Below are 922,746 nucleotides of genomic sequence, written 5' to 3'. Positions count from 1 at the left end.
GTATGAATACATCGTCAACAACCGCCAGTCTTCGGGACGGCACGCCTTTTATTAGTGAGTATCAAGCCAGTGAACGCGCTCGGGTGATCAGCAATGTTGACTATCAGCTGACCTTTTTCCTAAGTGAACAAAGTCAATTTCGCGCCATATCCACTGTTAATTTCGAATTAAATGGCACAGCAAAAAACCTGACCTTAGATTTAAACCAAGCGAATATCATCTCTATGATAGTTAATGGTTCAAAAATCTACCCTAAATACAATGGCAGCTATATCACTTTAAGCCCGTCGCTGCTGCAATCAGGACAAAATACTATTGCCATTGAGTTTACTCGCGAACACAGCACTAATGGTGAGGGGTTACATCGCTTTGTTGACCCGGTAGATGGCAAAGTCTATTTGTACTCGCATTTTGAACCGGCTGCAGCCCAGCAGATGTTCGCCGTATTTGACCAACCCGATTTAAAAGCCAGTTTCCAGCTTAACGTTCATGCCCCTAAAGATTGGCAAGTGATAAGTGCAATGCGCGAAAGCAGCATTAGCGCACAAGGTAATGATAATGTATGGGTATTTCCCGCATCACCTAAGTTAAGCCCATATAACTTTTCACTACATGCTGGCCCATATCATGTATGGCAAGATGATACAGGCCCATACCCGATGCGATTATTCTCTCGTCAGTCGGTCACTGAGCAAGTCACTCCACAAGACTGGTTTACCTATACCAAACAAGGGTTATACTTTTTTGATCGTTATTTCGGCATCCCTTACCCGTTCAAAAAGTACGACCAAGTCCTAGTGCCTGACTTTTTATATGGCGCCATGGAAAATGCCGCTGCGATAACCTTTTCAGAAGATAGATTCTTATTTAACGCTAAAATGACCGCCTCGCAAAAAGAGCGCCTCGCAGGCGTTATCATGCATGAAATGGCACACCAATGGTTTGGTGATTTAGTCACCATGAAATGGTGGAATGGATTATGGTTAAATGAAAGTTTTGCGGCCTTTATGGGCACACTTGCCACAGCTGAAGCGACTGAATTTACCCACGCTTGGCGCACCTTTTATGCATCAGGCAAGCAACGTGCTTATGAGTTAGATTCACTGGTTACCACCCACCCGATTGAAGTGCCTGTTGCCACAACTCAAAATGCCTTTGATAATATCGATGCGATTACCTACCAAAAAGGCGCATCAACGTTAAATCAATTAAGTCATTTACTCGGTAAAGAAACCTTCCGCCAAGGGGTTAAGCAGTACCTTACCGAATTCAGTTATCAAAATGCCCAACTAGATGACTTTATCGGTAGCTTAGCTAAAGCCAGTAACCGTGATCTAAGTCAGTGGACTCAAGAATGGTTATACAAAGCAGGCGTTAACAGTATTAAAGCTGAATACACCTGTGCCAACGGCATGATTAGCGACTTCCAACTGGTTCAGCGCGCCGTAAGCGATGAGTTTCCAACATTACGCGAACAAAAAGTTAAAATTGGCTTATTTTATCAACGCCAACATGGCGTTGAAGAACATCAAACCGCTGTAGTCACCTACAAAGGTGCACGCACTGACGTCAGCGAATTAGTAGGCGCATATTGTCCTGATTTAGTCTATCCAAACCTAGATGACTGGGGCTTTGTAAAAGTTGATTTAGACCAACGCTCGATGAATACTGCCAAACAAGCACTCAATAAAGTGCACGATCCTCTATTGCGTTCAATGTTATGGCAAAGCATGTGGGACAGTGTTTTAGATGGTCAGGCCCCGTTAAATGATTTCATTAATGTAGCATTAATTAATGCGCCACTTGAGCAAGATTATACCATTTTAGGTCAAGTGATCAGTAACTTACTGCGCGCCAAAGAAATGCTCGATTTAATGGCTCCCGCCAATAAACAGTATGCGGATAAAGTCAGCCGAGCACTCAGTCAGATGAGCTTACGCATGACAATGGAGCATCATAAAAATAGTGACTTCCAACGTCGTTGGTTCTCCGCATACGTTAGCTTATCAACCCAGTCAGATCCGTTAAAGCACTTACAGCAACTGTTAACCGGTACCACTAAAGTAAAAGGATTGGTGTTAGATCAAGATTTACGTTGGGATATCATTAGACAACTTAATCGCTTTGATTACGGTAACGCCTATGCATTACTCCAACGTGAAAAAATGACCGACACATCTGATTCAGGTGAAAAGGCCGCCCTTGCTGCTGAGGTTATTCGCCCTCAAGCACACCTTAAGCGCCAATGGTTAAATACCATTGAACATAGCCAAGCCATGCCGTTTTCTAAACTGCGGGTAGCCATGTTTAACTTGTATCCTGCCGAGCAAAACCTACTCAGTGCCGCCACAGCAGAGCAGCGATTAGCCAACTTAATTGAGTTAGATAAAAAAGGCCCGGTATTTATGCGCAGTTATACTCAGGCGTTAATTCCACGTGCCTGCTCAATTGATAACATTACTATGATAGATCAAGTGCTTAATACTGAAACAGGCTTATCAAAACTGACCCGCCGCGCCTTATTAGAGACCCGTCAAAATGAGTATCGTTGCATCAATATTAAGCAATTAGTCAAACCTCAGTAACCCAAGTTTGATAATAACAAAGCTTATCAATGAAAATGGCCAGCAATTTTGCTGGCCATTTTCATATTGTACTAAGCCACTAACGTAAGCTAAAGGTCATCATTACTGGCGCATGATCTGTACTGTCGCTGTCGCGTTCATAATCCGGTCGCACTAAATGACGATCAAATGTTTGGTATTGCTCAATGTGGGCTAAATTTTTCAATTGTTTAGGATCAAACTCACTCGACACCAAAATATAATCTAAAACTGAGCCTTCACTGCCGTAATAGTGAGTTGCTGGGCGTGATATCGGCAGCTGAATATCAGTATCTTTTACTGATTCAAATTCATCTAACGCTAAGCTAGTATTTGATTTAGTCGTCGCTTTAAATAATTCATAACTGTCGTAAATTCGAAATTGATTCAGCTCAGCAAGTAATTGTTGCTCGCTCAAACCGGCAAGTTTTTTATCGTCAATATCATTACGATACACGCGTAAATTTTGATGAAATGCGGCAAGTAAATCACTGTGTAATTTATCGTTAAAATCCCCCATCAACACAAAAGGAGTGTGTTTTTGATGTTTGCGGATCAACATCTGATGGCACAGAAATGTCGCTTCATTACCACGCTGAATACTTGACGCCCAACGCCCTAACACTTGTCTTGATATAAAATCGGCGGCGCCCGAAGCACCGCTATCAGCTAGGTCATCCTTATCAAAGCCACTTCGCTTAGATTTTAAATGGATCACATAACAATCACAGGGGCCAAACTGCGGCAACTCTACCGTGGCACGCAATGGCAAGCGGCTAAAATTAAATTGTGACAGGCCTAATGCCTGACAAGCTGCCTGATCAGCCTCAACATTGGCCATCTCAGTAATTGGATAACGTGATGCTAATGCCACTACCGGATGACGATAAACATAGTCACTTTGCACTTCTGGCTCATCTAATACTGCAAAGTAGTCATAGCCTAATTGCTGGCATAAAGCTTTTAAAGCATCGGGGCTAAAAACCTCTTGAAAACCAATAATGTCTGGTTGGTTTTGTTGAATAAAATCACTGATCCAGGCGCATTTTTTACGCCATTGCTCAGTGGAGTAAATATTTTCAAAATCATAGTAGGCATTAGGTGGCGCAATAAAGTTAAATAGATTTATCGATGCGACACTATATTGAATTAAGGCAGCAGGGGAAGATAACAAATTAGTTGAGTTCTTTAGTTCCATAATGACAAACATCATAGGCGTAAACCCTGAATGTCTCAATAACTTAAAAAAACATATATAATATTAAATTAAAAATCATACACTTAAATAAATAAAGCAAATTAAATCGCCTTAATTGTTATTTTTTTGTGAACCAATAAAAAAATCACCCCGTATAGAAAATTCGTCATCTAACCCTATGAGGAATTACAAAATGAAACGGATTTATCCCTTTGCGTTGTGCGTGTCACTTGTTGGACTAACAGCTTGTTCTGATGATGATAACGACGTCGTCGAAGTCACACCACCAGAGCCAGTTGCCACATCACATGTGCGTGTAATCCATGCCGGTAGCGACGCACCTAAGGTTAATGTCACTGCAAATGGTGCTGAGTTACTTGCAGGTGTCGACTACGCTATGTCCAGTGGTTTACTTGAAGTGACCTCTGCTACCTATAACATTGATGTTGACGCAATTCTTGCTGACGGCACGACAACAACAGTATTAGAAGCAGAATTAGTTGCAGCAGATATGATCGAATACACAGCAGTTGCATTAGGCAAAGTTGCTGATGGCAGCCTCGCAGTAAAACTTATTCAAAACCCAATGGCCGATATTGCCACTGGTTATGCTCGGGTGCAGGTGCTTCATGCTACACCTTCTGTAGGTTTAGTTGATGTTTATATAACAGCTCCTGATGCAGATATTAGCAATGTATCGCCAACGCTATCAGCTAATTACATGGACGCCAGCCCACAGCTTGAAGTAGCAGCAGGTGACTATCAAATTAGAATCACAGCGGCTGGCATGAAAGATGTCGCATATGACTCAGGCACAGTTGCCTTAGGCGATATGCAAGATTACTTTATCAGCGCGATCCCAAATACCTGGTCAGGTTCATCTCCTGTTGCATTGCATGTTGCGTTAACTGAAGGCCAAGCAATACTTAATGATGTTAACAGTGGTGCAGATCTGCGTGTCGTACATGCTGTAGCGGATGCACCTGCCGTTGATGTATTTTTAGATGGCACAACAACACCCGCTGTTGATATGTTAGCGTTTGGTGAGATAGCGGGTTACTTGAATGTACCCGAAGGCGCGCATACAGTAACAGTTGCCGCTGATGCTGATAACGCTGTAGTGGTAATAGATAATGCAGCTGTAGATTTAGCCTTAGGCATGAGCTATAGCACTTTAGCGATTGGCTCGTTAACCAACAACGCTATTGAACCATTGGTATTAATGGACTCAACACGTCGAGTGGCAACTGAAGCTAAACTCACAGTAACCCACGCAGCCTATTCTGCACCTGAGGTCGATATTTACCTGACCGCATCGGCAGACATTAGTGAAGCGACTCCAGCCCTAGAAGATGTTCCATTTAAAGCATCATCAGGCAGCATCAGTGTTGTTCCAGGTACTTACACTATTAGTGTCACTGTAGCTAATACTAAAGATGTTGCTATTGGTCCATTAGAAGTAACATTAGATGCCTCTGGTGTTTATGGCGTTGCCGCAGTTGATAATATTGGTGGCGGTGCACCATTTGGAGTGATCCTTTTAGATGACTTCACCGTAATGTAATTTGTTATACCCATTTAATCTCCGTAAACCCTTTACGGCTTATCTTTAACCCGGATAAGCCGTTTTTTTTATAATGGGGCATATTCAATGTTCAAGTTATTAACTATATTGATATTCGTACTAGGATGTTTTGCAAGTCAATTAGCCATAGGGAAAACTAAGGTGGAATTACAATTTGCCGATAGCCATCATATTAAGTCTATTAACATTAACAATGACACTGTAATGGGTGGGTTATCATCTAGCCATGTGAGTAAGTCGAAACAGTCCGTTGATTTTTCCGGCTTAGTCTCATTAGACAATAACGGCGGATTTGCTTCAGTTGAGTTCGTCTTATTAACGGAACTTGAACAGGCAAGCGTGTGTAAGTTAATTGTTAAAGGTGATGGTAAGCGTTATCAAGTGCGCTTTAAAACGGCTGACTTACAATATGGTGAAGCGTATATTGCCGAATTTACTACCCAGAAAGATCAAATAAGTGAGCATGTTTTTAAGGTCGATGACTTTAGAATTGGCTTTAGAGGACGAACAGTTCACAATGGTTCCGCATTAAACTTGGCAAAGGTTGAAAAAGTCGGCATTTTAATTGCGGACAAACAGCAAGGCCAATTTGATATCTCTTTACACTCAATTTCATTTCAGTAAATTAGGAGCATGCAGCAAATGATCCAAGGCATTATCTTTGATCTCGACGGTACCCTTGTAGAATCTAGCTTAGATTTCAGCCTTATTCGACAACAAATCGGCTGCCCTGATGATATCGATGTATTAAAACATGTGGAGTCACTGGGCTGTAAAGATCTGCAAGACAAGGCTAACCAGATCATTATTGAACATGAAAACCAGGATGCCCAGAGCGCTAAAGCTTTGGCTGGCATGGCTGTACTGCTTAGTTTTATCGAACGGCAACAGATCCCCTGTGCCATTGTCACCCGCAATAGCAAGGCGGCGAGTGAACTAAAGCTCACCCAAAACAAGATTAATATTGGAACAGTACTGACTCGCGAATGCTATCCCGCCAAACCCGCACCTGATGCACTTATCGCTATTGCGACACAATGGCAAATCGAGCCCAAACATATTATGTATGTCGGTGATTATTTGTATGATATCCAGGCCGCCAATAATGCCGGTATGATTGCCTGCTTTATTAATCACGGTATTGAGACACATTATCAACATTTATCCGATATTATCGTTCAAAGTCTCGATGAGCTATTAACCATCATCAAACAATATAGCTTAAAGAAAGCGCCTTAACAGGCGCGCAATCTATCCATAATTAATTAGATAAAATCACATATTTCAGCTAACGATTTTTTATCTAAAGCATGGGTCGGCACTGTCGCATCTTCCGCAGGATAACCAGCAACAATTAACATGTAAGGTCGTTCATTATCATTATCGCGACCGCATATTTTAGAGAGAAAACTCATCGGCTTAGGCGTGTGGGTTAATGTACCAAGCCCTGCATGATGTAACGCTTGAATTAAAAAACCTGTCGCAATACCTACAGATTCATGCACATAGTAATTACTCTTTTGCTCATTTTCTTCTTGCTTACGTTTTTGGCTAAAAATAGCAATTAACCAAGGCGCATGCTCTAAGTAAGGCTTGTTGGCATTGGTCCCCAAAGGCTTTAATGCATCTAACCATTCCTCACCTGCGCGACCAGCATAAAAGGCTTGCTCTAGTGCTTCTGCCTGCTGGCGAATTTGCGCTTTTATATCGGGGCTTTGAATTGCTACAAAATGCCAAGGCTGATGATTAGCGCCGTTAGGCGCTGTGCCTGCGGCTAAAATACATTGTTCAATGATTGCTTGGGGCACCGCACGGTTTGAAAACTTTCGAATAGAATGTCTACGCTTAACCTCACCATAATTTGCTTGAGCCCGATGAAGCATCTCATCCTGCGGATATTCTATAAAGTCGCTCAGTGGCAAATGCTCGTCTGACATTGTCGTTCCTTGAGTAATGATAAAAATCGCGTTATTAAAAAATACTATGCCACATCAATACTCACCTAAAAAGAAAATTGTTATTGTCACAGCAATCCATGTATTGCAACTCATCCATTAGCTGGATACAGTGCTGTAATGATTTTTATAAGGATGTAACATAATGATAGCAGCCATCATAGGTGCAACCGGACTGGTCGGAAAGTCTTTACTAGAGTTGTTATTAGATAGCGATAAATATCAAAAAGTATATGTTTTAGGGCGTTCACAACCGCACATAACCGCGCACCATTTTGGTGAAGAAAAGCTACACTATATCGCCTGCGAATTAGATGAGTTGCATGAACTGAGTTTACCTGAACCTATCGATCATGGTTTTTGCTGTTTAGGCACCACGATTAAACAGGCGGGAAGCCAACAGGCGTTTATTGAAGTGGATAAATTAGGTGTATTGGCTTTTGCTAAACTACTTAAGCGCCAATCACACTCAAGGTTAGTACTTCAGGTCATCAGCGCCTTAGGGGCAAATCTTCACTCTAGTGTGTTCTATAATCGTGTCAAAGGTGAAATGGAACAGGAGTTATGTCAATTACAGTTGCCACATGTACAAATTTTTCAACCTAGTTTACTCATTGGCGAACGAGCAGACAGTCGTACATTAGAACAACTTGGTCAGTGGTTTTTCAGATTAACCGGTTTTCTGTTTATCGGATCACTTAAAAAGTACAAACCTATCGATGGACTACAGGTTGCACAGGCCATGTTCGATTCAGCACAACAGGCCTCTAAATCGGTTAGCATTATTGATAACTATGCTATGCATAATCACCATTAAGGCTGGCTATGATGAATATTGAAGCTATCTATAATAAATTGAAGCTGTACATAATAAACAGTGAAAACGAATAATTTACTCAAGATTGTCTATACTGTTACGAAAGCAAAAAATATAAAGTAAAACATGAACACTCAATAACTTTGGAGATAGCAATGAGCGATAAATTACTCACCCTTGAAGAAGTCTGTAAAATTTTAGATAAAAGCCCAGCCACGATTAAGCGCTATGCCAGAGAGAATTTGTTATCGAGTCATCAAGATGGTGATGAACTGACGTTTCCAGAGGGAGAAGTGATGCGTTATTTAGACTTCTCAAAACGCCTAGGCTAGTTTTTACCCTAACGGTTAGACTCACTATCACGCTAAATATCAGGCAAAGAGATAACCAATCACTAAAAAAGGGAAAGCAATGCTTTCCCTTTTTGTTATCTAAACTGAGTTAACTTAATCACCAAAGTCATCCAGTAAAATATTTTCAGCTTCAACCCCTAAACTTTCAAGCATACCAATGACAGAAGAGTTCATAATTGGCGGGCCGCACATATAGAACTCACAATCTTCCGGTGCTTTGTGATTTTTAAGATAATTTTCAAATAACACATTATGAATAAAGCCAGTGTAACCGGTCCAATTATCCGCAGGTAGTGGATCAGATAACGCCACATGCCATTCAAAATTATCATTTTCAGCCGCTAGCATATCAAAATCTTCCTGGTAGAAAATTTCACGTTTAGAGCGAGCGCCGTACCAAAAAGTCATTTTACGATCGGTTTTAACCCGTTTTAATTGATTAAAAATATGCGATCGCATTGGCGCCATACCCGCACCGCCACCGACAAATACCATTTCAGCATCGGTTTCTTTAACGAAGAACTCACCAAATGGGCCAGAAATAATCACCTTGTCACCGGCTTTTAAATTAAAAATATACGATGACATTTTACCCGGTGGTAAACCTTCCGGCGGTGGCGTAGCAATACGCACATTGAGCATTATACGACCTTTCTCATCGGGGTAATTCGCCATTGAATAAGCGCGTAATACCTCTTCATCAACCTTTGACACTAGCTTAAATAATTCGTATTTTTCCCAGTCATCACGGTATTCGGCAGGAATATCAAAATCGGCATAGCGAACTTCATGCGCTGGCGCTTCAATTTGAATATAACCGCCCGCTTTAAATAGGACTTCCTCGCCGTCAGGTATTTTAAGTAATAGCTCTTTAATAAAGGTCGCTTGGTTATTGTTAGAGATAACCTCACATTGCCATTTTTTAACACCAAAGATTTCTTCATCGACCTCAAGTTCCATATCACTGCGCACAGCAACTTGGCAGGCTAAACGACAGCCTTCTTTGGCTTCTTTTTTAGTAATATGGTCAAGTTCAGTGGCCAGAATATCACCGCCACCCGACTTCACTTTTACCCGACATTGGCCACATGTTCCACCACCGCCACATGCTGATGGAATAAAAATCTGATTACCTGCTAATGCGGCAAGTAATTTATCACCCGCAGGCGTGCGCACGGTTTTAGACGCATCATCATTAATACTAATGGTTACTGCGCCTGTGTTCACTAACTTACTTTTGGCGACTAAAATCACCATGACTAACAGGCTTACTACTATGGTAAACATGCCAATACCAATTGCCATTTCCATTAAATGCACCTTCTTATTAATCTGTCATTCTGCTGTGAGGAATTCATACTCTGCTTCCCAATGCCTTACAGCGTAATGCCAGCGAAAGACATAAAACCTAATGCCATCAAACCTGTGGTAATAAAGGTAATCCCAATACCTTGCAAACCTTCAGGAATAGCGTTGAACTTCATCCGCTCACGCAGCCCAGCTAATAGCACAATTGCCACCGCCCAACCCACCGAGCTGCCCGCGGCAAACACGATTGATTCAGTTAAGTTGTAATCACGGTTAGCCATAAAGATAACCCCGGCAAAAATGGCACAGTTGACCGTTAGCAAAGGCAAGAAAATCCCTAGGCTTTGATACAGGGTGGGAATGTATCTTTCTAAGAACATTTCTAAAATTTGCACTAATGCGGCTATCACACCAATAAAGGTAATGAGCTGTAAATAGCTGATATCTAAGTCAGCTATTCCCGCCCAGGCTAACGCGCCAGGGGCCAGTACATTGACATAAATCAGTTGATTAATCGGCACTGCTAGCATCATTACCACAATGACTGCGATACCTAGGCCGAATGATGTGGACACCTTCTTCGATACCGCTAAAAACGTACACATACCCAAGAAGAATGACAGCGCCATATTGTCGATAAAGGCTGCTTGGATAAATAAATTAATATAATGTTCCATGATTATCCTCGCTTACTTTGAACAACATTAATCGCCCAAATCATCACGCCAATTAAGAAAAATGCACTGGGCGGTAAAGTGAACATTTCGTTAGGTAAATACCAACCACCGTTCGCTACTGTGGTCAATATTTCATGACCAAACAATGAACCACGCCCTAACAATTCACGCACAAAGGCAACACCAAGCAGAATAACGCCGTAGCCAATGGCATTGCCTACCGCATCGACAAACGCAAGATGCGGTGGGTACTTCATCGCAAATGCTTCAGCACGGCCCATAATGATACAGTTGGTAATGATTAAGCTGACAAATACCGATAACTGTTTCGACAGCTCATAAGCGACATCTTGCAGCACCATATCAACGATGATCACTAATGACGCGATAACGGTCATTTGAGCGATAATTCGCACACTGTTGGGAATAAAGTTGCGAATGGTTGAAATAATCACATTGGAAAAAACCAACACAAACGTTACCGCTAAAGTCATCACCAATGCAGTTTGCATTGAGTTACTGACCGCCAACGCTGAACATACCCCTAACACCTGCATGGCTACTGGGTTATTGGCAAAAATCGGCGAAGTTAATATGTCTTTTGTTGAAGTTGACCGACTCATTTACTTCTCCTCCGCTTTAGCAAAACGGTGAAGAAATGTTTGGTATCCTTCAACGCCAAACCAAAACTCAACCGCTTTTTGTATGCCAACACCAGTACGTGTTGCACCAGAAACACCATCAACACCATGTACATCACCGGCTTTGGCGCCGCCTTTGACAACCTTAATCGCTATCTTACCTTTGGCGTCAAACAGCTGCTTACCTTGCCATAGCGATGTCCAATCTGGATCAGTCACAAAATCGGCAATACCGGGTGTTTCACCGTGTTCATAAAACACAATATTCTTAATGGTATTAAGATCAGGTTCGACCGCCAAATAGCCATACATCATCGACCACAAACCTTTACCGTAAATAGGCATCACAATGCTGGTTAACTCGCCTTGGGCATCGAACACCTCAAAAATACGTATTTGATCGGCACGGCTTTTAATTTTGGCGGTATCTTTTTTCGGCTTACTGGAGGTTTCTGGATTAATCGCCGCCATACGGCTATCAAAATCTAACAGATTCTCCTGTTCGATATACTCACCGCTTTCTAAGTCGACCAATTTAGGCTGTACACGCGTTGTAAACAACTCTCTAAAGTCGGCAGAACTATTGGCAATACCAGCCGCGTTTAATACAAACTGCTTCACTTCATCACGTTTTTTAACTAACTTTCTTTCTTTTAAAATTTCGGCAGTGCCGGTGATCATAAAAGAACACACTAAGCTCAAGCTGATGATGAAAACCATGGTTCCCAGCACCGAATCTTTTTTAAAGGCCATGGCGTTTTAGTCTCCGTTTGATGTTGGCTCTCGCCACCAGATAATCGAATAACGGTGCCCATAAGTTGGCAAATAAAATGGCTAACATAATGCCCTCTGGTAACTTGACGTTGAGCACTCGGATCAATACCGTCATAAAGCCAATCAGAGCGCCATAAGCATATTTGGCATTGCGGGTATAAGAGGCAGTTACTGGGTCGGTAGCCATAAACATCATCCCCATAGCAAAACCGCCAGTGACCAGATGCCATGTCCACGGCATAGTAGCCATGGCATTTTTAGCCGGACCAAAGAGGTTAAATATAATTGCGGTGGCAATCATACCCAACATCACCCCAGCAACCACTCGCCAGTCAGCCACTCGGGTCATCAGCAAAATGCCGCCACCCAGTAATATCGCTAAGGCACTGGTTTCACCAATCGATCCCACAGTGAAGCCAAAGAAAGCATCCCACCATAGCGGATCACTTAATGCCCCAATCCAACTTACATCAGCAAAGCTGAGTTTATTGGCCGCTGCAAGCCCTAAGGTTGTCGCCCCTGAATAGCCATCTACCGCAACAAACTGGCTTATTGCAGCCACTTCTGTTGGATAGGCGAAATAAATAAACGCATAACCTGCTAAGGCAGGGTTTAAGAAGTTATATCCCATGCCGCCAAACATCTCTTTGGCAACAATAACCCCAAAACTGATGCCTATCGCCATAATCCACAGCGGGGTAGAAACAGGCAGGATAAGTGAAAATAGTAACGCGGTAATAAAGAAGCCTTCATGCAGCTCTTGACCACGCATTCTGGAGAATATGACTTCCCAGAACAGGTTAACGGTCAATGCAGTAAGATAAAAAGGCACGTAAAAACTCGCGCCATAGGCAAATAAACTTAATATGCCAGACTCAGCGGTTAAGCCTGAAAATAGCATATTGAAAATGGCTAAATGCCAAGTATCAGGTGCACTAGCGCCTTCAATAATAGCCAGTTGGGCTTGTAGGCCAATGTTGTACATACCAAAAAACAATGCTGGCAATAAACACATGCCAACAATATGCATGGTACGTTTTACATCAATGGCGTCACGTACATGAACCTGCCCCTTGGTGCTACGGCCGTGGGCAATCCATAAAGACCGTAAGTATTTACGCATCGAATCGCCGTGCTCATAATACTTGTCTTGGGTCGACGGTTTCTTAATAGGCTTACTCATTAACCTTCCCTCTCGATAATATCTAGGCAAGCACGTAATTCTTTACCAAAGTCATACTTTCCAGGACAAACAAAGGTACATAACGCGAGATCTTCTTCATCTAATTCCAACGCACCTAAAAGCTGTGCTTCATCGGTATCACGTACCACTAAATCACGAATAAGTAAGGTGGGGAGAATATCTAAAGGCATCACACGGGCAAGCTGGCCAAACGCCATCATCGCGCGGGCTGAACCACCAGCATGGGTGGTAAAATCGAATAATTTTTTGGTACGGCTAAAGCCAGACATCATGATGCCAGTGAGACTAAATTTGTCTTGATCGTTTCGCACCCAAGGCAGTAATTCATGTTTGTCATCTTCAGACAGCACACAAATCTGGTTATGAAAACGACCTAGGTAATCGTAGCTACCCTCAGCAGTGTGGCCATTTAGCACGCTGCCAGACACTATGCGTGAACGAACATCCTTAATTTTACCCGCCACAATCGGACTTAATTGAGCACCTAATTGGGTGCGAACCAAACGCGGTTCAAGCACATTAGGGCCCGAAAAAGCCACCACTCGGTCGGTATACAGTTCACCATTTAAAAATAACTTACCGAAGGCAATAACGTCTTGATAGCCCAAATGCCACACAGGGCGCTCTATGCTTGCTGGCAGAATAAAATGAATGTGAGTACCCACTAACCCAGTAGGGTGAACACCATTAAATTGATGAATAGACACCTTAGACAATTTAGTGGTGATATCGTGCTTCAATAAGGGCGCGTTATCATCCTGGCACAGGTACACTTTGCCTTCGGTTAAATAGGTAAGCACTTGCAAACCTGCAACAAAAGCCTCTGTTTGCTCAGCAATAATAATGCGAGGGTCAGCGGCAAGCGGATTACTGTCTATTGCCGTAACAAAAATACCCGCTGGTTGGCTGTCCAATTGCGGTACCCGCGAAAATGGCCGGGTACGTAATGCGGTCCACAGGCCACTATCGACAAGGTTATCAACCACAAGTTGGCGATTTAGCTGATTAAAGTCATCATAACGCGCAAAGCTTTTAGCTTGTTGCTGATCATCACACTCAATCACAACCGCCTGTAAAACACGCTTTTCGCCACGATGAATTGCGCTAACCTTGCCGCTAGCAGGTGCTGTAAATTTTAGCCCAGGGGTTTTCTTGTCTTCAAACAGCGCTTGCCCTTTAATAACACTGTCACCCACCTCAACTAACATGGTCGGTTTTAAGCCGACATATTCTTCACCTAATAAAGCCACTGTTGTGACTTTTTCACCGTCAAACACTTGTTGAATAGGCAGACCCATAATAGGTACATCCAAGCCGCGTTTAATGGTTATTATCTGGTTTGAAACCCCTGCCATTATCATCACCATCAATAAAAATTCGATGAGCAATTTTAAATCTTTGTAAACGCTAATGTATGAAGCAAGATCACACTAATGAGGTATTCGGTAATTTTAAAACATGATATCCGGCAGCTATTGTGAAGCAGATCACTACAAGGACGGCTAAGCACAAACAAATGTTATTTTTACTACAAAAATAATATTTGATGTTAGCGCTTAAGTAAGAGCTTAAGTAAGCGCTTGCAACTAGACATGACTAAAATTGCATAAAAAGTCGACATATAAGTTAGCTAGCATGCTTAAAAAATACTAAACACACATACTCCAATAAAACATATATAAATTTATATATATCAAATTCTGTATATAAGATAATATTCCATAAGACACTTTAGAGCCAAATCAGATATTCAATGACTTACCAATACTTGAGTCGAGCAACTGAAAATATCAATCTCTTTATATGAATAAAACCTAAGGCTAACAATGATTAACCCAACTCAATTTTTTAAATGTTTAGCCGACGAGACGCGACTGCGTTGCCTAATGCTTATTCAACATGAAGGAGAATTATGTGTTTGCGAGTTGACCGAAGCATTACAAGAAATTCAACCCAAAATTTCACGAAATCTAGCTCAACTACGTAAATGTGGTCTCCTAATCGATCGCCGTCAAGGTCAATGGGTGTTCTACCGTATTAATGCTGATTTACCCAAATGGAGCCAGTTAGTATTAAGCGAAACAACTCACCACAATGCACTGTTTCTAGAAGAAAACCTCAGTAATCTATGCCGAATGGGCGGACGCCCTGAACGCCTAAAAGCTTGCTGTTAATCGCTCAATAAAATGAATTGACCCAAACAAACGTTCACCATACAAAGATCAACTAACCCTAATACAAACCGCCAATACCTCATTAAAATAGTAAGTTTAAAGGATACTCACATGACAATTAAAATCGGAATTAATGGCTTTGGCCGCATGGGACGTTTAGCGCTTAGAGCAGCTTGGAACTGGGATGATGTTGAATTTGTCCAAATCAATGATCCCGCCGGAGACACTGCCACCTTAGCCCATTTACTCACATTTGACTCAGTTCACGGTCGTTGGCAACACGAGGCCAATGCCGAAGCAGATGATATGGTGATAAACGGTAAACGCATTGCCTGTACCCGCAACAAAACCATCAGCGAAACCGATTGGTCAAAATGTGATGTCGTTATTGAAGCCTCAGGAAAAATGAAAACCAAAGAAGTACTGCAAGCTTATTTAGATCAAGGTGTAAAGCGCGTTGTAGTCACCGCCCCAGTGAAAGAAGACGGTGTATTAAACATCGTAATGGGCGTAAATCATCAGCTTTATGACAAGGCAATTCATTCAATTGTCACTGCCGCTTCTTGCACCACTAACTGCTTAGCGCCCATTGTCAAAGTCATTCACGAGAACATAGGTATAGTGCACGGGTCTATGACCACGATTCACGACATTACCAACACCCAAACCATTCTCGATGCACCACATAAAGATCTTCGCCGTGCACGAGCCTGTGGCTTAAGTCTTATTCCTACTACTACAGGTTCAGCAACTGCGATTACCCATATTTTCCCTGAACTAAAGGGCAAGCTTAACGGTCATGCTGTGCGTATTCCGCTGGCCAATGCCTCATTAACCGATTGTGTGTTTGAGGTCAGTCGCCCAACCACAGAAGCAGAAGTGAATAGCTTATTTAAAGCCGCAGCCGAAGGGCCTTTAAAAGATATTCTAGGCTATGAAGAACGCCCTTTAGTGTCGGTCGATTATAAAACCGATCCACGTTCGAGCATCATTGACGCGCTATCAACCATGATCATTAATGGCACTCAGGTTAAACTTTATGCCTGGTATGATAACGAATGGGGTTATGCAAATCGCGCCGCTGAACTCGCTCGTATGGTCGGCCAAATGGATAAAGCATCAGCTTAAATAGAGAGAACTCAATGGGACTTTTGACTGAATCGTGCCGCTGAACTCGCCCGTATGGTTGACCAAATGGATAAAGCTTAAGCTTATATAAAGAGAACATAATGGGACTTTTGACTGAATCGTGCCGCTGAAATCGCCCGTATGGTTGACCAAATGGATAAAGCTTAAGCTTATATAAAGAGAACATAATGGGACTTTTGACTGAATCGTGCCGCTGAAATCGCCCGTATGGTTGGCCAAATGGATAAAACTTAAGCTTATATAAAGAGAACATAATGGGACTTTTGACAGGACTGTCGCCAGAAATTCGCCAATACTTGGTCGTTACTGGCAACTATTGGGCATTCACGTTGACCGATGGCGCCCTTCGTATGTTAGTGGTGCTGTATTTTCATGGTTTGGGTTATAGCCCGCTAAATATTGCGATGCTGTTCCTTTTTTATGAATTTTTTGGGGTAGTCACTAACTTAATTGGCGGCTGGTTAGGTGCACGCTTAGGCCTTAATAAAACCATGAATATTGGTCTTTTTATGCAAATAGTTGCCCTTGGCATGCTATTAGTTCCCGCTGCAGCGCTAACCATCCCCTGGGTCATGGCGGCACAAGCTTTGTCTGGTATAGCCAAAGATCTCAATAAAATGAGCGCGAAAAGTAGCATCAAATTATTGGTACCTGCCGATGCGCAAGGCCAACTGTATAAATGGGTTGCCATATTGACCGGGTCGAAAAATACCTTAAAGGGAGCGGGCTTCTTTTTAGGCGGCGCCTTACTGACATTATTGGGTTTTCAGTATGCGATTCTTTGCATGGCTGTTGGGTTATTGCTGGTGTGGATTTTCAGTCTATTTAACTTGAAGCGTGACTTAGGTAAAGCCAAAAACAAGCCTAAGTTCACTGAAATATTCTCAAAAAGTCAGGCGGTAAATACCCTTTCAGCGGCGCGACTGTTTTTATTTGGTGCTCGCGATGTGTGGTTTGTGGTCGCCTTACCCGTTTACCTAGCGTCAACCTTCGGCTGGGATCACTGGTATGTCGGCGGCTTTCTCGCTCTTTGGGTCATCGCTTATGGTGTAGTACAAGCTTTTGCACCCCGATTAACCGGTAAAAACCAAGGCAAAGTCCCCGATGGACGCAGCGCCTTAGGTTGGGCGGTTTCGCTCAGTGTGGTGCCAGCCGGTATTGCACTGGCTATAAGTTATGACTTTCATGCTGCCAATATACTTGTGGGCGGATTAATGCTTTTTGGCGCATTATTTGCCATCAACTCCTCGCTACACAGTTATTTGATTGTCAGCTATGCCAGCGAAGATGGCGTGTCTTTAGATGTCGGCTTTTATTATATGGCCAATGCGATGGGACGTTTAATCGGCACAGTGCTGTCTGGTTGGGTTTATCAATTATATGGTATGGCCGCTTGTCTGTGGATATCAGCTGTTTTTATTGCACTAGCCGCGCTTATTTCAGTCAAACTGCCAAGGCATCAGCAAGCGTAAATCATTTGCGGAGTAAGGTTAGATGAGATAATGCGTTATTTCATCTAACCTTAATAAACGTCTAATGCAGCTATTGCCATCCTGACGCATAGAGTTCAAAACACAACAATATCGACAACAATATCGATTAGCCCACACGGATAGGTTCAGTAATACCGTTTCAGCTCGTATCTTTAAATGAATTTATTTGATATATATTGGTGTAAGCTAAGTGACACCATGATTTATTTCAGGAGGGAGTGTGGGGAGATCATTTGTATTATTTGTTGCCTTTAGTCTAATACCCATATTTTCTGTCTATGGAAAAGAATTGAAACTTGCCGTGGTGCCTAAATTTCATAGTGTTTTTTTTGATCAAAGCAAAGCTGGCTGTATGGATGCTGCGGCTCAAATAAAAGGCGTGGAATGCATATATCGGGGACCAGATATAAGTAATGTTAGGATGCAAGATCAGGTAATAAATCAACTGATTGATGAAGGTATTGACGGTATTGCTGTTGCCGTTACACAATCTAAATATCTCGTTAAAAATAGCCTTAAGAGAGCTAAAGAAGCAGGTATTCCGGTTATTACCTATGACTCTGATATTGATGTTTCAGTCAACGAGGACACTAATAGTTTACGCCTAGCGTATATAGGCACTGACAATTTTGAATTGGGTAAGTCATTAGGTGAAGAGTTAAAAAAACTTCGCCCCAATGGGGGAACGCTAATAATGCAATCTGGGCGACCCGATTCTCCCAATCTGAATTTAAGACTGATGGGTGTCCGTTCCGCATTATCGGGAAAAAAATACGACGCACCTCCTGGAGAATTGCTTAATAACGATTCGGGATGGACAGAAGTTAGAGAGCCTTTCTTTAATTTTGATCAATTGGATCAATCTGTTAATCAAATGGAGTCTGTAATGAAAGGTAAGCCTGTAAAAGCAGACTCTTTTATTGCTGTTGGTGGTTGGCCGCAAAATGACCAAGCACTTTATCGTAAAATGATTGCCCCGTACCAGGAAAAAATTAATAACAACAAGGTCATCATTGTTATTACGGATACATCCTCTGAACAATTAACTATGTTGGAAGATTATCTTGTTCATATCAATATTGGTCAAAAACCCTATGAAATGGGAAGACAAGCCATTTTGACACTTTATAAGATTGTAACAGAACAAAAATATCAGAAAACCATTTACACACCTATCACTGTTTGCACACCAGAGAACGCTGATACCTGTACCAAGATTACTGGATTGTAGCCATTGCAGATAATATAGCCCCGCTAAATTTCTAAGCTGCAATCACTCTGGTTAGAGTAACTAGTCCAATACTTCATGGGTACTTATTGCCTGCCGCAGGAATGTTCAGGATGAAAGGAATGTCCTGATCACATGGATGTGAAAGAACGACTTTATGTGCAGATAATCCAGCGAGACGCCAGCTCTTGATTTTAAAATCAGCATCCATGTGGGCTTAACCAAAACATCCATGTTTTGGATACTCGCTGGCTCATCTGCACCTGAATTATTGTCTCTTCGATTTAGCTTCATTTATGACTGTGGCAAAGCTAAATCAGAACAAAAGTTAACTCATTTTCAGGACAGAAGTGGGTTAGGGTTTAGCTTTTTATAAAAGTTTATCCTGACCCGACTAAATTTTAAAACTCAGTTAAATTTTCCTTGGCGTCAAAGATTACCTACAAGTGCAGATGATCCAGCGAGACGCCGCAAGCACATCCATGTGGGCTTAACCAAAACATCCTTGTTTTGGATACTCGCTGGCTCATCTGCACCCGAATTATTATCTCTTCGATTTAGCTTCATGGATGGCTTTGGGAAAAGCTAAATCAGGACAAGAGTTAACTCGTTTCCGAACTGAAGCGAGTTAGAGCTTATTTTTACAAAATTTAACTCTGACCCGACTAAATTTAAAGAAAGAGAAAATACTCCAAAGAATAAATTCTGATTATTGCCGATATAATAATACTGACTGATGCTCATAAAACCTAACGCCAATATAATGGGCGCGCGGCTTTTTGCGCGTCCAGCCAGCTTTGCTGGCGATCATTGATATTCTTGTTATATTTCATTTCAACAGAACCTTAATTTCACGCTCGGGTTCGGCTGCTGCTTCAGTGAGTATTTCTAAGACTCTCACTTGAAACTCTTTAAGGCCACCAAGGTTTGAATCTGTATTTATACTTAATATTGTATAAGGAGGTTCAATACCATTAATAGAGCCAGTAATTAGACTATCCGCTAAAGCATCAAGGTTTCGCCCGTGCCATTTAGGAGCATCTAGTTTAGGCAAGAAATCAGAATAGAATTCTTCTTCCGTTTTGATTCCATCCCAATTAATCGAAATTTCCATACGAGCCTTAAGAGATATAACGCCTCACTAAAGTGCGCGTATTTTTGCGTCACTTTTCAGTGACTTGTTATGTTTACTCCAGATCATTCCAATAAATGGACTGAAGACCAGCAAGGCACTTAGCAAGTAAGCACTGTAAATGTATGTGGTGCCAGCTTCATTTAGAATTGCAGGGCCAACATAAGGGTCATTAATTTCTAAAATTAACCCGTAAAAATACAGAGCCGGAAACGGGAGTGCTAATAATAAAAACCAAGGTTTAAACCTAACGCTAAAAATTGCCACCAAAGATCCTACAACCCCCCATAAAATCATAGACCCCAGAGTTGGTTCTTTATCCATTACCTCTGCATATACCGAAGACGAAGATACTAAGAGTAATGAAAAAGTAGCTAACAAATTAATTTTCAAACTACACCTCAGAAACATAACGCCGCAATAAGCGGAAAATTACTGTTGCTATAATGTTTGAGGCACGAAAAACAGCCAACTGTAAATTTTCCGTTTAATTGCCTTGTTAGCAGTACTTACTTGATACTAGTAGTTACTTTACTAATTTCAGCGGACATCTCTTGCTGTATTAGCGGTCTTAACCTTAAGAACTTTGCATAAGCTGGATTGTCCAATATCTCTGAAATTTGCACCAGCTCATCTGCGGTAAAATGTTTAATGTAAATGCCTTGAATTTTATTGATAAATTCGTCGGAATTAACAAGTTTCAACAATTTGATAGCATATTTACTAGATTCTTCCTCTGTGTAACCACCAGAAGTAAAAACCTTCGTTAAAGACTCTTCATTATAAGCGGAAGATGATTTTTCAAATATACTCTTTGCAGCTTGTTTAGCGTCCACAGAATCGGCAGCATAAATGCTTTGAGAAATGATTAATAAAATGAATATGAGCTTACGCATGTGATTGACCTCCTTGTACCGCTAACAGCGTATTAGCGAGAATTCCGATAAACATCCTGAGAAGCTCACCAAAACACAACATCCAAATCGCTTTAATTATTAATAATTTTAGTAACTTATCAGCTTAAATAACCCAAATCAATCACCTTTTAGTCTAGGCAAAAGCGAGAATTTAGATAATCGAGAATAATACAAACTCGTTATGCAGAGCAGATATGTTAACAAAAATCAGCTAAATCAATTAGATAGAATTATCCTTTAGGTAAAACCGAGAATTTTCGCAATTACATAACGAGAAACAACACTGTTGTTTTAACACAAAGGAATTATAACTGTATGAAAACACAGTATACTGTCGCAAAGATTTTATGATGTTAATCGTAGATAAATTTATATCAAAATGGTGCTTTCATAAACTAGCGATAACTATGTTCGAGCAAAGTTTAAATTGGATGTTCTCTAACAAGCTTTGGGGCAAAAGTGAGTTAGTGTTTTGAAATAATCTTATGCCACTCACTCTTTAAAACTTGCCGATTAAGTCAATACTCGAAAGGTTCATCATGGTGGTTTGCGAGCCGACCATCCGACCCAGGGATGGGTCGGTTGAGCTACAAGGAAGTACTTGCGCGTGTCGGTGAGTTAATATCATGCTGAACCTACATAGATAAACTTCACGATACATTCTTTACTATGAGCGAAGCTTCATGTTCATAGTGGCCGTAGGCCATATTCCAAAAAAACCTTGGGGCAAAACCAAGTCAGTATTTTGAAATAATCTTATGTCACTAACTCTTTAAAACTTGCCGATTAAGTAAATGCTCGAAAGGTTCATCATGGTGGTTTGCAAGCCGACCATCCGACCCAGGGATGGGTCGGTTGAGCTACAAGGACTTTTTTATTTCGAAAGAATGCTGCGTGTCGGTGAGTGAATATCATGCTGAACCTACATAGATAAACTTCACGATACATGCTTTGCTATAACCAAAGCGCCATGTTCATAGTGGCTGCTGGCCATACACATAAGCTGACATGGGGGGGGTAAATCAAGTCATTGTTTTTAAATAACTTTATGTCACTCACTCTTTAAAACTTGTTAATTAGGTAAATGCTTGAAAGGTTCATTATGGTAGTTTGCGAGCCGACCATTCGACCCAGGGATGGGTCGGTTGAGCTACAGAACTTTTTATTTCAAAAGAATGCTGCGTGTCGCTGAGTGAATGCCATGCTGAACCTACATAGATAAACTTCACGATGCATTCTTTACTATGGTATAGCTCCATGATCATAGAGACCATATGCATAATCTCACTTTAACTCACTAAGCTGTTAAGGCTTCAGCCCTCTTTACCAATGTTCAGCCGTTAACATCAACACCCGTCAGGCTCGACAATTGTCCATCTATAAGCTGATAACAAGCATCCATTTGACTTAACGCCGTGGTTCTGTGGCTTATCATCAACACGGTTTTATGCTCAGCAAAGGCAAATAAGGTTGCGAGTATTTCCCGCTCGGTGCGCTTATCTAATCCTTCTGTGGGCTCATCTAACAGCAATAGTGGTGCATCACGCAGTAACGCGCGGGCGACACCGATTCGGCGTTGCTCGCCGCCAGATAATTGCCTGCCGCCTTCGCCCATCCAAATGTCTAGAGGTTTATCACCCTGTAATAAATGACTTAAGCCCACTTGTGACAACACATGGGTTAACTTGTCATCGTGGGCTTTACGTTTTTCACCAGCGACATAAGGTAATGCCAACACTAAGTTGTCACGCAATGTACCGCTAAACAAATGCACCCGCTGGCTGACTACCGACATTGATGCGCGTAAATTAGATTCGCTGTAATCTTCAAGCGGCAGACCATCTAAAGTAATACTGCCCGAGTCTGCTTGCCATTCGCGGGTGATCATATGCAATAAACTGGATTTACCGCAGCCGGTTTTACCGATAATAGCCACTTTGTGTCCAGCTGGAATATGTATATTCAGCCCTTTTAAAACCGCTTGATTAGCGTGATAAGCAAAATGTAAGTTGCTGATAACCAATGCGCCTGTTTTAGCCTTAATTGCTTCATTAATAGCATCATTGCTGCCAAATTGAATGGCTGGAACTTGCTCGGTTATTGCCGTGACCCGCGTGGCCGCTAACACTGTGCTAGATAAATGCTGAAACGCGCCTGCTATTGGCATCATCATTTCTAAACAGGCCATAGTGGCAAATATGATCAAGGCAAATAATGGCCCTGGTGGCACGGCATCGCCCACGCCATTCGCGGCTAAATACAGCATCAACAATACCGCGAAACCGTTGGTTAAAATTAATATCGCCTGACTTAACCCAGTGATTTTTGCCATCGCAATTTGGCTGTTAAAAAAGATCTGTTGCTGTTGATACACTTTGGTTAAATAACGTGAATTAGCAGCAAATAAGCTTAATTCAGCCTGACCTTGAATCACATCCAGTAACTGTACTCTAAAACTTTGTTTAGTTTCGATTAACTGCTGGCCTGGCACTTTGCCTAATTGATAAAAAATACTCGGCAATATCAATAATACTAAAAGCAAAAAGCCGCACAGCGCTAACGCTAAACTAGCATCAAACCAGGCGATAAATGCATACAGGGCAGCTATCATCAATAATGATGCGCTAATCGGTGTAATAAGGCGCAAATAAAGGTGATCTAAGGTATCGATATCAGCCACTAGTCGATTTAATAAATCGCCTCGGCGTAGGCCTGTTAAATTAGCGGCGCTAAGAGGTAAAAGCTTTTGCCACGCCCACACTCTCAGTTCAGTTAATAACTTAAAGGTGGCTTCATGGGTGGCTAAGCGCTCACCATATCGGCTTGCGGTGCGGGCGATAGAAAAAAATCGCACGCCGCCTGCTGGGGTGAAAAAGTTAAAAACCTGCGCTGTGGCAACGGTGAGTCCTGCGACTGCGGTGGCGGATAAAAACCACCCCGACAATGACAATAAACCCACACCCGCTAACAAGGTAATAAAACTGAGTAATAAGCCCACTAGCATCATTAACCATTGGCGCTTAAATAAGTGTACAAAAGGCAGTAGCACTTTCATTAACTGACCTCCTGTTGCAGTAATTGATAAAAGCTACCTTGGGCTGCCATTAATGTTTGATAGTCCCCCTGTTCCACCAGCTGGCCTTTATCGATGACGATAATGTTATCGACTTGAGTTAAGTCATTTAACTTATGCGTCACCATTAAGGTGGTTTTTGCCTTTGTCGCTTGAGATAAAGCGGCCATTACCGCTTCAGCACTTTGTTCATCTAAGCTGGCTGTCGGCTCATCAAGTATAAACACACTGGCTTGTTGGCTGAGCGCTCTGGCCAAGGCGATTCGCTGGGCTTGCCCTACTGATACGCCAGATGATTGATCGCTTATTACCGTATGCAGACCTTGGGGATGCTGAGTGACAAAATCAGCAATTTGAGCTTGTTCAAGTAATAGCATAATGTCTTGGTCACTTAGATCGGGACTGCCTAATGCGACGTTTTCAGCAATTGTGCCGTGAAATAACAGCGGGTCTTGCCCTAACCAGGCAAGGTGTTTTCGCCAATGGGCAAGGCTGATTGAGTCAAAGGCTTGGTCATTAATCAGTAACTCGCCTTCATAGGGTAGAAAGCCTAACAAGGCTTGCAGCAAACTGGTTTTACCCGCGCCACTAGCACCCACAATAGCCACGTGTTGCCCTGCGATAATATTGAATGAAACAGGCCCAAGTAAACATTGACCATCCATGCTCATCACTCTTAGATCTGTCGCCCTGATGCTAACCTGATTAAGATCAGGCGTTTGATTGCCATCAGTGTGAACATGAGAAAGGGGATAATCTAATAACTCAACTAAGGATTCTGCTGCGCCAATAGCTTGCGCTTTAGCGTGATAATGGGTACCTAAGTCGCGCAGTGGTTGAAAAAATTCAGGTGCTAACATAAGCACAAACATGCCGGTGAATAAGCTGATCCCTAAGCCATAATGACCAAAATTTAAATGGCCTAAATAACTAAAACCAAAATACACCGCCAATACTGCGATAGATAATGCTGCAAAAAACTCTAACACCGCCGAGCTTAAAAATGCCAGTCGCAACACCGACATGGTACGACTTCTAAAGTCTTCCGATGCTTGATGGATTTGCTTAATTTCGGCTTCACCGCGGTGAAACAATTTCAAGGTACTCAAACCTTGTAAGCGATCCATAAAATGACCACTTAATCGACTTAAGGCGCTGAAGTTTTTGCGATTGGCATCCGCAGCCCCCATGCCCACTAAAATCATAAACATTGGAATAAGTGGCGCTGTGGTCAAAAGCACCACACCTGCGGCCCAGTTTAAGGGAAATACCAGCACTAAAATAAACACAGGAATAAACCCTGCCAACAGCATTTGTGGCACATATTTACTATAAAAATCATGTAAATCTTCCACTTGCTCAAGCACAATACTTGCCCATGCACCGGCTGGCTTACCTTTAATAAATGCCGGCCCTAGGGCAACCAGTTTGTTCAATACTGCTTGCCTGATATCTTGGCGGAGTAATCTTCCTGCCTCAAAGCTGAATCGTTCGCGCCAGTAAACTAAAGCGGCGCGGGTGAGTAATAATATGGCTAAACCGATAAAAAATGGCCGTAATTGACTGACAGTTAACTCAGTCATAATCACCCCATGTAAAATTTTAGCAATACAATAAGCTTGGCCTATGATGGCTACGCCATTTAACAGTCCGAGTAAGGTCGCTAACTTAAGGTAAATACCGCAGGCAGATTGCTGACTTTTAAGCCATTTGGCCAATGACTTTTCTAACGACTTATCCATGACACTCCAACAACAATTCTTGATGCCCTATAAGCAAGATAAAAGGCACAACATTAAGAACATAGAATAATAAAAATAGAGAATGGTTTTAAAGTGCAGTATCGCAGCTGTCACCTACCTAATACAATGAGTCGGTTGATAATGTTAACTGCTGCACAGTTTAGTGATTGATGAGCGGGATCAGGCTAGGTAAATGGCTTCACTATTGAGGATCAATGGCGCCATACCTGACCAACACATGCCAAAGCAGTTTCAATTCTTGCACTTTTTTTGCGTGGCTTGAACGCTCACTCCAGCTTGTAGGTTGCTTACATAATGTATAGGCGGCTTGTCCCAAAATGGCGGCATTTATCATATTATTCTGAGCAATGCTTTGCGCTAACATAGGCATATTCGCGCCGCGAAAATCACTGGGTACCTCTTCTACCGATAACTGATATCCGCCATGCCATAACAGTTGAATATCATGCCCATCACATAAGGTTTGTAACAAATCACCGACGTGAGAGCCTTTAAAGCTAGGGTCGGCGACTAAAATCTCGATATCATTATCTAGAGATACATCACCGTGGATTTGTGCCTCAATGTAATGATCAAGATTACAACTTGGCGTGCGTGTAAATCGCCCTTGGATGGCATGAGCTAAATCAGTGGTTAAATAGTCAATCAATTTAGCGGGCTTAAGCCCTTGAATACCTAACGCGTAATGGCGCTCAAAACTTTCACTTAATAATGCCGCTAACACGCCATCGAAACAATTTATGGTGCCCTTCTCTTTTGGTAATCGATAAGAGTCCATATAGCTAAATGTACTGCGTGTTAACACTTGTGGGGTGGTCAGAAAGTAGCAACTACCAAAGCGTGGTGCAGGCCCCAATGAGCACAAGCCCAAGTCTAGTGCGCCATACTTAGGCCGATGTTTGATGCCTGAATAACATTGACCAAATAACTGGTTTTCCCAATAATCACGTGGCCCACCTAACTCTGGCGATAATTGACCATTAGAGATATGAGTTTCAAACTGGCTTTTATAAACACCGTCTTTTATCAGGCCTTCAACCACTCTTAAGCCACGGCTATCGACTCTATCAGGGTGAAAATGCAACGCAACTCGGCCATGCTGATTTAGTTTTCGCATTGCAAGTTGCAGTGAAACCATAGAGATATTTGACATCAACAGTACATTTTTGATCAACGCATGGGCGGGATCGCGTAACACTAAGGCAATCTTTTCAATGTGTGATAATGCGGCCTGTTTTGGGGTCATGAACTGCCTTATAAGACAAAAATGAAGACGAAAAGTAGGTAGTAAACTAACGACAGATTAGCATAAAAGCTAAATCAAGGGTGATAGTGATATAGCTAATAACCGTTATACAATGCACCAAGCAATTCATTGTATGCAATATTTCTTTGTTTGGCACTGAAGATTAAGACTTTTTCACGATTCCGCTAGACGTGTTTAGATAGCACTCATATTGCTTTTCAGGTAAGATGCACGCCCGCCGATATTGGCTACCTTAATATATTTAACCGCCTCGGCTGTTAACTGAGATGTAATCTATGAGTTTTGAAAACCTAGGACTAAGTGCTGCTATTTTAAAAGCGGTTGCCAAACAAGGTTATGACACCCCATCCCCTATTCAAGCCCAAGCCATTCCTGCAGTATTAAACGGTCTAGATGTTATGGCTGCAGCGCAAACAGGTACAGGTAAAACAGCGGGATTTACTCTTCCTATTCTAGAATTATTATCCCAAGGCACGCCAGTTAAACGCGGTCATGTGCGTACTTTAATATTAACGCCTACCCGTGAACTTGCTGCGCAGGTTCAAGACAGTGTCGCGACCTATGGTAAACATTTACCACTTAAATCGGCTGTAGTGTTTGGTGGCGTGTCTATTCAGCCACAACTGGCATCACTTAAAAATGGTGTTGATATTCTAGTAGCAACACCTGGGCGTTTATTAGACTTATATCAGCAACGCGCGATCAACTTTGATCACCTTGAGATTTTAGTCCTTGATGAAGCCGATCGCATGTTAGACATGGGCTTTATTCGTGACATTCGTAAAATTTTGTCATTCTTGCCAGCTAAAAGACAAAACTTAATGTTTTCAGCGACATTCTCTGTCGAGATCCGCGAGCTAGCAAAAGGCTTAGTAAACAACCCTGTTGAAATTTCTGTTACCCCACGTAACAGTACTGCAAATAGCGTTGAGCAAAGCATTTACACTGTCGATAAAACGCGTAAGTCAGCAGCGTTAATCGAACTGATCAAAATCAATAACTGGAATCAGGTATTGGTATTTTCTCGCACTAAGCACGGCGCGAACCGTTTAGCGAAAAGCTTAGAGTCAGCGAATATTTCAGCTGTGGCGATTCACGGTAATAAAAGCCAAACCGCACGTACTAAAGCCTTAGCGGACTTTAAGCGTGGTGCTGCCCAAGTTATGGTTGCAACTGACATTGCTGCCCGTGGTATTGATATCGACCAACTGCCTTTTGTAGTGAATTTTGACTTACCGCAAGTGCCTGAAGACTATGTTCACCGTATTGGTCGTACCGGCCGTGCTGGTGCATCAGGTGAAGCTGTGTCTTTGGTCAGTGATGAAGAAGGTAAATTATTACGTGATATCGAAAAACTGATTCAACGCCAACTTCCACGTAAGGTGTTAATCGGCTTTGAGGCGAATTTTACCTTACCTGAAACCCAATTAACGGGTTCTTCAACAGGGCAAAAATCTAGCGCGAGTCGCACTAAAACCTCGAGTTCAGGACAGGATAAAAAAATCCACCAAAGACGTCAGGGTAATAATGAGCAGAAGAAAAGTACTGATGGTACTTCTGCAAACGGCGCAGCTGCAAAGAATCGTCCGCCTAGACGCCAAAAACCATTAGTTGATTTAGGGGCTAAATTTGCTAACCGAGCACAAACACCTAAACCAAGTGACAATGACTCAGGCGAGCGCAAAGCGCCAGCTAAAGCAAGTCAACCTAAGCCGCAATCGCAGCCTAGACAAACTAAGCCTAGCGAACCTAAATCTAGCCCTACATCAACCAGTAAAGTTGATCCTTATGCTAATGCTAAGATTAAGTTCCAAACAAAAGATTGATACTGAGTTAACGCACTTGATGAGCAGTTAAAGAGCCATTGATTAGCTATCAGTAAAGAATCGATATGAAAATGGAGGCTTATTGGCCTCTATTTTTATATCTGCCGTTTAGCCACAACTCATTATTTATCTGTAGATTTAGATGTTGATGTTGATGTTGATGTTGAAATCGTAACTCTTTCTTGATTAGACAACCGTACCTCTATCCCTTCTATCGTGGTAATTTTACGGGCATGAATGTCTTTTTTGCGCACTTGGTACTGGGTGGACATTGCCTCAATAGGTGAAGATATTTGTACCGTTACAATTTGATTATCGTCATACCAACCCCAGCCCCAGAATGCCGCAGTCGACAACATACAAACCGTGATCAAACCGTACATAACCATTTTATTAAATATAGGGTGCGGTGAATGCTCCGTTACTGCCTGGGTGGTTTTACTGATAGATGATTTCCCGCGGCGCAGATAAAAAGACGCTCCTATAATAATCAGTAACGTAATAATGATTTTGATGAACACACACATCTCCAACAACAAATAGAGTGCTATTGTACGTCAATTTAATTAAGAAACTGTTACTCGCCTCGTTAAATGCAATCAATCATCTGCTATTTGTCGTGCTTAACGAGAAACTGGTCAATTGCGATAAAATAAAGTCTATAGTAGTACATCGAGTAATGTGGAGATTCATATGTTAGAGATTGCCTTAATTTATTTAGCTGCAGCTTTGTTTTCAGTCACCATAGCGAAACGAGTCGGGTTAGGTTCTGTGCTGGGTTACCTTATTGCTGGAATGCTTATCGGACCTTATTTACTCGGCTTAGTCGGTGACCAAACAGACGTTATGCACTTTGCTGAGTTTGGTGTAGTGATGATGCTATTTTTAGTCGGCTTAGAGTTACAGCCATCAAGGCTTTGGAAATTAAGACACTCAATATTGGGTCTAGGGGGCTTACAGGTCAGCATCACCACTGTGATTATTTTTAGCGGCTGCTTGTTTGTCTTTGAATTACCCTGGCAAAGCGCATTGGCAATCGGCTTAATGCTAGCGCTATCTTCTACCGCAATTGTATTGCAAACCTTATATGAAAAAGGCTGGATACAGCAGGAAGCAGGCCAAAATAGTTTCTCTGTATTACTGTTTCAAGATATCGCGGTTATCCCTATTCTTGCGCTATTACCCTTACTGGCATTTACCGACTTTCCCACCACAACAGCACATAATAATATCACTGCCAGCCTGCCTGCTTACATGCAAGTGGCGGTCTCAATTACGGTGATTATCGGCATTATTTTGGCGGGTAAGTACATATCTGCGCCATTGTTTAGATACATTGCAGACACCCGATTGCGGGAGTTATTCACAGTATTTGCACTATTTTTGGTTATCTCAATTGCCTTTATTATGCAAAGTATTGGTCTGTCACCTGCGCTTGGTACATTTTTGGCGGGAGTGGTATTAGCGGAAAGCGAATTTAGACATGAATTAGAAGCGGATATAGAACCCTTTAAAGGCTTATTACTGGGGTTATTTTTTATTACGGTGGGCGCATCAATAAACTTCCCATTGTTGTTTGAACAGTTGGCTTTGGTATTGATGTTAGTGATAGGTTTGATAACCATTAAAGCCAGTGTGCTATTTATGTTAGCAAAACTGTTTAAGATGCAAACCAAGCAAAAGTGGTTATTTGCCTTAGCCTTAGCTCAAGGTGGCGAGTTTGCCTTTGTATTGTTATCACTGACAAACTCACTACAAATACTGACGCCTGAGCAAAGTGAAATGACCACCTTAGTCGTTGCTATCTCTATGCTGATGGCCCCTTTATTATTGATTTTTTATGACAAAGTCATCAACAAGCACACCACTACAACTCAAGCTGATTTTGATAAACCAGCCGATATAGAAGCGACCCAACAGGTGATCATCGCAGGCTATGGTCGTTTTGGTCAAATTGTCGGACGTTTACTGTCAGCACAGGGTTATCATATTTCCGTACTAGACCACAGCCCAAGTCAAATAGAAGTGTTAAGACGCTTTGGCAACAAGGTATTTTATGGTGATGCCGCAAGACAAGACTTACTTGAAGCCTCTGGGGCCAAAAATGCCAAAATGCTCGTTATCGCAGTCGATAATGCCGATAAAATTATTGAAATAGCCACATTAGCCCGTAAACATTATCCCCATTTAAAAATTGTCGCCCGCGCAGTTGATAGGCGCCACGCCTATGAGCTCATTCGTATCGGTGTTAGTCACTTTAAACGGGAAACCTTTGATTCGGCACTCAATCTAGGTGTCGATGCGTTAACACTGCTAGGTCACAGCCAGGCTGATTCAGAACGCGCTGGGCAGTTATTTTCTAAACACGATAATGAATCATTAACCCTACTCGCTGACTTATGGGGTGATGACCACAGCTATGGCGTGGCGGTGAAACAACGCAGCGAAGATTTACGTCAAGTGCTGGCAAAAGATAAACAGCAGCAGGACAAATTGAACACCTGCCATGGTGAGGATTGTTAAACGCCTTAAATCAACCTATTACAGACACTAAATGAGTGATAATTTGAACAGAGTTTAGTTAATCGAACAAAATAATGACGCTCAACTGCTCACAATTAAACCACTGTCTTTATTGATAATTCAATGGTCATAAATAGCTATAGACGTCTTTATGACACTTCAACTGCAACAAATGATAATAATTTGTTAAAAAATTTGAATTAATGAGCCTAGTTAGGTTATCTTGTGCGCTGCGAAAGAAGTGTGCATGCGCTCATTTTGCCTCAAGCATTTGGAAAAAGTGTCTACATAAAAATGTCACGGAAGATATTAATACAGTAATTCATTGTAATTAAATAATTTATACTTATTTTTCTTTTTCCTTATGTGCAAAATACACTTCTAAAAACACTATTGCTGGCATCTTTGTTACCGACAAATAAAATAGCAATATATGTTAACGAATATAACGATAAATAGAATAACAATAAAAAAACTATCATTATCGATTGAAGATTTGCAAGGATGAAGACCCATGAACGAAGCTAGTCAACCTAGCCAACAGAACCCCCTAATCGAAGAAATTAAAAATCGCGTTCTAGAAGTAGACGCACTTCGTCATGGGACACAACACCCTGATAATATCGAATTACCACTCGATTATATTGAAGCCTTGGATGAGGTGACGTCAATCGATCGTGAGGAAATTGAAGATATCGCTCGTGATGTCATCGCCAAGCATAAAAATATCACCCGTGTACAGCCTCAAAAAAGACAGAAAAATAAACAGCGTGATCTTAATCAATGGTTAATTAATATTTCGCTATTACTCATCATCAGTGTCACAGTGAAAGTGGTGTTTTTAAATGATGGCAGCCCAAAAGATCCTAGTGAAAAAACCTTTGCCACCACAATAGCTTCTACTGATTTTACTGCCTTACAACAAGATGCGACAAACACCTTTAGTAGCATGATTGATTCAGCGCAAGCACTACTCCCTAGTGCAGAAGACTTACCTGATCTCCCTTTCAGTATTGAAGATATCGACTTGGCTGCAATTGAAGAGTCAGCATCACAAACATTTTCTTCTATTTTACAATCAGCGAAGGATTTATTACCCCAAGAAGATATTCAAACAGCAAATAACGATAAAGTCGTACAAGCTGATGAAATAATTATTGCAGAGCAAAACCTTACTGAAGCGGCCCCTGTTTCAGAAACAGGAGTCACAGAAACAAGAGCTTCAGAAACAAAAGAATCAGAAATACCAGAAAACCTTGTCGCTAACAATAGTATTGATGCGACATCTGATACAAAATCAGACTCAGATTCAACATCTATAACGTCAAGTAAAGCCACTCTTGCGATAGCACAAGCCGCTATAGCTGAAGCAGCTATAAAAAAGGAACAGGCCGAAGCGCTAGCAGCGTTAAAAGTGACTAATAAAGTCATTGAAAATGCTATGACCAAGGGAACAACTGTTGAAGAAGAGCTAGAAAAAGCGGCTTTATCGAATATCGACAGCATCAATGCTAGTACTAATACTGGCGCTGTTACACAAATAACAACAGCCATAGAAGACGTTACTAATGCGCCGTTCACTGCGGAAATAACCAGTGTAATAGCAACCGAAAAACCAGTGATACAACAGCCTATTATAGAACAATCTATTGAAGAAAAGCCTCCTGTAGATAATTCTGTAGCCAAAAGCAGTACCGCTAACGGCAATAACACTGAAGTTGAGGTTATTGCTAATATTACAGACACATCAGACAAAGCAGATGAAGCACTCGCTTTAGCCTCAAAAGTTGAAAGTGGTGATAAAGTAGAAACTATAAACACAGAGCAGAAAGTAGCTGCTAAGACTATAGAATCGACTGCTAAAACCACAGTTACCGATACAACTGAAATAGCACAGAATGACAGCAGTATTGATGCAACAAATGTCGAAGCTGAAGATATAGAGACATTAGCAACAGAAACCATGGCAACTATGCCGATGGTAATGGCTGACACAAGGCTAATGAAAGCATTAGATCAGGCGTTTAATCAACTTAGCAACATTAAGGCGCCACCTCGGCCTGAACTCGCCATCAAAGCAACAAACATTGAAGCGCCTACTGATCCTACAACTGTTGATGCTGAAAGTCTTGATATCGCCGATACAAATAGTGTCGCCACTGACAAAGTTAATATTGCAGCAGCTAACATCTCTACCATAGACGAGCAGACAACTGTTGCTGACGAGCAGGTAGCTACAGAATCAGAAAAAGCAGCCACACAGTCACAAGTAGCTAATCGTATATTACCGAGTGAGACCCAATTAATCCCCCAAGAGACAGCTGCGCTTATTGAGCAACCTAAAAACACAAAAGCTATAGATACTAAGGCGATAGATACCAAGGCTTTAGATTCTAAGGCTTTAGATTCGAAGGAAAGAGATACTCAAGCAATGAATGACTCACAAGTGACCTCAGCGGTGCCAGTTGAGCTTGTCGTAGAAGCAAAAAAACCAGTGCCAACCAAGGTTGCTTCCGACAAAAAACAGCTCGTTGAAGAATCTCACACAGACCTAGCCCTAACATCAGTTAATCCAAGCCCTGCGGTATCAACTTTGAACGAAAAACCTATATCAACAGAGCCAGAGGTTACTCAACTAGCCCTAGCAGACGCAGATATAGAATCAGTCGATGACAATACTGCAACTGAAATAGCCCAAAACACGCCATCAAATAAGGCATCACAGGTGTTGCGGGTAACATTAGGTGCCGATGATGCAATAGATGAAGTGACACAAAAATTAATTGCAGCTCAACAAGCGCCTTCAAATATAAATGCGATAGCCAAGCAAGCGGTTACACAGATATCTCAACCTAAGGCAAATGACGCCGAGATAGCGGCCATAACGGCACAATCTAAATCAGTGGTATCTGAGCAAGCCGCATCAAAACCTGATGAAATAGTGGTACAGACGGTATCAACTGCTACTAAAGCACCTATAACTAAAGCTCCTATAACTAAAGCACCTATAGCAGCACCTGCGATAAATACAGATGCTAGGTTTGTGGCAACTAAGCAGGACGCACAAAGTAACTATAATGGCCTTAACCTTAAGCTACAGCTAAACTCTATTGTTGATTTAAGCCAGCTGGCTAAAATGTCGGTATCACAGTTTTATAGCGACAAATCAAGACTACCAAAACCATCAGATAAGATTGATTTACCTATTAATGACCTTAAAGCACATCCGTTAATAAGTGATATTTTTCTATCAGAGCAAAGCGATGTTGTTGTAAAACTGGCGAAATATTATGGCGAAGACTCACAACTGACTTTTACTCCTAGCATTGGCAATAATGATGGTGGATTGATTAACTGGAAGTGTAATGCCAATATCGATCCATCATTGTTGGTCGGCCCTGGTGAATCACCTTGTAGCTTAACCAAAAGCGCCGCTGCACCCGCGTCTAATACCAAGCTTTAAACGACAAGTAAGTTTACACATAAAAAGCATAAGCTCGCGCTTATGCTTTTTAGTTTATGCGCTAAAGTTAGGCTACATTATTGGTATTTTAAAAGACCAAAACATACTCGCTTCTCGGTACATTGCGGCTCACTAAGGCAAATAATCTGCTAATGATTCTCCATACTGTCACATTGATATCCTTGACGCATAGAGTCAAAACGGCAACGAAGTCCACACTGCCAAGGTGCATTATCAAACTTTTCAGATTGCTGTACAGCATAGTCTTTACACATTTGATAATCATCAAAGCCATCCTCCATTTGATATTTAGCCGATTGGTATCCATTTTTATAGATAAAAGCGGTCCAAGTTTCAGGGCTTGTTTGCTGATGGCTTTGGTTAATACTCACCACAGCCACTGAAGCTGCAATAAATAATATAACAACCACAATAATAGCAGGCCAATGACTGTCAGACTTTACCTTGCTAGATCCCGCGCTTTTCACATCAATATCCTTAACGCCGCCAATACAGCGCTCAGCCGTGTAATACTGGCCTGTGTATGTGTGGCGATAGGTTCGGCAATATTAGGTTTTATACTCATGCAACCTATTATGCTTTCGTTTGGTAATGCTTACCGTTAAGTCGCTCAATAATTTGGGTTGCCGTTAAATCATGTACCACATTAATCACCGTCGACGCGGCATCGGTAATCGCCCCAAGCACCACTAAAATAGGGATAACTTCAAGTGGTAGGCCTAAAGTGGTCACAATAAAAATTTCACCTAAAAATGCTCCACCAGGTACGCCACCAATAATAAATGCCGACAAAACAGCAATCAAAACGGTAATCATAAAGACATCGGCACTGAAATCTAAGCCCAACAATGAATAAATAAACACTATCTTTAATGCGGTGATCATAGCTGCACCGCCTTTATTTAAATTAACTAATAAAGGCAAACTAATTTCAGCTATCTGCTCATTCAAACCCATCTTATTTGCACTGCGAATCGTCACAGGCAAGGTCGCTAACGATGAACTGGTACCTAACGCAGTGACTGCGGGTTCTAACATGTTCTGCCAAAAGCGCCTTATGCCTTCAACACCGCCACCCAGCCATGCATAAAATGTCGAGCCCACGGTTAAATAGAAAGCTGTCGCAATAAAAAACAGCCCAACAGCACGTGCAAATGTGCCCATTAATGCTGCATCTTGGCTTGCCATCGTTGCCGCAAAGTACGCCCCTAACCCTATCGGGGCGGCGTACATAATGATCGCAATAATCTTCATGATAACGGTATTAAGGCTATCTAATAAATCTGCCACTTTACGGCCATCCTCGCCTGACTGCCCTATGGCAATACCACTGATAACCGACATAATGATGAGCGCCAATATATTGGATTTAGACAACAAGCCAACAAAGTCATTGGTTGTTAATAGGCTGACAAAGTCCATACTGCCGCCAGTATTATCTACTGTTTCAGCTAATGCTAATGTCACCCCTTGTGCGGGATCAAATGCAGAGGCAAGTAGAATGATACCGATTGCGGGGATCATCGCCATCACAATGGAAACAGCCATAATAGAAATCAGAATTGCGCCTAACTTTTTTAAATCAGTCATGCGCGCAATAGAAGACATCACACTTACCGCCACCAGCGGCACTATGATCATAAAGAGTAAATTAAGAAAAATTTGCCCTATAGGTTTTAACTTTATGGCAAAGTCAGGCAGCCATAACCCTAGTGCGCCACCCATCATCAAAGCGGTTAATAATATTATTGAAGATTGATAAGCACGAAGCGTGTTCCACATATTGTTTCCAAGTGAGTGATTATAATCGACTCAAGTTAAGTAAAATTTAACCCATGCACAATGCTAAATGCCCTATGCAAAATACACACTAACACCCTGATTTTATCAATTGCCTTTATACATTTTCTGATAATTAGGCATGTATTCGAGCCAAAATGGCGGCGTACCTATATGCTCTTGTACGGCCTTAATAAACTCACTAATTAGCATAGTCGGTTTACGATGTGGATATATAGCATAAATGCCAGTATCTACTGTTGATAAGCCATATTCTGTCAGAAGTGGCACCAATTTAGATTCAATTATTGGTTTATCTAAATTAAATAAATCAATCATCGCATACCCTAATCCATCAGTGACGGCATTAATTAATGTGCGTACATCGCTGACATGGTAATTACCTTGCATCGTATACACCTTATAGCTATCGCTATCTGGCGGTGTGCTAAGTAACATTTGATCCAAGCACACATTACCATTGTTATAAATAACCGCAGGCAAGCGAATTAAAGCCTCTGGTGTTGCAGGTTGTCCGTGCTCTGCAATAAAAGCTTCTGAGGCTACAATGGCAAAGTGCGTTTTAGCGATTTTTTTAGCAACCAGATTAGAATCGGTTAATTTGCCTAACCGAAATGCCACATCGAAGTGTTCAGAAATAATATCGGCCCGTTTGTCATCTAACGACAAAGTCACTTTTACGTTTGGATATTGCTTCATAAATTGACTGATAACAGGTTGCAGATATTGCTGGCCAAAGTTAATCGACGAGGTAATACGAATATTGCCCCTAGGTTCAGATTGATAGGAGTCGGCAATATTTTGAATTTGAGTTAAAGTCTCCATGAGTACCTGAGCTTGTTCAAGTATATCTTCCCCTGCCGATGTTAATGAAAATGACCGAGTTGAGCGATTAAGTAACTGTACCCCTAAGTCCGCTTCCAGCTTTTTGATTTGCTTAGACAGTAACGAATTGTCCATATCATGGAGAGATGCGGCCTTACTAAACGAGCCTTGCTGCACTACATCTAAAAATAACCCAAGCCTTTTAGTTAATGAAGCCATTTAACCGCCTGCAATAATAAGTGGGTGAGATTAAGGGATAAATAAATCTACTATCACGCAAATAAAAACATAAAAAAACCAGTTGTTATTCAACTGGTTTTTAACACGCTAATCAAGTCACTATTGTGATAATTATCGTTAATTGATTATTCTAGCTAAGCTATCGCTAAATTCACCTACTTAGTTTCCGCTAGCTTAGCGGCAATATAAGTGTCAATCACTCGCTCAAGTAAATCCAGTGGCATAGCGCCATTCTTTAACACTGCATCATGAAACTCACGTAGGTCAAATTTATCCCCTAAGCTGTCTTTCGACTTTTGACGCAGCTCGAGAATTTTCATCATACCCACTTTGTAAGACGTCGCCTGCCCCGGCATGACAATATAGCGCTCAATTTCAGACACCACATCGCGTTCGGCGCGGCCGGTATTATTAGCCATATATTCAATAGCCTGCTCACGGGTCCACTTTTTAGCGTGTAATCCGGTATCGACAACTAACCTTACCGCTCGCAGTAACTCATCGGTTAAACGGCCAATATTATCCGCCGGTGTTTTTTGAAAACCTTGCTCATAGGCTAAACGTTCAGCATACAGTGCCCAACCTTCAATATAGGCGGTAAAAGGAGCAAAGCGGCGAATAAGCGGCATACCTTCCAGTTCCATCGCTATCGCTACTTGAAAATGATGCCCCGGGATACCTTCATGGTAAGCCAAAGTTCTCATCCCGTATTTAGGCGTGGTTTTGACATCATACAAGTTAGCGAAGAAGCGTCCTGGGCGAGATCCATCTAAAGATGGACCTTGATAATACGCACCTGGTGCTGTTTTCTCTTTAAATTCAGGAATACGCACTACTTCCATACCCGCTTTAGGACGAATGTTAAATGTATCGCCTAGCCCCTGGTCAATTTCATCTAAAATGGTTTGATAGTCTTTTAGAATTTGCGCACGGCCTTCATCTGAGTCTTCATAATAAAACTCAGGTCGGGCAGAAAACTCATTCATTGCGGCCAAATAGCCATTGGAAACATCAACGCCTTCGCCTTCAAAAATAGTCATCATTTCGAGATGAATGCGCGCCACTTCAGACAAACCTAAGTCATGGATATAGTCAGCGCTGTAGTCTGTTGTGGTAAAAAATCGCAATGCCAAATTATAGGCTTTATCTCCATCCGGTAAGCGCCAGTAACCATCATCAGTGCCCGCTTTAGTTTTTAAGTCATCAAAGTAATCAATAAACAAGCCATAGGCTGGGTAAACTGAATCACGAATAGCAACATCAGTTTGCGTTAGAATAGTTTGTTTATCTTGTTCGCTAAACGCCTCAGCTTTATCCATTTTAGTTTGTAATGAGGTATACAAAATATTCTCTGTCGCAGGCGTTGCAACAAAACCACGCATCTCATCTAACACGCGGTCAATCACAAATCTGGGTGGAATAATCCCCATTTGTTCACGCTTTTTCAGGCCAATTAAATACTGGCCAAATTTACGATTAACTTCGCCTAATCGCGATAAGTAATTTTGCGCATCTTCTAGGGTATTGACTTGATGAGTCGACTCCATAAAACTGGGGAAACCACTTTGAATACCAAACATCTGGTTAGCTGGGTAATTATGATATTGGTACTGTTCAAACTCATCCAACATATCCAGTAAATATAAAGCCACTTGTTTAGATATCTGTTGATTTTCATCTAAATCAGCATCTTGGTATTGCATCAATCCTTTACGAAATTCGGCTAGCTCATCAAACATGGCTTGATCTTTAGCAGGGTCGACATTATCTAGATGAGCGTTATGGCCTGTTATACCAACGGATTCGAGAAAGCCTAAGGAGGTTAATGTTTCAGGGTTTTCAAAGGCCATTTTAACCATTGCACGGTCTAAATAAACTCTAAACAAAAACGGTTTTTCTGCATACCATTCATGTGCAGCAAACCCGCCACCCAATGTCACCAGACCTAAGGTCCCTACACCAATCCATTTTAATGACTTTTTAATCATATCCCTGCCTTTTGAAATATCACATACCAAATTTATTATGGTTATCATTACACTTATAATGACAGCCAAAATGTTAACGATAAGTTAACACGCAATAAGTTAGCTTGCTGGATTTTATGCAATTTATGTCATTTAAAAAGTAACAGAGTGTTATATCGCTATAATTGACTTAACCGACTATCAATAACAAACCAACAAGACTCAAAACAATCTAAAACCAACTCGATAACAAAAATAGCAAAAATAACGTAACTGAATATTCAAAATTGAAAAACATAAACTATTATCGATTTTATATTTCCACAACAAGGGACTTCACGTAGTATTTGCCTAATAGCCAAAGTTACTTGATTGCATACTGAATAGCATTAGCAACAAACAAAGCAAATACCCAAACTGAGTAACCAAAAGTAGCGACTAAAGATGAAGAAACAAAATGAATATCAACATTCACAAGCTGATGCAGAAGCTGAAACGCTTTCACTCGAGAGCTTGCTTGCATCTGTAGAACAAACTGAAAACCTTGCCAACGACGCATTAAATCCAACCCATGAAGAAATTGAAAAAGCCAATGATCGCCGCGACTATATTGTTTATCTCACTATTAAAGGAGTCAATGTTACTTCTATGGAGATAATCGCAAATATTGCGAGGAAGTTTGATTGTGATCCCAACCAAATTATTGAAGATATACATTCTTTAACTGACAAAGACACCTGGAAACAACATAAAAAACGTTTGAAAGACAGAGTTAACGGTCAAATTAATCGCAGATCAGCGCTCACCGTTGCTAGAAAAAACGATATTTCAAATAAAATGCTACAGTCATTCTCTTTTAATGCTGAAACATTACTTCACTTATCAAGTCAGTTTGAATGCCGTCCGGTACATATTGTCGATGATATTCGCCACTTCAAAAAGTTTTCTACTCAAAAACAGTTTTTTATTGACCAGCGAAGTAAAGCACCGATGATCCGTGCCCTGACACGTTTTGCGCGTTTTAATATTCAATATTAGTTTATCAATGGTAAGTTAATAATATATTGCCAACCTTATGCCCCCTCATTTTCCCTCTTGCAGTATTCTTAAGCTCAAATTAATAGACAAGGTCTACATTATAAACTTTGCTAACAATTGATAAGTTGACATTTTGGGTCAGTCTTAGAAAATCAAGCAGACTTTATAACGACAATTCTATAATAAAAAGCCCAGAAAGGAAGACGATAACAATGAGAAAATCCTTAATTGCCATCGCATTAGCAGGTACATTTTTAACTGCATGTGGCACATCAGACCCTAAGCAAACTAACAGCGCTATTGTAAAAGCCACACCTGCAGCAAAGGCTGAGTTAGGTGAATTTGGCATTGATTTAACCGCCCGTAACGAAGCGATTAAGCCTGGCGATGACTTTTTTATGTATGCCAGTGGCACTTGGTATGACAACTTCGAAATGCCAGCAGATAAAACCCGCTATGGCGCATTCAGCCTATTGGCAGAACGCAGTGAAGATCAGGTTAAAGCGATTATCGATGATATTACCAGTCGACAAAATTTAACCCCTGAAGAGCAATTAATTGCCAATTTTTACCATGCTTACATGGATACAGACACCATCAATAAACTTGGCGTATCACCTATCCAGGCAACGCTTGATCAAATTAATGCCATTAAAAACACTGATGATTTAACAAAAGTGTTTGGTAATGCTTGGCTTAGCGATGCTGACTCACCTATATCTGGCGGCATGTGGTTTAACAGACTTGACCCTGATCAATATGAATTCACTATTGGCGCAAGCGGTTTAGGACTTCCCGACCGCTCATATTATTTAGAAGACACTGAGCGCTTTAGTCACATTCGCAGTGCTTATGTGAGTCATATTGCTGAAATGCTTGCATTTGCAGGTATCAAAGATGGCCAGGCCCGTGCTGAAGCTATCTTGGCGCTTGAAATCCAAATTGCACAAGGTCAGTGGCCACGTGAAAAACGTCGCGATCGTGACCTGACACTTAATCAAATCAAACGTGCTGATTTAGCAAAAGAGTATCCAGACTTTAATTGGGATCTTTTCTTTGAACAAACGGGTTACAGTATTCCACAACTAAATGTGGCTCAGCCAGAGCCCATTAAGGCTATGATTGTATTAATTAATCAGCAGCCAATTAATGTGTGGCAGGATTATTTAACCTACCATACCCTAAGCAATAACGCCGGTTTGCTCGCAGAAGAGCTGTTTAACGCTAACTTTGCTTTTTATGGCAAAGAGCTAGATGGACAAGAAGAGCCTCGTCCACGCTGGAAACGTGCCGTTGATGAAATGTCAGCCACTGAATCACTGGGGTTCGCTATTGGTAAAGTGTATGTTGAACGGTATTTCCCTGAATCATCAAAAGCAAAGATGGCCGATTTAGTTGAAAACCTTCGTACAGCGCTAGGGCAACGTATTGATGGTTTAGATTGGATGAGTGGCGACACAAAAGTCAATGCCCACGCTAAACTGGCGGCATTTAAGCCTAAAATTGGCTATCCGGATGTATGGCAAACATTTGATGGTTTAACCCTTTCAAACCAAGATTTAGTAGGCAATATCCATAAACTACGTCAATATTTTCATGCTGACAGCGTAGCGACCGAACTTGAAAAAACAGACCGCAATCGTTGGGGTATGACACCGCAATATGTTAATGCTTACTACAACAGTTCATTTAATGAAATTGTGTTCCCTGCCGCTATTTTACAACCGCCATTTTTTGACCCTAATGCAGACCCAGCAGTTAACTATGGCAGTATTGGTGCGGTGATAGGTCATGAGATGGGCCACGGGTTTGATGACCAAGGCTCTAAATCAGATGCCAATGGTATTCAACGTAACTGGTGGACAGATTCTGATCGCGCTGCATTTGAAGCAAAAGCTGATCAACTCGCCGCACAATACAGTCTATACGAGCCAATTACGGGTCATTTTGTCAATGGTCGCAATAGCCTAGGTGAAAATATTGGCGATGTAGGTGGCTTATCTATGGCTTACCACGCTTACCAGATAAGCTTAAATGGTAAAGAAGCTCCGGTTATTAATGGCGTCACGGGCGATCAACGTTTCTTCCTTGCATGGGCACAAGTGTGGAAAGAAAAGCGTACCGAACAAAGTATGTTAAGCCAACTGAAAGCTGGCACCCATGCACCGGGTCATTACCGTGCATTAGCGCCTCGTAACCACGACGCTTGGTACAAAGCGTTTGATGTTAAACCTGGCGACAAGCTATATTTACCTGAAGATCAACGCGTACGTATTTGGTAGTAGATATGGGTATAGGTTGGCATAGTTTCGTGCCCGCTTGTTAAAGTATTCAACTAATCAGTAGCAACATAATTAAAATGCCAGTCAGCGAGTTGACTGGCATTTTTTTATTTAACCTCAGCTCGGGGTAAGAGATGAATAAACGGTATTGAAATAGCCAAAATTCAACTGTTTATCCTCAAACTTGAGCTTTGCGCTGTTAACAAGGCGAATTTATGCGTCAATAGCGAGCTATTGCAAATGAATTCAACGCAGTTAGCGGGGCAAAGATCTGTTTGATATGCATTTATTATCCCGAGCTGAGGTTATTTAGTCCATCACAGCTTCTAAGGTAGAAATTAAACTTTAGATGTTATCCATTGACGTCAACCACAATTCGACCTCTGATTTTACCCGCCATTAATTCTTCGGCTGCTTGTATTACTCCGTTCAGATTGATCTCTGTGGAAATATTATCAAACATAGCCTGTTCACTCGGATTAGCGAAAATCTCGCCTAAACGCTGCCAGGCTTCTTCTCTATCACTAATAGGGCGCATAACACTGTCAATACCAGCCAATGTCACCCCTCGTAGAATAAATGGCATAACGGTTGCGGGCAGATCCATACCTTGAGCTAAACCACAGGCAGCAACAGTGCCACCGTATTTTATACTCGCGCAAATATTGGCCAGAGTGTGACTACCAACAGAATCAACCGCTCCCGCCCAACGCTCTTTGGCTAAGGGACGCCCTGGTTCAGAGAGTAATTGACGATCAATAACCTCTTTGGCCCCTAAGCCTTTTAGATAATCAACTTGATCAGCACGCCCTGTGGACGCAACGACCTGGTAACCTAGCTTAGCTAAAATGGCGATAGCAAAACTGCCGACGCCGCCATTAGCGCCGGTAACTAATATTTCACCTTTATCAGGAGTCACACCATTTTTTTCTAATGCTATGACACATAGCATGGCGGTATATCCCGCTGTGCCAATGGCCATTGTTTGGCGAGCAGAAAACGCTTTAGGCAGCTTAATAAGCCAGTCACTTTTTAATCGCGCTTTTTGGGCAAGTCCACCACAATGTACTTCACCCACACCAAAACCATTTAATAAAACGGTATCGCCGACGACAAACTTATTACTATCAGATTGTGCCACTACGCCGACTAAATCAATCCCTGGCACCATAGGAAACTGTCTTACAACTGGGCCTTTACCCGTAATCGCTAAGCCATCTTTGTAGTTCAATGTGCTGTATTGGACGTTAACCGTAACATCACCTTCTGGTAAAGCTGACTCATCAATATCTTTTACTGCTGCGCGATAACCTTGCTCGTCTTTCTCAATTAACATGCCACGAAACATAAAACCTCCAATTAGACCGATCGTCTATTTAAATGTAAAAAATTTTATAAAACCAATTCATGTTTCTATTAATACTACCTATTCACGGCTCATGACAAGCAAGTCTAGATAAGTGTATTTAATGGAAACTTTTCATAAAAAAATCATAATAATCTTGTAAAGGTTGTGTATTTTGGACTAGCTTTGCTCGGCTGACAGCCCCTTCCCAACCGACCCAAAAAATTTCAGCTAACTTATCGCAATTAATAGACTGACTAATCTCATTATTAACTTGTGCGAGGGTAAAACACAGGGACAATCGCTGCTGCCAACTCGCAAAAACAGTAATCAATTGCTGACGATAGCTCTCTGGCAGTAAATCGACTTCTTGACCTAAATTGCCAATCAAACACCCACGCTTAAAATGGTACTTTTCCATGCCAAGCTTAGCTTTATCAACAAATAAACTGAGCCGGTGGAGTGCGGGTAAAGACTCATCGGACAAACACTTATCTAATTGATACATAAAATAGCCAGCGTAGTTTTCAATCACAATTTGGCCGAAAACTTCTTTGCTGGAAAAATAGTGATAGAACGACCCCTTAGGCACGCCCACTCTTTTTAAAATAAGATCAATACCCGAGCCAGCAAAACCGGTTTCAGTCAATTGCTCTAGGCCGCTGCGGATTAATGCCGCTTTAGTATCTTGATTGTCACGGTTGGCTTTTGGAGGGCGACCACGACGAGGCTTTACTGTTTCTATGTTCATCACCAATAATAGACCGATCGTCTCATTAAATACCAGTCATAAATATTCTGAATGTGGTTAGCAATACAATTCCTCGCTTAAGGTCAACAATTTGATAGCAGATTTAATGACTCAACACCACTCACCAACTTAGCGCATCTGACCCACCACAATAAAACACGGACTAAATAAGCTTTTTTAGTCCGTGTCAGGTTATGCTAATTACAATACGGTAAAGATATCTTTTATCGGTAAACGTGATTTAGGCAGACCATGATTATAATCCTCGCCCTCTTTGTGATATCCAATGGCTAATGCCACCTCAACCACATAACCGTTTAATTCTTGCTTAAACTCTTCACCAATAAGCTCAGAGTCAACACCCTCCATAGGAGTTGAATCTATCCCTAAACGCCCTAATACATGCAGAGTATTGCCTAAGGCAATATAGGTTTGAGCCTTAGTCCATTCGCCATTAAAGCCAGCGTCATTAGTATTAGCTTCAGCAAAGGCAAAGGCACCATTAAGCATATTGTCATACATGTCTGCCGGCAAATGACCTGAGGACACTTCAACATCAACAACCTTGCGGTAATCATCTTTGGTATAAGCAGGATTATGTGCAAATAGAATAATATGTGAAGCTTCAGTTGCATGCGGCTGATTGAATTGATACTTGTTTGCAAAAGTATTATGCAAACGCTGCTTTGCCGCATCACTTTCAATAATAATGAACTTCCAAGGCTGCGAGTTAATTGAAGACGCGGATAAACGCATAGCTTGTTGTAGCACTGCAATATTTTCAGAAGAGATACGTTTATTTGAATCGTATTTTTTTACGGTATAACGACGTTCTAAATCTTGAATAATTGGGTGAGACATGGATGATTTCCTCATAGTGCTAGGTCAATGAGGAGAATAATAAAGGATTTAACACTGGTTTATTAGTACCGTTAAATCCAATATTAATGGACAATTTATACCTTAATAAAATGTCCATATCACTTGAAAACTAGTACGAAATCGCATCTGAAATTGGAATGTAGTGCCTTATTTGTCACCTAAAGTATTTACAGCAAAGCGCCTGATAATTGAACGAACTGCTGTAACGGAATCATGTAAATCATGACTCATTTGTAAAGATGTTTCCGATGACTCGTTGGTCGCTTCTGAAGCATCAGCTATTTCAATAATTTGCTGATTAATATGCTCCGCTACCGCACTTTGCTCCTCAACTGCTGCAGACATATCCATTGATAATTGAGTAATTAGCTCAACAGAATCACTGGTAGAAATCAGCTTCAACCTTGTTTTTTCAACAATTTCAACGCCTTGGGCAGCGGCTTGTTCACCTTTACCTGAAACTTCAAGTGCATTTTCAGCTCGTTGAGAAAGTATTTTTACAATATCGTGAATTTTATCTGTAGATTCACGGGTTTTTGAAGCTAATGCGCGTACTTCATCAGCTACTACACTGAACCCTCGGCCTTGTTCTCCAGCTCTAGCCGCTTCAATCGCTGCGTTTAAGGCAAGTAAATTAGTTTGATCAGCAATATTAGAAATTAAGCTCGCGGCTTGGCTAATTTCATTAGTTGAATCAACAAGCTCTTTAACCGTTTTAGCAATGTCTGTAACGGATATATTTAAATTATCTATCGATGCTTTGGCGGAATTGGCTAACTCAGCACCTTCTTGAACCGTGACCTGAGCTTGTTTTGCACTTGATGCATTGCGCTCGACATTCCCCGCAACCTCTTGAATTGCGGTAGACATTTGAGTAATTGCCGAAGCAATTTGTTGAGTTGAATGACTTTGTAGCGCCACGGCTTTTGCGGTGGTTTTAGCCTGCGCTTGTGTTTTATCTGCAATAACATCTAAAGAACGAGCCGAATCTTCAATTCGAGTGAGTGCGGTTCTACAACGGGCGATTTCAGAACCTAACGCAAGCTTTGCTCTTGCCTTTCCCCCTAGGTCATCAAAAAAAGTCATCGCGACAAGTAAGTCGTTAAATGAATCAGGACTTAAGGTATACAGTTCACGCCAATCGGACTCATTACGATAATAAGTCCAAATACACGATATCAGCATAGTCACTAGAATTAAAATACATTCAATTCCACCTCCCATGACAGCCGCTACAACACTCAATAGCATTAATGGTAACCAAACAGGTGTTAAAGACTTAATCAGTTGAAACGCATTGGCAATTATCTTTCTAGGAGGTAAATTATTTCTTAATCTGGCATACATGGTCTCTGCGCGTGCAATTTCAGATGGAAGAGCACTCACTCTGACTGATTCATACCCAACGACTTTATTGTTCTCGAACACTGGGGTTACAAACGCACTGACCCAATAATGATCACCATTCTTACGTCTATTTTTTACCAGTCCCATCCACACTTTTCCACTAGAAATGCAGGACCACATTTCTTTAAACACTGCGCTAGGCATATCGGGGTGTCGAATAAGATTATGCGGTTTTCCAATCAACTCTTCACGTGTAAAACCGCTTACTTCAACAAATTCATCATTACAATAGGTAATATGGCCGCGGGCATCTGTACCAGAAATCAATCTAAAATGAGGCTTAAAAACGTGCAGCTTTTGTGTTACGGGTTGATTGTCACGCATATTACATCCTTGATATTTAGTCTAAAATACACTCTATGTCAGTAAAATATAGTCTAAATGGCAAATATTGAGATCTTCAGACCAACTTAGTGACTGTTAATTAAAAATCTTATTACCTGTATTTATAGCAATCGTCGGCAAAAGTGACTTTATGCATTATAGGCTTGAAACCATACTGAAAAATATTTAGTCGCTTCGTGGTCAACTCTCTGATCTAAAGCTCAATCATAATATCGATTAATTGTGCATTATCTTCATCCGAGTCAAAGGTCGCAAATAGCAATTTTGTGCCTTTAGTTACCATCACACTGTCAAAATTATCTTCTGCATTTGGATACAGCTTTAACAAATCAGACTTCAAAACTGGAATGTTATAACGTGCAAGCACAAGGTTAAAATCCTGTTTACTTTGCTCTTTAATAATAGATTCCGTTACTCTGATTCTGTTAACAATCCCCTTATCATTGACACCAAAAAGTAGATTTTCATTAGCAATAACCCAAACACCGTCAGCATTTAAGTTAACTTGGTTACTCCGCTGTTGATCGTCTAGCTGGTACATATCTTCGGTATTCATAGTAAAAAAATGGCTAACTTCAATAGAGTCTGTCGCGGTAAAATTAATATTTGCAGACTTTTTTTTATCACCTGATGGCAATATTGTAAAACCATTCAATAGAAGCTCAGCGTCCTTATAGAGATCGACTTTAAAACTTTCAAAGTTTAAAAATAGTTGGGATGTGTCGCTATACACAATGGTCTCATCACCGTGCTGAACCAAATCGAGATTTTGGTTAACACTTTGATATGTGTCTCTATAATTGACATCGTTAATAAACCAATTATCAATATCATAGTTTTCACTAAACGCGATGAGATTTGTGCCATGGCTATTTAGAATAGCCTCATTTTTAGCAATACCTATCACTTTATTACTCTTTACATAAAACCATAGACTTCTGCCATAACCCAATATTTGGGTACCATCATGGTCTAATAATCTAATACTTTCAGGCCCCATTTGGGCTTTTAATATTGATAGCGGATCACCTAACATAACGCCATAAGCACCATTGACAGACACGCTTGCGCTAGGCGGCTTATGTTTATCGGCACTGATCATTAAAGATTGACTATTTGGTACAGCCAACACTACTGACGTATCGGATAATAGAACTCTCATACCATTACTACCAAAGGGAGTCCGCTTAGTCGTAAGCTCCTTGTTATCACAAAGTGTAATGTTTTTTGCTTCTATATTGACGTTGATTTTATAATTGTCGTATTTATCTTCATCACTATTACCGGCCACTTTTTTAACAAAATCTAAGGTGAATAGTTGCTCAATAATAATGGCTTCAGCACCTGATTTTTTGCCATTTTGCTGAGCCACTAACAATGCATTTTTTATTGATTGCTCTCTAAAATCATCAGCATTTAGCTTAGTAGTTACATCATCATTTTCATCATTTATAAAAGTTAACTGCTGATGATATTCACTTAAAATGATCGGTTCACACTTGGGTAAATAATCAAGAATAGCTGGTAGCTCGCTTGCGAACGCGATATTAGACAGGCATGTGGACAAAATTGCATAGCGTAGTGGTTTAAACATAAATCATCCTTGAGAGTGTTTTTAGATCAACTATTCCATTTTAAAGTATGACCTTTTACTAACATTAGACCTAATATGTAGTACGTTTAAATATCGATAACGATTAAACATCTGAAATATTTGTAAAAATTTTTATTAATGTTGAAGAACAAATTTATAGATAATCACATAAAATATCAATGTTAAAAAAACATAACATAATATGAAAATCCATTGAAATATGGCGTGGGTTAATCCTGTTATAAAGGACCTAATGCGTGAACATTAAATTTGTTATTTATGGATTAGTGACACTTACGGTCATTACTGATGTTTTTGCCGATGAAGCAGCAGCCGTTTTTAAATGGCCGAAACCATATAAGGCTGCCGTGAGCCTTTCATATGATGATGCGTTGAATAGCCAGTTAATAAATGCAGTTCCTGCGCTAGATAAATATGGCTTTAAAGCGTCATTCTACCTTACGCTTTCAAACCCAAGCTTGACCACCAACATCGAACAATGGCGTCAAGTCGATACCAATGGTCATGAACTGGGCAATCACACCCTGTACCATCCTTGTCGTAAATCCATATCTGGGCGAGATTGGGTGATGCCATATCATGATTTAGATACCAAGGTAATCCGTCACATACGTCAAGAAGTGTTGTTAGCCAATACGCTGCTTCACGCTATCGATAATAAAAACAGTCGCACTTTCACTCCACCATGTGGTGATTTTAATGTATCTGATGGTAATTATATTAACACTATTAGAGACTTTTTTATCGCGATTAAAGGATATAACCCTCAATACGACCCCAAGTTTGTACTTCACTAAATTCAATCATTCAGGGTTATATCAATTAGATTTACACACAGGTAGTGAAACACTATTAATTAATGACTTTCCGATTGCAGGGTGGAGACATTGGCAATTACGTGATAGTAAAATTTAATATTTGCTAGGTAAAAAGTATAAGGAATTAAATCTAAAAAATTCAGAGACACAAATACTTTTTGAATTTACAGGACGCATGCCTAATAACTGCAATATGGCTTATAAGCACAATTTTTTCGCATGTGACCAAATAGAGTTAAGTCAAAGTAACGTTTGGCAACTTCAGCTGTCGAAGTAATTTAACGGACCGCTTTAAAAAACTGGTAAAATGAGCTTGTCTGCAAGTAGTAACCAGTTACTGCTAACTTGTGCTTTCACTCTAGTGCAACTATATATAAAATAGCTTTATTGGATTATTTAGTGTGGGAAGCATATGAAAACGACTGTAGTTTTTGCCTTTTTTTTGCTTATTGCCTCAACATCCCTTAGTGCTAAAATACCGTCAGAAATCACTTTAGCGACAACAAATTGGCCCCCATATACTTCCGGAAGCTCGCCTGATAAGCCAGGTATTGTGTATGAATATATAACCGAGATCCTAGCCAAGAATGGTATCACCTTACGCATTGAACGCTATCCTTGGTCGCGGGCAATCAAAATGGCAAATGATGATAATGATATTCACGGTTTACTAACAGCAGTATATGAAGAAGCCCCCAAGTTACTGTTTACCCGAACTCCAGTTATGAACTACAAAGTAAACTTCTATACGGCTATAGATAATCACTGGCTGTATCAAGATCAACGATCACTCAATTCAATGCCTTCTCCCTTGTGCATTATTTTAGGTTATGGCTACGGATCGCCAATAGATGAGTTTATTCACGATGAAGCAAATAAAACCAGACTCCATATTTTAACGGGTGGCAATGCACAGCAAAGACTGGTCAAAATGCTTGAATACAAGCGTGTGGCCGTGATTATTGAAGATGAGTTAGTAATTGAAAGCTATACAAAAAAATCTACTAATATTCGCTTTGCTGGCACCTTAAGTGATTCTCCGTTTTACCTTGCGTTTAATCCTAATTTGAATTGGAGTAGAGATATCGTCGAATTACTTAATCAAGAATTGGCCGAACCTGAAAATTTACAACGACTACAGCAGTTAGTTAGCGACTACACCAGCAAGCAACAATAACACTACTACCAAAAACATTAATAATCTGCTTTGTATAATCCAATAAAAGCCTTCATTGCGGCGCTGTTAGCTAATACTCTTTGATCAAAATTTTGCTGACCTGGTGTTTCAGTACATGCACCAAATTTAGCCCCAAGCTTGACTAAAAAAGACTCAAATGATGAGTCAAAATGATTAAATATCACCCCATTTCTTACGGGACAATCATCAATATCACCATCTTGCGCTAGCGCAAAATATTGTGCTAGCGCATCTCGTAAACTAAAACTGAAAGTTCCAGGCGAGCAATTTGATTCAAATGAATATAAATAAGTAGCACTAAGCAACACATCTTCGTGACATGTCAGCACACCGTCTCGACTTAACTTTGCTAATAAATCAGCATGCTGAAGTAATAATTTACCTTCTACAGAGGTATATTGATTCGATTTGGGTTGCTGCTGTTCAAGCAAAAATCCCCTATTGGGATTTTCACCAAATAAATTGAACCTTTGCCCGTGACTAAATCCGCTTGGGTTAACTAAGGGTAACAAACTCAAGTTAAGATATTCTAAGATGTCATCAGGAAGTTGTTGTAAAAAGTGGAGCATTCCCCATGGACCAGCTGCCTCTTCGCCATGAAAGCCTGCGCAAATTAACACTGAAGGTAAATCATTCTTTGGCGTACTTGATTGATACAGACAAATAGGCAAATCATCTACCGATCCTAAAGTCATTTGATTAAAGCGTAAACGCGCTATTTCAGTGGCGAGTTTAGCGCTAAATAGATCAACATCATTACTCTGACAATTGTATATGTCGCAAGCCCAGAAATAGGCTTGATTCATAGTATTAGTCATACAAAACCCCTGAAAAAACACTTAAAATATAATAGCAATGACGTATTCTATCGTAGCGGTTAATAATAGAATAGTCATAGGTCATACTTTCAGCTAACACATCAATTTGCATATCACTTCAGTGTTTTCAGATAAACACTTTGGTTAACATCATTTTTATTATTTGAGTCATGTCTATGTCGTCAACAGGTACATCATTACAGCCAGCTCAACAAGATTTAAGCTTGTTAGAGCAGCCTGTTGCAAAACTTTTTTGGCGCTATTCAATACCGACTATAGCGTCAATGTTAATTACCGGTATTTATGTTGCCATCGATGGTATGTTTGTTGGCCACTATTTGGGTGAGACAGGATTAGCAGGGATGATGTTAGCTTACCCTGTCGGTGCCATTTTATATGCTGTAGGGGCCTTAATAGGAATGGGCAGCGCAGCCCTTGTATCAATGAACCTTGGTAAGGGTAATATTATCAAGGCTCGGCATATTTTGGGTAATGCATTCAGTTTATGTTTACTGGCTGGATTATTTTTTGCCGTTTGTGGGAGCCTGTTTGCCAAAGACATCTTGATTGCACTAGGAGCCGAGGGGGAGGTATTACACAGTGCCCATGACTATTTATTCTGGTACTTTGCCCTGAGCCATTTTCCTATTATGTCTTTAGCTTTTACAGCACTATTACGTAACGATGGTAGGCCGCATTTTGTCACCTGTGTACTTATTACTGGTGGCATATTAAATACCTTTTTAGATTGGTTATTTATAGTGGTATATCCCTTTGGCCTAGCAGGTGCGGCGATAGCCACCATGTTAAGTCAAGCCGTAACTGGCTTATTGTGCTTACAGCATTTTTTTGGCACTAAAACGCAATTAAAAATCAATTGGTCGCAAATGCGGCTTCGAGCAGAGCATTGCATCGATATTACTAAGACGGGTTTTCCGAGCTTTTTAATGAATTTGTACTTATCGATAGTCCTTACTCTTCACAATACCGCCTTACTCTGGGTAGGCGCCCCTTTACATGTTGCGGTTTATGGCGTCATTAGTTATACCGAGGCAATCTTCTATTTGGTTTTTGAAGGGATTGCTTTTGGCACCCAGCCTATCTTTAGCTTTAATGCTGGCGCAGGTCGCTACGACAGGGTCAAAGAGGCTCGCCACATTGCATTTAGTATGACTTTACTGGTCGCCGTTATTGGGCTTATTTTAATTTACACTCGCCCACAGTGGATGGTGTATCTTTTTGCCGGGAATAACCCTGAATTAACCCCTGTGGCGATTGAAGGGTTACGATGGTATTTTTGGGGACTGCCTATGGAAGGGTTATTACTTGTTGGAGCGAGTTTTTTCCAAGCTATTGGTGCTACCAAAGAGTCTGCTATTTTAACGGGGTTAAAATTAATATTAATTGCCGCGGTAATTTACCTTTTTGCATGGGCATTCGGTGTTTTCGGTGTATGGATTTCACTCGCGAGTTGCAGCGTGGTACTGACGATATGGATGTTGTTTGCCATTAAACGAGTCGACAAATATAGAATGGGAGCTTAGAGAAATATATTTCAGCATCCTTAACAATATCTAAGTAATGCTTATTAAAAACAGTGCTTACAAGCAAAAAAAAGCTTTAGACCTTAACACATTAAATAAGTTGCAGAAAAGTTAAACTAAAGTTGCACTAATAAAAAACTGTCCTAACCTTAATAGTGAATATAACCTCACTGTTAAGGTTTTTCTATGAAAAAGAAGATAGCAATTGTCATCAGTTCACTATTTCTGGCATCGCCAGCTGTAGCTGAAGTGAATATTTCAGGCTTTGCTTCGGTCGTCGGTGGTCAAGTGCTCGAAGGCTCCGGCGTTGAAGAGTTTGATTTAGGCCCCTCATTTCTAGCAGATTACCCTTTAGTGGGCGTCTATGAAGAAGAAATCAGTTTTAACCCAGATACATTAATTGGTATTCAATTCAGTGCCGATTTGATGGAAGGCTTATCAGCAACAGCTCAAGTAGTATCAAGAGGCGCTAATGATTTTTCTGCCGATTTTGAATGGGCTTATGTATCGTATGATGTAAACGATAACTGGACATTACAAGGGGGTAAAAAGCGTCTTCCCCTCTATTATTACAGTGATTTTTTTGATGTCGGTTATGCGTATACTTGGATTAGACCGCCTGCAGACAACTATACTTGGCAAATATTTAACTACAATGGGGTTAGTGCACTTTACAACTATTTAGTTGGTGATTGGACCGTGTCTGGTCAAGTTTATTACGGTAAAGAGGAAAGTGACCCAAATAAACTGTTATCTGAGTTTTTCTTTTTAGAAAGTACCCGTGAAATTTGGAAAGATATTGGCGGTATCGTTGTTCAATTTAATCGCGATTGGTTAGATATTCGCTTAACCCATATGCAATACACTAATGAACGCTATATTGATGATGTGCAACAAGAGTGGGATGGCAGCACAGAGCGAAAAGGTAAGTTTTATGGGTTATCGGTCAATATCGATTATGAAAACTTTATCTTATTAACTGAATTAAATCGTCTGTCTTTACAGGGTGACGATCTAGATACTTACTTAATCACCCTTGGTTACAGAATTAGCGATTTTACCCCTTACGTTTCTTATTCTGACTTTAATGACGGTGTTGGTGGCGAAGTTCATAATACGACATCATTTGGCGTACGTTGGGATTTTCATCCTTCTGCTGCCCTTAAAGTGCAATATGATGACGTAGAAGATAATGGCGGGCCGGGCTTAAAAGTTGCCGGTGATGCTAAAGCGGTTTCTGTTGGTATTGACTTAGTATTCTAGGAGAGAGATATGAATAAATTACTATGCTCAATCCTGTTGAGCTTAATATCACTGCAAGCATCCGCGGCAATTGCGGTTATTGTTCACCCGAGTAACGCTGACAGTATCGATCAAAAATATATCGAAAACATCTATCTTGGTAAAGTAAAGTCGTTCCCCAGTGGAGAGCAAGTTGTCCCAATTAATATGGATGCGTCACAGGCGGCTAAAGAGACATTTGACTCTGCTGTATTAAGTAAGTCAGCAAGTCAGCTAAAAGCTTATTGGTCGAAGAAAATGTTTACTGGTAAAGGGACACCACCCAAAGAAGTATCCAGTACCGAGGACATGATCAAATTGATCTCTTCAAACCCAAGTATGATTGGTTATATAGACAGCGGCTCAGTGAATGACACAGTAAAAGTGGTTGCCGAGTTTTAGGCCTATCAATATTTTAGAGTCAGGCGGCGATATTTACACGGTTAAGATAAGCTAAAAAAATGCCAGCGGTAACTTAAACGTTATCGCTGGCATTTTTTATTATGTTTAATTATTTTTTCATGCTTATAACTTTTGCTGACGCGCTTGATGCAGCTTCTTGTAGCTTTCAATCAGCCTTAAATGCGGCTCGATCCCTTCTAAATTGATACTGGTTTTAGTTAAACCGTAAAAACGTACCTTGCCCGAGACAGACCCAACCACATTCTCCATTACCTCAGCACCAAACATTCTATTAAAGTTACCGATAAAGTGTTCTAGCGCTAAGTCTTCATCTAAGGTCACTTCAAGCACGGCATTGACCGCTTGATAGAATAAGCGGCGTTGTACAGTATTGTCATTAAACTGCAAAAACTCCTCGACTAATTCCAGGGCATCTTCATGCTGTCCTAGTGCCAAGTAAATCATTATTTTGAGTTCAATAATGGTTAGCTGCCCCCAAACCGTATTCTCATCAAAAACGATACCAATTAAGGTACCAATATCTGTCTGGTTATCAAGCTGGCTTTCTTCTAAACGATTAACTAACTTGCCTAGGGCTTTAGTGCTTAACGAGTGCAGGTTTAAAATATCCTCACGATAAGCAAGCGACTTATTGGTGTTGTCCCATATTAAGTCATCCACTGGATACACTTCGGAATATTCCGGCACTAATATACGGCAAGCTGAAGCGCCTAATTCTGTAAATTCAGCGATATACACTTCTTTACCCATAGCTTCTAAAATACCGAACAGTCCACTCGCTTCTTCTTCACTGGTGCCGGAGAAATCCCATTCACAGAACTCATAGTCATACTTGCTGCTAAAGAAGCGCCAAGATATTACCCCTGTTGAATCAATAAAGTGCTCAACAAAGTTTTCAGGTTCAGTCACTGCCATACTATTAAATGTTGGTTTTGGCACATCGTTTAAGCCTTCAAAACTGCGCCCTTGTAACAGCTCAGTTAAGCTACGTTCTAGCGCAACTTCAAAACTTGGGTGTGCTCCAAACGAGGCGAATACACCACCGGTTCTTGGGTTCATTAAGGTCACACACATCACCGGGAATTGGCCTCCTAATGACGCATCTTTCACCACAATAGGGAAGCCTTGTTCTTCCAAGCCTTTAATGCCCGCTAGAATGCTAGGGTACTTTTCAAGTACCGACATTGGCACATCTGGTAGCACTATTTCTTGTTCAATGATTTGACGCTTTACTGCGCGTTCAAAAATTTCAGATAAACACTGCACATGAGCTTCTTCTAGGTTATTACCCGCGCTCATGCCATTACTTAAAAACAAATTTTCGATTAGATTAGACGGGAAATATACCGTTTCACCATCAGACTGACGCGTGTAGGGAATAGCACAAATACCGCGATCTTTATTACCTGAATTGGTATCAATCAGGTGCGAGCCACATAGCTCTTCATCTGGATTATAAATATCTAAACAATACTCATCTAATAGGCCTGTTGGTAGTGAGTCATCCTCTTCTAAAGCAAACCATTTCTCATTCGGATAATGGACAAATTCGCTATTGGCGATCTCAACACCATAGAATTGATCATTGTAGAAAAAGTTATTGTTTAAACGCTCAATAAACTCGCCCAAGGCTGAACACAGTGCGCTTTCTTTGGTGGCGCCTTTACCATTGGTAAAACACATAGGTGATGCTGCATCACGAATATGCAAAGACCACACATTTGGCACTATGTTACGCCACGATGAAATTTCAATTTTCATCCCAAGGTCAGCTAACATGGTGGTCATGTTTTGAATAGTTTGTTCAAGGGGTAAGTCTTTACCTAAAATAAAGGTACTGGAATCGCCTTCAACTTGCCCCATCAACATTGCGTTGGCATCGGCATCGAGATTTTCAACGGTTTCAATTTTAAATTCTGGACCTGTTTGCACCACTTTCTTCACGGTACAGCGATCGATTGAACGCAAGATCCCTTCGCGATCTTTATCAGAAATATCAGCAGGTAGCTCTACTTGAATTTGGAAAATTTGGTTATAGCGATCTTCAGGATCAACAATATTGTTTTGCGACAATCTGATATTTTCAGTCGATATATCACGCGCTTTACAGTACACCTTAATAAAATAGGCGGCACATAATGCTGACGAAGCTAGGAAGTAATCAAAGGGACTCGGCGCAGAACCATCACCCTTATAGCGAATAGGTTGATCAGCCGTGACGGTAAAGTCATCGAACTTGGCTTCTAGTCTTAAATTGTCGAGAAAATTTACTTTGATTTCCATTGAATACGCCTACAGTCATTCACGGCCAAACGGCCAAATTATCTAATTAAGATGAATTATCGGTGTTTTTGGCCCAATAGTCTTGGGTTTATTCAACAAAAAGTCTGAATTAAGCTGATAACAGCAAAGCATAATGGGAAAGATCAAAATAGAGCTGCAACATACTATGGGACGTTAATACTTTTATTTTTGCTTTTCTGACTCTCTCATCACCAAAAGAAACGTAAGGTACATTTTAGTGGGCAATGACAGCACCATGCCAAAGGCAACGCACATGGCGCTGATAATAATGCCTTTTACGCCCATGGCTTCAACGGTTTCACTGAAGTTGTGTAGATAAATACCCGTCAGAATTAAGCTAATTCCTATCGTTATACTGGTTTTTAGTAACAAGATAAGCCTAGCATCAGTCACTTTTAACTCTTAATTTCGAGGATTACGTATAACTAATATAGTGCCCTTAAATGACCAATGCCACCGTGATTCAGATCATACCAGTAACTTTCTAACCTAACTTAATAACTTGACTTAAACTCTGTATTTGATGGATGGTTAATCACCATCAACGGATAACTGGGATAAATCTTGATCGGGTTTAGCATAACTTAAACGGCTTAATTGCTTGGTAGTGTGATAGCCATCAAGCCCTGATACAGCAACGGTTTCCAGTGACTCTATATCAAGATAGCCATCGGCTTTTAACGCTTGTTCAACAAATAAAACGTGGCTGATTTCACCAATCACTAAAATGGTGTTATTAATGGCGAGCGGGATAATCTCACGCACTTGCAAAGAAAACTTCAGCCGACTTTGTGCCACAAATGGCGCAGCAACATCGTTAATGTATTCAGCGGTTAAGCCCACTTGTTCAAATTCAGACACACCAACATCATAACGGGCGGAAGTTTGATGAGCCTGCTTATAAATCTGTGCCGAAACCTGATTAATAGTATAAACCCCAGTTTGTTTAATGTTGTCTAAGGTATCTCTGGGCACACCATCGGGGCGGATAATCATTCCCATTAATGCGGGATCTGCACCAATATGAAATGCTGAGCTAATCATAGATAAATTAGTTATGCCCTTTGCGTCTTGAGTGCCTACTAAATTGGCACTCTTAAAGCCCGATAAGCTGTTAATAAAACGTGCTCTAAAACGTGGTTCTAGCGCGGTTATATCTTCAGAAGTTAAGTGTTTCATTAATGGTTTATCCTAAATTAACAGGCAGATAGTATCTATTATGTCTTATAGCGCTGATAAATTAGCCAATAAGTGTTCCGCATGGTCTAAAATAATCTGGCGATCTTCCGCTGGTTTTTTTAACCAATTGCCGTAGACCATTTTAGTGCGTGGATTTGCGCTAAAGTCATTTTGATGCCGGCTCATAAAGTGCCAATACAATGAGTTCAGCGGACAAGCATTGGCGCCGTGCGCCTTAGCGACTTGATAGACACAGTCACCGCAGTAATCACTCATTTTATTAATGTAGTTACCACTGGCCGCATAGGCTTTTGAGCCTACAATACCGCCATCAGCAAATTGACTCATGCCTCTAGTATTGGGCATTTCAACCCACTCAATAGCATCGATATAAATGCCTAAATACCAAGCATCGACCTCATCGGGTTGAATGCCGGCGATTAAACAAAAGTTGCCTGTGACCATCAGCCGTTGAATATGATGTGCATGGGCATATTCAAGCGATTGCTTGATTGCATGGTGCTGGCAATTCATTTTAGTATTGCCGGTCCAAAACCAATCGGGTAGCGACCTTGATGCGCCAAGTGCATTTAACGTTGAATAGTCCGGCATATTGGCCCAGTAAATCCCCCTCACAAACTCGCGCCAACCGATTATTTGCCTCACAAAGCCTTCTATTTGCGCTAGGGTTATTTCGCCATTAGACGACTCAAAATGTGCAATAGCGGTATTAACAACGCATTGGGGACTGATCATTTTAGTATTAAGGGCGAAGGACAACCGTGAATGATAAAGGGTCCACTGCTTAGATTCGCCCAAAGTATCTAATTTAGCCGTCATTGCATCTTGAAACTGTCCGAATCTGACTAAACAAAAACGGCAAAAATGCTCTAAAAGAGATAATGCTTGTTGCCGGTTGACTGGCCACAACAAGGTGGTATTCACTTCACCTAGGGTATGGATGTTATGCCGTTGAATTCGTTCCCATATTGATGTGACATCATTACTAAATAACAAGGGTTCAGGTACAGAAACAAAGTCTTTGGGTTTTAATTTTTGACGATTTTGCTGATCGAAATTCCATTGGCCTCCAGTAGGTTCAGTCCCTTGCATCATCACATTAAATCGTAGTCGCATTTTACGGTAAAAGTGTTCTAGCCGATGTTTTTTATCCTGCTGAAAATAGTCAGACAACTCAGCATCCGTTAAATAAAAATGCTCGGTCTCATAAGAGGTTGCTGTGATAGTTAACCCTTGAGTAAAAGTATCAAGTTGCTTTCGTAAGCGGTATTCATCAGCAAGTTGATATTCAAATTCTGTAACACTGTAACGCTGAAATAAGGCCGTCAGTAATGCTGTTAAGTCTTGATATTGCGCAGTGTCATCTAAGGTTAGGTGCAATACACGATGGCCCACCTGTTCAAGTGCGCTGGCAAATTGTGACATAGCAGCAAAAAAGGCTGATATTTTTTGGGCATGATGCTGGGTATAACTGGCTTCTTGGTGCAGCTCGGCAATAACATATAAGGTATGTTGATCTTTTTCACGAAACCAAGAATGCGAGGCATTAAGTTGGTCGCCTAAAATTAACCGCAACCTTGTTGCTGACTTCATCTCTTACTCCGGTTCACTGTCTGAATGGGCATTATTTGATCTATTCTGGTATTAATACTACTGGGCTTATCGGGGCGCAAATTAGCATGTTCAACATCGCTACCCTCAGTTAGGTTTGGAAGTATAGCTTTACGTTCACCAGCGCAGCGTTTAGAACAATATTTAACGTTTTGCCAATCCTTTTGCCATTTTTTACGCCAGTTAAATGGACGTAAGCACACCAAACATATCTTAGACGGAAGCTGGGATTTTTTCATCTAATCTGGCCTCACATGACGTTGCAAAAGTCGATAAGCTTCCCGCTTAACCTCAGGCTTAGTGCGCCACTGCCAAAGTAAACTTTGGGCCGCTTTATAGGTTTCACCTAAGTCGACTATCGGTGCAGGATAATCTGTACCTATGTTAACTTGATACATCATTTGCTCCATGGCAGATAACTGCCAAGGTGAATGAATTAAAGGTGCAGGTATTTCGGCAAGTTCTGGCACCCAACGTTTAACAAATTCACCTTGAGGATCTTTTTCCAGCCCTTGCTTAACAGGACTATAAATCCGAATAGTATTAATACCGGTCACCCCAGCTTGCATCTGAAATTGGCTGTAATGTATACCTGGCTCGAAATCTAAGAATAACCGCGCTAAATGTTTAACCCCTAAACGCCAATCTATTTGCAGGTGATGAGTTAAAAAACTGACTAACATGGCGCGCATTCTAAAATTAATATAACCGGTATGATGCAAGCAGCGCATACAAGCATCAACCATAGGCACGCCAGTTTGACCTTGCTCCCATGCAAGCAGTTTATTATCAGCATCATCACCGTGAGCACGTGGTAGGTTGGTATAACCTCGATTTACTGGACGAAATTCCATCTCAGATTCACTTTCAAACTTCTGAATAAAATGACAATGCCAATGTAATCTCGAACTCAGTGCCACTAAGCTTCGCCGCCAGCCTTTGGTATGCCAATGACTAAGCAGATGCTGATAAACTTGACGCAGACTGATATTACCCCAGGCAAGATAACTGGATAAACGTGAGCAATGCTGCTGGCTCAGTTCCGGGCTAGACAAACTATAGGCATAAGACTGACCACGACCTTGAAAAAATGATTCAAGCGTTTGCCATGCCATGCTTTCGCCCCCAAGTTGAAAGTCACCTTTGTCCTGGTTAAAGTATTGCGCAACATCAGCCAGCGAATGGCAAGCAAGCGGCTCTATTAGCCAGTTTACTGTGGCTAAGTTTATCGACTCAAATTGATAACGCATCACCTGTTGCCAGTACTTATCCCAATGTTGACGATTAGGTAAACCGCGAATAACCGCCGCATAGGGCGTTTCATACCACGCAATATCTTCTATATCGCACCAATGTTTAATATCAATATCACGATCAAAGGTCACCTTTAGACCCACTTCTTGATGGGAAAATAACTGCGTAATACCATACTTATGGTGCAAATCAGACAAAGTTTGTATGGCTGGATCTGCACTGCACAGTAAACTGCCTTGGGGCAACTTAGTTTGCATATCAGTCATAGATTCAATAATAAATTGCCAGTGCCTTGTCGAATAATGTGGGTCATTAACTAAAATTGGCTCAAAGCAATAAACCAGCAGCACCGGTAAGCCGCTATTAATTGCATTAACTAAAGGCTGATGATCAGATAGTCTTAAATCTCGTTTTAACCATACAACGGCTATAGACATTAACTTTCCTCTGAAGACATTTCAGCAGACATTGGCCAATCTGCAGCATCAACTGAATCTAAATGACACACTCCCTGCTCGCCCTGCCATTTTTGAATAAATACATTGTCCGGATCATATGTTTTACTTTGTTTGGCGATATTAAAATGACGACCACCTCTTGGGTCTGCGCCCACGCCGGCAATGTATTGCCAATTACCCCAGTTTGAAGCGACATCATAATCGATAAGTTGTTTTTCAAAATATGCCGCGCCATAGCGCCAATCAACGCCTAACTCGTTGACCAGACAACTGGCGACAATTTGCCTTCCCCGGTTGGACATATATCCAGTGGCATTGAGTTGCTTCATACAGGCATTCACCAACGGATACGGTGTTGTGCCATGGCACCACTTTTGAAAACGTTCAGGAAAGTAACTGGTTAATGGCGCGGTTTGCTTGCCTCCTTTGAAGTTAAATAATTGCGTTGCTAGCCTCAAGGCTAACCAATGGAAATATTCTCGCCAAAGTAATTCAAAGCCTATCCAATAGGTAGAATCATTAGCACCATGTTGAGCTTCATATTGCCGCACAGCAGTCCAAATTTGGCGAGCAGAAAGATTACCATGGGCTAAAAAAGGGCTAAATTTAGTCGAGTTATCAAAACCATCCAGCTCATTACGAGTCACTTTATATGTGCTGGGTAAATCGCTACTGAAGTAGTGATGCAAATGCTTGAGCGCACTTAGCTCGCCACCTAACATCAATGACTTTTGTTGATGCTGACCTGCCAAAAATAAAGGCAATCCTACTTGGTGTTGATCAAACAAAGCGGTGTCAATAACGAATGGATTGGGCAGTGTATCTAACCAGGTTTGGCAACATTGAGACACTTCAAGACGGTATTTTTCCACCTTGCGCCTGAACTGCGAGAAACTCGAAAACTCAGTATCGAATTCATTCATTTGCTCATAACTGAATAAGCTATCACTCCACTCTGACACAAACTTCACTTGTGTTAGCTTTTGCTTTAGTCGCTGCCAAAGTTTGATTTCATTCCAACCGACATTATCTGAATAACCGACTAAGTTAATTTTGTTTGATTGCACAATATGAGAAATCACCACATCAGGTTTGCCATAACAAACATGCAGTTGGTGACCCAAAAAGCTAAGTTGACTGCGGAGATCGTCAAGCGACTGCAGTATAAAATCAAGTCGATGCTGGCCGATAGAAGTTTGCTGGTAGTTATTCGCTTTCAATAACATAGGGTCAAACACATACACAAAAGCGATTTCAGTGCTTTGACGGATCAAGGCACTCAAAGCGAGGTTATCTTTTAATCTTAAGTCGTTGGTAAAACAAAACAAGCCGCGATATGAAGACAAGTCATACTCACAATGTCAGTGAAACATGATTGTTGTACGAGCTAAATTAAAAAAAAGTTTAGTCTTGTGACTCTATATGGTGTCAGTTTCTAATGATTAATGTGCTGAAAATTATTATCTATTCAAGACAGCATTAATCAGTCATTAAAAAAGGCCATCAATATTAGTTGATGGCCTTTAAAGTATTCAATTTGAGCGATTAACGCTTAGGTTTTCTAGATGGGCTAGGTTTACCTTTACCGTTTTGTGCCTGGCCTTTAGTTTGCCCCCTTGGCGCTCCTTTTGCCTGACCTTTATGTTTTGTGCTGCGATTATGCTGCATGAAGTGTTCTGGCCCTTCAATTTTATCGCGCAATGATTCGGTTTTAGGCTTAGGTTTTGGCTTTTTCTTGGCCACAGACTTTTTATCTTCTGATGATGAGTCTTTTATCATCTCAAACAACACATCAAGCTCTTGCTTATCTAAATCGCGCCATTCACCAATGGGTAACCCTTTAAGGCTAACGTTCATAATTTGTTGGCGTTCAAGCTTAGTGACTTCAAAACCAAAATGTTCACACATACGTCGAATTTGGCGGTTTAATCCCTGTACAAGTACAATTTTAAAAGCATAAGGTGCAACTTGTTCAACTTTACACTTTTTCGTTACTACACCTAGAATAGGTACACCTGCAGCCATACCTTTAATAAAGCTATCGGTAATCGGTTTATTAACCGTAACCACATACTCTTTGTCGTGATTATTACCTGCCCGAAGGATTTTATTAACCAAGTCACCGTTATTCGTCAAAAAGATTAACCCTTGCGAGTCTTTATCTAACCGACCAATAGGAAAAATACGTGTTGAATGATTAACAAAATCAACAATATTGTCGCGTTCAGTTCCTTCTGAAGTACTAACAATGCCCACTGGTTTATTCAGCGCAATAAATACCAGGTCTTCAGCATCCTTAGGTTCGATTTCGTGACCATTAACCTTAACTTTATCGCCAGCGTTAACATGATCGCCTACCTGGGCACGCTTACCGTTAATAAATACATTACCTTGCTCAATATAACGGTCGGCATCACGTCTTGAGCAAATGCCACTTTCGCTGATGTATTTATTTAGGCGGATAGCTGAATCTGTCACTTTAGAATTCCTATGGGTAAAATTTGTCAATCAATGCCGTTATATGCTCATGATGTCAACACAGTAAAAATCAACATTACAGAGGTATCAATATAAGGATCAATACAAGGCTTAACGTCGATGCTGAGTTTATCAATTTTTAGATGCCTTGCATAAGCCTGAATACACAATAATGAGGAAATTGAAGTTGCAACAAATACCTGAGGCTATTCGCCCTAAAAGTAACCGGTATATGTGAGCTACATAGGGGCATCAAATGATTTATGCCATCACAACAAGCGATAACTTAAGGAAACGCCGTAATTAAACAGTGGTAATAATGTGGGGGGAGTATTAATAGGTTTAAAATAGACTTGCTGAAATAGAACAGTTAACAATAAATGGGCTTAAAATAGGATGTACTGGCAGTAGATTTGCCGGAGAAAGTCTTACTTAATGTCAAATTTTAGGCAAAAAAAAAGCGCAAACAGTCGCTAGACTATTTGCGCTATCTTACTAAAGTAAGAACTTACTCAGCAGTAACGTTAGCTGCTTGAGGACCTTTTTGGCCTTGTTCTACTTCGAAAGATACTTTTTGGCCTTCAGCTAAAGTTTTGAAACCATCTGAAGTGATTGAACGGAAATGAACGAAAACGTCCGCGCCGCCGTTATCAGGAGTAATAAAGCCAAAACCTTTATCTTCGTTAAACCATTTTACTAAACCAGTTGTTTTAGACATTTTGTGTCCCTTATATAATAATTAATAAATCTATCGCGAAAATGCGATGCACTGAAGCTTGAATTATTGAATGTGACTATAAAGCTAAGGGAAACACTGTGGATAACAACGATAAAACGAAGAGATCTAAAGCTTTTCTTTTACTTAATATTCATTAATAACTCTGTTTGCCAGAGCAGGCTACATAATACCTCAGTTTTGATTATTGTAAAGACTTAATTAGTGCAAATTTATAAATACACCGTCTTTATTTTAAGCCAATACAATCAAACTGCTGCAATACAGTGATAACCAACTCTCTCGCCTAAACATTCTAGTACAGAGAATTCGGTCTTTCCATTTCTTTGTTGCACTATTTTTAAGGGAACAACCCTTGTTTTAACAATGTGCCTCAAACTGAAAAACTGAAGAAGCTCTGATTGGCCATATAATTCATGGAATTGGTGAAATTTGTCTTACTAGAGTGCAGATATAGCTATCCATTACGGATACTTATTATAGGAATAAAAAAATAGCGGATAAAAAAGTAGGTCATAGAAAAGTAGCGAATAAAAAAGTAGCGAATAAAAAAGCGCTACTTTTTGTTTATATTAATTAACTAAGTTGATTAAACCTGCGCAAGTTTAACAACCAACTAGATCAATCAGTTGCTAAGTTAAAAGGCCTTTTAGCTAAAAACTAGTTACCCCAAGGATTTTTAGGGTCTTGCGATGGCGCTGGTCGATTGCTACTAGAACGTTTGTTCTGTGCATAAGCGTCTTGGGTTCTTGGCTTATCTTTACCATATTTAGGGCGACTATTATTTCGCTTCATCTCTTGATAATCCGATGTCGCTTTGTCACGCATCTCAGCAACTAATTCCACGGTTAGCTCTTGAGGTTTACGCGGCATAATGCCATCAAAAAATCCGCGTTCTCGAGGTTTTAACTCAAACTGCGCCGCACTGCCTTTAGGCATACGTTTAAAACGATAAAGGTAAAAGTTTTCTACGCGTTCCCTAGCCCATTCAGTCTTTTTTAAAAACTTCACAGCGGCTTCCATACTTGGGTTAGTGTGAAAACACTCTAAACGCAGTGCTGCGTAAAGGATTTTCCAATCGTAAAAGTCAATTAGCTCTGTCACCATGGTTTCTAATTTTAAACCATGTAGTGGGTTATTCTGTTGTAATTCAATCATAAAGAGTTCCAATAACCGAATTTTCGGTTTTTTTGTAGCAAAAACGACAACGGTATCAATATCAATCTATTCAATATGAGCCGCCGAATACACCTATGATAGCAAATAATCATATCACTCAGCCATCATCCTTATCTCAGCGAACCGCTAATATAAAAATAGCTTAGATATAAAATCTAAGCTATTGCAATCATATGAGTAAAACCCTTATCCGAGTAACCCCCATATTAAGCGGCCCAAAAGAGGCCTATGCTGTGTGGTAATGCTCTAAAATTTTACCTAAACTTTCTGATGCTTTAGATAAATCTTTAACACTATTTGACGACTGCTTTGCCAGGTCTTTAATTGTATTGGCTTTTTGACGGATATCGCTTAGCTCCGATGCAATATCATTTGCGACTGCACTTTGCTGCTGCGATGATGCTGCAATCTGGAAGCTCATATCGATGACGACTTGAGAAGACTCGTTAATTGAACTGACATCTGTACCAATAAGACTCACAAGCTCGCTACTGGTCTGTGCTTGCTTAACAGTATTCTGAGTAATACGGTCCATATTGTTGGTTTCTGATTGTAAGTTTTCAATCATAGTATGAATTTCTACCGTTGCAGCCTGAGTTCTACTGGCTAGGGTACGGACTTCATCGGCCACTACCGCAAAACCACGCCCCATTTCGCCTGCGCGCGCAGCTTCAATAGCAGCATTTAACGCCAATAAATTAGTTTGCTGGGAAATAGCATTAATAGTAGTGATGACATCATTAATATTAACCGCGTTTGTTTTTAGCGTATTAACTGACTCAGAGGTTTGCTCAATAAGCACTGATAATTGCTCAATCTCACTAATCGCTTTTTGGACTCGCTCAAAGCTTTGACTAATAGATTTTGAGTTTTGCTCAACTTGACTGACTGATTTCTGCGAGATGCTAGACACCTCGGCAGCAGAAGCGGTCATTTCCTCCATTGCCGTAGCAACCGAATCAAGAGATGAATACTGGTGATCAATTTGCAATTCGCTTTCATGGTTTACATTGGCAAATGAATTTGACGTACTGTTTAATGTTTTAGCATTCGCTTTAACTGTAGTGACCAGCTCACTTAATGTATCCATGGCTTTATCAAGTGCACAACCAATGGTACCAAACTCATCCCGGCCGGGATGGAAACCTAATCGAGAGGTAAGATTACCCTTGCCAATGTTTTCGGTCGTATTCCAAAGCACCCACAGCGCCCCGCCAATAAAGGTAGCATTCCAGTAAGTAATTAACCCGAAAGGCAATAGCCATAACAGGGTTAAAAACGCACTCGTTAACGCATCACTTTTAGCTGCGGCTTCTTGATTGGCAACAGCTTCAGTCAAAGCGTAATTCTCACCAGATGTTGCACGCATAACAGCAGTGATAGAGTCTCGGTTACGGCTTGACTGAGATAAGCCTGTAGTTTGAATATTTAATTTATCTAACTTATCTGTTTGTTCAGCACCATCAGTCGCTTGCAAAATACCTTTTAATTGGCTTTCAAGCATAAATTGTGACTGCTGCTCTATTAGGTTGATATTGTCTTGATAACGAAAAGTCGCTAGGCTGATTATTGCAAGTGCAAAGACACCAAATATGACCCAAAATTTGTCATTAATAGACATTTTAATAAATATTTTATCAATACTACGAAAATCAACTTCTTTCATACTTCAGTCCAACTCTTTAGTGATGACGGCATTTATGCAATCTTAGATTAAAAATGTACAAATGACAGCAAGGATAAATATAATATCTACATAGGACAAAAAACATGGCATTTGAGGTACATCATAAACATATCTTTTAGTATAAATAAACGTCACATTTACTTTGATGTAGAAAAACCCTCGTTTGGGCATTCCATCCTACGCATAATTACGGTATAAGGACGCAATGAAAATCCCAAAAAGAATCCAACCTCTGGTTGAAGAAGGCTTGGTGGACGAAGTCCTCAGTCAATTAATGAGTGGCAAAGAAGCTACTGTTTATGTCGTGCGTTGCGGCGAGGATATTCGCTGCGCCAAAGTTTATAAAGATGTAGACAAGCGAAGCTTTAAACAAGCGGTGCAATATCAAGAAGGCCGTAAAGTTCGTAATAGTCGCCGCGCTAGAGCAATGGAAAAGGGATCTAAATTTGGCCGCGATCAACAAGAAGAAGCTTGGCAGAATGCCGAGGTCGATGCACTGTATAAGCTAGCGGATGCAGGCGTACGTGTGCCTAAACCTTATGGCTGCTATTCAGGCGTATTGTTGATGGAATTGGTCACAGATGATGACGGTATGGTAGCACCGCGCCTAAACGACGTTGAAATGACGACCGAAGATGCCATTCGCGATCATGCCAGCATGATTGAATATACCAAACTGATGTTATGCGCTGGTTTAGTTCATGGCGATTTATCTGAGTTTAATGTTCTGGTTGACAGTAACGGGCCAGTCATTATCGACTTACCCCAAGCGGTTGATGCCGCCGCCAATAATAATGCAGAATGGATGTTTGCGCGTGATGTGAACAACATGACCAATTATTATAGTCAGTTCGCTCCAGAGCTTGCTGTGACTAAGTATGCTAAAGAAATGTGGGCATTATTTGAAGCTGGTGAGTTAACGCCACAGTCAAAACTGACTGGCGAATTCCAGGAAAGTGAACATATTGCCGATGTAGGTGCTATTCTTGAAGAAATTAATGCTGCTAGGGAAGAAGAGCAAGAACGCTTACAGCGTATTGTTGATGCAAACTCAGACCAAGACTAGCTAATACGTAACAAGCAAAAGGGGAAATATTCATTTCCCCCTTCATTCCCCCTTCAATTAATTTTTTACACTGCATTACTCATATATACGTTAGAAATATGTATGACTTATGCTGTTGTGCAAATTATCTAACTCGATCTGCATTTGATCAATAAACTCGTGCAGCTTGTCTTGCTTAAGTTTTTCGGGCTGAGCTGACATCAATTGCTGATTAGCTCCTTGCAATGCCTTAGTAATCTCTTGATTACGAGGTAAGCGCTCTAGTCTGCGTGCAATTTGACGCAAAGCATGACTTAGTGAACGAGGAAAATGCTCTTCTTGCAGCAAAAATCGCAACACATCAGCACGGTTAATGCGTAAACGCATTTCACGGCGATACATTTGATAGGCCGTCAGTGATTTTAATACACTCATCCACTGAATATTATCAAAAGCCGACAACTCATGCTCGAGATCAGGCAACAAAGAAGCGGAACGCACATCAATAATACGGGTAGTCATGTCTGCACGCTCAATATTACTGCCGATACAAATAAACTCATAACAATCATCATGGGTCATTGTGCCGGCCAGCATACCGATAATTGTTTGGTTGGCTAGAATGATTCTATTCAAATATTCATAGCGTAGACGTCTGGAAAATACATTCTGCTGATTTTCTGTGGCATATAAATATAGTGCATTAATTTGCTCCCAGGCTTCACGCGGAATAATCTCCCTAATGGTTCGAGCATTTTCACGAGCAGCGCTAAGCGAACTAATGATCGAGCTGGGATTGGTTTTATCGGTAACCATAAAACTGATAACCGCGTGCTCAGTGGCGTCATCGTGTAAGGAATAAAATAACTCGCGATTAGACAAAATATCAACAATCGGCTCCCAACCTAACACTACACTTTTAGGTAAATCCAATAACAGGTGAGAGTTAACATTGATGATGCGAGCGGTATTTTCAGCTCGCTCTAAATAACGTGCCTGCCAGTATAGAGTGCTGGCGACCCTTGAAAGCATGCTCATATTGACTCCATATCTACAATCCAAGTATCTTTACTGCCACCACCTTGTGACGAGTTCACCACGGTGGACCCCTTGCGCATTGCGACTCGGGTTAAACCACCAGCAGTCACCGTGACATTTTTGCCACTTAATACAAAAGGACGTAAATCAAGGTGACGGGGCTCTACTTTGGTATCAAACAACGTAGGTGCAGTAGATAGAATCAACATAGGTTGAGCGACGTAATTTCTTGGGTCTTCAGCGATTAACTTTCTGAACTCTTCATGTTCTTCAGCTGAGGCATGAGGCCCAATTAACATGCCATAACCACCGGATTCATTGGCAGGTTTAACGACCATTTTTTCAATATTATTAAGAACGTATTCGCGCTCTTCATCAATGAAACACTTGTAGGTAGGCACGTTCGCAATAAGCGCTTCTTCGTCTAAGTAGTACTTAATAATATCAGGCACATAGGCATACACCACTTTATCATCTGCCACACCAGAACCAGGGGCGTTAGCTAAAGCAACATTACCGGCTTTCCAAGCACGCATAATGCCGGGAACACCTAACGTAGACTCAGGATTAAACACTTCTGGGTCAAGGTATTCATCGTCAATACGGCGATATACTACATCCACCCGTGACAAACCTTCAATGGTACGCATATAGAGAATATCGTTGTCATCGACGACTAAATCACTACCTTCGACTAACTCTGCACCCATTTGCTGGGCAAGATAAGCATGTTCAAAGTAGGCAGAGTTATAAATACCGGGAGTCAACACCACTATTTCAGGCTCTTCAATGTCTCTTGGGGACATATCTGCAAGCATGTCATATAACTGTGAGGGATAATCGTCTATCGGTAAAATATTATATTTTTCAAACATCTCAGGAAACACTCGCTTCATTACTAAGCGATTTTCCATCATGTAAGACACCCCTGAAGGGACTCTTAAGTTATCTTCTAATACGTAAACAACACCTTGATTATCCCTGACCAAATCAGAGCCACAAATATGTGCCCACACGCCAAGAGGCGGGGTAAATCCTTCACATTGTGGTAAGAAGTTTTTTGATTTGTGCAGAAGATCGGCGGGGAATACACCATCTTTAATGATGTTTTGGTCGTTATATAAATCGTTAATAAACATATTAAGCGCTTTAACGCGCTGCTTCAAACCTATCTCTATTTGTTGCCACTCTCTTTTATCGATGAGTCTTGGAACAATATCAAACGGCCATGCGCGATCGATTGAGCCTTCTTCATCATTGTATACTCTAAAAGTAATACCCATGACGTGAATAGCGGAATCTGCAGCGGCTTTGTATTCAATTATTTCTGTGTCAGAAAGAGAAGTTAAATAGTTACACAGATCAATAGCGTAGGGTCTTGGTGCCCCTGAAGTTTGAACAAGTTCATCGTGAAAGTTTGCGACATTATAATCATTCCATTTAATAGCCATACATACCTTTTCGATTGCTTTTCAAAGGTTCACTATACGCAAAAATGATTACTTTTATTGAATTAATTCATTTTAATTAACATTTAATCCATTATATTTTACAATTTATCGGAGAAAAAAACACCCATTTCTCCGATAAACAAGCAACTTTTAAGCCCCTATTTCACTGTTATCATCGGTAATAATTTCATGAATAAAACGCAGTTTATCCAATGCTGTAATCGAAATAACAAAGGGATAAGCATCGTCCATTCCCATGCTACGATTCAAGGCATTTAGCACTGCAGTTAATCGACACCAATCATTAAATAAATGAGTAAAACTAGACGCTGTATAGGTTTGGCTATAATCATCAGTGTTGACTAACGGGTTAGCAACCATGTTGCCAGACACGCTAAATTGGAAGTCATTAGCAGTTTCAAGTGTATCAACCATATGTAAATAATGGGCCCATGTTTCAGCCCAGTCTTCCCATGGATGCATACTGGCATAAGCACTAATCCAAACGTTCTGCCAATTGTTAGCGGGGCCATCTTGATAATATTGGCTCATAGCATTGGCATAATCTAAGCGTTCATCACCAAATAATGCTCTAAAACCGTCTTGGTGAGGCGAATTTTTAATTAAACGATCCCAAAAATAGTGACCTGATTCATGCCTAAAATGCCCAACTAAAGTACGGTAACGTTCTTCCATCATTTCGCGCATTTGAATACGAGATGCAGAATCTGCTTCATCTAAATTAATGGTAATCAACCCTGCACTATGGCCAGTAGAAACATAATTTTTAACCGTTAATTCGTTACCGTATTCGTCTTCAACTTGATTTTGTAAAAATGCGAATCCTAAACCCGATATCGGATCAGTCGTTCGATTAATAATAGGCAAATTTAGCTTAAGCAAAGTATAAAGCAGACGCCTTTTCCCCTGCTCCATACGAAACCAAAGCTTAATATTATTTGGGTCAGAAAGATTAGGGATCACTTCTGTCAGGCGACAAGACACACATAACTCATGGCTATCTTGAATAGGTACCATCCAGTTACAAACATCATACTGAGAATAATTTTTACACTGACGGTATAACAAACCATTACTAGATGACTGCAGCTGCCCATTACGATTTTTGGTGAATGCACTGAGTTGTTGGTCATCTGGGATAAAACCCAATAACAAACTACATGAAACACACTTGCTATTAGCAAAGTGTAACGTGCTTCCACATTGACAAGAAAACGTCTTCAAGCGTGAATTCCTTAGTGTGCATACTAAAACAGGTATAGCTGAGCATGATGAGCTAATTTACCTAAAGTCGCAATGCAAGAAAAAATTAGCAACAGGGTAAAGTTAATTATGTAATCTAATTACGTATATTCAATAGTACGAAAAACAGATATAGTCAAAAATCGCGTCTTAACTTGAATAACCCGTACCTAAAAAATCGTTCTGGTAAATTATGTGAGTCTAGCCTTTATTTATATAAAACAAGGTACCATTACAAACAGTCTATAGCGTACATACTGCTGTCTATTTAATCACCTTTAATAACTAGCGATATACCAGATAGAAAGCTAGGATTAAGCAGGTCTAATGAAATATTAATCTCTGCGCATGGGAATTCATTTTTCACTCAATACCAAAGCAAAATTAGTGGTCAATATGATATTGAAAAATACATTGTTATTTACTCTGCTATTCTGTTGCCAGTCGTATATCGTTTGGGGGCAAAATGCACAATCTATTTGTCCTGAACCGATAAAGGTCGGCTTTAATGATTGGGCACCTTACTCTTGGGTTGACGACTCAGGTAAAGCTGTTGGACTGGATATCGACATGCTTACCCTTGTTGCTAATAATCTTGGCTGCCAAGTAAAATTTATCCACATGCCGATTAAGCGTGCTCACCAAATGTTAAAATCTGGCACTTTAGACATGATGATGGGGGCAAGCTACACAAAAGAACGAGAGAAGTATGCCTTTTTTACTCAATCATACCGAGATGAAGAAATAAGATTGTTTACCAAGGCCGATACCTTGCCTCAAATAAGCATAGATAAATGGCAGGATATTTTTAGTCTAAAATTGAAACTACTAGTGCCGACATATGGCTGGTATGGGAAAGACTATTTACAGTCAAAAGCAGAATTACACAATCAGGGCTTATTAGTTATTAGCCAAGATGCGGCACAATCTGTGCGGATGCTCGCCTATAAAAGAGGTGATATTCTGATTGGCGACTCCATTTCTTTACCTTACATAGCCAATCAATCAGAGGGGCTTGCGCTAGAACCATTGCCTCTTCTTGTTGACAGCAATAAAATTCATTTCATGTTGAGCAAACAAACAAAAAGCTCTGGCTTATTACAGGAAATAAACAATGCCATCTTAACCCTATCAAACCGCGGGGCATTAGCAAAGATGGTTAACAAATGGCAGAATATCTCTGTCGCACAAACCCCAAAAACATCTACTGAAGAACCAATCCAAGCACCTGCTGTTATAGACAATCATGGTGCTTTCAATTATACGGGCCAAGGGCAGCTAAGCCGTTAGTGATTCATGACTAACACTGCAGCTTTAGGCTAGCGTTTTCCCCTTAATCGCGCTGAAGTTATTACTTTAGAATAACAAAGTTAGCGTTAGATTATGTGTTTCCAGAGAAAACTTAATATAAATCAGCATTAAAACGGGCAACTCTTGCTTCAGCTACAGTGCAATCGGTGATCTGCATTAATTCACTTAAGGTAATATTGGGGCTTTGGATGATTAAACGTTTAAGCTTGTTTTCTAACGATTCTAACTTGTCAGCATGACCTAGTAAGCCTGTATCAATTTTTTGGATTAAATAACCAAACGCCTCAGTCTGCTCTGTTTTTAATCGCATTGAAAATGATTGCACCTGAATCGCCGAACCTATTATCAGCCAGTTCCTCGAACGACGCACACGTTTAAGCTCACAACCAGATTGCAAGGCTATAGCTTTAGCATGCTTAACATTGTTTCCCTCTATTCGATGAATAAGTGAAGGCAGTGAAATAGTGATCGGTTCATCCATTGATATTTTTACCAAGATAATGTTTATCGTTAACTGAATACAGAGGAACACCGTAACAAGTCGCCGTGTCTAAAAATATAAATCAATATTTTCAAAAGCTTATATTAAAAACCACACTCTGAATTTTACATGAAAAAGATCACGCTTTTTGTTAGAAATATATTTTCAATTTGCTCTGCCAAACTGATTACTTTTTTTTGCCTTCTGATAGAATGCGCCGCGTCACATAAGTGTCATTTTGGAGTTGTTGCATGAGCGTTTCTCCCTTACCAATTGGCAATACATTGCGTTGGTTCAGTTTAATAGCATCACTGTATTTACTATTGCTTGCTGTCGCAATGATAAGTACAGGTTTTAAATTAGCAAGCGGTGAACAAGCAATGGCATTGTTTGAGTTTGCTTCACACCCTGTAACCGGATTAATGGTCGGTTTAATTGCCACCGCGTTAATCCAATCATCAAGTACTACTACCAGTATTATTGTCGGCTTAGTCGCTGGCGGTTTACCTCTACAAATCGCTATTCCCATGATCATGGGAGCAAATATAGGCACCACCTTAACCAATACCTTAGTTAGCTTAGGACACTTACGTTGTCAGCATGAATTTCGTCGTGCCTTTGCAGGCGCAACCGTGCATGACTTTTTCAATTTACTCGCGGTGTGTATCTTCTTACCATTAGAAATTATGTTTGGCTTACTGGAAAAGTTAAGCGGCTGGATAGTCGCCCCCTTTGCCGCAATGGGCAGTTCTGGCAGCATTGGTTTCGATTTTATCAAACCGATGACAAAGCCTGTAACCGAATTTATTTCCAGCCAACTACAGTTTGAAAACCCAATCATTAATGGCACGATTGTCATTGGATTGGGTATATTCATTTTGTTTTTTGCGGTGTTATTTATGGGGCAGCAACTGAAAACCTTAATGGTTGGACGCGCAGAAACAATCTTAAAAACGGCATTGGGTCGCGGACCTAGTCATGGCATTGCAGCAGGTACAGCTGTGACAGTGCTAGTGCAATCTTCATCCACCACGACAAGTTTGATAGTGCCGCTTATAGGCAACAATATTATTACCCTAAAAGAAGCTTATCCCTTCACCTTAGGCGCTAATATTGGCACCTGTATTACCGCATTACTGGCGGCAATGGCTGTTTCTGGCGATCACGCAATATTGGGATTACAAATCGCACTTGTGCATTTGTGTTTTAACGTATTAGGCGTATTAGTGCTTTACGGTATCCCTTTATTCCGCAACTGGCCGATATATTGTGCCGAATGGTTAGCTGAAAAAGCCCAACAGAATAAGTTAACGGTAGTGGCTTATATTGCTACCGTCTTCTTTATTATTCCTGCGGCCTTGATTACGATAACCAACTGATCGCCGTTTAGATAAAATAAGCAGATTATATTGATGGGGTTGAGACAAAATCTGAACCCCATTTTTTATTTAACCCGATCAGAGATTATTTAGTCTGGCACTCAAGTAGAAGTTGCTGAAAATGGCCACCTAAATCTTGGGTAGCAAATTGCTCACTAGCCATTGCCATTTGCTGCATACTGGCTATCGCGCCCGTTACCCCTTGCTGCTCAATTAATGCCTTAGCGTAAGACGCGGCATCAGCCCCCTTTTGAAGCAAACTAGCCACTTGTTCAAAGCTGACATCTTGCTCCAGTAACTTTTGTACTGAACCTATTAATTCAGCAACCTGAGCAGACTCAGCCAAAGCACCTTCCACACTGACTAACTCACCAAGCGGATCTTGACTTAATTTGGCAGCAACACATGCTGACACGCTACCCGTTTCAGCGCTCTTAATCACCGCATCAATGCCTTCGCTTCGAACAGCCTCTATGGCGGATTTTAGCTGTTCATCTTTCGCTAACCAAAGCGCCTCTGCTTGTTGTTTTTCATCCGCACCGAAAAAGCCACAACCAGACAATACAACTCCCGTAGCCAAACAACTGCCTATGACTAAAACACGTGTTTTCGATAAAAAAGCCTGCGACATTCTCACTCCTGCAATCAAGTATGATTTATTAAGGTTAATGCCATGACTGTATAGGTCAGACGTTAAACCAGCATGAATAATCACAAGATATCCATTAGTCTTATCAACAGAGTTTATCATTGGACAATAAACACTGATTCAATGATTGAATAATGCCAACAAACTATTTAGGATCAACTTATCAACCGCCAACAAGAATGACCTTAATGACCACCGAGCTTTATTTTATCTACGACTCGCACTGCCCTTGGAGCTATGCCGCCACACCTTTGGTCAATGCATTGCAAGCAGCCTACCCTGAAATGATTGTTCACTTATTACACAGTGCACATTACATAGGCCAAGACAGTGCTGGCGAAGAACAAATGGAAGCTGCTGCACGGATTAGTGGACTTAAGTTTGGTAGAGATCATATTCGCTATGTAAATAGCCCTAAGAACTCAGTGAAAACCGCAAACCTAATGGGATGGGTACAAAGCAAACAAGCTAGCAAACAATTAGATGTGTTAAATGCTATACAAAGGGCACACTTCATTGAAGGCAACCCGTTAGATAACAAACACGATTTCAATGCCATTGTCGAAAAATTTAAACTATCGCCATCAAATAAAGTGTTTAAAGATGAGCTGAGTATAGAGGCAGAACACGTGCTAGAAGGTATTGAAGAAATTCAACAAGTCATCGGTACTGCAGGCTTCCCTGTTATGGTCATGACCGTCAATGACAACGCTATTTTTATCGACCACTCACAATATCTAAGCAGTCCTCACGCTGTGGTTGCTGCGGTTGAAAAAGAAATCGCTGCAATTAAATAGTGAGCAATTAACTAGCCTAAAGTGAATCCAATTCGGCAATAGATTAATATCTGTAGCGTAAATAGATAATAAAAAGCCACGGTTTATAACCGTGGCTTTTTATTGTTTACTTTCTAATAACACATTTATTCAATGCGTTAACTAACATTCTATATTTGAGAAGACAGTAACCAAATCGCCAAAGCAAAAAATATCACGCCCATAAACTTGTTCTGATATGTACGAAATTTTTCATTATTCAGCAAGGGTTTACCTAAACTCCCCACTAAAGCCACCAGCAACAAATTAAACAACAATCCCATCACATTAAGCAATAGCCCTAATACTAGCATTTGCTCGCCCGAACTGGCACTAAGCTGAGTAGAGACAAACTGCGGTAAAAACAAAACAAAAAACAGCAGTGCCTTAGGATTAAGTAGATTACTGGTAACTGCGCGGCGATAAAGCAATTTAGCTAAGTTATTTTGCTGCTCTATTTCAGGGGCCTCTGTTGCGAGACTGCGCATACAATCCCAGCCCATTTTAAGCAAATAAGCACCACCCAGTAAACGCAATAACTCTAATGCCATTGGATTCATGGCAACCAATGCAGACACCCCCATGGCCGCAAGCAAGGTTAAAATAAGCCCAGAAGTTGCATTGCCTAAGCTGGCATATACACCCACTTTGCGGCCATAGCTGAGGCTAGAGCTGGCGATTAATAGCATGTCAGGACCCGGTATTAATAGAAGAGCGATAACAGTGGTTAAATAAACAGGCAGTAAAGCTAGGTCAATCATCATAACGGCACAAATATTAGGTCAGCAGCAAAAGAAGGGGCGGATTCTACAGCTAACCAACATGAATTAAAATCATCTTGGGCTAAAAGTAAAAGTTACCCTGGCAGAGTTACATTACAAGTAACGGTATAGCTGACGATATAAACAACCGAATGAAAAGATAGTGACTATAATATTACTAGCGTTAATTCGTGATGCTAAAGCGAAAGTAACATCCGGTTCAGTGAGCTCGTAAAGGGTATTCCTAATGGAAAAGCAAACGTTATTAATTTCACAAAAAGCGACCTACCTTAGTGTGGGTTTATTAGTCACAGCAATTGTACTTATTTATGTGGTAATGCAAACATTAGCATTACCGGTTATTCAAAAAGAGGTTGAGAAGAAAGAGCTATTACGTATTTCGGCCAGTGTTAATGAAGTAAGAATTGAACTCAGTAAAGGCGCTGTGTTGACCCAAAGTTTAGCCTCGTTAGCAGCAACGTTACCCTTAGATGAACAACAATTTTCGCTGCTATTCCCCCAAATAATTGACCAGTTTGGCAATACCAATGTCGCTGGCGGGGGCATTTGGCCAGAACCTAACGCTTTTAGCTCAGGTGTGGCATTAAAATCTTTTTTTTGGGCACGAAATGCTTCAGGGCAATTAGACAAAATTGATGATTACAATAAACCCAGTGGTCCTGGCTATCATAATGAAGCCTGGTATATTGCGGGGCGTTCACTTAATACTGGACAATGCGGTTGGTCTGAAGCTTATGAAGATCCGGTCAGTGGCACCGCCATGGTCACCTGCACTGTCGCAATTAATCGAGCAGGTCAGTTTTGGGGAGTGGCAACCGTTGATTTAATGCTAGCGGGTTTAGATAAGCTGTTTAAGCGCCAAAACCAAGAGTCGGGCGGGTTCAACTTTGTACTTGGTCAAGACAATCAAATTATTAGCTTTCCAAGTATTCGCTCAACATCCCTTGATATGAAAAAACTCAATGATGTTGTCGCCCAAGATAGCAGCTTACAACCGCTATTAAGCGCAATCAACAGCGGCCAGACCATCATTCAACTGCCAGAGGGCGTTGTTGAAGGCAGTGGCTCTATGTTGGCGATAATGGATATGCCAGAAGAAGGCATGAAGATTGGCATAGTGCTACCTGACCCTATCATCCAAAAACCTATCAGTGATTTAAGCTTAAGCTTATACGCTACGCTTATTCCAATGCTGCTTTTTTTTGTTGGTATTCTGATTTTGAATGCCAACAAAGTGATGCAATGGGTGAATGAGACCACGGCGCAAATTCGCATGTTAATCAGTGGTGGTTCTGCTGCAACACTCAAGATTGACAGGCATGATGAAATAGGTAATTTAAAACAAGCCGTTAACCAATACAGCGAACATCTTAAGGGCTTACTTGGACAGATAGCAAACGAAGCAGTGGAGGCCAAAGCCCGAGCCAAACAGCTAAATGATATGTCCTCTATGCTAAAGCAGCGCGCTGAGTCACAACTAACAGAAAACCACATGCTTGCCGCTGCCATCACAGAAATGTCAGCCAGCGCAGCCGAGGTTGCACGAAACACCAAATCAACCTCAGAAACCGTCGACGAATCCCAAGGTCTGGTTCAACGACGTATGGATGATGTTAAAGAAAATAGTAAAGCCAACCAGGCATTGTCAGAAGTACTTCAACAAACTGCCAATATTATTAATCGTCTTGCGTCCGGACTCTCAACAAATGGGTACTATGTTAGATGTGATTAAAAGTATTTCAGAGCAAACGAATTTGCTGGCATTAAATGCCGCCATTGAAGCCGCTAGAGCGGGCGAACAGGGGCGCGGGTTTGCGGTGGTTGCAGATGAAGTAAGAACCCTAGCAGGCCGCTCTCAAGAATCCGCCAGCAAGATAGAAGCTATGATAGCTCAGTTACAAACATCGGCTAGCCAGGGCGTGAATATTATTGTCAGTTCACAATCTTTATCGAGTGAGTCTTTGACTCGATCAGAGAAAGTTATTGCAGGATTTAATGAAATTATCGAAGTGTTTAGCGGCATAAGTCGCAGCACTTCGCAAATAGCAGTAGCAGCCAGTGAGCAGTCAAACGTGTCGGGTGAAATTAACCAGCTTGCCGAAAACATTAGAGTCAGTAATGACTTAAATGCCAAGGATGCGCTTGAATTAGCCAATGTCAGTAGCTCGTCATCAGAGTTGTCAAATCGTCTGTATGATTTGAGTAAAGGCTATGCTTAGTGATCAGGCTGTAAGCTACAGGACTATTTGGCATATATAGCGTTGTCACCATAAGATGAGTGACATAGCCGAAAATAGCCCAACAAAAAAGCGAACTCTTTAATGTTCGCTTTTTTTCTAACATTTAACAATCTCTAAAATGTAACCATTGCTGAAAAGTAACCATTACTGAAAAGTAACAGACGCTGGAATGTAATAATCGCTTGAATGAAGCAATGCCAAGGCCATTAATACCGTTAACGGTATCATTAAGAGTAAAGATCAGTTGAGTAATTCATGCTCTTTAGGCAGTTGCTTACTGATCCATAATATCAATTTATGCTTGCGATTCGGACCATCATCTTTATCTTCGGCCAAGGCTTGAATCAGGTTGTCTTCAACCAATAATCGATAAATACATTCCACTTTATCTTTGGGTGAAATACCTTTACCAAAATCAGCAAAACCCCGTTTTTGCGCGTAGCCCATGCCTATTTCCATTGCAAGTTTTAGCAGTTTTGTATCGTGTTTACCCGCTTTCATCTATCGCCCTTATCGTGCGTATTTATCATTATTAAGCTACGCGAATATCCATAAAATACCACTAAAATTTATGACTTAGATGCCTAAATATCTCGCAAATATCACTATTGATGGCATAGATTTTAAAAATTAATCTTAGTTAATATCATAACCCTATGCGGCAAGGCGAAGGCTTGGTATTGTATTGAGGTTATTATTTTATGTTTTTACGGCCACTATTCAACGCTACGATCATATTTTGAATAGGCGTAAAACACCTCAATCGGGCAAAGACCCAAGGATATTTCAATGCGTAAAACCCTTATAACAACAGCAGTCAGTGCTGCACTGATGCTTAGCGCCTGTTCAGAGCAATCAGCAGACACTTCAATGACCAGCAAAACGACCGCAGAGGCATCAACAATGACAAAAACGCCTGCCGCTGCCGACAACGTGCTATTAACGCCAAGCCCTTTACAATATATGGCGCCGCAATTTGATAAACTAAAAGCGAGTGATTACTTACCTGCATTTGAACAGGGCATGTTAGAGCACAAAGCAGAAATTGCCGCGATTACTAATAACACTGAAGCCGCCACGTTTGACAACACCATTGTCGCGCTAGAAAAAACCGGTGCTATTTTAGACCGTACTCAACGCGCCTTTTTCAATCTTACTGGGTTAATTTCTGACGACAATTTCATCAGCGTTGAGGAACAAATTGTTCCTAAGCTAACGGCACACCAGGACAATATTTATCTTGATGAAAAGCTTTTTGCTCGCATTCAAGCTATTTACAAAAACAAAGCAACATTAACCGGTGAAGACTTGCGCCTAGTAGAAGTTTACTACGACCGTTTTGTGCGCTCAGGCGCTAAATTGTCTGATGCAGACAAAACCACAATGCGTCAGTTAAACGGTGAGTTAGCTAAGTATGAAACCAGCTTTTCACAAAACGTATTGAAATCTTTCACTGATGACGTGATTGTGGTTGAAGATAAAGCGCAGCTTGACGGGTTATCCGATGGCGACATTGCATCATTAGCCTCTGCGGCAAAAGATGCCGGTAAAACGGGTTACATGATCACCTTAGTGAACACCACCACTCAGCCACTTTTATCTAGCCTTAAAAACCGCGATTTACGTAAAAAACTGTGGCAAACCTCTGCTTATCGCGCCATGGAAACTAACGCGCCGTTAAACATTAAAATAGCTCAACTACGTGCACAAAAAGCGCAACTATTAGGTTACCCAACATGGGCGGCTTACTCACTAGGCGATCAAATGGCCAAAAACCCAGAAGCGGTTTACGGCATACTTGACGACCTAGCACCAAAAGCACTGGTTAAAGCAAAAATTGAAGCTGCTGATATTCAAGCTGAAATTGTTAAAGATGGTGAAGACTTTACCCTTGAGCCATGGGACTGGGCTTACTATGCAGAGAAAGTACGTACCGCTAAATATGACCTAGACGACGGCCAGGTTAAGCCTTATTTTGAAATGAACACTGTACTAAATGACGGCTTGTTCTTTGCGATGAATAAGCTTTATGGCATCACAGTTAAACCGCGCGCTGATTTACCTGTGTGGCATAAAGATGTGACCGCATATGAAATATTTAACCAAGACGGTAGCTCAATTGGCCTGTTCTATTTAGACCCATATGCACGCCAAGGTAAGCGTGGTGGAGCCTGGATGGATGAATTGGTTAGCCAATCATTCTTAAAAAATACTAAGCCAGTGGTCTATAACGTGCTGAATATTCCTAAGCCTGCCGAAGGTCAGCCTACACTGATGACATTTGACGAAGTGAGCACCATGTTCCATGAATTTGGACATGCTATTCACGGCTTATACTCACAGGTTAAATATCCAAGTTTAGCGGGCACTTTAACCGCACGTGACTTTGTTGAGTTTCCATCACAAGCCAACGAAGACTGGAGCATAGAGCCACAAGTGCTAGCAAACTATGCCAAGCACTATCAAACCGGCGAGCCTATCCCGGCTGAACTTCTTGCTAAAGTATTAAAGTCACATACCTTTAACCAAGGTTTTGGTACGGTTGAGTACTTAGCTGCAGCGCTGCTTGATATGGAATGGCACTCAATTGCTGCAGGTACTGAAATTAGTGATGTTGCCGCTTTTGAAAAACAAGCACTAGCAAAACACGGTTTAGATTACACGCCTGTAGCACCACGCTATAAAACCACCTACTTTAGCCACAGTTTCGGCGGCGGTTATTCAGCGGGTTACTACGCTTACTTATGGACTGAAGTGTTTGCCGCAGACGCGTTCTCGCACATGATGTCACAAGGTGGTTTAACCCTAGAAAATGGCCAGAAATATCGTGATGCTGTGTTGTCAAAAGGTAATAGCCAGGATCTAATGCAAAGCTATATCGACTTTGCCGGTAAAAAACCTTCAACTGACGCGCTATTAAAGCGTCGTGGTTTAGTTAACTAACCTCTGGGTTAAACAACTAACGTATACAATCAGTCACCTTAATAATCGACCTCAGAATGATATCTGGGGTCGATTTTTTACATCTGAATGCCCGACAACTTAAGGTTGGCATGCACTCGCTTTAGCTTTAGATTTAGCTTTAGCTTTAGCGCTTCGGCCAATAAAAAGCCGCTCGCGATTAAGCGAACGGCTTGTCTATTTTCAAGCACTTGCTACAAATTACTTAGCGGCTTTAGTATTCACTTTCGAGCCAATCTCAATGCCTTTAGCATTGATATCAATCGTCATTTGCATACTCATATTGTAATCTTTCATCATAGACAACTCTTCCGGCACTTCTTCGCCGCTTTGCTCTATCATGGTCATCATTGGCGATAACATTTTCTCGTAATCAACCGCCAAGTTAAGCAAGCCATTTGAAGTTAATGCTTGTTTACCTAAGGTATCCGCTAACTTTTGCGCTTCATCACCGGCAAACAAAACTAAATGCTGACCTTTAACAGCCATTTTTGCTTGTACGCCAAACTCAGGTGGCAACATTAATAATGAAGTCACATCAACCGCTTCACCGTCAGCCTTTAAATCAACCTGAGCTAAAGGTGGATACATAGGTTTAACCATATCAAGCAACAGGGTTGGGTTTTCAGCAGACATAGTCACTAACGCGTCTAACTTGTCAAAAGCTGGTGAACCATCAGTATCTTTTAACTGATAATCTATTACCGTTAGGCTTAACCCTTTAACGCCATTAGCCATGCCGGTCATCATACCAATCATGGCTGGGTTGAACTCTTCTAATGCATATTGGCTTTCAGCTAAAGGCTGACATTGATAGCTTGGTGTTTTTAAATCTTTCCAAACCGCGTTTAAAGATGGTGCTAACTGAGCCACATCAATCCCTAAACCAAATGACATAATATGGTCGGCAGCATCAGCACCAAAATCAGGAATAAAACCACGCATTTTAGATAATGCATCCAGTATCACTGCATTTTTGCTTTCTATCACAAAACGCGCATCAAATGTACTTTGTTCACGCGATACAGAATAAGACTTAAATCCCATTACCGAACGTGGCCAGTTATTAGCAATGCCCATTAGCTCAGTTTGACACTGTTCGCTGTGAAGTTCGGCAAATGGATCTTCATCCTGCAGCGCTGCCAATTTAGTAATTTGCTTAGCCAACATGTTGCCATCGGTAGAGGTGATACCTTTTACTAACTCAACATGGTTGATAAAACTAATACTGTCTTGCATAAAGCCGTGTTGCTTGGCGATATCTTGTATCATAGTGGTGGCAGAAATTGGGTTATCAACTTTTTTGGCACCTAACGCGGTTTGTAACAATTCAACTTGGTTAAATGAGGTGTTTAACGTAACAGTTAACCAGCCTTTATCTTCAGCAAAGATAATATCTACTGTTTCATCAGAATCTTCACCGGTTAATCGATAAGCACGGTATTCAAGCTCTGCGGTGGTGCCGACTGTGTGCGTTAAGCCACTTTCTTGCTCTGCGCGATCTAATTCAGCCCAGAACGCTTTCGCATCAGCCAATTGAAGCTTCATCACTGGCAAAGCACCTAGAGTATAAAAATAACTTTGCATCTCATCAGGTAAACCATAATGTGCTATCAGCTTGTCAGGCTCGGTCATCAATGTCAGATATTGCTTATAAAGACTTAAGAAAAACTTCTCGTGCGGCTCAGAAAAATCGCTCAACTCACCAAGCTGCTCAACTGAATAACCTTGAGCGCTTCCCGCAGAGCTATACAGATAATCTTTAAAGGGAAAAGGGCTTAACTGCCCTGAAAACGCTAGCGTATCTGCTGGAATATAATCCAGCATAGGATTTGCCACTACTGAGTTAGATTGTTGGCTAAAATAATATCCACCCGCACCAACCGCTAATACAGCAACTGCAACAGCCATTTTATTCATTTATAAACTCCAATTTATTCACTATTTAACTCTTCCATGAGAGTCACGAGGATTATCTGTTGGTCAAAAGTACCTATTTCCAACTTTCAAAGACATAGGTAAACGATTCAATAATTTAACATTAATTCGACCTTAACGCATTAGCTTAGGCCTGTATTTAATTATGATTATCATTTTAAATAGAGGCCTCAACTCGAGTTGAAAGGTGAAATCAATAAGCTAAATTTGACACCTTTAGCTTAACCTGCAGGATTTAAATATTGAGTGGAATAAGATGATTTCAAAAACGCTAACTTGGTTTTGCCCCAAAACTTGTTAACCTTCGAATGAAGGTGGATTACATTTTTTGATGGTTCATTTGAGTGTGCTGGTATTGTGTTTGATGTCTGAAGACCGCACCTTCAATTCAATCTATCGCCTGTCCGGCGCGGAATGCGCAGACACTTCAGCTATACGCTGCAAGTCCGTCCTTGGAAGCTCTGCCAAAACATCCCTATTTTGGAAGCTCGCAGCTGTATCTACACTGTCAATTTACAAGAAGAATGTCACTTCGATTTTAATTTGTCTGTTTATGCAGCAACACAAAGGTGTCTTTTTCTACTTGCTCGTTTTTCCAACTGAATTTTGCTAGAGTACTTACCAATCAATCGCTTCTATCTCCCTCTGTCAGGATAGTTTTAATCAGTGTTATCTACTAAAGTAAATTAAGGGTATATATGAGCTGTACGACTAAACAATACGAAACAAACTCCTCACTAGAGGAGGTAGAGCTTGAGTCAACAGAACTACTGTTTAATCATATCGGTGATCACTTATTAAATATCAATGACAATCTGGGTTTTAGAGGGCATGGAGATTCTAATTGGTCATTGCAATCAACTTTTGTTCGTTTTTGCATTAGTATTGGGATTGAAGATGAGACAATAAGGCAAGTGACTCTTAATAAGTTAAAAAAAGCGTTTACGGAAAACTTAGTCGTAAATGGTGACTTGCCAGAAGAAGTAATTGAGAAAACAGATATTTTTCAATTTGGTCAGCACTATGGTTTACCTACGCCATTGCTTGATTGGACACATTCACCTTATGTAGCTGCATTTTTTGCATTGTCAGAGCAGTACCCAGGCGGAAAGCCAAAAAATCCAGTTGAAGGCCTAGGGATATCTAGAAGTTTGTGGGTATTAGATCGGGGAGCTGTTAAGCATTTTAATGACAATATAATGACTCATATTCGGCCAAAGAAAAGTCAAATTATACTTCAAGAAGAAATGTTAAATGAGCAGTACCCACTTTTAGATGTGATTCACAGTGTTAACCAATATAATAAAAGACAGCCTTTTCAACAGGGGTTTTTTACCCAGCATGCTTTTTACAACTCTTTAGATGCCTGGAGAAAAAGAATTGATAGAGAAATTTCTCATGCATACCCATCACCCCTTTTAAAAAAGCTAACCTTTAAGTGCACAGAATCGGAGCGTACTAAATATTTAAATGTTTTAGACAAAATGAATATAAATAATAGAACGTTGTTTCCTGATATAACAGGATCAGTTTTAGGCGCTATTGAGACTGTTCGGCAAGATAGTAAAAAGCAAAACCACAAAGCGATAACAACCCGATTAAAGGATACTGACTAACACGTCCTCCCGAAGAGAAATGGGCTATAGAGAATTAGGGGCTTTCGAATAATTCCAGTTACTTTTTCTAATCAATGTCAGGTTGTCTAGATCTAATGCTCTAAGACGTTTTTGTCCAGTTCCGAGTTAGCTCTTGAGTTACCACAGCCATCAATAAAGCTAAATCGAAGAGATAATAATGCGGGTGCAGATGAGCCAGCGAGTATCCAAAACAAGGATGTTTTGGTTAAGCCCACATGGATGCTGATTTTAAAATCAAGAATCGGCGTCTCGCTGGATCATCTGCACTTGTAGTCAACTTTTGACGCCAATGAAAATTTAACTGAGTTTTAAAATTTAGTTTGGTTAGGGCAAACTTTTATAAAAACAAATCTTCCAACCTGCCTTTGTCCAAATATAAGGTTGGTGATCTCAATTAAGTCTCGGATGCAAAATATGGGGTTGTTTTTTTAAAGCTCAAAGGTTACGCAAAGACTAGAAAGGTGAACCATGAGTGTTTGCGAGACGACCGTCCGCCCCATGGACGGGGCGGAAGATCTATAGGGAGCGCTCTTGTTTAAATCAAAAGCTGCGCGTGTCGGTAAGTAAATGCCATGGTAAGTCTATAAAAATAATTTAAGCTAAGCGCACTTTTCGCCCAGAATTGAAGTAACTCTTGTGTGATATAGGAACAAAAAAACAGCTAGGGTTAATAATATAAAGCCCCAACAAGCAATGCTTGTTGGGGCTTAAATTTGATTGCTTATTACGCTAACAAGTCAATCAATGTGCTCGAGGATGCGAGCGAAGCTTTTGGAGGTACTTGGACTGCAAAAACAATCCTAAAAAGTGTCAACAAAAAACTATCTACGGGAATGAGTAAATGTAGACGAGTATTGCGTACTCTGCCTAACTTTTTAAACAAAATTTAACTCTTTTTAGGGAGTATTTTAAAATTCAAATACTTACTCAATTTACTCAAGACAACTTACTCAACCTAAAAACGGTCACAGTAACACTATCGAAAAGCTATATCTCGTAATGCAATCCACATTCACGCTTCATACCATTAAAACGGGTTTCTTCTTCAGTCATCCCAAGCTCTAATGGCTTACTTGAATGGGTATCACCAACCGACACATACCCTTGTTCCCATAATGGGTGATACGGTAAAGCGTGGGCAGTTAAATACTCATGCACATCTTTGTTAGTCCATTCAATAATCGGTAGTAATTTATAACGATTACCGTGAATCGCTAAAATAGGCAATGCTTCACGCGTACCTGCTTGTGTGCGGCGTAAACCCGCAAACCAAGTACCTACGTTAAGTTCAGCTAGAGCACGTTGCATAGGCTCAACTTTATTGATGCGATTATATTGCTCAAGTCCGGCTAAATCTTGCTCCCACAACTTACCAAAACGCGCCTCTTGCCATGCAGCGGTTTGATCAGCGCGATATACTTGCAAATTTAAGTCTAAACGCTCGGTTAACTGATCAATAAACTGATAAGTCTCAGGAAACAAGTAACCGGTATCAGTCAAAATGACCGGAATATCGGCTTGAACCTGACTGACTAGATGCAACATCACAGCAGCCTGAATACCAAAACTAGAGGATAAAGCATGCTCGCCTGGCAAAAATGCCAGACCCCATGCCACACGCTCAGCTGCGGTTAAAGCAGATAAAAACTGATTTATCTTTGCCAGTTCAGCTTGCTGAACCTCTTTAGGCTGGCTGAGCAATTCAACTAATTGCTCAGGTCCTATAGAGAAATTACCCATGAAAATCCTTAGCGGCGTCTAAAACCGCCTTTACGACACCAATACGTACCGTAAAGTTACCAAAGGTCTCGCCCGCATCACGCTCAGTAGCGTAACGGCCAAACAAACCATCCAACTCAGCTAAAATTTCAGCTTCTTGAATGTTTTCTTTGTGCATTTTATTTAAACGAGTCCCTTCAAAACTGGCGCCTAAATACAAGTTATAACGCCCAGGCGCTTTACCCACTAAGCCAATTTCAGCCGCAAAAGGACGCGCACAGCCGTTTGGACAGCCTGTCATACGCACCACAATAGCTTGTTCGCCAATGCCATGTTTTTGCTGTAATGCATCGATGTGATCGATAAATTCAGGGAAATAGCGCTCAGCCTCAGCCATCGCCAATGCACACGTAGGTAATGCCACACAGGCAATAGAGTGACCACGGGTTGCCGATAACACTTCACCCAATAGACCATGCTTACGCGCTAAGCCTTCAATTTCGGCCTTATCTTCAGCTGCAACACTGGCAATAATCATATTTTGATTAGAAGTCATACGGAAGTCGCCTTTATGGATCTTAGCGATTTCACGTAAACCGGTTTGCAGTGTTTTACCCGGTACATCTTTAATGCGGCCACTTTCGATAAACAAGGTTAAGTGCCACTTGTTATCAATGCCTTCAACCCAGCCGTAACGATCGCCACGATCACCGATAACGACATCACGTTTAGGTTCGAATTTAATGCCTGTACGCTTTTCAACTTCGGCTTTAAATGCATCGTAGCCATGATCAACTATGGTGTATTTAAGGCGTGAACGTTTGCGGTTAACTCGGTTGCCCCAGTCACGTTGCACTGTCATCACGGCTTCAGCAAATTTAATCACGTCAGCGGTTTTAATGTAGCCAAAGTCATCGGCTAAACGCGGGAAGGTTTCAACTTCTCCATGGGTTGAACCCATACCGCCACCAGCGACTAAGTTAAAGCCAATTAGCTGACCATTTTCTTCAATGGCAATAAAGCCTAGGTCATTGGTGTAAACATCAACATCGTTATCTGGCGGCACAGACACAGCCATTTTAAACTTACGCGGTAAGTAGGTTTGGCCATAAACCGGTTCATGGGTTTCAGTGTCTAATAGCTTTTCTTCATCTAACCAGATCTCGGCATAGGCACGAGTGTGTGGTAGTAAATGATCAGATAGCTCTTTAGCCACGGCATAAGCTTGCTGATGCAGCTTAGACTGAACCGGGTTTGGGTTACACATTACGTTACGGTTTACGTCACCACATGCCGCAATAGAGTCAAGTGCAGCTCTGTCTAAGCCTTGGATCAAGGTTTTTAGATTACGCTTTGGAATGCCGTGATACTGAAACGTTTGACGCGTAGTTAAACGAATACTGTTTGAAGTGGTTAGCGTTGATGAGATTTTATCCACATCTAACCATTGTGCTGGCGAACAAATACCGCCTGGCACGCGAGCTCGTAGCATGAAGCTATATAAAGGTTCTAGCTTTTGCTCTTTACGTTCGTTACGTAAATCACGGTCGTCTTGCTGGTAAAAACCGTGGAATTTAATTAACTGCTGATCGCCATCACTAAACGATCCGGTCACTTGGGTGTCTAAACCCTCTTGAATAGTACCGCGTAAATAATCACTGTCGATTTTTAGGTATTCGTTTACTGCTAATTTTTGCTCATCACTCATGGAGACAGCCTCTTAATTCTATATTCGCTAAGGCGTTGATCGTTTAATCTTAATGACTTAACGATTAATAACCTGGTACGACAACAATCTTGCTTAATCGCTTAGCTGCGGCGTTGCTATTGACTCATCGGATCGCAATACCTCTTTGCAGCTAAGCCTAATTCTGGTGCTTATACTGATGCTATAAGGTTAGTACACATCTTTTTGATAACGCTTATTACTGCGTAAATCTTCTAAGTAAGCTTCTGCTGCATCAGCAGTTAGCCCGCCTTGCGATACTACAACGCCAACTAATGCTTGATGTACATCTTTAGCCATACGCTCTGCATCACCACAGATGTAAACATGGGCACCATTTTGTAACCATTGCCATACATGCTCAGCTTGCTGGGTAATACGATGCTGCACATAAACTTTATCAGCTTGATCACGTGAAAACGCTACATCTAAACGGCTTAAATCGCCACTTTTTAAATACTGCTGCCACTCAACTTGATATAAGAAATCTTGTTCAAAGTGTGGGTTACCGAAGAATAACCAGCTGTCACCCGTTACGCCGTCTGCGGCACGTTGCTGCATAAAGGCACGGAATGGTGCTACACCGGTTCCAGGGCCTACCATGATCACTGGGGTTTCTGGGGTTTCAGGTAAACGGAAATGCTTATTCGGTTCAACATAAACCTTAACCGCTTGACCTTCTTCTGCTGATGCTAAGAAATGAGAAGCACCACCAAATCGGGCTTGACCCTGACGCTCATCCTCAACCAATGCAACCGTTAAGTGAACTTCAGTTTCTACTTCAGCCTGGCTAGAAGCAATTGAATATAAGCGCGGTGTTAATGGGCGTAATACTTCAACTAATTGGCTTGCGGTAACGTTAGCTGGGTATGCGACCACTAAATCAGCCAGCTGGTTGGCGAGTACAAACTGACGTGTTTGCTCTTTATCTTCGCTTAATGCCAATAGCTCTGCACTGCCGCTAAATTCAGCCCATGCTTTTACTAAACCAGGGTATAACTGGGTTAGCTCTTTTTTATCTGTTAAGGCGTCAACAAGGCTTAAGGTTTCTTTACCTACGATGACTTGATCATCTGCAGATAAACCTAAACCTGAAATAATTTCATGCACAAGTAAAGTGTTATTGCTAAACCAAATGCCTAATGCATCACCGACTTGATACGAAATACCTGATTCACCAAGGTCAATTTCTACATGGCGTACATCACGGTCTGAATCGCGTCCGGTTAACTTTTGACTGACTAATACTTCAGCGGTATACGGTTGTTGCTTAGTAAACGCACTGCTGCCAGCTTGTGTTTGTGGTACAGAAACTATGCCTGCACCCACGCTTTGAATATGAGGTTTAACGGCTTCTAATACACTGTCTTGCCAATCTGACGCAGCCTGCTCGTAATCAACATCACATTCAGCCAATGGCAGTAATTGTTTTGCACCTAATGCAGCAAAACGAGCATCGAAATCTTTACCTGTTTGGCAGTATAATTCATAGCTTGAATCACCTAGCGCGAGCACTGAGTAATGAAGATTATCCAGCTTAGGGGCACGCTTTGAAGCTAAAAACTTATGCAATTCCATCGCGTCATCTGGCGCTTCGCCTTCACCATGGGTACTCACTACTGCTAGCAATAGGGTTTCTTGTTTTAATTGGCGCACATTATATTCGCCCATTGAGGCTAAATTAACTGCATAACCTTGTGCCTGTGCTTTAGCCGCTAATTCTGTTGCTACGCCTCGACCATTGCCGGTTTGACTACCATAAAGAATAGTCACTGTTTGGCTAGCACTTGCTTGTGTAGCTCCAGCCAGTAGGCTTTGGCTGTCATTAGCGTTAGCACTGGCAGCTAAGTAGCCACTTACCCAAGCTAATTGCACAGCAGATAACTCAGAGGTGAGTTGTTTTAGCTTATCGACTTGCCCTGGTGACAAAGGTGAAGCTAATGAAGATAGTTCGTTTAACGACATAAGACGGCCTTATAACAGTGTAATGTTTGTAAGCTTACTCCTGTCCGCTAAAAGCAAAAAAGAATAAAAGATAATTTTTTATTCCATTTAGGAATATGCAAAGTCGTTTTTTTAGGCTACAAAAGTGTGGGTTAGTTAAAAGTTTTTAATTTCCCTTAATTAAAACAGCATTAATTAACCCTGCAGCACTTGTTTGATTGCAGTGTCTACAGCAAGCTAAGAAGCTGGATTAACAATTGGTTATCTATCAAGTTAATTGTTCTCTGAATAAAACAACAAAACGATGCCCAAAAGGTACCGTCAACAGAGACCTATTGATGTTCATCAACTGATATCAATGCCAGCCAAATACGATCGATTTGTTGATCACGACCGTCAACGAATGATCATGTGAAAATATTATGCTATTTGGCGGGGGAGCCTTATCGCATTTTACTCATTAACCATCAGGGAACAGTCATGCAGATTGGAATACCGAGAGAAAGTATTGCAGGTGAAACGCGCGCTGCTGCGACGCCAGCCACAGTGGTACAACTTAAAAAGCTCGGCTTTAGTGTGGCCATAGAGGCGGATGTAGGTAAATTATCAAGTTTTGATGATGCCGCATTTGAACACGCAGGGGCTGAAATTGTCGCAGATGCATACCAAGCTGACTTTGTTTTTAAAGTTAATGCACCTACAGACGATGAAATTAACAAAATGAAACCTGGCACTACCCTTGTTAGTTTTATTTGGCCAGCTCAAAATCCTGACTTAGTTGACAAATTAGCTCAGAAAAAAATTACCGTGATGGCGATGGACATGGTGCCACGTATTTCACGCGCTCAGTCACTAGATGCCCTATCATCTATGGCTAACATTGGTGGTTATCGTGCAGTTATTGAAGCCGCCCATGAATTTGGCCGTTTCTTTACCGGTCAAATCACTGCTGCAGGTAAAGTGCCACCGGCTAAAGTACTGGTTATTGGTGCAGGCGTTGCTGGCCTTGCCGCTATTGGTGCTGCGGGATCACTGGGCGCAATCGTCCGTGCCTTCGATACTCGCTTAGAAGTAGCCGAGCAAATTGAATCTATGGGGGGCACATTCTTAAAGCTTGAATTTGAGAACACCGAAGGCGGTTCATCTGACGGTTACGCTAAGGTGATGTCAGAAGAGTTTATTGCTGCTGAAATGGCGTTATTTGCCGAGCAGGCAAAAGATGTTGATATTATCATTACCACCGCACTGATTCCTGGCCGCCCTGCGCCTAAGCTGATCACCAAAGACATGGTTGATAGCATGAAGTCAGGTTCTGTGATTGTCGATTTAGCGGCGGCCACTGGCGGTAACTGTGAATATACCGTGACAGGCGAAAAGTTTGTCACCGACAACGGTGTAAAAGTTCTTGGTTACACTGACCTGCCTGGTCGACTACCGGCGCAATCATCGCAACTTTATGGCACTAACCTTGTTAACTTGATGAAGTTAATGTGCAAGGATAAAGACGGTAACGCGCTGCTTAACTTTGACGATGTTGTTATGCGTAATATGACGGTAACGCGTGACGGTGAAATTACCTTCCCGCCTCCGGCCATTTCAGTGTCTGCAGCACCAGCCAAACCAGCCGCTGCGCCTGCGGCCAAAAATGCTCAGCCCAAAGCCCCTTCTAAGCTTAAGTATGTTTTAGGCCTTGCTGGCATTGTGGCATTTGGCGCAATAGCCACAGTTGCACCATCGGAGTTTTTGTCACACTTTACGGTATTTATATTGTCATGTGTGGTCGGTTACTACGTGGTATGGAACGTGTCTCACTCATTGCATACACCGCTTATGTCAGTCACCAATGCCATTTCAGGCATCATTGTTGTCGGGGCTTTGCTGCAAATAGGACAGGGTTCAACACTGGTCACAGTGCTGTCATTTATCGCAGTGTTAATTGCAAGTATTAACATTTTTGGTGGTTTTACCGTCACTCAGCGCATGCTGAAAATGTTCCGTAAAGATTAAGGGGAATTATCGTGTCAGAAGGACTGGTAACAGCATCGTATATTGTCGCGGCGGTATTGTTTATTTTAAGCCTTGCGGGGCTTTCAAAACAAGAAACGGCTAAAAACGGCAATTTATTTGGCATCATAGGGATGGTTATTGCCCTTGGTGCAACTATTTTAAATCCAAGTACCACAGGCGTTGTATGGATTATTTTAGCTATGGTGATTGGCGGCGCAATTGGCGTTCGCTTAGCACTGAAAGTTGAAATGACCGAAATGCCTGAGTTAGTTGCTATTCTTCACAGTTTTGTGGGCATGGCTGCGGTATTAGTGGGTTACAACAGCTTTATCGATTTACACCCACAGGCAATTAACGAAATTGTAGTAGCAATCGGTAATGACTTAGACACGACGCTTGCAACGGCTGAAGCGGCATTTGCTGAGGCAAGCCAAGTACAGCAGCAAAGTAAACATTTAACTGGGGCAATGCTTAATATTCACCTTGTAGAAGTCTTCTTAGGGGTATTTATTGGTGCAGTAACCTTTACCGGCTCTGTAGTGGCATTTGCCAAACTGCGCGGATTACTGCCATCAAAAGCACTGACCTTGCCACATCGTCATAAGATGAACTTGGCCGCAGTGATTGTATCGTTAGTGTTAATGGTGCAATTTGTGCAAACAGGCGGTGCGGTTACCCCAATCTTGATTATGACGCTAATCGCCTTTGCGTTTGGTTGGCATTTAGTGGCCTCGATTGGCGGCGCGGATATGCCAGTTGTGGTTTCAATGCTTAACTCATACTCAGGTTGGGCTGCAGCCGCTGCAGGTTTTATGCTATCAAACGACTTACTGATCATTGTCGGTGCATTGGTTGGTTCATCGGGCGCAATTCTGTCTTACATCATGTGTAAAGCGATGAATCGCTCGTTTATCTCGGTCATTGCTGGCGGATTTGGTAACGATGCTGTCGCCACAAGTGGCGATGAAGACGTGGGCGAGTACCGCGAAACCAATGCCGAAGATGTTGCTGATATGCTGAGAAACTCTCAATCAGTCATCATCACCCCAGGTTATGGTATGGCGGTTGCGCAAGCACAATACCCGGTTGCAGAAATTACCCGTAAATTACGTGATTTAGGCATCAAGGTGCGCTTTGGTATTCACCCCGTTGCAGGGCGTTTACCTGGTCACATGAACGTATTGTTAGCCGAAGCAAAAGTGCCGTACGATATTGTATTAGAAATGGATGAAATCAATGAAGATTTCAGCAGTACTGATACCGTCTTAGTGATCGGTGCCAATGACACGGTTAATCCTGCTGCGATGGAAGATCCAAACAGTCCAATTGCTGGCATGCCAGTACTGGAAGTGTGGAAAGCGCAAAACGTGATTGGCTTTAAGCGTTCAATGAACACAGGTTATGCGGGAGTGCAAAATCCGCTGTTCTTTAAAGACAATACTCAAATGCTATTTGGTGATGCTAAAGACAGCGTAGAAGCGATTCTAAAAGCACTTTAATTACTGACCTTTGCAACATAAAAATACCAGCCAACAGGCTGGTATTTTTTTATGTTTATAACCAGCAACAATACTGTTTTATATAGACTAGCCTTAATCAAGGTTCAGCTATTTATCGCCCATATACAATAATCAAGAGTAATAATTTAATCGTTTGACCATTTAATCTGGAATTCAATTTCTTGTTCTGAATCAATTCTTTCATGCTCTATATTGTAAGTGGCACGCACTGGCACATAAATTCTTTCACCGGCTATCTGGATCTCAAATTTAGTTCCACTTTCAAGTGAGTCAGCTAATCGCCTTAGTTTTGCAACAAATTCAGCCGTTGTGTATGTTTTTTCGATATCTCTGTCTGCTTTTAAACTCATTTTATTTACTCCGCAAATAACTGTTATCCATAACAAAATGAATCAACTTACCTAATCTTAATGATTCATTGACTCAATATAGCTAAGTTAGGTACCAAAAAATATTATAAAAAAAGGAGGGCTAACATGGTTAGCCCTCCTGATTTTACTCGTTCACTATTACGCCAAGCTTAAAACTTATAGCTATAACCTAATGTTGCAGATTGTGGCTTACCAGAGAAAACTGAGCCATGAACACGCGTGGTCATGTAGGTTTCGTCAAATAAATTATCTACATTTAAGTATACTTCTGACGCGTCGTTAATAAAGTAACGCGCTGATAAATCAAATACTGTTTTAGAAGCAATTAACTGATCAGCAGGAATATCACCCTGACCCGCTTTAGTGCGCATATCGTCGGTATAACGACCCGCCAATGTCACTTGCCAGCTTTCTGCTGCAACACCTGCTGATAGATATAACTGATTTTCTGGCAGATAAGTTAGCGAGTCACCTTTACTTACGCTATCCCAGCTTTCAAAGTCAGAGGTAAAATCAGAGCCAAACTCTGCACTGGTGTAGGTGTAGGCCATCTTAACTGGGAAGCTTAATTCACCTTTTTGGTTAAACTCATATCCTAAGCTCAACTCTAAACCCGTTACATCAACTTCACCGGCGTTGTACTGGTTATCAATGTTGTTATCATCACAACCTTGAGCCGCTGTACAGTTACCATGCATATTGCTGTAGTCACCATAGAATACGATAGCTTCTGATGTTAACGCATCTTGGTTATAACGAAGTCCTGCTTCATAGTTCCAGCTTTCTTCTTCTTGACCGTCAGCGTTACCAGGTGCAGCAGGAGAGAAACCTTTTTGTACGCCTGCTAATACGATAAGCGCGTCATTCACTTGATAAGTCGCTGATAAAGAAGGCATGATAGCGCTGAAACTGTTATCAACATCTTTACTCGCTTCACCATCACGGCCTGGGTTTGCTTTACCCCAATCTACGCGATTAGTGGTAACGTCTTCGTAGCGAACACCCGCGGTAATAGCAAAATCACCAATGGTCATACGATCTTGAACAAACAATGACCAGGCTTCTGCACTATCGATACGATTAGAATCTGTGCCCGGAATACCGCTTTTAGTGCGGTTCATTACTTGAGAGGTGTCTAATTGATAGGTATCAGCCCACTGATAACGGTCCATTTCATCTTCATGGTAACGCGCACCAAATGCAAGCTCATGGTTACCGACAAAGTAATTTAATTCAGTTTGTAAACCCTGAGATAAATAACTACGATTGTTCGCTTTAACACTCACGTCAATAGGTGCAGTAACTAAGCCCTTGTCAAAATCAGCTGCATTTTGTACACCGCCACTGCTTAAACTTGAACCACCCACTTTATCCGCTTTATACCAGTTACGGTGAAAGTCGTTATAGTAAGCCGTAGTATTAAGTGAAAGTGCATCATTAAGTTCAATCACATGATTTAACTGTATTTGCTTGTGTTCAGTGATCATTTGATCTTTTTGTGACGCAGAATAACGCGTAAATGGCGTTGCAGCATAATCAGCATCAGTTAACCCCATATAAGTTTCGTTAGAAACCTCATCGGCGTACTTCAGTTTTAACTCAACAATTTGTTGATACTTAGCGGTTTCATCCGTTTTAATGCTGACTTTAGCAAGCGCATCATTTTTAACAAAACCAGTGTCACCGCCAACACCATTGATGTCACGGAAACCGTCAGCTTGGTAGCGATAGATTTCAGCGACCGTACCGACGCGATCACCTTGACCACCGGCATAAGCATGTACTTTGCCAAAGCCATCTTGACCAGCGGCAACATCCACTTTACCCGCTAAATCTGCATCTGGAATTTGACGCGATAGCATGTTAATTACGCCACCTGTGGTACGTGGACCATATTTAACCGTAGAGCTACCTTTTAAAATCTCTACACTTTGCATACGACCAGAAGTAGGGAAATAATAAGCTGCTGGTGAAGAATAAGGCGCTGGAGCGGCTAATACGCCATCTTCCATAATAGTAATTTTTTCAGTACGGTTTTGACCTGTACCGCGCATCCCGATATTTGGGCGTAAGCCATAGCCGTCTTCTTCTTGAATATACACACCTGGAATGGAAGCCAATGTACGCATAATATCGGTATACTTAAACTGCTCAATATCAGCTGCAGAGATAACATGCGCACTGCCCGGTACAGTGTTAATAGGATTGCGACTACCGAATATGGTTATTTGTTCAATGTTGGCTTGTTTAGTTACTTGCTTTGTGCCAGCAGCTTTATCTGCGGCTGTTGCACCCATGCTCATCAATAATGCACTTGCTAAAACACTCAAACGTAAGGTGTTTGACTGGCTCATGTTAACTCTCCCAAATACTACTAACTACTAAAATACAAATAAAAACAATTCTTATTAACATTGTTGATTGTGCGTAATTTTACTTAAGCGAGCCTTAAAATCAACAAATAGGTACGCTTTATTTACAAATAAGGTAGTCTTGTGGCGACCAATTTCACATATGTGAATTAGATCACCGCCAGTCAGTACAAAAAACATTCAGATTTGACTTTGTATCAAAAGATAACGAGTCATCGGGTGAGTATATTGCTAAATGTGCAGTAAACTACGGTGAAAAAATTAACCATTAATTATAAGACTCATTCCATCATGTTTTTATCACCTTATTATTCTAAGCAAGATCAAAGTGTTTTTATCGCGGCACAACAAGCCAGTGATTTTGCTAAACGGGTTGCTGGAGATTTCAACCCTATCCATGATGTCGGCGCAAAACGTTTTTGTGTGCCGGGTGACTTATTATTTGCACTGGTCTTAACCGAATATGGCTTAAGCCAAAACATGACATTCCAGTTTGCTGGTATGGTCGGTGATGGTGTTGAATTGTGCTTACCCAATGCTGGCGAAGATAAGTTCACTATCATTGATGCGAAAAATAAAGAGTACATGCACGTCACTCGCCAGGGGCAAGTATGTCAATGTGATATACAAACAGCCGCATTCATCAAAAGTTATGTCGCGTTTTCTGGATTAAACTTTATCCACGTATTGGTTCCTATGATGAAGCAACACCAGGTAATGATTAACCCTGATCGTCCTTTGGTGATTTACGAAAGTATGTCATTTCATCTTGACCACTTTGACTTTGATGACATTAGCCTACATTTAATTGATCAACAGTTATTAATTAATGGCAAACGTGGTGATGTCACCTTGACCTTTGAATTGCGTCATGAAGAACGTGTTATTGGTACAGGGAAAAAAACCTTAGTGTTAAGTGGACTGCGTGAATACGACGAAGAAAAAGCACAACAAATGTGTCAAAATTACCAATCCCGTAAAGACACTTTATAATCCTCCCGCTTGGCTTAAAAACGCGCTTACTTGATGATGAATAAGCGCGATTACCCTTCAATTTCACTACCAATAAAAATACGCTAAACGATTGTTATTTAACTAACACCCAATGATTTCCTTACTGCTTTATCAAGCCAGCATTTCCTATCAAAAACTGCCAATAAAACACTGTCGATAAACCATGAGATAAGTGCCGGCAACACTAACAGCCTTGCCATCACTAAAATATTGCTCCCCTAAAATAACACCTAGTTATATAGATTATGTCGTCAATATCAGGATCAATAGATGTGACTGCAGCAGACTAAATAAGCAATAGATGTTGCTAGCGTTTTTGGGGGCATAGTGGGGATACACAATCATGCTCGCTGTAAAGCAAACATAACTTGTAGAACATAACGGTAGGTAGATTTAGCACACTATTTGAATTGGTCGCAGCGATTTTGTATAAGCATTCAAATGGTCTTAGTGGACGTAAGGGAAGCCCACTAAGACAATTTATCAATTAAGCCGCTTTTTGTTGAGGCGTACTTTCTAGCAATAAAATAGCACTGTAACCTATCAAATGATTTACGCATTTTACGCCATCCTCACCTAACTCAGTTGACGCTATTTCTTGTGCAATATTGACTGCTTTAAAATATGTCACGTTATCATCGCTGGTACCACAAAGGCTAAAAAACAGTTTCAGTACTGCCTTATGCTCTTCACCCTGCACTGCTTTCTTCCATGATAACTCTAACGATGCAATAGAACTAAAATCGAGTGTATCAACAAATAGCTGCCCGATCCTATGATCTAAACGCACTAAAAACTCGGTCTTTTTTGGAAAGTGATGACTAATACCAGTTCGACTAATGCCAGTTGCATTTGACAAGGTTGTATATGACATAGCCTGAAAACCTATGGTAAGGATTTGTTTAAGGGCTTCATCTAAAATTTGATTTACGGTTTGTTCGGTTTCAACTCTTGAACGCTTGGCCATGCAACTGTGTCTCGCTAATAATTTGGGAGAAAATCTTACCAGACAGCATTAGAAAGTACCGCTAAAAATAACCCCAGAAACAACAGACTTGCCAACATTTACACGACAAAATGTATCAAAACTCAGCCATTTTGATACACCTGTTAATAATTTACCTTTAAAATTCAAAGAGTATTAATCTAATTCTCTACTAAGCAGCCCCTAACCAATTAGCAAAAATACAACAAAAAATTTCACTTTAAATAAATCATATAAATCAGTAGATAGCGCTTACAAATTTTGCGATGACTCTAAATATTGACTGCGCCATTTTTGTGCGGCTGGCTTTCCCATCAAAAAATCTAATGTCGGTTGAAGAATTTTGGCTAAATCGGGTTGGCGCCAAAACATATAGTTGGGTAATGGTTGCACCACACCGGCACCAAATGTACGTTGGATTAAACTTGAAAATTCGCTAATGTCTCTGGTGGAATAATTGGGTAGCTGGGGATAAATTTGCGCTATAAATTCACGATAAGGAATATCTTTTACGTATGGTTTCTGTGCATTCATTTGTAACAAATACTGCAATTGAGGGGCACTCCAGTGAGATAAGTTATCACTATCATGAATAATAGCTAAGTTACGACGATGCAGTTGTTGCAAGGCAAAATGTAGCTGTTGTGTTTGCGCTAAATGCCAAAATAAATAAACATCAGCTAACCACTCATGCTGGTAATCAGTTAAGTTTGACGGTAATTCCAGGCCCTGCAATGCAATATTATGCAAGTGTCCTATCTCATGCCATAAGCTTAATTGAGCTTGGTTAATAAGCTCAATACTAAAGGTTTCAAGCCCTAATGAGCCGGTCTGTTGCTTGGGCTCTCGGTCAGCTTGTATTACTATAACTCCCGCAATAGTTGGATGGTTAACAGCTAACACCATCGCACTTTTATAGCCCATAGATTGGCGAACATTCAGTGCTGATAATCCTATTTGTTTCTGTAGAGAGTGTGGTAATTCTTTGAGGCAGAAGTCAATATTGGCCAGCGGGCAAATTAATGCCTGCTTGTTGAAAATATTAACCCATTCTGACGGGGTATCTACTGAAGATATTTGTTGCTGGTTAGTAATATGATCTAACTGCTCGGCATGCAGATTAACTGACTGAACAATACAAAACAGCAGGCCAACTAATTTGATTAATTGACCTGACTTGCCCTTCACATCGACACAAGAGTAAATGCATCGATAGCATTTAACCATATGAATAAAAAAGATATCAGTGAAGGGCAATTTCAGCCTTGAAAAAAGCGTCACACTATTTATTAGCCATAATGTTTTGAATAATTGCTGTCGTTGACACCCCTTCCTCAAAACCAAGTACTTCTACTTTACCACCATTAGCGATGACTTCTGCTCCGCCAGCAATATCTTCAATTTTATAATCCCCACCTTTTACTAACGAGTCAGGCAGTAAACGCGCAATAACTCGCTGTGGTGTGTCTTCAGCAAAAGCGACAACCCAATCAACTGACGCTAAACCAGCTAAAACCGCCATACGGCGATCAACCGGGTTAACTGGACGGCCATTTCCTTTTAAACGTTTAACCGATGCATCATCATTCACGGCAATAATTAATCGGTCACCAAGGGCACGAGCCTGTTGTAAATAGCTGACATGTCCCGCATGTAAAATATCAAAACAGCCATTGGTCATGACAATTTTTTCGCCACGTAAACGCGCTTGATCCATAGCATAGGCTAACTGGTCTTCACTCATGACACCAAAGCCCGACTCACCTTGATTAATTTTGAGGGCGCTAATCAGTTCAATACGACTTACTGTAGAGGTACCTAATTTACCGACAACAATACCCGCTGCGGTATTGGCAATGGCACAGGCTTGTGCAAGCGTCGCACCTGCGGCAATAGAAGTAGCCAAGGCAGAAATAACCGTATCACCGGCTCCAGTAACATCGTGTACTTCGCGCGCAACGGTAGGAATATGTAATTCAGGTTCATCCAGGGTAATTAACGTCATGCCTTTTTCAGAGCGAGTCACTAAAATGGCTTTAAAATCATGTTGAGTTAATAAGTTTTTTGCTTTTGCAATAAGATCATCTTCACAGGTAACAGTACCTACAACAGCTTCAAATTCACTCATGTTAGGGGTAATTAATGAAGCACCATGGTAGCGACCAAAATCACTTCCCTTTGGATCAACTAATACACTCACCCCTTTAGCGCGGGCTTTGGCAATAAACGCCTTAGGTTCGATAATGGCGCCTTTAGCATAGTCAGATAACACTAATACATCGATATCATCTAACAAGGCTTCAGCTTGCTGAAATAGCTGTTCACTGTGGCTAAGTTCAAAGGGCTCTTCAAAATCAAGACGAATTAACTGCTGGCTACGCGATAATACGCGTAACTTAGTAATAGTCGGTTTGCCTTCAACTGCCAGCCATTGTGGTTCAACCCCAAGGGTTCTTACCCCTAAAGTCAGCGCTTCAGCAGTTTCATCTTTACCAACTAATCCGGCTAGTTGCACTTTGCCACCTAAAGCAGCAACGTTTAACGCCACGTTAGCCGCTCCGCCCGGACGATCTTCAATTTGATTTATTTTCACAACAGGAACAGGGGCTTCTGGCGAAATACGTGCCGTTGGGCCAACCCAATAACGGTCAAGCATCACATCGCCAATCACTAAAACACGGGCATTTTCAAAAGCAGGAAGAGAAACCTTCATAGTGTAATCACTGTTTGTTGTAAAAAATTCCCTTGATTGTACCTAATTTTCACAGAGAAATGAGTTAGAATATTAAAAAAATTCATCGATAAACGAGTCATTTGTGATCGAAAAAGCCCAATTCACCTCAAAACTCTATCACCCTAAGTATTGGTTACTCTGGTTAGGCGTAGCAATCATGCGCATAACCCAACTTATACCGATTTCAATGCAAATGAAAATAGGCGCCGGATTAGGCCGTTTAGTAATGATTGTGGCGGGAAGTAGAACTCACACCGCTAAACGTAATATTAAGCTGTGTTTCCCCGATATGCCTGAAAATGAGCAACAGGCATTGCTAAAAAGTAACTTTGAAGAAACGGGTAAAGCACTATTTGATACCATTAATGCTTGGTGGTGGTCGGATGAAAAAGTACAAGCTCACATGACTATGACAGGCCAGGAGCATGTTGAAAACAGTTTGCAAAATGGTAAAGGCGTTATTTTATTTGCGGTTCATTGCTTACCGTTAGAAATGGGCGCTCGTGTTTTTGGTCAATTCCAACCTGGTATTGGAGTATATCGCCCGCATAACAATCCAGTGATGGAATATTTACAGGTAAAAGGCCGACTACGCTCTAACAAAGGACTAGTGCCTAAACGTGATGTACGTCAGATGATCCGCAGCTTACGCGCACCGGATGTTATTTGGTACACGGCGGATCAAGATTTTGGCCGTTCAAGTGCGGTGTTTATTCCATTTTTTGCAGTACCTGATGCAGCTACAATAACTGGGGCAACCTCGTTGGCTAAATTAGGTAAGGCAAACGTATTACCTTTTGTTGTTGAACGCACAAGTGACGATAAAGGCTATAAAATTGAGATATTGCCACCTCTAGATAACTTTCCTGGCGACAATGAACTTGATGATGCGATACGCGGTAATAAAATGATTGAACAAATAATTAATAGAAGACGTGTCCAGTATATGTGGCTTCATCGGCGCTTTAAAACACGCCCTGATGAAAATAGTCCATCGCTTTACGACTAATAAAGATCCACTAAGTCGTCTGCTAGCTAATCCAGTATATTTAGAAATCAGATTTCTATCGGTTAAATATAATATATGAACCTAAAAATGGGTTGATATTTTAACCTGAATAAGTGACGATGCGCCCTGTTACAGCGTATCAGCTGCCACATAAAATAACCCTATTAAATAGGAATACCACAGCATTATGTTAAACCTTGTAAAATATGCCGTTTTTACTGCAACTATGGCAATAGTTAGCTTCAATAGTATTGCATTAGAATATCGCTTACCTGCCAAAGGCAGTTTATTAGTAGGTGAAAACCAACATTATGTGGTGCCCGAAGGTAAACTGACACTGGAAGATATTGCATCACAATTTCAATTAGGGTTAACCAATGTGTTAGAAGCAAACCCTGGTGTTGACCCATTTCTTCCAACTCCAGGTAGCACTTTGGTGATCCCACATCAATTGATTTTACCTAATACCAAGCAGGAAGGCATAGTCATCAACGTGGCTGAAATGCGTTTGTATTACTATCCTAAAGGGACTAATACCGTTGAAGTATTACCTATTGGTATTGGCCAAATTGGTAGAGACACGCCAGAAAGCTGGGTAACAACGGTACAACGTAAGCGCGCAAATCCAACCTGGACGCCTACCGCTACAACCCGTAAAATCTATGAAGCCAAAGGTATAACCTTACCGGCTGTATGGCCAGCAGGCCCTGATAATCCTATGGGTTTATACGCCCTTTATATCGGTAACCTTTTCGCTATTCATGGCACCAATGCTACTTTTGGTATCGGCTTACGGATAAGCCAAGGCTGTATCCGCTTACGTCATGATGATATAGAGCATTTATTTAACACAGTTCCTGTGGGCACCCGAGTCGAGTTTGTTAATCAACCGGTTAAATACACCGCTGAACCTGATGGCAATCGTTATTTAGAAGTACATCAACCACTGTCTAAAACACAAAATGAATTTGAATCTAACGAGCCTGTAGCATTAACTTTCAATAAAGAAACGACTCGCTTTATTGCACACGCTGAAACAGATTCTTTTGTACTAAAACGCTTATTAGAGCAACGTACTGGTATTCCAACACGTATCAATCCTTAAATATCTGTGCGACTAAACTGCGTTATATAGCAAAGCTTGTGCTTAATCATAGAAAGTTTGTATAAAAAAGACCCATATTATATGGGTCTTTTTTACTTTAATGAGATTTTCGCTACCGTATAATTGCACTTAGCCACTTTGCTGCAAGTCAATTAGTCATCTGCTTGTGTCTTATTCACCGCATCAGTAATCGCGCTAACCTTAGCGGCTATCTTGTCTTCTTTGTCTTCAGTGCTTTTTGAATCTGCAACGGCTTTCACTACATCTGAGCTTTTTATGTTATCGGCTACTTGCTCGCTTGCCGCCATTGACTCTTTAGATAATGTATCTATATTGCCTGACATTAGTGCATTGGATGTTTCCATTGCCTGTAAATCCTCCATTGCCACATTAGGATCCGCTAACCCAGCATTGATAAGTTCTTCCTTCTGTTCAACAAAAAATTGTTCAGTTTGAACATCATTCAATAACTTAACGGCATTACGCTCGGTTATTGATTGTGCCGATTCAGATGATGGGGTGAAAAGTGCAGGTTCAGAACTTACCTTTGGCGTTTGTGCAAACTGAGTTAATGCGCCAGATTGCCAGCCTAACAAAGCTGCGACAGCAACAGCACCAAAACCGAGTAAGACTTTATTGGAAGATGCCTTGGTTTTTTGATCTTTATTTAAGGACGCGCTAGTTGTTGTTTTGAGTGAATTGGGGGCCACTATTTCAGTTTGAAAATTATCGCTAGAGTTTGCTGGCTGAGAAATCTGACTAGCGTCACTATCACTTGATACAGGTAACACACCGGCATCAGGACCTTTTGTCCGCATACCAATAAATTGGCCACCATCATATATTTCCATATCGTGACTCGACACATCGGCCTCAACAACACCTGTGCTAATAATCACCAGTTTATTACAAAACAATTTGCCTTTTAGCGTGCCGCTTACACGTAACTCTTGGCAATATACCTCGCCATCTATTACCCCACCGGGCTCTATTTTAACTTCATCACTAGAACGAACTACGCCGGTAATTTTGCCCGCTATCAATGCAGGACCTTGAATGTCGATCTCACCCTTGAGCGACATATCCGCCCCAATGTAAGTTACACCCTTGCTTTTATTGTTCATTATTTTATCCTTTACAGATTAGGGGTGTTGCAAATTTACATCAAACTGAGCATAAACGCGACCCATGATAAAATTGAACTGAGTTATACTAATGCCGTTTATTCCTTTGAATCCCATTATGACATTATCGCCCCTTTCACAGTACCAGGCCCTAAGCCAAATAAGCTTACAGCCTGATGCCGCGCAATCTGTGGCCTTGCAAGCATTAGACTCGCTCTACTACCAATTGCGCTCTTCAGGTAATGACCATGATATAAAAGGGATTTATTTGTGGGGGGATGTCGGCCGCGGAAAAACCTTTTTGATGGATTTGTTTTATCAAAGCATCACTAATACACCCAAGTTACGTCTGCATTTTCATCGATTTATGGCCATGCTGCACCAGCGTCTAAATCAAACTACTGGCATTAGAGATCCGCTCACCCACATCGCCAAAGATATTGCACAACAATATCGTTTGATTTGCTTCGATGAGTTTTTTGTTGCCGATATTGGCGATGCGATTTTACTAGCACGCCTATTTGAGACATTATTTGCCGAGGGGGTAATATTAGTCGCTACCTCTAACATTACCATTAGTGAGTTGTATAAAGGTGGCTTACAACGGGATCGCTTTTTACCCACTATTGAGTTACTGAAACACCATACCGAAGAGATCCACCTTAACGGTAGCGTCGATCATCGTTTGAGTGGCTATTCAGCTTGCGACCAGCAACATCATCTACAGTCAGGTACTGCATTACATAATCCTTTATTTACTTTGCCGTCCAAGCTCGATGCGCCGAGCGTTTATAAGCTGTTACAGCAAAATACCGCTTTAGCGATTGATAAAAAAAGCCATTTACGGCAAACATTATCTCTATATGTCAGCGACCTATTCCGATCGAAAATGCCATAGACACTCTTGCTTGGTTTGAGTTTGACGCATTATGCAGTGGTCCCAGAAGTGCGCTGGACTATATTGAGTTAGCAGGACAATTTAAGGCAATTTTACTCAGTAATGTGCCAGCATTAGGCGGTGAAATTCGAAGCTGGATTAAAGCACGAGGCACTGAAGATGGTGTTATCGCCACCAGCACCGGAGAAAGACAACTCGCCTATTCAATACAAGATGATCCTACTCGCCGCTTTATCAGCCTGGTGGATGAACTATATGATCAAAAAGTCTGCCTTATAATACATTCACATATCCCGCTTGAAAATCTATACCAAGGCGGTGCATTATCATTTGAGTTTAAACGTACCTATAGCAGATTAATTGAAATGCGCCGCTGGTTATAACCTAATCGCGGGTAAATTTTTCTACATCACTAAAGCGCTTTAAAAAATTATCTAACGCTTCGTTATTAGGGTAATCAAACTGGTATTTGTTATGAAAGAAAATATCTAACTTTACCTGCACATCGCTTAAGGTAATGGTGTAACCATCAAAACCTGTTAGTGCGTTAATGCCGCATAAGTGATAGACCGATTCTGCGGTATCTGATGTTTTCTCACCATATTGGGTCACTTTATTAAAGACCCGTAAAGCCCTATGGATATCAATTTCGTTTTTCATAGCACTCTCTTCACGTTATCTAAGTCAGTTTAGCCATTGAATATAGCACTTCATTCATCGTAAACACCATATCGCAATTTCATTGAGAAAACATTGCTATCAAATACGAATACAAGGCACAATCAGCCCATAAAATTATCGAATGAAATTTCATCCATAACGAGAACATAAGTTACTATGCCTGATATTGTCATTGCTTTTTTTGCCTTAGGTCTGCTTGCAGGATTAATTAAATCCGATCTTAAAGTCCCTAAAGCCACCTACGAAACCCTGACCATTTTACTGATGTTAACCCTTGGCTTAAAAGGCGGCATGGCATTACATGGTGAGACGCATAACCTACAAATAAGTGAACTGGTTGCCATTATTGCGCTGGGTTTTATTATCCCTCTCACTCTATACCCCATTTTACGTAAAGCGATACAACTCGAACAAAAAGAAGCCATCAGTATTGCTGCTCACTACGGCTCGGTTAGCGCTGGTACATTTGCGGTGGTATTAGCTATGGTCGATTATTCTGATTTACCTTTACGCCCTGAAACCACACTTTACTTAGTGCTATTAGAATTACCCGCTATTATTATTATGTTATGGCTGCACCGTCATTTAGAAGCTAAAAATAACCCTCAAATAACAACCGCTTCCCATGGCAGTGTTCTGCATGAAGCGCTGACCAGTCGCGGAGTGGTGTTACTGTGTGGTGGTGTGGTTATCGGCTGGCTTTATGGCACTGAAGGTATGGCGCCATTAACCCCCATTTTAATGGGTGGTTTTAAAACACTTTTAGCATTGTTCTTATTAGAAATGGGGATTAGCACAGCAAAAGTGTGCTTTCCACTGCCGTACAAGCAATGGCGTTTGTTAGCGTTTGCCGCAATCGCCCCCTTTGTTTTAGCCTGGGTGGGCATTGGCTTAGGCTTGATGCTAGATTTACCTTCAGGCAGTATTCTTGTATTGGCAGGGTTAAGCGCCAGTGCTTCATATATAGCCGCACCCGCTGCAATTAAAGCGGCAATACCCGATGCCAATATTGGTTTAGCTATGCTGGCATCATTGGGGATAACCTTCCCTATTAACGTACTTATCGGCTTACCTTTGTATCAAATTTGGATTGAGACATTAGTCGTGAGCTAATCACTGTCAGCATCAGTTCAAAGCCATATAACAAAACAGGTTAACTTTATCTAAAGTTAACCTGTTTCAGTTTTAGCTATACCAGTTATGATATTAATACTTCATTTCAAGAATATGGCGATAAATTTCAATCACGGTATCGGTTTTATTCTTAACCAAGTCTTGATTAATTTGACTGCCCATTTGTTGTAACGTGAGCTCATGATTGTGATCTCTTAGCCAACAATAGGTTTGAGTTAAGTGCTGCGCTTGCATCACCGGCATCAGTTCTAAATCAGCCAACACTTCAAAGATACGCACATTGTCTGACCATATGGTTAGCTCTTGGTATTGATGTGCATAAGCCAACACCATAAACTGGGCGATAAATTCGATATCCGCAATTCCCCCCTCACTTTGTTTTAAGTTAAACATGCCAGCGGTTGCCTGCAACAAGTGATCTCGCATTTTGATACGCATATCCCTTACTGCGGTGGCCAGTTCATTTTTATCGCGCTGAATTTGTAATACTTGCGCCCTTAGTAAGCTAAAACGATGGGCTAACTCATGGTCGCCAAATACAAATCTCGAACGCACTAAGGCTTGATGCTCCCAAGTCCATGCATCTTGCATTTGATACTCACCAAAGCGTTCAATTTCACTCACTAACAATCCTGAGGATCCCGATGGACGTAGGCGCATGTCAACTTCATACAATTCACCGGAGGTGGTACGAGTCGCAAATAAATGTACTATGCGTTGAGCTAATTTTAAATAAAAATGACTGTTGTCTATTGGCCGTTTGCCATCAGTCGTCCCCGCAATGTTATTACCGTGTAAGAAGACTAAATCTAAATCTGAACCATAGCCCAGCTCAATGCCGCCTAATTTACCGTATCCAATAACCGCAAAACCCATCTCATTTGGAGAGGTTCCTTGAGGCACACCGTGGCGTGCAGCAATTTGATGCCAAGCATGTAATACAACTTGCTCAATGATAGCTTCAGCCAAATAAGTGAGGTGGTCGCTCACTTGCATAACAGGTAATACTCCGGTGACATCTGCCGCCGCAATCTTTAGCTGTTGCGATAACTTAAACTGGCGCAAAGCTTCCATTTGCTGCTCCATATCATCTTCTGGCACACGCAGCAGATATTGTCGCAGCTCGCTTGGATAGTCATCAATCGAGGTGATATCATATAGTTGAGCGGGATCGATTAGCTCATCTAACAGCATTGGAAAGTTGGCTAACTCTTTAGCAATCCACGGACTGGCACAACATAAACTGACCAATTGTTGACGGGCGCCTGGATTTTCACATAACAATTCAAGATAAGTGGTGCGGGTTAATATTTTATCCAACACCTTAGATACCGGCTTAAATGCCAAACTGGGTTTAGTTTGAACCGTTAACTCTTCTAGCAATTTTGGCATTAACCGGTCTAGGGTTTCTCGACCTCGGGGGCCAATTGATCGCTTAGAAACGGTATTACGCCAGTCACTGAGAAGTGGCCATAATTCAGGGTCTTCAATTTGTTGTTCTTGCAATAAATTGTCAGCATGATCATCTTGCTGAATATTCCAAAACAAACTTGTCCAATGATCGCTATGTTCATGTGAATCACTGCCACCTACTGTGGCATTAAAATGACCATGAATTTTTGCCATAGCCGCTTCAATATGAGTGCGTAAATCCGTTTCGTTGGTTAACCCCATGCTGTAACATAAACGTTCCCAGTCCAATGAATTATTCGGTAATGTCTGGGTTTGTTTGTCATCAATGGCTTGCAGCAAGTTTTCAACTCTGCGCAATAAAATATAAGCATGTTTTAACTCATCAACAGCTAAGTATTCAAGTTGCCCTAAACTGTATAAAATATCAATCGCGCCAAATAAGCTTTGCTGACGCAGTGCAGGTTCACGGCCACCCCGAATTAACTGAAAACTTTGCACCACGAACTCCACTTCACGAATGCCACCAGCACCCAGCTTAATGTTGTCGGTTAATTGGCGGCGGCGCACTTCCTGGGCAATCATTTGCTTCATTTTTCGCAATGACTCAATCGCAGAAAAATCAATATAACGGCGATATACAAACGGACGTAATAAGCCATGTAACTCGTCACAGTAAGCGGTCCAGGGGCCAAGTACTCTGGCTTTTACCATGGCGTAACGTTCCCAGTCGCGTCCTTGTTCCTGGTAATAATCTTCAAGGCCGGCAAAGCTGACCACTAAAGGCCCGCTTTCGCCATAGGGACGCAGACGCATATCAACCCGGAACACAAAACCATCGGCGGTGACTTGGTCAAGCAGGTTAACTAGCTTCTGTCCCATACGAATAAAAAACTGCTGATTAGCTATCGCACGGCGGCCGCCCACTGTTTCGCCATGTTCAGGAAAGGTGAATATTAAATCGATATCAGAAGAGAAATTAAGCTCTCGGCCACCTAATTTACCCATACCGAGAATCAATAAAGGCTGCGGTTTACCCTCAGAATCGGTAGGTGTGCCCAGTTGTTGGCAAGTATCTCTATAAAGCCAGTCTCTTGCCGCAATCACTAATGCTTCGGCTAACGCAGACAAATCAACTAAAGAGTCTTCTAGTTTTGCGTAATTAGCAAAATCTCGCCATGCCAGTCGTACCATTTGCTTATTACGAAATAGACGCAACGCCGACTTAACTTGCTCTTCAGTAGTGAGCGCTGTCAGGATTTGATCTAGTTCTTTACCAAAGTCAGCCCGCACCACTTCATCGAGCAAACCGTTAAAAAGCTGAGGTATCCATTGAGGATTACGGCATAACTGATCAGCAATATAATCACTTAGTCCTAATACAGTGCGCAGCTCGGTTTGCTGAACATTAGTCAGCGTCGTAGCCTCAGGCCAGAGGTCGACTAATCTTAACCAGTAACTTTCTGCTACTTGCTGTATTTGTGCAGATAATACCTTGTTACTTTGAGATGGCATGGCGATAATTATCCTTTGTTCAAATTCTCTGTTAGACATAATATGTCAAGAATGTTATATCTTGAACCTGAAGTTTTTTTATTTTTAACTCAAAAACAAGAGATGAGTGACCGAGTTAATATGACTTAGAATATAAACTGTCATCTTAAGCATTTACGTAATTTTGTTTTCAAAGGTAATTTGGCCACCAACAACGAGCCAATTACGACTGAATTCTGTACTGTGAGCAGAACAAATAACGCTTTAAGTGCTTTTACTATTTGGAGTTAAGGTTAATATACTCAAGATACTATACCCTGTACTATACGCACATTAAAAATTGTGCCCTATGCACATGAATTTTATAACACTTGGAGAAAACATGGCTGGCAAGTTTCCCCGTGTATTCACGTTTTTTATCATGCTTTTTATCGGCCTAAATCTTACGGGCTGCGGTGATGATCGACCTGAGCAAATCGCAAAATATCAACAATTAACCACACAGCGTTTAGCGCAACTAAAAAGCGGTCTTGAAAGTGGTCAATTACGCAATGCAACCTTGTTAAAGCAATACAGTGAATTGCTCACTAGGCAAAGTCCTGATCTTGCGCCATTAATCAGTGAGCTGGCATTAGATGCCACCACCCTTGGGCCTATGTACCAATCTTTGCTGCGTCGCAATGCTGACTTGGCGAATGCAGCTAATTTTATCGATTTAGATCAGCAGCTTGCTGAAGCAGAAAATGTCTATCAAGCGACAGACACCAGTTTGTATAACGATATGTTGTCAGATCCGGTTAACGTGGTTGCCGACTTATCTAAAGGTAAATTGGCGCGGGTAAATTCAATTAGCCGTGAAGCCGCAGCATTAGCTAATGGCAGTGAAGATTTTGGCCCAGGCAGCCAATTGGTAGGTAATCCTTCATATGGCAGCTGGCAGTCGAACTCAAGCGGTACATCGTTTTGGGCTTGGTATGGCATGTATGCGATGTTCTCAAATGTCTTCCAACGCCCAATTCGTTATGACAATTGGTCAAGCCGCCGTGGTTACAGCTACTACAATGATGTCGGCCGCTATCGCTACACCTCACCTCAGCAAGCAACCTCGCAGGCTAAAACCTATGAGCAAACCAAAAAAAGCTTTGCCAGCCAAGGTAAAAAGTTTGATAGCCCATACGCTAAACCTCGTACAGGCTCGACTAGCTTGTCTCGTCAAAGTGCTAGCGCGCCTAAAGCCAGTAGTACAACGCGTACAGCAAGCAGTAAGTTTCGTTCAAACTATTCAAAAACGAGTAGTTTCCGTAATTCAAGTAGCCGCACCACTCGCGGCATTAGCCGTGGTAAATAGGTAGGACTGACAATGACATTTCTTCAACAATATGGCATCACAGAGCCACTACTGATTATTCTTGCGATTGACTTAACTATCGCAGTGATCTTACTCGCCTTAATGCGCTATTTGCAGGGCTGGTCAATTAAGGTTAATAGCACTCAAGAACTGGCTGTACGCGATAATTTTGCCTTCGGTATTAGTACTGCTGGCGCAGTTGCAGCATTAGGCATTGTGCTAACAGGCGCAATCACCGGTGAAGCGGCAATATCATATACTACCGAAGCTATCGGCATGTCCGCATACGGGTTTTTCGGGCTAGTCTTAATTAAGCTAGGCCGTTATCTACATGACAAAATTGCCTTAAATGAATTTAATAAAAGTGATGAAATACTTAAGGGTAATGTATCAGTTGCTATAGTAGATGCTGCGGCAGCTATTGCAACGGCCATTATTATCCGTGCGGTATTAATGTGGGTAGAAGACATCACTATCGACACATTCATTGCCATTTTTAGCGCGTTTTTAGTGTCACAATTAATCTTAGTTATTTTAACTCGCTTGCGTGAAAGCCGTTATGCCAAACGCAATCAAGACGCGTCAATGCAACAAGCGCTTAAACAAGGGCAAACTGCTTTGGCAATACGTCATAGCGGTTATATGATTGCGATGGCACTGAGCTTTAATGCCGCCAGCCACTTTATTTTATATATCCCAACCGCTTACGTGAGTAATCTTATCGGCTGGTTAATTTTCTCTTTTGTGATGCTAGTGCTGATGAGTTTGGTTATCGCATTGGTTAAAAAGTTAGTCCTTGCTGGTATTAACTTAGCCGAAGAAGTCGAAAAACAACACAACATCGGTATTGCCGCGGTTGAAATGGCAATCAGCATTGCTGTTGCCCTAATCTTAACGGCATTAATGGCTTAACAACTATGTCTAACACTTTGCTTGAAACACAAACACCTCAATCAACAGCGGAGGATTTCAAGCAAAGTGATGCTGCCTCTCCAGCTTTACCTATAAATAAACGTATAACCTGGTTTGATGATGCCTTACTGCTGGGCATTATGGCACTGCTTGCCGGTTGTGGTTTAATCTATGAGTACCTACTTTCACATTATGCTGGAAGAATATTAGGCGCGTTAGAAGCCGCTATCTACACCATGATCGGCTTAATGATTGTCTCTATGGGAGTTGGCGCATTTGCAGCACGTAAAATCAAATGTGCTTTCACCGGTTTTGCCATCTTAGAATTAAGTGTCGCCTTGTGTGGCTCGTTCGCCATCATCATTACCGCGGCAGTTATTGGCTTTGGGCAACAACTGCCATTGGCTATTGCCAATAACTTAGGTTTGCCACCAGATCAACTGCCTAACGGTGGCTTTATTGCCACATTACAGTCGCTAAGTGAATACCTTCCCTATGTTTGGGGAGTAATATTAGGCCTGATGATTGGTATGGAAATTCCGCTGATCGCCAGAGTCAGGCAGTCGCTTTCGGAAGCGCATTTACTCCATAACGCGGGGACGATTTACGGTGCGGATTACGTAGGTGCAGGGATTGGTGCTGCCATTTGGGTATTCTTTATGTTATCGATAGATATCCAACTTGCTGCCGCACTCACCGCCAGTGTAAACCTGATTGCTGGCGCTATTTTCATTTGGCGCTTTTGGCATAATATCAACCATGCAAAATGGCTACTTGTCGGGCATATCATTGCTAGCGTCTGCATTGGACTATTGGCAACCAAAGGGCCACAGTGGGAACAACACTTCAATAATTTGTTATACAAAGATAAAGTTGTATATGCAAAATCAACCCGTTTTCAACAGCTCACTTTTACCGAGCGGTTACGAGGTAATGGATTAGCCCCAGTTTATAATTTGTATATCAACGGCCGACTACAGTTCTCCAGTAGTGATGAGCACATTTACCATAACTTCTTGGTTCACCCGACCTTGGCAGCCAGTGCACGACATGACAATGTGTTAATTATTGGTGGCGGCGATGGTCTAGGTCTAAAACAAGTACTTGCTTGGGAACCTAAAACAGTCACCCTAATAGATTTAGATAAAGACTTAGTCAGCTTATTTAAGTCACCTCCCGATGACATGCCTGCTTTTTTAAGCAAAGCAATGCTGGAATTGAACGGCAATAGTTTAAATGACCCCAGATTAACACTTATCAATGATGATGCCTTTAATGGGGTAGATAGCTTAATTGCGCAAGGTCAACACTTTGATGCCATCATTGTTGACTTACCAGACCCTAGTCACCCTGATTTAAATAAACTTTATTCCGATTTATTCTATCGTAAGCTAAATGAGCTACTCAGTGCCGATGGTATTATCACCGTACAATCAACCTCACCTTATCATGCCCCTAAAGCCTTTATCTCTATTGGCAAAACCCTAGCGTCCGCTGGCTTTAAGGTCGACCAGTTCCACCATAATGTCCCCAGCTTTGGCGAATGGGGCTGGAGCATTGGGAGTAAACAAGGTTTATCACCTAAGCATAGGTTGGAGGCACTTCCTCAACTGCCTATTCAAAGCGACTGGCTCACCTTAGGCTTAGTCAACGGAGCATTCGAATTTCCTGGCAATTACTATGCTGAACAACAAGATGTCAAAATCAACCACATTGGCTCATTACAGCTTTACCATTATCATTTAGCTGCATGGTCTGAAAATGAAGTGATGAATCTTTTTTAATGGACACGATAGCACTTGACATATTATGTCTTGATGCTATCTTTAACACAGACATAATATGTCATATAAGGACAACTATGAACATCCACACTATTGCTAACCACTTAAATGGTCTTTGTGACAAAAGCCGTACCGGTTTTCAATTTGATTGTTACCCAATTGACGGGGAAGTAGAAGTACTTCAAGTCAACGTTGTTGGCCGAGAAGAAATTCCGGTTTTTGTCTCAGTGACTGACAACCAAATATTGTGCATCAGTTACTTATGGGGCGAAGATGAAGTCAATCAATCACGCCGCGCAGAAATGTTTGAGACCATGTTAGAGCTCAACATTCCAATGCCACTATCTTCATTCGCAAAAATCGATGATAAATATGTGGTTTACGGTGCATTATCAGTCGAGTCCAGTATGGAAGAGATTGAGCAAGAATTAGCAGTACTTTCAGACAACTGTTTGGAAGTGATCGATGAACTCTCAGAGTTTTTGAATTAAGGAGTCAATTATGGGCATTTTAAATAAAATCCTAACCGCATTTCGTGGCGGCGCGACAGAAGTTGGTCAAAGCATTGTTGACGCTAACTCAACACGTATTTTTGAACAAGAAATTCGTGATGCAGAAAAACATTTAACTAACGCCAAGCGTGAATTAACTGACGTGATGGCGAAAGAAATGCAAGCCAATCGTGAGGTTGATCGTTTGAAGCGCAGTGTTGCTGAGCATGAAGGTTATGTGACTCAAGCGCTTGAGAAAGGTAATGAAGCTTTAGCAATTGAAATTGCAGAAAAAATTGCTCAACTTGACCAAGAGTTATCTGAGCAACAGACTGCCAATGATAGCTTTAGCTCGCATGCTGTTCGCCTTAAAGATTTGGTTAAGAAAACTGAACGCCAGTTATCTGATTACCAACGTCAATTAAGCATGGTAAAGACCACTGAAAGCGTGCAAAAAGCCACTGCGACCATTACTGACTCATTCGCCTCAAGCAATTCAAAACTGCTTAACGCTAAAGATTCTTTAGAGCGCATCAAAGCTCGTCAACAACAGTTTGATGATCGCCTAAAAGCATCTGAAACATTAGCGGAAGAAAACAGCGACAAGTCATTACACGCCAAACTAGCAGAAGCTGGCATTGGTGAGCAAAAGTCGAGTGCTAATGCAGTACTTGATCGTATTAAAGCACGTAAAGGCTAATTGATTATGGGATTTTTAAGCGGCCTATTCGGCAAAAAAGAAGCCCCTAAGCGCCAGCTTGACCATCCCAATAAGCTGCTCAAGGGTGATATGTTAACTCTTGATGACAGCTTTGCGTTGCCCGCGCAATTGCGCGGACAGCAGCTAAAGGTTGAAGCTATCCACACTTACGAATATGAACGATCGCAGCAATGTGAATACTTATTACGTGGTCACAGTGGCAGCCCAATTTTTATGTCATACGTGGTGGAAGACGAAGCCTATTTAAGTTTTTCTATTAAAGTGAATCGCGACACAGTTGATAAGCTTTTTGACTTAGATGCTTTTGCTGAAATTTTTGAAGAACCAGGCAAAGCGACTCTAACCTTACAAACGCTATCAGCTGACACAGCTGAAGAGTTTGGTCAGTGGCTGTCCGGCGATTATCATCAAGTGGAATTTGCCGGTTTTGGTTATTTTCACCGTGAAGATTACCGTGGTCAAAAGCCTCCACAGGATGAAAATGGTGCCCGCGGCGAAGCATTTGAAAGTTACTCACTCATTAATAACCAAGACACTCACGCGCTTGATATTGAAGTTTATGAAGGTGGCGACACTGAGGTCATGTTGACCTTATATCGCCCGTTAACGGATATCCGCGAATACTGGCCTGCAAGCTAATCTAGGAGAGTCGACGCTATGAGCAAAGGTAAACCATTACCAGAGAAATGGTTAAATAATCAAAAAGCAGCCAAAGCCACTCAAGTGGCTTTTGATATTGATGAGCAATTTCAATATTCTATCCGTAAGGCCGCGCTAGATCGCGGTGTTAGTCCTTCTGATCAAATTCGCACCATTCTGGGTTTGTCGGTATCTAAACGCCCTAAGCGACCTAGACTGACGGTATCGCTAAGCGCTGATGATTATGTATTGTTAGCAGAAAAATATGCCTTACCATCAGATGCTCAGCTTGAAATCAAAAAGCGAGTCTTGGATGATCTGGTTCATTTTATCGATAAGAAATAATGACTCATTGTTTTACCGATAATGAATAAATACTTAAAACGCGTTAGACTTTTGCCTAGCGCGTTTTTTTATGTCAAAAATGCCACTTAACGAATCCAAGATCTACTTTTACTAAACGGACTTTTTTTGATGATCAAATCTAAGCGATGGGCTACTAAAAATATTAACTCGCTCAATCCTTTTGATTTTGCGATGATGATTTTATCATTTTTCTCGGTGATCATTGTTTTAGCATTGACCTTTGGCAAGCTCGAACCTGAGACCTATCGTATTTTATTGTATATCGACGGCGGTATTTGTTTTGTTTTTATGAGTCGCTTTTTTTGGGGCTTGTTTAAAGCACGCAATAAAGCTTACTACTGGCGCCATCATTGGATAGATTTTGTTGCCAGCATTCCCGCTATAGAAGCATTAAGAATTGCTCGCGTATTTCAAATACTGCGCGTTATTCGACTGATCCGCACCAGCCGCTCGATTTTTTTACCTTTGTTGAAGCAAAAAAAGCAAGCCACATTGGCAAGTTTGCTGCTAGCGATGGTTCTGATTTTAGCCAACGCTTCAGTACTGATACTTATCGTTGAGTCGGGTGTTGATGGCGCAAACATTCATACCGCAGAACAAGCTATTTGGTGGGCATTAGTCACCATTTCAACCGTAGGCTATGGTGATTTTTATCCAGTGAGTACTTTAGGGCACGTCATTGGCGGTATTGTAATTATCAGTGGCGTAAGCTTTTTTGGGGTAATTTCAGGTTATATGGCTTCAGTTTTTGTCTCCCCCGATGAATCGTCTGAGCGCAATGAAGCACATCAAGAAGCGATTAAAAATGAGTTAGAAAATGCATTATTACGTATGGAAGCAAATCAAGCTAAGATGGAACAAAACCAAATAGCCATGCTAAATGAAATCGCTAAGTTGAAAACCGACTTAAGTAATAAGTAATCACTAAACGACAGGTAATAATCACTGGGTAGATCAGTATTAAATAAATTAACTCGAGTTTCAAAAATCGACTTACTTCATACTATTAATCCATATAAGTCAGCTTATAAACGAATCAAGCCTGCAGGATCAAAATAGTAACTGAGCTAACCCCTTGGGTAAAATGACTATTATGAAGGTTAATAAATATCTTCATGACCCCATGCTTAAATAGGAAATCTCTCGCTGAATATGCTAAATTGATTAACAATGTTAATCAAATGTTGTCTTGACTCTACTCGTTTTCAGTCCCCTTTTTTGGAGTAATATGTGCATGAACGATTCTGTTGGATCAAAAAATGTCATTAAAATCCCAATTGATAAGCTTGTACTAGGGATGTTCATTGTGGCAATTGATCGCCAACAAGACAAAGTAGACGTGCTTAATCCAGGCCAAATAAAACACATTGATGCCATCAATAAACTGATAAAAAATAATATCACCACAGTATGGGTCGATATAGAACGCTCATCGGATACTTGTGGGCTAAAAACAACAAAATCAACTGGCCTAAATCCTCTAGTACGAAAAGCCATTTCCTCCCGAGAAGATAAGCGAATCTATGCAAAAAAACTCCTCACTGAAGCAAAAAGCTTAATTCAAAAGGTGCTATCTGAAACCTATGAAGGCAAAGCGATTGAAGTCGGTCCATTCGAGGCTGTTGCCGACCAGATGATTGAGTTGATATTAGATGATGCCGACGCCTTTAAATGTATCTCAGCACTGCGCACTAAAGATGCTTATTTGATGGAACATTCTATTAATGTTGCGTTTTTACTGGTGACTTTTGGCCATCATTTAAACCTTGATACCGACTTACTTAGGCAAATGGCTGTCGGAGGTATTGTCCACGACGTAGGCAAAATTCAACTCGATAATAACATTTTACACAAACCCGGCAAACTTACTCCGGATGAATTTGAGCATATGAAGTTGCATCAAGTCTATGCGATGGCCATCATGGATGATACCCAAGGCTTGTCACAAATAAGTAAAGATGTTTGCCTCATGCACCATGAGAAAATTGATGGTCGTGGTTATCCTAAGGGTTTAGAGGGAGATGATATTCCTCTGCATGGGCGCATGAGTTGCATTGTTGACATTTTTGATGCCCTTACTGCGACGCGTTGCTATAAAGAAGCCATGAGCCCGGCTGCAGCATTCAAAATTTTGATCAGTTTAACCCCATTTCATTTAGACCAAAAATTAGTTTATGAGTTTATCCGCTGCATTGGAATATACCCGGTAGGCTCACTAGTACTGCTGTCTAATGAGCAAGTCGGGATAGTTTGGCAAGCTAAAGGGCGCGATGCATTACACCCAATAGTGAAATGTTTTTATTCGCAAAAAAATAAACGCTACAGCGAAGTCACTATGATTGATTTATTAAAATCTGAGGTTTATATAGAGCGAGGAGTCTCTCCGAGTAGTTTAGATATTGACCCGTCTTCATTTTATTAAGCATATTATTGATTGTTTTATACCAGCGTCACGAAACGATGAGCATACAAGCAAGCAGCTAAAATAAGCCATACGTTAATGCCGTGATGTTTATGCTTCACTCATGTTGCACTCACGCTGCAAATTGCAGCATGAATGCCTTAACAAAAGTAGTCGTTACTCGCCAAGCAACTTTTGCCACCAAGATAATGATTCACCACAATTTGCTGCGGGTTTGTAACTGACCTGATGGGCGGGTAAGTTAACCACGTTATGACACTTAGGTTGCATAGCTGCACCATTAGTCTGGTCAAAATAACCATTCACAATGCCGTTCACCGGTGGCATACGTAAACTTAACGGCGGACGTTCATTTAAAAATGCCTGGTAAACCGCCATAGCACCACTGCTGCCATATAAACCCGTTTTACTGTTATCGTCCTGTCCTACCCAAATAGCGGCGACATTTCGCTCGTCAAAACCCGCAAACCATGAGTCTCGGCTGTCGTTACTGGTGCCCGTTTTTCCGGCCAATCTAACACCTGGAAATGCTGCACCTAAGCGTTTAGCTGTGCCCTTTTGTACAACATTATGCATCGCATACTGCACTAAATAGTCAGTTGCGGGATCGATGGCTATTTCATTTGCTAAACGGTTGACCTCAAGCGGCGCATTTTGACTGTCTAACACCGCACTGATCGAAGTCAGTTTGCGATAGCGCCCTTCATCAGCAATGGTTTGATAAACCTGTGCGACCATTAACGGCGAACCGTTCACCGCGCCCAACAACATAGAAGGATAATGCGGTATAGCCTCATTCCAACCAGCTTTTTGAATGGTGGTTGCGACGTTATCAACCCCAACCGCTAAACCCGCGTTAACTGTTGGTACGTTCATTGAGTGGGTGAATGCCTCTAATAAAGACACTTCACCACTGAATTTTTTATCCACATTATTGGGTGACCAGGTTTTACCTTGTTCATTTTTCAAGGTGAGTGGTTTGTCAGCTAATGGGCTGGCTAAAGTAAACTTATCCGCTTGAGCTAACGCTGCAGCATATACGAACGGCTTAATGAGCGAGCCAATAGGTCGGCGAATTTCAACCGCACGGTTAAAACCGTCATAGCTAGGCTGTTTGTCCCCAACCATTGCAGCAATACCACCGGTATATTTGTCTGTCACTACCATGCCAACTTGGACGTTTTTAGCTCGCTTATCTAATGACTTTAACGTCGACACAACAGCTTTTTCAGCCGCATCTTGAGCCATAGGATCAAGTGTAGTGTAGACCTTTATGCCTGACTGGCTTAATAAGCTATCGCCATAGCGCTGACTTAATTCATTTTTTACCACAGCAAAGAATGCGGGCAGTTTTTGGTGGACAGATTTTTTCCCATCCCTTAAGCCTAAAGGAGATTCTGCCGCGGCTTTGTACTGCGCGACGGTTAGCTTGTCATGCTCCATTAAAATACGTAACACTAAATCACGTCTTTCTTGTGCACGTGCTGGATATCGCCACGGGTTGTAATAAGATGGCCCTTTAATCACCGCCACTAAAAATGCTTGCTGCGCTACGGTCAGTTCAGCCACTGGGCGACCAAAATAGAACTGTGATGCCAAACCTATTCCATGTACACCACGGGCTTTATCTTGCCCCATGTAGACTTCATTTAAATAGGCTTCAAGGATTTCCTCTTTGCTGTAACGAAAATCAATAATAATCGCCATTAATGCTTCACGAGCTTTACGAATAAGTGAACGTTCACTGCTTAAAAAGAAGTTTTTAGCCAATTGCTGAGTTAACGTTGAGCCACCTTGTACAGTGCGGCCTGCGGTAATGTTAACCACCACAGCACGGGCAATGGCCAATGGGTTAACACCATGGTGCTCATAAAAACTGCGGTCTTCCACCAGCAATAATGAATCTACCACTAATTTAGGCATTTCTGGTGTTGGCACAAATAAGCGGTCTTCGCCATCGCTGGCAATAATACGGTCTAATAAAACAGGTTCTAAGTGGAATACTGCTAATTCACGTTTATCACTCATTCGCTCAACAGAATTAACTCCTAAGCTATCAAAACTTATCATCACGCGTTGTTCAGCTTGATTTCCCTCTGGGTGTAAAAATGGCCTACGCCACAACTCTATACGCGTGCTCGATGCAGAAAATTCACCCACTTGGCGCGGATTGGCCACTTTGCGATAACCCAGTAATTTAAGCTCAGCCATAAGTTGTGGATGATTAATAGCAGCCCCAGGATAAAGTGCCATAGAACGACTGAAGACTTGTGCAGGTAAATGCCATTTTTGACCTTCAAATTTTTGGCCAATTATTTGATCAAGATAAATAGCGTAAAAGGTCACAAATGCAAGACCGACGAGTGACAGTTTCCACGCCAATGAAAGTAGACTTAGCAACCAGCCTTTTTTGTGCTTTGAGGATTTTGTTGTTGATGTCTTTGTTGCTTTATTTTTTGCCATGTTGCTCTACAAGGTTATTAATAAGATAAAAATTGCTTCAATGGCTTATAAGCCTGGAGTTTTCTTTTTGGTAAATTTGGTTGCCTTTGTATTGGCAGGGTCATCTGGCCACAAATGCTTAGGGTATCTGCCGCGCATTTCTTTTTTCACTTCGACATAAGGCCCTTGCCAAAAGCTGGCTAAATCGGCCGTTGTCGCAAGCGGTCGCCGCGCGGGTGACAATAATTCCATGGTTACGGCAAGTTTACCATTAAATAATACCGGGCTTTGACCCATGCCGAACACTTCTTGTAGCCTAACACTCAGTAAAGCCCTTAATTGTTCATGCTCAAAATACGCCTGGCCATATTCATCCACAGGCAGCAGATATCGAATAGGCGCATGCGTTCCCGTAGACATCAGCCAGCTCGTAGGAGCTAAACTGTTTAAAGTTTGCTGTTGCTCCCAGGTAAGGTGATTAATTAACAGTTTGCCGCAATCTAGCTTAGTCAGTTGCGCTAAGCTGCGTACATCGGTTAAGTAAGGCATCAACCACTGAGTTGTACTAGCCATTAAACCGGCATCGGTATAATCAGGCCAAGGGTGTTTGGCTGACAAATCTGGCAATAAATGCGCGGCCATTATCACCCTTAATTGCAACTGCTTAACACTTTCATCCATATTTAAAATGGCTAGGCCTTTTTGTTGCACCAATGCCATTAATGCCGCTCGAATATCGGTTGAACTGATACTGGTGTCAGCCACAGATTTAAGCACAATACAGCCCAACTGTGTTTGGGTTTGCGCAAAGAAACGTCCTTTAGCTTCATCCCAGCCGCTCACCCTTTGCTGGGTCACTAAATGCGCAAGTTCATCATTTAATAAACGCTCATCTAACGCACAAGCTAGATACACTCTGCCAGCATTTCTACCTTGGGTTTCTTGAAAATCAGCCACCACTAACCATTGTGCATGAACGAGTGGATCTTGAGGGTCAAGGGTAACGCCGGTACCATTACTTAACACAAAACCTAACTGGCCTCGTGCTTTGGCGATGCGGTCTGGATACGCTAACCCCAAAAGATGGGCAATATCATAATCACTCGCTAGGTGAACAGACTGCTTAATATCTCCCTGTAGTGACAATTTCTTTTGCCACTGCTTGGCTTGTTGGCCTATTTGCCCCTGACAAGCCATCGACAAATAGCCACTAATATCAGCACCTCTTGCGGGTAAACCTCTGGCTTCTATTATGCCTGCAATTAAGCAGGCTAATAATGCAAGCTCAGGTGTACCATTAAGTTGCGCTAATGCTTTGGCGCTAAGTAACATATGCGCCAGACGTGGATGACACCCTAATTGGTGCGCCTCTCGGCCTAATGCGGTAATTTTATGCTCGCTATCAACCAGCTCAAGCTGGTGTAATAATTGCCAAGCTAATTGCTCGTTCACTTTAGGGGCTGGAGTTAATAGCGCTAAATCGCTAAATTGCTTTGCGCCCCAACAGGCGCAATCTAATGCTACGCTGGTCAGCTCAGACAACACGATTTCAGGGGATGTTGCCTTTAATAAACGCCCTTGTTCTTCCTGGCTCCACAGTCTAACCGCTGTTCCGGCTGATAAGCGCCCTGCTCGGCCACTGCGCTGCACAGCAGACGCCTGACTAATGCGAGTTAAACTCAGGCGTGAGACTCCGGTTTTAGGGTTAAAGTTAGCACTGCGCTGATAGCCACTGTCAACCACCATAGTAATACCTTCAATCGTTAAACTGGACTCGGCAACGTTAGTGGCAAGCACTATTTTACGAAAACCTTTAGGGGCTATTTGAATCGCTTTATCTTGCTCAGCTGCGGTTAAGTCACCGTATAAAGGACACAATAAAATATCTTGGCTTAACCTTGGCTGTAATAAACTCGCTAAGCGATTTATTTCGCTTCTGCCGGGAAGAAAAGCCAATAAAGAACCATTTTGCTGTGCACTATCACTTTTTGACTCAAGCATTAACTCGGCAATAATTTTAGCCATATGGCTAAGCCAATCTGGTGAAGACCCTATAGGGGAGTATTTCACATCAACAGGAAAGCTTTTTCCTTCGCTGTATATAACCTGCGCTTCTGGCATTAATATCTGTAGTGGAAGCGCTTCTAGGGTTGCTGACATTGCCAAAATAATCAGATCTTCACGCAATGATGATTGCACTTCTAACGCTAACGCTAAACCAATATCAGTGGGTAAATGGCGCTCATGAATCTCATCGAAAATAATCATCTCAATGCCGTTTAACTCAGGATCATCTTGGATCATCCGCGTTAAAATACCTTCGGTGACCACCTCAAGTTGAGTCTTAGCAGTAACCTGGCTATCACCCCGCACTCGATAACCCACTTGCTGACCAAGGGGTTGATTGAGTTGCTGTGCAATAAAGCGCGCCACATTACGCGTTGCTACTCGACGAGGTTCCAGCATTAATATTTTGCCCTTAATTTTACCCGATTGAAGTAAAGCTAAAGGCAGTGCAGTTGATTTACCTGCACCTGTGGGAGCTTGTAAAATAATTTGATTATGAGATGAAACCGCATGCAAAATATCAGGCAATACAGCGGTAATAGGCACATTTAAAACAGCAGGAGTCATGTTGGTTACATCAGCCATAGGGCTAGTTGAAGTCAAATTATTTAACAAAGTGTAAATGATTTAAGGGGGCCTAAGGAGCTACAGTTAATGTTTTAATGCGTGCTTTTATTTATGCTTACATCGAACATATATGTTCACAATAATGGGGTACGGTCAAATCCATTAGTCAATTTAAAGCCATGATTAATATTGCCATCAATATTTTATATTGCGTCATTTTACTGTCCCTGTGCACTATTGCAAACTCGCAAAGGATTAAATATCGTAAATCATATTATCAAGTCCACGAACCGCCAGCCAAGGTGAACGAATACCGGACTTAAGGGTGGATAATGGGCAAGGTTTATTAATTGCATATCCCTGGGCATAATCAACACCCAATGTTTTTAGTTTTACGCCGATTTCAGCGGTTTCGACAAACTCACCAATCACTTCGAAATCCATATCTTTACCGAGTTGGCAAATCGCTGAAACAATGGCTTTATCTCTGCGATCGGTACACACGTTTACCACAAACTGTCCATCAATTTTAACAAAGTCTACATCCAAAGTTTTTAAGTAAGCAAAACTTGAAAAACCTGATCCAAAATCATCTAATGCCAATTTACAGCCTAACGGACGCAACAAATCAATTAATGCAGTTGCTTGTTCTAACTGACTGACCGCTGCGGTTTCTGTAATTTCGAAACACAGTTTATCAACCAACTCAGGCTCAACCATTAAACGCATTTCAAGCCAGCTCATAAACTTTTGGTCCGCCAGCGACATGGCTGACAAGTTAACTGAGACCATGGATAATTCTCGCCAAATATTGAGGTTTTCGCTACCCCATTTAAGTAAATTATCAATTACCCAACGATCGACTCTTGATGCTAAGTTATATCGTTCTGCCGCAGGTAAGAAAATCGCTGGAGAAACAAAGCTGCCATCCTCTAGCACCATGCGCAGCAAAATTTCCATATGCAAACCCACTTCATTATGATTAAGGGGCTCGATTAACTGGTAAAACAACTCAAACTGGTTAAGTGCTAGAGCACCGGTAATGTCGACAGAAGCAACCATTTGAGTATAAAGAATATGGACTTGCGGATCGTCTGAACTAAAATAATGCCAACGATTCCGACCTTCTTGTTTAGCAAGCCGACATGCTGCGTCGGCCTGACTCATGACTTCATAAATATCTTTAGCTTTAGGATCAAATGTCGCAATTCCAATGCTCATGCTGACATTATGTTTCACCTTTTTCCATTTAAACTCATGTTCACAAAGCTGTTGGCATATTCGCTTAGCAACTTGTTGAGAAGACACTTCATCTGAGTGATACATTAAAATACCGAACTCATCACCACCTAATCTAGCAACCACATCGCCTTTGCGCACTAACTGCTTAAGGCGTTTAGAGACTTGCTGCAATAATTCATCGCCAGCCTGGTGACCACTTAAATCATTAACAACTTGAAACTGGTCTAAATCAAGAAAGGCTACGCAAGCAGGAATAGCTTCATCGCTGGCAAGTAACTCATCTAACATACCTTCAAATTGCACCCGATTAGGTAACCCGGTTAACGCATCATGATTTGAGTGAAATGTCAGTTCGTCAGCTAAACGATAACGTTCAGTGACATCTTCAACCATTAATAATAGTTGCTGCTGTGAATTTAATGCGTGGCAAAAACTCATTTTATACCAATGGGTTGATATACCTAATTTTAGCGGCACCTCACACCAAGCTTGTCGAAGCACACCTTGCCTAACAATATGTAATGTATCTTGTAATAGCGCGTGATCATCATGTCGAAGACAATCAAACAAACTCTGGCCAACTTCAAACTTCAGCATGTTTTGCGACACTTGGTTTTGTAGTACTACTAAATTTTTAACATCAATTAATGCACACGCCATCGGCAAATGGCTGAATAGCTCTTGGTATTGTTTTTCTTTATTAACCAATAAAACGGATAATCGTTTTAGCTCAAAAGCGGCGGCTAAATGAAAGCAGTGTTCATCTAACACAGATTGCCAAAAACTTTCACAGCTTTGCGGTTTAGAATCAATTGTTACCGTGGTTTGTTGTAATGACATTGCAATAAGCACCACACCGACATTACCCACATTGGCCGCTGGAGTTATTTCTAAATGTGATATTGCTAAATTTTTATCAATTGACTGTGCAAAAAATTGACAAATGAATTGTTCTTGTTCTGTTGTAGCTGAAGAATGTTGCTGATCAATATGTAATGGCTTTGATAAATTGAGTACCAGATCAATCAAGTCTTTGTTTTGTTCAATCGCTTGAGTTAATAAGTTTTGCTGTGGGAAGTGTTTGGTAGAATGACTAGCAACCTTATATGTTGAAGTATCGACGATATCAAGACTGGGTGAAAATGTGTTATTGCTATGACTACTTTTAATCGCGAACACGATATCGCAACTAAGTTGTTTGCATATTAGCGCTAGCACACTATCAATCATTAACATTGACATCGGGCTATCCATTTCTAAAGACTCATAGGTCAAAGCCTGTTTCAATAAATTCTGGGTGCTTTCAGCCATTAATCAACTCAATAATAAAGTTCGCGAGATATATTCTTTACAGCCATTGGTCAGAGGGTATAGCCGATATATTGTTCATATAGACATAATGCCATCTTCCTTGACTGCCCAAAGTATTTTGTTCTATTTACACATGTTACATACTTTCCGTATAGCTTCACCATGATTAACACGGTCAAGATTAACAATAGTCGAAAACCTTGTTTTCGTCAGTACCACGTTATGCTAATTAATCTATTTCTAAAGATAGTGGGATAAATAATGAAATCAAGTCACCCAATAGCTGCACAAAGATTATTTATTGGATTTAGCGTCAACAAAACAGATAAGTGTCAATTTTTTGATATACAGCAAAAGCTTACAACATGTATTAATACAGAAGCTTTACCCGTAACACAATCAAATATGCATATTACTTTAGCTTTTCTTGGCCAAGTGAGTCATTCATCCACACCAAGACTATTGGATGCTTTAGATAAGCTAATAAAACCTGTATTTCATTTAACGTTAGACACACTTTGCCTATTGATTCAGCCAGGCATAATATGTGCCCAGGGCATTGCCGACGACATACTGCTTAACATGGCTGATGCCGCTCAACAAGTTTGCTTGCACTTAGATCTTCACCAAAGCCAATGGCACTATCGACCACATATCACCTTGTTTAAAAAAGCTGACAGACTAGATTATGCGCAACAAAGATTAATTAATCTGGATCATAAGTTACCCATCACAGTCTCTCCAACACATTTACACTTGTATCGTTCAGTTAGAACCAAACAAGGCGAGCAATATAACATATTGCACAGTTGGCCATTACAAAACGATTGATTGTCAGCGATAAAAAAGCCATCTTTCGATGGCTTGAGTTCAAACATTTATCTGATACCTTAAATACCGTTTAGCTTAAGGTATTAAGGTCAGCTGTTATCGCTTCAGAATTTCAGCCACTGTCAGTACACCATGGGTTGTTGCGCCTGCGCTAAATAACCCTGTAGCAGAGGACTCAAATGCCGCCGCCAAATCAATATGCAGCCAGTTTGCCTCAGGTGTTACAAAGCGCCATAGGAAACCTGCTGCATTTGATGCTCCGCCTGCGCCGCCACCTTTAACTGGACGACTATTGGCCGTATCAGCGTAAGCAGATGGGCAAGTGTCGCGGTGCCAAGGATCTAACGGTAATGGCCACACATTTTCACCCACTGCGGCTGCACATTGTTGCGCCATTTTTATCGTTTCTGTTTGTGGTGAAAATATTGCGTTATATTCGTTACTGACCGCCATAACTGCAGCGCCGGTTAAGGTCGCTGCATCGATAATTAATTTAGCGCCTGACTCTGAAGCAGCCTGTAAACCATCAGCTAATACCAAACGGCCTTCTGCATCGGTATTAACAATTTCTACTGTGGTGCCATTTTTATAGGTTAAAATATCGCCTAATTTAAATGCACGACCACTGACTAGGTTTTCCGCGCAACACAAATACAGTTTGACTCGTTTGTTCAAACCAGACTTGATGGCTAAACCTAAAGCAGCAGTCACAGTTGCAGCGCCGCCCATATCGCACTTCATAGCTAACATACCTACCGACGACTTTAAGCTATAACCGCCAGAGTCAAATGTGATGCCTTTACCCACAAGCGCAACATCAACGGGAGCATCAGCCGCAAGCGGATTAAAATCTAATTCTAATAATGCCGGTGGACGCTCACTGCCACGGCCAACCGCATGAATACCAACCCATTTTTTAGCTAACAAGTCTTGACCTTCAACGATATTAAAGGTCACTTTATCGCCACCAATATCTTTTAGCCAATTTGCCGCTTGGGTAGCCAGTGACACAGGGGAAAGATCTTCAGGGGTATCGTTAATTAACTTACGGGCAAACGCAGCGGACTGCGCACGATCTGTTAGTATTTGCTGTTGTTGGTCATCACCACACCAAACCACTTCATAGCCAGGTTTGGCGGTGGCAAAGCCTTGGGCGAATACCCACTGTAAATCAACAGTCCATAGTTCACCTTGAAGCTGAACTTGGTTAATGCCTTGATTGCGAATTTTACGGGCAGCCATTTGCACTTGGCGAAGCGGTGCATTCCCACTTAAATGAATGAAGCTATTTTGGCCTTCAAAAGTGACATCGGACTTGCCCCAATGAGTTGCGGGAGCTTCTTGAGTTAAAATGACAGTCATAAATTGCATGATAAATTCCTTGTTTGCAGCATTTTCGCGGTACGTCACCATAGAATAATAATGTATTCAGCCGAATAACGAAATTGACAATAGTATATCAGCTGTCACATTCTTTTATCTAATGATGTATGGTTACTATTATTTGCCACGAAATCAATTTATATGGACTTCACTCCCCCGCTACAACATGGCCGACTCATTAAACGTTATAAGCGTTTTCTGACCGATATCATTTTAGATGATGGCAGCGAAATGACCATTCATTGCCCTAATACCGGTTCAATGAAAAACTGCTTATATCCTGGTCAAAGTGTGTGGTTCTCTGAATCAGATAACCCGAAACGAAAATATCGCCACACATTTGAAATAATGCAATCGGATCAAGATCATTTAATCGGCGTAAACAGTGCTAGAGCCAATGCGCTTGCCGAGGAAGCTATCAATAGTGGCGTTATTACCGAGCTAACTGGTTACTCCACTTTACAGCGTGAAGTGAAATACGGTGAAGAAAATAGCCGCATCGACATTCTTTTAACGCGCAAAGACCGGCCTAAGTGCTATATTGAAATCAAGAGTTGTACCTTGTTAGAGCAAGGTGAAGGTTATTTTCCTGATGCCGTTACTACGCGGGGACAAAAGCATCTAAGAGAATTAATCGAAATGGTACAACAGGGTCATCGTGCCGTAATATTGTTTGTGGTGCAGCACAGTGGAATATCAACAGTGAAACCCGCCGCACATATCGATCCTCAGTACGCAGACTTACTCAACAAAGCGATTAACCAAGGCGTTGAAGTACTGGCATATCAAACCCTATTGTCACCCCAAGCCAGTAGAATTATCGGTCCATGCAAAGTGATGGTATGAATTAAATAAAAAAGATTTATACCGTAAAAAATTTGCCACGCTATACAGATTCTGGTATAGATAGCGCCGTAAAAAATAAGCCGCAATTAAACGCAAACGATTACAGGAGATGCGTTATGCCTGAAGGCACTAAGAAACTTGGCGTACTCGCTATCGCAGGTGTAGATCCTTACCAGGAAAAAGCTGGTGAAGAATATATGAATCCCACGCAACGCCGTCACTTTAAAGTGATACTCGAAGCATGGCGTAACCAATTGCGTGAAGAAGTTGACCGTACACTGACTCATATGCAAGATGAAGCTGCAAATTTTCCAGATCCTGTTGACCGCGCAGCTCAAGAAGAAGAGTTCAGTTTAGAGCTTCGTGCTCGTGATAGAGAACGTAAGTTGATCAAGAAAATTGAGAAAACACTACAATTAATCGAAGAAGACGATTTTGGTTATTGTTTCTCATGTGGTATCGAAATTGGTATCCGCAGACTTGAAGCAAGACCTACCGCTGATCAATGTATTGACTGCAAAACGTTAGCAGAAATCAAAGAAAAGCAAATGGCTGGTTAAATACGTTTAGGGCGAGATTATTCTCGCCCTTTCTATTTAATTTGTCCTCACTTCAAAACGGCTTAAGATATGTCATATATCGGACGCTTTGCGCCATCACCATCCGGCTCACTTCATTTCGGATCATTAATTGCCGCACTCGGTAGTTATTTACGTGCCCACAGTTTGCATGGCCAATGGTTAGTCAGAATGGAAGATATCGACCCTCCGCGAGAAGTTAGCGGTGCCAGCGATGACATACTGCGAACGCTTGATGCCTATGGCCTACATTGGCATGGCACTGTGTTATATCAAAGTCAGCGAACTCAAGTCTATCAAAACACCATAGAGAAACTTGTTGCTCAAAACCAAGCATATTATTGCCAATGCTCCCGTAAAATGATTCAAACTATGGGAGGCGTTTACGATAGCCGCTGTGGTTTAGTCAATATCGTCAATGCACACACTACTGGTGCTATCCGTATTCGTAATAGCGCTAAAGTCAGTTTTTTTGATGATATCAATCGCGGCCACATTAATGTTGAAAGTGGTTTTGCGGGTGAAGACTTCATTATCAAACGCAGTGATGGCCTTTTTGCATATCAACTTGCCGTCGTCATTGATGATGCTTTTCAGGGAATAACTGAAGTCGTCAGAGGCAGCGATTTATTAGAAGCCAGTTGTCGACAAATCAGCTTATTTCACCTATTAGATTTACCAACACCTAATTGGTTGCACCTACCACTCGCTTGTGCAAAACCAGGATTTAAACTATCCAAGCAAAACCATGCTCCAGCAATCAATATACAAGCTCCACAACAAAGCCTGAATGCCGCCCTAGACTTTTTAGGTCAACCTAAAGTTGATATCGACCATGTAGATAAAATGCTCGCTCAAGCAGTAGCGCAGTTTTCCTTAGCCAATGTGCCAAAACACAGTGAAATTATCTTAGCAAAACCAGCTGGCGCGGTAGATTAGCACCAAACAACTGTTGGAAATTTGTCAACATCAGTTATCACACAGTTATCTACTCATTCGCGCACAATTGGTATATCATACCCGCCAGATTTTTAATCAATTAATTTAGTGTCAACGAGGTGTATTATTTTTCGCCGTATTAGTCAGTTCTGCAAGAATTTATTTGATAATAAAGCAGCGCCCGAGCTCGACCAGCCGTTAGAAGAACAAAACGGCCTACGTTTGGATATCATTTCACGTGATAGCCACGATATTTCGCGCCGCCAGATCAGCGAAAATGCATTAAAAGTGCTTTATCGACTGCACAAATCAGGTTTTAAAGCCTATTTAGTCGGTGGCGGAGTGCGCGATATTCTATTAGGGCTTGAGCCTAAAGACTTTGACGTTGTGACTAATGCCACTCCAGATGAAATCAAAAAATTATTCCGTAATTGCCGCTTAGTCGGACGCCGTTTTCGCTTAGCACATATTGTTTTTGGACGTGATGTCATTGAAGTAGCAACATTTCGTGGACATCATGGCGAAAACAGCGACACCATTTCAAAATCAAATGCCGAAGGTCGTCTATTACGTGACAACGTATACGGTGAAATTGATGAAGATGCTGAACGTCGCGACTTTACGGTTAACGCCTTATATTATGATATTAGTGACTTTTCTATCCGCAGTTATGGCGGTGGCATTGAAGACTTACACGCCCGTAAAATCAAGCTAATAGGTGATCCTGAAACCCGTTATCGTGAAGACCCTGTTCGGATGTTACGCGCGGTAAGATTTGCCACAAAATTATCGATGGAAATCGATCCTATTTCTGCCGCCCCGATTAAATTATTAGCGCCACTATTAGCCGATATTCCAGCTGCCCGTATGTACGAAGAAGTGTTAAAGCTTTTCTTTGCAGGTAAAGCTCAAGCTAATTATCAAATGATGCAAGATTTCGATTTATTTGGCCCGCTATTTCCACAAATACAAGGCATTATCACTGATGACCCTAAGGGCTATGCGGCTAAAATGCTCAATACTGTTATGCGCAGCACTGACGATCGAGTTAACCAAGATAAACCGGTTACGCCAGCATTCTTTTATGCGGCAATTCTCTGGTATCCGCTAAAGCAACGAGCTGATGATATCGCCCTTGAAAGTGGTTTGACATTGTATGATGCGCAAGTGGCAGCTATGGGTGATGTGATGGAAGAACAATGCCGCACGATTAGCATTCCACGCCGTTTCAGTACGCCTGCAAAAGATATTTGGCAACTACAACTTAGATTTGAGCGTAGCCAAGGTTCACGGGCATTTAAATTATTAGAGCACCCTAAATTCCGTGCAGCATATGATTTATTATTACTTCGCGGTGAAGCTGAAGGTGGCAGTGTGGCCAAGCAAGCTACCTGGTGGAAATCATTTGTTGAAGCTGATGAAACACAACGTAGTGATATTGCTAAAGGCTCAGGCAAAACAAGCTCAAACCGTAATCGCAATACAGCACAGCGTAAAAGAAAGCGCAAACCTGCTGTTAAATCGGACTCAGCTGCAGAATAATGACTTTAGTTTATGTCGCATTAGGAGCTAATCTTGCAGAGCCAGAGCAACAGCTAAACCAAGCTGTTGCCGCGTTAAAAAAGATTGCTGTCAATGGTGATGTTACAGTGTCGAGTTATTATCGCTCAACGCCCATGGGTGATGTTGTTCAGCCTGATTATGTTAATGCGGTAGCCTGCTTTAATACTCACCTTGAACCGATTGAATTACTCAATAGCCTGCAAGATATTGAACAACAACAAGGCCGGGTGCGTAATGAACGTTGGGGCCCAAGAACCTTAGATCTTGACCTATTATTATATGGATTACACATCATTGATATACCAAGATTACAGGTCCCGCATTACGGTATGAAAGAGCGCAGCTTTGTGTTAATCCCGCTGGCTGAAATTGCTGAAGACTTAATCTTGCCGTGTCATCAGGCACTTAAATCGCTACTGACACCAGAAATGCAGCAGTCTTTGCACAAAATACCGAATAAAAGTTGATTTCACCACTTTAGAGTATATGCTCCACAGCGTATAAATTTGAATTGTATTAAGAGTCCACTATGTCAAAAGTCACTAGTTCTACCCTATTGAAGTTCAAAAAAGAAGGTAAAAAATTCACTGCACTAACCGCATATGATGCCAGTTTTGCAGGTGCCTTTGACAGCGAAGGGATTGATGTTTTATTAGTGGGTGACTCTATGGGAATGGTGTTACAGGGTCATGATGACACCTTACCTGTTACCGTTGCTGATATTGCCTATCACACAGCCTGCGTACGTCGCGGCATAAACCGTGCTTTACTGATCGCTGACATGCCTTTTATGAGCTATTCAACCGCAGAACAAACCATGCAAAATGCTGCCATCTTAATGCAGGCCGGCGCTAACATGGTCAAAGTTGAAGGCGGTCACTGGTTACTTGAAAGTGTTAAAATGCTCACTGAACGCGGCATTCCTGTTTGTGCTCATTTAGGATTAACACCTCAATCGGTTCATGTATTTGGTGGTTTCAAAGTCCAAGGACGCGATGCAGATAATGCCCAACGTATTTTAGATGAAGCCAAAGCTTTACAGGGAGCTGGTGCTCAATTATTAGTCCTTGAATGTATTCCGGCAACTTTAGCTAAAACAATCACTGAGGCACTTTCAATTCCGGTTATTGGTATTGGCGCTGGAGCAGATACTGACGGTCAAATCTTAGTAATGCATGATGTTTTAGGCATATCGAGTGGTTACATTCCTCGCTTTTCCAAAAACTATCTTAAACAAACGGGTGAAATCCGCAGCGCTATTCGCGCTTATATTGACGAAGTGGCTGACGGTTCATTCCCAGCTGAAGAACACATCTTTAACTAATTATTTCGCAGGTTTAATTCATCATGATCACCACTGCCGCCATCTCTGACATTCGCGCTCAAGTTAACGCTTGGCGCATTAAAGGCGAAACAGTTGCATTTGTCCCAACCATGGGTAATTTACACCAGGGTCATATTACCCTTGTTAATCGAGCACTGAAACAAGCTGACCATGTTGTTGTGTCTATTTTTGTTAATCCACTTCAATTTGGTAAAAATGAAGACTTAGGCGCTTATCCACGTACCTTAGCGGCGGATAAACAAGCCTTAGTTGACGCTGGTGCTGCATTATTATTTACTCCAACACCAGAGACTATTTATCCTAAAGGCTTAGATAAACAAACTTTTATAGAAGTACCAGAAATCGGTGATGAGCTTTGCGGCGCAAGTCGTCCAGGCCATTTCCGTGGCGTTGCCACTGTCGTAAATAAGTTATTTAACATAGTTCAGCCAGACATGGCATTTTTTGGTAATAAAGACTTTCAACAATTGTTAGTCATTAAAACCATGGTCGCTGACCTGTCACTCCCCATTAATATTATTGGTGTGGAAACGATTCGTGAGCCATCAGGTTTAGCGATGAGCTCACGTAATGGTTATTTAACCCCTGAAGAAAAAATTAATGCTGCTGCACTTAAACAAGCATTAGATCAAATGGCACTAAGTATTCAACAAGGTAAAAGTATTATCGAGGCCAGCCAACACGCCACTGCATCACTTATTGAAGCGGGCTTTACGCCAGATTATCTTGAAGTCCGCAACAGCAACAATTTGCAACCCGTTACCGCTGAAGATAACAGTTTAGTCATTGTCGCGGCAGCATATTTAGGCAAAGCGCGTCTTATCGATAATTTAACATTTAATCGATAACGACGATTACTCGTATTCTTGATACTAAATAAAAATTAGTACTTCTGACTCAGACCGAACACCCGCTAGCAAGCTCATATTAAGCCCTAGAAACACACTATCACACCTTTCTTGGCCATTTTTCGCTAAGAAAGGAGTGATTTTGAGCGGCATAAATAGTAAAAAACACTTCTGTAGTAGATATTACATGCGTCAAAAAAAAATCAATTGTCAATAAACTGGTTTTGTCGTTACACTTGCGATGTTTATTTAACATAAATTTATCTAACATATTTATGTGATAAAGCTGCGATGGTTCTATACTCACTAACGGTATATGATGGATTTACAGAAGGATATGTGGCCGCATGGCAAGAATTATATATTTATTGGTGCTTTTACTCAGTCCTTTTATGGTGCAGGGGAACACTAATGCCATCTATAAATGTATGAAAGATGACAAAGTCGTATTCAGCCATAGCGTTTGTCCGGAAGCATTCCGCCAACATAAAATTGAATACGAAAACGGTATCACTACTGAAATCGACTCAGATAAACGTGAAATCAAAATTGATCCCCTCAAAGCACTACTGAACAAGCAAACCATTTCAAAAGAAAAATTACTCCAATTACTTGAGGGAGAGATCTATCGTCTTAAGCAGGAAAATAGCTACTTTGAAATTCTGCGAGCAAGTGAAGTGCAAAAATTAGATCGTAAACGTTTTTGGCAAACTAAAGCCAAAGATGACCCTAGCTATGGGGTAGAATTACAAGAGATTAACCAACGCTTCGACGAACTCATACTCAGTAATAACAATGTGATTAAAGTATTAAATCAGCATAAATCAAAAATTGAAGCTGAAGCGTCACCAGATGAGTTAATGAGTCAGTAAGATCTGTATTGTCATCTGCCTGTTAAACATAAATCAAATCTATGGATTTTCGTTCCATCCGTTAGTTCATTAATAATGACCTTGCGGTATTCAGGCAAAACTCTTTATGTTTGTCGCAAGGCGTTTATTGCTAATAAGCCTAACATAAACTATGCGTTTACCTCCCCTAATGTATGACTGGCATTAGGGGGCAAAAACGTATTAGCCCCATCCTCACAACATAATAAAACACTCTTTATCCTTACTCAGGCTTAAATACTCCTATCATATTACCGGTTGATTTTTTAGGCACTTCGATATCAGTTTGCTGCTCACGATAGTCACAATCGGTGCACTCAATCGTTTCAATGTTATTTTCTTTAAATAATAAAATACTGTCTTTCGCGCCACATTTAGGGCATTTAGCCCCCGCTACAAAACGTTTTTTTATTTTTGTCATTAGACACTCTCAATTCGGGTTAATTAGATCACAGTGGCTATTTTGCCATGGAAGCGTCGTATACGTCCTGTCATTGTGGGAAATAAATCGCGAATACGGTATTATCCACCCACTTTATTTTACAGCTTCAAGTTGCGTTCATGATCAGTATTAGCCAAGCACAATTAATTCGAGGCAGTAAAACCTTACTCGACGAAACCTCTGTGACGATTTACCCTGGTCACAAAGTGGGTTTAGTCGGCGCAAATGGTACCGGAAAAACGTCATTATTGGCATTGATTTTAGGTCATTTACACCTAGATAAAGGCGAGTTCTCACTACCCGCAAATTGGCAAATATCCTCTGTAGCCCAAGAAACCCCGGCGCTTGATGTATCTGCATTAGAATATGTTTTAGATGGCGATACTGAGTTCCGCCAGCTTGAAGCTCAACTCATCACCGCGCAAGATGAAAATGATGGCAATGCCATCGCCCTTATTCATGGTAAAATTGATGCAATTGGAGGCTACGCTATCCGCGCCCGAGCGGGTGCACTATTAGCCGGTTTAGGTTTTGGCGATGCTGAGCAAACCAACCCAGTTAAAAGCTTCTCAGGTGGCTGGCGGATGCGTTTAAACCTTGCGCAAGCGCTATTATGCCGCTCAGACTTATTATTACTCGATGAACCTACCAACCACTTAGATTTAGATACCATGTATTGGTTAGAAGGTTGGATTAAGTCTTATCAAGGCACCTTGATTTTGATTTCCCATGACCGCGACTTTATTGATGCCATCGTGGATGAAATTATTCATGTTGAACATCACAAACTCAACTTCTATAAAGGCGGCTACAGCGCATTTGAGCATGTACGAGCTGAACGTTTATCACAGCAGCAAGTAGCCTTTGAACGTCAGCAAAAAGAACGTGCACATATGCAGTCTTTTGTTGACCGTTTTCGCTATAAAGCCAGTAAAGCCAAGCAAGCTCAAAGCCGCCTCAAAGCGTTAGAGCGCATGGCTGAGCTTCTGCCATCCCAAGCTGACAATCCATTTCAAATGGCGTTCCGTGAACCAGAAGCCCTGCCGAACCCATTGATAAAAATGGAACAGGTTGCTGTGGGTTATGGTGATAAAACGATTTTAAGTAAGGTACAACTCAACTTGGTGCCAGGTGCTCGAATTGGTTTGTTGGGCCGTAATGGTGCCGGTAAATCAACCCTAATTAAGTTACTTTCTGGTCAGCTTCAAGCGTTATCAGGCAAGTATGAACCCAATCCAGGCCTTAACATTGGCTACTTTGCTCAACACCAAATTGAATTTTTACAATTAGATGATACACCGCTGCAACATCTTTCTCGCTTAGCTGCGCCCAGTGTTCGCGAACAAGAATTACGTAACTTTTTAGGTGGATTTGGGTTTAATGGTGATATGGCTTTATCACCTGTAAGACCTTTTTCCGGTGGTGAAAAGGCCCGCTTAGTACTGGCATTACTAGTATGGCAGCGTCCTAACCTGCTGCTATTAGATGAACCCACTAACCACCTTGATTTAGAAATGCGCCATGCCTTAACCATGGCACTGCAAACCTTTGAAGGGGCAATGGTTATCGTGTCGCACGACCGTCACTTATTACGCCTCAGCTGCAGTGATTACTACCTTGTTGACCAGGGTGTGGTAAAGCCTTTCGATGGTGATCTAGATGATTATCACCAATGGTTATTAGATGCAGCAAAAGCAGCCCAAGCAAATCAAAAGTCAGAAAACACCAATACTGATACACCACAGATTGACAAAAAACAGCTAAAAAGAATTGAAGCAGAATTACGTCAAAAGGTATCACCGTTAAGAAAACAGCAAACAAAACTAGAAACTGAACAGCAAAAATTCACTGACCGTTTAGCAGAACTTGAAGTCGCATTAGCCGATGGAAGCCTGTATGAAGCTGAAAACAAAGCCAAAATGACGCAGGTGCTCAATGAGCGCACTAAATTGACTCAGGCGATGGATGAAAGTGAAATGGCTTGGTTAGAAATACAAGAGCAAATTGAAGCAATAGAGCTGTCATTCAAAGCTGATTAATGGGTTAAAGAATCTCAACAGCTTATGCGCATTGTGTACCATTTCACAGTATTCAATGCGCGATGCTAATTGTTAACAGAATATTCAGAGATTGATATATGGCTGACGGGCAACCTTCAATGACAACATTTTCTAATGACATCTGGCAACAATGCGAGCAAAAGTACCTGTGTGACCCACAGGCTTATATTGCGCTACAAGACAATTACCAGGTGAATGTCAATCTGCTACTACTAGCACAGCAGCTAGATCAGCAATCTTATCCGCTTGGTATTAATGATTGGCAACAATTATCCCGTTTAATAGAGCCGTGGGAAGCTGGCGTATTAAAACCTTACCGCCAGTTGCGGCGGTTGGCTAAAGCGCATTTGACCACAGATGAATATCAAAAAATGTTACAGGTTGAATTGATGTTAGAGCGCAAATCACAAAAAATGTTGCTACAACGTATCAATCTCATTCATGCTGATTCAATAGCATCTAACAAAACGGGTAAAGATGCTCCGATCAATTCCACTATCAATGGCGCACTTAATACAGCTAGCCAAAACAGCTATCACTATTTAAGCCTATTTGGTCTAACACTGTCACATCTTCCGAGTTAGCAGTAAAACATTATCAACAAAATTTTAGCAACAAAACTACTAACTTATGTTGGTTTATATACTAGCCATAACCGTTAACTGGCTTTCAACTTTTCAGCCAACATAGTGGCATTTCTGGCCACCATGCCATAAATAGATAACTGCGGATTGGCCCCTAAACTGGTTTGGAACATTGAGCCATCAAACACAGACAAATTAGTAAAATAATGCGATTGCCCAAAACTATCCACCATCGCTTTTGTGGTGTCCTCTCCCATTGGGCAGCCGCCCATCACGTGCGCAGAGGCAACAATAGTTTTGAGCAAACGTAAGTCCATTGAACCAATCACTTCCTGCGCTTGCTTCCAGGAGGTTAAGAAGTCTAATCCATCATTCATAGGCAATACTTTTTTTGCCCCTGCGGCAAATTGGAGCTCCGCCATGGATAAAAAAGCCTTTCTAGCAGCAGCCCAAAAATCATTTGATAACGGGTAATCTAATGCAAAACCATTATCGGTCAAACGCACCTGCCCTCCCATACACTGCTCATTGAATCCATCGCGAATCAAAGCAATCATCACCTGCATTTTGTTGAAGTTAGCCATCAATTGCGCATGACTTTGGCCAAAACCAATGGTTTTAGAGGCGATCAACACAGGGTGAATAGGCGCAACTTCTAGCTTATAACCTAAGTCTCCCGCAGCACCATCTCGCCAAACAAACTGATCTGAATAGATAGACTGGGGTGCACCGCTATGGCCATTAATTTGCTCATCAAACAATCCGCCAGAAAGTAATGAAGGGTGAAGGAAGGTTTTGCCCAATAACTTATGTGGGTCAGGCACATTAGAGCGCATTAAAATGGTCGGGGTATGAATAGCGCCAGCACTTAAAATATAGTGCTTAGCACTGAATGTTAACTCAACACCGCTGGGCTTTAAGCCTTCGTTTAATGCCGTTGCCGTTAACCCATTAACTTTATCGCCACTGTGCTCAAGTTTAGTCACTTTAGCGCGTGAAATTAAGGTCGCACCTTTATTTAATGCCGCAGGAATGGTTGTCACTAGCATAGATTGCTTGGCGTTAACCGGACAGCCCATGCCGCAATACCCCGTATTCCAACACCCGGTTACATTTCGTTTAATAACCGTATGTTCCCAGCCAAGTTTCTCGCAGCCTTCGCGCAGCACCCCATTATTACGATTAGGTTCATGCTGCCACTCGGTAATATTCAGCCGTTGTTCCATTTTCTCAAACCACGGTAGCATCTCTTCTGCTGACGTGTTGATAACTGAACGCTCCGATGCCCAAAAATCGAGTGTTTGTTTCGGTGTACGAATTGAAGTTGTCCAGTTAATAGTTGTTGAGCCACCGACTGCTCGGCCTTGAAATATGCCGATGCCTTTATCCGCTGTTTTCATCGCAGCGGCTTGTTGATATAAGTTAGGATATGCGTGGCGCTCTTCCATATCAAAGTCTTTAGAAGATTTAAGCGGACCACCTTCAATCATTATAACCGTTAAGCCTGCCTCAGTGAGTACTTCAGCGGCAGTTCCACCACCAGCGCCGGTTCCGACAATAATAACATCGGCTTCAAAATGACGATTTTGCTGCAAGGTGCTGGCATCAATGTGCTGCCAACCTGAATCTAAACCTGTGGTAATAGGATCAATAATAGCCAACTCAAGTATCTCCTTTGGAAAAAAGCTAGGTTAATTAGGCATTAAGCAAAAAAGTGGGCTTTGCATAACCTAGTTTTCCCCAATGAGCTGGGGTAGCATAGTAACTGGCTAAAATTAATTCGCGTAATCCAAGATAGGCTGTCTGTACCATGTCTAAGTAATGGAAGCGCCATGCTTCAAGCATATTGGTTAAGTCGACTGGCGAACGCATCATTAATGGCGTCATGCTGCCAGTCAATATTAACAGGCCTAAACGGCTTTCAAGCAACGCTAACAGCTCTCTTAACTCAGCTTGCTGCTCTGTCGGCAGCACCTCAATAGAGGCCTGAATAGCATCAATAGTCGTATCAATAGCCAATTTTCTTTGGCTGGCGACTTCCGGTAAAGCACCATCTAACAACACAGGAATAAGCACACTGAATAACACCCGATACTGAGTATCACCACTAATAGCAATAGGGTCTGATGGGTATAAATTAATGCCTAAAGCGAGTACAGCAGTACCAGCAAAAGCACCGGTAAGAAAGGTACGACGTTTCATTTTCTTCCCCCTATTATTTTTGTTGTGATAATTTTATCTGTGTTACAGTGACACTAATCATATTTAAACACACGTTTAAACTTTCACAAACACTCGTTGAATGACTCATGTCGATAAAAAACCCTTTTACTCCACCCTGGTGGGCCGCTAACCCACATATACAGACTATTTTGCCCTTCATGTTCAAAGTGGCCAAACCAGACACCTTTCGCCAAAGACAAGAGCTTCCTGATGGCGATTTTATTGATTTAGACTGGTTAGGTCAGCCACAAAATGGCGACCCTATTCTCGTGATTGCCCATGGGTTAGAAGGTAGCACAGAGTCACACTATGTTCGTAGAATACTAGTAGAAGCAAATAAAGCTAAATTATGCTCAGTAGTCCACCATCATCGCGGCTGTTCTGGCGAACCGAATCGCTTGGCAAGAAGTTATCACAGTGGTGACTTTGATGACCTAGCTTTCACTCTGAAACAACTTAAAACCTATTATCCTGATTCGGCTTTATATGCCGTAGGTTATAGCTTGGGCGGCAATGTGTTAGCCAAATACCAAGGCAGTAAGCGAAATCAAAGTTTACTCGATCGGGCGGTTATCGTTTCAGCACCGCTAACCCTCAGTGCTTGCGCTAAAAAATTAGAGAGTGGCTTTTCAAAAGTTTATCAATCACATTTGATTAAGCGTTTACAGAAAAAAATGCTCGAGAAACTCGATAATCATAACTTAGTCGCACAAATGCCTTTGAATAAGGCTGAACTACAGCAGCTGAGTACATTTTATCAATTTGATGACAAAGTTACCGCACCTTTGCATGGTTTTGCCGGTGTTGATGATTATTATTCCCGTTCAAGTGCGCTGAACTTACTAAAACACATTAGTAACCCCACACTTATCATTCACGCTAAAGATGATCCCTTTATGACTGAAGCGGTTATTCCCACACAAGATGAGCTGTCAGCAGCGATACACTACGAGCTGCATTTATCCGGTGGTCATGTCGGCTTTATCGATGGCGGTTGGCCTTGGAAGCCTAAGTTTTATCTTGAAAAACGCATCATTGATTTTTTGCTTGCAGATCCACAAGTATCCAGTAGCAAAGGTAATACTGCATGATTATTCCCTACAGTGCATTACACGGTTTAGAAGGTGATACTCTAAACAATTTAATCAAAGAGTACTTGTTCACTCAGGTAGAAGATGGCAGTTTTAGTGAACTCGATAGCCAACAACTTTTAAATATGATTAAGCAATGTAAGCAGGCTTTAAAGCAAGGTGAGTTGGTGGTTGAATACAGTGAAGAGGATGAGTCAGTAGCCATTCGTCATATCAAAAATATTATTCTCTCAAAATAATAAAGCCTGTGAGCATTGACCAGAAGGTCTTAACTACCGTATAAATGTTATTCCAACGATTACAAAGCCTAAGCATTTCGCTTTGTTACCCCATGTTCAACGTGATAATTTCTAGGCAGGAACAATGTCAGCTAAACATCCTATTATTGCTGTGACGGGCTCATCTGGTGCCGGAACAACAACGACTACAACGGCTTTTACCCATATTTTTCGTCAATTGGGAATTAATGCCGCCTTTGTAGAGGGTGACAGCTTTCATAATTTTACCCGTGCTGAGATGGAAGTGTTAATCCGTAAATCTCAAGCTGAAAATCGTAACATCAGTTATTTTGGCCCAGAAGCCAATAACTTCATCAAACTCGAAGAATGCTTCGAAAGTTATGGCACTAAAGGTATGGGTAAAACCCGCAGCTATTTGCATACATTTGATGAGGCAGTGCCCTTTAACCAAATGCCCGGTACGTTTACTCAGTGGCGAGACTTACCCCCTAAAACTGATATGTTGTATTACGAAGGTTTACATGGCGGAGTGGTCACTGATGATGCCGATGTGGCTAAACATGTCGACTTACTGATCGGCATGGTACCTATTGTTAACCTAGAGTGGATTCAAAAAATTATTCGCGATACCAATGACCGTGGCCATAGTCGTGAAAAAGTCATGGGGTCAATCGTGCGCAGTATGGATGATTACATCAACCACATGACGCCACAGTTTTCTCGTACTCATATTAACTTTCAACGTGTACCTACGGTTGATACCTCTAATCCATTCAGCGCAAAAGATATTCCAAGTTTAGATGAAAGCTTTGTGGTTATTCGCTTTCGCGGTATGAATAATGTCGACTTCCCCTATTTCTTGAACATGATACAGGGCGCATTTATGTCTAGGGTCAACACTTTAGTGGTACCTGGTGGCAAAATGTCTCTAGCGATGGAGCTAATTTTAACACCGTTAATTCGTGATTTGATGGATAAACGCTCAGAGTTACAAAAGTTAGATTAATTTAACATCTCATTCCTGCAAATAATTCAAAACATACTGAATTAATAGACACTTAAGTTTGCATTAAGCTAGATAGATTAGGCTACAACTATCGGGACTTCAGGCGAAAGAACGATAGTTGATATGCTCAGATGTTAATTCCCCCCATCTCGATCTGTTAGCATCTTGAGTATGTCAGCGCTCAAAGCCTGTTTATGATTCAAAATTTTATAATGTGACACTCAACTTAATTATATCCCCTCTTATTCATATCTTTTCCAGCATTAGCATCTACAAACTTATGGATATACATTAATCCATAAGTGGGATAATTTCTCTGTAGGCTTGATTATTTTGATAGCTTTTTAAACGCTGTAAAAACTCATCACTTTTAGCTATTTCAGGGTACAACTTTAATGCATCAATGGCTTTTTTCTGCACACTAATGGCCTGAGTAAAATCACCTAATTCAGCATAACCTGCCGCTAAGTTATCCAAAATAGTCGGGTCGCCTTGATTAGTTTCAAGCAGCTTAAGTGACAAACTCACCGCTTTTGAGCCATCACGATATTCAGGCTCAGGACATGTTGCCAAAATCCAGGCGATATTGCCTAAAGAGACATCATCACCGGCGGCACCAAACTGAGTTAGCGCTTTACCACAATTGCGCTCTACGCCATCACCACCAGCAGAATAAATAAAACCTAACCGAAAATGCGCCCACTTATCACCTTGCAGGCTCATGTCTAAGTACCATTTTTCAGCTTTAAGTAAATTACGGGGAATTAATTTACCTTCAAACGCTAAATCAGCAATAGTCTGTTGCGCCTTAATATGCTGTTGATTTGCCGCTAGCTCAACCCACATAAAACCTTCTGTAATATTTCTATCAACAAATCGTCCAGATAAATACATCAGTCCTAGTAAAAATTGGGCATCTGCATCACCTTGAGCGGCTTTTAATTGAATATGCACCACTCTTGATTGCTCGTTCGACTGCATCGTTTGCGGCTGTGAAAATGCCTGTACCTTAGACAATAATAAACAGCAAAAAATAATACAGCCCACACTAATCTGGAATAACTTCTTCACATCCACCTCATAAGCCACAGTAATAACATCATAAACATAAACCAACTTAAGTTGGCATTACAATAAACCATAATAGAATATTCACCACAACTAACGATACTCCAACTCATGAATAAACGTTAATCATACTAAATAGTTTAGCGGCGCTAAAAAACAATTGTGACTTAGGTTAGAATCTGGCAGTTTTATTGACTTAACTCCCAAATTTGATCAAATAAACCTACATTGTAAAAAGTTAATATAAAATGCCGAGTCGTTAAACTAGATCTCCATCAAAGTTTTATCTATTTAAATAGCGTAAAGTACTTAATTAGAGATTACTTATTTTTCAATCAATCGAGGAACATCAATATGGCTCTGATTGGTAAGCCAAAACCGGATCCAACTTTGGAATGGTTTCTGTCACATTGTCACATTCATAAATATCCAGCTAAAAGCACGCTAATTCATGCTGGCGAAGATTCTGATACTTTATACTATATCGTTAAAGGTGCGGTTGCCGTATTGATTAAAGATGAAGAAGGCAAAGAAATGATCCTTTCTTATCTTAACCAAGGTGACTTTATCGGCGAGCTAGGTCTGTTTGAAGAACAAGCCGAACGTACCGCATGGGTCCGTGCTAAACAAGCATGTGAAATTGCCGAAATCTCTTACAAGAAATTCAAGCAATTGATTCAAGTAAACCCTGAAATTCTGATGAAACTATCAGCACAAATGGCGTTGCGCTTACAAAGTACTAGCCAAAAAGTAGGTGATCTAGCCTTCTTGGATGTGGCTGGTCGTATTGCGCAAACATTATTACATCTTGCCAAACTGCCAGATGCAATGACTCACCCTGATGGCATGCAAATTAAGATTACTCGTCAAGAGATTGGTCAAATTGTAGGTTGTTCACGTGAAACCGTTGGGCGTATTTTGAAAATGCTTGAAGAGCAAAATCTAATTCAAGCACACGGTAAAACGATAGTGGTTTACGGTACGCGTTAAGATAAGCTTCAGCTTGATTTAAGCCAAGATTATTAAAGTGGTGTCAGTTTATCTGCACACCACTTTTTTTATGCCTTGGAGAGAGTATGTCCATGTTTATCACTATTGGCTTATTCAGCCTTAGCACATTAAACGCTAACTTCAATAATACTCAAACCTTGTATGAGGCAGACCATAATCATGTTCAAAAACTGGTGAGTGCAGGCCATATACGTTCTTTAGATGAATGCCTTAACTGGCTAGCTCAATATTGTGATGTTCAGCTAGTAGATGCACAATTATTTCAAGAAAAAGATAAGTGGCGGTATAATTTACAGCTAAAATTAAAACAAGGCCACACTGTAAATCTGCAATTTGATGCACAAAGTGGTACTCTAAATTCGTTAACTCAATTACCTAGTGAATGCACGCAACATGAAACTGCTACTCGTTGAAGATAATCCACTTTTAGTGGCTGAATTAGAAAAGCAACTTAAACAAGCCGGCTATGTTACCGATGTAACAGATAAAGCGGTTGAAGCTGACTATCTTATCAAAGAAACTCAATATGATTGTGTGATACTCGATATTGGTTTACCCGATGGAAATGGGTTAAATCTTATCACTAGTTGGCGTGAAAAAGGCATAGTCACACCAGTAATAATGCTCACAGCACGCTCGCAGTGGCACGAGAAAGTAGAAGGATTTAATGCTGGTGCGGACGATTACCTTGGCAAGCCATTCCATACTCAAGAATTACTTGCTCGCATACAAGCACTGATAAACCGTGCCCATGGCCGAGCAAATACTGCCTCAAAACAGCTTTGCTACGCAGGTATTACATTAGATGAAAACGAGCAAAAAGTGATTGTGGCGGATCAAGAGTTTGAACTAACAGCAATGGAATTCAGGCTGCTTAAAATATTTCTGATGTCACCCAAAAAATTACTATCAAAAACACAGCTAACCGATAAGTTGTATCAATTTGACGATGAAAAAGAAAGTAATGTGGTAGAAGTCTATGTGACTCACTTGCGCAAAAAACTGGGTAAAACAGCGATTGAAACACGCCGAGGACAGGGATATATCTTCCATGGCATAATCGAACAATGATCTCGATTCGCTCTAAGCTCAGCCTATGGTTAACCGGGTTAATCATATTAAGCACGATTATTGGATTAATATTGTTTGAATCTATGCTTAGAGAAGCATTTCACGATTCTATTATTAACCGCTTAGAAGAAGATCTTGAACATGTCATTCTGGCCACTCGATTACAGGATGGTCAAATAGAGATCGATCATCAGCAGCTGTCTAGTTTTTACAAACCAGCCTATTCAGGCCGTTATTTCCAACTTAATTTACCAAACCAGGTGATTAGGTCTCGCTCACTGTGGGACGTTGAGTTAGAAATAGAACCATTAGCCGATTCACAAAAACGTGTCTGGCAGGCAAAAGGCCCGAAAAATAACGATATGCAGTTGCTATCTATTGGCATTGGATCTGATGACACGCCTAATACGGCCACATTAACCGTGGCACAGGATTTAAGCATAGGTAGGCGGGTATTTAGTGAGGTTTTTGGCACTAAACTGGCAATTAATATTGGTATGCTATTGGCAATGATAGCGGGTATTTTTATTATTCTACGTCAGTCTTTTAAACCGGTAAAAAAGATACAGCAGTCGTTAGCCAAATTACGCCAAGGGGAAATCAGCGCCCTAGAGACTCAACATATACCTTCAGAAATAAAACCCTTAGCAGAAACCTATAACCAGCTACTCGACTATACCGCCAAACAGATTGAACGTAGCCGTAACAATCTAGGCAACTTAAGCCACGGGTTAAAGACCCCCTTAGCTATTATGCAGCAGCAAGTAGAAGCCTTAGGATTAACCGATCCAGATGCGGCAATAGCAATGCAACAGCAGCTAGATCAAATCAGAAAAATGATTGAAAGAAAGCTCGCTGCTGCTAGAGTAACCGGTGATATGCTTCCTGCCGCTCAAATGACTGTCGATAAAGATTTTATCAGTTTACTGAATACCCTCAAAAAAGTGTATCGACATAAAGCTGTGACCGAGCATATCCACAACCCACAACAGTTATCACGTATTCCTATTCACCGCGAAGATGGGATGGAGCTGTTTGGTAATTTACTTGATAATGCGTTTAAATGGACAGATTCCTGTGTGCGATTATCATTAAAAAAACAGCACAATCATTCAATTACTATCACAGTAGAAGACGACGGTTCAGGCGTACAACAAGATCAATTAGCTTTGTTAACCGCCAGAGGAAAACGCTTAGACGAGGATGTTATGGGCCATGGCTTAGGTTTATCTATAGTGAAGGAAATTTGCGAGCAGTATGGCTTTCAGCTGCAATTTAACGCCAGTGAACATTTAAGCGGCTTGGCGGTATCCATTGTTATTCCACTCAATAAGCCTGCAATCTAAAACCCAATAAGCGCACAAACGCTGGACATAAAAAAGCCTCACAAAGTGAGGCTTTTAGTAAACCGAATATCGATTACATCATCGCATTAGTACTTTCAAAAATCTTATCAGCAGACGCCGCAACAAATCCAGTATATAGCTTACCATTGTCCATTGGATAACGGCGGGCAAATTCATAAAAACAACTTGGAATTTCTGCATCACCATCGGTAAAGCTAACAACCACTTTATCTGCCATGGTAGAAGATTGCTCTAATAACACTTCAGGTGTGCCTTTGATTTCACCACCAGAAGCATTAAGTAAAAAGCCTGCGTCTTTCAAAGCTTGGTTCACATCTTCGATGCGCTCAAACTCTGGTAAATCATTTATTGATACTGTGAAATGGTTTGCTCTATAACCAATAGCAGCAACCCAGGCAGCATATTCACTTTCAGCCAGTAATGCTTGATAAGTGGCTTTATCAAGCTGCCAGTGACGGCCTGAATAGATGAAGTTATCTGCAACGGTTGCAGCAACATCAATCTGCTCAATAAAGCCTTTAATGGTTTGTTGCAGCGCAGGGCTAAACTCTTCCACTAACAATTCAGAAATAAACACTTTAGGTTGGCTTGGATCTGGATGTTCAAAATGCTTCGCTATCAGCTTTTTCTGCTCAAACTTGTAGTCACCGCAATCAACATAACCAATAGAGGTAAAATGCTTGGCCAGCACACTAAGATTCACTTTATCAATGTTAAACGTACGCAGAGCGATATGATCATTAATGATCGGCGCACCTTTACTCAGCAATTGGTGAATTTTGGCTGCTGATGGGGTCATTTTTATATAGTCTTGCCAGATAGCCGCAAATAACGAATTGACGTCAGTATGCATGGTAAAATCCTTCTAAAAAGCAGATCTTAATTGAGGTCGGGCAATAAGAATCTGTTAAATCACGCTAATTGCGCTTCAAGTATTTGCTTAAAGCGCGCTGGAACTTTGTCTAAAAATCTGACTAAAGTTAAATCGATAAACCAGGGCTTAAACTCGCTGGAAAACTGACACTATCAGCTTCCATCGAAGCCACAGGGTAAGCACAGTAATCAGCAGCATAGAATGCGCTAGCTCGGTGATTACCTGAAGCACCTACGCCACCAAACGGTGCAGCACCAGAAGCACCAGTAATTTGTTTGTTCCAGTTAACAATGCCTGCACGAATACGCGCTAAGAAGTAATCGTAATCTTCTCTGCTGTCAGCTAATAAGCCCGCTGACAAACCATAACGAGTATCATTTGCAAGACGAATTGCTTCATCAAAATCACTGTAGCGAACTAACTGCAGTAAAGGTCCAAAATACTCATCATCTGGCAGTTTGGCTATCGCCGATACGTCAATCAAACCAGGAGAGACAATGCCTGTACCTGCTTCAACTTGTTTCAGTTCAATCAAGGACACGCCACCTAAAGATTGCAATGTCGCTTGCGCAGCAACCATGCCACGCGCTGCCGTTTCAGAGATCATTGATCCCATAAATGGCTGTGGCTGAGCATTCCAGGCACCGACTTTAATTTGTTTCACAGCAACGATAAGTGCAGCAATTAACGCATCGCCTTGAGCACCTGTTTCAACATATAAACGACGAGCACAAGTACAACGCTGGCCTGATGAAATATAGGCTGACTGAATAATATCGTGAACTGCCGCTTTAGTATCGCTAACGCCTTTAATGATTAACGGATTATTACCGCCCATTTCTAAGGCTAATATTTTACCTGGATGACCGGCATATTGTTGATGCAATATATGACCAGTTCGTGAACTACCTGTAAAGAATAAACCATCAATTTGAGGGTGAGAAGCAAGTGCTTTACCGGTATCAACTTCACCTTGAACCAGGTTAATAATCCCTTTTGGTAAGCCTGCTTTTTCCCAGCACTTTAGCATTAACTCAGCGACTTTAGGCGTTAATTCAGATGGCTTGAATACAACAGTATTACCCGCTAATAAGGCCGGTACGATATGACCATTAGGTAAGTGCCCAGGAAAATTATACGGGCCAAACACAGCAACAACACCGTGAGGCTTATGACGTAATACTGCACGACCTGCGGGTAAATCATTGGTCTCAGTGCCTGTGCGCTTGTCATGGGCTTTAGCTGACAAACCAATTTTGCCAATCATAGCGGCTGCTTCTGTCGCGGTTTCCCACTGTGGTTTACCCGTTTCTTGGGCAATAGTTTCAGCCATTTCAGCTTTATGGGCTTCTAACTGATCACGGTAAGCTTCAACAATCGCTAAACGGCCTTGATAGCCTAGCATAAACCAATCAAACTGTGCAGCACGTGCGGCGTCAACCGCGCTGTCTACTTGAGCTGCAGTGGCTGTTTTACCGTGCCAAATAACTTCGCCGTTGGCTGGGTTAATTGATTGCACATCATGGCCTTCGCCAGCTAACCATTTACCTTGAATAAATTGAGTCATCGTATATTCCTATAATGAAAGCACGCGAATTTGTTGACCGTCTTCCACCATTAGCCCTTGGGCAAGTTCTGGTGATAGAACAACATTATCGTGCTCATCAGATACTTTTAGCTTTGCCGCGGTTGCGCGATAATCTGCTAGTTTAGTATTTGAAATTATGAATTGGGTGTCGGTATGATGCGCTTTGCCAATTTCAACAGTTAATAAACGACTGCGTTTAACCGACTTAATATCGTTTAATCCACATTCAACCGTTGGGCCACCATCAAAAATATCGACATAGTTTCTAAACTTAAAGCCTTCAGCTTGCAGTAAACGCAAAGCTGGCTTGGTGTTGTGATGTACTTCACCAATCACTTTCTGGGCTTTTTTAGGCAGTAAGCACACATAAACTGGGTTGCGCGGCATCATTTCGGCCATAAAGGCTTTTTTACCTAAACCTGATAAGTAATCAGCTTCAACAAAATCAATGCCAAGAAAATGCTTCTGTAGCCACTGATAAAAAGGCGAGTCACCTTTGTCATCGCTGACCCCACGCATTTCAGCAATCACAGTCTCACCGAAGCGGTGTTTATGCTGCGCCAACAGTAAAAATCGTGAACGCGATAGCATGCGACCATTATTGCCTTTGCGGTATGCATCCTTTAAAAACAAAGTACATAATTCTGCTGCACCAGTGTAATCGTGGCATAACGTCAGGGTTTCAACTTCGTTACGCACAGCAATTTGTTGTGAATGATAGACCTCTGTACCTAATCGGTAATGATAGAATGCATCTTCCATACCCACTGCGGCTTCAATACCGCAAGTACCTACAACTTGTTGTGTGCTTGTGTCCTCAAGAACCATTAAATAGCTTTCATCAAAAGGCTTATTAACGTCTTTGGAAAAAGATGATTCAGCCCTTGCAATCTTCGAACGCAGTAATTCTTCATTTACTGGTAAAGAAGTAAATCCGTGTCCAGACTCTACAGCAATATCGTAGAGCGCTTGATAATCGTTGGCACGGATCGGACGTATGATTAACATCTAAATCTCCTCATGGTGCAAGATGGATAAGGCGTTAACAACTAAAGTAAACGCCTCTATCTAACACTTACCCAAACAAAAGGAGCGCAGCAAGCTGCACTCCTTTTGTATTAACCTGCAACCACTTTGGCTACAGCACGTTCAAAACGCGCTAAACCTTCAGCGATATCAGCTTCTGGGATAACCAGTGATGGAGCAAAACGAACCACATTGGCACCAGCCATAAGGGTCATAACCCCCTCTGCAACTGACGCGACTAAGAAATCACGGCTACGACCTTCATATTTTTCGTTTAGCACAGCACCTAACAACATACCTTTACCACGGACTTCACTAAATACGTGATACTTTTCATTAATTACCGCTAAACCATCACGGAATAACTGTTCACGATGTTTTACACCGTCTAAGACTTCTTTGGTATTAACGACATCCATTACCGCATTACCTATAGCACAAGCCAATGGATTACCACCGTATGTTGAACCGTGGGTACCTATTTTAAGGTGTGCGGCAATTTTAGCTGTTGTTAGCATAGCTGCGATTGGGAACCCGCCACCTAATGCTTTAGCACTGGTTAAAATATCAGGCACTATATCAGTACCCATATAAGCAAATAATTCACCAGTACGACCTACACCTGTTTGCACTTCATCAAAAATGACCAATGCATCGTGCTTGTCAGCTAATGCGCGAACCGCTTTTAAGAATTCAGGATCGCCATTGATAATACCGCCCTCGCCTTGTAAAGGTTCAAGCATGATGGCGCAGGTATTGTCAGAAACAACGGCTTCTAATGCTGCGATATCATTGAATGGTACATGAGTGATACTTTGTGGCTTAGGACCGAAACCATCTGAATAAGCCGCTTGACCACCGACAGTGACGGTGAAAAAAGTACGACCATGGAAAGCTTTATCAAAGGCAATAATTTGATCTTTTTGTGGCCCGTGGTTATCTAAAGCATAACGACGTGCTAATTTTAAAGCCGCTTCGTTTGCTTCTGCACCAGAGTTTGCAAAATAAACACGTTCAGCAAACGTAGCGTTAACTAATTTTGTAGCTAATGCTAAAGCTGGTTCGTTCGTCATCACGTTCGATAAATGCCACAGTTTCTCGCCCTGCTCTTTTAACGCTGACACTAATGCAGGATGACAATGTCCTAAACAGTTAACGGCTATACCACCAGCAAAATCGATAAATTCATTACCGTTTTGATCCCAAACACGGCTACCTTCGCCTTTAACGGGAATTACCGCTGCAGGCGCATAATTAGGCACCATGACTTCATCAAATTGGGCGCGGTTAAGATTCATTTCAACAGTCATTCCATTTCATCCTTCATTTTGTGTAAACGGCCGCAAAGCCGCTATATATCGCCGTTTTCTTTGTTATATAGTCTTGAAACGACGACTGCTTGTATACAGTATTAGTTATTATTAACGAAAATGTGATCAAAATACCAGTTATCAACAATTAACTTCTGTTAAGACGCGTCTAAAACTGAATAAAGATTGATAAAAATGACTAAACGAAGCGCTTTAATAGGGGCTTTACAGCATAAGTAGTCATAAAAAAAGTTATTTGACTGTTTTTAACGGCACAATTGGTCAATTGTGCATAATTACACACTATTAACATTGTTATATGCATTGCGCTTGGGTAGACGAAGCGAATTAAGTTAGATCTAACTTACGGTAGTTTTGCGCTTTTAGACGGATCACTTCTTGTTGACTAAATTCATAATAATCAAGCATCACTTTTCGCTCTTGTGGTGCGAGTAATTGATGTTCTTCTAATAATATTATTTTAGCAAAGCAACTTGCTTTGGCTACGATAGATGCATCAATCGATAACTCATTAAAATGATAATCTTGATCTAATTCTTTTAAGACTTTGGTAATCGAGCTTTGTTCAAAATCTAGCTGTTCAAGTAATTGCCAGTTTAAGTGATGTCCATGATCAATAACTTGGTTAAATACTTGTTGCGCAGGAAACTCTGTCGCCATCACAGCATCATAAACTTCTTTATCGCGACTACCACTAGCCTCTCTCAGCCAGGTACCCCAATACTTTTCAAATAAACGCGCGCTATTAGATAAAATAACTGAGGTGCCTAATTGATACAAAAGTGCACAGGTGTAGCTGATATGTGTTGGACGGTTATGCAATATCGCTAACGCTTGCGCAGCAATAGCGGTAATCATGCTGTATCGCCATAACTTTCGGGTTGTCCAAAGTAGATTGGCATGGCCACTTGGTAGCCAATTTCTGATACAAAAATAGGGGATCAATAAACGTAAGTTTTCTAAACCGATATAATTCAATATCAATTTAATATCCGTGACCTGTACATCTGAGTTTTTAGGACGTCTATGTGTGGATGCAGGACTATTTATTAAGGTAACAAGATCCCTCGTTAACCAAGGAAGGCTAGCTATAATAGGCCGGATACGATTAATATTAGGATCTTTTTCTAGCAGTAAATCGAGCAATAAAATTTGACTATCTTGTATACCTGAGCTGGCTAACAAGCTGTCAAGGTTGGTTAGCTTATGTTCGACGGCATTATTCACTGTATCGACAAGTTGAGCAGAAATAGCCTTATAAATAGCTTTAGCTTCTGCCTGCTTATCTAACCTAAGCTGAATAGCTTTACGCTCGATTTCCAATTTATTGGCATCTTGTTCCAGTTTTTCATTAGCATCATCCTCCATGGCGGCCGCTGTATGCTTGCCAACAATAAGGTGTTGATATAGACGCCGTTCAATTTCAATCAATTTACCAGGACGAACGCCACCTGCTGTCGATACTGTCACTCAAATAAATCCTGTAATTAATCATAGGTAACATAATAAAAATTAAGGCTTCCTAAAGGAAGCCTTAATTTGATTAACCAAGGTTATTTCTTTAACTCTTGTTCAAATAGTTTATAAATTCGACGATATTCATCTAACCAGCTTGATGGCTGTTTAAAACCATGGGGTTCGACAGGATAAATTGCCGTTTCAAACATCGGTTTTTCAAGTTCAATTAAACGTTGCACCAAGCGCACGCTATCTTGGAAGAAAACGTTATCATCCAATACACCTGTCATAATCAATAACGGTTTTTGCAATCCATCAGCATGTTCTATTGGCGAACTACGCTCATAGGCAATAGGGTCGATATCCGGTGTATTGAGGATATTAGAGGTATACGGCGCATTATAATGTGCCCAATCGGTTACAGGACGTAATGCAGCCCCTGCCTGAAATAACTCTGGTTCATTAAATAGTGCCATAAAGGTTAAGAAGCCACCGTATGAACCGCCATAAGTACCGACTTTAGCCGCATTAACATTGGCGTTATTTGTCATCCAAGATACACCATCTTTTAAGTCTTCAACTTCAGGGGTACCCATATTACGGTAAACAGCTGTGCGCCAGTCGCGGCCATAACCTTTCGAACCACGAAAATCCATGTCCATCACAACATAGCCCTGTTGCGCTAACATATTGTGGAACATAAATTCACGGAAGTATCCTGAAAAGCCATAATGGGCATTTTGCAGGTAACCCGCACCATGATTAAAAATTACGGCTGGGTATTTGTCTGCGCCCTGAGCCTCGAACCCTTGAGGCAAATACACTCTGGCATAAACTTCACCCGCACCATGATTAGAAGGCACAGCGACCACTTTAGGGGCTTGCCAAGCATATGCTTTGAACGCATCACTTGTGTAATCGGTTAATTGAGAAAGTTTTCCACCAATAGGCTGAAGGTACAACTCGTTAGGTTTAATGAGTGACGAAGCATCAAGTAATAACGATTGTCCATCCGGACTTAATACATACGATAAAGTACCAAACCAGTTAGTCAGCTGTTCAATTTTTCCCGATTCAATTTCTACACGGTAAACGTTATAACTACCAGGATGATCGGCATTAGCCCGATACACAATATGCTTAGCGTCTGGCGATAATGTCACATCATCAACCACAAACTTACCTTGAGTCAGTGCTCGTGCTTTTTGGCCCACTGTTTTTACATATAAATGTGAATAACCCGTTTCTTCTGATAAAAAGTAAAAGCTATCAGAGTTAGGCAACCAACCATATTGATTAAAATTATAGTTAACCCATGCATCGTCATGTAAACGATGCTCAGTTGTTAAGGATCCTTTATCTAAATCAACTGAAGCTATCCAGCGATCTTTATTGTCTACGGCTTCAATCATAACAAGCAGTTTATTTTTTGTTGGGTGCCATTGGATCGCGCTTTGGCTCCACTCCCAATCTTGCATTAATTGAATTAAACGTGGTGACTTTTTGCTTTCATATTTCTCACCCTTAGCCACTGCATTTTCTTGTTTAACGTCAGCAAGCACATCTTCATCAAAACCCGTTAGCCCTTCGATGGTAATATCTTTTTTAACATGCTCATTTAAATCTAATAATACTAAACGTTGACCAGGGAATTTATCTTCGGCAACCCTAGACCTCGCTGGCACAGGATCAACATAGCCATCTTGCCCAAGATAATTGGGCATAATGTCGTGCTCGGCTCGCCAGGAATAATTTTTGTCAGTTAAGGCCAAAATGGCATAGCGTCCATCAGCCGACAAACTGATATCAGAAACCACTTCAGAATCACCTAAATACCAGGTCTTGGCAGCAAAGCTAGGATCGGCATCCGCTAACTGTTGTTGGTATTGTTGTTGTGCTTTGGCGTTATCATGCTGCAGTGCAACGTATTCGATTAAACGATGTTGCTGCTTAGCAATATAAGAGCTTGGATCCTGGATTAGTTTAGGCTCATTTGCCATTTGGATATTAGCAATCTGTTCAATCAATCCTGATGACTGATGTAAACGAAAAATATTATTTCCCTGCCAGTAAGCTAAATCATCATTAGAAAGAAAACGCACACCGCTGATGGCAGCATTTTGTTTAGTCACTTGCTTAATTTCACCATCAGTTAAATCTTTAACAAAAAGGTTGCCCTGGTAAAGGTAGGCTTTTTTAGTGCCAGCTAAATTAAGTACCGCGTTTTTTTGATCGGCTAAATGCAGTTGATCTAAATTTAGTTTACTAGCCGTTTTTTGAGCTACACCTTGTAGGTAATAATCCGCTACAGGAGCTTGGTGGGCTTGGCGTTTATAATAAACGGACTGGCTATCGTCTGACCAATAAGCATCTTGGGCAAAAATGCCCATCCAATCTGGGTTAGCCATGATTTGGTTTAACGTTAATGGCTGTTCGGCTTTTGGAGGCTGCTCTAAGGCTACTTGAACAGATACGTTATTGTTCAGGGTATTAATTTGAGCAGGAGCTTGTGCTGTAGCACTGCATCCACTCACAAGTGCCAGTGTTAACGCACTAAAAGCAAAACGACGAATGAAAGGCGAAGTGATCGCAAAACCAGACATAATTATCCCTATAATGATGATGTTATTATTTTAGGGATACTTTATAGCACAAGTGTATACGATATTTCGCGCAGATTTATGGGGAAAGTTGTAACAGAATGACTTTATAAATCACATTATAAAGCTACTTTTACATCATTGGCGCAGAAAATTAGCCAACAATTCATGACCCTGTTCGGTCAATATTGCCTCAGGATGAAATTGAACACTGTAAAGCGGCATATTAAGATGACTCATGCCCATTATTTCACAGCCATGAATGGGGTCATCAAACCAAGCATCAAGGACAAAACCTTCAGGCAATGCATCAACAAGTAATGAATGATAACGAGCAACGGTTAACGGCTGATTTAACCCTTGAAATAAACCTTTTCCCGTATGCTTTATTGCACTAGTTTTTCCATGCATAACCCGTTTTGCGCGTACCACATTAGCACCGAAAACCTGCGCAATAACTTGATGGCCTAAACATACACCAAGAATAGGTAACTTGCCGGCAAAATGGCGAACAACATCGAGTGAAACTCCAGCCTCATTAGGGGAACAGGGGCCGGGTGATATCACAATGTGCGTCGGTGATATACTCTCTATATCAGCAAGTGTAATTTCGTCATTTCGCTTAACCACAATATCTTCACCTAGTGCTTGAAAGTATTGCACTAAATTAAAGGTAAAAGAATCGTAATTATCTATCATTAGCAACATGTAACTGTCCAACTGAGTGGATATAACACCATTAAAAAAACCAGCCAAAGGGCTGGTTTTTAGTAGACCTTATGTTGTTATTTTACAACAGTGAGGTGGCTTTTACGCTTAGGTTTTTCATCAGTTTTTTCTGGTACTGATTTATCTATCGTAGTATCAACAGAAGTTAAACCTGGTGATGTCACTTTGGTTTCATCATCAGTAACATAAGCATCTTCTATATCAAATACGGTACCAGAACCATTTTCACGCGCGTAGATAGCAATAATAGATGCCATAGGCAAGTAAACTTGCTGAGGTACGCCGCCAAAACGGGCACTGAATTCAACTGCGTCATTATTCATTTGTAAATTAACTACAGCACCTGTGGCTATATTTAATACAATCTGTCCATCTTTAACAAATTGCTGAGGTACTTGAGTATCTTTTACAAATGCATCAACCACAACATGCGGCGTAAAGTGGTTATCCATCAACCACTCATAATAAGCCCGCAACAGGTAAGGACGGTTTGGAGTAATGCTTTTCATTACATACCCATGCGCATTTCGCGCTCAGCCTCTGTTAATGATGCTTTAAATGATTCACGCTCAAAAATACGTGTCATATAAGCATTAATCTCTTTAGCTGTACGAGGATCTAAATTGATACCTAATACTGGTAAACGCCACAATAGTGGGCCTAAATAACAGTCAGCTAAACCAAAGTCTTCATTCATGAAGTAAGGCATTTCAGCAAATACTGGTGCCAAAGCAACTAAACTTTCAGTTAACTCTTTACGAGCAGCATCAGCTTTATCACCATTGCGAATACGATCAACAAGTACATACCAATCGGTATCGATGCGATGCATCATCAAGCGGCTTTGACCACGTGATACAGGGTAAACAGGCATAAGTGGTGGATGCGGGAAACGCTCGTCCAAATATTCCATGATGATACGAGATTCATATAACACTAATTCGCGGTCAACTAACGTTGGCACAGAGTTATATGGATTTACTTCAAGTAAATCTTCTGGCATTTCACTTGGGTCTACCTGTAAAACATCAACGGTAACCCCTTTCTCAGCCAATACGATACGCACTTGATGGCTATATAAATCATCGGCACCTGAAAACAGTGTCATGATAGAGCGTTTGTTGGCAGCTACAGCCATTTATACTCTCCAGAAATCTAAAAAAACAAAACAAACGAGGGGCTAAGCCCCTCGTTTACATTACGCGGATAATACATTTTACCCGTTATTTGATGCTAGTGCACATCTTTCCAGTATTCTTTCTTCAACAAGTAAGCAATGATGAAGAAAATAAACAGGAATCCGAGTACCCACCAACCTAATGCTTCACGCTCTAACTTAACAGGGTCGCCCGAATAAACTAGGAAACCGGTTAAGTCACGTACAGCTTGGTCGTACTCTTCAGCAGACATTGAACCACCTGTAGTCACTAGATTACCATGTTCATCTTTTACACTAAGACCTTGAAGTTCTTGTAAAACATGCGGCATACCGACTAGTGGAAATACTGTGTTATTAACACCAAATGGACGGCTTTCATCAGCGTAGAAACCTTTTAGGTAAGTATAAACCCAATCGGCACCACGTACGCGAGCAACTAAGGTCAAGTCTGGTGGCGCTGCACCAAACCATTTAGCCGCATCAACCGTAGGAATGGCGTTTTCCATTAATTCACCCGTTTTAGCATCGGTGAACATGTACTTGTTACGCATATCGTCTGTTGAAATACCTAAATCGGTAGCAACACGGTCATAACGTTGGTACTGAGTACTGTGACAACCAGAGCAATAATGTTGGAATAAATCCAAACCACGCTCTAATGATGCTTTGTCATGCAGGTCAACGTTAGCACTTTCTAAATCAACTTCATGTCCACCTGCTGCCATTGCGAGCGATGGCAACAATGTAACTAATGCTATTAATAACTTTTTCATTAGTGAGTCACCCTCGTAGGTACTGGCTTTGTTTTCTCATTCTTACTATAGACCCACAGGGCTACGAAGAAACCAAAGTAAGTGAAAGTGAATATACGTGCCGCAATAGTTAACTCAGGAGTTGCAGGAACCACACCTAAATAACCTAAGATAATGAACGACACAGTAAATTGTGCAATGTTGATCTTGTGAATCAAGCTACGGTAGCGAATAGACTTAACTCTACAACGGTCAATCCAAGGCAGAATAAATAATACTGCAATAGACAGTCCCATAGCGACAACACCCAATAACTTATCAGGAACTGCACGTAAAATGGCATAGAATGGTGTGAAGTACCAAACAGGTGCTATATGAGCAGGAGTTTTCATTGGATTAGCCGCTTCAAAGTTTGGCTTTTCAAGGAAGTATCCGCCACCTTCAGGCATGAAGAACAACACATAACAGAACACGATTAAGAAACCAGCTACACCCATAATATCTTTTACAGTGTAGTAAGGGTGGAATGGAATACCATCAATAGGCCATCCGTTCTCATCTTTGTTCTTTTTAATTTCAACGCCATCAGGGTTATTTGAGCCGACCTCATGCAAGGCTATTAAGTGTAAGAACACTAATACAACTAATACAAGTGGAAGCGCAATAACGTGTAACGCGAAGAAACGGTTTAGTGTTGCACCCGAAATAACATAATCGCCACGGATCCAAAGTGTTAGGTCATCACCAATAAAGGGAATAGCACCAAACAATGAAATAATTACCTGCGCACCCCAGTAAGACATTTGTCCCCAAGGTAATAAGTAACCCATGAATGCTTCAGCCATCAGCACAAGGAAAATCAACATACCAAACAGCCACAATAGCTCTCTTGGCTTTTGATAAGAACCGTAGATTAATCCGCGGAACATGTGCATATAGATAACAAAGAAGAACGCCGATGCACCCGTAGAGTGCATATAACGTAACAACCAACCGTACTCAACATCACGCATGATGTATTCAACTGAAGCAAAAGCACCTTCAGCTGTTGGTACGTAATTCATCGTTAACCAAATACCCGTCAGCAGCTGGTTAACTAGAACTAATAATGCTAATGAACCAAAAAAGTACCAAAAGTTAAAGTTCTTTGGTGTCGCATACTGCCCTATATGACGGTTATAGGTAGCCGTCATTGGAATGCGCGCATCGATCCAATCAATAATGTTCTTAACCATTACGCAGCTCCCGTATCTTCACCGATAATTACGTTGGCATCATCGATATATTTATGCGGCGGGACTACGAGGTTCAATGGAGCAGGAACACCCGAAAACACGCGACCAGCCATGTCAAATTTAGAACCATGACACGGACAAAAGAAACCAGATGTGACACCCTCAACCTGCTCACCAAATGAATCAGGCAAATAAGTTGGAGAACATCCTAAATGGGTACAAATACCAACGGCAATAAAGAATTCAGGCTTGATAGAACGTGCAGGGTTAGTTGCATATTCTGGCTGCTGCATTTCTTCAGATGCTGGGTCACGTAGTTGGCTGTCTAATGTTTGAAGAGTATTTAGTACAGCTTCTGTACGACGAACTACCCAAACCGGTTTTCCGCGCCATTCGACACGAATTAACTGACCTGGCTCTACTTTACTAATATTTACTTCGACCGGCGCACCTGCAGCTTTCGCTTTGGCACTCGGATTCCATGACTTGATGAAAGGAACCGCTACAGCAACGGCTCCTGCACCACCAACTACGGCGGTTGCGGCTGTCAGGAATCTGCGACGTCCGGTATCGACTGGCGCATTGCTCATCCACTTATCTCCCAGAGGGTGTTGGAATTTTTATATTTCAATAGTTTAACCTCTAAAAAAGGTAGTGTTAAACTATCATAGTTTGAGGCAGGGCTCATTATAGCGAAAAATTAGAAGCAGATCATAGAGAAAACACACAACTAAATTGCGGATTAAGCCACTTTGGCTTAAAAATATTATTTTTTCTGCTTTGAAGATGTTGTTTTCGTATTAATAAAGTAACATAAAAACAAGCTAACACACTGGTTTAAATAACTAAATAATCAACAAAGATTAACTAATTTAGACAAAGGTAGCGAGATGAAAAAAATAATTATTTTTATATGAAACGATCAATAACTCTACCGAACTTCAGACACAAAAAAGCCCGATATTCATCGGGCTTTTACTCGCAAACTAACAAGTTAGCTTTATTTTCCGTCCATCGACTTCATGTACTTGAAAAAATCACTTTCAGGTTCTAACACCATAATATCTGAATTACCGGAAAAACTTTCTTTGTAAGCTTCTAAGCTACGTAAAAAGCCGTAAAACTCAGCATCTTTGTTATAAGCATCAGCGTAAATCTTAGCCGCTAGCGCATCACCTTCACCACGAATGGTTAATGCATTACGTTCAGCGCCTGCGACCTTAACTGTCACACCGGCATCGGTCGTTGCACGGATGATTTCAGCTTGCTCTTTACCTTGAGCACGATGCTCTTTTGCCACAGCTTGACGCTCAGCACGCATACGTTGGTAAATACTATTACTCACATTTGCAGGTAAGTTGATTTGCTTAACACGTACATCAACCACTTCAATACCCAAATTTGCAGCACTTTCAGAAGCATTAGTTAACGCATCAATTTGCAGTTCATCGCGCTTTCCAGAGACAATTTCTTTAATTGTACGGCGACCAAACTCAGTACGTAAGTCGTTACTGATTTTTGCTTGTAATAGCTTTTCCGCGTTGGCTTTAATACCTGCGTTTGTTGAAAGATAATACTTTTCAAAATCACTAATACGCCATTTAACGTATGAATCAACCATTAGATCTTTCTTTTCAGAAGTCACAAAACGATCTGCAGCGCCATCTAGAGTTTGAATGCGGGCATCCATGTATCTAGGTTTATCAATAACAGGCCACTTAAAGTGTAATCCTGGAATGAAGACACGCGTAACGTCCTCGCCATCGATATTGTCTTTAACAACTTTACCAAAACGAGAAACTATCGCACGCTCGCCTTCATTGACAACCATGACAGATGAAAAACCAAGACCTAAGATAACAACAAGAAGAATTAAACCTAATCTACCCATGAGTTATCCCCTCCCTTGACGAGTGCGTTCTTCACGAGATAAGCGTCCATCCGTAGGAACACTTGTCATCGGGATATTGGCACTACCTGATACTGAATTAATATGACGCTCAACTTCTGGCTCAGCGGCTTTACCGTCAGCTTTATTGTTGTTCATCAGCTTATCTAATGGTAAATACATTAGATTACCGTTGTTTTTAGCATCAATTAATACTTTGTTGGTACCAGACATCACTTCTTGCATTGCGTCTAAATACAAACGCGTACGAGTTACACTTGGTGCAGCTTTATATTCAGGTAATAACTTCTCAAATCGAGCGACTTTACCTTCAGCTTCAAGTACAACACGTTGTTTGTAAGCATTGGCTTGCTGTGACATACGTTCAACTTGGCCACGAGCTTTTGGCTCAATCTCACGAGAATAAGCTTCTGCTTCACGAATAAAGCGTTGCTCATCTTCCTGCGCAGAAATGGCATCATCAAATGCATCTTTCACTTCTTCAGGAGGACGTGCTGGTAAAAAGTTAACGTCACGAATTTGTAAGCCTATTTTATAAGGTTCAATAATGCGCTCTAACTCTTTCCAGGTATCACGTCGAATTGCGTCACGCCCAGTGGTTAAAATGTCATCCATTCGGTTGTGACCAATGACATAACGCAGCGCGCTGTCGGTTGCTTCACGCAAACTGGCGTTGGCATCAACAGCACTGAACAAATATTCATATGCATCTGACACGCTATATTGAACCACAAGCTCAACTTTCACGGCGTTTTCATCGGATGTCAGCATACTGCCCGATGCAGGAACCGAACGGAACGTTTCCACATCAACGGTTGTCACTTCATCAATAAAGGTTGCCTTCCAGTGTAAACCTGAGCTCACTTCACCAATGTGTTGACCAAAACGGAGTAATACACCACGCTCAGCTTCTTTAACTGTGTATAGACCAGACAATGCCCAAATAATCAGGGCAATCAAGGCAAACACAATCAATATAGATGAGTTAAATGGCTGACCTGGAGCGCTATTACCGCCCTTGCCACCAAAACGTTTTGATAAGTTACGAAATACTTCGTCTAGATCTGGTGGTCCTTTATCGTTACCACCCTTATTTCCCCAAGGGTCTTTACTTCCCTTGTTACCGGGCTCATTCCAAGCCATTTAGCACTCCATAATTGGATGAAATAAATGAGATTAACAAGAAACGTCTACTTCTGAAGCTTCAAAAATAAATGTCTCTAATTCCCCCTGACTCTGTTTAAGTAATCGGCGCCAATCGGCTTCCGACACGCGAACAGATAAAATACAGTTCCCCAGATCGTCATACTCTTTCTGCTGTATTGCATCCAGTCGATAAAACTGGCCAAGATAATGTCCAGCAGAAGCTGGTATTTTCAAAGTCTGCTCATAAATCACTGTCCCGATCAACTCGGTAATAGCCTGTAAAAGCAGATCAAATCCAATCTGTTTTTGTGCAGATACCCAAACGCGCTCAGGCTTGCCTTCATCGTCATAATCTATACGAGGAGCAAAGTCTTCAAGTAAATCGATCTTATTGCATACGACTAATTGTGTGATTTCATCAGCTTCAATTTCCTCAAGTACGCTTTGTACCTGATCGAAATTTTCAGTCATATTTTCATCAGCACAATCCACTATATGTAATAGTAAATCTGCCTGGCGTGTTTCCTGTAGCGTGGCTTTAAAAGCCGCCACTAGGTCATGGGGTAAATGACGAATAAATCCAACGGTATCAGCTAATATCACTGAACCATCTGGTAAATCTAATTTACGTAGTGTTGGATCAAGTGTCGCAAACAATTGATCTGCTGCATAAACATCAGATAATGTTAACGAATTAAACAATGTCGACTTACCGGCATTGGTATAACCTACTAATGCAACGGTAGCCATATCACTACGTTTGCGAGCTCGGCGACTTTGCTCACGTTGTTTATCTACTTTATCTAGGCGTTTATTAATATTCTTAATGCGGCCTCGCAGTAAACGTCTATCGGTTTCAAGCTGAGTTTCCCCAGGCCCGCGCATACCAATACCGCCTTTTTGTCGCTCAAGGTGAGTCCAACCTCGGATCAGGCGCGTTGACATGTGGCGCAGTTGCGCTAGCTCCACCTGCATCTTACCTTCGTGAGTTCGGGCACGTTGAGCAAAAATATCTAATATTAATGTAGTGCGATCTAACACTCGACATTGGCAAACCACTTCGAGGTTACGCTCTTGAGCTGGGCTCAATGCATGATTGAAAATCACTACATTAGCTTCTGTTGCAGCTACCATGGCTGCTAACTCTTCTGCCTTACCTGAACCGATGAAAAACTTTCGGTCTGGCGAACGACGATTGCCTGTTATTACTCCTACCGAGCGTGCACCTGCAGACTCAACTAATAGTTGTAACTCCAATAAATCTTCGCGACGTTCTTCGTCAGAAAATTCGATATGAACAAGTACAGCTGTTTCTCCAGCTTCATAACGATCAAACAAGAAGCAGTATCCTTTTTAAGTTATTTATTCCGTATCATCCTCATCAGAAGCATTTGTGCCTTGATGACTTGTCACATTAAATGGACGGGCTGGAACGACTGTCGAAATGGCATGTTTGTACACCATTTGACTCACTGTGTTTTTCAACAAGATCACGAATTGGTCGAAAGACTCAACCTGTCCCTGAAGCTTAATACCGTTTACTAAGTAGATCGAAACGGGTACACGCTCACGACGCAGAGCGTTTAAAAATGGGTCTTGTAAAGATTGCCCCTTAGCCATTTTGTAATTTCCTTTTTCTTTTTAAAATATGTAATTCAAGTTTTATTCTTTAGTTTGAGTATTATACAGTAACAGCTAATTAGCTAGCAGCATTGTCGCATAAGTGTAACTAAATTCATTTCATCGCCACTTTCTAGCCATTGCAAATCAGGCCAACTTCTCAACCATGTTAATTGACGTTTGGCTAATTGCCTAGTGGCAGCGGTAGCTTTTTCGACCATAGTCGCATGATCAACCTCATTATCAAGGTACTCCCAACACTGCCTATAACCGACACAGCGCATAGATGGCATATCTAAATGCAAGTCGCCACGGGCCTTTAATTGAGCCACTTCATTGATAAAACCTTGGTCTAACATAAGCAGAAAGCGTTTTGCAATCAACCCATGTAATACCTTTCTATCGCTAGGCGCTATCGCAAATTGTATTACATCATACGGTAGTTCGGCAGACTTAATCTGAGTTAACTCTGTTATCGTCTTACCTGTGATACGAAAAACTTCTAATGCACGCGACAATCTTTGTGGATCATTAGGATGAATTCGCTCACCCGCAACTGGGTCAATTTCACACAGTTGTCGATGTAATGTCTCCCAACCTAGGCTTTCTGCCTCAGTTAAAATTTGTGCTCGTATCGTCTCATCTGCTGCGGGCAAAGGCGATAAACCTTCTAACAATGCTTTGAAATACATCATAGTACCGCCAACTAACAAAGGCGTTTTACCACGGGCAACAATTTGCTCAATCTGTTCTAGTGCATCACGACGAAAGTCAGCCGCGGAATAACTCTCACTAGGGTCTAAAATATCAATCAAACGATGTGGTGCCTGCGCCAACTCTTCAGCTGTTGGCTTTGCGGTACCAATATCCATTTGACGGTAAATCAACGCAGAATCGACTGAAATTAACTCACAGTTATGCTGCTGAGCCATTTGTATGGCCAATGCAGTCTTTCCTGAAGCTGTGGGCCCCATCAAAAAGATGATTTTTGGCCGTTCGACTTTATTCACGCGTTTTCTTTAATCCATGCTTGCCAAGGTAATGCTTTGGCATTGGCTAATATTGTTTGCTGAGTTGCCTCTGTAAGTAGACAAAACTTTTGCCAAATCGTTTGCGGGGCAACAAACTTATCGTTTGATTGCTGTGCAATCCAAAGCGCTAATGCTTCATTATTTGGCTTTACTGCTGCCATCCATTGTAATAGCTCTGGTATCACAGTAGCTAACTGGCTATCTCTCAAATATGGGGGCACTTTTTTGATAATCAACTGCCCGTAGCGAATTGTTAACTCAATACCGAGTTGACGCAAAAAAGGTTCACCCTGTTCAAGTATTAATTGCCAGTCAGGATCGGCTTTTATCGATACAGGCATTAATAGAGGCTGGCCGATTAACCCTGTCGCTAATTTTTGCAAAATTTCTTGTTGAACAACTGTTTTTTGCACTTCAATAATTGGCATTAATTTTAATTCACTTTCAGACACTATGACCCAAAATTGGTTATTTAACACATTCGGCATAGGTTTTACTATTGAAGTATTTGGCAGCATACCGGCAGAATAGTGACTAGTATCTGTATTTTGGCTAACGTCATCGGATACTTGTAGAAGTTGTCCATAACTCTCAATCGTTGTTTGACTGATATGTTTATTAGGGACTTGTGTATAGGGCTTAGATGCTGGAGCTTTCTCGTTAGAATTCACATCATAACGAGGTTTAAGGTCAGATGAATATCCGCCAAATGAGCGACTTGCTTGCCCCGGAATATGCATACTACCGAATTGACTAATGCTATTAGGACGGCCTGCGACATCACTTGAAGCATGATTATGAGATAATTCAGATTCTACCGACTCTGAAAGTGAAAAGTGACCAGCAGTAGACTGCGTTTGCGGATAAGTATTTGCCGTAACAGTCTCATCACTATTAATCTGGGTTGCCGAGTTTACTGAGTCAGATACAGAAATAAAATCGAGCGCTTGCACTAAAGCAGACTGCAAAGCTTGTAATATAAAATCATGTACGTAACGTGATTGATGAAACCGTACTTCATGTTTTGCAGGATGCACATTGACATCTACTTGATGTGGGTCTAAATCTAACATCAACACATAACCAGGTTGATGCTCAACTCCTTGCTCTGCAAATGCTTGTTTTACTGCATGATTCACTAGGCGATCGCGCACTAAACGGCCATTAACATAAAAATAGCTACTATCACTGATGACATTATCAAACGGCGACTGTAAATAACCTTGTAATGATAGGCCTGCATGCTCACATGACACAGTTAGCGCGTTTTCAGCAAATTGACGGCCACATATCTGACCCAAGCGTTGTTGGTGCTGAATTTCAGTGTTAGCAGGACGATATTGACGGACTAATTTGCCATTATGGGTCAAGGTGAAATGAATATCACATCTCGCGATAGCAATACGTTTTAACCATTCATCAATATGGGTAAACTCTGTTTTATCACTTTTTAAAAAACGTCTTCTTGCTGGAGTGTTAAAAAACAAGTCGACAACATCAATCGTCGAACCTTGAGGGTGCGCCGCCGGCGTCACTTTAACATCCATTTGTGAGCCTTCAGCAAAGGCCTGCCAAGCTTCAGTTTGTTCTGCGGTTTTTGAGGTTAACGTCAAGCGTGCAACTGAGCTAATACTCGCCAGTGCTTCACCGCGAAAACCAAAACTCATGATGGCTTCTAAATCATCTAATGTGTGCACTTTAGAAGTGGCATGACGCGACAAGGCTAATGCAAGTTCAGCCTGGGGAATACCGCACCCATTATCACGGATGCGAATCAGCTTACTGCCGCCTTTATCGATTTCGATATCAACCCTTGTCGCCCCTGCATCTAGACTATTCTCGACCAGTTCTTTTACTACCGAAGCTGGGCGCTCAACCACTTCGCCAGCGGCGATTTGGTTTGCAAGTTGAGGGGGAAGGAGTTGGATAGCCATCATTATGCCCTTGGGATCACCAAGTGTTGGCCGATACGCACAACATCTGACCTTAAATTATTTGCCTTTTTAAGATTATTAACACTCACACCATAGCGTTTCGCGATAACCGATAAAGACTCACCGGATTGAACTTTATGCTTAGTATTGGCACTCTGAGACAGTAATGTGCCTGAAGGTGGATTGGTTTCAAAATATCGCACGACACCTTTATGAATCGCATTAGCCAGCTTTTGTTGGTGATTATAATTAACGAGTAGTTTCTCTTCACCTGGGTTGGAGATAAACCCAGTCTCAATCAAAATAGACGGAATATCCGCCGCTTTTAATACCGCCAAACTCGCCGCTTCTGGCTCTTTTTTATGAAGGTGAGTAACGCTACCAAGATCACGCAAAATATCTTTGGCAATATCATTACCCATTACCATCGAATTATTTTTCTGCATGTCGATAAGCGTTTGCACTAAATATTTTTCAACATCAGAATTTTGAATAATATCACCCACACCACCTAGCAACTCTGAATGCTTTTCTGTTTGCTCAAGTAATCGACCTAATTCACTGTCAGCTCGGCGCATTGATAACACCCACGCCGATGCTCCTCTAGGCTGAGGCGATGTAAATGCGTCAGCATGAATAGATAATAATAAATCCGCTTTACTGCGGCGGGCTAACTCTGAGCGACGGTTTAAGTCAACGAAGTAATCTCCGGTACGCGTCATCACAGCTTGCATACCAGGAGTCGCATTAATTTTATCCGCAAGGCGTTTTGAAATATCGAGTACAACGCGCTTTTCATAAATACCTGTAGGACCAATAGAACCTGGATCTTCGCCACCGTGCCCAGCATCAATGGCAATAACGATATTACGGTTCGTACCCGAAGAGTGGGTAGTGACTTTAGCTTTTGTTTCTGCGCTAAAGGAATCATCTAAATCCACCACCAAACGATTACCGTATGGAGCTGTTGGAGATAGCGTAAACAAGTTAGATTTTATTGGTTTATTGAGGTCCAAAACTAGCCGTAAAATACCTTTCCCAGGCGATTGACTCACCCTAATACGTTTAATTAATTTACTATTATTGCTTAATCTGTCTAATTGGACTTTATTGCTGGCATTTTTAATATCCACAACGAGTCGTTCAGGATTGGTTAGCGTAAACGATTCATACTGAGGCGCTTGCGATAAGTCAAATACCACACGAGTTGATTCTGGTGCAGCCCAAATGCGCACACTATCGAGCTCGTTAGCACTGTGTGCTGTAAACGAGGTACTTATTATTACCCAGCAGGTAAGATGAAGAATGGCTTTATGTAGAGTCATTATTATTTTAATTTTTTCAAAATTGTTTGCCCAGAAGCAGACAAAGCGTTAATTTCAATTTCTCGTTGATTATTTTTATAGCGTAAATGCAAATGAAGATCGGCATCAGGCAACATACCCTGCCCATGCTCAGGCCACTCAACCAAACAAATACTGGTTTTATTAAAATAATCACGAATTCCCATAAATTCGAGCTCTTCAGGGTCAGCGACACGATATAAGTCAAAATGAAATACATCAAAGCCATCAAACTCATAGGGCTCAACTAAGGTATACGTTGGACTTTTAACCGCACCTTTATGACCTAAAGATTGAATAATTCCGCGGCTCAAGGTAGTTTTACCTGCGCCTAAGTCTCCAGTTAAAAAAATCGTTAATGGCGGCATTAGTCCTTGAGCAATAAATTGTCCAATTGCCACTGTAGCTTGTTCATTTTCAAGATTTTTAACAATAGAAGTCATATCAAACAGCCAAAAGCATTATAAAAGAGGTTCAAAGCCACAATATACCAGAGTTCTATATTTATCTCCTACAGCTGCATGTGGCTTTTTTCAACAAATAAAAATGCCAGCAATATCATTGCTGGCATTTTTGAGTCAATCAAAAGTTAAATGCTGGCTAAAGCCTAAATATCATCCATACGAAGTACACTGTGTACTAAACGCTTCTGTTGTGTTTTCGCAACATGGATCACATCAAGCAGTGCACTTTTCGCATCATTACAAGAGGTTAATTCTGCAGTTTTTTCGAGAAACTCAATTAAACGATTTTCAAGATCAAGATGTAACTCTAACACTTGCTCTTCATCCATATTAGCTGGTAAAACAGCTTCATCACAACGCTTAATAAAATCCTCAAAAACAACATCTTGATACCAGGTATCAAGAATTTTAGCTGGCGCATCTTCAATATAGCTTTCTAGCGTATCGTGGATATGCTTCTCATGCTGCTGAAAGTATTCCAACATTAACTTCACGCGAGAAGAGTCTGCGTTACGGTGTAATCGTTTGTACAACTTGCCCATGTTTAATCGACATTTGGCAACATACTCAAGTAATTCACTTAATTGTTGAATACGCATATATCACTACCTCACTTTACAGCCTGAGATTATCAGGGATAACTTAATTAACTTCATTATTAGAAATTTCACTTAACAAGTATTTGAGCAAAGTCATATTTTTGATTGTTTGATGTTTTTATATTAGGGATTAATGAAGAAATGCGTGCTGGATCACTTAACGGAATTGAGGAAGATTTTAGGAGTATTGATGTCTTACTCAACATGGAGTGATTGGGATATCTATGGGCCCCATCGATCGTGGATACTGTTTTTGGCGATATCAAAATTTAGCGATATCAAAAATAAGGCATAATTTATAATAGGGATAAGTATATTTGGAACTCAGCGCTGTAAAAAAAGCGCTTATATTAACCGTTGAAAATGTCTATATTCAACCTTCAAAGCATGTCGAAGTTCACTTCAGGTAAACACTTGAATCCAGGTTGCGCAAACAGGTAGCCTTGCATTAGTTTAACACCCGCCTCTTTAAGAAACAGATATTCTTCCTTCGTTTCAATACCTTCAGCTAAAGGCGTAATGTTTAGTTCAGTAAGTAAATTTAAAGTATTTGTCACAATTGACTGACGCACTTTATCTTTATCTATATTTCGAATTAATGCCATATCTAGTTTTACAATATCAGTCTGAAAATCTGCCAATAAATTAAGACCTGAGTAGCCAGAGCCAAAATCGTCTGTGGCGGTTTTAAAACCAAGCTTTTGGTAGTATTCAACAATTTCCTTTAAATGTTTGCTATCTTCAACTTTTTCAACTTCTGTGAATTCAAACATAATGTTTTCTGTTGGAAAATTATACTTTTTAGCGGCGTCTAAGGTCGTTCGAATGCAGCGCTCTGGGTTATAAATCGCATTAGGTAAAAAATTGATGCTTAGCATCGAGCTTATGTTTAACTCCGGCGCTAAAGCGATCGCTTTAATACGACAAAGCTGATCGAAAACATACCGGTTGTCAGCAGTAACCTGAGACAAAATGGCATATGCTGACTCATTATTAATCCCTCTAACTAATGCTTCATAGCCATAAATGCTTTGCGTGCTACAGTCAATAATTGGTTGAAAGGCCATAGTAAAATCAAAGTCTAAATTATTTTCCTTCGCACAATTAGTACATAGCGATCGCTCAGTGTTGATCGACTCTATATTCATTAGACAACCTTTTTATTTTTTTAATTAGTTTAAGATTAGTATGCCATGAAAACATACGCAATATTTGCATAAATAGAATACACACATTCAATCGAACAACACCTATACCTCTATGAGTAGCATTATTATATTTATTTGACTAGGCCTTTTAACAGGAGTTGGACAGAAGAGTTGGCTCCTTCTTGTATTTATTGGAAGTTATTTGTATAAACGACTACTTTTTTTAGCCCGAGTGATGTGAAAAGATACTTGCCCTTTCACTCGGTCAACTGAGCTAATATCGCATTTCAAATTAGATATTCAAACTGAGAAAGTGATTTTGCAGCGACCCTGTCTTCATAAGGAATAGTTCGAACTGATGACCTATACCTTGGCAAGGTATCGCAATTTTTAAAATCGCAACTGAGCTAATTTTTATTAGCTATTTTGATGATGTAAAGTGGGAAAGTTTTTAAGGGGGTAAGTGATTTTGGAGCGACTCTCTCTTCATAAGGAATGGTTCGAACTGATGACCTATACCTTGGCAAACAAAAAGGTATCGCAATTTTACAAATCGCAACTGAGCTAATTTTTATTAGCTATTTTGATGATGTAAAGTGGGAAAGTTTTTAAGGGGGTAAGTGATTTTGCAGCGACCCTCTCTTCATAAGGAGTAGTTCGAACTGATGACCTATACCTTGGCAAACAAAAAGGTATCGCAATTTTTAAAATCGCAACTGAGCTAATTTTTATTGCTATTTTGATGATGTAAAAGGGGAAGGTTTATAAGGAGGTAAGTGATTTTGGAGCGACCCTCTCTTCATAAGGAGTGGTTCGAACTGATGACCTATACCTGGGCAAACAAAAAGGTATCGCAGTTTTTAAAATCGTAACTGAGATAATTTTTATTGCTATTTTGATGATATAAAGTGGGAAAGTTTTTAAGGAGGTATGTGATTTTGGAGCGACCCTCTCTTCATAAGGAGTGGTTCGAACTGATGAGCTATACCTTGGCAAACAAAAAGGTATCGCAATTTTTAAAATCGCAACTGAGCTAATTTTTATTGCTATTTTGATGATGTAAAAGGGGAAGGTTTATAAGGAGGTAGGTGATTTTGGAGCGACATATCAGGTTCGAACTGATGACCTATACCTTGGCAAGGTATCGCTCTACCAACTGAGCTAATGTCGCATATCAAAAATCATTTTGTAAATTTAGATTTTGGAGCGACATATCAGGTTCGAACTGATGACCTATACCTTGGCAAGGTATCGCTCTACCAACTGAGCTAATGTCGCATATCAAAAATCATTTTGTAAATTCAGATTTTGGAGCGACATATCAGGTTCGAACTGATGACCTATACCTTGGCAAGGTATCGCTCTACCAACTGAGCTAATGTCGCTTACTATTTGCTTCATTTGTAACAATCAGCAAGGTATCGTCTTTCTACCTGAACCAACTGAGCTAATGTCGCTTAATTTCAAATTCCTACTTTCAATAATTCAGAGTATGTAACTCCGTAGAAAGTTGAGGCCGCATTATAGGTAATATTTAATATGCTGCAACCCCTTTTTGCACTCTTTTTGCAAAAACTGAATCGTTTGGTTAAATTTTAAATACCTGACCACGATAATACTGCAATTCAGCAATAGATTCTTTGATGTCTTCTAGTGCTTGATGGGTATTCTTTTTTGTAAAGCCATTCATAGTTTCAGGGCTCCAACGACGGACTAATTCTTTAATGGTGCTGACATCGACATTGCGGTAATGGAAATAGTCTTCAAGCTCTAACATATACTTGTTCAAAAAACGGCGATCTTGGCCAATACTATTACCGCACATAGGCGATGCGCCCTTAGGTACATAGTGAGATAAAAACTCAATCGTTTGATCAATAGCATCTTGCTCACTGTGTTTACTGGCTTTAACCCGATCAATTAGACCTGACTCACCATGATGTTTTTGATTCCAATCATCCATTCCCGCTAGCACTTCATCGGTTTGATATATGGCTAAAACAGGTCCTTGGGCAATGATATTTAAATCTTGATCCGTCACTAACGTAGCAATTTCAATAATTCTATCGACTTCAGGCTCAAGCCCTGTCATTTCAAGATCAACCCAAATCAAATTTTTCGCATCTGCAGCCATATCGTTCGCCTTATTCTATCTATTGCCCTAATTTCAGGCATTTTTATTTCATTGCGTGTATCATAATCCTTTTAAGACACAAAAAAATACCTTTAATTGATGAAGATCTCTCTGTGAGTAAAAAGAAACCCCTAAGCCAAGGCCAATTAAGGCGCATGCGTGCAAATCAATCAAAACGATTAAATCGCACCGATTCAGCCAGCGACAGTGCTGATATTCAAGATCATTTATTAACACCAGAACAAGCTGGTGTGGTGATATCTCGTTTTGGTCAACATGCTGATATTGAAACCCAAGACGGCATTATCACCCGCTGCAATATTCGCCGCGCGGTCACCAGTTTAGTTACAGGTGACAAGGTTATTGTACGTTTAGCCACTGAAGTGCAATCAAACGCCAACATTGGCGGTATTGTTGAGGCTGTTCATCCGCGAAAATCATCTCTTACACGCCCTGATTTATATGATGGCGTGAAAATTATTGCGGCCAATATTGATCAAATTCTTATTGTGTCATCGGTATTACCTAGTTTCACCACCCAAATTATTGATCGCTATCTGGTGGCCTGTGAAGACACTGACATTGCACCGGTTATTGTGTTAAACAAAATCGATTTATTGAACGATGAAAACCGCCCTGAAATTGAACAAGCCTTAGCCAGCTATCGCGACATTGGTTATCAAGTTTACCAACTGAGTAGCCATACCGGTGAGGGTATTGCTGATCTTAAAGACTTACTTAAAGATAAAGTCAGTGTGTTTGCAGGACAATCTGGCGTCGGTAAATCATCGGTCATTAATGCATTAATGCCTGAAGCTGACTTACTTATCGGCGATGTGTCGGGTAATTCTGGTTTAGGTCAACACACTACTACAACCGCAAAACTATTACACTTTGCCAGTGGCGGCGATTTAATCGACTCTCCAGGTGTGCGTGAGTTTGCTCTGTGGCATTTAGATGCTCAACGAGTGGGATGGTGTTTTATTGAATTTAGAGAGTTTTTAGGCACTTGTAAGTTTAGAGACTGCAAACATGGGGATGACCCGGGATGTGCACTACAAACGGCTTTAAAAGAAGGCAAAATTACCCAAGACAGGTTTTATAACTATAACCGTATTATTGCTAGCCTTGATGAACAGCGACATGCACGACACTTTCGTGCCATTGATGATATTTCGAAATAATGAATGTCGACGTTAATTTAGCGAAACATGTTTAAGTCACTTAATTTACTAACACATATTCATCGTACAAAACTAATAAAAAAGTAAGGAAATAAAATTGGACTCATTAAAAATTGCTTTGCAATACATCATGCCAAAACATTTTTTATCACGCTTAGTCGGTAAGTTTGCAGCAGCAGAAGCTGGGGTACTGACTACCGTATTTATTAAGTGGTTCATTAATCAATACAAAATTGACATGTCAGAAGCAGCTAAAAGTGAGCCTGAAGCTTACAACACCTTTAATGCCTTTTTTACCCGTGAATTAAAACAAGGTTTACGCCCAATAAACCAAGACGCAACCATCATGGCGCACCCAGTTGATGGTGCTGTTAGCCAATGTGGCCCAATTGAATCTGGCAACATATTCCAGGCCAAGGGGCATAGTTACACTTCGCAAGCTTTACTCGGTGGTGATAAAGCCGATGCCGACCGTTTTGACGGCGGTGATTTTGCCACTATTTACCTTGCACCAAAAGACTATCACCGTATTCATATGCCGATTACCGGCACCTTGTCTAAAATGACTTATGTACCAGGCGACTTGTTTTCAGTTAACCCACTTACCGCGCAAAATGTGCCAGGGCTTTTTGCCCGCAATGAACGTGTGGTCGCTATTTTTGAAACTGAAATAGGCCCATTAGCCATGGTATTGGTTGGCGCAACGATTGTAGCTAGCATTGAAACCATTTGGGCTGGCACAGTTACACCGCCCGGTGGCAAGCAGGTCTTTAGTTGGGATTATCCAACCACAGGCCCTAAAGCGTTAACGTTAGAGAAAGGCGCTGAAATGGGCCGTTTTAAGTTAGGCAGTACTGTGGTGATGTTATTTGCTCAAGATGCCATTGATACCTTCGCTGATGGCGTAGAACCTGGCGAAGTGACTCGTTTAGGTCAAGCGTTTGCAAACATTAACCTTAAATAGCGCTCAAAAGTGACTACCGCTCAACCTCGATCTGGGTTAGTTGAAGTACATCTAGCCGTATTACTGTTTGGTGGTACGGCGCTTTTTTTCTAAGCTTATTCCGCTAAGTGCGCTTAACATTACCTTTTTACGCTGTATCGTCGCAGCCTTTGTTCTAGCTTTACTGGTAAAGGCCAGCAAGCAAACCCTCAAATTACGTCATAGCAAAGATTACCTTATTGCCATTTTACTCGGTGTTCTCGTGAGTTGTCATTGGGTAACGTATTTTGCCGCAATGCAATTATCATCTGTTGCCATTGGTATGATTGCCTTCTTCACTTATCCAGTGATGACAGTGTTAGTCGAACCTTTAATCAACCGTACCCAACTTAAATGGGTCGATGTAGTTTCCGGCCTAGCCGTATTGATTGGGGTCATTTTATTAATCCCCGAACCTAATCTTGACAATGACATTACCTTAGGCATTTTAGTCGGCGTGTTGTCTGCGGCGTTATTCACCGCCCGTAACCTGCTACATAAACGTTACTTCACAGGCTACAGTGGCCCGCATGCGATGTTTTATCAAACTTTAGTTGCAGTGATGTTTTTAAGCCCATGGCAAGATGTCAGTATGGCAGATCTTAATCAGCACACTGTAGGATTGGTTATTCTGTTAGGAGTGGTATTTACCGCTGCACCGCATGCTTTATTCACTACTGCGCTGCGGTATTTAAGTGCTAAAACGGTCGGATTAGTATCCTGTTTACAACCATTTTATGGCGCGATATTGGCATTAATCGTTTTGGGTGAACAGTTAAGCACTCAAACCTTAATCGGCGGGGCTATTATTGTGGCAACGGCATTATTTGAAACTCAACAAAGCCATAAGAAAAACAAACTTTAACCTTTCAATACTAGCCATATCTTTGTAATTGGGGCAAATTAACACCATTGTATTGTGCTTACCACCAACCAGAGAACGTACCATGCTTATATTTGCCCACCGTGGGGCCAGTGGTTATCATCCCGAAAACACTTTGATTGCAATGCAAGCAGCATTGGATTTAGGTGTAGAAGCGATAGAACTCGATGTCCATAATGTTGAAGGGCAATTGGTGGTGTTTCATGATCGTCGCTTAGAAGGTAAGTCTAACGGTCACGGTCTTATCCGCCAATCTACATTAAATCAATTAGCTAAGCTTAATGTTAAACACCAACCTATACCCACTTTATGGCAGGTGCTTGAACTGATTCAAGGCCGCTGCATCGTCAATATTGAGCTAAAAGGCGATAATACTGTACCGCCACTGCTGGCTTTATACCCTCAGGCTATTTCACTATTAGGCTTCAAACCCGAACAGCTATTAATGAGCTCATTCAATCATCCCTACCTTGCCCAAATCAAACAAGCATTACCCACGGCTTACGTGGCACCGCTATTGGGTGGGATCCCGCTCGATTTAGCCAAAATCGTCACAGATTTACAAGCATACTCTGCGCATATAGATTTGAGTTTTATCAGCCAAGCATTAATCGATGACGCCCACCAGCGTGGCGCTAAAGTGTATGTTTATACGGTGGATAACCCTGATGACATTCGTGCCTTAAAAACGATTGGCGTTGACGGAGTATTCAGTAATTACCCAGACAAGGCCAAAGCCGCACTGGCTGAACCCAATGGCAATTATGCAGGTTGGTTTGAATAGTGATCCTTATAAAATAACAACTGCTAATGAGAAAGGCCATCAAGACTAAATTGATACGCTGATCGTCAGCACCAAAAAGGACGTATTGCTTTAGACTGATATCGCACCTAAAGCGCTACAGCACAGGGATAAAAATGAGCATTATTGTTGCACTTAAAAATATCAACAAAGGTTTTAAAGACGGCGGCACATTTCATCAAGTACTTGATGACGTTAGCCTGACGTTAAGCCAAGGGCAAACAGTGGCATTAACTGGCCCTAGTGGCAGTGGTAAAAGCACCCTGCTAAACATTATTGCCGGTTTTGAAACCCTAGACTCAGGTCATTTATCATTAGCATCATCATCGGATATCCTTAGCGCACAAAATCTTAATAACACGACAGACTGGCAAGATGCACACTGGAGCCTATACCGTAGACAATGTTTAGGTGTGGTATTTCAGCAATTTAATTTACTCACCCCCTTAATGTCAAAGACAATATCAGTTTTGCATTAGCGTTAAATAACCAATCTTGGAATGTTTGGTGTGATGAATTATGCCAGCAACTTGGGCTCACTGAATTACTCTCCAGACCGGTTGAAACCTTATCTGGCGGTCAACAACAACGTGTCGCTATAGCTAGGGCATTGGCACATAAACCACAACTTTTGCTCGCTGACGAGCCCACCGGAAACCTTGATGAACAAGCTGGCATGCAGGTCATGTCATTATTAACTGAACTGGCAAAGCAAGCTAATACTTGTATATTAATGGTGACCCACAGCGAACAATGCGCTCAATTTATGCAAACCCGTTGGCATTTACAGCAAGGCAATATTGTTGAAACCCATGCAACTCAAAGCCTCACGGTATAATTGCTTATGACACTTTCATTGTCCCTTATTAAGCGCTGCCTAGTGGTTTTCAGCCGCCATTATCGCCAGGCCCCTATTCAAGCCAGCGCTATTTTACTCGGTATTATGCTGGCGGTAACCTTACTGATAGGCGTTAAAGCCACTAATGAGAATGCTAAACAAAGCTATGGTGAAACAACCGAATTATTGAGCCAACGCGCCAGTTTTTACCTTACCGATAAAGATCAAACTGGGATCGATGAAGCCGCTTACTTTGCCTTACGCCAAGCTAGCATTCCGGCACTAGCGGTCATTGAAGGCATAGCAAGTGATCCACAAGGGCGATCATGGAAGGTCAATGGCAGTGACATTATGGCGGCTGTGTCAATGCAACCTCACCAAGATGACCAGTCATCAAAGGCCAAGCAAACAACACCCGCAATTCCATTACAGCGCTTATTAGCCGGTAATCCTAGCGTAGTAATATCTGACAATCTTATCGAAAGAATAAATGCACTGACCCAAGGGCAGCTCATTTTAAATGATATTCCAGTAGAGATTATTCCAATAGAAGCCAGTCTCGGTTTGGGTAATAGCATGTTGGCGGATATTTCTTTTGCGCAACAATTATTAGATATGCCCGGTAAGTTAAGTTATATCGCCATCTTTTTTCCGCTTGATAAATCACCATCGGTTATCGACTCGCAGCGAACTCAAATCATTGCCGCTTTAGAACAGGCTGGATTTGATAGTCGCCAGGTACTCATAGACAATCAAGATGATGGAGAGTCTCTTAGTGCACTCACAGCAAGCTTTCATTTAAATTTAGACGCTATGAGTATGCTGGCATTTGTTGTCGGGTTATTCATTGCTTACAACGGCGTGCGCTACAGCCTAATGAAACGGCAAAGGCTGTTTATTCAGTTACTGCAAATGGGTGTAGGTCGTCATAACTTACTCATCGCGCTGATTATTGAAATTATCTGTTTGGTGATTGTCGGCAGTATTATCGGTTTTATCATTGGACTGCAATTATCCCAGTGGTTACAACCTATGGTCGCGATGACATTAGAACAAATATATGGCGCAAAATTACTGCCCGGTTTATGGCAATGGCAATGGTTTGCACAAGGATTAGGGTTAACTTTAGTTGCCTCGCTTGGAGCATGTTGGCCATTGTTATTACAATTGTCACGTATGTCCTTAGCGCAGGGTGCACAACGCCAAGCACAGTTAATACCTTATGAAAAACTGTTTAAACAACAGGCGTTAACCGCCTGTATATTATTAGCAAGTAGCGCGATACTGTTTAATTTTACCTCTCAATATAAGCACAGTTTGATATTGCTCGGTATTGTTACCATTGCCATTCCGTTATTGTTACCCATGACAATCAGCATTGGCGTGAGATTACTATTACCTTTAATGCCAAAAGGTCTATGGCAATATGTGGTAGCAGAAACAAAAGAGATTATCGCACCATTATCATTGGCGATGATGGCTATATTGCTGGCCCTTTGCGCCAATATTTCAATGAACACCTTAGTCGGCAGTTTTGAAGTCACCTTAAAACAATGGCTAGATGCCCGACTTCATGCCGATTTATATATCCGGCCTAATCCGAATGCGCTAATGGATGTTAATGCTTTTCTGGATGCCGAGCCCAAGGTGACTGCTGTTTATAAACAATGGATGACCGAAGCTAAACTGCATCGCGGACAATCTAACCCTGATAGCTCAATCCCTATAAACCTAGTCAGTCGTGATTTTTACTCGATTAAAAACACCACTGTATTTAAATCGCCAGACAATTTAGATGAGTCATTTTGGAGCGAATTTGAGCAGGGTAAAAACGTCTTCATCAGCGAGCCATTATCGATAAAATATCAACTTAATATCGGTGATAAAATCAATATTGATAAACTGAGCAAGACTACTAATACCTTATTATCAACACCCGTTGCACAGGCTAATAGCGAGATGTTCACTATTGGCGGCATTTATTTTGATTATGGCAACCCCATGGGCGAGCTAATCATTTCACCCGATTTATGGCAACACTATCATTTACCGCCCAACCCCATAAGTTTGGCTGTGGATTACCAAGGCGATAATGAGCTACTTCAGCAAGCATTGATCAGTCAACAAGGACTTTCATCGGCCAGTATGTATAGTCAACAACGCATCAAAGATGAAGCGATTAAAATGTTCACCAAAACCTTCTCAATCACAGTAGTGCTTAATAGTCTAACATTGCTGGTCGCAGCCATTGGATTGTTCAGTGCTTGCATGATGCTAACTCAGGCAAGGCTAGCGCCATTAGCGCGTTTGTATGCTTTGGGGGTGAGTCGCAAACAGCTCAGAATCATGGTGACATCACAAATGATGTTAATTGTATTACTAACCTGCTTACTCGCCCTGCCAATGGGGGCAATATTAGGCTACTTATTGATTAATAAAGTCACCTTGCAAGCTTTTGGTTGGACGATTGCCATGATATGGGATTGGCAAGCTTACGGCAGAGTGGTGATGATTGCGATGCTAAGCTGCTTAGTTTCAGTAGCATTGCCGCTATATTGGCAAACCCGTAAACCGCTGATCAGCAGCTTGCAGCAGGAGACATTATAATGCGTTGCTCAAATAGCAAGTTAACAAAAATGCTGCTAACCACTTTTACGCTTATGTTACTGGGATGTCAGCCTAGTACTGAATCATCAGAAGGTACCAGTAAACCCGCTATGGGGATATCGATGGGTAAGCTTTTGGCCGCCGATGAAACCTTACTGCAATACAGCCAGGTGAGTCCCGCCAATACACTTGAATTTCCACAGGATCATCAACCCCATGAAGGTTACAGGATTGAGTGGTGGTATATTACGGCCAACTTAACCACTCAAAATGGCGAAGCCATTGGTATTCAATGGACTCAATTTCGCAGCGCATTAAGCCCACCGACTCCACCTAAGGCTCAATCTACTGATCTACATAACAATATATCACCTAAACAGTCTCCTTGGGCGACCAATCAAATGTTTATGGCCCATGCTGCGCTAACCAGTAAAAGTGAGCATTACAGCGCAGAGAAATTCTCCCGCAGTCATCCACAATTTGCACAGGTATCCGCCAATCCGTTTGCAATTTACTTAGATAATTGGCGTTGGCAAAGTCATAACAACAGCCCATTTCCCGCCAGCTTAAATGTTGAAAGTGAGCAGTTTAGTTACCAATTGAGTTTAGACAGCCAAAGCCCATGGCAATTACAGGGTGAACAAGGGTTGAGCATTAAAAGTGCTGACGGTAAAATCGCCTCCCACTATTACAGCCAACCTTATATAAACGTATCAGGCACAATTAACCGTAACGGTAAAACTGACATAGTTAGCGGCCAAGCCTGGTTAGACAGAGAGTGGAGCTCACAGCTGTTAACCGATAGTCAGCAAGGTTGGGACTGGTTTTCTATTCGACTTGATGAAAAACAGACTTTAATGATGTTTAGATTAAGAGGTGAACAACCACAGGATAGTTTTTACAGCGCTAGACTTATGCTGGCTGATGGCAGTGGCCGTAACATTACCAGTGCAAGTCATCCCAATGACATCAGTATGCAACCTATCACCTGGCATACCAGCAAAAATACGCGCTACCCCACGGGCTGGAAAATTGATATTAACAGCGAAAACATTCATATCACCACCCAAGCACTTAATCCCAATAGTGAAATGTTGTTGTCGACAAATTACTGGGAAGGCCCTATACAAATCGAAGGCACACATTCAGGCATGGGTTACATGGAATTAACCGGGTATTAATACCGAAACTCATATTGTTAGACCAACAGCACAAACACTCCTTAATGAGTACGTTGATTTAATTAAGCCTAACCAAATGCGACAACATCTGGGTTAAATCTTGGTGATGAAGTCATAGAGGCTAATCTTCAGGGTGAAATCAAAACACGCAAGCAATGTAGTTTTGACTGCCCCGTAGAATGGGTAACACTCGCGGACTATCTACCTAATACATCTTTCTTTGATTTCTTCGCAGCCTTCTTTTCCTTTGCGGTTAGCAGTGGTTGCTTTTTTACATCTTTTTTACTGTCTTGTCCTTTGCTCATAATATTTTTCCTTTAATAACAAATGCATTACCTAAAGTCAGCTTGAGTCAACTTGAGGACAGTTCCTAGCTTTTGGCATCAATGTAAGTTTGTGATGTCAATCAGTAGAGCAAACAGTATGAACCTAATAAAGCCCAACTGAAAGAGGTTATTGAGATTAGCTTGTCAATGGCTTGCTATGTAAGCTCGCATAAGTCTTTAACTTAAGTGCCAAGAAAATATTAATAATAATATTCTTCTGATGCACTTTTATCTTATTTTCATCATACCAAGCCAAATTTAAAGCATAAAAAAACCGCTGCCTAGGCAACGGTTTTTTCAGCGATAAGTTAAGAATTACTTCTTAGCTTCTGCTGCTTTACGCTCTTTAACTTGAGCAACAACTTTCTCAGAAACGCTGTTAGGACATTGTGAGTAGTGAGCGAATTCCATAGAGAATTGGCCACGACCTGAAGTCATAGTACGTAAAGAACCGATATAACCGAACATTTCTGATAACGGTACTTCAGCTTTAATACGAACACCAGTCATACCAGCGTTTTGATCTTTGATCATACCGCGACGACGGTTAAGGTCACCAATTACGTCACCCACGTTGTCATCTGGGCTGAACACGTCAACGTTCATGATAGGCTCAAGAAGTTGTGGCTTAGCTTTAGCGATAGACTGACGGAACGCGCCTTTAGCAGCGATTTCGAACGCGATAGCTGAAGAGTCAACTGCGTGGAATGCACCATCAGTTAATTCAAATTCAACGTCTAACACTGGGAAGCCAGCGATAGTACCTGTGTTCATCATGCTACCAAAACCTTTCTGAACCGCAGGCCAGAATTCTTTTGGAACGTTACCACCAACAACAGAAGACTTAAACACAAAACCTGTGTTTGCAGCACCTGGACGGATTTTATAGTCAATTTTACCAAACTGACCAGAACCACCAGACTGTTTCTTGTGCGTGTAGCTATCTTCAACTTCTGCTGTAATAGTTTCACGGTAAGCAACCTGTGGCTCACCAACAATTAGTTCAACACCGTAAGTACGCTTAAGGATGTCTACTTTAATGTCTAAGTGAAGCTCGCCCATACCTTTAAGGATGGTTTCACCAGAATCTATGTCAGTTTCAACACGGAAAGATGGATCTTCTGCAATCATTTTACCGATAGCGATACCCATTTTCTCACTGCCGCCTTTATCTTTTGGCGTTACAGAGATAGAGATAACTGGCTCTGGGAATACCATAGCTTCTAGTGTACAAGGGTGCTTAGGATCACATAGAGTGTGACCAGTTTGCACGTTCTTCATACCAACGATCGCAATAATGTCACCAGCTTGCGCTGAATCAATTTCTATACGTTCGTTAGCATACATTTCAACCATACGGCCAACACGCTCAGATTTGCCAGTGAATGAGTTAAGGATGGTGTCACCCTTCTTCAAACGACCAGAATAAACACGTACGAATGTTAATGCACCAAAACGGTCATCCATAATCTTGAATGCTAATGCTTTAAACGGAGCATCAACGTCAACGATTGCGAATTCGCCATTTTCGTTACCTTCTTCGTCAGTTAGCGGTTGTGGATCAACTTCTACTGGATCTGGTAAGAAATCAACAACGGCATCTAGTAATAACTGCATACCTTTGTTTTTGAATGCTGAACCACAGTATGTTGGGAACACAGCCATTGTACGAGTACCCGCACGGATACAACGCTTAACGTCTTCTATAGATGGCTGAACACCTTCCATATAAGCTTCTAATAAATCATCGTCTTGCTCAAGAGCAGTTTCGATTAGCATTTCACGGTATTCTTCAACTAAGTCAACCATGTCAGCTGGCACATCAGTAATTTCGAAGTTTTCTGGTAAACCAGAATCATCCCAAATGTGCGCTTTACGAGTTAGTAGGTCAACAACACCAGTGAATTGGTCTTCGATACCGATTGGTAAAACCATTACTAATGGATTAGCCGCTAAAACGTCTTTAGTTTGCTTAACAACATTCAAGAAGTCAGCACCCATACGGTCTAACTTGTTTACGAAGATGATACGCGCAACTTCTGAATCGTTAGCATAACGCCAGTTGGTTTCTGATTGAGGCTCAACACCGCCTGAACCACAGAATACGCCGATACCGCCGTCAAGTACTTTAAGCGAACGATATACTTCAACAGTGAAGTCAACGTGGCCTGGAGTATCAATAACGTTGAAACGGTGATCATTCCAGAAACAGCTTACTGCTGCTGACTGAATGGTAATACCGCGCTCAGCTTCCTGTTCCATGAAGTCAGTTGTAGATTCGCCGTCATGTACTTCGCCGATTTTGTGGATCTTACCGGTTAGCTTAAGGATACGCTCGGTGGTCGTGGTTTTACCCGCGTCAACGTGAGCGAAGATACCAATGTTTCTGTATTTGGATAATTCGGTCATGATTCAACTTTAATGATTAGTTTAAGAAGTAGACGGAGCATGCGAAAAGTACCGACACACCGCACATCAGGTTATTTTAGGCGCATATTGTAAATTGGAACCATGCTGGGCGCAAATAGGAGTTGCAATATTTATGACTTTTCATCAAAAAAAAATGCCAAAAAAGGCAATTAATCTATACAAAACAGCAAAATAAAAATAATTGAATATTTTTTAACCAAACAAGAAAAAAACTACCATTTGGTCAAAATATTGCAATTCACCTACCTTAAAGCCAATTAAGATATTTTTTATTGAAAAATAGAGTTGATTTAAACAAAAAAATACCCGCACTTGGCGGGTATTTTTATCTGGCTTACAAGATTAACTTATATCAGTTAGCTAAGCCGTTATGCGTCAACCGGTGAGATAACAAACAATAGGTCATTTTGTGAAACTTGTTGACCGTTACTGTTTAAAATACGCTCTATACGGTATGTCTGATCTTCAGGATACAAAACTGCATCTTGACGGTTAAAGCCTGCTAATGTCACTTGCGAGAACATCTTCATAGCTTCTGTTAATGCTAATGTTTGATCCACAGTCACTATGTCGCCTTCTTTAACAAAATCAGCTTCACCCGGTGCTGGTGAAGTGTAGAAAATACCTGCGCCCTGTGCCAATACTTTCAGCTCATTACTTTCACCAACACGTAACGACTCAGTATCTACTTTAACGTTTTCTGCCGCAGCTTCCATTTCCGCAATAAGCTCTGGAATATCTAGCTCAGCCATTAAGCGTGGTAAGTAGTTAGTGTCGTATACGCCTTCATTGAAAGTGCGATCTTTAAGAATACGCTTCAACAACGGAATGTTGGTCGCAATACCTTTAATCACTACTGTATCTAAATATTCATACATTTTCTTGATAACATCTTCACGATCGATACCACGAATAATGATCTGCGCGATTAAACTGTCATAGTATGGTGATATTTCTTTACCGGCTTCAGCAATCGAAATCAGCTCCACATCATCACGCTTTGGCATCATACATTCAGTGATCATACCTGGGTTAGGTAATAGCTGCAGAATACCATGACTGTCTAAGGCGGCTTTCTCGGCCGTCACACGTACTTCCATCGCATAGCCTTGATCAACAGGCTGAAGGTTTTCAATTGAACGACCTGCGGCGATATCAAACTGTGCACTAACGATATCAATACCTGAAGTGGCTTCAGTAACAGGATGTTCAACTTGCAGACGTGTATTCATTTCCATGAAGTACACTTCATTGGCATCTAAGTTATAAATAAACTCAACAGTACCGGCGCCCATATAATCAGTTGCGACACCCAATGCACGAGTATATTCCATCACGCGTTGCTTAAGCTCTTCTGGCAACATAGTTGAACCAGACTCTTCAATCACTTTCTGGTTATTACGTTGCACAGAACAATCGCGAATACCTAATACCTTGGTATTACCGAATTTATCACGTAGCAATTGGACTTCGATATGACGTAACGAGGTGACATACTTCTCTAAATACAAGTCGCCATTACCAAATGCAGCTGCGGCTTCTGTAGCCGTTTTTTGGAATAAACCAATCATATCCTCGGCGCGTTTAACCACCTGAATACCTTTACCACCACCACCTTGTACTGCTTTAAGTAGTACAGGATAACCAATTTCAATTGCCACATTTACGGCTTGCTCAGCATTAGTCAAAATACCGTGGCTACCAGGAACAACTGGGACATTTTGTGCTTGAGAGGTATGAATCGCGTTAGACTTATTACCCATAGTGGTCATGGAATGCACACTTGGGCCAACAAAGTTGACACCATTATTCACACACAATGCAGCAAATTGTGGGCTTTCTGATAAGAAACCAATACCTGGGTGAAGCGCATCAACATCTTCGTAGTCAGCCACTCTTAACACTGAATAAGCGTTTAAGTAACTTTCATCAGAGGTATTACCACCAATACAAACCAGTTTATCGGTCTCTTTTAGCATATCCGCTGGTACAGAAGTCATATCTGGATCGGATGCAACTAATACCACGTTGATATTATTATCATGGGCTTTGCGAATTAACTTAACCGCTGTACAACCACGGGCATGAATAAGCACTGTGTTGATAGGCTTCATTAATGCACGGGGATCATTTTGAAGAATAACTTCTTCAACCTCAACCACCTCAGGCACCAATGTTGATAAGGCTTGACCAATAACGTCTTCAATACGTGCTGTTGGCAGTGGCATTAATGGATCAATACCCGTCAACAAACCGTCTAACGTGTCGCTAAATGGGTTGTACACTAAGCCCGTCATTGCACCTGGCACTTTCGACAAGTAATTCGACAGTGTCGCGGTAGACGGCAAATATGCTGGTACCACCATTTGGCCTGCAAATGGCATATTTGTGCCAGACAAATAGTAAGTTTGTACTAAAGGATGCGTTACAAAACTCGCTTGTGCGCCACCGGTACAGTCACCAAAACCAAACATCAATACCGGTAATTCGTTATCACGAATAAAACGAGTGATACGATCGTTTACTACAGCCATTGAGAATAGCGCCGCTGCGCCTTCTTTGGTTTGCATACCACCAGAGCTAATAAAACAGATAACCGGAAGTTTACGCTTGGCACATTCAATTAATAGCGCACTAAACTTCTCAGCGCTGGCCATATCAAATGCACCCGCTTGGAAGGCGATATTTGATACTGCCACACCCACGCGTAGTTTTTTACCTTCGTGCTTAAAATCAGCAAGACCTGTTATCAAACCACATGGGCGAATTTTCTTATCAATGGCATCTTCAATCGATAAACGGAACCCAGGGAAGTTAAGCAAGTTAGCCGACATTTTGTCTGCATTAATTTCGTCAAACTGAGTAAAGAATTTGGCAACCACATTCTCCCAACCCATTTTGCCTTTTTGCTTCTCTTCACGAAGGACCTTCTGGATTAATAAATCTTGATAACCCATGGTCAAACGGTTCCAGAAATCTTTACGACGACCAATACGTACAGGGTTGATTGTCCCTGTGTATTTATCGTGCTCATCTTCACTGTCAAAGTATTCTGGTAATAAACGCTCAAAGAAATAAGTCAAGATAACGAATAATGAATCGTTAAGTTGTGGGAAACCAACACTTTTCCATTGTTCTACACGGGTTAACAATTCAGCACGGTTCGATTGTGCCATAAAGTATTTAAGCCATTTGTAGAACTTGGCTTTGTCATTGGCTTCATCATTAGTTGAAAGTGCATTATCAATTGATTTATGCAGTAATTTATCAACTGATGCACGCGCCAAGCTTTTCGACATCATCGCTTCTTTCGAAATAGACGCTAAGCTGCCTACAACATTGTCATACAAGGCGTTAAAGATCAGAATATTGTGACAGTGCCAAATAAAATCTTCACGAAGTTCATCATTAACCACGACATCTAATACGGTCAGTTGATTTAGCTCAGGCCATGCGGCTTGCGTTGCTGATTTTGGTAATGACTCTAAATGCTGAATTAAGCCTTTAAAGTTGTTAGCTGCGTTACCTTTCCAACGGTGGAATAAAGACCAGGCGAGGTTAAAAATTAATGCCTTACGTGCTTTTTTATAGTTCTCTTTCGGCTCTCCCAAAATAAAGCGAGTAATGACGTTACGCTCAGTAGACACCTCACTGCGTTTAGTCGAGAAATTGCCCCATAACTTATTAAGGTCTTCATCGTAAACCAGCTTATCAGGGTTTGTTAACCAAGCTTGGAACACACGCTCTTGCTCTTGCTTGATACGTTCAAGCAAATCACCTTCTGGTACGCTCACTTTTGATAAACGACCATACTGCTCAAGCGAGATAGAATGGATACGGCTGCGCAAGGTCAGGTAACGTAAATATCGGTATGCACTACCAAAAATATTGTGGTGCATGGTCGGGTTGCTTGCCACAGCCAAACCGGTATTATTTTCGAGGGTAACGAGATTCTTAGACGGTGCTAAGAAACGCTGTAAACTGCGATCATAATGTTCTTTTAAATCGTCAGACTCACGCACAAAGTTCACTGCCGCACGCTCAACCGCTTCAATTGAACTAATAATGGCACGACGTAAGTTATGTTGGCGCTCATCTTTATCGCTTGGGGTGAAATCGATAATACCGTCGATACAACCTGCGGTATAAAGCTCTTCAGGCGATACCCCCACAGACTTAGCACATTCCTGCCAAGACAAGTTGTACTTACGTGCAATGCTTTGTAAACCTTGCGGTTGGATAGTATTAAAAATACCATCACGGATAGACAACAAAATGTTAGCTGCAGCCAGTGGAATAGCACCACCAGAGTAACCTGCACCAATCACAATACCCACTGTAGGCACGTCAACGTTGGCGCTTTCTGCAATGGCTTTAGAAATAGTATGTGCCTGGTTTTGACTATTGGCGATTTCACCCGCATCGGCACCTGGTGTGTCGATAAGGTAAATAATAGGCATTGATAATTCAGCAAAGTGACGGATCGCTTTGCAGGCCGCTAAATGGTGCTCAGGCATCCAAGCACCGTTAGCAGTGCTGCGCTCTTGGGCAACAAAACCAATTCGGCGAGTTCGAGTGCCGAAGTTTAACTCAACTTCAGCACGGTAAAATGATCCTAGATGGCTTTCTGCTATGATTTTACCTTTTAAATCGGCAATCATTCGTTTCGCGCCAGGGCGATTTTTGTCTTGCGGCGGTAAAATAACTTTATTGACGTAGCCGTCAACATCCAAAGACGCCAAACCTTTTAAGTTTGCTTGAATCGCATCTTCAGTTAATAACCCTTTAACTTCTTCCGATAAACTCTGCTTACTATGGGCAGGAAATAACGAAAAATCTTTAGCCAGGTGTTCAGCTTGTAAAAATAATGGATCCGCTGATAGTACTTTAGTCTTGTTAGCGGGCTGCTTTTTGCTGGTCATCCTTAGATCCTCTGCGTCGTTAGCCTCTGAAATTTTTAGCCCGTAAATATAACTTTGTTAATAGGCTAATTACCATATAAACTACCTTGGACGCTTTGTTCCATAAATGAGACAGTGAGGGTGATATGCCGGATTTGAACGGTATGATGCTGTTTGCAGCGGTAGTAAGGGCTAACGGATTCTCTCAAGCTGCACGAGACATCGGACAAGCTAAATCAACAATTAGCCGTAAAGTTGCTCAACTTGAGGAAGAATTAGGGGTGCGTTTACTGCAACGTAACACCCGAAATATCAGCTTAACCCAAGTTGGCGCGCTATATTTTCAGCATTGTGAAACCATTAGCCAAGAAATTGAAGCCGCCAATGCCATCATAGAAAACACCCATAATGACATTTCTGGTTCATTAAGAATTGCCATTCCAGTGTCTTTCTCACAAGAAGTAATTGGTCACTTATGCTCAAGTTTTATGCGACTTTACCCCAATATAGAGTTAGATATTCAGTTTACCGACAGCGACATTGGCCTAGTGGGTGAAGGTTATGATATTGCCATTAAGTACGGTCCTTTACAGTCTTCTGATTTAGTTGCCAGATTATTATTTGAAAGACAACCGATTTTAGTCGCCAGCCCAAATTATATTAAAAAACATGGCGTCCCCGCTTCACCGCAAGAACTCAATCAGCACCAGGGCATATTATTAGGCACGAGTTTATCAGCGCCGATTTGGTCGGTAGGCAAAGGCAACCGTAAGTTTATGGCCACCTTTCAACGTAAAGTACGGGTTAACAGTGCAAAAATGGTTAAACGCTTTGCCTTAGATGATTTTGGCATTGCCTTATTATCCAATACCAGTTGCAAGCAAGAAATCGCCTCGGGCAATTTAGTGCCTATATTGCAAGAATGGCCAATGGATTCTATTAAAGTGTATGGCGTATATTCAAGCAGGCGACAATTAGCCTCAAATATCAGTGCCTTTTTGGACTTTATTGCTAAGCGTTACAGCAATCAAGAATCATTAAGCGCAATAATGAAATAAAGCATAAGTTATATAAGCTGGAGTTAATCCATAAACCCCTTTGCCAATAAGGGCAGTTTTTATGGTATAACCAAGTCATTAATGACGAGATTATCAATAATATTCGTCGCTATCAGCTTCTCGAGGACTGCCAAGATGCTATCAACACGCCTACTTATGCTTTCTAGTTTGGCTTTAATGGCCACTGCTACTATGACTCAAGCAAACACGTTAACTAAAGATGTAGAAGAGCTGCGCTTACCTTTGGCCAGTAAAACTATGCCACGTATTGTCGACCGCTATCAGGACGTCACCGAAGGCGCTAACAATAAACTGTCCAGTGCAACCGATGAACTCGCTATTACTCAAATGGTCGCTAACGAAGGGCATCTTTTATGGCTGCAGGCTGTAAAAGACGTACAATCAGGCCATACGGATGATCGCGCTTTATATTGGAGCCGACTGATGATGCGTGAAAGCCTTAAAACACAAAGAGTCGGTTATAACATTGCGCCTTGGCAGCGTGAAATTTTGGTCAGCGCGATTGAAAAAACGTCACGTGGTTTTAGTGATATTCATTTTAAAACTGATACACGTATTAAAATTTTACTGACAGGCTTCGACCCTTTCTTCCTCGATAAAGATATTGGTCAAAGTAATCCTTCAGGAGTCACCGCGTTAGCCTTAGATGGTTATCAATTCAATATCGGCGGTAAAATAGCTCAAATAGAAACAGTCATGATCCCGGTACGTTTTGCTGATTTTGACAAGGGGATAATTGAATCTTTACTCACACCTATTTACCGCGATAACAGCGTTGATATGATTTTCACTGTTAGCATGGGCCGTGAACAATTTGATATCGAACGTTTTCCGGCTCGAAATCGCAGCGCTGACGCACCTGATAACCTTAATGTCTTAACTGGCGCCTCTAAAACTAACCCATTGCCACCAATGCTAAATAACCAACCTTTAACTGGCCCTGAGTTTGTCGAGTTTTCACTGCCGATAGCGGCGATGCAAAAAGAAAAAGGTCATTGGCAAGTGAATGACAATCACCAGGTTAGCACCATTGACCGTGGCCAGTTTGAAGCAAAGTCGCTTAATGAACTACAAAATGAAACGTCTGTAGAAGGATCTGGTGGTGGCTACCTTTCTAATGAAATCTCTTATCGTAGCATCTTATTGATGCAACAATTTGGTCGTAACATTCCTGTTGGTCATATACACACACCTAAGGTAAAGGGTTATGATTCACAGGCTGAGCATGACATTGTCGAGCAAATTAAAGTGATGATTACAGCCGCGGCGGCAAGCCTATAACTTTTCTAGTTAACGTTATTTAACGGTTTATCGTTTAAACGAGTACAATTTAACTCAGCTTTTTCAGCCCACTTATTTAAAGGTATTACCTTGTCACAACGTTTGTACCAGCATTTACACACTATGGCTCAAAAACTGGGCCTTAGCGTTAATTCGCTTACTGCAAAACCCAAAGTGAGCTTAGCTTATTCAAACCAGCAAGCTTTCACTCACACACACATTGTTCATCCTAAGAATATTAGCCAGATTCAGCAAAGTGTTATCGATAAAATTGAAATTGATTATCAATTGGCTGAGCACTATTTTAAGCAAACGTTTCCGCGTCCATTGGTTCAATTTACCTTAAGGGGTAAAAGTGCTGGTACAGCTCACTTGCAACTCAATAAACTGCGCTTTAATCCGATATTACTTGATGAAAATACCGCAGTATTTATCGATGATGTAGTGCCGCATGAAATCAGCCACTTACTCAGTTTTCAACTATTTGGCCGAGTTAAACCCCACGGGGCTGAATGGCAAACTATTATGCGAAAGGTTTTTAACCGCGTCCCAAAAACCACTCACCAGCTTGATACACAGTCGGTACGAGGCAAGCAATTCGAGTATTTTTGCGGTTGTGGCAGCGTGCAACTTAGCGTGCGACGCCATAACAATGTGCTAAAGGGTAAAACCCAGTATCGCTGTAAGTCCTGCCAGCATACCTTGCAAAATACACCGCTCTCACAATCGTAATGCAAACTTACTGCTTACCTCATCTATAACTAATAAGCGTCAAGGTAGTAAACAAGAACCACAGCATCAAACAGATTTCATCCCCCTATCATTGCATCAGTCGAAAGTATCCCTTACCATTTCGCCAAAATGACAGGCAAGGCCAGTTTTCATAACAGCTTTAGTCTGCAATATTGACATATTAAGGTCCGCGCTATCATGTTTTATCCCCCCATCAAAATGCGATTATTCGCACTTTGCACATTGTTGTGTGCATCTTTACTGCCTTTAACTACTGCAGCGGCGGAGCACCCGACTAACTTCAGTCAAGCTAAACGTATTATTCGCACTATTTATCAGGACAACTTGCCGCTTAAGAGCTTTTATTGTGGTTGTGACATCGCCATCGCCGGTAAAGTTTGGCAGCCTGAACATCAAAGTTGTGGTTATCAAGTCCGTAAACAGCAAATTCGCGCCAACCGGATTGAGTGGGAGCATGTCGTTCCGGCTTGGGAGTTTGGTCACCAGCTACAATGTTGGCAGCAAGGTGGCCGTAAAAACTGCGGTAAAACTAGCCCACAGTTTAAAAAAATGGAATCTGACTTACATAACCTCACCCCAGCAATTGGCGAGGTGAATGGCGATCGCAGTAACTTCCGTTTTAGCCAGTGGAATGGTAAAGCGGGTCAATACGGTCAATGTGAAATGATTATAGATTTTAAAGGCCGTAAGGCTCAACCGCCTGCTCGCAGCCGTGGCGCGATAGCCAGAACCTATTTTTATATGCAGCAAACCTATGCATTACAGATTTCATCTAGCCAGCGCCAATTATTTCAAGCCTGGGATAAAAGTTATCCGGTAGATAAAACAGAATGTAAACGTGATAAGTTAATTGCCAAATCCCAAGGTAATCATAATGATTTTGTGCAAAAACAATGTCAGAATCTAGGGTTAAGCCAATAACACAAGATCGGATACCACTACCCATGAGAATCCCAAGGATTTACCAAGCGATTGATTCACTTAATGTCGATCAAATCGTTGCTTTAGATGAAGATGGTGCAGCCCACATTGGCAAAGTATTGCGCATGGGTGAAGGCGATCAAATCAGTCTTTTTTGTGGTGATGGCAATGACTATTTAGCCGAAATAACTCAATCGAGTAAGAAAAACGTCTCTGTTAAGGTCTTATCTGCTACAGAGAATCAATCTGAATCACCTTTGGATTTGCATTTAGGCCAGGTGATCTCGCGCGGCGATCGCATGGAGTTTACCATTCAGAAATCAGTAGAACTGGGTGTCACTTCCATTACACCGCTATTTTCTGAGCGTTGTGGTGTTAAGCTTAATGGCGAAAGATTAGATAAAAAAATTCAACAATGGCAAAAAATTGTCATCAGTGCGTGTGAGCAATCTGGCCGCAGTGTGGTGCCTAAAATTAGGCCCGCAATGGAATTAATGGATTGGTGCCAGGAGCAAACCCAAGCATTAAAGCTGAATTTACATCCGCGTGCGGCTCACGGCATTAATGGCTTAACTCAATTAGGCCAAAAGAATAAAGTACGCTTGCTAATTGGCCCTGAAGGCGGCTTGTCAGATCAAGAAATCACCATGACTGAACAATTTACTTTTACCGACGTATTGCTAGGCCCACGCGTGCTACGTACTGAAACGGCTGCACTGACCGCGATAACAGCATTACAACTCAAATTTGGTGATATCGGTTAATGCAATATACTGCAAACGGCTATCACATATTGACACTTTAAGGATATCAACATGATTAAACTCGGCATCGTGATGGACCCCATTAGCGACATTAATATCAAAAAAGACTCAAGCTTTGCTATGCTACTTGCGGCGCAATCCCGTGGCTATCAGCTGTTTTATTTAGAAATGAAAGATCTCGCTATGGTAAATGGTCGAGCTATGGGCAATATGCGATCACTAACCGTGATCAATGATGCCGCTAAATGGTTTGAGCTAGGTGAGGCGATTGATACACCGTTAGCTGATTTAGACGTCATTTTAATGCGTAAGGACCCGCCATTTGATACCGAGTTTATTTACGCCACTTATATGCTTGAACGTGCTGAAGAAGAAGGCACATTAATCGTCAATAAGCCGCAAAGTTTACGTGATGCTAATGAAAAGCTATTTACCGCCTGGTTTTCTGAATTTACCCCTGAAACGGTAGTTACCCGTGACGCTCAACGTATTCGTGCGTTCCACCAGCAAAAGTCAGATATCATTATCAAGCCGTTAGACGGTATGGGTGGCAGCTCTATTTTTAGGATCAAAAAAGATGACCCTAACGTAGGCGTAATTATTGAAACCTTAACCAACTACGGTCAGCAATATGCGATGGCACAGGCGTTTATTCCAGAGATCACCTTAGGCGACAAACGTATTTTAGTTGTCGATGGCGAGCCAGTACCCTATTCATTAGCCCGCATTCCGATGAAAGGCGAAACCCGTGGCAATTTAGCGGCAGGTGGACGCGGTGTGGCTCAACCTTTATCTGAAAGTGATTGGAAAATTGCCCGAGCTATCGGCCCTGAGTTAAAAAAACGTGGCTTAATTTTTGTCGGTTTAGATGTAATTGGTGATAAACTCACCGAAATTAATGTCACTAGCCCAACGTGTATCCGTGAAATTGAAGCGGCATTTGACGTTGATATTACAGGTATGTTGATGGATGCCATCGAGGCACGTGTTAACCCAGCTCAATAATCAGGAAATTTCATGCTGTTTTTAAACACTTATCGTGGATTTGCTAGCGTATTTTTGTTTGCTTTGACTAACCTTGTCGCCACAAGCGCATTAGCCAATGAAGCCAATATCGTTAGCGATCCCCAAGCTCAAGTGAGCACGCCAGCAGCGATAGCGATGGCAAATAGCAGCCAAAACATTTCACAATCACGTCCTAAAAATATTATTGTGATGATTGGTGATGGCATGGGACCTGCTTACACATCAGCCTACCGCTATTATAAAGATAACCCTGAAACAGAAGAAGTTGAGCAAACGGTATTCGATAGACTATTAGTGGGTATGGCAAGTACTTACCCCGCTACCGTAAGTGGTTATGTCACAGACTCTGCCGCGTCAGCAACAGCCTTATCAACCGGCATAAAAAGCTATAACGGTGCTATTAGTGTTGATGTCGAGAAAAGCCCCTTAACCACCTTGCTTGAGAAAGCTAAAACACTGGGCTTATCTACTGGTATAGCCGTTAGCTCACAAGTTAACCACGCGACTCCCGCGGCGTTTTTAACCCATAATGAAAGCCGTAAAAACTATATTGAAATAGCACAAAGCTACCTTGATACTGACGCGGATGTCATTTTGGGTGGCGGACAACGCTACTTTTCAGCCGAGCTACTTAGCCAGTTTACGGCCAAAGGTTATCAGCATATTACTGAGTTTAGTCAGTTAGATACACTCAGCTCACCTAAAGTATTAGGCTTATTTGCAGATGTTCAATTACCTTGGGTTATTGATACTAAGCAAGCACACCATTTAGGCGCGCTGACCCAAAAGTCACTTGAATTACTGTCGCAAAACCCAAATGGTTTTGTGCTGTTAATCGAAGGCAGTTTGATTGATTGGGCAGGACACAGCAACGATATCGCAACCGCGATGGCCGAAATGGATGGTTTTGCCCACAGCATTGAAATTGTTGAACAGTTTGTTCGTCAGCAAAAAGATACCTTAATGATAATCACCGCCGATCATAATACCGGCGGACTGTCAGTTGGTGCTAATGATGAATATGTTTGGAAACCGGCGGTGCTACATAAAGTAAAAGCCAGCCCTGATGTAATTGCTGCAAAGGCTATTGCAGCACAAGCATGGCAAGCGATTGTCACTAAGCAATTAGGTTTTGAGCCAAATAGTCAAGAATTTACATTACTCAACAACGCACGCATGCAAGGCAATGAAGCCATGGCAATATCACTGCGTAAGTTAATTGATGTTTATTCAAATACCGGTTGGACCACTCTGGGCCACACTGGTGATGACGTGCAAGTTTTTGCTTCAGGCCCTGGTGCTAAGCTATTTTCAGGCCATCAGGACAATACTGATATAGCCAATAAAATATTCAGCTTATTACCAAGCTCAGCTCAGTGAAAGCACTATTAACGATTAGCTAAGCCGATATTTCAACCTTGGCTAGCTCAATATATTAAAGCGACATTAGTCGCTTTAATTTTTTAATTATACAAATGATAGTAGGTCAATGTGTTAACTAATCCATCTCAATTATTATTAAGAAACCATCACGAATTTGCAGGCCTTAATATTCTTATCCTCAATTATGAGTCCGATACCTTAGCGCATCAATGTATTGAGAACGCCAAAAACGTGACTGCATTGGCGTTGGATTATAATCACCACTTAACCCTATCACCTTATGAAAATGACCGTTTACGCTGTTACTTTGCCCCTAAGTTGCCAGACGCGCAGCAGTTGGAAAAGTTTGATTGTGTGATTGTCTATTTCCCTAAAGCTAAGCCATTAGCGGAATACTTATTTGCCTTGGCAGCCAGCCATCTTGTCGAAGAAGGATTACTGCTGGTTGTGGGTGAAAACAAGGGCGGCATAAAATCGGTAGATAAACTATTACCTGACGCTTTTAGTTCAGCAGTTAAGATAGACAATGCCCGTCACAGCTTGCTATACCGTGCATATCTCACACAAGACGTAGCACCGTTAAAATTAACTGACTGGATGACACAATACACAGTCGACACCCCCCAGGGTGACATTACCATTTGTAATTTAGTCGGTGTTTTTAGCGAGAAAAAACTGGACCTAGGTACTGAATTATTACTGTCTAACTTACCTAAACTGAGTGGTCGAGTATTAGATTTTGGTTGTGGTGCAGGGGTAATATCGGTCGGGCTACTCAAGCAATATCCTGAACTTAATATTGAATGTATCGATATCAATGCAATGGCTTTAGCATCATGTGAGCTCACCTTAGCGGCAAACCACATGCAAGCTAAGGTTTACCCTTCCGATGGTTTTAACCAAATTGAAGGTAAGTTCGACGGGATTATTTCTAACCCCCGTTCCACGATGGCTTAGATAGAACATTTGCCATAGCACATGCTTTTGTCACCCAAAGTGCCACACGATTGAGTGCTAAAGGAGTGTGGCAAATTGTGGCTAATCGACATTTACCCTATGCCGACAACATAGCCAACACATTTGGCTCAGTTAACGTCCCAGCCGAAAACAATAAGTACAAACTGTACTGTAATAAAAGTAAATAGCCTCAACTCGGATTAAAATATTCGCTCAATAGTCGGTCTATTGCACGTTAATGTAACCCAGTTGACAAAGTAAGCATCTGCTCGGTAAACGATAATCTACCGAACAGATGTTTAATAACATGTCATTAAATCAACATTAGCAAGTCAATGACTATTAAGCTGTGACTTTGATGCTGGATAATTTAGCTAAATTCCGCTAAATTCGAGGTATAGTGATTTTTATATAAACTCGTTTTAACACTCCAATAAAAATAATAAATAAAGGACATTATGTTAGAGCCTTCTGTTGCAGCATTTAATGCTGAAAAATCTAAAGTAGAATTACGGCTTATCCCCAATACTCACGGCCCTATTTCTACCGATGATGTTAATCAGCTTCTTAAACAGCCTGATTTTGCCATGCTGTTTCCTGTCACGCCTGCGATAGACAAAGCGGTTAAAGAAGTGAATGCTCTGTGTGGCCAAAAACCGGGAAATCATGAGCTATTTTTCACTATTGCTGAGCGTAAAGATGGCAGTATTAGCATCAGCATTAGTGACGATAAAATGCAGGCAACAATGAAAATTACTTCCGCATGGGGTGGTAAAGATATTGTATTAGCCGATGTACTCAATAATCTTAAAAACCATAAAATAAAGATGGGCTTAAGTAAGCCTAAAATTATGGCATTACTACAAAGATTAGATATTTTACCACCGGGTGAATTTTGCGAAGGCGAAATTGCCATCGGTAAAGCCCCCATAAACGGCGATCATGCCATTTTAACCCGTAAAGTACCGCTCGCTAGGGAACGCTTATTACAGCCGCAAGAACGCGAAGATGGGACCGTAGACATGCGCAACTTAGGTGCATTAGTTACTGTAAAACCCAATGACGTATTGATGGTAAAACAACCGGCAACCTCTGGTACGGCTGGCTATAATGTGCATGGTGATACATTAAACCAAACACCGGGTAAAGATAAGTTAATGATGCCTGGTAATGGTACGGCCCTACATCCTAGTGACTCCAATAAACTAATAGCAACGGTATCTGGTCAACCGGTCGAAAATAAAAAAGGCATGCAGGTTGATGACGTATTACAGATCACAAATGTCGATGTAAAATACGGCCATGTAAACTTTAAAGGCAGCATATTAATTACCGGTGATGTACATGAAGGTATGCAGGTTAAATCCAGTGGCGACATTACTGTAATGGGTTTTGTTGACTCCGCCAGCCTTGAGGCTGAGGGTGATGTTATCGTCAGCAAAGGGGTTATTGGTCGCTTAATTAAAGAGCACGAGTTCAGTACTAAAATTCATGCCCAAGGGCAAATTTGTGCCCAATTCGTTCAATATTCAAATCTCATCGCCGAAGGTGAAATCCTGGTGACCAAGCAGCTTTTACATAGTCATTCTCACTCAGGTAGTACTATTACAGTAAGTGATGCCCAAGGTCGACGAGGAGATCTTGTTGGTGGTAAAGCCACAGCAGCGAAAGGGATACGTGCGGTGGCTTTTGGGGCTACCGCCGGGACGAAAACTGAACTATTCTGCGCCATGCAGCAACAAGAGTTGAAGCAAGAGTTAAAAGTATTTGATGAAAGTGTCAAGCAGCTTGTGGTAGCAGGTCTTGATATTGAAGCAAGACTACGCAAGCTTCCGCCAAAGAAAGACTGGCAAAACGATGCAGGCATGATTGAACAAGTCAAAATGATGCTAGATCAAAAAAATCTTATTGCTGCAGAACGTTTGAAAGAAGAAATTGAATTTGAACAAGTTAAGAATGAAGTAGATGGTTATTACGACAGATATTTTATTCGCGCCGAGAAACACATATTTGCCAATGTTGAATTGCATATTGGTAATGCTCAAAACCGCACCCAGCGTGAACATGGACCGAGCACGGTCAAAAATATTAATGCAGAAATCAGCTTTGATTACAGTCGCTAATGCAACCAACTGATAAGCCTATCAGCACCATTATAAATTGGCCTGCCATCGTGTTGCTGCATCAACACGATGACCTCGCCTATATTGCCGATCAATCTGCCTGGCAAGAATATCTTGATCATGAGGCAGCTAATCTAGTTGCTGAAGATAAACTCATTGATATCACAGGACAATGCTGGCTAATGACTGAATCTATTAAGCAGCACACATTAACATCCAGCACGCCAATCAGCCTTGAGCAATTTATTACCATAGTGCAGCGATTCGCACAATTACAAGGACAGTGTTGCAGCAGTAAATTAATCTTCTCAAACTTTCAACAGGGCTTTGCAATCATTGAGCGATTAGATTGATTAAGCTAGATTGATTGAGCAATTGATTGAGCTATTGTCAGGCCTCTGGCAAAATAGTGACAATTTTACTGAGTAAGTTTGAGAGTGTGCATGGAGTTATTAAATATTGAGTGTCTTGGTAAACGGCTACGTTTAGAAGGCTCAATGGCCGGTTGGCAACAGCTATATTGGGACAACCAGTTGGTGTCACAAAAATCAGCTTCCCCCAATAACCAAGCGTTTCACATTCATCAGTTTGAATTGACCTCACAATCAACCCGCCCACTCTCAACTCCATCGGCTAAGCAAAACACCGACAGTTTAGAAAATAGTGCGCTAGATGATGTTATAATTGATAACATTCAGACCAATGCGATTCCAGTAAGGCTTGAAGTCGATGTTAAATGGCAGCCTTTTTATCTTGAATACTGCGTGTTAGTTGACGAAGAGCAAATCAGCCAAGGCCAACGAACAACTAAAGACATTGAACAACAAGTCCCCGAAATAGCCGTACCTAAAGCTAATAAAATCAGTATGGTCGGTTTAGCGTCACTAGGGTTTAAGCTTTTAAAAAGCGCTAAAGCGGTCAAAGCCTTGTTAGCAGGAGCCAGTGTCGCAGCCTATTCTTGGTTATTCTCTATTGAATTCGCCCTCGCCTTAATTGCCTGTCTAGTATTCCATGAATATGGCCACATTAGAGCTATGAAGCACTTTGGCATGAAAACCAAGGGCATCTATTTAATCCCCTTTATGGGCGGTCTAGCCTTAAGCGATGAGCGCATTAACACTCGCTGGCAAGATGTGGTCATCTCCATCATGGGTCCCACATTTGGCTTGTTTTTGTCTATCGCTTGCTTGGTAGCTTACTGGGTCACGGGCAATGTTTTTTTTGCCGGCTTAGCCGCCTTTAACGCGTTACTCAACCTGTTTAATCTATTGCCTATTCTGCCATTAGATGGTGGCCATATTTTAAAAAGTATCAGCTTTTCGATGAATAGCGTCACAGGGTTAATCGCCTGTGTTGCCGGAGCCGCTATTGGGGTCTTTATCAGTTACAGCTTAGGCTTAGCCTTGTTAGGTTTTTTATTATTAATTGGTAGTTTAGAGATTGTTTTTGAATGGCGCGGTCGTCATCAAAGCCATTTGTTACCGCTAGACCGTTATGGACAGATCTTTTCAGCTATTTGGTATTTGCTAACCGTTAGCGCGCTAATCGGCATTATTTGGGTTATTGCGGCTACAGGTGATGATATGTTGCGGATGCCACTAGAGATACTTAAGAGTTAATTGGGGTATTACTTAGTCGGTTAATTCAGACTAATGTCTCATGTTTACTCATTGCCTGCCGCAGGCCTTAGTGCAGATAATCCAGCGAGACGCCAGTTCTTGATTTTAAAATCAGCGTCCCTGTGGGCTTAACCAAAACATCCCTGTTTTGGATACTCGCTGGCTCATCTGCACCTGAAATTTCATCTCTTCGATTTAGCTTCACTCACAACGACTACCAAAAGCAAAATATGAAGATAAATTTAGTGAATCTTTGAATGATTCATTTGAATTGAGGACATCGAGACTCTTTACTCCGAGAACCCGTGAGCTTGGCATTGATGCCACGCTAGCTTTCGTTTGGCCAAGGACGGCCCACCGGAAGCGATAGGGATTTTTGATAATGGCAGAAGCAGACTAAAAACGCGGTTCAAAGCTGGATCGGTCCCCATTGAGAATATGCGCTTTTCAGCATTTTTCGTTTGGGGCGCTGGGTGATCCAAGAGGGGATTGCTGTTGCTCCCCTTTTGGCCGGTGCAGGATCGAATCCTGCGATGTTGCTTCTCTCTTTTTATAGAATCAAGTCAAATACCACGACTTACCTCAGCCGTTTAGGCCTCAAAACAAAACCAAATTTAAAGCTCGAATACATTAGTCATCACTTTATACAACTCTGTCCCTTGATGAACAGACGCCGAGGCGAAGTGCAAAATAGGCACGCAGTCTTTATCTAAACTCAGCGGTGTAAAAGCCTTGTCTGAACCATATAAATCTAAACGTAAAATATTCACCAACGCATCGCCAGCCAATAATGGCTCACCGACTGCGGCGCAATACTCAACCATGCCAGATTGCGGAGCATGAAACTTTTTATAATCTTTTAGATAACAGCCATAACGCGACAGTTTTGCAGGTTCAATAGCTTGTTTAATCACCTCACGATGGCTTAAATAAGCCAAAATACCATTGGCATCGACTAAAGCATCTGCCATATCAATCCGCTCTTGGCTAGCCAGCTCAAGGGTAAACGCTGCCACTGGCACATCAAAATGACGGCCTTTACTCGCGGCATAATCGGTTAGTTGCCACCAGGGACAAAATGCAGCCTCATCCATGGCGCCGCCAAAACTATTCGGAATGATCAAACTGTAGGGAATAGAGAAAAACTTAGCTGAGTCGAGATCATACTCAGGACAATACAGATGCTTACAAGATTTTGGCCCTGTATGTAAATCAAGCACGATATCGGCTTGATGAGCCAATGACTGCAAACTCACCGCTAATCTATGACCTGTAGTGATGCCCCAAGGCTGTTGTAGCTTGGTGTGACAAGCCTCTATTAGTGTTGCCTTAAACGATTTAATCAGCTCATCATTAGGTAAATCTTGATACTGTTCATACCAGGCAGCTATGTCGATTTTATGATCTAAGTACTCACGGTTCCAATTAACACCGGTTATTGGGTCAAATCGGCCTAGGGTAAACTCACCACTTTTTTGATTAATACCCAGCGGGTTGGCTAAAGGGGCAAGCACAATATCCCCTAAAACCTCAAGCTCTTCTAGCAAGGTCATTAGTTGATAAATTACCGCATTACCTATAATTTAATATGAAAAATAAAAATCAGATACTAATAAATATTAGATAGAATGCTACTTATAAGAATTAAATGTATCCTGTGTAAAAATCACCTTTTTTATAGAAGGATACTCTACTTTCTAAATAGTGAGGACGATTTTGGATAATAATAAACGTTGCTAGGATACTTTTCTAAGTAACTGTACATTCCACGGCACTCAATCACTATATTCGGATAATCCGATCATTTTGAGAAAATTTATACAAGCGATGCTAAACCTCATAATCGCTTTGTTTTTTTGAAGATAAATAAGTTTCTTACGCAAAGTTGTTGATATATTGAAAAAAAACCCATGAAATGGACTATCAAGTTGAATGGTCTACCATAGCTGCAGCTAACTTTGGTTATAACCACTATCGTCATCGCACGTTTGTAATGGCCTATAAGAAAAACACTAAGCTTGCAGAAACGGGCGTATCTTTATTTAAGATTGTTTCAAAGTATGCGAACAGCTCACCTGGATCAAGATACCCAAAACCAATCGACATGAGTGAAGCCCAAGCGGATTATACAAGAGTGGAAGATACTCGCGCTATCAAGCTAAGAACAAAGCGCCTTAATGCCTTGGGTAACAGTGTTGTTAATGATATAGTTTTTGCCATATTAGACAGCTTGGCAAAGATTGAGCTTGGCGAACATAAAGCAAAGCTCTCAAGCATAAATCAGATAGATTTTTAGGCCGCATGTGCAGTCAAGGTATAGTGACTGATTTGAATCTTTCATTGTTTGATGAATCAAATGAGAATGAGCCAGTTAAGATAATGCCATGAAGTGAAGTAAATGCGCTTGCCACTTTAACCATAAGCGACTTAAAGGTAAGAAACTTATTGGAAGCCATTGATTATTCATTGGGTTCAGCCCTCCCTCTCCTAATAAGATATGAAGATTGGGGTTATAGGTCCCATTCCGTCCATGAGTATGGATAAACACAATACTAGCGATTTTAAGCGTATTACAGTGGAGTAAATCCTGAATTAGAGCCTCTAAACACGCATGATCCACACTCATTAACTCTGAATATAATGCCCCTTGCTGTGGATGATTATAGAAAATATTCCTGAATTCACTGGGTAACGTTAACACTACTTGTCTGTAGCTCAATCCAGGTAACAGTCGGTTAGCTATTTTTTCCATACTTTCACGTGAATAGCGCTTACCGCACTACGGGCAGGCTTTGCCTTTGCAGCTAAAGTTCACTGTATGCTCACCTTTACCACATGACAAACACTGAAACGTAGCAAAACCTGACGCCTAACTACCACAATCCATCATCTTTTAATTTCTGAATGATAATACGGTTTATTGTATCTGGGGTGTTTAATGGTAAAGCTTATCCAATGGTTAACGAAAATAGATTTAAAGCGCAATAATTTCTTTTTAATCCCTTTAAAATTCATACCGCTACACTGAATAAGCTAATGACTTGGGCATGACATTAATATCTCTGGCTTCAAAAGCCAACAATACATGACGAAAAAAGCCGGAACCTTTCTATACCAAGGCTTCCAAGAGAAAATTCCTAGGGAGAATAAAAGATCACGAATGTGATACTAGAATTTTTTAGGTTAATCTAAATTGATTTTGTACTTTGTTCTTGGTGGCATTATCTCTTCAAACTCGCAATTTAATGCATTGGCTAATTTGTATAATGTTGCTAATTTTATATTAACTAAGCCTCGTTCCATCTTGCCGTAATTGCCTCTTTCGATACCGACATACGCAGCAAATGCTTCTTGAGAGTAGCCCGCCTCCTTACGTTTTTCGCGCAACATGCCACCAAACTGCTTAATTAAATCATTCACCCTACGTTTCCCTTAGGTAAATGATTAGATTTTCATGTTGAGCGCTGAAGCACCACGCCCTATAATACCCATTATTGATTTTTAATTGATTAGGATTTACTTTGAAATTGGACCCTTTTGTTGCTCAAATCATCCTGAAAAATAATTTTGACAACTTCAGTACGAATGATGTCCGTTCAGGCTATTTAGCATTAAAAAGTGATGATGCTTTAGATCCTTCCATTATTCGAAAAAAAATATATGCCGAACTTTTAAAGCTGGTTAGGAGAGGTTGGTTAACAAAAGTGATATCAAAACCCAAAGGGCTAACCCGCTTTAAAAAAACAGTGGATTTTGACATTGAAACGATAGCACTAAAGAGCAAACCTGAGCCGACAGCCTTAATTAATAAGCTGAATAACAAGCAAGAGCAACTGCTTGGGAAGTTGAATCACTATAAAGCTGAATTGTTATTGAATATTGGCGAGTCAGAGGCATACAAAGAACTTTATTCAGAGTTCCCTGAATTAGTTGACACGATACAGCCTCAATACAATCTAGCCAGAGACAATAACACTAAGATACTAGGGAAGATTAGAGCCATTGAAGGTTTACTTAAGCAAGAAAAACCATTTGAGAAAATATGAAACTGAGACAATGGCAAAAAAGCTGTATCAATAAAGCATCAAAGCAGTACTTAAGCGGCAATAATCACTTTTTAACCTTAGCAACACCTGGAGCAGGTAAAACCTTGATGGCTTCAGAATTAGCCAATCACTTATTAAATAGTAATCTGATTGATTTAGTTATTTGTTTTTCACCTTCTTCGATAGTGTCCCAAGATTTTTGTTATAGCTTGCAATCAATAATTAATCACAGATTTGATGGTTTGCTCGGTGCTAAAGGGCACTCTATGACTTATCAAAGCTTACAGCATCTTGATGTAAGCTTTTGGGAGCTATTCACTAGATATCGAGTGTTTGTCATATTTGATGAAATCCACCACTGTGCGGGCTCTAATATTGAAAATGCAAATGCGTGGGGAGAACAAATAATATTAAACATTCAAGGTAAAGCGAAGTATACATTGGCATTAACGGGAACTCCTTGGCGCTCAGATGCTGCTCCTATCGTTCTTTCAAAATATATAAACCCTAACAACAAAATATCATGCGATTACGTTTATGGCCTTTTTGAGGCCATTACAGACGATGTTTGCCGCATCCCACAGATCATTGCCGTTGATAATAATAATATTTCAGTGATTGATCACGATGATACTAAAACGTATACCAGCTTTGGTGCTTTGCTATCTCAGTCGATTGTTTCTTACCAAGAGGTTATTGAAAACGAAAAGGTCATTAACTACATCATTTCTTCTGCCCAAAAAAAACTAGCAGCAATAAGGACAAAGAACTCTGACGCGGCAGGATTAATCGTTGCCTCGTCCATTGAGCATGCACAACAGATATCAAGGTTAATGAAAGCTAACTTTAATGAAGAAGCCGTTGTAGTTACTTACCGAGAAAATGAATCAAGTTCTATCATTCAACAATTTAGACAAGCAAGTACTAAGTGGATTATTTCAGTTGGAATGATTAGTGAAGGAACGAATATCCCTCGATTACAAGTTTGTTGTCATCTAACCAATATTAAAACAGAAATGCATTTTAGGCAGATTTTGGGCCGAATACTGAGAATGACAACCTCCAAAAATCAAGAAGCCATTTTGTACATGCCAGCAGAACCAAAGCTTTTAGAATTTGCATATCGTGTTAAGCAAGATGTGCCTTTTGAGGCTGATGTGGTTCAGTTTGAAGATATGAAAGAAAGTGATAAAAGTCATTCTAATGATGTAACTGCAGCAGAGGTTTCATTTGGTAGAGAAGGGAAAACTAGGCCTAGAATAGAACTGAAACTCCCCGAGAATGATAGCTTTACTGATCATCCAACCTTTAACGGAAAGAGTGAAACCATTGAGGAACACTTTTTAGCAACTTCATATGACAAAGTCGTTAATGTTTTCGGACGATTTAGACAAGAATCAATTGCATTGGGATTAAGTGAATTACGTTGATTTTAGCCGTCATTGTTTATTTAGATTTGTGACTAGATAGAGCAAGTCGACAGTAATACACCTGAGTTAATCAGATGATTAATGGCTTGAACAGCTAGGTCAAATGAACCCATAATTTTTGAAATTTTTAGGTGGCTTTACAGAAAAGGAAGTATCTACTTTCAACTTACCTTTTGATAAGGAAACCTAATTAATGGTGTCACCTTTTTAATAGCAGAGTGTGTCAATTTACAATTTTTGACAGAATTTATCTTTTGCCTCCTTAAAAAACTAGGCTACTAACGTACAAACCACGAAACACTAACATCATGGTGAGTAATATTGAGTTTTGATATAGGCTAGACTAACAATAAAAGTTCTCCCATCTTGATTTTGTAACTTTATCAAGCAAAGTAAACTTACACTTAAACCTATGAGGTGATAAACATGCTAGAAGTAAAAAAACACGGTGGATATCGTCAAGGGGCGGGTAGAAAAACTAAATATGAAAAAACAACGGTAATGCGAGTACCTGACAAGTATAAAGAGGTCATTAAACAGCTGATAATACACTTGGACAATACCGCTGGACTAAATCACCATTTTAATGAATCCGAATCGGAACCTGTATTTTTGCGTTCTTTACAGGATAAAAAGCAGCATATAACTTACGTTACCAAACCCTTTAAATGAGCTTTTATGCTTATGTATAGTAATCCTCTACAATACTTCTTGATAAAGTTACAAAATCAAGATGAATGGTTTTCAGTATGGCTACAATTTCTATTTTTTATATCCAATCATGTCGCCATACAATAAAGTTCGAAACTTTACCTAGCTGAAACCTTGCTGTTTACGTTACAACAGATTCATCAAGTAACATTAAAGCTTGAAACTTTCTTAGGCTTAAGCACACAGTTTAATATGAAATACAATAAAGATTGAAACTCACTTCGGGACAGAAGCGACTTAGTCACCTAACCATTTTCTGGACAGAAGTTTGTTAGATTTTTAGCTCTATTTTGTGAGTTTCGGATTAAAATTTCTATGGATTAACGCCGCGTTAAGTTGTGAGTAACGCATCACCGAACCTAAACTATTGTGTACTTAATTTAATAAAACAGCCAAGCGTTGCTAATCTGCCTTAAACGCTATGTTATGGTACATTTCAACGCACATCTAGACCAAGAGCTTTTCTCCCTGCCTCCAAAATATCTAATAGGTGCTCGGCCTTATAATTGTCATCTAGGTTTCTAGGAAAAAACTCATGGCTACGGTTTATTTTGTCGATTGAGATCATGTTAAACACCTGTTCTAAACCATCAATGATTAGTTCAATTTCTTTTATTGGTATGTTGGGCAAATCGAAGTTTAACTTGTTTATCAGATCGTTGTGCGAAATGCGTTTATTGCGGTGGGTTTTTATTTTCATAAAATTAGTAGAGATCTCTGATTGGGTTCTATCAATGATTTCTGATGCCTCCAATGAAAAAGGCTTATAGGTTGAGATAAGTGTTTTCAAGCTTAAATTGTGTTTACCACATGTTTTCTCAGGGTCTAGTAACCGAGAGATAATCAATAGCACGTGGTCATGCAACCTTAACTTAACGATATCAAATAATAAAGGATGTGAAGGAAAAAGAACTTCACGTCGACGCACTTTATGTTCATGTCCATATAGATCTAAAAACAAATACCAATGATTCTCTAGATCCCATAACTCTTTTTTAAACGCTTCAAGAATATCAAATTGACTCATAATTTCCCTATGTACCATAACATTTTATTTAGTGCGTATGTGCGTATTCCAAACTTTCCAACCAATCATGAGTAGCGTAAGTGATTAATTTTAAATGTTTTTATTTGTTATTGGTTGGATTTTGGTTCTGTGGCGGAGTAAGATTTATTCCTGCTTTAGCTTAACTATCAACAGTTCTTATTTTAGATAACTGCATTTAAAGGAATGTCATCAATAAATTTGGGGAGTGACTTGCTAAATCCGGTTTTGTGGATTCCAAAGAGGTGTAGATAAAAAATAGCTCTTAGCAGAGTTTCAGCGCAAAATTGTACCGGACAAAAGCTTAACTTCTCATTAATCGAATTACCATGCACTATTCTTGAACGAGCATTGTATAGTTCAGCAGCCATTGCAGCTTTATCCTTACAAATACCGTTGTGAGTGATATTCAAATTTCTAACTCTAATTTTGAATGTCTCAGTTGTAGTAGTTTCTCTAAAATTTACTATTGCTTCTAATGAACTCACCATTTTTTGTATCTTTAAATATGAATTTGAATCGGTAGAGGCATCACCATACCATAGCAATGAACGCTCTAAGCGATCTACAACTCTCTGTTGCTTCATGTATGGGACTAACAGCAATTCAGGTATGTTGAACGCAATCTTTATTAGGCTATTGGGTAAGTCCTTTTCGTCATTGAAGTGCTGCCAGAACTCCTCAGAATCCCCATGAAAGACAGGGAAATGATGGCTCGTATCGGTGTGTAGTGCTTCAACGCTAATACCTGACCTATGGAAATAAAAGTGATGAAAGGTTTTGTCATTAGCTGACAGTAGTGGTACAGCATTTGTGGAATATCTAGTCGCCAATAACTTTAGGATATTATAGGCCGAATCACGCGCTCTCTCTGCCAATTCTATAGAAAGGCTTCTACTGCAAGGCGTATCAACACTGACCTCAAGATAATAATTTGGTGCGAATGACCTAGAATATTTAAATTCAGACAAGACATTTTCTTTTAATTGTTCTGGTATTAGCGGTATGAGACGAATGTTCTGACTCAAGTTAAGTGTATTCTGCAAACTGAAAACAATTACTGGAAATTGATATACAAGTCTTGAAAATGTTGCTTTAAATTGCTGGATTCTGCGGTTGAAAATTTTATCAAACATCTCGTAATTGGGGTTATAAAACACACCGTCATTATCAAAGCTGTCGGCAAAGCTATTGAGGTCAGCATTAACATATTCGTAGATAATCCCCTCTAAAACACTTTTTAACTCGTAAGAGTGACAATTTAGATTATTCGGCTTTCTAACTTCTTCTGATAACGCCCTAATTTGAAGTAATGATTGGTTGGAGTGATGTAGTTGAAATACACAATGCTCATCTGTATCAAACCTATCGTTCATTTCTTTAGCAAGGTCGGCGGGAGCGTTTATGCTTAAACATAAACGGTCTATTCCAGTAAATTCTTGGTAATAGGCTTTATGATCTGTGTGCCAGAGCTTGTAACTTTTTACCAGTTCCATAAGCAAGGAGTTCAGAGTTTTCTTACCACTATTAGATAGATTCATCAGCTTGCCCCATAATAAAATACCCCTTGATAGTTGAGAGCACATACTCTTACTATCTCAAACAATGAATCAATAGGGTCGATAACGAAAGAATATTCGGTTGCGAATTGTAGTTCTGCGGGTAGTACGAGAGGCATCTTCATCTTATTTTTATGTGTAAGTTATTTATGGGGCGAAGATTATCACCGATTGTCTCTATGGAAAAACTTTGGTCGATAACAGTGCTGTTAGTATTCACTGCATTTCGGATAAGCTTTGGTAAGGCAAACACGTCTTCACAAGATGTGTGCGAGCTTTTGCACTAACACGAAAAGGGGCAAAAACAAGTTTGAGTTACAAACGTAATTTAACCTCTACAGTAGTCATATAAAGTAGCAGCCGATATTTCTTAGCCACTACTGCTAGTGATGTAAAAAAGTTATAAAATATCCGTCGGTTTGTGATTAAATTTACTTAGTTCTAAAATACACTTTATTGGAGATTGTTTGTAAAAGTGGATATTGAGACAATTATCAAATGACAAGTTTTTGATCAACTTTAATCATCTAGAGGTATTTTATCATGTTAAATTATATACCCAAGCAGTTTAAGACGGCCTGAATTTACAATTAAAATAACATTGATAGGGAATTAACTGACCTGGTCAACTGAATTCGGTCACCCTAGTTAAGTTCGTTAAGCTACTTCTTTTAACGGCTTACCCATACGTTCAAATTCATTAGGACTTTGATAATTGAGGTATGAATGCATCCGTTGGCTGTTGTACCACATCGTGATGTAATTCAAGACATCTTGTTGAGCTGCAAAGCGCGTTCGATAATTACGCCAATGAACTCGTTCCTGCTTCAAGCTACCGAAAAAGCTTTCTACTACTGCATTATCCCAGCAACAGCTTTTTTACTCATACTGCCTACAAACCTATGTAACTGCAATATCCGTCTGTATTGATGGCTGGCATATTGAACGCCTTGATCTGAGTGTATTATCAAACCCGTTTTAGGTTTACGTTGCCATATAGCCATTGTTAGCGCATCACAAACGAGCTGTGCTTTCATTCTGCTGCCCATACTCCAACCAACAACTTTACGGGAATAGAGGTCGATTACGATGGCTAAATACAGCCATCCTTCAGCAGTCCATATGTAGGTAATATCTTGAACCCACGCTTGATTGGCGCATTGAACATCGAAATTCTGTTCAAGCTCATTTTCATATATAGGCTTCTTGTGGTCGCTGTTGGTTGTTGCTTTGTACTTCTTTTTATAGCGCACCCAAACGTTTGCTTCTTTCATCAGTTGCGCTGTTTTCCTACGCCCAACAGGGTAATCAAGTGAATTCAATGCCTTTTGAACGCGCCTTTGTCCATAGGTGTTATCGCTAAACTCGGCAATACTCTTCACCCACTGCAACATCTCTTGATGCTCTGTATCAACAGGTCCCAGAGACTTTCGCTTTTGATAGCTGTAGTAATTATTGTTTTTCACACCCAACACGCGACACATTAATATCACAGGCCAGATCTTCTTATTTTGGGCAATAAACGCGTATTTTACTTCGTTTCTTTGGCAAAGAAGACCGCCGCTTTTTTTAATATTTCACGCTCCATTTCTAAGCGCTTTACTTGTGCCTTTAGCTTGCGGATCTCCTCCTGCTCAGGTGTCAGCTTGCCATTGCCTCTAAATGCATGACCATCATCATTTTCAGCTTCTTTTATCCAGCGGCCGAGTAGTTGAGGAGTCACCTCTAAACTTCTAGCGGCTTCAGCAATACTGTAATTTTGCTCTCTTACCAGTGTAATGGCATCAAGCTTGAATTCTTTTGAATAGGATTTACGTGTTTTCATTTGAATCTCCAGTTAAATCAATTATGTCTTAACTGGGTTAGTCGTATCAATTAAACCACGTCACCCTTATCTGGTTGATGCTATGTGTATTAGTTACGACCAGTGCACATGAGTTATTTTCCAACGACCATCCGTTTGTTTAATTAACACAAGCGTTTCCATGGTAATTGAGTCAATACTTTTACCTTTATATTCACCTTGGGCGTGACTTATTGACGTTGAAATAGCTATGTCACCTGTAATCGTTATTTGGTGTTCTTTTGGCGTTATGGTTAACCCTTTTAAGTAGGCCATATCCGCAAGCATGTGATGATTGGCATACTCCGTAAGTGAACGTTCTACTTTTCCACCTTCATAAATTTGCACATTGGCTGCTAATGACTGCCTAACAATAGCCTCATTGCCCGTTTGTAATGCAGCATGAAATTGTTTGACAACATTACCCGCGGCGGAATCAACACCGATAAACGCTTTTTGTTCTATGGGGTGAGTTTCATCACCATGGGCAAAGCTCAATGAGCTTTGTCCTGCGGACATCAGTAATATCCCGGTGGTTATGAGTATTGCTAAAGGGCTATTTTTCATTTTTATCTCTCTGTTAATTTATAGTGATTATCCAAGGCTCATAGGACCTAGCACGCTCGAAAGTACCGCTGTTGTCGCTAATATCAGTACTGCTATTAATGCTTCTAATCCAATCGATTTTTGTAGTTTTTGTTTTGCGAGTGATGGGTTTTCAATCGTTAATTTAGGCACTAAAACAAATTTATGCCATGCTGCTATAAGCAAAATGATGGCCACTAAACTCAACTTGATAGTGACTGCAATACCATAATTGGTACTGATTAATTCAGTGGGACTATCAAACAACATCCATATCATTCCCATGCCTGAAAGCAACACTAGAATGACAATCACTATGCCTAAACGACCAAATGTATCCATGACATTTTTTATGACGTGGTTATCATAGACCTTGTCATCACTGTGGTCATCGTTGCTACATAATTTCCATAATGGATAAAAAGCGCCTATCCAACTGCCAATGATTAACACATGTATCAATATTAAGCCCTGAGCAAGTAATCCCAGTTCAGTGCTATGACCAATAAAAGTAAACGTGACAGCAATTAACAGACTGCTGATAATGGCTAATACCGCGGACAACTTTTTGATATAGCGGTTCTTATGTAACAGTAAACCACTAGCCACTAGCATTAACCCAAAACCGATTAAGCGCCAAAGCACCGTTTGCCCTACCTGGGTTGGCCAAAGAAAAGCATGCATCTGCGCATCGAATATTCCCATCAAGCCACTTTCAGCAAAAGCCCCTACTTGAGCAAAATAATTGATACTAACGGCAATCAACCCCAACACGGCACCTAGGCCGGTATATTTTGCAACGCTAATGCTCAGATTAAGTTGACCCTTAATGAGGTATTGCATCAATGTGCCGCCAATAACGGCGGCAACACTCAGATAGATAACCCATTTAGATATCAACACCGATATTTCAAATACGGTTAATATCATGTTTACTCATCCACTTATTGATGTGCAGTGTGCTCGCTAGTCTCATGTTCCATTGTCATAGGCGGTGCACTGCGAGTGTTCATGCCAGAGTCGTGAAGCATAAAGCTCATGTTGCCTTTCATCTTATGACCGTCGTCACCCATGATCATCCAGTTAACTGTGTAATTAGCTGCGCTTAATGCTGGTAGAGCGAATGAAAATGCTGCTTGGCTGGTCGCACTTGAAGGTAATGTTAGCGGTACGCTTTGCTGCTTCTCATCTTGCATTGTTAATTTGACCAAACGTACCGGAGCCGTAAAGGTCAGTTCAAGCGTTGTTGGGGCTTGACTTAGCATGGCACCGTTAGCGGGCATAGAACTGCCCAATCCGACATGAGCAAATGCTGAAGCACTCAGGAATAGACTTGTTACGACTAAAACGTTGTTAAATAATTTCATGATATTTCCTTTTATATTGTTTTTAACGATCGAAAAACGGTTTACATAAATGATTAAATATTGGCTTAGCTAACATCTTGGCGCCAAGCTTATAACTCAGTGTACGAACGAGGACTTAGAACCACGCTCTAAAACCAATAACAAACTGGGTTTCTTGTGTATCTTCCCCTTCACTTCGAGCGTAATCGGCAGTATTACCGAGCTTCTGACGCCAATCCACACCGATATAGGGTGCGAACTCTCGAACAATCTCATATCTCAATCGCAGCCCTGCACTGACGTCAGATAAGCCTGAGCCTATTCCAAGTTCAGCATCGTCCTTACCAAATAAATTAACTTCTACTTCGGGTGTTAATATCAATTTTTGAGTGATTAACAGTTCATATTCCGCACTCAAACGCATAGCCGTACGGCCTTGTTCACCTATGAATAAAGCCGCGTCAATATCAAAAAAATATGGCGCTAACCCTTGAACCCCAATCACAGCCCAATTACGCTTCGGCGTCGGTTTGATATCGGTTTTAATACCGAATTGTACATCCCAGTATGGTGCGATGGGCTTACTGTAAAGAGCCTGAATTTCAAGATCTTGCTTATCACTATTTGAATATTCACCTTCGGTTTTAAGCCACAACTTATTCAAATCGTAACCTAACCAGGCTTGTGCACTAAACTGGGTAGGATCTTGCGGATCCACGCCTTTTTCAAATTGATCCAGCATGACTTTTGTTAATAGAGGGTCATCATTACCGCCGGCAAACACAGCTGAGCTAGTCAATGTGGCGCTCAGACTCAACAGTCCCAAGGCCATTAAATTCGTTTTATTCATCTGTATTCCCCTTATTTCACCACGACTTTTCTGAACATGCCTGGCATGTGGAATAACAAGTGGCAATGATATGCCCATTGCCCTTTGGCATCGGCGGTGACTAAGTAACTGATCTTAGAGCCCGGCTGAACTAATACCGTGTGCTTACGGGGAATAAAATCAGCATCGCCTGTCTCTAACTCACTCCACATACCATGCAAATGCATAGGGTGAGTCATCATAGTGTCGTTCACTAAGGTGATCCGCAGTCTTTCTCCGTATTCAAACTCTAATGGCGCGGCGTCCATAAATTTCACCCCATTCACAGACCACATATATCGGTTCATATTGCCGGTTAAATGCAGTTGAATTTCGCGGCTAGGTTGGCGTGTGTCATAGGTAGGATGTAAGCCTTTAATATCGCCATAGGTTAATACTTTGCGATTGAATTGTTGTTGATGGTCACGCAATCCAATCCCAGGATCGTGTAAGCCACTTTTTGGGGCATCTGCACGCATATCCACTTGTGGGCCGAACTCGGTGTCAATGTGTTTAATTTCATTGTTACTGCCAAAGCCTGCAAGCCCTAGTCCTGAGACTGTCGCTTTCGTAGCGTCCATGGCCATTTTGCTGTGATCCATGCCTGACATATCACCGCCACTCATAGCCATCTTGCTGTGATCCATGCCAGGCATATCACCGCCGCCCATAGTCATTTTGCTATGATCCATGCCAGGCATATCACCGCCGCCCATAGCCATCTTGCTGTGGTCCATGCTTGGCATATCGCCAGCGCCCATAGCCATCTTGCTATGATCCATGCCTGACATATCACCGCCACCCATGTCCATTTTGCTATGATCCATACCACTCATATCCATGCCCATATCACTGTGGCCAAGGACAGGCCTTGGATCCATTGGAGGAATAGGAGCATGTAAACTGGCATCTGAGGTAAGATTACCTACCGTAAAGCCGGTGCGGTCGATACTCTGAGCAAAAATACAATAGGCATTATCAACCTCTGGCTCAATAATCACATCGTAGGTTTCGGCGACGCCTATTCGAAATTCATCCACAGATACAGGTTGAATGTTCTGACCATCACTGGCGACAACACTCATCTTAAGGCCCGGTATACGCACATCAAATATGGTCATAGCAGAACTATTAATGAAGCGTAAGCGCACCTTCTCATCTTGTTTAAACAACCCTTGCCAGCCCTGTTGCGGAGGATTGCCATTCATTAAATAGGTGTAAGTTGAACCCGTAACATCAGATATGTCTCTGTCACTCATGCGCGCGTTATTCCACATCGAACGAGCGTTCCACGTATTGGCTAAGCCATTTTTATTCACGTCAGAGAAAAAATCCATTACCGTACGCTCACGGTAATTATAGTAGTCGGCTTGCTTCTTTAATTTGGCATAAATGTTTTCAGGGGCTTCGTCAGACCAATCAGACAGCATGATCACATAGTCACGGTCATATATAACCGGATCGGGGGTCGCTGGATCAATCACAATAGCGCCGAATAAACCGGTTTGTTCTTGATAGCCTGAATGACTGTGATACCAATATGTGCCACTTTGCTGGACGGTAAATTGATACTCAAATGTTTCACCGGGTTTAATGCCATCAAAGCTAAAGCCAGGCACACCGTCCATTTCGGTGGGTAAAATAATACCGTGCCAGTGAATAGAACTATCATGGTCGAGATTGTTTTTCACTCTTAAGGTGACTGTTTCACCTTCTTTCCAACGTAATAACGGCGCGGGCAGTAATTGGTTGACCACAGTGGCCCGAGCAGATTTTCCGGTAAAATTAACCATTTTATAGTCAATTGATAAGTCGAACACTTTGCCAGAAAGCTGGCTCAATGATTGGCTTAACGCATTGGCAAATGCATTTTTAGGGAAAGGGATCGACATCAATGCCAACATGGCAGATGCACCAAACACAAACCGGCGTCGGCTGTTGTTGGGTTCACTGTGGGTCGTTTGAATCATGGTTTTTGTCATATATTGAGATTTCATTGTACAGACTCCTCAAGAGAATTTACTTGGGCGTAAACCTGGCTACTGCCATCTTTTTTCAACAGTAATACTTGGTATGGCATAAATTTATCTTGGTACTCCATACCAGGGCTACCCACAGGCATAGCAGGTACAGTTAGACCGATAGCATCTTTAGGCGGTGTTGCTAAAAAACGACTAATGAATTTTGCAGGGATATGCCCTTCAAACACATAACCTTGAGATGACACTGCGGTATGACAAGATTGCATTGAAGCAGGAATACCCTTTGACTGTTTAAACTCATAAAGGTTGTTAATATTGTGGGCATCAACATTAAATCCACGCTCACTAATATGAGTAAGCCATTTCTCACAACAGCCACAATTGGCATCTTTATAAACAGTGAGTAATGGCGCAGTAGTGCCGGGCTGTACAGCATGGGCAGGAAACATCACCCCCATAATTTGTAGAATAAAAACACTACCTATGACACGAAAAAAACGAATAGAATTGCGATATAAAGCAGACATAACATGCCTCCAAATCAAATTTCGTCACATTAAACAACGCGGTTTAATGTCAGTTTATTAACCGAAAAAGTTAAAAAATTGAAACTACATGATTGGCTAGGACAGTTAGCAAAAAACGGGCATAACTGTGCCTATGTTAGGCGAATATGGGAGGACGGTATAAAGAAGAACGATACTGAGGCATAAGTGCTGAGGTAAACATTGTTGCAGCATTAAATAGACTGACTTCTGATTTAAGCGTTGGCATTGCCATCGTTAAACCTACAGATAAACATGAACCGACAGGACAATGGCACGCTTGGGCACAGCAACTATCATCCGCACCATCGTTCATATCTATGTTCATATTCATTTGCATACTAGCGTCATGACATGCTTTGCCATTTTCAGCAGGCATATTTGAAGTCGTCATTGAACTCATTGGCATAGTACCAGGCATAATCACAGACGCAAAAGTTTGACCGACAAACGTCAGTAAAACAAACATCATGATTAAATGGACTCTACGCAAAATATATCTCCAATGATTACAAATTAATGATAATAAGAAAAGCTTAGTTTAGCAATGAATTTTTTATTAAAAATATATTAGATAGTTATTAGAACATCATTCTAATAACTATAATTAAAATTAATTAAATATAAAAATATAACGATGCAGATAGTTTTATCTGCATCGTTTTTTTAATCAACTCAACACTATCGTTCCTCATGTCTCAATTGAGTACGACGCCATAAAAAGAACACTACAGGAACAATTAATAGTGTCAGTATTATTGCACTGACCATTCCGCCTACCATTGGCGCAGCAATTCGACTCATCACCTCGGAACCTGTTCCAGTACCATAAAGGATAGGTAATAATCCAGCTATGATTGCTGCTGCGGTCATCATTACAGGACGTACGCGCATACCTGCACCTTGAATAACAGATTGAGTCAACTTTAGTTCATCAAATTTTTCTAGCTGCTGTGAACTATGATCAATCGCTTCTCTATAGGCTTGGTTTAAATAGACAAGCATAATGACGCCAATTTCGACAGCAACACCCGCCAATGCTATAAAACCTACCCCTACAGCAACTGAAAAATTGAAACCTTGTATATACATTAACCAGATACTACCCACCATGGCAAAAGGCAATGTACCCACAATAATTCCTACTTCAACAACATTGCGGAAATTCATGAACAATAAAATAATGATAATAAATAAAGTAAATGGTACTACGTAAGTAAGCTTCGCTTTAGCTCTTTCCATATACTCATATTGACCAGCCCAGGTAATAGAGTAACCGGCAGGTAATACCAATTTATCATTCACAACTTTTTGGGCTATTTCAACATAACTACCGATATCGACATCTTCAATATCGATATAAGCCCAACCATTAAGGCGAGCATTTTCACTTTTAATGCCTGGTGGTCCATTTTCGATAACGATATCCGCTACATCCCCTAAAGAAATCCTCAAACCTTGCGGAGTGACGATAGGCAATAAAGCTAATGCTTCAGGAGAATTTCGATAATCCTGAGGATAGCGTAAATTAATTGGATATCGTTCTAAGCCTTCAACGGTTTGTGAAATATTCATACCACCGATCGCTGTAGCCACAACTTGTTGAACATCCGCTATATTTAAACCATACCGGGCTGCATTTTCCCTTTGGATATCAACTTTGATATATCGACCACCTGCAACCCTCTCAGCATAAACTGACGCAGTCCCTTCAACATTTTTTAGGATTTCCTCTAATTGTTTACCTATTTGCTCAATTTCATTGAGACTAGGGCCAGCAATTTTAATGCCTACAGGCGTTTTGATCCCTGTCGCTAACATGTCAATTCGGGTTTTAATTGGCATTACCCATGCGTTCGTCACACCGGGTAACTTTACTAATGAGTCTAATTCTTGTTTTAAACTCTCAGTCGTCAGGCCTTCTCTCCACTCACTTTTGGGCTTAAGCTGAATAAACGTTTCCACCATTGTTAGAGGTGCAGGATCCGTTGCAGAGTCAGCTCGGCCAACCTTGCCAAATACGGTTTTAACCTCGGGTACTGTGTAAATTAACTTATCCATTTGTTGCACTAATTGGCGAGCTTTACCAATAGAAATACCAGGGTAAGTGGTCGGCATATACATTAGATCGCCTTCATCTAATGGAGGCATAAACTCACTACCAATTTTATTTAGCGGCCACACACCAATTGCCAACACAAATAACGCAAATAGGAGGGTTATCTTCGGGAAAGCCAGTACTTTTTTCAACACTGGCATATATACAGCAGTTAACAATCGATTAACGGGGTTTTTGTGTTCAGGAAGTACTTTTCCCCGAATAAAGTATCCCATTAGCACTGGTACTAAGGTAATAGCTAACGCTGCCGATGCAGCCATTGCGTAAGTTTTAGTAAATGCAAGTGGTGAAAACATCCTTCCCTCCTGTGCTTCGAGGGTAAATACCGGTAAAAAACTAACAGTAATAATCAGTAGACTAAAAAATAATGCAGGGCCAACTTCGCTGGCAGATCGCGCAACGATCTGCCAACGGTTTTCAGGCGTCAATGGCGTTCGTTCCATATGTTTATGCATATTTTCAATCATGACGATGGCACCATCGACCATGGCACCAATTGCAATAGCAATACCACCTAAAGACATGATATTGGCATTTAAACCCTGCAAGTGCATGATAGTAAAAGCGCTTAGAATCCCTACAGGCAAACTAACGATCGCCACAAGCGAAGATCTTACATGCGCCAAAAAGACCATACAGACTAAAGCAACGACTAAAAATTCCTCTAACAGTTTAAACCCTAAGTTTGATACGGCTCTCTCAATCAAACCACTGCGATCGTAAACGGTCACCACTTCCACGCCCTCAGGAAGGCCTTTCTTCAATGTCTCTAATTTAGCTTTAACGCCATCAATAGTCTTTTGTGCATTTTCACCAAATCGCATCACAATAATGCCGCCAACCGTCTCACCTTCACCATTGAGATCGACTACACCTCGGCGCATTTGCGGTCCAGTCCCTATATCCGCAACATCTTTTAACAGTAATGGGGTGCCATTATTGTTAACGCCTAAAGGGATATTGCCTATATCTTCCTTATTCTCAAGATACCCTGTTGTGCGAACCATATATTCTGCTTCAGCGATTTCGACAACTGAGGCACCAATCTCTTGATTACCGCGGTTAATCGCCATTTGAATAGCCGTTAAAGGTATTCCAAAGGCACGCAATTTATCAGGGTCTACCTTAATCTGATACTGTTTGACCATCCCACCTAGAGCACTCACTTCAGACACGCCTGGGACAGTTTGTAATTCATACTTTAAAAACCAGTCCTGTAGACTGCGTAACTCACTAATATCGTGCTTACCTGTTCTATCGACGAGTGCATATAAATATACCCAGCCCACTCCTGTTGCATCAGGGCCTAATTGAGGTTTTGCATTATCCGGTAACGTTGAAACGACTTGACTGAGGTACTCCAACACACGACTACGAGCCCAATATAAATCGGTTTCTTCATCGAAGATGACATAGACATATGAATCACCAAAAAATGAGAAGCCCCTGACCGTTACTGCTCCTGGCACAGACAGCATAGCTGTCGTCAATGGATAAGTGACTTGATCTTCAACCACTTGAGGGGCTTGACCTGGATAACTTGTTTTAATGATTACCTGAACGTCAGATAAATCAGGCAAAGCATCAATAGGGGTATTTTTAAGAGAAAATAAACCCGCGCCGACGAGAATGGCACTGGCAAGCAAGACAAAAAATCTGTTCGCAACAGACCAACGTATAATTGATTCAATCATGACTATTCTCCCAACTCCATTCCTGAATGATCAGCTTGATGTGTTGTGTTAGAAACATCATCCGTGGTTTTGGGATTATGTATATTTACCACTTTGACCGCGCCATCTGATGTTTTTTCTAATTCAATATGAAGCACAGCACCAACGGTAAATACAGAGAAATCCACACTGTCATCAACAGTAAAGTCCATAGTCATTTGTGGCCATTCCCATTCACTGACAGCTTGATGGTCCACATTAATCATTCGATGTGCAGCCATTAAACTATTTACTTTTGCTTCTACCCAAGCGGTTTCTGATGTGATCGCTTGAATATTTTCTTGCTCATCTTCTGGTGCTGTCATACGTTTAAGATCAGAGGTTTTATTTGATTCAGAATCCAATAAAAATTGTGCAGACGAGACTACAATATCTCCCTCGTACAGCCCTGATTCTATTTGAATGCTGTCATCATCTAATCGCCCTAACGTTACCGCTACAGATTTATATTTACCTTCACCGAGGGCAAGTACAACTCGGTCAGAGTTTCCTGTTCTAATCACAGCCTCTCTTGGTAGCTTCAATACCTCTTCATCACTCCGGGTTTTTATTGACACTTGAGCAAACATATTTGGCTTTAATTCAGTATTGGTATTCTCAAAACGCAATCTCACTTTTAACGTTCTGGTTTTACTATCTAATGTTGGATAGACGTAATCGACTTTGCCCTTCCACAACTTACCAGGCAAGTAATCTAACTTCATTTCAACAGCCTGCCCGACTTTTACCATATCAGCTTGCCGTTCAAAAACTTCAGCTTCGACCCAAACTTGAGATAATGAACCAATAGAAAGCATTGTCATTCCGGGTTTAACGAAAAACCCTTGGCGTATATTTAAATTATCAATCACACCACTTTGAGGAGCATAAAATGTAATATTTTGTTTGACCGTTCTATTTTTACGTAGCGCTACAATAGCCGAGTTTGGTATTTGTAGCGCTTTCAATCGTTCTTCAGATGCGGTAATCAAGCGCTGATCTTTTCGATTTAATGCTAATAACATTTCTTCTTGCGCGTTAACTAAAGCTGGAGAGTAAATAGCATATAAAGGTTGTCCTTTAATGACAGGATCACCAGAAGCTTTGACATAAAGTTCTTCAACCCATCCTTCTACCCTTGGATGAATATGGACCATTTGGTCTTGATCATATTGAACATAGCCGACTGTTCTAATATTATTTTGAAGTGTTCCCAATGTGACTTCAGTTGTGCGAACACCCAGTTTATTAATCACAGCGGGTGAAATTGTAATTGCACCCGGCCCAAAATCTGTCGAGCCCGCTGCATCTTCGTAAACTGGTATCAAATCCATGCCCATGGGTGATTTCCCAGGTTTATCGCTACGAAAATTAGGGTTCATAGGTGCGACCCAATATGATGGTTTAGCTTTTTCACTGCCCTCTGAAACTTGTTGACTCTGTTGTGAGTATAGAATTGTCGCACTGATACCAGTCAGTATTCCGGCGACTAATATACTGATCATTTTCAAATTATTGTTCATTTTGCTTCTCCATCAACATACGATTCATGCGAGATACTAATTGGACCCACTTTAGGGGTAAAAAAATAGTTCAGTTGAACTTTAACTTTCTGCAAATCAACGTTAATAGCCAATGCATCTAATTGAGTATTTAGTTGAGCAATGAGTGAACGAACGACTTCAGCGAAATCCCCCTTATCATTGGTGTAGGCAGTTAAGGATGCATCGGCTTGATCTTGCATTTGAGGTAATAAAAAATCGTTATAGAGTGTCTGACGTTGTTCCAATTTAAGAAGTTGCGCTTTCGCAGTACCGTATGACGCCATCATGTTTCGAAGCAGTAACCACTTTTCCGTTTTAATTGATTCCGACTGATAAATAGCAGCTTGAACTTGCTTGTCTTGTTTTGACGAAGTAAATATTGGTAAATCAAAACTCACACCAATTGATAGCAAATCATCGCGAGAATTACCCATAGGATCATTGCCTCGATAACTGTATCCAGCATTTACACCCCATTCTGGCTTATACAATTGCTTTTTTAACTCGACACCTTTTCGGCTTGATTCAATTCTTTGCTCCAATGCTGAAATGAGTGGATGAACAGAGAATGCTTCATACAGGGCCTGTTGGTCATGTTGGCTTTTTTCCTCATCAAAATAGAGATTAGGATTCGTTAGTTTAATTTGAGGGAGTATATTAGGGACAGTAAACGTCGAAAATAACAGCTCATAATCTTGTTCATGACCTGTTCGATATTCATCAATAAATGCCTTACCAACCCATTCAGATAATTTCTGTTTAAACATATCTTCTTGTTGCGCCAGAACGGTCAGCTTATCTTCAAGACGGGTCACCTCTAACTGAGCACGAATAATATCCTGCTGATTCGATTTAACTAAAGCAGATGAATACCCTGCTTTAACAACATCTGATAGTTGTTCAAATAAATTCCGATTGCGCTCAATCAGTGCAATGCTCTCTTGCGCTTTATATATATCAAACCAAATTTGAGCAGTGGTGACACTTAACTTTGCTCGTCTATCTTGTCTTAAGAAAGGATATTGCTCAGCCGTTAGCTCAAGTTGTTGTTGGCGCAAACTTAAGCTATCCCCACGAGGAAACATTTGAGTAACACCAATCTTCATTTGAGTCATTGCTTCTTGTCCAAAATCAAAAGTATTCATGGACAAATTAGCTAAACCAATACTTATTTTTGGATCGGGTAAGGTTCCGGCAGCGATACTTTCAGATTTAATAGCATCTTGTTGGAATTGATTACTGACTAACCAGGGATCGTTTGACTGAGAGAAATAAACGGCTTCTTTCAGTGTTAATGCCTGTACTGGTTCTGCCGCATACACCGCAGCGCTAAGCCCCATAAAAGACATCACTACTATGAAAATATATTGAGTGTAAGTTTCACCCAAGCTTTTGTAAATTAAAGACATAAAGCCTCCAAATTAGTTACCTATTCTCGAGTTGAATTCGAATAAAGGTAATATCTTGTTAATTTATTTTAAAAAAGATAAATGAATAGAAAGACGATCAAAAATTGATCAAGCCTTTCCTATCTAACAAGAAAATATTGGAGGACGATATAAAGAAGCGTTATATTGCGGAGTCGTATCTTGAGTCAAACCAGATATAAAACTACTCAAACTTGAGATAGTTACTGATTGGACAATTTTCATTTCAAGGGCAATTGAAAAACAAGTACCTATCGGACAATCACATTGATTATCACAACAATCAGCAGTGTCAGCGGTAGATGTTTTAACGGCATCAGCATCTGATGTTAATTGGTGATGGCAAGCGTTAGTCGCAGCGGTATTCACTGGATTTGATTTACTTAACATTGAATTCATATCAGAGGGGCATGGCAAAATCACAGACGCAAAAGCTTGACTGACAAATGTCATCAAGATAAGCATCACTGTGATAATTCGCATACGATTCAAGATAGACTCCAACGTTATTAATAGTTTTAATTTTAACTCGACTTGTCTAAATATTCCTAGTTAAGCATAGTGACTTTTTACTATTAACGACTAATACTTGACATAGATCACACTTCGAAAATGCTAACTAAAAGTTACTCAGTATCAATAAAAATTAACATCAATATTATTTACAGGATTCATGCTTATTATTATTTATCTTTAAAAAAACGCAGTGAGTCATTAAGCATCGAATCAGCTTAATTTTTTTTGGAGCCTGGTGGTGGCTTATGACAACTCTGTGGTTGATGTTCTGCATTATCTTTGATGTTTTGATCCACAAATTGGTAATAACTTTCTTTTGTGTGAGTCCACCAATCGTCATGAATATTAGCACCATGCTTTCTGATAACCTCTTCAATACCTTCTAAATTGATATGACTGGCATCATAGGCTAGATAAATAGTTCCCGTTGTTTCATTATAAATTACGCCGTCTATACCAAAAAGTTTGTCTATCTCAGCCATTAATGCTTCTGAGTTTTTGTTATCAACTCCCGTTAACCTTAGGTTTCTAACCACTAAAGTCGCTTCTTTAACGCCTGGTCTATGTTCAAAATCACTCATAACGCCTCTCTTAATCATTAACTCATCATTATTCTGATTATTTAGGTAAAGGTAATTAACAAAAAAACGGCCAATTTTCTAACCTAGACAGTAACTGCATAGGTTAGAATCAAGATATTGATTTCAAGGTTCAAAAATGCACATTCTAGTACTGCTATTACCTTCATCATTGAGACCAACATATTGAAAAATATGCATGGATATCTAGTGTTTACTCAACAATCAATACACCTTTATACATTTGCATCTGACAATGAAATGGATACTCTCCTTTTTCCAGTGCCGGTAAGGCTATCATCGTCGGTTTATCCAGCGCTAAATCTTGGCTAATCTCCAAGTCGGGTAGCAAGACAGTGGCTGAACATCCGGATTTATCTTGGCGTAAAAAGGTTATCTCTGTTGGGGTGTTAGCCGCTATCTTAATTCGTGCTGGCGTATACACACCGTCTTTAACCAGTATCGATGTGCTGGCATCAACACTAGAATCGTTTGCCGGTTTGTATAGCCAAAACCACCAAATGATAAAACCGATTAATGCGATACACAGTAAATTAATTAACATATTGAGCCTCCTAGTGTTCTTTAGCTTTAAACAAACGTAAACGGTTAGCGTTACTCACTACGGTAAGTGATGAAAAGGCCATAGCAGCACCGGCTATCACTGGGTTTAGCAAAATACCAAACACCGGAAAAAGCACACCAGCAGCTAAGGGAATACCCGCGACGTTGTAAATAAACGCGCCAAACAAGTTTTGTTTAATGTTGCGCAGGGTTGCTTTACTAATGGCTATCGCATCGGCTAAACCATGAAGTGAACCGCGCATTAAGGTAATATCAGCGCTTTCTATCGCCACATCGGTGCCTGTTCCAATAGCAAAGCCAACATCGGCTAACGCTAATGCGGGGGCATCATTAATGCCATCGCCGGTCATACCAACCACTTCATTTTGTTGCTGAAGTTCAGCCACTTTATTGGCTTTATCTTCTGGCATGACGTCTGCGAAAAAATCATCAATACCGACTTTTTTAGCCACTGCTGCGGCGGTCGCTTTATTGTCCCCGGTTAACATAATCACTTTGATGCCACTGCGTTTCAGTCTGGCAATCGCTTCGATTGAATCAGGCTTTATCGGATCTGATACCGCTATAATGGCAAGCAACTGCCCTGCAAGTGCCAAATACATTGGTGTTTTAGCCTCTTCTGCTAATATTTGAGCTTTAGCTTCGTGGAGACCAATATTAATGTGTTTGTCTTGCATCAGTTTTAGATTACCAAACAATAATGTTTTTCCATCAATCTCAGCTTCAACACCTTTGCCTGCTATGGAATTGAAGTGCTCGGTGTTAATCGCATCAATGCCCCTAGCATGTGCGCTTTCAACAATAGCTTGCGCGAGTGGGTGTTCGGAGTGACTTTCAATTCCAGCAGACAAGGCAAGTACCTGCTCTTCACTGTCAGCATTAACCAGAATAATATCGGTAACTTGCGGTTTACCTTCAGTAATGGTGCCGGTTTTATCTAATATCATGGAGGTGATTTTTGACGCGGTTTGCAATGCTTCACCGTTACGAATAAGCACACCCGATTCAGCCGCCTTACCCACGCCGACCATCACTGACATTGGCGTTGCCAGTCCTAGCGCACAAGGACAAGCAATAATTAATACTGTTGTAGCAGACACGATGGCAAATACACTCGATGGCTCAGGGCCAAAGTTAAACCACACCATGGCACTGACAATAGCGATAATCATAATCGCTGGCACAAAATAAGCGGCTATAACATCAGCTAAACGTCCAATCGGCGGCTTAGAATTTTGCGCCCGTTTAACCATACTAATTATGCGCGCCAGTGCGGTATCTTTACCTACACGAGTGGCTTTAAATATGATTGAGCCTGATTTATTCAAGGTGCCAGTGACCACATCATCACCGAGTACTTTTTCAACTGGCATAGGCTCACCGGTCAACATTGATTCATCAATGGTGCTGTTACCTTCAATAACCACCCCATCAACTGGGATTTTTTCGCCTGGGCGAACTCTAACGTGATCGTTAAGTAATACATGAGCAATATCAATGTCGAGGTCTTTTCCATCACGGATAACCCGAGCCGTTTTTGCTTGCAAACCAATGAGACGCTTAATGGCTTCAGAGGTTTTACCGCGCGCTTTAACTTCTAGTGCTAAACCAAGATTAATTAACCCAATAATCATTGCGGTCGCTTCAAAGTAAACATGCCTTGCCATCTCGGGAAATAATTGTGGAAATGCAACAATCAACATTGAGTAAACCCAAGCTGTACCGGTTCCTAAGGCAATGAGGGTATCCATATTAGCGTTATGGTTTAAAAATGATTTCCATGCGCCAATGTAAAAATGCCTACCTGATATCAGCATAATGGCCAGAGTCACTACACCAACCAGTCCCCACACCACTTGTTCTGATAGGGTTGATACCGTCATTTCGCCAATAAACAGTCCATAAATCATTAACGGAATACCGACGGACAAAGCAATAAAGGTATGGCGCAATAAACTTTTATAATGTTGTAAATCAGCCTGTTCTTTCTCGTTCATGGCATCTTCTGCCGACTCTGCCTGTATTTGAGTGGCGTTATAACCGGCACTTTCTACCGCTTTTATAATCAACTCGGCAGACGCTTTACCCGTAACCAGTACCGTTCTGTCGGCAAAGTTCATTTCGGCTGAATCAACGCCTTGCACGCTGTTAATCGCTCTTTCAATTTTGCCAACACAACTCGCGCAGCCTGCGCCGAGGATATTGAGTTGCATAGGTAATTGTGTTGTGTGATCCATTACTTAACCTCCATTGACGTTAATTTAATCTTGTCATGCTGATTAACACTTGCTGTAGGAAGGTTCGCTTGATGGGTACCTTCAATCAAATGACACACCATGTTTCCTGTCGGCAAGTTATCTGGCATGGTTGACCATTGGTCTACGGCTTGTGAAAGTCGTGATCTTAGTTTGACCATTTCATTAAATTGTTGCTCTGTTTCATCCAGTTTTTGTTTTACTAATGCCCGCACAAGGTGACATGCACTTTCACCGTGGTCGGTCTTAGAAAAAATCACTTTAATTTCATCAACTGAAAAATCAAGTTTACGAGCGCTTAAAATAAATTGCATACGCGACTTATCTTTATCGTTATAGATTTTATAACCGTTAACGGGCGATTTATTGGGATTCAATAACCCAATACGGGTATAAAAGCGCACTGTATCAGCGGTAATAGCTAACTCATTAGCAAGTTGATTCACTCTCATATTGCCTCCCAAAGCTAACATTAGTCGTTACGGTAACTTGACTATAAACCTATGTGTTACACACAGGTCAAGCAGGGTTTGAATATTAAAATAATAGGGCGCATTTGAGCACCCTATTATCAAATGGTTAGTGTTTCATCATTTTGCTGTGTTGTTTCATGATGATAGCCATTAACTCTTCGTGATTAACCAATTTAACAGTTTCATCTTTCAAGCTAGCACTGTTCAATGTGATCATGGGGGATTTAATAAAGTTTTTTGCATTTTTCAAAGATAAAATATCTGTGGTACTGACTTTAATGTCTTCATCGTTGGTCAGGTTAATACTCCAATATAGTGCATCTGACTTAATAAAATTCGTATCATCTGCTCCAGATGAGAACAACTCATAAAGCTGTAATTCTATTAAGTGCTGACCAGGTACAATTTCAATTTCACTGCTTTTTGACACAGTTTTTCCATCAATGGCAGTAAAAACCAAGTAATCAGGTAGTGTAATAGTCGCAGCCATTGACGCTGTGCTAACTAACAATAGAAGGGTAATCGCGATAAATTTTTTCATAATAAACTCCGTTAGCTTTTTGATGCTCATCATTAAATGAACAACAAAAATCTTTATAAATTAATGTTGGTTGTTAATTAAAATAAAAGATCAAACTATAGGAGGGGGATTTTGACTGACAATCAAAGCAGGAGTAGATACCCATAAAGACGAGCCAACTTTAGAACTACTCAATAAAGTGCTGATTAAATTTAAATCTGGTAGTAAAACAAACGCATTGGCAACTGCATGGCAATGACTAATACAGTTGCTTGAATCTTCCGGGCAACAATTATCGGTACCGTCACAATCATTGTCCATCATAAGGGACTGTGTCATTGAGTTAGATTGCATAACTGATTCGGACATTTCATTAGACATAACAGTATTTGGCATTAATAGCTGTACTATTATTGCCAAGATAATTGCTAAATTTAACAAAATTTTAATCATTCAGTTGTATCCACTCATATTAATGTAATTAACATTAGCAATTTTTTTACTTGAATTCTATCACATTAGTCACATTCTTAGGATTATTCAAACTTTTCACTTGTTATCAATTGTGATTAACCAACCTTCGATTAAGCCATGCTTGACGTAACATATTCCTATGGCTAGTTAAATCGAAAAATTCCAAGTTAGGCACTATAAATTGATATTGTATTTCCATTGAAAATTAAGCACTGTCTGAATGATTCCATTACATAAACTGTTCTAGTCAAATTTCATCGGACACTTAATTTTGAGACAGTATTGTTCATAAATTAAGAGGTCTACTATGAGTCTGAAAAAAGCACACAAAAGTGAGTTAGATTTTATACTCTAAAATATATGGTTTGCATTATAATAAGTATAGCAAAGCTCGATATACAGGTGTTTTTAGTGATTAGTTTCAATCAATAAACTCTTTAAATATATATGGCCCAAGGACATGGTAAATCATTGATTAATAGTCGGAATGCCACAAAAAAAGCCTTAAGCTCTGGGGTGTGCCGTATTAACAATCAGTAGATTCTGAAAGTGTAAGAGCATCCTCCAATTCAGCACCAAGATAACGAATTGTGTTGTCTACTCTAGTATGTCCGAGTAAAAGTTGGACGGCTCGAATATCCTTAGTCTTTGCATAGACTAATGTTGCTTTGGTTCGTCTCATTGAGTGAGTCCCATACAAGTTAGGGTCTAGACCAATATTTGATGCCCACGACCTGACAAGATAACGATAATACGAATAGCTAATCGATTGCTCATTTCGTCTTAAGCTTGGAAATAAATAATCACTTGTCTTTAGATCTGCGACAAAAATCCATTTCATCAGACTTTGTTGAGTTCTAGCAGTGACTTCAAACTGGACTTCAACATCCGTTTTCTGCTGAATAAGCTTAACTCTTGCAAACATTCGTTCTTGTGAAGATATATCGCAAACCCTTAGAGGAAGTAGGTCACTTGCTCTGAGTTTACTATCGATTGCCAAATTGAGTAACGCTAGTTGCATAAGGCTATTTTCTATTTCTAGCCTAGTTCGAATACGCCAAATCTCTTCGAGCCGAAAAGGCTTTTTGACTCCGCTACAATTTTTTTTGTTTGATGAGACCATGGTGACCTCCTACTTCATTGATTGGTCATCATAAGTATAGCTGGTAGTACATTCGCTAATGAGGATGTATTGCAAGTCAGAATCATCGCGTTTGAGTTTTAGCTATGCGCAGATTTTTTACACTCAACGAATGAACAATTGGACACCATTACCTAAGCGATTCACATGATTATGCGACCATTTCAAATTAACTAACTCGGACTCTCGTAATGTGTAATAGTAAACAATTATGATGATGGTGCTATCAATTGCCATGATGACCAACAGGCTTCTAAGTTGGTAGTGCTGCCTTTTGACGCCTTGTTCTTATCCTGATTTAGTAAGAACAAGGGCTGCTACCACTTCAATTAGAAGTAGTAGCTTGGCAATCACTGTTTCATTACTTATCGCTTATTAAAATCCCTTATTCTCAGATACTGCAACGACATCACCATCGTCATCAATTCTAAAATATAATGTCTGTTTAACTTGTGAGTTCGTAGCACTCACGACATAACTTCCTTCATGAACATTAACAATATTGACATCTGAATTGTTAATGTTCTCCCATGAAGATGGCAGCTTACCAGGCTCATACCCTAAATCTTTGAAAGTCATTTTTTTTATTGTTTTAACGGTAATGCTAATTACCTTCTCCTCATTCATATGACTATGTCTTGAGTGATCCATGCTTTTCATTTTATCTGCATGTGCAAGTGAATAACTACTGATAAAAGCACTACCAATAACTAAAAATATAAATAAATTTCTCATATATGTTTCCTTATTATTTTAAACCAATAACTTTGTATTGCCCTTTAACCAATAATTTTACCGTTACTGAGTTGTTAGACTTATTTTTCCAATACCAACCATGAGAGCCTGTAAAGGGAGCTGTAAAACTTCCTTTCATGTCATCTGATGTCGCAATAACATAACTCTCATAGTATCCAGTGGTATCCCCTTCTGGTTCGCCATGGAGGTCGAAGAACAATGCATCGCCATCAGTGAGCCATTCATAAGTCATTTTCTCGAATTGCTGCATCTCGAACTTGTATTCGACACCTCTTCCAGCAGGTATAATGACTTCGATAATTTGGAACTCTGTTGTACCTTCTACTTTTGAGTTTTTTTGTGTTTGAGTTTCAGGCATTGGAGCTAATATGGTGACACCTATTTTTTGACCAATGCCTGTGGGATCAATGTTGTATTCAGCCGGCAAAATAAAGGTGACTAACACAACAGCCGCTAAAACCGTTGCTGCTAAAGAAGCTTTAATTAGCGTGTTACTACTTACTGTATGTTGCATATATTTCTCTTTGTTATTAATTAATAAAGTAACCAGTCAATTGATAACCCATCAACATGACACCAGCACTCATTAGTAGGGTATTTGTTAGTGTAGAAAATTGCTGAAATGAAGGCAATTTACGCCAGATATTGATAACAATTAATATCACCACTAATGCTGCGAGCTGACCGAGTTCTACACCAATGTTAAATGCGACTAAATTGGTAAAAAGGCCTTCACTGGGTAAATTAAATTCTTGTAATTTTGTCGCTAAGCCTAAGCCATGAAATAGCCCAAAAATGAGAACAGCCCATTGCGTATTGGGTTGCCAATTGAAGCAACGTTTAAAACCTCCTAAATTATCAAACCCCTTATACACCACAGATAAACCAATAATTGCATCAATAAGGTAGGCATTTACTTGGATATCGCTTAATACACCTAACAGCAACGTAGTGCTATGACCGATGGTGAACATCGTGACATATATGAAAACATCACGGCTTCTATATAAAAAGAAAATAACGCCAACCAAAAATAGTAAATGGTCGTATCCGGTAATCATGTGTTTTGCGCCAATGTAAAGAAATGGCACAAACTGTACGCCGCTATTTTGCTCTAAAAAAGCTCTAGTATTGTCATCAACACCATGAGCAAGTACCTCAATGCTAATAAAGGAGCAACATATAAGGAGTGCGAATAAGCAATAGCTTAATAATTTACTTAGCATTAAATGACTCCAAAGTTTCTGTTTTAATCAAAATCGTATCCTTATCTTTATGTAAAATTCGGTAAAGTGCTGGAATAACAAATAAAGTTAGTAGCGTTGAGGAAATAATCCCACCGATAACTACCATAGCTAAAGGCCGCTGTACTTCAGAACCCATACCACTATTAAACGCCATAGGAAGAAAGCCCAACGATGCCACAAACGCGGTTGTCATAACCGGACGAAGCCGAGTTAACGCACCGTCAAAAATGGCCTGATGTAAATCCATGCCCTCTTTTCGTAAATCTCGAATAAACGAGACCATGACTAATCCATTCAAAATGGCGATACCTGACAACGCAATAAAACCAACCGCTGCTGATATTGAGAATGGAATACCACTTAACATTAATGCAGCAATACCCCCCGTCAATGCTAAAGGCACGCCTGTAAAAATGATTAATGCATCTTTGAGTGAATTTAGCGCTAACACTAATAAACCAATAATCATGAGCAACGTGACTGGTACTACAATACTTAAACGCTGTGAAGCGGACTGGAGCTTCTGATAAGTGCCGCCGTATTCAATCCAGTAACCAGCAGGAATATCAACATTGGCAGCAACGGCTTGTTGAATATCACTCACAAAACCACCTAAATCACGGCCTCTCACATTTGTTGTCACAACGACTCTACGCTTGCCATTTTCTCGATTAATTTGGTTTGCACCATTAATCAACTCCAATGAAGCAAGTTCTTGTAATGGCACAGAACGACCATTGCCCAGATGAATTGGCAAATATGACAGTGCGTCGACATCATTACGCAGTACTTCATCTAATCGAACGACAATATCCGAACGCCTATCACCTTGATAAAACTTGCCCGCAACGGTTCCACCTAACGCAGTCGCTAATTGGGATTGCAATTGCGCTTTACTGATCCCGTATTGCATAATTTTGTCATCATTAGGGACAATGGATAAAAGCGGTAACCCAGTGGTTTGCTCAACCTGCACATCGGCAATGCCTTCAACCTGGCTAATGGCTGACTCAATTTCATTACCTAATGCGGTAAGGGTTTCAAAATCATCGCCGAACACTTTAATCGCTAATTCGGCTCTCACACCCGCCAGTAATTCATTAAAGCGCATTTGTATAGGCTGTAAAAACTCATAACGATTACCAGGAATGGGTTCTACCAATGCAGCTAAATCCTCGACAATCTGCTCTTTTGATTTATTAGGATTAGGCCATTGATCACGCGGTTTAAGAATAATAAAGTTGTCTGCAACACTTGGCGGTACAGCGTCAGTCGCTACATCCGCGGTGCCTATTTTTGCGAATACTCTTTCAACCTCCGGCATTTGCTGAATTTTTTCTTCTAACACTTCTTGCAATGCAATAGCCTGACTTAATGATGTTCCAGGAATGCGTAGCGCATGCATGGCAATATCACCTTCATCAAGGTTTGGTACAAACTCACTGCCTAAGCGAGTTGCTTGGTGGCCAAAAACGACCACTAATAACACCGCCATACACACCACAACCCAACGACCTTTAAGTACCATACTTAACGCTGGACGATACAAATAAGCCGCACCACGAATAATTGGACTGTGCTTTTCTTTGATTGGTTTTTTAAATAACAATGCAATCATTGCAGGCACAAAGGTTACCGACAGTAACATGGCACTTAATAGGGCGATAACAACGGTAATGGCCATCGGGTGGAACATTTTCCCCTCTACACCTTCAAGGGCGAAAATGGGTAAATACACGGCAGTAATAATGAACACACCGAATAACGCTGGGCGGATCACTTCACGGGTTGCATCAAACACTAGTTCTAAGCGTGCTTTCAAAGGTAAAGAATGTTGCCCAGCTTGACTCAGACGGCGCAGGCAGTTTTCAACAATGATAATTGCACCGTCCACTAACAAGCCAAAATCAAGCGCACCTAAACTCATTAAATTGGCACTAACACCAACTTGAACCATGCCTGTCACAGTCATTAACATCGCAAACGGGATCACCAATGCGGTTAAAAATGCGGCCCTGAAATTACCAAGTAAAATAAACAACACAACTACAACTAAAATAGCCCCTTCGGTCAGGTTTGTTTGTACTGTACTAAGTGTTTGATCAACTAACTTAGTACGATCGTATACCGCGGTAGCCACAATCCCTTGAGGTAAGCTTGCGTTAATTTGTTTTAGCTTCTCACCTACTGCGTGAGCCACTGTGCGACTATTCTCGCCGATAAGCATAAATACAGTGCTCATCACCACTTCACGGCCATTTTGGGTGGCAGCACCATTGCGCAGCCCTTTTCCATCACCAATATCTGCCACATCTTTTATGCGAACAGGTGAACCATCAATACTTTTTAGCGGAATGTTACCAATGGCTTGTAAGTCTTCGGCTTGCCCAGGAATACGCATAAGCCATTGCGCGCCATTTTGCTCAATAAATCCTGCGCCTTGGTTTTGATTATTTTGTGCAATTGCGTCAACCACATCAGCTTGAGTAACACCAAACGCGAGCAGTTTTTGGGGTTTGAATGCAACCAAAATTTCACGTTCAAACCCACCAATAGGATTCACCTCAACAACACCTGGCACACGCATTAGTTGCGGACGAATAGTCCAATCGTGCACAGTACGTAGGTCGGTGGGTGTAATCTCGGAGCCATCGGCATGTGTTGCATTGGGTAACGCATCCACTGTGAACATGAAAATTTCACCCAGCCCAGTGGCAATCGGTCCGAGTTCAGGCTCAAGTCCTGACGGTAATTCTGAACGCGCGGCAGATAAGCGTTCACTCACCAATTGCCGAGCAAAATATACATCGGTATTGTCATCAAAAATGGCAACAACTTGCGATAAACCATAACGTGACACAGAACGGGTATATGTAAGCCCAGGCAATCCCGCAAGCGCATTTTCTAATGGAAAGGTGACCCGTTGTTCAATTTCTAATGGTGTATACCCTAGTGCCTTGGTGTTAATCATGACTTGTACATTGGTGATATCAGGGACAGCATCAATAGGCAGCTTGGTAAAATTCCAGGCGCCCACAAAAGCCGTAATCATCACTAGTACTAAAACGAGTACATTGCGCTTTATGGAAAAGCGTAAAATAGATTCCAACATTTACTACTCCTAGTGATCGTGCGAAGCGCCAGACTTTTCAATGTCAGCTTTAATGATGTAACTGTTTTCAGTCACATAGGTTGCCCCTAATGCAATTCCACCAAGAACTTCGACCCACTCACCATCATCTTGACCAAGCTCAAGCATTCTCACCTCGTATTGTTCACCTACTTTTGCATAAACTACGGTAAAGTCCCTGAACCCTTGCAAACCGACTTTTTTTACTGCGACAGGCACATCAATCGTCGCCACCTCAATATCAGCGTTAACAAACCCACCGTCGGCCAGAGCATTATTCACATTAGGCACCTTCACCCATATTAATTTAGCCTGGTCATCACGGACTTTTTGCTCAATAAACTCAACCTTCCCTGTAAGCGGAGTGTCATAACCTTCAATCTTTACGGTTACCGGAGTGCCAACAACGACATTTTTATAATCGGCGGGATATACTGCTAGCTTGGCCACATATTGCGGCGTATTGGTTAGGGTCAATAAGGTTTTTGACGCTGTTTGTTCACCACTATTGGCATACTGTTCAGTCACAATGCCGTCGGCAGGAGATGTGATTTGATAAGGCTTAAGGCTTTCGTTACTTTCAACTGTCATCAGTGTCTGCCCTTGCTTTACAAGGTCGCCTTGTTTAACAAACAACTTGGTGATTACCCCGTCAAATCTGGCTGATATATTATGTGTCGCACTCGCTGGAAGCGATAAACGCCCATAAGCAGGAATGGTTTGATGAAGTGTTCTAGCCGCGACAACATCGGTACTAATTCCCATAGCTTCAGCCACTGCTGGCTCAATACGAGTTCGGCCTTCAAGGTTATCGTATTGCCAGCGATAATTTTTGCCCTGATATTTAGCGCTAATGGTGACCACAAATGAATGAGGTTCGTAAATTTCTAAATCTCCACGTAAAAAGTCACCTTCGACACGAAAGTTAATATCGTCTACAACATCACCAAGACGGGTAAGTTGAACATTCAAAGCCACTTTATCCGGTGAAACAGGCTTACCTGCATCGGTTACCCACACCCTAAACTCCGGCGGTACACCCGTTTCAAAAATAGCGAGCTCCAAAGCCATATTGTCGTCTCGCAACATGCGGCCTCTGTGGGGGCCTTTTTCTGGCTCAGCTTCTTCCGCTTCAGGGGCAGATGATGCCGTCACTGAAAATGAAGGGCTCACACTTAAGCAAAGAAATATTGCAAAAGTCAGTGATGTAAAAGTATTATTATTTTTCATAAACGTCTCACAATGATATAGATGCGCCCGTTAGGCGTTGAATTTCAATATGTTGTAAATGCAAACTCTCGTATGTATTTAACAACTCCGATTGGGCATTAAGTAAATCACGGCGTATATCACTCCATTGACTGTAGCTGAGTTGTCCAAGTTCAAAGGCTCGAACAGCCTCTTTTAATGTCACTTCTAATGTTGGGATTATCGTTTTTTCAAAAGCATCGATAACATGCCGTGCATGGGCTATTTCTTGTAGTTGTACATATAACTGTGAGTCGAGCTTTTGCATTAACGCTACTTGTTCGACTGCAAGCACATCTTGCTTGGCTTGTAAGGTCGAAATAGTCCCTGCATTACGGTCGCTTGCGCCAAAAGGAACCGATACACCAGCAACAAGGCCAAAGTCATCTGTTGCTTCATAACGGCGTAAACCAGCAGAAAATTGCCATTGAGATTTAGCCTCTATCCGCGCCAGCTCCAATTGTGATTGTGCTATGCGGGTAGCGGTTGCAAATTGAGTGATATACGGGCTTTTTTTCAGTTTATCGAGTTCCTTATCTAAACTTGATAACACAGGCAGAGCGAATAAATTACCATTGACTCTAAATTGGGTGCCTGGCTTTCCCCACAACGACGACAATTGATACTGGCTAGCTTTTAAATCGTGCTCTGTATCTTCAACAGCTAGCTGCATCCGCACAATTTCAACTTCTGCCATACGCATTTCAATCGTTGAGCTTCTGCCGGCACTGACCCGTTCAGATATTGCTTTAAGCACTTCGTTCGCTTGAAGCGTTGCCATTTGATTCAACTTCAAACGCTCTTGCTTTACTAAGATTTGAGTAAATTGTTTTGCTGTACTCGCCGCTAAATCCATGGTGACAATGTGCTTATCAATATCTACCTGCTCCATCTCTGTTTGTGCATTGCCAACACGGCTATTAATTTGCTCTTGTTGCAACAACCAGGAATACGTCAGTGTGGTTTGCATGTTACTCAGCCCACTATGTTCACCGACGCCTAAACCATCTTCAAAAGTAAGCCCAATTTGTGCTGGCTCACCAATACCTGCTTGTTGTATTGCTCCTTTTTGCATATTTGTCTTATGCAAAAATACCGCTAACTCAGGGTGGTGACTTAACGTCATGCGAATAGCGTCTTCTAAATAAAGTGGCACTTTTATTTCTGTGTTGTCATTTGCTGTCACAGAAAATGCTAAGGCCGAGATAAAAAAACCACACAAAAACCGATTGGCAATCGGTTTTTTATCTATGGTTGTTTCAACAATATTATTCATTCATAACCCTTATTTAATGGTTGAAATAGGTTTCGATTAGATGGTGGAGGCTATCAACAGTTGATAATGTGAATAATGTAGTAACGAGGAAGCATAACCCTGTAAATGCCAGTTTAGCTCCAGATACTTGTTCTCTTGGAGAGAGAAGGTTTTCTACCCGTAGGGTAATTTGATCTTTACTAAAATGACTGACTTGAACTCCTTCACAACTAAAAGGTAACAGACGTTGTTTCTTGGCGACTGTCACTAAAGTTTGTGCCACATCAAGGTTATCGTGGTAGAGCGTGACAGCATAGTCTGCTTGTTGTTCTGTTAATAAAGTAAAATCTTGTTGTAAAGATCGGCGGATAGACTTCGGGTAAAGTAGGCAGAAAAAAGCGTAAATACTTTTGAATAAGGGATCTCTTGCCCTAACATGTGCTAACTCATGTTGGATAATAATATCAACAGCTGATTGTTCAAGTTGTTGAAGTAATCCTGATGTAAGGTAAACCTTCGGCTTGAATAAACCGATGGTAAAAGCCGCAGGTATGCTTAATGAGATTGAAAAAACAGTATCTTCATTTTGACCCGCGATAGGCTGAACATCTGAAAGTTTAAAAAGATTGTGTATTGCGATGGAATGACGGCGAACTTGAATAAGGGAAATGTTAATCAACACAGCCAATACGACTGCAGCAATGACCAAAGTTAATCCATGCCAGCTTGTTACTATAAATAGATCGATATGATGCCAATGTGCAACCTTTTCCATCCAAAGAATTAAGTATCCATTCCCTTGACGAGGGAACAATATTCCTACGCAGAATAGCGCAATCCACCAAGGAGACGTAACTATCAACCACAAAATTCGTTTTCGGGCAATAAAGTCAAATGCATCTAAGCTGCTTCTAATCAACGGGACAATAGCAGATATTAATATTGTAACGATAACAAATGCCGTTATTGCAACACTAATCAAATTTAATAAAATCGCCACGTTACCTTCGAGCATCTTATGCTTGCCTACTACGTAATTTTCGTTGTTCTTCTATAAGCTTTTCCAATTCATCAAATTGAGCGTCGTCAAGATTAGCTGAAGATGAAGCAAATGCAGCAATCAGGCTATGTTCACCATCTTCAATAAAGTCGGCTGTAACATCTGTTATTAATGTTGCGATAAGTGATTCTCTATCAACTTTTGCGGTATAAAAATGTGCATGCCCTTGCTTAGTTCTACTTAACAAATCCTTTTTGAACAGTCGATCTAACGTAGTTTGGATCGTATTTAATGAATTTCCACGAGTAATCCCAACTACTGCATGTACACGCTTTGCATCTGCTTCTTTCTCAGACCATAGGAATTGAAGCACTAACTTTTCTAAGTCACCTAATTGCATCAAATTATTCTCTTAACTATTTATCAATAGTATGACAAACTAAAAACCTATCAGCAATCGGTTTTTTGATTTTTATGAAAACAGAGAGATTATGACCTGGATAATTACAAAATATCTCATTACAGCTGCAATCATTGTTGCTGCTTCAGAAATAGCAAAACGCAGCGATAAATTTGGCGCACTAGTAGTGGCTCTCCCGATTGTAACTATCATGGCAATGATTTGGATGTATGTCGAAAATGAATCAAATGAAAAAATAGCTAATCATGCTTGGTATACATTTTGGTACGTCATTCCTACGTTACCGATGTTTCTATTGTTTCCAATGCTTTTAAACAAGTATAGTTTCTGGACTTCTTTGTTAATCGGCGTAATGATATCTATCATTTTTTTTGTTGGGTTGACGTGGTTTTTAAAAAACTTTGATATCGATCTAATCCCATAAAAATTAATAGTTACATGATTAAGTCATTAACTCATAGGCTCGTAAACTATAATCTAATGCTTAGTATTAGCTCAATTTATGAACTTACGGGTGGATCTTAACTCACAATTGGGCATAAATAGTTCACGCCTCTAGACATATTTCTGGAAAAAAGTACGTTAAAACTAAAGTTCTAAATTCATTGATCACATTACAATTAGTATCGGAAATTTCGCTATGCCATTGAAAGTTAACTAAAAAACTCTAACTAAGTGACTAAATCCTGTATTCAACTTCTTTAAAATATAGAATAGCCACAGCCATTTACTTTGACTGCCAAATAGTATACTTTTAGTTTTATTTGATAATCAAACAATGCTAATATGAAAACTATTGCTGAAAAATATACCCACCAACACAATTTTACTTCTGTTAATGAGCAAAATGTAAAACGAACATGGTATGTACTTGTCATCACAGTCATCACCATGATCATCGAAGTTATAGCCGGTACTGTTTATGGTTCTATGGCCTTACTCGCTGACGGTTGGCACATGGGAACTCATGCCGCGGCCTTTTGCATCACACTATTCACCTATAGTTATGCAAGAAAGCATGCAAGTAGTAATAAGTTCTCTTTTGGTGTTGGTAAAGTGGGAGTTCTCGGCGGATATACCAGTGCAATAGCACTAGGTATTGTCGCAATTGTAATGCTAGCAGAATCTATACATCGTCTGTTATCACCTATTGAGATCCAATTTAATCAATCCATTCTTGTTGCTATCATCGGACTTATCGTAAACATCGCCAGTATGTTTATACTTGGTCATGAACATCACGGTCATGACCACAGTGACCACCATAGTCATGAGCATGATCACCATGAAGAACACCATGATCATCATAGTGATCACGATCATAATCTCAAGGCAGCTTACTTCCATGTGCTCGCTGACGCATTAACCTCTGTGTTAGCAATTTGTGCACTTTTGGTAGGAAAACTCCTTGGATGGTATTGGTTAGATCCAATAATGGGAGTTGTTGGTGCTGTGATTATTACCAAATGGGCCTTGGGTCTCATGAAACAGACAAGCCCAATTCTGTTAGATGAAAACATCGACAAAGAATACCAATTAGAAATAATTAACACGATTGATGATGAGCACACTAAAGTTACTGATATCCATATCTGGAAAATTAGCGCAGATCATTATTCAGCTTCAATAGCATTGTGTACAACAACAGGTGCCAATGTAGAAACATTTAAACACTCTTTGAGTAAGTTTGATAAGCTAAGTCACTTAACTATCGAAGTAAATTACTGCTAGGGCCATTTATGCATTCTTTGAATAACTTAATCATCGAGTTTTACGACAAACTGTCTTCTTGGGAGCAATCCGTCGTTAAAGATACTGGGTATTCACTAGCACAAGTGCATACTATAGAGGTGTTAGGTTCTCATGGGCCGATGAGAATGAAGGAGTTAGCAGATAGGCTTGGAATTACTACAGGCACGTTAACTGTTCAGGTAGAGAAACTGGTTAAATTTGGATTAATTACCCGTTCTCCACACGAAGACGATAGGCGTTCAATACTTGTTGGATTAACAACTGAAGGGATTGAGCTTCATACGCACCATAATCGTATGCATATACAACTGACAGAAGACATTACTCGTAACTTAGATGAAAGCTCAATTGATGTGCTAACGAAGTGCTTTGAAAAAATGAACCAGGAATTCTAATTTAACAACCCCTTATTTTGTGATTAAATCATTTGAGTGTTGGAATATTATCAAAATTGCTGAAATTTGTTCCACTGAAGGCAATGCCAGGTTTGGCGAGGGAAGTGACGATAGGGAACTCAGAGCATTCCTTGATATATAGTTAGGAGTCTGGCGAGTATCCGCATCGTCGTAGACTCCTCACTACAAGCGGCATTTGAGCTTGACTAATCAATCGAATATAAGGGGGGGGAATTAGGTTTAAGCCGTGTTGTAATCAAGCTGCTTATCAGCTCCTTCTATAGCTTTCTCTAGCATCTTCACTCCTTTAGCAAGAATCGGATTATCATCAAGCATTTTCTGATGTTTGCGAGATGTCGATAGCGCCGTATTTAGTAACATATCTAATTGCGACTCTTGTATGATGCGTTCTATCGTTCTGATGTATCTTTTGGTAGTAGCAACACGTACATGCCCAAGATGCTGCTTCAAGATGGTATGAGCGTCATTCACAATAAGTTGATTCATATAGCTCAAACTCGCTAGTAACCCGTTATTTTTGAGATATCGGTAAAGCATCTGAGTAACACCTGTGTGCCTAAGTATATGCGAATGAGCCTCGATATTAATACGTTTTGCGCATTCTTGTATCTTGTTCTGGTAATCTCTTACTGATACTGGGGTGCCGTTTCTTTTCAACCATGTAGGAGACTCCTTCGCCGTGCGCCTAGTATTTAGGGCATACTTGGTTTTGCAATATCTGTCACGATATTTTTTTAATCGCTGATTATATGTTAACCCACTCTCTGGTTTCTCATATACATGGTGAAAAACCTCCATCATATTGACTGGAGCTAACAAACTTTTGGTCTTGCCGCCCTTGGCTATATACCTAAGTCTTTGACTGGTGAGGTTGTCGCGTTTCATCTCTAGATAGCTAGACCACTTAGGATTCAATTTATTGCTGCCCAGCGGGAAGCAATTGATCAAAGCCGATATTCTTAAGCATGTCACTAATTCGGTATACGCCATTACCGCATATACTGAATCGACTTTATGTAGCTCTGCATAGAGTAACCAGAATTGCTCCATACTCAGTATGGAGTCCTTATAATCATCGTGGCGTTCCTTCCAGTTTTGATCAATGGCGGTTTCCGTTTCTCCAACTTGTTCATTTCTGTGATCGGTATGCGATAGAATGTTATCATCCTGGCTTTGATCAATAACCACCTCGTTCGTTTGGGGCATCATCATTTCGTGTTCAACACCTTGCAAGGTAAGGAATCGATAGAACTGACGCCACGCTTTCACGTACTGTTCGATACTATCTCCAAGCCACCCCCCTTCGTAGTACATACTGTTAATAAGGGGCTCCATATTGCCAACGTATGTCGCTGTCAAATAATGCACACCAATACTGCCATCAGTCTGAACTTGTTTTGCCAATTGATTAATCAAGTAAGCCACGCGCTGAACAGCATCAATTACGCTCTTCATCCCACATTTTTTTCTAAGCTTTGTGTCTACTTGCTGCGGATACCTGTGCTTACAGATTGCATAACGTAGTATCAACCTATCGGGTGTGTGAGTACATTCATCAAATGCAATTGGGTAATCAATGCCATCCTCATATCTCAGGTATACACTCATACATCCAACCCCACACTGATATTGTCTGCTTTAAAACCTGCATTGATGGCTGCTTGCAGCCCATCCTCCTCTACCAACAAAACAACCTTGTATTTAGCTCGTGTTAGCGCTGTATACAACCAACTTCGCACAACCATAATGCACTTTTCTACAACTACTATGACAGCACCAAACTCAGAGCCTTGAGCAGCATGACAGGTAATCCCATAAGCATGTTGTAAATGGTAAGTACCGCTCTCATCGTCCAGAATATCGCGTCTTGTCAACATAACCTGCTCACCATTGAACGATGCAACCAGCACTGGAACCTCAACACCTTCTATTTCAGTCATTGATTCTGCTTCAACAATCCCCGTTGAGCCATTTACCAGCCCAAGTTCAGCATCATTCACCTTATATATCACAGAATCACCAATGCTGAATTGTGGGGCGACAGGGATAGCATCCCGATTTCTTGTGAGTAGAGTGTGTAGCTGGCTGTTAATGAGACTTACTGTTAATTTTCTTGCGGCGACAACATGAATATCGTTTTTGTCTTTATGAGTTAAGTAGTGATGGTTAACGCGATCCAATAACTCATCTTTACCTCTGTAATACTCTATATCGAGGTTTGCTGATACCTTTGGGATAATGCCATTACGAATGTCATTTGCGGCTGCACCAATATCTTGAACGCACCTGAAATTCTTGGTTAGCTCGGTCTTTGGGACTGATTTGGATTGAATGATTCGGTGGAATACTAACCCTATTCCAATAGGTGGTAATTGTGCTGGGTCACCAATGAATACAAAACGGGCACTACGTCCTTCAAATGCTTTAAGAACCTGAAACATCGTTTGAAGATCAACCATACTTGCTTCATCAATGTGTAATACTGGCATTTGGTAAGAGTCCAGAAAGTGAGTACCATCTTGTTGCTTCTGGTATTTGATTTTGGAAAGTAGCGACTTAATGGTATATGCATTTTCATCTGTTTGCTGAATCAGTCGCTGAGCAGCCTTGCCTGCTAGAGCTACTTGCAACACTCCATTACCGTTATTTTTAATGATGTCATTAATACAATAAAGTATACTGGTTTTTCCAGTTCCTGCTGGGCCAACCACGACACTGACAGCGTTGCTAAGTACCATCTTAACAGCGTTCTTTTGCTCTGTAGTTAAAAAGTGCTTCTCCTTGCCTTGATGCATCGAAAATGCATCAAGGTCATCATCGCTGACATTGATGGCTAGCAAGTTGTTTGATAAGCGTTCTTTTAATTGCTGCTCTACATAACGCTCCATCAAAGTTACCCCTGCGAGGCTGAACATACGGTGATATAATTTTTTGTTTTCCGAGGTAGTTTGCAGTGTCTCAGAAAAATTACTTTCTGCCCTTTTCTTCTTTGTCACGTTACGAACAATTATGCGTGGCGGGACTTGTGTTGAAGCATTATTAGCGGCAACTATCGCAGGCACAATCAACTCTTCGCCAACTAGTCGGATAAGCTCTTCTCTAAAGTCATTCGGATGGACTACTGTGTGACCATCCTTTAATTTTCGATGGAGGGATTCTTCAACGGCGCAAATCAATCGCCTTTCATCATTAGCAGCAACCCTCATAACCTTGCCGAACAGTTCGGTTTGTTTCCAAGTGGCAAATGACCATAGTCGACAAGGGTCTTCCTCTAGTTTGTAGGCTGTTAGTTCGCCATAAATACGGTAGGCTCTCATTGCAGAGTTAATGATAGAAACGCGAGTTTTTTTTGACTCATTAGTTAATTTATTTTCAAGCATTTTAATGAGTTCTATCTTCCCCTTAGCTGCGTGCCAAGTTTTGCATAGCTGAATAGCGACTGCTTCAGATATTCGTTCAACACTTTTGATCGCTGCTATATTCTTATTTTCAAGTAAGTCAATTAGAGCAAAACCGTAAGCAGACAATAATCTATCTACGATAGCATCACCAATGCCCGTCCCAGTTTTAAGGAAGTGCCTTAACAGAGGTGTTGTTATCGGAACGTAAGAAATATGGTTGGCTTGGAATTGTTTTCCGTATTTGGGAACAATTACAAATTTTCCAGAAACTGCGATGGTATCGCCAGTTAACACTCTTAAGTTTATACCGTTCTCAACTCGTACAGATTGACCTTCACATGCGAGGTTGAACACCTGCTTATATGTACCTTCCAATAGGATTTTTGAAACTATACCTATAACCTGCATTAGTAAATACTTGAACCTTTGATGTCTTCATGTAGTAGAGCATCATCCCTTGCCCTATAAATTTTCAACTTGTGACGTAGATTTCTGACTTCTTCATTAGCCATAGTTAGCTTTTCCCTTAGCTCTTTGGTTTCTGCCGTCAGTTTACTAATCGCTTTGGATTGCATAGTATCTGACATCTCTTCAAGTGCGGAAATGGCTGCGTAATCAAGTGTTTTAAGCTCACCCCTGACTACTTTTACATCGAGAATACTCAGAATATTTTGGATTTCCTTAGTATTCATAATCCCCCCTGGTTTGTCGATCTCAGAGAGGGGTGTATCCAGATAGAATGCCCATAACACTCGACGATAAATTTTGTTCCTGTTATTCACAGGCCATTGATAAGTTGGATCATTAATGCGTAAATCTAACCAATCCTTAAGTTCATCAATATTCTGTTGACGCAACACAGCATCTGTATCTGTACTGATGCTGGAACTTATCACCAATGAAGCCTCCGCCCTTTCAACAAGTTTCTTAAAGCTTTGTGAAATGTTGACTGCCTCCATATCATAACCAACTTTTTCAGCGAGCTTCTTGAGAACTAGCTTGTTACCATTTTTATTAATGTATGGTGTCGCCAAATTTGGGTTGGACACTAGTGAATCAAGTAAGTCGTTAAGCTCCATACGGCGCAACTGACCTAATTGTTGCTTGCTAATTTTTTCGTTAGCATAGGCTTCTTTTAATTCATCTCGTGTCATCACTCACCTCTTACTACAATCATTTCATCAAAGTCTTCAACTCGAAGGTTTGGGAATTCGAGAGATTCTGCTTTATTCAACAAAAACTCTTCATCCATTCGCTTTGACGGTTCTCTGCGATTATTACGAGCTTTCAAAGTGGTGATAGCTACAAGAAATACAACCACACATATCTTTATGGTGGTCTTCGCACGATGCTTGTTTATTAGTGATATCCATTCTAGACGACTGGTATATGATAGATTCGTCGCATCAATGATCACTGAATGCATTTCTGGAAAAATATTCGAATAATCTTTAGCCCAAGTAGTTTTTCCTGCACAAGGTGGCCCTACAAGCAAATAAACGCGAGAAGGTAATGAGCGACGCAACGCTTCATTAAGCTCCTCTCTAGAGAGTTCCCACGCTTTTTCTCTTACGGCGATATCGTTGAAATGATATTGCCCATTCTTCCATAAGTGCCTGTCGGGGGAGATTACAATCGCCTCACTGAATATACCGCTCTCGGATTTTGACACTCTAGATGCAGAGTTAACGACATCAAACATATGGTCGCTTTGCAGACGTACTTTTTGCTTTAAAACTCCAACCGTTTCGTGCAATGATACGATTTGTTTCTCTTGATTGGTAAGTTCCAAGCACACTTGTCTACGCCCTTCATCAGCCTCCGCTTTTTCCTTCTTCAGTTTGTTGACGACTGTATCTTCGCAGTAACTATCGAAGTCCTTCTGGAATGTTTGAACCGAATCACGAACCACATGGTATTTAGCTAATGCTGTAGCATCCTTGAGCTTGCCTTTGTTGTAAAAGTACGTTCTATTAACCCTTGCCGCCTTTAGCACTTCTGCTGCACTAGCAATGGTTTTTTTGCCTTTTGCTATAGCTTCAATTTTTAGTTTCCCAAATTCAGATTCTAGATCTGAAACACGCTGATCGTGAGTTCTACTATCACGCTTAGTCTGGGGCTTTTCTTCTTTAGACATCAAAATACCCCTGCTCTCGTTCACTTGCATAGAGCTGCTTTAACAATCCCCCGTAGTTTTCTTTGAATTGTTTTGAATCATTAAGCGCTTCTGATTCCGCTATCACTGGGTAGTAGGTTTCTACAAAGTGCTTTGCATCTTCATCAATGTTGTTGACATCACCAGTGATCTTTCGATACACATTGGTATACCAATCAAATTGTTTTAGAAGCGGCATGGAATACTGTTTAGTAAGCAGTGCGTCATTGCAAGATGCCCCTATGCATTGCGCAGGGTTGGGTAGTTGAGGTAAAGCTCCAAACATTGCTCTACTAACACCCGCTTTGTCTCGCTCCAGCTTGTTACTTATTGCAGTGCATGGACTATCACTACTATGATTTGTAGCTCTCATGCAAATGACCCCCATTGGAGTTAGCAAGGTATGTGTTTGCTCATTTTGCATATCATCAAAAATTAGCTGAGTTAGAGTATCAACAAGGCGCTTATGTACATCCGCCTCAGTAAGACTGTTGTTTGTTAATCCTAACTCCTTGATCATTTCCGTTCGAATTTCAGATTCTAAGTAAGCTGCGCCTTTTAGTAGTTCCTCGCCTTTGCTACCTGAAATTTCTCCATCAGCAATAGCTTTAGCTATATTGTGTGCTGTTTGTGATTGCATTTCGAGGATTTGCTTCTTTCGCTCCTCTTGCACAAATCGATTATGCATAATGTATTGCTCAGGCATTAGGTTGTTTGAGTGACCGAATAGCTTTTTAAGGATTAAGATTGCTAAAGTGCTACTCCTTCCAACATAACCAGCGAGTGTTGCTCTTATGCAATGACATGTTGCTTCATCATCATTATCAGAAATAGTATCTAGTTTTATACCAATGGTTGATGCAAATTTTTTTAGATATGAATTTAACGTCTCCCCATTTTTTATTCTTAACGTTTTATGGCTTGAAGCCTTTCCTCTATGGGCATAAACTTTAATCTGAAGCAAAGAATCTTCATCTTTATCCAATCGCAACCAGTTGAGTAATTTTAGAGCTTTAACTGTAGGCTCACCAATAGGAATAAGGATGGTGTTCTTTGTTTTTTTTAAATCTGCACGAATAAACCAAATGCGATAATGTTCGCTATAGTGCAGGCAGTCAGCCTTGAGGTAACGTAGATCACTATTTCTTAATCCTGTAGTTAGCGCCAATATCCATATAGCAGCATTTCGAGCTAGCTGAAAAAGCTCTTTAAACCAGTTAACCTTCAGCCATATACGGTCTTTAGTGTTATCGTCTTTAAAGATATGTCGCTTTAGTATTGGGTGTGATTTTAATAACTCTGAATGCTCTTTTAACAGTTTTTTAAAAGTTATGTCCTCGCCAATCTGTCTCGTTAAAGTATATGTATCTAAATCACCTTTCCCAACTGAAAAGTCTCGTATGTACTTCATAATTTTTAAACCATGCGCTTCAAAGTCTTTGTCAACCATCTCTATTCCTCCTTCCGTAGATACTGTTAACCCATCAAAAAATGGCATCGCTTTTTTCACAATGTTTGATACTGCCTGATCCGTTAGTGCAGCGAAGGGTTTCTTTGTTCTAACGACATCAGTTAGTATTTCAGCATGATTGTCGTACCATGCATGTAGAGACACCCCTTCATTAGTCCAAGGAGTTATGAACCCTCCGCAAACCAAAGCAAGATGCTCGTTGTATTGGAATTTCTCAATCCAATCTAAGGCGGTGATAGCTCCACGGCTCAGCGTGCCATAGCTTTGGTAGATAAAAGTTAGAGCTAGTGAAATGTCATTGGGCGATAGCTCTTCAAAACTTGTGAAGGGAGAACCTGGTTTGGCCTTTAACAATGGGTTATTATCCACTTCCAAAGTTGGAACTATTTTACTTATAATTTCCATAATGCAAGTTCTGGCATAGCCTGGAGACGTACCGTGGAATTTCACGGTTAAGAGCAACAGTATTTTAAGAATAGTCTGCAAAGGTAAATAGCTTTCTGAAGGAATAAGTTCTTCGAAATACAAATTATAAGCTTCCCCTTCTAACTCCCAGGTAGTGGCCTCAAATGGCGAGGAAGTAACCGACGAAATATCCTCTTTCGAGTATATAGTTATTACTTTATGTAGCCATGCCCATTGAGCCTTACCGCGCTCAAAATCACTATTATTGTGGCTTTGAATACTTATATTGTTTATAAATTCCTGTTCCATGCTAATACCTTAGTTTAAGATTGGTGGGACAAGTGGCATGTTATTCATATCCGCTTCAGATGCAAGCTGATAGCCTTTTTCGACAATCAGTTCGCCATCAGGATGTTCTGTTCTAAACCTCTCTAACGTATCGATTGCGATAGCTTTTCTATCTGCCAAAAGATCATCTACTGGCTTAGGTAGACTATCGTATTGGATCATTCGAGCGCATATTCTCGGTATATTTCGTGCATATACCGTAGCTCTTTCACAACCTAGACATAGATCGTAATGCGTACAACGACCAGAAATAGGAATATCATGGCTTGGATTGAATTGATCATCACAATCACAGAGGTATACTGGGACGCGATTGGATTGCTCTGACTCTTCATGTTTAATTTTTCCTTTGAATAATAATGCTTCTTCGAGCATTCTATTTGTCAAAGCTACCACCGCACTGCTATATGCTAGGTGGCCTGCCCCTGTTTTCATTATGTAGGATGTTATCGTGGTATCAAAGGATTCATGGTCTAGGGCATTACGCAAATCTCTTGCAAGTTCCTCTGGGCTGGTAGCCTCTTCAATTGCAGCGGCTAGCTTGGCTCCAGTATAAACTTTACGAAATTTGACAGTGGATAAAAACTCAATTCTCTTGTCATCATCTGAGTATATCGAATACATATTACAAAACTCGCGCACGCCACCAAGCTGGCTCATTGAGCCAGAGTAAAAAGTATCGTTTCTAGTGTACTCATTGAGTCTATCAAACAACTCTAAAACCTTAAAAAGGTGTGAATCAATCGGAACTCTAATATCGATTCTTTTTCTTTGCCTTCCTTTTTGCTTCCAGCCAGATAAACGAAGAACTTTTCGTTTTAGAAGTAAAGCCGTATCAGCACCCAACTCAACATCAAGAGAGTCCTTCCAATAAGTTCCTTTATTATATTTACCAAGTGTTTTGATAACTTCAAAGTTCACCCCTGTTTGAGCCATTATATATACGGCTATAGCGGCTTGGTTGATTTTTGCTCGAAAAAAAATTATCTTTTCGAATTGAAGTCCTTTCATTCCACCATCGTCAACTGAATTAGCAAGTAGCCCGTATTTATCTGACAAATACTCCCTAAATCCCTTGCCCAACTCTGGTGAATTCCGGTCAATCATAATTATGACCCGCCCAAACCAATTACCACTTGGAAATTGCAATTGATTTGGCAGGTCTGCTTGCTTTAGAAAAACAAGTAAATTAGCAAGCACTGTTTTATAAGCATCTATCGGATTACAATGAAAAAGCTCAATTATTTTGGCTACAGATGAGTTGAGTCTACCTACGCCTTCAGGAAGTACCAAAACTCCTCTTTGAAAAAGTTCACTTGGCTCTGCTTCATCGAGTTCTTCAAACCTTTCTTTCATGAGTTCAATTCGATGCATTGCGAAAGCTAAGATTTGCATCATTTCTCTATCAGAATAAGTATTTGTCTCAAATAGAGTGTCAATATCATCGATAGATTTATTTTGAGGAGTATTTCTACTGCCTTGAGAAAAGACTTTGTAGCTAAGTTCATGTTCGCTGATGGATGGATGAAGAGACAATATATCTCTTATATGATGAGAGGCGTCTTTGCTTGTGTTTTTAAACTCATCGTATAAGAATCTATTAATTTGAGACAGTTCAGTGAAATTATCTCTAAGTGATAAGAATTTAATAAACGACTTGAGCGCCGACATTTTTTTTCCAACCAGCCTCACTGTACGTTTCTGTATGGTGACCCATTTTATGAATGCTCGTGCCAAACCTCTTTTAATCTCAATCGAAAGACCGTCTTTAGAGTCGCAAGCCCAAACTTTAGATTGTGCTCCGCCAATGACGTGTAATCCAAGCAGGGCTGTAGTTTCGCTATTGCGCACAAAACACACCTTAGCTTTCTTTAAGCGATCCGCAACATCTATCAAAATAAAATCTTGATAAAGGGGTAACGTATCATCGCTAATAATCACTCCCTTGTTTGCTGAGGATGCTTTAGTAGCGCCTAAACGATTTAATTTTTTCTTTGCCATAGTACCCTATATGATAAATTACGCACTTATGTATTAAGGCTAGTAAAAAAATGGATACTGTCAAGTCGTATCCTATTTAATTTATTTACGTATTATGCACTTCAGCACCGTGTACGTTGGCTTGAACGTATACGGTCGGTGCGTTGCTGTCGGTGCCTTTAAAAGTGAATAAAGGCACATCAAGGGATTGCCCTGCAGCGAGTTCACCTACATTCAGTGATGTGCGCAATGCTTTAGTCATCATTTGCTTTGTCATAGGTTACTCGAAAAGATTTTGATGTAATGCTTTAACAACGTCTGCCGCTTGAGTTTCATCAATTAATACACATAAGTTATGCGGGCTAGCACCCTGGCATATCATACGGACATTGTATTTTTCTAATACTTGAAATACTCGGCTACAAATACCGGCTGTAGAAGCAATTCTGTTACCAATAATCGCCACTAAGGCTAAGTTATCTTCCACTCTTACCCGACAATGTTGTGATAACTCTTGCAATAACGATTCACTTAATAAGCCCTGACCGCTTGAGTCTGAGCCTGTTTTATCTAATGTTAGCGCCACGTTTACTTCTGAGGTGGTGATCAAATCTACCGAGATTTTATGGCGCGCTAATGTAGCAAAGGTTTCAGCTAAAAAACCCTGGGCGTGAAGCATTTGTAAGCTATGCAGATTTAATAAGGTTTGGTCACGGCGTAATGCCACCGCGCGGTAAACTGGCGTATCTTCTACTTGATGACGGATCCAGGTTCCACCCGCTTCAGGGTCTTTACTTGAACCGACAAACACCTGAATTTTCTGGCGAACAGCTGGAAGTATCGTTGCTGGATGCAATACTTTTGCACCAAAAGTGGCCATTTCAGCGGCTTCATTAAAACTGATTTCAGCAATCGGGCGAGCATTTGGGGCTAAACGTGGGTCTGTGGTATAAATGCCAGCAACATCGGTCCAAATTTCAACCGCATGGGCAGATAAAGCTTCAGCTAATAAAGCGGCTGAATAATCACTGCCACCACGACCTAATGTTGTAGTGCGCCCCTGCTCATCGGCCCCAATAAATCCCTGAGTAACAATAATACTGGTGCTTAATAGTGGTTGTAAAAAATCACCCGATAAATGAGCAATTTGTTCAATTTGAGGTTCAGCACGACCAAAATGACTATCGGTTCGCAGCACTTGACGTACATCAAAAGCCTGGGAAGATGTGCCTTTTTCACGGATAACAGCTGAGAACAATACCGACGAACAATGCTCTCCCATAGATAGCAGCTCATCCATCGCTGCTTTACTGCGATCAAGAATTAATGATTCACTTAACACAGACATACGGCTTAAAAGCTTATCAATTTGCGCAGCTATGTCCTGTGGCTGGCTCAATTCATCAATAATACGATATTGAATTTGGGCAACTTGTTTAAGCAAGCTTAGACGACGTTCGTCGTTGACATTAGCACTGGTAAGTTCAACTAATAAGTTGGTTACACCGCTAGATGCACTGACCACCACTAAACGGGTATTAGGATTGGATAATACGATATCAGCACAACGGCTCATAGCTGAAAAATCAGCAACAGAGGTCCCGCCAAACTTGGCTACAACTAATTGATTTAACGACATATAATACACTCCGAACTAAACTTCGTTCGAAGAGCCTGGTGCAAAGATAACGCACCCTTAAAGAAGGGAAACAGCAATCACCACCAGAAGCTCTCCACCAAATAACAGGTGACAATCGCTAGGATTCAACCTAAGCGACCGATAAATAAGTTAACCAAATCTTATTGTATCTCGGCGTTAATCTCCCTCGTAAGCTGTCATGGGAATTGGTCTTCCTCAAGCTTACTACCTAGTTAACGCTCCTCTTCTGTGCCTCCCTAAGGAGGGACCAGCAAAATAACAATAAACCTAGGGTTAAGTCAATGCGCAAGATTGCAAGTTGAGTAAAAATAAACAAATGCATTATTTGCAGTAACGTACAATGAGGATTTGGCAGTAAAAAAGCGATTAGATGTGGTTTTGGGTAAGTTATGGGCAGGATAAAGATGACATTGTAAATGCAGAATGCTAATAGTGAGGTAAACAGAGCTTTAATATAAAATCAGTCGTTGGTATTAGCTCATTACACTCATTTGTTAAATTTATTGTCCCAATTAAAAATTAACAAATGAAAATAAAGCGATTTAACAACATTCAGGGAAATCACTGACTAAACGTAAACGTTGATTAAAGGCTCCCATTTGCACCTCACTTTTGTGCTGATCAAAGCAGGCTACAAGCGATAATAAGCCTTGATTAACATAGTAAATTGCATGTTGCTTAAACTCTCGACCTAACTCAACAGCTTGATTTTTATCAATAAATACAGCCCAACTTTTTTCAACATGTGACAAATCAGGTGCTACCCCCATTAAGCAACGGTAAGGGCTTTGATATTGAAGGATTTTTAGTTGCAGTTCACGATCTAGCAGGCGGTTTTGACTTGGGGTTAGTAAGCACCCTAATGGGTTATAAGCAGTAATAATAGCGAACGAAAAATCATGGGATAATGACTGGGTTAGCAAAAAATGCGTTTTTTGATAGTCCTGCCACACAGTATCGATAACATTTTGCATAATAAATCCCACTAAATAAGCCCAAAAGAGTGTAGCAGAAAGAATTTAATAGCGAAAGAAATGTAAATTTCACAGCAACGAAATACACACTTAACCGTTTTAAATCAATTAACTAAACATAATCACACTCATTTTTTATACTTAATAAATTATTTTTTTTAACATTTCATTTGTTAACAAATGCAAATAAAGGGTACAATAGCCGTCAGTTACTGATTGATCGTCACAAAAAGCAGCTTTTAAGGCAAATTTTTACGATTAATACTATTAAGCTAAGACTTTACCGCCGTAAAATTACTGTCATATTGTTAGGTGTCTGTTTAAAAATTTCATTTTAGTTATGTCTAAATAGGAACTTTTAACTATCTTTAGGTTCACAGTCTACAGCGGTACGTATTGTTGCCATGATGAAAGGTTTTTTAAGTCTTAGTAAAACTCACTCTAAGCTATTGCTTAAAATAGCAATTAAAAACATTAGAGAATAAGAGAGTGTTTAAATTCAAGGCAGACAATGTTAAACACCAATAATCCAGAATTTCTAACGTATGCATTTATGCGTACGTAAACGCTAGCCTAATGCTAGATAACAAATTTTATTAATTTTTAGGTAATTTTATTATGCAAAATCCACATATTTTAATTGTTGAAGACGAAGCTGTAACCCGTAATACCCTACGTAGCATATTTGAAGCTGAAGGTTATGTTGTTACTGAAGCTAATGATGGCGCTGAAATGCACAAAGCCATGCTTGAAAATAAAATTAACCTCGTGGTGATGGACATCAACCTACCAGGTAAAAATGGTTTGTTATTAGCGCGCGAACTTCGTGAAATCAACAATATCGGCTTAATTTTCCTAACCGGTCGTGATAACGAAGTTGATAAAATTTTAGGACTAGAAATTGGTGCTGATGATTACATCACTAAGCCATTTAACCCACGCGAATTAACCATTCGTGCGCGTAACTTATTAACTCGTGTAAACAGTGCCGTCACTGAGAGCGAAGAGAAAGGGTCTGTTGAATACTACCGTTTCAATGACTGGAGCTTAGAGATTAATAGCCGCTCATTAGTTAATCCACAGGGTGAATCTTACAAGTTACCACGCAGTGAATTCCGTGCCATGCTTCACTTTGTAGAAAACCCGGGCAAAATACTAACCCGTGCAGATCTACTAATGAAAATGACTGGCCGTGAGCTTAAGCCACATGATCGTACTGTTGATGTCACCATTCGTCGTATTCGTAAGCACTTTGAAAGCTTAGCTGATACGCCTGAAATCATCGCGACCATCCACGGTGAAGGCTATCGTTTTTGTGGTCACTTAGAAGATTAATTATCGACCATCACATATGGTACGATAAAATAAAACCGAGCCTATGCTCGGTTTTTTTATATCTGAGGTTATTTTTATGGTATGCATTAGGCGAGTTGATTTACCCCTATTCTGATAATTTAAAGTTTATATAATTTGATTCCGTTATGCCCCATGCCTAATATACTGCTATCTACCGTTAACGAACATTAAATGGATTAATCCATCATGGCCAATAAGTTACTGTTACTGACGCGCGAAAATGAAATTTATCGAGAGTTAATAACCCAATTTAACTTACCCGATTTAGTCATCTTAAATAACGAGTCAGACAGTATTATTGAAGCCGATATTTGGTTTGCCGAACCCGCTCTTGCTGCACCATTAATTAGTCAGGCTAAAAATTTACGTTGGCTGCAATCAACCTTCGCTGGCGTAGATAAACTCGTCACGCCAACACTGAGACGTGATTATCTACTGACGAATGTTAGAGGTATTTTTGGCCCGTTAATGAGTGAGTATCTATTTGGTTATTTACTTGCTCACCAGCGTGAGCACCTTAAGTATAAACAGCAACAGCAGCAAAAAAATTGGTTACCAGGAGGTTATAGAACACTGCAGGGTCAAAATCTACTGCTGCTTGGCACAGGTTCAATTGCACAGCATATTGCAGCAACGGCTGAGCATTTTGGGATGACAGTAACAGGGATAAATCGATTAGGTACTGCAACCTATGGATTTGATCGGGTCGATAGTATTGATAACTTAGCTCTACACCTCAGTCAAGCCGATGTAGTGGCCAGTATTTTGCCTAATACCCCTGACACCGATAATATTCTCAACCAGCAAACCTTAAGCTTACTAAAACAAGAAGCCATCATTTTCAATTTAGGGCGTGGCAATGTGCTCGATTTAGATGCACTCACAGTTCAATTGAATCAAACACCAAATCAACAGGCTATTTTGGACGTATTTAGTCAAGAACCCTTACCTAAAACGCACCCAATTTGGTCTTGTGCTAATGCTATTATTACTCCTCATATCGCTGCACCGAGCTTCCCCGAGCAAATTGTTGCGCTATTTAGCAGCAATTATCAGTTATGGCAAAATCAACAACCATTAAATTTTATTGTCGATTTTGATAAAGGCTATTAAAGATCAGTAGCTTAATTTAACTCCTTATATTGCAGACAGTATAAAAACAATAAATGTCGTATTTTTATCCAAAAAGTTATTGCCAATGATAACCGTTTTCATTTAGAATTAGATTCATCCAAGGGAATGACTATATTGATATCCCTTTTTCATCTGAGTTCTAGAGGCTAATATGTACGTTTGTCTTTGTCATGCAATTACAGATAAGCAAATTAAAGAAGCAGTTCGCCAAGGCGATTGCTCGTTAGCTGATGTCAGAAAGCGTTTAGGTGTTGCCGATCAATGTGGTAAATGTGCCAGAATGGCGAGCCAGATTATTAGCACTCAATTAGAGTTCGAGCCAAACTTCTACGAAGTAGCCTAAACCACAAGATTATTTAAAGCCCCTAATTCAATAAAAATGCAGCCAGATGGCTGCATTTTTTATTTATATCATCTTATTTCGATAATAATTTATCACTTCCATATTTCAATCCATCCAGCTAAAAGAATAGCGGTGTCGAGTGTTCAGACTCTTTGATAATTAATGGATTGTACTGCCAGACCTGATTAATTATATCTGCCGTTAATACTTCACTAGGGCTGCCATCTCCCACAACAACCCCTTGGTTCAAAATCACTAATCTATCCGCATAACGGGACGCGAGATTAAGATCATGCAATACCACAATAACTGAGTAGTTATGATCAGTAGCTAAACTCCTTGCCAGTGCTAACACCCTGTGTTGCTGCGCTAAATCTAACGCAGAGGTCGGTTCATCTAACAGTAAAATAGGAGAACTGCCAGCTTGAGCAAGCTGAGCCAATACTCGTGCTAACTGTACCCGCTGTTTTTCCCCTCCAGAAAGTTTAGGGTAACGACGATCTTTCAGCGCTGACAAAGCCACTTTATCTAATTGTTGATCGACTAAAATATCACCCTCTTGTTGACTTAGTGTCAGTGGATATAACCCCATTTGCACCACTTCAAATACCTTAAAAGGAAACGTCAATGAGGCATGTTGTGGCAATACCGCTAATGACTTAGCCAGTTGTGCGCGATCCCAGTCCTGGAGCGAGCGCCCTAGAACAGATATCTGCCCGCTAGCTAAAGAGACTTCTTGGCATAAGCTCTTTAATAAAGTTGATTTACCAGCCCCATTTGGCCCGAGTAAAGCGGTCACCTGCCCTGAATGTAGCTCAAGATTAATATCTTGAAGGACAGTTTTTTTAGCTATATTAACTGACAAATTGGTCATACTGATGGTGGTAACTGGCGCCGACGTATTAGGCTGTTCCCCCATATTATCTACATTCTTACCAGAACTGTTCGCGACATGGTTAGTCCTGTTTGACTCAGCACCATCATCTTTAGCATCGCTTTGATTAGCACGGCGTAAACTGGTTGAACCTAAGGCATCAGGGGTGATGACTATTGTGGATGAGCAAGATGCTCTAGTTAAATTTTTCAGCATATCATCCTAACTTATTACGCTGTTTAAGAAGCAAAACAATAAAGAATGGCGCGCCGAGTAAAGCGGTAACTAGCCCGACCGGCAGCTCAGATGGCGCTACGATTGAGCGAGCCCCTATATCAGCAATGACTAACAAGGCGGCGCCTAGAATAGCGCTTAAAGGTAACAATAAACGATGATCTGGGCCAATCAGCATTCTGACTAAATGCGGCACAACCAAACCAATAAAGCCTATAATTCCCGTTGCAGCAACAGCAATTCCCACCCCTATTGCACACAGTACAATTAGCTTAAATTTGAGTTTATCGACATCTAAACCTAAATGTCGAGCTTCTGCTTCACCGAGTAATAATGCATTAAGTGCCTTAGCATTTTGATTAAACTGCCAACTGATCACTGCCAGTGCAACTAAACTCAGGATCACATAATGCCACTGAGCACCAGCAACTGAGCCCATTTGCCACAGAGTTAAATCACGTAACGCCATGTCACTGGCCATATAGGTGAGTACGCCAATACCCGCCCCAGCCAAGGCTGCAACCGCCACCCCTGACAGCAATAGTAATACCACTGAAGTACCGCTGGGGCTTGCAGCTAAACGATACACCACTAAAGTGGTCAACAAGCCTGCAAAAAAAGCACTGAAAGCCACTAAATATTCGCCGCCATGTGGAAATAGCACAATACAAATAGCTGCACCTAAAGCGGCGCCGGATGACACACCAATAATGCCAGGGTCAGCTAAAGGGTTACCAAACAAGCCCTGCATGACGGCCCCGCATTGAGCAAGCGTTGCCCCAACAGCAAGTGCTAGCAAGGTACGTGGTAAACGGACATTATTAATCACTAGCTGCTCATGTGGCGCAACACTGGTAAAGTCTTGTTGGGTAGCCCAATTCACCATAGCGTTGAAACTGGTCATCGGACTAATTTGTAACGGCCCAATGCTGACAGATAACAGACTGGTAACCACCAATGCAGTAAATAGACAAGGCCAAAGCCAGCGTTGATTTTCCATGGAATTCCTTAGTAAAGTCGACTTTTACTATGCCTGTTATGAGCGCTTTTTCATCATAATAAAATCGCTAGCAAGTTTATCCGCCGCCACTATGGCACTTAAACCCAGCCCACCCAGTAATGCTTGAGATGGCAGACTGCTAACTTGATTATGCTCACCCGCTGGGGTGTGTTTAAGTAAAGGCATGGCTTGAAGCAGTTCATTAGCGGGATCGATTGACTCCGTGTCACTGCGGTTTGAAATAAGAATCACATCTGGCTGGAGCGCTAAAATTCCTTCCTGTGAAACACTTTTATAGCCGTCAAATCCTGCAATATTTTGTCCACCCGCTAAGTTGATAATAATGTCAGCGGCGGTGCCATTACCGCCGACACGAGCAGGTCGGTCTGATTGTAATAATAAAAATAGTACTTTAGGTGCTTCGCCTAATTGAGCAATTTGTTGCTGTTTAGCATTCAATCGACTAAATGAAAGTACAATTTCTTTCTTTAACTCAACCGCCTGCGCCTTACGGGACAGTAACTCTCCTATTTGATCAACATGACTTAGCAGCTCAGCCTCAGTCTCTGCACTAGGTAAACTCACCACCTTAACGTTTGCGCTACTCAGCACCTCAAGCGTACTGTTAGGCCCCATTGCATCTGAGCCGATGAGTAAACTCGGTGAGAGTGCCAAAATGCCTTCCGCAGACAACATTCGGTGATAACCCAGTTTTGCTACAGAATCTAGCGCAGCGGGTATATGACTTGTAGAGTCGACACCCACTAACTCATTACCAGCGTCTAAAGCTAACACAAGTTCGGTGATGCCAGCGCCAGCGCTGACAACCCGATTTTCAGCGATTGCAGCTTGGCTAAAAATAGCTGCTTGTCCAAAAACGATGCTAACAAGCAGTGCGGTCATCCTCATCATATTGGTGGGTAATGACTTGTTTGAACTCAACACAGATAGCTGTTGTGTCTGCGATAACTGGGGTAGCTTGAACATAACTTAACTCCGAATAAATAAATCGTGCTGAATCGCCTATATGATGGCTACCGTTACGGTTCCATTAAAATTTGAGTATTACTAATTTGTTGTCGTTGCAATAAGGCTAATAGCGTCATTAGCGGCTGAACAGGCGCATTCTTATCTGCTGCCACCACCACGCGGATATCAGGGGTATCATTCAATATATGAATAAAAGCGGCTTCAAATTGATCAAAATCAGTAAATGTTTCACCGTCTAATGCCCAGTACGGCTCAGTGGCTAAAATATTGATCGCGATATGCTGCTCCTGAGACAAGGCTGTTAATTCAGAATTAGCTTCAGTAGGTATCTCGACGGGTAATGTCAGCAGCTGGGTATTTGCCGTCAGTAATAAAAACACCAACACAATAAAGATAATGTCGATAAGTGCGGTTAAATCTATCCCAGTACTAGATTGTCCAGCAGGTGTCTCTGCGCAGATCATCTATTTGGCTCCGTTAATTCAGTTGGCATTGGTGTTGCTGCATTAGTCATCTGGGCGCGAACAATAGCTGATACTTTTCGATAGGGTTCATCAGAGCCAATACTTAACGCCTGGTCAAAACCGTCAAGCCACTGATTCAATTGATTTAATCCATGGGCGATATGGTTACAACGCTTGTCAGCCCACAAACCCAATAAATTCGACAAGGTAATTGCGGGTACGGCAATAATCAATCCTGCCGCTGTGGTATTCATCGCAAGCCCCAAGCCAGTGGCTAATTGTGACGGGGTCACTGGGCCATTTGATAACCCTAATTGAGTGAACATTTCAATCAGCCCAAGTACTGTGCCTAATAAGCCAAGTAAGGGAGTGATAACACCAATAATGTGCAATACCTTTAAACCGGATTGCAGTTTATCTTTTTGCTTTAATAACCACATGTTTAAGATTTCTTCACGCATTAAACGGGGCTGTCCACCATGGGATAACAGCAATGCGCTTCCTTGTGCTAGCATGCTACGGCCTTGGCTTAATAAGGTGATAAGTTGCTGCCGTTTCTCGGGTGTCGCACTGCGGGCCTGTTGCCTTAGCTCTGTCAACCATGCATCACGGTTTAATAACTCGTTGATAATCAGTGCAACACGTTCAAGCACAATTAACAGCGTTAAAGAAGCACAGATAATCATTGGCCAAGTTAGATAGCCTAATTGGTCTGAAAGCTGCAAATATAATGATTGAGACATATTGGTTTCCTCTGTTGAGACTAATTAAGTGCAAATTTCACTGGCACTCTAACCGTATATGCATAAGCGGTTTGCGGTGTCGGAGCGGAAAACTGCCATTGCTCAACCGCATCTATCGCTGCGGCATCAAGTAAGTTATATCCCGAGCTATCCACCAGCGTGAGCGATAACTGCTCACCAATTTGGTTAAACATCACTTCCACAGTCACTGTGCCCTCAAAGCCACGTTTACGGGCTGCTTTAGGGTAATGAGGCTGTGCCGGAGGCGCTGAAAATGTCGGTTGTGGCAAGGCCACTGTTTGCTGAGTGACACCAAGCGAAGCGGATTCTGAGTTTTTTTGCGGCAAAGTCTCCGCAGCAAGGCTAGCCAAATGAGTAAGCGTTGAATCATCGATATCAGCTTTCATAACCTCTGCATCAATAGCGGGTTGAATGGTAGATTTAGATAAAGGTTGGACAGTTTTAACCGCTGCTATAATTTTTTCAGGGTTAACCCCAGGCGTCACTATTGTAGGAGTCGCTGATGTAGCCTTAACGATAGGTTTAAGGTTAACCGCAGTTTCAGCTATGGGCTCATCAATTTGAGTCGGTTCTTTTGCAGCGTTAACCGTACGTTGAGCTTGAGTGCTAGCTTGCATAGCTATAACGACACTGACCGCTTGCTTTACGCCCATTGCAGCACCTTCAGATAGCTGAATAGTCGACTCACTCACTTGAGAGGCAAGTACTCCCCCTTGAATTAAAATCGTTATACATCCAAAAGCAAAATATCGTTTAGGCGTCATCAGCAATATTCTTCTACAGTATCTATGTGGTCAAAAATCAACACATCCCATCAAAGTAAGTCATATTCAGAATATTTACATTCTTTACAAACCTATTAATTACAAATGGTTATATTGATCAATTGTTTTTTAATAAGCAGAATATACATCAACAGTAATGAGATCGCAAATGATAATGATTTTCATTTGATCTGAATTTTATTATCAGGTAGAGTGCGGCAATAACCCGTCAATGATTACGTTTGGTGCTTAAGTAACCTCACATTTTCTGCTCAATAGCTTGTTAACAAAACTGCATTTATCAGCATTGTGATTGCACCGCGTACTCAACAATATTTCAAGTTTATGACTTTAAGGATTTAACAATGACCAAAAAGCCACTCGTGGTAGCAATGGCAATGGTTTTCAGTACCACCGCATATGCACACGAAAATAAGACTGTTACTGAGTTTGATGAAGTATTGGTTACCGCAACGCGTATTCACGAAAAAGTCTCCGATACTAGCCGCAGCGTAGTGGTGATAAGCGAAGATAATATACAAGAGTCGCAACCATCTTCTGTTGCTGATGCACTGAAAAACCAAGCTAACGTTACCGTTACCAATGGCCCTCGCGCTTCATCTCAAGGTGTTGAAATTCGGGGATTAAGTGGTCAACGAGTGTTACAAACTATTGATGGCGCGCGTCAGAACACTAACTCTGGTCATCGTGGTAGCTACTTTATGGACCCTGAGTTACTCAGCTCAATTGAAGTGATACGTGGTCCAGCCAGCAGCTTATGGGGAAGCGGCGCAATTGGCGGCGTTGTGGCGCAAAATACTAAATCAGCTCAGGACTTTTTAGAGCAAGACGACAAGTTTGGTGGCTACATTAAGCAAGGCTTTGAAAATAATGGTGATAAAATTAAAACCAGTGGCACCATTTACGGTTTAGCGGATCAAATTGATTGGCTATTAAGTGGCAGCTATCACGACAGTAACAACATCAAAATAGGCAATGACCAAGCCCTTGAAAACAGTGCAGCAGAATCCACAAGTGGCTTAGCCAAATTAGGTTGGCAACTCACCGATGCTCAACGTCTGCAATTTTCAGCACGACTTTCTGATAACGACGAATTAGTCCCAAGTAATCCCTCGACTAATGTCGGCAGTTCGGTGCCACTCGTCCAACGTAATACCCAAGATCAAAATGTCACTGTGGCCTACACAGTCAATCCCACTGACAACTTATTACTTGATCTTCATAGCGCCGTTTATTGGAACAATACTCGCTTTGACGAGGATCGCGTGACTAAAGGTCAATTCGATACTACTGAATTTGAAACCATAGGCTTTAGTTTAAATAACAGCTCAACGTTTGCTTCTACAGTACTGACCTATGGTGTTGATGGTTATCAAGACAAGATTAATACTGTCCGTGACGACTATAATCAAGTGGGTCAACGTCCTGATAGTATTGATGGTGAAACGTCAGTTTGGGGCGCCTTTACCAAAGCCGATATCGCATTAACCGACAACTTAGCTTTAGATGCCGCTGTACGTTATGACACCTTTAAAAATCAAAGTAATAACTTAAACCTGTCGTCTGATGACAATGCATTAAGCCCTTCCCTTGGCCTAATGTGGGACACCACCAAATGGCTCACCTTAAGTGCACGATATGATGAAGCATTTCGTGCCCCAAGCATGGAAGAAATGTATTCAACAGGTTCACATTATTGTATTCCGTCCATTCCAAGATTCTTACCTAATGGCTTATGCAATACCTTCCAAATCAATCCAAATTTACGTGCTGAAAAAGCACAAAACAAAGAGATTAAGGCCGACATGCGCTTTGCTAACTTAGCGGGTGATGATGAATTAGCGATGACCTTAAGCGTGTTCCGTAATGATGTGGATGACTTTATCGAGCAAACAGTGTCTAACCCACTTCATGGTATTCCAGGGCTTGAGCAAACAACCTCTTGGGATAACGTTGATGAAGCCAAATTAACGGGATTTGAGTTCAGCACTCGTTATCGCTACCAACAAACTCGTTTAGCGGTTAACTACGGTCAAACAGAAGGCAAAGATAAAACCACTGATCAATATTTATCAAATATTCCAGCTAAAAAAATCAGCTTTGATTTATCGCAATCTATCATGGAAGGCGATATGAAATTAGGCACACGTGTTAATTACGTTGCAGAACAAGATCAATTACCCACAGCCAACAAGCAACAATATGACTCATACACCCTATGGGATGTCTACGTAGCTTGGGAGCCAGCGATGGGCACCTTCGAAGGTTTACGTGTCGACTTCGCCATTGAAAATATCGGCGATGAAGAATATCGCCAGGCATGGCAAACCTTGTACGAACAAGGCCGTAATTTTAAATTAGCTGCACGTTATTCATTCTAATGATGATATCTCACACATTAACGAACACATTGGAGCTATTCCATGGCAACAACCGTTGAAAAAATTAAGCAGTATTTAAGTGATAACCCTGCTGCTATGCCTGCACAAGTGGCAGCTGAATTAACCGTCACCGAACTTGAAGTGGTACTGGCTTTACCAGCAGAGCAGTTGGCTTTATTGCCGCTCACTGAAAAAGATACCTTACTGACCTCACTACCAGAATGGGGGCCGATGACGACGATAATCTCGATATCAGGCAGTATTTTTGAATTTAAAGGGCCATTTCCAAAAGGAAAATACGCGCATGGGTACTACAACTTAATCACCAAAGGTGATGGTTTACACGGCCATTTAAAATTAGACGATGTGAGTACAATTGCACTTATCAGCAAGCCATTTAGAGGGTCAGAAAGTCATTCAATTAACTTTTTTGGTCAGCAAGGCGAAGTTATTTTCAAAGTGTATTTAGGCCGAGATCAACAACGCGTATTGCTAAGCGATCAAGTTGCACGTTTTCAGGCATTAAAAGACAACGTGTTAACCGAAGTTTAAAGCACTTATTTGAGCTGCACTCGCTGTGCAGCTCAGTGATAAAACGATAAGAAAACGTATCAATACAGTAAAGGAAATCCTGATGTCGGCAGATAAAGATCAACGTTTACGAGAAAAGCTACTACCAGAAATTGAGGAATTTAAAGGGCAACGTTTAAGCCTACAACTTGCCACCCAAGATGCCAATGGCGTACCCAATGCTAGTTATGCGCCATTTGCCCTCGCTGATGATGGCTTTTATATTTTAGTGAGTGAAATGGCTCGCCATGGCACTAATTTAAAAGTCAGTCAAAAACTGTCGGTGATGTTAGTTGAGGATGAGTCAGAGTGTAAAAGCGTATTTGCCCGAAAACGCTTAACTTTCGATGCAACTGCTGAAATAGTTACCCGTGACAATGAAGCATTTACTAAAGGTGTGGCGGCATTATCTGCACGTTTTGGCGAGATGATTGATAATTTAGCAGTGCTAACCGACTTCAATCTATTTAAACTCAATCCACACCAGGGTTTATATGTTAAAGGGTTTGGTCAGGCATTTAGTTTGTCAGGCGCAGAGCTATTAGATGTAGATTGGAAGCGTGATGGCCACCACGGTAGTGCGGAAAAAATAGTTAAAATCGCCTGATATCTATACTTATCTATAACAAGCATTTTGGCTGAATTTTTACTCCCTCTCACTGAAAATTATCATAAATTAACAAAAAAGCTCACGTTAACGACGTGAGCTTTTTTGCATTAAACATTGTATAGCGAGTCAGTATTTAACTGCTGACTTTGATTCGATAAATTACTCTTCAATGTCCAGCTTATCAATTACGTTATTATCACTGGCAGTACCCATAGCTTCAATTTCAACGCTGTCTACTCGCTGCAAGCCTCTTGGCAGTTTAGCGCCACGCCGGCCACGCTCGCCGCGGTAATGCTCTAAATCACTGGCTTTAAGGGTGAGTTTACGCTTACCGGCCCACAGGGTCACCGCTGCCCCACTTGGTACTACGTTTAAGTGCATCAATAATTCTTCACGATTTTTGGCACGCTCGGTTGGAATACCAATAATTTTATTGCCCTTACCTTTAGATAATTGTGGCAAGGCATCTAAACTGAACATCAGCATACGCCCTTCACTGGTGATGGCTAATAAAGCATCATCAGCACCTTTAGTAATAAGCTTAGGTGTTAGCACCTGCGCATTAGCTGGTAAAGATAACAAAGCCTTACCCGCTTTATTACGGCTGACCATGTCTGAGTAAGCACCAATAAAGCCATAACCCGCATCACTGGCTAATAGATAACATTGTTCGTCCTCACCCATAATGACATGCCGCATCACAGCGCCAGGCGCCATATTAAAGCGAGTCGTGATCGGTTCGCCCTGGCTTCTAGCCGATGGTAAAGTATGGCTGTCGGTGGCAAATGCACGACCTGATGAGTCGACAAATACTGCCGCTTGATTACTTTTGCCTATGGCGCTGCACAAATAACTGTCACCCGCTTTATAGCTTAAGCTTTGTGGGTCAACATCATGGCCTTTAGCACAACGTACCCAACCTTTATCAGACAATACAACCGTAACAGCTTCTGTAGGAATAAGTTCTTGTTCGGTTAATGCCTTTGATTCTTTACGCTGAATAATTGGCGAGCGACGATCGTCACCAAATGTTTCACCATCTTGAATTAGCTCTTTTTTGACTAAGGTTTTTAAGCGGCGATCTGAACTTAAAATCAGTTCTAGCTTGTCACGCTCGGCCATTAGCTCATCTTGCTCAGCTTTGATTTTAAATTCTTCTAGCTTGCCAAGGTGACGTAGTTTTAACTCTAAAATGGATTCAGCTTGCTTGTCACTTAAGTTAAAACGAGCCATTAACTCCGCTTTAGGATCATCATGAAAGCGAATAATTTCAATCACTTCATCGATGTTTAAAAACGCGACCATCAAGGCTTCAAGAATATGCAGACGTGCAATCACTTTGTCTAAACGGAATTGTAAACGACGGGTCACCGTAGACACGCGGTACTCTAGCCATTCAGTTAACATGGTCAGCAGGCCTTTCACCTGCGGGCGACCATCAAGTCCAAGCACGTTTAAGTTAATCCGAAAGCTTTTCTCTAAATCCGTTGTAGCAAATAGATGGGTCATTAATTGGTCGCAATCAACTCGATTTGAGCGCGGCACAACGACTAACCTCACTGGATTTTCATGATCAGATTCGTCACGTAAATCACTTACCATTGGCAGCTTTTTGGCCTGCATTTGCAAGGCAATTTGCTCTAGAATTTTGCCACTACCCGCTTGGTGCGGTAATGATGTGATGATAATTTCATGATTATCAATACTGTACACCGCGCGCATTTTAATTGAGCCACGACCGGTTTCGTAAATTTTGGCAATATCAGCACTTGGGGTAATAATTTCTGCTTCGGTTGGATAATCTGGCCCAGGGACCAGTTCCATTAAACGTGCTAAATCGGTTTTAGGGTTGTCTAATAACTCGACACAGGCAGAGACTAATTCACGCACATTATGCGGTGGAATATCGGTTGCCATACCGACTGCAATACCGGTGATGCCGTTTAATAAAATATGCGGTAGTCGAGCAGGTAATGTTTTAGGCTCTTTCATGGTGCCGTCAAAGTTAACGCCCCACTCTACAGTGCCTTGGGCTAACTCTGACAATAATACTTCTGAAAACTTGGACAGAGTCGCTTCGGTATAACGCATCGCCGCAAACGATTTAGGATCATCTGGGGCACCCCAGTTACCTTGACCTTTTACTAGCGGATAACGATATGAGAAAGGCTGTGCCATTAATACCATAGCTTCATAACACGCGCTGTCACCATGGGGATGATATTTACCTAACACATCACCGACAGTACGAGCGGACTTTTTAGGCTTAGATTGCGCATTAAGGCCAAGTTCGCTCATGGCATAGATGATACGACGCTGTACTGGCTTTAAACCATCACCAATATGCGGCAATGCACGATCCATGATCACGTACATTGAATAATTTAAATAAGCCTCTTCGGTGAATCGGCGTAAAGGCATTTGCTCAACGCCATCTAGGCTTAATTCAATCGCATCACTCATCTGTGCTTTCCTGTATTGGATCAGTGGCTTTATAGAACAAACGGTATATATTGCCCTTTAAGTCATCTGAAATATAAATTGCGCCATCTGGTGCGGTTAGCAAATCAAATGGTCGGGCGACGGGAAACTCTCCGTCTAAAAAGCTCACTACGGTTTCCCGGTGTGCAATAGTTGTTTTCGGCTTGCTGTTATCTAGTGCCAGCATCACTATTTGATAGCCCACTTTACTTGAACGGTTCCATGAACCATTTTCAGCCACAAATAACTGCTGTTGATAACGCTCTGGAAACTGAGTGCCGGTATAAAAATGTAATCCGGTTGGGGCTACATGAGCCGGTAATTCAAAAACAGGTGGAGTAATTTTTAAATTGGTTGGCTTATCATATGCGGGTTCTTTGACATCACTTGCATGTATGTAGGGAAAGCCAAAATGAGTGCCTTTTATGTCCAGTCGATTAATCTCATCGGCGGGTAAATTGTCGCCCATCCAGTTGCGACCTAAATCCGCAAACCACATTTGGTTAGTGCCAGGTTCCCAATCAAAACCCGTTACACTGCGAATACCTAAGGCAACTTGCTCACTAGCACCGGTTTGCACATTAATGGCTAGCACACTGCCATAGGGAGCTGGTGCTTCACACACATTACAGGGCATACCTAAGGCTACATATAATCGTCCATCTGGGCCAAAACGCATCGCGCGGCTATAGCGTTTCTCTAGGTCAGGTAGATTTGAGTAGACTTCTTTAGCACGTGATGGGCGGCGTAAACGATCTTCAATCTCTTCATATTTGATAATTCTGTCTTCTTCACTGACATAAAGATCGCCTTTATAAAATGCTAGAGCGTCAGGGTTTTCAAGCCCTCTGGCGATAACATATCGTTTATCTACCTGGCCATCTTGATCATTATCGACCAATGCGTAAATGGTGCCATTTTTTTGCGAACCAACAAATAAGGTGCCATGTTCACCTAATGCCATTTGTTTAATATCGCCTAAATCGGAGGCATATAAAGATAGGCCAAAACCTTTGGTCACAGTAATCATTACAGATTGAGCGGCATGAACTTGGCTAACAAGCATTGTGCTAAAACCAAATAATGCACAAGCTTTTGCCGCCCATTGCCAATTGAGCTCGAATGATTTCGATTTGATATACAACATGTAATTATTCATTTGCCTCTAATTTTTATTATTGGCGGTCAAAAACCCATTTAATCAATGGTCTCAGTATACTTTCTCAATAAAGCAACAGCTTAATGTTGATTACTGCATAAGCTGTCATAAAAGTGACCATCATCGTTTTCTAAGATAAACCGGTTCAATAGCTTTGTAGACCTACATATTATTATGGAACCATATTAAAACACAGTAATCTTTTAGTGACTCAAAAAACCACAAATCACACCATAATCTGTCATAAAAACAAAAAATAACACCATATAGTGTCACAAAATAATTAAGCGCAAATAAAAAGACCGCACATTGTGTTGCGCAAGATAAGTGTAACATAACTGATAATGCAAACGTTGTTAACTATTGTGACGGCAAACAATATACCAAGATATAAAAACTTATCTATACACCCCTAATTTCATACAGAGTTAGATCTTCAACGACATCAATTCAAGCCTCTTCAGAGTGTAGTGGCATAGTTATTTTGGCCACCTAAATAGAGGTGATATTATTACCTCGTACATGACTTTAGGTGAACACATGAGATCGATAACCAGAAAAACATTTAGTGCTGAATTCAAACTTGAAGCAGCCCAATTAGTCCTAGATAAAAACCATAGCATCATCGAAGCTGCAAAGGCGATGAACGTGGGTAAATCAACCATGGACAAATGGGTGAGACAGTTAAAACTAGAACGCCAGGGTGGCACTCCCAAAGCCTCTCCCATTACCCCTGAACAAATTGAAATTCGTGAGTTGAAGAAACACATAGCACGTATTGAGGAGCATAATCTTATCCTAAAAAAGGCTACCGCTCTCTTGATGTCAGACTCGATGAACAATTTGCGCTAATCAGCCAACTCAAGCAGAGCCACTCTATTCTTACAATTTGTAATGCATTCAAAGTGCATCGAAGTAGCTATAAATATTGGCTAAAAAGAAAAGAGCATATTGATGCTGATTTTACAATTTTATGCAGTGAAGTGAAGACCGCGCATCGTATTAGTAATGGCTCTGCCGGTGCCCGAACGATAGCGCAATTAGTGACTAACAAAGGGATTAAACTTAGTCGTTATCGAGCTCGTAATCTCATGATAAAGCTTGGGTTAGTCAGTTGTCAGCAGCCTAAGCATGCTTATAGGAAAGCAACACAAGAACATGTAGCTATCCCTAATACGCTTAATCGACAGTTTGCTGTTACCCAACCAGATCAAGTGTGGTGTGGCGGCGTGACGTATGTTTGGGTCGGTAATCGTTGGGCATATTTAGCGGTTGTTCTAGATTTATTTTCCCGCAAACCTGTGGGATGGGCTTTGTCATTATCGCCAGATAGTGAACTGACGTGCAAAGCCTTGAATATGGCGTTTGAGTTAAGGGGTAAACCTGAGAATGTGATTTATCACAGTGATCAGGGCTCGCATTATACTAGCTTGAAATTTAGGCAGTTATTATGGCGTCTTCAGATTGAGCAAAGTATGAGTCGTCGCGGGAATTGTTGGGATAACGCACCAATGGAGCGTTTCTTTAGAAGTTTGAAATCTGAATGGGTACCCGCTAGTGGCTATGGGAGTTTTACAGAAGCAGACAAAGCGATCACAAATTACATCACTGGATATTACAGTGAAACTAGACCCCATCAATATAATGGTGGGTTAACGCCAAATGAGTCAGAACGTTTATATTGGAATGACTCTAAAACCGTGGCCAATTTTACTTGACCACTACAGTTCGACCATTGAAGATTTTGAAAGGAGCTCATTTTGTAAAGATGTTAATAATCTCTTTTCAAAAATCAGGCGATAAATCTGTTCAAATTGATAGTCAGAAGATGTATCTAAAATTAATTCATGGATTGGGGCTTGCTTTCTATCATCAAGTTGTTGGATTAAATGTATGAGGAAGTCTTTATCTATGTCGATATTTGTTGCTGACCATGTATTTAACAGGTTTTCATATAATGGCTTTTTTCTTATAAAGGACTCAGTTAATACTATGAAATCTTTGCCATTTTTAAGCGCAGCTTTACGTATAGCCTCTTCCCATTGTGTAAAATCATTCATACGTAAAATGTCAGCATCAAACTTAATTTCAAAATAGCTAATGCTTCCATCTTGATATACAACTTCAAAGTCGGGGGTGTAACGATGGGCTGCACCCTCAAAATGATACAGAAATGACAAAGGCTGTGCTTGGTAACTCTTAATGTTTTGGTCAAATTCTAAGTGATAGCAGAAATCAGCTTCTAGTGGACTTTCTAAGTGAGTAATTTTATCTAAAGACTTACGCCCATTAAAGACATTAACGCTTTTAGACATTAACTTTCTTACTACACGGCGTTTCGGCTTTTTAAACATAAGGACATAACCCTGAAAGTTTCTTCAAAGCTATGCCACAAATGAAGCCGTGTCAACTTATGGTGCAAAAATGACAGCTTATGACACTAAAATGACAGCTTATGGTATAAGCAACACTTAAACCTGAGCTAAGTCACCTTTGGTTTCTAACCAACTCTTTCTATCAGATGAACGTTTTTTGGCAAGCAGCATATCCATTAATGCATCAGTGCCATCATCATCACCTATGGTGAGCTGCACTAAGCGACGGGTATTAGGGTCCATGGTTGTTTCGCGTAATTGTAATGGGTTCATTTCACCTAGACCTTTAAATCGAGTGACTTGAACTTTACCTTTTTTCTTTTCAGCGATAATACGATCTAAAATACCGGTTTTTTCTGCTTCATCTAAGGCATAAAAAACTTCTTTACCTAAATCGATACGAAATAAAGGCGGCATGGCAATATACACGTGGCCTTTTTCGACTAACACTCGGTAATGCTTTAAAAACAATGCGCAAAGTAAGGTGGCAATATGTAAACCATCCGAGTCAGCATCGGCAAGAATACAAATTTTACCATAACGTAATTCATCGATATTAGCGCTATCAGGATCGCAGCCTATCGCGACAGAAATATCATGTACTTCTTGAGAAGCCAATACTTGAGCTGAATCCACTTCCCAGGTATTTAAAATTTTACCCCGCAGCGGCATAATCGCTTGAAACTCACGGTCTCGCGCCTGTTTGGCACTGCCACCAGCAGAGTCACCTTCCACTAAAAATAGCTCGCCGCGCATAGGGTCTTGACCCGAACAGTCGGTTAACTTCCCCGGTAACGCCGGCCCTGAAGTGACTTTTTTACGGGCCACTTTTTTAGCGGCTTTAAGGCGACGCTGAGCGTTGCTAATACATAATTCAGCTAATTGTTCAGCAAGATCGGTATTAGAATTCAGCCATAATGAAAATGCATCACGCACAATGCCCGATACAAATGCAGAACTTTGACGGCTAGAGAGTTTCTCTTTAGTTTGCCCGGCAAATTGAGGGTCTTGCATTTTGATTGATACAATAAACGCCGCTTTATCCCAAATATCTTCAGGTGACAGCTTAATACCACGGGGAACTAAATTGCGAAACTCACAGAACTCACGCATCGACTCTAATAGACCTTGTCTAAAGCCGTTAACATGGGTGCCCCCTAATGGGGTAGGGATTAAGTTTACATAACTTTCTGTTAAGCTTTCGCCACCTTCAGGTAGCCAGGTAATAGCCCATTCTGCGGCTTCTAAATCGCCCTTAAAACTGCCGACAAAAGGCTCTTCTGGCAATAAAACCGAATCTTTAACGGCTTCTTTTAAATAATCTGTTAAACCACTTTCATAAAACCATTCGTGGACTTCACCGTTGTGTTTATTGGTGAATTTAATTCTAAGCCCTGGGCACAATACTGCTTTGGCTCGTAGAATATAAATAAGCTTAGTGGTTGAAAAGTTGGCAGAATCAAAATAGCTACTATCTGGCCAGAAATGAACGCTGGTGCCAGTATTACGGCGACCACAAGTCCCTGTTACCGTTAACTCTTCGACTTTGAAGCCATTTTCAAAGGCCATTTCATAGATTTGAGCGTCACGACGAACGGTTATCTGAACCCGCGTAGAAAGAGCATTAACAACAGAAATACCCACTCCATGTAAACCGCCCGAGAATTGATAGTTCTTATTGGAAAATTTACCACCCGCATGCAGCTTGGTGAGAATAAGCTCAACCCCGGGAATACCCTCTTCAGGGTGAATGTCGACTGGCATACCGCGGCCATCATCGGTCACTTCTAATGAGTTATCAGTGTGTAATGTCACTTCAATTTTTGATGCATGTCCAGCAAGTGCTTCATCGACACTGTTATCGATGACTTCTTGACCTAAATGATTAGGACGAGTTGTATCGGTATACATGCCTGGACGGCGTTTAACCGGATCAAGTCCATTAAGGACTTCAATTGCATCTGATGTATATTGATTAGTCATATTCCACACATTGTTGTTATTCACTCAGCTATAAAGCAGAGTGTTGATTATTAAGGCAGCTGAAGAAATCGACAAATTTTATCAAGCTGTTGCTCGTATCCCACAAAACTGTGGTCGCCATTAGGTTCTAGATGTAATTCACAGCAATGATACTTGTGCACAGCCTGACGATAATCTAACACTTCGTCACCAGTTTGCAACAAAACCAAGAATCTATCGGGGTGGTTAATGACATTTGTATCATATTGCGCTACGGCTATACGATCTTCAGGTAGTACCTGATAATGCTCGTCAATATAGGGATTATATTGGGGTCCTAAAAACTCTTCAAATAAATCATACGGTTTTACCGCAGGGTTTACTAATACCGCTTTTCCACCATACTTTTCGGCTAAAAAACTGGCGAAATAGCCACCAAGGGATGAGCCGATAAATCGAAGTGGCTGGCCATTGGCTAATGCTTGTTCGGTTATCTTAGTTAATAATGCCATCGCTTCATGGATTGATGTTGGCACTTGTGGCTGAAAAAATAATAAATCGGGATAATATTGCTTGATATACTTTGCTGTTTTCAGCGCTTTATCTGACTGATTTGAACTATTGAAACCATGTATATAAAGCAGCATATATCCTCACGCAACGGTTAATTAACATTAACGCGCATTCACAAAACTTATTGAATAGTGTGTCGAAAGAAGTTAATAACCGCTGGCTTCATTGTCTGGTGTGAAATGATCGCCCGCAACACGATGAACCTCAGTGTGAATGCTACCATCGCAAAGCAGCTCCAGCAAACGATAACCCGGTTGAACGCCATCTAAAGCAAAATGATCGGATAAAGGCTTAAATTGTATACAGGTAGAAGGGGTCGCCATTAATGCGATTGCCCCATGTGGGCCTTGGTGGTGCTGGTTTACTTGCTGATGCACATGCCCCCAGAGTAAACCTTTGACTTGTGGGTATTGACTGACTCTTTGGATAAAGTCGCTGCCATTCGCCATACAGTGTTGATCTAACCAGCCGCATTGCATCAAAATAGGATTATGATGCATGGCCAGTAATACGTGTTTATCTGGCTCAGCATTAATTGCGGCATCAATGATCGAAAACTGCTCTTCCCCCATAAATCCGCCAGGCTTACCACGCACCGTGGAATCCAACATGAGGATTTGCCATTTGCCAGCAATAATCCGTTGCTGACCAAAAATATTGTCACCCTGCATATGTAACGCCATCATACGAGGATCGTCATGATTACCAGGTAAGTAGTGGCATGGTAATTTGGTGGATGATATTTGGCGAACAAAATTATGATAAGAAGTGGCTGAGTAATCCTGGCTAATATCACCAGAGGCGATCACTAAGTCAGCTGTTGCAGAAGAAGCCATGAAAGTATCAATAACCGCTTGCAGGCTATTAGCTGTGTTTACACCTAAAAGCTGAGATTCAGGATCGGCAAAAAGATGCGGATCCGTAACCTGGACCAATCGCACCGATTGATTTTCCTCAAAAGTGTATTTAACAGCTGGTTTCAGCACGTACAATTCCCAAATATATAGTTTTCAAGCAAGTCACTAAAAAGTAATGCTGTGACAACCTATCTTAAGTAGTTCTTCTAAAAATGCATTCACTTGAAATTTTTCATCTGCCTGATGCATGTGTATATTAGGATAATCATATACCGGTTTAAAACTAAAAATCTGTTGGCTAGTTAACACTTCTGCTAATTGAGCATCATGATATATTCTCACCACCACTTTCGGGGATGATACAAATAAGCTATGGGGTAAACTTCGCGAGATCTCAACTAATTGGGTATATCGAGTGTTTTCAATCAATGTAATAGCCAGTGAACCAAACTCACCTTCAACTACCCAAGATGTGTCGGTTTCAATCACGTCTGGCAACCATTTTAAAATCAGCGCATAATTTCGCCCGCACAATGCTAAAAAAGCACTGACATTGGGTTGATATCTACTCTTATCTTGCGAACTTAGCTGTGCCAATTGATTCACTTCACCTCAAATATGTAACCAGTTGTTTTAACCTAATCCACTTGATTTTGGTATTGCTGATAATTCAACATTAACCACTGTATACCCAGAACCGTTGATGCATTATCTATTCGACCGGACTTCACCCAATCATAAGCTTGCTCACGGCTAACCACATGAACTTTAATGTCTTCATTTTCGCTATCAAGTCCATGAATACCATTTGCTTGGCTAGCATCGACTCGCCCAAGGTACATGTAAAAACGCTCGCTTGTACCGCCGGGGCTAACAAGATAACTATTGATATAATCAATATGACTAGCGACCAAGCCTGACTCTTCAAATAACTCTCTTGTCGCAACTTGTTCTGGTTTTTCGCCGGGCTCGATCATACCTGCCACAAGCTCAAGAAGCCAGATTGATTTAGTCGTTGCTAATGCAGGCACGCGTAACTGTTCGATTAATACGACTTGATCTCGAATTGGATCATATGGCAATACCACGACGGGCATTGCCGCGCTCAAATACTTCTCGAGTGACTTCACCACTCCAGCCACCTGCAAACAACTTATGTTTAAAGCGATATTCGTCTAACCGAAAAAAACCTTGGTAGAGCACTCGCTTAGACAAGAGTTCGAAGTCATTGTCGGCATCAAAATTTACTGTCGGTATTGTATTTTTCATAAAAAACCCAATGTTAAATGGATATATGGTTAAGAAAGTATTCACCGCATAATAAGATGAAATGAATTGAATTATTGTTGAGGTTGCCTAGTGTGAAATAAAATCTGTTACACTTCAAAGTTGACTTAAATCGATAAGTTTTTAATAGTCGGATAAGTAGCATTTTACGTCTATTGAATAAAAGCTTACTTTGGCCAACTATAAGATACTTAAGCTTAGAAAAAAATCACTTTTTGTAAGTGATATTGCACAAATGCAAATACGTTAAGACACCGTCATTTGTTATGCTTTTTCTAAACTAATAGTGTTTACAAAATTTAAGCTTTATCGCAATCGCGTTTAAAATGGCGATAAGGCTGCCAGTATTTGCCACTTTAATCATTTGATTAAGTGTACTGAAATCGACCTATCCAGGCTAATGCCATCAATAATAGATAGGTTTAATAATTAGTTCGTTATATCTTTAACTACAATATTTAAGCATTGTCTAAAAGGGCAGAAAATGAAATTCAAAATGGGTACTCTATACGCAGCGTTATCGTTTGCAGTGTTCGCGCCAACTGTACAAGCTGACGATTTAATGCAAATTTATCAACAAGCTCTCACCAGCGATCCAGTTGTATTGCAAGCACAAGCTCAGCGTGATGCATTATACGAGAGCATTGAAGAAAACCGCGCTCCTTTACTGCCAACAATCAGCGCAACTGTCGGTTATTCCAAAGCATGGAATAAGTATGAAGGTGAACCAAGAGTTGAACCGGCTGGACTTACCGGTGGTGTAAAACTAAGCCAGTTAATATACGATCACAGTGCATGGGTTGGTTTAGACCTTGCTGAAATGGCTGCATCGCAAGCCGATGCGTCTTATGCATCTGCTCTTCAGTCGCTTATCATTCGCGTGACTAATGCTTATTTCAACGTATTAACAGCTAAAGATAACTTTGAATTCCAAGGCGCTGAAAAAGCGGCTATCGAACGCCAACTTGAACAGACTAAGCAGCGCTTTGCTGTGGGTTTAACTGCGATTACTGACGTACACGAAGCTCAGGCACAATACGATTTAGCTTCTGCACAAGAGATTTTAGCTGAGAACACGTTAGCCAATAGTTATGAAGCTCTGCGTGAAATCACTGGTATCGACCATAAATCAATTAACATTCTCGACACCAACCGCTTTTCAGCGGGCACTCCAGCACCTGCTAGCTCTAGCGACTGGTTAAAAATGGCAGAAACAAGCAGCTTATCATTACTTGCACAGCGTATTGGTAAAGACATTGCTAGTGAGACAATTAAGCTTTATCAAGCTGGCCATATGCCGACCCTAAATTTTGATGCGGGTTACACTAAAGGACTTGATCAACAACCTACGCCTGACTATGACAACGCTAATATTGGTATTACTTTACGTGTACCTATCTTCGAAGGCTTCAAAGTTTCTTCACAGGTTAAGAAAGCACAATATCAATATGTTGAAGCCAGTGAAAAACTAGAACAAACTCATCGTGGTGTCGTTAAAGATGTGCGTAACAACTTTAACAACGTCAATGCTTCTATTAGTTCGATCAGAGCATATGAGCAATCAGTGGTCTCGTCTGAAAGTGCACTAAAAGCAACTCAAGCCGGTTTTGAAGTCGGTACCCGTACTATTGTTGATGTATTAAATCGTACCCGTGACTTGTACGATTCCAAGCGTAAATTGTCTGATGCACGCTATGGTTACATCAATTCAATCGTAGCACTAAAGCAAGCTGCAGGCACCTTGAATGAAGATGATGTTATTGCGATTAACAATGGCTTAATTAGCCAATAATCGTAATATCGTTCGCTTAATAAAAATGGCCCATCAAGGGCCATTTTTATTATTCATAATTTGATTAGGTGACCTTACTAAACATAAAAAACCAGCCTATTGGCTGGTTTTTCTATGTAAGCTTTGAACACTTATTACAGAGATTAGCCCTGTGGGCGCATCGCTGGGAATAAAATCACATCACGAATGGTATGGGTGTTAGTAAATAACATCACCAAACGGTCGATACCAATACCCTGACCCGCTGTAGGCGGTAAGCCGTGCTCTAGTGCTGTAATGTAATCTGCATCATAAAACATTGCTTCATCATCACCGGCATCTTTAGCATCAACCTGCGCTTTAAAGCGACTGTCTTGGTCTTCTGCATCGTTAAGCTCAGAGAAACCGTTAGCGACTTCACGACCGCCAATAAAGAACTCGAAACGGTCAGTAATAAAATGATTGTCATCATTACGACGCGCTAACGGTGAAATGTCCGCTGGATAACCAGTAATGAACGTAGGTTGCATTAGCTGAGTTTCGGCGGTTTCGCCAAAAATTTCTTCTAACAATTGACCACAAGTCCAGAACTTCTCAATTTTCATTCCAATGCTTTTGGCAAGGGTACGCATAAATTCAACGTCTTTAACTTCTTCATAGGTCATTGACTGAATGGTAGCATTGTCTGGATTGTATTTCTTAATCGCATCTAACATGCTTAAACGTGCGTAAGGGCCACCAAAATCAACAGTATGCTCGCCGTATGGAAGTTGTGGAGAACCACAAAGTTCAGTCGCGATAGAGCTTAGCATTTCTTCGGTTAAGTCCATAAGGTCATTAAAATCAGCGTATGCCATATAGAATTCCATCATAGTGAATTCTGGGTTATGACGCGGTGATAAACCCTCGTTACGGAAGTTGCGGTTAATTTCGAATACTCGCTCAAAACCACCTACGACTAAACGCTTAAGGTAAAGCTCAGGCGCGATACGCAAGTACATCGCCATATCTAATGCATTATGGTGCGTGGCAAAAGGACGTGCTGAAGCACCGCCTGGAATGCTATGCATCATTGGTGTTTCAACTTCCATGAACTCTTTTTTGATCATGAAGTTACGAATAGCTGAAACCACTTTAGAACGCATAATAAAAGCATTACGTGAATCTTCATTGACAATCAAATCAACGTAACGTTGACGATAACGTGTTTCTTGATCCGTTAAACCGTGGAATTTTTCAGGTAATGGACGCAATGCTTTAGTCAGTAACTGATACTGTTCCATGTTGACATATAAGTCGCCTTTACCTGACAGGTGAAGTTGACCGGTAACACCAATAATGTCACCAATATCTAACCCCTGAAACGTCTCTTTCAAATCTTTTTGAACATCTTTACCCGCATAAGCCTGGATACGACCGCTCACATCTTGAATCACTAAAAAAGGACCGCGCTTAGCCATAACACGACCAGCGATAGAGCGTTGAATGCCCATGCCTTCTAGTTCTTCTTTGGTGTGGTGACCGAACTCAGCTTCAATATCGGCAGCCTTATGTTTTCGATCGAAGTTGTTTGGGTGACCATTTGCTGGGCAATTCGTGCGGATGTGATCCAATTTTGCACGACGTTCTGCAATTAACTTATTTTCATCTTGAGTGTGTTCAGTCATCTTCTTCTCTCGTTAAAGGCCAGATTTAAGGCTAGCTTCAATAAACTTGTCCAAATCGCCATCTAAAACGGTTTGGGTATTTCGGTTTTCAACACCGGTACGTAAATCTTTAATGCGGGAGTCATCTAAAACGTATGAACGAATTTGACTGCCCCAACCAATATCAGACTTAGCGTCTTCAGCGGCTTGCTTATCAGCATTTTGCTTATACATTTCCAACTCGTACAACTTAGCTTTTAATTGTTTAAAAGCGGAATCACGGTTTTTATGCTGTGAGCGGTCATTTTGACACTGCACCACAGTATTGGTTGGAATATGGGTAATACGTACTGCAGAATCCGTTTTGTTAACGTGCTGACCACCCGCACCTGATGCGCGGTAAGTATCAATACGTAAATCAGAAGGATTAATATCAATTTCAATATCATCTTCAATTTCAGGGTACACAAATACCGAGCAAAAAGAAGTATGACGCTTACCTGATGAATCAAAAGGCGACTTACGCACTAAACGGTGTACACCCGTTTCAGTTCGCATCCAGCCAAACGCATATTCTCCGGTAAACTTAATGGTAGCGCCTTTAATACCGGCCACATCCCCAGCGGTAACTTCAATCAATTCTGGGCTAAAGTTATGCGCTTCGCCCCAGCGTAAATACATACGCAGTACCATATTGGCCCAATCTTGTGCTTCTGTTCCACCTGAACCTGATTGAATATCAAGATAACAGCTTGCAGCATCATTTTTGCCAGCAAACATACGGCGAAACTCTAGATCTGCTAGACGCTTTTCAAGTTCGGCAATTTCGTTACTGGCATCATTAAAGGTTTCTTCATCGTCTTCTTCAATGGCTAATTCCAATAACCCAGCGACATCTTCAAGGCCAGAATCCATATCATCAATGGTTTTTACAACCGCTTCAAGGGCTGAACGCTCTTTCCCTAACGCCTGGGCACGCTCAGGTTCACTCCATACTTCTGAACTTGCAAGCTCTTGGCTAACCTCTTCTAAACGCTCACTTTTAGCAGCGTAGTCAAAGGTACCCCCTAAGAAGTTCTGTGCGCTCGGCCAGCTCCTTAATTTTGAATTTTACCGGATTAACTTCAAACATGAATTTTCAACTTAAAAAATAGCGGTTAACAAAAGGTTTAACGGCGTATTTTACCCCATGCGCGGCACTAAACCTAGACCGAAGTGGGGTTAATTAAGTCGAATATATTTCAACTGAATTTATCAAGATTTTATAGCTTAGCTATACTGTAATAATGAACTCAGATAACCCAACTTGTTGCTACCACGAAGATGAAGGATTTTCCTGCCATGAAACTGCAGAGCCTTCAGGTCTTTGTTACTGGCATGACCCACGCATTATTAAAAACAAGCCTGACGACAAAGCTAGGCTTGAAGCTTTTGCTCGTAGCGGAGGAATGCTTCGCGGCATTAGTTTAAAGCGGGCAAATTTAACGGGTGTTGACTTAGTTAAACATCATGCAAAAACAGGTTTTGATATGAGTCATGCAGAGCTATATCGAGCTAACCTTCAAGGCGCACATATGTTCAATGTCAACCTTGAACAAGCTAGCTTAATGAAGGCCGATTTACGTGATGCCAATATGCATTGCGCCAACCTAACCAACACCAATCTATTAGGCGTAAAATGGAAAGGTGCCAAAATTGAAAACATTTATACGGGAACGAAAATCAAGCAAGAACGTATGGCTCGTAAAGCAGATAGGTTGGGAGAACTAGAAATTGCCTTGGATTATTACCAACAGTCTGAAGAGATATATCGTGACTTACGTAAAGCTGCCGATCGTGAAGGCTTATTTGCCATGGCCGGACATTTTATGCGTAACGAGCTCATAATGCGACGACATCAGATGCCTAAGTGGTCATCAAAACGCATGATATCTAAGTCAATTGATCTATTGTGTGGTTATGGTGAAGCCCCTCTTCGAGTGATAGGGTTTTCTATGGCACTGATTGCAATCTGTGCAATGTGTTTCTTTTTCACCGGTCTTAGCTATGGTGAACAAATCCATCAATTCAACTTCGACAATAGCATTAGCCAAAATATTAAGCTGCTTCTAAACTGCATTTACTATTCAGTTGTTACCTTTACCACCTTAGGTTATGGCGACTTTACACCCATTGGCTACTCCAAATTGGTTGCGGCAATCGAGGCCTTTACGGGTAGCTTTACGATTGCATTATTCGTGGTGGTATTTGTAAAAAAAATGAATCGTTAATCATTGGCAGGCTTAAGGCTACCTTTCCCAACACGCTTGCCATGACAAACACTGAACCACGTTCTACTGTAGTAATAAAAGCCTGATAAAACGGGTATAAATGCTAGGTTACAACAAGCTTAACAGTGCGCCAAAAGCTGCAAAGCCGGCAACAAGCAACACGATATTAGGCTTAAATATTTTTAATACTCCAAAGCCAATTACCACCAATGCCATATCGAGTGAACTCGCCACACCACTACTAAAAACAGGCTGATACAAGGCGGCAAACAGTAACCCTACCACTGCGGCATTCACCCCAGCTAGTCCACCAGCGATAACCGGACGTTGACTAATGGCTCCCCAGCTATTTAATGCCACTAACATCAATAAAAATCCGGGGATGAAAATAGCGATGGTGGCGACAAGTGCACCTAAAATGGGTGATTCTTGCCAAATATCAGCCCCAAGAAACGTCGCCAGAGTAAACATAGGCCCAGGTACAGCCTGTGCTAGCGCATAGCCGGTTAAAAACCTATCTTGGGTAACAAGATCGCCAACATTAGCCTCAAGTAGCGGCAGTACAACATGGCCACCACCAAACACTAAACTGCCAACTTGATAAAACTGTCCAAAAATTTGCCCAAGACTATCGGGCTGAGATGCTAAAAAGTAAGAAGCAATTAACCCTAAAACAAAAATAGCTAACCACAGTAAATTCAACTTTATTTCAGGTGTATCAGGGGAGGTATTTTCACCGCGAGTCAGAACTAAGGCACCAATAATAGCCGCAACAATTAATACCACGATTTGTGTTAATAATGCCGGAAATAATAAAATACACGCGACAGTGGCTACCATTAAACATTGCGCCGTTTTACGTTGGCAAAATTGCTTAAACATACCCAGAGTAGCATCAGCGACTACAACAACAGCAAGTAATTTTAAACCGTGAATAGCACCTGCAACCATGTCCAATTGCAACCAACTGGCAGTGGATATAGCAAATAGAAATAGCAGTAAAAATGAAGGAAGTGTAAAACCTAAAAATGCTGCAAATGCCCCGGGCAATCCACCTTTATGATAACCAATCGCAAAGCCAACTTGGCTTGAACCAGGCCCTGGCATAAACTGGCTCAATGCGACAAAACTGGCGTATTGCTTATCATCCAGCCAATTTAAATCTTGTACAAAGGTTTTTCTAAAATAACCAATATGTGCAGCTGGGCCACCGAAACTAATTAATCCTAATGCTAAAAAACGACTAAAAATTTGCCACATGCTGAGTTCCTAATATTCTTATATCGATTTAGTTTATGACACTATTATGAATACTTAATGACAAAGAGAGTTCTTTTCTAACATCACCAGCACTTCATAGTGGTCGGTATGTGGAAACATATCAAACAACTGCACCTTGGTAATTTTATATCCTGATATCATCGCCAAATCTTTCACTAAACTGATTGGGTTACAACTCGAATAAACTATCGCTTTAGGTGAAAATGCGCTTAATGACTGACAAAGCGACTCGCCTATTCCGCGCCTTGGCGGATTAACAATAATCAAATCAGGTTTATCATTTGCTGCGATCCCATTAGCAAAGTCGGTAGAATCCAGCGCCCTAAAGCTGATGTCCTCTAGACCCATTTCTGCGGCAGACATCTTGGCACACTCGATCGCTTCGGCCTCAATTTCAATCCCAGTTAACCGAATTTTGCCACTTGCACAATGCAGTCCGAATCCACCCACCCCACAAAATAAATCCCAAATATGTTGTGGATTAAATGCAGCTACCCACTCTCGAGCGGTTTGATAAAGTTGCTCAGCTACCTGTGGATTGGTTTGAAAAAAACTTTTAGGACGAATATATAAAGGCACATCATTAAAGCGATCAGCAAGACGGGTTTGATCGGTTAAAAATATTTCTTGATCGCCCTCTAAAATCGCCATATGAACAGGTTGAATATTAACCGACACTAAACTGATTTTAGGAAATTCAGCCTGTAACTGAGGTAGTTCTCGCTTAATTCGTGAAATTGCCTGTTCACTGTTCAGCACAAAGCGCAGCATAAATTCACCAGAGATATAACTTCTGGTGAGCAGAATAAATTTAAGCTCACCTTTACTTTTATCGACTCGATAAGGCGGAATTCCCGCTTGTTGCACAAACAATTGCAATCTATGCAATAGCCGCCGCATATCTTCAGGATACAGTTGGCAATCGCATAAACTAATGGGCTGCCCCTGGGGATCGACAATACCTAAAATAGGTTGATGTGCAGCACCTAACACCACCATTTTGGCTTTATTGCGAAAACGATTTTCTTGGCTTGCAATGGGTTCAAGCCATTGCTCAACAGGCAATTGGGCAAAAAACTGCTGTAGTTTGGTCATTTTATGCTGTAACTGTTCTGACATAGGGATTTGAATATCACGACAGGATAAACAATGACCTTTTTCAAAAAACTCACACTTCACAACTTGATGCCTTATCAGAATTAAGTACTTTTAGCGCGTTATCACATAAGCTTTTAAGCTGCTGAAGCTGTGCCAGATCGCCACCCACTTTACAACGCATCATTTCAGGGACTGATTCAGCTTGTTGGCGTAGCATTTGGCCTTGTTCGGTAAGGTGTAATACTCTAACTCGCTCATCTTCTTCACTACGGCCTCGTATTACTAACTTTTTTACTTCTAAGCGCTTAAGTAAGGGGGTTAACGTACCTGAGTCTAAATGCAATCGCTCGCCCAAGGTTTTAACGCTTATGCCCGCCTCTTTCCACAACACTAACATGACTAAATACTGCGGATATGTCAGTGATAACTCATCAAGCAAAGGGCGATAAGCACGGATCATCGCATTAGTGACGCTATATAATGAAAAACACACCTGATTTTCAAGTGCTAATGGGTTGGCTGATGGCATAAATATTCCCTTTAAAATTTGCTCAAGTATAACATATTCTAGTTGTGCACAATCTATAATATTTGCCAACAACAGAGAATACTTTGCCAAGAATTTATTATATTTTGTTAGGGAAGCATATTAATCCGATATCTTTGCTACAGTATTCAATACGCCTGCCGATATACAAATAGACAGAATACAAAAACCATTATTTAATAAAAGTGAGGTTTATATGACAATTTCGGTAAACGCTCCAAGCAACATGCCAGCAAATATTGATTCAGGCCATAGCTTGAAAGCCGCTGTTATGGCGAAGGATCAACAAAAAGTGGAAGGTCAAATGGCACTGCAACTTATTGAAGCAGCAGCGCCTCCAGCACCTGTTGGCAATGCAGGTCACAATATTAATACGACTGCCTAAATTTTTACTGTGTAATTAGCTATCTTAAATTGCGACACCTTAGTGATTACGTCATTATGGTCTGTCATGAATAATGGATAGAGAAATACATTGATGAAAAATTTATCGGCTTTGGCTGCTATTGGGTTAACTGCGGTTGGTTTAACTGTGATTGGTTTAACTCCAATTGCGCAGAGCTACGCCGCTACGTCTGTGGCTCAAGCGCCTAGCTTTGAGTGCAATAAAGCACGCGGGTCTATTGAGAAGCTTATTTGCCAATCTGAAGAGTTGGCTCTACTGGATATTCAGTTACAGCCCCTTTTCAGCCAATTAGTGTTACAAGTCGATGGGCAGCAAGTTAACCGCATTAAAGCTGAGCAAAGAGGCTGGATTAAAGGCCGTAATGATTGCTGGAAAGCCAATAACCCTAAAGAATGTACTAAGCTTAATTACCAATCTCGCATCACTGAGCTACAAATTCTAGCAGGCGCTGTTGAGGTGCCAAGTGCAACTTATTATCAATGTAGTGATGATCCACAGAACAAATTAACAGCCTATTTTTATAACAATACCGTCATCCCCGCCGCAGTATTCAGCTACAGTCAGGCGAAAAAAACATCTAGTGTGCCTCCAGCAAATTTATCCCAATTAGGACTATTAACCCGTACGGCTTCTGGCGCTAAATACCAGGCGCAGAATACTAGCCTATGGACTCATCAACAACAGGCGACGATTGAACAAATTAATCAGCCGCCAATAAGCTGTAAGTTAATAGTCGAGTAAATAGATAAGATGGCAGTCTAAAGCAATCAAATAAGAGTGGTTAATTTTGCAACCACTCAAAAGCTTGATGTTTGTCGTTGAAAGGCATCATCTCGCCGTTAATAAACCATCCCCCCACTTTTGCAGCTAACCCTTGCCAATTTTGGTCACCAAAAATAGCCACTTTATTAAAACTGGTACGGTGTTTAACTCCAAGCTTTAAGTCATCCCAAGCGGCTTGTAACTCCCAGCCTTCAAGTTGGCTTATATCCACAAACATATTCATCTTAAGCTTAGCAACTTGCGCTAATGCATCATCCAATATCGGAGTAATAATTTGATAGTCTTCATGGGTGAGCTTACCCACCACCTTCATAATGATAAAAAAGTGTTGTTGATGACGCTCAATTCCTATTGTGATCCCATGTCTTTGCATAACTCAACCTCTACATTTATTTTCAATGGTTAATCTAGGTTGAAGTAAAGCTAAGTTAAGCTAACCCCAACCCGATTATCGGCTGACTATAATTTAAGCACTCTTAAGCAATAGATAACGCCGATTAGCGCACACTTAATAGAATCGGCTTTTGTAGCGATCACACGCCATACAATAGAGTGACTACGCCGAGCACCACAAATAAAGCTGCACAAGTTCTGTGGATCATTTTCATCGGTAATTTATCAGCACTAAAATGACCCAGTAATACCACTGGCACATTGGCTATTAACATCCCTAATGTAGTGCCTATTACCACCATGGCAAGTGCATCATATTTAGCCGCTAATACGACTGTGGCAATTTGAGTTTTATCACCCATCTCGGCAATAAAGAACAAAATGAAGGTAGCCATAAACGCGCCTAGTTTATAAAAGCTATTATCATCCTCATCCATTTTATCGGGGATCAGAACCCATAGGGCAATAGCAAAAAATGACAATGCAACGGCATAGCTAGCCCATTGAGGATCAAGCCAGCTAATAGCAAACTGTCCGACCCAAGCCGCGACAAAATGATTGAGTAGTGTTGCCAACAAAATACCTAGAACAATGGCTGATTTATTGCGAAAACGCGCCGCTAACAATAATGCTAACAGTTGAGTTTTATCGCCAATTTCAGCAATAGCCACGGTAAAGGTTGAAGTAAGAAGTGCTTCCAAGGGAAAATCCTAGCGTTATTAGAGGGCGTATAAACCAAGCACAAGCAACAGCAAGCCCTCTAAGCTACTGTTACCGCACTAGGTCTTGCTTAACAAAGGGCTTCTTTGTTGTTTATACCATGGCAATCTGGCCAATTATGTTGATATAAACGCCAAAAGTTATTGATGGCAACAACTTAAAGCTAGCTACTCCCCTAAAACGAGGGCTGCAATATAACCCAAACTTAAAAGGCATACAACATCATAATGCCCTTCTTCTCATTTCCTAATTCCCAAGCCAGCTAATGAATGCACAATACAAATATTGGCCTTGATGTTGGCGGGCTAAATGTTATGTAATTGTTTCTACACAGTGCAAAAAGTCTTTAAACGACTAAGTTTCTTGCTTGAGCTGTTTGCCTTCTGCTAATGTCGCTTGCAATAAAACAATAACTATATGGACGCGTTCGTGAATTTTAAAACACTTGGATCTATTTCGATAGTCGCTGGTACTGCTATTGGTGGTGGCATGCTTGCATTACCTTTAGCCACTGCGGCACTGGGGATCGTCCCAGCTATCTTGCTGCTCATTGTCATTTGGGGCATCTCTGCATACACCTCTTTACTCATGTTAGAAATCAATTTACGTACCGGTGTAGGCGATAATGTCCATGCCATTACCGGTAAAACATTAGGGAAAGTAGGGCAATTAATTCAAGGTGGATCGTTTTTAAGTTTATTATTCGCCTTAACCATGGTGTATTTAATGGGTGGCTCCTCCCTACTGGAAACCCGCTTAGCCCCATTAGGTCTTAACTTAAGTAATCAAGCAGCAGTGCTATTATTCACCGTCATTTTTGGTGGCATTATTGCTGTAGGTGTCAGCTGGATAGATAAAGTCTCTCGAGTGCTGTTTACCGCCATGGTGGTATTATTGGTATTAGTGGTCGCCTTTTTACTGCCAGATGTTAATTTAGCTGTTGCATTGACTAACACAATGAGTGAAGTCGCTCAAGGCAATGAGTTAACTCACTTATGGCTAGCTGCTATTCCTGTGGTGTTTACCTCATTTGGTTTCCATGTGTGTATTGCCACGATTGTGCGCTATCTTGATGGTGATGCGATATCACTGCGTAAAGTACTGTTAATTGGCTCTACAATTCCATTAGTTTGCTACATTTTATGGTTATTGGTCACACTAGGTACGCTAGGTGGCTCAACAGTTCATCAACTTGGAGGCTCATTGCCTAAGCTGGTAATGGCACTACAAGGGTTAGTTGAGTCACAAATTGTCAGCCAATTTATTGATATTTTTGCCAACCTCGCACTCATCACTTCATTTTTAGGCGTCACCATGAGTCTGTTTGATTATGTGGCTGAACTGACTCGTGCTCGAAGTGATGTCGCTGGCCGTATTCAAACCTGGTTAATTACCTTTATTCCGCCATTATTATGTGCTTTATTCTATCCGGATGGCTTCTTTCAAGTATTAGGTTTTGCGGCTATTCCTTTAGTTGTGATGATCATATTTTTACCGATCGTGATGGCACTAAAGCAGCGGCCTCAGAACTTAGGTGGTTATCAAGTGATGGGTGGCATGCCGGCACTGATAATAGCAGGTATTATCGGGGTCTTAATTGTGATTGCACAGTTAATGGTCGCATTGGGTTAATGGATAGCTAACAGAATTAAATTTAGTTTGTAACTGGTTTTTTCTGACGCTGTTAACCTGTTACAAGTTTTGTTAAAGTCAGGCCTGCAGGCCTGACTTTTTTGTGGGTCAATATAGTCGTTTAAACATCACGCTAAATATCTAAAATAATAAATACACTAATGTATATTCGGTTTATTTCACATACTGCCAAACCCCTTGAGCATGTGATTACTTTATCAAAATGGACTTATAACAATGAAAACATGGTTACTTACAGCGGCGATTGCTGCCAGTTTTACTGCCCAAGCCGATGAAGGCATGTGGCAGCCACACCAGTTACCCGCCATGGCTGACATGCTCAAAGAAAAAGGCTTAGAAATAGATGCGAAATCAATTTCTAAACTGACTGAATTCCCTATGAATGCGGTCATTAGTTTAGGAGGTTGTACTGCATCCTTTGTGTCACCAAAAGGCTTAGTTGTTACTAACCATCACTGTGCTTATGGTGCAATTCAGTACAACTCAACCCCAGAAAAAAATCTGCTCAAAGATGGCTTTTTAGCTAAAACATATAAGGAAGAATTGCCGGCAACACCAGGGTCGCGCGTTTATGTTACCGAAGCGGTTACCGATGTGACGGCTAAAATTAAGAACGGCCAAATGGAAAAAGTCGGCAACGAATTTTACGCCGGTATTGAACAACAAGAAAAGGCCTTAGTGGCTGAATGTGAAAAAGAAGATGGCTATCACTGCCAGGTATATAGCTTCCATGGTGGCTTAGAATATTACCTTGTTAAACAACTCGAAATACGTGATGTTCGTTTAACCTATAACCCAGCTGGTAGTGTCGGTAAATATGGTGGCGATATCGATAACTGGATGTGGCCTCGTCATACTGGTGACTTCTCATTTTATCGCGCTTATGTAGGCAAAGATGGCAAGCCTGCGGACTTCCATGCAGACAACGTCCCGTATGAGCCAAAAAGTTTCTTAAAAGTGTCAGCTAAAGGCGTTAGTGATGGCGACTTTGTGATGGTCGCAGGCTATCCGGGTAGCACTAATCGTTACCGCACTGCAAACGAGGTTGAAAATCAATTCGAATGGGCTTATCCAGAAGGTAAGATTCTGCGTGAACGCATGATTGAAATCATCAAAGACACTGCAGCAGAAGGCACAGATGATCGCATTAAGTATGAAAGCTTAATTGCTGGACTAGCAAACTATGCTAAAAACTTTGCCTCCATGATTGAGTTCTACGGCAAAATGCCTATGTTAGATGATCGCAAAAAGGTAGAAAGCGACCTAGCATCATGGATTAATACTGACTCGGCGCGCCAGGAAAAATATGGTAAAACCATAGTTGAATTAGATAAATTAGTCACTAAAAGCCAACAAAACCAGCAGCGTGATACCTTATTAGGCTACATTACCTACACAACCATGCTGACAACAGCGCGTGATTTATATCGTTTAGCTAACGAAAAAACACTACCTGACATGGAGCGTGAACCAGGTTATCAAGAGCGTGATATAGCCAATTTCACCTCAAGTATGGAACGTATTGATCGTCGCTATGCAGCTAGTGTCGACAAGGCATTGTTAATAGAAATGTTAACGCGTTACGCCAACCTACCAGTAGAACAGCGCTTACCAGCATTTGATAAAGCCTTCAATATTGGCAACAAGTTCGACGCTAAGAAGCTGAATAAAACCGTAGATAAGATGTTTGCTAAAACAAAATTAGCTGATCAAGCTACCCGTTTAGCATGGATGGATAAGTCGGTTGCAGATTTTAAAAAGTCTAACGACCCCTTCATTCAGTTTGCCGTCAGTACCTATGATGAAAGCATGAAGCTAGAGCAGGCACAGAAGCAATTATCGGGTGATCTAATGAAAGTACGTCCACAGTTTATGGACGCTATCATTGCTTATAATCGTGAGCTTGGTAAACCCGTTTATGCTGACGCCAACTCAAGCTTACGAGTTTCCGTAGGTAATGTGAAAGGCTATTCACCACAAGATGGTTTGGTGGCAGTGCCCTTTACACGCTTAGAAGGCATCTTAGCTAAAGATACAGGCATGGACCCATTTGATGCGCCCGCTAAGCAGCTCGAGTTAATCAAACAAAAACAATATGGTGACTACTATGTCAAAGCCATTGATTCTGTTCCAGTTAACTTTTTATCAACCTTAGATACGACTGGCGGTAACTCTGGCTCACCAACACTAAATGGCCGCGCTGAATTAGTCGGTTTACTATTTGATGGTGTGTATGAAAGTATTATTGGTGATTGGGGCTACGATGCCAATAAAAACCGTTCAATCCAGGTTGATAGCCGCTACATGTTATGGATTATGGAGCATGTTGATCACGCCGATAATCTATTAGCGGAAATGGAAATCGTTAAGTAACGCCTATTGGTTGCATTAACATGCTTAATTCGGCGGCCGTTAACGGTCGCCGTTTTGTTTCTGGCAAATCACCTAATTCTACCTCCCCAATCGCGACTCGCTTTAAATCAATCACCCGATAGCCTAGTGTTTGACACATTTTACGGATCTGTCGGTTTAATCCCTGGGTCAATAATATTTCGAATTGTACCGAAGCCAAAGACTTTACCAGGCACGCTCGAGTCGTGACGTTTTGACTGGCTTGATGATAGGTAACGCCCGCAGCCATTGTCGCCAAAAACAGCTCATCAAAAGGTTTATCAACACTGACATGATAGGTTTTTGAATGATGAAAATCAGGATGCATTAATCGCTGGGTTAATTGACCGTCATTGGTGAGTAATAATAGTCCTCGGGAATCTTTGTCTAATCGCCCTGCAGGATACAATCTTGGCCCTTTAGGTAAGTGATGCAGTAAACTACTAGGGTCGCTTTCAATTAAACGACAATCGACTCCTACAGGCTTATGATATAACCAATAGACTTTATCTTCAGGCTTAAGAACTTTTACATCGTCGACACGAATATCATCAATAAAATCAGTATCAATAACCGTTGAATGTAAAGCTAAACAGCCATTAATAGTGACTCGACTAGCCTCAATAATTCTTGAACATTGACGCCTTGAGGCGATGCCGCAAAGGGCAAGGTAATGGGCTAAACGATATTGAGCCATACTGGTTTATGCTGGCACAACGTGACGTGATAATGACTGTTGTACAACTATGTGTTGGCGTATGCTTAATCCAAGGCATACACACCATAAAATATTCGCTTGAGTTAACACCCACATACTAGACGATACCCAACAGAAATGACTACCATTGTCATCGCAGGAAGGGAAATCAAGTAAATGCCAATCTAATAAACGAATTAAGTTAACGGACGTGACTATTGCCACTATCGATAATCCAAACACCACTCGAGTCATGGTGCTTTTGGGTTTAAAGTAATCAGCGAAACATAAGCAATGTAAGACTAGCGAACCAACTAAGTACAAGGTTGAAACCTTGCGATGCAACTCTAAGAAGTTAATTGGAAACATCCCCATCAGCGCAATACTCAAGCCAACAATACCCCCTACAACGGCAATTCCTCGGCTTAAGACATCCGAAAAAGTAAAATAAATAGCCAAAGTGCCTAACAAGAAACATACACCAGCTGCAAGCAAAGACAGGTTAAACACCACAGCTAAAGGAGAATTCATATAATCCCCTAAAATATCAGGACGAATAGTAAAGATGCTGGTTTGCATTTGTTGTACTTGTGCAAATAATGCAGACGAGACGCCAACACTGGCAATAATTGCCGCAGCTAATGACATAAAGACAATCACTAGATGTAAGTCGTAATTTGTATGCTGTTTATTCAAGGGGATCTATTATTAGAAATAAGACAATCGACCTTACCTGTATCTTTAAAAAAGTAAAAGCCCTAAACACGGTTTAGGGCTTACTGATACTAATGCTAATACAGTCAACAGATAGTATATTTCAATCAATATTGATAGATTATGCACGCTTTCGAAATATCACAATAATGACCGCAACAACGGCCAAAATCATACAATACCAGGCATTCGATACCGCCGTTAATGGGCTAATAGTAAACACTGATGCTATTAATAATGCTTGAGCACCATGGGGGATCAACCCCTGAATAATACAGGCAAAAATATCCATCACACTGGCAGCTCGCTTAGGGCTAACGCCGTGTTTTTCTGCTAAGTCTTTAGCGATATCGCCAGTCACCACAATGGAAACCGTATTATTTGCCACGCAGGTATTTGTCGCGGCAACAATACTTGCTATGCCTAATTCAGCTGCGCGCGGTGACGTATCGCCCGCAGACTTAGAAAAACGGCTAATTAATCCTTCAACCTTATTATTCACAAAGGCCAAGCCACCCTGCTGTTGCATCAGTGCCGCTAAACCTCCTACCAACATAGAAAGAATGAAGATTTCTTGCATATTGGTAAAGCCAGTATAAATATCATTGCCAAATTGAATAACATTGTAATCTGCAGCTAATATCCCTGTCAGGCCAGCCAGTAAAATACCTAAGGTTAGCACCACAAATACATTCAACCCTGAAACGGCCAAAATCAATATGGTTAAATACGGTAATACTTTTATAAATTCAATTTGTTGCGGGGCAATAGTAGCCTGCCCTTGGCCTGCAAATGAAAAAGCAACAAGCGTTAAAATTGAGGCTGGAATAGCAAAGACTAAATTTTCGCGAAACTTATCTTTCATATCACATCCCTGAGTACGAGTCGCAGCGATAGTCGTATCTGAAATAATGGATAAATTATCACCAAACAATGCCCCAGACATTACCGCCCCCGCCATTAATGCGTATTCAATTTGTGCTTGGTCTGCCACGCCCAAAGCGACAGGCGCCACTGCCGCTATCGTGCCCATTGACGTGCCCATAGCAGTAGCAATAAATGCCGCTATCATAAAGAAACCGGGCAATAATAAGTCAGCAGGAATCAGCGATAAACCTAAAGCAACCGTAGAATCAACACCACCCGTTGCTTTAGCAACAGAGGCAAATGCACCCGCCAGTAAATAAATTAAACACATGGCGATAATATTGCTATGGCCAATACCCTCAATGAAGGTTTCAATCGCGTTGTTGATTTTTTGTTTAGAGAGCAGCATTGCCAAGATGATCGCAGGTAAAATAGCAATCACACTCGGCAGTTGATAAAAAGCATAATCAACACCTTGGCTTTGAAAGTACACTCCAGCGCCAATAAATAGTCCGAGAAAAACAAATAAAGGCAACAAAGCAATAAAGGATGCCGTTGGCGAACTGTTACTTGTAGTGGGTTTAGTCAAAGTCATCTCTCTTTTTCTATATTTTTAGGCTTGTGACGGAAAAGCAATATTCATCTGACTGAATACTAGGATTACATCCTACACATCCTATTCATCTGCGCCAAGAATAAGAGAAGTTATTTCAAATTGCAACATGGACGTCTAGACTTCTTTCCTTCCAGTCGATTTTTTACAAAAATAGCTCAATCATTAAACAAAACACCGCTAATCTAGCCAATCATGTAACAAAAATACCATCCCGCTCTCATACCGACTCTGCAATAGAGTCTGTCTCAACTGCGTTGATAAAACGGGATAAACAATAATGCCCGCAATTGCGGGCATTATTTTAACTAACACTAAGCGGTTAACACTTATTCGTCAGAGTCACCTAACGATAACAATGTCGCATTACCACCAATAGCGGTAATATTATTGGTGCGAGTTTTCTCGGTAACAAAACGGGTTAAATAATGTGGACCACCCGCTTTAGGACCCGTGCCAGATAAACCTTGACCACCAAATGGTTGTACACCGACTACTGCGCCAATTTGGTTCCGGTTAATGTACACATTACCCACATTCACTTTATCAGCAAGATTTAAAGCATGACCTTCGTTACGGCTATGAATACCTAAGGTTAATCCATAACCCGTACTATTAATTTCATCGATAACCTTACCTAAATCAGCCGCTTTGAAACGAATAACATGCAGGATTGGGCCAAAATGTTCTTTGTCTAACACTTTAATCGAATCAATCTCTACCGCTGTCGGGGCAACAAAGTGACCATTTTCAGTCCCAGCAGGTAACGCTAGTTGGTTAATTAATTTACCCACTTGCTTAATATGATCAATATGGGCATTTAAGTTCGCTTTAGCCGCCGCATCAATTACCGGGCCCACATCTGTTTTCACAGAACTTGGGTCACCAATGGTTAATTGCTCCATTGCGCCTTTCATCACTTCAATCACGCGATCGGCAACATCATGTTGTACATATAGTACTCGTAATGCTGAACAACGCTGACCGGCACTGGTGAAAGAGGCAGACACAATATCATTAACCACTTGCTCAGGTTGTGAAGTTGAATCCACCACCATCGCATTTTGGCCACCGGTTTCGGCAATTAACGGAATAATTGCACCATCACGGTTTGCTAAAGTACGGTTAATTAGCTTAGCCGTACCGGTAGAACCAGTAAAACATACACCACCAATACGCTCGTCAGCGGTTAATACCGCCCCTACTGTCGCGCCAGTACCTGGTAGGAATTGCAACACGTCGGTAGGAATACCCGCTTCATGCGCTAACTGAACTGCGCGATAACCCACTAGGCAAGTTTGCTCAGCAGGTTTAGCAATAACGGTATTACCCGCAGCTAATGCGGCACTTGCTTGACCTAAGAATATCGCTAATGGGAAGTTCCAAGGGCTGATACACACAAATATACCGCGGCCTTGTAAAAACAACTCATTCAACTCACCTGTTGGGCCAGGAAGCAATTCTGGCTTAGCCATCATTTTCTTCGCTTGCACCGCGTAATAGCGACAAAAGTCAACTGCTTCACGCACTTCATCAATGCCGTCTTGGATACTCTTACCCGCTTCACGGGTACAAAGTGCAATTAACTCTTCACGATTTTCTTCTAATAAGTCAGCCAGTTTTTGCAATGCAGTGGCACGGATTTCAACTGGAGTACGTGACCAGCGAGCAAAAGCACTCTCAGCTGATGCAATAGCAGTTTCAATCGCTTGGCTATCAGCAAAAGCCACTTTACCGACCATTTTAGTGGTATCAAATGGGCTAACTACGTCTCGCATTTCACCGGTTAAGGTTTTGCCATTAACCAATGGGCCTGCTTGCCACTGTGTTTGAGCATATTTCTCGATTGCCGCAAAAAATGGCTCAGACTCTGAAATAATATTCATATTTAATCCTTTAGAATTTTTACGCTCAACGCCGAAGATATCCGCCGGTTTAACAATCTTATGATTGGTAAAGCTCTTATAGCCTTTTAGTGTCACCAAAGGGTGTACCACTAAAGACTCGATTGGGGTTTTCGGGTCAACCAACTTATGTACAAACGATGTATTGGCACCGTTCTCTAATAAGCGGCGCACTAGATAGGGGAGTAAATCTCTGTGGGCACCAATTGGTGCATAAATACGCACAGCTTTAGCACCGCTTTCAGCAAGCATAGTGTCATAAAGCTCTTGTCCCATACCGTGTAAACGTTGGAACTCGTATAGGCGATCACCCGCCATAGCATCTATGCTAGCGACCGTTTGTGCATTATGGGTAGCAAACTGTGGGTAAATGTTACCGCGAGTTGATTCAGACAATAAAAAGCGTGCACAGGCTAAATATGAGACATCGGTACCCGCTTTACGGGTATAAAGTGGATAACCCGCTTCACCCGCTTGTTGAGCCCATTTAAGCTCGCTGTCCCAATAAGCACCTTTAACCAGGCGCAACGGAATTTCATCACCTTGATCTTTAGCAAGGCGGTTGATCCAACATAACACCGGTAAACAACGCTTAGAATAAGCCTGAACAACAATACCGAGTAAGCCCCAGCCCTTTGCTTCTTCTGATTGATACAGCTTTTTGAATAAAGCTAAAGATAACTCTAAACGATCAACTTCTTCAGCATCAATTGAAATACCAATATTTAGCTGGCGAGCTTGGACTATTAGCTTAATAACGGTGTCATATAATTCAGTCAATACGCGATCAATATTGGCCACTTCATAACGCGGGTGCAACGCTGAAAGTTTGATTGAAATAGTCGGTCTTGGCGCGTCAGTTTCATCGTATGCCTGCGCACCGAGATCGCGAATAGCATGACTGTAATCGGTAAAATATTTTTGTGCATCTTTAGCGGTTAACGCAGCTTCACCCAACATGTCATAACTGTGGGTATAGCCCATTTCACGTTTGTCTTCGCTATTCTTTAATGCTTCTTTAACATTGCGACCAAGCACAAACTGTTTACCCATAATCTTCATCGCAGCAAGCATAGCTTGGCGGATCACAGGCTCACCTAAACGGTTAACTAGACGATTAATCAAATGGCTTGGAGTACCATCTATTTTACGATCTAACTTAACGATTTTACCCGTCAGCATTAATCCCCAAGTAGAGGCATTAACTAGTACAGAGCTACTTTTACTGATATGTGCATCCCACTTAGCACCTGATAACTTATCATCGATCAATGCATCGGCTGTGTCAGCATCTGGAATGCGTAATAAGGCCTCGGCAAGACACATTAAAATAATGCCTTCTTGGGTTTCTAAGCTATATTGCTGTAAAAAAGCATCAACACCAACCATCAAGCCTTTCTTTTCAAATTGGCGAACTTTAGTCACCAATTCATGTGCTCGACGAGTCACCTGCTGAATTTCTTCATCGGATGAGGGCACCAGCGTAATTAACTCTGCTAGATACTGTTCTTCATCAACAATGTAATTGTCAGTAACTGCTTTAAACAATTCTTCGAGAGTGGCGTTGTCATAGCGACCGCCCAGTACTTCACTCGCTTTGAACATCATAATCGCTTCCATCATGGTCAGTTGAAGGAGGGTAAAAACCAATGGGTGTGACGTACATTACAGCATTTTATTTTGTATACAATGTACGATTCGGGCGAGTATACAATCAAAATGTGATCAAGAACACTCTCTATTAGTCCATAAACTCGCTTCGGTGCACATAAAATGTAGCAGAAGGTTTACCTGTTTAATATTAGCTAACTTAATGATAATGTCAGGAACAAAATCTACTCATAATTATCAGTATCTTACAATGCTAAAAAACAAAAAAGGCTAACACATGATATGTTAGCCTTTCTGTTTGAAAATTTGATATATTGTCGATTAATTACATCCACCGACTCTTTTTACGCAGCTGAGGACGGGGTAAATACACTAAAATGATCCCAATTAACGCACCAATACCCGCAATAATGCCACCTTGTTGCCACATCTGATATTGTTGATCTTGTTTAGTCGTATCCACTTTAGCTTGGGCGGTATCGCGTTCAGCTAAGGCTTTTTCTAAGGCAGCTTGAAGCTCTGTCACTTTTTGCTTGGCTAACTCGAAGTCTTGACTAACATTATCGGTTCCCAATGAGATTTGATTAAGTTGCTCATTAACCTTAATAAGCTCTTGCTCAACCAGCGGGAAACGCTCTCTTAAACTAGGTTGTTCGGTAACAAACGCACTACGAACCCAGCCCTCACGGCCTTTATTATCGATAATTTGAGCATACTCACCTTCAGTTTTACCTAAAAACTGAATAGGTTGACCCGCTTCTACACTACCAATAATACGAAAATCAGTGCCTGGTCCACCGTGAATATAGGTAAACACATCATCTGAAATATAATGTGAAGACGTTTGAGCATTAACGCTCAACGACAACAATAACAAAGCAAAAAAATTAATGACTTTCAACACAGCCTTTTCCCTAACGCTATTAAATAGCAATCATGTTATTTATGTAATCCCATTAATGCTATTTACTTAGTCCCATTAATGCAAGAAGGAAGTCATAGGACTTCCTTCTTAAGTCGAGATTAACTTCTATTATTAACTAAAGATACTTTTAATTATGTAGAAGAACACGATAGATAGGCCTGCACCGGCTGGTAAAGTCACTACCCAAGATATTACGATGTTACGAACCACACCGATATTGATTGCAGCAATACCACGCGCCATTCCCACACCCAACACTGCACCCACTAAGGTTTGTGTTGTAGAAATAGGTAAACCTGTTCCTGAAGCAAGTACAACCGTTGAAGCTGCAGCTAACTCAGCAGCAAAACCACGACTCGGTGTTAAATGAGTAATGTTTTTACCGATAGTTTGCATTACGCGTTGGCCAAATATCGCCAAACCTAACACAATACCGATAGCACCTAGCGGAAGGATCCACCATGCTAAAACAGCTTCAGAACCAATGACACCGCCACTTTCAACAACTGATACCACAGCCGCTAATGGGCCAATAGCATTAGCTACATCGTTTGAACCGTGGGCAAATGCCATACAACACGCTGTAACAACCATCAAAATTGCGAACACTTTTTCAACGTTACCAAATTGTGTTTGACGGTCTGCTTTTTCACTCATTTTTAAGCGAGAAATGGCCACTTTACCCAAAAGACCAACAGCAACTGCGATAGCAGTTGCTAGCATGTAAGCTTCTAAAGTAGAGAAATGTAACCCAACATGTTTTAAGCCTTTAGTGATCGTCACAAGTGACATTACAAAGCCTGCCAACGCCATATAAAAAGGCACATAACGTTTGGCATTACCCAATGGATCTTCGGTATCAAAAATCAGTTTTTGCACACTTTGGAAAATGGTATAAGCAATAAAACCTGAAATAGCTGGAGTCACGACCCAAGAGCCTACAATTCCAACTACCTTACCCCAAGCAACTGCATCAACATTGACTCCTACCGCAGCAAAACCAATGATAGCGCCGATAATTGAGTGAGTGGTCGATACAGGCCAGCCTAAAGCTGACGCAACAACTAACCAAATACCCGCAGCAAGCAATGAACCAATCATACCGTAAACGAGATACTCAGGCTTATCAGTAAAGTAAGCAGCATCAATAATACCGTTTCGAATTGTACTGGTGACTTCTCCACCAGCCAAAAAGGCGCCAGAGAATTCAAAAATCATTGCGATAATAATCGCTTGTTTAATCGTAATGGCATTAGAACCTACAGAAGTTCCCATGGCATTGGCAACATCATTTGCACCAATACCCCACGCCATCAGAAAACCAAATATGGCCGCAAGCGCGATTAGCGTCCGGGCCGTTGGTGATTAATACATCAACCATGTCTTTTCCTTGATAACCTTGTGATTAGTTACGAGCTAACATAACCTCTAGACGGGAACCTACACGTTCAGCAATATCAGCTAAACCACCCACCCACTCGATAATTTTGTATAAGAACATTACATCAACTGGATTCAATTCTGATTCAACAGCATACAGTTGACGGCGAACCTGGATTTGAAGATCATCTGAATCTTCTTCAATTTTATCCAATTCGTTGATCATATTGGCAACCAACTTCACTTCACGACCACGAAAACCCGTTTCGAGTAAGTCATCAAGTTCATTAATTGCTTGTTTTGCTAACGCAACAGCATCAAGGCAACGCTTAAGGTAAGCATTGAACGACTCTTGTACTGGTTTAGGGAGGACTAATTGACGCCCGATGATACGGCCAGAAATGTCTTTTGCTGTGTTGGCGATTTTGTCTTGCTGAGTTAATAACTCAAGTAAGTCAGTACGCTCAACCGGCATAAACAAGCCACCGGGCAGAGTTAAGCGGATTTCTCGCTTTAACGAATCAGCATCTTTTTCAAGCATACTAATTTGTTTGCGAATTTTAACCGCTTCATCCCAATCTCCTGCCATTGTGGCGTCAAAGAAAGGAACAAGAAGTGCAGCACATTCATGAACTTTATCGATATGCTGTTCTAAAGGCTTTAAAGGTGATTTTGCAAATACACCTAAAATAGAGTTTACTGGCATTGCCGTTTACCTATTTAATTAATTCCAACTTGGAAAAGCGGGCGCATACTAACTCAAGCGTCCACATAAAGAAACAGTGTAGTTTCAATTTCGCACTACTGTGATTTACACTTGCAGCACAGAGTATAATTTATCTGAGCGGTGCAATCCTAAGGGATTTTTATTACAGAAATGTGACATTGTGAACTAAATATGACGCATTAATGAATATTTGATTACAAGGTGAGTAATAAGTCAATGAATGCTGAAATTGAGTTGAAACTGTTGGTGTCTCCCCAAGACCATGATTCATTAATAAAAAACCTTAATAAATTGCACAATTCATCTTACTGTAAAAGTGAATTTTTATTTAATCATTATTTCGATACTAGCACATTACAATTAGCCCAATGGGATATGGGCTTGCGTGTCCGCGGCTCAAAAAACCATCAAGAGCAAACTCTTAAAACGGCAGGAAGTGTTATAAATGGCCTTCATAGTCGCCCTGAATATAATGTGTCGACCGCTGAAAAAACACCCAACCTTTTTTTGTTTCCCGACCATATTTGGCCAAAAGGCACAGTAATCGCTGAGCTAAACTCTGCGCTAATGGCTATTTTTGACACGAATTTCACTCGGCACACGTGGATAGTAAGCCTCAATCAAAGCAAAATTGAGGTCGCGTTAGATAGCGGAGAAGTGATTACCCCTAAAAATAACGGGGTAATAAGTGAACTGGAATTTGAATTGATAGAGGGTAACAGTGCAGATTTAATCTTATTAGGCTTAAGTATGGTTGAGTATATTCCACTCAGATTAGGCCAGCAAAGTAAGGCATTTACAGGCTATTTATTATCAGAACGAGTCCCTTTTAAGCTCAATACTAACTGGCCCACTGAACTAGATAACCTGAAAAGCTCAGCCCATATCTCCCCAGAAGCTCTTAAACCATTACTCAAAATGGGACTCACCCATTGGCTGCAACTAGAAAGCGCTTTGGAATACATGGCTAACCTTAGCGATAGCGAAAGTCATCCGCTAGATGAACTACACAATCAGCAATTAACCGACACCTTGGCGAGAACCGCTCTCTACCTAAGTACCTTTGAGCAACTATTACGCTGCATAATGCTGATTAGCCATGCTATGCTGCAACATAAAGTGTGCAATGAGCAATTAAAGCAAGATACTCAACCGTTAATGGCACTTATTAACAGTCTAATTATCGATTTAACAGCAATACCAAACTGCACGCCACAATTACCAAATCAAGCTCACTCATCTTTAGCCTGTATAGAAAATCTTTGGCAACTTAAAAGCTACGGCAAACTGCAACTCACTTTGATGCTGTACCTCACATGCTAAAACTTAACTTTCGAGGGCTAGGTCAAATACTTAAATTTAAAACAACTTCAGTTTAAATCCAAGCCGCTTAAATAATGCCGCTTTAATCTAACTGAGCAAGGTTTCTAAGCATTGCTCTTCAATGCCATAAAAAGCTTTAATGTCGGCAATTTGTTGCAATATAGCGCTGTTATCGCGAGCTTGGGTGCGTTTTTGAGCCAAAATCATTTTATTTTTGCTGGTGTGTTCAAGTGAAATAAACTCAAATACTTGAGTATCATAACCGTGGGCTTCAAGCAGTAATGCGCGCAGGCCATCGGTGACCATTTCAGCTTCTTGGCCTAAGTGAATACCATGCTGTAATAACGGTGCTAGCAAAGTCGGACTTTTCATTTGTGGGCGGATTTGTTTGTGACAACACGGCGAGCACATGATAATTTCCGCGCCAGTTTGAATCCCCATATGCAAAGCATAATCAGTGGCAACATCACAGGCATGTAAGGCTATCATGATGTTAATCCCCTGGGCTTTAAAGTGTTGCACATCGCCCTGCTCAAACTTAATCCCGGTTAAGGCTAACTTGTTTGCGGTTTGATTACATAAATCGACCAGCCCTTGGCGAAGTTCTACACCGGTAACTTGAGTGCTCACCTGCAGTTTATCGATAAAATAGTCGTGCACAGCAAAGGTTAAATACGCCTTACCTGAACCAAAATCGGCAATATGTACTTCACTATTCTTGGCTAGACCGGTGTTATCAATTGCCCGTGACAACACTTCAATAAATTTATTGATTTGCTTCCACTTACGCGACATAGCAGGAATAATTTCGCCACTGGCATCAGTAATACCTAACTCGCGCAAATAAGGACGGTCTTGTTCAACAAAACGTTTTTTAGCACGGTTATGCGGCGCGGCTTCACTATTAATTGCGGCATCGACCTCACTAGCTTTAGGCACATTTTTATTGCGGTATTTATTGATCAATACCTTGCCTTTCTTGCTGATACTCAGTTGAACCTCCCACTCTTGGGTGATCAAATGTGCATTTTGAAATTCGCTTTCGAGCCATTGTTGACACAAAGTTTCAACCTCAGCCAGTTCAACATTTTTAGTAATGTGATTGGTACGGTATTCATATAAACAAGACAGCAAACGTAGGCCTTTTAGCTCCACTGGACGCATAGCAATACGCTTAAGTTCTTTATTGTCGCCACAGTATTTTGAAAACACTAAACGTTGCAGCGTATTATCAGCTAAAGCACTGGTACATTGTTGCACAAAGCCATTAAGTTCGAGGGTATTGACGTTCGACATTGAAATCTCGTTTACAGTAAATAATTTAAAGCTGCGCAGCACGCAAAGGGTGATAAATAACCACTCACAGCCTATTCAGGTGCTCTATTCTACACCATCTAGCGAATACCACTCTCCTCTTGATGATATTTGTCTGAGTAAGTTAAATCATTTCCCCAGAACCAAGTCCAAAACACATTTAACCACTTAATCTATCAGCAGCAAGCTGCCAGCTAAAAAACCAGCGACCTCAATGCCAACAACGTGCTTTAAATCAATAAGACAAAATACATGATAAGGCGCCGATTTAATCAGCATATTTTATTGTTAAAATTATGCAAACAATCTTATATAACCTGTAACTTGTTCTATGCTTACAAGGTACTAGAACGGATAACTAGGTGAATCTAGGTCATATGGGACATGACTATTAATAAGCACATGTAATAACCATTTCATGAAGATAATAACTCAAAAGAGATCTTACTATGACCAAACGAGCCTTAGTGTTATCCGGTGGCGGTGCTAGAGGTGCTTATCAGGTCGGTGTACTTAAGGCGATAGCTGATTTACACAACAAAAATGCGCACAACCCTTTCTCAATTATTAGCGGGACGTCATCGGGTGCAATTAATGCCGTAGGTCTGGCGGCTTCAGCTAACAATTTTCGTCTTGCGGTCAAAAAGGTTGAATATTTTTGGCAGCACATCACAGTAGATCGGGTTTATAAAGCGGGGGCATGGGATCTGCTCAAAAGTGGCGGCACCCTATTATCGTCCATGCTAAATCAAGGCATTGGCATGAATCGTCCGTTGGCTTTTTTAAATAATGATCCATTAAGAGCCCTACTCGCGCACACCATACAATTTAAAAATATACAAAAACGCATTGATGCCGGCTATTTGGATGCTGTCGCTATTAACGCCACAGGATACACATCAGGAGAGTCGGTCAGTTTTTTCCAAGGTAAATCAGACATCAAAGGCTGGCGCAAAGGCCGCAGAGTGGGGGTGCCAACACGATTAGCAGTTCAACATCTTATGGCTTCATCTGCCATTCCTACAATATTTCCCGCTGAAAAGGTTAGCCGAGAATATTTTGGCGATGGTGCCTTAAGACAACTAGCGCCACTGAGTCCTGCACTTAAATTTGGTGCAGATAAAATCTTGGTCATAGGGGTCAGTGGTAACGCGGGAGTTATTCCCAAACGTGAAACCACCACCCATTCGCCTTCGCTTGCACAAATGGTAGGGCACTTATTTAATAGCGCCTTTGTCGATAGCTTAGAGCATGATGTGGATATCATGCTAAGAATGAACGATCTGATTCGAATCACTCAAAATCAAGTAGCCTATACTGAACAAGGTGAAGTTCGGGCAGTTAATTTGTTAGCGCTAAATCCTAGAGTGGAATTCGATAAAGTCGCCGCTAAGCACGTGCACACCATGCCATTTGCCATGCGATCCTTGATGAAAACCACAGGCGCGACGGGTAAGGGAGGCGGCGCTAGTTTTGCCAGTTACTTGCTGTTTGAACCCGGATTTTGTAGCGAACTGATTAGCAAAGGCTATCAGGATGCTATGGAAGAAGAAGCCGCTATTAGAGAGTTTTTTCTTGATTAACAGCCCAACTAATTAAAATCACCCGACCATTAATGTAAAAAAACCATGATTGAGATTATTCCTCGGCATACCGATTAGCACCGATCTTTTGTTGATGCTTGTTGAGTAATTTAGCCAATTCGCCACTGCTTTCCATTTTACGCACTGAGGCATTAAAAAGGCTAAGGATCATGTCTTGATGTAATGACTTTCTTGATACCAGCATATGAAAACTTTCTTTTACATTGTTGGGTGTTGGCCTAGATACCAAGTCTGGCGGCATAAGATCATGTTGTTTCAGGGCTAAGGTGCCATAAAATGCCTCCTTACGGTCAAGAAAGAATTTACAGCGATTTTTCTTGAGCATGTCTGACAAATGGCTCATGTAGGGAGTCTCTATTAGGCCTAAGTGTGGCGGCCAGCCAAACTGTACATAATTAAAGCCCTTTATTCCACATACCTGACCGTACTTCGACAGGTCTTCCAATTTTTCAATGATAGGTTCTGAAATAAAGCTACTTTTAAGGTAAAAGTAGCTTGGCGTGAGATAATAATAGGCTTCGGAGGCACGAAAATCGATTTCTCGTTTGGCATTGAGCGATGCACTCATGGCTGCATCAATCGAACCATTACGCAAAGAATGCAAGCATCGCACCCAAGGACGTACCTGAATTTCATATTCAAAAGCTGTTGAGGAAAAAACTAAAGCCAATAACTCAACATCATAACCATCACTAACGGAGGTAGGTTTGCCATTTTCTCGAATAAAATAATTAAAAGGTGGAAATTCAGTATCTTCGATACAAAATTTTAATACAGTAGATGATTGTGATTTTGTTTGTTTAGCAAATGCTGTTGTGGCTGAGAATAAGCTCAATAAACAAACGACTGATAATACCAACAATAATCGCGCTAGCAATCCTTTGACCAAATGAAAAAATAATAAAAGCTGCATATCACCTCGGTGCGGGTAAAACGCTAAATATCCTTATTCTGCTTAAAGTATAGCGCCTGAAATCAATTACCATTATTAGCAAGAGTCACTAAAGCATAGTTGAGTATTTAATATTTATCCTACAAAGTTGGTGGTATATCCAGTACTGCTTGTTTCCTCGTTCTGCTCGCTAAATACCAATTGCAACAATCACACTAATCACACTAATCACACTCACCATAAAATGGAAATTTTGGCACTACCAATTGGTAATATTAATCATCTATAGTATCGGCCGTCTTCAAAGCAACAGCGCTCTAAAGAATCTAAGTGCATAAATTTAAACCAATTTAATACCAAAACAATCGGTTTAGGGGTAGCAATGTTTAACACTAAAACTCGGCCAAGGGGCTTGTTGGAATGCAACCAAAGTGACATAAGAACGGCATGGATACGGCTGCAGAACATATTAAATCGCTAAACTGACTCAGTTCACATTAGATGTGACTTTTTGGTGAGCAATAAATTGCTCCGAATGGCTTGGCGTATCTGGGTGTGAAGTTCAAAAACGCGACTAAGATCATTTAGATTTAAGGATAGGTTTTCTAACATAACCAGATCAAGATTAAATTCAGGGTAATGAAGTGACATAGACATATATCCAGGTAAATAGCCTGTATGGCTGTATTCTGTGATGCCATCTTCTGTATTGATTCTAAGCCCATAGCCGTAACTCATATTCGGCCATAAAAATTTAATACGGGTATGAGAGCGTGTCATAAGTTCATAGCTTTTAGGGCTGATAAGTTTTCCTGAGTGTAATTGATGCTGAAATTCGGCAAACGCCGCAACAGATGCAATCAATCCTCCAGCGGGAAGTAATGATGCGTCAATAACCAGATTTGCAGGCGCAAGAACATCCGATTCATTCAAGCCTATAGCCAGCGAAGCCAGGTTTTGTCGAATGGTTTCAATACTGCCTACTTTCGCATAAAGTCCGTTGAGCTTATTAACCTGTGAAAATTGAGCAATCTGCATAGCAAATGATTGTTGATTTACCTTTTCGAGCAGTTGACCTAAAAGCGCATAACCAAAGTTGGAGTATTCAAATTGGCTCCCTGGCTCAAATCGATTGGGCTTGCCGAGTTCATCCACTCCCGATGTGTGGCTAAGCAGATGGTGTATGGTAATTCTTTCATCATATTGGTTGGGAAGAAATGAAGATGCACTTTTATCGGAATTCGTCTCAATGCCATGTTGAAGCTTTCTTTTATCCAGTGTTACATGGTCAAAAAGATAACGATTAAGTGAGTGATTTAAGCCGAGCTTGCCAGCATCAACAGCTTGTAATACCAAAGTTGCGGTGATTTGTTTAGAGAGTGATGCCATGACGAAGCTTGACGCTTGATGAATGCCTTCACCTTTTTGCAGTTCGAAAAGTGGTATCCCATTTTCGAGTAACATAACGCTGCCACTGAATGGCTGCAATGAATCATTTATAGCGGCTTGGATTAAGGTATTGATATCTTGTAGTTTTGGTACTGTTTTAATGCTTGCATCTTTAGAAAGATTATCGCCTTGTAACAGGGAGGTATTGCTATAGCTGTAACCACTTAGTAATAACAAAACACTGAACAGAATTGTAGCGACTACGCGAAGATTCATGGGTTATCCTTAACTTTAATAGCAATAATGAATTTAATATCTAAGGGTGCAAGCTTTGCACAACCTAGTTGCATGAATAACAAACCGCACACGCTAAAAAGGACTGAATAATTTCAGTCCTTTTTATGTACCAATATAAATGCCATCAGCACTAACTTAACGGGTTTGCTATAAGCCTAATGCCTTTGCAATGCGCTGGCCATAATTATCATCTGCTTGGCTAAAATGTGCGACCATTTTTTGCTGCACATCGAGGCTTGCTTGAATAAGCGATCCGCTAATCGTGTCAATTAAGCGTTGTTTTTCATCCGCTGAGAACATGCGATACAAATTACCCGCCTGGCTAAAGTCATCTTGATTGTAACGACTATAGCGTGCAGCTTCTCCGTCTAAACGCAGTGGTGGCTCGGCAAAATTAGTCACTTCCTGCAATGGTGTTGTTGAAGTGTTCGGACCATAGTTAGCGCTCGCATCACCACCGGTTTGACTACCATTAAATGGACATTGAGTTCCCGCCATTGCCCCACCACGTTGATGATGGTTGGCTTTAGCTGCATGCGGACAGTTAACCGGTAACTGATTATAGTTTGCCCCTATGCGATAACGTTGGGCATCGGCATAGGCAAACAAGCGCGCTTGCAACATCTTATCTGGCGATGCGCCTACACCAGGCACTAAGTTACTTGGCGATAGTGCCACTTGTTCCACTTCGGCAAAGTAGTTTTCTGGCATGCGGTTCAGCTCAAGTTCACCTATTTCAATCAATGGATAATCAGAGTGCGGCCATACTTTGGTTAAATCAAACGGGTTAATAGCATAAGTATTGGCTTCTGCCTCTGGCATAATTTGCACATTAACCGCCCATTTAGGGAAGTTTTTGTCAGCGAGCGCGGCTACCATGTCACGTTGTGAAGAATCAGGATCTATTCCCTTTAGCTTATCTGCTTGCTCATTGGTTAAATTAACTACGCCTTGTTGAGACTTGAAGTGAAACTTAACCCAAAAGCGCTCACCTTTGGCATTCCAAAGTGAAAATGTGTGTGACCCATAGCCGTGCATTTGACGGTAATTTGCAGGAATGCCTCGATCAGACATTAATATGGTGACTTGATGCAGGGCTTCTGGGTTTTGCGCCCAAAAATCCCACATGGCTTGTGGATCTTTTAGGTTAGTTTGTGGGTGACGTTTTTGAGTGTGGATAAAATCAGGAAACTTAATACCATCACGTAGAAAGAATGTCGGGGTATTATTGCCCACAATGTCATGATTACCACGGGCGGTATAAAAACGTAATCCAAAACCGCGAGGATCACGTTCTGCATCTGCTGATCCCATTTCGCCACCTACGGTAGAGAAGCGCACAAAAGTTTCTGTTTGCTTACCCACACCGTTAAAATGATCTGCTATGGTGTAGTCACTTAAATCTTTAGTCAGCGTAAAAACGCCATAAACACCTGTACCTTTAGCATGTACGATACGCTCAGGAATACGCTCGCGATTAAAGTGCGCCAGCTTTTCAATCAAATGCCAATCTTGCAGTAAAAGAGGCCCCCTTTCACCTGCTGAAAGAGAGTTTTGATCATCCGCTATTGGTGCACCATTTTGACTGGTTAAATAATTTACATTGCTCATTTATATTCCCCTAATTACTTTCAAGTAACCACTGTTCGATTAAGTCGTAAACGGTTGCCATTGTGTTTCCCTCGGCTGTCGTTATCGTATAAAGCGATAATATAGAATAATAGTAAACAATAAAAACGATTAAAATAGATAGTAACAATCGATTATGATAATCAGGAGAGTATATAAGAAAGTAAGAACCGATTAAAAATGCAATAAAAAGCCGAAGCATGCTTCGGCGTTGTCGCAAAATAACAAGGTTATTCTGAAGATGGTTCCGCTGCAGGCTCGCGATACAATTTTACTAAATAATAAGCATCAATTAACACAATGAAAAAATTCACTAACGCGACTGGAATAGCATCAATCGCTAAACCATAGGCAACAAATAACGCTGCGCCGACTAAGTTCCACCAGCGAAGTTTTTTTATATTCGCCATCATTAAGGATATCGCCACCACTACCGAAGCAAGATACCCCACCCATTCCCAAACTGTTGCTGTATCCATATTTATTCCCCTATCACGCTGTTTTATTGAGTATAGTCTGGGTCTGTGGATCTTCCATGCTAAAATTCATCTCAACATACCTATAGATTTTAGCTCAATATGATGAGGTCTAACGTTCAACAACCGCAGCTGTCATCCGTGAGATACAACATAAATCATTAGCACTGTTATGGATTAAAATTTCCCACACTGAACTGCGTTTGCCTATATGAACTGGCTTTGCTGTGGCAGTTAATGTGCCATTGCGAGAGGCTTTTAAATGGTTTGCGTTAATTTCCTGGCCAACACAATAGAACTTGGTGAAATCAACAACAAAGTTTGCTGCATAACTGGCAACGGTTTCAGCAAGCGCGATGTTTGCACCACCATGCACTATACCAAGTGGGTTGTGTACACTAGGGTCGGCGGGCATAGTGGCCTTAAGATAGTCATCACCAATTTCGGTAATTTTAATCCCTAGGGTTTGCATCAGTGTGCCTTTGCCATTCATCCCTGCATCTAAGCGCTCGCAATCTGCAAGTGTTACTTCTCTAAACCAAATACTCATTGAATACATCCAGTTAACAATTGTTTTTCCAGTGTACTGTGAGATGGTATCAGAAGAAATAATTAACTGGTAAATTGCGCTTTATAATTCATATACTGTATTACTCGCAATAAAAAAGGGAGCAGAAATGCTCCCTAATTATCTCTTACATTAAGTAAGTTAACTCAATTTTTTATCACTTAAAACTGTGCTACAAAAGAATCTGAACACAAGGTGCTCGATGCTTGACAGATTTTGTATGTTACCGAGCTTGCCGTTGTACTGAAACGGTCACGGTAACGCCCATCGTTATCTGTGGTAGTAATCATCTCATCATCACGATACACATCGACAGTTCCACCAACAGCCCCGTCCCAACTCAGGTCAACAAGTGCACTACCACGGCGTGAGACTAATACCCGAGAAACATAGGCTTCAATACTGTGTGCAAACACTTCGACATCCATCATGGTGGCGTTAGTATTTCCTTCAGCATCAGTTACCGTCAAGCTCACTGTGTAAACACCTGCTGCGGCATAGCTGTACACAGGATTTGCATCAGCTGAGATTGAACCGTCACCAAAGTCCCAGGAATAGGTAGTTATGTCATTATTGGCATCTGAACTCGTGTCAGTAAAGCTGACATTTAATCCATCAATCACATATTCAAATCCTGCAACAGGGGCAGCTGGAGCTGAGTCACCTACACCCGAAATGGTGAGCCCCCAACTATTCAGTGTCCCCGTATCTGCGCCAACATTATCAGACACAGATAATGTCCAATCGCCCATGGCCATTTCACCGTTAAATGCACTTAAATCCCATGATTTAACAATATTATCAGCACTGCCGCCATCACGATTATGCAGAACAGCTTCAGTCCCGTTGGGCGATGTTAAAGTAACAATTAAATCGCCTATCCAAGTATGAGAGATATCAACATTTGCCGCTAATCCAAAAACTGCAATATCATCAGCAACATTAATTGTGCTACTAATACCTACGGCATTGTTATCAGGAATATCCACTGGAGAATTATTGCTATAAGGGAAATCACTCAGCCCTTGTGGATAAACGGCTAGTGCTACTGATTTGGTTTTAACAGTTGCACCATCATCTCCTGTTACCGTAATAACGTAATCACCCCAGGCTGCATTTGCTTCAGTTACTACATCAACAGTAAAGTCATCACCAGCACCAACTGATGCGCTTGATAAGCTCACGCCATTTAAGCTAGGTGATACATCAACCGTCAATGCGACATTGCCATTCCAACCAGCTACGCTGCCTAGACTAAAATCATAACTTACTGCACTGCCCGCCTCCACTTCTTGTAATGCGGGTGAGGCAGTAAAGCGATAACCTGGTGCTGGGTTTGCTTGGTCAAGGGCTGATGCCACATTTAAACGCGTACCAGCTACTGTTAGTCCTGTTAATGACGCATTAGAATCACCCGATGCCATCAGTAACTCTTTCATTTCTTCGGCGCTAAGATCTGGATTAAGTGACCACACCAAAGCCGCCGCACCTGTAACATGGGGCGTTGCCATTGATGTACCAGAATAAGTATCATAACTGCCACCAGGTACTGTGGACAAGATAGCCGAACCAGGAGCGCCCATATCAACGCTGGTTAAACCCCATTGAGAAAAGCCTGACATATTGTCATTGCGATCAGTACTGGCGATGGCCATTATGGCATCTGAATCGTAACTTGCTGGATAACTAGGTGTAACATCATTATCGTATGCGTCATTACCCGCTGCTGCTAAGAACAAAATTCCTGCATCACCTGCTGAATCTATAGAATCTTTAAGCGCTTGGCTAAAGCCACCACCGCCCCATGAATTGTTTGTCGCTTTAACATCGACACCATGGTTTAGCTTGAGATTTGTCATGTAATCAATACAGGCAATTGCGGCTGCAGTTGTACCTGAACCACTTGCATCTAAGAACTGACAACCAATAATACTAACATCCCAGTTAACGCCAACGACACCGACACCATTGTTACCTTTAGCGCCAATAGTGCCCGAAACATGTGTACCGTGGCCATTGCCATCCATTGGATCACCAGTATTGGCATTTGCGTTATAGCCGTGAATATCATCAATAACACCATTACCATCATCATCGATACCATTACCCGCGATTTCACCAGGATTTACCCACATATTCGCTTGCAAATCAGGATGATTATAATCCACCCCAGTATCAATTACGCCAACAACCACATTACGGTCACCCGTTGACGTATTCCAGGCTAACACGGCATCAATATCGGCACCGGCTAATCCACCGGATTGGCCGGTGTTATGTAAGCCCCAAAGGTCAACAAAACTTGGGTCATCGGGAACACCTATTGCGCGGACAATGTAGTTTGGCTCGGCATATTTAACCGCCGGATGTTTGCTGATCATTTTGATCGCTTGCTCAACATTAGCACCATTTCTTAGACTTAAACGAGCCAACTTTCCATTCAAAAGGTGACTGAATTTATCATCCACCCCATCTGCATTGATGTCTTTAATGGTTGCGCCAACAAGCTTTTGCGCTGACGAACGTTCAAATTTAGTTACATTGTCTTTATACACCACCAAGATGGTATCTTGCTGGTAAGTCACTGCTTGCTTAGCCATCACTGGCACTGCGGAAGTCATTGCCATTGCAGACGCTATGGCTAACGCTACGGGTGTTATTTTAATCGACATATACTGGTTTCCTATCATCCTTTTTGATTCCAGAACCGGTACTGCTGAATATATCAAAAGAGTGTCTTCTGACCCATGAAAGACATATTCATCCGGCAATTTTATTACCCACAGATTGTTGCCACATAGTCACAAGTTTGAAAAGAATGACTTGGATAATTACAACTTTACGGCTAAGTCAGTCAACCTAACCCTTTAGAATGTATTTTAATAAAATTAAAAATAAACCATTGTAAATAAACAACAATAAACAAATAACCCATCAGAAAAACTGCATTCTACATCCGCTAATTAATACCCTTTAGTCCAATTGTGAGGCAATTATTAACCCCGTAAGTTAGTCGAGTTAATTTGGCTCTATCTAATGAGTCATTGCCGAAACGTTTCACGTAATGCAAAGGAGTGTGATCATGCAGATTTCAATGGCAAAAACATTGTGCATCGCCCTCCTGCTGCCAAGCTTCGTACTAACCACTTATGCACAAGACGTTAAATCAGATCAACTTGATCTAAATTTACCGATCACATTGCAAGCGCTGTTAGAAAATAATGGTCGTGGCGACATGATCAATATCATCCAACAGGGCATGCTAAACCAAGCCAGTGTTATACAGGCAGGAGAACTCAACCAAGCGTTTATTTTGCAGCGAGGTGAAGGGAATCAAGCTTATATTGCTCAATATGGTGTGAATAATGAAGTCGAGCTGCTACAAGCAGGCGAGCAGAATAATGCGTCGATTACTCAAACAGGGAATGATAATCGAGTACAACTAAATCAACTAGGAAGTGCAAACTTCTCAATTGAACAGATTGCAGATGGTGCTGCAATCACAATTACACAATACTAAACAGGGAGCGTCACATGAAATCGCAAACAACTAAAACCTTATTAGCTTTAGCCATTGCAGCAAGTCTGTCTTCACAAGCTTTTGCTAGTGATAACAGCGACATTAGCATTATGCAAGACGGTGCTGGCCAGGATGTAAAATCTGAGCAAACAGGTTCTCTAAATGTATCTGATGTTAGTCAAACTGGTAACGATCAAAGCGCGATCATTGCTCAAGATGGTGTGTGGTTAGAGTCTTACGTGACGTCAGTTGGAGATGAAAATGAAGTTGAAGTTAATCAAACTGCTGACTGGCATATTTCTAATGTTGCCTTAGAAGGCGATGAGAACTTCACTAAAGTCACTCAAGATGGTTTTTTCAACCAAAGTGATGTGCAAATTACAGGTAATGTCAACAATGTCGATGTTGAACAAGTAGGTGGATTGAATGAAAGTATTGTTGAATTACTTGGCGATAACAATAGCAGCAAAATTAGCCAGCAAGGTGATAACAACTATGGCGTCTTTCGCGTTCAAGGCAATGATAACGATGGTGATACAACCCAAATTGGCAACGGCAACCAAGCAGGTTTAATTGCATTAGATTTAACTCCTAATGTAGGCAATAACAACGATGTGACCACTTATCAAGAAGGCGACAGCAACTTAGCTGCCGTTCGTGGCATTTTAGGTAATAACAACACTGTTGATATTGAACAGGTTGGCAATCTAAATACCGGTTTTGTTTACTCACTTTCAGGTTCAGATAACGATATTAATATTGAACAAGAAGGTGACAATAATAATGCCGTACTAGAGTTCACTACTGGTAACGATAATGATATGGAGATTGATCAAAAAGGCCAAAACAACACTGTTGGAGAAACATTTGTAGCGGCTGTAAATGGTTCTGACAACATTATCGATATTGAGCAACATGGTGACAATAACCTAACTGAATTTGAAGTTATTGGCGATCAAAATGATGCTGATCTAGAGCAGGAAGGTGATAATAACTATGCTGCATTCGGTGCTTACGGCGATGATAACCATTTCAATCTTTCATCGGATGGAAATCAAAACACCATAGAAGCATTAGCAGATGGTAATGATAATTTAATTGATATCGATCAAGAGGGTGATATTAACTTTGGCCATGTTGATATTCTCGGCAATGATAACAAAGTGGATGTTGAACAAGATGGCACTGATAATGAAGCCATAGTCTCTGTTCTAGGCGATCTTAATACTCAAGTGGATGTCACTCAAGTGGGTGATCTCAACCTGGTTGATTTACTGGTTATGGGCAATGAAAACTTAGTTGATATCATGCAATCAGGTAATGGTAACTGGGTGGGTGGTGAATCGAGTGGAGCTTTCACTGTAGAGGGTGATAACAACAGCTTCATGGTGACACAAACGGGTAATGATAACCTAGTGACAGGCTCGCAAACTGGTTTTGATAACACGATTAATGTCTCACAAACAGGTAATTTCAACAGCGCGTTAGTCATTCAAAACTAAACTATAGATATAACGTGTAATAAATCACACTAAAATGCAAAAAGGGAGCAATTATATTGCTCCCTTTTATTTACCGTTACTCATTGAGTTCACTCCAATATCTCAATTAATCCTACTGACACCTAACCGATTAAATTAACTAAGCCAACTCAATAACCCAGCAAACTCAATCAGCTACATAAACGCCAAAAGGCAGCCTTAACGGTCCTAACTTACCAATTCAAAATGAGTTTGATAAGTTTGTGCCCAGCGTAGTAATTCAACCCTATTTCGAGATTGTGTTTTGCGAAACACAGAAGAGATATGCGCTTTTACAGTATGCTCACTAATACATAAGCGATGGGCAATTTCTTTATTCCTCGCACCACTAGAGACTAGCTGAATAATGGTCCGTTCTCGGTTAGTCAGCATTTGTAACATAGCAACCGTATCCGCTGGAATGTCATTATTATGATCAAGTTTTTGAACTAAGCGCCTGAAAATTTTACTGATCAATGGCCTGTCGTACCAAAGCTCATCAGATACCATTTTACGTAAACCAGTTAACATTAAATCCATACGTTGATCTGAATATAGCAATCCGCGCACTCCCAATAATAAGGCAGACTCTTGATCTAATGATCCACGCTCTACTTGATATAAGGCAACTGGGACGTGATTAACAATACGTGACACCAATAAAGGAATACCTTTGCTATCAAGGGCTGCACCTTTTTGGGCTACAAGGTAGAAACTATTAGACTTTTTCTCAAGCTCTAATTCAGCTGCATTTTTCACAATGCGTGTCTTTAAGCCTATTGATTCAGCAAGAATGGCTAAATGGCAAGGTGCCGATAATTGGTGTAGAAAAACCAATTCATATGTATTGGAACTCATCACTCTTCTCCCTGAAAAGTTTAATTTTGTTCAAGTGCTCCTAAGTATTAGGGTTTACCCACATCATCAATAAGCTAAAATGCTTAATACTTGAACATCATCCTGTGTTTGATTTTATACCTAAATCTTACCTTGAAGCCAGATACAATTACTCATAAACGCCCAGAATAAGGTAAATGGATAAACTGAGTAACAAGGGTAGTAGAAATTAACTAGAACAATAATAAATTTTATCAGCCAAAAGTATTAATCGTATTTTTGACTGATAAATCATAAGGTTTTTAACTAGGGCTTAATAGCGACATTTAAATTTTGAATTTGTCGATTATGCAGACGAGTTAATAAGACTAATCCACAAATACCGCCAATCAAGGCTAAAAACATGTCAGACTGGGTATCCCATACATAGCCTTGGGTGCCTAAAAAGGCTTCGGCATTTTCACCCGTTGCGGCGGCAACCCACCATTCTATTAGTTCATAGAATGCAGAGAACGCTAATACAAAACATACCGACAAAAACTGGCACCAAGCTCCCAACTGAAGTACTCCGTTACGCAACATTATTTCTCTGGCGACAATAACAGGCACAAAACCTTGGGCAAAATGACCGACTTTGTCATAGTTGTTTCGCTCACTGCCCATCACTTGCGCTAACCAGTCAAATAACGGTACTTCAGCATAGGTAAATCTCGCTCCAACCATTAATACTATGCAATGAAATAAAATTAGCCAATAGGCCAAAGGGGTTAATGGGAAGCGGCTTCGAGTAAAAAATAACAGTGGTAACGCGATTAAAGCGGGTATCGCTTCTAACCACCAAGTGAACATATCTTTGGGATCACTCACGGACCAAAGTAGCACCGCGACATAAATTACCATCCATATAACTTTATTCAGCAATGTAAATTCCTCTTATTCGATATTGTTCTAGAATTAGAATATTAACTTTAGCCATCTAGCCCTCCACAACTGGCCAAAAAAGTGCTACTTTGACTAGGCGCTGGAAGTCGCAAATTATTCCCAAAGTAGAATTGACCTTATTGGCCGTTTCTAAGGTTAGTAACTTGACGCCGCTTGGGAACAGATATCAAGCATAAACTAATTGATATTATAAGCATAAGTACTAATTTAACTAGGTACTAAATCAGCAATTATACATTAGAGGGTACCCATATCATGGCGAAACATTCGCTTGACAAGGATAAGATAAAAATCCTGCTGTTGGAGGGCGTCCACCAAAGTGCGGTAGATGTACTAGAAAGAGCAGGCTATACCAACATTGAATATCACAAAGCCTCACTAGGCGAAAGTGAGTTATTGGAGTCCATCAAGGATGCCCATTTCGTTGGTTTACGCTCGCGCACTCAATTAACTGCTGAAGTACTTAGCCATGCAGAAAAGCTGGTTGCCATTGGCTGTTTTTGTATTGGAACCAACCAAGTTGATCTTGCTGCTGCAGAAAAACTCGGTGTGCCTGTTTTCAACGCGCCATTTTCTAACACCCGCAGCGTAGCTGAATTAGTCATTGGTGAGATCATCATGCTAATGCGCGGCATTCCGCAGCGTAACGCTCAATGTCATCGTGGCGGCTGGTTAAAAAGCGCTAACGGTAGTGTTGAAGTAAGAGGGAAAACCTTAGGTGTGATTGGTTACGGCCATATTGGCACTCAGCTAGGCATTTTGGCTGAAACCTTAGGTATGCGCGTTATTTTCTTTGATATTGAAGATAAATTACCCCTTGGCAATGCATCTCAAGTTCATAGCCTAGAAAAACTGCTCGCTATTGCTGACGTTGTAAGCTTACATGTTCCTGAAACCCCACAAACTAAAGATATGTTTGGTGAAAAAGAATTCAGCCAAATGCGCAAAGGCAGCTTCTTTATCAATGCTTCTCGCGGCACAGTGGTTGATATCGATGCACTTGCTGAGGCTGTTAAGTCTGAGCACATTGCAGGCGCGGCTATTGATGTGTTCCCGGTTGAGCCTAAATCAAATGACGATGAATTTGTTAGCCCACTTCGCGGCCTAGACAATGTGATATTAACACCGCATATTGGTGGCAGTACCGCTGAAGCGCAAGAAAACATTGGTATTGAAGTTGCGGGTAAACTGGCTAAATATTCAGATAATGGCTCTACGGTATCTGCCGTTAACTTCCCTGAAGTATCACTAGCACAACACGCTGGCGCTTCACGTTTACTGCACATTCACCACAACCGTCCTGGCGTGTTGATCAAAATTAACCAAGCGTTTTCGGCTAAAGGTATCAACATTGCGGCTCAGTATCTGCAAACTACCGCTGAAATTGGTTACGTGGTAATGGAAGTCGATTCTGATCAAGCTGAAGAAGCCTTAGGTGAACTGAAACTGATTGAAGGAACAATTCGTACCCGCGTATTGTTTTAATATCGATAGCGTCAGATCACAGTAACAATAAAACGGCTATCTATAATATTTAGATAGTCGTTTTTTATTGTCTTGCCTCTTTAGAGTCCCCACCGATTGGGCTACACTGCTGGCATTATGTTGCTGTATTACAGGAAAATCCTATGAGCCTTTCACTAAGTCAACCAGATTGGGCGCCCACCCAAGACACACCTGCCATAATGCTAGCTAACCTGAATCATTTAGGCCTTATAGAAGTCACTGGTGAGCAAGGTCGCACCTTTATTCACGGCCAGGTCACAACTGACATCACCTCACTTGCCACAGACCAATGGCGCTGGGGGGCGCACTGTGATGCGAAAGGTAAAATGTTAGCCAGTTTCCGCACCTTTGTATTACAAGACAGTTTATTTATGCTGATGCCCACCAGCGCATTGGCGATTGATTTACCCCAGTTAAAAAAATATTCAGTATTTAGCAAGGCTGAGTTAGTTGATGCATCAGCTAACTGGCAATTAATTGGTATTGCAGGCAGCCAAGCTAACGTTTTTGTTAAGCAACATTTTGCCGAAGTTAGCCCTGAAACTGCCAGTGAAGTCACTGTGGTTGATGGTGGTTTGCTGCTTAAAGATGGCCAGCGTTTCATTGCCATGTTAAGCCCAGAAAAAGCCCAAGCTCTTTATGCAAACCAAACCTTGTACAGCGCCGCGGCATGGCAAGCATTAGAAATTAAATCAGGTTACCCCAATATTCCTGGCGTACATGCCAATCAATACGTACCGCAAATGTGTAACGTACAGTCTATTAATGGCATCAGCTTTACTAAAGGCTGTTACATGGGCCAAGAAACCATCGCCCGTATGAAGTATCGTGGTGGTAACAAACGCGCACTGTATATCTTATCTGGGACCAGTAGCCAAACGTTAACAGAAGAAACGGTATTAGAAATCGCCCTTGAAGGCGGCTATCGTCGTGGCGGCGCTATCATTGAGTTTGTTCAGCAAGGCGATCAAGTATTACTCACGGCTGTGTTAGCCAATGACACTGAAGCAGATGCGACTTTGCGTATTGCTGGTGATGAAGAATCTGCTTTAACGATTATGCCGTTACCTTATTCGCTAGAAAATTAGGCCGAATGGTTTAATACTCTAGCTGAATAATGAAGTAGAGCCCGAAAATAGCGACTTGATTAAAACAGTGTAACAGGCACTTTTACTGATTAAGTCGCTTTTAAATTAGCGGAAGCAAACATTACCTAGGTAGAGAACAATCTAATTTGTGGTCATTTAAACGACGTTTTATACCTACTAAAATCAAGGGGATTTAGCCATATCTTCAGGCCGGTTCTGGGTCTTGGTTTTATTTATTAGACTTGATACTTGCTTTCGAGTCTGAATACAGCCAACGAACAAACTGACTAAATGGATAAAACAATAAACAAAATACTCCTGCTCTTGTTAGTATTTTTACAATATCAAATGAATCAATAAAGTACACATAAGGTAGTTCTACACCACTCATTATGTAAGCTGACAACCCACTAGCAAATAAAGTAGAAATATGACTGGCAAAATGAGAGCTCTCTTCGCTCGTTTTTTATTCAGGCATTAGCTTTTCCACTTAGCGTTAACCAATTTTGAAAAGTACCCACAGAATAGAGGACACCTATACCTAAACAAATACTTGAACTGGCAACCCAAAACGTCAAACTGTTTTCGGGAAACATCGGCATAATCATAGCAAATCCGACGCCACGAACTAAGTAAATGAAAGAGATAACGAGTAACCCAAGCTTTAGCAAAGGCAGCTTAGGTATCACTTTAGCGCCAGACAAACCATATAGCGCCCAAAGAGTTAACACTAAAACAATAATAGAAGTCACGACTGTAGGATACCAATCACCATTTTCAGCCATCCTAGCCATTTGCTCACCGGCACCAAAAAAACGATACCAGTCACCACCAAAAATGATACAACCTAAATGAGCTAAAGCTGCTACCGCACTAGACGTTGCACCCAAGATTAAAAACTTATTCTTCCCTGACGTCATCAAACCTCCCTAAATATCTATCAGCTTAAACTAACCTACATCACCGACCATTATCATATTGGGTAAATAAATTAAGCTCAATAACTCATTCTAATCAATTGAGGCTCAACACTGAAACAAGCTACCCAATACCAGTACAGCCAAAGTCTTAAACACAAAAAAAGCGAATAGGCCTAAACCGCATTCGCTTTCCTACAACATCAAATCCAAAAGCCCTTACTTCAATTGGCTATCCAAAAAGGCGGCTAACGATTTATACAAATGATTACGCACTTTCTCACCACGCATTGAATGCTTAGAACCTGGGTAATCCATCATTTGAAATAACTTACCTTCATCCTGCAAGGCTTTATACACCCGAGTGCTGTTTTCAAATAACACATTGTCATCCGCCATGCCGTGGTACATCAACAGGCCAGATTGATAGTTTTTCACATAAGGTAAAACACTGCCGGCATCATAACCCTGCTTGTTAGCCTCTGGGTTACCCATGTAGCGCTCAGTGTAATGACTGTCGTATAAGCGCCAGTCAGTGACTGGTGCGCCTGCAATAGCTGCCTTAAAGTAATCAGGGGCTTTAAATTGGCTCATCAACGCCATGTAACCACCATAACTGTGACCATAAATCGCCACATTATCGCCATCGATGAAAGGCAAACTACGCAGATAATCGACACCGGCTTTTTGATCGCGAACCTCTGCATCACCCATGTTTTGATAAATCACATATTCGAACTTTGTGCCGCGATGGGCTGAGCCGCGGTTATCTAATTGGAACACCGCATAACCTTGTTGCAATAAATACTGGGTAAAGTAATCAGCCTCGCTCCATGCATTAACCACTAATTGGGCGTGTGGCCCACCATAAACCCGCACCACTACTGGGTATTTTTTACTGTCATCAAACGGCACAGGTTTGAATAAGCGATATTGTAATATTTGCCCATCATCGGCGCTTAAGTGGCCAAACTCCGGCATTGCCCACTGGCCTGCCAGTGCATAAAGTGGGTGTGAAGCATTGACTTCATTTTGTTCAACCCAAGATAATTGCTTGCCGGACTCGTCATGTAAACTGATTTGCGGTGGCTGCTGTAAACTGCTGAAGTAATCTAGATATACTGGCTTATTTTCAGCAAATACACTCTGATGCATACCAGAGCGTTCACTAATGCGCTCGATACTTTGGCTGCCTTTAGCTAAATTAACTCGATATAAGTGACGCTCAACCACACTGTCCTTGCGACCAGAAAAATACAACCAACCTTGTTTTTCATCAACATAGTCAAGGCTATCAACCACCCACTCTCCTTGCGTTAATTGGCGTATCAGTTGACCGTTTAAATCAAATAAATAAAGGTGGTTAAAACCATCACGTTCTGACGCCCAAACTAAAGCTGATTGCTGTTTTAGAAAGTGCAGATCATTATTTAAATTAACCCAGGCATTACTGCGCTCTTTAACAATGGTTTTAATGTCAGTTGGCTTGCTAATATCCACAATGCGTAAATCTAACGCTTGTTGATTACGGCTTTGCCATTGAAATGATAAATGTTGGCTGTCTGGTAACCATTTTACTCGCGGTAAATAAATGTCTGTTTCTTTACCTAAATCAATCCATTGGATTTTGATGTCAGTGACGGATACCACGCCCAGTTCAATGGTCACATTTGGCTTACCTGCATAAGGGTAACGCTGCTCAGTAAGCTTAATACCGTCGGCATAAATCTCATTGCGGGTCACAAGTTCAACACCTGACTCATCAATGCGGGTAAAGGCAATGTGTGATTCATCTGGTGACCACCAGTAACCTGTCATTCTGTCCATTTCTTCTTGGGCGACAAACTCTGCCATGGCATTTTTAATCGGCCCTTTACCGTCTTTGGTCAACGCGATAATTTTTTTACTGGTTAAATGAAGCACAAATAGGTTTTGATCGCGCACGAAAGATACATAATTGGCTTTAGGCGACAGACGGGCATCGGTGACAAAACCTTCCCCAGTATCCAGTACAGTGACTGCGTTGCTTTTAACATCAAAAAGATACAGTTGGCCAGATGCAGGAATTAAAATTGACTGACTATCATCAGCCCAAAAGTACTCCATGATCCCTTGACCATAAATACGTTGACGCTCACGACGGGCTTTTTCTTCATCGGATAATTCATCCGCGGCTAATTTGTCCGCATCAATCAAACGACTGCGTACACCACTGCTGATCTCCATTTGCCATAGATCATAAAAACTCTGGTTATCATCTCGACCAGCAAGGTATGTCACACGTTTACCGTCTGGCGATAAACTTAACCCTCGAGGGCTGGAACCTGCCAATGCAGGTGAAGCGTGAATGCGCTCTATAGTTAATGCGCTATCGCCGCCTTTAAAACCGTTTAGCGGTAAAGTGGTGTTAAAAGTAGCGCTGTTACTTACTGCATTGTGAACATGATTAACTGATGTCATTTGGGTCGCCATAGGTGATGTACTGGCAAATAGAAAAGGCACAGCAGAAAAAGCGGCCAAGGCTTGTTGCTTCCATGTAAGGGTCATTATTATTTTTCCTAAAAAATTTTTACTCACGCATTTTGCCTTAATTAACCTTAAAACGAAAATGACTCATCAAGCGCTGAAATTTACGCCGTTCTAAGGTATGATCGCCGCCAATAAGATTCAAAAAATAATTAATTATAATCATCTTCAAGAATAACCGACCTTAACCTTAAACTTGTCATAGGAATAAGCATGCAAACTTTGGCACAAACCCTTACAACACAAGCATTAAAACCCTCTCTTACTGAACTTATATTATCGTTAGCTGACACATCTAAAGCCATTAGTGGCGCAGTGCGTCATGGTGCGTTAGCCGGGATATTAGGCGCAACAGAGCAAGAAAACATTCAAGGTGAAACACAAAAGAAATTAGATGTGATCACTAATGACATGCTTAAAGATGCGTTAAAAGCGGAAGGCAATGTACGCGGATTAGCTTCAGAAGAAGAAGATTATGTGGTTGAAGTGAGTAAACAAGGCGAGTACCTAGTGTGCTTTGACCCTTTAGACGGCTCATCAAACATTGATATTAACTCACTTGTGGGCACAATTTTCTCAATATTACCTGCACCAACGGGTGAGCTAAACGAGCAAAGTTTTTTACAAGCTGGCCGCAAGCAAGTGGCTGCCGGTTATGTGCTGTATGGTCCATCAACCATGATGGCATTAACCACAGGCCAAGGGACGCAATTTTATACCCTAAACCCTAGCAGCGGTGAGTTTTTACTGACTAATGACAATGTACAAATTACCCCTGATACCGCTGAGTTTGCGATTAATATGTCAAACCAACGTTTTTGGGAAGCGCCAATGCAAACCTATATTGCCGATTTACTATTAGGTAAAATCGGTCCTCGTGAGCAGTCATTCAACATGCGTTGGATTGCGGCTATGGTAGGTGATGTACATCGTGTACTTTGTCGTGGCGGTATTTTTACTTACCCAACAGACAACAAAAATCCAGCAAAACCATTCAAGCTACGTTTAATGTATGAAGCCAACCCAATGGCATTTTTGGTTGAACAAGCTGGCGGCAAAGCCTCTACCGGCTATGAAACGATTTTAGACATAGTGCCATCTGAAATTCATCAACGTGTGGCCGTGATTCTAGGCAGCGCCAACGAAGTGAACACCTGCTTGAGTTATCATGGCATTGATTATAGCGAAGAACCTGTAATTGATTAAGTTATAACCATTAACAAAAAACCGCCTTTCGGCGGTTTTTTTGTTTGTAAAATAATCGTGTCATCAAACTTTTGTTTGAGCCTAAGGCCTTTACTTTACAATGGTTTGGTTAACCTCTAAGTTAGCCCGCTTGACAGTTACCTAAGGACGACAACGATGTCGCGCAGTGTCCAATCTCATAAAAATACATATCTTGGGATAGTTATTGTATTTGTGCTTTTCAGCATAGGGGCTTATAGCTATATCAATTCAAACTCAAACGACGCACCCTCATCAGGATCTGTTTTGGTTTTACCGATAACATTAACAGCAGAAGCCACTGAGCCTTGGTGGAATATGTACGCTGCAATGGATAATCTCAACCACCAATTAACGCTAGGGGCTAAGTTCCCCATACTGCAGACTGAAGATGTGATCAGTATGATGCAGCTCGCTGATGCTGGTAATACGATTAGTAGCACTCTAGATAACTCTGAGCATCATGTTGATATAAAAAGATTAATGGCCATTTCCGGTGCCACATATATTATTGAAGCTAATATCACCAAAGCCAATAACGGCTATCAGTTAACCTATAATTTGCATCAAGAAAATCATCAGCAACAACAGATAATTGAGGCAGCAACAGTAGATTCATTAATGACTTTAACCGCAGCTGATATTAACCAACAGATAAACCCTAACAATACTGCACCACCTTCAACATATCATTCAAACTTTGATAATTTACAACTCATTAAAGGTCTTGGCTTTATGCAATCTGGCGACTGGACTTTTGCACAACAGCAATTAACCCAGACTATTGCTGCAGAACCTGAAAACCTACTCGCCAGACGATTATTAGCAGGACTGCAATATCAACACACCCAATATACCTTAGCTAAAGCAACGTTAACCTCAGCAATTGAACACGCTACAGCGATTAACAACGAACGTGAACTAGCAAAATTAAGACTATTACTCGCCCAGACCTACCTCGAAATGAAAGAAATTGAGCCCGCATTAGCGTTACTGTCCACTGCCAAAACGCACGCAGCCAAGGCGAATGAATGGTTATATTTAGGCTATATTGCACAACTTGCTGGTGTCATTAACCAGCGGCTTGGACGAAATGAAGAAGCAAGACTGCAATTTAAACAAGCGATTAAGTACCATCGAATGATGGGGTACCCTATTGGCCAATCACAATCACTTAATTTACTGGTTGAACTTGAAATTGTTGAACACAATTATCCCCAGGCGTATCGCGATATTGCCCGATCATTTGAACTAATCTCGGGGTTAGGGTTAACTGAAATGGAAGCAGCAACATTATCCTTAATGGCAAAAGTCGAAGATAAACGCTAAGGCAGTTAACATCATCTTGGATATCGATACGCTCTACAAAACAAAAAACGGCCTTAAATAAGGCCGTTTTTTTATGATGCATAAAGCTAGCTATTACACTTTTTCTTCAACACGGTGTGGCGCTTCGGTTTGATCTACAATAGTTAATACTGCGGTATCGCCCACTACATTACATGATGTCAGCACCATATCAATAATACGGTCTAATGCAGCCACAATGGCAAAAGCTTCTACTGGCAAACCCATTTGATGGATTAATACGCCAATCATCACCATACCACCGCCGGGCACACCACCTGCACCGACAGACAATAAGAACACACTAAACAGTAATGCCGGAATTTGCTCATTACTGATTGGCATGCCATAGGCATTGGCCACAAAGAAAATAGCGATAGTAATATAAATGGACACCCCGCCCATGTTCATCGTTGCCCCTAACGGCACGCCAAACCCTGCAACCGCTTTGCTGACACCAAGCTTGTCAGTAAGCGTACGCATAGTGACTGGAATGGTGGCATTTGATGATGCGGTCGACAATGAGAACAGGATTTGTTCTTGGGTTTTAGCGCGGAATGTTTTCGCTGAAATAGGCGTAAAAAAGCTGACTGCATAGGGATAAACCACAAAAATCCATAGCAGTAATAAGCTTAAAATGAGTACTAAATATTCCACCACGCTGACAAAGACTTCTGGCTCTAAAGTCGCCCCTAGTTTGAACATCAAGGCAAACACCCCGATAGGCGCAATGCTCATCACGACAGAAATCAAACGCATCATAATCTTGTTAGCGGTTTGAAAGCCTTTAACTGCCCCCTCAACGGCACTGCCCATTGACTTCATTACGCCACCTAATAGCAACGCCATAAAGATCACCTGTAACATATTGCCTGAGGTGAAAGCAGAAAAAGGATTGTTAGGCACAATACTGACAATTAAGCTGACTAGGTTAGGTAATTCTGTTGCGGTAATGGCAGCGGTATCGCTACTACTCATATCAACGCCTTTGCCGGGTTCAATAAGCATAGCCACGGTAAATGCTGCCAGAATAGCTACCACGGTATTTATGATATAAAAACCAAAGGTTTTACCGCCTAAGCGGCCAAAGCTTTTTAAATCTTGCAGTTCACATACGCCGCAAATAATACTGACAAATACCAGTGGTACCACAAGCATCATGATCATATTAACGAACATGGTGCCAATTCCGCCGGTAATATTGACTAACGTACCGGAGAAAAATGCTACATCAGCCAGTGCAAATTGCACAATACTGCCTAAAATTACCCCTAGAAAGAGCCCGGTAAAAATACGGGCTGATAATGACTTCATCATTGACTTGTACATCCTTTTTATTGCCTAGATTGATTCAGGCTTGTTGTTTTAGTGCCAAGATACTGAGGCATCAACATTCAGATTTCAATTAGTTGATGAATAAAAAAGTTAATTAACAGGTAAAAAATCAATACACCAAACATAAACTCATGATTTAAATTGATAAAATAACAACTAAAACAATAAAGTTGGATAAAAAAACGATTAACCTATCGCAAACAGCATAATCAATTACAAAAGCATATTGATTAGTGAAAACAAGAGGTCAACCTATTCTTGAATAGGGATTAATGTTAATACAAGCTGATGCGCTAACATATGTTGCTGTTTGATACTGATGCGCTGTTGTTGCAACCAATCTATTAACTTGCCCCAATCATGTAAAGCTAGCTTACTGAGGTACTTCTGTTGTCGCCATTGTTTATCAAAATCATCAGCATCATTTAATGGCGACAATGGAGATTGTTGAAATAATTGAGCTGGCTGAGATAACGAAAATACGGCTTCATTGACCAATGAAGGCGTAATCATGTACCTGCAACCTTGGAGTAGATGCGCAATTTGCAATCCTGCGGGATCTAAGTCGGTAAAGGCGCTGATCTGCATGATTGGCTGTAATACTTCATTTTGTGCAATCACGTGCAGTAGGCGTTTACAGCCTGCTGGTGAATGCGCGCCACTGCCTCGATAAATAATCAGGGCTTGCGATGTAATACTGGCTAGCGGCGGATCAAATTGAAAGTGCTTGAACTCATCAAAGCTGTCTAAGTTTTCAACCACAATAAGATGCTGCAAGTTAAATTGAAGACAAACGTCTACCACCTGCTCAACCGTCATTCTCAGGCTATATTGTGCTGCAAAAGGTGGATAACAATGATGCGGAAGTTTGACCAAAACATAATTGGCATCGGGGCGAATATTGGCATACTTCTCTTTTTTACCTTGGGCGGCTAAGGTATTTCGTGGCTGATTAAAGTTCGCATCCTGCACATCAAAGCCAGTATCGAGTTGTGCCATTTCACGCAGTAAATCGCGATCTTTACCACTAAAATATAAATATTTATCCGCACCATCAGGCTCACCAATAGCAAATTGATCAAATATTTTTTGCCAATTTCTGGTGAGTTTAGTCCGTGGAGATCGATTGACCACCACGGTTTGGATTGCATTAAACTGTGTTTTGGTTAACTTAGCCACACGCTACGCCAGCCACAATTCAACGTCGGTTACAATGAAGTTACCAGTATAAATCGGATCAGGTTTGCCTATAGGTTCTAACTCAAAGTACTGTTTATGCTCCATAGGTAAGGCTTCGTAGCCACCAATCACCTGATACAACCAACTCTCGCTGTCCCAGTTGAGCTGCTGCTGATCTAAATATTCCAGTGCAGATTGACGCAAGCCTGAGTCAATAATGGCGCAAAAATATTCATCAACGGCCACTTTAAGTGGGTTGTCAGGAATATCGAAATCTTCTACATCGGTTATTTCGAAAGTGAAATTCGAATCTCGCTGAATCACACTACGTTCATCACGGCTGATGGCTTTAACTTGTGCCACCATGTTCATCAGATCAAGCTCATGATGCGGATTACTAACGTCCAAATGTGCAGGTTTTAATATGGCTTCAGCATAATTAAACAAAGCGGGAACGGTATTGTGTCCAGCATGATTATCGGGGTGGTAATCAGGGTGTAAACTGGTGTGTAGCAGCCAACCTTTTAATAAACGGGTACGGCCTCTAATTTGTCTAAAACGTCCCAGTAATTCAAATAACCGCCCCTGTACTACGCTGAGCTCTTGGGTACAGTAACTTAAGGTATCTTGTAAACTGGTGATCAATAAACGGCGCAGCTCACGAATATCGCCAGCTATTTCGCCCAGTTCACTGAACTGGAACATTTCTAAGCCGTTCAATAGCTCGCTGACCTGGCTTTGAGCTAATTCGTTTTCTCGGATTTTGGCGTTAATGGTGCCAACATAACCAAACTCATTGTTAATGCGTCCCCATAGCACCCGAATTGAATAACGTAAGCTGTCGGTAAAGCTGTAAACATGCTCACTTAAATCGGCAAGGTATGCCTCTGCGGCGCTATGATCAACATTGTGGCGGGCTTCTTTGTAGTGATCGGCTAAGGTTTTTATGGTCGCTAATGCAGAGCCAACATTGGAGTCAATTTGACGATTGCGCTCATCGCTCAAGCCTTCTTCTAACAATGCCCGCACTGAACGCTTCAAACGTAATTCTTGATCGGGCTCTGGTCGCCATAACAAGCCACTTTTTTTCAGTTTTTCAATCACAGCCGGGTCATGACTTGATTCATTAACTGAGCCCGCTAGATAGGCATCCATAATCACATCGGCATGCCGAGCGAGCTGTTTAAGCAGCTTTACCCCTGCTTGATGCAAGTTATTGCTCATATTAACTCCCGCTGGGTTGCGGTTTCAGCCTGTGCTTCTAAGCTTAACCCTTCGGTTTCATCAATAAAACGGATCACTTCATACAAGTAATCTAATTTACCGGTAGCAATATAAATTTGTTTTTCTACGTTCGGTTTAGTTAAATAACCCAGTTCAACTAAACGCTTAAATACCAGCTTGATTTGGCCGTCAACATTAGTACTGCTTGAACCAAATAAACGATAATGGCTTAGTTTGGTCAGTTGCTCACTAAAAGCGGGGGTATCTTCAATACGCGCTTGCAGCTCAGTTAATCGAATGGGTGCGCCTTCGCTTAATGGGGCATCTTGGCCACTGGCTTCTTGAACTAACACTAACCATTCCACTAGGGGAATTAGCGCGCCGCAGATTTCTTTAAACTGGCTAGAGACCACTTTGCGTTCACTTTCGCCCAGTTGCAAATAACCACAAAAAAATACTTCCCCTTCACCAGCGCTGGCAATGGTGCGATTTATTTGATTCAAATAGCTTTCTACACGTTCACGGGTACTGCTATTTTTCAGTGCTCGCCAACCGTCTTCATTGGTGACGCGGCAAATAAACTCGCCGCGCAACAATTGTTCAATAATGGCGCCTGCGCCCACTAATACAGTGTCATGGTTATGATAAACTTCGCTAGTCATTATGCTAACTCCTCTGTTTTAGCGTTGTGCTGGTTTAAACGTGCTGCTAATGGATTCGCTTTAGGCTTAACCACTTGTAATTTTTTAGTCTGTTTGTTGATGATATAACGGTTAGCAAACAGATTTAACACTTCTGATTCAGGGTTAGGGAATGCACCTAACACGCTGATATTGTTGTTTTCACAAGCATCAAATATCTTCTTCACGTTAGTATGATGCAAGGTGCCCAGCTCATCTATCGGCCAGTGAATAGTCACATCGGCTTTACCACGCAATAATCGGGTAAAGGCCAGTAAAAACTTACATAAAATAAGGTAAGCCATACCATGACTGGAAGATTCATTTAACTGGCGATCGGTGCGAATAATTAGATCGCTGTTACCCTCTTTCAAGCGCAGTTCAATCTCCAATAATTTGGCAATACCGCCGGTTAATGCCGCTCGACCAATGATGTCTAATGCGCGGCGCATACTGTTAGTGTAATGCTCGTCAGGAAGGCTGCTGAAGTTGTCGGCTTTCCAGGCTTTAAAGGCTTTTACAAACACCTCAAGCTCTGGCCAAAACTCTAACTCACTAATACGTGAACGAATGCGTACCGCAGATTCTGATACACCATCAAGGAATAACTCTTCACCCACTTCACGGGTAATACGGGCACTTTGGGAGGCGATACGACGGTCAATGTCAGCTAACACATCGTAATATGCGCTTAAATCGACCCCAAAAATACGCCCCTGTTCACGAATGGCCATTAACGATTGTGGCACCATTACGTTTAATAGCTGCTCAAGCTGCGGCACCAGCTTACGATAATCTAATAAGCGAATACCTTTGTCATTCACATAACTCGATTCTTCACGGGCACGTTCCCAAAACTCAGCCAAACTAGAGCCTGATTTGCTGGCAATCACGCTATCAAAATGCTCGATATATTGCTTCACTGAGCCCTGTAAATAATCACGTTTAAGTAATAAGTCTTCACCCTGGCGTAAACGTTCACCAATGCCGCCGCTAGCCTCTTCTTTATTAGCCGGCAGTTTCAGTTCAGCCAACTTACGCATAACCGCACGCAGTTTGGTGAGGTTTTCAGACGCTTCCACCTGAGCGGCATCAGATGCTTTACGCTGGGTTTCTAAGTCTGTACGGCGGCTCTTAATATCATTGGTTTTGTTGGTTAGCTGCTGTTCAAGCGCTAAAGCCGCTCGTTTAACATCCGCAAGCTGGGTTTGCAGTTTAGGTTTTCTAGATAGCCAGGTATGTTGATACCAGTCGTCATATCGCAGTACATCGCTACGGCGTTGTTCTGCATGGCTAATTTTGGTTTCTAATTCACGTATTTCACGCTTTAGCGCTAAAATTGCACTTTCATCAACACCGCGGGATTTAAGCTCGTTTTTATACCAGGTTTCACAGGCTTTTTGTTCGGTTTTGGCATTGCTTCGGCGCTGTTCAATATTGGCCTTAATTTGCCCCAGTTGATTATCAATAGCACCGACCACTTCTTGCCAATAAGCATTTTTTTCCATACGCGCTTCAAGCGCTTGGGATTTTTGCTCAGACAACCAATCAACATGCTGGTTTTTCAGTTGCTTCAATTCATTATCTAACTGAATTAATCGCTTGCCCGATTCCGCTTTACGCTCGGTGAGCGCGTGATCAATACGTTGTTGCTCACTGCGTTTTTCATCAAATAATCGGCGTAAATCTTCACGGCTATTTTTATAGGCTGTACGGGCAAAGGTCAGTTCACGGTTAAGTTTGTCTAACACATCGTTCATGGCCACAAGCTGATCTTCATGTTCAGCCTGCAACTCTTGTGCACTTTTAAGGGCTTCTTCGGCCTTAGCTAAACGAATCCGTAAATCCTGCTCAGATTGTGCATAATCAGGCACATCAATGGCTTTTAGGTCAATATGGACCCCAAACAATGCATCACTGTCTTGGTTAGCAACACTGGGGTGTAAATCGGTGCGATGCAGTAACTCTGGCGCAATGACTTTGCCAAAAGAATGTTCCCAACCGACCGCTTCTTTACGTAAGAATTCTAATAAAGTATGCGATTGCGGAAACAACATGTGATGAATGTCTTCTTTGGCTTGCTCACGCTCATTAACACGAATACTGGCAATGCGCAGCGACTCATTAGCTTGATCACGCTTGGCGCGCTGCTTGCGCTCTTCTGTGGTTAACCGCTCTACCTTTTGATTACAACTTTCCTGCTCTTCGTCAGCGAGGCTAATGCGCTCATCAAAAATGGCCAAACGCAGCTTTTCATCTTCAGTATATGACACGCTATCGACTTGATGTTTAAGTTCAGCAGCGGTTAACTTAAGTTGATATTCTTGTTCGCTAAACTTAGCTTTACCAGCATCGGTTTGTTCGCGCCAAAAGCCTTCAAGTTGAGTTAAATCGTCATTGGCTAACTCACGTTGTTTGTCACGGGTTTCACGCTGAGTATCTTGCTCTTTGTGTAATGTCTCTAATTCACTGTGTAATTGCTCGGCAATTTTTGAACGTCTGCCATTAAAGGCAGCTTCAATGTCCTGATGTTTTTCAGTTTGTAATTTGTGACGCTCATTTAAGTTTTCAACATCTTGGCGCCAGCTGGGCAAACTGTCTAAATCTGCTTTTGCTTGATCGATATCAGCATCTAAGAAACCACCATGCTGCTCTTCAATCGCATCTAATTCATGCTCACACTTCTGGGTGTCACCTTTGGCGGCAGATATTTCATTTTGTAATTCATCACGGATTTCTTTCCACTCTTCATCAAGCATTTTAAGCTTAAGATTAAGCTCTTTTGCCAGTGTTTGGTTAGCATCTTGGCGATCCGCTTCTAAGGTTTCATCATTTCGATAACCACGGGATAAACTGGCAAGGCGCATTTCAGCGCTCAATAACTGGTTAAATTCTTGTTCAAGCTTTTCAAATTCAGGACGGATTTGCTCAAAGCCTTGGACTAACTGACTCTCGCGGATCCAAGATTCAACCCTTTGTGGGTTTAATCGAGACGTTGGCGGATTAACGCCATCTTCTTCTAAAATGGCGGCGATCATCGATTTGACCGTTTCCATTTTGCCTTCTTTGGAATGCACCGCTTTGGCGAGTTTTTCAATGTGGCGTAAAGAGTGTTCACTGTCGCACAGGGAGAATTGACGCGCGTAAGTTCGCAGCTCATTACGGTTCGCACCGGTATTAAGCAAACTGCGATCGTTTTGGATAATCGCCCTAAACTCACGGGTATTTAACAGATTAGTATGGGCAACATCTTGGCGTTTTACTTCACGTCCAAGCTCCGCCATTGAATGGCAAATAATGGTATCGCCATTACGATTTTTAACGTAATCCTCAAGCTCAAAACCACGGGCAATAAAGCGATAGTTAACCCCTTTACCATCACCAGCGGATGCTAATACAGCTTGATAAAGCAGCCCATCATCTTTTTGATATTCATAAATGATGTAGCTTGAATCGTGCGGCAAATACCAGCGCTCAAAACTGTCACGCGTTGAGGGTACAACTCGACTTGGATATTCACCGTAAAACACCGGTACCAGACGTTGTAAGGTGGTTTTACCTGATGCGTTTGTACCACAAATATTAGTGTGGCCATTTAATGCCAATTCCACCACACCGGGTAAGTGAGTGTTAATGAGCACGATTCTTATCAAACTAGGCATGAGAGTCCTTTATTAAAACAAAACAAGCGATTCAATTCACTTCGGGATAAAGCCGTGTTAATTTTGCATCTACTTTAACGTTACGAGAATGGGCTTTAAGTTAAATTAATCCGTCAGCGATGGCAATGAGATTCCAGCATTGGATCATACTGTAAATCATCTTGTGATGGCGGTTAACAAAGTAGCAATCGAGTTAAATTAAGTGAATTCTTGGTCGAGAAAAGATATTTTTTGAAGTTGCGATGAATTTAATCTGACATCAAATGATGGTTATGGATATAGCGTTGAAAAACACCCATAAAAAAACACCGCCTATTGGCGGTGTTCTTTTAAAGCGTTAGCAATAATTAAGCTTCTGCAACAACAGAAATCTTAACGATAGCTTTAACTTCAGTGTGTACTTGCACTTCAACTTCGAAGTTACCAGTAGTGCGTAAAGCACCTAGAGGTAAACGGACTTCAGATTTAGCAAGTTCAACGCCAGCTGCAGTTACTGCATCAGCGATGTCACGGTTGCCAACTGAACCGAATAGTTTACCTTCATCACCTGCTTTAGAAGCGATAACAACGCCTTCTAATGCAGTTAATTTTTCAGCACGAGCTGTCGCTGTAGCTAGATCAGCAGCTATTTTAGCTTCTAAATCAGCACGACGAGCTTCAAATACTTCAACGTTTGCAGCATTCGCAACAACCGCTTTACCAAATGGTAAAAGGAAGTTACGTGCATAACCAGCTTTAACAGAAACTTGGTCGCCTAAGCTGCCTAAGTTTGCAATTTTGTCTAGTAGAATTACGTTCATTATCAAATCCTCTTTATTCGATTAGGAATTAATACTGCTATATTACTGATGTAAATCAGTATATGGCAGTAGAGAAAGATAACGAGCACGCTTGATAGCGCGAGCTAGTTGGCGTTGGTATTTAGCACTAGTACCAGTAATACGGCTAGGAACAATCTTGCCGCTTTCTGTTACGTAGTTCTTTAAAGTTACGATATCTTTATAATCAATTTCTGTAACGCCTTCAGCTGTGAAGCGACAGAACTTGCGACGACGGAAATAACGTGCCATTTTGACAGTCTCCTAAGTTTTCAATTCGACATTTTCAGCATGCAAAACTAAACGGTTTTGACCATTTCGTCCTTGTTGGAGTGAAAGAAACCCTTCAACTTCAACCTGCACACCTGCTTTTAATTTATCTGCTACGCTTTTAAAGCGTGGACCACTCAACACCACTTGTATAAGGCAGTATACGTTACGTAATAACTCTGCATCATACTTCTGTGACTTATGTTCTAGCGTAATAATCGTATGATTAATACCGCTGGGACTGCTCATTTGTTTTGAACGCGTAATGGTTCCAAACAAAGTTAAATGGTTATTCACAGAGTAAATTATTCAGCGTTTTCTTCAGCGCTTTCTTCGTCCATACGGTCATCAGAAGATGAACGACGTGTTTCACGTTCGTCTCTTGCTTTTGCCATAGGTGAAGCTTCAGTAACAGCAGCTTTAGTGCGCATTACAAAGTTACGCAGAACAGCGTCGTTGAAACGGAAAGCTGTCTCTAACTCTTCAATAGACTCTGCAGTTGCTTCTACGTTCAAAAGAACATAGTGAGCTTTATGTAGGTCTTGGATTGGGTAAGCCAATTGACGACGGCCCCAATCTTCTAAACGGTGAATTGTACCGTTAGCAGCGGTGATAACACCGGTGTAACGCTCAATCATACCTGGGACTTGTTCACTTTGATCTGGGTGAACCATAAATACGATTTCATAATGACGCATTTATTGCTCCTTACGGTTAAGTAGCCTCTTTTCTGGCTCAGTCAGACCAATGTGGAGGCAAGGAACGAATTAAAGTGACTGATTTGAGCGCGCGATGATACCGAAACTCCCCCACAAACTCAAGTAATAAAGTATTCTTTCCTGTGTTATTGAATACAGGTATCATGTCGGCAGTTAAGAATGAGTTGTAATGGATAACAAGAAATAGTGATCATTATGAAAAAAGCGCTGTCTATCTGCTGTTTGCTGATATTGTCCCCTTCCGCGTGGGCTCTAGTACCACCGGACTATCAAGAGCCCGAGAACGGTTTTAATGCTGAAATTGAAGCCGGGTTGCAACTTAATAGTGGCAATAATGAAACCAAAAACTTCAACGGGCGTACTTATGCGACTTACGACACCCTTAATACTAAGCAAGAAGGCACCTTAAAAGCTTACTACTCTGCTGACGGAAGTGAAGCAACCTCTGAGAAATATGAGGTTTATCTTCAAAGTAACTATAAATTAGAGCGAGGATACGTTTTTGGCCGCGGTGAATTCACCTGGAACCAATACGGCTCGTTCACCAAAATTTATACTATTTCCTCAGGTTATGGTTTTGATTTAATCAAAAACTATAGAACTAAACTCAGTTTAGAATTCGGTCCTGGTTATCGTTATGACTTACCCTCTTCATCTGTTATTGATCCAGAGCCAACGCCAAACAGAGATATCATTTTACGTTCTGCGGCTAAGTACTCTGTAAAGCTACAGGAATATACTAGCCTTAATGCCGATGTGACGGCTGAGACGGGCCAAGATAACAACACCTTGACCTTAGATATGAACTATAGAAATACCTTCATTCAAGATTGGGCATTTAAAATTGGCGTTAACGTTAAATATACCTCTGATGTGCCACAGGACAGTCAGAAGACGGATACAATTACAACATTCAACTTACTGTACACATTCCAGTAATTACGCTTATTTAAGCGGAGTCATAAATAACCTTTAGAGGCAGTGTGATGACCAGTCCATTACGTAGTTTTACCTCGTTATACAGCACCACCTTTATGATGGTACTGGCAGCTGGTCTTCTGACTACATATTTAGGCCTAAAGCTCACTATGATGGACGTGCCACAAATATGGGTAGGTGGCATGATGTCTGCCTACTATATTGGTTTGGTATGTGGATCCAAAGTGGGTCATAAACTCATTGCGCAAGTTGGCCATATTCGTGCCTTTGTTGCATGCGCGGGTGTGGTGACTGCATCTGCCTTAGGTCATGCATTAATTGATAACCTAACCATTTGGTTAATCCTACGTGTGCTTGTTGGCATGGGCATGATGTGTCAATACATGGTGCTTGAAAGCTGGCTAAATGAGCAATCTGAACCGAGTCAACGCGGCACCGTTTTTGCCAGTTATATGATTGTATCTTACTTGGCATTAATGGCTGGCCAAGGCGCCATTAGTTTATACCCAGACTTAGGTATTGAACCTTTACTGCTTATCGCAATTTGTTTTGCTTTGTGTACTGTACCCATTTCAATTACACGCCGTATTCACCCAGAGCCATTAACACCTGCACCACTTAACATGAAGCACTACTGGAAACGCGCCCCGCAAGCACTAACCACGATAGCTTTGGGTAGCATGATAGTGGGATGCTTTTATGGTTTAGCGCCAGCTTATGCTACTGCGCAAGGTATTGAACCTCAATCTGTCGCCTTATATATGTCATGTACTATTTTCGCAGGTCTGCTAGCCCAATGGCCTATGGGTAAACTGTCTGACTTAATGCCAAGAAGCCGCCTTATTCGCATTAACTGTGGTCTGCTTGGTATATTAGTGCTGGTTATTGCTTTGGTGCCTTTTGATGCTCAAATCTCATTAGTCTTAACAGGAATATTTGGCGTGTTGGCTTTTACACTTTATCCATTAGCCACGGCGTTAGCCAATTCTCGTATAGAGCAACATGAGCGAGTTGGATTATCGGCCACAATTTTAGTGACATTTGGTATTGGCGCCAGTATTGGCCCACTTATCGCTTCATCACTGATGCAGCACTTTGGTAACAATATGCTATATGGCTTTATGAGTATTTGTGCTTTCACGTTAGTTATTCGCTTATTATTTATTAATAACAAGCAAAAAGCTGAACAGGGCTCAAGTAATGACTATGTGATGGCAGGTGGAGATTTAGTGTCATCACCATTGGCTGCCTCTTTTGACCCTAGGGTAAATGTGCAATCGGTGCAGGATCAGATGATTAATCCTGATGATAATGCATTTGATATGGTTGGCACAGAAGACGATGTATTAGACGATGAGCCTGATTACACCCAAGTAGTTGATGACAAAAATGATGATGTAATTAACCACGTAGACCAAACTAATATTACAAGCCAAGTAGAAACTCGCAAAACTTAGTCAGACATTGGGTTTAGTTGCAAACACAAAAAAGCGAGCATCAGCTCGCTTTTTTCATCACAAATTAGTGGTCGTTATACTAAACGTTGACGTACCGCTTCAAACAAACAGATACCGGTAGCAACAGATACATTTAAGCTTGAAACTGTTCCTGACATCGGAATAGAGATTAGCGAATCACAGCTTTCACGGGTTAAACGGCGTAAACCTTTACCTTCCGCGCCCATAGCAATCGCTAACGCACCTTTAAAGTCAGCTTGATAGACGTTACTGTCAGCCTCACCTGCGGCGCCAACAATCCACACACCTTTGTCTTGGATGTGTCGCATTGTACGTGCCAAGTTAGTCACTTGAAATAACGGCACAACTTCTGCTGCACCACTCGCAACTTTACTCACAACGGATGTTAGGCCAACAGAATTATCTTTAGGTACGATAACCCCGTGCGCACCAGCTGCATCAGCGTTACGAATACAGGCGCCTAAATTATGTGGATCTGTCACACCATCGAGTATCAAGAAGAAAGGCGTTTTCTGCTCAGCACTGAGTTTATCCAGTAAAGCGTCTAACTCACTTTCAGCAAGCACTTTGGCTGCGGTTACACGCGCTACGACACCTTGGTGCTGAGTACTTTCTGCTTTTTCATCAAGCACTTTTCTCGCTGAACGCTGTGACTTAATACCCGCTTCTTGGGCTGCATTTACTAGAGGCTCTAAGCGTTCATCATCGCGACCTTGCATTAGCCATAATTCAATAACACGCTCTGGGCTGTTTTTTAATAGGGCTTCAACGGCGTGAATACCAAAAATAACATCTTGTTTTTTCATTTAATTACTTTCTCTTACTGCTTTTGGCTTCAGCCGCTTTTGCGGTTGATTCGCTATTGTTGGCTTTATTAGCATCGGTCTTCTTAGCTTTCGATTTACTCGCTAAAGGCTTTTTAACAGCCGTTTTTTTAGCGTCGATCTTTTTGGCGTCAGTCTTTTTTGCGTTAGGTTTTTTAACCCGAGGTTTTTTGCTAGTCGATTTTTTAGCTGGCCCCTTGTTAGCTGAATCTTTGCTAACTGCTGAGCCAGTACCTTCAGAAGCGACTTTCTTGCCACGACCTTTAGACGGTTTATCACCCTCTTTAGCGCCACGAGCAGACTTAGCTCCTTCTAACTTAACACGATCACGCGCCGTAAGTGGCTTGTTGCTGTTGCGGCGTTTGCCCTGACCTTTGCTGTTGTCACCAATCATAATTAAATCAATTTGGCGATCATCTAGGTTAACTGCTGCCACTTTCACACTTACTGGATCACCAACTTGATAAACTTGACGGGTATTCTCACCCACTAAGCGCTGGCGCATAGCATCAAACTGATAGTAATCACTTGCTAAGCTGGATATATGCACCAAACCATCAATGAATAAATCATTTAAGCGCACAAATAAGCCAAAGTTAGTCACCGATGCAATTACAGCGTCGAAGTCATCACCAACATGATCTTGCATGTATTCACATTTAAGCCAGTCGCTCACATCTCGAGTCGCTTCATCTGCTCGGCGCTCAGTGGTTGAGCACTCTTCACCTAATGAATCTAACTCAGCAAGGGTATATTGAAAGCCACCGTCCTGAGTCCACTTGTCTTTAACCGTGCCTTCACTGTTAGCCAGCAGGAACTTAATCACCCTATGGAGGAGAAGATCGGGATAACGGCGAATAGGTGAGGTAAAGTGAGAATACTCTTCTAGGGCTAAACCAAAGTGACCGTCATTATCTGGGCTATAAATAGCCTGGCGCATAGAGCGTAATAACATAACCTGAATGAGCTCTGCATCGGGTCTATCTGCAATTTTCAGCATAATACCTTGGTAATCTGCTGGTGTAGGTTCTAAACCACCTTCCATCGATAAACCACGCTCAGCGAGAAACTCTTTAAAGTTTGCTAACTTTTGCTCAGACGGCGCTTCATGCACACGGTATAACACTTCACCCTTGTTCTTTTTAACGAACTTAGCTGATGCCACGTTAGCTAAAATCATACATTCTTCAATGATTTTATGCGCTTGGTTACGGCCTCTAGGCACAATCTTATCGATTTTGCGCTGTTCATTAAAAATAAATTGCGTCTCTAATGTTTCAAATGCAATGGCGCCGCGCTCAGCTCGTCGTTCATCTAAGGTTAAGTACAAAGACTGTAAACACTGTAAATGTGGAAACAATGCTTGATGTTCAGGGGCAATAACGCCACCTTCTAGCATGTCGGCAACTTGGGTATACGTGAAACGCGCATGGGAATGCATAACTGCAGGGTAAAACTTATAACCTGACAATTTACCGCTGGCGGCAATAGTCATTTCGGCCACCATGCACAAACGATCAACATGGGGATTTAACGAACATAATCCGTTAGAAATTTTCTCTGGCAACATGGGAATAACTTGCGAAGGAAAATATACCGAATTACCACGCTCACGAGCTTCCACATCTAATGCTGAATCTGTGCGCACATAATGGCTGACATCAGCAATAGCGACCCATAAGCGCCAGCCTCCACCTGGTTTTTTCTCCGCATAAACCGCATCATCAAAGTCACGCGCATCTTCACCATCAATAGTGACTAGTGGTAAATGACGTAAATCAACTCGGCCTTGTTTGTCTGAATCAGGCACTTCATCAGGTATACGCTTAAGTTTTTTCTCAATAATATCTGACCAGGTATGGGGTAAATCATAATTGCGCAGTGCAATTTCAATTTCCATCCCCGGTGCCATCGTTTTACCTAGGACTTCAGTGACTTTACCGGCTGCTTTAACAAAGCGACCTGGTCGTCTTGTTAGCTCAACCACCACAACATCACCGGCACGAGCGCCGTTGTTATCTTCATTGGCAATTAAAATCTCTTGGTTGATACGGCGATCATCTGCAATAACAAATGCCATTCCGCCATCAACATGGTATCGGCCAACTAATGCCGCGCTTCGCTCTTGAACCAAACGCACAATGCGCGCTTCTCGGCGTCCACGACGATCTGTACCGGCTTTTTGCGCCAGCACTTTGTCGCCATGAAAATACATCAGCATGTCACGGTTATTGATAAATAAATCGTCACCGCCTTCTTCAAGCTTTAAAAAGCCGAAGCCGTCTCGGTGACCAATAATAGTGCCTGATAGTAAATCCATTTTTTCAGGTAAACCGTAGCTTTGACCCCGAGTAAACACTAACTGGCCATCACGCTCCATCGCGCGTAAGCGGCGACGTAAAGCTTCTAATGGCTCTTCCTCAGTTATTTTTAACGCTTCGGCGATTTTGTCACGGGTAACGGGTGACTTTTGTGCGCGCAAGTACTCTAAAATGTACTCACGGCTAGGAATAGGATTATCGTACTTGTCTTGTTCTCTCTCAAAATGAGGATCGGTGATCATTCAATTTCCAAATCATCGGCATAATATTGTATGCCTTATTGCATATAAAGTTGTTGCTGCTGGGCCCTTTCAACAATACTTGTGGGCATTTTTACAGCAAGTTGTTGTAACAATGAAGTCGCTTTCTTTTGCTGACTCTCATCATCAAAAATACTGTTATAAAGCCAATGATAGCCCATTTCGTAATCTTTTGGGCTGCCATAACCTTCAGCAAACAGTTTAACTAACATCATACGTGCATTTACATCACCATTCGCTGCTGCAGGTAATGTGTATTGCACTGAACGATGTCGATCTTTTACCACCAGTTGTCCTCGGTAGTAATAATCAGCTAATTTTAACATAGCTTCGGCACTGCCTTGCTCGGCGGCCGTTTGTAATATTGCTATTCCACGAGAAGGATGTGCTTTCACACACACGCCGTGATTTAACATTTCGCCCCATAAAAATTGATATAAGGGCTGCTGTAGCACTTCTGCTCTAGCTTCAATATCTTGTACTAACTGGCACTCATCAAGCTTCACACGTTGAAGATATTGATTACTGCGGATCAGATTAATGAGTTGTTCATCGCTATAAATATCATAGGCGCCAGAGACGGCCTTGGCAATTTGAATAGACGAGCCAAATAATAACGTAAGTGTGAGAAATAATGAAAGCCGTAACATAATAATTCTCTATGACAGTTTGATTAACTTATTAATCGGCCGCTGCACACTTTTCTTAAGGACTAAGCCAATACTTTCAAAGCCGCTTTCATTAAAAAGGCCGCTTAACGCGGCCTTTTCACGATATTGATTTTAGTTAAACGGATTAACTAGAATCATGGTCTCATTACGGTCAGGACCGGTTGAGATGATATCGATTGGCGTTTCTAATAGTTCTTCAATGCGTTTGATGTAGTTAATTGCAGCAGCAGGAAGTTGCTCAATTGAAGTCGCACCAAAAGTCACTTCTTTCCAACCTGGCATGGTTTCATAGATAGGTGTAACTAGCTCATAGCCTTCTGCAGCTAGTGGCGTAATTTTAGAAACAGTACCATCTGGGTTTTGATAACCAACACAGATTTTAACTTCTTCTAGACCATCTAATACATCTAGCTTAGTTAAGCAGAAACCACTTACGCTATTGATTTGAACTGCACGGCGCATTGCCACTGCATCTAACCAACCAGGACGACGTTTACGACCCGTCGTCGCACCAAACTCTTGGCCTTTCTCACCAATGTAATCACCAATTTCATTGGCTAATTCCGTTGGGAAAGGACCAGCACCTACACGTGTAGTGTAAGCTTTCATGATACCAAGTACATAATCAATATGACGTGGACCAAAACCTGAGCCTGTTGCAACACCACCAGCGGTAGTATTAGAAGAAGTTACAAATGGATATGTACCATGGTCGATATCCAATAATGTACCTTGAGCACCTTCAAATAGAATTGGCTCACCAGCCTTACGGGCGGTATCTAATAACTCAGTAACGTCAACACATAAACTCTTCAGATAATCAGCAATAGCCAATGCATCATCTAGCGTTTTTTGATAGTCAACAGCTTCTACCTTGTAGTATTCAGTTAACATAAAGTTGTGATATTTCATCACTTCTTTTAGTTTAGTTGCAAAAAGTTCTGCATTGAATAAGTCACCGATGCGAAGACCACGACGTGAAACCTTATCTTCATAAGCTGGCCCAATACCGCGACCCGTTGTGCCAATCGCTTTATTGCCACGCGCTTTTTCGCGAGCAATATCAAGTGCACAATGGAAGGGTAATATTAGCGGACACGCTTCAGATATAAGTAAACGCTCTTCAACAGGTACGCCGCGCTCTTTCAGCATGTTGATTTCTTTCATCAACGCATCAGGGGCAACAACGACACCATTACCAATCAAACATTTTACGTTATTACGTAAAATTCCAGATGGAATTAAATGAAGTACTGTTTTTTCACCATCAATTACCAAAGTATGACCGGCATTATGGCCGCCTTGGTAACGAACTACGTATTTTGCCTGTTCTGTTAAAAGGTCGACAATCTTACCTTTGCCTTCGTCACCCCATTGAGTGCCGAGTACGACTACATTTTTGCCCATTATTAGCTGCAACGTCTTGTGGTATAAAATAGAATTTTAACAGATTTTAGGGGGTTATAGGCAAGTATTTTATTAAAAAATAATCAATAAAACGATCCCCGCTGTGACTAAAGATCCACCTAAGCGTCTGAGAACATTTTGGTTTTGCCCAGAAAGCTCAAATAAATACTTTTTCCATTTTTGTGGAAACAATAACGGACCAAGCCCCTCAACGATTAATACCAAGGCAATTGCTGTCGTTAAAAGCTGTAATGTCATTTGAACTCCCCGTTAATTTGAATGCATTTAGCTTAGTATTATAAAACTGCAGCCAATAAAAAAACCCAGCATAAGCTGGGTTTTTTGTATTCCAAAGGCGAATTAACGCTTCGAGAATTGTGGCTTACGACGTGCTTTACGTAGACCAACTTTCTTACGCTCAACTTTACGAGCATCACGGGTAACAAAACCAGCGGCACGTAGAGAAGGACGTAAAGTCTCGTCTAGTTGCATTAACGCACGAGTAATACCGTGACGAATTGCACCTGCTTGGCCAGTGGTTCCACCGCCTTTAACAGTTACATATATGTCAAATTTATCAGTCATTTCAACTAACTCTAGTGGTTGACGAACAACCATACGAGCAGTTTCACGGCCAAAATATATATCTAGTGGACGTTGGTTAACAACGATTGTACCACTACCTGCTTTAACGAATACGCGAGCAGTTGATGTTTTACGACGGCCAGTGCCGTAGTACTGAGTTGCAGACATTAGCTTACTCCCGTTTTAAATATCAAGAACTTGTGGTTGTTGTGCGGCATGGTTATGCTCAGTGCCTGCGTAAACCTTAAGTTTACGGAACATAGCACGGCCCAATGGACCTTTTGGCAACATACCCTTAACAGCTTTCTCGATAATCATCTCAGGTTTATGAGCTTGCAATTTCTCAAAAGAAATTTGCTTAATCCCACCGATGAAACCAGTGTGCGAGTAATAAATTTTACCAGCAGCTTTGTTACCAGTTACAGTAACTTTCTCAGCATTAATAACGATGATGTAGTCACCAGTATCAACATGAGGTGTGTACTCAGGCTTGTGCTTACCGCGTAAACGAGTAGCAATTTCAGTAGCCATACGACCTAAAGTTTTACCTTCGGCATCAACGACGAACCAGTCACGTGTGACTGTTTCTGATGTAGCATTAAATGTAGTCTTCATTTTTTACAAAAACCCAATGTTTAAAATTCTGTCTCACATGCCAACTGCAAGTCGCAATTAACACAAAATGGACCGATTCTTGCCCCTTCGAGCAGGAATATTGGCTTAAAACTTCCGCCCAATTCGACGGAGTAACGAGGGCAGGTGCGGATTATACGCAAACATAAGACAGAAATCACCTGATATTTATAAAAAGCGTTAAATAGTTTGATCGTTTTAGCAGCACTTTTACTGTTCAATTTTGTATAAAATAACAGCTTATTTAGTGTTAATACTATTTTAAGGTAGATGCTCTAAGGTTAAATAGTCATGGGATTGCATTTCTATTAATCTTGAACGGCAGCGACGAAACTCAAAATTTAATAACCCTTGGGTGTATATAGCCTCTAAAGGGACTTGCGCCGAAATAATCAATTTTACATTACGCTCATAGAATTCATCCACCATCGCTAAAAAACGCCTGGCAATATCATCACCGGTTAACTGTTCACCCATTTGCTCAAGCCCGCTAAGTAGTACCGTATGATAAATTCGGGCTATCTCCATATAATCTCGCTGCGAACGCGGACCATCACACATGTCTCTGAAATTGGCGAGTAACACACCTTGAGACTGCTGACGGATACTAATTAAGCGACCATCAATATTGATAGCATCGGTTAACACCTCAGATTCTGGTGCTAGCTGTTTAAAATAAGCATGTAAATTTAAATCAGCCTGTTCATCGAGTGGGTAATGATAAATCTCTGCTTGTTCTAGGGTTCTTAAGCGGTAATCGATACCTGAATCAACATTTAAAATCTCACAATGCTTATTGATCAGAGCGATAGCAGGTAAGAAGCGAACCCGTTGTAAGCCATTTTTATATAAATCATCCGGAATAATATTAGAAGTAGCCACTAATGCGACTCCTTCCTTAAATAGAGCCTGAAATAACGTGCCCAAGAGCATTGCATCTGTGATATCAGAAACAAAAAACTCATCGAAGCAGATTACTTGGTATTGATTTGCCATTTTTTTTGCGATGGTGAGTAACGGATCTTGCACCCCTTTTAGTTCGCCTAAATCATGGTGAAGTTGATGCATAAAACGGTGGAAGTGAGCTCTGAGTTTTTTATCACCAGGGAGCGCATCATAGAAAGTGTCCATTAAATAGGTTTTTCCGCGCCCGACTCCGCCCCATAAATATAACCCTGTGACCGATATTGTTGGTTTCTTACCAAACATCGATAATATTTTAGAGAGACCTGAAGCAGGTTGCTCCGCAGCGATTAATTCATCAAATACACGTTGCAATGATTTAACAGCTTGTTCTTGAGCTGGATCATGGGAAAAGTTCTCACGGGTGAGATCTTGTTGATAATGCTGCCAAGGGGTTAACTGCGACACGATTATGACTCTCTTACATCAGATAATTGCTGCGAATAATAACATTAAACTTTCAATACGAGTAACCGCGTTAAACGATCAAATTAACCTTTGTTAATCGTTAATGAACTATCAAATCGAAACCGACTCCCAATCAATAACATATTCGCTGTCGCACAACTTTTACATTTTATGACGAACCTAACTTGACGTTCATTTTGAAACAACGACATTTATAGAAACAATTGTTTATAAAAAATTTGAATTCTAACCACTTAATAATTTATCTGATTAACGATATTTAACTTTAATTTACCTCATTCAAGCGCCATATTTTTAGCACTAGCTTGAATGTCCGAGGAGCCATATTAATGAAAACCAAACTAAGCTTACTTTCTGCTGCTCTATTAACCGCATCATTAACTATGATGCCAACCACTTCTTTTGCTGCCATCCCACAGTCTGTTGACGGTCAATCTCTCCCTAGCTTAGCGCCTATGCTTGAACGAACCACACCAGCAGTGGTGTCTGTAGCAGTATCAGGCACTCAAGTATCTAAGCAGCAAGTTCCTGATGTATTTCGTTACTTTTTTGGCCCAAACGCTCCGCGTGAACAAGTCCAAGAACGTCCATTTCGAGGTCTTGGCTCTGGGGTAATTATTGATGCCGAAAAGGGCTATATTATTACCAATAATCATGTCATCAACGGTGCTGATGATATTCAAATCGGTTTAAGTGATGGCCGAGAAGTAGAAGCTAAACTAATAGGTGCAGATAAAGAATCCGATATTGCACTATTACAAATTACCGCTAAAAACCTCACCGCGATTAAACAAACTGATTCAGACGAAGTTCGTGTAGGTGACTTTGCCGTGGCCATAGGTAATCCATTCGGTTTGGGACAAACAGTAACATCCGGTATTGTGAGTGCTTTAGGGCGAAGTGGTTTGGGCATTGAAATGCTTGAAAACTTCATTCAAACCGATGCTGCAATTAATAGTGGTAACTCAGGTGGCGCATTAGTTAATTTAAACGGTGAATTAATGGGGATCAACACCGCCATTGTGGCACCTAATGGCGGTAACGTCGGTATTGGTTTTGCCATTCCTGCAAATATGGTCAATAACTTAGTTCAACAAATCATAGAACACGGTGAGGTAAGACGAGGAATATTAGGGGTAGCGGGTCGTGATTTAGATAAAGAACTGGCTACCGCATTCGGACTAGAAACCCAACATGGCGCTTTTGTTAGCGAAGTGGTGCCAGACAGTGCAGCCGCTAAGGCAGGCATTAAAGCGGGTGATATTATTACCAGCGTTAATGGCCGCAAGATTAAGTCGTTCCAGGAACTGCGCGCTAAAGTGGCCACTATGGGAGCTGATGTAAAAGTTGAATTTGGCCTTATTCGTGATGGCGACACTAAAACTGTTAAAGCAACTTTAGGCAAAGCTGATGCTATTGAAGCCGCCGCAGGCGCATTACATCCTATGCTTCAGGGTACTACCCTTAGTAATGGCTCTAGAGGAGTTGAAATAACCGATGTTGCCCAAGGCTCTCCAGCTGCTATGTCTGGTTTGCAAAAAGGCGATTTCATTGTCGGCATTAATCGCACCCAGGTTAAAGATTTAAAATCCTTTAAAGCCTTGCTAGAAAAACAACAGGGCTCAGTTGCGCTTAAAATACTACGCGATAACAACCTGAGCTATTTAGTTTTACGATAATGATTAATCGATACTGAGAGTAATTGATTTAATATTATTAGTGGTGATTGTTGACTGTAATCACTTAAGTTAATGTTAGCATTCATTAATTAAGCATCGAGCATTCAACCTCGATGCTTAATTTTTTCAGTTATGTTAGTATTTGCGCTATTTACTTAACGTAGATCAGACTATGAACTTTAAAGACATTAGTATTTATCTAGGCAAATCCATTTTATTTGGTCTGATCATGGCTGCCGTTTTCCTTATCGCAACCTCATTTGAAGGCAGTCCGTTTAAAAGCGGTTTAACACAGCGTGCTAATATGGGCAGTGAGTTGTCTTTTGCTAAAGCGGTTCGCCGTGCAGCACCCGCCGTTGTTAATATTTATAGCTTAAGTATTGATCAACGCGCACCACTTAACTCAAGTTCACTGCAGGGCTTAGGCTCTGGCGTTATTATGAGTAATCAAGGTTATATTCTAACCAACTATCACGTTATAAAACGTGCCGATGAAATAGTTATTGCACTGCAAGATGGACGGCGTTTTACCTCTGAAGTGGTTGGCAGTGATCCTGAAACAGATTTAGCCGTGTTAAAAATTGAAGGTGACAACCTCCCTGTCGTGCCGATTAACTTAACTAACCCAGCATTAGTTGGCGATGTAGTTTTAGCCATTGGCAATCCCTATAACCTTGGACAAACAATTACTCAGGGTATTATTAGTGCAACGGGTCGCAGTGGATTAAGCTCAGGCTATTTAGACTTTTTACAAACAGACGCTGCGATTAATGCCGGTAACTCTGGTGGTGCGTTAATTGATACCACTGGTGAATTAATTGGAATAAATACCGCAGCGTTTAAAGTCGGCGGTGATAATGGTGGTAATGGCATTAGTTTTGCTATCCCGATAAAGTTAGCCCACAGCATTATGGACAAACTCATTGCAGATGGACGCGTTATTCGTGGCGCAATTGGTATTTCCGGAGAAGCATTAACCCCAGTTGTGGCGCAAATTTTAAATTTACCTGATTTAAAAGGGGTTTTTGTTACTGGTATTGACCCTAATGGGCCCGCTGCCAATGCAGAGTTACAGCCACGGGATGTCATTATTACTTATGGTAATGACGATATTCCGGGTGTTGAGGTGTTAATGGATAAAATTGCAGAAACACCACCTGGTAACAAAGTGCTATTGACGGTTATTCGAGAGGGATTAAAACTGGAAATACCGGTATTTGTTGTAGAAAAGAACTCTTTCGATCAATAGTCACAACCACAAAACATTCCAACAACACGATATTAAATGGCATAAACTGCCATGAAAAAAGCCATCAATTTAAATTGATGGCTTTTTTATTTAGCAATTAATCGATTGCCTCAAAGCAACTTAAGTTAAGACACGCGTAATACTTCACCGCCTAAGCCTTTAAACTTAGCTTCAATATGCTCATAACCACGATCTAAGTGGTATATGCGATCAACCGTAGTGATCCCTTCTGCCATTAAACCTGCTATGACTAAGCTGGCTGAAGCACGTAAATCAGTTGCCATCACTTGCGCACCGTTTAATGACTCAATACCTTCGATAATACAAGTATTACCTTCAAGTGCGAGCTTAGCGCCCATCCGGCTTAACTCTGGTACATGCATAAAACGATTTTCAAAAATCGTTTCAGTAACTCGTCCAGTACCTTCTGCTAGCGCATTCAGTACACAAAACTGAGCTTGCATATCTGTCGGGAAGCCAGGGTAAGGTGCGGTTTTAATGTTAACCGCTTTTGGACGTTTGCCTTGCATATCAAGCTCAATCCAATCTTCACCTGTCGTAATGGTAGCACCAGCGTCTTCAAGTTTTGATATTACCGCTTCAAGAGAGCCAGGATCTGCCGCTTCACAGCGAATATGCCCACGAGTGACGGCGGCGGCAACTAAAAATGAGCCAGTTTCGATGCGATCAGGCATCACACGATATTCACAACCTTGCAGACGTTCAACGCCTTCAATAGTTAACGTAGTTGAACCAATACCAGTAATTTTTGCTCCCATTGCAATTAAGCAATGGGCTAAGTCTGACACTTCAGGCTCACGGGCAGCATTTTCAATCACTGTGGTACCGTCAGCTAATGCGGCAGCCATCAGTAAATTCTCAGTCGCGCCAACACTGACCATATCCATAAAGATATGTGCACCTTTGAGACGACCATCTACACGTGCTTTTATATAACCTTCTTTGACTTCGATTTTAGCTCCCATTAGCTCAAGGCCATGAAGGTGTAAATCAACAGGCCTTGCACCAATAGCGCAGCCACCAGGCAAAGACACATCTGCAGTGCCGTAACGGGCAAGCAGTGGGCCTAAAATTAAAATAGATGCGCGCATGGTTTTTACCAAATCATATGGCGCACAAAATTCATTTAGGTTAGTGGTAGAAATCCGTACTTTACCTTGGCCTAACTCTTCAACGTCAGCACCTAAACAGCGTAACAACTTACAGCTAGTACTGACATCTCGCAGGCTTGGAACATTCGTTAAAATAAAGTCAGTTTCAGCCAGTACACCTGCCATTAAAATTGGCAATGCCGCATTTTTAGCACCTGAAATAACAACACTGCCAGATAAAGGCTGGCTAGCTTTAATGGTTAATTTATCCACTTGGCTCTCTAATTACATATTGAAAAGTTTTTCACGCTTCCACTGGGTCGGCGTAAATGTCTTAATAGTTAATGCGTGCAGCTCGCCACTGGCAATATTATCTGCTAACGGTCCATATATTGCTTGTTGTTGTTTTACTCGGCTCATGCCATCAAAACATTCACCTACAGCAACAACTTTGAAGTGGCTACCATCAGCTGTAGCATGAACTTCTGTTAGTTCTAATGCTTCGGATAGAATTTGCTCAATAACTTTGCAATCCATGAATTTATACCTTTATTGCGATGTTAATCTAACTAAATTAACATCGTGAATGGTGAACTAAATGCCGATCAAATTAACGAGAATTATCAGCAAAAAAAGTGTGTAAATCGTATAGCTCAATCATTTTTTGTAATTGAGCCGCAGGATGCTGCAATATACGCGAAATAGTCCCTAAAGACATATCTTGCTCTGACATTACTAATCCTTTTAGTGCAAGCAGCATAGCAACGCCTGCGCTATCGACATAAGTCAAAGCGGACAAGTCTACCACTTGGGTAGATGCAGTAAACAGTTGATGTCGATTCGGCCACAAAAGTATGACCTCATCTTGCGTTAAACGCCCTTGCACTAAGCAAGTATCACCTTGCTGCTCAAACTGAATCACGCCGCTTTATCCTCTTTATCTAGTTTGCGATCAATTTTTTGCTTTGTTTTATCATTCAGCATAGTAATGACCGATTCAATGCCTTGCTGGCGAATTAAATTTGATATTTCAGATTGTTTTGATGCAAGTAAGCTGACGCCTTCTGCGACTAAATCGAATGCTTTCCATGAGTTATCTTTTAAACGACGCGCTTTGAATTGAATTTTAATCGGCGGACGACCTTGCTCAATAATTTGCACGCTCACTTCAACCATTTTCTCTTTACTAAAATTTGACGGCGGTTCAAATGCGACAGTTTGATCAGTATAAGCCGTTAACGCTTGTGCATAAGTGCCAATTAAATAACCTTTAAACGCTTCGACAAACCGTGTTCTTTGATCATCACTGGTTTCACGTAAATATTGGCCCATCACTTTATAGGCGGCATATTTATAATCGACATAGGGCATAAGTTCATCAGCCACAATAATTTTTAAATGGCTTAAGTCTTGATCGATTATCGCTTTATCTCTTTTAAAGCGATCAAAGGTTTGATTGGCCACTTGTTCGATTAACTTATATGGGTCTTGAGTATTAATTTCTGCCGCCCAGCTTTGAATACTGGTCAACAATATAACAGCGCTAACGATACGCACTAAAAATGCTTGCATAAAACCGCTCCTATTTATCTTTTGACGACATGCTATATAACAATTGACCAATAAGGTCTTCTAAAATCAACGCGCCGCGGGTGTCATCAACTTTGTCACCATCACCCAGCATGTCGATATCATCATCCATAAAACCTGGGGTTAAGCCAATAAACTGCTCACCTAACAAGCCTGATGTTAAAATAGATAGACTACTGGTTTCAGGAAAATGATCATAACGCTTATCCATAGTTAACGTCACTATGGGAACAAGCTTGCGATCATCTAAGGTGATGTCGGCCACTCGGCCAACAACCACACCACCGACCTTTACTGGCGCACGCACTTTTAATCCGCCAATATTATTAAATTCAGCAATGAGGGAATAATTATTATTTTGGGTATCGACTTTGACATTGGCTACATTAAAAACCAATACGCAAAATGCTAACACTCCTGACAATAAAAATAGACCAACAAGTAACTCAATCTTCCGTGTCAACATACGCTTAAACCACTTAAATAGTTAATAAATTAATCTTAATTTCCGAACATTAATGCTGTTAGCAAAAAGTCCAAAGCTAAAACAGCTAAACTGGCCTGCACTACCGTAGAGGTTGTCGCACGACTAATCCCCTCTGGATTAGGCTTCACTTCATAACCTCGATATAATGCAATCCATGTCACCACAATACCAAACACTGTACTTTTAATAAGGCAGTTAACAATATCCTGTCGCCACTCAACTGAAGCCTGTAATATCGACCAAAAAGCACCTGTATCAATGCCTTTCCATTCAACACCAACTAAATGCCCACCAAAAATACCGACTAAACTGAACATCATAGCTAATAGTGGCATACTGATTACGCCGGCCCAAAATCGTGGTGCTATGATTTGCCTGAGCGGATCGATGGCCATCATTTCTAAACTTGATAATTGCTCAGTCGACTTCATCAAGCCAATTTCAGCAGTAAGCGCAGACCCTGCTCGCCCGGCAAATAACAGTGCGGTAACAACAGGTCCAAGTTCACGCAGTAAGCTTAACGCCACCATAGGGCCTAGGCTGTCTTCGGTACCAAAACCGACTAAAATATTATAAGCCTGAAGCGCTAATACCATGCCAATAAATAAGCCTGATACAATAATAATAATCATTGAGCGCACGCCCAATACGTAGATTTGTTTAATCAGTAAGGGTAGGCCTTTTTTAGGGTTGGGGACATGGACTATGGCGCGCCATAACATCACGCCAGCCTTACCAAAACCCCCTACTAACCCAATGGCATAACGACCAATTGCAGCAATCAAATTAATCGGATTCACTCAACAACTCCTGTTGATAATCAACTGCTGGATAATGAAATGGTACCGGACCATCTGGCGCACCATCAATAAACTGTATCAGTTGCGGGTTATCAGATTTTCTCAATTGCTCAGGCGTGCCCTCTGCAATAACTTTTTTATCCGCTATCACGTAAACATAATCGGCAATGCCTAAGACTTCTTTGACGTCGTGGGACACCACCACTGAGGTTAACTTTAATGAATCTGATAATTCTCGAATTAACTTAACTAGCATACCCATTGAAATTGGATCTTGCCCCGCAAAAGGCTCATCATACAACACCATTTCAGGCTCTAAAGCGATAGCTCTCGCGAGCGCTGCACGACGCTGCATTCCGCCCGATAACTCACTAGGCATCATATAAGCTGCGCCACGAAGTCCAACGGCTTGTAATTTCATTAGCACAATCGAACGAATAATCGTTTCTGGTAACCCTGAATGTTCACGTAATGCAAAAGCGACATTATCAAACACATTCATGTCAGTGAACAAAGCACCACTTTGGAATAACATGCTCATACGTTTGCGCACTTGATATAGCTCAGTACGGGATAATTGATGCATATTGAGGCCATCAAATAATACTTCACCTGAATCGGGCGTTAACTGAGCACCAATTAATTTAAGTAAGGTAGTTTTACCAATACCACTAGGGCCCATAATAGCGGTGACTTTCCCTTTTGGGATCGTTAAAGAAATATCATCATAAATGACTTTCTCACCACGACTAAAGCCAAGGTGTTTAATTTCTACAAGCGGATTTTGCAACACGGTTGATGTCTCAGACATAATATTTGAAGAGATAGCTGCCATCCCGGCGCGTAAATGAAGGTTAAATTTTACGTGAATGTTGTTCACCTAACAACCTCATCACGATAAAAATACTCAAACCTTAAATGAAATTAATCTTAAACAAAGATTAATCGGCTGATTGATTAGCTTATTTATACTTATTGCAGCTTTCAATTTAGGTCATTTACAGGGAAAATGCTCATGTTCAAATAAATTGAAGGGATGACATGTTAGTTAATATTTTGATGCTTTGCGTTGGACTAGCAGTACTGGTAATAAGTGCTGACAAATTTGTTTATGGCGCGTCTGCATTTGCCCGTAATCTTGGCTTACCTCCCATGTTAATTGGGCTTACCATAGTCGCTATGGGCAGCTCTGCACCAGAAATGTTTGTTGCGGCAACGGCATCTATGGAAGGCATGAACGATACCGCCATAGGTAACGTACTTGGTTCAAACATTGCCAATATCACTCTTATATTAGGCATTACAGCTTTACTTGGGGCAATCAGCGTTAGCTCTAAAACCTTAAAACGTGAAGTGCCACTCATGCTTGCTGCAACTTTATTAGCGGGATATTTGATCCATGATGGTTTTCTGACACGGGTTGAAGGAATGATTTTAGTCGTGGCTTTCTTGCTTGTTATGGGCGGATTTATTTATCAAGCTTTAAGTAACAAAGATACTGACCCCCTTGATGCCGAAATCGACAGCGAGATCCCTAAAGATGTCCCTACTTTTAATGCTATCATGTGGATTATTATCGGCATTGTGTTTTTACCACTCTCAGCTGGTTGGATGGTAGACGGTGCTGTTGGTATTGCAAAAATTTATGGTTTGTCTGATTTAGTCATTGGACTGACCATCATTGCTGTTGGCACTAGCTTGCCAGAATTAGCGGCGTGTATCGCCGGAGTGTTAAAAAAAGAACACGATTTAGCCATTGGCAATATTGTCGGGTCTAATTTATTTAATATTCTTGCGGTTTTAGCTATTCCAGGGCTAATCTCACCAGGTGAGGTTGATGCCACAGCGGTAAACAGAGATTTTTACATGGTACTGGGCACCAGTGCCGCATTAGCAGTGTTAGTGTTATCCAGCGGTGCAAAGCGACAACTTACGCCTTGGCATGGCGTTTTATTACTATTAACCTTTGTGGCTTACCAATACGTTGTATTCAACGCTTCTTAATGGAGCACAAAGGACTTTACCAAGAGAGACATACATGGCAAACCAAACTCAATTTCGTCAATGGGGCCGTAAAGTCATTGATATTGAAAAAGCAGCACTTGAGCATCTCTACCAATTTGTAGATTCAGATGCATTCGGGCAGGCATGTGAATTAATCATGCAATGCAAAGGTAAAGTTATTGTAATGGGCATGGGAAAATCTGGCCACATCGGTAATAAGATTTCAGCCACATTTGCCAGTACAGGCACGCCAGCTTTTTTTGTTCATCCAGGAGAGGCCAGCCATGGCGACCTTGGCGCATTAGCTAAAAACGACATTATTTTAGCTATTTCGAACTCAGGTGAATCAAGTGAAATTTTGACATTAATGCCTGTTATTCAACGTATGGGCGTTCCTGTGATTGCAGTTACTGGTAAACCAGACTCTAATATGGCGAAGCTGGCAAAAGTGCATTTATGTATTGAAGTGCTAGAAGAAGCTTGCCCCCTTGGGTTAGCGCCAACATCAAGCACGACGGCGACATTAGTCATGGGAGATGCTTTAGCGGTCGCCCTATTACAAGCAAAAGGTTTTACCCGTGATGATTTTGCCCTCTCACATCCAGGGGGCTCTTTGGGCCGAAAATTATTACTCAAGGTTAATGATGTTATGCACCAAGGCAAAGATCTGCCCTTGGTACAGCAAGATATTTGTATCACTGAAGCCTTGTATGAAATATCAAATAAAGGCTTAGGTATGACCGCGGTTGTTGATGGTAATAATGTTTTAGTCGGTATTTTTACTGATGGTGATTTACGACGTGTTATCGATGCAGAAGTCAATCTTCGAACCACGCCTATTTCACAGGTTATGACCAAAAAATGTGTCACTAGCCCGGCTAACATTTTGGCCGCTCAAGCCTTACAAATAATGGATGAGAAAAGCATTAATGGTTTGATTGTGGTCAATGACGCACACCAGCCTATTGGTGCATTGAATATGCTCGATATGGTCAAAGCAGGAGTAATTTAAACATGACAATAAATACGCACACTCACCAAGGTTTTTATGGCCCTATTAGTGATGATATTTGGCTGCGCGCTCAAAAAATTAAACTGCTTATTTGCGGCGTTGACGGTGTTTTTTCTGACGGCCGTATTTACCTTAATAATAGCGGCGAAGAGTCTAAAGCATTCCATACACGAGACGGATATGGCGTTCGCTCAATATTAACCAGTGGCATTAATGTGGCGGTTATTACCGGACGAAAATCTAAAATTGTCGAAAATCGCATGACAGCTTTAGGCATCAAAGATATCTATCAAGGAATAGATGATAAATTTACTCCCTACGAGGAATTAATCAAAAAATATAACGTTACTGCTGAACAAGTAGCTTATATTGGCGACGACATGGTAGATTTACCTGTGATGAAAGTAGTAGGACTTGCTGTCAGCGTGGCCGATGGACATCCTTATGTGAAACAACATTGCCATATGATAACCACCATTAAAGGTGGTAATGGTGCCTTAAGAGAACTCACTGATTTGTTGTTATTAAGCCAAAATAAATTTGAAAGTGCCCATGGTATGAGCATATGAATCGAACCACACTGGCTATTTGTGCATTTTTTGGCTTAGCCTTGGTATTGTATTGGCAAGTACAAGTCAAACGTAACCAAATGGCGTTAATTAAAGATCCTAGAATTGAGCGACCTGATTTTGTGGCTGACAATCTTCGCACGACAGAATTTAATAAACTCGGGTTTATTGACAGCAAAGTTAGCGCCGAGCATATGGAACATTTCACCAGCACAAATACCACTTCATTTACTGCGCCTGTACTCCTTCTTTACCCTGAGAATGGTAAAGCGCAGTGGCAAATAACAGCTAAAAATGCGACCTTAGCTCAACATTCAAATGAAGTCAGTTTACATAACGATGTAGTAATTGATGCCATTGATATTGAAGAACCATTACAATCACTTGAAACTCAACAAGTCACCTTTAATTTAAACACTATGATAGGTCGTTCTGAAGAGTCAGTTACCATTAAAGGTAATGGTTTTATTATTCAAGGCTTAGGGCTATTTGCCGATCTCAATGCAGAACAAATTACCTTACTCAGCCAGGTAGAAGGGACATATGAACCACATTAAGTTTTTAACCACATTGCTCGGTAAAAGCAGTGTTATTTGCACTTTAGCGATTAGTGTATTAGCAGGCAACGCCGTAGCTAAAGAAGGCGATTTGAAGCAAGAGCTTAAAATTGCTGCCGTAAGTCAACGAGCAGACGTTAAAAATAATCAAATTATTTTTAACGGCCCAGTAAAAATTACCCAAGGCTCGATCAATATCGAAGCCGATGAACTGCGGGCATTTTCAGCTGAAAACGGCCAGACTAAAACGCTCATTGCGACCGGTAACCCTGCTACATTTTCACAAGAACTTGATGATGGTCGCATAGGTACAGCAAGCGCCAATGAAATTCGTTATGACTTAGCAACAACTGGACTGTTATTAACCGGTAACGCTAAGCTAGATCAAGCAGGCAGTAAAGTGACTGGTAACGTGATCCGTTACAATATCAATGCTCAGGAACTTATCGCTGAAAGTACCGGTAAAGGTGAAGATCGTGTTATTACCATTATTCAACCGGAAAATTTCCAAAATGATGAGTCACCAGCACAAAAATTACCTGAAATCCCGTTAAAAAAGCAAGGTAACCAATGACCCAAATTACCTTAACAGCTGAGAACTTAGCCAAAAGCTATAAAAGCCGTCAAGTGGTTAAAAGTGTCAGCTTAACTGTAAAAACAGGCCAAATTGTCGGACTACTTGGTCCCAATGGCGCAGGTAAAACGACCACGTTTTATATGGTTGTTGGTTTAGTCAAAAGTGACCATGGCCGCATTTTAATTGATGACGATGACTTAACTGCTGACCCAATGCATTTACGTGCGCGAAAAGGTATTGGCTATTTACCACAAGAAGCCAGTATTTTTAGAAAGCTCAGTGTGCACGATAATATTATGGCCGTGTTGCAAACCCGAAAATCGATGACTTCGGATGAGCGAATTCAGGAACTGGAGCATCTTTTAGAAGAATTCCATATTACCCATATTCGCGATAGCTTAGGCATGTCGCTATCTGGTGGTGAAAGACGACGGGTAGAAATTGCACGCGCTTTAGCAGCCAATCCTAAATTTATATTGTTAGATGAGCCCTTTGCGGGTGTTGACCCTATTTCAGTGATTGATATTAAGAAAATTATTCTGCAACTCAAACACCGTGGCCTAGGCGTATTAATTACTGATCATAATGTCCGTGAAACACTTGATGTGTGTGAGCGGGCATATATTGTTAGCCAGGGGAATTTGATTGCCGAAGGCACCCCAACTGAAGTACTCAACAATCAGCAAGTTCGAGCAGTATACTTAGGCGAACAATTCAAGCTATAGTTAATCTAAATAGGATCTGAAGCACTTGCTTGGCAAAATGTTTCTGGCGACTAAGTTAATTGATCGTGTATAGGTAAAGTAAAACCATTTGTTAAAAAATTGCGACTATCACTCACTTTAATCAGTGTAGAAAGCCGAATTCTTCTAGGGATCAGCAGTAATGAAAGCTTCACTCCAACTTAAAATGGGTCAGCACCTCACTATGACCCCACAGCTGCAACAAGCTATACGTTTGCTGCAGTTATCATCTTTGGAGTTACAGCAAGAAATTCAACAAGTATTAGATTCCAATCCTTTGCTTGAAATGGAAGATGAATTTTCAGCACTTAGCAACAAAAATGATAACTCAAAAGACCTATCAGAAACTGACTTCAATGAAGTAAGCGCACCTGTAGTCGAAAAAGACACTTCAAATGTCGACACCGCAGAGTCAATGACTAAAGAGCAAATGTCTGAAGACTTGCCAATGGACACTACCTGGGATGAAGTGTACAGCGCCTCCCCAATGGCAAGCCCTGGTTCGGGTTCTGGCAGCATGCCAAATGATGACATGCCCTTCCAAGGTGAAACATCCGAAGGATTATACGAGCATTTAGAATGGCAAAAAAATCTAACGCCTTTTTCTGAAACAGACCTCGCTATTGCCACAGCCATTATTGATGCCATTGATGACACAGGTTATCTCACCCAAAGTACTGAAGATATTTTAGAAGCTATGGGCGATGATTCTGTCGAATTAGACGAAGTCGAAGCGGTACTAAAACGTATACAACATTTCGACCCTCTGGGTGTCGCCTCACGTAGCTTAAGTGAATGTTTATTGATTCAACTTGTTCAGTTTGCCCCAGACACGCCCCATATTGATAATGCCAGAATGTTAATCAAAGATTATTTAGATTTGATTGCTGGACGTGATTTTCGCACACTCATGCGCAAAACTAAGCTAAAAGAAGATGAGCTGCGCGAAGCAATTGAATTAATTCAATCTTTAAATCCACGTCCTGGCACGATGATCACCCCACCGGATGATGAATATGTTATCCCAGACGTGTCAGTGACCAAAAAGAATGGCCGTTGGGTGGTTGAATTGAACCCTGATAACATGCCAAAAATAGGTATTAATCAACAATATGCCGCCATGGCAAAAAGCAGTAAGAGTTCAACAGACACTCAATTTATTCGAGGTCACTTACAAGAAGCCAAATGGTTTATCAAAAGCTTAGAAAGCCGCAGCGACACCCTGCTTAAAGTATCCAATTGTATTGTGCAATTTCAGCAAGGTTTTTTTGAGTACGGTGCTGAAGCCATGAAGCCTATGGTGTTGAATGACATAGCTGAAGCTGTCGAAATGCATGAGTCCACTATTTCGCGTGTCACCACACAAAAGTATATGCACACACCGCGCGGACTGTTCGAACTTAAGTATTTTTTCTCTAGCCATGTCAGTACTGATGATGGCGGAGAATGTTCGTCTACAGCAATTAGAGCTTTTATTAAAAAGCTGGTTGCTGCTGAAAACCAGAAAAAACCACTAAGCGACAGTAAAATGGCAGATCTTCTGGCAGAACAAGGGATTAATGTTGCACGTCGCACCATAGCGAAATACCGCGAAGCGATGATGATCCCTCCCTCAAACCAACGTAAGAGTTTATAATCTACCTAGGCAATTGGAGGATAAATATGCAAATCACCTTAACGGGTCATCATATTGAAATTACTGAATCACTAAGAGAATATGTCACAAGTAAGTTTACAAAACTTGAACGACATTTCGATCAGATCAATAATGTCCACGTAGTATTAAATGTCGAAAAGCAACAACAGATAGCTGAAGCAAAAGTCAGCTTGAATGGAGCTGAGGTATTTGCGACATCTGAACATGCTGATATGTATCACGCTATAGACGCCCTGATTGATAAACTCGATCGTCAGGTCATTAAACACAAAGAGAAATTAACTAAGCATTAATGATGGAACTTAGTACCATCCTGCAGCCGGAATGCACCTCCTGTGCCACACCGGGCAGTAAGAAAAAGGTACTGGAGCTTATCAGCGATTTAGCTGCAGCCCAGTACCCATCCCTCTCTTCACAAGAGATTTTTGAAAGCCTAGTGGCCAGAGAAAAAATGGGTAGCACAGGAATAGGCTCTGGCATTGCAATCCCGCATGGTCGTTTAACGTCCATCGTTCGCCCTATCGCGGTTTTTATAAAGTGCGAAGAAGCGATTTCATTTGATGCTATCGACAAACAACCAGTGGATCTCTTATTTGCATTACTGGTGCCAGCAGACCAGTGTCAGCAACATCTCAGTACCCTATCCTCAATGGCTGAAAAGTTATCGGATAAACATATTCTTAAGCAGTTACGAAAAGCAAGTAACTCAACTGAACTCTATCAGGTTATCACAGCATGAAATTAGTCATTGTATCCGGTCGTTCGGGCTCAGGTAAATCTGTCGCACTTAGGGTACTAGAAGACCTAGGTTACTATTGCGTTGATAACTTACCACTGCCCTTAATTGGACGGCTATTAGAACAGCTTAGAAACACCAATGAACTGGTGGCTATAAGTGTTGATGTTCGAAATATAGAAGAGCAAGGTAAAGTATTACAGCAGCAGCTAGCGTGGTTATCTGACGATACGGAAGTCATAAGCTTTTTTTTACAGGCAAGTGATGAGGCACTACTAAAACGTTACAGTGAAACCCGACGACTACATCCTTTATCGAAAAAGAATATGTCCCTACAAGATGCGATTCAATTTGAAGGTGAGCTACTAGCGCCTATTTCTGAATACGTAGACCATTTTATCGATACATCTAAGCTAAATATTTATCAACTTAGTGATCAAGTACGTGAAATTTTAATGGGCAGTGTTGATAAAGAGTTAGTGATCAATTTTGAGTCATTTGGTTTTAAATATGGCATGCCTGCCGAAGCCGATTTTATGTTTGATGTACGCTTTTTACCTAACCCACATTGGGAAATAGAATTACGCCCCTTTACTGGATTAGATGAACCCGTACAGGAATTTCTTGGCCAGCAACCGCTGGTAAATAAATTCATTTGGCAAATAGAAAACCTATTTGAAACATGGATGCCCCACTTAGAGCGCAATAACCGCAGCTACCTAACCATAGCTATTGGTTGTACTGGTGGCCAGCATCGTTCAGTTTATATCGCCGACCAGCTTGCTAAACGTTTTTCAAGTGGTAAAAAACATGTTGTTCAAGCAAGGCACCGAGAGCTTATAAATAAGCACAAATAATCGCAATAAAGTTACTTGTCGGAACTTAACTAAATGAGTCTTTTACAGCGCCAAGTCATCATATCAAACAAGCTTGGTTTACACGCACGAGCGGCGACCAAACTGGCTATTCTTGCTAATGCATTCAATGCCAATGTTACCCTGATCCAGGGTGATAAAAAGGCCAGCGCCGCCAGTGTTTTAGGCTTATTAATGCTTGAAAGTGGCTTAGGTAAAACCATAGATATCATAGCTGAAGGGCCAGATGCACAATCAGCGCTTGATGCTATATGCGATTTAATTAATGACAAGTTCGAAGAAGGTTGTTGATCCTAATCACTTCCCCCTGCGATTGAATCTACTTTTTCATCATGAACCCACCTTTGCTTTAAGATAACTAACCGTGTTTAATTTAACTTATTGAATTGCTTGCTTAACCAGAGTTAAGTTGAGGTTAAATTAATGCAGTTAGAATAATTTAAATCTCCCTCCGAATTAGTGCAATTGCACCATTATATTGCATACCCTACGACCACCACAGAAACCATAAAACCATAAAGCATTGAAAATAAATAAAAAAATAAATAAAAAAATAGTTGGCACGCTCTTTTCATATAGTAATTAGTACCTACAAAGTGGTACTAGATTTAAAGCTAGCAAGACTTATTGGAGAGAACATTATGCGAAATACACAATTAACCTTAAATACGATTAATACTGTTTTTGGACATACTCTTAAATTGGCTAGCCCAATTTTTACAAAAATTCAGCAACACTACACATTTTTTGCCAATGTTGGTTTTAGTCAATGGGAAGTTGAAAAACGATAAATATCATCATTCAAAAAAGTGGACTTTGATTATGAAAAAATACCTAAGCAATCGTTATCCAGACACACTAATCAATCAAGTGGTTAATCAAGTCACTAACCATAACCGCTTGTTATCAGAAGTAGCCAAGGAATATGGCGTTTCATCTAGAGTGGTATACCAATGGGTAAAATCAACGACTGGACCCGTTGAGGTTAAAAAAGATCTACTCACAGAACAAATAGCCTCTTTACAAAGGCAAATACAAAGCTTAAATAAACAATTGCAAATGATAGCTTAAACCAGTTTCGGCAAGGGTGTTTGGATATATTCAATTATTCCCCAGTAATGGAATATATCAATGCAAACAACAACCACACATAATAATATGGCGCTAGAAGCCTAATAGTGACGCACTAACACCCTTGCCACTTTATTCACACCACAAAAACAGTATTTAGCCTACTTTAATTGTGAGGATACTTTTACCGTTAACACCTGTATTAACGTAATAAGGGTTAGTAAAAACAAGGTTTTAAATACGACTTTTGACTGACTATTATGCAATACTCAATTTTTTCCTCAACAACTCAGCAAACATATCTTTTAGCAGCTACACTTACTATTATTAACTAAAATCAATTATGTATGAATTTTCAACTCCCAGTATTTATATTGCTTGTTGTACTATTATCAGCATGTCAGCCCGATTCTACGGTTACCCCACAAAACAGTACGGTTAATGTTATCAAGATTGCAGTGTCTAATACTCCCTTATCGGCGCCTTTATTTATTGCACATAAAAAGGGGGTTTTTAAGCAGCATGGCTTAAATGTTGAATTAATTGAACACGAAGGTGGGGTAAAATGTTTTGAAGCACTCATCACTCAACAAGTCGACTTTGCCACCGCATCAGAAACTGTAGCTATGTTTAATAGCTTCTATCGTAGCGACTTTGCTATTTTAACCAGTTTTGTTGAATCTGATAATGATATTAAATTAATCAGCTTGTCCGCGAAAAAGTATCAAAATCTAGCGAGTATTAAAAATGCCAAAATAGGTATCATCAAAGGTAGTGCCAGTGAATTCTTTTTTGATAGCCTACTGATACTTCATCATCAGCAAGACTTGCCTTTAGAAAGGGTCTACCTGAAACCTAATGAGCTATTAGCTGCGCTAGAAAACGGTGAGGTAGATGCTATTTCAGCCTGGGAGCCATTGGGTTATCAAATATTACAAAGGAGTCAAAGCGCTAACCAGGTTATGAGTACCAAAGGGCTGTATAACTTATCGTTTAACCTGCTCGGGTTAAAACAAAATCAAGTTAGTCTGAAAGATCGTCAAAGTTTACTTAAAGCGCTCAGTGATGCAATTGACTTTATTAGCGAGAACCCTACTGAATCGCAACTCATTGTCAGTCAAACATTAGACATGGATTTGCAACAACTGCGTTATTTATGGAAGGATTACTCTTTTCGAGTATCATTAAGTAATGCGTTAGTTTCAAACATACAGTCACAAGCCCAATGGGCAATTGACAATAGATTAGTCCTTAAAGATAATCGAATTGATGTCAGGATGATTATTGATAAACAGCTATTTGAATCCGCTATCAGTCAGCATCAGGATGAGCATTAATGACACTTGCGACACGACTAAAATTAACCGCTATTTTGTGTGCATTGTTAACGCTTGCAGTTGGTGAGGCTTTATTTCGAGCACACAACTACCAGCAGAAAATCTATCAACAACTTAACCATTCAATGCAAATTCAACTCAGCATTGACAGCCTTCGAAGCCAATTATGGCTTTATGAAGAATACGCTGACAAACTCAGTTTAACAGAGCTAAATGCCAGACAAGCTAGCTTAGCATTTGAGCTATCACAAAACATGCAGTGGAATACTAAGCAACAGCAAGTATTAGATAACCTAAATCGCCTTAACACCAATGTTAGAGTGCTATTTAATACTCAGCAGATCTCAAAAAATGGCGAGACACCTGCAAAAAGAACCTCCACCTCAGTGCGGTTACTTAAAGTAAAATACAGTATGAATATTGAAAGAATGACTGAGGATATGTATCGTCTGCATCAACTGACCATTTCACAGGCAAAACAAACCCAACAATCTTTACTCATATCTATTTCTCTGGTCGTATTACTACTCTCTGCCATAGCAACCCTTTGGTCATCTATCACGCTGATTAGATTTAAACGCGGCATGAAAGCGCTTAATGACGGCATGCGAAAATTAGCTGCCGGTGACTTAGAAAGCCGTATTGCCTATACGCTGAAAGATGAGTTTTCCGAAATGAGCGACAATTTCAACCATATGAAGTCCTCATTACAGAACATCACAGTCAAAAAAGATCAGCTCACACAAGAGGTTGCCAGGCAAACCGCAAAGCTAACCGCACAGCAAGCCAAACTGACTTATTTAGCTGAACACGATGAACTTACCTCGATTTACAACCGCAGGGCCTTCATAAAACAAATTGATATCGCCATTGCCAGAGGCATAAGAAGAGATGACAAGGCTGCATTATTGTTTATTGACCTCGATAGATTCAAAATTATTAATGATACTTTAGGCCATCAAATGGGGGATGAAGTATTAATAACCATAGCTCAACGACTCACTTCTCACCTTCGTAGCAGCGACTTTGTGGGCAGGTTGGGTGGCGATGAATTTGTTGTATGGTTAGATTATATTGATGATGTGCATGATATTATTGCAAAAGTTAATCAGATAATCATGCTGATAGAACAGCCTATAATAGCCAATGGTGAAACACTCAGTGTGGGGGCAAGCATTGGTATAAGTCAGTTTCCATTACATGGTAATAGTAGTGGTAGCCTTGTTACCGCCGCAGATACAGCCATGTATCTGGCAAAACAAAATACTCATAACCACTACTGCTTATTTCAAAATATCAATTAAATCCGTTAGTCAGATGACATTAACAACCTATTTTGGCTGTACCTTTCATCGTTTGTATCCCTTTACTCTACTTTGATATAAGTTTCTGTAGACCAGTCATAGACATATCTGACCCCTTGCCACTCGTATAAAGTTTTCCCTTCGAGCTGAATCACTCTAGCATTTTCAGGTAAGGTTTTTATGCCACGGTCATATTGGATGGATGTGGTTGTTCTTTCTGGCGGAGTAACCACAACAGGTTCGACTCTGACCTCACGTCTAGGATATTCGTTGTATCGATTATAGTCATTTCGATCATAATCATAGTTTGCACGTCTGTTATTATACCAAGGGTCACGCCATCCCCAATCATTTCCCCATCGATAACCAGAACTCCAGCCAATGCCAATATTTGGCCCCCAGTGATTATTCCAGCCAGCCCCCCAACGCCAAGGGTCTTGGTAGCCATATTGATTACCTTGTCGATAGTATTGTCGATGGTTTGATTGATAGTGTTGTCGATGACCCTGCTGATAACCTTGGCTAATACTCTGTTGCTGACCAATAGATGAGTCAGTATCTTGATTGAGCAGATCGAACCTTAATGGCTCTTGTGCCAGAACGAAATGGCTACTGCTAATAAAAATCGCAAACAGCAGCGTCTTTACAATATTGATTTTCATGATCATTTAACGTTACATCCCGGTTAATACATACATAGCTTTGTCAATGTCAAACCACCCAACTTCAGTTTACACCTAAGCCTCTTAATCACACATAAATAACGTACATATGACACCCCGATAGGGATCAAATGGCTTAACCTCAAATTATAAAAATGCTATAGTGCGCGCCACATCGAATTGCATATATAGGCGGTAGGTATGAGTTTCAAGGATTTACGCAGCTTCATTAACCATCTTGAAGCCAATGGTGAGCTCAAACGTATTAGTCATCCAGTTGACCCTCACCTTGAAATGACTGAAATAGCCGATAGAGTATTACGCTCCGGTGGCCCAGCCTTGTTGTTTGAAAACCCAGTTAATAATTCTATGCCTGTTTTAGTCAATTTATTTGGCACACCTAAACGTGTTGCTATGGCCCTAGGTAAAGAAGATCCGCTAGCGCTGCGGGAAGTTGGTGAATTATTGGCATTTTTAAAAGAGCCAGAACCACCAACGGGTTTTAAAGACGCTATTTCAAAGATCCCAATGTTTAAACAAGCGTTAAACATGCCGCCTAAAACAGTGCGTAATCCACCTTGCCAAGAAGTCATAAAAACCGGTGACGAGGTTGATTTAACCTCTCTACCAATTCAACATTGTTGGCCGGGAGACGTCGCACCTCTGGTTACCTGGGGATTAACTATTACCAAAGGTCCACGTCAAAAACGCCAAAACTTAGGTATTTATCGTCAGCAGCTTTTGGGTAAAAACAAACTCATTATGCGCTGGCTAGATCATCGCGGTGGTGCATTAGATTTTAAAGATTTTAAACAAAAACACCCGGGAGAAAACTATCCAGTGGTCGTTGCACTGGGAAGCGATCCAGTCACTATTTTAGGTGCGGTAACACCAGTACCAGATTCTATGAGCGAATATGCCTTTGCGGGGCTTTTACGTGGCGAACGTACTGAAATATGTAAAGCAATCAGTTGTGATTTAGAAGTGCCCGCTACCAGCGAAATCATCCTAGAAGGCTATATAGCCCCCGATGAAGTTGCCGAAGAGGGCCCCTATGGCGACCATACCGGTTACTACAATGAAACCGATGCCTTCCCAGTCTTTACGGTAACGCATATTACTCACCGTAAAGATGCTATTTATCACAGCACCTATACTGGCCGCCCACCTGATGAGCCTGCCATGTTAGGCGTAGCACTCAATGAAGTCTTTGTGCCCATATTACGCAAACAATATCCAGAAATTATCGACTTCTATTTGCCGCCAGAAGGCTGCTCATATCGCATGGCGATTATCTCTATTCGTAAGCAATACCCTGGCCACGCTAAGCGAGTCATGATGGGTGCTTGGTCATTCCTACGTCAGTTCATGTACACCAAATTTATTGTGGTAGTCGATGACGATGTAAACTGTCGCGACTGGCAAGATGTCATCTGGGCAATCACAACGCGTATGGACCCTACACGTGATACCGTACTGATAGACAATACCCCAATTGATTACCTAGACTTTGCCTCGCCAATCGCTGGTTTAGGCTCAAAAATGGGCTTAGATGCTACCAATAAATGGCCTGGTGAAACCAATCGCGAATGGGGTACGCCGATAGTAATGGATAAGGCTGTTAAAGAGAAAGTTGATCAAATGTGGGAACAACTGGGTATTGATGGTCAAGCTACACTATAGAGTATGTTAATCTGTCGAAATACACTTTGATGATGAAAAAGTAACATCTCAGTAAGACGTGAGTTAAGAGTAACTAAACGCTATAATTTAGCAAATGATAAACCACCTTCAAAAGAAAGGGCTTAAAGGACGTTAGATGAAAACCATTCGTTGTCAGATTAAAAAAATCACCCCGTTTAATGACGCTGTATTCCAGGTCGTTCTTAAACCTGACACTGCTTTTGATTTTAAAGCGGGTCAGTATCTAAGTATTGTTATGGGTGAAAAAGACAAACGTCCTTTTTCTATTGCATCAGCACCCAATGCCGATGAAATTGAATTACATATCGGTGCTGCGGTAAGTGAAAGCTATCCAATGCAGGTGGTAGAGCGCTTAAAAAACGCTACTCACATTGATATTGAAGCCCCCGCTGGTGATGCCTATTTTCGCGAGGACAGTATCCGTCCGCGTATTTTGATTGCAGGCGGCACAGGTTTTTCATATATCAAAAGTATCATTGAGCACCAAATTGCTATCGGCGAAAAAGTACATACTCATTTTTATTGGGGATGTCGTACCGAAGATGCTATGTATTATCAAGCTATCGCACGTCAATGGCACCAAGCCCATGAGTGGCTAGAGTTTATACCTGTTATTGAACAGGCCGATGCAAATTGGACAGGCAAACAAGCCAATTTACTGGAACAAATTAAGCAAGATTTTATCAGCCTTAATGGATATGACGTCTATATTGCTGGACGATTCGATATGGTAGGCGCTGCGCGTGAAGTATTTAGAGCCCAAGGTATCGAAGAAGCCCATCTTTATGGTGATGCTTTTGCATTCATAAAGTAGTTATTGATATATTTAAAGCTTCTTTAAAACCGACTCTCTGAGTCGGTTTTTTTATTGATAATGCTAACTTAATACCTCTTTAGTAAGATCTAACGTGAAAGTTATCCCTTCATCATCTAATATTGGTAATAACAAACAATTAAAGCCTACGCTGTGCGTATGTTAAACATTATGGAAGTATCTGATGCGAAACAAGCCCATTATTAATAAGGAAGTTGAACTAAAAGCGGGCGATGAGTTGGTGTCAATAACCGATACTCGCGGTATTATTACCTATGCAAACCCCATTTTCATTCGAATATCGGGTTACAGTGAGCAGGAGCTTGTTAGCCATAACCATAACCTAGTACGTCACCCCGACATGCCAGCAGAGGCATTTAAAGAGCTTTGGGATAAATTAAAAGCGGGTGAATCTTGGCGTGGTATCGTTAAAAATCGTTGTAAGGATGGCAGTTATTATTGGGTTGATGCTTTTATATCCCCTCTATTTGAAAATGGTAAAGTAATCGGTTATCAATCTGTTCGGATAAAAGCAAAGCCTGAATATATTGCTAGGGCCACTAGCTTATACGCCAAAATCAAACAGGGTAAAAAGCTTTCTTCACCCATGAGTTTCAGCCATAAAAAAACGGTCGCTGCTATAATAATCATGACAGCTGTTATCGCAATGGCAGTGATGTTCAATATTGGCACCGCACTCTTCACCCTGGCGTTATCCATTTTAATGGCCGTTCTTTTCAAGGAGGAGCTGTTCACTATTCCCGCTAAAATACAGCAGTTACAGCAAAAATATGACTCAGTAAGTCGTTTGGTATTTTGTGGTAACGGCAACAGCACTGTATTAGATTTTCAGCTGATCCTTAATCAGGCAAAAATGCAGGGAGTACTTGGGCGTGCGCAGGACCAAGGTAATAACCTTGATCAAATAGCCAATGAACTTGTTGCCTCATCTAAGCAAGCTAATCGCAGTATTGAGCAACAACAGAATCAGATTAATCATATAGCTACCGCGATAGAAACAATGAACAACACGGTGTCAGATATGGCACAACACGCCTTATCGACATCACACCATGCAGAAGAAGCCCAACTGGTCTGTGTTGAAAATCGTCAAACCATGCAAAACAATAAGAAACAAATTGAACTGCTAAGTCATTCAGTGACCACAGCGGCTGAAAATTCGCATTTACTAACCAAAGAAGCGGAAAATGTGTCTAATGCGATGCTTGAAATCAACGGTATTGCTGAGCAAACAAATTTACTGGCACTAAATGCCGCCATTGAAGCAGCCAGAGCCGGTGAACAAGGCCGAGGTTTTGCCGTCGTTGCTGATGAGGTTCGCGCCTTATCCAGCCGAACGCAGCTCTCCACCGATACTATCTCTAAAAGTATTCAGTCAATGCACACCATGCTACATGACTGGTCTGTTCAAATGCAAAACAGTAAGCAACAAGCCGAAGTTTGTGCAAATGAAATGGGTCAAGTGACTGAAAAATTTGATCAAGTGTATCAACGCATGAGTGAAATAAATCAGTTTACCCAGCAAAGTGCGGTGGCAACAGAGCAACAAAAAAATGTAACCGTTGAAATGACCCATAATATTCATCAAATAAGTCAGCTTAGCCAAAGTAATGTTGATAATTTAAATGTGATAGGATCGGCGGCAATAAACATTCAGCATCATGCTGAAAAGGCCAAAGGCTTACGTAATACATTTGGGTAACGTTATTAAACCTAATATAGTTACCTTATCACCCAATACATGAACGACTCATTACCCATTTATAAGGTTCCACATGCAATTAAGTCAGTTAACTCAGCCTATTTTTGATCACCTTTACCATGATATTTTTGAATTTCGCAGCACATTTGACCTTCCAGTTGCTGACGAATCAAGTTTAGACAGTAAAGCAGATACCCTTCACACCTCGCTTATTATTGAAGAGTTAACTGAGCTAGCTGAGGCAGATTGTAAAGTTGAACAGGCTGATGCCATTGTTGACTCTGTATATGTGTTAATGGGTCGTTTAGTCCACTTAGGTGCGTCTCAGGTAAGTGAACGTTTAGAAATTAGCTATCTGATTGATCTATTGTTAAATGTGGCTAAAAACCGTGAAATAGATTTTATAAAATGCTGGGATGAAGTGCACTCAAGTAACATGAGTAAAGTGTGTCGCAATCAACAAGAGTTAGATGAAACGATTGCTCATTACGCCAAACAAGGCGTAGAAATTGTTGGCAGTCAAAAAGGTGAGTTTTTAATTGCTAAGTGCGCTAAAGATGTTGAAATGGCGGGTAAAACCGTTCGTCAAGGCAAGGTATTAAAGTCAGTTTATTATCGCCCAGCAGATTTAACATCGTTAGTTAAAGGTTAAGGCTTAAAGCTTAAAGCGGTTGTCTGCTAAAACACGCCTAATGTTTAGGCAAAGCAACAAAATAGAATGCGCTTATCGTATTAACGGTAAGCGCATTTGTTGTATTTAATTTAGTCGTTTATCCTGAGCATACTAAATGCCTGTCCCACTCAATGTCTCAACAGCAATCACTCTGGTTAGTGTAACGAGTCCAATACTTCATGGGTACTTATTGCCTGCCACAGGGATGTTCAGGATGAACGGAATGTCGTGATCACATGGATGTAAAAGTTAGAAGGTGTCTTTTTATAAAAATTTACCCTGACCCGACTAAATCAAATTGCTGCTGCGTCCATCATCAGCAACCTACCAGAATTAGGTTATATCAATAACAAAGAAGCCAGCTCATTAGTTGGTGTTGCACCCATGAATAAAGAAAGTGGACGTTTCAAAGGGCATAGAAAGATCCAAGGGGGTCGGCATCAAGTGAGAACGGTTTTATACATGGCCATGATGTCAGCGATACAATCTAACCCTGTTTTTAAAGAGACTTATCAGCGGTTAGTTGCGGCAGGAAAACCAAAGAAAGTGGCTATTATTGCCTGTATTAGAAAGATGGTTGTGATCTTAAATTCGATGTTAAGAGATGGTGTTTTATGGGACGTGCCAAAAGCATAAAATTAACTATTGACGCCATAGTCTCTTGTTATAAATCAACTTACATCTGTTCTAATAGTTTTACAGCCATTCGGGTAATTCTGAATACACGATTTCCATGTGAACTGTAGTCGAGTATTAAAAGATCTAGATTAACTAATTGTGCCAAGTCATCTTCAATAAACCTTTGTTCTGTAATCTCAATGCTGCCTTGGGTATCCATGAAAATAAAACTAGGTAAACCATATCCTTTATTTTCAGTAAATGAACTTCCCCCTGTAGAGTTTAATTGACTGATAATTGAAATTGCTTGTTCAGAGAGCTCTACATTAGGTGCTAAGGCATTTGATATTTCTTTAAAACCACCAATTGATGACGATAAAACTAATAAAGTTTCATCCAAACTAGCAAGTTTTTTTAACACAACTTCATGATTTTGATTTAAGAGAGATTTAATTCCAAGCCCTAACAGGTGGTTGGATGTTATTTCTTCCATTAGGCTTTTATGTCTTTTGCTATCTAGCCAACTTACAAATTCCTGATATTCATTATCAGATGAAGCTTTTCTTTCTGATTTGAAGTTACTTAGCAAACCAACAATAGTCGCAAAAGTAGTTGCCGCTGTGAATGCTTCCACCAACCTCTCCTTGATTTATAACGCTCCAAGCTGGTGCTTTTGCGAGTGTTTTGGCCGCATGCGGCCAGCGAGTAAAAGTCACACAGACTTGGCTTGTTAGGAAAGCCATCAGCAAAATAATTTAGAGATTTGTTCATCTGTATTTCTCAATATTTCTTTCCAACTGCTCAAGCTGCTATAAGGGAAATCAAACTTAACAAATATCTCTTTTTTTAATAAATAAAATGTGCACTCACCAATTTCGTCAGAAAGTGTATAACAAGAACCTCGATAATCGTTGATTGAAATATCGGGGTTGTTATCAAAATAATGGTATACACCGACAGAGTCATCCAGAACAGATTTCAATTCCAAACCCGGCATATTTATTTTTTCAGTATTTTCTATCAAGAGAGCCAAATTCGCCATAAAGGCGGATCCTTGAAGCATATTTTCGGTATTTAGATGAACATAAACATTACCAGTAAAATTCTTAGCCGGCATTGACAGAGTCACTTCAGTGGCGTTTTCTTCATAAGATATAGCTGCCACCGAATGCTTTGAAGAAAGGCATAACTTCCTTTTGTTTGACAATTCGATAGACTTTGATGAATCACACGATGAAAGGATTGCAGTAAGGCATAGGATTAATACTAGTAACGTTCGATCCATCGACGCTGATCTCATTTGGGTTTCCTAACAGCTTATTGAAGGGCAAAAAAAATTAAAGTCTCCCTTTTAAGTGATTGATTAATATCATCCTACATTTACTATCTTCTTGATGTAAAGCTGTTTTATTTAACTCAACTGACAAATAAAAGCGAGGTTGCGCGTTAAAAGTGGACTCTATATTCAAAAGGAAATAAAAACACATTTATTTCAATGCATTAAAAAATAAACAAATTATTTATCGTACTACTTTAGTTTACTTATTAGCCAATTTAACTTAAAAAAACACTAAAAACCATTACAACTGTTTTTGTATACAGTACACACAACATAAAGGTGAGAAATATGGCTTACACAGGATACTTATCCGATATTTATAAGCCAGATACTAAATTAGTTGGGTCAGGGTAAACATTTTAGGGGAGTTAATAGGCACATGTTATTAAATGGTTTTTCTTCCCTAAATGGCGCACTCGATGATAGTGTTCGAGGTAACCCTACTTTGTCCTTAAGTTTTATACTTTAATCTACTTTATAGCTTTAATTCAATGTTTTAATACAAGCTATATTGGGTAGGTTAAGTCAATTCGTGACTTTAATCTAACCAATTGCATGCCGCAAGTTCTTATGCAGATGATATTTTCGCATCTTCGATTTAACTTCATTTGTAACAATTCTATAAGAAAAGCTGGGATGTCCGGTTTGAATTGAGGTCATCGAGACTCTTTATCCCGAGAACCCGTGAGCTTGGCATGGATGCCACGCTAGCTTTCGTTGGGCCAGGGACGGCCTATCGGAAGCGTTAGGATATTTTTTATATTAGGTGACAATGGCCGAAGCCGATTACAAATGAGGTTTAAAGCTGGATCGATCCCCATCGAAAACATGCGCTTTTCAGCATTTTTCGTCTGGGGCGCTGAGGGTTTCCAAAGGGGCGCAAGCGTTTTGCCCCTTTGGTCTGGTGTGGGCGAAGCGCCACGACTTCCCTCGGCCGTTTAGGCCGCAGAACAATAAGACCATCAGAAGCATTAGGTTATTTTATATTAGGCGACAATAGCCTTAGTCGGTTACAGATGAAGTTTAAAGCTGGATCGAACCCCATAGAAAACAGAGACGTTTGGTTAAGTCGCCATTCCTGCTCTGCTAGCTTCAATCGCCGCTATTACATCTTGTGGCTTATCAACACTCAAATGAATAATCCTCATCGGCTCGGGCAATTGCCCCATGCCTCCGTGGTAAATAACAGGCTTTACTAAGTTAAGGGTTAAATTAGTCTGCCCTCGCCCAATTGAGAGAACCTCAATATCATCTTTAGTTTCCGCCGTGGCTTCTTGATTGAGCATGCAGGAAATATCAGCCATATCTATCACCATAAAACCCCATAAGGAGTTATTGATAACCAGCTTATTACGCAGAATATATATCGAGTAGTAACGCGACACTCTATGGTTGGCCACTATCGACATCAAGGTATAACCAATGAAAGACGATACTATAATGGCCACTAATTGGCTCCACGACTGCAATAACACATAGCTAGTAATCAATGCCGCAAGACAAGCCAGCACCATGAATGCAACATGCCTCCTAGAAGCGCTAATAAGCTTGATATGAGCGATTGCGGGTTGTTGATGGCGTGAAAACCAGGGAATTGCATAAAGCCAGTTGGTCGCTTCGCTGGCAAGAATAAGCGCAAGGGTTAAACTTTTATCATCACCTTCTCGGTAGGTTTCAACAGCGCCGACTCTGGGGTCACCTTTGAGTTTTCTGACCTTAAACAGTCCGCGAATAACACTGAACATCAAATACAGTTGAATAACCAATAACACTGCAATGATAGGGTAGCGCACCCACATCACAAACTCGAAATAATGGCTTAACTCCGCTGGGTAACTCAATCTTGCGACTAAGCTGCTTAAGCTCAACACCATGATGATTTTCCACAGTTTTTGCTGGCCCACTTTGATGATGCAATACCAATACGCAATGGGTAGAAGGATAAAATAGACGCCAGAAATAGTGCCAAGCAACCATTTTTCATTGTCTGTACTCAAGGACTCGGGCGTAAAATTCACCCCCACCACGAAACACACCAATGCTAATAGCAGAAACAATAAACGAAACTTCACCAGTGAACGCATCAAACAATCCTTGTAGATTTATATACTTAGTTAGTATGGCAATAACAATCAGCATATAGACCAACAAATTATTAACAAATTTAATTTGTTAATAATTATGTTTGCTGAGTAATAAACAACAAAAAACCGCTAAATAGCGGTTTTGAGTGCATCAAGGTTAATGTTTAACAATTAAAAGACTCGCATTTAAAAACAGCTAACAGGATTAGATAAGGTAGTCGGCAGCTAACGTTAAAAATAATACCAAACCCGCCCAGTTATTATTTAAAAAAGCGGTGAAACAAGCTGTGCGTTCACGCCTATAAATCATCCATTGTTGATAACCACTGAAGCCGACAAAAGCGATAATCCCTAGCCCATATATAAGCCCACGTTCGGCTAATAAGCCCGCCATAATAAAACACCCAAGCGCGGCTAACTGAAACAAGCCAATCCAATGCCTATCATATCGACCAAATAAAATGGCGGTAGATTTAATACCGACTTTTACATCATCATCCCTGTCGACCATGGCATACATGGTGTCGTAAGCCACTGTCCAGCACCAATTGGCCATAAATAGCCACCATGCTTCAACAGGCACAGTACCTAACTGGGCCGCATAGGCCATTGGAATTGACCAGCTCCATACCACACCCAAAAACATTTGTGGCATATTCGTCACCCGTTTCATAAACGGATACATCACAGTTAAAATAATGCCGACAACCGAAAGCTGCACCACTAAGGTATTTAACAGCAGCACCAATGAAAATGCCACTAGGCCTAAAATAGCAAATAAGCTCAGCGCTTCTTTAACGCTGATTTCACCCGAAACCAATGGCCTATTTTGGGTTCGCTCAACGTGGGCATCTAATTTACGATCGGCAAAATCATTAATAATGCAGCCACAAGCACGCATTATAATCACCCCGACAATAAAGATAATCAGCACTTTAATGTCCGGCATTCCCTTTGCTGCCAGTAACAGCGCCATCAAGCACGGCCACAATAACAGTAAAGTCCCTATGGGTCGGTCAATGCGCATTAAGCGTGCATAGGCGTGCAGTTTTTGTTTCACATCAAGTTCCTTCTTGCTTAACAGGCTTCGAGTTTCGCTAGACTTACCAGTAACCATTTACTGCCAAAGTCGCGAAAGTTAACCTGTACTCGCGCTTTTTCACCTGTACCTTCAAAGCTTGTCACCACACCTTCAGAGAACTTAAAATGTTTCACTTTTTGGCCAACACTGAATCCGGTGGTATTCGCTGATGATTGGCTAAACCCAGTACTGACGCCTCTGGCGGGAAAACGCTGACTGATTGACGGCGAAACCTGGGCGCGTAGTCGAATTTGCTCAACGTATTGCTCAGGTATTTCATTAATAAAACGGGATGGACGGGCGTAGTCTTCGCGGCCATAAATGCGTCTGGATTCTGCATAACTGATATACAGCTTCTTCATAGCACGGGTCATACCCACATAGCAAAGACGACGTTCTTCATCTAAACGATCGCCTTCATCTAATGCCATTTTACTCGGGAAAAGCCCTTCTTCTACCCCAGACATAAACACCATTGGAAACTCTAGTCCTTTAGCGGAATGCAAAGTCATTAATTGCACCGCATCAGTAAAGGCATCAGCCTGACCTTCGCCAGCCTCTAACGCCGCATGGGATAAAAAGGCGTTTAACTCGCCCATATCTTCGAGCTCTTCTGGCATTTCAAAGCTTTTGGCTGCGGTAACTAGCTCATTTAAGTTTTCTATCCGCGCCTGGGCTTTTTCGCCCTTTTCTGCCTCGTACATGGTCCGTAAACCGGATTGATTAATGACAGTATCCGTCATGCGATACAACAACATATCAGCGGTATCTGTGCGCATATTAATCACTAAGTTCATAAAGCCACGCACGGCATTAGCGGCACGACCGGCCAGTACTTTTTCTTCCAATAGACGTAAACTCGCCTGCCACAGGGTTAATTGTTGTTGCCTTGCGGTAGAGCGCATAATTTCAAGGGTGCGATCGCCAATGCCACGTGTAGGCGTATTCACCACACGTTCAAAGGCCGCATCATCATCTTTGTTATTGATTAGGCGCATGTAACCCATAGCATCTTTAATTTCTTGACGATCAAAGAAGCGTAAGCCGCCATAAATTCGATAAGCGACACCACGATGTAATAAGGCTTCTTCAAGCACACGAGACTGGGCATTGGAGCGGTATAAAATCGCGCAGTCACTTAAGGTGCCGCCCTTTTCTTGCCAGTCATTAATGCGACCAACAATAAACTTAGCTTCATCCATTTCATTGAAAGCGCAATAAACTGAAATAGGCTCGCCATCTTTATCTTCGGTCCACAGTTTTTTGCCTAAACGATCGGGGTTATTGGCAATCAAATCGTTAGACGCTTTGAGGATATTGCCGGTCGAGCGGTAGTTTTGCTCTAGGCGAACCGTTTCTGCACCGGGGAAGTCTTTTAAGAAACGGTGTAAGTTTTCAATTTGAGCGCCGCGCCAGCCGTAAATAGATTGGTCGTCATCACCGACAATCATTACATTTGCGGTATTACCTGCCAGTACGCGGATCCACGCATATTGAATCGCGTTGGTATCTTGAAACTCATCGACTAAAATATGGCGAAACCTGTCCTGATAATGTGCCAAAATATGCGGTTTATTCAGCCATAACTCATGGGCACGCAATAGAATTTCCGCAAAATCGACTAGACCCGCGCGATCGCAGGACTCTTGATATATTTTGTAAATATTAAGCAGATTTTGTTCAATCGGAAAGCCACCAGCATCAATATGCTTAGGTCTTAACCCTTGATCTTTTTTGCCATTGATATAAGCCTGAGCTTGTCTTGGAGGATATTTTTTATCATCTAGGTTGAGGCTTTTTAAAATGCGCTTTAATAATCTGAGCTGATCGTCAGAATCAATAATCTGAAAGGTTTGCGGTAAATTAGCATCTTGAAAATGGGTGCGTAAAATTCGATGGGCTAAACCATGGAAGGTGCCTATCCACATGCGTCCCATATTGCTGCCAACTACTTTTTCAACACGCTCACGCATTTCTGCTGCGGCTTTATTGGTAAAAGTGACCGCCAGAATAGAATATGGACTTTGCTGTTCAACCTGCATTAACCAAGCAATACGGTGGGTTAACACCCGAGTTTTGCCGCTGCCCGCGCCGGCTAATACCAGCATGTTAGATAAAGGTGCGCCGACGGCTTCGCGTTGCTTGTCATTCAGGCCGTCTAATAATGATGATACGTCCATTTTTCCTCCCAGAAATCTGCGCGCATTATAGCGCCAAACAGATACCAGATGCGATGAAAGCCCATGGATTTATGTCCCAATATAATCTTTACTTCCTATAAAGGATTAAAAATGGCTAACTAATGTTCACTTATTGAGTCTTAAGTAGTCATAAATTGACAACAATAGACACTAAAACTACTATAATTGTTCATTTATCTAAGCGGGTTATATTAATTTGAACATCAATGATTTAGAGCTATTTATTTTGGTAGCTGAGCAAGGCAGTTTTGCTAAGGCTGCAGAATCATTGAATACCCGCCGTGCATTAGTCAGTCGCCGCATTGCTGAATTAGAAAAACAACTTGGCGCACCTTTATTCACCCGTACAACTCGGGTTATGACGCTCACATCTTCCGGAGAGTTATATTTAGAGCAAGTCGCCCCGCTACTTAAGCAACTTAAAAATGCCTCGTTTATTTTCAAAAATCGCTACAACGAAATACAAGGGCGCGTTCGCATCGGCTTATTGCCTTTTGTCGATAAGATGTTAGATAAAAAAATCGCTAGTTTTGTGCATGCTTATCCACAAGTGCAATTAGATATCATGGTGATTTCAGGCGGTTATAAAGATATACATAGATTAGATTTAGATATGGTTATTGATATCAATCAACAGCATGATAGCCAGTTTACGACTCAGTCATTACTCAGTTTTGAACGCAAGATTTATGCAAGCCCGAGTTACCTTGAGAAATCATCTGTGATAGAAACCGTTGATGATTTGCAGTATCAATCCTTACTTGGCTTTAGAAACACTAATGGCTTGGTTGAAGATAAATGGACGTTTCAACAAACCTCAATTACGGCTAACCACAAAGTAATTTGCACTGATTACAACTCTTTGTATAACCTGTGTTTAGGCGGTGCGGGGATTACGCTGTTACCGCAAACTATTGCTAACGAAGCGATAGCCAACCAACAATTAGTCAATGTGTTACCTGAATTGAGCGCAGGCTTTACTGACCTAAATTTAATTTACCCACATGATGCCCACTTATCTAATGCCGCAAAAGTATTTATAGAGCACCTTACCCGTCCACTAAAATAGTTGTTATAGCTCTAGCACTCAAAAAATGCGGTTTGCTGCAAGGTACTGAGTGCGTTTACGACACTTCACACCTTGCAACAACTGAATATTAAAATTTTATCTCTCTAATACTCATCCCATTTAGCCTAGACTCAACAACCCTTAATTAATAACAAGCTGCTGCTCTACTTCATTGACAGCATATTGCCAATGTAAATACTGTGGCTGATTACCGTCATAAAACCAGACAACTGCCATTAAGTCGCGTTGGTGGTTTGCAACCAATAACGATTCGCTCAGTTGGCCGTTATCAAGTGCGCCCCTTAATAAACACGATTCATAGTTCACGCTGATGGTTTGCCCCTGCTGCTCAAACTTATCGCACAAAGAAAAATAGCCTCTTTTTCCGCTGGCGATGTCGGCGTTTATCGATAACGTAAATGCGGCTTGCAAATCAAAATCTGGATCCACAATCAAGTCATCAAGTGATGTGGGATCCGGCACAGGCTCGACAACCGGCGGAGTTGGCGGTATCGGCGGTGTTATGGTGGTAGGTGGCGTCGTTGTTGGCGGTGTGGTTGCCGGAGGCGTCACTTGAACTGCAGGTGCACTGTCACCACCGCCGCCTCCCCCACAGGCCGTTAACTGTAACAGCAGAGTTAACGTTAATAGGCCAAATAACGGCTTACTTTCACGCTTACTGTTAAATAATTCTCTTACCTTTGAGCTTAAGGTTAATCTGGTTATGTTTGCATATTTCATATCGTTCACCTTCATTGTGTATTAGGCCAATCATTGCTGATAATTACGGGCATTAATCTTCAAAAATTAATGCTTCGATGGCGGTCAGATACCAATAGGGGTTAGTTGTACCACTTGCATCTGCTGCAAAATCAACAAACTCTTGATAGCTGCCATCTAAACGCTGTTTTTCAAGTGGATGCTGCCAGGTGTCTGGCACTTCTATGGCCCAGCTCATACCATTTTTATCCTGAAAATACTGTCCAGCCGCCGCATTTGAGGCGTCATCACGTTGACCTAAAAAGGCTTGATTGAATAAATCTGTTGGCGCATGGTTTTTAAGATGAATTTCTAATGCTCGACCAGGCTCTTTACCCCCATTAATGTTTTTAGCGGCTAATCCATGATCGGTATTAGGTGTAGCGAAGATAAACGGATCGTATGGAAACTCTGGCATTTGGTCTTCATCCACCGCATTCACAAACGGTACGGTCATTTGCCAGGTCGCACGATAACTTGTGCCGCAACCCGGCTCGGTTCTGAAATATTCACAACCGTTACCGCGGGTAGCATGCTGCCACAGGTCATCGGTAAATTTGAGTACAGCGTTAGTTTGCCCCGTTTCAAGTGGAGATTGGGGTTGTTTTACCCCCTGTAATGTCCAATCAATGGCTGACTCCTGCACGTTACTGCGCGCAATACCGGGAAGTTGAACCGCAAAACCATTGTGGTACCAGGCCCCCATGGCAACCAACTGGGCATTAAATCCCACGCGACGCACTTGGTTGTTTTTTACAAACTGGGTAATACGTAATTGCATCACCACATCATTCATATCAAAGTCACCTTGATCAGGATATAAATCTTCATACGCCAATGTGGTAAAACCTGATGATGATGGGTAATAGGTCATAGTGATGCCGGTTTCAGTCACAGTAATAGGGTAATCTTCTACTTCACCGTCACTGACACCGCCTGTCGGTAAAATATCTGCAACAGAACTTAATCTAAATCTTGACCAGGTTTCGCCCGGCTTTGCCCAGTTAGGCACATTGATTAATAAGGTTTGCACGCCTGCAGGCATAGCTTTGGCACTAATGATGCGGTCTTCTTGATCAAATTTTCCATCTTGGGCCCAATCAATCCACCCATTTAAAAATCCGCCTTGCCCTGAGGTAGTGACTAATAAAATCGCTTCTTCACCAATCTCAAATCCCGTGGGCATACTGACACCATCTTCATCATCAATACCATCGCTGCTATCATCAGATAAAGGAGCTGGCGAACCATCTGCTTCATTATCATTCAATATCCCTAATGTTAATGACTCGATAATCCCGTGACGGGCGCCGTTATCTGCCATTAAGGTTCCATAACTTGCTGGGGCATCTCCAAAATCGACCGCATCACCCACTGGCACTTCAGCCAAAGCACAGCGCGCACCATCATTAGAGGTTGAAGACGGTCCATATGAGAACAATTCAGCTTGAGGCGAACTCTGCTCTACATTTAATTTGTACACATTACCTGTGCCATTATTGCTTAAGTATAAATTGCCTTGTGGGTCAAAAAATTGAGCGCCAAAAGTGAAATTTGTACTGCCAGTGATCACTAGCCCTAAATTTTCAGAGCCACCGGTAGTGGGGTCAATTTTAATTAATTGCCCCTCTTTACCATTGGTTACCGCATATAAAAAACCATTGGTTGGATGAAAGGCAAAATCAGTAATGTTAAAGCTCGCCTGTGAATTGCTGCCAGGGACTAACGTCATGGGATGGTTTTGGTCATCTAAATCGACCCGAAATAAACCCACATTTTTGCGATAACCGTACCAGGCGTTTTCTGCTAACGCCACGTCACCGACGAAGAAGTTACCCGCTGCGGCTGCGGCAGATGGCGCATCTTTGGCTAATGCTAAGGGAATAACTTGGTAATCATTCCCGACTTGACCGAGGGTTTGATGCTCGTAATCCCAGCCATATAAATAATTGTCATTGAAGCTGAAACCTGTGCCATTGAGTGCACCATTAATACCCATATTATCCGACAGAGTGATATAACTACCTGTGCCCAAATCAACTCCGTAGGCGATGGGTTTAGAGGCAGGAGTTTGAATGATAAATGCTTCGTGGGGACAAGCTTGAAAAGGTTCACTTGCCTGCGCAGATTGGGCCAATGCTAACGTTAAAGCCCCTAGGGTAAATAATCCGGATAAGGGATGACGGGTTAACTGAGTTAATGTGACTAATTTCATATTGGTGATCTCATCTTTCACTGAACGTAACAAACGTAATGCACATAAGATGCCAACATTCAAAGCATTGAAATATATAAAATTATATTTAATCATTATCGATTTATCATTTTGCAAAATGCGAATAAATTGCAAAAATAGACTTAATCCTCCCAATCGAAATGGTATGGGAATAGGTAATATCACCCTAAGGGTAATAGCTTGACACTGCCCGTTATCAGAGGCGCGAGAAGTCATTGGGGAGTATTATGAAGAGCATTATTGTGAGTGGAATGTGGGCTAATAACCGGCAAAAATTTTCGATCAGATACAGAAAATAGGCTCACAGATATGCGAGCCTGTTTTTATTCATAAGATTAAAGAGGTTATGCTAAACATCATCACACAACCACTTCGCTTGCTTCGCGCATTACGCTATGGGCAAATTCCTGCGGCCCTTTGAGTATCGCTCGGCCAACCGCCGCTAAATCAAGCCACTGGTTTTCAATCGCCATATCAATATACTCAGCGGTTTCTATACCACCCACACCAATAATGCACGCCTGTAATCCCGCTTGTTTCAAGTAAGCGGCTTCTTCAACCAAGAAACCTTCACCGCGACGCTCTTTCGGTCGATTCCAGCCACCAATACCAGATGAAACATCTAATATCACCACGCCAGCATCAATGAAATATTCACAGGATTCGACAATTTGATTCTGGGTAAGCCCTTGTGGATAAAGGTCTTGCCCTGGCACTCTGACCATAATTGATAACTGGGTATGCTGCTTAATTTGTTCGATAATCTCAACGATTAACCGTGCGCGATTAAACTGAGAACCACCATATTGATCATCGCGTTGATTGGTCAGTGGTGATAAAAACTGGTTCAGGCCATAGCCATGGGCGCAATGTAGCTCAACAAAATCAAAGCCCGCCAATTCCACCCTTTTGGCGGCATCGACAAATTGCTTTTTCAATACAGCGATGTCGTTTAGCGTCATCATTTTAGGGGTAGGTAAAATACGATCATAGGCTGGAACCGTTATCCCTGATGGCCCCATTAAATCAGGGCACACATCAAACTGCGCTTTACCGCCGCAATGGGTTAATTGTAGGCCAGCTTTGGCGTCTGTTTGATGAATAGCCTTAGCAATAGCTTTAATTCCATCAATACAATCATCATCATGTACGCCCAACTGATTAGGCTCACTGCGACCTGAAAACGCTACAAAGCTATATTCAACCATCACTAATGCCGCTTGAGATTGTGCTAGATTGGCATAATGGCGCAGTGTTTTATCTGTTACCTTGCCATCAAGGGTTGAAGTTTGCGAGGCCATAGGCGCCACCACTAAGCGGTTCTTCAATATATGGTGAGCTATCGGTAAAGCAGAAAAGCGGTTCATATTTAGAATTTCGTTTTGATTGATTTTTGGTATTGTATCTAGCAAGGGGGGATCTTTCGAGGTGAATTTGACCTCTGTGGGGAGTGTGGCGAGTAAGCGCTTTTTGTAATGGTTTAAATAAACGGATGTATGAGTGTGAATAAATTATTTAACCCTCTAATAAACCGCAGTAAAATATTCATCCCCCTAGCTTGAGCCAAGCACAATTGGTGAATAGAGTGACAAAACTAAGACAGTATTTTAGTAAACAAGTCGCGCCATTTAGCTTGCACCCTATCCCACTGTTCAATAGACCATAGTTGAACCTGAGCCTCTTTATCTAAGCCATTTTTATCTGAGCAAGCTTCATCTAAGTATGGCTGTTGCAGTTCTGCTGCCATGTTTTGCTCTAGAACATCCATCGAAGACACTTGAGCGGCTTGCCAATCAGCAATAAACGCTTCAATCGCTTGAGTTATTGATGCCACTGCCCCCCTTTTATCGGGGTAACATATGCATCAGGCCAGCGCGATGTTATCTCTGTCAATTGGTCGCCCAAACCATCGACCTCGGTAGATATTATCCACTTTTGCATGGCTAACGCTTCAATAAACACCAGTCCAAAGGGTTCCCATCGCGAAGGAATAATTACTGCATCACAGGTCATTAAAAAATCGGCGACATTATCAACCCTGCCAACTATTTCAACATGGGCTAAAGGCGCGGCTAATTTAGTTAATGCAGTTAATTGTGGCCCTTCTCCTGCAAGTTTGAGCTGGCATTGGCTTGTGGCAATATTTGCCATGGCATGCAGTAATAAATCAAAGCCTTTTTGCTGATGAAACCGCCCATAAGCAGCAATTACTGGTATTTTATGAGTTGCGCTAACAGTCTGCGTGTTTGTGGTCACAAACTGGCTTAAATCACGCCCCTGCCCCACAAGTTCAATTGCACTTGTTGTAACAAGATTATTTGTAATCATCCATTGACGTTGCGACGGTGAGATAGCAATAACGTAATCCATTAAAGCATAAGTCATTTTCAACATACGATAGAAACGGCTGACTGAGGGGATTTGTGACACCACAAAGTGCTGACAATAATGGTGCTCTTGTAACATAAATGGCGTGCGTGGAAACTGCAGTTTTAGCCAAACTAACCCAATCAGTTTGCGCCAGCTAGAGGCACCATGAAAGCAGATAATGTCGGCAGAGGTGGATATTCGACTTAGGCGGGTCAAATCGACATAGCGGATCTCAAAATCATAGTCTTGAGCTAATGACGAATCACAAAGTGCTTGCAAGGCGAAATTGACTCCACCCATGCTGTTATCATCAACACAATGCAAAATTTTTGGCCGCATTTAACCCCTATTAAGGCGAGTAAGAAGTACTTAAATTGTTGCACAACTAACTATAAAAGCAAAATGGGCCAGTAAATACCGGCCCATTTAAGGTTTAACATTTAACAACAGAATTACTTTTTATCGTCTTTCAAACCAATCGTGTCCATCCAGTATTCAAAGTTCACTAAGTTACCGGGTAATACAATGCGAGTGTCTGTCTTGGTTAACCCATCTAACTGCTTCATATACTGCTCGCCTAACTGCATACGTAATGCACTTTGGCCGCCTTCAGAAGAAATCACTTGTGCCAGACGCTCAATCGACTCAGACGTCGCTTTAGCTAAGGTTAAAATTTCTTGGGCTTTACCTTCAGCTTCGTTGATTCGGCGCTGCATTTCGCCTTCTGAACGGTTAATGGTTTCCGCCATCACACCCTCAGAGCGGTTAATTTTACTTTGCTTGTCACCTTCACTTTTTGCCAATAATGCACGGCGTTCACGCTCAGCGTTCACTTGCATTTCCATGGCATTTTTAACGGTTTCAGGTGGGGTAATGTTCTTAATTTCATATCGATGTACGCGTATGCCCCAAATCGCACCGGCTTCGTCTAATACTTGAACCACTTTGGCGGAAATTAGGTCGCGCTCTTCAAAAGTACGGTCTAAATCTAAAGTACCAATCACTGAACGTGTAGTGGTTTGCGCTAATTGAATGGCTGCATAACGGTAGTCGGTAATACCGTAACTGGCTTTAACAGGGTCAGTCACCGAAATATAAATTACCCCGTCAACTTCGACATTGACTTCATCGCTGGAAAAACATTCCTGCGGTGGCACGTCAATTGTTTCTTCTTTCAAGTCATGTATATAAGCTACTTTATCAACAAACGGCACTAGCGCATGAAAACCGGCATCTAAGGTGCAGTGATATTTACCTAAACGCTCCACAATACACGCTGACTTTGTTGGGACTAAGCGAATAGATTGGAATAACTTCATCACGAAGATAGCAAAAATAATACCCCAAATACCCATTACAACAATATCGGTATCAATTCCATTTAAGATCATTAGCGTGCTCCTTTTGCTGCTGACTTGGCATTCTGTGATGGTGAACCTGAAACCGCATGGGTAACTTGTTCCATACCTTCAAAAAAGCCTTCCAGTTTTGCCATTTCTGCTGGCACCACTGATACTTGAGCTTCAGATAAAATCTTACCCACCTGACCAATAAACTGCTCTTTCAGTAACATATTCATTGCATCGTTACCGCCATTAACGGTTAATGCCTTACAAATCATTTCCATACCATCGGCTTTTGCATTGGCAATAATGGAGATTTCTTGACCGGTACCAAGTGCTTCATTAATTCGTTTTTGCTTTTGGCCTTCAGATAAATTAATCGCTTCCTGGCGTTCACCCTGCGACATATTAATCATCGCCGCTTTTTCAGCATTGGCTAAAGTAATTTCAGCACGTTTGCGGCGTTCCGCTTCCATTTGCTTTTCAAGCGTATGGATCACATGGTGCGAGGGGGTAATATTTTTAATTTCATAGCGCAAAACTTTAATGCCCCAGGGATCGGAAGCTTTATCAATTTCACGTACAATCGATTCATTTAAGCTGTCACGCTCGGAAAAAGTTTGTGACAAAGTCAATTTACCAATTTCAGAACGCATAGTGGTTTGGGCAAGGTTTACAGCCGCTTTTCGATAATTCTCAATACCGTAGCTAGCTAGCTTGCCGTCCATGACTTTTAAGTAAACTAAACCATCGACTTCTAACTGAGTGTTATCTTTTGAAATACAACTTTGCGGAGGGACATCAAGTACTTCCTCGCGGGTATCGTGTCGGTAGGCAACACGGTCAACAAAAGGGACTAAAAAATGAAAGCCCGGTTGCAATACGGTACGAAACTTTCCTAAACGTTCAATGACATGCACTTCGCGCATAGGCACTATCAACATCAGCTTAAATAAAATAAACATGATGAATAAAAATATTATGGTAAACATGAACATACTCTCTTCCTTTTGATACTACATTAATGACGCTTGGCTATTTGAGTGGATGTGTTACTCCACAAAAGGCTCAACCACTAATGCAATGTTATCCCGACATATGATTCTAACTTTTGTGCCCGATTGTATCTCAGTACCATCACCAAGTGCAGTCCAATCTGAGCCTAAACAACTCACGCGCCCAGTTTGTTGACCCGGGCCAATCGGTTCCTTAACAATGGCAACCTGATTGTACAAATCTAATTCTTCATCTGTGTTATCAACATGTGAGTCCCCACCCACTAGTTTTTGGGTCACATGACGGAAGCTGAGTAACATTACCATTGAGGCAATAAACCACAGGGTTAGACTTTGGCTTATACCTTCGATAATACCCACAGCTAATGCCAAAGCAACCAACAAACATGATGAGCCGAGCAATATTACTATACCGCCTGGAATAATAATTTCCGCTAGCATCAACACTATGCCCAGTATTACCCATATTGAAATTGGGTCACTAAAAGTCATATTCACTCCTTATTCTAGAGTATTCGTCATTAGACTATATCAACTCTTTTACCTTATAGCGACATATTATGTCAGGCAAATAATCCTTCACCTTTTAGTCTATAGTTAAACGGTATCCTTCGATGCTAATTTATTTATACTCAGGTAACATATTGCGGTAACCCTATAAAACTAAACGTACAATCGGTAATTTTTTTGTATTTGTTCTGATAGCAAAATAAATGAAGGTATTTCAATGAATAAAAACTGGCTAGCTTTAGCCCTTCTCGCCGCTCAACCCGCTATTGCTGATGACATGGTGCAATGGTGGGATTTTAGTGCCACGGCACTTTATGGTGACAACTACGATTTAGCACCATCAGAGACCCAAACAACTATCACAGTTGAAACTGCGGGCGCATGGAAATATGGCGATTGGTTTGCCTTCCAAGATTTTACCCATTTTAATGATGCTAATGGGCAACAAAGAACAAACTATGGTGAAATATCTCCCCGTTTTAGCTATGGAAAAATTTCTGGTAATAAGATTAATCTTGGCCCAATCAAAGATGTGTCGTTGGCACTGACATTAGAAGAAGGCAGAGGTCCTGTAACCAGTTTGCTTTACGGCGTAGGACTTGACTTTGATATCCCTTATTTTAGCTATTTTCAACTTAACACCTACCGTCGTAATGCGATAAGTAGCGGTAATAACAGCGATGGCTGGCAATTAACCCCTGCGTTTAGAGTTGATTTCCCTGTAGGCAATTCCAATATTGTATTAGATGGTTTTATTGATTGGATATTTGTAGCCGACAACGGTGGTTATCAAGAAAATCTGCACTTCAATCCACAAATCAAATACGATTTAGGGTCAATTTTATTCGGCCAACATAAAAAGAATAAACTCTTAGTCGGTTTTGAATACGACTATTGGCAAAATAAATACGGCGTAGACGGGATTGATCAAAACACTTATTCAGTCATTGCTAAATATCACTTCTAACTCAATTTTTAGTTAAACTTAAAATAGCTTATTAGTGGCAGTGTTTGTATCGGGCTAAAAGACAAAGGGCACCCTAGGGTGCCCTTTTACATATCAATAGCTGTTTTAAGATTAAATCGGTACTAGAGTAACTTTTTCGCTGCTGCAACAACAATAGATACTGCAACACCTTCGGTTTTCTTCATGCTAGCCTCATCTGGGATCTCTTGCTGAGTGCGGTTTACAATCACACCCGCAACGCAGGCTGCACGCCAACCTTGAGTCGCACACATAGTAAATAAAGTTGCTGATTCCATTTCATAGTTCAGCACACCCATAGACTGCCACTCTTTCATCGAACCGACAAAACGTTGAGTGATACGGCCTGATACTGTGTCATAACGCTCTTGTCCTGGATAAAAAGTATCAGAAGATGCTGTAATGCCCACATGTGGTTCAACACCTGCATCACGACAGGCGGCAACCATTGCTGTGGTGCAGTCAAAGTTTGCTGCAGCTGGGAACTCAAGTGGCGCAAAGTGCAAGCTTGCACCATCTAAACGTACTGACGCTTGTGTCACAATCACATCGCCAACATTGACATGCGGTTGAATGGCGCCAGTAGTGCCTACACGTAAGAATGTCGTGACACCTAACTGAGCTAATTCTTCTACCGCGATAGAAGTTGAAGGGCCACCAATACCGGTTGAACAAACAACGACAGCTTTGCCGTCGATATAGGCTAAATAAGTGGTGTATTCACGATGGCTGGCAAGAAACGCCGCATTATCCATTAATTCAGCAATACGCTTCACGCGTTCTGGATCACCGGGCACGATTGCTAATGTAGCGCCATCTAACATTTTTTTGGTCAAACCTAAGTGGAATACGTCAGACATGCTGAACCCCTATATTATTTTAAAAATGAAACGCTGTGTTTTATAAACTGTATCCTAGTATTGTCTCAGAAAAGGTTAACTGGATCACATTATTATTTATCACTGATATAATTTGTCGTTAAACGGTGGAAAATGAACTCGCTAAAAAGCTGGGTAATTAACTGATAACAGCTCATTAAATCAACATGTAACAATGAAGATTAACATTTTATATCTCCAAAACACGTTAATTTGATTTACATCAAACTTTTACTTTAAAGATAAGAGTAGGTTTAAGGTATAGCAAAAAATAATTATTTACCCTACAGGAGTTTATCTATGTTCCCAGAATACCGTGACTTAATTACTAAACTTAAAACATCTGATGCGCATTTTTTAAGAAAATTTGACGAACACAATCAGTTAGATGAAGAGATAAAGCATTTAGAAACACACAATAGCAGTGATAGTACGCCAGAAGTAAAAGTGCTAAAGGCGAAGAAACTGCACCTTAAAGAAGAGATTTTTAACATTCTGAAAAAACACGAAATGGCTTAACGAAAGAATATACTTCGTTTTAAGCAAAAAAAAGGACGCCTAGGCGTCCTTTGTTGAATCTATATTCTTTATTATAAATAGTAATCTTTAAGCGGTGGAAAACCGTTAAAAGAGACAGCTGAATATGTTGTAGTGTAAGCCCCTGCAGTTAACCAATACATGCGATCGCCAATGGCTAAATCAACAGGTAAACCATAGCTGTAATGCTCATACATGATATCAGCACTGTCACACGTTGGTCCGGCAATAACACACTTATCTAACTTGCCTGTGCGGTCAGTATAGATAGGGAATTTAATCGCTTCGTCAGTTGTTTCAATCAAACCTGAGAATTTACCCACGCCGGTAAATACCCAACGTTCAAGTGCGGTATTTGATTTGCGTGAAATCAACACGATCTCAGAAACCAATACACCCGCATTAGACAATAGTGAACGACCAGGCTCAAGAATAATTTCAGGTAAATCATCCCCAAAATCTTCATGCAAGAAATGCTTAATTTGCTGAGCATATGTCGCTAGCTCGTTGGTTTTGTCTACATAGTTTGCAGGAAAACCACCGCCTAAGTTAATCATTTTAAGCACAATGCCGTGTTCTTCACGTAAACGGTCATAAATACTTTTCACTTTACCTATTGCAGAATCCCATGCGCCTATATCGCGCTGCTGAGAACCGACATGGAAAGAAATACCGTGTGGCTGTAGGCCTAACTCTTTTGCTAATACCAATAAGTCATAAGCCATTTCATTCTGGCAACCAAACTTACGTGATAAAGGCCAATCAGCAGTATGAGTGCCTTCGGTAAGAATCCGAACATACACTTTTGCGCCGGGTGCTTCTTCAGCGATCATGCGTAAGTCTGCTTCTGAATCAGAAGCAAACATACGAACACCTTGCTCATAAAAAGAGCGCACATCAACACGCTTCTTAATGGTGTTACCGTAGCTGATACGGTCAGGGCTAACACCAATTGATGTCACCATTTCTAATTCATAAATAGAGGCAATATCGAAGCTAGAACCTTTGTCACGCAATAAAGTTAAAATTTCTTTTGCAGGGTTAGCCTTCACCGCATAATACACTTTAGCAAAAGGGAAACTTTCCACCATGTCATCGAATTGTTTAGCAACGATCTGAGTATCAATGACGACAAATGGTGTCGGCTTGTCTTTCGCGAATTCTTGAATACGGGCGAAAGTATCTTTTTCATAATAATCAGCGATATCAATAGATTGAAATTGGCTCATTAGGCCGGTGCCTCCTCATAGTTGGGCAATAATACTGGGCAATGCTTTAACAATAAATACGTGCTTTTGACAACATGGTAAAACAGGCGAAGTAAACGCTATTTTAAGTTGCGACGCAATGAATTTTTATGCGTCATAGACAATTTTTTATTCCAATAGCCAGCGGCTCTATTTGTCATTTCCACTGCGGAATTATCCATATCAGATACAATTTTAGTTAAAACATGCCAGTTGCTATCTCTATTCAACCAAATATTGGTGAAAATAACAAATGATTAACCTAAATTAATATTTTTAAGATGTCATTACCATTGAACAATGAGTGATTCGACATCCTGCGCATATGCAATCGATATCACCTTTAGTTGATTGATTTTTATGATAGTAGCCTGACTTTTTTCGGCAGGAAACCTTGCTGTTATGTCACCTTCTCTATCAAGTCCTAACATAAATGAATAATCTTGCATTTTAGGTACGGCAATAAATTTCGCAATAAGTGAAGGCATACCACTGATATCAGCAACATAAACTAAATTTTCAGGCCGTTTATCTGCTGGTATTTGTTCAAATGCGGCTTGGATAACTGCTCCGCCGTCCATATCCCGACTAAATAATAAGACCTGTGTTTTTGAAGTTACATTAAGTGGCTTATTAAACTGATTGTGTAAACTCATTTCTGTCAGCGTATCGCCCACTTTTAGTGTCAGCTTATCCGCAATTGTGGAAGTAGATAAAAATAACATCGGTAATATAAAACTTGCCATAAACAGCTGATTTCGCATTTGCCACCTCTAAGCTAAAAATACGTTTAGTCACGCTACCAAGATAATATGACTAATATCCCAATGAAGATGATTTTTTATAAAGTGAATGAACTTGTTATGATGCGGTTCACAAAAATACCTTTATGACTTGCCAAAATAGGGATATCAGATGGACCAACCAAACTTAGACCTGGAACTTGCCCAACTTCAAAATGCTTACAGCCTTATCACTGAGTTTTTAGTTCAGTATAGCTTTCAGCTTGTTGGGGCTTTACTGATATTTTTAATCGGATTATGGCTAGCAAGTAAAGTGGCTAACCTTGTCACTAGGCTATTTGAAAAGCATGAAATAGACATTACCCTGAGTAATTTCACTTCAAACTTGGTTCGCATCATTATCATAGTCATGGTTGCGGTCATCTGCTTAGGTAAACTGGGAATTAGTATCACACCAATGGTTGCCGCTATTGGTGCAGCATCCTTAGGGGCAGGACTTGCTTTACAAGGCATGTTATCAAACTATGCCGCAGGGGTGACTATCATAGTGACTCGCCCTTTTGTGGTCGGTAACACCATTGAAGTGAGTGGCGTTAATGGTGTAGTCAGTTTGATCAAACTGGGACAAACAATATTAACCAACGAAGAAGGTGAACAAATCAGTATCCCTAATAAACTCATTATAGGTGAAATACTGCATAACTCATTTGAATACAAGTTAGTTGAAAATACCCTCAATATTGATTATCAAGCTGATACCGCGGCGATAATTACAATAATTGAACAGGCTATTTCGCTGTCAGACAAGGTCAATAAAGACCAAAAAATCTTAGTTGGCATCAACGGTTTTAATAGCATAGGCATTGAATTGGGTATGCGGTACTGGGTGCCAACAAAACATTATTTTCAAGCTAAGTATCAAACCAATCAACAAGTGATGCTGGCATTAAAACAAGCCAACATAATCATTCCTTGCCCAGTGCGAGAGATTCAAATTCAACATTAACCCTGAATAGGATTAGTGTTGAATATATTAGGGCGACATTATGTCGTCTTTTTGTTTTCTGCCCGCAAAAAGACTTAAATTAACGACAAAAAGTAAACTACACTTGACACATTTCAGTAATCACACCATATTTAAGTAAAGCTTACTTGACATTAAAGCAGACTAACTTGAAAAGGATACCGAAATGAAAACACTCGATTGTAATAATACAGATTGGAAACAGCGTAACCAGATTAACACCAAACGACTCGCTAAATGGACGGCTGCATGGGTACTTTCTTTAGCATTTGCCACTTTTGGCGCTCAATTTATTTGGCAACAAAGCCAATGGATAACACTTACCGCAATAGGCGTTAACTTTCTTATTGGAATAGGGATGATAATTGCCAATAAGCAACATTTAGCCGACTTAGATGAACTTCAGCAAAAGATTCAACTCAATGCCATGGGCTTAAGTTTAGGTATGGGACTTATCATAGGCATCAGCTACTCAACCTTAGATACAACAGGTCTAATTCAAGCTCATGCAGAAATATCCCATCTTGTTATTGTGATGAGTCTCACTTATCTAATAGGTATAATAATGGGAAACAGGAAGTACCAATGAATAATCGCTTGAAAGTATTACGTGCCGAGCGGGACTTAACTCAAGCTCAGTTAGCTGACTTGTTGAATGTGTCGCGCCAAACCATTAATGCGATTGAAAAAGGTAAGTTTGATCCCAGCTTACCATTGGCATTCAAAGCCGCGCGACTATTTGGCTTGACCATAGAAGATATCTTTCTTGATGAACCAAGCTAATGACTCCTTAGCTTGGTTCAATTAAAGGTGTTTATGCATAAACAAGCTGTGGCGATCTAACGGGTAGTCAGCAAATTGTTCGCCTACCTCAAATCCAAAACCTGCGTACAATTGTCTAGCGGGTTCAAAAAATGCCATTGTGCCAGTTTCTAAACTGAGCTGTTGATATCCGTTAATTTTTGCAACATCCAACATATGTTGCAATAATTTTGCTGCAACGCCTTTACGTCTATGGGCCTTGGCTACGCGCATAGATTTAATCTCTGCATGTAATGTACTAAGGTGCTTTAATGCGCCACATCCAGCAAGCTGCCCATTGTCCCAAATAGTCCAAAAGGTAATATTAGGCTGGCGCAGTTTTGATAAATCTAAAGCATGAACCGACTCTGCTGGAGAGGTTGCGTACATATCCTGTAAATGTTCTTCTAACAATGCTGCTATTTCAACACCAGATAAATCATCGACTCGAATATCCATATTAATAACTTCCTTTTATCTAATATTGAGAGCAACAGGCTTACAGGCCTCTTTGCCATTCTTGTCTTAATGGCACCATACCTTGTAATGCTTGCGTGACTTGTTGGACAAGTTGAGGTTTGTCTTTACCTAACACACCTTTAAGCACTAAATAATTTGAAGCGTGATCAGATCTAAAAATGGTTTTAGTTAACTCAAGGTGAGTCAGCAAAGTATGCATTTCAGCCAATAATCCCTGTTGGTTAGGTAACTCAAACTTACCATCAAATGCCGCATCCATACGCTCAGTACCTAATGGTAAAGTGACCACTAAAGTAGACAGGTAATCAGGTTGAGTTTCATTCATTAACTTAGCTGAGGCTATGGCATGTTGCTTGGATAATTTAACCCCACCCAGCCCCATTAAAATCATTACTGATGATTTCATTCCAGCTTGCTTGATTTTATGAAGGGCTTCAACTGAAGACTGATAATCTTCACCCTTTTGAATACGGGTCAGCACTTCATCATCGCCACTTTCACAGCCGACATAAAGTAAAGATAATCCCATTTGACGCAGCTCAGCTAACTGTTCAACCGTTTTATTTTTCAAATTACGCGGCAAACAGTAACTGCTAATACGAGTCACAGAGGGGAGATGGGTATTAATTAACTCACACATGGCTTTCAAGCGATTAAATGGCAGGCTCATCGCATCACCATCAGCCAAAAACACCCGACTTATTGGATAACCCGATTCAGCGGCGAGTAAAATGTCTTGTTCTATTTTATCTAATTTCTGCGCCCGAAACTGCTTTTGCGGTTGAGTATACATGTCGCAAAAAGTGCAATTATTCCAACTACCTCCATTAGTCACCTGTAAGATTAATGACTTCCATTCTGACGGTGGCCTAAACACAGGTTCAATATATTCTAACAAGATCACATCCCTTAATATTCATTTAAATCACACTCTATTACACTTGGTTTATGGCATAAAACATAATTTGTCATAAAAAAGCACTATCCATGAATAAATTTTTTGTTATATTAGCCTAATCAACATTTTAGTTGACTATTTTTCTCTCACAAAGGAGTGTGAATGAGTTACATGATGATGGATCAGACCGCGCTTGATATCGGTGAGCGCCGAAGTGCCCCCTTAGCTAATAGTGAATGTTGGGAGCTCACAACTGCTGAGCAAAAACTCGCACTATACGACTTACATCGTTTCGGATACCGTTTACTGTTTGTTCGGCACACATTAAAAGGTCCAGTGGCTGTAATATCACAACAAAATGACATTGCTGCAATATATCAAGATGGTGAGGTCGACTTACGCCCCAACATCGTTTTACGTAAATCCCACTAATTCATTTTAAAAAGAGTGGCCTGCCACTCTTTTATTTGTAATCTATTACACAATAACCTGATTAAATACTTCAACATGGTGCGATTCGACTAACTCAGGCATTACTTTATGAAAATAATACTGAATAGCCTCTTTTTCGCAATGTTGGTCAAATGCTGCCCGGTCGACAAACTTTTCCACAAAAGCCACTTTATTGTCATCATCTAAGCTAATGTTTAATTCATAGCGAATACAACCTAGCTCTTTACGCGTGTCAGGAATTAATGCAGCCAACGCCGCCACTAGTGCATCTCGCTTACCTGTTTGGGCGACAAATTGTGCTACACATACTAACTGGGTGTTATTGATTACATAATCAGACATTAAAATTTCCTTTAAAATTGGTAAAGCATATCAATATGGGGGATTCCATCTTCTAAATAAACCTCGGAATGGCTAATAAAACCAAGGCGCTGATAAAATTTTTGTAGATGTTCCTGTGCGCCAATTTGCACCCCAGCATTGGGCCAATACGCCAATACTTTTGGTAATGCCTGTTGCATTAATGACTCTGCTAAGCCCTGGCCGCGGTGACTAGATGCAACAACAACCCGTCCAATACTGGCTTGCGGGTAACTTAATCCTGGAGGCAAAATACGACAATAGGCAACTAAATGTCCGTCTCGGTCCTGTATTACCATGTGCTGGGTTTGTGAATGTCGATCTTTCTCGTCCAATTCAGGATATGGACACTTTTGCTCAACCACAAACACATCAACTCGCAGTTTCATTATTTCGTAGAGTTCATCTCGTGTTAACTGTTCAAACCTCAGGCTACGTGAAATCACTTTCCACTCCTTTATACTCTCTCTAATTTGACCATATTGTAACATTACTTAACACGCTAATATCTCAAGTGCCAACACGGCACTTTATATGCCAAAGTGATAGCATAAATTACGCTAATCCTAGATGAAAATATTATATATTGGCCCTAGATGAAACTAAACGAATTAGTGCTACGCTACTTTTACTAACTAGGTTAAGCACAAAAACAGCATAACCGTTAATAAATGAATTCGTCATTTTCTATCATACTTTTTTGGAGCACAACATGAGTAAAGAGCGCAATAATTCTAAAGAATCCAAAAAGCAGCCATTACTGTCATTAAAAGAAAAACGTGCAGTTAAGCAATCAAAAAACGCACCTTCATCAGGTATCGTTTCTAAGGCTAAATAAAATTTATTTTTAAGTGATAACCATAAGAAATACCGAGCATAGCTCGGTATTTTTGTTTGTGCCTCTTTCAATCATTTCTCACACAAATTCGCAACGTCAAAATACAAGTCAAGCAAGCTTCTGTAAAACGCCTTTTTCGCTGTTATTTTGCACAATACCATTCTATAAACCAATATATAGCATTAACAGATTACAGCATTGCGTTAACGACTACTGCTGTTATCGCCCAAAACTCACGATGAGAGCATGTCATATAAGAGTGCCGTTTTCTCTTTTGGCTTGAGGTTAGGAAGCAATTTACATCAATAACAAGAAAAGGAATTTAATGAACTGGATAACATCCTTGCTCTGCATTAGTTTAGTCTTGTGCATATTCAGCAGTCATCCTGCTGTGGCATTTGGCAGATTAGGTCATCAAATTATCGCTCATATAGCCGAAGACAATTTAACTGATCACGCGGCTAAAAATATCCGTCAATTGACTCAGGGGAAATCCTTAGCACAAATATCGACTTGGGCAGATGAAATACGATCCAGCACTCATTGGAGACATAGTGCCTCTTGGCATTATATATCCATTGATGAGAATGAAAGTTGGAGCAATGTTAAACGTAATCCAAACGGTGATATTTTACGCAGTCTAGAAGGTTTTGAAAAAGTACTCTCTAACTCGAACACAACAATTAAGAAGCAATGGCAAGCGCTCGCCTTTTATGTCCATTTTGTCGGTGACCTACACCAACCTTTGCATGTAGGATATCGTCATGATCAGGGTGGTAACGGCGTGAAATTGAAATGGTTTGGTAAAAACAGTAATTTACATTCGGTATGGGACAGTAAACTATTAGCCCACCAGCAACTTAACGCTAATCAATATACGCGCTTTTTGAGTCATATCACCCCAGAACAAAAGCATGACTGGACGGGAAAAAACTACTATCAATGGGCTGATGAGTCTACAGCCTTACGGGTCAATGTTTATCGATTAGAGGTCAATTCAGCAGCAGAATACGAGTTAGGGTCCGATTATGAAACAGCCAATTTACCTTTAATTGAACTTAGATTACAGCAGGCTGGTATTCGATTAGCTGAAAAGTTAAATCAGATATTTGGCCAATAAGCGTGACAAATCTCAATAAAAAAGGCCTTTGCGGCCTTTTTATCTTAGACCATCATTAATATCATTTGATGGCATTTAACGCTGCATTACGAGCAACAGCTTTGATCTTTTTGTTTTTTAGGCAGCTTATCCCATAATACTTTTGCCATTAAAATGGCTAACACAATGCCCGATATTGCCACAACACCTTGTGGTAATAACTGATGTTCTGGTCCAATTTGCGGTATCACCTCAAATCCAAAGGTCGCCACTAAGTAATTCACAACCATGCCAGAAATTAACGCCACACCGATGACTCCACCAAGATAACCTAACAATGCACGCTTGCCTAACTCCTTACTGACCACACCTAATGTGGCAATATTAGTAGCAGGTCCTGCCATCATAAACACCAGCACCGCACCCGGCGACACCCCTGCTAATAACAGCCCCGCAGCTATTGGCGTTGAAGCGGTTGCACATATGTACATAGGCACAGACACCAGCACCATCACTAACATAGCTAGAATACCATCACCCCATTTTGCCAAAAAATCACCGGGTACAAAGGTTTGTACTAAAGCGGCAAAGAACAAACCCACCAATAACCATAGGGTGGTGTCACGCACGAGATCGGTCGCTGCATAGTGCAAACCTGAGCCCACTCGGCTTAAAATTGAGTTTTGCTTTAACGCAGTCGCCATATCATCGGTTGAAGCACAACAACTTTCAGAGGGGTCACTCGCTTTAGGAGTCACATTTGCTTGGTTAGCCGATTTGGTGCTGCAACAACTGGCTTTCGTCGATGCTGCAATATCGGATTTGACCGGAGCGGTTATTTGCGCAGACGACGCTGAAGCTTTGCTGCAACAGCTGGACTTTTGCGGTGTTTTTTCGGCGGAGGTTGAACTACAACACGATTTTACCTGACCAAGATTATCCACTGATTTATCAGCAACAACCTTAAATGAATCAGCTTTAAACGACTGACTTTCAACCAAAGCGTGCTTAATCAACGAGCTAGCGGGATCGACAGGCTTAAAGCTCATCGTTGTTATCGCTTTAGGTTTAGCTGACTGACTTGCACAACAACTGCTGGATTTTTCTGCTATCACAGCCGCAGTCTTTTCCACAGCTTTATGGCTAGCTTTATCATCAGGCTTTCCATCATCGTCATCTCGCCCGACCAACAAGCCTGCAACAATGGCGCTGGTGATTGCCGCAATTGGACGTACTATGGCCATGAAAGGGCCGAGTAACACGTAAGACACTGTCACGGAATCAACACCGGTTTCAGGCGTTGAAACTAAAAAGGAGGTTGTCGCGGCTTTTGATGCACCTGAGCAGACGCAAGCCAACAGCAGCAGGAATAACCCCACATGAACATAAAGGCAATGGCGCACCTAGCAAGGCCGCTTTTAGCACGGTTTTAAAACCATGACCACCTAACTGCTTTTGCATCCACTCCATAGGAACAAAGACTTTTAACAAGCCAGCCAGAATGAGTCCAAGCAGCAGCCAGGGTGCCGACTCTAAAAATAACTGAATAAAATTATCAAATAACATAGTGATTTCTCCAGCGGCTATCGGTTAAAGCCGCTTATGGCAATATATAACTAACAAGCTTCCATCAAGGTGTTTATACCTGCGAACAAGCAGAATCAATAAAGACTAACCATGTTGATGCGCTTTATGTGCCGTTTCATTTCTGGCATTTAGCTGCTTATCTTCAGATTCAAGCGCCTCTAAAATACTGCAATGCTCGGCGCTATCGGGGCCACCACAACAGGCATTTGATAAGCTTTGTAAGGAATTAGCAAACTGGGTTAACTCGGCAATTTTAGCTTCAACATGCTCAAGTTTGTTATCCACCATACCCTTCACGTCAGCACAGGCCCAGTTGGCTTTATCAAGTTCAATAGACAACAGCTCTGATATCTCATTTAAGGTAAAACCAACAGCTTTAGCGCGTAAAATAAAACGTAATCTAGCGGCATCATCATTATTATATAAACGATAACCTGATTCAGATCGGCTTGATGGTGCTAGCAGACCGTGTTTTTCATAAAAGCGTAAGGTGTCAGCCTTGATATCACACTGACTCGCTAACTCACCTATTCGATACATAATCGTCCCGTTGTTGCCCTAAGCAAACTTTGAATATGGCTCAAGTATAAACCTTAGAGTTTAATCCAAGGTCAAGGGTTTTCTGGTCATTTATTTTCTCTGGTGTTGTTCGGATTTCAATATTGTGAAATCACGCAGAAAAAACACTCAAGCCCTATTGTTTACGGTAAAATATGCGCGCTCTGGCGGCACAGATAATAATAATCATAAATAGCTGCACATTTTGTTCAAATAATGCCCCGAGGAACTTTGGCAAAACAGATTCACTTTTGGGTGTAAACACCATTTAACAACCCGAATCTGCTTTGCGAAAGATCCTTGAAATTTAATAGTGGACCCTGTACCTACATGAATACTGTCAGACCAATTCGTCGCGCGCTACTAAGCGTTTCAGATAAAACTGGAATCCTTGAATTTGCACAAGCTTTGCATGCCCAAGGTGTTGAACTGTTATCTACCGGTGGCACAGCAAAATTGCTGGCCGATAACAATATCCCTGTCATGGAAGTTTCTGATTACACAGGTCACCCTGAGATCATGGATGGTCGTGTCAAAACATTGCATCCTAAAGTGCATGGCGGCATTTTAGCTCGTCGTGGTATTGATGAGATCGTGATGGAACAAAATGGTATCAAGCCTATCGATTTAGTCGCCGTTAATCTGTATCCGTTTGCTGAAACTGTGGCAAAAGCAGGTTGTACATTGGCTGATGCCGTTGAAAATATCGATATCGGCGGCCCAACAATGGTGCGCTCTACGGCTAAAAACCACAAAGACACTACCATAGTGGTTAACGCTAAAGATTACGCTCGCGTGATTGCTGAAATGCAAGCTAACAATGGTAGCACTACGCTTGAAACCCGTTTTGACCTAGCCATAGCCGCATTTGAACACACTGCGGCATACGATGGCATGATAGCTAACTACTTCGGCACTATGGTGCCTGCTCATAGCAAAGATGAGTGCCATGACGATTCAAGCTTTCCACGTACATTCAACACTCAGTTGATCAAAAAACAAGACTTACGCTACGGTGAAAACAGTCATCAAAAAGCGGCGTTTTATGTGGATACGCACATTGATGAAGCATCTGTTGCCAGTGCAACTCAACTTCAAGGTAAGGCATTATCTTATAACAACATCGCCGATACTGACGCAGCACTTGAATGTGTAAAAGAATTTGAAGGCCCTGCATGTGTGATTGTTAAGCATGCTAATCCTTGTGGTGTAGCATTAGGTAGTACTATTTTAGAAGCTTACGAGCGCGCATTCAAAACAGATCCAACCTCTGCCTTTGGTGGCATTATTGCCTTTAACCAGGAATTAGATGCAGACACGGCCAAAGCGATTGTTGACCGTCAATTTGTTGAAGTGATTATTGCACCTAAAGTCAGCCAGGCTGCGCGTGATATTGTTGCGGCTAAAGCTAACGTACGTTTATTAGAATGTGGTGAGTGGAACACTAAAACCACCACTCAAGACTTTAAGCGTGTTAATGGTGGTTTATTGGTTCAAGACCGCGACCAGGGCATGGTCAATGTTGAAGACGTTAAAGTGGTATCAAAACGTCAACCAACAGCAGAGCAATTAACCGACTTAATGTTCTGCTGGAAAGTGGCTAAGTTTGTCAAATCAAATGCGATTGTTTATGCCAAAGATGGCATGACAATCGGTGTTGGCGCAGGTCAAATGAGCCGCGTTTACTCAGCTAAAGTTGCCGGCATTAAAGCTGCTGATGAAGGTTTAGTGGTTGAAGGTTCTGTAATGGCATCTGATGCATTTTTCCCATTCCGCGATGGTATCGACGCTGCAGCTGCTGCAGGTATCAGCTGTATTATTCAACCGGGTGGTTCAATTCGCGATGAAGAAATTATTGCCGCTGCGGATGAACACAATATCGCCATGGTATTTACTGGCATGCGTCACTTCCGCCATTAATCGGCACTAGAATAGAGCAGCCTTGTTTGGCTGCTTTTTTCGTTTAAAGAATCATATATTTTTACTACTTAGAGGAATGAATCGAGATGCAAGTACTTGTAATTGGTGGCGGCGGTCGTGAACATGCTCTAGCTTGGAAAGCGGCTCAGTCTGCTCAAGTTGAAAAAGTTTTTGTTGCGCCAGGTAATGCGGGCACATCACTAGAGCCAAAACTAGAAAACGTAGCAATCAAGGTTGAGGCCATTTCAGAGTTAGTGAAATTTGCCCAGGACAACAAGATTGAACTCACCATTGTTGGCCCAGAAGTGCCTTTATCATTAGGTGTGGTTGATGCGTTTAACGCTGCCGGTTTACCTATATTTGGCCCAACACAGGGTGCTGCTCAGCTTGAGTCATCAAAAGCCTTTACTAAAGACTTTTTAGCGCGTCATAACATTCCAACAGCTGATTATTCAAACTTCACTGAAATTGAGCCAGCCAAAGCTTACGCGGCAGAGTTAACCGCTAAAACAGGTTTCCCTGTGGTGATTAAAGCCGATGGTTTAGCCGCAGGTAAAGGCGTGATTATTGCTGCTAGCCAGGTTGAAGCTGATGCAGCCATTGACGATATGTTATCTGGTAATAAATTTGGCGAAGCGGGTTCACGCGTTGTTATCGAAGAATTTTTAAAGGGTGAAGAAGCCAGCTTTATCGTTATGGTTGATGGCAAAAACATTCTAGCCATGGCCACCAGCCAGGACCACAAAGCTCGCGACAATGGAGACTACGGTCCAAATACAGGCGGCATGGGTGCATACTCACCGGCACCTGTTGTGACTCAGGCAGTTCATGACTGGACCATCGCTAATGTTATTCGCCCAACGGTAGATGGCATGGCCGCTGAAGGTAACGTTTACACTGGATTTCTTTACGCGGGCTTGATGATTTCACCTGACGGTAGTGCAAAGGTACTTGAGTACAACTGCCGTTTTGGTGACCCAGAGACTCAGCCAATCATGATGCGTCTGCAATCTGATATCGTTGAACTGTGTTTAGCAGCAACTCGTGGCGAGTTAGATACTGTTACCGCTGAGTTTGATTCACGTCCTGCTGTAGGTGTTGTGTTAGCCGCTGGCGGTTACCCAGATGCGTATCGTAAGCATGATGTGATTGATGGTTTATCACTTGGCGATAACAATGCCAAGGTATTCCATGCTGGCACTGAAATGAAAGACGGTCATGTGGTCACAAATGGTGGCCGAGTGCTATGTGCTACAGCATTAGGTAATACGGTTACTGAAGCGCAAAAAGCCGCTTATGGATTGGTCAATACCATCCATTGGGATGACGTTTACTTCCGCACCGATATTGCTTACCGTGCCATTGCGCGCGAGCAAGGTAAAGCATAATAAGTTAGTTTTTATGTGACATAAAAAATCCCTGTGATGGTGGCTAATTAAAGCATCACAGGGATTTTTTAGTTGTAGGGTCTATATAATCAGGCAGCTTTGGAAGCTATTTTTTATTTCGACTTGGAATAGTAGATGATCAAGAGTTCATTTTTCTGGCTCGTCTAAGCCATGCGATACTCATTAGCAGTACCCAATAAAAACCCATTGAACCGCCACCGCTGTAGCCTTCTCTATGTTCAACTGTAGCCACTTTATCTTCTTTTACTCGAGTCTTAAATCGAGCTAATTCCGCATCTAGATTAGTCGTCATATCATCGACGGCGATACCAAACCCTTCAAGTGATTTTTCGGCTAAGGTATCATCAATGCCAATCGCGGTGGTTCTTTTTTCAAGCTTGCTAACCCCAGGCGCTCTGAACAACATTTTTTTACTTTTAATATCAAAAACGGCGGTATCAACAAATGTTTGTATCGCGTTTTCATTACCCGGAATAACGTACATGCCCACTATGGTCCAATACAAAAGTGCGGCGTTATTCTCGATTGATTGTGTCACTTGATCATAAGACACTAACGCCATAACGTCGACATCATATAGTCTTGATATCTGCTCTAAAGTATCAAACCCTTGGCCCTGCTTTAAGTAAGTGCTAGGGATGACTTCAATGTGGCCAATATAATCATATTGAAGAAACGCCTGTTTTACTTTTTCAAGTAACTCGATTTGATCTTTGCTGTGAATACCGTCAGCGCCCCAATTTTTAGACGGCACAAACGCGATACCCACTTTTACCGGTAATTTTAGAATAGGAATTTCAGGTTGATGTTCAGCACGACTTTTTTCATCCGGATATAAAAAATCCATCAGACTGCTGGATTGTGTTTGTTTACCGGTATTTTGACTGACAATTGCACTGCAGGCTGATAAAAAAAACACTACTAGTAGACAGACACACATTTTAGACTTCATCAACATTCCTTTGATACCCTATGGGCTATATGTTTATAACACGAAAACATAATTGCATATCCCAAAGAGACGAACAAATGATTTATCTGATCAGTAAAATCATTTTAAAAGAGTTGATATTAATGCTTTCTATCAACTCAAGATGTGGTTAGTCAAACTATTAAATGCGCTTAAAGCTGCATTAATCTTAATTAAGATATTCTCCTCATAAAAAATAAGCCCATCATGCATATTTAAGCAAGCCACAAGCCGCTATTGCGCATATTGAGTTAACCAAGCTAAACATTTAGTCACCTTGAAGGCTTCAACACCTTCTCAGCCAAGGGTTTCAAACAAAGCAAGGCTCGACTTAACTATCATTTCTATGTAACGATAGCCAGCCGTTACAAATTAATAACAACTGTAGTTTGGGACTATCCCGTACGCTTATATTGACTGTTGCGATAGCAACTCGATAATGAAAACGACACAAAATAAAAATAATAAACAAGGATCTCCATGTCTCAAACGACACCTTCACAACCTAAGCAACCTAGCTTGCTTGATGCGCTTATTCCGATCGTGGCATTAATTTTGATGCTAGCCGCTGCGGTATATCTTTTCTCGTCTGATAGCTCATCGGGGGCCAACCAAATCGCCTTGGTATTAGCAGCCTGTATTGCCATGGTGATTGGCTATAAAAATGGCTACAGCTGGAATCAAATGGAGCGTGGCATAGTTAAAAGTATTGGGGTCGCGACCGGGGCATTACTTATTTTATTTAGTGTAGGCTCGCTGATCGGTACCTGGATTTTAGCCGGTACAGTGCCGACAATGATTTATTACGGTATGCAAATTCTTAATCCACAATATTTCTACAGTGCATGTTGTGTATTGTGTGCAATTGTTGCATTAAGTATTGGTAGCTCTTGGACGGTAGCCGGTACCTTAGGTATTGCGCTTATTGGTATCTCATCGGCCATGGGGTTAGATGTTAATATCACCGCGGGCGCAATTATCAGTGGTGCTTACTTTGGTGACAAGATGTCGCCAATGTCTGATACCACCAACTTGGCACCAGCTGTAGCCGGAACCGATATTTTCAGCCACATTAAACATATGACCTGGACCACGGTTCCCAGTATTACAATTGCACTGATAGGCTTTACCTTTTTAGGCTTAACCGCTGAAGCCACCCCAGTAGAAAATCAATTAGCTGATAGCTTAGCCTTACTTGAACGCACCTTTAATCCGGGGTTCCACTTATTGATCCCCCTTTTAGTGGTGTTGTATTTAGCTAACCGTAAAATGCCTGCCTTCCCTACGGTTATTTTAGGCACACTTGCTGGCGCAGTATGCGCGGCAATATTTCAATTTGATAATGTATTAGCCTATGTGCACGATGATGCAATACCGCCGCTGCTGGCGTTAGTTAAAGGTATTTGGATCGCTATGTTTGACGGCTATGTAGCCAATACCGGCGATGCGGTATTAGATAACTTATTAAGCCGTGGCGGTATGAGCAGCATGGTGACGACTGTCTGGCTGATCCTGTGTGCCATGGCCTTTGGTGGCGTGATGGAAGTTACTGGCTTACTTGGCCGTATTTTGCAAAGTATTTTAACCCTAGTGACTGGCACCTCTAGTTTGATCATTACTACTCTCGGCGTGTGTATTGGCGCCAACGTGATCACTGCCGACCAGTACATTGCGATTGTGTTGCCCGGTAGAATGCTAAAAATGGAATATACCAACAGAAAACTTGCTGCAGTTAATTTAAGTCGCGCCCTTGAAGATTCTGCCACTGTCACTAGCCCGCTTGTTCCTTGGAATACCTGTGGTGCCTTTATGGCCAGTACCTTAGGTGTCGCGACAGTGGCTTATCTACCCTATGCATTCTTTAACTTAGTTTGCCCCTTAATTAGTGCATCATATGCTTATTTCAATTTCAAAATTGAACCGCTAGATGAGCGCTTAGTGAGTGACGGTACCGTTGTAGGCTAATTCGATTTAACAATAGAAGACCGCTTTAGCCAAAGCGGTCTTTCATCCAGCCATAATGATAATAACCCCATTGACCTAAACGCTTTAACTGGCCAAAAGGTAGTATAGATACAGGCTGCGCAGGTAACGGCTGACGATATAAAGGCAAATTAGGCGGTGCAACACCCGCCATACTTTGCGCCAATCGATAAGCCGCTTGGCTGCTAAAAGACACTCCAGCACCACAATAACCTAGGCTATAACCCACTCCACTTTGTGCAAATACATGTGGCATATCATCAAACGATGCAGCTATCCAGCCGGTCCAGTTATAGGCAATTGCTTTGTGTTTTAATGCAGGAAAGCATTTATCTAAGGCCATTTTTAGCCTTTGACCATACACAGGGTTAGCACCGTCTTTGCCCCATACCGCGCCGCGGCCACCAAACAACAAGCGGTTATCAGGCAGTAAGCGGTAGTAATATTTTAATATGCGAGTATCCATGGTGACTTGCGAAGTATAAATACCCGCTTGTTGTAATTCATCGGCGGTAAGTGGCTCAGTCACAATGACATTACTGAGTATTGGCAAATATTTATTATCGATAATTGGCGAGAATTGTTTTGGCGTATAAGCATTACCGGCACAAATCACCTTGTTGGCAGTAAGCTCACCTGACTCGGTTATTAAGCGATGTTTTCCGCCCTCCTGCTGCCATTCAAGCACGCAAGATTGCTCTGATATAGACACTTTGGCTTGCTGTACCATTTGTTTATAACCCAGTAATAATTTTAATGGGTTAATCCCAAAACCATCATTTAGCCTTAATGCACCATAAGCTTGCTGGTGATTCATGTACTGATCACAAAAAGTGTTACGGTCAATAAACTCAGCCCCATCACCAAAATGTTGTTGAATGAACCCTGCCGCGGCTTGCAGTTGTGCGAGCGCTTTTGGGTTATGGGCGACTTTTAAGTAACCCGTGTCCTGCACATCACAGCTAATTTGATGCTGTTTAATTAATCCTGATACCCGCTCAACCGCCTCGGTAAACTCACCATAAATACCTTTGGCGGTATCAATATTCCAACGCTGTGCCATGGCGCTATAGCCCAATCTACCAGAACCTTTTAAAACAAATCCCGCATTACGAGCACTGGCACCAAAGCCAACCTGATTAGCTTCCAACACGTGACAATCAATATTAAATTCAGTCGCTAGATAATAAGCGGTTAATAATCCAGTGTAGCCGCCGCCAATAATAGCCACATCAGTTTGATGAGAACCTTTTAGTGCGGTACCTGGCTGGGGTAATTGAACCGTACTTGCCCAATAGCTATTAGGCTGGGGTTGCTGTTTTGGAGTGGAATTAACAAGGGGATCATAAAGTTGCATTGGGTTAGCCTAATAACTGTAAAATTTGATCCCAATGACGCGTCAGTAAAACCAGCAATACGACACCTAAAGGAATAAAAATAAGTAACTGAATAAATTGTAAATAAAGCACGATTTTTGACAGTTTCAGCTTTTCTAACTCGAGTTTGTCTAACTCGAGTTTAAGTAACTTGAGCTCTTCTGGTGCTGTGGTAATGGTTGTAGAGCGTGTTTCAGACGATGTTTGCGTGGCTGTTTTCATCGCTTAATCCCTTAAAAAATTAACAACATTTCACATGCGACACAGTGACAATCAACGCCGCAAAGTACACAGATATAATCCTCTCCCATATGCCGTTGGTGCCAGCGTTGAGGATGCTGTTTAATCAATTTCCCACCGGCTTTGGTAAAATATCGTACCGCAGCATTATTGGGGCTTTGTTGCCACAAATGACTCACGCCAGCTTTAGCGCCCTGTGCGATAACCGCTTCTTTAGAGGCTTGTAAAAGTTGTCCCCCTAATCCTTTACCTCGGCCATGTTCAGCAATAGTATTGGATTTAAAGTAACACACATCATCAAAGTTAACGCCCCACAACGCTACAGTACACCATTGATCCTGTTGCCATTTACCTGCGGCATAGGTTAATCGAAAACCCAGTAATTCATCGTTTTCAATGGCAACAAAGTTAGCATTAATGCCATTTTTTATGCCTTTGTGATAAATGGCTGTCAGTTCGTCCATATCCATATAACCCTGACCATGCACTTGCTCACCTAATACTAATACTGCTTTAAAATCATCTTTTTGTAATATTCTAATCATATTTTTTATGCTTTTATTTTTATTATTTTAAACATTGAAATGGCACGTTTAAGCTCAATTTAGCACATCAAAAACACACAAAGCTAACGATGTTAAACTTTTGTGATAATTTAGCGATAACCCGGTGATATCCATTTGTAATACTAGCTGCAATTAAACAAAAGGAGCTCGGTTATGAAACGTACATTAGTTAGCGCTAGCCTTCTAGCAGCAGGTTTATTGAGTTTATCAACCCAAGCCGCAGACATTGAAGTCAGTGTCACCAACCTTACCCATGGTAATCACTTTACCCCATTGTTAATAGCCGCTCACAACAGCGACAGTCATTTATTTCACGCCGGAGAAATGGCCACGCCTGCGTTACAAAAAATGGCAGAAGGTGGCGATATTAGCGATCTTAATACTGCGGTAACTGGCGCAAATGGCGTCACCTTAGCTAACCCAGCCATGGGGTTACTTGCCGCGGGAGCCAGCATTAAAGATGTGATGCTAGATACAGGTGATAACACCCACCTTTCTATCGTCGCAATGGTGCTGCCAACCAACGATGCATTTATTGGTTTAGACAGCTGGAAAATTCCAACTGAAGCAGGAACATATACTGTTTATGTTAATGCCTATGATGCAGGCACTGAAGCAAATGATGAAATCATAAACGGCGGTGGGATGTCAGGCGTACCGGGTATTCCTGCAGCACCGGGTGGTAATGGTGGCGCAAATGGGACTGGTGTAATGGACGGTGCTGACAATATGTATGTGCACACTCACCCAGGTGTTTTAGGTGACACAGATCCCGCTGGAGGCGCAAGTGATTTAGACAGCCGTATTCACCGCTGGTTAAACCCTGTAGCCAAAGTTGTGGTCACAGTAAAATAAGGAGGTAACACATGAAAACCACCGACATTAAACTTAAACCCAGCTTACTGAGCTTATTTGTTGCCGCGACATTACTCACCGCCTGTAGTGACGATGACAATGTTGTGGTGCCACCGGTTGAACCTGAGCCGGTAATGCAAACATTTACTGTCACTGTGACTAACCTAACGGCAAATCAGCCTATGTCACCGGTCATTTTAGCCGCGCATAATGCCGAAGCCAGTTTATGGCAAGCGGGCGAAATGGCCAGCCTTGCTATCGAAAAAATGGCCGAAGGTGGCGACACTGCAGATATAGCAGCCCTTGAAGTCATTGATAGCAGTGTCAACGGTACGGGTATGTTAATGCCGGGGATGAGTGAAACACTTACCCTCACATTAGCACAAGCCAATGTTGCCAATATCAGCTTAGCCACAATGCTAGTGAATACTAATGACGCCTTTACCGGGGTCAATAGTTACCACATTGCAAGTATGGAAGTTGATATGCCACAAATGATGAAATACATGGCTTATGATGCGGGTACTGAAGCCAACAGCGAAGCAAAAGGCACTATGCCTGGCCCAGCTGACGGAGGTGAAGGGTTTAACACTGCACGTGATGATGTCGATTTTGTGCATATTCATCCAGGCGTTATCAGCCAATATGATGGTTTAGCTGACTCAGTCCTTCTGCCTTCACATCGTTTTGACAACCCAGTGCTTGCAGTAACCATTATGCGTACCCAGTAACCGCTACACCACTGGTTGATTGAATAAGTTTTAAACAGATTGAAATTTATTATCCTTAAAGCAGGTCTAGGTATTAATGCAATTACTGGATTTGCTTTGAGGAAGTTACCATGAATGGAAACACCAAACATAACGGTCATGTTAGTCCGCAACATATTTTGCTGGTAGAAGACGAACAAGACTTGGCTAAATTAATTATTCTGAACCTCAAGGCCCTTAACTATAGCGTCGACCATGCCACGACATTGAAGCAAGCCATGCAGATCATCGAACATAAAAAGCTCGATCTGATTTTAATGGACAGAATGCTACCAGACGGCGACGGCATTATGCTATGCCAGCAACTGAGACAAGCGCAAAAACAGGTGCCAATTATGTTATTGACCGCCAAAGATTCTGAAGCTGACATAGTACTGGGGCTTGAAGCGGGCGCCGATGACTACCTTGTAAAACCCTTCAGCGTGCTAGAACTGCGCGCCAGAGTTAAAGCGCATTTAAGACGTGGACAAATTCTGCATAACCATCAGCAGCAACTTGATTTTAATGGTGTCAGTATTAATGCCAGCACACGTGAAGTATTAGCATTTAATAATGCTTTAGAGTTAACCGCACGCGAGTTCGATTTATTACTTTTTCTTGCTCAACATCCACTACAAGTGTTCAGCCGTTTACAGTTATTAGAAGCGGTGTGGGGCTACAACTATAGTGGTTACGAGCACACAGTAAATAGCCATATTAATCGTTTACGCAACAAATTGTCCCGCTACTCAGAACACGACTTAGTCAAAACCGTGTGGGGTGTGGGCTATAAATTCTCGCCACCAGAGGCACATGCTCACTAATGAATCGCCTATTTAATCGATTATTTTTAGTCGCTACAATGATTGTATTGCTGCTATTTGTCGCATTATGGCAATGGCTACAACTAAACCACGAATTCAGTCGCAATCAAATACAGCAGTCTCTACATCAAGAGTTGGCTGAACATATGGCACATATTAATCCTTTGTTATCACAGGGGATTACCTCTGATGCCGCATTAAAAGAAGCTTTTCATGATTTTATGTTGCTCGGACCCAGCTTTGAAATTTACACCTTAGATCCAGATGGCAAAGTGATAGCCTATGATGCCAAAGAAGAAAAAATTAAAACACATCGAGTGGACACTGGTATTATTAAGCAGTTTTTAGCAGGAAAAAATCTGCCGATTTTAGGCACAGATCCGCGTTCGCAACAAACCAAAAAGATTTTCTCAGCCAGTAAGTTAGTCAATGCCCAAGGTCTGCACAGTGGTTATTTATATGTGATTATTGGCGGAGAAGAGTACGACAGCTGGCAAGCATTAATTAATGCCGAAAACCAACCAAAAATATGGGGTGCAACCATAGGTTTTTGGGTAATATTCGCCCTATTGTTATTTGTGATTTTATTGCATTATTTTACCCGCCCGATCCATAAATTAGCCCAGGATTTAACTAAGTTAAAAACCTTACCCATTACCGAAAAGCTCACCTTGCCAGATCGCTATAGAGGCAGTTTAGAGATAGCTCAACTCAGCGAACACATTAATCAGTTGCTGCAAGACATTCAGCAACAGCAACAACAGGTCAAACGTCAACAGCAGGCAAAACATGACTTTTTACTGCACCTGTCCCATGACTTAAAAACCCCACTCACCGCATTATTGGGCTATATCGATACCTGGTTAATTTTGCCTGAAGCGGACCGTGATCAAGCCTTAATTCAATACGCGGCAAATTCAGGACAAACCTTACAACAGTTATTAGCCCAGTTATTAGAATTAGCTGCACTAGAAAATGGCCAAATTCATGCTCAACTTCAACAAGTTGAGTTAACAGAACTCCTCAATGGAATAGAACAAACCTTTACCCCAAGAGCGAAAAAACTCGGCGTAATATTAAATTTTAAGCATATTAACGCCACCTCAATTTTAACCGACCCACAATTGATGCGACGCATACTCAACAATCTAATTGATAATGCCTTACGCTACACTCCGTCGGGAGGCGAAATCACTATTCTTACACAACAAGACTTTAGCCAGGGTAAAAACCAACAATGGTTAGCCGTAAAAGACACCGGCTCAGGCATGCACCAACATGAAGTAGAAGCCCTAAGACAATTGTCACTTAGCCAAACGGATACTCCACAACAACACCAGCGAAGCTTCGATAACAACCAAGCGCTACCTCAGCTAGGCGTAGGACTGGCCATTGTGCGTCAGCTGTTGGGGTTATTGAAGTGTAAAATTGAAGTAGAAAGCCAGCCCGGTGTCGGCAGTGAATTTAAGATAGAACTGGTGATGCAAAGCTAAGTTACTTAAGCATCGCTGATGCAAGCGTCCCTATACGGACTGAATCAACACACTCGTGAATTGATTAAAAGATGATTATTAAATCGTAGTCTCTGGTTATAACATTCTTTTACTGTCGCTATTGCATGCCAACTGCTAACTAAACACGGCACACATTGTTGAAATAATAATGCACTGATTAGATGTTCTACTTACCATCAACTTCACTTTTACTCTTTTGGTTTAAGTCCATAAAGTCTTTTATTAAGGAGTCGCACATATTGTTTTTTTTAGTTGCCAAAATGCCAGACAACTAAAATGATAAAAACAATATAAAACATAAACATAATAAGGTTTGATGATGTTGAACGATTATATAATCAGATATTACATAATGACCCATGGCATTTAAGAGTATTAAAATCGTATAAATCACTGTGACCAAGACTTCCCTCGGGATAGGGAACATTCTCATTCAAAAAAAATGTGACCCGATTACCGCCAAATAAGCCCGCCGGAATCGTTATTTTTTTGAGAATAACATAACCAACACCGATATGTTTTGGCTTGTATCTTGATGAAATATCTATTCCAGAAACAGGAGGCAAGTCTTCATTAAGCTGATTCGACTTTAACTTAACCCACTTTTCAATATCTTTATTGTTGTAGTTTCTTATATCGCCCCTTGCCAACAATTCATCTATTCCCGCTTTTCCTGCTAACGGTAATGACTGATCGACATGGTTGTGTAAAGTATTGGCTGCATTAGTAAAAAATTCGGTTCTTTGATTAAAAGCATCACCAAATCCAAGTTTACCGCTTTTAGCAAAAGTGACTAATGATACTTTCTTATTAAAAAGTTTCATTGAAAGAGGGTTTATTTTATCCAGAGTTTTAGCGCTGATATAAAAACTATCACGGCAATTGGGCCTTTCACGAGAACTACTCATAACAACAGGAGTATCGTTTGGTAATCCCGCAACGACTTGCTTATGGTACCCCATAGCGTAAACCGCTGTTATTTTAGTGTTTTTTGTCCACTTGATATTCCATACCGAAGGTTCATAAGCACCTAAAATTAGCGCAACTGGTACATTGGGAGAGTTTATCGCAACATCAAAAACCGTTGTCATATGACCACTTTCATCAGTCTGATAATTGGTTTTATAGCCGCTGTAAGCGCCACCAGCATAAACCGCTACATTTTCAGGAAAGGTAAGGTTTGAAAAATCGCATTTTTTTTCAACTTCAAAGCTATCAACTTTAGGCAGATGGGTGAATGTGGTGTTGGTAGCCTCGATTCTCTCAGGTGTAAAACTTAACTGCTCAATTCTTGCAGAATAAACAACGACTAAACAATCTACATTCGCCTGGCAATTATGATTTCTTTTTCTTATCCATTTTTGTTGATTATTGATCAAGTCAGATTTTTCAGCATTTTGTAATACTGCTAACTGTGCTGAATAATATTGAGATAATTGCTCATCTAATAAATTTAACGCTTTGCTTGAGCAAATTGCCTGCTCAGTTAAATTTAATTTACCAGCACAATCATAACTGGCTGCGTTAACCTCAAACGATAAAACCAGAATGGATAACAGCTTAAAATAACTCAGTTTCATATGTGCCACGTCCTTGATGTGCAAATATTGCGCCCTCATAAAAGGCAAAAATAACTCAAAATGTACAATGCGTGATATTAACACCATGCATCTTTTATCTTATCACCACCAACTACCTGATAGAAGGCAATATTATTCTCAGTCAAATGACTCAACACATCGGATATGGACTGGATCGGCATAGCTAATTCATAACCACATTCTAAGGATAAGATATGTTTTGAGTGGGATGAGCAACAAACGATAAAAGGATTTTAAGATCAACCCATAGGAATGACCATGCTTAATGTCCACAGAGAGATCCCATATATCGCCATATTCTTTTTTATAAATAACAATTTGGTCACATATACGTAACTAATTTTATGTCATACTCCAGCCGCTTTAACAAAACTCAAATGGATTTGAATGGGGTCGGACTTTCGTGGTGTTTTCTAAGGAAATCATTATTGAAAATTTCCATGAAAAACTGCCATGAAAGTCCTCAATAATAAATATTAAAGAGAGTTATGTTGATGATTAAATCCACTATAGCACTAAAAACAGCAGTAACACTGGCACTCGCAGGCCTAGCATTCAATGCCAGTGCCAATCTGATGATAAGCGAAGTGCTCTACGATGCACCCAATAATGATAGCCTTGAAGAATTTGTCGAGCTCTACAACGCAAGCTGCAGCAGTATCGACTTAAGCCAATATAGCATCAGCGACAATGGCGCAAGTTTAGCATTAAGCGGCACGTTGGCGTCGGGGCAATACTTTACGATAGCCAAAAACGCTGCGGGTTTTAACAGCCTGTTCTCCCGCCAAGCCGATTTTGCGCCTATGCCTTTATCTTTAGGTAACTCAGGTGATTACGTTAAGTTGCTCAAGGGTACTCAAGAAGTTGATGTCGTCGCTTGGGAAGGTGGTTTAAGTGGTTGGACACTTAATGCCACTAACGTGTCTTTGGTGCGCAGCACCAGTACCAACACCAAAAGCCAAGCTGATTGGAGTGTGGGCAGCAATGCTGGCAATCCAGGTGTAGGCAGCTTAACCACTAGCTGTGGCACGCCGCCAGCACCAACGGAAAACTTACTCGAAAATGGCCAAGCCAAGACAAGCCTAAGCGCCAGCACAGGGCAAACATTGAAGTTTGTCGCCGATATTCCAGCTGGGGCAACTGGGCTTAGTTTTAAAATGAGTGGCGGTAGTGGTGATGCGGATCTATATGTGCGCCAGGGCAGTGAGCCAACGGCAAGCGTATTTGATTGTCGCCCATACTTAACTGGTAATAATGAAGAATGCCCTATTGCTACAGCAGTAGCAGGTCGTTATTTTGTCAACATCACAGCCTATCAAGGCTTTAGCGCTACGAGCTTAGTGGCTAACTATACTCCTGCCACTTCGGGAGGCGGTACGGGAAACCCAGGTGATTATGCCTTCGATACCTATTATGCTAACGCTAGTGGTAAAACAGGTTCAGCATTAAAGGCGAGCCTAAACCTTATCATTCGAGATCATACCCGCTTTACCTATGATCAAGTATGGGATGGCCTTAACTATGCAGATGAAGATCCAAGCAACACTAACAATGTGATTTTACTCTATACCAATCGCTCTGAGCCTAAAACAAACCGTGCCGGTATGAGTAATTCTTTAGATGCGTGGAATCGTGAACATGTATGGGCTAAAAGCCATGGTTTTCCTAGCAGCGGACAACATGCCTATACCGACTTACACCATTTGCGTCCTGCCGATGTGACTGTTAATAGCAGTCGTGGTAATAAAGATTTTGCCTTAGGTGGGTCGCCATTAACTGAAGCGCCAGATAACAAAACAGATGCGGATAGTTTCGAGCCTGCAAACATGGTTAAAGGCGATGTCGCGCGCATGGTGTTTTATATGGATGTGCGTTATGAAGGCGGCGATAACAGTGGTACACCTAACCTTACTGTAGCCAAAGGGGTTACTGGTACTGGTGAGGCACTATTGGGTGATTTATGCACCTTGCTTAGCTGGCACATTCAAGATCCTGTGAGTGATTGGGAGCGTCGTCGTAATAACCGTGTGTATGAATGGCAGTTGAACCGCAACCCCTTCATCGATAACCCAATGTGGGCCGAGGATCTTTATAGCAGCTCATGTAATTAATCGAACTCGTCAATAAAACAGACCCAGCCCAGGCTGGGTTTTTTATTGAATCACTTTTTTTACACCTGATATTTTCATTACTGAGATTTAGCCTCATTGACGACTTCAATAAAATATACAAATAAGAATAAGAACAACAACAAGAAGTAGATGTAACAGTCATATTTTAAACAATTCGGACATCATTTACATTGAGGCCATCGAGAACATGCTGTGAGCTTGGCATAGATGCCAAGCTAGCTTTCTTTGGGTTAAGGACAGCACATCGAAAGCGTTAGGGATTTTCAGCAATGGCCCTAGCAGGAAGGAATCCAATGAAGTTGATGTTGACTATCAAGGGGTAAGGCCAAAAACTTATAGTCAGTTTTTAATTCAAAAAAAGCGAACCCTAAGGTTCGCTTTGCTTATTAAATATAGCTGAATTACTTATGGTATTTGCCCGACAACTCAGTCACTGACTTAATAAATGCACCCGCATGTTCTGGATCAACATGTTGATGAATGCCATGGCCTAAGTTAAATACATGACCACTACCTTCACCGTAAGACGCTAAGATTTGCTCAACTTCTTGACGAATACGCTCAGGTGAAGCGTAAAGTACTGATGGGTCCATATTGCCTTGTAAAGCCACTTTGTGCCCTACGCGACGACGTGCATCACCAATATCTACGGTCCAATCTAAACCTAGAGCATCACAGCCGGTTTCAGCCATTGCCTCTAACCATAAACCGCCGCCTTTAGTGAATAAAGTCACTGGTACTGTGCGGCCTTCAGCTTCGCGAGTTAACCCATCAACGATTTTCTGCATATAACGTAACGAGAACTCACGGTAAGCATGGTGAGATAACGCACCGCCCCATGAATCGAAAATCATTAACGATTGAGCACCGTTGGCCACTTGCGCGTTGAGATATAAAATCACTGAATCAGCTAGTTTATCTAACAACATGTGTAAAGTTGCTGGCTCTTCGTATGCCATTTTCTTTATTTTTTCAAAGGTCTTGCTTGAACCGCCTTCAACCATATAAGTGGCTAAAGTCCAAGGTGAACCCGAAAAACCAATTAACGGTACGTCACCGTTTAATTCGCGACGAATGGTTTTTACAGCACGCATTACATAGCCTAATTCATCTTCTGGATCTGGCACAGCAAGCTTTTTGATGGCATCGATGGTATCGGTAGGACGCTGAAAACGTGGACCTTCACCGGTTTCAAAATACAAACCTAAACCCATAGCATCAGGAATGGTCAAAATGTCAGAGAACAAAATAGCGGCATCTAAATCATAGCGACGTAATGGCTGTAAGGTCACTTCACATGCTAAGTCTTGGTTCTTACAAAGAGACATAAAATCACCGGCTTCAGCACGAGTGGCTTTATATTCTGGAAGATAACGACCTGCTTGACGCATCATCCATACTGGCGTTCTGTCTACAGGTTGTTTTAATAAAGCACGTAAATAACGATCATTCTTTAGTTCTGCCATGGGGGCTATTTTCCTAGATAGTTATGAATTTTGCAGGTCGGTAGTTTAGCACTTACGCGATTAATGTAACCACTTATGCGATATTTATGTGAGCTATTACTAAATCTGTATTCAAAAATCTGAAAACGCCTCAATCTTTGCTCACAAAAACAGCAACAATATTGTTAGTACTCCATAAAGTAGATTATTAGTTGCACCATTGGTGAGTGTTTGGTATAAAAAGTACGCGCTAGCAAGAACAATCAAGAAGCACGATATATCGAGCCCTTAAATGCTTATTTACCCAGTGATAGTTATCTATCACTGGGTTTTTTATTTTAAATTCTTTAGCAATTTATTAAAGCTGGTTTGTCCATTGATAAATAAAGCATAAAACAGTTGATCAACTACATACTTGTCCAATACAGTGGTTGTAATTGATCGGTTGAACGTCAGGAATACAAGTATGCTTATAAAATTAGAACAAGCTGAGCAACGTTGGGGCGGAGCTAACAAATTAGTCGACCAATGGCTGACTCACCGTCGTAAATTGCTGGTTAAATACTTTACCCTTGTTGGACTTTCACCTAATAAACAGGCAGAAAAAGGCCTACCTAGCATCAAAGATGTGAAGGATTTTTGTGAGCAGCTTGTAGATTACGTGTCTGAAGGGCATTTTGAAGTATATGACCGAGTAGTGAGCGAATGTGCTACCCATGGCCAGGACAGCAAAGCGACTGCTCAGAACTTGCTGCCTAAAATCAGTGAAAGTACCGACACTGCTCTCGATTTTAATGATAAATATACTGAATCTGAAGATGAAAATATCCTTTACCAACTGGATAAAGACTTAGCACAACTTGCCCAGGCAATGGAATCACGTTTTGAATTTGAAGATGAGTTATTAGAAATTCTTCATAGCCGTCATTCTCAATCTTAATTACGACACCGTTAACCAGTATTGTTAAAATTGAAAGTTTATACACGAATCCATGACACTCATTATGGGTTTTTATTTTATGTCGCTGAAGTTATTATTACTGCCTTTTATGCCAATTTTCAGGTAACTCTACTTGATCCCAAAGTTGGTCGCATAGCTGTTGAGGCTGCTGCCACTCTCCCGTTTTAAGCCAGTCAACCAGTTTATCCCCCACCTGCGGGTAACGAATAGCTTTAGGTGACGGCGCCTTTAACCAGCGCGTTAATTTAGACTTGTCCAACGTTTGCATACTATCCGCTGCGGCAAGCAATTCTAGTGCTGCTACATTAGCCGACTGCTCAAATTGGCCGATTAGCGGTTTAACTAGTAGCTTTTTACCTAATGCCATCGCTTCACTGGCTAATTCAAACCCAGCATTCGCTATCACGCCACCACATTGCGATAAATGCAGTTTAAATCCGTCTCGGCTAAAACCATGCCATTGAATATGCTCAGGTAAGGGTTTAATTGGCTTGGTGCTGTGATAAACATAGAATTGATAGTCATCGAATGGGGCTAAAAACTCAGCGATACTATCGGCACTTTCAAACGGTAAATAAACTAAGATTTGATGACCGTATTGAATATCTGATGGAGAAACCTCTACAAATGGCGGCAAAATTGGAAAGCCGAAGTGATGCCAATGGCACCCTAATCCAATATCAACCGGCGCAAAATGATTTAAAATGACTTCATCTAACCAACTGCCACCTTGCTTAGGCACCGAATGCTGTAACGCTGCCTGGTGGCTAATAGATATCGATTTAACGCCCTGCTGTTTTGCCGCCCAAGCGGTAACAGGCTCAAAGTCGTTTAACACTAAGTCATAGCCGCGCACATCCAATTGTTTAACTTCATTAAATATCGAACGACTTACCGTTTTTTGAGCGGTTTTTAATAAATTAATGCGCCCATTATCTGTTGCGAATGATAATCCCTTACGCACTCGGTAATCACCAAACTCCTGCATATCGAAGTAATGTTCTGCGGGTCTGCCGCTAAACAGAAAATCGACATCGACTCCTTTATTTTTCATTGCCTTAGCCATCACGCGTGCACGGCTAATATGACCATTTCCAGTGCCTTGAACTCCGTAAAGAATTTTCATGCTATTTAATCCTTATATAATGTTTTCAGCTAGCATGACTGACCCAATACCTAGCCCCATTCCTGCTACGATATCTAATGGATAGTGCACCCCAAGTGCGATACGAGATAAGCCTACTGTTATTGCCCATAAGTAAGCCAATGGCGCTAATACCGGAAAATATACATGAATAACACTTGCCAGCACAAAAGCACCCGCTGTATGTCCTGAAGGTAAGCTGAACTTATCTGATGGATCAAAATGGCAATTAAAACCGACTAACGCATAACAAGGTCGTTGGCGTCGTATGCCGTTTTTAAGCACTAAATATAGTGGTAGCTCAATTAAAAATCCGAGCAGTAATAGGTTGAAAAATGATTGGCCTTGGCTGTGGGATAACAATATCGCGACAGACAGATAAACGTACCAATGGCCATCACCCGTTGCGGATATTTTTAACGCAGTTGGTGACAATTGTTGTTCACGAGTAAAACGAATAATCGAATAAAACAGATATTGATCAACTTTTGTAATCAGGTTCATCGCCACTCCTGTCGCGCATCATGCGCTAATGTTTAATCCACTTTTACTTAATCCACTTTGGCAGACTAATCTGCGCCAATGAATGTGGAGTGACATTTATTCGAAGCTTTTATGACAATAGAAACTAAACGCGCAGCAAGAGAAGTTGAAATGACAGGCAAATATAATAAATAGAAGTAATAGAACAGAAAGCGAGATGTTTGATGTTTGTCACGCAACAGCGACAAGCACTGACTGACCAGAACACTTACTATTCACCCTTGATTGTGTAAATAACAACTAAGGGTGAATGAAGTAAGATGCTTTTTTACGCTGAAGCAGCTTGTGTTTCTGGTGCTTTGTTGCGATAAATTTTCACTAAGTGATAAATATTAATACCGGCAACAAACGCATTCATACCAGCAACGGGCCAAGCATCAATGGCATAACCGTAGGCAGCAAATAAACCACAACCAACGAAATTCAACCAACGTAACATAATGATATCTTTCATCATTAATGAAATCGCCACCATAACAGAAGCAACGTAACCTAATATTTCAACCATATTTGAACTATCCATAAGAACCTCTTTAAGGCTCTCTGCCATCCATAAGCGTAACGAGGGATCCATGCCCCTAAAGCAAATAAATAAAATAAACCAATGCCTAAAAACCACTGATATGTTAACAAGTTGCCAGGTATGTTAGTAATTTATAAACGTATTTTAGTGATCATGATCTACAGTTGATTGATAAACAGTTAAATTTGAAAGTAAATTACTTACAAAACCACCCATTGTTCTCAAAATAGACCATTGTGTTTTTTATATAGTATTATCATTCTAGTTTGATTTGCAACAAGGTCGTGACGAATAACGCTTTTAATTTAAAATAAACCCCATATAATTCACTTAACTATTACCTTTAATAGCAATTAATCCAGAGCAATGAAACTATTGCAGCCACTAGGAGTTATCTATGGAATACAACACCTCAGAACTGTGCGACATGTATATCGATGTGGTCGGCGTTGTCGAGCCTATGTTCAGTAATTATGGTGGTTGCAGCTCTTTCGGCGGCTCTATAAGCACCATTAAATGTTTTGAAGATAACGGTTTAATTGCTGAAGCCTTACAGGAAGATGGCGAAGGAAAAGTATTGTTAGTAGATGGTGGCGGATCATTACGCCGTGCACTACTAGATGCTAGTATTGCTGAAATTGCTGTAGCCAACAATTGGGAAGGTATTATCATTTACGGTACTGTCCGTGATGTTGATGCGCTAGAAGAGCTAGATATTGGTATTCAAGCGATTGCTTCTATTCCTGTGGGTGCCGATAGTAATGGCATTGGCGAAGTTGAAGTGCCAGTGAACTTTGGCGGTGTGACCTTCTTACCTGGCGACCATATTTATGCCGATAACACTGGGGTGATTTTATCTCCAGAACCTTTGGATATTGATTAATCATTCCAATAATAAAAAGCCAGCATTGCTGGCTTTTTTTGTTTTATACTCACCGTGTTTACCCTTGCAAACTTAGCAGCTTCTGTTGCGTATCATAAACTCATTAAAGGTGTATTTATGCTCACGTCATTCCATGCAACCGATCTTCAATCCTTACTGAATTGTCGTACAGGTGAAACAAAACTTGGGCAGCAATTTCAGCTATTGCCGCTTGAAGGAAATCAAGATGGTGATATTTCAATAGCACTTGCACATGCTGCTACACAAGGGGTTAAGTTCGCCATTATTGGCATTAGTGAAGACATTGGCCCCCGGGCTAATTTAGGCCGCGGCGGATCACATGATGCCTTTACGGCAAGTATCAGCCAGCTTGCCAACTTACAGTCAAACCGCTTTTTTAGCGGTAAACAATGCATGATTGTGGGTCAAATTAGCCTAGATCAAGTTGTTGACGCTAACGCTGATATCGCCACATTACGCCAAGCAACGGCAGATCTTGACGTTCAGGTTATAGCAGTATTAACCCAAGTGTTTGCCGCAGGGTTAGAGCCGATTGTGATTGGTGGTGGACATAATAATGCATATGGCCTGTTAACTGCCGCTAAACAAACCTTTAATCAACCAATGGCCGCAGTCAACCTTGACCCACACAGTGATTTTAGGCCGCGAGAAGGTCGGCACAGTGGCAATGGATTTAGTTATGCTGCGGCTAATGGTTCACTCGACTACTACCATATTCTAGGATTACACGAACTTAAAAATAGCGAAGCAACCTTAGAGCAGCTCAGCTTATTTGGAGCCAGTTGGCACAGTTTTCAGCAAATATGGGTACACCGCGAAATAAGCTTAGATCAAGCCCTTAAAGATATCTGTCGCGAGTTAAATAACACGGGGTTACCTGTGGGCCTTGAGCTTGACGTTGATGCTATCGCTAAAATGCCCAGTAGCGCATCAACGTTTGCAGGGGTCCCCCTTTTAGACGCTTGTCATTACGTTTACCGTGTCGCCAAACAATGTGATTGCGCCTATCTACATTTAGCAGAAGCTGCGCCGCAGTGCCATGAGGCTGGAGTAACGGCGGGATACCGTGATGTAGGCCAAGGCATAAGCGAGCTTATTTATAGCTACATTCAAGGTCGAATGAGCAAACTGGGCTAACATGGATGAAAGATGTTGTAAAAAACAAGTTCGAATTAACAGCACAAACACCAGCAGAGTAGATTTTTATCGTTAAATCATGCTCTAATGCGGGGCAAATTTATGCTTCACTTTACTGAAGTTAATATCTCGATTTAACCTTAGCCAAATCAAGCTAACGCCAATGATCAAGTTTGGCTTAAGCACGTATCATTTATTATCGACTTGATTGTTATCACACTCTGGCGCTTAGGTGATGTTACAAGCTGCAACGATGGCATAAACTGGCACTTAATTATCGCACATTATAGGAATATACCCATGTCTGAGGGCGAATCAAAAAACACCCACTTTGGCTACAAAACCGTAGAGGCTGAAAAGAAAGCCGATCTTGTTGCGGATGTATTTCATTCTGTTGCGGCAAAATACGACATCATGAACGATGTGATGTCATTTGGTGTTCACCGCTTTTGGAAACGTCACACTATTGAAGTAGCCGCGGCTCGCCCAGGTATGAAAATATTAGATTTAGCCGGTGGCACAGGCGATTTAACCGCTAAGTTTTCTCATCTTGTAGGTGACTCGGGTCAAGTCGTTTTAGCCGACATTAATGATTCTATGCTTAAGGTTGGCCGCACTAAGCTACGTGATAAGGGTATTGTCAATAACGTCAAATACGTACAAGCTAATGCTGAAGCCTTGCCGTTTCCTGATAACTATTTTGACATTATCACCATCGCATTCGGTTTACGTAACGTAACCGACAAAGATGCGGCGCTGCGCTCTATGCAACGAGTTTTAAAACCAGGCGGCAAGTTGCTGGTGTTAGAATTTTCAAAACCACAACATGAAATTATGCGTAAGGTTTATGATCTTTACAGCTTTAAAGTACTGCCTAAAATGGGCGCGTTAATAACTAAAGACGCAGATAGCTATGAATACTTAGCCGAATCAATTCGTATGCATCCCGACCAAGAAACCTTAAAGCAAATGATGATTGATGCGGGTTTAGAACAAGTGGATTACACCAACATGACTGACGGTGTTGTCGCATTGCACAGAGGTTATAAGTTTTAATGAGCGTCAACCACTTAGCCTTGTTAACGTGCGCAGCGATTGAGTCAGGCTTTACCAAGCTGCCTGCTCAAGCGCAGCAAGATTATGCCCGTTTAAAACCCTTACACGGTAAAGTGTTTTGCATACAATTATCACAATTATCCTGGCCGATTTACATTATTTTTGCCAAGCAAATTCAAGTGATGAGCCATTTTGAAGGCGAGGTAGCTGTCACCGTAAAAGCGGATGCATCGACCTTGTACCAACTGCGTGAAGGTGCCAACCTCACCGAGTTAATTAAACAAGATAAGCTCAGTATTGAAGGTGACATCCAGCTATTGCAAACTTTCAGTCACTATATGCAGCATATCGAGTTTGACTTTGCCGAACCACTATCACGATACATTGGTGACGCACCGGCGCATAAATTACTCACCACCACCCAGCAAATAGGCAAAGATATCAAGTCCATGCTGGTAAAAACTCGTGCTCATCTAGGGCAATTAACCACCGAAGAATACCGCCTTGCACCGCATAAAATCGAATTCCTGCACTTTCGTGATAATCTGGAACAACTTGTCACGCAAACTGAACATATCGATACACGTATTGCCCAACTAAGAGACAAAATAACCTCATGACAATTGCTAGTATCAGGCGCGGTTACCATGTCATTAAAACCGTACTCAACTTCGGACTTGATGACTTATTACCTCAACATAAAAAGCCATGGTACTTCAAATTACTGCGCGCTTGTTTCTTCTGGCTAGGTAACCGTCATAAAAATAAACAACCCGCTGAACGCTTAAAGCTGGCGATGCAAGAGCTCGGACCTGTTTATATAAAGTTAGGTCAAATGCTCTCCACTCGCCGAGACTTATTAGACGATGAGTGGGCGTATCAGTTGGCAATGTTGCAAGATCGCGTCCCGCCGTTTGATTCAGCTTTAGCACGTATATCAATTGAAGAGGCGTTAGGGGAACCGATTGAAAACCTGTTTGATCACTTTGAAGATACGCCGCTAGCCAGCGCATCAATTTCTCAAGTCCATACCGCGACGTTAAAATCAAATGGCAAAGAAGTGGTGCTAAAAGTATTACGCCCCAATGTTGAAATCAATATCAATGCCGATATTCAACTCATGATGCAGGCGGCCAGCATATTGGAACGCGTATTAGGAGACGGTAATCGTCTACGTCCCGCTGAAGTGATTGAAGATTATCGCACTACCATTTTGGGCGAATTAAACCTCAAACTTGAAGCCTTAAATGCCACCAAACTCAGAAACAATTTTTTAGATTCAGACTCACTGTATGTTCCTTATGTGTATGAAGAACATTGTTATCAAAGATTAATGGTAATGGAACGAGTGTACGGTATTCCAGTGTCTGATACCGAGGCTTTACGTGCCCAAGGGACAAATTTTAAGTTGCTTGCTGAGCGCGGCGTAGAGTTGTTTTTTACTCAGGTATTTAGGGATAACTTTTTCCATGCAGACATGCATCCTGGCAATATTTTCATTAGCACTGAACACCCAGAAAACCCTTATTATATCGGCTTAGACTGCGGCATTATGGGCACGTTAACCGACGTCGATAAGCGCTATCTTGCGGAAAACTTTTTAGCCTTTTTTAATCGTGATTATCATCGCATTGCCCAGCTTTACATTGAATCGGGTTGGGTGTCTGAACACACTGACGTACTCGCATTTGAACAAGCGGTAAAAGTGGTGTGCGAGCCTATGTTCAATAAGCCACTGGATGAAATTTCATTCGGGCATGTATTATTAGCGCTGTTCCGTACCGCGCGTCAGTTTGATATTGTGGTACAACCTCAATTAGTGCTGCTTGAAAAAACCTTGTTATATATCGAAGGCTTAGGCCGTCAGCTTTATCCTCAATTAGATTTATGGCAAACAGCTAAGCCATTTTTAGAAAACTGGATGGCAGAACAAGTCGGCCCTAAAGCCATGTTTAACAAAGTAAAAACCAATGCCCCTTATTGGGCAGATATGTTGCCAGAATTACCCGAACTGATATACGACAACCTTAAAATAGGTCGAAAACTATTAGGCTCACAGCAACAAATGCTTGATAAGTACTTACGTTATCAACAGAAGTCTCATAAAAGTAATTACTTGTTGATTACCTCAGCCGTTTTGTTGATCTGTGGCACAATATTATTCACCCAAAGCGCTACACTATGGTCCGCTTATACTTGTATCGCTATTGGCAGTATTTTATGGATATCAGGATGGCGATCTAGGCCAAAGAATCGTAAATTTTAGCTAGCACTAATTTATTAGAAGTTCATAATACTTACATAATTTGACCTTATAATGGTTTTTTAAGTTTTGTGAAACAAGACACCATTTTATATTTTAAAGAGGAAATTCCATGGGCGGCATCAGTATTTGGCAGCTTTTAATCGTCGCACTTATCGTAGTGTTGCTATTTGGAACGAAGAAACTTCGTTCATTAGGTGGTGATTTAGGTGGCGCTGTAAAAGGCTTTAAAAACGCCATGTCATCTGAAGATGAGAAAAAGTCATTAGAAGACGCCACTGCACAGACAACACAAACCACTCAACAGGCTGATGAAAAAAAGCCTGAGTCTAAGAGCAAAGAACAGGCGTAATTTATTATGTTTGACGGTATCGGCTTTATGGAGCTGCTGCTGATTGGTATTTTGGGGCTGGTTGTTCTCGGCCCCGAACGTTTGCCAGTTGCAGTACGTTCAATTACTGGGTGGATCCGTGCGATTAAACGCATGGCCAATTCAGTAAAAGATGAACTTGAGCAAGAGCTTAAAATCGAGCAATTACATGCTGATTTGAAAAAAGCAGAAAGCAAAGGTTTATCTAATTTATCACCTGAATTACAGCAATCAATTGATGAATTAAAACAGGCTGCGCAATCGGTAAATCGTCCTTATCAGGTCGAAGATATTAATCCGGACGGCATCAACACCGATTGCCAATGACGCTGTCACCTCTCAGTCTCCCGATGGCAAACTGGGTGATGAAATAACTAAGTCGACATCAGACACTAGCCACTCTAGCCCTAAATCAAACGGATAATTCATGTCGCAACAGCTACCGCTTATTAGCCATTTGTTAGAATTACGCACAAAATTACTTAAAGCCATTGGCAGTGTGCTACTGGTTTTTATTATTACCGTTTACTGGGCCAATGACATTTACCACTATGTTGCCTTGCCATTAATGAAGTCATTGCCAGAAACCGGCAGTATGATTGCAACCGATGTTGCGGCGCCATTTTTTGCACCATTCAAATTAACCTTAGTATTGTCATTCTTTGTCGCAATACCCTATGTGTTGTTTCAAATTTGGTCTTTTGTGGCACCAGGCTTATATAAGCATGAAAAACGTTTGGTTATGCCGCTACTTGCTAGCAGTACTTTATTATTCTATCTAGGCATCGCTTTTGCCTATTATGTTGTTTTTCCAGTCGTATTTGGTTTTTTTACGAGTGTAGTCCCTGACGGTGTGCAAGTCGCTACCGACATAAGCAGTTATTTAAGCTTTATTTTGAAGTTATTTTTTGCTTTCGGTTTAGCGTTTGAAATTCCAGTCGCCGTAGTATTACTGTGTTGGGCAGGCGTAACCACGCCTGATGAATTAAGAGAGAAACGTCCTTATATTGTAGTAGGTGCATTTGTTATTGGTATGATTCTTACCCCTCCAGATATCATCTCGCAAACTATGTTAGCAATTCCTATGCTGCTGTTATTTGAAGGCGGTTTATTAGCTGCTAAGATGTATACTCCCAAAGACGACGAAGAAGATGTGCCAACAAATGAGCACTCTGACGGCTAATCCTTAATCTAAACAGTGATTAGTTAATAATAACAAGGAATAAATCATGCGCTTAACTTGGATTGCTGCAGCCATTATTGTGGCCTCTAGCACTGCACAAGCAAATACCGAATTAGAACAACAATTGTCAATTTGTGCCATTAAAGCCGATAAGCTTGATCGCTTGGTTTGTTATGATGATTTAGCTGCAACAGTACAATTAACGAATCAAAATGACGCGACAGTAGCTACTGCTGTCACCAAGTCTGTAACTACGACTAATGCTCCAATTGTAAAACCAAGTCAAGCTGCTGCATCGATTGCCGTATCCGTACCTGTTGCTACAGCGCAGGTTCCAGATGAGTCTTTTGGATTACAAAAGAAAGTCGCTGAAGATGAAATTGAAAAACTCTATTTTAATGTCGCTGATGTGGATAAAGACCCTTATGGTGCACTGATTATTACGCTAGCCAATGGCCAAGTATGGAAACAAAGTCAAAGTGATCGTTACAAAGTGAATAAAGGCCAAAAAATATACATCAAAAAAGGCGCATTAAGCTCATTTTTATTAGGTAGTGATGATCGCAACTCAACCACTCGAGTTAAGCGGATCAAGTAATCTATTAATGATCCAGCATATCGATATTGCAGTTAATTTATTAAGTTCAAGCTTAATAGAAAACAGCAGTGACATAATAGAACAAGCGGCGAAACATCATGTTTCGCCTTTAATCGTTATTGGTTCTGACCTGGACGAAAGTGGCCAAGCCATTACCCTATGTAAGCAACATCCCCTACACTTATTTTGTACAGCAGGTGTGCACCCTCACCATGCCAGTACGTGGACGAATACCAGTGCCAATGAGTTAAAACGATTAGCACTAGATGAAACTGTGGTTGCTATTGGTGAGTGCGGTTTAGATTATAACCGTGATTTTTCTCCGCGTGATAAACAACGACAAGCATTTGCAGCCCAACTTGAGATAGCCGCCGAACTCAACATGCCGGTTTATATGCATTGTCGCGATGCCCATGATGACTTTATCGCCATATTTAATCAGTATAAAGCCCACTTACCTAAGGCGGTATTGCATTGCTTTACCGGCAACAAATCAGAGCTCGACGCATGTTTAGCTGCTGATTTATATATTGGCATTACAGGTTGGATTTGTGATGAACGTCGCGGACAAGATTTAGCTGAGTTAGTGAAGTATATTCCCAACAACCGTTTAATGGCAGAAACTGATGCGCCTTATCTACTACCAAGAAGTATGCGCCCTAAGCCTAAATCAAGTAAAAACTTACCCCAATACTTACCTTATATTGTCGAATCAATAGCGAAACTACGCAATCAAGATTATGCTGTAGTTGCGCAACATTGTTATCAAAACAGCAGTACGTTTTTTAACTTACCTGCCAATATTACTGGTACAAAGTAATGAATAATCAGCCAGTTTCAGCATTCATGCCTAGCAAACTATTTGGTTTGCTCTTTTTGGTTTTGTGCTTATTACTACTCACTCAGCAAAGTGTTGCTAACAATGAAAATTATAGTCATCAACCACCTGTTCGTCTCACAGAAAGTTCTATCACCAAAATTAATTTACATGACTGGATGTTTATTCAAACACAGAAAAACATCAGTAACTTAGCAGAACTAGAACAAAAAGCACCCACCACTTGGCGTAAAATAACCCGAGAAGATACTGAGCTTATTGGTGTTAAAGATATGTGGCTTAGCTTCAGTATTTTTTCACCAATTGACTATCAAACTCGTATTATTGCCCTTGATAACCCGTTAATTGACAATATAACGCTTTATCACAAAGTGAATGGAGAATTAGTCAGCACAGCTTATATGGGGGATGCATTAACGTTTAATAACCGACCATTACAAAGTAATACTTTTCTATTTCCCTTTGAGTTACAACCAGGCGAAACTCACCAGTTTTTACTCAAAATAGACACTTTAGGCAGTACCAATTTACCGTTAATTTTATGGTCACCTAATGATTTAACCCAAGAAATTGAAACCAAAAATCTTAGTTATGGCTTACAAATCGGTTTATTGGTTGCTATCGGTACTTTTAGTCTTTTTATCGCATTAACTTCAGGCTCATTTAGCTTTAGTTATTACAGTGGCTATGTATTAAGTTTAGCGTTATTAGTTGCCACCATTCATGGTGTGTCATTCCGATATTTATGGTCAGAATGGCCCCAGGTGCAAAACATCATAGTTCCTTTTCTTATCCCCATTATTCTGGGATTTAACTTAATGTTCACTGAAAAGGTGCTACTGCTCAAATATCACAACTTACAGATGTTAAAAGTTTGCCGTTTATTAGCCGCTATTGCATTTTTGTTGGCAATAATACTGCCGTTTATTGACTACAGTATCGCGATATATGTTTTATTATTTTTCGTCGCTTTGGTATGCATTATTTTAAGCTTTATTACCATTGCCCAGGCCTGGGCAGGACAGCGTAATGCACGTTTATATGGGTTAGGGCGCGTTATACTACTTGCTAGTTGTATTATCTCTTGCCTGATGTATCTAGGCCTGTTTGATATCGGCATGGCTGTGCAAACGCCCCTAATGATAGGGATAAGTATTGAAGTTATCACTATGGCTGCAGTATTAACTATTCGCTATAACGATGAGCGTAAATCTAAATTAGATATCCAACAGCAAGCATTAGAGCAGGCTGAGCGCTTAAGGCAAAACCGCGAAGAATTTTTTAAAGCTGAGACAGAAGCCAATGAACTGTTAGAGCAAATGGTCCAGGAGCGCACCTTAGAGTTAGAAGTGACTTTACGTGAACTCAATGAAGTTAATCAAAAACTCACCGAGCAGAACACTATCGATAGTCTAACGGGTGTCAAAAATCGTAGCGTATTTGATCGCAGACTGATTGCAGAGGGGCGTATCAGCCGCCGCCAACAAACGCCAATGGCACTACTAATGCTCGATATTGACAAGTTTAAGAGTATTAATGATCGCTATGGTCATTTAGCTGGCGATCATACCTTACAAATTATTGCTCATACCTTATCTGAACATGTAAAGCGCCCAACCGATCTCGTATCACGTTTTGGTGGTGAAGAGTTTGCTATTATATTGCCTAATACTGATGGAGATGGTGCAATGTTAGTGGCTGAGACAATACGCAATGCCATTGAAGTATTAGCGATAAAGTGGGATAGCCATGATATTCCGCTTACTATTAGTATCGGTATTTCTGTGGCGATTATTGATAGTGATGATCACCCAACCATTTTATTAGACCAAGCAGACAAAGCATTGTATCAAGCCAAGCGTGGTGGAAGAAATCGAGTCCGTCTTTACTCAGTAGCATCAGAAGAATCAGAAGTATCTTAACCTGGAGTAGAATGTGAATATTATTACTAGTGCTTTTCCTCAGCGCAGAATGCGCCGCATGCGTAAACATGAATTTAGTCGTCGCTTAATGGCTGAGAACCAGCTGACCGTAAATGATTTAATTTATCCGATGTTTATTCTGGAGGGAACGCAGCGCAGCGAAAAAGTGGCTTCAATGCCAGGTGTTGAACGCTTCTCTATCGATTTATTATTAAAAGAAGCCGCTGAGTTAGTTGAGCTAGGCATTCCGTTAATTGCTTTATTTCCAGTAACGCCTGCTGAGAAAAAATCATTAATGGCAGAGGAAGCTTACAATGATGATGGACTTGTGCAGCGCGCTGTTCGCGAGTTAAAAAAAGCTTTCCCGCAACTGGGTGTGATGACAGACATCGCATTAGATCCATTCACCACCCATGGTCAAGACGGCATCATTGATGACACAGGTTACATTTTAAATGACATCACAACTGAAATTTTAGTCAAACAGGCTCTATCACATGCCGCTGCTGGCGCAGATATTGTCGCACCATCTGACATGATGGATGGTCGCATTGGTGAGATCCGTAAAGCATTAGAAGCGGCTGGCCATGTGAATACTCAAATTATGGCTTACTCTGCGAAGTATTCTTCTAACTATTATGGCCCTTTCCGTGATGCGGTCGGCTCTGCTGGTAATTTAAAAGGTGGCAATAAACACAGTTACCAAATGGATCCAGCAAATAGTGATGAAGCATTACATGAAGTTGCCTTAGATATTCAAGAAGGTGCTGACATGGTGATGGTGAAGCCAGGTATGCCTTACCTTGATATCGTCTACCGTGTTAAAACAGAGTTAGCGGTACCCACTTTCGCCTACCAAGTCAGTGGTGAATATGCCATGCATATGGCCGCAATTCAAAATGGTTGGTTAGCGGAAAAAGCCATCGTAATGGAGTCATTACTGTGCTTTAAACGTGCTGGTGCTGATGGGATATTAACTTACTTTGCTAAACGTGCGGCTCAGTGGTTAAAAGACGACAAATAGATTTTTATCAGCTTTGATAAGCCCAGATATTCTGGGCTTTTTTATTGTCTATTCACTGCTATGCGAATATGCTTTAAGTCTCATTTTGAGCATTTAACCCATTAATTTAGTGACTAAGTTAACATCCAGCATGGTTATGACTTAACAGCTAAATCAACTCATGTTTGAATATCCATCGCACTATTTCCTTCTGCACAGAGGCTTTATCATGCACAATAGCATTAAGACATTATTCGCCACCAGCGCACTTATTTTCAGCAGCCAAACATTAGTGGCTCCCGTTTTCGCCAACAGTGGTTGTGGATTTGAAAAAGAGTCGCAAGGGTTTAACGCAACTTGCAGTGAGGAGAAAGAAGAAGTGATCATTACCGGTATTGTTACAACTGAAACACTTGCAAAAGATTTACCAGGCTATGCTGCTGAGTACCAAGATTACGGGGTTGATGAGGCGAAAATAGCGGCATTAAAGCAAGTATCAGAACCCACTGACATAGTCGTTATTATTGGTACCTGGTGCCCGGATTGCCACCGTGAAACACCCCGCTTTATGCGTTTAATCGAAGCAGCTGCCAACCCAAACCTTAAAGTGACCTATATAGGTGTTGACCGCAGCAAGCTTGACCCTGAAGGGCTAGCAGCTAAATATGATTTCACGCGTATTCCGACCTTTATTATTGAGCAAAAAAGTCATGAAATCGGCCGTATTGTAGAACGCCCTGAAGTGTCACTTGAAGCCGACTTAGTAAACATTTTGAAATAATGAGTTCTCGCTAAATGGCAAAAAAATAGGTCGCATTATGCGACCTATTTTTATTGTTCTATCGGTTGAGCTTAGCACTGATGGCCTAGTAACTGATGTATTAGCGTACGCGTTGCTTATCCGCCAGCACTTGCAATACGCCTTCACGTAATGCGCCGCCCGCTAGATGTAATTGCTTAATTGATAATAATTCAAACAATGCCAACAGGATGGCGACACCAGATGCAAAAGTGGGTGCTTGTTCTGCCGTTAATCCTTCAATATCGGATAGAAGCAAATCTGACTGAGCTAAAATCTCATCACGTAATGATTGCAGCACAGTTAAGGTGATCACTTCAGACACTTGCCTATGTTGCAATACCGACACAACAGATTGCACAACTCCTGATGCACCCACAGCCTTGTCCCAGCCTAAGTTAGTCAGAGACTGCATGTGTTCTGATAAAATATTTTTAACGGCATCTTTTGCTTGGGAAAAATCAAGCATTTGAAAAGGCGTAGCATTGAAAAATTGTTGATTAAAAACCACCCCGCCCATGGGTACGCTGGTTTTAAATAACACTTTACGGCCCTTACCGACAATAAACTCGGTACTGGCACCACCAATATCAATCACGAGGCGTTTTTCTACGCCTGTAGTAGTTGCCACCATACCTTGATAAATTAATTCAGCTTCACGTAAACCTGAAATAACCTCTATCGGATGGCCTAATATAGGTAAAGCCTGCTGCTTAAACTCATCTGCATTAGCAATAACACGCAATGTGGCGGTAGCGATTACTGCAACAGCATGCTGATTAACGCGATGTTTTTTTAGCATATCTGCAAACAGGGCTAAACAATCTAACCCCCGTTGCATCACCTCATGCGACAAATAGCCATCGTCACCAATACCCTCTGCCAAACGCACTTTGCGCTTATACTTGGCTATAATCTGTGGCTTACCAGCCACAGTCACCGCAACCAACATATTAAAGCTATTAGAGCCTAATGTGATGGCCGCGTATGCAGGTAAGGATGATAATTGAGGCATTTACGTCGGTCTGCGTGTCCGATGACGCGATGGTGTGTTACTACTACCACTACGATGAGCACCTTTACTTGCACCATCACGGGTACGGGTAGTAGGGTGTTTACGATGAATACGCACTGGCGGAGGAATATCATCCAGTAATGCATCACGGTCATAATCAGATACAGGAATAGCGTGGGTAATATAGGTTTCAATACCTGGTAAATTTAATGCATATTCTTCACAGGCAAAACTAATTGAAATACCTTTAGCACCCGCTCGACCAGTACGACCTATACGGTGAACATAATCTTCACAATCATCAGGTAAGTCATAGTTATAAACATGCGATACATCAGAGATATGTAAACCACGGGCTGCTACATCTGTGGCGACTAAAATATCTAAATCACCGCAGGTAAACTGTTCAAGAATACGAATACGTTTCTTTTGTGGTACATCGCCTGTCAGTAACCCAACACGATGTCCATCACCTTCAAGGTATGACCATAGTTTTTCACAGCTGTGTTTAGTGTTAGAGAACACAATCGCTTTTTCTGGCCAGTCTTCTTCAATCAAAGTAAGCAATAAGCGCATTTTATCTTCCATTGAAGGATAAAAAATTTCTTCTTTGATGTTTTTAGAGGTTTTTTCAAGTGGTTCGATTTCCACTTTCTCAGGGTCATTCATATGATCATAGGCTAATTCCTGCACTTTCATTGAAAGTGTGGCAGAAAATAACATGTTCAAACGCGCTTTAGCGTCTGGCATACGACGAAATAAGAAACGAATATCTTTAATAAAGCCTAAATCGAACATACGATCGGCTTCATCTAATACCACGGCTTGAATATGATTCAGGCTAATGACACCTTGGCGAACATAATCAATAATTCGACCTGTAGTACCAATTAAAATATCAACGCCTTTATCTAATACTTCACGCTGTGTTTCATAGCTTTCACCGCCATAAACAATCCCAACTTTTAAGCCAGTATGTTTAGCCAGTAAATTGGCATCTTTAGCAATTTGAATCGCTAATTCGCGAGTTGGAGCCATGATAATGGCACGCGGTTCAGTATTTTTGCGCCCTTCTGGGGCAGCAGATGTGAGTAAGTGATTAAAAGTTGCTACTAAGAACGCCATGGTTTTGCCTGTGCCCGTTTGGGCTTGGCCGGCGATATCTTTAGTGTTTAATAAAATAGGTAATGATAAGGCTTGGATTGGAGTACAAAATTCAAAGCCGTTCTCGTTTAAGGCTGATAAAACTGCATCTTGCAGCGGAAAGTCAGCGAACTTTTTGGTAGATAAATGTGTTTGGCTCATGGCACCAGCATACTAGTTGGGGTTGCAAAAAAAGATACGATAGTTTGAAATAGCTACATTGTTTATCCGTTCATATTATATATGCAGAGTTCAAAGCACCTCACTGCACAGGCTTCTTTATTGATAAATAATTAATTATCAAATGGTTATAAAAAAGACTGGGCACTGAGAAGCTTAAAAAAAATCACCTTAACTATTTAACAGCGGATGATGCTCTGCGTATAATGGCAAATATAAAAATTGCGGATATTTACACGGTCACTTGAAAAGCTTTTCAACTAACCCAATATACATGGTAAGCCATTAATAAACTAGCAATGGAACCAAATCTGGAGAACAACATGAGCGACAAAATAGTATACCTAAGCGACGACAGCTTCGAAAACGACGTATTAAAGTCTGACACTCCTGTGTTAGTCGATTTCTGGGCTGAGTGGTGTGGACCTTGTAAAATGATCGCGCCAATCTTAGATGACGTAGCAGAAGAGTATGCAGGTAGAGTGACTGTTGCCAAAATGAACGTTGACCAAAACAGCATTACACCTGCAAAGTTTGGCGTTCGTGGCATTCCAACCTTGCTTATGTTTAAAGGTGGCGAGTTAGCTGCAACCAAAGTTGGTGCGCTGTCTAAAACGCAATTAAAAGAGTTTATTGACGCTCAAATCTAATCTCATTTAGAGTCTAATTGCGAAATGGCACAAGTTTTATACAATTTGTGCCATTTTTGTACCTAAAATTCTGGACGTCAGCCTAATATGGTGATAAATTTACCTCAGATTTTTTCAATTTAACCTTTTCTCGCTTTTCAGTCATAAACTCTGTTCAATACCCCTACTGATTGATTGCGGTAAGCTTTGTCGCGTAACACAAGACTCCCATACATGAATTTAACAGAATTAAAAGACACGCCGATTTCAGATCTTGTTTCACTTGCTGAAAGCATGAAACTAGAAAATATGGCTCGCGCCCGTAAGCAAGATATTATCTTCTCGATTTTAAAATCACATGCCAAAAGCGGAGAAGATATCTTCGGTGGCGGTGTATTAGAAATCCTCCAAGACGGTTTTGGATTTTTAAGAAGTTCAGATGGTTCATACTTAGCCGGCCCTGACGATATCTATGTTTCACCTAGCCAAATTCGCCGCTTCAATATGCGTACTGGTGACTCCATTTTTGGTAAGATACGTCCGCCTAAAGAAGGTGAAAGATATTTTGCCCTGCTAAAAGTATCTGAAGTTAACTTCGATAAGCCAGAAAGCTCACGTAACAAAATTTTGTTTGAAAACTTAACCCCACTTCATGCTGAAGAACGTCTTCGTATGGAACGCGGTAATGGTTCAACAGAAGATATTACCTCACGCATTCTTGACCTATGTTCTCCTATCGGTAAAGGTCAACGTGGTTTGATTGTTGCGCCGCCAAAAGCGGGTAAAACATTATTACTTCAAAACATCGCCCAAAGTATTACTTATAACAACCCTGATGTGGTGTTAATGGTATTACTGATTGACGAACGCCCGGAAGAAGTGACCGAAATGCAGCGCATGGTCAAAGGCGAAGTTATTGCTTCTACCTTTGATGAGCCAGCAAGCCGTCACGTTCAAGTTGCCGAAATGGTACTTGAAAAAGCCAAGCGTTTAGTTGAACACAAAAAAGACGTAGTGATTTTACTAGATTCTATCACTCGTTTAGCCCGTGCATATAACACAGTTATTCCATCATCAGGTAAAGTGCTTACCGGTGGTGTTGATGCTAACGCACTACACCGTCCAAAGCGTTTCTTCGGTGCAGCACGTAACATCGAGCACGGCGGCAGCTTAACTATTATTGCTACCGCACTTGTTGATACTGGTTCGAAAATGGATGAAGTGATTTACGAAGAATTTAAAGGTACCGGTAACCAAGAGTTACACCTTTCTCGTAAAGCAGCTGAAAAACGTGTGTTCCCGGCGATTGATTTCAACCGCAGCGGTACTCGTCGCGAAGAGAAACTGACTACAGTTGAAGAACTTCAGAAGATGTGGATCTTACGTAAAATACTTCACCCAATGGATGAAGTATCAGCAATGGAATTCTTAATCGATAAGCTTGCAATGACTAAGACAAATGAAGAATTCTTCACCGCGATGAAACGCGCTAAGTCTTAAGACATACATTCTACCTCTAATAAAAATGCCGCTCCCCCTAATAAAGGTTAGCGGCATTTTTGTATCTACACCTATAGCATCGAGCTATCTTTGCTTGAGTGACAGCTGCACTTATACATAGGAAATAAATCAGCACCTTTGTTATATTTTACATTCAATATTTAAAGTTCCTGATTTAACTCATTTTATATAGAAAATACTTTGAATAAATATATGCCAAAATGCTATATTTGCGGAGTCTAAAGGGATGTGACCATTTACTCTAAATATACCTATTTTTTGTACTTGATTTGTCTCTTTACATCACCTCCAACAAAAGAGATTAATATGAAAATACGGAACTTTTTTATATCAGCATTGTTGATATTTTTATCTCCATTGGTAGCATCTGCAACAAGTTTAGATGCCACAAACTCATCAACAATTTCACAAGAAAAAAATCAAACATTTCTAAAACGCAAAATAGCCATTGCACGTTTCTCCAATGAAACCCAAGCTGCAAACAGCTTTTTGGTAAATGATGCAGGTAATCGAATCGGTAAACAAGCTGCCGATATTTTAAGTGCTAGATTGGCGGACACCAACCAATTCATTATGTTTGAACGATTAGATCAAAATGAAGTCAACTCAGAAAGTATTCTCAAAGGTATTAATGAAAGTGGCGTATCGGTAGATTATTTAATTGTTGGATCAGTAAGTGAATTCGGACGTTCTGTTGAGAGTACTACAGGATTATTTTCACGTTCGAAAATGCAAAAAGCGTACGCTAAAGTCAACGTCAGATTAGTCGATGTGGAAACAGGACGTATTGTTAGCTCAGTCGAAGGCGCTGGAGAGGCGGTAACTGAAACACAAAAAAGCTTCGGAGCAGGAACATCTGCCGCTTATGATCAAAGCCTCACTGACAAAGCCTTATCACAGGCTATTTCGCAAATGATCAGTAACTTAGTTGAAAATATGATCGCAAAGCCTTGGCAATCCTTTTTCTTATCAAATGAAGATGGCACCTTAATTATTTCAGGCGGTGAGGCTCAAGGTCTATCAACAGGTTTAGAATTGATGGTCTATCAAAAAGGCAAACAAGTTAAAAATCCACAAACTGGAGGTTTGATTAGTTTACCAGGGAAACAAATCGGCAAGGTTCAAGTGCTTTCTACTTATGGTACAGATGAATTTGAACAAATTTCATTTGTGAGCTTAATTGAAGGCAATATCGGTGATGACCTTTCTCAATACTACCTATCAGACCAATAAGGAAATCAGGTTATGAGAGTATTTTTTACATTAATTTTTAGCTTACTGCTCACGGCATGTGGTGCAAATGTACAACACAAAGAAACAGGGCTTGCTCACGAGCAGCAAATAATTGTTATCGCTAAACAATTAGTGGGTAATACGATTTCAGTAGGCAAAATTGTCAATCACACTATTACTCAATCAGATTTAACCCCGTATCAAACAGGTGTTGCTGGTGCGGCTGATGCTGCTGATGAGAATAATCAGATTTTATCGATTAAGGTAGACAAAGGTACTCACGAAATTTTGATAAAAGATCTACAAGGCGCAACAATTTATGCCAAATCACTTTATTTGGCTGATGGACAAATAAGAACAATAAGACTTTAAGGAAGAAAAATGGATTCTAAAATTAAGTACTCACTAATATCCGCGGTATTTTTGATATTAAGTGGTTGTGCAGCAGTGACAGAGAGTGGCTATTACTGGGGAGGATATTCAGAAACTTATTATGACTACATTAAAAATCCTTCTGAGCAAACACTCAATAGGCACGCCGAAGAGTTGTATAAAATTGTTGACTATTCTCAGAAAAAGAACTTGAAAGTGCCCCCTGGTATTTTTGCTGAGCTTGGTTTTATCAAAGCTAAATTGGGTGCAGAGCAAGAAAGTATCGCTTTCTATCGACAAGAATCAGCACTTTATCCTGAATCTCAACCTTTTATTGAACGATTAATTGCCGATAGTAAAAAAGGAACATTATAATGCGCATCCTCTTAAGTTTACTTTTTATCCTATTTTTTACCGGCTGCACTTCAACTACAACGACTAAAGAAGCTGCTTTTCCTAGTATGTATGGTGATACTAATCGACAAACTATACTCATTGTTCCCGTAATTAACGAAACAACCGCAGCTGAAGCTGTCGACTTTTTAAATGCCACAGTTGCACAACCTTTAGCAAATAAAGGTTATTACGTATTATCTATACCTATTGTTAATCATTTATTCAAAGATGCTGGTGTTATTGATGGAAGCCAACTTAAAGGCGTACCAATGGCCAGTTATAAAGAGAAATTTGGTGCCGATTCGGTATTATTTATTAAACTAACAAACTGGGAAACTAATTACCTAGTTATTGCAGGCAATGTTACCGTGGGCATGGAATATGTGCTTATGTCTACGACGACCAACGAAATTATTTGGTCTTACAAAAATACTTTTGCAATAAATACATCCAGCTCTTCAGGTAACTTAATTGCGGATATCATCGTTACCGCGGTTTCAACCGCAGCTACAGATTATGTGCCAGTCGCAAGACAAGTTCACGAAAATGCAGTGATGACGCTTCCTGTAGGGAAATATCATCCAAAGCATTTAAAGGATGGCAATGACAAAAATGTTATACCTGCAATGGCAGAGGCTCCAAAAGCTAATTTCTAATCTTTATTGAACCTCTACCTCTAATAAAAATGCCGCTCCCCCTAATAAAGGTTAGCGGCATTTTTGTATCACTAAGTTTATCGCTAATCAATACATCAACTACAAAATCCTATTCGGGCTTGCTATCGCCATCTTACGGCGTAAGTAAGCAATCTGTTGCATATGAGGCAAATCTTTCGGGCAAGCATCTTGGCAGCCTAATAAAGTCATACAGCCAAATACCCCATCTTGATTACCGATAACATGATAAAAATCATCCGCTGTACGGGTATCGCGGCTATCTAATTCAAAGCGGGCAATTTTCATCATACCCACCGCGCCAACAAAGGTTTCACGCATTTGTTTGGTGGCGCAGGCTGACACACATACACCACACTCTACACAACGGTCGAGTTCGTATAACTTGGCCGCTTCGTCTGGATCCATGGGTGTTTCGATGCGATGAATATCACTATCAAAATTATTTGGCTGTAACCACAACTGTAAACGTTCGGCCAACTCGCGCATAAACTTACCGGTGTTAACTGACAAATCGCCGATTAATTCAAACCCAGGTAATGGCATCAATATAATGTCACCTTTAGGGTAATTGGCCGTTAAAGTGCGGCAAGCCAATGTGGGCTTGCCGTTAATCACCATGGCGCAGCTGCCGCAAATGCCTGCGCGGCAGACAAAGTCAAATTGCAATGAAGGGTCCTGTTGCTCACGAAGCATATTCAGCACAATAAACACCGTCATACCGGGCGCTTCAGTCACTTCATAGTTAACCATTTTCGGTTTGTCGTTAGGGTCTTGTGGATCAAATCTAAAAATTGAAAAACGAATTGTTCTAGCTTGGCTCATGTTATTTATCTCCCACCATTGTTGCACTGACCACAGCACAATTTAATGTGTCTGATAAGCGCTGATTTAGCGGCATTAGCTCGTCAGGTAAGGTGAATGGCATGATTGCTGCCTGCTTAGCATATCGGTCAGCATCAATACCTAAGTTGGCAAGAATGGCGTCTATTTGCTGCTGACGCTTCTCGGTATCGGGATGCGCAATCGCATTGTTTACACCATAGCCACGATAACCCGGTGGCAGTTCCATTTGCATCACATCAAGCGCTTCATAACTCAGCACTGGCGCTAAAGCATCGGCATCTGGCCAGGTTGATAATGTCCGGTTTAGCCAGTCTTTATCGTTACGTTGTGGAAAGTCTTCACGGGAGTGAGCACCACGGCTTTCAGTGCGCGCATTCGCACCGCAAGCGACAGTTAGCGCCACTTTTAGCATTCGCCTTAGGCGTAATGCTTCTACTAGTTCAGGGTTGGCATGGCGTTTTTTACACCTTAGTCCGATATTGCGTGAACGTTTAAGCAACCGACTTAACTCATCCACGGCTTGTTGTAACTCATCGCCATTTCTGAAAATACCGACGTAATCCATCATAATTTTTTGCATCGCCAGCTTAAGTTCAAAGGTATTTTCGGTGCCTTCACCATCCACTAAACCATTAATCTCATCAATTAACTCACTACCGAAACGATTAATGAGGTCAGTATCAATAACCAGATTGTTTTTCTCGCCAAAGTCAGCAACATATTTACCAATAATCATCCCGCCAACCACGGTTTCTGCTAGAGAATTCCCGCCTAAACGATTAAAGCCATGCATATCCCAACACGCCGCCTCTCCCACACTAAATAAACCTGATAACTGCGGGCTTTCACCTTTAGGCGTTGTGCGTATGCCGCCCATAGAATAATGCTGAGTAGGCCTAACTGGGATCCAATCTTTAGTGGGGTCTATACCGAGAAATTTTTCACAAATTTCTTTCACTTCGCGCAAGTTGGTTTCAATGTGTTTGCGGCCTAACAAGGTAATATCCAACCATAAATGTGGGCCATACGGGCTATCGACACCTTTGCCTCTACGCATATGCTCAGTCATCCGCCGTGACACTACATCACGTGACGCTAATTCTTTCTTTTTCAGGCTCGTAATCTGGCATAAAACGATAGCCATCTTTATCGCGTAATAACCCGCCATCACCACGACAACCTTCTGTGGTTAAAATACCGACAGGCACAATGGCAGTAGGATGAAACTGAACCGCTTCCATATTACCTAATGTCGCAACGCCAGTTTCTAGCGCCAATGCTTGGCCTATCCCATCACAAATAATCGCATTGGTAGACACTTCATATATACGCCCATATCCTCCTGTGGCAATCGTGGTTGATTTAGCAATATACGCCCTAATCTCGCCAGTAATTAAACAACGAGCAATTACACCATGGCAGCGCTTACCATCATGAATAATCTTTAGCGCTTCCATGCGTTCGTGTACCGGAATGCCTAACGAAATCGCTTTATTGTCGACAGCATAAAGCAGCGAATGCCCGGTACCGTCGGCGGTATAACAGGTGCGCCATTTCTTGGTGCCACCAAAATCTCGGGCATTAATCAGCCCATGGGCTTCTTCCGCTTCATGAATTGTCACCTTTTGTGCATTAACTATCACCTGGCGATCACCTTTTGTCACGCGCGTCCAGGGTACGCCCCAATTGGCTAACTCACGTACCGCTTTAGGCGCACAGTGGGCAAACATTCGGGCAACCGTTTGATCGCAGCCCCAGTCAGAGCCTTTAACTGTGTCTTCAAAATGCACATCTTCATCATCGCCCATGCCTTTAATGGTGTTACCCAAACTGGCTTGCATACCACCTTGGGCAGCAGCAGAATGTGAGCGTTTGGCCGGAATTAGTGACAGCACTAAAGTATCAAGACCACGCTCTTTTGACGCAATAGCAACCCTTAAACCCGCTAAACCTGCACCAACGACTAAAGTATCGGTATAAATTATTTGCATCTTTATTCCTTATAAAGTTGGCACAAAGGGGATAACAGGCAACTCAAGGGTTCGCCCTATCACAATGTAAGCGACTAAACTGGCAATACCAATAATCATCAAATATACCAGCAGCACCTTGGCAAACTTAAGCAAGGCAAAACGTTGCTGTACTAATCCCCACTTCACGCAAACACGATATAAACCAAACACGGCGTGCACTACAACGGCGGGTAAAAGTAAGATATACAGAATCCAGACATTATCGTAATAAACTCGCTCGGCAGATAAATGCGGGCCAATTTCAGGATTCATGATCATGGTAAATAGATGCACCGGCACTAAGAAAAACAATAAAAAACCTGTCACCATTTGCCAGAACCATATTTTGGTATCTTCGTGGGGTAAAAAATGCATTTGTTGCCGTAATGCTCGCCATTGACCAATTTGAGTCGGAAAGCGGCGCAAGGCAAAAATGGCATGGATCATCAGCACAACTAACATAAACGCTGAAAATATCTGGGTTAATAATGGATAACCATGGCCCGTTTCACTGAAAACCCCACCCTCAAGAAACTGAACAACGTGATAAAAAGCTTCTTTACCCAGCAAAATGCTCGATTCAAAATGTAAATGCGCAATAATAAAAAGCCCGAGTAACACCCCGGATATACTTTGCAAACTGTCAGCTCTTGCAGCCCAAATTGGATGAGAAAAACCCTTAGCAGCACTCACATTATTATTTTTTGCAGGCAAGGATTGAGACTCCATAAATTGTTACATCCGGTACTGGCACAATAAGGTACCTTGACCATATCAAGTCTTTTCAAACAACATCATTAGCGATAAAACAAACCGTGATCTTGCTCACTTATTATCATGTCGGACTTAGAGGCTGATCACACTGTGTTTAAGATTGAAATTTCAAACAAACCCAATGACTTGGCCAATTAACAAAACGAATTTGCGCTTTCAAACAATGACAATGATCATGTCGCGATAATTAACCGTAATCACGCTCACAACATCACTCCAAAAATCTTAACAAGATAAAATCCATACTAAGGTGCGCATCTGTAAATGGTTTGGGTATAATAGCCGCCATTAACACCACTTTTATCAAAGATTAGGAACACTTCATGGCTTGGATCCAATTGCGCATTCACACCCATCGCGACAATGCAGATATGTTAGGCGACTTATTAATGGATCAAGGTTCTGTTTCCATTACCTATGAAGATGGCCAGGACGAACCCATTTTTGAACCTAAATTAGGTGAAACTCCACTTTGGCAAGATACGGTAGTTGTTGCGTTATTTGATGCAGGCACCGATTTAGCTCCCACGATTGAATTTTTAGAATCTATGCCATTTTTAGGCGCTGGTTTTAGCCATAAAATTGAACAAGTAGAAGACAAAGACTGGGTACGTGAATGGATGGACAGTTTCCACCCTATTCAATTTGGTCAACGTTTATGGATTTGCCCAAGTTGGCGCCCTATTCCTGACCCAGAAGCGGTTAACGTTATTTTAGATCCTGGCTTAGCATTTGGCACAGGTACACACCCTACAACTGCATTATGTCTTGAGTGGTTGGACAGCTTAGATTTAGCTGATAAAGAAGTTATCGACTTTGGTTGTGGCTCAGGTATTTTAGCGATTGCCGCTATCAAACTCGGGGCCAAAAAAGTCACCGGTGTGGATATTGATTATCAAGCTATAGACGCCTCTACCGCTAACGCTGAACGAAATGATGTAGCAGATAAATTATCACTTTATTTACCTGAAGATCAGCCAGTGAATTTACAAGCTGATGTGCTTGTCGCCAATATTCTAGCGGGGCCGCTCAAAGAATTAGCCCCATTAATTGCTGAAAAAGTAAAAACCGGTGGTCAACTAGCCCTGTCAGGTTTATTACGCGAACAGGCTCAAGATGTATCTGACTTCTATAGCCAATGGTTTGATATGGACCCAGCGTGCCATAAAGAAGATTGGACTCGCTTAAACGGAACAAAAAAATAGTTTACTATTTAAGCAAACAGACGCGCGTATAACAAGGGTTACAATTGTTTTACACGCGTCTAGCTTATCTACTGCTTAGCTGCAACCCCCATCAGTGCTCAAAAACAAAAATATATCCCCCTTAACCGCAAATATTAAGTCAATTAATTGTCTGAGATCAAAAGTCAAGTAAAAAAGTTTTATTTAGGTCATTTATTGACCTTTTCAAGCTGGTCAAAAAGGGCTACTATAGCGCCCCTTTGAAGAGCAAGGTGAAATCAGCAAATGCGAATTGGCCCCTATCAACTGTCTAACCAGCTGATCGTGGCACCAATGGCAGGTGTCACCGATCAAGCCTTCCGCAACCTTTGTTTACGTTATGGCGCAGCCTTAGCAGTATCTGAAATGTTGTCGTCCAATCCTGATGTTTGGGACTCGGATAAAAGCCGCATGCGCATGGCGCATTCAGGCGAAGAAGGAATACGCTCCGTACAAATTGCAGGTGCAGACCCTGATTTAATGGCTAATGCCGCTCAGTTCAACGTTGAACAAGGCGCGCATATCATTGATATCAATATGGGTTGCCCAGCAAAAAAAGTGAATAAAAAGTTAGCTGGTTCTGCATTGATGCAAAACCCCTGCTTAGTAAAAGAGATTTTACAAGCCGTGGTTAGCGCAGTGGATGTTCCGGTAACCTTAAAAATTCGCACAGGGTGGGACCCAGATAATCGTAACGGGATCCAAATAGCCCAAATTGCCCAAGATTGTGGCATTGCTTCGTTAGCGGTTCATGGCCGTACAAAGCAATGTATGTATAAAGGCTTTGCCGAATACGACACGATTAAAGCAATAAAACAGAATATCTCGATTCCGGTTGTTGCCAATGGCGATATTAACAGCCCCGAAAAAGCCAAGTTTGTGCTTGATTATACGGGTGCTGATGCGGTGATGATAGGAAGAGGTGCACAAGGAAGGCCCTGGATTTTTAAAGAGATTCAGCACTACTTGGAAACAGGTACAAAGTTAGCGCCTATCGGGGCAGAAGAGCAACGCACTGTGATGCTTGAACACCTTGATAAACTTTATGATCTGTATGGCGAGTACAAAGGTGTCCGTTTTGCCAGAAAGCATATCGGATGGTACCTAAACCAGGAAGAACAACGTCAATGGCGTGCTGACTTCAACAGGCTTGAAACCGCTGTCCAACAGCATTCCTTTGTGGAATGTTATTTTGAAGAATTAGTGTAAAATTAATTAAAGAGCAGAATAGAATGTTTGATCAGACAACTAACACAGAAGTTCACCAGCTTACCGTAGGCAAAATCGAAACAGCAAACGGCACTATCAAGCCGCAGTTATTACGCGACGCAGTTAAACGCGCCGTAACCAACTTCTTCTCTCAGTTAGACGGTCAGGAAGCTTCAGAAGTGTATGAAATGGTACTTAGTGAAGTTGAAGCACCTTTACTAGACATTATCATGCAACACACTCGTGGCAACCAAACTCGCGCAGCGAACATGTTAGGTATCAACCGTGGTACTTTACGTAAGAAGCTAAAAAAATATGGCATGAACTAAGACTCAACGTCTAAGTGATTGTAAGAAAACGGGCTTATCAGCAATGATAAGCCCGTTTTTGCTTATATGTACCCCCATATGTACCTTCTTTTTTGTTGTCCCTTATTCTTTTAGTCTTTTCACCCATAAAATATCTCATAACAACATTTGTTTTATATAGCCTTTGTATTGGGCGATGTCACTAATATGGCCAACTAAAACCGCTATGACTAACCTATTATACTCAACCGTCTAACCATTTTTTAAATTGTGCTGTGCGAGTTTTGCTGGTAATAAGTGGCTCTTTTAATATTGTCGTTGTTACCGCGACGGTATCTTTGCCGTAATTCTCGAATGCTTGAATATAATTCAAATTAATTAAATCGCTGCGGTTGAGCCTGAAAAACTGCTTAGGGTCGAGTTGTTGTTCAAGTTCAGTAATCGAGTTGCCTGTTAGCATATGATGCTGGCCGAGTTTATCGTAAGCAGAAATAACCCCTGCCGCAGCGCGCAAACACACTATGTCATCGGTTTTAAGTATTTCGACCACTTGTGATTTACGCAATAAAAAGCGGCTTTTATAGATTGGCAGTTCAACACTGGGCTGACCTATCTGAACCTGAGTTAAGTTATGCTTTAATTGTTCATAGCTCAACATAGCCGCAGAGAAACGCTTATATGAAAAAGGTTTGAGCAGATATTCAATCCCCTGATTTTGAAAAGCATCACCCCAATGTTGATCATAAGATGTGGTGTATATAACAGGGCAAGGTAAATCAAGGGCATTAAGAGCGTTAAAGACCTGGCCATCTAACAATTCAATGTCAGAGAAAATAAGGTCTAACAGTGGCTGATTATCAAAGAATGTAATGACATCGGCTACTTTATCAATTTGTGCAACAATTTCAGCCTCGGGATAGTAACGATGAATAAAACCAATCAGTTTTTGGGCAGCCAACGGCTCATCTTCAATCACTAACACTCTCATGCAAACTCCCTGTGAACAGATAAAGGTAAAGTGAGCCTGAAATAATGTTCAGTATGCTCAACTTCTAAAGGTTGGTTACAAATAGCCACACAGCGTGTGCGCAAGTTTTGCAGACCTAATTGAGTAGACTCAGGTTTAAAGCTTTTCTGACTAATCTGATTACCAATACTGACTTTATCAGCATCAATTGTTATTTCAATCTTGGTAGGGGCAAGTTTATTGCCTTGATTATGCTTAATCACATTTTCAATAGCGAGTTGCAAAGCACAGGGTAAAATATGACTGCGTAAATTATCCCCAGGCTTTTGAATAATCTCAAGCACATAAGCCCCTTCAAACCGTGTTGATATTAATGACATGTAATTTTTTGCAAAAATCAGTTCATGTTCAAGCGGTACTAAAGAGTGATCTTTATGCTGTAAAATATAACGGTAAATATCGCTAAAGGTATTAAGGTATTCATCCGCTTCATCAGGGTCTTGTTGTATCAATGCCGACAACACATTGAGGTTATTGAATAAAAAATGTGGATCAATATGCTGCTGTAATGTTTTTACTTGGCTTTGCAGTAACGCTTTTTCGCTTTGTTCTAGCGCGCTATGTTGTTGTTTTATAACTTCAAAAACTTTGAATGCTAAGGTAAAACCACCCACTATGGTATGCAAAATAAACTGCATACTCAAAAGCGATATGATATGAGCCACATTAATTGCTTGAATACCTATCGCAAACTCAAGCGCGACAATTAACCCTGTAACAGCAAAGGTAAAACTGACATTACTGAGTAAAAATACTCGTATATAGCATTGTGTATTGCTGAGTATGTGTTTGCTATTTTGATAGAAGCGAAACCAACGTAACGTGAGCCATTGTGCAATAAAGCATTGAATAGCCATCCACACTGGGGCATCAAAATGCCATTGAATTGCCTCACCGGGTTTGGCCTGTAAAAGTGCAGAGTACAACACCATAAATATCGAAAAAAGGCTGATAATAATAATATTAATAAGTTTATTCATGATGTTGACTCTATTTAAATTCATTTGAGTTTAATTATTTTCTGGCAACCGCATAATCACTTGGCCTTTGTCGTCTAAAAACTCCAGTTTTGCTTCACCCGATTCAGTCACTACCAGTTGAATTCGCTTATTACCCTGAGCATCATTTAAGCGTAATTGTGAGCTACCATTTAAGGTACCGTAAAAAGCACGATGCACTGCACCTTTATTGTCTTCTATATATTGTTGCTCGAGGACAGCTAATTTAGCAGTATCTCCTTCTGACTGCGCTTTAATAAATGCCTTGGTCAATTCAAAGTCCATATCGGTATCGGGTCTATCCATAACGGTTAAACCGGTGATCATAAAATCTTTTTGCTCAATATGCTGCATCATCATAGTCTGGTCTTGGTTATAGCGATCAAAAGACATGTGTAACCCATGATTAACCTCTCCATTGTCTTTTTTACCACGGAAAATGAAACCGCCATTTTCTGTGCCCTCATCATTATAAAAAATCATACCCGGTCTAGGCTCATTAGAGCGAAATACTTCCTTACCAAACTTATCAACCCCAGGCGCTTTATCAGCGTTTGAGAGTACCATTCGGTTTAAGCCATTTTTCTCTACAATATTAATACGTTCAACAGAAATCTCTTCAAACGTCATCTTATTAGGGCTGTTATCTAATTTATCTAAAAAAACATAACTTCCTAATGAAAAGAGACTAATGCCTAAGATGTAGTTAATGAATTTTTGAGTTTTAAATTGTTGTACTAAAGCAACGTGTTGATGAGTAGTCATGGTGCGCCCTCTTTAAGCTATTGATTATTTTTTACAACGGTAGGAACCGCTGGTTGTGTGATTAAAGTAGCGTGCTGACAATTAAGACAAAATACATAATCTATAAGCAGGGGGAAAATCTTATTAAAGGGCTGAAAATGACGATTACACCAAATGATTAATCTAATGGTTTAGTTTGCTATGGGGGAATTAGCTAAAAATAGCTGGTCGACGCTATTATGTTATCAAGGTACTAGCGCATTGGATTGGATTAAATTGAAGTAAAGTGAATCAAGTGAATTGAGTTAGCCTAGCGGATAATCAGTAATATGCTATTTTGTTTCTACATCGACAAAATATTGTTGTTCAAGCTGCTTATACTCACCACTGGCTCGAATTGTTTTTAAACCACGATTAAACGTGTTTTTTAATGCCTCGTCATGGAAGCTTAGATAATAATCCGGTCCTGAAAATATCATGTGATAATGCAAGCTTGCTGTTACATCGATATCTTTGGCGATCATACGGTTTAAATCTTGGAACACGTACCGGTCGGCTATCACGATATCAATGCGTTCTTTATAAAGCATTTTATTTTGTTTTTCTTGTGGTGACACTTCCAAATAGGAGAGATTATTTTGGGTCATTTTGTTAAAAGTGTTGCCCATAACGTGTTGGGCATTCAAAAAGGCCACCACGCTGTAATGTTTTAAATCATCAATGCTAGTAATACGTAAGTCATTTTTGGCTAAGCTAATCGCTACATTGTGGTATGAAATATAATTATCTGAAGCGAACCCTCCAACACCTGTATGCTGATTTACCGTCATAATGGCATCCGCTTTTTTCTGTTGAAAATGCAATAATTGGCGATTACGGGAAGAAAACTGAAACTCGACTTTTATGCCTTCACTGGCAAATGCCTGACGGATGATATCCAGTTCAATACCTGATTGTTCATCTTGTAATATATAAGGCGGGCGAGCTGTAGGGGACGCGATAATGATTTTTTTATCTACCCTCAACTCTGTAGCAGACAATGGTTGTGATACGACTAGTTGAAGCATAGATGCTAGACACGTCAGTAATACGCTAGAGGTCAAAGCGAGTGAGAAATAATGCCTTTGAGAACCTAGCATAGGGTAAGTGTTACCTTTTATTATTTTTTGTGCCAGTTATAGTGCAAGCATAGCGTGAATAATCAATGTTGATCAAGCTCAACCATTCAACAAATATAGCCCCATAAATATAAATGTGAAGTATGTAAAGTCGCCATAAAAAAACAGGCACCAATTGGCACCTGTGTTTAATCAGCATAAAAAATTAACTCATGACATCTTCTAATGCTTTAAGGCATAAGGCCACATTTTCAGCTCTAGCACCAAAACCCATCAAACCGATGCGCCAGGCTTTCCCTCCTAACGCGCCTAATCCTGCGCCTATTTCTAGGTTATATTGCTCTAGCAGTTGTTTACGCACCGCGCCGTCATCAATACCTTCTGGAATATAAACGGTATTAAGCTGAGGTAGTCGGTATGCCTCTTCAACAACGAACTTAAGTCCTAGCTTAGTGAGTCCGTCGCGCAAAATTACATGCATATTATGGTGACGTGCCCAGGCATTTTCTAGCCCTTCGTTTGCTAATACACGTAATGACTCATGTAAGGCATATAATGCATTAACGGGGGCGGTGTGATGATAGCTACGTTTACCACCAGCGCTATTACTCCAATAACCCATGACTAATGTTTGGTCTAAAAACCAACTTTGTACTAGTGTTTTACGGTTTTTAAGCTTTTCAACGGCTTTATCTGAAAACGATACCGGCGATAAGCCCGGCACGCATGATAGGCACTTTTGGCTACCGGAATAAATAGCATCAATACCCCATTCATCCACACGTAGCTCAACACCCCCTAATGATGTCACCGCATCAACTATGGTTAAACAGCCATGGAGCTGTGCAAGTGTACACAGGGTTTGCGCATCAGATAACGCACCAGTCGATGTTTCTGCATGTACAAAGGCTAAAAATTTTGCATCAGGGTTGGCCACTAATGCCTGTTCAACCGCTTCTGGACAAACAGGTTCTCCCCAAGCATTATCAACTACCACGGCTACGCCGCCGACACGTTCAACGTTTTGGCGCATACGTTCGCCAAACACCCCATTACGACACACAATGACCTTTTCACCTGGCTCAACTAAGTTGACAAAACAGGTCTCCATGCCAGCACTGCCTGGGGCAGATACCGCTAGGGTCATTTCATTCTTAGTTTGAAAGGCATATTGGATCAGTTGTTTTAGCTCATCCATCATATTAACGAACAACGGATCAAGATGACCAATAGTCGGCTTGGCTTGTGCAGCCAAGACTTCAGGATAAACGTCGGACGGCCCTGGGCCCATCAAAATACGGCGTGGAGGGTTAAAAGCAGCAATTTGCGGTACGGGCAACATCAATGTCTCCTTAACTAGGTCTAGCTATTTTATTAAATAGCAGTAGTTGAAAAAATTTACCCTACATAGAAAAATAGTACTCAGCCAACGAGTATGTTCTCGTTTTAGCCCTTAACGTAAACTTATCACATTGGCTTGCAAAAGAAGCCAATGCTAAAAGATTATTTACTGGAATTTAAAAATAACTTATATGCGGGGCTGTGTGTTTCTTCTTGATAAACAAAGCCAAGCTCGGTCAAAAAGTGGCCAAAGGCAACATCATCTTTTGCTGGCACTTCAAAACCCGCTAACACTCGACCAAAGGCTGCGCCGTGGTTACGATAGTGAAATAAACTGATATTCCACTTACTTTGTAATGTGGTTAAAAACTTCAACAATGCGCCAGGATGCTCAGGGAACTCAAAACTGAATAACCGCTCTTCTAATGGCTCTAACGGGTGACCACCAACCATATAGCGCACATGCAGTTTTGCGGTTTCGTCTTGAGATAAGTCTTGAACTTCAAAGCCTTCTGACTCTAGCTTAGCAATAATGCCTTTTAGCTCATTTTTACCACCACTTAAGCGAATACCGGCAAAGACTACCGCCATATCTCGGCTGCTGAAACGATAGTTAAACTCGGTCATGACCCGTTTTTCAAGTAACTCACAAAAGCGCAAAAAGCTGCCAGGTTGTTCAGGCACTTTTACCGCTAAAACCGCTTCTTTTTGCTCGCCTAACTCACAACGTTCAGACACATAACGCAGGCTATGAAAATTAACATTAGCGCCACTTAAAATAGCCGCCACTTTTAATGGTTTATCCGTGTCACTTTGATACGCGAGCATATACTTTTTCAAACCGGCAATGGATAACGCACCAGCGGGCTCAGCTATCGCACGGGTGTCCTCAAAAATATCTTTTACTGCAGCGCAAATTTCATCCGAGGTGACTGTAATCACATGATCAACATATTCTCGAGCAACCCGAAAAGGCTCATCACCAATGCGCTTAACGGCTACGCCATCGGCAAATAAACCTACCTGACTTAATGTAACGGGCTCATCGGCTTCTAATGCCGCTTTTAAACACGCGGCATCCTCCGGCTCAACACCAATAATTTTTACGTGTGGCATTACCGCTTTATAATACGCCGCAATACCTGCAATTAACCCGCCACCACCAACAGGTACAAACACCACATCAAGCCCGCGTTGTTGTTGCACCATTTCTTGGGCAATTGTGCCCTGTCCAGCGATGACAGCTTCATCATCAAATGGGGCAATGTACACCCGACCTTCAGATTCTGACAGCGCTTTAGCATATTCATTAGCTTGGTCAAATGCTTGACCGTGTAATACCACGGTGCCGCCCAAACGCTTTACCGCATCGATTTTAATGTCTGGCGTTGTGTTTGGCATGACAATGACCGCATTAATGCCGCGACTTGCGGCCGACATAGCCACGCCTTGGGCATGATTACCGGCTGATGCACACACGACCCCACAAGCGCATTGCTCGGAGGTTAACTGCGCAATGCGGTTATAAGCACCACGCAATTTAAACGAGTGCACAGGCTGCATGTCTTCACGCTTTAGAAATACATCGCAACCTAAGCGGGCTGACAATTTTTTCATCGCAGATAATGGTGTCACCTCGGCAATATCATAAACGGATGACAGCAAAATCTTTTGCAAATACTGCTGAGCTAAGGGCATGGGCGCTAGTTCCAATTGAGTTGATGATGCCAAGGGCTGCATAATCTATCCCTCTAACTTACTGCGATCGCGCACAGCACCTTGATCGGCACTGGTGGCTAATAGCGCATACGCTTTCAACGCCAATGAAACATAACGTTCACGACCAATAGGTTTCCAACCGAACACACCTTTGGCGTCCATCGCTTGGCGGCGCGCGGCTAAAGCTTGGTCACTGACGTTCAGTTTGATACTACGATTAGGGATATCAATGGCAATTTGATCGCCATTTTCAATCAAGGCAATAGTGCCACCTGAAGCCGCTTCTGGTGATATATGGCCAATCGATAAACCAGAAGTGCCGCCAGAGAAACGTCCATCGGTAATTAACGCACACTTGGTCCCTAACCCACGAGACTTAAGGTAGGTAGTTGGGTACAGCATTTCCTGCATACCTGGGCCACCTTTAGGGCCTTCATAGCGAATAACCACCACATCACCGGCAACAACTTCGCCACCTAAAATACCGGCGACGGCATCATCTTGGCTTTCATAAATACGGGCGCTGCCCACAAAGGTTAAATTAGAATCATCAACCCCTGCGGTTTTCACAATACAGCCTTTTTCAGCGATATTACCCGACAATACCGCTAAGCCGCCTTCTTGGCTGAAAGCGAATTCACGCGTACGGATACAGCCGTTTTCACGGTCATCATCAACAGTGTCCCAGCGACAATCTTGGCTAAAGGCCTTTTGGGTTGGAATACCAGCAGGTCCTGCACTGAAGAAACGTATAACGGCAGGGTCATTGGTTTGTTTAATATCATATTTGGCTAACACTGACTTTAAGTCACCGCCATTATCCGCAGCCACATGTGGTACGTCATTATGTAATAGGCCTGCTCTGTCTAACTCACCTAAAATACCCATGACGCCACCCGCACGGTGAACGTCTTCCATATGATATTTAGGGGTAGATGGCGCGACTTTACAAAGGTGCGGCACTAAACGTGAAATACGGTCAATATCGGCCATGGTGAAATCAACTTCCGCTTCATGGGCGGCGGCCAATAAATGCAATACCGTGTTAGATGAACCGCCCATGGCGATATCTAAAGTTGTTGCGTTTTCAAACGCTTTAAATGAGGCGATATTACGTGGTAAAGCAGTTTCATCGTCATGCTTGTAATAACGCTCGGCGAGCTTCATGACTCGGCGACCCGCTTCTAAAAACAGTTCACGGCGATCCGCATGGGTAGCCAACATTGAGCCATTACCCGGTAACGATAACCCTAGCGCTTCAGTTAGGCAGTTCATTGAGTTTGCGGTAAACATACCCGAACACGAGCCACAAGTAGGACAGGCACTGCGTTCAATTTGTTTGCTGTCTTCATCGCTAACATTGGTGTCAGCACCAGCAACCATGGCATCGACTAAATCAAGTTTGATAATTTTATCTGATAGCTTAGTTTTGCCAGCTTCCATTGGGCCACCAGAGACAAAAACCACTGGGATATTTAATCTTAGTGCAGCCATCAACATGCCTGGGGTGATTTTGTCGCAGTTTGAAATACACACTAATGCATCGGCACAGTGGGCATTAACCATGTATTCAACGCTGTCGGCAATTAACTCACGTGATGGCAGGCTATAAAGCATGCCGCCATGGCCCATGGCAATACCATCATCTACTGCGATAGTGTTAAATTCTTTGGCGATACCGCCTGCTTCTTCAATAGCGCTTGCTACTAACGAGCCCATATCTTTTAAATGCACATGACCCGGCACAAATTGAGTAAATGAGTTAGAGATGGCAATAATTGGCTTACCAAAATCCGTTTCTTTCACGCCTGTTGCGCGCCAAAGTGCGCGAGCTCCTGCCATGTTACGACCTTCGGTACTGGTTGCTGAACGTAGTTTTGGCATTGCTTTATTCCTTGTTTAATTCTTTACTGCATAAAATCGATTAATCTTTGCTGATGAAAGCTAAAAATATTAAGCGTTTACTGTTTTATCTAATTGGGCGGCAACGGGTAACACTTTACACTGTGTCACATCAATCAGCTTGTCTAATTGGTTGCTTAATAATTCAATCGCACGCTCGGCTTCAACCCATAAATTAATCGCTAGGTTGCTGTCATCCTTAGTGTGCATTTTCATTTCAGTCACTTTAAAGCCACGGTGACGTGTAACACGTAGTACACGCTCTAGTACTTCAGGACATTGTTTTACGGTTATCTCTAGATTATGTAGCATCATGTTTGCTTCTCCATTTGATCCATCATTTCACTGTTACTGGCCCCTGGAGGCACTAATGGCCAAACGTTGAAAGCGTCATCAATCGACACATGCAACATAAATGGACCTGGGGTATTAATCATTTCATCTAGGGCTTCTTCGACCTGATCTGCGCGGGTAATGGTACGCCCTGGGATATCAAATGCCGATGCCATTAACACAAAGTTAGGGTTGTCTGATAAATCTGTTTCGCTGTAGCGTTCTTCAAAAAATAGCTGCTGCCATTGCTTCACCATGCCTAATTTTTGGTTATCAACCAGTAAAATTTTAACCGGTAACTTACGGCGCTTGATGGTGGTTAACTCTTGCACATTCATCATGAACGAGCCATCACCCGACACAGTCACCACAGTTGCATTAGGTCTGGCTACTTGTGCGCCAATGGCAGCTGGCAATCCAAATCCCATAGTGCCAAGGCCTGCGCTAGACAAGTGGTCTTCTGGGCGTCTAAACCACATATGTTGAGCCACCCACATTTGGTGCTGACCCACATCACAACTTACCACGCTATCTTCAGGCAACTTATTGGCTAAACGACGTAACATAGAAGGCGCAAAAATCAGTTCACCTGGGTGGTTATAATCCCATTTATATTGACGTGACATGTCGGCAATATCTTGTAACCACGGCTGAATATGCACCGCATCAACGACTGCTTCTGCTAAGGCTGGCAATACCACTCTAAGCTCAGCTGCGATAGCCACATCTGCTTGACGTAGTTTACCCAGTTCGGCGGCATCGATATCTAAATGAAGCACTTTGGCATTACTGGCAAAACTGGCTAAACGGCCGGTTACACGGTCATCAAAGCGTGCCCCAACTACGATTAATAAATCACATTCTTGTACCGCTAAATTAGCCGCTTTGCCGCCGTGCATCCCTAACATACCAAGATAACCCGGTGCATCATGGGCAATACTGCCAAGCCCCTTTAAAGTGGCTACAGACGGTATTTTTGTTTGAGCAATAAACTGACGTAAGTGCCCGACAGCACCTGCCATACCGACACCACCACCGACGTATAACATGGGTTTTTTGGCGGCTTTGATTAATTCAGCTGCGGCGTCCAAATCAGCCTGTTCGGCTTGCAATTCAACTTCCACCGATTGCAGTGGTGTTTTGTATTCAAGTTCGGCTATTTGAATGTCTTTAGGGATATCGACCAACACAGGCCCAGGTCTTCCAGAGGCGGCAATTTCAAAGGCGCGATATAAAGTAGGAATGAGTTCATTGATGTCTGTCACCATAAAACTGTGCTTGGTACAAGACAGTGACATGCCCAGCACATCAATTTCTTGGAAGGCGTCAGTACCAATTACACTGGTCGACACCTGGCCTGTAATGGCAACTAACGGCACGGAATCAAGTAATGCATCAGCAAGTGAGGTGATTAAATTTGTCGCTCCCGGTCCTGATGTTGCAAAGCATACACCGGTTTTGCCACTGGCTCTGGCGTACCCGACTGCGGCAAAAGCGGCACCTTGTTCATGGCGACTTAACAGATGCTCAACAGGGCTACCATAAAGGGCATCATAAATCGGCATAATAGCCCCACCTGGGTAACCAAACACTGTGGTTACACCATGTGCGGCTAGTACTTTGATTACGGCGTCTGCGCCTCTCATTTTTTGCCCTACTTCCATAATGTACTCTCTACTTATTAACGCTACTTGATGACAATGTGTATGTTCAGTGAATGTTCAAACGCCTTAAAACAAAAAACCCCCGGTCCTTTCGGAGCGGGGGTTTTTGGAATTTTGTGACCTTTAGGTCAGTCTTTTTGCCAAATGCAGCCCCCGCTGTGATTTAATAATCACTACGGTAATAATCGAAATAATGAGTAGGGCTACTTGGTTAAACATATAAAGACTGAGTTCCTAATTTGAGTGTTGAATATCAACTGTGTGATAAGTGATACCATACAAACTTCATCCAACACAAGTAAAAATCGGTATTGTAAAAAAAATTCAGCTTCCCTGCCGAGACAATGCAAACAACAAACTAAAAATTTGGCAGTAACCCAATTTAGATTACTCAAATAAAAATTTGCTAGAGTGGTCACCTTAGTTACTCACTCTAATGATGCCTGTCCGACAACTTATGATTAATTAAATAATCTAAACTGAACAGGTACTTCATCAGTACTTTTTTACAAATCTAATTTCATAAACCTAGACTATAACTCTAACGAATTAACGGCTTAATGATTAAGCCACTAGTAGTTAGCTAGCTTCTACAATACTTTTCATATCAGTCATATAACCGCGAAGCTCTGCACCTACAAACTCAACATCAGTGTTGCGAATAGCGTCATTGACTTCAATTAAACGAAGGTTATCTACACCTGTAGCGGTTGATTTTAAACCACTACCTAAAAACTCTGGTGACATGGCATTAACGTAATCACGTAATAACGGCACTGCGGCATGGTTAAATAAGTAACAACCATATTCAGCGGTATCTGAAATAACAATGTTCATTTCATACAATCGCTTGCGTGCAATAGTGTTAGCAATTAACGGCGTTTCATGTAGCGACTCATAATAAGCTGACTCTTCGACAATACCTGAAGCAACCATAGTATCGAATGCTAGCTCAACACCGGCTTTGATCATCGCAACTAAAAAGATACCCTTATCAAAGTACGTTTGCTCGTCGATGTGCTCACTTGAAACCGGTGAGTTTTCAAAGGCGGTTTCGTTCGTTTCTGCACGCCACTTAAGCAAGTTGGCATCATCATTAGCCCAATCAGCCATCATGGTGCGAGAAAATTCACCACTAATGATGTCATCCATATGCTTAGCAAATAATGGCGCAAGAATTTCTTTTAATTCTTCTGCCATATCAAAGGCTTTAATTTTAGCTGGGTTGGATAAACGATCCATCATGTTAGTGATGCCGCCGTGCTTAAGCGCTTCGGTAACGGTTTCCCAACCTTGCTGGATAAGTTTACTGGCATAACCTGGCTCAACACCGTCGGCAACCATTTTCTCGTAACCTAAAATGGCACCGGTTTGTAACATGCCACATAAAATCGTTTGCTCACCCATTAAATCTGACTTAACTTCGGCAATAAACGATGACAGTAGTACACCAGCACGATCGCCACCAGTAGCACTTGCATAGGCTTTAGCAATGTCTAAGCCATCACCATTAGGATCGTTTTCAGGGTGAACCGCAATCAATGTTGGTACACCAAAGCCGCGCTTATATTCTTCACGCACTTCAGTACCTGGACATTTAGGTGCCACCATCACGACAGTGATGTCTGACCGCACTTGCATGCCTTCTTCAACGATATTAAAACCGTGAGAATAAGATAATGTTGCTCCTTGCTTCATTAATGGCATAACCGCATTAACAACATCAGTGTGCTGTTTGTCAGGTGTCAGGTTTAATACTAAATCTGCAGCTGGAATAAGCTCTTCAAAGGTACCAACGGTAAAACCGTTGTCGGTAGCTTTTTGCCAAGAGGCACGCTTTTCAGCAATGGCTTGAGGACGCAAGGCAAATGAAATATTTAAGCCTGAGTCACGCATGTTTAAGCCCTGGTTAAGCCCCTGAGCACCACAACCTAAAATAACAATGTTCCAATCTTTAATATAATTGCAGCCGTCTAAGAATTCGCTGCGGTCCATAAAACGACATTGTGCTAATTGAGATAATTGTTGACGTAAATTCAGAGAGTTAAAATAGTTAGCCATCTGATACCACCTATAAAATTCAGAAATTTGAGACGCAACATTCAGATAATTTACATCATCGGAAGTTGTGATTAAGCTCACTATAGCGCAAGCATGTTATTGCTTAAAATGATATATTTGACATTTGTAATTGCATTTAATGAAATGATATAGTTTGCTATATCAAACAGCGCACACTTAACCTAATATCTGGGGTGTTATGGATATTCGTTCACTCAAGCTTTACTTACATTTATGCGATAGTTTGCACTTTGCCAAAACGGCCGAGCAAACCCACGTCAGCCCATCAACACTCAGCCGAGCCATGCAAAGATTAGAAGAGGAAGTAGGTTGTAAATTGCTTGAGCGAGATAATCGCAGTGTCAGCCTAACCCATGCCGGAGTTGAGTTTAAGCATTTTGCTGAACAAACGTTATCTGAATGGACACAGTTGAAACAGCGCATTGATCCACAACAAAATGTGTTACGTGGCCGGTTAAATATTTTCTGCTCGGTTACCGCAGCTTACAGTCACTTACCGTCACTATTAGACCGATTTAGGCGTGAACATCCGCATGTAGAAATCAACTTAACCACTGGCGACCCTGCTAATGCCATAAACGAAGTGCAACAAAATAGGGCTGACATTGCCATACTTGCGCTGCCAGATGCCCTTGCATCCAGTATTCATTTCAGTAAAATTGATTATGTACCTTTATCTATTATCGCGCCCACTATGCCCTGCCAGGTTCAACAAATGGTGTCGCAAGCCAATATTGAATGGGACAAGTTGCCGTTTATTGTGCCTGATCATGGCCCTGGACGCCGTCGTGTTGATAATTGGTTTAAGCAAATGGGTTTCAAGCCGAATATATACGCTCAAGTTGCTGGACAAGAGGCTATTGCTTCAATGGTGGCGCTAGGATGCGGGGTTGGCATTAGCCCTGATGTAGTGATTCAAAATAGCCCAGTGCGAGGACGGATTCAAATGGTGGCTTCACCGGTTGAAATTCCAGGGTTTGAGCTAGGCTGTTGTTGCAAAGACAAACGCACTGACGATCCGATCATCAATGCGTTTTTACAGGTCATTTAAAGTAAGTCTATTTTCGTCACTAATAACTGGTCGACTTTGTATGAATCAATGTCGACCACTTCAAATTTATAGCCGCCATAATTAACGAAGTCGGTTCGTTTGGGGATTTTACGTAGCATATACATAATAAAACCCGCGATGGTTTCATAGTTCTGACTGTGGGGAAATGACTCGATATTAAATGCTCGCATCACATCGGTTATCGGTGTCACGCCATCCACTAACCATGAGCTGTCATCACGACTGACAATTTGCTCTTCACTTTCGTGTAACGACCAAGCACCCATCACTGCACTTTGTAAATCATTGGTGGTCACGATACCGACAACTAAAGCGTATTCATTCATCACTACCGCAAATCCGGTGCGATTATTTTTAAAGTACTCCATCGACTCTGACAAGGTCAGTGTATCGGGAATAATCAGACAGCTATGCACCAAGGAACTGTCTTTTAAGTTAATACTTTGGCCGTTAATTACCCTAAGCAAAATCTCTTTAGCATCGACATAACCCAAAATGGTATCTAGTTGGCCATTACACACCAAAAACTTGCTGTGGGGTTGATCTGCAATTTTACGCTTTATAGTGTCTTCAGAATCTTGCTGTAAAAAAAACACTAAACTTTCACGTGCTGTCATTGCTGAGGTAACAGGGACGGACTGCATTTCAAATACATTCTCCATCATTTGCTGCTCGCCTTTGTCCAGAACACCCGCTTCAGTGCCAGCACTCATGATCGCGTAAATATCATCATGGGTAATTTGGTCATTCCGTATCATAGGAATTTGTAATAACTTAAATAAGCCATTCGCCAAACCATTAAAAAGCCAAACAAAGGGTTTTAGCAGCGTAATACACACTATCATAGGCGCGACTAGGGTCACCGCCACTTTTTCAGGCATCACCATGGCAATACGTTTTGGCATTAAATCAGCAAATAAGATAAACAGTGAAGTCACACAAATAAATGATAATACAAAACTGCTTTGACTGACCCAAGCAGGGTCAACCCATGACGATAATAGACCTTCAAAATATGGCCTAAATGCACCTTCACCCACAATACCACCCATAATGGCGACGGCATTAAGTCCTATTTGCACAACCGTAAAAAAACTGCCCGGATGAGCTTGTAAATTCAGCACTTTAACTGCACGAACATCCCCTTCTTCAGCAAGGGCTTGCAAGCGGATTTTACGTCCGGCTGCTAGGGCTATTTCTGACATAGAAAAGAAACAGCTAATCGCAATTAAGCCCATCATAATTAAAAAGTTGTCAACAAAACTCATTACTACCTCTGCCTAATTTTTGTTTATAGGCTGGTTAAATCGCTAGGAGCACGATAAACATCATGACCATTATAAGGGGATCAAATAGCAACAACTTTGGCAGTTACAGCTAACTTGAAAACGGCATTAATCTACTTTAGTTGAATTGAGCATCTTTGTGCTGTTAAAAATCGCCGTATGGTACTCGAAGTATTATTTATAAAATAGTCTACACTTACTGAATATTGATCGAACTGCCTATATTTTTTATTGATTAATCCATGGAATCAGGATTATCCACAGCAAAGGATCTGTTTATGGCAATTGCCTGTATTAACACTCGCGCCAGTTGTGGCGTTGATGCCCCCATAGTGACCGTTGAAGTCCATTTAAGTAATGGTCTGCCGGCCTTTAATTTAGTCGGCTTGCCAGAAACCTCAGTAAAAGAAGCAAAAGAGCGAGTCCGCAGCGCCTTGATAAATGCAGGCTTTGAAGTGCCACAACGCCGAATTACCGTCAATCTTGCCCCTGCAGACTTACCTAAACAGGGTGGTCGCTACGATTTACCTATCGCTATTGGCATTTTAGCTGCATCAGGGCAAATTCCAATTAAGAATATCGCCCAATATGAATTTATTGGTGAGCTTGCACTATCGGGGCATGTTAGATCCTGTAGTGGTATTTTGCCCGCCATTATCGCTGCAAAAAATCAATATCATCATTTATTTATGCCACTAGAAAATCGTTATGAAGCAGAACTTGTAGGCTATGAACACTGCTTTTTTGTTGCCCATTTACAGCACTTAGCGGCTTTTCTTCACGGGCAATCACAATTGCCTAAGTTAGATAACTTACCCCAATGGATAGATGACGCCCCCACTGATGAAAGCCATTTATGTATGAGCGAAGTGATTGGCCAGCACCAAGCAAAACAAGCATTAGAAATTGCCGCTGCTGGCGGGCATAACATGCTAATGCTCGGGCCACCAGGTACTGGCAAGTCGATGTTGGCCAATCGAATTATTCCGTTGATGCCTAAACTGACTTATGAAGAAGCAATAGAAGTCGCGGCGATTCATTCAGTGGCGGCGCTCAGTATTAAACCGGCTAACTTCTTGAACCGCCCCTTTCGCGCGCCACATCATACTTGCTCCTCGATTTCATTAGTCGGCGGCGGTAGCCACCCAAAACCTGGGGAGATTTCATTAGCCCATCGCGGCATTCTCTTTTTAGATGAAATAGCCGAGTTTCCCCGTAAAGTATTAGATTGCCTAAGGGAGCCGATGGAAAGTGGTGAGGTGGTGATCTCACGCGCCGCAGCCAAGCTGACTTTTTCAAGCCGATTTCAGCTAATTGCTGCAATGAATCCTAGTCCATGCGGTGATACCGAACACGCCCGTGCGACACCAGATCAAATTCAGCGTTATTTATCACGTTTATCAGGGCCTTTTTTAGACCGATTTGATTTAACTATTGATGTGCCTAAATTACCCTCTGGTACGTTAACTCAGACCAATACCACTTCAGAAACCAGCGCTAGCATTGCACTGCGAGTCAAACATGCTCGAGATTTACAACTGAGTCGCAACGGGGTGTTAAATAGCGAATTGAGCCCTAAACTGCTTAACCAGCACAGCGGTATTTGCCATCAAGATCTGGTTTTTTTAGAACAAAGTGTAGTTAAACTCGGGTTATCGGTGCGTAGCTTTCACCGAATTCAGCGCGTAGCTCGTACCATTGCTGATCTACAAAATAGTCAAAAGACAGAGCGAAGTCACATAGCTCAGGCCTTGGGGTACCGCGCAATGGACCGCCTACTGGCCAGTTTAAGTAGACAATATTAAAATAAAATCGCTACTGATTGAGCTAAACCTATACAACGAGTAATATAGACCTCCATTTACAGGAGAGTTAGATGTCGTTGTTTTCAAAAATTAAAGGATCGTTAGCATTTATATGCTACTGCATAAATACACTATTTTGGGCTATCCCCATTTTGGTTTTTGGCTTAATCAAACTAATCCCTTTAAAAATAATCGACAAGATTTGCAGTTATATCGCCGATCATTGTGCTTCTGCATGGATTTACTGCAATACTCTCACTGAAAGAATCCTTCACCCGGTCACTTTTGAAGTCACTGGTGATACTGATTTTGATCAAAAACAATGGTATATGGTAATTGCAAACCATCAGTCCTGGGTCGATATCTTAGTACTGCAACGTATATTAAATGGCAAAATTCCTTTTCTTAAATTTTTTCTCAAACAAGAGCTACTTTATGTGCCTGTGTTAGGTCTTGTTTGGTGGGCATTAGACTTTCCTTTTATGCGCCGTTTTAGTCATGCACAACTCAAGAAAAACCCTAAGCTTAAAGGTAAAGACATCGAAATTACCCGCAAAGCCTGCGAAAAATTTAAAACTAAGCCTGTCAGTGTAATGAATTTTGTAGAAGGTACTCGCTTTAATAACGTAAAACATCAACTACAGGCATCGTCTTTTCAACACCTATTAAAACCTAAAGCAGGTGGAATGGCCTTCGCACTTTCAGCTATGGGTCAGCACATTAATAAGTTAGTCAATGTAACTATTTATTATCCTGAACAGGTGCCTTCATTTTGGGGGTATATCTGTGGGCAAACCAAGCACATTAAAGTCAATATTGAAATTAGCGATATTCCACAGAATATGCGCGGTGATTATATTAACGACCGCCAATTTAAAATTGATTTTCAAGAGCAGCTAAACCAATTTTGGTCTGAGAAAGATCAAAAATTACAACAGTATCATCAGCACTGCACAGCCCCAAGTCATAGCGCGGCAATTAGCAATAAGTGCACGAAAAAGGCATAAATATCAATGTTATCGTTTTTACCTGGCCCAATTTTATACGCAATAAGTCTGACTTTATTGATTATCAATACTATTGTTTGGAGCTCATTACTCAGCATTGGCGGCATTGTTAAATTACTATTGCCAGTCAAAACTATTCGCTTAGGTTTATCTCACTTAATGAATCGCTTTATGTGGTGCTGGGCAGTCTGCAATGGCGGCATTTTAGCACTAATTTCTAATATTGAATGGGACGTTGAAGGGCTTGAGAATCTTGATAAAAATAGCTGGTATTTACTGATAAGTAATCACTTAAGCGGTTTTGATATTGCTGCGCAAACCTATTTACTGCGTAACCATATTCCAATGCTAAAGTTTTTTCTCAAACAAGAATTGATGTATGTACCCATTATGGGATTGGGCTGTTGGGCGCTGGATATGCCATTTATGCATAGAACTAGCCCTGCAAAGTTACGTAAAAATCCTAAATTAAAAGGTAAAGACTTAGCAACGACTCGCAAGGCTTGCGCTCGATTTAAACATTTACCAACCTCTATTATTAACTACGTTGAAGGTAGTCGCTTCACGCTAGAAAAACATCAACGCCAACAATCACCTTACCAACATTTACTGCGCGCAAAAGCGGGTGGTATTGCTTTTACGCTTTCGGCAATGGGTGAACAATTTACTAGCCTTCTTAATATTACTTTAGTGTATCCAGACGCAAAGGCTGATGAAGATATACTTTATGGCGTGATGAATGGTCGTGTTAAAAAAGTTGTTATGAGAGTTGAAATACTCCCCGTTCCTAAAGTTGACCCTGAAGTTTATTTTTCTCAGGCGGAATATAGAGCTGAATTTCAGCGTTGGTTGAATGATTTGTGGTTAGAGAAAGATAACCAAATCGATGGCATCCTTAAGCAATATGCTGATAAATCTATAACAAGCAACAAACAATAACGATCAAGCATCATCTGTAAAACTAGCTATAATCAATAGCAAATAGTTAACGAAAAAATATATCTATTAATAATTGATTAACAATTGAATTTCCCACCTTACAAGGTAGTATTGATTTAGGCTGTCATTTCATAATAATAAACACAGAAATTAAGCTGTCATTTTATAATAAAAAAACACAGAAACTAAGGTGTCGTTTGATTTTACGCATATTTTCACTTTTGATTACAGCCATTCTATTTGCAGCTTCATTGTATGCAACACCTGCTATTGCGTTACATAAAGGCAAGTATAGTCATATTTCCGAGATCAAATTTGAGCACTTTGATAGCCAGCAAGGGCTAAACCAAAACAGTATTACTAAGTTGTTTATGGACAGTGCTGGTATGTTATGGATTGGTACTCAAGATGGCTTGCACAGTTATAATGGTGTCGATTTTCAGATATACCTCAAGCGTTCTGCTGATCCCGAAACAATTTCAGATAATTATATTACTGATATTATACAAACCCCCGATGGTGCACTTTGGGTCGCAACCTTTAATAGCGGCCTAAATAGACTCGACCTTAAAACCGGTAAGTTTACTCGATTTAGTGAGGTAGATGGCTTAGCTGATAGCCAAGTGTCTCACCTTGCTGTTATTGGTGACACTCTTTGGATAGGCACACGTTCTGGCCTGTTTATGATGTCCCTCAAGACTTATAAAATCACTTCTATTGGCCTTGGTAATAGCTTAGAACCACAAATAACCAGTTTAGCTAATATCGATGATAAGTTTGTCATCGTTGGAACGGACAGGGTTGGAACTTATGCCATTGATACTAATACAATTAATCGTTTAGATATTCCAAATGAAATGCAGGTTAACCGAATTCAGGCCAGCTCAGTTTTTGCCGTTTGGTTAGCTATTGATAATCAAATCTGGCGTTATAATTTAGATACCCATCAAAAAGAACTTATCTGGCAACGATCTGATGCTATTGGCAAAAAGAATGATATAAAAGACTTTATAGTTGTTGATGCCAACCAAGTATGGGCGATAGGCAATGGCTCAGGGCTTATTCAGTTAGATTTTGACGGCAAAGAATGGCAAAGCCAATATCACAAAAATCAAGTCTATAAACTAAATAGTTTGAGTGAAGATAATTTATACACCATGATGCTCGATCCTAATGGCACCTTGTGGCTAGGGACTAGCTTCTCAGGTATCGACAAAATTAATCTTAGTAATCAATATTTTGCCCACTTATTCGATAGCAGTACCAGTAATCCACGTAAAGCTAATATGATCAGGGCAATTTATCGCGATCATAAACAACGCTTATGGATTGGAACAGATGGAAAAGGCCTTAAATATTTAACGGAGGATGGTAAATATACCTATCTTAATGATCAATTCTCTGTGTTGTTGAATATTCCTGCCACTGAACTCGATATACAAGTTAACGATATTATTGAAGATAGTGAACAAACTGTATGGTTTGCGACCAGCATAGGTGTATTTACCTTAGATAAACAAGATACGCTATCGCAAGTTAAGCCTCACAATCCAGCGCTGCAGGCAGATATAAATTTTCGCAGCTTAGCCATTGATGATAAAAATAGAGTCTGGTTAGCCAGCATGCTAGGGCTGTATTTTATCTCTAAAGATAATCAGCAAATGCTGCCCTATAACTTTGGTTTTCAGAAAGAGTATTCACCCTATAAGCACCAAATGCTAACGCTACATTTCAGTGATGGTTATTTATGGATAGGTACCATAGGTGGGCTTGTTAGACTTAATCCAGAAGAAAAAGAATTAGTTTTTGTTAGCAACGAACCCGGTAATCCCTATAGTTTAAGCGATAACCGCGTTCGAGACTTTCTTCGCGCCTCAAATGGCGATCTCTGGGTAGCAACCCATGGGGGTATAGACAAACTAACAACAGATTACGGTATTTTTAAATTTGAACGCTTGGATGTGAAAAACGACTTAGCTATAAATACAGCATACAGTTTGCTGGAAGATAATGACCAAAACCTATGGCTAGGTACCAACTCAGGCATTGCACGTTATAACACCACAACGAAAAAATTTACCTCATTCAATATTCACGAAGGGATACAGGCTTTAGAGTTTAATGGCGCGGCTCGTTTTAAAGACAGTAATGGTGACATGTGGTTTGGCGGCATAAATGGGCTAAATTACTTTACGCCGAGCGATATACCACAGCAACGTCCCCCAATAAAATTAGCACTCACTAGCTACACTATTGGCGATACCCGCTATCCGGTTTTGGATCTTAGTCACACACCTAAAATTAATATGCCCTATGAGAAACAACTCATTAGCCTTGAAGTTGGCGCGCTCAACTTTAGTTATAGTAATTTAAGTCAATACAGTTACTTTTTAACTGGCTTTGATTCTGTATGGCATAAACTGCCCACTGGCAGCAAAATAACCTACACCAACATCCCACCAGGCGATTATCAACTCATAGTTCGACATGCTTTAGGGCAAAATGCTTTTGATGAGAAATCATTAGTCATACCTATTTCGGTAATACCACCACTTTATATGAGTAAACTTGCTTATATGCTTTATGGCATACTCAGCTTTAGTCTGTTGTCATATTTTATGTATTCAAGGCACTATAAACACGAAAAACAACGAGAATTTGAGCAAAGTATTCGTGCATCTGAAGAACGTTTGAAGCTTGCCTTATGGGCTTCTGGTGATGGAATGTGGGACTGGAATATCACACAGAACAAAGTCTACCGCACTAACATGGAGCCTCAGATGAGCTTTGATCATTCTGATGAGTTACTGATACATAGCATTCACCTTGAAGATCGCGCAAGAGTAGAAAGTCTACTGCAAGAACATCTTGATGGTAATAGTGAATTTTTCGAGGCTGAATACCGAGTTGAAATAGGTAATGGTAAGTGGACCTGGTTGCTTGACCGTGGACAAGTCGTTGAACGTGATAGCAAAAATAGACCACTTCGTATGGCGGGAACCCATAAAGATATCACCAGCCGTAAAGAAATTGAAAATGAATTAAAACTGTCTTCACAAGTGCTATTCAGTATGAATGAAGCTGTTGTCGTTGGAGAATTAGATTATAGCGTTCGATCAGTTAATCCGGCATTTAGTCGAATTACTGGCTTTAAACCCCGAGAAGTCGCCGGAAAACACTTTTTATTCTTGGCTATGGGCAAACAATCAAGGGAGTTTTATCTTGCCGTTGAAGCCCAATTGTTACGTCATAAGCACTGGGCCGGAGAAATTAAAATCCGTACCCGTAATCGTAAAGGTATTTTGGCTTGGCTAGAAATAAATCAGGTCATCGACAATAAAGGTGAAACCAGTCACTTTGTTGCGGTATTTACCGATATCACTGCCCGTAAAAAAGCAGAAGAAGATTTACGTGTTCTGGCTAACTTCGACCCATTGACTGGCTTGCCTAACCGAACCTTATTCCAAGACAGACTTAATCATGCCATCACCAAAGCGCATCGTTCACAGCAAATTGTCGCGTTATTGTTTCTTGATTTAGATCGCTTCAAACATATTAATGATTCTATGGGGCATCATATTGGTGATTTATTACTAAAAGCGGTGTCAGTGCGTCTTCAAAATGCAATTAGAGAAGGTGATACCGTTGCCCGATTAGGCGGCGATGAATTTACCCTCATTTTAGAAGGCGTTAAAAAAATCGAATCAGCGACGCGAATTGCAGAGAAAGTGCTGCAATCATTTGAAACCCCGTTTTTATTAGACGATAAAGTGTTAACTATTTCATCATCGATTGGTATCAGCTTATATCCAAGTGATGCTGATGATACAACTTCATTAATTAAATATGCCGATACAGCTATGTATCATGCTAAGTCTTTAGGGCGTAATAATTTCCAGTTCTATACCGCTGAGCTTAACCAATATGCTACTCGCCATGTGCAGCTAGAAGCAGGTCTTAAACAAGCTATTACTTTGAATGAGCTGTCTTTGGTATATCAGCCTAAATTTGATGTTAAAACAGAAAAAATTATCGGATTAGAAGCACTATTACGCTGGAATAGCGCAGAGCTTGGATTTATTTCTCCAGCCGAATTTATCCCGCTAGCTGAAGAAACTGGCATGATTAATGAGATAGGTCATTGGGCGCTTAACCAAGCCTGTGGCCAGCTTTCACAATGGCATCAGCAGGGATTTGAGCATATATCTGTTGCGGTAAACCTTTCTGCCAGACAATTAAAGGCCGATATAATATCGACCATTGAAGTTGCTTTAGCGGTTTCAGGTCTACCTGCAAGCGCGCTTGAATTAGAATTAACCGAATCAATGATTATGGGTAACCCTGCAGATTCTGTAGATATTCTCACCCAGCTCAAAGCCATTGGTTTAACGATATCTATTGATGATTTTGGTACAGGATATTCAAGCTTAAGTTACCTCAAGCGCTTTCCTATCGATACCTTAAAAATTGACCGTGAGTTCGTACGTGACATTAGTGAAGATCCTGATGATGCGGCTATCACCAGCGCAATTATAACTCTTGCACACAGCTTAGACTTAAATGTTGTGGCTGAAGGGGTTGAAACCCATGAGCAGCTAGAGTTTTTGCGACAAGGTGGTTGTGACCAAGTACAGGGCTTCTTGCTCAGTAAGCCTTTGTCTGTTGTTGATTGTCTGGCGCGTTTACAGTTAGACAAAAACTCGCTGTCATCCTAATAATTACTGATACACATAAATACAAACAAACACCAAAAGGCCTGAAATTATTCAGGCCTTTTTGGTTTTTATAACGCGAATAAATTGGCTGAAATTAAAATCAGCAACAAGCTGTCGATTAATTAAAAATCATCTATCACATGAAAAGCACGATACTCATCATAGGCAAATTGATCTGTCATACCACTGATATAATCAATAATCAGCCGCATACGGAAATAAAACTCACGGCAATCTTCATCAGTAATTTGAGTCGTTAGTGCGCCCTCTGCCATGGCTGTTTGGTATGAGGCAATATGCTTAGAAGACAGTTTTTTGTATAAACGTGCTGGGTATATCGGAATTGACAGCAACTTATCTTCAGCCGTTTGAGCGCCATACATTAATACATTAAATTGCTCACGACTCAGGGTTAGCAATGGCTTATAGCATTCCATTAAGCCACTGATTACTCTATACCCCTGCAACTCACGCGCTTCCACCTCTGGGTGACAAAAAGCTTGTTCTAACGCGACCCGTTTAAACGTTTCAACAATCATATGATTAGCGCTATTGTCTTCAATCAAGGCATGATTAAAGCTGCCATTGAACACGGCTTTCATATTATCAATAAAGCGTTTCTGGGCATGCTGAGGTAAACGACCATTCACCCCTACTCGTAAGAACACAAAAAACATGCTGTCACTGCCCTTGGCACTTTTACTGGCTTTATCTAGCATCACTTGCATTACAGCTTGGTCTACATCGCTAAGATGTGATGATATTTGGGCAAACTTGTCTATTAATGCTAACTTCATTTGCGTGACGGTTAGCACACCTTTTTCAACCGCATCTTCTAAATCAGCTATTCCATAAGAAATATCATCCGCGGCTTCCATAATATACGCAAAAGGTGAGCGGCAATGAGGAGCGATATCTAAGGTTTTTTGTAACTCAGTGATATAGTCAGTTTCGCTCAAATAATAACCGACCTTTTTCTTTAAATAACTGTGGGGGTCATTACCATTTTTAGCTGGTTTGGGCTCAGTACCACAGCGGGTGTACTTCATGATCCCCGAGGCTTGTGAATAAGTCAGATTCAGTTTTAGCAAGGAGTGAATTAATCGTATTCCCTGAGCATTACCTTCAAAACTAATTAAGTCTCTGGCAATGTCATCGGGTAAGATTTTATTGTGTAATTGCTGATATATGCCCGCAAGACTGTTTTGCAGCCAATCAATCATTGCCGCTTCACCAAAATGACCAAATGGTGGATTACCAACATCGTGCATTAAACACGACATTTCTACGATAGTTTCCAGCTCACGTGCTAAGGTTTTTAAACCATAGTTTTGTGTGTCGGAGTCGTACTTTGACAAGCCATCACAAATCAACTGACTGATATATCGGCCGACTTGCTGCACTTCCATTGAGTGAGTTAATCGGCTACGCACTGCGGCATTTCGCTCTAGCGGAAATACTTGAGTTTTTTGCTGTAATCGCCTAATAGCTGCTGAATTAATGATACGGCCACGGTCACTTTCAAACTGCCTTAATATTGGGCCTGAGGACGCTTTATATTGAAAAGGACGTTCAGCTTTAATTTTAGTATTAAAATGCATATACATTACCCAGCAAAAAAGTATTTAATAGGATAAATTTACAGCATTACTCTTTTATATTCAATGAATTAAACAATCCTCAAGTAATTAAAAGGTGATGCGTCATTTTATTTTAAAATGATACTTTATACGTTAATATTGAGTTATCTATTGATTTTAAAACCATATACTTTATCGACAAAGCTTAACTTAAACATTCAAACTCACTCAGTTTTAGTGTGTTAGAATCAGCAACAAATAAATTTCAGCCATCAACATAAGGTCATCTAATGAATCCAATTATTGCCATCTTAAAAGAGCACAATGTAAGCGATGCTAAAATTAGCGAATTATTTCAAACGCTAACCCAAAATCCATTAATGGCAATGAGCGTTATTGGTCAATTAGGGATCCCAGCTGAAAAATTACAACAATTGATGGCTATGGTTATGCAAAACCCTGCATTAATTAAAGAAGCTGTATTAGAATTAGGTTTTGATTTTTCAAAAGTCGAAGCGGCAAAAGCACAATTACAGCACTAGAGCTGTAAACGATAAAAAGAGTAAAGTGGCACCCTACTTTACTCTTTTTTGATAACGCTCACATTTATCTCAATAATTAAGTTAAGTACTTAGGCGATTCATTTGCTTTCGAATAAACGGCACTAAATCACTGGCCTGCAAACCTATAAAGCCTGATTGTTTCGCCGATTGATCTGCTGCCTGACTATGCAGTTGCACCCCGATTAACGCGGCATCTAAAAGTGAATAGCCTTGGGCTAACAAACTCACAATAACCCCGGTTAACACATCGCCCATTCCACCCGAGGCCATCCCTGGGTTACCTGCTAAGCACACATAAACTTGGCGACCATCACACACTAATGTGCCAGCACCTTTTAAAATAGCCACCCCACCAAAACGTTGTTGCAACTGTCGCACAGCTTGGTAACGGTCTCGTTCTATATCTATTACAGCGCAGTTTAATAATCTTGCAGCTTCACCTGGATGCGGAGTAATCACTCTATTAACATCGATATTAGGAGCTAATGCCAACAGGTTTAACCCGTCTGCATCAATCACTTTGGGTTTATCAGATTGCCTAACCCGATCGGCAATTAATTTTGCATGCACACTCATCCCTAGCCCGGGACCTAACGCAATGGCCGTAGCCCAATGAATACGAGCATCAACATTATCAAGGCAATCCCAAGCGTGACACATTACCTCAGGACAATATGATAACAATGGCGAGTAATTTGCGCTGTGGGTTAATACTGCGGTTAATCCTGCGCCCGTTCTAGCACATGCTGCTGCACTTAATATTATTGCTCCACCAAAACCGATATCGCCACTGAGTAACAAGGCCTTACCATGATGACCTTTATTTGATACAGGGTTTCGGCCGAGCAAAGTGTGCTTTAATCTCTGCTCGGTTATAGCATGCACTTCTGCCAAGTTATTTTGCTGAAAAAATAACTCAACCCCCAAACCTGCAAAATGTAATGTTCCGCAATATTTCCGCGCCTGACCTGTTACTAAACCTTGTTTGATACCAATAAAGCTGACCGTATGATTTGCGCGTACCGCAATACCCAATACCGTACCGGTGTTTGCACATAACCCTGAGGGAATATCAACAGCGAACACTTTTGCCGAACTGGTATTGACCAACTGGATCAATGCAGAGGTTTGTTGTTTAACCTCGCCACGTAGACCTGTACCCAATAGCGCATCGACAATCACATCAACATCATCAGCAATATGAGTTGTTTGAGTATTAACCCTGCCACCTGCAGCCGTAAAGTCACAATAAGCTTGATAAGCATCACCTGTTAATTGGCTCGGTTGATGAGTTGACCACACAGTGAGCTTAATACCCGCTTTACGCACTAGGCGTGCCAGCACATAACCGTCACCGCCATTATTACCGCCACCACAACAGACTAAAATATGTTGAGGCGTTGGGTAATATTGTAAAACAAGCTTAAGAACGGCTTCTCCGGCACGCTTCATTAAGTCAAACATAGTTACACCAGCAAGCTTCGCCGCTTGGATTTCGCCTACTTTAACTTGCTCAGCAGTATAAAAATTATTAGGTAATGTCATGAGGCACCCACTACTTGTTGTTTTGACGATTTATTCAGCATATCGTAAAAACGGCAAGAAACCTTAAAAACCTCACCCCCTATCGTAATACAATATTATTATCTTGATAGAATAGTCAGGCCATATCCTTGAGAGAAAAACAACATAACAAGAGCCCACTTTAGCTTATTAGCCATTTGTGTCATTACCGGTTCCACCGCCGCTGCAACTCAGCTTGATACCGCTAAGCAGTTCAATTTAGACCCAAGTAAAGCGCCAGCACAAAATTTTGATTTATCTAAATGGAAAATTACTCTGCCAGAATTAGCCCAAGAGGGAAAAAGTAATGGTAAAGCATTAGAAATCGATAAAAATCAACTGAGTAGTGCAGCTGATCCCTATGTTCATCCACAGTGGTTTTATACCGACCAGCATACTGGCGCTATGATATTTGTTGCCCCCAATAAAGCACCAACAACACCCAATAGTAAAAATACTCGTAGTGAATTACGCGCAATGCTCGCTGAACAATATGATCAGCTTAGCAATAACTTCGTTGTGGCTTCTCATCCTAATGCCAGCAAATACGGCGCTATTGGTGGTAGATTAACTGCACAACTGTCGGTTGATCATGTCAGCACCAGTGGCGATCCTGCTATGAATGGTGCATTCGGTGTGGTCATTGGACAAATTCATGCCCCTGATAACGAACCATTAAAAATTCAATATCGTAAGCTGCCCGAACATGAATTTGGGTCGCTATCGTGGAATTATGAACTTAATCCCCTACCTAAATTACAGGATGCTACCGACAGCAAAGGGATAAAATATCGCCAGGATATACGTCATGATGTATTTGGTAAAAATGACATACGTGCAGGTGGACCTGAACCTAAAGAGGGGATAAAACTGGGAGAGATTTTTGCTTATGACGTAAATGTCAAAGGCAATACCATGCACCTTACTTTCACTAAAAACCCAGGTACAGCAAATGAAATTATTAAAACCTTTGCCGTTGATTTAGCCAAAGGTCACTACGAAGGGCATGAGGTCGATCAAGGTTACAAGAATGACTGGATGTATTATAAAGCAGGCGCTTATAATCAATGTAATACCCAAAAAAGCAGTTCCAATTGCCAATCAAGAGGTATGGAAGCGGGCGACTATACCCAAGTTAGCTTTTACCAGTTAATGCTGAATCAATAAACGGTAATAAAATACTGAGCAATACTTGAGGGCTGTGATCTTTCGAGATCAATTTTAACCACAAAAATCAACAGCCCTTATATCAACAGTCTTATCTCACGACTAAATTACTTCTTACCTTCAAAGGCCACCAGCCAAGTCTTGAGCAACTGATTAAGCTCAGGCATCTCAGTATCCGACAGATGATCCACTAAGGTGTGTTGAATACGCACATGTTGTTCAATTGCTTCATCTATAGTTGCAAGGCCTTTTTCAGTCAAACCAACCGTCACACTGCGTCTGTCTTCAGTACTGTGAACACGCTTGATTAACCCTTTAGATTCAAGTTTATCTAACCGATTGGTCATCGCACCTGAGGTCAGCATCATCGACGATAATAACCCTGAAGGTGTTAGCGAAAAGGGTGTGCCTGCACGCCTTAATGTCGCCAGCACATCGAATTCACCCATAGTAAGATCAAACTGTTTATGGCAAGTGGATATTTCGGCTTCAATATGTTTTTGTAGACGCAGAAAACGTCCAAGTATCGCCATTGGCAGAGTATCTAAATGTGGTTTCTGCTCAGCCCATTGGGCAACAACGCGATCGATATCTTCCATTTTTCACCTGACTGATAAGCCGTTAAATAACGCCTAAATAAACTTAACGCAAAGATACTTGATAAAAAGATACTTTACAAAAATAAATTATCGGTTCAGAATTGCAATGTATCTTCATATAAAGATACTTAATTTAAAGGTAGTTTATGAATATCCTATTAGCCATGATCCCAGCTTTTTTTTGGGGTACCACGTATGCCATGACCCAGTTCACCTTACCTGACTGGCCACCATTACTATTAGGCGCGCTGCGCGCTTTACCTGCGGGGCTAATATTATTAGCCATAAAGCCTAGCCAACCTAAAAAAGCACAATGGCCGATTTTAATTAAACTGGGTGCAATTAATATCGCGGTGTTTTTCAGCCTTATTTTTGTGATGGCATTAACTCTACCTTCAGCCATATCAGGCATTGGAATGATTTCCGTACCCGTTTTTGCCATGCTATTCCACTGGGTTATCAGTAAAAAGCGCCCTAACCCAGTACAAGCATTTTTTGGCATGATGTTAGTGCTATTAGCTTGGATGCTATTTGACCCAAGTTCGATCACGTTAAACCCAATAGGGTTGGTCGCTATGCTAGCGGCTATTAGCTGCATTATTGTCGGTAGCACGATAACCAAGGCACTGGGTACGCAGATTCATTGGTGGACCATACTGACCTGGCAGCTCATTATTGGGGGGGCATTATTACTAGTTAGTGCAGGCGTTCAGGCATTCTTTTTACCGCAGCAATATTTCGATGCGATCAGCCAATTCAGCCTGATAAATGCTGCTGGAATAGGCTGGATAGTGTTGCTCAATACAGTGCTGGGTTACAGCATGTATGTCTGGTTATTACAACGTATGTCGGTGGTCGACTTTACTTTTGGTGGCATTGCCAACCCCATAGCGGGTATCGTTTGTGGTTTAGTGTTAATGAGTGAATCCTATACGCCTCACCAATATTTATTAATGAGCGGAATGATTTTAGCCTCTATCGCACCGGCATTAATTCAGCTGCTGCGCCGAAGAATACCTAATAAAGCTGTGGTAGATTAAGCCTAGTTGTTAACAAAGCTTAGTCAGTGAACTAATAGTATCGTGATCTAATAGTATCGTGAACTAATAGCATCTTGGACTAAGCCTCTGTTATTAATGAATTATTTATTAGCTAACGGCTATTTTTCACTCCCACAGTGAGTAGCAGTAATCCCACAGACATAGCAGTAACGGCATAGGGCATCCCCGCCTGCCAACTGGTTTGGCTATTCACCCCAAAAAAGTCGACATAAAGTGCTGTTTGAATCGGTCCAAAATACCAAATAGCGGGATAAAGCACTTCAAACAAGCGCTTTGTTCCGCCAAAAGCACCACAAAAATAAGCCAGCGATACCGTAAATGAAATAGCAATAATCAATTGCAGCAGTAACACCCATTCACCCAGCGTTAAAAAGCGGATTGCACCGCCTAAACAGGCCATTGCCAGTACAAGCCATGCTGCGGAATAACTCGCCAAACTTTGTAACCTTGATGATTGCTTACTGTAGGTCATTAACTCTACTGTATTCGATTGTTTTTCTAATTGCCCTAAGGGCGATAGCACTAACACACACCACAACCATGCAAGAGGTAACACTATGCTCATCAGTAATTGCTGGCTAATAAATACTTGCACAATATTTAAAATAATTAAGCCGATAAACCAATAAGTAGATTGGCCAGTTAGCATTAATTTGAGCTCTAAACGTAGTAACCGTGTGAAGGCAAAATACTGAGTAAAAAAAACCAAAAAACTATCCAGTGGCATCCCTACTGTGCGGCTAAAAGTACGGTGTAGCCATGATGATTGTTGCTTAACGGCAAGCGTTTGCTGGCTAAATCGGTCGAAACATAGATAGGTAATCCCCAAACAAATCAGGCTAAAAAATATTAACGGTAACGCGCCCCAAAAATGCGCTGCCGTTGGCTCAATACCTTGCCATATAAAGGTATTAATTTCTGGGCTTAAGCTATCGCCCACTTTGATGCCTATATTGGTTGCCCCTTGTGATAAAGGAAAACGTGCTACCACTTCAGCATCTAATTGATCAAGCAGATTGCCAATACCAGAAACACTTTCAATCGTTTGTACAATCGAGCCTATCCAGATAAAAAAATACACCAGATTACCTAAGCCAGCTCTAAGCCATTTTATTGATTCGAACATGATAGCAATAGAGGCGACAGCCAGTAATACAGGCAAAACGAACACCAGCTGAGGCCAAATTAATACCCAAAAATCAATTTGATAACTTTCGCCATAATAAAGCTGGATAAGTACAGTACTGCACAACATGATCAGTACAATTGATACCAACATAAGTACATTCACACACCACTTTGAAAATAAAAATGTGTGCTTGGCCACAGGCGTGGCGGCGATCAACTCACTTGTCATGGATTGCCGGTCTAATTCAAGTGCATTCTTAACTAAGTAAAAGCAAATAATCGGTAAAAAAAGTACATTCAACATCGCCAAACACACACCAAGCCAGGCACTGTTATAAATGCCGCGATAGCTATTAATCACTAATGTTTGATATTGAGCATCCGGCGATGGAAAAAATAATAGCGTTAAAACCGACATAGCCAACAAGGCGACAATATAGCTTTGTTGCCGGGTACGCTGTTTAAAATCAGCGATGATACATTGCAACATGGTATTCATTAACTTGCCCTCGCTAAACCCGCTTGCGGTTGTTGCCTGCTGGTAAAGTAAAGATAAGCATCTTCTAATGATGGGGTTCTTGCAATTGCTATGGCATCAGGGCAATGGTCGGCAACAATATTGAGCTCCACTTTGTCTTCTTTACGCACGCTATGGCTAACAATAAACTCATGCTGAATATGTTTAAGCTCATTAAAGTCAGTGGTGAGTTGCCAGCATTTATTGGCCATTTTTTGTAGCAGTGAACTAGGAGTGTCCGATTGGATCAACTGCCCGGTATTCATAATCGCGATACGGTTCGCTATAGACTCAATATCAGACACAATATGAGTCGAAAAGATGATGCATCGGTCACCCGCTAACTCAGTCAGTAGTTGCCTGAAGTTGGCCCGCTCATGCGGGTCTAAACCAACTGTGGGTTCATCAATAATCAGTAACTTGGGATCATTGAGCAAGGCTTGCGCAATACCAATTCGCTGCTTCATACCGCCCGAATAACCTTTTAATGGCATATGGGCAGCGTGGGTTAAATTGAGTTTATCAATTAACTCGTCAATAACTTGATTAGCCTTTGATTTGGGTAAACCTTTTAAACTGGCAATGTATTGTAAAAATTCGACAGCCGATAGCTGATCATACACACCAAAGTACTGCGGCAGATAACCTAATTCATGACGTAAAACTTGCGGTGACCTAACAATGTCTTGTCCGTTCCACAAAATTTTTCCAGAAGTGGGTTTGGTGATGGTGGCCAGAATGCGCATTAGGCTAGATTTACCCGCACCATTAGGGCCAAGTAGCCCTAAAATTCCCGGCTCAATTTTTAACGATAACGCATTAATCGCCAGTTTAACGTGTTTGCCACTTTGATATTGTTGACTAAGTGATTGAATGTCCAATTGCATAATATTGCTCTTCCTGGTTGAGTTGGAAGATATTTAGCAAGGATTAGACCATATTTTTTTACATTTAAATTCAGAGCCTTATTAATCAACCAAGGTATTGAAGTTAACCATATTGATGATTTTCACCACTTATTAGTCTGTTACTTAGGGTAAAAATTAACCGAGCCAGTAATTAACTAGCTTATAAGTAATCTCTTACTCAGACTCGATCTTTTTATAGCCTGATATGACCGTTTTTAGAGTAAGGCTCTTAACTGATTAAGCGCATCTACCGAGAAACCTTGATCATAAAAGTAAATCACTTTTCCCTGTGCGTCTAACAGCACTACTCGGGTGTTGTTTGGGTTTTCATTGCCAGTAAAGGCTTGTACTTGGTCGCCATCCTGGTAAACAGTCACCACCCCTTTCCAAAGTGGCTTAGGAATACCCGCGCGCATGCCATTATCAATAAAAGTACTGAACATTCTAGGGAACAATCCTTGTATTGTCGGCACTTCATATACAGCAACTTGAGTCTGGGTCATGTCTAAGCCAATCAACCAGCGATCAATATCAAATTGTGAGTTTTGTTTATAGCCAATTAATAATAATGCCACCTTACCTTTTAAATCGTCAGGTAAGGCCATCGGCTGCTGTTCAAGAGTTTGCCCCGTTACTGACGGAAAAACCTGTCCTGTAATGGCTTGATTAGGGTAGCTGGTGCTGCAGGCCGTTAATAACGTCGCCATCGCAATAACCATAAATAAACGCATTTTTAATCCTTGTTATTAAGTTCTATATACAGTTATACGCGCCCCAAATGTAAATGGTCTATACAAAATGATTAATAATTTACGCATAATTTGCTACAGTCACGCCAACTTTTGTATAAGGGGTATTGTTTTGTTTAAAGAACGCTTTAAGGATGTCAGTATCAAAGGCGATTTGTTTGGCGGTGTTACCACGGCAATCATTTCATTACCCTTGGCTCTTGCGTTTGGTGTCGCATCAGGCGCTGGTGCCGAAGCAGGTTTATGGGGCGCTATTCTTGTTGGTTTTTTTGCCGCGTTATTTGGCGGTTCATCAACCTTAATCTCTGAACCTACCGGTCCTATGACTGTGATTATGACCGCCATTTTAACCACCATGGTGGCTAAGTATCCTGAATCTGGTATCGCTATCTCATTCACGATAGTCATGATGGCAGGTGGCTTTCAATTTTTAATCGGCAGCTTAAAACTAGGCAAATATGTCACCTTAATGCCGTATAGCGTTATTTCTGGTTTTATGTCGGGCATTGGCGTGATTTTGATTATATTACAGCTCTCGCCTTTACTGGGTCATGCTGCGCCCACAGGTGGCGTTATAGGCACCTTATCTGCACTGCCAAATACCCTAGCAAACATCAAGTTTAGCGAGCTGTTTCTTGGTTTGTTAACCCTAATAACATTGTTCATGTTCCCTAAACGATATCGTAAATATGTGCCTGCGCAGCTTGTTGCCCTAGTAGGGGTCACCTTATTATCGATGATGTTCTTTGACACCGACAGTATTCGCCGCATTGGTGAAATTCCAGCAGGCTTACCTTCTCTGGTTATTCCTCACATTAACGCTGATATCTTTGTCACCATGATCATCGACGCCTTAGTGCTAGGTACCCTTGGCTGTATTGACACCCTACTGACCGCAGTTATCGGCGATTCATTAACCCGTAAAGAGCACGATTCAGACAAAGAATTACGTGGCCAAGGTTTAGCCAATATGATTTCAGGCTTGTTTGGCGCGCTTCCTGGTGCGGGAGCCACTATGGGCACGGTAACCAATATTCAAGTAGGTGCCCAATCACCGCTATCAGGTATCACCCGAGCGGTAATACTGGCATTAGTGGTACTGGTGGCCGGTGGTTTGACCGAGCCTATCCCGATGGCGGTATTAGCCGGGATTGCGGTTTATGTTGGTTTTAATATTCTTGACTGGAGTTTCATTCAACGCGCCCACAAAGTCAGTATGCAAAGCATGACTATTATGTATGGGGTGATGTTATTAACCGTATTTGTCGATTTAATTGTAGCAGTAGGACTTGGGGTCTTTATTTCTAACATCCTCATTATTGAACGCTTAAGCCGAGAACAAGCACGTCAGGTTAAAGCCATCAGTGATGCAGATCAAAACGATGTTCCGCTGACACAAAGTGAGCGCGGCTTACTTGACCAGGCAAATGGTAAAGTGTTGTTTTTCTACTTATCAGGTCCAATGATTTTTAGCGTATCAAAAGCGATTTCACGTCAACACGCCAGTATTGCCGAATATGAAGCAATGATCCTCGACCTAACTGATGTGCCTATGATTGATGTTACCGTTGGCTTAGCGCTTGAAAATGCGATTAAAGATGCACTAGAGGCTAATTGTGAAGTGTTTTTACTGTGCCCAAATCAACAAACACGAGAGCAACTTGGCAAGTTTCAAGCTATCGACTCACTACCGAAAGAAAATACCTTCTTATTTCGCTATGAAGCGCTTCAAGCTGCGCTAAAACATGTTAAGAAACAGGATTAAACTTAGGGCATCAAACTAGTGATCGTTAGCTTGATGCCTATATTTAGCGTCTACAACAATATTGTGTGAGGATAGTTATTACGTCCTGCTATTATCAGATATCATTATAACAAGATTTAAGTTAACCTAATGAAATAGCTAGCTTATTTCCTTTTCAACTCGCTATTATGGCAGATTAGTTGACGTATCTACATCATCAAACAATGCTTATTAAGGGAATATTGCCATGGAAAGAGGCACGTTAGTTCGTTGGAATAAAGATAAAGGCTTTGGGTTTATCAAACCAGAAACAAGCAGTGATGTAGATGTGTTTATTCATATTACCACGCTCAAGCACATGGCCAGAAAACCCCTTATTGGCGATGAGATCCTATTTCATCGTGAGAACCAGCCCGACGGCAAAGTTAAAGCCGTAAAAGCCAGCATTGAAGGTGTTGCAGGTTCATCACAAGCAAAAGTCGCGGACACGCCATTAAGTGGTCCATTTAACCTGCCTTCCAATAATAAAACTCACCACTCGCTGCGCACTTCATCAAGCTCCGTCATTGGCAGAATCATTTTAGTGTTAATTGTGCTTAACTTAGCCATATACGGTTTCAACAAGTATCAAGAGTTCAACGCCACGCCCGTGATTACCAATGAAGATGTTGAACAAATGCAGTGGACTCCTACAGCACAACCAAGTTCAATCATCCCCAGCAATCAGTTCAGATGTGAAGCAGGCAAGACCCATTGTAGTCATATGCGATCTTGTGCAGAGGCCACCTTTTACACCCGTAATTGTCCAGGAACTGAAATGGATGGTGATGGCGACGGAGTTCCGTGCGAAAGACAATTCTGTGGTTAAAGGATACAGCTTTATTGATCCCTTGCTCTAGGTTATTGCAGATTAATTGTTATCGAGTTACAAATGGATTGTGGATAGATGATTCTGAAAACTAAACTGCTGCAAACTGCACAACTTTTTACAAAGTCCTATAAAACAAACCGTCTCACAAAACCAAAGCTATACCTCAACAAGTCTAAGCTCACAATTACAACATTCAGATGGCTTATTGGTTTGAAAATAAGATTATTAGCTAATTTTTCTGCTACCTTATCGCCCAGTTAATTAACGGATAGTCTAAAGGTAAAAATGAAGTATCTAATTCAAATAATTTTGGTTATTAATCTTTTAATGCTTGGCGGTTGTGCTTCACCGACAACTTATCAATCACAAGGTTTAACCGGTGGGTATTCTGATTCTAAATATGAAGACAAAGAGAACACTTATTATGTTCGATTTTCTGGCAACGGTAATACCTCACAGCGCAGGGCGAATGATTTTGCTTTACTAAGAGCGGCTGTGCTGGCAAGAAAAAACCTATCGCCTTATTTTGAAGTAATATACTTAAAAAATGTCATAAACCAGGGAAGTTCAGGTACTGCTGGCGTTTATACTTTTAAACCAGAGGTCGTGATCGAAGTTAAATTAATTAATGAATTTAACAATAAAGTCGATACATTCGATACTGAAAAGCTCATATCGCAGCTGACAACCCAATACTTAATAGATGAGTCAACACTGCAATAAATGACGTAGTTTCAATCAATTTAGCAATGTGGGGAATAGTAAGTCATATTCAACTTTGCCCCATATTCTATTCATATCTACTTTCTTAGCCACCCGTATAGACTCAACCGGCATGTTAAATGATGATTGTTACCAATAGCTTATTTAACCATTGTAAGAGCTAATACTCATCCCACTCAATCGATTACCTTACCAACTCTAGTTATTCACAAACCATAGTTATTCACATATCACGTATTGCAAGCTAGTAAGCCAATTTATGCTAAAATGCGCCCATCAGCTTTATAAATGTATTACCGCTCTCATTTGTCTAACTGAACCTAGAACAATGCTACCGTGAATAACTCAGAGGATACAAAATATGAGCAAGTTAAATGCCGAAGAGCGTAAAGCTCGAGATAACGATCGTTTTTCAAAACGTGTGGATGAGCGCAGAGTAAAGGGTGAAGATGTGGTGGCATATGCGCTTGCCAATGAAAAGGCATTTAAGTTTCTAACCAAAGATGAAAAACACAGCCTTAAACAAAGACAAGCTGCACTAGTAGAAGAAGTCAGCATTAAAAAACAGCAACAAACCGAGCTTAAAAACCAGCAAGAATTAGAAAAGGTTGAAGCGGCATTTACTGAAGAGTAAACCTTTTAAATGGCCATTATCATTAATGATGAATAATGGCCTATGTTCTAATAAGTCGATCTAATCACACCGCAAAAATCTCAACATTTACCCTGCGATACAATCACAAAAGTTAACAGGGATATTTCAGCTCGAAATTATTACCGCAATGACGCTAAAAAACCTTAACTATTTAATCTCTCGCTTAACACACACAAACAAGGCGTTGCCTGATTCCAAATCCCACGGGATGATTTTGTCGTAATCGTGTTCAAATATTTGCACCTCGAAATACGGACTTAACAAGGCTTCGATTTCAGTAAAACTGGTGGCCACCATCGCATGGGAGTCTTGCCATAACTGCGTTGCACCAGATTGAGTTTTGGCGATGCTTAAATTGAGTGCTTGCATCTCACCTACACCGCTGTAATGCCAACCCGATTCAAACACAAACTGGCTGCCGTCAAATTCCGCACTATGTTTCACTAACGCATTGTTATGGATTTTATGCTTATCAACTGAGTTAAAACAAAACAGGCCACCAGTATTTAATGCCTTATGTACGCTTGCAATGCAGGCTTTAAGCGCCTCGGTTCCCGGAGAATAATGAATGGAGTACAAAAAACAGGTGATCAGATCAAGTTTTTGTTCAACGTAAAACTCAGTCATATTTTGCAAACTAAACTGCGCTTCAGGACAACGACGCATGGCAATGTCGAGCATAGGTTGATTGATATCCAGGCCACTGCTTTGAAACCCTAAATCGATGAAATGCCTAACATGTGGCCCAGTGCCACAGGCCAAGTCTAAATGTTGTTTGCCGCTGTTACCCAAAAACTGATGTAAGCGCGCTACGCTATTAGTTTGTTGTTGGTAATTAATGTCACAGCACATCAAATCATAGTAACCGGACAAATCGGTATAGAGGGCATTGGTAGACATAAAATAGAATCGACGAGGTTGGTAAATTTAGGGTGGCGCATCATATATCAAATAGTGCGATTGAGAAATAACTAATCAATAAGCACTAACGACTCACCACTGAATAAGTTTCAATACCTTATGCTCTAGCACTACTCAATCCCACCTTTACTCAATCAGATCAGCCGAGATATAAGGTTTCTATCGCCTCTGGCAGCATGGGCTTGTGCAAATAAAAACCTTGGGCTAAATCGCATTTATAAGCCTTAACGTAATCAAGCATAAATTGGTCTTCCACCCCCTCTGCGATAACTTTTAAGCCTAGGTTATGCCCTATGTCGATAATAGTTTTAGCTATCGCTGCCGATGAGCTGCTGCTCTCAACATCTTGTAAGAATGCTTTATCTATTTTGAGATAATGCAACGGCAAAAATTGTAAGTAGCTAAATGATGAATAACCTTTGCCGAAATCATCAAGTGCAAAAGTAATCCCATATTGATTAAGCCGTAACATAATTTCTTTTACACTGAATTTATCTTCCATAAAAATCGATTCGGTTAATTCAATAATAAGATATTTACCCTCTAATTTATAATGGGTTAAGGTATCTATTAAATGTGTTATTAGCGCTTCATTTTGAAATTCTAAACAGCTTAGATTAATTGAAATAGCCAGCGCTGTAATGTTTGCATCTCGCCACTTAGCTAACTGTAAGCAGGCTTTAGAAATTACTAAGCAACCGATATCAATAATCAGCCCAGTTTGTTCTGCTATGGGAATAAAAACATCGGGTGGGATCACAACGCCATCTTGCTGCGTCCAACGGCATAACGCTTCAACACTAACCACTTTCATAGTGTTTAAATCAACTTTGGGTTGATAGACTAAATGTAAGCTCTGATCTTCGATGGCCTGGCGCAGCGCTTGCTCAACGGCAAGTTGAGTTAATGCCTCTTTTTCAAGTGCCTGACTGTAAAAATGAAAGCTGTTTTTACCCAGTGATTTTGACTCATACATAGCTAAATCTGCTTTACGGATCAGCGAGTTGGCATTGTCATCATCATTAGGGAATAGTGAAATCCCAATACTTGAGGTCACAATAAATTGACGAGAACCGATAGTAAAAGGCTGTTTAATCAATGCTAATAAATCTTGGCAAACCTGTTTTACCGTCATTTCTGACTCTATCTTTTCTAAAACAATAATAAACTCATCACCACCTTGGCGGGACAAAGTATCAAATTCTCGTAAGCGTGTCTGAAGTCGTCGAACCACTTCTTTTAGCAGCAAGTCACCTGCATCATGGCCTTCTGTATCGTTGATTTTTTTAAAGTCATCTAAATCTAAAAATAACACCGCTAACTTTTTATTTTCTCTTTTACTCGCCGCAATAGAATGGCTAATTCTATCCAATAATAATGCACGATTAGGTAAGCCTGTCAGTGCATCATGAAAAGCATGATATTCAATAGTAGCCTCGTACTGCTTTTGCACTGTCACATCGCGAAAGCACCACACTCGGCCATAAATTTGCTTCTCTTGTATCTGAGGTAAAGACCGGTAATCAAAGAAACGGTTATCGAGTAACTCTATAGTGCCAGTTAAATATTGAAATGGGTCATGTTGAAGACGATCAATAATAGATAACATATGTTGTTTATCTTTAATAATGCTAAGAAACTCTTCCCAATGCGATACAGGTTTAAAGCCTATATCGTCAAAAAAATCCTGCCCCATGGTATTAAATGATAATAGTTCGCCATTTAATCCATAAACAAACAAAATCTCACCGGTCGAATTAACCGTCGCATTTAATAAACCAATGGAGTGCTCAAGCTTATCTTGAACCAGTTTCATCTTTGCTAACTGGTCATTTAGTGTTTGGTTACGCTCGTTCAACTCGTTGGAAATAAGGAATAAAGAACGCTCTAACATTTTTACACTTTGCTCATTTTGAGCATAAGCATCTGATATTGAATTTAAAAAAATGTCATTTTTTGAAATAAACAATTCATCTTTTTGGTTACGTTTTAGCTGACGCAATAGCAATTTATGCATTGTTAATATCACTATGTCTCAGAAAATAATGTGACAGCCATAGTCTGATTATGTAAACCACACCGACCAATAGACTTAATAGGCGATATTTCACCATAGGAGTAAAATCCAGAAATAGTACACTGGCTGGGTAAGCCTTGCTTAATAATCTCCAACTCCTCTTCAACCCTTTGCTGTAAAACGAGTCTACGGCCGACACAACTAATTAAAATAGCCAACTCAGGCTGTACTCCCCCAAAGGAAGAGACAGCATCCTCTGCGGCAAGCTGTGCACCATCAAGTAAATCTTCATAATTAGAATGCATTAACTGACATGTCGCGCCTGTGGGCATATTACCTGCAAACAACATACTTTTTTGCAGTTCATCAATGGATAATATAGTGCGAACCACAGTTTCTTGCTCACCATCGAGTTGCAGTGCTAACGGATAGAGTAATGCAGAAGCAGGCAAGCCGGCAGAAAACTCACCCAAAAACTCTTTATATAAATCAAGCGCTGGCCGTCCATCGAGTTCAAAAAGCACATTGTCTGTCGACTGAGTAATCACCCGTTTAGGCCCAAATGGACGCCAGCCTCCTAGACTACCAAAACCAACAGATAACCTTTCACCATAAAGCCCTACCAGCACAATAAGTCCGCTTTCTATTTGCTGATTATGCCATACCGTGGTTTGACTAAAACGCTCACCATCACCGGCTAAGCCTCCCGTAGCCATGACACCTTTAGGCAGGTGCTGCTGTAAACCATCAACCAGTTCAGAGCCATTAACTAAATGACCATCAGAAATAACAAAAACATGTTTTAACCCATCAAAGCTTAATTGATCGATCAACTGCTTTGCTAATTCAGCACAATGTTCAAATTGATTTATCGAACTGCTGACAACTTGCACCTGTGTATGTTTAAAATCAATCGCTGTAACGCATACACTGTTGTCATATAGACAATCATCTTGAATTTCACCGCTAGTACTGCAGCCTACGATTTGCGCGTTTGGAAAAGCACTTGCTAGCTCACCATTAAGCTTGCTGTCTAACATAAGCTCAGGCGAACCAAATACCAACACCAAATTAATGGCTGCATTTTGCAGTAACGGTTTATCCCAATGGCCATTCTGATATATCGTTTTAAAAACGTGCATTTAGTCACATATCGATAAGAAGTTATAACTAAGTTGTAGCTTAAAACGCTACCGCAAGCAATAACCGCAAATAAATCGTGCTACACAAATGAGTCAGCTTGATAATAGTCACGCTAACACCCATGCACTTACACCGCCAAAAGGCAAAAAGCCCCGAAACTTTTAGTGTCGAGGATTTTTAGTATCAAACATCTGGATGATAAATCTAAATCAACTTAGCTAAGTAAGGCTGCGATTGACCCTGATTAGAAAATAAAACAAAAGTTTATAAATCTTTAAAGACCCAAATCTACACTCACCGACGCAAATTCAGACCGTCCTATAAATAACTAACGTACCCACAACATAAGCTCGTTAGCATCTATCACCGCAAGCTGCCTTTTAGTTAAGCTTCCTGCTGCGTCAAACAGTAATAATTCAGCTGGTCTAGCACCATGCTTAGCAATAAGCTGATCCCCTTCTGGAGTGCCCGCTCTGGCAAGAAGAAAGAAAAACGTTGTCGCCAAGATGAGCTCGGGCTTCATTCATCTGTTCAGTCTGGGTGGTACTCGAAACAAGGTTAGCATCATAGACAAATACTACCGAAGGCTTACCTGTACCGATTTGCTCGTGGGTGGTTTTAAACCCTTTGGGCATCACCATCAGTAATAGCCCAAGTAGCAAGACTATGGATGCAATAACACTTATCGCAACCCAAGGCATTTTACGTGGCATATTTGCAGTATGTGTATCCATGATAATAGATCTCGATTTTAAGAGGTTGAAATACATAGTTAAGTCACTCAGTTTAGCGACTCAACCTGAGGCCTAGATTAAAAATTACTACTAAATGTTGCTAACAGAAAGCATGACTCGTTAAAGACATAAGTACTGAGGTTATTACACTTACCGTTGAAATTTAGCCCTTAGATGATTATCTAATAGATAATAGTTATCTAATAGAAATAGTTAAATTTGCGTATCAAGACAGTGCTGAGTAAATTGGACAATCTTGCATAAAAACTGGCTAACTGCATTTTAGACAAAACTAGACTTTGTTCGACTCAATCATGCCTTATTTAAGCTGACGCACGCTATGCAAATATCCACTATTTCCCTATCAGCTTTAAATGAAGGAACTCAGAAGTGAAAATCTCTCGCCTCTATTTGAACATCATCATTTTAACATCATCACTTTAACATCATAGTAAACAAGGGCTCAATTGGGTGTTTCAAGTGTTAGACCATCATATTGAAAAGATGATTATTGATTCACTATTACTCACAAAAGAGGATGTAGGCATTTTAATCCGAAGACAGGTTAGTGTTTTGTAATCTTGCCTTAGCAAAATTTTTATCAATATTGAGGCTGACTGTTTTGATACTTGGACCACATGATGCAAGACCACATCATTCAAAGTAGATGAAAACTTAAATCAGGCTAAAAAAGTGGATGAAATATCGTAAAAGCGGGTTAGTCGCATGAGCCTGTAAATAATTTTTTGTAAAATGTAAACTAACAGCGACTATACAGAAACCTATCTATTTTCGTTTTTTTGCATTTTAAACAGGGTCATCAGTTGTGTGTTGAGCATAGTGATTTGCTGATCTAAGTTTTTTCGCTGCAACTCGGCTTCTTCCGAATTATCACCCATCAACTCCCTACGTTGTGCTTGAAGCTCTTTTATGTCTTCTTTTAACTTATCAATCTTCTTTTCTATTTCAGTGCGCGTATCGACCTTATAACCGTCAGCTGACTTCGAACCACCAGAAATAATTACATTTTTATCCATCGCCGAACCTAATTCCGCCGACACTTTTTTCTGCCCTTCATTTGAAATAGAGACCTTATCTTCAGTATTCGCTGGCTGAGCAAGCGATATACCCAGCGGCGTAATAGTAGGCTTTACTCGTAATTGCCGCTTTTGCAGATTATCTATTATTGAACTCGGTGAATTTAAGCCTGAAATATTCAATGGTTGCCCCTTCCAAAGCTGAATAATATTTATATCGACCTTGGCACTTAAACCTTGAAAAAACTAGAGATTGAACATTCTCAAAATAACGATAAATTCATTGAAAAAAGTATCGCATCCACTTGAGTTTAATACTAAAAGCCTACCGACTACATCAAGTAACTTATATTGTGAATATCAAACATTGAAACAGATTACTACAGCAATACTTACTCACGAGACGTCATCAAGCTTGTTACTATATGCAAGCACAGTTAAGGTTCATTATGTTATTATTCAAAAATAGTTAGCTCGATTGATTTCTAGCGTATTTTATCTGAAGGGTTAAGTTTTTTATGGAAAAAGTGTTTGAAAAACTGATGTATGCATCGCGCTGGATAATGGCGCCGATTTATCTGGGATTAAGCCTGGTTTTATTTGCTTTAGGCATAAAGTTCTTCCAGGAGATCTTTCATATCATACCCAATATCTTCAAAATGGCTGAAGTCGATTTAATACTGGTAACCCTATCACTGATCGATATTACGTTGGTCGGTGGTCTGCTCATCATGGTGATGTTTTCAGGCTACGAGAACTTCGTTTCACAGCTGGATGTCGGTGAAGACAGTGAAAAACTGAACTGGCTTGGCAAGATGGATTCAGGTTCGCTTAAAAACAAAGTGGCCGCGTCTATTGTGGCAATCTCATCTATTCACCTACTTAAAGTCTTTATGAATGCCGAAAATATCGAAAACGACAAAATCATGTGGTATCTACTCATCCACATCACTTTTGTGTTATCGGCTTTTGCTATGGGATATTTGGACAAAATTACCCGTACAAAATAGCAAAAGCAAAACGGGGTTAGAAAGTTTGTTCTGACCCCACATAATTCAAATTGCTCCGCTTGGTCAGCGTCCGCAGACACCCGACCAGACTTTAGCCAACAAGAACTCAATACAGTCAGCCAATTTCTTATTAACCAACACATCGACTCAAATATTCAGCAAGTTGACACTGCTCCGGCACAACTAAAGCAAATCCAACCTATATCAAATACGCCAGAGCTTAAACCAACGTTAGCGCCTATTAATGCTCTAGTTCAATCTACTGCCGCAATACTTGCACCAGTAGCGGTTGTCGCATTAGCGCCAGACCAACACCCGATACTAAGCTGTAAATATTGCGGTGAATCAACACAATACACCCCAATGCATGGCAAGTTCGGTTATTACATAAACTGCAACCAGTGCAGTAAAAACACACCAATGAAACAAAATTGCCCACAATGTATGAGTAAAAATACCAAAGTCACTAAGCGCAAAGAAACCTACACATTGAATTGTGTGGATTGTGGGTTTGAAAAGCAGATTATTTAGATGGTAAAAAAGTTTACTCTGACCCTGAGGGATCACCCACGAAGTTAAAAAGTCCTCAACAAAAAAGCCTCAATTTCGTTAGGTATAGAGGCTTTTAATATTTGTCTTAGTCATTCAGATTTAACGATACATACACCGTTAAATCTCTTTTTTTACTTAGGCACTTTGGTTGTATATGACTGGTCCATCCAAGACATTGTTGGGTAACGAACGGTATTATCATTGGCATCATTATGGAAATTTTTGTATGTATCAATGTCAAAGCGACCTACATGATCAAGTTTTGATACCGGAATAACTTCAATGAAATCATCTAGCGCTGCGCCAACCCCACTCTTAGGCTCACCATCGTCATCTAATTGATTTTCATAGTAGACATAATAGTTAGTCGTGAATTTAACAGTGAGTGAATCTTTATCTCTATACCCACTTAAAATAGGCAAAATACTAAAATGCTCAACTTCACCGCATTCAATAGGGATTTCATGAACAATTCCGACATACACCTTACGACTACTTAATGTGATTAGCACTGTTTGAAATTTTGTACCACATTCGGCCAAAAATTTTTCTAGGGCTCCGCTATCTCTATCACGAATGCGTTGTAGCGACTTTCGGTTATCTCTACAAGTGTTATCGAAAAAAGCCCCAACAAAAGAAATAGGAATTGTAAAAAATGATCCAATGAGCACCTTAAGACTCGTATATTCATTGGCAGTAAAGGAGGAGGTATTATGAATCAAATTTTCGACTGACCAACCTAGCGCGGCTAAAATGGAACTTGGTACATCGAGAATATCTAATAAAATCGCTAAAATAATCCCTATTCCACAAAATAAGATACCATAAGCACCACACCGAAAATAGTAACGGTGCCCATCTTCTCTACGTGTTATTAAGCGCTGATGTTTTGAGCGAGCAACAAAGATGTAACCAGATATAAGAATGAATGCGACAGCAAATGCACCCATAAAGGCCTCCTGCCTATGCCATTACAGCAAAATCCTTGAATCGGTTAATTTTAGACATGACATGACGTCGAGTAGTTTTATCTTTTAGATCTAAACTGAACTCGCCATTCTCATTAAACTGCTGAGTTTTTACATCAGACGAGGAAGTTTTTTTTGGCTTTTGATGTGTATCATTCATAATCTTACCTCCGTCAAAAGACTGCATCTATTGAGTTAACTTTACACAATTATAGTCTGCTATCAATATAAATATTAAAAACTGCGACTTTATACACCCATGCAGCCATGGGCGCAAATTTGTTTTCACTAATAAATGCCCATTTTGTAGGCACACTCATATGGTAATAGTTCGTCGACACGTTACACCCTCTTCTGATGACTTGAACATCACATCTGATGTCCAAGGACTCACAAATATCACGATGACATGGGTTATGAGTTATGGGTTAATGATGTTCCAAACATGATTCTAACCTTTCCCATATCCATCTCATGGTTAAGCTGAATAGTTCACTTTTTCACCATCAGTATAATCTTTGAATTCAAGACTTATACAGCAGGGCGAGATCGCGAACGTTTATTGAACAATATTAGATCGCTTAACGAGCTCCCGTAATTCGTTAAATCTTCATAGCTAGGATGGTTTACTGTTCTTTTGCTTGCTGGTCAAACGAAGAGTTCAAAAAGTAAGCGCTCATGCGGTTGCCCTGGCTTATACACAAGATTTATCAATGCTTGAGGCAGTTAAAAGAGCTAAGCGAACCCTGACTAATGATTCATGACAATCTGTTCCAATTACTCTAGTATACTCATGCATTATTTAAATCCACACGTCATTTAGTAAAGGTTCAATCCCGAAATTATGTTTATTAGAGGACAGTTTTTGTGAGTAGCACTATCGGTAACAAAGTTGCTAGAGATGACTATCCGACTCCAATCAATGCCGTTGAAGCTTTATTAGGTCAATTATCGTTGAGACCAAGCGATAAATTTTTAGAACCTTGTCGAGGAACTAAAAATATATTTGATAGGATCACTTTGCCAGATAAACAAAAATTTTGGGCAGAGATACAAGAAGGAGTTGACTATTTAAGCACCGACTTTAGCCAGCAGGATGTTATTATTACAAACCCGCCTTTTAGCCTAACTATTGAATTTCTCAAAAAGTCGCTATCTGAATTAGCAATAGATGGTACGCTTGCCTATTTGCAAAGAGTTAATTTTTTAGGTTCTAAATGTAGAGTAGATTTTTGGGCAGAAATAGGATTCCCGAATAAAACTCCAATTATTATCCCTAGACCTAGATTCATCAACGGAGGCTCAGATAGTTGTGAATATATGTGGATGATATGGGATAAAGGAGACCGTTTTTCAAATATACCAAATGGTATAAGCCATCTTATCAGTAAGTAAACATTATTAACTAAGAGTTCATAATGCTTACTTATGCATATTAACAACTGATGTACTTCGCATAGCCGAGAACTAGATAGCTACACTAAATGACTGCATAAAGTACCTCGTGCATATGCACTCGAAGATACCCCTCTTGCTAAACTTCTGCATTCTTTACAATAACTTTGATGCCCATGTGGGTTCCTAGCCGTCACACGTGCAGGGGTATTTCCAAAATCAGATGGGTATCGATGAAATACATGCTCAAAGCCGTGTGCCTCAGTACAATGGGGGCAAGATTTATATCTCTCTCCCGTATTTTCATCTATTTTTTGAACCATACCGCTATTTAATTGACCTTGGCAACAAGTGCATGACATACAAACTTCCTTTTAAGTAGATTAACCCTGAGAAACCAAAAGAACATTACAATGAAAATACTATAGAAACAATAATATAATCGACATCTATTTTTTTGACAATTTAGCCTATATAGAAATAGAGAAATTTCATTGATAGAGTTAGAGTAAATTAATTTTTAAATGACCCAAGTAACTAATAACAAAAAGCCCCGATACTGTTAAGTATCGGGGCCTTCTCTTTTCTTTTACAAGAAGTTTGGCTTTAAGCTTTTAGGCTTTAGACCAGCATACAATGCATCTAACGCAGGAAAAATCAGCTTAGAGCAAGGCTTTTTGTCACGAAGCGTAGTGTTTTTCTACGTGAGTGGCAAAGTAACGTCGCTATAACTGATTTTAACCAGTTAGATTACATCATGCCGCCCATACCACCCATACCACCCATTCCGCCCATATCTGGCGCAGAATCTTGTGGTACTTCAGCTATCATCGCTTCTGTTGTGATCATCAAACCAGCAATAGATGCAGCGAACTGTAATGCACTACGAGTCACTTTAGTTGGGTCTAGGATACCCATTTCTAACATGTCACCGTAAGTGTCGTTGCCAGCGTTGTAACCGAAGTTACCTGTGCCGTTTTTAACAGTGTTAGCGACAACTGATGCTTCTTGACCAGCGTTAGTTGCGATTTGACGTAAAGGCGCTTCCATAGCACGTAGTGCGATTACCACACCGTGTTTTTGGTCTTCGTTCAATACTTCAACATCTTTAATTTTGCTTGCTACGCGAACAAGGGCTACACCGCCGCCTGCTACTACGCCTTCTTCTACCGCTGCGCGAGTTGCATGTAATGCATCTTCAACACGGGCTTTTTTCTCTTTCATTTCAACTTCTGTTGCTGCGCCAACTTTAATTACTGCAACACCGCCAGCTAATTTAGCCATACGCTCTTGAAGTTTTTCTTTGTCGTAGTCTGAAGTTGATTCTTCAATTTGTTGTTTGATTTGGCTTACACGGCCAGCAATTTGCGTTTGATCGCCATTACCATCGATAATGGTAGTGTTATCTTTAGTGATGATAACGCGCTTAGCTGTACCTAAATCTTCTAGGGTCGCTTTTTCAAGCTCTAGACCGATTTCTTCTGCGATAACTGTACCGCCAGTTAGAATGGCTACGTCTTGTAACATTGCTTTACGACGGTCGCCAAAACCAGGTGCTTTAACAGCAGCCACTTTAACGATGCCACGCATGTTGTTTACCACTAATGTGGCTAATGCTTCGCCTTCAACGTCTTCTGCAACCATTAATAATGGCTTACCGGTTTTAGCTAGACCTTCAAGAATTGGCAATAATTCACGGATGTTAGACACTTTTTTGTCTACTAACAAAATATATGGGCTGTCTAATTCAACGCTGCCAGTTTCTGGCTTGTTGATGAAGTATGGTGATAAGTAACCACGGTCAAACTGCATACCTTCAACAACGTCTAATTCGTTTTCAAGCGCTTGGCCTTCTTCAACCGTAATAACGCCTTCTTTACCGACTTTCTCCATTGCAGTTGCAATGATGTCGCCGATTGACTCGTCAGAGTTAGCAGAGATAGTACCAACTTGAGCAATCGCTTTAGTGTCTGAACATTCTTGAGAAAGTAGTTTAAGCTCAGAAACGGCTGCAATAACCGCTTTGTCGATACCGCGCTTAAGATCCATTGGGTTCATACCCGCTGCAACGGCTTTTAGGCCTTCAACAACAATTGCCTGTGCTAATACTGTTGCTGTAGTGGTACCGTCACCGGCTGCATCATTGGCTTTAGAAGCAACTTCTTTAACCATTTGCGCGCCCATGTTTTCGAACTTATCTGTTAGTTCGATTTCTTTTGCCACTGACACACCATCTTTGGTGATCACTGGTGAGCCAAAGCTTTTATCTAAAACAACGTTACGACCTTTAGGGCCTAAGGTTACTTTAACTGCGTTAGCTAAAATGTTAACGCCTGCAAGCATTTTTACGCGTGCATCGTTACCAAATAATACTTCTTTTGCTGCCATGTTCTGATGTTCCTTTAAATGAGTTTTGAAGTAGAAAGTCTAATAATACTGGAGGCTTAGCCTACAACAGCCATTAGATCTGCTTCTGACAGGATTAACACTTCTTCACCGTCAATTTTTTCTTTTTTAACGCCATAACCTTCATTGAAGATCACAACATCACCCACTTTAACGTCAAGCGGAGTCACTGTGCCATTTTCTGAGATACGACCGTTGCCTACAGCAAGGATTTTACCGCGAGTTGACTTTTCAGCAGCGCTACCGGTAAGCACGATGCCACCTGCAGATTTAGATTCAACTTCTAAACGTTTAACGATAACACGGTCATGTAATGGACGAATATTCATCTATGAACTCTCCTAATGATTTTATGCCCAATATCGAGGCGGTTTTGATGGAAAAGGCTTTTACCCTTTGATGGTTGATATATGGGGGTGATCCATCACACTTCCAAGGGCTAACAATAAAAAAACTACAGAATTTTTAAGTCTGTTTTATTAAAGCTATGCAAACCCTGATAGAATTCGCATCCTTCATTACAAAGCGATGTCACCATGAAAGATAAACACGGGTTGCTTAGTGCACCAATTGGTCGTGTTCTGTTTAACATGACCCTGCCTAACCTGATTGGTATTCTCACCATTCTGGGTGGCAGCTTGGTGGACATCTATTTCATTAGCCAGCTAGGTACAGAAGCCTTAGCGGCGGTCAGTTTTACTTTTCCGGTAACCTTAGTGATTGTCAGTATCGGTATCGGCATAGGTGCCGGTGTATCCACCAATTTAGGCCGTTTTATTGGCTCTGGCCATGCAGAACAAGCTAAAGTTTTTTTATTCGATACCTTAGTATTAACCTCTACGATTATCACTTTATTGTGCCTAATGGGTGGCTTACTGATTGAGCCATTATTCACCTTGCTGGGCGCGAATGATCGCAGTATGCCTTACATTCATGACTATATGATGTGGTGGTATTTGGGTGCACCAGCTTTGGTGGTGCTGATGGTGGGCAATCAAGCGTTGCGCGCCACTGGCGATACTCGCTCTCCTGCTAAAATTATGATGTTGGCGGCTATTGTCAACTTGGTGCTAGATCCCTTATTAATATTTGGTTTAGGGCCTTTTCCTCGCTTAGAAGTGCAAGGGGCTGCCATTGCTACCACATTATCTTGGATTATTGCGCTGTTGCTTGCGGGCCGATTGCTGATATTTAAACGTAAGTTATTACATAGTGCCAGCTTAGTCCGCAGCCGTATGGTCGCCAATTGGCGCGCCCTAGCGCATATCGCTCGCCCAGCGGCATTAATGAATTTAATTAACCCCATTGCCAATGGTATTTTGATGGCCATGATAGCCCGTATAGACCATGCAGGTGTGGCGGCATTTGGCGCGGGAATGCGCTTAGAGTCGGTATTGCTGCTGGTGGTAATGGCTTTGTCATCAAGTTTAATGCCCTTTATTGCGCAAAATTTAGGCGCTGAACAGCATGTTCGTGCCAAAGCAGCGTTACTTAAATCGTTGCAGTTTATCTTGGTATTTCAAACCCTGTTGTATATTCCGATGTATTTTTTTGCCCATCCAATTGCACAGCAATTCTCTAACGACCCTGTGGTTATTGATTGGCTGACTTTTTATATTATGGCGTTGCCAGCGGCATATGGTCCGCTGGGCATAGTGATTATTTTTGCCACCAGCTTAAATGCGTATCATCGTCCAATGAGCTCTTTGGTGATTAATTTATGCCGTTTAATGTTGTTAATGCTTCCCTTAGCCGCGTTAGGCTCGTACATTGGTGGGGTTAAAGGCTTGATGTTGGCGCTACCTGTAACAAACACCCTAATGGGGATAGCCTGTTATATATTGGCAACCAAAATTACTGAGCCAAATCAACAGACACGCTCGACTCCCATTATTATCGACTAAATGTTATCGACTAAATATCATCGACTAATGTCACCGACTCATTTTCTTCACTACTGCATAGGCATACTATGACGATTCAAAACACCCCACAAACGGATCAATCCTCAGGTATAAAGCGCCCATTTAAAGCGGCTCTGATGTCAGCATTTATTATGCCGGGCAGTGGGCAAATGTGGCTGGGTAATAAATGGCAAGGCATGGGTTTTATGGCAGTATCGCTGGGGTGTGTGCTGGTATTAATGAACTTTGCCATTGAGCGGGCGCAGGTGATATCAGAGAAAATTTTAGCTGGCGAAGTTCCATTAGAATACAGTGCAATTTACGCCCAAATAACCCAAGCGCCCGAAGGTGATGCTGCGCAAGTCGCCGCCTGGATCACCTGGATTTTTGTCGCTAATTGGTTAACCAGCATTGTGACTGCCTATCTTGCTGGTACAAAGACTGATGATAAAAAGATTAGCGGTAAAAATAGCAGCGATAAATAGCTATGCTGTATAAGCGCTGCATAATAATCGGTCACTAAAAACCCAGCGATAAGCTGGGTTAATATTAAATAAAGAATAGGTGAAGTAATAAAGCGCTGATCACTTTAGCTCACACCTTTGATAAATTACTTTTTCGTATCGTCTTTATTGTCTATTTGGTGGCTTTCTGGACGCTTTTGGCTTGGGTCGTCTTTATGCTCAAAATCGCCTTCAAAGGTGTTGTCTTGATCACGCGGTGGCTCAAAAGGGTTTTGTCCAAATGGACCTTGATTAAATGGCCCCTGATTAAATGGACCTTGCTGACCAAAACCACCGTGTACTCCGCCGTTAGCCATCACCCTCAACTGTAATCGTTTGTACATAAATGCCGCCACAGGCGAGCGGGTAAAAGGGGTTAACAACAATAATCCTATCGCATCAGTGACAAAGCCCGGAATTAACAACAATACACCGGCGGCCGCTAACATCATGCCTTCTACAATTTCTTGTCCTGGCGCTTCGCCCCGTGCCATTTTTTGTTGCACTGTCATTAGGGTGTTCAAACCTTGGCTTCTTACCAATGACACACCAACAATGGCAGTAAAAAATACTAGGCCGATAGTTGGCCATACACCCAGTGCATCACCAACTTGAATTAATACCGACAGTTCTAAGGCTGGTACAATAACGAACACTAATAATAAAATCAAAAACATGTAAACCTCGATATAAGAATGATGTTTACCCAATAACTGGCAAATAATCTGCTGTCGATGAAAGCTATATGGGGTTTGTCCGGTCTATTTTCAAGAGACGTCACGAATTTCAAACATAACAGTGAAATCTGTTGCTAAAAATCGTACAGTAAGCCGATATTGACTATTTTAGCTTAAGCTAACGTTAAGTTTAACCGAGATACAATGGAAGCTGATTATTTACTGATTTTTTCAACCTGTCCCGATAAGGCCACTGCCGATAGTATCGCCCAGGCATTAATTAATGCCAAGCTTGCTGCCTGTGTGCAAATTAGCCAACCTATTGTGTCGGTTTATTATTGGGATAACCAAGTGTGTCAGTCTCAAGAGGTACAATTGCAGATAAAATGTCGCGCGTTACATTATCAAGCAATTGAACAATTGGTGATCCAATTGCATCCTTATGAAGTACCAGAGTTAATCGCAACCCCTATTACTCATGGGTTAGCGCCTTATTTAACATGGATAAAAGAAACCACTCAATCATGAAAAAAATATTCGCCTTTGTTTTAACATCTTTACTTTTACTGTCTTCAATCGCTTTCTCACCACTGGTGCAAAGTGAAGGGGTATTTAGTAAAAGTAAGTTTGATTTTTTAAGCAGTGAACCTGAGCTATTGCCGGTTAATGAAGCATTCTCATTCGATTTTAAGCAGCAAGGCAATCAGTTACTCATTAGCTGGGTGATTGCTGACGGTTACTACATGTACCGTGACAAACTGACCTTTAAAGCCGACGGCGCGGTTATTGGTGAGATTAATTTACCCCGCGGAAAAATCCATAACGACGAATACTTTGGCGAACAAGAGGTATTTTACTCGTTTGTCCAAATCCCTGTTGGTATTAAAGAAGCCAGTAAAGAAGGCACTTTTAAAGTGACCTTTATGGGTTGTGCGGAAGGAACTTTGTGTTATCCGCCAACCACCCGTGATGTGATTTTAACGGAAGTTGCCGCTAACGATGGCAAAGTGGCTCAAGCTAAAAAAGTCATTGGCGCACCAGAAGTATCGATCAACGACACGGCTGAACAAGCAACTAAAAGCCCGATTACCCAACAAGACACCTTAAGCCAAATGCTTCAAAATGACAGCTTACTGTGGACCTTGGCGATCTTTTTTGGTTTAGGTATTGGCCTAGCGTTAACACCCTGTGTGTTCCCAATGTACCCTATTTTATCGGGTATTATTGTCGGCCAGGGTGAAAAACTGTCTACTGCAAAAGCCTTCACGTTATCGATGGCTTATGTACAAGGTATGGCGATTACCTATTCATTATTGGGCCTAGTAGTAGCCAGTGCCGGAATGAAGTTTCAAGCGGCGTTGCAACACCCTGCTATTTTGATTTTCTTAGCGGTGATGTTTGTGTTGCTGAGCTTATCTATGTTTGGCATGTATGATTTAAAACTGCCGTCAAAGTGGCAAGAAAAAATGAACGCCATGTCAAACAACCAAAAAGGCGGCAACTTGATTGGCGTATTCTTTATGGGGGTGATTTCAGGCTTGGTGGCATCGCCTTGTACGACTGCACCGTTATCAGGCGCACTCATTTACGTGGCTCAAAGCGGTGACTTATTACAGGGCTTCCTCGCTCTTTATGTATTAAGCATGGGCATGGGCGTGCCGTTATTAGTACTCGGGACTTCCGGTGGCAAAATTCTCCCTCGCGCCGGTGCATGGATGGATGTTATCAAAACTATTTTCGGTTTCTTGCTAATTTCGGTTTCAATCATGATGATTGGTCGTATTTGGGTAGGGCTGGTGTCTGACGTATTGTGGTCAATTTGGGCTGTTAGCTTAGTCGGTTATTTAATGCATCAGAACAAGTTAACCGCCTTTAACTGGAAGCAGTCTGTTCGTGGAGTATTATTATTACTCGCTTTACTTGCCAGTTTTTCCTATGGTTTTCAAGCTGTGATGAGTCACTTTGGCTTCCAGGTGCCCGGGGTTAACCAAACGGCGAACAAGGGTACAGCCCAAGCTGATGCGCACCACTTTATTAAGATTAAATCGTTAGATGATTTAGCGGTTGAGTTAGATAAAGCCAGCATCAGTGGTAAAACTGTCATGTTAGATTTGTATGCTGACTGGTGTGTCGCTTGTAAAGAGTTTGAAGCGATTACATTCGCCAATGCAGATGTGCTTGAACGCATGAATAAAATGGTTATCTTGCAAGCCGATGTGACCAAAAGTGATGCTATTGATATCGAGTTACTTGAGCATTACGGTGTGCTTGGTTTACCTACTTTGCTGATGTTTGATAAAAACGGGGATATCCGTGATGATCTTCGTGTCACTGGCTTTATGGGCCCTAAAGATTTCGCTAATCACTTGGATTTACTGCTTAAAGAGTAAACAACCTCTTAGCTAGTGACAATATTGACACAATAAACATCTACCAATGTAAACAAGCGACTTTTCACTCAGGTCGCTTGTTTTTTTTTATGAGCATCATTTTCCCCAAATGCTGGTTTTTCTTATACAATGTTAAGCATCTTTGCCTTAATTCACCATGATGGAGTGCTATGGAACCGGCCATATTAATTATCACCTTACTCTGTGGGCTTTTGGTCAGTAAAGTGGGCTTACCGCCGCTTATTGGTTATTTAGCTGCTGGGTTTGTGCTATTCACTTTTGGTATTCAAGACACCAGCCTGCCTCTTTTACAACAACTCGCTAATTTAGGCGTGACCTTACTGCTATTTTCAATAGGTTTAAAGCTGGATTTAAAAAGCTTATTTAAAGCCGAAGTGTGGGCCACTTCTAGCATTCATTTAATTGGTTCAATTATCTTTTTCATTCCGATATTAAAATTATTAGGCATGGCGGGGTTAGAACAACTAGAAGGCTATACCCTTAATCAACTACTGCTTATTTCGTTCGCATTAAGCTTTTCAAGTACTGTATTTGCGGTAAAAGTGATTGAAGATAATGGTGATATGAAGTCACTGTATGGTCGTGTCGCTATTGGTATCTTGATTATGCAAGATATCTTCGCTGTGGTGTTTTTAACCATATCAAAAGGCGATGTGCCCTCTATTTGGGCGCTAGGATTATTGTTATTACCCTTTGCTCGACCGCTTATTTATAAAGTGTTCGACAAAGTGGGCCACAGTGAAATGTTAGTGCTGTTTGGCCTAGTGATGGCATTAGTGGTCGGCGCTTGGTTATTTGAAGCCGTAGGCTTGAAGCCCGACTTAGGGGCATTAATTATTGGTATTTTACTAGCAGGCCATGCAAAGTCGTCTGAATTAGCTAAATCCATGTACTACTTTAAAGAACTATTTTTAGTCGCCTTCTTCCTCACCATAGGCCTAAATGGGCTACCTACCTGGTCAGACATTGGCTTGGCTGGCATATTAGTCATGCTAGTACCAGTAAAAATAGCCATGTTTATGTATTTACTCACTCGCTTTAAGTTGCGCTCACGCACCTCACTATTAGCCTCTTTTAATCTGGCTAACTACAGTGAGTTTGGATTAATTGTCGCCGCAGTAGCGGCGCATAAAGGCTGGTTGCCAGCATCATGGTTAATCATTATTGCCGTTGCCTTAAGTATTAGCTTTTTGTTTGCTGCGCCGCTTAACAGCAGTGTGAATAAAATTTATCAGCATTTCCAAAGCCACTTAGTCAAACTTGAGAAACATCCATTACACCCAGAAGATCGTCAAATAAAAATTGGTAATCCGCGATTTTTAATCTTTGGTATGGGCCGTATTGGTAGTGGTGCTTATGATGAATTGCGTTTGCGTTTCGATGGCGAAATATTAGGCATTGAGCATAAACAGGAGTTAGTTGACTTTCACCGCAGCCAGGGCCGTAATGTCGTCCAAGGTGATGCTGGTGACACTGACTTTTGGGAAAAACTAGAACGTGCGCCTAATCTTGAACTGGTATTACTGGCCATCCCCCATCACGTTGGTAATTTGTTTGCCGTAGAGCAACTTAAAAAGCTCAACTACGGTGGAAAAATCAGCGCGATTGTACAATATGCCGAAGATGCAGAAGCCCTTAATGCAGCAGGAGTCGACAGTGCCTATAACCTTTATGAAGCCGCAGGTGCTGGTTTTGTTGATCATGTGATTTACGAGCATCTTGATGAACCTCAAGAAAAGGTTAACCGTGCGGAGCAGGTTGCCAGTGAGGCAATGCAGGATAATGCCACTGATTCAACTAGCAGCTCAACCAATAATGGCCAAGTATAGTGCTAAACACTTGCGTCATTTAAGGTAGTAATAGTCAATATATAACGCCTCGAATTTTTTCGGGGCGTTTTTGTTTTTGTCAGCGTATTTTCAATTTTCAGATAGTGAAAAAAATCTCAGTTACAGCAGCTACAAAGTCGTGATATAAATCAAAGTAATAACTTAAATCACTGTCTGTCGGAAATTTTTGAAGTATGTCTAACCCTGCTCAACGTGCTACCAAATTATTTGTGCAAACTTTCGGCACAAAAGCGGACGATTTATACCAAGCACCAGGGCGGGTGAATATTATTGGTGAGCATACAGATTACAATGAAGGCTTAGTGCTGCCCGCAGCAATTAATTTTCATACCGTAATTGCAGTAAAACACCGGGAAGATGATTTATTTCGCGCGGTAACAGATGCCTTTCCAGGACAAATTAAGCAATGGCACTTTGGCGAAGAAGGCACTGTGTCTTCTAATGACGATTGGGCTAACTACTTGAAAGGTGTCACCTCAGCGATGCACACCTCTGGCCTGCACGCTAAAGGCTTGGACTTGGCGATTGTGGGCAATGTGCCATTGGGCGCGGGGCTTTCTTCATCGGCAGCATTAGAAGTGGCTTTTGGCACAGCCATCAGTTATGCCAGCCAATTACATTTGTCACCATTAGCCATTGCTCAATTATCTCAACGTGGTGAAAGCCAATACATGTGCCATGACTGTGGCATTATGGATCAAATGATCAGCGCGTTAGCCGTTGAAGATCACGCCTTATTAATTGATTGTTTAGAGTTAGAAAGTGAAACTGTATTAATTCCTGAAGAATTAAGCATTATCGTGATCGATCCCGGCATTAATCGTAAAGCCTTTATGGTGCAGTTTGAGCAACGTAGAAAAGAATGCTCCATCATCACAGCTTTACTAGGTTTAGATTCCTTACGCGATTTATCATCCTCCTACTTAGAGCAACGCAGAGACACCTTGTCATCTGAGCAATTTAGACGCGCTCGCCACATTATCACTGAAAATGCCCGCGCCAGTAATGTTGCCCGTGCTTTTCAACATAATAATATCGCCCGTTTTAGCCAACTAATGGCACAATCTCACCAGTCATTGCGTGATGATTTTGAAGTGATATTACCTGAAGTTGATATCTTGGTATCAATGATAGCCGAGCACATAGGTGAACGCGGCGGCGTGCGTATGAGCGACGGCTGTGTTATTGCTTTAATCGAGCATGAATTTACAGATAATGTGATCAATTTAGTTGAACAAGAGTACACCCAAAAAACAGGCTTAGAAGCCACTATACACTTATGCTCAGCCAGTAATGGCGCAGGTAGGATAAGCAAATTACCCCGAAAATAATCTAACACATCATAATGAGAGAGGCCTCAATGGTACGTTTTAGTGTGCTTGAATCTTGGCAAGATCCCCGCGGTGGAGAAGTTGAACGAGTCCGTTTAGACAATGGCATTATCGCAGTGGAAATTTTAAGTTTAGGCGGCATTATCCGATCATTATGGGTACCGACAAAAAATGGTGAGCGCCAAAATGTGGTACTCGGTTGTGACAGTGTGGCAGATTATCTGGCTCAGCCAGCTCACCTTGGGGCTATTGCAGGTCGATACGCCAATCGCATCGCCAACGGTAAAATGTCCCATGGCGGCATTGAGTATCAATTAAGTGTTAACCAGGCAACTAACTGTTTACACGGCGGTATGGAAGGTTTTAACCGTAAGCATTGGCAACTGGGGACGACAAGTGACGGGGTGCGTTTGACCTTACACAGTCCTGATGGCGATATGGGATTTCCAGGAAATTGCAGAGTCCAATTAGATTACCGATTAGTCGGTAATAATTTGTATGTTGAAATGTTAGCCACAACAGATAAAGCCTGCCCTGTTAGCCTCACCCAGCACAGTTATTTTAATTTAGACGGCGGTGTGACCAATACTACTCATCAAATACAAGTTGATGCTAGGCAATACCTGACCATGAATGAGGTGGGTATACCCACAGCATTACTGACCACCGCGGGCAGCGATTTAGATTTAGCTCACACAACCTCAATGGCAGTACAAACACAACGCCCTGCACTTTTGGCAACCAATGGTTTTGATCATTGCTATGTAATGGATAATACCGGGGGTGAATTACAACGTTTTGGTAAGTTATCCAGTACGGTAAGCGGTACCAGTATGACGGTGTATACCAACCAGCCTGGGGTGCAGTTATACGGGGCTAATTTCCTAAACGGTGTAGTGGCTAAAAAGCAGCAGATATTAGTTGACCATCAAGCGGTATGCATTGAGCCGCAGATGCTACCAGACTCACCTAATCAGCCTGATTTACCGGGTAATGCTTGGCTAATGCCAAATGAAGTTTATCACCATATTTCACGTTATGAGTTTTCAATAGAATAAACCTTTAGTCATCAATAAAATTAAATAAGGGGTAAGTTTTCACTTACCCTTATTTATTTAAATCACTTTTGCTAACGGTCATGTCAGTCAGACCGTATTAGTTACCTGCGATCTTCATTTCACTGAGCAAAATGCCACCAGTGCGAATCGACGATCGTAAATCACGATCCTTACCCACGCCCTGAATCCCCATAAACATGTCTTTTAAATTACCCGCTATGGTGATTTCTTCCACAGGGAACATCACTTGACCGTTCTCAACATAAAACCCTGCAGCGCCACGGGAGTAATCGCCCGTTACGCCATTAACGCCTTGCCCCATCACTTCAGTGACAATCAAACCTGTGTTCATCGCCTTGATTAAATCATCAAAGGTTTGATCTGTATGGCTAAGCGTCCAGTTATAAATACCGCCTGCGTGACCTGTATTGGTCAAACCTAATTTACGCGCCGAGTAACTGGTCAATAAATAGGTAGCTAATGAACCATTATCAATAATTTTTCTACTTTGAGTCGCAACACCTTCACTGTCGTAATTGGCTGACGCTAATGCGCCTATTAAGTGAGGCTGCTCTTCAATATTGAACCACTCAGGAAAAATTTGCGTGTTAATTGAATCGAGCAAGAAGCTCGACTTACGATGCAAACTACTGCCGCTAATTGCACCAATTAAATGTCCCATCAAGCCAGTGGCTATTTCAGGCGCAAACAGTACCGGCATTTTCGCGGTGGCAATTTTACGTGCATCTAAACGGCTAAGGGTTTTATTGGCTGCTTGTTTACCAACCGCTTCAGGGCTTAATAAGTCTTGATACTTACGGGCAACGGTATAGTCATAATCGCGCTGCATATTGCCATCAGACTCTTCACCAATCGCCACGCAACTTAAACTGTAACGCGAACTACAATAGCCATTTAAAAAGCCATGACTATTGCCATACACTTTGGCACTGGTATGGGCATTGGCTGTGGCGCCATCGGAGCTTTTTATACGGCGGTCGGTTGATAAGCTGGCTTCTTCTGCCCTAATAGCTAACTCAGCTAACTCTTCAGCGGTTAATGCTTGGGGATGATATAGCTGTAAATCACGAATATCTTGTGCCATCAAGGCTTTATCCGCCAGACCACTGAACGGATCTTCAGAGGTATACTTGGCAATATCATCGGCCGCTTTAACGGCTTGTCTAATTGCCTCTGGGCTTAAATCTGAAGTAGAAGAGTTACCTTTACGGCCATCACGGAATACAGTAATCCCTAAAGCACCATCTTTGTTAAACTCGACGGTCTCAACTTCTTTGTTACGGGTAGAAACTGACAGGCCTTGCTGCTTACTAATGGCGACTTCCGCCGCAGTAGTGCCTAATTCTTTGGCGTATTCAAGCGCAACACTGACTGCTTGCTTTAATGCCGATAATTCACTGTCAATAGTGGCTGGAGGTGCTTGATGAGAAGTCACAAATAGTCTCTTAAATGGCCTAAATTAACGCTAGCATAGCAAATTCATTTCACGATTGATAACAACACGTTTTGCTGACCTTTTTTCCCCGATACAACTGCAAAATAAATGCTATCATTAGCAGATATTTATTTGAGGTTTAAGATTATGAAAATTGTTGGTGATTCTGAGCACTTTCAGCAACCGTATGACAACGATGAAGAATACGTCAGCCGTACTGGATTTAAAAAAGAAAGTGAAGAGGCGCAGGCGTTAGGCATGCGTTTGGTGGCACTAAGTAAAACGCAGTTAGACAGAATGGGCTTAGACGAATTTTTGTACGATGCTGTGCTAAAAAGCAAAGTCATTAAGCAAAAAACTGAAGCTTATCGTCGTCATTTGCAGTACATAGGCAAATTAATGCGTAACTTTGATCACGAACCTATTGAAGCAGCACTGGATAAAGTGTTGAATAAGAACAATAATGAAGCTGCGCAAATACAGATATTCGAAAAAATGCGCGATCGTTTGTTGACTAATGGTGACACTGAAGTTCAAACATTGATGGATGACCACCCACAACTTGATCGTCAAAAACTTCGTCAATTAGTGCGTCAAGCCAATAAAGAGCTGACCCAAGGCCCTGAGTCTAAATCAGCCAAAGAACTGTTTAAATACTTGCGCAGTGAAATAACTTAGTCATTTTTTGGCTGGGGTGTTATTAAACGGACTGAGTAAGTAGTAAACAGCAATTTACATTAGATTCTGAATAACAATAATACTAGGATGTTACCCATGCGAATAATGACTTTGAGTCGCAGCATTCCATTAATTTTTGCTTCATCTTTACTTATCAGCGGTTGCAATGGCGCCGCTGATGGCACTGAGACAGAAACAACCACAGAAAACTATGCCATTAGCTTAAGTTTTCAGGCGGTTGTAGATGGGCAATGTAGCGACGCAACAAGCCAGCAATCATTTTATCTTAATGAACAATTTTGTGCGGTTGCCACCCTCAAAAATGGCAATACACTCGCATCGGGACAACTAGTCAATTTTGTTCTACCTTTTGGCAGTGCCTCACCAGCCTCAAAGCTCACCAATGCTAATGGTCAAGCAAGCTCCATCATTAGCTCAAGTACGACCAATGCAGGAGAGCTAAGCGTACAATTCAACCCTGCTAATAGTAATGTGGTCAGTGCCAGTCGTAATTTTGAGTTTTTAGCGTTAACTACTTCACCAACGACAGAGTCGGTCACCATTTCAGCCAGTATTAACCATGCTTCGGGCACAGTCACACGCTTTAAGGTTGATGAAGCGGTTCAGTTACAAGCCACCCTATTAGACAGCAGTAACCAAGGTATCGCCGACCAATTAGTGACTTTTACTGCCGGTAGTGCCAGCTTATCACCCGCAACAGCGCTCACTAATAGTAGCGGTAAAGCTGTGGTGAGCTATACACCCGCCGTAACAGATTTAGGTGCCAGCACCTTAGTGGTGAGCACTAATTACCAAAGCAAGGCGGTCACTAGCTCAAGTTTTTACGAAGTGTTAACCGCAGATGATGTCGCCCAAACAGGTTTGTTAAAAATGGGTCGCTGGGTATCTGCTACCGAATTTTATGAAGGTGAACTGAACACCACATTACCCACAGATACTAACGGCATTTATAAAGTCAGCGCCGGCGGCACATTTGGCGTAACAGCCACTATTGTTACCGACAATAGCGATGGCACTTTTAGCCGTTTACAAACACCGACTAGCGTGGCCTTTAGCTCAGATTGCTCAACTAATAACAAGGCCAGTTTAGACTCGCCTGTAACAACGTTATCAGGCAGTGCTGGTGCGACTTTTTCTGATACCAGTTGCAGCGGCAATAGTGAACGTAGCGATCAAATCATTGCAACAGCAATGGTTGGTACCACAGCATTAACGGCGAGTATAGACTTCACCTTAAGCCGTCAAACCTTAGCAAGCTTAAGCTTTATTTCTGCAGAGCCAGATCAGATTCGCATTAAAGGCGCTGGAGGTACTGGCTCAAGCGAGTCATCATTAGTGACCTTTATGGTCACCAGTGCCAATGGTCAACCGACTGCGCAGCAAACCGTTAACTTTAATCTTGATACTGTTATAGGCGGATTAAGCTTTGCAAATGGCCAGCAAACCGATAAAAGTATTACTAATGCACAGGGCCTAGCCAGCGTTCGAGTATTATCAGGTACTGTACCAACGCCTGTGCGGGTCGTCGCCAAAGCAACCGATATTGACACTAATGAAGTCATTACCAGCCAATCTGAACAGTTAACGGTGAATACCGGTTTACCACAGCAGCTTGGCTTCAGTATTTCACCCTCGGAATATAACCCAGAGGCAGGCAATCAAAATGGTAAGCAAGTCACTATTACGGTTTACGCATCAGATAGTTTTGGTAACCCTGCGCCCGACGACACTGTGGTTAACTTCACCGCTGAAGGCGGCCAAATACAGCCCTCTTGCTCTACTAAAGGTGGAACCTGTAACGTCAGCTGGACATCAGCCAACCCGCGAGTCACTGATAATAGGGTGACAATTTTAGCCTATGCACTAGGCCATGAAACTTTCTTTGATACCGATGGCGATAATATGTTTGGTGATAAAGATGGTGGTGCAATTGCATTAGCTTGTTTAAATGCCAGCAATAATCCAGTTGCCTGTAAAGGTAATGGTATGGACATTGAAACTTATCACCCAGCTGGCTTTATCGATTTAGGCGACGCGTTTAGAGATGATAATGAGACGGGTGCTTTTGATTCCAGCGAAAAATTCTTTAACACTTTAGCCAGTACCTACACTGGTCCCGACGCTAAATTTAATGGACCACAATGTCTTCGCAATGACGGCATATGCGGGATAGGTCAAGCCAATAAAACCTATATCCGTAAGGCTTTTGTGCTTACTATGTCAGGGTCAACTGCAGTGATGCAATTTAACCAAGATGGCACGGCGCTAAATACTAACTTTAGTAATATTACCCCTATCGCTGTCAATGGCCTCTCAACATTCACAATTAAGCTGACCGATACTGCTAACCAAATATTACCTGCCAAGACTACAGTCGCAGTTACCGCGACTGAGGGCGAGGTGTTATTTAACGGTTATACTGTGCCTAACCGCACGCTTGCCGGTGGTACTAGCACTTCATTCATATTAAAACATAACGGTGTAACGGGAGTCAGTAGGGTCACGGTAACAGTGACCACCCCAGGCGGCATTATCACTGAAACCAACTTTAATGTAACTTTGCTGTAGTCAAACTTAGCAAATGCAGATTGAGCTGACACTTAGTGTCTAGCTGGCTAACTCTAAAGCCCACTTCGGTGGGCTTTTTGTTAGGAGGCGATATAAGTGCTTAGTGATGATGAATTAGATGATTATGATGATTATGCCTAATCAATTTAAACTACCTTTGTGTCTAGCTCTTACCTAAGAGCTAAGTTAACTTCAACCTCAATTTAGCACTGCCTATACAAGATATCATTACTTGTTAATGTGCCTGGTTTACTTCTTTTTGGCGGCGTCTAATACCCGCTAAAGCCAACCCGCTAAACACCGCAAACATCAACCACATTTGTAACCATTGCGGCATTATTGCCGACCAGTCTGCGCCCATTTGATTCAACGTCAACATGCTATTAATTGCAGGAATGGCTGGAATAACCTGTGACATCCACACGAGTGGCTCTGGAATTAATGCTATTGGCCACACAAAACCTGCAACAAACAAGATTGGCATTGATGACAGTAAAAAGATTTGAGTCGGCAAATCACGTCGGGTAAACAAACAGCTCAGCGCAATACCAGCAGCGGTTGTCGCCAATAAAAAGGGCAGCATCATTAGTGCCGTTTCTGCTAATGTTCCAAGTACAGTGACCTGATAAACATAAAAACAATAACCAATATAAAAGCTGCTAAATACGCTATATAAACTGACAAACATCGCCATTCTCGCGCTGAATATTGCCATAGGTGATACTTGCTGCCAGTAGCCTTTTTTGCGCCACTGCCCAGCCCCTAAAATACCTGTGCCAATGAGTAATGTTTGATGCAGAATTAATAAAAATAACCCCGGCACCACATAGGGCGTATAACCTAAACTGGGGTTAAAAGCGGGCACGGCATTAATATTCACCGAGTTAACGCTTTGTTCGGCAAGAGCAGGGTTTTCACCGCGGGCCAATAAGCCAATCAATTGCACATGCTTGCCGGCATCCATACCTGCCGCAACCAAGCCCTCTGCAACAGCGGAATAAATTAAAAAGTAACTGGCATCACCGCCATAACTTAAAGTTACACCTTTTCCTAATAATAAATTGCGTCTAAAGCCATCGGGTATCACCAATAAGCCGTGGGCATGTCCCTGCTTAATAAGCTGCTTCGCTTCGTTAATACTATTAGCATGGGCAACAATATCAATTTTGGCGCTGGCATCGGCATGGCGGGTTAACATGCGACTCAGTGAAGAGTTATCATGATCCACCACCACAATAGTTTGTTCAGTAGGGACTTGATGCAAATAAGGCAGTGGATACAGTACAGAATAAAATACCACGCCACCAAATAGGGTCACCACAATGGCTTTATCGGCTAATAATGCACGCCATTCGGCAAAATAAAGCACCCAAAATGTCATATAGCCTCCTGCTGTAATGGTGCACTAATATTCAAAGCGCCTGCATTGAGTGAGTTATCTACCGTTTTAGGCGCACGATGCCATAACCCAACTATTAGCGGAATAACCAAGATAAACATCCAGTAGGAAGATAATTGCTGCAGAACTAACATGGTGTCTGCGCCATAGCTCACCACACTGACATGGGAATCAATATAATGGCTCGATGGCATTAACAAGCGCCAATATTGAGCCAATTCTGGCATTTCATTGACCGGAAAGGTTATCCCCATGAAAGCAAATGCCGGGGCAAATAATGCGGTACAAAAACTGACACAGCGAGCCGAATCTTTCATCATCAGGAAGATCATCGTCACTAGCAACCATAACGCGATAATCATCACCGCCTGGGCGATAATGAGTACCCCTATTGAGCCCGCATAAGGCAACTGTAAATATTGGTACAATAACAACAAAATAAAACTACTGTGCAACAACATAATAGGTAAAAACACGGCGCACTTAGCCAACACTTTTATCCATAAATCCTGCGGCAGCATTACGTGGTCATTAACCGATATAAGCTCTCTATTTAATGCGTTAGAAAACACCATCATGGCCAATAATTGCCATAGCGCGATTAACACTGGCGGCACGAGAAAACCAACATAGTTATTATTGCGGTTGAACAAAGCAGTGGTTTGACTGGATACTGGCGATAGACTGACGGCTATGCTTGCATGATTAACGCCGCTCATTAATAGCTTCTGTTCAGCAGTTTTTAATAGACCAGCACCTAAACTCATTTGTATTTGGCTAGATAATAGTTTGCCCACCAGCAAGTATTGGCTGTTATAACGAATGTCGATTGTTGGGGACTTTGATGTCAATAATTGGTATTTAAACTGCGACGGTATCACAACGATTGCGTATACCTTAGCTTCGCGCATGTCGTTTACAGCTTGGGCTAACTGTCCATATGACTCTAGCTTCATTACTGAATTAGCAGCCATTTGGCGGGTGAGCATTCTGGATATTTGGCTATTGTCTTGATCAACGACCGCCACCGGTAATTGCCTTGGTAGTCCGGCGCTGAATAACCACCACAGGCACAATACACTCACTATAGGAATGTAGGTTACTAGCGCTAACTGCCAAGGCGATTGCCAAAGCGCCCGCCACTCTCGCTTAATAAAAGCCATCATGGTTAGCCTATTTACTCAGCGTCGTATTGATACAATACCGACATACCAACACGAAGATCGGCTATTGGCGTCACTGGGGTTAACTCAACCTCAAAGGTACGCATGTCAAAGTCATGGCCACTTTCTGTTGAACGCCAGGTGGCAAAATGCCCCATAACGCTGACATGATCGACAATAAAGTCATAGGTTTGCTGTAAAGCAGGCAGAGTCAGCTTGACCTGTTGTCCTTGTTTAAAATCGACTAATTGATCTTCTCTTACCTGTAGAATTGCCCAGGAATCTTGCATGTCTATTAAGCTAACAACAGGAAAACCACTTGGGGCTAATTCACCCGGTTGCAGTAACACTTCGCTGACCTCGGCATTTTTTGGCGAACGCATTTGGCTGTCGGCCATAATGGCGTTTACCTCACGTACAGCGCCTTCAGCCATGCGCGCATTACCCGCTGCTGCCGCCTTGGTTTCTACCCGCGCGCCCTCTTGTGCCATTTGAAACATCGCCTGGGCAGCTTGCTGGGTATATTTTGCCGCTTGCCATTGTGTGTAAGCTTCATCACGTTTTTGCCTAGCAACTACACCTTCAGTGAATAGATTTTCTACCCTTTGATAAGTGGCTTGCATCAATTCAGTCGCGGCTTTAGCTTTGCGCCATTGCTCTTCTGCTGCGGTAATTTCTTGTTGTCTAGCGCCATTTTGTGCTTCAGTTTGCATCGCTTTCGCCGCATCTCTGCCGCCCTCAGCTTGCATTAATTTTGCATCCAGTTCAGGGCTGCTAATGGCAAATAGCAAATCACCTTGGGCAACTTTATCGCCTTTACGAACCATGACTTGCTCTACCCGCCCAGGCACTTTAGACGACACATTGTATTCGCGCGCTTCAATTTGGCCCTGAAGCGTCTGTGGCTTAGGCGTATAGGCCAGCCAAAGACCGTAAGCGAGAAATACTCCCAGAAAACATAACGCGATGACCGCTAAAAACTTATTTACTCGCATTATTTTTGCTCCTGTGAAGTAATAACCTGGTTGGTTCGTGCAATAAACTCATCTAACTGACCGCTTATCGCCATCAACTTTGCATAGGTTTGTAAGTAGCGATATTTAGCACCGAGTTGCTGGGTTTTAACCGCAGCCAATTTAAGTTCGGCATCAACCCTATCAATGGATGTCGATAGCCCTTGGTTAAAGGCCAGTTCACGTAAGCGCAGGTTTTCCTCTGCTAACGCCAATGAAGTGTCTAAGGCATCAATTTCTTCAATCGCTTGCATCATTTGGCGATATTGCTGCTCAACCAATAAACTCAAATCAAGCTGGGTTTGTGCCTTGGTGTGCCTTGCTTGTAATAAGGCGCTTTTAGCCGCTTGCACCTTACCACTGTGGCCGTCACGGCTTAATAGTGGCACCTTTATGCCTACGCCAACCATCCAGTCAGGTTCCACCTGCGAAAATAAGCTGTCATCTTCGTATAAGGTGTAATTGCCGTAGAGAAATACCGTTGGGTAATAACTGCCTTTCTCTAAATCCACTAGGCCATTTGCTTGCACTTCTTTAGCTTCCAGCAACTTTAGCGCTGGATGAGTCGATAAAGTTAATTGGCTAATGCGGGATAATGCCGGCTGAGTGTTAAGGGTAAACAAAGCCGATGTCGGTGATACTTGGCGCTGATGCATCATGCTGGCTAGGGCTATTTCGGTAATCTCATATTGACGCTTAGCCCGGGTCCAATTGACTTTGGCATTCTCTAATGCGACCTGAGCATTTAAGCGTTCCACTTTAGCAATTTGGCCTTGTTGCTCTAATTTCCTGGCGTGCTCTTCATGCATAGTGAGTGATTCAACTAACTGATACTGTGTATCAGCCAGTGCTTGGGTCACTGCCACCGCGTAATAGCGGTCAACCAGTTGGGTAAATAAATCACGCTGACTTAACGCTAGTTGCTGTTGCTCTTCAACAACCTGGGCAGCCTGAATACCTTGAGCAGCGGTAATTCTGCCCCCGGTATAAATTGGCCACATAGCTTGTAGGCTTGAGCGAAACACATCTTGCTCGGTAAAAGGGGTGACAAACGCTGATGCGGGAATGGTGGCTAACATACCGCCTATTGCGGGTGGCAATTGCGCTGGGTCAAGACCGGCTATCGGATTTAAGTCCATTAAATCCAGCTCAATTGGTTTTTCTAAATGGGTATAAGAACCAGCAATATCGACAGCAGGATAATTTAATGACTTACCCGCATCTTGTTTCGCTTGTGCGCGATTCACTTGCTGTTTTTTGGCTTGTAAGGTGTCGCTCACTTTTAATAAGTTTTGCCATGCCTGCTCAAAGCTCATGGTGCTCGAAGCTTGTATTTGAGAAATACCTATGGGGGAAGTTTGAGGATCTTGCGCTGCACTCACATGGTTGACGCTGGCCAGCAGTAAAATAACAGCAGCCTTGATGAACCCAGACAAACGGGTCAGTGTTGAAGTCGCGAAAACTTGCTGTGAGCTAATCTGTAGTTCCATGTCGTTCATCACCGTGTAGAGTTTTTGCTCTAATAATATAAATGAATTATAACCGACTCTTTGATTACTGCCACTCTCTAATGGCCATAGATGTTAAGTCTGTGCACTTAACTCCCTTTAGAGGCAGTTTATGCTTGGACCTGAACCGCTAAGCTTGCTGTCATGAATATTATCCACCTCAAACACAATCCAGTTTGAGGTGGACGATGACATCAATTATGGCGATAAATTAAGCCGTACCGCCTACAGTGAGCTTGTCTAACTTTAAGGTTGGCTGACCCACACCAACAGGCACACTTTGACCGTCTTTACCACACACACCCACACCTTTGTCTAAAGCAAGATCATTACCCACCATAGAGATTTGACTCATAGCTTCTGGGCCGTTGCCAATTAAGGTGGCACCTTTGATCGCTCTAGTCACTTCACCATTTTCAATCAAATAGGCTTCAGAAGCTGAGAACACGAATTTACCTGAAGTAATATCCACTTGCCCACCGCCAAAATTAGGCGCATAAATGCCTTTTTTAACCGACTTAATAATATCGGCAGGATCAGATTGGCCTGCTTCCATATACGTGTTAGTCATACGAGGCATAGGTAAGTGTGCATAGGACTCACGGCGGCCATTGCCGGTAGAGGCCTCACCCATTAATCGGGCGTTAAGCTTGTCTTGCATATAGCCTTTTAAGATACCGTTTTCAATCAGGGTGGTTTTTTGAGTGGGTACACCTTCATCATCAATACTTAATGAGCCACGGCGATTTTTCATGGTGCCATCATCAACTACTGTCACTAAGCTTGATGCGACTGACTGACCTATTTTGCCACTAAAAGCACTGCTGCCTTTACGGTTAAAGTCACCCTCTAAGCCATGCCCTACCGCTTCATGGAGTAATACTCCTGGCCACCCATTGCCAAGTACCACGGTCATTTCGCCGGCAGGAGCATCGACGGCATGAATGTTAACTTGTGCCTGGCGCACTGCTTCACGGGCAAACTCAAAACTGTGTGGCAGTCCAGCATCGTCCGTGGTTAAAAATACGCTGTAATCATGTCGACCACCGCCACCAGCACTGCCGCGTTCACGCTTGCCGTTTTCTTCTAGAATAACACTGCAGTTAAAGCGCACTAATGGTCGCACATCAGCAGCTAGAGTACCGTCACTGGCCGCGACGAGAATTTCTTCATGCACGCCAGATAAACTGATCACAGCTTGAATAACCCGGCTATCTAAGCTGCGAATATAAGCGTCCGCTTGTTTTAACAAATCAATTTTTTTAACTTCATCCATCGCCGCGATAGGATCCGCACTATCATACAGTTGAATGGTTTTAGTGCGGCTAAAGGCTTTGACTTTGTGCTGTTCACCGGCAATAGCTATACCGCGGGCCGCTCGTGCTGCTGCATCTAATGCTGCGGGGCTAATTTCATCTGCATAGGCAAAACCGGTTTTTTCGCCGGTAATGGCGCGCACGCCCACACCCCTCTCAATATGAAAACTGCCTTCTTTAATGATGCCATCTTCTAGCACCCAAGACTCATGGCGACTGCCTTGAAAATACAGATCAGAGAAGTCAATTTGATGTTGGTGAATGATGGCTAAATAATCTTGCAGGCCATCGATTGTCAGTCCACCTTGAAATAAGCTTTGCTCAACTTGCGATAAAAAAGGCATTCATATTCTCTTTATTCAATCTAATCAACCCGCAGCTTCTATTTAGCCAGCGCGGGAGCAATAAAACGATTATGCCCTAACACAGGCATTTGTTGGCGAATTTCTGTTACTTGTTTTAAATTTATCTCGGCTTGAACCCAACCTAAACCTTCGGGTAGTTCGGCAATCACTTTCCCCCAGGGGTCAACAATCATGCTGTGGCCCCAGGTTTCTCGGCTACCTTCATTATGTTGCCCCCATTGCCCTGCGCCAAGTAGGTAGCATTGGGTTTCAATTGCCCTGGCCTGTAACAATACTTGCCAATGCGCAGCTCCGGTCACTTTAGTGAAGGCCGAAGGTAATGCAATAATATCAGCTCCGGCTAAGCGCAGTGCACGAAACACATCAGGGAAGCGAATGTCGTAACAAATCGCTAGGCCAACCTTGCCAAAAGGAGTATCAACAACCGTAATACGGGAACCTGGGTGGAAGGTATCACTTTCACGATAAGTCTTAGTGCCATCGGCAACCTCTACATCAAATAAGTGCAGCTTATCGTATGAGCCTAAGGTTTCACCACTATCATTGAATAAATAACTGCGGCTATAAACCCTATGGTCATCGGCACGCATTGGAATCGTCCCTGCGACCATATAAACCTGATGCTTTTGTGCTAAATCGGCTAATGCTTGTTTAAGTTCACCGTTGTCATCAGTGCCTGCATATTGTAATTGCTGTGACTCATGACCGCCAAATAACAAACTGCATTCAGGTAAAACCACTAACTGCGGTTGTGAAGGTTGTCGAGGTAATAGGTTAAGCTGCGCGTTGATAAAAGCCAGATTGGCCTGAACGTCTCGACTGCTTTGACATTGTAACAAACTGATTTGCATAACTGTCCCTTTTCAAATATCGCAGATTACTGGCATTAACACTGGGGGCGGTTAATGGTTTATCACCGGTTTCGTTTTCTGATTGAGTTCCAGCGTCTTTTGAGGCTGGCGCTTGAGGCGCAGGACTATTAGCTTCACCCTTTGATGATGGCTCTTGTGTGCCTTTGCCATCGGCAGTCACATCTTCAGCGCCCGGAAAAATACCATTCTCACGTAATATCGACTCTGGAATAACAATCTCTTTGCTTTTGCGCTCTAACTCTTGGAGTTCAGGGTTATCCATGGTGCCTTTTAAGCGAAATCTTATTTCAGAAATAATCTCAATCACTGGCTCCAATACCTTCGTCAGTGCAAATGCACCAATACCTAATGTCCAGGCGCTAGTACTTAAAAATACCACGGTTGGCACACTGGATGCTAATTGAGGCATAAAGCGGATGTCGTAATTTAGGCTTTGAGTGGTTAAATCTGTATAACCGCGCACTTTCATATTGCCCGCCACGGCATCCATTTCTGTGTCGGTGGTTTTAACCACGCCATCTTTGATGTCTAAGTTACCCTTAAAGCTATTAAAATATAAACCTGAACCAAACACGTCTGAAAAATCAAATGACAGTTTGCGTAAAATAGAATCTAAGCTGAAAAGTGAAAATATTCTCGCCCCTTTATCACTTATTTCCGACAAATGCCCTTTACCCATATCAAATTTAATTTTGCCATTTAAGGTTTCAAGCGAAAAGTTATAGGGCGCACCTTGCCATGAAAAATCACCCATAAACCCTAAAGGTGCATCTTGCAAGCCAGGATTAATGCCTAACAATGCTGATAAATCATCAAACTTATCGGCATTCAATTTAACATCAAATTGAGTCATGGTGCCGATGCTATTTTTGGTCCATGCGCCTTTGGCCTGTAAACTAATATTAGATACTGGGTGCGTTAATGACACCGTTTGAAAACGATATCCTTGATCATAAGGATTGGCTTGCATTTGCAGATGACCAAATTGCATATCAAAGACTGTAAAGTCATCAACATCAATAGCCAGCGGCGGCAAACTATCAAGCAGAGTGTCGGGGCTGTATTCTGCATCTTGGCTGTCTTTTACAACGGGTGCTAAGTGCAGCTTGTCGGCCACAATTTTAAGCCCTTGCTCCCGCCAGTTTTTATAAAAATCAACTCGCCCTTCAAACTGTGTCGAGTTGACATTAAATCGCCAGACCTCATCGATGGGACTGGCTGTCAGTTTTAGCTGTTCAAAGTTTTGCGCAAGTAAATTGAACTGATCAATACTGGCATTAATTTGTTTTAAAGCAGGAAACGTCGACTTTGATGCAACCAATGGCTCTGGGTTAGCGCTGACAACAGTTTCTGCTGTCGATGCAGTAAAACCGCGAATAATGGGCAACCATTCGGTTAGATTGGCTTGCTTAAGGTCAATATGAATAACGCCATCTTGTTGGCTCAATGTGTCACCAAACTTAAAGTTTCGCCCTAACATTAAGTCATAAAACTGCAAAGCGTTACCGTCTTTATCCCCTAGGCCACCCCAAAATTCAGCTTGGTCGCTCAGCTTAACATTGACTGTAATTTGTTTGTTGTCACCCATAATGTCGGCAGACAATTTTTGCGACTGCTCAACGGTTTTAGCAAAGGGAGCGGGTAACGACACACTTACCCCTTGAAGGTCTGTTTCTGCTTGGGCGCGCAAACTATAGCCTTGATCGCCAAACATCATCATTAACTGGCCTGTCCAATCGAGAGCACCTTGGTAGTAATCGCTCAGCGGATGATTAAAAGATGTCGGTAAAGATGCAATATCCATATTGCCTCTAAAGTCGACATCTAACGCTAGCTGACGGCCTTTTTCTTTAGTGGCAAAGCTAAATTGCAGCGGCTGGCCAAATAATTTAGCTTTTAGGTTTTTTCCTGTGACCAAGTTATTTTCAAAACTTAAATCACCATTGACTTGCGTTAAATTAACACCTGGCTGGCTAATAAACACCGGATTATTTTCGAAACGAACGGTGCCTTTAATTAACGGATTTTCGCCTTTAAATAACGGAATCGACAGATCTAACAACGTATTCAGGTTTTGTTTAACCTGCACCACAGCAAGGGTTGAGCCCACGCTCGATTTAAGTGGTGAGGCGTTAATAACTTGCGCTGCCGCTTGTGCATCCATCAATAAATCAGCTTCAACTCGCAACAAAGACTCAGCGCCGAGCTCAGGGATCCACACTCTGGTGCCATCAACAGCCACCTGGCCTAACTTGCCTGAATTAATGGTGAGATCCATTAGCTTATTTTCAAAAAAAGCATATAAATCTAACTGCTTTACCGCAGGCCAATCTGGCTGAAACTGAAACTCGGCTTGGTTAATATTGAACTCAGCTTGAAATACCCCGTCAAAATCAACGTAGGGATAACGATTAAAAGCGCCTCGCCACAGTATATTCGCCTGTTCAATATGCCCTGCCTGTAAGCCGCTGTCTAAATACTCGACAAGACTAGGCGACATCGCCATTAAAGGAAAATAATCACTGGCTTTAGCCACATCGTTAATATCAAGATTAGCCGCTAACGCCATATAAGGACTATCGCCAAGATGAAGATTAAGCGCTGCTTGCAAACGAATGTCATCATTATAAAAGGCAATATCTGGCGCAGTGAGTCGCATGTCTTTAAGATCAAAACTAACCGATAATGTTTGACCTGTTAACTGTAAAGGTTGATTAAAACCGCCTGCAAAATCTATATTGTAATCTTGCTCTGGCAGATCTGCCTGTAAGGTGTTATTTGACCAGGATAAATGTAAATCAACGGGACTTAGACCTGGTAACTGTTCAAATGCTTGCCATGTTAACTGACTTAAGCTGGCTGATGCCGCCCACGGTTTATCTTTAGCTTTGTAAAGCTTTATGGGGCCGATATCGCCTTGTACATTAATATCCCGCCACAGCTGCACATCATCATGGCCTACGCTGGGGATTAGCGGTAATAACGGGGCAAGATTATTTAAGTTAATTTTATTCAGTTGACCAAATAATTGCGCGTTATGATACGCCAGCGATAAACTCAGTTCAGGCCAGGTTTGTTGATTTGACTCAATAGCTAACTGATGACTTTGAATCTGCCATCCTTCAGGGGTATTTTGCCAGGTTAATTGACCATTTTTGATATCGAAACGCTGTGTATTGCGAGCATCGATTGCATTTACTGCATTCTGTGTTATTTCTGCTTCTTTATCAGGTTTTGTATTCGATGTGACATCGAAACTTGTGTCAAAAATCCCGCCTTTTTTAGGGCGTTTATCATCCCATTCCAACCAGCTTGGTTGAAATATTAACTGACCATCTTGAATATTACGTTCGGCGAAACTGAACCAGGCTTCAAAATTAACCACACCTTTAAAACTGATATTATTTACATCACTTTGGGGATTAATTCGCCTTGATGCCCACTCACCAATATCGAGTGCTGCGGCGGCAATATAAATATCACCCTTTATCGATTCAGGCTGATAGCCATTACCTTGTAATGCAATTTGTAATGATAACGACTCTTTATCAGATGCTTGATCATCAACAAATAAGCTCCCCTCGCCCCGGTGATCTTCACCTTGATTGAGCCAAACTAAGTTTTCAACAAAAATAGGCCGAAATTGATGCAAAGAACTGTTCAGTTGTACCGAAACATCATTAATAGAAAAATGGTTTAATTGTTCAAGTAAAAAAGCATACAGCCAATCCATATTGCCTATGGTTGTTGGTGACGCGCTTGGGTTGGATAATTTATCGACATCTATTGCGATACGGACCTTATCAAAACTGACCGTTTCTATTTGAGGCGATAACGTCAGTAATGATTGCCAAAAATCGAGTTTGATATTGACCTGTTCACTGACTAAGGTTATCGGTAGATTATCTTGCGGTGGTAACACCAGATTAGTAACAGTTAACGCTGGGCCATAAGCTTGCCATTTGGCTGACAATCCCTCCAGCTGCAGCTTTACCCCATAGTTTTTCTCCACATAAACCAGTATTTCTTGGCGAACTTCTGGAATATGGGGTAACAAGCCACGAATAAGACTGACCCCAAGCGCAAAAAGTACTAGCAAAATAGCGAGTACTTGTAAGCTGGTGCGCCCAATAGCTGTCAGACGTGGTAACCACACTACATCATCACCACATCATATTTATTTTGAGTGTAGAGGGTTTCATTTTGCAGACGAATACGTTTACCGATATATACCTCAAGCTCAGCCAATAAATGACTTTCATCACCACTAAAGCTCATATAAACCGCAGGTGAACAATACAATAAAAACTCATCTGCTTTGTATGCACGATTGAGACGAATGATTTCTCTGAAAATTTCATAAGAGACGGTTTCTACTGTCTTCATAGAACCTGTACCTAAACAGGCTGGGCATTCACCACACACGACATGCTCTAAGCTCTCGCGGGTTCGCTTGCGGGTCATTTCCACCAGCCCAAGCCCTGAAAAGCCACTGACACTGGTTTTTACTCTGTCTAACGCGAGTGCGGCATTTAAACTTTCTAATACCCGCGCCTGGTGTTCGCTACTGAGCATATCAATAAAGTCGATAATGATAATACCACCTAGGTTACGTAACCTAAGTTGTTTAGCAATAGCTTGAGTGGCTTCAAGATTGGTATTGAAAATGGTTTCTTCAAGATTTCGATGGCCAACAAATGCACCGGTATTAATATCAACGGTTGTCATAGCTTCGGTTTGATCGATAATCAAATACCCGCCGGATTTAAGCTCAACCTTACGGCCTAGCGCTCGCTGAATTTCATTTTCAACATCGTACAGTTCAAAAATGGGCGCAGGACCTTCATAAAGCTCAATCTTTTGCGCGATTTCAGGCATAAACTCCTGCGCAAATTGCTGTAGTTCAGCAAAAGTACGTCGAGAGTCGACTTTAATATTGTCAAGATCAGTGCCAACAAAATCACGAATAATGCGCACCGGTAAAGCTAAGTCTTGGTAAAGTAAACAAGCCCCTTTGCGCTTACGCCGCTCACTGACTTTAGCCCACACTCGACGTAAAAAAGCCGCATCTTGTGCCAGTTCATCTTCACCTATATTTTCCGCGGCGGTGCGAATAATAAAACCACCATCTTCATCAACATAAGGTAAGGTAATATTTTTCAAACGGGCGCGTTCATCTTCAAGCTCAATTCGTTGTGATACACCCACATGGCTTGAACCTGGCATAAAGACTAAGTAGCGAGACGGTAAGGTGATATCTGTGGTTAAACGAGCGCCTTTTGTGCCAAGCGGATCTTTCACCACTTGCACCATAATATCTTGCCCTTGGCGGACAAGTTCGGCAATATCACGCACGACAAAGTTGCCTTTTTCAACATCGGCGACACATTCTGTGTGCGGCACTATGTCTGAGGCATGTAAAAATGCGGCTTTATCTAAGCCAATATCCACAAAAGCAGCCTGCATGCCGGGTAAAACTCGGCTGATTTTACCTTTATAGATATTACCAACCAGGCCTCGTTTCATCCGACGCTCAATATGCACTTCTTGTAACACACCATGTTCAATTAAGGCTACGCGCGCCTCTGTAGGTGTGACATTTATCAGTAATTCCGATCCTTTCTTACGCTGTGCTTTGATATTCATAAGCCACCAGTATTCAGGTCACATGCTTGCTCTTGTTCAATTAAATGATGAGTAAAGAGCTAACATGAAAATTAAAATGATTTGTGTGTTATTTCTGTATTCACGGTTGAGCCATTAGCTGCATTAATTGTCGTGTTTCTACTAACGGCAAGCCGACAACGGCAGAATAACTGCCTTTAATCGTCTCAACAAAACAACCTCCAAGCGCCTGAATACCGTAAGCACCGGCTTTATCCATTGGTTCTTGAGTGGCTATATAAGTGTCAATTTCGTCATCGGTAATATGACAAAAGGTCACATCGGTAACACAAAGTCGGCTATACGCATGTGTACCATCGGTCATGGCGACACCTGTCATCACCTGGTGGGTACGACCTGACAATTGACGCAAAATATGTTTCGCATCAGCAGCATTTTGCGGTTTACCCAAAATTTTGCCTTCAAGCACTACTGACGTATCTGATCCTAACACCTTGGCATCTGTTAGCGTTGGCACTAATAACAATCCAGCTTGCGCTTTTTCTAACGCAAGACGAACCACATAATCAGCAGCAGACTCGTTCGCTAATGGCGTTTCATCAATATCAGGGGACACCTGCTCAAAGGAAAAGTCAGCAATTGAAAATCCGGCCTGGGCAAACAGTTGTTTTCGTCTAGGTGAAGTGGAAGCTAAAACCCAAGTCATTTGAATTACACTCTCTTTAAAATCAGCCCCTGATGAGCAGCTATAGTATCAATAAATCAATTTCACTGATGTTAAGCAACTAACGTACTTTATACCTACGGCGAATATTTCTCAGTATCCAAAATACCCACCACCAAATTAGTACGCTTGAAAATGCAGGTAAAAACATATCGGTTTTGAAAGGCGTTTTGCCAACGAGCACATATTCGGCCCAATAAATAACAAAATGATAGATACAAATAAACATTGCAATCAGCAGTGTTTGTTGCCAACGGGGAAAATTACGTAAGCGTTGAAAATGCATCACAACAACATAAGTTATGAGTGCGAAAGCTAGCCCTCTTATCCCTAATGTGGCGCCAAGTAATACGTCCAATAGCACGCCTAATACCCAGGCCGTCAAAATACTATAACGGTGCGGCAATGCCATTGCCCAGTATATCATCACCATCAACAGCCAATCAGGTCGCCAAGCAGCAACCACATGGGGCAATGGCATAATCTGGAACATCATGCCAATAAATAATGTAATCCAAACCACCAAACGGCCATGGGGGATGTGAGCGCTCATTGTCTCACCTCTGTGGTTGACTGTGTTTGAGTTGATTGTGTTTGAATTGGCTGTGCTGGGGTTGATTGCACATGAATAGACTGTGTTTGCGTTTGTTGCACTTGATTCGGCTGTACTTGATTCGGCTGCATTTCGCTTGAGGGCTCTTGCTCCGTCGCGCTATCGGGAGTGGGCTCGATTGCAACGCCTGAATCAATCTTTGGTTCGACAGTGTTATTGTTATCAGTCTGCTCTACGGCCGGTAAAATAGGCCAAAAAGGCTTATCATCTGCTTCACCGGGCCAAATCAATAACACATAACGAATACGGTCTAAAGCAGCCAAAGGTTGGGCATTTATAACAGCATAACTTTGGCCATCGTCCCGTGACACAGATGTCACCCTAGCAACAGGGTAGCCTTCAGGAAAACGATTACCTAGGCCAGAAGTCACTAATAAGTCACCAGCAATAACATCAGTGCTTTTTGCTACGTGCCGTAACTCAACTTGATCAATCTCACCTGTACCATTTGCAATAGCACGCACATCATTGCGGGTTACACGCACCGGAATACCATGGCTAGCATCTGAAACCAATAACACTCGACTGGTTAATTCACTGACCTCAATGACCTGACCCACAACACCTTTTGCATCAACCACTGGCTGGCCTACAAACACACCAGTTCGTTGACCATGATTGAGAACCACTAACTGACGAAATGGGTCGCTAGCCACTTCCATCACTTCTGCAACCACTTTGCGGGATTCCATATGTACTGGTGACCCTAAAAGTGCTCTTAAGCGGACATTTTCTTGGCGTAAATGCTCAAAACGTTGTAAACGCTCTGACATTAATAACTGCTGATCCATTAGCGTTTTATTTTGTACCGCCAGCATATTACGCGTCGCCAAGGCTTCAGCAGTCCAATCAAGCATCAAACCAGGGACATTAGCTAAATATTGTAATGGACTTAATAAGGAAGAAAGGGATTGGCGAACAGGCTCAAGGCGATCGTTGGCAACAAATAATGCCACCGACAAAATAATAGCCAGTGTGAGACGGAATTGGTGTGAAATACCACGAACAAAAATTGGTTTCATAAAAAATTAGGCGGCAAAGCCAAATAGTCCTTCTTGCCAATAGCCAAAAGCTAACACACTTCGCCGCTTAATGAGGGGGTTGATTAGTTCTCTTCAGAGAACAAATCACCACCGTGCATATCGATCATTTCTAACGCTTTACCACCGCCACGCGCAACACACGTCAGTGGGTCATCCGCTACCATGACTGGAATGCCGGTTTCTTGCATTAATAAGCGATCTAAATCACGAAGTAATGCGCCGCCACCTGTAAGTACCATACCGCGCTCTGATATATCTGACGCTAATTCAGGTGGTGATTGCTCAAGGGCAACCATAACAGCACTAACAATACCTGATAATGGCTCTTGTAATGCTTCTAAAATCTCGTTGCTGTTCAACGTAAAGCTTCTTGGAACACCTTCAGCCAAGTTACGACCACGTACTTCAATTTCAAGCACTTCGTCACCTGGGTAAGCAGTACCAATAGAATGCTTAATACGTTCTGCGGTAGCTTCACCAATTAATGAGCCATAATTACGACGAACATAATTGATAATGGCATCATCAAACTTGTCACCACCGATACGAACCGATGATGAATACACCACACCATTTAACGAAATGATTGCTACTTCAGTAGTACCACCACCGATATCAACAACCATAGACCCAGTTGCTTCAGATACAGGTAAACCCGCACCAATTGCAGCAGCCATAGGCTCTTCAATTAAGTAAACCTCACGAGCACCCGCGCCCATTGCCGATTCACGTATCGCACGGCGTTCAACTTGCGTAGCACCAACTGGCACACAAACTAATACACGAGGACTTGGGCGGAAAAAGCTATTGTTATGCACTTGTTTGATAAAGTGCTGTAACATTTTCTCTGTCACATAAAAATCTGCAATTACGCCATCTTTCATTGGGCGAATAGCTTGAATATTGCCTGGTGTTCGGCCAAGCATTTGCTTTGCTTCTGTTCCGACTGCAGCCACTGACTTGGGCCCGTTACCATTTCGCTCACCACGAATAGCAACTACTGAGGGTTCGTTTAACACGATACCTTCATCGCGAACATAAATAAGAGTGTTTGCCGTACCTAAATCGATCGATAGGTCGTTAGAAAAAATGCCGCGCAGCTTTTTGAACATGTATCAGGCCTGTATTCTGTGAAGTCAGAAGAAAAAAATCAGCTAACTTTATCAATCACACCCACAATCCACAAGACCGGGAGGGTTAACAATTGCTAATCTGACTATATTTTTTTAAAAAGAGCCCTTAAATAGGCTAAATGGTCGAGTGAAAAAGTGAATCAGCACATAAATCGTCTTTATTGCCTTACTTCTTCCCAGTAAATAATTCTATCATGGCCTCGATAACGACCAAAAAAAGCACTTGCTTGGGGGTTAACCAATAAATTGACCGAACTCGTGTCATAATTCCAATACCATTGCAACCAACTATCAACTTGCGCAGGCGCTTGCACTTGACCACGATAATTATTCGCCCCTGTATTTTGCCAGAACAAGGTCATCTTCCCTACAGAAATATTGTTACTATTATTAGTTCTTGTTACTGTTTGGCCTGCAACCTTAGTTGGAGTATAGATTTCTGCCCCTGATAAACTGCCATTAATCACACTACAACTATCGCCAACATTGACAACCCACTGACTGCCGTTCCAATATTGTGCATACGTCGGCATACGTAATATTTCATTTTCAGGTCCATAGGTATTATCCATAGTGACCCGGCCATGGCGTAAATCTTGAGTAGTGATGCGTTTGGCACTGCAGGTATTTGATGGCGTAGTGCAATTGCCTACTGTGTCTGCGCGCATGTCTGGATCGGCGACAAACGCAATATTAGTGTCATTATCAAAAACCTTCACGCCGATATCTAACGCACTAAAAGGCCCATCAACATTAGGCGCCGTTGTGCGAGCTAATTTGGCTCGATAACTTGCATCGACCGAAGCCACACCGGCAACCCATAACGCGGCATTGACAGGTAGGCTACTGAGACGGTTTGACAGCTCAGTACCATTATTACTATTTTCGCCCACTAACTGCGCCGTGCCTTTTGCAAAGGCTGCTTGATAATTTTTCGTCACACTCGAAAATGTATTGTAAGCCGTAATATTCATCGATAGCGGAAATGGTTGGTCCATATAACTGAACACACCACAGGCAGGTAAAACGCTTACACCACTGATGACAAATCTGTCGGGCACAAAACGGCCTATATTTGGCGATTGCGCCAAGGGAATATCATAAAAACTAGAGCCTAAATAATTAGTAGGCGGTTTAGCCGTGAACTTAAAGACCCCAACTTCACTGATTGATTGAGGTACAATACTAGTGTTGGTTGTTTGGGCCACTTGAGCATAACTTACATTAGAAACAGTCCCAAGCTCGCCACCTGAAGGCGCAACTATACTACGGCCTAATGTAATATTGCTGTGGGCATAATTAGGGGTATTGAGATTGTCACAGTAATTAGTATCACCATCAATTTGCCAAGCTTTACCTTGAATGAGTAAGTTAAATGATTCCCCGGCTTTTTTATACACATTACAAGTGCTATTTCCTGCTACACATTGGGCACCTATATCCTGCGGCGTAATACATAAACCTACGGGAAAACTCACAAAGGGATCATTACCTAACATAATTAACCCTTGTTCATTACCCGTGCCTGTATATCTCGCATCGAGTTGAAGCTGGCCCGCATCAGGATAATTCACCGCAATTTTCGCCTTGCCTAAGGCATCAAATGCAAGTGCTATATTGGTTGCAGTCGCGCTTGTTTTACCCACACTGGTACCATTTACTGACACACTTTGGCCATTAATGGGTACTGAGGGACTGGTATATGTGCTCCAAAAAGCGACATTTTTAGACACATTGGCAAAACTTGGAATACATTGCTTGGTAATATCACTCTTTTTAACCGCACTAACCACTATATCTGGCGCAGGTTTGTTGGCTAACTTATCGGGCACATCAAAAATAAAACCACTATCAGCAAAGGTTAGCGTGCAATTAGCAGCAGATGCAGCACTTCCAGCAATACGGCATAAGGTCTGACTGAAAGGTTTAGCACCAGGTGTTGAGCCAGTTACATCAACCACTACTGTGCCTACAGTATTGCGATTCAATTGCAGTGTAGTAGCGCCGCCACTAAAACTGACAACATTACCACCAACCCAGCCTCCTCCGCCTGTGACCGTTGCAGGGCTTAGCGTGGCGGTAATAAAATCTGGTACTGTTTGACTACAATCAGCATTGGCACAGGCTTTAAGGGTCAATGTTTCAGGGCCACAGGTGAGTCCGCTACCGCTGTGGGTAAATTCAAAATGATCAATCACTACGCCAATCGGCCTTGAGTCCAGCGCACAAATTTCGGCGTTGTCTATTTCATGGTTGTTAGTCGCCCCACCTGTAGAACCGGTCAAAGAGAGTAAGAAGTCTGCGGGCACAGCAGCCTGCGTACTAATAGCTGCGGCATTAAATGCGGGGATGATTTCAACAAAACCACCACCACTGTTCCGTTCAACTTTAACAATAGACTGCCCAGCTATTTTCGAGTCAACGGTAATGCGGTAACGATGCGCAGGGGTCACATTATTATTATCCACCGTTGGACTAAGACAGCTTCCCCCCGTATTAGTGGTGCCATTATTACAAGAGCCGCGCAAATATGGATAACCTACCGTGCCAGCCCCGGAACCTCGAACCGCGACAGACTGACGCCTTCTTCCTGGGCCACTTGGCCCGCCTTCAGTAGAGAAGTTACCGTATTCATCAATACCGAACCCTAACCAGCCACCAGCAAAACCATTTACGTTCGATCTAGCACCATAACCCAATGGGCCGCCATAAGCACCGGCCTGTGGAGTAACCGCAGCATCCGACAGCACAAATGCGATACCATCAGCACCGCTACCACCATAGGCATAGTGATCAAATTCTATTTCAACTAAATTGTTTGCCGCAGGAAATAAGCGTTGGTATGTTGAAGAAGTCGCTTGATTACCTGCCGCCTGAGTGACCCTCAAACGATTGTTCACAATTGAAGGAGTAAACCCGCCACCACTGTTTGATACAACCCAATCACTCCCCAAACTACTGCGTTGAAAATCATCAGTAAAACATTGTCTCACTTTGGTTAAGCGTTCGATGGCCACGAAGCTATAATTTTCAAAAATGTGTCTCCTGTCGGTATCTCTATAAGTATCCTCATCATCAACCATACTCACCAAGCTGTTGGTTAATTGACAACGGCGTAACCAACCACCGTCACCACCATTACGGCTATTTTTACCTGCCACTAATACAGGGGGAACAGTGAATCCGATTAACGGTGTTGTGTAGCCACATTGATAAGCAAGGTCTTGTATGCCACTTGCTGTGAAGGTTTGCGATTTACCAAAATGGTAATTGGTATTTTCACCTGCGAGCACCATTGCTCCGCTGCCTGATTTTAATGATAAATAACCAATGGTCTCATTCTGAATTTGGCTATTATTCAAACCACCCGGTTGGCATCGAGCGCTATTATCTCTTACTTCAGAAGTGTCTAATGCCAGTTCAATACCCGTCGAGGTAAATTGTGAGGTACTAGTAAACCAACAATTGTTATTGCGGGTTTGAATTTGATTCAGCAATACATCCTGGCTAGCAGGCAGCGTAACGGGCGTATAAGGTGAGTTAGACCCGAACAATGCTTGATTATAATTAACTGAACCGGCTATAAGCTTAGTGCCATTAGGTAAATCATAATTACCAGGGGTCACGGCTATCCAATGCACCTCAGGCATATTATTAGAAGGAATATATTGATTGGTGGGTGATTCAGGCTCTTGCTTTGACCAGGTAAAACCTTGTGCGGTCACATTACCAAGTAATGCTGACGCGGGACCATCATTATTACTATTACTGGTTGAAACCGTTGGCATTAGAAACACCAAGGGCTTAACCCCCGTTGGAAAGGCAGTGGTAAAAGTAATGCTAGTTGTGGTTGCTTTGCCATATTGAATATGAAAAGGCACAGCCACTGAAGCATCATTAATTTGGCCATTTGAGTTAATAGTTAAATATCGCGATGTAACCCGACCATTAATAATTGAGTTATTATCAATGGTTAAGGTTTCATCACTATAAACACGCCCACCAATAATCGCTCCGGAAGTTAAACTCAGGTTTTTATAGGCAATTAACTGTAACGAATGAGTATTGGTTTCGTTAATTTTAGCGCCGTTTAATTGAATATTATTACCAATAAAAATGCGTGCATTTCCCTGCAATACTATCTGTGCATTTTGATTTAATGTTAAAGAATTTATCCAGTAGTCTCCTGCGGGGAAAACCAACTTAGCACCACTTCCGGCTTCTATAGACTGAAATCGATACTCTTGCTGGGTTGAAGAGAGGGTAACAGTACAGGCTGAATACAATGCAATTGAACTGAATTGATTTTGGCCCGTATTACCCAAACTAATATTTTGATTTGCGGTACAGGACCCTACACCACCACCGGCACCATTGCTGGTTTTAAAGGCATTATTGCCGTTTAAGCTCAAGCCTCGGATATCACTGCTTGTGACTGTACAAAAACGATCACCTCCAGAGGCGGTATCGCAGCTATTATTAGGTAAGCCTGAACCACTATTATTAGAGCAATAGGCCAGATCTGCCCCCAAAGTGCCATTAATGCGAGAGCCCCCCTGCAGAGAGAGTTGCGGGCTAGAGATTTGATGGCAACTATTATTGTTGTCTTGATGATGTCCTTGCGCCACTGCAGGCCAGGTAACGGACTCATCAACAACATCAAATGCAAATGCGGTCGTCGTAAATAACGCCGTTAGCACGCCAACACAGGTAAAAATTCGCGATATCAATTTAATTCCCACGGGCTTCTACCTCTACTTGCCTTTGTACTCTTAAACAATCTGTACTGCTGTTAGCGCCACAGGCTCCGGTTTCACACACGGCCTTGCTGCCAATACGGTACTGAGTAAGGGAACTGACTGTCGCGCTATTACAGGTAATGGTGACACTGCAGCCATGAAATCCAACCGCATTAGCAGGAGGTGTCCAGGTTGAACTCACATTGGTGCATAATGCAGTTGCGCCATTTAAAGGAAACAGTTGTGCTAACGCAGCATCGGCACCACTGTTCGCACTATTAAGTGCCCGTGCGCCCCATACTTCCATAGAAATAGAGGCATCAGAATCATCAACAATGCGCAGTAAACTTGCCGCGAGCAAAAACATCACTATTAGCACAAAAATACCAATCACTAATGCGCTGCCTTGTTGGTGTGATTTTATCGACAATTTAAGGAACATTGATCACCTGTACCTGATGCTGATATTTAAATGACTCACCATTGACACTAAACCTAGGCTCAATATGCACAATCGCATTAGTCACCAAACTGGATGGTGTTAAGATAATGGCGGGCTCAATTAATAAACTGTTGATAATATTTTGCGCCATAATAACCCTGTTGGCCATTGCTGTCGGGACTGGCTGACTGTTTTGATAACCATAATTAGCGTAGCGGGTTAAATCTGAGGTGCCATTAGGTTGGTTTTCAACACAATAGCTCACAGGTTGCGCGGTTAGATAAAGTCGCTTTAATGGTGAAGCTTGAGTAAATCGAATGGATGCGCCAAAGGTTAAGTCAACTTGATCGCCACTCGTGCTAACATTTGATATTAGAAATCGTTTTGCAGTACTGCCGGTTGGATTATAAATTTCACTTGCGGTTAGCGGATAAATAATCGCCCATTGCCCTGCTAAAATGGTTTGATTAATCACAATTGCACTCAGTGTATTACTTGTTGCAGCCGGTGCGATTGGTGCATTGACGTAGGATGTACTGGCAGTAATAGGGACAAATTCTAAACATTGGTAGCTGCCATCTGTTGCTGTCAGTAAACGTGTTGAATTAGGCAGTGCGCTGCGAATGTCTCTTGTCATCCGCTCGACCCCAAAACGGCTTTGGCTTAGTACTTGATCCACCGCGCTCGATTCCACAAAAATACGCGTACCAAAAATAACAAAGCTACTGACGCCAACTACAATTATCCCCAAAATAAGAATAACCATGACCATTTCAACTAGCGTAAAACCGACTTGCTTAGCCTCTTTAGCTTGAGTAATCACTCGCATCAATAATTACTCCTTACGGCTTGGTAAGTGATCACTTCATTACTGGGTGTAGTGACATTGACCGAAATCAGCTTAGCTGCCTGAGTGGTGGCATCAACGTACTTCACCTCAACACTCAGACCAAAATTAATATACACAGCAGCATAGGTTTGGCTTGAATTAAACATAAATGAATTGATATTCAATCCATTATAATCATCTACATCATTATAATTGTCACGTCCTTCACCTACATCGGGGCCCAAGGTTAAGATCTGAGAGCCCAAGGCTGCAGAGCAAAGCAAGCCTAATGGGCTATTACACGCAGGCACACCACCATTGGGGTTGGTTTGTTGATCATAGCGTTTACCCCAAATCTCATTCATTACAGAATGGGCTAATTCAGCAGAGCGCATCCGGTGCAGTGACTCAACGGATCTGTCAGCCTGGGGGAAAAACATCGATGTCATCATCACAATGGCGATGCTGATCACTAACATTCCCACCACTAATTCAATCAGTGAAAAGCCCGTGTTAGGCCGATTAAGCGACTTTAGGTGTGAGCGTGCTAAACACGGTAACAACTGGCTTAAACGACTTGAGTTATAAAGCATAAATATAACCCTCAGACTCAACAGCCACTTTTAAAATGTCATCAGCATTAATATTGAAACACGCACCAGTACAACTGGGTGATAACATTCGACCTAAACTATCAAAAGTGATGTTAAATGACTGACTAGCGGATGCGACTAAACTGATGGAAGCGCCGCCATTAAAGCCTTGTATTGCCTCACTGCGAATAAGAGTAGCGCAGCTATTGCCTGCGCGAGCACTATAATGGCGTAACTGATAACCCGTTGCAGTGACATTAACCTCATAGCATCGGTCGGTGTTATTCAGTGCCCTTAATTGAGCTTGGCGAAGCTCTGAAATGAATTCATTGCGTAACGTGTATGCACTAAAACTCGAACTTGAAAAAAAACGCGGCAACACCACCACAGAGACAATACCAATCAGTATTATCGTGGTCACAAGCTCGACTAAAGTAAAGCCGTTTAGTCTTGATGTTGAACGATTTAAATCCATATTGCCCTTTCGATAAATTCAGCAAAAAAATAGCAATTAGCACTTGATAGTATGGCAAATTTTTTAAGTATTTGTCTGCCTATTTATAAGTGGATGCACAAACCATCTTTGATAGTAAATCGATTACAAAAAGGTACCGAAGCTAGTTAAGTGGCTCATGGCAACTTAGTATTGGCATGAGTAAAGAAGTTTTTTTACCCTTTTCTAGCTCATTTTTAGTAAAGGTTAATAGTAAGTCGTCTGTAAGATGATTAGTAGGCATTTTTTCAATAGCATCCAGCTGAACCGCCACGATAGTTCACCTTTGCGCTACCCGAATGACAGGTGTAAAAAAGCCTGCAAAAATGCAGGCTTTTTTACTAAACTCAATGCTATTTAGCAATCAGCTGCTGCAGCGCTAATAACATAAGTAGGCAATGTAGTCGCACTTGCTTCTGTGTAAGTAAGCTTACATGCAGCTGGAGCACCTTTCTGCCAAATTTCAACGGTTTTAGGCGTACCAGCGTTCGCTTTAATAATCCATTCAGCTGTTCCAGTTGTCGCCGTTGGTGCGCCATCGGCACCCGCGTCAAACACAACGTCTAATGCTTTCTGTAAATCAACCTGAAGTGCATTAGTATAGCCATACTGAGTAGTTATCGTAACGGGTACCGCTGTTGTGCCACCGATAGTCACCGTTTGGTTAGCAGCTTTTTCTTTTCCAGATAAAGCTGCTTTTGAATAAACTAAAGTATTGCCACCTTGAATAGCTGCTTTCATGCCCGCTAGTGCTGACACTCGTGCATCACCTTGCAAGTTAATGAACTTAGGCGCAGCAGTAACCGCTAAAATACCTAAAATAATAATCACGACCACTAATTCGATTAGGGTGAAACCCTGTTGTTTTTGCATTAATTTTTGCATAGTAAGCCTCTCAAAATAAATAAAATAAATTCATGTCTGTTTAGCTGTTATTGTCTAATATAACTTAACAGCCAAATTAAAAATTAGTTGTTGGTAAACGACAATACCTGTCCTGTGCCTGGATTATATGTCACGCCTTTTGCGCCAGCTGTGCTTAAGTCAGGAGCGGGAGTGGCTATACCTGTGGTCTGATTTATCGTCAAAGATGCTATTTGGTGATAAACGCATAAATCAATACCGGCCACACTAGTGCCGTTTATCCCTGTAGCCGAACCGCCGACATTGTCTAATGCTCTAACGGTATAGCGTTGATCTCTTGCATCAGCGGTATACAGTACATTACGCGGTGCACTTTGCAATACGCTATTAAATACTTCCTGGCAGGTTGCATCTGTCATAGAGGTCACGTCAGTATTGGTTGTTCCTGTAGGGAAACCAAAACGAGTATCTAAAGATACACTGGTACCGTCTAAAATAACCGACGTATTACGGCGACCATCAACTTCCCATTGTGCTCTCACAAAACCAACCGCAGTCGCTAAGCCACCCGACACACCGTCAACACTGGCATTTTCAGCATCTTCTGTTACGTTTAAAAAACGCGGAATAGCGGTTGCCGCAAGCAACCCAAGGATCACAATAACAATGACCAACTCGATTAATGAAAAGCCTTTTTGATTCAACTTCATAAGTTATACACTCTTTCAATTGTCCCATCGATTTATCTACACCTTAGCATTACACTAAAATTAAGATATCTCCACTGATATTAGCAGCTTATTGCAACTTGCTAAAATTTATTTACTTTCTATAGCTACTTTTTGAAAAAAAAGCACTTGTCCAGAGGTAAATTGATAATTGATATTAGCGGAATCTTCCGCGGTATATCGACATATTTTATCATTAGCATCATAGCTCACCTCAATGTCGGTTAATTGAGTCGCTAATAATTGATACCATAAACGTTTACATCCTAGAACATCTAAACTGTCGATCACCGGCCATCCTTTATCGGACAGGCTAATCCAATTATCTGTTGCAACAAACTGATTGCCTAACGTATCTACTACACTTTGCGGTGAAACTTTAGCAGATGCTATAGCACTTTTATTGTCGGGTGCCTTGGGTGCCATGCTTGGCCAGTTAAGCAGTAGTTGTTTCGGTCTACCGCTTGATAGCCACTGGCTTTTTATCATTGTGGTGATATTAAGAAAACGCGTATGCTCAAGGGCTAAGCTTTTACCAGCAATAGCAGGCATGGCGTTAAAATATTTAATTCCTAAAACAGCCAAAACCAATAAAAATATGCTTATTGCTACTATACGACCATAGATTTTCAGTAAGTCATCATCAGCCTTTTGTTGTTTTAGCATAAATGTTCCTCACCTATTGAGGTCATTGATAATCTAGCCTTTAACCACATTGAGCATATCCCACATAGGGAGGTAAATACCTAAGGCGAGGATCAATACGATACAGGCAACAAAGCCAATTAATATAGGTTCTAATTTAGCGGTGAGATTTTTTAAATCGTAATCAACCTCGCCCTCATAAAAATCAGCAGCGTCAGTTAATAGTTGGTCAATCTGTCCAGTTTCTTCACCAACGGCAACCATTTGCAGCACTAATGGTGTAAACAACTTACTTTGATTCGACACTCTAAGCATGGATTCGCCAGATTCTATTCCTCGTCGCATACCTACAATTTTGTCATGCATGTAAGCATTATCTACCGCATCAGCAACGAGACTGAGCGCTTGTGTCATTGGTACACCTGCACTTAACATCATCGAAAAACTGCGGCAATAACGCGCCAGTGTCGAACGCTCAATGATTGAACCCACTGCAGGAATATGTAACTTCCATTTATCCCACTGTTTCTCGCCTTTTTCACTGTGTAACCAATAACGAATACCCACTATTATACCAATTAAGCCGACTATCATATGTGGCCAAAAATTAACAAATAGACTAGAGGTTGCCATTAAAATTTTAGTTGCCCAAGGGAGTTCGGCACCAAAGCGTGAAAACATATCAGCAAACTTAGGGATAACCATGATATTGAGTATTACCATAGCAATAGCGATCGCGATTAACACAAACATGGGATAGCGCATAGCCGATTTTATTCGACGACGAGTTTCCTGCTCACGTTCGATATAACCAGATAATTGAATAAAAGCATCTTCTAGCTTACCGGTATTCTCACCAACATGAACCATAGAAATAAATAAAGAATCGAATACATCTTGATGTTGATTCATCGCAGAAGACAAAGGTCTACCAGCGGTTAACTGCGATGATATATCATCCAATGCTTGTTTCATCCGCACTGAATGAGTGGTTTCCGACAGCCCTGCTATTGCCCTTAAAATAGGAATACCAGACCGAGTCAGCGAGTACATTTGCCGTGAAAAAATTTGTAACTCTTCCAATGACACTTTACTGCCAAACAAGCTAGTAATAGAGAATGTCTTTTGAGGTTTTACCACTCTTAGTTCTAACGGAATAATGCCACGGCTCATCAAGGCGTCCGCGGCTGAGTTTTCATCCGCTGACTCCAGTTGCGCCGTCACTGACTGACCTTGCGCATTTCTACCTCGATAATGATAAGTGGGCATAATTACGCCTCAGCCGTCTGTTGGTTTATAACATCTTGTGATAACGCAATTGAAGATTCACTGACATCTTCAACCAACTTGGACACCTCTTCCATAGTTGTGGTGCCCTGAAATAAGTATTCCATCGCGGATTTAGCCAAAGGAACAAAATTAGGGCTTTTTAATGCTGCGCGGGCGAAATCCTGTGGATTACCTGTACGCATGGCATCAATCATGTTCTCATCAAGTTCTAGTATTTCAAAAATACCGATACGACCACGGTAACCTGAACCGCTACATGTTTGACAGCCCGTCCCTACTTTAAAGGTGGCCTGTGAAAAATCTTCTTTAGAAACACTTTTCAACCAACTGGTATCAGCTGGGGTTAATTGATAATCGACACTGCAATTATGGCACACTCTGCGCACAAGACGCTGGGCAATGATCACTCTTAAAGCACTGGCAACTAAATAACTGGCCGCGCCCATATCGAGCAAACGTAATGCGCTGGTGACCGCATCATTGGTATGCAAAGTCGATAATACAAAGTGACCGGTTAATGCGCCTCGCAAACCAATTTCAACGGTTTCTTGGTCACGCATCTCGCCCACCATTATAATGTCAGGGTCTTGACGTAAGGTGGTACGAAGCACGTTAGAGAAATCTAAACCAATCTTATGATTCACCTGCACCTGGTTAATGCGCGGTAATTGATATTCCACCGGGTCTTCTACTGTAATAATTTTACGGTCGGCTGTATTTAGCTCTCTTAAAATACCGTACAAAGTGGTGGTTTTACCGCTACCTGTTGGGCCTGTTACCAACAACATGCCATGGGGGCGTTTAATTTGTTTACGAATACGGGCAACAATGTGTGGCGGCATCCCGGTTTCATCTAGTGTGCGTAAACCTGCTGTTTGATCAAGTAGACGCATTACGACTGACTCACCATGATAAATGGGCATAGTCGACATACGAACATCAATCTTATGCCCCTTAATTTCCATGTGGAATCGACCATCCTGCGGCAAACGTTTTTCAGAAATATCTAGCCCTGCCATCAGCTTTAAGCGCAACACTAAAGCGGAAGCAATATTGACTTCATTTAAAATATTTTCGTGCAGTTGTCCATCAACACGCTGGCGAATACGCAGTACTTTTTCACCCGGTTCAATATGAATATCTGAGGCGCGCATTTGCACTGCATCTTCAAATATTGATTGCAGTAACTTAACAACTGTTGTTTCGTTATCGCTGTCACCTTGGGTTAAATTTGCCAAATCGAACATGTCGTCAGCGGCATATTCTTCATCTAATTTACCGGCAATTTGCGCAATTTGATCTGTACGACGATATAAATTATCAAACGCGTCTAACAGCTGCTGTTCAGGTGCTACCGCAATTCTTAGTTGTTTAGGTGCAACAAGAATTTCCAAATTATCGATTGCTTGAAGGTCTGCAGGGTCACTCATTGCCACTAAGACACTATCGTGGTTGCTCTCAACCACAAGTGCACGATGTCGACGCGCCTGTACTTCTGGAAGAATATTAACCACTTCAGGGGTAATCGGCAGGCGACTAATATCTAAAAAGGGTAAGTTTAATTGCTGTGATAAAAACTGCAGTAATTGCGTTTCACTAATACTTTTTAAATCAATTAAGGTACGGCCGAGTTTTTTACCGGAACTACGTTGCTCTGCTAACGCTTGTTGAAGTTCAGCTTCCGAAATAATGTGTTCTTGGACTAAAAGATCACCTAAACGCATCTTTAACTTAGGTTTCATTGGTTTTCTCCTAGCTGCGCTAAACGCTGCTCAACAAATTCAATCGCAGTATTCGATAATCCTGGATAGCTTAATGCAGACCGATAAGCTTCGGCCGCTTTGACATATTGCTGCTGAGAATCTAATGCATAGGCTAATCCCATCCACCACCGAGCCTGTGTTGACTCAAGGGTTAACAGCGAGCGGTAAGCAGACTCAGCCAAACTATATTGACCTATTTTTTGGGCTACTTCACCTTGAAATACCCACTTATCTTTAACAAAGTGACTACTATCATCAATGTAGCTCAATGATTGCAGAGCGGCGCGATATTCTTGCAAAGCGTTTTCAATATTGGCTTTGATTAAATAAAATTCCCAGTGTGACGGAAACATACCTACGCCGCTTTCAAGTAATCTAATCGCGGTATTAGCATTATTTTGAGCGTAATAAATACTCACTAACTGTTTGCGCGCCGCATGTAAGCTAGGGTCGAGTATTATCGCTTCCAAATACCCGCTTGATGCATCACTTAAGCGTTTTTCTTTTTCTGCCGTTTGCGCCTTTTGAAATAACACCTTAGCTAATTGCGCCTTGGTCAGATTGACTTCAGTTACCTTCATATTACTCGCCACAGCTTGCTGACTTACTGGTCTATTACTGGCCTTTTGCTGCGGTGATTGTTGCTGTTGCGGTGTTTGTTGTATTTGAGCTTGTATAGTCGAGTTAGCCTGCGCAGAGCTAGCCACTGCAGGTGCTTCACTCTCGGTTGTTATCGCGGTAGCTTGTACAATATCTGAGCTGGCAGTAACATTGACTGTATCTTGCTGCTCCAAAGTATCGGATTGCGGTGCTAACTCTGATAACTGGGCATCTTGCTGGGCCATAGTAGCTTCAGCTGGTTGCAGCTCGATATTTTGCCCATCTAAAATTTCTGCTGCAATAAAATGGCTGGCGGAGTCATTACCAAGCTCTGTAGATAACGCAAGTTGGGTTAATTGTTCGTCCGACATATCCTGCTTTTGGCTAGTGTCTTCAACTTGCTGGTTATCCGATGTTATCACTGGTGATACAGTTGAAGAAATAAGTGATTGTTCGGGTAAACTGGTATTGTTAGTCGATATTTCAGGCAAAAATTCTGCCGCATCCTCAAGCTGCTCACCTTGCTGAAGTAAACTATACCCAAACCACGCCATAGGAATAGTCAATGCCAGCACTAATAATCCTAAACGTGTTTTTTTTGGTTGTTCAACCTGACTGTTAAACTCTACTTGAGGACGCACAAATTGGCTTGCTGGTGCAGTATCTGCACTAGTCGCATTCTGCTGACGCTGCTCTAAATCTTGCAGCATTTTATTGATTACGCTCATAACCACCCACTTATTCGTGCCAGCCAATGACCGCAACATGAAATCGAACTGAAATGTAATCCAACCAAAACACTTAACGCCACCCCGATGAAAACGAGTACTGGTTTAAGGGTAAATAATTGTGATGAGGACACAATACTCTTATTGGCATCTTCGGTATCGTTAATTGCCGCTTTACAATGTGCCAAGGTGACTTTGGTAGCCCCTTCTCCATAAGCAACTAATAACGTTTTATGGGCGAGTATATTCACCAACCGAGGGATCCCGCGTGCGCCGGAGGCGATTAACTTTGATTCTTTAACGGCAAAAGTGGCCAGACCTTGGTAGCCTGCTATCGTGAGACGATGGTTCATATAGGCTTGAACCTCATCCCAATTTAATGGCCGTAAATGATAACTAAACGTAATCCGCTGTCTTAGCTGGCGTAAATTAGCCTGATTTAATCTGTCATCAAGCTCCTGCTGACCAAATAACACCACTTGCAATAACTTACGGCTTTCGGTTTCAAGGTTGGTAAATAATCGCAGTGCCTCCAAGCTTTCATCCGGTAAAGCTTGTGCTTCATCAATCACTAACACAACTTGAAAACCTTGCACGCTCAGTGCTAATAGCTTTTCATGTATCAACCGGGTCAATTGCTGTTGATCAAGTTTTTCGGCGACATCAATACCTAAATCTGCTGCCACCGCCCAACGTAATTCAGCTGGGGTTAAGTAAGGGTTCGGAATATAAGCACATTGAAACTGCGAAGGTAACTCATTCAATAATTTGCGACAAACTAAAGTCTTGCCAGTGCCAACTTCGCCTGTGACCTTTATAAATCCTTCACCTGTTTCCAGCGCCATTTGCAGCACTTGCAACGCTTCAACATGTGGCGTTAGTCCAAAAAAGAATCCGGTATTCGGCGTCAATGTGAAAGGTAACTGCCGTAAACCAAAGTGTTGCAAATACATAACTGCTAATTCCTGATCAGCCAAAGGTTACTGCTGAGTCGGATACCAACGCTCAATAAGATCCTGCGAACGTTTTAGCTCATTTGCCCAGGTATCATCACCCACCACGGTAGGTTTTAGCATAATAATTAATTCGGTTTTTCTGGTTGAACTGCTGCGATTTGTAAATGCTTCACCTATAAAGGGAATATCTCCCAATAGCGGCACTTTAGACACAATTTCGATATTATCGCTCTTCATCAAACCACCAATAACCACCACATCGCCCGATGCCGCTTTAATCACAGTGTCAGATTCGCGAATTTCGCTTTGTGCTAGAGGTAATTCTAAGGTGGAATCACTGATTTTAATTAATTTAGTTTGCTCTTTCACATCTATAACTGATGGGTGGACATGTAATAACACATTGCCATCATCATCAATTTGCGGAGTGACATCTAACGCAATGCCAGAAAAGAAAGGCGTTAATTCAACCTGTGGAGTGGTCACTGGTGTGGTGCCTGCAACAGTGGTTGATGACACATCGGTGACAAAATACTCATCACTACCCACTTTTATAACCGCTTTTTGGTTATTAGAAGCGGTCACCCTTGGGCTTGATAGCACATTGACGTCACCTTGCGTATCTAACAGGCTAATCATCGCAGCAAAATCAGTACCTTTGACATTAATTGAGGTCACGCCACCAACTACACTGGTAATAGCATTACTTAATCCCTGACCTGCGCCTGTGCCAAAATCAATGTTAGTACTACCAACATGACCCATGACATTTTCCCATTGAATACCCTGCTGATAACCATCAGATAAGGTCACTTCAATAATTTTAGCTTCTAAAATCACCTGACGATGTAAATGAGTTTCTGCTTTTTCGATAAAATAGCGTACCTGGCGTAACTCATTTGGAAATGCACGAATCGTCACTAAGCCAGCCTGCGGAGTTACAACCACTTGGCGTCCGCCGCCAGTTTCCCCGATAATAGCGGTTAGCGTTTCTTTTAGTTCACCCCAAAAATCAGTTTTAGTTCTGGAACGGATAAATGTACCATTTGTATTATCGCTGCTATTACTATTACTACTGTCGTTATTACTGTTATTACTCGAGCTACTGTTGTTACCTGAATTAGAATTACTGTTATTACTCGAATTTGAACTATTGTCGTTATCAGAAATACGACCTGAACTAACTGAAGTTAACGATAATCCCTCACGTTCCATATATAAGTAATTCAATGAGAAGGTCTCTGTACGCATTCCAGAAGGGAAAACACGTAATATCCGGCCTTCTCGACTCACCTCATAGCCATAAATGTCTTCAACAACCTGGATTGCTTCGGCTAAAGTGACACTTTTTAAAGACAGTGAAATACTACCTTGTACTTCGGGGTGCACAGCAACACTGAGTGGCGTACCTTCAACTAATGAAGGAAAAAAGACTCTTGCATCAACCTCATGCGCTGAAACATCAAATCGACGCTCTGCTGGAAGCGGCGGCATTGAAGCGCCAATACTGTTTTGACCATTAAGCTCACGTTGCACATCAGCGGGCATGGCAGCAGCAGGAGGCATAACCAATTTGGGCGCTTGCGCTTGCGTTAATGACTCATTAATTGATTGTTTTGATTCAGTTGGATCTGGACGATTGGTGGTTTGACATGCCATCAAACTTAATGCCAACAGAGGGGTGATATAGTTAATCGATTTCATTGTTATTATTGTCCTATCTCTCTGTTACCGACTGGAATAGTTGGAGTTTACGACCATCAGACAAGCTTACCTGGCTTTTACCAATTGCCACAATACGTACTCCTTGTACCCTATCACCAACTTTCATAATTTTATTATTTATCACCGCAAACGAAGATGCGCCATTAATGACGCTACTTAGCACTAACCTTTCTGTCGCATCCGCTATAACGACGGCTTGATAACTCGCGCTTGGTAAAGTCGGATCACGCAATGTCTGCCCATGGGCGGCAAAAACCACCAATGAAAGCAAGCTGCTCATAACGTAAGGATTAATCTTGTTTAGCAACACTGATAAAGTCCTTATTAATGCTTAATGTATATAACTCTAATTCGACATTTGCTGTAGGGTGTTTAGCAACTTGATAATCTAAACGCTTCCAATAAAGCTTATCTGGCATAGATTCAACCGCTTTAACAAAATTCAAAATAGCAAAATAATCGCCCTCAATTTGCAGCTTGATCCCATGGCTGTATAGGTTCATCTGATGTTGCTCGTCCTCACCCACCTGTAAAAGTGCAATTGGGGCAATAGAGCTAAATGAAATTAGCTTGATGCCTTTATCATTTGATAACAGATTAGCCAATACAGTGGGCATATAATCTGCTGGCACCATATCAACCATTTGCGCATCTAGCTCTGCATCAACTACACGCATCTGCTCATTAATTAATGTCAGCCTTTGCTGATAATCTGCATTGGGATCTAACATCAACCTTTGTTGATATAACTCAATCTGCTGTTCAATAATGGAGGTTTCTTGCGCAACGCTATGCAATTGATTATCGAGTTGGGTTATTTTCATCCAACTACCATCGAGTGGTAAAAAAGCCAGCATACCAATAACGATAAACGTTGCCGCAGCAATTAATACTCGTTCACGTTGAGTTAACTGATTGAATTTTTGCTCAATTAACTGCCACTTTTGTTTCATTGAGCCATCTCCTTACTCACCACAGGCATGCTGGTAAGCTTAAAGGCCAAAGGCTGATCTTCGCCTCGATCCATCGTCATAGTGGCAAATGCAAAACCCTTAAGTGTCTCAGCCGTATTAAGTCGCTCAATCCATCTCGGAATGCTAGAGGGTTGCAGCCCAAAACCTTCAAATTCAATCTGGGTTTGATTAAAATAAATTCGACTCAACCAAACTGATGCGTCAGATACCACTGCCAAGTCAGTTAAAATAGGAGAATAACCTTGACTAATCAAAGCTGTGCGCTGCTCTAGTTCATTCTTAAGCAAGCGCTTTAATACTAAACGTTGCTCCTCAAGCTCAACACGGGCGACTAAGTCACGATCGGGAACACGTTGAGCAACCTGTTGTTCTAAGTTGTTTTTGTTTTCGATTAACATTTGCTGCTGAGCATTAGCCTGCTGCAATTCATGCTGCATATTATTCAATTGATGCCAGGCAAGGCCATATAAAAGTATGCTTACACTCAGTAACACTGCTAGGGCTGCCATTAACCTAGTAAAGTTTAACCTTTGCTTGGGAGGTAAAAGCGAAGCGGTATAGAGATTAATTCTGCTTTTAATCACACTTCACTCCTTGATAGTTCTACAAAGGCTAATTTGGCCAAATAAGCTGCCACACCTTGATGTTCGACCATAGTAACTGCTTGATTAAAGTTAGCAGCAACTAATTTAGTCAGAGCAGCTTGCTTACCCTCTGTCAGCAAGTTAATCGCAGCAACCGGCGCCTGGCGCAGCTGACTTTCGAAATAGTCCATTGAGCGCTGTATTTCTAAACTTAAGTTATCTGCCAACCCAGCACTCAAGTCTTGTTCTTTAACATCTTGCAACTCGTTAAAACCACGTACACGGCGTTGCATTAAAGATTCACCCGCTTTAATGACTGTGAATAACAACTCCTGGTGAGGTAAATGTGTTACTAACATGTGGGCCATGTTATCTGCGTCAAATATGTGAGTTAACACTAACTCTTCAATGGTAATACCCGCAATGGTAAAACCAAGTTCTTCACACGCACTCGCAATAGCGACAAGTTTATCTCGAGCGACAACAACGACATTGATTTTAGTGTTAGCGGAAACTGACGATTCAAAATAATCTACATGAATATTGGCAACAGGTTCTGACACCATGTCTTTAACAGTCCAAATTAATGCTTGGTTAATTTCGGCTGGTTCAACATTAGGTTTTTCGGCTTGCAATGATTGATAATGGCTAGCTGACATAACTATTTGCACAGTAGCTGTGCCAAACTTTTGTTTTATATCGCTAAAAGTTTCGTTCCAGTTCTGTTTTATTAATGGAAATTTGGTGTACGATTCGGCTTGACCTGACGTTTCACTTTGATAGACCCACATTGAGTCAGTGTCGACAAACACGCCCAATTTAGCGGAAGCCTCTGCTGTACGCCAAAAAGCCAATTTATTAACAAAACCACTATTCATCTAAAAACCTTTTTGCGTGTTAAATGGTGTCGATCCCCAACATACTTATTGAGCCTTAAAAAAGTCAATCTAACTCGAATTAAGTGTTGGCGTCGAATCGTGTGTTTACATCCATTTAAACTTTTGACGATACGGCTTTGAGTACAAATATTAACCGCTAACATTAATTTAACCATAACTATTAACTAAAAACATGGCATTATCCATGGTGAACTTATTCAATACTTTAGCTGCTAATATTTTCTATTTTATAGAAAAATACTAAAAATAGCCCTATTTAGATAAGATAGATTGTCACGCTAAGATAAACAAGTTTTTCACGATATTTGATAACATATAAGTTTACTGGCTCATCACCTTTGTCAGACCATAGCATCACCCAAGAACGGCCCCTGGGCGGCACTAACGCCTAATATTTTCAATGTTTGCCACTCTTCAAACATTTCAACTCCTTCCGCTATGACCTGCGCCTTCGAACGTAACAGACCACCAATAAGGCTACGGATATACAACTGATTTTCAGGTCGCTCATGCACCTGACGAATAATTGAACGATCTAATTTTACAAAATCAAAATCTTGGTTTTGAATATATTGTGTGCCAACTACTTGTTTACCTACATGATCTACACTCAATTTAGCGCCTATTTTAGATAACATAGTGAGCGTTTTAGCTAATTGTGGATGTTGCTGATGCTTAATAAAAATATCTTCGGACACTTCAAAAATCAACCTTGCTGCCAATGGCCTGTGCTCAAGCAAAGTAGACTGGATCCAACGAATAAAAGCACGGCTTGTTAGCGTGTCCATACTTAAATTAACACTATAGGTAAGTGTATTGTTTTGCATTAAACCAAATAATACTTTCTCAATAACCTGCCTTTCTATCTGCGGCATCAAGCCACACTTATTGGCCATTGGGATAAATAGTGTTGCTCTTACCTCATTATTCTTATTATCTTTAACACGGCTAAATACTTCATAATGTAGCAGGCTATTATCACTATCCAGCACAGCCTGGGTCATTACAATAAAACGCTTTTGAACGAGTGCATTTTCTAAAAAACTGCGCCACCTAACCGACCCTTTAGCAATTTCCTGGTCCACCGCACCTTTATCGTACATAAACCATGTATTAATTCTTTGCAGCTGAGCAGCGCGCAGCGCCATTTCGGCTTCTTCAATGATTAATAATGGCTGATCTCCAGCTTTATAAAATGCACCACCAAAATGAAGATAATTGTCGTGGTTGACTATATGGTGATGATCTACCAATAAACAGTTTCTTAATAATCTGTCAGCCAATAAGTCGGCTTCATCTAACGATAATTGAGGGATCACGATAATAAACTGCAACAGTGTTTTACGTGCAAAAATCACCTCACTGTGCTCATTAATCAACGGCGAAATAGTGGCAACTATTTGGGTTAAAAATATCCGATCGGCTTCAATATCAGCCTTAACATCCATTAATGCATCATCATTGAATTCAAGTAGAAATATCACCCCATGGGCCACCATTTTATTATCATGGCTTAACGCATCAATACGATTATCAAAATACAGCCTATTACCAATATTAGTTATCGGGTCTAGAAAAGTATTGGCTCGAATAAATTGATCTAATCTGCCACGCTCTTGTTTGGCATCATCCAATTCATCAAGTAAGCGAGATATAGCCCGATTAATTAGCCGCGGACGTCCATTAGTTGCTTGTGATTTTGCAGCATTAATATCACCGTCTAAAATTAATTTACTACGCAGTGCAAGTTGCTCGATACCCTCTAACTCATGGCTAATCCACCTTAAACCGTATCGCACAAACACCCCAATGGCACCAAGTCCGATTAACAGAATCAATGTTTCATACCACCCCAGCTGATATGCGCTAAAAGGAGGAGGTACCGCAAGCGTCATACTAAGACCACTATCGGCGTCAATAACATGTTGATATAAATTAAGGTTTGAATAAGGAGTACGGGGGTGATCTGCTTGATCAGTAAATAAGACTTTATCACCAAGACTCAATTGAAAATGTTGGGCATGGTAGGCTTTTAATACGGCCGGCAACCATGTATCTAACTGGCGCTCACTATGTTGTTTATAGTGGACCACAATCATAGATTCCAGTTCAGTGACCTTACTTTGTTGAAAACGGTAGGTCAGCTGAATAAAGCTCATTAAAGCACAAAGTAAAAAAACAAAGGCGACGGCAGCCAAAGACACCAACCAAAAACTGGTCAATTTTTTTGTGAGAATTTGAGTAAGCTTCATTTATCCGCTTCCTGCTGGATTTTTATTCTTTGGTAAGTATACATAATCTAAAGGAAATATTTTGCTTTATCCCGATACATTGTTGAAATCAGCAAAAAGGGGCTTAAGCCCCTTGATATAAACTGATATTCACCTCGATGACCATTTTTATCCGATAAATTAATACGCTGGTACTTTGTTAATTTTAGCGACACCGGAATCAATCGCAGCTTGTGCTACGGCCCGAGCGACATTAACCAGCAACCTTGGATCCATTGGCTTAGGTAAAACATATTCAGGCCCAAAGCTTAGGGACTTAACATTCGGATAAGCTGCTAAAACCTCACTAGGCACAGCTTCTTTGGCTAAATCAGCAATGGCATAAACCGCTGCCAGTTTCATTTCATCATTAATCACTGCTGCACGCACATCTAAAGCACCGCGAAAAATAAACGGAAAGCAAAGCACATTATTAACTTGATTTGGATAGTCACTGCGACCAGTGCCCATGATCAAATCCTGGCGAATATTATGGGCAATTTCCGGTTTAATTTCAGGATCAGGATTTGAACAAGCGAAAATAATTGGATTAGGCGCCATAAGCTTCACATCTTCTTCGGTCAGCAAATCGGCTCCAGATAAGCCTAAGAATGCATCGGCCCCCTCAATCACATCTTTCAAAGTGCGTTTGTCAGTGTTATTGGCAAACAATGCTTTATATTCATTTAAATCTTCACGACGAGTATGAATAACACCTTGGCGATCCAACATATAGATGTTTTCACGTAAAGCACCGCATTTTACTATCATGGTCATACAGGCAATCGCGGCCGCGCCAGCACCAAGGCAGACAAATATCGCATCTTTAATATTCTTCCCTTGAATCTCAAGTGAGTTCAGCATGCCTGCAGCAGTCACAATTGCAGTGCCATGTTGATCATCATGAAATACCGGAATATTACAGCGGGCAATTAATTCTTTTTCAATTTCAAAACACTCGGGGGCTTTAATATCTTCAAGGTTAATACCACCAAAAGTATCCGCAATAGCCGCTACGGTATTAATAAATTCTTCTGGTGTATTGTGAGTCACCTCGATATCAGTAGAGTCAATATTAGCAAAGCGCTTAAATAATAAAGATTTACCTTCCATTACAGGCTTTGAAGCCAAAGGACCTAGATTTCCTAGTCCTAAAATTGCGGTACCGTTGGTAATAACCGCAACGGTATTACCTTTATTAGTATATCGATAAGCATTCTCAGGGTTGGCTGCAATTTCACGCACAGGTTCTGCAACACCAGGACTGTACGCCAGTGCTAAATCATGACTTGATTGTGCGGGTGTGGTTAAACAAACGGCAGTTTTGCCAGGTACGGGAAATTCATGATAATCGAGGGCTTGTTGGCGAATATCTGACATTTTATCAATCCTGAATGGCTATTGTTGTGAACAGTTATCTTATAAATGCTGGTTTATTCAGCATCGAAGAACCCTAACAATACGCTAATCTAAAGTGGATATAAATCAAAAAATCAAACTTTCACCACACATCTTACCATTACAGTACCTAAGCCATTTAATAATAACTTATCATTTATGAACTTTTAAAAATCAACAAGTTAAAAGTGTAGTAAAATAACAAACATTTAATCAATTAACGCTTAAATTGTCACTAAACCCAATAAAATGTTAGTAAATATAACAACAATACCGGCTAAGTAAACTAAGCTATTGTTTATAACAAAATGATCTTGGGGAAGAGTTATCACGTGAAGATAAATGATTTTCAAAAACAAAAAAGGCGCCTAAGGCGCCTTTGTCATAATTGCACAAGCAATTACTTTTTACCAAGTGCGCCGAAACGCTTGTTGAACTTGTCAATACGACCACCGGTATCAACAATTTTCTGAGTACCAGTGTAGAATGGGTGACATGCACCACATACGTCCAAGTGCAAGCTTTTGCCAACAGTTGAGTTTACTTTGATGATGTTGCCACAAGTACAAGTTGCGGTAATTTCTGCGTACTCTGGGTGAATACCTGTTTTCATGGGGGTTACCTTAAATTGAAGGCCATGTCGCTATCTCAACCCGAAGTTGGACACCACATGCAGTTAATAACAATATGTTTTAGGCGCAAGATAATACAGCTTCTACACTTTGCACACAAGCGGTTATTTTCAGCGCAGAGCACTGTAGACCAAACGCCGTTAATTTATCGCTAGTTTGATTGCTGCCTAGCAACCAATTCATCAAACTTTAGCTTATCTGCCTGGGCATTTTGATATTGCTTTAAAATATCCTCAGATGGGCAATCCAATGTAGCATCGGCTCTTAACTGTTGAATATTCTGCCCCGAAAATGCACTAGGATTGACCTCATATATCGCTAATATCGCGCCAAATATACTCGTATTCCATTGCTTATGGTTCGCCGTTGCAACACTCCACAGGCTGTCTTGAGGTAGCTTATTGATGACGCATTCAGATATTAAGGTTGGCTCATCTGCTACTGGCTCATTATCACTCACCCCAATGCTGACAATCTCATCTTCAATTGTTTCAATAACTTCAATAGCTTCTGGTAGTGCAGTGACTTCACTTGCTTTAACCATTTGCGACTGTTGATCATCAGACTGTACCATTTCAACCTGGGCATTAACGTTATTATGCTCAGCTTTGGGTATTTCCCCCGCCACTAACGCATCAAACGACAACTTATCTTGATTCGGACTTTGGAACTGAGCAAGCATCTCACCAGAGGGGCAATTCAGCTTACTATCAGCCTTTAACTTTTGAATATTATGATCAATAAAAGCATCTGGATTAGTTTCATAAATAGCAATCATGGCACCAAACACATTGGTTCCCCATTGTTTTGCATTACTTATACCCAACTTCCATAAAGTATCTTCGACAGATTTATTAATTATACAGTCAGATTGACTCGCGTCTGCTGACGATGAATACCTATTACTGGTACTTGATGAGGTACTAGCTATTGATGAGCTGTAACGACTCTCTGGCTTGGCTTGTGGTTGTGCCACAACATTTTGATGGCGTTGCTTATAAGCTGTCGAAGACTTCATGGTTTTAATCGCTACCGGCTTATCCGCTTGATGACTCGCTGTTTGCTTCCCCAAATCGCCTTTAAATAAGCTTACCGGTGAATATTGCTGCCATTTACCACTGCGATACTCAGATACTATCAGTGAAGAATTAGGGTCAATAATTTTTTCTTCGCCGCGTAAAATAAAAGTATTTTGCTTATGGTCATCAACAATTAACTTCTCTAACACTATAGTATTTTTATATTTTTGACGTATGTAAAAGGTGAGTAGTGAGAGGTCATTATGGTCACTGACCACATTAACATTTAGTTTGGGTAACTCACCAGCTTCAAAGTCCATGGCTTCGATACCGATATGACTTACATCAGCGACTGCAGGTTGAGTGAATACGCTAGCCGCAAATGCCGCTAAAGCGATACATACCTGAAAGGCTTTCATTTATTAATCCTTTGTCTAACTATATTCATACACCAATATTATCGTTGTCATTTTTATCGATGTGTATCCATTATGGCTCTATCTCATTTTTATTATCGATACTTTTTTTTAACAAAGCCTAACAACTATATATAAATACCCTAATCCGCTGCAACTAAATACTGATTTATTAATGTATTAAGCTCTACTGAGCCAGATGCTTAGCTTCAATCACTTCAAATACGCGACGATCGGCTGACTTATCATTATATTCAGTCAAAATTTCGTTAGATGGGCAGATTAATGGCGCATCCTTCAACAATAAATGAATACGTTGTTTAGAAAAAGCAATCAAATTTGATTCAAATATTGCCAGCATTGCCCCATAAACATTGGTATTCCACTGTCCTTTATAACGATTCGCTATTTTCCACAAGGTATCACTGTCATTGCGTTCTATAGTGCAATTCGCTTCAACGTAAGGCGGTGTTTTTTGTGAACTCACTGAAGCAGATTTAACTGGCGAAGATTGAACTGAATCAACAAGCGCCGATGAACTATTTTTAGATGTATCGGCGATTTGATTTACCTTAGCAGATGTAATACCAGTTGAAGTTAAGGCCGCACTTTTATCTGAGATAGGCGCATCAAATAAAGCCAAAGTGATTATGGCTGCCCAATGATCACTGTGTAATCTTGACACAATTAACTCAGCACCAGTGTCCGTAACCTCTTTATTCCCTTGAACATGCAATAAGTAAGGATTAATTTTCTCCGCCATCAATACCTGCATTATAGTCTGCTGATTGTGTGTTTGTTTGATGGCAAATTGATATAAAGATAAATCAGCATGCTGATCAATGAAATTAACCTTGAATACAGGCGGCTGACCTAGTTCAAATTGACGACTATTAATACTGATATGTGATACTTGAGCAGGTAAAACTTGGCTGTATATCAGCACAACAACGAGCAGGAATTTGATTATCAATCCCATCATATTCATAGCTTCACCTTACTTTTTATTCTGTTTGTTATATTTATTGTCAGTTAACGGTACACTAAGTACATCTATTGATGAATAATTTAAATTGTCTTTTTGGAACCTTATGCCTGTGTATGTTGAAGTCGCCTTACCTGTGCCACTGCGAAGAAACTTCAGTTATCGCATCCCAGAAAAGGACATGCCTGCATTAGCAATAGGTGTGCGCGTCAAAGTCCCTTTTGGGCGCCAACAGCTGATTGGTTTAATTACCGCCATTACAGATCAATGTGATTTAGCTGAAAATCAAGTAAAAAATATCACTCAAGTGCTCGACTCAGAAGCTATTTTACCTGAATCTTTATACAAGCTAACTTTATGGGCTGCACGATATTATTTTACCACCCAGGGGCAAATGCTCAGTCAGGCGCTACCGGTTGCGCTTCGTAAAGGGGCAGACACCGCGCCACAAGCCATTATTTATTACGCCTTAAGCGAGCAAGGTCAACAGGCTCAAGTCAGTTTACTCAGCCGCGCACCCGCTCAAAAAAATTATTCGACGCGCTTAAATTACAATCTATCACCCACGATGAGTTTTTAAGTTTGGAGTATAGTAAAGCGGCATTAAAAGCGCTTGAAGATAAAGGTTGGATTGAGCAAAAAACACAAGCTGTCAACATTGATTTAGCTTGGCGTCAGCAGTTAGACATCACTGAAACACCCCATAAACTTAATAAACAGCAAGCCGTTGCAGTATCGATTCTTAATCAGCAACAAGGTTTTAACTGTAGTTTGCTCGAAGGCATTACTGGTTCAGGCAAAACAGAAGTATATTTAGCTGTGCTTGAAACAGTATTAAAGCAAGGTAAACAGGCACTTATTTTAGTACCTGAAATTGGCTTGACCCCACAAACCATTAATCGTTTTAAGCGTCGATTTGCGGTCAATATTGCGGTAATTCATTCAGGGCTTACCGACAATCAACGGCTTGATGCTTGGCGACAAGCTAAAAGCGGTCAAGCGGCGATTATTATTGGCACACGATCGGCATTATTTACCCCTATGCCTTTTCCTGGGGTCATTATTTTAGATGAAGAGCATGATTCCAGCTTTAAGCAGCAAGAGGGAGTTCGCTATCACGCCCGTGACTTAGCCGTTATGCGAGGCCATTATGAAGATATTCCGGTCATTTTAGGTACTGCTACACCTTCTTTAGAATCATTACAAAATGCCATATCAGGTCGATACCATCATCTCACGCTAAGTGAACGAGCAGGCGCTGCACAAAAGGTTAAACAGGGAATTATTGATATCACCAACCAGCCGCTTAAGCATGGTATGTCAGCCTCACTGATTAATGAAATGCGCATGCATTTAGATGCAGGTAATCAAGTGCTATTATTTTTAAACCGTCCGTGGCTTTGCTCCGGCATTGTTATGCCACGAGTGTGGACATTTGCACGAGTGTGACCGCTGCGATGCCTTTTTTACTGTCCACCAAGGTTTGAATGAGATTTGCTGTCACCATTGCGGCAATCAATACGCTATTCCTAAGCAGTGCCATCAATGTGGCAGCACTATGCTAATGGGTCATGGATTAGGTACTGAGCAACTCGAACAAGCATTAACCACAATGTTTCCCAAATACCCGGTAGTGCGAATAGATCGCGACACCACAAGGCGCAAAGGCTCGTTAGAAAAACAATTGCACGGTATTCATAAAGGGGAATATAAAATTCTAGTTGGTACGCAAATGCTGGCTAAGGGACATCACTTCCCAGATGTTACCTTAGTCGGTTTATTAGATGTCGATGGTGCATTATTCAGTGCTGACTTTCGTGCACCAGAACGATTTGGTCAGCTATATACCCAGGTATCTGGCCGTGCGGGACGTGCGGATAAACCCGGCAAAGTATTACTACAAACTCACCAAAGCGATAATCCATTACTGCGCAGTTTATTACGCCAGGGGTATGGTGACTTTGCCCGCGAGCAACTCAAAGAGCGTCAATTAGCCCTGCTGCCGCCCGCTTGGCACATGGTGCTTATTCGCGCAGAAGCACACCTAGCTGCTGATGCCGACAGTTTTCTTAATCAAGTCAGCCAACTGCTGCCGCAGGATAAAGACTTTGAAATTATTGGTCCGATACCCGCGCCATTAGACAGAAAGGCAGGTAAATATCGCCGCCAGTTAATGTTTCAAGCTAAATCACGTCAGCGGTTACAAATCGAATTTGAAAAAATTCTTGAGTTTATAGAACAACTTCCACAGACCAAAAAGTGCCGTTGGAGCATAGATCGTGACCCACAAGACCTCATGTAGCGGTTAACATTTAGCACATTTATGGCAAGCTTATAATCTGATCTGAAAAAATTCCATCAAGTACATAGCAATTTACCCCCATAAGCGGCTAAAATATGCGGTTCTGTCGCGTCATTCATTAACGAATTTAGTGCAAGCAAAGGCCCATGAAATCACATATTGAATCTTTACTACAACAAACCATCGCCTCGTTTATAGAACAAGGTATTGTACCTGCTGATTTTCAAGCCCGTGTTCAGGTGGACCGCACTAAAGATAAAAGCCATGGTGATCTCGCCAGCAACCTAGCAATGATGCTGACTAAAGTTATCGGCAAACCGCCGCGTGATGTTGCCCAGCTGATTATTGATACTTTACCCGCCTCATCTCATGTGGCTAAAGTTGAAATTGCTGGCCCTGGGTTTATTAACTTTTTTATTGATGACAACGCACTGGCTAACCAATTACAGCAAGCGATTAATGATGCCCATTTAGGGGTTAAGCTGCCGACTAAGCAAACTATTGTTGTTGATTACTCCTCACCCAATTTAGCCAAAGAAATGCATGTAGGCCACCTGCGCTCAACCATTATTGGTGACAGTGTGGTGCGCGCCTTAGAATTTTTAGGCCATAACGTTATTCGTCAAAACCATGTCGGTGACTGGGGCACACAGTTCGGCATGTTGTTAGCATATATGGAAGAACTTCGTGCAGCCAATGGTGAACAAGCGACACTAGAGTTATCCGACTTAGAAATTTTCTACCGTGCTGCTAAGGTTCGTTTTGATGAGTCCGCTGACTTTGCCACCCGCGCCCGCCAATTAGTGGTTAAACTGCAATCAGGCGATGCCTACTGTAATAAACTGTGGCGTGAGTTTAATGATATTTCATTAAGCCATTGTTTAGAGGTATACCAACGTTTAGGGGTGAGTTTAACCCGTGACGATGTGCATGGTGAAAGTGCTTACAATGCTGATTTAGACCAAGTGGTTGCCGATTTAGATAGCCAGGGTTTATTAACTGAAAGTAATGGCGCTAAAGTTGTTTTCCAGAATGAATTCAAAACAAAAGAAGGCGAGCCACTGCCGGTTATTATTAAAAAAGCCGATGGCGGTTACCTGTATGCCACCACAGATTTAGCCGCGATGCGTTATCGTTCTAATGTATTAAAAGCAGATCGCGCGCTATATTTTGTTGATTTACGTCAAGCACTTCACTTTCAACAAGTGTTCAAACTTGCTCGTTTAGCTAAATTCGTTCGCACCGATATGACCTTAGAGCACACAGGTTTTGGCACCATGAACGGTGAAGACGGTCGTCCATTCAAAACCCGAAGTGGTGGCGTGGTTAAGCTGGTCGACTTACTTGATGAAGCAAACGTTCGCGCACTTGATTTGGTTCGCAGTAAAAATCCAGACATGGACGAAGCCACATTAACTGAAATCGCCCGCGTAGTAGGCATTAGCGCGGTTAAATATGCTGACTTATCTAAAAACAGAACCAGTGATTACATTTTTAGCTTTGAGCAAATGTTAAGTTTTGAAGGCAATACTGCGCCTTACCTACTTTATGCTTATACCCGTGTAGCCGGTATTTTCAAACGCGCCGAAGACATTGACTTAAGCCAGGCTGAAATAGTACTAGAGCATGAAAAAGAAAAAGACTTGGGCACCAAACTTGCCCAGTTTAGTGAAGTGCTCACGCGCATGACCGACAAAGGTCAGCCACATGTGCTATGTGCATATTTGTATGAGCTAGCCAGCGAGTTTTCTAGCTTTTATGAAGCGTGCCCAGTACTAGCCGCCGACACGGATGCACAAAAACGCAGCCGCTTACTGTTAGCACAATTAACCGCTAACACTTTAAAAACAGGTTTGTCGTTATTAGGCATTGAAACCTTAGAGCGCATGTAAATATGAGCCGTGATTACGCTAACCGTAAACCTAGACCTGCTGCAAAAGCAGCTAAGACTTCGCGTGCTTCAAAACGCAAAGATACGCGCACTATGCCAATCATCCCATGGTTGTTGGCTATTGTATTGGTTTCCGGTTTTGGTTATTTTTTATGGATGATTAACGGCAGCTCTGCTGATTCTACAACAGGAACAGCATCGTCAACGGCCAATAAAACTGACACGCCAATAGCCAAACCAGCAGTCGTTAAAAAAGATCCTAATGAACTGCCGCCTAAGCCTCAAGAAGAATGGACTTATCTTGAAGAATTAGAGAACAAACAGGTTGAGGTTGATGTACCAAACTCTGGTGTGGTGTCTAGCGGCCTATATCAAATGCAATGTGGCTCGTTCCGTCAGGAAAGCCAAGCCAATGAGATGAAAGCGCGTATTGCCTTCATGGGCATGGAAGCACTGGTTAAGCGTTCAGAAGGCGCTAACGGCATTTGGTACCGAGTCGTTTTAGGGCCTTTTGAAAGTAAACGTGATGGAGAGCGTGGTCGTCATAAAATGCAAAAAGGCGGTATAAATACCTGCCAAATTTGGTTATGGCAATAAACCTATTTTAAGAGCCATTTAAATAGCCCGAGCCATCGGGCTTTTTCATAAATGAATGTTCATCTTCTTCACTTGAAAACACTCATCCGCTACCCCATATCCTTTATATCAATCAGCACCCTGTTCAAGGTTGCTGAGTTTAGTGAAGAGGATTAACTGTGACTACTATCGTATCTGTTCGCCGCAATAACCAAGTTGTCATCGCAGGTGATGGCCAAGTTTCCCTAGGCAATACTGTAATGAAAGGTAATGCGCGTAAAGTGCGTCGTCTGTATCACAATAAAGTACTTGCGGGTTTTGCTGGCGGCACCGCTGATGCATTCACCTTGTTCGAGCGCTTTGAAACCAAGCTAGAAATGCATCAAGGTCATCTGCTTAAATCTGCAGTCGAGTTAGCTAAAGACTGGCGTACCGATAAAATGCTGCGTAAATTAGAAGCCATGCTAGTGGTCGCCGATGAAAAAGAATCATTAATCATCACAGGTAACGGCGATGTCGTGCAGCCAGAATATGATTTAATTGCCATTGGTTCAGGTGGCAACTATGCCCACGCATCAGCACTTGCCCTATTACAAAATACCGAATTAAGCGCCCGTGACATTGCCGAGAAGTCACTGACTATTGCTGGCGATATTTGCGTATTTACCAACCAATTCAAAACTGTCGAAGAGCTGAATTATTAATTCGAGTGAAAGGAAAAACTATGTCTGAAATGACCCCTCGCGAAATTGTCCACGAACTCGATTCGCACATTATTGGCCAGAAAAATGCTAAACGCTCAGTCGCTGTTGCCCTTCGTAATCGCTGGCGCCGGATGCAGCTTGACGCGTCATTGCGCCAAGAAGTGACCCCGAAAAACATTTTAATGATTGGCCCTACTGGCGTAGGTAAAACTGAAATAGCCCGTCCGGTTAGCTAAGCTCGCCAACGCCCCGTTTATCAAAGTTGAAGCGACAAAGTTCACTGAAGTGGGTTATGTCGGTAAAGAAGTCGAGCAAATCATTCGTGATTTAACCGACTCTGCGGTAAAAATGACCCGTGAACTGCAAATGAAAAAGTGCCGTTTCCGCGCTGAAGAATTAGCCGAAGAACGCATCTTAGATGCCCTTCTGCCTAAGCCAAAAGAAGACTGGGAAACCGACAAAAAAGAAGATTCGGGTACCCGTCAAATTTTCCGTAAAAAACTGCGTGAAGGCTCTCTCGGCGATAAAGAAATCGAGATAGATGTTACTGCACCGCAAATTGGTGTAGAAATCATGTCGCCACCAGGCATGGAAGAAATGACCAATCAGCTACAAGGGCTATTTCAAAATCTAGGTCAAAACACTTCAAAGCGTAAGAAGATGAAAATTAAAGACGCTTATAAACAATTAATTGAAGACGAAGCTGCAAAGTTAGTGAATCAAGAAGATTTAAAAGAACAAGCTATTGAGTTAGTTGAACAGCATGGCATTGTCTTTTTAGATGAAATTGACAAAATTTGTAAACGTGGCGAAACCTCAGGGCCTGATGTGTCCCGTGAAGGTGTGCAACGTGATTTACTGCCATTAGTCGAAGGCTGTACTGTTACCACTAAACACGGCATGGTTAAAACAGACCATATCTTATTTATTGCTTCAGGCGCATTTCAGATGTCAAAACCATCAGATCTTATCCCTGAGCTACAAGGTCGCCTGCCTATTCGTGTTGAACTTGATGCGCTCACAGCTCATGATTTTAAACGTATTTTAACAGAGCCGCATGCTTCATTGACTGAGCAATATATTGCGTTAATGGGAACCGAAGGCGTAACAGTTGAGTTTGCTGAATCGGGTATCGAGCGGATCGCTGAAGCGGCTTGGCAGGTCAACGAGCGCACAGAAAACATTGGTGCCCGCCGTTTACATACTGTGATGGAAAAGCTGATGGAAGATATCTCATACGAGGCTTCTGAAATATCCGGTTCTAGTTTTGTAATTGACGCTGAATACGTTAATAAACACCTAGATGCCTTCGTTCAAGATGAAGATTTAAGCCGCTTTATTTTGTAATTGGCATAATCGATAACAGGTATAAATAATGGCCTAAGCAAAGCGCGTCACGTTTAGACACGACAAAAATTGGATTAACACTACAATCGAGTATGATTAACATATTGGGTTTAGCGTTAATCCTTTTTTATGGATTAACATTTTTATAGGCCTATCACTTTTTTGGCTAGATATTTTAAAAGGTAATCATATGTCAGCAGCCACACCCGGCGTCACGGGTATTAAACTTAAGCGGAAATCTAAGTTATTAGAAGTCAGTTTCGACAACGGCCAAACCCACAGCATTAGTTGTGAGATGTTACGCGTTCACTCGCCATCGGCTGAAGTACAGCGTCATGGTAATCCCGTTTTAGTCACCCATAAAAAAGAGGTTAACATTACTGCCATTGAACCCGTTGGTAATTATGCGGTAAAGATTATCTTTGATGATGGTCATGATACAGGCTTGTTTTCATGGAAGGTTTTATTTGATTTGTGTACTAATCAGGTCGAGCTTTGGCAACAGTATTTAGCCCGCCTTCGCGCAGAAAAAGGGATCACGTGAAGCGCTGATTTCAATGAACATTAAGTATTCATAAACCTTATCTGCCAGGCGTTTTTATTTGAATTATTAATATAGTAGTAATTTAATTATGCTACCGTTAAGCTATGGGATAGCGCCTACCAGTCTGGAATAAACTGTTAATTAACAGGTAGTATTTCAATCATTGTCTGTATTAGCTCATGCCCATTTGAAACTATACGTACAGGAAAACCCTAAATAGAAACGCATAAAATCCCCCTCAAAAGTAGCATCGCCGCCGTTGTAAATGAACTTTAAAAAACATTCCTGCTGAATTCCTTTGCAGCAAGTTTTTAATTAACCCCCATCTTGCGACTATGGCAGATAAACCTCTTAATAAATAAAAGAAACAACGCCGAATTCACACAAAAGCATTAAAAATCAGTACCTTGTGACACATTAAATCTTCATAAATTACCATCATGTATAGGTAAACTGAAAATCTAGCTAACTGAGAGCTTTTCTCTACATACCATTACATTCAATTATAAGACGTCACTTATCTAGCTGGTCAGAGCATTCTATTGATTCATAACGTTTACTATCCCATCAACTCAAACCATTTGCGCCGGCTCATAAAACTCGCCATACTGGTTCAAACGCATGTTTGAACTAATCTTAATTAAAAACAATAAATCAGAGAATAGCCCTATGAATAATGCAATTAAAACACCCGTTGAAATGCTTGCGCATTGGGTTGAAACACACGGTGAAAAAGTCTATTTACGCCAGCCGATTAATGGCAGCTATAACGACTTCACCTGGAGCGAAGTACAACAAAAAGTTCAACAAATCGCAGGCGCATTACGTCATCTGGGTTTAGTACCCGGCGATAAAGTCGCTATTTTATCTAAAAACTGTGCCGAATGGTTTATTACAGACTTAGCCTTAATGCTAGGCGGTTACATCAGCGTACCTATTTACCCTACCGCCAATGCCGATACCATTCGCTATGTGTTAGAACACAGTGGTACTAAGGCTATTTTTATCGGTAAGTTAGACTACTGGGCAGACCAAGAAGCCGGTGTCGGTGGTGAAATTTTACGCCTAGCCATGCCCTATGACACTATGCCAGCTCAGTATCAATGGGATCAGTTATTGTCATTGGGTCAGCCTCTTGTTGATGCTGAGTATCCAACGCCCGACACCACTATGACCATCATTTATACCTCAGGCTCAACAGGTAAGCCCAAAGGCGCTATTCATACCTTTGCTAATTACAGCTGGACCTGTGAGGCTGTGGTACGTGATTTACAAACCAATACTGCCGATAGACTGCTGTCTTACTTGCCTCTGGCTCACATCACTGAACGTATTGCCATGGAAGGGTCCTCTTTCTACTCAGGCTCAACGGTGGCGTTTGTTGAAAGCTTAGATAGCTTTGTTGAAGACGTGAAACGTTGCCGTCCAACGGTTTTCTTTTCAGTACCCCGCTTATGGACCTTATTCCAACTTAATATTGTTAATAAAATTGGCCAAAATAAGCTTAATTTCCTGCTTAAATTACCTATTATCAATAGGATTATTAAACGCAAAATTCAGAAAGGCTTAGGCTTAGAACATTGCCGTTTACTCGGTTCAGGCTCAGCGCCTATTCCACCCACGTTACTGAAGTGGTATCACAGTATTGGTATGAATATTTGTGAAGCATGGGGCATGACCGAAAACTGCGCTTATTCGATTATTAACTACCCTTTTAATGCCGATAAGATTGGCACTGTCGGCCGCGCAATTGAAGGCTGCCAGGTGCGCCGCACCGAACAAGGTGAATTATTAGTAAAAAGTCCCGGTTTAATGAAGGGGTACTATCTACAAGATGAAGCCACTGCAGCGGCATTTGATGAAGATGGATTTTTCCATACTGGTGACTTATGTGAAATAGACAGTGATGGTTATATAGATATTACCGGTCGTGTGAAAGACAACTTCAAAACATCAAAGGGCAAATACGTTGCGCCAGTGCCTATCGAGCGCAAGCTGGCTCAAGACTCACACGTCGAGTTAATTTGTGTTATCGGTTCAGGTCTACCTCACCCAGTTGCCCTAGTACAATTGTCTGAAGGCGCCAATTTACAACCACGTGAAGAAGTGCGTACCTCATTAAAGGCTACCTTAGACAGCATAAATCCTAATCTTGAATCCCATGAACATGTTGATGCAATTATTGTTGTCAAAGAACCATGGACTATCGAAAATGATGTATTAACCCCAACACTTAAAATTAAACGTCATGTGCTTGAAAAAGCCTTTAGTGCTAAAGTAGAGGGTGTTCGTGGTGCAAAAATTCGCTGGGAAGATGAACTATAAATTGATGAACTAAAATTCATTAAATAGACAAAAAAATACACGCTGAATGCGTGTATTTTTTTGACATATTCTGTCAATATACGCCTCATTATGTCTGTAACCCTTAAGTGGCTAATGGTGAATACCGCGCCACTTCATTAAATGAGAGCAACATGTTAATTGCATTAGCCATTCTTGGCGGATTTATTATTTTAACCATTGGGGCTGAAGCCCTAGTTCGTGGCGCAAGTGCTGTTGCACTTAAGCTCGGTATTGCCCCGCTGATTATTGGTTTAACCATTGTGGCTTTTGGTACTAGTGCACCAGAGCTTGCCGTCAGCATAAAGTCTGCTCTTGCTGGCAACCCAGGCATTGCCTTAGGTAACGTTGTTGGTTCAAACATTGTTAACATCGGATTAATTCTGGCTATTACCGCATTAATTAAACCGATCCAAATACAATCACAAATGGTTAAACGTGATATTCCCATCATGATTGCTGCATCTATCTTAGTTTGGTTCTTACTCCTTGACGGTGTAGTGAGCTTTACCGACGGTGCTATTTTATTCAGCTTATTAGTGGGTTACTTAGTATTTAGCTATGTCAGTTCAAAAAATGAACCTGAAGAATTAGATATTGATACCACGCCACAAAATCCATTACTGTCTGTAGGGCTTATTATTGTCGGTATTGCTATGCTGGTTGGCGGCGGAATTTTATTCGTTGATGGCGCAGTAGATCTAGCCAAAATGTTTGGCATTAGTGAGGTCATTATCGGCTTAACGATTGTGGCTATTGGCACCAGTATGCCAGAGCTAGTGACTTCGGTTATGGCTGCATTAAAGGGCCAAAGTGATATTGCTATCGGTAACGTAGTGGGATCGAACATCTTTAACGTTTTAGGCATATTGGGCGCTACAGCATTAATCCACCCGGTATCTGCAGAGGGGTTTAATCAAATAGACTTCATCGCCATGATCATTTTCGCCATTATGGTATTACCTTTTGCCTGGAGCGGACTGCGTATTGGTCGTCGCGAAGGTGCGGTATTGCTAACGGGCTATATTGGTTATACCGGCTTCTTGATTTCTCAAGTGGTTGCTTAAATTAAACATGCTAATCAGCAGGTGTTGATAAACACTTAAGTAGATTTACTAACAACCAAAATCTCCATCTTGGTGTCCAGCAAAAAAACCGTCTCATTTTATAGGCGGTTTTTTTATGCCTACAAAACTCACCTAAAATTAATGACATTTGTCATATAAAATCCATGACCTATGTGTCTGCCAAGCTTCACTGTTTCTCGACATAATTATCTCAGTTTCAAACCAGTCTGGTTTGGCTTATTAACATGAAACAAATGGAGATTGACATGAAAACACTATTATTGATTGGCAGCTTAACCCTTATTAGCCACGCAAGCTTTGCTGACATAAACCAAATTGATGCCGCGGCCAACACCATGAATATTGAGCAACTAAAACAAATTAGTAGCCAAACTTTTGATTATGAAAAAGCTTATGCAGAGTATCGCTTAGCAATAACCGCTAATATATTGGGGCAGCGACAGCTTGCAAGCACTCACTTAGATTCAGCTCAAGCAAACCTTGCACAGCTGATTAACAGCGAAAATAGTGCCGATGCCAGCGCGCTGTTAGCGTCAATCTATGGCATGCAAATCGCCTTTGATAGCAGCAAAGCTGCCACCTTAGGCATGAAGTCATCACGTTTACTGACCCAAGCAGAGCAACTTGATGCGACCAACCCAAGGGTTAAATTAGTGCAAGCCATTAGCGCGTTCAATACCCCATCGATATTTGGTGGCGGTATAGAGAAAGCACAAACACTTGCAACAGAAGCCATTACGCTTTTTGAAGCTCCTTGTGAAAGTATTTGCTGGGGGCACGCCGAAGCCTACACATGGCGCGGGCTAGCTAAACAAGAAGATGGCGATCTGGCAGGGGCAATTTCTGACTGGCAAACCGCGTTAACGGTTGATGCACAATATGGTTGGGCTAAGTTTTTACTCAGTCAGCAAACAGCAAAGCAGGTGTCAAAGTAAGCGTCATATTAAACGCCTTTTTAAATAAAGGCTTGTGCAAATACGCGCAATTAAGGCGCAGTTAACATATGATTAACAGCGCCTTAATTAACAGCACGACCTAATGATTAAACTGGAATACGCACCATGAGTTACTTTAATAACAACGCCCTAACTGCTGAAAAAAGCTACGAGCAAAAAACGGCTTGGGTATACCTGTTAAACCTAGGTTTTTACTTTGTGCCGCTGTTTTTTATGCAAGGTCAATGGCTCAATATCATAGTCGCACTGTTAATATTAGTGCCCTTTATTTTCGGATATTTTTGGGCATATAACAGCAGTACCCAAAAAGCGCTTTACCCTATCATCTTAATGCTAACATGCGCGATTGTGGCGACACCTTTTACCTCCGGCACTATTTCATTATTCTCATTTGTATGCTTTTTTATTGGCTTTTTCTATACACTACGCACAGCTATTTTAGGTTTTTTGGCAATTTGTTTGTTGTTATTCGCATTGAATCAAGTCGTTAATATTGAAGGTTACTATTTTGCTTTCTATGGCATGGGCATTAGTTTAGGTGTAGGGTTTTTTGGTATTATTGAACAAAATCGTCAACGTATTAAGCGTCAGCATAAGCGCTCACAAGACGAGATAACCCAACTGGCAACCGCATTAGAACGTGAACGCATTGCGCGTGATTTACACGACATTATGGGCCACAATTTATCTTCTATTGCCTTAAAAGCCGAACTTGCTGGAAAATTACTTCATGCAAATCAATTAGACTTGGCCCAAACACAATTGAGCCAATTAGCCGAAATAGCACGTGATAGCCTGAGCCAAATTCGTCAAACTGTGTCGAACTACAAACATAAAGGTCTGCAAGCTTGTTTGCCTAAATTAATACAATCTTTACGCGATCAAGGTATAGAAGTGAATGTGGAGGGTGATACTCCCTCATCAACTGACCTTACCGAATCGCAATTAGCGCTCATTTTGACAGAGGCTATTAATAATTGCCTTAAACATAGTCATGCTGAAAAGGTGAGTCTAATTTTTGCTCAAGATGAACATCATATTCATCTTAGTCTCAGCCAGAATACCGCCGCAAAAGAGATTACCGAAGGTAATGGTTTAAAAGGCATACGTGAGCGGGTAGATTTATTAAATGGCACATTTGAATATCAAACGACACCAGTCTTTCAGCTGAATATCACCCTACCCAATGCAACGCATTAAGGTTAGTAGTCAGTCGCGGTAACAATAAAGAGCTAAAGCAAAGGGAAACGATACCGTATGAAAATTTTACTCGCTGAAGACCAGGCTATGATCCGTGGTGCCTTAGTGGCACTGCTTACGTTGGCCAAAGGCCAATTGCCCCTCGCGCATTTAGCTAATGGCTTTGAAATTACAGAAGCTGAAGACGGTGAGCAAGCTTTAGCTTTGCTGAAAAAACAGTCTTTTGATTTATTACTCACCGACATAGAAATGCCGCATAAAACCGGACTTGATTTAAGCCAATGGCTACAATCACAATCCAGCACAACCAAAGTGATTATTCTAACCACCTTTGGCCGAGCCGGTTACATCAAACGCGCTTTAGAATATGGTGTAAATGGTTTTTTATTAAAAGATGCCCCATCAGATGAGTTAATTAATGCCATTATTAAAGTCATGTCAGGCAAGCGCGTGATTGACCCTGAGCTTGCGTTTGCCGCCATAGGTGAAATTGACCCGCTAAATGATAAAGAACGCCAAGCACTGCGATTAGCCAGCGAAGGTAAAGCCACCAGCGATATTGCCAAATTACTCTTTATTGCCGAAGGTACGGTACGTAATTACTTGTCTGAAGCAATCGCTAAACTCAATGCCAGCAATCGTATTGATGCTGCTCGAATTGCCAAACAAAAAGGTTGGTTATGAATTTAAGCTAATATCTTGATATTGCCTTAGATCTAATCTCTGCTAAGATAGTAAAACATATGTATATAATCACAGTACTATGAAATTGCTTAGCAAATTGAGTTAAGCATAACTTAGTGGAGTAAATAACGTTTGTTGCGTTTAGATTTAGTGCCCATCACCGAGCTAAAAGGTGTGGCTAAAAAAATGGCTGAAAGGCTGCATAAGCTAGGCATTAAAACAGTACAGGATGTGCTGTTTCATTTGCCACTGCGTTATGAAGATCGCACTCAAATCTACCCTATTAGCGCCCTATCATTTGGCGGCTACGGCACCATCGAAGCCGAAGTGCAGTCCACGCAAATTATTCAAGGTCGTCGCAGAATGCTTATCTGCAATGTGCGTGATGACACAGGACCAATGACATTACGGTTTTTTAATTTTTCGATGGCACAACGTAATGGTATGCAACAAGGCGCTATGATCCGCGCCTATGGTGAAATTCGTCGTGGTAATCATCATGCTGAAATTGTTCACCCTGAGTATAAAATTATCCAACCTGGTGATGAGAGTAACTTAAGCGAAACCTTAACCCCAATTTATCCGACAACGGAAGGGTTAAAACAGGCAAGTTGGATTAAGTTAACCGATCAAGCCCTATTAATGTTAAATCAAGGTGGCTTGCAAGAGCTTATTCCTGCCAACCTACAACCCAACAACCTGACACTGCCGCAAGCCCTAATGCTACTTCATCGACCGGATAAAAATGTCGATCCATTTATGCTTGAGCAAGGGCAACACCCTGCCCAGCAACGTTTAGTACAAGAAGAATTGCTCGCCCATAACTTAAGCATGTTACAACTAAGACAAAAATCACAGCGTGATGCCGCTATTTCAATCGCCGCAAGCGGGCAACTACTTAATCCATTTTTAAAAAACCTCCCTTTTAGGCCAACAGGTGCGCAACAGCGCGTTGTTGCTGAAATAAGCCAAGACTTACAGCAATCGCATCCTATGATGCGTTTAGTGCAAGGTGATGTAGGCTCAGGCAAAACATTAGTTGCTGCAATGGCCGCGCTGCAAGTCATAGAAAATGGTTATCAAGTGGCTATGATGGCACCCACTGAGTTATTAGCCGAACAGCATGCGATTAATTTCGCCCAATGGTTTGAACCTTTAGGGGTAAAAGTAGGTTGGTTAGCGGGTAAAATTAAAGGTAAGGCAAGAGTACAATCATTAGAAGATATCGCTTCGGGAGCGGCACAGATAGTCATTGGTACCCATGCAATATTTCAAGAGGCGGTTCACTTTCATAAACTGGCGTTAATCATCATAGATGAGCAACACAGATTTGGTGTTCATCAACGCTTGGGCTTACGCGAAAAAGGCGTTAGCCAGGGTTTTCATCCACATCAACTCATCATGACCGCCACCCCAATACCCAGAACGTTGGCCATGACAGCCTATGCAGATTTAGACACGTCAGTGATTGATGAGTTACCTCCAGGTAGAACACCCGTTACCACGGTAGCCGTATCCGATAGTCGTCGCAATGATGTAATAGAAAGAGTGAGGCAAGCCGCACTACAAGATAATCGTCAAGCTTACTGGGTATGCACCTTAATTGAAGAGTCTGAAGTATTAGAATGTCAGGCTGCTGAAGATACCGCGGCGGAACTGACTGAGGTATTACCAGAACTCACTATTGGCTTAGTACATGGGCGCATGAAAAGCGCTGAAAAACAACAGGTCATGGCAAAATTCAAAGCAGGTGAAATACAGCTGCTTGTTGCGACGACTGTGATTGAAGTAGGCGTTGATGTGCCTAATGCTAGCTTGATGATTATTGAAAACCCTGAACGTTTAGGGCTGGCTCAATTACACCAATTAAGGGGACGTGTTGGTCGTGGTGCGGTGGCAAGTCATTGCGTCATGTTATATAAAGCGCCATTGTCACACACTGCGACCAAGCGATTAGGTGTGCTACGTAATAGTAATGACGGCTTTGTTATTGCTCAAAAAGATTTAGAGATCAGAGGCCCTGGTGAAGTATTAGGTACCAAACAAACTGGGTTGGCAGAAATGAAAATTGCTGATTTAATCCGCGATCAACACCTGATCCCAAGCATTCAAAAGCTCGCTGTGCATGTTTATCAACAAGTGCCCGATAACGTCGACTTAATCATTGAGCGATGGCTGGGTGAACGACAACAATATGTGCAGGCATAAGATGATTTTTTATTTATATTTTAACCACCCTATGGACATGCAAGCGTAATCTTGCACAATGGAAACAGTATTTACTCTTTCTGTTCCGTATTATCAGCTTTAAACAGCTAAGGAATTACAATGCAGGTTAATAAAGAAGATAGAGCGACACCCGCGACTGAAGCTGAAACAAAACCAAATATGAATAACGCCATTATCGGCGGCGTTATCGTTGCACTGATAGTCGGTGCGGGTTACTTCTATATGAGTGGCGAAGACTCAGCTGAATTAGAACCGGCCATGCCAACACCTATTGAGTTACCAGAACCCGTGCCAATGAACCCTATCGAAGAGGTACCTATTGAAGAGTCGATTACAGATACTGATACAACTGATACATCAGTATCTGATATTGTGCCATTGGGTGGAGAGTCACAAGCCCCTAAAGTCGTTGCAGAACCCTTACCACCATTAGCGGAATCTGATGACTTTGTTGCCAAAAAAACCTTAGCTGTTGCCAATGGAATGAAAATTGAGCCGCTTATTTTGAAAAAAGATATGGCGCGTCAATTTGTGGTCTTTATTGATAACTTAGCTCAGGGTGAGTTGATCCGTAAAGCCAGCCCAATGCAGGGGCCCAGCAATAAGTTTTCGGTGAGTGAAATTACTAATAAAACTTACTTAAACCCAGATAGCTATCATCGCTATGATTTATACGCAGATTTTGTCTCTGGCTTGAACGATCAAGAACTTGCTGCGACTTATCGCGAACTTAAGCCATTATTTGAGGAAGCCTTTACAGAACTGGGTTATACCAATATGACTTTTGATGAACGCATGCAACAAGCTTTTAAAATGATTGCTGACGCCCCCATTGTTGAAGATCCTATTGAATTAACCTCAATATCGGTCAATTATCAGTACGTTGATGCGAATTTAGAAGCACTACCGAATGCACAAAAACTGCTTGTTCGAATGGGACCAGAAAACACCCGTAAAATTAAAAATGCCGTAAAACGATTACAACCTTTATTACCTCAATAGCCAGCCAACACTGTAACATTTGAGTAACCTATAAGAAGCAGCAGCGAAAAAACCTCTTTCCCTGCTGCTTTTTTATGCAAGCAAGACTGTTTAGCCCTTCATACTTTAGTGTAGAGTCAACCTGTCGATTTTTGATTGCCAGTGATCTCTCCTATTTTCACTCGCAAACAAAAATGCCTACTTAGATAAGGACGACTAGGCAACAAAGAAGCAATGTAGCGCAGTTAGCATTTGATATTTTATCATGGAGTGCTTGGACACCTGACTTTCCAACAAAAGAAAGTTGGTCGCTCTAGCAGAGATCAAATCAACAAACTGTACTCAATAACGTGTCGCCAGCGCTTTCTCAAATACCTGCAATGCAAAGACGCCGGTTCAGTCGACTAAGCAAAATGATGCTTACTGTCGCATTTGATTGCCAAGCAGAAGTGTCAACTCGCAGTATCTTTCGTCCCGCCACGGTGAGCTCAATCGCACTATTGGCTTGCTTGAAGATGTGGTAGCCAAACAACCTCTGTCCCCCATGGCCTTTAGCCAGTCCGTACATAATATTAGCAGTGGAATTTATGGCATATTAAGCACTAATAAAGATAAAGCCAAGCTAACCCATTTAAACGAATTAACTAATGATAAACTGGCGATTGATGCCTATGCCTGGATAGCCAAAGCACATTGAGTCTCTGGCAATGGAGAAATTCAAACCTGTGACAGTGACGCCGTCTGAAACCGAACCAGAAAAAGCTACGCAGTTACGTATCAGAGTATTTAAACTCTTACCGTTAAGCCTAATTGCTTAGCTTTAACAAAAATGCGACTCATTCGAGTCGCATTTTTCCTTAAACACAGACATGTTAAAGCATGTAATTAAACACGATATATCGCCGCTTTGGTTTGATACTCTTCAGTAATTGCTTTCATGCTGGTCACTCCATTAGCTAACTTAGCAATTTGCTCTGATAACAAGGTAACAGTGTTCATGTTGTCGCTCATTTCGCTGCCAATATGACTTAACTGCTTACCCTGCTGTTCTGTATCATCAGCAACATGACGGCTTAAGCTAGCAACTTGCTCAATTTGATTAGCTCGTTCCGCCAGTCCCGATGCAATAACGTTTGTATGGGCCACATTAGCCGTGGTACGTTGCTTGCCTTCATCCATTGACTCAACTGTTTTCAGCATACTGTTATTTAATCGACTTAATACTTTGGCAATTTCATCGGTTGACTGACTAGTTCGTTGTGCTAAAGCGCGCACTTCATCGGCAACCACAGCAAAACCACGGCCACTTTCACCCGCTCTTGCAGCTTCAATCGCCGCGTTTAATGCCAGCAAGTTAGTTTGCTCAGAAATACTGCGAATAGCTTGTAATAAGGTGGTGATGGCTGTGACATCTTTGGTTAAATCGGTTAAAGATTCGGTTACCTCTGTGGTATTACTTTCTAATAACTGCATGTCCTTCATGATCGACAATGCACTTTGTCTATCTTGCACGCTAGATGAAGCTGCTGTGTGTGCCTGCTCTGCTGATAATTTGCTGTTATCTGTAACCTGGTGAAAATACTGAATCACATTTTGCGCCGTTTGCGAAATTGAATGAGCCTGATGCTGCTGATGATTCATAGCCTCTTGAGTATGTTCGCTTAACATCAGTAATTGATCTGACGTCTTAGTCATCTTCGCGGCAATATCATGGTAATCACTGAACAACTGACTCAGCTCTTCCAACATCAAATTAAATGCACTCTCTGCTGAAGTCGTAGCAGGGCTCAGCCTAATAGATAAGTCTTTATTAGCCGAAATTTGCTCAATAGCATCGGCGATGCGTATATTCGCCGATGAGTCTTCACGCATGAAGAGTGATATTTTAATTAAAATCATCGTTTCAACAGCAGCAAATAAAGCATGGACAAACATAATGCTCCAATTACAATCGCCGGCAAAAATCATTATAGGCGTATCAAAAAAACTACCACCTGAAAGCTGAATATAGGTAAATAGCACGTGATGGGCGGCAACAGTTAATAAAGAGGCTAACAAAGGCTGCCAACGCTGATAAATCAAAAAAATAGCCATAGAAGCAAAGATATGAAAATGCATTTCAATCATACCCATTTGGCTTTGTACTAATAGCGCAGATACCGTCATCATGATTACTGCTGCAACAATACCAAATAATGGCGTACCTTTAAGCATGCTGTAACTGGCCTGAACTAACACTGCGATAGCAACCGCTGAAACACCAGTAAACATGAGCATTTTCGCCCCAAAAAAACCACTCAAAATAAGTAACGGTGCTTGCATTAATAATATTCGGTATACATATGCATCATTTTTTAATAATCGTTCAATGGCTTGCGATTCAATCATAGCGATCCTTTATTTCGATGTTATATATTGTCTTAATTCAGCTAACATCTTGTCGGTCGAAAGTTGTTTGGCTGTGTAAATACGAGCAATATGTCCATTCGGTGCAATTAAATATAGATTACCTACGTGATTATTAGTAGGTGAATACGCATGAATATTTTCAGACAAATGCTGGGAAAACCTCAATAGATCAGATTCTGCCAGCGCGGCACTGACAAATCTAGCTGACTGGGCATCAATCATTTGCTGTCGAATTGCTGGAGTATCATTATCTGGGTCAATAGTAATAAACATAAATACTATATCTGCTTGGCCCAATTCAGTATCTTGGGCAATGGCATTTTCAAGCTGATGTAATTGCTGAATGCGTATTGGACAGATTTCTGAACAAGACAAAAATCCAGCAAACAAATAAGTGAACTGACCAGAATTAGCAGGAAAAATATGCGTATTAAGCTTAGTGTCTTGCCATTGAAAATTTAAGGGTGCTAAATTTTCAGCATTAATACCATATCGGCTTTGGCCATCTGTGCTGGTAATGAGTTGTACTGCAATCATTAATAGAGGCACTAAAAATAGTGCGGTAACAATAAAGCCAACTGCCGACCATTTTTGCGTTTTTGTCATTCACCTCACCGCTTAGCGAAATAATATATCTGTTTAAAAGTTAATACATTATCATAAAAAATGCCCATGATTGAGTATATTCAATCATGGGCATTTACGGGATTTTTTTAATAAGTAATCGAATAATTACAATGATATTGCTTTTAACGCTTGCTTTGCATTTGTCATTGCTGATGCGGCAATATCTGCGCCCATGTTTAACCCTTCAGCATAAATAACTTCTACATCTGTAATGCCAATAAACGCTAATACTGTGGTTAAATAAGGCACGACATGGTTACTGCCAGCATCTTTATGCATACCGCCACTGGAAGCCACAATCACGGCTTTTTTGCCGGTTAACAATCCCTGTGGTCCTTTATCTGTATAGGTAAATGTCACACCTGCTCTAGCAATAAAATCAATCCAAGCTTTAAGTTGCGTAGGGATCATAAAGTTATACATAGGAGCAGCTAATACTATGGTGTCATTGTGCTGGAGCTCAGCGACTAATTTATCAGATAACGCTAAGGCATCGAGTTGACGCGAAGATAAATTATCGCCACCACGTAAACCATTTGCCAGTTCGCCATCTAATACAGGTACTGGGTCTAGTGCCAAATCGCGGGTAGTGATTGCTGCACCTTTATCTTTAAATAACATTGCCAAGTCATCTAATAATACTGATGATTGTGAATGCTCGCCTAAAATACTCGATTTCAACATTAATACTTTGTTCATGATTATTCCTTAAAGTCGTGTCGTCATCTTCAGCACTGGACCCCTGTACGTTCAAACACGTTGAATCGCTGCCTTGATGGAATAACAACAGTATACTTACTAATAAATGGAATAATAGCGGAATAAATCGACACTAACGTTCTAAAAAATAGAATAAAAACCTATTTAGCAAAAGGTAAAGATACATAAACGCCGCAAAAACGAGCGCATAATACATCCTGACACCAGAGTTCAACCGTAAGCTCGGCTTTAACTCGCCGCCCTCGTGCCAGCGGTGACAAGTCTAATGCAGGCCAAATCACTCTCGCGGTAGGCTGTTGACGCACTGGCGCAATATATTTCACCTGCGCATCAGCAAGCACAATGTCACCCGTGACCGAGGCCAACTGCTGTTGCAGCCATACCATGCCCCAACCCGTTAAGGTCATCAAAGTATAAATACTGCCGGCAAACATGGTTTGATGAAGGTTAATATTGGGTGCTAACGGTGCTGTGGTTATTAGCTCACTGATTTTAGATAAAGGCACCTCAGCATGGGAAGCTGCAGGTTCAATATTTGTTGGTAAATTAATCGCATCAGTAAATGACAACACCTCAATTTGCATAAACTGACTGAGCGGAATGGTTTGATACCAGGTGCTCACCAGTTCTTCTATTAGCGGTTGATGCTGAGTCATACTTTATACCTGTAAACTGAAGGTCACTGGGCCATCGTTAATCAAGGATACTTGCATATCAGCACCAAAACGTCCTGTTTGAGTGTCAAGCCCAAGCTCACCACAGTATGCGACAAACGCTTCATATAACGTATTGGCTTGTTCAGGGGTCGCCGCACCAGAAAAACTGGGACGTAAGCCTTTGCCTGTATCTGCTGCCAAAGTGAACTGAGAAACCACCAGCAATTGGCCGCCAACCTGGGATATATTCAAATTCATTTTGCCATTTTCATCGCTAAACACTCGATACTTACTGATCTTGGTGGCCAACTTTTGCATTTTCTCAATGTCATCTTCACGCTCAACACCTAGCAACACCAACAAGCCTTGATTAATCTCGCCAGTTGTTTCATCTGCCACAGTCACTTTGGCATGTTTAACCCTTTGTATCAGTCCAATCATAATGTAATTTCACTCCTTAAAAACGGCTTATAACAGGTATAAATTGGCTGTTCTGCGTTGACTCATATTCGTTATCGTTTAACAAATACTTGCGATACCTTGCATCACTGCACGCAGCATCTTCATATCACTCAAACTATGGTATCCGGACTTTACATGCTCTACCGTTAAATAATGGTGTTGGGCCTTTTGTAAGAAATCCGTCAGTAAATGAGCAGGACACACCCAATCTAACTCGCCTTGAATTAAATGAGTTTTTGCAGAAACTCGCCGCGCTATTTGCTCAAACAACTCAGGTGCAGAAAAATAATGATGCATGGCATGGTGGTGTTCAATATGAGCGATTGAAGTGAGTTCAGGCCCTGTCCCCATAACATGAACTAGCATTGGCGAAGCCAAAGTTTGCTCCCACTGATTCCATGCCCAAATAGCGTGTTGTCTTTGTTGCGGGTCTGCTGAGTGTAACAATGTGTCATAAGCAGATAATAACTGTGCTGTATCTTCAATCTGAGCATCTTCTGTTTGTGCATCCGCTGCAGGCTTGAATGCTTGATAAGCATCGATAAAAAATTGTGCCGCGCCATTAGGGCCATATAACCAATCACGTGCTGCTGTATTAGCTAAAAACAAGCCCCAATACACTTGCTCACTTACCCTAGCAGGATATAATCCACTGTATAACCACCCTAGTGTCGCACCATAAGACCCACCCACGATGGCCCATTTTTCGATAGCAAAATACTGTCGCACAACCTCAATATCGTCAATTAAAGCGGGTAAAGTATTAGTACTTAAATCACCACCTTGTGAGCGGCCGCATCCTCGTTGATCAATAAAAAATACGTGTAAGTCTAGGTATTCAAACAAAGTCACGTCACTGGCATGACAACCTGCACCAGGGCCACCATGTAAATACAGCACAGGTTTAGCGCCTAGGCGGCCATATTGCGACACCGAAAGCGTGACACCCTCGCCAACATCAACCATTGCATGGCGAATAAACGCTAAGCTCAAGACGTTGACTTAATCTTTTTGTCAGTCGTTTGCGATGACTGATTTGAATGAGATGACTGAGTTGCCGAACTCTCATCTTCATCGGATGGTTCCAAAATATCTTTTTTAACCACTGAATGAACGCTAGAGTTATTGTCAGCAGCAGGCTTATCATCCAGCTCTGGGATCATTTGATGCAGTAATTGAGCAACATGCTGATCTAAATATTCAGGTAATGAAGCGGTAATAACCGCACCCAATAACACTATAATCCAAGAGATATAAACCCAAACAAACAAAATAGGGATAACCGCGAGCGCACCATAAATGGCCTCATAGCTAGGAAATTGAGTAACATAAAAAGCAAAACCTTTTTTACCTGCCTCAAACAATACCGCTGCCACTATAGCGCCCAAAAGCGCATGCAAAAAATGCACTTTTTTATAGGGCACAACCATATACAGCAGCAAAATAGAGGCAACAGAAAATATCATCGGTAACTGTGCCATAAGCCAGGGTAAAAAACCTGAAAGCTCGGTATCGCTCAATAGCTCCAAAGAGGCAAGATAGGAAGAAGCCACAATACTGGCCCCCATTAGCACAGGGCCTAAGGTCAGCACCATCCAATACATAGAAAAAGACACCACATAAGAGCGCTTTTCTGTGACCCGCCAAATACTATTCAACGACTTATCAATGGCAGAAATCAGCATAATGGCAACAAAGACTAAGGCTATAATCCCTACAAAGGTCCCTTTAGAAGCATTACTGACAAACTCATTAATGTAAACTTGTACTGTATCTCCGGCTGCGGGCAAAAAGTTCTGATACATAAACCCTTCGATATGCTCTCTAATGCCCTCAAACACCGGAAAAGCCGACAACATCGACATAGTCACCGCGACCATAGGCACCAGTGATAATAACGTTACATAGGTTAAATGCCCGGCGCGAATATTAATTTGGTCTTCATCAAGCCGATGCTTGAGATGTAATAAGAATTCCCAACTCCCAATAAAAAACTTCTTTAGGGATGCCATAGTGATACGACTGGCCATATTTATCCTTATTCAACAAACGATAGGTAAGATATTCATTGTAATCACCTTTCAACTTCGTACAATGTTATAACAAATGAGACGCAAACCAAAGGAACGAATTTATGTCACAACAAGGATCTGCTGGCAATGTATTAGCCGCTGTCGCGAGTTTATTTTTCCCTGGACTGGGACAATTATTACAAGGTCGATTTTTAGCTGCTATCGCTTTCTTTTGCATTGTAGGTACTGGATACTTTTTTGGGGTACTCATTGTACCCGCTATCATAGGCGCAATATTTCATTTATGGGCCATTATTGATGCTGCAAAGTTTAAGTCTGCTGCGTAACAATCAATAAGAGAAACAATAAGAGAAACCAAATGAAAACCTCAAAAATAATTAACATCGGACTTGCTTTAACGTTAGCAGCAAGCACCCTTTCATTAGGTGGTTGTCAAAGTGCTTATTATGGCGCGATGGAAAAAGTCGGCTATCACAAGCGTGATATTATGGTCGACCGCGTGCAAGATGCAAAAGAGTCACAGGAAGAAGCGCAAGAGCAATTTAGTTCTGCATTAGCTGAAATGCAGGCATTACTGGCATTTGATGGCGGCGATTTAGAAAAAGCCTATAACAAAGCTAAAGACGAATATGAGTCAGCGCAGGCTGCCGCTGATGATGTGAGTAATCGTATAGATAAAGTAGAAGATGTGGCTGAAGCATTATTTGAAGAATGGCAATCTGAAATAGATGAAATCAGCAAGGCCAGTTTACGTCGTAACAGCACTAGCAAACTGAAAGAGACTCAGCGTTCATACAACTCTTTAGTGAAAAGTATGCGCAGAGCTGAAGCTAAAATGCCGCCAATTTTAACTGCGATGAAAGATAATATGCTGTATTTAAAACACAACCTTAATGCGCAGGCTATTGGCGCAATTAAAGGCGAATTCAGCAGCCTACAGACTGACATTTCAAGCTTGATTAAAGAGATGAACAAGTCGATTGCTGAATCTAATGCGTTTATTAAATCAATGGAAACAGCTAGCTAAACAACCTCAGCTCTGGATAATATAATTTTATTTAACAGCTGCTTATTGTCTGACGCTGACTAAAATGCCGTATTACTATTAGCAGTAATACGGCATTTTAGTCATGTATGTCTACTGATCTAACGGCAACATAGTGCGGCTAAACACCGGCTTTAACACCACCGTTGAATGAACTTGAGCAACATTATCAATGTTATTGATATTTTGTTTAATCAAACATTCTAAACTCAACAAATCTTTCGCGACAATTTTAAGCATGTAATCATATTCACCAGTGATCACAGCACATTCCATCACTTGCTTCAGCTTAGTCATCTCTAATTCAAACTTATCCGCTTTAATGCTGGTGCAATCAGCCAATCGAACATAGATAAACGCACTGATATTAAGATCGAGTTTTTGCGGATCTAGCTGGGCTTGATAGCCAATAATCACTTTATCTTGTTCCAGCTTTTTCACTCTGCGTAAACAAGGGGTATCAGACATATTCATTTTATCAGCTAAGTCGGCTATTGAAATACGGCCCTGATGCTGCAAAATATCAAGTAACTTTAAGTCTTTTTTATCCATTGTATAGCCTATTATCTTTAAAACTGTTTCTAACAGCCATTAACTTGAACCACAATTATAGGAGCCTCTCCCACCACTTGCGGTTGAGAATAACGCACTTCAGATTTATTTGCCGCATAATCTGCATTGGGCCTAATATGTAATCCAGCTACTTGCCCAGCAGCACTAAAGGTGGTGATGATAAATTCACCACGACGGGATCAACTAAGGTAGAACCATTAACTGATTGAGTTAAGTTTGGCTAGCTATCACAAAAAACAGCATCTTGCGCAATAGATATTTGATCTTTGCCATTATGCTTGGCTTTGTACATGGCAATATCTGCTCGGTGAATCAAGCTATCTGTATCCACATCATCTCCATGACACAATGCCACCCCAATACAAGCACCTACAAACAAAGTATGCCCCTCTAATTCATAAGGTAACTTTATAATATCCAATACTTTATTGGCAACAAAGTTAGCGGTTTGCGCCTGGTCTTTGTTGGGTAACAATACAATAAACTCATCGCCGCCGTAGCGGGCAATAATATCACCATGAAACAGATCTCGGCTGACTCTCTTAGCCACCTCATTAAGTAATAAGTCACCAATGCCATGCCCATAGTTATCATTGATCAACTTAAAACCATCAAGATCGATAAATAATAATGAAAAGTGACGCTTTTCGGATAATAAGTTTTGGATCATATCTCTAATCGCCATGCGGTTAGGTAACCCTGTGACCATATCATGATTAGCCAAGTGCAGCGCTTTTGTCTGGGCTTGTGCCAAATCTGCTGTTCTATCAGCTACGCGACGCTCTAACTCATAGCGACTTTTTTTAATCTCTTCAGACATATGGTTAAAACTTTCAAAAAGCTGCACAAACTCTTTGGTTGTTAATCGCGATAAAGGCAGTTTTTTTAAGGTGTTAGGGGCAAAGGTTAAACCATTAGTAGTATCAATTAATAACGCAATCGGACGCGTAATTAACCCAGAGATCCACCACGAAATGACAACGCAAACAATAAAGGCACTAATTGCTAGCGTTAAAATAATGCCGGCTTGTTCATCTGCACGGGCTAATAATTCACTTTTTGGCTGGGGGATCATCACCCCCCATCCTGTGCTCGGTACCACGGTATAGCCGGCTATCATGTCAACCTTTGCCGCCGGAGAATAAAACGCCATAACGCCTGAACCACCCATCATCATATTTTGCACTACACTGATGGCGCTGATGTCTTTACTTTCTTGTTGCCATAACTTATTCGGATGGGCTAATACATTACCTTGTTGATCAACAATAGCAGCATGCCCGCCTTGACCAAATTTAACCGCTGATTGTAATTGTTCGATATAGCTAGAGTGCATAGTGGCGAGCCATATGCGTTTATCATCACTTTGGCGGATCATATATAAGGTCGGCTTGGTAACCCCTTTTTTATGGATTGGGGTGAAGCGGCTACGATTAATATCAGTTAAATTAAATGGGTTTAATGAAGAGGTTAACGAGGTAGGCTGTGAGTTTTCAGGACCAAAAATAACCGCTTGTAATTTGCCATGCTGATCAAATTCACCTAATGAAATAACATCGACATACTGCATCAACTGAATAAATTCTGTTGCTAAGGTTTGCGATACCACTGAATCACTCGCACGAGTAAAAATAGCTAAAGCATCAATGGCATAGCGCTCTAATGCCTGAGAAATATTTTTGGCTAGTAGTAAATGCTTTTCTTCTACCGTCCGATATTCATCTTCAAATACATTATGATTCGACCATACCGCCATAGAAATAATCGGCACTAGCGAGACTAGCACCATCACTAATAATAACGAGCATCTAAAAGATAGTTTCATTAATAACTTGCTCTCATTTAACCCAGCTCCATGTAAGCGAAAAGTCCATTAGCCAAACACAAAAATGAAACACCTTATTCACAAACGCTACAAAATGCAACTAGGCTTAATAAGAGCTTAAAGTTGCGCACTAAAGAAAACTCAATGTAATTAAATGGTATCCAATAAAAAACCTTCTATTGCTAGAAGGTTTTTAAAAAATTAACCCACCTTTTAGCGGTAAGTTTTATGCATACCAAGCTGGAATATTAGCTTCATAATCGGTGATGCTTTGCTCAAACGACAAGGTTAATCCTATGGCATCTAAACCATTTAGCAATTTATGACGCGCTGATTCAGTAAGACTAAAACTAAACACAGCACCTGTTGGTGAGGTAACTTGCAGCGCTTGTAAATCGACAGTAATTTCAGCACCTTCTTTGGCTGCGACTTCATTCATTAATTGCTGCACTTGATCAGCCGCTAATTTTACCGGTAACAAACCATTGTTAATTGAGTTGCCGTAAAAAATATCAGCAAAGCTAGGCGCAATAATTACCCGTAAACCAAAGTCCGCTAATGCCCAAGGAGCATGTTCACGACTTGAGCCACAACCAAAGTTTTCTTGGGTGAGTAAAATTGAGGCGCCCTTATAACGCGGATGATTTAACACAAAATCAGGGTTGGGCTTATCGCCTGCATCGTCTAAATAACGCCAATCGTGAAATAAATGAACCCCAAAACCGTCTCGGGTTACTTTAGACAAAAATTGCTTTGGAATAATTTGGTCGGTATCAATATTGGCACTATCAATGGTTACCGCTAAACCGGTATGGGCAGTAAATGCTTGCATGTTTCTCTCCTTTATCGGTTTAGTAAGGTTTGCGAATATCAACAAAATGACCGGCTATTGCCGCTGCCGCGGCCATGGCCGGGCTCACTAAGTGAGTACGGCTACCCCGGCCCTGACGACCTTCAAAGTTACGATTGCTGGTTGATGCGCAGCGATCACCGGCTTCTAAACGGTCATCATTCATGGCTAAACACATCGAACAACCCGGTAAACGCCACTCAAAGCCGGCTTCAATAAATATTTTATCTAAACCTTCAGCTTCTGCCTGCAACTTTACTTGGCCAGAACCCGGCACAACAATAGCCACAACACCTACCGCCACTTTACGATTTTTAGCGTGTGCAGCAGCGGAGCGTAAATCTTCAATGCGCGAATTAGTGCACGAGCCAATAAACACTTTATTGATGGTCACATCGGTCATTTTTGTGCCCGATGTCAGGCCGATATATTCTAATGCCTTAATGATACTGTTGCGCTCAGTACTATTGGTCTCATCATCTGGATTAGGTACTACGCCATCAATTGCAACCACTTGACCAGGGTTAGTTCCCCAGGTTAACTGCGGCGCAATATCTTTCGCTTCTAGCACTACTTGCGCATCAAACTGGGCATCTAAATCGGTTTTCAATTCAGACCAAGCGGCAACCGCCTTCTCCCAATCTTGGCCTTTTGGTGCAAATTCGCGCCCTTTTAAGTAGTCAAAAGTAGTTTGATCAGGTGCTACCATGCCAGCTTTAGCACCCATTTCAATGGCCATATTACATAAGGTCATACGGCCTTCCATTGATAATGCGGCAATTGCATCACCACAAAATTCGACCACATAACCTGTGCCACCGTCCATGCCAAGCTTACCAATAATGGCTAATACGATATCTTTAGCTGTCACGCCGTCAGTGACACTGCCACGCACTTCTACTCGCATGGTTTTGGCTTTTAATTGACGTAAGGTTTGTGTCGCCAATACATGCTCAACTTCAGAGGTACCAATACCAAATGCCAGTGCGCCAAACGCACCATGTGTAGCAGTATGCGAGTCACCACAGACAATAACACTGCCAGGTAATGTAATACCTAACTCAGGCCCCATTACATGCACAATACCTTGGTTGGGATGATGAATATCATATAAGCGCACACCAAAGTCTTTACAGTTTTGCGCTAGAGTTTCAACTTGAATGCGTGCCATTGGGCTTAGCGCATCAAGGCTGGCACTTTTAGTTGAAGTGTTGTGATCCATGGTGGCAAAAGTTTTTTCTGGTGCGCGTAATTTACGTCCCGCAACCTTTAAGCCACTAAACGCTTGCGGTGATGTCACTTCATGCACTAAATGACGATCCACATAAATAATTGGCGCCTCAGCTTCTGGGCTGGCGACTATGTGTGCATCCCATACTTTTTCGTACAATGTTTTTGCGCTAGTTTGCATCATTAGACACCTTCCTTAATAGCATTAGCGATGAAGTCACCCATTTGCTTAGTCGATTTGGCTTGGTCGCGCTTCTCTGCTGTTAATAACTCGCCGGTTAAATAGCCCGCCGACAATGCTTTACTTACGGCACGCTCAATGGCGGTTGCCGCGGCTTCTTCTTTAAAGCTGTGACGTAGCATTAATGCTGCAGATAAAATTTGCGCTACTGGGTTGGCAATACCAAGCCCTGCAATGTCTGGCGCACTGCCACCAGCGGGTTCAAACAAACCAAAACCTGTGCTGTTCATGCTGGCCGATGATAATAGACCCATAGAACCCGTTAACATGGCGATTTCATCAGAGATAATGTCACCAAAAAGGTTTGAACATAACATCACATCGAACTCATTTGGGCGGCGTAACAATTGCATGGTCGCATTATCAATATAGATATGTTCCAGCTCAACATCTGGGAAATCGATCGCAACTTCTTCAACCACTTGACGCCATAATACCGAGCACGCTAGCACGTTGGCTTTATCGACCGAGGTGACTTTATTTTTGCGACCGCGCGCTGCTTCAAATGCGATACGGGCAATACGGCTAATTTCGCGGCGGCTATAACGCATAGTGTCAAATGCTTCTTCATCATCCCCTTCGCCCTGGCGCCCTTTTGGCTTACCAAAGTAAATGCCACCGGTTAGCTCACGCACGCACAACACGTCAAAACCACGGGCAGATATGTCACTACGTAATGGTGACATATGCTCTAAGCCATCGTGTAATTTTGCAGGACGTAGATTACAAAACAATTCAAAGTGACCACGAAGCGGTAATAATGCACCGCGCTCGGGTTGGTCGTTAGGCGGTAGTTTTTCCCACTTTGGACCACCAACGCTACCAAATAAAATCGCATCGGCGGCTTCACAGCCTTTTAATGTGGCATCGGGTAATGGGCAGCCATGATTATCAATCGCAATGCCGCCTACATCATATTCGGTGTATTTAATATCGAGGTTAAAGCGTGCTTCGACTTCGACAAGCACTTTACGGGCTTCAGCCATCACTTCAGGACCGATACCATCACCCGACAATACTGCTACTTGATAACTCATACGCCACCTAACTCCCTATCTTTATGAATCTGTTGTTTAAAATCAGCCACTTTATCGGCACGATAAGTTAAGTTCATCACATGCACTAACGCTTGCGCTGACGACTCAACTACGTCGGTAGCCAAACCAACTCCGTGGAAGTTTTGGCCATTATATTTGGCGGTAATATCCACTTGCCCTAGTGCGTTTTGGCCTTCACCTTTAGCACCTAATTTATAGCTAGTAATATTTATCTCACGCCCAGTTGCTCGGGCAATCGCGTTGTATGCTGCATCAACTGGACCGTTACCTGTGGCAGCTTCCGTTTTTTGCTCGCCATCAACCATAATACGAATAGTGGCTGTCGCCACACCTTCGGTTGAATCTGAATGCACCATCATGTGTTGTAATTCATAGTTATCATCATCTTGAGCTCGTGATTCCATAAACACTAAGGCTTCAAGGTCATAATCAAATACTTGGCCTTTTTTATCGGCTAATTTTAAGAACTGATCATACAAACTGTCCATATCATAATCAGTCGTCAAATAACCCATTTCTTCCATGCGATGCTTAATCACATGACGGCCTGAACGTGAAGTCATGTTCAAGTTATTACGATTTAAGCCAATGCTTTCTGGGGTCATTATTTCGTAAGTATTTTTGGCTTTTAACATGCCATCCTGGTGAATACCTGACGAATGTGAAAAGGCATTCGCACCAACAATCGCTTTATTGGCCTGAATAGGCATATTACATAACTGGCTAACCAAACTTGAAGTACGATAAATCTCTTTGGCGTTAATGCCACATTCTAGATCTAATAAGCCTTTGCGAGTCGATAAAATCATCGCGATTTCTTCAAGAGAACAGTTACCAGCACGCTCACCAATACCATTAATAGTACACTCAACCTGACGAGCCCCCATTTCAACGGCGGTAATCGAATTGGCAACCGACAATCCTAAGTCGTCGTGGCAATGGACTGAAATTACCGCTTGATCGATATTAGGGACGCGATTAAACAAGGTCTGAATAATGCCGCCGAATTCACTTGGGATGGTATAGCCGACGGTGTCCGGGATATTAATGGTGCGCGCACCCGCAGTAATTGCCGCTTCAACCATACGACATAAATTATCAATCGGTGTACGGCCGGCATCTTCACAGGAAAACTCAACATCATCGGTAAATTTACGCGCATATTTAACCGCGTTAACGGCCATTTCTAGCACATCATCAAAGCTGCGTTTTAATTTGCTTTCAACATGAATAGTTGAAGTAGAAATAAAGGTATGAATACGGAACTGCTCTGCCACAGATAAGGCTTGAGCTGCTGCATCAATGTCTTTTTCTAGGGCACGTGCTAGCGCACAGACACGACTGTTTTTAATGGTTTGGGCAATAGTTTGTACCGACTTGAAATCACCAGGTGATGAAATAGGAAACCCTACTTCCATTACATCTACACCAAGACGTTCTAATGCTAATGCGATTTGAAGTTTTTCTTTCACCGTCAAACTGGCCGCCAAAGCCTGCTCACCATCTCTTAATGTGGTATCAAAAATTATGACTCTATCAGACATCGACTTTACTCCATTTTTGCCTTTGCTTTTTAAACTAAATCGGCAATTGCTTCTCGGTAATTAATACATTTTCAAATGCGTATAAACAAAAAACCCCGCGACATCATGCGCGGGGTTTGTGATTGGTGAGAAAATTAATTCACATTCAGCACAACAGGCTCCGCGCAGTTTCTGCGAATGAGGAGAAGGAGCCCTAGAAGTACGTTAGTGTTATTCATAATTTTTAAATATCTATTCTATTTTTACAGTTATCAAATTTTCTCTTGGGTTAATAATTACCTTGGCAACGCCTCAGTGTCAACCCCCTTTTTACTAAGTTGAATAATATGAGTGACAATTAAAATGAATAATCATTGAATAAATAGCGTTATAAATTGAGCTATCTCATTGTTTCAATTCTAACTTAGTCACTAATTTTGTGCATTATTTAGCGTGAAATCGGTATACTCAACACTACTCAGACATCTTTTTAACAGTCCCTATAGGTCATCATGTTTTTGTTGCAGCGGTTTATACGTGTGTATTGCTTATTTATCACAGGATCACTGATACTGATTACTGCAGCAGTATCCTTAAACAGCAACACAGCTTTGGCTGCAACTTACCCACCCGCACTAACTCATGCTGATTATCAGCTTAAAACGAAAACAGAAAAGCTCGATTACATCGATTGGCTGTCACCACAGTATCCAGCCCAGGCTAAAAAACTGATTGATGAACTTGATTCTTTGCATCAAGCAACGCCTTTTTCTGACCGTCATTATTTGAGATTACATTTGTTAAGTTGTTTTAATCTGATTAATTTGGGTTTAAATTCACAAGCCATTAAAGTAGCCAAAGTTGGCGTCGATATGGCTCAAAAAATGCGTATAGATTTAGCCAAACCCTATTTTTTGGCCTGTGAAGCAAGTGCATTGGATTTGGAGGGGGAACAAATTCTGGCCGCACTCGTCAATGAGGAATCGATTAAATTAGCTCAGCTATATAACCAGCCTCAAGCATTAGTTCAGGGCTTAATGACTAGAAGTACCAGAAATAATACTAATGAAACCTTCTCACAAGCATCTGAAGATATCAAAGTCGCCATAGACTTATATCCTGTTGCCAAAGCTCAAACTCCTTCATGGTACATGCTGCCCGAACCATACTTGGCACTGGTAATGAGTAATTTAATGTACTCTTCTGGCGATTTATTAGCTGCATTAGCCTATGCAAAAGAAGCACAAGCCTCACATCAGGCTAATGGTGTAATTGCCACCGCAGTGGGGTTTTACTTGGCACGAATTTCTATCTCTTCAGGTGATTTAAAATCTGCAGAGCACTATTTAGCGTTAACTAAAACCCTGTCACCTGAACCAGATAACTTAAATAACCAAGCTAATTTTAATGCCCAAACGGCTTATATCGAACTGCACCTGGGTCACTTACTCTCAGCAGAAACCGCTATTGAAAAAAGCATCAAGCATTTTATCAATACTAATGACAATATTAAATTAATGCGGGCTAAACGTACTTTAGCAATGATTTATTTCGCTCAAGATAAAAACCAGCAAGCGTTATCGCTAATGGATCAAAATATTGCCCAAGCTAATGATAATAATCAATTTTTTGATCTAGTAGAGTTTCATCAAATTCTAAGTCAACATTACAGCAGCAACAATCAATATAAATTAGCGTTTCATCAGCAAGAACTTAAATATGCTGCAAGTCAAAAGGCCAGTGAAAAACTGACTAATACACGCATTGCGCAGCTCAAGGCTAATCGCGAACCCATTGAAAATATTACCCAACAAATAGACCCATCATCGTTAATCTTTCAAGCACAAAATATCGCGCTATTAAGTTTAGCTATTTTTATTTTATTGGCATCGTTTATTTTCTTCATCTCTCGCAAGCCTAAAACTGAACTCAACTTGAGAAATAATGACGACCCATTACAGCAAATAGATGCAATGTTAAGCTTAGCGAAGCAGAGCCATAATCCGCTTACATTGTTGCTCCTGGACACCATCAATATGCGTGATGTGGATATTGCGATAGTACAAGGAGCAATGCAGCAAGTCTTACGAGAGCAAGATAAAATTTTGCGCCAAAAAAGCAACCAAATAGCTGTATTACTGCCCTTCACATCCGATGAAGGCGCTACAAGAGTAGTTAATCAACTTGCGATTACTATTCAGCCATATCAATCAATTAAAGTTAACTTTGGCATTGCCAGCCTGCAGCAGCTGGACAACCTTGATAGCTTAATTAAACGTGCAGAATTAAATCAGCTAGGCAATTTACAGAAGTGGCACCAAAGTAGTAAATAAAATATTAAACAAACTGGATTAGAGGTAATGGTTGTTATTTGGTGTTCTACTTGAACATTTTTTGATTTAGCAGCGTTTTATGGCCTGATAACCGAGACATTAGCTGTTGGCTAAATAGTCACTGATCTCATCAAGAAACTCACCACCGAAGCGGTCTAGTTTAATTTGGCCTACGCCGTTTACAGCCAGCATTTCACCTGGACTTGTGGGTAACATGGCAGACATTTCAGCCAGCGTTGCATCATTAAACACCAAATAAGGAGGTATATCGTGTTGTTCAGCAAGCTCGCGCCGCAATAGCTTTAAGCGTGCAAACAACTTACGATCATATTGCTGCACTGAGCGGGTATTAGGCTTACGTTTCACATCTAGTAACTGGATCCGCGGCTCAGCTAACATCAGCGCCATTTCAGCTTTTAAAATCGGTCGGGCGGCGGGGTTTAAGCGAATACTTGAGCCACGGGTAATGTCTTGACTCGCTAAGCCAAGATGAATCAATTGCCTAAGTACACTTAACCAATGTTCGGCGGACTTATCTGCACCAATTCCCCAGGTTGTCAGCTTGTCGTGACCCCTATCCATCACATTGGCAGCTTTAGAACCTCTTAGCACATCAATAATATGATGCATGCCAAAGCGTTGTTGTAATCGAAATACACAGGAAAGCACTTTTTGCGCATCTTCTGTACCGTTGTATCGTTTAGGGGGGTCAAGACAAATATCACAGTTACCACAGGGTTCAGAGGCACTCTCATCAAAATAATGCAGTAGTACCTGACGACGGCAAGTTTGCGCTTCAGCAAACGCGGCCATGGTATGTAACTTATGAAACTCAACCTGTTGTTGCGGACCCGGTTCAGATTGTTCAATCAAGTGTCTAACCCTGCCGATATCGGCGGGGTCAAATAACATATAGGCTTCGGCTTCTAACCCATCTCGACCGGCACGGCCTGTTTCTTGGTAGTAGGATTCAATACTTTTAGGAATATCGTAATGCACCACAAACCGCACATTCGATTTATTGATCCCCATACCAAATGCCACTGTCGCAACGACTATGTCGACTTGGTCTTTTAAAAATTTATCCTGTATATCCGCTCTGTCATCCTGACTCATGCCCGCATGGTAACCTTGCGCGTTAAAACCTTGTAAACGTAAGCGCTCAGACACTTCATCAACGCGGCGTCGACTGCTGCAATAAATAATCCCACTGGCGCCATTTTGAACTTGGAGGTATTGGCGTAATTGATTCGCTGCATTGAGTTTTTCCGCTACGGTATAGCGAATGTTTGGACGATCAAAACTGGCTAATAGAGTATAGGGCTGAATATGCAAACGCTCACAAATACTCTGACGGGTAGCATGGTCTGCTGTGGCCGTTAATGCCATTAATGGAATGTGGGGAAAATGCTGTTTAAGCGCACCTAATGCGGCATATTCAGGTCGAAAATCATGACCCCATTGACTAATACAATGCGCTTCATCAACGGCAAATAATGAAATGGTAAGCTCATGCATGCGCTCAATAAAGTCCGGTCTTAATAACCGTTCAGGAGACACGTAAAGCAGTTTTATTTCGCCCTGGTGCAACTGACGCAAAATTGCGGCGCTTTGCTCCCGTGGTAAGGATGAATTTAAATACGCCGCACTAACCCCACTTTGCCTTAAGCTATCGACTTGATCTTTCATCAAGGATATTAACGGTGACACCACAATAGTTAACCCAGGCATAACGAGTGCTGGTAACTGGTAGCACATACTTTTACCACCACCGGTTGGCATTATCACCAAGGTATCGTTGCCGGATAAAGCTTGCTCAATAACCTCACGCTGCCCATCGCGAAAATCGCGATAACCAAAGACTTGCTGCAATTGAGCAGCTAATAAATCAGCATGAGTAGATTGAACGGGTTGTGATGTCATTAGCGGAAAATGGTTTATCCATAATTAGTTGAACGGAACAAAATGAGTCGACTATTCTAAAGCACCCATGCACAGATGTCTTGGCTTAAACCACATTCACCTCTATCAAATGATTAGAATTAGCGCTAGATTAAATACTCTACGTTTAATAGAAAGCAAGGACGAACATGACAACACCCATTCAAGCTCAAGTGTTACAGCAGGTTGCAGAGATTTTCGATAAGCATGTCCCGTTTCATAATCTATTAGGATTAGACATCATACGTTACGATATTCAGGGCGTAGAAGTGGCCATTAAGATGAAACCTGAATTAATTGGCAATATTCATCAAAACATTCTTCATGGCGGAGTAACAGCAACAATACTGGACGTTGTGGGTGGTTTAACCGTGTTTGCAGGGTTAGTTGGCAGTCGAGATAATTGGCAAATTGAAGAATTACAACAACGCCTCACCACCTTAGGTACCATTGATATGCGCATTGATTATCTTCGCCCAGGTAGAGGTCAGGTTTTCACTGGCACAGGCAGTGTTATTCGCTCAGGTAATCGGGTGTCAGTTTGTCGTATGGAATTACATAACGAGGAAGGCACTCATATTGCCTTCGGCACGGGCACCTATATGGTGGGTTAGTTTTGAGGCAGAATCTTTACAGCAGCAATCTAATAAGATAAATAAGTTTACTTGAGTCGGGCGACTATCAGGCCTACAATCTCCCGCTCATTTACCTGACAATTCCTGTGAACTTATGCCTGATTTAGAATACCGCAAAGGCGTTATACTTGCTGTGTGCGCCTACGCTATGTGGGGAATTGCTCCGCTTTACTTCAAATTACTTATCCAAGTGTCTCCGCTTGAAATCTTGATGCACCGAGTAATTTGGTCATTTGTATTTATGATCCTATTAATGCAATTTATCGGTGGATTTGGACGTTTACGCTTAGTGCTTAAACAACCTAAACAAGTTGCGGTATTAGTTTTCACCTCGATATTAATCGCCGCCAATTGGTTAATCTTTATTTGGGCCATCAATAATGACCGAATGCTAGATGCCAGTTTAGGTTACTTCATTAACCCATTATTTAATGTATTTTTAGCCATGTTATTTCTTGGGGAAAGATTACGTAAATTGCAGTGGGTTGCTGTGAGCCTAGCCTTCATTGGGGTGTTACTACAGTTAATTTCGTTTGGATCTATTCCACTTATATCGCTTGCATTAGCAGCCAGTTTTGGTTTCTATGGCTTACTGCGTAAAAAGGTCAATATCGATGCAAAAACCGGCTTATTAGTTGAAACAGCATTGCTTTTACCCATCGCTTTAGGTTACTTATTAGTGACGCTAGATTCATCTGCTACCAGTATGCTAGTAAACAACCTTAGTTTGAATCTCACCTTAATTGCAGCAGGTATTGTCACCACTATTCCATTACTTTGCTTTGCGGGAGCCGCGGTACGTATCCCATTTTCAATTCTAGGCTTCTTTCAATATATAGGCCCCAGTATTATGTTCATTTTGGCTATCAAGCTGTTTAATGAACCTTTTGATATGGAAAAAGGCCTAACGTTTGGATTTATTTGGTTAGCGCTTGTGGTATTTGTCGGTGACATGTTAGCACAACGTCAAAAACGCATTAATACAGCCAAGGTATAATTAACCTCATCAAGTCCCCACAAGCACTCATTTAATGGGTTAGTTGAGTATGGAGCAAAGCCAGTGCAGTATCTGGCTGCTCCACGCTAATCATGATCACATAATCTTTATCGATAATAGGCACTATTACCACTTTTTGTGTGCCATTTTCCGCCGCAACAACTGACAGTAAGGCCTTATTGCCATTTTGTAATTTAAACCAGCCTAAAGCGTAACCAGGCAATCCTAATCCATTGATACGCCATTTAGGCTGCAATTGGGTTTTAATCGCTAAATCAGCGATGTACGAAGCCTGCCAATCAATGTCACTCGCGGTAAAATCTTGGCTATATAACGGTAAATTAAGTGATACGCCCGTGTCATCCCATTTTAGCTCACTGTTATATGACTGATATAAGGTTAATACAAATACCCCAAACACAGCCAATAAGATCCCCATAGAGGCATACTTAGCATTTTTAGGCATAGGTTTACGCAATACTATAACGGCAATAACAAGCAGTCCTGCTAACAAACCTATCAGGCTATATAGCGCTGACGGCCCTAAAGCACTAAGAGAAATAATGTCCATAAACGTATTCCACTGGATAAAAAGATAATAATAAATTTAATCTGCCAGTAACGACATATTATGTCAACTTATCGATTTAATAAATGGCAGGCATAAAAAATGCCGGACAGACCGGCATATTTAACGAGACAACTGGGTTATTTGATTATAAATCCAGTGCCAATATTTTTGAGCGACGTTGATAGTTATACAACTGCTTTTTCTTACCGGGTAATGCTTCTACTTCTACAATGTTGAAGCCATGCTCTAAAAACCAGTGAATACTGCGCGTTGTTAAGGCAAATAGGCGTGAATAACCACGAACACGCGCTTGACCAATAATGTTGTTTAACAACACGCTGCCTCGGTCTGCATCTCGGTAGTCAGGATGAACAACTAAACAGGCAAACTCACCGGCATTGTCTTCTTCAAATGGATATAACGCGGCACAACCAATGACTAAGTTATCGCGTTCGATCAGCATAAATTGCTCGATTTCCATCTCTAACTGTTCACGTGAGCGACGCACTAAAATACCTTGCTCTTCTAATGGACGAATAAGATTCAATACTCCACCAATATCGCCAATAGTTGCGCGGCGTAAGCGCTCTGCGCTTTCTGTGACAATTTGGGTACCAATCCCTTCGCGGGAGAACAGTTCTTGAAGTAAGGCACCATCATCTAAATAACTGACTAAATGACAACGTGGTACACCATTACGACAAGCATCAATACTGGCTTTAACAAACGCTGTAATGCCGGTACAAGCTGAACCATTTTGTTCCATTTTGGCTAAATGCTCTATGGCTTGATTTGGCATCAGTTCAGCAATCGCATTGCCATTTTCATCAGACAGGCCATTGGTTTCACTAAAACCAATAATTTTATCCGCTTTTAGTTTTACAGCAACCTGGGTTGCCACTTCTTCTGCGGTTAAATTAAAGCTTTCGCCCGTAACAGAAGCCGCTATTGGTCCCATTAAAATTATACAATTATTTTCTAACTGGCGTTTTAAGCCTTGAGTGTCGATACGGCGAACTTTGCCGCTTAAACAAAAATCAACACCATCGTCGACCCCTAAAGGCTGAGCAATCACAAAATTACCGCAGACTAAGTTGATTTGTGCATTTTGCATTGGCGTATTGCCAAGGCTCATGGATAAGCGCGCAGTAATATCAAACTGAACGGCTCCGGCAACTTGTTTGATTACCTTTAAGGTATCTTCATCTGTAATACGCACACCATTATGGTAAGCAGGCTCAATCCCCGCGGCCTGAAGGCCCGCATCTATTTGCGGCCTTGCACCATAAACAAGAACAATTTTAATCCCGAGAGAATGTAATAGCGCCACATCATTCAAAATGCCGCGAAAGTGATTATTCGCTAGCGCTTCCCCGCCTAACATGACCACAAACGTTTTACCGCGGTGGGCGTTAACATAAGGAGCAGAATGACGAAATCCATCAACCAGTTCTGTAGTTCTCACAGGCAAATTCACCTCATTAAATAATTAAGTTTCTGTATTGTGATGTAGGACACCCCTAAGACATCACACTTTATGCAATCCTATTGCATTTTAATTCACTAGAACAGCATTTATTATCACTTAGGGGAAAATAAAAATTCGCTAGCAAGTGTAAAAACTATAGGACGGCGATTTAGTTAAAGTCTTTAAGCCATTAGTATAGCTTACTTTATTGCAGACATAAAAAAAGCCCCAATAAAGGGGCTTTTTAAAAGAGGCATAAATCAATTACTTGATTTTAGCTTCTTTGTACATAACGTGCTGACGGATAACAGGATCAAATTTCATGATCTCCATTTTCTCAGGCATGTTACGCTTATTTTTTTCAGTAGTGTAGAAGTGACCAGTTTTAGCACTAGAGACTAATTTGATCTTCTCACGATTACCTTTAGATTTAGCCATTTTCTATTATACCTTTTCGCCACGGGCACGAAGTTCTTTAACAACAACTTCAATGCCTCTTTTGTCGATAATACGGATACCTTTAGTAGATACACGTAGTTGCACGAAGCGTTTTTCTTCTTCTAACCAAAAACGGTGGTTTTGTAGGTTAGGTAAAAAACGACGACGAGTCGAATTTTTAGCGTGCGAACGGTTGTTACCAACCATAGGCTTCTTGCCAGTTACTTGGCATACTCTTGACATGTCAATCTTCTCCAAAACAAATTTTTAACGCTCGAGCATTAATGTGCCTCGTATGGCCGCCGCCCGAGGCACAAAGAGGGCGCATTTTATACACGATTAGCTACATAAGATCAAGTAGTGATTAACACATCCATCCTCGCTCAGCGAAGGATACTATCTCTTTATCACCCACAACCATATGATCTAACAAAGAAACATCGATAGTTTCTAATGCAATTTTTATTCGCTCAGTTATTCGCCGATCAGCTTGGCTGGGCTCTGCAATGCCTGATGGATGGTTGTGGCATACTATTACAGCCGCGGCGTTTTTTTCCAACACTAAACTCACCACCTCACGGGGGTAAACCGAGGCTGAATTAATAGTTCCGCGGAATAATTCTACAAATTGAATGACTCTATGTTGGTTATCCAACAATAGCAAGGCGAACACTTCATAGGATCGGTCCGCTAATTGTCTCATTAAATAGTCTCGAGTTAAATCAGGATTTGTCAAAATTTGGCCTTTTTGTAGATTTTCTCGTGCAATTCGCTTAGAAATCTCCGCTGCGGCCTGTAATTGAGCATATTTTACCGGTCCAATACCGGCAACTTTACAAATTTGCTGCTTGGGCGCTGAAAATAATTTACGCAAACCGCCAAATTGCGTAATTAATTGACGTGATAAATCCAGTGCATTTTGTCCCGCCAAACCATTACGTAATATTACCGCTAATAATTCAGCATCCGTTAATTGACCTGCACCATTGAGTAATAGCTTTTCACGCGGTCCTTCGCCTTGCGGCCAATCTTTAATCCCCATAAACATTCCTTGTTTTTAATCGAATAAAATCTGTTCAAATAATTTATTGTCATCACAGTATGGTCGAATATTTTGATAATGGATCTTCACCCACTTTTGATTGCTTTGTGGTATCGTTAGCCGCATTACGATTTGAAGCGAATTTTTACCCATGCTGACAGATAAGAAAGTGTTATTAGGTATTGGCGGTGGCATTGCGGCATATAAAAGTGCCGACCTTATTCGCCGCTTAAAAGAGCGTGGCGCTGATGTGCGAGTTATCATGACTCAAAGCGCGATGGAGTTCATTACTCCTTTAACCATTCAGGCCTTATCAGGTCATCCCGTAGCGGCTGATTTACTTGACCCAGCTGCGGAAGCCGCTATGGGACATATTGAATTAGCGCGCTGGGCTGATGTTGTACTGCTTGCGCCTACCACAGCAAACTTACTTGCCCGCATTAATGCTGGCATGGCAGATGATTTACTGACCACGACCTGCTTGGCAACTAGCGCACCGGTGATCATTTGTCCTGCAATGAATCAGCAGATGTATCAAAATATCGCTACACAAGAAAATATCGCTAATTTAGCTAGAAAAGACTTTACCCTTTGGGGACCAGCGTCCGGTAGCCAGGCCTGCGGTGAAGTCGGCCCAGGACGCATGCTTGAGCCATTAACCATAGCAGAGCAATTGGTTCAATTTTTTGCACCAAAGCTGCTCGCGGGTAAAAAATTGCTATTAACAGCAGGTCCCACCCGTGAAGCCATTGATCCTGTAAGATATATTTCCAACCATAGCTCGGGAAAAATGGGCTTTGCTTTAGCACAAGCAGCGACAGAAATGGGTGCTGAAGTTACACTTGTTAGTGGTCCAGTTAATTTGGCTACCCCAGCCAATGTCAGCCGTATCGATATAGAATCAGCGGAGCAAATGCTAGCAGCGGTTATGGCAAATATTAGCCAGCAAGATATTTTTATTGGTTGTGCCGCTGTGGCGGATTACCGAATTGCAGACATCGCAACTGAAAAAATGAAAAAGTCGGCAGATAAAATGCAACTGTCTATGGTGCAAAACCCAGATATACTCGCCAATGTTGCAGCGTTAGCCAATAAACCCTTTACCGTTGGATTTGCGGCAGAAACTAATAATATTGAACAATATGCCCGCGGTAAACTTGAGCGTAAAAAGTTAGATATGATTGCCGCTAATGATGTGTCTATTCAAGGCCTAGGCTTTAATGCCGATAATAATGCACTACAGGTATTTTGGCATGATGGGCAACATTCATTACCCGCAACAGATAAACTCTCGTTAGCGCGCCAACTGCTGACTTTAATCAATCAACAATTACCGACAACATGAAAACACCTATTGAACTAAAAATTTTAGATTCACGTATTGGTAGTGAGTTCCCACTGCCCGCCTATACCACACCTGGCAGCGCTGGTATGGACTTACGTGCGATGATAGACACCACGATGGAAATTGCCGCGGGTGAAACCGTATTAATTCCAACAGGTATAGCAATTCATGTTGCTGACCCAAGCCTTGCTGCAATCATATTGCCACGCTCGGGATTAGGTCACAAACACGGCATTGTATTAGGTAATTTAGTCGGTTTAATTGATTCTGATTACCAAGGTCCATTAATGGTGTCTTGTTGGAATCGAGGCTCGGCATCTTTTACGATAGAAATCGGCGATCGTTTAGCACAACTGGTATTTGTACCTATAGTACAGGCGCAATTTACACTAGTAGATGAATTTAATCACTCGGATCGTGGTGAAGGTGGATTTGGTCATTCTGGCACCAAATAACCCAACTTGCAGTCACTGAGTCAAGGAACATAAGAATGGCGGAAAGCCCTAAAATCAATCGTCGTGAACACATTTTACAATGTTTAGCTCAAATGTTAGAAACCAGCCCAGGTCAACGCATAACCACAGCCAAACTCGCTGCCGAAGTCGGCGTGTCAGAAGCCGCGCTTTATCGCCACTTTCCAAGTAAGGCACGCATGTTTGAAGGGTTAATTGAATTTATCGAAGATGCGCTTTTATCTCGCTTAAACATCATAATGGATGAAGAGAAAGACACTATGAAACGCTGCCAATTAGTATTGCACCTTTTATTGGTATTTTCTGAGCGTAATCCAGGTATTTCACGTGTGCTAAATGGAGATGCATTACTAGGTGAGAATGAGCGTCTACGCAGCAGAATAAGCGTGCTTTTTGCTAAAATAGAAACTCAAATTAAACAAATTCTGCGTGAAAAAACAGTCCGTGAAGGTCGTGGATTTAATTTGGATGAAGCCGTTTTAGCCAATCTGCTACTAGCCTTTGCTGAAGGACGAATTTCGCAATTTGTTCGCAGTGAGTTTAAGCAAAAACCAACACTGCACTTTGACGAACAATGGACGTTTATTCAGCAACAGCTATTAAGAAGTTAACCCTAACAACCAAAGTGCAACGTGTAACGTGTAACGTGCTGATTAAAGGGTCTTTACCTAATTAAAAAACAGCTATAGAATTAGGTCAATCTGATTATTAAAGTAAGATATATCTCAATAACTTACGGGACTAGTGTTACTCAAGGATGAATATGAAAAACCATTATTTTTTTCTACTTTTATTAATTTTTACTTCACCTTTTGCTTTAAGTAATAATTCTGCCGAATTATTCAGCAAAGGGAGCCAATATAGCAATGTCAAAATATCTCCAACTGGAGATTACCTAAGCGCCATTACAAGTTTTGAAGGTAAAAATGTGCTGGTTGTCATGGCGTCAGACTCAAAAAAATTACTCAATACCGTCCATTTTGGTGAGAATGCACAAGTGGGCGATTACCAATGGGTGAATAATGAGCGCATTGTATTAGCCAAAGAATACTTAAAAGGCTGGCAAGATCATCCTATATACTATGGTGAACTTTTTGCCATCAATGCCGATGGCTCAAAAAGCATGTATTTGTTTGGCCACAATAGCGGACAAATGCAAACAGGTTCCCATATCAAAAAGAACACCTCTATCGAAGCGACTGCATACATTCTTGATCCGATGACACATGATAATAAATACATGCTCGTCAATGCGGTGCCGTGGGCAGGTATGTCTTCAGGCGGGTTTATATCTTTAGATGAATTTACTGAAACAAAACAGGTTGTTTATCGTGTTAATGTTTATACTGGCAGTCGAAAAAAACTGACATTGGCCCCCATAGGCGGTTCGCGATTTCTAACCAACCTCAAAGGTGAAGTGAAATTTGTTTCAGGCGAAGATAAAAATAACGAAACAAAATTATTCTACAGAAATGATGGCGATTGGATTGACAGCAGTAAGTTAAACATTAATTTGTCCGAGTTTTCCCCTATTTCATTTGCAGAAAATGATATCTCGATTTATGCCGTTGGCAGAAACGGTACTGAAACAATGGGGGTTTATAAAATTAATCTTGAAACGGGTGAACTGCAAAAAATCATTCAAGATGAAAAAGTCGATCCAAGTCATTTTTGGAAAAACAACTCAACCCAAAAGCTTTATGCTGTTGAGTTTGAAAATGGCTATCCAACATATGCTTTTGTTGATCAAGATGATTCACACAGTAAATTATTAAAACAGCTTATAGCCTCGCTACCAGGACACCAAGTACATATCGTCAGTGAAACAGAGGATGGTAAGAAATTTATAATTAAAGCATTTAATGATCGTAATCCGGGTGATTTTTATCTATTTGATGCTGAAAAATTAAAACTCGAGTATTTAGTCTCAAACAAATCTTGGCTTGATCCAGACTTAATGGCTGAAGTAAAACCTATCACTTTTACTAATAGAAATGGCCAAACGATTAATGGCTATTTAACAGTACCAAATGGCAAACAAACGAAAGACTTACCATTAGTGGTTAATCCACATGGTGGACCGCATGGTGTACGTGACTGGTGGGGGTTCGATCCTCAAAACCAAATGTTAGCACACGAAGGAATGGCCGTACTGCAAATCAACTTTAGAGGTTCAGGTGGCTATGGGCTTGCTTTTGAAGAGGCTGGTTACCAGCAATGGGGCTCAAACACTCAATATGACATCATTGATGGTACAAAGTATCTTATTGAACAAGGTATGGCAGATAAAAACAGAATTTGTATTGTAGGCGGCAGCTTTGGTGGCTATAGCGCATTGCAAAGTTCTATACTCGCACCCGATTTATTCAAGTGTGCAATAGGTTTTGCTGGGATATATGATCTCGAATTGATGTTTAACGAAGGGGATATTGCCGACTCTCGCTCCGGCACTAGCTTTCTTAAACAAGTACTAGGACAGAATCCGTCGGCGCTAAAAGCCATGTCGCCATCAGCTAACGTCGATAAATTAAAAGCAAAACTGATGCTAGTTCATGGCGGTGAAGATAAACGAGCGCCGATAGAACAACTTGAATCACTTGAAAGAAGCTTGAAGGCTATAAATTATCCATACGAAAAGCTAGTCATGGACGACGAAGGCCATGGTTTTTATAATGATAGTCACCGTGCAAAATACTACCAAAAAATGCTTAAGTTCCTAAAAGATAACCTAGATATTTAGCCTCTTTTTCAAAAAAGTTTCTCATCAAAAGCCGATACCTGACTAAAAGGGTCGGCTTTTTTATGTCAGCAATATTAATTTAGTCCAAACCACGCTATCATCCCTATCCAGCTGCAGTGAGCAGCTCCCTCATTTTTAACGTACACTTTAGTGGTACTTGTTGTAGGAGAATATGATGGCACTATCTGAAACAGCCAAGAAAGTTCAAGCCGCATTAGCTGATAGAGGGCTTGAAACCCCTATGCTGCCACAAACCTCTACACCTGAAGAACGTAAGGTTAAAATTGAGCATCACATGCGTGAAATTCTGACTTTGATGTCGTTAGATTTAACGGATGACAGCCTGGCCGATACGCCACGCCGAATTGCAAAAATGTATGTCGATGAGATTTTTTCAGGCCTTGATTACGAGAATTTTCCCAAAATCACCGTCATTGAAAACAAAATGGGCGTTGATGAAATGGTGCGGGTGCAAGACATCAGTTTAACCAGCACCTGTGAGCACCACTTAGTCACCATAGATGGCTTTGCTACCGTAGCTTACTTACCACGCACCAAGATTATCGGCTTGTCAAAAATTAATCGTATAGTGCGATTTTTTTCCCAGCGACCACAGGTACAAGAGCGTTTAACCCAACAAGTGTTAGTGGCATTACAAACCTTGCTTGAAACCAAAGATGTTGCGGTAAAAGTCGATGCGGTGCATTACTGCGTTAAATCCCGTGGTGTAATGGACTCAACAAGTTCAACCACCACCACAGCATTAGGGGGTATTTTCAAATCAAATCCGGCTACCCGTGCTGAGTTTTTACATCAAGTGAAATAGCCACAACAATTACCGATTGTGATACATATTCCAATAAAAAAGCTGCAGCAATATGACTATTGCGCAGCTTTTTTATGCTTAAACTGAAACTAACTCGTCAGTACCAATTAAATCCCGTACTGCTGACGATAGGCGCTCACCGAAGCTAGCTCGGTTTCCATGCCCGACTTTTCAGACAAATAACTGATTAAATCGGCTAATTTAATAATCGATACAATCTGACAACCAAAATCGCGTTCAACTTCTTGAATCGCCGACAGCTCGCCCTTACCTTTTTCTTGACGATCTAGTGCAATCAACACACCAGCAAGTTGGGCATTGTGGGCATTAATAATTTCCATCGACTCACGAATAGCGGTGCCAGCGGTGATCACATCATCAACCAGCATCACCTTACCTTTAAGCTCACTGCCGACCAGGCTGCCACCCTCGCCGTGAGTTTTTGCTTCTTTACGGTTAAAACAATAAGGAATATCCACATCATGATGATCACAAAGGGCGACAGCTGTAGTTGTCGCAATAGGAATGCCTTTATAAGCCGGGCCAAACAACAAATCAAATTCAATAGCAGAATCAATTAATGCAGCGGCGTAAAAACGTCCCAAACGGGCTAAATCCTTGCCTGTATTAAACAATCCAGCATTGAAAAAGTACGGGCTAGTACGGCCAGATTTTAAGGTGAACTCACCAAAGCGTAATACTTGGCGTTCTAAGGCAAATTCAATAAACTCACGTTGATAAGCTTTCACTTTCATTCCTCTACAATCAAATTTTAAATTAAAAAAAGGACCACCAAAGGTCCTAATTTTTCAACAGCATATTAACTTAATACCGCTTTCTGTACATCGACAATTTCACGAATACTGTTTTTAGCCAGGCCAAGCAATTCTAGTAACTCTTCGTGGCTAAATGGCTCACCTTCTGCAGTACCTTGAATTTCAATAATTTTGCCCGTTTCAGTCATCACAACATTCATGTCGGTTTCAGCAGCACTGTCTTCAATGTATTCTAAATCACTGATCGCTTCGCCTTTATAAATACCGACACTTACTGCTGCAATTAAAAACTTAAGCGGGTTAGCTTTAATAATGCCTTTACCACGCGCCCAGTTAAGCGCATCAACCAATGCCACACAAGCACCTGTAATAGCAGCAGTACGCGTGCCACCATCAGCTTGAATCACATCACAATCGATAACGAGAGTATTTTCGCCTAACAGCTTCATATCAACTGCAGCACGTAATGAACGACCGATTAAGCGTTGAATTTCTTGTGTACGACCAGACTGCTTACCACGAGCCGCTTCACGGTCCATACGGCTATGGGTCGAACGCGGTAACATACCGTATTCAGCCGTTACCCAACCTTGTCCTTGGCCTTTCAAAAAGCGCGGTACACCTTCAGTAAAGCTAGCGGTACAAAGTACTTTAGTATCACCAAACTCAACCAATACCGAACCTTCCGCATGGGCAGTAAAGTTACGGGTAATAGTAATAGGGCGAGTTTGAGCGGGTGTACGATTGCTTGGGCGCATGAAAAGTCCTGTAGTCGAATTCGTATTTAATTTGGGACAATATTATAGTCGCATAAGCTTACATATGCCATGTAAAGGCGACATTGTGTGAACGAATCCTTTAACCCCTTGTGATAAAACCGCTATAATCGAAAATCAATTTGGTTAATATCATATAGGACACTTCATGATCCAAAGCATGACAGCCTACGCTCGTATCGAGCATAAAGCAGACTGGGGCACAGCCTCATGGGAAATTCGTTCAGTCAATCAGCGTTATTTAGAAACCTACCTACGCTTGCCAGAACAATTCCGTAGCTTTGAGCCCGTGCTACGTGATCGCCTGCGTAAACGTTTAAATCGCGGTAAAGTGGAAGTAAACCTACGTTATGAACTAGCCGACAACAGCACAAACGAATTGCAGTTAAATCAAGATTTAGCCAAACAATTACTTAATGCAGCCAATTGGCTAAAACAAGAAGCCGGACAAGGCGAACTAAGCCTTACCGACGTGCTACGCTGGCCTGGCGTGTTAGCTTCAGCAGAGCAAGATATGGATAGCATAGGCAGCGAACTGATGACCGCCTTTGACAGCGCCATCGACCAATTCATTGAAGCCCGCGGCCGTGAAGGTTCAGCGATAAAAGATATGCTACTAAGTCGTTTAGATGGCGTGACCGAGCAAATCAAAGTGGTCCGCGACCACATGCCTACTGTTATGCTGTATCAGCGTGAAAAACTGACTAATCGCTTAGCCGAAATTCAAGGTGAATTAGACCCGGCACGAATTGAGCAAGAAATGGTATTGCTGGCTCAGAAGCAAGATGTGGCTGAAGAGATGGATCGCCTTGAAGCGCATGTGACCGAAGCCCGCAGAATTCTTAAAAAAGGCGGCAGTGAAGGCCGTCGTTTAGACTTTATGATGCAAGAGTTTAACCGCGAATCAAATACTTTAGCCTCAAAATCAATTAGCGCAGAAATCACTTCTGCAGCAGTAGAGCTTAAAGTTTTGATAGAGCAAATGCGCGAGCAGATCCAAAACGTTGAATAATGTCCAACACCATCCTATACCATATAAAAACAACTGATAAGTAAGGGTTTTTATAATAACGTTGTCTATGGAGTTCCATAGATACCCACCACTTTCTCAATTATACTGGTGGGTAATTCGGTGGGTATGCTAGTATCTACCTAAAATGTAGTGGTGGGTAAAAGTGCCCACCTACATATTCAGGTGGGGACTAAGGGCTATGGGAACGTTAACCGCAAAGGAAGTGGCTGCAAAATCGAAGGGTGAACCTGGACGATTCGCTGATGGCGAAGGGTTATATTTTGTCGTCCCAAAATCTGGCAAATCTTTTTGGATGCTTAGGTATACCGCTAACAAAAAGCGCAAAGAAATGACGCTAGCAAAATACAGTGATCTTTCACTGGCTGATGCACGCGCTGAAGCTGCAATAAAAATGAAGCAGTTTCGTGAAGGTTTAGATCCCCTCCTTGCTAAAAAACGCTCACAACAAGCCGAGATAAAAATAGTTGATGATCTCTTTGCAGATTGGCATATCGGCAATCTAAAAAGACTCAAACACCACGAAATCCCTGAACGTATCTACCGCAAAGATATTGCCCCTCACATAGGTGACGTAAACGTTGCTAGCGTGACCGCCAGAGACATTAGAGAGTTATTGCATGCCATCGCAAAGACTGGCCGTCCAGCTATCGCTAACGACGCTCTGATGTACTGTAAGCAACTTTTCAATCACGGCATAAAACTGGATCTGCTTGCGGCAAATCCAGCGAGTGCATTTTCTGTTTCTGATGCTGGTGGCGTTGAAAAAAGTAAAGACAGAGCTTTATCAATTGAAGAGCTCACTCAATTTTTTAAAACCGCACGTGATAACAACGACAGCTTTAGTCGTGATAATTATCTAGCCTGTGCAATGCTTGTAACCTTAGGTGTTCGAAAGTCTGAATTGGCTGAAGCGCCTTGGAAAGAATTTGATCTAGATGGGAAGGTTTGGAATCTATCAAAAGAGCGGAGTAAATCTGGTGTAGGTCTCACTATCCCATTACCTGAAATGGTTATGGCATGGTTATATGAATTAAAGATAAGAGCTTGCGGATCTGAGTACGTTTTCCCTAGCAGGCGCTCAAGTAAGAACCCTCATATGGGTAAAGACACATTAAACCGCGCTATTACCAAACTATTCGGCCACGAGCCAGGTAAGAAAAAGCAGCCATCAAACGTAATCGGGGATATGGCCCACTTCACCGTTCATGACTTACGCCGTACTTGCCGTACCCTGCTCGCTAAACAAGGCACTCCAGGTCATGTAGCAGAGCGATGTTTAAATCATAAGCTCAAAGGTGTTGAAGGGATTTATAACCAACATGATTACTTTGAAGAGCGTATGGATGCGTTAAATACTTTATCAAAAACTTTAGAGACGATTATCAGCACTTCACGTTAGTGATAATGATAACTATTACATATTTATTCAAGGAATAAAATTATGTTTTATAAAAATGAATTTGGTGCCGATTTTGATTTAGGTTTTAACTTAAGTGACTATCCTTTTCTTAAAGATAAAAGCTGGCACAATGACATAAGCCCAAGCTTTTACTTTAACGTTGGTTCTCAATACTACGTTCTGTGGGTTGATCACTCTGACCCTGCCGAACGTGAAGAGTCAAACAGCCGTTACTTAATTCAAAAGGCGACTAATGAAGGAGATGAAGCGAATCCTGAAGTGTATAGCTCTAGCGGTAAAGTGTGTGTTGATAGTGAATTATTCGATGAAATACATATATATTTCAACAAAATAGGTTGTTAGAAAAGGATTCCAGATATAAATCGACAAAATACATCTACGACCATTAAAGCATGAAAATCATTAACGTTAATAAATTTATTATTTATCAATGACATAAATCCATTCAAGTGAATGCTTAGTTAGTTAATTCAATATAGATTTAATTTAATATTTTCAAATGGCCAAAATCTGACTAATATACTGTATAAAAAAACAGTGTACTTAATATTAAAATAGATTATCATAAGTGATAATCTATAATCATTTATGATAATAATGGCTTAATATGCAGTATGCAAAAAATATACTTAAATCAGAACTCGCATTGAGAAGAATTTCACATCAAGAATTAGCTTCACGCCTCAATGAAGCTGGATATGATGAAACTAAGGCAAGCATCGACAATAAATTAAGTAGAGGTACTTTTAGTGCTGATTTTTTTCTAGTCAGTCTATTTGTAATTGGTGTCCCTGAACTTGAACTATGTAAAATTAAACAAATTGTAGGAAAAACTGATGAAATCAGCTCATAAATATACAGAAATAAATAATATTGAATTAGTTAATAATGGCGCTGAGATTATTCCACTCAAACCTAAAGTAATATCACTCTTCACTGGATGTGGCGGACTTGATTTTGGCTTTCACAAAGCTGGTTATGAAATTGTATACGCAAATGATATTGAACCTAGCGTAAAGGCTACATATGAAGCCAATCTTGGACCTATAGATATTAAAGACATCTGTGAAGTGGATAAAAAATCATTACCAGATTGTGACGTTATTTTGGCAGGTATTCCATGTCAACCTTTTTCAAGTGCGGGAAATAGAAAATCAACACAAGATGATCGTGGTAATTTATTTTTACAAGTCATGGAACTAGTTGACCTAAAACAACCAAAGGTGGTTCTATTTGAAAATGTAAGAGGTTTTTTATCTGCAAGAGATGATAATGGTACTTTAATGCCTGAACGTATTAGAAGCGAATTAGATAATCATGGATATAATCTTTTTTACAAATTACTAAATGCATCTAATTATGAAGTACCACAAAATAGACACAGGGTAGTTCTAGTTGGGATTAGAAAAGATCTTGATATAGCGTTTGAGTTCCCAGAACCTATCACACAAACTAATTTAGTCAGAGTTGATTCAGTTATCAATAAACCATTACCTGAAGATGAAGATCAAGAAGTATGGAAATTATCACCACAATCAGAAAGAATCGCTAAATATATTCCAGAGGGAGGGTCATGGAAAGCTATACCATATGATGAACTTCCATTAAGACTTAAAAAAATTAGAGATGATATGAAGAAGTATAGGTCTCCCAATTTTTATAGAAAATTTTCTAGAAACGAGATAATGGGTACAATTACAGCAGCTAGTACGCCTGAAAACTCTGGAATTTTACACCCAATTGAGGATCGAAGATATTCAGTCAGAGAAATTGCAAGATTTCAATCATTCCCAGATACATTTAAATTTATAGGCAACTCAATTCCCAAAAAATATAAAATGATTGGCAATGCTGTGCCTTGTTTACTCTCATACCACATCGCTAAGTCTATAAAAAAACAAATATTTAACCATATTGAATAATCCCTCCAAATACATCTAAAAAATGAGTGAAATTTTGTTTTTTAATATTTATGGGTACAGCATACAATTTTAACTTATCGTTAGATGGTATTTTAAATAACTTAATCTCACTATCTTTATCACAGGGGTATATTAATACCCCTGTATTTATACATAAAGTATTCATGTAACTAAAGATTTGGTAGAAATTATCAGATGTTATAGATTTGTAAAAATCTTTATTTTTAACGTCAATTATAACTTTCTCTGGACCTAAATATAGTATGTCGGGTTTTGCAATTATTGTTCTACCATCATAACTTGCTGAAATCGATTCGTGTTGTAATAAAAAACGCTCTCTTGGGAAAGACTTTATAAGTAGATTAGAAACAAAATCTTCGAAAATTTTATTCGAATTAAGAATTAAGCTAGTTGAACTATTACCGTTATATTTTAAATCATTAAGATCATTAATTATAATAACTGCAAGCTCTAAAGCTTGAATAGTTGTAGAATTATAACTTTTCTTTACCTTAATATAAGACTTAGATGCTACGTAATCAATATTTTCACGCTTAATTTTTGATAAGCTTGATATGATAAAATAATTTTTATATTTTGAGCTTATTTTACATATTTTATTATATGCAGCTTTGATTATTATCATCTCTAAATAATTAATATCTAAAAACTCAACGCTTGAGTTAATATAATTTTTCTCACCAAGCAAATAATTCTTATAACTATCAGGAAAATCAACAATACCTTTAACGTATTGAGATCTGGTGTTTTTGGATAAGTATTTCTGAGGAATACCTTCACTTATAATCTTTTCAATTAAAAACAGGAATTGTTTTATTATTGAATCTTCTAATTTATCATTACTCACATCAATGCCTAAATACCCATCCTGAGTTTTTTCAACTCCAGACTGCTGAATAAGCCTCAAGTAATCAATATTATCTAGATAATATACGTTAGGTTTTAACGATATCCTCAGGTCATCTATATTTAAATGACCAATCATACCTGTCGGAATGTTCCAAATATTATCGACTAAGGTTTTAGACATATTAAATTTGTTTAAAATTATAATCAACCCTGGAATATACTGGTCATCTATAAGTATTGATGAGTTAGATACTGCTTCAATATTTTTCTGCATTTTAATCTTTATTAATGAATTTTTTAATTTCTACAATTAATTTTTCTGGTGGTGACTTTATAAAAGTCTCAGAAAAAATATTAAACAAAACACTTTTATCACCATGACTATACTCTATAATCATTGGGAATATTTTATAATGTAGAATATCATAAACATCTTCAATACTATCGACATTAGTACCTAAAAAGTAAGAATGCCCTAATATATAATCTTCATTTTCAAACTGTTGAATTATTTTTTCATTAATTAGTTTTAATAGATCACCTAATATCTCGACCCCTTCAATTTTTATATTCTGATCAATAAGATTATAGTCAGGCAACAACTCAACAAAAATAAATCGTCTACGAATAGCAAAATCAATAATCGCAATACTTCTATCTGCTGTATTCATTGTCCCAAGAATATGCAAATTACTTGGAAGTACAAGCTCCACATCATTAGTCAGTTTAATTTTATTTCCACGATCTAGAGCATATAAAGCTTCACCGAAAACAGAACTAATATTACCTCTATTTATTTCATCTAAAACAAGTAAATATTTTTTATCGGGAAGCATGCTGTCTAAAAACTTCAGCAGAGTTCCTTTTTCTATTTTTACATTACCATTTAGAATAGTTTTTCCTAATATAAATTCTTGATATGAATAACTTTGATGGAATTGAATTATACTAACTTCATCATAATGATTTTTAAGTTCATTTATTGTGTGTGATTTACCAGTACCAGGAACACCTGTTATTATTAACTGTAGATTCTTATCTAATAGTGATAAAATTTTATCAGTTTTCATTGCGCCTCTATAATTATCATAAGATAATATATCTTTTGTTTTTGAATAAAAATCATAATTTGTTTGTAACTTACTCGGTAAAATCTCACAAATTATTTCAGCATTTAAATAATGTCTAATATACATTGGATCGATATAAAATGATTCATACTTCACAGTGATTGATTTTGGTAAATAAAACAACTCTCTCGCCTCATCATTATCAATATTAAATTCAGATAAAAATAAAGCAACAATTTCATTTATACTAATTTCAGAAAAAAAATCATGATATCTAAAGACCCAGATTGCTATAGACTCAACATTAAATTTTTTTGAATAATTATTTTTTAATATAGACACAACATTTGATTTAAATCGATAGGTATCACCCTGCCCTTTATCAAGTAAATAATCAGCAGCAGTATTATCAATTGTATCTTTTACTCTACTAGCTAGTTTATAGAATTCCGTCCCCTTGTTATAAAAATAACTATCAACAAGTTCGCTTCTCTTTGAAAATGAAGAAAACAATAAACAACATTTTTTCCCAGGATTCTCATTGTGTTCAAAAAGCCCTCCTAATTGCCATAATGACTTAAGAATTGATTCAGAATCAGAAAAAATAGTTGATTTAGCTTGCCACTCAGTATGCGAAACATTCAGTTTTTTTAATATTAGATAATACGAAAGTAAATCAGCATTACCTGTTGTTCTACTAAAACTATGACCAACGTTAGCAATTGAATCAATTGCTAACTCAATTGTCTGTTTGGAAAAATACAATGAACTCTCCTAACCTAAAAATCTAACTAACTATTTAAGATTTTAACACACACAATGCCGAAATTATCTTTCATCACTGTAATCAAATGCTTATTGGTTTTTAACAAATAAACGTTAACCTTATTCCCGACATAACTCAACTATAATTTATTTGTATGTGACTTATAGTCCGTGGACCTCAGACATCAGAAGTATGATAATCACCTGAAACATCATCACTGGAAGCGCCAATGAGTAAAATATCTGTAATAGATCTTCCTTATGAAGCCACATATCTTGGATTTGATATCTTTATTGAGGCTAATCCAGATCAATATAGTGAAGGCTTTAGCTGGTCGATAAGCAGGGATGATGAAGAGCTTGATTGTGGGTTAGACTTTGAAGCTAATCAAGCGCTTGAAGCCGCTTATAAGGCTATCGACAAGTTAATGAGCTAATCGACAGCCTTAACCATTTTTAGGTGGTTATGGAGTGTTACAACAAATTCTGATTGACTGACACCTAAAGCCAAAACGATAGTCTCTAGCGAGTCTAGAGTAATATTTCGAACACCACGCTCTACACCAGAAATATAAGTCCTATCTATCCCTGACTTCCTTGCCAATTGCTCTTGGCTCAGACCAGCCTCAAGACGTAAGCTTTTCAATGTTGATGCTGTTGCCTGCCTAAAAATCATTTACATGTCATCTATCAATTAAATTCTTTCTAGGATCTATGTTTTAAACTAGAAACTCAACAGACTATAAGTCACAAATCTTGCAGATTTGTAGGGGGTATTACCACAAAATCCCAAAGCAGCTGTTAAAACTGGATCGGCTCTCTGAATTGTCTGCGATGATTCGATAAATATGAACGAATCGAATTCACAGTTTAGTAAATCCTGTCCGTGGGGGATGAAAAGCGAAAGGTACACAAGCTGAACATTGTAAAAGCGATAGAGTTAAGCATAACGGCATATACTAAAGCGGATCAAAAAAGCCGCTTTATATAGCGGCTTTAGTCTTACATAAACTGTTAACGGCAGGTTTTGGATTCTTCAATCATGGCACGCTGCACTTCAATAGTTTCTTTAATCACTTTATCAAAAAACTTACGTTTCTCTTTAGATGAACCATTCCGAACAAAATCAGAAAAAGGTGTAGACTTAACTTTTTCACGTGATTTAAACATGTCGTACTCCTATTTTTTTGCTATACCAGCAATGGCCTCAAGTGAGGCGCGATTATACTTTTTGCCCAATAATGAGTCAATATCTACAATATTAAAATGAGGTTTTTCTCTTGTACCATCGAGGTTTTTTTCCATAAAAATAATGTCTATTTGGTTAGTGAACATTTTTTTTAATCTACTGACAACTTGTTGCGACGATATGAATTGTTCAACAAAAACCTCCGGCGGCACTCGCCTTCCTTCAACTTTTTCTCTCGCCTTAACCAAACACCAAGCCTGTTCCGGTTCTTGATACACGAAAATAATTAAAACATACCGATCTTTTTTTAAAGATCGCTCAATGTTAGATTTTGCCATCTCAAAATTAGATAGCGTAGAGTCTAACAAAAAGCTTACTTTCTGTTTTAAGGCTCTATCATGTATGGCCTCAACTAAAAGCGTAGCAGGCCGTTGAAAAAGAGGAGAGTTTGAGCCTTTATAATCTGCAAATTGCTTTCGTAGTTCATCATTTTCAATATGCACAACCTCAACTTTATGTTCTTGCATAAATTGAGAAATGATAATTTTTGCTGTTTCTGTTTTACCCGCGCCAGGGGAACCAGCCATAAAAACAGAGACGGCACTTTCTTCCTCAGGTAAATGATCAATCATAGCTTTAGCTAATGTCTTTTTTACACTTTTGGCATACGATATTGCTTTAGCTGTTATTTCTTCATCTGTCATAGATACCAACAATAATCACCTCGTCTTGGTTCTCATGAGGCTTAAATTTTGACTTGTACAGTAATGGTTTCACATCACAGTTACTTTCTTGAGTACTATCACACCCTTCAGGAAAGTGCGTAATGTAGAGCTCGCTAATACTTTGTCTATAAAAATACTGTATGTCACCATGAAACCAATATTAGCTTGTAAACACTTTTAGCGCATTGCCTTAACCATAATAATGCGATTAAATCTAACTTGTTCAGAGTTAGTTTACTACATGAGAATCTTGCTAATCGCTTTATGTAACAGCATTGCTTATTAGAAACACTAGAGTCCAGCGTATTAGCAAATGAACAGGCTTAATGAGATTAAATCTAAGCTGCATCAGCCCGTAAGTTCCGCTCTTCAATCCTTTCCAATATCCAATCTTGTATTTCACTCTCGACCCAGGCTACAGACCTAACACCCAGATTTACTGACTTAGGGAAAACGCCTTCATCCATTAACTTGTAAATTGTTGAGCGTGCCAGTGCTGTGCACTCCATGACGGTTCTAAGTTTAATTAGCTTCATTGTGAATACCTCATATTTGATTCACAACATGGGGAGAGCTGGTATTTTTTAACTTTGCAGATCATCTATCTCGAACTAGTTTCAGGTATATATCACCTATGTGCATAAACAAACCAACTAACCAAAAGGAACTCGTTATGCACAAAAAATCACATACTGATTCGAGTACAACTTGGCAATTATCCGCATCTGAAATACTCGCTCGCGCCGCCAACATCATTGCTGAGAAGCTAATCCATCAAGACGTATACACGAACCCTCAGACCACTAAAGACTTCCTTACCTACAAGCTAGGCGGTTATGAACGCGAAGTCTTTGGCGTAATGATGCTAAACAACCAACATCAATTGATTGAGTTTCGAGAGCTGTTCTTTGGCACCATTGATTCAGCAAGCGTGTATCCAAGGGAAGTGGTAAAAGCTGTGCTTGAAGTGAATGCCGCAGCAGTGATCTTTTCACATAACCATCCGTCGGGTGAGTCTGAGCCATCAGAAGCAGATAAACGGATTACGCAAAAGTTAAAAGATGCTTTGGGATTAATTGACGTCAGGGTGTTAGACCACATCATCGTGGGTAAATCACCGGTGTCCTTCGCTGAACGAGGATTACTTTAACCGGTATGAGTAACCTGCTCTAAACATTCCAACCAATCAACAAGCCACCAGCTAGCAAAGGGATTAAGAGCATGTGCTCTTAATCCCTTTGCTGTTGTGTGTTTTTTAATAAGGACTTTGTATGACCATTTCAATTGATACCAACCAAGCACCGGCTATGCCTCAGCCTTTCTATCAGTTATTGAATCAAGAGCTGGTGGACATTCGCCCTCAAGAGGCTAATGCCATTACGTTATATTTTAGAGACCCAGATTACTCACCTGAACTAGGCGGATTCCATCCTGTAGAAGTGAGGCTTGAAAAACAGCTTAGTCACTGGCGATTAGTCTACGTGACTGATTTTGCTTTTCACGGTTATGAATTAATTAAGGACATTGATATCTGTTTCAACAGTAAACAAGTCTATAGCTCGATTGGCGGATGGATAAACCATGATGAAGGTAAAGAGTTGATTGAGCTGTTTAGTGACAATTTCATTAGTTACCACCATATGGATGTTTACCAGGTACAGGTAGATCTTGATTAAAACATCACTATTCATTCCAAGTTCTCATATTGGTAAAACGGGAACTTGCAAACCCGCATTCAGTAAGGGGTTAGACGGACAGCCCCCTTTGAAGTGCCCAAAACGCCCACATAGCCCAAATAAGGACCTTGAACATGGCGGAAGTACAAGCAATCAAAAAGCACGAAACGATTAAGCTCATTGGCCATTTATTAGAAATGCGTTGCAGCAAGCAGATGGCAGATATTTGGAATATCGGTTTAAACCTGGCGTTACGGATTTCTGATTTACTCGCGATTCAATTCAATGATATCCAAGATGATAGATTGGTTATCAAAGAAATGAAGACAGGTAAGTTAGCTAGCATTAAGCTTAATCAAAAAGCGCTATCACACATTCAACATATCAAAGATGAGTATCCACATCACATTTACTTGTTTCAGTCATTCCGCAACCAGCAAGCCAGGAACATCAAACCTAGGCCGTTAACCAGGCGAGCTGTGACCAAAGCTTTTGCGTTAATTGGTGAAGAACTAAAGTTAGCACTTGGCACACACTCCATGAGAAAGACCAGGGGCTATCATCTTTATCAAAACACTAAAGATATTGGCCGTGTGATGAAGATGCTCAGGCATAGCTCTGAGGGCGTTACATTGCGCTATATCGGAATTACTCAGGATGATGTTGATAAAGACTTTGTTGAGTTAGAGATATGAAGACAGATTTTTAGTAACCACATCACACTCCAAAACACTTATGAACGAACGGTTCATTACTCATATTGCTTAACTTAATTAAGTACTCAATAACTTAGATGCTACTTTAAAATAAGCACATGGTTTTAATGCCGTCGATTGATAGTGTGCTTTTGACTAAGGAAAACTTATGCAAACATTTCAATCTGGCGATCACCTCGTCACTAATATCGACAACCTCGGCTTAACGGAACATCATGGCTTGTACATTGGTAATGATAGCGTTATTCACCTCGCTAAATCAGGTATAGTTGAGAAAACAAGCCTGTGGCAATTTGCTGATGGCAATCAAGTCAGAGTCAAAAAATCAGCACTGTTCCACAAGCAAGCGGTTGATTCAGCACGCAGCCAACTTGGTAACACCTATTACAGTTTGATTAATGATAATTGCGAACATTTCGTCAATGCATGCCTGGACGAGCCTAGTAGTTCTAATCAGGTAAGTAATGTTTCACATATAACGCTACAAGGTACTGCCAGAGTTGGATTACTTGGCGCTACAGCTTCAAAACTGGCAACAGGTACCATCGCTAATGTTGCTTTAGCCTCTACAGCCGCCAAGATGACGGGTGAATACCTAGGCTTACCTGATAGTGTTAATACCGTATTGGGTACGCCAGGTGATTTGATTGCAAAGCCGGTGGAATGTTTGGTAAAAGGCACTACTCAAACTTTAGGTGATACTTTTAATTGCTTATCTGATGGTGATATTACCAATGCAGGTATTAAGCTGGTATCAGGTGTCGTTGAGACTAGTGTTACCACGTTTATATTTACCCCTGCTGTCGTAGCAGTGACAGGCATTAAAGCTGGTACTGACATAGCAAAAGACGCTTGGCGTTGGTTATGGGATTAAGATTGTCATTACTGGTTATAACATCCAATGATAAGCTAACATGTAACCAATAAGAACGAAGCGGCCCATCGCCGCTTTCGTTTTATTTAGAAGGGTAATAACGAGGCAGGTTGTTAGTCGGTCCTTTATTTTTTAACGAATAAACTGACCGAGTGACAGCAGTTAGCACCATACCTCAATATTTGAGCCTATATGAACTGCAACCAAACGAACGGCTTCTATCGCCATAATGCTTAGTGTCCAATTTGGCAAAATAGCTCAATCTGTAGAGGGCCTCATTAAATACCTGTTGATAGTTCGACCCATTTTTATTGAGGTAGTACACAGGTTTATTTTCTGGGAAATGCACTAAACGCCCTGTACTGTAGTCATCTAAATATAACGCACTAGCCCAAGATTCAACAATCTTAGAACTAATATTAGGCCCAAAAGTGTTGAAATTACCTAAATGGCTATAAGCATCGTTATTTAGAAAAATGACCACATGATAATGGTCCAGCTCCGCATCTTTTCGCTCCCTTGCCCACACATAACGTAACTGACAAGGATGCACCCGTTTACCTTCACGCCGCTTAAACTCCCTATCATTATCAATTTTTGCATCTAGTGACTTAAAGAACTTTGATATCACATTAGACTCAAACTGTAGTGGTGAATCAGGGATAGACATGACACGAGGTAGATGTAAATCAAACCGGACCATAAAGGTTCGTGGATGTTCATTTAGTGCAGCCTGAAAGGTATTTAATATAGCTTCTAAGTATTCAACGCATAAAGGTTTAGGATAGACACTTAGGCCATGAAGTAGACCATTATCGATGACGTTAAGGTTAGTATTAGCGGTATGACGTGTTGACATGTTTGTTTTCCATATTGGTTAAGTTACATAACCTTTATGGTGTGAGTATTTTATTACTTAAAATGCCTTAAAAACTGGGTATCACTACATTAAGTTAGCTTGCCTTTGATGGCAGCTAACCCTGTGTATTCAATAGTAAGGTAAGATAGAAGATAATGTATTAGTAGGTATAGTATTAACAAACAGACAACGCTAATATATTAATTAATAAGAGATTACGGTAAAACTACTTATCCAATAAAGGAGATTGTTCATCGAATTCCTCATAGCTTAGTCTCTACTTAAATCATGCTGGATAGCAGCCATTACATCACTTATCTTCTTACTCGGTAAGCACTTCACTTCCCCCTATCGATTGAAACCCTATGAACAATGTGATCTGAGTCTGCTGGATAAAGTAAAACGAATGACCGTGGCGAACGGTATGGGTTGTGGTCATCAGCATTGAGTGTCCAATAGCCGGACGAAAACTTCACCCCAAAGTGATTTTCGAGTATCTTGAGGTTACTCTGAAAGATTTTCATAAATGGGAAAACAACACTAGTTATCAGCACTTCAGAAAAAATATCAAAATCAAAAGTATCACGTAAGTCGCTTGTTTCAGCGCCTGGCGTATCTATAAGTTCACCAGTCACCGGTATTACACCGGTAATGGCAGTAGTATAATTTGGTTTATTAGAACGAGGAATCAGCTCAATACGAAGCTCATTTACTAATCGATAACGTAAATCATCATTGATTTCTTGTTTGAAAATCACCTGCTGGGCAGCTAGCAGTAAGATTTTTTCAAACATAAACCTTTTAAGTACAATACGATGAAATTCATAAAACAATCTCCAGCAGCGTTCAGCATTGTCTACGTCTACGATTCTGAAAAACTCGGACTTTTTTAGCTCAAAAAAATTTTTACGATTCACCTTGTCTTTTTCATTAGACCTTTGCCACGCTGAGTACTCGGTCAGTCCAGCTGTAGACCGTTGAATTAGGTTAGTAAAAATATCTTCATGCGAGAAAGTATTCTCGCAGGTTAAGGACCGGAAGTTAGCATGTGCAAAATATTCACAAGTGACATTAACCATGTAAATAGAAGGCTTTGATCCAAAAATTAGTTTGGAAGTCATGCCAGTCGTTATCAGTTTGATATATCCAAGATTAGTGAGTTTCAGCAACTGTGAATTGAATTGATCTCTGCTCATACCGGTTAGTTTTGAAATTGTTGCAAACCCAAGATCTTGTATTAACCCAAATTGATCAGCATGTAACAAAAAAACACACAGCAGTAATCGATTACTTAACTTCAAGTTAGAATGATCGGACTCCAACCCTTGCATATCTAACAATTCGTCAATTAGTTTTGCATGCAACTTAGGGGCTTCATCTTCACTCAAAATGGCAAGCAGCTTATCTGTAGCTAGGTGCTTTGATGACGGCCTACCAACTTTAGAGTGAAGCTGGCCATGCTGCTTATCAAAGAAACCAAATTCTGTCAGATAGCTAAGTGATGTTGAAACAACATCCTTAGATACACCTATCGTTTTTGCCATCGTTAATACCGGCGTTACTAGCTCAATGTGAGGGTCATAAAATCTAGACCATAGTAAAGTAAAATACCTGATCTCTGGCCTAGCGCCTTTCAATGCACTTAGTAAGTTTTTCATTAAGTATTTCATCTGCGGTAAATTATTAATTTATCCTCTCATAACCAGTAGGTTAATCCAACAAGTTAATTACTAGTAATTAACTAGTAATTAAGTTATAAAAGTGTAAGATTAAAAATAAAAGTTTTTATTGACATTTTCATAAAAATTAAGGTGCTTACTGGCATGAACGTTAATGATAAAGAGCAAGCCGAATTTCATGTCCAATATGATTTTTTTACGCGCAATCGAACTAACCAAAAATTGCTCGGATGGGTAATTAAGTACCTTAGTAAAAAAGGGATTTTTGTTAGCCAACAAACTATCGGACAAGTGAAAAATACTCTTTTTATTGCATTCCAACGTAATAATGAAAAAGATACTTTTGATTTTTTCAGAAAAATGGACAACGCTTGGGACGCACACAACAGAAGGCAAGCAAGCAATAATTCAATGCTCAACGTCAGTATTTCAAAAAAACACAAGTCTATGTTTTTACAGATGGCCAAAGATGCTGAATGCACTAACATTCAGATGCTAGAGAGGCTCATTGGCGATAACTATAAGAATTTTTTACATTCGAAGGACAAAGAACGCATAGTTAAAGATGCTGAAAAGGCCACAAAAGAGGATATAAAGAAAAATAAATCTTTTACGAATGAGAAGCTTAACGGGGAAATTTTGCGACTAAACAACTATGTCAGTGGTTACAAAAGTCAGATTTCAAAATTAAAAAATGAGCTTGGAAAAATCAAAGATAACTCAGACCAACTTTTTGATATTGTTATGGAAGTAGCAACTAATGAGCAAGGATTTTCACAAAAAAATCTACTCGAAGTGTCAAGGCTTCATACTCTAATTGAGATGCATCAACTTCCAAATAAAGACCCAACATAGACCTGCCATTAAACAGAGCATACCCAGACGTCTAATGCCCAATCAATAGTAGGACTGAGTAGTAGTCTAAGCAAGATTTATACAGATTAGAAAAAATGAGTCAGCTTTAACAACATCCAAATGGTGGTTTAATTGGTGGGTAAGAATAATTTTAACGCCAATATTTAACTTCAATACACTGATTAATAACACGATAATTTCACAGTCAACAAGCAGATCCAAAACGTTGAGTAATGTTTTAGCGGTCACGCTAAAACACTAAACACCTTACTAAAGCCTCATTAAGTGAGGCTTTTTTATTTAACCTCAGTTCGGGTTAAGAGATGAATAAACGGTATTGAAATAGTCAAAATTCAACTGTTTACCCTCAAACTTGAGCTTTGCGCTGTTAACAAGGCGAATTTATGCGTCAATAGCGAGCTATTGCAAATGAGTTCAACGCAGTTAGCGGGGCAAAGATCTGTTTGATATGCATTTATTATCCCGAGCTGAGGTTATTTACTAATATCCATAAAAAACTATACCCTCAACCGCCAAATATCGAAGGTTTCCTGGCACAACTGCTCTCTAAAGTCTGGATGAGCGATATCGATTAAGGCGCGGGCACGTTCACGCAGTGATTTACCCCGCATGTTGGCAATACCATATTCGGTGACAATGTAATGTACGTGGGCACGGGTAGTGACGACCCCTGCGCCAGGAGATAACACTGTCGCAATCCTTGAAATAGTGCCTTTAGCTGCAGTGCTCGGCAGGGCAATAACCGATCGCCCTCCTTCAGAAAGAGCTGCCCCGCGAATAAAGTCCATTTGACCGCCTACACCGGAGTAGATGCTCGTGCCTAGCGAGTCGGCGCAGACCTGACCTGATATATCCACCTGTAAGGCAGAATTTATGGCCATAACATTTGGGTTTTTTCGAATAATAGCCGTATCGTTAACCTGTTCAATATCCATAAAAATCACTGATGGATTATCATCAACAAAATCATAGAGTCTCTGGCTTCCTAAAGCAAAACCTGTCACCAGTTTGTCTGGATGCACCTTCTTACGGCTATTATTAATGGCGCCACTCTCGACAAGATTTAATACCCCGTCGGAAAACAGTTCGGTATGGACACCAAGATCACGATGCTCTGTAAGGCAAGAGAGTACCGCATCAGGAATCGAGCCTATGCCCATTTGCAAGCAGTCACCATCGCGCACCAGCTTGGCAACATTTTTACCTATGGCTGAGCTAATCGGGTCACTTACTGCTAATGGATGTTGTGGTAATACCATACTTTGCTCATACACGGCTGCAAATTTCTGGTAATGAACAAACCCATCACCATGAGTACGGGGCATCATGGGATTAATATGTGCGATGATTTTACCGGCCATTTGGCATGCTGCCAACGTTGCTTCAACCGAAATACCCAGTGAACAAATACCATGTTTATCTGGCGGCGATACCTGAATAATAGCGGTGTCAATATGCTGTTCACCGGAACGAAACAGTTTAGGAACTTCAGAGAGAAATATCGGTACGTAGTCCGCATCACCTTGTTGCAACAACAAGCGTGTTGGCACGCCACCGAAAAAACAACGATGACGAAGATGAGCCTTCAATCTTGGGTCACTTAATGACTCTGCGCCCTCAGTATGAAGCTGCAATAAAGTTAAATCATGCCGATTTAAAGCGTGAACAGCCAATGCATCGAGTAATAGCTTGGGTGTCGCGCCCATAGAGTGGGTCCAGATTGTTTCACCATTTTCAATTAAATAAACAGCTTCTAAAGCAGTATTACAAATAATTGGGGGCATTAAGTTTACCTAGGTCATGGCTCTGTTTTCAGTGTAAGGGCTAATTTAAAACTTTAATAGCCCCTAACAAAACCCATTATTAGGAAGTTGATCTTAAGCACGGGTTATAACAATTTAACTCGGAATGCACAGACATGAAGACTTTAAACTCGAACTAATTAACCTTAAAACTGAAGCGTTTTGATGTGAAGATTTTTATGCACAATAGTGTTTTAAACGGTATCAGCTAATACAAATATTCTAGCGATAGGCATAAAAAAACCTGCCGCGGCAGGTTTTAATTAATACTTAACGAGCACTAATAACAGTATTAGATATCCATACAGTTTTTAAGCTTATTCATGGCATTTTTTTCTAACTGTCTTATACGCTCAGCTGATACTTGGTAAGTATTAGCCAGCTCTTGCAAAGTCGTTTTATCATCATCTAACCAGCGAGAACGAAGAATATGCTGACTACGCTCGTCTAAGGTTTTAATGGCTAATAATAAACGGTCCTGCGAGTCAGACTCCCAGTTGTCGTCTTCAATATTTTGCGCAATATCTGAAGCGTGATCTTGAAGATACAATGCTGGCGCATAATCGGTTGTGTCGTCGTCACTGTCATTGGTCAAATCAAAGGCAGGATCTTGCGCCGCCATCCGAGATTCCATTTCGGTCACGTCTGATCTAGAAACACCTAAGTTTTCGGCCACCATTGAGACTTCTTCATCGCTGAACCAGCCTAAACGTTTTTTAGATTTGCGAATATTGAAGAATAGTTTGCGTTGTGCTTTGGTGGTAGCCACTTTCACAATACGCCAGTTTTTCAACACGTATTCATGAATTTCAGCTTTAATCCAATGCACTGCAAATGAGACTAGACGAACACCAACATCGGGATCAAAACGTTTTACCGCTTTCATCAAACCAACATTGCCTTCTTGAATTAAATCCGCCTGTGGCAGCCCGTAGCCAGAATAACCTTTGGCGGCGTGTGCAACAAAACGAAGATGCGACATAATAAGTTGTTTAGCCGCTTGAAGATCGCCGGTTTCTTGTAAACGCTTGGCGAGATCAAACTCAGTCTTAGCATCTAACATCTCAATTTTAGATACTGACCGAATATAAGCTTCTATGCTACCACTGCTTTGCGGTAACGCTAGCGCCATTGATTGCGTTTGATTAGTCATTCGCTCTCCTACTGCTTTAATAAAATCATGCTACAAAATCTTTGAATACAATGAAATAGATTAAAAAATTCACAAGACGTTAGCTGATAAACTTCATATTATTAAGACATCTTATGTCCAATAAAGTTCATCCGAGCCGTTATTTAACCCGTTAACGTACTACTTTGCAAGTAAACTAAGTTTCATTTACTTACTTTGCATAGATTATCTCAATCGGTTAATCCTGTTACCGTTAACATCTATGCTAAGTTTACTGCTGGTCGGCGATAGATTTACGACGGCTCTATTTTACGAAGATGCTGCCGCACTGATAAATAAGATCCTAACCAGCCTAAAAATGATGCCAGTAAAACCAATTGACCCAGTTCAGCAAAAGTCAGTGCCTGTAAACTTAATTCGCTACCATATAGTCCCATTAAGTCAGCTAGCGCACTATCTAAGTACCAGACTAATAAATTAATAATTATCCACGCTAAAAGTCCACCAATGACGCCATACCATATCCCGGTATATAGAAACGGCCGCTGAATAAAGGCTTCTGTCGCGCCGACTAATTTCATAATTTCAATTTCGGTACGACGATTCATAATAGCCAGTCGAATGGTATTACCTATTACCAATATCACCGCCAGTACTAATAATGCCGCGATTGCCAATACGGTTTTCTCCAGCAAGCGCACCATGGCTTGTAAACGCTCTAACCATTCAATATCTAAACGACCAAAACTGACCTCAGGTTCACGTTCAAGCTTACGTAGTAATTCTCGCGCACCTGTTGGACTAGAATATTTAAGTGACGGTGTAACCGTTACCACTGCGGGTAGTGGGTTTTCGTCCAGGTAAGATAAAGCTTCACCAAAACCAGATAGACGCTGAAATTCTTCTAAGGCTTGATCTCGGCTGATATAGTCAATCGATTCGACTTCTCGAAACACTTTAATGCGTGAAATTAAGCTTTGAATAGACTGCTCGCTGCGTCCTTCATTGATAAACAGTGATATCTCCGCGGCGCTATTCCAGGATTGAGTGATATTTTCTGCATTTTTAACCAACACCTGCAATGCTGCAGGTAAGCTTAAACTGACCCCAAGAACTGCCATTGTCATGATTGAAGACACTGGCGTACGCCATAATTCTCCCATACTCGACATGCCTTGTTGAACATGACGAATAAAAAACATCACGATTCGCCCACTCATAGGCAGCTTGCTTTGGGTAATGCTATTTTGTTTAGCCATTAGTCTTCTCCCCCCGGGCTAGAATGAGACTCACCGCCAATCATTCTTCCCTGTTTTAGGGTAAAGGTACGATATTTCATTCGTGCGATGAGTCCCAAGTCGTGGGTCGCAATTAACACACTGGTACCAGCATCATGAAAGGTTTCAAATAACCTTAAAATATCCATAGACAGCTTTGGGTCTAAGTTACCTGTTGGCTCATCGGCTAATAAAATAGGTGGCTTATTCACAATCGCGCGGGCAATACCTACCCTTTGCTGCTCGCCACCAGATAACATAATGGGGCTATGACGCTCTTTGCCATATAGCCCAACCATGTCTAACGCACCTGCAACACGCTTTTTTATTTCACCATGGGAAAAGCCTTCGATCACTAATGGTAATGCCACATTATCGAAAACACTTTTGTCCATTAATAGGTGATGATTTTGAAAAATCATCCCTATATTACGACGTAAATAAGGCACGTGTTTAGCACTGACATTGGCAATGTCATGGCCATTAATCGCCACCCGACCTGCCGATGCACGCTCAATAACGGTGATCAATTTAAGCAAGGTACTTTTACCTGCACCAGAGTGACCGGTTAAAAAAGCCATCTCACCTTGACGAAGATGAAAATTCACATCCAGTAAGGCTTTTTGCCCGCCGGGATAGACTTTGCTGACCTGCTCAAATTGGATCATGTTCTGTTATTCTGCCTTTTCTTGACTAAATAATGCTTCGATAAAATCATTGGCATTAAAAGTACGTAAATCATCAATTTGTTCGCCGACACCAATGTGACGAATGGGGATATTAAACTTGTCTGCTATGGCGAAGATTATTCCGCCTTTGGCTGTGCCGTCTAATTTACTTAAGGTAATACCTGTCACACCTACTGCTTCTTGAAATAGTTGTGCCTGGCTAATCGCATTTTGCCCTGTACTAGCATCTAAGGTTAACATCACTTCATGGGGAGCATTGATGTCGAGTTTTTTCATCACTCGAACCACTTTTTTCAACTCTTCCATTAAGTGGCTTTTATTCTGTAGACGGCCCGCAGTATCTGCAATTAGCACATCGACTTTACGCGCCTTAGCAGCTTGAAGTGCATCAAAAATAACTGAAGCACTGTCGGCACCTGTGTGCTGTGCAACAACTGGAATATTATTGCGCTGCCCCCAGACTTGTAGTTGCTCAACAGCGGCTGCCCGAAAAGTATCACCAGCAGCTAACATGACAGATTTGCCTTGTTTTTGATACTGTTTTGCCAATTTACCAATGGTCGTTGTTTTACCTACACCATTAACACCTACCATTAAAATAACAAATGGCCCCTCAGTATTATCAGGCACCAAAGGGATAGCTACAGGGGCTAACATTTTGTGCATTTCATCACGCATAAGATCATACAGCGCTTCTGCATTTTTAAGCTGTTTACGTGATGCTTGCTCAGTGAGGTTTTTAATTAACTTAGTCGTCGTTTCAACACCCACATCGGCGATTAACAGCTGTTCTTCAAGCTCTTCAAATAAATCGTCATCGATTTTTTTGCCACTAAACAAACCAATGAATCCAGAACCAATATTTTCACTGGTACGCATCAAACCACGTTTTAAGCGCGCAAACATGCCTTCTTTTTTAGGCTTGTCTTGGGGTTCTGGCTCAACTTGGGTAACAACACCTTGTGCATTATCTTCCGCAACTTGAGCTTCAGCGGCGACTATTCTAGCCTCTTCTGCAGCTTGAGCCTCTGCGGCGACTATTCTAGCTTCTTCGGCAGCTTGAGCTTCAGCAGCAATTATTTTAGCCTCTTCTGCAGCTTGAGCCTCAGCAGCAATTATTTTAGCCTCTTCTGCAGCTTGAGCCTCAGCCGCGACTATTCTAGCCTCTTCGGCAGCTTGAGCTTCAGCGGCGACTATTCTGGCCTCTTCGGCAGCTTGAGCCTCAGCGGCGACTATTCTGGCCTCTTCGGCAGCTTGCGCTTCAGCGGCTGCTATTCTGGCCTCTTCGGCAGCTTGCGCTTCAGCGGCTGCTATTCTGGCCTCTTCGGTAGCTTGCGCTTCAGCGGCAATTATTTTAGCCTCTTCTGCAACTTGAGCTTCAGCGGCAATTATTCTAGCCTCTTCGGCAGCTTGCGCCTCAGCGGCAATTTTTGCATCACTCGCTTGCGCTTGAGTAGCATCATCTTGAATACTTTCTTGAGCAACGTCTTGGACGACTTCTTTGGAGGTTTCAACGACCTCTTGCTCGTTCTTGTCTTTACGAAACCACGAGAAAAAACCTTTCTTTGCCATGTTTACTACCAGTGCTCAATATAAAATAAGTTCAATTACAGCGATTTTTTTACGCCAATAGGGGTTATTGGAGAATACTCAGTATTTTTGGTTGAGTTTAATATAAAATATCAGCTGTTTAGGGTGAGCATAGTCTACCACTTTCTTTTTCTTTGTTCAGACAAAATCACGGGGAACACATGGCACGACAAAATAGCAGTAGTGGGCAGGTCAGAATTATTTCTGGACAATGGCGTTCTCGTAAGCTGCCGATCCATGATTTAGAAGGCTTACGCCCTACCACAGACCGTGTGCGTGAAACTTTATTTAACTGGCTATCGGTTGATATTCGGGGCGCTCGAGTATTAGATTGTTTTGCCGGAAGCGGGGCATTAAGCCTAGAGTCGTTATCACGTTATGCCGAATTTGCGTTAATGTTTGAATTACAAAAAAGTGCTGCCAACCAACTGACCAAAAATCTGCACACCCTTAACTGCATCAATGCCAAAGTGATTAATGGTGACAGTTTGCAGTTATTGGCTAAAGGAACAGATCAAGGTTTTGATGTGGTTTATATTGACCCTCCCTTTCGTAAAGGTTTGGCCAAACAGACTATAGAGTTATTAATGGCCCATGGTTGGTTAAATAACAATGCACTCATTTATCTTGAAACTGAAACCGATCTTACTGATCTGGTTATTCCCTCAAGCTGGTTACCGCTGAAACAAAAAACAGCAGGACAAGTGAGTTACCGTTTGTATGCTTATCAACCAGTACCATAAACTCACTCAATACCGTTAAGCACACTTTAAATAATCATCCATAAAAAAACCTCGTTCACTTGAACGAGGTTTTTTTATTAAGTAGCCTAAGCCAAGTTACTTTTTAGGGTAAGGATGGGCGACACCTTTATGGCAATCAACACAGGTTTTTCTGTCTTCGGGTGCTTTTTTGAAATTATTTTCATGCATTTTTTTCGCCATTTTCTTCATGCCTTCAGGCTGATTTTCATATATACGAGTATGGCAATGGCGACAGTTAGCTGAATCATTAGATTTGAAATACTTTAATGCTAGGTCCGCTTGTTCTTTACGGTTTTCATCTAACCATGCTTGAGTATTGAAATCATCTATCATGATAAAACCGTATAAATCTTTAGAAACGATGATTTTTTTGATCAAGTAATCAACTGGGCCATGGGGTAAATGGCAATCTTGGCATTGCACTGTTACACCTGCATTGCCACCACCATGAGCTGACGCTAATACTTCATCCTTTAAAGAATGGTTACTGTGGCAAGACATACAGAAAGCATCTGTACTTGTTGCATGTAAGGTTTGCTGAGTTGCAAAATAGCCAACTACACCTAAAATCACACCGACTAAAATCAATACGATAATGGAATATTTTGTGCTTGGTTTAAATAGGGTTCGCCAGTTCATCACACATCTCCGTTTTACAACATTTTATATATTATTAATTTTGAGTAAGTGTAGAGTGTTGTGGCACGAAAAAATCTGATATGCCTCTAGATTTAGGTAATAGGTAGAATTCATCACTTAAACTTTGAAGCTGATCAATAATTGACTAACTATTACTCACTCAAACCTTAAACTAAACTTAATACAACGGAGGTGGCTTAACAACAAGACACGAAATATCAACAGTATAATTGCAACACAGATCTCATTTTATGCCATGACCCGCTAATTTAATTATTTATGTTGAGCCAAAATATGCTGTTTTTCACGGGCTAGTATAAGCATCTTCCAACCACCCCACAGCATTATCCCCCCACCTACAAGGATCATGGCGTAAATGATTTGTTGATCCGCCAACATAGGTAAAAAGTTTTTATCAAAGCCAGCAAATATGCCATACAAGCCTAAGCCAAACAGAAGGCTGCCTGGAAAATCAATAATGGCAATCATCAGCATTTTACGATCAATCGCTTTTAGTTGTGTTAGTAGCAGGTCTGACATAACAATTTCATCCTTAAATTAAAAAATTAACATAGCAATAAAAACAATCTGTTATCAACAAGTTTATTTGTTTTATGTTTCATCTGCCTTATAACATGGGAGGGTAACGTAATGATTAAAACATGCCTCCTTCATTTTTAATTCTTAACATAGGGTTTCAAGTATTTTATTGCCCACAGTTAAGCTACAAAATACCATAAATGCAAAAAGTCTTCCGAAGAAGACTTTTTATTATGTAAGCCTGTCAAAAACCTACTGGTAAACCGGTAAAATATCCGCCATGGCCAACAAGTGACACGTTGCCGTTAATGCCCCAAATAACACCACAATAACGATCAACATATTGCCTCCTGGTACTTTAAAGCTTTGGCTATTTGGATAGAGCTGACGGGTTTTATAAGCCAATAGTGCAGGTACAATAACTGCCCAAATGGTTGCGGCTAAAGCTGCAAAACCGATAGCCATTAAAAAACCATTAGGAAAGAGTAACCCTAATACTGTTGGTGGAATAAACGTAATTGCTGCGGTTTTTAATCGACCAGTACGTGAATCATCAAAACCAAATAAATCAGCTAGGTAATCGAATAAGCCTAATGTCACCCCTAAGAAAGATGAGGCAACCGCTAAGTTGGCAAACAAGGTCAGTACGCGTGATAAATTTTCGCTGGCGATGGATTCAGATAAGGCCGCCACTAATACCCCCATATTACCGCCTTGGGCAATAATATCTGAGAACATAGCACGAGAAATATTACCCATAGTGACCACTAACCAACAGGCATAAATCACCAAAGCAATGGTTGTGCCTAGTACGATAGCTTTTACAATGGTTTTGGCATCTTTACCGTAATATTTAACCAGACTGGGTACATTACCATGGTAACCAAAACTGGCCAGGCCAAATGGCAATGCAGCTAACATATAAGGCAAGTATCGAGCTTCACCATCAGGCTCAAACAATCGACTTGGATCTATTTCAATTAATAAGTTACCCGTAGCTAAGAAAAAAGTGATCACCATACCACCAAGCATAATGGTGGTAATGCGATCAACGGCTTTAGTGCTGATTAACACAATAAGTGCAAGCACCAACGCAAACACTAATCCGGCGATACTTTGCGGTAAGCTGATGCCAATGGCCTGCAGACTATGATTAACAATCGAGCCACCGCCACTAATATAAGCGTAAGTTAGGATGTACAACACAAAAGCAATTGATAAGCCATTGACTATTCTACCAAATTGCCCAAGCGTATCACGCGTTAACGTGTCAAAACTGGCCCCAGGCTCAAAATGTAAATTGGCTTCCAGTAATAGTAAACCAGACATCAGCATACAAAACCAAATACCTACTAACATCAGTACAGAATAACTAAACCACATACCTGCCCCGACCACGGGCAACGAGAACATTCCCGCGCCAACAGTCGTACCAGCAATAATCATTGCCCCACCAATAAGAGACTTACTTTTGGGGCTATTTTTAGCCGCATTCATGTGGTTTGCCATTAATTTAAATGCTCCGCGTTTACGCTATCTTCAATGGTTTGTCGCACTGATGGACGTAATAATCCATTCGCGTGGTCGCGTATACGGAACACTTCATCTAATGGCTCACGACTGCATAAATAACCTAGCTCTTTTAGTTTCACGCTCAGGGTATTGTACAATTTTTTATCGTAGAACTCTGGTGCAGTAATACCGTGCAACGCCCCTAACCTTTGGGCCAATAAATGGCTGTCTCGTTCAAGCTCAGCACGCTCTAATTCAGGTTTGATCCCTAACAAATTAAAGATAATGGCATAACGCTGTAATGTTTCACTGACGGTTTCAGCTAATAGCTCTAACTGGGTGATATTCGCTTGGACAACAACACAACGTTTATCACCACTAATTAAATTCTCCTCAACCATTTGATCAAGCACTAAATCAACATAAGCGGGAAGATCAGCAATACCCATAAATAATTCTGCTTTCATCAGCGGGTAAAAGTCCTCAACCACTGCCAGAATTTGTTCACGATTACATTCTTCATAGCGCACTAAACAACTGGCAATTAGGGAAGGAATAATCATGATATGAATAATGTTATTACGATAATAACTCAAGGTAATAGCGTGGTTAGGGTCAATTGCGACAATGTCCCCTAGTGGGTCTTTTTCTAAGGTAAATTTATTGAGTGATAAGCAATGCTTAACAATGGATGGACCATCACCTTCTGCAACCGATGTATAGCTTGAATAAGGTGCTTGCTTTAACAGTTTTAAATAGAAATTTAGCTGACGCTCAAGCTGATGACGTTCTAACGCATTTTGCTCTGAGGCCAGTAATACTAAACTGGTTAACGTGACTGAACTTGCTGCAGCGGCACCATTTATGTTGGTCATCACCTGGTTGGCAAGTACGTTTACCGCAGGCGTAACCCATGATGGTTTTTGGTCAGGATCTTTGGCAATCTCTTCACGCCAATCAGGAGATTGTTGTTTCAAAAAGTTTTGTAAATTGATTGGCTCGCCAAAGTTTACGTAACCCTGGCCAAAATTACCCAGCTTACGAATAGCACCAAATACCTGCCAAAGCGATTCCTTCTCTTTTTTCTTACCACTTAATTCTTTATGGTAAGTAGCCACTTCCATCACGTGGTCATAACCGAGATAAACAGGCACTAACGTCACCGGCCGCTCAATACCACGCAGCACACTGTTAATTGTCATGGCTAACATACCGGTTTTAGGTGCAAGCAATCTACCAGTGCGTGAACGACCACCTTCGGTAAAGTATTCAACGGCGTAGCCCTTAGCAAACAGTTGATCTAAATACTCACGAAAAATAGCGGTATACAGTTTGTTGCCATTAAAACTACGGCGAATGAAAAATGCACCACCACGACGGAACATTGGGCCTGCAGGCCAGAAGTTTAAGTTGATACCGGCTGCAATGTGCGGCGGCACCATACCTTGGTAATACAAAATATAAGACAGCAGTAAATAGTCCATGTGGCTGCGATGACAAGGCACATATACAATTTCATGACCGTCATGATGCAGTTGGCGCACTTGCTCAGCGCCTTTGATGTTAATACCACTGTATAGCTTATTCCATAACCAGGTGAGAAAACGCTCAGCAATACGTACTAAACTATCTGAATAGTCGGCCGCGATTTCGTCCAGATACTCAATCGCAGTTTCACGCGCTTTCTCTTTGGAAATCTTCTTGTTTGCCGCTTCTTCTTCAATGGCCTTATTGATCGATTCAGACTTTAATAACGAAGCAAACAGAGCTTGACGGTTAGGCAGTTGTGGTCCAGTCATGACTTTACGTTGACGGCGAAAATGTACCCGAGCCACCCGAATTAATTTATGGGCAATGGCTTCATCAGTACCATGTTCATCGGCTAAATAGCGTAATGACATTGCGTTAGAGAACTGCACAAAACTATGGCGACCTAGAAATAGAATCATTAACCATTTACGTAACCAGGTAGGGCTTTCACGTTCAAGCACAGCGGCTTTCATTGTGTCATCTTCTTTGCCCGGAGTACGGCCCCAGTAAAGACTCACTGGTACTAGTTGGATGTCTAACTCTGGCTGCTGACGGTGAAGTGCTAATAAACTGGTAAAAAAGTGTAAAAACTTTTCGCCACCTTCTCGTTTACCAATAATGGGCTTTCGCCCTTCTAAACAAACGACTCGAGGCACTTTCATACCATCAAGTTGTAAAGGCTCGTAAGGACTTGGTAAGCCAAGGCCCTGGGTCATTTCGCTTAATGCTGCAGTGTCACTGATCGACTCTGTCTTCATGACATAAACAATGGGCTTGTCTGGATCGAAGTTTAGATCTGCAAATGGGTCATGTGGCACAACTATCGTTTGCACCATCAGCTTTTGAACCCTGCGTAACAGTCTAAGCATGATTGAATCTGGTTTTGACATAATAATATTCGCAATAAAGCCCTTTTAATATGGGCGCATAGGATACCAGAAACTGGTTACCTTTCACTATATGCTGTACGCATCAAGCAGCGCTTTTAAATTCAATAACAAATAAAGTAAAACATACTATTGATAAATAGAGTAAAAAAATCATTTTTAATAATAAAATTAAAAAATAATTGGTGAATACTTGCGCAAACACAAACACTGTATATAATGACAGTTACTGTATAGAAAGACAGGAAATAACATGAGACCCTTAACACCACGCCAAGCTGAAATTTTAGAGCTTATTAAAAACAATATCTCTGAAACTGGTATGCCACCTACTCGTGCAGAAATCGCTACACGCCTAGGTTTTAAAAGCGCAAATGCCGCTGAAGAGCATTTAAAAGCCTTGGCTAAAAAAGGGTTTATTGAAATCATGCCCGGCACATCTCGCGGTATACGATTGACCCAAGAAGACGAACCTGAAGAAACAGGTTTACCTTTAATTGGCCAAGTCGCTGCCGGTGAGCCCATTTTAGCGCAAGAGCATGTTGAACAGTACTATCAAGTTGATCCTAATATGTTTAAACCTGCCGCAAACTTTTTGTTAAGGGTTCGCGGTGACAGCATGAAAAACATCGGCATTTTAGAGGGTGATTTACTCGCCGTTCATAAAATACAGCAAGCCAGAAATGGCCAGGTCGTTGTTGCTCGTGTTGAAGATGATGTGACAGTGAAACGTTTTGAGAAAAAAGGCAATGTCGTATATTTGCATGCTGAAAATGAAGCGTATGCACCTATCGAAGTCGATTTAAGTTACCAAAGCCTCACTATTGAAGGGCTTGCAGTTGGTGTAATTCGTAATGGAGAATGGTTATGAACAAACTAATGGGTACATCCCCTCGTCATCCTGGTTTATGGGTAGATTTGCCAACTGCAGATATTAATTTAGCGCAGCCTATCACCACACTTCAAACCGAAACCAATGGTAAAGTGGAACTCAGTCAATATGCTAGCCAATTGGCACAATTAAGCCAACAAGGTCGCTGGATAGTGCTAATTAACCCTGCCAATATCAATTACAAACAGATGTTAGCTAGTGCTGGGGTAAGAATGGATCGCGTATTGTTAGTACATGCAAAGGATGAAATTGAAACACTTTGGGCAATGGAAAAAGCATTAACCAGTGGTACATCAAGTGCCGTTATTTCATGGACTCAACCTTTAGATGCACGCGACAGTCGCCGATTAGAGTTAGTCGCAAAAAGTGCCCGAGCATTAGGTGTCGTTATTGAAGATGTAAGCACTCACTTAGGCACTAATTTGGCAACTAAAGCGATTATTTCAAATCAAAATAATGCTGTTAAAACAATTAATTTCACTTCATTTCATTAGTACTAAACGCCGTGTTTACTGAGCCCTGTCTATGTACAGGGCTTTTTTATGCAAACTTTCAGTTAATTAGCTATAAAAGTGATCTTGATCAATGTTTAATCTACAAGTAATGTATTTAACAGGGTTGAAACATTTTTAACCTAATTGAAACGCTACAGTCTAGATTTTATCTGACAGATAAAAGCGTCAAATCAGAATTGATAGGTTCAGTTGTAGGTGCCAGCGTGGTGCACATAAATACAAATCCGTAAGCCTTACACGCTTACAACCACCAGGGTACTTTGAGGTCATCAAGCTTTTTTGGGAACCGAAGAGTTTACATAGAGCAGAGACTTACTGTGTGACTCTTCTTTGTAGTTGCTATTCGCAATTGGCAGAGGAGAAGTCTTGTGAAGCAATGGTTGTATTGTGTAATGGCGGTGTTACTGGCACCTCCACTTGGGGCAAACGAAATGCCCCTCAACATGACAAAGGGTGTAACGAATATCAGTGGCCAGGTTTATGACCTCCATATGATTATTCTTTATATTTGCTGTGCTATTGGTGTTGTGGTGTTCGGGATCATGATTTATTCAATGATCTATCATCGTAAATCCAAAGGCGCGGTCGCGGCAAATTTTCATGAAAGTACCAAAGTAGAAATTGCTTGGACCGTGATCCCATTTGTTATTTTAATTGGTATGGCCATTCCAGCCACTAAAACCCTTATCGCTATGGAAGATCCGTCTGACGCGGACTTAACCATTAAGATCACTGGTTCGCAGTGGAAATGGCATTACAGTTATTTTAATGAAGATGTCGAGTTCTATAGCATTTTATCCACTCCTCGCACCCAAATTGACGGTGATGAAACTAAAAGCGCAACCTACTTATTAGAAGTAGACAAACCTTTGGTACTGCCTCTCAATCGGAAAGTGCGTTTTTTAATGACATCAGATGATGTTATTCACTCTTGGTGGGTTCCAGCTTTTGCGGTTAAAAAGGATGCTAACCCAGGCTTTATTAACGAAGCTTGGACACGAATTGATAAAGCAGGAACTTACCGTGGTCAATGTGCTGAATTATGCGGCAAAGACCATGGATTTATGCCTATTGTGGTTCAGGCGTTGCCTGAAGCGGAATATGATGCGTGGCTTTTAGACCAAAAACAGCTTGCCAATAATGCAGCTGCCGCGGCTCAAGCAGCCTTGTCAGAAACTCTTTCAAAAGAAGAGTTAATGACCAAAGGCGAACAAATTTACCTCTCTACATGTGCAGCATGTCACCAACCTAATGGTGCAGGCTTACCCGGTGTATTCCCATCTCTTATTGGCAGCCCACTCATTAAGGGGCCTGTCGATGGCCATATTAATATTGTGCTTAATGGTAAGCCTGGAACAGCAATGCAATCATTTGCAAAACAGTTAACCGCCAAAGATATTGCCGCGGTTGTCACCTATGAGCGTAATGCTTGGGGGAACGACTCCGGTGATGTTATTCAGGCTGTTGATGTAAGCAATGTTGCCAGTGGTATTAATGCAGCAGAACCTAATCCAGCAAATACCAGCACTCAAGCAGTTGTATCTGCCGATCCATCTGAGCAAGTCAATGCTGCAGTTACCAAAGCTGTCGACATTGTCGCCGAGGTGAAAGAGGTAGATTTGACGGAATTAACTTATGAGCAGTTAATGACCGAAGGTCTACAGGTATACACATCGTCTTGTGCTGCTTGTCATCAAGCAACAGGTGCTGGTTTACCTGGTGCGTTCCCATCATTGATTGGTAGTCCCATAATTATTGGCCCTGTTGATGCGCATATCAATATCGTTCACAACGGTAAACCTGGTACCGCGATGCAAGCTTTCGCCAGTTCATTATCACCACGCCAAATGGCAGCGGTGATCACTTACGAGCGTAATGCATGGGGTAACAATTCAGGCGATACGGTGCAAGCAGCCGATGTCAATAGCCATGGACAGTAGGGGATAATTAATGAGTACATCAACGCACGATACTGCAGTCCATGACGACCATCATCATGGTGCCCCTAAGGGCATTATGCGCTGGCTGCTAACCACTAACCATAAAGACATTGGCTCTTTGTATTTATGGTTTAGTTTTATTATGTTTCTAACTGGCGGTGCCATGGCAATGGTGATCCGCGCTGAGTTATTTCAACCAGGCTTACAACTAGTTGAACCTAACTTTTTCAATCAAATGACCACAGTTCATGGCCTTATCATGGTATTTGGTGCTGTTATGCCAGCCTTTACCGGCTTAGCTAACTGGCTAATACCTATGATGATTGGTGCGCCAGATATGGCATTACCTCGCATGAACAACTGGAGCTTTTGGATTTTACCCTTCGCCTTTACCATGTTACTTAGCACATTATTTATGGAAGGCGGTGGACCTAACTTTGGGTGGACATTCTACGCGCCTTTATCTACGACCTACAGTCCAGATAGCACAGCACTGTTTGTGTTCTCGATACACATTATGGGGATTAGCTCGATTATGGGCGCAATCAACGTGATTGTGACCATAGTTAATATGCGCGCACCAGGAATGACATGGATGAAGTTACCTTTATTCGTGTGGACATGGCTTATTACCGCATTCTTGCTGATTGCGGTAATGCCGGTACTGGCCGGTGTGGTCACCATGGTGTTAACCGATAAATACTTCGGCACCAGCTTTTTTGATGCCGCAGGTGGTGGCGACCCTGTTATGTTCCAGCATATTTTCTGGTTCTTTGGTCATCCTGAAGTGTACATCATGATTTTACCGTCATTCGGTATTATCTCTGCCATTGTGCCCGCCTTTAGCCGTAAGAAGCTATTTGGGTACTCGTCAATGGTATATGCGACCGCCAGTATTGCGGTGCTGTCATTCTTAGTGTGGGCACATCATATGTTCACCACGGGTATGCCGGTATTTGCAGAGCTGTTCTTCATGTACTGCACCATGCTGATTGCCGTACCAACGGGTGTAAAAATATTTAACTGGGTAGCAACCATGTGGCGCGGTTCTTTAACGTTTGAAACGCCCATGCTGTTTGCTATCGCCTTTATTATTTTGTTCACTATTGGCGGTTTCTCAGGGTTAATGCTGGCCATTACACCGGCAGATTTCCAGTACCATGACACCTATTTTGTGGTGGCTCATTTCCATTACGTACTGGTTACTGGGGCAATATTTTCCATTATGGCCGCTGCTTACTATTGGTTACCTAAGTGGACCGGTCATATGTACAACGAAACCTTAGGTAAATGGCATTTCTGGTGCTCGGTCATTTCGGTTAACGTGCTGTTTTTCCCAATGCATTTCTTAGGACTTGCTGGTATGCCACGTCGAATTCCTGATTATGCAATTCAGTTTGCCGGCGTTAACCAGATTGTATCAATTGGTGGATTTGCCTTTGGATTGTCTCAGTTTATTTTCTTAGCAGTAGTGCTTAAATGCATTAAAGGTGGTGAAAAAGCACCAGATAAACCATGGGAAGGTGCTGAAGGATTGGAATGGACCCTTCCGAGTCCTGCTCCATATCACTCGTTTACTACCCCACCAGAGATAAAATGAGATGAATCAGCCAACAAAATCGAATCGTAAATTACTGACCCTGCTTATTTTGGGCGCTGTGGGTATGTTCGGCTTTGGTTTTGCGTTGGTGCCTTTGTATGACGTGCTATGTGATGCCTTGGGGATTAATGGCAAACCCCAAAGCACCGCCAGCACTTACCAAGCGGTGATTGTAGATAAAAGCCGCACCGTTACCATTGAATTTGTCGCGCAGGTGCAATCTGATATGTCGTGGGAATTTAAGCCTCAGGTCAATCGTATTACAGTGCACCCTGGAGAGCTTACCCATGCGAAGTTTTATGCCAAAAACTTATCGACAAAAGACACGGTTGGCCAGGCGATACCTTCAGTATCACCTGGTCAAGGTGCAGCCTATTTTAATAAAACAGAGTGTTTTTGTTTTAATCAACAACCGCTAGCGGCATCAGCAAGCGCTGAACTTCCACTGGTTTTTTACGTGGATCCTGATTTACCAGAATCCATTCATACATTGACTCTCTCTTATACCCTTTATGACATTACCGACAAAGTCGGCGGTGGTGTAAAGCAAGGAGCAGCAAAATGACCACAAAGCATGAAACCTATTATGTGCCAGCACAAAGTGCCTGGCCTATCATTGGTGCAATTGGCCTATTTTTAATCGCCTTTGGCGCAGGCAGTTACGTACAACAACTATCAACTGAAGCCAGTTATGGCGGTTATATTCTAATAACCGGTATCGCTGTGATCATATTTATGATTTTTGGTTGGTTTAAAACCGTGATTGATGAATCTATGTCCGGTTTGTATTCGGCGCAAATGGACCGTTCTTTTCGTCAAGGAATGAGCTGGTTTATTTTCTCTGAAATCATGTTCTTCGGGGCATTTTTTGGCGCATTATTTTATGCCAGAATGATTGCAATGCCCTGGTTAGGCGGTGCATCAAATAATGCCATGACCCATGAAGTATTGTGGCCAGCATTTGAAGCAGTATGGCCACTGGTTAAGACTCCAGATGGCACCACCACCGAAGCCATGCCATGGACAGGTTTACCGCTTATCAATACGATATTGTTATTAACCTCTTCGGTAACATTACATTTTGCTCACACAAGTTTAGAAAAAGCGAAACGTACACCACTGAAAATTTGGCTAGGACTGACCATTCTTTTAGGTTCTGCGTTTTTGTTTTTACAAGTAGAAGAATATACCCACGCTTACCATGAAATGGGCTTAACGCTTGAGTCGGGAATTTATGGCAATACCTTCTTCTTGTTAACCGGTTTTCACGGTATGCACGTCACCTTAGGGACAGTATTTTTAATTGTACTGTTTTTAAGGGTGTTGAAAGGCCATTTTACCCAAGATAAACATTTTGCCTTCCAAGCAGGTAGTTGGTATTGGCACTTTGTTGATGTGGTGTGGTTATGTTTATTTGTGTTCGTTTACGTGTTGTAGCAACAGGTAAATAGCGCATATTAGTAAGGCCGTGGGTTAGGCTCAATTATGCCTAGTCCCATGGCAATCAATAACAAAATAACTACGAATGCAGAAAACATTACCCTACGCCCTAAAAAGCGACTCATAGACTGGGTATTTTCACCCTTTACCATAATAAATAATGCGCGGGCCAAATTAAATATAATGAATACAAGCAGTAGCACTAAAACTAACTTAACGAACAGAGGGGCTGTCACAGGCAATCCTTTTGCGGGTTTAGGTTGGGCCGCGTTTGTTTTTGTGACTATTACTGTGAGCGTGTTTAGCATTTTGGTCAAGCTAGGTTTATGGCAGCTTGATAGAGCCGAATTCAAACAAGCTTGGGAACAAACGTTAATTGAAAGACAAAATCAGCCTGCAATTACCTTTAAGTCCTTACAACAAATCATTGCTTCACAGACAGCCGATGCGTCTGAGACAAATATTTTGACAGGCTACCGTGTAGCCGTTTCAGCTTCGCCAGCCTCTGACAAGGTTTTATTACTCGATAATCAAGTATATCAAGGTCAAGTGGGTTACTTGGCTTATCAAGTTTTTCAGGTAAAGACGACAGAACCTCGATTATTAGTCGAACTAGGCTTTATACCAGCCAATAAAGATCGCCGTATTTTGCCACAAATTAACCCTATCTCTGCAGGACGATACAAATTACTCGGGCGAATTTATCAAAAGCAAACTAATCCACTTAGCGACCATCTTATGGCTGAAACGGGTAATCCTATGCGCTTTCAAAATATTGCCATAGATGAGTTATCACAAACACTGGGGTATCCATTATTACCTGTGGTTTTACAACCTGACAATGTGCCCCATATGGACTTACTACAACCCTGGCAACCCATTCCATTATCGGCCCATAAACATCAAGGATACGCACTGCAATGGTTCACTATGGCCGCAGTGTTTTTAGGATTAATGACTTGGCTGACACTGAAAAAGTGGCAGCAATTAAGGCGTTAAATATTTTTCCATTATATAACAAGTAATAAGAGGAGAGAGAATGAACTCCCAACCTAGAAAAAGTAATAAAACATTAATACTCTTGTTTGTGGTGTTTTTAGTGCCTGTGGCATTGGCCAAACTAGTATTAAGTATGGATTTGTACCATGGTGGCGCAACCAATAAAGGCGCGCTACTCAGTACAGACCTTACATACAGCACCCTAGATATGGACAACCCTAAGCCACATTTATGGCAATTGGTGTATTTACTGCCAGAAAAGTGCGATGAACAATGTGTAGACAGATTATATATTATTAATCAAAGTCACATTGCACTTGGGCGAGACCGCGACAGAATAGTTCCAATGATACTGCTGCAAGACAACAGTGATATCGAGGCGCTTAAACAGCTGCACATTCCTTTTGATACCGCCGTAATTAATAGCAAAATGGCTGAATTATTACGGTTACAACAAATGATTATCGTCGACCCATTAGGCAGTTTAGTCATGCAATATGACGCAGTATTGGGGCGTGATGCCAATATTGTTCAGGGCAAAGCGATCATTGCCGACCTACGTAAAATGCTTAAGTTGTCGAGGGTAGGCTAATGCATATTCCTCAACTGATTAAATTCACCTTAGTATTTACCTTAATGGTAATTCTAATGGGCGCTTACACCCGCCTGTCAGATGCGGGCTTAGGCTGTCCTGACTGGCCTGGGTGTTATGGTCATTTAACCGTTCCCAATGAAAGCCATGAACTGGCAAAAGTCGAAACCCATTTTCCTGAACACACTATTGAACCGAAAAAAGCTTGGCTTGAAATGATCCATCGCTACATTGCTGGCACATTAGGCCTTATGGTGCTGGTGATTTTAATCATGTGTTTAAAGCAACGTGAAGCGCCAAAAAAGTTGCCAATATTTATCTCAGCCTTAATCATTTTTCAAGCCGCGTTAGGGATGTGGACGGTCACCATGAAACTGATGCCGATTGTAGTGATGTCTCACTTAATCGGTGGTTTTGCCCTATTTTCACTATTATTCATTTTGTATTTACGTACTAAGCCTTTACGTATTCCCGGCGGTGATACTTATGCTCGAAAACTGGCGCCATTGGCTGCTATAGGCTTAGTGGTATTAGTGGTGCAAATCATGTTGGGTGGTTGGACATCCTCTAACTATGCTGCACTGGCCTGTACCACTTTGCCAATTTGTGAGGGGAATTGGATAGACAATCTGCGCTTTGCCGATGCGTTTTCACCCTTTCAAGGTGACCATCCCAGTTTTGAATATGGCGTATTAGATTATTCAACCAGAATGACGATTCACATCACTCATCGTATTTGGGGAGTATTCACCGCAGTAATGCTTGTTTGGTTGGCGTTCAAGTTATTAAAAGCACAATCATCCACCATGCGCACCAGTGCCTATTTACTTATTTTAATGGTAATTGTGCAAGTTGCGTTAGGCATCAGCAATGTGGTGATGAATTTACCATTAGGCATTGCAGTTTCACATAATGGCGGCGCAGCATTATTACTGCTCACCATGGTATTTATTAACTACGCCCTATGGCGTAAAGCGTAACTAGAGGACATAACAATGACAAAACCGATCATCCTCAACGCTCCAAGTGCGGCTCTCACATTACAGTGGCGGGCATACTTTGAAATGACTAAACCCAAAGTGGTAGCATTGATGCTACTGACGGTGTTAGTCGGCATGTGTCTAGCATTACCAGGAGCCGTACCACTACAACCTTTAATTGTCGGTATGGTCGGCATAGGATTAATGGCAGGCGCAGCAGCCGCTTTTAATCACCTTATTGACCGAAAAATAGATGGCCTAATGGCGCGAACCTATAACCGTCCATTGCCTAAAGGTAAAATATCTGGCGTAAAAGCGGCAGTGTTTGCGGTATCTATTGGGGTGCTAGGATTTGTGATGCTGTATGCCTGGGTTAATCCCCTCACAGCTTGGCTTACCTTTGCCAGCCTAATTGGTTACGCCTTGGTCTATACCACGTATTTAAAACGTGCAACATCGCAAAACATTGTAATTGGCGGCTTAGCAGGCGCAATGCCCCCTTTACTTGGCTGGACTGCTGTCACCAATGAAATGCATGGTCATGCGTTATTGTTGGTGATTATTATTTTCACCTGGACACCGCCGCATTTCTGGGCGCTAGCTATTCATCGACGTAAAGAGTACGCCAAGGTTGATATTCCAATGCTGCCAGTTACCCACGGCGTTGAGTTTACCAAAACCTGCATTTTGTTATACACAGTCCTATTAGCCATAGCGTGTTTATTACCCGTATTAGTCGGAATGTGTGGCCCGGTTTATTTGGTTGGTTCAACGCTACTGAGTTGTGGATTTATTTATAAAGCTTGGCAGCTTAAGTACCATGACTACTCAGGTTTAGCGATGAATGTGTTTAAGTTTTCTATATACCACTTAATGGTGCTATTTATCATCTTGCTGGTTGATCATTACTTGTGGGTGAATTAATCCGTTAAGTTTAATCGTGACTTACATTAACAATGCACAAGCTAAATTGGCAGCTAACATCAATATCTAGGGAAGTGGTAAATGGGTAAGCGCAGTATTATCGTCGCACTGATCATTATGGCATTCGGGGGCATAGTCGCTAATCAATGGCTAAGCCCTGCAGATAATATGCCTTCAACGTCACTTGCTAAGCCGCAATACGACTCCCTAGATTTAGCCACCAGCTTTATTTACGATAATCCTCGTAAATTAGCGCCGTTTAGTTTGAGTGATCAATATGGCAATACTTTTACTAATAAAAATTTAACAGGTAAATGGAGCCTATTTTTTATCGGCTTCACCTCATGCCCAGATGTGTGCCCAACAACACTGAATAAATTAGCCGCAGCTTATCCCGCGTTACAGCAAATATCTGACTCCATACAAGTGGTGTTTGTATCAGCCGATCCTGACCGTGATACACAAACCAAGCGCCTAGATTACATCAACTTTTTTAATAGTGACTTTAAAGCCATTACCGCTGAACACGCTCAGCTATTTCCCTTTAGCCGCGATCTCGGCTTTGCTTATGCAATGGTAGGTGATGGTGATGATTATCAAGTCGACCACAGTGCATCATATGTACTGGTCTCACCTAATGCGGAAAAAATAGCGGTATTTAAAGCCAAGCCTAAGCCGGGTGAGACACCTCAAATACTGAATAATGAGCTAATTGCTGATTTTAAAAAGATCGTTGATAACACTTAACAACTGTTGATTATGCTTAAAAAACCGTAAGCCCTAAAAAGTACACTTTAAATATTTTATATCATTGCTTTACACATCAGATACTTGACTCTGCCTATAAAGGCACCAATACTTGAAAGGCACTCCCGCTCATTTTTCAAAAATAGGTGAACCAACGCATAACTCAACGTTCAAACCGTTATGAATTAATCACGCTCAAAGCCAGCATAACTTAACTACTGGTGTCTAGTTTATAGGACTCGCTATTTATTTCGCCCGTAAGGGAGTAACGTATTATTATCACCACTTGAAAGGAGGCTAAATGATTAAAGTATTGGTCATAGATGATTCTGCCTTAATGCGCCAGCGACTCACTCAGATGCTTGATACTGATGATAATATTATTGTTGTGGGTGAAGCAGAAGATCCCTATGAAGCTCGCGAACTTATTAAACAACTTTCACCTGATGTGTTAACCCTTGATGTTGACATGCTAAAAATGGATGGGCTGGCTTTTTTGCGTAATTTAATGCGCCTAAGACCCATGCCAGTCTTGATGGTGTCTTCGCTCACTAAAAAGGCAGCCGACATCACCTTAGAAGCACTCTCTTTGGGGGCTATAGATTATATTGTTAAGCCACAAAACCATTATCAAAATAGCCTATCATTATTTCAAAATAATTTAGTTCAAAAAGTCACCGCAGCAGGACAAGTGTCCTTTGATGCACCACCGGCTATTCGCCATCATCATGCAATAGCTCCCCCTGTGACGGGGAAGTTTAAAAATGGACTTATCGCCATAGGGACGTCAACAGGAGGCATTGAAGCGATTCAAACCATTCTGATGGCATTACCCGCAAATATACCACCCATTGTGATTACCCAGCATATACAGCCAGTATTTAGCAGCTCATTTGCAGCCAGGCTAAATAAAAATTGCCACTTAAATGTGATAGAAGTCCAAGGCGGTGAAAAGCTCACCGCAGGTAACGTTTATATTGCCCCAGGGGATCAGCATTTAGCCATCGAACCTGAAGGCGACCACTTTAAAACAAAACTACTTAACGCTGGGCCGGTAAACCGCCATAAACCCTCGATTGACGTATTATTTAATAGCGTCGCTGAACATGCGGCTCAAAACTCTGTTGGTATTATACTGACCGGAATGGGCGCCGATGGCAGCGCAGGTCTGCTTGCAATGAAACAAAAAGGGGCTTATACCATAGCCCAAGATGAAGCTTCGTCGTTGGTGTGGCAAATGCCCAGTGCCGCGGTTGCCATTGAGGCAGCCAGAGAAGTATTACCTCTAACTCAAATTAGCGACAAACTACTGACCTTACTCACCATCAGTTAATGTGTTTTTATGTGAATAGGTTTCGCTATTCTTCACGCCAAGTACCATCATTTTTAGGTCTTACCCAAGCTTGTGAAAACCAATAATAGCCTGTTTGGGTTTTACTAGGCACAGTACAATTGTAGCGCTTTCGTCCTGCGGGTAAATCGCGCTTCGCCTGCACAGAAAAAGTATTATCATTAATCCAAATAGCAGGCTGACTTCCCTGGCCCTGCACAAAACACATCATTTGGTGCTTATCAATATCAGTGGTGTCGGACGGTTACCTCAAGCAAAGGGCGCCATTGGCCATTTTTTAATTGTGGATTGGTAATGTTTTGCTTAATTACCGGCATGTTCAAGCTGGTAAACTTTAGCTTAAGTTGAGCCAGTTCGGCGTAATCAAAGGCTACCGGGAAACGCGGCAATGCCGTGAGTGATGAATACTGACCTGCGGCACCCGATTGCTGACCCAAGCCGACAAAACCCAACTCATCCAGCAATGAGGTTAACTCAGCATTATATTCACCATATGGATATGCCAGCATTTTCACACTTTGCCCTGTTTGCTGCTTAATTTCAGCTTCTGTTTTCAACAGGTTTTGCCCAACCCGCTGCCGCCATTGCACAGTGGTTTCATTGGCAACATAGCGAATTAAATGCTCATGCCCCCAACTATGATTCGCAATCGTCGCCCCTTGTTCAGTGAGTTTTCTTATTTGCTGCCAATTCATCATCCCCTTATATCCTGCATCAATAGGCTTAACAGAGATAAACACAGTAAATGGGAATTGATGCTTAGCTAAAATAGGTGCGGCATTGTCAATAATGCTGTCATAACCATCATCGAAGGTAATAACGATTTGCTTAAGCGATCCTGTTTGCTGCAATTTTATTTGTTCGACAGCCTGAGTCAGTGACATAACCGTAAAGTCGTTGTCAGCCAAATATTGCATTTGTTCGGTAAACTGAGCTGGGGTAACTGAGGTACTTTTGGGTGTACTGTCAGACACATGGTGGTATTGTAATATCACCACGGCATTGGCCAATGACGATATAACCCCCGTTAATATTGCGCCCGCCACTAACATGACTTTTTTAAGCATAGTGTTTCCCAAATATGTCTGTGTTTCGTTTACTGTTAAATGGCGATAAAAACCGCCAATTAATGGCGCTGGCCATTCCAATGATTTTATCTAATATCACAGTGCCACTATTAGGTTTAGTGGACACTGCGGTCATTGGCCATCTTGGTGAAGCCTATTACTTAGGCGGAGTGGCGCTGGGCAGTACCATTATTACCTTAATAATATGGTTATTAGGTTTTTTACGTATGTCGACCACAGGGTTAGTGGCACAAGCTTTTGGCGCAAACGATCACCATACCCAGCAGCAATTACTTATTCAAGGGGTCAGTTTAGCGCTTTTACTGGCCTTTTTCGCCCTTCTATTCCAACAGCCGATATTGTCATTAGCGCTGCACTTAACTGAAGCCAGCGAGCAAGTACAATTTTATTGTCGTCAGTATGTGGAGATCCGCATTTGGTCATTGCCTTTCGCCTTAACTAACCTAGTGTTATTAGGCTGGCTACTTGGTAGGCAACAACCCAAAGCTGCTATGTGGCAGCTAATTATTGCCAACATTGTTAATATTATTCTAGATGTGGTGTTTGTAATTGGTTTTCAATGGAACGTACAAGGTGCGGCTTTAGCATCGGTGATCGCTGATATGTGTGCATTTAGTGTGGCGGTAATTATGGTTAAACAGCAACTGCAAAAGCAGCCTGGTTTTACCTGGCCACAGTTAACCCAACACTTAAGCTTTACAGGCTTATCACGCTTACTCACCTTAAACCGCGATATATTCATTCGCAGCTTATGCCTGCAAGCGGCATTCAGTTTTATGGCTTTTTATGGCGCAGGGTTAGGTGACGATACCTTAGCCGCTAATGCGGTACTGCTCAATTTATTGATGTTGATATCGTATGCACTCGATGGGGTAGCTTACTACGCCGAAGCAGAGGTTGGCCGCGCTGTAGGACAAAATAACCCCAGCTTATTGTTTGAATCTGTTAGCCTAGCATTTGCCTGGTCAGCGATTATCACCGTTATTTTCAGTGTCTTCTTTTGGTTGTTTGGTCAATATATTATCAACGCTCTGACTAATATCCCCAGCGTACAAAAAACGGCCAGCACCTACCTTATGTGGCTTATCGCCATGCCTATTTTAGCCTTTGGCTGCTATTTATTTGATGGCGTTTATATTGGTGCCGCCCAGGGGCATATTATGCGTAACAGCATGATAATCGCCACCTTTGGGGTTTACTTTCCACTCTGGTGGAGCTTGCAATCCTTTGGCAACCACGCCTTATGGGGCGCATTATGTGCATTTATGCTGTTTCGCAGTATTAGCTTGGGATGGCATTATCATTACCGACTTAAACTAAAATTTGGGTAAATACTCAAAAAGCAGTAAACTTTGATGCATTACACGGTAACATCCTGGTTACATGTCAAAATAACAATTTAGTTTGGATATTTAATGAAACGGACTTTAGCTCTTTTTTCCTGTGCATTTGCATTGTTACTCGCTTTGCTTGTTGCACAACCTTCATTTGCCACTCCCTCTACACCACAACAACTGCCTGTTGAAGCTTTTGCCAGCATTCCCGGCGTAACCAATGTCACCCTTTCACCTGATGGTAAAAACATTGCAACAGTTGTTCGGTTAGATTTAGATACTCAAAAAGGCTCATTAGTTAATATTTATAATGTTGCTTCTGGTAAGTCAGTTTATCCAGTACAAACTGACAACCAAAAATTCACCATTACCGGCTTATCCTGGGCAAGTAATAACATATTATTTATTTATGCCAAGTTTCCAGCCATACGATATGGCACGCCAACCAATGAATGGCGGTTATTTAAATATTCTATCTCTGAAAATGAATTATCAAGTGTGATTAAGCCCATGGTTTTAAAACGTTTTAAATGGGTGCCACAAATTCAATCTGATATTATTGATATGCTCAAAGACGATGATGACCACATTCTGATGCAATTTACTGGATTAGGTAGCAAACCAGAAAATGAAACAGTAATGAAAATTAACCTCACCGACGGCCGCTCAAGTGCTGTGCAATATGCGGTAAAAAATGTCATCGATTGGACGACGGACAAACAACATCGAGTACGAGTCGGCATCTTTCAAGATGACACCCATTATAAAATCATTGAACAAGCCGATAACAATGAAAGCTATCGTACGTTATGGGAATTTGAGGCGTTTGCTGAAAATCAAGTTTGGCCAATGGGCTTCGGTGAAGACCCTAACATTTTATATATTCAAGCCTACCATGAAGGCTATAAAGCTATTTTCAAAGTGAACCTCACTGATCCTAAACTCACCAAAGAGCTGGTGTTTAAGCGCGATAATCTTGATGTCACTGGGGGATTAATTTACTCCAAAGTAAAACAACAAATCGTTGGTGTAAGTGATGGTGCTGACTCGGAATACACTTTTTGGGATGAAGAATATATCGCTCTCATTAATGGCTTGAATCAAGTGTTGCCCGACACCCGCAATTTTATTACTCAATACAGTGAAGACGAGCGCAGTTACATTGTATTCTCTACCAGCGCAACCGACTCAGGCACTTATTATTTAGGTAACAGAGATGCCAAAACATTGATCCCTATTGCTTATCGCTACAAAAATTTATTCCCTGAATTAATGGCCAGTACCGAAAGTATTAACTACAAAGCCCGTGATGGTTTAAATATTGAAGGTTTTCTAACAACGCCAAAAAACGCATTAAAAACTAAACTACCCACCATTGTATTCCCCCATGGCGGACCAATTAGTTTCGACAACAATAGTTTTGACTATTGGACCCAATACTTTGCAAATCGCGGCTACGCGGTATTGCGGATGAACTTTAGAGGCTCAGACGGATACGGCTACGACTTTATGAAAGCAGGTATCAAAAACTGGGGACTTGAAATGCAAACCGACGTAGAAGACGGTACACGCTGGCTTATTGAACAAGGCGTTGCTGACCCTAAAAGAATTTGTATTGCTGGGGCAAGTTACGGAGGCTACGCCGCATTAATGGCCGTTGCAACCACCCAAGATTTATTTCAATGTGCAATTAGTTTTGGTGGTGTGATGGATGTGGAAGACTTAGTCAAGTCACACCGTCGTTACCGCAACTTTGAAATTGTGAAGCAGCAAATTGGCGATGATTATGATGCACTTTATGCCCGCTCTCCTGTCAGTAAAGCCAAAGACATTAATGTGCCAGTGCTATTAATTCACGGCGAGAAAGATCGGGTTGTCGGCGTTGAGCACAGTGAAGATATGTTTGATGCATTAACTAAGTACAATAAAAATGTCCAATTTGTTGAGCTTGAAGATGGCGACCATTACCTTAGTGACAATGCTGACAGACTTAAAACCTTTTATGCTATTGAAGCCTTTTTACAAAAGCATTTACCGGTGAACTAACTTAAACACCACACGCTATTAGAGTGTTACTTAAGCTAACAGCTTTAAATATGCCCGTATCAACTGCTATGATACGGGCATATTTTTTGGCTTTTTAGCCAGTCTACTGGCATCAGACACTCATTAAGAACATTCACAAAAATCGATAAAACAATCAATAAGACACCCTATGACCTCATCAACATTGACAGATTTAATCATCAACGACACCCAAATAGGCACAGGAAAAGCAGCCGAAAAAGGCGCATTAATTACCTGTAAATATACTGGCAAGCTAGCCGACGGCACTGTGTTTGATAGTTCAGATACATTTCAAGTGGTGATATCCGCTAAGCGGGTTATTCAAGGTTGGTATTTAGGTATTATTGGAGACAACCCGATGAAAGTCGGTGGCAGACGTCAATTGTCAGTGCCAGCAAACCTTGGTTACGGTGAACGTCAAATAGGCGATAAAATTCCGCCTCATTCAGATTTGTTTTTTGAAATTGAATTGCTGGAAGTGTTAACCCGTGATGATTAGGCGTAGTCGTTAATGATCTCCCCCTACTCACCTCAACAATGGTTACAGATAAGCTTGCAACAGCAAGGCTTATTGCAATCTTCTGGCTCAGTTGAACAGGTCATTCAACAACTCAGTTATGTGCAAATTGACTCTATCAATGTGGTCGAACGGGCTCATCACCATGTTTTACACTCTCGCTTAGCCAATTATTCTTCCCCCCAACTTGATAGCGCGATGGCCAGCCAAAGCATATTTGAATACTGGTCACATGCCGCGGCTTATCTGCATATCGACGATTATCGATTTAGCTTATACCGCAAACAACAACTGCTACAGGGCGATAAACATTGGTTTGAACCTGAGCATAAAGTCATGCGTGACGTTAAAGCCCGTATTGCGGCTGAAGGCCCTTTAAAAGCCAGCCAATTTCAACACGAGTCTAATAGTAAAAGTGGCGCCTGGTGGGACTGGAAACCAGCTAAAAAAGCCCTTGAACAGTTGTTTATGCACGGCGAGTTGATGGTTGCTAAACGTGATAAGTTTCAAAAGGTTTATGACTTAACCGAACGGGTATTACCCCACCACATCAATACAGCCATTCCAAGTGATGATGAGTTTGCCAGGCATTTAATCAACCGCTATTTATCCGCCCATGGATTTGGCAATTTGCAGCAAATTCAATACTTACGTAAAGGACTTAAACCTTTGCTCAGCAAAACATTGGCACACATGGGCGAGCACGGGGAAATATCACACTTTACAGAATCTAACCAAGATTATTACCATCTGAAAAACTTATCGTTACCTGCTGAAATCCCCAATAAAGTCTGGCTGCTAAACCCGTTTGATAACTTAGTTATTCAACGCCAGAAGCTAAAGCAATGGTTTGGTTTTGACTATCAAATAGAAGTCTACGTGCCTGAAGCAAAACGCCAATACGGTTACTACTCGCTCCCCATACTATGGCGCGACCGATTTATCGGCCGAGTCGATGTAAAAGCAGATAGAAAACAGCGCTGTTTATTACTGCAAAACCTTTATTTTGAAGCAAGTGCATTTGATGCCTCAATCAGTGGACTCAAAGCTAAAGAAGCGTTTATCGAGCCATTTATCGATGCAATTAAACATTATAGCCAGTTCAACCAATGCCAACGTTGGGAATTGATTCAGTGTAATGAACAATGGATAAAACAGCAGTTGGATAACTCGACTTAGGGCTGGAAAACCCAGATAGTAATGAGTGATTAAAGGTTTGTGAGTTAGCCCACCATATCGTCCCCTGCAATACGCCGTAAACCCATCCATGGGGGCTTGACGAAAACATCCTGTTTTCAACAGTTGCAGATGCCGATATGGCAGGCTTTGGTTGAGTTATATAATCCTAAATAATGGTAATACCACAACGTTGTAGAAAATCGAAAGTGTCATCATAAAACTCAGACAGCCTTGTTTTATCAGAGTCATCTCCACTAGGAACAAAAATAACCATCCCTTGCCTCGCTCTAGTCAGCAGCACGCGGTAAGCATTCTCTAAATAAATTTGAGTTTGTTCTTGTTGGCGCTTTTCCCATTTACTTCCGCGAAATCGCCAATGTTCTTTTCCCTTAGATTTAAATCGAAAATCTGCATCCCATGCAACTAAGCACCAATCTAACTCTAAACCTTGCACATCAAACTCAGTCGCAATATCTTCCAAGAAATGAGATGAGCGAATATCTTCTGGCGGACCTAGAAACCAATCTTTAGGTTCAATTTTGTTTTTTACAAAAATACCTTCCGCTTTCAAACGTATTGCATTGGATGAAGCAAGCATGCCAATACTTTCAGTAGCTCGACTCTGCGACTTTATCCACTTCTTTGCAGTGTCTAAATCTCGAGTCACTTTAATAGGATATAAGTGCGAGAACGTAGTGAATAATTTCCAAGCTAATACGCTATCACCATCAATCAAATAATGAATAAAACTTGATAGTTTTTCCGCCCTGAATGACCGCATCGAAGTTGCTAAATGCAAACAGGGTAAGACTGTTCCTTTTGATAAATGGCTAGCGGTTAAATTTGATGCAACATATTCCCCATTTAGTAAATCTGCAGAGTAATAAGCATCCCAATGACTAAATTTTTCGTCTAGCGCATTAAGCCAACCTAACAACCCCACTTCTCCGGTGTTAATTTCTTGCCCTCCACCAACCAGAGCAATAATTACGGCCCAATCTTCGTGACGATCCATGACTTCAATGAGATATTCGGGTTCTGATTTATTAAAGCCTATTTGATTGCGTTTTGTTTGCATGAACTTACTAGTTTGCTCTTTATTCCAAGCTCTTTGTGCCTCATCAAATATTGCGACCTGTTCAGGCGGAACCGCACCGGATAAAGAATCGTCCCTAAACTTATGAATATTTTGAACAAACTGCTCTGTCTGTCGTCGACAAGATGCCAGTGTATCAGCAGTTCTTACTTTTCGATCACGGGCCAAGGCCTCTTGTAACACCGACACTAAAGGGCCATTGCCACTCAAGAATACTGAATACTCTTTCTCTTTTGGGTTTGAATGAGTACTCGCAATATTTAATCCAACAAGTGTTTTACCCGCACCAGGGACACCGGTGACAAAACAAATCACTTTGCGTTTTCTTTCACGGGCGTCGTGTATTAGCTGCAATAATTGCTGACTTGTTTGGCCGATATTTTGAGTATCCGCTTCACTTTTAGCAATATCCTCAACGTTATGTTGAGCATAAAGAGCTTGTGCAGCTTCGATAATTGTTGGAGTCGGTAAGTAACCAGATGTAGCCCATTGGTTGGCATCAAACTCAACCTGCTTTAAAGATGTTGTTATTTGATTAATTGCATTAAGTATTTGACCTGAATGAATAGCAATCGGAGAAGCTACGTTATCAAATGCAAAGTCTAATTTGAATAATGCTTGCAGGGGGGTTGGTTTAGCTAAGTTCGTAGCAATTAAAATGGGCACGATAAACTTATCATGACTGCCATTATGAAAGTTTTTTAGATCGAGTGCATAACCATGGGCTTGCCTTAAATCGGCATGATTAATTTGTTGTGCACCAACTTTGAATTCGATAACAAAGATGACGCCTTTCACCACGAGAACAACATCAGCACGTCGTCCCATTCTTGGGATCATAAACTCAAAAAAGATATGTGTATTATCAGTACCACATAATTTCAGTTCTCTTTTGAGTATATTTATTTCCGCTCCCCAAGCTCTGGATTGCTGATGCTGTAGTTGCTGAGTATGAGCCGCGGATATTTCACCACTTATAGACAAGGCGTTAGCAACTAAAAACTGTTCGAGAGGTGCGGAATAAAATGCTCTGTTAGACATATTTATTCCTTGAACTTAAAATCAAGAAGTTGTTTAGGAGGTAACTCCAAAGCTTCTGCTAGTTTGACAATATTGATCAAACTAACATTTCTTTTCCCTCTTTCGATTCCACTGATATATGTCCGATCTAAATCAGCTTTTAGCGCAAGTTGTTCTTGTGATAATCCCTTTGAAATCCTTAAGCTTTTAAAGTAGGCACCAAATGAAACGAGTATCAAATCTTCCATGAAAAATCCTAAAAAAAGGTTTTCATGATGATGCAAACATGTAGACAATGAGTCTACGGACTATGAGTCACATATTATGATTGTTATGATATTAAACTCACACCAACAACACATACCACGTGCTTCTGCCACCCGCGCCAGTTTTGATCAAACATTGTGGGTCAACAAGCTGGGCCAAATGACGGGTTGTAATGGTGCGGCTGACTTTAGCCACATCCTGACATTGCCGACTACTTATTGCGTCACGTAAAGCCCTTCCCCGAATAGCCAACATACACTTTTATACGCATAAAAGTGTAACTTATTCACACTTTTACGCGCATAAAAGTGTAACCAGTGCGTACTTTTATGTTTATAATGGTCACTAACATTAATTACCGTCGGTTAAAGGCTTTATGAAACGAACTCTACTCAATTCATTAATGACGTGGAAAAACCAACCGGAGCGTAAGCCATTACTGATTGATGGTGCTCGCCAAACGGGTAAAACATTTCTCCTGCAAATACTGTTTGGTAACACATTCGCCAATACGCTGCGTATCGACTTTCTAGAAAACCCTGCTTTTAAAGAAGCATTCGAAAGCTCACTCGCACCTGACGAGTTATTAACAAACATTGAACTGATCACTGGCCAAAGCTTTAACCCAGAAACAGACTTACTTATTCTTGACGAAATCGGCGAGTGCGAGCGCGCTGTCACATCACTCAAATATTTCGCCGAAAAAGCCCCGACTTACTTTGTCGCGGCAAGCGGATCAAACATTGGTTTATTAAATACTTTCCCTGTTGGGAAAGTTGAACAGTACTATTTACGTCCGTTAACGTTCAAAGAATTTGTTTATGCCTCTGAAGAAACGGCGCTAATTAAGGCATTTGACACCCAAGCAAATTCGACGACCGCACACCACATACTAATGGACAAACTCACTGATTATTTCTTTACCGGTGGTATGCCTGAGGCTGTGGCGGCTTGGTATCAATATAAAAATGTCAGCATATTAGAACGTGTTGCAAAGGTATCAAAAATACATGCTGACTTGGTAGAAGGTTACCGACGAGATTTTGGTAAATACGCGGGGAAAGTTGATGCAACCTTGATTGAGTCAGTGTTTAGTAGCATCCCTGCACAGCTCTCTATCGTGATGGATGAGTCGGTTAAGCGCTTTAAATTCAAAAATGTCTACCAACGTAAATCACGTTATAGCGATTTTGAAAACGCGATTCACTGGTTACTTCGTTGTCGCTTGGCACTGGCTAACTATCCGATTGAAGGGGCGCCTAAATCACCACTTGCCGCCTATAAAAAAGACAATATGATTAAACTATTTTTGTTTGATATTGGGCTACTCAGCCATATGCTTGGCAGTAGTTACAAAGAAATAAAACAGCAAAGTTATGAGTACAAAGGGTATGTTGCCGAAAACTTTGTCCAGCAAGAACTGACGGCTATGGGTGTTGACCCTAGCTACTCTTGGAATGATGCCCGCGCTGAAATTGAATTTATCATGGCAACGGATGAGGGTGATATTGTCCCAGTTGAAGTTAAAAGCGGAAAACGCACACGAGCTAAATCGCTGACGTCCTACATTGAAAAGTGCGCACCAAACAAAACGTTTAAGTTAACAGGAACACAAGGTTCTTCGCTATTGGAACAAACACATGTCGTTATGCCGTTATATTACACTCAATATTTACCGACAAAATGGTAGCGTTAGGTTACTACTCGTAAATGGTGTAACCCGTAATTTATATAGCCGATTAATATATAAGTTTATCGTTCAATAACCCAATGCGACTTAATTAATGACATCTAAGCTGACTGAAGTATCGACATCACCACAAGCCGCTAAGCCTAAAGCCGCTTTACCTAAACCCACTGTGCCGAATAAACAGGCCAATAAAGTGTTTATTATTGGCCTACCCCGAACCGGCACAACTAGCATGAGTGTGGCGTTGCTTGAGCAAGGCTTAACGGTTGCACATCAGGCCTTTACTAAGCAGGCGTTTATGTTGGCCGATGCGGTGTCTGATGCGCCATGCTTTAGTGATTATCAGCAATTAGATAAGTTATTTCCCAACGCTAAGTTTGTTTATTTAGATAGGCCAATGGATAAATGGCTACCGTCGATGCAAATGTTGCTGAGTAAGATGATGGTGCATTTAGATAAAGACAATGGCCGTTTTCATCCGATAATGAAACGCAGCTTTAATCATTGTTTTGATATATGGCAGATTGAAGATGTATGTGATGAAGCGCATTTAGCAGGGTGTTATTTACGCCACCAGCAGCAAGTCAGCGATTACTTTGCGGGGCGGGATAACTTTATCAGTATTGATATTGGTCAGCCGAATAGCTTGCAAACCTTATTGACCTTTTTAGGGATAAAAGATGACGATGCTATCGACTTCCCTGTGCTTAATGTCGGTCGCAACGTGGCCAGCTGGGATGAGTATAAACATCCGCATAAAATCAGTAGCAATGCGACTGGCCCTGATAAACGAAAGTTTTTTGATTACACCTTACCTAAACCATAATAGCCATGGCTTAAGTCACCTTAGCTCAATGTATTATTCGTCAGCATTTTCGTGAGGTTTTCGCTTTACGATCCGTTTGGTTACAGTAAGCCAATCTAAACTCACCCCTGATATCGCACTAAATCCCTTAATGCGGAATATGAGTTGCAAAAATTGCGGTCTTGGTCGAATTTTAGGTTCTATCGAACGTGGAATAAACCATAACGTGACCATACAGCGCATCACAGTAGATACAATAAACACCACAAATATCGGGCTAGATAACCATTGATTAAGTCCGGTGAATACCAAGAAGTCATTCGCATAAGTGGCAATAAACCCACCGACCATGGCACCGACAAATACAAAACCTGCACTTAATGATGCCTGTAATGCGGCATAGGTCGCAAAGTCGCTGCGAAAAGGCCGAATGTCGTATAAGTAGTTAGCGGTGCAAAGGGTAAAGCCACTCCATGCCAAGCCTGAAAAAACTTGTAGGGCAATGATATACCCATAGTGATCAGAAAAAATCCACAATAGTGGCAAACAAGGAATTAAGCAGCTAGTGATTATCATCACAATTCTATTGCCATATAAATCACTAAAACGGCCCCAAAATCGCAAAGTAACAAACTGGGTAAAAATGGAGGCGACACTGGCGAACACAAATTCTAAATAGGTAAAATGTAAGTCTTCTAACATGTAAACCGCAAAAAACGGTGCCGATATTGCCACCATACATTGCATGCCGGCGACAAATAAACTGTATTGACGGAAAACCTTATCTGCCCAAGCACTGCGAAAGTTCACCAGCGTCTGGGTAAAATAGCCTTTCTCTTTCGCGCAGCAAGGCTCGGGATCATGCATTTGCAGTAATAACCATGCAGAGACTAATCGCCCCATAAAGGCGATTGAAAACAGCAAACTAAATCCTAGCCAGGCCATTTGATAACTGTCGGTAAGACTTAAAATACCGCCACCAACAAAAAATACACTCAAGGACGCTGCCATAGTTAATCTGGTGCGGGCAGCAAAAAAGGCTCCCCGGCGTTTGTCGGGCACTATCGCCCCCATCCACGCGCGCCAATGGGGCTGAATCAAGTTAATAAAACCGTGGTATAACACCGCTAAGCCAATAAACATCCACACCGCATTATCAGGCCTGAGGGCGGCGACTAATCCCATTGCCAATACCACCAGCGCTTGTAAGATGGCTGATGTGACAATAAAAAGTTTACGGCTAAAGTGACTGGCTAACCACACTGACAATAACTGCGATATCGCACCAAATAATTGCGGCAATCCGGTAACAAAACCCATTTGCCCCATGCTGGCGCCTAAAAATATGGCATAAGCATTAAAAAAGTTATCACTGGTGGCGGTCATGGTTGATGACGCTATGGCTTCTTGTTGAGAACGGCGCAACGTCCGTCCGCAGCCACGACAATCTATCGCGACTGCGTGAACAAGGGTTAGTGCTGCTAGACGAATGTTCTAAAGCCATAAGATGTATGAATGCACGCCATTGATAAGTGATTGATTAACGTTACTGTTTAAAATTATGGCTGATAAGTGTCCAGCTAACAATCTATAATGATCACATAATCCGCTATTATCATTGTAAGCTTTTATGTTTACAGTGCTGTTTGAGCCCTATAAACATAAAAGCCCTGCTGGTATCCACCAGCAGGGCTTTTTGATAAATAACGCTATAGTTACGCTTTTTTAGCCGCTATTGCAGCTTGCACTTGGTTAACTGCGGTACCACCTAGTACATCACGTTTTTCTAAACACGCTTCGATGGTGAGGTTTGGATACACATCATCGCTAATCACTTGGGCAAATTTTTGTAGCTCAGCAACGGTTAACTCTTCAATCGGCTTTTGTTCACCAATGGCAAATACCACCACCTCGCCCACTACATGATGTGCTTCACGGAACGGCATGCCTTTGGCGACAAGGTAGTCAGCTAGCTCAGTCGCATTAGCATAACCTTGTTGAGCTGCCACTAGTGCTTGCGGGCGATTAACTTTTAAGCCCGACAACACTAATGCGGCCATGTCTAAACAAATTGCCCAACTGTCGACCACATCAAACAAACCTTCTTTGTCTTCTTGCATGTCTTTATTGTATGCCAATGGCAAGGCTTTCATTGTGGTTAAAATACCCATTAAGCTGCCATATACACGGCCGGTTTTACCTCGAATAAGCTCTAAGGCATCCGGGTTTTTCTTTTGCGGCATCAATGATGAGCCAGAAGTGACTTCGTCGGCTAATGAGATAAAATTCGCTTCGCCAGAGTTGAAGAAAATTAAGTCTTCAGCCATACGGCTTAAATGCATCATGCTGATTGACGCTGCGCTACATAATTCCACCACGTGATCGCGATCTGACACGCTGTCTAAGCTATTCAGTGTTGGGCGAGCAAAGTTTAACGCTGACGCTAACGCATGGCGATCTATCGGGTAGGCTGTACCAGCAAGTGCACCAGAACCTAGCGGGCATGAATCGGCACGCCCCAATGCATCTTGCAGACGGCTAATGTCACGTTCATACATTTCAACATAGGCTAACGCCCAGTGACCGAATGTTACCGGTTGTGCACGCTGTAAGTGGGTGTAACCTGGCATAACGGCATCGACTTCACGTTCTGCTAAAGCAATTAACTCCGCATGCAATGTACCTAAACGAGCCAGCAGTGCTGCACCTTCTTTTTTACACCACAGTTTTAAATCGGTAGCAACCTGGTCGTTACGTGAACGGCCAGTATGGAGTTTTTTACCTAAGTCACCCACTTTGGCAATCAGCTTTTGTTCAACAAAGCTGTGAATATCTTCGGCGCCGTTGCTGATAATGGCTTGGGGATCGTTCCCCACTTCCACCAGCAATTCATTTAATGCCGCTTTTAAATCACTACATTCTTTGGCTGTAATAATACCTACGCTAGCAATGGCATCCGCCCAGGCAATTGAACCGACAACATCCTGTTCAAATAAGCGGTAATCCACTGGCAATGAGTCATTAAATAATTTGAAAAGTGCACTAGTTTCACCCTGAAATCTTCCGCCCCATAACGCCATGTCGGTATCCTCTTTTTTGCTATTCAATTAAGTCGATTAGATCAATATTGTCTTCTTGTAATCACTCTTTAAGCACTCTTTTGTAAGATTAAAAGTGATTACAAGAAGGGCGCTTTACAGCGCCCTTTTTAGATTGCTTAAGGTTTATTTCGTATTTAGCGCGCGAATACGGCTAGCTAATGAATATAAACGAATAAAGCCTTCTGCGTGTTTTTGGTCATACACGTCATCTTCACCAAAGGTAGCAAAAGCTTCTGAATACAAGCTGTTTGGTGAGCGTTTTTTAACTGGTGTAGCTTGGCCTTTGTAAAGCTTGATCACCACATCACCATTTACTGATTCAGCTAGCGACTCAGATGCGGCAATAAGTGACTTACATAATGGCGTAAACCAACGACCGTCATAGACTAAATGCGACATTTGGGCAGCGATCTGCTCACGCCAGGTACGGCTAGTTTTATCTAGCACTAACTCTTCAATGGCACGAAGACCTGCAAACATCACAGTGCCGCCGGGTGTTTCATAACAACCACGTGACTTCATGCCGACTAAACGGTTTTCAGTAATGTCGATACGCCCTACGCCATGTTTACCGGCAATGTCGTTTAACTTCATTAATGCGGCATACGGCGATAATGCTTCATCGTTTACATGGGTAATACGACCATGTTTAACCGCAAGCGACACATATTCTGGCTCATTCGGCGCATCTTCGGGGGCTACGGTTAATGTCCACACGCCTTTTGATGGCTCGTTCCACGGGTCTTCTAACTCGCCGCCTTCGTGAGAAATATGCCATGCGTTAGCGTCGCGGCTATAAATTTTAGTGGCCGATGCTGTAGTTTGAATTTTACGCTCGGCTAAGTAATCGAGCAGATCTTCACGGCTACGCATTTCCCATTCACGCCAAGGCGCTATGACTTTTAAGTCCGGTGCTAGGGCAGCAAAACAGCCTTCAAAACGTACCTGGTCATTACCTTTACCGGTACAACCATGACATACGGCGTCTGCGCCGACTTTACGGGCAATTTCAACCTGTGCTTTGGCAATAATTGGACGCGCCATTGAAGTACCTAACAAGTAAGTGCCTTCATAAATCGCGCCGGTAGCAATGGTTGGATAAATATAATCAGCAACAAACTCTTCTTTTAGGTCAACGATGTAGCATTCTGATGCCCCTGAAGCGATGGCTTTTTCGTGTAAGCCCACTAATTCCTCTTCGCCTTGACCTACGCCGGCACAAAAGGCCACGATTTCACAATCATCATAGGTTTCTTTTAACCATGGGATGATGGCTGAGGTATCTAACCCGCCTGAATAAGCGAGGACGACTTTTTTAACGCCGGTTTTTTTCACTGCACTAGACATGTTTGTTTTCCTACAATCGATTACGTATATTTTTATATGTGAATAACGCTATAAGCATTACTCACTGAATCATTTCATTTATTTATAATATGGCTCACTTAATAAGTAATTAACTTAATAAGGTGACCAATACAGCATTTTGGGCGTGCATACGGTTTTCCGCTTGGTCTAAAACTAATGACCCTTTGCCATCGATAACGTCATCCGTTACCTCCACACCGCGATGAGCAGGCAAACAATGCATAAAGTATTTAGCACCTGCTTTAGCCATTAATTGGGCATTAACCTGATACGGGCTAAAGCGCTCTTTTATTTCAGCTAAAGAGGTTTCATCACCCATTGAAATCCAGGTGTCGGTATAAATGGCATCATGGCCTTCAATAAGATTGATATCAGCAGATAATGTCAGTTTACCGCCATTTTGTGCCGCTAAGGCTTGTGCCTCGGTAACCACTAATGCATCAGGGAAATACCCTTCAGGACAAATCACAGTCATGGTTAAGCCTAAAATAGCCGCGCCATATATCAATGAGTGGGTCACGTTATTACCATCGCCCACATACGCTAACCTTGCCTGACTAATATCGTCAAACTGTTCAGATAACGACAAAAAGTCAGCCAGCGCTTGGCATGGGTGGTATAAGTCAGATAACGCATTAATTACAGGTACACTACCGTAATGAGCTAATTTTTCTATTGTACTGTGCAGGTATGTTCTAGCGACAATGGCATCGGCCCAGCATGAAATATTAGTGGCAAAATCCGCCACAGATTCGCGCTGACCTAAAGCACCGTTTTGTTGGTCAAGGTACAAACAATGACCACCTAACTTGTTGATGCCAATATCGAAGCTTACTCGGGTGCGCAGTGATGGCTTTTCAAAAAGCATCACAACGCTTTTTCCATCTAAAGCGCGACGGTACTCAGCAGGATTAGCTTTCATTTTTTTAGCTAAAGCTAAAATATCCAGTAACTGAGTTTGAGATAACTCTTTTATCGACAACAGGTGCTTCATAAACTACTCCATTAAGGCTGTATTTGGGTCCCAATGGACCCACCTTGTGCTAATGTTTTTAACTGTTCAGTATCTTGCCAAGAAGCAACTAAAACCGGCTTGCCCATCCATTGAGCCACTTCTAACGCGGCTTCAACTTTGACTTTCATGCCTTTTTCAATCACGCCTTCAGCGATTAGGGTATCAATTTGGCTTTTATTTAAACTTTTAATCACTTGCTTGTTAGCATCCCACACGCCTGACACATCAGATAACAGCACTAAAGTACCGTTGACTAATTTGGCCAATGCGGTGGCTGCTTGATCAGCATTAACATTGAGCATCTGACCTGCATCTGAAATGGCGATTGAGCTACAAATTGGCAGCCAGCCTTGTTGTAAAATGAAATTCAGGTAGCTAGGATCATTTGGGGTCACTTCGCCCACTAGTCCTAAGCGCTCATCTTTAATGTTCGCTTTAACCACATTACCGTCACCTAAGCTCATGCCGACACTGACAACACCGGCTTTCGCTGCTGCTGCTTGTAAGGTTTTGTTTGATGTGCCTGCTAATGCACCTACTATAATGCCAATTTGATCAGCTGGAGTGACACGTAAACCGTCAAGTTTGATAATCTCTTTACCGTTTGCCGTTAATTGCTCATCGACTAAGCAACCGCCACCGTGAACTAAAACAATTTTTTGCCCTGCTGCGGTCATGTCTTTAATTGCCGACATTAAATTTGCCATGCCAGTTTCAGTTTGCAGCAATGCGCCGCCTACTTTTAATACTAAAACAGAATTAGTTGTCATTTTTGTTATCCTTGTTTTATGTAGTGATTAAACGCCGAAGTGGATCTTGATGCACTGTAAACCTTGGCTTGCAGCACCTTTCATTAAGTTGTCAATCGCACTGGCAACCACTAAATAACCACTGTTTTCGTCGTATTTCCACCCTACATGACAGTTTGGTGTCAGTACCACATCGTCCACTTTAGGGAATTGATTGTGTTTAACCGTCACTATCGGAGAGTTGTCATACACGCTATAGGCTTTAGCGACGTCCGCTTCTGTTGTGCCTGGCTTCAATTGCACAGTAATAGTGGCTAAAATACCGCGTTTAAAATTACCTAAATGTGGGGTAAATATCACTTCTTGGCCTAATTGCGTGGCAATTTCAGGCTGATGTCTGTGACCTAATACACCATAAGGTGTCAGGCTGACTTCACAAAAGCTGGTGTGTAAATGCGCTTTACGTCCTGCACCTGTAACGCCACTGACCGCATTAATTACTGGGTAAGCATCAGTAAGCAAAGGCTTCAAAGGCTTGAGTGCAGTGAGTGATGCTGTTGGATAACACCCTGGTACGGCAATCATTTTAGTTTGCTTGATTTGCTCGCTATTCCATTCTGCCAAGCCATAAACTGCATCTGCAAGTACATCTGGGTGAGTATGCTCAAAGCCATACCACTTAGGGTATTGAGCGACATCAGCAAAACGATAAGCACCACTTAAATCAAATACAGCTAAGCCTTTTTTATAAAATTCAGCGGCTAATTCCAAACTAATAGAATGCTCTGTTGCCAATACAACTGCATCAGCTTCAGCAATAATGCCGGCTTTGGCTTCGTCAGTTAATGGGGAAAGCACATAAGGCATATGGCTATAAACGGGGTAAAGGTCTGCTAGCTTACGCCCTTTATCTAAACTGCCTTCAGAGACATACAACCCCTGAACCGATAAATTTGCATCAGCATTTATCAAAGACGTAATTTGTGCACCTGTGTATCCACTGGCACCAATAATTGCGATATTTTTCATTATGTTGTTATCTTTTGTTGTCATAAATGGAAGTGTTAGCATAGTACATTTAGACGGGGGACGTCTAATCTAGAACTATCGTCGCAGGAAGTTCTTGCTGATTATTGGTATATTGGATTTAACAGTAAAGTTACACATATTTATTATCATTGCTTACATTCTAGTTGTAGTGCCTTAGTCATCTGTTTGCTAGACTAGCACACAATAATTTTTATGCAATATTATTGAATAAGTATTTCAATAATTTCAGACATAGGACAACTCATGAGTACACTACCTGACCTAAAAAGTGCTTTTACACAGTTAATTGGCACACCATCTATCAGCGCGCTTGAGCCAGAGCAAGATATGAGTAACCATGCAGTTATTGCCTTGTTACAAGATTGGTTCAGCGAGTTAGGCTTTAGCTGCGAAACTCCTACGGTTGCAGACTCACGCAATAAACAAAACCTTATAGCCCGCATTGGCCAAGGGGAAGGCGGCTTATTATTAGCCGGCCACACAGACACCGTACCTTTTGATGAAGGTCGTTGGAGCCAAAGCCCGTTTGAGTTAATAGAAAAAGATAATCGTTGGTACGGCTTAGGCACCTGTGACATGAAAGGTTTTTTTGCCTTGGTACTTGAAGCGCTAAAAGACATGCCTCTAGCAGACTTTAAGCGTCCACTGACTATTTTTGCCAGTGCCGATGAAGAAACCACTATGAGTGGTGCCAAAGCATTTGCCGACTCAAAGGCAATTGCACCTGATTATGCGGTAATAGGCGAGCCCACCAGCTTAAAACCTGTGTATATGCATAAAGGGCACTTAGCTCAAGGTATTCGCGTTATTGGTCGCAGTGGTCATTCATCTGACCCCGCCCGCGGATTAAATGCCATTGAAGTAATGCATAAAGTCATGGGGCAGTTATTGAAGCTTAAACAGCATTTAAGTGAAAACTATCGCGAAGATGCTTTTACCGTTCCCTACCCTACAATGAACTTTGGCCATATTCACGGTGGTGATGCAGCTAACCGCATTTGTGGTTGCTGTGATTTACACTTAGATATTCGTCCTTTGCCAGGAATGGAATTGGCAGATCTTGAACTCATGGTGCTGAATTATTTAAGTGATATCAGTAAAGAGTACCCTGGCAGTATTAGTATCAGCACTTTATATCCTGGCGCTGAATCGTTTGCCGGTAAAGCAGACAACCCATGGACAAAACTGGTTGCTGAATTGTCAGGCCATGAAGCTGAAGTGGTTAACTACTCAACCGAAGCGCCTTACATTAACAAGTTAGGCTGCCAAACCTTAGTTTTAGGACCTGGGAGTATTAATCAAGCCCACCAACCCGATGAGTTTATTGGCTTAGAATATCTCACGCCGACAGTAGAATTGATCAAAAAGATGATTTATCACGCATGCATTAAGTAATTTTTAACCAAAAAACCGTTAAAACCGCTTTTGTTGAAATTTTTTAACGAAATAAAATTACCAAACGCGGTATTTGTGTATTGACCGAATACTGTACGATGGTTATTGTGATAGATAAGTAGTGCAAGTTTAACCGAGTTTACTTTGGAGTATGTATGGCAGAGCAAGTGGCAGATATGTATGCCTCACTGAGATCGAATGTGGGACATTTAGGCCAAATTTTAGGTGAGACAATGCAAAGCCATCTTGGTGATGCATTTCTTGAGAAAGTAGAACAAATTCGAATTCTTGCAAAACAGGCACGCAAAGGCGATGAATCCTCTCGCGAGCAAATGTTAGCATTGCTGACCTCACTTCCAGATGAAGAATTAGTGCCGTTTGCTAAAGCGTTTAACCAATTTTTGAACCTAGCTAACATCGCCGAGCAATACCACACCATCAGTCGTAATTGCGATGAGTTAGTCTGTGTGCCAGACCCAGTAGAGCAACTGCTTGGTCGCATTCTTAATACTGATTTAGATGAAAATGATGTGATTAATTGCTTGAAGCAATTAGAAATCGACTTAGTGTTAACTGCTCATCCAACTGAAATATCTCGTCGTACTTTGATCCAAAAATATGCTGCGGTTGTCGATTGTTTAACAGATCAAGAAAACAGCCAACTGTCAGACCGTGAGCGCAACCAAAACAACTTACGTTTACGTCAATTGATTGCTCAAATTTGGCACACCAATGAAATTCGTAGCGAGCGTCCAACACCTGTAGATGAGGCACGTTGGGGCTTAAGCACGATTGAAACGTCTTTATGGCAGGCTATTCCCGACTTTCTACGTCAGTTAAATGATCAAGTAGAGCAGCGCACAGGTAAAGAATTACCGATTAACATCGCCCCTGTTCGCTTTTCTAGCTGGATGGGCGGCGATCGCGATGGCAACCCATTTGTTACTCACAAAGTCACCCAAGAAGTATTAGACCGAAATCGTCATGCTGCTGCACGTTTGTATTTAAAAGACATCGTTGCCTTAGTCGGTGAATTATCTATGGAGCAAGCAACGCCAGAACTGCTTGAACTCACTAACAATAGCAATGAACCATACCGTGAAGTGTTACGCCAATTACGTTGTAAACTGCGTAAAACAATTGATTACTTGAACATTCGACTTGAAGGTCGTTTTCCTGATGTTGATACCAGTGAACTGATTTGGCAACAAGCGGATCTGCAAGCGCCATTAGAACTGCTTTATAACAGTTTATGTGACAGCGGCATGAAATTGATTGCCAATGGATTACTGCTCGATATTTTACGTCGTCTAGCCAGCTTTGGTATTCATATGCTGCGTTTGGATATTCGCCAAGATTCTACTCGTCACAGCGATGTGATTGCCGAGCTGACCCGTTATTTAGGTTTAGGTGATTACAATCACTGGGATGAAAATGAAAAACAAGCATTCTTGCTGCGCGAGCTGACTAATCGTCGTCCTTTAATTCCGGCTAATTGGCAGCCAAGCGAAGATGTTGCTGAAGTCATCAAAACCTGTGAACTGATTGCCAAACAGCCTAAAGAGTCTTTGGGATCATATGTTATTTCAATGGCGGGTAAGCCATCAGATGTGTTGACTGTTTTATTGTTATTAAAAGAAACTGGTTGCAGCCATCCAATGCGCGTAGTGCCATTATTTGAAACCTTAGAAGATTTAACCAATGCCGCTAGCTGTATTGAGTCTTTATTGAATATCGATTGGTATCGTGGATACACCAAAGGCATGCAAGAAGTCATGATTGGTTATTCTGACTCAGCTAAAGACGCCGGTGTGATGGCCGCTGCCTGGGCGCAGTATCGCGCACAGGAGCAGTTAGTAGCAGTGTGTAATAAAGCCAACGTCAAACTGATGTTGTTCCATGGCCGTGGGGGTTCTATCGGACGTGGGGGCGGGCCTGCTCACAAAGCCATTCTATCTCAACCGCCGGGCTCAGTAGATGGCCGTATCCGTGTGACTGAACAAGGTGAGATGATCCGCTTTAAATTTGGCTTACCAAAATTAGCAGTACAAAGTTTAGCGCTTTATACCTCAGCCGTAATGGAAGCCACTTTATTACCGCCACCTGAGCCGAAAAAAGCTTGGCGTGATTGTATGCAGCGGATTGCCGATGAATCTGTGCTGCATTATCGCGGTATCGTACGTGAAGAAAAGGATTTTGTGCCTTACTTCCGTGCAGCAACACCAGAAGTTGAACTGGGTAAATTACCATTAGGTAGCCGCCCAGCTAAACGCAAAGTTGATGGAGGCATTGAAAGTTTACGTGCTATTCCTTGGATATTTGCCTGGTCACAAAACCGCTTAATGTTGCCAGCTTGGTTAGGTGCAGGTGAAGCACTCAATGACGCTATTCAGCGTGATGAACTAGCATTACTGCGTGAAATGGAAGCCGAGTGGCCATTTTTTGAAACACGAATTTCTATGCTAGAAATGGTTTACATGAAAGCAGAGCCTAACTTAGCCCGCTATTATGAAAACTGTTTGGTGAAACCTGAACTACATCATTTAGGTGAGAAATTACGTCAACGATTACAACTGGGTATTGATACCGTATTGTCATTAACTGAGTCAGATGAGTTAATGTCGCATACTCCCTGGAATCGTGAATCAGTAAAACTTCGCAATCCTTACATTGATCCATTAAACTTCCTGCAAACCGAGCTATTAGCCCGTACGCGTAAGGAAGCTGAGCCTTCTAAGCATGTACAACTGGCGCTAATGCTTACTATCGCGGGCGTTGCCGCAGGCATGAGAAACACAGGTTAATGAAAACACTAAAGCTGATTTTTATCAATGCCTTGCTACTACTGACTGGTTGCGCCAGTCAGTATAGCATTACTGAAAATGAGATAGAAAATTACCTTAATAAAGAGATGCACTTTGAGGTAAAGCAAGGTAACCAAATTATTGGTATTAATTTGGTGCTTAACGACATGCAAGTCAGCTTAGGTGATAAACCTAATACTATGGGATTAACGGCAACGACTCTTGTGCGTATTCGTAATCCTTTAATGCCAATTAGCGCTGAGCTTAAAACAACGTTTGAAGCACAGCCTTGGTATAACAGCGAAACTAAAAGTATCTATTTACGCAATTTGGATTTAGTTAATGTCAGTGCAAACCCGGCCGATTTAGAGCAAGCACTAACAGCCATTACCCCACAGGTAATGAGCTTCTTACGTGGGTTTCTAGAAAGTCAGCCGGTTTACACCCTTGATATGAATGATTCAAATCAAGCGTTAATGGCCAAAATGACCAAAGAGCTCGCCGTTCAAAAAGGTAAATTGGTAGTTAAGTTTTAAGGCCAAAAAGTATGACTCAATGAAAGCGCCAATAGGCGCTTTTTTTGTTCTAGGCACAAGATTTACAATAAACGGCTCATTTATCACGAGAATTGGCTTGAAGTGGGATAGCATACTTTAGTTATTGGATCACAAGCAGGCGATCTTGCAGCAACTGTAAGTGCAATTCTAATGGTGATACATGGCAGTGTATTGATGTTTTTAAGCTTACGACCCCATCATCAAAATTTACTCAAACTGTCAGGCATTTTATTAGGGATAACAAGGTTAAAAGTCATTGCTTTTATGCTAATCGGGATCATATTGCTGGCGGTTGCGTATTTTGTTTAGCGCAGAAAAATCAAATATCCCCACAGAGAGAACCTGAGGGGGATTAATTGATTAATGACTTAATGCCAGCGTATATTATTTTTCAAATCGACTAATTGATGGGTAATCTACTATGACAGCTTCATCCAATAACGCACGACGTAACATGTCATAAGCAACTGCAGCACTGAGGCTTCTAACCAACTGACGTGAGCGTTTTGGCAATTTGACCATCTGGCTGTAAATGCCATGACGCGTCGCGAGTGCTATTGCAACTGTGCCGACGGGCTTTTGATCAGAACCACCTTCAGGGCCAGCAATTCCGCTGGTAGCTAAAGCGAAGTCACTGTCGAGTATTTTACGCACGCCTTCAGCCATTGCTTCGACAGTTTGAATAGAGACAGCTCCGTGATCATCTAAAATTTGCGGATTAACACCAAGTACTTTTACCTTGGACTCATTGCTGTAGGTCACTAAGCCATGATGTAGGTATGATGAGCTGCCAGCGAAATCAATTAACTGACTTGTGATCATTCCGCCAGTACAGGATTCTGCCACACTTAAACTAAAACCAGACTGGTATAACCTTGTATGGATCTCTTCAGCTAAGGTCGGCTTATTTTCCGCCACAACGGCAGTGCCTAAACATTCCTTAACCGCTTTTGTCACTTGAGGCAACGCGCGAATAGCTTCATCACCCCGGGCGAAAATTTTAATTTCAATATGTGGCATAGAAGAGCGATAACCTAGCTCGATACCTAGGGGTAAGCTAAGTTCAGATAACATATCAGCGAGAGTAGATTCACCATAGCCAATGGTGAGCAGTTTATGCAATTGGGTGTTATCACCTGAGCCAAACTCTTTAGTAATAAATGGCACAAATTGTTCTTTGAACATGTGTTTTAGTTCAAAAGGTACTCCCGGAGTAAAGAATAACCAGGCATTATTTAACTTCACTCTAAAACCACAGGCGGTGCCTACGGGGTTATCGATCATCACCGCCGACTCAGGCAACCAAGCTTGTTTTAAGTTGCTCTTCGACATCACACGGCCATTTTTGGTAAACCAATTCTCTAGATGATCGCGCCATTGCTGATTCTCTATTAGCTCTTCGCCTTTCGCTTTTGCCATAGCAAGCGCTGACATATCATCACTGGTTGGGCCTAGGCCACCATTCACTAAAATAACGTCAGCGTGCTTACTTCTCTCTTGGAAAGCAGCCACTAAATCCGCTAATCTATCGCCAACAGTGGTGCGTTGCTGCATCTCAATACCTAATGACATTAGCTCATTGGCAACCCAAGCGGCATTAGTATCAACAATCTGGCCAGATAACACTTCTTCACCAGTACAAATCATCTCAAGCTTCATTGCTTTTTCCTTTATAACAACAATTGCCCCATAAGTTAGGCAACCAATATGGCAATAGCAAGAAAATAGATCGATTTATCTGTTCCTATTAAGTGTTAGCAAGAAAACTGTTGGTTCATCAGACAGATAACAGACAAAAAGTCTCACCAGATTAGCCACAGAAGGTGTAAAAATAGATTAATGACAAAGTACGACAAAGAACGACATTAATCTAAAATAACGCTATCTAATACCATTTACATTAAATATGTGATCTAATTAGTTGTCATTTCCTTATTTCAGTATCGATGAATAATCTCAATCTTGCAGCATTAGTTAAATCTGAGAAAAGCGCACGTAAACGTATGCGTTATCTCGCCTTACTTCATTTTACCGAAGGTCATTCTCGTTCTGCTATAGCCAACATGTTGAAGGTCAGTAGAACCAGTGTAAATGCATGGGTTACTCATTATTTAACTCATGGCATTAGCGGCCTAGATGATAAACATAATCCAGGTCGACCCGCTCAATTATCGGCGAAACAACTGGTAAATCTGAAAGAATTTGTACAACGTCAAAGCTTGTCTGAGAGTGGCGGAAGATTGATGGCAAGAGATGTCAGTCTTTTTATCCAGTCTGAATTTGGCGTGACCTTTAAACAGGCAAATATCTACAGATTACTGCATCAATTAGGATTGTCATGGATAACGACCCGCTCTCGTCACCCAAAGCAATCTCAAGATATTCAGGACGCTTTTAAAAAACTTCCAGCTGTCAACGATCCTTAACACCCCTGGTCATGTGGCGTTAGATCGCATTGATGTTTGGTTTCAAGATGAAGCCAGATTTGGTCAGCAAAATACAACGACCCGCATTTGGGCAACGAAAGGAACCCGACCACGAGCGGTAAGGCAACAACAGTTTGAATCAGCGTATTTATATGGCGCGGTGTGTCCGGCAACGGGTGCGACAGAGGCTATTATTGCCCCGCATGCCAATAGTGAATATATGTGGGAGCATTTAAAATTAATTTCAGAGGCTACCGAATCGAGTCGCCATGCTTTGGTCATCATGGATGGCGCAGGTTGGCATCAACAGGTGCTGACAGAGGACTTTGATAACCTTAGTATCCTTAAGCTTCCGCCCTATTCGCCAGAACTCAACCCTATAGAACAAGTGTGGCAATGGCTTCGTCAGAATGAACTCGCCAATCGTTGCTTTAGTGGATATTACGATATTGTTGAGCAGTGTTCCATTGCATGGAATCGATTTATTGCAGAGCCGGAAAGGGTGATTCTACTATGTTCTAGACGGTGGACAAAACTGACCAATTAATTAATGTAAATGGTATAATTGGCCCTTATTGACTGATGAAAACGAAAACATCAACAATAATATCAAATTCCAGATACGAATAAGGCCTTTGCGTTACTGCAAAGGCCTTCGTCTTAAGTTGGCGGAGCGGACGCTGCTTGTAACAAGAGTGAACCTGCGACCTCCGGCCTAACAGGCCGCTGTCTCGAATCGATGTCTCGAAAAAGCCTTAACCAACAGAACTATTACCCATATTTTTAAATTACACACACGAAAAAAGGCCTTTGCATTGCTGCAAAGGCCTTCGTCTTAAGTTGGCGGAGCGGACGGGACTCGAACCCGCGACCCCCGGCGTGACAGGCCGGTATTCTAACCAACTGAACTACCGCTCCTTTAGCAAATTGCTTACGCACGATGCTAAATTCTTTTTAAGTCGCTGATATGTCACTATCAGTAGACTTCTCTTACTTAAAAGAGAAATTAGGCGCCTGGAAATGACCTACTCTCACATGGGGAGACCCCACACTACCATCGGCGATACTGTGTTTCACTTCTGAGTTCGGAATGGGATCAGGTGGTGCCACAGCTCTATGGTTTCCAGACAAATTTGGTTATCTAACGCTATTTAGCTAGCATTAAATAATAATTCGGAAAGCTGATTACTTTATCTGAGTTTGAGTCTCGTCACACTATTTAAGCGTCTCATTCTAATACTAAGTCGTATCAGTAAAACCCATCTGGGTTGTATGGTTAAGCCTCACGGGTCATTAGTACAAGTTAGCTCAACGCCTCACAACGCTTACACACCTTGCCTATCAACGTAGTAGTCTCCTACGGCCCTTTAGAGAGCTTAAAGCTCTAGGGATGACTCATCTTGGGGCTCGCTTCCCGCTTAGATGCTTTCAGCGGTTATCGATTCCGAACGTAGCTACCGGGCAATGCCATTGGCATGACAACCCGAACACCAGCGGTTCGTCCACTCCGGTCCTCTCGTACTAGGAGCAGCTCCCCTCAATCATCCAACGCCCACGGCAGATAGGGACCGAACTGTCTCACGACGTTCTGAACCCAGCTCGCGTACCACTTTAAATGGCGAACAGCCATACCCTTGGGACCGACTTCAGCCCCAGGATGTGATGAGCCGACATCGAGGTGCCAAACACCGCCGCCGATATGAACTCTTGGGCGGTATCAGCCTGTTATCCCCGGAGTACCTTTTATCCGTTGAGCGATGGCCCTTCCATTCAGAACCACCGGATCACTATGACCTACTTTCGTACCTGCTCGACGTGTATGTCTCGCAGTTAAGCTGGCTTATGCCATTGCACTAACCGTACGATGTCCGACCGTACTTAGCCAACCTTCGTGCTCCTCCGTTACTCTTTGGGAGGAGACCGCCCCAGTCAAACTACCCACCAGGCACTGTCCTCAACCCCGATAAGGGGCCAGAGTTAGAACATCAAAACTACAAGGGTGGTATTTCAAGATTGACTCCACTCCATCTAGCGACGAAGCTTCAAAGTCTCCCACCTATCCTACACATGTAGGTTCAATGTTCAGTGCCAAGCTATAGTAAAGGTTCACGGGGTCTTTCCGTCTAGCCGCGGGTATACGGCATCTTCACCGCAATTTCAACTTCACTGAGTCTCGGCTGGAGACAGCGTGGCCATCATTACGCCATTCGTGCAGGTCGGAACTTACCCGACAAGGAATTTCGCTACCTTAGGACCGTTATAGTTACGGCCGCCGTTTACCGGGGCTTCGATCATGAGCTTCTCTTGCGATAACCCAATCAATTAACCTTCCGGCACCGGGCAGGCGTCACACCGTATACGTCATCTTGCGATTTTGCACAGTGCTGTGTTTTTGATAAACAGTTGCAGCCACCTGGTATCTGCGACTGCCGTCAGCTTAGGGAGCAAGTCCCATCACCAACAGCAGCGTACCTTCTCCCGAAGTTACGGTACCATTTTGCCTAGTTCCTTCAGCCGAGTTCTCTCAAGCGCCTTGGTATTCTCTACCCGACCACCTGTGTCGGTTTGGGGTACGATCCCTACTAACCTGAAGCTTAGAAGATTTTCCTGGAAGCATGGCATCAACTACTTCATCACCTTAGTGACTCGTCATCAGCTCTCAACGTGTACATTTAAGTACGTGTTCCCGGATTTGCCTAAGAACACCGCCTACTACCTTAAACGCGGACTACCAACGCCGCGCTAGCCTAGCCTTCTCCGTCTCTCCATCGCAGTTAGCAGAGGTACAGAAATATTAATCTGTTTTCCATCGATTACGCCTTTCGGCCTCACCTTAGGGGTCGACTCACCCTGCCCCGATTAACGTTGGACAGGAACCCTTGGTCTTTCGGCGAGGGAGTTTTTCACTCCCTTTATCGTTACTCATGTCAGCATTCGCACTTCTGATACGTCCAGTGTGGGTTACCCCTTCACCTTCAACCGCTTACAGAACGCTCCTCTACCGCTTGCAGTAAACTGCAAACCCGTAGCTTCGGTGGTATGTTTAGCCCCGTTAAATCTTCCGCGCAGGCCGACTCGACTAGTGAGCTATTACGCTTTCTTTAAATGATGGCTGCTTCTAAGCCAACATCCTAGCTGTCTAAGCCTTCCCACATCGTTTCCCACTTAACATACACTTTGGGACCTTAGCTGACGGTCTGGGTTGTTTCCCTTTTGACAACGGACGTTAGCACCCGCTGTCTGTCTCCCGAGTAGTACTCATTGGTATTCGGAGTTTGCAAAGGGTTGGTAAGTCGGGATGACCCCCTAGCCTTAACAGTGCTCTACCCCCAATGGTATTCGCTCGAGGCGCTACCTAAATAGCTTTCGAGGAGAACCAGATATCTCCGAGTTTGATTGGCCTTTCACCCCCAGCCACAAGTCATCCGCTCATTTTTCAACATAAGTCGGTTCGGTCCTCCAGTTGATGTTACTCAACCTTCAACCTGCCCATGGCTAGATCACTCGGTTTCGGGTCTACGCCTTGCAACTAAACGCGCAGTTAACACTCGGTTTCCCTACGGCTCCGCTATTCGCTTAACCTCGCTACAAAACGTAAGTCGCTGACCCATTATACAAAAGGTACGCAGTCACGGTCTCAAGAACCGCTCCCACTGCTTGTACGTATACGGTTTCAGGTTCTATTTCACTCCCCTCACAGGGGTTCTTTTCGCCTTTCCCTCACGGTACTGGTTCACTATCGGTCAGTCAGGAGTATTTAGCCTTGGAGGATGGTCCCCCCATATTCAAACAGGATGTCACGTGTCCCGCCTTACTCGTTTTCATCTATGGTTAGTTTTCATGTACGGGGCTATCACCCTGTGCCGCTGAGCTTTCCAACTCATTCCACTAACACCCCATAGACTTAAGGGCTAATCCCCGTTCGCTCGCCGCTACTAGGGGAATCTCGGTTGATTTCTTTTCCTCTGGGTACTTAGATGTTTCAGTTCCCCAGGTTCGCCTCATACAGCTATGTATTCACTGTATGATGACCACTTATGTGGCCGGGTTTCCCCATTCGGATATCGTTAGCTCAAATGCTTATTACTAGCTCGCCAACGCTTTTCGCAAGTTATTACGTCCTTCATCGCCTCTGACTGCCAAGGCATCCACCGTATACGCTTAGTCACTTAACCATACAACCCAAATGAGTTTCACAACCCTTGTAAACAAGAGAATGAACTAATTAGACTGTATCGCAACTAGCTGGTTTTTACTTGTCTCACTCCCGACCAGGAAGTGTGACTCGCCTTAGTTTTTAGAATATTCAAGACACTTAAACAGTGTTTTGAGAACTCAAGATACTGATGCTTTCGCATCAATATTATTTTCGCACTAACGTAATCACACAAACGACAACGAATCATCATCTATGCGCCTTTAGTTAGTACTATCAGCTTTCCAAATTGTTAAAGAACAACACTTAACCGGCAAGCGGTGTGTTTCACTCTACTTCCGAAGAAGTTAACAAGTAATCTGTGTGAACACTCACATGCATCTCTGCACTTTAGGTATTGAGTTAGTCGTATAGGTAAGGAGGTGATCCAGCCCCAGGTTCCCCTAGGGCTACCTTGTTACGACTTCACCCCAGTCATGAACCACAAAGTGGTGAGCGTTCTCCCGAAGGTTAAACTACCCACTTCTTTTGCAGCCCACTCCCATGGTGTGACGGGCGGTGTGTACAAGGCCCGGGAACGTATTCACCGTGACATTCTGATTCACGATTACTAGCGATTCCGACTTCATGGAGTCGAGTTGCAGACTCCAATCCGGACTACGACGTACTTTGTGAGATTAGCTCCACCTCGCGGCTTTGCAACCCTCTGTATACGCCATTGTAGCACGTGTGTAGCCCTACTCGTAAGGGCCATGATGACTTGACGCCGTCCCCACCTTCCTCCGGTTTATCACCGGCAGTCTCCCTAAAGTTCCCGACATTACTCGCTGGCAAATAAGGATAGGGGTTGCGCTCGTTGCGGGACTTAACCCAACATTTCACAACACGAGCTGACGACAGCCATGCAGCACCTGTCTCAGAGTTCCCGAAGGCACTAAGCTATCTCTAGCGAATTCTCTGGATGTCAAGAGTAGGTAAGGTTCTTCGCGTTGCATCGAATTAAACCACATGCTCCACCGCTTGTGCGGGCCCCCGTCAATTCATTTGAGTTTTAACCTTGCGGCCGTACTCCCCAGGCGGTCTACTTAATGCGTTAGCTTGGGAGCCCAGTGACTAAGTCACCAAACTCCGAGTAGACATCGTTTACGGCGTGGACTACCAGGGTATCTAATCCTGTTTGCTCCCCACGCTTTCGTGCATGAGCGTCAGTCTTTGTCCAGGAGGCCGCCTTCGCCACCGGTATTCCTTCAGATATCTACGCATTTCACCGCTACACCTGAAATTCTACCTCCCTCTACAAGACTCTAGTTCCCCAGTTCCAAATGCAATTCCTAGGTTGAGCCCAGGGCTTTCACATCTGGCTTAAAAAACCGCCTGCGCACGCTTTACGCCCAGTAATTCCGATTAACGCTCGGACCCTCCGTATTACCGCGGCTGCTGGCACGGAGTTAGCCGGTCCTTCTTCTGTAGGTAACGTCACAGCAGCAGTTTATTAAACTACTGCCTTTCCTCCCTACTGAAAGTGCTTTACAACCCGAAGGCCTTCTTCACACACGCGGCATGGCTGCATCAGGCTTTCGCCCATTGTGCAATATTCCCCACTGCTGCCTCCCGTAGGAGTCTGGGCCGTGTCTCAGTCCCAGTGTGGCTGATCATCCTCTCAGAACAGCTAGGGATCGCCGCCTTGGTGAGCCATTACCTCACCAACTAGCTAATCCCACCTAGGTTCATCCAATCGCGAAAGGCCCGAAGGTCCCCTCCTTTCCCCCGTAGGGCGTATGCGGTATTAGCAGTCGTTTCCAACTGTTATCCCCCTCGACTGGGCAGATCCCTAGGCATTACTCACCCGTCCGCCGCTCGCCGGCAAAGATAGCAAGCTATCTTCCCGCTGCCGCTCGACTTGCATGTGTTAGGCCTGCCGCCAGCGTTCAATCTGAGCCATGATCAAACTCTTCAATTAAAGTTTTTTTGAATCTTGCGATTCGGCTCAATGAATTCTGATTGCTTTATCAACCGAAGTTAACAAAGTCTTTTTGTACATATTGCTATGAACATTCATCGTTGCATTGAGTTTAAATTTTTTGATTGCTCTTCCTAAGAAGAAGCAATTTCGAATAACTCAATACCTGTGAATGTCCACACAGATTTCTTGTTTAAGTTGTTAAAGAGCGTTGATGTTAATTTTTCAAACATCGCCGTTGGACGCTAGGTCGTTGGCTTGGGCTGCGTATTCTACAGACCCTGTTGTCAGCGTCAAGTGTTTTTTCAAACTTTCTTTTCGCTGTTGATTTGATGATGAAACCGAAGTTTTTATCCTTTCAAATCAACCTAACTCGCTACTTTGCTTTCGCGCTGTGCCGTGTCAGTGGATGCGCATTATAGGGAGATTCTGAGGCAGTGCAACCCCTTTTATAAAGTTTTTATATAAAAAAAGATCGCTTGACGATCTTTTAACCTAACACGATCTAAATCGTTTAATTAGGCACCAAAAAGAATACTAATCGACCACTTTTCCTGTTGTGGTGTAAAACTGCTTTAAGAAGGTTATAGCGTTCTCATCGTCCCAATCAACATAACTACGTACATAAGCTACCAGTTCCCCTTGCGGATTTAATATAAAAGTCGCCGGAATTGTTTCTAACGGGAACACTTCACGAAGATTTTGCTTGGGATCAAAATAAGATTCGAATTTTGGTAGACCTATCGATTGCAAAAATGGTTGCACTATCACTTGGCCATCGCCATCAATTGATATAGGTAACAACATGTATTGGGTTTGATCTATTTTTTTGGCAAGCCTGTCTAGTGCTGGAAGTTCTCTGACACAAGGGGGACACCATGTCGCCCACATATTCACTAAGATGACTTTACCTTTGAAGGCTTCAAAATCTATTTGATCATTATTCAATTGGCTGAAGTTAGCTTGGGCGATGGGAAAAGGTTGCTCCAGGATGATGATTTTATCCAAACTGGTTTGAGATACTGGTTTTTGACTAGGTTGCATACCTGGGTAGGCTACACCGCTTTCTATTAGCAGCATGCTAGCACTAATAATAGAGGCTACAACAACAAGTTTTTTTTTCGATATCATTATTTAACCTCAAGTCGGGTTAAGAGATACAGTCAATAGGCTAAACCCTACACGTTTAGCCTATTTTATCGCAACTTGCTATTTGTTTTGAAAGCAAAGCACCTTGATGTAACGCTGTTAACAAAACAAAGAGCGGTTTGAAAAGTCTTTATATTCTGGACTGAGGTTATTTATTACGTTTTAGTAATTCATCAAGCTGCTGTTTATCTTCAGCTGACATCTCGGCATGGGCATATTTTACATTTCTCTGGCGACGAATAAGTATCGCGCCAACAATGAAACCTATAAATAGCAGCGCAAAAGGACCAATCCAAAGAACATATGTTTTTGGATCAAGTCGCGGTTTATAAAGTACAAAGTCACCATAACGACTTGTCATGAACTCTACAATTTGCTCATCTGACTTACCATCATCAACCATCTTATAAACTTCTAATCGCAAATCTTGAGCGACTGGCGAATTAGAATCAACTAAGTTTTGGTTTTGACATTGTGGGCAACGCAACTCATGTGCGAGTGAAATAGCACGCTTTTGATTACTGGGTGTTTTGAATTCATAGGTATCTACTGGTGTGGCATGGACCACTACACTCGATAACAAACCAATAACTAACGCGAACGATAAATTAACTAATTTCATTACGCTGCTCCATCCGCTTTAGCTTCAGCTTGTAGCTGCTGAACCATTGGATATAAGGTATCTTGCCAAATATTTTGATCAATTGGGCCTGCATAGCGAAATCGTATAATGCCATTATGATCAATGATAAATGTTTCTGGCGCACCATATACCCCGAGATCCAAACCTAAACGACCATCTTTATCATAAAAGTTGATCGTATATGGATCCCCTTCGCGCTGTAGCTCTTTTATTGCCAGTGCTCGCTCGTCACGATAATTAATACCATATATAGGCATAATATTACGACGAGACAACATAGTTAAAAAAGGATGTTCATATTTACATGCAGGACACCAGGTGGCCCACACGTTTAATAATGAAACTTGACCTTTTAAATCAGCTTCAGTCAACAGTTCACCAGGGGTTTCAAGTCTCTCAAGTTGGAAAGCCGGCACCGGCTTCCCTTCTAATGCTGAATCCAGCTTTTGTGGATTAAGGAATAAACCTTGATATAAGAATATTCCCATCACCAAAAATAAGGCTAGAGGTATAAACAGCACCAACTTTTTCATAAATTCTCCGTTTTTAAGCTGTCGCTAACTTTTCTTTTGCTTTGTCGTTTACTTCGGCAGCCGTGCTCTTTACGCGATAACGCTTATCTGATGCAGCAAGGAAACCACCAATCATCATAAAGATTGATCCGAACCATAACCAACGTACAAAAGGTTTGTAGTTTAGACGTACAGCAAACTCGGTCGCACTGATTGGGTCACCCATGGTGACATATAGGTCACGGAATAAACCCCAATCGATACCGGCTTCTGTCATGTCCATTGTACGAACATTATATTGACGACGATCCGGTTTTAATAAGGTAATGTATTTATCATCTTGATAGATTTCTATTTGACCTTGTTGTGCTGTGTAGTTTGGTCCAACGACATTCTTAGTTTCAAGATACTTGAATGTGTAACCCGCTAACTCTTGACTGATTCCTGGCCCCATGCGAACACTTTTCTCTATTGAGTAGTTCGACACCATAGTGGCACCAACAATTGAGACGGCAATACCTAAGTGGGCCATGATCATTCCAAGTTGGCTACGCCCAATACGGGTTAAACTGATGCTGCCATCTGTTCCTTTAACCATATTGTATGCAGCGCGGAATGTCGATAATGTCACCCATATTGCCGCAGTAATGCCAAGTACAACCCATATATTGAATTCGCCGCCCATGAGGAAAGGTACAGACAAACCGATCACTGCTGCAACCATTGCAGGCACAAGCAATTGACGCTTGATCTCGCCTTGCTTTGATTTCTTCCAGCGAATGATTGGACCAATACCCATAAAGCCAAACAGTACTAACACGATTGGAACGAATACCGCGTTGAAATATGGAGGTCCTACAGAAATTTTACCCATACCGAGCGCATCTATAAGCAGCGGGTATAAGGTTCCAAGTAGCACGGTACCGGCAGCTACAGTTAATAACACGTTACAAACCAACAACATGGTTTCTTTAGACTTGAGCTCAAATCGAGCAGGACTGCTCATTTCGCTGGCACGGAAAGCAAACAGAGTTAAAGAGCCACCAACGGCAATAGCCAGTAGAAGCAGAATAAACATACCACGGCTTGGATCTGCTGCAAATGAATGCACCGATGTGAGTACACCGGAACGCACAATAAAGGTACCCAGTAAGCTTAATGAGAAAGCAAAGATTGATAGCAAAACAGTCCAATTGCGGAATGCACCACGCTTTTCAGTTACCACTAAAGAGTGAACCAATGCTGTACCTATTAGCCAAGGCATAAAAGAAGCATTTTCAACTGGATCCCAGAACCACCAACCACCCCAGCCTAATTCATAGTATGCCCACCAAGAGCCTAGTGAGATACCACCGGTTAAGAACACCCAAGCAGCCAACGTCCAAGGACGAGACCAACGAGCCCAAGCTGAATCTAAACTACCACTCATTAATGCTGCAATAGCAAAAGCAAAGCTTACTGAGAAACCTACATAACCAAGGTATAACATAGGTGGGTGGAAGATTAGCCCAACATCTTGCAACATTGGATTTAAGTCACGTCCTTCCATTGGAATTGGAAATATACGCTCAAATGGACTTGAGGTTAGAACCATAAACAAGGTGAAACCAACAATAATCATGGCTAGTACTGCTAGCACCCTCGCAGTAAAGACTTCTTCTAAGCCTTTACTGAACATGGCTACAGCTGTTGCCCACACTGACAATGAGAATACCCAGAATAATAATGAACCTTCATGACCGCCCCATACTGCAGCAATTTTAAAGAAGATGGGTAATTGTGAATTTGAATGATGTGCAACATAGGCGACTGAAAAGTCATCCACCGCGAAGCTGTAGCCTAATATAACTACTGAAACTAGAATGAAGAAAAACATACCGTACGCAAGAGGCCAGGCATATCTCACTAAATATGCATCTTTCTTGGCAGCACCTATTAATGGAACACTGGCTAATAACATGGCAAATGCCAAACCTATTATCAGTGAGAAATGTCCAATTTCTGGAATCATGGGTATTCCTTAGTTATAAAAACATTGATTTGATATCAACAAACCACGTTAATGCAGGTGATGAGCATACGTTACTATACTCACATTAGCTTAAGCGAATTTTAAATCATTTTAGTGCTTGCCAGCTCACATGTCTGCCACTTTCGTGCAAAACTGGGTTACTTGTCTCATTATCGGTACGCTGTAGGATCAAAAGTCTCTAATCACAATCACACAGCGATAAGACTAACAAAATGATCTAAAGTTTCTTACCATTTAATGTTCACATTTTAAATTGTGAACCAGTGCTCAACTCTCAAGTTTGAGCTTTATATCTTCCTTATATTACTATTCAATTAATAATCTTTACGTATAATCGTCTAATCAAGCTCAGCGGAACCCCCGCTTTCCTATAAACTAAAAGTGAATATTGAAACGATGACCACATTTTGGATTCTTATCGCGCTTGTCCTTATTATCGGTTTAATGATGATTTGGGTACCTCATTTTCGTCAGACAAAGCTACTTCAAGCTGAAGAGTCTGGCGTCCGTAAACAAACTAACCTTGAACTTTTTAATGAACGTTTAGGCATTCTTGAGAAAGAATTACAAAACGATTTACATGATCAGAATGAATTTGACGCATTAAAGCAGGAACTAGAAATTAGTTTATTGCAGGATATGAAGCATAAGGGTGATGACTCACTTGCTGCTGCAAAACCAAAAGGTATTTTATGGCCCTCTTTGATGACCATAGTAGTGTTGGGACTAACAGGTTACTTCTATCAGCAGCTTGGTGCATATAATGAACTGGCAAATCCGCCACAAGCTAATAATCCGCATCAAGGCATGAGTAATGAACAAATTATGGCTCAGCGTGTGCAGATGATGGAGGCAGAGGTTCAACAAGCTCCTGAAAACAGCCAAGCATGGTTTAGCCTAGGTCATGCTTATATTTCAGCAAACCAATATAATAAAGCTATTGCTGCATTCGATAAAGTCATGGAGTTAGTCGGAACCCACGCTGAATTACTAGGCCCTAAAGCAACGGCGATGTATTACCAGGCAGGTCAGAAGCTCACGCCAGATATTCAGGCTATTATTGAGCAGTCATTAGCTTTGGATGCACAAGACCCATCTACATTATTACTTGTCGGAATGGACGCCTTTTTTAATGCTCAATATCAAGATGCAATTAATGCATGGCAAGCTATTTTAGATAGTGACCGTAGTGATGTTGACCGCACAGCATTAATGAATGCTATTCAGTCTGCTAAAATGAGTATGCAATCAGATACGGGAGCCATGCCAAATGATGATGCCCACAGTGCTGTTAAAAATACCGCCACTGAAGCAGGTACGACAATTGCAAAAACTGTCAGTGTTATGGTCGAAGTTGCACCGGAATTAGCGTCTAAGGTTGGGCCAAATGATCAAGTATTTGTTTTTGCTCGCGCAACTCAAGGGCCAAAAGTGCCTTTAGCCGCGACTAAAGTCAATGCTAGTGATTTACCATTGACCATTACCTTAGACGATAGTACTTCTATGGGAGGGGATGTAAAATTAAGTGGTGCTAGCGAAGTTGAGATTATAGCCGTGCTATCAAAACATGGCAGCGTCAAACCACAAGCGGGTGACATGAAAGGTACTGTAGATGCTGTTAAAGTCGGCGGTAAAACCACGCTCGTATTAGATACAATAGTTCAATAACTTAGATTAAGGCGAACTTATTAGGTTCACCTTAATAGAGTTCTACGCAAATTTGCTGTCAGACATCCATAAAAAAACCGGCTATTAGGCCGGTTTTTATATTCTTAAAGAAGTATTACTTAGACATGAACTCAATAGCGTTCTTGTAATCTTCATCAGAACAGTCAGTACACATACCACCTGGTGGCATTGCATTTAAACCTGTCTTAACAGAGTTTAATAGTACATCAACACCCTTGGCTAAACGAGGTTCCCAAGCAGCAACATCATGAGATTTAGGCGCACCGGCCACACCCATGCTGTGACATACTTGACATGCCTTGTTATATACAGCTTCACCTTCTTGAGCAAATACATTCGCAGACAAAGTTAAGGCAGCTACTGCAGTCATTGCTAACAATTTTTTCATGTTCAACGTTCCTAATTGCAAATAAATACAAAGCTCAACGCTGCCTGTTATTTTTAGAAGGCAGACTATTTTTAGCTCTACTAGATTACTACATACTGCAAAAAATCTCACCTTTTTGTGATAACAATCTCACCTTGGCATTCAAATCAACCAATATTAACCAGTTCAAGTAATATATTAGCAAATGTTGAAAAAACTCGCATTTTAGTAATTTTATTGGAACTACATCAAATTGCGGGCACTTAATGATAGCTAAAGTTAACTGCATAATACTGTTTATGTTAATATCTTTTAATCTTTATTAGTCGATTAAATAGAGGGCTCAGTGACAAAAATAACATCATCCACTCCCTTGATCAGTGCAAACAACCTAACATGCATCCGCGAAGAGCGTTTATTATTTGACGAGCTTAGCTTTGATATCATGCCTGGGGATATCGTTCAAATTGAAGGTCCGAATGGCTCCGGAAAAACAAGCTTATTACGTATTCTAGCAGGCTTATCTCGTCCTTATTCCGGAGATGTGCTGTATTTGAAACACAACATCATTCGATCGCGTGATGAGTTTAATGAAAATTTACTTTATTTAGGGCACCTAGCCGGCGTTAAAAGTGAATTAACCGCAGAAGAAAATCTTAACTTCAATTTAAGAATCAGTGGTTATGATGACTATAGAACGTCTGACATTTTAGCCAAAGTAAACTTAAGCGGGTTTGAAGAAGCATTAGCAGGACATCTGTCTGCAGGGCAACACCGAAGAACAGCGTTAGCAAGATTATGGCATACCAATTGTAAAATATGGATATTGGATGAGCCTTTTACTGCGATCGATAAAAAAGGTGTTGAAGAGCTGGAGCAACTCTTTATGGAGCATGCTAATCGCGGTGGATGCGTAATTATCACAACTCATCAAGATATGAGTTTAATTACTGAGCCTAATCTTCGTAAAATCACTCTCGATTATCGTTTTATATAAGGCTCAATAATGAACAGAGGTATTAGCTACAGCAGCGCGTTTGTGACCTTGTTAAAACGTGATTTGAAAATTGCGGTTAGACATCGTGGTGACATATTTAACCCACTGTTATTTTTTATTATGGTGGTAACTCTATTCCCACTAGGAATTGGACCAGAACCGCAAGTACTAACACGTGTAGCTCCAGGAATAATATGGGTAGCGGCTCTACTGGCATCAATGCTGTCACTGGAAAGGCTCTTTAAAGCGGATTACAGCGACGGTAGCTTAGAGCAAATGTTACTTAGTCCTCAGCCGCTAGCGATTATGGTATTGGCTAAGGTCTTAGCTCATTGGATTTTAACGGGTGTGCCATTAATACTCGTATCACCATTATTGGCGGTATTGCTTCATTTAGAAGGTAATAGCTATGTTGCTTTAATGGCTACCTTAGCGTTGGGAACACCTGTCCTGTCACTATTAGGTGCAATTGGTGTGGCTCTTACTGTTGGGCTCAGTAAAGGTGGCGTATTACTGACCTTATTAATATTGCCTTTATATATACCGGTGTTGATTTTTGCTACAAGTGCTATCGATGCGGCAGGGATGAATTTACCTTATGATGGTCAGCTAGCGATTATTGGCGCTATGCTGGTTGGTTCTTTAATTATGGCACCTTTTGCAATTGGCGCCTCCTTACGTGTGAGTACAAATTAATATGTGGAATAAGATGTGGAAATGGCTTAATTCATATGCAGACCCTGAGCGATCTTATAATCTAGCAGGAAAAATGTTGCCCTGGTTTGCTTGTTTAGCAATTGCAATGATAGGTGTTGGTACGACATGGGGCTTGTTATACGCACCAATGGATTATCAACAGGGTGATAGTTTTAGAATTATATATATACATGTTCCTGCAGCATCCATGTCAATGGCAGCCTACATGGGGATGGCAACCGCTTCATTTATTGGTATCGTCTGGCAGATTAAAGCCGCCGATTGGGCTGCTGCATCTATTGCCCCAATTGGAGCAGTTATTACTTTTATCGCATTATTTACTGGCGCTGCATGGGGAAAACCTATGTGGGGTACATGGTGGGTTTGGGATGCTCGTTTAACTTCAGAACTAGTACTATTATTCCTTTACTTGGGTGTTATTGCACTTTACGCCTCATTTGAGGACAAAGTATTGGCAGGCAGAGCTGCAGGCATATTGGCCATCGTTGGGGTAATCAATATTCCAATTATCAAGTATTCAGTTGAATGGTGGAGCAGCTTACATCAACCTGCCACAATCAAGATTACAGAAAAGTCTACAATGACTGGAGATATGCTCTATCCACTGCTTATCAATATTGCTGGATTTGGCATGATGATAGGAGCATTAACCATAGTAAGATATAGAGCAGAAGTATTGGCACGTAACGGAATGCGTCCTTGGGTTCGTGATTTAGCTAACGCGGAGGCGACAAAATAATGCAATTCGATACATTAGCAGAATTTTTAGATATGGGCGGCTATGCGTTCTTTGTATGGTTAGCTTACGGTGTAACATTTGGCAGTTTGGCTATTTTGATCATTCATAGTCTTAGCCAAAGGAAAAAAGTTCTTATTGAGATATCTAAAAAGATCATCAGAGAAGAACGATTAAAAGAATCGAGAGGTAATAAATCGTGAACCCAAGACGTAAAAAAAGACTTACACTGGCAGTAGCTTTAATCGCAGGTGTCGCAGGTGTCGCTTCACTTTTACTGTACGCGTTAAATACCAATTTGAACTTGTTTTATACACCATATGAAATTGTACATGGTAAGAATGACACTGGAGTTAAGCCAGAGATTGGACAGCGTATTCGCGTAGGCGGCATGGTCACTGTTGGCTCTATGATACGCGACCCAAGCAGTTTACATGTGGAATTCGCGGTACATGACTCAGTAGGTGGCGAAATCATTGTGACATTTGACGATCTTCTTCCAGATTTATTCCGAGAAGGCCAGGGAATAGTCGCTCAAGGCGTATTAGTGGAATCAGGTAAGCTGGAAGCAACTGAAGTACTTGCAAAGCATGATGAAAATTATATGCCACCAGAAGTTGCTGAAGCAATGGGACAAACCCACAAAAAATTAGATTATCCAGAAGGCGCAGAGCCAAAGGGCTATAAATACCAGTAACTTATATTGAAAAACTACAAATTCAAAGCCTATAAATTAATAGAGTTGAAATAGATATTGGTTCTTATAACTAGATAAATAATCTCTTTGAATAAAAAGACTGAATCCAAAAGATTCGGTCTTTTTTATATTCGTATAAAAAATTATTGGTCAAGTTAAATTAGCCGCGGTTTTAGTGCGATTCCAATATAAACGGTCTGACTCATTTGGCGTTACCCATCATTATATTGATGGGGTAGAGGTTCACTGCAATATTCAGTAATGTAATTTATGAACGCTTTGTCTGCTTCTGTAAGAATTCCCATAACCGCTCACGGGAACCGATTCAGATTTAAAACTGCTGAAATCGTTACGTCAGTGAAATATCCGAACAACTTCCACAACGACTCAAATATTGCTTGTAGTGATCGAGCTGAAGAGGCATTAACTTCAAGCTTATATGTCGCAAGCATTGGTAGCTGTTATTCATCCTATTCTTTAGCACAGGTGACTCGAAAACGATATTCGAACCTTTAGACATCAATTATCAATCTGGCGAACATGACAATCCTCATCGACTTATTTACGAGTAAGTGAAACTAAGGTAATCGCAAAATAAGCATAATTATTACAGCCCCAAATAGACATCAGAAAGCCAAATCATAAATGAATTTCATAAAATAAAGACAAATTATCGATTTAGCATGTTTGAGAGTGCAACAAACGCTTATGCTGCATTCCGATGAGCATGCTGAGGCTACTGAAAGCTTACTAAAGTGTACATTTTCATTAGATTACACACTTGATAACAACTGATATTAACCCTTTGTTAGTTACTGAAGACTACTGTGAACGTTAAAAATTGCAGAAAATACTAAGTAACCTCAGCTCTGGATAATAAATGCATATCAAACAGATCTTTGCCCCGCTAACTGTGTTGAATTCATTTGCAATAGCTCGCTATTGACGCATAAATACGCCTTGTTAACAGCGCAAAGCTCAAGTTTGAGGGTAAACAGTTGAATTTTGACTATTTCAATACCGTTTATTCATTCTTAACCCGAGCTGAGGTTAAGTAGAATAAAACAAGGGATAAGAAAGCTGAAAAGTGGATATAAAAAAACCGAGCCTAGGCTCGGTTTTTAATAAGTAATTAAAAATTAATTACTCTGCAGCTTCAACTTCAACAGCTTCAGCAGCTTCAGGACGACCTACTAACTCGATGTAAGCCATTGGGGCTTTATCACCGGTACGAAGACCGCACTTAAGAATACGAGTGTAACCACCAGGACGTTCCTGGAAGCGTGGACCCAATTCAGTAAATAACTTACCTACAACTTCAGCGTCGCGGGTACGAGCGAAAGCTAAACGGCGATTTGCAACGCTGTCTACTTTAGCTAATGTTATTAGAGGTTCAACTACGCGACGCAATTCTTTCGCTTTTGCTACAGTTGTCTTGATTATCTCATGACGAACTAGTGAGCATGCCATGTTACGGAACATAGCTTGGCGATGACTGCTGTTACGATTTAGTTGACGACCACTCTTACGATGGCGCATGACTAATCCTTATAACCTTAATCTGTACTAACCTGAGACTTATAGGTCGTCTGCTAAACTAGCTGGAGGCCAGTTTTCAAGACGCATACCTAACGACAGTCCGCGAGATGCTAAAACGTCCTTAATTTCAGTAAGTGATTTCTTACCTAAGTTAGGGGTTTTCAACAACTCAACTTCAGTGCGTTGTACCAGATCACCGATGTAATGAATCGCTTCGGCTTTCAAACAGTTAGCCGAACGTACAGTTAGCTCTAAATCGTCGACAGGACGCAACAATATCGGATCGAATTCCGGTTTATCATCTTCCTCAGGCTTAGCAGCAGGCTCACGTAAATCAACAAACGCATCTAGCTGTTCGGCTAAAATAGTTGCTGAGCGACGAATTGCCTCCTCAGGATCGATAGTACCATTAGTGGTCATATCAATTACGAGCTTATCTAAGTCTGTGCGCTGTTCAACACGAGCCGCTTCTACATTGTATGCAATGCGAGCAACAGGTGAGAAAGACGCATCAACCAACAGGCGACCGATTGGACGATCATCGTCTTCGGTTTGTGCACGAGCCGAAGCAGGTACATAACCACGACCACGTTCAACACGGATACGCATGCTGATGTCATTATTACCAGTCAAATGACAGATAATATGATCAGGATTCATGATGGTAACATCGCCATCATGTGTGATATCTGCTGCTGTAACAGGGCCTGTGCCGGACTTACTTAACGTAAGCATAGCCTCGTCTTTACCCTCGATAGTTACCGCTAAACCTTTAAGATTTAACAATATCTCAAGGATATCTTCTTGTACGCCTTCCTTACTGCTGTATTCGTGCAGTACGCCATCTATCTCGACTTCTGTAACAGCACAGCCAGGCATAGATGACAATAGGATGCGACGCAACGCGTTACCTAAGGTATGGCCAAAACCACGTTCTAGCGGTTCTAGTGTAACTTTGGCGCGAGTTGAATTAACCTGCTCAATTTCAACGAGACGCGGTTTAAGAAATTCTGTAACAGAACCCTGCATTGTGTCCTCTCTTGTTTGTTAGCTTTACTTAGAGTAAAGCTCGACGATCAGCTGTTCGTTAATATCCGCAGACAAATCGCTACGTTCTGGTAGACGCTTGAAAGCACCTTCCATTTTCGCATTGTCGACTTCTACCCATGTAGGCTTTTCGCGTTGACCAGCCACTTCTAAAGCCGCTTTAATACGAGCTTGAGTGCGTGATTTTTCACGGATGCTTACAACATCATTCGCAGACACTTTGAATGACGGAATGTTAACTACACGACCGTTAACCATAATAGATTTATGGCTTACTAGCTGACGTGATTCTGCACGAGTAGAACCGAAACCCATACGATAAACTACGTTATCTAGGCGGACTTCTAAAAGTTGTAACAAGTTTTCACCTGTATTACCTTTTAAACGTGCAGCTTCTTTGTAGTAGTTACGGAATTGCTTTTCTAACACACCGTAAATACGACGAACTTTTTGTTTCTCGCGTAACTGAGTACCATACTCAGACAAACGTGGCTTACGAGCGCCATGTTGTCCAGGTGCAGTTTCCAGCTTACACTTTGATTCGATTGCTCTCACACCGCTTTTTAAGAAAAGGTCTGTACCTTCTCGGCGGCTGAGCTTGAGCTTAGGACCCAAGTATCTTGCCATGATCTTTCTCCAACTATCCTATAACGTAGTGTTATACACGGCGTTTTTTAGGTGGACGACAACCATTGTGAGGGATAGGTGTCACATCAGTAATATTGGTTATTTTATAACCAACTGCGTTCAGTGCGCGAATCGCTGATTCACGTCCTGGACCTGGACCCTTCACAAAAACTTCAAGGTTTTTAACACCATAATCTTGCGCAGCAATACCTGCACGCTCTGCCGCAACCTGTGCAGCAAACGGGGTCGATTTACGTGAACCACGAAAACCAGAACCACCTGAGGTAGCCCAAGATAAAGCATTACCTTGACGATCGGTAATGGTTACGATTGTGTTGTTGAAAGACGCATGGATATGAGCCATGCCATCTGCAACCTGTTTACGTACGCGCTTACGCGGAGAACGTGACGGAACTTTAGCCATTTTGGTTTACCTTCCCGTTACTTTCTGATTGGTTTACGTGGACCTTTACGCGTACGCGCATTGGTCTTAGTACGTTGCCCACGAAGTGGCAGGCTACGACGATGGCGGAGACCACGATAACAACCAAGATCCATAAGACGCTTGATGTTCATTGAAATCTCACGACGTAAGTCACCTTCTACAGCATATTTGGCGACTTCTTCGCGTAGGATATCTATTTGAGCTTCGCTCAATTCCTTGATCTTAGCATCTTCAGCAATTGAAGTAGCAGCACAGATTGCTCTTGCGCTTGTACGTCCAATACCAAAAATAGCAGTCAATGCGATGACTGTATGCTTTTGATCAGGAATGTTAATGCCAGCGATACGGGCCACTATGCACTCCTTAAATGTTAAAGGCTATCTGCGAAAAGCCCGAAAGGATACTCGACAGACAACAAATTTGCAAACAATATTTTTGGTCAGCCCATTATTGGACTGACCAACTTCTTACTTAGCCTTGACGCTGTTTGTGTTTAGGTTCAACACATATAACGCGAACAACACCACTACGCTTGACGATCTTGCAATTACGGCAGATCTTCTTCACGGAAGCTCGAACTTTCATTTCATCACTCCGTAAAAGCTAACTTATTTTCCAAAGCGATCTAAATTCGCTTTGTTGACTAGATTAGCTTTCTTCATCACAGACTCATATTGATGAGACATCATATGGGTCTGAACCTGAGCCATGAAGTCCATGATCACGACTACTATAATTAGTAGCGAAGTACCGCCAAAATAGAACTGTACTTTCCACGCAATTAACATGAACTCCGGAATTAAGCAGATAAAGGTAATATACAACGCACCCGCTAAGGTTAAACGTGTCATTACTTTATCAATGTAACGCGAAGTCTGTTCACCGGGACGAATCCCAGGAATGAATGCACCACTCTTTTTCAAATTATCAGCTGTTTCGCGTGGATTAAAAACCAACGCAGTATAGAAGAAACAGAAAAAGATAATTGCTGTCGCATACAATAATGAATACAGCGGTTGTCCAGGGGACACAGCTAAAGCGAAATCGCTTAGCCATGACATAGACTCATTTTGTCCAAACCACTGAGCCAGTGTGCCTGGAAACAAAATAATGCTGGATGCAAATATTGGTGGAATTACACCTGCCATATTTACTTTAAGTGGTAAATGAGTGCTTTGAGCAGCAAAAACCTTACGGCCTTGTTGACGTTTAGCATAGTTGACAACGATTCGACGCTGTCCACGTTCCACAAACACTACAAAATAAGTTACAGCAAATACAATAACCGCGAGCAACAGTAGTACCAATACATTCAAGTCACCTTGACGCGCCTGCTCGGCTGTTGAGCCGATAGCCGATGGTAATCCTGCAACAATACCTGCGAAAATTAATATCGAGATACCATTACCAATACCACGTTCGGTAATCTGTTCGCCTAACCACATTAGGAACATAGTTCCTGTGACTAAACTTACAACAGCAACAAAGTAAAAACCAAATCCAATATTGGCCACGAGGCCAGGAACTAAATTCGGTAAACCTGTCGCGATACCGATAGATTGCAATGTACCCAGTACAAGTGTGCCATATCTAGTATATTGACTTATCTTTTTACGCCCTGACTCGCCTTCTTTTTTCAATTCAGCAAGTGCAGGATGCACAACAGTCAATAACTGCATAATAATCGATGCCGAAATATACGGCATGATACCTAATGCGAAGATAGAGGCACGCTCTAAAGCACCACCCGAGAACATGTTAAACATGCCAAGGATGGTATCTTTTTGCTGAGCAAAAAGCTCTGCTAATACAGCTGCGTCAATACCAGGAATTGGTACAAACGAACCGGCTCTAAAGACGATAATCGCACCAATCACGAACAGAAGGCGAGTTTTCAGTTCAGATAAACCACCTTTCGCGCTTTTTAAATCAAGTCCTGGTTTTGCCATCGACGTATTATTCCTCGATCTTGCCACCGGCAGCTTCAATAGCTGCACGTGCACCTTTGGTTACCTTTAGACCTTTTACAGTCACTGGGCGCTCAATGGTACCTGAAAGAACGATTTTCGCAAACTGGATATTGCGAGTAATAACGTTCGCAGCTTTCAGAGTGTTTAAATCGATGACATCACCGTTAACTTTTGCTAGTTCGAGTAAACGAACTTCAGCTGAAACCAAAGCTTTGCGAGATGTAAAGCCGAACTTAGGTAAACGGATTTTAAGAGGCATTTGACCGCCTTCAAAACCTACACGCACACCGCCGCCAGAACGAGACTTTTGTCCCTTATGACCACGACCTGCTGTTTTACCTAAACCTGAACCAATACCTCGGCCAACACGCTTAGGAGCAGATTTAGAACCTGCTGCTGGAGATAGAGTATTTAGACGCATTATCCTAATTCCTCCACCGAAACCATGTAGTAAACCTTGTTAATCATACCGCGAACTGAAGGAGTATCTTCAAGTTCAACTGTATGACCAATACGGCGCAGACCTAAACCTGTTAGGGTAGCTCGGTGTTTTGGTAAACGACCGATGCTGCTTTTGGTCTGTGTTACTTTAACTGTTTTAGTAGCCATGGTGCATTATCCCCGAATTTCGTCAACATTCAGGCCACGTTTAGCAGCGATTTGAGCAGGTGACTTCATGTGCACCAACGCATCGACTGTAGCGCGAACGATGTTGATCGGGTTAGTAGAACCGTATGCTTTTGACAGAACGTTATGAACGCCTGCTACTTCCAATACGGCACGCATTGCGCCACCGGCAATAATACCAGTACCTTGTGATGCTGGTTGCATGTACACAAGTGAACCTGTATGACGACCTTTAACTGGGTGATGCAGAGTACCTGCATTCAACTCAACGGTCACAATGTTACGACGCGCTTTTTCCATAGCTTTTTGAATCGCTGCTGGAACTTCACGTGCTTTACCATAGCCATAGCCAATCTTACCGTTACCGTCACCCACTACTGTTAGTGCTGTGAAGCTAAAGATACGACCGCCCTTAACTACTTTAGAAACACGATTAACTGCAATCAATTTTTCTTGCAAATCGTCTTTTTGCTGAGCTTCTAATTTAGCCATTTATAACCCCTTAGAACTTCAGGCCAGCTTCACGAGCAGCGTCTGCTAATGCAGCCACACGTCCGTGATACTTGAAACCAGAACGGTCGAACGCAACAGTAGCCACGCCCTTCTCGATCGCACGCTCAGCAACTAGTTTACCAATTGCTTTGGCCGCATCTACGTTTCCGGTACTCTTTAGTTGCTCTTTAACTGTTTTTTCAACAGTTGAAGCGGCAGCTAACACCTGAGCTTCAGGACTAATAACCTGAGCATAAATGTGACGCGGTGTACGATGTACAACCAGACGATTCACGCCTAGCTCTTGGATCTTCTTACGTGCACGAGTAGCGCGACGTAAGCGAGATGTTTTCTTATCCATATCGCGTTACCTACTTCTTCTTAGCCTCTTTACGGCGTACAACTTCGTCTGTCATAGCGAACACCTTTACCTTTATAAGGCTCTGGTGGACGGTAACCACGAATGTTTGCAGCAACTTGACCAACCAACTGTTTATCAACGCCTGTTAAGACGATTTCAGTTTGGCTAGGACATTCTACTGTCACGCCTGCGGGTAGCTTGTGTACTAATGGATGTGAGAAACCTAATGTTAAGTCTAAGTCACTACCAGCGATTTTCGCACGGTAACCTACACCAACAAGCTTAAGTTTTTTCACAAAACCTTGAGATACACCAACAACCATATTGTTTACTAGTGCACGTGCAGTACCTGCCTGCGCCCAAGCTTTTTCAAAGCCTTCGACAGGTAGAAACTTAACTTGTGCATCTTCGATAACAACATTTACCGCATTGTTGATTACTCGAGTCAGACTTCCTTTACTGCCTTTGACAGTTAAAGTCTGTTCGTTTAAAGTCACCTCTACGTCAGCAGGGATAGTGACTGGTGCTTTTGCAACACGAGACATTACTAACTCCTTACGCTACGTAGCAGATAACCTCGCCACCCGAGCCAAATTGGCGGGCGGCACGATCAGTCATCAAGCCTTTAGAAGTGGACACAATTGCGATACCCAGACCGCCCATAACCTTTGGAAGTTCGTCTTTACCTTTGTAAATACGAAGACCAGGACGGCTTACGCGCTGGATAGTCTCAACGACTGGTTTGCCTTGAAAGTACTTTAATGTAATTTCTAATTCAGGCTTAGCTTCATCTGCTACGGCGTAGTCAGTAATGAAACCTTCATCTTTAAGTAATTTCGCAATTGCTACTTTTAACTTAGCTGAAGGCATCTTTACAGATACGTGGTTAGCAGCTTGGCCGTTACGAATACGGGTTAACATATCCGCAATAGGATCTTGCATGCTCATATTAGCTTACTCCGTACAAGTGCTTACCAGCTGGCCTTACGTAGGCCAGGAACTTCACCACGCATGGTTGCTTCACGTAATTTAATACGGCTTAAGCCGAATTTACGTAAGAAGCCATGTGGGCGACCAGTTTGATTACAGCGATTGCGTTGACGCGATGCGCTTGAATCACGTGGTAGTGCTTGCAACTTAAGTACCGCATCCCAACGATCTTCTTCCGAAGTCTCTGGGCTGCTGATAGTAGCTTTAAGTGCTAGACGCTTTTCAGCATACTTAGCTACGAGCTGTGCACGTTTTGCTTCACGTGCTTTCATAGAAGTTTTAGCCATTATGCTACCCTTATTTCTTAAATGGGAAGTTAAAAGCGGTCAACAAAGCACGACCTTCTTCATCATTTTTCGCAGTAGTAGTGATAACAATATCCATACCACGAATCTTATCGATTTTATCGTAATCGATCTCAGGGAAGATGATCTGTTCTTTCACACCCATTGCATAATTACCACGGCCGTCAAACGCTTTAGCGCTTAAGCCACGGAAATCACGAATACGTGGGATTGCAATGTCAACTAGACGCTCTAAAAATTCCCACATGCGCTCACCGCGCAGGGTAACTTTACAGCCTATAGGGTAGCCTTCACGGATTTTAAAGCCAGCAACTGATTTACGAGCAACAGTTACAATTGGCTTTTGGCCAGCGATTGCAGTCATGTCACGAAGCGCGTGCTCCATAACTTTCTTATCTGCAACAGCTTCACCAACACCCATGTTAAGGGTGATTTTATCAATCCGAGGGACTTGCATGACACTGCTATAACCGAACTTTTTAGCTAGTTCAGCGATCACAGTCTCTTGATATTTATCATGCAGTTTCGCCATCGTTTACTCCAAATTACTTAACGAGTTCGCTGTTCGATTTATAAAAACGGACTTTTTTGTCGTTTTCAAATCGGAAACCAACACGATCTGCCTTGCCTGTGGCTTGGTTAAAGATCGCTACGTTTGATGTTTGCATCGGTGCTTCTTTCTCGATAACGCCGCCAGCTACGCCCAATTGTGGGTTTGGCTTTTGGTGTTTCTTAACGAGATTGATGCCTTCAACAATTAATTTACCAGTAGGTAGAACTTGAGAAACCTTACCGCGTTTACCCTTGTCTTTACCTGCTAATACAATCACTTCGTCTTCACGACGGATTTTTGCTGCCATTTTGAAAGCTCCTTACAGTACTTCAGGTGCCAGAGAGACAATCTTCATAAATTGCTCAGTACGCAATTCACGTGTCACTGGTCCAAAGATACGAGTACCAATCGGTGCAAGGTTTGCGTTAAGCAATACCGCTGCATTCCGATCGAAGCGAATGACAGAACCGTCTGGACGGCGTACGCCTTTCTTAGTACGGACTACCACCGCGTTATATACATCACCTTTCTTCGCTTTAGCGCGAGGAATCGCTTCTTTAACAGAAACTTTGATAATGTCGCCGATACCGGCATAACGACGATGAGAGCCACCCAAGACCTTAATACACTGAACTCTACGTGCGCCACTATTACATGCGGCGTCTAGAGTCGATTGCATTTGGATCATTTTAAGTGCTCCGCTATCGTTACTACACAAATCCCAATATTGGGACAATATTTAGCCAAAAATGAGGATAGTTTTACTCAATTTTGGCGCGCAAGTATAACACCACAATATCGGATTGCATAGTAAAAAAACAAACGGCTCCAAAATAAGGAGCCGTTTAGATTAACCTAACATAAAATTAGGCTTTGGTTACTACTTCAGCTAGGGTCCAAGACTTAGTCTTAGATAGAGGACGACACTGACTAATAGTCACTATGTCACCTTCATTACACTGATTAGTTTCGTCATGTGCATGGATCTTAGTAGTACGCTTGATGTACTTCCCATAAATAGGATGTTTCACTTGGCGCTCAATAGCAACAGTAATAGATTTTTCCATTTTGTTGCTAATTACTTTACCTTGCAAAGTACGGATTTTATCAGACATTACGCACCTGCCTTAGAAGTAATAATGGTCTTAACACGTGCAATGTTACGACGCACTAGTTTCAATTGATTCGTTTGAGTCAATTGACCAGTAGCGTGTTGCATACGCAGGTTAAACTGCTCACGCAGCAGACCAAGTAATTCAGCGTTAAGTTCTTCAACGCTCTTTTCTCTTAGTTCGCTCGCTTTCATTACATCACCGTCTTAGTTACGAAGGTAGTCTTCAGAGGTAGTTTAGCTGATGCTAAAGCGAAGGCTTCACGAGCCAACGATTCAGGTACACCACCCATCTCATAAAGAACCTTACCAGGTTGAATCTGACATACCCAGTATTCAACGTTACCTTTACCTTTACCCATACGCACTTCAAGAGGCTTAGAGGTAATTGGTTTGTCAGGGAAAACTCGAATCCAAATTTGTCCTTGACGTTTAACATGACGTGTCATGGCACGACGTGCAGACTCAATTTGACGAGCAGTTAAACGGCCACGGCCGACTGCTTTCAAACCGAAAGTACCAAAGCTAACTTCAGTACCGTTCGCTAGTCCGCGGTTGCGGCCTTTGAACATCTTGCGAAACTTCATACGTTTAGGTTGCAGCATTAAAGTTTCTCCTATTTACCACGAGGCTTACGCTTAGGTTGCTGCTTTGGCTCTTCAATAGCAGGCATCATACCGTCTAGAACTTCGCCTTTGAAGATCCAAACTTTAATACCAATCACACCATATTGCGTGTGACTTTCAGCTGTTGAATAGTCGATATCAGCACGTAAAGTATGTAGAGGTACACGACCTTCACGATACCATTCTGCACGTGCGATTTCAGCACCACCTAAACGGCCGCTAACTTGAACCTTGATGCCTTGAGCACCAATACGCATTGCGTTTTGAACCGCGCGCTTCATAGCACGACGGAACATAACACGGCGCTCTAATTGCTGTGCAATACTGTCAGCAACAAGCTTAGCGTCTAATTCAGGCTTACGGATTTCAGCGATGTTGATTTGAGCAGTAGTGCCTGTGATTTTAGACACATATGCACGTAGTACTTCAACGTCTTCACCTTTCTTACCAATCACAACACCTGGACGGGCAGTGTGAATAGTAACGCGGATGCTTTTCGCTGGGCGTTCAATGACAATCTTAGATACTGATGCGGCCTTTAACTTTTCAGTTAAATATTGACGCACTTCCCAGTCGCTGTTCAGATTATTTGCATAGTCTGATCCATCTGCGTACCAGGTAGAGATCCAAGGCTTAGTGATACCCAGACGGATACCATTAGGATGTACTTTCTGTCCCATTGCTCTCTTCTCCTAGCGATCTGATACAACCACAGTAATGTGGCTGGTACGCTTCATGATACGATCAGCGCGACCTTTGGCACGTGGCATGATACGCTTCATAGTTGGGCCTTCATCTACGAAGACGGCTCCAACTTTAAGCTCATCAATATCCGCACCTTCGTTGTGTTCGGCGTTTGCTATAGCTGAGTCAAGTACTTTTTTAACTAGTACGGCGGCTTTCTTGGGGCTGAATGTCAAAATCTCGAGTGCCTTAGAAACAGGCAATCCGCGAATTTGATCAGCAACTAGACGGGCCTTCTGCGCAGACGTACGAGCAAAACGATGTTTAGCTAAAACTTCCATCTTATTCCTCCCGTATTAACGCTTCTTCGCTTTCTTATCTGCAGCATGGCCGCGATAAGTGCGAGTTGGTGAAAATTCACCAAGCTTGTGGCCGATCATTTCGTCAGTTACGAACACAGGTACGTGCTGACGACCATTATGGACAGCGATGGTCAACCCAATCATATTAGGGATGATCATTGAGCGGCGAGACCAAGTTTTAATTGGCTTTTTATCTCCCGCTTCCATCGCTTTCTCTACCTTCTTCAGCAAGTGCAGGTCAATGAAGGGACCTTTCTTGAGAGAACGTGGCATGGCGAATCCTCTTACTATTTATTACGACGACGTACGATGTACTTGTCAGTGCGCTTATTACTACGAGTTTTGTAACCCTTAGTTGGCACACCCCATGGACTCACTGGATGACGTCCACCAGAAGTACGGCCTTCACCACCACCATGTGGATGGTCTACTGGGTTCATTGCAACACCACGCACTGTTGGGCGTACGCCTCTCCAGCGCTTAGCACCTGCTTTACCTAATTGGCGTAGCATGTGTTCGGCATTTCCAACTTCACCAAATGTCGCGCGGCAATCAACTGGAACTTTACGCATTTCGCCAGAGCGAAGACGTAGAGTTGCATATGCGCCATCACGAGCAACAACTTGTACATAGGCACCAGCTGAACGAGCGATTTGAGCACCTTTACCAGGCTTCATTTCTACTGCGTGAACAACTGAACCAACAGGAATGTTGCGTAACGGTTTAGCGTTACCAGTTTTGATTTCAGCATCATTACCAGATTGGATTGGATCGCCAGATTTCATGCCTTTAGCAGCAAGAATATAACGACGCTCACCATCTGCGTATAATACTAAAGCAATGTGCGCAGTACGGTTTGGATCGTACTCAATACGCTCAACTTTTCCTGGAATTCCATCTTTATCGCGTTTGAAGTCGATTAGACGGTAATGTTGCTTGTGACCACCACCGATGTGACGGACAGTGATACGGCCAGTATTGTTACGGCCACCACTTTTAGTTTTTCTCGCCAACAGGCCAGCAAAAGGTTTACCCTTATGCAGGTCCGTATTCACCACTTTAACTACGTGGCGACGACCTGGAGAGGTTGGCTTACACTTAATAACTGCCATGATAATTCTCCTTTGCTTACTCAGCGCCGCCGACGAAATCGATGTCAGCACCAGCAGCTAAAGTAACATAAGCTTTTTTCCAATCGCTGCGACGGCCAGTACGGGCGCCAGTACGTTTGGTTTTACCTTTGTTAACTAAAGTGCGAACTGTATCTACTTCAACTTCAAATAGCTTCGCTACTGCAGCTTTGATCTCTGCTTTAGTCGCATCGATTGCTACGCGGAAAACTACAGTGTTGTTTTTCTCTGCAACAACAGTACTCTTTTCAGAGATGTGCGGAGCAAGAATAACTTTTAGCAAACGTTCTTCGGTGATCATGCTAGCATCTCCTCAATTTGCTTCACTGCATCAGCAGTAACAAGAACAGTGTTAAACGCAATTAGACTTACTGGGTCTAGACCCGCAACGTCACGTACGTCAACTTTGTATAAGTTGCGAGCTGCTAAGAATAAATTCTCATCAACTTCTGCAGTAACAATTAGAACATCTTGTAAGTTCATTGCCGCTAATTTAGCTTTCAACTCTTTAGTTTTAGGAGCTTCAACACTAAATGATTCAACAACAACTAAACGTTCTTGACGTACCAATTCCGAAAATATGCTACGAAGAGCACCACGGTACATCTTTTTGTTAACTTTTTGGCTGTGATCTTGAGTTTTAGCAGCGAATGTTACGCCACCGCCACGCCAGATTGGGCCTTTAACACTACCGGCACGAGCACGGCCAGTGCCTTTTTGGCGCCAAGGCTTTTTGCCTGAGCCAATAACTTCCGCGCGCGTCTTTTGGGCACGAGTGCCTTGACGTGCGTTTGCAGCGTAAGCTACAACTACCTGATGAACCAATGCCTCGTTAAAGTCACGGCCGAAGGTAGTTTCGGAAACTTCAAGAGCGCTCTGCGCGTCTTTCAATACCAATTCCATTACTATCTCCTCAGACCTTAAGCTTTAACTGCTGGCTTGATAATCAAGTCACCATTGGTAGCGCCTGGAACAGCGCCGCGTACTAATATCAAGTTACGCTCTGCATCAACACGTACAACGTGTAAATTTTGAGTAGTTACTTGTTCAGCACCCATATGGCCTGACATCTTCTTGCCTTTGAATACACGACCGGGCGTTTGGTTCTGACCGATAGAACCATTCGAGCGGTGAGCCAAAGAGTTACCGTGAGTCATATCTTGGGTACGGAAGTTCCAACGCTTAACGCCGCCTTGGAAACCTTTACCTTTTGATTGACCGGTAACGTCTACTTTCGCCACTTCTGCGAAAATATCAACATTAAGCTCAGCACCAACTTCAATGCCTTCGCCTTCACCATCTGCTAGACGCACTTCCCATAAACCACGACCGGCAACTACGCCGCCCTTGGCAAAATGACCTGCTTCTGCTTTAGTGATGCGATTGGCTTTTTTGGTACCTGTAGTTAACTGTAGTGCACGGTAGCCGTCAGTTTCTAAAGTTTTCACTTGAGTAACACGGTTGCCAGCTACTTCAATAACTGTTACTGGGATTGACGTACCATCTTCAGTGAAGATGCGAGTCATACCCACTTTACGACCAATAAGACCGATAGCCATCTCTCAAACCTCTTCTAAGGATCTCAATTAACCTAAGCTAATCTGAACGCCGACACCAGCCGCAAGATCTAAACGCATAAGCGCGTCTACTGTCTTTTCTGTTGGCTCTACGATGTCAACTAAGCGCTTGTGTGTACGAATTTCATACTGATCACGAGCATCTTTGTTAACGTGCGGAGAGATCAAAACGGTATAACGCTCTTTGCGTGTAGGTAGTGGAATAGGACCACGGACCTGCGCGCCTGTACGCTTAGCAGTTTCAACGATTTCCGCTGTAGACTGATCAATTAAACGATGATCAAAGCCTTTCAAGCGGATACGGATTCTTTGGTTCTGCATTGACCAGAGCTCCTAAAATGGACACATAAAAAATCACCCTCTTGCTACTTCCTGATCGGAAATGCAGAGCGAGATGATTTAACCGTTCGACTCCCAATCGGAGTCGCTATGAATATGAAAAGCCTAATCGACTCTTCTTTCGCTCACTGCACTAGTGCAGCGAGTGGGCAATTATACAGATCTGGTTTATAAGATCAAGGCCCTTTGTGCATTATATTAAAATAAGCCTACACAATTCGTTGCGCAGCATTTTACACAATTATTGTCAAAATACTAGTAAATTTTTTACAATAAAAAAGGAAGCCTAAGCTTCCTTTTTCAGTGTTAACTAAATTCGCAATTAAGCAATAATTTTAGCTACAACACCAGCACCAACTGTACGGCCACCTTCACGGATAGCAAAACGTAAACCGTCGTCCATCGCGATTGGGTAAATCAAAGTAACAACCATCTTGATGTTGTCACCAGGCATTACCATTTCTACGCCTTCTGGCAATTCGATAGTACCAGTTACGTCCGTTGTACGGAAATAGAACTGTGGACGGTATCCTTTGAAGAATGGAGTGTGACGTCCGCCTTCTTCTTTTGATAACACGTATACTTCTGATTCGAAAGTAGTGTGTGGGTTGATTGAACCAGGCTTAGCTAGTACTTGGCCACGTTCTACGTCATCACGCTTAGTACCACGTAATAACACACCACAGTTCTCGCCAGCACGACCTTCGTCAAGTAGCTTACGGAACATTTCTACGCCAGTACAAGTTGTTTTAGTTGTGTCTTTAACACCTACAATTTCAACTTCGTCTGATACGCGTACAATACCACGCTCAACACGACCAGTTACCACTGTACCACGACCTGAAATCGAGAATACGTCTTCGATTGGTAGTAGGAATGGCTTATCGATGTCACGCTCTGGCTCTGGAATATAAGTATCTAGTGCTTCTGCAAGCTCAAGAATTTTACCTTCCCATGCTGCATCGCCTTCTAACGCTTTTAATGCAGAACCTTGGATAACTGGTAAGTCATCACCTGGGAAGTCGTATTCTGAAAGAAGCTCACGCACTTCCATTTCTACTAATTCTAATAGCTCTTCGTCATCAACCATGTCACATTTGTTCATGAATACGATGATGAAAGGTACACCTACTTGACGAGAAAGTAGGATGTGCTCACGTGTTTGTGGCATTGGGCCGTCTGTAGCAGCAACTACTAAGATTGCGCCATCCATCTGTGCAGCACCAGTGATCATGTTTTTAACATAATCCGCGTGACCTGGACAGTCGACGTGTGCATAGTGACGAATTGGTGTGTCATATTCGATGTGAGAAGTATTAATGGTAATACCGCGCTCACGCTCTTCTGGAGCGTTATCGATTTGAGCGAAGTTACGAGCTTCACCACCATAAGTCTTAGACAATACAGCAGAAATAGCTGCAGTTAAAGTTGTTTTACCATGGTCAACGTGACCGATGGTGCCTACGTTTACGTGAGGCTTTTTACGTTCAAATTTAGCTTTTGCCACGATATATTCCTTTCTTTTTCAGAAGTGCTCGATTAATTCGAGCAATATAACATTGATGCCGTAACCGATATTAGTTACGAGATTCTATAATCGCTTTTGCAATGTTTTGCGGTGCATCAGCGTACTTCAAAAACTCCATAGAGTATGAAGCACGACCCTGAGATGCTGAACGCAAATCAGTTGCATAACCAAACATTTCAGATAGAGGGACTACTGCTTGGATAAGTTTAACACCAGCGATGCCATCTTCCATACCTTCAATTATGCCACGGCGGCGGTTTAAGTCACCTACTACGTCGCCCATATAATTTTCAGGAGTAGTCACTTCTACTTTCATACAAGGTTCGAGCAACACAGGGGTAGCTTCTAGCGCACCCTTTTTGAAGCCCATAGAACCCGCAATCTTAAATGCCATCTCATTCGAATCCACATCATGATATGAACCATCGAATAAAGTGACCTTTACGTCAAGCACAGGGTAGCCAGCTAAAACGCCGTTCTTCATCTGTTCTTGAATACCTTTGTCAACGGCAGGAATAAATTCACGAGGAACTGTACCCCCTACAATTTCATTGACAAATTCATAGCCTTCACCTTCTTCACGTGGATCAATTCTTAGCCATACATGACCAAATTGACCTCGTCCACCAGATTGGCGTATGAACTTACCTTCTACTTCAACACTAGAACGAATAGTTTCACGATAGGCAACCTGAGGTTTACCGACGTTACACTCGACACCAAATTCGCGACGCATACGGTCAACGATAATGTCTAAGTGTAGCTCACCCATTCCAGATATCAGTATTTGAGCAGAATCGTCATCAGTTTCGACTTTGAAAGAAGGGTCTTCCGCTGCTAATTTTTGCAACGCAATCGCCATTTTATCTTGGTCTGCTTTTGAACGAGGCTCAACAGCAATGGTAATTACTGGTTCTGGGAACTCCATGCGTTCTAGAATCACTTTGTGATCTATATCGCAAAGAGTATCACCTGTTGTGACATCTTTTAAACCAATTGCCGCAGCAATATCACCAGCACGTACTTCTTTTAACTCAGAGCGATCATTTGCATGCATTTGCACCATACGACCAATTCGTTCACGTTTCTGTTTAACAGAGTTGTAAACGGCTGCACCTGATTGAAGTACACCGGAATATACGCGGATAAAGGTAAGTGTTCCAACAAATGGATCAGTGGCTATCTTAAATGCTAATGCCGCAAATGGGGCATTATCATCAGATGGACGTTCTACTTCTTGCTCTTCCTCATCAATACCCTTAATTGCAGGTACATCAACTGGAGCGGGTAAGAAGTCGACCACCGCATCTAACACCGCCTGAACACCTTTGTTCTTAAATGCTGAACCACAGGTTGCTAAGACAATTTCATTATTGATAGTGCGCTGACGCAATGCATGCTTAATCTCAATTTCTGACAGTTCACCTGTTTCCAAGTATTTATCCATCAGTTCATCTGAGGCTTCAGCAGCAGCTTCCACAAGGTACTCACGCATATCTGTTGCCTTAGCAACAAGATGTGCTGGAATTTCTTCATAAGTGAATGACATCCCTTGATCTTCTTCAGACCAATTGATGGCTTTCATCTTAATCAAATCAATAACCCCTTTAAAATCCTCTTCTGTACCAATATTCATTTGAATAGGTACACAAGTGGCTCCAAGACGATTACGGATTTGTTTAATAACACGGTCAAAGTCAGCACCAGTACGATCCATCTTGTTAACAAATACAATGCGCGGAACGTGGTATTTGTCAGCTTGACGCCATACGGTTTCTGATTGAGGTTCAACGCCTGATGAGCCACAGAAGACAACAACTGCACCATCTAACACACGTAATGAACGCTCTACTTCAATAGTGAAATCAACGTGACCTGGGGTATCGATGATATTAATACGGTGTTCAGTGAACTGAGCATCCATACCACGCCAGAAAGTGGTAACAGCAGCCGAGGTAATTGTTATACCACGCTCTTGCTCTTGTACCATCCAGTCCGTAGTGGCGGCGCCGTCATGCACCTCACCAATTTTATGAGACAGACCGGTATAGAACAAAACACGTTCAGTTGTGGTAGTTTTACCTGCGTCCACATGAGCGACGATGCCGATATTTCGGTAACGCTCAATTGGGGTTGTACGAGCCACGATTATACCCTCTCAACTAAAGCAAAATTTGCTTTAGACAATATCAACAATATGGAGCGGGCTAATGCCCGCCCCATTATATTACCAACGGTAATGAGCAAACGCTTTGTTAGCTTCTGCCATGCGGTGAACGTCTTCACGTTTCTTAACCGCAGTACCTTTGTTTTCAGACGCATCTAGCATTTCACCTGCTAGACGTAGAGCCATAGATTTTTCACCACGTTTGCGAGCAGCTTCAACTAACCAGCGCATCGCTAGTGCGTTACGACGCACTGGACGAACTTCACATGGTACTTGATAAGTAGAACCACCAACGCGACGAGATTTAACTTCGACTGATGGACGTACGTTATCAAGAGCTGCTTCAAGGATAGATAAATGATCTTCGCTTTTCTTTTCAGCGACAACATCTAACGCCTTGTAGATAATTTTTTCTGCAGTCGACTTTTTGCCGTCTTGCATAATGACGTTGATGAACTTAGCCAACAACTCACTGTGAAACTTTGGATCTGGTAGGATTTTACGTTGTCCTACAACGCGACGTCTTGGCATATTAATTCTCCGTATGCTTCAGGTATTTCCAAAACTGGAATGTTAAATAATACTAGCTTGGCCTTACTTCTAACGGGATACGTTAAGACTTAGGACGCTTAGCACCGTATTTAGAACGGCCTTGGCGACGTGTAGTCACGCCTGCACAATCTAATGCGCCACGAACAGTGTGGTAACGCACACCGGGTAAGTCTTTAACACGACCACCACGGATTAAGATTACACTATGCTCTTGCAAGTTATGGCCTTCACCACCGATGTACGAAGTGACTTCGAAACCGTTAGTAAGACGCACACGAGCTACTTTACGTAGAGCAGAGTTTGGTTTTTTTGGTGTTGTAGTGTACACACGAGTACAAACACCACGTTTTTGTGGGCACGCATTCAACGCAGGCACATTAGTCTTTTCGACTTTTGGCGCACGTGGCTTACGTACCAACTGGTTTACAGTTGCCATGTATAGCTCCGACAGTTGAATAACTCAACAATTAGGTGTGAAAAATCTATATCCCACAATGGTGGGACGCGGAATTTTAGAAAGGTAATGCCAATCTGTCAAGAAATAGCCAACTTTTGATCGAAATTCGAATAAAAAAGGCGCCAAAGGCGCCTTTTTTAACATTTTCGCAACTTAATCTTAGCTTCCTGCCAAATTAAGTAAGTCTGCTAAGTTCTGTTCAGCTTCGCTTGCTGTCACTTTTGGTGCTTCAACCTTGCCACCAGAAGCGGCTGCTTTAGCACGTTCTTCGTTACGAGTCTTGTGATAAGCATAACCAGTACCCGCTGGGATCAAACGACCTACGATTACGTTTTCTTTCAGACCACGTAATGGATCACTCTTACCACCGACTGCAGCTTCAGTTAACACACGAGTCGTTTCTTGGAACGATGCTGCTGAGATGAATGATTCGGTAGCTAAAGAAGCTTTAGTTATACCTAATAAATCACGCTCAAACAATGCCGGCATCTTGCCTTGCGCTTCAAGTTCGCGGTTAGCGATCTTAACGCGAGCCACTTCAGCTTGCTCACCTTCTAAGAAGTCAGTGTCGCCTGACGAAGTGATAATACACTTACGTAGCATCTGACGAATGATCACTTCGATATGTTTATCGTTGATCTTCACACCCTGGAGGCGGTAAACGTCCTGTACTTCGTTAACAATGTAGTTTGCTACATGATGTATACCACGAAGACGTAAGATGTCGTGTGCCGCTTCTGGGCCGTCAGCAATAACTTCACCACGTTCGACTTTTTCACCTTCGAACACGTTTAAGTTACGCCACTTAGGGATCATCTCTTCATAATGATCGCCGCCATCGGCAGGAGTAATCACTAGACGACGCTTGCCTTTAGTTTCTTTACCGAACGAAATAGTACCAGAGATTTCTGCAAGAATTGCAGGCTCTTTTGGCTTACGCGCTTCGAATAAGTCAGCAACACGTGGAAGACCACCAGTAATGTCGCGTGTTTTAGACGATTCCTGAGGAATACGTGCTAATGCGTCACCAACGTTGATTTTCGCGTTATCGTCTTTTGCTACAATCGCATTACCTGGTAAGAAGTATTGAGCTGGTACTTCAGTACCAGGGATCATTAAGTCATTACCATTAGCATCAACTAAGCGAATAGCAGGGCGCATTTCTTTACCCGCTGAAGTACGTGCACCTACGTCAAGTACAACAACAGAAGAAAGACCTGTTAGTTCATCTGTTTGACGTGTCATGGTTACGCCGTCGATCATATCAACGAACTTAACTGTACCGGCAACTTCAGAAATAATTGGATGCGTATGTGGATCCCAGTTAGCGATAATTTCGCCAGCTGCAACTTCAGTATCTTCCAGTTTTTCTAATACTGTACCGTAAGGCACTTTGTAACGCTCTTTCTCACGACCTAGCTCATCAATGATGGCTAGTTCAGAAGAACGAGAAACGATTACAAGCTTACCGTCGATGTTAGAAACATGCTTAGCATTGTGTAACTTCAGAGAACCTGCGTTCTTAACTTGAACGTTGTTTTCTGCAGAAGCTCGAGATGCCGCACCACCAATGTGGAACGTACGCATGGTTAACTGTGTACCAGGCTCACCAATAGACTGCGCCGCAACAACACCAATCGCTTCACCGTGGTTAATAATATGACCACGAGCCAAATCACGACCGTAACATGCCGCACACACACCAAAATCTGTGTCACAGGTAATTACAGAGCGTACGATAACTTCATCGATGCTGTGCTCTTCTAATGTGTCACACCATGCTTCGTCTAGTAATGTATTACGCGGCGCTAATACTTCTTCAGTACCAGGCTTCAATACATCAATAGCAACCACACGACCCAGTACGCGTTCACGCAATGGCTCAACAACATCACCACCTTCAATAAGCGGCTTCATTGTTAGACCGTGTTCAACACCACAATCATCTTCAATAACCACTAAATCTTGTGCAACGTCAACAAGACGACGAGTGAGATAACCCGAGTTAGCTGTTTTCAATGCGGTATCGGCAAGACCTTTACGCGCACCGTGAGTAGAAATAAAGTACTGAAGTACGTTTAGGCCTTCACGGAAGTTAGCCGTAATTGGGGTTTCAATGATTGAGCCATCAGGCTTAGCCATCAAACCACGCATACCCGCTAGCTGACGGATCTGTGCAGCACTACCACGAGCGCCCGAGTCAGCCATCATATAGATGCTGTTAAACGAAGCTTGTTGCTCTGGCACGCCATCACGGTTAATCACTGTCTCAATTGACAGGTTTTCCATCATCGCTTTTGATACTTTTTCGTTGGCAGATGCCCAGATATCGATGACTTTGTTGTAACGCTCACCGGCAGTTACTAGACCAGACTGGAACTGCTCTTGAATTTCAAGCACTTCAGCTTCAGCATCTGCAACTAAGGTGTATTTCTCGTCAGGAATAACCATGTCATCGATACCTACAGAGGCACCAGAGATGGTTGCAAAACGGAAACCGGTATACATTAACTGGTCAGCAAAGATAACAGTATCTTTAAGACCTAGTTGACGATAACAAGTGTTCAACAATTTAGAAATCTGCTTCTTACCCATGTTTTGGTTAACCAAATCATATGATAAGCCTTCAGGCAGAATTAATGATAAAAGCGCACGTCCTACTGTTGTATCAACGATACGAGTAGCCTTAGTTCTTTCACCATCTTCAGCGATAGTTGTCTCTGTAACACGTACTTTAACGCGTGCATGTATCTCAACAGCACCAGTAGCATAAGCTTTCTCTACTTCTGACACGTCAGAGAATGCCATACCTTCACCGCGGCCATTAATACATTCGCGACTTGTGTAGTACAAACCTAATACAACGTCTTGTGACGGCGTAATTACTGGCTCACCGTTAGCAGGTGACAAAATGTTGTTGGTAGACATCATTAGCGCACGAGCTTCTAACTGAGCTTCAAGCGTTAATGGTACGTGTACCGCCATTTGGTCACCGTCGAAGTCGGCGTTGTATGCCGCACAAACTAACGGATGTAATTGAATCGCTTTACCTTCAATCAGAACAGGTTCAAATGCTTGAATACCTAGTCTGTGAAGTGTTGGTGCACGGTTAAGCATGACTGGATGTTCACGAATTACTTCGTCTAACACATCCCATACTTCAGCCTGTTCACGCTCAACCATTTTCTTAGCAGCTTTGATGGTTGTAGCTAGGCCACGACCTTCTAATTTGCCATAGATAAATGGTTTAAATAGCTCAAGTGCCATCTTCTTAGGAAGACCACACTGGTGCAAACGTAAAGTAGGACCTACGGTAATTACCGAACGACCAGAGTAGTCAACACGCTTACCAAGTAAGTTCTGACGGAAACGACCTTGCTTACCTTTGATCATATCAGCCAAAGATTTAAGCGGGCGCTTGTTAGAACCGGTAATAGCACGACCACGACGACCGTTATCTAATAGCGCATCAACTGACTCTTGTAACATACGCTTTTCGTTACGTACGATAATGTCAGGCGCAGCTAAATCTAACAGACGCTTCAAACGGTTGTTACGGTTAATCACACGGACGATATAGATCGTTAAGATCAGATGTCGCGAAGCGACCACCATCTAACGGCACTAATGGGCGTAGATCAGGTGGAAGAACCGGTAACACTTTTAAGATCATCCACTCTGGCTTGTTGCCAGATGTGAAAAATGCTTCCATCAATTTCAAACGCTTGGTCACTTTTTTGCGGCGAGTTTCTGAATTTATTGATGGTAACTCTTCGCGCATTTGCTCGATTTGTTGCTCAAGATCGATAGCACGTAGCAATTCTAAAACTGCCTCTGCACCCATCTTAGCTTCGAACTCATCGCCGTACTCTTCTAACGCATCTAAATACGTTTCTTCGGTCAGCATTTGGCCGCGCTCAAGCGTGGTCATGCCAGGCTCGATCACAACAAATGATTCAAAGTACAGTACGCGTTCAATATCACGCAGCGTCATATCAAGCATTAAGCCGATACGAGACGGAAGTGATTTTAAGAACCAAATATGAGCAACTGGGCTAGCCAGTTCAATGTGACCCATGCGCTCACGACGCACTTTAGTCTGGGTAACTTCTACGCCACACTTTTCACAAATTACACCACGGTGCTTAAGACGTTTGTATTTACCACACAAACATTCGTAATCTTTAACTGGACCAAAGATACGCGCACAGAACAAACCTTCACGTTCAGGTTTAAATGTACGGTAGTTAATGGTTTCTGGTTTTTTAACTTCACCAAATGACCAAGAGCGGATTAGATCAGGCGAAGCCAGTCCAATTTTAATTCCGCTAAATTCTTCAGTCTTACTTTGCTGTTTAAGAAACTTTAATAAGTCTTTCACGTTTCTCTCCTGAAGGAGTTAAACCAGGTACTTTGCTGATGCAAAGCACCCTTGGTTACCAAACATTGCTTAAGTGCGATGCTTACTCTTGATCCAGCTCGATATTAATACCAAGTGAACGAATTTCCTTCAACAATACGTTGAAAGATTCAGGCATGCCTGGTTGCATCTGATGGTTACCGTCGACGATGTTTTTATACATCTGAGTACGACCGTTAACGTCATCTGACTTAACTGTTAGCATTTCCTGTAGAGTATAAGCAGCACCGTATGCTTCAAGTGCCCACACTTCCATCTCACCGAAACGCTGACCACCGAATTGAGCTTTACCGCCCAATGGTTGTTGAGTCACTAAGCTGTACGAACCGGTTGAACGGGCGTGCATCTTGTCATCAACTAAATGGTTCAGTTTAAGCATATACATGTAACCAACGGTTACTTTACGCTCAAATTCGTTACCGGTACGGCCGTCACATAATGTCAACTGACCAGACTCAGGTAAGCCTGCAAGAGCAAGCATTTGCTTGATCTCTTTCTCTTTAGCACCATCGAATGCTGGTGTAGCGATTGGAATACCACCCTTAAGGTGAGTCGCCAAGCGTACAACTTCATCATCACTAAATGAATCGATATCAACGCGTTGTAACACGTCATCACCTAACTCATAAACTTGCTTGATGTAATCACGAAGTACGGCAATTTCACGTTGCTCTTCAAGCATAGCGGTAATCTTGTTACCAATACCTTTAGCTGCAGCGCCCATGTGGACTTCTAGTACCTGACCGATGTTCATACGCGATGGTACGCCCAATGGGTTAAGTACGATGTCTACTGGATTACCTTCTTCATCATATGGCATATCTTCGACTGGACAGATCTTCGAGATAACACCTTTGTTACCATGACGACCCGCCATTTTATCACCAGGCTGGATAGTACGTTTAACGGCTAAGTAAACCTTAACAATTTTCAGTACGCCAGGTGCTAAATCATCACCTTGAGTGATTTTACGGCGCTTAGTTTCAAACTTCTTGTCAAAGTCAGCGCGCAGCTCTTCGTGCTGTTCAGCTAACTGTTCAAGTTCAGTTTGTTTTGCTTCATCGTCAATCACTTGGATTAGCAAGTCTTTGCGTGGTAACTCAGCTAATTTAGCTTCAGAGAAACCTGCAGCTAATAACAAGTTACGCGCACGGCCTAATACGCCGTCTTCAAGGATCTTGAACTCTTCGCCTAAGTCTTTACGAGCTTGACGAACATGCATGTCTTCAATCTCAAGCGCACGTTTATCTTTTTCAACGCCGTCACGGGTAAATACCTGAACGTCGATGATGGTGCCTTTCACTGAGTTAGGTACACGTAATGAGCTGTCCTTAACGTCAGAAGCTTTTTCACCAAAAATAGCTCGGAGTAGTTTCTCTTCTGGAGTTAACTGTGTTTCACCCTTAGGTGTCACTTTACCCACAAGAATATCGCCGCCCTTCACTTCTGCCCCAATATAAACAATACCTGATTCATCTAATTTAGATAAAGCAGACTCGCCTACGTTTGGAATATCAGCCGTGATTTCTTCGCTACCCAATTTAGTATCACGAGCAATACAAGAAAGCTCTTGGATATGGATAGTAGTGAAACGATCTTCTTGCGCTACGCGCTCAGAAATTAAGATCGAATCTTCGAAGTTATAACCGTTCCAAGGCATGAACGCGATACGCATGTTTTGGCCAAGGGCCAATTCGCCAAGATCAGTAGAAGGACCATCAGCTAACACATCACCACGAACTACTGGATCACCAGCAAAACAACAAGGACGTTGGTTAATACAAGTGTTTTGGTTTGAACGGGTATATTTTGTTAGGTTATAAATGTCGATACCGGCTTCGCCTGGGCGTAGCTCATCTTCATTAACTTTAACAACGATACGGCTAGCGTCAACATAGTCAACCACACCGCCACGTTTAGCCACAACCACAACACCAGAGTCAACAGCAAGAGTACGTTCAATACCTGTACCTACTAACGGCTTATCAGCACGCAGTGTAGGAACGGCTTGGCGTTGCATGTTTGCACCCATCAATGCACGGTTAGCATCATCGTGTTCTAAGAACGGAATTAATGACGCTGCAACAGAAATAATCTGTTGTGGCGAAACGTCCATGTATTGAACGTCAGCTGCACGCATAAAGGTAGATTCACCTTTATGACGACAAGCAATTTGGTCTTCAACCATACGGCCAGCTGCATCAACTTCGATGTTAGCCTGTGCAATAACATAACGACCTTCTTCGATTGCTGATAAGTATTCAACTTCATCAGTAATCACACCGTCTACCACTTTACGGTATGGTGTTTCTAGGAAGCCGTACGAGTTTGTACGAGCAAAACTGGCTAGCGAGTTGATTAGACCAATGTTTGGACCCTCTGGGGTCTCAATTGGACATAAACGACCATAGTGAGTTGGATGTACGTCACGGACTTCGAAGCCTGCACGTTCACGGGTCAAACCACCTGGACCTAGAGCAGAAATACGACGCTTATGCGTCACTTCTGATAAAGGATTGTTTTGGTCCATAAACTGTGACAACTGTGAAGAACCGAAGAATTCTTTCACTGCCGCAGAAATTGGCTTAGCGTTAATTAAGTCTTGTGGCATTAATTCGTTTAAGTCGCCTAAAGATAGACGTTCACGAACAGCACGCTCAACACGGACTAAACCAACACGGAATTGGTTTTCAGCCATCTCACCTACGCTACGAATACGACGGTTACCTAAATGGTCAATATCGTCGACTTCATCGTATCCGTTACGGATTTCGATGATTTTCTTCATAACACAAACGATGTCTTCTTTAGACAGAACACCTGAACCTTCATCTTCAGCAATCTCAAGACGACGGTTAAACTTCATACGACCTACTTTTGATAAGTCATAACGTTCTTCACTAAAGAATAGGTTTTGGAATAAACCTTCAGCAGCATCTTTGGTTGGTGGCTCGCCAGGACGCATCATACGATAGATTTCAACCAAGGCTTCTAAGCGGTTAGTTGTTGAATCTATGCGTAGTGTGTCTGCGATATAAGCACCATGATCAAGATCATTGATAAATAGTGTATCTATTTCTTTAATGCCGGCTAATGACAAATTAGCTAAATCTTCTAAAGAGATTTCGCTGTTTGCTGTCACTAATACTTCGCCAGTATCTTCATCGATATAATCTTGTGCAGCATACTTACCAACAATGTAATCTACTGGCACTTCAAGCTCAGTTGTGTTGGTTTTTTCTAACTGCTTAATATGACGAGCTGTAATACGGCGGCCCGCTTCAACTAACAGACTGCCTTCAGCATCTTTAATGTCATAGCTAGCTGTCTCACCGCGTAAGCGATCAGGTACTAAGGCCATTACTAAAGAATCTTTCTTAATCTTGAACTGAATACGCTCAAAGAATAAGTCTAGGATGTCTTGTGTAGAGAAATCTAACGCACGTAGCATGATAGTCGCAGGTAACTTACGACGACGGTCAATACGGACGAATAATGCGTCTTTAGGATCGAATTCAAAATCAAGCCATGAACCACGGTAAGGAATAATACGTGCGTTATAAAGCACTTTACCGGAAGAGTGGGTTTTACCACGGTCATGATCAAAGAATACGCCAGGACTACGGTGTAACTGAGATACGATAACACGCTCAGTACCGTTGATAACGAATGTACCGTTATCAGTCATCAATGGGATATCACCCATGTAGACTTCTTGTTCTTTAATATCTTTTACTGTGCCAGCTGCAGCTTCACGATCAAACAACACCATGCGTAATTTAACGCGTAGTGGAGCTGAATAAGTGACACCACGGATCTGACATTCTTTCACATCAAAAACTGGCTCGCCTAGTTTATAGCTGACATATTGCAGCTCAGAATAACCAGAAAAGCTCTTGATAGGAAAAACGCTACGAAATGCCGCTTCAAAACCGCGTTCACCCGTAGGATCTTGATCGGTGAATTTCTTAAAAGAGTCTAACTGGATAGACAATAGATAAGGGATGTCCAAAACCTTTGGACGCTTACCAAAATCTTTGCGAATACGCTTCTTTTCAGAATAGGAGTAAACCATGGGTTTCCTCTACTTACTAGTGTGACCAAGACTGAAATACATTAATTTTTTAATATAAATCAGCGCGTTTGCCCGTCACCGTTGTCGCAAGAACCTAACCAGTAATCTCTGCTAGGAACTGCTAAAACTGGCGATAAACGGTGAATAAAAAATCGCCTGCGCATAAAGCGCAAAAAAGGCCGACGGTTAAAAAACCGCCAGCCTTCACCTAATTTCTTAGGTGACAGGTAAGTTAGTTAAAACTTACTTGATTTCAACTTCTGCACCAGCTGCTACTAACTCAGCTTTAAGCGCTTCAGCTTCTTCTTTAGAGATAGCTTCTTTAACAGCAATCGGAGAAGATTCTGACATAGTTTTAGCTTCTTTCAGGCCTAGACCTGTAGCGCCACGAAGTGCTTTAATTACAGCAACTTTGTTAGCACCGTGAGAAGTAAGAATTACGTCGAATTCTGTTTGTTCTTCAGCAGCTGCGCCAGCATCGCCAACAGCTACAGTTGCAGCAGCAGCAGAAACACCGAATTTCTCTTCCATTGCTTCGATTAGTTCAACAACTTCCATTACAGACATTGCTGCGAAAGCTTCTAAGATTTGGTCTTTAGTGATAGACATTAGAAATATTTCCTATTGTTCTGAATTCAATTTTATTAAGCGGCCAACTTATAATTAAGCGGCTTCTTGTTTTTGATCGCGAAGGGCGGCCAATGTACGTACGAACTTGCCAGCAGATGCTTCTTTCATAGTCATCATTAACTGAGCTAGTGCTTCGTCGTATGTTGGTAGTTTCGCTAAACGATCAATTTCAACTGCAGGGATAAACATCCCTTCGAAAGCTGCACCTTTAACTTCAAACTTTGCTTGCTCTTTAGCGAAATCTTTTAAAAGACGCGCTGCAGCACCTGGGTGCTCTAGAGAGAAGGCGATTAAAGTTGGGCCAGTGAACGTTTCTGCAAGGCATTCAAATGAAGTACCTTCAACAGCACGCTTAGCTAAAGTGTTACGTACTACACGTACATAAACACCATTAGCGCGAGCGGCTTTACGCAGAACAGTCATGGCACTTACAGTTACACCGCGTGAATCGGCAACAACTGCAGAAAGCGCACCTTTGGCAGCTTCGTTGACTTCAGCAACAATTGCCTTTTTGTCTTCGAGTCTTAATGCCATTAGGCTTTACTCCTGGATTCTACCTAGGGAAATCCCTAGAATTTACCAAACCAAATACAATATGTAGATGGCTACTTACGGTGCAGATTTTCCAGTAAAAAAATTTAGCTGGGGCCTGACACCGTCTACGCAGGAAATTAAGTTAACCTTACGATAAACACCTGCGGTCTTGGACGGAAACTCACTTTTTAGCCGATATACCTTAACGAATTAAGGCAATATCAAGTAAAAGGAGCTTCAACCCACAATTTGCGCGCATTATAGACTAATGCGCGCAAATTGTAAAATTACTTAATGTCTTCCAAGCTAGCTTGGTCGACTGCAACACCTGCACCCATAGTGGTAGAGATGCTAACTTTTTTCACGTAAATGCCTTTAGCAACTGCAGGCTTAGCCTTTTTCAGTGCTGACACTAACGCTTCTAAGTTTTCTTTTAACTGTTCAACAGTGAAATCCACTTTACCGATAGTAGTGTGGATAATACCGTTTTTGTCGTTGCGGTAACGAACTTGACCCGCTTTAGCATTCTTAACTGCTTCTGCAACGTTAGGCGTTACAGTACCAGTTTTAGGGTTAGGCATTAAACCACGTGGGCCTAAGATTTGACCTAACATACCAACAACGCGCATTGCGTCTGGTGATGCGATAACAACGTCAAAGTTCATTTCGCCAGCTTTAATTTGAGCAGCTAGGTCGTCCATACCCACAAGTTCAGCACCCGCAGCTTTAGCAGCTTCAGCGTTTGCACCTTGAGTGAATACAGCAACACGAACGTCACGACCAGTACCGTGTGGAAGTACAGTAGCACCACGCACGTTTTGATCTGATTTACGAGGATCGATACCAAGGTTAACAGCTACGTCAACACTTTCTACGAATTTAGCTGTTGCTAATTCTTTTAAAAGTGCTACTGCTTCGTTGATGTCATACTGCTTAGTACCATCAACTTTTTCGCGAATTACGCGAGCGCGTTTACTTAGCTTTGCCATTATATTAGTCCTCTACTACCAAACCCATTGAACGTGCAGTACCTTCAATTGAGCGAGTCATCGCTTCAATATCAGCACCAGTCATATCAGCCGCTTTAGATTCAGCAATTTCCTGAACAGCGCTACGCTTGATAGTTCCTACTTTCTGTGTATTAGGACGGCCTGAACCTGATTTCAAACCAGCTGCTTTAAGCAGTAGGAAAGATGCAGGTGGAGTCTTAGTTTCAAAAGTGAAAGAACGGTCACTGTATACAGTGATAACAACAGGAATTGGCATGCCTTTTTCGAACTTTTCAGTACGAGCGTTGAATGCTTTACAGAATTCCATGATGTTCACACCTTTTTGACCTAAAGCAGGACCAACTGGTGGAGACGGGTTTGCAGCACCGGCTGCTACTTGTAGCTTAATATAAGCTTCAATCTTCTTTGCCATGTCGACATTTCCTCTATTTGGGTTCAAACGCATCTTGGCGACATGCCAATTTGCTCCCCCTGAAACAACGGGTGCGAATTATACAAAAATCCACACCCGCAAACAATCAATATTTTGTGGTTATTTTAATCAGCTTTTTTCAACCTGATGAAAATCAAGTTCAACAGGTGTTGAGCGACCAAAAATCATCACAGAAACTTTAACGCGATTCTTCTCATAATCGACTTCTTCGATAGTTCCGTTAAAGTCTGCAAATGGTCCGTCACACACACGAACCACTTCACCTGGTTCATAAATAACACGGTGTGTCGGCGAAGTAACAGTGTCCTGTAAACGCTGTAGTATGTTATTTGCTTCTTTCTCTGAAATCGGCGCTGGACGATCTGATGTACCACCAATAAAGCCCATTACACGAGGAATGCTCTTTACTAAGTGCCAGCTATCATCATTCATTTCCATTTGTACTAACACATAGCCCGGAAAGAATTTACGCTCACTTTTACGACGTTGACCTGCACGCATTTCAACGACTTCTTCTGTTGGCACTAAAATCTCGCCGAAGTAATCTTCCATACTGTGCATTTTGATATGTTCAAGTAGTGTTTTAAGTACACGACCTTCATAACCTGAAAAGGCTTGAATAACATACCATCTTTTCTTCGCTTCTGTAGCTTCAGTCATGTTTAAATGCCTATACGCCTGTAATTAAATTCACAACTCGCAATAAGATTGCGTCTAATCCCCAAAGGATCAATGCAACAACACCTGTTGCAGCAAGAACGATAAACGTTGTGGTAAGAGCTTCTTGGCGAGTTGGCCAAATCACTTTACGCACTTCAATATGTGCTTCGCGAGCAAATGAAAGTGCTTGCTTACCTTTAACGGTTTGAAATGCTATGAAGCCAGCAATTGCAAAAGTGACAATTACACCAGCAACACGAGCCACTACACTGGCTTCTGCAAAAAATTGGTTAGCAATAACTGCTGCTAAAACTAGCAATACAGCCACGCTCCATTTCACGATATCCAGAGAATTACCCTGGCTTTCAGTACTTATTGTCATCTGTTAATTCCGTTACTCAATACGACCTGAGCTTAGCAACAGTGAACTGCCACTACATTCCCGAGTTACCCCAGAAACTATCACAGCACAGGGTCAAAAATCGGTCATAGATTGTATTCTGATTCAGCTCTATTCGCAACATGACTGGTGGTCTTATGCGAATAAATCAGTAAAAAACTTGAGTTTTATCTTAACGCAGGCAGCCAAAACAAAAAAGGAAGCCGAAGCTTCCTTTTTCAGTGTTAACTAAATTCGCAATTAAGCGATGATTTTAGCTACAACACCAGCACCAACTGTACGGCCACCTTCACGGATAGCGAAACGTAAACCGTCGTCCATCGCGATTGGGTAAATCAAAGTAACAACCATCTTGATGTTGTCACCAGGCATTACCATTTCTACGCCTTCTGGCAATTCGATAGTACCAGTTACGTCCGTTGTACGGAAATAGAACTGTGGACGGTATCCTTTGAAGAATGGAGTGTGACGTCCGCCTTCTTCTTTTGATAACACGTATACTTCTGATTCGAAAGTAGTGTGTGGGTTGATTGAACCAGGCTTAGCTAGTACTTGGCCACGTTCTACGTCATCACGCTTAGTACCACGTAATAACACACCACAGTTCTCGCCAGCACGACCTTCGTCAAGTAGCTTACGGAACATTTCTACGCCAGTACAAGTTGTTTTAGTTGTGTCTTTAACACCTACAATTTCAACTTCGTCTGATACGCGTACAATACCACGCTCAACACGACCAGTTACCACTGTACCACGACCTGAAATCGAGAATACGTCTTCGATTGGTAGTAGGAATGGCTTATCGATGTCACGCTCTGGCTCTGGAATATAAGTATCTAGTGCTTCTGCAAGCTCAAGAATTTTACCTTCCCATGCTGCATCGCCTTCTAACGCTTTTAATGCAGAACCTTGGATAACTGGTAAGTCATCACCTGGGAAGTCGTATTCTGAAAGAAGCTCACGCACTTCCATTTCTACTAATTCTAATAGCTCTTCGTCATCAACCATGTCACATTTGTTCATGAATACGATGATGAAAGGTACACCTACTTGACGAGAAAGTAGGATGTGCTCACGTGTTTGTGGCATTGGGCCGTCTGTAGCAGCAACTACTAAGATTGCGCCATCCATCTGTGCAGCACCAGTGATCATGTTTTTAACATAATCCGCGTGACCTGGACAGTCGACGTGTGCATAGTGACGAATTGGTGTGTCATATTCGATGTGAGAAGTATTAATGGTAATACCGCGCTCACGCTCTTCTGGAGCGTTATCGATTTGAGCGAAGTTACGCACTTCACCACCATAAGTCTTAGCTAACACAGCAGAAATAGCTGCAGTTAAAGTTGTTTTACCATGGTCAACGTGACCGATGGTGCCTACGTTTACGTGGGGCTTCTTACGTTCAAATTTAGCTTTTGCCATGGTATAGCCTCAATCCAATAGTTTGGTGATGAAAACACACACATAATAAAAATCCGATGCATATAGATATGACATCGAATCGATTTTTTAGTCAGGCGATTATTTTTTGTAGGATTGTGCTGATAAGCATGGCAGTAATACCGACTAACCTTGACCTAAGGTTTGCTCAATTAATTGAGCCATATCAGCAAACAAACTTGGAGCGGATGGCGGGAATCGAACCCGCGTTATCAGCTTGGAAGGCTGGAGTAATACCATTATACGACATCCGCGCAACCTACATAGGTTACCTAACTACCTAAAAAATGGTGGAGGGAGAAGGATTCGAACCTTCGAAGGCTGAGCCGTCAGATTTACAGTCTGATCCCTTTGGCCACTCGGGAACCCCTCCAGAAAAATGGTGCCGGCACCAAGAGTCGAACTCGGGACCTACTGATTACAAGTCAGTTGCTCTACCAACTGAGCTATGCCGGCGCATCATTTCGGGAACGGATATTAGGTAAATGTGGCGCTAAGTGCAATAGAAAAATTATAAAAAAGCTAAATAAACTCTCAATTGTCGTTTTTTTATTCGCGAAGCGTTAAATATAACCAATAATTAACCATTATTTTTATTCGGTCAGTTAATTGAATCTTAAAGTATTGTTCCAGTAATACGGATCGTGTAATGTGCCAGACCCAGTATAAAGTTGGCTTATTAATGAAAAACAGCATTCAACAAGCGCTATATCTCTCCTTCGAACGTCATAAATGGGCGGAGTTGCGCAATTCTGTTCCCTTAACATTATGTCAGGAAGAGCTTGAAAACCTAAGGGGCATGAATGAGAAGTTATCATTAGATGAAGTAACTGACATTTATCTACCATTAAGTCGGTTACTTAACCTTATCGTAGGAGCTAAGCAACAACGGGGAATGATTGTAGACAAGTTCTTGGAGCAAAGCGCTTCTCGTTCACCCTACATTATCAGTATTGCAGGTAGTGTTGCTGTTGGAAAAAGTACCACTGCACGTATTCTGCAAACCTTATTACAACGCTGGCCAGAACATCCAAAAGTCGATTTAGTCACAACCGATGGTTTCCTGTACCCACTAGCAGACTTAAAACGCAAGGGATTACTCCAGCGCAAAGGCTTTCCTGAAAGTTATGACATGAAAATGTTAGTCGACTTCATTTCCGCAGTGAAAACCGGTGAGCCGCGTGTTTTAGCCCCTTTATATTCCCATGTGACCTATGACCGATGTCATGATCAACATCAAGTGATAGAACAACCGGATATTCTTATACTTGAAGGGTTAAATGTTTTACAAACAGGTCTAGATTCTCCCATTGATTTAAGACGTCCATTTGTATCTGACTTTGTCGACTTTTCGATATATGTCGATGCAGAAGAACATTTATTAAAAGAATGGTACCAGCAGCGATTTTTGCAATTTCGAAAAGGCGCATTTAGCGACCCATTATCATTTTTCCATCACTACGCAGCATTGTCCGATAGTGAGGCAAATGCCATTTCTGCTAATATTTGGGACACGATTAATGGCCCAAATTTAAACTTGAATATTCAACCGACTCGAGAACGCGCAAATTTGATCCTCAAAAAAGGTGAAAATCACCTAATGGATAATGTGTTACTGAGAAAGTAACCTTAAGTTCACACGCGCTAAGTTAGGCGCGTCGTAAACTTATTTCACCGCCAATAAAGGTTTTTAGCCCTTCATTAGTATCAATTATAATCCCTCCTTGTTGATCTATTCCCTTGTAAACACCTTCAACTTCATTAGGCGCCATCAGCAACTTGATAGGCTTGTCAGTAAATAAGTCGTATTGCTGCCAAAAATCAATAAATGGAACCAAACCCTGCTTATCAAACAGTTGAATATCACTTTTTAAGTGCTGATGTAGCTTTGCCAATAACAAGGTTTTATCGGGCAATTGATTTTGGCTAGTTAAATCGCTCCAAGGCTGATCAATAAGTTCGCCCTGTACAGCCGACATACTCATGTTAATCCCAAAGCCGATTACCAGCTCAGTTTGTTGTGCATTGGTTTGCGCCACTTCAATTAAAATTCCAGCCAGCTTTTTACCCTCTAAATAAATATCATTAGGCCATTTAAGCCCTAGCCCAGTCACACCCATATCAGTTAACGCTTTGACGATTGAGCACGCTATAACCAGACTTAACCCCATAGCTTTGGTTACATCACTGTCAAAACGCCAAAATAGGGATGCATAAAGATGGTTACCATAGGGAGACTGCCACTGCCTACCACGCCTGCCGCGGCCAGCTGATTGATATTCAGCAACACAAATATCACCAGACTTAAGGTCTTCATGGTGGCTTAACAGAAAACTATTAGTGCTATTTATTTCATCAAAATAAAAACATCTGTTATCTATCTGGTTAATCAATCTATTTTCATCAACTAATGCTATTGGGTTGGCGAGCTTATACCCTTTGCCCTTCACACTAAAAATCTCAACACCATATTCTGATAATGAGTCAATATGCTGATTAACCGCCATTCTGGTTAAGCTAATTTGACTTGCTATTTTCTCGCCAGAAGTAAAATGTTCTGCGCTCAGCAAGGACAGTATTGAACGTTTACGCGACCAATGTTCATTCATGATAAAACGACCTCTCCAAATTGCGCCATCATCCTAGGTTCAGTTTCTAGAGATATTTCAAATCGCTGCTCAATAACATCAATAACATGTAACGCGAGTTGACAGATATCATTGCCGGTTGCATTAGCAGAGTTCACTAAAACTAGTGCCTGCAGTTGATGAACCGATGCACCGCCGATAGAAAACCCTTTAAGCCCAGCATTTTCGATTAACCAGCCTGCGGCTAGTTTTACTAGACTATTTTCTAAGCTGTAGCCGATTATTTGTGGAAATTTATCTTTTAAAGTTTCAAATTTATCAGTGTTAATAATTGGGTTTTTAAAAAAGCTGCCAACATTTCCTAATACCGCAGGGTCTGGTAATTTTGACTGTCTTATTTGGCAAACTAGTTCAAAAACCTGTTTCGCACTGACAGTCGTAGAATCAAGTGTGTTTAATGGAGCGTAGTCCAGCTGCGGCACCCAAACTTTAGTTAACTTAATTTTGACAGCTGTAATGACAGCTTTGTGTTTAAGTTGTTGCTTAAAAATTGACTCTCTATAATCAAATTGGCAATCTGCAGCCATAATTTCATACAGTTGTGATGAATCAAGATCGAGGAACTCGACAGAATGGCAAACCTGACTAAATTCCACCCCGTAAGCACCGATATTTTGGATCGGTGCAGCACCAACAGTGCCGGGTATTAACGCTAAGTTTTCAATACCGTAGAAATTATGTTCCACGCAATACGCCACCAGCTCATGCCAACTCTCACCAGCTTCAACAGTAAGCAGTACCTCATTCCCTTCTTGTTCTACAGCAATCCCTTTAGTCGCAATTTTAACCACAGATCCTGCAAAATCTTCAGTGAAGACAACATTACTGCCACCACCGAGTATCATTAACGCTTTATCTGAGTGATATAAGGATAGGCAATTCTCGATAAGAGACGCTTTAGAATCTACGACAAATAGTTCATCACAAGACTGTTCTAGTCCCAGGGTATTGTGTTTAAGCAGAGATACTGACATATAGATAACATGGTAAATACAAGATGATTTATTGTAACAGGTATCGTGCAAATCAAAGAAACCAAAATATTTAAGTACAACAAACAAATGCTTTGTTGTTGATTTTATTAATTACAAACGTAAAAACTGACATAGACATTACCATACAACTCACTTAATAGATTTTTTGAGAGTCGTTCAATAATTTTTAAGTGCATGTATTGTTGTTACTTTATTCTTATTCCACTCAGAAGTATGCGAGCTAAACAATCGACTTTATCGCTTAAGCTGGGCTATTTATTGCTAGAGTGGTATTATCCTGCCCCCTTGTCGGCAGCGACCTATTACTGGTGATGACCGCACAAGATATAATCATAATAAATCTCTGTACACGTTGTGGGTGCTAGCATACCCAGAACCAATAAAATTGCGGGTTCCCTCACCCCGCCTAATCTCAATAAAAAGGCCACAAGATGTTAACACTTACCCCGGCGCAGACGCGCCGTGCGCTGCTATTTTTAGTCAGCTTTCATATATTGATAATTTGCGCCAGCAATTACTTGGTTCAGTTACCGTTTCAAGTATTCGGCTATCACACCACTTGGGGAGCATTTAGTTTTCCTTTTGTGTACTTAGCCACGGATTTAACCGTGCGTATATTTGGCCAGCAAGCTGCAAGACAAATCATTTTTAAAGCCATGTTTCCAGCTTTAATCGTGTCATATCTAATTGGCGTACTATTTCATCAAGGCCAATTTCAACAATTTGACGCCTTACTCGAAGCCAATACTTTTGTATTCCGCACCGCCTTTGCAAGCTTCATTGCTTATCTTATTGGCCAATTAATGGATATAACGGTATTTGCGCAATTAAGAAAAGCCCGTGCGTGGTGGATAGCCCCTGCTGCGTCTACCTTAATTGGTAACTTAGTCGACACTTTAGTCTTTTTCAGTGTGGCATTTTATGCCTCTACCGATACTTTTATGGCGCAACACTGGCCAGAAATAGCGACCATAGATTATGGTTTTAAATTGATTGTCAGTTTGGGATTGTTTTTACCCGCTTACGGGGTGTTATTGCGGGTATTACAAGATAAATTATTAAGTACGCATCAACATTCAAGACGCATTTTATAACCCTATTTGATAATAGAATAATAAGCGTGATGGTTTCGGCTATCGCGCTTTTTTATTGTCTTAAAGTTGGTAAATGAAGTGTAAAGAATAAAAAAAGAGTTTATTTAACTTGCAAACGATAATGAGAATGATTACTATTCATTTGCGTTCCAAAGCTCAGTTACGATTTTAAAGATTCATCACCTTTATTGTTACGCTGAGTTCGCAAGCACGACATTGCTCACACTCTTTGTGGCCGGATTAATCATCCGGCTTTTTTTTGCTTAAAATTTATTAACCGACACATTTATACGGCTACGTGAGTTTATGATAAACCGCTCAATTCTATCCCCATGCTGTTAATCATCACACTTCATTTAATTTAGCCACCAGTGGTTCACATCAATCTCATGCTTAGTTAAACTGCAGCCCCTCGTAAGGGTTATTGGTATATTCATCTTTAGCTCTATGATAAAGACCAATAATAAATACCGTGCCCTTGCCTTCGGTAGACTTCACTTCAATAGTGCCGCCTAACCGTTTGATAATACCGTAGCTTAATGATAACCCTAAACCTGTACCGTCTTTACGGGTGGTATAAAATGGATCAAAAATACGGCTTAGTTGCTCAGTGTTTATGCCTATACCCTCATCTTCTATTTCGATTTTCACTCCTATAGGTTCATCACCTTGAAGCCAGTCTTGGGTTCGAATCCAAATTTTGCCCTTACCCGTATCATTTCTAGCTTCAATAGCATGGGCCGCATTAACAACTAGGTTAATTAGCACTTGTTGCAACTGCGGTCGATTAACCTCAACGGGACAACTTGCATTAAGCGCTTTAACTAGTACAACCTCTTGCTTTTGTATTGAGTGACGCACCAAGACTAAAACTTCTTCAACAATCGGGGTCATCTGATGCATTTCGATGGGGGCATTAAATTCACCAGGGCGACTGTACTGCAATAAGCTACGAATAATAGTGCTTATACGTCCCACTTGCTGGATCACGAGATCAATCTCTTCTGATACCTGTTCAGCTTGATCACCCAATTCATACTTTAATAATTCCATATTACCTAGAATTACAGCGGTAGGATTATTAATTTCATGGGCAATACCCGCCGTTAACTCACCTAATGCGGTTAGTTTTTCATTGGTGACCAATTGCTGGCGAGTTTCATTCAGTAATTCGACATTACGTTGTAACTCTTCCGTTTTGTCTTGCAAGCTTTTGGTGCGCTGCTCCACTTTTAATTCGAGTTGCTCTGCTGCGGCTTGAATCTGTAAATTTCGACTTTGCAATAAGTCCAGCATACTATCGAACTGTTCAGCTAAATGAGCCAGTTCATTATCACGATCTAAACCGAGCTCACCGATACGAACATTACGGCCTGATTGTACCGCTTTAACCACCTGATGAATGCGTTCTATGGGTTTTAATAAACTGTACGCGCCACGATAAACCAATAAGCCTGAGCCAAATAATACCAGCATTAAAATACTACCTAACTCAATAATATTAAGTAGGTAATTATGAATGAAAGGTCCTTCAGAAAAACCGGTATATACCATACCCACTCGTTTACCATAGATATCAAGCAAAGGGGCGTAGGCGGAAATGTACCAGTCATTAAACACAAATGCCCTATCAACCCAAGTTTGCCCATCCACTAGTACTTTTTGCTTCACCTCTTCTGACACTAAGGTGCCTAGCGCGCGATTTTGTTCAGAATATTGTGACGACGAGGCATTCATTGGCACGTTAGTACTGACTCTGACATTGTCTAAAAAAATCGTCACAGTACCAATTGAATGTGCAGGTAAAGTCCCTTTGTCATAAACAAGATTGCGAATGTAATCAACTATCACGGTATCTTTATTAAATATATTCCCCCCATCAAGATACCACTGCACTGAAGAGTCTGAATTTATTATTGGTAGTACGCTTCGACTCACTAAGCCGCGATGTTCCTGCTGCTTGCTTGGCGCTATCGCTCTTTGAGTGGTTTTAAGATTAATTGTGGCATATTGTGCCAATTGTGGGTTTATCTGCTTTAAACGCTCAAAGGGAAGCACCATGACACCTGAAGATGGCGAGTCAGGTTTGTTACGCAACAATGCTGTTAAATCTGGATCTGTTTTAACTTTTTCTACACTGATTAACCTTAAAAAATCTAAGTTAAATTGCCGCTGAGTTTGCGTTAATACCTCTACGATAGTCTGCTGCGCTTGTGGATTATTTTTATCTTGTTGGAGTTGACTAAACGCAGTTTGAAAGGCCCATGAATTAGCCAAATGAACAAGCTGTTGCTCTTGACGGATTTGAACCTGTTTTAGTGTGTTTTCAGCAACCGATAAATCAGCTTTAACCTTCATAAACAATTGCTGACTGGTATAACTAATATTCCAGTAAATAGTGATAAATACTAGGCTGATTAATGTCATTAAGATCGGCAATAGTGTCAGAATTAATAGTCGATAACGCACCTTAGCCTGCATTTGTTGCCAACTGATACCGAATATTTGTTTAAAAAGTGACACGATTAAGCTTCCTTTTGATCCTCGCAACTATCTTGCCCAAACCAATCTTTGTACTTTCTGTCTAAGGTTTTTCGCGATACGCCTAAATCTCTCGCCGCTGCGGATTTATTGCCATCATGGGAGTCAACCACCTGTGTTACATGCTGTTTTTCAACATCTTTTAATGTCCAACTTAGGGGGTACCCGTAATTATCTACAGTTTCTGCTTGTTCAGTTTTTTTCCAATATTCTGCAGGGGGCTTACCTAATAAAATACATCGCTCAATCATATTCTTAAGCTCACGGATATTACCTGGCCATTCATGCTGCTTTAAAACTTGTAAATCTTCATGGCTCCATAGAACCGGTTTAATGCCCAAGTCCTGTGATATCTGTACCGTAAAATGATGGGTTAATTCCACCACATCTTCTGGACGAGCACGTAAAGGTGGAATTAAAATATTCAGTACATTTAAACGGTAATACAAATCTCGACGAAAATGGCCTTGGTCGACTTCTTCAATTAATAACCGGTTAGTGGCCGCCACAACACGCACATCAATTGCCACTTCTTTCTCACTACCCACTGGGCGAATTGCACGTTGTTCTAACACTCTTAATAGTGCCGTTTGCATATTCATCGGCATTTCGCCGATCTCATCTAAAAAAATAGTCCCACCGGAAGCAAAACTAAATAATCCTTCCCGAGAGCTTTTTGCTCCGGTAAATGATCCTGCTATATGACCAAATAACTCACTGGCCAATAGATCTGGTGCAATAGCGCCACAATTCACCGGTACAAATGGGCCTGCTCGTCCACTCAACTGATGTAGCTGGCGCGCGACAAGCTCTTTACCTGTACCTGACTCGCCTTCAATTAAAACAACCGCATTGGTTTGAGCAACACGTTCTATCACTTGCTTAACTTCATTAATCGCGTCACTGCTGCCAATGATGGTAGAAGACTGACCATGGGACAGCTCACGTTTTAGCATAAAATTTTCACGCTTTAGTAAACGCTTTTCAATACAACGATCAACAGCTGTCATCATTTGTTCTAAGTGAAACGGCTTCATGATGAAGTCTGATGCGCCCGCTCGTAATGCTCTAATCGCCACATCCATGTCAGCATAACCCGTCATAAAAATAATATCGGACTGACGGTCTGTATCATCTAATGCCTCATGCCATTCGATGCCTGAACGATCGGGTAACCGAATATCGACGATTAACAAATCAAAATGACCTTGGCTGCGGAGTTGCTCGGCCTGTGCAATACTTGATGCGGTTTCGACTAAAGCAAATTTTTTCAACATGGCTTTAGTTAAGAAGCTGCGCATTCCAGGCTCATCGTCAACGATTAGAACCGACATACTGGTGTTAGCGCTTACAGCGATGCTCATAATTACTCCGATTGGACATTTTGGCTCAACTTGGCGTTACTTTAGCACTCAATGATAGAAACTGGGTCAGGATGAACCACCAAAAAGTGACCTTGGGACAATTTGTCTTAGGTGTTTTTAACCACCGTGGGATCTGGTTCACAAATTAAGGTTTTGCCGTGAACTGAATTTGCACATTATGTAATTGGCATTTAACTTGCTTAACAGCGGACAGTATTAACGGTTACTAAACCGAGACTTACACCTCCAGTAATGGATTATGCAATTCCATCGTCGTTTAAAAGGATAATTTAATGTTAAAGAAAATCGCCTGTATTACGGCATCATTTAGCGTGTTGGGCAGCTTAGTTTTTAGTCCATTATTACAAGCACATGAGCATAAAAATCACAGCGTAATAAAATTAGCAACGACCACCAGCACTGAAAACTCTGGTTTATTAAGCGCATTATTACCTAGGTTTGAAAAACAATCAGGTTACTCGGTACAGGTAATCGCCACAGGCACTGGTCAGGCAATTAAACTCGCCAGCCAAGGCGATGTAGATATCGTGATGACTCATGCTCCTGCTGCTGAAGCAAAATTTGTCGCTGACGGCTATGGCATTCAACCCCGCGGCATTATGGAAAACGATTTTGTGGTCTTAGGACCTAAAAATGACCCTGCTGGTGTGCACAATGCTAAAAGCGTTATCCAGGCATTTGAGCGTATCGCCACCAAACCAAGCACGTTTATCTCCCGTGGCGATAACTCTGGCACACATATGAAAGAGTTGGAGATTTGGCAACAAACTAACGTCAAGCCTGATTTTGCAGGCTATACTTCGGTTGGTCAAGGTATGGGTAAAACCCTATTAATGGCGCATGAGTTACAAGCTTATACGCTAACAGACCGTGGTACATTTGTAGCTTACAAAGCAAAGTTGGACTTAACTATTAGCTTTGAAGGCGGCGCTGAATTAGCCAACCCTTATCAAGTTATGCTGATTAATCCGACAAAATACCCTGAGCTGAATCATCAAGGTGCACAAGCATTAAGTGACTGGTTAATCAGCCCTGCTACACAAAAAATGATTAATGAGTTCACCGTGCAAGGAGAGCAATTGTTTAAGGCAACTTATCAATAATGAGTGAAGGCTGGTTAGCCCTTTTGCAGCAAGCGTTCGGCTTGCTGATCTCTTTTGACCCCGATGTGTGGTCAATCATTTATGTGTCTTTTTCCGTCTCGTTCGCTGCGCTACTGATCACCCTGTTCCCATCCATCATGCTGGGCTTTTTACTTGCTTTTACTCACTTTCCTGGCCGTTGGATTGTCACTAACCTAGTGCAAACTTTACAATCAATTCCGGCGGTTGTTGTTGGATTATTAGTGTATTTATTACTCACCCGCAACGGTGTTATGGGTGATTTAAAATGGTTGTTTAGCCAAAATGGAATGATTTTTGGTCAGATGTTAATTTGCGCCCCAGTGCTAGTGGCCTTATCGCAAGCTGCATTTACCAGCGTCGACCGCCGCGCGTGGGAAACATCACGCACATTAGGTGCGAACTGGTTACATGCAATTTGGACTGTGTGCCGAGAATTACGAGCGGCATTATTGCTTGCTGTTATAGCCGCATTTAGTCGAATTTTAACTGAAGTAGGATGCTCTATGATGGTCGGTGGCAATATTATGAATGTCACCCGCAATATTCCTACAGCCATTGCGTTAGAAACCAGCAAGGGCGACTTTGCTCAGGCTATTGCACTTGGATTAGTGTTACTCATTCTGGCACTAGTACTGAATTTCTCTCTGGGCTCATTACGGGGTAAAGCCCTGCCAAGGAGTCATTAATGAGTCGACAATCGTCTTCAACCATAGCGATTCGCTCCACAACAAAAGCGACAATCAATGCCACTAATGTGGTGATGCAGTTTGATCAAAAAGTACTATTTTCCGTCAACGAATTGAACTTTACCCAGGGGGATGTCATTTATCTACAGGGTGATAATGGTTCAGGAAAATCAACTCTAATGAAGATTTTGGCGGGGTTAATATCTCCTTCACAAGGGCATATTAACAGCCAAGGCTTTAGCCAACCCGCTTGGTGGCAAGCAGAGTCTTTGCTAGGTAAAGCGGTGTATTTACATCAACACCCTTATTTATTCGATGGCAGTGTTGAATACAATTTAACCTACGGATTAACGGTAAGACAAGCTCGCTCACAAGCAATACGGCAACGCTTAGTTCAGGCAATAAAAATGGCTCAACTTACCGACTTGATGCGCCATTGCGCCAGTGAGTTATCAGGCGGTGAGCGTCAGCGTTTAGCGATTGCTAGGGCCTGGATCTGTCAGCCTAAATTGCTCATGCTAGATGAGCCCATTTCAAACATGGACAAACACTCTCAACGCCTTGTGCTTGCCATGATAAACCAGCTTAAATCAGAAGGTACTGGCTTACTGATTAGTAGCCATCAAACCTGTGGCTTGACCGCGTTATGTCAACAACATTGGCATATTAAGCAACATGTTATACACACAAGCCAATATGTGCCTAATTTAGATACTCAACAAGATTACTCTGTTATGGAATCACACTATGTCATTGCCAAGTAAACACCAACCGACTATTGATGCCGTTATTCTTGCCGGCGGTATGGCTAGGCGTATGGGCGGAGAAGATAAAGGCTTAGTCGAGTTAAACAGCCAGCCGATGATTAGCCATACGATTATTCGATTAGCACCACAAGTACAGCGCATTATGATCAACGCCAATCGTAATCAACAGCGTTATAGCGAGTTCGGCTACCCTGTGATGAGTGATATTGACTCCGGCTATTTAGGCCCTTTAGCAGGCATGATCACCGCGATGGGCAATACTGAAGCAGACTTATTATTAGTGGTACCTTGTGATTGCCCATTATTACCACAGGATTTAACCAGCAGAATGCTAGCAACCATGCAGCAAACAGGCGCTGAGCTTGTTGTGGCTAGCGATGGCATACGTGAACAACCTGTGGTGTTATTACTTAAGCCGGGTTTACGTGATTCAATGAAAACATTTCTAGATGCAGGTGAACGTAAAATCGATTTTTGGTACGCCAAGCATCACCATGAAGTGACCAGCTTTGCTGATCAACCTAACGCCTTTATCAATGTGAATACCCCTGAACAAAAACAACAGCTTGCTGAGCAACTTGCTGGACGATAGGTCGAGTAACCAGCCAAGTTATCTATAAAAACCAGCACAGTCTTTCAATTAGAGGTCATTATGTCTTCCGTTTTTAATAATCCACTGTCTATCCCTGTTCTTGGTTTTTGTGCATACAGTGGCACCGGCAAAACCACACTATTGAAACAGCTTATTCCTGAATTGAATCGTCGTGGACTTCGTTTAGCGGTGATCAAACATGCCCATCATGATTTTGATGTCGACACTCCCGGCAAAGACAGTTACGAAATGCGCAAAGCAGGCGCGAAGCAAGTGCTTGTAGCATCCCATGTTCGCTGGGCGTTAATGACCGAGGATGCATTAGAGACAGACCCGAGCTTAGTTCACCTGCTGAAACAAATTGAAGTAGATAAAGTTGATATAGTCTTAGTCGAAGGTTTTAAAAAACTGGCCTTGCCTAAAATTGAATTACATCGCGCGTCACATGGCAAACCTTTAATCCATACCCATGATGAAAACATTGTCGCTATTGCTTGCTGCGATGACACACAAACGCCAGCAGAATTGACTCGATTAAATCTCAACAATGTTGCTCAAATTGCCGATTTTGTCATCCAATATCAACAAAGTTGGCAAGCTAAATCCGCTGCTTTGCCGATTGATATCTTAACTGCACAAACACCAAGTGATGGCCAACAAGGGCTTTCGGTTGCGCAAGGCATTAATCATATTCTTAGTCAGGTTAAACCACTTGTTGGAACCGAGTTAGTCGACTTAGACGAACTGGACAACCGTGTTTTAGCCAATGATTGTATTTCCCCGGTTAACGTTCCGCAGCAAACTAACTCAGCTATGGACGGTTACGGGTTTGCATATCACGATGTTGCTTCTGGCAAGCCACTCACCATAGTGGCAGAAGTACTGGCTGGCCATGGCTATGACAAGGTTGTAAAACCAGGGGAAGCGGTAAGCATTATGACCGGTGCGCCAACCCCACAAGGTGTCGATACCATTCAACCTCGGGAGCTTTGCGACACTCAGGACAACCAATTAACGCTGTTAGAAACCACTCATATTAAGCTAGGTCAGCATGTGCGCTTAGCCGGTGAAGATATTGCTATTAATGAGGTAGCCCTAGTTAAAGGTAAGCGTTTAGGTGCGGCTGAGATAGGTTTATTAGCCTCTTTAGGGGTTCATCAAGCATCAGTGGTTAAAGCACCAACAGTGGCAGTATTTTCCACCGGCGATGAAGTCAGCCAGCCAGGTGACGCCCTTAAACCAAATTGTATTTACGACTCTAACCGTTACACCATCAAAGCAATGGCCAGAAAGTTAGGCTGCAAAATTATCGACTTAGGTATTATTGAAGATAATGAACAGGCACTTACAGCCGCTTTACTTCAGGCATCCGAGCAAGCAGATATTGTGATTAGCTCTGGTGGTGTGTCTGTAGGAAATGCTGATTACATTAAAACCGTACTGGCTAAAATTGGTCAAATTAATTTTTGGCGCATCAATATGCGACCCGGTCGCCCTCTGGCGGTAGGTAAAATCAATAACAGCTTGTTCTTTGGCTTACCGGGGAATCCTGTCGCTGTCATGGTGTCATTTTTACAATTCGTGCAACCTGCATTACGTAAGCTTGCGGGTGAACAACAATTGGCAGGTGAACAACAATGGCAACCCAGTTATATGCCAGCGGTTGCCGATGAGTTGTTACGCAGTAAAACAGGCCGCACTGAATTTCTACGCGGGGTTTATCATATTGCCGCAGACGGACAAGTCCATGTTATCTCAAACGGTGCTCAAGGCTCTGGCATGTTGAATTCGATGGTTACCGCCAACTGCTTAATCGTAATTGGTGAAAAGGATGAGCATATTGCCAAGGGCGAGCGTGTTTTTATTCAGCAACTTTAACTCACGTTTTAGAAAAATCTATAGGGGAAAGATAAGTCAAATTGAAGATAGTTCAGATAGCCAAGCAGGATATTAACAATTGTCTGTAACAGACCGCTGTGATTCTGTTACCTCTATTGTGTGAGTGAAGACACCGATTTATTTACCGCGTGAGCTAGATGCCTATAACAACAAATAGCTCACGTATCTCGAAAATAGCCAAAGCAATAATGAAAGCGTGCAGATATTTCGATTTATCAGTGCCGTAGGTGGTTACTTCTATCAAGCTGAGGATAGTTAGTATTTCTCACCATAGATGATAAACTCAAATAACGTTTCATTATCCTATTGAGCTTATGGCTTTATCACGTAAAAAATGGAATACCATTATTATCCTTGTCACAGCGATGATGATTGCTGTACTGAGCTTTATTAATAGTAAAACCGAACAGGTACCAACTGATGCAATGCCATTGTTTGACAGCACCTTGCCGTTAAAGCAACTGCACATCAATAATCAATGGCTTGCTGACTCTAACGGTCAATGGCAGTGCTCTGATGACGTCCTTAACTGCTTGCAGTGGACTGAAGCTTGGCAAAACATTGCTATATCTGCATTACAAATTGAACCCATACATACCTCTGAACCTATCAAGATTACCTTTGCCATTGCCAATATTGACGAGCCCCAAGTGTGGTTGTTATTCACAGAGGAGGGTTTATTGCAATCACCCGGATTGAATTGGTATAAAATTCCCCCAAGCTTACGCGCTGATCTATTGCCCATAGTCAACGTACAATCTCGCTAAGCATCAAAGTGAATAATTGTAGATGACCCACCATAAGAGAGATTGCTAAGCCATGCCAGAATTACCAGAAGTAGAGGTCACCCGCCAGGGTGTCAGTCCTTTCCTTGTCGGCCAAACCGTTGACCAGTTGATTGTACGCAATAGCTCATTACGCTGGCCTGTCCCTGATGTTGCACAAAACATGGTCGGCCAAACAATCAACAGCGTGCGTCGCCGCGCCAAATATTTACTCATAGATACCGATGCTGGCATTACCATTGTACATTTAGGCATGTCTGGCAGTTTACGTATTTTGCCGCGCAATACACCGCCTGAAAAACATGATCATATCGATTTAATCCTCAGCAATGGTCGCATGCTGCGCTATAACGACCCCCGCCGCTTTGGTGCCTGGTTATGGTATGAACTCCCCGAAGAGGCTCACCCGCTATTGTCTAAGCTAGGGCCTGAGCCACTTAGCGATGCCTTTAATACTATCCAACTGCAAACTGCGTTAGCCGGTAAAAAAAAGGCTATTAAACTGTGTTTGATGGACAATCACATTGTCGTCGGGGTCGGTAATATTTATGCCAATGAAGCATTATTTGCTGCGGGTATTCACCCACAAACAGCGGCTGGCAATATAGACATTGAACGTTTGACCATCTTAGTTAATGAGGTGAAATTAATTCTAGCTCACGCCATCAAGCAAGGTGGCACCACGCTGAAAGACTTCACTAATGCCGATGGTAAACCAGGTTACTTTGCCCAAAAACTGCATGTGTATGGTCGCGGCGGCCAAACTTGCACAGCCTGTGGTAATTTATTGAGTGAGATAAAATTAGGCCAGCGCACGACGGTTTTTTGTGGAGTGTGCCAACCTCGGTAAATTAAATCGGTTGCATCAAGCATGAGCCTCATAAACTAGAATACAAAAAGGGAGCCGAAGCTCCCTTTTATTGAATACATTATGACTAAAATATTTAGCCTTTAAAAACGGTATTCATAACTACCAAATACCGTACCATCGGTTTTATTATCTTCAACTTCAAACTTCGAACTAGAAACTGCACCGCCAAAGGTCACCATTCCCGACAAAATCGGCATACGATAAGACACTTCTAACATTAACACGTCTTCTTTAGGTGGTTGGGGCGCCCATTCATTACTACTGTTTTGGCCGTCATTATTTAACTGGGCGTAACGTAGAATAGAACTCAAACCATGACTGTCTTTAAACTGGCCCACTAAGCCTAAAGCATACACTTTAGCATCACTGTCATAGGTGCTGCCCAAAGCTCTGCCATAATAACGCGAACCACTTTTATAGGTACTATGTTCGTAAAAACAATTAAAGATACTTTGATCTGTTCCACACGCCACTATAGTGTCGGTGTATTCAAAAAACAATTTGTATTGCTGGCTATCAAAAGCAAAACGAGTATCCGCACCGATCATCATGCCGCAGCCGGCTGAATCCCATGGCGCTGAGCCACTTGGATCTTCACAGGTGCGCTCTAAATACAAACCGACAGGAACATTAAACCAAGTCTCTGAATAACGTGCATCAAAGCCCGCCATCTGATTACCATTTTTTGTGTCTAATGTAGGATCACAGTTCGCATCGCCGCTAGCACATTCACTACCACCACTGATAGCATCAAAGAAGGTTGAAAAACCACACTCTTCACCTTCACCACAAAACTTGGTGGTCCACGAGACACCCAGCTCTAATTGTTTTAGTGGCCTAATAGTGCCGCGAAAATTCCACAGCAGTGGATTTGCTACCGCTCGCTCTTCTTCCAAACGGCTAAAACCCGCGGTTAATGTCCAGGGGCCTACCCAGGATAACAACGGCGTTTCAAATGCAGCAGCATTATTACGACTAAGCATTAATGATGGTGCGGGACGGGCATTATTTGACTTAATTAACCCAGAATCAAACCCCGGCCCCCACCATTGATTCAAGGTGCTAGCGGTAACAATCCAATTTCCCATCACCATTGCAAAGTAAGAATCGTCTAAACGCACTTCTTTATCATCTAATGGATCGTAATTCGCAGAAGCACTGATCTTATAAACGAATCGTTCACCCATATATTCATGGCTGCCGATTAACTCACCTTTTTCACGATAATCAGAACCAAAATGTTGAAAACGAGCACTATCACTGGCTGCGGTTGCTTTAATTCTTGTGTTGTTGCGGTTGCCAATAGCTATTTGATAATAAAAATTGACTCGCGCGAAAGCATCGACTAAATCTGCTGACATCAGTGATGGTTCGGCTTTAGATAAATCAACACCTATACCAGACCACATTAACGGGTAGGTATTCACTGGCACAGTTATGATACCTGCATCGGCTAAGGCTTGAATATCAGCCCGTAAATAAATATCAGATGTATCAACCCAAGGCGCTGCTTCAGATTGGGGGCTATGGGTAATAACTATTATGCCGAAGGCTGCGACTAATGCGGAAAGCTTAAATCCTTTTAACATAATCCTATTTACCTTGTTGCAGCGCATGCATCTGCGCTATTTTCATTTTCAGTGCTACTGCCACCTGTGGATGAACGAATTGAGATACATCACCGCCGTGTAAAGCCACTTCCTTTACTAAGGTAGATGATATAAATGAATTTTCTTCAGCTGGAGTCAAAAAGACCGATTCTAAATCAGGGCTTAAACGACGATTCATGTTAGCCAGTTGGAATTCATATTCAAAATCAGACACAGCACGCAAACCCCGAACCAATACACTGGCTTTCTGCTCTTTTGCAAAGTCAACTAATAACCCTGTAAATCCTACCACCTCAACATTATCTAAATGAGCGGTAACCAAATTAACCTGTGCTACGCGCTCTTCAAGGGTAAATCTAGGTTGCTTAGAAGGATTAGACGCAATGCCTATAATCACATGCTTAAACAAACGCGCAGCTCGCTCGATAAGATCGGCATGTCCATTAGTAACAGGATCAAACGTCCCAGGGTAAATTGCTCTTCTGTGCATAGTTAAATAGTCTTGATGATATATTTTTAATGATTTTATCAGTTCTATGCACCTCAACACACTGATCATTGATAATAAACTAAACATTTTTTTGTAAAAAAGTACAATATCGTGTAAATTTGTGATTCGATAGGGCTGAATATTTATTGAGCAATTATATCGAATTATATATGGATGTAGGTCGGTTATGTGCTAATATTCCATCAGGTTTGTTTGAATTATTTTATGGGAAGACTTTGAATATGAAAAAATCAGCTATCGCGTTATCAATTGCTTTATTAACAATCGGTTCAGCTTCTGCAAATACTGCTGGCACTCAAGCAGGTGTTAGTGGTGCCGCTGCTGGTGGTGGTGCTGCAGGTCTTACAACTGGTCTATTAGTTGTAACTAGCGCTATTGTTGTTGCTGGTGTTGTTACTACTACGCAAGATAGTAATGCTGAAGATGGTACAGGTACTGGCACTGGTACAACTCCAGGTACTGGCACTGGCACAACGACTTCTAGCACAGGTACTGGTACTGGCACGACAACAACTTCAGTATCAAACTAAGTCGTTTGGCTGCACTAAAAGCACATTTTTTAATGTGCTTTTTTATTTTCTTTTTTTAGCAATAATCTTAAAGCTTAAGGAATTGAGCTCGTATGCATCCGACTTCCCATAACAAAGCCCTACCATTCATTATCACCTTTTTGGCGCTCACTGGCTGTACCAATTCAGCGATACAGGTGGGAGCAATGCTAAAAGAAAGCGTTGTCGGCCTACCTAGTGATAACATTCCGGTGAGTGAAATAGCTAGCAGCCCATACTCGAGTGTTTACGTTACCATTAACGATGCCCATCAAGCCTATGTTCTACTCGCCTTAGTCGAAGCTCCACAAACTCTTCCTCCCACTCAATTTAGCTCACAAAATGCAGAGCTAAAATGGGTCTCATCTGATGCCGGTATGTTAGTGACTCGCAACAGTCGTTTATTAAAAACCATCAATCTTTATGATGGTAACAGAGTGAGTTTAACTAGCGATCAAACAGATCCTATTGCATTGGGGCTCCATTTAGCCAGTACCCCCTTACAATGGCAAAACACTATTGATTGGCAACCGGGTTATCACCTTAATTATCAACAGTACTCGACATTTACTTTTATCGCTGATGAAACGTTATCGATTAATGATAAGCCAGTATTAGCGAAAAAATTTAATGAACACGTCGTTGTTCACAATTTGAATATGGAATATACCAATCAATTTTGGGTCGATCAAACCTCAGGTTTAGTGCTGAAAAGCCGTCAAAAAATCGCCCCTAATTTGCCGTATATCGATATAACCTTGTTAAAACCTTACGGTTTTGGAGACGCTAAATGAAGTCTTTAATTCAATTATGCTTGGTGTTTGTGATAACTTTTTCGCAAAATATCAATGCAAGCACTTCAATTACGGTTAAACAGTCAATTGCGGCACAGCAATCACTCACACTCCGTTATGATCAGGCGCCTCGACTAGTACAGATAATGCAAGATAGTCTAATACACAGTCCGCAATTTGCCAGTAATCAACACCCACAGGCTATTTATTGGTTATCCGCTGGTCTATACGACTCTAAAACCGAAACCCAATTTCAACAAAAGCAGCAGAAAATACTGAACTCGCTTAAAACTAAATATACCGACATGGGCCAACCGCAAAATATTAATGCACTTAAATCATTGTCATCATGGATAAATGGCAATAAATTCATTAAAAGAGAATTTATCCCACTTGATTTCGATAGTATTCGTCTCAAACAAGAACTAAATCCTCTGCTTACTGGGCAATATTTACTGACTTTACCGACAAAACCTGACTCTGTATTAGTACTTGGCGCTGTAGAGGAAAATGGCCCACTACCATTTAAAGCTAATCAACCAGCCACTGCCTATTTAGATTTGGCAATGCCGATTAATGACTCAGAAAATAGCTTTGCTTGGCTTATTCAGCCTGATGGTAAAGTCACTAGCTATCCGATTGCTTATTGGAATCAACAGCACATTGATATTGCACCAGGTGCTATCATTTATTTAGACTTTCAAGGTGTTAGAGATAACGAGCCAGAGTTAAATAGTGCAATACTCGAATTACTAAGACATTGGGTGCGTTAATCATGAGTCATGTAAAACAGACTGTTTATTCTTTTTGTGCTATCCCATTAATAATCAGTGGTATAGCTATTTCTACTCAAGCGCAAAGTGATGAATTTGCCACCATTAAACTCACCCCATCGCAGAATGATTTTGGCGGCGTTGGTTTGATTCAAATGCCGACAGGCAGAATGGCGCCTGAAGGGGAGTTTAACGTCAATGCCACCTTCAATGAAGACTACTACCACGGTGCCTTGTCACTACAACTTTTTCCCTGGTTAGAGACAACCATTAGGTACACTCAAGTACCAGATGTACTGTACAGCGATGACCCTAGCTTTAGTGGTGACACTTATTACACAGACAAAGGTATTGACGTAAAGCTACGCTTACTTGAAGAAAGCTATTGGATACCTGAAACATCTATAGGCTTACGTGATATTGGTGGTACCGGGTTATTTGACAGTGAATTTATTGCCATGACCAAAGCCTTTGGTCCTTTTGATGCCACTATTGGTATAGGCTGGGGCTATATTGGTAATAGTGGTAACTTAATTGATACCGATAAAACATCATCTGTCGATTGTAATAGAACTACTGGTTATAAAGGTACTGGCGGTAGTATTGACTTTGAACGATGGTTTAAAGGTTGTAGCGCTATTTTTGTCGGTATTGAGTATCAAACCCACTGGGATCCATTGCGTTTAAAGGTAGAGTATGACGGCAACGATTATCAGTCTGACTTCCCCGCGGTTCGAACCGGCGTTCTATTACAGCAAGACAGCCCAATTAACTTCGGTGTCCTATATAAGGCAGGTAATTGGGGTGACTTTAAACTCAGTTACGAGCGTGGTAATACCTGGACATTAGGCTTTAGTTTGGCAACCAACTTTAATACATTAAAATCTAACTGGCGTGACACACCAAAACCTGTGATTGAAGATAAACCTGATACTGCAGACCGCAAAGTAGATTTACCTGAATTAAATAAGCAACTGGCTTTTGATGCAGGATATAAAGGCGCTAAAATTTATATTAAAAATGATCAAGTTACCGTTGTTGCGAGCGCAAACTAAATATCGTGATAGAAAACACGCCCACGATCAAGCGGGTCGCATTTTAGCCAATCAATTTCCTGAAGCTAAAACATTCAATATTATTGAGGAAGCGGGTCATTTACCTACAACAGAAACGCGTATTGATGCCAAACAGTTTAAAGCTGCTGTAAAATACGATTATATTGATGCAGATATCAAAGATAGCATTACTGTTGTTGAACCTAATATGCCAACAGAAAAAGCTGATTGGCAGACAGAAGATCAGTGGAACTTTGGTTTTGCGCCTAAGCTGGCACAGTCTTTTGGTGGCTCAGAAAACTTTTATATGTACAACTTTGGTCTCAATGGTTCCGCCAGTCGCTGGTTAACCGAGCATATTGAAGTCGGCGGTTCAATGTATATAAATATACTTGATAACTATGACCAGTTTAAATATAAAACTCCGCCTGATGGAACTGACTTAAAGCGAGTCAGAACACTAGTAAGACAGTATGTTTCAGACGCACCTGTTCGAGTCGACAATCTGCAACTGACCTGGTTGGATAAAGTCAGTGAGAATATTTATGCCCAGGCTTATGTTGGCTATTTAGAAATGATGTTTGGTGGTGTCGGTGGAGAAGTGCTTTACCGTCCATTAGACAGTGAATGGGCTTTTGGTGTTGATGCAAACTATGTAAAACAGCGTGATCCTGATGATATATTTGCCTTTTTTGATGAAGAAATCAATTTAGACCCTGACTCAAACGTTTACTTCCGTGCACAAACAGGAACGTTTACCGGCCATGCTAGTGTGTACTATCAACCCAAATGGTTTGATGATGTGTCACTTCGAGTCAGCTATGGTCAATTCCTAGCAGAAGATCGTGGAGTCAGCGTTGAATTGGCTAAACAGTTTAATAGTGGTGTGATTGTTGGTGCTTTTGCATCTAAAACAAACTTGTCTGCAGAAGAGTTTGGCGAAGGTAGCTTTACAAAAGGATTCTATATTTCAATACCTTTTGATGCCATATTTCCAAAACCGGTTTCAAACCGTGGCAGTTTAGCTTGGCAGCCACTAACTCGTGATGGCGGTCAAAAACTGAGTCGCAAGTTCGAATTGTACGGTGGTACAGATGCTAGATCACCTTGGTTAAATAAACCTTCTACGGTCAAGTAATACTCACTAGACCACAAAAAATGGGCAAAGTATTTAATACTTTGCCCATTTTATATACTCTTTTTTAATACCCGCTACTTCAAATCAATTATTGTCAGATAAAATATTCAGTGAACTAAACATCGACCGCTAGTGTAATAGTGGTGCTGTCAATTTTGCTCCTGAAACATTAATATCTCAGCAACCTTAGATATTAATGTTCAAACAATCAAATTGCTCAATAACAGCAGCAACCTCAATCATGGCCATTAAATGATCGCCTTTGGCTCTTTTTCCCCAAGGAATGTCGCCCTGCACTTGCGTCGCTATAACTTGCGGATAAACGCTCACGGTATGTTGGCGATAGAAATAGGGCCCTGTTCGATCAGGGTTAGAGTGTGCATATAGACCAATAACGGCAGTGCCCTGAGTCACCGCCATATGTAATGGTCCGGTATCGGGGGCAAGCACCCGTTTAGCCTGTTTTAACACCGCAAGCAGTTGCGTTAAGGATGTTTTACCGACTTGGTTGTCTAACATATGTTGACTGTGTGATTGAATCGCATCGGCTAAATCTTTTTCTAGTTTTGTGGGACCACCGCACAACATTACCCTAAAGCCTTGCGAAATCGCATGATCGGCCACGGCAGCGTAGCGCTCAGGTAACCAGTTACGCTCAGCTTTACTGGCTGCGGCGCAAATCACCAATACCTTATCATCCTCAATAAGTTGTGAGGCAAAGTCGGTGTCAGCTTGTGGGACAGGAATATGCCAACGCGGGGTTAAGTCTGTCACGCCAATGGCTTTGGCAAACCCCATAAAACCGTCTAAAACATGTGGCGTTGCTAGTGGTTCTACCGCATGGTTAGTCACTAGCCACTGGCCTTCTTTGGCTCTGGCCTTATCAAATCCAATGCGAGTCGTTGCTTTAATCATCAAGGAGGCAATTGTGGCCCTTAGCGCAACCTGCATATGTAAAAGCACATCGAATTTTTGTCCGGCTAATGATTTACGCAATGCACCATAACTTCGCCAACCTTGGGACTTATCAAATATGACAAACTTTATCCCAGGGAGATGCTGTAATAATTGATATTCTACTTTACCTATAATCCAGGTAATACTTAACTCAGGATATTCACGCTGAATAGCTTGTACCATAGCCACGGCATGACACACATCACCAATGGCAGATAACCTTAAAAGGCATAATGATTTCATCTTGCTGGGGTCAAACTTCATGGGCGTCCAATGTAAGATTAAGCAAGCGAAGTTGCCAGTGAATGCAAGTGGGTGATCTTAAGGTATAATGCCCTTTTGATCTAGCAGGGTTATTAACTATTCATGCAGCTAAAATCCATATCCAACGGCGTTATTGCTTGGTGCCCACCATCGGCAGCACAATTAACTGTCGACAGTTTCACTGTTGAGCACTGGCAGGCGAACGATGCAGTCGTTGGCCAGTCCAAAGGACGCTACATCACTTGGTTTGTGCAAACCGGTGCTGAACACCAACAGCAACAGTGGGTGTTACGTCATTATTGGCGTGGTGGATTAATGGAAAAGTTTAGCCGTGACGCTTACTTCTACACAGGATTAGCTCGCACACGCGCCTATGCCGAGTTAGCGTTATTAGAGCTGCTTTATCAAGAAGGTTTTGCGGTACCGAACCCTATTGCGGCTAAAATTGAACGTTTTGGTTTCTGGTATCGAGCAGATATTATTATTGAGCGAGTCGCTGGTGCGAAAGATCTAGTGGCGCATTTAACTAACCAGCCACTTACTGAGGCTCAGTGGCACGCATTGGGCCAAACTATTGCTAAGTTTCATCTGCGTGGGGTGTACCATGCCGATCTTAACGCGAAGAACATTTTAATCTCTGGTGATTCATTCTCGTTAATCGATTTTGATCGCGGTGAAATTAAATCACCGCAGAAACAATGGCAACAGGCAAATTTACAACGATTATTGCGCTCGTTTAACAAAGAGCAAACTAAACAACCGGCCTTACCATTCACCACAGAAAACTGGCAACAATTAATCCAGGGCTATCAAACGCTAAACCCAATAGGGCTGTAAATTAAGCGCCAATAAAAGCAGCCTATTGAGCACTTTCGTGTATTTTAGTGCGTTAATAACTGCGCGATTAGCGCATATTGCTTTTCAAGTGCGCCTTTATTTTGCTCAACAACACCACGCGCAGCTAGCACAGCTTGTTGATAATCTTGCTGATGTTCAAAAAAGTGCAGTAGTGTGTCGGCAAGATCATCAGCATTGGCTACCACTTTAAGACCTCCAGCTTGTTTCAGCAGCGCAGTAATTTCGGCAAAATCCCAATGATTAGGCCCCACAGTGACGGGTAACCCCATTGCTGCTGGCTCTAGTGGGTTGTGCCCACCGTTATTAATTAACGTGCCGCCGACAAAAGCTTGGTCTGCTGCGCCATATAACATCACCAACTCCCCCATAGTGTCGCCTAGTAACACTTGAGTTTGTTCAACCACGTTATCATTCATACTACGACGCGCTAATTGCAGACCAGCTTGAGCAATGGTAATAGCTGCTAAATTAAATTGCTCAGGATGACGCGGCGCCATAATTAACAAGGCTTGAGGGTATTTGGCTAACAGTTGTTTATGTGCAGTTAATATTGCGTCAAACTCGCCGGGATGAACACTGCCCGCCACCCAAATCGGCGCTTGTTGGCGTTGCCATTGCAGCCTTAACGCTTGAGCTTGCTGTAATTTTTGCGGATCAATTGTGAGGTCAAATTTTAAGCTGCCACACACATGCACAACGGCGGGGTCAACACCTAACGAAGAAAACCGGCTAGCTTCTGCTTGAGTTTGCACCGCAATAGCGCTTAATCGTTTTAACATAGGCCGAGTTAGCCATGACTTACTTTGATACTTTTTAGCAGATTTTGCTGACAAACGCGCATTGGCTAGAACTAACTTAACTTGCTGTTTATCTGCAAAATATAACAAGTTTGGCCACAACTCGGTTTCCATAATGATCAACATTTGGGGTTTTGTCTGGCGTAAAAATCGCTTCACTGCATAAGCAAAATCCAGCGGTAAATAGCAATGCTGTACTTTAGTGCCAAATGCTTTGACCACTTCGCTAGACCCTGTTGGGCTAGTCGTCGTGACGGTAAATTTATACTCTGGATAGGTTTTAATTAGCTTTTTAATTAGCGGCACAGCGGCCAAGGTTTCACCCATTGAGACACAATGCACCACCACATCGGTTTTTGCCCATTGGGTTAAACCAAAACGTTCACCCCAACGACTGCGGTAGTCAACACTCTTATAGGCACGCACGCCAAAATAAATTACAACTAATGGAAACAAGAGGTAAAGAAATATCGAATACAGAATTCGGAACATTAATTAGCTACTTTTGAGATTTTTGCTTGTCAGATAAACACAATGTTAACATAATCATAATTCATAGGGATATGAACTCTCGATTATCATGTCGCCATAAGCGTAAATGACTTTTTGTTGAAATTGGAAACCGCATGAAAACCCGCGATAAAATTGTTTTTGCAAGCCTCGAACTGTTTAATGAACACGGTGAACGTGCCACAACAACCAATCATATTGCTGCCCATTTAGGTATTAGCCCGGGTAATTTGTATTACCACTTCCGCAATAAAGAGGACATCATTAACTCCATATTCAGTTTGTATGAAAGTCATTTGGAGTCGGGGTTTAAGCCGTACGATGACATCCCAATTACGGTTGACTTACTGATTGGTTATTTTGATGCCATGTTTTATACCCTATGGCAGTTCCGCTTTATGTACGCTAATTTAGCCGATATTTTAAGTCGTGATGATGCGCTTAAAAAACGTTATTTACATGCCCAGCAGCAGGTATTAAATCGCTCTAGTGATGTATTACGCAAACTGAAAAAAGACGGCATATTAGCCGTAGATGATGACCGCATTATCGACTTAGCTGACACGATTAAAATGATGGTGAGTTTTTGGATTAGCTACCAGTTAACGCAAACGAGTATTGGCACCATAACTAAAGCCACTTTATACGATGGTTTATTACGGGTTATGATGATTTTTAAAGCTTACTCAACGCCGTCATCCATCGCCACGTTTGATCGTTTAGAACATCATTATCGTGATATCGCTAGCCAAGAGCGCGCTGCCGCAGCGTAAACTCTACAGCCATCAAACAATGTTGCCCGAACCCGCTACAATAGTATGTGGGTTGGCGGTATTTTCGATAACAATTCATTCATAATTCTGATTAGATTTTCTAATCGAAACACCTCAATTGCCCTAATCTTGTTAATGTTGCATTTGCCACTATAAAAAACACTGTGGGACAACAAAAATACAGGTTAGAATGCCATCAACTCCAACTGACCTGCCCCGTGTAGACCGATTTTACACTGAGGTTTGGATTAGCATAATAACCAATATCTAGGAGAAAAAAGGTGGCCTCAACCTCTTTCTATGACCGTATCAACCAACAAATTGCCGATGTAAAAACCGATGGCTTATATAAAAGTGAGCGTGTAATTGCATCTGCTCAGCAAACCTCGATTGAAGTTAATCACACTCAAGTTATTAATTTTTGTGCTAATAACTATCTAGGTTTAGCGAATCACCCTGACCTTATTGCAGCAGCAAAAGCGGGTTTAGACACCCATGGTTTTGGTATGGCTTCGGTGCGTTTTATCTGTGGTACTCAAGATATTCATAAGCAATTAGAAGCAAGCTTAAGCGCGTTTTTAGGTACTGAAGATACTATTTTGTATTCTTCTTGTTTTGATGCCAACGCCGGTTTGTTCGAAACCTTATTAGATGCCGAAGATGCCATTGTGTCTGACGCACTTAATCACGCCTCAATCATTGACGGCGTACGCTTATGTAAAGCGAAGCGTTTCCGCTATGCCAATAATGATATGGCTGATTTAGAAGTCCAATTAAAAGCAGCTCAAGACGCTGGTGCACGCAATATTCTGATTGCCACCGACGGTGTATTTTCGATGGACGGCGTAATTGCCAACCTGAAAGGCGTATGTGATTTAGCCGATAAATACGGTGCATTAGTGATGGTCGATGACTCTCACGCGGTAGGTTTTATTGGTCAAAATGGTCGAGGTACTCACGAGTACTGTGATGTTATGGATAGAGTTGACATCATTACTGGTACTTTAGGTAAAGCATTAGGTGGCGCATCAGGTGGCTTTACTGCCGCTAAAAAAGAAGTGGTTGAATGGTTACGTCAACGTTCACGCCCTTACTTATTTTCAAACTCTTTAGCCCCATCAATTGTCAGTGCGTCGATTCGTGTGCTGGAAATGCTACAAACAGGGCAAAACTTGCGTGAAGCCGTATGGGAAAACAGCCGTTATTTCCGTGAGCAAATGACAGCTGCAGGCTTTACTTTAGGCGGCGCAGATCATGCCATTATTCCGGTTATGATTGGCGATGCCAAACTAGCAAGTGACTTTGCTAACAAATTACTGGCTGAAAATATCTACGTGGTAGCTTTCTCATTCCCTGTTGTTCCTAAAGGACAAGCACGTATTCGCACCCAAATGTCAGCCGCACACACCCGTGAGCAATTAGACCATGCTATCAGTGCCTTTACCCGAATAGGTAAAGACATGGGCATTATTTGATCTTAGCCAAGACGACAACAGCTCGGAAATAATAGGTTATTAAGATGAAAGCACTAAGTAAATTAAAGCCTGAAGAAGGCATCTGGATGGTTGACGCACCAAAACCAGAAGTAGGTCATAACGACCTATTAATCAAAATTCGTAAAACGGCTATTTGCGGCACTGACGTACATATTTACAAATGGGACGAATGGGCGCAAAAGACCATTCCTGTTCCTATGATCGCGGGTCATGAGTATGTCGGTGAAGTGGTCGGCATGGGCCAGGAAGTGCGCGGATTTGCTATTGGCGATCGCGTGTCAGGTGAAGGCCACATTACCTGTGGGTATTGCCGAAACTGCCGAGGCGGTCGCACTCATTTATGTCGTAACACTTCTGGTGTGGGTGTAAACCGTGATGGCGCATTTGCTGAGTTTTTAGTATTACCAGCATTTAATGCCTTTAAAATTCCAGCGGACATTCCGGATGAATTAGCCGCTATTTTTGACCCATTTGGTAACGCTGTTCACACCGCATTGTCATTTGATTTGGTCGGTGAAGATGTATTAATCACAGGTGCTGGGCCTATTGGTATTATGGCTGCGGCGGTGTGTAAGCATGTGGGCGCTCGCCATGTGGTGATTACCGATGTTAACGAATACCGCTTAGACTTGGCCCGCAAAATGGGTGTAACCCGCGCTGTAAACGCCGCCAAAGAAAACTTAAAAGATGTGATGAAAGATCTCGGCATGACAGAAGGCTTTGACGCCGGCTTAGAAATGTCTGGGGTGCCATCAGCGTTCCACGCCATGTTAGACACCATGAATCACGGCGGCAAAATTGCCATGCTAGGTATTCCTGGTGGCGATATGGCTATTGACTGGAGCAAAGTCATTTTCAAAGGGTTAATCATCAAAGGTATTTATGGCCGCGAGATGTTTGAAACCTGGTATAAAATGGCCAGTTTAATTCAGTCGGGATTAGACCTGTCACCTATTATTACCCATCATTTCAATATTGATGACTTCCAACAAGGCTTTGACGCTATGTGTTCAGGCCAATCAGGAAAAGTGATTTTAAATTGGGACTAATTTAGGCACAGCCCTAAACCTAACATAATATTCACACCAATAAGGGGTTGTATCATTACAACCCCTTATTACATAATCACGTTTACTTTGTTATTTATTCCGTTATTTTTACCTTAAGGTGCAGCATGTCGACTTTTAAGCATTTATCTATCAACGAACTCATCCATATGACTACAGATTCTAACGATGTACAGATTGTTGATATTCGCGATGGCGCCACTTTTAATGCCGGGCATATTGAAAACTCGATCAATTTAACTAACGAAAATATCGCTCAGTTTATTGCCGATGCCGATATGGATAAACCACTAGTGGTTGTCTGTTACCACGGTATAAGCAGCCAAGGCGCTGCAGGCTACCTTATTGAACAAGGTTTTGATGATGTCTATAGCCTTGATGGTGGTTATGTCGCATGGGGAGCCGCCCACGCATGATAGAAATTGGCCTGCTACCATACGCTCGCACCGCACAGGCTTTTGTGGATTACCTAACAGGCTTGGGTATTGAGAGCCATATTGAGCCTCACCCTCATGGCGTGGCCATTATGTTAGTTGAGCCACAACATGAAGCAAAGGCCCGTAATGAATTTGCTCAATTTGTGTTGCATCCTCACGATGACAAATATCTACAGGCTTCGTGGGATAATGGCAGTACACAGACAAAGTTTGATTATGGTTCAGGTGTTTTAGGCTTAGCCCAGCAATTTATTACCGGCGCAGGACCACTGACATTAATCACCTTTTTTAGTTGTGTTGTTGTATATGCATTAATGAACTTAGGTCTGGGTAATGCCACCTTTAGCGCATTATCATTTTTTAGCGCTGTGCCTGACAGCAACCTTAATCAAGTTTGGCGTGTATTTACCCCCTCATTAATGCACTTTTCCGCGATGCATATTATTTTCAATTTACTCTGGTGGTGGTATTTGGGTGGTAAAATAGAAACTCGCTTAGGGACTAGGCCCTTATTGTTTTTATTGCTTATGGCGGGCACCTTGCCCAATATTTTACAATTTTTTATTACAGGTCCCAATTTTGGCGGCTTATCTGGCGTGGTCTATGCGGTAGTCGGGTACACCTGGTTAATGGGTGTACGAAAACCAGATTGTAGTATCGCATTACCACAATCTTATATGGGCTTTATGATGGTTTGGTTAATATTAGGGTTTACCGATTTATTAGGTATGCCAATAGCTAACGGAGCGCATGTGGGTGGTTTGTTGGTGGGTCTAGCTCAAGCACTATTCGATAGCCGTAAATCAGCTAAAAGCTAACCCTCCTCTTTGTCATTGCTGGCAAGCGAGGGTTAGCATTTACCCTATCATTTCTAACACCTTATTAACCAGTTTCTCGATGCCTTCATTAGCTTGTGCAATGCTAGTTGCCAGCATGTAAGCTGGAGTTGTGACTATTTTATTCGCCTCATCAACAAAAATATCCTCAACATTCGCCGCATGATGTTCGCCGCCCATTTCATTAAATGCATGAGCAGTTTCATTGTCACGGCCAATAGTGCCCTTAACATTCGTGTAAATAACAGGTAGCATCATAGGGGCAATACACATGTAGCCTACTGGCTTATTCGCCAACGCAAACTCCCGCAAAAAGGTCTCAACAATAGGCGAAATAATGCAATCACTGCCGTTGGTGGCAAAATTAGATAAGTTTTTCGCTGCGCCAAATCCACCAGGCACAATCAAGCCATCAAACTGGTCAACATCTAAGTTGGCTGCGTTAAGCACTTCTCCTCTGGCAATTCGTGCTGACTCAACTAATACGTTTCGTGTTTCTTGGGCTGTAACCTCACCAGTTAAATGGTTAACCACATGCATTTGATCAATATCAGGGGCAAAACACTGATACTTAGCACCCGCACGAGACAACGCCAGTAAGGTTAAAACAGCCTCATGCACTTCAGTGCCATCAAACACACCACATCCACTTAATAATACTGCAATAGTTTTCATTGTCGGTTCCTTCACCTTAAGATTGATTGCTTTATTTTTTAACAAATGCTCAACAAAAGACTTGATCTGATTAAAAATCGTGCTAACTTAGCTCATCCAATTTTTTGTAAAGTCAGTTATTCAATTTTATAACACAACTGACTACGAAAAATTAAAGAACTGGATTGTTGGATAATACACCCTATTAAATGAATGTATCTGATGTAGTTTGAAACGCCAAAAGATCTTCAATCTATCGTTTATATATCAAGGGGCTAACCCAGTTAAATAAAAAAGTCCACATAATAAGAATAATTTATAAAACTTATATACCGCTCACAAAAATTAAAATAAACACTAAAATTCAACAAGTTAAGTTTTTCAATTCTAGTCGTATTTAAAACTATCCTGTTATTTACACAAAATGACTCACAGACTTATCCACAGGCTGTGACCGTTTTACGTGGTCATTTTTGTTGACAAATAACGCTTGAGTTAAGTTACTCGTAACGTTCAAACATTCATAGCCTATTTCATGCTATATTCACTGCTAGTATATTCTTTTTAACATAACAGAAACGAACTCATTTTATGCCTACAGTTGCTCATAATCCGCTTATTTTGGTCGATGGATCATCTTATCTTTATCGCGCTTACTACGCACCACCACACTTAACCAACTCTAAAGGAGAAGCAACAGGCGCTGTATATGGCGTGGTAAACATGTTGCGTAGCCTATTAAGTAGATATGAGCCCACACATATCGCGGTGGTTTTTGACGCCAAAGGTAAAACATTCCGTAATGACATGTACAGTGAGTACAAGGCGCAACGTCCTCCTATGCCGGATGATTTGCGCAGTCAAATTGAGCCATTACACCGTATTATTCGCGCATTAGGCTTACCACTAATCAGCATTGAAGGTGTAGAAGCCGATGATGTCATAGGCACTCTTTCTCGCCAGGCAAGTAAAGAAGGTCGGGCGACATTAATCAGTACTGGCGATAAAGACATGGCCCAGCTCGTTGATGAACATGTCACGTTAATCAATACCATGACAGATACCATCATGGGGCCAGAAGAAATCAAAACCAAATTTGGTGTCGGCCCAGAATTGATCATCGATTTTTTAGCCTTGATGGGAGATAAAGCCGATAACATTCCAGGCTTACCTGGTGTAGGTGAAAAAACCGCCCTTGCAATGTTAACGGGAGTTGGCAGCGTGGCAAAATTACTAGCCGATCCTCAATCTGTACTAGAGGTGAACTTTAGAGGCTCAAAAACCATGCCTGCTAAAATCATCGATAACGCAGACATGTTGAAATTGTCTTATGAGTTAGCAACCATCAAAACAGATGTTGAACTAGAGCAAGACTGGCATGGTCTGGATATTAAACCGCAAAACCGTGACGAACTCATTGCTTGTTATGGCGAAATGGAATTTAAGCGTTGGTTAGCAGAGGTATTGGATAACAACAACCCAACAGCGCCTAAAGCTGAAGAAACGGATGAGCCAAGTTCGGTGCCAGTTGTAATAGAAACTGACTACCAAACCATTTTGACTGACGAGCAACTTGACCAATGGATAATCACATTAGGTCAGGCAGAGTTAATTGCAGTCGATACCGAAACTACCAGTTTAAATTATATGGATGCTGAATTAGTCGGGATTTCATTTGCGGTAGAAGCCGGAAAAGCAGCCTATTTACCTCTAGGACACGATTATGAAGGAGCGCCTCAGCAACTGAATAAAGCGGCTGCATTAGAAAAACTTCGCCCTATTCTTGAAGGCACTAAACCTGAGAAAGTCGGTCAGAACCTAAAATACGACATCAGTATATTTGCTAACGCCGGCATTAAGTTACAAGGGGTGCGTTACGACACCATGCTTGAATCTTACGTGTTTAACTCGGTTGCATCACGTCATGATATGGACGGTTTAGCGCTTAAGTATCTAGGCCATAAAAATATCAGTTTTGAAGAAGTTGCAGGTAAAGGCGCCAAACAAATCACCTTTAATCAAGTGTCGCTCGATACTGCCGCACCCTATGCCGCAGAAGATGCCGATATTACCCTTCGCTTACATCAGCACTTATGGCCAAGAGTCGAAAAAGAAGCCAAACTTGCCAGCGTATTTAATGAGCTAGAATTGCCACTTATTCAAGTATTGTCCGATATAGAGCGACAAGGTGTGTATATCGACTCAATGCTATTAAGCCAACAAAGTGGGGAATTAGCTCAAAAGCTCGACCAACTAGAGCAAGAGGCATATGAAATAGCCGAAGAAAAATTTAACCTTGCCTCACCCAAACAGCTGCAAGTGATATTTTTCGACAAGTTAAAATACCCAGTTAAAAAGAAAACACCTAAAGGCGCACCATCTACCGCTGAAGATGTCTTAGTTGAACTCGCGCTAGACTACCCATTGCCTAAAATTATTTTGCAGCACCGCAGTTTGGCTAAATTAAAAAGTACCTATACCGATAAATTACCGTTAATGGTTAACTCTACCACCGGACGCGTGCACACCAGTTACCATCAGGCTAATGCGGCAACCGGACGTTTATCATCTAGCGATCCAAACTTACAGAATATTCCTATTCGCACCGAAGAAGGTCGCCGTATTCGCCAAGCGTTTATTGCTCCAGAAGGTCGTAAGATATTAGCGGCGGATTACTCGCAAATTGAATTGCGTATTATGGCGCATTTGTCACAGGACAAAGGCCTATTAACAGCCTTTGCCGAAGGTAAAGATATTCACAAGGCAACTGCAGCTGAAGTGTTTGGCGTACATTTTGAAGAAGTCACCACAGAACAACGCCGCCGTGCTAAAGCAGTCAACTTTGGTTTGATTTACGGCATGTCAGCATTCGGTTTAGCTAAGCAATTAGATATTCCACGCAATGAAGCCCAAACCTATATCGACACCTACTTTGCCCGTTACCCTGGCGTATTAAAGTATATGGAAGACACACGATCTGATGCAGCTGAACAAGGATACGTAACCACTTTATATGGTCGTCGTCTGTATTTACCGGAAATAAAAGATCGTAATGCCATGCGCCGCCAAGCTGCAGAGCGCGCTGCGATTAACGCGCCAATGCAAGGTACTGCTGCGGACATTATCAAAAAAGCGATGATTGCTGTAGCAAACTGGATAAAGCAAGACACCCATGGCGAGATAAGCATGATAATGCAAGTTCACGATGAACTAGTGTTTGAAGTGGATGCAGATCAAGCAGAGGCGCTAAAACAAAAAGTGTGTCAGCTGATGGCCGATGCTGCCAAATTAGATGTTTATTTACTCGCAGAAGCTGGTATTGGAGACAACTGGGATCAAGCCCACTAAGCTCATAAATGCCAAAAAAGTTAACTCGATTCAAGATCAAGCCAAAACCGCGCCAGAATAGCGCGGTTTTTTTATCGGCTAAAATTAACGCCAATCCTCTGATATTAATAACTAAAATCTATAATAATGATAGATGAATAAAAAATAGAAAGCAGCCGACTGTGCTTAAGCTCACATTATTGTCGTTTTATATGAAAAACAGTTTTCCATTTAAAGTCCAATAGGGTATTATTCTTGTCGTAGGGTACAGAGGTTAAGATGTTCAGTCTTTCAAACCTTTATTTCACTAGCGATAGTGACCAGCCAAATTCGGCGCCTCAGCAATGCTTATTGCTGAGGCTTTTTTTTGGTTTTTTTTAATCGATTTGTGACTTTAAAACTGCACAGTGAGCAAATTAATGATTATTTGTAATTTTAATTCAAATTTTTAGAGTAAATACTTTAACTAAATTAAAAATAGCGTTATTATATTTGTATTGAGAGTCATCAAATTGAGTTGATGTCACTTGAGTCTTGTTGAATTTAGCTTCTCCCCAAAAAGAGCTAAAGAATTTTATACCGATAGCCCTATGGTTATCGGTTTTTTTTGCTTGTAAAAAATGATATACCAATAAAAAAGCGTAATGTGATTAACACATTACGCTTTTTTATTATCGATAAGTAGCTGCTAATCATGCTGCTCTTGTTTTTCTTTTTCAAGCGCTTGCTGATCAAGTAGCCATTGTGGATTACACCACTTATTTAAAATACTCAGCACTTTTGGCTTACCTGTGCCTTTAGTTGACGAAAATGGCTCAACTTGAACCCAATCGCCAAATTTAGACAAATCTTTACGCACGGCGTTAACTGTTTTCATCTTCACGTTTTGCGCAAGCTTGTCAGATTTGGTCAATAAAGCTAACACGGGAATTTCACTGAACACCGCCCATTCAATCATTTGCATATCTAAATCTTTAAGCGGATGACGAATGTCCATCAATACCACCACACCACTTAAGCAAGCACGTTTTTGTAAATACTCGCCCAAAGCAAGCTGCCATTTATTTTTTAACGCTAATGGCACTTTAGCAAAACCATAACCAGGTAAATCAACTAAACGGCGGTCAGCAGCGAGAGAAAACACGTTAATTAACTGAGTACGGCCAGGTGTTTTACTGGTTCTGGCTAAACCTTTTTGCTCGGTTAACGCATTTAATGCACTGGATTTACCGGCATTAGAGCGGCCCGCAAATGCAATCTCAACACCTACATCGCCAGGAAGATATTGATCTAAGTGTGCAATGTCAGGTGCACTGATTAAAAACTTAGTTTGACGAAAGTCGATTTGAGATTCAGACACGGTTTACTCCAGAAAATGTTTACCTAACATCATATTTATGTTTCAAATGCTGCCTTTTGCACGTTTTCGTGTAAAATATCAGCCAGATCACATTATAACTCCAAGCAAATCTTAATATTGTGATTTAAAAAGCTCTTAAATGAACTCTAAAAGCCTCATTTAAAGCAAAATTGTCGCTTGGAAAACTATTTTACCACGCTTGCGGGTTATCCTAGTAAGCTCAGGACAATAAATTAACAAGAAGTTGGAACGCCATGAAAAAGTTAGCTCTTGCGCTGTCTGTAGTAGCCGCTATGTCATCACCTGTTATGGCTGAAGGTAATGCCGAAGCGGGAAAAACTAAAGCACTCGTATGTTCTGCCTGTCACGGTGTTGACGGCAATAGCATGATTGATATGTACCCGAAACTCGCGGGACAACACCCATCATACCTTGAGAAACAGTTAAAAGAGTTTCGTGCAGCAATGCAAACAGGTGGTAAACAAGGTCGTATGGACCCAATCATGGGCAGTATGGCTATCGGGTTAAGTGACCAAGATATTGCTGATCTTGCAGCCTTTTACTCATCGCAAAAGCTTATTGTGGCTGATGTAGCCGATGTCCCTGCTGCGGGTGAGTCGCTTTACAAAGGTGGCGATATGGCACGCGGCATAACATCATGTATTGCTTGTCACGGTCCAGATGCAAAAGGTATGGCAGCGGCAGGGTTTCCAGCTCTTGGCGGCCAACATGCTAATTACATCAAAATTCAATTAACTAAATTTCGTGAAAAAAGCCGTAATAACGATATGAATGGCATGATGCAAGACATTGCGAAAAAGTTAACCGATGCGGATATGGAAGCTTTATCTAAGTATATTTCAAGCATTAAGTAGTTTTAAATCATAAATCTACTGATTAAATAATGGGTCCGGTTGACCCATTATTTTTGGTCGCTAGTTTACGTTTACGTCAACTTCACACCATCAATGCTTGACAGGGTTGACGCTTTTAGGGTTAAATAGCCCGCGTACCGAGATGAACCCAGCTGTTTATTGCTAATAATAATAATGTAAAAACAGATCTCGGACTTTGTCATTTAAGATATAAGAATAAATTTACTCAATAATAATAATATACTTACGGCCACTCAATAATAATAACAAAGAGTCGCGATTTCGGTTTGAAGTCCAGGTCAGATATTTTGTAAGGGACAGACCAATTGGTCGACATGCTATATAGCACTGCCTTACGCAACAGAGATAGAAGCCAACTGTATTCGCACACAAAGCTCATGCTTAGGATGCATTCACTGGAAGCGGAATATCACTGGAAGGTACTTTATACAAGGATAGTAAATTCACGTCACAGATGACGGTTAGGAATATGATGTGTCATTAATGACCGTCTACGGAAGCTGAAGTTAGGATGACTACAGAGCATATAAAAAGCGTCATAGATGACCAATAATAATAAGCGCATGGAAAGCTTAAAAAATAAGAAGGATCCGACCGGGAAGTCGCATAGCAAGCATGGATACTTGGAATCAGAATAAGGTGCTTTTTGCACTGTTTATAAGGTGGCAGTTTACTGCCACCTTTTTTCTTGTCTTTTTTTCAAGCTACACTTTATATCTTGGTGATTTTAAAGCTCAAAAAATCCCTATATACTGTCATGACACATCCTTCTATAGGTGTATAAATATTTAATGATACCCTGCCCTCTGTGCAATCATCAGGCGCAATTTTTTTTGCAGGATAAAAAGCGCGCGTTTTATGTCTGTCCTCATTGTGGGCTAGTTATGGCAGATCCTAAGTCTCATTTAAGACCCAGTATTGAAATGCAACGTTATGGCCGAGCGCAGAAAGGGGCTAAACAACGGCAGCTTTCACAATTCTTAATGCCACTTTTAGCGCAAATTAATTTACAACAATCTGGTACATTATCAGGACTTAACTTTGGCCGAGTGCTGGATCAACAATGTTTGCAGTCAATTAATGAAGCCGGCCATAGTGTTAAACAATACGATCCTTTTTTCGCAGCGGATCACAGTGTATTGCAAACAACCTATGACTTTGTCTGTAGTTATAAAGTGTTTGAGCATTTTCGCCACCCAAATAAAGAGTGGCAATTGTTATCTCGTTTAGTTAAACCGGGGGGATGGTTAGCAATTAGTACCCCACTGATGACGGATTTAAGACATTTTAATAAGTGGCATTATAAAAATAATCCTACCCATGTGAGCTTCTATCAACGACAAACTTTCGAATATTTAACCGAAAATAGCGAATTTACGCTATTATTTGTATCGCAGGCGCTCATTTTGATGCAAAAATCATCAGGATCTGGTATAAAGCGCATCCTAATTTAATGCACGTTGGCATTTTGCCGGCGTGAGCTGTTTTAAAAAGTAACTGAGATAATTCATGGCGCGCAGTAAAAAAACTCGCAAGGGCGGAGAGAACGGCCCTAAATTTGCACCTAGAGTCAAAAAAGCCGATCGTAAAGATGCTGAAGGAAAACGTGGCGAAACAGGCCGAAAGTCTGGAAGTCGTCACAACGAAGCCTTACTAAAGAAAAGTGCACCCTCTAATGCCGGCAAGTCGACAGACCCTCGTCATGGCAGTAAAAAGCCTGTAGCACTAGCACCTGTGGTCAAAGTATCTAAAGTTGCGGAACAGGATAAGCCTAAGCAACCTAAACTGACTGACGAGCAAAAGTTGCTCAAGTTAGAAGATGATCCACGCCTAAACAGCTTGTTAGACATGCTAGAAGAAGGCCGTGATTTGCCTGCAGAAGATCAAAAGTGGCTTGATGCTCAATTAGATAAAATTGAACATTTAATGAACCGCTTAGGGTTAAATGAACCTGAGCCAGCTCCAAAAGCAGTCAAAAAACCCGCTAAATCAGATTCTGATGATGACTTATTAGCCCGGTTTGAGTCTGGTGAGAATCACTTAAACGATTATTTCTCCAAAGACTAAATAAACTCCCGACTGGCGCTTAATGCGCCAGTTTGTTATTCGTCGTAGTCAGCCAATTAAGGAGTCTTTGTGTCTACCGCTCTTATAATCATCGCCATTATCATCGTTATCGCCTTAGGTGCTTATGCCGCATCATTGTTGTTGAAAGTGAAACGCCAAGCTGCCATTAATCAACAAGCCCTTGAAGAGCGCCTAGCAAAAGCAGAGGTGCGCCGACAACAAGTCCTTACCGATATTCGTTACATCGCGGCAGCGATGCTAGAGGACCGCTGCGAGCTTTCTGAAGGAGTAATGCGTATTGGTAAGTTATTCGATGCTTTGTCAATGACAGAACAAGTGACCCCGCTTTTCCCGCAGCTGTTCAGCCATTATGACATCATAAGATCTCATCCTATTATGGAAGCGCGCCAAGCACTACCCAAGCAACAACGTATGAAACTGGATTTTGCCAGAATGCGCTCTGAAGCTGACTTAGGTGAGAGTATTTTGCAAGAAGCCAAAAATATTACTGAGTTCGAACAAGCCCCTACACATTAATTCACCTAACACCAATTGATCTATAATTTAAGCTCTACAGGCCGCTAGAAAGATGCGCCAGCTCTACTTAAGCGCTTGCTAATCCAAATAGATTTGTTACTTTAAAATACATAATAAAATAATAAGGCTACCCGTTTAATGGTAGTCAAAAATAAAGGGTTACTTATGTTTAATCGCTTCTGTAGCTGGTCACTCACCAAGCTTGGCTGGCAGTTTGATGGCCATATAAATCATAACCAATCATGTGTCATTATCGTTGGCCCGCACACGAGCAATTGGGACTTTGTTATTGGTATTCTGGCGCGCGGTGCATTAAACACCCCAATCCATTTTTTAGGTAAACATCAATTGTTTCTTCCGCCTTGGGGCTGGATATTTAAAGCAATGGGTGGCAGCCCGGTAGACAGAAGTAAACACAATAACTTGGTTGATTCTGCGGTTCAGCTATTTAATCAAAACGCGAATTACAAACTTGCATTAGCACCGGAAGGGACTCGCAGTCCTGTTAAACGCTGGAAAAGTGGTTTTTATCATATCGCCCTGCAAGCAGGTGTTGATATTGTGCCGGTAGGCTTAGATTTTAACAGTAAGAAAATAATTATCACCACAGCATTAAAACCAACCGGGGCGATAGAGTTAGAAATAAATCAATTGATGGCTTTTTACCGCACCATTAATGGCCGTCACGCCAAAACCATTCCAGTTTATCAAAAGTAACAAACCAAATAACCACTAGGGCTGCGATTCACAGCCCTATAGTCTGCTAACTTTCTAGCTTATTGACTACTGTGTTGATAGAACGCATATCAATGCCCGTCGGATTTTGGAATGCTTGTAAACCAAACTCTGGTAATACAGCAAAAACATGATCAAATATATCGGCCTGAATCTCCTCGTAGTATGCCCAGCGAATATCATTGGTAAAAATATACAATTCAATCGGCAGCCCCTCAGTTGTCGGCGCCAACTGACGCACCATAAGGGTCATATCTTTGTGTATCTTCGGGTGCTGGCGTAAAAACTCCTGTAGGTAAATCCTGAAGGTGCCTATGTTGGTTAACCTTCTGCCATTAACTGGCATATCAAGATCGCTAATCAGTTGGTTTGCCGTGGTAATTTCTGACAGCTTTTGTGGAATATAAGCTTTTAAATGATTCACTTTTGATAAGCGGCTTTTTTCATCATCGCTGAGAAACTTAATACTATTTACATCGATATTAATTGAACGTTTGATACGGCGTCCGCCAGATTCTGACATACCGCGCCAATTTTTAAATGCATCGGACACTAAAGCATAAGCGGGGATCATGGTGATAGTGTTATCCCAATTACGCACTTTTACTGTCGTTAAAGTGACTTCTTCAACCGCACCATCAGCACCATACTTGTCCATTTGGATCCAATCGCCTTTACTCACCATGCGATTAGCTGCTAATTGAATACCCGCAACAAAGCCTAAAATGGTGTCGCGAAAAACTAACATCACCAAACCGGTGGCAACACCTAAACCACTAAAAAAATATATCGGCGAACGGTCACTTAACACGGAAATTATAACAATCAGACCAATAAAAAATAAAAACAACTTAGTCAGCTGTACAAAGCTCTTAACCGGTAGGTTTCGGTTAATTCGTTTAACATCTGCTATCTCATTAACTGCATTCAAACCGGCGTAAATGGCGCGGATAATTAATATCACCAGTAAAGCGCTAAGCGCACGATCTAAAAACAAGCTTAATACTTTATGTTCGGTTAATACTATCGGCAATAAAAAGTCTAAAATGAGCAGGGGAACTAGCATAGCTAAACGTTCAAACATTTTGAAGCGGATAAAAATATCATCCCAAGTCACACTAGAACGTCGAATAATACGATTAATACCACTCACAAAAAAATGATGAGTAATAAAATAACCAATGCCTGCCACAAGCACACACGCGAGCAATAATACTGAGGTAGAAATACCATCGGTAGGCTGACTATTAATCCCTAAATCTGTTAGCCAAGAGGCCACTTCAACTCGCCAATTTGTATTCAAATTCAATCCTATTCATTAAGATAAGCCTAAACATAACAATCACTGGGTAAACGATAATCAGTTAAATCCATAATTACCCATCTAAAGCCAGCCGCAAACTATTATTTTAAATCGTGATTTTAACATTATCATTTCAGCACTTATATGAAAGATTAAACAATATTGATATTGCTCATTTGAAACAAGGCTAGGCGGTGTTTTATCACTTACTTTATCGTTATCGCACAAAACCAAAAATCACAATAAAAAAGGACCTCAGGGTCCTTTATCTATTCATTACTTTTTAACCTAGGGCTTTACAACTCACCCTAGGTATCAAGAATCGTATCATCTAGCGACTCGGGATCATCCCCATTGGTAAGTAAGTGTTAAAGTTTGCTTGCATCAATAAATCAATCGAACTTTCGATGTCAGGTGCAAAGAAACGGTCTTGATCGTAAAACGTCACCACTTCACGTAACTCGGCTTTCGCTTTGGCTACCGCAGCACTGGGTTGTAATGGCTTTCTAAAATCAAGCCCCTGAGCCGCTGCCAACAATTCAATTGCCAACACGCCACGGGTGTTTTCACTCATATCCCGTAAACGACGCGCGGCAAAGGTTGCCATAGACACGTGATCTTCCTGGTTTGCAGAGGTCGGCAAACTGTCTACCGATGCTGGGTGAGCATAGGTTTTGTTCTCAGACGCCAACGCTGCCGCGGTCACTTGCGCAATCATAAAACCTGAGTTTACCCCGCCGTTATTCACTAGAAATGGCGGTAGTTTTGATAAACTAGAATCAATTAATAACGCCATACGACGCTCAGAAATTGAACCTAATTCAGCTATCGCAATCGCCAAGTTATCCGCCGCCATTGCAACAGGCTCAGCATGGAAGTTACCACCTGATAGAATATCTCCGGTGTCTTGGAATACTAATGGGTTATCTGTTACCCCATTAGCTTCGACACCGAGTACATCAGCGGCATGGCGAATTTGAGTTAAACACGCACCTAATACTTGTGGCTGGCAACGAAGTGAATACGGGTCTTGCACCTTGTCACAGTTTGCATGGCTTTGACTTATTTCAGAGTCATTACCCAATAAATGACGGAAAATAGCTGCCGAGTCAATTTGGCCTTTTTGTCCACGCGCAGCGTGAATACGCGCATCAAACGGGCTACGGCTGCCCATTGCGGCTTCGACACTCATTGAACCTATCACTGAACTGGCGGCAAATAAGTCTTCGGCATTGAATAAACCTTCTAACGCCAGCGCAGTTGAAGCTTGCGTACCATTAAGTAAGGCCAAGCCTTCTTTCGCGGCTAACTCTAAAGGTTGTAGACCAGCAATTTCTAAGCCTTCTTTGGCGCTAATTAACTCACCTTGGTAACTCATTTCGCCTTCGCCTAATAACGGCAAACACATATGCGCCAGCGGAGCTAAATCACCCGATGCACCAACTGAACCTTTTTCAGGCACACAGGGATAAACACCGGCATTAACCAGCTTGATAAGGAAGTTGATAACCTCAAGACGAATACCCGAAAAACCCCGGCTTAACGAGTTAATTTTTAATACCATCATTAAACGCACGGTCGCATCTTGCATATATTGGCCGATACCCGCCGCATGCGATAACACAATTGAGCGCTGTAATAGCTGTAGATCACCTGGCGCAATTTTGGTGTTAGCTAACAAACCAAAACCGGTATTGATACCATAAACGGTGCGACCATCTCGCAATACTTGCTGAACAATTTCAGCACTATTATTAATATCAGCAAAGGCGCTATCGGCAAGTGTTAGCTCAACAGAATGACGACTAATTTGGCGCAGCTCTGCCAGTGTGAGTGTGCCCGGTGTTAATGTGAATTTATGCTTAGTCATTATTGTGTTCCTGCTTTATCACTTGAAATCATAGGTAAATCTAAACCTTGCTCTTTAGCGCACTGTTTTGCGATGTCGTAACCTGCATCAGCATGACGCATCACACCAGTTGCAGGGTCATTCCATAATACTCGACCTAATCGCGTAGCCGCTTCATCAGTACCGTCGGCAACAATCACCACACCAGAATGCTGACTAAAGCCCATACCCACGCCACCACCATGGTGCAGTGACACCCAAGTGGCACCGCTAGCGGTATTTAATAGCGCGTTCATTAATGGCCAATCAGACACCGCATCAGAGCCATCAAGCATAGATTCTGTTTCACGATTTGGGCTGGCTACTGAGCCTGAGTCTAAATGATCACGACCAATAACGATTGGCGCAGATAACTCGCCATTTTTAACCATTTCGTTAAAGGCTAACGCTAAACGAGCACGATCTTTAAGACCCACCCAACAAATACGTGCAGGCAAACCTTGAAACGCAATCCGCTCACGCGCCATGTCTAACCAATTATGCAAATGTGGATTATCAGGAATAAGCTCTTTGACTTTGGCATCGGTTTTATAAATATCTTCAGGATCACCCGACAAGGCTACCCAACGGAACGGGCCAATACCTTCACAGAATAAAGGACGCACATAAGCAGGTACAAAACCAGGAAAATCAAAAGCATTTTCAACGCCTTCATCAAACGCCATTTGACGAATGTTATTACCGTAATCCGTGGTTGCAGCGCCAGCAGCTTGTAATGCCAACATCGCTCTAACCTGCACAGCCATTGATTGTTTAGCCGCCTTAACAACCGCCGCTTCATCAGTTTTACGCATGCTGGCAGCGTGCTCTAATGTCCAGCCCTGGGGTAAATAACCATTTAATGGGTCGTGCGCTGAGGTTTGGTCGGTTACCACGTCCGGCGTAATGCCACGCTTAACTAACTCAGTAAATACATCGGCCGCATTACCTAATAAGCCGACCGATACTGGCTTGCCGCTTTTATTGGCTTCATCAATCATGGCTAATGCTTCGTCTAACGACTTGGCTTTTTTGTCTACATAGCGGGTGCGCATTCTAAAGTCGATACGGGTTTCATCCACTTCACAGGTTAATACTGAATAGCCCGCCATAGTGCCTGCTAATGGTTGAGCGCCGCCCATGCCACCTAAACCACCGGTTAAAATCCACTTACCCGCAGATGAACCGTTAAAGTGTTGGTTTGCCATAGCGACGAAGGTTTCGTAAGTGCCTTGCACAATGCCCTGCGAGCCAATGTAAATCCACGAACCTGCGGTCATTTGGCCATACATGGCTAAACCTTTTTTATCGAGTTCGTTAAAGTGCTCCCAATTAGCCCAATGCGGTACCAGGTTTGAGTTGGCAATAATCACTCGCGGTGCATTACTGTGGGTTTTAAACACGCCTACAGGTTTACCTGATTGCACCAACAAGGTTTCATCATCTTCAAGACGCTGCAGCACTTCAATAATCTTGTCATAGCTTGGCCAGTCCCTTGCTGCACGGCCAATACCACCGTAAACCACCAAATCTTCCGGGCGTTCAGCTACATCAGGGTGTAAGTTGTTCATTAACATCCGCATTGCCGCTTCTGTTAACCAGCTTTTACAACTTAGCGTTGTACCGTGTGGCGCAATAATTCGTCTGCTTGGGTCGTGTCTTTTATCCATATTTTCCTCTTCAACCTGTTCGGTTTGTTTTATTTTTTCTGGCTAACGGCTTGTTGTTCGTTAGTTAATCGGTTTACTTACGGCGAATAACTTATTTATCTATGGTTAACGCTTAAAGGTTAAATGGCCGCCTAATCTAAATTTACTACCGGGGTGCACTAAACGGGCAAAACTCACCACGCCTTTACGTGACCAGGTACGGCGAGTAATTTGTAAGCAGGGTTCAGTGGCCACTATTTCTAAACGTTGCTGAGTTTGTTCTGTGGCAATAATCGCTTCGACTGTGTGGCGCGCTTCTGTTAACGGCGCAATTTGGGATAAGTATTCATGGGGTGTTTGCTGGCTAAAATCTTGCTTCAGGTAATCAGGGATCAAGTTAGGATTAACAAAGCGTTCCTCTAACTGTAATGGTATACCTTGCTCGCAATGCACTAATACCGAGTGAAATACGGGACTACCCACCTCTAATCCTAACGCGATAGCAATTGGCGCGATGGCGTCTATTTGAGTTAACTCTAGCTGCTTTACACTGTATCCATGGCCGCGCTCTTTAATTTCATCGGCAATATTACGAATATTCAGTAAAGACGATTGCGACTTAAGACCTGCTACAAATGTCCCTAACCCTTGGGTGCGCTCTAAAATGCCAGCCTCGACAAGTTCAGTTAATGCGCGTCTGGCAGTCATTCGACTACAATTAAACATCTCAGTTAATTGATTTTCTGATGGTATGCGGGCGTTCTCTTCCCACTCACCCGCCTCAATACGCGCAAGGATGAATTGTTTAATCTCAGCAAATTTTGCCAATGCCATATGCGGTTCCAATGCTAGAAATGAGGAATAATGGGATATCATCCTAGCTTGTATATACAAGCGAGATCAAGTATTGTTTGATTAACAATCAAAAGACTGAGTAAAGAACATGGCTATGAACTGGGACCACGTGTGGATTGATGTCAACGTGGCCACTATGGATACAGCATCATCAGTGCCATATGGCGCGTTTGAAAGTGCAGCCATTGCCGTAAAAGACGGCAAAATCGCCTGGATAGGCCTTCGCGCAGATCTCCCTGAGTTTGATGCGTTAGCCACGCCGATTTACCGTGGTAAAGGTAAATGGATCACCCCTGGCTTGATTGATGCCCACACTCATCTCGTCTTTGCCGGTAGCCGCGCCAATGAGTTTGAACAACGCTTACAAGGCGCAAGCTATGAAGATATTGCTCGAGCTGGCGGCGGTATAATTTCAACCGTAATAGCCTGTCGCGAAGCCGATGAAGAAACCCTATTTAATCTGGGGCGTAAGCGTTTAAATGCGCTTGCTAAAGAAGGCGTTACCACAATTGAAATAAAATCTGGCTACGGTTTAGATACCGAAACCGAATTAAAACTCCTTAGGGTTGCGCGGGAACTCGGCGAGCATCACCATATCGATGTGAAAACCACATTTTTAGGCGCCCATGCCATTCCTGCAGAATATAAAACCCAACCTGATGCTTATGTCGATTTAGTCATTGATGAGATGCTGCCACAAGTGATTAAGCATAATCTTGCTGATGCTGTAGATGTGTTTTGCGAAGGCATCGCCTTTAATCTTGAGCAAACAGAGCGAGTACTGACAGCTGCTAAACAAGCCGGTTTAGCAATAAAGCTACATGCCGAACAATTGTCTAATATTGGTGGTAGTGAATTAGCCGCAAAACTTGGCGCTTTGTCTGTCGATCATATTGAACATTTAGATGAAGTAGGCGTAAAAGCCCTCAGTCAAAGTGGTACCTGTGCGGTATTACTGCCTGGCGCATATTATTTTTTACGTGAAACCAAGCTGCCGCCGATTGAATTGCTGCGTAAATACAAAGTACCCATCGTTATCGCCAGTGATTTTAACCCTGGTTCATCACCAATTTGTTCAACCAAATTGATGCTAAATATGGCGTGTACATTATTCCGCCTAACGCCTGAAGAAGCCCTTAAAGGCTTAACCATTAATGCCGCTAAAGCATTGGGGATTGAAGAAAGTGTTGGTAGTTTAGTGGTAGGTAAACAAGCCGATTTCTGTTTGTGGGATATTAGTTCACCTGCTGAACTGGCTTACACTTTTGGGGTAAACCCTTGCGAGCAAGTCATTAAAGCGGGTCAAATTATTCAGCAGTAAACCCACATAATCCGCTATAAAAAGAGCTTAAACCGACTAGCGATTTAAGCTCTTTTATTATTGGTAATATTAAGTCTAGGTAACCTAGAAACTAAACAATGCCTTCAGGAATAGCTTAAAATTACTCCATTGCATGACGTTTACCTTGTTTGTTTTTCATTGGGTCGCCGTCATATCCTAGCGCTTTCCAATCTAAACGTTCACCTTTGTTATGGCAGTCATTACATTGTAATGCTTTGCCTTTTGGTGACACCATATGGTTGATGCGCCACCACATTTCGGTTTCAACAAAGCCATGCTTACCACTGTACTTGAAGCCTTTCTCTACCATAGTTGGGTTAGCTTCCATGCCTAATTTTGCTGCTAAGTCCCAATCAAACTTATCCCAATAGCCACCTTCACCGTACGTTTTAGGGGTTATCAAAATATTGAGTTTAGCATCATAAATTTGCTTACCCGTGTGCACTTTGAAGGGATAGATTTTAGCTTTAGGGTCATTAATATCCCCTAATGGATAAGTTAATTTAATTGTTTGAGTTGGGTCCATTTTATCGCCAGCCATATACGCATCGGCACGGCCATTAAACCAAGCATATTGTGGTTTAACGTCTTTTTGCCAAATAAAGCTACCTTTCTTTTTATTAAAAGTATGCTTACCATATTGATCTGTCGTATCAGGAAGATCTTGCCCTGCAGTTGACCAGTCCCAATGCATTTTTGTCGGTTCATTTTTCGCAAATGACGGTATATGACAAGTCTGACACGCTACGGCTTCCGAGTGGGTATTAAGCTTTTTGTTTTTATGAGGTGCGCCATCATGGCAGTTTTCACAACCAATTTTGCTTTCGCCTCCAGGTGAGACACCCATCGCATTACCGGTAATTTGATGACTTTCAGTGACGTGACAAGTTTGGCACTGGAAATCATTTCCATCGGCATTCATATGCACATCGGTCGCTTTATCTGGATAAGACATGGATGAGTCTAAATCACCGTGCTTGACCGCATCACCGCCACCACCGTAAAAGTGGCAGCTGCCGCAATTATCACGCACAGGCGAACCGACATTCTGGGCTACGTTGGCTAAATTGACTCTTGCTAAGGCCTCGCCTGCACCCGCAGGATCTTTAATGTAAGTCCCCGTGGTGTCGTGACAGACTAAACAATCCACTTTAGTCGCGTCCTTAAAGTCGAATGTAGAATCTTTCCAACCATAGCCAGCATGGCAGCTGGTACAACGCGGTTCATTACCGGATATCGACACACAAAAGTTGTTAATACTGTTCTTTTTACCACGCATCACTGTGCGATCAGGTAGCTTTTGTTCTAATTCCCAAGTCCAATGTGAAGATGTCATGAATTCTTCAGCATGTTCTTTATGGCATGTTAAGCATTGTGTAGTCACTTCAGGGCCGTTGGAAAATGGCCCTTTTAGCGCCTCTTTATGGTCAAAGGCAGCCTGTGCAGTGGTGCTTATGGCAAGCAACATAAGGGCTGCAGTTAAGATTTTCATGGTGTATATCCTTACCTCCCTGAGCAGACACTCAGGGAGGAACCAAGTTAGAAGTTAACCGTCAGTGACGCATTAACGTCATAGGCGGTGTCGACAACGGGTAGCATTGAGAACGCGTTACCGGCAATCACATCGTCAACATTCATCGGTGCACCTACTGGTGAGCCACTTCCGGTATATTCATAGTCGTAATACAAACCGGCTAACTTGATAAACATTTTTGGATTTATATCAAAAATATAATAGGCTTCAGCTACATGGCCACGGGTCGCTAGCTTACTGCCGATAGGATCATCTTGCGCTTGGGTGAACGGACTCCAGTATTTAGAACCGTAGTTATATTCCAAGCCGAACTTTCCGTAGGGTGCAGGTATTTGCATACCGACATAAATGCCATAGCCATCTTTAGTGTCACTATCAACCGTTTCTTTTGGCACCATAATGATTTCAGTCCCCGTGCTGTTAAGTTCTGCTTCAAATACTGCGTCACTTAACATGCCGCCAAACAAACCGGCATTACCGTTTGGTTCTGCGCGAGTCCAACCGAATGAAGCAAACATTTTCATATCGTCATCGGTTTCATAGGCATAACCTAGTCCCCCTAAGAACAAATCACCAATCACACCGCTGGGTTGTACGCGGGTAACGAAGTTAAAGTTGTCAAATTTTTGCATGTCTTGATACATAGTTGGAGCAAAGATACCCGCCAGTTGAGTCGGGAATGCCATGGTGCCTGTAAAGCCATCATTGACATCTTTAGCGCCGAATAAAGTGAACTGTAAGAAGTGGTTTCCGTCACTGACAACGTCGATATTAAAACCACCGAGGTGAGTATCTTTGGTGATAATGTCGCCAAATAATTCGCCATTACCGTACTGTGATTCAAATCCTTGACCATAGCAAAAACGCACTGTTTGACCTTCGATACCGGTAATATCACTGAGATCATAGCCTAGCGTTAGGCCATCGAAGTTGAAGTTAACTAAATGACCTGATGGCGTGCCGCCTCTGAGTTCATTTTCACGATAGTGACTTGGTGGGCCGTAGGTTGAAGGGCGGCGTCCAATCGAAAGATAGGTGCCGCTGCCGTTAATGTCTTTCCAGTTAAAATAGGCGCGTTCTACTTTTAATTCATCACCACTGGTGCTACCGCTACTGGTGCCATCCATAGTGAATGAATTCCACGAATCAAACACTTTAACGCCAGTAGAGTCTCCCCAACTTTTAAACATGGTCAAACGTCCGGAAAAACTGACGTTATCCCATACTTTAGCATCAATATTTAAACGCAACCGCGTGGTGTAAAAAATTTCATTATCAATATCTTGCTGGTTTTTTGCCCCTAACATCATAGGCATAACGCCTTGTAGCATACCGTTTTGAAACGCGCTGGCTAAATCAGGGTTCGCTATCATCATTTGGCCTAACGGAGAGGTAGCACTATTCGGGTCGCCAAATGCTCCTGACATGGCTTTCGCGCCAAAGTCAGAGAAATTAACGTTCATGGCCGGGTTCCATGTGACATTTTGGTAATGTAAAGAATGCGCTTTCGTTCTAAAGTCACCAGTGATTGCAACTCTGTCTAACGCGGTGTGACGTTCGGTTTTATCAACCCGTGAATTTAAATCGTCAAGATCTTCAGTTATTGTTGCGAGCTGTTGTTTTAAATCAGCAATTTTCTGGGCATCTGCGTCTGCAGCAAGGCTAGCACCGCTCATAAAGAGCGCATTAGCAACGAGTATTGATATGAGAGTTCTCATGTTATTTCTCCCCAAACCTGCCTAATAAACAAGTCTATTTGGCAAATTTTAGTTGTAAAAATCCCTGAGGCTTAGCCCCATTATTTTTCAGTTTGATTAGTGGCTGACGTTTTCGCTTAAGACGAAAGGTGCTCAGCGTTTATGATTTAGCCGCAGGTTGCTGGTTGATCTGAATCAGCGGCATGGTCATATAAAAACTGTTGAATATCTTTTAAGTCTTTTTCTGACAGTGCCTCAAAAACGGCAGGTTTGGCTTTGTGCATATCGCGAGTGAAAAAGCGATCCCACTGGCTCATGGTTTTGGTCATTGGAGTGAGCTCTTGCCCTTCACTATTTGCACTGTGGCAGGCTTTACATTCTTTTTTGTACAGGTGTTTACCTTTTTTAGGGTTTCCACCTTCAGCGGCCATGACTTGACTACCAAACGATAATGCAATGGCGATTGCTATACTAACTTTAATATAAGTGTTCATCTGTTTATCCTCTGTAGGGCTTTTTATGGGTGCTACGTTAGCAAGGTGTCATTATTTCTTTGCTGTAACTAATGTTACCTAAAAGGGGGTAGTGTTAATTTGAAGTAGATCATATCCATGCAAAAAATCTAATTGATAAAAATATAATTGATAAAAATCTAATGAATATAATTATAACGAGCATGTTATTAATAATTAATCGGTCTTGGCATTACTTAAAAAGCTACGCTAGGGAGGAAATAAAGCTAATAGAACAACCTCGAGGGGGAGTGTTAAGAATATGGGTAATGAGTTAAAACGAAAAAATCGCCCAAATAGGCGATTTTTAATTAATAACAATATAGCCTACGACTCGGCTAACTCATCCAGTGGCAACCAATTTACTGTCACACCAGCCTGTTGAAACATCTCTTGTGAAAGCTTAATTTTTTCACCCCAGCGTGATAAAAAATCAGCATTTTGTTCAGGGCAAAAGACGCCAGTAATACCTGTTTGAATTATTTTTGCTGCACAATTAGGGCAAGGAAAGTGCGTCACCCAAATATCACAACCGTCTAAATCTCGCTTAGCAAATAAAATGGCATTCTCTTCGGCATGCAATGTTTTAAGCAGCTTCATTTCCCGGTCGTCGGTTTCAGCACTGTCTGAAATACCGTGCGGATAACCATTAAAGCCAACAGACACAATACGATTATGCTTGGTGATCACCGCGCCCACTTGAGTCGACGGATCTTTACTCCAAGAGCCAACTAACTCAGCCATTTGAAAAAAACGTTTTGCCCACTTTGAAATCATACTAACAGCCCTAAATGAATGACAAATAACAATCTTATTCGATAAAATATCATACCTGATAACCAAACTAACTCTTATATCTATCCAACTGCGATAATAAATTTAAAGTTGCATTCTGCATTTGACAAAATTGATTATTAAATAGATATTGTTACACATTTTTAGATACTACAAATATTTAAATACGTTATTGATCATGGATATAATGACGTTAAACCAAGTAAGGATACTTAAAATAATGAACCCGTGCTTAGTGTTACTGCTCGCCATGTTAATGGCTGGTTGCGCGCAGAAAATTACCGCAATCAACACAGACCAAGATAAAAAACTTGATACCCTTATGGGTTACTTGCTTATTTCCATTGATACTAATAGTAAATTAGACAGCATTAGCATTGACGGCGACAGTGATTTTATTTTTACTGAAGAAAATTTGCAGCCTGGTTCAAACTTCATCATAGCCGAAATTCCTGCTGGCGCTTATAGTTTCGAAAGGATAAAACTAAATCGTTACTATTATTACTCCCTTACTGATGGAATATGGAACTTCACTGTTGAAGCTGGAAAAATTAATTATATCGGTAATTTCAATATTGAAATTAAATTTTTTGGCTCAAAAATGCTCTTAGAAAACCAATCATCAGAAGCACTGAGATATATAGAAGCAAAGTTTCCCAATATATATCAATCTCGAGAGCTAGTTTATTCTGGCCCGGGTAATGACGACTTCTTTTCATTTGCCCGCGAAATGACTAAGGAAAAATCTGAATGATAAATCGCCTCCTGCTTACGTTGGTATTAACCCTAAGTATAATTAAAACCGTTTTCTCTATCCCTATTCCGGCAGATAAACTGTTTATTTCACCCGCTTTCGGTCAATTAAGTTTTAGCCCTGATGAAAAATATCTATCGACATCTCAGTATAATGACGAAGGCTATCAGTTATCGTTAATTGAAATCGAATCCCAGAATTTAATTAATATTTTAGTCTTACCCCCAAGCCAGACCGTTACTGGATATCAGTGGCTTGATAACAATCATATATATTTAAAAATAAGTCACAAAGGTTTCTCTATGGAAGGCTTTATGACAATTAAAGATAGCCAAGGAAACATTAAACCTCGCTTTGCGATCCTTGAATCAAAAGGAGATCTCATTAGTTCACTCAATTATAGTGGTGAAGTGCTCTATAGCTTCAAAAAATATAATAGTAACTACCAACAATTGCATAAAGTCAGCATTGAACAGCTAGAAAAAAACCTCTTCTCTAAACAAACCTTATTTGATGACACCAAGCAGAAAGTGCACGGTTATTTCTTCGATGAAAAAAAAATGACCTTATTTTCTCTAAAAATTGATAAGGAAGCGAAAGAGATAAATTTCTTTTACCGACCATTTAATGACTACAAGTGGCAAAAATTTTTCACCCTATCCTCAGACTCAGAAACCTTCATCCCAATACAAATTATTGATGAGCAAACAATGTATGTACTCAGCAATCAGAATTCCGACAAAGTGGGTTTATATAAGTTTGATATTAAAAATCAGTCATTACTCGACTTGATTTATGAACATGAAAAATATGACCTTGTCGGAGGAAAATTTGATCAGCAAAGTAACCTTCATTCGGTTTCTTTTTATGAAAATGGCCAATTAACAACTAACATATTTGATAAAGATGCCAGTCTAGAACAAAAAAAGTTTACTCAAGCATTTCCAAATAAAATTGTAATCACAATCAACTCCAACAAAGATAACAACCAACATATTTTATTCGTTTCAGCCTCTGATGACTCAGGAAAATATTATCTTTTCAATAGTGATACCGACAAAGCAGTCTTACTCTTTGATCGCTATCCGTCACTGCAAGACTATCAACTGAATAAGACCTTAGAGTTCAATATTAAATCTAAAAATGGCGTCGATATTGAATCATATTTAACCCTTCCCAATAAAGATACCAGTAATGGAACGTTACTGATCATGCCTCATGGCGGTCCTGTTGGCATCAGAGATTACAATCATTTCAATCCTGAAAGCCAGTTTTATGCTAGCCGGGGTTATGCTGTTCTAAGAATCAACTTCAGAGGTTCTCAGGGATACGGCAAAGCTTTTAAACTCAGTGGAGTAGGTGAATTTGGTCTAGATATTGAAAAAGACATCACTAACACAGTTAACTATATTAATAGCCGGTATTCCTTCAAACGAAGATGTGCTATTGGTTCGAGCTACGGTGGCTACTCTTCTTTAATGTTAGCAATACAACACCCCGATGATTATCAATGCGTGGTTGGTGCTTATGGGGTTTATGATTTGCCCTTATTGTTTAATTCTAGCAACATCAAAACCACAGATGAATACCGTGAAAGCACTGCAAAAGTGGTTGGTGATAACAGGGTCGAATTAAAGAATACCTCTCCCTTGTATTTGGCGAATAAAATCAAAACTCCTTTATTACTGATTGCCGGCAAGCAGGACCCTATCGCTGAATTTGAACACACTCGTCGGTTAGAATATGTTCTAGAAAAGTTAGGCAATCCACCACAGACCCTTTACTACGATAAAACTAAACATGGTCACGATAATTATTTTTGGGAGCGTCACCAATCCATCACTATTGCCGAATTTCTAAAAAACACGTTTAACTTTAATAGTTATGAACAGTTAATTTCAGCCGACAAAGATGCAAAAGCAATTGTGGATTTAGCTGAAGATTATGTCACCCTTGCAGATGCATGGCATTTCGATAGCAAAATTGCCAAAAATCCTGAAAAAGCAAATGAATATTATTTAAAAGCTGCAGAAATGAAACACGGAAGAGCTAACTACATAATGGGAAGTCTTCATTTAGAACAGGGTGAAGAAGCAGAATCATTATCCTGGTATAAGCAAGCATCTAAGTATGGCTACGCGGCAGCAAGCTATAAATTGGGTTTGTTGTATAGTGGTAATAGTAATGAGTCTGTATCTAAAGATAATATTAAAGCGTTCGAGTATTTCAGAAGAGCTGATCAACAAGGCTATAGTTCTGCTGCCAAAATACAGATGGCAAAATATTATTGTGTCGGTGATACCATCCCAAGAGATAACACTAAATGCGTTGATTTACTAAAATTAAATCATTTGAAAAATGTACTTGAAGAAAATAAGACAAACGAAGACGAAGAACTTAACAAACAAGCTCAGCGCGCGGTTATTGGCAAAATATTTCTCGAAACGGACTTTTCAGCAGCCGAGCGGCGAGCATTACAACTGCTATTGTTAGAGGAGTATCAAGTTGAAAACATCAAATTCTCAATAAACATAAAAGATGCAGGTTTAGTTTCATCTGACGGTCTAACAATTGTGAATAACCAGCCTAAACTCAAGCTCAGTGAGGGTGACCACATTGCCTTATTCTTCAATATTGACGCTGACAATGATGAGAAAAACCTCGCGATAATGGCTAGCTGGCAATTCACCAGCGAAAACGGTGACAGAGGTGAATTATGGGCAGGAATGCTTTATGGTAATGCCGATGACACTTGGAGTATAAAGCATAAAGTATCGAAGTACGAAGCTCCAAAAGGAACCTATACTCTAACGTTAAGGGACTCCTCAGACAATATTATTGCGACAAAGTCTTTCATTCGAATATAGTGCTTATTCGTGAGTAATAACACTTTCATTCATGGTGTTATTGCTCGCTAACACCAGCTAAGCGTCTATAGACCCTCTAGCATCTTGGTCCACTTATCCAAATAAAATGGATGCTCAGTTAAACTAAGCGCACTTCTCAGTGAATCTTTAGCTTTATCGACCTCGCCTAATTGAACATAGGCTTCAGCGAGTGCAGCATGTGCTCCCGCCTCTTTAGGATAAGTTTCAATAGCCAGCATAAAAGTACTTAACGCGGTTTGAGGATCCGTTTTTAACTGACTGTCTGCTAATAAGGTTAACGATTCAACAGCAGAAACCTCAAAACCATATACCTGTTTTGACAAGTGCTGATAATACTCAACAATCGCTTTAGCGCCCTGCTTGCCGATAACTGAGTCAGGTTTAACCGTGTTATGCACATCATTAAATATCATCTAAATACCGTTTGCGGTAGCCAGTATAGGTTGGGTCATATAATAACTGCCGTCAAAACGCTTTATTTGATAGTTCAATTGACTATTGGCATTGGTTTGAATGATACCTTCAAGCTTAGCAAATGAATCTAGTTGTCTTTGCTCAAAGTCACTATCACTGGTGCTAACAAATAGAAACCTTGGTTTGCCCTGCATGTTTTTAAGCTTTTCAGGCGCGTCATTTAGCACATATGCAAAGTCTGCTGATAACACTGGGCTAGCAGCAATATAGGCATTAAATAAGCTTGGACGATTAATTAAGCTGTAGAGCACTAAACCAGCATTACCAGTAAAGCCGTTAAAAATACGAAAGCCGTTGGTGCGATAGCGTTTATCAATTGCGGGCAGTAAATCTTGCTCAAAAAAGTCCAGTAGTGCCTGATCACCTTGTTGCTCTATTGCACGCTGCTTTAACTTCCCCAAGGCTTGATGGCCATCCGGTGCGGTAATAATAATCGTTTCAGGCCATGGCCAACCGCCGTTATGGCTCATCCAGTCGTGCATTCCTACAAGCATTAAATGACTTCTTGGATGTAAATCCAACAGAACAACATAACGTTTGTTCGGTGACTGTTGATAATTATGTGGCAAAGTCACCATGAAATTGGCCGACTCAGCACCCAGTAAAGTGGACGTTACCTTATGATCTTCGGTGGTCGAAACGGGGAAAGCGGGTTTGGCACAAGGCTGACTTGACCAGAATATGGCAATAAAAAACATGAGCGTTAAAAAATAATAACAACGTAGGGATTGAATCATATTCGTCCTTGAAAATAGGTAGCTCAAATGAGTAAATCAGTTAAACCTAACTTAACACCTAAAAACTGAGCGTACAACTTTCAAACATTTGTTGTGATTTATGATTTACTTACAACAAATCCTCAGCTTAGATAATGCAATTAAGCTAGCCATTAACAATAATAAAGCATAGGATCACAGGCAAGTTAATTTGTTTATTTGGAGTCACAAAACATTATGAGTATTAGAGCCATCATCGTTGATACCGCTGGTACCACTACCGATCTAACCTTTATTCAGGATGTATTATTTCCTTACTCCAAAAAAGCAATGGCAGACTTTCTTGAGCAAAATCAAACTAATGCATTGGTTGATTACTGCATTAGTGATGTGAAAGATATCGCGCTTGAACCTGAAGCAGATCTTACCCGTGTGAATGAAATTTTATGCCAATGGATTGATGAAGACCGTAAACTGACTCCATTAAAAACCTTGCAGGGATTGATTTGGAAACAAGGCTATAGCCGCTCTGAATTTAGAGGCCATATCTATCCAGATTTCATCGACAATATTGACCGAATTCTTAACGCAAACCTGCGTATTTATAGCTTTTCATCTGGATCTGTCGACGCGCAAAAATTACTGTTTAGTCATACCGACTCAGGTGATTTAACCGCTAAATTTAGCGGTCATTTTGATACTCGTACCGGTAATAAATTAGACAAGCAGGCGTACAGCAACATTTGTAACACCATCAGTTTAAAACCAAAACAGCTGCTGTTTATTTCCGATAGAGTGGAAGAGTTACAAGCCGCAGAAGCGGCTGGGTTAATGACTTGCCAAATGGTAAGAGAGCCAAGCGCCAACACGGCTAAATTCAAAACCATTACCACATTTGATGAACTGTCTGTGTAACAATCTCCCCCGCTATTAAGGTGGGGGAAGCATTATCACTCTACTTGATTCACTGGCTTTGGCAGCACTCGGCCAAAAGCAACTGAAACACATGGTTTAATAACAAAGTCATAATCATAAACAGCATTACTATTGCGTGTTATTGCCAGTATTTCATAATCATTCAATTCTACAACGTGTGAATCTGCCGATTTTTCACAACGGGACAAGTTATCTGCCTCGAATGTATAAGCAAATAATGCTACCGCCTTACGCACACCTAAAGAGTAATTGTGGTGGACCTGCTTGAAGTCAATCTCTTGAAATATATTGATATTAAGGTTCATACCCTCTAGTTGCTTATCATCTGTCGCACTGAGATTGTCTTTGGCTTGAGGTTGTTCAAGCTGGTCTAATATATCCTCTCTCATATTTACATCTTGCTGGTTTAGTACCTGAGACACTGGACTGTCAGGATCTTCAATATTACTTTCTAAATCAACACCTAACAACATCCACAAATGGTAAATCACCACAAAAGACAGCATCACTCGGACTAAAAATGTACTACGTCGAAAAGTACTATGATGTATAAATTGAGGTGACTTGATACCTAATGGCCTCAATATCCATATAAATAAGAAGTAAGCGGGTGACATAATCTGCACTAAAAACATCACGATCCCGCTGATAATAATGAACCAGGCAGGGATATACAGCAAAATAGCAAAGTTATGAGTGTAATTAAAATGTTGAGCTGGCACGCCCACGACATCGTTAACCACAGAGCTGGCATTTGCTAGAGCAAAATTAGCGATTATGGCATAAAACAATAGCAGTACCGCTTTACCCGCTAGGCTATGCCAAACCTTTTCAAAGATAGGCCAAAACTCTAGCAATATGGCGAGTAAACTGACCAGTGCAACTAAAGCCAATGGCTGCTTAAAAATAAGTAACAAAATGGCAAGCAGATAGAATTTTTGCGCAATAGACAATTGATCACGCAGTACAATCAATCGACTAATTAGCTGTTGGAATACTAATTTGGGTATTGCGGCAGCTTCTGGCAACTTAAACGACTTTATTCGTGCAAACATGATTCTCTTACTCACTTTGGCCATCGCATCAGAATACGTATGTTATTTATAAAAGCAGCCATTTAAGCTAATGGCAAAACAATAACATAACGTGTTTTTATACTTGTTGTCAGTATCAATGATTGCTAAATTGGTGTTATATATTAAACGACCGTTTAAAAAAACTTATACCAACTTATAAGAATAAGGATAAGCCACATGGAAGACTTTATCGCTGAACACCCGATCCACACCAAGATCCCAGTCGCATGGGGCGAAATGGATGCCTTACAGCATGTCAATAATGCTGTTTATTTCAAATATTTCGAAACTGCCAGATTAGACTTTTTTAATCAAATAAACTTACTAGAAGACTTACATAAAACGGGAGTAGGCCCTGTTTTAAGTGAAACTAACGCACGCTATAAACGCCCTGTAACCTTTCCCGATACCTTAATTATTGGTGTGACGATTAGTGATATTCAAGCAGACCGCTTTACCATGCACTACACTGCATTCAGTGAAGCACAACAAGCTGTGACAACCCAAGGCTGGGCTAAAGTCGTGATGTTTAACTTTAAATCAGGTAAAAAAGCCGATCTAACCGCGCCATTACTTAATGCGCTAACGCTTTATGCCAAATCATAGAGAAAAGAGTATGAATGATATGACTGTCATACATCAGCCAGAACAGCATCGTTTTGTAGCAGGTTCAGAGGGTGAACAAGCTATGTTGGAATATCACACAGACAATAAAACCATCAATTTTCACCATACTTTTGTACCACCATCAATGCGCGGCAAGGGAATGGCTGAAAAATTAGTACAAGCAGGGTTAGGCTGGGCGAATGAGCAGCAACTGACTATAGAAGCCAGTTGCAGTTACGTACAAAAATTTTTGCGTTAAATTAGCTAGTATCTCACTTACAGTTGCTAAATGGTTACCCCGTTAGGTCAGCTAATTGCGTTTTTACCGCATCAGACAATGGCTGGCTTTTTTCTGCTTTATAATCGTAATGCACCATAGTGGTTTTTGCTTCGGCGGTTTGCTTACCTTCTTGCCAGCAACTTTGAGCGATTTCAAAACTGCTGTTACCGATACGGCTAATGTGAGTTTTTACCGTTACCGTTTTACCGTAAAACGTGGGCGCATTAAACGCTATGGTAAAACCTGCAATAATCATATTCCATTTTAATAAATCTTGTCCTGGATTCACAATTTCAAAAACAGGATCTCTTGCCGCCTCAAACCACACCGGAATAACGGTATTGTTAATATGGCCTAGGGCATCGGTTTCACAAAAGCGCGGTGTTAAATCCAAAGAAAACTGAGTCACTGGCACGGTAATTCCTTATTATTATAATCGGTATATTCAGGGTCATCATCGCCAAACTCAATTCAGCGGCAACAAGAGTTTAATAGAGTCATCAAACATCATCAAAGAAGTCTTTGTCTCGAATATACTTATGCATGTAATGATATGCAAACGGTGATATCAACCAGCTTATAATACTTAATAAAAATCGATTTACCGGATGGATATTGTCATAAATTCTTTCATTATGTAGCCACAGCATTTTACCCACATGGTAGTAAATACCCGGTAAAGGAGGCAGAAATGTCACCATATCGACACCACAGCAAATACGATAAGTTCGTCTATGCAGTAAATATTGTTGCTGAAAACTCTTAAACCCCGGTGCAGGTTGACCAAATGTCACTACCCGCTTAATTGCTCGGGGAAAGTCTCGCTCTAACCTATCGGCAGCCAGAATAGCCATCGCACCGCCAGATGAATGTCCAGTTAAGCTAATACGCTTACCCGATTGAATCAAAGGGGTCAGAATAGTATGCAGTTGTTGATAAAGACTGACATCCGAGAGGTACTCGGGAGGTTTAGGGTTGGCTGTTTGCTCCAGTAAATACTCATATCCTGCATGCACTCGATACTCGGTATCAGCAAAAACTTTGGTTACCGGCCAGCACCAGGTATTAATCCACCACTCATTCACCGTTTGCGAACCGCGAAATACCACCAGCACTTCCGTTTGATCTTCACGCCACAAAATTCGTGCACAAACATTGCCCCAACGATTGGCAATCTGTTGGTAATTTTCTGCCGCAAACCCTAACTTCTCAGGCGAAAAGTCAGCTTTATACGTTACCTTACAAAGCACCGCATAACGTTCATATTGATAGCGCTTAAGTTTTTTCAATTAGCTGCATATTTAAGTATTTATGATGTCACCAGATTAAACACGTAAAATGACACGGGCATGACCAAATTTTACAAATCAAAAAAAGCCCCTATAAAGGGGCTTGTTATAATCTTTAGTTAAAACAATAAGTATGTTTAATACATCGCATTAATCTCGTTAGCATACTTGTTATAGATATTTTTGCGCTTGAGCTTCATCGTGGGGGTAATTAAGCCTGACTCCATGGAAAAGGCTTCAGGAAGTAACGTAAACTTTTTGATTTGTTCAAAGCTAGCAAGCTCATGTTGCAACTCTTTTAAGCGTTGCTCAAAATGCTCTACCACTTGAGTGTTACGCAGCAAATCGATTGGATTTTCAACGCTAATCCCTTTCTCTTTCGCCCATACCTCTAATGCTTCAAATGCTGGCACAATTAACGCGGACACATAGCTTCTAGCATCCGCAATTATAGCCACCTGCTCTACAAACGGGCAGCAACTGACTTTGCCTTCAACACGTTGTGGAGCAATATATTTGCCGTTGGACGTTTTCATCAACTCTTTAATACGGTCAGTAATATGCAAGTTGCCATCAGCATCTATCATGCCAGCATCGCCGGTTTTTAACCAACCGCCTTCAAAGGCTTCTAAAGTATCTTCTGGGCGATTAAAGTAACCCCGCATAACGGTATCGCCACGGACGAGAATTTCACTGTTGTTACCGATTTTTATTTCCATGGCGTGTAACGGTTTGCCATTTGACCCAGTTACGCGATTACTTAATGTATTACAGGTAACCGTGGCACAGGTTTCTGTCATGCCATAACCACATAAAATAGGCACACCAATACTGTGAAAGAAAGCGGTAACATTCACGTCAAGGGCTGCACCGCCGACAGGCATAAACTTCAACCGCCCGCCTAAGACATTTTGTAACTTGCTAAACACCAGCTTGTTAGCCAATTTCCACTGCACAGACAACATCAAGTTGGCTGGTTTACGGCCTTGGCTAACTTCAAATTGGCGCGCACCTATGCCTATTGCCCAATGAAATAACTTTTGTCGTAAGGCTGGTGCGGTATTTACCTTGTCATGTACTGCGCTATACACTTTTTCAAGAAAACGCGGTACAACACATAATGTGTGTGGTTTTACTGCTGCAATGGCCTGTTTAATGCGATGAGTATCATTTAAATACACATTTCGGCCACCACGACATAACACGTAAAAGCTCCAGCCACGCTCAAACACATGACTTAGCGGTAAGAAGGCTAATGACACATAACCTTCTTTAAAGGCTATTTCAGTATCATGTTGTTCAACCATTGAGGCGATATTACGGTAATCCAGCATCACACCTTTAGGATCACCCGTGGTACCTGAGGTATAAATTAGCGTCAATAAGTCATCCAAAGAGGTCTGCGATAAACGCAGTATTAACTCATCTTCGCTAGCCGATGACACAACTGAACTTAACAGAGTGTCTAAATGAAAATGCTCATCTGAAGCTAACACCACTGCACTGTCAAACACCACAATATGTTCAACAGTTGAACACTGAGCTTGGATTTTACACGCTGTGTGATATTGGCTTTCATCACCTGCAAAAATCACCTTTGCCCGAGCATCATTAACAATGAATACAGCCTGCTCCATGGTGCTTGTGGGGTAAACAGGCACAACTACATTACGCGCCTTTAATGCCCCAATATCAGCACAGCTCCACTGGGGACTGTTCTGCGCCAAAATGACCACTTTATCTTGAACATGCAAACCAAAACCAATCAACAACTGTGCTATTTTACTGGTGATAGTATCAAACTGCTGCCAGGAAACCGTATTCCACGGCGCAGCCATTTCAAAACCTTCAAGGGCAATTTTGTCGCCTAAAGCTTGGCTTTTTTGTTGAAGAAGTCTGACGATATGATATTTTTCAAGGATCATTTGAGCGCTACCTTTTTAGCTTACAGCTGTACTGCTTTTTGTTGCATTCTACCTGAAGCAATAATAAACAATAAGAGTTTTTGCTCTATTCATGAGCTAAAGTTCAACTTTTAAACAATTACATTGAGATTTATTGATCCATTACCCCGCTCTTCCATAACTGCTTTCGCCCAAAGGTTAATAGTATTATTGCCAGTAGCAATAGCGTGCCGTCAGCGACTAGCCAATAAACCATGTTAGCTTGCACCTCAAATGAGTCAAAACTTAACGATATAAATACCGAATGGGCAATCATCAACACCATAGACACTGACAACTGGCTAACACTTCGACTTATCGCCCCAAACCCCAGAGCCATAGCAACGCCCCAACCCGTAGCTAACAGCAAATGAATAATGAATAAGAAAGATAACCCTTGGCCAAATAGATTGCCCACCAAGCAAACTAATAGCATCACTATTAAGGATAGCCCAACAAATCGATAAGAAGCATTATGAAACGCTTTTTGTAAGCCCACTAAGCCACTAAAACAAGGGAGTAAAAATAAAGTTTCACTGCTACGCCAACGCTGCAATCGAGTCCAATGCACTAAACTTGCCGCCATTAGTAATAATTGTCCCGCTAAAAATGGTACCGGAAAATCCCAGCCAAATAAGTTAGATAAAACAAATAACAATGAGCCAATAAGAACAATAAAGATAAGTAATAGCGCCAATAATGGCCCCACAAAGAAATTAATGGGATGTAGTTGACGGTTCAACCAATGAAGCAAAATACTTTGTTTTAAGTTAGGTACCCACACCCATCCCATTTCCATGCCATTTAAGTAAAGTTGCCGGGCGTTGGCATGCCAACTTAATAAACTAAACTGTATTCTTACGGCTGCAATCATCACCGCCATCAATACGATTAATAACACTGGAGAAAACTGAGCTGCAACGCTATCGATAAACACTATACTAATAAATAACAACATTGAAAATTGAAAACCATGTTGCCATCGTAAGCTTAAAACCAAAAAAGCTAACGCCACAATTGCAGACAGCAACACAGTATTAATACCCTGGGGAGCCAAACCTAAAGCAAGTAGCATAGTCAGAATAAAGCACCCAAATAAAATAGCGCACGCTTGCACAACTACATTACGTTGATAGCCTGGAATAAGTCGGCTAGTTTCGTTGGCGACTAAGCGATTTATTTGCCACGCCACCGCCAATACGGTTGACGCTATAGACATTGACAGCATCATGCTAACGGTACTGATTTTACCCACGGAAGCACTTAATAATGCGATTGCGATACCCACTAACGTGGTTAACAAAAAGCTAATGCTGCCAATATCATATACCCACAAACGCCACATACCTCGATAGCATTGGGGATTAATAAAATCAGCTAACTTAACACTACCTGGAGTAAGCCGTTTACTGGCATGTAAAAAATCGCTGAAAAGGGCTTTCATCGATGCAGCTCCATAAACAGCTGTTCTAAATTCAATGATTGTTGATTTAATAATCCTGGGAATTGCTCATCACCCACACAATCATCCGCCACTATCGTACGGGTGCCTTGGGTTTCAGTTTGATGCAGCACAACTAAATGCGCCGGCAACAGTGCATCTGCGCTGACTTTCAATAATTTAACCTGCTCACGTAACGTATCGATTTCTTTAAATAACACCAGCCGACCTTGTTTAATTAACGCCACATGACTGGCTACGCGTTCTAAATCGGAGGTGATATGCGATGAGAATAATACTGCAGAGCCAGCTTCCAATGCCAAATCAAATAGGTCGGTCATAAATTTTCGTCTTACTATTGGGTCAAGGCTAGCTACGGGTTCATCAAGAATTAACAGTTGAGGTCGATACGCCATCGCCATGATTAACGCTAATGCTTGGCGTTGGCCGACTGACAGCTTTTGTACCGATTGAGTCGCATCCAAATCAAATCTAACCAGCCAATCTTGTTCCAATTGCATATCCCAATCAGGATAAAAACTGCGGTGTAAATCTAACGCACTCTCGGCGGTAAAACCTTCATAACCAAAAGGCTGTTGCGGTACATAACCAATTTTAGCTTTAGCCTGAGCAGATAACATTAAGGGTGCTTGGCTTAAGGTGCTTATTTCGCCTTGATCAATATCCAATATACCTAATGCGCAGCGCATTAAGGTCGATTTCCCTGCACCATTTTGTCCCAATAACCCAACAACCATGCCCGGTGTGAGTTCTAATGACAGATTATTTAACGCCACACGCGCCGTTTGTTTTCCCTTGGCAGAATAAGTTTTACTGACATTTGAAAATGTGAGTATCGGCAATAATTCTGTGGTCATTTTTAGCGATTCCTTCCATGTATAATCTAACGGTTAACCTAGGTATGTGGGATTACGCTTGCCAATGCTGGCCAATTAACACCTCTAACTCAGCTAAACTCACACCTAGCTGCTGAGCTTGAGAAATTAAGTCTTTAATTTTGGGTTGTAATAAACTGCTACCAGAAGTGGTATGAGTATCTGTACGAGTCGCAACTATCGAAGGTTGCCCACGGCGACGCTCAATCCAGCCTTGATCGACTAATTGTTGTACCGCACGTGATACCGTCATTGGGTTGACCGCTAAAAACTCAGCCATTTGCCTTACTGAAGGTAATACCTCATCAGCTTGCAACTGTCCGCCCACAATCAAACTGACTATTTGATCATGTAATTGACGATATATAGGTTCGCCGCTGCTGGGGTTGACATTTAATAGTTCTAACATTAGTCTCTAACAACTGTATTAATACATTGATACACTCATACACTTATAGTAAGTTAACACAATCATCTAAAAATGCAAAAAGGAAACGTTGCGATGATCTATAGGAAGTTTGTCAGCAAAGCACTTATCTCAAGGCTAAGTCCAACCGCTTTATGCCAATCGGCAAAACTTGCTCGTCGTGGTACCGCTATCGTTATTGCGATGGTGTTTGCCAATATTAGCATTGCCGCTGAAGTCGACAATAAGCTAAATATTATCGAACCTGCTAAAACCAGCGCGTGTTACTTAGACGGAATGTCTGAGCAGCTACAATGTGGCAAAATTAGTGTGCCAGAAAATCCGCAAAAACCAGATGGAAAGCATATTGATATCCACTTTGCGATATTACCGGCCATTAAAGATACCCACCCAAACGAAGCCTTATTAGCGATAGCCGGTGGCCCAGGGCAATCAGCAATTGAACATGCTGCGAGTTTTGACAGACTGTTGAGCAAAGTTCGTCAGCAACGCGACATTTTACTGATCGATCAACGCGGCACCGGTCAATCACACATTCTGAACTGCGAAGACAGCACAGTGACATCAATGCTGGCTTTTGATGACGAAAATATCGATGTAATAGCCGAAACTGAAAAGTGTTTAGCGCAAATTGACGCAGATATAACCCAGTACGGTAGCGAAACCGCCTTAACCGACTTTGAAGCGGTACGAGCATATTTAGGTTACCAAAAACTGCATTTGTATGGGATTTCATACGGTACCAGAATGGCCCAGCTTTATATGCGTCACTACCCTGAAGCACTTGCCACTGTTACATTGGATGGAGTTGTGCCTATGCAACAAAGTGTTTTGGCTATAGGCGGTGCCATTGAACGTGGATTTGAATTATTAATGCGCGATTGTGCTAGCAACACAGCTTGCCAAGCACAATATCCTGATTTATTAGCCGACTTTACCACCGTCAATAAACGCCTTAGTGAAAAAGCCATTACCCAAAACGTTCGCGATCCACAAACCAATGAGCCAAGCACATTATTGCTCACCCGCAGTAAATTTACTGGCGCTATTAGAATGGGACTATATACCCCAGCAATACGCGCGCTATTGCCCCATGCAATTCACCAGGCTGCCAAAGAAGATTACCAACCGATTATGGGTATTTATACCTTATCATCAGATGGCCTTGGACTCGCGATAGGTATGCACTCCTCGGTGGTATGCGGTGAAGATATACACCGTATATCCGATCAAATGCGTAAAGACGCCAAAGAATCTTACATCAGCGCGAGCATGATTGAAGGCCTTGAAAAAACCTGTGAAGTTTGGAAACTACCGCCGGTTAAAGACACCTTTAGTGAGCCCATCCGCAGTGATTTACCGACATTATTGTTATCTGGTGAATTAGATCCCGCAACCCCACCTAACTGGGGCGCATTAGCGCAAACAGAAATGACTAATGCTAAGCATTTTATATCACCATTCGCCACCCATGGTGTGGCAGCTCAAACCTGTGCCAACGATCTCATTGCTGATTTGGTTGACAGTGGTAGCGTGAAAAACTTGGATGCCAGCTGTTTACAAAAAGATGTTCGTCGCAGCTTCTACCTCAACGCTAACACCGTTGAGCCACTCACCGTTGCCACGCAGTCAAACGTTGAAGGCAATGCCACAATCACACCAGCGGCTGAAAATACCGTCGACATGGTAAAAGAGACTGCGGCAGATAATGTCACTGACAGTGTAATAAACAACTCTACCGATAATGCCACTGGCACGGATAAGGAATAATCATGATTTCAGTGACCAATTTATCGAAAAAAATCGGTGATGTTCAAGCATTGAATAAACTGAGCTTTAGCGCCCAAGATGGCCATATAACCGGTTTACTCGGCCCAAACGGTGCGGGCAAAACCACCTGTTTACGCACTTTATTCGGTTTATTAACCCCAGATGAAGGCTATGCGGAAGTAGACGGCATTAACATTGCCGATAATCCTATTGCCGCCAAACAACAGTTAGGCCTATTTCCGGATCCGTTTGGCTTGTATGAGCGACTAACCCCGCGCGAGTATATTACCTACTTCGCTGAACTCAGTGGCATGTCACGCAAAGACGCTAAAGTCGCCACCGAGAATGTTATTAACCAACTCAATTTAAGCGACATTAGTGACCGACGCTGCAAAGGGTTTTCACAGGGTCAACGGATGAAAACCGCCTTAGCACAGGCGATAGTCCACCAGCCAACCAATATTATTTTAGATGAACCCACCCGTGGTCTAGATGTAATGAGTACCCGCTTATTACGCGATATTTTAGTCGACCTTAAAGCACGTGGGCACTGCGTACTATTTTCAAGTCACGTTATGCAAGAAGTCGCCGCATTATGCGATCACGTTATCGTTATGGCCAATGGTCAAGTCGTCGCCACAGGCAGCCCTGATGAACTGTGCCAACAAACGGGTGAGGCTTCATTAGAAGAAGCCTTCATTAAACTTATCGGAACTGACGAAGGGATCGCAGCATAATGAATAAACTCATCGCAATGGTGCGCAAAGAACTCATTGATGCCGCACGTGACAAACGTTCAGTAATGGCGGGTTTATATTACGCCATCGGTACGCCTTTACTTATGTGCGCCATGTTTATGGTGCTAATTGGTCAGCTAACCAGCCCAGAAGACTTAAACATCACCATTGATAAAGCAGATAACGCACCCGATCTAGTCCGTTACTTAGGCAGAAAAGGCATTAACCAAGCAGACTTAACTACTGAGCCCGACGCAGATGTTAAAGCAATTATATTAACCATTAGTGATGATTATGCCGCCAACATGGCCAAAGCTAAACCTGCAGAAGTCATTGTAGAAGCGGATAACTCCGATGAGAAATTGCAAAAGTCGATCCGTCGTCTGCAACTTGAATTACAAGCCTATAGTTCAGAAATGGGCAGTATACGGTTAATCGCCCGCGGCATTAACCCACAAGTAATGCAACCATTAAAAGTGAATGTAAAAGATCAAGCCACTCCTGATTCAAAAGGCGGCATGATTTTAGGTATCGCAATTTTCACCATGATTTACTCGGTATTTATTTCGGGGATGAATTTAGCCATCGACACCAGTGCCGGCGAGCGTGAACGTAATTCATTAGCATTAATGCTCAGTCACCCCATTAGTACCCGTCAGCTTGTTTTAGGCAAAGTGATTGCGGTAACCACTTTCGCCTTACTCGGCTTAGTGCTTATTTTGCTTATATCCAAAGTGGCCTACACCTTTGTGCCATGGCAAGAGCTGGGCTTTAGCATCAATATCTCCACCGACTTTATGGGACTGATGTTCGTCATTGGTATTCCTGTCGCCTTGATGGCTTCGACCTTACAATTGTTTGTGTCATTTATGGCTAAAAGCTTCAAAGAAGCTCAGTCATATTTAACCATGGTGTTGTTTGTGCCACTGGCACTGTCAATGGCGGCAAGTTACAACATTGCTCCAGATGCATTGCAGTGGTTGCCTGTGTCTGGCCAGCAGCAAGCACTCATGGACTTTATCAAAGGTAAAGAAATCGCTATGTTGCAGTTAGCAGTGTCCTCTATTGCCACATTAGCAATCTCAATCGGCTTAATGCTTGGGATGGAAAAAATGCTTAAAAGTGAAAAGGTCGTATTTGGCCTATAACCTTTGTCATTCACCCAATCCTTAGCGCTTATCGGTAAGGATTGGGTCATTAAATACTAGAAAATGAGGAATTTAAAATGGAAAATGATTTCGCAATAATGGCGCTAGTGTTGATTATCGTCATTGGCACTACTGCATCAGAAATGTTTAAGTACTATATGAAGCACAAGCAAAACTCAGACACAGGGAGCATGGCCGAACTTAAGTCACAAAACCAAGCACTGATTGAACGAGTACAAGTGCTAGAAAGGTTAGTGACCGACAGTGACTTTGAATTGAAGCAGCAGTTTAAAAAGTTATGATGTTTGAAATATGCCAACATTGCATAAACAAGCAACCACATAACTTTTCAACACCTGGAACCTTGAAACTAACGTGAAGGTTATCATTAACTGAAATACCATCCGTTGAATAATTGTTGAGGTTACATTTTGATCTAAATGCAGACTCTAAAATGTAGCCTCAATACTAAAAATCTTACGCAATTGCTGTACCTGGCGCCGGCAACGATTTCAACATCAGCAAAACTCGCTTTGTTGTGAGTTAATTGGGGTGGATTGATAGTAGCAACGGAGAAAAATAACAGCGCTAAAGTGTGGCTAACGGTCGGACAAAAGGATTTTCGGCATAAATAATAGACAAGCCTACACCAACTCAACCGCCCAAACGGACTATCCTAAATAGGGTATTGGACTAACATCAACAATACCGGGTTTTATAAACCTACCCATAAAGACGGCTATCCCTAAAGACTATTTGGATGCAGGCTTTGCTGATTAATCGCTCTGCCCGCAAAAGCATGCCAGCAAAAACTAAGTTTAAGACAGTACATTCAGCATCACTTTATTTCGGCCAGTATTTTTAGCTAGATAGAGCTGCTTATCTGCCAATTTTAATAAATCATGAAATTGGTGCTGCTGAGCATTTTTAAATAGCTTAGGTACCACCATCACCCCAATACTGATTGTCAGCCACAAAGTACCATCAACATCGTGCTTAATGTGTAAGTTTTCCACCGCACTTCGTAACGTCTCAGCAATAAAGGTTACGGCTCGGGTATTATCATCTTTCACAATGACACAAAACTCTTCACCGCCATACCGCGCAACAAGCGCATCATGGGACGCCATGGTCTCCATTAAACAACACGCAACATCCACTAAAGCCTTATCGCCAGCAAGATGATCATGCTGGTCGTTATAAAGTTTGAAATGATCAATATCTAACATCATCACACTAAAACCCGTCGCTTGTTGATACCATTCTGCCATCACATTGTCCGCAAAAGCCTCTAATCCACGACGATTAGTGATTTCGGTTAACGCATCCTGAAGCGTTAATGTTTCTAAATAGTTTTGTTGTTCATAAAACCGAATTAACAGCTGATTAAATGAATTAGACACATTGTCTATTTCATCAATAAAATGCTGATTAGGAACCTTAGCCATTAGATTATCATTTGAAGAGGCATTAATACTGCTGTTGAAATGGATCAGAGGTAAAATTAAAAATCGCGATAACATCATCATCGACAATGACACTATCAGGGTCGCAATTAACAATAACAAAATAATTGAAACAGCATCTAACTTAGGGCTTGATCCTTTTCGATGATGCACTGTGATAACCATCGTCTGATCATCAAAGGCATTACGGATCAGCCAACTGTGTGAAGCATTTACTACCTGTAACTGATCAAAACTAAAAAAATCATTCATGGGTTGTGCATCAGCAGGCGTATTAATCTTTTTATCAATAGAAAAACGCACCATAGAATAGCCGGCAATTTCGTCTATCATCTCCTTATCGACTAACCTGGCCATAGTGATACTGCCCGCGATAACGCCATAGCCTTCTGAAGGTAAAATAGTCGTGTTAGTGATATAAAATAACTGTTCAGCAATCACATAATACCCATGACGAGTTGAAGCTTGTTGTGCAGAGATATCAGCAGCAGATGGTAATAAAGTTTTTGCTTCGGTTGCTGTTTTTCCCTCAACAAATTCTCTTAACGCTGAGGAGCTATCACGAATGGATTCATCTAGGTATTGCCAAACAAACTGCTTATTTACGCTATGGATAAACACCGCATCGACATTAGCCACTTCAAATGCATTTGATAATAAATTACTGACTATGAATTCGTCCGATGGCGCATAAACAAACTCCACCAAACTATCCCAAACCGCGTAGTCATAGGTTAGGGTGGTTAAATTTTTAGCCGATGCGGAAAAGGCAGCTTTAAGCAAAACATATTCTTGTTGCTGCTGGTCAACAACTTCAGCATTAATGCCAGGAAGGTAAAAAAAGTAATAAATAGTCATAACTAAACACGCAACACTTATCAACAGTGATGATAACAGCAGCAATGAAAAGCGTTTTAACGTCATGCATATTCACTCAAATTCAAATATTACTATTGAGTGTAGTCGTGATTTTTCATAACGATAATTTATCTATCGACAAATTATCGACAAATTATCGATAGATTTCATATTTTTAAAACATAAAAAAGCCCAAACAATGTTGGGCTTAAACAGGATAACAATTAAAACCTATTTTGCCTTAGGCCTAAACGGCTTTATTACCGTTTCATCGCACTCAAGAAATGGCCCTTCCATTAAATCGATACAATATGGAATAGCAGGAAATACTGCATCTAAGCATTCACGAATTGATTTAGGCTTACCGGGTAAATTAACGATTAATGAATCACCTCGAAGACCTGCGGTTTGACGGGAAAGAATCGCGGTAGGCACAAATTTTAATGACTCTGCACGCATTAACTCACCAAAGCCTGGCATCATTCTATCGCATACCGCTTCAGTAGCTTCTGGGGTTACATCGCGTTTTGCGGGGCCTGTACCACCAGTGGTCACAATCAAGCTACAGCCTTGATTATCGGCCATATCAATTAAAGTTGCTTCAATAACATCTCGCTCATCGGGAATCACTTGATAAACAGGTTCCCACTGCGAGGTTAAATATTCATTAAGTACGTCAATAATGGCCTTGCCTGATAAATCTTCATAAATGCCTGCGCTGGCACGATCGCTCACTGTAACAATGCCGATTTTTGCTTTACTCATGTTATTTATTCCCTAGTGTGGGTAAAAAAGTAATATTGATAAATAGGCTGTTAATTTAACAAAAAAACCTATGTTCACAAAATCTTAAACTGATATCTTGATCACTGAATGACTATTTGAGTTGTTTAAACGGCATTGTCAGTTATACACGCTATTAACAGCCGATATAACCGCACGAAGAGCGGGAGTGTGAAGAGGTGATTAACGATAAAGGTTAGCAAGACAGCATCATTCTGGTGTCACATTTAAATTGATAAAACTGATTAGCACTGATAAAAAACGTCGTCCAACTAGCTACTTATTAACATACTGGGATAACACGCAATCAACCGCCATTTGGGCCACTTTGATTAACGCTTCAACGTTTGTTCCTTCTGACGCCTGTACCGACATCCCCTGAAACAAAATTGCCATTAACCTAGCTAGGTCTTCAGGACAGCATTCCTCCTTCAACTCACCCTGCTTTTTAGCGGTTTCAAATCTTGCGACTAAATTTTGATTATGTTGTGCCTTTCGTTCAAGTATGGCCTGTTTAATTGATTCGCTCGCTTCGCTGCACGATAAGGTGCTGTTGGCCAAGGCGCAACCTTGCGGGTGATTAGTATCGGTAAACTGCATAGCCGCGCCGAGTAATAATCCCTTAATAACATCACCAATATGATCACATTGAAATGCCTGATTAAAGAATGATTCAGGTCGACTTTCATATAAATCAATTGCCTTTAAAAACAATTGTTCTTTATTACCAAATGCGGCGTAAAGGCTCGGTTTTTTAATTCCCATCGCAGCGGTCAGCTCGCTTAAAGACGCCCCTTCATAACCATTACGCCAAAATACGTCCAATGCTTGCGCTAAAGCAAAATCAATATCAAATCCACGAGGACGTCCGACACAAGCTGTCTTTATTTCTGTCAAAACATCACCTCTTTAAATTGATTAATTGTTGATGATTAATAAGTTAACCAAACACTGAAAAATAATCAGCACACTTTACCACAACGCCATACTTTGACTCAAAGTCTGAATCACTTCCCTGTGGGGATTATTGAGTATGTTACACGCTACCAACATCAAATAAAGACCTTAATGTATCAAGGTTGACCCAAGTCACTAAGGCTAACTTGCCCGGTAACAGATTGCCTCATCGTAAATAACATATCTTATAAAATAATTTAATACTTATCGGTACACATTTAATTGACAGGTCTATTTTAATCTATATATTACCGTTCGGTACAGAACATTTTTTACCTTTTGGTACAAATTTAACTATTAGACAACAAAAGCAACACACTAGATGACATCAAAGCCATTGTTGAAAGGACAATTACATGAACAGATTTACATCCATTCTATCCACACTGATAGTGAGCCTAACCGCATTGCTATTAACCGCATGTGGTAATGAATCGCCTCCACAACAAGCTATGCCATCAGCAGCCATCGAAGTGAATGTTGCCAATGTGATCCATGAACGTATTACCGAGTGGGATCAGTTTACCGGACACTTACAAGCTCCTGAAGAAGTTACCCTAGTGCCTCGCGTATCAGGATACATAGAGTCGGTGAACTTTAAAGAAGGGACGCTGGTTAATAAAGGCGATGTGTTATTTACTATCGACTCGAGAGTATTTGCTGCCGAAGTTGAACGTTTACAAGCTGAGTTGACCAGTGCCATATCCGCCAATGAACTGGCTAAAAATGATTTTGAACGCGCTAACAAGTTGTTTAACCAGCAAGCCGTATCTGAAGAATTAATTGATACTCGTCGCAGTAACTTACACCAAACTGCGGCTGCGGTTGCATCGGTAAAAGCGGCACTAACACGCGCTACACTCAATGTGGAATACACCCAAGTCACAGCACCCATTGCTGGCCGGGTATCTTACGCCAATGAAACTGCGGGTAACTATGTTACTGCGGGGCAAACTCAGTTAACAAGTTTAGTATCGACCTCAAACATGTATGCCTATTTTGATATCGACGAGCAAACCTACCTTAAATACTCTTCGCTATCGGCTCAAAACCAGCGTCAAGATCCGCGCTCTGGTAACAATACTGTACTAATGGCATTAGCCAATCAAACCGAATTTACTTACCAAGGTGTTATCGACTTTGTAGATAACGCTGTTAATCAGCAAACCGGTACCATTCGTGTACGCGCCTCATTTGCCAATCCAGACAATCGTTTACTGCCCGGCTTATTTGCCCGTATCAGTATTGCTGGCAGTGCGTCATATCAAGGTATTTTAATCGACGACAAAGCGATTTTTACTGATTTAAATAACAAGTTTGTGCTAGTGGTCAACGCGCAAAACACCCTTGAATATCGTGGTATCACTTTAGGTGAAAAAATTCATGGCTTACGTATTGTGACCGCGGGGTTACAGCCAGAAGACATCATTGTGGTGAATAGCCTGCAAAAAGTGCGTCCCAACGTCACTATCACGCCAAAATTGACAGAAATGGCCGATAGCAGCCAAATTGAAGCACTACATCAAGCACAGCTACTCTTTGATACTCAGCCACTCACTGCACGTGTTGCTGATGACGCTAATCAAGGCTAAGGAACCACAAAATGTTATCGCAATTTTTTATTAAAAGACCGATTTTTGCCGCGGTTTTATCGTTGCTATTTTTTATTTCGGGCGCACTTGCTGTTTGGCAATTGCCGATCACCGAATACCCTGAAGTGGTTCCACCAACGGTAGTGGTGACTGCAAGCTATCCCGGTGCTAACCCAAAAGTTATCGCTGAAACAGTCGCCTCCCCACTAGAGCAAGAAATCAACGGTGTTGAGAACATGCTATACATGTCATCTCAAGCCACATCTGATGGCCGTATGACATTAACAGTTACCTTTGCCATTGGTAGCGGCGTTGATTTAGCCCAGTCTCAAGTGCAAGGCCGAGTTGAGCGAGCTAAACCACGTTTACCGCAAACAGTGCAAAGGTTAGGTATTGTCACCGAAAAGTCATCACCTGACTTAACTATGGTGGTGCATTTAACCTCACCTGATAATCGTTATGACATGTTGTATCTGTCTAACTATGCAGTGTTAAAAGTAAAAGATGAGCTCGCGCGTATTGAAGGCGTAGGCGCTGTGCGGGTATTTGGCGCGGGCGACTACAGCATGCGTGTCTGGCTAGACCCTAATAAAGTTGCAGCGATTGGTTTATCACCGAATGATGTCGTGGCCGCTATACGTGAGCAAAACCAACAAGCAGCTGCCGGCAGTTTAGGCGCGCAGCCCAGTGGCGATAGCGATTTCCAGCTACTTATCAATGTTAAGGGCCGTTTAGCCAACGTTGAAGAGTTTGAACAAATCATTGTTAAGGTAGGCGAACAAGGTCAAATCACCCGCTTAAAAGATATGGCTCGGGTTGAATTAGGCGCATCGACTTATGCATTGCGTTCAATGCTAGACAATCAAGACGCTGCGGCATTGCCTGTTTTTCAAGCTTCTGGATCTAATGCGATTCAAATATCTGATGATGTTCGCCTTAAAATGGCAGAACTGTCTAAGTCATTCCCAGACGGCTTAGCATATGACATCGTCTACGACCCTACTGTATTCGTGCGCGGTTCAATTAAAGCCGTGGTACAAACATTACTTGAAGCCTTGTTGCTGGTAGTACTTGTTGTTGTGCTATTTTTACAAACCTGGCGCGCATCCATTATTCCATTAGTGGCGGTTCCGGTATCGCTTGTGGGTACTTTTGCCTTTATGCACCTAATGGGCTTCTCGCTGAATGCCTTATCATTGTTTGGCTTAGTGCTGGCGATTGGTATTGTGGTCGATGATGCGATTGTGGTGGTTGAAAACGTTGAACGAAATATTTCTGATGGCTTATCGCCCGTTGCTGCAACCCAAAAGGCAATGAAAGAAGTGACCGGTCCCATTGTTGCTACCACATTGGTACTGGCGGCGGTATTTATTCCAACCGCCTTTATGTCAGGTTTAACCGGCCAGTTTTATAAGCAGTTTGCACTAACCATTACTATCTCAACCTTTATCTCAGCGATTAACTCGTTAACCCTTAGCCCTGCGCTATCGGCATTACTGCTAAAAGGGCATCACGAGAAAAAAGACGCACTTACCCGCGGCATGGATAAGCTATTAGGCGGCTGGTTATTCAATCCGTTTAATCGCCTGTTTGCCCGTATGTCTAATGGTTACGGTTGGTTAGTTAAAAAAATCATCCGCTTTGGTGCTGTAGTCGGTATTCTCTATATCGGTTTAGTGGGCTTAACAGGCTTACAGTTTGCCAATACCCCTACCGGATATGTACCAGGCCAAGATAAACAGTATCTTATTGCCTTTGCTCAGTTGCCTGACGCCGCATCGTTAGATCGCACTGAAGCCGTGGTAAAAGAAATGTCGCGTATTGCTTTAGCACAGCCAGGTGTCGCCCACGCTGTCGCCTTTCCAGGTTTAAGCATTAACGGCTTTACCAACAGTACTAACAGCGCGATTGTATTTACCCCATTAGATAGCTTTGATGACCGCAGCGATCCATCATTATCAGCAGGCGCTATTGCAGCGGCGTTAAATCAAAAATTTGCAGCCATTGACGGGGCATTTATTGCGATTTTTCCGCCACCGCCAGTACAAGGCTTAGGCACCATAGGTGGCTTTAGATTACAAATTCAAGACCGAGCAAACTACGGTTATGAAGAGTTATATAAAGTGACCATGCAAGTGATGCAAAAAGCATGGGCAACGCCTGAGCTTGCCGGTGTATTCTCGAGTTATCAAGTCAATGTGCCACAACTTGAAGTGAACATCGACCGAACTAAAGCCAAACAGCAATCGGTATCGTTAGACGAATTGTTCTCCACCCTTCAGGGATACATGGGTTCGGTTTACGCCAACGACTTCAACCAATTTGGTCGCACTTATCAAGTTAACGTACAAGCAGATGAGCAGTTTAGACAAACGCCTGAACAAATCGCCCAACTAAAAGTACGTAACAACCAAGGTGAAATGGTGCCTATTGGTTCATTTATTAATGTCACCAATTCATCTGGTCCAGACCGAGTCATGCATTACAACGGTTTTACCACTGCTGAGCTCAATGGTGGTGCTGCACCTGGCTTTAGTAGCGGTGAGGCACAAGCTGCCATTGAAAAGATTTTAGCGGAAACCTTACCTAATGGCATGACCTACGAGTGGACTGAGATCACCTACCAACAGATCCTCGCAGGTAATGCTGGCGCGTATATTTATCCATTAATTATCTTATTAGTGTTTATGGTATTAGCGGCGCAATATGAAAGTTTAAGCTTACCTTTAGCCATCATTCTGATTATTCCTATGACGCTGTTGTCGGCATTAACAGGGGTGCTTATTTACGGTGGAGATAACAATATTTTCACCCAGATTGGGCTAATTGTTCTGGTAGGGCTAGCAACCAAAAATGCCATCCTCATTGTTGAGTTTGCCAAAGAGTTACAAGATGAGGGCATGGAAGCATTAGAAGCCATACTTGAAGCGGGCCGTTTACGTTTAAGGCCTATTTTAATGACCTCGATAGCCTTCATTATGGGCGTGGTACCTATGGTGTTTTCAAGCGGACCAGGTTCGGAAATGCGTCAAGCAATGGGTGTTGCGGTATTCTCTGGCATGATTGGGGTAACTATTTTTGGTCTTATTTTAACGCCACTGTTTTATTATGCGCTCGCAAAACGTGGCAAAAATAAAACCGCATTAGCTGAATCAAGCATAACCCAAGATTAACCACGCTATTGATTCAATGATAACCAAAAAGAGGTAACCTTAGGGTGACCTCTTTTTATGACTAATAACGCTACTCTACACCCGCTTGATCCATTATTGCACTTGTGACCAAACGGGCAACGCAGGAAATGCGCCTTTTTTCGCACACGTTATCGCACCACACTTAATCGCAAACTCAGCAGCCGTTTGAACCTTCACTCGATTAAGCAATTTTTGCACTAAAAGCTCTGGCGCTAAATATCCTTCATCACTGCCAAGTTCATATAAGAACCCCGCAACAAAACTATCTCCGGCAGCTGTAGTATCTGTGGCGACAATTTTAGGCACCGGCAACTCAAAGGCAAATTCAGCGCTGTGACATAAAATGGACTCTGGGCCATTGGTGACCAAAATTAACCTCACCCCTTGTCCAATACAGAATGCTAAATATTCGTCAAATGATGCCCCACGCTCCTGAGCCAAATACAGTGCTTCCTCTTTACTCATTTTAAGCACGTGAGTATAACGAAAGCATTGCTCCACACGGGCTGATAACAACCGAGTGTCTTGCCATAATGACAAGCGTAAATTAACATCAAAACTGACTAATGCTTGTTCCTTATGAGCTTTTTTAGCACCATAAAGACTGGCATTGAAAATAGCCTTTTCAGTAAAGGTATTAGAACAAAGATGAAAAATATCAATTTTTGACCAGTCGATAGCATCAAAATCAGCTTCGCGGTATAGCATGTCAGCAGTGTTCTGCCGATTAAAGCTAAACGACCGCTCCCCCTGCCCATCCAAACTAACTAACACTGTGGCAGTAGCAGCATCTGGTATTAATGCTAAACAACTAACATCAACACCTTGTTCTGCCAATGTATTTGTTAACAACTGGCCATAATCGTCAGCACTAATGCCACCAGCAAAAAGACTCTTACCACCTAATTTAGCGTAACCCACAGCGACATTGGCAGGCGCGCCGCCAGGGATAGGCTCGTGAACCAAACCAGAATGGCCCACTGGCAGTAAATCAATTAATACTTCACCAAAACTCAATAATGTACTCATATAAAACGTCCAAAAAAAAGCCCATTTGCATGGGCTTGTTAACAGGGATTTCTAAAAACTAATACAACTAATACTATTACAACTAAGGTTATGACAATAAACGATTAAAACTCGTACTTAACCGTGGCGCTGGTTGTACGACCGTTAATGGTTCTGGCACGAATGATATTGTTATCGGGTACCGAACCTTCTTCAGCTTCTGTAATACCCACAGTATCAAACAAGTTATTGACGTTAAGCGCGACGGATAACGCATTGGTTAACTGGTAAGATGCAAACGCATTGAGTTGAGTATAACCATCAAAACTTAGGTCATTATTATCTTGAGCATAAGACTCAGTGGTACCAATCAAATTGACCCCAACAGAGCCTTTATCAAAGTTATAACGGCCCATTAGCGAGTAAATAAAATCAGCTTGGCGACGAGGTGTGTTGCCAATTACACTTGGATTAAGGGCATCTTTAACAATTTCAGCATCGGTCCAAGTTACGTTACCGCGAAAATCGAAATCACCAACATAATAAGCACCTTCTAACTCAATCCCTTTGGCTTCATATTTACGGTCAAAGAATATTTGGCTAGTGGCTTCAAAGTTTTGCTCTTCTGTTTCAGAGTAAAACGCGGTGGCAAATAGCGACATGCTATCGTAACGATACTTCACACCCACTTCGTACTGGTCTACTTCATCCACAGAGTCTTCGTCAGAAACTGAACCATCAGCATTCACTTTACCAAACAATAAACGGTCAGCATTGGCACGACCACCATGACTAATACGACCAAATGCGGCTAAATCTTCAGATACTTGATAGTTAGCACCTAATGAATATGACAGGTAACCCCAGTCATAATTCACTAACTGTGGGTTAGCATTATCAATTGACGACACACTTAGCTCAGGCTGAGAAATCACCCCATCACGGTTCATATCCACTTGTGATTGCACATTACCCGCATAGTAACCACTGGCATCGCCAGAGTCATAGCGCACGCTACCGTCTAATGATAAATCGCCGAACTTAGATGACGCAGCAATATACGGTGCTTTAATAGTGTAGTCTGAATCATAGTTACGTTGACAGCAATTGCCCCAGTAAGGCACGCCATAAGCGTATAAACCATTATCTGAGTACTCAGTGCCATCGGCACCGACCACATCTAAAAGTGCCGCATTATCGCCTTGCACTTCCATCAAATAAGAGTTCCACATCCAAGTCATATTGATATTTTGCGTGGCAGTATAAAAACCAAAAGTGACATTAGAATCATCAAACGTCTTGGTTAATTTCATGTCATTGACGATAGAACCAAAGTCATTCATGGTCACATCAAAACTGTGTACGCGCATAGCTAAATCACTATCAAATGCTTGACCCGCTTTGGCACCATTAGCATAAATCAGTGATGATCCGCTGCCACCAATACTGTCAGCAATACTCGAGCTGTTAGCCACTTCGGCAGGCATTAACGACATAAAATTACCGCTAACATCCGAGATGCGGAAACGGTTTTCAACTAACCAGTCATCGCCTAAATCAAATGAAGCTTCTAGTCCAACTGAATTCACAATAGGATTCATACCATCACGCATATCACCACGGCTGATATTGCCGTCAGCATCTAAGCGCAGGGTTGATAACATGTTAGCCGAATGAACCGTATCAGATTGGGCATCAAATCCAGGTATTGAACTGCCATCTGAATACATTGGCATCGGCAAATAACCAATGCTCTTATCATTTAAGTGCTTTACATACAAACGCACATAACCAGAGTCAAACTCTTTGGTTAAGTTAGCTTTAATTTGGCCACCCTTGTTCGCGGTGTAACCAGGGTCACGCGGGCCATCGCCGGTGCGTACAAAGCCACCGATGTGAAAACGCATCGAGTCATTAATGCTTGTGCCGTATTCAAAATCAGTACGTAAAGTATCGTAATCTGGGCCTACAGTAGATGAAATACTGCCAGCATCACTGGTACCGGTTTTACTGATGACGTTAATAATACCGCCTGGTGCATTACTGGCAGCTGTTGAGGCTGAACCACCACGGATTGATTCAATAGTTTGTGTTGTAGAATCAATACGTAAGAAAATATCCGCATTACCAAATGCAATATCACCAAACTGTAGAATAGGTAAGCCATCTTCTTGAATTTGCAAGAACTTAGCTCCACCTGAGGCAACCGGTAAACCACGTACCGCAATGTTGGCGTTACCTTCACCACCAGTCGATTCAACCTTCATGCCCGGAATAATACGGAACGCTTCGGCTGATGAACGAGGTGAGCTAATGGCTAAATCTTCTGGCGACACACTGCTCACTGACACGCTCGAGTCCATTACACGTGTACCACGTGCCACACCCGTTACCGTAATGCGCTCAAGGCCAATGGCGTCTTTCTTGGTTTCCGCAGTATCTGCCTCAGCAGCCCACAAGCTCGAACTAACCATCACCGCTAGCGTACTCAATACAAATTTTTTAGATGTGCTTATTATCATTTTTATTTCCCCACATAGAGTGTATTGATGTTGTCTTATCTCCCCCATAACAACATCAGTAATATATTCATCAATCGAACTAAGCCCAAAACTAGCTCAGTAGTAAGTCAAGAGGCTAATCTCAAGCCCTTACTTAATCGATTAAGTTACAAGTTAGCAACTAAACAGTAAATTGCAAGTACAATTTATGTTCAATTATCGTTAACAGGATTAAAAAATCGTCTAAGTAGATGTTTATTAGATTAAATATTTATAATCGCAGGGGTTCATTATTTAGCGTCAGCGGTCAATAAATGTCCTGACGGATCACGAAACAGATTGTAGGCTGCCAATAAACACAACATAAATGCAAAGCCGGTTGCTAAATAAAACCCGTATTTAACATGACCAAATATGTCGCCTACCACTCCCATCAACAATGGGCCTAATGCAGCAGAAAGCGCAGTAAAGAATAAAATGACCCCAGCAACCGAACCATGTTGATCAACCGGGAAACAACTGATCCCTTTGGAGTTTAATGTCGGATACATCATAGACATAAACAAACCAGATAAAGGCAATAAAATAACCGCAGCCGAAATGCCATACACCATAGCGCCTAAATAACATAAGCTAATTGCCAAACTGAACCAAAACATCACCTGTTGCCAACTGAATTGATTGAGGATCCATCCACCTAAGAAACGTCCCAATGCCCGCAATGTGAAAAAGATTGTTAACGCATACGTTGCGATTAATGCCAACTCACCTTCATAGTTGAGTAATAACGTCGGCATCCAAACATAAATAGCCACTTCAGTAGCAACATAAAGCCCAATCGCTAAAGAGTAGCCTAATGCATAAGGGTTTTTCATCATGCTAAACGTACTGGCGAGATTAATATTTTGAGTAGATGAGCGCTTAAGTTGCGGGTATTCAGCCTTATAAGCTAACCAACATAATATTAAACAAAATGCCCCAGCACCAAAATACAGATACTTCCACGACACGCCTGTTATCAATAAATAACTGACAATCGCCGGACCAACCATAGCACCCACACCAAAAAAGCCTTCAACGGTATTCATGGTACTTGAATGTTGTTTTGAGTTAGTTGAAATATCACCGATTAATCCTAGCGCACCCGTTTTGAACACCCCAATAGCAATACCGACTAACGCCAACAAACACAGAAAATAGTAAAATGACTCACCTAAAGCGAACATAAAACTGGCTAGCGCAAACAACATTAAACCAATTAAAATTGTTATTTTTCGGCCTAACTTATCTGCCAGAAAGCCTAAAAACAGCCCACTTAATGCAATAAAAAGCATTGGCATGTAATGAAATGCGCTCGCTTGTGACATCGATAAGTCAAATGTGTTAATCAGCTCAGGAATAATCACTCCCACTGCATCAGAGGTCATCGCGAACATAAAAAACATTAAATACGTTAGTATTCTTATCCTAGAGTTACTGCAATTATCTAGCTCTTTCATATGGTTAACCATACTCCCCACCTTCTTGTTATATGTTTTCTTTGTGGTCACACAGTCTATTTATGGCGACACATTCGTCTTCTCCCACAGAAAACGAATTCAATATTTAAACAAAGCCCTTGAATAATGTTTCATATTGGTTAAATATACAACTTAATCGATTAAGTTTTTTTAAATACTTACTTTAAGAGTCACCAAAATGAAAAATAATGTTCAGCTGATCACTTACGTAGATCGTATAGCGCACTCAGACTTAAAAGGACTCAAACAGGTTCTCGACACAGAACTGCATGATCTCTTTGGTGGCGTACATCTGTTACCTTTTTACTATCCAATTGACGGCAGCGATGCTGGCTTTGACCCTATAGACCATGCAAAAGTAGATGAACGTCTTGGTGATTGGAATGACGTAAAGCAGATTGGCCAGCAATACGACATCATGGCAGACTTAATCGTTAACCACATGTCTGCAGAGTCTACCGAGTTTCAAGACGTGCTTGCCAACGGCAAAAACTCTGCTTACTGGGATTTATTTTTAACCAAAGATAGTGTATTCCCAAACGGTTTAAGTACAGAAAACCAAGCTAAAATTTATCGCCCACGTCCGGGGAGTTGCTTCACTAACTATAAACTTGCCGACGGGACAGAAGCCGAGTTTTGGACGACTTTTACCTCAAACCAAATTGATATTAATGTGCATACCGCTGCAGGTCAGGCGCATTTAAACAAGGTGCTAACGCGTTTTCATGAAAGCAAAGTCGATCTTATTCGTCTTGACGCTGCTGGCTATGCGATTAAAAAGCCGGGCACTAGCTGCTTTATGATTGAAGAGTCATTTGAATTTGTCGATGAGTTAGCCAAAAAAGCCAACAGTCTAGGCATGACGACCCTTGCCGAAATTCACTCGCACTACATGACCCAACTCGATATCGCTAAGCGGGTAGACATGGTGTACGACTTTGCGCTACCGCCATTGATTCTCCACAGCTTATTTAGCCAAGATGTCAGTGCATTAAGCCATTGGCTATCCATTGCCCCACGCAACTGTGTCACGGTATTAGACACCCATGACGGTATTGGCATTATTGACGCTGGCCCGGTCGGCAATAAAGCAGGTTTATTAACCGCTGCAGAAATTGATAACTTAGTTAATCGCATCCATAGCAATAGCAAAGGTGAAAGCCTGCAAGCAACAGGTGCTGCAGCCAGCAATGTCGACCTATACCAAGTTAATTGCACCTACTACGACGCGCTTGGCCAAAATGACATTGATTATTTAATCGCTCGAAGCGTGCAATTTTTTGCTCCCGGTATTCCGCAGGTGTATTACACCGGTTTACTGGCAGTACCTAATGCCATGGAGTTACTGAATCAAACTCAAGTAGGTCGCGACATTAATCGCCCTTATCTACAGGTAAGCGACATTCAAACAGCCATGCAAAAACCGGTTGTTAAAACGCTATGTGAGCTGATCACTCTTCGAAATAACGTTGATGCCTTTAATGGTGAGTTCACCATGATAAACCAGGCTAATCAGTTAGATCTTTGTTGGGTGCATGGCGACAGTTCAGCCAAGTTAAGCGTTAATTTTGCCACCAAAGAAACCCATATCAACATCGTTGAATCTCAGCAATCGACTCACATTGTACTGGCAGATTTATTGGCTAAACACAGCGGATAATCTGACGGGTAATTTAAGCTCAAACGTAAATAAGGCGCCTATTAGGCGCCTTATTTTTATCAACATATTTGTATCGAAACCGCCCGGTCATCAATATTAAATCAACAACTGCCACCACGTGACAATTCATAACCTAACACTTCAGCATGATGGGCATCAGCAATAAACATTTCAGCGGCTTTACGGCCTTTTTGTTCTGAATACTGAAACACGGTCGTCAGCGGCGGGATAGCCCGAGTACCTTCGTCAATACCATCAAAACCCACCACTCGAACATCTTGTGGTATACGTAAACCTTGTTGGATTGCCTCGCGCATTAAACTCAAAGCAATTAAATCACTCATGCACAAAAATACATTCGGACGCGGTACACAATTAAGCGCCTCTTTGGCAGCTATGGTCGCAAAGCCGGCATTACTTTCAGGGATATTCCAAATGCGGTCATCACCAAGCTTAACCCCAGTATCACCAATGGCATCCAAATAACCTTGCAAACGCTGATGCGCTACAGACGTGTCAATTTCCATAGAATGAATATCATACACGCGGCAGGTTAAATGAGTATCAAGCAAGCGTAATCCAAGAATTGCGACCTGATCTTGCTCAGATTGAATAGCCAACTTAGCCACTTCATAGGCACCGGCTTTATTATCGATACTCACCGAAGCACTACGGTGAATATTAAAGTCGACCGTTACCACTTTTTTACTGATTTTTTTCAATTGCTCAGCCAATAAACGGTTACGGGGGCGACCATAACAAATAAAGCCATCGACAAAGTCATTGACGCCATTCACATTGTCAGAGCTGCCAGAAAACAACAGTAAATTAATTTTATGTTGCTCGAAAACGGCCGCAACACCTTTCATAAATTTACTGGCCACAGGATCAGATACCATGTATTCAATACTGTCCGACAAAACTAATGCGACCGTATCAAACTTGCCGCGCCTTAAAGATTGCGCGGCTTTATTAGGTCCAAAATATCCTAGCTCATTGCAGGCAGCGAGAATGTCTGTGCGGCGTTTTTCCGACAACTGATCTGGACGATTAAACGCATTAGATACCGTCGCATTCGACACACCTAATTCTTTGGCAATACTTTTTAAGGTCCAATGCTTGGAGTCTGGCATAACGGGTCCGTTTACGTCGTGATTTTAGCCTAAACAGCTATTTATAAAATGAATATAACGATGCTAAGCGGTGAAAACAACCCAAGCAATACTTCAGATGCAGTCCTAAGGTTGAAGCGAATAAACGGCACCAGCTTGTAAAAACTGCTGCCAAATTATAAATGATCTTGCTGTTGAGCATGTTCGACCAGCCTGGCTAAAGACATATTTTGCTCAAACGTAGTACTTTTTAAACGTTTAGCAAACCAAAATCTCGGTTTCCAATACACGTTATTTAAACTGGAAATCTTAACCCCTTTTTTGGTTGATGCATGTAAAAACCTGGCATCTCCCATGTAAATGCCCACATGACGGGCGCTTTTACCGGTTTTAAAAAATACTAAATCGCCCACTTCTAAGGCTTCACGTGGGACTTCTTTACCTAATACACGTTGCGCATTGACAGAGCGAGGTAACTTTTCACCCACTATGTCAAGATAAGCTAAGTACACAAAACCAGAGCAATCAACACCTTGTTTACTCATACCACCTAATCGATAAGGCGTTCCCGCCCAATCCTGATGGTAAGCTAATAAATTAGGCTCACTCCACTTAGGTAATTTTGGCTCAGTCTTTACAGTCACAGGCTTTGGTGGAGGCTTAACCACTGTCACTGGCACCTGAGTAGCACAAGCACTCAGTAATACCGACAAGCTAATAAGCAGTAATTTCTTTCTCAATTTAATAGACCTCTAAGCCTAAATATATCTGTTAATCACGCTAAACTTTGTTTAAAAAGATTAACTTATCATTATACTGTTCAAGTAATAAACAGGATAATTTACACCAGTTAAAAAAAATCTCAAAATAAAACTTTCCTCCTCTAGCAAGTAAAAATGGCAACCTAGGGGCTGCCACTCATTCGCATCAATTATCTTGATGATAAATTGTGATTAATTTATCGCCATTGACAGGAAGTAACCAACCAAGGTTGCCGTGATCACGCCAATAAAGCCGGGAATAATAAAGCTGTGATTAAGTACATACTTACCAATATGAGTTGTGCCTGTTCTGTCAAAGCTTATCGCGGCTAAATCACTTGGGTAGAATGGGAAAAAGAAGTAAGCATAACACGCGGGTAGCACGCCGATTAATACTGGCGCCGGGATCCCCAATGAAAAACCTAATGGCAGCATAATAGTTAAAACCGCAGCCTGGCTTTTTAAGAAGATGGATGACACAAACATCGCAATAGCAAATGTCCATGGATACACACTGACAATATCGCTTACTGCGCTCACCAAATAGGTTTTATGGTGTTCTATAATGGTGTCGCTCATCCATGCAATACCAAAAATAATGATGACCGCGGTCATACCTGCGGTAAATACATTACTGGTGACCACTTTTTTAGGCGATACATTGGTAGCCAATAAGATAACCGCACCGACAGACAACATCATAAACTGAATCGCTACCGACATACTGACACCGCTGGGTAATACTTGTTTGCTAAACATAGCCACCATGATCACAGCAAAAATACCCAGTAAAAATACTATTAAACCTTTCTTTGCTGTTGCCTCTGCGGCTGGGGTTTGCACTTTATCAGCACTAGGATCGATTAATGACTCACGAAACTCATCATCTTTTAAACGTGCCTGAAACTCTTGATCTTTATCTAAATCTTTACCCCGCTTTAAGCTCCAAGTACACGCCACCAGCAAACCGATTAAGGTCGCAGGAATAGTCACCATCAATACATCAATTAAGCCAATATCAAGCTGATTATCTACCGCAGTTGCCAATACCACTGCCGCTGCGGCGGCTATTGGGCTTGCTGTAATGCCCATTTGTGAGGCGACTGTGGCCATTGCTAATGGTCGTTCAGGTCGGATACCTTTCTTGTATGAAACATCATAAATAACGGGCAGAAGTGGATAAACCGAATGACCAGTACCAACAAGTACAGTTAACGAATAGGTACACAGTGGGCCTAAAAAAACGATGTGTTCAGGGTGTTTACGTAATAGTTTTTCGGCAAACTTGACCAACAGTTTTAAACCACCAGTGGCCTCTAATGTTGCTGAAGCCGCGACTACAGCCAAAATAATCAGCATTACGCTGACAGGCGGCGTACCCGGTGCTATACCAAATACAAAAGCCAGTACCGAAACACCTAGCCCACCCAGTAAGCCAAAGGCGATTCCGCCATGGCGTATACCAACAAAAATGACAATTAGTAACAACAGCATATGTATATAAAACATTATCAGTACCTACCATATTAAATAGCTGTTGCAGGTATAACACAGCAGAAAATACCGTTAGTGACCAAAATCAAGCTATTGCATAAAGCGCCGTGCCTAATAGATAAAACTGTGAGTTATTGAACACTTTGTATGAGAGTTATACTCATCTAACTAATTAGTTTATAAAAATCAACTTGAAAGGTTATCTCAGCCAAGCTTCACCCACTCATTAACAAACTACCACTGATATATTTTTGACTTACAACGAGTCTAAGTTAATCTTAAGTGCAAAGTATAGTGATACAAAAGGGTGGCAATTAATGAATCGGCTGATAAATAAGTGCTTTAATGCAAAATCAAAAATGTTAACGGCTCACTTAAGCCTAATATTGATTGGATTGTTGCTATTACTTTCAAGCCAATTAGCCGCAGCAGCTGTGGTTGACAAAGTTATCACCATTACCACCCAGGAGTGGGCGCCTTACCAAATAGAAGTTGGTCAGAAAAATGATGGTTATGCGATAAAAGCCTTAGACTGTGTAATGGATAAACTTCAACAACCTTATAAGGTAATATTTCTCCCGTGGGGGCGTGCACAGTTAGAAGTGAAACAAGGCAAGTACGATGGTTTTTTTTCAGCCTCTCACAACAATGAAAGAGATGGTTTTGCGGTATTATCAAATACTTTTATTGCACAGCAATGGAACTTTTACTTACTCAAAAATACCGCTATCCCCTTAAATCAAGACGCGATTAAATCAAACGCACAATTTGGTGCTCGCAGACATTCCAACGCCACATTCTGGCTAAAAGAACACAATTATAACGTTATCCACCAAGCAAGCACTTTGGATGAGTTGATATACTTACTTGAAAAAAATCGCATAGGTGCGATCTTAGAAAACAACTTGTTTTTTGAAGCGGCAGCCAAACGAGTCAACATTCCAGTAAGTAATTTTGCTGTGGTGCCCAATCTAGATAGATCACTAGGTGTTTATTTTGGTAAAACCTTTTTGAAACAATATCCCGATTTTTTAGATAAATTTAATCAACATACTGAAAGTTGTAGATTTACCTCAGAAACCGTTGATTAAACGATTTTTCATATCAGTGTCATTTGGTTATATTACACTTAATAAGCAGCCAGCACGCAGGCTGGCCTTTTCGATCTAATGTCACCTTGATGTTGGTATAGTCTATGAATCCGTAATACTGAGTTCATCAACCACCTTATCTACATCGTCAGCATTTTTAGCAATAGCAACAACCAAGTCACGTTCTGCATCACTTGTTACTGTTCCTTCTAGTGTTACAACACCAGATTTAACATCAACATTAATATTAGAACCCGCTACATCATCAGAAAACAATAATCGTGTTTTAACAATCATTGCTATCTTAGCATCGGTTAGGTCATCACCTAAATCACCGCCTTTACTATCATCTTGCTGCATCATAACAGTCAATTGATTATCAACGCTTTCAACGCCATCTAAGCTTTTAACCAGCTCACCCGCTAATGATTTATCAATACTACTATCGACTTTACCCGTTAGAATAACCTTACCGGCGTGTACATCGGTATTGATATCAAACGAGTTAAGATTGGTGTTGAGCAATAATGTGGTTTCAACTTTACCGTCAACCCATGCGTCTTTAGCGTCATCCTTCCAATCTTGTGCTGCATTTGCAGAAAAAGCCATTGCACCAAGCATCGTACTTACTACCAAAGATAATGTTGTCTTATTCATAAAGATATCCTCCATTGTTTATCTTGATATAAGTACTGCGCAAATCATGTCAACAAATTAAACTCATGTTTTAAAAGGTTTTTATTATTTAACATGTGTGTAGACCTAATCATTTTTGGACATTTTTACCGATAACAGGTAACTTTTTCACTTGAGTGATATCTAATATTCAAATGGCGATGCAATCATTCAATTAGCAGCATTTTTACGGCCCACATAGAGACTTTTCATACTATCGCACTCCATTTGAAGCCATGCACAGCCTTCCGCTAATTGCTGAGCAACCTCTTTATTTGTTACCTGCCGAGCAGCCGACTTAAGTTGATTTAAAGCCTGTTGTTCTATATCTAAAAGCCACCCTATTGCTGTCCATAGTTTATCTTGCTTTATTGCATCACTTGCATATGTATATCCTGTAATAAAAGACGATGAGCTAATTGGTTGAACATCATAAGATGCCACTTCACCTTGCTTTATTCGCTGAAATAAGGGCACTAAATGTTGCAACATAGATCTTCTAGTTGCAGCCATATCCATAAAAATACGCTTGAAATTATAGTCATCCATATCGGCAATCGTTTGCGAGTAAAACAACTGCCCCGCTTGACACAAATCAATTGCATCGCGAATAACCCCTAAATCGATTTGCTTGCTTGATAAATAGTTAATCTGTGAATATTGCAATGTCATTTCTCCTACCATTAAATAACTAATAGCTATCCTGTAATATTTGTAGTCATAATGGATAAACTAATATGGCTCACCTTATGATTGAGTCATGCATAATTCGTACACAACACTGAAAAACCATTAAAAAATTGATTAATAAGTTATTATTTGCAAAACCTTCTCGACACAAACAACATGTTAAGAAAAAGTTACCGATTGTTATTGTCAAATTTACACAGTTGCCATTAGTTAAATGAGCACCAAAAAGGAGTAACACTGACATGGCCGGTCCTATCTTGTTTTACCACTTGCTTCATCCTCAAACAGCTACACGGCTCTTACAAGTAGCTAGTTGTAGGCATTTCAATAAAATAGCGAGTATTACTGAGCTCCCTTGGCCAACACAACTTGAGGCGAGTAACGCAGATGTGGCAATTATTGAAGTATCTCAATTAAGCCAAGCTGATTATGCCAGCCTTACAGGTAACGCCTTAATGTCTGACATTGAATTTATCTTTTTAAGTGAAGGGAAACCCAACCCTAACCTTGATAAATTAATGTCAGAAGGTGCTGGCTACCATTTTAGACAGCCATACGATATGGAACTCATTGATGACACCCTAAGTGATTTCGCTCAAGACTTATTACTAGAATCATCTAAACGCCAGCAGGTATTATCCAGTGAGTTAGATCAATATGGATTACTCGTTGGCTCATCCCGTGCTATGCATAAGCTGTATCGCACTGTTCGCAAAGTCGCGGTGACAGAAAGCAATGTATTAATTGTTGGCGAGAGTGGTGCAGGTAAAGAATTAGTCGCTAACACTATTCATCTTGCAAGTAACAGATCAAACGAACCTTTTATTGCAATTAACTGTGGTGCACTCAGTCCGGAATTAGTCGACAGCGAGCTATTTGGTCACACTAAAGGGGCTTTTACCGGTGCACACCGTGATCATCGTGGGGTATTTGATCAAGCTGAAGGCGGGACGTTATTTCTAGATGAAATTACTGAAATGCCCATTGATCATCAAGTGAAATTATTAAGGGTATTAGAGAATAGCGAATATCGCCCCATTGGCAGTGCCAGTGTAAAAAAGGCCAATGTACGCATTATCGCTGCAACTAATCGTGATCCTGCTAGCGCTATTGAGCATGGTCTTTTTCGTGAGGATTTATACTTCAGACTAGCTCACTTTCCTATTCGCGTTCCACCACTTCGTGATAGAGGTGATGATATTTTCGGGTTGGCAAAACATTTTTTAGCCTATAGAAATGTCGCTGAAAAACTCAATAAAATCTTTACGCCAGAAGCTGTCAGTTTTATTCAACAACAGCGTTGGGCAGGTAATGTGCGTGAGTTAAAGCATGCCATTGAAAGAGCTTATATTCTCGCTGACGATACGATTGACAGAAGTCATTTCAACATACTTGAAACCGAATCTAAGCCAGAAAATACCACAGATAAGATTATAGTACCCGCTGGTATGCGTTTAGATGAAATAGAAAAGGTCGCTATTTATCAAGCGCTAGAGCAAGCTGACGGTAACAAAAATGATACCGCCGAACAACTGGGTATAAGCGTTAAAACCTTGTATAACAAACTCAGTAAGTATGAAGATAAAGGCAGTGCCGATTAACGCCTCAAAATCGGGCTGGTTTTAGGCACAAAAACCTTCAATGATTTCGGCACAACCTCTACCGTGACATCATTAGATTCAAAAAGCTCTCCATCAATCACATAATGTATTTTTTGTTGAGCTGTTAAGTATATTCTTTTAGCTTGGGCATGATGTATTGCATCAGACTCAAGCTTGTTATTAGTTTGGTTCCACAGACGCGTAATCCCAGTAAATAATAAATCGACCAAACTCAGTAGCTGCTCTTGTGATGACTCTGTCGGCTCAATCCAAGTAATATCTAATAGTCCATCAATGATATTAGGCTCGCCATTACCCTGTGCGAGTAAACTGCTGAAAGGTGCTGAATTGGCAATCACTATACTGGTAGTATCAATGGTATGTGTTTTACCATCATCTAATTGCATAGACAAAGATAATGGCTGATTTTCATCAATGGCATCCCATAGGCCACTCAAATAAGCAAACTGACCCGACTCATTTTTTTTATCTCGATTAGCAGTTTCAATCATCTTATGTTCAAAACCAATACCCACTAGCAATAGCATTATCCGTTCATTACATATTGCGGTATCAATAGGTTGATAATGGCCTTGAATCAAAATATCCACGGCTTGAGCAACAGGGATCACCTTACTGCCGACACCAAATAAGGTATGAGCCAAGGCATTTGTCGTCCCCATCGGAATAATACCTAATGTCATTGTGGTGTTTACCAATATCGAAGCAACTTCATTAACCGTACCGTCCCCCCCACAGGCTACAACTATATCTGCCCCGCACTTAACGGCTTCACGGGCTTGTACTGCAGCATCTTTATCTTCTGTCGTCTCAAGCAGCTTTACTCGATAATAGCTCGATAAGGTTTGTTGAATATATTCAGCATCATCTTGCCACTTGCCACCACCCGACACAGGATTAGCAATTAAATAGAGTGTTTTATTAATTTTAATACGATTTTGTTGGTACATTTGGGATACTTTTGTAAATTGCCATTTATTCAAACGAGCGGTATGGCGAATTTCATTAATAGAATGCAACACATCCTCTAAATTACTTTTGCTATCGCGACAAGCAAGATAAGAAGCTAGCACGAGTACTGACCGTCCACGGCCTAGCGCACAATGTACTACAACCTTTTTACCGTTACGAACCTGATTATTTAGCCAATTTATCGCCTGATTAAGTTGTGCTTCCGAGGGGACACTATGATCTAAAACAGGCACATTTAAATAATCAATATCTTCAGCCAATAATGTGCCATCTAATGCATCAAATTCAGCCGTCACATCGAGAATGGCATCAACCCCTTGGGTTTTAAGGTATTCAATATCAGAAGGAAATAGACGGCATGCTAAATAGAGTTGATCTTCAATTTTTTGAATTGCGGGTACTTTATCGTGTTTTCTTGCCCAGGCATTATAAACCTGACACCCCAATAGAAAAGGGACGAATCCCCAGCTGATATACCAAGGAATTGAACCATTTTGTTTTTTACGAAAAACACCACCAGCATTAAACCAATAAGCAAAACTCACTAAACCCAAAGAGAGTGCTAACCAACCAATAAAAAATTTAGCCCATGGTGAATTAAATAACACACACAAAAGCGCAGCTAATAAAGCCCCGCCTGTGTAGTAATACTTAATATTTATCTTGGTTAACATATAAGCGTCCTATTTTAAAAACAACAGAAATCAGCGCATTATTGTGCGCTGCCTAGTATCTTTAACAGTTAGGGTCTTCTGCTTTAAGACCTTCCTTTACGTCTTCACACGCGTCTTCAACTGCATTACCGGCGTCTGTCATCATCTCATCAACTTTTTCACCCGCATTTTCAGCTTTGTTATCAGAGCACGCCATCATGCCTACTGTTGTTAATCCTAATAAAATCATCATGCTTAATTTTTTTAGTAAATTCATATTGATCTCCTTGACCATGAGGCCATTCCATTTGTAGTTTATGTATTAAATTATAAGGCGTCACTTGCATCATGTTATGCCCTAGGTGCTTTACCTCGTATTGCACTTGCTACTAAAGAGATAACAAGTAACACAATAAAAATAAAGAAGATTATTTTCGCAATACCGGCTGCCGTACCAGCAATACCACCAAAACCTAACACCCCTGCAATGATAGCAATAACTAAAAACATCAATGTCCAACCTAACATAAGAAACCTCCTTGAGTATGGGACGATCAATAACGCACAAAAACAAACTAGTATTAATGAACAACTGTTTGTGTTTCATTTAACTACTTTATACCAAGCCAACTTCATGCCAATCTTTAAAAAACCAACTAAGAAACTAATAAATAAAGAAAATAAATTTAAATTCTTTATTTCAATATCATTAACAAACTAAGTTATTGGCAATAATTACCGACAATTCGGTAAGAGTTTCACATTAATTATGGGCAAAGGTGCATTCCAATAAATTATTGGGGATATCGACGAAAAATCGAGGTGGTTACAACAAGATGACGAAGAGGCATTAGAAAAAGTATGAATAAAAAAACGATTGATTAAAGGAAAAACGACCTAAAGTTATAAAGCAGAGTTCCTCTGTATTTTGGCAAAAGAACTCATAAAAAACTCTTTTGTGAGGCGACAATAAAGTTTGCCCGTAAAGAATTTCAACCTATGCTGGGCCATAGTACTACCTAGGACAAGTTGCACGCTAACCTCTTTTAAACCGCCACCTTATCGCTAACGCCGATAGAGCGATACATGTTAGCGAAACTATACTTTGTAAAATTGCCACATACATTATTGGATGCGTGGAAACCTCTTTATCCATCAAAGGTGTTAACTCTCTTACGGACCAAAATGGGAGTGTCATTTGCTTCGTTGAAAAATACAAAGATTTGGCAAGTAATTCAGAATCAATTGGCAGGTATACTGAAACCTTTTGAGACATACAAATCGCATATATAAGAGCAAAAATAAACATGGATAATATGAGAATAACCAAAGGCTTAATCGCGTTGTTTCCATAGTCAGAAATAATTCCATAGAAATATCTAAACCCATTCCTTTTACCTGAGCAACTTTCCTTCTTCAGAATAGATTCCTGCTCTAAATAGAAGAATTCACCTTCCAACTCTCTGTTTCTTTGCTCCTCCATATGTAAGCGAAGTGCTCTAAATGCCGCGATACTGCCATCATCCTCACAAGCGGAAAAGTAAGAGGCGTCAGGGAAAATACTTCCTTGAGGTATTTCTGAATTATAAAAAACTGGAGGAGTGAAAAAAGTAGTTTTTCCAAAGTCAATTGAGTTATGAATTATCCGCCCATGAAAGTATGATTTGCCAAGTGAACAGTTATTAATAGATATAACGTTGACTTTTCTTTCCTGCTCTTCCTTTATATTTCCAACGAAAAAGTTAAACATCTTTCCTAAAGTGGAATTGTTTGCTTTTATATTCCTGACTGTTAAATTTTCTAAATCGATATATGTTTCGATAAAGTGTGCATTTTCAAAAATGAGGTCTAGAATAAGATCTTGTTTAATCTCCAACACATTGCACCGATTACCCAACTCTTTATCTACATTAATGTTTTCAAAGTGAATCGTTTCTAGCTCAGCACCCCCGAACCTAACTTCAGAGGATTCAAATGTGACATTTTTAATAAACACCGAAGATCTTTCATCGTTTTCACATTTATTAGGGAAATAATGCAATTTAGACTCTATCGAACTATCTGTTATTTCGAGACTAATATTAATATTATGAATAAAAATGTTGTGAATATAACTATTTTCGATCCGAAGAGTATGAGAAAAAATACCACTAAGCATGTTTAGGCGTATGTCTTCGTTTGGGGTCTCTGTTAATACTGAATTTTTTACATAAACAGCCCTAAAACAAGAGCTTTCAATTGTAATTCCATTGTAACTTTCGAATTTACAATCTTCTATATGAAGGGAGGCGCCCCGTGATGCACCTTTAATCTTTAACCCATTTCTTACCGTACAGTTTTTGATGATTATACTTTTTACATTTTCATCAGGCACAACCTCATAAGTATCTAAAACTAAAGAATCTAGAGTGATATTAAAATGAGAATCTAGTTTCTTAATTTTTTTTACAATGTACGAGCCCATTTATTTAAATCCCTTTCTAGCTTAGTTTTTGCCTAACAAGACCTAAATAAAGTCCAGCTGAAAATCTTCACGAACCCTAGCTACTTTCCAACCGTTAGTCTTTAATTTTTCAAAGTCCTCGCTTGTCCAATCTATGTTGCTTGTGGCTGTTTTTTTATGGGATTCAGGAATAGCCAAACAAATGAGGTGAGTGGGTCGAGTTAATCCAACATACAGCGTATTTAGCCAATTTTTTTAGAGCCAGTCGCTTCATTAGCTCGCTGCTCCCCAAGAAGATAAGGCTTCAATTGACCAAGTATTGGTCCCCGATTTGTACTTTCAAGCAACAGCGTTGCTGTATGCGTTTGTCCTTTGACCGAATGGATAGTACCAAGCCTAAGATCAATAGTGTCCTCACTATCATTGAATTTATGCCTATATAAATTATTTCTTTCACCCGCACCTTCTTCGAGGTGACTATCAGGAAGATCGACTTCATACCAATCAATAAACTTGATTTTAGATAGATCGATGTCAGCTCTATCAATAAGAGAGCTAATCACCTCGAGAACAATTGCAGTTAAAGCTTCCCAGTTATGTTCATCCACTTTATTTGGGTTAGTCAAAGACTGCAGAACAACTTGGGTATAGGCTACTGACAAAGCATCGCCAACTTCACGCTTAATGGCACTATGTTTATTTGCCACTGACTTTATCTTTGAAAAACTTGTGCCTTTAATATCATCGAGACTGTCACTACTGATTAAAAAACAAGCTCTCAATACTCCTTCGGCAAACTTTTCCATACCAGCAAATAGGCTCTTGGTATCCCGAATTAGATATCTGCCATGATTCAGGTAATCAATTAAATAGCTATGCTGCTGGTATTCTTTCGTCATCTTATCAGCAATATATGGCGCATAATAATCCATAATAGTTCTTGCAAACTCTTCTGTTGAAGGAGCTCCATCCCTCTCTTTATGTACATGGGAACAAACCTTCACATTTGCAGACTCAAGCTCAAAAGAGGCTAGTTCCTTTGATAGGAGCTCTGCAAATGCAGGAATAACAAAACTTCTGGTCTCTTCAGTAAAAACCAATACACAATGATTACAACCTCCATTAGAAGCAGCTCTCACTCCCTGCATTGCGATGTCTAAAGGATTTGTCTCAAAGCTCGCTGCAATTGATGAAATACTTTGATCAAATCGATGACTAACAGGTAAGGTCAATTTGGCAATACTAGATGATGGATATGGATCTAAGCCTGTAGTGGCACCTCTATTTTGGCCACCTAAATAGAGGTGATATTATTACCTCGTACATGACTTTAGGTGAACACATGAGATCGATAACCAGAAAAACATTTAGTGCTGAATTCAAACTTGAAGCAGCCCAATTAGTCCTAGATAAAAACCATAGCATCATCGAAGCTGCAAAGGCGATGAACGTGGGTAAATCAACCATGGACAAATGGGTGAGACAGTTAAAACTAGAACGCCAGGGTGGCACTCCCAAAGCATCTCCGATTACCCCTGAACATTTAAACAGCTAACCCCGCGGCAACGCCAGATGACCATGCCCATTGAAAATTAAACCCGCCTAACCAACCACTTACGTCCATTACCTCACCAATGAAATACAAACCTGGTACCTTGTTAGCCTGCATGGTTTTAGATGACAATTCATTGGTGTCAACGCCGCCTAAAGTCACTTCGGCAGTGCGATAGCCTTCGGTGCCATTCATGACAATAGACCAGTCATTTAACTCACTAGCCAACGTTTCACGCTCGCCGTGGCCGAGTTGGTTTAATGCTTTATCCAGTTGAGACTCGTCAAATAGTGTTTCAACCAAGCGTTTAGGTAACCACTGGCTTAAGGTGTTGCGTAGGCTTTGCTTTGGATGATGCTTCAATGCAAATTCAATTTTATTTAACGCGTTTTCACCCGGTAATAAATTGATAGAAATTGCTTCACCTGGCTGCCAGTAATTAGAAATTTGCAGTACTGCTGGGCCTGATAGGCCTCTATGAGTAAACAGCAAGGCCTCACTAAATTGAGTGCCATCTTGAGCGGTAATGGTTGTCGGCACAGCAATACCCGATAACGGCTCAAAGCGCACTTTTTGTTCGGCATGCCACGTAAATGGAACCAAACCAGCACTGGTAGGCAGTACCTTTAAACCAAACTGTTCTGCAATTTTATAGCCATATGGTGTCGCGCCAAGTTTAGGCATTGATAAGCCGCCTGTTGCGATAACCAATGACTCACAACTGAGTTCACCATTAGAGGTGCTTAGGGTAAAGCCGGTATCAGTTGTGCTAACAGATAAAATTTCAGTTCGCAGCTGAACCTTTGCCCCTGCCCATTCGCACTCGGTCATTAACATGGTGACTATTTCTTTGGCTGAGTCATTACAGAATAACTGCCCATGCTCGCGCTCATGGTATTCAATACCATGACGTTCAACCAGCTCAATAAAATCGCTTGAACGATAGCGAGCTAATGCCGATTTGACAAAGTGGGGGTTACCACAAAGAAACTGATGTGGTTCAACCTTTTGATTAGTGAAGTTACATCGTCCACCACCACTGATAAGTATTTTACGGCCAGCTTGTTTGGCGTTGTCTAGCACGAGGACATCACGACCACGATAACCCGCAGTTGCAGCACACATTAATCCTGCCGCGCCGGCGCCGATAATAATTACGTCATGATGTTTCACGTTTAACTCCACACTTTAAATGGGTTGTTTTGTATTTAATTGATAAATATTAAATGCAAAAAAGGATGCTATTTTAGCATCCTTTTTGGTATCTACTCACGGTTAACTTAGCCGCTCTGTTGCACTATTTTTTCAGTGTTTCAGATTTTTTGTCTCGACTGAGTAACTCTTTTGCTGCTTCAACCGGTGCTTTACCTTGGTATAACACTTGGTAAATTTGCTCGGTGATCGGCATTTCTACCCCTAGGCGTTTGGCTAAGGTAAACACTTCTTTAGTGTTTCGGTAACCTTCGACTACTTGACCGATTTCTTCTTGGGCGGTGATCACATCTTTGCCTTGACCTAAAGCCAAACCAAAACGACGATTACGCGACTGATTATCGGTACAGGTTAATACCAAATCACCTAAACCCGCCATCCCCATGAAGGTTGATGCATCGGCGCCGATAGCTTCACCTAAACGGCTTAGTTCAACTAAACCACGAGTGATGAGTGCGGTACGTGCATTTGCACCAAAGCCAATACCGTCAGACATACCAGCACCAATAGCGATAACATTTTTTACCGCTCCACCAAGCTGAATACCAGTGAAATCATCATTGGCATATACACGTAAACGTTTAGGGCTATGTAAAAGCTCAACTAAGTCATGGGTGAACTGCGGACAAGTACCCGCTACCGATATTGCTGTTGGTAAACCTGCGGCTAATTCTTTAGCAAATGTAGGGCCAGACAATACCGCTAGGGGATATTGCTCACCCAACTGTTCACGTGCTACATCTTGTAATAAGCGGCCTGTTTCAGGCTCTAAACCTTTGGTCGCCCACACAATACGAGCATCACTGCGCAACAAGGGTTTGGCTTGCTTTAATACATCACCAAAAACATGACTTGGCACAACCACTAACACATTTTTACTAGCAGCTAAGGCTTTAGCTAAATCAAGTTCAATGTGCAAACAGTCAGGGAATGTTATTCCGGGTAGATAAGCTTCATTGCTGCGCGAATCGGCCAATGCCTGCATGCGCTTGGGATCGTGTCCCCACAATAAGGTTTTATGGCCATTGCTTGCTAAAGAAATAGCAAGGGCGGTGCCATAAGACCCCGCCCCTAATACCGTTATTTCGGCAGTGCTGCTCATCACTTACGCGTTAGCTTCAGCTGGCGCTTCTGCAGCAGCCGCTTGACGCTGTTGAACATATTGAGCAAATAGTGCATCAAAGTTCACTGGCGCTAAGTTAAGTTGTGGGAAAGTACCACGAGCAACTAAACCAGAAACAGTTTCACGAGCATATGGGAACAATACGTTAGGGCAATAAGCGCCTAAAGAATGTGCTAATTGTGGCTCTGTTAAGCCAACGATAGAGAAAATACCCGCTTGCTGAACTTCACATAAGAAAGCTGTTTCGTCGCCATTTTTAGCGGTAACAGTTAAAGAAAGTACCACTTCATAAGTATCGTCAGATAACTTAGTACTGCGCGTGTCTAAGTCTAACTTAACTTCTGGGTTCCACTCTTTTTGGAAAACAGCTGGGCTGTTTGGTGTTTCAAAAGACAAATCCTTTGTATAAACACGCTGAATGTTAAACTGTGGTGCAATTGCTTCGTTGTTTGCTATTTCTTCAGCCATGATATCCTACCTATATAATGTTATTTTTCGCTTTTCTGTGGAGCGAATATGGTGTTGGGCTAATAAATGAGGGTAACCTCGCCTTGCCCCTAAAGTCGACCAAACAGCGAAATGCGATTAAGCATCGTTGCCAGTAAGATCAAAAACTAATAGTGTCGATTTTTACTCAACACTATGTTTTTACTGCAATATGATGAACCTAGTGACTATCTCTTGCTTTTGACAACTGGCATATTTGCTGATTGCCAATCACCCATACCACCTTTAAGGTTATGTACGTTTTCAAAGCCTTGTTTAACAAGAAGTTGAGCCGCTTGAGAAGATGTCATGCCAGCGTTACATACTAATATAATGGGGCTGGTTTTAAACTTTTCAAGACTTGTGGCCTGATTATTTTTAATTTCAGACAATGGCACGTTAATAGAATCAACGATATGGCCTTTTTTAAACTCTTCTTTGCCACGCACATCGACAACTTTAGCGTCTTGCTTGTTCATCATTAGCGTGAGTTCATGATTGTTAACGGTCTTTACTTTTGATGTACTTGATTTGAATGTCGTCACAATTAAAGCAAAAAATAAGCCAGCCCAAGCCAAAGACAACATTGGGTTTGCTCTTAAAAATTCAATATATTCTTGCATGGTCACTGCCTATAACGTATCGAGCTAAGATTAATTTGGCCAAGAGTATATACCCAAACAAGCTTAAGATACAGGGCTCAGAGTGACATCAAAGTGGTTAGGTAAGATTCAATATTGGTGGATATGTTAATTACCTTTCAGACAATTTTTCACACAGAATTACGTACCTCAAACAAGGTCAAAAAGTGTTAATTGCGTAAACACTCACATATAAATGAAATTTAATCACCTGTTAGGGCAATCGAGAACCTAAGCCTGTTGCCAACAGCTAATAAGTAGTAATATTTATCCAATTTCATTTTTAACTTCATCTTTAACACTTTAAATAAGGGTACTTCCATGACGACAACTAAACGTCCGCTGGCACTGCTTATTCTTGATGGCTGGGGCTATCGTGAAAATCCGCAAGATAATGCGATATTTCACGCTAACACTCCGGTCTTGGATAAGTTAACAGCCACCTATGCTAACAGCTTAATTTCAGGTTCAGGTCTTGATGTAGGTTTACCTGATGGCCAAATGGGTAACTCTGAAGTTGGCCATATCAATATTGGTTCTGGTCGCATTGTTTATCAAGAACTAACGCGGATCAGTAAAGCCATTGAAGATAATGAGTTTGAACATAACCAAACTCTGGTTGATGCGGTAGATAAAGCGATAGCAGCAGACGGTGCGGTTCATATTATGGGGCTGTTATCACCCGGCGGCGTTCATAGCCATGAGCAACACATAGAAGCAATGTGCCGCATGGCGGTTTCCCGTGGTGCTAAAGCCGTTTACTTGCATGCCTTCTTAGATGGTCGAGATACTCCACCAAGAAGCGCCAAAAGCAGTATTGAGCACTTCAATGCACTCTTTACTGAAATAGGCTCTGGCCGTATTGCATCTTTAATTGGACGCTACTTCGCATTAGATCGTGATAATCGTTGGGATCGAGTCTCGCAAGCTTATGAACTGATCACCGAAGGCAAAGGTAAGTTTGACTATACGAACTCAGTCGATGCACTTGAAGCCGCTTACGATCGTGATGAAAATGATGAATTTGTTGCCGCATCGGCTATTGTTGATGCAACTGGCCAAGCTGCGACGCTGAATGACAACGATGCATTAATTTTCATGAATTTCCGCGCAGATCGTGCACGTCAAATTAGTCGCAGCTTTGTTAATCCTGATTTTGATGGCTTTGTTCGTCATAAAACCCCAAAAATTAACTTCGTCATGCTGACCCAATACGCAGATGATATTAAAGCACCTGTGGCGTTTGAATCAGATAACCTTGTTAATACACTTGGTGAAACACTGCAAAAACAAGGTAAAACTCAGCTACGTATTTCTGAAACAGAAAAGTATGCCCATGTAACCTTCTTTTTCAATGGTGGTAAAGAAGCACCATTTGACGGAGAAGACCGTATTTTAATTGAGTCACCTAAAGTGGCTACCTATGATTTACAACCAGAAATGAACTCAACTGAGCTCACCGACAAGCTGGTAGGCGCGATTGAATCAAACAAATACGGCGTGATCATGTGTAACTACCCTAATGGCGATATGGTGGGTCATACTGGCAAGTTTGATGCTGCAGTAAAAGCGTGTGAAGCAGTTGACGCGTGTATTGGTCGAGTAGTAGAAGCATTAGCCAAAGTAGGGGGTGAATGTATTATCACCGCTGATCACGGTAACGCAGAGCAAATGACCGATCCAGCTACTGGTCAAGCCCATACTGCACACACAAGTGAATTAGTTCCTTTCATCTATGTCGGTCGTGATGCTACTATCAAACCTAACGGCCGCTTGTGTGACATCGCACCAACGATGTTAACGTTAATGGGGCAAAGTGTGCCAACCGAAATGACCGGCCGCTGTATCATTGACTTAAAAGAGTAATTAATTACCTGTGATAATTCGTTTCTTTGTTAAAGCCAGCATTTTCGCTGGCTTTATAATACTATCCTATGCCGCTACTGGCGCCGACCTCAGCAAACGTCAGTCTGAGTTAAAGTCTATTCAGACACAAATCAATGCGCAGCAAAATGATTTAAAAAACACATCAAAACAACGAGAAAAACTCATCACATTACTTAAAAAAGATGAGCAAGCCATTGCACGCGCGGCAAGCAGGGTAAATGAAACTCAAACCTCATTAAAAAACATCAGCAGCCAATTAATTGATCTAGAAAAACAACAAAAAAGCTTAACGGCACAAAAAATTGGCCAACAAAAAACGTTATCAAAGCAGCTATCTAGCGCTTATTTAGCCGGGAACCATGATTACAGTAAGATGATGCTGAATCAGCAAAATCCTGCAACCATTGAACGCATGCTGGCTTACTATCAATATTTAAATAACGCGCGCATCAAAGCGATAAGTAAACTAAAAACCACTAGCGAGCAATTAGTTGAAGTTCAAAACAAACAAGTCAAAAAGCAGCAGCAACTGAACACTGTAATGATTGACCAGAAGCAACAAGCTAAACAGTTAAGTAATGAACAAAATCAACGCCAGCAAACCCTAACTCAAATTCAACGCACCTTATCCAACAAAGGTGCTCAGCTAGAACAATTACAAATTGAAGAGGCCAGTTTAAAGCGTATTGTTGAACAAGCTGTTGTTACGGCAAAAGCCAACCCATTAATGGATGGGCTTGAGAATAGAAAAGGTAAGCTAAGCTGGCCAACAAAAGGTCGCATGAGTGAGCGTTTTGGCAGCAACCGTTCTGGTCAAATAAAATGGAAAGGTGCTGTATTAACCGCACCTGAAGGGCAAAATATTAAAGCTGTTGCCGCGGGTAAAGTGATATATGCCGATTGGTTACGAGGTTTTGGTATGGTGATGGTACTTGACCACGGTAAAGGCTATATGAGTCTATACGGCCATGCTCAAACCCTATTTAAGGAGGCTGGAGACAGTGTAAATGATGGCGAATCGATTGCTTTAGTCGGTCGTTCAGGTGGACAGACCGAACCTAGCCTATACTTTGAGATAAGACATAAAGGGCAAGCGGTCGATCCAGCAAGATACTGTCGCTAGGATAACGCAAACTGCCCATAGTTATCGGGGCTGTTATGCATCAAATCATCCGTTATATTAGTTGCTTTATACTTGGCGTGTGCGTGGCACTTTCGATCAGCATTTCAAGTTTAGAGCACGCAAACTCCAAGCCTGCCTATTATGAATTTGACTACCCACTTTTAATCGATGTTATTGATACTGTTGAAACTTACTACGTAGATAAAATAGATCGCCAGCAACTTATTGATGCCGCAATAAAAGGGATATTTACAGAACTTGACCCCTACTCTGGATTCCTAACTCATGAAGATTTTCAGGCGATAAACGACTCTAACAAAGGTGAGTATTTTGGCTTTGGGTTTGAAGTCGCAACTGACCAGGACAAAATTACCATCATAACTCCCTTTAAAAACTCACCGGCTGAACGTGCGGGTATTAAAGCGGGCGATAAGATTATCAAGCTTAATGATACGCTTGTTGATGCCACAAACCTGCAAATGGTGCTAACCGAAATCAGACAATATAGTAATAATAACCAGCCTATCTCATTAAGCCTTCAACCCATTACGACTAAAACGCCGATTCAAATCACCTTACAACCAGACTTTATCCACATCAATTCTATAAACAGTAAAATTATTGATGGTGACATTGGTTATTTGCATCTGACAAGCTTCCAGGAAGATGCAACCGATGCGATAAGTAAACAAGCAATAAAATGGCAGCATATACCTCTAAGAGGAATAATTTTAGATTTACGCAATAACCCAGGCGGGCTACTAGACCAGGCAATTAGTATTGCAGATTTATTTCTTGATCATGGTCGAATCGTGACCACTACAGGACGTATTTTTGATGCAAATGAAGACTACTATGCCTCTTCAGATACTATTTTTGCTAAGATCCCCATGGTCGTATTGATTAATAAAGGTTCAGCATCGGCTTCTGAGGTTTTAGCAGCGGCGCTGCAAGAAAATCATCGCGCAACCCTATTAGGAGAAACCAGTTTTGGTAAAGGAACAGTCCAAAGCCTTATCCCCATACTTGGCCAAAGTAATGCCATCAAACTGACTATTGCTAATTACAGTACCCCTGATGGAAATAATATAAACACCATAGGCATTACCCCAGATATAGAAATATCAATTACTGCTGTTACAGATGAGATGAATATGCCTATAATCGGTACAGAAAAAATGTTAGATAATGATTACGATAAGCAAATCGACTCAGCTATCGCTTGGATAGATAGCAGAGAAAACTAAATAAAATCAAAAAGAAAATAATAATAACTGTGCGCTTTTTATTAATAATAATATTACAATTTGCCTGTTTTTCATCATTAAATGCAGCAAACCTAGCTATCATCATTGACGATATTGGATATCGTCAAACAGATGAGGCTGTTTTGTCTCTACCTCAAAATATTACCTTATCAGTCTTACCCCATACACCTTTAGGACAAAGACTAGCATTAGAAGGCCATAACAAGGGTCATGAGATAATGCTACATTTACCAATGCAGGCCTTGAGCGGCAATGCATTAGGCCCTGGTGGATTAACTAATGACATGAACGAGCAACAAGTTAAACACGAAATAACATCTGCCTTTGGAAATATCCCTTTTGCCCGCGGGGCGAATAATCATATGGGTAGCCTACTGACTCAATTAGACAAACCAATGTTATGGGTGATGGAAAGTTTAAAAAGCAAGCAAGCTTACTTTGTTGACAGTATGACAACCAAATACAGCAAGGCGAGTGATAAGGCAAAAGCAGTTGGAGTGCCATTATTGCAACGGCAAGTATTTTTAGATAATGACTTACGCCAACACGCACTTGAAAAGCAGTTCAAACAAATTATTTATCAAGCCAAACAGCAAGGTACACTGGTTGCTATCGCACACCCGTATCCTGAAACTATTGCCTACCTAAAGGCCAACCTCCCTAGACTAAAACAAAATGGTATCGACTTAGTACACACTTCAGATTTACTTGCGACCGATATCGCTAAAGTTTATTCAACTAGCTCATATCAAACACTGAGATAGATAAATCAGGTAAGGTAGAGATTAACTCAGATTTATTATTTACTATATCCGCTAAAGAATATTGATCCAATACCGCCAAATAAGCAGCAACCGCTTTTCCTAATACCCCTTTTAAATTACATACGGGAGTAAAACGACAAAATGGTTCTTCACAATTTACAGCTACTAATGAGTGCTCTAGTTGTCTAACCAACAAGCCTATTTGAATCTCATTAATAGCAATAGCTAATTTAAACCCACCACTTTTACCCCGAATAGTTTTTAAGTAACCTAACTTTCCAAGCTGATGGATAATTTTAGCAACATGATTTGATGATAAATCAAAAACGTTAGTTACCTCTGCAATACGGAACAAAGCTTCTCGCTCTGGTTGTACTGCAAGGTACATCAAAATGCGGATACCATAATCTGTATAGCGAGTTAATTGCATTGATAAACGATACTCGATAAAAGAAAAAACGACTTTAACATGTTGAACGCTCTAAATCATTGATCAACCATAAAGCTTGCTCATTTGAAGAGCCACAAACATCTATACTCGCAGAAAAACCACTACACACAATAGGCCTCTGTGGTTGACCAAAGATCATACATAGGTTTTTATCACTTAATTGAACACAACGGACACCTGCGGGTTTCCCCTCAGGCATCCCTGGGATAGCGCTCGTAATCGACGGCGAAATACAACATGCCCCACAACCTAACCGACAATCCATTCTAATCTCGTATAATAAAGTAACCAATTATATATCTGATATCTCTTTAAAAGAAACACTAACAGTTATAGATCACCAATCAACACATTTAAAAAAAGACTGGTGTTATAAACTACATGGATTGATAACAAAGTCGATGAACATCTCAAAAGTAATACTATCAAAAAATACCGAATACCTTTATAGCCAACAAAATTACCACACTAGCTTATGAATTACACACACGAAAAAGGCCTTTGCATTGCTGCAAAGGCCTTCGTCTTAAGTTGGCGGAGCGGACGCTGCTGGTAACAAGAGTGAACCCGCGACCTCCGGCGTGACAGGCCGCTGTCTCGAATCGATGTCTCAAAAAAGTCTTAACCAACAGAACTATTACCCATATTTTTAAATTACACACACGAAAAAAGGCCTTTGCATTGCTGCAAAGGCCTTCGTCTTAAGTTGGCGGAGCGGACGGGACTCGAACCCGCGACCCCCGGCGTGACAGGCCGGTATTCTAACCAACTGAACTACCGCTCCTTTAGCAAATTGCTTGCGCACGATGCTAAATTCTTTTTAAGTCGCTGATATGTCACTATCAGTAGACTTCTCTTACTTAAAAGAGAAATTAGGCGCCTGGAAATTACCTACTCTCACATGGGGAGACCCCACACTACCATCGGCGATACTGTGTTTCACTTCTGAGTTCGGAATGGGATCAGGTGGTGCCACAGCTCTATGGTTTCCAGACAAATTTGGTTTATCTAACGCCATTTAACTAGCATTAAATAATAATTCGGAAAGCTGATTACATTATCTGAGTTTGAGTCTCGTCACACTATTTAAGTGTCCCATTCTAATACTAAGTCGTATCAGTAAAACCCATCTGGGTTGTATGGTTAAGCCTCACGGGTCATTAGTACAAGTTAGCTCAACGCCTCACAACGCTTACACACCTTGCCTATCAACGTAGTAGTCTCCTACGGCCCTTTAGAGAGCTTAAAGCTCTAGGGATGACTCATCTTGGGGCTCGCTTCCCGCTTAGATGCTTTCAGCGGTTATCGATTCCGAACGTAGCTACCGGGCAATGCCATTGGCATGACAACCCGAACACCAGCGGTTCGTCCACTCCGGTCCTCTCGTACTAGGAGCAGCTCCCCTCAATCATCCAACGCCCACGGCAGATAGGGACCGAACTGTCTCACGGCGTTCTGAACCCAGCTCGCGTACCACTTTAAATGGCGAACAGCCATACCCTTGGGACCGACTTCAGCCCCAGGATGTGATGAGCCGACATCGAGGTGCCAAACACCGCCGTCGATATGAACTCTTGGGCGGTATCAGCCTGTTATCCCCGGAGTACCTTTTATCCGTTGAGCGATGGCCCTTCCATTCAGAACCACCGGATCACTATGACCTACTTTCGTACCTGCTCGGCGTGTATGTCTCGCAGTTAAGCTGGCTTATGCCATTGCACTAACCGTACGATGTCCGACCGTACTTAGCCAACCTTCGTGCTCCTCCGTTACTCTTTGGGAGGAGACCGCCCCAGTCAAACTACCCACCAGGCACTGTCCTCAACCCCGATAAGGGGCCAGAGTTAGAACATCAAAACTACAAGGGTGGTATTTCAAGATTGACTCCACTCCATCTAGCGACGAAGCTTCAAAGTCTCCCACCTATCCTACACATGTAGGTTCAATGTTCAGTGCCAAGCTATAGTAAAGGTTCACGGGGTCTTTCCGTCTAGCCGCGGGTATACGGCATCTTCACCGCAATTTCAACTTCACTGAGTCTCGGCTGGAGACAGCGTGGCCATCATTACGCCATTCGTGCAGGTCGGAACTTACCCGACAAGGAATTTCGCTACCTTAGGACCGTTATAGTTACGGCCGCCGTTTACCGGGGCTTCGATCATGAGCTTCTCTTGCGATAACCCAATCAATTAACCTTCCGGCACCGGGCAGGCGTCACACCGTATACGTCATCTTGCGATTTTGCACAGTGCTGTGTTTTTGATAAACAGTTGCAGCCACCTGGTATCTGCGACTGCCGTCAGCTTAGGGAGCAAGTCCCATCACCAACAGCAGCGTACCTTCTCCCGAAGTTACGGTACCATTTTGCCTAGTTCCTTCAGCCGAGTTCTCTCAAGCGCCTTGGTATTCTCTACCCGACCACCTGTGTCGGTTTGGGGTACGATCCCTACTAACCTGAAGCTTAGAAGATTTTCCTGGAAGCATGGCATCAACTACTTCATCACCTTAGTGACTCGTCATCAGCTCTCAACGTGTACATTTAAGTACGTGTTCCCGGATTTGCCTAAGAACACCGCCTACTACCTTAAACGCGGACTACCAACGCCGCGCTAGCCTAGCCTTCTCCGTCTCTCCATCGCAGTTAGCAGAGGTACAGAAATATTAATCTGTTTTCCATCGATTACGCCTTTCGGCCTCACCTTAGGGGTCGACTCACCCTGCCCCGATTAACGTTGGACAGGAACCCTTGGTCTTTCGGCGAGGGAGTTTTTCACTCCCTTTATCGTTACTCATGTCAGCATTCGCACTTCTGATACGTCCAGTGTGGGTTACCCCTTCACCTTCAACCGCTTACAGAACGCTCCTCTACCGCTTGCAGTAAACTGCAAACCCGTAGCTTCGGTGGTATGTTTAGCCCCGTTAAATCTTCCGCGCAGGCCGACTCGACTAGTGAGCTATTACGCTTTCTTTAAATGATGGCTGCTTCTAAGCCAACATCCTAGCTGTCTAAGCCTTCCCACATCGTTTCCCACTTAACATACACTTTGGGACCTTAGCTGACGGTCTGGGTTGTTTCCCTTTTGACAACGGACGTTAGCACCCGCTGTCTGTCTCCCGAGTAGTACTCATTGGTATTCGGAGTTTGCAAAGGGTTGGTAAGTCGGGATGACCCCCTAGCCTTAACAGTGCTCTACCCCCAATGGTATTCGCTCGAGGCGCTACCTAAATAGCTTTCGAGGAGAACCAGATATCTCCGAGTTTGATTGGCCTTTCACCCCCAGCCACAAGTCATCCGCTCATTTTTCAACATAAGTCGGTTCGGTCCTCCAGTTGATGTTACTCAACCTTCAACCTGCCCATGGCTAGATCACTCGGTTTCGGGTCTACGCCTTGCAACTAAACGCGCAGTTAACACTCGGTTTCCCTACGGCTCCGCTATTCGCTTAACCTCGCTACAAAACGTAAGTCGCTGACCCATTATACAAAAGGTACGCAGTCACGGTCTCAAGAACCGCTCCCACTGCTTGTACGTATACGGTTTCAGGTTCTATTTCACTCCCCTCACAGGGGTTCTTTTCGCCTTTCCCTCACGGTACTGGTTCACTATCGGTCAGTCAGGAGTATTTAGCCTTGGAGGATGGTCCCCCCATATTCAAACAGGATGTCACGTGTCCCGCCTTACTCGTTTTCATCTATGGTTAGTTTTCATGTACGGGGCTATCACCCTGTGCCGCTGAGCTTTCCAACTCATTCCACTAACACCCCATAGACTTAAGGGCTAATCCCCGTTCGCTCGCCGCTACTAGGGGAATCTCGGTTGATTTCTTTTCCTCTGGGTACTTAGATGTTTCAGTTCCCCAGGTTCGCCTCATACAGCTATGTATTCACTGTATGATGACCACTTATGTGGCCGGGTTTCCCCATTCGGATATCGTTAGCTCAAATGCTTATTACTAGCTCGCCAACGCTTTTCGCAAGTTATTACGTCCTTCATCGCCTCTGACTGCCAAGGCATCCACCGTATACGCTTAGTCACTTAACCATACAACCCAAATGAGTTTCACAACCCTTGTAAACAAGAGAATGAACTAATTAGACTGTATCGCAACTAGCTGGTTTTTACTTGTCTCACTCCCGACCAGGAAGTGTGACTCGCCTTAGTTTTTAGAATATTCAAGACACTTAAACAGTGTTTTGAGAACTCAAGATACTGATGCTTTCGCATCAATATTATTTTCGCACTAACGTAATCACATAAACGACAACGAATCATCATCTATGCGCCTTTAGTTAGTACTATCAGCTTTCCAAATTGTTAAAGAACAACACTTAACCGGCAAGCGGTGTGTTTCACTCTACTTCCGAAGAAGTTAACAAGTAATCTGTGTGAACACTCACATGCATCTCTGCACTTTAGGTATTGAGTTAGTCGTATAGGTAAGGAGGTGATCCAGCCCCAGGTTCCCCTAGGGCTACCTTGTTACGACTTCACCCCAGTCATGAACCACAAAGTGGTGAGCGTTCTCCCGAAGGTTAAACTACCCACTTCTTTTGCAGCCCACTCCCATGGTGTGACGGGCGGTGTGTACAAGGCCCGGGAACGTATTCACCGTGACATTCTGATTCACGATTACTAGCGATTCCGACTTCATGGAGTCGAGTTGCAGACTCCAATCCGGACTACGACGTACTTTGTGAGATTAGCTCCACCTCGCGGCTTTGCAACCCTCTGTATACGCCATTGTAGCACGTGTGTAGCCCTACTCGTAAGGGCCATGATGACTTGACGTCGTCCCCACCTTCCTCCGGTTTATCACCGGCAGTCTCCCTAAAGTTCCCGACATTACTCGCTGGCAAATAAGGATAGGGGTTGCGCTCGTTGCGGGACTTAACCCAACATTTCACAACACGAGCTGACGACAGCCATGCAGCACCTGTCTCAGAGTTCCCGAAGGCACTAAGCTATCTCTAGCGAATTCTCTGGATGTCAAGAGTAGGTAAGGTTCTTCGCGTTGCATCGAATTAAACCACATGCTCCACCGCTTGTGCGGGCCCCCGTCAATTCATTTGAGTTTTAACCTTGCGGCCGTACTCCCCAGGCGGTCTACTTAATGCGTTAGCTTGGGAGCCCAGTGACTAAGTCACCAAACTCCGAGTAGACATCGTTTACGGCGTGGACTACCAGGGTATCTAATCCTGTTTGCTCCCCACGCTTTCGTGCATGAGCGTCAGTCTTTGTCCAGGAGGCCGCCTTCGCCACCGGTATTCCTTCAGATATCTACGCATTTCACCGCTACACCTGAAATTCTACCTCCCTCTACAAGACTCTAGTTCCCCAGTTCCAAATGCAATTCCTAGGTTGAGCCCAGGGCTTTCACATCTGGCTTAAAAAACCGCCTGCGCACGCTTTACGCCCAGTAATTCCGATTAACGCTCGGACCCTCCGTATTACCGCGGCTGCTGGCACGGAGTTAGCCGGTCCTTCTTCTGTAGGTAACGTCACAGCAGTAGTTTATTAAACTACTGCCTTTCCTCCCTACTGAAAGTGCTTTACAACCCGAAGGCCTTCTTCACACACGCGGCATGGCTGCATCAGGCTTTCGCCCATTGTGCAATATTCCCCACTGCTGCCTCCCGTAGGAGTCTGGGCCGTGTCTCAGTCCCAGTGTGGCTGATCATCCTCTCAGAACAGCTAGGGATCGTCGCCTTGGTGAGCCATTACCTCACCAACTAGCTAATCCCACCTAGGTTCATCCAATCGCGAAAGGCCCGAAGGTCCCCTCCTTTCCCCCGTAGGGCGTATGCGGTATTAGCAGTCGTTTCCAACTGTTATCCCCCTCGACTGGGCAGATCCCTAGGCATTACTCACCCGTCCGCCGCTCGCCGGCAAAGATAGCAAGCTATCTTCCCGCTGCCGCTCGACTTGCATGTGTTAGGCCTGCCGCCAGCGTTCAATCTGAGCCATGATCAAACTCTTCAATTAAAGTTTTTTTGAAACCCTCATCCTTATAAATAAGAACAAAGCTTTCGGCTCAATGAATTCTGATTGCTTTATCAACCGAAGTTAACAAAGTCTTTTTGTACATATTGCTATGAACATTCATCGTTGCATTGAGTTTAAATTTTTTGATTGCTCTTCCTAAGAAGAAGCAATTTCGAATAACTCAATACCTGTGAATGTCCACACAGATTTCTTGTTTAAGTTGTTAAAGAGCGTTGATGTTAATTTTTCAAACATCGCCGTTGGACGCTAGGTCGTTGGCTTGGGCTGCGTATTCTACAGACCCTGTTGTCAGCGTCAAGTGTTTTTTCAAACTTTCTTTTCGCTGTTGATTTGATGATGAAACCGAAGTTTTTATTCTTTCAAATCAACCTAACTCGCTACTTTGCTTTCGCGCTGTGCCGTGTCAGTGGATGCGCATTATAGGGAGATTCTGAGGCAGTGCAAGGGCTTTTAATAAGTTTTTTATTAAAATAGCATTGATGGGGTGTTTTTTGGACGAAACGCACAAAAAAGGGACTATTAGTCCCTTTTTAATATGCTTTATAACTATTTTTACTGTTTTTTACTCACCGAAGAATCGTGTTTCTTGGGTAGTAATGACGGATTCACCATCTATTTCAGTTCGTACAACGATATTGATGTTGGTAACGCTACGTTTTAGCTCTACTGGGTCAATTGCTACACTAATAGGTAATGTTAGAATTTCACCTGCCGCAATACTGACATTGTCCAGTCCGATCCATCTCGCATTATTAAGTCCTTCTACGCTTAGCTGGTAATCGTGCTTAGCCTCGGTCTTATTCAGTATTTTAATCGTGAAGGTGTTTTCTATTTCACCTCGATTGTTTTCACGGTAAAGGGCATTGCGATCACGGATAACATCCATTCGAACCGGCGCTATGGTTGCACTGGCGTAAACAAACAACAATATCATCACAGTTAATATAACGCCGTAACCAACTAACTTAGGACGCAGCACTGTCTCTTTTACGTTATCAAGCTTGTTTTCTGTGGTGTAGCTAATTAAGCCTTTAGCATATCCCATACGTTCCATGGTGTTGTCACATGCATCAATACATGCACCGCAGTTAATACACTCATATTGCAAGCCGTTACGGATATCGATTCCCGTTGGACAAACCTGAACGCAAAGATCGCAGTCAATACAATCTCCTAATCCCTTTTCCTTAGGATCATCTTTACGAGAACGAGGCCCGCGAGTTTCACCGCGCTTAGTGTCATAGCCAACAATATAGGTATTCTTATCAAACATTGCCGCTTGGAATCGCGCATAAGGACACATATGGATGCACATAATTTCACGCATCCATCCTGCATTACCGTATGTGGCTATGGTAAAGAAAATCACCCAGAAGTAGATGCTGCCATCGGCATTTAACGTAAGGACATCTATATACACTTCTCGTGTCGGCACAAAATAAGATACAAAGGTCATTGCGGTTAAGAGGGATACGAATATCCATGCGCTATGTTTTGCGGTTTTACGCCAGACTTTATCGACACTCCATGGCATTTGATCTAACTTGATACGCTTATTACGTGCGCCTTCAAATTTCTCTTCAAACCAGATAAAGATAAACGTCCATACGGTCTGTGGGCAGGTATAACCACACCATACTCGACCGAGATAAGTGGTGACAAAGAATAATCCAAAGGCGGCAATCATAAAGACGGCGGCGAGTAGTGTTAGATCCTGTGGCCAGATAGTCAGACCAAAAACATGAAACTTCTGCTCTGCAAGATGAAACCATACCGCTTGTCGGTCGCCCCACTGGATCCATGGGAGAATAAGAAAGAACAACATAGTAACCCAGCCCATACGACGGCGAACTCTTGTCCAAAGTCCATCAACGGCGCGTACATATATACTATTGCTGGGATTAAAACGGTCGGCTTTGTTCGCATCAGGCTGATGAATCTTAATTCGATTTTGTTTCGAATAATCTTTGGGTTTCGATTCTATTGTCATTTTACGACCTTACTACATTAACATTACAAACAAACTGGAATAGTATATACCTTTCTAACATTAACTCGGACAAAAAAATGAGAGGTTGGATAGGTTTAGCCATCATAGGTGGCATTATTTATTACTTTGCAACAGAAACGAATAAGCTTGATGAGCCTATAGAATATGTGCAAACAATGTTTACTACTGCTGATAAAAAAGTGACTTCGATGACAGGCACAACAATTCAGCGGGTCGATCATAAAATTCCTATTATTAAAGAGAAAATTTATGAACGCTTGTCGACCATAGAAATTCGTGAACTTGACGGTGTGTTCATAGATAGCGACTCTATTACCAAATTTAAAGAAGAGTATTGCTCAAGCTCAACGAGAAACCACCCGGTGTTTAGTCGGGATAACCTACGGTTCATTTGCGATCAGATATAGTTAACGCTTTTATGCTCGCTAGATTGACCTAGATATTAATACAGCATAGCCTTTGGATAATGGATTGAAAAAGGCTAACTTATAATGACACAACCGATTTCCGATATATTTGACCCAACACTTTGGGACTCTGTATGTGGCTTCCACTTCGAAGACATCACTTATCACCGCGCTAAAGATCAAGGCACAGTGCGCATTGCCATCAATCGCCCAGATTGCCTTAACTCATTCCGCCCAAAAACTGTAGATGAACTCTTTATCGCTTTAGACCACGCCAGACAATGGTCAGATGTCGGCTGTGTGCTTATCACTGGCAATGGACCATCAGCAAAAGGTCAATACTCTTTTTGCGCAGGTGGAGATCAACGTATTCGCGGTAAAGACGGTTATAAATATGAAGGCGCTGAAGAAGGTAAGCCCGATGTCGCCCGCATGGGCCGTCTGCATATTTTAGAAGTGCAGCGATTAATTCGATTTATGCCTAAAGTGGTTATTGCGGTTGTGCCCGGTTGGGCTGTTGGCGGCGGTCATAGTTTACATGTGGTTTGCGATTTAACATTAGCATCTAAAGAGCATGCTATTTTCAAGCAGACCGACCCTGATGTCGGCAGTTTTGACTCAGGTTATGGCAGCGCTTATTTAGCTAAGATGATTGGCCAGAAGCGCGCCCGTGAAATTTTCTTCTTGGGGTTTAATTACTCGGCAGAAGAAGCGGTTGATATGGGTATGGTTAACCGTGCTATTCCACATGCTGAGCTAGAAATAGAAGCCTTAGCATGGGCGAAGGGAATTAACGCTAAATCCCCCACTGCAATGCGTATGCTTAAATACGGTTTTAACATGGCAGATGATGGCTTAGTTGGCCAACAACTGTTTGCCGGTGAAGCAACTCGTTTAGCTTACGGTACAGAAGAAGCCCAAGAGGGACGAGATGCTTTTTTAGAAAAGCGCGATAAAGACTTTTCTAAATTTCCTTGGCATTATTAATTGTTTGACGATTCAATGAAACTTTAAAAAGTGAATTATAAGCCTGCTTTGTCTCAGCAGGCTTATTGATTTAAAAAATCGATTAACCCAACTAATAAATTTAGCTTCCAATCATAAATGATAATCACTATCATTTAAAAAAATCAATTGGGGGTCTTATCATGAAAAAAACAATGACATTTGCTGTACTGCATTTCTCTGTCGCATTTACCATTACCTATTTACTCACTGGCAGTATTGTCATTGGTGGCGCAGTTGCATTAATCGAACCAGCTGTGAACACTGTGGTATTTTATTTTCACGATAAAATTTGGAACCGTATTGAAGCAAAGAAGTTAGCTCAAGAACTTGAGCTAACTTCTATCCATTAATCAACATTAGTCACTTAGTATGACAACCTATCTATGACAACCCAGCTAGACACTCTAGTAATAGCAATATAAGAGTGCGCACCTATGTTTCAGCACAACACTCATATAAAGACGGGTTTACGATGTTGGCTTCAATATTTGAACTGCTTGCCTGATCAAATTGGTTTTAGGCTATTTTAGCCTCCCTTCTACACCAGAGTGGCAAACGTAGATGAAGTTCAACCGTTATAATCTAGAATCAATTAACACTAATAACTCATCAATGATCTTAACCATAACTGTTTTGGCTAATTCAGGCTGGCGCATTCTTATCGCATTATAAACAGCTGCGTGATCTTCCACATTAGCCCCATTAACCCCTTTCATCTGGTTGGTATAACGCAAGCTCACCTTTAATGCAGTACTAGTAAAACCGGTCATTTGAATAAAAAAGCGATTATTACTAGAGCATAGAATATTTGCATGAAATAAAATATCGGCCTCAAGTGGATCTTCAAGCCCCAACTCGGCATCCTTCATTCGCTGTAACGCTATACCTAAATGCTCTATCTGCTCAGCCGTTGCGTTCTTGGCAGCCAATGCTGCTGCTTCTGGCTCTAATGCTAAACGCATTTGCGTAAACTCTTTTAATAATGATAAAGATGGTTTACTGCTTAGTATCCAATGTAAGACATCAATATCAAACATATTCCATTGGCTTTCTGGCATCACTCTTATGCCCTGCTTTGGGCGTGAAGTAATCAAGCCTTTGGCCGACAACATCTTTACCGCTTCACGCGTTGAACTGCGGCTAACATCGTACTTAACACACAAATCAGCTTCTGAAGGCAACCCTTCTCCAATAGGATATTCCCCACTGACGATAGCAATACCAAGATCATGAGTGAGTTGATGGGTCAGATTTTGCCTAGGTATGCTTGCCATGCTGATATGTCTTATTGATGTTTCACGAATACGTCACATCATACTATAAAGATCCTCTGCTTATTACTTAGTATGTGTAAATTCAGTCCAGATAATTTGTTACCCATTAAAATGGCTAAAACGGGTGTTTTAGCCATTTTAATTACCCAAAGATCTTACAAGTTACCTATTTGTACGCCATTGCTATTAAAGTTAAATTGATTCACTTTACCGCATTGAGCGACATGATTACTTGAAGGGAATGGCGTGTTGGACTGACTGATATTGCTTTCCCAGCCCTGGCCATTTTTGACGAACGCTTTAACCTCAAAGTACCCATTAACCGTTTTACTGCAATCCATATCCACATCTAACATCCAATAATGCTGCCCCCAAATATTTAAAGGCTCTTCTCCAAAGCCATTATTAGCTACTGTTTGCTTAGATCCCCAGGCTACTGGCCATAAATTGGTTGTCCAATCTAATGCAGAACCTGATGCCGCAGAGCTTTGAGCAGCCTCAGGGCCATACCAATCTAGATAAGTATCGTTGGCTTTCCAATGTGCTGTAGTGGTATTACGCAAGTTGTTATGTCTAATTGGAATGGCACATTCAAAATTGCTGCTGGTACAGGTTTTATATAGATTACTTGCCGCATAGGCGTGATCAATGCCACCACGCACAAACATATCCTGACCGCTTTGTGTTTGAGCTTGAATAAAAATAACCGTCCGCTTCCAATCAGGATTGTTCACAGCACCACCTGTAATGAGCTTAGCACCTTGATGAATGGCAAACGCATCCCAAGCTCCAACATTAGCATTGATGGAGCCGTTATTATTAACAACAATCGTTTCGCCGCTGCATGATCGCTTGTCTTGAGCAATTTTGCCTTTTAGCACGTTACAATAAGTCCCTGGCGCCATAGATGTCGCTAACGTTGCGGTTAAATTTGAGTTTTCTTTATTAATAGCCACAAAACCTGAACTACCACGACCAAATGCAATTTTATTGTTGCCGTTGTCCCACCAGTTTGTGGTCGTCCAATTATCAGCGGTGTTATTTCGAAAACTCACCCCACCAGCAATATAGCCCCAACGATGCTCACACTTCCAGTTGTTGCCAAAACATTCTAAATTGCCATTGTTATGAACCCTAACGCTAGGCGCGCCAACATCGGTATTGCCATTGAATGCATAACTCGACATCACTTTTGGGTAACCGTAGGGATAAGCCAACATAAACACATTGGCTAAGTCATATAATCGGCCGTCTTCAAATGTGATCACATTACCCGCGCCGCCGTGACCACGTTGATTGTCGTGATTATCGACAAAAACAACTGCAGAACTGCTGGCCATAAAACCCCAGCCTTCACCAAAGTTCTTTAAAGATGCTAAATTGCCATTACGGAATGTATTGCCTAACTGGGTTGAGTATTTAAACTCAGTCACCAAGCCCACACTGGTATATTCACTGGCACTAATGGCTTCACCACCTTGATCAATCACTTCTTGAAAAACCAAAGGCGAACCATTTACTTTTGACATAACACCTTGAATATCTTCAACGGCCATGTGTTTAGAGGCATCAAAGCGAAAGCCTGCGACACCTATATTAGTCAAATCATTCAAAAAACCCGCAATCGTGGTTTGAACATAATTAGCACTGGTATTAAGATCAGTTAAACCTACAAGCTCGCAGTTTTGAACCTCCCAACGGTTGTTGTAATCTTTAATCGCACATGTGTTATGAAAGTCCTGCGGGCTATATGCTGGGTAGCTTTTATTACCATAAGCACTGCCTGCGGTGCCTGTTCCACTGCCGCTAGCCATATGATTAATCACCGCATCAACATAGATATCTACATTAACCGCCTTACAGCGGCTAACCATATCAATAAACTGACCACGGTTACCTCCACGACTTTGTAGTACATAGCTTACTGGCTGATAACGAGTCCACCACTGGCTACCTTGAATATGTTCGTTCGGTGGTGATACTTGCACCGCGGCATAACCATTTGGCCCCAAAAATTGTTCACATTCTTGAGCAATATCTTGCCAATTCCATTCGAAAAGATGAACAAATGTAGTCGGTTGTGGGTTGGCAAATACTGATGATGACATACACAAAGATAAACCTGTTGCTATGGCTACCTTAGTTAACGCGCGATTAGGATTCATGTTTAAGGCCTTTATTATTAGATTTTTATTGGAGTTAACAATTTGTTAACCCAAATCAGTATCGCCTAATAATTGAACAAATAAACACCTTGGAATATTGAATACGTATGCATAACGACTAAAGTAGCGTCAGCTAATGGCTAAAGTAAGCACACAAAATCATAGCCAGAAGGCTAATTCAAGCGGCTGAATAATAGCAATTTTAAATCATAACAGAGGTTATTTAATCTAATGTTTTCTTAAATCGAGCTGCTGCAACGAACAAACCTACCACTGTAAAACAAGCAAGCCACAGGGTATCGCGCCATAGGTCGATTAAATCAGCTTCTCGTAATACAACACCTCGAATTAAACGCATAAAGTGAGTTGCCGGAAGCGCTTCTGATATCCATTGTGCCGTTTCTGGCATACCTTCATACGGAAACATAAAACCAGACAATAATATTGAAGGTAATAAGATAAAGATGGTCATTTGCATGGCTTGTAATTGATTTTTAGCCAAGGTAGAAATCATTAACCCCAATGATAAACTGGCTGAAATAAACAATAGGGTACCGAATAATATCTGTGCAACTGACCCATTGATAGGCACATCAAATATCCAATGGCCTAACCCCAAAATGATAAACACCTGTATTAAGCCAACAAATATATAAGGAACAATTTTGGCTATCATCAGCTCCATTGGGCTAATTGGAGTGGTAATCAGTAGCTCTAAGTTACCTCGTTCCCGTTCACGTACTATGGCGGTGCTGGTAAACAGGATCATCGTCATGGTCAATATAATCCCTAACAAACCCGGCACAATATTCACCGCAGAGCGTCGGCTCGGATTATAAAACAACACAACTTCAAAGGTTTTAACGGTCTTAGGGCGTATGTCGAAATCAAAATCGGTTAACGGCATAGACTGTAGCGCTAAAATAGCTGAACTGATCATGGTGTCTGAGCCATCAACTATCCATTGACCTAACACTCTATTTTGCACCATTCGCTGAGTTAAATCCTGCGGCAGTATTAGCGCTGCACGCACAACTCCCTGTTTAATGGCTTGCTCAGCCTCTTCTGCGGTAGCAAAATGCCTAACAACGTTCACTACTTGAGTGACTTTAACAGACTCAGTTATCACCCGCCCCGCAGTACTCTGGCTTTGGTCGACAACTGCTATCGGTATTTGGCGAATGTCGGTATTAATGGCATAACCAAACAACAATAGCTGAATAAGCGGGATCATCACTACCATGCCAAAGGTAATCCGGTCCCTTGATAATTGACGGATCTCTTTCACCATTACCGCTTTTATTCGATAGAAAGACATCATTGGCGCCCCTCACCGGTAACACACACAAACACATCTTCTAAACTAGGACGAGCAAGATTCATTTCAGCTTGGGCAAGTTCAGGAAAAGTTGTTTTCAGCCATTGAATAGGATCGGCGATGTCTTGATAAATTAACACCCTCAAACGAACTCCTAGCTGCGCCGCTGATCGAACCGCTTTGGTTGCCAGTAGCTTTTTTTCAAGGCACGTAACTGCGGACTGTTAACCTCGACAATATTAACGCCCATATCACGCATTAAAGCATCAGGTTCTCCGTCTGCACGAATAATACCAGATTCCATTACCGCCAAACGATGGCAACGTTCAGCTTCATCCATGTAATGGGTGGTGACTAAAATAGTGGTGCCTTGTGCTGATAACTCAAACAACTGCTCCCAAAACTCTCTTCTATTTTGCGGGTCAACCGCGGAGGTAGGCTCATCCAAAAAAAGTAACTCTGGGTTATGCATAGTGGCACACGCTAAAGATAAACGCTGACGCTGACCACCACTCATACCCGCGACCCTTTGTTGACGAATAGAATCTAACCCATAAGTCATTAGCTGCTCATTAATGCGCAGGCTTAACGCCTTACTGCCCATACCAAATATTTGCCCCATAAACTGCATGTTTTCTTGCACACTTAAATCATCATACAGGGAGAATTTTTGGGTCATGTAGCCAATTTTTAAGCGTAATGATTCTGCTTGCTTGGGCATGGATAAGCCCAATACGGTGATGTCACCCGATGTAGGGCTTAGCAAACCCGTTAGCACTCTTATCATGGTGGATTTACCGCAACCATTTGGGCCTAAAAAGCCGTAAATACAACCTTTAGGGACCCGTAAGGTGACGTTTTCGATAGCAGTGAAATCAGCAAACTTTTTCACCACGTTGACTGCTTCAATAACGAATTCAGTCATGACTAATCTCCCGTTGAATTATTAATAATCAAGTCAACCTGGGCGGGGATACCCGAAGGAAATGTTGCCGCAGAGTCTTCTAAATCGACTTCGGCAAGGTACATTAACCGGGCGCGTTCATTCTCAGTCAAAGCGTAATAAGGGGTGAATGAGGCTTCATGAGATACCCAGCGTACTGTGCCCACTAATGTTTGTTCAACACCATCGACATGCACAGTGACCTTTAAGCCAGGAATAAAATGAATACGGTGCGGTGCAGGGACATATACCCTAGCGTAGGGCACGCTATTAGCCAACATCACTGCCACAACACTGTTTAGCGCCACTCGCTCACCTAAGTTATATGGCAAGTTATTTAGTATGCCATCGCGGGTGGCCACTATGGTTAACTCATCTAACTTCTGGGTTTGTAAAACAACTTCTGCTTGGCTAGCCGCTAATTCAGCTTTGGCTTGCTCGATGTCTTCAATACGCGATCCCGCGGTAAGCTTGCTAAACTCTTCCTTGGTCGAATTTAATGATGCCAGTGCTTTATCTCGACTGGCTAAAGCGCTGTCTAAATCAGATTGACTCACTAATTTACGGGCGATTAACTCTACCTGACGGCGATAATTTTTCTGTGCCTCAACAAACTGCGCATTAGCTTGAGCTACCTTAGCTTGTGCTGAGGCGATATCTTCAACCCGCTCGCCATTAGTCAGTTTTAGTAAAAAAGCCGTCGCTTTGGCCTTTTTGGCTATCGCATTAGCCAGGATAGCTTGCTGGTTTTTAGCATCTAATCGCACCAACACTTGCCCAGCTTCAACGATACTGCCTTCAATAACGGGCAACTCACGAATAATCTCATTCGAGGTGGCGGTAAATGTCACTCGATCACGCTCTAGCGTGCCAATAGCTTGTGGTACTGAGGTAGGAGAACAAGCTAGCTGCATGAATATAAAAAACATGCCTAGTATTATCAAACGCATTTATTTTCCTTAACTAAAATCACATACCCATTAGCAACTCATGGGTAGCTTAGAATATAAACCCTTGTAAAAAAATCTTAAACATCAATACATTATTGCACTTTGAGTTACACCAGCATCCCAAAAAAGGTTTATTAAATCTATTGATTTTGAATGAGTGACAAAAGTATTTGAACGATTGCTCAAATAAAACTTGAACGATCGTTCAAAAGATGTTTATATTATATCCATACTAAGCAAACAATGAAGTGATTAACCTATCACTTATTAGATAAACGACCTTTTTGGAGTGTCATATGAGCAAATTTACTATCCATAATTTAGAAACCGTTCCTGCAGAAAGCAAAGCCTTATTAGAACAATCTAAAAAAGCCTACGGTATGATCCCTAATCTTCATGGTGTGTTAGCCGAGTCTCCTGGTATTTTTGAAGCCTATCAAACATTACACACGCTATTTACCGAATCTTCATTTAATGCTGATGAATTAACCGTAGTATGGCAGACAATAAATGTTGAGCATGGCTGTACGTACTGTGTCCCTGCCCACACGGGTATAGCAGAAATGATGGAAGTCGATTCCGCATTGTCTAATGCATTAAGAAACCGTGAAGCCATGCCAAATGCCAAATTACAAGCACTTCACGACACCACATTACTTGTAGTACGTAACCGCGGAATATTGTCAGATGCTGAAATGGAAGCATTCTTTGCGGCAGGTTATGGTCAACGTCAATTACTTGAAATCATATTAGGTTTATCGCAAAAAGTGATCAGCAATTATGTTAATCATCTTGCTCATACTCCTGTTGATGCGCCTTTTAAAAAATTCGCTTGGCAAAACAATAAGTAACTTAAACGATCAAACTTATTCTGAACTCAAAATAGGATGAATTTAAGTGAACAGAAGAGAGCAAGTCATTGACTTGCTCTCTTTTTCATTTATTGGAATGATATAACGTCGCATTAAAGCAGGTGAAACATGGTAGATAAAATTAAAATCGACATCATCTCCGATGTTGTTTGTCCGTGGTGTATTGTTGGATACGAAGGATTAAAACAAGCCATCAACGAGCTTGGTATTGAAGACAAAGTTGATATTGAATGGCAACCATTCGAACTTAACCCTGATATGCCTGCAGAAGGTGAAGAATTGCGCGCGCATGTTGCCCGCAAATATGGCTCTAGTCGAGCAGACAGTGATCGTGCTCGAATCAACATTGCAGCCCGTGGGGCGGAATTTGGATTTAAGTTCAACTATGCTGATGACATGAAGATGGTCAACACATTTGATGCCCACATCTTGTTAAATTATGCCAAAGGTTTTGGCAAACAAACCGAGCTTAAAATGCGTTTATTTAACGCCTTTTTTAGCGAGCATAAGGATATATCCGACAGAGTTGTTCTTGCCAATGAACTGATCGCTGTGGGTTTGAATCCAAAAGAAGCAATACCGCTATTAGATAATGCAGAAGTTAGAGCGCATATCACAGCAGACAAAAACCAATGGTTATCTGCAGGCATAAACTCTGTGCCAACAGTGGTATTTAATCGTACTAGTGCATTAAATGGCGCTCATCCTGTTGAGTCCTATAAGCAAGTGCTTAGCGAACTACTGGCCGAACAAAAAGCATAAATTAAAACTAACGACTTTAAAAGCCAAAATCCTTATTGGTTTTGGCTTTTTAATATTAAAGAAATAAGGATTACATTGATTAGTTTTTGTGTTGGTATTAGAGCACAGTAAATACCGTGAATACCTTATTTTTTAATGGCTAACGGTGGGTTACTGAATATCGCCTCGATAAAATCACCAATGGTATTGTCGTCACGATTTGCGTGGGCATATGTGCGAATACCAATAATTTGTACCTGTAAAAAACGTGCTAACGCTTGTGGCGTTTGTGCTGTATCTAGCTCACCATTTTGTTGTGCTTGAGCCAATAAACTTGCAAACTCAGCTTCAACCATTACCAAAGACTCTTTTGCTTCTGCTAATAAGTCAGCATTATCTTCCGTTAGCTCTGCGACTGTTTTAACCAACATACACATGCCACTTGGCGCATTACCTTGGCTTAATACTGCACGTTCAACAAACAGCTTTAACGCCGCTAATGGAGAATGGGTATCAGCAATACACATATGAAGTTGAGCAACGCCACTTTTGACATAATGCTGTAATGCCGCTTTAAACAATCCCTCTTTACTGCCAAAACTAGCGTAAATACTGCCTGGGCGCATATCAACAACTTCTTGTAGATTACGCATAGAAGTAGCATGAAAGCCTTTTTCCCAATATAAATTGGCCGCTTTTTCAATAATATCTTCGCGATTAAATTTAGCAGGTTTACTCATTAGTTTATCTCTAGAAAAGCAAGGTAACGTTTTGAACGACCGCTCAATTATAGTCATGACACTTATTTTAGTCCAGCCGTTTAACGGTATTCTATTAACTGAAGCAATATTGCTATATTTGGCGATATTTAATTATGAGTTCATCGTGTGTTGCTATTGAGCCTCCCTTTTAGCCAACTAATAGGATGAAATCCTGCTAGTTGGCTATTTTTCTTTTAAATGAATATGTAGGCGAAGCGCTACTACTTACTTAGGCGGTAAAACAATCAGAACATCGGCAAAAAATAAAAAAAAGCAACTACTCTCAGAGTTAGTTGCTTTTATGTATCTGGTTAATAGGCATAATATGCAATATCAACCACTGTGGAAGTTAAATAAAGTACGCAACTAAAGCCCAAACTAAATGTATGATCTTTATAATAAAGTACGATCCTGAGAATTAATAATGTTAGAAACTAAAAAGCCGTTAACATAGTATGATACTAGTGATGTTGGAAACTGACATTTAAGCTCATTAATTAAGCAAAACCACCGCTATTAATCCCAGCTAAATATACAATAAAGTGCTCGGACAACCCTCTTTCACAAACATCAATCGCTGTAATATCACCAAATGCTGGAATTGGTTTTTCTAACCAATTAGAAATGCCTTCGTAGTCTCCTGCCCAAGGCAGTAGTAAAGAGAAAATATACGCTATATCTTGTTCTGAAAAATAATGGCCTAGTAATTCTTCTAATTTTTGTTGTTCGTTCATTTTAGTTACAGTCCTCTTAAAGCCCATAAATTTGCTAGTAGACTATCCAAAAATTCACATGTCATTTGAGTCATCCGCTCGTCACTTAATCCCGACAATCTAAGTATCTGCCATCTAGGAAGTATATTTGGTCTAGTCATAATCATGACTTGAGTAATCCTTCTTATTTGATAATCAGTAATACTTTCAGAGTAACGGGCAAGATAGATTGAAGCCAAGGGCAGTTTATATAGATACTTCTCCACTGACGTTCCAGTATCTAATTGAGAAACAAGCCATTTCATCGACAATCGAGGTCCCGAAATATCATCAAAATGTTTATCGATTATACGAATAAGGGCTCTAACAATTTCCATATCCCTTCTCTTCCAATCAACTCTATTGTTTACTACGGGAATAGGACGCTTGTATTTGTTATTAGTGTTAAGTAACCAATCTCTATTGTGGCGGTATAACCACATATATGTACTTTCATAGCCATTTTTCCTGGCAACTTTGGCCCCGAATTGTTTAACTTGATTTAGCCATATTTTTTGGTTTTCTCGCATTTTTGTTTTTGAGAAAGTCGTTAATTTAACTTTTTTGATATTTGATTTAACTAAAGACCTTCCCCTATCCATAACCTCAGAGAGCTTGATATCTTTTTGAATGGCATAAAGTGCGACTAAATGCTCTAAATAACTGAAGGATTTTCGATGCTTTTGGGAAATCTTATGTAACCAATTAGACTCCGTTTCATTTGGAAATAAATTCATTGAACGTAGCCATTCCGCTGACCACGCACTCTCAATTGCCTCTTTCAGTAATGGGTAATTACAAAAACAACCTTTTGCGAATCCATTTTTAACAAGTAAATCTCTATACAGGTTTGTCCATTGCTCAAAACTGAGTGATTGCTGCTCTCCTCGATAGAGCAGCCAACACACTTGCTCGTCTAACCACTTAGGATTGGATATCAATATCTGAGGTGAAAATGTTTCTATTTGTTGAGTTTGCAGAGGAAAATACTCATGCCTATGTTGCATTGAATGGTAGGGTTGAATATTTACTAGTGGAGTTCCGTGTATACAGCAATGATTTATGCCAACAATTTGATGTATTCTTCTCCAGTAGGGTTCTTTGTAGTGGCATAGTTATTTTGGCCACCTAAATAGAGGTGATATTATTACCTCGTACATGACTTTAGGTGAACACATGAGATCGATAACCAGAAAAACATTTAGTGCTGAATTCAAACTTGAAGCAGCCCAATTAGTCCTAGATAAAAACCATAGCATCATCGAAGCTGCAAAGGCGATGAACGTGGGTAAATCAACCATGGACAAATGGGTGAGACAGTTAAAACTAGAACGCCAGGGTGGCACTCCCAAAGCCTCTCCCATTACCCCTGAACAAATTGAAATTCGTGAGTTGAAGAAACACATAGCACGTATTGAGGAGCATAATCTTATCCTAAAAAAGGCTACCGCTCTCTTGATGTCAGACTCGATGAACAATTTGCGCTAATCAGCCAACTCAAGCAGAGCCACTCTATTCTTACAATTTGTAATGCATTCAAAGTGCATCGAAGTAGCTATAAATATTGGCTAAAAAGAAAAGAGCATATTGATGCTGATTTTACAATTTTATGCAGTGAAGTGAAGACCGCGCATCGTATTAGTAATGGCTCTGCCGGTGCCCGAACGATAGCGCAATTAGTGACTAACAAAGGGATTAAACTTAGTCGTTATCGAGCTCGTAATCTCATGATAAAGCTTGGGTTAGTCAGTTGTCAGCAGCCTAAGCATGCTTATAGGAAAGCAACACAAGAACATGTAGCTATCCCTAATACGCTTAATCGACAGTTTGCTGTTACCCAACCAGATCAAGTGTGGTGTGGCGACGTGACGTATGTTTGGGTCGGTAATCGTTGGGCATATTTAGCGGTTGTTCTAGATTTATTTTCCCGCAAACCTGTGGGATGGGCTTTGTCATTATCGCCAGATAGTGAACTGACGTGCAAAGCCTTGAATATGGCGTTTGAGTTAAGGGGTAAACCTGAGAATGTGATTTATCACAGTGATCAGGGCTCGCATTATACTAGCTTGAAATTTAGGCAGTTATTATGGCGTCTTCAGATTGAGCAAAGTATGAGTCGTCGCGGGAATTGTTGGGATAACGCACCAATGGAGCGTTTCTTTAGAAGTTTGAAATCTGAATGGGTACCCGCTAGTGGCTATGGGAGTTTTACAGAAGCAGACAAAGCGATCACAAATTACATCACTGGATATTACAGTGAAACTAGACCCCATCAATATAATGGTGGGTTAACGCCAAATGAGTCAGAACGTTTATATTGGAATGACTCTAAAACCGTGGCCAATTTTACTTGACCACTACAAACAGTGTCTTTTTAGCAGACATTGTCTATATAATATTTTCATAAAATGCAGATACCATAACAGCAACATACTGTTCAAACTATCTTTATATTTCTTGCACTTACAATATAGCAGAACATGTCTGTATAGCCGCAAATGCTCAACTAAGCTCATAATCTGCTATTAGGAAAAGTTGGTCAATAACTGACATAAGAGAGTGGTCAGGAACCTCGAGCTAAATGATTTTGGGGGCAAAAACGTTTTAACAAAGTTTAATATCAAACGAAATATGATGATGCCCTTAATGCATAATCATTGGAATGATTTCTATTAATAATCTGCTTAAAAATAACTCTTGCATTGTTCTTTTTTTGACCCAATATAGGATTCAATAATACATTTTGTATTATTGAATCCAGTTATCAAGGAGATATATTTATGTCGAGCACAGGCGAAAAACCAGGGAAAGGTGTTTATACATGCACAAAATGTGGACAAAAAGTCATTTTAGATGATAACTCCGATACACTTCCTCCTTGCCCTAAATGCGAAGCAACTAACTACACGCCTTAAAATAATGGCCTTATATAAACTTATACATGAGGTGAGCGTCATGAGCATAAAACCAGGCCCTAAGCCAAAAGCTGAATCAACAGGTAAAACAGATCAAAGACGTAGTGTTACCCCTGATAATAAATCTAAACATCCAAGTTTAGATACGCATAAACATAAACCGGGTAAATAGTTTTGCGTTACAAACGCTATCGTCCTGGAATTTAACTACCCATGACTATTGCATTAACATAACTTTTTATCTTAAAAAAAAAGCGACCACTCAATGAGTAAGTCGCTTTTTATTAGTTTCGAACATTTCACAGTAGCTAACTTGTTTAGTTTCTAACTTTTCAGTTAGTAGCCATCTTTATGACTAGTTTCGAACTCTATTTAACGTCCACACCACCAGCAATAATGTTACTTATTCTACTGTAACCGATTTTGCCAAGTTACGTGGTTGATCCACGTCAGTACCTTTAATTAATGCAACGTGATATGACAATAACTGTAGTGGGATAGTGTAGATAAGTGGCGCCATAAACTCATCACAATGAGGCACTGGAATCACCTTCATGGTGTCGTCTGATTCAAACTCAGCGTCTTTGTCAGCAAACACATACATTAACCCGCCACGGGCACGTACTTCTTCCACATTTGATTTAAGCTTTTCAAGCAGTTCGTTGTTTGGCGCAACTACGATAACCGGCATATCAGCATCAATAAGTGCTAATGGACCGTGTTTTAATTCGCCTGAGGCATAAGCTTCTGCATGAATGTAAGATATTTCTTTTAGTTTTAACGCGCCTTCCATTGCGATTGGGTACTGATCGCCACGACCTAAAAATAATGCATGGTGCTTGTCGGCAAAATCTTCTGCAAGCTGAGCAATGGCATCGTCCAACCCTAATGCTTGCTCTACTTTAGCTGGCATTGATAGCAGGCTTTGGGTGATGTTAGCTTGCATCTCATCTGACATACCGTTGTAACGACCAATCACAGCAGTAAGCATTAATAAACCGGCTAATTGCACAGTAAATGCTTTGGTTGAGGCAACGCCAATTTCAGCACCGGCTTTCATCATGTAAGCCATGTCAGATTCGCGTACTAACGATGAACCACCTGAGTTACAAATGGTTAAGGTGGCTTTATAGCCCATTTCTTTAGCAAGACGCATTGCCGCTAAGGTATCAGCGGTTTCACCCGACTGTGAAATCGTGACTAATAAGCTATTTGGGAATAAATGCGATTTGCGGTAACGAAACTCTGAAGCAATTTCAACATTACAAGACACACCCGCCCAGTCTTCTAACCAGTAACGTGCTGCCATGCCAGCATGGTAGCTAGTACCACACGCGATAATTTGTACATGTTTGATGTCTTTTAAGAACTCTGACGCGTTATCACCAAAAGCACTATCTAATACTTGTTTATTGGCAATGCGACCTTCTATAGTGCGGGCTAAAGCCATTGGCTGCTCGTAGATTTCTTTTAGCATGTAATGGCGGTATTCACCTTTATCACCAGCATCATGGGTCACTTCTGACTCTTTGATTTCACGCTTAACAGCATCGCCATTTAAATCATAAATATTCACTTCACGACGAGTGACCTCTGCAACATCACCTTCTTCTAAGAAAGCAAAATTACGCGTTACAGGTAGTAGTGCAAGTTGGTCAGATGCGACAAAGTTTTCACCTATGCCATAACCGATTACAAGCGGGCTACCACTACGAGCCACAACCATGCGTTCGCTGTCGCGACGGTCAATAACCACTGTGCCGTATGCACCTTCTAGCTGCTTAACGGTTGCTTGTACCGCTGATAATAACGTATTAGCCGTTTTAAGTTCATGGTGCACTAAATGACAAATAACCTCTGTGTCTGTGTCTGATGAAAACACATAACCTAGCTCTTTAAGTTTTACACGTAGCTTGTTGTGGTTTTCAATAATACCGTTATGTACAACAGCGATATCACCTTCAGATAAATGTGGGTGGGCATTACGTTCACTGGGTTCACCATGGGTAGCCCAACGGGTGTGCGCAATACCAGTACCACCAGTCAATGGATGTTCAGCCAATGCTGATGATAACTCTTGTACTTTACCTAAACGGCGAGTGCGGTTTAGCTCGCTATTATAGATAACCGCTACACCGGCACTGTCATAACCGCGATATTCTAAGCGGCGTAAACCTTCAACTAAAATTTCTGCTACATCTCTTTGCGCTACAGCGCCAACGATTCCACACATGATTATTTACCTATTGAGTAATTTTAAAATTAATTTGATTCGATATAGGACGCAAGTAACACTTTTATGCCCTGATCTGTAATGGTTTGTAATGCCTCGGCTGAGATATGGTCATCGGTGACCAATACGTTTATCTCACTCCAGGGCAGTTCTAAATTAGGAATACGGCGACCAATTTTTGATGATTCAAGCAAGACGATAACTTCACGAGACATTTCGGCCATCACTTTGCTCAGTCCGGTTAGTTCATTGAACGTGGTGGTGCCACGCTCTAAATCTAAACCGTCGGCGCCGATAAACAATTGGTCAAAGTTATATGAACGTAAAACTTGTTCGGCTACCTGGCCTTGGAAAGACTCTGAATGCGGGTCCCAGGTACCACCGGTCATCAATAATGTCGGTTCGTTTTCAAGTTCGTGAATCGCATTAGCCAGCTGCAATGAGTTAGTCATTACCACTAAACCACGCAAGTTATTTAGCTGCTGCACAATACCTGTGGTAGTGCTACCACTATCAATAATAATTCGGTTGTGATCTTTAATCAGCGCGGCGGCGGTTTTAGCTATAGCCAGTTTATTGGGTGCTATTTTGGCACTAAACTGCTGAGTGACTTCGTCGGGCACTGCAATAGCGCCACCATAACGGCGTAGCAATAAGCCTGTTTTTTCTAAAGTAGCTAAATCCTTGCGAATGGTGACTTCCGATGTTTCAAAACGTAAAGACAACTCCTCAACACTGACTTCTCCTTGCTGATTAAGCAGGTTGATAATGCTGTGTCGACGTTGTTGGGTATTACGCTTATTCATAATGGGGTTTTCTTTCACTTAAGTTACGAAACGAAAGATATTTTAGCAGTAAATGAAACTTTATCTAGACTTGTTGAAAGATAAATAATAAAAAAGCAGCGATAATCGCTGCTTTTTTAGACAAAGGTCAATATTTTACTTAGGCTACACATAATGAAAGGGTATCTGTAGCCGAGTAAAATTAACGGGCAAATGCATTAAAACTTAGCTTCTACCGCTAGGTTAATATTGCGTCCCTGACCAACGGTAACATCCGTTGTACTCCCACCTGCAAGGTAATCTTTATCAAATAGATTTCTGATGTTCATTCGTAAACTTACATCGCTACCCATGATAGGCATAGTGTAAGCCGCGCCCACATCAACTTTAATATAATCATCTTTAGTAATGGTGTTTTGACTGTCGGCATAACGCTCGCCCACATAGGTTGCACCAAAGTTAAGGGCAAAGTTTTCGGTCATTTCATAACGAGTCCAAAGGTTTGCTGATAGTTCTGGTGCATCTATCGGTGTTTTACCATTTAAGCTGTCTGATACTGGACGTAGATACTCGGCACTTAAATACATCATTGAACCTGTAACAAACCACTTGTCAGCAACTTGACCTTGGGCACCAATCTCAGCACCTTTATGACGTTGTTCGCCTTCTTGAGTGGTGATGTAAGTTTTATCATTTACTGGCGTAACTAATGTTTGTTGTACAGTGACATTAGATACTGTGATATCAAAGATTGCCCCCGTTAAAAGCAAACTGCCATCGTACAACTCCCACTTTGTACCTAACTCATATTGAGTACCATACTCAGGCTCAAGATCCATCTTGTTATTGACGTCATCATCATTATTCACCATGCCCTGTGGGCTAAAGCTTTGTGAATAGTTAACGTATATGCTGCCATTTTTTGTTGGTGAATAAATTACGCCAAACTTAGGTAAAACGGCATAGCTATTATTACCTTCGCCGTCTTTTTTCTGCTCATCATAACGAGTACCTACTAACGCCTGCCATGAATCATTAAAGCTAATAAGATCTTGCAGGTAGAACCCGTAATGCTTGTAATTAGATTCATACTTTGTGGTATCTTGGTGATAATCTAACCCCGGGTTAGCTACAGGTACACCAGGCATAACATGCTGATTTTTAGATCCTGAATCTTTTAACTGACCATAGTAGTATTTCAGTAAATTGCCGCCTAATAACAACTGATGCTCGACACCAGCCGTGTTGAATTGGCTGGTAAAGTCCATGTATGCCGTTTCATGCTGCCAATCATCATATCGGTCAAACGGGCTAATAAAGTAACCTTGAGTTAATGGATCCTCATAACAGACGTTTTTCTTATTATTGTCTTTACCGCACACATTGGGTGAAGAGTCTAAACGCTGACGATTAAATTGCTGGTGGTTATAACCCGTTTTAACCTGCATATTATCGTTAATATGATAAGTTAAATCACCGCCTTTATTAGTTATGGTGTTGTCGGTAAACGCCCAAGGCATATCCCATATTAAATCACGGCCACCCACCAATTCGCCTGCACTATTCAACCAACCACCGCGGTCTATACCGGTTTTATCTTGGGTATGATCATACTTTACCGACAACAATAAATCATCGGTGATGTCGTATTCAAGGTTGATGAAGCCTAACCAACGGTCACGCTCTTGGTTAGTTTCATCTACGCCCATAGTATTGGCATAGTTACGCCAATATTGTGAATCCTGCTTAACTAACACAGTACGGTAGCGCAAGGTTTGTGCATCATTGATACTGCCACCCGCATCAGCTTGAAAGCGTGTAGAACCTTGATCATCGGTATCAAAACCTAGTTCAAACTCGGTATCATATGTTGGTTTTTTGGTCACCATATTAATCAAACCACCAGGGCCAGACTGACCATACAACATACTTGACGGCCCTTTTAGCACTTCAACTTGCTGGAGTGTTTCTATTGGCTGCACATAGTGAGACCACTGTTGATGACCATTGATGAGGTAACCGGATCCTGAATCTAACTCAAAACCTCGAAGACTAAAGACTTGGCGGTTCCATTTTTCACTGCCGGCAGTCACACTTGAGTCGTTAACCAATACTTCTGATAAATTTTTAGCTAATTGCTCGTCGGTAACAAAATCAGGAATAATTGCCACAGATTGAGGCGTGTCCATTAAGTCGATGTTACCGCGCATTGCACCAGAGGCTGTACCTACTTTATAGTTATTAAACTGTCTGCCAGTCACTTCTATTCGCTCAATGCTATTGTGTGTTGCAGCGGCTTGATCAGGTGAGACTTCTAATGATGTTGGTTGCTGTTCTGCTTGAGCATCAAAGTGCACTGAATATGACAACAATCCCGTTGTAACGGCTATTGCTACTGCTGATAATTTAGTTAACATTCATACCTCTATTTAGATGTTATACCGATTTAATGCAGGCATATTAAATGAGAATGATTATTATTAGCTAAAATTTACAGAATATTTACTTTGTTTGTTGGAACTTACAAAAAAGCGATAAGTGCATCACACTTATCGCCAATAGAAGTAGTGAATGTAGAGTATTACTTCGACAATTTTACCGGGCGTTGCCATCCAGCAATATGACGCTGTTTCACACGGGTTATCACTAATTCACCCTCGCCAACATCTTTGGCTATAGTAGAGCCTGCACCTAAGGTGGCATTTTTACCTATGGTAACTGGAGCGATAAGTTGAGTATCACTGCCAACAAATACACCATCTTCTATAGTGGTAACAAACTTATTAACACCATCGTAGTTACAGGTAATAGTACCCGCACCAATATTTACCCCGGCACCTATTTGTGCATCACCTAAGTAACTTAAATGCCCTGCTTTAGACCCTTTACCGAGTACTGTTTTTTTCATTTCAACAAAGTTACCCACGTGGGCATCTTCTTTTAATTCTGCACCGGTACGTAAACGAGCAAATGGTCCGGCACTGGCTGATTTACCTAATTTAGCGCCTTCTATAATTGAGTAAGGCTTAATTTCAGCGTTATCGGCAATATCACAATCAATGAGAATAGCCCCGGCGCCGATAGTCACATTATTACCTAAAGTGACTTTACCTTGAATGATCACATTGACATCAATCATCACATCCATCCCAACGGTTACCTCTCCGCGGATATCAATACGAGCTGGATCACGCAAGTTAGCACCTTCAAGCATTAACTTTTCAGCCGCACGAGCTTGGTAAGCACGCTCTAATTGAGCCAGTTGCACTCGATTATTAGCCCCTTCGACTTCGATAGCAGATTCCGGTTGCGCAGTCGTAATAGCCACACCATCGGCATGTGCCATCGCTATAATATCAGTCAGGTAATATTCACCTTGGGCATTACTATTAGATAAACGACTTAACCAGGTTTTTAATTGCTTACCCGGTACAGCCATAATACCGGTATTCACTTCGGTAATTTTTAATTGCTCAGCGTTAGCATCTTTTTGCTCAATAATACCGACGACATTATCGTTGTGACGAACAATTCGGCCATATCCAGTTGGATTAACAAGGTTAACAGTCAGAATAGCCAAGCCATTATCTGCCCGGGCAGCTAATAATTTTTCTAAGGTTGATTGCTGAATCAAGGGTACATCGCCGTAAAGAATTAATACTGTATCGTCATCACTAATGTTTGAATTGGCTTGTGCTACAGCATGCCCTGTACCTAATTGTTCAGCTTGTAACACCCAATTTAAAGGTTGCTCACCCAATGTTTGCTTTAGTTTGTCTGCGCCATAGCCATATACAAGTTGAATAGCCTTGGAGCCTAAAGCGTTTGCCGTATCAATAACATGTTGAACCATGCTTTTATGGGCGATTGGGTGTAACACTTTAGGAAGATCTGAGCGCATACGCGTTCCTTTGCCTGCAGCTAAGATCACAACATTTAACGACATGATTAATTCCTTTAAAAGACTAAAAAGTATAATTGGCGCTATTTTAGCTGAATACAGCCTAAAATGGAAAATACTCACCACAGCCATCGACGATGAATAAACAATCCCAATAAAACAGCAGTAATAAAAAAGGCGACTCATAAATGAGTCGCCTTTTATCCAGCAAATAATCAACTTATCTGGTGATATTTCTTTTGATGGTTTCAACAACTTTCAATTGCGCTATCGATTTAGCTAATTCAATTGTTGCGGCTTCATAATTGAAGTCTACGCCGGCATTAGCAATTTTCTCTTCTGCACGACGTTTAGCTTCTAAAGCTGCTTGCTCATCAATATCATCGGCACGCAATCCAACATCAGCAAGAACAGAAATAGATGTTGGTTGAATTTCCAGGATACCACCTGAAAGATACAACACTTCTTCACTGCCATCTTGCTTGACTATGCGCGCCATGCCAGGTTTGATCTTTGTTAGCAAAGGAGCATGATTAGGCATAATACCTAATTCACCTTCAGCACCAGATACTTCAAAAAAAGTAACTTCGCCGTGGTATAAGCTTTTCTCTGCACTAACAATATCAAGTTTGACTGTCATGCCTGCCATTGAGCTCTCCTTAAAGAACTAAGCTTTACGGCCTAGTTATTTCTTCTTGTTCGCTTTTTCGATAGCTTCATCGATTGAGCCAACCATGTAGAACGCTTGCTCAGGGATGTGATCGAACTCACCATCCAAGATACCCTTAAAGCCACGAATAGTGTCTTTAAGAGAAACGTACTTACCAGGAGAACCGGTAAACACTTCTGCTACGAAGAAAGGTTGAGACAAGAAACGTTCAATCTTACGTGCTCTGAATACCATGGTTTTGTCATTATCTGACAACTCATCCATACCCAAAATAGCAATAATGTCTTTCAGCTCTTTATAACGCTGTAATACAGTTTGTACACCGCTTGCAACATCATAATGCTCTTGACCTACAACCTGTGGATCTAACTGACGTGAAGTCGAATCCAATGGGTCAACCGCTGGGTAAATACCTAGCGATGCAATATTACGAGACAATACAACAGTCGCATCTAAGTGAGCGAAGGTTGTTGCTGGTGACGGATCTGTTAAGTCATCCGCTGGGACATATACCGCTTGTACAGAAGTAATAGAGCCTGTTTTGGTTGAAGCGATACGTTCTTGAAGAACACCCATCTCTTCAGCCAGTGTTGGCTGATAACCTACTGCAGAAGGCATACGACCTAAAAGTGCAGATACTTCAGTACCCGCTAAGGTGTAACGGTAAATGTTGTCAACGAACAACAGTACGTCACGACCTTCGTCACGGAACTTTTCAGCGATACTCAGGCCTGTTAACGCTACGCGTAAACGGTTACCTGGAGGCTCGTTCATTTGACCGTAAACCATGGCTACTTTGTCTAATACGCCTGAATCTTCCATCTCGTAGTAGAAGTCGTTACCCTCACGAGTACGCTCACCAACACCAGCGAATACAGAAAGACCCGAGTGAGCTTTAGCGATGTTGTTAATCAGTTCCATCATGTTAACTGTTTTACCAACACCAGCACCACCGAACAGACCGACTTTACCACCTTTAGCGAAAGGACAAACAAGGTCGATAACCTTGATACCCGTCTCTAATAGCTCAGTTGAATTTGACTGATCTTCGTATGAAGGTGCTGCACGGTGAATTTCATAACGCTCTTCTTCACCAATTGGACCCGCTTCATCGATAGGCTCGCCCAATACGTTCATAATACGGCCAAGGGTCTTAACCCCTACCGGAACAGAAATTGGTGAACCTGAGTTTGCTACCTCTAAACCACGACGCAGACCATCAGAAGAACCCATAGCGATGGTACGAACAACACCACCACCTAGTTGTTGCTGAACTTCCAGCACCAAACCATTACATGGGCTTTCGCCTGTGATCTTCAGAGCGTCATATACTCGAGGTACAGAATCTTGTGGAAACTCTACGTCCACAACCGCGCCAATTACTTGGACAACAGTACCTGTGCTCATGATTAATCCTCTAAACTTGATTTCGTTACCTAAACCTAAACCGCTGCAGCGCCTGATACAATTTCCGACAGTTCTTGCGTAATAGCAGCCTGACGGGCCTTGTTATAGACGAGTTGTAAACCATCGATCATGTCGCCAGCGTTATCTGTTGCCGCTTTCATTGCTACCATACGGGCAGACTGTTCAGAGGCAATATTTTCAACAACACCTTGATATACTTGTGATTCTATATAACGAGTTAGCAGTGTTTCCAAAATTTCTTTTGGATCTGGCTCGTAAATATAATCCCAAGGATAACTAGCTACTTCTTCATCTGATTTAGGTAAAGGTAGCAGTTGCTCGATCACAGGAGTCTGGGTCATTGTATTAACAAACTTGTTAAACACAATGTACAGACGGTCCAGTTTGCCTTCGTTGTAAGCTTTTAACATGACACGTACAGTGCCAATCAAATCAGCAAGTTTGGGCGCGTCGCCTAAACCTGATGCATGGGCGGAAATTTGACCACCAAAGCTTTTAAAAAACTGAACAGAACGGGCACCAATTGGGCAAAACTCAACTTCTGCGCCTTGTTCTTTCCATTTTTTAATGTCTGTCACAACCTTTTTAAATAAGTTGGTATTCAAACCACCACAAAGACCACGGTCGGTTGCTACAACAATGTAACCAACCCGCTTAGCATCTCGAACTTCTAACATTGGATGTTTAAATTCGAGAGTACCTTGCGCTACGTGACCGATCACTTTACGCATATTTTCAGCATATGGACGGCTTGCTGCCATGCGTTCCTGCGCTTTACGCATTTTGCTGGCGGCTACCATCTCCATAGCGGAAGTGATCTTCTGAGTATTTTTGATACTCGCGATCTTGGTTTTAATCTCTTTAGCGTTAGCCATCTCTACTCTCCAATCTGGGACCTGAGGTGCCCATGGACACCCCGTTCATTGTTACCAGGTTTGGGTTTCAATGAACTTGTCCATGCCTGCCTTTAACTCACCTTCGATATCAGCGTTATAATCGCCAGTAGCATTGATGGTGTTCATAAGGTCAGCATGTTGACTGTTCATGTATGAAAGCAGAGCGGCTTCAAAGCGACCGATTTCATTTAAAGCAACACTTTTAAGGAAGCCTTTTTCAGCTGCAAAAATAGACACAGACTGGGCGGCAACACTCATTGGTGCATATTGCTTTTGCTTCATTAATTCGGTTACACGCTCACCATGCTCAAGTTGAGCACGAGTTGCTTCATCTAAATCAGATGCGAACTGTGAGAACGCTGCAAGCTCACGATACTGTGCAAGTGCGGTACGAATACCACCAGACAGTTTCTTGATGATCTTAGTCTGCGCTGCACCACCAACACGAGAAACAGAAATACCTGGGTTAACTGCTGGACGAAGTCCTGAGTTAAACAAGTCAGTTTCAAGGAAGATCTGACCATCGGTAATCGAAATTACGTTAGTCGGTACGAACGCTGATACGTCACCAGCTTGGGTTTCAATAATAGGTAACGCAGTTAAAGAACCGGTTTTACCTGTTACTGCACCTTTAGTAAATTTCTCTACATAATTTTCGTTTACGCGTGAAGCACGCTCTAATAAACGAGAGTGTAGATAGAAAACGTCACCTGGGTATGCTTCACGTCCTGGTGGACGCTTCAATAGTAATGAAATCTGACGGTAAGCAACTGCTTGCTTAGACAAATCATCATATACGATTAAAGAATCTTCACCGCGGTCACGGAAGTATTCACCCATAGAACAACCAGAATATGGCGCCAAAAATTGCAGTGCAGCTGTTTCTGAAGCAGATGCAACTACAACGATAGTGTTTGCTAATGCGCCATGTTCTTCAAGTTTACGTACTACGTTGGCTATGGTAGAGGCTTTCTGACCAACAGCAACATAGACACACTTAATGCCTGAATCTTTCTGGTTGATAATTGCATCGATTGCCATCGCTGTTTTACCAGTCTGACGGTCACCAATGATCAATTCACGTTGTCCACGACCAATAGGGATCATAGAATCAACGGCTTTATAACCTGTTTGAACTGGTTGCGATACTGACTTACGTTCAATAACACCAGGAGCAATTACTTCAACAGGAGAGAAACCATCGTTGTCGACAGGTCCTTTTCCGTCAATAGGCTCACCCAGTGTGTTAACAACGCGACCAAGTAGACCACGACCAACTGGTACTTCAAGAATACGACCAGTGGTTCTAACTTTATCGCCTTCTGCTAAACTAGCATAAGGCCCCATCACTACAGCGCCGACAGAATCACGTTCTAAGTTCAACGCGATTGCAAAACAGCCACCAGGCAGTTCGATCATTTCACCTTGCATTACATCGGCAAGGCCGTTAATGCGAATGATGCCGTCACTTACTGCAACGATTGTACCTTCGTTGCGAGCTTCACTAACGACGTTGAACTGCTCGATCCGCTGTTTAATCAGATCGCTGATTTCAGTGGAATTCAGTTGCATGCTAAAACTCCCAATTACGACTGCAGCTTATCAGACAGACGCGATAACTTACCGCTTACCGAGCCATCAATGACTAGGTCGCCTGATTTAATAATCACACCGCCGATTAGCGATGTATCAATACTGCAATTCAGCTTAACTTTGCGTGCGAGACGTTTCTCTAAAGAAACACTAATTTGCTGCTGTTGCTCAGAGTTTAACTCGAAAGCAGAAACCACATCGGCCTCAACTTCTTTCGCCCACTCATTTCGGTATTCAGCAAAAATCAGCGATACAGAAGGCAGTATCGCTAAACGACCGTTTTCAGCCATTACCTTTATCAGGTTTTGACCTTGCTCGTTGACTTGTTCTCCACATACTTTAATAAAGAGTGAAGCAAGTTCAGCACTGGCTAGAGTGCCATTAAGCAGTGGCTTTATTGATTCGTTTACACTTACCAATGACGCGAAAGTTAACATTTCTGTCCAACTATCTACCGCTTTATGTTCAACTGCAAAATCAAAAGCTGCCTTTGCGTAAGGACGAGCGATGGTGCTTAATTCAGCCATTACTCAACTCCTTAATCAAATTTCAGCAACTAGTTTATTAACTATGTCGCTGTGGGCTGCTGGGTCAATCGAACGCTCAAGAATCTTCTCTGCACCAATGATGGCTAGAGCCGCTACTTGCTTACGCAAGTCATCTTTCACGCGATTACGTTCGTTCTCAATTTCTGCTTTACCCTGAGCGACAATTTTAGCTCGCTCAGCATCTGCTTCAGCCTTTGCTTCTTCAACGATTTGAGCTTTTCGCTTGTTAGCTTGCTCAATAATTTCGTTGGCAGTTGCCTTAGCATCTTTAAGTTGCTCAGTGGCTTTCGCTTGAGCTAACTCTAGATCTTTTGCAGCACGGCCGGCATCGGCCAGACCATCAGCAATTTTCTTCTGGCGCTCTTCGATAGCATTCATCAACGGCGGCCATACAAACTTCATGCAGAACCACACAAAGAGCGCAAAAGATATTGCTTGGCCTAGCAGGGTAGCGTTAATACTCATAACGTCAACTCCTTACAGGGTGCTAAATTAGCCAAGTTGAGCTAAGAATGGGTTCGCGAATACGAAGAATAATGCAACACCAACCGCAATCATAGAGATCGCATCAAGTAGACCCGCTACGATGAACATCTTAGTTTGTAACGCTGGCGCTAGCTCAGGTTGACGTGCAGAAGCTTCTAAGAACTTACCACCTAAGATTGCGAATCCGATTGCTGTACCTAATGCAGCTAGGCCAATCATGATAGCAACAGCGATTGCCGTAAAACCAATTACAGTTTCCATTTTATCTCCGATAAATGTCTAATTATCAATTTCTAAATTAATGTTCTTCATGAGCCATGCTTAGATAAACAATCGTCAGCATCATGAAAATAAAGGCCTGCAGCACAATAACCAAAATATGGAATATAGCCCAAGGCACTGAAAGTGCGAACTGAGCCCACCAAGGCATAAGTGCTATCAGAATAAAGATCAACTCACCTGCATACAGGTTACCAAACAGACGAAGCGCTAATGAAATAGGCTTCGCAATCAAGGTGACAGTTTCCAAAACTAAGTTTACTGGAATCAATAACCAATGATTGAAAGGTTGTAATGTTAGTTCCTTAGTGAAACCGCCAATACCCTTAACTTTAATACTGTAAAACACAATCAACACAAACACACTTAAGGACATACCTAAAGTGACGTTTAAATCGGTGGTAGGTACAATTTTAAGGTAAGGAACACCTAATAATCTGTTTGCGGCTTCAGGTATAAAATCAACCGGAATTAAGTCCATTAAGTTCATCAGGAAAATCCAGACGAATATAGTTAGACCTAACGGTGCAATAACAGCATTACGACCATTAAATGAATCTTTTGCTATTTTATCAACACCTTCCACGCACATTTCAACGAAACATTGAAATTTACCTGGAACACCAGTGGTTGCTTTTTTTCCTGCTTTGCGGAATAACCACAAAAACAAGATCCCAAGGCCAACTGAAAACAAAAGTGAGTCAATGTGCCAAGTCCAAAACCCGGCATCTTGACATGCATAGTTAAAAGCAACTCCGCCATCGGCAGAACACATTTTCGCATTAGTCAGGTGATGCTGGATATACTCGGAAGCGTTTAATGCTTCACCAGTTGTCGCCATGATTAATCTCACTTAATTTTGCTTGAAGTATAAAGGGACTGTCCATGGCACTATAAGACCTAAAGCATAGGTTGCAAATAAAGGTGCGAACACCATATCTAACAAACCAAACGCAATAGCAAACAATACTATGGTTAGCAGTAACTTTACCGCTTCCCCCAGAAAAAACGATTGAACGACTTTTCCTGACGCACTTGCCCCCGCATGGGAAAAGGCTAGGGTTGCGAATACAAAATTGGGCAGTACAGCAATGAGACCTCCCGCCAAAGCAGAAAGACCATACTGAACACCCCACAGAGCGAAAAGTAAAATTGATGTTGCCCCAACAACCGCCGCCTGAAATATCACCATTTTATAGGCTGAAGACCGGCCACGACGCGCTAAAACATTAGTCAAATTTTTCTCTCCGCATTCGTGCTTTTTGCGAGTTGCAGTCTAAATTAACTTTATTAACCCAGCCTTAACTTACAAAAAGCCTGCAAAGTATACCTTTTCGCATTTTGTTTGCAACTTTGATAAGCGTAAAACAGCTATTTTAAAGGTGATTTGCATCAAGAACTGCAAAAACAAAAATAGATAGCTGCATCACAAACTTATTGATGATGTGGTTTATTGTTAAAAATTAGTGAATTTTACTCAAAATACCGTCTAATTCAGCAAGATTTTGATAATTTATTACAATTTTACCCTTTCCTTTACTGCCATGATTAATTGCAACTTTAGCACCTAATCTTTCAATTAACTGTTGCTCTAAACGGCTTACATCATGATCTTTAGGCATAGTTTCAGGAGGTTTAGCAGGATTTATCGCTTTATTTACTAATCGTTCTGTTTCACGAACAGTCATTTCTTTCGATGCGACTAATCTGGCAAGGTTAGTTTGCTCATCACCTTCAATAGCAAGTAAGGCACGGGCATGGCCCATATCTATATCGCCATTTTCTAATAAACGCTTTACCGGCTCATTAAGACTGTTTAAACGCAACAAATTAGATACTGATGCACGTGACTTGCCTACGGCATCGGCCACTTGTTGATGGGTGAGTTCAAATTCAGTCAATAGGCGCTGTAATGCTATGGCTTCTTCCATTGCATTGAGGTCTTCACGCTGAATATTCTCAATTAAGGCAATCGCTACAGCAGCTTCATCAGCCACTTGTTTAACTAAACATGGCACTTTATTCAGCTTTGCGATTTGAGCTGCACGCCAACGACGTTCACCGGCAATAATTTCATATTTAAATTCTGATACTTTACGCACAACAATGGGCTGAATAATCCCTTGTGAGCGAATAGATTCAGCTAATTCTTCTAGCGCTTCAGGTGACATATCTTTACGAGGTTGATATTTGCCCGGTTGCAATAAATCCAGATCAAGATGTATCAGCTCATTATCCTGTTGATTGACACTATTTTGCTGAATATCTGATTGTCGACTTGCCGCATTGCTATGGCTTAGTAGGGCATCCAAGCCTTTACCTAAACCGCGTTTTTTTACCGTCATTATCTCATCCTACGCTTGTTTAATGGTTGTTTGCTGCTCTGCACGGCGAATAATTTCGCCTGCTAAGGCTAAATATGCTTTAGCTCCGGCACTGCTCTTATCATAATACATGGCAGGTGCGCCAAAACTTGGTGCTTCAGCTAAACGAATATTTCTCGGGATCACGGTACGATAAACTTTTTCACCAAAATGTTGTTTTAGTTGATCAGATACATCGTTAGATAATCGATTACGGGGGTCGTACATAGTACGAAGGATCCCTTCTATTTTTAGGGCCGGATTAACCATAGCGCCTAATTTTGTGATGGTATCAATTAATGCGGTGAGTCCTTCAAGGGCATAATATTCACATTGCATAGGTACTAATACTGAATCAGCTGCTGACATGGCATTTACGGTCAACATATTGAGTGATGGCGGACAATCAATAAAAATAAAATCGTATTGATCTTTAATCGGGGCCAGTGCATTACGTAAGCGAATTTCACGAGCGTAAAATTCCATTAATTTGATCTCTGCAGCGGTAACATCTCCATTGCCAGCAATGAGATCATATTTACCTACGGTATTTCTTATCACCATTTCATCGAACGGTTTTTCTTCTACCAGTAACTCATAGGCGGTGTTTTCGACTTCATATTTGTCAACACCACTGCCCATAGTGGCATTACCTTGTGGATCTAAATCAATCAACAACACTTTACGCTTTGTGGCGGCAAGTGATGCGGCTAAATTTACGCAAGTTGTTGTTTTTCCTACGCCACCTTTTTGGTTGGCTACGGCAATGATTTTACCCACAATATTATCCTGTTGTAATTATTGATGTCCGGTATACGTATATCTGCTAGTGAGTATTACATTTTTACCAATTTTAATAAATGTCGCTGTTCATCAAGCTTTGGTACTTGTAAAACGATGGTTTCAATCAGCTTAAACTCAGCAGGTATTGCGGCTATTTCAGCTTCGGTCAATTGACCTTTTAATGCGTAGAATAATCCACCTTCTTTAGGTAAATGGTGACACCAGTTCAACATGTCGGTAATAGAAGCAAATGCTCTGCTTAACACACCATCAAATTTATCTTTGGGATGATAAGCTTCTACTCTGCTTTCAATAGAGCTGAAATTGTTAATCTTTAACTCGAATTGAACCTGTTTTTGAAAACGGATACGTTTACCTAAACTGTCTAGTAAGACAAATTCTTTATCCGGATTTAAGATCGCAAGTGGGATCCCAGGTAAACCCGGGCCGGTTCCAACATCAATAAATCGTTGGCCCTCAAGATAAGGGGATACCACTAAACTGTCCATCACATGACGGATTAACATTTGTTCAGGTAATCTAACCGAAGTTAAATTATAGGCTTTATTCCATTTGTTGAGCATTTCAACAAAGCCAACAAGTTGTTTTTGTTGTAATTCTGTCGCTGATATGTTTATTTCAGCTAAATAATCACTAAGTTGAGCTGCTAGCACAAATAACGCCTCTTTAATTTTTTATCGATGAGCTTCGGTATTATGAAGCCGTAAAAGCACTAAGGGAAGCCTTATGGCTCCCCTTATGATTGAGTTTAATCGGTTTAGTTGAATTTATGCAGTTTTTCTCAATAAGCCACGTTTTTTCAAATGTACCAATAAAATGGATATTGCTGCTGGGGTTATCCCCGATATACGCGATGCTTGACCAACTGTATCAGGTTTATGGTTGTTTAATTTTGCAATAACCTCATTGGATAAACCGGGTACTTCTTGATAATCCAAATCTAACGGCAACAATGAACTTTCATGACGAATAGCTTTATCTATTTCGCCTTGCTGACGTTGTATATAACCTGAATATTTAACTTGAATTTGTACTTGTTCTGCTGCTTGTGGATCTTCAAGTCCAGGGCCAAATCCTTCTAAAGACATTAACTTAGAGTAGTCCATTTCTGGTCGACGTAATAAGTCCTCAAAAGAAGCTTCACGTGATATAGGTGTATTTAACTCTGGATTTAATACATCTAGCAAAGGTGAATTTGGGTGAACCCATTGGCCACGAAGACGCTGCAATTCCAATTCGATCGATTCACGTTTTTCAGTGAATTTAGCCCAGCGATCATCATCGACTAATCCTAATTCACGGCCTTTTTCAGTCAAACGTAAGTCAGCATTATCTTCACGCAGTAATAATCGATACTCTGCACGACTGGTGAACATACGGTACGGTTCTTTGGTGCCTAAAGTTGATAAATCATCAACTAAAACACCAAGATAAGCTTCATCACGGCGTGGACACCAGCTTTCTTTACCTTGCACCTGTAAACTAGCATTCATTCCTGCAAGTAAGCCCTGTGCAGCAGCTTCTTCGTATCCTGTTGTACCGTTAATTTGCCCTGCAAAGAATAATCCAGCGATCGCTTTTGTTTCTAGTGAATTTTTAAGATCCCTTGGATCAAAATAATCATATTCAATAGCATAACCTGGTCGCATAATTTCAGCATTTTCCATGCCTTTAATCGAACGAACTAAATTAAGCTGTACATCAAATGGCAAACTGGTTGAAATACCATTTGGATAAATTTCATTCGTACTTAGGCCTTTCTGGCTCGATAAATATCTGATGTGATGATTTATCTGCAAAGCGATGTATTTTATCTTCAATGGATGGACAATATCTTGGACCAATACCTTCGATAACCCCTGAATACATTGGACTTCTGTCTAAACCACCACGAATAATATCGTGGGTCTTTTCATTGGTGTGGGTGATATAACAAGATACTTGTCTAGGATGCTGACTAACATCACCAATAAATGACATTACTGGCAATGGTGTATCGCCTTTTTGTTCTGTCATTTGATTAAAATCAATAGTGTTTGCATCAATACGAGGTGGTGTACCTGTTTTTAATCGTCCGACACGGATTGGTAATTCACGTAAACGATTTGCTAGTGCGATAGCTGGTGGATCACCTGCTCTACCACCGCTGTAGTTTTGCATGCCAATGTGAATTTTACCGCTTAAAAAAGTGCCTGTTGTTAACACAACACTTGGTGCTTCAAATGCTAATCCCATTTGAGTAACAACACCAATAATTCTATTATTTTCAACAACAACGTCATCTACAGCTTGTTGGAATATTCGCAAGTTAGCTTGATTTTGAAGAATGTGTTGAATTTTTTGACGATACAAAGCTCTGTCAGCTTGTGCCCGAGTAGCTCGAACCGCTGGTCCTTTGCTGGAATTTAATGTTCTAAATTGAATTCCTGCAAAGTCAGTTGCTATTGCCATTGAACCGCCCAAAGCGTCAATTTCTTTGACCAAATGACCTTTTCCGATACCACCGATTGCTGGGTTACAGGACATTTGTCCTAGAGTATCGATATTGTGCGTGAGTAATAGGGTTTTTGATCCCATTCTTGCAGCGGCGAGTGCGGCTTCAGTTCCGGCATGACCACCACCAACAACAATTACATCAAACCGTTCATGAAAATGCATTTGCAACCTACGTTAACTAATTTAAAAAAATGGGTTAAAAAAATTGTCGAGTTTTAGTCGAGTTCAAATTGAGCGGATCATTTTAGCATTTGAAGGGCACTTGGTGAAAGATCATTTTTACCTGTTCGATCTAATGTGGTTTGACTAATAGATCTTAAGATCTTTATATAGATCTTCTTATTATGTTTATTATTAGGATCGATGAAATCTGTGGGTAACGCTAATTTTTTATTAATATTATAGGCTTACAAGATCCTAATCCTGTGATCATTTAGCGATCAAACCCAAGATAAGCTGGGGATAGATCGCATAGTTATCCACAAGGGGGATCTTGATCAAGATCGGGGTGTGAACAGTACAGGGTTATGATCGTATAAATTAATAGTTTATCCACATACTTATAAATAAAATTAGTTTTTTGTGGATAAACTGGAACTAAATTGTGGGTTATTGATCTATTACACCCATAAAAAGTGTTAATAGATCTAAATGATCAGCTCTTGCCAGTTAGATAACCATGATAAGGCGGGCTCTTCTGGGATAGGATCGCGTTGTATATCAATTTGGATCTTATCCACAATGGCTTTTGCTCCAGCGGCTTCAAATAAGCTAATCAGTAATTCTGGCCCCTGACAAAAAGTATCGTAACTTGAATCGCCAATAGCGCATAAAGCAAACTTATATTGTTTCAGATCCGGCATTTTTAGCATTAATTGTTGATAAAATGGCTGGATATTATCGGGTAGATCACCTGCTCCATGAGTAGAACAAACTAAAATCCATAGTGGATATTCGCTCAAATTATCTATATTTGGCTCCAGCATAACGCTTGTTTGATGGCCTATTTCAACGAGCTGAGCGGCTAAATCATCGGCAATATACTCACTGCCGCCTAACGTTGTGCCTACTAATAGTGCTATTTTTGCCATGTTAACTCCAAATAATGTTCGAGATATTTATTCATTTTGCCTGATTTATGCAATTTATTCATTGCACCTTTTAGGGAGACTCAGTAGTTTTAGATTAATCTTCTTACAATTGTGTAACATAAATAATGACTTTAGTTGAACTTACTCAGCAATTTGCCGATATTGCCTGGGGCCCACATATGCTCATTTTACTCGTGGGAGGTGGATTATTCTTCCTGATTTACTCTCGGTTTGTGCCATTTAGATATATAGGTCATGCAATTAGTATTTTGCGTGGTAAACATCCTGATGATGGTGCAGAGGGCCATATTAGTCATGCGGGAGCCTTATCCAGTGCGATGGCCGGTACTGTAGGTATGGGCAACATAGGGAGTGTGGCTGTGGCTATTATGGTGGGGGGACCTGGTGCTATTTTTTGGATGTGGATCAGTGCCATAGTGGGGATGGCAACTAAATTTTTTACTTGTACCTTAGCTATTATGTACCGTGGAAAAGATGAAAATGGGGATGTACAGGGCGGACCTATGTACATTATCACCCAAGGACTTTCTAAAAAATGGCACTTTTTAGCGGTATTTTTTTGTGTTGTAGGATTAGTCGGTAATTTTCCATTATTTAATTCTAATCAATTAGTGCAGATCATTCGTGAATGGTTGATCGTTAAGCCGGGCTATTTTCCTGCAAATGAATCGACTTTTATGTTGGATCTTGGCCTTGGGATCGTAGTGATGTTAATTGTTGCTAGCGTCATTTTGGGTGGGATCAAGCGAATTGCAACGGTTGCATCTAAAGTGGTTCCTTTGATGATTTTGATCTATATGGGTTGTGCTTTCTACGTTATAGCCACTCATCTAAATGAAATACCTGGGTATTTTGCATTAATTTTCACCGAAGCTTTCTCATTAAATTCGGTTGGAGGAGGGATTTTAGGCACTATGTTAATCGGTATTCGCCGAGCGGCTTTTTCTAACGAGGCCGGTATTGGAACTGAAGTGATGGCCCATGGTTGTGCTAAAACTAACGAGCCAGTAAAAGAAGGCTTAGTGGCTATGCTTGGTCCTGCTATTGACACCCTAATGGTGTGTACTGCTACGGCGATGATTATATTAATATCTGGGGTTTGGCAGGGAACAGAAGCTGAAGGGGTTAATTTATCTGCTCAGGCATTTAGTATAACTATGCCTGGTGTTGGACCTTATTTATTGATTTTATGTGTGGTGTTTTTCAGTATTAGTACCATTTTTACTCAGGCTTTTTATGGTGGTCAATGTTTTGCATTTCTATTTGGTCGTAGCAAAATACGCTATTATCAATACTTTTATTTATTGGCCATTTTGTTTGCAGCAACTGCTAGTCTTCAAGAAATTGTTAATATTATTGATGCTGCGTACGCATTAATGGCTATTCCAACAATGACATCAGCTATTTTACTTGCACCTAAAGTTAAGGCTGCTTCGGTTAAATACTTTGCTAAGTTAAAAGTTAATCAGCTAAATTAATTGGGTATATTTATTTTATAACTTAAAAAAGGAATGCATCTGCATTCCTTTTTCATTTGTATAAGTGGGTTTACTGGTTAAAAATATTTAGCGTGAAATCGAAGGTGTTCTTCAATAAAACTGGAAATGAAATAATAACTGTGATCATAACCTTCTTGCATACGTAAGGTTAACGGGTAATTAATATGTTTAGCGGCATCTTTTAAGGCTTGTGGGTTAAGTTGTTCAGCTAAAAAGTTATCATCACTACCCTGATCCACCAGCGCAGGAATATACGCTTTTACATCTGTTAACGTTTTTAGTCGCTCACAGCTGTCATATTCAAGCCAGGTACTTTCATCTTCTCCCAAATAACCTTTGAAAGCTTTTTGGCCCCAAGGACTACTTATGGGATGACAAATTGGACTGAATGCTGACACGCTACTGTATCTGGCAAGATTACTAAAGGCGATAAGCAGTGCACCATGGCCTCCCATAGAATGGCCGCTAATTGCACGTTGTTTTGTGACGGGAAAGTTAGCTTCAATAATGGCAGGTAACTCATCAACGACATAATCATACATCTGATAGTGTTGATTGAATGGTGCTTGACTTGCATTAACATAAAAGCCTGCACCTAAGCCAAAATCATATGCTCCTTTACTATCGTCAGGAACTTCATCACCGCGGGGGCTGGTATCAGGACAAACAATAGCAAAACCGAGTTCTGCAGCAAGTTTAAGTGCACCTGCTTTTTGCATAAAGTTTTCATCGGTGCAGGTTAATCCTGATAACCAATAAAGTACGGGGACTTTTTTTGTTTGTGCTTGTGGCGGCAAAAAAATAGCAAAACGCATACTACAATGTGTGCTGGTTGATTGATGACTAAACTGTTTATGCCAGCCATTAAATACTTTAGTAGAGCTCACTTGTTCAATAGGCATCTTGGTTCCTTTTTGCTGTTACTTGCAAGAAAACCTAATAACACTAAAGTAGATAGTGTTATTAGTCTGTTTATTATAGCTAGATAGTGCCGATTAAAATCACTTATTAAAGTGAATTACACTGCGAATACTTTCTCCTTTGTGCATAAGATCAAATGCATCATTAATTCCTTCAAGTCCCATTGTGTGGGTAATAAACTGGTCTAGTTTAAATTCGCCTGCGAGATATTGCTCAACAATTCCGGGTAATTCACTGCGTCCTTTTACACCACCAAATGCACTACCACGCCATACTCGGCCAGTAACTAATTGGAATGGACGGGTTGATATTTCTTGGCCTGCGCCTGCTACCCCAATCACGACAGACTCACCCCAACCTTTATGACAACATTCTAATGCGCTGCGCATTACGTTGACGTTACCAATACATTCGAATGAGAAATCAACGCCGCCGTCAGTCATTTCAACAATCACATCTTGAATGGGTTTATCAAAGTTTTTAGGATTAATGCAGTCAGTTGCACCCAGCTTTTTAGCTAACTCGAACTTAGATTCGTTTAAGTCTATGCCAATAATTCTGCTTGCACCGGCCATGGTTGCGCCAATAATTGCCGATAAACCAATACCACCTAGACCAAAAATAGCAACCGTATCACCTTTTTGTACTTTCGCTGTTTTAAGTACAGCACCTATCCCTGTAGTGACACCACAACCGAGTAAACATACTTCTTCAAGTGGTGCTATAGGGTTTACTTTGGCTAAAGATATTTCCGGTAATACTGTGTATTCAGAAAATGTTGAACAGCCCATATAATGAAAAATAGGTTCACCGTCTTTAAAGAAACGTGTAGTGCCGTCAGGCATTAGACCTTTACCTTGAGTTGCACGAACGGCGCTACATAAATTGGTTTTACCTGAAGTACAAAATTTACACTTGCCACACTCAGCGGTATACAGTGGAATTACGTGATCACCCACTTTAACACTGGTAACGCCTTCACCTACCATGTGGACTACGCCGCCACCTTCATGTCCTAAAATAGCCGGAAATACACCTTCAGGATCATCTCCTGATAATGTGAAGGCATCTGTATGACAAACACCTGATGCCACAATGCGGACCATCACTTCACCCGCTTTTGGGTACATTACGTCTACTTCTTCCACTTTTAATGGCTGACCTGGTCCCCAAGCAACGGCGGCTTTAGATTTTATAAATTGTGCTGACATGTGGTTATTCCTGTTTAAGGTTACTTTAGCTAGGTTAACAAAAAAGCGCTCTACACAGTGTAGATGATTAAACTATTGTAATTGTTTTCTGTAAGATGATAATAAGCTTATTTTACAAATTACTTTTACGAGGATGTAATAATGATGCCATGGGATGGAGTGGTTGAGTTTGTCGCTGTTGCTCAAACAGAAAGCTTTACTCAAGCCGCTAGCCGTTTAGGTATTTCCACCGCACAGGTGAGTCGCCAAGTGAGCCAACTTGAGAATAGGCTCGCAATAAAATTATTCTATCGTACTACACGTAAAGTATCTCTTACTGAAGAAGGCGCGATATATTTTCGCCATTGTCGTCAAGTGTTGGATGGGCTAGAAGAGGCTGAACGGGCTATTTCTAGTTTGCAGCATTCTCCACAAGGGCTTATTAGAATGACAGCACCAGTCACTTATGGTGAACGGTTTGTTATGCCTATTGTGGTAGATTTTATGGCGCAATATCCACAAGTTGAAGTTATTTGTGAATTAACCAATAAACAGCTGGATTTGGTAGATGGCAGTTATGATTTGGCTATTCGATTAGGGCGTTTGGCTGATTCGAGCTTAATTGCTAAACGGCTCAGTAGCCGTCGCCAATATGTTTGCGCTTCGCCTGCTTATCTTAAGCAATACGGTGTGCCTGAAAATTTAACCGATTTAAATCAACATGATTGTTTAATTGGCACTAATAGCCATTGGCACTTTGATGAGCAGGGTAAAGAGAAAGTCATTAAAGTGCAGGGACGTTTGCAATGTAGCAGTGGCATGACGTTATTAGATGCGGCTATAAGGGGCATGGGAGTTGTGCAATTACCCGGTTATTACGTCAATGAGGCAATAGCACTGGGCCAACTGACGGTGTTACTGGGTCAGTATCAACAGGCAAAAGAAGGTATTTGGGCCTTGTATCCGCAAAATAGGCATTTATCTGCCAAAGTGCGTTTATTAGTCGATATGTTGGCTGACAAATTACCTTAATTAATGGTTTTAATCGTTTATAAATGGGTTAAATATCGATTAATTTGAGCTCTGGGCATTCGAGTAATGTTATTGACGGTATCAAAAGCTAAATCAATACCTGGCGATTTATCACTAAGTAATGTTAATTGATGCAACCATAAATGTGCTGTCATTGTGGCATCTGCTAATGCGCGATGGAATAATCCATCGGTTGGCAGTTGATGATATTCCACTAAAGTAGCTAGTTTATGGTTCGGTGCCTGTTGGCTTATGCGGCGTGATAACAATAATGAGCACGCAAATTGTCCTGAATAGCGTCGCTTGCATAAAGCAAATTCAGCATCTAGAAATTTTTTATCAAAACTGGCATTGTGAGCAACCAAATTAAAGTCACCAATAAAGTCTGCAAATTTATCCATAACTACCTGACAGCTTGGTGCATCACGTAACATAGCATTAGTGATCCCAGTATATTGTTCAATAAAGGCATTCACTCTTCTGCCTGGGTTGATTAAAGACTGGAAGGTATCAATAATGACACCGTCAACAATCTTTACCGCGCCTATTTCTATCGCCCTGTCACCGTTATCAGGTGATAAGCCGGTGGTTTCAAAATCGAGTACGATGACATTATTAGCTAACAGCATATTCACTTATTACCTATACACTACTTACCAATACAGAATGAGCCGAATATTTTGCCTAGCAAGTCATCGGAGGTAAATTTACCGGTTATTTCTGATAATGCCATCTGGCACATACGTAACTCTTCTGCGAGTAATTCACCAGCTAAATACACTTCAAGTTGTTCTTTACCCAGCATTAAATGGCTTGCAGCTAAATCTAAGGCTTCTAAATGACGACGACGGGCAATAAATCCGCCTTCTAAATTACTTTGATAACCCATTAACGATTTTAGATGCTGCTTAAGATCTTCAATTCCTAAACCCGTTTTAGCAGATATACGGTAGACGTCATAACCCTGTTCTTCCGACATTGTTAACGGTTCGCCAGTTAAGTCCGCTTTATTACGAATAACGGTAATACCTAATCTTGGTGGCAAGCGGTCAATAAAGTCTGGCCAAATATCATGTGGATTAATGGCATCGGTTGTGGTGCCATCAACCATAAACAACACTCTGTCAGCGGTGGCTATTTCAGCCCAGGCACGTTCAATACCTATTTGCTCAACGGTATCTGTGGTATCACGTAAACCCGCAGTATCGATGATATGCAGTGGCATGCCATCAAGGTGAATATGCTCACGTAATACATCACGGGTAGTGCCAGCAATTTCGGTAACAATGGCTGACTCTTTTCCAGCTAGTGCATTGAGTAAACTTGATTTACCGGCATTAGGGCGACCTGCAATAACCACTTTCATGCCTTCGCGAATAATGGACCCTTGCTTAGCACTGGCTTGAACAGTGTCTAGTTTATCGATGATTTTATATAACGCACTGGCAATTTTGCCATCGGATAAAAAGTCGACTTCCTCATCGGGAAAATCAATCGCCGCTTCGACATATAAACGCAGGTTGGTGACTTGTTCAACTAACTGATGAACCTCCTTAGAAAACTCACCTTGAAGTGATTGCAGTGCACTTTTAGCAGCCTGTTCACTGGTTGCATCAATTAGGTCAGCAATGGCTTCTGCCTGGGTTAAATCAAGCTTGTCATTTAAAAAGGCCTGTTCACTAAACTCACCCGGTTTGGCAATACGAATACCGTCAATTTCCATAACACGCTTTATTAGCATGTCTAATACTATTTGGCCGCCATGACCTTGTAGCTCTAAAACATCTTCACCGGTAAATGAGTTAGGCCCTTTAAAGAACAAAGCGATACCTTGGTCGATAACCAGACCATCGCTACTATTAAAGTCACAATATTCGGCATAACGAGTTTTTGGCACATGGCCAATAATGGTGGTGGCCACTGTGCTAGCTAAGTCACCTGATACGCGAATAATGCCTACACCACCACGACCGGGTGCGGTAGCTTGTGCCACAATAGTATCTGTTGTCACGGTTATTTCCTGCTAAATCATTAATGGAAAAGGCGGCCAATTAAGCCGCCTTTTTATTATCAAACTATTTAGTTTACTGCAGAGCTTGGGCTTATTTTAAGCCTTTTTTATCAAGTCCGGCATAAATAATTTTTTGTTGGGTAATGGCCACTAAGTTACCCACTAACCAGTAAAGAACTAAACCTGCTGGGAACCATAGGAAGAACACAGTAAAGATAACTGGCATCCACTGCATCATCTTAACTTGCATAGGGTCCATAGTCGGTGCCATTGGTTGCATCTTTTGCATTAACCACATAGACACACCCATTAATAACGGAAGTACATAGTAAGGATCTTGTACCGATAAATCGTTAATCCATAGCATGAATGGCGCATGACGCAATTCATAACTTTCAAGTAATACCCAGTAAAGTGCAATGAAGATAGGCATTTGCAGAAGGATAGGTAAACAGCCACCAAGTGGATTTACTTTTTCTTTCTTGTAGAGTTCCATCATAGCTTGACCCATCTTTTGACGGTCATCACCAAAGCGCTCTTTCATGTCCGCTAGTTTAGGCTGCAGGTTACGCATTCTAGCCATAGAGGTGTACTGTGCTTTGGTGAGTGGATATAACAAACCACGTACTGTAAGAGTGATTAAAATAATCGCCATACCCCAGTTACCCACAAATGATTGATAGAACATCAATAACCAGTGAATTGGAATGGCTAACCACCAAAGGAAACCGTAATCGACCACTAAGTTCAGTGACTCAGAAATGGCAGATAATGCTTCTTGATCCTTAGGACCCACATAGAATTGTGATGAAATCGTTTGCTCAGCACCTGGTGCAATATCATATATCGCGCCACGGAAGCCTATGTTAGCCAAACCACCCGCACTGACGCTCGAAAAAATGGTGTTTTGATCATTAGCTGGTGGCACCCAAGCAGACACAAAGTAGTGTTGAAGCATTGCAGCCCAACCACCTAATGTTTTCTTGTCTAGGTTTTTGTCAGCCATGTCATCGAAGCTGTATTTCTCATAACGAGTGTCTGCAGTTGAGAAAGCCGCACCGCGATAAGTTGGCATCATCATGCTGCTTTCGCTTTCTTTGATGCTGTGCTTAATTTGACCATACATTTGAACTTGCAGTGGTTCTGCTGAAGTGTTGTTTATGCGGTAATCAACGTCAATACTAAATTTACCACGGTGAAGTACAAAGACTTTCGTGTAAGTAACGCCGTTGTCAGCAACAAAAGTGAGTGGCACTTCTAAACTATCTTGGCCATCAGCTAAAGTATATTGCTGTGACTGGCTAGTATAGTGCGCGCGACCTTTTGCACTGCTATCTATACCATTACGGCCAATTAAGCCGCTTTGGGCGATATAGTAAATGTCTTTTGTTTGCTCAAGCAGTACAAAAGATTCTTCTTTATCTATTTCAAGTCTGTGTCCAACTAATGCTGAATAAACAATATCGCCACCTACTGGATCAATTTTTAATACTAATTGGTCTGTAGTAATAGTGATCAGTTCTTTAGATGCGCTAACCACTTCCGGTAGTGAAGTATCAGCATCTGGAACATCAGATGTTTGAGAATTATTTGCCGTCGATGCTACAACTGATGATTCAATTGCGACGGGTTGTGGTGTTTTATCTGTTTGCCATTGTTGCCACATTAAAAAGCTGACAAACAGCAGACCTATTAGCAATATATTGCGTTGAGATTCCATAGCCTATTTATTACACCTGTCATTTTTAGGGGGGACGGGATCATTACCGCCGGCATGTAAAGGGTGACATTTTAATATGCGTTTGATTGCAAACCAACTACCTTTTGCCGTTCCATGTGTTTTTATTGCTTCAATAGCATAATGTGAACATGTTGGATTGAATCGACAACGCGGTCCAATCATAGGGCTGATAAGAAGTTGATAGCCACGAATTAACGTAGTTGCTAGCCATTGTAACGGCGACTGAGTTTGCGCCATAGCTTTTCTATTAATTTATGTAGTTCTGCATTTTCCATTTCCATCACGCCATTTCTGACCAATACTACGATATCTATGTTGGGGATGTCGTGTTGATGTAAACGAAAACTATCTCTGATCACACGTTTAATACGATTACGCTGATTAGCACGTTTAACAAAACGTTTTGCAACAGTTAATCCTAAACGGGGATGTTGCTCTTGGTTTGGAACAGCGAGCAGAGTTATTTCAGCAGAGGATGCTTTGATTGGATTGGAGAATACAGATTTAAATTGCGCGGGAGTTAGCAAACGTAACTCCCGCGTAAAGGTATAGCTAGTCACCTAGTTATCTACTTAATTAAGCAGACAAACGAGCGCGACCTTTCGCACGACGACGTGCAAGCACCTTACGGCCGCCTACAGTGGCCATACGAGCGCGAAAGCCGTGAGAACGCTTGCGCTTCAGGTTGCTAGGTTGAAAAGTACGTTTACTCATGATGGCAATCCGTCTTTGTTAGTGAATTTGCCTTATCTCCAACATTAGAGGTAAGGGTAAAAAAGAGGCCGAATTGTAATCACTTTAACTCTCAGCGTCAACAGCCAAAATGGTTATATGATAAATTTCTGCCAATTAACCTTCGTTAAGATTTGTTAAATACCACAATATTGTGTGGATAACTCTGTGTACCAACACAATATATAGTGGTTTTAAAACTATATTACCAGATCGAAGAATGCGCATTATAGATCATTCTGGATCGGTTAATAAAGCGGGATTTGCATCATTTTGATAGAAAATAGATCGGCTTTGATCTTTAATGATCGAAGATATCCACATACAATGATCGCCTTGGGGATAAATATTAGATTAACGATAGCGATCATCCTGATCTCACTATAGAATAGATCTCCTTTTGTTAACCTATTTTTGGGGAAGAAATAAGTGGCGGTTTCACTTTGGCAACAATGTATCGGTAGGCTGCAAGACGAATTATCGGCTCAGCAGTTCAGTATGTGGATCCGTCCGTTACAAGCTGAAATGGATGGTGATACGTTAGTTCTTTATGCTCCAAATAGATTCGTATTAGATTGGGTGCGTGATAAGTACATTAATATCATTAATCAATTTTTTACCGAGCAAATGGGCAGTAATGCGCCTAAATTGCGTTTTGATATTGGTAGTCGTCCTTCAGCTCGCCAAACTCCAGTGGTGTCAGCCCCTGTTTATGCAAAGCCAAGTGGTCACCAGACTAAGGCGCGTGTTGGCACAACCTTTAACACTCAAGCTGACCCTGTAGCCAATGCTAACCATCGTAGTAACATTAACCCTACTTATCAGTTTGATAACTTCGTTGAAGGTAAATCAAACCAATTAGGTAAAGCTGCCGCATTACAAGTTGCTGAAAATCCGGGTGGCGCTTATAACCCGTTATTTTTATATGGCGGCACAGGTTTAGGTAAAACTCACTTATTACATGCTGTCGGTAATGGCATCATTAAAAATAACCCAAATGCAAAAGTGGTTTACATGCATTCTGAGCGTTTTGTTCAGGACATGGTTAAAGCATTACAAAATAATGCTATAGAAGAATTCAAACGTTACTATCGCAGTGTTGATGCTTTGTTTATTGATGATATTCAATTTTTTGCTAACAAAGATCGTTCACAAGAAGAATTTTTCCATACCTTCAATGCGTTATTGGAAGGCAATCATCAGATCATCTTGACGTCAGATCGTTATCCTAAAGAGATTGACGGTGTTGAAGATCGCTTAAAATCGCGTTTTGGTTGGGGCTTAACAGTAGCTATTGAGCCACCAGAGTTAGAAACCCGTGTGGCGATTTTAATGCGTAAAGCACAAGAGAGCGGAATTAACCTTCCCGATGAAGTGGCGTTCTTTATTGCTAAACGTTTACGTTCTAACGTACGTGAACTAGAAGGGGCATTAAACCGTGTTATTGCTAATGCTAACTTCACTGGCCGCCCAATTACCATTGATTTTGTCCGTGAAGCATTACGTGATCTCTTAGCATTACAAGAAAAGCTAGTCACGATAGACAATATTCAGAAAACAGTGGCAGAATACTACAAAATAAAAATGGCAGATATGCTGTCTAAACGCTGCTCGCGTAGTGTGGCAAGGCCAAGACAAGTGGCGATGGCGCTATCTAAAGAACTCACAAACCATAGCTTACCTGAAATAGGTGATGCATTTGGTGGTCGAGACCATACAACCGTGCTGCATGCCTGTCGTAAGATTGCGCAGCTGCGCGAAGAAAGTCACGACATTAAAGAAGACTATGCCAACTTAATAAGAACGCTTTCTTCTTAATTCAGGGAATACTGACACAATGAAATTTTCAATTGATAGGGATGCACTGTTAAAACCATTGCAATTGGTTTGTGGTGCCGTGGAACGTAGACACAACTTACCCATTCTTGCCAATTTACTTGTTGAAGTTAGTGAAGACTCACTTAAGTTAACCGGTACAGATTTAGAAGTTGAACTAGTTGGTCAAGCCGCTATTCACGGTGATGTTGTTACAGGGCGTATAACGGTACCAGCTAAAAAGCTGTTAGATATTGTTAAATCATTACCTGACTCATCAGAGCTGCATATTGAACAACAAGATAATAAATGGTTACTGCGTTCTGGTCGTAGCCGTTTTTCATTGGCCACATTACCGGCTGAAGATTACCCTAACGTTGAAGCGTTCCAGGCTGATATTGAATTTAGTATAAAGCAAGGTGTGTTGAAATCGATTATCGATTCAACTCAGTTTTCAATGGCTAACCAAGATGTGCGTTATTATCTCAATGGTTTATTATTTGAAACTGAAGGTAACATGCTGCGATCGATTGCCACAGATGGCCATCGTTTAGCGCTAAGCCACCGCCAAGTTGAACAAACACTGCCAGAAAAACAAGTTATTGTCCCGCGTAAAGGCGTGGTAGAAATGTCGCGCTTATTGGATAGTGAAGATCAAGATATTACAATCAGTATCGGTGATAATGCTATTCGTGCCGTAACGGCCAATGCAGTATTTACCAGTAAACTCGTTGATGGCCGCTTCCCTGATTATCGTAGAGTGTTACCTAAAGGCGGCAATAAAATTGTCATTGCCAGCCGTAATCAACTTAAACAGGCGTTAACCAGAGCTTCTATTTTATCTAATGAGAAATTCCGCGGTGTACGTATTCAGCTTGAACCTGGTTTATTAAAAATTACCGCTAATAATCCTGAGCAAGAAGAAGCCGAAGAGATAATTGATGTTGATTATAATTCAGATAATTTAGAAATTGGTTTCAACGTGAGCTATTTACTGGATGTTCTTAATAACCTTGCCAGTGATGAAGTGCGTATTACCTTAATAGATGGTAACTCAAGTGCTTTAATTGAGAATCACCTTGAAGAAGACTCTATGTATGTGGTTATGCCAATGCGCCTATAAGGGCGTTGTGGTAGTCTATTAACCATTGTTAACAAGGTGCTTTAAGCACCTTGTTTTGTCTTTAATTCAGCGCATAAAGTGACCCATAGGTTTGCATGAATCTTAGCCGTTTAACCATTAACTCTTTTCGTAATATTTTGTCTGCTAATCTTAGCACTGGCAGTGGGTTAAATTTGATTTATGGCCAAAATGGCAGTGGCAAAACCAGTATTCTTGAAGCTATTTTCTTTTTAGGTATGGGGCGTTCTTTTCGTAGCCACTTATCGCAACGGGTGATTAATACTGACGCCGACAATTTAGTGCTATTTGCCCAACTTATCGATGACGAAGAACAAACGAAAATTGGTTTACGCCGCCATCGTAGTGGTGAAATAGAAGTTAAAATTAATGGCGATAAAGTTAAAAAGTTATCGGTATTAGCAGAAACATTACCTATTCAGGTGATCACCCCAGAAAGTTTTTCACTGTTGTTTGAAGGACCAAAAGCCAGACGGCAGTTTATTGATTGGGGCGCGTTTCATTCTGATCCGCAATTTTACCAGGCCTGGGTTAACACTAGACGTATTTTAAAGCAAAGAAATCAACTTCTTAGAAATCAAACTGCCTATTCTCAAATACAGTTTTGGGATAAGGAATTGGTACGGTATGCTGAACAGGTCACTGATATACGAAATCACTATGTAGACTCGTTAAATGAGCTACTAAAGGGTATAATCAATGAGTTTTTACCTCAGGTTAATATTAATGTTTCCTTTACCCGAGGATGGGATAGCAAAACGGATTTTTCGCAATTATTAGAAAACCAATATCCTAGAGATTTAGCTACCGGACATACCGCAAGCGGCCCGCATAAAGCGGATTTACGTTTGCGGGTAGGCAATTTGCCCGTGCAGGACGCGTTATCCCGTGGTCAATTAAAATTATTAGTCTGTGCACTGCGTATTGCACAGGGAAAGTTGCTCAAACAACAACTGAATAAAAACAGCATTTATTTAGTCGACGATTTACCGTCAGAGTTGGATGCACAGCATAGGCAACTATTGTTGAAACAGTTAACCGAAACCGGCGCACAAATATTTGTCACCGCAATCGAGCCTGCAGCAATAGTCGATTCGTTAACAAGTCCACCCGACAAGATATTTCATGTTGAAGACGGACAAGTAACGGTTATTGAATAACAACGAGAGAGAAATATGTCAGAGAATAGTTACGATTCTTCGAGTATTAAGGTTCTAAAAGGCCTTGATGCAGTACGTAAGCGCCCTGGTATGTATATTGGTGATACTGATGATGGTACGGGCCTTCACCACATGGTATTCGAAGTCGTCGATAACTCTATCGATGAAGCGTTAGCCGGTCACTGTAGTGACATTACTATCATGATTCATAGCGATGGATCTGTGTCTGTCAAAGATGATGGCCGTGGTATTCCGGTTGCTATTCATGAAGAAGAAGGGGTTTCTGCCGCTGAAGTGATCATGACTATACTGCATGCTGGTGGTAAATTTGATGATAACTCATATAAAGTCTCTGGCGGCCTTCACGGTGTGGGCGTATCGGTAGTTAATGCGTTATCAAAAAAACTGCAGCTGACTATTCGTCGTGCGGGTAAGATTTATGAACAGTTCTACACTCATGGTGTACCTGATTCACCTATTACCGAAATTGGTGATGCAGTTAAAACCGGTACTGAAATTCGTTTTTGGCCAAGCTCTGAAACGTTTACCGATGTAGAATTTCATTTCGATATTTTAGCTAAACGTGTTCGCGAGCTCTCTTTCCTTAACTCGGGCGTTGGCATTCGCCTTGTAGATGAGCGTGAAAATAGAGAAGAGTTCTTTAAATACGAAGGCGGTATTAGCGCGTTCGTCGATTACTTAAACCGTAATAAGACACCTATTAACAAAGAAGTATTCCATTTTGTGCAAGAGCGTGAAGACGGCATTACCGTTGAAGTGGCTATGCAATGGAATGATGGTTATCAAGAAAATATTTTCTGTTTTACCAATAATATCCCCCAACGTGATGGTGGTACTCACTTAGCCGGTTTTAGAGGTGCGTTAACGCGTAACTTGAATACCTATATGGAGCGTGAAGGCTTCAATAAAAAAGGCAAAACCAGTGCCACAGGTGATGATGCCCGTGAAGGCTTAACAGCGGTTATTTCAGTTAAAGTGCCTGATCCAAAGTTCAGCTCACAGACCAAAGATAAATTAGTGTCAAGTGAAGTGAAAAGCGCGGTAGAACAAACCATGGGTGAGAAGTTGAATGACTACCTATTGGAAAACCCAGTTAATGCTAAGTTGATTGTCGGTAAAATTGTTGATGCAGCTCGTGCGCGTGAAGCTGCGCGTAAAGCGCGTGAAATGACACGTCGTAAAGGCGCATTAGATTTAGGTGGTTTGCCAGGTAAACTAGCTGATTGCCAAGAGAAAGATCCTGGTCTTTCAGAAATATATATAGTGGAAGGGGACTCTGCTGGCGGTAGTGCTAAGCAGGGGCGTAATCGTAAAAACCAGGCCATTCTGCCGTTGAAAGGTAAAATTTTAAACGTAGAAAAAGCCCGTTTTGACAAAATGTTATCTTCACAAGAAGTGGCCACGCTTATTACTGCGCTTGGTTGTGGTATTGGCCGTGATGAATACGATCCAGATAAAACCCGTTACCACAATATCGTTATCATGACCGATGCTGACGTCGACGGCTCGCACATTCGTACCTTGCTGTTGACCTTCTTCTTCCGTCAAATGCCTGAACTTATTGAACGTGGTTATGTATATATTGCCCAACCACCTTTGTATAAAGTTAAAAAAGGCAAACAAGAACAATACTTAAAAGATGAGTTAGCATTAACTGAATACCTAACAACTCAAGCTTTAGATGGCACTCATATCTATCCAAGCCAAGGCGCACTCGGTATGAGTGGTGAGCCATTAGAGCGTTTAGTGACTCAGTATCGTGAAGTTGAAAAAATCATTAAACGTTTAGAAAAACGTTTCCCGATGAACCTAACTGATCGCATGTTATATCATCCAGAAGTCACGTTAGAGATGTTAAGTAACGAAGCGAGAATGACTGAGTGGTGTAAAACCTTTATCGATGATTTAGTTGAACGTGAAAGCAGCGGTATTATTTTCTCTGCTGACGTTATTCTTGATCCGGAGCGTAAGGTATATACCCCAAAAGTGATTATTCGTAAGCACGGTATTGATACCAGTTACTTATTTGGATATGACTTCTTCACCTCAACAGACTATCAGCGCATTGCTAAATTAGGTGCTGCTTTAGACGGTATGATTGAAGAAGGCGGCTATGTACAACGTGGTGAGCGTCTTAAAGAAGTGGATAGCTTCTTAGAAGCGTTAGATTGGACTATAAGCGAAGCTAAGCGTGGTTTATACATTCAACGTTATAAAGGATTGGGTGAAATGAACCCTGAGCAATTGTGGGAAACGACAATGGATCCAGAGTCACGTCGTATGTTGCGTGTAATGATTGAAGATGCGGTTGCTGCTGATCAACTGTTTACGTGTTTGATGGGTGATCACGTTGAACCTCGTCGTGAGTTTATTGAAACTAACGCGTTAAACGTTGCCAACTTAGACGTCTAGTTTTCAAATTAAACGTAATGATAAAAAAGGAAAGCTTAGGCTTTCCTTTTTTGTGGGTATTTTTTACGGTTTGATTTTAACCCAGGGGTCGCTTAAATCTGTATTGGTGATGAACTGTTCATCAGTCAAACTCGCTAAAAAAGCCAATAATTGTCGTTTTTCCGCTTCACTTATTTCAAAGCCTTTAATGAACGGACTTTTTAATGGGTTTTGTCGTCCATCTCCTTGGTGTTCTCCTGCTGTAATATTACGGCCACCAGCAGCATAAATATCTATCACTTCAGATAAACTTACCACACTACCATCATGCATATAAGGCGCAGTTAGGCTGATATTTCTTAAGCTTGGGGCCCTAAAACGACCGTCATCGATAGCTTTACCACTGACTTGAGCTAGACCAGTATCCTTTTGAGGGTAACCTAGCTGGCTATTTTGCTGTACTGGTGTCAATGCCGTGTCAGCCAAACTATTACTGGCTAATGATGTGCCAACTAACCCAGTACGTTCAGTGTAATATAAGCCGGTATTGTGGAAAGGGCGTCTGTCTAGTGGTTGCTTTTCGTGGCTGGTGGATTGGGTAAAGTTAAAGCCGCCATGGCAATGATGGCACTCAAGTTTTTCTGAGAAGAATAGCGCCATTCCCGCCAGTTGGGCTTCATTCAGGGCATCGTCTTGCTCATTGTAGGCGTAAGCATCAAAGGGTGAGTTTAAGGATACTAAGCTTCTTACAAAACTCGCTAAAGCTTGAGTTATCTGTATAAAGTCAACACCGTTAGCTTGTTGGCCGAAAGCTTGCTCAAATAGTGCTGGGTAGGGCGCTTGGGTAAATCGTGCGAGTATTAATGCTTCTTTACCCGCGAGCCCCATTTCTACTGGCTGCTCACTAAACAGGGGCAGTAAAACCTGATCCTCTATATGAGTTAGACCGTCGTGGGCCCAGGTGAGGGTTTTGTTGTAGGCAATATTGACTAAGGCTGGCGCATTACGAGTGTGCGCTTGCCCTGTACTGCCTATGGAAACCTTGAGTGTTTCGGTAAAGGCTTTGGATTGTACATGGCAACTGGCGCAGCTTTGCGTTTGATTGGCAGACAGGCGAGTGTCATAAAATAAATAACGGCCTAACGTGACCTTGGCCTGTGTCATTGGGTTGTCGGCAGGCACTTCAGGCTTTGGGAACCCTTCTGGTATTGGCCATTCATATTGGCTGACTTTGCTAGCAGATTCTGCCTGATTATCATTTTGTTGGTGACTTTCTTGCCCACAGCCCAATGCGAGCAGCATTAACAGCGCAAGTGCCATGGTGGCCAGCCATTGAGGTTTACTGGGTCGGTTAATCTGCATTAATTAAATCGCCACATTTTAGGGGTATCAGATATCTCGCGATCCAGAGGTTTGAGTGTTAAAGCTGCTTCACTCGCAATGTTTATCCCTAAAGCGTTAAACAGAGGCTGGCAACTTAGGCTTTGTGGATCAGACATACAAGCCTGTTGCGAGAGTTTGTCATCATTAAGTACAGTCGTTAGTAGAGGAGCTAAGTCTAATATTAGCTTTTGCTCCCCTTGATAAGCTAATTCGACTTTGGCTCTATTGGGGTAGCGGCAAGCCTTTAAAGGTGCACGCATTACACTTGCTGATTGGCAACCTATAGAGCCTAAATGAAATTGCCAGCCGGTTTGCAGACTAGCTAAAGGTATGTTTGCCGTTGTCTGATTAGTGGTAACTGCTGAGTTTGGCTGGTTAGTTTTATTCAAATCCAATCGTAAAAATTTATGCCCTTGTTGCCATGTCCAAAACATATCACTTTGATTAAGTGGCGGTTGCGCTTTAAGTGGATTACTGTGATTAAGCTTAAATGGCACACCCAATTCAAAACCCATTAAGCCCGGTGTCAATGGTTTTTCAAAATCAATTGTCCAATTTTCCTTACCTTGGCAATCTCCCCCTAATAACAATAAGTGTTTCTGTTGATGGCTTAATGTCTCCAAATCGGCATCTGTCTTGAGCGTGATGGGGTGACCGTTAAGGGTAAAGTTACTTAAGTAAAATTGGAGTTGTGCTAAATGCCACTGTGCTAATAGAGGCTCGTTGCACGTTACTGTTTTGTCATGCCACATCAATATAACTCTTAATGACTTGTTTTGTGCTGATTGCGCTTCAGAACCGTCACTACAAGCGACAAGTAAGCATATTAAAGGCCATATCCATAGATGTGCAGGGCTTAACGCTAAGGATTTTTTTAACCGTCTAAAATGGGTGCTAAGGGAAGTAATATAAATAAATGATGGCATGTTATCTTATTGTTGTTTATGTGTTGCTTTTCTGTATCCTACAAAATAAACCCTCAAAAAGCACTGATTTCTCCTTGATTTTAACCACTGGAACAAAAACGGAGTTCATTATGACGTTCCCTTATTTATGTAAGAGTGGCCTTAAACTTGTAGGTTTATTGTCTCTTAGTTGTTTTGTTAATACTTCCGCACTGGCGCATTCAGAGCATGATAAAGCAAGATTTGTCAGTGAGACGGGTCAAGATAAGGGCTTATGTGATAACGCATTGCGCCCCTGTAAAACAATTGCTTATGCAGTGACTCACGCTAATAAGGGCGATCGTGTATTGGTTGCTGATGGTTATTATCAAATTCAAGATATCGATGAACTCTTCTTGCTGACCAGTGAAATCGTGCCTGTTATGGGGGGATTTAATCGTTTTGATCATTATCTTTCCCAGGCGCCACAGCTTAATAATACTGTTTTGGCAGGTGTACCATTAGAGTTTGCATCTAGCTTACACGATCGTGGTTTTAGGGTAATAAGTGATGGTATAGGACAGTATGGCAGTCAGCTTGATGAGATGTTAAAAGAGCATCAAGCGTTACAGCAAGACCATTCAAGTCAGGAGTGTACAGGTGGTAAGGCGGGTGGCTTTAACTGTGATGCCATCGATTTAGTATCCCATGTTTCCCTTGGTAGCTTTTCTTCCAAACCTTCGGCTGCCAATGATATTTGGGGCCATGTAGATCTTAATACCGGTACAGAATATGCCATTATTGGATTAACCAATGGTACCGCCGTAGTGAGTCTGGCCGATCCTGCTAATCCGGTTGAAATTGGTACTGTTTCTGGTAGCAATACCAGTTGGCGCGATATTAAAGTTTATCAATGGTTTGACACCTTAACTTCTCGCTGGAAAGCCAATGCCTACGTGACATCAGAAGGCTCAGATAAGATTCAAATTATTGATTTAAGCCAGTTGCCGACCTCTATCACTCGACTAGCAACTGATTCAGCTGAAGGAGCGGCGCACAATGTGTATATCAGTAATCTTGATTATACTACCAATACCGCGTTAAGTGGTTTAACACCCAACCTTCATATTGTAGGTCAAAGTAGTGCTGGTGGTGCCTTTAAGAGTTATTCCCTAACAAACCCTGGTCGCTTAAGTGCTAGTTTTAGTCATAGCGGTGCCACGCGTGATGATTACACTCATGATGCCAGTTCTATGGTAGTTGACGATGCTAGAGCACAAGCCAGCTGTCAAACGGCCATATGCACGGTTTTATTAGATTTTAATGAAAACAGCATGCGCCTTTGGAATATTACCAACCCCTCACAGAGTAAGTCATTGTCAGAAGTTAGCTATGCTAAAGCTGAATATGTTCATTCAGGCTGGTGGAGCGAGGATAAACGTTATGTGTTTGTCCACGATGAATTAGATGAACAAAGAGCCGGACTTAATACTACATTACGGGTTTTTAATGTTGATAATCTAGATGCTCCTAGTTTAGTTAAAGTATGGTCTGGACCGACTAAGGCGATAGATCATAATGGCTATGTTCGTGGAAATCGATATTACATGTCCAATTATCAACGTGGCGTGACTATTTTAGACATTAGTCAGCCAGATGACCCTAAAGAGGTAGGTTACTTTGATACCTTTCCAGCGTCAGACAGTAATGCGTTTAACGGCGTTTGGGGCGTTTACCCTTACTTGCCATCTGGTTTAGTGATTGCTAGCGATATCAATAGTGGTTTGTATATTCTGCGAGATAAGACGCAAAGCCAGATTCAGGGTAATGCGAGCTTTAGTTCAACAACATCATCTGCACTAGCGGGAGATGTGATTACTGTTAATGTGCAACGTCCGCAAGGCGAAGGTGTTGTTGATGTGGGTTATGAAACCCTAGAGGCAAGTGCAAAGCAAGGGCGTGATTTTGAGGCTCAAACAGGGCGGTTAAGTTGGGAGGCCAATGACCTTACGCACAAGCAAATTGTTATCACCACCTTTGACAGTGGTCAAAACCGTGAGCTTAAGGCATTTGTCCGTTTGTTTGATCCCCAGGGCGGTTTAGGCATTACCAGCCCAAGCTACCATGAGTTATCTATTGGCGAAGATGTACCTCAGCCAGGCACCCTTGGTTTTGAGCGCGAACTAAGCACTATTAATGAAGGAGCAGATCCACTAAGTGTATCGGTATTACGCGTTGGTGGTAGTGTAGGTGAGGTGCGTGTTAACTATGAGTTTATAGAAGGCACCGCATCGTTAACAGAGGATCTTCAAGGTAACCTAAGTGGTGAACTCGTCTGGTTAGATGGCGACTCAGAAGCTAAGGAAATTATTATTACCCCCAAGGAAGATACTCTCGTTGAAGGTAATGAACTGTTTCTTGTGAAGCTGACAAGCGTAGCATCAAGTTTACTTGGTTATGACACTCTGACCGTAACACTCGTTGATAATGACAGACTTAATAGTGCGCCAATTGTTAATGTGGGTGACAGCCGTGATGTAAATGCAGGGGAAACCGTAACATTAACCGCAGTGGCTTCCGATCCTGAAAATGATGCTATTAGTTACCTATGGCAACAAACAGGTGGTACTGCAGTGAGCCTAACTAATGCGAATACAGCCTCTGCGCAATTTGTTTCACCAACGTATGATACAAGCTTAGTGTTTAGTGTGACAGCAACGGATAGTTTGCAAGCTAGCGCCTCAACAAGCGTCACTATTACGGTCAAGGCGGCTGTTGTGCCATTACCTGTACCAATAACTGAGCCATCCGGTGGCAGCAGTGGCGGCAGCTTAGGTTGGATATCGCTGTTATTACTGGCTTTAATAGGTAAGCGTAGAATAGCTTAATCGTGGTTGTGGGTAATTATTAACGTGTTATAAGAAATGGAACCTAATGGTTCCATTTTTGTTAGTAAGTGAACACCCACTAACTTTGCGATTTTATTATACTGGCAAGCATTACAGTTAAAACCCTGCTATATAGCGGCTATGGTCGTACATAATATTTCTGTGTCGGCTTGATATGACTTGTACTTAAATCAAATAGTTTAGGTAGAATGCACCCAGATTAATTATGGTAAACTTCATTATTCGAGTATATCGCCTTATAACGATTAACCATTGAGGGTGATTGGTGATTGAACAGGCCAAAGACAGACTTGTGTTGATGAGTATCACATAAAGTTCTATGGTGAGCTTGTTGAAATCAGTAAATTAAATATAACTCATCTAGATTTTATTGTTGAGCTAAATTATAAAACAGCGCCATCTAGCTGCGACTTTTATTGCAGAGTGCTATGGTTAAGTCAGAGCCTTTTATTCATTATCATTTTGGATCAATGCCGTGGTCAGAACATTTTTTAAGAAGTTGTTTAATATTCGTGATAATCAAGAACAAGCTAAGTTTACCGGTGTGTCCAATACTGAAAAAGTTAAAGCAGCATCACGCGCTAAAGCCGCTGAACGAGCCACTGCAACACAGGTAGAGTCGCAGATTAATAAAGCTGAGCAGTTGTCATCAATTGATGTTTCGGCTTTATTTTATAGTTTACTTTTTCCTGTGCAACAGCAAGGTACGGGTATAGCCAATAATCTTGAGCGCCAAGTGATGGGCAAAATTGAGATTGCGTTAAGCTCTCCCAAAGACATAGCTGAAAATGTGTTAAAACTTCCCAGTAAAATAGTTGAATTAGATAATAAGCTGGCTAATCAAGACGTCGATATTAAAGACGTTTTGCAATTAATAGAACAGGATCCTTTGTTAAGTGTTGAAGTCTTAAAGTTATGTAACTCGACAACTTTCAAACGTTCTGATAGAGAGGTGACTAATTTACAACAAGCTTTAGTGCAATTGGGCCGTGAACAATTAAGGCAGTTTGTAACGGCTTGTTTGGCCCGCGAAATGATAGATATTAAGCCAATTTATTTCCGTCGTTTTGGCGCTGAAATATGGCGTCATTCAATGCAGGTGGCTTTTTTATCTAGCGAGCTTGTTGAAGGTGAGCGTGATAGCGCTTTTTTATTAGGCCTATTACATGATGTGGGTAAGATTGCTATATTCAAAATGTTGATTGATGCTTTTCATCAAGCAGAACCCGGCGAACAGCCCAATTCATTATTGTTTAGTCAGCTCATGACCTCAAAATCACTGACGCTAAGTGCTTTATTAGCTAAATATTGGCAATTGCCAAATACCTTTGCTGAAAATTTATCCTTACTTGCTAATGCTAATGTACCGCCTAAGTCAGGTGCAGCAAAAGCGGTTTGGCGAGCGAATGTGATAAGCGAATGTTCTATGTTAGTACAAGCGAATAAAATATCAGAAGAAGTACTGATTAAGTTATTGGCTCAAGTCGACATTTCCCGCGAGTCTTTTGATGAACTACATCAAAAATTATTACAGTTTTAAATCACTCTGATTTGAATACACATAAAAAAAGCGCCTAGGGCGCTTTTTTGTGTAATGACATTTAAACTAATCGTTATTGCAGTACAGAAATGTCTGCAACATGTAAGAATTGCTCACGTAAGCTATTAAGTAACGCTAAGCGGTTATTCTTAAGTGCTTCATCATCAGCCATCACCATGACATCTTCAAAGAAGGTGTCTACACTTTCACGTAAATCGGCTAGCAAGGTTAATGCCTGCTGATAATCAGCATTAGCAAATAGCGGTGCTAATTCTGGTTGCAGTTGGATTAACTTATCCGCTAAAGCTTTTTCTGCCGGTTCAACTAATAAACTCTGGTTAATGGTTTCAGGCAGTGTGCCTTCAACCTTGGCCAAGATATTAGACACTCGCTTATTAGCTGCAGCAAGGGCTGTGGATGCCTCTAAACTGCGGAAGTGTGATACCGCTTTAACACGACTATCAAAATCAGCAGGGCGCGTTGGGCGGCGTGCTAACACTGCAAGAATCACATCAACTTGAATGCCTTTATCTTGATACCAGCTACGGAAGCGGGCCATAAAGAATTCAAGAACATCATCAGCGGTTGTTTTATTGCTAAGACTATCACCGTGAAGTGTTTGCGCTTGAGCGATTAATTCCACTAAGTCTAACGGTAGATTGTTTTCTACAATAATACGTAAAATACCAATAGCGGCACGGCGAAGAGCAAATGGATCTGCTGCTCCCTTAGGGGCTTGGCCAATACCGAAAATACCCACAAGGGTGTCAAATTTTTCAGCTAAGGCAACCGCACAAGATACCGCATCTGTTGGCACTGTATCACCTGAAAACTTAGGCTTATATTGTTGTTCAATAGCAACAGCAACTGCTTCTGACTCACCATCTAGGCGGGCGTAATGCATACCCATAGTGCCTTGGGTATCGGTAAACTCCATCACCATATTGGTCATCAAGTCTGCTTTTGATAGTAAGCCTGCACGACTAGCATCAGCTTCGCTGGCATTTAATTGTGCAGCGATAAAACCTGCCATTGCAGAAATACGTTCAACGCGTTGCTTTAACGTGCCTAATTGCTTTTGGAATACCACGGTTTCTAGGCTGGCTAAACGAGACTCTAGGGTGTGCTTTTTATCTGTGTTGAAGAAAAACTCAGCATCAGCAAGACGTGGACGAACCACTTTTTCATTACCTGAAATAATTTGCTGCGGATCTTTCGATTCAATGTTGGTGACAAAGATGAAGTTAGGCAGTAACTTGCCTGCGTTATCAAACACAGGAAAATACTTCTGATCGCCTTTCATTGTGTAAACCAAAGCTTCAGCTGGCACGTTTAAGAACTTTTCTTCAAAGCTGGCGGTTAATACCACTGGCCATTCAACTAATGAGGTGACTTCTTCAAGTAAGTCATCTTCAAGTTCTGCTATACCACCAATAACCGCAGCAGCTTTCTCTGCATCGGCTTTAATCAGGGTTTTACGAGCATGATAATCTGCAATCACTTTGCCTTGTTCTTTTAGCATAGTGATGTAGTTGTCTGCATGGTCTAGCTCAAATGTGGCTTGACCCATAAAGCGATGGCCACGAATAGTTCGTGCAGATTGAATGCCTAACACTTCACCCGAAATAGATTCCGCACCTAATAACATGGTGACAGTATGAACAGGGCGAATAAACTGAGTTTTGTTATTACCCCAACGCATAGGCTTTGGAATAGGCAGCTTATCTAATGCTTGTTGAGTCATGTCAGCAATAAGGCTGCTTGTGGCTACACCCACTATTTTGGCTTGATGAACTAACCATTCACCTTTGTCTGTCACTAAACGTTCAGCTTGCTCTACCGTAATACCGTTACCACGAGCCCAGCCTTGGGCTGCTTTGGTTGGATTACCGTCAGCATCAAATGCTGAGCTAACAGCAGGGCCACGTTTTTCAACAACTTTATCCGCTTGCGCTAACGCTAACTGAGTAATGCTAATGGCTAATCGGCGAGGTGCTGCATACCAAGTAGATGCGGTAAAAGGCAAGTCTGCTTTAGTGAGTTCAGCTTCAAAGTTAGCTAAAAATGATTCCGCAAGTGTGCGTAGTGCTTTTGGCGGTAACTCTTCAGTACCAATTTCAATGAGTAAGTTTTCAAATTTCATCTAATAACCTCTACTTACACATAGGGAAGCCTAAGGCTTCACGTGCTTTATAATAAGATTCTGCTACACCTTTAGCCATGGTACGAACGCGTAAAATATAACGCTGGCGCTCGGTCACTGAAATAGCATGGCGTGCATCAAGTAAGTTAAAAGCATGCGATGCTTTCATCACTTGTTCGTATGCAGGCAGAGGTAATGGTTTTTCTAAGCCTAATAATAGTTGGCAGGCTTTTTCACAGTCATCAAACTGTCTAAATAGCACTTCAACATTAGCGTGTTCAAAGTTATAAGTGGACTGTTCAACTTCATTTTGGTGGAAAATGTCGCCGTATGTGACTCGTCCCATCGGTCCGTCGGTCCACACTAGGTCATAGACACTGTCGACTTCTTGGATATACATAGCTAAGCGTTCTAAGCCGTAAGTGATTTCACCCGTAACAGGACTACACTCTATACCGCCAACTTGCTGGAAGTAGGTAAACTGAGTCACTTCCATACCGTTTAGCCAGACTTCCCAGCCTAAACCCCAAGCACCTAAAGTCGGTGATTCCCAGTTATCTTCCACAAAACGAATGTCATGGACTTGAGTATCAATACCTAAAGCCTCAAGTGAGCCAAGGTACAACTCTTGAATATTATCTGGAGAAGGTTTCAATACCACTTGGAACTGGTAATAATGTTGCAAGCGGTTAGGGTTGTCACCGTAGCGTCCGTCAGTTGGGCGGCGTGATGGCTGCACATAAGCGCTGCTCATTGGCTCTGGCCCTAACGAGCGTAAGAATGTTTGTGGGTGGAAAGTTCCAGCGCCCACTTCCATATCTAGCGGTTGAACAATTGCGCAACCTTGCTGCGCCCAGTATTCTTGTAGGGTTAGGATGAAACCCTGGAATGTCTTTACGTCATGTTTCGTCGTCATGTCTACTACTGTCAGGCTATTAATAGAAAATGGAATTGATTATACCTTGTAGAACAAGGTAGATGTAGGTTATTTTTTAACGTATTACTGAAATTGTTAATGGACACCATAACATGCAAGTTAACCGATGTGGCTGGGTAAGTGAAGACCCTATGTATCAACAATATCATGATGAGGTATGGGGGCGGCCTGTTTATGACCCGATAGAGCTTTTTGCTAAACTGTGTTTAGACGGTCAGCAAGCGGGATTATCCTGGATAACCATTCTTAAAAAGCAGGCTAACTATGAAGCCTGCTTTGCTCATTTTGAACCGAGTATTATCGCCAGCTTTGATCAAGACAAAGTCGAGGAGCTGTTACTTAATCCTGGTATAGTGCGTAATCGATTAAAGGTTAATTCCATTATTCGCAATGCCAAAGCGTATTTAGCTTTTGTTGAGCAGGGCAATGATTTCTCTGAATTCTTATGGGGCTTTGTAAACGGTAAGCCACAGGTAAATTATCCTGCAAGGCTTAAAGATGTGCCTGTGCAAACGCCAGCATCTGAAGCTATGTCAAAGGCGCTGAAGAAGATGGGCTTTAATTTTGTTGGCCCAACAATTTGTTATGCTTTTATGCAAGCCGTTGGCATGGTCGGCGACCACACCACAGATTGCTTTTGTGCCGCGTCTAAGCGTCAATAATGTAGAGCGATTTGAGTATCGCTTAATAAAAAAGGGTGTTCCACGTGGAACACCCTTTATTGTTACAACATAATGCTGTGAATTATATCTACACTATTTTGTTTCAAAGAAAAACGGCTTACGTTGTATCTTATCGCCATTCAACTCATTCATTGTTTCCGAATTAAATAACTTACCGTTAACCATAGTGTAAGTTACTTTATCAGTGCTGCGAATGTCAGTCAGTGGGTCACCGTCAATAACAATCAAATCGGCTAGTTTACCTGGCTTGATTGTACCAAGCTGATGATCCATACCAAAAGTGGTTGCTGGGTTAATGGTGGCTGTTTTCAATACATCCATATTACTCATGCCGCCTTGGGCAAACATCCACATTTCCCAATGAGCAGCCAGACCTTCACGTTGTCCATGTGCACCAATGTTTGGCTTAACACCAATTTCATTTAGTTCGTTGGCAACGCGTGCGACATTAAAATGATTGTAATGTGCATCCGGTGCAGTGGTTCTACGCATTGAGCGCGCATCTAAAATATCATGCGGAACATACATACTTAAGCGTGGATGGGCCCAAACGTCGGTTTTATCATACCAGTAATGTTCACCAGAAATACCACCGTAAGCTACTACCAAGGTTGGGGTGTAAGCTACTTTAGTTTGGCTCCAAAACTGTTTGATGTCGCTATAAATGGCAGCAACTGGTAATGAGTGTTCAACCGTTGTGTGGCCATCAGCAATCATAGTGAGGTTATGTTGAAGTAGCGATCCACCTTCAGGGACTACCATCATTTCTAATTCACGCGCTGCCGCTATTACTTGCTGACGTTGGTTACGTCTTGGTTGGTTATAGCTTTTTACGCTAAAAGCACCGACTTTTTTAAGGCGTTCTAAATGGAATTTAGCATCATCTAACGAATCAATGTGTGAGGTATAACCAGGGCCGTTAGCGCCATATAGAATCGTACCGGTTGAAAATATACGTGGGCCAACAATGTTACCGGCTTTTTGTTGCTCTGCAGCAGCAAAAATCTCAGTGGTATCATTTGAAGGATCATGGATAGAGGTGACTCCTAATGATAAGCCTGAATAGAGTGCCCAGTTTTGTTGTGGAATGATCTCATCATCTGCTTGGCCACCATGTGCATGGGCGTCAAACAGGCCTGGCATAATAGACTTACCGGCAATATCGATAACTTGTGCGCCAGATGGAATGGATGTCGATGCATCGCCAACAGCAACAATTTTATTGTCTTTAACTATCACCACACCATTTTCAATCACTTGATCATTTTCAAGGGTGATGACTTTACCGCCAACAAAAGCGATTGTTCCACGTGGAACATCTGCATCCTGTTTAAAGCCAATAGAGGTTATTTGGGGCTCAATTTTGGCGTCAGACTTTTCATACTGAGTATCAACTTTGGCTTGATATAAGTCTGGGCCAAGGGTCCAATAAAGCTCGTTGCTGTCATTGTTCCAACTAATGCTTTCGCCGGCACGGGCACTGAGTTGAGTAACGGGTAGATTGTTAGCTTTAGGGCCAATGTTAATCGTTTCACCATGCTTAGCAAATGGCGTGACATAAACACGGAAACGTTCTGCAAACGCAAGATGCTCGCCATTAGGGGCTATACGAAACTCTGTCGCATGTTCGCTAGTGTAATGAGTACGTTTTTCGAAACCGTTCATGCCAATTGATGAAAGTTGCGGCGAGCTGCCGTAATCCATAAAGTACACACGGTCGTTATCTGCACCAAATTGTGGTTGATAACCACTGGCAGATAGCTTGGTGTTCTTCTTACCTTTAGTATCAACTTTATATAAACCAGGTTCTTGAGACCAAGTGCGAGCTGTCATATAGCCGCCCTTAGCTTTACGATAAACCACATATTCTCCATTAGGAGAGAATGTTGGCTCAACATATTTACCAGGTTCATTAGTTAACACTTTGGCTTTTCCACCACGCGAACTGACTATGCTAACGGTACCTTGGGCTTGGTCATTCCAAGTGGTAAATACAATGTTTTTACCATCACGTGACCATTGAGGGAATAGCTCGTTAACATCATTATCTAAACGAGTTAAGCGTTTCTGTTTTCCATCTTTTATATCGCGGATCCATAACTTGCCTAATGCTTCAAAGACTACTTGTTCACCATCAGGTGAGACCTGTGCCATGCGCAGCATTTTTACATCAAAATTATCTTGATCAAGGTTCTGAGTAAATCTAACTGACGGTTGTACGTCTAACTGGGTTTTAATAGAAAAGGGAATATCACTAAGCGTTTTTTTAGCCACGTTTAGCTTGTTGATTTTACCGTTAGCCCAGAACACAATGTCTTTATTGTCATTGGTCCAAGACATTGTTGGGTAAACGCCGTGAATAGCCCAGGTTTCTTGCATGTCACGATCTAGCTTGTCATACAGCTTTGTTTCTTCACCAGACTTTAAGTCCAGAGAATATAAGGTCGACTGGAAACCATCGCGTTTTATGTATGCTAAAGATTTACCATCAGAGCTTGGTGTTGGACGAATAGCACCGCCGGTACCTTCAATTAATACTTCAATGTCACCGGTTTGGGTGTCATAGCGTTTAATTTTATAAATTCCTTTTACAGAATCCTTTGAGTAATGAAAGGTTTTACCCGGGGTCGCATCTTGGCTGAAATAGATATAGCGGCCGTCAGGTGAGTAAGCAGGCTCGCCTAAATCTTTTTGATCATTTGGACGTTCTGTCAGCTTAACGCCTTCACCTCCAGCAACATGATACATCCACACTTCGCCAGCACCTAAGCTTCGACTTGCGGTAAAGTGTTTACGAGCAACTAGATACTGTGAGTCAGGACTCCAGGCTGGGCTGTTTAATAGGCGGAATGTTTCGCTGGTTACTGGATGTGGATTGGTGCCATCGGCATTCATTATCCATATGTTGTCGCCGCCATCTTCATCTGATGTGAACGCAATATATTTTCCATCAGGGCTATAAACTGGCTGCATTTGCCATGCAATGCCACTAGCAAGTTGGGTTGCTTCGCCACCAGATATAGGCATTTGATAGATATCGCCTAGTAGGTCAAATACAATCGTTTTGCCGTCAGGTGATACATTGACGTTCATCCATGTGCCATCAGTGACATTAATGTCGACTTTTTGTAATGGGGCATTTTCTGGGGCGTTGACTTGCCATTTCGCTGCTTCATCTTCTGTGGCAAAACTAGTTGAGCTAATACCAAGTGATAATGCTATCGCGGTATAAATAGGGGTAAGTTTTTGTGTGAACATGCAAGATCCATTTATTTATCATTATAAGAGTATTAATGCCAACCAACAGTATCTAAAGTGGTTTGTGTCAGGCTTGTTAGCATCAAATCTGGCTTGGTAACCTTTATCGCACAAATGGCTATAAAACGACACAAAAAATCTGTTTCAAATAATGACAGAAAAGTAACTTGGTTGTAAAAATGGTGTGATAAGTTGACATGCATAAAGCTGATGATGGGTAACTTTATGGATATATACCGGATCTTAGATTGGAGGTTTTTTTAGCATTGTTATGTTCGATAAATAAACCTTTAATATGGCAAGATTCATTTATCTATAGAGTAGCGATAAAGTGATTTGGTTGTCATGTTTAGCGCATCGTTACTGGATCATCTGGTTGTATCAGTCCTGCTTGTATGACTTTACAGGTTACACCGCCTCGCCAGTCTGGTGTTAATGCTTGTTCTAATCCAGCAAAAGCGGCTTCCATTTTTTTACAGGGATCTGTTTCACCTGTGATTAACAACTGCAATTCAGCGCCAATATGGAGCGTTTTTCCAACATCGGTAGCGCTAAACTCATATCCTGTTATTAGCAAATTAGCTCTACGTGTCAGCCAGTCTAAATCCGCATTTATTTGATTACAGGCTATTTGCCATTGCTGCTTCGACAGTACTGTTACTTGACGTTTACCTGGGCGGCCAAAAACATCATTTTCAACACCGCGTTCTAGGGTGACGTTGGCGCAAAACACTTGGTTCATTTTACCACGTTTAGCTGTTTTATAAGCTATTGCTGCTAATTTAGCTTCCATGTTTATATTCCTTTTTTTAGCAGATATTGATAGGGCGTTTTTGATGTTTCGCTGGCAATTAGGGTGTGATCCATAAACTCACAAAAACTTGGAATGTCTCTGGTTGTTGCTGGGTCATCGGCAATAATTAATATGGTTTCACCGTCTGCCATTTTGCGCACAGCTTTACGGATCATCATTACCGGTTCTGGACAACGTAAACCTAACGCATCCAGTTGGTGTTGTGCTTGTGCAAATACTTCTAGGGAGGTTAATTCTTCTGACATTGCCACTTCAACTTAGCTTTTTTAATATCCATAATTTTACTCCGCCACATCTTGATTGCCAAGTTTAGGTGTAACTAATGTGATTTAGCTATGAATTAACGTTTTAATTTGTTTTTAAATTTTCCTCAAACATGTTTCACGTGGAACATTAGCCAGTTGATGAAAAATAAAAAACCGAATTATTTTTCAATAATTCGGTTTTTTGAGTTAATTTACAATCGATAGGGTGAACCCGTTAGATTGATAAACTCAGATTAACTTTAAAGATAGCTTAAACGCGTTCGAAAACAGTCGCGATACCTTGACCTAATCCGATACACATAGTGGCTAAACCTAATGTTGCATCTTTATCTTCCATCAAGTTAATCAGGGTGGTAGAAATACGTGCACCTGAACAACCTAGTGGATGACCAAGGGCGATAGCGCCGCCGTTAAGGTTAATCTTGTCATCAACTACATCTTGTAAACCAAGATCTTTAACACAAGGTAAAGACTGGGCTGCAAACGCTTCGTTAAGTTCAATCACATCTAAATCAGCAACTGAAAGACCAGCACGGGCTAATGCTTTTTGAGTAGCAGGCACTGGACCATAACCCATAATTGCAGCATCACAACCTGCAACCGCCATTGAGCGAATGCGAGCACGAATAGGTAAACCTAATGCGCGAGCCTTAGATTCTTCCATTACTAACATCGCAGATGCACCATCCGATAGTGCTGATGATGTACCTGCTGTCACTGTGCCGTTAACTGGGTCAAATGCTGGACGTAAACCTGCAAGTGACTCAAGGGTCGTTTCCGGACGGATAACTTCGTCGGTCATAACCTTGATTAATGCGCCGTTTACATCGTGGCCTTCAATGCCCCAAATTTCTTTGGCAAAGCGACCTTCAATCGTTGCAGCATGTGCACGCTGATGAGAGCGTACAGCAAAAGCATCTTGTTGTTCACGGGTAATGCCATGTAACTTACCTAACATTTCAGCGGTTAAGCCCATCATGCCAGAGGCTTTAGCTACGCGGTTAGCTAGGCCTGGGTGAAAATCAACACCGTGGTTCATTGGTACATGACCCATGTGCTCAACACCACCAATAATGAAGGTATCTCCTTGGCCAGTCATAATGGCGCGAGCCGCTTGATGAAGTGCATCCATTGATGAACCACATAAACGGTTTACGGTAACCGCACCAGCTGTTTTAGGAATACCAGCTAATAATGATGCGTTACGGGCAATGTTAAAACCTTGTTCTAGTGTTTGTTGCACACAACCCCAAATAACATCTTCAATGGTATTTGGATCAAGTTGTGGGTTACGAAGCATTAATGCTTTCATTAGTTCTGCAGAAAGAGTTTCTGCACGTACATTTCTAAATACCCCAGCCTTAGAACGGCCCATTGGGGTACGAATGCAGTCTACGATAACAGCTTGTTTCATGATTTAATTCCTTTCCCACTTATTAGGCTTGGTAGTAACTACCGTTGTTGGCTGCAAGTGCGCGCATTGCATCGGTAACTTGATATAAGCCACCAAGATGTGCGTATTTGTCTGCTAGGGCAACAAAGTTTGCTACGCCCATGGTGTCTAAGTAACGGAATACACCGCCACGGAATGGTGGGAAACCAATACCGTATACTAGACCCATATCGCCTTCAGCAGGTGATGCAATAATGCCTTCTTCTAAACAGCGAACCGTTTCGATGATCATCGGGATCATACAGCGAGCTATGATTTCATCTGACTCGAATGCCTTTACTGTACCGAACTCAGCGCTTAATAATTCATAGCTAGTTTGGTCAACGTCTTTTTTCGGCTTACCACGACGGTCTACAGAATAAGCATAGAAGCCTTTAGTGTTTTTCTGACCTAGACGTTTGTTTTCAAACATAATGTCGATAGCGTCTTTGCCGTTTTTACCCATACGGTCAGGGAAGCCTTCAGCCATTACTGCTTGTGCGTGATGACCGGTATCTAAACCGACTACGTCAAGTAAGTAAGCTGGACCCATTGGCCAACCGAACTGTTTTTCCATGACTTTATCGACAGCGGCAAAGTCAGCACCATCAGCAAGTAGACCGCTAAAACCTGCAAAGTATGGGAACAATACGCGGTTAACGAAGAAGCCTGGGCAATCATTTACAACGATTGGGGTTTTGCCCATTTTGCTGGCGTAAGCGACAACTGTTGCAATGGTTTCTTCTGAGCTGTGCTCACCACGAATAATTTCAACAAGTGGCATTTTGTGCACAGGGTTAAAGAAGTGCATACCGCAGAAACGTTCAGGTTTCTTCAGGCTTTTAGCTAGCAAGTTGATAGAGATAGTTGAGGTGTTTGAAGCAATAATCGCATCTTCAGATACATAGCCTTCAACTTCAGCCAGTACAGTGGCCTTCACTTTTGGATGTTCAACAACCGCTTCTACAACGATGTCGCTATTTTTGATAGAGGCATAATCTAGTGACGGCGTAATGTTGTTTAATACTTTAGCCATTTTTTCTGGCGTAGAGCGACCGCGTGCAACTTGTGTTGTTAGAATTTTAGCCGCTTCGTTCAAGCCTAACTCTAATGCTGGCTGAGCGATGTCTTTCATGACAATTGGCGTGCCTTTACTGGCGCTTTGGTAAGCAATACCACCGCCCATAATGCCTGCACCTAATACCGCAGCTTGATTAACATCTTTCGCTAATTTACCTGCTTTTTTCGCTTTGCCTTTAACTAATTGGTCATTTAAGAAAATACCAATTAATGCCGTCGCAACGTCAGTTTTAGCCAGCTTAATAAAAGCCTGAGCTTCAACTTGTAATGCACCAGCGCGATCTAAAGTCGCCGCTTTTTCGATAACATTCACAGCTGCCATTGGCGCTGGATAATGTTTACCGGCAATAGAGAACACCATGCCTTTGGCTGTGGTGAACGACATCATAGCCTCAAGCTTACCTAGTAGCAGCGGTGATTGCTTTTGCTTACGACGAGCTTGCCAATCTAAGTTACCCGCTAATGCGTCATGTAACATCTGAATAGCTGCTGTGTGTAGGTTTTCTGGTGCGACTACCGCATCAATAGCACCCACTTTAAGTGCATCGTCAGGACGTTGTTCTTTACCTGATGTGATCCATTCTAATGCATTGTCAGCACCGATTACGCGAGGTAGACGAACCGTACCACCAAAGCCAGGAATTAAGCCTAATTTGGTTTCAGGTAAACCGATAAGTGCATTGGTATCAGCAACTCGTAAGTCGGTTGCTAGAATCGTTTCACATCCACCGCCTAAAGCAAAACCGTTAATCGCTGATACGGTAGGGAAAGGTAAATCTTCAAGCTTATTGAATACCGCATTAGCTTGTTCAACCCAAGCGAGCAGTGTGGCATCGTCTTGCTTAAATAATTCTAAGAATTCTGTGATATCAGCGCCCACAATAAATGTGCTTTTAGCTGAGGTAAGTATTAGTGCTTTGATATCAGTCTTTTGTTTGATGCTATCTAGTGCAGCATCTAAAGAGGCTAGAGTCTCTCTGTCAAATTTGTTTACCGAGCCCGGTGCGTTAAAGCACAGCTTGGCAATATTGTCTTCAAGTAACTCAACCTGGATGGTAGGGCTTTGGTAGATCATTGCTTGCTTCCTTATTGCTTAAAGCGATTTCAACATCTTTATAATCGTGTAGTTATCAAGCTTGTTTCACAGCAGTATAGGCCATCATTTGACCAGTTACACAACAGTGTGCGACTAAATGACAGAAATTACAACACCCAATTTAAACGACCGTTTAATTTTTGTCTACTAAGGTGATTTTTATCCTTTGTGGTAAACTGTGAGTGTTTGCCAACTACTGAATAGGAATCAAAAAATGGATCAGCTGGATAGCTTATATCATGCACATATTGCCGAGTTAAATCGTCGGGTCGCTGAGATCACCCGTCGTGAGAATTTTGCAGGCGTCGTTATTCATTCAGGACAACCCCATCGTCAGTTTTTAGATGATATGAATTATCCATTCAAGGTGAATCCTCATTTCAAAGCATGGCTGCCTATTCTTGATAATCCAAACTGTTGGGTTATTGCCAACGGGATTGATAAGCCAGTATTGGTCTTTTATCGTCCAGTGGATTTCTGGCATAAGGTTAGCGATGTGCCAGAGGCATTTTGGACTGAACATTTTGACATTAAGCTACTAACCAAAGCTGATAAAATTGCTGAGTTTTTACCGAAAGATTTGAGTAATTGGGCTTATATTGGTGAGCATTTAGATGTTGCTGACGTATTAGAGTTTAAGTCCCGTAACCCTGATGCGGTAATGAATTACTTGCATTACCACCGAGCTGATAAAACGCAATATGAACTTGAGTGTCTACGTCGAGCAAACAAAATTGCAGTTAAAGGTCATAAAGCGGCCAAAAGTGCATTTTTCAATGGTGGCAGTGAGTTTGAGATCCAGCAACAGTACTTAGCTGAAATCAGCCAAGGTGAAAACGAAATGCCATACGGCAATATCATCGCCTTGAATCAAAATGCGGCTATTTTGCATTACATGACATTAGCCCACGTAAAGCCAAAGCAGCGTTTATCGTTTCTTATTGATGCTGGTGCAAGTTACCATGGGTATGCCGCTGATATTACCCGTACTTATGCGTTCGAGAAAAATCGTTTTTCTGAACTTATTACGGCGTTAAATCAGCAGCAACTGGCCATTGTCGATGCAATGAAACCCGGGGTGAAATATACAGATTTGCATATTATGACCCATGAGCGAATTGCGCAGTTATTGATAGACTTTGAACTGGCTCATTCTGATGTGACTGCGCTGGTTGATTCTGGTGTCACGCGGGCATTTTTCCCCCACGGATTAGGTCATATGCTTGGCTTGCAGGTACATGATATGGGCGGATACTCCCATGATGAGCGCGGCACTCATATACCAGCCCCCGAAAATCATCCTTTTTTACGCTGTACTCGAACTTTAGCGGCCAACCAGGTGCTAACGATTGAACCTGGTATTTATATTATTGACACCTTGCTCAATGATTTAAGTGACCATGCTAAGCAGTTAGTTAATTGGCAAACAGTTGATGTAATGCGACCTTTTGGCGGTATTCGCATTGAAGATAATGTGATTGTGCACAGTGATCGAAATGAAAACATGACAAGAGAGTTGGCTCTTGACTGAGAGTTATTCAATACCTGATTCCAACTTGTTGATTGAAGAGGAGATAAAGCATAGTCGCTTTATCTCTTTTCTATTTCATTGCCCAGACCAAGATGTTATGAAGTTAACACTTACTAACATGAAGCGCGATTACCCAGGGGCGAGTCACTATTGTTATGCCTTTATAGCCGGAGAGCCCAATGAGATGGTTAATATTGGTTCCAGTGACGATGGCGAACCTGGTGGTAGCGCTGGACGCCCTATGTTAGCAAGCTTGCAAGGCGCCAATGTGGGTGAGGTTGGTGCAATAGTTGTACGTTACTTTGGTGGCACAAAGCTTGGCGTTGGCGGCTTAATGCGTGCTTATAGTTCAGGCATAAAGCTGGGCATTAGTCAGTTAAGTTTACGGACTAAGAATATTCGTTACCCGATCACCCTAAACTGCAACTATGCACAGTTAGCGGATGTTGAATATTTAGTGGCTCAATATGACGGGGTTATTTTAGCGAAAGCGTTCAGTGACAAAGTCGATATGACATTCGAGTTAGCAAAAGATGCCTTAGCTGATTTTAATACTCAGTTAGCCACAATGACCCAAGGGACGCTTCAAGTGAAGTTTACTGTATGAGCTAGGCTGAACTTATGCCAAAATGCCTTACAAAGTTAATTTTTCATATTTTTATAACATCGAACTAACAGAAGCCTTTAATGCAATATAAAACAATTATAAGAATCACAGGTTTGCTGATGGCCTTGTTCTCTATCACTATGCTTCCGCCTGCTTTGGTGGCGGTGTTTTATAAAGATGGTGGCGGTACTGCGTTTGTTCAGGCGTTTTTTGTCAGTTTATTTTTAGGTTTTTTACTTTGGTATCCCAACCGTAAACATAAAAGTGATTTACGTACCCGTGAAGGCTTTCTTATTGTGGTGTTGTTTTGGACGGTATTGGGATCCATTGGGGCACTGCCGTTTATTTTCTCCAAAGTGCCTGATTTAAGTTGGACCGACAGCTTTTTTGAATCCTTTTCCGCGCTGACAACCACTGGGGCGACTGTTATTGTCGGCCTAGATGACTTACCTAAGGCGGTATTGTTCTATCGCCATTTATTACAGTGGATGGGCGGCATGGGTATCATCGTGCTCGCCGTGGCTATTTTGCCGTTACTGGGTATTGGGGGCATGCAGCTATTTAAAGCCGAGATCCCCGGGCCAGTTAAAGACAGTAAAATGACCCCAAGAATTGCCGAAACCGCCAAAGCGTTATGGTACATTTATTTGATGTTAACTATCGCCTGCGCCACGGCATTTTATTTTGCCGGTATGAATGCTTTTGATGCTATTTGTCATGCGTTTTCCACTATCGCCATTGGTGGTTTTTCCACTAAAGATGCCAGTATTGGTTATTACGATAGTTCGGCGATTAATATTATCTGTGCGGTATTCTTACTCATTGCCGCCGTTAACTTTAGCGTGCATTTTGCAGCTTTCACCCGTCGTGGAATTAACTTTAAAATTTACTTTAAGGATGCTGAGTTTAAGGTATTAATCGGCGTTCAAGTGGTGCTAACTGCCATTTGTTTTACCACTTTATATTACTCGGGGGTTTACGACACCGCTGAGCAGACATTAGATTATGCTTTTTTCCAGGTGGTTTCGATATCAACTACCGCTGGCTTTGGCACCGAAAGCTTTCACTCCTGGCCGCTGTTTTTACCCGTATTACTGATATTTTCAAGCTTTATTGGCGGTTGTGCAGGTTCAACTGGCGGGGGGATGAAGGTTATTCGACTTATCCTGTTGGTATTGCAGGGCTCGCGTGAGCTTAAGCGTTTGGTTCATCCTAAAGCTATGTATTCTATCCGTATTGGCGGCGCAGCATTGCCAGACCGTATCATTGATGCGGTATGGGGCTTCTTCTCGGCTTATGCGTTAGTGTTTGTTATTTGTATGGTGATCTTAATGGCGATGGATATGGATGCTATTACCGCATTCAGTGCGACAGCGGCTAGTTTGAATAACCTTGGACCAGGGCTAGGCGATGTTGCCAATAACTACGCTAGTATTACCGATGGCGCTAAGTGGGTGTTGGTTATTGCCATGCTATTTGGTCGTTTAGAAGTATTTACTCTTTTGGTGTTATTTACACCGACATTTTGGAAAAACTAATGCAAAGCTTACTGGTTTACTCAACTGTGGATGGTCAAACGCTTGCCATTTGCCAACGTATCAAGCAACAACTTGAGCAATCTGGACATGGTGTTACGTTAAAGGATGTCGCCCAGGTCTCTCAGGTAGATATCGAAAGTGCCTCGCAAATTATTATCGGTGCTAGCATTCGCTATGGTAAACATCGTCCCGCATTATATGATTTTATTGCCAGTAACAAGGCCGCAATTGAAAGCAAAGCTAATAGCTTTTTTACGGTCAACGTAGTCGCAAGAAAACCTGAAAAAAACACCCCTGCAACTAATCCTTATATGCAAAAGTTTTTACTGTTATCACAATGGCAACCACAGTTGTCTTCTGTGTTCGCAGGTAAGATCGACTACCCTAAGTATGGTTTTGTCGATAAGTTTATGATCCGCTTTATTATGTGGATGACCAAGGGCCCTACGGACACATCTGCCACGTTTGAGTTTACTGATTGGAATAAAGTAGATGATTTTGCGGCTCAGTTGGTGCAACAAGCTTAATCCAACAAGCTTGCTGCATTAAGCTATATGTACAATATCGATAATAAAGTGGAAGTGTCGATAACAGAGGTAATTATTTAGGCGCAATAACGGCGATGTAAAATAGAAATCACCTCAGTCACTTGCTCGTTTTTTAAAGTATAAAACACCACTTGCGAACTCTTACGAGTGTTAACTAAGTCTTCTGCGCGTAATACGGCTAAGTGTTGTGATAAAGCAGACTGACTGAGTGGCACGGTCTCATTCAACTCAGTTACGCTGAGCTCTTTATCCAACAACAAGCACAAAATCATTAAGCGATAAGGGTTTGCTATCGCTTTCAGCCATTTTGCAGCTGTTTCTGCGTTTTCTAGCATCGATGAAATATCGATATTTTGCTGCATGGGAGGATCCTTGGATACGAGTGATATCCGAATCATACTCGTGCTGTGTGTAGATCTCAATTATCGGTGCTAATAATATGAGCTAATTCTAATTTGTGATCACTTCATCGGTATCTTAAGTCTTTTTTTGCCACACTCATTCTTTCTTTATCAATAGAGGTTCACTATGTCCAAAGTTTTGGTGTTGTATTATTCTCGAGGCGGCCATACTGCACAAATTAGCCGTGCTATCGCTCAACAAATATTGGCCAAAGGAGGAGAGTGTGATGTGCTCAATATTAATGAAGTTAAGCATAATATTGATTGGACCCAATACCATGCTATCGCATTAGGTGCCTGTGTACTTTATGGCTCATACCATAAGTCGGTATTTGAGTTTGTCGAACGTTATCAGGCTGAATTGGCAAAAGTGCCCAACAGTTTCTTTTGCGTTAACGTTGTTGCTCGAAACCCAGAAAAGCGTGTGCCTGAAAACAATAAGTACCTCCAAAAGTTTTTACTGCTTTCTCCTTGGCAGCCACAGGATGTCAAGATCATCGCAGGTAAGGTCGATTATCCTTCTTGGCCTTGGTACGACAGTTTAATGATCCGCTTAATTATGAAAATGACTGACGGCCCAACGGATCCTAAAGCGATTATAGATTATACCGATTGGGAGGATGTTAAGCGTTACGCTGAGCATGTGTTAGCTATGACTTAATAGCGTTGAAAAATTAACTAAATTGGGCATTAACTGGCTGCTATTGTGGGCGCTAGGCGCTTACTGCCAATTTACTTAGCGATTTACGCTGCAATAATATTAATAACGCCAAAATTGTGGGTGACAAAGCACCGCGACAGTGAGAATCTCAAGGCGCCCCAATAACATACCAAAAGCTAACGCCCACTTAGCCACATCAGATAAGCTTGAGAAGTTACCTGCAGGACCAATAATAGCGCCCAAGCCAGGACCTACATTGGCAACCGCAGTAATAGCACCGGTAAAGCTGGTTATAATATCTAAGCCTGTTAGCACTAAAATCATCGATAATCCCAAAATAACGATGAAAAAAAGCATAATGAAGGTGACTAATGAGCGAACAATATCTTCACTGACTTTATGGCCATTGAAGGTATCTTTAAACAAGCCTTTAGGGTGGAATTGCTGTTTAATTTGCTGGCGCATAATGACCATTGAAATTTGAAAACGAAATATTTTAATGCCACCTGAGGTTGATCCCGAACAGCTGCCGATCAACATTAAAAACAAAAATGCGGTACTGGCAAACGCACCCCATGCTTGATAGTCGGTTAAGCCATAACCTGTAGTGGTTACCACTGAAATAACATTAAAACTGGATAAACGCAGTGCATCGATAAAGCTTAAGTTTTTGTGCAATGACAGCCACAACGCAATACTGAAAGATACTGTAGCCACAAACAATAAGAAGCCCTTTACTTGCTGATCATTCCATATTGAAATATTGCGTTGCTGTATTGACTGGACAAACATCAATAGGGGCAGACCTCCTGCCAACATAAAGACAATACCCACCCAATGTGCCGCATTAGAGAAGTGAGCCATTGAGTTATCTGATGTGGAATAACCACCGGTAGAGAGGGTGGTCATGGCATGATTAATCGCTTCAAACCAGTTCATACCTGCCTGGTGATAGCAAAATGCACACAATAAGGTTAAACAGCCATAAACCCAGAAAAGATTTTTGGCCATATATTGCGTTCTGGGAGTGGCTTTGTCGCTCCAGTCGGATGATTCAGTTCTAAATAAACGCATGCCACCGACGTTTAAAAAAGGTAATACCGCGACGGCCATGACAATAAAGCCAATGCCGCCCAGCCATTGTAATAAAGAGCGCCATATTAGAATGCTGTGATCCATATTATCCAAGCCAGACAATACTGTTGAGCCAGTAGTGGTGATCCCTGACATAGTTTCAAAGAAGGCGTCGGTATAAGTGATACCGTGGTATAGCGCAAAAGGTAGTGCGGCACAAAGGCTTACCGCTAGCCAGGTGGCGCAAGTCAGAACGAACATATCGCGAATGTTTAACCGAATATCATGTAGACGACCAGATTGAATACAAAAAATAGCCACACTGCCGGTAAATATAGCCGATAGCATGAAATCACCTATGGTTTCTTCACCATAGATGAGTGCAAAGCTCATGGGGATTAGCATGAATCCGGTTAAGATTGACAAAAATATGCCAATCACAAACACCAATTGCTTGATATTTATCATGTTGGATTAAAAGAAAAACGCGCTCGGTTGGAACAGTTTTTCAACATCGCCAATAAATTTCTTATTTACTAAGAAAAGAATCACATGATCTCCTTGTTCAATAACGGTTTTGTCGTGGCCCATCAGCACTTCATCATTACGCACAATGGCGCCAATGGTAGTACCTGGTGGCAGTTTGATATCACTGATTTTTTTGCCCACGACTTTAGATGTGCTGGAGTCTCCGTGAGCAATCGCTTCAATCGCTTCAGCTGCACCACGGCGTAATGAATAAACGTTACAAATATCGCCCTGGCGGATATGTGTCAGTAATGCTGAAATAGTCGCTTGTTGTGGAGAAATAGCAATGTCGATATTAGCTTCTTGAACTATATCGACATAGGCTTCGCGCTGAATTAACACCATGACTTTCTTCGCACCTAATCGCTTAGCAAGCAGGGCTGACATAATATTGGCTTCATCATCATTGGTGACCGCAATAAATACATCTGTTTGGTCGATATGTTCTTCAGTTAGCAGCTCTTGATCCGATGCGTCACCACAGAAAACCGTGGTGTTTTCAAGCTTTTCTGACAACATTTCAGCTCGCTCTTGGCGATGCTCAATCAACTTAACAGAATGATTTTTTTGTAACCGCTTAGCTAAACCAAAACCAATATTACCACCGCCAGCAATCATAATGTTGCGATATGAGTTATCCAGCTTTTGCATTTCACTCATTACTGCACGAATATGGCGGCTGTCAGCGACAAAAAACACTTCATCATCGGCTTCAATAATGGTGGTACCACGGGGCATGATAGCTTTACCTTGACGGAAAATAGCTGCAACCCGGGTATCAATATTGGGCATATGTTCACGCAGGGTAGCAAGCGCGTTACCGACTAAGGGGCCGCCATAGTAGGCTCGTACCGCCACTAGACTCAGCTTACCTTCTGCAAATTCAAGTACTTGCAGTGCGCCTGGGTATTGGACTAAACGATGTATGTAAGCAGTGACTAACTGTTCTGGTGCGATGAGTTCATCAATGATAAAACCGCCACGGGGTTTGGTATCACCGGATTTTACTTCAGAGTTAATAAATAGTTTATCGCGCAGATCTAAATAAGGTTCTGAGCGGATGCGGGCAATTTTAGTGGGAGTACCAAACAGTGAATAAGCAATTTGACAGGCTGCCATATTACATTCATCGCTGTTAGTGACCGCAATTAACATATCGGCATCTTCTGCACCGGCTTCTTTTAATACGCTAGGATGCGCCCCATGGCCTACCACTACGCGTAAATCAAACTTGTCCTGAAGTATTCTTAGTCTAGCTCGGTCATTGTCAACGAGGGTTATGTCGTTATTCTCACCGACTAAGTTTTCTGCCAATGTGCCGCCAACTTGCCCTGCGCCCAAGATAATAATTTTCATAACCTTGCAAATATCCTTACTGTGCTTTAACTAAGCGAGCGTAGTAGAAACCATCCATATTGTCTTGGCCAGGAAGGATCTGCCAGCCAATATCCTGTGCATTTGATTGCTGACTAATTGGCACTAATTGCGCATCGGGTGTGCGCGCTAAAAATTGTGTCACCTGCTGGCTATTTTCTTCGGGCAAAATAGAACATGTTGCATAAAGTAATGTGCCACCCGGTTTTAACCACTGCCAGCAATGATCAAATATTTGCTGCTGTAATATGGCTAATTCTTCAATATCTTTATTCTTACGTAACCATTTAATATCAGGATGACGGCGAATCACTCCGGTTGCTGAGCATGGTGCATCGAGTAAGATGCGGTCAAACTTTTCACCTTGCCACCATAGATCAATATTAGCTGCATCACCATGAATAACTTGCGCTTTTAAATTCAATCTGTCGAGGTTTTGTTGTACTCGCACCAAACGTTTTTCGTCAAAATCGACCGCTATGACGTTTGCTTGGGGAGCTTGCTCAATTATGTGACAGGTTTTACCGCCGGGGGCAGCACAAGCATCTAATATGAGCTCGCCATTTTGTGGTGCTAGCAAGGTTGCCGCCCATTGCGCCGCACCATCTTGTACTGAAGCTGCGCCATCCATAAAGCCTGGCAAGGCGTTTACATCTTTTGGGCTGTCGAGCAAAATAGCATTTGGGCTTGGACCTTCGCTGGCATCAATATTATGCTGTGCTAACGTGGCTATATACGCCTCTCGACGGTGTAATTGCTGATTGTTGCGCAACCACATGGGCGGGCGCTGGTGGCTCTGTTCAATTATATCTTGCCATTGTTCAGGGTAAGCTTGTTGTAATCGCTTAATAAACCAGGCTGGCGTGTTATAGCGCAAGGTCTCGATATCTGTATTGAGCGGCATTTCATTACGTTGAATATTACGCAGTACGCCATTGACCACTTTAACCAAACCGTCAAACTTCAGTTGTCTGCAAGCTTCAGCTGTTTCTGAAATAGCTGCGTGGGCGGGTATACGGGTAAAGTAAAGTTGATAACAGCCAACAAGTAACAGCTGATAAACAATGCGCTGTTTACCTTTAAACGGTTTTTCTAGGCAGTCGCTGACGCATTTGTCTAGTTGAGGTAACTGGCGCATCACCCCATAGCAAATTTCCGCCATCAAGGCTTTGTCTTTACCACTGTCTAAATATTGCTGTTTATCGGGTAAGGCTACCGATAATGATATACCCTTTTCGAGTACGTCAAAAATGGCTTTGGCGGCTAATGCACGCACATTCATGCTAGTTAGCCTCTGAATTTAATTGGGTGCCAACACTAAACCAATCGGCACGTGAATTAAGAATGTCAGCGACCGACAAGGGCTTTTTATTGGGGAGTTGCATTGTTTCAACAATTAAGCTGCCGTCGGCTGTTGCAATGACAATACCGTGCTTATCTGCTTGAGTAATAGTGCCGGGCATGGCATTGTTTGGTGTCGTGTCATACCGTACTTGCCACACTTTAATGCTACTTTGTTGGTGCTCGAAATAACTCACTGGCCAAGGATTAAATGCACGTACTTCTTGCCATAACTGTTTAGCGGATTTATGCCAATCTAGTTTAGCTTCTTCCTTTGACAGTTTCTCGGCGTAATTGACCAAAGACTCATCTTGTTTTTCAGCAGGCAGCATATCTTGGCTTAATTTTGCTAAGGCATCAATTAATGCATCCGGTCCTTGGAGAGCCAGCTTTTCATATAGGCTTGCTGAGGTATCAGTATCTTCAATTGGCAGTGATGTTTTAAGTAGCATGTCACCGGTATCTAAGCCAATGTCCATTTGCATAATAGTCACACCGGTTTCTGTATCGCCAGCCCATAATGCGCGTTGAATAGGTGCAGCACCTCGCCAGCGTGGCAAAATAGAACCGTGAACATTGATACAACCTAAGCGCGGCATGTCTAACACCACCTTAGGTAAAATAAGACCATAAGCTACTACCACCATAATATCGGCGTTTAGGGTAGCAAGTTCTGCTTGGGCGTCTTCGGTACGCAATGAGGGTGGCTGAAAAACGGCAATGTTATTTTCAACCGCTAATTGTTTCACTGGACTTGAGGTCAGCTTTTTGCCACGCCCAGCCGGTCTATCTGGTTGAGTGTAAACGGCACAAACATTGTGCTCTGATGAGATCAGTGCTTGTAAATGACGCGCAGCAAAATCTGGCGTACCAGCAAAAATAATGTTTAACGGTTTCAAATTCAGTCCTATGCGTCTTTAGCGGCGATACGAGCTTCTTTTTCAAGCTTGGTTTTGATGCGTTGGCGCTTCAGTGGCGATAAGTAATCCACAAATAGCTTACCTTGTAGGTGATCCATTTCATGCTGGATACAAATCGCAAATAGCTCGTCTGCTTCCACGGTAAACTCTTCACCATGGCGATTAAGCGCTTTTAAGGTGATATGCTCGGCACGGTCTACTTTAGCGTAAACACCCGGAACAGAGAGGCAACCCTCTTCGTTAGCAAAGTCGCCATTTGAGGCGACTATTTGTGGGTTAATGAAGATTGTTGGGCGTTCAACTTCGTCCTGCAGGTCCATAACAATTAACTGCTGATGAAAATCAACTTGAGTCGCTGCTAAACCAATACCTTTTTCGTGGTACATTGTTTCAAGCATGTTATCGATTTGTGTTTGCAATTCTGGGCCAAAGTCGCTCACAGGCTTGGCTACAGTGCGTAAACGCTCATCCGGAAAACGTAAAACATTAAGTAATGACATATATAAACTCTTAACAAGTCTGACAAATTTTAGCTAGTTAGCTATACTGACGGTAGAAAATAGGATAATTTTAATCCTTACCGACCTTCAATAACAGTAAAAAGCTCAATTAAAGGGCTTAATAACATGGACAACACCATGAAACGGATATTACTACTTGCTTTTATAACATTGAATATCTTTGGATTAAATGCAGATACACTGACTTTAAAAGCGGGACATCCCGACACATATGTCGTTAAAAAAGGCGACACGCTTTGGGATATATCAGGGTATTTTCTCCAAGATCCATGGCGCTGGCCTACATTGTGGGGGGTTAATCCACAAATTGCTAATCCTCATTTAATTTATCCTGGCGATCGTCTTACACTGGTTTTTATAGATGGTCAGCCACGTTTAGTTAAAAAACAACATATCAAGAAGGGCGTGGAAGGGCATATTCTGCCCAAAGGTGGCGCAATTCCAGCAATCGACTTAGCGCTCATTGAACCTTATTTAGTGCAAAATCGTGTAGTTGAACAAAGCTGGTTAGATTCTCAGCCAATGGTATTAAGCGGTGAAAGCCCTTCTAAGCATCATATTCTTAATGATGTTATTTATGTCAATGCGAATATGCCAGTAGGTCAAAAGGTCGCTATTTATGAACATGGACGTGAATTTTTAGACACCCAAACCGGTGAGCTGCTTGGCCGAGAAATTATTCTGAGTGCCAGTGGTCGTGTAACGGCTGATGGCGATATTTCAAAGGTGAAGATACTGAGTAATTTACGTGAAACTGAAGTGGGATATTCGGTTATTCCTGTTGAAGATGACGCGTTAATGTCTGCCTACTTCACCCCTACAGCTGCAGAGCTAAGTGTGCCAGCCAGTGTTATTGCTACCGTAAGCACTAACCGTGAAGCAGGTAAGCTGGAAGTGGTTTATCTTGATAAAGGATTAGATGCGGGCGTTAAGCCTGGGCATGTTTTTGCTATTTATCGTGATGGCGAGGAAGTGGTAATAGGCAGTGATGGTCAGCCTGTACGGGCAATTGAACGTACATCGTATGACAAAGTAGTCGCTCATTTTTCAGATGATAAAGTATTTAAGGTACCTGACGTTTATCACGGTAATCTAATGGTTTTTAAAGTTTTTGATAAAACCAGTTTAGGTTTGATTATGATGAGTGATCGTCCTGTTAGAGTAAAAGATAAATTGGTCACGCCAGCCAATTTGACCTTTAAAGGTGAATAATTTCTGATAATCTGGTCGACTGGTTAGTTGTTTCTGCAGTATCCGGGCTAGGACCCGCTCGGATTAAACAATTATTAGTGCACATGGATGTTGAAGAGTTAAGGCAAAGGCTGCAATTTGAACCTGATGCCTTACCGCTTTCTTCTCAATCTTTGAGGGCGTGTAAAATCGATTTTGATAAAGTCGATAGCGCCCTCGACTGGCTTGAGCAAGCAGATAATCATCATCTTATCTGTTTATCTGACCCTTTATATCCTCCACTGTTACAGCAAATATATGACCCTCCCTCAATTCTTTTTGTCAAAGGGCAAGTAAACGGATTATTACCGCCTTCAATCGCTATAGTGGGTAGTCGTAATATGTCATTACATGGCGCAGATACGGCCGCCAGTCTCGCTCGTGGCCTTTCTTGTTCTGGGTTTAGTATTACCAGTGGGATGGCAGCGGGTATCGATGGTGCAGCGCATAAAGCTGTGGTGGCTAATAATGGCGTGACATTAGCAGTATTGGGTTGTGGGGTAGATGTTGTCTATCCTAAAAGGCACAAATCGTTATACGACAATATTCAGCAAGATGGCTGCATCATTAGTGAGTTTTGGCCTAAAGTGAGTCCGGTAGCGGGGCATTTCCCTAAACGTAACCGCATAGTAAGTGGTTTGAGTTTAGGGACTGTTGTTGTTGAGGCTGCGCGTAAAAGTGGCTCACTGATTACGGCTCGATTAGCAATGGAGCAAAACCGCGAAGTTTTTGCTGTTCCAGGGTCGGCGGTGGCGGGATATCATCAAGGTTGCCATGATTTAATTAAAAATGGGGCAAAACTTGTGGAGGATGCTGCCGATATAATAGAAGAATTAGGGTGTTTATCTGAGTATCACCTTGTACAATTGCATCATCGTCACCATATACAAGCAAGCGAAATGAGTAATTTGCCATTTCCTTCGCAGTTAGCTAGTCTGTTAACAAGTGTAGGGTATGAGACTACAACAGTTGATGCAGTAGTCGAGCACAGTGGAAAACCGATAGATCTGGTGTTAGTAGAATTGCTTGAACTTGAGTTACAAGGGTGGGTTGCAGTAGTGCCCGGTGGTTACGTCAGACTAAAGAGGAGTTAGCCATGTTTGATATCCTCATGTATTTATTTGAGAACTATGTCCATAGCGAAATAGAGTTATTGGTTGATGAAGATGAATTAACCAAGGAACTGACACGTGCCGGTTTTCATCAGGTCGATATTATTAAAGCCTTGGCATGGCTTGAACGTTTAGCGGACTTACAAGAAAGTGATAAACCGTATTTATGTAACCATGCACAGCATTCTTTCCGTATTTATACTAAACAAGAGGCAGCTAAGTTAGATGTTCAATGTCGCGGCTTCTTATTGTTTCTAGAGCAAATCCAAGTCTTAAGTGTTGAAACCCGAGAAATGGTTATCGACAGAGTGATGGATTTAGATGAGCCTATATTGGTATTGGAAGATTTAAAATGGGTGGTATTGATGGTGTTATTCAATGTCCCTGGAAATGAATCCGCTTATGAACAAATGGAAGATTTAATCTTCGAGCAGCCAGATGGCCATTTGCATTCGTAGTGTTGCTAAGCATTAAATAAAAAGGAGGCTATGCCTCCTTTTTCGATCCCGATAGGGTAAAATTGTTCTAATTTAGATAAAGCCTATTCAAATCAAACATAACAATTAGATGAGTCATGTCAAAAATTGATCAACAATTATTTACTGCCCATGAGCATGCTTTAGAAAAAGAGTATGAACTCTGCCCAAAGTGTGGCTGCGAGTTATCGCTAAAGCATAGCAAACATGGCAGTTTTGTTGGTTGTAATAATTATCCGACATGTGATTATACCCGGCCTTTAGTACAACACGAGTCGATAGAGACCCAAGTGATTGCTGGTTCAAGTTGCCCTGAATGTGGGCATGAATTGGCGGTTAAATCTGGGCGATTTGGTATTTTTATTGGTTGTACTCACTACCCGGAATGCCATCATATTGAAAAGCATGATCACAGTAATGAAGGGGAAGCGATAACATGTCCACATTGTCAAAAAGGACAGTTAGAGTCGCGTACTAGCCGCTATGGTAAAACGTTTTTTGCCTGTAGTGCGTACCCAAAATGCAAATATATTGTTAATTACCCGCCTGTTAATGAGCCGTGTCCTGATTGTGGTTTTGGCATTTTAGTCGAACGCAAAGGGGCCGCAGGCTATCGTTTAGAATGTCCTCAAAAAGCCTGTAAATACAAACGGTCACTATAATTTAACTTGTGTTAAGGATTAATCATGTTGCAATTGCAACCCGATGCTGTAGTTGACGTTATTTCTAAAGGTGGCGTAATTGCTTACCCAACCGAGGCTGTATTTGGATTAGGCTGTGATCCCGATAACGAGATTGCTATACAAAAACTACTCGATGTAAAGCAACGGCCATGGCAAAAAGGACTAATCTTGATTGCCAGTCATTATGAGCAATTAGCTAACTATGTCGATGAATCTCAGTTAACCTCAGTTCAGCTTGAGTTTGTGCTGTCTAAATGGCCTGGTCCATTTACGTTTGTTATGCCCATTAAGTCGAATGTTTCATCATTATTGTGTGGTGAATTCTCTTCTATTGCCGTTAGGGTGTCAGCACATCCTACTGTGCGCGCCCTTTGCGACACGCTGCACAAACCGTTAGTATCAACCAGTGCTAATCTAGCGGGAGAAGCGCCCGCAATCCAAGCAAGGCAAATTTTAACCGATTTTAACGGCAAAATTGATGCGTTAGTGGTGGGAGCATTAGGCGAACAGCGCCAACCTTCGACTATTATTGATGCACGCACTGGACACGTTATTAGAAATGGAAACTAATTTTATGCAAAAAGGCTCAGATACCTTAGTTGTACCTAATGTAGAACAAGTAAAAACATTTTTATTGTCACTTCAGCAACTAATTTGTCAGCGTTTAACTGCGCTTGATGGCAAGTCGACTTTCAATGCCGAGTCTTGGAAGCGTGAAGAGGGTGGTGGTGGCACCAGTATGGTATTAACCCAAGGAAATGTATTCGAACAAGCAGGGGTTAACTTTTCTCATGTTATGGGTGCAGCAATGCCTGCGTCAGCCACAGCACATCGTCCTGAATTAGCGGGTAGAAGTTTTGAGGCTATGGGAGTGTCATTAGTTATTCATCCAAATAATCCTTATATTCCAACAACCCATGCTAATGTGCGCTTTTTTATTGCCAGTAAAGAAGGTGCTGATCCCGTTTGGTGGTTTGGTGGTGGATTTGATTTAACGCCTTATTACCCGTTTGAGCAAGATGTTGTTAGTTGGCATCAAACTGCACATGATTTATGTCTGCCATTTGGTGAAGACGTTTATCCTAAATATAAAAAATGGTGTGATGAGTATTTCTTCTTACCCCATCGTAATGAGACTCGTGGTGTCGGTGGATTGTTTTTTGATGATCTAAATGAGCCAGGGTTTGAGCAAAGTTTTGCGTTTATGCAAGCTGTGGGTAATGGTTTTATTGAAGCCTACGAGCCTATTGTTGAGCGTAATAAAGCATTGGAATACCAAGATGAAGAGCGGCAATTTCAGCTTTATCGTCGTGGACGCTATGTTGAGTTCAATCTAGTTTATGACCGAGGCACTTTGTTTGGCTTACAAACGGGGGGGCGCACAGAGTCTATTTTAATGTCTATGCCGCCTTTAGTTCGTTGGGAATATGGCTTTACGCCAGAAGCGGACACTCCAGAGGCTGAATTATATGAGTACTACCTTAAACCGCAAGACTGGCTAGGGCTGAACAAGTAAGTGTTAGCTATTTACTGATTACGCATGTGATCAGCTAAAGTTGAAATAGCCTGAATAATCGCATGACGATGTTCAGGCTTTTTTATACATTTATCAATAGCTGCCCGCATACAAATTAGCCATTGGTCACGCATAGATTCATCTATTGAGAATGGCATATGTCTGGCGCGGAGTGCCGGATGACCATATTTTTGTTGATAAAGTGGTGGTCCGCCGAGCCAACCAGTTAAAAATTCATATAGCTTGGCTTCAGATTCTGCTATTGGTGCGCGATGAAGTGCCAGTAGTGTTTGAGTTTCTGGTCGTTGTTGCATTTGTTGATAAAATTCATGGGCAATCGCTCTTATCACTTTATCACCACCAATTAAATCATAAGCATTAGATTGCTCAGCATCTCTGTGATGATCTACTTGCTGTTTTTCGAAAATTTTCTTCAGCCAATTCATTGTGATACCGTCTATTTGTTTGTTAATTATTATATATCATTTAATCTTTTTCTTACCAGCAACAACCAATGACAACTTTGGGTTAATGTTTTGAAACGATTTAGTTAAATTTTTTTATGTTGTTTGTTCGACTATCTTGCTAAATTGACCTCAATTTCAAAGGAGAACAATAATGACTAAGATGATGCCATCTTTAGTGATGATTGCTGTCACTGCTGCCCTTATCGGATGCAACCAATCAGAAGCTCAAGATCCAAAAGTAACAATTAATAAAAATCCTTATCCGAGTACTTATCAAGCCTTACCCAGTAAAAAAACGATAATCAAAAATGCAACAGTGTTAACTGGTACTGGTGAGAAAATCGAAAATGCTGACCTGATTATTATTGATGGCAAGATTAGTGCTGTTGGGCAAAATTTAGTTGCAGATGACGCCACTGTCGTCGATGCGAAAGGCAAGTGGGTCACTCCTGGTATTATTGATGTGCATTCTCATTTGGGGGTTTATCCTAGCCCTAATGCTGAGTCGCATAACGACGGTAACGAAATGACCAATCCTGTGACGGCGGAAGTATGGGCTGAACACAGCGTATGGCCGCAGGACCCTGGCTTTAATCGGGCTAGAGAAGGTGGCGTAACCACGATGCAGATCTTGCCGGGTTCAGCTAATTTAATCGGTGGTAGAGGTGTGACATTAAAAAATGTCCCATCTGAAAGCATGCAAGGCATGAAGTTTCCAGATGCGCCCTATGGTTTGAAAATGGCCTGTGGTGAAAACCCTAAGTCGCTTTACGGTAGCCGCAATGAACCACCGATGACACGTATGGGCAATATGGCGGGTTATCGCCAGGCGTTTATTGAAGCGACTGAATATAAGCGTGCTTGGGATAAGTATGAAGCCGATTATGCTGCAGGAAAAAATGCCGTTGCACCTAAGCGCGATTTAACCCTAGATACTTTACAAGGAGTGTTAGAAGGTGAAATCCTGATTCATAATCATTGTTATAAAGCCGAAGAAATGGTGATGATGATTGATTTAGGCAAAGAGTTTAACTATCACTCTGGCACATTCCACCATGCAATTGAAGCTTACAAAATTGCCGATACGTTAGCTGAAAATGGAAACTGTGCTGCTATGTGGCCAGACTGGTGGGGATTCAAGTTAGAAGCATACGATATGGTACTTGAAAATGTTGCCATTGTTGATGCTGTTAAAAACTCCTGTGCGGTTGTGCATTCAGATTCTCCTGTCACGATTCAACGCTTGAATCAAGAAAGTGCCAAAATCATGCACAATGCAAATGCCAATGGTTTTAATTATACAGAAGAACAAGTCATTAGCTGGATTACGACTAACGCTGCTAAGTCTTTAGGCATTGCCGATAAGACAGGTTCATTAGAAGTAGGTAAGAACGCTGATGTAGTTATTTGGAACGTAAATCCGTTTAGTGTCTACGCTAAAGCTGAGCAAGTATTTATTGATGGTGCAAAAGTCTTCGATGATAAAGATGCGCGCTATCAAGCTCAAAGTGACTTTTTACTTGGACAGGAATAAGGCCAATAACATGAAGAAAATGACAAAAACGTTACTTGCCTTATCGATGGCAAGTGCCATGTTAGGTACATCGGGTTTGGCGTTAGCTGAATCATTTGCAATTACTAATGCCACTGTACATACAGCCACAGAACAAGGCGTACTAGAAAACGCTGTAGTTGTCGTTAAAGATGGCATTATTACTTCGGTAAATACGGCAAATAGCCTTGCAGCATATGAGGTCGATAAGGTTATCGATGCCAAAGGGGGCGTTGTTACCCCTGGGTTTATAGGTTCAATGAACATACTGGGACTAGTTGAGATCAGTGCGGTAACTGAATCTGGCGATGCTCAAGATAAAAAAGCGGATATTACTTTTGATCCTAGCTATGCCTACAATCCAAAAGCCAGCAGCATAGCGTTTACTCGCAAAGGTGGCATTACCCGCAATGTTGTTACTTCAGGTGGTGGTGAGGATATCTTTGCTGGTCAAACATTTGTTATCGATTTAACGGGTGGGTGGGATAGTGTTAAACAAACTAATACCGCAGTATTTGTTGAGCTAGGCGCTAACCATGAGGGATCTCGAGCGGCGTATTTACAGCAATTAGTTACTCAGCTTGAAAAAGCGCAAAAGTCACTTGAAAAGACCGCTAAAGGCAAAAAAAGTAAAGATAATGAAGACGCTGAGCCAGAAGCCGCTGACGAAATTATCAATCAGTTACTTGCAGGGGAAAAGCCGCTTATCGTTGCCGCCGATCGTGCTAGCGACATGTTAGCCGTGCTCAAAATTAAACAGCGTTTTAAGCTAAATGTTATTTTTGTTGGCGCAGCGGATGCGGTATTAATTGCTGATGAAATAGCTAAAGCCAATGTGCCGGTGATTATTGATGCAATGCGTAACTTACCTGAAAGCTTTGACTCTTTGCATAATGATTTAAGCAATGCGGGCAAATTAAATGCCGCGGGTGTCAAAGTTATATTATCCAATATCGGCGATAGCCATAATGTGTATAGCCTACGTTATAGTGCAGGCAATGCCGTTGCTAATGGTATGGATTATAATGCGGCTTTAGCCTCAATGACGGCTAATGTAGCGGATGTGTTTAACATCGACAGCGGTAGAATTGCTGAAGGTAAAGTTGCTGATATTGTTATCTGGAATGGAGACCCATTCGAATACAGTAGTCATGTAGTCAAAATGTACATTGATGGAAAAGAGCAAAGTACGCAAAGTCGTCAGGACAAGCTACGCGAACGTTACACCACACCATCTGACTTACCGCGTGCTTATACAAAGTAAATCCAATTGAGTATGAACATGCTGTATTAGAGAGAAGATAATTGATGACCGATTTATATGCCGTATTAGGTAATCCGATTGCACAAAGTCAATCACCGTATATTCATAGTGAGTTTGCTAAGCAAACCCAGCAAAATATGAGTTACCAAACAATACTTGCACCGGTCGATCAATTTGAGGAAACCCTGCGCACCTTTATAAAAAAAGGTGCGAAAGGTGCCAATATCACCGCCCCGTTTAAAGAGCAGGCTTATGCGCTTTGTGATGAACTCAGTGAGTTAGCTCAATTAGCGGGTGCGGTGAATACGTTGACGTTTACTGAAGATGGTAAAATATACGGCGATAATACCGATGGGGTGGGGCTGGTAAATGATCTTGAAAAGCAGTTCGGGCCACTCAAAGATAAGCATGTATTATTAATTGGAGCTGGTGGCGCTGCAAGAGGGTGTATATTGCCAATTTTACAGCATCATGTTGCTCAATTAGTTATCTGTAATCGAACTCATGAAAAAGCACAACAGTTGCAAACCTTGTTTTGCGATTATGGTAACTTTTTTGCTAAACCGATTGAGGAAATCCAGTCACCATTTGATTTAGTGATTAACTCAACCTCAGCAGGTTTATCAGGGCAATTAATATCTCTGCCGAGTGTTATTATCGATGAAACAACAGACTGTTATGACATGACTTATAGTCAGCATGCTACGGTCTTCAATCAGTGGGCCAAAGACCAAAACGCACATCAGACAGCTGATGGTTTAGGGATGTTGGTTGGTCAGGCAGCTAAAAGCTTTAACCTATGGCGTGGAGTTACTCCTGATACCGATCCTGTTATGGAAAAACTGCGACAGTCACTTGCTCAAAAGGTGTCGAGTTAATGAATCAAAGCGTGATTTTTACCGATCAACTCTATATGGAAACAAATCAAGTTAGATTTATTGCTCAGCAGCAGGGAATGCATATTAACTGTTTTGCAAGCTTTGCATTAATCAGTGCGCTTTGCGACCATCAAGTGGTTAATGAACATAACGCGGTTCACTTGTTTGAACAATGTCGATTTGATTTAGAAGATAAAGCCGAAGCGCTGATTGAACAGGAAGCTTTCAGTGATAGTGGTGACATATTGCTACTATTATAATGGTGCAACTTAAATAGGCTAATTGAGTTTTTAGCTTAGTTTGTTTTTGATGCTGTTTTTTTAAACTCCTTTTGACTGTACATATTGTTGTCTGCTTGCTTAAACGCACTCTCCCAATCTTGCTCATACTGTGCAAGACCATAGCTAAAATGAATTGCAGGTGTTAACTGCGTTAGTTCATCTTGCATTTTTGTCATTTGTCTCATCAATATTTCAATTGGGCCATGGCATAACGCGACAAACTCATCACCACCATAACGAGCGACTAAAAAATGTGGATGCCACATTGACTTTAGCGAGTTAGCCAACATTTTCAGTGCATCATCACCTGCTTGATGCCCATGTTGATCATTTAATGGTTTTAAGTTGTCCATATCCAAAATAATGATGTAACTCCCTAAATTGGGATCATGTTGCCATTGCAGAACGGCAGCATCAAATTTTTTACGATTATAAAGTTCGGTTAATCCATCATTATTAGCCAAACTTTCTATTTCTTTCGACTTCTGATACAACGAAATCGCGTTAGCGGCCTCGGATGTTAAAATATTGACTAGACTAATATCGTAGTCCCCAAAAGTTCCCGCCTTAGTACTGTCTAAATTCATCATTCCATAAAGTTGTCCTTTAATCCTAATTGGACTGGATAATGTTGAACAAATAGGTTTTGTTGATGCATCTGGTAGAAAAAATGGGTCATCATTTTTGGCGCTTTTAGCATTGATGTTACTAATGACAACCGTTTTATGAAAACGCCCCTTAGTTAAACGATATAGAAAGGTTTCTTTTAGCGTAAAGTTAACATTTTGCAGGGCATCCATATTTAGGCCTATAACGGAGGCAAACTGTAACCGATCAGTCATATTGTCTACCAATATAATACTGCCCATTTCTGCATCATCTACAGCGGATACCGCTTTTTGTAATAGTGCGTCTAGAAATGATTTTTCAGAGTCATACTTATTCGATAAATTAACTAACTCGTAGGTTGTATCATTGATATGGATAACCTGTTCCAAATGCTGCCAAAGTCGTAACATATTTTGCTTATATATGTAAAAGCTAATTGCATAGCTGGCCAGATACCCGACAATAATCAACGTTAAGTATAAGTAAGTTTGTTCAATAGCTGGGGTAAAAATGATAATAGTGCAAATAAGACACAGAGGAAGAGCGAGCAGCAGAAGATGTTGCTTAAAATCAATATAGGCGATGTGTTTATTGTTAATTCGATTTTTAGTTTGCACTACACTCATCCTAAGTAAAAAATGAAGTCCAGTAACCGATAAGGTGGGGGACTTTAAACGGTCTGCATAACGA

General features: G+C 41.5%; 798 protein-coding genes, 8 tRNA genes, 6 rRNA genes, 25 pseudogenes and 1 riboswitch. Of the genes and pseudogenes, 337 read left to right on the top strand and 500 right to left on the bottom strand.

Translation table 11 applies throughout. The features are described 5' to 3' along the window. Positions 1-2 precede the first annotated feature (2 nt). Entirely contained in the window at positions 3-2,585 is a 2,583-nt protein-coding gene (pepN, locus tag ACRWQN_RS05525; protein WP_434940598.1) for an aminopeptidase N, read from the top strand. Between the two features lie 79 nt (positions 2,586-2,664). Here pepN and ACRWQN_RS05520 read toward each other — a convergent pair whose 3' ends face one another. Then, positions 2,665-3,816, bottom strand: a complete 1,152-nt coding sequence (locus ACRWQN_RS05520) for an endonuclease/exonuclease/phosphatase family protein (RefSeq protein WP_434940052.1) — start codon at positions 3,814-3,816, stop codon at positions 2,665-2,667. A gap of 178 nt (positions 3,817-3,994) precedes the next feature. On the opposite strand from ACRWQN_RS05520, the gene ACRWQN_RS05515 reads away from it, so the two are divergent. The 3 genes from ACRWQN_RS05515 to ACRWQN_RS05505 all read left to right on the top strand — a co-directional run bounded on the left by ACRWQN_RS05515 (position 3,995) and on the right by ACRWQN_RS05505 (position 6,625). Further along, on the top strand, positions 3,995-5,365 hold the full coding sequence (locus ACRWQN_RS05515; protein ID WP_434940050.1) for a DUF4397 domain-containing protein: 1,371 nt from the start codon (positions 3,995-3,997) through the stop codon (positions 5,363-5,365). Positions 5,366-5,527: 162 nt separating this feature from the next. Beyond that, complete coding sequence (locus ACRWQN_RS05510) at positions 5,528-6,010, top strand: CIA30 family protein (protein ID WP_434940048.1); 483 nt, start codon at positions 5,528-5,530, stop codon at positions 6,008-6,010. An 18-nt stretch (positions 6,011-6,028) separates the two neighbouring features. After that, positions 6,029-6,625: an HAD family hydrolase gene (locus ACRWQN_RS05505; protein ID WP_226410975.1), complete on the top strand. Its 597-nt coding sequence runs from the start codon at positions 6,029-6,031 to the stop codon at positions 6,623-6,625. Between the two features lie 26 nt (positions 6,626-6,651). Here the strand turns inward: ACRWQN_RS05505 and ACRWQN_RS05500 are convergent, their stop codons facing one another. Beyond that, positions 6,652-7,323, bottom strand: a complete 672-nt coding sequence (locus ACRWQN_RS05500) for a nitroreductase family protein (RefSeq protein WP_434928359.1) — start codon at positions 7,321-7,323, stop codon at positions 6,652-6,654. A gap of 163 nt (positions 7,324-7,486) precedes the next feature. Between ACRWQN_RS05500 and ACRWQN_RS05495 the strand changes: the two genes are divergently transcribed. Both ACRWQN_RS05495 and ACRWQN_RS05490 read left to right on the top strand, forming a co-directional pair. Further along, positions 7,487-8,158, top strand: coding sequence for a nucleoside-diphosphate sugar epimerase (locus tag ACRWQN_RS05495; protein WP_434928358.1), 672 nt, complete (start codon positions 7,487-7,489; stop codon positions 8,156-8,158). 155 nt (positions 8,159-8,313) lie between these two features. Beyond that, positions 8,314-8,490, top strand: a complete 177-nt coding sequence (locus ACRWQN_RS05490) for a helix-turn-helix domain-containing protein (protein WP_188840795.1) — start codon at positions 8,314-8,316, stop codon at positions 8,488-8,490. 114 nt (positions 8,491-8,604) lie between these two features. On the opposite strand, the gene nqrF is transcribed toward ACRWQN_RS05490, so the two are convergent. From nqrF to ACRWQN_RS05460, 6 genes are all read right to left on the bottom strand, one after another. After that, positions 8,605-9,822: an NADH:ubiquinone reductase (Na(+)-transporting) subunit F gene (gene nqrF / locus ACRWQN_RS05485; RefSeq protein ID WP_434940046.1), complete on the bottom strand. Its 1,218-nt coding sequence runs from the start codon at positions 9,820-9,822 to the stop codon at positions 8,605-8,607. 65 nt (positions 9,823-9,887) lie between these two features. Then, positions 9,888-10,496, bottom strand: coding sequence for an NADH:ubiquinone reductase (Na(+)-transporting) subunit E (gene nqrE / locus ACRWQN_RS05480; protein WP_434940045.1), 609 nt, complete (start codon positions 10,494-10,496; stop codon positions 9,888-9,890). Positions 10,497-10,498: 2 nt separating this feature from the next. Further along, the gene (locus tag ACRWQN_RS05475) at positions 10,499-11,119 is read right to left on the bottom strand and encodes an NADH:ubiquinone reductase (Na(+)-transporting) subunit D (RefSeq protein WP_226410981.1); all 621 of its coding nucleotides are present in this window, start codon (positions 11,117-11,119) and stop codon (positions 10,499-10,501) included. Next, the gene (locus ACRWQN_RS05470) at positions 11,120-11,890 is read right to left on the bottom strand and encodes a Na(+)-translocating NADH-quinone reductase subunit C (protein WP_434940043.1); all 771 of its coding nucleotides are present in this window, start codon (positions 11,888-11,890) and stop codon (positions 11,120-11,122) included. Further along, positions 11,880-13,094, bottom strand: a complete 1,215-nt coding sequence (locus ACRWQN_RS05465; RefSeq protein WP_434930433.1) for an NADH:ubiquinone reductase (Na(+)-transporting) subunit B — start codon at positions 13,092-13,094, stop codon at positions 11,880-11,882. Before ACRWQN_RS05465 ends, ACRWQN_RS05470 begins: the two co-directional genes overlap by 11 nt. Next, positions 13,094-14,470, bottom strand: a complete 1,377-nt coding sequence (locus tag ACRWQN_RS05460) for a Na(+)-translocating NADH-quinone reductase subunit A (protein WP_434940042.1) — start codon at positions 14,468-14,470, stop codon at positions 13,094-13,096. Before ACRWQN_RS05460 ends, ACRWQN_RS05465 begins: the two co-directional genes overlap by 1 nt. A 471-nt stretch (positions 14,471-14,941) precedes the next feature. Between ACRWQN_RS05460 and ACRWQN_RS05455 the strand changes: the two genes are divergently transcribed. The 4 genes from ACRWQN_RS05455 (at position 14,942) to ACRWQN_RS05440 (ending at position 19,162) form a co-directional block, all read left to right on the top strand. Further along, positions 14,942-15,289, top strand: coding sequence for a metalloregulator ArsR/SmtB family transcription factor (locus ACRWQN_RS05455; RefSeq protein ID WP_434930435.1), 348 nt, complete (start codon positions 14,942-14,944; stop codon positions 15,287-15,289). Positions 15,290-15,400: 111 nt separating this feature from the next. Then, the gene (locus ACRWQN_RS05450) at positions 15,401-16,417 is read left to right on the top strand and encodes an ArsJ-associated glyceraldehyde-3-phosphate dehydrogenase (RefSeq protein ID WP_434930436.1); all 1,017 of its coding nucleotides are present in this window, start codon (positions 15,401-15,403) and stop codon (positions 16,415-16,417) included. A gap of 275 nt (positions 16,418-16,692) precedes the next feature. Continuing rightward, positions 16,693-17,910, top strand: coding sequence for an organoarsenical effux MFS transporter ArsJ (gene arsJ / locus ACRWQN_RS05445; protein ID WP_434940041.1), 1,218 nt, complete (start codon positions 16,693-16,695; stop codon positions 17,908-17,910). Positions 17,911-18,151: 241 nt separating this feature from the next. Next, a complete protein-coding gene (locus tag ACRWQN_RS05440) occupies positions 18,152-19,162 on the top strand; it encodes a substrate-binding domain-containing protein (protein WP_434940040.1) in 1,011 nt (336 codons plus the stop codon). 826 nt (positions 19,163-19,988) lie between these two features. On the opposite strand, the gene ACRWQN_RS05435 is transcribed toward ACRWQN_RS05440, so the two are convergent. The 6 genes from ACRWQN_RS05435 to ACRWQN_RS05410 form a co-directional block, all read right to left on the bottom strand. Beyond that, on the bottom strand, positions 19,989-20,273 hold the full coding sequence (locus ACRWQN_RS05435) for a barstar family protein (RefSeq protein ID WP_434940039.1): 285 nt from the start codon (positions 20,271-20,273) through the stop codon (positions 19,989-19,991). Positions 20,274-20,300: 27 nt separating this feature from the next. After that, positions 20,301-20,615: a hypothetical protein gene (locus ACRWQN_RS05430; protein WP_434940038.1), complete on the bottom strand. Its 315-nt coding sequence runs from the start codon at positions 20,613-20,615 to the stop codon at positions 20,301-20,303. 185 nt (positions 20,616-20,800) lie between these two features. Then, positions 20,801-21,187, bottom strand: coding sequence for a hypothetical protein (locus ACRWQN_RS05425; RefSeq protein WP_434940037.1), 387 nt, complete (start codon positions 21,185-21,187; stop codon positions 20,801-20,803). Positions 21,188-22,541: 1,354 nt separating this feature from the next. Continuing rightward, entirely contained in the window at positions 22,542-24,263 is a 1,722-nt protein-coding gene (gene cydC, locus ACRWQN_RS05420) for a heme ABC transporter ATP-binding protein/permease CydC (protein ID WP_434940035.1), read from the bottom strand. Next, positions 24,263-26,023, bottom strand: coding sequence for a heme ABC transporter permease/ATP-binding protein CydD (gene cydD, locus ACRWQN_RS05415; protein WP_434940034.1), 1,761 nt, complete (start codon positions 26,021-26,023; stop codon positions 24,263-24,265). Before cydD ends, cydC begins: the two co-directional genes overlap by 1 nt. A gap of 202 nt (positions 26,024-26,225) precedes the next feature. Next, the gene (locus ACRWQN_RS05410) at positions 26,226-27,290 is read right to left on the bottom strand and encodes a DUF3626 domain-containing protein (RefSeq protein ID WP_434940032.1); all 1,065 of its coding nucleotides are present in this window, start codon (positions 27,288-27,290) and stop codon (positions 26,226-26,228) included. Between the two features lie 296 nt (positions 27,291-27,586). Between ACRWQN_RS05410 and ACRWQN_RS05405 the strand changes: the two genes are divergently transcribed. After that, on the top strand, positions 27,587-29,137 hold the full coding sequence (locus tag ACRWQN_RS05405; protein WP_434940030.1) for a DEAD/DEAH box helicase: 1,551 nt from the start codon (positions 27,587-27,589) through the stop codon (positions 29,135-29,137). A 122-nt stretch (positions 29,138-29,259) separates the two neighbouring features. Here ACRWQN_RS05405 and ACRWQN_RS05400 read toward each other — a convergent pair whose 3' ends face one another. After that, a complete protein-coding gene (locus tag ACRWQN_RS05400; RefSeq protein ID WP_434930450.1) occupies positions 29,260-29,664 on the bottom strand; it encodes a hypothetical protein in 405 nt (134 codons plus the stop codon). Between the two features lie 166 nt (positions 29,665-29,830). Here ACRWQN_RS05400 and ACRWQN_RS05395 point away from each other — a divergent pair, with 166 nt between their 5' ends. Both ACRWQN_RS05395 and ACRWQN_RS05390 read left to right on the top strand, forming a co-directional pair. Further along, a complete protein-coding gene (locus ACRWQN_RS05395) occupies positions 29,831-31,660 on the top strand; it encodes a monovalent cation:proton antiporter-2 (CPA2) family protein (RefSeq protein WP_434940029.1) in 1,830 nt (609 codons plus the stop codon). A 514-nt stretch (positions 31,661-32,174) separates the two neighbouring features. Further along, positions 32,175-35,123, top strand: coding sequence for a hypothetical protein (locus tag ACRWQN_RS05390; RefSeq protein WP_434940028.1), 2,949 nt, complete (start codon positions 32,175-32,177; stop codon positions 35,121-35,123). Between the two features lie 149 nt (positions 35,124-35,272). Here the strand turns inward: ACRWQN_RS05390 and ACRWQN_RS05385 are convergent, their stop codons facing one another. The 4 genes from ACRWQN_RS05385 to ACRWQN_RS05370 form a co-directional block, all read right to left on the bottom strand. Continuing rightward, positions 35,273-35,611 carry a hypothetical protein gene (locus ACRWQN_RS05385; protein WP_434928341.1) on the bottom strand — a complete coding sequence of 113 codons (339 nt, stop codon included), beginning with the start codon at positions 35,609-35,611 and terminating at the stop codon, positions 35,273-35,275. A gap of 106 nt (positions 35,612-35,717) precedes the next feature. Then, positions 35,718-36,926, bottom strand: a complete 1,209-nt coding sequence (locus ACRWQN_RS05380) for a dicarboxylate/amino acid:cation symporter (protein WP_434940027.1) — start codon at positions 36,924-36,926, stop codon at positions 35,718-35,720. Between the two features lie 105 nt (positions 36,927-37,031). Further along, entirely contained in the window at positions 37,032-37,988 is a 957-nt protein-coding gene (locus ACRWQN_RS05375) for a LysR substrate-binding domain-containing protein (RefSeq protein WP_434928339.1), read from the bottom strand. A 176-nt stretch (positions 37,989-38,164) separates the two neighbouring features. After that, positions 38,165-39,997, bottom strand: a complete 1,833-nt coding sequence (locus ACRWQN_RS05370; protein WP_434940026.1) for a DUF885 domain-containing protein — start codon at positions 39,995-39,997, stop codon at positions 38,165-38,167. Between the two features lie 423 nt (positions 39,998-40,420). On the opposite strand from ACRWQN_RS05370, the gene ACRWQN_RS05365 reads away from it, so the two are divergent. Both ACRWQN_RS05365 and ACRWQN_RS05360 read left to right on the top strand, forming a co-directional pair. Further along, entirely contained in the window at positions 40,421-41,014 is a 594-nt protein-coding gene (locus ACRWQN_RS05365) for a hypothetical protein (protein WP_434930456.1), read from the top strand. Between the two features lie 212 nt (positions 41,015-41,226). Next, positions 41,227-43,296, top strand: a complete 2,070-nt coding sequence (locus ACRWQN_RS05360; RefSeq protein WP_434940025.1) for a M13 family metallopeptidase — start codon at positions 41,227-41,229, stop codon at positions 43,294-43,296. Between the two features lie 352 nt (positions 43,297-43,648). On the opposite strand, the gene acuI is transcribed toward ACRWQN_RS05360, so the two are convergent. The 5 genes from acuI to ACRWQN_RS05335 form a co-directional block, all read right to left on the bottom strand. After that, positions 43,649-44,644, bottom strand: coding sequence for an acrylyl-CoA reductase (NADPH) (gene acuI / locus ACRWQN_RS05355; RefSeq protein WP_434940023.1), 996 nt, complete (start codon positions 44,642-44,644; stop codon positions 43,649-43,651). Between the two features lie 118 nt (positions 44,645-44,762). Then, complete coding sequence (gene acuR, locus ACRWQN_RS05350) at positions 44,763-45,392, bottom strand: acrylate utilization transcriptional regulator AcuR (protein ID WP_434940022.1); 630 nt, start codon at positions 45,390-45,392, stop codon at positions 44,763-44,765. A 201-nt stretch (positions 45,393-45,593) separates the two neighbouring features. Further along, complete coding sequence (locus ACRWQN_RS05345; RefSeq protein WP_434940021.1) at positions 45,594-46,253, bottom strand: nitroreductase family protein; 660 nt, start codon at positions 46,251-46,253, stop codon at positions 45,594-45,596. A gap of 168 nt (positions 46,254-46,421) precedes the next feature. Beyond that, positions 46,422-48,005 carry a methyl-accepting chemotaxis protein gene (locus ACRWQN_RS05340; RefSeq protein WP_434940019.1) on the bottom strand — a complete coding sequence of 528 codons (1,584 nt, stop codon included), beginning with the start codon at positions 48,003-48,005 and terminating at the stop codon, positions 46,422-46,424. 214 nt (positions 48,006-48,219) lie between these two features. Beyond that, positions 48,220-49,620: a hypothetical protein gene (locus tag ACRWQN_RS05335; RefSeq protein ID WP_434940018.1), complete on the bottom strand. Its 1,401-nt coding sequence runs from the start codon at positions 49,618-49,620 to the stop codon at positions 48,220-48,222. A gap of 257 nt (positions 49,621-49,877) precedes the next feature. Between ACRWQN_RS05335 and ACRWQN_RS05330 the strand changes: the two genes are divergently transcribed. Together ACRWQN_RS05330 and ACRWQN_RS05325 are read left to right on the top strand one after the other, a co-directional pair. Continuing rightward, complete coding sequence (locus ACRWQN_RS05330; protein ID WP_434940017.1) at positions 49,878-50,438, top strand: polysaccharide deacetylase family protein; 561 nt, start codon at positions 49,878-49,880, stop codon at positions 50,436-50,438. A 433-nt stretch (positions 50,439-50,871) separates the two neighbouring features. Continuing rightward, complete coding sequence (locus tag ACRWQN_RS05325; protein WP_434940016.1) at positions 50,872-51,636, top strand: substrate-binding periplasmic protein; 765 nt, start codon at positions 50,872-50,874, stop codon at positions 51,634-51,636. 17 nt (positions 51,637-51,653) lie between these two features. Here ACRWQN_RS05325 and ACRWQN_RS05320 read toward each other — a convergent pair whose 3' ends face one another. Continuing rightward, positions 51,654-52,475: a M14 family metallopeptidase gene (locus ACRWQN_RS05320; protein WP_434940015.1), complete on the bottom strand. Its 822-nt coding sequence runs from the start codon at positions 52,473-52,475 to the stop codon at positions 51,654-51,656. Positions 52,476-52,651: 176 nt separating this feature from the next. Here ACRWQN_RS05320 and ACRWQN_RS05315 point away from each other — a divergent pair, with 176 nt between their 5' ends. The 3 genes from ACRWQN_RS05315 (at position 52,652) to ACRWQN_RS05305 (ending at position 55,702) form a co-directional block, all read left to right on the top strand. Continuing rightward, positions 52,652-54,019: an MATE family efflux transporter gene (locus tag ACRWQN_RS05315; protein ID WP_434940013.1), complete on the top strand. Its 1,368-nt coding sequence runs from the start codon at positions 52,652-52,654 to the stop codon at positions 54,017-54,019. A gap of 186 nt (positions 54,020-54,205) precedes the next feature. Continuing rightward, on the top strand, positions 54,206-55,282 hold the full coding sequence (locus tag ACRWQN_RS05310) for a porin (protein ID WP_434928325.1): 1,077 nt from the start codon (positions 54,206-54,208) through the stop codon (positions 55,280-55,282). Between the two features lie 9 nt (positions 55,283-55,291). After that, complete coding sequence (locus ACRWQN_RS05305; RefSeq protein ID WP_434928324.1) at positions 55,292-55,702, top strand: phosphate ABC transporter substrate-binding protein; 411 nt, start codon at positions 55,292-55,294, stop codon at positions 55,700-55,702. A gap of 123 nt (positions 55,703-55,825) precedes the next feature. Here the strand turns inward: ACRWQN_RS05305 and ACRWQN_RS05300 are convergent, their stop codons facing one another. The 11 genes and pseudogenes from ACRWQN_RS05300 to ACRWQN_RS05250 all read right to left on the bottom strand — a co-directional run bounded on the left by ACRWQN_RS05300 (position 55,826) and on the right by ACRWQN_RS05250 (position 68,609). Then, entirely contained in the window at positions 55,826-58,006 is a 2,181-nt protein-coding gene (locus ACRWQN_RS05300) for an OsmC domain/YcaO domain-containing protein (RefSeq protein WP_434940012.1), read from the bottom strand. A 183-nt stretch (positions 58,007-58,189) separates the two neighbouring features. Then, complete coding sequence (locus tag ACRWQN_RS05295) at positions 58,190-58,420, bottom strand: hypothetical protein (RefSeq protein WP_434928322.1); 231 nt, start codon at positions 58,418-58,420, stop codon at positions 58,190-58,192. Between the two features lie 138 nt (positions 58,421-58,558). Continuing rightward, the gene (locus ACRWQN_RS05290) at positions 58,559-59,206 is read right to left on the bottom strand and encodes a flavin reductase family protein (RefSeq protein ID WP_434940011.1); all 648 of its coding nucleotides are present in this window, start codon (positions 59,204-59,206) and stop codon (positions 58,559-58,561) included. 45 nt (positions 59,207-59,251) lie between these two features. Continuing rightward, positions 59,252-60,820 (bottom strand): cryptochrome/photolyase family protein, encoded by a 1,569-nt coding sequence (locus tag ACRWQN_RS05285; protein WP_434940010.1) that lies wholly within the window; start codon positions 60,818-60,820, stop codon positions 59,252-59,254. Positions 60,821-60,945: 125 nt separating this feature from the next. After that, positions 60,946-61,077 (bottom strand): annotated as a pseudogene (locus ACRWQN_RS05280) (DUF2256 domain-containing protein); the annotation flags it as partial. Continuing rightward, positions 61,078-62,529: a deoxyribodipyrimidine photo-lyase/cryptochrome family protein gene (locus ACRWQN_RS05275; protein ID WP_434940009.1), complete on the bottom strand. Its 1,452-nt coding sequence runs from the start codon at positions 62,527-62,529 to the stop codon at positions 61,078-61,080. Next, positions 62,529-63,896: a DASH family cryptochrome gene (locus ACRWQN_RS05270; RefSeq protein WP_434940007.1), complete on the bottom strand. Its 1,368-nt coding sequence runs from the start codon at positions 63,894-63,896 to the stop codon at positions 62,529-62,531. Before ACRWQN_RS05270 ends, ACRWQN_RS05275 begins: the two co-directional genes overlap by 1 nt. A gap of 199 nt (positions 63,897-64,095) precedes the next feature. Beyond that, entirely contained in the window at positions 64,096-65,028 is a 933-nt protein-coding gene (gene rluF, locus ACRWQN_RS05265; protein WP_434940006.1) for a 23S rRNA pseudouridine(2604) synthase RluF, read from the bottom strand. 508 nt (positions 65,029-65,536) lie between these two features. Next, complete coding sequence (cspE, locus tag ACRWQN_RS05260; RefSeq protein ID WP_226411051.1) at positions 65,537-65,746, bottom strand: transcription antiterminator/RNA stability regulator CspE; 210 nt, start codon at positions 65,744-65,746, stop codon at positions 65,537-65,539. 678 nt (positions 65,747-66,424) lie between these two features. After that, entirely contained in the window at positions 66,425-66,922 is a 498-nt protein-coding gene (locus tag ACRWQN_RS05255) for a VF530 family DNA-binding protein (protein ID WP_434940005.1), read from the bottom strand. Between the two features lie 247 nt (positions 66,923-67,169). Continuing rightward, on the bottom strand, positions 67,170-68,609 hold the full coding sequence (locus tag ACRWQN_RS05250) for a methyl-accepting chemotaxis protein (protein ID WP_226411055.1): 1,440 nt from the start codon (positions 68,607-68,609) through the stop codon (positions 67,170-67,172). A gap of 226 nt (positions 68,610-68,835) precedes the next feature. Here ACRWQN_RS05250 and ACRWQN_RS05245 point away from each other — a divergent pair, with 226 nt between their 5' ends. Continuing rightward, on the top strand, positions 68,836-69,696 hold the full coding sequence (locus tag ACRWQN_RS05245; protein WP_434940003.1) for a PA4780 family RIO1-like protein kinase: 861 nt from the start codon (positions 68,836-68,838) through the stop codon (positions 69,694-69,696). A gap of 90 nt (positions 69,697-69,786) precedes the next feature. Here the strand turns inward: ACRWQN_RS05245 and ACRWQN_RS05240 are convergent, their stop codons facing one another. The 3 genes from ACRWQN_RS05240 to ACRWQN_RS05230 all read right to left on the bottom strand — a co-directional run bounded on the left by ACRWQN_RS05240 (position 69,787) and on the right by ACRWQN_RS05230 (position 73,409). Then, positions 69,787-70,713: an alpha-E domain-containing protein gene (locus ACRWQN_RS05240; protein ID WP_434940002.1), complete on the bottom strand. Its 927-nt coding sequence runs from the start codon at positions 70,711-70,713 to the stop codon at positions 69,787-69,789. Next, entirely contained in the window at positions 70,710-72,164 is a 1,455-nt protein-coding gene (locus ACRWQN_RS05235) for a circularly permuted type 2 ATP-grasp protein (RefSeq protein ID WP_434940001.1), read from the bottom strand. Before ACRWQN_RS05235 ends, ACRWQN_RS05240 begins: the two co-directional genes overlap by 4 nt. Before the next feature lie 150 nt (positions 72,165-72,314). Next, the gene (locus ACRWQN_RS05230; RefSeq protein ID WP_434939999.1) at positions 72,315-73,409 is read right to left on the bottom strand and encodes a zinc-binding metallopeptidase family protein; all 1,095 of its coding nucleotides are present in this window, start codon (positions 73,407-73,409) and stop codon (positions 72,315-72,317) included. Positions 73,410-73,823: 414 nt separating this feature from the next. On the opposite strand from ACRWQN_RS05230, the gene ACRWQN_RS05225 reads away from it, so the two are divergent. Continuing rightward, positions 73,824-74,717, top strand: a complete 894-nt coding sequence (locus ACRWQN_RS05225; protein ID WP_434939998.1) for a substrate-binding periplasmic protein — start codon at positions 73,824-73,826, stop codon at positions 74,715-74,717. 112 nt (positions 74,718-74,829) lie between these two features. Here ACRWQN_RS05225 and ACRWQN_RS05220 read toward each other — a convergent pair whose 3' ends face one another. Then, entirely contained in the window at positions 74,830-75,219 is a 390-nt protein-coding gene (locus ACRWQN_RS05220; protein ID WP_434930478.1) for a ribosome recycling factor family protein, read from the bottom strand. Positions 75,220-75,470: 251 nt separating this feature from the next. Between ACRWQN_RS05220 and ACRWQN_RS05215 the strand changes: the two genes are divergently transcribed. Beyond that, complete coding sequence (locus ACRWQN_RS05215; protein ID WP_434939997.1) at positions 75,471-76,598, top strand: Na/Pi symporter; 1,128 nt, start codon at positions 75,471-75,473, stop codon at positions 76,596-76,598. A gap of 85 nt (positions 76,599-76,683) precedes the next feature. On the opposite strand, the gene ACRWQN_RS05210 is transcribed toward ACRWQN_RS05215, so the two are convergent. Then, positions 76,684-77,229, bottom strand: a complete 546-nt coding sequence (locus tag ACRWQN_RS05210; RefSeq protein WP_226411065.1) for a hypothetical protein — start codon at positions 77,227-77,229, stop codon at positions 76,684-76,686. A 206-nt stretch (positions 77,230-77,435) separates the two neighbouring features. Between ACRWQN_RS05210 and ACRWQN_RS05205 the strand changes: the two genes are divergently transcribed. Then, entirely contained in the window at positions 77,436-78,044 is a 609-nt protein-coding gene (locus ACRWQN_RS05205) for a protein-disulfide isomerase (protein ID WP_226416022.1), read from the top strand. Positions 78,045-78,193: 149 nt separating this feature from the next. On the opposite strand, the gene ACRWQN_RS05200 is transcribed toward ACRWQN_RS05205, so the two are convergent. After that, positions 78,194-78,826: a LysE family translocator gene (locus tag ACRWQN_RS05200; RefSeq protein WP_434939995.1), complete on the bottom strand. Its 633-nt coding sequence runs from the start codon at positions 78,824-78,826 to the stop codon at positions 78,194-78,196. A gap of 244 nt (positions 78,827-79,070) precedes the next feature. On the opposite strand from ACRWQN_RS05200, the gene ACRWQN_RS05195 reads away from it, so the two are divergent. Together ACRWQN_RS05195 and ACRWQN_RS05190 are read left to right on the top strand one after the other, a co-directional pair. Further along, positions 79,071-80,576, top strand: coding sequence for a PDC sensor domain-containing protein (locus ACRWQN_RS05195; RefSeq protein ID WP_434939994.1), 1,506 nt, complete (start codon positions 79,071-79,073; stop codon positions 80,574-80,576). After that, positions 80,551-81,063, top strand: coding sequence for a methyl-accepting chemotaxis protein (locus tag ACRWQN_RS05190; RefSeq protein ID WP_434939992.1), 513 nt, complete (start codon positions 80,551-80,553; stop codon positions 81,061-81,063). Before ACRWQN_RS05195 ends, ACRWQN_RS05190 begins: the two co-directional genes overlap by 26 nt. A gap of 261 nt (positions 81,064-81,324) precedes the next feature. On the opposite strand, the gene ACRWQN_RS05185 is transcribed toward ACRWQN_RS05190, so the two are convergent. Beyond that, a complete protein-coding gene (locus ACRWQN_RS05185; protein WP_226411077.1) occupies positions 81,325-81,585 on the bottom strand; it encodes a DUF5062 family protein in 261 nt (86 codons plus the stop codon). A gap of 288 nt (positions 81,586-81,873) precedes the next feature. On the opposite strand from ACRWQN_RS05185, the gene ACRWQN_RS05180 reads away from it, so the two are divergent. Then, the gene (locus ACRWQN_RS05180) at positions 81,874-84,027 is read left to right on the top strand and encodes a M3 family metallopeptidase (RefSeq protein ID WP_434939991.1); all 2,154 of its coding nucleotides are present in this window, start codon (positions 81,874-81,876) and stop codon (positions 84,025-84,027) included. 219 nt (positions 84,028-84,246) lie between these two features. On the opposite strand, the gene ACRWQN_RS05175 is transcribed toward ACRWQN_RS05180, so the two are convergent. Beyond that, positions 84,247-85,965 (bottom strand): hypothetical protein, encoded by a 1,719-nt coding sequence (locus tag ACRWQN_RS05175; protein WP_434939990.1) that lies wholly within the window; start codon positions 85,963-85,965, stop codon positions 84,247-84,249. 716 nt (positions 85,966-86,681) lie between these two features. On the opposite strand from ACRWQN_RS05175, the gene ACRWQN_RS05170 reads away from it, so the two are divergent. Beyond that, a complete protein-coding gene (locus tag ACRWQN_RS05170; RefSeq protein WP_434939989.1) occupies positions 86,682-87,599 on the top strand; it encodes an FRG domain-containing protein in 918 nt (305 codons plus the stop codon). Positions 87,600-88,607: 1,008 nt separating this feature from the next. On the opposite strand, the gene ACRWQN_RS05165 is transcribed toward ACRWQN_RS05170, so the two are convergent. The 3 genes from ACRWQN_RS05165 to ACRWQN_RS05155 all read right to left on the bottom strand — a co-directional run bounded on the left by ACRWQN_RS05165 (position 88,608) and on the right by ACRWQN_RS05155 (position 93,030). Then, a complete protein-coding gene (locus tag ACRWQN_RS05165; protein ID WP_235086413.1) occupies positions 88,608-89,360 on the bottom strand; it encodes a phosphoadenylyl-sulfate reductase in 753 nt (250 codons plus the stop codon). Next, on the bottom strand, positions 89,353-91,047 hold the full coding sequence (gene cysI / locus ACRWQN_RS05160) for an assimilatory sulfite reductase (NADPH) hemoprotein subunit (protein ID WP_226411091.1): 1,695 nt from the start codon (positions 91,045-91,047) through the stop codon (positions 89,353-89,355). Before cysI ends, ACRWQN_RS05165 begins: the two co-directional genes overlap by 8 nt. 189 nt (positions 91,048-91,236) lie before the next feature. Further along, positions 91,237-93,030, bottom strand: a complete 1,794-nt coding sequence (locus ACRWQN_RS05155; protein WP_434939988.1) for an assimilatory sulfite reductase (NADPH) flavoprotein subunit — start codon at positions 93,028-93,030, stop codon at positions 91,237-91,239. Between the two features lie 459 nt (positions 93,031-93,489). Between ACRWQN_RS05155 and ACRWQN_RS05150 the strand changes: the two genes are divergently transcribed. Together ACRWQN_RS05150 and pntB are read left to right on the top strand one after the other, a co-directional pair. Further along, a complete protein-coding gene (locus ACRWQN_RS05150) occupies positions 93,490-95,016 on the top strand; it encodes a Re/Si-specific NAD(P)(+) transhydrogenase subunit alpha (protein WP_434939987.1) in 1,527 nt (508 codons plus the stop codon). Positions 95,017-95,027: 11 nt separating this feature from the next. Next, entirely contained in the window at positions 95,028-96,515 is a 1,488-nt protein-coding gene (gene pntB / locus ACRWQN_RS05145) for a Re/Si-specific NAD(P)(+) transhydrogenase subunit beta (RefSeq protein ID WP_434939986.1), read from the top strand. Between the two features lie 146 nt (positions 96,516-96,661). On the opposite strand, the gene ACRWQN_RS05140 is transcribed toward pntB, so the two are convergent. Continuing rightward, positions 96,662-96,886, bottom strand: coding sequence for an amphi-Trp domain-containing protein (locus ACRWQN_RS05140; RefSeq protein WP_226411099.1), 225 nt, complete (start codon positions 96,884-96,886; stop codon positions 96,662-96,664). 170 nt (positions 96,887-97,056) lie between these two features. Next, positions 97,057-99,261 carry a TonB-dependent receptor family protein gene (locus tag ACRWQN_RS05135; RefSeq protein WP_434939985.1) on the bottom strand — a complete coding sequence of 735 codons (2,205 nt, stop codon included), beginning with the start codon at positions 99,259-99,261 and terminating at the stop codon, positions 97,057-97,059. A 309-nt stretch (positions 99,262-99,570) separates the two neighbouring features. Between ACRWQN_RS05135 and ACRWQN_RS05130 the strand changes: the two genes are divergently transcribed. Continuing rightward, entirely contained in the window at positions 99,571-100,272 is a 702-nt protein-coding gene (locus ACRWQN_RS05130) for a DUF3581 domain-containing protein (protein ID WP_434939984.1), read from the top strand. A 508-nt stretch (positions 100,273-100,780) separates the two neighbouring features. Here the strand turns inward: ACRWQN_RS05130 and ACRWQN_RS05125 are convergent. The 3 genes from ACRWQN_RS05125 to hldE all read right to left on the bottom strand — a co-directional run bounded on the left by ACRWQN_RS05125 (position 100,781) and on the right by hldE (position 103,991). Next, the gene (locus ACRWQN_RS05125) at positions 100,781-101,260 is read right to left on the bottom strand and encodes a TetR family transcriptional regulator (RefSeq protein ID WP_226411105.1); all 480 of its coding nucleotides are present in this window, start codon (positions 101,258-101,260) and stop codon (positions 100,781-100,783) included. Between the two features lie 270 nt (positions 101,261-101,530). Then, positions 101,531-102,466 (bottom strand): hypothetical protein, encoded by a 936-nt coding sequence (locus tag ACRWQN_RS05120; RefSeq protein ID WP_434939983.1) that lies wholly within the window; start codon positions 102,464-102,466, stop codon positions 101,531-101,533. A gap of 94 nt (positions 102,467-102,560) precedes the next feature. Next, positions 102,561-103,991 carry a bifunctional D-glycero-beta-D-manno-heptose-7-phosphate kinase/D-glycero-beta-D-manno-heptose 1-phosphate adenylyltransferase HldE gene (gene hldE / locus ACRWQN_RS05115; protein WP_226411109.1) on the bottom strand — a complete coding sequence of 477 codons (1,431 nt, stop codon included), beginning with the start codon at positions 103,989-103,991 and terminating at the stop codon, positions 102,561-102,563. Positions 103,992-104,094: 103 nt separating this feature from the next. Between hldE and ACRWQN_RS05110 the strand changes: the two genes are divergently transcribed. Then, positions 104,095-105,021: an LpxL/LpxP family Kdo(2)-lipid IV(A) lauroyl/palmitoleoyl acyltransferase gene (locus ACRWQN_RS05110; RefSeq protein ID WP_434928299.1), complete on the top strand. Its 927-nt coding sequence runs from the start codon at positions 104,095-104,097 to the stop codon at positions 105,019-105,021. Between the two features lie 226 nt (positions 105,022-105,247). Continuing rightward, a complete protein-coding gene (locus ACRWQN_RS05105) occupies positions 105,248-106,126 on the top strand; it encodes a L,D-transpeptidase family protein (protein WP_404830064.1) in 879 nt (292 codons plus the stop codon). Between the two features lie 152 nt (positions 106,127-106,278). On the opposite strand, the gene ACRWQN_RS05100 is transcribed toward ACRWQN_RS05105, so the two are convergent. Next, entirely contained in the window at positions 106,279-107,250 is a 972-nt protein-coding gene (locus ACRWQN_RS05100) for a bactofilin family protein (protein ID WP_434939982.1), read from the bottom strand. 91 nt (positions 107,251-107,341) lie between these two features. Between ACRWQN_RS05100 and zapE (ACRWQN_RS05095) the strand changes: the two are divergent. Next, positions 107,342-108,531, top strand: a pseudogene (zapE, locus tag ACRWQN_RS05095) (cell division protein ZapE). Position 108,532: 1 nt separating this feature from the next. Here the strand turns inward: zapE (ACRWQN_RS05095) and ACRWQN_RS05090 are convergent. Further along, positions 108,533-108,808: a DUF3081 family protein gene (locus ACRWQN_RS05090; RefSeq protein ID WP_434928296.1), complete on the bottom strand. Its 276-nt coding sequence runs from the start codon at positions 108,806-108,808 to the stop codon at positions 108,533-108,535. 177 nt (positions 108,809-108,985) lie between these two features. Between ACRWQN_RS05090 and ACRWQN_RS05085 the strand changes: the two genes are divergently transcribed. After that, on the top strand, positions 108,986-109,942 hold the full coding sequence (locus ACRWQN_RS05085; RefSeq protein WP_434939981.1) for a sodium-dependent bicarbonate transport family permease: 957 nt from the start codon (positions 108,986-108,988) through the stop codon (positions 109,940-109,942). A 93-nt stretch (positions 109,943-110,035) separates the two neighbouring features. On the opposite strand, the gene glnE is transcribed toward ACRWQN_RS05085, so the two are convergent. Further along, on the bottom strand, positions 110,036-112,888 hold the full coding sequence (gene glnE, locus ACRWQN_RS05080) for a bifunctional [glutamate--ammonia ligase]-adenylyl-L-tyrosine phosphorylase/[glutamate--ammonia-ligase] adenylyltransferase (protein WP_434939980.1): 2,853 nt from the start codon (positions 112,886-112,888) through the stop codon (positions 110,036-110,038). 361 nt (positions 112,889-113,249) lie between these two features. Here glnE and ACRWQN_RS05075 point away from each other — a divergent pair, with 361 nt between their 5' ends. The 9 genes from ACRWQN_RS05075 (at position 113,250) to ACRWQN_RS05035 (ending at position 121,550) form a co-directional block, all read left to right on the top strand. After that, entirely contained in the window at positions 113,250-114,215 is a 966-nt protein-coding gene (locus tag ACRWQN_RS05075) for a hypothetical protein (RefSeq protein WP_434939979.1), read from the top strand. Between the two features lie 12 nt (positions 114,216-114,227). After that, positions 114,228-115,127: a DUF350 domain-containing protein gene (locus ACRWQN_RS05070; RefSeq protein ID WP_434939978.1), complete on the top strand. Its 900-nt coding sequence runs from the start codon at positions 114,228-114,230 to the stop codon at positions 115,125-115,127. A 5-nt stretch (positions 115,128-115,132) separates the two neighbouring features. Continuing rightward, complete coding sequence (locus tag ACRWQN_RS05065; protein ID WP_434939977.1) at positions 115,133-116,911, top strand: polyamine aminopropyltransferase; 1,779 nt, start codon at positions 115,133-115,135, stop codon at positions 116,909-116,911. Between the two features lie 77 nt (positions 116,912-116,988). Then, positions 116,989-117,402: a YjfI family protein gene (locus tag ACRWQN_RS05060; RefSeq protein WP_226411131.1), complete on the top strand. Its 414-nt coding sequence runs from the start codon at positions 116,989-116,991 to the stop codon at positions 117,400-117,402. A gap of 10 nt (positions 117,403-117,412) precedes the next feature. Beyond that, positions 117,413-118,102, top strand: coding sequence for a PspA/IM30 family protein (locus ACRWQN_RS05055; protein ID WP_434928290.1), 690 nt, complete (start codon positions 117,413-117,415; stop codon positions 118,100-118,102). 6 nt (positions 118,103-118,108) lie between these two features. Then, positions 118,109-118,762, top strand: coding sequence for a hypothetical protein (locus tag ACRWQN_RS05050; protein ID WP_434939976.1), 654 nt, complete (start codon positions 118,109-118,111; stop codon positions 118,760-118,762). Positions 118,763-118,780: 18 nt separating this feature from the next. Further along, positions 118,781-119,107: a hypothetical protein gene (locus ACRWQN_RS05045; RefSeq protein ID WP_226411137.1), complete on the top strand. Its 327-nt coding sequence runs from the start codon at positions 118,781-118,783 to the stop codon at positions 119,105-119,107. Positions 119,108-119,236: 129 nt separating this feature from the next. Continuing rightward, on the top strand, positions 119,237-120,049 hold the full coding sequence (locus tag ACRWQN_RS05040) for an ion transporter (RefSeq protein WP_434939975.1): 813 nt from the start codon (positions 119,237-119,239) through the stop codon (positions 120,047-120,049). Between the two features lie 313 nt (positions 120,050-120,362). Then, entirely contained in the window at positions 120,363-121,550 is a 1,188-nt protein-coding gene (locus ACRWQN_RS05035) for an HD-GYP domain-containing protein (RefSeq protein WP_434939974.1), read from the top strand. A gap of 156 nt (positions 121,551-121,706) precedes the next feature. Here ACRWQN_RS05035 and mrcB read toward each other — a convergent pair whose 3' ends face one another. The 3 genes from mrcB to ACRWQN_RS05020 all read right to left on the bottom strand — a co-directional run bounded on the left by mrcB (position 121,707) and on the right by ACRWQN_RS05020 (position 129,179). Then, positions 121,707-124,013: a penicillin-binding protein 1B gene (gene mrcB, locus ACRWQN_RS05030; protein ID WP_434939973.1), complete on the bottom strand. Its 2,307-nt coding sequence runs from the start codon at positions 124,011-124,013 to the stop codon at positions 121,707-121,709. A gap of 45 nt (positions 124,014-124,058) precedes the next feature. After that, positions 124,059-126,626 (bottom strand): ATP-dependent helicase HrpB, encoded by a 2,568-nt coding sequence (hrpB, locus tag ACRWQN_RS05025; RefSeq protein WP_434939972.1) that lies wholly within the window; start codon positions 126,624-126,626, stop codon positions 124,059-124,061. Between the two features lie 255 nt (positions 126,627-126,881). Beyond that, on the bottom strand, positions 126,882-129,179 hold the full coding sequence (locus ACRWQN_RS05020) for a putative bifunctional diguanylate cyclase/phosphodiesterase (RefSeq protein WP_434939971.1): 2,298 nt from the start codon (positions 129,177-129,179) through the stop codon (positions 126,882-126,884). A gap of 261 nt (positions 129,180-129,440) precedes the next feature. Between ACRWQN_RS05020 and thpR the strand changes: the two genes are divergently transcribed. Next, positions 129,441-130,010, top strand: a complete 570-nt coding sequence (gene thpR, locus ACRWQN_RS05015) for an RNA 2',3'-cyclic phosphodiesterase (RefSeq protein WP_434939970.1) — start codon at positions 129,441-129,443, stop codon at positions 130,008-130,010. 96 nt (positions 130,011-130,106) lie between these two features. Here the strand turns inward: thpR and pepB are convergent, their stop codons facing one another. Then, positions 130,107-131,381 (bottom strand): aminopeptidase PepB, encoded by a 1,275-nt coding sequence (gene pepB, locus ACRWQN_RS05010; RefSeq protein WP_434930500.1) that lies wholly within the window; start codon positions 131,379-131,381, stop codon positions 130,107-130,109. Between the two features lie 153 nt (positions 131,382-131,534). Here pepB and sfsA point away from each other — a divergent pair, with 153 nt between their 5' ends. The 8 genes from sfsA (at position 131,535) to ACRWQN_RS04970 (ending at position 138,384) form a co-directional block, all read left to right on the top strand. Then, complete coding sequence (gene sfsA / locus ACRWQN_RS05005) at positions 131,535-132,239, top strand: DNA/RNA nuclease SfsA (RefSeq protein WP_434939969.1); 705 nt, start codon at positions 131,535-131,537, stop codon at positions 132,237-132,239. A gap of 116 nt (positions 132,240-132,355) precedes the next feature. After that, positions 132,356-132,799, top strand: coding sequence for an RNA polymerase-binding protein DksA (gene dksA / locus ACRWQN_RS05000; RefSeq protein ID WP_226411155.1), 444 nt, complete (start codon positions 132,356-132,358; stop codon positions 132,797-132,799). A gap of 69 nt (positions 132,800-132,868) precedes the next feature. Next, positions 132,869-133,756 carry a tRNA glutamyl-Q(34) synthetase GluQRS gene (gluQRS, locus tag ACRWQN_RS04995; RefSeq protein WP_434939968.1) on the top strand — a complete coding sequence of 296 codons (888 nt, stop codon included), beginning with the start codon at positions 132,869-132,871 and terminating at the stop codon, positions 133,754-133,756. A 231-nt stretch (positions 133,757-133,987) separates the two neighbouring features. Then, complete coding sequence (locus tag ACRWQN_RS04990; RefSeq protein WP_434928941.1) at positions 133,988-135,298, top strand: polynucleotide adenylyltransferase PcnB; 1,311 nt, start codon at positions 133,988-133,990, stop codon at positions 135,296-135,298. After that, positions 135,298-135,786, top strand: coding sequence for a 2-amino-4-hydroxy-6-hydroxymethyldihydropteridine diphosphokinase (gene folK, locus ACRWQN_RS04985; RefSeq protein ID WP_434939967.1), 489 nt, complete (start codon positions 135,298-135,300; stop codon positions 135,784-135,786). Before ACRWQN_RS04990 ends, folK begins: the two co-directional genes overlap by 1 nt. A 62-nt stretch (positions 135,787-135,848) precedes the next feature. After that, positions 135,849-136,643: a 3-methyl-2-oxobutanoate hydroxymethyltransferase gene (gene panB / locus ACRWQN_RS04980; protein ID WP_434939966.1), complete on the top strand. Its 795-nt coding sequence runs from the start codon at positions 135,849-135,851 to the stop codon at positions 136,641-136,643. Positions 136,644-136,666: 23 nt separating this feature from the next. Then, on the top strand, positions 136,667-137,512 hold the full coding sequence (gene panC, locus ACRWQN_RS04975; protein WP_434939965.1) for a pantoate--beta-alanine ligase: 846 nt from the start codon (positions 136,667-136,669) through the stop codon (positions 137,510-137,512). A 347-nt stretch (positions 137,513-137,859) separates the two neighbouring features. Beyond that, the gene (locus ACRWQN_RS04970) at positions 137,860-138,384 is read left to right on the top strand and encodes a DUF4124 domain-containing protein (RefSeq protein WP_434939964.1); all 525 of its coding nucleotides are present in this window, start codon (positions 137,860-137,862) and stop codon (positions 138,382-138,384) included. Positions 138,385-138,625: 241 nt separating this feature from the next. Here the strand turns inward: ACRWQN_RS04970 and ACRWQN_RS04965 are convergent, their stop codons facing one another. Further along, the gene (locus tag ACRWQN_RS04965; RefSeq protein ID WP_226411167.1) at positions 138,626-138,823 is read right to left on the bottom strand and encodes a YheV family putative zinc ribbon protein; all 198 of its coding nucleotides are present in this window, start codon (positions 138,821-138,823) and stop codon (positions 138,626-138,628) included. Between the two features lie 140 nt (positions 138,824-138,963). Here ACRWQN_RS04965 and ACRWQN_RS04960 point away from each other — a divergent pair, with 140 nt between their 5' ends. Both ACRWQN_RS04960 and ACRWQN_RS04955 read left to right on the top strand, forming a co-directional pair. After that, a complete protein-coding gene (locus tag ACRWQN_RS04960; RefSeq protein WP_434939963.1) occupies positions 138,964-140,883 on the top strand; it encodes an ABC transporter ATP-binding protein in 1,920 nt (639 codons plus the stop codon). Positions 140,884-140,981: 98 nt separating this feature from the next. Further along, positions 140,982-141,488: a TIGR02444 family protein gene (locus ACRWQN_RS04955; protein WP_434939962.1), complete on the top strand. Its 507-nt coding sequence runs from the start codon at positions 140,982-140,984 to the stop codon at positions 141,486-141,488. A 74-nt stretch (positions 141,489-141,562) separates the two neighbouring features. On the opposite strand, the gene ACRWQN_RS04950 is transcribed toward ACRWQN_RS04955, so the two are convergent. Both ACRWQN_RS04950 and ACRWQN_RS04945 read right to left on the bottom strand, forming a co-directional pair. Further along, the gene (locus tag ACRWQN_RS04950) at positions 141,563-143,149 is read right to left on the bottom strand and encodes a GMC family oxidoreductase N-terminal domain-containing protein (protein ID WP_434939961.1); all 1,587 of its coding nucleotides are present in this window, start codon (positions 143,147-143,149) and stop codon (positions 141,563-141,565) included. A 34-nt stretch (positions 143,150-143,183) separates the two neighbouring features. Continuing rightward, on the bottom strand, positions 143,184-143,690 hold the full coding sequence (locus tag ACRWQN_RS04945) for a TAT leader-containing periplasmic protein (RefSeq protein WP_434939960.1): 507 nt from the start codon (positions 143,688-143,690) through the stop codon (positions 143,184-143,186). A 113-nt stretch (positions 143,691-143,803) separates the two neighbouring features. On the opposite strand from ACRWQN_RS04945, the gene ACRWQN_RS04940 reads away from it, so the two are divergent. The 3 genes from ACRWQN_RS04940 (at position 143,804) to ACRWQN_RS04930 (ending at position 146,047) form a co-directional block, all read left to right on the top strand. Beyond that, positions 143,804-144,802, top strand: a complete 999-nt coding sequence (locus tag ACRWQN_RS04940) for a hydrolase (protein ID WP_434940597.1) — start codon at positions 143,804-143,806, stop codon at positions 144,800-144,802. Then, entirely contained in the window at positions 144,799-145,041 is a 243-nt protein-coding gene (locus tag ACRWQN_RS04935) for a YheU family protein (RefSeq protein WP_434928272.1), read from the top strand. Before ACRWQN_RS04940 ends, ACRWQN_RS04935 begins: the two co-directional genes overlap by 4 nt. A gap of 124 nt (positions 145,042-145,165) precedes the next feature. Next, positions 145,166-146,047 (top strand): phosphoribulokinase, encoded by an 882-nt coding sequence (locus tag ACRWQN_RS04930; RefSeq protein WP_434939959.1) that lies wholly within the window; start codon positions 145,166-145,168, stop codon positions 146,045-146,047. Positions 146,048-146,338: 291 nt separating this feature from the next. On the opposite strand, the gene ACRWQN_RS04925 is transcribed toward ACRWQN_RS04930, so the two are convergent. After that, positions 146,339-147,028 (bottom strand): sel1 repeat family protein, encoded by a 690-nt coding sequence (locus ACRWQN_RS04925; protein ID WP_434940596.1) that lies wholly within the window; start codon positions 147,026-147,028, stop codon positions 146,339-146,341. Positions 147,029-147,469: 441 nt separating this feature from the next. Here ACRWQN_RS04925 and crp point away from each other — a divergent pair, with 441 nt between their 5' ends. From crp to ACRWQN_RS04905, 4 genes are all read left to right on the top strand, one after another. Next, positions 147,470-148,105: a cAMP-activated global transcriptional regulator CRP gene (gene crp, locus ACRWQN_RS04920; protein ID WP_226411181.1), complete on the top strand. Its 636-nt coding sequence runs from the start codon at positions 147,470-147,472 to the stop codon at positions 148,103-148,105. An 86-nt stretch (positions 148,106-148,191) separates the two neighbouring features. Continuing rightward, a complete protein-coding gene (locus tag ACRWQN_RS04915) occupies positions 148,192-148,539 on the top strand; it encodes a PepSY domain-containing protein (RefSeq protein WP_226411183.1) in 348 nt (115 codons plus the stop codon). Next, positions 148,520-149,197, top strand: coding sequence for a response regulator (locus ACRWQN_RS04910; RefSeq protein WP_434939958.1), 678 nt, complete (start codon positions 148,520-148,522; stop codon positions 149,195-149,197). Before ACRWQN_RS04915 ends, ACRWQN_RS04910 begins: the two co-directional genes overlap by 20 nt. After that, complete coding sequence (locus ACRWQN_RS04905) at positions 149,194-150,543, top strand: ATP-binding protein (protein ID WP_434939957.1); 1,350 nt, start codon at positions 149,194-149,196, stop codon at positions 150,541-150,543. Before ACRWQN_RS04910 ends, ACRWQN_RS04905 begins: the two co-directional genes overlap by 4 nt. A gap of 73 nt (positions 150,544-150,616) precedes the next feature. On the opposite strand, the gene ACRWQN_RS04900 is transcribed toward ACRWQN_RS04905, so the two are convergent. The 26 genes from ACRWQN_RS04900 to orn form a co-directional block, all read right to left on the bottom strand. Then, the gene (locus ACRWQN_RS04900) at positions 150,617-151,417 is read right to left on the bottom strand and encodes a DUF1338 domain-containing protein (RefSeq protein WP_434930513.1); all 801 of its coding nucleotides are present in this window, start codon (positions 151,415-151,417) and stop codon (positions 150,617-150,619) included. Between the two features lie 127 nt (positions 151,418-151,544). Continuing rightward, complete coding sequence (gene astD / locus ACRWQN_RS04895; protein ID WP_226411192.1) at positions 151,545-153,005, bottom strand: succinylglutamate-semialdehyde dehydrogenase; 1,461 nt, start codon at positions 153,003-153,005, stop codon at positions 151,545-151,547. A 9-nt stretch (positions 153,006-153,014) separates the two neighbouring features. Then, positions 153,015-154,034 (bottom strand): arginine N-succinyltransferase, encoded by a 1,020-nt coding sequence (astA, locus tag ACRWQN_RS04890; RefSeq protein WP_434928267.1) that lies wholly within the window; start codon positions 154,032-154,034, stop codon positions 153,015-153,017. A 110-nt stretch (positions 154,035-154,144) separates the two neighbouring features. Next, positions 154,145-155,362: an aspartate aminotransferase family protein gene (locus ACRWQN_RS04885; RefSeq protein ID WP_434930515.1), complete on the bottom strand. Its 1,218-nt coding sequence runs from the start codon at positions 155,360-155,362 to the stop codon at positions 154,145-154,147. Between the two features lie 348 nt (positions 155,363-155,710). Beyond that, a complete protein-coding gene (locus tag ACRWQN_RS04880) occupies positions 155,711-156,853 on the bottom strand; it encodes an HDOD domain-containing protein (RefSeq protein ID WP_434928265.1) in 1,143 nt (380 codons plus the stop codon). Positions 156,854-156,936: 83 nt separating this feature from the next. Continuing rightward, a complete protein-coding gene (locus ACRWQN_RS04875) occupies positions 156,937-159,444 on the bottom strand; it encodes a prolyl oligopeptidase family serine peptidase (protein WP_434939956.1) in 2,508 nt (835 codons plus the stop codon). Positions 159,445-159,579: 135 nt separating this feature from the next. Further along, the gene (locus ACRWQN_RS04870) at positions 159,580-160,149 is read right to left on the bottom strand and encodes an anthranilate synthase component II (RefSeq protein ID WP_434928263.1); all 570 of its coding nucleotides are present in this window, start codon (positions 160,147-160,149) and stop codon (positions 159,580-159,582) included. 77 nt (positions 160,150-160,226) lie between these two features. Then, positions 160,227-160,679: a ClpXP protease specificity-enhancing factor gene (locus ACRWQN_RS04865; RefSeq protein ID WP_434939955.1), complete on the bottom strand. Its 453-nt coding sequence runs from the start codon at positions 160,677-160,679 to the stop codon at positions 160,227-160,229. Further along, positions 160,679-161,308, bottom strand: coding sequence for a stringent starvation protein SspA (gene sspA / locus ACRWQN_RS04860; RefSeq protein WP_226411205.1), 630 nt, complete (start codon positions 161,306-161,308; stop codon positions 160,679-160,681). The genes ACRWQN_RS04865 and sspA overlap by 1 nt, the downstream gene beginning before the upstream one ends. Positions 161,309-161,403: 95 nt before the next feature. Beyond that, positions 161,404-162,102 carry a cytochrome c1 gene (locus tag ACRWQN_RS04855; RefSeq protein WP_434928261.1) on the bottom strand — a complete coding sequence of 233 codons (699 nt, stop codon included), beginning with the start codon at positions 162,100-162,102 and terminating at the stop codon, positions 161,404-161,406. Further along, a complete protein-coding gene (locus ACRWQN_RS04850) occupies positions 162,102-163,316 on the bottom strand; it encodes a cytochrome b (RefSeq protein ID WP_226411209.1) in 1,215 nt (404 codons plus the stop codon). The genes ACRWQN_RS04855 and ACRWQN_RS04850 overlap by 1 nt, the downstream gene beginning before the upstream one ends. Continuing rightward, positions 163,316-163,906, bottom strand: coding sequence for a ubiquinol-cytochrome c reductase iron-sulfur subunit (petA, locus tag ACRWQN_RS04845; RefSeq protein WP_226411210.1), 591 nt, complete (start codon positions 163,904-163,906; stop codon positions 163,316-163,318). Before petA ends, ACRWQN_RS04850 begins: the two co-directional genes overlap by 1 nt. A 410-nt stretch (positions 163,907-164,316) precedes the next feature. Further along, positions 164,317-165,207, bottom strand: coding sequence for a protease modulator HflC (gene hflC / locus ACRWQN_RS04840; protein WP_434928259.1), 891 nt, complete (start codon positions 165,205-165,207; stop codon positions 164,317-164,319). A gap of 3 nt (positions 165,208-165,210) precedes the next feature. Then, the gene (gene hflK, locus ACRWQN_RS04835; protein ID WP_434939954.1) at positions 165,211-166,368 is read right to left on the bottom strand and encodes an FtsH protease activity modulator HflK; all 1,158 of its coding nucleotides are present in this window, start codon (positions 166,366-166,368) and stop codon (positions 165,211-165,213) included. Between the two features lie 33 nt (positions 166,369-166,401). After that, a complete protein-coding gene (gene hflX / locus ACRWQN_RS04830; protein ID WP_434928257.1) occupies positions 166,402-167,709 on the bottom strand; it encodes a ribosome rescue GTPase HflX in 1,308 nt (435 codons plus the stop codon). Between the two features lie 24 nt (positions 167,710-167,733). Beyond that, on the bottom strand, positions 167,734-167,991 hold the full coding sequence (hfq, locus tag ACRWQN_RS04825) for an RNA chaperone Hfq (RefSeq protein ID WP_434928256.1): 258 nt from the start codon (positions 167,989-167,991) through the stop codon (positions 167,734-167,736). Between the two features lie 83 nt (positions 167,992-168,074). Further along, positions 168,075-169,001, bottom strand: coding sequence for a tRNA (adenosine(37)-N6)-dimethylallyltransferase MiaA (gene miaA, locus ACRWQN_RS04820; RefSeq protein ID WP_434939953.1), 927 nt, complete (start codon positions 168,999-169,001; stop codon positions 168,075-168,077). Then, positions 168,998-170,956 (bottom strand): DNA mismatch repair endonuclease MutL, encoded by a 1,959-nt coding sequence (gene mutL, locus ACRWQN_RS04815; RefSeq protein ID WP_434939952.1) that lies wholly within the window; start codon positions 170,954-170,956, stop codon positions 168,998-169,000. Before mutL ends, miaA begins: the two co-directional genes overlap by 4 nt. A 2-nt stretch (positions 170,957-170,958) precedes the next feature. After that, positions 170,959-172,281 carry an N-acetylmuramoyl-L-alanine amidase gene (locus tag ACRWQN_RS04810; RefSeq protein ID WP_434930521.1) on the bottom strand — a complete coding sequence of 441 codons (1,323 nt, stop codon included), beginning with the start codon at positions 172,279-172,281 and terminating at the stop codon, positions 170,959-170,961. Between the two features lie 2 nt (positions 172,282-172,283). After that, positions 172,284-172,742 (bottom strand): tRNA (adenosine(37)-N6)-threonylcarbamoyltransferase complex ATPase subunit type 1 TsaE, encoded by a 459-nt coding sequence (tsaE, locus tag ACRWQN_RS04805; RefSeq protein WP_226411225.1) that lies wholly within the window; start codon positions 172,740-172,742, stop codon positions 172,284-172,286. 164 nt (positions 172,743-172,906) lie between these two features. After that, on the bottom strand, positions 172,907-173,362 hold the full coding sequence (locus ACRWQN_RS04800) for a hypothetical protein (protein ID WP_434928252.1): 456 nt from the start codon (positions 173,360-173,362) through the stop codon (positions 172,907-172,909). A 380-nt stretch (positions 173,363-173,742) separates the two neighbouring features. Beyond that, on the bottom strand, positions 173,743-174,510 hold the full coding sequence (locus tag ACRWQN_RS04795) for an EAL domain-containing protein (protein ID WP_434939951.1): 768 nt from the start codon (positions 174,508-174,510) through the stop codon (positions 173,743-173,745). A 1,095-nt stretch (positions 174,511-175,605) separates the two neighbouring features. Further along, positions 175,606-175,681 (bottom strand) — tRNA-Gly (locus tag ACRWQN_RS04790). A gap of 31 nt (positions 175,682-175,712) precedes the next feature. Further along, positions 175,713-175,788 (bottom strand) — tRNA-Gly (locus ACRWQN_RS04785). A gap of 31 nt (positions 175,789-175,819) precedes the next feature. Continuing rightward, positions 175,820-175,895: transfer RNA gene (locus ACRWQN_RS04780), tRNA-Gly, on the bottom strand. Between the two features lie 203 nt (positions 175,896-176,098). Continuing rightward, positions 176,099-176,644: an oligoribonuclease gene (gene orn, locus ACRWQN_RS04775; RefSeq protein WP_226411230.1), complete on the bottom strand. Its 546-nt coding sequence runs from the start codon at positions 176,642-176,644 to the stop codon at positions 176,099-176,101. A 113-nt stretch (positions 176,645-176,757) separates the two neighbouring features. Between orn and rsgA the strand changes: the two genes are divergently transcribed. From rsgA to ACRWQN_RS04740, 7 genes and pseudogenes are all read left to right on the top strand, one after another. After that, positions 176,758-177,828 (top strand): small ribosomal subunit biogenesis GTPase RsgA, encoded by a 1,071-nt coding sequence (gene rsgA / locus ACRWQN_RS04770; protein ID WP_434939950.1) that lies wholly within the window; start codon positions 176,758-176,760, stop codon positions 177,826-177,828. A 97-nt stretch (positions 177,829-177,925) separates the two neighbouring features. Then, on the top strand, positions 177,926-178,792 hold the full coding sequence (gene asd, locus ACRWQN_RS04765; protein WP_226411233.1) for an archaetidylserine decarboxylase: 867 nt from the start codon (positions 177,926-177,928) through the stop codon (positions 178,790-178,792). Positions 178,793-178,801: 9 nt separating this feature from the next. Further along, positions 178,802-179,675: pseudogene (locus ACRWQN_RS04760) on the top strand (DMT family transporter). An 82-nt stretch (positions 179,676-179,757) separates the two neighbouring features. Next, positions 179,758-180,477: a glycerophosphodiester phosphodiesterase gene (locus ACRWQN_RS04755; protein ID WP_434939949.1), complete on the top strand. Its 720-nt coding sequence runs from the start codon at positions 179,758-179,760 to the stop codon at positions 180,475-180,477. A gap of 134 nt (positions 180,478-180,611) precedes the next feature. After that, positions 180,612-181,333 (top strand): annotated as a pseudogene (locus tag ACRWQN_RS04750) (ABC transporter ATP-binding protein). A gap of 6 nt (positions 181,334-181,339) precedes the next feature. Further along, complete coding sequence (locus ACRWQN_RS04745; protein ID WP_434939948.1) at positions 181,340-183,940, top strand: FtsX-like permease family protein; 2,601 nt, start codon at positions 181,340-181,342, stop codon at positions 183,938-183,940. Further along, positions 183,940-185,121, top strand: a complete 1,182-nt coding sequence (locus tag ACRWQN_RS04740; RefSeq protein ID WP_434939947.1) for a lipocalin-like domain-containing protein — start codon at positions 183,940-183,942, stop codon at positions 185,119-185,121. The genes ACRWQN_RS04745 and ACRWQN_RS04740 overlap by 1 nt, the downstream gene beginning before the upstream one ends. Before the next feature lie 641 nt (positions 185,122-185,762). Here the strand turns inward: ACRWQN_RS04740 and fusA (ACRWQN_RS04735) are convergent. Then, on the bottom strand, positions 185,763-187,856 hold the full coding sequence (gene fusA, locus ACRWQN_RS04735) for an elongation factor G (RefSeq protein WP_434939946.1): 2,094 nt from the start codon (positions 187,854-187,856) through the stop codon (positions 185,763-185,765). A gap of 389 nt (positions 187,857-188,245) precedes the next feature. Beyond that, complete coding sequence (locus tag ACRWQN_RS04730; RefSeq protein WP_434939945.1) at positions 188,246-192,799, bottom strand: biotin carboxylase N-terminal domain-containing protein; 4,554 nt, start codon at positions 192,797-192,799, stop codon at positions 188,246-188,248. 125 nt (positions 192,800-192,924) lie between these two features. Between ACRWQN_RS04730 and ACRWQN_RS04725 the strand changes: the two genes are divergently transcribed. The 11 genes and pseudogenes from ACRWQN_RS04725 (at position 192,925) to ACRWQN_RS04675 (ending at position 204,684) form a co-directional block, all read left to right on the top strand. Then, positions 192,925-193,836 carry a LysR family transcriptional regulator gene (locus ACRWQN_RS04725; RefSeq protein ID WP_434928239.1) on the top strand — a complete coding sequence of 304 codons (912 nt, stop codon included), beginning with the start codon at positions 192,925-192,927 and terminating at the stop codon, positions 193,834-193,836. 135 nt (positions 193,837-193,971) lie between these two features. Next, on the top strand, positions 193,972-195,138 hold the full coding sequence (locus ACRWQN_RS04720) for a hypothetical protein (protein WP_434939944.1): 1,167 nt from the start codon (positions 193,972-193,974) through the stop codon (positions 195,136-195,138). Between the two features lie 90 nt (positions 195,139-195,228). After that, a complete protein-coding gene (locus tag ACRWQN_RS04715) occupies positions 195,229-195,870 on the top strand; it encodes a SprT family zinc-dependent metalloprotease (protein ID WP_434939943.1) in 642 nt (213 codons plus the stop codon). 198 nt (positions 195,871-196,068) lie between these two features. Further along, positions 196,069-196,812 carry an endonuclease gene (locus ACRWQN_RS04710; protein ID WP_434930530.1) on the top strand — a complete coding sequence of 248 codons (744 nt, stop codon included), beginning with the start codon at positions 196,069-196,071 and terminating at the stop codon, positions 196,810-196,812. Between the two features lie 23 nt (positions 196,813-196,835). Then, complete coding sequence (gene rsmE, locus ACRWQN_RS04705) at positions 196,836-197,576, top strand: 16S rRNA (uracil(1498)-N(3))-methyltransferase (RefSeq protein ID WP_434939942.1); 741 nt, start codon at positions 196,836-196,838, stop codon at positions 197,574-197,576. Positions 197,577-197,627: 51 nt separating this feature from the next. Then, positions 197,628-198,581: a glutathione synthase gene (gene gshB, locus ACRWQN_RS04700; RefSeq protein ID WP_434930532.1), complete on the top strand. Its 954-nt coding sequence runs from the start codon at positions 197,628-197,630 to the stop codon at positions 198,579-198,581. Positions 198,582-198,737: 156 nt separating this feature from the next. Continuing rightward, positions 198,738-199,982, top strand: a complete 1,245-nt coding sequence (locus tag ACRWQN_RS04695) for an alkaline phosphatase (RefSeq protein ID WP_434940595.1) — start codon at positions 198,738-198,740, stop codon at positions 199,980-199,982. A gap of 111 nt (positions 199,983-200,093) precedes the next feature. Then, a pseudogene (locus tag ACRWQN_RS04690) lies at positions 200,094-201,130 on the top strand (methyltransferase). Positions 201,131-201,400: 270 nt separating this feature from the next. Further along, positions 201,401-203,065, top strand: coding sequence for a DUF342 domain-containing protein (locus ACRWQN_RS04685; RefSeq protein WP_434939941.1), 1,665 nt, complete (start codon positions 201,401-201,403; stop codon positions 203,063-203,065). Further along, on the top strand, positions 203,065-203,418 hold the full coding sequence (locus ACRWQN_RS04680) for a DUF4144 family protein (protein WP_434939940.1): 354 nt from the start codon (positions 203,065-203,067) through the stop codon (positions 203,416-203,418). Before ACRWQN_RS04685 ends, ACRWQN_RS04680 begins: the two co-directional genes overlap by 1 nt. 90 nt (positions 203,419-203,508) lie before the next feature. Beyond that, entirely contained in the window at positions 203,509-204,684 is a 1,176-nt protein-coding gene (locus tag ACRWQN_RS04675) for a site-2 protease family protein (protein WP_434939939.1), read from the top strand. 614 nt (positions 204,685-205,298) lie between these two features. Here ACRWQN_RS04675 and ACRWQN_RS04670 read toward each other — a convergent pair. Next, positions 205,299-206,261, bottom strand: a pseudogene (locus tag ACRWQN_RS04670) (succinylglutamate desuccinylase/aspartoacylase family protein); the annotation flags it as partial. A 338-nt stretch (positions 206,262-206,599) separates the two neighbouring features. Between ACRWQN_RS04670 and ACRWQN_RS04665 the strand changes: the two are divergent. Continuing rightward, positions 206,600-206,980: a DNA cytosine methyltransferase gene (locus tag ACRWQN_RS04665; RefSeq protein WP_434939938.1), complete on the top strand. Its 381-nt coding sequence runs from the start codon at positions 206,600-206,602 to the stop codon at positions 206,978-206,980. A gap of 887 nt (positions 206,981-207,867) precedes the next feature. Here ACRWQN_RS04665 and ACRWQN_RS04660 read toward each other — a convergent pair. Continuing rightward, positions 207,868-208,104: a helix-turn-helix domain-containing protein gene (locus ACRWQN_RS04660; protein WP_434939937.1), complete on the bottom strand. Its 237-nt coding sequence runs from the start codon at positions 208,102-208,104 to the stop codon at positions 207,868-207,870. A gap of 101 nt (positions 208,105-208,205) precedes the next feature. On the opposite strand from ACRWQN_RS04660, the gene ACRWQN_RS04655 reads away from it, so the two are divergent. The 3 genes from ACRWQN_RS04655 to ACRWQN_RS04645 all read left to right on the top strand — a co-directional run bounded on the left by ACRWQN_RS04655 (position 208,206) and on the right by ACRWQN_RS04645 (position 210,832). Continuing rightward, complete coding sequence (locus ACRWQN_RS04655; protein ID WP_434939936.1) at positions 208,206-208,730, top strand: hypothetical protein; 525 nt, start codon at positions 208,206-208,208, stop codon at positions 208,728-208,730. Next, complete coding sequence (locus ACRWQN_RS04650) at positions 208,727-210,160, top strand: DEAD/DEAH box helicase (RefSeq protein WP_434939935.1); 1,434 nt, start codon at positions 208,727-208,729, stop codon at positions 210,158-210,160. The genes ACRWQN_RS04655 and ACRWQN_RS04650 overlap by 4 nt, the downstream gene beginning before the upstream one ends. Before the next feature lie 426 nt (positions 210,161-210,586). After that, on the top strand, positions 210,587-210,832 hold the full coding sequence (locus ACRWQN_RS04645) for a hypothetical protein (protein ID WP_434939934.1): 246 nt from the start codon (positions 210,587-210,589) through the stop codon (positions 210,830-210,832). Between the two features lie 475 nt (positions 210,833-211,307). On the opposite strand, the gene ACRWQN_RS04640 is transcribed toward ACRWQN_RS04645, so the two are convergent. From ACRWQN_RS04640 to ACRWQN_RS04500, 29 genes and pseudogenes are all read right to left on the bottom strand, one after another. Beyond that, positions 211,308-211,898, bottom strand: a complete 591-nt coding sequence (locus tag ACRWQN_RS04640) for a hypothetical protein (RefSeq protein WP_434939933.1) — start codon at positions 211,896-211,898, stop codon at positions 211,308-211,310. Between the two features lie 182 nt (positions 211,899-212,080). Then, positions 212,081-213,457, bottom strand: coding sequence for a hypothetical protein (locus ACRWQN_RS04635; protein ID WP_434939932.1), 1,377 nt, complete (start codon positions 213,455-213,457; stop codon positions 212,081-212,083). Between the two features lie 675 nt (positions 213,458-214,132). After that, positions 214,133-215,300 (bottom strand): annotated as a pseudogene (locus tag ACRWQN_RS04630) (IS3 family transposase). Positions 215,301-215,393: 93 nt separating this feature from the next. Next, positions 215,394-215,885: a YybH family protein gene (locus ACRWQN_RS04625; protein ID WP_434939931.1), complete on the bottom strand. Its 492-nt coding sequence runs from the start codon at positions 215,883-215,885 to the stop codon at positions 215,394-215,396. 27 nt (positions 215,886-215,912) lie between these two features. Further along, positions 215,913-216,833 carry a copper resistance D family protein gene (locus ACRWQN_RS04620; protein ID WP_434939930.1) on the bottom strand — a complete coding sequence of 307 codons (921 nt, stop codon included), beginning with the start codon at positions 216,831-216,833 and terminating at the stop codon, positions 215,913-215,915. A gap of 14 nt (positions 216,834-216,847) precedes the next feature. Beyond that, positions 216,848-217,270: a copper resistance CopC family protein gene (locus ACRWQN_RS04615; RefSeq protein ID WP_124018400.1), complete on the bottom strand. Its 423-nt coding sequence runs from the start codon at positions 217,268-217,270 to the stop codon at positions 216,848-216,850. Positions 217,271-217,385: 115 nt separating this feature from the next. Continuing rightward, positions 217,386-218,099: a copper resistance protein B gene (locus ACRWQN_RS04610; protein WP_434939929.1), complete on the bottom strand. Its 714-nt coding sequence runs from the start codon at positions 218,097-218,099 to the stop codon at positions 217,386-217,388. 11 nt (positions 218,100-218,110) lie between these two features. Continuing rightward, positions 218,111-220,114: a copper resistance system multicopper oxidase gene (locus ACRWQN_RS04605; protein WP_434939928.1), complete on the bottom strand. Its 2,004-nt coding sequence runs from the start codon at positions 220,112-220,114 to the stop codon at positions 218,111-218,113. Further along, positions 220,111-220,626, bottom strand: a complete 516-nt coding sequence (locus tag ACRWQN_RS04600; RefSeq protein ID WP_434939927.1) for a DUF411 domain-containing protein — start codon at positions 220,624-220,626, stop codon at positions 220,111-220,113. The genes ACRWQN_RS04605 and ACRWQN_RS04600 overlap by 4 nt, the downstream gene beginning before the upstream one ends. A gap of 136 nt (positions 220,627-220,762) precedes the next feature. Beyond that, positions 220,763-221,137, bottom strand: coding sequence for a hypothetical protein (locus ACRWQN_RS04595; protein ID WP_434939926.1), 375 nt, complete (start codon positions 221,135-221,137; stop codon positions 220,763-220,765). 188 nt (positions 221,138-221,325) lie between these two features. Continuing rightward, positions 221,326-224,457: an efflux RND transporter permease subunit gene (locus ACRWQN_RS04590; RefSeq protein WP_123884666.1), complete on the bottom strand. Its 3,132-nt coding sequence runs from the start codon at positions 224,455-224,457 to the stop codon at positions 221,326-221,328. A 2-nt stretch (positions 224,458-224,459) separates the two neighbouring features. Beyond that, positions 224,460-225,998: an efflux RND transporter periplasmic adaptor subunit gene (locus ACRWQN_RS04585; protein WP_434939925.1), complete on the bottom strand. Its 1,539-nt coding sequence runs from the start codon at positions 225,996-225,998 to the stop codon at positions 224,460-224,462. Further along, positions 225,995-227,428: a TolC family protein gene (locus ACRWQN_RS04580; RefSeq protein WP_434939924.1), complete on the bottom strand. Its 1,434-nt coding sequence runs from the start codon at positions 227,426-227,428 to the stop codon at positions 225,995-225,997. The genes ACRWQN_RS04585 and ACRWQN_RS04580 overlap by 4 nt, the downstream gene beginning before the upstream one ends. A 123-nt stretch (positions 227,429-227,551) precedes the next feature. Then, on the bottom strand, positions 227,552-227,938 hold the full coding sequence (locus ACRWQN_RS04575; RefSeq protein ID WP_434939923.1) for a hypothetical protein: 387 nt from the start codon (positions 227,936-227,938) through the stop codon (positions 227,552-227,554). Between the two features lie 239 nt (positions 227,939-228,177). Further along, positions 228,178-228,543 carry a cation transporter gene (locus ACRWQN_RS04570; RefSeq protein WP_434939922.1) on the bottom strand — a complete coding sequence of 122 codons (366 nt, stop codon included), beginning with the start codon at positions 228,541-228,543 and terminating at the stop codon, positions 228,178-228,180. Between the two features lie 211 nt (positions 228,544-228,754). Further along, positions 228,755-229,105 carry a cupredoxin domain-containing protein gene (locus ACRWQN_RS04565; protein ID WP_434939921.1) on the bottom strand — a complete coding sequence of 117 codons (351 nt, stop codon included), beginning with the start codon at positions 229,103-229,105 and terminating at the stop codon, positions 228,755-228,757. Positions 229,106-229,115: 10 nt separating this feature from the next. Beyond that, the gene (locus ACRWQN_RS04560; protein ID WP_434939920.1) at positions 229,116-231,362 is read right to left on the bottom strand and encodes a heavy metal translocating P-type ATPase; all 2,247 of its coding nucleotides are present in this window, start codon (positions 231,360-231,362) and stop codon (positions 229,116-229,118) included. After that, on the bottom strand, positions 231,362-231,832 hold the full coding sequence (locus ACRWQN_RS04555; protein WP_434939919.1) for a MerR family transcriptional regulator: 471 nt from the start codon (positions 231,830-231,832) through the stop codon (positions 231,362-231,364). Before ACRWQN_RS04555 ends, ACRWQN_RS04560 begins: the two co-directional genes overlap by 1 nt. A 127-nt stretch (positions 231,833-231,959) precedes the next feature. Continuing rightward, complete coding sequence (locus tag ACRWQN_RS04550) at positions 231,960-232,394, bottom strand: DUF2057 family protein (protein ID WP_434939918.1); 435 nt, start codon at positions 232,392-232,394, stop codon at positions 231,960-231,962. A 90-nt stretch (positions 232,395-232,484) separates the two neighbouring features. Next, positions 232,485-232,826: a hypothetical protein gene (locus ACRWQN_RS04545; protein ID WP_434939917.1), complete on the bottom strand. Its 342-nt coding sequence runs from the start codon at positions 232,824-232,826 to the stop codon at positions 232,485-232,487. 547 nt (positions 232,827-233,373) lie between these two features. Further along, positions 233,374-233,970 carry a tyrosine-type recombinase/integrase gene (locus ACRWQN_RS04540; protein WP_434939916.1) on the bottom strand — a complete coding sequence of 199 codons (597 nt, stop codon included), beginning with the start codon at positions 233,968-233,970 and terminating at the stop codon, positions 233,374-233,376. Positions 233,971-234,363: 393 nt separating this feature from the next. Next, entirely contained in the window at positions 234,364-234,723 is a 360-nt protein-coding gene (locus tag ACRWQN_RS04535) for a DUF6488 family protein (RefSeq protein ID WP_434939915.1), read from the bottom strand. A 13-nt stretch (positions 234,724-234,736) separates the two neighbouring features. After that, a complete protein-coding gene (locus tag ACRWQN_RS04530; protein ID WP_434939914.1) occupies positions 234,737-235,258 on the bottom strand; it encodes a hypothetical protein in 522 nt (173 codons plus the stop codon). 16 nt (positions 235,259-235,274) lie between these two features. Then, a complete protein-coding gene (locus ACRWQN_RS04525) occupies positions 235,275-235,970 on the bottom strand; it encodes a HupE/UreJ family protein (RefSeq protein WP_434939913.1) in 696 nt (231 codons plus the stop codon). Then, the gene (locus ACRWQN_RS04520; RefSeq protein ID WP_434939912.1) at positions 235,960-239,103 is read right to left on the bottom strand and encodes an efflux RND transporter permease subunit; all 3,144 of its coding nucleotides are present in this window, start codon (positions 239,101-239,103) and stop codon (positions 235,960-235,962) included. The genes ACRWQN_RS04525 and ACRWQN_RS04520 overlap by 11 nt, the downstream gene beginning before the upstream one ends. Positions 239,104-239,112: 9 nt before the next feature. Continuing rightward, on the bottom strand, positions 239,113-240,351 hold the full coding sequence (locus tag ACRWQN_RS04515) for an efflux RND transporter periplasmic adaptor subunit (RefSeq protein WP_434939911.1): 1,239 nt from the start codon (positions 240,349-240,351) through the stop codon (positions 239,113-239,115). Between the two features lie 7 nt (positions 240,352-240,358). Beyond that, positions 240,359-241,645: a TolC family protein gene (locus ACRWQN_RS04510; protein WP_434939910.1), complete on the bottom strand. Its 1,287-nt coding sequence runs from the start codon at positions 241,643-241,645 to the stop codon at positions 240,359-240,361. 13 nt (positions 241,646-241,658) lie between these two features. Next, positions 241,659-242,639: a M56 family metallopeptidase gene (locus ACRWQN_RS04505; RefSeq protein WP_434939909.1), complete on the bottom strand. Its 981-nt coding sequence runs from the start codon at positions 242,637-242,639 to the stop codon at positions 241,659-241,661. A gap of 1 nt (position 242,640) precedes the next feature. Continuing rightward, positions 242,641-243,024: a BlaI/MecI/CopY family transcriptional regulator gene (locus ACRWQN_RS04500; RefSeq protein ID WP_123884050.1), complete on the bottom strand. Its 384-nt coding sequence runs from the start codon at positions 243,022-243,024 to the stop codon at positions 242,641-242,643. Between the two features lie 91 nt (positions 243,025-243,115). Here ACRWQN_RS04500 and ACRWQN_RS04495 point away from each other — a divergent pair, with 91 nt between their 5' ends. The 3 genes from ACRWQN_RS04495 to ACRWQN_RS04485 all read left to right on the top strand — a co-directional run bounded on the left by ACRWQN_RS04495 (position 243,116) and on the right by ACRWQN_RS04485 (position 245,192). Further along, complete coding sequence (locus ACRWQN_RS04495) at positions 243,116-243,469, top strand: DUF3147 family protein (RefSeq protein WP_434939908.1); 354 nt, start codon at positions 243,116-243,118, stop codon at positions 243,467-243,469. Between the two features lie 362 nt (positions 243,470-243,831). After that, positions 243,832-244,776, top strand: a complete 945-nt coding sequence (gene dmeF, locus ACRWQN_RS04490) for a CDF family Co(II)/Ni(II) efflux transporter DmeF (protein WP_434939907.1) — start codon at positions 243,832-243,834, stop codon at positions 244,774-244,776. Between the two features lie 8 nt (positions 244,777-244,784). Continuing rightward, a complete protein-coding gene (locus tag ACRWQN_RS04485; protein ID WP_434939906.1) occupies positions 244,785-245,192 on the top strand; it encodes a MarR family winged helix-turn-helix transcriptional regulator in 408 nt (135 codons plus the stop codon). Between the two features lie 240 nt (positions 245,193-245,432). On the opposite strand, the gene ACRWQN_RS04480 is transcribed toward ACRWQN_RS04485, so the two are convergent. The 9 genes from ACRWQN_RS04480 to ACRWQN_RS04440 all read right to left on the bottom strand — a co-directional run bounded on the left by ACRWQN_RS04480 (position 245,433) and on the right by ACRWQN_RS04440 (position 257,607). After that, the gene (locus ACRWQN_RS04480) at positions 245,433-246,668 is read right to left on the bottom strand and encodes a hypothetical protein (protein ID WP_434939905.1); all 1,236 of its coding nucleotides are present in this window, start codon (positions 246,666-246,668) and stop codon (positions 245,433-245,435) included. A 149-nt stretch (positions 246,669-246,817) separates the two neighbouring features. Then, entirely contained in the window at positions 246,818-249,022 is a 2,205-nt protein-coding gene (locus ACRWQN_RS04475) for an AAA family ATPase (protein WP_434939904.1), read from the bottom strand. Further along, on the bottom strand, positions 249,022-249,768 hold the full coding sequence (locus ACRWQN_RS04470; protein WP_434939903.1) for a hypothetical protein: 747 nt from the start codon (positions 249,766-249,768) through the stop codon (positions 249,022-249,024). Before ACRWQN_RS04470 ends, ACRWQN_RS04475 begins: the two co-directional genes overlap by 1 nt. Next, complete coding sequence (locus ACRWQN_RS04465) at positions 249,768-250,751, bottom strand: hypothetical protein (protein WP_434939902.1); 984 nt, start codon at positions 250,749-250,751, stop codon at positions 249,768-249,770. The genes ACRWQN_RS04470 and ACRWQN_RS04465 overlap by 1 nt, the downstream gene beginning before the upstream one ends. Beyond that, on the bottom strand, positions 250,744-252,954 hold the full coding sequence (locus tag ACRWQN_RS04460; RefSeq protein WP_434939901.1) for a site-specific integrase: 2,211 nt from the start codon (positions 252,952-252,954) through the stop codon (positions 250,744-250,746). The genes ACRWQN_RS04465 and ACRWQN_RS04460 overlap by 8 nt, the downstream gene beginning before the upstream one ends. 9 nt (positions 252,955-252,963) lie before the next feature. Continuing rightward, the gene (locus ACRWQN_RS04455) at positions 252,964-254,994 is read right to left on the bottom strand and encodes a hypothetical protein (RefSeq protein WP_434939900.1); all 2,031 of its coding nucleotides are present in this window, start codon (positions 254,992-254,994) and stop codon (positions 252,964-252,966) included. 85 nt (positions 254,995-255,079) lie between these two features. Beyond that, entirely contained in the window at positions 255,080-255,250 is a 171-nt protein-coding gene (locus ACRWQN_RS04450; RefSeq protein WP_434939899.1) for a hypothetical protein, read from the bottom strand. Between the two features lie 3 nt (positions 255,251-255,253). Further along, positions 255,254-256,612 carry a lysine-sensitive aspartokinase 3 gene (lysC, locus tag ACRWQN_RS04445; RefSeq protein ID WP_434928220.1) on the bottom strand — a complete coding sequence of 453 codons (1,359 nt, stop codon included), beginning with the start codon at positions 256,610-256,612 and terminating at the stop codon, positions 255,254-255,256. Between the two features lie 79 nt (positions 256,613-256,691). Beyond that, positions 256,692-256,867, bottom strand: a riboswitch (Lysine riboswitch). 308 nt (positions 256,868-257,175) lie between these two features. Continuing rightward, complete coding sequence (locus ACRWQN_RS04440; RefSeq protein ID WP_434939898.1) at positions 257,176-257,607, bottom strand: DUF3293 domain-containing protein; 432 nt, start codon at positions 257,605-257,607, stop codon at positions 257,176-257,178. 618 nt (positions 257,608-258,225) lie between these two features. Here ACRWQN_RS04440 and arcA point away from each other — a divergent pair. The 3 genes from arcA (at position 258,226) to ACRWQN_RS04425 (ending at position 260,440) form a co-directional block, all read left to right on the top strand. Continuing rightward, a complete protein-coding gene (arcA, locus tag ACRWQN_RS04435) occupies positions 258,226-258,942 on the top strand; it encodes a two-component system response regulator ArcA (RefSeq protein ID WP_434928217.1) in 717 nt (238 codons plus the stop codon). Between the two features lie 207 nt (positions 258,943-259,149). Further along, on the top strand, positions 259,150-260,076 hold the full coding sequence (locus tag ACRWQN_RS04430; RefSeq protein WP_434939897.1) for a D-2-hydroxyacid dehydrogenase: 927 nt from the start codon (positions 259,150-259,152) through the stop codon (positions 260,074-260,076). Between the two features lie 172 nt (positions 260,077-260,248). Continuing rightward, positions 260,249-260,440 carry a bacterioferritin-associated ferredoxin gene (locus ACRWQN_RS04425; RefSeq protein WP_226411272.1) on the top strand — a complete coding sequence of 64 codons (192 nt, stop codon included), beginning with the start codon at positions 260,249-260,251 and terminating at the stop codon, positions 260,438-260,440. 118 nt (positions 260,441-260,558) lie between these two features. Here the strand turns inward: ACRWQN_RS04425 and ACRWQN_RS04420 are convergent, their stop codons facing one another. From ACRWQN_RS04420 to ACRWQN_RS04395, 6 genes are all read right to left on the bottom strand, one after another. After that, complete coding sequence (locus ACRWQN_RS04420) at positions 260,559-261,359, bottom strand: heme ABC transporter ATP-binding protein (protein WP_434940594.1); 801 nt, start codon at positions 261,357-261,359, stop codon at positions 260,559-260,561. Positions 261,360-261,531: 172 nt separating this feature from the next. Continuing rightward, positions 261,532-262,548, bottom strand: coding sequence for a FecCD family ABC transporter permease (locus ACRWQN_RS04415; protein ID WP_434939896.1), 1,017 nt, complete (start codon positions 262,546-262,548; stop codon positions 261,532-261,534). A gap of 36 nt (positions 262,549-262,584) precedes the next feature. Further along, the gene (locus ACRWQN_RS04410; RefSeq protein WP_434939895.1) at positions 262,585-263,535 is read right to left on the bottom strand and encodes a heme/hemin ABC transporter substrate-binding protein; all 951 of its coding nucleotides are present in this window, start codon (positions 263,533-263,535) and stop codon (positions 262,585-262,587) included. A gap of 53 nt (positions 263,536-263,588) precedes the next feature. Then, entirely contained in the window at positions 263,589-264,002 is a 414-nt protein-coding gene (locus tag ACRWQN_RS04405; RefSeq protein WP_434939894.1) for an ExbD/TolR family protein, read from the bottom strand. After that, a complete protein-coding gene (locus tag ACRWQN_RS04400; protein WP_434939893.1) occupies positions 263,999-264,745 on the bottom strand; it encodes a MotA/TolQ/ExbB proton channel family protein in 747 nt (248 codons plus the stop codon). The genes ACRWQN_RS04405 and ACRWQN_RS04400 overlap by 4 nt, the downstream gene beginning before the upstream one ends. 20 nt (positions 264,746-264,765) lie before the next feature. Continuing rightward, complete coding sequence (locus ACRWQN_RS04395) at positions 264,766-265,530, bottom strand: energy transducer TonB (protein WP_434939892.1); 765 nt, start codon at positions 265,528-265,530, stop codon at positions 264,766-264,768. Positions 265,531-265,895: 365 nt separating this feature from the next. Between ACRWQN_RS04395 and ACRWQN_RS04390 the strand changes: the two genes are divergently transcribed. The 3 genes from ACRWQN_RS04390 to hutZ all read left to right on the top strand — a co-directional run bounded on the left by ACRWQN_RS04390 (position 265,896) and on the right by hutZ (position 269,109). Next, positions 265,896-267,932, top strand: a complete 2,037-nt coding sequence (locus ACRWQN_RS04390; RefSeq protein WP_434939891.1) for a TonB-dependent hemoglobin/transferrin/lactoferrin family receptor — start codon at positions 265,896-265,898, stop codon at positions 267,930-267,932. 42 nt (positions 267,933-267,974) lie between these two features. After that, complete coding sequence (gene hutX, locus ACRWQN_RS04385; protein WP_434939890.1) at positions 267,975-268,484, top strand: heme utilization cystosolic carrier protein HutX; 510 nt, start codon at positions 267,975-267,977, stop codon at positions 268,482-268,484. Positions 268,485-268,566: 82 nt separating this feature from the next. After that, entirely contained in the window at positions 268,567-269,109 is a 543-nt protein-coding gene (gene hutZ / locus ACRWQN_RS04380; protein ID WP_434939889.1) for a heme utilization protein HutZ, read from the top strand. Between the two features lie 162 nt (positions 269,110-269,271). On the opposite strand, the gene parC is transcribed toward hutZ, so the two are convergent. Then, entirely contained in the window at positions 269,272-271,575 is a 2,304-nt protein-coding gene (parC, locus tag ACRWQN_RS04375; protein ID WP_434939888.1) for a DNA topoisomerase IV subunit A, read from the bottom strand. Continuing rightward, positions 271,568-272,740: a PQQ-dependent sugar dehydrogenase gene (locus tag ACRWQN_RS04370; RefSeq protein ID WP_434939887.1), complete on the bottom strand. Its 1,173-nt coding sequence runs from the start codon at positions 272,738-272,740 to the stop codon at positions 271,568-271,570. The genes parC and ACRWQN_RS04370 overlap by 8 nt, the downstream gene beginning before the upstream one ends. A gap of 552 nt (positions 272,741-273,292) precedes the next feature. Here ACRWQN_RS04370 and ACRWQN_RS04365 point away from each other — a divergent pair. Next, positions 273,293-274,470 (top strand): IS3 family transposase gene (locus tag ACRWQN_RS04365; RefSeq protein ID WP_434938752.1). Its coding sequence is split into 2 segments (ribosomal slippage): positions 273,293-273,551 and positions 273,551-274,470, totalling 1,179 coding nucleotides; the frame shifts between segments, so codons are not numbered across the junction. A 3-nt stretch (positions 274,471-274,473) separates the two neighbouring features. Here ACRWQN_RS04365 and ACRWQN_RS04360 read toward each other — a convergent pair. The 6 genes and pseudogenes from ACRWQN_RS04360 to nudF all read right to left on the bottom strand — a co-directional run bounded on the left by ACRWQN_RS04360 (position 274,474) and on the right by nudF (position 279,788). Further along, a complete protein-coding gene (locus ACRWQN_RS04360; protein WP_434939886.1) occupies positions 274,474-275,106 on the bottom strand; it encodes a Tn7 transposase TnsA N-terminal domain-containing protein in 633 nt (210 codons plus the stop codon). A gap of 117 nt (positions 275,107-275,223) precedes the next feature. Continuing rightward, a complete protein-coding gene (gene parE, locus ACRWQN_RS04355; RefSeq protein ID WP_434928208.1) occupies positions 275,224-277,110 on the bottom strand; it encodes a DNA topoisomerase IV subunit B in 1,887 nt (628 codons plus the stop codon). Between the two features lie 50 nt (positions 277,111-277,160). Further along, entirely contained in the window at positions 277,161-277,736 is a 576-nt protein-coding gene (locus tag ACRWQN_RS04350) for a YqiA/YcfP family alpha/beta fold hydrolase (RefSeq protein WP_434939885.1), read from the bottom strand. A 72-nt stretch (positions 277,737-277,808) separates the two neighbouring features. After that, entirely contained in the window at positions 277,809-278,648 is an 840-nt protein-coding gene (gene cpdA / locus ACRWQN_RS04345; RefSeq protein WP_226411296.1) for a 3',5'-cyclic-AMP phosphodiesterase, read from the bottom strand. 36 nt (positions 278,649-278,684) lie between these two features. Further along, on the bottom strand, positions 278,685-279,116 hold the full coding sequence (locus ACRWQN_RS04340; RefSeq protein ID WP_434928933.1) for a DUF1249 domain-containing protein: 432 nt from the start codon (positions 279,114-279,116) through the stop codon (positions 278,685-278,687). A 41-nt stretch (positions 279,117-279,157) separates the two neighbouring features. Beyond that, positions 279,158-279,788 (bottom strand): annotated as a pseudogene (gene nudF / locus ACRWQN_RS04335) (ADP-ribose diphosphatase). Positions 279,789-280,290: 502 nt separating this feature from the next. Here nudF and tolC point away from each other — a divergent pair. Further along, positions 280,291-281,598 carry an outer membrane channel protein TolC gene (gene tolC, locus ACRWQN_RS04330; protein WP_434928205.1) on the top strand — a complete coding sequence of 436 codons (1,308 nt, stop codon included), beginning with the start codon at positions 280,291-280,293 and terminating at the stop codon, positions 281,596-281,598. A gap of 143 nt (positions 281,599-281,741) precedes the next feature. On the opposite strand, the gene lysS is transcribed toward tolC, so the two are convergent. Both lysS and prfB read right to left on the bottom strand, forming a co-directional pair. After that, positions 281,742-283,244 carry a lysine--tRNA ligase gene (lysS, locus tag ACRWQN_RS04325; protein WP_235086544.1) on the bottom strand — a complete coding sequence of 501 codons (1,503 nt, stop codon included), beginning with the start codon at positions 283,242-283,244 and terminating at the stop codon, positions 281,742-281,744. A 12-nt stretch (positions 283,245-283,256) separates the two neighbouring features. Then, positions 283,257-284,355 (bottom strand): peptide chain release factor 2 gene (prfB, locus tag ACRWQN_RS04320; RefSeq protein ID WP_434928203.1). Its coding sequence is split into 2 segments (ribosomal slippage): positions 283,257-284,279 and positions 284,281-284,355, totalling 1,098 coding nucleotides; the frame shifts between segments, so codons are not numbered across the junction. A 154-nt stretch (positions 284,356-284,509) separates the two neighbouring features. Between prfB and ACRWQN_RS04315 the strand changes: the two genes are divergently transcribed. Continuing rightward, the gene (locus tag ACRWQN_RS04315) at positions 284,510-285,493 is read left to right on the top strand and encodes a pentapeptide repeat-containing protein (RefSeq protein WP_434939884.1); all 984 of its coding nucleotides are present in this window, start codon (positions 284,510-284,512) and stop codon (positions 285,491-285,493) included. Between the two features lie 108 nt (positions 285,494-285,601). Here the strand turns inward: ACRWQN_RS04315 and chrA are convergent, their stop codons facing one another. Genes chrA through ACRWQN_RS04300 form a run of 3 tightly spaced genes read right to left on the bottom strand, consistent with a single transcriptional unit; the run spans position 285,602 to position 288,401 of the window. Further along, the gene (gene chrA / locus ACRWQN_RS04310; RefSeq protein ID WP_434939883.1) at positions 285,602-286,753 is read right to left on the bottom strand and encodes a chromate efflux transporter; all 1,152 of its coding nucleotides are present in this window, start codon (positions 286,751-286,753) and stop codon (positions 285,602-285,604) included. Between the two features lie 54 nt (positions 286,754-286,807). Further along, complete coding sequence (gene rlmC / locus ACRWQN_RS04305) at positions 286,808-287,953, bottom strand: 23S rRNA (uracil(747)-C(5))-methyltransferase RlmC (RefSeq protein WP_434939882.1); 1,146 nt, start codon at positions 287,951-287,953, stop codon at positions 286,808-286,810. Continuing rightward, positions 287,943-288,401, bottom strand: coding sequence for a MarR family winged helix-turn-helix transcriptional regulator (locus ACRWQN_RS04300; protein ID WP_434928196.1), 459 nt, complete (start codon positions 288,399-288,401; stop codon positions 287,943-287,945). The genes rlmC and ACRWQN_RS04300 overlap by 11 nt, the downstream gene beginning before the upstream one ends. Positions 288,402-288,615: 214 nt before the next feature. Between ACRWQN_RS04300 and ACRWQN_RS04295 the strand changes: the two genes are divergently transcribed. Next, entirely contained in the window at positions 288,616-288,804 is a 189-nt protein-coding gene (locus ACRWQN_RS04295; protein ID WP_226411312.1) for a cytoplasmic protein, read from the top strand. Positions 288,805-288,897: 93 nt separating this feature from the next. Then, positions 288,898-289,566, top strand: coding sequence for an MliC family protein (locus tag ACRWQN_RS04290; RefSeq protein ID WP_434939881.1), 669 nt, complete (start codon positions 288,898-288,900; stop codon positions 289,564-289,566). Positions 289,567-289,606: 40 nt separating this feature from the next. Here the strand turns inward: ACRWQN_RS04290 and ACRWQN_RS04285 are convergent, their stop codons facing one another. Then, positions 289,607-289,981, bottom strand: a complete 375-nt coding sequence (locus ACRWQN_RS04285; RefSeq protein ID WP_434939880.1) for an STAS/SEC14 domain-containing protein — start codon at positions 289,979-289,981, stop codon at positions 289,607-289,609. Positions 289,982-290,141: 160 nt separating this feature from the next. After that, the gene (locus ACRWQN_RS04280) at positions 290,142-290,702 is read right to left on the bottom strand and encodes a TMEM165/GDT1 family protein (protein WP_226411318.1); all 561 of its coding nucleotides are present in this window, start codon (positions 290,700-290,702) and stop codon (positions 290,142-290,144) included. A gap of 448 nt (positions 290,703-291,150) precedes the next feature. Between ACRWQN_RS04280 and ACRWQN_RS04275 the strand changes: the two genes are divergently transcribed. Together ACRWQN_RS04275 and ACRWQN_RS04270 are read left to right on the top strand one after the other, a co-directional pair. Continuing rightward, a complete protein-coding gene (locus tag ACRWQN_RS04275) occupies positions 291,151-292,353 on the top strand; it encodes an aromatic amino acid transport family protein (protein ID WP_434930547.1) in 1,203 nt (400 codons plus the stop codon). 237 nt (positions 292,354-292,590) lie between these two features. Continuing rightward, a complete protein-coding gene (locus tag ACRWQN_RS04270; RefSeq protein WP_434939879.1) occupies positions 292,591-294,747 on the top strand; it encodes a S46 family peptidase in 2,157 nt (718 codons plus the stop codon). Here the strand turns inward: ACRWQN_RS04270 and ACRWQN_RS04265 are convergent. From ACRWQN_RS04265 to ACRWQN_RS04235, 7 genes and pseudogenes are all read right to left on the bottom strand, one after another. Beyond that, complete coding sequence (locus ACRWQN_RS04265) at positions 294,740-295,462, bottom strand: 23S rRNA pseudouridine(2604) synthase RluF (RefSeq protein ID WP_434939878.1); 723 nt, start codon at positions 295,460-295,462, stop codon at positions 294,740-294,742. The two genes, ACRWQN_RS04270 and ACRWQN_RS04265, sit on opposite strands and share 8 nt — an antisense overlap. 6 nt (positions 295,463-295,468) lie before the next feature. After that, complete coding sequence (locus ACRWQN_RS04260; RefSeq protein ID WP_434939877.1) at positions 295,469-296,158, bottom strand: hypothetical protein; 690 nt, start codon at positions 296,156-296,158, stop codon at positions 295,469-295,471. A 139-nt stretch (positions 296,159-296,297) separates the two neighbouring features. Further along, the gene (locus ACRWQN_RS04255) at positions 296,298-297,638 is read right to left on the bottom strand and encodes a Na+/H+ antiporter NhaC family protein (RefSeq protein ID WP_434939876.1); all 1,341 of its coding nucleotides are present in this window, start codon (positions 297,636-297,638) and stop codon (positions 296,298-296,300) included. Between the two features lie 347 nt (positions 297,639-297,985). Next, positions 297,986-301,180, bottom strand: a complete 3,195-nt coding sequence (gene putA, locus ACRWQN_RS04250) for a bifunctional proline dehydrogenase/L-glutamate gamma-semialdehyde dehydrogenase PutA (protein ID WP_434940593.1) — start codon at positions 301,178-301,180, stop codon at positions 297,986-297,988. 316 nt (positions 301,181-301,496) lie between these two features. Next, positions 301,497-302,075 carry a TIGR04211 family SH3 domain-containing protein gene (locus tag ACRWQN_RS04245; protein WP_434939875.1) on the bottom strand — a complete coding sequence of 193 codons (579 nt, stop codon included), beginning with the start codon at positions 302,073-302,075 and terminating at the stop codon, positions 301,497-301,499. A gap of 132 nt (positions 302,076-302,207) precedes the next feature. Then, positions 302,208-303,477: pseudogene (locus ACRWQN_RS04240) on the bottom strand (inorganic phosphate transporter). A 24-nt stretch (positions 303,478-303,501) separates the two neighbouring features. Further along, positions 303,502-304,182, bottom strand: a complete 681-nt coding sequence (locus tag ACRWQN_RS04235) for a TIGR00153 family protein (protein WP_434930554.1) — start codon at positions 304,180-304,182, stop codon at positions 303,502-303,504. Positions 304,183-304,419: 237 nt separating this feature from the next. Here ACRWQN_RS04235 and ACRWQN_RS04230 point away from each other — a divergent pair, with 237 nt between their 5' ends. Further along, complete coding sequence (locus ACRWQN_RS04230) at positions 304,420-305,526, top strand: inorganic triphosphatase (RefSeq protein WP_434939874.1); 1,107 nt, start codon at positions 304,420-304,422, stop codon at positions 305,524-305,526. Positions 305,527-305,613: 87 nt separating this feature from the next. Here ACRWQN_RS04230 and ACRWQN_RS04225 read toward each other — a convergent pair whose 3' ends face one another. Further along, a complete protein-coding gene (locus tag ACRWQN_RS04225) occupies positions 305,614-306,822 on the bottom strand; it encodes a class I SAM-dependent methyltransferase (RefSeq protein ID WP_434939873.1) in 1,209 nt (402 codons plus the stop codon). 467 nt (positions 306,823-307,289) lie between these two features. On the opposite strand from ACRWQN_RS04225, the gene ACRWQN_RS04220 reads away from it, so the two are divergent. Beyond that, positions 307,290-308,423, top strand: coding sequence for a patatin-like phospholipase family protein (locus ACRWQN_RS04220; RefSeq protein ID WP_434930557.1), 1,134 nt, complete (start codon positions 307,290-307,292; stop codon positions 308,421-308,423). Between the two features lie 55 nt (positions 308,424-308,478). On the opposite strand, the gene ACRWQN_RS04215 is transcribed toward ACRWQN_RS04220, so the two are convergent. From ACRWQN_RS04215 to ACRWQN_RS04190, 6 genes are all read right to left on the bottom strand, one after another. Then, a complete protein-coding gene (locus ACRWQN_RS04215; RefSeq protein WP_434939872.1) occupies positions 308,479-309,357 on the bottom strand; it encodes a substrate-binding periplasmic protein in 879 nt (292 codons plus the stop codon). Positions 309,358-309,828: 471 nt separating this feature from the next. Then, positions 309,829-311,001, bottom strand: a complete 1,173-nt coding sequence (locus tag ACRWQN_RS04210) for a serine hydrolase domain-containing protein (protein ID WP_434939871.1) — start codon at positions 310,999-311,001, stop codon at positions 309,829-309,831. Positions 311,002-311,169: 168 nt separating this feature from the next. Beyond that, a complete protein-coding gene (gene katB / locus ACRWQN_RS04205) occupies positions 311,170-312,633 on the bottom strand; it encodes a catalase KatB (protein WP_434939870.1) in 1,464 nt (487 codons plus the stop codon). Positions 312,634-312,881: 248 nt separating this feature from the next. Next, on the bottom strand, positions 312,882-313,130 hold the full coding sequence (locus ACRWQN_RS04200) for a YgjV family protein (protein WP_226411347.1): 249 nt from the start codon (positions 313,128-313,130) through the stop codon (positions 312,882-312,884). Between the two features lie 109 nt (positions 313,131-313,239). Further along, on the bottom strand, positions 313,240-313,677 hold the full coding sequence (locus ACRWQN_RS04195; protein WP_226411349.1) for a PaaI family thioesterase: 438 nt from the start codon (positions 313,675-313,677) through the stop codon (positions 313,240-313,242). 179 nt (positions 313,678-313,856) lie between these two features. Beyond that, positions 313,857-316,367 (bottom strand): S8 family serine peptidase, encoded by a 2,511-nt coding sequence (locus ACRWQN_RS04190; RefSeq protein ID WP_434939869.1) that lies wholly within the window; start codon positions 316,365-316,367, stop codon positions 313,857-313,859. Positions 316,368-316,777: 410 nt separating this feature from the next. On the opposite strand from ACRWQN_RS04190, the gene ACRWQN_RS04185 reads away from it, so the two are divergent. Both ACRWQN_RS04185 and ACRWQN_RS04180 read left to right on the top strand, forming a co-directional pair. After that, entirely contained in the window at positions 316,778-317,215 is a 438-nt protein-coding gene (locus ACRWQN_RS04185) for a curlin (RefSeq protein WP_434939868.1), read from the top strand. A 14-nt stretch (positions 317,216-317,229) separates the two neighbouring features. Continuing rightward, the gene (locus ACRWQN_RS04180) at positions 317,230-318,717 is read left to right on the top strand and encodes a curlin (RefSeq protein ID WP_434939867.1); all 1,488 of its coding nucleotides are present in this window, start codon (positions 317,230-317,232) and stop codon (positions 318,715-318,717) included. A gap of 207 nt (positions 318,718-318,924) precedes the next feature. Here ACRWQN_RS04180 and ACRWQN_RS04175 read toward each other — a convergent pair whose 3' ends face one another. Together ACRWQN_RS04175 and ACRWQN_RS04170 are read right to left on the bottom strand one after the other, a co-directional pair. Beyond that, positions 318,925-319,593, bottom strand: a complete 669-nt coding sequence (locus ACRWQN_RS04175; RefSeq protein ID WP_434939866.1) for a response regulator transcription factor — start codon at positions 319,591-319,593, stop codon at positions 318,925-318,927. A 285-nt stretch (positions 319,594-319,878) separates the two neighbouring features. Further along, a complete protein-coding gene (locus ACRWQN_RS04170) occupies positions 319,879-320,472 on the bottom strand; it encodes a DUF2238 domain-containing protein (RefSeq protein WP_434940592.1) in 594 nt (197 codons plus the stop codon). A gap of 297 nt (positions 320,473-320,769) precedes the next feature. Here ACRWQN_RS04170 and serA point away from each other — a divergent pair, with 297 nt between their 5' ends. Then, positions 320,770-321,999 (top strand): phosphoglycerate dehydrogenase, encoded by a 1,230-nt coding sequence (gene serA, locus ACRWQN_RS04165; RefSeq protein WP_434939865.1) that lies wholly within the window; start codon positions 320,770-320,772, stop codon positions 321,997-321,999. Between the two features lie 143 nt (positions 322,000-322,142). Next, on the top strand, positions 322,143-323,108 hold the full coding sequence (gene ygfZ, locus ACRWQN_RS04160; RefSeq protein WP_434939864.1) for a tRNA-modifying protein YgfZ: 966 nt from the start codon (positions 322,143-322,145) through the stop codon (positions 323,106-323,108). A 470-nt stretch (positions 323,109-323,578) separates the two neighbouring features. Here ygfZ and ACRWQN_RS04155 read toward each other — a convergent pair whose 3' ends face one another. Beyond that, the gene (locus tag ACRWQN_RS04155; protein ID WP_434939863.1) at positions 323,579-324,028 is read right to left on the bottom strand and encodes a hypothetical protein; all 450 of its coding nucleotides are present in this window, start codon (positions 324,026-324,028) and stop codon (positions 323,579-323,581) included. A 216-nt stretch (positions 324,029-324,244) separates the two neighbouring features. Next, the gene (locus tag ACRWQN_RS04150; protein WP_434939862.1) at positions 324,245-326,572 is read right to left on the bottom strand and encodes a S9 family peptidase; all 2,328 of its coding nucleotides are present in this window, start codon (positions 326,570-326,572) and stop codon (positions 324,245-324,247) included. A gap of 192 nt (positions 326,573-326,764) precedes the next feature. Here ACRWQN_RS04150 and ACRWQN_RS04145 point away from each other — a divergent pair, with 192 nt between their 5' ends. Further along, the gene (locus tag ACRWQN_RS04145; protein ID WP_434939861.1) at positions 326,765-327,757 is read left to right on the top strand and encodes a class 1 fructose-bisphosphatase; all 993 of its coding nucleotides are present in this window, start codon (positions 326,765-326,767) and stop codon (positions 327,755-327,757) included. Positions 327,758-328,042: 285 nt separating this feature from the next. Beyond that, complete coding sequence (locus ACRWQN_RS04140) at positions 328,043-329,104, top strand: hypothetical protein (protein ID WP_434939860.1); 1,062 nt, start codon at positions 328,043-328,045, stop codon at positions 329,102-329,104. Positions 329,105-329,197: 93 nt separating this feature from the next. On the opposite strand, the gene ACRWQN_RS04135 is transcribed toward ACRWQN_RS04140, so the two are convergent. From ACRWQN_RS04135 to rpsF, 9 genes are all read right to left on the bottom strand, one after another. After that, positions 329,198-330,439, bottom strand: a complete 1,242-nt coding sequence (locus ACRWQN_RS04135; RefSeq protein WP_434939859.1) for a dicarboxylate/amino acid:cation symporter — start codon at positions 330,437-330,439, stop codon at positions 329,198-329,200. Positions 330,440-330,709: 270 nt separating this feature from the next. Then, the gene (locus tag ACRWQN_RS04130) at positions 330,710-331,636 is read right to left on the bottom strand and encodes a DUF7281 domain-containing protein (RefSeq protein WP_434939858.1); all 927 of its coding nucleotides are present in this window, start codon (positions 331,634-331,636) and stop codon (positions 330,710-330,712) included. A 3-nt stretch (positions 331,637-331,639) separates the two neighbouring features. After that, positions 331,640-332,860 carry a phosphoenolpyruvate carboxylase gene (locus tag ACRWQN_RS04125; RefSeq protein WP_434939857.1) on the bottom strand — a complete coding sequence of 407 codons (1,221 nt, stop codon included), beginning with the start codon at positions 332,858-332,860 and terminating at the stop codon, positions 331,640-331,642. Then, complete coding sequence (locus tag ACRWQN_RS04120) at positions 332,857-333,522, bottom strand: hypothetical protein (RefSeq protein ID WP_434939856.1); 666 nt, start codon at positions 333,520-333,522, stop codon at positions 332,857-332,859. Before ACRWQN_RS04120 ends, ACRWQN_RS04125 begins: the two co-directional genes overlap by 4 nt. Next, on the bottom strand, positions 333,522-337,202 hold the full coding sequence (locus tag ACRWQN_RS04115; RefSeq protein ID WP_434939855.1) for an ATP-binding protein: 3,681 nt from the start codon (positions 337,200-337,202) through the stop codon (positions 333,522-333,524). Before ACRWQN_RS04115 ends, ACRWQN_RS04120 begins: the two co-directional genes overlap by 1 nt. A gap of 347 nt (positions 337,203-337,549) precedes the next feature. Continuing rightward, positions 337,550-338,002, bottom strand: coding sequence for a 50S ribosomal protein L9 (gene rplI / locus ACRWQN_RS04110; protein ID WP_226411369.1), 453 nt, complete (start codon positions 338,000-338,002; stop codon positions 337,550-337,552). Positions 338,003-338,044: 42 nt separating this feature from the next. Continuing rightward, positions 338,045-338,272 carry a 30S ribosomal protein S18 gene (gene rpsR / locus ACRWQN_RS04105; protein ID WP_226411370.1) on the bottom strand — a complete coding sequence of 76 codons (228 nt, stop codon included), beginning with the start codon at positions 338,270-338,272 and terminating at the stop codon, positions 338,045-338,047. A gap of 12 nt (positions 338,273-338,284) precedes the next feature. After that, positions 338,285-338,587 (bottom strand): primosomal replication protein N, encoded by a 303-nt coding sequence (gene priB, locus ACRWQN_RS04100; RefSeq protein ID WP_226411371.1) that lies wholly within the window; start codon positions 338,585-338,587, stop codon positions 338,285-338,287. A gap of 8 nt (positions 338,588-338,595) precedes the next feature. Further along, positions 338,596-338,988: a 30S ribosomal protein S6 gene (gene rpsF / locus ACRWQN_RS04095; protein ID WP_226411372.1), complete on the bottom strand. Its 393-nt coding sequence runs from the start codon at positions 338,986-338,988 to the stop codon at positions 338,596-338,598. 216 nt (positions 338,989-339,204) lie between these two features. Here rpsF and ACRWQN_RS04090 point away from each other — a divergent pair, with 216 nt between their 5' ends. Together ACRWQN_RS04090 and ACRWQN_RS04085 are read left to right on the top strand one after the other, a co-directional pair. Next, positions 339,205-339,948 (top strand): DUF481 domain-containing protein, encoded by a 744-nt coding sequence (locus ACRWQN_RS04090; RefSeq protein ID WP_434928156.1) that lies wholly within the window; start codon positions 339,205-339,207, stop codon positions 339,946-339,948. Between the two features lie 47 nt (positions 339,949-339,995). Further along, on the top strand, positions 339,996-341,405 hold the full coding sequence (locus ACRWQN_RS04085) for an MFS transporter (protein ID WP_434939854.1): 1,410 nt from the start codon (positions 339,996-339,998) through the stop codon (positions 341,403-341,405). A 74-nt stretch (positions 341,406-341,479) separates the two neighbouring features. On the opposite strand, the gene rlmB is transcribed toward ACRWQN_RS04085, so the two are convergent. From rlmB to zapE (ACRWQN_RS04045), 8 genes are all read right to left on the bottom strand, one after another. Beyond that, positions 341,480-342,232 (bottom strand): 23S rRNA (guanosine(2251)-2'-O)-methyltransferase RlmB, encoded by a 753-nt coding sequence (gene rlmB / locus ACRWQN_RS04080; protein WP_226411375.1) that lies wholly within the window; start codon positions 342,230-342,232, stop codon positions 341,480-341,482. Between the two features lie 4 nt (positions 342,233-342,236). Then, positions 342,237-344,813, bottom strand: coding sequence for a ribonuclease R (gene rnr, locus ACRWQN_RS04075; protein ID WP_434939853.1), 2,577 nt, complete (start codon positions 344,811-344,813; stop codon positions 342,237-342,239). Positions 344,814-344,848: 35 nt separating this feature from the next. Continuing rightward, entirely contained in the window at positions 344,849-345,481 is a 633-nt protein-coding gene (locus tag ACRWQN_RS04070; protein ID WP_434928150.1) for a tetratricopeptide repeat protein, read from the bottom strand. Positions 345,482-345,613: 132 nt separating this feature from the next. Then, positions 345,614-346,909: an adenylosuccinate synthase gene (locus ACRWQN_RS04065; protein ID WP_434928149.1), complete on the bottom strand. Its 1,296-nt coding sequence runs from the start codon at positions 346,907-346,909 to the stop codon at positions 345,614-345,616. Between the two features lie 72 nt (positions 346,910-346,981). Next, a complete protein-coding gene (locus ACRWQN_RS04060) occupies positions 346,982-347,167 on the bottom strand; it encodes a DUF2065 domain-containing protein (RefSeq protein WP_434939852.1) in 186 nt (61 codons plus the stop codon). Positions 347,168-347,269: 102 nt separating this feature from the next. Continuing rightward, positions 347,270-347,662, bottom strand: coding sequence for a 30S ribosomal protein S9 (gene rpsI, locus ACRWQN_RS04055; RefSeq protein ID WP_235086614.1), 393 nt, complete (start codon positions 347,660-347,662; stop codon positions 347,270-347,272). Positions 347,663-347,677: 15 nt separating this feature from the next. Then, positions 347,678-348,109, bottom strand: coding sequence for a 50S ribosomal protein L13 (rplM, locus tag ACRWQN_RS04050; RefSeq protein ID WP_226411384.1), 432 nt, complete (start codon positions 348,107-348,109; stop codon positions 347,678-347,680). A gap of 279 nt (positions 348,110-348,388) precedes the next feature. After that, positions 348,389-349,498 (bottom strand): cell division protein ZapE, encoded by a 1,110-nt coding sequence (zapE, locus tag ACRWQN_RS04045; RefSeq protein ID WP_434939851.1) that lies wholly within the window; start codon positions 349,496-349,498, stop codon positions 348,389-348,391. A gap of 350 nt (positions 349,499-349,848) precedes the next feature. Here zapE (ACRWQN_RS04045) and degQ point away from each other — a divergent pair, with 350 nt between their 5' ends. Together degQ and degS are read left to right on the top strand one after the other, a co-directional pair. Further along, entirely contained in the window at positions 349,849-351,198 is a 1,350-nt protein-coding gene (degQ, locus tag ACRWQN_RS04040; protein ID WP_434939850.1) for a Do family serine endopeptidase DegQ, read from the top strand. Between the two features lie 172 nt (positions 351,199-351,370). Further along, the gene (gene degS / locus ACRWQN_RS04035) at positions 351,371-352,447 is read left to right on the top strand and encodes an outer membrane-stress sensor serine endopeptidase DegS (protein WP_434928146.1); all 1,077 of its coding nucleotides are present in this window, start codon (positions 351,371-351,373) and stop codon (positions 352,445-352,447) included. 125 nt (positions 352,448-352,572) lie between these two features. Here degS and murA read toward each other — a convergent pair whose 3' ends face one another. The 7 genes from murA to mlaF all read right to left on the bottom strand — a co-directional run bounded on the left by murA (position 352,573) and on the right by mlaF (position 357,247). Next, positions 352,573-353,832, bottom strand: a complete 1,260-nt coding sequence (murA, locus tag ACRWQN_RS04030; protein WP_434928144.1) for a UDP-N-acetylglucosamine 1-carboxyvinyltransferase — start codon at positions 353,830-353,832, stop codon at positions 352,573-352,575. A gap of 12 nt (positions 353,833-353,844) precedes the next feature. After that, entirely contained in the window at positions 353,845-354,096 is a 252-nt protein-coding gene (locus ACRWQN_RS04025) for a BolA family protein (protein ID WP_434939849.1), read from the bottom strand. A 73-nt stretch (positions 354,097-354,169) separates the two neighbouring features. Continuing rightward, a complete protein-coding gene (locus ACRWQN_RS04020) occupies positions 354,170-354,481 on the bottom strand; it encodes an STAS domain-containing protein (protein WP_434928141.1) in 312 nt (103 codons plus the stop codon). Beyond that, positions 354,478-355,131 carry an MlaC/ttg2D family ABC transporter substrate-binding protein gene (locus tag ACRWQN_RS04015; protein ID WP_434928139.1) on the bottom strand — a complete coding sequence of 218 codons (654 nt, stop codon included), beginning with the start codon at positions 355,129-355,131 and terminating at the stop codon, positions 354,478-354,480. Before ACRWQN_RS04015 ends, ACRWQN_RS04020 begins: the two co-directional genes overlap by 4 nt. Positions 355,132-355,141: 10 nt before the next feature. Next, on the bottom strand, positions 355,142-355,615 hold the full coding sequence (gene mlaD / locus ACRWQN_RS04010) for an outer membrane lipid asymmetry maintenance protein MlaD (RefSeq protein ID WP_434928138.1): 474 nt from the start codon (positions 355,613-355,615) through the stop codon (positions 355,142-355,144). 35 nt (positions 355,616-355,650) lie between these two features. Next, entirely contained in the window at positions 355,651-356,436 is a 786-nt protein-coding gene (gene mlaE, locus ACRWQN_RS04005; RefSeq protein WP_434928136.1) for a lipid asymmetry maintenance ABC transporter permease subunit MlaE, read from the bottom strand. Beyond that, entirely contained in the window at positions 356,423-357,247 is an 825-nt protein-coding gene (mlaF, locus tag ACRWQN_RS04000; RefSeq protein ID WP_226416042.1) for a phospholipid ABC transporter ATP-binding protein MlaF, read from the bottom strand. Before mlaF ends, mlaE begins: the two co-directional genes overlap by 14 nt. Before the next feature lie 230 nt (positions 357,248-357,477). On the opposite strand from mlaF, the gene ACRWQN_RS03995 reads away from it, so the two are divergent. The 15 genes from ACRWQN_RS03995 (at position 357,478) to ACRWQN_RS03925 (ending at position 368,878) form a co-directional block, all read left to right on the top strand. After that, positions 357,478-358,440 (top strand): calcium/sodium antiporter, encoded by a 963-nt coding sequence (locus ACRWQN_RS03995; RefSeq protein WP_434928134.1) that lies wholly within the window; start codon positions 357,478-357,480, stop codon positions 358,438-358,440. Positions 358,441-358,474: 34 nt separating this feature from the next. Next, complete coding sequence (locus tag ACRWQN_RS03990) at positions 358,475-359,452, top strand: KpsF/GutQ family sugar-phosphate isomerase (RefSeq protein WP_434928132.1); 978 nt, start codon at positions 358,475-358,477, stop codon at positions 359,450-359,452. Between the two features lie 2 nt (positions 359,453-359,454). Then, positions 359,455-360,021: a 3-deoxy-manno-octulosonate-8-phosphatase KdsC gene (gene kdsC / locus ACRWQN_RS03985; protein ID WP_434939848.1), complete on the top strand. Its 567-nt coding sequence runs from the start codon at positions 359,455-359,457 to the stop codon at positions 360,019-360,021. Next, positions 360,018-360,578: an LPS export ABC transporter periplasmic protein LptC gene (gene lptC, locus ACRWQN_RS03980; RefSeq protein WP_434939847.1), complete on the top strand. Its 561-nt coding sequence runs from the start codon at positions 360,018-360,020 to the stop codon at positions 360,576-360,578. Before kdsC ends, lptC begins: the two co-directional genes overlap by 4 nt. Then, on the top strand, positions 360,565-361,152 hold the full coding sequence (gene lptA / locus ACRWQN_RS03975) for a lipopolysaccharide transport periplasmic protein LptA (RefSeq protein ID WP_434928128.1): 588 nt from the start codon (positions 360,565-360,567) through the stop codon (positions 361,150-361,152). The genes lptC and lptA overlap by 14 nt, the downstream gene beginning before the upstream one ends. Further along, the gene (gene lptB, locus ACRWQN_RS03970; RefSeq protein ID WP_226411414.1) at positions 361,149-361,880 is read left to right on the top strand and encodes an LPS export ABC transporter ATP-binding protein; all 732 of its coding nucleotides are present in this window, start codon (positions 361,149-361,151) and stop codon (positions 361,878-361,880) included. Before lptA ends, lptB begins: the two co-directional genes overlap by 4 nt. Before the next feature lie 160 nt (positions 361,881-362,040). Next, positions 362,041-363,534, top strand: coding sequence for an RNA polymerase factor sigma-54 (locus tag ACRWQN_RS03965; RefSeq protein WP_434928126.1), 1,494 nt, complete (start codon positions 362,041-362,043; stop codon positions 363,532-363,534). 26 nt (positions 363,535-363,560) lie between these two features. Further along, complete coding sequence (gene hpf, locus ACRWQN_RS03960) at positions 363,561-363,848, top strand: ribosome hibernation promoting factor (protein ID WP_226411418.1); 288 nt, start codon at positions 363,561-363,563, stop codon at positions 363,846-363,848. Between the two features lie 2 nt (positions 363,849-363,850). Continuing rightward, entirely contained in the window at positions 363,851-364,294 is a 444-nt protein-coding gene (gene ptsN, locus ACRWQN_RS03955) for a PTS IIA-like nitrogen regulatory protein PtsN (RefSeq protein WP_434928125.1), read from the top strand. After that, positions 364,291-365,148 (top strand): RNase adapter RapZ, encoded by an 858-nt coding sequence (rapZ, locus tag ACRWQN_RS03950; RefSeq protein ID WP_434939846.1) that lies wholly within the window; start codon positions 364,291-364,293, stop codon positions 365,146-365,148. Before ptsN ends, rapZ begins: the two co-directional genes overlap by 4 nt. A 33-nt stretch (positions 365,149-365,181) precedes the next feature. After that, entirely contained in the window at positions 365,182-365,457 is a 276-nt protein-coding gene (locus ACRWQN_RS03945; RefSeq protein WP_434928122.1) for an HPr family phosphocarrier protein, read from the top strand. A gap of 350 nt (positions 365,458-365,807) precedes the next feature. After that, positions 365,808-365,957, top strand: coding sequence for a hypothetical protein (locus ACRWQN_RS03940; protein WP_226411426.1), 150 nt, complete (start codon positions 365,808-365,810; stop codon positions 365,955-365,957). A gap of 31 nt (positions 365,958-365,988) precedes the next feature. Continuing rightward, entirely contained in the window at positions 365,989-366,237 is a 249-nt protein-coding gene (locus ACRWQN_RS03935) for a transposase (protein ID WP_434939845.1), read from the top strand. Between the two features lie 347 nt (positions 366,238-366,584). Then, on the top strand, positions 366,585-367,574 hold the full coding sequence (locus ACRWQN_RS03930) for an ABC transporter substrate-binding protein (RefSeq protein WP_434939844.1): 990 nt from the start codon (positions 366,585-366,587) through the stop codon (positions 367,572-367,574). After that, positions 367,574-368,878, top strand: a complete 1,305-nt coding sequence (locus tag ACRWQN_RS03925) for a diguanylate cyclase domain-containing protein (RefSeq protein ID WP_434939843.1) — start codon at positions 367,574-367,576, stop codon at positions 368,876-368,878. Before ACRWQN_RS03930 ends, ACRWQN_RS03925 begins: the two co-directional genes overlap by 1 nt. A 62-nt stretch (positions 368,879-368,940) precedes the next feature. On the opposite strand, the gene ACRWQN_RS03920 is transcribed toward ACRWQN_RS03925, so the two are convergent. Continuing rightward, positions 368,941-369,546, bottom strand: a complete 606-nt coding sequence (locus ACRWQN_RS03920) for a hypothetical protein (RefSeq protein WP_434939842.1) — start codon at positions 369,544-369,546, stop codon at positions 368,941-368,943. A 195-nt stretch (positions 369,547-369,741) separates the two neighbouring features. Between ACRWQN_RS03920 and ubiD the strand changes: the two genes are divergently transcribed. The 5 genes and pseudogenes from ubiD to ACRWQN_RS03895 form a co-directional block, all read left to right on the top strand. Then, positions 369,742-371,223 carry a 4-hydroxy-3-polyprenylbenzoate decarboxylase gene (ubiD, locus tag ACRWQN_RS03915; protein ID WP_226411436.1) on the top strand — a complete coding sequence of 494 codons (1,482 nt, stop codon included), beginning with the start codon at positions 369,742-369,744 and terminating at the stop codon, positions 371,221-371,223. Between the two features lie 136 nt (positions 371,224-371,359). Further along, positions 371,360-372,058, top strand: coding sequence for an NAD(P)H-flavin reductase (gene fre / locus ACRWQN_RS03910; protein WP_226411438.1), 699 nt, complete (start codon positions 371,360-371,362; stop codon positions 372,056-372,058). A gap of 184 nt (positions 372,059-372,242) precedes the next feature. Then, complete coding sequence (locus tag ACRWQN_RS03905) at positions 372,243-373,781, top strand: methyl-accepting chemotaxis protein (RefSeq protein ID WP_434939841.1); 1,539 nt, start codon at positions 372,243-372,245, stop codon at positions 373,779-373,781. Positions 373,782-373,854: 73 nt separating this feature from the next. After that, positions 373,855-374,433, top strand: a complete 579-nt coding sequence (locus ACRWQN_RS03900) for a nucleoside triphosphate pyrophosphohydrolase family protein (RefSeq protein WP_434939840.1) — start codon at positions 373,855-373,857, stop codon at positions 374,431-374,433. Between the two features lie 309 nt (positions 374,434-374,742). Continuing rightward, a pseudogene (locus ACRWQN_RS03895) lies at positions 374,743-375,090 on the top strand (transposase); the annotation flags it as partial. A gap of 40 nt (positions 375,091-375,130) precedes the next feature. Here the strand turns inward: ACRWQN_RS03895 and ACRWQN_RS03890 are convergent. The 5 genes from ACRWQN_RS03890 to uvrD form a co-directional block, all read right to left on the bottom strand. Next, on the bottom strand, positions 375,131-375,706 hold the full coding sequence (locus ACRWQN_RS03890) for a hypothetical protein (RefSeq protein WP_434928110.1): 576 nt from the start codon (positions 375,704-375,706) through the stop codon (positions 375,131-375,133). Positions 375,707-375,814: 108 nt separating this feature from the next. Then, entirely contained in the window at positions 375,815-376,237 is a 423-nt protein-coding gene (locus tag ACRWQN_RS03885) for a hypothetical protein (protein WP_434928109.1), read from the bottom strand. Positions 376,238-377,475: 1,238 nt separating this feature from the next. Next, positions 377,476-378,495: a hypothetical protein gene (locus tag ACRWQN_RS03880; RefSeq protein ID WP_434939839.1), complete on the bottom strand. Its 1,020-nt coding sequence runs from the start codon at positions 378,493-378,495 to the stop codon at positions 377,476-377,478. Positions 378,496-378,700: 205 nt separating this feature from the next. After that, the gene (ubiA, locus tag ACRWQN_RS03875) at positions 378,701-379,612 is read right to left on the bottom strand and encodes a 4-hydroxybenzoate octaprenyltransferase (protein ID WP_434939838.1); all 912 of its coding nucleotides are present in this window, start codon (positions 379,610-379,612) and stop codon (positions 378,701-378,703) included. Continuing rightward, entirely contained in the window at positions 379,573-381,756 is a 2,184-nt protein-coding gene (gene uvrD / locus ACRWQN_RS03870; protein WP_434939837.1) for a DNA helicase II, read from the bottom strand. The genes ubiA and uvrD overlap by 40 nt, the downstream gene beginning before the upstream one ends. 217 nt (positions 381,757-381,973) lie before the next feature. Here uvrD and ACRWQN_RS03865 point away from each other — a divergent pair, with 217 nt between their 5' ends. Continuing rightward, positions 381,974-382,846: a LysR family transcriptional regulator gene (locus ACRWQN_RS03865; protein ID WP_226411452.1), complete on the top strand. Its 873-nt coding sequence runs from the start codon at positions 381,974-381,976 to the stop codon at positions 382,844-382,846. 141 nt (positions 382,847-382,987) lie between these two features. On the opposite strand, the gene ACRWQN_RS03860 is transcribed toward ACRWQN_RS03865, so the two are convergent. The 8 genes from ACRWQN_RS03860 to ACRWQN_RS03825 form a co-directional block, all read right to left on the bottom strand. After that, positions 382,988-383,587, bottom strand: a complete 600-nt coding sequence (locus ACRWQN_RS03860; protein WP_434939836.1) for a hypothetical protein — start codon at positions 383,585-383,587, stop codon at positions 382,988-382,990. Positions 383,588-383,639: 52 nt separating this feature from the next. Further along, positions 383,640-385,916, bottom strand: a complete 2,277-nt coding sequence (locus ACRWQN_RS03855) for an LruC domain-containing protein (protein WP_434939835.1) — start codon at positions 385,914-385,916, stop codon at positions 383,640-383,642. 284 nt (positions 385,917-386,200) lie between these two features. After that, on the bottom strand, positions 386,201-387,253 hold the full coding sequence (locus tag ACRWQN_RS03850) for an NADH:flavin oxidoreductase (protein WP_434939834.1): 1,053 nt from the start codon (positions 387,251-387,253) through the stop codon (positions 386,201-386,203). A gap of 182 nt (positions 387,254-387,435) precedes the next feature. Continuing rightward, a complete protein-coding gene (locus tag ACRWQN_RS03845; RefSeq protein ID WP_434939833.1) occupies positions 387,436-387,675 on the bottom strand; it encodes a hypothetical protein in 240 nt (79 codons plus the stop codon). Next, positions 387,663-388,550 (bottom strand): glycosyltransferase, encoded by an 888-nt coding sequence (locus tag ACRWQN_RS03840; RefSeq protein WP_434939832.1) that lies wholly within the window; start codon positions 388,548-388,550, stop codon positions 387,663-387,665. Before ACRWQN_RS03840 ends, ACRWQN_RS03845 begins: the two co-directional genes overlap by 13 nt. Before the next feature lie 113 nt (positions 388,551-388,663). Next, a complete protein-coding gene (locus ACRWQN_RS03835; protein ID WP_434928093.1) occupies positions 388,664-389,602 on the bottom strand; it encodes an SPFH domain-containing protein in 939 nt (312 codons plus the stop codon). After that, a complete protein-coding gene (locus tag ACRWQN_RS03830) occupies positions 389,602-390,552 on the bottom strand; it encodes an SPFH domain-containing protein (protein WP_434928092.1) in 951 nt (316 codons plus the stop codon). Before ACRWQN_RS03830 ends, ACRWQN_RS03835 begins: the two co-directional genes overlap by 1 nt. A 54-nt stretch (positions 390,553-390,606) precedes the next feature. After that, entirely contained in the window at positions 390,607-391,062 is a 456-nt protein-coding gene (locus ACRWQN_RS03825; RefSeq protein WP_434928091.1) for an NfeD family protein, read from the bottom strand. A gap of 235 nt (positions 391,063-391,297) precedes the next feature. Between ACRWQN_RS03825 and ACRWQN_RS03820 the strand changes: the two genes are divergently transcribed. Continuing rightward, positions 391,298-392,047, top strand: coding sequence for an outer membrane protein OmpK (locus ACRWQN_RS03820; protein ID WP_434939831.1), 750 nt, complete (start codon positions 391,298-391,300; stop codon positions 392,045-392,047). Between the two features lie 122 nt (positions 392,048-392,169). On the opposite strand, the gene udp is transcribed toward ACRWQN_RS03820, so the two are convergent. After that, the gene (gene udp / locus ACRWQN_RS03815; protein ID WP_434939830.1) at positions 392,170-392,925 is read right to left on the bottom strand and encodes a uridine phosphorylase; all 756 of its coding nucleotides are present in this window, start codon (positions 392,923-392,925) and stop codon (positions 392,170-392,172) included. A gap of 318 nt (positions 392,926-393,243) precedes the next feature. On the opposite strand from udp, the gene ACRWQN_RS03810 reads away from it, so the two are divergent. After that, the gene (locus tag ACRWQN_RS03810) at positions 393,244-393,462 is read left to right on the top strand and encodes a YdcH family protein (RefSeq protein ID WP_434939829.1); all 219 of its coding nucleotides are present in this window, start codon (positions 393,244-393,246) and stop codon (positions 393,460-393,462) included. 71 nt (positions 393,463-393,533) lie between these two features. Here the strand turns inward: ACRWQN_RS03810 and ACRWQN_RS03805 are convergent, their stop codons facing one another. Together ACRWQN_RS03805 and ACRWQN_RS03800 are read right to left on the bottom strand one after the other, a co-directional pair. Then, a complete protein-coding gene (locus tag ACRWQN_RS03805; protein WP_434939828.1) occupies positions 393,534-394,709 on the bottom strand; it encodes a type III PLP-dependent enzyme in 1,176 nt (391 codons plus the stop codon). Positions 394,710-395,014: 305 nt separating this feature from the next. After that, the gene (locus tag ACRWQN_RS03800; RefSeq protein ID WP_434939827.1) at positions 395,015-395,473 is read right to left on the bottom strand and encodes a hypothetical protein; all 459 of its coding nucleotides are present in this window, start codon (positions 395,471-395,473) and stop codon (positions 395,015-395,017) included. A 169-nt stretch (positions 395,474-395,642) separates the two neighbouring features. Here ACRWQN_RS03800 and ACRWQN_RS03795 point away from each other — a divergent pair, with 169 nt between their 5' ends. The 3 genes from ACRWQN_RS03795 to ACRWQN_RS03785 all read left to right on the top strand — a co-directional run bounded on the left by ACRWQN_RS03795 (position 395,643) and on the right by ACRWQN_RS03785 (position 397,277). Further along, positions 395,643-396,476: a mechanosensitive ion channel family protein gene (locus ACRWQN_RS03795; protein WP_434939826.1), complete on the top strand. Its 834-nt coding sequence runs from the start codon at positions 395,643-395,645 to the stop codon at positions 396,474-396,476. A gap of 184 nt (positions 396,477-396,660) precedes the next feature. Next, a complete protein-coding gene (locus ACRWQN_RS03790; protein ID WP_434930595.1) occupies positions 396,661-397,083 on the top strand; it encodes a hypothetical protein in 423 nt (140 codons plus the stop codon). Then, positions 397,080-397,277: a helix-turn-helix transcriptional regulator gene (locus ACRWQN_RS03785; protein ID WP_434939825.1), complete on the top strand. Its 198-nt coding sequence runs from the start codon at positions 397,080-397,082 to the stop codon at positions 397,275-397,277. Before ACRWQN_RS03790 ends, ACRWQN_RS03785 begins: the two co-directional genes overlap by 4 nt. A 21-nt stretch (positions 397,278-397,298) precedes the next feature. On the opposite strand, the gene ACRWQN_RS03780 is transcribed toward ACRWQN_RS03785, so the two are convergent. Together ACRWQN_RS03780 and ACRWQN_RS03775 are read right to left on the bottom strand one after the other, a co-directional pair. After that, on the bottom strand, positions 397,299-397,754 hold the full coding sequence (locus ACRWQN_RS03780) for a GNAT family N-acetyltransferase (protein ID WP_434930596.1): 456 nt from the start codon (positions 397,752-397,754) through the stop codon (positions 397,299-397,301). A 40-nt stretch (positions 397,755-397,794) separates the two neighbouring features. Further along, the gene (locus tag ACRWQN_RS03775) at positions 397,795-398,676 is read right to left on the bottom strand and encodes a radical SAM protein (RefSeq protein WP_434940591.1); all 882 of its coding nucleotides are present in this window, start codon (positions 398,674-398,676) and stop codon (positions 397,795-397,797) included. Between the two features lie 159 nt (positions 398,677-398,835). Between ACRWQN_RS03775 and ACRWQN_RS03770 the strand changes: the two genes are divergently transcribed. Next, on the top strand, positions 398,836-399,105 hold the full coding sequence (locus ACRWQN_RS03770; protein ID WP_434928083.1) for a hypothetical protein: 270 nt from the start codon (positions 398,836-398,838) through the stop codon (positions 399,103-399,105). Between the two features lie 45 nt (positions 399,106-399,150). On the opposite strand, the gene ACRWQN_RS03765 is transcribed toward ACRWQN_RS03770, so the two are convergent. Both ACRWQN_RS03765 and ACRWQN_RS03760 read right to left on the bottom strand, forming a co-directional pair. Then, on the bottom strand, positions 399,151-399,468 hold the full coding sequence (locus tag ACRWQN_RS03765) for a putative quinol monooxygenase (protein ID WP_434939824.1): 318 nt from the start codon (positions 399,466-399,468) through the stop codon (positions 399,151-399,153). Positions 399,469-399,479: 11 nt separating this feature from the next. Next, positions 399,480-399,977 (bottom strand): GNAT family N-acetyltransferase, encoded by a 498-nt coding sequence (locus ACRWQN_RS03760; RefSeq protein ID WP_434928081.1) that lies wholly within the window; start codon positions 399,975-399,977, stop codon positions 399,480-399,482. 221 nt (positions 399,978-400,198) lie between these two features. Here ACRWQN_RS03760 and ACRWQN_RS03755 point away from each other — a divergent pair, with 221 nt between their 5' ends. Together ACRWQN_RS03755 and ACRWQN_RS03750 are read left to right on the top strand one after the other, a co-directional pair. Then, on the top strand, positions 400,199-400,324 hold the full coding sequence (locus tag ACRWQN_RS03755) for a hypothetical protein (protein WP_264177950.1): 126 nt from the start codon (positions 400,199-400,201) through the stop codon (positions 400,322-400,324). A 325-nt stretch (positions 400,325-400,649) separates the two neighbouring features. Then, positions 400,650-401,444, top strand: coding sequence for a S1/P1 nuclease (locus ACRWQN_RS03750; RefSeq protein WP_434939823.1), 795 nt, complete (start codon positions 400,650-400,652; stop codon positions 401,442-401,444). A gap of 86 nt (positions 401,445-401,530) precedes the next feature. Here ACRWQN_RS03750 and ACRWQN_RS03745 read toward each other — a convergent pair. Both ACRWQN_RS03745 and zntR read right to left on the bottom strand, forming a co-directional pair. Then, positions 401,531-402,989 (bottom strand): annotated as a pseudogene (locus tag ACRWQN_RS03745) (SO_0444 family Cu/Zn efflux transporter). Positions 402,990-403,094: 105 nt separating this feature from the next. Continuing rightward, the gene (zntR, locus tag ACRWQN_RS03740; RefSeq protein ID WP_226411498.1) at positions 403,095-403,550 is read right to left on the bottom strand and encodes a Zn(2+)-responsive transcriptional regulator; all 456 of its coding nucleotides are present in this window, start codon (positions 403,548-403,550) and stop codon (positions 403,095-403,097) included. A 348-nt stretch (positions 403,551-403,898) separates the two neighbouring features. On the opposite strand from zntR, the gene purH reads away from it, so the two are divergent. Beyond that, entirely contained in the window at positions 403,899-405,488 is a 1,590-nt protein-coding gene (gene purH, locus ACRWQN_RS03735; RefSeq protein WP_434939822.1) for a bifunctional phosphoribosylaminoimidazolecarboxamide formyltransferase/IMP cyclohydrolase, read from the top strand. Between the two features lie 86 nt (positions 405,489-405,574). Then, the gene (gene purD, locus ACRWQN_RS03730) at positions 405,575-406,876 is read left to right on the top strand and encodes a phosphoribosylamine--glycine ligase (RefSeq protein WP_434939821.1); all 1,302 of its coding nucleotides are present in this window, start codon (positions 405,575-405,577) and stop codon (positions 406,874-406,876) included. 139 nt (positions 406,877-407,015) lie between these two features. On the opposite strand, the gene rhlP is transcribed toward purD, so the two are convergent. Then, the gene (rhlP, locus tag ACRWQN_RS03725; protein WP_434939820.1) at positions 407,016-407,849 is read right to left on the bottom strand and encodes a rhombotarget lipoprotein; all 834 of its coding nucleotides are present in this window, start codon (positions 407,847-407,849) and stop codon (positions 407,016-407,018) included. 498 nt (positions 407,850-408,347) lie between these two features. Here rhlP and nhaC point away from each other — a divergent pair, with 498 nt between their 5' ends. Then, positions 408,348-409,832 (top strand): Na+/H+ antiporter NhaC, encoded by a 1,485-nt coding sequence (nhaC, locus tag ACRWQN_RS03720; protein ID WP_434928070.1) that lies wholly within the window; start codon positions 408,348-408,350, stop codon positions 409,830-409,832. Positions 409,833-409,857: 25 nt separating this feature from the next. Here nhaC and ACRWQN_RS03715 read toward each other — a convergent pair whose 3' ends face one another. The 3 genes from ACRWQN_RS03715 to ACRWQN_RS03705 are packed head-to-tail and all read right to left on the bottom strand — an operon-like array spanning position 409,858 to position 412,011. Further along, positions 409,858-411,207: an NAD(P)/FAD-dependent oxidoreductase gene (locus tag ACRWQN_RS03715; protein WP_434939819.1), complete on the bottom strand. Its 1,350-nt coding sequence runs from the start codon at positions 411,205-411,207 to the stop codon at positions 409,858-409,860. 4 nt (positions 411,208-411,211) lie between these two features. Further along, a complete protein-coding gene (locus ACRWQN_RS03710) occupies positions 411,212-411,448 on the bottom strand; it encodes a hypothetical protein (protein ID WP_434939818.1) in 237 nt (78 codons plus the stop codon). 11 nt (positions 411,449-411,459) lie between these two features. After that, positions 411,460-412,011, bottom strand: coding sequence for a GNAT family N-acetyltransferase (locus ACRWQN_RS03705; protein WP_434928067.1), 552 nt, complete (start codon positions 412,009-412,011; stop codon positions 411,460-411,462). A gap of 174 nt (positions 412,012-412,185) precedes the next feature. On the opposite strand from ACRWQN_RS03705, the gene ACRWQN_RS03700 reads away from it, so the two are divergent. From ACRWQN_RS03700 to ACRWQN_RS03685, 4 genes are all read left to right on the top strand, one after another. Then, complete coding sequence (locus tag ACRWQN_RS03700; protein WP_434939817.1) at positions 412,186-412,887, top strand: spondin domain-containing protein; 702 nt, start codon at positions 412,186-412,188, stop codon at positions 412,885-412,887. 11 nt (positions 412,888-412,898) lie between these two features. Further along, complete coding sequence (locus ACRWQN_RS03695) at positions 412,899-413,618, top strand: spondin domain-containing protein (protein ID WP_434939816.1); 720 nt, start codon at positions 412,899-412,901, stop codon at positions 413,616-413,618. Between the two features lie 110 nt (positions 413,619-413,728). Further along, positions 413,729-414,460: a response regulator transcription factor gene (locus ACRWQN_RS03690; protein ID WP_434939815.1), complete on the top strand. Its 732-nt coding sequence runs from the start codon at positions 413,729-413,731 to the stop codon at positions 414,458-414,460. Then, a complete protein-coding gene (locus tag ACRWQN_RS03685) occupies positions 414,460-415,953 on the top strand; it encodes a sensor histidine kinase (protein WP_434939814.1) in 1,494 nt (497 codons plus the stop codon). Before ACRWQN_RS03690 ends, ACRWQN_RS03685 begins: the two co-directional genes overlap by 1 nt. A gap of 359 nt (positions 415,954-416,312) precedes the next feature. Here ACRWQN_RS03685 and ACRWQN_RS03680 read toward each other — a convergent pair whose 3' ends face one another. Next, positions 416,313-417,554: a lysozyme inhibitor LprI family protein gene (locus tag ACRWQN_RS03680; RefSeq protein ID WP_434939813.1), complete on the bottom strand. Its 1,242-nt coding sequence runs from the start codon at positions 417,552-417,554 to the stop codon at positions 416,313-416,315. A gap of 509 nt (positions 417,555-418,063) precedes the next feature. On the opposite strand from ACRWQN_RS03680, the gene ACRWQN_RS03675 reads away from it, so the two are divergent. Then, positions 418,064-419,686 (top strand): endonuclease, encoded by a 1,623-nt coding sequence (locus tag ACRWQN_RS03675; protein WP_434939812.1) that lies wholly within the window; start codon positions 418,064-418,066, stop codon positions 419,684-419,686. A gap of 422 nt (positions 419,687-420,108) precedes the next feature. Here the strand turns inward: ACRWQN_RS03675 and hemE are convergent, their stop codons facing one another. Beyond that, entirely contained in the window at positions 420,109-421,173 is a 1,065-nt protein-coding gene (gene hemE / locus ACRWQN_RS03670) for a uroporphyrinogen decarboxylase (protein WP_434939811.1), read from the bottom strand. 445 nt (positions 421,174-421,618) lie between these two features. Between hemE and rsd the strand changes: the two genes are divergently transcribed. Beyond that, positions 421,619-422,092 carry a sigma D regulator gene (rsd, locus tag ACRWQN_RS03665; protein ID WP_434928057.1) on the top strand — a complete coding sequence of 158 codons (474 nt, stop codon included), beginning with the start codon at positions 421,619-421,621 and terminating at the stop codon, positions 422,090-422,092. A 97-nt stretch (positions 422,093-422,189) separates the two neighbouring features. On the opposite strand, the gene ACRWQN_RS03660 is transcribed toward rsd, so the two are convergent. The 3 genes from ACRWQN_RS03660 to ACRWQN_RS03650 all read right to left on the bottom strand — a co-directional run bounded on the left by ACRWQN_RS03660 (position 422,190) and on the right by ACRWQN_RS03650 (position 424,323). Continuing rightward, entirely contained in the window at positions 422,190-423,239 is a 1,050-nt protein-coding gene (locus ACRWQN_RS03660; RefSeq protein ID WP_434939810.1) for an MJ1255/VC2487 family glycosyltransferase, read from the bottom strand. Between the two features lie 12 nt (positions 423,240-423,251). Continuing rightward, positions 423,252-423,761 carry a phosphatase PAP2 family protein gene (locus ACRWQN_RS03655; RefSeq protein WP_434939809.1) on the bottom strand — a complete coding sequence of 170 codons (510 nt, stop codon included), beginning with the start codon at positions 423,759-423,761 and terminating at the stop codon, positions 423,252-423,254. Positions 423,762-424,068: 307 nt separating this feature from the next. Further along, positions 424,069-424,323 (bottom strand): uroporphyrinogen decarboxylase, encoded by a 255-nt coding sequence (locus ACRWQN_RS03650; protein WP_226411540.1) that lies wholly within the window; start codon positions 424,321-424,323, stop codon positions 424,069-424,071. A gap of 397 nt (positions 424,324-424,720) precedes the next feature. Here ACRWQN_RS03650 and rraA point away from each other — a divergent pair, with 397 nt between their 5' ends. The 13 genes and pseudogenes from rraA to ACRWQN_RS03585 all read left to right on the top strand — a co-directional run bounded on the left by rraA (position 424,721) and on the right by ACRWQN_RS03585 (position 436,378). Continuing rightward, entirely contained in the window at positions 424,721-425,206 is a 486-nt protein-coding gene (gene rraA / locus ACRWQN_RS03645; protein WP_434939808.1) for a ribonuclease E activity regulator RraA, read from the top strand. 117 nt (positions 425,207-425,323) lie between these two features. After that, positions 425,324-426,364 carry a formimidoylglutamase gene (locus ACRWQN_RS03640; protein ID WP_434939807.1) on the top strand — a complete coding sequence of 347 codons (1,041 nt, stop codon included), beginning with the start codon at positions 425,324-425,326 and terminating at the stop codon, positions 426,362-426,364. A 300-nt stretch (positions 426,365-426,664) separates the two neighbouring features. After that, on the top strand, positions 426,665-427,420 hold the full coding sequence (ubiE, locus tag ACRWQN_RS03635) for a bifunctional demethylmenaquinone methyltransferase/2-methoxy-6-polyprenyl-1,4-benzoquinol methylase UbiE (protein WP_434928051.1): 756 nt from the start codon (positions 426,665-426,667) through the stop codon (positions 427,418-427,420). Further along, a complete protein-coding gene (locus ACRWQN_RS03630; RefSeq protein WP_434939806.1) occupies positions 427,420-428,040 on the top strand; it encodes a ubiquinone biosynthesis accessory factor UbiJ in 621 nt (206 codons plus the stop codon). The genes ubiE and ACRWQN_RS03630 overlap by 1 nt, the downstream gene beginning before the upstream one ends. After that, positions 428,037-429,686 (top strand): ubiquinone biosynthesis regulatory protein kinase UbiB, encoded by a 1,650-nt coding sequence (ubiB, locus tag ACRWQN_RS03625; RefSeq protein WP_434939805.1) that lies wholly within the window; start codon positions 428,037-428,039, stop codon positions 429,684-429,686. Before ACRWQN_RS03630 ends, ubiB begins: the two co-directional genes overlap by 4 nt. Before the next feature lie 109 nt (positions 429,687-429,795). Beyond that, complete coding sequence (tatA, locus tag ACRWQN_RS03620; RefSeq protein WP_434939804.1) at positions 429,796-430,035, top strand: Sec-independent protein translocase subunit TatA; 240 nt, start codon at positions 429,796-429,798, stop codon at positions 430,033-430,035. 6 nt (positions 430,036-430,041) lie between these two features. Next, a pseudogene (tatB, locus tag ACRWQN_RS03615) lies at positions 430,042-430,344 on the top strand (Sec-independent protein translocase protein TatB); the annotation flags it as partial. Positions 430,345-430,480: 136 nt separating this feature from the next. Next, positions 430,481-431,236: a twin-arginine translocase subunit TatC gene (gene tatC / locus ACRWQN_RS03610; protein WP_434939803.1), complete on the top strand. Its 756-nt coding sequence runs from the start codon at positions 430,481-430,483 to the stop codon at positions 431,234-431,236. A gap of 46 nt (positions 431,237-431,282) precedes the next feature. Next, positions 431,283-431,834 carry a hypothetical protein gene (locus ACRWQN_RS03605; protein WP_434939802.1) on the top strand — a complete coding sequence of 184 codons (552 nt, stop codon included), beginning with the start codon at positions 431,283-431,285 and terminating at the stop codon, positions 431,832-431,834. 7 nt (positions 431,835-431,841) lie between these two features. Next, entirely contained in the window at positions 431,842-432,654 is an 813-nt protein-coding gene (locus ACRWQN_RS03600; RefSeq protein WP_434939801.1) for a TatD family hydrolase, read from the top strand. Next, a complete protein-coding gene (locus tag ACRWQN_RS03595; RefSeq protein ID WP_434939800.1) occupies positions 432,654-434,594 on the top strand; it encodes a sensor domain-containing diguanylate cyclase in 1,941 nt (646 codons plus the stop codon). Before ACRWQN_RS03600 ends, ACRWQN_RS03595 begins: the two co-directional genes overlap by 1 nt. Positions 434,595-434,607: 13 nt before the next feature. Beyond that, positions 434,608-435,618, top strand: coding sequence for a porphobilinogen synthase (gene hemB / locus ACRWQN_RS03590; RefSeq protein WP_434928043.1), 1,011 nt, complete (start codon positions 434,608-434,610; stop codon positions 435,616-435,618). Positions 435,619-435,826: 208 nt separating this feature from the next. Next, entirely contained in the window at positions 435,827-436,378 is a 552-nt protein-coding gene (locus ACRWQN_RS03585; protein ID WP_434939799.1) for a thioredoxin family protein, read from the top strand. 100 nt (positions 436,379-436,478) lie between these two features. On the opposite strand, the gene ACRWQN_RS03580 is transcribed toward ACRWQN_RS03585, so the two are convergent. After that, positions 436,479-437,411: a Ppx/GppA phosphatase family protein gene (locus ACRWQN_RS03580; protein WP_434939798.1), complete on the bottom strand. Its 933-nt coding sequence runs from the start codon at positions 437,409-437,411 to the stop codon at positions 436,479-436,481. Beyond that, positions 437,412-438,716: an ATP-dependent RNA helicase RhlB gene (rhlB, locus tag ACRWQN_RS03575; RefSeq protein ID WP_226411570.1), complete on the bottom strand. Its 1,305-nt coding sequence runs from the start codon at positions 438,714-438,716 to the stop codon at positions 437,412-437,414. 341 nt (positions 438,717-439,057) lie between these two features. Here rhlB and trxA point away from each other — a divergent pair, with 341 nt between their 5' ends. The 6 genes from trxA to ACRWQN_RS03545 all read left to right on the top strand — a co-directional run bounded on the left by trxA (position 439,058) and on the right by ACRWQN_RS03545 (position 443,541). Next, entirely contained in the window at positions 439,058-439,384 is a 327-nt protein-coding gene (gene trxA / locus ACRWQN_RS03570; protein WP_226411572.1) for a thioredoxin TrxA, read from the top strand. Between the two features lie 213 nt (positions 439,385-439,597). Continuing rightward, positions 439,598-440,863 carry a transcription termination factor Rho gene (gene rho / locus ACRWQN_RS03565; RefSeq protein ID WP_226411573.1) on the top strand — a complete coding sequence of 422 codons (1,266 nt, stop codon included), beginning with the start codon at positions 439,598-439,600 and terminating at the stop codon, positions 440,861-440,863. Positions 440,864-441,112: 249 nt separating this feature from the next. Beyond that, on the top strand, positions 441,113-442,117 hold the full coding sequence (locus ACRWQN_RS03560; RefSeq protein WP_434939797.1) for a CsgG/HfaB family protein: 1,005 nt from the start codon (positions 441,113-441,115) through the stop codon (positions 442,115-442,117). 12 nt (positions 442,118-442,129) lie between these two features. Then, positions 442,130-442,489, top strand: coding sequence for a hypothetical protein (locus ACRWQN_RS03555; RefSeq protein ID WP_434928035.1), 360 nt, complete (start codon positions 442,130-442,132; stop codon positions 442,487-442,489). Between the two features lie 9 nt (positions 442,490-442,498). After that, positions 442,499-442,864, top strand: a complete 366-nt coding sequence (locus ACRWQN_RS03550; protein ID WP_434939796.1) for a DUF4810 domain-containing protein — start codon at positions 442,499-442,501, stop codon at positions 442,862-442,864. After that, on the top strand, positions 442,864-443,541 hold the full coding sequence (locus ACRWQN_RS03545) for a GNA1162 family protein (protein ID WP_434928032.1): 678 nt from the start codon (positions 442,864-442,866) through the stop codon (positions 443,539-443,541). Before ACRWQN_RS03550 ends, ACRWQN_RS03545 begins: the two co-directional genes overlap by 1 nt. Before the next feature lie 99 nt (positions 443,542-443,640). Here ACRWQN_RS03545 and ACRWQN_RS03540 read toward each other — a convergent pair whose 3' ends face one another. From ACRWQN_RS03540 to ACRWQN_RS03530, 3 genes and pseudogenes are all read right to left on the bottom strand, one after another. After that, positions 443,641-444,384, bottom strand: a complete 744-nt coding sequence (locus tag ACRWQN_RS03540) for a fumarate reductase iron-sulfur subunit (protein ID WP_434939795.1) — start codon at positions 444,382-444,384, stop codon at positions 443,641-443,643. Position 444,385: 1 nt separating this feature from the next. Beyond that, positions 444,386-446,396, bottom strand: a pseudogene (locus ACRWQN_RS03535) (fumarate reductase flavoprotein subunit). 9 nt (positions 446,397-446,405) lie between these two features. After that, positions 446,406-447,146, bottom strand: coding sequence for a fumarate reductase cytochrome b subunit (locus ACRWQN_RS03530; RefSeq protein WP_434939794.1), 741 nt, complete (start codon positions 447,144-447,146; stop codon positions 446,406-446,408). A 368-nt stretch (positions 447,147-447,514) separates the two neighbouring features. On the opposite strand from ACRWQN_RS03530, the gene prmA reads away from it, so the two are divergent. From prmA to fis, 3 genes are all read left to right on the top strand, one after another. Beyond that, complete coding sequence (prmA, locus tag ACRWQN_RS03525) at positions 447,515-448,396, top strand: 50S ribosomal protein L11 methyltransferase (protein WP_434939793.1); 882 nt, start codon at positions 447,515-447,517, stop codon at positions 448,394-448,396. Between the two features lie 264 nt (positions 448,397-448,660). Further along, the gene (dusB, locus tag ACRWQN_RS03520; RefSeq protein WP_434939792.1) at positions 448,661-449,623 is read left to right on the top strand and encodes a tRNA dihydrouridine synthase DusB; all 963 of its coding nucleotides are present in this window, start codon (positions 448,661-448,663) and stop codon (positions 449,621-449,623) included. Positions 449,624-449,646: 23 nt separating this feature from the next. After that, entirely contained in the window at positions 449,647-449,952 is a 306-nt protein-coding gene (gene fis / locus ACRWQN_RS03515) for a DNA-binding transcriptional regulator Fis (RefSeq protein ID WP_011494902.1), read from the top strand. 223 nt (positions 449,953-450,175) lie between these two features. Here the strand turns inward: fis and ACRWQN_RS03510 are convergent, their stop codons facing one another. From ACRWQN_RS03510 to ilvC, 10 genes are all read right to left on the bottom strand, one after another. Next, positions 450,176-450,919, bottom strand: coding sequence for a LytR/AlgR family response regulator transcription factor (locus ACRWQN_RS03510; protein WP_434939791.1), 744 nt, complete (start codon positions 450,917-450,919; stop codon positions 450,176-450,178). After that, positions 450,916-451,938, bottom strand: coding sequence for a sensor histidine kinase (locus tag ACRWQN_RS03505; protein WP_434939790.1), 1,023 nt, complete (start codon positions 451,936-451,938; stop codon positions 450,916-450,918). The genes ACRWQN_RS03510 and ACRWQN_RS03505 overlap by 4 nt, the downstream gene beginning before the upstream one ends. 30 nt (positions 451,939-451,968) lie before the next feature. Beyond that, positions 451,969-452,721 (bottom strand): hypothetical protein, encoded by a 753-nt coding sequence (locus ACRWQN_RS03500; protein WP_434939789.1) that lies wholly within the window; start codon positions 452,719-452,721, stop codon positions 451,969-451,971. 311 nt (positions 452,722-453,032) lie between these two features. Further along, a complete protein-coding gene (locus ACRWQN_RS03495) occupies positions 453,033-453,839 on the bottom strand; it encodes a substrate-binding periplasmic protein (RefSeq protein WP_434939788.1) in 807 nt (268 codons plus the stop codon). A gap of 184 nt (positions 453,840-454,023) precedes the next feature. Beyond that, positions 454,024-455,160, bottom strand: a complete 1,137-nt coding sequence (locus ACRWQN_RS03490) for a pyridoxal-phosphate-dependent aminotransferase family protein (protein ID WP_434939787.1) — start codon at positions 455,158-455,160, stop codon at positions 454,024-454,026. 161 nt (positions 455,161-455,321) lie between these two features. Then, entirely contained in the window at positions 455,322-456,899 is a 1,578-nt protein-coding gene (gene ilvA, locus ACRWQN_RS03485) for a threonine ammonia-lyase, biosynthetic (protein ID WP_434939786.1), read from the bottom strand. A gap of 3 nt (positions 456,900-456,902) precedes the next feature. Then, complete coding sequence (ilvD, locus tag ACRWQN_RS03480) at positions 456,903-458,762, bottom strand: dihydroxy-acid dehydratase (RefSeq protein ID WP_434939785.1); 1,860 nt, start codon at positions 458,760-458,762, stop codon at positions 456,903-456,905. A gap of 69 nt (positions 458,763-458,831) precedes the next feature. Continuing rightward, positions 458,832-459,092 carry an acetolactate synthase 2 small subunit gene (gene ilvM / locus ACRWQN_RS03475; protein WP_434928924.1) on the bottom strand — a complete coding sequence of 87 codons (261 nt, stop codon included), beginning with the start codon at positions 459,090-459,092 and terminating at the stop codon, positions 458,832-458,834. Then, positions 459,092-460,777: an acetolactate synthase 2 catalytic subunit gene (gene ilvG, locus ACRWQN_RS03470; protein WP_434939784.1), complete on the bottom strand. Its 1,686-nt coding sequence runs from the start codon at positions 460,775-460,777 to the stop codon at positions 459,092-459,094. Before ilvG ends, ilvM begins: the two co-directional genes overlap by 1 nt. Positions 460,778-461,356: 579 nt before the next feature. Continuing rightward, a complete protein-coding gene (gene ilvC / locus ACRWQN_RS03465) occupies positions 461,357-462,838 on the bottom strand; it encodes a ketol-acid reductoisomerase (protein ID WP_434939783.1) in 1,482 nt (493 codons plus the stop codon). A gap of 199 nt (positions 462,839-463,037) precedes the next feature. On the opposite strand from ilvC, the gene ilvY reads away from it, so the two are divergent. Continuing rightward, positions 463,038-463,910: an HTH-type transcriptional activator IlvY gene (ilvY, locus tag ACRWQN_RS03460; protein WP_434939782.1), complete on the top strand. Its 873-nt coding sequence runs from the start codon at positions 463,038-463,040 to the stop codon at positions 463,908-463,910. Here ilvY and ACRWQN_RS03455 read toward each other — a convergent pair. Beyond that, positions 463,907-465,199, bottom strand: a complete 1,293-nt coding sequence (locus ACRWQN_RS03455; RefSeq protein WP_434930635.1) for a hemolysin family protein — start codon at positions 465,197-465,199, stop codon at positions 463,907-463,909. The genes ilvY and ACRWQN_RS03455 overlap by 4 nt on opposite strands. A 296-nt stretch (positions 465,200-465,495) precedes the next feature. Here ACRWQN_RS03455 and ACRWQN_RS03450 point away from each other — a divergent pair, with 296 nt between their 5' ends. The 4 genes from ACRWQN_RS03450 to ACRWQN_RS03435 all read left to right on the top strand — a co-directional run bounded on the left by ACRWQN_RS03450 (position 465,496) and on the right by ACRWQN_RS03435 (position 473,683). Continuing rightward, positions 465,496-467,022, top strand: coding sequence for a YifB family Mg chelatase-like AAA ATPase (locus ACRWQN_RS03450; RefSeq protein WP_434939781.1), 1,527 nt, complete (start codon positions 465,496-465,498; stop codon positions 467,020-467,022). A gap of 71 nt (positions 467,023-467,093) precedes the next feature. Further along, positions 467,094-468,029 carry an acyltransferase gene (locus ACRWQN_RS03445; protein WP_434930637.1) on the top strand — a complete coding sequence of 312 codons (936 nt, stop codon included), beginning with the start codon at positions 467,094-467,096 and terminating at the stop codon, positions 468,027-468,029. 6 nt (positions 468,030-468,035) lie between these two features. Beyond that, a complete protein-coding gene (locus ACRWQN_RS03440; protein WP_434939780.1) occupies positions 468,036-468,968 on the top strand; it encodes an acyltransferase in 933 nt (310 codons plus the stop codon). Between the two features lie 197 nt (positions 468,969-469,165). After that, a complete protein-coding gene (locus ACRWQN_RS03435; protein ID WP_434939779.1) occupies positions 469,166-473,683 on the top strand; it encodes an EAL domain-containing protein in 4,518 nt (1,505 codons plus the stop codon). Between the two features lie 122 nt (positions 473,684-473,805). Here the strand turns inward: ACRWQN_RS03435 and dgt are convergent, their stop codons facing one another. Further along, a complete protein-coding gene (gene dgt / locus ACRWQN_RS03430; protein ID WP_434939778.1) occupies positions 473,806-475,290 on the bottom strand; it encodes a dGTPase in 1,485 nt (494 codons plus the stop codon). Positions 475,291-475,553: 263 nt separating this feature from the next. Here dgt and ACRWQN_RS03425 point away from each other — a divergent pair, with 263 nt between their 5' ends. Continuing rightward, a complete protein-coding gene (locus ACRWQN_RS03425) occupies positions 475,554-475,805 on the top strand; it encodes a DUF2999 family protein (RefSeq protein WP_226411599.1) in 252 nt (83 codons plus the stop codon). A gap of 81 nt (positions 475,806-475,886) precedes the next feature. On the opposite strand, the gene ACRWQN_RS03420 is transcribed toward ACRWQN_RS03425, so the two are convergent. Continuing rightward, positions 475,887-477,371, bottom strand: coding sequence for an NAD(P)H-hydrate dehydratase (locus tag ACRWQN_RS03420; protein ID WP_434939777.1), 1,485 nt, complete (start codon positions 477,369-477,371; stop codon positions 475,887-475,889). 144 nt (positions 477,372-477,515) lie between these two features. Between ACRWQN_RS03420 and ACRWQN_RS03415 the strand changes: the two genes are divergently transcribed. Next, entirely contained in the window at positions 477,516-478,556 is a 1,041-nt protein-coding gene (locus ACRWQN_RS03415) for a polysaccharide lyase family 7 protein (protein WP_434940590.1), read from the top strand. A 107-nt stretch (positions 478,557-478,663) separates the two neighbouring features. Here the strand turns inward: ACRWQN_RS03415 and ACRWQN_RS03410 are convergent, their stop codons facing one another. Further along, complete coding sequence (locus tag ACRWQN_RS03410; RefSeq protein WP_434939776.1) at positions 478,664-479,155, bottom strand: MarR family winged helix-turn-helix transcriptional regulator; 492 nt, start codon at positions 479,153-479,155, stop codon at positions 478,664-478,666. Positions 479,156-479,301: 146 nt separating this feature from the next. Here ACRWQN_RS03410 and ACRWQN_RS03405 point away from each other — a divergent pair, with 146 nt between their 5' ends. Beyond that, positions 479,302-480,195, top strand: coding sequence for a DMT family transporter (locus tag ACRWQN_RS03405; RefSeq protein ID WP_434930645.1), 894 nt, complete (start codon positions 479,302-479,304; stop codon positions 480,193-480,195). A 112-nt stretch (positions 480,196-480,307) separates the two neighbouring features. On the opposite strand, the gene ACRWQN_RS03400 is transcribed toward ACRWQN_RS03405, so the two are convergent. The 3 genes from ACRWQN_RS03400 to ACRWQN_RS03390 form a co-directional block, all read right to left on the bottom strand. Beyond that, positions 480,308-481,843 (bottom strand): hypothetical protein, encoded by a 1,536-nt coding sequence (locus tag ACRWQN_RS03400; protein ID WP_434939775.1) that lies wholly within the window; start codon positions 481,841-481,843, stop codon positions 480,308-480,310. Then, positions 481,843-482,748, bottom strand: a complete 906-nt coding sequence (locus tag ACRWQN_RS03395; protein ID WP_434939774.1) for an ABC transporter ATP-binding protein — start codon at positions 482,746-482,748, stop codon at positions 481,843-481,845. Before ACRWQN_RS03395 ends, ACRWQN_RS03400 begins: the two co-directional genes overlap by 1 nt. Positions 482,749-482,984: 236 nt before the next feature. Then, positions 482,985-483,500 (bottom strand): hypothetical protein, encoded by a 516-nt coding sequence (locus tag ACRWQN_RS03390; protein ID WP_226411613.1) that lies wholly within the window; start codon positions 483,498-483,500, stop codon positions 482,985-482,987. Positions 483,501-483,567: 67 nt separating this feature from the next. Between ACRWQN_RS03390 and ACRWQN_RS03385 the strand changes: the two genes are divergently transcribed. From ACRWQN_RS03385 to ACRWQN_RS03370, 4 genes are all read left to right on the top strand, one after another. Next, positions 483,568-485,283, top strand: coding sequence for a SulP family inorganic anion transporter (locus tag ACRWQN_RS03385; RefSeq protein WP_434939773.1), 1,716 nt, complete (start codon positions 483,568-483,570; stop codon positions 485,281-485,283). A gap of 226 nt (positions 485,284-485,509) precedes the next feature. Continuing rightward, entirely contained in the window at positions 485,510-486,130 is a 621-nt protein-coding gene (locus tag ACRWQN_RS03380) for an excalibur calcium-binding domain-containing protein (protein WP_434939772.1), read from the top strand. Positions 486,131-486,418: 288 nt separating this feature from the next. Further along, positions 486,419-486,856 carry a CC0125/CC1285 family lipoprotein gene (locus tag ACRWQN_RS03375; protein WP_434939771.1) on the top strand — a complete coding sequence of 146 codons (438 nt, stop codon included), beginning with the start codon at positions 486,419-486,421 and terminating at the stop codon, positions 486,854-486,856. 361 nt (positions 486,857-487,217) lie between these two features. Then, complete coding sequence (locus ACRWQN_RS03370) at positions 487,218-487,490, top strand: DNA polymerase III subunit epsilon (RefSeq protein WP_434927998.1); 273 nt, start codon at positions 487,218-487,220, stop codon at positions 487,488-487,490. Positions 487,491-487,658: 168 nt separating this feature from the next. Here ACRWQN_RS03370 and ACRWQN_RS03365 read toward each other — a convergent pair whose 3' ends face one another. The 5 genes from ACRWQN_RS03365 to ACRWQN_RS03345 form a co-directional block, all read right to left on the bottom strand. Continuing rightward, positions 487,659-488,411, bottom strand: coding sequence for a class I SAM-dependent DNA methyltransferase (locus ACRWQN_RS03365; protein WP_434939770.1), 753 nt, complete (start codon positions 488,409-488,411; stop codon positions 487,659-487,661). A 160-nt stretch (positions 488,412-488,571) separates the two neighbouring features. Beyond that, positions 488,572-490,449: a putative bifunctional diguanylate cyclase/phosphodiesterase gene (locus ACRWQN_RS03360; RefSeq protein WP_434939769.1), complete on the bottom strand. Its 1,878-nt coding sequence runs from the start codon at positions 490,447-490,449 to the stop codon at positions 488,572-488,574. An 11-nt stretch (positions 490,450-490,460) separates the two neighbouring features. Further along, entirely contained in the window at positions 490,461-491,591 is a 1,131-nt protein-coding gene (locus ACRWQN_RS03355; protein WP_434939768.1) for an FIST signal transduction protein, read from the bottom strand. 329 nt (positions 491,592-491,920) lie between these two features. Then, positions 491,921-492,115, bottom strand: coding sequence for a hypothetical protein (locus tag ACRWQN_RS03350; protein ID WP_434939767.1), 195 nt, complete (start codon positions 492,113-492,115; stop codon positions 491,921-491,923). 993 nt (positions 492,116-493,108) lie between these two features. After that, complete coding sequence (locus ACRWQN_RS03345; RefSeq protein WP_434939766.1) at positions 493,109-493,546, bottom strand: hypothetical protein; 438 nt, start codon at positions 493,544-493,546, stop codon at positions 493,109-493,111. Between the two features lie 335 nt (positions 493,547-493,881). Between ACRWQN_RS03345 and ACRWQN_RS03340 the strand changes: the two genes are divergently transcribed. After that, the gene (locus ACRWQN_RS03340) at positions 493,882-494,373 is read left to right on the top strand and encodes a TIGR00645 family protein (protein WP_226411640.1); all 492 of its coding nucleotides are present in this window, start codon (positions 493,882-493,884) and stop codon (positions 494,371-494,373) included. Positions 494,374-495,056: 683 nt separating this feature from the next. Here the strand turns inward: ACRWQN_RS03340 and ACRWQN_RS03335 are convergent. Then, positions 495,057-495,875 (bottom strand): hypothetical protein, encoded by an 819-nt coding sequence (locus ACRWQN_RS03335; protein ID WP_434939765.1) that lies wholly within the window; start codon positions 495,873-495,875, stop codon positions 495,057-495,059. Between the two features lie 13 nt (positions 495,876-495,888). Continuing rightward, entirely contained in the window at positions 495,889-496,053 is a 165-nt protein-coding gene (locus tag ACRWQN_RS03330; protein ID WP_434939764.1) for a hypothetical protein, read from the bottom strand. Between the two features lie 707 nt (positions 496,054-496,760). On the opposite strand from ACRWQN_RS03330, the gene ACRWQN_RS03325 reads away from it, so the two are divergent. After that, positions 496,761-497,288 carry a DNA methyltransferase gene (locus ACRWQN_RS03325; protein ID WP_434939763.1) on the top strand — a complete coding sequence of 176 codons (528 nt, stop codon included), beginning with the start codon at positions 496,761-496,763 and terminating at the stop codon, positions 497,286-497,288. A gap of 750 nt (positions 497,289-498,038) precedes the next feature. On the opposite strand, the gene groL is transcribed toward ACRWQN_RS03325, so the two are convergent. Further along, positions 498,039-499,676: a chaperonin GroEL gene (gene groL, locus ACRWQN_RS03320; RefSeq protein ID WP_434939762.1), complete on the bottom strand. Its 1,638-nt coding sequence runs from the start codon at positions 499,674-499,676 to the stop codon at positions 498,039-498,041. Positions 499,677-499,732: 56 nt separating this feature from the next. Beyond that, positions 499,733-500,023 (bottom strand): co-chaperone GroES, encoded by a 291-nt coding sequence (locus ACRWQN_RS03315; RefSeq protein ID WP_011639076.1) that lies wholly within the window; start codon positions 500,021-500,023, stop codon positions 499,733-499,735. Between the two features lie 207 nt (positions 500,024-500,230). On the opposite strand from ACRWQN_RS03315, the gene ACRWQN_RS03310 reads away from it, so the two are divergent. Together ACRWQN_RS03310 and ACRWQN_RS03305 are read left to right on the top strand one after the other, a co-directional pair. Next, positions 500,231-501,598 carry an MATE family efflux transporter gene (locus ACRWQN_RS03310; protein ID WP_434939761.1) on the top strand — a complete coding sequence of 456 codons (1,368 nt, stop codon included), beginning with the start codon at positions 500,231-500,233 and terminating at the stop codon, positions 501,596-501,598. A 68-nt stretch (positions 501,599-501,666) separates the two neighbouring features. Continuing rightward, the gene (locus tag ACRWQN_RS03305) at positions 501,667-502,083 is read left to right on the top strand and encodes a hypothetical protein (protein WP_434939760.1); all 417 of its coding nucleotides are present in this window, start codon (positions 501,667-501,669) and stop codon (positions 502,081-502,083) included. 125 nt (positions 502,084-502,208) lie between these two features. On the opposite strand, the gene ACRWQN_RS03300 is transcribed toward ACRWQN_RS03305, so the two are convergent. Continuing rightward, positions 502,209-502,778, bottom strand: a complete 570-nt coding sequence (locus ACRWQN_RS03300) for an FxsA family protein (RefSeq protein WP_434939759.1) — start codon at positions 502,776-502,778, stop codon at positions 502,209-502,211. 204 nt (positions 502,779-502,982) lie between these two features. On the opposite strand from ACRWQN_RS03300, the gene cutA reads away from it, so the two are divergent. The 5 genes from cutA to ACRWQN_RS03275 all read left to right on the top strand — a co-directional run bounded on the left by cutA (position 502,983) and on the right by ACRWQN_RS03275 (position 509,428). Beyond that, complete coding sequence (cutA, locus tag ACRWQN_RS03295) at positions 502,983-503,306, top strand: divalent-cation tolerance protein CutA (RefSeq protein WP_226411661.1); 324 nt, start codon at positions 502,983-502,985, stop codon at positions 503,304-503,306. Beyond that, positions 503,303-505,168, top strand: coding sequence for a protein-disulfide reductase DsbD (locus ACRWQN_RS03290; protein WP_434939758.1), 1,866 nt, complete (start codon positions 503,303-503,305; stop codon positions 505,166-505,168). The genes cutA and ACRWQN_RS03290 overlap by 4 nt, the downstream gene beginning before the upstream one ends. A gap of 170 nt (positions 505,169-505,338) precedes the next feature. Then, entirely contained in the window at positions 505,339-507,018 is a 1,680-nt protein-coding gene (locus tag ACRWQN_RS03285; protein ID WP_434927968.1) for a cation:proton antiporter domain-containing protein, read from the top strand. A 194-nt stretch (positions 507,019-507,212) separates the two neighbouring features. Then, positions 507,213-508,370, top strand: coding sequence for a galactokinase (galK, locus tag ACRWQN_RS03280; protein ID WP_434939757.1), 1,158 nt, complete (start codon positions 507,213-507,215; stop codon positions 508,368-508,370). Positions 508,371-508,399: 29 nt separating this feature from the next. Further along, complete coding sequence (locus tag ACRWQN_RS03275; protein ID WP_434939756.1) at positions 508,400-509,428, top strand: aldose epimerase family protein; 1,029 nt, start codon at positions 508,400-508,402, stop codon at positions 509,426-509,428. Positions 509,429-509,525: 97 nt separating this feature from the next. Here ACRWQN_RS03275 and pmbA read toward each other — a convergent pair whose 3' ends face one another. After that, complete coding sequence (gene pmbA, locus ACRWQN_RS03270; protein WP_434930663.1) at positions 509,526-510,884, bottom strand: metalloprotease PmbA; 1,359 nt, start codon at positions 510,882-510,884, stop codon at positions 509,526-509,528. A gap of 147 nt (positions 510,885-511,031) precedes the next feature. On the opposite strand from pmbA, the gene yjgA reads away from it, so the two are divergent. After that, complete coding sequence (yjgA, locus tag ACRWQN_RS03265; RefSeq protein ID WP_226411671.1) at positions 511,032-511,562, top strand: ribosome biogenesis factor YjgA; 531 nt, start codon at positions 511,032-511,034, stop codon at positions 511,560-511,562. A gap of 105 nt (positions 511,563-511,667) precedes the next feature. Then, positions 511,668-514,151, top strand: coding sequence for an Ig-like domain-containing protein (locus tag ACRWQN_RS03260; protein ID WP_434940589.1), 2,484 nt, complete (start codon positions 511,668-511,670; stop codon positions 514,149-514,151). 235 nt (positions 514,152-514,386) lie between these two features. Here the strand turns inward: ACRWQN_RS03260 and ACRWQN_RS03255 are convergent, their stop codons facing one another. From ACRWQN_RS03255 to ACRWQN_RS03090, 34 genes are all read right to left on the bottom strand, one after another. After that, positions 514,387-515,532: an ABC transporter permease gene (locus ACRWQN_RS03255; RefSeq protein ID WP_434939755.1), complete on the bottom strand. Its 1,146-nt coding sequence runs from the start codon at positions 515,530-515,532 to the stop codon at positions 514,387-514,389. Further along, entirely contained in the window at positions 515,529-516,716 is a 1,188-nt protein-coding gene (locus ACRWQN_RS03250; RefSeq protein ID WP_434939754.1) for an ABC transporter permease, read from the bottom strand. Before ACRWQN_RS03250 ends, ACRWQN_RS03255 begins: the two co-directional genes overlap by 4 nt. An 11-nt stretch (positions 516,717-516,727) precedes the next feature. Then, positions 516,728-517,708 (bottom strand): HlyD family secretion protein, encoded by a 981-nt coding sequence (locus tag ACRWQN_RS03245; protein ID WP_434939753.1) that lies wholly within the window; start codon positions 517,706-517,708, stop codon positions 516,728-516,730. After that, on the bottom strand, positions 517,708-519,042 hold the full coding sequence (locus ACRWQN_RS03240) for a TolC family protein (RefSeq protein ID WP_434940588.1): 1,335 nt from the start codon (positions 519,040-519,042) through the stop codon (positions 517,708-517,710). Before ACRWQN_RS03240 ends, ACRWQN_RS03245 begins: the two co-directional genes overlap by 1 nt. Before the next feature lie 403 nt (positions 519,043-519,445). Further along, positions 519,446-520,894: a metalloprotease TldD gene (gene tldD / locus ACRWQN_RS03235; RefSeq protein WP_434939752.1), complete on the bottom strand. Its 1,449-nt coding sequence runs from the start codon at positions 520,892-520,894 to the stop codon at positions 519,446-519,448. A gap of 38 nt (positions 520,895-520,932) precedes the next feature. Continuing rightward, entirely contained in the window at positions 520,933-521,766 is an 834-nt protein-coding gene (locus ACRWQN_RS03230) for a carbon-nitrogen hydrolase family protein (protein WP_434939751.1), read from the bottom strand. Next, positions 521,690-525,943 carry a YhdP family protein gene (locus tag ACRWQN_RS03225; RefSeq protein ID WP_434939750.1) on the bottom strand — a complete coding sequence of 1,418 codons (4,254 nt, stop codon included), beginning with the start codon at positions 525,941-525,943 and terminating at the stop codon, positions 521,690-521,692. The genes ACRWQN_RS03230 and ACRWQN_RS03225 overlap by 77 nt, the downstream gene beginning before the upstream one ends. Further along, on the bottom strand, positions 525,943-527,433 hold the full coding sequence (gene rng, locus ACRWQN_RS03220) for a ribonuclease G (protein WP_434927956.1): 1,491 nt from the start codon (positions 527,431-527,433) through the stop codon (positions 525,943-525,945). The genes ACRWQN_RS03225 and rng overlap by 1 nt, the downstream gene beginning before the upstream one ends. Before the next feature lie 100 nt (positions 527,434-527,533). Beyond that, entirely contained in the window at positions 527,534-528,118 is a 585-nt protein-coding gene (locus ACRWQN_RS03215; protein WP_434939749.1) for a Maf family protein, read from the bottom strand. 79 nt (positions 528,119-528,197) lie between these two features. Further along, a complete protein-coding gene (mreD, locus tag ACRWQN_RS03210) occupies positions 528,198-528,689 on the bottom strand; it encodes a rod shape-determining protein MreD (RefSeq protein ID WP_434939748.1) in 492 nt (163 codons plus the stop codon). Continuing rightward, positions 528,686-529,771: a rod shape-determining protein MreC gene (mreC, locus tag ACRWQN_RS03205; protein ID WP_434939747.1), complete on the bottom strand. Its 1,086-nt coding sequence runs from the start codon at positions 529,769-529,771 to the stop codon at positions 528,686-528,688. Before mreC ends, mreD begins: the two co-directional genes overlap by 4 nt. 83 nt (positions 529,772-529,854) lie before the next feature. Next, positions 529,855-530,904 carry a rod shape-determining protein gene (locus tag ACRWQN_RS03200; protein ID WP_188842525.1) on the bottom strand — a complete coding sequence of 350 codons (1,050 nt, stop codon included), beginning with the start codon at positions 530,902-530,904 and terminating at the stop codon, positions 529,855-529,857. A 179-nt stretch (positions 530,905-531,083) separates the two neighbouring features. Then, positions 531,084-535,667 carry a DUF6701 domain-containing protein gene (locus tag ACRWQN_RS03195; protein WP_434939746.1) on the bottom strand — a complete coding sequence of 1,528 codons (4,584 nt, stop codon included), beginning with the start codon at positions 535,665-535,667 and terminating at the stop codon, positions 531,084-531,086. Then, positions 535,657-536,106, bottom strand: a complete 450-nt coding sequence (locus ACRWQN_RS03190; protein ID WP_434927951.1) for an MSHA biogenesis protein MshP — start codon at positions 536,104-536,106, stop codon at positions 535,657-535,659. The genes ACRWQN_RS03195 and ACRWQN_RS03190 overlap by 11 nt, the downstream gene beginning before the upstream one ends. Continuing rightward, a complete protein-coding gene (locus ACRWQN_RS03185; RefSeq protein ID WP_434939745.1) occupies positions 536,096-536,935 on the bottom strand; it encodes a PilW family protein in 840 nt (279 codons plus the stop codon). Before ACRWQN_RS03185 ends, ACRWQN_RS03190 begins: the two co-directional genes overlap by 11 nt. Then, entirely contained in the window at positions 536,935-537,528 is a 594-nt protein-coding gene (locus ACRWQN_RS03180; protein ID WP_434939744.1) for a type IV pilus modification PilV family protein, read from the bottom strand. The genes ACRWQN_RS03185 and ACRWQN_RS03180 overlap by 1 nt, the downstream gene beginning before the upstream one ends. Continuing rightward, positions 537,518-538,003: a type II secretion system protein gene (locus ACRWQN_RS03175; RefSeq protein WP_434939743.1), complete on the bottom strand. Its 486-nt coding sequence runs from the start codon at positions 538,001-538,003 to the stop codon at positions 537,518-537,520. Before ACRWQN_RS03175 ends, ACRWQN_RS03180 begins: the two co-directional genes overlap by 11 nt. 375 nt (positions 538,004-538,378) lie before the next feature. Continuing rightward, complete coding sequence (locus ACRWQN_RS03170; protein ID WP_434928914.1) at positions 538,379-538,894, bottom strand: type II secretion system protein; 516 nt, start codon at positions 538,892-538,894, stop codon at positions 538,379-538,381. Positions 538,895-538,989: 95 nt separating this feature from the next. Continuing rightward, a complete protein-coding gene (locus tag ACRWQN_RS03165; protein ID WP_434939742.1) occupies positions 538,990-539,595 on the bottom strand; it encodes a pilin in 606 nt (201 codons plus the stop codon). Positions 539,596-539,703: 108 nt separating this feature from the next. Beyond that, entirely contained in the window at positions 539,704-540,279 is a 576-nt protein-coding gene (locus tag ACRWQN_RS03160) for an MSHA biogenesis protein MshF (protein WP_434939741.1), read from the bottom strand. A 33-nt stretch (positions 540,280-540,312) separates the two neighbouring features. Continuing rightward, positions 540,313-541,527 (bottom strand): type II secretion system F family protein, encoded by a 1,215-nt coding sequence (locus tag ACRWQN_RS03155; protein ID WP_434927943.1) that lies wholly within the window; start codon positions 541,525-541,527, stop codon positions 540,313-540,315. A 2-nt stretch (positions 541,528-541,529) separates the two neighbouring features. After that, complete coding sequence (locus tag ACRWQN_RS03150) at positions 541,530-543,290, bottom strand: GspE/PulE family protein (protein ID WP_434927942.1); 1,761 nt, start codon at positions 543,288-543,290, stop codon at positions 541,530-541,532. After that, positions 543,287-544,639 (bottom strand): tetratricopeptide repeat protein, encoded by a 1,353-nt coding sequence (locus ACRWQN_RS03145; protein ID WP_434939740.1) that lies wholly within the window; start codon positions 544,637-544,639, stop codon positions 543,287-543,289. The genes ACRWQN_RS03150 and ACRWQN_RS03145 overlap by 4 nt, the downstream gene beginning before the upstream one ends. Then, a complete protein-coding gene (locus ACRWQN_RS03140; protein WP_434939739.1) occupies positions 544,636-545,592 on the bottom strand; it encodes an ExeA family protein in 957 nt (318 codons plus the stop codon). Before ACRWQN_RS03140 ends, ACRWQN_RS03145 begins: the two co-directional genes overlap by 4 nt. Positions 545,593-545,619: 27 nt before the next feature. After that, positions 545,620-547,299, bottom strand: coding sequence for a pilus (MSHA type) biogenesis protein MshL (gene mshL / locus ACRWQN_RS03135; protein WP_434939738.1), 1,680 nt, complete (start codon positions 547,297-547,299; stop codon positions 545,620-545,622). A gap of 13 nt (positions 547,300-547,312) precedes the next feature. Then, positions 547,313-547,630, bottom strand: a complete 318-nt coding sequence (locus ACRWQN_RS03130; protein ID WP_434927936.1) for an MSHA biogenesis protein MshK — start codon at positions 547,628-547,630, stop codon at positions 547,313-547,315. Then, entirely contained in the window at positions 547,611-548,273 is a 663-nt protein-coding gene (locus ACRWQN_RS03125; protein ID WP_434927935.1) for an MSHA biogenesis protein MshJ, read from the bottom strand. The genes ACRWQN_RS03130 and ACRWQN_RS03125 overlap by 20 nt, the downstream gene beginning before the upstream one ends. Continuing rightward, complete coding sequence (locus tag ACRWQN_RS03120) at positions 548,270-548,878, bottom strand: fimbrial assembly protein (protein WP_434930678.1); 609 nt, start codon at positions 548,876-548,878, stop codon at positions 548,270-548,272. Before ACRWQN_RS03120 ends, ACRWQN_RS03125 begins: the two co-directional genes overlap by 4 nt. Beyond that, positions 548,875-549,756, bottom strand: a complete 882-nt coding sequence (locus tag ACRWQN_RS03115) for a biogenesis protein MshI (protein ID WP_434939737.1) — start codon at positions 549,754-549,756, stop codon at positions 548,875-548,877. The genes ACRWQN_RS03120 and ACRWQN_RS03115 overlap by 4 nt, the downstream gene beginning before the upstream one ends. A 362-nt stretch (positions 549,757-550,118) precedes the next feature. Beyond that, positions 550,119-552,029, bottom strand: coding sequence for an RNase E specificity factor CsrD (csrD, locus tag ACRWQN_RS03110; RefSeq protein WP_434939736.1), 1,911 nt, complete (start codon positions 552,027-552,029; stop codon positions 550,119-550,121). 159 nt (positions 552,030-552,188) lie between these two features. Next, the gene (locus ACRWQN_RS03105; RefSeq protein WP_434939735.1) at positions 552,189-553,427 is read right to left on the bottom strand and encodes a malic enzyme-like NAD(P)-binding protein; all 1,239 of its coding nucleotides are present in this window, start codon (positions 553,425-553,427) and stop codon (positions 552,189-552,191) included. 418 nt (positions 553,428-553,845) lie between these two features. Next, positions 553,846-554,058 (bottom strand): 50S ribosomal protein L31, encoded by a 213-nt coding sequence (gene rpmE, locus ACRWQN_RS03100; protein ID WP_226411727.1) that lies wholly within the window; start codon positions 554,056-554,058, stop codon positions 553,846-553,848. Positions 554,059-554,228: 170 nt separating this feature from the next. Further along, entirely contained in the window at positions 554,229-555,515 is a 1,287-nt protein-coding gene (locus ACRWQN_RS03095; RefSeq protein WP_434939734.1) for a FimV/HubP family polar landmark protein, read from the bottom strand. Positions 555,516-555,699: 184 nt separating this feature from the next. Further along, positions 555,700-556,500: a FimV/HubP family polar landmark protein gene (locus tag ACRWQN_RS03090; protein ID WP_434939733.1), complete on the bottom strand. Its 801-nt coding sequence runs from the start codon at positions 556,498-556,500 to the stop codon at positions 555,700-555,702. A gap of 103 nt (positions 556,501-556,603) precedes the next feature. Between ACRWQN_RS03090 and priA the strand changes: the two are divergent. From priA to ACRWQN_RS03020, 14 genes and pseudogenes are all read left to right on the top strand, one after another. After that, positions 556,604-558,799 (top strand): annotated as a pseudogene (gene priA / locus ACRWQN_RS03085) (primosomal protein N'). A gap of 146 nt (positions 558,800-558,945) precedes the next feature. Beyond that, positions 558,946-560,691 carry an arginine--tRNA ligase gene (gene argS / locus ACRWQN_RS03080; RefSeq protein ID WP_434939732.1) on the top strand — a complete coding sequence of 582 codons (1,746 nt, stop codon included), beginning with the start codon at positions 558,946-558,948 and terminating at the stop codon, positions 560,689-560,691. A gap of 2 nt (positions 560,692-560,693) precedes the next feature. Continuing rightward, positions 560,694-561,287 carry an SPOR domain-containing protein gene (locus ACRWQN_RS03075; protein ID WP_434939731.1) on the top strand — a complete coding sequence of 198 codons (594 nt, stop codon included), beginning with the start codon at positions 560,694-560,696 and terminating at the stop codon, positions 561,285-561,287. A 158-nt stretch (positions 561,288-561,445) separates the two neighbouring features. Then, the gene (hslV, locus tag ACRWQN_RS03070; RefSeq protein WP_226411739.1) at positions 561,446-561,970 is read left to right on the top strand and encodes an ATP-dependent protease subunit HslV; all 525 of its coding nucleotides are present in this window, start codon (positions 561,446-561,448) and stop codon (positions 561,968-561,970) included. A gap of 20 nt (positions 561,971-561,990) precedes the next feature. Next, positions 561,991-563,317: pseudogene (gene hslU / locus ACRWQN_RS03065) on the top strand (HslU--HslV peptidase ATPase subunit). Between the two features lie 190 nt (positions 563,318-563,507). After that, a pseudogene (locus tag ACRWQN_RS03060) lies at positions 563,508-563,895 on the top strand (gamma-butyrobetaine hydroxylase-like domain-containing protein). Positions 563,896-564,530: 635 nt separating this feature from the next. Continuing rightward, positions 564,531-566,186 (top strand): AMP-binding protein, encoded by a 1,656-nt coding sequence (locus ACRWQN_RS03055; RefSeq protein WP_434939730.1) that lies wholly within the window; start codon positions 564,531-564,533, stop codon positions 566,184-566,186. 152 nt (positions 566,187-566,338) lie between these two features. Then, positions 566,339-567,271 (top strand): calcium/sodium antiporter, encoded by a 933-nt coding sequence (locus ACRWQN_RS03050; RefSeq protein ID WP_434930684.1) that lies wholly within the window; start codon positions 566,339-566,341, stop codon positions 567,269-567,271. A 266-nt stretch (positions 567,272-567,537) separates the two neighbouring features. Further along, on the top strand, positions 567,538-568,227 hold the full coding sequence (locus ACRWQN_RS03045) for a hypothetical protein (RefSeq protein ID WP_434939729.1): 690 nt from the start codon (positions 567,538-567,540) through the stop codon (positions 568,225-568,227). A 126-nt stretch (positions 568,228-568,353) separates the two neighbouring features. Continuing rightward, positions 568,354-569,448, top strand: coding sequence for a histidine kinase (locus tag ACRWQN_RS03040; RefSeq protein ID WP_434939728.1), 1,095 nt, complete (start codon positions 568,354-568,356; stop codon positions 569,446-569,448). 57 nt (positions 569,449-569,505) lie between these two features. Continuing rightward, positions 569,506-570,132: a response regulator transcription factor gene (locus ACRWQN_RS03035; RefSeq protein ID WP_434927916.1), complete on the top strand. Its 627-nt coding sequence runs from the start codon at positions 569,506-569,508 to the stop codon at positions 570,130-570,132. A 132-nt stretch (positions 570,133-570,264) separates the two neighbouring features. Next, positions 570,265-572,340 carry an ATP-dependent DNA helicase RecG gene (gene recG / locus ACRWQN_RS03030; protein ID WP_434939727.1) on the top strand — a complete coding sequence of 692 codons (2,076 nt, stop codon included), beginning with the start codon at positions 570,265-570,267 and terminating at the stop codon, positions 572,338-572,340. A 120-nt stretch (positions 572,341-572,460) separates the two neighbouring features. Beyond that, positions 572,461-573,363 carry a DUF3014 domain-containing protein gene (locus tag ACRWQN_RS03025; protein WP_434927915.1) on the top strand — a complete coding sequence of 301 codons (903 nt, stop codon included), beginning with the start codon at positions 572,461-572,463 and terminating at the stop codon, positions 573,361-573,363. A gap of 359 nt (positions 573,364-573,722) precedes the next feature. Then, positions 573,723-574,039: pseudogene (locus ACRWQN_RS03020) on the top strand (beta-ketoacyl synthase chain length factor). 188 nt (positions 574,040-574,227) lie between these two features. Here the strand turns inward: ACRWQN_RS03020 and ACRWQN_RS03015 are convergent. From ACRWQN_RS03015 to ACRWQN_RS02985, 7 genes are all read right to left on the bottom strand, one after another. Continuing rightward, positions 574,228-575,730, bottom strand: a complete 1,503-nt coding sequence (locus ACRWQN_RS03015; RefSeq protein WP_434939726.1) for a methyl-accepting chemotaxis protein — start codon at positions 575,728-575,730, stop codon at positions 574,228-574,230. A 9-nt stretch (positions 575,731-575,739) separates the two neighbouring features. Beyond that, positions 575,740-576,357, bottom strand: a complete 618-nt coding sequence (locus tag ACRWQN_RS03010; protein ID WP_434939725.1) for an SCO family protein — start codon at positions 576,355-576,357, stop codon at positions 575,740-575,742. A 126-nt stretch (positions 576,358-576,483) separates the two neighbouring features. Further along, positions 576,484-577,077, bottom strand: coding sequence for an FMN-dependent NADH-azoreductase (locus ACRWQN_RS03005; protein ID WP_434927911.1), 594 nt, complete (start codon positions 577,075-577,077; stop codon positions 576,484-576,486). A gap of 161 nt (positions 577,078-577,238) precedes the next feature. Beyond that, positions 577,239-577,754: a thioesterase domain-containing protein gene (locus tag ACRWQN_RS03000; RefSeq protein WP_434939724.1), complete on the bottom strand. Its 516-nt coding sequence runs from the start codon at positions 577,752-577,754 to the stop codon at positions 577,239-577,241. Positions 577,755-577,757: 3 nt separating this feature from the next. Further along, complete coding sequence (gene dtd, locus ACRWQN_RS02995) at positions 577,758-578,195, bottom strand: D-aminoacyl-tRNA deacylase (protein ID WP_434939723.1); 438 nt, start codon at positions 578,193-578,195, stop codon at positions 577,758-577,760. A 78-nt stretch (positions 578,196-578,273) separates the two neighbouring features. Further along, positions 578,274-579,209: an alpha/beta fold hydrolase gene (locus tag ACRWQN_RS02990; RefSeq protein WP_434939722.1), complete on the bottom strand. Its 936-nt coding sequence runs from the start codon at positions 579,207-579,209 to the stop codon at positions 578,274-578,276. Next, complete coding sequence (locus tag ACRWQN_RS02985; protein WP_434939721.1) at positions 579,206-580,246, bottom strand: virulence factor BrkB family protein; 1,041 nt, start codon at positions 580,244-580,246, stop codon at positions 579,206-579,208. Before ACRWQN_RS02985 ends, ACRWQN_RS02990 begins: the two co-directional genes overlap by 4 nt. A gap of 104 nt (positions 580,247-580,350) precedes the next feature. Here ACRWQN_RS02985 and ACRWQN_RS02980 point away from each other — a divergent pair, with 104 nt between their 5' ends. Further along, positions 580,351-580,575 carry a hypothetical protein gene (locus tag ACRWQN_RS02980; RefSeq protein ID WP_226411773.1) on the top strand — a complete coding sequence of 75 codons (225 nt, stop codon included), beginning with the start codon at positions 580,351-580,353 and terminating at the stop codon, positions 580,573-580,575. Positions 580,576-580,607: 32 nt separating this feature from the next. Next, positions 580,608-581,276 (top strand): DUF2959 domain-containing protein, encoded by a 669-nt coding sequence (locus ACRWQN_RS02975; RefSeq protein WP_434927904.1) that lies wholly within the window; start codon positions 580,608-580,610, stop codon positions 581,274-581,276. Positions 581,277-581,387: 111 nt separating this feature from the next. Here the strand turns inward: ACRWQN_RS02975 and ACRWQN_RS02970 are convergent, their stop codons facing one another. From ACRWQN_RS02970 to leuA, 6 genes are all read right to left on the bottom strand, one after another. Then, positions 581,388-581,846, bottom strand: coding sequence for an Lrp/AsnC family transcriptional regulator (locus ACRWQN_RS02970; RefSeq protein WP_434939720.1), 459 nt, complete (start codon positions 581,844-581,846; stop codon positions 581,388-581,390). Positions 581,847-582,087: 241 nt separating this feature from the next. Beyond that, positions 582,088-583,692, bottom strand: coding sequence for a diguanylate cyclase domain-containing protein (locus ACRWQN_RS02965; protein WP_434939719.1), 1,605 nt, complete (start codon positions 583,690-583,692; stop codon positions 582,088-582,090). Positions 583,693-583,918: 226 nt separating this feature from the next. Beyond that, positions 583,919-584,524: a 3-isopropylmalate dehydratase small subunit gene (gene leuD / locus ACRWQN_RS02960; protein WP_434939718.1), complete on the bottom strand. Its 606-nt coding sequence runs from the start codon at positions 584,522-584,524 to the stop codon at positions 583,919-583,921. A 19-nt stretch (positions 584,525-584,543) separates the two neighbouring features. Beyond that, positions 584,544-585,956 (bottom strand): 3-isopropylmalate dehydratase large subunit, encoded by a 1,413-nt coding sequence (gene leuC, locus ACRWQN_RS02955; protein ID WP_434939717.1) that lies wholly within the window; start codon positions 585,954-585,956, stop codon positions 584,544-584,546. Then, on the bottom strand, positions 585,956-587,050 hold the full coding sequence (leuB, locus tag ACRWQN_RS02950; protein ID WP_434939716.1) for a 3-isopropylmalate dehydrogenase: 1,095 nt from the start codon (positions 587,048-587,050) through the stop codon (positions 585,956-585,958). The genes leuC and leuB overlap by 1 nt, the downstream gene beginning before the upstream one ends. Beyond that, complete coding sequence (gene leuA / locus ACRWQN_RS02945) at positions 587,047-588,615, bottom strand: 2-isopropylmalate synthase (RefSeq protein WP_434939715.1); 1,569 nt, start codon at positions 588,613-588,615, stop codon at positions 587,047-587,049. The genes leuB and leuA overlap by 4 nt, the downstream gene beginning before the upstream one ends. A gap of 590 nt (positions 588,616-589,205) precedes the next feature. Between leuA and ACRWQN_RS02940 the strand changes: the two genes are divergently transcribed. Further along, positions 589,206-590,927, top strand: coding sequence for a hypothetical protein (locus ACRWQN_RS02940; protein ID WP_434939714.1), 1,722 nt, complete (start codon positions 589,206-589,208; stop codon positions 590,925-590,927). 99 nt (positions 590,928-591,026) lie between these two features. Here ACRWQN_RS02940 and recQ read toward each other — a convergent pair whose 3' ends face one another. Further along, positions 591,027-592,850: a DNA helicase RecQ gene (gene recQ / locus ACRWQN_RS02935; protein ID WP_226411791.1), complete on the bottom strand. Its 1,824-nt coding sequence runs from the start codon at positions 592,848-592,850 to the stop codon at positions 591,027-591,029. Positions 592,851-593,017: 167 nt separating this feature from the next. Here recQ and ACRWQN_RS02930 point away from each other — a divergent pair, with 167 nt between their 5' ends. Then, on the top strand, positions 593,018-593,482 hold the full coding sequence (locus ACRWQN_RS02930; RefSeq protein WP_434927891.1) for a thioesterase family protein: 465 nt from the start codon (positions 593,018-593,020) through the stop codon (positions 593,480-593,482). Between the two features lie 115 nt (positions 593,483-593,597). After that, the gene (rarD, locus tag ACRWQN_RS02925; protein WP_434927890.1) at positions 593,598-594,500 is read left to right on the top strand and encodes an EamA family transporter RarD; all 903 of its coding nucleotides are present in this window, start codon (positions 593,598-593,600) and stop codon (positions 594,498-594,500) included. 31 nt (positions 594,501-594,531) lie between these two features. Here rarD and ACRWQN_RS02920 read toward each other — a convergent pair whose 3' ends face one another. From ACRWQN_RS02920 to radC (ACRWQN_RS02900), 5 genes are all read right to left on the bottom strand, one after another. After that, on the bottom strand, positions 594,532-595,071 hold the full coding sequence (locus ACRWQN_RS02920) for a PH domain-containing protein (protein WP_434939713.1): 540 nt from the start codon (positions 595,069-595,071) through the stop codon (positions 594,532-594,534). Positions 595,072-595,216: 145 nt separating this feature from the next. Further along, positions 595,217-596,536: an amino-acid N-acetyltransferase gene (gene argA, locus ACRWQN_RS02915; protein ID WP_434927887.1), complete on the bottom strand. Its 1,320-nt coding sequence runs from the start codon at positions 596,534-596,536 to the stop codon at positions 595,217-595,219. A gap of 267 nt (positions 596,537-596,803) precedes the next feature. Then, positions 596,804-596,977, bottom strand: coding sequence for a 50S ribosomal protein L33 (gene rpmG / locus ACRWQN_RS02910; RefSeq protein ID WP_226411801.1), 174 nt, complete (start codon positions 596,975-596,977; stop codon positions 596,804-596,806). Positions 596,978-596,983: 6 nt separating this feature from the next. Beyond that, positions 596,984-597,220: a 50S ribosomal protein L28 gene (rpmB, locus tag ACRWQN_RS02905; protein WP_235086910.1), complete on the bottom strand. Its 237-nt coding sequence runs from the start codon at positions 597,218-597,220 to the stop codon at positions 596,984-596,986. A gap of 121 nt (positions 597,221-597,341) precedes the next feature. Then, positions 597,342-598,019 carry a RadC family protein gene (radC, locus tag ACRWQN_RS02900; protein ID WP_434927885.1) on the bottom strand — a complete coding sequence of 226 codons (678 nt, stop codon included), beginning with the start codon at positions 598,017-598,019 and terminating at the stop codon, positions 597,342-597,344. A 151-nt stretch (positions 598,020-598,170) separates the two neighbouring features. Between radC (ACRWQN_RS02900) and coaBC the strand changes: the two genes are divergently transcribed. From coaBC to folE, 5 genes are all read left to right on the top strand, one after another. Next, positions 598,171-599,364, top strand: coding sequence for a bifunctional phosphopantothenoylcysteine decarboxylase/phosphopantothenate--cysteine ligase CoaBC (coaBC, locus tag ACRWQN_RS02895; RefSeq protein ID WP_434927884.1), 1,194 nt, complete (start codon positions 598,171-598,173; stop codon positions 599,362-599,364). Continuing rightward, the gene (gene dut, locus ACRWQN_RS02890) at positions 599,361-599,819 is read left to right on the top strand and encodes a dUTP diphosphatase (protein WP_434927882.1); all 459 of its coding nucleotides are present in this window, start codon (positions 599,361-599,363) and stop codon (positions 599,817-599,819) included. The genes coaBC and dut overlap by 4 nt, the downstream gene beginning before the upstream one ends. A 35-nt stretch (positions 599,820-599,854) precedes the next feature. Then, a complete protein-coding gene (slmA, locus tag ACRWQN_RS02885) occupies positions 599,855-600,448 on the top strand; it encodes a nucleoid occlusion factor SlmA (RefSeq protein ID WP_226411811.1) in 594 nt (197 codons plus the stop codon). Positions 600,449-600,600: 152 nt separating this feature from the next. Continuing rightward, the gene (locus tag ACRWQN_RS02880) at positions 600,601-602,577 is read left to right on the top strand and encodes an alpha/beta hydrolase family protein (RefSeq protein WP_434939712.1); all 1,977 of its coding nucleotides are present in this window, start codon (positions 600,601-600,603) and stop codon (positions 602,575-602,577) included. A gap of 175 nt (positions 602,578-602,752) precedes the next feature. Further along, entirely contained in the window at positions 602,753-603,403 is a 651-nt protein-coding gene (gene folE, locus ACRWQN_RS02875) for a GTP cyclohydrolase I FolE (RefSeq protein WP_226411815.1), read from the top strand. Between the two features lie 107 nt (positions 603,404-603,510). Here the strand turns inward: folE and pyrE are convergent, their stop codons facing one another. Both pyrE and rph read right to left on the bottom strand, forming a co-directional pair. Continuing rightward, positions 603,511-604,152, bottom strand: coding sequence for an orotate phosphoribosyltransferase (gene pyrE / locus ACRWQN_RS02870; protein ID WP_434939711.1), 642 nt, complete (start codon positions 604,150-604,152; stop codon positions 603,511-603,513). 71 nt (positions 604,153-604,223) lie between these two features. Next, the gene (gene rph, locus ACRWQN_RS02865) at positions 604,224-604,937 is read right to left on the bottom strand and encodes a ribonuclease PH (RefSeq protein WP_434939710.1); all 714 of its coding nucleotides are present in this window, start codon (positions 604,935-604,937) and stop codon (positions 604,224-604,226) included. 166 nt (positions 604,938-605,103) lie between these two features. Between rph and ACRWQN_RS02860 the strand changes: the two genes are divergently transcribed. From ACRWQN_RS02860 to ACRWQN_RS02840, 5 genes are all read left to right on the top strand, one after another. Continuing rightward, complete coding sequence (locus tag ACRWQN_RS02860) at positions 605,104-605,967, top strand: YicC/YloC family endoribonuclease (protein WP_434927878.1); 864 nt, start codon at positions 605,104-605,106, stop codon at positions 605,965-605,967. A 199-nt stretch (positions 605,968-606,166) separates the two neighbouring features. After that, a complete protein-coding gene (locus tag ACRWQN_RS02855; protein ID WP_434939709.1) occupies positions 606,167-607,387 on the top strand; it encodes a tyrosine-type recombinase/integrase in 1,221 nt (406 codons plus the stop codon). Positions 607,388-607,429: 42 nt separating this feature from the next. Then, positions 607,430-607,750, top strand: coding sequence for a hypothetical protein (locus ACRWQN_RS02850; RefSeq protein WP_434939708.1), 321 nt, complete (start codon positions 607,430-607,432; stop codon positions 607,748-607,750). A 265-nt stretch (positions 607,751-608,015) separates the two neighbouring features. Beyond that, positions 608,016-608,261 (top strand): DUF6471 domain-containing protein, encoded by a 246-nt coding sequence (locus ACRWQN_RS02845; protein WP_434939707.1) that lies wholly within the window; start codon positions 608,016-608,018, stop codon positions 608,259-608,261. Next, positions 608,245-609,330 (top strand): DNA cytosine methyltransferase, encoded by a 1,086-nt coding sequence (locus tag ACRWQN_RS02840; protein ID WP_434939706.1) that lies wholly within the window; start codon positions 608,245-608,247, stop codon positions 609,328-609,330. Before ACRWQN_RS02845 ends, ACRWQN_RS02840 begins: the two co-directional genes overlap by 17 nt. On the opposite strand, the gene ACRWQN_RS02835 is transcribed toward ACRWQN_RS02840, so the two are convergent. Together ACRWQN_RS02835 and ACRWQN_RS02830 are read right to left on the bottom strand one after the other, a co-directional pair. Further along, on the bottom strand, positions 609,314-610,474 hold the full coding sequence (locus tag ACRWQN_RS02835; protein ID WP_434939705.1) for a 5-methylcytosine restriction system specificity protein McrC: 1,161 nt from the start codon (positions 610,472-610,474) through the stop codon (positions 609,314-609,316). The two genes, ACRWQN_RS02840 and ACRWQN_RS02835, sit on opposite strands and share 17 nt — an antisense overlap. 1 nt (position 610,475) lies before the next feature. Next, positions 610,476-612,035: an McrB family protein gene (locus tag ACRWQN_RS02830; protein ID WP_434939704.1), complete on the bottom strand. Its 1,560-nt coding sequence runs from the start codon at positions 612,033-612,035 to the stop codon at positions 610,476-610,478. 230 nt (positions 612,036-612,265) lie between these two features. Between ACRWQN_RS02830 and ACRWQN_RS02825 the strand changes: the two genes are divergently transcribed. Continuing rightward, positions 612,266-612,472: a hypothetical protein gene (locus ACRWQN_RS02825; RefSeq protein WP_434939703.1), complete on the top strand. Its 207-nt coding sequence runs from the start codon at positions 612,266-612,268 to the stop codon at positions 612,470-612,472. Here the strand turns inward: ACRWQN_RS02825 and ACRWQN_RS02820 are convergent. The 4 genes from ACRWQN_RS02820 to ACRWQN_RS02805 all read right to left on the bottom strand — a co-directional run bounded on the left by ACRWQN_RS02820 (position 612,469) and on the right by ACRWQN_RS02805 (position 614,485). Continuing rightward, complete coding sequence (locus tag ACRWQN_RS02820) at positions 612,469-612,711, bottom strand: helix-turn-helix domain-containing protein (RefSeq protein WP_434939702.1); 243 nt, start codon at positions 612,709-612,711, stop codon at positions 612,469-612,471. The two genes, ACRWQN_RS02825 and ACRWQN_RS02820, sit on opposite strands and share 4 nt — an antisense overlap. A 338-nt stretch (positions 612,712-613,049) precedes the next feature. Next, a complete protein-coding gene (locus tag ACRWQN_RS02815; RefSeq protein WP_182750133.1) occupies positions 613,050-613,205 on the bottom strand; it encodes a hypothetical protein in 156 nt (51 codons plus the stop codon). Between the two features lie 9 nt (positions 613,206-613,214). Next, complete coding sequence (locus ACRWQN_RS02810) at positions 613,215-613,928, bottom strand: zeta toxin family protein (protein WP_434939701.1); 714 nt, start codon at positions 613,926-613,928, stop codon at positions 613,215-613,217. A 359-nt stretch (positions 613,929-614,287) separates the two neighbouring features. Beyond that, positions 614,288-614,485 (bottom strand): AlpA family transcriptional regulator, encoded by a 198-nt coding sequence (locus ACRWQN_RS02805; protein WP_434939700.1) that lies wholly within the window; start codon positions 614,483-614,485, stop codon positions 614,288-614,290. 137 nt (positions 614,486-614,622) lie between these two features. On the opposite strand from ACRWQN_RS02805, the gene radC (ACRWQN_RS02800) reads away from it, so the two are divergent. The 4 genes from radC (ACRWQN_RS02800) to ACRWQN_RS02785 all read left to right on the top strand — a co-directional run bounded on the left by radC (ACRWQN_RS02800) (position 614,623) and on the right by ACRWQN_RS02785 (position 617,215). Then, a complete protein-coding gene (gene radC / locus ACRWQN_RS02800; RefSeq protein ID WP_434939699.1) occupies positions 614,623-615,099 on the top strand; it encodes a RadC family protein in 477 nt (158 codons plus the stop codon). 121 nt (positions 615,100-615,220) lie between these two features. After that, entirely contained in the window at positions 615,221-615,625 is a 405-nt protein-coding gene (locus ACRWQN_RS02795) for a DUF2787 domain-containing protein (protein WP_434939698.1), read from the top strand. Positions 615,626-615,759: 134 nt separating this feature from the next. Then, positions 615,760-616,320, top strand: a complete 561-nt coding sequence (locus ACRWQN_RS02790; RefSeq protein WP_351189862.1) for a tyrosine-type recombinase/integrase — start codon at positions 615,760-615,762, stop codon at positions 616,318-616,320. 169 nt (positions 616,321-616,489) lie between these two features. Beyond that, positions 616,490-617,215 (top strand): lecithin retinol acyltransferase family protein, encoded by a 726-nt coding sequence (locus ACRWQN_RS02785; RefSeq protein ID WP_434939697.1) that lies wholly within the window; start codon positions 616,490-616,492, stop codon positions 617,213-617,215. 175 nt (positions 617,216-617,390) lie between these two features. Here ACRWQN_RS02785 and ACRWQN_RS02780 read toward each other — a convergent pair whose 3' ends face one another. Both ACRWQN_RS02780 and ACRWQN_RS02775 read right to left on the bottom strand, forming a co-directional pair. Then, the gene (locus ACRWQN_RS02780; RefSeq protein WP_434939696.1) at positions 617,391-618,074 is read right to left on the bottom strand and encodes an inovirus Gp2 family protein; all 684 of its coding nucleotides are present in this window, start codon (positions 618,072-618,074) and stop codon (positions 617,391-617,393) included. 338 nt (positions 618,075-618,412) lie between these two features. Continuing rightward, positions 618,413-619,732, bottom strand: coding sequence for a hypothetical protein (locus ACRWQN_RS02775; RefSeq protein WP_434939695.1), 1,320 nt, complete (start codon positions 619,730-619,732; stop codon positions 618,413-618,415). A 165-nt stretch (positions 619,733-619,897) separates the two neighbouring features. Here ACRWQN_RS02775 and ACRWQN_RS02770 point away from each other — a divergent pair, with 165 nt between their 5' ends. After that, a complete protein-coding gene (locus tag ACRWQN_RS02770; RefSeq protein WP_434939694.1) occupies positions 619,898-620,608 on the top strand; it encodes a hypothetical protein in 711 nt (236 codons plus the stop codon). 518 nt (positions 620,609-621,126) lie between these two features. Here the strand turns inward: ACRWQN_RS02770 and ACRWQN_RS02765 are convergent. The 5 genes from ACRWQN_RS02765 to ftsY all read right to left on the bottom strand — a co-directional run bounded on the left by ACRWQN_RS02765 (position 621,127) and on the right by ftsY (position 627,101). Continuing rightward, positions 621,127-622,413 carry an acetyl-CoA hydrolase/transferase family protein gene (locus ACRWQN_RS02765; RefSeq protein ID WP_434939693.1) on the bottom strand — a complete coding sequence of 429 codons (1,287 nt, stop codon included), beginning with the start codon at positions 622,411-622,413 and terminating at the stop codon, positions 621,127-621,129. A 310-nt stretch (positions 622,414-622,723) separates the two neighbouring features. Next, positions 622,724-623,584 carry an RNA polymerase sigma factor RpoH gene (gene rpoH, locus ACRWQN_RS02760; RefSeq protein WP_434939692.1) on the bottom strand — a complete coding sequence of 287 codons (861 nt, stop codon included), beginning with the start codon at positions 623,582-623,584 and terminating at the stop codon, positions 622,724-622,726. A 272-nt stretch (positions 623,585-623,856) separates the two neighbouring features. Continuing rightward, the gene (gene ftsX, locus ACRWQN_RS02755) at positions 623,857-624,822 is read right to left on the bottom strand and encodes a permease-like cell division protein FtsX (RefSeq protein WP_434927862.1); all 966 of its coding nucleotides are present in this window, start codon (positions 624,820-624,822) and stop codon (positions 623,857-623,859) included. Then, complete coding sequence (gene ftsE, locus ACRWQN_RS02750; RefSeq protein WP_434939691.1) at positions 624,822-625,508, bottom strand: cell division ATP-binding protein FtsE; 687 nt, start codon at positions 625,506-625,508, stop codon at positions 624,822-624,824. The genes ftsX and ftsE overlap by 1 nt, the downstream gene beginning before the upstream one ends. A gap of 6 nt (positions 625,509-625,514) precedes the next feature. After that, entirely contained in the window at positions 625,515-627,101 is a 1,587-nt protein-coding gene (gene ftsY, locus ACRWQN_RS02745) for a signal recognition particle-docking protein FtsY (RefSeq protein WP_434939690.1), read from the bottom strand. Positions 627,102-627,280: 179 nt separating this feature from the next. On the opposite strand from ftsY, the gene rsmD reads away from it, so the two are divergent. Then, positions 627,281-627,862, top strand: a complete 582-nt coding sequence (gene rsmD, locus ACRWQN_RS02740; protein ID WP_434939689.1) for a 16S rRNA (guanine(966)-N(2))-methyltransferase RsmD — start codon at positions 627,281-627,283, stop codon at positions 627,860-627,862. A 96-nt stretch (positions 627,863-627,958) separates the two neighbouring features. Here the strand turns inward: rsmD and ACRWQN_RS02735 are convergent, their stop codons facing one another. From ACRWQN_RS02735 to plsB, 4 genes are all read right to left on the bottom strand, one after another. Then, entirely contained in the window at positions 627,959-628,522 is a 564-nt protein-coding gene (locus ACRWQN_RS02735) for a NapC/NirT family cytochrome c (RefSeq protein ID WP_434927856.1), read from the bottom strand. A 273-nt stretch (positions 628,523-628,795) separates the two neighbouring features. Beyond that, the gene (locus ACRWQN_RS02730; RefSeq protein ID WP_226411884.1) at positions 628,796-629,062 is read right to left on the bottom strand and encodes a hypothetical protein; all 267 of its coding nucleotides are present in this window, start codon (positions 629,060-629,062) and stop codon (positions 628,796-628,798) included. A gap of 252 nt (positions 629,063-629,314) precedes the next feature. Further along, the gene (gene mtr / locus ACRWQN_RS02725; RefSeq protein WP_434939688.1) at positions 629,315-630,571 is read right to left on the bottom strand and encodes a tryptophan permease; all 1,257 of its coding nucleotides are present in this window, start codon (positions 630,569-630,571) and stop codon (positions 629,315-629,317) included. Further along, on the bottom strand, positions 630,571-632,994 hold the full coding sequence (gene plsB, locus ACRWQN_RS02720) for a glycerol-3-phosphate 1-O-acyltransferase PlsB (RefSeq protein ID WP_434939687.1): 2,424 nt from the start codon (positions 632,992-632,994) through the stop codon (positions 630,571-630,573). The genes mtr and plsB overlap by 1 nt, the downstream gene beginning before the upstream one ends. 250 nt (positions 632,995-633,244) lie before the next feature. On the opposite strand from plsB, the gene lexA reads away from it, so the two are divergent. The 6 genes from lexA to ACRWQN_RS02690 all read left to right on the top strand — a co-directional run bounded on the left by lexA (position 633,245) and on the right by ACRWQN_RS02690 (position 639,375). Beyond that, positions 633,245-633,862, top strand: coding sequence for a transcriptional repressor LexA (lexA, locus tag ACRWQN_RS02715; protein WP_226411890.1), 618 nt, complete (start codon positions 633,245-633,247; stop codon positions 633,860-633,862). Beyond that, positions 633,859-634,377, top strand: a complete 519-nt coding sequence (locus tag ACRWQN_RS02710; protein ID WP_434939686.1) for a cell division inhibitor SulA — start codon at positions 633,859-633,861, stop codon at positions 634,375-634,377. Before lexA ends, ACRWQN_RS02710 begins: the two co-directional genes overlap by 4 nt. 389 nt (positions 634,378-634,766) lie before the next feature. After that, complete coding sequence (gene coxB, locus ACRWQN_RS02705; protein WP_434939685.1) at positions 634,767-636,338, top strand: cytochrome c oxidase subunit II; 1,572 nt, start codon at positions 634,767-634,769, stop codon at positions 636,336-636,338. 10 nt (positions 636,339-636,348) lie between these two features. Next, positions 636,349-637,938: a cytochrome c oxidase subunit I gene (gene ctaD, locus ACRWQN_RS02700; RefSeq protein ID WP_434939684.1), complete on the top strand. Its 1,590-nt coding sequence runs from the start codon at positions 636,349-636,351 to the stop codon at positions 637,936-637,938. 1 nt (position 637,939) lies between these two features. Continuing rightward, a complete protein-coding gene (locus ACRWQN_RS02695) occupies positions 637,940-638,503 on the top strand; it encodes a cytochrome c oxidase assembly protein (protein WP_434927846.1) in 564 nt (187 codons plus the stop codon). After that, a complete protein-coding gene (locus ACRWQN_RS02690) occupies positions 638,500-639,375 on the top strand; it encodes a cytochrome c oxidase subunit 3 (protein WP_434939683.1) in 876 nt (291 codons plus the stop codon). The genes ACRWQN_RS02695 and ACRWQN_RS02690 overlap by 4 nt, the downstream gene beginning before the upstream one ends. A gap of 20 nt (positions 639,376-639,395) precedes the next feature. On the opposite strand, the gene ACRWQN_RS02685 is transcribed toward ACRWQN_RS02690, so the two are convergent. After that, complete coding sequence (locus ACRWQN_RS02685; RefSeq protein ID WP_434930726.1) at positions 639,396-639,614, bottom strand: DUF2909 domain-containing protein; 219 nt, start codon at positions 639,612-639,614, stop codon at positions 639,396-639,398. Between ACRWQN_RS02685 and ACRWQN_RS02680 the strand changes: the two genes are divergently transcribed. The 6 genes from ACRWQN_RS02680 to ACRWQN_RS02655 all read left to right on the top strand — a co-directional run bounded on the left by ACRWQN_RS02680 (position 639,562) and on the right by ACRWQN_RS02655 (position 644,953). Beyond that, positions 639,562-640,377 (top strand): SURF1 family protein, encoded by an 816-nt coding sequence (locus ACRWQN_RS02680; RefSeq protein WP_434939682.1) that lies wholly within the window; start codon positions 639,562-639,564, stop codon positions 640,375-640,377. The two genes, ACRWQN_RS02685 and ACRWQN_RS02680, sit on opposite strands and share 53 nt — an antisense overlap. Positions 640,378-640,417: 40 nt before the next feature. Next, the gene (locus ACRWQN_RS02675) at positions 640,418-640,969 is read left to right on the top strand and encodes a hypothetical protein (protein WP_226411906.1); all 552 of its coding nucleotides are present in this window, start codon (positions 640,418-640,420) and stop codon (positions 640,967-640,969) included. Then, positions 640,969-641,949: a COX15/CtaA family protein gene (locus ACRWQN_RS02670; protein WP_434939681.1), complete on the top strand. Its 981-nt coding sequence runs from the start codon at positions 640,969-640,971 to the stop codon at positions 641,947-641,949. Before ACRWQN_RS02675 ends, ACRWQN_RS02670 begins: the two co-directional genes overlap by 1 nt. Positions 641,950-641,964: 15 nt before the next feature. Further along, complete coding sequence (gene cyoE, locus ACRWQN_RS02665; RefSeq protein ID WP_434927841.1) at positions 641,965-642,873, top strand: heme o synthase; 909 nt, start codon at positions 641,965-641,967, stop codon at positions 642,871-642,873. An 81-nt stretch (positions 642,874-642,954) separates the two neighbouring features. Continuing rightward, on the top strand, positions 642,955-643,620 hold the full coding sequence (locus tag ACRWQN_RS02660; RefSeq protein ID WP_434927840.1) for an SCO family protein: 666 nt from the start codon (positions 642,955-642,957) through the stop codon (positions 643,618-643,620). A 301-nt stretch (positions 643,621-643,921) separates the two neighbouring features. Continuing rightward, positions 643,922-644,953, top strand: a complete 1,032-nt coding sequence (locus ACRWQN_RS02655; RefSeq protein WP_434939680.1) for a protein-glutamate methylesterase/protein-glutamine glutaminase — start codon at positions 643,922-643,924, stop codon at positions 644,951-644,953. A gap of 25 nt (positions 644,954-644,978) precedes the next feature. Here the strand turns inward: ACRWQN_RS02655 and ACRWQN_RS02650 are convergent. Beyond that, a pseudogene (locus tag ACRWQN_RS02650) lies at positions 644,979-646,038 on the bottom strand (polysaccharide deacetylase family protein). A gap of 14 nt (positions 646,039-646,052) precedes the next feature. Here ACRWQN_RS02650 and dinF point away from each other — a divergent pair. The 4 genes from dinF (at position 646,053) to ACRWQN_RS02630 (ending at position 651,156) form a co-directional block, all read left to right on the top strand. Further along, the gene (dinF, locus tag ACRWQN_RS02645) at positions 646,053-647,390 is read left to right on the top strand and encodes an MATE family efflux transporter DinF (protein ID WP_434939679.1); all 1,338 of its coding nucleotides are present in this window, start codon (positions 646,053-646,055) and stop codon (positions 647,388-647,390) included. Between the two features lie 84 nt (positions 647,391-647,474). Beyond that, positions 647,475-649,439: an alpha/beta hydrolase family protein gene (locus tag ACRWQN_RS02640; RefSeq protein WP_434939678.1), complete on the top strand. Its 1,965-nt coding sequence runs from the start codon at positions 647,475-647,477 to the stop codon at positions 649,437-649,439. 169 nt (positions 649,440-649,608) lie between these two features. Then, on the top strand, positions 649,609-649,959 hold the full coding sequence (locus ACRWQN_RS02635) for an FKBP-type peptidyl-prolyl cis-trans isomerase (RefSeq protein ID WP_434939677.1): 351 nt from the start codon (positions 649,609-649,611) through the stop codon (positions 649,957-649,959). Between the two features lie 12 nt (positions 649,960-649,971). Then, a complete protein-coding gene (locus ACRWQN_RS02630) occupies positions 649,972-651,156 on the top strand; it encodes a winged helix-turn-helix domain-containing protein (protein ID WP_434939676.1) in 1,185 nt (394 codons plus the stop codon). 166 nt (positions 651,157-651,322) lie between these two features. Here ACRWQN_RS02630 and ACRWQN_RS02625 read toward each other — a convergent pair whose 3' ends face one another. Continuing rightward, complete coding sequence (locus ACRWQN_RS02625) at positions 651,323-653,293, bottom strand: DUF2075 domain-containing protein (RefSeq protein ID WP_434939675.1); 1,971 nt, start codon at positions 653,291-653,293, stop codon at positions 651,323-651,325. 2 nt (positions 653,294-653,295) lie between these two features. Next, the gene (locus ACRWQN_RS02620) at positions 653,296-653,520 is read right to left on the bottom strand and encodes a helix-turn-helix domain-containing protein (RefSeq protein WP_434939674.1); all 225 of its coding nucleotides are present in this window, start codon (positions 653,518-653,520) and stop codon (positions 653,296-653,298) included. A 76-nt stretch (positions 653,521-653,596) separates the two neighbouring features. On the opposite strand from ACRWQN_RS02620, the gene ACRWQN_RS02615 reads away from it, so the two are divergent. The 3 genes from ACRWQN_RS02615 to ACRWQN_RS02605 all read left to right on the top strand — a co-directional run bounded on the left by ACRWQN_RS02615 (position 653,597) and on the right by ACRWQN_RS02605 (position 656,055). Next, on the top strand, positions 653,597-653,770 hold the full coding sequence (locus tag ACRWQN_RS02615; RefSeq protein WP_434939673.1) for a hypothetical protein: 174 nt from the start codon (positions 653,597-653,599) through the stop codon (positions 653,768-653,770). 145 nt (positions 653,771-653,915) lie between these two features. Then, complete coding sequence (locus tag ACRWQN_RS02610; RefSeq protein WP_434939672.1) at positions 653,916-655,229, top strand: ATP-binding protein; 1,314 nt, start codon at positions 653,916-653,918, stop codon at positions 655,227-655,229. Between the two features lie 94 nt (positions 655,230-655,323). Continuing rightward, positions 655,324-656,055, top strand: coding sequence for a sulfotransferase family protein (locus tag ACRWQN_RS02605; RefSeq protein WP_434939671.1), 732 nt, complete (start codon positions 655,324-655,326; stop codon positions 656,053-656,055). Between the two features lie 33 nt (positions 656,056-656,088). Here the strand turns inward: ACRWQN_RS02605 and ACRWQN_RS02600 are convergent. From ACRWQN_RS02600 to argC, 6 genes and pseudogenes are all read right to left on the bottom strand, one after another. Next, positions 656,089-657,538: pseudogene (locus ACRWQN_RS02600) on the bottom strand (MFS transporter). Between the two features lie 211 nt (positions 657,539-657,749). Next, positions 657,750-659,114, bottom strand: coding sequence for an argininosuccinate lyase (gene argH, locus ACRWQN_RS02595; RefSeq protein WP_434939670.1), 1,365 nt, complete (start codon positions 659,112-659,114; stop codon positions 657,750-657,752). A 144-nt stretch (positions 659,115-659,258) separates the two neighbouring features. Then, positions 659,259-660,482 carry an argininosuccinate synthase gene (locus ACRWQN_RS02590; RefSeq protein WP_434939669.1) on the bottom strand — a complete coding sequence of 408 codons (1,224 nt, stop codon included), beginning with the start codon at positions 660,480-660,482 and terminating at the stop codon, positions 659,259-659,261. A gap of 109 nt (positions 660,483-660,591) precedes the next feature. Beyond that, positions 660,592-661,497 carry an ornithine carbamoyltransferase gene (locus tag ACRWQN_RS02585; protein WP_434939668.1) on the bottom strand — a complete coding sequence of 302 codons (906 nt, stop codon included), beginning with the start codon at positions 661,495-661,497 and terminating at the stop codon, positions 660,592-660,594. Between the two features lie 11 nt (positions 661,498-661,508). Continuing rightward, positions 661,509-662,288 carry an acetylglutamate kinase gene (argB, locus tag ACRWQN_RS02580; RefSeq protein ID WP_434939667.1) on the bottom strand — a complete coding sequence of 260 codons (780 nt, stop codon included), beginning with the start codon at positions 662,286-662,288 and terminating at the stop codon, positions 661,509-661,511. 27 nt (positions 662,289-662,315) lie between these two features. Then, positions 662,316-663,296 carry an N-acetyl-gamma-glutamyl-phosphate reductase gene (gene argC / locus ACRWQN_RS02575; protein ID WP_434939666.1) on the bottom strand — a complete coding sequence of 327 codons (981 nt, stop codon included), beginning with the start codon at positions 663,294-663,296 and terminating at the stop codon, positions 662,316-662,318. A 264-nt stretch (positions 663,297-663,560) separates the two neighbouring features. Here argC and argE point away from each other — a divergent pair, with 264 nt between their 5' ends. The 3 genes from argE to ACRWQN_RS02560 all read left to right on the top strand — a co-directional run bounded on the left by argE (position 663,561) and on the right by ACRWQN_RS02560 (position 668,052). Further along, positions 663,561-664,712, top strand: a complete 1,152-nt coding sequence (gene argE / locus ACRWQN_RS02570; RefSeq protein WP_434927814.1) for an acetylornithine deacetylase — start codon at positions 663,561-663,563, stop codon at positions 664,710-664,712. 155 nt (positions 664,713-664,867) lie between these two features. Beyond that, the gene (gene ppc / locus ACRWQN_RS02565) at positions 664,868-667,516 is read left to right on the top strand and encodes a phosphoenolpyruvate carboxylase (protein ID WP_434927812.1); all 2,649 of its coding nucleotides are present in this window, start codon (positions 664,868-664,870) and stop codon (positions 667,514-667,516) included. Further along, positions 667,516-668,052, top strand: a complete 537-nt coding sequence (locus tag ACRWQN_RS02560) for a DUF1439 domain-containing protein (RefSeq protein ID WP_434939665.1) — start codon at positions 667,516-667,518, stop codon at positions 668,050-668,052. Before ppc ends, ACRWQN_RS02560 begins: the two co-directional genes overlap by 1 nt. Before the next feature lie 405 nt (positions 668,053-668,457). Here ACRWQN_RS02560 and ACRWQN_RS02555 read toward each other — a convergent pair whose 3' ends face one another. Further along, a complete protein-coding gene (locus ACRWQN_RS02555) occupies positions 668,458-669,732 on the bottom strand; it encodes a CinA family nicotinamide mononucleotide deamidase-related protein (RefSeq protein ID WP_434939664.1) in 1,275 nt (424 codons plus the stop codon). 287 nt (positions 669,733-670,019) lie between these two features. Here ACRWQN_RS02555 and ACRWQN_RS02550 point away from each other — a divergent pair. After that, a protein-coding gene (locus ACRWQN_RS02550) for an IS630 family transposase (protein ID WP_434939663.1) occupies positions 670,020-671,046 on the top strand; the annotation gives its coding sequence in 2 pieces (ribosomal slippage) (positions 670,020-670,475 and positions 670,477-671,046; 1,026 coding nt in all). Positions 671,047-671,340: 294 nt separating this feature from the next. Here the strand turns inward: ACRWQN_RS02550 and ACRWQN_RS02545 are convergent. The 8 genes from ACRWQN_RS02545 to ACRWQN_RS02510 all read right to left on the bottom strand — a co-directional run bounded on the left by ACRWQN_RS02545 (position 671,341) and on the right by ACRWQN_RS02510 (position 680,930). After that, positions 671,341-671,417, bottom strand: a tRNA-Asp gene (locus ACRWQN_RS02545). 94 nt (positions 671,418-671,511) lie between these two features. Continuing rightward, positions 671,512-671,627 (bottom strand): 5S ribosomal RNA (gene rrf, locus ACRWQN_RS02540). 144 nt (positions 671,628-671,771) lie between these two features. Then, positions 671,772-674,674, bottom strand: a 23S ribosomal RNA gene (locus tag ACRWQN_RS02535). A 396-nt stretch (positions 674,675-675,070) separates the two neighbouring features. Continuing rightward, positions 675,071-676,615, bottom strand: a 16S ribosomal RNA gene (locus ACRWQN_RS02530). The 16S, 23S and 5S rRNA genes sit together here with 1 tRNA gene alongside, the layout of an rRNA operon. A gap of 537 nt (positions 676,616-677,152) precedes the next feature. Further along, entirely contained in the window at positions 677,153-677,746 is a 594-nt protein-coding gene (locus ACRWQN_RS02525) for a TlpA family protein disulfide reductase (protein WP_434930744.1), read from the bottom strand. Between the two features lie 166 nt (positions 677,747-677,912). After that, entirely contained in the window at positions 677,913-678,386 is a 474-nt protein-coding gene (gene nrfF / locus ACRWQN_RS02520) for a heme lyase NrfEFG subunit NrfF (protein ID WP_434927808.1), read from the bottom strand. Continuing rightward, positions 678,386-678,940, bottom strand: coding sequence for a DsbE family thiol:disulfide interchange protein (locus ACRWQN_RS02515; protein WP_226411954.1), 555 nt, complete (start codon positions 678,938-678,940; stop codon positions 678,386-678,388). The genes nrfF and ACRWQN_RS02515 overlap by 1 nt, the downstream gene beginning before the upstream one ends. Before the next feature lie 13 nt (positions 678,941-678,953). After that, complete coding sequence (locus ACRWQN_RS02510; RefSeq protein ID WP_434939662.1) at positions 678,954-680,930, bottom strand: heme lyase CcmF/NrfE family subunit; 1,977 nt, start codon at positions 680,928-680,930, stop codon at positions 678,954-678,956. A 417-nt stretch (positions 680,931-681,347) separates the two neighbouring features. Here ACRWQN_RS02510 and ccmI point away from each other — a divergent pair, with 417 nt between their 5' ends. After that, positions 681,348-682,619, top strand: a complete 1,272-nt coding sequence (gene ccmI, locus ACRWQN_RS02505; RefSeq protein WP_434939661.1) for a c-type cytochrome biogenesis protein CcmI — start codon at positions 681,348-681,350, stop codon at positions 682,617-682,619. A gap of 115 nt (positions 682,620-682,734) precedes the next feature. Here the strand turns inward: ccmI and ACRWQN_RS02500 are convergent, their stop codons facing one another. Then, positions 682,735-683,028 carry a c-type cytochrome gene (locus ACRWQN_RS02500; protein ID WP_434927803.1) on the bottom strand — a complete coding sequence of 98 codons (294 nt, stop codon included), beginning with the start codon at positions 683,026-683,028 and terminating at the stop codon, positions 682,735-682,737. Positions 683,029-683,353: 325 nt separating this feature from the next. Between ACRWQN_RS02500 and ccmA the strand changes: the two genes are divergently transcribed. The 5 genes from ccmA to ccmE are packed head-to-tail and all read left to right on the top strand — an operon-like array spanning position 683,354 to position 686,154. Continuing rightward, positions 683,354-684,004, top strand: a complete 651-nt coding sequence (gene ccmA / locus ACRWQN_RS02495) for a cytochrome c biogenesis heme-transporting ATPase CcmA (protein WP_434927802.1) — start codon at positions 683,354-683,356, stop codon at positions 684,002-684,004. 9 nt (positions 684,005-684,013) lie between these two features. After that, positions 684,014-684,700, top strand: coding sequence for a heme exporter protein CcmB (gene ccmB / locus ACRWQN_RS02490; RefSeq protein WP_434927801.1), 687 nt, complete (start codon positions 684,014-684,016; stop codon positions 684,698-684,700). Positions 684,701-684,713: 13 nt separating this feature from the next. After that, positions 684,714-685,460 (top strand): heme ABC transporter permease, encoded by a 747-nt coding sequence (locus ACRWQN_RS02485; RefSeq protein WP_226411966.1) that lies wholly within the window; start codon positions 684,714-684,716, stop codon positions 685,458-685,460. Next, entirely contained in the window at positions 685,460-685,660 is a 201-nt protein-coding gene (gene ccmD / locus ACRWQN_RS02480) for a heme exporter protein CcmD (RefSeq protein ID WP_226411968.1), read from the top strand. Before ACRWQN_RS02485 ends, ccmD begins: the two co-directional genes overlap by 1 nt. Further along, positions 685,657-686,154, top strand: a complete 498-nt coding sequence (gene ccmE, locus ACRWQN_RS02475) for a cytochrome c maturation protein CcmE (protein ID WP_226411970.1) — start codon at positions 685,657-685,659, stop codon at positions 686,152-686,154. Before ccmD ends, ccmE begins: the two co-directional genes overlap by 4 nt. Before the next feature lie 1,143 nt (positions 686,155-687,297). On the opposite strand, the gene rplQ is transcribed toward ccmE, so the two are convergent. The 44 genes and pseudogenes from rplQ to ACRWQN_RS02255 form a co-directional block, all read right to left on the bottom strand. Continuing rightward, positions 687,298-687,693: a 50S ribosomal protein L17 gene (gene rplQ / locus ACRWQN_RS02470; protein WP_226411972.1), complete on the bottom strand. Its 396-nt coding sequence runs from the start codon at positions 687,691-687,693 to the stop codon at positions 687,298-687,300. 39 nt (positions 687,694-687,732) lie between these two features. Continuing rightward, positions 687,733-688,722: a DNA-directed RNA polymerase subunit alpha gene (locus ACRWQN_RS02465; RefSeq protein WP_188843792.1), complete on the bottom strand. Its 990-nt coding sequence runs from the start codon at positions 688,720-688,722 to the stop codon at positions 687,733-687,735. 24 nt (positions 688,723-688,746) lie between these two features. Further along, positions 688,747-689,367 carry a 30S ribosomal protein S4 gene (gene rpsD / locus ACRWQN_RS02460; RefSeq protein WP_226411974.1) on the bottom strand — a complete coding sequence of 207 codons (621 nt, stop codon included), beginning with the start codon at positions 689,365-689,367 and terminating at the stop codon, positions 688,747-688,749. 31 nt (positions 689,368-689,398) lie between these two features. Next, positions 689,399-689,791: a 30S ribosomal protein S11 gene (gene rpsK / locus ACRWQN_RS02455; RefSeq protein ID WP_011635661.1), complete on the bottom strand. Its 393-nt coding sequence runs from the start codon at positions 689,789-689,791 to the stop codon at positions 689,399-689,401. Positions 689,792-689,808: 17 nt separating this feature from the next. Further along, the gene (gene rpsM / locus ACRWQN_RS02450; protein ID WP_226411976.1) at positions 689,809-690,165 is read right to left on the bottom strand and encodes a 30S ribosomal protein S13; all 357 of its coding nucleotides are present in this window, start codon (positions 690,163-690,165) and stop codon (positions 689,809-689,811) included. A 118-nt stretch (positions 690,166-690,283) separates the two neighbouring features. After that, positions 690,284-690,397, bottom strand: a complete 114-nt coding sequence (gene rpmJ, locus ACRWQN_RS02445; RefSeq protein WP_006083579.1) for a 50S ribosomal protein L36 — start codon at positions 690,395-690,397, stop codon at positions 690,284-690,286. A gap of 23 nt (positions 690,398-690,420) precedes the next feature. Then, a complete protein-coding gene (secY, locus tag ACRWQN_RS02440; RefSeq protein ID WP_226411977.1) occupies positions 690,421-691,761 on the bottom strand; it encodes a preprotein translocase subunit SecY in 1,341 nt (446 codons plus the stop codon). A gap of 7 nt (positions 691,762-691,768) precedes the next feature. Beyond that, positions 691,769-692,203 (bottom strand): 50S ribosomal protein L15, encoded by a 435-nt coding sequence (gene rplO, locus ACRWQN_RS02435; RefSeq protein ID WP_226411978.1) that lies wholly within the window; start codon positions 692,201-692,203, stop codon positions 691,769-691,771. Next, the gene (rpmD, locus tag ACRWQN_RS02430) at positions 692,203-692,391 is read right to left on the bottom strand and encodes a 50S ribosomal protein L30 (RefSeq protein ID WP_226411979.1); all 189 of its coding nucleotides are present in this window, start codon (positions 692,389-692,391) and stop codon (positions 692,203-692,205) included. The genes rplO and rpmD overlap by 1 nt, the downstream gene beginning before the upstream one ends. Positions 692,392-692,397: 6 nt before the next feature. Further along, positions 692,398-692,901, bottom strand: a complete 504-nt coding sequence (rpsE, locus tag ACRWQN_RS02425) for a 30S ribosomal protein S5 (protein ID WP_076502247.1) — start codon at positions 692,899-692,901, stop codon at positions 692,398-692,400. Positions 692,902-692,911: 10 nt separating this feature from the next. Beyond that, positions 692,912-693,262, bottom strand: coding sequence for a 50S ribosomal protein L18 (gene rplR, locus ACRWQN_RS02420; RefSeq protein WP_188843805.1), 351 nt, complete (start codon positions 693,260-693,262; stop codon positions 692,912-692,914). Positions 693,263-693,272: 10 nt separating this feature from the next. Then, positions 693,273-693,807, bottom strand: a pseudogene (gene rplF, locus ACRWQN_RS02415) (50S ribosomal protein L6). A gap of 10 nt (positions 693,808-693,817) precedes the next feature. Next, the gene (gene rpsH / locus ACRWQN_RS02410; RefSeq protein ID WP_188959299.1) at positions 693,818-694,210 is read right to left on the bottom strand and encodes a 30S ribosomal protein S8; all 393 of its coding nucleotides are present in this window, start codon (positions 694,208-694,210) and stop codon (positions 693,818-693,820) included. A 23-nt stretch (positions 694,211-694,233) separates the two neighbouring features. After that, complete coding sequence (gene rpsN / locus ACRWQN_RS02405) at positions 694,234-694,539, bottom strand: 30S ribosomal protein S14 (RefSeq protein WP_226411981.1); 306 nt, start codon at positions 694,537-694,539, stop codon at positions 694,234-694,236. A 10-nt stretch (positions 694,540-694,549) separates the two neighbouring features. Further along, positions 694,550-695,089: a 50S ribosomal protein L5 gene (rplE, locus tag ACRWQN_RS02400; protein WP_226411982.1), complete on the bottom strand. Its 540-nt coding sequence runs from the start codon at positions 695,087-695,089 to the stop codon at positions 694,550-694,552. A gap of 13 nt (positions 695,090-695,102) precedes the next feature. Next, positions 695,103-695,417, bottom strand: coding sequence for a 50S ribosomal protein L24 (gene rplX, locus ACRWQN_RS02395; protein ID WP_226411983.1), 315 nt, complete (start codon positions 695,415-695,417; stop codon positions 695,103-695,105). A gap of 12 nt (positions 695,418-695,429) precedes the next feature. Beyond that, positions 695,430-695,798: a 50S ribosomal protein L14 gene (gene rplN, locus ACRWQN_RS02390; RefSeq protein WP_434939660.1), complete on the bottom strand. Its 369-nt coding sequence runs from the start codon at positions 695,796-695,798 to the stop codon at positions 695,430-695,432. A gap of 178 nt (positions 695,799-695,976) precedes the next feature. Then, a complete protein-coding gene (gene rpsQ, locus ACRWQN_RS02385) occupies positions 695,977-696,225 on the bottom strand; it encodes a 30S ribosomal protein S17 (RefSeq protein WP_188922997.1) in 249 nt (82 codons plus the stop codon). Then, positions 696,225-696,416, bottom strand: a complete 192-nt coding sequence (gene rpmC / locus ACRWQN_RS02380) for a 50S ribosomal protein L29 (protein WP_006083592.1) — start codon at positions 696,414-696,416, stop codon at positions 696,225-696,227. The genes rpsQ and rpmC overlap by 1 nt, the downstream gene beginning before the upstream one ends. Continuing rightward, the gene (gene rplP / locus ACRWQN_RS02375; RefSeq protein WP_124017689.1) at positions 696,416-696,826 is read right to left on the bottom strand and encodes a 50S ribosomal protein L16; all 411 of its coding nucleotides are present in this window, start codon (positions 696,824-696,826) and stop codon (positions 696,416-696,418) included. The genes rpmC and rplP overlap by 1 nt, the downstream gene beginning before the upstream one ends. An 11-nt stretch (positions 696,827-696,837) precedes the next feature. Next, a complete protein-coding gene (rpsC, locus tag ACRWQN_RS02370) occupies positions 696,838-697,527 on the bottom strand; it encodes a 30S ribosomal protein S3 (protein ID WP_226411984.1) in 690 nt (229 codons plus the stop codon). Between the two features lie 12 nt (positions 697,528-697,539). Beyond that, on the bottom strand, positions 697,540-697,872 hold the full coding sequence (gene rplV, locus ACRWQN_RS02365; RefSeq protein WP_160056441.1) for a 50S ribosomal protein L22: 333 nt from the start codon (positions 697,870-697,872) through the stop codon (positions 697,540-697,542). A 15-nt stretch (positions 697,873-697,887) separates the two neighbouring features. Next, the gene (gene rpsS, locus ACRWQN_RS02360; protein WP_006083596.1) at positions 697,888-698,166 is read right to left on the bottom strand and encodes a 30S ribosomal protein S19; all 279 of its coding nucleotides are present in this window, start codon (positions 698,164-698,166) and stop codon (positions 697,888-697,890) included. Between the two features lie 14 nt (positions 698,167-698,180). Further along, entirely contained in the window at positions 698,181-699,005 is an 825-nt protein-coding gene (gene rplB / locus ACRWQN_RS02355) for a 50S ribosomal protein L2 (RefSeq protein ID WP_226411985.1), read from the bottom strand. A 16-nt stretch (positions 699,006-699,021) separates the two neighbouring features. Next, positions 699,022-699,324, bottom strand: a complete 303-nt coding sequence (rplW, locus tag ACRWQN_RS02350; RefSeq protein ID WP_226411987.1) for a 50S ribosomal protein L23 — start codon at positions 699,322-699,324, stop codon at positions 699,022-699,024. Next, positions 699,321-699,926 carry a 50S ribosomal protein L4 gene (gene rplD, locus ACRWQN_RS02345; RefSeq protein ID WP_226411989.1) on the bottom strand — a complete coding sequence of 202 codons (606 nt, stop codon included), beginning with the start codon at positions 699,924-699,926 and terminating at the stop codon, positions 699,321-699,323. The genes rplW and rplD overlap by 4 nt, the downstream gene beginning before the upstream one ends. A 17-nt stretch (positions 699,927-699,943) precedes the next feature. Then, positions 699,944-700,582 carry a 50S ribosomal protein L3 gene (gene rplC, locus ACRWQN_RS02340; protein ID WP_226411991.1) on the bottom strand — a complete coding sequence of 213 codons (639 nt, stop codon included), beginning with the start codon at positions 700,580-700,582 and terminating at the stop codon, positions 699,944-699,946. Between the two features lie 27 nt (positions 700,583-700,609). Then, positions 700,610-700,921 carry a 30S ribosomal protein S10 gene (gene rpsJ / locus ACRWQN_RS02335; RefSeq protein WP_434939659.1) on the bottom strand — a complete coding sequence of 104 codons (312 nt, stop codon included), beginning with the start codon at positions 700,919-700,921 and terminating at the stop codon, positions 700,610-700,612. Positions 700,922-701,261: 340 nt separating this feature from the next. Continuing rightward, positions 701,262-702,446, bottom strand: a complete 1,185-nt coding sequence (tuf, locus tag ACRWQN_RS02330) for an elongation factor Tu (protein ID WP_434939658.1) — start codon at positions 702,444-702,446, stop codon at positions 701,262-701,264. Positions 702,447-702,516: 70 nt separating this feature from the next. After that, positions 702,517-704,613 (bottom strand): elongation factor G, encoded by a 2,097-nt coding sequence (gene fusA, locus ACRWQN_RS02325; protein ID WP_434927797.1) that lies wholly within the window; start codon positions 704,611-704,613, stop codon positions 702,517-702,519. Positions 704,614-704,694: 81 nt separating this feature from the next. Beyond that, entirely contained in the window at positions 704,695-705,165 is a 471-nt protein-coding gene (gene rpsG / locus ACRWQN_RS02320) for a 30S ribosomal protein S7 (protein WP_226411997.1), read from the bottom strand. 82 nt (positions 705,166-705,247) lie between these two features. Continuing rightward, positions 705,248-705,622: a 30S ribosomal protein S12 gene (gene rpsL, locus ACRWQN_RS02315; RefSeq protein WP_025823559.1), complete on the bottom strand. Its 375-nt coding sequence runs from the start codon at positions 705,620-705,622 to the stop codon at positions 705,248-705,250. A 180-nt stretch (positions 705,623-705,802) separates the two neighbouring features. Then, a pseudogene (rpoC, locus tag ACRWQN_RS02310) lies at positions 705,803-710,024 on the bottom strand (DNA-directed RNA polymerase subunit beta'). Between the two features lie 82 nt (positions 710,025-710,106). Further along, on the bottom strand, positions 710,107-714,138 hold the full coding sequence (gene rpoB, locus ACRWQN_RS02305) for a DNA-directed RNA polymerase subunit beta (protein ID WP_434939657.1): 4,032 nt from the start codon (positions 714,136-714,138) through the stop codon (positions 710,107-710,109). A gap of 243 nt (positions 714,139-714,381) precedes the next feature. After that, complete coding sequence (rplL, locus tag ACRWQN_RS02300) at positions 714,382-714,747, bottom strand: 50S ribosomal protein L7/L12 (RefSeq protein WP_434939656.1); 366 nt, start codon at positions 714,745-714,747, stop codon at positions 714,382-714,384. A gap of 54 nt (positions 714,748-714,801) precedes the next feature. Next, positions 714,802-715,302, bottom strand: coding sequence for a 50S ribosomal protein L10 (gene rplJ, locus ACRWQN_RS02295; RefSeq protein WP_434927792.1), 501 nt, complete (start codon positions 715,300-715,302; stop codon positions 714,802-714,804). 287 nt (positions 715,303-715,589) lie between these two features. Next, positions 715,590-716,291, bottom strand: coding sequence for a 50S ribosomal protein L1 (gene rplA / locus ACRWQN_RS02290; RefSeq protein ID WP_434927791.1), 702 nt, complete (start codon positions 716,289-716,291; stop codon positions 715,590-715,592). A 4-nt stretch (positions 716,292-716,295) separates the two neighbouring features. After that, positions 716,296-716,724, bottom strand: coding sequence for a 50S ribosomal protein L11 (gene rplK / locus ACRWQN_RS02285; protein WP_182771917.1), 429 nt, complete (start codon positions 716,722-716,724; stop codon positions 716,296-716,298). Between the two features lie 129 nt (positions 716,725-716,853). Beyond that, a complete protein-coding gene (nusG, locus tag ACRWQN_RS02280) occupies positions 716,854-717,405 on the bottom strand; it encodes a transcription termination/antitermination protein NusG (protein WP_226412009.1) in 552 nt (183 codons plus the stop codon). 10 nt (positions 717,406-717,415) lie between these two features. Further along, positions 717,416-717,787 (bottom strand): preprotein translocase subunit SecE, encoded by a 372-nt coding sequence (secE, locus tag ACRWQN_RS02275; RefSeq protein WP_434939655.1) that lies wholly within the window; start codon positions 717,785-717,787, stop codon positions 717,416-717,418. A gap of 258 nt (positions 717,788-718,045) precedes the next feature. Next, complete coding sequence (tuf, locus tag ACRWQN_RS02270; protein ID WP_434927790.1) at positions 718,046-719,230, bottom strand: elongation factor Tu; 1,185 nt, start codon at positions 719,228-719,230, stop codon at positions 718,046-718,048. 198 nt (positions 719,231-719,428) lie between these two features. Continuing rightward, a tRNA-Gly gene (locus ACRWQN_RS02265) sits at positions 719,429-719,502 on the bottom strand. A gap of 34 nt (positions 719,503-719,536) precedes the next feature. Continuing rightward, a tRNA-Tyr gene (locus tag ACRWQN_RS02260) sits at positions 719,537-719,621 on the bottom strand. Positions 719,622-719,628: 7 nt separating this feature from the next. Continuing rightward, positions 719,629-719,704, bottom strand: a tRNA-Thr gene (locus tag ACRWQN_RS02255). Between the two features lie 226 nt (positions 719,705-719,930). Between ACRWQN_RS02255 and coaA the strand changes: the two genes are divergently transcribed. After that, positions 719,931-720,875 (top strand): type I pantothenate kinase, encoded by a 945-nt coding sequence (gene coaA, locus ACRWQN_RS02250; RefSeq protein ID WP_434927789.1) that lies wholly within the window; start codon positions 719,931-719,933, stop codon positions 720,873-720,875. Positions 720,876-720,897: 22 nt separating this feature from the next. Here coaA and birA read toward each other — a convergent pair whose 3' ends face one another. Together birA and murB are read right to left on the bottom strand one after the other, a co-directional pair. Next, entirely contained in the window at positions 720,898-721,857 is a 960-nt protein-coding gene (gene birA / locus ACRWQN_RS02245; RefSeq protein ID WP_434927788.1) for a bifunctional biotin--[acetyl-CoA-carboxylase] ligase/biotin operon repressor BirA, read from the bottom strand. Beyond that, a complete protein-coding gene (gene murB / locus ACRWQN_RS02240) occupies positions 721,854-722,876 on the bottom strand; it encodes a UDP-N-acetylmuramate dehydrogenase (RefSeq protein ID WP_434940587.1) in 1,023 nt (340 codons plus the stop codon). The genes birA and murB overlap by 4 nt, the downstream gene beginning before the upstream one ends. A gap of 446 nt (positions 722,877-723,322) precedes the next feature. On the opposite strand from murB, the gene ACRWQN_RS02235 reads away from it, so the two are divergent. Further along, entirely contained in the window at positions 723,323-723,985 is a 663-nt protein-coding gene (locus ACRWQN_RS02235) for a 7-cyano-7-deazaguanine/7-aminomethyl-7-deazaguanine transporter (protein ID WP_434939654.1), read from the top strand. Between the two features lie 393 nt (positions 723,986-724,378). Here the strand turns inward: ACRWQN_RS02235 and ACRWQN_RS02230 are convergent, their stop codons facing one another. Together ACRWQN_RS02230 and ACRWQN_RS02225 are read right to left on the bottom strand one after the other, a co-directional pair. After that, positions 724,379-726,466, bottom strand: coding sequence for a sensor histidine kinase (locus ACRWQN_RS02230; protein ID WP_434940586.1), 2,088 nt, complete (start codon positions 726,464-726,466; stop codon positions 724,379-724,381). Positions 726,467-726,510: 44 nt separating this feature from the next. After that, complete coding sequence (locus tag ACRWQN_RS02225; protein ID WP_434927786.1) at positions 726,511-727,890, bottom strand: sigma-54-dependent transcriptional regulator; 1,380 nt, start codon at positions 727,888-727,890, stop codon at positions 726,511-726,513. Between the two features lie 293 nt (positions 727,891-728,183). Between ACRWQN_RS02225 and ACRWQN_RS02220 the strand changes: the two genes are divergently transcribed. The 7 genes from ACRWQN_RS02220 to mutM all read left to right on the top strand — a co-directional run bounded on the left by ACRWQN_RS02220 (position 728,184) and on the right by mutM (position 734,614). Next, positions 728,184-729,014, top strand: coding sequence for a substrate-binding domain-containing protein (locus ACRWQN_RS02220; protein WP_434930746.1), 831 nt, complete (start codon positions 728,184-728,186; stop codon positions 729,012-729,014). After that, entirely contained in the window at positions 729,014-729,721 is a 708-nt protein-coding gene (locus ACRWQN_RS02215) for an ABC transporter permease (protein ID WP_434939653.1), read from the top strand. The genes ACRWQN_RS02220 and ACRWQN_RS02215 overlap by 1 nt, the downstream gene beginning before the upstream one ends. Further along, the gene (locus ACRWQN_RS02210; protein WP_434939652.1) at positions 729,721-730,485 is read left to right on the top strand and encodes an ABC transporter ATP-binding protein; all 765 of its coding nucleotides are present in this window, start codon (positions 729,721-729,723) and stop codon (positions 730,483-730,485) included. The genes ACRWQN_RS02215 and ACRWQN_RS02210 overlap by 1 nt, the downstream gene beginning before the upstream one ends. Continuing rightward, a complete protein-coding gene (mobA, locus tag ACRWQN_RS02205; protein ID WP_434939651.1) occupies positions 730,469-731,080 on the top strand; it encodes a molybdenum cofactor guanylyltransferase MobA in 612 nt (203 codons plus the stop codon). Before ACRWQN_RS02210 ends, mobA begins: the two co-directional genes overlap by 17 nt. A 60-nt stretch (positions 731,081-731,140) precedes the next feature. Continuing rightward, positions 731,141-732,958, top strand: coding sequence for a bifunctional molybdopterin-guanine dinucleotide biosynthesis adaptor protein MobB/molybdopterin molybdotransferase MoeA (locus tag ACRWQN_RS02200; protein WP_434939650.1), 1,818 nt, complete (start codon positions 731,141-731,143; stop codon positions 732,956-732,958). 335 nt (positions 732,959-733,293) lie between these two features. Further along, entirely contained in the window at positions 733,294-733,746 is a 453-nt protein-coding gene (locus ACRWQN_RS02195) for a hypothetical protein (protein ID WP_434939649.1), read from the top strand. Positions 733,747-733,798: 52 nt separating this feature from the next. Further along, a complete protein-coding gene (gene mutM / locus ACRWQN_RS02190) occupies positions 733,799-734,614 on the top strand; it encodes a bifunctional DNA-formamidopyrimidine glycosylase/DNA-(apurinic or apyrimidinic site) lyase (protein ID WP_434939648.1) in 816 nt (271 codons plus the stop codon). A 101-nt stretch (positions 734,615-734,715) separates the two neighbouring features. On the opposite strand, the gene ACRWQN_RS02185 is transcribed toward mutM, so the two are convergent. After that, a complete protein-coding gene (locus ACRWQN_RS02185) occupies positions 734,716-736,224 on the bottom strand; it encodes a capsule assembly Wzi family protein (RefSeq protein ID WP_434939647.1) in 1,509 nt (502 codons plus the stop codon). 4 nt (positions 736,225-736,228) lie between these two features. Further along, positions 736,229-736,735, bottom strand: a complete 507-nt coding sequence (gene coaD / locus ACRWQN_RS02180) for a pantetheine-phosphate adenylyltransferase (RefSeq protein WP_434930754.1) — start codon at positions 736,733-736,735, stop codon at positions 736,229-736,231. A 242-nt stretch (positions 736,736-736,977) separates the two neighbouring features. Here coaD and ACRWQN_RS02175 point away from each other — a divergent pair, with 242 nt between their 5' ends. The 4 genes and pseudogenes from ACRWQN_RS02175 to ACRWQN_RS02160 all read left to right on the top strand — a co-directional run bounded on the left by ACRWQN_RS02175 (position 736,978) and on the right by ACRWQN_RS02160 (position 741,064). After that, entirely contained in the window at positions 736,978-737,286 is a 309-nt protein-coding gene (locus ACRWQN_RS02175; protein ID WP_434939646.1) for a hypothetical protein, read from the top strand. 185 nt (positions 737,287-737,471) lie between these two features. Then, positions 737,472-738,098: a YjbF family lipoprotein gene (locus tag ACRWQN_RS02170; RefSeq protein WP_434939645.1), complete on the top strand. Its 627-nt coding sequence runs from the start codon at positions 737,472-737,474 to the stop codon at positions 738,096-738,098. Beyond that, a complete protein-coding gene (locus ACRWQN_RS02165) occupies positions 738,095-738,871 on the top strand; it encodes a capsule biosynthesis GfcC family protein (RefSeq protein WP_434939644.1) in 777 nt (258 codons plus the stop codon). Before ACRWQN_RS02170 ends, ACRWQN_RS02165 begins: the two co-directional genes overlap by 4 nt. Before the next feature lie 2 nt (positions 738,872-738,873). Then, positions 738,874-741,064 (top strand): annotated as a pseudogene (locus ACRWQN_RS02160) (YjbH domain-containing protein). Positions 741,065-741,250: 186 nt separating this feature from the next. Here the strand turns inward: ACRWQN_RS02160 and ACRWQN_RS02155 are convergent. Further along, on the bottom strand, positions 741,251-742,285 hold the full coding sequence (locus ACRWQN_RS02155) for a glycosyltransferase family 9 protein (protein ID WP_434939643.1): 1,035 nt from the start codon (positions 742,283-742,285) through the stop codon (positions 741,251-741,253). Positions 742,286-742,387: 102 nt separating this feature from the next. On the opposite strand from ACRWQN_RS02155, the gene ACRWQN_RS02150 reads away from it, so the two are divergent. Further along, positions 742,388-743,122: a 3-deoxy-D-manno-octulosonic acid kinase gene (locus ACRWQN_RS02150; RefSeq protein WP_434939642.1), complete on the top strand. Its 735-nt coding sequence runs from the start codon at positions 742,388-742,390 to the stop codon at positions 743,120-743,122. Positions 743,123-743,166: 44 nt separating this feature from the next. Here ACRWQN_RS02150 and waaA read toward each other — a convergent pair whose 3' ends face one another. Then, positions 743,167-744,432, bottom strand: coding sequence for a lipid IV(A) 3-deoxy-D-manno-octulosonic acid transferase (waaA, locus tag ACRWQN_RS02145; RefSeq protein WP_434939641.1), 1,266 nt, complete (start codon positions 744,430-744,432; stop codon positions 743,167-743,169). 134 nt (positions 744,433-744,566) lie between these two features. On the opposite strand from waaA, the gene ACRWQN_RS02140 reads away from it, so the two are divergent. The 5 genes from ACRWQN_RS02140 (at position 744,567) to glpG (ending at position 749,041) form a co-directional block, all read left to right on the top strand. Then, positions 744,567-745,223, top strand: a complete 657-nt coding sequence (locus ACRWQN_RS02140; protein WP_434927769.1) for a TetR/AcrR family transcriptional regulator — start codon at positions 744,567-744,569, stop codon at positions 745,221-745,223. Positions 745,224-745,504: 281 nt separating this feature from the next. Then, positions 745,505-746,698, top strand: a complete 1,194-nt coding sequence (locus ACRWQN_RS02135; protein WP_434939640.1) for a glycine C-acetyltransferase — start codon at positions 745,505-745,507, stop codon at positions 746,696-746,698. A 44-nt stretch (positions 746,699-746,742) separates the two neighbouring features. Next, complete coding sequence (gene tdh, locus ACRWQN_RS02130; RefSeq protein WP_434939639.1) at positions 746,743-747,768, top strand: L-threonine 3-dehydrogenase; 1,026 nt, start codon at positions 746,743-746,745, stop codon at positions 747,766-747,768. Between the two features lie 125 nt (positions 747,769-747,893). Further along, positions 747,894-748,202, top strand: a complete 309-nt coding sequence (gene glpE, locus ACRWQN_RS02125) for a thiosulfate sulfurtransferase GlpE (protein WP_434927766.1) — start codon at positions 747,894-747,896, stop codon at positions 748,200-748,202. Further along, on the top strand, positions 748,199-749,041 hold the full coding sequence (glpG, locus tag ACRWQN_RS02120) for a rhomboid family intramembrane serine protease GlpG (protein WP_434939638.1): 843 nt from the start codon (positions 748,199-748,201) through the stop codon (positions 749,039-749,041). Before glpE ends, glpG begins: the two co-directional genes overlap by 4 nt. 39 nt (positions 749,042-749,080) lie before the next feature. On the opposite strand, the gene elbB is transcribed toward glpG, so the two are convergent. Further along, complete coding sequence (gene elbB / locus ACRWQN_RS02115) at positions 749,081-749,734, bottom strand: isoprenoid biosynthesis glyoxalase ElbB (RefSeq protein ID WP_434930764.1); 654 nt, start codon at positions 749,732-749,734, stop codon at positions 749,081-749,083. A gap of 570 nt (positions 749,735-750,304) precedes the next feature. On the opposite strand from elbB, the gene polA reads away from it, so the two are divergent. Further along, positions 750,305-753,061, top strand: a complete 2,757-nt coding sequence (gene polA / locus ACRWQN_RS02110) for a DNA polymerase I (RefSeq protein ID WP_434939637.1) — start codon at positions 750,305-750,307, stop codon at positions 753,059-753,061. 667 nt (positions 753,062-753,728) lie between these two features. Here polA and yihA read toward each other — a convergent pair. After that, positions 753,729-754,400: a ribosome biogenesis GTP-binding protein YihA/YsxC gene (gene yihA / locus ACRWQN_RS02105; protein WP_434939636.1), complete on the bottom strand. Its 672-nt coding sequence runs from the start codon at positions 754,398-754,400 to the stop codon at positions 753,729-753,731. Between the two features lie 254 nt (positions 754,401-754,654). Here yihA and ACRWQN_RS02100 point away from each other — a divergent pair, with 254 nt between their 5' ends. The 5 genes from ACRWQN_RS02100 to ACRWQN_RS02080 all read left to right on the top strand — a co-directional run bounded on the left by ACRWQN_RS02100 (position 754,655) and on the right by ACRWQN_RS02080 (position 758,617). Beyond that, positions 754,655-755,275, top strand: coding sequence for a c-type cytochrome (locus ACRWQN_RS02100; protein WP_434939635.1), 621 nt, complete (start codon positions 754,655-754,657; stop codon positions 755,273-755,275). 812 nt (positions 755,276-756,087) lie between these two features. Then, the gene (locus ACRWQN_RS02095; RefSeq protein ID WP_434930766.1) at positions 756,088-756,750 is read left to right on the top strand and encodes a methyltransferase domain-containing protein; all 663 of its coding nucleotides are present in this window, start codon (positions 756,088-756,090) and stop codon (positions 756,748-756,750) included. A 55-nt stretch (positions 756,751-756,805) separates the two neighbouring features. After that, on the top strand, positions 756,806-757,363 hold the full coding sequence (gene yihI / locus ACRWQN_RS02090; protein WP_434939634.1) for a Der GTPase-activating protein YihI: 558 nt from the start codon (positions 756,806-756,808) through the stop codon (positions 757,361-757,363). Positions 757,364-757,432: 69 nt separating this feature from the next. Next, the gene (locus ACRWQN_RS02085; protein WP_434927759.1) at positions 757,433-757,900 is read left to right on the top strand and encodes a DUF2489 domain-containing protein; all 468 of its coding nucleotides are present in this window, start codon (positions 757,433-757,435) and stop codon (positions 757,898-757,900) included. A 165-nt stretch (positions 757,901-758,065) separates the two neighbouring features. Beyond that, the gene (locus ACRWQN_RS02080) at positions 758,066-758,617 is read left to right on the top strand and encodes a 1-acyl-sn-glycerol-3-phosphate acyltransferase (protein ID WP_434939633.1); all 552 of its coding nucleotides are present in this window, start codon (positions 758,066-758,068) and stop codon (positions 758,615-758,617) included. A gap of 46 nt (positions 758,618-758,663) precedes the next feature. Here ACRWQN_RS02080 and ACRWQN_RS02075 read toward each other — a convergent pair whose 3' ends face one another. The 4 genes from ACRWQN_RS02075 to hutC all read right to left on the bottom strand — a co-directional run bounded on the left by ACRWQN_RS02075 (position 758,664) and on the right by hutC (position 764,309). Further along, positions 758,664-759,938 carry a mechanosensitive ion channel family protein gene (locus tag ACRWQN_RS02075; protein WP_434939632.1) on the bottom strand — a complete coding sequence of 425 codons (1,275 nt, stop codon included), beginning with the start codon at positions 759,936-759,938 and terminating at the stop codon, positions 758,664-758,666. Positions 759,939-760,269: 331 nt separating this feature from the next. Next, a complete protein-coding gene (gene hutH / locus ACRWQN_RS02070) occupies positions 760,270-761,808 on the bottom strand; it encodes a histidine ammonia-lyase (protein ID WP_434939631.1) in 1,539 nt (512 codons plus the stop codon). Next, entirely contained in the window at positions 761,808-763,496 is a 1,689-nt protein-coding gene (gene hutU / locus ACRWQN_RS02065; protein ID WP_226412077.1) for a urocanate hydratase, read from the bottom strand. Before hutU ends, hutH begins: the two co-directional genes overlap by 1 nt. 105 nt (positions 763,497-763,601) lie before the next feature. Next, entirely contained in the window at positions 763,602-764,309 is a 708-nt protein-coding gene (gene hutC / locus ACRWQN_RS02060) for a histidine utilization repressor (RefSeq protein ID WP_434930773.1), read from the bottom strand. Positions 764,310-764,424: 115 nt separating this feature from the next. On the opposite strand from hutC, the gene hutI reads away from it, so the two are divergent. After that, entirely contained in the window at positions 764,425-765,651 is a 1,227-nt protein-coding gene (gene hutI, locus ACRWQN_RS02055; RefSeq protein WP_434940585.1) for an imidazolonepropionase, read from the top strand. A 121-nt stretch (positions 765,652-765,772) separates the two neighbouring features. On the opposite strand, the gene ACRWQN_RS02050 is transcribed toward hutI, so the two are convergent. The 4 genes from ACRWQN_RS02050 to ACRWQN_RS02035 all read right to left on the bottom strand — a co-directional run bounded on the left by ACRWQN_RS02050 (position 765,773) and on the right by ACRWQN_RS02035 (position 770,192). Continuing rightward, positions 765,773-767,164 (bottom strand): tetrathionate reductase family octaheme c-type cytochrome, encoded by a 1,392-nt coding sequence (locus tag ACRWQN_RS02050; protein ID WP_434927754.1) that lies wholly within the window; start codon positions 767,162-767,164, stop codon positions 765,773-765,775. Positions 767,165-767,211: 47 nt separating this feature from the next. Continuing rightward, positions 767,212-768,924 carry a DUF3373 domain-containing protein gene (locus ACRWQN_RS02045; protein WP_434939630.1) on the bottom strand — a complete coding sequence of 571 codons (1,713 nt, stop codon included), beginning with the start codon at positions 768,922-768,924 and terminating at the stop codon, positions 767,212-767,214. A 146-nt stretch (positions 768,925-769,070) separates the two neighbouring features. After that, positions 769,071-769,397, bottom strand: coding sequence for a c-type cytochrome (locus ACRWQN_RS02040; RefSeq protein WP_226412083.1), 327 nt, complete (start codon positions 769,395-769,397; stop codon positions 769,071-769,073). Between the two features lie 345 nt (positions 769,398-769,742). Beyond that, positions 769,743-770,192, bottom strand: coding sequence for a dCMP deaminase family protein (locus ACRWQN_RS02035; RefSeq protein ID WP_226412085.1), 450 nt, complete (start codon positions 770,190-770,192; stop codon positions 769,743-769,745). 205 nt (positions 770,193-770,397) lie between these two features. Between ACRWQN_RS02035 and ACRWQN_RS02030 the strand changes: the two genes are divergently transcribed. Both ACRWQN_RS02030 and ACRWQN_RS02025 read left to right on the top strand, forming a co-directional pair. Continuing rightward, the gene (locus ACRWQN_RS02030) at positions 770,398-770,964 is read left to right on the top strand and encodes a hypothetical protein (protein ID WP_434939629.1); all 567 of its coding nucleotides are present in this window, start codon (positions 770,398-770,400) and stop codon (positions 770,962-770,964) included. Continuing rightward, complete coding sequence (locus tag ACRWQN_RS02025; protein ID WP_434927751.1) at positions 770,961-773,831, top strand: prolyl oligopeptidase family serine peptidase; 2,871 nt, start codon at positions 770,961-770,963, stop codon at positions 773,829-773,831. The genes ACRWQN_RS02030 and ACRWQN_RS02025 overlap by 4 nt, the downstream gene beginning before the upstream one ends. Positions 773,832-773,896: 65 nt before the next feature. Here ACRWQN_RS02025 and ACRWQN_RS02020 read toward each other — a convergent pair whose 3' ends face one another. After that, positions 773,897-774,265, bottom strand: a complete 369-nt coding sequence (locus ACRWQN_RS02020; RefSeq protein WP_434939628.1) for a tetratricopeptide repeat protein — start codon at positions 774,263-774,265, stop codon at positions 773,897-773,899. Then, positions 774,266-775,063, bottom strand: coding sequence for an alpha/beta hydrolase-fold protein (locus ACRWQN_RS02015; RefSeq protein WP_434939627.1), 798 nt, complete (start codon positions 775,061-775,063; stop codon positions 774,266-774,268). Between the two features lie 216 nt (positions 775,064-775,279). On the opposite strand from ACRWQN_RS02015, the gene mtnC reads away from it, so the two are divergent. Further along, positions 775,280-775,957 carry an acireductone synthase gene (gene mtnC, locus ACRWQN_RS02010; protein ID WP_434927749.1) on the top strand — a complete coding sequence of 226 codons (678 nt, stop codon included), beginning with the start codon at positions 775,280-775,282 and terminating at the stop codon, positions 775,955-775,957. A 35-nt stretch (positions 775,958-775,992) separates the two neighbouring features. Here the strand turns inward: mtnC and ACRWQN_RS02005 are convergent, their stop codons facing one another. Continuing rightward, complete coding sequence (locus ACRWQN_RS02005) at positions 775,993-777,033, bottom strand: hypothetical protein (protein ID WP_434939626.1); 1,041 nt, start codon at positions 777,031-777,033, stop codon at positions 775,993-775,995. 198 nt (positions 777,034-777,231) lie between these two features. Here ACRWQN_RS02005 and ACRWQN_RS02000 point away from each other — a divergent pair, with 198 nt between their 5' ends. Further along, positions 777,232-777,660 carry an acyl-CoA thioesterase gene (locus tag ACRWQN_RS02000; RefSeq protein WP_434927747.1) on the top strand — a complete coding sequence of 143 codons (429 nt, stop codon included), beginning with the start codon at positions 777,232-777,234 and terminating at the stop codon, positions 777,658-777,660. Positions 777,661-777,670: 10 nt separating this feature from the next. After that, a complete protein-coding gene (locus ACRWQN_RS01995; RefSeq protein ID WP_434927746.1) occupies positions 777,671-777,919 on the top strand; it encodes a GNAT family N-acetyltransferase in 249 nt (82 codons plus the stop codon). A 34-nt stretch (positions 777,920-777,953) separates the two neighbouring features. Here ACRWQN_RS01995 and ACRWQN_RS01990 read toward each other — a convergent pair whose 3' ends face one another. The 6 genes from ACRWQN_RS01990 to ACRWQN_RS01965 all read right to left on the bottom strand — a co-directional run bounded on the left by ACRWQN_RS01990 (position 777,954) and on the right by ACRWQN_RS01965 (position 783,918). Then, positions 777,954-778,355, bottom strand: coding sequence for an acyl-CoA thioesterase (locus ACRWQN_RS01990; RefSeq protein WP_434939625.1), 402 nt, complete (start codon positions 778,353-778,355; stop codon positions 777,954-777,956). 85 nt (positions 778,356-778,440) lie between these two features. After that, the gene (locus ACRWQN_RS01985) at positions 778,441-779,229 is read right to left on the bottom strand and encodes a lipase family protein (RefSeq protein WP_434939624.1); all 789 of its coding nucleotides are present in this window, start codon (positions 779,227-779,229) and stop codon (positions 778,441-778,443) included. A gap of 137 nt (positions 779,230-779,366) precedes the next feature. After that, entirely contained in the window at positions 779,367-781,154 is a 1,788-nt protein-coding gene (locus ACRWQN_RS01980; protein ID WP_434939623.1) for an AMP-dependent synthetase/ligase, read from the bottom strand. Between the two features lie 130 nt (positions 781,155-781,284). Then, positions 781,285-782,616: a hypothetical protein gene (locus tag ACRWQN_RS01975; protein ID WP_434939622.1), complete on the bottom strand. Its 1,332-nt coding sequence runs from the start codon at positions 782,614-782,616 to the stop codon at positions 781,285-781,287. Continuing rightward, positions 782,613-783,491 carry an ABC transporter ATP-binding protein gene (locus ACRWQN_RS01970; RefSeq protein ID WP_434939621.1) on the bottom strand — a complete coding sequence of 293 codons (879 nt, stop codon included), beginning with the start codon at positions 783,489-783,491 and terminating at the stop codon, positions 782,613-782,615. The genes ACRWQN_RS01975 and ACRWQN_RS01970 overlap by 4 nt, the downstream gene beginning before the upstream one ends. 52 nt (positions 783,492-783,543) lie before the next feature. Next, complete coding sequence (locus tag ACRWQN_RS01965; RefSeq protein ID WP_434939620.1) at positions 783,544-783,918, bottom strand: GntR family transcriptional regulator; 375 nt, start codon at positions 783,916-783,918, stop codon at positions 783,544-783,546. Between the two features lie 93 nt (positions 783,919-784,011). Between ACRWQN_RS01965 and ACRWQN_RS01960 the strand changes: the two genes are divergently transcribed. The 4 genes from ACRWQN_RS01960 to ACRWQN_RS01945 all read left to right on the top strand — a co-directional run bounded on the left by ACRWQN_RS01960 (position 784,012) and on the right by ACRWQN_RS01945 (position 787,893). Then, a complete protein-coding gene (locus ACRWQN_RS01960) occupies positions 784,012-785,706 on the top strand; it encodes an alpha/beta hydrolase (protein ID WP_434939619.1) in 1,695 nt (564 codons plus the stop codon). A gap of 2 nt (positions 785,707-785,708) precedes the next feature. Further along, positions 785,709-786,443 (top strand): ABC transporter ATP-binding protein, encoded by a 735-nt coding sequence (locus ACRWQN_RS01955; RefSeq protein WP_434939617.1) that lies wholly within the window; start codon positions 785,709-785,711, stop codon positions 786,441-786,443. Continuing rightward, entirely contained in the window at positions 786,443-787,591 is a 1,149-nt protein-coding gene (locus ACRWQN_RS01950; protein WP_434939616.1) for an ABC transporter permease, read from the top strand. Before ACRWQN_RS01955 ends, ACRWQN_RS01950 begins: the two co-directional genes overlap by 1 nt. Positions 787,592-787,668: 77 nt before the next feature. After that, positions 787,669-787,893: a hypothetical protein gene (locus ACRWQN_RS01945; RefSeq protein WP_226412123.1), complete on the top strand. Its 225-nt coding sequence runs from the start codon at positions 787,669-787,671 to the stop codon at positions 787,891-787,893. A gap of 516 nt (positions 787,894-788,409) precedes the next feature. Here the strand turns inward: ACRWQN_RS01945 and ACRWQN_RS01940 are convergent. The 3 genes from ACRWQN_RS01940 to ACRWQN_RS01930 all read right to left on the bottom strand — a co-directional run bounded on the left by ACRWQN_RS01940 (position 788,410) and on the right by ACRWQN_RS01930 (position 791,595). Further along, a complete protein-coding gene (locus ACRWQN_RS01940; RefSeq protein ID WP_434939614.1) occupies positions 788,410-789,981 on the bottom strand; it encodes a diguanylate cyclase in 1,572 nt (523 codons plus the stop codon). Positions 789,982-790,146: 165 nt separating this feature from the next. Further along, positions 790,147-790,680, bottom strand: coding sequence for a molybdopterin adenylyltransferase (gene mog / locus ACRWQN_RS01935; RefSeq protein WP_226412127.1), 534 nt, complete (start codon positions 790,678-790,680; stop codon positions 790,147-790,149). Positions 790,681-790,974: 294 nt separating this feature from the next. Further along, on the bottom strand, positions 790,975-791,595 hold the full coding sequence (locus tag ACRWQN_RS01930) for a TetR/AcrR family transcriptional regulator (protein ID WP_434930790.1): 621 nt from the start codon (positions 791,593-791,595) through the stop codon (positions 790,975-790,977). Between the two features lie 416 nt (positions 791,596-792,011). Between ACRWQN_RS01930 and ACRWQN_RS01925 the strand changes: the two genes are divergently transcribed. Then, the gene (locus ACRWQN_RS01925) at positions 792,012-793,247 is read left to right on the top strand and encodes an efflux RND transporter periplasmic adaptor subunit (protein WP_434939612.1); all 1,236 of its coding nucleotides are present in this window, start codon (positions 792,012-792,014) and stop codon (positions 793,245-793,247) included. Positions 793,248-793,258: 11 nt separating this feature from the next. After that, complete coding sequence (locus ACRWQN_RS01920) at positions 793,259-796,420, top strand: efflux RND transporter permease subunit (RefSeq protein ID WP_434939611.1); 3,162 nt, start codon at positions 793,259-793,261, stop codon at positions 796,418-796,420. Positions 796,421-796,513: 93 nt separating this feature from the next. Here the strand turns inward: ACRWQN_RS01920 and ACRWQN_RS01915 are convergent, their stop codons facing one another. The 3 genes from ACRWQN_RS01915 to ACRWQN_RS01905 all read right to left on the bottom strand — a co-directional run bounded on the left by ACRWQN_RS01915 (position 796,514) and on the right by ACRWQN_RS01905 (position 801,461). After that, entirely contained in the window at positions 796,514-797,470 is a 957-nt protein-coding gene (locus ACRWQN_RS01915; protein ID WP_434939609.1) for a carbohydrate kinase family protein, read from the bottom strand. Positions 797,471-797,574: 104 nt separating this feature from the next. Further along, on the bottom strand, positions 797,575-799,971 hold the full coding sequence (locus tag ACRWQN_RS01910; RefSeq protein WP_434939608.1) for a TonB-dependent receptor domain-containing protein: 2,397 nt from the start codon (positions 799,969-799,971) through the stop codon (positions 797,575-797,577). A 269-nt stretch (positions 799,972-800,240) separates the two neighbouring features. Then, entirely contained in the window at positions 800,241-801,461 is a 1,221-nt protein-coding gene (locus ACRWQN_RS01905) for an MFS transporter (protein WP_434939606.1), read from the bottom strand. Between the two features lie 187 nt (positions 801,462-801,648). On the opposite strand from ACRWQN_RS01905, the gene gtfA reads away from it, so the two are divergent. After that, on the top strand, positions 801,649-803,130 hold the full coding sequence (gtfA, locus tag ACRWQN_RS01900; RefSeq protein WP_434939605.1) for a sucrose phosphorylase: 1,482 nt from the start codon (positions 801,649-801,651) through the stop codon (positions 803,128-803,130). A gap of 101 nt (positions 803,131-803,231) precedes the next feature. Here the strand turns inward: gtfA and ACRWQN_RS01895 are convergent, their stop codons facing one another. The 3 genes from ACRWQN_RS01895 to ACRWQN_RS01885 form a co-directional block, all read right to left on the bottom strand. Continuing rightward, complete coding sequence (locus tag ACRWQN_RS01895) at positions 803,232-804,263, bottom strand: LacI family DNA-binding transcriptional regulator (RefSeq protein WP_434939603.1); 1,032 nt, start codon at positions 804,261-804,263, stop codon at positions 803,232-803,234. Between the two features lie 155 nt (positions 804,264-804,418). Then, the gene (locus tag ACRWQN_RS01890; RefSeq protein ID WP_434939601.1) at positions 804,419-804,982 is read right to left on the bottom strand and encodes a C40 family peptidase; all 564 of its coding nucleotides are present in this window, start codon (positions 804,980-804,982) and stop codon (positions 804,419-804,421) included. 213 nt (positions 804,983-805,195) lie between these two features. Then, positions 805,196-806,512, bottom strand: coding sequence for an anaerobic C4-dicarboxylate transporter (locus ACRWQN_RS01885; protein ID WP_434939600.1), 1,317 nt, complete (start codon positions 806,510-806,512; stop codon positions 805,196-805,198). Between the two features lie 302 nt (positions 806,513-806,814). Between ACRWQN_RS01885 and ACRWQN_RS01880 the strand changes: the two genes are divergently transcribed. Then, entirely contained in the window at positions 806,815-807,588 is a 774-nt protein-coding gene (locus ACRWQN_RS01880) for a substrate-binding periplasmic protein (RefSeq protein ID WP_434939598.1), read from the top strand. 102 nt (positions 807,589-807,690) lie between these two features. Here ACRWQN_RS01880 and ACRWQN_RS01875 read toward each other — a convergent pair whose 3' ends face one another. Then, positions 807,691-808,245, bottom strand: coding sequence for a BON domain-containing protein (locus tag ACRWQN_RS01875; protein ID WP_434939597.1), 555 nt, complete (start codon positions 808,243-808,245; stop codon positions 807,691-807,693). A 189-nt stretch (positions 808,246-808,434) separates the two neighbouring features. Beyond that, on the bottom strand, positions 808,435-808,935 hold the full coding sequence (locus ACRWQN_RS01870) for a hypothetical protein (RefSeq protein WP_434939596.1): 501 nt from the start codon (positions 808,933-808,935) through the stop codon (positions 808,435-808,437). 260 nt (positions 808,936-809,195) lie between these two features. Between ACRWQN_RS01870 and ACRWQN_RS01865 the strand changes: the two genes are divergently transcribed. Next, positions 809,196-810,554, top strand: coding sequence for a sigma-54 interaction domain-containing protein (locus tag ACRWQN_RS01865; RefSeq protein WP_434927714.1), 1,359 nt, complete (start codon positions 809,196-809,198; stop codon positions 810,552-810,554). On the opposite strand, the gene ACRWQN_RS01860 is transcribed toward ACRWQN_RS01865, so the two are convergent. From ACRWQN_RS01860 to ACRWQN_RS01840, 5 genes are all read right to left on the bottom strand, one after another. Then, positions 810,551-812,221 carry a diacylglycerol kinase family protein gene (locus ACRWQN_RS01860; RefSeq protein ID WP_434939595.1) on the bottom strand — a complete coding sequence of 557 codons (1,671 nt, stop codon included), beginning with the start codon at positions 812,219-812,221 and terminating at the stop codon, positions 810,551-810,553. The genes ACRWQN_RS01865 and ACRWQN_RS01860 overlap by 4 nt on opposite strands. Before the next feature lie 61 nt (positions 812,222-812,282). Next, complete coding sequence (locus ACRWQN_RS01855; protein WP_434939593.1) at positions 812,283-812,477, bottom strand: hypothetical protein; 195 nt, start codon at positions 812,475-812,477, stop codon at positions 812,283-812,285. Positions 812,478-812,551: 74 nt separating this feature from the next. Then, positions 812,552-812,728, bottom strand: coding sequence for a DUF1328 domain-containing protein (locus ACRWQN_RS01850; RefSeq protein ID WP_434927711.1), 177 nt, complete (start codon positions 812,726-812,728; stop codon positions 812,552-812,554). A gap of 508 nt (positions 812,729-813,236) precedes the next feature. Beyond that, on the bottom strand, positions 813,237-814,664 hold the full coding sequence (locus ACRWQN_RS01845; protein ID WP_434939591.1) for a hypothetical protein: 1,428 nt from the start codon (positions 814,662-814,664) through the stop codon (positions 813,237-813,239). A 221-nt stretch (positions 814,665-814,885) separates the two neighbouring features. Then, positions 814,886-815,875 (bottom strand): hypothetical protein, encoded by a 990-nt coding sequence (locus ACRWQN_RS01840; protein WP_434939589.1) that lies wholly within the window; start codon positions 815,873-815,875, stop codon positions 814,886-814,888. A gap of 110 nt (positions 815,876-815,985) precedes the next feature. On the opposite strand from ACRWQN_RS01840, the pseudogene ACRWQN_RS01835 reads away from it, so the two are divergent. After that, positions 815,986-816,189: pseudogene (locus ACRWQN_RS01835) on the top strand (transposase); the annotation flags it as partial. Here the strand turns inward: ACRWQN_RS01835 and ACRWQN_RS01830 are convergent. The 4 genes from ACRWQN_RS01830 to ACRWQN_RS01815 all read right to left on the bottom strand — a co-directional run bounded on the left by ACRWQN_RS01830 (position 816,187) and on the right by ACRWQN_RS01815 (position 819,639). Next, on the bottom strand, positions 816,187-817,368 hold the full coding sequence (locus ACRWQN_RS01830) for an NAD(P)/FAD-dependent oxidoreductase (RefSeq protein ID WP_434939588.1): 1,182 nt from the start codon (positions 817,366-817,368) through the stop codon (positions 816,187-816,189). The pseudogene ACRWQN_RS01835 and the gene ACRWQN_RS01830 sit on opposite strands and share 3 nt — an antisense overlap. Positions 817,369-817,492: 124 nt before the next feature. Continuing rightward, entirely contained in the window at positions 817,493-818,509 is a 1,017-nt protein-coding gene (gene gpsA / locus ACRWQN_RS01825; protein WP_434927709.1) for an NAD(P)H-dependent glycerol-3-phosphate dehydrogenase, read from the bottom strand. A gap of 3 nt (positions 818,510-818,512) precedes the next feature. Further along, positions 818,513-818,998, bottom strand: coding sequence for a protein-export chaperone SecB (gene secB / locus ACRWQN_RS01820; RefSeq protein WP_226412160.1), 486 nt, complete (start codon positions 818,996-818,998; stop codon positions 818,513-818,515). Positions 818,999-819,204: 206 nt separating this feature from the next. After that, positions 819,205-819,639 (bottom strand): rhodanese-like domain-containing protein, encoded by a 435-nt coding sequence (locus tag ACRWQN_RS01815; RefSeq protein WP_434927708.1) that lies wholly within the window; start codon positions 819,637-819,639, stop codon positions 819,205-819,207. A 339-nt stretch (positions 819,640-819,978) separates the two neighbouring features. Between ACRWQN_RS01815 and gpmM the strand changes: the two genes are divergently transcribed. The 4 genes from gpmM to ACRWQN_RS01795 are packed head-to-tail and all read left to right on the top strand — an operon-like array spanning position 819,979 to position 824,699. Beyond that, the gene (gpmM, locus tag ACRWQN_RS01810; RefSeq protein WP_434939587.1) at positions 819,979-821,523 is read left to right on the top strand and encodes a 2,3-bisphosphoglycerate-independent phosphoglycerate mutase; all 1,545 of its coding nucleotides are present in this window, start codon (positions 819,979-819,981) and stop codon (positions 821,521-821,523) included. A 10-nt stretch (positions 821,524-821,533) separates the two neighbouring features. Then, positions 821,534-822,667, top strand: coding sequence for a murein hydrolase activator EnvC family protein (locus tag ACRWQN_RS01805; RefSeq protein WP_434930802.1), 1,134 nt, complete (start codon positions 821,534-821,536; stop codon positions 822,665-822,667). Positions 822,668-822,702: 35 nt separating this feature from the next. Beyond that, on the top strand, positions 822,703-823,914 hold the full coding sequence (locus tag ACRWQN_RS01800; protein ID WP_434939586.1) for a S41 family peptidase: 1,212 nt from the start codon (positions 822,703-822,705) through the stop codon (positions 823,912-823,914). Between the two features lie 29 nt (positions 823,915-823,943). Further along, positions 823,944-824,699 (top strand): divergent polysaccharide deacetylase family protein, encoded by a 756-nt coding sequence (locus tag ACRWQN_RS01795; RefSeq protein WP_434939585.1) that lies wholly within the window; start codon positions 823,944-823,946, stop codon positions 824,697-824,699. Here ACRWQN_RS01795 and ACRWQN_RS01790 read toward each other — a convergent pair. From ACRWQN_RS01790 to ccoG, 7 genes are all read right to left on the bottom strand, one after another. Continuing rightward, a complete protein-coding gene (locus ACRWQN_RS01790) occupies positions 824,674-825,129 on the bottom strand; it encodes an Rrf2 family transcriptional regulator (protein WP_434939584.1) in 456 nt (151 codons plus the stop codon). The genes ACRWQN_RS01795 and ACRWQN_RS01790 overlap by 26 nt on opposite strands. A 34-nt stretch (positions 825,130-825,163) precedes the next feature. Next, positions 825,164-825,415: a YkgJ family cysteine cluster protein gene (locus ACRWQN_RS01785; RefSeq protein ID WP_434927702.1), complete on the bottom strand. Its 252-nt coding sequence runs from the start codon at positions 825,413-825,415 to the stop codon at positions 825,164-825,166. Positions 825,416-825,857: 442 nt separating this feature from the next. Beyond that, positions 825,858-825,934: transfer RNA gene (locus ACRWQN_RS01780), tRNA-Asp, on the bottom strand. 94 nt (positions 825,935-826,028) lie between these two features. After that, positions 826,029-826,144 (bottom strand): 5S ribosomal RNA (rrf, locus tag ACRWQN_RS01775). A 145-nt stretch (positions 826,145-826,289) separates the two neighbouring features. Next, positions 826,290-829,192: ribosomal RNA gene (locus ACRWQN_RS01770) — 23S ribosomal RNA — on the bottom strand. A 396-nt stretch (positions 829,193-829,588) separates the two neighbouring features. Continuing rightward, positions 829,589-831,133, bottom strand: a 16S ribosomal RNA gene (locus tag ACRWQN_RS01765). A gap of 583 nt (positions 831,134-831,716) precedes the next feature. Continuing rightward, entirely contained in the window at positions 831,717-833,144 is a 1,428-nt protein-coding gene (gene ccoG, locus ACRWQN_RS01760; protein WP_434927701.1) for a cytochrome c oxidase accessory protein CcoG, read from the bottom strand. A 77-nt stretch (positions 833,145-833,221) separates the two neighbouring features. Here ccoG and ACRWQN_RS01755 point away from each other — a divergent pair, with 77 nt between their 5' ends. The 3 genes from ACRWQN_RS01755 to ACRWQN_RS01745 all read left to right on the top strand — a co-directional run bounded on the left by ACRWQN_RS01755 (position 833,222) and on the right by ACRWQN_RS01745 (position 834,930). Next, positions 833,222-833,572 (top strand): hypothetical protein, encoded by a 351-nt coding sequence (locus tag ACRWQN_RS01755; protein ID WP_434939582.1) that lies wholly within the window; start codon positions 833,222-833,224, stop codon positions 833,570-833,572. Positions 833,573-833,656: 84 nt separating this feature from the next. Further along, the gene (locus ACRWQN_RS01750) at positions 833,657-834,559 is read left to right on the top strand and encodes a 1,4-dihydroxy-2-naphthoyl-CoA synthase (protein WP_434939581.1); all 903 of its coding nucleotides are present in this window, start codon (positions 833,657-833,659) and stop codon (positions 834,557-834,559) included. 161 nt (positions 834,560-834,720) lie between these two features. Next, positions 834,721-834,930 (top strand): DUF2061 domain-containing protein, encoded by a 210-nt coding sequence (locus ACRWQN_RS01745; RefSeq protein ID WP_434939579.1) that lies wholly within the window; start codon positions 834,721-834,723, stop codon positions 834,928-834,930. A 225-nt stretch (positions 834,931-835,155) separates the two neighbouring features. On the opposite strand, the gene ACRWQN_RS01740 is transcribed toward ACRWQN_RS01745, so the two are convergent. From ACRWQN_RS01740 to ACRWQN_RS01720, 5 genes and pseudogenes are all read right to left on the bottom strand, one after another. Next, complete coding sequence (locus tag ACRWQN_RS01740) at positions 835,156-835,854, bottom strand: FadR/GntR family transcriptional regulator (RefSeq protein WP_434927697.1); 699 nt, start codon at positions 835,852-835,854, stop codon at positions 835,156-835,158. Positions 835,855-836,009: 155 nt separating this feature from the next. Beyond that, positions 836,010-838,019 (bottom strand): alpha-amylase, encoded by a 2,010-nt coding sequence (locus ACRWQN_RS01735; protein ID WP_434939577.1) that lies wholly within the window; start codon positions 838,017-838,019, stop codon positions 836,010-836,012. A 223-nt stretch (positions 838,020-838,242) separates the two neighbouring features. Then, on the bottom strand, positions 838,243-839,340 hold the full coding sequence (locus ACRWQN_RS01730) for an ABC transporter permease (protein ID WP_434930808.1): 1,098 nt from the start codon (positions 839,338-839,340) through the stop codon (positions 838,243-838,245). Beyond that, positions 839,337-840,262: pseudogene (locus ACRWQN_RS01725) on the bottom strand (ABC transporter ATP-binding protein). The gene ACRWQN_RS01730 and the pseudogene ACRWQN_RS01725 overlap by 4 nt, the downstream one beginning before the upstream one ends. Before the next feature lie 2 nt (positions 840,263-840,264). Further along, positions 840,265-841,230 carry an HlyD family secretion protein gene (locus ACRWQN_RS01720; RefSeq protein WP_434939576.1) on the bottom strand — a complete coding sequence of 322 codons (966 nt, stop codon included), beginning with the start codon at positions 841,228-841,230 and terminating at the stop codon, positions 840,265-840,267. Between the two features lie 296 nt (positions 841,231-841,526). Between ACRWQN_RS01720 and ACRWQN_RS01715 the strand changes: the two genes are divergently transcribed. Together ACRWQN_RS01715 and ACRWQN_RS01710 are read left to right on the top strand one after the other, a co-directional pair. Further along, on the top strand, positions 841,527-842,081 hold the full coding sequence (locus tag ACRWQN_RS01715; protein WP_434939575.1) for a carboxymuconolactone decarboxylase family protein: 555 nt from the start codon (positions 841,527-841,529) through the stop codon (positions 842,079-842,081). A gap of 129 nt (positions 842,082-842,210) precedes the next feature. Continuing rightward, complete coding sequence (locus tag ACRWQN_RS01710) at positions 842,211-842,864, top strand: DsbA family oxidoreductase (RefSeq protein ID WP_434939574.1); 654 nt, start codon at positions 842,211-842,213, stop codon at positions 842,862-842,864. 125 nt (positions 842,865-842,989) lie between these two features. Here the strand turns inward: ACRWQN_RS01710 and ACRWQN_RS01705 are convergent, their stop codons facing one another. From ACRWQN_RS01705 to ACRWQN_RS01695, 3 genes are all read right to left on the bottom strand, one after another. Next, on the bottom strand, positions 842,990-843,583 hold the full coding sequence (locus ACRWQN_RS01705) for a TetR/AcrR family transcriptional regulator (RefSeq protein WP_434939573.1): 594 nt from the start codon (positions 843,581-843,583) through the stop codon (positions 842,990-842,992). A gap of 518 nt (positions 843,584-844,101) precedes the next feature. Next, positions 844,102-844,338: a hypothetical protein gene (locus ACRWQN_RS01700; RefSeq protein WP_434939572.1), complete on the bottom strand. Its 237-nt coding sequence runs from the start codon at positions 844,336-844,338 to the stop codon at positions 844,102-844,104. Between the two features lie 5 nt (positions 844,339-844,343). Continuing rightward, positions 844,344-845,363, bottom strand: coding sequence for a TnsD family Tn7-like transposition protein (locus ACRWQN_RS01695; RefSeq protein WP_434939570.1), 1,020 nt, complete (start codon positions 845,361-845,363; stop codon positions 844,344-844,346). A 169-nt stretch (positions 845,364-845,532) separates the two neighbouring features. On the opposite strand from ACRWQN_RS01695, the gene ACRWQN_RS01690 reads away from it, so the two are divergent. The 3 genes from ACRWQN_RS01690 to ACRWQN_RS01680 all read left to right on the top strand — a co-directional run bounded on the left by ACRWQN_RS01690 (position 845,533) and on the right by ACRWQN_RS01680 (position 847,443). Next, positions 845,533-846,710, top strand: a protein-coding gene (locus tag ACRWQN_RS01690) for an IS3 family transposase (RefSeq protein ID WP_434937665.1) whose coding sequence is annotated in 2 segments (ribosomal slippage) — positions 845,533-845,791 and positions 845,791-846,710 — 1,179 coding nt in all. Because the reading frame shifts where the segments join, the coding sequence is not laid out codon by codon here. A gap of 426 nt (positions 846,711-847,136) precedes the next feature. Continuing rightward, positions 847,137-847,271 carry a zinc ribbon-containing protein gene (locus ACRWQN_RS01685; RefSeq protein WP_102037445.1) on the top strand — a complete coding sequence of 45 codons (135 nt, stop codon included), beginning with the start codon at positions 847,137-847,139 and terminating at the stop codon, positions 847,269-847,271. 40 nt (positions 847,272-847,311) lie between these two features. Then, complete coding sequence (locus ACRWQN_RS01680) at positions 847,312-847,443, top strand: hypothetical protein (protein ID WP_434939568.1); 132 nt, start codon at positions 847,312-847,314, stop codon at positions 847,441-847,443. A 231-nt stretch (positions 847,444-847,674) separates the two neighbouring features. Here ACRWQN_RS01680 and glmS read toward each other — a convergent pair whose 3' ends face one another. The 18 genes and pseudogenes from glmS to mioC form a co-directional block, all read right to left on the bottom strand. Continuing rightward, positions 847,675-849,504 (bottom strand): glutamine--fructose-6-phosphate transaminase (isomerizing), encoded by a 1,830-nt coding sequence (glmS, locus tag ACRWQN_RS01675; protein WP_434939567.1) that lies wholly within the window; start codon positions 849,502-849,504, stop codon positions 847,675-847,677. Positions 849,505-849,533: 29 nt separating this feature from the next. Continuing rightward, a complete protein-coding gene (locus ACRWQN_RS01670; RefSeq protein WP_434939566.1) occupies positions 849,534-850,310 on the bottom strand; it encodes a DeoR/GlpR family DNA-binding transcription regulator in 777 nt (258 codons plus the stop codon). 197 nt (positions 850,311-850,507) lie between these two features. Next, positions 850,508-852,706 carry a TonB-dependent siderophore receptor gene (locus ACRWQN_RS01665; protein WP_434939565.1) on the bottom strand — a complete coding sequence of 733 codons (2,199 nt, stop codon included), beginning with the start codon at positions 852,704-852,706 and terminating at the stop codon, positions 850,508-850,510. A gap of 164 nt (positions 852,707-852,870) precedes the next feature. Beyond that, positions 852,871-854,235, bottom strand: a complete 1,365-nt coding sequence (gene glmU / locus ACRWQN_RS01660) for a bifunctional UDP-N-acetylglucosamine diphosphorylase/glucosamine-1-phosphate N-acetyltransferase GlmU (RefSeq protein WP_434927689.1) — start codon at positions 854,233-854,235, stop codon at positions 852,871-852,873. Between the two features lie 175 nt (positions 854,236-854,410). Continuing rightward, positions 854,411-854,839: a F0F1 ATP synthase subunit epsilon gene (locus tag ACRWQN_RS01655; protein ID WP_226412216.1), complete on the bottom strand. Its 429-nt coding sequence runs from the start codon at positions 854,837-854,839 to the stop codon at positions 854,411-854,413. A gap of 36 nt (positions 854,840-854,875) precedes the next feature. Next, positions 854,876-856,267, bottom strand: a complete 1,392-nt coding sequence (gene atpD, locus ACRWQN_RS01650) for a F0F1 ATP synthase subunit beta (protein ID WP_434927688.1) — start codon at positions 856,265-856,267, stop codon at positions 854,876-854,878. A gap of 35 nt (positions 856,268-856,302) precedes the next feature. Continuing rightward, positions 856,303-857,163 (bottom strand): F0F1 ATP synthase subunit gamma, encoded by an 861-nt coding sequence (atpG, locus tag ACRWQN_RS01645; RefSeq protein ID WP_226412220.1) that lies wholly within the window; start codon positions 857,161-857,163, stop codon positions 856,303-856,305. A 51-nt stretch (positions 857,164-857,214) separates the two neighbouring features. Beyond that, a complete protein-coding gene (atpA, locus tag ACRWQN_RS01640) occupies positions 857,215-858,756 on the bottom strand; it encodes a F0F1 ATP synthase subunit alpha (RefSeq protein ID WP_434927687.1) in 1,542 nt (513 codons plus the stop codon). Between the two features lie 14 nt (positions 858,757-858,770). Then, entirely contained in the window at positions 858,771-859,304 is a 534-nt protein-coding gene (gene atpH / locus ACRWQN_RS01635; protein WP_434927686.1) for a F0F1 ATP synthase subunit delta, read from the bottom strand. A gap of 15 nt (positions 859,305-859,319) precedes the next feature. Beyond that, on the bottom strand, positions 859,320-859,790 hold the full coding sequence (atpF, locus tag ACRWQN_RS01630; RefSeq protein ID WP_188843211.1) for a F0F1 ATP synthase subunit B: 471 nt from the start codon (positions 859,788-859,790) through the stop codon (positions 859,320-859,322). Between the two features lie 27 nt (positions 859,791-859,817). Next, positions 859,818-860,072, bottom strand: a complete 255-nt coding sequence (gene atpE, locus ACRWQN_RS01625) for a F0F1 ATP synthase subunit C (protein ID WP_188843213.1) — start codon at positions 860,070-860,072, stop codon at positions 859,818-859,820. Positions 860,073-860,109: 37 nt separating this feature from the next. Next, the gene (gene atpB, locus ACRWQN_RS01620) at positions 860,110-860,931 is read right to left on the bottom strand and encodes a F0F1 ATP synthase subunit A (protein WP_434927685.1); all 822 of its coding nucleotides are present in this window, start codon (positions 860,929-860,931) and stop codon (positions 860,110-860,112) included. 12 nt (positions 860,932-860,943) lie between these two features. Then, complete coding sequence (locus tag ACRWQN_RS01615) at positions 860,944-861,327, bottom strand: ATP synthase subunit I (protein ID WP_434927684.1); 384 nt, start codon at positions 861,325-861,327, stop codon at positions 860,944-860,946. Between the two features lie 226 nt (positions 861,328-861,553). Next, positions 861,554-862,435, bottom strand: coding sequence for a ParB/RepB/Spo0J family partition protein (locus ACRWQN_RS01610; RefSeq protein WP_434927683.1), 882 nt, complete (start codon positions 862,433-862,435; stop codon positions 861,554-861,556). Positions 862,436-862,444: 9 nt separating this feature from the next. Next, positions 862,445-863,233: a ParA family protein gene (locus ACRWQN_RS01605; protein ID WP_226412236.1), complete on the bottom strand. Its 789-nt coding sequence runs from the start codon at positions 863,231-863,233 to the stop codon at positions 862,445-862,447. Between the two features lie 56 nt (positions 863,234-863,289). Further along, positions 863,290-863,910 carry a 16S rRNA (guanine(527)-N(7))-methyltransferase RsmG gene (rsmG, locus tag ACRWQN_RS01600; protein WP_434927682.1) on the bottom strand — a complete coding sequence of 207 codons (621 nt, stop codon included), beginning with the start codon at positions 863,908-863,910 and terminating at the stop codon, positions 863,290-863,292. A gap of 114 nt (positions 863,911-864,024) precedes the next feature. After that, positions 864,025-865,869 (bottom strand): annotated as a pseudogene (gene mnmG / locus ACRWQN_RS01595) (tRNA uridine-5-carboxymethylaminomethyl(34) synthesis enzyme MnmG); the annotation flags it as partial. 531 nt (positions 865,870-866,400) lie between these two features. Then, the gene (gene mioC, locus ACRWQN_RS01590; protein WP_434939564.1) at positions 866,401-866,844 is read right to left on the bottom strand and encodes an FMN-binding protein MioC; all 444 of its coding nucleotides are present in this window, start codon (positions 866,842-866,844) and stop codon (positions 866,401-866,403) included. A gap of 125 nt (positions 866,845-866,969) precedes the next feature. Between mioC and ACRWQN_RS01585 the strand changes: the two genes are divergently transcribed. After that, positions 866,970-868,343 carry an alanine/glycine:cation symporter family protein gene (locus tag ACRWQN_RS01585; protein ID WP_434939563.1) on the top strand — a complete coding sequence of 458 codons (1,374 nt, stop codon included), beginning with the start codon at positions 866,970-866,972 and terminating at the stop codon, positions 868,341-868,343. Positions 868,344-868,420: 77 nt separating this feature from the next. Here ACRWQN_RS01585 and fghA read toward each other — a convergent pair whose 3' ends face one another. After that, the gene (gene fghA, locus ACRWQN_RS01580) at positions 868,421-869,266 is read right to left on the bottom strand and encodes an S-formylglutathione hydrolase (RefSeq protein ID WP_434939562.1); all 846 of its coding nucleotides are present in this window, start codon (positions 869,264-869,266) and stop codon (positions 868,421-868,423) included. Positions 869,267-869,365: 99 nt separating this feature from the next. Continuing rightward, positions 869,366-870,496 carry an S-(hydroxymethyl)glutathione dehydrogenase/class III alcohol dehydrogenase gene (locus tag ACRWQN_RS01575; RefSeq protein WP_226412246.1) on the bottom strand — a complete coding sequence of 377 codons (1,131 nt, stop codon included), beginning with the start codon at positions 870,494-870,496 and terminating at the stop codon, positions 869,366-869,368. 141 nt (positions 870,497-870,637) lie between these two features. Between ACRWQN_RS01575 and ACRWQN_RS01570 the strand changes: the two genes are divergently transcribed. Beyond that, positions 870,638-871,507, top strand: coding sequence for a LysR substrate-binding domain-containing protein (locus ACRWQN_RS01570; protein WP_434927677.1), 870 nt, complete (start codon positions 870,638-870,640; stop codon positions 871,505-871,507). Between the two features lie 17 nt (positions 871,508-871,524). On the opposite strand, the gene ACRWQN_RS01565 is transcribed toward ACRWQN_RS01570, so the two are convergent. From ACRWQN_RS01565 to rpmH, 6 genes are all read right to left on the bottom strand, one after another. Continuing rightward, positions 871,525-872,136 carry a 3'-5' exonuclease gene (locus tag ACRWQN_RS01565; protein WP_434928904.1) on the bottom strand — a complete coding sequence of 204 codons (612 nt, stop codon included), beginning with the start codon at positions 872,134-872,136 and terminating at the stop codon, positions 871,525-871,527. 20 nt (positions 872,137-872,156) lie between these two features. Beyond that, positions 872,157-873,518, bottom strand: coding sequence for a tRNA uridine-5-carboxymethylaminomethyl(34) synthesis GTPase MnmE (gene mnmE, locus ACRWQN_RS01560; RefSeq protein ID WP_434927676.1), 1,362 nt, complete (start codon positions 873,516-873,518; stop codon positions 872,157-872,159). A 91-nt stretch (positions 873,519-873,609) separates the two neighbouring features. Next, positions 873,610-875,238, bottom strand: coding sequence for a membrane protein insertase YidC (yidC, locus tag ACRWQN_RS01555; protein WP_434939561.1), 1,629 nt, complete (start codon positions 875,236-875,238; stop codon positions 873,610-873,612). A 3-nt stretch (positions 875,239-875,241) separates the two neighbouring features. Then, positions 875,242-875,496 carry a membrane protein insertion efficiency factor YidD gene (gene yidD, locus ACRWQN_RS01550; protein WP_434930821.1) on the bottom strand — a complete coding sequence of 85 codons (255 nt, stop codon included), beginning with the start codon at positions 875,494-875,496 and terminating at the stop codon, positions 875,242-875,244. Beyond that, the gene (gene rnpA, locus ACRWQN_RS01545) at positions 875,463-875,819 is read right to left on the bottom strand and encodes a ribonuclease P protein component (RefSeq protein ID WP_434927673.1); all 357 of its coding nucleotides are present in this window, start codon (positions 875,817-875,819) and stop codon (positions 875,463-875,465) included. The genes yidD and rnpA overlap by 34 nt, the downstream gene beginning before the upstream one ends. A 16-nt stretch (positions 875,820-875,835) precedes the next feature. Next, the gene (rpmH, locus tag ACRWQN_RS01540) at positions 875,836-875,973 is read right to left on the bottom strand and encodes a 50S ribosomal protein L34 (protein ID WP_006083827.1); all 138 of its coding nucleotides are present in this window, start codon (positions 875,971-875,973) and stop codon (positions 875,836-875,838) included. A 447-nt stretch (positions 875,974-876,420) separates the two neighbouring features. On the opposite strand from rpmH, the gene dnaA reads away from it, so the two are divergent. The 4 genes from dnaA to gyrB all read left to right on the top strand — a co-directional run bounded on the left by dnaA (position 876,421) and on the right by gyrB (position 882,540). After that, positions 876,421-877,809, top strand: coding sequence for a chromosomal replication initiator protein DnaA (gene dnaA / locus ACRWQN_RS01535; protein ID WP_434939560.1), 1,389 nt, complete (start codon positions 876,421-876,423; stop codon positions 877,807-877,809). Between the two features lie 19 nt (positions 877,810-877,828). After that, positions 877,829-878,929, top strand: coding sequence for a DNA polymerase III subunit beta (gene dnaN / locus ACRWQN_RS01530; protein ID WP_434939558.1), 1,101 nt, complete (start codon positions 877,829-877,831; stop codon positions 878,927-878,929). 95 nt (positions 878,930-879,024) lie between these two features. Continuing rightward, positions 879,025-880,107, top strand: a complete 1,083-nt coding sequence (gene recF / locus ACRWQN_RS01525) for a DNA replication/repair protein RecF (RefSeq protein ID WP_434939557.1) — start codon at positions 879,025-879,027, stop codon at positions 880,105-880,107. A gap of 15 nt (positions 880,108-880,122) precedes the next feature. After that, positions 880,123-882,540 carry a DNA topoisomerase (ATP-hydrolyzing) subunit B gene (gyrB, locus tag ACRWQN_RS01520; protein ID WP_434939556.1) on the top strand — a complete coding sequence of 806 codons (2,418 nt, stop codon included), beginning with the start codon at positions 880,123-880,125 and terminating at the stop codon, positions 882,538-882,540. Positions 882,541-882,603: 63 nt separating this feature from the next. Here the strand turns inward: gyrB and ACRWQN_RS01515 are convergent, their stop codons facing one another. Beyond that, on the bottom strand, positions 882,604-883,881 hold the full coding sequence (locus ACRWQN_RS01515; RefSeq protein WP_434939555.1) for an MbnH family di-heme enzyme: 1,278 nt from the start codon (positions 883,879-883,881) through the stop codon (positions 882,604-882,606). Next, positions 883,881-884,828 (bottom strand): MbnP family copper-binding protein, encoded by a 948-nt coding sequence (locus tag ACRWQN_RS01510; protein WP_434939554.1) that lies wholly within the window; start codon positions 884,826-884,828, stop codon positions 883,881-883,883. Before ACRWQN_RS01510 ends, ACRWQN_RS01515 begins: the two co-directional genes overlap by 1 nt. A 110-nt stretch (positions 884,829-884,938) precedes the next feature. Between ACRWQN_RS01510 and ACRWQN_RS01505 the strand changes: the two genes are divergently transcribed. Next, complete coding sequence (locus tag ACRWQN_RS01505; protein ID WP_434939552.1) at positions 884,939-887,674, top strand: choice-of-anchor B family protein; 2,736 nt, start codon at positions 884,939-884,941, stop codon at positions 887,672-887,674. Positions 887,675-888,170: 496 nt separating this feature from the next. Then, positions 888,171-889,235, top strand: coding sequence for an HDOD domain-containing protein (locus ACRWQN_RS01500; RefSeq protein ID WP_434939551.1), 1,065 nt, complete (start codon positions 888,171-888,173; stop codon positions 889,233-889,235). A 73-nt stretch (positions 889,236-889,308) separates the two neighbouring features. On the opposite strand, the gene glyS is transcribed toward ACRWQN_RS01500, so the two are convergent. Together glyS and glyQ are read right to left on the bottom strand one after the other, a co-directional pair. Continuing rightward, the gene (gene glyS, locus ACRWQN_RS01495; protein ID WP_434939550.1) at positions 889,309-891,378 is read right to left on the bottom strand and encodes a glycine--tRNA ligase subunit beta; all 2,070 of its coding nucleotides are present in this window, start codon (positions 891,376-891,378) and stop codon (positions 889,309-889,311) included. A 10-nt stretch (positions 891,379-891,388) separates the two neighbouring features. Continuing rightward, the gene (glyQ, locus tag ACRWQN_RS01490) at positions 891,389-892,294 is read right to left on the bottom strand and encodes a glycine--tRNA ligase subunit alpha (RefSeq protein WP_235087217.1); all 906 of its coding nucleotides are present in this window, start codon (positions 892,292-892,294) and stop codon (positions 891,389-891,391) included. Between the two features lie 113 nt (positions 892,295-892,407). Between glyQ and ACRWQN_RS01485 the strand changes: the two genes are divergently transcribed. Next, positions 892,408-892,977 carry a DNA-3-methyladenine glycosylase I gene (locus ACRWQN_RS01485; protein ID WP_434939549.1) on the top strand — a complete coding sequence of 190 codons (570 nt, stop codon included), beginning with the start codon at positions 892,408-892,410 and terminating at the stop codon, positions 892,975-892,977. Between the two features lie 93 nt (positions 892,978-893,070). On the opposite strand, the gene ACRWQN_RS01480 is transcribed toward ACRWQN_RS01485, so the two are convergent. The 5 genes from ACRWQN_RS01480 to fadB all read right to left on the bottom strand — a co-directional run bounded on the left by ACRWQN_RS01480 (position 893,071) and on the right by fadB (position 900,923). Beyond that, on the bottom strand, positions 893,071-896,256 hold the full coding sequence (locus ACRWQN_RS01480; protein ID WP_434939548.1) for an amidohydrolase family protein: 3,186 nt from the start codon (positions 896,254-896,256) through the stop codon (positions 893,071-893,073). 349 nt (positions 896,257-896,605) lie between these two features. Next, entirely contained in the window at positions 896,606-897,049 is a 444-nt protein-coding gene (locus ACRWQN_RS01475) for an MOSC domain-containing protein (RefSeq protein WP_434939547.1), read from the bottom strand. Positions 897,050-897,051: 2 nt separating this feature from the next. Then, positions 897,052-897,315 (bottom strand): sulfurtransferase TusA, encoded by a 264-nt coding sequence (gene tusA, locus ACRWQN_RS01470; protein ID WP_434939546.1) that lies wholly within the window; start codon positions 897,313-897,315, stop codon positions 897,052-897,054. A 271-nt stretch (positions 897,316-897,586) separates the two neighbouring features. After that, the gene (gene fadA, locus ACRWQN_RS01465; protein ID WP_235087209.1) at positions 897,587-898,750 is read right to left on the bottom strand and encodes an acetyl-CoA C-acyltransferase FadA; all 1,164 of its coding nucleotides are present in this window, start codon (positions 898,748-898,750) and stop codon (positions 897,587-897,589) included. A 22-nt stretch (positions 898,751-898,772) separates the two neighbouring features. Further along, positions 898,773-900,923, bottom strand: a complete 2,151-nt coding sequence (gene fadB, locus ACRWQN_RS01460) for a fatty acid oxidation complex subunit alpha FadB (protein ID WP_434939545.1) — start codon at positions 900,921-900,923, stop codon at positions 898,773-898,775. A gap of 235 nt (positions 900,924-901,158) precedes the next feature. On the opposite strand from fadB, the gene pepQ reads away from it, so the two are divergent. The 4 genes from pepQ to hemG (ACRWQN_RS01440) all read left to right on the top strand — a co-directional run bounded on the left by pepQ (position 901,159) and on the right by hemG (ACRWQN_RS01440) (position 905,147). After that, positions 901,159-902,475: a Xaa-Pro dipeptidase gene (gene pepQ / locus ACRWQN_RS01455; protein ID WP_434939544.1), complete on the top strand. Its 1,317-nt coding sequence runs from the start codon at positions 901,159-901,161 to the stop codon at positions 902,473-902,475. Then, the gene (locus ACRWQN_RS01450; protein WP_434930830.1) at positions 902,468-903,082 is read left to right on the top strand and encodes a YigZ family protein; all 615 of its coding nucleotides are present in this window, start codon (positions 902,468-902,470) and stop codon (positions 903,080-903,082) included. The genes pepQ and ACRWQN_RS01450 overlap by 8 nt, the downstream gene beginning before the upstream one ends. An 80-nt stretch (positions 903,083-903,162) precedes the next feature. Beyond that, complete coding sequence (locus tag ACRWQN_RS01445) at positions 903,163-904,620, top strand: TrkH family potassium uptake protein (protein WP_434927657.1); 1,458 nt, start codon at positions 903,163-903,165, stop codon at positions 904,618-904,620. Continuing rightward, positions 904,620-905,147 (top strand): menaquinone-dependent protoporphyrinogen IX dehydrogenase, encoded by a 528-nt coding sequence (hemG, locus tag ACRWQN_RS01440; RefSeq protein ID WP_434927656.1) that lies wholly within the window; start codon positions 904,620-904,622, stop codon positions 905,145-905,147. Before ACRWQN_RS01445 ends, hemG (ACRWQN_RS01440) begins: the two co-directional genes overlap by 1 nt. Before the next feature lie 77 nt (positions 905,148-905,224). On the opposite strand, the gene ACRWQN_RS01435 is transcribed toward hemG (ACRWQN_RS01440), so the two are convergent. Next, the gene (locus tag ACRWQN_RS01435) at positions 905,225-905,530 is read right to left on the bottom strand and encodes an ArsR/SmtB family transcription factor (protein ID WP_434927655.1); all 306 of its coding nucleotides are present in this window, start codon (positions 905,528-905,530) and stop codon (positions 905,225-905,227) included. Between the two features lie 166 nt (positions 905,531-905,696). Here ACRWQN_RS01435 and hemG (ACRWQN_RS01430) point away from each other — a divergent pair, with 166 nt between their 5' ends. Then, the gene (gene hemG, locus ACRWQN_RS01430) at positions 905,697-906,230 is read left to right on the top strand and encodes a menaquinone-dependent protoporphyrinogen IX dehydrogenase (protein WP_434939543.1); all 534 of its coding nucleotides are present in this window, start codon (positions 905,697-905,699) and stop codon (positions 906,228-906,230) included. Positions 906,231-906,329: 99 nt separating this feature from the next. On the opposite strand, the gene ACRWQN_RS01425 is transcribed toward hemG (ACRWQN_RS01430), so the two are convergent. From ACRWQN_RS01425 to def, 5 genes are read right to left on the bottom strand one after another with little or no spacing between them, the layout of a single operon-like run. Beyond that, on the bottom strand, positions 906,330-907,772 hold the full coding sequence (locus ACRWQN_RS01425) for a TrkH family potassium uptake protein (RefSeq protein ID WP_434939542.1): 1,443 nt from the start codon (positions 907,770-907,772) through the stop codon (positions 906,330-906,332). Positions 907,773-907,778: 6 nt separating this feature from the next. Beyond that, positions 907,779-909,188, bottom strand: coding sequence for a Trk system potassium transporter TrkA (trkA, locus tag ACRWQN_RS01420; protein ID WP_434927652.1), 1,410 nt, complete (start codon positions 909,186-909,188; stop codon positions 907,779-907,781). Between the two features lie 16 nt (positions 909,189-909,204). After that, positions 909,205-910,488 carry a 16S rRNA (cytosine(967)-C(5))-methyltransferase RsmB gene (gene rsmB / locus ACRWQN_RS01415; protein ID WP_434939541.1) on the bottom strand — a complete coding sequence of 428 codons (1,284 nt, stop codon included), beginning with the start codon at positions 910,486-910,488 and terminating at the stop codon, positions 909,205-909,207. Between the two features lies 1 nt (position 910,489). Continuing rightward, a complete protein-coding gene (gene fmt / locus ACRWQN_RS01410; protein WP_434930835.1) occupies positions 910,490-911,446 on the bottom strand; it encodes a methionyl-tRNA formyltransferase in 957 nt (318 codons plus the stop codon). 8 nt (positions 911,447-911,454) lie between these two features. Beyond that, the gene (def, locus tag ACRWQN_RS01405) at positions 911,455-911,967 is read right to left on the bottom strand and encodes a peptide deformylase (RefSeq protein WP_434927649.1); all 513 of its coding nucleotides are present in this window, start codon (positions 911,965-911,967) and stop codon (positions 911,455-911,457) included. A gap of 126 nt (positions 911,968-912,093) precedes the next feature. Here def and ACRWQN_RS01400 point away from each other — a divergent pair, with 126 nt between their 5' ends. The 6 genes from ACRWQN_RS01400 (at position 912,094) to hemF (ending at position 917,005) form a co-directional block, all read left to right on the top strand. Then, positions 912,094-913,200: a LysM peptidoglycan-binding domain-containing protein gene (locus ACRWQN_RS01400; RefSeq protein WP_434939540.1), complete on the top strand. Its 1,107-nt coding sequence runs from the start codon at positions 912,094-912,096 to the stop codon at positions 913,198-913,200. 83 nt (positions 913,201-913,283) lie between these two features. Further along, the gene (dprA, locus tag ACRWQN_RS01395; protein ID WP_434940584.1) at positions 913,284-914,312 is read left to right on the top strand and encodes a DNA-processing protein DprA; all 1,029 of its coding nucleotides are present in this window, start codon (positions 913,284-913,286) and stop codon (positions 914,310-914,312) included. Between the two features lie 2 nt (positions 914,313-914,314). After that, on the top strand, positions 914,315-914,788 hold the full coding sequence (locus ACRWQN_RS01390; protein WP_226412314.1) for a DUF494 family protein: 474 nt from the start codon (positions 914,315-914,317) through the stop codon (positions 914,786-914,788). Positions 914,789-914,904: 116 nt separating this feature from the next. Further along, positions 914,905-915,468: a DNA topoisomerase family protein gene (locus ACRWQN_RS01385; RefSeq protein ID WP_434939539.1), complete on the top strand. Its 564-nt coding sequence runs from the start codon at positions 914,905-914,907 to the stop codon at positions 915,466-915,468. 24 nt (positions 915,469-915,492) lie between these two features. Next, positions 915,493-916,059: an L-threonylcarbamoyladenylate synthase gene (locus ACRWQN_RS01380; RefSeq protein WP_434939538.1), complete on the top strand. Its 567-nt coding sequence runs from the start codon at positions 915,493-915,495 to the stop codon at positions 916,057-916,059. 4 nt (positions 916,060-916,063) lie between these two features. After that, the gene (hemF, locus tag ACRWQN_RS01375) at positions 916,064-917,005 is read left to right on the top strand and encodes an oxygen-dependent coproporphyrinogen oxidase (RefSeq protein WP_434939537.1); all 942 of its coding nucleotides are present in this window, start codon (positions 916,064-916,066) and stop codon (positions 917,003-917,005) included. A gap of 11 nt (positions 917,006-917,016) precedes the next feature. On the opposite strand, the gene ACRWQN_RS01370 is transcribed toward hemF, so the two are convergent. Beyond that, on the bottom strand, positions 917,017-917,451 hold the full coding sequence (locus ACRWQN_RS01370) for a group II truncated hemoglobin (RefSeq protein ID WP_434930836.1): 435 nt from the start codon (positions 917,449-917,451) through the stop codon (positions 917,017-917,019). A gap of 172 nt (positions 917,452-917,623) precedes the next feature. Here ACRWQN_RS01370 and ACRWQN_RS01365 point away from each other — a divergent pair, with 172 nt between their 5' ends. Genes ACRWQN_RS01365 through ACRWQN_RS01350 form a run of 4 tightly spaced genes read left to right on the top strand, consistent with a single transcriptional unit; the run spans position 917,624 to position 921,426 of the window. Then, entirely contained in the window at positions 917,624-919,006 is a 1,383-nt protein-coding gene (locus ACRWQN_RS01365; RefSeq protein ID WP_434939536.1) for an amidohydrolase, read from the top strand. A gap of 10 nt (positions 919,007-919,016) precedes the next feature. Further along, the gene (locus ACRWQN_RS01360) at positions 919,017-920,288 is read left to right on the top strand and encodes an amidohydrolase family protein (protein WP_434939535.1); all 1,272 of its coding nucleotides are present in this window, start codon (positions 919,017-919,019) and stop codon (positions 920,286-920,288) included. 44 nt (positions 920,289-920,332) lie between these two features. Further along, entirely contained in the window at positions 920,333-921,166 is an 834-nt protein-coding gene (gene aroE, locus ACRWQN_RS01355) for a shikimate dehydrogenase (RefSeq protein ID WP_434939534.1), read from the top strand. Further along, on the top strand, positions 921,166-921,426 hold the full coding sequence (locus ACRWQN_RS01350; RefSeq protein WP_434939533.1) for a DUF1488 domain-containing protein: 261 nt from the start codon (positions 921,166-921,168) through the stop codon (positions 921,424-921,426). The genes aroE and ACRWQN_RS01350 overlap by 1 nt, the downstream gene beginning before the upstream one ends. 35 nt (positions 921,427-921,461) lie before the next feature. Here ACRWQN_RS01350 and ACRWQN_RS01345 read toward each other — a convergent pair whose 3' ends face one another. Continuing rightward, entirely contained in the window at positions 921,462-922,673 is a 1,212-nt protein-coding gene (locus ACRWQN_RS01345) for a diguanylate cyclase domain-containing protein (RefSeq protein WP_434939532.1), read from the bottom strand. Positions 922,674-922,746: the final 73 nt, after the last annotated feature.

This window comes from Shewanella sp. HL-SH8 (genome assembly GCF_051165765.1).
In the GTDB taxonomy this organism is placed as follows: domain Bacteria; phylum Pseudomonadota; class Gammaproteobacteria; order Enterobacterales; family Shewanellaceae; genus Shewanella; species Shewanella glacialimarina.
This window is presented reverse-complemented; position numbering and strand designations above follow the sequence as displayed.

Excerpts from the sequence above, each read along its gene's own strand:
- atpF (WP_188843211.1), bottom strand. The coding sequence starts at position 859,790 with ATGAGTATTAACGCTACCCTGCTAGGCCAAGCAATATCTTTTGCGCTC.
- ilvA (WP_434939786.1), bottom strand. The coding sequence starts at position 456,899 with ATGCAGCCCTTGGCATCATCAACTCAATTGGAACTAGCGCCCATGCCC.
- trkA (WP_434927652.1), bottom strand. The coding sequence starts at position 909,188 with ATGAAAATTATTATCTTGGGCGCAGGGCAAGTTGGCGGCACATTGGCA.
- ACRWQN_RS03055 (WP_434939730.1), top strand. The coding sequence starts at position 564,531 with ATGAATAATGCAATTAAAACACCCGTTGAAATGCTTGCGCATTGGGTT.
- argC (WP_434939666.1), bottom strand. The coding sequence starts at position 663,296 with ATGAAAAATATCGCAATTATTGGTGCCAGTGGATACACAGGTGCACAA.
- ACRWQN_RS01680 (WP_434939568.1), top strand. The coding sequence starts at position 847,312 with ATGAGCATAAAACCAGGCCCTAAGCCAAAAGCTGAATCAACAGGTAAA.
- ACRWQN_RS05500 (WP_434928359.1), bottom strand. The coding sequence starts at position 7,323 with ATGTCAGACGAGCATTTGCCACTGAGCGACTTTATAGAATATCCGCAG.
- def (WP_434927649.1), bottom strand. The coding sequence starts at position 911,967 with ATGTCATTACTTAATGTTTTACGTTTTCCGGATGAGCGTTTACGCACT.
- ACRWQN_RS03640 (WP_434939807.1), top strand. The coding sequence starts at position 425,324 with ATGCTCACGTCATTCCATGCAACCGATCTTCAATCCTTACTGAATTGT.
- ACRWQN_RS05435 (WP_434940039.1), bottom strand. The coding sequence starts at position 20,273 with ATGGAAATTTCGATTAATTGGGATGGAATCAAAACGGAAGAAGAATTC.
- crp (WP_226411181.1), top strand. The coding sequence starts at position 147,470 with ATGGCTCTGATTGGTAAGCCAAAACCGGATCCAACTTTGGAATGGTTT.
- fghA (WP_434939562.1), bottom strand. The coding sequence starts at position 869,266 with ATGCCTATTGAACAAGTGAGCTCTACTAAAGTATTTAATGGCTGGCAT.
- rsmE (WP_434939942.1), top strand. The coding sequence starts at position 196,836 with ATGAGAATCCCAAGGATTTACCAAGCGATTGATTCACTTAATGTCGAT.
- ACRWQN_RS04410 (WP_434939895.1), bottom strand. The coding sequence starts at position 263,535 with ATGTTCAAGCTACCCCAGTTATCGCAGACACAACAGCTATCTGTGTTG.
- ACRWQN_RS05345 (WP_434940021.1), bottom strand. The coding sequence starts at position 46,253 with ATGTCTCACCCAATTATTCAAGATTTAGAACGTCGTTATACCGTAAAA.
- glmU (WP_434927689.1), bottom strand. The coding sequence starts at position 854,235 with ATGTCGTTAAATGTTGTGATCTTAGCTGCAGGCAAAGGAACGCGTATG.
- rpsN (WP_226411981.1), bottom strand. The coding sequence starts at position 694,539 with ATGGCTAAAACTTCTATGAAAGCACGTGAAGCAAAACGTGCACAGCTC.
- ACRWQN_RS03500 (WP_434939789.1), bottom strand. The coding sequence starts at position 452,721 with ATGACTACTCATCAACACGTTGCTTTAGTACAACAATTTAAAACTCAA.
- ACRWQN_RS03760 (WP_434928081.1), bottom strand. The coding sequence starts at position 399,977 with ATGTTACAATATGGTCAAATTAGAGAGAGTATAAAGGAGTGGAAAGTG.
- ACRWQN_RS03945 (WP_434928122.1), top strand. The coding sequence starts at position 365,182 with ATGAGTCTTTTACAGCGCCAAGTCATCATATCAAACAAGCTTGGTTTA.
- ACRWQN_RS04900 (WP_434930513.1), bottom strand. The coding sequence starts at position 151,417 with ATGCATACTGACGTCAATTCGTTATTTGCGGCTATCTGGCAAGACTAT.
- ACRWQN_RS02850 (WP_434939708.1), top strand. The coding sequence starts at position 607,430 with ATGTTTTATAAAAATGAATTTGGTGCCGATTTTGATTTAGGTTTTAAC.
- ACRWQN_RS01670 (WP_434939566.1), bottom strand. The coding sequence starts at position 850,310 with ATGAATAAGCGTAATACCCAACAACGTCGACACAGCATTATCAACCTG.
- ACRWQN_RS01755 (WP_434939582.1), top strand. The coding sequence starts at position 833,222 with ATGAGAGGTTGGATAGGTTTAGCCATCATAGGTGGCATTATTTATTAC.
- ACRWQN_RS03300 (WP_434939759.1), bottom strand. The coding sequence starts at position 502,778 with ATGTTTTTGATTTTATTATTAGTGTTCGTTATTGTACCAGCCTTAGAA.
- petA (WP_226411210.1), bottom strand. The coding sequence starts at position 163,906 with ATGAGCAATGCGCCAGTCGATACCGGACGTCGCAGATTCCTGACAGCC.
- ACRWQN_RS04580 (WP_434939924.1), bottom strand. The coding sequence starts at position 227,428 with ATGTCTTTAATTTACAAAAGCTTGGGTGAAACTTACACTCAATATATT.
- ACRWQN_RS05495 (WP_434928358.1), top strand. The coding sequence starts at position 7,487 with ATGATAGCAGCCATCATAGGTGCAACCGGACTGGTCGGAAAGTCTTTA.
- ACRWQN_RS05235 (WP_434940001.1), bottom strand. The coding sequence starts at position 72,164 with ATGGCTATTAAATGGAATGATTATAATGTCGCAAACTTTCACGATGAA.
- ACRWQN_RS05045 (WP_226411137.1), top strand. The coding sequence starts at position 118,781 with ATGAGCAAAGGTAAACCATTACCAGAGAAATGGTTAAATAATCAAAAA.
- ACRWQN_RS02560 (WP_434939665.1), top strand. The coding sequence starts at position 667,516 with ATGAAAACACTAAAGCTGATTTTTATCAATGCCTTGCTACTACTGACT.
- ACRWQN_RS05335 (WP_434940018.1), bottom strand. The coding sequence starts at position 49,620 with ATGTTTAAACCACTACGCTATGCAATTTTGTCCACATGCCTGTCTAAT.
- ACRWQN_RS04875 (WP_434939956.1), bottom strand. The coding sequence starts at position 159,444 with ATGTCTGGTTTTGCGATCACTTCGCCTTTCATTCGTCGTTTTGCTTTT.
- ACRWQN_RS05400 (WP_434930450.1), bottom strand. The coding sequence starts at position 29,664 with ATGTGTGTGTTCATCAAAATCATTATTACGTTACTGATTATTATAGGA.
- panB (WP_434939966.1), top strand. The coding sequence starts at position 135,849 with ATGTCAAAAGTCACTAGTTCTACCCTATTGAAGTTCAAAAAAGAAGGT.
- ACRWQN_RS02845 (WP_434939707.1), top strand. The coding sequence starts at position 608,016 with ATGCAGTATGCAAAAAATATACTTAAATCAGAACTCGCATTGAGAAGA.
- ACRWQN_RS01695 (WP_434939570.1), bottom strand. The coding sequence starts at position 845,363 with ATGCAACATAGGCATGAGTATTTTCCTCTGCAAACTCAACAAATAGAA.
- ACRWQN_RS02020 (WP_434939628.1), bottom strand. The coding sequence starts at position 774,265 with ATGATATTTAATGATGTGCATAACACGGTTAAACCTGACTCAGTTATC.
- ACRWQN_RS04745 (WP_434939948.1), top strand. The coding sequence starts at position 181,340 with ATGACACTTTCATTGTCCCTTATTAAGCGCTGCCTAGTGGTTTTCAGC.
- rsmD (WP_434939689.1), top strand. The coding sequence starts at position 627,281 with ATGGCACGACAAAATAGCAGTAGTGGGCAGGTCAGAATTATTTCTGGA.
- sfsA (WP_434939969.1), top strand. The coding sequence starts at position 131,535 with ATGGACTTCACTCCCCCGCTACAACATGGCCGACTCATTAAACGTTAT.
- ACRWQN_RS01815 (WP_434927708.1), bottom strand. The coding sequence starts at position 819,639 with ATGCAAGAATATATTGAATTTTTAAGAGCAAACCCAATGTTGTCTTTG.
- ACRWQN_RS03250 (WP_434939754.1), bottom strand. The coding sequence starts at position 516,716 with ATGATGGCTTTTATTAAGCGAGAGTGGCGGGCGCTTTGGCAATCGCCT.
- mog (WP_226412127.1), bottom strand. The coding sequence starts at position 790,680 with ATGAGTAAAGCAAAAATCGGCATTGTTACAGTGAGCGATCGTGCCAGC.
- ACRWQN_RS04430 (WP_434939897.1), top strand. The coding sequence starts at position 259,150 with ATGGCCAATAAGTTACTGTTACTGACGCGCGAAAATGAAATTTATCGA.
- ACRWQN_RS01425 (WP_434939542.1), bottom strand. The coding sequence starts at position 907,772 with ATGATAAATATCAAGCAATTGGTGTTTGTGATTGGCATATTTTTGTCA.
- ACRWQN_RS04370 (WP_434939887.1), bottom strand. The coding sequence starts at position 272,740 with ATGTTGTATATCAAATCGAAATCATTCGAGCTCAATTGGCAATGGGCG.
- ACRWQN_RS04210 (WP_434939871.1), bottom strand. The coding sequence starts at position 311,001 with ATGAATCTTCGCGTAGTCGCTACAATTCTGTTCAGTGTTTTGTTATTA.
- arsJ (WP_434940041.1), top strand. The coding sequence starts at position 16,693 with ATGGGACTTTTGACAGGACTGTCGCCAGAAATTCGCCAATACTTGGTC.
- ACRWQN_RS05060 (WP_226411131.1), top strand. The coding sequence starts at position 116,989 with ATGAACATCCACACTATTGCTAACCACTTAAATGGTCTTTGTGACAAA.
- zntR (WP_226411498.1), bottom strand. The coding sequence starts at position 403,550 with ATGTATCGAATAGGTGAGTTAGCGAGTCAGTGTGATATCAAGGCTGAC.
- ACRWQN_RS03900 (WP_434939840.1), top strand. The coding sequence starts at position 373,855 with ATGCAATTAAGTCAGTTAACTCAGCCTATTTTTGATCACCTTTACCAT.
- ACRWQN_RS04955 (WP_434939962.1), top strand. The coding sequence starts at position 140,982 with ATGGCTGACGGGCAACCTTCAATGACAACATTTTCTAATGACATCTGG.
- ACRWQN_RS04290 (WP_434939881.1), top strand. The coding sequence starts at position 288,898 with ATGAAAAATTTATCGGCTTTGGCTGCTATTGGGTTAACTGCGGTTGGT.
- gyrB (WP_434939556.1), top strand. The coding sequence starts at position 880,123 with ATGTCAGAGAATAGTTACGATTCTTCGAGTATTAAGGTTCTAAAAGGC.
- rplV (WP_160056441.1), bottom strand. The coding sequence starts at position 697,872 with ATGGAAGTTTTAGCTAAACATCGTTTTGCTCGTACGTCTGCGCAGAAG.
- ACRWQN_RS01920 (WP_434939611.1), top strand. The coding sequence starts at position 793,259 with ATGTTATCGCAATTTTTTATTAAAAGACCGATTTTTGCCGCGGTTTTA.
- rplD (WP_226411989.1), bottom strand. The coding sequence starts at position 699,926 with ATGGAATTGGTATTGAAAGACGCGCAGAGCGCTCTTGAAGTTTCCGAA.
- ccmB (WP_434927801.1), top strand. The coding sequence starts at position 684,014 with ATGAACAGAGGTATTAGCTACAGCAGCGCGTTTGTGACCTTGTTAAAA.
- ACRWQN_RS03795 (WP_434939826.1), top strand. The coding sequence starts at position 395,643 with ATGGACCAACCAAACTTAGACCTGGAACTTGCCCAACTTCAAAATGCT.
- ACRWQN_RS04060 (WP_434939852.1), bottom strand. The coding sequence starts at position 347,167 with ATGACATTACAGCTTTTAACGACAGCAATTGCCTTGGTATTAATCGTT.
- ACRWQN_RS01740 (WP_434927697.1), bottom strand. The coding sequence starts at position 835,854 with ATGGCAAGCATACCTAGGCAAAATCTGACCCATCAACTCACTCATGAT.
- mtnC (WP_434927749.1), top strand. The coding sequence starts at position 775,280 with ATGAGTATTAGAGCCATCATCGTTGATACCGCTGGTACCACTACCGAT.
- ACRWQN_RS01905 (WP_434939606.1), bottom strand. The coding sequence starts at position 801,461 with ATGGTTAACCATATGAAAGAGCTAGATAATTGCAGTAACTCTAGGATA.
- aroE (WP_434939534.1), top strand. The coding sequence starts at position 920,333 with ATGACCGATTTATATGCCGTATTAGGTAATCCGATTGCACAAAGTCAA.
- ACRWQN_RS03780 (WP_434930596.1), bottom strand. The coding sequence starts at position 397,754 with ATGGATATTCGAGTCGATGATTTATCTGGTGTTGAAATAGCAGCATTG.
- ACRWQN_RS03365 (WP_434939770.1), bottom strand. The coding sequence starts at position 488,411 with ATGTCTACCAATGCCCTCTATACCGATTTGTCCGGTTACTATGATTTG.
- ACRWQN_RS05470 (WP_434940043.1), bottom strand. The coding sequence starts at position 11,890 with ATGGCCTTTAAAAAAGATTCGGTGCTGGGAACCATGGTTTTCATCATC.
- ACRWQN_RS03410 (WP_434939776.1), bottom strand. The coding sequence starts at position 479,155 with ATGGAAGATATCGATCGCGTTGTTGCCCAATGGGCTGAGCAGAAACCA.
- nqrE (WP_434940045.1), bottom strand. The coding sequence starts at position 10,496 with ATGGAACATTATATTAATTTATTTATCCAAGCAGCCTTTATCGACAAT.
- ACRWQN_RS03165 (WP_434939742.1), bottom strand. The coding sequence starts at position 539,595 with ATGAAGTTGAATCAAAAAGGCTTTTCATTAATCGAGTTGGTCATTGTT.
- radC (WP_434927885.1), bottom strand. The coding sequence starts at position 598,019 with ATGGGGATTAAAGATTGGCCGCAAGGCGAAGGACCGCGTGAAAAGCTA.
- ACRWQN_RS04925 (WP_434940596.1), bottom strand. The coding sequence starts at position 147,028 with ATGCAGTCGAACGAGCAATCAAGAGTGGTGCATATTCAATTAAAAGCC.
- ACRWQN_RS04945 (WP_434939960.1), bottom strand. The coding sequence starts at position 143,690 with ATGAAACGTCGTACCTTTCTTACCGGTGCTTTTGCTGGTACTGCTGTA.
- ACRWQN_RS03275 (WP_434939756.1), top strand. The coding sequence starts at position 508,400 with ATGGTACGTTTTAGTGTGCTTGAATCTTGGCAAGATCCCCGCGGTGGA.
- ACRWQN_RS05130 (WP_434939984.1), top strand. The coding sequence starts at position 99,571 with ATGTTTTTATCACCTTATTATTCTAAGCAAGATCAAAGTGTTTTTATC.
- ACRWQN_RS02775 (WP_434939695.1), bottom strand. The coding sequence starts at position 619,732 with ATGAAAAACTTACTAAGTGCATTGAAAGGCGCTAGGCCAGAGATCAGG.
- ACRWQN_RS03045 (WP_434939729.1), top strand. The coding sequence starts at position 567,538 with ATGAAAACACTATTATTGATTGGCAGCTTAACCCTTATTAGCCACGCA.
- arcA (WP_434928217.1), top strand. The coding sequence starts at position 258,226 with ATGCAAAATCCACATATTTTAATTGTTGAAGACGAAGCTGTAACCCGT.
- ACRWQN_RS03305 (WP_434939760.1), top strand. The coding sequence starts at position 501,667 with ATGACGATTCAAAACACCCCACAAACGGATCAATCCTCAGGTATAAAG.
- ACRWQN_RS01365 (WP_434939536.1), top strand. The coding sequence starts at position 917,624 with ATGACTAAGATGATGCCATCTTTAGTGATGATTGCTGTCACTGCTGCC.
- ACRWQN_RS02795 (WP_434939698.1), top strand. The coding sequence starts at position 615,221 with ATGACCATTTCAATTGATACCAACCAAGCACCGGCTATGCCTCAGCCT.
- ACRWQN_RS04480 (WP_434939905.1), bottom strand. The coding sequence starts at position 246,668 with ATGAAGAGCGTAATTGATGCTGTTCAGCGCGTGGCTTACTTGATTAAT.
- ACRWQN_RS05225 (WP_434939998.1), top strand. The coding sequence starts at position 73,824 with ATGATATTGAAAAATACATTGTTATTTACTCTGCTATTCTGTTGCCAG.
- ACRWQN_RS01735 (WP_434939577.1), bottom strand. The coding sequence starts at position 838,019 with ATGAATCCTAATCGCGCGTTAACTAAGGTAGCCATAGCAACAGGTTTA.
- ACRWQN_RS03170 (WP_434928914.1), bottom strand. The coding sequence starts at position 538,894 with ATGCAAAAACAACAGGGTTTCACCCTAATCGAATTAGTGGTCGTGATT.
- ACRWQN_RS03920 (WP_434939842.1), bottom strand. The coding sequence starts at position 369,546 with ATGATCATGAAAATCAATATTGTAAAGACGCTGCTGTTTGCGATTTTT.
- ACRWQN_RS02980 (WP_226411773.1), top strand. The coding sequence starts at position 580,351 with ATGTCACAACAAGGATCTGCTGGCAATGTATTAGCCGCTGTCGCGAGT.
- ACRWQN_RS04935 (WP_434928272.1), top strand. The coding sequence starts at position 144,799 with ATGATTATTCCCTACAGTGCATTACACGGTTTAGAAGGTGATACTCTA.
- ACRWQN_RS04015 (WP_434928139.1), bottom strand. The coding sequence starts at position 355,131 with ATGCAAGCATTTTTAGTGCGTATCGTTAGCGCTGTTATATTGTTGACC.
- chrA (WP_434939883.1), bottom strand. The coding sequence starts at position 286,753 with ATGTGGCAAATTTTTAGTCGTTTTTTAGCATTAGGATTAATTAGTTTC.
- ACRWQN_RS05170 (WP_434939989.1), top strand. The coding sequence starts at position 86,682 with ATGAGCTGTACGACTAAACAATACGAAACAAACTCCTCACTAGAGGAG.
- ACRWQN_RS05375 (WP_434928339.1), bottom strand. The coding sequence starts at position 37,988 with ATGGCTTCATTAACTAAAAGGCTTGGGTTATTTTTAGATGTAGTGCAG.
- ACRWQN_RS03315 (WP_011639076.1), bottom strand. The coding sequence starts at position 500,023 with ATGAATATTCGTCCATTACATGACCGTGTTATCGTTAAACGTTTAGAA.
- ACRWQN_RS03545 (WP_434928032.1), top strand. The coding sequence starts at position 442,864 with ATGCGCATCCTCTTAAGTTTACTTTTTATCCTATTTTTTACCGGCTGC.
- ACRWQN_RS01875 (WP_434939597.1), bottom strand. The coding sequence starts at position 808,245 with ATGAATAAGACAACATTATCTTTGGTAGTAAGTACGATGCTTGGTGCA.
- ACRWQN_RS03675 (WP_434939812.1), top strand. The coding sequence starts at position 418,064 with ATGTTGATGATTAAATCCACTATAGCACTAAAAACAGCAGTAACACTG.
- ACRWQN_RS03585 (WP_434939799.1), top strand. The coding sequence starts at position 435,827 with ATGCACAATAGCATTAAGACATTATTCGCCACCAGCGCACTTATTTTC.
- ACRWQN_RS04450 (WP_434939899.1), bottom strand. The coding sequence starts at position 255,250 with ATGACAAAGCAAATGATGACTAAAGCATTGCGCACATCACTGAATGTA.
- ACRWQN_RS02920 (WP_434939713.1), bottom strand. The coding sequence starts at position 595,071 with ATGGACATTATTTCTCTTAGTGCTTTAGGGCCGTCAGCGCTATATAGC.
- ACRWQN_RS02080 (WP_434939633.1), top strand. The coding sequence starts at position 758,066 with ATGTTTAATCGCTTCTGTAGCTGGTCACTCACCAAGCTTGGCTGGCAG.
- ACRWQN_RS04225 (WP_434939873.1), bottom strand. The coding sequence starts at position 306,822 with ATGTCGAACGTCAATACCCTCGAACTTAATGGCTTTGTGCAACAATGT.
- ACRWQN_RS04885 (WP_434930515.1), bottom strand. The coding sequence starts at position 155,362 with ATGACTGTTGAAATGAATCTTAACCGCGCCCAATTTGATGAAGTCATG.
- ACRWQN_RS03595 (WP_434939800.1), top strand. The coding sequence starts at position 432,654 with ATGAATAATCAGCCAGTTTCAGCATTCATGCCTAGCAAACTATTTGGT.
- ACRWQN_RS03075 (WP_434939731.1), top strand. The coding sequence starts at position 560,694 with ATGAGCCGTGATTACGCTAACCGTAAACCTAGACCTGCTGCAAAAGCA.
- polA (WP_434939637.1), top strand. The coding sequence starts at position 750,305 with ATGCCTACAGTTGCTCATAATCCGCTTATTTTGGTCGATGGATCATCT.
- purH (WP_434939822.1), top strand. The coding sequence starts at position 403,899 with ATGAATACTGTCAGACCAATTCGTCGCGCGCTACTAAGCGTTTCAGAT.
- ACRWQN_RS05050 (WP_434939976.1), top strand. The coding sequence starts at position 118,109 with ATGGGATTTTTAAGCGGCCTATTCGGCAAAAAAGAAGCCCCTAAGCGC.
- tsaE (WP_226411225.1), bottom strand. The coding sequence starts at position 172,742 with ATGACTTCTATTGTTAAAAATCTTGAAAATGAACAAGCTACAGTGGCA.
- ACRWQN_RS01610 (WP_434927683.1), bottom strand. The coding sequence starts at position 862,435 with ATGACGGTAAAAAAACGCGGTTTAGGTAAAGGCTTGGATGCCCTACTA.
- ACRWQN_RS01950 (WP_434939616.1), top strand. The coding sequence starts at position 786,443 with ATGAATAAACTCATCGCAATGGTGCGCAAAGAACTCATTGATGCCGCA.
- ACRWQN_RS04870 (WP_434928263.1), bottom strand. The coding sequence starts at position 160,149 with ATGTTGCTAATGATAGATAATTACGATTCTTTTACCTTTAATTTAGTG.
- lysC (WP_434928220.1), bottom strand. The coding sequence starts at position 256,612 with ATGTCGTTAAATCAATTAGTTGTAGCCAAGTTTGGCGGGACCTCTGTT.
- acuI (WP_434940023.1), bottom strand. The coding sequence starts at position 44,644 with ATGTTTCGTGGCATGTTAATTGAGAAAGACGAGCAAGGTTATCGCGCA.
- ACRWQN_RS04085 (WP_434939854.1), top strand. The coding sequence starts at position 339,996 with ATGACCAGTCCATTACGTAGTTTTACCTCGTTATACAGCACCACCTTT.
- ACRWQN_RS05520 (WP_434940052.1), bottom strand. The coding sequence starts at position 3,816 with ATGATGTTTGTCATTATGGAACTAAAGAACTCAACTAATTTGTTATCT.
- pepN (WP_434940598.1), top strand. The coding sequence starts at position 3 with ATGAATACATCGTCAACAACCGCCAGTCTTCGGGACGGCACGCCTTTT.
- ACRWQN_RS05365 (WP_434930456.1), top strand. The coding sequence starts at position 40,421 with ATGAAGAAACAAAATGAATATCAACATTCACAAGCTGATGCAGAAGCT.
- rsd (WP_434928057.1), top strand. The coding sequence starts at position 421,619 with ATGCTTATAAAATTAGAACAAGCTGAGCAACGTTGGGGCGGAGCTAAC.
- ACRWQN_RS05395 (WP_434940029.1), top strand. The coding sequence starts at position 29,831 with ATGTTAGAGATTGCCTTAATTTATTTAGCTGCAGCTTTGTTTTCAGTC.
- ACRWQN_RS04720 (WP_434939944.1), top strand. The coding sequence starts at position 193,972 with ATGCTATCAACACGCCTACTTATGCTTTCTAGTTTGGCTTTAATGGCC.
- ACRWQN_RS02035 (WP_226412085.1), bottom strand. The coding sequence starts at position 770,192 with ATGATTTCAAAGTGGGCAAAACGTTTTTTTCAAATGGCTGAGTTAGTT.
- ACRWQN_RS03190 (WP_434927951.1), bottom strand. The coding sequence starts at position 536,106 with ATGTTCCTTAAATTGTCGATAAAATCACACCAACAAGGCAGCGCATTA.
- ACRWQN_RS02605 (WP_434939671.1), top strand. The coding sequence starts at position 655,324 with ATGACATCTAAGCTGACTGAAGTATCGACATCACCACAAGCCGCTAAG.
- ACRWQN_RS04620 (WP_434939930.1), bottom strand. The coding sequence starts at position 216,833 with ATGATATTAACCGTATTTGAAATATCGGTGTTGATATCTAAATGGGTT.
- ACRWQN_RS04090 (WP_434928156.1), top strand. The coding sequence starts at position 339,205 with ATGAAAAAAGCGCTGTCTATCTGCTGTTTGCTGATATTGTCCCCTTCC.
- ACRWQN_RS04530 (WP_434939914.1), bottom strand. The coding sequence starts at position 235,258 with ATGCAACATACAGTAAGTAGTAACACGCTAATTAAAGCTTCTTTAGCA.
- ACRWQN_RS02780 (WP_434939696.1), bottom strand. The coding sequence starts at position 618,074 with ATGTCAACACGTCATACCGCTAATACTAACCTTAACGTCATCGATAAT.
- rapZ (WP_434939846.1), top strand. The coding sequence starts at position 364,291 with ATGAAATTAGTCATTGTATCCGGTCGTTCGGGCTCAGGTAAATCTGTC.
- ACRWQN_RS03695 (WP_434939816.1), top strand. The coding sequence starts at position 412,899 with ATGAAAACCACCGACATTAAACTTAAACCCAGCTTACTGAGCTTATTT.
- ACRWQN_RS03115 (WP_434939737.1), bottom strand. The coding sequence starts at position 549,756 with ATGAATAGTGGTTTTGTTAATAAATTGGCTTTTTGGCGTACAGCAGAG.
- ACRWQN_RS05240 (WP_434940002.1), bottom strand. The coding sequence starts at position 70,713 with ATGAGCATGCTTTCAAGGGTCGCCAGCACTCTATACTGGCAGGCACGT.
- ACRWQN_RS03940 (WP_226411426.1), top strand. The coding sequence starts at position 365,808 with ATGCGAAATACACAATTAACCTTAAATACGATTAATACTGTTTTTGGA.
- ACRWQN_RS02000 (WP_434927747.1), top strand. The coding sequence starts at position 777,232 with ATGGAAGACTTTATCGCTGAACACCCGATCCACACCAAGATCCCAGTC.
- rplO (WP_226411978.1), bottom strand. The coding sequence starts at position 692,203 with ATGCGTCTAAATACTCTATCTCCAGCAGCAGGTTCTAAATCTGCTCCT.
- ACRWQN_RS05455 (WP_434930435.1), top strand. The coding sequence starts at position 14,942 with ATGATTAACCCAACTCAATTTTTTAAATGTTTAGCCGACGAGACGCGA.
- ACRWQN_RS05020 (WP_434939971.1), bottom strand. The coding sequence starts at position 129,179 with ATGGCTGAAAGCACCCAGAATTTATTGAAACAGGCTTTGACCTATGAG.
- ACRWQN_RS01750 (WP_434939581.1), top strand. The coding sequence starts at position 833,657 with ATGACACAACCGATTTCCGATATATTTGACCCAACACTTTGGGACTCT.
- leuC (WP_434939717.1), bottom strand. The coding sequence starts at position 585,956 with ATGATGCAAACTAGCGCAAAAACATTGTACGAAAAAGTATGGGATGCA.
- ACRWQN_RS05055 (WP_434928290.1), top strand. The coding sequence starts at position 117,413 with ATGGGCATTTTAAATAAAATCCTAACCGCATTTCGTGGCGGCGCGACA.
- ACRWQN_RS03025 (WP_434927915.1), top strand. The coding sequence starts at position 572,461 with ATGCAGGTTAATAAAGAAGATAGAGCGACACCCGCGACTGAAGCTGAA.
- ACRWQN_RS04145 (WP_434939861.1), top strand. The coding sequence starts at position 326,765 with ATGCAAACTTTGGCACAAACCCTTACAACACAAGCATTAAAACCCTCT.
- ilvM (WP_434928924.1), bottom strand. The coding sequence starts at position 459,092 with ATGCTACATAATCTAGAGATAACCGTAAAACAATGTCCTGAAGTACTA.
- ACRWQN_RS01515 (WP_434939555.1), bottom strand. The coding sequence starts at position 883,881 with ATGCAGATTAACCGACCCAGTAAACCTCAATGGCTGGCCACCATGGCA.
- ACRWQN_RS02860 (WP_434927878.1), top strand. The coding sequence starts at position 605,104 with ATGATCCAAAGCATGACAGCCTACGCTCGTATCGAGCATAAAGCAGAC.
- ACRWQN_RS05135 (WP_434939985.1), bottom strand. The coding sequence starts at position 99,261 with ATGAGCCAGTCAAACACCTTACGTTTGAGTGTTTTAGCAAGTGCATTA.
- ACRWQN_RS03700 (WP_434939817.1), top strand. The coding sequence starts at position 412,186 with ATGAAACGTACATTAGTTAGCGCTAGCCTTCTAGCAGCAGGTTTATTG.
- ygfZ (WP_434939864.1), top strand. The coding sequence starts at position 322,143 with ATGAGCCTTTCACTAAGTCAACCAGATTGGGCGCCCACCCAAGACACA.
- ACRWQN_RS04680 (WP_434939940.1), top strand. The coding sequence starts at position 203,065 with ATGCAACCAACTGATAAGCCTATCAGCACCATTATAAATTGGCCTGCC.
- dinF (WP_434939679.1), top strand. The coding sequence starts at position 646,053 with ATGTCTGTGTTTCGTTTACTGTTAAATGGCGATAAAAACCGCCAATTA.
- ftsX (WP_434927862.1), bottom strand. The coding sequence starts at position 624,822 with ATGGCTAAACAAAATAGCATTACCCAAAGCAAGCTGCCTATGAGTGGG.
- lptA (WP_434928128.1), top strand. The coding sequence starts at position 360,565 with ATGAACCACATTAAGTTTTTAACCACATTGCTCGGTAAAAGCAGTGTT.
- ACRWQN_RS03180 (WP_434939744.1), bottom strand. The coding sequence starts at position 537,528 with ATGCTTTATAACTCAAGTCGTTTAAGCCAGTTGTTACCGTGTTTAGCA.
- ACRWQN_RS04800 (WP_434928252.1), bottom strand. The coding sequence starts at position 173,362 with ATGCGTATTCAACAATTAAGTGAATTACTTGAGTATGTTGCCAAATGT.
- ACRWQN_RS03040 (WP_434939728.1), top strand. The coding sequence starts at position 568,354 with ATGAGTTACTTTAATAACAACGCCCTAACTGCTGAAAAAAGCTACGAG.
- ACRWQN_RS03255 (WP_434939755.1), bottom strand. The coding sequence starts at position 515,532 with ATGACATTTTGGGTGCTTTATTTTGCCGAATGGCGTGCATTATTAGCC.
- rho (WP_226411573.1), top strand. The coding sequence starts at position 439,598 with ATGAATTTAACAGAATTAAAAGACACGCCGATTTCAGATCTTGTTTCA.
- ACRWQN_RS04255 (WP_434939876.1), bottom strand. The coding sequence starts at position 297,638 with ATGACTTTGACTAAACCCACTACAAGTAACAGTTCGCCAACGGCATCC.
- atpB (WP_434927685.1), bottom strand. The coding sequence starts at position 860,931 with ATGGCGACAACTGGTGAAGCATTAAACGCTTCCGAGTATATCCAGCAT.
- mrcB (WP_434939973.1), bottom strand. The coding sequence starts at position 124,013 with ATGGCAAAAAATAAAGCAACAAAGACATCAACAACAAAATCCTCAAAG.
- ctaD (WP_434939684.1), top strand. The coding sequence starts at position 636,349 with ATGAGTACATCAACGCACGATACTGCAGTCCATGACGACCATCATCAT.
- ACRWQN_RS03705 (WP_434928067.1), bottom strand. The coding sequence starts at position 412,011 with ATGATTAGAATATTACAAAAAGATGATTTTAAAGCAGTATTAGTATTA.
- ACRWQN_RS02640 (WP_434939678.1), top strand. The coding sequence starts at position 647,475 with ATGAAACGGACTTTAGCTCTTTTTTCCTGTGCATTTGCATTGTTACTC.
- hflC (WP_434928259.1), bottom strand. The coding sequence starts at position 165,207 with ATGGGTAGATTAGGTTTAATTCTTCTTGTTGTTATCTTAGGTCTTGGT.
- rpsG (WP_226411997.1), bottom strand. The coding sequence starts at position 705,165 with ATGCCAAGACGTCGCGTTGTAGGACAACGTAAAATCCTACCAGATCCA.
- ACRWQN_RS04185 (WP_434939868.1), top strand. The coding sequence starts at position 316,778 with ATGCAGATTTCAATGGCAAAAACATTGTGCATCGCCCTCCTGCTGCCA.
- ACRWQN_RS04510 (WP_434939910.1), bottom strand. The coding sequence starts at position 241,645 with ATGAATAATATTGTTGAAACAACCATAGATAAAAAACCGATTGCCAAT.
- ACRWQN_RS03930 (WP_434939844.1), top strand. The coding sequence starts at position 366,585 with ATGAATTTTCAACTCCCAGTATTTATATTGCTTGTTGTACTATTATCA.
- ACRWQN_RS01995 (WP_434927746.1), top strand. The coding sequence starts at position 777,671 with ATGAATGATATGACTGTCATACATCAGCCAGAACAGCATCGTTTTGTA.
- cutA (WP_226411661.1), top strand. The coding sequence starts at position 502,983 with ATGGAAGCTGATTATTTACTGATTTTTTCAACCTGTCCCGATAAGGCC.
- ACRWQN_RS01505 (WP_434939552.1), top strand. The coding sequence starts at position 884,939 with ATGACGTTCCCTTATTTATGTAAGAGTGGCCTTAAACTTGTAGGTTTA.
- rplC (WP_226411991.1), bottom strand. The coding sequence starts at position 700,582 with ATGGCTATCGGTCTTATTGGTCGTAAAGTGGGTATGACTCGCATCTTC.
- ACRWQN_RS02465 (WP_188843792.1), bottom strand. The coding sequence starts at position 688,722 with ATGCAGGGTTCTGTTACAGAATTTCTTAAACCGCGTCTCGTTGAAATT.
- ACRWQN_RS01855 (WP_434939593.1), bottom strand. The coding sequence starts at position 812,477 with ATGAATTTACTAAAAAAATTAAGCATGATGATTTTATTAGGATTAACA.
- rpsJ (WP_434939659.1), bottom strand. The coding sequence starts at position 700,921 with ATGCAGAACCAAAGAATCCGTATCCGCTTGAAAGGCTTTGATCATCGT.
- atpG (WP_226412220.1), bottom strand. The coding sequence starts at position 857,163 with ATGGCTAACGCTAAAGAGATTAAAACCAAGATCGCGAGTATCAAAAAT.
- pepQ (WP_434939544.1), top strand. The coding sequence starts at position 901,159 with ATGGATCAGCTGGATAGCTTATATCATGCACATATTGCCGAGTTAAAT.
- ACRWQN_RS02185 (WP_434939647.1), bottom strand. The coding sequence starts at position 736,224 with ATGTTAAAAGGATTTAAGCTTTCCGCATTAGTCGCAGCCTTCGGCATA.
- acuR (WP_434940022.1), bottom strand. The coding sequence starts at position 45,392 with ATGAACATAGAAACAGTAAAGCCTCGTCGTGGTCGCCCTCCAAAAGCC.
- ACRWQN_RS04220 (WP_434930557.1), top strand. The coding sequence starts at position 307,290 with ATGACCAAACGAGCCTTAGTGTTATCCGGTGGCGGTGCTAGAGGTGCT.
- ACRWQN_RS04730 (WP_434939945.1), bottom strand. The coding sequence starts at position 192,799 with ATGACCAGCAAAAAGCAGCCCGCTAACAAGACTAAAGTACTATCAGCG.
- ACRWQN_RS01570 (WP_434927677.1), top strand. The coding sequence starts at position 870,638 with ATGATGCCATGGGATGGAGTGGTTGAGTTTGTCGCTGTTGCTCAAACA.
- rpsE (WP_076502247.1), bottom strand. The coding sequence starts at position 692,901 with ATGGCTAAATTAGAAGCTCAGCAAAAAGACGATTTGCAAGAAAAATTG.
- ACRWQN_RS05070 (WP_434939978.1), top strand. The coding sequence starts at position 114,228 with ATGACATTTCTTCAACAATATGGCATCACAGAGCCACTACTGATTATT.
- thpR (WP_434939970.1), top strand. The coding sequence starts at position 129,441 with ATGAAATCAAGTCACCCAATAGCTGCACAAAGATTATTTATTGGATTT.
- ACRWQN_RS02100 (WP_434939635.1), top strand. The coding sequence starts at position 754,655 with ATGAAAAAGTTAGCTCTTGCGCTGTCTGTAGTAGCCGCTATGTCATCA.
- ACRWQN_RS03000 (WP_434939724.1), bottom strand. The coding sequence starts at position 577,754 with ATGACTCAGCATCAACCGCTAATAGAAGAACTGGTGAGCACCTGGTAT.
- rplQ (WP_226411972.1), bottom strand. The coding sequence starts at position 687,693 with ATGCGCCATCGTAAGAGTGGTCGTCAACTAAATCGTAACAGCAGTCAT.
- ACRWQN_RS04155 (WP_434939863.1), bottom strand. The coding sequence starts at position 324,028 with ATGACGTCAGGGAAGAATAAGTTTTTAATCTTGGGTGCAACGTCTAGT.
- glyS (WP_434939550.1), bottom strand. The coding sequence starts at position 891,378 with ATGAAATTTGAAAACTTACTCATTGAAATTGGTACTGAAGAGTTACCG.
- ACRWQN_RS05065 (WP_434939977.1), top strand. The coding sequence starts at position 115,133 with ATGTCTAACACTTTGCTTGAAACACAAACACCTCAATCAACAGCGGAG.
- ACRWQN_RS02820 (WP_434939702.1), bottom strand. The coding sequence starts at position 612,711 with ATGATTTTTAGGCAGGCAACAGCATCAACATTGAAAAGCTTACGTCTT.
- ACRWQN_RS03600 (WP_434939801.1), top strand. The coding sequence starts at position 431,842 with ATGATCCAGCATATCGATATTGCAGTTAATTTATTAAGTTCAAGCTTA.
- ACRWQN_RS05155 (WP_434939988.1), bottom strand. The coding sequence starts at position 93,030 with ATGTCGTTAAACGAACTATCTTCATTAGCTTCACCTTTGTCACCAGGG.
- ACRWQN_RS05315 (WP_434940013.1), top strand. The coding sequence starts at position 52,652 with ATGTCGTCAACAGGTACATCATTACAGCCAGCTCAACAAGATTTAAGC.
- folE (WP_226411815.1), top strand. The coding sequence starts at position 602,753 with ATGGCACTATCTGAAACAGCCAAGAAAGTTCAAGCCGCATTAGCTGAT.
- ACRWQN_RS03835 (WP_434928093.1), bottom strand. The coding sequence starts at position 389,602 with ATGATCTTAAATGGAATTGATACCGATATTGTTGTAATGGGTATTTGG.
- ACRWQN_RS03440 (WP_434939780.1), top strand. The coding sequence starts at position 468,036 with ATGTTATCGTTTTTACCTGGCCCAATTTTATACGCAATAAGTCTGACT.
- argH (WP_434939670.1), bottom strand. The coding sequence starts at position 659,114 with ATGGCGTTATGGGGCGGAAGATTTCAGGGTGAAACTAGTGCACTTTTC.
- ACRWQN_RS04065 (WP_434928149.1), bottom strand. The coding sequence starts at position 346,909 with ATGGGCAAAAATGTAGTCGTACTCGGCACTCAATGGGGTGACGAAGGC.
- ACRWQN_RS02835 (WP_434939705.1), bottom strand. The coding sequence starts at position 610,474 with ATGCAGAAAAATATTGAAGCAGTATCTAACTCATCAATACTTATAGAT.
- trxA (WP_226411572.1), top strand. The coding sequence starts at position 439,058 with ATGAGCGACAAAATAGTATACCTAAGCGACGACAGCTTCGAAAACGAC.
- ACRWQN_RS03790 (WP_434930595.1), top strand. The coding sequence starts at position 396,661 with ATGAAAACACTCGATTGTAATAATACAGATTGGAAACAGCGTAACCAG.
- glnE (WP_434939980.1), bottom strand. The coding sequence starts at position 112,888 with ATGCCATCTCAAAGTAACAAGGTATTATCTGCACAAATACAGCAAGTA.
- ACRWQN_RS02930 (WP_434927891.1), top strand. The coding sequence starts at position 593,018 with ATGACAACACCCATTCAAGCTCAAGTGTTACAGCAGGTTGCAGAGATT.
- ACRWQN_RS04150 (WP_434939862.1), bottom strand. The coding sequence starts at position 326,572 with ATGACCCTTACATGGAAGCAACAAGCCTTGGCCGCTTTTTCTGCTGTG.
- ACRWQN_RS03145 (WP_434939740.1), bottom strand. The coding sequence starts at position 544,639 with ATGAGCGTAATCAATAAAATGCTGCAAGATTTAGAGCAGCGTCAGCAG.
- ACRWQN_RS01980 (WP_434939623.1), bottom strand. The coding sequence starts at position 781,154 with ATGATCCTTGAAAAATATCATATCGTCAGACTTCTTCAACAAAAAAGC.
- ACRWQN_RS04565 (WP_434939921.1), bottom strand. The coding sequence starts at position 229,105 with ATGTTAATTAATTTACTGTGTATCGCATTAATCGGTTTTATCATTTGG.
- ACRWQN_RS03380 (WP_434939772.1), top strand. The coding sequence starts at position 485,510 with ATGGAAAGAGGCACGTTAGTTCGTTGGAATAAAGATAAAGGCTTTGGG.
- ACRWQN_RS03420 (WP_434939777.1), bottom strand. The coding sequence starts at position 477,371 with ATGACATTACCTAATAATTTTTATACTGCTGAGCAAGTTAAAGTAGGC.
- ACRWQN_RS01400 (WP_434939540.1), top strand. The coding sequence starts at position 912,094 with ATGGACAACACCATGAAACGGATATTACTACTTGCTTTTATAACATTG.
- ACRWQN_RS02880 (WP_434939712.1), top strand. The coding sequence starts at position 600,601 with ATGAAAAACCATTATTTTTTTCTACTTTTATTAATTTTTACTTCACCT.
- ACRWQN_RS03855 (WP_434939835.1), bottom strand. The coding sequence starts at position 385,916 with ATGATTAAATATAATTTTATATATTTCAATGCTTTGAATGTTGGCATC.
- rnr (WP_434939853.1), bottom strand. The coding sequence starts at position 344,813 with ATGATCACCGATCCTCATTTTGAGAGAGAACAAGACAAGTACGATAAT.
- mobA (WP_434939651.1), top strand. The coding sequence starts at position 730,469 with ATGTCATTGCCAAGTAAACACCAACCGACTATTGATGCCGTTATTCTT.
- ACRWQN_RS02555 (WP_434939664.1), bottom strand. The coding sequence starts at position 669,732 with ATGAAGCTTGAGATGATTTGTACTGGTGAAGAAGTGTTATCTGGCCAG.
- ACRWQN_RS02200 (WP_434939650.1), top strand. The coding sequence starts at position 731,141 with ATGTCTTCCGTTTTTAATAATCCACTGTCTATCCCTGTTCTTGGTTTT.
- ACRWQN_RS01435 (WP_434927655.1), bottom strand. The coding sequence starts at position 905,530 with ATGCAGCAAAATATCGATATTTCATCGATGCTAGAAAACGCAGAAACA.
- rpsI (WP_235086614.1), bottom strand. The coding sequence starts at position 347,662 with ATGTCTGCAACTCAGTACTACGGCACTGGCCGTCGTAAAACATCAACT.
- ACRWQN_RS03015 (WP_434939726.1), bottom strand. The coding sequence starts at position 575,730 with ATGATTGAATCGCAAGCCATTGAACGATTATTAAAAAATGATGCATAT.
- ACRWQN_RS01385 (WP_434939539.1), top strand. The coding sequence starts at position 914,905 with ATGTCAAAAATTGATCAACAATTATTTACTGCCCATGAGCATGCTTTA.
- ACRWQN_RS05105 (WP_404830064.1), top strand. The coding sequence starts at position 105,248 with ATGGCAATAGTTAGCTTCAATAGTATTGCATTAGAATATCGCTTACCT.
- ACRWQN_RS05380 (WP_434940027.1), bottom strand. The coding sequence starts at position 36,926 with ATGTGGAACACGCTTCGTGCTTATCAATCTTCAATAATATTATTAACC.
- ACRWQN_RS01485 (WP_434939549.1), top strand. The coding sequence starts at position 892,408 with ATGCAAGTTAACCGATGTGGCTGGGTAAGTGAAGACCCTATGTATCAA.
- ACRWQN_RS05180 (WP_434939991.1), top strand. The coding sequence starts at position 81,874 with ATGCGTAAAACCCTTATAACAACAGCAGTCAGTGCTGCACTGATGCTT.
- ACRWQN_RS02015 (WP_434939627.1), bottom strand. The coding sequence starts at position 775,063 with ATGATTCAATCCCTACGTTGTTATTATTTTTTAACGCTCATGTTTTTT.
- ACRWQN_RS04615 (WP_124018400.1), bottom strand. The coding sequence starts at position 217,270 with ATGAAATTATTTAACAACGTTTTAGTCGTAACAAGTCTATTCCTGAGT.
- ACRWQN_RS02735 (WP_434927856.1), bottom strand. The coding sequence starts at position 628,522 with ATGAACTGGCGAACCCTATTTAAACCAAGCACAAAATATTCCATTATC.
- ACRWQN_RS01925 (WP_434939612.1), top strand. The coding sequence starts at position 792,012 with ATGAACAGATTTACATCCATTCTATCCACACTGATAGTGAGCCTAACC.
- coaBC (WP_434927884.1), top strand. The coding sequence starts at position 598,171 with ATGCTGACAGATAAGAAAGTGTTATTAGGTATTGGCGGTGGCATTGCG.
- ccmI (WP_434939661.1), top strand. The coding sequence starts at position 681,348 with ATGACCACATTTTGGATTCTTATCGCGCTTGTCCTTATTATCGGTTTA.
- ACRWQN_RS01655 (WP_226412216.1), bottom strand. The coding sequence starts at position 854,839 with ATGGCAGGCATGACAGTCAAACTTGATATTGTTAGTGCAGAGAAAAGC.
- ppc (WP_434927812.1), top strand. The coding sequence starts at position 664,868 with ATGGCAGAGCAAGTGGCAGATATGTATGCCTCACTGAGATCGAATGTG.
- rplL (WP_434939656.1), bottom strand. The coding sequence starts at position 714,747 with ATGTCTATCACTAAAGACCAAATCTTAGAAGCTTTCGCAGCAATGTCT.
- ACRWQN_RS04360 (WP_434939886.1), bottom strand. The coding sequence starts at position 275,106 with ATGTTTAAAAAGCCGAAACGCCGTGTAGTAAGAAAGTTAATGTCTAAA.
- ubiD (WP_226411436.1), top strand. The coding sequence starts at position 369,742 with ATGAGTTTCAAGGATTTACGCAGCTTCATTAACCATCTTGAAGCCAAT.
- ACRWQN_RS04695 (WP_434940595.1), top strand. The coding sequence starts at position 198,738 with ATGGCAAATAGCAGCCAAAACATTTCACAATCACGTCCTAAAAATATT.
- ftsE (WP_434939691.1), bottom strand. The coding sequence starts at position 625,508 with ATGATCCAATTTGAGCAGGTCAGCAAAGTCTATCCCGGCGGGCAAAAA.
- ACRWQN_RS03335 (WP_434939765.1), bottom strand. The coding sequence starts at position 495,875 with ATGGGTGCATTTGCTGTCGCATTCATTCTTATATCTGGTTACATCTTT.
- rpsD (WP_226411974.1), bottom strand. The coding sequence starts at position 689,367 with ATGGCAAGATACTTGGGTCCTAAGCTCAAGCTCAGCCGCCGAGAAGGT.
- mutL (WP_434939952.1), bottom strand. The coding sequence starts at position 170,956 with ATGGCTATCCAACTCCTTCCCCCTCAACTTGCAAACCAAATCGCCGCT.
- ACRWQN_RS05325 (WP_434940016.1), top strand. The coding sequence starts at position 50,872 with ATGAAAACGACTGTAGTTTTTGCCTTTTTTTTGCTTATTGCCTCAACA.
- ACRWQN_RS02220 (WP_434930746.1), top strand. The coding sequence starts at position 728,184 with ATGTTAAAGAAAATCGCCTGTATTACGGCATCATTTAGCGTGTTGGGC.
- ACRWQN_RS04905 (WP_434939957.1), top strand. The coding sequence starts at position 149,194 with ATGATCTCGATTCGCTCTAAGCTCAGCCTATGGTTAACCGGGTTAATC.
- ACRWQN_RS02005 (WP_434939626.1), bottom strand. The coding sequence starts at position 777,033 with ATGTTTGCACGAATAAAGTCGTTTAAGTTGCCAGAAGCTGCCGCAATA.
- ACRWQN_RS02970 (WP_434939720.1), bottom strand. The coding sequence starts at position 581,846 with ATGGATAAAAAAGACTTAAAGTTACTTGATATTTTGCAGCATCAGGGC.
- ACRWQN_RS01480 (WP_434939548.1), bottom strand. The coding sequence starts at position 896,256 with ATGTTCACACAAAAACTTACCCCTATTTATACCGCGATAGCATTATCA.
- secE (WP_434939655.1), bottom strand. The coding sequence starts at position 717,787 with ATGACAATAAGTACTGAAAGCCAGGGTAATTCTCTGGATATCGTGAAA.
- ACRWQN_RS05100 (WP_434939982.1), bottom strand. The coding sequence starts at position 107,250 with ATGAACAATAAAAGCAAGGGTGTAACTTACATTGGGGCGGATATGTCG.
- ACRWQN_RS03385 (WP_434939773.1), top strand. The coding sequence starts at position 483,568 with ATGATTAATAATTTACGCATAATTTGCTACAGTCACGCCAACTTTTGT.
- ACRWQN_RS04810 (WP_434930521.1), bottom strand. The coding sequence starts at position 172,281 with ATGACTCTACATAAAGCCATTCTTCATCTTACCTGCTGGGTAATAATA.
- rhlP (WP_434939820.1), bottom strand. The coding sequence starts at position 407,849 with ATGAAGTCTAAAATGTGTGTCTGTCTACTAGTAGTGTTTTTTTTATCA.
- ACRWQN_RS02765 (WP_434939693.1), bottom strand. The coding sequence starts at position 622,413 with ATGCCCCCAATTATTTGTAATACTGCTTTAGAAGCTGTTTATTTAATT.
- tldD (WP_434939752.1), bottom strand. The coding sequence starts at position 520,894 with ATGCCTTTTTTATCGCAAGTTGAGCAAAGCTTATTTCAAGGTGGACTG.
- ACRWQN_RS04965 (WP_226411167.1), bottom strand. The coding sequence starts at position 138,823 with ATGACAAAAATAAAAAAACGTTTTGTAGCGGGGGCTAAATGCCCTAAA.
- ACRWQN_RS05035 (WP_434939974.1), top strand. The coding sequence starts at position 120,363 with ATGAACGATTCTGTTGGATCAAAAAATGTCATTAAAATCCCAATTGAT.
- gpmM (WP_434939587.1), top strand. The coding sequence starts at position 819,979 with ATGACGACAACTAAACGTCCGCTGGCACTGCTTATTCTTGATGGCTGG.
- ACRWQN_RS05245 (WP_434940003.1), top strand. The coding sequence starts at position 68,836 with ATGAAAATCCCAAAAAGAATCCAACCTCTGGTTGAAGAAGGCTTGGTG.
- ACRWQN_RS01445 (WP_434927657.1), top strand. The coding sequence starts at position 903,163 with ATGCAATATAAAACAATTATAAGAATCACAGGTTTGCTGATGGCCTTG.
- ACRWQN_RS02770 (WP_434939694.1), top strand. The coding sequence starts at position 619,898 with ATGAACGTTAATGATAAAGAGCAAGCCGAATTTCATGTCCAATATGAT.
- ACRWQN_RS05285 (WP_434940010.1), bottom strand. The coding sequence starts at position 60,820 with ATGAAGTCAGCAACAAGGTTGCGGTTAATTTTAGGCGACCAACTTAAT.
- ACRWQN_RS03005 (WP_434927911.1), bottom strand. The coding sequence starts at position 577,077 with ATGAACAAAGTATTAATGTTGAAATCGAGTATTTTAGGCGAGCATTCA.
- ACRWQN_RS05200 (WP_434939995.1), bottom strand. The coding sequence starts at position 78,826 with ATGATGATTGACCTAGCTTTACTGCCTGTTTATTTAACCACTGTTATC.
- hemG (WP_434939543.1), top strand. The coding sequence starts at position 905,697 with ATGTCCAAAGTTTTGGTGTTGTATTATTCTCGAGGCGGCCATACTGCA.
- ACRWQN_RS02525 (WP_434930744.1), bottom strand. The coding sequence starts at position 677,746 with ATGATATCGAAAAAAAAACTTGTTGTTGTAGCCTCTATTATTAGTGCT.
- ACRWQN_RS02675 (WP_226411906.1), top strand. The coding sequence starts at position 640,418 with ATGAACTCCCAACCTAGAAAAAGTAATAAAACATTAATACTCTTGTTT.
- ACRWQN_RS02625 (WP_434939675.1), bottom strand. The coding sequence starts at position 653,293 with ATGTCTAACAGAGCATTTTATTCCGCACCTCTCGAACAGTTTTTAGTT.
- hemF (WP_434939537.1), top strand. The coding sequence starts at position 916,064 with ATGCAAAAAGGCTCAGATACCTTAGTTGTACCTAATGTAGAACAAGTA.
- ACRWQN_RS03755 (WP_264177950.1), top strand. The coding sequence starts at position 400,199 with ATGAGTAAAGAGCGCAATAATTCTAAAGAATCCAAAAAGCAGCCATTA.
- ACRWQN_RS03340 (WP_226411640.1), top strand. The coding sequence starts at position 493,882 with ATGGAAAAAGTGTTTGAAAAACTGATGTATGCATCGCGCTGGATAATG.
- ACRWQN_RS04650 (WP_434939935.1), top strand. The coding sequence starts at position 208,727 with ATGAAACTGAGACAATGGCAAAAAAGCTGTATCAATAAAGCATCAAAG.
- ACRWQN_RS05215 (WP_434939997.1), top strand. The coding sequence starts at position 75,471 with ATGAGCGTTTCTCCCTTACCAATTGGCAATACATTGCGTTGGTTCAGT.
- ACRWQN_RS05140 (WP_226411099.1), bottom strand. The coding sequence starts at position 96,886 with ATGAGTTTAAAAGCAGACAGAGATATCGAAAAAACATACACAACGGCT.
- ACRWQN_RS01845 (WP_434939591.1), bottom strand. The coding sequence starts at position 814,664 with ATGGGCTCGTACATTGTAAAAAAAATTAAGAAACTAGATTCTCATTTT.
- rpsQ (WP_188922997.1), bottom strand. The coding sequence starts at position 696,225 with ATGTCTGATAAAATCCGTACTTTGCAAGGTAAAGTAATTAGCAACAAA.
- nusG (WP_226412009.1), bottom strand. The coding sequence starts at position 717,405 with ATGACTGAAGCTACAGAAGCGAAGAAAAGATGGTATGTTATTCAAGCC.
- glmS (WP_434939567.1), bottom strand. The coding sequence starts at position 849,504 with ATGTGTGGAATCGTTGGCGCTGTAGCGCAAAGAGATGTAGCAGAAATT.
- ACRWQN_RS03995 (WP_434928134.1), top strand. The coding sequence starts at position 357,478 with ATGTTAGTTAATATTTTGATGCTTTGCGTTGGACTAGCAGTACTGGTA.
- rplW (WP_226411987.1), bottom strand. The coding sequence starts at position 699,324 with ATGATCACCGAAGAACGTTTGCTAAAAGTTATTCTTGCTCCGCACATC.
- ACRWQN_RS03880 (WP_434939839.1), bottom strand. The coding sequence starts at position 378,495 with ATGCGTTCACTGGTGAAGTTTCGTTTATTGTTTCTGCTATTAGCATTG.
- gshB (WP_434930532.1), top strand. The coding sequence starts at position 197,628 with ATGATTAAACTCGGCATCGTGATGGACCCCATTAGCGACATTAATATC.
- ACRWQN_RS04460 (WP_434939901.1), bottom strand. The coding sequence starts at position 252,954 with ATGGAACAGGAATTTATAAACAATATAAGTATTCAAAGCCACAATAAT.
- ACRWQN_RS05175 (WP_434939990.1), bottom strand. The coding sequence starts at position 85,965 with ATGAATAAAATGGCTGTTGCAGTTGCTGTATTAGCGGTTGGTGCGGGT.
- atpD (WP_434927688.1), bottom strand. The coding sequence starts at position 856,267 with ATGAGCACAGGTACTGTTGTCCAAGTAATTGGCGCGGTTGTGGACGTA.
- ACRWQN_RS04570 (WP_434939922.1), bottom strand. The coding sequence starts at position 228,543 with ATGAGTGATTTTGAACATAGACCAGGCGTTAAAGAAGCGACTTTAGTG.
- ACRWQN_RS01390 (WP_226412314.1), top strand. The coding sequence starts at position 914,315 with ATGTTTGATATCCTCATGTATTTATTTGAGAACTATGTCCATAGCGAA.
- ACRWQN_RS04440 (WP_434939898.1), bottom strand. The coding sequence starts at position 257,607 with ATGCAAAATGTTATCGATACTGTGTGGCAGGACTATCAAAAAACGCAT.
- leuD (WP_434939718.1), bottom strand. The coding sequence starts at position 584,524 with ATGCAAGCATTTACTGCCCATACCGGTTTAGCGGTAACCATTGATAGT.
- hutH (WP_434939631.1), bottom strand. The coding sequence starts at position 761,808 with ATGACTAAGCATAAATTCACATTAACACCGGGCACACTCACACTGGCA.
- mtr (WP_434939688.1), bottom strand. The coding sequence starts at position 630,571 with ATGGCAAACCACATGAATGCGGCTAAAAATAGCCCCAAAAGTAAGTCT.
- ACRWQN_RS04665 (WP_434939938.1), top strand. The coding sequence starts at position 206,600 with ATGGACTATCAAGTTGAATGGTCTACCATAGCTGCAGCTAACTTTGGT.
- ACRWQN_RS03175 (WP_434939743.1), bottom strand. The coding sequence starts at position 538,003 with ATGGATTTAAATCGTTCAACATCAAGACTAAACGGCTTTACTTTAGTC.
- ilvG (WP_434939784.1), bottom strand. The coding sequence starts at position 460,777 with ATGGAAGTAGGGCAAAAAATGAGAGGCGCAGACGCCGTAATCAAAGTA.
- birA (WP_434927788.1), bottom strand. The coding sequence starts at position 721,857 with ATGAATGAACATTGGTCGCGTAAACGTTCAATACTGTCCTTGCTGAGC.
- ACRWQN_RS04725 (WP_434928239.1), top strand. The coding sequence starts at position 192,925 with ATGCCGGATTTGAACGGTATGATGCTGTTTGCAGCGGTAGTAAGGGCT.
- ACRWQN_RS03405 (WP_434930645.1), top strand. The coding sequence starts at position 479,302 with ATGAATATCCTATTAGCCATGATCCCAGCTTTTTTTTGGGGTACCACG.
- ACRWQN_RS04350 (WP_434939885.1), bottom strand. The coding sequence starts at position 277,736 with ATGCTGCTTTATATACATGGTTTCAATAGTTCAAATCAGTCAGATAAA.
- lptB (WP_226411414.1), top strand. The coding sequence starts at position 361,149 with ATGACCCAAATTACCTTAACAGCTGAGAACTTAGCCAAAAGCTATAAA.
- ACRWQN_RS01800 (WP_434939586.1), top strand. The coding sequence starts at position 822,703 with ATGCATCAAATCATCCGTTATATTAGTTGCTTTATACTTGGCGTGTGC.
- rhlB (WP_226411570.1), bottom strand. The coding sequence starts at position 438,716 with ATGAGCCAAACACATTTATCTACCAAAAAGTTCGCTGACTTTCCGCTG.
- ACRWQN_RS03455 (WP_434930635.1), bottom strand. The coding sequence starts at position 465,199 with ATGAGTTTTGTTGACAACTTTTTAATTATGATGGGCTTAATTGCGATT.
- ACRWQN_RS01710 (WP_434939574.1), top strand. The coding sequence starts at position 842,211 with ATGGTAGATAAAATTAAAATCGACATCATCTCCGATGTTGTTTGTCCG.
- ACRWQN_RS03185 (WP_434939745.1), bottom strand. The coding sequence starts at position 536,935 with ATGCGAGTGATTACTCAAGCTAAAGAGGCTAAGCAAGTCGGTTTTACG.
- ACRWQN_RS04645 (WP_434939934.1), top strand. The coding sequence starts at position 210,587 with ATGCTAGAAGTAAAAAAACACGGTGGATATCGTCAAGGGGCGGGTAGA.
- ACRWQN_RS05505 (WP_226410975.1), top strand. The coding sequence starts at position 6,029 with ATGATCCAAGGCATTATCTTTGATCTCGACGGTACCCTTGTAGAATCT.
- rpmD (WP_226411979.1), bottom strand. The coding sequence starts at position 692,391 with ATGGCTACTAAAACAGTTAAAGTAACACAGACCAAAAGCAGCATCGGT.
- ACRWQN_RS02195 (WP_434939649.1), top strand. The coding sequence starts at position 733,294 with ATGGCTTTATCACGTAAAAAATGGAATACCATTATTATCCTTGTCACA.
- ACRWQN_RS02670 (WP_434939681.1), top strand. The coding sequence starts at position 640,969 with ATGCATATTCCTCAACTGATTAAATTCACCTTAGTATTTACCTTAATG.
- ACRWQN_RS02210 (WP_434939652.1), top strand. The coding sequence starts at position 729,721 with ATGAGTCGACAATCGTCTTCAACCATAGCGATTCGCTCCACAACAAAA.
- ACRWQN_RS03310 (WP_434939761.1), top strand. The coding sequence starts at position 500,231 with ATGAAAGATAAACACGGGTTGCTTAGTGCACCAATTGGTCGTGTTCTG.
- ACRWQN_RS03010 (WP_434939725.1), bottom strand. The coding sequence starts at position 576,357 with ATGACAAAAACGCAAAAATGGTCGGCAGTTGGCTTTATTGTTACCGCA.
- ACRWQN_RS04170 (WP_434940592.1), bottom strand. The coding sequence starts at position 320,472 with ATGGTAATTTATGTCGCGGTGCTACTTTGGTCCGTGAGTGATCCCAAA.
- rplB (WP_226411985.1), bottom strand. The coding sequence starts at position 699,005 with ATGGCAGTTATTAAGTGTAAGCCAACCTCTCCAGGTCGTCGCCACGTA.
- csrD (WP_434939736.1), bottom strand. The coding sequence starts at position 552,029 with ATGAAGCTTACTCAAATTCTCACAAAAAAATTGACCAGTTTTTGGTTG.
- ACRWQN_RS04295 (WP_226411312.1), top strand. The coding sequence starts at position 288,616 with ATGACAATTTCGGTAAACGCTCCAAGCAACATGCCAGCAAATATTGAT.
- cydD (WP_434940034.1), bottom strand. The coding sequence starts at position 26,023 with ATGGATAAGTCGTTAGAAAAGTCATTGGCCAAATGGCTTAAAAGTCAG.
- rpoB (WP_434939657.1), bottom strand. The coding sequence starts at position 714,138 with ATGGTTTACTCCTATTCTGAAAAGAAGCGTATTCGCAAAGATTTTGGT.
- ACRWQN_RS01915 (WP_434939609.1), bottom strand. The coding sequence starts at position 797,470 with ATGAGTACATTATTGAGTTTTGGTGAAGTATTAATTGATTTACTGCCA.
- ACRWQN_RS04545 (WP_434939917.1), bottom strand. The coding sequence starts at position 232,826 with ATGATTAAAATTTTGTTAAATTTAGCAATTATCTTGGCAATAATAGTA.
- ACRWQN_RS05290 (WP_434940011.1), bottom strand. The coding sequence starts at position 59,206 with ATGAAACACTTAACTTCTGAAGATATAACCGCGCTAGAACCACGTTTT.
- gtfA (WP_434939605.1), top strand. The coding sequence starts at position 801,649 with ATGAAAAATAATGTTCAGCTGATCACTTACGTAGATCGTATAGCGCAC.
- ACRWQN_RS04795 (WP_434939951.1), bottom strand. The coding sequence starts at position 174,510 with ATGAATATAGAGTCGATCAACACTGAGCGATCGCTATGTACTAATTGT.
- ACRWQN_RS04610 (WP_434939929.1), bottom strand. The coding sequence starts at position 218,099 with ATGAATAAAACGAATTTAATGGCCTTGGGACTGTTGAGTCTGAGCGCC.
- ACRWQN_RS02710 (WP_434939686.1), top strand. The coding sequence starts at position 633,859 with ATGAACAAACTAATGGGTACATCCCCTCGTCATCCTGGTTTATGGGTA.
- ACRWQN_RS04535 (WP_434939915.1), bottom strand. The coding sequence starts at position 234,723 with ATGAGAAATTTATTTATATTTTTAGTTATTGGTAGTGCTTTTATCAGT.
- ACRWQN_RS01380 (WP_434939538.1), top strand. The coding sequence starts at position 915,493 with ATGTTGCAATTGCAACCCGATGCTGTAGTTGACGTTATTTCTAAAGGT.
- ACRWQN_RS03925 (WP_434939843.1), top strand. The coding sequence starts at position 367,574 with ATGACACTTGCGACACGACTAAAATTAACCGCTATTTTGTGTGCATTG.
- ACRWQN_RS03370 (WP_434927998.1), top strand. The coding sequence starts at position 487,218 with ATGAGCAAGTTAAATGCCGAAGAGCGTAAAGCTCGAGATAACGATCGT.
- ACRWQN_RS02510 (WP_434939662.1), bottom strand. The coding sequence starts at position 680,930 with ATGATTCCAGAAATTGGACATTTCTCACTGATAATAGGTTTGGCATTT.
- leuB (WP_434939716.1), bottom strand. The coding sequence starts at position 587,050 with ATGAGTTATCAAGTAGCAGTATTGTCGGGTGATGGTATCGGTCCTGAA.
- ACRWQN_RS03935 (WP_434939845.1), top strand. The coding sequence starts at position 365,989 with ATGAAAAAATACCTAAGCAATCGTTATCCAGACACACTAATCAATCAA.
- ACRWQN_RS05300 (WP_434940012.1), bottom strand. The coding sequence starts at position 58,006 with ATGGAAATCAAAGTAAATTTTCTCGACAATTTAAGACTAGAAGCCAAG.
- rpmB (WP_235086910.1), bottom strand. The coding sequence starts at position 597,220 with ATGTCAAGAGTATGCCAAGTAACTGGCAAGAAGCCTATGGTTGGTAAC.
- ACRWQN_RS02785 (WP_434939697.1), top strand. The coding sequence starts at position 616,490 with ATGCAAACATTTCAATCTGGCGATCACCTCGTCACTAATATCGACAAC.
- ACRWQN_RS04485 (WP_434939906.1), top strand. The coding sequence starts at position 244,785 with ATGCATTCTTTGAATAACTTAATCATCGAGTTTTACGACAAACTGTCT.
- ACRWQN_RS04635 (WP_434939932.1), bottom strand. The coding sequence starts at position 213,457 with ATGAATCTATCTAATAGTGGTAAGAAAACTCTGAACTCCTTGCTTATG.
- ACRWQN_RS04970 (WP_434939964.1), top strand. The coding sequence starts at position 137,860 with ATGGCAAGAATTATATATTTATTGGTGCTTTTACTCAGTCCTTTTATG.
- ACRWQN_RS03805 (WP_434939828.1), bottom strand. The coding sequence starts at position 394,709 with ATGAGCCAATTTCAATCTATTGATATCGCTGATTATTATGAAAAAGAT.
- degQ (WP_434939850.1), top strand. The coding sequence starts at position 349,849 with ATGAAAACCAAACTAAGCTTACTTTCTGCTGCTCTATTAACCGCATCA.
- ACRWQN_RS04215 (WP_434939872.1), bottom strand. The coding sequence starts at position 309,357 with ATGCAGCTTTTATTATTTTTTCATTTGGTCAAAGGATTGCTAGCGCGA.
- ACRWQN_RS03395 (WP_434939774.1), bottom strand. The coding sequence starts at position 482,748 with ATGCAATTGGACATTCAATCACTTAGTCAACAATATCAAAGTGGCAAA.
- ACRWQN_RS04550 (WP_434939918.1), bottom strand. The coding sequence starts at position 232,394 with ATGAAAAAATTTATCGCGATTACCCTTCTATTGTTAGTTAGCACAGCG.
- glpE (WP_434927766.1), top strand. The coding sequence starts at position 747,894 with ATGTCGACTTTTAAGCATTTATCTATCAACGAACTCATCCATATGACT.
- tusA (WP_434939546.1), bottom strand. The coding sequence starts at position 897,315 with ATGTCAGAAGAATTAACCTCCCTAGAAGTATTTGCACAAGCACAACAC.
- ACRWQN_RS02840 (WP_434939706.1), top strand. The coding sequence starts at position 608,245 with ATGAAATCAGCTCATAAATATACAGAAATAAATAATATTGAATTAGTT.
- ACRWQN_RS03555 (WP_434928035.1), top strand. The coding sequence starts at position 442,130 with ATGAGAGTATTTTTTACATTAATTTTTAGCTTACTGCTCACGGCATGT.
- lptC (WP_434939847.1), top strand. The coding sequence starts at position 360,018 with ATGAATCGAACCACACTGGCTATTTGTGCATTTTTTGGCTTAGCCTTG.
- ACRWQN_RS03200 (WP_188842525.1), bottom strand. The coding sequence starts at position 530,904 with ATGTTCAAAAAGCTGCGCGGCATTTTTTCTAACGACCTATCGATCGAT.
- ACRWQN_RS04600 (WP_434939927.1), bottom strand. The coding sequence starts at position 220,626 with ATGTCTGCTTTATATCGCAATTCTATTCGTTTTTTTCGTGTCATAGGT.
- rpmH (WP_006083827.1), bottom strand. The coding sequence starts at position 875,973 with ATGAGTAAACGTACTTTTCAACCTAGCAACCTGAAGCGCAAGCGTTCT.
- recF (WP_434939557.1), top strand. The coding sequence starts at position 879,025 with ATGAATCTTAGCCGTTTAACCATTAACTCTTTTCGTAATATTTTGTCT.
- recQ (WP_226411791.1), bottom strand. The coding sequence starts at position 592,850 with ATGACATCACAACCCGTTCAATCTACTCATGCTGATTTATTAGCTGCT.
- ACRWQN_RS02030 (WP_434939629.1), top strand. The coding sequence starts at position 770,398 with ATGACGTTAAACCAAGTAAGGATACTTAAAATAATGAACCCGTGCTTA.
- ACRWQN_RS03390 (WP_226411613.1), bottom strand. The coding sequence starts at position 483,500 with ATGCGTTTATTTATGGTTATTGCGATGGCGACGTTATTAACGGCCTGC.
- coaA (WP_434927789.1), top strand. The coding sequence starts at position 719,931 with ATGAAAAACAGCATTCAACAAGCGCTATATCTCTCCTTCGAACGTCAT.
- ACRWQN_RS03690 (WP_434939815.1), top strand. The coding sequence starts at position 413,729 with ATGAATGGAAACACCAAACATAACGGTCATGTTAGTCCGCAACATATT.
- fadA (WP_235087209.1), bottom strand. The coding sequence starts at position 898,750 with ATGAAACAAGCTGTTATCGTAGACTGCATTCGTACCCCAATGGGCCGT.
- hutI (WP_434940585.1), top strand. The coding sequence starts at position 764,425 with ATGAACTGGGACCACGTGTGGATTGATGTCAACGTGGCCACTATGGAT.
- ACRWQN_RS03540 (WP_434939795.1), bottom strand. The coding sequence starts at position 444,384 with ATGAGCCAAGCTAGAACAATTCGTTTTTCAATTTTTAGATTTGATCCA.
- ACRWQN_RS04505 (WP_434939909.1), bottom strand. The coding sequence starts at position 242,639 with ATGCTCGAAGGTAACGTGGCGATTTTATTAAATTTGATTAGTGTTGCA.
- prmA (WP_434939793.1), top strand. The coding sequence starts at position 447,515 with ATGGCTTGGATCCAATTGCGCATTCACACCCATCGCGACAATGCAGAT.
- parC (WP_434939888.1), bottom strand. The coding sequence starts at position 271,575 with ATGAGTGATGCGATTGAATTAAGCCTAGATGGCGTTGAGCAAATGCCT.
- mlaD (WP_434928138.1), bottom strand. The coding sequence starts at position 355,615 with ATGTTGACACGGAAGATTGAGTTACTTGTTGGTCTATTTTTATTGTCA.
- ACRWQN_RS01475 (WP_434939547.1), bottom strand. The coding sequence starts at position 897,049 with ATGGAAGCTAAATTAGCAGCAATAGCTTATAAAACAGCTAAACGTGGT.
- ACRWQN_RS03820 (WP_434939831.1), top strand. The coding sequence starts at position 391,298 with ATGAATAAAAACTGGCTAGCTTTAGCCCTTCTCGCCGCTCAACCCGCT.
- fusA (WP_434939946.1), bottom strand. The coding sequence starts at position 187,856 with ATGACCGAATTATCCAAATACAGAAACATTGGTATCTTCGCTCACGTT.
- mioC (WP_434939564.1), bottom strand. The coding sequence starts at position 866,844 with ATGGCAAAAATAGCACTATTAGTAGGCACAACGTTAGGCGGCAGTGAG.
- ACRWQN_RS03750 (WP_434939823.1), top strand. The coding sequence starts at position 400,650 with ATGAACTGGATAACATCCTTGCTCTGCATTAGTTTAGTCTTGTGCATA.
- rplJ (WP_434927792.1), bottom strand. The coding sequence starts at position 715,302 with ATGGCATTAAGACTCGAAGACAAAAAGGCAATTGTTGCTGAAGTCAAC.
- ACRWQN_RS04200 (WP_226411347.1), bottom strand. The coding sequence starts at position 313,130 with ATGGATACAGCAACAGTTTGGGAATGGGTGGGGTATCTTGCTTCGGTA.
- nqrF (WP_434940046.1), bottom strand. The coding sequence starts at position 9,822 with ATGGAAATGGCAATTGGTATTGGCATGTTTACCATAGTAGTAAGCCTG.
- ACRWQN_RS04625 (WP_434939931.1), bottom strand. The coding sequence starts at position 215,885 with ATGAAAAATAGCCCTTTAGCAATACTCATAACCACCGGGATATTACTG.
- ACRWQN_RS04470 (WP_434939903.1), bottom strand. The coding sequence starts at position 249,768 with ATGACACGAGATGAATTAAAAGAAGCCTATGCTAACGAAAAAATTAGC.
- ACRWQN_RS02610 (WP_434939672.1), top strand. The coding sequence starts at position 653,916 with ATGAAACGAACTCTACTCAATTCATTAATGACGTGGAAAAACCAACCG.
- udp (WP_434939830.1), bottom strand. The coding sequence starts at position 392,925 with ATGTCTGACGTATTCCACTTAGGTTTGACCAAAAAAATGTTAGATGGC.
- ACRWQN_RS02515 (WP_226411954.1), bottom strand. The coding sequence starts at position 678,940 with ATGAAAAAGTTGGTGCTGTTTATACCTCTAGCCTTATTTTTGGTGATG.
- ACRWQN_RS02805 (WP_434939700.1), bottom strand. The coding sequence starts at position 614,485 with ATGAAGCTAATTAAACTTAGAACCGTCATGGAGTGCACAGCACTGGCA.
- ACRWQN_RS03105 (WP_434939735.1), bottom strand. The coding sequence starts at position 553,427 with ATGTCAGATATTCGCCAACAAGCCCTCGATTATCATGAATTTCCCGTA.
- ACRWQN_RS01575 (WP_226412246.1), bottom strand. The coding sequence starts at position 870,496 with ATGTCAGCACAATTTATAAAATCTAAAGCCGCCGTTGCTTGGGGACCA.
- rpsF (WP_226411372.1), bottom strand. The coding sequence starts at position 338,988 with ATGCGTCATTATGAAATCGTATTTATGGTTCACCCAGATCAAAGTGAA.
- ACRWQN_RS01970 (WP_434939621.1), bottom strand. The coding sequence starts at position 783,491 with ATGACCACAGAATTATTGCCGATACTCACATTTTCAAATGTCAGTAAA.
- ACRWQN_RS03285 (WP_434927968.1), top strand. The coding sequence starts at position 505,339 with ATGGAACCGGCCATATTAATTATCACCTTACTCTGTGGGCTTTTGGTC.
- ACRWQN_RS01945 (WP_226412123.1), top strand. The coding sequence starts at position 787,669 with ATGGAAAATGATTTCGCAATAATGGCGCTAGTGTTGATTATCGTCATT.
- putA (WP_434940593.1), bottom strand. The coding sequence starts at position 301,180 with ATGGAAGCGATTATGATGTTCAAAGCGAGTGAAGTACTGGGCGGTCGC.
- ACRWQN_RS01745 (WP_434939579.1), top strand. The coding sequence starts at position 834,721 with ATGAAAAAAACAATGACATTTGCTGTACTGCATTTCTCTGTCGCATTT.
- ACRWQN_RS03425 (WP_226411599.1), top strand. The coding sequence starts at position 475,554 with ATGAATCCAATTATTGCCATCTTAAAAGAGCACAATGTAAGCGATGCT.
- ACRWQN_RS05460 (WP_434940042.1), bottom strand. The coding sequence starts at position 14,470 with ATGGCAGGGGTTTCAAACCAGATAATAACCATTAAACGCGGCTTGGAT.
- rph (WP_434939710.1), bottom strand. The coding sequence starts at position 604,937 with ATGCGCCCAAGCAATCGTACACCCGCTCAAACTCGCCCTATTACTATT.
- ACRWQN_RS04960 (WP_434939963.1), top strand. The coding sequence starts at position 138,964 with ATGATCAGTATTAGCCAAGCACAATTAATTCGAGGCAGTAAAACCTTA.
- uvrD (WP_434939837.1), bottom strand. The coding sequence starts at position 381,756 with ATGGACGTATCATCATTATTAGACGGCCTGAATGACAAGCAACGCGAA.
- rpsL (WP_025823559.1), bottom strand. The coding sequence starts at position 705,622 with ATGGCAACTGTAAACCAGTTGGTACGTAAGCCACGTGCGCCAAAAGTC.
- astA (WP_434928267.1), bottom strand. The coding sequence starts at position 154,034 with ATGTTAATCATACGTCCGATCCGTGCCAACGATTATCAAGCGCTCTAC.
- ACRWQN_RS03095 (WP_434939734.1), bottom strand. The coding sequence starts at position 555,515 with ATGAAAGCCTTTCAGGTATGTATCGCTTTAGCGGCATTTGCGGCTAGC.
- ACRWQN_RS03400 (WP_434939775.1), bottom strand. The coding sequence starts at position 481,843 with ATGAATACCATGTTGCAATGTATCATCGCTGATTTTAAACAGCGTACC.
- lexA (WP_226411890.1), top strand. The coding sequence starts at position 633,245 with ATGAGACCCTTAACACCACGCCAAGCTGAAATTTTAGAGCTTATTAAA.
- ACRWQN_RS01790 (WP_434939584.1), bottom strand. The coding sequence starts at position 825,129 with ATGCAATTAACTCGCTATACAGATTATGGTATCCGCATTTTGATGTAC.
- ACRWQN_RS03290 (WP_434939758.1), top strand. The coding sequence starts at position 503,303 with ATGAAAAAAATATTCGCCTTTGTTTTAACATCTTTACTTTTACTGTCT.
- ACRWQN_RS03350 (WP_434939767.1), bottom strand. The coding sequence starts at position 492,115 with ATGAAGCCCGAGCTCATCTTGGCGACAACGTTTTTCTTTCTTCTTGCC.
- mreD (WP_434939748.1), bottom strand. The coding sequence starts at position 528,689 with ATGAGCGCTCACATCCCCCATGGCCGTTTGGTGGTTTGGATTACATTA.
- galK (WP_434939757.1), top strand. The coding sequence starts at position 507,213 with ATGTCTAACCCTGCTCAACGTGCTACCAAATTATTTGTGCAAACTTTC.
- ACRWQN_RS05125 (WP_226411105.1), bottom strand. The coding sequence starts at position 101,260 with ATGGCCAAGCGTTCAAGAGTTGAAACCGAACAAACCGTAAATCAAATT.
- katB (WP_434939870.1), bottom strand. The coding sequence starts at position 312,633 with ATGAGCAATGTAAATTATTTAACCAGTCAAAATGGTGCACCAATAGCG.
- ACRWQN_RS03035 (WP_434927916.1), top strand. The coding sequence starts at position 569,506 with ATGAAAATTTTACTCGCTGAAGACCAGGCTATGATCCGTGGTGCCTTA.
- rplE (WP_226411982.1), bottom strand. The coding sequence starts at position 695,089 with ATGGCGAAACTGCATGATAAATATCAAGAGACTGTGATCGCTGAACTA.
- rplA (WP_434927791.1), bottom strand. The coding sequence starts at position 716,291 with ATGGCAAAGCTAAGTAAACGCGCTCGCGTAATTCGCGAAAAAGTTGAT.
- ACRWQN_RS02825 (WP_434939703.1), top strand. The coding sequence starts at position 612,266 with ATGAGTAAAATATCTGTAATAGATCTTCCTTATGAAGCCACATATCTT.
- ACRWQN_RS02635 (WP_434939677.1), top strand. The coding sequence starts at position 649,609 with ATGACCTCATCAACATTGACAGATTTAATCATCAACGACACCCAAATA.
- ACRWQN_RS05150 (WP_434939987.1), top strand. The coding sequence starts at position 93,490 with ATGCAGATTGGAATACCGAGAGAAAGTATTGCAGGTGAAACGCGCGCT.
- nhaC (WP_434928070.1), top strand. The coding sequence starts at position 408,348 with ATGTCTCAAACGACACCTTCACAACCTAAGCAACCTAGCTTGCTTGAT.
- rpsK (WP_011635661.1), bottom strand. The coding sequence starts at position 689,791 with ATGGCTAAAGTTCCGTCACGTTCTCCGCGTAAGCGCGTACGTAAACAG.
- ACRWQN_RS05275 (WP_434940009.1), bottom strand. The coding sequence starts at position 62,529 with ATGTCTATAGCCGTTGTATGGTTAAAACGAGATTTAAGACTATCTGAT.
- ACRWQN_RS04425 (WP_226411272.1), top strand. The coding sequence starts at position 260,249 with ATGTACGTTTGTCTTTGTCATGCAATTACAGATAAGCAAATTAAAGAA.
- ACRWQN_RS01715 (WP_434939575.1), top strand. The coding sequence starts at position 841,527 with ATGAGCAAATTTACTATCCATAATTTAGAAACCGTTCCTGCAGAAAGC.
- ACRWQN_RS03680 (WP_434939813.1), bottom strand. The coding sequence starts at position 417,554 with ATGAAACTGAGTTATTTTAAGCTGTTATCCATTCTGGTTTTATCGTTT.
- ACRWQN_RS04930 (WP_434939959.1), top strand. The coding sequence starts at position 145,166 with ATGTCAGCTAAACATCCTATTATTGCTGTGACGGGCTCATCTGGTGCC.
- dgt (WP_434939778.1), bottom strand. The coding sequence starts at position 475,290 with ATGTATATGCATTTTAATACTAAAATTAAAGCTGAACGTCCTTTTCAA.
- ACRWQN_RS03240 (WP_434940588.1), bottom strand. The coding sequence starts at position 519,042 with ATGAGCTTTGAGCAGGCATGGCAAAACTTATTAAAAGTGAGCGACACC.
- ACRWQN_RS03375 (WP_434939771.1), top strand. The coding sequence starts at position 486,419 with ATGAAGTATCTAATTCAAATAATTTTGGTTATTAATCTTTTAATGCTT.
- ACRWQN_RS02615 (WP_434939673.1), top strand. The coding sequence starts at position 653,597 with ATGATTGTTATGATATTAAACTCACACCAACAACACATACCACGTGCT.
- ACRWQN_RS03260 (WP_434940589.1), top strand. The coding sequence starts at position 511,668 with ATGACTTTGAGTCGCAGCATTCCATTAATTTTTGCTTCATCTTTACTT.
- rng (WP_434927956.1), bottom strand. The coding sequence starts at position 527,433 with ATGAATATCAAAGCACAGCGTAAGAAAGGATCGGAATTACTGATAAAT.
- ACRWQN_RS03530 (WP_434939794.1), bottom strand. The coding sequence starts at position 447,146 with ATGGAGTCTCAATCCTTGCCTGCAAAAAATAATAATGTGAGTGCTGCT.
- ACRWQN_RS03160 (WP_434939741.1), bottom strand. The coding sequence starts at position 540,279 with ATGCTAAAACAACAAAAGGCTGATGATGACTTACTGAAAATCTATGGT.
- ACRWQN_RS01665 (WP_434939565.1), bottom strand. The coding sequence starts at position 852,706 with ATGTTAACTAAATTATCAGCAGTAGCAATAGCCGTTACAACGGGATTG.
- ACRWQN_RS03655 (WP_434939809.1), bottom strand. The coding sequence starts at position 423,761 with ATGAACCTGATTACAAAAGTTGATCAATATCTGTTTTATTCGATTATT.
- ACRWQN_RS03550 (WP_434939796.1), top strand. The coding sequence starts at position 442,499 with ATGGATTCTAAAATTAAGTACTCACTAATATCCGCGGTATTTTTGATA.
- ACRWQN_RS01585 (WP_434939563.1), top strand. The coding sequence starts at position 866,970 with ATGACTTTAGTTGAACTTACTCAGCAATTTGCCGATATTGCCTGGGGC.
- ACRWQN_RS01865 (WP_434927714.1), top strand. The coding sequence starts at position 809,196 with ATGGCCGGTCCTATCTTGTTTTACCACTTGCTTCATCCTCAAACAGCT.
- ACRWQN_RS05085 (WP_434939981.1), top strand. The coding sequence starts at position 108,986 with ATGCCTGATATTGTCATTGCTTTTTTTGCCTTAGGTCTGCTTGCAGGA.
- ACRWQN_RS01885 (WP_434939600.1), bottom strand. The coding sequence starts at position 806,512 with ATGTTTTATATACATATGCTGTTGTTACTAATTGTCATTTTTGTTGGT.
- mutM (WP_434939648.1), top strand. The coding sequence starts at position 733,799 with ATGCCAGAATTACCAGAAGTAGAGGTCACCCGCCAGGGTGTCAGTCCT.
- ACRWQN_RS04850 (WP_226411209.1), bottom strand. The coding sequence starts at position 163,316 with ATGGTTAAGAACATTATTGATTGGATCGATGCGCGCATTCCAATGACG.
- ACRWQN_RS02695 (WP_434927846.1), top strand. The coding sequence starts at position 637,940 with ATGAATCAGCCAACAAAATCGAATCGTAAATTACTGACCCTGCTTATT.
- ACRWQN_RS05465 (WP_434930433.1), bottom strand. The coding sequence starts at position 13,094 with ATGAGTAAGCCTATTAAGAAACCGTCGACCCAAGACAAGTATTATGAG.
- rplX (WP_226411983.1), bottom strand. The coding sequence starts at position 695,417 with ATGGCAGCAAAAATCCGTCGTGAAGACGAAGTGATTGTATTAGCAGGT.
- ACRWQN_RS04315 (WP_434939884.1), top strand. The coding sequence starts at position 284,510 with ATGAACTCAGATAACCCAACTTGTTGCTACCACGAAGATGAAGGATTT.
- dut (WP_434927882.1), top strand. The coding sequence starts at position 599,361 with ATGAAAACACCTATTGAACTAAAAATTTTAGATTCACGTATTGGTAGT.
- ACRWQN_RS03330 (WP_434939764.1), bottom strand. The coding sequence starts at position 496,053 with ATGAATGATACACATCAAAAGCCAAAAAAAACTTCCTCGTCTGATGTA.
- ACRWQN_RS02655 (WP_434939680.1), top strand. The coding sequence starts at position 643,922 with ATGATTAAAGTATTGGTCATAGATGATTCTGCCTTAATGCGCCAGCGA.
- ACRWQN_RS02025 (WP_434927751.1), top strand. The coding sequence starts at position 770,961 with ATGATAAATCGCCTCCTGCTTACGTTGGTATTAACCCTAAGTATAATT.
- ACRWQN_RS04300 (WP_434928196.1), bottom strand. The coding sequence starts at position 288,401 with ATGCCATCAGCCAACCCATTAGCACTTGAAAATCAGGTGTGTTTTTCA.
- ACRWQN_RS04115 (WP_434939855.1), bottom strand. The coding sequence starts at position 337,202 with ATGCCTAGTTTGATAAGAATCGTGCTCATTAACACTCACTTACCCGGT.
- orn (WP_226411230.1), bottom strand. The coding sequence starts at position 176,644 with ATGGCTGCAGATGCGAAAAATTTGATTTGGGTTGATCTTGAAATGACA.
- ACRWQN_RS01565 (WP_434928904.1), bottom strand. The coding sequence starts at position 872,136 with ATGCTGTTAGCTAATAATGTCATCGTACTCGATTTTGAAACCACCGGC.
- ACRWQN_RS01510 (WP_434939554.1), bottom strand. The coding sequence starts at position 884,828 with ATGCCATCATTTATTTATATTACTTCCCTTAGCACCCATTTTAGACGG.
- elbB (WP_434930764.1), bottom strand. The coding sequence starts at position 749,734 with ATGAAAACTATTGCAGTATTATTAAGTGGATGTGGTGTGTTTGATGGC.
- ACRWQN_RS02680 (WP_434939682.1), top strand. The coding sequence starts at position 639,562 with ATGAATACAAGCAGTAGCACTAAAACTAACTTAACGAACAGAGGGGCT.
- ACRWQN_RS05320 (WP_434940015.1), bottom strand. The coding sequence starts at position 52,475 with ATGACTAATACTATGAATCAAGCCTATTTCTGGGCTTGCGACATATAC.
- ACRWQN_RS04420 (WP_434940594.1), bottom strand. The coding sequence starts at position 261,359 with ATGGGGGAACAGCCTAATACGTCGGCGCCAGTTACCACCATCAGTATG.
- argS (WP_434939732.1), top strand. The coding sequence starts at position 558,946 with ATGAAATCACATATTGAATCTTTACTACAACAAACCATCGCCTCGTTT.
- folK (WP_434939967.1), top strand. The coding sequence starts at position 135,298 with ATGACTTTAGTTTATGTCGCATTAGGAGCTAATCTTGCAGAGCCAGAG.
- ACRWQN_RS03810 (WP_434939829.1), top strand. The coding sequence starts at position 393,244 with ATGTTCCCAGAATACCGTGACTTAATTACTAAACTTAAAACATCTGAT.
- ACRWQN_RS02500 (WP_434927803.1), bottom strand. The coding sequence starts at position 683,028 with ATGAAAAAATTGTTAGCAATGACTGCAGTAGCTGCCTTAACTTTGTCT.
- tatC (WP_434939803.1), top strand. The coding sequence starts at position 430,481 with ATGTCGCAACAGCTACCGCTTATTAGCCATTTGTTAGAATTACGCACA.
- ACRWQN_RS03490 (WP_434939787.1), bottom strand. The coding sequence starts at position 455,160 with ATGTTGCCCGTACCGCAAATTGCTGCTTTTAACCCTCCACGCCGTATT.
- ACRWQN_RS04560 (WP_434939920.1), bottom strand. The coding sequence starts at position 231,362 with ATGGATCACACAACACAATTACCTATGCAACTCAATATCCTCGGCGCA.
- rpmC (WP_006083592.1), bottom strand. The coding sequence starts at position 696,416 with ATGAAAGCGAGCGAACTAAGAGAAAAGAGCGTTGAAGAACTTAACGCT.
- radC (WP_434939699.1), top strand. The coding sequence starts at position 614,623 with ATGCACAAAAAATCACATACTGATTCGAGTACAACTTGGCAATTATCC.
- ilvC (WP_434939783.1), bottom strand. The coding sequence starts at position 462,838 with ATGGCTAACTATTTTAACTCTCTGAATTTACGTCAACAATTATCTCAA.
- ACRWQN_RS02230 (WP_434940586.1), bottom strand. The coding sequence starts at position 726,466 with ATGCAGGCTAAGGTGCGTTATCGACTATTAATTCTGACACTATTGCCG.
- ACRWQN_RS04500 (WP_123884050.1), bottom strand. The coding sequence starts at position 243,024 with ATGCAATTAGGTGACTTAGAAAAGTTAGTGCTTCAATTCCTATGGTCT.
- rpsC (WP_226411984.1), bottom strand. The coding sequence starts at position 697,527 with ATGGGACAGAAAGTACATCCTAATGGTATCCGTCTGGGTATCACTAAG.
- ACRWQN_RS02590 (WP_434939669.1), bottom strand. The coding sequence starts at position 660,482 with ATGTCTAGTGCAGTGAAAAAAACCGGCGTTAAAAAAGTCGTCCTCGCT.
- ACRWQN_RS04390 (WP_434939891.1), top strand. The coding sequence starts at position 265,896 with ATGACCAAAAAGCCACTCGTGGTAGCAATGGCAATGGTTTTCAGTACC.
- ACRWQN_RS03685 (WP_434939814.1), top strand. The coding sequence starts at position 414,460 with ATGAATCGCCTATTTAATCGATTATTTTTAGTCGCTACAATGATTGTA.
- ACRWQN_RS02170 (WP_434939645.1), top strand. The coding sequence starts at position 737,472 with ATGCTAAAAGAAAGCGTTGTCGGCCTACCTAGTGATAACATTCCGGTG.
- ACRWQN_RS03140 (WP_434939739.1), bottom strand. The coding sequence starts at position 545,592 with ATGTATTTGCAACACTTTGGTTTACGGCAGTTACCTTTCACATTGACG.
- yidD (WP_434930821.1), bottom strand. The coding sequence starts at position 875,496 with ATGGCGCAAACTCAGTCGCCGTTACAATGGCTAGCAACTACGTTAATT.
- ACRWQN_RS01705 (WP_434939573.1), bottom strand. The coding sequence starts at position 843,583 with ATGAGTAAACCTGCTAAATTTAATCGCGAAGATATTATTGAAAAAGCG.
- ACRWQN_RS04190 (WP_434939869.1), bottom strand. The coding sequence starts at position 316,367 with ATGTCGATTAAAATAACACCCGTAGCGTTAGCCATAGCGTCTGCAATG.
- slmA (WP_226411811.1), top strand. The coding sequence starts at position 599,855 with ATGGCGGAAAGCCCTAAAATCAATCGTCGTGAACACATTTTACAATGT.
- ACRWQN_RS01955 (WP_434939617.1), top strand. The coding sequence starts at position 785,709 with ATGATTTCAGTGACCAATTTATCGAAAAAAATCGGTGATGTTCAAGCA.
- fis (WP_011494902.1), top strand. The coding sequence starts at position 449,647 with ATGTTTGATCAGACAACTAACACAGAAGTTCACCAGCTTACCGTAGGC.
- ACRWQN_RS04590 (WP_123884666.1), bottom strand. The coding sequence starts at position 224,457 with ATGATTGAATCAATTATACGTTGGTCTGTTGCGAACAGATTTTTTGTC.
- kdsC (WP_434939848.1), top strand. The coding sequence starts at position 359,455 with ATGACAATAAATACGCACACTCACCAAGGTTTTTATGGCCCTATTAGT.
- ACRWQN_RS05195 (WP_434939994.1), top strand. The coding sequence starts at position 79,071 with ATGGAAAAGCAAACGTTATTAATTTCACAAAAAGCGACCTACCTTAGT.
- ACRWQN_RS03830 (WP_434928092.1), bottom strand. The coding sequence starts at position 390,552 with ATGTTCATGTTTACCATAATATTTTTATTCATCATGTTTATTTTATTT.
- ACRWQN_RS03660 (WP_434939810.1), bottom strand. The coding sequence starts at position 423,239 with ATGAAAATTCTTTACGGAGTTCAAGGCACTGGAAATGGTCATATTAGC.
- ACRWQN_RS04120 (WP_434939856.1), bottom strand. The coding sequence starts at position 333,522 with ATGACTAGCGAAGTTTATCATAACCATGACACTGTATTAGTGGGCGCA.
- ACRWQN_RS03505 (WP_434939790.1), bottom strand. The coding sequence starts at position 451,938 with ATGAATAAACTTATTAATATTATTATTATCAGCCTTTTTTCGATATTT.
- ACRWQN_RS01880 (WP_434939598.1), top strand. The coding sequence starts at position 806,815 with ATGAATCGGCTGATAAATAAGTGCTTTAATGCAAAATCAAAAATGTTA.
- ACRWQN_RS04915 (WP_226411183.1), top strand. The coding sequence starts at position 148,192 with ATGTCCATGTTTATCACTATTGGCTTATTCAGCCTTAGCACATTAAAC.
- ACRWQN_RS01720 (WP_434939576.1), bottom strand. The coding sequence starts at position 841,230 with ATGCGTTTGATAATACTAGGCATGTTTTTTATATTCATGCAGCTAGCT.
- sspA (WP_226411205.1), bottom strand. The coding sequence starts at position 161,308 with ATGGCTGTAGCTGCCAACAAACGCTCTATCATGACACTGTTTTCAGGT.
- ilvY (WP_434939782.1), top strand. The coding sequence starts at position 463,038 with ATGGATATTCGTTCACTCAAGCTTTACTTACATTTATGCGATAGTTTG.
- mlaF (WP_226416042.1), bottom strand. The coding sequence starts at position 357,247 with ATGTCTGAGACATCAACCGTGTTGCAAAATCCGCTTGTAGAAATTAAA.
- ACRWQN_RS04270 (WP_434939879.1), top strand. The coding sequence starts at position 292,591 with ATGAAAACATGGTTACTTACAGCGGCGATTGCTGCCAGTTTTACTGCC.
- leuA (WP_434939715.1), bottom strand. The coding sequence starts at position 588,615 with ATGTCTGATAGAGTCATAATTTTTGATACCACATTAAGAGATGGTGAG.
- ACRWQN_RS01350 (WP_434939533.1), top strand. The coding sequence starts at position 921,166 with ATGAATCAAAGCGTGATTTTTACCGATCAACTCTATATGGAAACAAAT.
- ptsN (WP_434928125.1), top strand. The coding sequence starts at position 363,851 with ATGGAACTTAGTACCATCCTGCAGCCGGAATGCACCTCCTGTGCCACA.
- ACRWQN_RS04525 (WP_434939913.1), bottom strand. The coding sequence starts at position 235,970 with ATGCTAAGTAAATTATTAAGCTATTGCTTATTCGCACTCCTTATATGT.
- serA (WP_434939865.1), top strand. The coding sequence starts at position 320,770 with ATGGCGAAACATTCGCTTGACAAGGATAAGATAAAAATCCTGCTGTTG.
- ACRWQN_RS02690 (WP_434939683.1), top strand. The coding sequence starts at position 638,500 with ATGACCACAAAGCATGAAACCTATTATGTGCCAGCACAAAGTGCCTGG.
- hutX (WP_434939890.1), top strand. The coding sequence starts at position 267,975 with ATGGCAACAACCGTTGAAAAAATTAAGCAGTATTTAAGTGATAACCCT.
- ACRWQN_RS02040 (WP_226412083.1), bottom strand. The coding sequence starts at position 769,397 with ATGAACACTTATATTAAAGTTAGTATAGCAATCGCCATTGCATTATCG.
- ACRWQN_RS03800 (WP_434939827.1), bottom strand. The coding sequence starts at position 395,473 with ATGGCAAGTTTTATATTACCGATGTTATTTTTATCTACTTCCACAATT.
- ACRWQN_RS02215 (WP_434939653.1), top strand. The coding sequence starts at position 729,014 with ATGAGTGAAGGCTGGTTAGCCCTTTTGCAGCAAGCGTTCGGCTTGCTG.
- ACRWQN_RS03230 (WP_434939751.1), bottom strand. The coding sequence starts at position 521,766 with ATGCAAATCAGTTTGTTACAATGTCAAAGCAGTCGAGACGTTCAGGCC.
- ACRWQN_RS05040 (WP_434939975.1), top strand. The coding sequence starts at position 119,237 with ATGATCAAATCTAAGCGATGGGCTACTAAAAATATTAACTCGCTCAAT.
- ACRWQN_RS03825 (WP_434928091.1), bottom strand. The coding sequence starts at position 391,062 with ATGACTTTTAGTGACCCAATTTCAATATGGGTAATACTGGGCATAGTG.
- ACRWQN_RS02235 (WP_434939654.1), top strand. The coding sequence starts at position 723,323 with ATGTTAACACTTACCCCGGCGCAGACGCGCCGTGCGCTGCTATTTTTA.
- ACRWQN_RS04855 (WP_434928261.1), bottom strand. The coding sequence starts at position 162,102 with ATGAAAAAGTTATTAATAGCATTAGTTACATTGTTGCCATCGCTCGCA.
- degS (WP_434928146.1), top strand. The coding sequence starts at position 351,371 with ATGAACTTTAAAGACATTAGTATTTATCTAGGCAAATCCATTTTATTT.
- ilvD (WP_434939785.1), bottom strand. The coding sequence starts at position 458,762 with ATGCCAAAACTACGTTCAGCAACCAGTACCGAAGGTCGTAACATGGCA.
- secY (WP_226411977.1), bottom strand. The coding sequence starts at position 691,761 with ATGGCAAAACCAGGACTTGATTTAAAAAGCGCGAAAGGTGGTTTATCT.
- ACRWQN_RS04455 (WP_434939900.1), bottom strand. The coding sequence starts at position 254,994 with ATGGCAAAGAAAAAATTAAATCGTTTAGGCGCTACTAAAGCATCCTCA.
- ACRWQN_RS04540 (WP_434939916.1), bottom strand. The coding sequence starts at position 233,970 with ATGGTCTCATCAAACAAAAAAAATTGTAGCGGAGTCAAAAAGCCTTTT.
- ACRWQN_RS01360 (WP_434939535.1), top strand. The coding sequence starts at position 919,017 with ATGAAGAAAATGACAAAAACGTTACTTGCCTTATCGATGGCAAGTGCC.
- rplN (WP_434939660.1), bottom strand. The coding sequence starts at position 695,798 with ATGATCCAAATGCAATCGACTCTAGACGCCGCATGTAATAGTGGCGCA.
- ACRWQN_RS01850 (WP_434927711.1), bottom strand. The coding sequence starts at position 812,728 with ATGTTAGGTTGGACATTGATGTTTTTAGTTATTGCTATCATTGCAGGG.
- ACRWQN_RS04585 (WP_434939925.1), bottom strand. The coding sequence starts at position 225,998 with ATGAACAATAATTTGAAAATGATCAGTATATTAGTCGCCGGAATACTG.
- argE (WP_434927814.1), top strand. The coding sequence starts at position 663,561 with ATGAGTACACTACCTGACCTAAAAAGTGCTTTTACACAGTTAATTGGC.
- ACRWQN_RS01685 (WP_102037445.1), top strand. The coding sequence starts at position 847,137 with ATGTCGAGCACAGGCGAAAAACCAGGGAAAGGTGTTTATACATGCACA.
- ACRWQN_RS05220 (WP_434930478.1), bottom strand. The coding sequence starts at position 75,219 with ATGGATGAACCGATCACTATTTCACTGCCTTCACTTATTCATCGAATA.
- groL (WP_434939762.1), bottom strand. The coding sequence starts at position 499,676 with ATGGCAGCAAAAGAAGTATTATTTGGTAACGATGCACGCGTAAAAATG.
- ACRWQN_RS02050 (WP_434927754.1), bottom strand. The coding sequence starts at position 767,164 with ATGAAAATCTTAACTGCAGCCCTTATGTTGCTTGCCATAAGCACCACT.
- ACRWQN_RS05185 (WP_226411077.1), bottom strand. The coding sequence starts at position 81,585 with ATGAAAGCGGGTAAACACGATACAAAACTGCTAAAACTTGCAATGGAA.
- ACRWQN_RS03605 (WP_434939802.1), top strand. The coding sequence starts at position 431,283 with ATGCGCTTAACTTGGATTGCTGCAGCCATTATTGTGGCCTCTAGCACT.
- ACRWQN_RS02815 (WP_182750133.1), bottom strand. The coding sequence starts at position 613,205 with ATGTTTAAATCACGTGAAAAAGTTAAGTCTACACCTTTTTCTGATTTT.
- ACRWQN_RS04755 (WP_434939949.1), top strand. The coding sequence starts at position 179,758 with ATGCTTATATTTGCCCACCGTGGGGCCAGTGGTTATCATCCCGAAAAC.
- hutU (WP_226412077.1), bottom strand. The coding sequence starts at position 763,496 with ATGGATAAAAGACACGACCCAAGCAGACGAATTATTGCGCCACACGGT.
- rpsR (WP_226411370.1), bottom strand. The coding sequence starts at position 338,272 with ATGGCACGTTATTTCCGTCGTCGCAAGTTCTGTCGCTTCACAGCTGAA.
- gpsA (WP_434927709.1), bottom strand. The coding sequence starts at position 818,509 with ATGAGCAGCACTGCCGAAATAACGGTATTAGGGGCGGGGTCTTATGGC.
- ACRWQN_RS03495 (WP_434939788.1), bottom strand. The coding sequence starts at position 453,839 with ATGCTAGGTTCTCAAAGGCATTATTTCTCACTCGCTTTGACCTCTAGC.
- ACRWQN_RS03860 (WP_434939836.1), bottom strand. The coding sequence starts at position 383,587 with ATGAAATATGCAAACATAACCAGATTAACCTTAAGCTCAAAGGTAAGA.
- ACRWQN_RS02965 (WP_434939719.1), bottom strand. The coding sequence starts at position 583,692 with ATGAAACTATCTTTTAGATGCTCGTTATTATTAGTGATGGTGCTAGTC.
- dksA (WP_226411155.1), top strand. The coding sequence starts at position 132,356 with ATGCCTGAAGGCACTAAGAAACTTGGCGTACTCGCTATCGCAGGTGTA.
- atpA (WP_434927687.1), bottom strand. The coding sequence starts at position 858,756 with ATGCAACTGAATTCCACTGAAATCAGCGATCTGATTAAACAGCGGATC.
- dprA (WP_434940584.1), top strand. The coding sequence starts at position 913,284 with ATGGATGTTGAAGAGTTAAGGCAAAGGCTGCAATTTGAACCTGATGCC.
- ACRWQN_RS03050 (WP_434930684.1), top strand. The coding sequence starts at position 566,339 with ATGTTAATTGCATTAGCCATTCTTGGCGGATTTATTATTTTAACCATT.
- hldE (WP_226411109.1), bottom strand. The coding sequence starts at position 103,991 with ATGAAGGTTTCTCTTCCTGCTTTTGAAAATGCCCGTGTTTTAGTGATT.
- ACRWQN_RS04515 (WP_434939911.1), bottom strand. The coding sequence starts at position 240,351 with ATGAAAAATAATAATACTTTTACATCACTGACTTTTGCAATATTTCTT.
- ACRWQN_RS02175 (WP_434939646.1), top strand. The coding sequence starts at position 736,978 with ATGAAAAAATCAGCTATCGCGTTATCAATTGCTTTATTAACAATCGGT.
- rpmG (WP_226411801.1), bottom strand. The coding sequence starts at position 596,977 with ATGGCTAAATCTAAAGGTAATCGTGAGAAGATCAAATTAGTCTCTAGT.
- ACRWQN_RS02155 (WP_434939643.1), bottom strand. The coding sequence starts at position 742,285 with ATGAAGTTTGACCCCAGCAAGATGAAATCATTATGCCTTTTAAGGTTA.
- ACRWQN_RS05405 (WP_434940030.1), top strand. The coding sequence starts at position 27,587 with ATGAGTTTTGAAAACCTAGGACTAAGTGCTGCTATTTTAAAAGCGGTT.
- ACRWQN_RS02630 (WP_434939676.1), top strand. The coding sequence starts at position 649,972 with ATGATCTCCCCCTACTCACCTCAACAATGGTTACAGATAAGCTTGCAA.
- ACRWQN_RS04265 (WP_434939878.1), bottom strand. The coding sequence starts at position 295,462 with ATGGCTCAATATCGTTTAGCCCATTACCTTGCCCTTTGCGGCATCGCC.
- rraA (WP_434939808.1), top strand. The coding sequence starts at position 424,721 with ATGGAATACAACACCTCAGAACTGTGCGACATGTATATCGATGTGGTC.
- ACRWQN_RS03770 (WP_434928083.1), top strand. The coding sequence starts at position 398,836 with ATGAGTTACATGATGATGGATCAGACCGCGCTTGATATCGGTGAGCGC.
- dtd (WP_434939723.1), bottom strand. The coding sequence starts at position 578,195 with ATGATTGGACTGATACAAAGGGTTAAACATGCCAAAGTGACTGTGGCA.
- ubiB (WP_434939805.1), top strand. The coding sequence starts at position 428,037 with ATGACAATTGCTAGTATCAGGCGCGGTTACCATGTCATTAAAACCGTA.
- ACRWQN_RS03630 (WP_434939806.1), top strand. The coding sequence starts at position 427,420 with ATGAGCGTCAACCACTTAGCCTTGTTAACGTGCGCAGCGATTGAGTCA.
- ACRWQN_RS03215 (WP_434939749.1), bottom strand. The coding sequence starts at position 528,118 with ATGACTTGGGTTTTAGCTTCCACTTCACCTAGACGAAAACAACTGTTT.
- rsmB (WP_434939541.1), bottom strand. The coding sequence starts at position 910,488 with ATGAATGTGCGTGCATTAGCCGCCAAAGCCATTTTTGACGTACTCGAA.
- ACRWQN_RS03245 (WP_434939753.1), bottom strand. The coding sequence starts at position 517,708 with ATGCGAGTAAATAAGTTTTTAGCGGTCATCGCGTTATGTTTTCTGGGA.
- parE (WP_434928208.1), bottom strand. The coding sequence starts at position 277,110 with ATGACTAATCAATATACATCAGATGCAATTGAAGTCCTTAATGGACTT.
- dnaN (WP_434939558.1), top strand. The coding sequence starts at position 877,829 with ATGAAATTTTCAATTGATAGGGATGCACTGTTAAAACCATTGCAATTG.
- ACRWQN_RS02225 (WP_434927786.1), bottom strand. The coding sequence starts at position 727,890 with ATGAGCATCGCTGTAAGCGCTAACACCAGTATGTCGGTTCTAATCGTT.
- secB (WP_226412160.1), bottom strand. The coding sequence starts at position 818,998 with ATGGCTGAAGAAATAGCAAACAACGAAGCAATTGCACCACAGTTTAAC.
- argB (WP_434939667.1), bottom strand. The coding sequence starts at position 662,288 with ATGACAACTAATTCTGTTTTAGTATTAAAAGTAGGCGGCGCATTGCTG.
- ACRWQN_RS02585 (WP_434939668.1), bottom strand. The coding sequence starts at position 661,497 with ATGAAGCACCTGTTGTCGATAAAAGAGTTATCTCAAACTCAGTTACTG.
- ACRWQN_RS04025 (WP_434939849.1), bottom strand. The coding sequence starts at position 354,096 with ATGGATTGCAAAGTTATTGAGCAAATTCTATCCGAAGCATTAGAACTA.
- ubiA (WP_434939838.1), bottom strand. The coding sequence starts at position 379,612 with ATGGTTACTGGTAAGTCTAGCGAAACTCGAAGCCTGTTAAGCAAGAAG.
- ACRWQN_RS02855 (WP_434939709.1), top strand. The coding sequence starts at position 606,167 with ATGGGAACGTTAACCGCAAAGGAAGTGGCTGCAAAATCGAAGGGTGAA.
- ACRWQN_RS03785 (WP_434939825.1), top strand. The coding sequence starts at position 397,080 with ATGAATAATCGCTTGAAAGTATTACGTGCCGAGCGGGACTTAACTCAA.
- ACRWQN_RS04135 (WP_434939859.1), bottom strand. The coding sequence starts at position 330,439 with ATGATGAAGTCATTATCAGCCCGTATTTTTACCGGGCTCTTTCTAGGG.
- ACRWQN_RS03150 (WP_434927942.1), bottom strand. The coding sequence starts at position 543,290 with ATGAAACCTAAGTTAAAGATGCGTTTAGGTGATCTTTTAGTCCAAGAA.
- ACRWQN_RS04640 (WP_434939933.1), bottom strand. The coding sequence starts at position 211,898 with ATGAGTCAATTTGATATTCTTGAAGCGTTTAAAAAAGAGTTATGGGAT.
- ACRWQN_RS03710 (WP_434939818.1), bottom strand. The coding sequence starts at position 411,448 with ATGAAAACAGCCACGCAAACATCGTCTGAAACACGCTCTACAACCATT.
- hrpB (WP_434939972.1), bottom strand. The coding sequence starts at position 126,626 with ATGACTCCTGCTGTTTTAAATGTGCCTATTACCGCTGTATTGCCTGAT.
- pepB (WP_434930500.1), bottom strand. The coding sequence starts at position 131,381 with ATGCAATTTATGACTGTCATTTTAACTCAAGAAGCTCCCGCAACTCAT.
- ACRWQN_RS05075 (WP_434939979.1), top strand. The coding sequence starts at position 113,250 with ATGGCTGGCAAGTTTCCCCGTGTATTCACGTTTTTTATCATGCTTTTT.
- hflK (WP_434939954.1), bottom strand. The coding sequence starts at position 166,368 with ATGGCTTGGAATGAGCCCGGTAACAAGGGAAGTAAAGACCCTTGGGGA.
- ACRWQN_RS01910 (WP_434939608.1), bottom strand. The coding sequence starts at position 799,971 with ATGATAATAAGCACATCTAAAAAATTTGTATTGAGTACGCTAGCGGTG.
- ACRWQN_RS05210 (WP_226411065.1), bottom strand. The coding sequence starts at position 77,229 with ATGTCGCAGGCTTTTTTATCGAAAACACGTGTTTTAGTCATAGGCAGT.
- ACRWQN_RS01870 (WP_434939596.1), bottom strand. The coding sequence starts at position 808,935 with ATGACATTGCAATATTCACAGATTAACTATTTATCAAGCAAGCAAATC.
- ACRWQN_RS01700 (WP_434939572.1), bottom strand. The coding sequence starts at position 844,338 with ATGAACGAACAACAAAAATTAGAAGAATTACTAGGCCATTATTTTTCA.
- ACRWQN_RS02485 (WP_226411966.1), top strand. The coding sequence starts at position 684,714 with ATGTGGAAATGGCTTAATTCATATGCAGACCCTGAGCGATCTTATAAT.
- hutC (WP_434930773.1), bottom strand. The coding sequence starts at position 764,309 with ATGGCATTGGCAAAATTTGCTGAGATTAAACAATTCATCCTTGCGCGT.
- ACRWQN_RS04605 (WP_434939928.1), bottom strand. The coding sequence starts at position 220,114 with ATGAAATCTCAATATATGACAAAAACCATGATTCAAACGACCCACAGT.
- yidC (WP_434939561.1), bottom strand. The coding sequence starts at position 875,238 with ATGGAATCTCAACGCAATATATTGCTAATAGGTCTGCTGTTTGTCAGC.
- cspE (WP_226411051.1), bottom strand. The coding sequence starts at position 65,746 with ATGTCTAAAACAACTGGTTTAGTAAAATGGTTTAACGAAGATAAAGGT.
- mshL (WP_434939738.1), bottom strand. The coding sequence starts at position 547,299 with ATGAAATCGATTAACTATATCACCCCTCTGTTGGCATTAAGTTTGATG.
- plsB (WP_434939687.1), bottom strand. The coding sequence starts at position 632,994 with ATGTCAAAACCAGATTCAATCATGCTTAGACTGTTACGCAGGGTTCAA.
- ACRWQN_RS05475 (WP_226410981.1), bottom strand. The coding sequence starts at position 11,119 with ATGAGTCGGTCAACTTCAACAAAAGACATATTAACTTCGCCGATTTTT.
- rpoH (WP_434939692.1), bottom strand. The coding sequence starts at position 623,584 with ATGACTAATCAAACGCAATCAATGGCGCTAGCGTTACCGCAAAGCAGT.
- ACRWQN_RS03965 (WP_434928126.1), top strand. The coding sequence starts at position 362,041 with ATGAAAGCTTCACTCCAACTTAAAATGGGTCAGCACCTCACTATGACC.
- rplI (WP_226411369.1), bottom strand. The coding sequence starts at position 338,002 with ATGAACGTAATTCTACTAGACAAAATTGCAAACTTAGGCAGCTTAGGC.
- ACRWQN_RS05425 (WP_434940037.1), bottom strand. The coding sequence starts at position 21,187 with ATGCGTAAGCTCATATTCATTTTATTAATCATTTCTCAAAGCATTTAT.
- rlmB (WP_226411375.1), bottom strand. The coding sequence starts at position 342,232 with ATGAAAAAACAAGATGTTATTTTTGGTATTCACGCCGTTGAAGCCCTA.
- rplP (WP_124017689.1), bottom strand. The coding sequence starts at position 696,826 with ATGCTGCAACCTAAACGTATGAAGTTTCGCAAGATGTTCAAAGGCCGC.
- ACRWQN_RS02790 (WP_351189862.1), top strand. The coding sequence starts at position 615,760 with ATGGCGGAAGTACAAGCAATCAAAAAGCACGAAACGATTAAGCTCATT.
- hemG (WP_434927656.1), top strand. The coding sequence starts at position 904,620 with ATGCAAAGCTTACTGGTTTACTCAACTGTGGATGGTCAAACGCTTGCC.
- ACRWQN_RS04405 (WP_434939894.1), bottom strand. The coding sequence starts at position 264,002 with ATGATCTGCGCAGAGACACCTGCTGGACAATCTAGTACTGGGATAGAT.
- ACRWQN_RS05430 (WP_434940038.1), bottom strand. The coding sequence starts at position 20,615 with ATGGATAAAGAACCAACTCTGGGGTCTATGATTTTATGGGGGGTTGTA.
- rpmJ (WP_006083579.1), bottom strand. The coding sequence starts at position 690,397 with ATGAAAGTTCGAGCTTCCGTGAAGAAGATCTGCCGTAATTGCAAGATC.
- ACRWQN_RS03510 (WP_434939791.1), bottom strand. The coding sequence starts at position 450,919 with ATGAGAGTGTTAGTGATTGAAGATGAGCCGTTGGCTGCCCAAAAACTG.
- atpH (WP_434927686.1), bottom strand. The coding sequence starts at position 859,304 with ATGGCTGAATTAAGCACCATCGCTCGTCCTTACGCAAAGGCAGCTTTT.
- nrfF (WP_434927808.1), bottom strand. The coding sequence starts at position 678,386 with ATGAAATTAGTTAATTTATCGTTCGCGTTAGTTATTGGTTTGTTATCG.
- ACRWQN_RS02140 (WP_434927769.1), top strand. The coding sequence starts at position 744,567 with ATGAAAACCCGCGATAAAATTGTTTTTGCAAGCCTCGAACTGTTTAAT.
- mreC (WP_434939747.1), bottom strand. The coding sequence starts at position 529,771 with ATGAAACCAATTTTTGTTCGTGGTATTTCACACCAATTCCGTCTCACA.
- ccmD (WP_226411968.1), top strand. The coding sequence starts at position 685,460 with ATGCAATTCGATACATTAGCAGAATTTTTAGATATGGGCGGCTATGCG.
- ACRWQN_RS04180 (WP_434939867.1), top strand. The coding sequence starts at position 317,230 with ATGAAATCGCAAACAACTAAAACCTTATTAGCTTTAGCCATTGCAGCA.
- ACRWQN_RS05310 (WP_434928325.1), top strand. The coding sequence starts at position 54,206 with ATGAAAAAGAAGATAGCAATTGTCATCAGTTCACTATTTCTGGCATCG.
- ACRWQN_RS02095 (WP_434930766.1), top strand. The coding sequence starts at position 756,088 with ATGATACCCTGCCCTCTGTGCAATCATCAGGCGCAATTTTTTTTGCAG.
- ACRWQN_RS02810 (WP_434939701.1), bottom strand. The coding sequence starts at position 613,928 with ATGACAGATGAAGAAATAACAGCTAAAGCAATATCGTATGCCAAAAGT.
- cyoE (WP_434927841.1), top strand. The coding sequence starts at position 641,965 with ATGACAAAACCGATCATCCTCAACGCTCCAAGTGCGGCTCTCACATTA.
- ACRWQN_RS05490 (WP_188840795.1), top strand. The coding sequence starts at position 8,314 with ATGAGCGATAAATTACTCACCCTTGAAGAAGTCTGTAAAATTTTAGAT.
- ACRWQN_RS02660 (WP_434927840.1), top strand. The coding sequence starts at position 642,955 with ATGGGTAAGCGCAGTATTATCGTCGCACTGATCATTATGGCATTCGGG.
- ACRWQN_RS05190 (WP_434939992.1), top strand. The coding sequence starts at position 80,551 with ATGGGTACTATGTTAGATGTGATTAAAAGTATTTCAGAGCAAACGAAT.
- rarD (WP_434927890.1), top strand. The coding sequence starts at position 593,598 with ATGCCTGATTTAGAATACCGCAAAGGCGTTATACTTGCTGTGTGCGCC.
- ACRWQN_RS04675 (WP_434939939.1), top strand. The coding sequence starts at position 203,509 with ATGGAGTTATTAAATATTGAGTGTCTTGGTAAACGGCTACGTTTAGAA.
- tatA (WP_434939804.1), top strand. The coding sequence starts at position 429,796 with ATGGGCGGCATCAGTATTTGGCAGCTTTTAATCGTCGCACTTATCGTA.
- tolC (WP_434928205.1), top strand. The coding sequence starts at position 280,291 with ATGAAATTCAAAATGGGTACTCTATACGCAGCGTTATCGTTTGCAGTG.
- ACRWQN_RS04520 (WP_434939912.1), bottom strand. The coding sequence starts at position 239,103 with ATGTTGGAATCTATTTTACGCTTTTCCATAAAGCGCAATGTACTCGTT.
- ACRWQN_RS05255 (WP_434940005.1), bottom strand. The coding sequence starts at position 66,922 with ATGATTGAATTACAACAGAATAACCCACTACATGGTTTAAAATTAGAA.
- ACRWQN_RS01730 (WP_434930808.1), bottom strand. The coding sequence starts at position 839,340 with ATGATGTCTTTCTATCGAATAAAAGCGGTAATGGTGAAAGAGATCCGT.
- ACRWQN_RS04465 (WP_434939902.1), bottom strand. The coding sequence starts at position 250,751 with ATGTCTAAAGAAGAAAAGCCCCAGACTAAGCGTGATAGTAGAACTCAC.
- ACRWQN_RS05305 (WP_434928324.1), top strand. The coding sequence starts at position 55,292 with ATGAATAAATTACTATGCTCAATCCTGTTGAGCTTAATATCACTGCAA.
- glpG (WP_434939638.1), top strand. The coding sequence starts at position 748,199 with ATGATAGAAATTGGCCTGCTACCATACGCTCGCACCGCACAGGCTTTT.
- ACRWQN_RS04555 (WP_434939919.1), bottom strand. The coding sequence starts at position 231,832 with ATGAGAGTGAATCAACTTGCTAATGAGTTAGCTATTACCGCTGATACA.
- ftsY (WP_434939690.1), bottom strand. The coding sequence starts at position 627,101 with ATGGCAAAGAAAGGTTTTTTCTCGTGGTTTCGTAAAGACAAGAACGAG.
- ACRWQN_RS03445 (WP_434930637.1), top strand. The coding sequence starts at position 467,094 with ATGTCGTTGTTTTCAAAAATTAAAGGATCGTTAGCATTTATATGCTAC.
- waaA (WP_434939641.1), bottom strand. The coding sequence starts at position 744,432 with ATGTTCCGAATTCTGTATTCGATATTTCTTTACCTCTTGTTTCCATTA.
- ACRWQN_RS01940 (WP_434939614.1), bottom strand. The coding sequence starts at position 789,981 with ATGACGTTAAAACGCTTTTCATTGCTGCTGTTATCATCACTGTTGATA.
- ACRWQN_RS04230 (WP_434939874.1), top strand. The coding sequence starts at position 304,420 with ATGAATGCTGAAATTGAGTTGAAACTGTTGGTGTCTCCCCAAGACCAT.
- yjgA (WP_226411671.1), top strand. The coding sequence starts at position 511,032 with ATGAAAATTGTTGGTGATTCTGAGCACTTTCAGCAACCGTATGACAAC.
- ACRWQN_RS03905 (WP_434939841.1), top strand. The coding sequence starts at position 372,243 with ATGCGAAACAAGCCCATTATTAATAAGGAAGTTGAACTAAAAGCGGGC.
- ubiE (WP_434928051.1), top strand. The coding sequence starts at position 426,665 with ATGTCTGAGGGCGAATCAAAAAACACCCACTTTGGCTACAAAACCGTA.
- ACRWQN_RS03765 (WP_434939824.1), bottom strand. The coding sequence starts at position 399,468 with ATGTCTGATTATGTAATCAATAACACCCAGTTAGTATGTGTAGCACAA.
- coaD (WP_434930754.1), bottom strand. The coding sequence starts at position 736,735 with ATGCACAGAAGAGCAATTTACCCTGGGACGTTTGATCCTGTTACTAAT.
- ACRWQN_RS03650 (WP_226411540.1), bottom strand. The coding sequence starts at position 424,323 with ATGGATAGTTCAAATATGGTTGAAATATTAGGTTACGTTGCTTCTGTT.
- rpsS (WP_006083596.1), bottom strand. The coding sequence starts at position 698,166 with ATGCCACGTTCTCTCAAGAAAGGTCCCTTCATTGACCTGCACTTGCTG.
- ACRWQN_RS05410 (WP_434940032.1), bottom strand. The coding sequence starts at position 27,290 with ATGACCCCAAAACAGGCCGCATTATCACACATTGAAAAGATTGCCTTA.
- ACRWQN_RS02975 (WP_434927904.1), top strand. The coding sequence starts at position 580,608 with ATGAAAACCTCAAAAATAATTAACATCGGACTTGCTTTAACGTTAGCA.
- hfq (WP_434928256.1), bottom strand. The coding sequence starts at position 167,991 with ATGGCTAAGGGGCAATCTTTACAAGACCCATTTTTAAACGCTCTGCGT.
- ACRWQN_RS04395 (WP_434939892.1), bottom strand. The coding sequence starts at position 265,530 with ATGACGCCTAAACGATATTTTGCTTTTGGATGTATAACGATTTTAATT.
- ACRWQN_RS03450 (WP_434939781.1), top strand. The coding sequence starts at position 465,496 with ATGGCAATTGCCTGTATTAACACTCGCGCCAGTTGTGGCGTTGATGCC.
- ACRWQN_RS04710 (WP_434930530.1), top strand. The coding sequence starts at position 196,069 with ATGTTTTATCCCCCCATCAAAATGCGATTATTCGCACTTTGCACATTG.
- hemE (WP_434939811.1), bottom strand. The coding sequence starts at position 421,173 with ATGGCAGAACTAAAGAATGATCGTTATTTACGTGCTTTATTAAAACAA.
- rpmE (WP_226411727.1), bottom strand. The coding sequence starts at position 554,058 with ATGAAAACAGGTATTCACCCAGAGTACGCAGAAATTACCGCAACTTGT.
- ACRWQN_RS04910 (WP_434939958.1), top strand. The coding sequence starts at position 148,520 with ATGAAACTGCTACTCGTTGAAGATAATCCACTTTTAGTGGCTGAATTA.
- ACRWQN_RS02165 (WP_434939644.1), top strand. The coding sequence starts at position 738,095 with ATGAAGTCTTTAATTCAATTATGCTTGGTGTTTGTGATAACTTTTTCG.
- ACRWQN_RS01860 (WP_434939595.1), bottom strand. The coding sequence starts at position 812,221 with ATGTTAACCAAGATAAATATTAAGTATTACTACACAGGCGGGGCTTTA.
- ACRWQN_RS04285 (WP_434939880.1), bottom strand. The coding sequence starts at position 289,981 with ATGCAAAGACATGGGATCACAATAGGAATTGAGCGTCATCAACAACAC.
- ACRWQN_RS01960 (WP_434939619.1), top strand. The coding sequence starts at position 784,012 with ATGATCTATAGGAAGTTTGTCAGCAAAGCACTTATCTCAAGGCTAAGT.
- ACRWQN_RS04235 (WP_434930554.1), bottom strand. The coding sequence starts at position 304,182 with ATGCCAGTAAACTCTATTTTAGGTGTATTTGCAAAATCACCTTTAAAG.
- ACRWQN_RS04740 (WP_434939947.1), top strand. The coding sequence starts at position 183,940 with ATGCGTTGCTCAAATAGCAAGTTAACAAAAATGCTGCTAACCACTTTT.
- ACRWQN_RS05165 (WP_235086413.1), bottom strand. The coding sequence starts at position 89,360 with ATGGGTAATTTCTCTATAGGACCTGAGCAATTAGTTGAATTGCTCAGC.
- ACRWQN_RS03840 (WP_434939832.1), bottom strand. The coding sequence starts at position 388,550 with ATGCGGCCAAAAATTTTGCATTGTGTTGATGATAACAGCATGGGTGGA.
- ACRWQN_RS05340 (WP_434940019.1), bottom strand. The coding sequence starts at position 48,005 with ATGCGTGACAATCAACCCGTAACACAAAAGCTGCACGTTTTTAAGCCT.
- ACRWQN_RS03355 (WP_434939768.1), bottom strand. The coding sequence starts at position 491,591 with ATGCACGTTTTTAAAACGATATATCAGAATGGCCATTGGGATAAACCG.
- lysS (WP_235086544.1), bottom strand. The coding sequence starts at position 283,244 with ATGACTGAACACACTCAAGATGAAAATAAGTTAATTGCAGAACGTCGT.
- dusB (WP_434939792.1), top strand. The coding sequence starts at position 448,661 with ATGCGAATTGGCCCCTATCAACTGTCTAACCAGCTGATCGTGGCACCA.
- ACRWQN_RS05515 (WP_434940050.1), top strand. The coding sequence starts at position 3,995 with ATGAAACGGATTTATCCCTTTGCGTTGTGCGTGTCACTTGTTGGACTA.
- ACRWQN_RS01975 (WP_434939622.1), bottom strand. The coding sequence starts at position 782,616 with ATGAAAGCCCTTTTCAGCGATTTTTTACATGCCAGTAAACGGCTTACT.
- tuf (WP_434927790.1), bottom strand. The coding sequence starts at position 719,230 with ATGGCAAAAGCTAAATTTGAACGTAAGAAGCCCCACGTAAACGTAGGC.
- ACRWQN_RS03155 (WP_434927943.1), bottom strand. The coding sequence starts at position 541,527 with ATGCCCACTTATCATTATCGAGGTAGAAATGCGCAAGGTCAGTCAGTG.
- ACRWQN_RS04495 (WP_434939908.1), top strand. The coding sequence starts at position 243,116 with ATGACCTGGATAATTACAAAATATCTCATTACAGCTGCAATCATTGTT.
- astD (WP_226411192.1), bottom strand. The coding sequence starts at position 153,005 with ATGACTCAATTTATTCAAGGTAAATGGTTAGCTGGCGAAGGCCATGAT.
- ACRWQN_RS05370 (WP_434940026.1), bottom strand. The coding sequence starts at position 39,997 with ATGATTAAAAAGTCATTAAAATGGATTGGTGTAGGGACCTTAGGTCTG.
- hutZ (WP_434939889.1), top strand. The coding sequence starts at position 268,567 with ATGTCGGCAGATAAAGATCAACGTTTACGAGAAAAGCTACTACCAGAA.
- ACRWQN_RS04865 (WP_434939955.1), bottom strand. The coding sequence starts at position 160,679 with ATGAAAAGCATTACTCCAAACCGTCCTTACCTGTTGCGGGCTTATTAT.
- ACRWQN_RS05205 (WP_226416022.1), top strand. The coding sequence starts at position 77,436 with ATGACCACCGAGCTTTATTTTATCTACGACTCGCACTGCCCTTGGAGC.
- ccoG (WP_434927701.1), bottom strand. The coding sequence starts at position 833,144 with ATGACAATAGAATCGAAACCCAAAGATTATTCGAAACAAAATCGAATT.
- ACRWQN_RS03990 (WP_434928132.1), top strand. The coding sequence starts at position 358,475 with ATGGCAAACCAAACTCAATTTCGTCAATGGGGCCGTAAAGTCATTGAT.
- ACRWQN_RS04685 (WP_434939941.1), top strand. The coding sequence starts at position 201,401 with ATGTTAGAGCCTTCTGTTGCAGCATTTAATGCTGAAAAATCTAAAGTA.
- fadB (WP_434939545.1), bottom strand. The coding sequence starts at position 900,923 with ATGATCTACCAAAGCCCTACCATCCAGGTTGAGTTACTTGAAGACAAT.
- hpf (WP_226411418.1), top strand. The coding sequence starts at position 363,561 with ATGCAAATCACCTTAACGGGTCATCATATTGAAATTACTGAATCACTA.
- purD (WP_434939821.1), top strand. The coding sequence starts at position 405,575 with ATGCAAGTACTTGTAATTGGTGGCGGCGGTCGTGAACATGCTCTAGCT.
- ACRWQN_RS03580 (WP_434939798.1), bottom strand. The coding sequence starts at position 437,411 with ATGCCTCAATTATCATCCTTACCTGCATACGCGGCCATCACATTAGGC.
- cysI (WP_226411091.1), bottom strand. The coding sequence starts at position 91,047 with ATGAGTGATGAGCAAAAATTAGCAGTAAACGAATACCTAAAAATCGAC.
- ACRWQN_RS05450 (WP_434930436.1), top strand. The coding sequence starts at position 15,401 with ATGACAATTAAAATCGGAATTAATGGCTTTGGCCGCATGGGACGTTTA.
- rplK (WP_182771917.1), bottom strand. The coding sequence starts at position 716,724 with ATGGCAAAGAAGATTGAAGCTTATATTAAGCTACAAGTAGCAGCCGGT.
- atpE (WP_188843213.1), bottom strand. The coding sequence starts at position 860,072 with ATGGAAACTGTAATTGGTTTTACGGCAATCGCTGTTGCTATCATGATT.
- ACRWQN_RS04175 (WP_434939866.1), bottom strand. The coding sequence starts at position 319,593 with ATGAGTTCCAATACATATGAATTGGTTTTTCTACACCAATTATCGGCA.
- cydC (WP_434940035.1), bottom strand. The coding sequence starts at position 24,263 with ATGAAAGTGCTACTGCCTTTTGTACACTTATTTAAGCGCCAATGGTTA.
- ACRWQN_RS02620 (WP_434939674.1), bottom strand. The coding sequence starts at position 653,520 with ATGGAAGATTTGATACTCGTTTCATTTGGTGCCTACTTTAAAAGCTTA.
- ACRWQN_RS01895 (WP_434939603.1), bottom strand. The coding sequence starts at position 804,263 with ATGCCAGACTCCAAGCATTGGACCTTAAAAAGTATTGCCAAAGAATTA.
- ACRWQN_RS04475 (WP_434939904.1), bottom strand. The coding sequence starts at position 249,022 with ATGCAGGTTATAGGTATAGTTTCAAAAATCCTATTGGAAGGTACATAT.
- ACRWQN_RS03360 (WP_434939769.1), bottom strand. The coding sequence starts at position 490,449 with ATGCATAAATTGCTATTGCGTCAGCTAAAACGTAACCAAAAAGATGAA.
- ACRWQN_RS05090 (WP_434928296.1), bottom strand. The coding sequence starts at position 108,808 with ATGAAAAACGAAATTGATATCCATAGGGCTTTACGGGTCTTTAATAAA.
- ACRWQN_RS02150 (WP_434939642.1), top strand. The coding sequence starts at position 742,388 with ATGCAGCTAAAATCCATATCCAACGGCGTTATTGCTTGGTGCCCACCA.
- ACRWQN_RS01965 (WP_434939620.1), bottom strand. The coding sequence starts at position 783,918 with ATGTTAGAACTATTAAATGTCAACCCCAGCAGCGGCGAACCTATATAT.
- ACRWQN_RS01785 (WP_434927702.1), bottom strand. The coding sequence starts at position 825,415 with ATGGATTGTCGGTTAGGTTGTGGGGCATGTTGTATTTCGCCGTCGATT.
- ACRWQN_RS03715 (WP_434939819.1), bottom strand. The coding sequence starts at position 411,207 with ATGCAACTTTATGATCCCCTTGTTAATTCCACTCCAAAACAGCAACCC.
- panC (WP_434939965.1), top strand. The coding sequence starts at position 136,667 with ATGATCACCACTGCCGCCATCTCTGACATTCGCGCTCAAGTTAACGCT.
- yihI (WP_434939634.1), top strand. The coding sequence starts at position 756,806 with ATGGCGCGCAGTAAAAAAACTCGCAAGGGCGGAGAGAACGGCCCTAAA.
- ACRWQN_RS05360 (WP_434940025.1), top strand. The coding sequence starts at position 41,227 with ATGAGAAAATCCTTAATTGCCATCGCATTAGCAGGTACATTTTTAACT.
- ACRWQN_RS03090 (WP_434939733.1), bottom strand. The coding sequence starts at position 556,500 with ATGAATATGATGGGATTGATAATCAAATTCCTGCTCGTTGTTGTGCTG.
- ACRWQN_RS02045 (WP_434939630.1), bottom strand. The coding sequence starts at position 768,924 with ATGAGAACTCTCATATCAATACTCGTTGCTAATGCGCTCTTTATGAGC.
- ACRWQN_RS04125 (WP_434939857.1), bottom strand. The coding sequence starts at position 332,860 with ATGAGCAATAACTTGCATCAAGCAGGGGTAAAGCTGCTTAAACAGCTC.
- ACRWQN_RS04070 (WP_434928150.1), bottom strand. The coding sequence starts at position 345,481 with ATGTTACGGCTTTCATTATTTCTCACACTTACGTTATTATTTGGCTCG.
- ACRWQN_RS03125 (WP_434927935.1), bottom strand. The coding sequence starts at position 548,273 with ATGAAACAAAAGTGGCAGTTAATTGAGCAAAAATTCAATCAGTTAACT.
- ACRWQN_RS04195 (WP_226411349.1), bottom strand. The coding sequence starts at position 313,677 with ATGAGTATTTGGTTTAGAGAAGTAACACTTGCAGATTGCGAGCGCTTA.
- rpsH (WP_188959299.1), bottom strand. The coding sequence starts at position 694,210 with ATGAGCATGCAAGATCCTATTGCGGATATGTTAACCCGTATTCGTAAC.
- gluQRS (WP_434939968.1), top strand. The coding sequence starts at position 132,869 with ATGTCATATATCGGACGCTTTGCGCCATCACCATCCGGCTCACTTCAT.
- dmeF (WP_434939907.1), top strand. The coding sequence starts at position 243,832 with ATGAAAACTATTGCTGAAAAATATACCCACCAACACAATTTTACTTCT.
- rplM (WP_226411384.1), bottom strand. The coding sequence starts at position 348,109 with ATGAAGACTACATTTAATGCTACATCAGAAACAGTCACACGTGACTGG.
- fre (WP_226411438.1), top strand. The coding sequence starts at position 371,360 with ATGAAAACCATTCGTTGTCAGATTAAAAAAATCACCCCGTTTAATGAC.
- ACRWQN_RS02985 (WP_434939721.1), bottom strand. The coding sequence starts at position 580,246 with ATGGCCAGTCGTATCACTATGGCATCCCTAAAGAAGTTTTTTATTGGG.
- ACRWQN_RS05250 (WP_226411055.1), bottom strand. The coding sequence starts at position 68,609 with ATGAAAGAAGTTGATTTTCGTAGTATTGATAAAATATTTATTAAAATG.
- glyQ (WP_235087217.1), bottom strand. The coding sequence starts at position 892,294 with ATGACGACGAAACATGACGTAAAGACATTCCAGGGTTTCATCCTAACC.
- tdh (WP_434939639.1), top strand. The coding sequence starts at position 746,743 with ATGAAAGCACTAAGTAAATTAAAGCCTGAAGAAGGCATCTGGATGGTT.
- ACRWQN_RS04415 (WP_434939896.1), bottom strand. The coding sequence starts at position 262,548 with ATGGAAAATCAACGCTGGCTTTGGCCTTGTCTATTTACTGCATTGGTG.
- ACRWQN_RS04400 (WP_434939893.1), bottom strand. The coding sequence starts at position 264,745 with ATGTCTCAATCATTATATTTGCAGCTTTCAGACCAATTAGGCTATCTA.
- ACRWQN_RS02730 (WP_226411884.1), bottom strand. The coding sequence starts at position 629,062 with ATGTCAGACCTGCTACTAACACAACTAAAAGCGATTGATCGTAAAATG.
- ACRWQN_RS05390 (WP_434940028.1), top strand. The coding sequence starts at position 32,175 with ATGAACGAAGCTAGTCAACCTAGCCAACAGAACCCCCTAATCGAAGAA.
- ACRWQN_RS01370 (WP_434930836.1), bottom strand. The coding sequence starts at position 917,451 with ATGAATTGGCTGAAGAAAATTTTCGAAAAACAGCAAGTAGATCATCAC.
- rplR (WP_188843805.1), bottom strand. The coding sequence starts at position 693,262 with ATGGATAAGAAAACATCTCGCTTACGTCGCGCTACTCGTGCACGTAAG.